This is a genomic window from Thermoflexus hugenholtzii (assembly GCF_018771565.1).
GTDB lineage: Bacteria > Chloroflexota > Anaerolineae > Thermoflexales > Thermoflexaceae > Thermoflexus > Thermoflexus hugenholtzii_A.
Genome location: NZ_CP076326.1, coordinates 731,808 through 1,642,545, shown reverse-complemented (window position 1 = coordinate 1,642,545; position 910,738 = coordinate 731,808). Strand labels below are relative to the sequence as shown.

Sequence of the window (910,738 nt, the reverse complement as noted above, 5' to 3'; positions counted from 1 at the left end):
ATGGCAGTCTACGCGCTCAGCTACGATCTCCTGATCGGTTACACGGGCGTTCTGTCTTTCGGCCACGCGTTGTTCTTCGGCGGCGGGGCTTATGCCACAGGCATCCTGCTCAAGCATCTCCACGCCTCCCTTCCTATCGCCCTACTGACCACCGTGCTCCTCGCGGCAGTGTTCAGCGGGTTAGTGGGCGTTCTGTCCCTGCGGGTACGAGGGGTTTATCTGGCGATGGTGACCCTGGCGCTGGCTCAAGCCGCTTTCATCCTGAGCGAGGCTCCGGATTTCCGGCAATACACGGGCGCCGAGGACGGCCTTCAAGGCATCCCCGTCCCGGTCTGGCTGGATCCGGCGGTGCATCGCCTGCGGTTCTACTATCTGGCTCTGTTTTTCATGGTGGGAGCCTATTTCCTGGCGCGACGGCTGGTGGATTCTCCCACCGGCCGGGTTTGGGTTGCCTTGCGGGAGAACGAGGAGCGCGCGGTCGCGCTGGGCTATTCCCCCTTCGTCTTCCGGCTGCTGGCCTTCGTGTTCTCCGGGACGTTGGCCGCCCTGGCGGGATCGCTGAACGCTTTGCTGAACAAAAACGCCACCCCTTCGCTCCTGAGCGTGAACACCACGATCCAGGCGCTGCTGATGACTCTGGTGGGCGGGGTGGGGACCCTGAGCGGCCCGATGTTCGGCGCGGCGTTGCTGGAGCTCGTCGGCTATCTGTTCAACCGGGTGTTCGGCCCCATCTGGTTCTTGCTGTTCGGTCTTTTCTACGTGATCGTCGTGCTGGCTTTCCCCTACGGGCTGGCCGGCGCCTGGCGGCAGACGCGACCCCTTCATCGTCCCTCCGAGCGAAGGAACCTGCGGGCCTCATCCTCCGGTGGGGGATGAGGCCGAACGATTAAGCCTTCCTTTGACTCTCAACCTTCTCGATCCCCAATCTCGGGCCGAGGGGTTGACAGGCCCGAAAACCCCGTTTATAATCGCTTTGAACGTAGTTGCATAAAACGCACGTTTGCTCAACAGGCGGAGAGAGGCCTGGGGCTGGCGGGCGGTGAGCGGGAATCCTTCCGGCGCGTGGGATGGGGATGCCTCGGAGGACGTCTTCTCCGTTTCCGACCCGTGAGGAGCTGCTGGCCTATGTGGCCAGCCTGTATTACCAGCGCGGCTGGGATCAGGCCCGCATCGCCCGGCGGCTGGGGCTGAGCCGCTCCATGGTCTCCCGACTCCTCAGCGAGGCGCGGCGCAAGCGCATCGTCCAGATCCACATCCAGTGGCCGGTGAAAACCGTCCCCCACCTGGAAAGCCAGCTGATGGAGGCCTTCTCCCTGCAAGGCGCCCGCGTCCTGGATGCGGAGAACTCCTCCTACCGGGAGCTGCTCGGCCAGCTGGGGAAGCTGGCCGCCCTCGAGGTGCTCCCCCACCTCCGGGACGGGATGACGGTGGCCGTCACCTGGGGGGCCACCCTGTGGGAGGTGGTCCAGGCGCTTCCTTCTTCCTCGTATCCACGGCTGCGGATCGTCCAGTGCCTGGGGGCCCTGGGGGGACGTCAGCCCTGTGATACCCCGGCCATCGTCCGCAAGATGGCGGAGACCCTGGGGGCTCAGGGATATTACCTGCACGCGCCGGTGATGGTGGAGCGCGAGGAGGTGGCCCAGCGCCTGCTGGAGGAGCGGGCCATCAAGGAGGTCCTGGACCTGGCCCGGAACGCGGACCTGTTGCTGGTGGGCATCGGGACGACCCAGGCCGAGGCCTCCTCGTTGAAGCGCGCCGGATACCTTTCGGAGGAGGACCTGGCGGAGCTGCGCCGGCGGGGCGCCGTCGGCTACCTCTGCGCGCGGTATCTGGACCTGGACGGGCGCCCGGTGAGCACGCCCTTCGATCGAAGGACCATCGGCCTCACCCTGGAGGACATCCGGCGCATCCCCTGTGTGATCGCAGTGGCCGGAGGGACAGTGAAGGCCCCGGCGATCCTGGCGGCCCTGCGCAGCGGCCTGATCGACATCCTGATCACCGACAAGGGGGCCGCCACGGAAGTCCTGAACCGTCATCTCCAGAGGTCCCCGGAGGCCCACCGATGAACGGCGAGGCCGTGACGGAACGATCAGGCGGGATCCTGGAGGCCATGGCCCAGGTCCGGGTGATCCCGGTGGCGACCCTGGAAAGCGAGGCGGAGGCCCGCATCCTGGCGGACGCCTTGCAAGAGGCCGGGATCCTGATCCTGGAAGTGACCTTCCGCACTGCGGCGGCCGCCGCGGTGATCCGATATCTGCGGCGGGCCCATCCGCTCCTGCGCATCGGGGCGGGGACCATCCTCTCCCCGGAGCAGGCGGAGCAGGCGGTGGCCGCAGGGGCGGAGTTCCTGGTCTCCCCAGGCTGGGAACCTGAGCTGGGACGCTGGTGCCAGGAGCGGGGGGTCCTCCTGATCCCGGGGGTGGCGACTCCCTCAGAGGTCATGGCCGCCTGGCGGCAGGGGTGGGAGGTGCTCAAGTTCTTCCCCGCTGAGGCCCTGGGCGGGGTGCGGGCCCTGGAGGCCCTGGCGCCGGTCTTCCCCCAGATTCGCTTCATCCCCACCGGGGGGATCCAGGCGCAGAACCTTCGGGATTACTTGCGCCTGCCTAATGTGCTCGCCTGCGCCGGCACCTGGCTGGCGGATCGCCATCTGATCCGCGGAGGACGGAAGGAGGAGCTGGTCCGCCGGGCCCGGGAGGCCCGGGCCCTCGCCGGCGAGACGGCGCGCGTTCCGTGATCCCAAAGCGGAGGGGAGCCCTGTGGCGATCATTCGGACGGTGACCGGCGATATCCCCCCGGAATCCCTGGGGGTTTGCTACGCCCATGAGCACGTCTTCTGCCGGCCCCCGGTGGAGGATGCGGACCTGATCCTGGACCGCGAGGACGTCGCCATCGAGGAGCTGCGCGGGTTCCGGGAAGCGGGCGGGCAGGCGCTGGTGGAGATGTCCCCACCCGATTACGGCCGCGACGTCCAGGCCCTGTATCGCATCTCCCAGGCGGCCGGCGTGTATCTGATCGCGGCCACCGGCCACCACAAGGAGGCCTTCTCCGGCCCCTGGGTGGAAGGGCGCTCGGTCCACGAGCTGGCCGATCGGTTCGTGCGGGAGATCGTGGAGGGCATCGACGGGACGGGAATCCGGGCCGGGGTCATCAAGGCCGGCAGCAGCTTGAACTGCATCACGCCGAACGAGGAGAAGGTCTTCCGGGCCGCTGCCATCGCCCATCGCCTCACCGGAGCGCCCATCTCCACCCACACCGAGGCGGGCACGATGGGCCTGGAGCAGGTGGCCCTCCTGCGGTCCGAAGGAGTGGATCCGGCCCGGGTGATCATCGGGCACGTCGACCGCCGGATGGAATGGGAGTATCACTTGGCCCTGGCCCGGGCGGGGGTTTACCTGAGCTACGACCAGATCAGCAAGGAGAAATACGCTCCGGATCGCCTCCGGGTCGAGTTCATCCGGCGTCTGATCGCCGAGGGCTACGGGAAGCAGATCCTGCTGGGCGGGGATATGGCGCGCAAATCCTACTGGCCCAGCTATGGGACCGGAGGCGGGCCGGGGCTCACGTATATCCTGTTGCGCTTCGTCCCGTGGCTGCGCTCGGAAGGGGTGTCGGAGGAGGCGATCCGGGATCTCCTGATCCACAACCCGGCGCGGGCGCTGGCCATCGGATAAGCGGTCCAGGACGTCAGGCACCGAAACCTTCAGGGAGGGCAGGAGGAGGTGCACCGTGAGCGGGAAGCCACCGATCCGGGTCGTGGCGGCATGCGGGCTGGGGACCGGGACCGCCCTTTACCTGAAGATGACGGTGGAGGAGATCCTGAAAAAGGCGGGCGTCCCGGCGGTGGTGGAGACGGCCGATGCCACCCTGGCGCCCACCATCGCGGCCGACATCATCGTCACCGGCCCGGACCTGGCGGAGATGTTCCGGCAGCGGGCCCGGGCCCGGGAGATCGTGGCGGTCACCAACTACGGGAACAAGGCGGAGATCCAGGAGAAGTTGCTGGCCGCCGTGCGGCGGCTGGAGGGGTAAGCCCGTGGATTTCCTGGAAGCCCTGGACGGGCGCATCCGCATCCTGGAGCGCGTGGGCTCCTGGGAGGAGGCGGTTCGGATCAGCGGGGAGCTCCTGGCGGCTGACGGCCTGGTCACGCCTTCGTATGTGGATCATATGGTTCGGACCTGCCAGGAGCTGGGCCCTTACATCGCCATTGCCCCCGGGGTGGCCATCCCCCACGCCCGGCCGGAGGATGGGGCCAACGGCCTGGGTCTGTCCCTCGTGGTGGTCCGGGAGGGCGTCCGTTTCGGATCGCACAACGACCCTGTTCGTGTGCTCATCGCTTTTGCGACCCCCGATCGATCGGCCCATATCGATCTCCTGCGCCAGCTGGCGGAGATCCTGGCGCGGGCCGACGAGCTCGCGCAAGCGGCCGCGCGCCTGGGAACCCCCGAGCAATGGAAGGAGTTGGTGCGGTCCCTGATCCAGAATCCCCCATAGGAGGTCGCCATGGAGGCCTTGCGCGCTGTTCTGGAATTCATCCAGAAGTTCATGCAGGAGCCGTCCCTCTTCCTGGGGCTGATCGCTTTGCTGGGCTTCCTCCTGCTCCGGGAGCGGGTCGAGCGGACGATCTCCGGGACCCTCAAGACGGCCATCGGGCTGCTCATCCTCCTGGCCGGAGTCAACCTGATGGTCCAGGCGCTGCTCCCGCTGGGGGAGCTGGCCGGGAAGACCCTGGGCCTGCCGCCGGTCCAGATCCAGATCGGGACCCAGAAGATCATCAGCGAGCTCGGGATCCAGATCGGCCTGGTCATGCTCTTCGCCTTCCTCATCAACGTGCTCCTCACGCGGTTCCTCGGCGGCCTGGGGTTTAAGTACATCTACCTCACCGGCCATCTCATCTTCTGGAACGCGGTGATCTTCGTCTCCGCCTTCCGGTATATCCTGGGGCTGGAGGGGGCGGCCCTGGTGATCGTGGCCAGTCTGTTCACCGGCCTCTATCAGACCATCCAGCCCTGGTATACCCATCGGTTCGATCTCTTCGTCAACGAGGGCAGCGGGTTCGTCCTGGGCCACTCCTCCTCTCTGACCGTCCTGGCGACGGCGTGGCTGTCCCGCCTGCTGTCGGGGGGAGGGAAGCGGCAGGTGGGGGACATGGAGGCCCTTCGCTTCCCGAGGGCCCTGGAGTGGTTGCGGGAGCCCATGCTGCTGATGGCGGCCACCTTCCTGGTGGTCTACCTCATCATGGCCGCCCTGAACGTGAGCTTCGTGGTGGAGGCGGCGGGCAAGGCGGGCAAGCATCCCATCATCTGGGTCCTGCTGCAGGCGTTGAACTTCGCCGCCGGCTTCGCCATCCTGATCATGGGCGTGCGGATGATCATCGCCGAGCTGATCCCCTCCTTCAAGGGCATCGCCGAGCGCATCGTCCCCGGTGCCATCCCTGCCCTCGATTGCCCCCTCTTCTTCCCTTACGGCCAGGTCTCCATGGCCTATGGCGGCCTGATCGGGATGCTGACCATGGTCCTGGTCTCCCTCCTCTTCGCCGCGGGTCGTTATCCGTTCTTCATCTTCGCCCCCACCATGTCCGTTTGGTTCCATGGGGCCACCGCCGGCGTGTATGGGAACAAATACTGGGGGATCCCTGGGGCCATCCTGGGCGGCGTGGTGGCCGGGGTGCTGATGGGCGTGGGGCAGGCGCTGATGTGGCCGGTGCTGGGGTTCGCCATCGGCGATTTCTTCAGCTGGGCCTCGGACACGGATTACGTGCTCTGGCCCCTGCTGATCGCCCTCATCGGCCGGATCCTGGGCCGCTGAGGGTATCCGGGCCGGAGGCTTCCCTCGGGGGTATCTGGGCCTGCGCGGAAGGATGGGAGGGGCGGGCGGAAAGCCCGCCCCTCTCGTTTTCACCCGAGCCGCTGGAGGGCGAGGCGGAGAACGGGGACGATTTGGGCGACGACGGCCTCTATGAGGGCGGCCCCTTTCTCCGCCGTGGCCAGGGTGGGGTCCCCGAGGACGCCGGTGCGAGTGATCTCGGTCCAGGGGACCGGGCGGTAGGGGAAGTCGGGGGGGAGTTGGGGTTCCTCCCGGATCATCCGATCTGGACGCACGTGTTCAGGGGCGACATAGAGGACCATAGAGGTCTCGATCTCATCGGCGTGGAAGTAGCCGCCGGGCAGGGGACGGGAGGTGCAGATCCGCGCGGCGGCCTCGCCGAGCCCGGGGTAGGTGAAAACATACATCACGGGACCTTTGAGGGCGTAGAGGCGGCGGGCGGCCGACTGGAGGGCGGCTCCGTTGCCGATGTGGCCGTTGATCACGGCCAGGATCGCCGCCCCCTGCCGCTGGAGGCTGAGCCCCAGGTCGACCAGGAGACCGCTCAGGATCTCGTTGGAGACCGAGAGGGATCCCGGGAAATCCTGAAGGGACCAGACCTGGCCATAGGGGAGGAGGGGCAGCAGCACTCCTCCGAGCTGTTCGGCCACTCGCTCGGCGATGGCCTGGGCCAGCAGATTGTCCGTGCCCACCGGGAGGTGAGGTCCGTGGGCCTCGAGGGCTCCGATGGGCAGGATGGCCAGCCGACGCGCCGTCAGGATCTGACGCGCCTCTTCTCCGTTCAGATGTTCGTAGCGCACCAGGGACATCGCAGGCCTCCCCGGAAGGATCGCCTTTCAGTTTACGGGATCCGGCTGGTTGCCACGCGGCCTTGCGCTTCACCGGAAGGTCTATCGCTGGATGCTCATTTTGTGGAGCTATAAGCCGCATCGGCATCAAGGAAGCAATGAGAGCATGCGGCGCTCCCGTCTCACAGCCGGTTCGAATCGATGCTCCTCGGCTTCTTGCTCTCTGCCTGCTTGATGCAATACTACGCGTAAAGATCGTTTCTCCTTTAACTTGCCAGGAGGTAGCCGGATGGGAGGAACGCGCCGCGTGGTGATCAAGCCTTCGGAGTTCTTGAGCGGCGCTCCCATGGAGCGCATGCCTGGCGTGCGGGACTGGAAGGTGATTTACCCGGAGACGGGCTTCCCCACCAAGACGTTGATTATGGGGATCGTGGAGATCGATCTCGGCGCGCACACGCCCCTGCACCGGCATAACTGCGAGGAGGTCTACTTCGTCCTCCAGGGCAGGGGTTACATCGAATCAGAGGGGGAGCGTTACGAGTTCGAGGCCGGGGATGCCATCTACAACCGTGAGAACACTGCCCATCGCGTGTTCAACACCGGGACGGAGCCGGTGCGCCTGTGCGTGGTGGCGGGCATCATGCTGATGGGGCTGCTCCCGCAGTGGCCCACCCCAAGCCCTTATGAGATCCTGGAGTGAAGGCCTGCATCTCTCCGGGTCGCCGGAACCGATCCAACGAGCCCGGATGTGAGCGCTTGACCCAGGAGGCTGTTGAGGGGCGGATCGAAGATTCCACGCATACAGATCCCACACATACAAAGCATCGCAGGAGGTGAAAATGTCCCGCCTCGGGATCGCCTGTGTGCAGCTGGAGGCCCTCGGGCTGGAGCGGGCGGAAGAGGCCCTGGAGCGGGCGTTGCAGGGCGTGGAGGAGGCCGGACGCCACCGGCCGGACCTCATCCTGCTGCCGGAGTGCACTTATCCCGCTTACTACCTCCACTCCCTGGAGGCTTATCATCGCGCCGAGCCCCGCCCGCTGGAGGAGGTCCTCCACCTGTTCGGCGAGAAGGCCCGCCGGCACCGGGCCTATGTGGCCGTGGGCCTCGTCCGCCCCCATCCCTCCAGGCGGCTACGCAACTCCATGGCCCTCCTCGACCCCCAGGGCCAAGTCCTGGGCTTCCACGACAAGCTCTTCCTCTGGCATTTCGATCGGGAATGGTTCGACCCCGGCTCCGACCTGCCGGTGTTCGATCTGCCTTTCGGACGGGTGGGGCTGATGATCTGCGCGGATGCCCGCATGCCGGAGATCCCCCGCGCCCTGGCCATGCAGGGTGCCCGCCTGATCCTCGACGCCACCGCTCTGGTGACCTCCACCGGGGCCCCCGAGGCCCGGACCAACCCCCAGGTGACCTACCTCCTGCCCGCCCGGGCCCTGGAGAACGGCCTCTGGATCGCCTGGGCGAATAAGGTGGGGGCGGAGGCCGAGAGCATCCTCTATTGCGGACGAAGCGGCGTGGTGGGGCCGGACGGCGCCTATCGGGCGCTGGGGAGCCCGGATCGCGAGGAGATCGTGCTGGCGGAGGTCGATCTGGCGACGGCGCCCGGCCCCCGCGCGCGGCCCTCCGCGTCCGCTCCGTGGTGGAACACGCCGGGGGAGGCGCTCCCGGTGGCCCGGCGGCTCCGGGAGCCGATCCCGGCGGATTCGATGTATCTCCGGGTGGGCGTCCTCCAGCTGAAGCCCTATGAGGATCCGGAGGCGTGGCGGCGACGGGTGGAGGAGCTGGGGGAGCGCCTGACCCGCCAGGGGGCCTCCCTTCTGATCCTGCCCGGCATCCCGGAGGGATGGGAGCGCGCTCCGGCCTATCAGCAGGCGACAGCCCTCGATGCCCTCCAGGCCCTCAGCGCCCGGCTGGCCTGCGCCCTGATCGCTCCCCTGGCGGATGAGGGTCGCGTGGGGATCCATCTCATCGACCGTGGGCAGGAGATCGCCCGCCACCGCGTGGGGGAGCCACCGCGAGCGCTGGAGACGCCATGGGGCAGCCTCGGGGTGCTGGGATCGCAGGAGATCTGGGCGCCGGAGATCGCCCGCAGCCTGATGGCGCAGGGCGCGGAGCTGCTGATCTGGTTCCCCTCCGCCCGCCGGGCGACCGACGATCTCCTCGCCCGGACACGGGCGGATGAGAACCGGGTCTTCCTGGTGCGGGCGTCCCCACTGTTTGGGGAGCCCGGCCCCTCGGCCGCCGTCTTCGATCCGCTGGGGCAGCCCCTCGCCACCGGCATGCCGGAGCGCGAGCAGGGGATCCTGGCCTCCCTGTTCCGTCCCCTGACCCGCCACAAGGAAATGGCCCCCGGCTCCCATATCGTCTTTGACCGACCCTCCGTGCCCTCCCCGCATCTTGCAGGTTCCGGGGCGGGATGGTAGGGAGGCGTAGGGGTGACCAGCCGGTCGCCCCTACCTTGTTTCGGGGACCTCCAGCAGGTCCCAGGCGAGGATCAGGGCGGCGGACCAGGTGAATCCCTCGATCCCCAGCCCTTCCCCGGTGCGGGGGTCGTAGTATTCCCAGAACCCTGAGCGAGCGACGAGGGCGAAGGTGTCGGCGCGGATCTGCTCGGCCAGATCGGTGAACCCGTAGCGCCGCAGGCCGTGGGCGATCAGGGCGTTGAGGTTGATCCAGATCGGCCCTCGCCAGTAGCGTCGGGGCTCCCAACCCGGCTCCGCCTTGCTCACCGTGGGCACCCGATAGCGCGTCCCGCCGTCCGGGGCGAAGGCCTCCGGGTTCGTGAGATAGCGCGCCACCATCTCACGGGCCTGCTCCGGGGTGGCCAGGCCCGCGTAGAGGGCCAGGAACCCGCCCGCCGCGATCACCGGGATCCGAGCCTCGGCCACCGCGTCCCAGTCCAGGAAGAATTCGCGCGCCGGATCCCATAGATAGGCCTGAAAGGCGGCGCGGCCTTGCGCCAGCCACCCCTCGATCTCCCCGGTCGGCTCCCCGAGCGCCGTTGCCATGGCCAGGAGGGCTTCCTCCGAGCGATGGCGAAGGGCGTTGAACAGAACGTCATAGACCCGGAAGGGGGAGGTTCGGACGCCGCTTTCCCCGTAGCAATGCGATCGCAGGTGGAGGATGAGGGCCAGGAAGCGGTCGTAGTCGGCGGAGCGAGGCCGCTGCTCCTCGGGCACCCAGCGGGCATCGGCCCGGCGATAGGGCGGCAGATCCCCCACCGGCACCCGGGCCAGGGCCGCGTCCCACAGGGGGCTGTTGTCCATCCCGGACTCCCAGGGGTGCACGAGAAGGCTCAGGCCCATGCCCTGGGGGTCCCGAAGGATGTGGAGCCACCGGTGATAGGCGCGGAGCGCGGGGAAGGCTTCCCGGCGGAAGGCCGCCGCGCGCCCGCGATCCGGATCATGGCGGGTCAGGATCTCGACCACGAAAGCCAGGACCGGGGGCTGGGTGATGCCGGAGGTGGGGAGCTCCGCCGGCGCTTCTGCGGCCAGATCGGAGCGCCAGACATCGGCGCCCGGAAAATAGGCACTGGGCCACTCGTAGAAGACCACATGGGGGAGCATCCCGTTGCGCCACTGCCCCCGGAGGGCGGCGCGGATCTCCCGGTAAGCCCGCTCGAAATCCCCTAAGGCCGCCCAGCCCAGGGCGGCGAACCCCGCGTCCCACAGCCAGAGGTGGGGATACTGCCGGGGGGAAGGGGCGGTGAAGGCCCCGCGATCGTTGCGCCGCAAGACTTCCTCTGCCGCCGGTCGCAAGTCCTGGTGAATCATCAAGTCCTCCTGTCGATGAGCTCCAGCCGGATTGGAACGCGCGGAGGCGCGAGGACCCACTCCACCGTTTCCTTGACAACCTCAGAATTTTATATATCATTATAACAAACTTAGGCGTTAGGATGGGGAATGGGGGCGCGTCGGCGGCTGGATCCCGCCCTGGGGATCCCGCTTCACGAGCAGCTGAAGCAGCTCCTGCGGTCGGAGATCTTGGAGGGTCGGCTCCGGCCAGGGGATCGTCTGCCCACGGAAGCGGAGCTTTGCGCCCGTTATGGGATCAGCCGGGCGCCGATCCGTCAGGCCCTGGAGGATCTGGCGCGGGAGGGCCTGATCCTCCGTCAGCGGGGGCGGGGCACCTTTGTTGCCCCTCGAAACGGGGGGGCGAGCCGTCCATTGGTGTTGCGGGTGGTGATCTCCCATCCCCGCTGGCGGATCCCCCTGGATCTCGCTGTCGCCCGCTGGAATCAGCTGCATCCAGACCAGCCGATGGAGCTGGCCGTGGAGCAGGTCCCTTTTCTGCAGTTGCGTGGGGCATTGATGGAGGCAGTGGGGAACGGCGAGGCTCCCGATCTTTCTATCCTGGATTCCGCGTGGCTGGCGGAGTTCGTAGCCCTTCGCTATCTACGAGCCGTTGGGGAGATCGATCCGGCTTGGGAGACCCAGGCGCTGGCCGCGCTGATGCCGGGCCCCCGCTCCGCGTGGGTCTTCGAAGGACACCTGTATGGGATCCCCATCAGCATGGATGTCAGCGTCCTGTGGGTGCGGCGGGATCTGCTGGAGGCGGAAGGGCTGCGCCCACCGACCACCTGGGAGGATCTGCTCCGGGTAGGGGCTCATTTTCGACAACCGGAGGTCCGCCGACGTTACGGCCTGGGCCCTTATCCGCTGGCGATGGTGGCCGGCCGGACGGGTGGCGAGACCACCACCTATCAAACCCTTCCCTTCCTCTGGTCGAATGGGGGCGAGCTGGTGAGTGGGGGTTGGGTCCTGCTGGATCAGCCGGCCACTTATGAGACGCTGGCCTTCCTGCGGGCGTTGATCTGGGAACACCAGCTGATGCCCCCGGAGGTGACCGCCTTCCATCGGGAGCAGGCGGCCCTCTGGCTGGCGGAGGGACGGGTGGTGATGGCGGTGGGGGGCACCTATGAGGCGGATTTGATCCGGCAGGCGGCCGGATGGGACGAAGCGACCTTCCTGGAGCGACTGGGAGTCGTCCCTATTCCGGCGGGACCGCACGGACGTCCGGCCGGCCTGATGGGGGGCATGGCTTTTGGGATCTATCGCCAATCTCGCCATCCGGAGCAGGCTCTGGCGTTGTTGCGGCAGGCCGTGGAGGGGGAGCCCTTGCGGGTGTTCGCCCGCATGACCGGGCGCCATCCTCCCTGGATCCATGCCCTCTCCCATCTGGCTGGGGAGCGAGAAGGGTTCCTGGCGCGGACGCAGCGTTGGGTGGAGCAGGGGCGGCCGCGCCCTTCCATACCGGCTTACGCCCGGGTTTCGGAGGAATGGCAGGCACTGGTGGAGGACGTGTTGCTTGGCCGTCGTCCGCTGGAAGCGGCGGTCCCGAGGGCGGCGGAGCGGATCGCTGCCCTCACGGGTTATATGTTGCCGGAAAGCCATCCGTTCCCAGATTGAACGATCAGGAGGTGGATCATGCGCGCTCGAAGGCTCTGGGCTCTCTTCACGGTCGCCCTCACCCTGTCCCTCGCCTGTCAGCCGGTGGCACCTCCCACGCCGACTCCCACCGCTCCGCCTCCGCCGGCTATGCCCTCCCCCACGCCTTCTCCGCCCACACCCACCCCGCCGCCCAAACCGGTCCTCTTCCTCTCCACCCAGCTGCGGCCGGTGGAGGAGGCGGAGAAGATGCGCAACGTGATCCTCAAACCCTTCGGCGCCCCTGTGGAGTTCATCCCGGAGGACGAAGGTCCCTTCCACGATCGAATCCGCGCGGAGATCCAGGCGGGCAAGGTGACGGTGGATGTGGTGGGGGCGTTGCATGGCAACTTCGTCACGCTCCTCAGGGACAACGCCCTGGAGGATCTCACCCCACTGATGGAGCGCCTGAAGGATCGCCCGATGATCCCCCAGTTCGTGGAGCTGGGGAAGCTGGGCACGGATCGTCAATATTGCATCCCGTGGATGCAAGCCACTTATATCCTGGCGATCAACAAGAAGGCGCTGGACTACCTGCCCGCGGGCGCAGATGTCAACGCCCTGACCTGGGATCAGCTCCGGCAGTGGGGGGAGAACATCCATAAGGCGACAGGGGAGCGCCGTCTGGGGTTCCCCCTGGGTCCCAAGGGCCTGATCCATCGCTTCGTCCAGGGCTATCTGTATCCATCTTACACCGGCGCCTTCGTCACAACTTACAAGAGCCCGGAAGCGGTGGAGATGTGGAAGTCCTTCAAGGCTCTCTGGGAGCACGTCAACCCGCAATCCACCACCTATGATTTCATGCAGGAGCCGTTGCTGGCCGAGGAGGTGTGGATCGCCTGGGATCACACGGCCCGGCTGGTGAACGCCTTCAAGGAGCGGCCGGGTGACTTCATCGCGGCCCCCGCGCCCGCGGGCCCCAAGGGGCGGGGCTTCATGCCGGTGCTGGCCTGCCTCGGGATCGTGAAAGGCGCGCCGAACCGGGAAGGAGCGGAGGCGTTGATCGAGTTCCTCACGCGGCCGGAGACCCAGCTGACCATTCTCCGCGAGGTCGCCTTCTTCCCGGTCCTGGACGTCCCCATGCCGGCGGATATGCCCGCTCATGTCCGGATCGAAGGCGAGGCGGTCGTCAAGCAATCCGGGGCGCCGGATGCGATCCCGGCGCTGTTGCCGGTGGGCCTGGGCGGCAAGGCCGGCGAGTTCAACAAGGTCAACCGGGACACCCTGGAGCGCATTGTGTTAAAGGGTGAGGATATCGAAAAGGTGCTTCGGGAGGAGGCGGCCAAGCTGCAGGCGATCCTGAACGAGACCGGCGCCGCCTGCTGGCCGCCGGATCCGCCCAGCACCGGACCATGCCAGGTGCGGTGATCCCGGAGATCGCGGTCGGGGGGCAGGCTGAGGGTCTGCCTCCCGACCTTCGGGGAGGCGGCGGTGAGTCGGTGGCGGAAAGCCGAGATCGGATTGCCGCTGGCGCTGTTGATGCCGGCCATCCTCTTCCTGGGGCTGTTCATCGCTCTCCCCAGCGTCCAGGCTCTGTTGCTGGCCGTCCAGGCCCCGGATGGCTCCTGGTCCGGGGAGCCCTTCCGCCGCATGCTGGCGGACACCCGCTTCATGCCCGCCCTGCGCAACACGCTGGTGCTGATCGCCCTGGTGATCCCCCTGCAGCTGGTTCTGGCCTTGATCATGGCCTTAATCGCGCAATCCCGGCGCCGCGGCGCCGGATTTTTCCTTTACGTGTATGCGATCCCGCTGGCCATCTCGGAGCTGGCTGCGGGGCTGGTCTGGCTGGCCGTCTTCACCGAGCGGGGATATCTCAACGTCATTCTGCGCGCTTTGGGATTGATCCAGCGTCCCATCATCTTTCTCTCGTATGAGCATCCGATCGGCATTCTCCTGGCGGTGGTGATCGCGGAGGTGTGGAGGGCCACGGCCATCGTGATGGTCACGCTGGTGGCGGGATTGCAGATGATCCTGGGCGAATACTGGGAGGCGGCTGAGGTCTTCGGCGCGAACCTGGTTCAGAAACTGCGTTACGTGGTCCTGCCCTTGCTGCGGCCCAGCCTGCAGGCGGCCTTGATCATCCGCACCCTTTTCGCCTTCCAGACCTTCGCCGTGGTGGTGGCCCTGGGTGGGGGGATCCTCCCGGTCCTGGCTTCAGAGGCCTATGCCTGGTATGCGGGGGCCCATAACCCCCATGTGGCCGCTGCGTATTCTCTGATCATCCTGGCCCTGTCCGCCTTGGTGACCGGCTTTTATCTCTACGTCCTGCGGGTGCGCCCGGAGGAGATGGGGCGATGAAGGGGCGATCCCGGATCGCGGACCTGCTCTGGTATGGAGGAGCTTCGCTTTTGGCCCTGTGGGTGCTGGCCCCGATCTACCTGATCGGGCTGCTGGCCTTCAGCCCGCGCATGGCCGTGTATCGCTGGCCACGTCCCCTGCTTCCGCTGGAGTTCTCGGTGGAGACCATGCGGTTCTTCGTGAACGCCACGGGGACGTTGACAGCCACGCGCAACAGCGTGGTGGTTGCCCTGCTCACGATGATCCTGTCCCTGGCCCTGGGGGCGCCGGCTGGATATGCCCTGGCTCGCTTTCTCTTCCCGGGACGGGAGGCGGTGCGCATGGGGATCCTGATGACCCGGATGTTTCCGATGGCCATCCTCTCCATCCCCCTGGCGGTTACCTTCATTCGCATCGGCCTCTACGATACGCCATGGGCGGTGGCCCTGGTCCATACCGCCATGGCCCTCCCTTTCGTCATCCTGATCACCTCCAGCGTGTTCATGGCGATCCCCCGCGATCTGGAGGAGGCGGCCATGACCCTGGGCTGCAGCCCACTCTCCGCCTTTCTCCGGGTCTCCCTGCCCCTGGCTCTGCCCGGCTTGGCCGCGGCCAGCCTCTTCACTTTCGTGATCTCATGGAACGAGGTCTTCGCCGCCACCATCCTGACCCTGCGACAACGGACGTTGCCGGCCCTGGTCCTCACGGTCCTCAACGAATCGCCCCTCTACTTCCGGTTCGCCGGGGGCTTTTTCATGGTCGCCCCCGCCATGATCATCCTCCTCATCATCCGGCGTTATCTCTTTAATCTTTGGGGGGTCGTCAGCCGCTGAGCTGGCGCCCCATATCCGGGAGTGGAGACCACATGGCACGTGTGCGTCTGGAGCGGATCCGGAAGGCCTTCGGGAAGGTCATCGCGTTGCGCGACGTCTCCCTGACGATCGAAGACGGAGAGTTCTTTGTGCTGCTGGGACCCTCCGGATGTGGCAAGACGACTCTGTTGCGTTGTGTCGCCGGCCTGGAGCGGGTGGATCACGGTCGCATCTTCATTGGAGATCGAGAGGTCACCGGACTGCCTCCCCGCCGTCGAAACATCGCCATGGTCTTCCAGAGCTATGCTGTTTTCCCGCACATGAAGGTTTACGACAACATCGCCTTCGGGCTGCGCATGCGGCGGGTTCCGGAGACGGAGGTGCGGCGGCGGGTGGAGCGAGCCGCGACGATGTTGCAACTGACGGAGTTGCTCGACCGCTATCCCGCCCAGCTCTCCGGTGGTCAGCGGCAGCGGGTCGCGGTGGCCCGGGCCCTGGTGATGCAGCCGGATGTATTGCTGATGGATGAGCCCCTCAGCAATCTGGATGCGCTGTTGCGGTTGCACGCGCGGGCGGAGCTGAAACGGCTCCACCAGGAGACGGGGATGACGATCATCTATGTGACCCACGATCAGGTGGAGGCGATGAGCCTGGGCGATCGTATCGCTGTAATGCGCGAAGGAGAGATCGTCCAGGTCGACACTCCCATGCGGATTTACGAAGCCCCGGCCACGGTCTTCGTGGGCGGGTTCATCGGGAACCCGCCTATGAATTTCCTGCGCGGGGTGGCAGAGAATAACGAGGGTGGGTGGAGTTTCGTCCTGGAAGGACATCGCTTTCCCATGCCCGAGATCCCCGGGGTCGCCTCCCAACAACCCTTGTTGCTAGGCATCCGGGCGGAGCACATCCGCATCGAAGCGTCCCCGCAGCCAGGGACGCTCCCCGTCACGGTCTCGGTCGTGGAGCCCCTGGGGGCTCAGTTGCTGGTGACCGCCTACCTGGGCTCCCAGACCTTGAAGCTGACGTTGCCTACGGGACGCACGGTGGAGCCGGGTCAAATCCTCTGGCTGTCCTTCCCCCTCGAAGCGGTGCGCTGGATGGATGCCCAAAGCGGTCAGGCTCTTCGATAACCGTTCTCGGATTCGGCACGCCCTCTTTCGAATCGCCTTCTTGGTGCTCAGAGATGCGCCTTACAGTTATGGGAGGATCTCCACAGCATCCTGGCCCTCTATGGCGATCCCTTCCAGGGTTTGGCCCTGGAGCCGGGCGACCCGGTGGTCCGGCCCCAGGCCGGTGAGCTCCGACCGGAAGTAGCAGACCAGGTCCCCAATCCCATCGCCGTTGAGGTCGCCGGCCAGACTGTTGCAGCCGACCACAGGGCTCTCCCCGCCCGTGGCCCCCAAACGCAGGCGGTCCCGATCGACCTCAGCCAGCGGGGCGAAGCTCGGACCAGAGAGAAGGGCCACCGGGATCAGGGTGTGGCTGGCGGGACGGATCCGGTTGCTTGCGTCCCCCGGCATCACGTCGATGCGCACCCGCAGCAGAGGACAGGTCCCTTCCGGCGGGGCGGTCAGCCAGGGCCGGAACGCCACGTTGTCCCCCACCGCATCCCCGCCTCCCCCCGAGTTCCGCAGATCATGGCGCGGGCCGTCCTCATTCCCCCACCAGTTATACTCTGCTCGCATCACCGAACCATCCGTCGCTGTATTCCGAGCCCCCGCGCGATTGCCAACCACCTGATTGCACCGGAACACCGTCTCGATGGCCGGGAACGAGGGCTCGCTATGGAAGACCAGGGCTACCCCATTGCGGGACAGGACGTTGCGTTCCACCCGCGTGGCCGGCGAGCGGTCCACTGTGATGCCGTTCCCGGGGTTATCGTGGATCCGGTTGCCCGTGACGACCGTCCAGTAGGCGGCCCGATCGCGGGCCAGGCTCTGGACCCGGAGGGCGTGGCCGAAGACGTTGAGGATCTCGTTCTCGACGATCTCGTTGCGTTCCGCCACCCCGTTGCCGACATCCCCTCCATGCACCTCGATCCCGATATCCGCAGGGCCCGCTGGCCCCCGGCCGATGAGGCGGTTGCGGCGGACCGTGTTGCGATCGCCCCCCACCCGGATGAGCTGGTGAAGATGGCCGGGATGGGGCGGGCCAGCGGCCGTGTCCTGGATCACCAGCCCCTCCAGGACGTTGCCGTCCCCCAGGATCCACACCCCGGCCGGGTCCAGCTCCTCCGGCAGCAGGATCGTATCGGGGCTGGCATCCACCGCGGATCCGTCCACAGAGCGGACGGTGAGGTAATTCCGACGGATGGTGATCTGTTCCCGATACACCCCGGGGCAGATCCGGATCTCATCGCCATCCTCGGCCGCCTCGATGGCCGCCTGGATGCGGATGTAAGCCGGATCAGGGCCGTCACAGGAAGCGGCGGCCGCCCCCACCGTGCCGTCATCGTCCACCCAGAGCGTCCGGGCGTTCGTCCGCGGGCCTCTGGAACCTACGACCAGGATCAGGTAGGCCGCTCCCACCACCATGATCAGCGAGCACACCGTGCGCAGCATGCGCGCCTCCTGGGAGGGGTTCGAGGACCGGGAGCGCCGGCCTGTCTCCTCGAGCGATCTCTTAGGGATCTTAGAAAAACAACGGCGTTGGATCGCCGTATATCAAGAGTTAGAAATACGGCCCGGGAAGGTGCTCTCCGGGGGAGCCGCATGGCCCTTCCGTTCGGGCACCGGAGTTCCTTCTCTTCCTGCGATCCGGTTTAAACTTAAGGAAGAGCCCCGGGACCGGCCCGCGGGGCGGGCGGGGAAGGGGGCTCCTGGCTCAATTCGGATGTTCCGGAGCGCTGAGAGGAGACGATGCTCAAGCAAATCCTGGGGAAGATCCTGGGCGAGCCGTCGGAGCGCTGGCTGCGGCGCTGGGCGCCTCTGGTGGAGGCCATCAACCGCCTGGAGCCGGAGTTCGAGGCCCTGACGGACGCTGAGCTGCGGGCGATGACCGACCGATTCCGGTCGCGCATCGCCGAGGCCATCTCCCATCATCGAGAGGCCTACCGCCGGGCCCACCTCGCCTGGCTGGTGGAGCGCGACCCCCAGCGGCGCACCCAGCTCGAATACGAGGTCCGCCAGCGCCTCTCCGAGCTGCGTCAGGCGGAGGAGGCCGTCCTGGAGGAGCTCCTCCCGCAGGCCTTCGCCGCCGTCCGCGAGGCCTCCAAGCGGACCCTGGGGCTGCGCCATTACGACGTGCAGCTGCTGGGCGGCATCGCCCTGCATTTCGGCAAGGTCGCCGAGATGAAGACGGGCGAAGGGAAGACCCTGGTGGCCACCCTCCCCCTGTATCTGAACGCCCTGCTGGGCCTGGGCGCCCACCTGGTCACCGTCAACGATTACCTGGCCCGGCGCGACACCCGCTGGATGGGCCCGATCTACCACCTGCTGGGGCTCCGGGTCGGGTTGCTGCAGGCGGGGGAAGGCAACGCCTATCTGTATGACCCGGATTACACCGGGGGGAAGGAGGACTTCGCCCAGCTGCGCCCGGTCTCGCGCAAGGAGGCGTATCTCGCCGACATCACCTACGGGACGAACAATGAGTTCGGCTTCGATTACCTGCGGGACAACATGGCCTTCACCCTGGAGGCCCGGGTGCAGCGGCTGGAGCGCCCCCACCGCTACGCCATCGTGGACGAGGTGGACAACATCCTGATCGACGAGGCGCGGACGCCGCTGATCATCAGCGGGCCGGCGGAGGAAGCGACGGAGGAATACATCCGCTGGGCCCAGATCGTCCGCCAGCTGCGACCTGGGGACTACGAGATCGATGAGAAGCACCGCACGGTCCACCTGACGGATTCCGGCTACGACCGGGTGGAGCAGCTCATCGGCAAGCCGCTCTTCGACCCGGAGCGGCCCGAGGAGCTCACCCCCGAGCAGATGAAGATGATCCACCACCTGGAGCAGGCCCTCAAGGCCCAGTTCCTCTACCATCGCAACCGCGATTACATCGTGCAGGGGCGCCAGGTGGTGATCATCGACGAGTTCACCGGCCGCCTCATGCCGGACCGCCGCTGGTCCGACGGCCTCCACCAGGCCATCGAGGCCAAGGAGGGCGTCCCCATCCGTCCGGAGAACGTCACCTACGCCACCATCACCATCCAGAACTACTTCCGGATGTATGAGAAGCTGGCCGGCATGACCGGCACCGCGGCTACCGAGGCGGAGGAGTTCCAGAAGATCTACGGGCTGGACGTGGTGGTCATCCCCACCCACCGCCCGATGATCCGCATCGATCACCCCGACGTGATCTATCGCACGAAGGAGGCCAAGCACCGCGCCATCCTCCGCGAGATCGTCCGCATGCACACCCTGGGCCGGCCGGTCCTGGTGGGCACGACCTCCGTGGAGGCCTCGGACTACCTGAGCAAGCGCCTGCAGGGGGAGGGTCTGCGCTGGCTGGCCCTGGTCGATCTGGTGAAAGACGCCCTGCGGCGCGGCGAGACAGGATCGAAAGGGGAGTTCTCGGAGGAGGAGCGGGCCCTTCTCGGCCAGCCGCCGGAGCAGCTCCCCCTCGGGAAGCTGCGCTCCTGGGCGCGAAACCTGGGGCTGGACCCCGACCCGATGGCCCCGGCCAACCTGGAGCGCCTGGCCGCCCTGTGGGGCGTGGAGGACATCGATCGGTTGCGGCGGGTCCTGGAGCGGGGGATCCCCCATGAGGTCCTCAACGCCCGCCATCATGACCGGGAGGCCCGCATCATCGCCCAGGCCGGTCGGGTGGGAGCGGTGACCATCGCCACCAACATGGCCGGGCGCGGCGTGGACATCAAGCTGGGCGGGGAGCTCCCCGAGGAGGTGCTGGGGGACGTCAACCGCGTCCTGCGCCGGGCTGGCTTCAACCCCTACGAGATGACCTTCGAGGAGCGGGCGGAGGCCCTGCGCCGTCTGGATCCCTCCCAATACGGCCTGTATGGGGAGGCAGTGCGGCGCTTCCTGGAGCACATCGAGGGGGAGCGCACGGTGAAGGCCCTGGGAGGCCTCCACATCATCGGCACCGAACGCCACGAGGCCCGCCGCATCGATAACCAGCTGCGCGGCCGCGCCGGCCGCCAGGGAGATCCAGGGTCCTCCCGCTTCTATCTCTCCCTGGAGGACGACCTGCTGCGGCGGTTCGCCGGGGACCGGCTGCGGCGTTTCATGGAGCGCGTGTGGGAGGATGAGGACGAGCCCCTGGAGCACCCGTGGCTGAACAAAACCATCGAGGAAGCCCAGCGGCGGGTCGAGGGCTACAACTTCGACATCCGCAAGCATCTCCTGGAATACGACGACGTCCTCAACCGCCAGCGGGAGCTGATCTACAGCCAGCGCCTGCGGCTGCTCCTGCGGGACGATCTGCACGATGACCTCTGGGCGATGGTGGAGGCGGAGGTGGATCGCCGCCTCCGGCAGATGAAGCCCGGGGAGGGGTGGAAGGTCATCGAGTGGCTGGACAGCATCCAGCCCCCGATGGTGCTGGGCGATGGGCGCTTCCTGCCTTCTTTCGGCCTGGCGTTGCTCCTGGAGCGCCTGAAGCCGGATGGGGAGGTCCCGGCGGAGGCGATGGCGTTGTTGCAGGAGGCCGCCCGGGCGGCCGCCGCCCACTGGGCCGAGGCCGCCGCCCGCGCCGTCCAGGCGGTCGCCGATCGCAGCCACCAGGCCCTCTCCGATTGGGTGGAGACCGCCGAGCGGGCCTTCGAGGACTGGCTTCAGGAGAGCCAGGAGAGCGGCCAGGCCCCGAGCCTCCGAAGCCTCCTGGAGCGAGTGCGGGAGCTCACCGGCCTGGAGATCCGTCTGGAGGGAATGCGAGCAGCGAGGCCGGAAGAGGTGCGAGCGGCCCTGACCGAAGCGGTGCGGGAGGCCGGCCATCGGACTCTGCGGATGCAGGCCATGGCCGCCGCCGCCCGCCGGGTTGGGATCGGCTTCACCCTGAACGAGGCCGATCTTCTGGAATCCTCCTGGGAGGAGCTGGCGGAGATCATCCGGGAGGGCGTGCAGGCCGAAGCCCAGGCGCGCCTGGAGGCGCATCTGCGGGAAGCCGAGGGGCTCCTGACGGAGCGCCTGAACGGGCAACGGGATGCAACGACCCTGGCCCAGGCCCTGTGGGAGGCCCAGTTCACCCGCCAGACCGCTTTCGACGCGCGGACCCATCAACGGGTCACCTACGCCCAGGTGGTCTTCCCGCTGTCCTATCTGGCCGGAAGGCTGTTCGAGGAGATCCCGGAGGCGGAGCGAGGCCCCCGCATCCTGGAGCACCTGCACGGGGTCCTGGAGGCTCGGGAAGAGGAGCTGGGCCGGACGACATGGGCCTCCGTGGCGGATCAGCGGCCGGTTGATCTGGAGGAAGCGGCCCGTCTCAGCCTTCAGGCCTGGCTGGGAGAGGCGCGCTGGGAGGCGGTGGCGGAGGTTCCCTTCCGCCAGTGGGACCCCGCGCTTCAGGAGGAGGCCCTCCGGTTCTTCGGACGCCGGGCCTTCTCGGCGGCGGCCCGTCATCTGCTCCTCAGCCTGATCGGCCAGCTCTGGGTGGAGTATCTCACGGCCATCGAGAACCTGCGGCAGGGCATCGGCCTGGAGGCCTTCGGTCAGCGGGATCCCCTGGTCGAATACAAGCGCCGGGCCTTCGAGATGTTCCAGGATCTCCTGAACAACATCCGCGCGGAGACGGTGCGCCGGCTCTTCCTGATCGTGCCCGCGGGCCAGGCCCTGGCCCGGGAACGCCGGAGCGCCCCGGGAGCCCGGGCCCGCGTGCAGGCGGAGCCGGCCTCCCGCGCCATCGGGCGCAACGATCCATGCCCGTGCGGAAGCGGCAAGAAATACAAGCACTGCCACGGCCGCCCCGGCGCCCCGCCGCTGCCCGGAACCGCACCCTCGACCCGCTCGACCTCCGAACCCCGCCGTCGATGATCGCCGCCCGGACCCGTGCAGGGCCCCACAGGCCGATTTCAATCGGCCTTTCAGGGCGCTTGGGTGCCGGGCGTCGGCCTTCCCGCCGACGTGGAGGGTGCTTTTTCGGTCGGCGCAGGCCGACCGTCGGCCGGAGGCTTTTGCGCCGATTGAAATCGGCCTTCTGAGGCGCTTGCGCGCCGGGCGTCGGCCTTCCCGCCGACGTGGAGGGTGCTTTTTCGGTCGGCGCAGGCCGACTGTTGGCCGGAGGCTTTTGCGCCGATTGAAATCGGCCTTCTGAGGTGCTTGCGCGCCGGGCGTCGGCCTTCGCCGACGCGGGGGGTGCTTTTTCGGTCGGCGCAGGCCGACCGTTGGCCGGAGGCTTTTGCGCCGATTGAAATCAGCCTTCCAGGGCGCTTGGGTGCCGGGCGTCGGCCTTCGCCGACGCGGGGGGTGCTTTTTCGGTCGGCGCAGGCCAACCGTCGGCCGGAGGCCTTCCGAGGTCGAATTCATTCGACGCATCAGGCCGACCGTCGGCCGGAGGCTTTTGCGCCGATTGAAATCGGCCTTCTGAGGCGCTTGCGCGCCGGGCGTCGGCCTTCCCGCCGACGTGGAGGGTGCTTTTTCGGTCGGCGCAGGCCGACCGTTGGCCGGAGGCTTTTGCGCCGATTGAAATCGGCCTTCTGAGGTGCTTGCGCGCCGGGCGTCGGCCTTCGCCGACGCGGGGGGTGCTTTTTCGGTCGGCGCAGGCCGACCGTTGGCCGGAGGCTTTTGCGCCGATTGAAATCAGCCTTCCAGGGCGCTTGGGTGCCGGGCGTCGGCCTTCGCCGACGCGGGGGGTGCTTTTTCGGTCGGCGCAGGCCAACCGTCGGCCGGAGGCCTTCCGAGGTCGAATTCATTCGACGCATCAGGCCGACCGTCGGCCGGAGGCTTTTGCGCCGATTGAAATCGGCCTTCTGAGGCGCTTGCGCGCCGGGCGTCGGCCTTCGCCGACGCGGGGGGTGCTTTTTCGGTCGGCGCAGGCCGACCGTTGGCCGGAGGCTTTCTGAGGTCGAATTCATTCGACGCATCAGGCCGACCGTCGGCCGAAGGCCTTCTGGGGTCGCATTCCTTCGACGTCGCCTGCGCTGCCCGGCCCGAAATGCCCCTTCCTGGCGATCTCCCCAACGGGCTGGGCGTGGGCGCACCCAGGATCGTTGCTTGTGGGGATAATGGATAATAGAGGGGAGGGGAGCCGCTGAAGGCGCGTGCTCCGAATGTTCCCAAATACGGGGGATGGGAAATGAAAGCTCGAGGGGCACGTTCCTATGATCTGGTTCTCCGCGTGGATCTGCATGCCGGCTGGCTTTACCCCGGCAGATCCGCCCCTGCCGGATGGATCTCCGGATGGACCCCTCGTCGGCGGCTGCGGGTGGAGGAGACCATCCTCCGGCTTTCGCCTACATGGTCTGTCCTGGAGGAGACCGCCCGCACGGGCGAGCCGCGGGAGGGCTATCTCTGGCTGGCGCCGATGGCGCTTCCGTGCCGTTTCGTGGCCACGAAGGGACGCTCCCGAAGCGCGCTTCGTCTTCGGCTGGACCCGTTGATCCCTCCGGACCGCCTCGCCCGCTGGGAGGAGCTCGGCGAGCCCCTCTACGTGCTGGACCTCGAGGGCCGGATCCTCTGGGCGAACGCCGCGGCCTCCCATTTCTGGCAGCTCCCCCGATCCCAGTTCCTGGAGCGCCCGCTCTGGGAGTGGGCAAGCCTTCCTCAGCGTCAGGCCCTGGCGGAGGCCTGGGCCCAGGTCCTCCGGGAGGGCCTCCCGGTGACCTGGGAGGTGGTGCTGGGGCCGGAGGGGGAGCGCGGGCAGGCTCGCTGGCTGGCCACTCCGATCCCCGGCGGCGGCCTGATCCGGCAGACGAGCCCCGGCGCGGAGGAACGCCTCCATCGGGAGCTCTCCCAGAGCCTGGGAATGCTGGCGGAGCTGAGCGCGGAGCTCCACGACTCCCGGTCGCTGCTCGCCCGCGCCCTGCATCTGCTGATGGAGATGTGGAAGGCGGACCTGGGGGCGGCTTATCGGGTGCAGGGCCGTCGGATGAAGCTGGTGATCGGCTTCGGCGTGGGCGAGGCCTTCCCGGCTCGTTTCGACCAGCTGGAGATGGATGAGCCGACCTACGCCGCCTTCCGGGCGCATCGCTACGCCTGGTATATCGAAGATACCCGCACCGCGATCCTCGCGCCGATCACCCGGGAGGTGGTGGAGAGCCTGGGGGTTCGCACCCTGGTGATGCTCCCCCTGCTCCATCAAGGGGAGACCATCGGGCTGCTGGCCTTCGGCTATCGCTGGCCCCGACCCGCTCATCCGCTGGAGCGGGACCTGCTGACGCTCCTCAGCCATCAGATCGCCATGCTCCTGGTGATGGCCGAGCGCCTGCGCGTCACCGGCATCGAGCGGGACCGCTACCAGCAAGCCCTCGCCCAGGTTGCTGAGATCAGCCACGCGGTGGCCGGCCTCTCGAAGCTCGAACCGGAGTTGCCCCGGTTGATCCAGGAGGCCCTGGGCCGTCTCGTCGAAGGCCTGGGGTTCGCAGGCGGATGGCTGGATCTGCAGGATGGGGAAGGACAGGGCCGCTACAGCCACGGCTTGGCCCCGGAGGTCGTTGAGGAATGGATGCGGGCGCTCCCGCCGCAGACGATCGATGCGGTCCTCCGGGAGGGTCAGGCTCGGACGATTCCCTTGCCGTCCGGCACTCTGATCCTGGCCCCCCTCCGGGCCCGGGAGCAGACCATCGGCCTACTGGGCCTGAGCGCCTCGGGCTCGGGCGGCTGGCTCGCCTCCGAGCCCCGGCTGATCCTGGCCCTTGCCGACCAGCTGGGCGCGATGCTGGAGGCCGCCCGGATCACCCTGCAGGAACGCCGGCGGGTTCTGCGGATGGGCCGGCTGAGTCGGGGGATGGCGGCCCTCGCCGCGGAGACGGAGCCTGAGGGGATCCTGAGCCGGCTGGCAGCGGTCGCCCGGGAGCTCGTGGAGGCCCGACGCGCCGAGGTCTGGGTGTGGAGCGCCACAGGAGGCCATCGAGCCCGGCTGGCCGCCTCGGATCCCCCTTCCGATCCAGCCCGCCCTCCGGGGGCGATGCGCGCGGTTCTGGAAGGGGCAGGGGCGGAACCCCAGGCTATCGTCCTGGATGGGGAGCCCGCCTGGCGGATCCCCATGCGCTATGGCGAGCGATCCCTGGGGGTTCTCCTCCTCTTCCCGGAACCCGGGCGGGATCTTCCGGATGAGGAGCGGGAAGCCCTCGGCTTGCTGGCTTTCCACGCAGCCATCCTCTTTCAGAACGCTGCACTGTATCACGAGGGCCAGCGGCGGCTGCGAGATCTGGGAGCCCTGGTGGTGGGCGCCGCCCTGGCCGCCTCCACCCTGCGCACTCAGGATGTCCTCTGGCAGGCCGCTCGCCATCTCGCCGGCGTGCTCCAGGTGACCAATTGCTCGATCTCCCTCCTGGATCCCCAGGGGGAGTCCCTGGTGGTTCAGGCGGATTACACGCCCCCGGAGCGACAGGCGGAGGATCCCTCTCTGCCGGAGGTCGGCCGTCGGTATCCCCTGGCGCAGTATCCGGCCACGGCCCGGCTGCTTCAGGGAGGGGAGTTCATGGTGATCCGCATGGACGATCCGGAAGCGGATCCCCACGAGAAGGCGTGGATGCGGGAGTTCGGGTATCAGACCTGCCTGATGCTCCCGCTGTGGGTCCGGGGCCGCGCCATCGGCCTGATCGAGCTCAGCGAGGCCCGGTTGCGGACGTTCACGGAGGAGGAGATCCAGCTGGCCCGGGCCCTCGCGGATCAGGTGAGCGTGGCCCTGGCCAACACGATGCTCTATGAGGCGGAGCAGCGCCGGGCGGGGCTGCTGGAGGCGTTGAGCCGGATCACCCGGCCGCTGACGGGGGCGTTGCGGATCCCGGAGGTGTTCGAGACGGCGGCCCGGCAGATCGTGGCCGAGATGGGGATCTGCGACGGGGCCGTTCTCTTCCGGGTCAGCGCGGACCGGGCGCATGTCGAGGTGGCCGCCTCCGCCGGCCTGCTCTCGGAATACCTTCCCGCCGGGGACCTTCGGCCGATGGGCGGCGTCCTGGCCTGGAGCATCGAAAACGATGCGATCGTGCGCATCATGGACACGCGGCAGGATGAGCGCTATCAGCCCCTCGTGCCAGAGGAGATGGACCCGGTCCGCTCGCTGGCGGTCATCCCCCTCCACCTGGAAGGGATAGTGGTCGGAGCGCTGGTGCTCTTCTCGGTCCACCCTGAGACGTTCCTTCCGGAGGATGAGCCGATCTTCCAGTCCCTGGCCGATCACATCGGCCTGGCTCTGCACAACGCCCGGCTGTATGAAGACTCCCAGCAGCGGATCGCGGAGCTCACCACCTTGCAGGAGGTGGCCGCTCAGGTCACCTCCACCCTCGATCTCCATCATGTGCTCGAAACGGTGGCCAGGCGGCTGCTGGAGCACACGGGCGCGGATCGGATTTACATCCATCTCCGGGATGAGGCCGGGGAGCGCTGGCGTGGGGGGATGACGCTCGCCCGGGAAGGGGAGCTCCGGTGGGAGGTCCCTTCCCCTCGCCCCGGCGGGGTCACGGAGACCGTGTTCCGAACCGGACACCCCTTGATCATCCCGGATGCCACCGTGCATCCGCTGTTCCAGGATGCGGAGGCGCGGACGTGGGGGGTGGGGGCGGTCGCGGCCTTCCCCCTGCGTCACGCCGGCCGTCCCATCGGGACGCTCCACGTAGTTTTCGGGGAGCCCCGGCTGTTCCGCGCGGACGAGCTCCGCTGGCTGGGCACGGTGGTCGATCAGGTGGCCGTGGCCATCGCCAACGCCCAGCTCTACGAGGCCGCCCGCCAGCGCCTCGCCGAGCTGGAGATCCTGCGCCGGGCCTCCGAGATCGCCGTCCGCTCGATGGATTTCGAGACTCTGGTGGAGCAGACCCTGAAGTTGCTGCAGGAGGTGCCCGCCTTCCGCTATGTGGCCCTCTTCCTGACCGACCCGCTGGATCCCCATCTCCTGATCCGGTATCGGACCGGGGAGCGGCCGGAGGAGGCACAACGGATGTTGCGGTTACGCCTCGGGGAGGGCGTTGTCGGGCGGGCAGGGGCCACACGGGCCCCGGTGTGCGTCCCGGACGTGCAGGCCGATGCGGGCTATCTCCCGGCCATCCCGGAGACACGGGCCGAGCTGGCGGTCCCCCTGCTCGCCGGCGACCGCCTGGTCGGAGTCCTGGACGTCCAGAGCCCGGAGCCGGGGGCCTTCCGGGAGGAGCACATCCGTCTGCTCAGCGCTCTGGCCGGCCAGCTGGCCATCGCCCTGGAGAACGCCCGGCTCTTCCAAACGGTGCGTCGCCGCCTGAACGAGTTGACGATCCTGTATGAGGTGATCACCGCCGCGGCAGTGACCCTGGATCCGGACCGGGTCGTCCGCCAGGCCCTCGCGGCCATCCAGCGCACCCTGGGCTTCGAGGCGATGGAGTGCCTGCTGCTGGAGGAAGAGACGGGGACGCTGAAGAGCATCGGACATTACGGCTTCTCGGAGCAGGCCCTTCGCGTCCCTCTGACCGTCAAGCAGGGCATCTGCGGGCGGGTCGCCCGCACCGGGATGCCCGCCCTGGTGCCGGACGTGCGACAGGATCCGGACTACATCGAGGCGGAGCCCAGCACCCGGTCCGAGCTGACGGTCCCGCTGAAGATCGGGGAGCGGGTGATCGGGGTGCTGAACGCGGAGAGCCCGCGCGGAGAGCCCGCGGCCCAACGCCTTCAGCGAGGAGGATCTGCGCCTGATGACCGTCCTGGCAGGCCATCTCGCGGTGCTGCTGGAGAACGCCCGCCTCCATCGCGAGACCGCCCAGCGCCTGCGGGAGGTGACCACCCTGTATGAGTTCGCCCGCCGCATGAGCACCACCCTTGATCTGGGGGTCTTGCTGGATTCGGTGGTCACGACCTTGCGAGAGGTGCTCCGCTGCCGGGCGGCCAACATCATGTTGCTGAACCCGAAGACGGATATGCTGGAGATCCGGGCGGCCGCCGGGGTGAAGGACCGCTGGCGGCGGGAAGCCCGCCTGCGGGTCGGGGAGGGGATCGCCGGACGGGTGGTCCAGGAGAAGCGCCCGATCTACGTCCCCGACACCCGCGAAGATCCTCGCTTTGTGGTCTTCGATCCTTCAGTGCGCTCTATCCTGTGCGTTCCCCTGATCATAGGGGATCGGGCCATCGGGGCCCTCTCGGTCGATGATGACACCCCCCATGCCTTCCAGCCGGAGCACGAGCGGCTGCTCACGGTGGTGGCCGCCCAGGCTGCCGCGGCCATCGAGAACGCCCGCCTCTTCTACGAGCTGCGCATCCACGCCGAGGAGCTGCGCCGGGCCTATGAGGAGCTCCAGGAGGCGGATCGCCTGAAGGATGAGATCGTGCAGAATGTCTCCCATGAACTGCGCACGCCGTTGACGTTCATCAAGGGGTATGTGGATCTCCTGATCGATGGCTCCATGGGCCCGCTGACGGAGGCCCAGCGGGAGGCCCTGGGGATCATCGCGGAGAAGACCAATCTCCTCAACCGGCTGGTGGGGGACATCGTCACCCTGCAGCGGATCGATCGGGGGACGCTGGCCTTTGAGGCGGTGGACATCGTGGGCCTGGCCCGCATCTCCGTCCAGGGCTTCCAGCTCACCGCCACCCAGTCCGGCCTGGAGATCACCCTGGAGGACCCCGGCGGGCCGCTCCTGGTGTGGGGCGATCGGGAGCGGCTCTCCCAGGTCCTGGACAACCTGTTGCACAACGCGGTGAAGTTCAGCCCCAACGGGGGGCGCATCACCGTGCGGGTGGTGGATCGCGGAGATCACGCGGAGGTCTCCGTCCAGGACACCGGGATCGGCATCCCGCCGGATAAACTGGATCGGATCTTCGAGCGGTTTTATCAGGTGGATGGCTCCACCCGGCGGCGGTTCGGCGGGATGGGCCTGGGGCTGGCCATCGTCAAGCGGATCGTGGAGGCCCACGGGGGACGGGTCTGGGCGGAGAGCGAGCTCGGCAAGGGGAGCACTTTCTACTTCACGATCCCCAAGCCGCCGTCTGCGATCTCTGACGAGCTGCTCGAATTCCTCTTCGGGGAGTCGTAGGCCATAGCCGTCCGATCGAATCCGCTCGCGCGGGTGTCTCTGGCAGGGACCGATCGAGGCGAGGGGCAATGATCCGCCGGGATGTGGAGAACGTGGAGCTGCGATCCCCGGAGCGGGACCGGATGCGCCTGCGGCATGGGCCGGCGGCCCGGGCCTGGCGGGCCTGGTTGCAGCGCCTCCCCAAGGTGGACCTGCACCGGCATCTGGAAGGCTCCCTCCGCCTGAGCACGCTGCTGGAGATCGCCCGGCGCCACAAACTCCCTCTGGGGCTGGATCCGACCCCGGCGACCCTGGAGCCGTTGTTGCGGGTCACGGCGAGCGAGCCCGCCGATTTCCAGCGCTTCCTCGCCCGGTTTCAGATCCTCCGTCGCTTCTACACCAGCGAGGAGGCCATCCGGCGCATGGCGTACGAGGCGGTGGCCGACGCGGCCGCCGATGGCGTGCGCTATCTGGAGCTGCGCTTCAATCCCGCGGCCCTGGCCCAGGCCCAGGGGTTCCGGTTGGAGGAGGTGACCGAGTGGGTGCTGGAGGGAGTGCGCCGGGCCGAGGGCGATTTCGATATCATGGTGCGCCTCATCATGACCATCGTGCGGGGGGAGGATCCCGAGATGGCCTGGCGGATCGCCCGCCTGGCGGTGGCCCATCGCCGGGATGGAGTGGTGGGCCTGGATCTGGCCGGAGACGAGGCCCGCTACGGGCCGGAATCGCTTCTGCCGGTCTTCCGGTGGGCCCGGGAGCAGGGGCTCTTCCTCACCGTCCACGCCGGGGAGGTAGGCCCTCCGGCGAACATCCGCCAGGCGATCCTGGTCCTGGGCGCCCATCGCATCGGCCACGGGATCCAGGCGGTGCATGATGTGCAGGTGCTCCAGCTGCTGCACGAGCGAGGCATCCCCCTCGAGGTCTGCCCAACCAGCAACCTGCACACCGGGGCGGTGGCCGGGTTCCACCGACACCCCCTCCCGGATCTCTACCGCCTGGGCCTGAAGGTCACCCTGAACACGGACGATCCCAGCATCAGCGACACCACCCTGACGGATGAGTATCTGTTCGCTATGGCCGGGATGGGGTTGCAGTGGCCCGACCTGCTCCGGATCCTGGAGAACGGGATCGAGGCGGCCTTCCTGAGCCCGGAGGAACGTCGGCTCCTGGCCCGGCGCCTTCACCACGAGCTCCGGGCCCTGGGCGGCGCCCCCGGCGAAGGGCCCGAGGCTTCCCTCCCCTGAGGCCACAAGGGTCACACCCGTGTCCCCGGATTCCTCGCCCCGCCGGCGGGTGTGTCCCAAAATCGTAGGACAACTGCTCGCAGTTGTCCTACAAAGCGGCCAGGCCCGACAAAATTGGGACACACCCCCGCCGGCTGGCGGATCCGGCTTCCTGTGTTTATAATGGAGGGCGAGAGCGCGTTCGAGATCTCCCGATCCGCCCGGAGAAGCCAGCGGCAGGAAGGTTGAAGCCATGGAGGCCTCAAGGAGGTTCTCATCCCTATCGCCGCTTCGAGAGCCGGTGTTGGTGCTGAACGCCAACTTCGAGCCGTTAAACGTTTGCTCCCTCCGCCGGGCGATCGCCCTGGTGCTCAGCGGGAAGGCGGAGATCCTGGAGAACGGCCGGGGCGAGGTGCGCACGCCCTCCCGGGTTTTCCCCCGCCCCTCGGTGATCCGTCTGCGCTATGTGGTGCGCCGGCCGCCTCGCCGGCTCCGTCTGACCAAGCGGGAGATCCTCCGGCGGGATCAGTATACCTGCCAGTATTGCGGGCGGTCCTCCCCGTATCTCACGGTGGATCACGTGATCCCGCGGCATCGGGGCGGGGGGCACACCTGGGAGAACCTGGTGGCGGCCTGCCCGGCATGCAACCGTCGCAAGGGAAACCGCACGCCGGCGGAGGCTCACATGACCCTGCTCCGTCCGCCCTTCGAGCCGGTCCCCACGATCCGCTATCTCTTCGGGGCCTACCTGCGGGAGTATGCGGAATGGCGGAAATACCTCGAGGGCTGGTAAGCTCGGCGTTCGGAGGGGGATGCGGATGCCGTTCCAGGAGTTCGGACGCTGGTTCATCCTGATCGGCCTTTTCTTCCTGGCTTTCGGCTTCCTGTTCCTTCTCATCGGTCGGGTCCCCGGCCTGGGCCGGCTGCCGGGGGACATCCTGATCCAGAGGGGGAATTTCGTGTTCTTCTTCCCGCTGGCCACCTCGATCCTGTTGAGCTTGCTGCTCACGCTGGTGCTGAACCTGGTTTTCCGACTCTGGCGGTGAGGGGCGCATGGGCGGCGATGGCGACACCCATCCGCAGGAGGTCGCCATGGAGGCGTTCCGGATTGAGCGGGATTCGCTGGGCGAGGTGCGAGTCCCCGCCCATGCCCTGTGGGGGGCGCAGACCCAGCGGGCCATCGAGAACTTCCCCATCAGCGGGATCCGGTTCCACCGGGATTTCATCCGCGCCCTGGGGCTGATCAAATACTGCGCCGCGCGGGTCAACCGGGATCTGGGCCTGCTGGATGAGCGCCGGGCGAACGCGATCATGCAGGCGGCCCGGGAGGTCATCGAGGGGAAGCTGGATGATCACTTCCCGCTGGACATCTTCCAGACCGGCTCAGGGACCTCGACCAACATGAACGCCAACGAGGTCATCGCCAACCGGGCGATCCAGATCCTGGGCGGGGCCATCGGCTCGAAGGAGGTGCATCCCAACGACCATGTGAACCTGGGCCAGTCCTCCAACGACGTCATCCCGGCCGCCATCCACATCTCGGCCTACCTGGCCGTCCATGAGCGGCTGCTCCCGGCCCTGCGGCATCTCCACGAGGTGCTGGCGGATAAGGCCCGGGAGTTCGACGACATCGTCAAGACCGGCCGCACGCACCTGATGGACGCCATGCCGGTCCGCCTGGGGCAGGAGTTCTCGGGCTACGCCAGCCAGATCGAACATGGCATCCGGCGCATTGAGGCGGCCCTGCCGCACATGGCGGAGCTGGCTCTGGGCGGGACGGCGGTGGGGACCGGCATCAACACCCATCCGGAGTTCGGTCAGCGCATCGCGGCGGCGTTGCGCGAGGAGACCGGCCTGCCGTTCCGCGAGGCGGAGAACCACTTCGAGGCCCAGGCGGCCCAGGACGCGGCGGTGGAGCTCAGCGGGCAGCTGAAGACGGTGGCGGTCTCGCTCTATAAGATCGCCAACGACCTGCGCTGGATGAACTCGGGCCCTCAGGCGGGCCTGGCGGAGATCCGCCTCCCCGCCCTGCAGCCGGGCTCTTCGATCATGCCCGGGAAGATCAACCCGGTGATCCCCGAGGCGGTGATGATGGTCTGCATGCAGGTGATGGGCAACGATGTGGTCATCAACATGGCCGGGGCCTCAGGGAACTTCGAGCTCAACGTGGCCCTTCCGGTGATCGCCCACAACCTGCTGCAATCCATCCACATCCTGGCGAGCGCCGCCACCGTCCTGGCCGATAAATGCATCTGCGGCATCGTGCCCAACCGGGAGCACATGGAGACCCTGGTGCACAAGAACGCCATCCTGGCCACCGCCCTCACGCCCTACATCGGCTACGACCGGGCGGCGGAGGTGGTCAAGAAGGCGATGGCGGAGAACCGCACCATCCGGGAGGTGGTCCTGGAGATGGGCCTGATGCCGCCCGAGAAGCTCGATGAGGTCCTGGACGTGCGGAAGATGACCGAAGGCGGCTTCGTGGCCGGGATGTCCGGCGGAGGATGAAGGGCCTGCGTCGGCATGGGCGCCGATGGATCCGGGCGGGTGGGGCGTCTCCGCTCCACCCGCCTTTGATCGCCCGGAGGCGCCGGCACAGGAAGAAGGCGGAGGAGATCCGCCACGTCTGAATCTCAGCGGAGGGAGCGATCGATGGGGGAGCGCGGCCTGCGTGTGATCCGGGAGTTCCAGAGCTACTACGATGATCTCAACGGGGTGCGTCGGGCGATCGTCCAGCGGATCCCCATCGCCCCTGGGGAGCGCTGGCTGGACGTCGGGACCGGGGATGGATGGTTCGCGCTGGAGATCGAGAAGGCCGGATCCCCGGGGATGGTGGTGGGGATCGATCTGGCCCGCTGCGAGGTGGAGCTGGCCCGACAGCACGCCCGGGATCTCTCATCCCGCTCCAGCGCCTTCGTTCAAATGGACGCCTACCGGCTGGCCTTTCCCAGCGAGACGTTCGATGGGGTGGGGACGTTCCTGGCGCTCCAGGACATCTGCCTGGATCTCCCGAGCCTGCACCGTTTCTTCGGGGAGATCCGTCGGGTCCTGAAGCCGGGAGGATGGCTGGCCCTGGCCACCACCACCCCGGAGGACGCGGAGACGCCCTCCCAGCGGCTCGCCCTCGAGATCTATCAATACATCCGGGCCGGGTTCTTCACCAAAGCGGAGATCCGGGCTGCCCTGGAGCGGATGGGGTTTCAGGTGGAGCAGGTGGAGTTCTACCCCACCGGGGTGAACCTGGATCCGGATGAGGCGAAGGCCTTCATCCAGTTCGAGTGCGACTGGCTGGAGCGCGCCTACGGATGGCGGAACAAGCCGGACTGGCGGGCCGTCTGGGCCCGCTTTGAGCCCCGCATCCGGGAGCTGGGGGGGCTGGAGGTGGACGCCAAGGTGACGTTCTTCCTGGCCCGCAAGGCTCGCTCCCCGGAGCCGCTCCGGGCGGCTCCGGTTTCCGCTTCCGCCGAAGTCCACGCATAGGGAGGCGATGGGATGGCGGTGCGCCGCGTGGCCATGCTCAGTGTGCACACCTGTCCCCTGGCGACCCTGGGCGGCAAGGACACCGGGGGTATGAACGTTTACGTGCGGGAGCTGACCCGGGAGCTGGCCCGCCGGGGCATCGCGGTGGATGTGTTCACCCGCTCCCAGAACCCGCATCTCCCCCATATCGTCCATGATCTGGGCCCCGGCGGACGGGTGATCCACGTCCCGGCCGGGCCGGAGGCCCCTCTGGAGAAGGCCCGCATCCTTCCGCACCTGCCGGAGTTCGTCGAGTGGGTTCGGCGCTTCGCGGAGCGGGAGGGCCTCACGTACGATGTGATCCACAGCCATTACTGGCTCTCCGGCCTGGCGGCCCTGTCTTTGCGGGCAGCCTGGCGCGCGCCGGTGATCCACATGTTCCACACGCTGGGTCGGATGAAGAACCGGGTCGCCCGGCGGCCGGAGGAGCAGGAGCCTCCCCAGCGTCTGGAGGCGGAGCGGCGGATCGTTCAGGAGGTCGATCGGCTGGTGGCCGCCACTCCCGTGGAGAAGGCCCAGCTGGTCTGGCTGTATGGCGCCACGCCCTCCCACATCTCCGTGATCCCGCCGGGGGTGGATCTCGAGCGGTTCCGCCCGCTTCCCAAAGAGGAAGCGCGGCGGGTGCTGGGGTTCCCTCCGGACCGACGCTACGTCCTCTTCGTGGGGCGGATCGAGCCGTTGAAGGGGCTGGAGACGCTGATGCGGGCGGTGGCGATCCTGGCCCAGGAGTGCCCGACCTGGACGCGGGATTTCGCGGTGGTGATCATCGGCGGCGATCCCGACGCCCCTGCGGATGCGGAGATGCACCGCCTGCAGCAGCTGCGGGAGGATCTGGGGGTCTCGGATCTGGTGACCTTCCTGGGGGCGAAGGCCCAGGAGACCCTGCCGTATTATTACAACGCGGCGGATGTGGTGGTGATGCCCTCGGACTACGAGTCCTTCGGCCTGGTGGCCCTGGAGGCCATGGCCTGCGGCACGCCGGTCATCGCCTCGGAGGTCGGCGGGCTGGTCTATCTGGTCCGCCACGGGGAGACCGGCCTGCGGGTCCCCCGGCGCCAGCCCATCGCCCTGGCCCGGGCTCTGGACCGCCTGTTGCGGGATGAGGGGTTGCGGCGGCGGATGGGGGAGAGCGGCCGCCGCTGGGCCCAGGAGTTCGCCTGGCCCCTCATCGCCGATCGCATTCTGGGGCTTTACCAGGAGGTCCTGAAGGCCCATCGGGCTCGATCCCAGCGCCTGATCTGTTACCGGCGCGGGCCGGCCTGGGCGGGATGAACGGTGCGGCGGTAAGGGACGCAGCGCCGCCGCATCCCCACTTCATCTTCAATCGGAGGGAAGGAAGGATGACTGCGGGTGTGCCCCCTGAGGTCCACTGGTTCTACGCGGAGAAGCGCCCCAGCGCGGGCGCGGTGGCGGAGCAGCTCCGCCAGAGCCTCTGGTTCGCGCGCCTGCAGGAGGCATGGGTCTCGCCGGTGGATCCGCTTCAAAAGGATCCGCCCTTCCGGTATCGGGGTTACTGGCGCGGGCATGCCTTCGAGATCGAGTTCGAGCCCCGCCGTTATGTGATCCTGCGCATGGACCAGGATCTGCCCAAAGTTGTGGAAGCGCTCCAGCGTTCCCTGGGGGCAGGGCCCCGCTTTGCGTATCTGGACGGGGAGGGGCGGGTGACCTACGAATGGCGCTGGGGGGATGCGGAGGCCCGCTGGCAGGAGCTCCAGGGGATCCCCCGCTACCAGCGGTTGCGCCGTCTGGATCGCCGGACATCATAGGCATTGTAGGGGGCGCAGCGTCGCTGCGCCCCCGCTGCGCTCCTGCGATGGGATCAATCCAGCCGCCCGGTTAAGATCGCCTGCTTGACCTCCTCGATGGCCCGCGTGATCTGGATGCCCCGCGGGCAGGCCTCCACGCAGTTGAAGATGGTGCGGCAGCGCCAGACCCCGAACCACTCGTTGAGGATGCGCAGCCGCTCCGCCGCCGCCTGGTCCCGGCTGTCGAAGATGAAACGGTGGGCCTGGACGATGGCCGCCGGCCCGATGTATTCCCGGTTGGCCCAGAAGGACGGACAGGACGTGGTGCACGCCGCGCACAGGATGCACTTGGTGGTGTCATCGTAGCGCTCGCGCTCCTCCGGCGTCTGCAGGCGCTCCCGCTCCGGCGGCGGATCGTTGTTGACGAGATACGGCATGATCATCCGGTATTTGGCGAAGAAGGGCTCCATGTCGACGACCAGGTCCTTGATCACCGGGAGGCCGGGCAGAGGCTGGACGGTGATCACCCCGCGCCCTTCGGCGAGGGCTTCCCGCACCAGGACCTTGCAGGCCAGGCGGTTGCGGCCGTTGATGCGCATGGCGTCGGAGCCGCAGATGCCGTGGGCGCAGGAACGTCGGAGGGTCAGGGTGCCATCGATATACCACTTAACGTAGTGGAGGGCGTCCAGCACCCGATCCACCGGCTCCGCTTCGACCTCGTATTCCCCCCACCACGGTTTGCGGTCCTTCTCCGGGTTGAACCGCTGGATGCGCAGCCGGACCTTCATGGCGTCTCCTCCGATGCGGTCTGAGTTTGAGCGGAGGGGGACCAGGCCCATCCTCCCGGGGTGCGCCGGAACCTCATCGCGCGGGCGGTTTCCTGCGCCACCTCGATGAGGGCCCGGCCCCGTCCCTCCCGTTCCTCCAGCAGGCATCCCTCCAGCACGATCTCCAGATAAAACGGCTCGCCCTCCCGGACCTGCCGCCACACCTTCTCCCAGGTCTCCACCAGGATGTGGAAGTTCCCACGGGCCCGTCGATCCACTTCCCCATAGGGCACCGGCCGGGAGAACAGGACCAGCAGGTCCACATCGCTGGTATCCAGATAGTCGCCCCGCGCCAGCGAACCGAACAGGAAAACCGCCTCCGGCTCCAGTTCCCTCAGGCGGTCCAGAAAGGTGCGGATGTCATGGGCCTGGGGGCTGTTCTCCCAGGTTTTGCTGCACGAACCCCATGATCCGCCCGGCATGTTCCACATACCGCTGGGCGATTTTCCGATCATCGTATTGAGCCGGATAGCCCTCAGCGAAGTGGTTCGGATAACGCGAGCCCATATCATGCAAGTCCAGCTCCCGGGCTGCCTCGAACAGCTCTTCAGGGATCGGCGGCTTTTGTGAGGGCTCCTCGAGCATGGCGACCAGGCGGTGTCCTCGATACTCCCGATGATGGAAACGAAGCAGCGCCTTCAAACCCTTCTCGGCCGCCTGATGGGCCTGGAAGGCTGCCCACTCGTAGAAACCTCCCTCCAGCATCGAGCGGGCAGCCTGCAGATCCCGCAACCCCTGGGCCAGCCAGTCCTGGTGACGGGAGGGCATCAATACTTCCGCTCCTTCGGCGGCCACTTGGTGATGATCACCGGCTTGTAGGCGAAGGTCACCCGGCCATCCTGGCGCCAGATCAGGGTGTGCTTCAGCCAGTTCTCGTCGTCCCGCTTCGGGTAGTCCTCCCGGTAGTGGGCGCCCCGGCTTTCGGTGCGGTTCAGGGCGCTGAAGGCGGTGGCCTCCGCCACATCCAGCAGGAAGCCCAGCTCGATGGCCTCCAGGAGGTCGGTGTTGAAGCGCTCGCCCTTATCGTCGATACGGATGTGGCGGTAGCGTTCCTGCAGCTCCCGGATCTTCTCGATGGCGGTCTCCAGGCCGCTGGCCTCCCGGAACACGCTCACATAGGTCTGCATGGTCTCCTGGAGCTCGTTCCGGATGATGGGCACGCGCTCCTCGCCCGTCCCGTTGCGGATGCGCTCCACCATCTCCACCGTGAAGGCCTCCGGCTCCGGCGGGAGCGGGGCGAAGTCCGCCTGCTTGCAGTATTCCGCCATGTGGCGGCCCGCCCGCCGGCCGAAGACCACCAGGTCGACCAGGGAGTTCGTCCCCAGGCGGTTGGCCCCGTGCACGGAGACGCAGGCGACCTCCCCGGCGGCGTAGAGGCCCGGGACCGGGGTGTTGCGCTCATCGCGGATCACCCGGCCGTCCACGTCGGTGGGGATGCCGCCCATGGCGTAGTGGGCGGTAGGCTGGATGGGGACCGGCTCCCGCATGGGGTCGATGCCCAGGTAGACGCGGACGAACTCGATGATGTCCGGGAGCTTCTGCTCCAGGTATTCCGGCGTGACCTCCCGGCCGCCCGGCGCGCTCTTGAAGCGGTTGATGGTCTCCGGCCGCATGTCCAGATAGACGTAATCCTTTCCGCCGATGCCGCGGCCCTCCCGGATCTCCATATAGATGGCCCGGGAGATCACGTCGCGGCTGGCCAGGTCCTTCAGGGTGGGGGCGTAGCGCTCCATGAAGCGCTCGCCTTTATCGTTGATCAGCACCGCCCCCTCGCCCCGGGCGGCCTCGCTCAGCAGGATCCCCAGCTTGTAGATGCCGGTCGGGTGGAACTGGAAGAACTCCATGTCCTCCAGGGGGAGCCCGCGGCGCCACACGATGGCCATCCCGTCGCCGGTGAGGGAGTGGGCGTTGGAGGTCACCTTGAAGATCCGCCCGGCGCCCCCCGTGGCGAAGAGCACCGCCTTGCTGTGGAAGACGTGGATGTCCCCGGTGGCGATCTCGATGGCCACCACCCCGCGAACCACCCCGTCCTCCAGGATCAGGTCGGTGACGAAGAACTCGTCGAAGAAGTTGACGTTGTGCTTGATACACTGCTGATAGAGGGTCTGGAGGATCATGTGGCCGGTGCGGTCAGCGGAGTGGCAGGCCCGCATGACCGGTGCCTCGCCGAAGTTGCGCGTGTGCCCGCCGAACCGGCGCTGGGCGATCTTGCCGTCGGGCGTCCGGTCGAAGGGCAGGCCCATGTGCTCCAGCTCGATGATGGCCTCGATGGACTCATAGGCCAGGATCTCCGCCGCGTCCTGGTCCACCAGCCAGTCCCCGCCCTTCACCGTGTCGTAGGCATACCACTCCGGCCGGTCCTCCTCCATGTTCCCCAGGGGCGCGGCGATGCCCCCCTGGGCCGTCCCGGTGTGGGAACGGGTGGGGTAGAGCTTGCTGAGGACCGCGGTCTTAACCTGCTTGGAGGCGTAGAGGGCGGCCATCAGGCCGGCCCCTCCCGCGCCCACCACCACCGCGTCGAATTGATGCCGATGGACCTTCATCGGAGAACTCCTTTCTGGCCTGACATCGCAAGTTCGGGCGAGCGAGGACCCTGGACCTCGCTTCGCCGCATTTCTCTCACACCAGCAGCGTTCGCATGGGCTGGAGGGTGCGGGTGAACGGATTGAGCACCAGCCCCAGGGTCTTCAGGGTCACCACCCCCAGCACGACCTCGTCCCCGGGCTCCCCGAGGATGACCGGGGTATGCCCTTCCCCTTGGGGCAGGGCGATGTGGCATTCGGAGATCTGACGCTCGATGGTTGTGCCGTCCGCCAGGACGAACGTGGCCGAGCGTTTCGGCTTCAGCTCGATGGCCTGCCAGACTTCATGGGGAAGCAAGGTATAGGTGGCCCCGCTGTCCACGAGAAAGCGAACAGAGGCCTGTTTCCCTGTTGGACCGGTTACGATCCCCTCAATGTAGGTCAATCCCATCCGCGCCTCCTAAGAGATCGGCGGGCATCCCTGAGGCAGGGCGGTGACCCGCACCCCGCCGATGAGGGCGATGGCTCCCACCAGGATCACCAGCGATCCTCCGATGAACGCGATCCACTTCAGAGCCCGGTTCCAACCCTGGTGATGCACGTAGTCATCGATCACATGGCGCAGGCCATTCAGGCCGTGGATGTAGGCCAGGAAGAGAAGGAGCGCATCATAGACGCGCCACCAGAAAAGAACATTCCATCGATAATACACAAAGCAGGCGTTGATATCGTGGACGTTGTTGATGATGTGCATGATCGCCAGGTGGCCGAAGGCCAGCGGGATCAGCAACACGCCGGAGATCCGCATGAAAGCCCACAGCCAAACCTCCAGGCGGGGGCGGATCGCCGGGACGGTCCGCGGGACGGCTTTCGGGATGGCCGCCATGGCTTACCTCCCCAGGATGCCTTTTTGCAGGATGACGTTGCCCATGATGAAGAAAGTGGGGATGTAGAGGACGAGGAAGGCGATGAGGGTCCACAGGATCAGCCGGGCCTGGGTCTCCGCGGCCCACAGGCGGGGCCGGAAGTCGCTGATCGCGATGCGCAGGCCGTTCAGGCCATGCCAGAGGACGCAGCCCACCAGGATCAGCTCGCCCAGGCCGAAGATCGGATGCCGATACAGGGCAAGGGCGTGCTCATACCAGGTGGGGGCGAAATAGACGAGGGAGGTGTCCAGGACGTGGATCGTGAGGAAGAGGAGGGTTCCCAGCCCGGCCACCCGGTTGGCCACCCAGGCCCACTGGTGGATCCGGCCCCGATACTGCGGGATCTCCCGAACCACCGCGCTCAGCCCAGATGCCGGCGCCCACGCCCATTCCAGGGTCCGCCATCGGTTCCGCGTTCCCTTCGGAAGGACCGTCTCTGAGCCCGCCATGGCCGGCTCCTTTGGGAAAGTTTTCACTTGAATTATAGCACCGGGGGGAAGGAGGGGGAACTCTCCGGTGGATTCGGGATCCGCTGACGGAGCGCGGAAGGGAGGCTTCGTGGATTCGCGAATCGCTCCCCTCGCGAAGCCCCATCGCTGGCTTAAACAGGCCGTTCTCCACCTGCAGCTTGTCGCCGCCCTGCTGGAACCGCTTGCGCCATTCCGGCAGCCTATCGCCGGCGTCTCAGGTTGCAAAAGCCGTGAATGCGCCGGAGCGCCACGGCCGCGATCAGGATCGCCCCGGCGAGGATCAGCCACGCTGCCAGGAGGGCGATCAGGCTGAGGGCCAGCGCCGCCAGATCCTCCAGGAGGCTGAGGAGCGGCGTGGTCAGCGGAGCCAGGGGCGGGGCGCCCACCTGCACGGCCCGCCGGAGGGTGGCCTTCAGCCCATGGATCCCCCCGGCGATCAGCAGGCCGCAGGCCAGCGCCAGGGCCGGGTGCAGCTCGCGGATCGCTCCGGTCTGCGCTCCAAAGAGGATCGCCCCCGCGGCCGGACGGATCGCCGTCTGCAGGAGATCGTTGGCGGCGTCCACGGCCGGGATCTTATCGGCCAGGAACTCGATGAGGGCCAGAGCGAGAAGCAGGCCGATGATCGCCGGATGGGTCAGCGTGTCATAGGGCGGCGCGAGCCGGACCCAGTCGGTGAAGCGGGCCAGCAGGGCCACGACGAGCAACGGAACATAAGCGTTCAGGCCGGCGGCCGCCGCCAGCCCGAAGGCCGAAAGGACCATATAGGCGGCATCCATTCCGCGAGCTCCGCTTTCTCAGCGATGGAGGTGGAGGATCCGTCGGAGGCCCCCGGAGCGCCGGAGCGTGTCGAGCCCCTTCTTGATGCCCACCGTGGGGAGCAGAAGGACCGGATAGAGCGCGTATCGGAGCTCGCGTCCCTGCACGAGCGGCAGAAGCGGCAGCCAGATCATCCCGGCGAGCAGGCTTTCATCCCAGCGGTGGGTCAGGCGATAGGCCAGCAGGAACACCGCGATGGCGAAGAGGGTCTCCCCCGGCAGCAGGGCCAGCATCACCCCCAAAGTGGTGGCCATCCCCTGTCCCCCGCGGAACCGCAGGAAGGGCGAGGTGTCGTGCCCCAGCACCGCGGCCGCGCCCGCCAGGAAGGCATAGGGTTCCGCGAAGCCCATGGCCTGGGCCCAGCGCACCGCCGCGTAGCCTTTGAGCATATCCAGGATGGCCACCAGGATCCCCCAGCGCCACCCCAGGTGGAGCCACACGTTGCGCGCACCGGGGTTCCCATCCCCCACCGTCCGGATGTCCAGCCCGGCCACCCCCCGGGCCACCAGATACGCCGTTGGGATCGATCCGAGCAGGTAAGCTGTCAATAAGACCGCTAGCATGGGAGCCTCCCCACGATCCGGGGATGGACGGGGAGCCGTGATGGAGGGACGGTGATCCTCAGTTCCCGCCCCCGGAGATCACGGCGACCAGCCGGACCTCATCTCCGTCCTGCAGAACGGTGTTCTCGTGCAGCAGCTTCCCCTCCCGGACGGCCAGCGTGATCTCGGGGTTGAGGCCTACCTGCTTCATGGCCTCCCGGACGGTCAGGCCGGCCGGCACCTCGAACACCTGGTTGCGATAGATCAGGCGAACCATCCCACCTCCCCTGGGATACCAAAAGATAAAGGCCCGCATCGCTTCGCGGGATCGTTGCCCATCTTCATTATTACATTTAGGAGTTACGTGGTTGGCCATGCTTTTCTTTCCAAGCCATCATGATAGCCGGCCTATCCCACTCCGGCCAAAGGAGGCGAGACCCATGAATCCATCCTAGTGCGATGATCTGGATGACATCCACTTCCTGATGGCGCCCAGAAAGTCTTCACCTGCACCGAGGTGGCCCGATGGGCGCCCGAAGGGGGGAGGGCCCTGTGGCCCACGAGGCCTTCATCCGCCTGCTTCCACGACAGCCTCCCGACACGGAGGGGTGGGGGCAGGGGAGAAGGCCTTCGTGAACCCTTCGGAAGGGGCTTCCGGTCCTGGAGGGTACGACGCAATTGGAGCGGCCCGCGCCATCGGGTGGTCAAAGGGATCGGGCTTTTGCCCTTGCTCTGGGCGGGGAGGAAATCCCCCATCCCCTGTAGCTTACGGGCGTATGACACGCCGCAGGCGGGGAAGACCCCAAACGAGCCCTTTCAGGATATGCGGTAGAAGGCCAAGGAGCGGGGTTTTACGCCCGAGCATTGGGTGGATGGACGGTAGGGATTCGTCTTAGGGGGATCTGAAGCTCATTGCCTCCTCGGGCTGGTTTTTCCTGACCCGACGGAAGAGCCATTGAGACCCTTTTGCCCGAGGAGCGGGGTGAGAAGCTCTTTCGCAATGCTGAGGCATGGTAAACCGATGGCCTTTCTCGTGTTCAGGAGGGTTAGTGAAGATCGACGAAGGAACCCATGGGCTGTGGCGTTGGCGATCCAGTTGGAGGCCGGCTATACTCTTCGGCATGAAAGGGATCGAATGGGACGGAGATGGAGATTTGGCGCCCATCGGCCTGCTTGCAGGGTGTCGAAGTCCAGGCGCCGAAACGTTTTGGGGATTGCCCGGTTCTGGAGGCCGGGACGGTCCCCCATAGAGAGGGCGATGCGAATGCAGACTCCCGCCTTGATCGGGCGGAAGACCGAACAGGCGATCCTGGAGGAAGCCCTGCGCTCCGCTCAGGCCGGCGTCGGAGGATGCTGGGTGATCGCGGGAGAGGCCGGGATCGGCAAGACGCGCCTGCTGCAGGATCTCCGTCGCCGGGCCGAGGGGATGGGCTTCTATACGCTGTGGGGGACATGCTGGGAGCTGGATCGCTTCTATCCCTATGCCCCTCTGATCGCCGCTTTGCGTGAATCCACCCGTCGATACCGGCTTTCCGAGCTCACGGAGATGCTGGGTCCCTATGCGATGGGCCTGAGCGTGCTCCTGCCGGAGCTGGCCCAAGCCTTCCCGAGTTCATCCTCAGGGCTGCTCCGAGGGCCGGAGGTGGAAAGCCGCTATCGCCTGGAAGCCCTGGCTCGATTCTTCGAATGCCTGTCCCGCCGCGCCCCTGTCCTCCTGGTTCTGGAGGATCTCCACTGGGGCGATCCGTCCACACTGGAGTTCCTAAAGTTTTTCGCCGGCCGACTCGCCGATCAATCCATTCTGCTGGCGTTGAGTTATCGTCCGGAGGAGGCTTCGACCCTCCTCCTCCAGGTGCTGGCTCGTCTGGAGCGGGAGGGAGCGGCTCAGCCGCTGATGCTCCCGCCGCTGACCGAGGCGGAGACCGAGGAGATGATCCGGCTGCTCCTGCGATCGGAAGGGCGGGTGGATCCCCTCCTGCCTGATTTGCTTTACCGGCTGACGGATGGGAATCCGTTCTTCCTGGAGGAGGCGCTGGGATCCATGATCGCCTCCGGCTGGCTTCGCTTCACCGGGGACGCGTGGGTGTGTCAACCGGGGGAACGGTGGGAGGTCCCCCGCAGCCTTCAGGAGATCGTGCGACGGCGTCTTCTGGGACTTCGTGCGTCCGCGCGCCGGCTGGCCCTGGTCGCCGCCACCATCGGCCGTCACTTCGACTTCGCCCTGCTGGGAGTGCTGACCGGAATGGAGGAAGAGGCCCTGACCGCGGATCTCCAGGAGCTGATGGCCTCCGGGCTGGTGATGGAGGAGTCCGCCGATCGATTCGCCTTCCGACATAGCCTGATCCGCGAAGCGGTCTACGCCTCGATGCTGCAGCGAACCCGTCGGAAGCTCCATCGGGTGATCGGCGAAGCCCTGGAGCGGGCGGGGCTCCGCCCGGAAGCCCATGCGGGAGATCTCGCGGAGCATTTCTACGCGGCGGAGATCTGGGATAAGGCGTTCCAATATGCCGTCCGCGCTGGGGAGCAGGCCTGGGCGCTGAGTGCCCCCTATGAGGCGATCCAGTATTTCACCCGTGCCCTGGAGGCCGCCCGTCGCCTGTCCGCCCCACCTCCCCAGGCTTCCCTTTATCGGATCCGGGGGCAGGCCTTTGAGATGCTGGGGGCCTTCGAGCGCGCGGGGACGGATTATGAGACGGCTCTCCAGGCTGCCCGCCGGGCGGGAGATACGGGGGAGGAGTGGCAGGCCCTGCTGAGCCTGGGCCGCCTGTGGGCCTCCCGGGATTACAACCGGACCGGGGAATATTTCCGTCAGGCGCTGGATCTCGCCCGAACCATGGATCGCCCCGCCCTGCAAGCCCGGAGCTGGAATGCCCTGGGTAACTGGCTGGCCAACATCGGGGAGACCGCCCAGGCCCTGCAGGCTCACCAGGAAGCCCTGGCCCTTTTCCGCGCGGAAGGGGATGTGGCGGGCATGGCGGAGGCGCTGGATCTGCTGATCATCGCCAGCGCGCTTCACGGGGATCTCTTTGCCTCCGCCCGCTTCTTCGCAGAGGCAGCCCCCCTTTTCGAGGCCTTGCACGACCCGCGCCGCATGATCTCCGGCCATGCTGCCATGGTGACCAACCCGGGGTTCGGGGAAACCGTGCCCATCCCCTTGCGGAGTCTGGAGGAGATCCAACGGGAGGCGGAGGCGGCGATCGACCTGGCGCGGCGCATCCGCTGGCGCGCGGGGCTGGCGAACTTGTTGTGGGGCACCTCCTGCACCCTGGGCACGCGGGGCGCGCTGGGGATCGCCCTCTATAACGCCCGGGAAGGATGGCGGATCGCCAGCGAGATCGGACATCGCCAGTGGATGGCAGGCGCCCTGTATGCCCAGAGCTTCCTTCATCTCCTCCTGCTCCAGCCGGAGGCGGCGGTGCGCCATGCCGTCGCCGGGATGGACATCGCCCGGGAGCTCGGCTCAGCGTGGTGGCAGAACAACTTCACCGTCTGCCTGGCCCTGGGCTACCGGCTCGCTGGAGATCTGGATGGGGCGGCGCAGGTTCTCTCTCAAGCCCCCTGCCGCCCCGAGGATCCCCGGAATTTATCCGAGAGGCGGATCGCATGGGCCGCCGGGGAGGCGGCCCTGGCTCAGGGGAATCCCCACCGGGCTCTGGGGATCGCCGAGAACCTGCTGAAGAGCGCGCTGCCGACAGGGTCCGCCCAGCCCATCCCGATCCTCCTTCGGTTGAAGGGGGAAGCCCTCATGGCCCTGCGCCGCTGGGAGGAAGCCCAGGAGGCCCTGGAGCGGGCGGAGCGGGGCACGCGCCAGCGGGGGGAGCTCGCCTGGCTCTGGTCCATCCAGATCCTCCTCGCGCGGGTCCACCAGCGCATGGGACATCGACGGGAAGCCCGGCGCTGGCTGGAAGAGGCCCGCCATCGGATCGAGGATCTGGCGGGGACGATCGAAGCGCAGGCGCTTCAAACGGCGTTCCTCCAGACGGCGGGGCGGTATCTGCCCCGGGCGCGCCCTCCAACCCCCAACCAGGTCCTCCGTCGGCAGTTCGGGGGTCTCTCGGCCCGGGAACGGGAGGTGGCCCGGCTGATCGCCCAGGGCTTCTCCAATCGGGAGATCGCCGACCTCCTCGTGGTCAGCGAGCGCACGGTCACCACCCATGTGAGCCATATCCTGGACAAACTGGGGTTCCATTCCCGGGCCCAGATCGCCGCATGGGCTGTGGAGAAGGGCCTGGCATCCCCCTCCGAGCGTTAAGCGTCTTCCCCCCTTTCGACTTTCTCCGCCTTCTCCCTCCGAACGCTCCGTTTTTACGCATCCCATCCCCCAAAAATCCATAGATCCTACGATGTGGCGGAGGCCTTTCCCCGCTATGCTCGGAGGCGAAAGCACCTTCTGGGAGGCGCCCATGCTCGCGGTGCGGATCGCCTTACGCCTCATCCATGTGTTGAGCGGGGCCTTCTGGTTCGGGTCCGCCATCGGGATCGCCCTGTTGCTGGAGCCTGCTGCCGCGACCCTGGGCTCTTCGGGAACCCGTTTCATGGCGGAACTGTTCAAGCCGGGAGGTCGCACTTCCCGTTTCATGGCCGGGGCATCGATGCTCACCGTTCTGTCCGGACTGGGGCTCTACCTGATGGACGCAGGCTTGCTTCCCCCGACGGGCTTCAACCCGGCCTGGGCCTGGAGCCCCTCTGGCCTCGGGTTCCTGGCCGGGGGCAGCCTGGGGGTCTGCGCCCTGATCGTGGGGAGTTTCCTGATCCGCCCGGCGGCGGAGAAATGGGCCACCCAAGCCGCTCAGCGTCTCAACGCTCCCTCCGAATCGAAGCTTCCTGAAGCCGTCGCTTTGGGGGAGGCCCGGCTCCATCATCTCAGCCGGATCGGCGCCCTCCTGGTTTTCAGCGCCATCGTCCTGATGGCCGTGGCCCGCTATCTGCCGTGATCCCGTGTATCCGGAAGGCCTGCGTCATCCAGGAGGAGCGATCTCACAACAGGAGGAATGCCATGTCGGATCTTGAGAAGTTGCTGGAAATCGAGGGCAGTCGCGTCGCTTTTGAGTTCGCCCCTGACGGCCGGCTGGTGCGCTATGCCGCCCAGCCGGGCATCGCCCGGCAGGAGGCGGAACGGATGGCTCGCCTGGCGGCGGGGATCAGCCACATGTTCGAGCTGCTGGCCGACAGCCTGGAGGGGGCGGGGAGTTCACCCTGGCGCCCTCAGAACGGCTGGCTGTATTGCGGAGGTCACTGGACCCTTATGGTGGATAACGGCCGGCGGGGCGTGGTGGTCCGAGCCGATCAGGTGGATCTGAACCGAACGCAAGAAGCCCTGTTCGCTTTGCGCGGGCCAAGCGAATGAGAACGGACATGGGAAGGATCCACTTTTGACGGAGGAGGTTGCGATGGAGGAGCAGATCCAGACATCCCCGGAGTGGGGGGCGGATTTCTTCGGCACCCTGAATCAGATGCCGCCGGAGCCAATTGGGCTCCTCATCCACGTGCTGGAAGCGATGGGAAGCGAGCCCGCCTTCCGGGCGGCCCGGCGGGAGATGCTCCGCGCGCTCGAACTGACCCCTGGGGCGCGGATCCTGGAAGCCGGCTGTGGGACGGGAGTGGCGCTTCCTGATCTGGTGGAGATCGCGGGGCCTTCAGTGCGGGTATATGGCGTCGATCCCACGGAGGCTTTCCTCGAGGCGGCCCGACAGCGCGCCCAGGGGCTGGGGGTTGCCCACGCCGAATACCGACCCGGGGACATCCGGGGGATCCCTTATCCGGATCACTTCTTCGACGCCGCCTTCTGCGAGAAGGTCCTCCTCCACGTAGGCCCTGCCGGGGTCGCGCTAACGGAGCTGGCGCGGGTCGTCCGACCCGGAGGGCGGATTGGGGCGCTGGAATGGCAGCCGCATTTTGCTCTGAGCTGCACCCGCCCGGAGCTCGAGGCCCGCTGGAACGGTTTGCTGCGCCATGCGGTTTACAACTACCTGGCCGCGCCTTCCCTGGCCTATTACTTCAAGAAGGCCGGGCTCCAGGATGTGCGTACCCGCGTCTACGTGGCGGAGGGAGAACGCCTGGAGACCCCGCCCTTCTGGCGAGCTTTCCTGGTGGATCAGCTGCCTCTGTTTGTGGGCGCAGGCGTGCTGCCCATGGAGGAGGCGGAGGCCCTGGCGGCGGAGCTGCAGGCGTTGGACGCGGAAGGCTGCTTTCGGGCCAGCCTGATGATCTGGACGGCGGTAGGCCGCAAGCCGGACGCCCGAAGTTAAGGCCTGGGGGCCTGGAGCGAGGGCGGTAGGGATCTCTTCGGCCGGCCTTCAACAGGACAGGCGATCTCAGGCGTTCCCATCGCCGGATGTTTCCTGGGGAAGGCTTCAGGAGCCGGGCGGGGCCTCTTTGGGCCCCGCCCGGCTTCATTCTCTTTGACTCTTTGAGAGGCCAGCCGGCGCAACGGCCCGCACCAATCGCACCTGCAATCTGTGCGGTTTTACGGTGCAGGCTGGACCTGAGGCAGGGTGAGGAGGACCTCATCTTTCCCCGTTGACGGCAGGATGCAAACCGGAATGAATCCCGGCTTACTCCAATCGTGTGTTCGTGCTCCCATTTGTGAGCGGCCCTTGTTCGCAGGCGGATCTTCGCCCTCAGGTGACCTGAGTTATGATAATCGATGGTTTAAGAATCCGGGCGAAGAGGTGGAGGCATGGAGCCCCGCTTACCCCGCGGGATGCGGGACATCCTTCCCGAGCAGATGATGTTGCGCCGGTATGTGATCCGGGCCTTCGAGGAGATCTTCGAAGCCTACGGCTTCGAGCCGCTCCAGACCCCGGCCCTGGAGCTGCGCGAGACGCTGATGGGCAAATACGGGCCGGACGCGGAGAAGCTGATCTACGACGCCCGCCACCGGGAGGGCAAGGAGGAGCTCAGCCTGCGCTACGACCTCTCGGTCCCCCTGGCCCGGGTGGTGGCCATGTATCCGAACCTCCCCCGGCCCTTCAAGCGCTACCAGATCGCCCCGGTGTGGCGGGCGGAGCGCCCCCAGAAGGGACGTTACCGGGAGTTCTACCAGTGCGACGCCGACATCGTGGGCACCTCCTCGATGGCCGCGGACGCCGAGATCATCTCCCTGATCCACGAGGCCCTCACCCGCCTGGGCTTCCGGAACTTCGTCATCCTGCTCAACGACCGCAAGCTGCTGACCGGCCTCGGCCGCTACTCCGGGGTCCCGGAGCCCTTGCTGGGGAGCCTCTACCGGGCCATCGACAAGTTCGATCGCCTGGGTCTGGAGGGCGTGCAGGAGGAGATGCGCCGGTATGGGATCCCGGAGGAAGCCATCGCCCGCATGCTGGAGCTGCTCCGCATCGAGGGGGATCACGCGGAGATCCTGGGGGAGCTGTCCCGCCGGATGCAGGCGGCGGAGATCCCGGAAGGCCTGGAGGGGATTCGGGAACTGGAGGCGTTGCTTCGGTTCGTGGAGGCCATGGGGGTGCCTTCAGAGCGCTACCGGATCTCCTTCACCATGGTGCGGGGCCTGGAGTATTACACCGGCCCCATCTTCGAGACGGTGGTCACGGAGCCGAAGATCGGCTCCATCACCGGGGGCGGCCGCTACGACGGCCTGGTGGGCCTGTTCGCCAGGCAGAGCGTGCCGATGACCGGGACCAGCTTCGGCATCGAGCGGATCATCGATGTGATCCAGGAGCTGGGGATGGCCCCGCCGGACCTGCCCCGCACGCCGGTGCAGGTCCTGGTGACCGTCTTCGATGAGACCCGCATGGGGGCCTCCATCGCCCTCGCCCAGGCCTTCCGCCGGGCGGGGCTGAAGGTGATGCTCTATTTCGAACCCCGCCGCCTGGAGGCCCAGCTGCGCTATGCCCATCAGAAGGGCATCCCCTTCGTGGCCATCCTCGGCCCGGACGAGGAAGCCCGGGGCGTGGTCACCGTCCGGGACATGGGGAGCGGGGAACAGCGGACGTTGCCTCCCGAGGAGGCAGCCCGCTGGATCCGGCAGAGCCTGGGAGGGAAGGGCGATGGCCGATGAGCGGGTGGGCGTGATCGGGCTGGGGTATGTGGGGCTGCCGCTGGCGGTGGCCTTTGCGGAGGTCGGGCTGGAAGTGATCGGGGTGGATGTGGACGCGGGCAAGGTGGCGGCGCTGATGGCCGGGCGCAGCCCGATCCGGGACGTGCCGGAGGAGGCGCTGCGGGCGGCCCTGGAGAGCGGGCGGTTCCGCGCGACGACGGATTACGGGGCGCTGGCGGAGGTGGAGGCGGTTTTGATCTGCGTGCCCACGCCTTACGACGCCATGCGGGCGCCGGATCTCTCGTATGTGCGGGCGGCGGCGGAGGGGCTGGTCCCGCACCTGCGGCGGGGGCACCTGGTGATCCTCCAGAGCACGACCTATCCGGGGACGACGGAGGAGGTGGTGCGGCCGATCCTGGAGCGCAGCGGCCTGCGAGCCGGGGAGGATTTCGACCTGGCCTTCTCCCCGGAGCGCATCGATCCGGGGAACCGGGAGTGGACGGTGCGCAACACCCCGAAGGTGGTGGGCGGGATCACGGCACGCAGCACGGCCCGGGCGGCGGCGCTCCTGGAGCGGCTGGGGGCGCCGGTGCATCGGGTGTCCTCGCCGCGGGTGGCGGAGATGAGCAAGCTCCTGGAGAACATCTTCCGCAGCGTGAACATCGCCCTGGTCAACGAGCTGGCACTGCTGTGCGAGCGGATGGGGATCGACATCTGGGAGGTGATCGAAGCGGCGAAGACCAAGCCCTTCGGCTTTATGGCCTTCTATCCGGGCCCCGGGGTGGGAGGCCACTGCATCCCGGTGGATCCCTATTATCTGTCGTGGAAGGCCCGGGAATATGACTTTTACACGAAGTTCATCGAGCTGGCGGCCGAGGTGAACCAGGGGATGCCCTTCCACGTGGTGGAGAAAGTGGAGGAGGCCCTGGACCGATATGAGAGGCGGGGGTTGCGGGGGGCGCGGGTGCTGGTGCTGGGGGTGGCCTTCAAGCGGGAGGTGGATGACGCCCGCAACAGCCCGGCGGAGCGGATCATGGAGCTCTTGCTGGCGCGAGGGGCAGAGGTGGCCTATCACGATCCGTATGTGCCGCGGTTCCGGGCAGGGGGGAGCCGGTTCTACCGGGAGATCGTCGAGTGGGAGTCGGTGCCGCTGGAGGAGGGGTGGCTGCGCTGGGCGGATGTGGTGGTGATCGTGACCGGGCACCGGGCGGTGGACTATCCGAAGGTGGTGGCGACGGCGCGGCTGGTGGTAGACACCTGCAACGCCACGGCGGGGATCCCCTCCGGCTCCGCCCGTATCGTCCGCCTGGGCGCCCCCTGGCCGGACGCCCGTTGAAAAGGAGGATGAGATCCCGTGGAAGCCCGAACCTCGACGATCTCTCGAAGGCGCCTGTGGGCGGCGCGCGTTGCGGTGGTCCTCATCCTGATCGGCGCCGTATGGTTCACCGTTCGTTATCGAGATCGCTTCTCCGAATGGGCGCGCTTCGGATACCCGGCCATCTTCCTGATCAGCGCCCTGACCAACGCCACGCTGATCCTCCCCCTCCCGGGCCTGGCGGTGACCACCCTGGCGGGCGGGATGTTCAACCCGTGGATCGTGGGGGTGGTGGCCGGGCTGGGGCAGGCGGTGGGCGAGCTCAGCGGCTATCTGGCCGGCTATAGCGGCCAGACTCTGGCGGAGGAGCTCCCCCGCTACGAGCAGATCGCCCGCTGGATGCGCCGCTACGGCCCCGCCGTGATCTTCATCCTGGCCCTGGTCCCCAACCCCCTCTTCGACGTCGCCGGGATCGTGGCCGGCTCCACCCGCATGCCCCTCCTTCTGTTTTTCATCCCGTGTGCGACGGGGAAGATCCTGAAGAACTGGATCGCCGCCTGGGCGGGCTTTTACGGGATCGAGCTCCTGCAGCGATGGTTCGGCGGATGAGCACAGATCCCTGCGAACGCCTTCGATGAAGATCGATCGACGCATGTCGATGAATCGATGGCTTCAAGACGTGGCGGCGTGGGGGCTGATCACCGCCTTTCTTCTGCTGGCCCTGGCCCCGCTGCTCGTTTCCCCGGGCATCCTGATGCGGGGGGATGTGGCCCTGTATTTCTACCCTTACTGGGAGGCCGCCGCCCGCGCCACCCGGGAGGGCCGTCTCCCCCTGTGGAACCCCGATCTCTTCGCCGGAGCTCCGTTCCTGGCCAACCCGCAGGTCGGCTTTTTCTACCCGCCCAACCGGCTCCTCTCGGGGATGCCAGCTCCCCAGGCCCTGAAGGGCTCGATCCTGTTGCACGCCCTGTGGGCCGCCTGGGGGATGTATGGGCTCATGCGCCGGCGGGGCGCCCGGCCCGGCGGGGCGCTGGCCGCTGCCCTGGCCTACGCGATGGGCGGGTATGTGCTGGCCCAGGCGGAGCACATCAATCAGTTTCAGGCCCTGGCCTGGCTGCCCTGGATGGGATGGGCCTGGGCGGCCCGGTGCCCGCTGGCTCTGGGGCTGGCCGGGGCGATGCAGTGGCTGTGCGGCCACGCCCAGACGGTGTTCCTGAGCTGGACGGCGCTGGCCTTCCTCTTCGCGCCGCCGTGGCGGGAGGCGCGATCGGGAAGGGCCTGGCTCCACGCCTGGGGGCCCGGGGGGCTGGGCGGGGCGCTGGCGCTGGCCCTGAGCGCCGTCCAGTGGGTCCCGGCCCTGGAGCTGGCCGGGCGCTCCATCCGCGCCGGCGGCCTCCCCCTGAACGAAGCCCTTTCCTTTTCGCTTTCGCCGCTCTGGCTGGGTCGATCCATTCTCCCCGGTCGGGAGGCGCCGGCCTTCACCGAGTTCACGGCCGATGTGGGGGTCCTGGGGCTGCTGGCCCTGGCCGCCGGCCTCGGCCGGGGGCGGTGGCCGGTGATCGCCGGGGTCGGGCTGTTCTTCGCCTGGGGTGCCTATAACCCGCTCTACGTCGGGCTGGTCGGGGCGTTGCCGCCGCTGCGCGCCTTCCGGGTCCCGGCCCGCTGGCTGGCCCTCTGGGCCTTCGGGGCCGCCCTGGGGATCGGGGAGGGGTTCGATGGCGGCCTTCGGGGGCTCTCGATCCGGCGGGCGGGGATGTGGGCGCTGGGGGTGCTCGCCCTGATCGGCCTCGCCGTGGCGGCGGCCCCGCTGCGCCCCGCCGGGATGACCGGCCCCCTGGGGCCGGTGGAGGGCGGGCGGCTGATCGGGTGGATCGCCCTGGCCGGCCTCGGACTGCTCCTCGTCGGGCGTCGGGCGCCCCGGGCCCTGTGGCTGGGGTTGTGGGCGGCGGAGCTCATCGGCGCCGCGTGGGGGCGGCCCCTCAACCGCCTCGTCCCCCCGGAGGCCTGGTCCTTTCCCCGTCTCCCGGCTTATGTGATGGAGGACCTCGTGCGGACGGAGGGGCCGGGGGCGGGGCGGATCCTGAGCGTGGTGGACCTGCGGTTCGACCCCGGGGATCTGGGGGAGTGGCGGAGCCTCTTCGGAGATCGGCTTCCGCCCGAGGCCTTCGAGGAGTTCCTGGTGGCGCTGAAGCAGCGGGAGGCCCTGATCCCCAACCTGCCCATGGCGTGGGGCCTTCCGACGGTGGATGGCTACGACGGCGGCGTGTTGCCGTTGCGGCGGTTCATCGCCCTGGCCCAGCGCTTCGTCCCGGCGGACCGCCTGCTCCGGGACGGGCGGCTCTGGGAGAGCTTGCCCGGGATCCCGGAGCCCCGCTGGCTGCAGGTGCTGGGCGTGCGCTGGATCGTGACGGATCGCCTGCGGGACGAGTGGGTGGACGGCGTGTTCTACGACGGCGGCCTGACCGCGGACGCCTGCGGCCCGGAGGCCATCGCGGCGGGGCCATTCTCCCCGTTTGAGGCCACGGAGCTTCGCTTGCGGATGGCGTCCTCGTTCCCTCCCGGCGCCCGGTTCGGGACCGCCGAGCTGGAGCTGGCCGATGGGGAGGTCCTCCGGCTTCCGGTGGCGGCGGGGGAGGCCGGGCGGCCCTCCATCGTTCGCTGGGAGGCTCCCCGCCGGGTGGTCTCCGTGGTGTTGCGCTCGGATCCGGAGGCCTGCGCCCGAGGTGGATGGCGGGTGACGGGCGGGGCGCTGGTGGACGGACGGACGGGGGCGTTCCAGGCGCTGGTGCTGAGCCCGGGAGGCGCCTTCGCCCTGCGGTATGCCGGGGACGTCAAGATCTACGAGTTCCGACGGGCGCTCCCGCGGCTGTATGGCGTGTGCGCGGCCGATTTCGTCCGTGGGGAAGAAGCGGCGATGGCTCGCCTGACGGATCCCGCCTTCGATCCCGCGCGGCGTGTGGTGATCGAAGGCGAAGGGGAAAGGGGGGCGGGGCCGGAGGAAGGCCCGTGTCGTGGGGAGGTCCGCTGGATCCACTTCACCCCGGAGGCCCGGGAGGCGGAGGTCCGTCTGGAGCGGGCGGGGTGGCTGGTGCTCCTGGAGTCTTACGATCCCGGGTGGCGAGCGTGGGTGGACGGGCGGGCGGTTCCCGTTTATCCGGCCAACGGCCTCTTCCAGGCCATCGCCGTTCCGGCGGGGGTCCATCGGGTGCGCTGGGTGTATTTCCCATCCAGCCTGATCGCAGGCGGGATCGTCACGCTGCTCGGTGTGGCGGGGTTCAGCTTGGGGGTCCTGAGACCTCTCCTCGTCGGCCGGACCCGTGGGAGCGTCGATTGATCTGGTTGTGATGAGCGGGTCATCCCGCCGCATCGCGGTCCGGGTGGCGCAGGTGGATGCGGAGCTCGCTGCGGAGCCGGGGGTCGGTGCGGAAGACGCCGGTGAGGGCCTGGGTGACCATGCGGGCGCCGGACTTGCGCACGCCGCGCATCATGGTGCACAGGTGGGCGGCCTCCACGATGACCGCCACGCCCCGGGGCTGCAGCACCCGCTCCAGGAAGTCCGCGATCTGTCGCGTCATGCGCTCCTGAACCTGCAGGCGGCGGGCGAACAGCTCCACGATGCGGGGGATCTTGGAGAGGCCGATGATCCGGCCATCGGGGATATAGGCCACGTGGACCCGGCCGTAGAACGGCAGCAGGTGATGCTCGCACATGCTGTAGAACTCGATGTCCCGCACCAGGACCAGGTCGTTGTCCTCGGCCTCGAAGATCGCCCCATTGATCAGCTCGGCCGGGTCCATCCAGTAGCCGGCCAGCACCTCCTGGAGCATGGCCGCCACCCGGGCCGGGGTGCGGCGCAGCCCTTCGCGATCCGGATCCTCTCCCAGCGCCCGCAGCAGCGCCTCCACCGCCTCCGCCAGCCGGTCCGAATCCGGCGCTGACGTTCGGGTTTCCGCCCACGTCCTCCACACCTGCGGCTCCATGCGCCTCTTCCTCTCCCGTGAGCATCTTATCCATCTTAATCCGCCGGGGCGGAAGCAGACAAAAACCCACGCCGGGATCATGTAGGGCAACTGCGAGCAGTTGCCCTACAGCAGCCCGCCGCACTGCTTCAGCGAACGGCCTGCCTGGATGGCTCCCCGCTCCGGAGCCCTCACGGCTGCACCACCACCGGCGTCCCGATGTCCGCCCACTGATACAACTGCTCCGCGATCGGCGTGGGCAGGTTGACGCAGCCGTGGCTCATCGGCTGGCCGAAGCGGTTGTGCCAGTAAGTGCCGTGCAGGGCGTAGCCCTGGTGGAAATACATCACATAAGGGACGTTCGGCAGGTAGTAGTCCGGGCCGCGCATCGTCTGCGATCGCAGCTTGAGATAGATGTGGAAGACCCCCACCACGGTGGGCGTGCGGGCCCGCCCGGTGGAGACCTTCGTCCGCAGGATCGGAGTCTCCCCTTCGTAGGCGATGAGCTCCTGATCGCTGAGATCCACCAGGATCCAGCGCCCGGGGAAGGGCGGGCCGGGCATGGGGGAGGGAGAGGCCGTTGGGCGCGGCCGGGGCGTTGCGGTGGGCGCGGGCCGCCGCGTCGGCGAGGCCGTGGGCGAAGGGCGCGCGGTCGGCGTTGGGGGGATCAAGGCGGCGGTCGGCGTCGGACTTGGGGGGGCAGGGGACGGCGTCACGCCTTCCGGGGTGGGCTCCTCTTCCTGACCCTTCCTCATCGTCCCGGCTTCCTCCGCCATCCCCACAGGGGGATCCGCAGCCGCTGGGGGCTCGAGCGGGTGGCCCGGCCGCAGCCCGTAGAGGATCAGGATCAGGGCGATGGCGCTCAGGAGGGCGTAGCCGGCCAGGACGAAGCGGGGCCAGCGGATGGGCGGGTGCCCCCGGGCGTTCGGGTATCGACGCCGCATCCGCCGCACCAGCGCCCGGACGGCCGGATGGGTCGGGGCGGCCCGATAGGCCTGCGCTGTCCACCAGAGGGCCTCGGCGGGGGAGGAGGCCTGGAGGGCTCGTCGCACGGCTCGAAGCGCCTTGCCATCTTGCGATCCTCCGGACATCGTGTCCCCTCCTTTCCTCTCCTTTCCTTGCCTCATGGCCATCCGGCGGAGAAGCGGCGCCACGGCTACGGCAGGCGCACCCGAACCTCCCATCCGGTCCAGCCGGCCTGGCCGGCGGCGTCCACGCACGGGCGGGCGGCCAGTTCGGCCACGGTCGGCTCCGGGCGCTCCACCCCGAGCCGGTAGGTCCCCTGCGGAGCCATCTGCACGTCGGCGTAGCCTTCCGCCATCCCCGGCTTCAGGCCGGTGAGCAACGTCTCTGTCCCCTGCGGCCCGCTCACCCACAGGCGAACCCCCGCCCGGGGCCGTCCTTCGGCGTCGAAGACGTAGATGCGGAGAAGCGGCGAGGTCTCGCAACGCGTCTGGGATTCGAGGAGCGTCGGCCCGTTCGGCGCGGGAGGCGTGGCGGTCGCCTCCTCCGTGGGGGTGGGTAAGGGAGTGGGCAGGGGCGTGGGGCTGGGCATCGGCGAGGGCGAGGGAGAAGGGGATGGAGTCGGGGAAGGCGTGGCGGTTGGGATCAGGGTGGGGGACAGCGGGATGCGGGTGGGGACCGGCGTGGCCAGGATCACCACGAGCGCGGGGGAGCGCGCCCCCAGGGCCTGGGCGAGGCGCGCCAGGGCCTGGACGGTGGAAAGGGGCCAGTTCTCAAACAGGCCCCGCTCCGCCAGCGCCCGCACCCGATCCGGCAGGTCCGGCAGCCCCAGGGCCTCCAGACGCCGGCGGGAGGCGGCCGCATCCCCCTCCACAAGATCCGCCTGGGCGGCGAGGACGATCCACAGGTCCTGATAGGCGGGGGCCAGGTCGGCCGGCGTGGCGTTTCCCGGGGGCGGTGGGAAGACCTCCCAGGCCAGGAGAAGCCCTCCGCCCAGGCCGATCAGGAGGCCCAGCGTGAAGGTCAGGATCCTCGGCCCCCTCACGGCGGACCTCCGGCAGGGGTCTGCCCGCTGGCGCCTTCCAGCGCCCGGAGCAGCTCCGCGATGGCCGCGCGGGCGGCGGGCGACAGGGGAGGCGAGCCCGCGGTGAGCGGCCCGCGCAGCACCGCCACCGGATCCCCGAGGAGGGCCAGGCGGGCCCGGGCGAGGTCTGGATCCTGTTCCCGGATGTATGCCAGGGCCACCATCCGCACATACTCCGCCTGCCACTCCGGGCGGAGGTCCGCAGGGGCTACATCCACATAGCGGACCGGCCACACATGCCGGCCCAGGAGGAACCCTGCCACCAGGCCGATCCCGATCCCCAGGAGTCCGATCAGGAGGACCGCTCTCCCGCTTTTCACGATCCCTCCATGCTGTTCGGAAGAAGGATCCACTCGTTTGCGGCCGAAATGGATTTCGGCCTGCAGAGGCGAGGGGTCGCGGCGGAAGCCGCTCCTACACGGTTTCCTTCACCCCGAACCGGGCGGGAGGGGGCGGTGGAGATGGCACTCGCCACAGCCGATCTCGGGCCGCTCGACCTCCATCAGGCGCAGCGTGCAGACCGCGTAGACCCGCACCTGCTCCCGGAGGCCGAGCCAGGTCTTCGTCACCCGGGCCTCCAGGGCCAGATGCGGACAGGCGTTGGCCTGAACGATCCGCGGGACCGGACACGTGGCGCAGAGAAAAGGCTTCCACGTGCCCCCGCCGGGGGTCCGCTCGATCAGGCGACAGGCCTGCGTCTCCCGTCCGCGGTAGTAATCCGCATAGTAGAAGGGGCATTCCTCCCCATATGGCGTGCGCACCCATCCCTCCCCGTCCGTCTTTCCCCATTATAGCCCGGAGGCCGATCCCGGGGTCCCCGAGCGCGGGGCCATCTCCCTTGACATTTTCGATCAGGCAGATTATAAAAATTGGCGAAGGGCGGAAGAACGAACGTTTGCTATCCGCCTGTCCGGCTGCCCTTCGAGGAGGGACCGGGCCCGCCCGGCGGGGCGGCCGGCCCCATAATCCCGGAGGAGAGGAGGGGCCTATGTGTCGTCTGCGGATCGGTTCCGTTGTGGCTCTGATCGCGGTGCTGCTGGCGGCCTGTGCGACCCCCACTCCCGCTCCACCGGCCGCCACGCCAACGGTTGCGCCCGCTGCGCCGCCCACCCCCACGCCGGCTCCGAAGGTCGGCGCCCCTTATAAGATCGGCTTCATCGCCTCCATCACCGGTCCCGGGGCCAGCCTGGGCGTCCCGGAGCGCAACGTCGCCCAGATGGTCCAGGAGCAGCTCAAAGCCCAGGGCGGCATCGTGGGGCCGGACGGGGTCCGTCACGAGGTGCAGATCCTCATCTTCGACGACGAGAGCAAGAACGACACGGCGGCCACCGTGGCCCGGCGCCTGATCGAGCAGGAGGGCGTGGTGGTCCTGGTGGCCGGCACCCTCAGCGGGCCCAGCCTGGCTATGGTCCCCATCGCCACGGAGGCGAAGGTGCCCATGATCTCCATGGCCTCCGCCCGCTCCATCATCGAGGACCCCGAGACCAAGAAGGAGCGCGAGTGGATCTTCAAGCCGGTCCCCGAGAACCTCCACTCCGCCCAGATGCAGGCGGACTACCTGAAGGCGGTGGGCGTGACGAAGGTTTGCCATCTCTACGAGAACACCGCTTACGGGAAGGACACCTTCGCCAGCGCCCAGGCCGTCTTCCCGAAGGCCGGCATCGAGATCGTCTACGGGGACGCCTTTGAGCGCACCGCCACGGAGTTCCCGCAGGTGGAGAAGGTGAAGGCCAGCGGGTGCCAGGCGGTGGTTATCGGCTCCATCCCGCCCGCCTCCGCCCTGGTGAACGTGGCGGTGCGGGACGCCCTGCCCGAGGTCCGCATCGTCCACGGCCACGGCTCCTGCAGCCCGGATCTGGTCAAGAACGCCGGGGCGGCCGCCGAAGGCACGGTGATGCCCTGCGGCAAGATCCTGGTCGCCGACCAGCTGCCGGACACGGACCCGGTGAAGAAGCTCAACCTGGATTTCGTGAAGGCCTACCAGGACTTCACGAAGGGCGAGCCCATCAGCACCTTCGCCGGCCACGCTTATGATGCCCTGCAGTGGGCGATCGCGGCCCTGAAGACGCTGCCCGACGGCCTCTCCCTGGCCGAGCAGCGGGCGAAGGTCCGCGAGGCCCTGGAGGGCTTGCGCAACTTCCCGGGCACCCACGGGATCTTCAACCTGAGCCCGGACGACCATCTGGGCTTCAACTACACCGACTTCGTGATGGTGGCCGTGAAGGACGGGAAGTTCCAGATCCTGCCCCGCGATCAGTGGAAGTAACGGCGGATCCGCGGGCCCGTCATGGGGAGGGCGGCGATGGTCCGGGGATGGCGCTGGGGCGAGCGGACATGGACGAAGGAAGGCACCTGGCGCGGAGGGGTGGTCCTCGCCGCGCTGGGGATGCTGGCTTTGCTGGTCCTCCTGGGCCGGCGGCACGGGTTCGGGGCGCCGGAATATCTCCAGTTCCTCCTGGATGGGCTGCGGGGGGGCAGCATCTACGCCCTGGTGGCCCTGGGCTTCGTGCTGGTCTACCGGGTGACGGGGGTGATCAACTTCGCCCAGGGGGCCTTCGTGATGCTGGGGCCCATGCTCACCGCCTCCTTTTATGAGCGGGGCTGGCCTCCCGCCCCGGGCCTCCGCCTGGCCCTCGCCGCCCTCCTCTCGATTGGCATCGTTGCCGGGATCGGGGTAGCCGTCGAGCGCTGGGCCCTTTATCCGGCCCGGCGGGCTTCCCCCCTCACCCGCATCATCATCACCGTCGGCGTGTATCTGATCCTGGAGGGCGCCGCGCTGCTGCTCTGGGGTCCGTATGCGAAGATGATCCCCTCCTTCACCACGCTGAGCCTGGCCGATCCCACCCTCCGCTTCGGGGAGCTTCGGATCAAGGCCCAGAGCCTGTGGATCTGGGGGACCCTGGGGATCTCCCTCCTAACCCTGGCGCTGTTTTTCGGGCGCACCACCCTGGGCAAGGCGATGCGGGCCTGCGCCGTCAACCGCCTGGCCGCCCAGCTGATGGGGATCCGGGTGGACACCATGAGCACGCTGGCCTTCGGCCTGGCCGCCGCCCTGGGGGCGCTGGCCGGCATCGTGCTGGGGCCCGCCACCCGGCCGACATATGAGCTGGGGCTGGAGCTGGGCCTGAAAGGATTCGTGGCCGCCATCATGGGCGGGCTGGTGAGTTTCCCGGGAGCGGTGCTGGGGGGGCTGTTGCTGGGCGCCCTGGAGAACCTGTGGGCCGGGGTGACGGTGGCCGGGTTCAAGGATCTCTTCGCTTTCATCATTCTGATCCTCGTCCTCCTGATCCACCCGCAGGGCTTCGCCGGATCGGAGGCAGAGGTGGAGCGCGCGTGAGGGGAGGCTGGCGATGCGCTCGCCCTGGGTCGGGTTCGTGATCGGCGTCCCGTTGATCCTGGCCATCGGGCTGCTGGAAGCCTGGCAGCCCCTGGGCCTTTCCCTGCCGGCCCTCACCGGAGGCCTTCTGACCCTGGACACGATGATCCGGGCCGGCCTGTTTACCATCGTCCTGGTGGGGCTGAACCTGCTGATGGGCTACGCGGGCCAGGTCTCCCTGGGACAGGCGGCCTTTTACGGGATGGGGGCTTTCTTCTCCGCCATCCTGACGGTGCGCGCCCGGGCCCTGGGGATCCCGCCGGAACTGGCGGAGGGGTGGGCGTGGCCGTGGCTGGTGATGTTCAGCGGCGCGTTCCTGGTTGGCCTGCTGGCATATGGGATCGGGCGTCCGATCCTGCGGCTGCGGGGCCACTACCTGGCCATGGCCACCCTGGGCCTGGGGGTCGTCGTTTACATCCTGCTCCGGGAGAACCTGGGCTTCCCCCATCTGAACCTGACCGGCGGATTCGATGGCCTGCAGGGGATCCCCCGGCTGCGGCTGGGGACGCTGACCCTCTGGCCGGCCTGGCGGTATTACTTCCTGGTCTGGCTCTTCGCCTTCGGCGCCATCGCCCTTGGCCTCAACGTGGTCCGCTCCCGGGTGGGCCGGGCGTTGCGGGCGATCCACGGCAGCGAGATGGCCGCCGAGAGCGTAGGGGTGGAGGTCCCCCATTACAAAGCTCAGATCTTCGCCCTGAGCGCGGGGATGGCCGCCCTGGCGGGCAGCCTCTACGCCCACTTCCAGACCACGGTGATCCCGGCCACCTTCGGGTTCGGCCCCTCCCTGGAGCTGGTGGTGATGTCCGCCGTGGGGGGGATGGCCAGCATCTGGGGGGCTCCTTTCGGGGCGCTGACGGTGCTGCTGGTCCAGGAGATCCTGCGCACCCAGCTGCGCCGGCTGATCCCCGGGGCCCAGGGGGAGCTGGAGCTGATCGCCTTCGGTCTCATCCTGGTCCTGATCATGCTCTTTATGCCGGAAGGCCTCACCGTCTGGGGGCTCCGACGGCTTCGTGGTCGTCGGATGGCGCGCGGCGCCGCCCCGGCGGGACGCTGATTCCCACAAGGAGAAGAAAGCGAAGGATGGTTCGGATCAGCTGGAACGGCACAGGGGAGCGCGAGACGCAGCCGCTTCTGGAGGTCCTTCGGGTCTCGAAGGCGTTCGGAGGGTTGATGGCCCTGATGGAGGTCTCGCTCCGCGTCCGGCCGGGGCAGATCAAAGGGCTCATCGGGCCGAACGGCGCGGGCAAGACCACGCTGTTCAACCTGATCACGGGGACCCTGCGTCCGACCTCCGGGGACATCCGGTTCCAGGGGCGATCCATCGTGGGGCTCCCGCCTTATCGGATCGCGGCCCTGGGCATCGCCCGCACCTTCCAGAACGTCCAGCTGTTCCCGGGGATGACGGTGCTGGAGCACGTGCTGGTGGGAGGGCATCGGCACGGCCGCAGCGGGATGCTTGAGGCGATCCTGCGGGCGCCCCGCATGCGTCGGGAGGAGGAGGCCGCCCGGGCCCGGGCCTGGGAGATCCTGGAGCGGGTGGGCCTGACGGAGTGGGCGGATCATCCGGCGGAGGGCCTGCCCCTGGGGCTGCAGCGGATCCTGGAGATCGCCCGGGCGCTGGCCGCCACCCCGCAGCTGCTGCTGCTGGACGAGCCGGGCGCCGGGCTGAACCCCTCCGAAAAAGCCCGCCTCGCGGCGCTGATCCGACAGCTGAATCAGGAGGGGATCACCATCCTCCTGGTGGAACACGACATGGGCCTGGTGATGGGGCTGGCGGAGGAGATCGCGGTGCTGGATTACGGGCGGCTGATCGCCGAGGGTCCCCCGGAGGCGATCCGGCAGGATCCCCGGGTGATCGCGGCCTATCTGGGTGAGGAGGAGCTGCCCCATGTCGCTCGAGGTTGAGGGGCTGGAGGTGGCCTACGGCGCCGTGAAGGCCCTCCACGGGGTCTCCCTGCGGGTGGAGCCGGGGGAGATCGTGGCGGTGATCGGGGCCAACGGCGCAGGCAAGACCACGTTGCTGCGGGCCATCAGCGGGCTGCTGCGCCCGAGCGCCGGGCGAATCCGGCTGGACGGACAGGAGATCACCGGATGGCCGCCGGAGCGGATCGTGGCCCTTGGGGTGATCCAGATCCCGGAGCGGCGGCAGCTGTTCGCCTCCATGAGCGTGGAGGACAACCTGCGCCTGGGCGCGTATCTGCGGCTCCGCCGGGGCGAACGGAAGGCCGTGGAAGCGGACCTGGAGCGGGTGTATGCCCTCTTCCCCCGGCTGAAGGAGCGGCGCCGGCAGACGGCGGGGACCCTCAGCGGCGGCGAGCAGCAGATGCTGGCCATCGGGCGCGGACTGATGGCCTCCCCTCGCATCCTTCTCCTGGACGAGCCTTCCCTGGGCCTGGCCCCCTTGCTGGTCCAGGAGCTCTTCCGGATCATCGCCGATCTGCGCCGGCAGGGGCTTACCCTGCTCCTGGTGGAACAGAACGCCCGCCAGGCCCTGCGGACCGCCGATCGCGCCTACGTGATGGAGACCGGACGCGTCGTCCGAGAGGGGCCCGCGGCGGCCCTGCTGGAAGACCCGGCCATCCAGGTCGCGTATCTGGGAGGCGCCCCCACATCCCTCCCGGCGCCTCATCCTTCGGAGGTTGCCTCATATGCCCGTCCCACCCGAGCAGCTGCGTCAGGTGATGCGGCGGTGGGCGAGCACGGTGACGGTCGTGACCATGCGGGCCGGTGAGCAGATCCACGGCCTCACGGCCACGGCCTTCACCAGCGTCTCGATGAACCCGCCGCTGGTGCTGGTCTGCATCCAGAACGACAGCCGCAGTGACGCCCTGCTGCGGGAAGGGCGTTGCTTCGCGGTGAACTTCCTGATGGAGGATCAGCGGGAGCTCTCCGAGCGGTTCGCCGGACGGATCCCGGTCGCCGATCGCTTCGAGGGCGTTCCGTATCAGGTGGCCGTCACCGGCGCCCCCATCCTGACCCAGGCCCTGGCCTACCTCGACTGCACGGTGGCCGGCGCTTACTGGGGCGGCGACCACACGATCTACCTGGGTCTGGTGGAGGCCGCGGGGGTCCTGCGGGAGGGGGCGCCGTTGCTCTACTTCGAGGGGAGCTACCGGCGCCTGGCCATCCCGGACGGGAGGGAAGCCGGATGAGCGACATCGCGCGCCTGCGCGGCTCCCTGGTCCCCCTGGTCACGCCCTTCCGGGACGGGGCGGTGGACTGGGAGGGGTTCGCCGGGCTGATCGAATGGCAGATCGCCTCGGGCTCCCACGGCCTGGTGATCACCGGGACCACCGGGGAGCCCAGCGCCCTCACCTTCGAGGAACGGGTCGGCCTCTACCGCCTGGCCGTGGAGGTGGCCCGGGGCCGGGTCCCGATCATCGCCGGGACGGGCACGAACAACTTCGAGGAGACGGTGCGGCTTTCCCGAGCCGCCCAGGCCGCCGGCGTCGATGCCCTGCTGGTGGTGGTCCCCTATTATGTCCGGCCTTCCCAGGAAGGGCTCTTCCGTTACTTCAAAGGGGTCGCCGAGCAGGTCGACCTCCCGATCATTCTTTACAACATCCCCGGGCGGACGGCGGTCCATCTGGAGATCGACACGGTGGCCCGGCTGCGGGAGGCCTGCCCGAACATCATCGGGATCAAGGAGGCGAACAAAGACTTCGAACACATCAACCGGCTCCTGCACCGGATGGGGCGGGACTTCCGGGTCTACTCCGGGATCGAGTTGCTGTGCTTCCCGGTGCTGGCCATCGGCGGGGCAGGCTATGTCAGCGCCACGGGGAACGTGCTGCCGGACCGGGTGGCCCGGCTCTACGATCTGGTGGCGGCGGATCGCTGGCGGGAGGCCCAGGATCTCCACTATGAGCTGCTGCCCCTGAACGACGCCCTTTTCATCGAGACCAATCCGGTGCCCGCCAAGACCGCCCTGGGGATGATGGGGAAGATCTCCCCGGAGGTCCGGCTCCCCCTGGCCCCCATGCGGCCGGAGAACGTGGAGCGGCTGCGCCAGGTGTTACGCGCGTATGGCCTGATCCCATAGGGGGCTGGCAGGAGGGGCCCCATGGATACCTGGGCGATGGTCCGGGGCGGTGCTCTCAGGCGGGCCGCTCATGGAGGGCCTTGACCGGCGAAGCGGCGGGCCTCCTGGAGGGCCAGCTCACATAGCTGAGGATGGATCCATAGATCTCTACGGCTCTGGATCATATGGATCAATAGCTCGAACTCCGCCAGGGAGAGATGCCCTGTTCGCAGACCTTGCAACAGAACGCCAATCGAGCCTTTCGGTCGAAGCCCGGCCGCCCGAGCGGCCCGACGAGCCTGGAGATCATCCATCAATATCCAATCTGCCTGCAGATGAAGGGCCAAAAGGATTGTAGAAATCTCTCCTTCATCGATCCCGACGGACCATTCGGGGAGGGTGGAAGGAAGCTCTATCTTTCTAACGCGGATCAAGCCTTGGTTAGCAAGAAAGGCCGTTGCGATTGCGTCCGGCTCGCCAATCTCAAGGCCTTTCACTACAACTTCGGCGTACACTTCTTGCGAAATGAAGATTTCCTGATAAAGCCGGAGCAGCAATCCCAGCTGACCCAATTTGCCCAACGTGATCAGAGGGCCGGCGTTGCTGACGACGTTCATGCCAGCTCCTCATGGATCATTTCTTCATCGATAGGGGGGCGGACTCCATGGGCCAGGGCGTATTGAATCATCTCGCGGAGGGGAACGCCGGCCAGGCGAGCGGCCTTTCCGATCGAGACCGCTCCGGCCCGAAGCAAGACCAGGCTTTCGGCCTTGCGCAATTCGCGAAGCCCAAGGCGAAGCAGTTCATCCAGCCGATCCCGATAGGGTTCGATCTCTGTCGAGAGATCATCGGGCAGGACGAGGGTAATCCGGGACATGTTCCCTCCCGCATCCGGCTTGGCTCTGGATGGTAGGGAGTTCGGGCGTCTAAATTCGGGCGTCTAAAGATGAAGATAGCACGGACCGGATCGATCGGGCAACTCGGAGAGGCAGGTTGTGAGGAGGGCCATGCGGATCGCGCGGTTTGCGGCGGAGGGACGGATCTGGGAGGGGGAGGTCACCCCGGAGGGGAGGCTGGTGGCGGACGGGCGGGCCTTTGATCCGGAGCGGGTGGTCTGGCTGCCGCCGGTGCCGCCTGGAGGCAAGGCCATCGGCCTGGCCCTCAATTACCGGGAGCATGCCGAGGAGCTGGAGGTCGCCCCGCCCGAGGAGCCGGCCCTCTTCCTGAAGCCGTCCAACACCTGGATCGGCCATCGCGCCCCGGTGCGCTACCCGAAAGGGGTGAAGGTATTGCACGGGGAGGTGGAGCTGGTGGTCATCATCGGCCGGCGCTGCCGCAACATCCGTCCTGAGGAGGCGTGGGAGGTGATCGCGGGTTACACCATCGGCAACGACGTCACCGCCCGGGACTTCGTCGGGAATTTCTACCGCCCGCCGGTGCGGGCCAAGGGCCAGGACACCTTCGGCCCCATGGGGCCATGGCGGGTGACCCCCGATGAGATCCCCAACCCGCACAACCTGACCATGCGACTCTACGTGAACGGACGTCTGGCCCAGGAGGGGCACACCTCGCGGATGATCCATCGCATCCCGGAGCTGATCGCCTATATCAGCTCGTTTATGACCCTGGAGCCGGGCGACACCCTCTGGACTGGCACCCCGCGCGGCATCGTCCCGGTGCAGCCCGGCGATGTCATGCGCCTGGAGATCGAAGGCATCGGCGTCCTGGAGAACCCGGTGGTGGAGGAGGGATCTTAGTCGGTTTTCGGAGAAAAACCAATCTTTTCATTGATCTCTTTTAAGATCTTCTCTAAATCTGGCGGATCGGATGTCACAACCTGACGCTGCACACCATCATGTTTGTGATGAGGGAAGTTCGGAAGATGAGGGAAATGTGGAGCGTTATCATACCGAAAAATTAAATTACCGTCTCTATCTTGATAGTGATATGAATAAGAAACTCGTGTTATTTCCGGACCGAATACAATAAATTCTCTAAAAAATAATGCGGATTCATCGATAAAGTAAAGAGATCCTCGCACAAAGACAAGTTGGGGACTTCGTTTGTCGAACTCGATGGAAAACGAATGCACAAAGGTAAAGCTGGCAATTAATTGTGTGATTTGAAGAAAATATTCGTCAGGATTCACTGGATCTCGGCTCCTAGAAGGGCGTCTCGTTGTGCAAGAAGCAGGCGATAGAAAGTCAATTCTCCGAACCATTCGATGAAATCCGGATGGTCGTCCAGCTCACCGGCCTGGAAGCGTCGTTCAAACTCTTCCGAGGGCATTCCATAACGTGTCTCGAAGTGACGGAGGCGTTCCAGGGTGCGGCGGATGCTCCGTTCCAAAAGCCGCGCCTCGTCTCGAAGGGCGGCTTCGATCAGCGGCCTCAGAGGGACGGATGCCGGACTGGTGATCCGAACTTGCTGGGACATGTCGTCTGCCTCTCAGAGGAGAGATGATCGGTAAGGGAATCATAGCCCGGACAGTGGAGGGAAGCAAATCCTTTTTCCGCCAGCCGGTTTCGTCTCCGGCTGGACGCGATCGGTGGAGGAGGCGGTATGGAACAGCGCGACGGGCTTTACATCGTCCGCCACTTTATCGACAACGCCTTTGTGGATGCCCTCGAGGGGGGGACCTTTGAGACGCTGAACCCGGCTACCAATCGTCCCATCGGGATCGTGGCCGATGGGACGGCGGCGGATGTGGATCGAGCGGTGCGGGCGGCCCGCCGGGCTTTCGAGGAGGGGCCCTGGCCGCGCATGCCGGCCGCCGAGCGGGCCCGCTACCTCCGCCGCATCGGCGATCTCATCCTGAAGCGGGCCGAGGAGATCGCCTATCTGGAGGTGTTGGACGTCGGGATGCCCATCACCCAGGCCGGCAAGGGCGCCATCCCCCGGGCGGCGGAGAATTTCTACTTCTTCGCCGAGATGGCCACCCGCATCACCGGGGAGACCTACCCGAAAGACGGCGAGTTCCTCAACTACACGATCCGCAAGCCGGTGGGGGTGGCCGGGCTGATCACCCCCTGGAACACCCCCTTCATGCTGGAGACCTGGAAGGTGGCCCCCTGCCTGGCCGCCGGCAACACCTGCGTCCTGAAGCCGGCGGAGTGGTCCCCTCTCTCGGCGAATATGCTGGCTGAGATCATCCAGGAGGCGGATCTCCCCCCGGGGGTCTTCAACGTCGTCCACGGCTTCGGGGAGCGGGCGGGCGCCCCCCTGGTCGCCCACCCCGGGGTGCAATTGATCTCCTTCACCGGCGAGACGACCACCGGGATGGAGATCATGCGCAACGGCGCTTCCACCCTCAAGCGCTACTCCATGGAGCTGGGGGGCAAGAACGCGGCCATCGTCTTCCCGGACGCGGACCTGGAGCAGGCCCTGGATGGGGTGATCTGGCAGGCCTTTTCCCTCAACGGGGAGCGCTGCACCTCGAATTCTCGACTGCTGCTCCACCGGGCGATCTACGAGGAGTTCCTGGGCCATCTGCTGGAGCGGGTGGCGGCCATCCGCGTGGGCGATCCCTTCGATCCTCAAACCGAAGTCGGCCCCCTGATCCATCCGGAGCACTGGCAGCGGGTGCGGGACTACATGGACGTCGCCCGGGCGGAAGGGGCCACCATCGCCCTGGGCGGCGATCGGCCGCCCCATCTCCCCGAGGGCAACTACTTCGCCCCCACGGTCATCGTGGACGTGCGCCCCAAGATGCGGGTGGCCCAGGAGGAAATCTTCGGGCCGGTCCTGGTCGTCCTCCCCTTTGAGACCGAAGAAGAAGCCATCCGCATCGCGAACGGGGTGAAATACGGGCTGGCCGCCTACATCTGGACCCGGGATCTGGTCCGGGCCCATCGGGTGGCCCAGGCGATGGAAGTGGGCATGGTGTGGATCAACGCCCCCAACGTCCGGGATCTGCGCACCCCCTTCGGCGGGGCGAAATACAGCGGGATCGGCCGGGAGGGCGGCTTCTACAGCTTCGAGTTTTACACCGAAGTCATGACCATCCACGTGGCCCTGACCCCGCCTCGCATCCCCCGGCTGGGCGCTGGGCGGTGATCCCCGCCATAGAGGAGCTCCGGCAAAAGGAGGGATGAGGATGGGCGCACGAACCGGCGCGCAGTTCCTGCAGCGGATCCGGGAGCACCCCCGGGACCTCTGGCATCGCGGGGAACGGGTGGAGGACCCCACCACGCACCCGGCCTTCGCCCGCGGGCTTCGATCGATGGCCCGCCTGTATGACCTCCAGTGGGAGCGGGCGGACGAATGCCTTTACGATTCGCCGAGCAGTGGCCAGAAGGTTGGCCTCTCCTTCCTGATCCCTCGCTCCGCGGAGGATGTGCGGCGGGTGAGCCGGATGATGAAGATCTGGGCCGATGTCCACTTCGGCTTCATGGGCCGCACTCCGGATTACCTGAACCGGGCGATGGCTTACTACGCCTCGGGGGCGGACTTCTTAGGCGAGAAGGAGCCGGCCTTCGCCGAGCATATGCGTCGCTATTACGAATACCTGCGGGAGAACGATCTCTGCCTCACCCACACCCTGATCCACCCGCAAGCGAACCGGGCGGTGGGCCCCGCGAAGCAGGCGGATCCTTATCTGGCGGCCCGGGTGGTGAAGGAGACCGACGGGGGCATCGTCCTGCGTGGGGCGCGGATGCTGGCGACGCTCCCCGCTGTGGATGAGATCATGGTCTTCCCCTCGACGCTGTTGCGCAACACGGAGGAGGACGCCCCATATTGTTACGCCGTCGGCATCCCCTGCGACACGCCAGGGTTGCGCTTCCTGTGCCGCGAGACCCTGGACTACGGCCGCTCCCCCTTCGATCATCCGCTGGGATCGCGCTTCGACGAGATCGACGCCGTGGTGATCTTCCACGATGTCTTCGTCCCGTGGGAGCGGGTGTTCATTTACCGGGACGTGGAGCGGGCCAACCAGGCCTACGCGGCCACCGGGGCCATCGTGGGGATGGCCCATCAGGTGGTGGTGAAGAACATCGCCAAGACGGAGTTCTTCCTGGGGCTGGCCTCCCTCATCGTCGACGCCATCGGCATCGAGGGCTTCCAGCACGTGCAGGAGAAGGTGGCGGAGATCTGGATCTACCTCGAGACCATGAAGGCCCTGCTGCGGGCGGCGGAGGCGGACGCCCATGAAGACGCCTTCGGGGCCTTCCGGCCGGCCTGGCCGCCTCTGGACGCGGCCCGCAACCTCTATATGCGGTGGTATCCGCGCATCGTGGAGATCATCCAGCAGCTCTCAGCCAGCGGCATCATCGCCACGGTCACCGAGGAGGACATGAAGAATCCCGAGCTCATCGAGGACATCCGCCGCTACTTCCAGGCGGCCCGGGCGGAGGCCTACGACCGCATCCCCCTCTTCCGCCTGGCCTGGGACGCCGCCCTCTCCGCCTTCGCCGGCCGGCAGGTCCAGTATGAACGCTTCTACTTTGGGGATCCGGTGCGCATCGCCGGCGTCATCTTCCAGAAGCACGACCGCACGCCCTATATGGAGAAGGTCCGGGAGTTCCTGAAGCAAATGAAGGAGGAGGCCTTCGCCCAGGCGGAGGAGGCGAGGCCTTGATGGGACGCGCCGGGCGGAGCGATGACGGGAGACCACCCGGAGCCCGGAAACCCTTCAAAGGAGGGATCCCATGGGCGGGTTCTCCATCACGCGCGCGGCACATGCGGAGCTCTGCGTGACGGATCTGGAGCGGGCTCGGGATTTCTACGTGGAGGCCCTGGGGTTCGTGGAGGTCGCTCGCGAGAAGGATCGTCTCTACCTGGGCGGCCTGGAGGAGCGCGATCGCTACAGCCTGATCCTCAAGAAGGCGCCAAGCCCGGGGGTGACCCATCTGGCCTTCCGCGTGGCCGATCCGGAGGACCTCGATCGCCTGGCCGCGCTGTATGAAAGCGCCGGATGTCCCGTCCGCTGGCTGGCCCCCGAAGAGGAGGAGGCCGGCCAGGGGCGGGCGCTGCGCGTCCAGGACCCCACCGGGCTTCCCGTCGAGTTCTTCCACGAGATCGCCCGGCGGGAGCGGTTGCTGCAGCGGTTCGATCTCTACCGGGGCGCCCACATCATGCGCCTGGATCACTTCAACTGCCAGGTCCCCAACGTCCAGGAGGCCTACGACTGGTGGACCGGGAAGCTGGGCTTCTACTGCTCGGAATACACGGTGACCGACGAGGACCCGCCCCGGCTGTGGGCGGCATGGCTCCACCGCAAGCAGAACGTCCATGACATCGCCTTGATGAACGGGATCGGCCCCCGTCTCCACCATATCGGCTTCTGGGTGGCGGACACCCAGAGCGTGCTGCGGGCGTGCGACATCCTGGCCGCCCGGGGGATGGGAGGGGCCATCGAACGGGGGCCGGGCCGCCACGGCTTAAGCAACGCCTTCTTCCTCTATCTCCGGGATCCCGACGGCAACCGCATCGAGCTCTACACCAACGACTACATCATCCCGGACCCCGATTGGGAGCCCATCCGCTGGTCCATCAACGACCCGCGCCGGGCCACCTTCTGGGGGCACATCCCGCCTCGCTCCTGGTTCGAGGAGGCCTCCCGGGTCGCCCACATCCTCACCGGGGAGTGGATGCCGGTGCGGGAGCCCCTGCTGGTGGATCGCCCGGTGTTCGTCACCTGATCGAACTGCGGAAGTGGGCGGCGATGGTGCGTCGGAAGGAAACCCTGAGCGATGGGCTGGTGATCGCCTGGGAGGAAGGGGGCGCGCGCGAGGGGCCGCCGCTGCTCCTGCTCCACAACGCCTGCAGCACCTTCCGGGCCACGTGGGGACGGGTGGCCGAGCCCCTGGCCGCGCGGTTCTACCTCATCGGCCCGGACCTGCGGGGCCATGGGGAGAGCGCCAACCCCACGGGACGCCTGGACCTGCGGGAGATGGCCGATGACATGGCGCGGCTGCTGGACCGGTTGGGGATCCCTTCGGTCCATCTGATGGCCTTCAGCGGGGGCGCTTCCACCGCCCTCTATCTGGTCACCCGGCATCCTGCGCGGGTCCGCTCGATGGTCCTCATCGGCAGCCATTACACGGTGCGGAACCTGCGCACCCGTGGGGACGGCTTCTGGGATCCGGAGCGGATCCGTCGGGAGCAGCCGGCATGGTGGGCGGCGATGGTGCGCTGGCACGGCTCGGAGGAGCGGGTGCGGGCGTTGCTGCGTGGCTGGCAGGAGGAGGATCGCTGGCGGCCCGACTTCCGGCCCGAGGATCTGCAGGCCATCCGCGTCCCCACCCTGTTGCTGATCGGCGAAAACGACTTCATCACGCCCATCGAGCAGACGATGGAGATGGCCCGCTGGATCCCTCAGGCTCGCCTGGTGGTTTTCCCGGGGGCCGGCCACGACCTGATCCGGGAGCGCCCCGAGGCCTTCCTGGAGACGGTGCACGCCTTCTGGGACACGCTGGGGATCTCGAGGGGATCGGCGCGCCCCCATCGGTGAGGCGTATCGCGGAAACCGGGAGACGGGAGCTGCATCAGGCGGCTTCCGGGCTCTCCCGAGGAACGGAAAAACCTATGTCCTGATGAGGAGGGGCCTATGGCGGTGCAGGCGAAGCCGATGTATTGGAACGAGGAGATGGAGACCATGCCGCGGGACCGGCTGGAGCGACTCCAGCTGGAGCGCCTCCAGCGCATCGTGGATTACGTCTACCACCGGGTCCCGCACTACCGGCGGAAGATGGACGAGGCGGGGGTGAAGCCGTCGGACATCCGGCACCTGCAGGACATCGTAAAGCTTCCCTTCACCTCCAAGGCGGATCTGCGGGAGACCTATCCCTTCGGCATGTTCGCCGTCCCCCTGAGCCAGGTGATCCGCATCCACGCCTCCTCGGGGACTACGGGGAAGCCGACGGTGGTGGGCTACACCCGCAACGATCTGGAGGTGTGGGCGGAGGTCTGCGCCCGCTGTCTGGTGCTCTCCGGCGCCCGACCGGGGGAGGTCTTCCAGAACGCCTACGGCTATGGTCTCTTCACCGGCGGCCTGGGGATGCACTACGGGGCGGAGAAGCTGGGGATGGTGGTGGTCCCGGTCTCCGGGGGGAACACCAGCCGTCAGCTGATGATCCTCAAGGACTTCGGCACCCACGTGATGGCGTGCACCCCCTCTTACGCGCTGGTCATCGCCGACGCCCTCCTGTCCAACGGCTACCGGCCGGGCGACCTCAACCTGCGGGTCTTCATCCTGGGCGCCGAACCGTGGACGGAGGGCATGCGCCGGGAGATCGAGGAGAAGCTGGGGGTCCACGCGGTCAACATCTACGGCCTGAGCGAGGTCATCGGCCCCGGTGTCGCCAACGAATGCATCGAGGCCAAGAACGGCTCCCATATCTTCGAAGATCACTTCCTGGTTGAGGTCGTCAACCCGGCCACCGGAGAGCCGGTCCCGCCCGGGACGGTGGGGGAGCTGGTCTTCACCACTCTGACCAAGGAGGCCTTGCCGGTGATCCGCTACCGGACCGGGGATCTGGCCTCCATCGATCCGACCCCCTGCGTCTGCGGGCGGACCTTCGTGCGCATGTCCCGGGTGCTCGGGCGCACGGATGACATGCTGATCATCCGCGGGGTGAACGTGTTCCCGTCCCAGGTGGAGGCGGCGCTGGTGGGCCTGCCCCATGTGGCGCCCCACTACCAGCTGGTGGTCACCCGGGAGGGCCGGCTGGATCAGCTGGAGGTGAAGGTGGAGGTGACCGAAGCCTTCTTCCGGGAGGTGGGCGGGGAGCTGCTGGCCGGGGAGGTATTCGAGAGCATCGAGGCTGTTCAGGGCCTGCGGGAGAAGGTGAACCAGGTGCTGGATGAAGCCCTGGGGATCCACGTGAAGGTCACCCTCACCCCGCCCAACACCCTGCCCCGGAGTGAAGGCGGGAAGCTCCGGCGGGTGGTGGACATGCGGCCGAAGGACGCATGAGCGGCTCCGTCCCGGCGATGGGGGATCCCTTTATGAAGGCCCTGGGGCTGGAGGCGGAGATCCCGGGGCCCGGACAGGCTCGGGTATGGGGGGTGGTGCGCCCGGAGCACCTGAATCTGCACGGCACCGCCCACGGCGGCTTCCTCTACACGCTGGCGGACGCCGCCTTCGCCCTGGCCTCGAACTCCCATGGGGTCCGCGCCGTGGCCCTCTCCACCCATATGGAATACCTGCGGGCGGTGCAGGCGGGGGAGCGGGTGGAGGCGGTGGCCGAGGAGGTCTATCGCGGCCGCCGGGCCGCCCTCTACCGGGTGGAGGTGCGGCGGGACGGCGAGCTGGTGGCCGTGTTCACCGGATGGGTTCACCGGTTTGCGGAGTAGGGGCAGCCAGGGAGGCTGCCCCTGTTTCCTTCCTCGCAGCGGGGCTCTGAAGGCGGGCGGAGGGATGTTCGTGCTACGTTCCCTCCTCCCAGGAGGCCAGGTAGCGCTCCTGCTCCGGCGTCAGGCGGTCGATCCGGATCCCCATCGTCTCCAGCTTCAGGTGGGCCACCGCCTGATCGATCTCCCGGGGGACCGGATAGACCTGGCGCTCCAGGGAACGCCCGTGGCGGACCAGGTATTCCACCGAGAGGGCCTGGTTGGCGAAGGACATATCCATCACCGCGCTGGGGTGGCCTTCCGCGGCGGCCAGGTTCACCAGCCGCCCCTCGGCCAGCAGGTAAATCCGGCGCCCGTCCTTTAAGGTGTATTCCTCCACGAACTCCCGCACCCGCCGGGGCTCTCCGAGGCTCAGCTCCCGCAGCGCCGGGATGTTGATCTCCACGTTGAAATGCCCGGCGTTGGCCAGGATGGCGCCATCCTTCATCACCTCAAAGTGAGGCCGGTCGATGATGTGGATGTTGCCGGTGGCGGTGATGAAGAGATCTCCCTCCCGCGCCGCCTCCTGCATCGGGAGCACCCGGAAGCCGTCCATGGCCGCCTCCAGAGCCCGCAGGGGATCCACCTCGGTGACGATGACCTGGGCGCCCATCCCCCGGGCCCGCATGGCGATCCCGCGACCGCACCAGCCGTATCCGGCCACCACCACCACGCGTCCGGCCAGGAGGATGTTCGTGGCCCGCAGGATGCCATCGATGGTGGACTGGCCGGTGCCGTAGCGGTTATCGAAGAGGTGCTTGGTCAGCGCGTCGTTGACGGCGATGATGGGGTAAGCGAGGACGCCCGCCCGGGCCATGGCCCGCAGGCGGATCACCCCGGTGGTGGTCTCCTCGGTGCCGCCCAGGATCTCCGCCATCCACGCTGGCCGCTCCTTGTGCAGCGTGCTCACCAGATCCGCCCCGTCGTCCATGGTGATGTGGGGGCGTTGGGCCAGGCACGCCTGGATGTGACGGTAATAGGTCTCCGTGTCCTCCCCCTTGATGGCGAAGACGGGGACCTCGAAGAAGCGCACCAGGGCAGCGGCCACATCGTCCTGGGTGCTCAGGGGATTGCTGGCGCAGAGGGCCACCTCCGCACCGCCGGCCTGGAGCGTGCGGACCAGGTTGGCCGTCTCCGTGGTCACGTGCAGGCAGGCGGAGATGCGGATCCCGGCCAGCGGGCGCTCCCGCTCGAACCGCTCCCGGATGCGCCGCAGCACCGGCATCTCCCGATCCGCCCACTCGATCCGCTGCAGGCCGCGGTCGGCCAGAGAGAGATCCTTCACATCGAACGCCTTGGCGGTCATCCGTGCCTCCGTGATGTGGGGCTCGCAGGATCGGAATGACGGTCCGACCGATCCCGTCACGCCTCCTCAACCGGAGGGAGGCGCACTTTCCGATTGTAGCAGTTTCTGCCATCGCCGGATCCGTGAGGCGCTCCCGATCGTGGCGCCGGCAACGATCAGGGCCGCCCCCAGCAACGCGATCTCATACAGCGGGATCCATCCCATGGCCCAGGCGACGAAAGGCACCCAGGCTCCCGAGGAGATCCCCAGCGCGAACTCCAGCAGGGATCCTCCTGATCGCTCCCCTCCGCCAGCGCGCACGCCTTTTATTGTAGTGTAGTAAGGAGCGAAATCGGCGAGGGAGCCCCTTGACGGGATCCTGCTTTCGCGGCATAGTTCGTGAAGATTTTCATTTTGGAGGGAGACGATGCTGCGACGGATTCTCCTCGGCATCGCCATCGGCGTGGGGCTCGTCGCCTGTCAGCCCTCCGCGGGCGCCCGTCCGCTCTCCGTGCGGTTCGGCGCGCTGCCCATCCTGGACGTGTTGCCCGTATATGTGGCCCAGACAGAAGGGTATTTCGCCCAGGCGGGCCTGGAGGTGGAGGTGATCCCGGCCGCCTCGGCGGCCGAGCGGGATCAGCTGATGCAGGCCGGCCGCATCGACGCCATGGTCAACGACACCGTCTCCACCCTCTTCTACAACAAGGAGAAAGCTCAGATCTACGTGGTCCGCATCGCCCGTCAGGCATATCCCGAAGCCCCTCAGTATTTCATCCTGGCCAACCCCAACGCCGGGATCCAGAGCCCTCAGGATCTCAAGGGCGTAGAGATCGCCATCTCCCAGGGCACGGTCATCGAATACATGACCGATCGCATCCTGGAGCGGGCAGGCCTGAAGCCCGGGGATTATCAGACCGTTCACATCCCGCGGATCCCGGACCGGCTGCAGGCGCTGATGGAGGGTCGAGTGAAGGCCGCCACCCTCCCGGATCCTTTCGCCACGCTGGCCATCCAGCAAGGCGCGAAGGTGGTGGCGGATGACCGGGAGGTGCGGTCCATCTCCCTGAGCGTGCTCAGCTTCCGGGCGGAGGTGGTGGAGCGGAACCCGGAGGCGGTGCGACGCTTCCTCCAGGCCTGGGATCGGGCGGTGGCGGCCATCCGGGCGAACCCCGAGAAATACGCGGGCCTCCTGGCGGAGAAGCAGCTGGTGCCCCAGCCTTTGGTGGGGACCTACCGGCTGCCTCCGTATCCCGATCGAGCGCTGCCGACCCGGGAGCAGTTCGCGGACGTGATCGCCTGGGCCCGGGCGAAAGGCCTGCTGCAGGCGGACATCCCCTACGAGCGTCTGGTGCGGGAGGTTCGCTGAAGGAAGATCCGACGGCGAGGACCTTTCGAGGCCGTGGGGACATGGGCTGGGAACACCTCCTCCCAGCCCATGTCCATATCTCCAGTAGGAGGGGCTTTAGCCCCGAACCCTCGTTTTCGATAACGCAAGGGTCACAGTGAGAGCCGCTTCGATGACTCCGAACCTCTGGTTCTCGATGACGCAATGGTCGCGGCGAAAGCCGCTCCTACGAAAAGATGGTGGCTCATGTCTCTGAATGATTGGAGAAGGGTGGAGGCTACCTCCTCTCTCGTCGCACGATCGGTTCAAGCGGGCAACGGCCCGTGTTTTGTAAGAGGGGCTTCAGTTTCAAACCTCCATCCTCGATGACACAAAGGTCGCGGCTGAAGCCGCTCCTACAAAAAGATGGTTTCTGTAGGAGGGGCTTTCGCCCCGAACCTCCGTCTTCGATGAGGCAAGGATCGCGACGAAAGACGCTCCCACACAACCATGCCTCCCACATCGATTTTCTCTCCCCTCGTTAGGCCATCGGTTCACGCAGAGCCACTGCAGGCTGCCGACCGGTATCCCAATCTCCGATCATTGGAAGGGAAGAGCCAAGATGGTTTTCTGTAGGAGGGGCTTTCGCCTCGAACATCCGTCTTCGATGGCGGAGTCGTTGCGGTGAAGGCGGCTCCGGCAACCCCTGAGCCCCTGATTCTCGGTGACACAAAGGTCGCGGCGAAAGCCGCTCCTACAAAAAGAAAGATGGTTTTGTAGGAGGGGCTTTCGCCACGGACCTCGCTTCCATCCGCGCGTCGGGGGATGCCCGCGCGGGCCGGCTGGGTATAATAGAAGCCATCGGGGAGCGTGGTAATCACCCCCCTGAGTAGTGCTCGGTGGTATAATCGGGGCCAGATTCCGACGGAGGTGGGCCCGATGAATCGAAAGCCCAATTCCCAGAACCCCCCCTGCCCTCGCTGTGGGGCCACCCATGTGGTAAAGAACGGCAGTAAGGGTGGGCGGCCCCGTTGGGTCTGTCGGAACTGCGGGCGCTCGTTTGGGCCTACCCTGGGCACGGCGATGTATCGCTTGCGTGTGACCCCTGCGGAAGTGGCGCGCACCCTGCTGGTGGTGATGCGTCGGGGGAGCCTGAGCGCCGCTGAGGAGATCACCGGCCACAAATATGAAACCATTGGCCGATGGCTCCGGATGGCCGCCCAACACGCTGAGGCCCTCACCGAGGTCCTGGTCCACGACCTGCATTTGAGCGAGGTCGAGGTGGATGCTTTCTGGTCGTTTGTCAAAAAAAGTGTCCAGAGGCTGGAGATCCAGACGCCTCGGCGGGCGGGGTGGGCCCGCGTTGGGGATGTTTGAGCCAGGACCGGGCGACTCGTTTTGTGGTGGCGTGGGGCTTTGGGTCTTCGGAGGATGAGGTCGCGCCGAAGGTGGTGGCGCAGACCCGCCAGCGCACATCTGGCAGGAGGGGCGTGATCTGGATCAGCGATGGACGGCCGGTCTACCGACGGGCGGTTCGTCAGGTCTATCGGGACGCGCAACCGACGGGAAAGCGGGGGCGTCCGCCCCTGGTGCTCACGCCTGGGGTGGGGTTGACGCAAGCGGTCAAGCGTCGTCATCAGGGCCGGATGGTGCGCGTGGAGGTGCGTCAGGTTCTGGGGAGGCGGTGGATTGCCCCTATCCGGTGCATGAGGAACGGTTGAATGGCATGTTGCGCGATCGGTTGAATGCGCTGACGCGTAAGACCCATGCCTTTGCGAAGACGACAGGGACCTGGGATGCGCTGGTGATCCTCTGTTTGTTTGAGCACAACTGGCTGCGGCCCCATCGGGCCTTGCGGGAAGCGGGGGAGGGCCTGCCGGAGGGGCGGCGGTATCGGCCGCGGACGCCGGCGATGGCCATCGGGTTGACCGATCATATCTGGACCTGGGAAGAGTTCTTGACCTTCAAGCATTATCAATACCAAAAGGAGTGACTACCGGGAGCGTCACAGGGGGGAATTTTTTCGGGGAGGGGAAACGGTGGTTTCTCTGGAGCTGGTTTACTATTTCGCCGGGGTCGCGCTGATCGTTGGCCTCCTCTTCGGGATCGTCCTGGGGTTCGCCCTAAGCGGCGGGCGGGGAGGGAAGCCCGCGGGTGCGCCGCCTCCGCCCAGAACCGAAACCGGTGTGGCCATGATCCGGGAGCCTGACGGCACGTGGCGGATCGAGGTGGGTAAGCAACGTTACCGCCACCTGCGGGAGATCCACGATCACCGCGCGGCCCTGCTCGTCCTCGAGGCGATGCAAGCTCTGCAGGCCATGCTCCGGGAATCCACCCCCACGCTGCCGGCGGAGTCCCGTCTACAGGGTCCTGCGCCTGCAGAGCAGCTGGACCGTATCCTCCAGGAACTCCTCCGGGAACACCCCGAGCTGCCCTATCGGGCTGTCCGCCTGGAAACCCTCCCGGACGGCACCATGGGGATCCTCATCGGAACGCAGCGTTACCAGCGCGTGGGGGATGTCCCGGACCCGGAGCTCCGCGCTCTCCTCCAGGAGGCGATTCAGCGATGGTTGCAGGGAAGTCCCCGCCCGTGAGCAGACCCGTGCGAGCCGGTCATGCGGGGGCCCACCACCGGTAATCCAAATCCGGGAACACCTTGTCCAGCTCCCAGTAAGCCTCCGCCAGATCCCCGTCCGGTCGTCCGGCCTCCACCGAGCGGCAGAGGGCCTCGAAGCGCTCCAGGTGGGTTGTGAAACGCTCAATGGCGTAGGCGCGGGCCTGGCCGGTGGTGACGAGGAAGGGCCAGTCGCTGGCCTGAAGGAGCAACAGCTCCCGGGCGGCCTGGTTGAGCACTCGGGCGATCTCCGCGTCCGCCTCCGGATATCGTGCGGCCAGCCGCTCCATCCGCGCCTCGGCCTCGTGGATCGGCTCCCACATCCAGTGGGTCTCCGGGTTGTCCCACGTCCAGTGCCCCCCTCCCAGGCCCCAGCTGGACTCCGGGAGCACCAGCACCTCCGTCGGAGGATAGGCCTCCAGGAACTCCCGGGCCGTGGTCAGCCAGACCTCCTGGCTCTGCGCCAGGCGCCGCAACACCGCCCGGATCCAGTCCACGCCCTCGAACCACCAGTGGCCGAACAGCTCGGCATCGTAATTCGAGGCGATCAAGCCGACCTGCCCGGTGGACCGATGGAACTCCCGTAGCAGATCGTGCACCAGATCCACGAAGTGCCCCGCATGTTGCTCCACCTTGGCCGCCGCCCATTCCGGATGGTAGTAGTCCTTCTCCCCCAGATCCACTTTTCCGGTCACCCGCCAGTATTGCAGGCCGGAGCGCCCGTCCTTCTTGTGGAACTCCCGGTAATCAAAGTCGCCCGGGTAACCCCAGTCAGCGGACCACACCTGCATCCCCGTGCGGTTGTTGCGGGCCACCACCGCCACGCCGGAGTGTTCCCTGCCGGGGATGTCTGTGCGGGCCACATAATACGGACGGTAGGTGGTGCCCCGGACGCCCTCGATGGCCTCGAAGGGGATCACGTAGTGGCGCACGATTTGGCCGTAGGGGCCGATGGCGTCGCCCGCCGCTTTCCCCACCGGACGTCCTCCTTCCACCGCGTGGGTCTCGGCGAAGAACAGCCGGAGCCCCTCCCGGGCCAGGAAATATTCCAGGCCGGGCCGGATGGTTCCGTCCGGCAGGCGATAGGCGGGCCGGTAAGCGCATTCCGGGAGCCAGATGGAGAAGGGATCCCTCCCGAAGAACCGCCGGTAGGTCTGGATGCCGGTGCGCAGCTGGCCCCGGATGGAGGAATCCCGGGAGAGCAAGGGAAGATAGCCATGGGTCGCCGCGCTGGTGATCAGCTCGATCACCCCGGCTTCCTGCAGACGCCGGAACGCTCCGATGAGATCCCGACCGTAACGATGGATGAAACTTCGCAGCCGTCGATCGTAGTAGTCCACGTAGAAGCGCGCCAGCTCCCGCAGGTGGGGATTCCCTTCGGCCTCGAAGCGGGCCACATCCTGCTCCGCCCGACTCCGCCGGTCCTGCGCATACTCGATGAAATGCTCCTGGATGAGCGGATCCGCCAGCTGCTCCGCCAGCACCGGCGTGAGGCTCAGGGTCAGACGGGCCGGGACCCCCTCCTCGTGCAGGTCATAGAGGGCGTCCAGCAAGGGGAGGTAGGTCTCGGCGATCGCCTCGTGGAGCCACTCCTCCCCGTGGGGCCAGCGCCCGGCGCGCCGGCAATAGGGGATGTGGGCGTGGAGAACGAAGGTGAACGCTCCGATCGGTGCCATCGACGGTTCCCTCCTGCGGATCTTCTCCTATGATAGCCGAAACCCGACCCGCTGGCGGCCTGAGGCCACGGATGGCGGTTTGCGCCCGTGAACCGCTGTTAGGGTGGATCCGTATCAAGAAGCAGAAAGGCATCGCAACGAGGAGGGAACGTGCCCGCCCGCAGGGGCCGCCGGTGGATCCCATGGGTTCTCACGGCCGGGGTGATCGGATGCCAGGCTGCGGCCCGGCCGGAGGGAGCGACGCCGTCGATTCCGGCGATCTCCCGCTTTCCGACCGTCGCGCCTGCTCCCTCCCCCTCTCCGACCGCTACCCGATCGGAGACCGGGGCGGGGCTTTTCGCGGCCTTCTGTGAGTCCTGCCATCCCCAGGGAGGCCATGCGCCGGGCGCGGGCCCCTCCCTGCGCGGCGTCGTTCATCGGCACTCCGCGGATTTCATCCGTCAGCAGATCCGCAACGGGCGGGGGGACATGCCGGGCTTTGGCGACCGGCTGAGCGAGGAGGAGATCGAGCGCCTGCTCGGCTACCTGAGGACGCTGGAAGGGGAGCCGACCTTCGCCCGGACCCCCGTTCCTCCGGACCCGGGGGCGGTGGCTCGGGGACGGGCCCTTTTCCGGCAGCGTTGCGCGTCGTGCCATCTCGAAGGCGGGCGTTTGCCGGGGACCGGCCTGGGCTTCGAGCCGCCGGCTCCCGTGCTGGTGGACGAAGTCCGGCGCCACACCCCGGCCTTCATCGCCCGGCAGATCCGGGAGGGCGGAGGTCAGATGCCGGCCGTCGGGGCGGACCTCACAGAAGAAGAGATGGCGGACCTCATCGCCTATCTGAGCGCGCTGGCCATCGGAAGCGAAGGCCCTTGAGCGGGGATCCCCCGCCGGGCCTTTCTTCAAACTCCAATTTCGGGAGGGGACCATGAACCGCATGCGCTGGCTCATCGGCGTCCTGCTCGCGCTCCTGGTCATCGGGGCGGCGCCGGCCCAGGAGACGGTGACCATTCCCATGCGCGAGCAGAATCAGTCCGGGCAATCCGGCACCGCGACGCTTAAAGCCATGGGGGATCAGACGGAGGTCACCCTGGACATCCGGCCGGGCCCGGCGGGCGTGGATCAGCCTGCCCACATCCATGAGGGCACCTGCGCCAACCTGAACCCCAAGCCGGCCTTCCCCCTGACGCCGGTGCGGGACGGGAAGTCCACCACCGTGGTGAACGTCAAGCTGGCGGATCTGCTGGCCAAGCCCTTCGCCATTAACGTCCACAAGTCCGCTCAGGAGATCTCGGTCTATGTCTCGTGCGGGGAGATCCGGGCGGCGCTCCCGCGCACCGGCGGGGAGACCCGTGCGGTTCCCGCGTGGGTCGGATGGCTGCTGGCCGGAGCAGGGGTGTTGCTGGCGGGGATCGGCTACGGGCTGCGCCGGCGCAGGGCGACCACCCTATAGCCCGGGTGATGAGGAGGATCGGCGGGTCCACGAAAAAAGGGGGAAGGCGGGAGCTCCGCCTTCCCCCTTTCTGAGCGGGCCCGACGGGATTTGAACCCGCGATCTCCGCCTTGACAGGGCGGCGTGTTCGGCCAGGCTACACCACGGGCCCACCCACCTCGGAATATACCACATCCCGGGAACCTCCGTCAAGATCGGGGATCCGAGAAGGTCCTGGCTTCCCATCCTGCGCCTCTTCCGGCTTTTCGTGTCATGTCGGACGGTTTTGCAGAACTCCTCCCCGCAGATTACAATATGTAATCTGGGAAACGATCCCGCATTCAATCCCCGATGGGAGGGAAGCGCGGTGAGCCTGTCGAAAGAGGAAAAGCAGCAGCTGATCGAGATGTTCCGACGCCACGAGTCGGACACCGGTTCGCCGGAGGTGCAGATCGCCATCCTGACCGAGCGGATCAATCGCCTGACCGAGCATCTCAAACAGCATAAGCACGATGAGCATTCCCGGGTCGGCCTTCTGAAGCTGGTCAGCAAGCGCCGGCGTCAGCTTCGCTACCTGGCCCGGGTGGATCCCCAACGCTATCGCGCGATCCTGGAGCGGCTGGGCCTGCGCAAATGATCCGGCGGACGGGCGTGGGAGGACGCCCCGCGTTTCACAGAGGAGCCTGGCGCCTGCGGAGGCAGGGGCGGGCGTCCGGGTCATCGACCGGGCCGGGGCTCTTATCCGGGATACAGGGCCATGATGGCATCCGAGCCGGAGGGGTGTGATCGGACATGAGGCGAGAGAAGCATGTTTTCAAAACGATGGTCGGCGACAAGGAGATCGTCATCGAGACCGGCTACTTCGCCTGGCAGGCCAACGGCGCAGTGATCGTCCGCGTCGGCGACACGATGATCCTGGCCACCGCCACCATGGCGAAGGAGCCGCGGGAGGGCATCGATTTCTTCCCCCTGAGCGTGGATTTCGAGGAACGGCTCTACGCGGCGGGTCGCATCCCCGGCAGCTTCCAGCGTCGGGAGGGCAAGCCCTCGGAGAACGCCATCCTCACCGCCCGCCTGGTGGATCGCCCCCTCCGACCCCTGTTCCCCAAAGACCTGCGCAATGACGTCCAGATCATCCTGACCAGCCTCTCCGCGGATCCGGAATATCACCTGGATATTCCTTCGATCATCGCGGCCTCGGCGGCCCTGACCATCTCGGACATCCCCTGGTTCGGGCCGGTGGGGGCGGTGCGCGTGGGCTACATCGACGGGCAGTTCGTGATCAACCCCACGGTCAGCCAGATGGAGCACAGCCGGCTGGACCTGCGGCTCGCGGGCACAGCGGACGCGGTGATCATGGTCGAGGCGGGGGCCAACGAGATCCCCGAGGACCTGATGGTGGAGGCGATCCGCCTGGGCCACGAGGCCATGCAGCCGCTGATCGCCCTCCAGGAGGAGATGCGGGCCTCCATCGGCAAGCCCAAGGCCACCTACAGGGCCTTCTCCATCTCCGAGGAGGTGCGCCAGGCTGTCCGCGCCCGCCTGGATCACCAGATCGCGGAGATCCTGGACACGTATTTCGACAAGGACAAGCGGAACGAGGCGCTGGACGAGCTGGAGGAGGAGATCCTCCAGGCCCTCTCCGAGTATGAGCAGGCCCAGGTGAAGGAGAGCTTCCACGAGGCGCTGCGGGAGGAGGTGCGCCGCCGCATCCTGGAGGAGGGCCGCCGGCCGGACGGGCGCGGGCCGAAGGACATCCGGCCCATCTGGTGCGAGGTAGACGTGGCGCCCCGTGCCCACGGCTCGGCCATCTTCACCCGGGGCGACACCCAGGTCCTCTCGGTGGCCACCCTGGCCACCCTGGCCGAGCAGCAGGAGCTGGACACGCTGGCCCCTGAGGAGACCAAGCGCTATATCCACCATTACAACTTCCCGCCCTTCTCCACCGGTGAGGTGCGAGTGCTGCGCGGGGCCTCCCGGCGGGAGATCGGGCACGGGGCCCTGGCGGAGCGGGCGCTGCTGCCGGTGATCCCGCCGGAGGACGAGTTCCCTTACACCATTCGGGTGGTGAGCGAGGTGCTCTCCTCCAACGGCTCCACCTCCATGGCCAGCGTCTGCGGCTCCACCCTCGCCCTGATGGACGCCGGGGTCCCGATCCGCAAGCCGGTCTCCGGTGTGGCCATGGGCCTGGTGACCGCCGATGAAACCTGGCGGAAATACGTGATCCTCACCGACATCCAGGGGATGGAGGATCACCTGGGGGACATGGACTTCAAGGTGGCCGGCACGGCGGATGGGATCACCGCCCTGCAGATGGATGTCAAGATCAGGGGGCTGCCCTATCACGTGCTGGCCGAGGCCCTTCATCAGGCCCGCGAGGCTCGCCTTTACATCCTGGAGAAGATGCTGGAGGTCCTGCCCGCCCCGCGGCCGGAGCTCAAGCCGCACGCCCCGCGCATCTTCACCGTCCATATTCCGGTGGAGAAGATCGGCGCCCTCATCGGGCCGGGCGGGAAGACCATCCGCAAGATCCAGGAGGAGACCCATACCCAGATCGACATCGAGGAGGACGGGACGGTCCACATCGCCGCCACCAGCCTGGCCGACGCCGAGAGCGCCCGCCTCAAGATCGAGGCCTACGCCGAGGAACCCCAGGTGGGCAAGATCTACCTGGGGAAGGTCATCCGCATCACCGACTTCGGGGCCTTCGTGGAGATCCTCCCCGGCGAGGTGGGGATGGTCCACATCTCCCAGATCGCCGACCAGAAGGTCAACCGCATCGAGGACGTGGTGCGCGTGGGCGACCAGATCCTGGTGATGGTCACCCACATCGACGAGGACGGCAAGATCCGCCTCTCCCGCCAGGCGGTGCTGGAGGGGCTCTCGGTGGAGGAGGCCCAGCAACGGGATCGGCTGCTGGCCGCGAAGGCCGCGCCCAAAGGGAAGGGGAAGCCCGGCGAGGAGCGTCCCCTGGCCGGCCGTGTGAAGATCGTCAAGCGGGCTTCCGGCGAGCGCTGACGTCATCCCATCCGGGCGCTCCGCCGATCTCAGGGCCGGACATCGAGAGGTGTCCGGCCCTTCTTGTTGCCGCGAATCGGATAGTAGGGGCGACCCGGCGGGTCACCCCTACCTGGAAGGCCCTGCGCGGGTGTGTCCCAAAATCGTAGGACAACTGCTCGCAGTTGTCCTACAAAGCGGCCAGGCCCGACAAAATCGGGACACACCCCCCTGCGCCTCCGGAAGATCTTCGTCTCGCTTTAGGGTAAAATCTGTAAAGATCCGGAGCACAGGGCGGATCGCGCTTTCTCAACCTCCATCGCGATCGGAGGCTCTGCATGCGCAGCGTGGAATGGCACGACGGCGTCCTGCGGCTGATCGATCAACGGCGGTTGCCCCATGAGCAGGTCATCCTGGAGTGCGAGACCCCCGAGGCCGTCGCCGAGGCCATCCGCACGATGGCCGTCCGGGGGGCCCCGGCCATCGGCGCCGCGGCCGCCTTCGGGATGGCCCTGGCGGCCCTCCGCAGCCCTGCCTCAGACCGCGCGGCGTTGCTGCGAGACCTGGAAGCGGCGGCCCGGTTGCTGAAGGCCTCCCGCCCCACCGCGGTGAACCTGTTCTGGGCGGTGGATCGGATGCTCCGCCGGGCCGCGGACGAGGGGCTGGAGGATCCCCAGGCCGTGCGCGAGGCGCTGGTGGCCGAGGCCATCCGGATCGCCGAGGAGGACGTGGAGACCAACCGTCGGATGGGGCAGTATGGAGCGACTCTCATCCGGGACGGCGACACCATCCTGCATCACTGCAACACGGGGGCCCTGGCCACGGTGGATTACGGCACGGCTCTGGGGGTGATCCGCACCGCCCACGAACAGGGCAAGCGCATCCACGTGCTGGTGGATGAAACCCGCCCGCGCCTGCAGGGCGCCCGGCTGACCGCCTGGGAGCTGCTCCAGCTGGGCATCCCCTTCACCGTGATCGCCGACGGCGCCGCCGGCTACTTCATGCGCAAAGGGAAGGTCAACATCGTGCTGGTGGGGGCGGACCGCATCGCCGCCAACGGCGACGTGGCCAACAAGGTCGGCACCTACACCCTGGCGGTCCTGGCCCGGGAGCATGGGATCCCCTTCTACGTGGTGGCCCCCACCTCCACCATCGATCCGAACACCCCCAACGGCGACGCCATCCCCATCGAGGAGCGGGACGAGCGGGAGGTGCTGGAGATCGAGGGGGTGCCCATCGCGCCCCGAGGGGCCCGGGCGGCCAACCCCGCCTTCGATGTCACCCCCGCCCGCTACATCACCGGCATCATCACCGAAAAGGGGATCCTTTATCCGCCCTTCGACCTGCACATCCGACGAGCCCTCGGCCTCGAGCGGGAGGATCTTCGGGATGTGGCTGCGCTGCGCGGCCTGTAGTCATCAGTGGCCTTACCTTCGCTTTGAGGTCCGCTGTCCGCGTTGCGGAGGCGACTGGCTGGACGTGGTCTACGATCTGGAGGCCGTCCGCCAGCGGTGGGATCGGCTGCTCCGGCAGCGTCCCTTTACCATGTGGCGCTACCGGGAGCTCCTCCCCCTGCGCCAGGATCTTCACATCGTGACGATGGAGGAGGGGGGCACGCCGCTGCTGCGGGCGGAGAACCTGGGGCTGATGCTGGGCCGACCCCGTCTTTACATCAAAGATGAGCGCCAGAACCCTACGGGCTCCTTTAAGGACCGACAGGCCTCCCTGGCCATCTCCGTGGCTCGGGAGGCGGGCCTGCAGGAGATGGTGGTCGCCTCCACCGGGAACGTGGCGATCTCGTATGCCGCCTACTGCGCCCGGGCCGGCATCCAGCTGTGGGCCTTCCTGGTGAGCTCGGCCCCCGCCGACAAGATGCGGGAGGTGGCCCTTTACGGGGCCGAGGTCATCAAGGTGACAGGGACCTACGATCAGACCAAGCAGGTGGCGGCCCAGTTCGCCGAGCGACGCGGGCTGTTCCTGGATCGGGGGATCCGGAGCCTGGCCGCCCGCGAGAGCATGAAGACCATCGCCTTTGAGATCGCCGAGCAGCTGGGCTGGCGGGCGCCGGACTGGTATATCCAGGCCGTCAGCGGGGGGATGGGGCCCATCGGCGTGTGGAAAGGGTTCCAGGAGCTGAAGGCCATGGGCCTGGTGGATCGGATCCCCCGCATCGGGGTGATCCAGGCGGAGGGCTGCGCGCCCATCGTGGAATCCTTCCGCGAGGGCCGGGAGCAGGCCCGGGTCGTCCATACGCCCCGCACCCGGATCGCCACTCTGGCCACCGGTGACCCCGGCCCGGCTTATCCGGTGCTGCGCCGCATCGTTCAGGAGACCGGGGGGGCCATGGAGACGGTGAGCGATGAGGAGACCTATCGGGCGATGCATCTGCTGGCCAAGATGGAAGGCCTCTCTATGGAGCCGGCGGCCGCCGCCGCCTTCGCCGGGGCCTTCAAGCTGATCGCCTCCGGTCACATCCGGCCGGAGGAGACGGTGGTCATCAACGCCTCCGGGCACACCTTCCCCGTGGAGAAGTTCGCCTTAGGGGAGGGATGGATTTACACGCTGGAAGCCCCCGCCGCCCCCTCGGAAGGGTTCCTCATCGCCCTGGACCAGCTGGACCCGCGCAGCCGGCGGGTGCTGATCGTGGACGACGACCCGGATGCGGTGCGGCTGATCCGGCGGATCCTGCAATCCCGGGGGACCTTCTACGTGGAGGCGGTGGATCGAGGCGACGAGGCGCTGGAGCGGATCCGAAGGGATCCTCCCGATGTGATCCTCCTGGATCTGATGATGCCGGGGATGGACGGCTTCGCCGTGCTGGAGGCCCTGAAAGCGGATGAGCGGCTGCGTCGCATCCCGGTCCTGGTGATCACCGCCCGGAGCCTGGCCCCGGAGGAGCAGGCTCGCCTGCGCCAGCAGGCGTATGCCGTGCTGGAGAAAGGGATGTTCACCGACGAAAACCTGATTGAGGACATGCTGGCGGCTCTGCACGCCTCATAGCAGCGCGCGTCTTCGCTCCCGAGTTGTAGGCCGAAATCATTTCGGCCCCTCATTTCTGTTTGAAAGCGATCCAGCCTGCGCGGGAGCTGAAAGATCCCGTTACGGCGCGGGGGAGACCGTCACCCACGGGCGGATGCGCTCCAGGGTGGCCGGGCCGATCCCGGGGACGTTGAGGAGATCCTCCAGCCGGCGGAAGGGGCCGTGCTTGAGCCGGTAATCCACGATGGCCTGGGCCGCCCGCGGCCCGATGCCCGGCAGCCGGTCCAGCTCCTCCACCGAGGCCGTGTTGAGGTCCAGAAGAGGCTCCGGCGTGGGGGAGGCCGACGCCTCCTCTCCCCGCCGGGGGATATGCAGATGCATGCCATCCGTGAGGGGCGCCGCCAGGTTCACCCGCTCCAGGTCCGCCGACGGCAGGGCTCCCCCTGCCTGCTCCAGAAGCGTCCAGATCCGAAGCCCTTGCGGGACGGTGTAGACCCCGGGCGCCTGCACCGCGCCGGTCAGATAGACCTGGATCCACTTCGGGGTGGGGGTCAGGGTCGGGGCCGGGGTCGGGGGAGGGATGATCCGGATGGGCGCGGGAGCCGGGCGCCGGAGGAGCCAGACGCTGGCCAGAAAGCTGGCCAGGGTGGCCGCCAGCACCACCGCCTCTCGCGCCGCCTCCCAGCGGGAGCCTCCGGCCCGCCCCCCCGGGCCGACCTCCTGCGCCATTGATCCGCCCTCCGGCATTCCCTGAAATCCGGGGAGGAAAAACTCCCCATAAGAATGATAGCCGGCCCGGGGGGCTCGCTCCCATCCCGGCCCGCAGGCGGATCGGAAGGGGGGTCCTGGGACCGGTTACAGCATCCCCTCCAGCACCCGCTCCAGGGCCATGGTGTGGGCGCAGGTCCCACGATGGCGGAAGAAATCGCAATCGCAGGACCAGTTCCCTTCGTGGTAACGGACGTGGTGGGTGTCGTTCTCGCCGCGGACGGTGACCGAGAACGAGAGGAAGCGGAAGCGATCCCGCTCCTCCGCGTAACGCCGGGCCTTCTCGATCTTGCTGATCAGCGCCGAGTCCACCATTGGACCTCCTCATCGGGATAGGGGTTGGGGTTCCATCCTTCCCTTCACCGGCCGCTCCATGTCTCCGGGAGAAAACAAAACGGCACGCCAGCCCGCAGGCCGCGTGCCGTTCGGATGCGCCGGAACATGCAGGTTCCTGCCCGCAAGGGAGGCCCCCTCTTGGCATCTTTGTTTTTAGTATAGGCCGGGCTGGGAAGGATGTCAAAGGGGGATCCCTGGGGGGGTATGTCCCCAAATCGTAGGGCAGCTGCGAGCAGTTGCCCTACAAAAGGAGTGATAACATATGGGGAGGCGATGCTCGCTTCGGATCTCTGAGGGGAAGAGGTGGAAGCCGTGGAGCCGGAGCTGATCGTCATCGGCGGGGGGCTGGCGGGCTCGGAGGCGGCCTGGCAGGCGGCCCAGCGCGGGGTCCGCGTCGCGCTGTATGAGATGCGGCCCCGGCGCTTCACGCCGGCCCACACCACCCCCTGGCTGGCGGAGATCATCTGCTCGAACTCCCTGGGATCGGATGAGCTGGAGAACGCTTCGGGGTTGCTCAAGGCGGAGCTGCGCCGCCTGGGCTCGTTGTTGATGGCCTGCGCCGATCGCACCGCCGTGCCCGCCGGGAAGGCCCTGGCGGTGGATCGGGAGCTGTTCGCCCGCTGCGTCACCGAGCACATCGAACGTCATCCCCTCATCACGGTCATCCGGGAGGAGGTCATGGAGATCCCGGATCGACCATGCATCATCGCCAGCGGGCCCCTGACCTCCGACGCCCTGGCCGCCGCGATCCAGCGCCTCACCGGACAAGAGTATCTTTACTTCTACGACGCCATCTCCCCCATCGTGGCCGCCGATTCGATCGACATGTCCATCTGCTTCCGGGGCTCCCGCTACGGCCGGGGCCAGGATCCCGATGGGGACTACATCAACTGCCCGATGACGAAGGAGGAATACGAGGCCTTCGTCGACGCCCTGATCCATGCGGAGACCATTGAGCTGCGGGACTTCGAGAAAGAGGACCCGCGCTTCTTCGAGGCCTGTCTGCCCATCGAGGTGCTGGCCAGGCGGGGACGGGACGCCCTGGCCTACGGGCCGTTGCGGCCCACCGGCCTCATCGACCCGCGCACCGGCCGGCCGCCCTACGCGGTGGTCCAGCTGCGGCGGGACAACCGGGCGGGGACGATGTATAGCATGGTGGGCTTCCAGACCAACCTGAAGTGGCCGGAGCAGCGCCGGGTCTTCCGGATGATCCCAGGGTTGCAGAACGCGGAGTTCCTGCGCTACGGCCAGATGCACCGGAACACCTACATCAACGCGCCGGCCCTGCTGGAGCCGACCATGCAGTTCCGGGGGCGTCCGGACCTGTTCTTCGCCGGTCAGATCACGGGGGCGGAGGGCTATGTGGGCAACATCGCGACCGGGCTGGTGGCGGGGGTGAACGCCGCCCGCCTGCTGCGGGGGAAGCCTCCCCTCGTCTTCCCGGTCACCACCATGATCGGGGCGCTGTGCGATTACCTGGCCCAGGCGGATCCGCGGGACTTCCAGCCGATGAAGGCGAACTTCGGGCTGTTGCCGCCGCTGGAGCGGCCGGTGCGGGACAAGCGGGCGCGGGCCCTGGCCTACGCCCGGCGCGCCCTCTCCGATCTGGAGCGTTTCTGGGCGGAGAGCGGCGAGGCGGAACACACCGTCCTTCCACCCTCGGAGGCGGCATCATGAGCGACCGATCCCGGGAGGCATGGCGGTTCATCGTGCTCCTCGGCCTGGTGAGCCTGATGGCCGATGTCACCTATGAGAGCGCCCGCAGCCTCATCGGGCCGTATCTGGCCATGCTGGGGGCCAGCGCCGCCCTGGTGGGGGCCCTCGGCGGCGTCGGGGAGCTGCTGAGCTACGGCCTGCGCCCTCTCTCGGGTTACCTGGCGGACCGGCTGCGCCGGCCCTGGGGGCTCACCTTCGCGGGCTATGCCATGAGCGTTCTGGCCGTCCCCTTGCTGGCCCTGACCCGAGCGTGGCCCGCGGCGGCCCTCCTCGTCCTCCTCGAGCGGCTGGGGAAGGCGATCCGCACCCCGGCCCGCGACACGATGCTCTCCCACGCGGCCCAGGAGGTGGGCCCCGGGAAAGGCTTCGGCCTCCACGAGGCCCTGGATCAGATCGGCGCAGTGGGAGGGCCCCTGCTGATGGCCCTGATCCTGCAGCTCAGCGGACGTTACGACCTGGCCTTCGGGGTCCTCGCCCTCCCGGCCCTGATCACCCTGGCCTTCCTGATCGCCGCCCGCGCCCTGTATCCGGTCCCCCAGCGGCTGGAGGCGATCGCGGACAATCCGGAGGGGGCGATCCCCCGAGGGATCGCCCATCCCCGGTTCCGGCGCTATCTGGTTTTCGTGGCCTTCAGCGTGGCCGGGCTGGTTCACTTCCAGCTGCTCTCCTTCCATCTCAAGCGCTCCGGCTTGTTGCCGGATCCCGCCATCCCCGCCCTCTTCGCCGCGGCCATGCTGGTGGACGCGGCCGCCGGCCTGGCCTTTGGGGCCCTCTACGATCGCCTGGGCCTGGGGGTTCTGATCGGGATCCCCCTCTTCAGCGCCCTGGCCGCCCCACTGGTGTTCTCCGGGCACGCCCTGCTGCTCCTTTTGGGGATGGGCCTGTGGGGGGCGGTGATCGGTGGACAGGAGACGATCATGCGGGCTGCGATCCCATCGCTGGTGACCCGGGAGGAGCGGGGCACCGCCTACGGGATCTTCAACGGGGTCTACGGGCTGGCCTGGTTCCTGGGCAGCGCCGCGATGGGAGGGATCTACGAGCTCTCCCTGGGAGGGGTGATCGCCTTCGCTCTCCTGATGGAAGGGATCGCTGTCGCTGCCTTCCTGAGGCTGAGGCGCGAAGCCGCCTGAAGACGTCGGGGCGCCGGCGCGGATCGGCGTTCCTTTGAGTGACCATCGGGCGGGGGCCTGGGTTGCGCCCCCGCCCGCAATGGGTTTTACGCCGGCACGGGCTCGGCGAGGAGGGAAACTTCCCGCTCGGCCGCCGGCGGCTGGGCCATCAGGTATTCGTGCATCGCCCGGGCGGCTCGCATGGCAGCCGCGGAGGCGGTCACCACCAGGTCCGGCCCAGTCACGCCATCCCCTGCCGCGAAGACCCCCGGTCGGGAGGTCCGACCCGCTTCGTCCGTCACAATGAGGCCGGACCGGGAGATCTGCAGGCCGCTCGTCGTCTGGGCCACCGTGGGGTCCGGCCGGAAGCCCAGGGCGAGGACGGCGGTGTCCACCGGCACGGTGAAGTTCGAGCCGGGGATGGGCACCGGGCGCCGGCGGCCGCTGGCATCCGGCTCCCCCAGGGTCATCCGGATGAACTCGATGGCCACCAGCCGGCCCTCTTCCCCGATGAAGCGGACGGGGGCCACCAGGAACTCGAAGCGGACGCCTTCCTCCCGCGCCTTCTTGCGCTCCTCCCGGTTTCCGGGCATCTCCGCCTCGCTGCGCCGGTAATACACCACCACTTCCTGCGCGCCCCGGCGCAGCGCCGTGCGGGCGCAGTCCATGGCGGTGTCGCCACCCCCGATGACGGCGACTCGACGGCCCACCCGGGGGGGCTCCTGTTTGCCGGGGGGGAGATCTTCGGGCGGCAGGTTGGCGCGCATCAGGAACTCCAGGGCCGGATACACCCCTTCCAGTTCCGCTCCCTCCCAGTCCGGCTCCACCGGCCGCCATGTTCCGATGCCGAGGAAGATCGCCTGATAGCCCTGGGCGAACAGATCATCCAGGGTCAGGTCCTTCCCGATGCGGACCCCGGTGATGAAGCGGACGCCCAGCTGCTCCAGGTCGGCGATCTTCTGATCCACGATGGCTTTGGGCAGTTTGAAGGAAGGGATGCCGTAGCGGAGGAGGCCGCCGGGCTTCGGCATCGCCTCGAAGACCGTCACCGCATGGCCCTGGCGGGCCAGGAACTCGGCCACGGTGAGCCCGGCCGGGCCGGAGCCCACCACCGCGGCCCGCCGGCCGGTGGGCGGCGCCCGGTGGAGGATCAGCGCCCCCGCCCGGCGCTGGTAGTCGGCCACGAAGGCCTCCAGGGGGGTGATCTGGATCGGCTTGCCGTAGGCGGAGAGGGTGCACGAGTTGCGACACGTCTGGGGCGGGCAAACCCTTCCGCAGATCTCCGAGAGGAAGGAGGTCTGACGGAACACCTGGGCCGCCCGCAGGAAATCCCCGTGCTCGATCAGCCACAGCGCCGTGGGGATGTCGTTATGCAGAGGGCACGCCTGGATGCACGGGGCCGGATCCGGACAGTGGAGGCAGCGGGCGGCTTCCAGCCGGGCGGTGGTCTCATCATAGCCGATCCGAACCTCTTCAAAATCCAGGCGGCGGATCTCGGGGGGGCGCTCAGCGGGGAGAACCGGAAGCAGACGCGTGCGGATCTTCCGCTCAATGACCAGCTCATCCCCCGGAAGATGCGGGATCATTCCGCCCCTCCTGTTTCGAATTCAGGTTTCCCTCCTGCATCTTAAAGGATCCCCCCTCCTTCTTTTAGTGACGATTTTCACGGGATAGGTTGTGAACAATGTCACGCACCCCTTCGGGCAGGGGTTCGGGGGATCCCTGCCCTCGGGGTGGCGTTTTCGGCCTCCGCTAATCCGCCACTAATCTCCCTCTTATTTCTTTCTGACGGCCGTCCGTTAAGCTAAGGGCCGGATTGCAGGGATGCGTTGAGGGACGAGGAGGAGGACCGATGAACCTGAATCGGTATACGGAGAAAGCGCAAGAGGCCCTTCTGGAAGCGCAGCGGCTGGCGGAGGAATACCGGCATCCCGCCATTGAGAACGAGCACCTGCTGCTCTCCCTGCTCCGTCAGTCCGACGGAGTGGTGCCGCAGGTGGTGCGCAAGGCGGGGGCCGATCCTCAGATCATGATCGAGGAGCTGGAGCGATACCTCGCCGGTCGGCCCAAGGTTTACGGCGCTGGCGAGGTCGGTCTCTCCCGCGCCGCCGCCGAGACGCTGCGTCAGGCGGAGCGGGAGGCCCAGGCCATGCGCGACGAATACGTCAGCACGGAGCACCTGCTCCTGGCCATGGCCGACCGGGTGGATGGGACGGCCGGGGCGGTGCTGCGGCGCCATGGGCTTACCCGTGACGCCCTCATGCGCGCTTTGGCTGCCGTCCGCGGCGCCCATCGGGTGACCTCCCCCACGCCGGAGGCCACCTATCAGGCCCTGGAGAAATACGGGCGGGATCTCACCGCCCTGGCCCGGGCGGGGAAGCTGGACCCGGTCATCGGGCGCGATGAGGAGATCCGTCGCGTGATCCAGATCCTCTCCCGCCGGACCAAGAACAACCCGGTGCTGGTGGGCGACGCCGGCGTGGGCAAGACGGCCATCGTCGAGGGCCTGGCCCAGCGCATCGTCCGCGGCGACGTCCCGGAGGGCCTGAAGAACAAGCGCATCGTGCAGCTGGACATGGGCGCCCTGGTGGCCGGGGCCAAATACCGGGGCGAGTTCGAGGAGCGCCTGAAGGCGGTCCTCAAGGAGGTCACGGACGCCCAGGGCGAGATCATCCTCTTCATCGACGAGATCCATACGGTGGTGGGGGCCGGCCGGGCCGAGGGGGCTCCCATGGACGCCGCCAACATCCTCAAGCCGATGCTGGCCCGCGGCGAGCTCCACTGCATCGGCGCCACCACCCTGGACGAGTATCGCCAGTATATCGAGAAGGACCCGGCCCTGGAGCGTCGCTTCCAGCCGGTCTATGTGGATGAGCCTTCGGTCGAGGAGACCATCAGCATCCTGCGCGGGCTCAAGGAGCGCTACGAGGTCCATCACGGCGTGCGCATCACCGACGCGGCGGTGATCGCCGCCGCCACCCTGAGCCACCGCTACATCCCGGACCGCCGGCTGCCGGACAAGGCCATCGATCTGATCGACGAGGCGGCGGCCCGCCTGCGCATGGAGATGGACTCCAAGCCGACGGAGCTGGACGAGCTGGACCGCCGCATCCTGCAGCTGGAGATCGAGCGGGAGGCCCTGAAGAAGGAGCGGGACGAGGCCAGCCGGGAGCGCCTAACGGCCATCGAGCGGGAGATCGCCGAGCTGCGGGAGAAGGCCGACGCGTTGCGCATCCAGTGGGAGCGGGAGAAGGCGGTCATCCAGAAGGTCCGCCAGATCAAAGAACAGATCCAGGGGACCCAGCATCAGATCGAGATGGCCGAGCGCCGGCTGGATTATGAGGAGGCCGCGCGCCTGCGCTACGGCGTGCTGCCGGACCTGGAGCGGCAGCTGCGGGCGGCGGAGGAAGAGCTCAACGCCCTCAGCCGCGGCAAGCGGTTGCTCAAGGAGGAGGTGGACGCCGAGGACGTGGCCCGGGTGGTGGCTGCCTGGACGGGCATCCCGGTGGCCCGCCTGATGGAGGGGGAGACCGAGAAGCTCCTGCATCTGGAGGAGCGGCTCCACGAGCGGGTGGTGGGTCAGGACGAGGCGGTGCGGGCGGTGGCCAATGCCGTGCGGCGGGCCCGGGCCGGGCTGAAGGATCCCAACCGGCCCATTGGGGTCTTCCTCTTCCTGGGCCCCACGGGCGTGGGCAAGACCGAGCTGGCCAAGGCCCTGGCCGAGGCCCTCTTCAACGACGAGCGGGCCATGGTCCGCATCGACATGAGCGAATACCAGGAGAAGCACACCGTCAGTCGCCTCATCGGCGCCCCGCCCGGCTACGTGGGCTACGAGGAGGGCGGCCAGCTCACCGAGGCCGTGCGGCGCCGGCCTTACACCGTGGTGCTCTTCGACGAGATCGAGAAGGCCCATCCCGAGGTCTTCAACGTGTTGCTGCAGGTCTTCGATGAAGGCCGGCTCACCGACGGCAAGGGCCGCACCGTGGACTTCAAGAACACGATCATCATCATGACCAGCAACATCGGCAGCCAGTGGATCAAGGAGCTGGCCGGGCAGGATGAACACAAGATGCGCCAGCTGGTCCTCAGCGCCCTGGACCAGCACTTCCGGCCCGAGTTCCTGAACCGGATCGACGAGATCGTGATCTTCCATCCGCTGTCGATGGAGCACCTGCGGCAGATCGTGGACATCCAGCTGCGGCGGCTGCGGACGATGCTCGCCGAGCGGCGCATGGCGCTGGAGGTCACCGAGGAGGCCAAGCAGTATCTGGCCACGGTGGGCTACGACCCGGTCTACGGCGCCCGGCCTCTCAAGCGGGCCATCCAGCGGGAGCTGGCCGACCCGCTGGCCATGGAGATCCTCAAGGGGACCTTCCGGGAGGGCGATACCATCCGGGTGGATCTGCGGGACGGCCGGCTGGTCTTCGAGCGGGCTGCCGCGTGAGCGCCGCCCACGCGGCAGCTCCCACCTGTCGTCGGCAGGCCGAAATCGATTTCGGCCTGTATCAATTTTTTCGTAGGAGGGGCTTTCGCCCCGAACCTTGGTCTTCGATGGCGCGGAGTTGCGGCTGAAGCCGCTCCTGCGGTGTTGGGATGGGGGCTTCTGCGTATGACAGGCCTTCACGAAGGGAGGGGCGCTTCCCTGGCGGTGCTCCTGCACGGCTGGGGCGGCGATGAGACCTCGATGGCGGTCTTCGAGACGGCCTTCGGGCCCGGCTGGCGGACCGTCCGCCTCCGGGCCCCTTATCCGTTGCCGGGCGGCGGCTATGCCTGGTGGATCCCGCAGGCGGACGGCCGGCCGGATCCCCGGATGGTGCAGGAGAGCTTGAGGGTGCTGCGAGGCTGGATGGAGGAGCTGCTCCATCGGGAGGCGCGGGGCGCCTCCCATCGGGTGGTCGTGGGGTTCAGCCAGGGCGGCGCGATGGCGGCTCTCCTTGCGTTGCAGGCGCCGGACCTCGTGACCGGCCTGGCCGTCTTCAGCGGGTTCCTCCCCGACGTTCCGGAGGCCGGGGCAGCGCCCTCGCTGGTTGGCAAGGCGGTCTTCATCGCCCACGGCCGGGCGGATCCCCTGGTGCCCATCGCCCAGGGGCGGGCCCTGTGCGCTCGATTTCAGGCCCTGGGCGCCCGGACCACCTGCGTGGAATACCCGGGAGGCCACAAAGCGGGCGCGGAAGCCTGGCGGGCCTTCCGCGAGTGGATCCGGGGGTTACAGGCATGAGCCCCCTGTCCGCTATTCCCCGCTGTCGTTAAGGCCCACCTGCGCGAAGGCCGCAGCCGAGGAAGATAGGGGGAGATTCCGTGGTCCCTGAAAGGAGCTGCCCGGCCCGGGCGAGCCGTCGGGCCCAGCCCGGGCCGGGCGGGACGAGGGCGAGGGCAGGGGAGGTCACATGTTGCGGGCGTTGTAGCCCGGGCCCTCCTTGTAGAACTTGTAGTTGAAGGGGATGTCCTCCCGGAGGTTGACCACCTCGCCGCCCTTGGCCTCGTAGCGCTCGATGTCCCCCGGCGCGCGCATGATCATGCGCACCTGGCCCGGCTTCATCGTGTAGGCCTCCGGGACCTCGTCCTCGGGGAAGATGGCCTCGTAGGGGCACTCGGGGACGCAGGCGCCGCAGTCGATGCAGGTGTCGGGGTCGATGTAATACCAGGGCCACTGATCCTCCGGCTTGCCGGGGACGATGCACTCGACCGGGCAGACCTGCGCGCAGGCACCGTCGCGCAGACACAGGCTGGTGATGATATGCGTCATCGCTTCCCTCCTGATGGTGGATTGATCTGGAGGAGAGCGGAGGCCCCGGGGCCATGCGCGATGTTCGCCGGGGCCCGCCATCGTCGGAACGTTCGAGGCCATTCTATCCGATGGCGGAAGGCCCTGTCAATAGCCTGCCCCCAGGAGCGTTCATCCGGCCTGCCGCGGGCTTAAGAGCCAGGGTTCGGGGCTAAGGCTTTCCGCAGGGCCGGCTTTCGCCGCGACCATCGTGGGATCGAAGACGGAGGTTCGGGGCTGAAGCCCCTCCTACAGAAACCGTCTTTTTGTAGGAGCGGCTTTAGCCGCGACCATTGTGTCATCGAGAGCCAGGGGTTTGGGGTTGTCGGGGCGGCGTCCGTCGCGATCCTTGCGCGATCGAAGACGGAGGTTCGGGGCGGAAGCCCCTCCTGTAGAAACCATCTTTTTGTAGGAGCGGCTTTAGCCGCGACCTTTGCGCCATCGAGAGCCATAGGTTAGGAGTTACGGAGTGGTCTTCACTGCGAACCTTGTGCGATCGAAGACAGAACGTTCGGGGCTGAAGCCCCTCCTACAAAAACCGCCTTTTTGTAGGAGCGGCTTTAGCTGCGACCCTGTTATCGAGGCGGCTTTCACTCTGTGCTATACTGAGAAAAAGGAACTTCGCCGAGGCGACGCGGATGGCGATCATCCTGCTGATCCGGCACGCGGCCAACGACGCCATGGGCAAATGGCTGGCCGGGTGGACGCCGGGGGTGCATCTCAACGAGGCCGGGCGTCGGCAGGCGGAGGCGCTGGCGGAACGCCTGGCCCCGCTCCCCATCCGGGCGATCTACAGCAGCCCCCTGGAGCGCGCCCTGGAGACCGCTGAGCCCCTGGCCCGCCGCAAGGGCCTGGAGATCCAGATCGTCCCGGAACTGGGGGAGGTGCGCTACGGGGACTGGACGGGCAAGTCCCTCAAACGGCTGCGGCGCCAGAAGGCCTGGCAACGCCTGGTGGGCACGATCAGCCGCGCCTTCTTCCCGGGCGGGGAAGCGATGGTCGACCTCATCGCCCGGGCCGTCCGCGCCGTGGAGACCATCGCCGCCCGCCACCCCCGGGACGTGGTGGCCCTGTTCACCCACGCCGACCTCATCCGGGCCGTCACCGCTTACTACCTGGGCATGCCGCTGGATCTCTACCATCGGCTGATGATCGCCCCCGCCTCGGTGACCATCTTCTGGCTGGCCGAGGGGCCCCCGCTGCTCCTGCGATTGAACGACACGGGCCCCCTTCAGTGGCCGCTGGAGGATCTCGCCTATCTCTCGAAGGCGCGCAAGCGCTGATCCCAAGTCAGGCCCTCACCTTTCCCGGAAAACGGGACGGAGATGCCACGGTTGATCTACGACCTGCGGCCGGTGGATCGAATCACCGCGGATGCGGTGGGCGAGCCTGGACGGCGGACGTTCTACATCCAGGCCCGCCAGGAGGACATCCTGGTCACCATCCTCTGCGAGAAGGAACAGGTGCGGGCCCTGGCCCATTCCCTGGAGGAGCTCCTGGAGGAGATCAACGAGAAATACCCCCGTCCCCTGGGGCCGGAGCCCGACGAATCGGAGCTGCAGCTGGAGGAACCCCTGGAGCCCCTGTTCCGGGCCGGACGCATGGGGCTGGGCTACGAGCCCCGCGGGGACTGGGTGGTCCTGGTGATCCAGGAGCTGGCGGAGGAGGATCAGGACCCGGACCGGTTGCGGGTGGTCCGTTTCTGGGCGACCCGGGAGCAGATGCACGCCCTCAGCCGCCACGGCGCCGACGTGGTCGCCCGGGGCCGCCCCCTCTGCCCGCTGTGCGGCCGCCCCATCGACCCCGAAGGGCACATCTGCCCCCGCCGCAACGGCAAGGCGGTCGTGTTCTGAAGGCCTCTAATCAGAGGATGGAAGGACCGTTCCAGGAGTGCGGAAGATGGCGACCCGTCGCCCTCGCCCCGGGACCGCGCGGCGGATCCCCGACCCCCTTCCCCTGGAGACCCCGAAGGAGATCGTCCTGCGATGGCTGCGGGAAGGGGAGATCCGGCTCCTCGGGCTGATCCCCTGGGGGTCCAACGCCACCTTCCTGGTCGCCGTGAGCGATGGAGAGCGGACGGGCCTGGCGGTCTACAAGCCGCAACGCGGGGAGGAGCCCCTCTGGGATTTCCCCCACGGCACCCTGTGTTACCGGGAAGTCGCTGCCTACGTGGTCAGCGAGGCCCTGGGCTGGGGACTGGTGCCCCCCACCGTGTTGCGGGAGCAGGGCCCATATGGGCGGGGGGCCTTGCAGCTCTACATCGACGCGGACCCTGAGGAGAATTACTTCACCTTTCGGGAGGATCCCGCCCTGCAGCCCGTGCTGATGCGCCTGGCGGCCTTCGATCTGATCACCAACAACGCCGACCGGAAGGCGGGCCACTGCCTGCGGGACCGCAACGGGCGGATCTGGGCCATCGACCACGGGATCTGCTTCCACGTCGAGCCGAAGCTGCGGACGGTGATCTGGGATTACCGGGGGCAACCGATCCCCGAGGACATCCTCGAGGAGATCCGGGCTTTCGATCGGCGCCTGCGGGAGGACGAAGGATTGCGCGCGGAGCTGGCCGCCCTGCTGCACCCGGCGGAGATCGCCGCCCTGGAGCGGCGGACGGCGGCCCTGCTGGAGCGTCCGATCTTCCCCCACCCGGGGCCCTGGCGCTCGGTGCCGTGGCCGATGATCTGAGGCTCATCCTCCCCGCGCGATCACCACCCGGACAGCGTGCTGCTCGTCGGTGCCATCGGGGAAGGTGCCGCCTAACAGCCGGCCCCTCCCGCGGGGTTGCGTCCGGCCGTCGCGTTGCACCACCCGCGCCCGCAGGACGTGCTCCCCCTCCTCCGGACGCTCCCAGCGATAGCGCCAGATCGTCCAGACATAGGGGGTGGGCCCTCGGAGGAGCTCGGCCTCCGCCCATGTTCGGCCGTCATCCGTGCTGACCTCCACCCGCTCGATCCCCACGGGCCCGGAGAAGGCGATCCCGGAGATCTCCACCGGTTGCGGCGGGAGCATCCCCGGCCGGGGCGCGTCGATGCGGGAGTTGGGCTGGATGATGGCCTCCTTTGACCAGCCCTGGGCCTCCCAGTAGCCGATGTGCTCCCCCCGGATCAGCTCGATGCGGGTGATCCACTTCGGCTGCTTCATGCCGTAACGGCCCGGCCACAGGGCCCGCAACGGGAACCCGTGCTCCGGAGGCAAGACCTCGCCGTTCATCATATAGGCCAGCAGGGAGTGGGGATCCCGGGCCAGCTCCACCGGGATGCTGGTGTGATAGCCGTCGGCGGCGTGAAGGACCACTTCTTGAGCGGTGGCGCGGGCCCCGGCCATGGCCAGGAGATCCGCCATCCGGACCCCCTTCCACACCGCGTTGCCGATGAGGTCCCCGCCCACCGGGTTGCTGATGCACTCCAGGGTGCGCATCTCGATCACCGCCGGCATGGCCAGGAGGTCCGAATACGTCAGGCGAAGCGGACGTTCCACCTCCCCGCTGATCTCCAGGGTCCAGGTCTTCACATCCACCCGGGGGATGGTGCGGTATTTCACTTCGTAGAACTCCGGGGTGGGGGTGATGGGCACCGGGGAGGCGATCTCCCATCGCTCCGGGCCCGGGAGCCGGACCGGGATGCGGGTGGGCGAGGGCGGAATCTCCGAGGAGGTCTCCGGCAAGGGGAGCCGTCGGGCGCAGGCCGCCGCGGCCGCCCCGATCGCCCCGCCCGCGAGCCATCGCAACACCTCCCGCCGCCGCCACGGCATGGTGGATCCTCCCTCACGCGAGGGCTGCGGTCCGTTCGGCCAGCTCCTCCGGCGTTCGGGCCGGGGCCAGACAGCGATCCCCAAGGCATACATAAGCGACCGGGAGCCCATCGGTGGAGAAGCCCTGGGCCCGAATGGCCGGGGCGTCCCGCTCGGGGTCCATCGGCACCACCACCCGGTGGAAGGGATCCCCCCGCCAGGCCGCCGCGAGCAGGCGTTGCGTCGCGGGATCCTCTGGCGAGCCGATGACGTGGATCCGCACCGGCTCGGTGATGGCGCGATAGACGGCCAGCCCGTAGGGGGCCGCTGCGAAGTCGTATTTCACGTAGTCCTGCTCGAAGGCCAGCAGCGTCCGCTCGGCCATCGCCCGCGCCTCCCGGTCGCCGGTGAGATCGTGAAGGGTGAGGTAGAACTCCGCGGCGACGGCGTTCTCCTCCAGGGGCTTCTGCCGGATCCGCAGGGCCCCGATGGCCCGGGGATCCTCCGGCCGGTCGAAGAAGCCGCCGCCCTCCCGGTCCGCCAGGGCCGATTCCAAATACGGGCGCAGCTGAAGGGCCCGCTCCAGGAAGCGCCGCTCGCCTGTCCGCTGGAAGGCGGCGAGCGCCGCCCGGGCGTAGTGGACCTGATCTCCCAGCAGCGGGGGGATGCCCTTCGCGTCCGCCCGCTCCCCCCGGATGTCCACGTAGTGGGCCAGGGCGCCGGCCGAGGCATTGAAGGTCAGCGTCCACACCGCGTCCAGGTTCCGGAGGGCCATCTCCCGCCATCGGGGCTCCCCCAGCAGGTCGGCGGCGACAAGCAGGGCCAGGGCCATCTGGCCGTTCCAGTTGGCGTAAACCGTGCGATCCACCGCCGGCGGGGGGCGTTGCGCCCGCTCCCGGCGGGACAGGGCGTAGTATTCCTCATCGGCGTCCTGGCTCCCCCAGAAGACCCCGCGCTCCGGATCGTAGAGCGTGCGCTCTACGTAGTCCAGGGCCTTCACCGCCGGCTCCCGAAGCCCCTCGTCCTGGAGGACCTCCGCTGCGTAGAGGTAGAGCGGGATCAGGCGGGCGTGGTCCTCCAGCATCTTCTCGAAGTGGGGGAGGCTCCAGTCGCGGGTGGTGGAGTAGCGGAACCATCCGCCCTCCACGTGGTCATACATCCCGCCTTCGGCCATCCCATGGAGGGTGCGGCGGACCATCTCCGCCAGTCGTTCGTCGCGGCGGCCGCCGCGGACGTATTCCACCAGGAGGAGCAGGCTGGCCTCGGGGTGGGGGAACTTGGGGGCCTCGCCGAAGCCGCCGTAGACCGGGTCGTAAGCTCGGGCGATCAATCCGATCAGGTGCAGCGGGATGGTCCACGACAGCCGGGCGCCGGGCCGGGCCATGGGGCGGGCGGCCTCCTGCCGCCGGCGGGCGATCTCCTGGGCCCGCCGCTGGATCTCGGAGCGGTTGCTCCGGTAATACTGGAGCACCTGGAGGAGGACCTGCCGCATCTGCATCGGAGGGATGTAGGTGGCCCCGGTGAGGATCTCCCCGTCCGGGGTGAGGAAGGCTGTGGTGGGCCATCCGCCCATGTTGTAACGGGCGTTGATGTCCGGGCGGCGGTCCGTGTCCACCCGGATGGGGATGAAGTAGGTGTTGATGAGCTCGGCGATCTCGGGGTCCGAATAGGTTCCGGTGTGGATGGGATCGCCGGGGATGCCCCGGTCCATCACGTGGCACCAGTGGCACCAGGTGGCCGAGATGCTGAGGAGGATGGGCTTGTCCTGCTCCTGCGCCTCCCGGAAGGCCTCTTCGCCCCACTCCCGCCATTGCACCCGCGTCTCCCCCATGACCCCTCCTGAACGTCCGGCCCGCGCCGCGCGGCTTTTCGACGGCGAAGCGCTCATCGGTTTCATCATAAAAGCCCGGGGGGAGGGGCGCAACTTTCCGGGAAGCCCTCCGGAGCTCGCCGGGAGCCCCTCGGGCCATCTTCCCCCCAAGCACCCGTTTCCGCCCGCTGGTGAGCCGGCGATCCCGATTGCCGGGAAACCTTCCGGGGTTATCATGAGAGCCGAAGCGGGTGGCGGGAGGTTCCGCATGCCTTCTCCTTTCCCGGGCATGGACCCTTACCTGGAACGGCCGGATCTGTGGCCGGATTTCCATGGCAACTTGGCCTCCGGGTAGTCACTCCTTTTGGTATTGATAATGCTTGAAGGTCAAGAACTCTTCCCAGGTCCAGATATGATCGGTCAACCCGATGGCCATCGCCGGCGTCCGCGGCCGATACCGCCGCCCCTCCGGCAGGCCCTCCCCCGCTTCCCGCAAGGCCCGATGGGGCCGCAGCCAGTTGTGCTCAAACAAACAGAGGATCACCAGCGCATCCCAGGTCCCTGTCGTCTTCGCAAAGGCATGGGTCTTACGCGTCAGCGCATTCAACCGATCGCGCAACATGCCATTCAACCGTTCCTCATGCACCGGATAGGGGCAATCCACCGCCTCCCCCAGAACCTGACGCACCTCCACGCGCACCATCCGGCCCTGATGACGACGCTTGACCGCTTGCGTCAACCCCACCCCAGGCGTGAGCACCAGGGGCGGACGCCCCCGCTTTCCCGTCGGTTGCGCGTCCCGATAGACCTGACGAACCGCCCGTCGGTAGACCGGCCGTCCATCGCTGATCCAGATCACGCCCCTCCTGCCAGATGTGCGCTGGCGGGTCTGCGCCACCACCTTCGGCGCGACCTCATCCTCCGAAGACCCAAAGCCCCACGCCACCACAAAACGAGTCGCCCGGTCCTGGCTCAAACATCCCCAACGCGGGCCCACCCCGCCCGCCGAGGCGTCTGGATCTCCAGCCTCTGGACACTTTTTTTGACAAACGACCAGAAAGCATCCACCTCGACCTCGCTCAAATGCAGGTCGTGGACCAGGACCTCGGTGAGGGCCTCAGCGTGTTGGGCGGCCATCCGGAGCCATCGGCCAATGGTTTCATATTTGTGGCCGGTGATCTCCTCAGCGGCGCTCAGGCTCCCCGACGCATCACCACCAGCAGGGTGCGCGCCACTTCCGCAGGGGTCACACGCAAGCGATACATCGCCGTGCCCAGGGTAGGCCCAAACGAGCGCCCGCAGTTCCGACAGACCCAACGGGGCCGCCCACCCTTACTGCCGTTCTTTACCACATGGGTGGCCCCACAGCGAGGGCAGGGGGGGTTCTGGGAATTGGGCTTTCGATTCATCGGGCCCACCTCCGTCGGAATCTGGCCCCGATTATACCACCGAGCACTACTCAGGGGGGTGATTACCGGCCTCCGAAATTCAGGCTCAATTAAACCGGCGGATCACGCCGCGTTACTTCGCGCGCCTATCGGTCTCGATCACGTATGAGGTGGTGGAGATCGGGGAGGCCCATATCGTGCGGCCGGATGTATCGATCCACCGGCTCTACCCTTCTTCGGAGGCCGGGACCTCCGTGGCCATCCCGCCGGCTCCGGTGAAGAGTCGGATCCCCCTGGAGGTGCCGTTGCGCCTCTACAGCGTCGAGATCCGCAAGACGGACACCGGGCAGCGGGTAACGGTGATCGAGATCCTCTCGCCGGTGAACAAGCGGGTCGGCCACGAGGCCCACGCCGACTACCTGCGCAAGCGGCGGGATCTCTTGCGGTCCGCCGTTCATCTGATGGAGATCGATCTGCTGCGGGGCGGGGAGCGGCCGCCCCTGGAGGATCCGGTGCCTCCCGCTCCGTATTACGTCCTCCTCAGCCGGGCGGATCGCCGCCCGACGGTGGAGGTGTGGCCGATCCGGTTGATGGATCCCCTGCCGGTGCTGCCGGTTCCCCTCCTTGAGCCGGACCCGGATGTGCCGCTGGATCTGGGGGCGGCGGTGGCGACGGTCTATGAGCGCGGCGCGTATGGGGTGCAGATCGACTACCGCCAGCCCCCTCCGCCGCCTCCTCTCTCCGAGGAAGAGATGGCCTGGCTGGACGCTCGACTGCGGGAGCTGGGATATCGGTAAGCCTCCGATCTCGATGGGGTTGCGGAAGATCCCACGGCGGCGGTGGATTGACGCAATTCTGGAAGGTGCTTATACTCATAAAGCGCTTTACAAGAACACTTGATTTGCGAAAAGGACTGCATGGCGGGCGATCCGTTGTGCATCTCGTGAGCAGGAGGGATGCGATGCGGATCCGGTGCTGGAGGATCCTTTTGCTGACTCTGTGGGCGCTGGGGGTGGGGTGTCGGCCGACCCCGCGGCCGACTCCGACGTTGCCGCCGCCGTCGCCGACCCCGACGGAGGCCGTTGAGGAAGCCCCCCTCTACCTGGCGCTGATCTGGCATCAGCATCAACCCTTCTATCCGAAAGACCCCCAGACGGGCCTGTATACCCGGCCGTGGGCCCGGGTGCATGCCACCAAAGACTACTACGATATGGCCGCCATCCTGCGGGAATACCCCAACGTCCACGTGACCTTCAATCTCACCCCCGTTCTGATCCGCCAGCTGGAGGATCTGGCGGGGGGCGCGAAGGATGTCTACTGGGCCCTCTCGGAGAAGCCTGCGGAGGCGCTCACGGAGGACGAGAAGCGCTTCCTCCTGCGGCGTTTCTTCGACGCCAACTGGGAGCGGGTGATCCCCCGCTTCCCGCGCTATCGGGAGCTCCTGGAGAAGCGAGGGCGCTCGACTGACCCGGCGGCCATCGAGCGGGCCCTGGCCTCCTTCACCGTGCAGGACTTCCGGGATCTCCAGGTGCTCTTCAACCTGGCCTGGATGGACCCGGACTTCCTGGCCCGGCCGCCCCTCGCGGATCTGGTCCGCAAGGGCCGGGATTTCACCGAGGCCGACAAACCGGTGATCTTCGAGGAGACGCGGCGCATCCTGAAGGAGATCCTTCCGCTTCACAAGGCCCTTCAGGAAGCCGGACAGATCGAGGTGACCACCACGCCGTATGCCCATCCCATCCTCCCCCTGCTGATCTACTCGGATCTCGCGCGGGTGGGGAACCCCGAGGCTTTGCTGCCGGATCCACCGTTCATCGCTCCGGAGGACGCTCGGGAGCATTTGCGCCGCGCGGTGGCCCTCTATGAGGCGCACTTCGGCCGGCCGCCCCGGGGCCTGTGGCCGGCGGAAGGGGCGGTCGCCCAGCAGATCATCCCCATGGTCGCCGATGCCGGCTTCCTCTGGATGGCCTCCGGGGAGCCTGTCCTCGCCCGCTCTCTGGGGTTGAGCGGCTTCACCCGTGACGCCCGGGAGACGGTGGAGGAGGTGGATTCGCTCTATCGCCCCTACCGGCTCTCGGATCCTCAGGGCCGGCCGCTGTTCATCGTGTTCCGCGACGGCGTGCTCTCCGACAAAATCGGCTTCACCTACTCGGGGATGCCCGGGGAGGCCGCGGCGGAGGACTTCATCCGACGCCTGGAGAACATCCGGGAGAAGGCGCGGGCGAAAGGGGTGCAGGGCCCCCTCCTGGTCTCCGTGATCCTGGACGGCGAGAACGCCTGGGAATACTACGAGAACGACGGCAAGGCCTTCCTGCACGGGCTTTACCGGCGGCTGAACGAGAGCCGGACCATCCGCACGGTGACGCCTTCGGAGTTCCTGCGGATGTTCCCGGAGGCCGCGCGGCCGCTCCCGAAGCTCTTCCCCGGGGCGTGGTTCAGCCCGAACTACGACACCTGGATCGGCGAGGCAGAGGAACGGGAGGCCTGGACCGCGCTCCGGCGGGCTCGGGAGGTCCTGCGGGCGTATGAAGAAGGGCGCAAGCAGGCCGCCCCGGAGGCCCTGGAGCGGGCGCGGGAGGCGATGCTCCTGGCCGAAGGATCGGACTGGTTCTGGTGGTATGGAACGGATCAGGACAGCGGGCAGGACGATTACTTCGACGACGCCTTCCGCATGTTGCTCCGGCGGGTCTATGAGGCCCTGGGGGAGCCGGTGCCGGATTCCCTCGCCGTCCCCATCGTCCCGCCGCCGGTGGCGGAGCCGGCGGCCCCCTTCACCGGGCCCTTCACGCCGGTTCTGGACGGCCGGGCGACCCCGGGGGAATGGGACGCGGCAGCCCGCTATGTCGGCTCCGATCCCGCGTTGCGGGAGTTCCGGATCGGGGCCGATCGCACCCATCTCTACGCGCGGGTGGATGGGGTCTGGGAGGGAGATGGGGCGCTCGGCTTCTACATCGCCGCGCCCGGAGGAGCCGGGCGCTCCGGCTTCTCCGCCCATCCGGCCGGACCGCGTATCCCGTTGGGGTTCGGGGCCACCCATGCGATTCGGGTGGTCCGCGAGGGCAAGAAGGTGACGGCCGAGCTCCTTCAGGCGACGCCGGATGGGGAATGGGCGCCGGCTCCCGGTGAGCTCTCGGTGCGACTGGGGGAGGGGACGCTGGAGCTGGCGCTGCCCCAAAAGGCCCTGGGGAGCCTGCAGGCGGGCGATTCGCTGCTCTGGGCGGTGGTGGCCTCGCGGCCCCAGGGGGCGGCGCGGATCCCCGCCTCCGGCGTGGCCCGCTTCCAGATCCCGGATTTCGGCCTCGCTCAGGTCATCCTGGACGTCGAGGATCCGGAGGGGGACGATCACGGGCCGGGGAGCTACACCTATCCCACGGATCCGGTGTTCCTCCCCCAGGTCTTCGATCTCAAGCGGTTCCAGGTCGGGGAGGAGGGGGAGGATCTGGTCTTCCGCTTTGAGTTCTACGGCCCCATCCCGAACCCCTGGGGCTCCCCGAACGGCCTGGCGCTGCAGACCATTGATATCTATATCGACCGGGATCCGGGGAAGGGGACGGGTGCCCGCCTGTTGTTGCCCGGCCGGAACGCGGCCCTGGCGGAGGGATTCGGATGGGACATCGCCCTGTGGGCGGAAGGGTGGACGCCCGGTGTCTATGCTCCGGATGAGCAGGGGAAGCCCAAGCCGGTCCCGGGGGCTTCTTTGCGCATCGCGGTCAACCCGAACCAGCGGACGGTGCTCCTGCGGGTGCCCCGGCGGATCTTCGGGGCGGGTTTCGATCCGCGGCAGGCCGCCTACCTGGCGGCGGTGCTGAGCCAGGAGGGGTTCCCCTCGCCGGGGGTGTGGCGGGTGCGGGACGTGCTGCCGCAGGCGGCCCAGTGGCGGCTGGGTGGGGGGCCTGCGGATACCAATCACACGCGCATCCTGGATCTGGCCTGGCCGGCGGGGCGGTCGCCCACCCAGGAGGCGTTGCTTTCCGCTTACCGGCCTTCCCAGGAGCCGAATCTCGACCGCCTGGGCCCCGACGACTTCGCCCAGCTCCCGATGCTCCGGCCGGAAGGCCGCTGAGGGCGGATCCGCTCCTTCCGAAAAGATTCTCCGCCGGGATGCCCGTGGAGGGGGACCGCTTTCTGCGGTCCCCCTCGCTTTCCGTTCACCCGGCTATTCCAGGTAGCGCGCAACCTCGGGGGCCTCTAAAAGCAACCCACCGTCGTGATCCCACAGCTCCATGAACGCGCTGAAGGCGTGCCGATCGTAAGCATCCGGATGCCATGCTTCCATGCGGAGATCGGAATCCTCATCGGCGTAGAAGCGGGCGAGGACCGCCCGGGCGTTCAGGGTGTTGATCATATTGAGATATCCTTGTCGATCTCGCTTGGCCTCATCGGCGCACGTGAAAAAGGAGGCGATCAGGATCCCGCCTCCCACCGGTTTCATGACGATGTTGAACTTGCGGGGATGCCTGGCGAAGATCAGCTCGCCCTCGCGAGCGATCTCATAACCCAGGAACTGGAGATGCTCGGCCATCTGATCCAGCGCGCCCGCGCTCATAGCTCACCTCCTCCGGGTTGATAGCGATCCGGGGTGTCCGTCGTTTCGAAGCGGCTCCCGGCGGTTCCGCTCCGGATGGGGGTGGCTTCAATCGAAGCGGAAACGCCACACGCCGAGGCCGAAGAAGGCCGCCGCGAACGCCGTCAGGGCCCCCACTTTGGGCCAGACCTCCCGCAGCCCGTCTCCGCGCACCAGCAGATCCTGAGAGGGCTGTTCCCCGCAGGCCGTAGATGCGGCCGAAGAAGGCCAGGTTGTCCCAGGCGCTGAGGGTGGGATAGAGGGCCAGCTCCTGGGGGACGAAGCCGATGAGCGGTCGGATCCGATCCGCTTCTCGCCGCAGATCATATCCGCAGATGAGGACCTGCCCCTCGTCGGGGGGGAGCAGGGTGGCCAGGATCGAGATCAGCGTCGTCTTTCCGGCCCCGTTCGGCCCCAGCAGGCCGAAGATCTCTCCTTCCCGGACGGCGAAGCTCACCCCGTTGAGGACCGCCCGGTCGCCGTATCGCTTGACCAGCCCGCGGACCTCGATCATCGCTTTCTTCGCCCAGAGCGCGTGATGCCTCTTTTAGGATATCTCACCCTCTGGGGGGCTCACAGGGGAGTGAGGAGGATTTCGGGGGCCGGGGAGGTGGATGGTCTTCCCGGCCCCCGTCTTCCTGTTCGTCCGCCGCCGGGTGGGGGCGGACATCGTGGGGTCTGCCGCGGCGTTCAGGAGGCGACGGCCGCGGCCTGGCGTTCGATCTCCGCCCGCTGGCGGCGCAGCTCCGCGAGGGTCTTCTCCGTGGCCTCCATCAAGGCCATCAGCTCCTGGCTGGAGCGGTCGAAGGCGCGCCCCAGCACCCGCAGGAACAGGACGAGGATCCCCAGGCCCCGCTGGACGTCGGGGTCCGCCAGGGCCTTCACCAGAGAGACCGGGCCCACGCGGGGGAGCTCTTTCATCCGCTCCGGCGTCAGCTCCCGGTTAAGCTCCTCCACCAGGCGGCTCATCATCACGGTGATCAGGGTCGGCTCCACCAGCTCCACCACGTGCAGCAAGTAGGCCAGGTTGGCCCCGATCTTCAGCAGCCGCGGATCCATCAGATACGACAGGGAATCCGGGAGCAGCTCCACCGCATCCTCCAGAAAAGCCAGCGCTCCCGTCTCATTCATCCGGATCAGGAGCGAGAGGGTTCGCTCCAGCGCCTCCTGAGCCTTCGGATCCTGAAGGATTTGCTCCGTCATGGCCGTGGCCTCCCGGTCGGGTTCAGCTCAGGTAAGTGGCGAACCATATGGATTCGAAGAGCATCTTGGTCAGGCGGATGGCCTTGCTGCGGCCCAGCACGCCGCAGGAGGGCGGGCCGGATAGATCCAGGATGCGGGTGAAGTCGCACATGGGCAGCACGGCGTCGTCGCCGAAGTCCATGATGCACATGGCGACGGGGGTGAAGCTCTCGCCGATGTAGGCACCCTTGAGCTCGGCCAGGATCTGGTTGGCCACGAACTCCGCCTGGAAGTGAGCGACCACACCGGCCGCCGGCAGGTTAATGGCCGGGTTGACCATGTCCCCGATGGCGAACACGTCGGGATCCGCCAGGCAGCGGAAGGTCTTCGGATCGACGAGGGGGAAGCTGGCGGGGGTGAGGAGGCCCGGGCACATCCCGGCCACGCTGGGCCGGTGGGGTGGGACCATGATCAGCAGATCGAAGGGGATCTCCCGGCCGTCCTGCCCGAGGAGCAGCCGCCGCTCCGGGTCAATGGCCCTGGCGTGAAAGTTCCCCTCAAACCGCACGCCCTTGGCGGCCAGGATCTCGGTGATCACGCCGCTGATGGCCGGCCCCATCGCGGAGAGCGGCTGCGGGTGAGGATGGGCCAGGACGATCTCCGATTTGTCCCGCAGCCGGCGGGCGCGGAGGGCGAAATCCAGCTGCCCGGCGATCTCATAAGGCGCGGGAGGGCAGCGGTAGTAAGGCCCGGAGACGCCGATCACGATGCGCCCTCCCTCGAACCGCTGGATGGCCTCCCGCATCCGCAGCGCCCCCTCGATGGTCCACGGATGATAGGCGGCCTCAAAGCCGGGCATCAGATCCGGCTTCACCTCCGCTCCCAGGGAGACCACCAGCAGGTCGTAAGAGAGGTCTTCACCGTTCACGCGAACCCGTTTCTCCGGGATGCGGATCTCCCGGACCTCGCCCTGAAGCACCCGGACGCCTTTCTTCTCCAGGTTCTTCAAGGGCCGGCGCACCTGCTCCGGTTCCTTGAAACCCAGGGCCACCCATGGGAAGGAAGGCATGAAGTAGTGATAGGGGCTGCGGTCCACCAGAAGGATCTCGTGGGAGGTCCCACGCAGGCCGCGGGCCAGTTTGTTGGCCACCACCAGGCCGCCGCTGCCACCGCCCAGGATCATGATCCTCGCCATCTGCCACCTCCGACCTGAGGGCTGAGGATGAGGAGATCCAGGCGGATCCCCTCCATCTCATTGGATGCGAGACGCCCGGGCGGGTGACATGGGGTCTGTCCCGATTTTGTCGGGCTGGCCGCTTTGTAGGACAACTGCGAGCAGTTGCCCTACGATTTTGGGACACACCCGGTGACATGGGAGCAGCGCTGCGCGGTATGGTATGATGTGAAAGAGGCGCGGGGCGACTTGCAGGGTCGTCAGGGAGGGCCGGATGGCCACGCGGAGGATCTTCCTGGAAATCCCGGATAAGGTGCTCCTGGCAGAGAAATAGGACTTACGCTGTTTCCTGCGTATTCCGGTCGTGGCCTTGGGTTTTAGCCCAAGGCCAGAGGACCGGCCACCGGGGTCGCCCACCGACCCCTGCCTCGAAGGCCCAAGCCCTCGAGGAATTCCACCCCCCTGCGGGCGATGTTCACCGCCGCCGCCGCGTGACGGCCCATCCTCACCCCGCAAGGGCACGCCAGGACGTGTCCCCTTAGCCTTTCACCCACCCTGCCGCATACCGGACACGCCCGGGACGTGTTCTGCGGATCCACCCCAATCACCGGAACCCCGTAAAACCTCGCCTTGTGAACCAGAATCCGATGGAAAGTCATAATGCTCCAGAAATTGAGCAGGCGCTGCCGCATCCTCCTGGACTTCCCCTCCCCGATCCGCTCCTTCATCCCCTTGAGATCCTCCAGCACCAGAGCCGCTTTCATCCCGAGCGCCCAGGCAATCAAGGCCAGGGCCAGATGATGCCAGAAGTTCTCCGTCTTCTCCCGGCGAATCCTTCGGTGTTTGGAGGCGATCTTCTTCTTGGCCTTCGGGTTGTGCTTTCCTCTCGTCCCTTTGATCTCGCGCCGCAGATGGTCCCGGTTGACCTTCCCCACATACCGGGTGTCGATCTCCCGGATCTCGCCGGTGGAGGTCACGAAGGCCGTCAGATTCCCCTCGTTGCTATCGATCCCGATCACCCCCTCCGGCCTATAGGGGATGGGATCGGGGAACTTGAGGGGGATGGAGAGGGAGTGGGCCGTGAGCGTCGGCTCCCCCATCCTCGCCCGCCCCGCCTTCCACTCGTCCAGCAGCCGGCGATACTTGTGGTGGGGACGGAAAGTGAGGACGATGGGCTCCGGATCCCGGGGGGAGACCGGAATCGTGACGGTCAGGATCTCGCCATCCCATTCGATCTTCACCGTCTGCCGAACCAGGTAGACCGAGGGGCGCCGGATCTCCGGCCGGTCCGCCCGGGTCTTCCCTCTCCGCTGTTGATTCCGAAAGACGTGGACGACCCGGGCGCCGGATCGGATCGCCCCGTAGATGAGGTTGGAGTGGAGATCCGGATGCTGCGCGCGCAGGGAGGGGTAGAGGGCCTGGATGAGGGTGAAGGTGGCGGTTTTGCCGTTTTCCAAAGCATAATCAATGGCCTGCCGCTGGATGTCGGCGCAGGCCTCCATCAGGGCGCGGATTTTGGGATGCTCTTCGAATCGGAACCGCAGGCAGACCGTCGGCATCGTCGCCACCTCCATCATGATGATAACCCATCCGCCGCGTGGGGAGAAGGACGAATCCAACTGCGTAACTCCTGGCTCTATGAAATGGGACGCCTATCCTCCGGGCGAGCCGCAGAGCTGGCCGGGCTGTCCCGGGTGGAATTTTTGTTGAGCCTGGAGCGATATCGGGTGTTCCCACTTCAGCATGAGCTTCAGGAGCTGGAAAAGGCTCATCACTAAAGCGATATGCCGCGCCTCGGATTGAGACCCCAATCAAGAAACCTTCGGGCCTTCCCGGTGGTCCTGAGCTTCTCCTCTACTCTTACTTCTTACTCTTCCGCTTCGAGGCCCAGGTTGCCGGAGAGCAGGAGGGGGCGATTTTCCCGTTTGGCCTGGCGTTTGAGGGCGGCCAGGTGGCGGATCAATCGTTCCAGATCCGGCCCCTGTTTGGGATCCACGACGCCGCCGACGATGGAGACCGAGAGCTCCGGGGCGCCAACAGCCTGAGGGAATCTCTCGAGGATCTCCCGGGAGACCGGGCTGAGGACGTAGGGACGGGTGAGGAGGACGAAGTCGTCGCCCCCGATGTGGCCGATGAAGTCCCGGGTGGGATCCCCGTAAGCGGCCATGGCTTCCTGCAGCAGCCGGGCGAAGGCCTGGAGCACCCGATCCCCTTCCCGGAACCCATAGCGATCGTTGAAGTCCTTGAAGGCGTTCAGATCCACATAGGCGATCCCGAAAGGCTCCCCGCTGCGGAAACGTCGCATGATCTCCGCCTCGATCTCCGGGTTCCCGGGGAGCCCGGAAAGGGGATTGGTAGCCCGTTCCCGCCGGGAGCGGCGCAGATGCATCTCCACCCGAGCCAGGAGCTCGGGGATGGCCACGGGCTTGGTGAGATAATCGTCCGCGCCCGCCTGGATCCCTCGCAGCTTGTCCTCGATGCGTCCCAGGGCGGTGAGCATCAGCACGGGGACAGTGCGCAGATGCCAGAGCTCCCTCACCCGGCGGCATACTTCAAAGCCGTCCAGGCCGGGCAGCATGACGTCAAGAAGGATGAGGTCCGGCTGCCGGCCCCGGATCCACTCCAGGGCGGCCGGGCCGTCCTCGAGGGCCGCCACCTCGTAGCCGGCTTTTCGCAGAACGGTGGTGAGCAGCTCCCGCAGGGCGGAGTCGTCTTCCACCACCAGGATCTGAGCGGGCTTCTCGGACATCGCGTATGGGCTCCATCTGGATATAAGGGAGTTCAGCCCTTGCCGGCGATCCGGGCCTCGGCCAGGCAGGTCTGGGCCTCTTCAAGGAGCGCGCGCCATGGGGCCCAGACAGGGTCTTGGGAGGCCTCCTGGAGCAGTCGCTCCAGCGCCCCCCGGCCGGGGAAAGACCCGATCACGCCCCAGGCGGTGCAGGCCAGGGCCCCGGCGGCGTTGCCCAGCAGGGCGGCTGTCACCGGGGAGGCGCCTCGGGCCAGGCCGAACAGGAAGCCGGCGTTGAAGGCATCCCCGGCGCCGGTAGTGTCCCGCACGGGAACCCGGAAGGCCGGCACGGTCTGTTCCTCGCCCGCCCGCCCCAGCAAGCGGCATCCCCGTTCGCCCTGTTTGAGGACGATCCAGCGCAGCCGCGGGGCCTCCCGGAGGCCGGAGCGGGGATCCGGCCCGAACAAGAGGTCCGCCTCCGCCTCGTTCAGGAGCAGGATCTCCACCTCCCGGAGAGCCTCCCGCACGGCCTGGGGAGCCATCCGGCACGCCGGCAGCCCGGGATCCAGGGCGCACCGCAGGCCTGCGGCCGCGGCTTGCTGCAGCAGGGTCAGCGCTGCGCCGCGGAGCGGGCTCTCCTCCAGGAGGGCATAGCCGGAAAGATGGACGAAGCCCGCCGCCGGAAGGGAGAGCTCCGGAAGGCGGGCAAGCCGGCTGGCCCCCCGGTGGGAGAGCATCGTCCGCTCCCCTTCCGGCGTCACCAAGACGATGACGGTAGAAGTCGGCGCTTCGGGACAGCGCTGAAGGAGATCCGTCCCCACGCCGCTGGCGCGCAGCTCCTCCGCCACCCACTCTCCCAGGGGATCCTGACCGATCGCGCCGATCAAGCGAGCCGGGAGCCCCAGCTGGGCGGCCACCGCGGCGGTGTTGGCTGCGGATCCCCCGGCCCGCAGGATCATCCGGGGGGCGTGCAGATCCTCTCCGGGCTTCGGGAGGCGGGGGAGGGCCAGATAGAGATCCACCGTGACATCGCCGATGGCCAGCAGCACGCAGCAGGACCCTCCGTTGGGGTTGTGTCGTTCCGTTGGCCGAGGCGCGCGCCGGCGGCCCCCGCTTCAGGATGCCAGCGCGTGGCGCGCCCGGGCCCGGGCGAGGGCGCGCGCGACGGCCTCCTCCGGCGAGGAGACCGTCTCCATCGGGACGGTGATCCCCGGCCGGTGCAGCGTCCATGTCCCCAGGCCGATGACCGGGATGCCCCATTTGAGGGCCAGGGCGATCTCGGAGAGGGTGCCGAACTCCCCCCCGATGGCGATCACGGCCTCCGCGGCCCGCACGACCAGGGCGTTGCGCGCCTCGCCCAGCCCGGTGGGCAGGGGGAGGCGCACGTAAGGGTTGGCCTCCGCGGGATCGCTCCCGGGGAGGATCCCGACGGTGAGCCCGCCGGCCTCCACGGCGCCCCGGCAGACGGCCTCCATCACCCCGCCGCGGCCGCCGCAGATCACCACCGCGCCGGCCTCGGCCAGCCGGCGCCCCACGGTGTACGCCCAGGCTTCCTCCTGGGGCGTGGCCTCGCTGCTCCCCACCACCGCGATCCGGAGCGGCCGTTCAACGCTCCAGCCGCTCGACTTCATCGGCGGCCCCCCGGCCCAGCTGCCGCGAACGCACGTAAGCCGCCCAGATGGCGCGGGAGATCACCGTGCGGAAGCCACCCTTCTCCAGGTGATACAGCGCCTCCGCTGTGGTGCCTCCCGGCGAGGTGACCTGGTTGCGCAACGCCGCCAGGTGCAAACCGGACTGGCGGGCGTAGAGGGCGGAGCCGATGACGGTCTGATACACCAGCTGCTCGGCCACCCGCCGGGAGAAACCCAGATGCACCCCGGCGTCCACCATGGCCTCCATGAACAGGAACACGTAGGCGGGCCCGGTCCCGGTCAGGGCGGTGGCCATATCCAGATAGCGCTCGTCGTCCACGTAGACTTCCTCGCCCATCGCCCGCATGAGCAGGATCGCCTGCTCCCGCTGGCGCGGGGTCACCTCTTCCGTGGCCGTCCACACGGTGATCCCCTGACCGATTTGGGCAGGGGTGTTGGGCATCGCCCGGATGATGGCGGAGACCCCCAGGCCTTCCCGCAGGGTGGCGATGCGCACGCCGGCAGCGATGGAGAAGACGAGGGCCTGCGGGCGGATGTGGCCGCGCAGCTCCGGGAGCACGCGGGGGATCACCTGGGGCTTGACGGAGAGGACCACGATCTCCGCCTCGGCGGCCGCCTCCGGGTTGTGCACGGTGGTGCGCACCCCATAGCGGCTCCGGAGCTCCTGCCCCCGCTCCGGCCGCGGCCCGCTGGCGATGATGTCCTGGGGGTCGATCAGGTTGTCCCGCAACAACCCGCGGATCATTGCCTCGGCCATCACCCCGCTGCCGATGAAGGCCATCCGCGGCAAACGCCCATCCACCGACATCGTCCCCTCCCTTCCGAGTTCCCTCCGGATCCTGCGCCCTCGCTGCTTCTCCAAAGCGAGGCGTTTTCAGGCCCCTGCTTCAGGGTTGTTTGTGGAGTATAAGAAGATCCGCCGGCCCTCGCAAGATCGAAGTAGAATTAGGGAAGCGGCCGCTGGCGGATCCCCGGGCCTGGCCGGAGCGGCGGCTTCGGTTATAATTATCCCTTGCGTTGCTTTCCAGCCTTCGCGTGGAGGTTCCGACGAGATGCCCAAGCGGACCTATCAGCCCAAGCGGCGGAAGCGCTTGAAGGTGCATGGGTTCCTGGCCCGCATGCGCACCAAGGGCGGGCGGCGGGTCTTGAAGGCGCGGCGGCTGAAGGGCCGGTGGCGGCTGACCCCCCAATACGAGGGGGCCAAGCGCATCAACTGGAAAGGGAAGTATCGCGGCCCCTCCGGCCGTAAGGATTGATCTCCCCGGTCGCTGTGGCCTCGCTGGTCCGGTTGCGTCATCGCAAAGCCATCGAGCGGGTCCTGCGGGAAGGGCGATCCTGGTCCACACCGCTGCTGAAGCTGATCGCCGCCCCGAACGACCTGGGGGTCACCCGCGTGGCGGTGATCGCGGGGCGACGCGCCCTCGGCAAGGCGGTTCGCCGGAACCGGGCCAAGCGCCTGCTCCGCGAGGCCGCCCGCCTGCACCTCCACGAGATCCGGCCGGGTTGGGATCTGGTGCTCATCGCCCGGCCGGATCTCCCGGAGCGCAAGCGGCAGGATGCGGAAGCGGCGCTGTGCGAGGCGCTCCGCCGGCTGGGGTTGCTGGTGGCTTCGCGGGAAGGGCCCGGGGAGGTCTCCTCTGAGGAAGCGAGGTGAGGGGATGGGGAAGGGAAAGGATCTCCCGGCGCGGGCGGCGATGGAGTTGATCCGCCTGTATCAGCGGTGGATCTCTCCGCTCCTGCCTCCCAGCTGCCGGTTTTATCCGAGCTGCTCTCAATACACCTATGAGGCCATCGCTCGCTACGGATTGCTCCGTGGAGGATGGCTGGGCCTTAAACGGATCGCCCGTTGCCATCCGCTTCATCCCGGCGGTTACGACCCGGTCCCATAGGGGAGCAGAGGCGCCCGGGCGCATCGGATGAATTCGACCTTGGGAGGCCTTCGGCCGACGGTCGGCCTGTGTGTCGAATGAATTCGACCGGATGAGGCCTTCGGCCAACGGTCGGCCTTGAGCGTCGAATGAATTCGACCTGGAGAGGCCTTCGGCCGACGGTCGGCCTGCGCCGACCGAAAAACGTTCCTTGCGTCGGCGGAGGCCGACGCTCGGCGCGCAAGCGCCTGGGAAGGCCGATTTCAATCGGCGTGAAGGCCTTCGGCCGACGGTCGGCCTGCGCCGACCGGAAAGGCATTCTTTGCGTCGGCGGAGGCCGACGCCTGGCGCGGAGCGCCTGAGAAGGCCGATTTCAATCGGCGTGAAGGCCTTCGGCCAACGGTCGGCCTGTGCCAACCGGGGAACGTTCCTCGCGTCGGCGAAGGCCGACGCCTGGCGCATCGCGCCTGGGAAGGCCGATTTCAATCGGCGTGAAGGCCTTCGGCCAACGGTCGGCCTGCGCCGACCGGGGAGTGTCGCTTGCGTCGGCGGAGGCCGACGCCCGGCGCGCAAGCGCCTGTAGAGGCCGATTGAAAATCGGCACAAAGGTCTTCGAAGCTCCGGTCTTGCATCTCGGCCCGGTCCTGGGAGGACCGGGTTTCCGGAGGTGGCACCGTTGCGGATGTCATTGCGGAACATTCTGAAGGGATTGGGAATGCTGACGGGGGTGGTGCTGGCCGCCTGCAGCGGCGCGCCCCCGAACTGGCCGGGGATGCAGGTGGGGGATCAGACCCTTTACGTTGCGGATCTCGATCACGTGCTGGCGGTGGATCCGCAGTCCGGTCAGGAGCGCTGGCGCTTCCCTCCGAAGAACGGGAACGCGGGCGCCTGCGGCGGGGTTTACCACGCGGCCCCTGCGGTCGTGGCGGAGCGGGTCGTCATCGCCGCGGAGAACCCGGGCACGGGGGAGAGCCGCCTGTGCGGGCTGGATCGGGAGAGCGGGGCCCTGCAATGGGTCTATCCGCCGGCGGAACAGCCGCCCCTGGGCCCCATCTTCGCCGGCCTGATCTCCGATGGGACACAGGTCTTCGTCGGCACGGGGGACGGCTGGGTGATCGCCCTGGATCCGGAGACCGGACAACCGCGCTGGCGGACGCGCCTGCCCGAGGCCGGACGGGGGGCCGCGCGGATCTGGTCCACGCCCGTCCTCTCCGGAACGCTGCTGGTGGTGGGGACGATGGATCATCGGCTGCTGGCCCTGGATCGGGAGAGCGGGGCGCTCCGTTGGCCGGCGCCCTTCCAGGCCGGGGGGGCCATCGCGGGCGCCCTGACCCTGGACGGGGAGATCCTCTACGCAGGGGCCTTCGACGATCACCTCTACGCCGTGGACCTGCAAAGCGGGCAGGAGCGCTGGCGCTTCCGGGCCAGCCACTGGGTGTGGGATGGGCCCGCGGTGGCGGGCGATCGCCTGATCGTTGGGGATATGAGCGGGAAGGTGTGGGCCCTGGATCGCCAGGGACGGCCCCTCTGGGCCCAGCCCTTCCAGGCCAACGGCCCGGTCCGCGCCCGCCCGCTGGTGGTCGAGGATCGCGTGTATGTGGCCGACGAGGCGGGATGGCTCCATATGCTGAATCTGGCGGATGGGACGAAGGTGAAATCCGTGAACCTGGCGCCCGGGCGTCTCCTCACCTCGCCGGTGGCGGCGGCGGATCGGATCGTGGTGGCTCCCACCGGCGGTCCGTTCCGCGTGGTGGCCTTCCACCCGGATCTCCGCGAGGCCTGGAAGCTGGCCCGCTGAGGGGAGCCGGGCCCTTCGGGATAGCCGGTAAGGAGGCCGGATGAATCCGATCACGTTGATCACGAACCTGCTGTTCTTTCAGCCGCTGGTCAACCTGTTGCTGGTGCTCTATGCCCTGTTGGGGCGGAACTTCGTCCTGGCCATCGTGGCCCTGACGGTGCTCATCCGCCTGCTGCTCTATCCGCTGATGGCTCAGCAGCAGCGGGCGGCCAGGAAGATGCAGGAGCTCCAGCCTCGCCTGCAGGAGCTTCAGAAGAAATACGGGAAGGATCGGGAGAAGCTGGCCCAGGAGCAGATGAAGCTTTACAAGGAGGCGGGGGTCAACCCTCTGGGAGGGTGTCTCCCCCTCCTGATCCAGTTCCCGATCCTGATCGCCGTCTACCAGGCCATCATCCACGTCCTGGCCCTCAACCCCATCGCGGTCATCGACCTGGCCAAACTGCTCTACCGGTTCAACGGGTTCCCCGCCCTGGCCACCCTCCTCCCCATCCAGAGCCAGTTCCTGCTCTGGGACCTGGGGCGGCCGGAGCGGATCTTCATCCCGGTGGGCGGGATCCTGATCCCGCTGCCGCTCATGACCCTCCTGGTGATCCTCACGACGTGGTGGTCCCAGAAGGTGATGACCCCGCCGAGCACCGATCCCCAAACGCGGATGACCACCCAGCTGATGAACCTGTATATGCCGCTCTTCTTCGGGTGGATCAGCTACAACCTGGCGGTGGGGTTGAGCATCTACTTCATCGTCACCAACCTGATCTCGGTGGTCCAGTTCGCCCTGGTCACGCGGGACTGGCGAGGGGCGCTGGCCCGCCGCCTGGCCCTGGGCCGGGCTCCGGTTACTCCTTCCTCTTCCTCCTCGTCATCTTCGGGACCTGCCACGCCGGCGCCGCCTGCCCGCCCGCGCCGCAAGGCCCGGAGCGCGAAGTGAGAGAAGACCGGGGGACGGTTCTCGCCTTCCTGATCACCGTTCCGGATCTCCACGAAGAGGTGAGCGATTGATGACAGATCTCGGATCGTCTCCGGAGCTCATCGTCAGCGGCCCGACCATCGAGGCGGCCATCCAGGCCGGGCTGGCCCGCCTGGGGGTCCCCCGGGAGGCGGTGGAGATCGAGGTGCTGGATCCCGGGAGCCCGGGCTTCCTGGGCCTGGGGGCACGGGAGGCCCGGGTGCGTCTGATCGTGCGCCGCCCGCCGGAGACTCCCCCTCCGCTCCCGGCTCCGGAGCAGGTCGAGGAAGCGATCGCGGAGGCCATCCATGGCCTTCTGGGGTCCCTGGGGATGTCGGCCCGGCTCTCCATCGCCCAGGAGCCGGTGGAGGGAGCAGAGGAGGGTTCCGAGCCCTCCACCATCTGGGTGGCGCGGATCGAGGGCCCTACGGTCGGGCGCCTCATCGGTCACCACGGCCGCACCCTCTATGCCTTCCAGACCCTGGTGCGGGCCATCGTGGCCCGGCGCCTCGGGGCGTTCGTCCCCCTGATCGTGGACATCAACGGCTACCGGGCGAAGCGGGCGGAGGCCCTCCGGCGCCTGGCCATGAAGAAGGCCGAACAGGTGATGGCCACTGGCCGCCCCGTCGAGCTGGAGCCCATGCCGGCCGCCGAGCGCCGGGTGATCCACATGGCCCTGAAGGATCACCCGCGGGTGACCACTTACAGCATCGGGGAGGGTGAGGAGCGACGGGTGGTGATCGCCATGCGCTGGACCGCCGAGGAGTGAGGATGTCCCCTGTGGATTACGTGATCATCGGCCACGTCTCTCGGGATCGGACGCCGGCCGGCCCGATGTTCGGCGGGACAGCGGCCTACGCGGGGCGGACGGCCCTGGCCCACGGCTGGCGGGTAGGGGTGATCACCAGCACCGGCCCGGACTGGGATCCCCGGCCGGCGCTGGATGGGGCATATCTCCTGAACCTGCCGGCGGAGCGGACCACCGAGTTCGAGAACGTGTATACCCCGGAGGGCCGCCGACAGCGCGTGCACGGCGTCGCCGAGCGGCTGCTCCCGGCCGCGATCCCCCTGGAATGGCGCCGACCCCGGGTGGTCCATCTGGGCCCCATCGCCGGCGAGGTGGATCCCTCCCTGCTGGAGGCCTTTGAAGGCGCGCTGCGCGGGGTCACCCCGCAGGGCTGGATGCGCACCTGGGATGCCCAGGGCCAGGTCTATCCTCAGCCCTGGCGGGAAGCGGAGTGGATCCTCCCTCGCGCCGATGCGGTGGTCTTCAGCGAGGAGGACATCCAGGGGGACTGGGAGACGGCCCGTCGCTGGGCGCGTCAGACGCGCATCCTGGTGGTCACTCAGGCGGCCCGGGGCGCCACCCTTTTCCTGGACGGCATCCCCCATTCGATCCCGGCGTATCCGGTGGAGGAGGTAGATCCCACCGGCGCGGGGGATGTTTTCGCCGCGGCTTTCTTCATCCGGCTCTGGGAGACGCGGGACCCCCTGGCGGCGGCCCGGTATGCCGCGCGGGTGGCGGCCCTTTCGGTGACCCGGCCGGGCCTGGAGGGCACTCCCCGGCCGGAGGAGATCGCGGCCATCCGGCGGGAGATGGCCTTCTGATCCCGGGCGAGGGAGCGCCGAGCGATGCCGGTTTACGCCTTCGCCAATCAAAAGGGAGGGGTGGGCAAGACGACCTCGGCGGTGAACCTGGCGGCGTGTCTGGCAGCCGTCGGGCGCTCGGTGCTGCTGGTCGACCTGGACCCCCAGGGCAACGCGACGGCCAGCCTGGGGATCGATCGTTCCGCCCTCCCGGGCTCCGTCTATGAGGCGCTTGTGGACGGCGCGCCCCTCCCGGAGCGGATCCTGCCCACGCGCTGGGAGGGCCTGCATCTGGCCCCGGCCGCCGTGGATCTGGCCGGCGCGGAAGTGGAGCTGGTTTCGGCCCCGGAACGGGAGTTCCGCCTCCGCCGGGCCCTGGAGGAGGTCCGCTCCGCTTACGATTACGTGCTGATCGATTGTCCTCCCAGCCTCGGTCTGCTGACCCTCAACGCCATGGTGGCAGCGGACGCCTTGATCGTCCCGGTGCAATGCGAGTATCTGGCCCTGGAAGGGCTTTCCCGCATGCTTCAGACGATGACGCGGGTGCGCCAGCGGTTCAACCCCCATCTGCATGTGCGGGGCTTCCTGCTGACCATGTTCGACGCCCGCTCGCGGCTGGCCCAGCAGGTGGTGGAGGAGGTGCGGCATCATTTCCCGGGGCGGGTGTTTCGGACGGTGATCCCCCGCAGCGTGCGCCTCGCGGAGGCGCCCAGCTACGGCCTCCCCATCATCGCCTACGCGCCGAACTCCCCGGGCGCCCTCGCCTATGCGGCCCTGGCCCGGGAGCTGCTGCAGGGGGATGGCCTGCCGGTCCCTTCGCTGGAAGGAGGCGCGTATGGGGCGTAAATTCGGATTGGGGAAAGGCCTGGAGGCCCTGCTGCCGGCCGGCGAGGCCGCAGGCCTCCTGGAGGTCCCCATCGAGGCCATCGAGCCCAACCCTCACCAGCCCCGCCGGCAGATCGACGAGGCGGAGCTGGAGGAGCTGGCCCAGTCCATCCGGGAGCACGGCCTTCTGCAACCCCTGATCGTCACCCAGACCCAGGCGGATCCGCCGCGCTACACCCTGATCGCTGGGGAGCGCCGATGGCGGGCCGCCCGACGGGCCGGCCTGACGACGGTGCCGGTGGTGGTGCGGGAGGTGGCCCCCCAGCAGATGCTGGAGCTGGCCCTGGTGGAGAACCTGCAGCGGGCAGATCTCAACCCCATTGAGGAGGCCCAGGCTTACCGGTATCTGATCGAGCAGTTCGGCCTGACCCACGAGGAGGTCGCCCGCCGGGTCGGCCGGAGCCGGGCGACGATCACCAACGCCCTGCGCCTGCTCCAGCTGCCGCCCTCCATTCAAGCTCACCTGATGGAGGGGCGCATCACGGAGGGCCACGCCCGGGCCCTGCTGATGCTCCCCCACCCGGCCCAACAGGAGATGGTCCTCCGGCGCATCCTGGAGGAGGGCCTGAGCGTGCGGGCGACCGAGGAGCTGGCCCGCCGCCTGCAGGGCCAGCGCCCGGCCCGGCGGAAGGCGGCTTCCCTCCCGCCCGGCCTGGCGGAGCTGGAGGGCCGCCTGCGCCAGGCCCTGGGCACCAAGGTCCGCCTCTCCCACAACCGCAAGGGTGGGCGCATCGTCATCTACTACTATTCGGAGGAAGAGCTGGAAGCCCTCCTTCGCCGCTTGCTCGGCTCCTCGTGATCCCATCGTCCACCTCGACCCGGAGGTCTTTCCATGCCCAATCCAGCCCTCATCCGCGAGAAGGTGCGGCAGGCCATCGCCCTCCTGAACGAGAAGGGGATCGACGCCTGGCTCACGTTCGTGCGGGAGACGGAGCAGACCCGGGATCCGGTCCTCGATCTGATCCTCGACCTGAACGTCACATGGATCTCGGCTTTCATCCTCACCGCCCAGGGGGATCGCGTGGCCATCGTCGGCCGGTTCGACCGGGAGAACGTGGCCGCCCTGGAGGTCTGGGATCCGGTCATCGGCTACGATGAGAGCATCCGGGGGCCCCTGGTGGAGACGCTCCAGCGACTGAATCCCCGGGAGATCGCCATCAATTACTCGGAGAACGATCCCGCGGCCGACGGCCTGACCCACGGGATGTGGTGCATGCTCCACCGGCTCCTGAGCGGCACCCCCTTCGTCGGCCGCCTGATCTCCGCGGAGGACCTCATCGGATCCCTGCGCGGCCGCAAGACCCCCCTGGAGCTGGAGGCGATCCGGCGGGCGGTGGAGACCACCGAGCGGCTGTTCGCGGAGATCGGGGCCTTCCTGCGTCCCGGCCGCACGGAGCGGGAGATCCAGGCTTTCGTCCACGAGCGGATGCGCGCCTATGGGGTGGAGCCGGCCTGGGATCCGGATTACTGCCCCATCGTCGCCGTGGGCCCTGAGGCCCCGGCGGGGCACGCGATGCCGGGGGATCGCCGGGTGGCGCCCGGCGTCCTGGTCCACGTGGATCTGGGGATCCGTCAGGAGGGATTCTGCTCGGATCTGCAGCGCGTCTGGTATGTGCTGGGTGAGGGCGAGACGGAGCCCCCGCCGGAGGTCCAGCGGGCGTTCCGGGCCGTTCGGGAGGCGATCCAGGCGGGCTTCCAGACCCTGCGGCCGGGCGTTCAGGGATGGGAGGTGGACGCCGCCGCCCGCCGCGCCTTGACCGGACAGGGCTATCCGGAGTATCTGCACGCCCTGGGGCATCACATCGGGCGGACGGTGCACGATGGCTCGACCATCCTGGGGCCGCGCTGGGAGCGCTACGGTCAGACCCCGTATGGGGTGGTGGAGGCCGGCAACGTGTTCACGCTGGAGCTGGGCGTGCGGGTGCCCGGGTATGGCTACGTCGGGCTGGAGGAGGACGTGCGGGTCACGCCCCAGGGGGCGGAGTGGATCAGCCATCCGCAGACGGAGCTCTGGGTGATCCGACCGTGAAGGAAGCAGGCTATGCCGATCTCGAAGACGCCGCGCTCCTCGCGCGGATCGCGGGAGGCGACGAGCAGGCGCTGGCGGCCCTTTACGACCGGCACGCCGCCCGGGCCTTCTCCCTCGCCCTGTGCATCCTGGGCGACCCCGAGACCGCTGAAGAGGTGGTCCTGGATGTGTTCTGGAGCATCTGGCAGCATGCCGGGGCCTTCGCGCCGGAGCGGGGCCGCTTCACCACCTGGCTCCACGCCATGGTGCGCCATCGGGCCATCGACGCCCTGCGCCGTCGCCGCGCCCGGCCGCCCCAGCTCCCGGAGCCCCCGGAGGAGGAGATGGAGCCCGCGGCCCTCGATCCCTCGGTGGAGGACCTGGTGGAAGCCCGGGAGCTGGCTCAGGCCGTCCGGGAGGCCCTGGCGGCTCTCCCGCCCGCCCAGCGGCAGGTGCTGGAGCTGGCTTATTTCCGGGGATGGACCCATCGGGAGATCGCGGCCCATCTCGGCGAGCCCCTGGGGACGATCAAGAGCCGTCTGTATCTGGCGCTGCGGAAGGTCCACGACTGGCTGGCCGAGCGGGGAATGATCCCCTAAAGCCATCCGGGGAGATCCTGAAGGAGGCCCCGCGCGTATCACGGATAGAGCACACGACGCAGACCCGCGCGCGGCAGGGGCGCGGCCTCCGGGGATGCTTCCGGAGGAAACCGGAATCATCAGATGGGGTGGATGGAGCGAGGCGAAGCGATGGATCACGAGATCCTGGAAGAGGAGCTGGCGGCTTACGCCCTGGGAGCGCTGCCGCCGGAGGAGGCGGCTGCGGTGGCGGCTCACCTGGCCGGGTGCCCGGAGTGCCGGGAGCGGGCGCGCCGTTACCGGGAGGCCGCCGCGGCCCTGGCCTACGCCGCGCCGCTGCGCCGCCCCTCGCCGCGCCTGAAAGCCCGGCTGCTGGCCCGGGCCCGGGGAGCGGAGCGTCGCCGCGAGCGGGGGCTCGGGCTGGGGATCGCCCTGATCGCTGCGGTCCTGGCCCTGATCCTCTTCGCCCCCTCCCTCGGATTCCGGTTCGGGGCGCCGCCCCAGGTGGTCCCGCTCCAGGGGGCGGAAGCGGCTCCGGATGCGGAGGGCTATCTCATCCTGGAGGACGGCCAGGCCCTGCTGGTCACGAAGGGGCTGGCCGTTCCCCCGGAAGGGCGGGTCTATCAGGTTTGGTTCGCCGACGCCGCCGGGCGCCGCGTCAGCGGCGGGATCTTCCGCACCCAGCCCCGACCGTATGGGGTCTATACGGTCACCGTCCCCCTCCCGTTGACGGCCTATGCGCGCATCGGGGTGACCCTGGAGCCGGAAGGGGGCAGCCCCTCTCCCACCGGCCCCCAGGTCCTGCGCGGCGTCCTGCGTTGATGGATTCCGGATCTTCGCCGCGTTCGGACCCTGATCCGGAGGCGCCCATGCAGGCTGCGGACTGGATCCTGTGGAACGCCCGCATCTACACCCAGGACCCCGAGCAGCCGGAGGCGGAGGCCCTGGCCGTGGTGGGGGAAACCCTCGCGGCGGTGGGCCCGATGGAGGCGGTGCGGGCGTGGCAGGGGCCTCGCACCCGGATCCTGGACCTGAAGGGCGCGACGGTGCTCCCGGGCCTGATCGACGCCCACCTCCACCTGGAGGGATATGCTCGCCTCCAGATGGGAGTGGACGTCGACACGCCGACCCTTGAGGAGGCCCTGGCCCGGGTGGCCCGGCAGGCGGCCACCCGGCCGCCCGGGGAGTGGATCGTCGGACGAGGATGGCTGCAGGAGCGCTGGGGACGTTTCCCCACGGCCGATGATCTGGACCGGGTGGCGCCGGCCCATCCGGTGGCCCTGTGGGCCCGCAGCGGCCACGCCCTCTGGGTCAACCGGGAGGCCATGCGCCGGGCGGGCGTCACCCGGGACACCCCGGATCCCCCCGGGGGGCGAATCGCCCGCGATGCGGCCGGGGAGCCCACCGGCCTCTTCTTCGAACGGGCCATCGATGGGATCGCCCGGGTCATCCCGGAGCCCTCCATCGAGGAGCTGGCGGAGGCCCTGTATGAGGCCCTCCACGCGCTGGCCGCCCTGGGGCTGACGGCGGTGCACAACTTCGATGGCCCCCGCAGCTTCGCCGCCCTCCAGATCCTCCACGCGCGGGGGGATCTCCCGATCCGGGTGGTGCAACACATTCCTCTCTCTGCGTTGGACCACGCCCTGGCCGTCGGGTTGCGCACCGGGTTCGGGGATGAATGGTTGCGTATCGGGGCGGTGAAGATCTTCGCCGATGGAGCCCTGGGGCCACGGACGGCGTGGATGCTGGAGCCCTATGAAGGGGAGCCGGAGAACACGGGGATCGCTTACACCTCCCCCGAGGTCATGCGGGAGGCTGCCCATCGGGCGACCCTGGGGGGCCTGTCCCTGGCGATTCACGCCATCGGCGACCGGGCGAACCGGGAGGTCCTGGATCTTTTCGAGGCGTTGCGGGCGCTGGAGGCTCCGCGCGGCATCCCACCGGAGGCCCGGCGGCACCGGATCGAGCACGCCCAGCTCGTGCATCCGGCGGACATCCCCCGCTTCGGCGCTCTGGGGATCGTGGCCTCCATGCAGCCGATCCATGCGGTCTCCGATCGCCCCATGGCGGAGCGCTACTGGGGGAGCCGATGCGCCACCGCTTACGCCTGGCGCAGCCTGAAGGCGGCGGGGGCCCGGCTGGCCTTCGGCTCCGACGCCCCGGTGGAGCCCCCGAACCCGTGGTGGGGCCTGCACGCCGCGGTGGTCCGCGACGGCTGGCATCCCGAGCAGGCCCTCCCCCTGCCTGAGGCCCTGGAGGCCTACACCGTGGGCCCGGCCTGGGCCGCCGGCCTGGAGCGGCGGCAGGGCCGGCTGCGGCCCGGGATGTGGGCGGATCTCATCGTGCTCCCCGAGGATCCCTTCCGGATCTCCCCCGATGCCCTGCGGGACCTGGAGGTCCTGGGGACCATGGTCGGCGGCCGCTGGGGGTTCCGAAGGGGGAGCGCTCTTTTGGATTGACCGCGTTGAGCACGGTGACGGCTCCAGCCCTCTTATGTTATAATCCTGATGGAGGATGCTTTCCGCAATAGAGTTCGGGAAACCGGAAGGGAGAATTGTTCATGAAAATTGCAATCCTAAAGGCTATCGAAGATACGCTTTTTGCGTTTTGTCGACGCTGGAAGATTCGAGAGTTGGCCCTTTTCGGATCCATTTTGCGGGATGATTTTGGGCCGGAAAGCGATATAGATTTTCTGGTTGAATTCGAGCCCGATGCGAACTGGAGCCTCCTGGATCACATTCAAATGGAACAGGAGCTGTCCGAACTGTTGGGCCGAGAGGTCCATTTAATCAGCAAACGCGCGTTAGAATACACCCATAATTATCTATTTCGACAAGAAGTTCTAGGAACCGCACAAGTTGTTTTCTCGTCCGAGGGATCTTCCGGTCAACATGATTAGCGGGAATGATTCGATGGAGAAAGATCTGAAGATTCTCTTAGATATTGTTCATGCGGCCCGCCTGATCATTCGATTCACCGAAAATATGACATTTGAAGAATTCGTTGATGATGAGAGAACACAGTCTGCAGCTTTGTATCAAATACTTGTGATCGGAGAAGCGGTGAAACGTCTTTCGAGCGAGTTTCGTGCTCAACATCCACATATTCCATGGAAGTTGATTGCCGGAATGCGGGATCGTCTCATTCATGGCTATGATGTCATTGATTGGGTAGAAGTGTGGAATACAGTGCGCAGAGATATCCCTGACTTGCTAAGGGAGATAGAAGCCCTTCTCCCATAAGATCATAAGGATTCCTCTGCTGGTTGATTCCCAGCAGGATGGGTGGTAAGAGCAGGGGATCTCTGGATGGTGAGGAGCACTCCTGTGAGGATCAGGGCGGCCCCGAGGTAGCCCAGCGGCCCGAAGCGTTCCCCCCAGGCCAGGTAGGAGACGAGCGCCGCGACCACCGGCTCCACGGTGGCGACCACCGCCGCTCGCGTGGCCTCCAGCCGCCGCAGGCCGGCGTAGTAGGTGAGATAGGCCAGATACGTCGAGCCGATGGTGAGGAGCAGGACGGCGCCCCATGCGGGGAGGTTCGGCGTATGGAAGGAGACCAGGGGCAGCAGGGCAAGGGCCCCCACCGGCATGGCGTAAGCGAAAAGCGTCGAGGTTTCGTAGCGCGGAAGGTAGAGCTTCCCGAACAGATAATACAGGGCATACGTGAACCCGGCGGTCAATCCCCAGAGGATGCCGGTGAGGCTGACCCGCACGGCGCCCCCTTGAAAGCTGACCCCTGCCACCCCGAGCAGGGTGAGCATCAAAGCGGCCAGCTTGCGCGGTCCCATCGCCTCCTTCAGGAAGATCCGGGAGAGCAGGGCCACCCAGGCGGGGGCGGTGTAAAGCAAGACCGCGGCCATCGCCCCGCCGCTCGCCTGCACCGCGAACTGGAAGGAAGCGTAGAACAGGGCCACGCCGACGAGGCCGAAGGCCAGCACGGCCGGCAGATCCCGTCGGGCCACCCGGACCCGGCCGAGGCGGAGGGCGTGGAGGCCGAACAACAGGCCGGCGAGGGTCGCCCGCCAGAAGGCCACCTCCAGGGGCGTCCACCCGGAAGCGAAGGCCAGCCGGCTCAGCGGGCCGATCAGCCCCCACAGGCAAGCGGCGGCGAGGACGTAGAGATAACCGATCATCCGGAGGACTCCGGGGACGGGCTGGGATTCTGCGCAGGGCCGGCCGGGGCTGCCTCCCGGAGCCGGCGGGCGAGCTCCTCCCGCAACCAGGCCTCGATGTCCTCGACGCCGACGCGGCTCAGGTCGAACCACCGGATGCGAGGGTCTTCCAGCCGGAACCAGTTGTATTGATGGTGCACGAAGGCGCGGGTGGCGGATCGGATGCGGCGGATCGCCTCCTCCAGCGAGATCTCGCCCCGCAGATACGCCCCGATCTGCCGGTAGCCCAGGCCGGTCATGGCCGGAAGCTCCCACGGGTAGCGCTCGGCCAGGCGGCGCACCTCCTCGATCAGCCCCGCGGCGATCATGCGCTCCACCCGCTCGTCGATCCGCCGGTAGAGCTCCTCCCGGGGCCGCGTCAGGCCGATCATGATCGTGGCGTAAGGCGGCGGGCTCTTGCGCCGCTGGGCGGAGAAGGGCTGCCCGGTGCGGTAGCAGACCTCCAGGGCGCGGATCACCCGCCGCAGGTTGCGGGGATCGATCCGGGCCGCCGCCTCGGGGTCCAGCCGGCGCAGCTCTTCATACAGGGCTCCGGGCCCCTCCCGTTGCGCCCGTTCCTCCAGGGCCCGCCGCAGCGCGGGGTCCGGTGGGGCCGGAGGGATCTGCCAGCCCTCCACCACCGCCCAGACGTAGAGCCCGGTCCCCCCGACCAGGAAGGGCAATCGCCCCCGCCGGTGGATCTCCTCGATGGCGGCGTAGGCCATGCGCTGGTATTCGGCCAGGGTCAGGGGGCGGTCCGGGTCGGTGACATCGATCAGGTGATGGGGGACGCGGGCCCGCTCCTCCGGCGTGGGCTTGGCGGTGCCGATGTCCATCCCCCGGTAGATCTGGCGGGAGTCGGCGGAGACGATCTCGCCGTTCAGTCGCTCCGCCAGGATCAGCGCGACCTCGCTCTTCCCGACGGCGGTGGGCCCCACGATGGCCACCAGGGGGCGCAGCGGGGAGGGACGCTCCGTCATCCCCGATCCCTCAGAGGATCTCCGCGATGAGCCCGCCGAGCAGGGCGGTGAGCAGCCCCAGGTAGAGGAAGCAGTGCAACCCCGCCGCCAGGTCCAGGAGGGGGAGACCCGGAGCCAGACGGTGGAGGAGGACCATCAGGAAATCCAGGAGGATCAGGCCGACCCCGATGAGGATGGGCAGGCCCTTGTAGTGGGCCAGGAACTCGGCGGTGCGATCGATCCAGCGGTTCAGATCCGACATTCGGGCCCTCGCCGGATTCACCGCACGGGCTCTCGCGAGGCCCGTTCGGCTTCGGAGTGTTCCAGATAAGGGCGGAAGGCAGCCAGCAGCCGGGCGGGCAGCCGGCCCGAGAGGGTGACCTCGCTGTCGGTGTGGGCTTCCCACTCCACCATGCCCTGCTCATAGAACAGGGCGATGAGGTCCCCCCGGCTCAGGGGCAGCCGCACCCGCACCGGCGTGAGGCTCTGATAGAGGATCGCCTCCACCTTGCGCAGCAGGTCCTCCAGGCCGATGCCGTAGGCGGCGGAGATGGCCACGAAGTCGGGGTGCTCCGCGGCCAGGGCGCGGGCCTGCTCCGGGTCCGGAAGCCGGTCGATTTTGTTGAGGGCGGTGATCATCGGGATGTCCTGCACCCCGATCTCCCGCAGGGTGCGGATCACCACCCGGGCCTGTTGCCGGGCGTTGGGATGGGTGATGTCGAGGACGTGGAGGATCAGGTCGGCCTCGTTGATCTCCTCCAGGGTGGCCCGGAAGGCGGCCACCAGCGGGTGGGGGAGCTTCTGGATGAACCCGACGGTGTCGGTGAAGAGGGCGATGCCTCCCGCGGGGAGCTTCACCCGCCGCGTGGTGGGGTCCAGGGTGGCGAAGAGCTGGTCGGCCACCAGGACGTGGGCCCCGGAGACGGCGTTGAGGAGGGTGGACTTGCCGGCGTTGGTGTAGCCCACCAGGGCGACCACCGGGATCTGGGCGCGGCGTCGCCGCTCGCGGTAGCGCTGGCGGTGGGCCCGCACCTCCTCCAGCTCGCGCTTGAGGTGGGCGATGCGCTCCTTGATCCGCCGGCGGTCGATCTCCAGCTGCTTCTCGCCGGGCCCCCGCAGGCCCACCCCGCTGATCCCCCCGCGGCCGAAGGAGCCGCCGGCCTGCTGGGCCAGGTTCTGCCAGCGCCGGGTCAGCCGGGGCAGGCGATATTCATACTGGGCCAGCTCCACCTGGAGGGCCCCCTCCCGGGTGTGGGCGTGCTGGGCGAAGATGTCGAGGATCAGGGCCGTGCGGTCCAGCACCCGCACGTCATCGCCGAAGGCGTTCTCCAGGTTGCGTTGCTGGGAGGGGGAGAGCTCATCGTCGAAGATGACCATGTTGGCGTTCATGGCCCGGACCAGGGCGCGGACCTCCTCCACCTTCCCGGGCCCGATGTAGGTGGCGGGGTGGATCCGGCGCAGGCGCTGGACCGCCCGGCCGACGACCTCCACGCCGGCCGTGCGGGCCAGCTGCGCCAGCTCGTCCAGGGAGTCCTCCACGGGCAGCAGCCCCGGCTTCCCGTAGATCTCCGTGCCGACCAGCACGGCGCGATCGACCGGGGCCGTCGTCTCCCGGGTTTCTCGTCCGATCGGACACCTCCTTGTCCGCGGTTAGGGGCGCGGGGCGCCGGACCGACGTCCTTCCCGCCAGGCGGTCCAGAGCGCCCATCCGAAGACCAGGGCTTCGAACAGGGCGGCGGCGATGAGATAGGGCTCGTAGCTCATCCCTCACCCTCCCAGAGCCTGCTGGAAGGCCTGGATGCGGCGCGCGGCCTCCTCCAGGCGGGGGACCGGCTGGACCAGGGAGATCCGGATGTAGCCTTCGCCGGCCTCGCCGAACATGGCCCCGGGGGCGACGGAGACGCCGGTGGCCTCCAGCAATCGGGCGGCGTAATCGGCGCTGCGCCAGCCCTCGGGCAGCCGCGCCCACACATAAATCGTGGCACGGGGCCGCTCCGCCGTCAAGCCCGCGGCGTTCAGGGCGTCGACCATCACGTCCCGCCGCCGGGCGTATTCGGCGTTGCGCTCGGCCATCCACTCGTCGTCGTGGGTGAGGGCCACGGCCGCGGCCTCCTGGATGGGGCGGAAGTGCCCGGAGTCGATGTTGCTTTTGAGCCGGGCCAGGGTGCCCACCACCTCTGCGTTGCCCACCAGCATCCCCACGCGCCAGCCGGCCATGTTGTGGGACTTGGAGAGGGAGTAGAACTCCACGGCCACCTCTTTGGCCCCCGGGACGCTGAGGACGCTGGGGGCCCGGTAGCCGTCGAAGGCGACGTCGGCGTAGGGGTTATCGTAGGCGAGGAGCAGGTTGTGCCGGTGGGCGAAGGCCACCGCCTCCTTCAGGAACTCCAGGGTGGGGCAGGCGGCGGTGGGGTTGTTCGGGTAGTTCAGCCAGAGGATCTTCGCCCGGGCCAGGACCTCGGCGGGGATCTCGGAGAAATCCGGGAACCAGCCCCGCTCCCGCCGCAGCGGCATGTAGAAGACGTCGGCCCCGGCCGCCAGGGCCCCATCCGTGTAGGTGGGGTATCCCGGGGAGGGGACTAAAGCGATGTCCCCCGGGCCCAGGTAGGCCAGGCTCAGGTTGAAGATCCCCTCCTTGGAGCCGATGAGGATCAGGACCTCGCGGTCGGGGTCGAGCTCCACGCCGAAGCGGCGGGCGTAGAAGCGGGCCACCGCCTGGCGCAGGGCGGGGATCCCCCGGTAGCCCGCGTAGCCGTGGGCCCGGGGGTCCCGGGCGCTTCTCTCCATGGCTTCGAGGATGAAGGGCGGGGGGGCCATATCCGGGCTGCCGATGTCCAGGCGGATGACGTCGCGGCCCTCCGCCTGGAGCTCTGCGATCCGCCGCTCCAGGGCGGCGAAGGGATACGGCTTCAGGCGCTGCATGCGCTCCGAGGGGGCAGGCGGCATCTCCCTTCCACCTCCAGGGTTTCCCCTATTTTAATCCGCCGCGGGGATGGATGCGGAGCCGCTGCCTTTCCCGTGGCCCTTCAAACAGCCGGGCGCGGCCCGATTCCTCGAGCCGCGCCCGGGAAGCGCGCCCTCCCCGCCGCCAGCCTGGCCGCCCCAGGCGGCGCGAGGGTTTCCCCCCGCCCCGATGCTACTTCACCGGTTGCAGGACCGCCCAGGTGTCCCTCGTGGCCAGGTTCACGCCAACGTAGATGTCAACCCGGTAGAGGTTGTTCACAACCAGGCCGAGGGCCTTGCTGTCCAGGTTGTAGATCCAGAACCCCCCGCCCGGCACCGAGCTGTCGGTGGTCCACCGGAAGCGGTTCGTCCCGGCGCTCGACTGACCGGCGTCCGCGTATTCCTCAACCGGGTCAGAGTTCCCGCTACCAGACGTCTTCGAGACCTTAATGGTGACCTCCGTCGTCGGATCGTTCACGTAGGACGCGCGGCAGACGTCGAAGATAGTGGCCTTCACCGGGACGACGCGGCCGTTCTTCATCGTGTTCACGATGAGACCGCTCGGCGAGGAGTCATCGAACGGGGGCAGGAAGTCCACCGCGTAGACCTGCTTGACCGTGATGGACCCGTTCGCCTCCCCCACGCCACCGTCCTTGTCCGTGACCTTCACTGTGACCGTGTAGGTCCCGGGGAGCGTGTAGGCGTGGGTGACGGTCTGTGTAACTTGGGTATTGAAGGAGAACGAGTCCGTGTTCCCATCCCCCCAGCTGATCTCGACGCTCCACGGGCTATCGTTCACGCCGGGGTCGCTGAACGAGAACCTCAGCGTCGCCTCCTTCCGGCAGTCGACCGTTTGGTCTAGGGATACGATGGAGACGGCCGGCGGGACGTTGTTCACCTGGACGGTTTGGAGGTAAGTCGAAGAACCATCGTCTTTGTCGAAGATGCGGCCGGCCACTATGAAGCTTCCGTTGTCCTGGAAGAGGCAGGAGGCGCTGGCCGAGTCGCCAGCGTCGTCATAGGAAGTGGGAAGGTTGTTCACATTTCCGTCACAGGCGAAGGCGTAGTGGAAGCCGGCCTCTGTATCCGCTGTGCTGGGGTCAAAGGCGTTTGTGAACGCAAGGGTGCTGGAGCTCCCTTCATCGATGGGGCTGGTGGCGGTGAAGGTGGCCACCGGCGGGACGTTGTTCACGATCAGCTGGAAGCTCGCGCTCCCAGTGCCGCCCTTGCCATCATCCGCCGTGATGGTCACCTCCTGGCTCTGGGCGGGCCCGTCGGTCGTCTGGAACGACCAGCTCCATGTCCCGGCATCGGCGGTCACCTGGCCGACCGAGGCCGAGAGGCTCACCGGGTCCTCGTCGGGGTCGCTATACGTCCCCGTGTTGGTTGCGAGAGCCCCCTCATCGACCGTCACCGTTGCATGGTCAACCGTAACCGTCGGGTCCCGGTTCGCCGGAGCCTGGACGGTCAGCTTAAAGCGCAGCTTGGGAGGGTCTGGATCCTTGACGTCTCCTGGTGTACCTGCGCTGACCTCCTTGACTAAGGCGAGCTCGTAGGTGTAGGAACCCGGCGCTGTTGGGGCCACGATGGTCACGGTCTGCGTCTGATCCAGTCGCGGGGCCGGCGACGGGCAGTTAGAGCCGTCGTTTGGCCAGGTGTTCGGGATGTTGAAGACGACGTCGGGCATCGTGATCGAGCCACCCGGTGGGGCCGAGGACGCTGGTCCCTGGCGCACGATCACCGTCGTGCCCGGGTCGGCGTGCCTCTTCGTGTCGCAGACGAGCGAGACGCCAATCGTTTGGTAGATCATGGCACCGGGGCTCACCGTGCCGAGGTTAACCTCCGTCTGCACACCGACAGCGACGATGTCACCGTCGTAGATCAGCGTATCCGCTATCGCGGCAGCAGCGCCCCCGATCAGGGCAATCACGGTGAGGAGCGCGACCCACGCCGCTCGGAGACGTGGGGACCTCCGCCGGGGGCGGGACCCGTAATCCAACGCTCCAGGGTTCAGGTGACCGTTCATCTCTCACCTCCTGTTCGTTTCCTGGAAGACAGAGCGCTTTTCCATGCTCGGAAACCGCGGGAGCGCCGGACAAAGTTGCGTATAAAAATTCTTACCTGGGTAAGAAATGCGTAAAAAGCCGCAAATCGGTGCGTTCTGGAGGCGGAAAACGCCGGGGAAAGGATAGGACTTTGGTCAGGGGGTCTGGGGGGATGGGGATGCCGGCCGGCGCGCGCGCAGCCGGTCCACCGTCTGGGGGGGAACGGGGAGAGATCCGAGGAGGATGCGGCCGTCGGGGGTGGGGCCGTGGAAGTCGCTGCCGCCGGTGGGGACCAGGTCGTAGATCCGGGCGATCTCCGTCAGCCGGGCGATGTCGGCCTCGGAGTGGTCCGGATGGTAGACCTCCAGGCCGGCCAGCCCGGCCTCCCACAGCCCCCGGAGATCCCGGGGGAGGCCGGAGCGGCCCGGGTGGGCCAGGACCGCCACCCCCCCGGCGGCCCGGATCCGCGCGATGACCTCCCGGGGATCCACAGGCCGCCGGGGCACGTAGGCCGGGCGATCCCGTCCCAGGTAACGGCGGAAGGCCTCCGCCTCGTCGGCCACGTAGCCCTGTTCCACCATCGCCCGGGCCAGATGCGGGCGCCCCAGCACGTCCCCCCGGGCCAGCTCCAGCACCCGCTCCCAGGGGACCGGCAGTCCCAGCCGGGCCAGGCGCTCGGCCATTGCCCGGATCCGCTCCACCCGCTCCGCCTGCATGGCCTCCAGCATGCGGAGCAGCTCCGGGTGGAGGGGGTCGATGAAGTAGCCCAGCAGGTCGATCTCCTCCTCCGGGCCGCCGACGCTGATCTCGACGCCGGGGATCACCTCCAGGGGGGTGCCGCGGGCATGGGCCGCCGCCTCGAGGACGCCCTGGGTGGTCTCATGGTCGGTGATGGCCAGGTATCGGAGGCCGCGCGAGAGGGCCTCCTGCACCACCCGGGCGGGGGTCCACAGGCCATCCGAGGCGGTGGTGTGGACGTGGAGGTCGAGGCGGACGCTCATCGCTTTTCGATGACGAAGCGGATGGCCGTCCGCTCCTGGTCGTTGATCTTGACGTCGGTGAACTCGGGGATGCAGACGATGTCGATGCCATCCTGGGCGAGGTAGGTGCGGGCGATGCAGATGGCCTTGACGGCCTGGTTGACGGCCCCGGCCCCGATGGCCTGCACCTCCGCCCGCCCGCGCTCCCGGATGACACCTGCGATGGCGCCGGCCACGGCTGTGGTGCGCGACTTGGCAGCAACCTTAATGGTATCCATGGTCTCCCTCCGTGGGGCTGAAGGATGGCGATGGGAAACCGCGGCCTGTGGTGAGGGATGCGCTTTCCGGTTGAGCGGCAGACCTCCTCTCGTGGATTCAGGGCAACGGAGGGAGCGACCCGCCGTTGCGGCCGGTTTGGGGAATATTATAACCCGGAGCGCCGCCACGGGGCGCAGGGCTGGAGGGCGCGGAGGGCGCGGCGCCGCCCTCAGCGGGAGAGCCGCCGGACGATGCGCCCCCGGCTCAGGTCGTAGGGGGAGAGCTCCACCAGCACCCGGTCCCCCAGGAGCACGCGGATGTAATACATCCGCATCCGGCCGGAGAGGTGGGCCAGCACCTCGTGGCCGTTGTCCAGGCGGACCTTGAACATCGTGTTCGGAAGGGTCTCCACCACCGTCCCTTCCACCTGGATGACATCCTTGGCCTTCTCGCCGCCTTTCGCCATCGAGCCTCCCGGGGCTTCGAGGATGGTCCCTTCGGACGCGATGATCCATCCTAGGACTTACGCAGTTGCCTGCGTATTCCGGTCGTGGCCTTGGGTTTTTAACCCGAGGCCAGAGGACCGGCCACCGGGGTCGCCCACCGACCCCTGCCTCGAAGGCCCAAGCCCTCGAGGAATTCCACCCCCCTGCGGGCGATGTTCACCGCCGCCGCCTCGTGACGGCCCATCCTCGCCCCGCAAGGGCACGCCAAGGCGTGTCCCCTTAGCCTTTCACCCACCTTGCCGCATACCGGACACGACCGGGACGTGTTCTGCGGATCCACCCAAATCACCGGAACGCCGTAGAATCTTGCCTTGTGAACCAGAATGCGATGGAAAGTCATAATGCTCCAGAAATTGAGCAGACGCTGCCGCATCCTCCTGGACTTTCCCTTCCCGATCCGCTCCTTCATCCCCTTCAGATCCTCCAGCACCAGGGCCGCCCGCATCCCCAGCGCCCAGGCGATCAAGGCCAGGGCCAGATGATGCCAGAAGTTCTCCGTCTTCTCCCGGCGAATCCTTCGATGCTTGGAGGCGATCTTCTTTTTGGCCTTTGGGTTGTGCTTCCCTCTCGTCCCTTTGATCTCGCGCCGCAGATGGTCCCGGTTGACCTTCCCCACATACCGGGTGTCGATCTCCCGGATCTCGCCGGTGGAGGTCACGAAGGCCGTGAGGTTACCTTCATTGCTGTCGATCCCGATCACCCCCTCCGGCTTATAGGGGATGGGGTCGGGGAACTTCAAGGGGATGGAGAGGGAATGGGCCGTGAGCGTCGGCTCCCCCATCCGCGCCCGCCCCGCCTTCCACTCGTCCAGCAGCCGGCGATACTGGTGATGAGGGCGGAAGGTGAGGACGATGGGCTCCGGATCCCGGGGGGAGACCGGAATCGTGACGGTCAGGGTCTCGCCATCCCATTCGATCTTCACCGTCTGCCGGACCAGATAGATCGAGGGGCGCCGGATCTCCGGCCGGTCCGCCCGGGTTTTCCCCTTCCGCTGCTGGTTTCGGAAGCCGTGGACGATCCGGGCGCCGGATCGGATCGCCCCGTAGATGAGGTTGGAGTGGAGATCCGGATGCTGCGCGCGCAGGGAGGGGTAGAGGGCCTGGATGAGGGTGAAGGTGGCGGTTTTGCCGTTTTCCAGGGCGTAGTCGACGGCCTGTCGCTGGATGTCGGCGCAGGCCTCCATCAGGGCGCGGATTTTGGGATGCTCCTCGAATCGGAACCGCAGGCAGACCGTCGGCATCGTCGCTGCCTCCATCATGATGATAGCCCCGTCCGCCGCGTGAAGAGAAGGACGCATCCAACTGCGTAACTCCTACATCCATAATTTTAGCGGGGATCCGGAGGGGAGAGAATCCGCGCGGACTCCTCCTCATCGCCCCTGCAGCCGCATCCACCAGGCCTGCCAGGGGAGGGGAGTGGGGGTAGGGGTGGGAGGAGATGGCGGAGGAGAGGCCGGCGGGGTCCACGGTAGGCGGTAGGGGGTTTCATGGGGGCGGACCATCCCGGCCTCCAGGCGGGCCCAGCGGGCGACGAACTCCTCGCTCCGGACGTAGCGGGCCTGTTCGGCCAGGCGGGTCGCCCGCGCCTGTTCGGTGGCAATGGCCGCGCGCAGGCGCTCCGCTCGCTCCACCCGCTGCCGGTAGAGCTCCAGGTTCCCCCAGGCGGTGTGGGCCAGGGCGAGCAGGGCGGCCAGCACGAAGAGGCGGACCCCCCAGCGCCATATCCGATCCAGCCAGCGGCGCATCAGCGCTTCCTCGCTTCGAGGTCGAGCGGGTGCCTCCCCGAACAAAAAGCCCGGAGGCGGGAGCGGCCTCCGGGCAGTGCCGGGGGCGGGATTTGAACCCGCACGGGCGCATGCCCACCACGCCCTGAACGTGGCGCGTCTGCCAGTTCCGCCACCCCGGCGTTTCGTTTTCAATTCTACCAGGGCCGTCTGGGATGTCAAATCCGCCGGGGCGGCGGCTTCATCCTCCGGGAGCTCCCTCACCGAACGCCGGCCGGGGCGAGGGCGCGCTCCTGAGCGTCCAGGGCGGCGATGGCGGCGATGAAGACGATGTCCTGGACCTCGTCGCCGGTCTGGAGGACGTGGACGGGCTTGCCCATCCCCAGAAGGATCGGCCCGATGGCCTGGGCGTTCCCCAGGCGCTGCAGCAGCTTATACGAGACGTTCGCCGCCTCCAGGTCCGGGAAGACCAGCACGTTGGCGTCCTTCACCCGGCTGAAGGGGTAGCGCTCCTCGATGATCTCCGGCACCACTGCCGTGTCGGCCTGCATCTCCCCGTCGATCAGAATGTCCGGCCGCCGCTGGCGCACGATCTCCACGGCCTGGCGCACCTTCTCGGAGAGCGGGTGGCGGGTGCTGCCGAAGTTGGAGAAGGAGAGCATGGCCACCCGCGGCTCGATGTCGAAGCGCCGGGCGAAGTCGGCCGCCATGATGGCGATCTCCGCCAGGTCCTCGGCCGTGGGCTCGATGTTCACCGTGGCGTCGGTGAAGAAGTAGACCTTCTCCTTCACGATCATGATGTAAAGCCCGGCGACCTTGCGCATGCCCTCCCGGACCCCCACGACCTGGAGGGCGGGGCGGATGACGGCGGGGTAGTCGTAGGTGAGGCCGGAGATGAAGGCGTCGGCGTCCCCCATCTCGACCATCATGGGCCCGAAGTAGTTGGGCTCCAGCATCAGCGTGCGGGCCAGGGGGAGGGTGACGCCTTTGCGCTGCCGCTTCTCGTAGAGGCGCTGGGCATATTCCTCCAGCCGCGGGAACTCGGGCGGGTAGACGATCTCCGGCTGGCAGCGCAGCCCCAGCTCCTCGATGCGCCGGCGGATGACCTCGGGGCGCCCGATGAGGATGGGCCGGCCGATCCCCTCCTCCTGGATCAGGGCGGCGGCCCGCAGGATCTTGGGCTCCTCGCCCTCCCCGAAGGCGATGCGCTTGGGGGCCGCCTTCGCCTTGTTGATGATGAAGCGCATCACCTGGGTGCCCTTGCCCAGCCGGGCGGCCAGCCGCTCCCGGTATTCCTCGATATCGATGTGGATCCGCGCCACGCCGGTCTCCATGGCCGCCTGGGCGACCGCCGGCGCCTCCCAGAGCATCACCCGCGGGTCCAGCGGCTTGGGGATGATGTAGTCCGGCCCGAAGCGCAGCGTCTCCAGCCCGTAGGCCTTCAGCACGCTGTCCGGCACGTCCTCGCGGGCCAGGGCGGCCAGGGCCCGGGCCGCGGCCAGCTTCATCTCATCGTTGATCGCCCGCGCCCGCACGTCCAGGGCCCCGCGGAAGATGAAGGGGAAGCCCAGCACGTTGTTGACCTGGTTGGGGTAGTCGCTGCGGCCGGTGGCCACGATGGCGTCGGGGCGGACCTCCTTGGCCAGCTCGTAGCGGATCTCCGGGTCCGGGTTGGCCAGGGCGAAGATGATGGGCCGCTCGGCCATGGATTTCACCATCTCCGGGGTGAGCACGTCCGCCACCGAGAGGCCCAGGAAGACGTCGGCCCCCCGGATGGCCTCGGCGAGGGTGCGGGCCTCGGTGTCGGCGGCGAAGCGCTCCTTGTAGGGGTTCATCCCCTCCTTGCGGCCCTTGTAGATCACCCCCTTCGTGTCCAGCATGATGAGGTTCTCCTTACGCACCCCCAGCTTCACCCAGAGATCGGCGCAGGCGATGCCGGAGGCCCCCGCGCCGTTGATGACCACCTTGATCTCGTCGATGCGCTTGCCGACCAGCTCGAGGGCGTTGAGCAGGGCCGCCGCGGAGATCACCGCCGTCCCGTGCTGGTCGTCGTGGAAGACCGGGATATCCAGGGTGGCCCGTAGGGTCTCCTCGATGTAGAAGCACTCGGGCGCCTTGATGTCCTCCAGGTTGATCCCCCCGAAGGTGGGGGCGATGGCCTGCACCACCCGGATGAACTCGTCGGGATCCCGGGTGTTCACCTCGATGTCGATGGCGTCCACGTCGGCGAACTTCTTGAAGAGCACCGCCTTGCCTTCCATCACGGGCTTGGAGGTCAGGGCCCCCCGATCCCCCAGGCCCAGGATGGCGGTGCCGTTGGAGATCACCGCCACCAGGTTCCCCTTGATGGTGTATTCATAGGCCAGGTCCGGGTCTTTCTCGATCTCCAGGACCGGATACGCCACGCCCGGGCTGTAGGCCAGGGAGAGGTCCCGCTGGGTGATCATGGGCTTGGTGGGGACGATCTCCAGCTTGCCCGGACGGCCTTTGCGGTGGTATTCCAGAGCGTCTTCCCGGAGCATGGGAGCCTCCTCGCTGGATAGGCTGCGCCGGATCCGCGTCTTCCACCTTACTCCCGGGCCGGAGGCCCGGCAAACCGGCCCGGGGCGGGCTGTCCTGGACTTCCTGATCTGTCCTTAAGGGAGTTACGGCGCCGTTACATCGGTTCAGTACACGAATGCCTCCAGCGCGTAGGGAGCGACGCGGGGGCCTTCCCCTCCCAAGGCGCGCAGGCCGGCGCGGAGGGCCTCGGCCTGCGCCCGGCGCTCCGCCGGGGAGAGGGGGCGGATCCCCCAGGCCTCCGCTGCCGCGCGGTAGGGCGTCCCCGGCATCTCCACGAAGTCCGAAAGGTAAACCAGATCCCGTCGGTCCAGCGGCATGGCCTTTAAGACGGCCAGCGTATCCTCCACGTGACCATGGGCGAAGCGGTCCCCGCCGACCCCGATCATGACGATCACCCCGACGGAGAGGCCGGCGGCCTTCAGCCGACGCACGGTTTCGATCATCCCTTCCACCGTCGCGGGCTTGCGCAGGAACTCCAGCAGGGGCGCATGCCCGCTCTCCAGGCCGATGTAGACCCGGCGCAGCCCCATGGCGCGCAGCTGCGCGTAATCCCCCACCGTCTTCCGCAGCCCGGTGAAGCCGTCCAGGAAGGCGTAGATCCCTGCGAAGCCGCGCCCGGGGCCATCGGCCTGCAGCGGGAAGGCTTGTCGCAGACGCTCCAGGAGGGCGATCAGGCGGGGCATCGGGATGGCGAGGGCGTTGGCGCTGCCCAGGAAGATCGTCCGCCGCATCCACAGGCCCTCGCCGAAGAAGTCGCGGATCGCATGCAGGTGGGCCTCGAACTCCTCGGGGGAGCGCACCCGGAAGGGCACCGACCGATAGAACCCGCAGAAGATGCAGGTGTTGAAGGGGCAGCCGGTGGTCGCCTGGACAACGAGGGAGAGATACTGATCCGGGGGGAGGATCCCGATGGGGGCGTAGACCTCCGCGAACCGTCGCGCGTCGGCCTCCAGGGCTTCGAAGTCCATCGCGGCCGCTCGCCGGAGCGCCTCCAGGATGCGGAACCAGTCCTCCGGATTGGGAGGCGGGGTGATCCAGCGGAGGGAGGGGGTGGAGAGCGCGCGGAGCAACTCCCGAAGCCGCCGGGCGAGCTCCTCCTCCAGGGCGCGGACTTCCTCCCGGGAGAGCCAGCGACGCCGGAGCCCTTCAGCGGTCATCCAGATGGCCTGGATCCGGTTGTCGAGCCCGCGGCGGTAGGTGAGCTCCCCGAGGGTGGCGCTCCAGAGGCGGCCGGCGCGATCATAGGCCAGGACATCGCGCCCGTAGAGGTGAAGGGAGAGGGCGCCGGGCTGCAGGTTCAGGGTCACCGGTCCTTCCCGGGTCTCCAGCCGGACCATCATCCTCGCCGCCTGGGGCGAATCCCGGGCCCCTCTTTCCATCTCCAGTTTATATGCGTGGAAGGCATTCGGCAAGGTCCGGGGCGGAAGTTTGGACGAGCGGCTTTCGCCGCGACCTGGACCCTGTGTGCGAGCCGAAATCCATTTCGGCATCCCGGTGGTGAGGGGTAAGGGGCCGTCCACGAATGGGAACACGAATACACGAATGCGGGGAATCCATTCCGTCGGAGCGGATTCCGCCGCGAACCCTTGCGGGATCGAAGACGCGAAGCTCGGGGTTGAAGTCCCCTATGTAAGCCGAAATTCATTTCGGCCTCCATGCGCAGGAGCGGCTTTCGCCGCGAACCATTGCGGGATCGAAGATGCGAGGCTTGGGATCGAAACCTCTCCCGTCAAAAGCGACCGGCGGCCTCATGGAGGGCAGAGGTTCGGGGCTGAAGCCCCTCCTGCAAAAGATCATCGACCCGGCATCCACGTGGCAGCCGCGACCCTTGCTCCATCAAGTGGAAGCCCCCTACAGCGGGGGCGCGTCCGGGTGGGGGACGCGGGCCGTCAGGATCTCCTCGCCGTCCTCCGTGGCGGCCACAGCGAGGAACCCGGGCATGGGCCCGAGATCCCGGTATCCTCGCCCCTCGGGGGCGAGGCCCGCGTCTCGGGCGAAGAGGGCGGATTGCCCGTAGAAGGCCAGGTCGAACAGCGCCCCGGTCATCATCGGGTTCAGGGCATAGGCGAAGCGCCCCTCCTGCACGGTGGCCGCCCACGCGCCCCGCAGCCAATCCGCTTGCTGTTCGGGGGTCCAGGGGCCCGGGTTGGCCGAGGGCTGGACCAGGATCTGCGCCCCCTGGCGGGCGAGGAGCTCCCGCACCGGGGATTCCGGGACGAAGGCGTCCAGGCAGACGGCGATCCCGACGCGGCCGACCTCGGTCTCGAAGACCCGGATCGCTTCCGGCGATCCGGAGGAGAGATCCAGCCCGGCGGGGCCTTCCAGGTCGATGAGGGCGACCTTGGGCTGGAGCCCGATGAGGCGGCCGTCGGGGCCGAAGAGGGCGGCGGCGTTGTAGACCGCCGCGCCGCGTGGGCGCAATGCGCGGGGAACCTCCCCGCCGCGGATGTCGTAGTCGGCCAGGGGGGCGGAGCCGGCGACGAGATAAACCCGGTGGGCGCGGGCCAGCCGGGAGAAGGTCCCCAGATAGAGGCGGGCGAGGAGGGGGTTGATCGTCAGCAGAAGGGCGCGGGCCCAGCTCACCCGGTGGCGCAGACGCCGGTAGAGGGCGGGGAGGAGCCGTCGGCGCAGGGCGAAGGCCATCGCCGTCGCCATCGAGGGCTGACGGATCAACCCCGGGGGGAGGACGGCCAGGGCGGCGAGCAGCCCGACATCCTCCGGAAGGGCCACCAGGGCCGGCGCCCGGGGATCCAGGGAGGCGCACGCCTCCTGGAGCAAGGCGGCCATCCGGGCGGCGAAGGCCTCCGGCGAGCGCCCATCCGCCACACTCCAGCGCATCTGGACGGCGACCAGCTGGATCGTCGGGGACACCGGGCTGGACCTCCTCCAAGGGCTCAGGGGCCGGAAGGTCGATCCGCGTTTCGATACAGGCCATGGGCGTGGATGTAGGCCTCCACCTCCGGGGGGACCAGGTAGCGGATGGAGCCGCCCTGTCGGACCCGCCGGCGCAGGTCGTGGGAGGCGATGTCCAGGAAGGGAGCGTCCAGCCAGATCAGGCGGCGGCTGATCCCGGGCAGCGCCTGCTCCAGCAGCGGCATGTGGACCACATAGCCGGGCCGCGGCATCACCGCCAGCCAGGTCAGCTGGATCAGGCGGTGCGGATCCCGCCAGCGAGGGAGATCCACCAAGGAGTCCGAGCCCATCAGGAAGAAGAACTCCGCCTCCGGGTAAGCCTCCCGCAGGATCGTCAGCAGGTCCACCGTGTAATGGGGGCCGGGTCGATCGATGTCCGCCCGGGAGATCTCAAAGAAGGGGTTGCCCGCGATGGCCAGCTCCAGCATGTTCAGGCGGTGGGCGATGGGGGTGACCTCCGCCGCCGGTTTGTGGGGCGGTTGCGCGGCGGGGATGAACAGCACCCGATCCAGCTGCAGCTGGATCCGGGCCTGCTCCGCCAGCACCAGATGTCCGTAGTGGGGAGGATCGAAGGTCCCTCCCAGCAATCCCAGGCGTTTCATCGGGCTCGCTCCGAAGACTTCGACGCCGAGGGGGGATTCGCCTTCATGGGCGCGCCGGACCTCGGCGGGTGAGACACGGGCCGTCCACTTTCGCGCCGATTGAAATCGGCCTTTCCGGGCGCGACGCGCCGGGCGTCGGCCTTCGCCGACGCAGGGAACGTCTTTGGCCGGCGCAGGCCGGCCGTTGGCTGAAGGCCTTCGCGCCGATTGAAATCGGCCTCTTAAGGCGCGATGCGCCGGGCGTCGGCCTTCGCCGGCGCAGAGAACGTTTTTCGGTCGGCGCAGGCCGACCGTCGGCCGAAGGCCTCAAGAGGCCGAATTCATTCGGCGCACCCCGCGCCGGGCGTCGGCCTTCGCCGACGCGAAGACGGGTCGGTGCAGGCCGGCCGTTGGCTGAAGGCTTTCCCGCTGATTGAAATCGGCCTCTTAAGGCGCGACGCGCCGGGCGTCGGCCTTCGCCGACGCGAAGACGGGTCGGTGCAGGCCGGCCGTTGGCTGAAGGCTTTCCCGCTGATTGAAATCGGCCTCTTAAGGCGCGACGCGCCAGGCGTCGGCCCCGCCGACGCAGAGAACGTTTTTCGGTCGGCGCAGGCCGACCATCGGCCGAAGGCCTCAAGAGGCCGAATTCATTCGGCGCACCCCGCGCCAAGCGTCGGCCTTCGCCGACGCAAAGGGGGATTCTTCGGTCGGCGCAGGCCGGCCGTTGGCCGAAGGCTTTCCCGCCGATTGAAATCGGCCTTTCCAGGCGCGACGCGCCAGGCGTCGGCCTTCGCCGACGCGGGGAACGTTTTTCGGTCGGCGCAGGCCGACCGTTGGCCGAAGGCCTCAAGAGGCCGAATTCATTCGGCATGCAGGCCGCTCCAGGTCGAATTCATTTGACCCGCATCGCCTCACGATCGCTTCCCCACATCCGCCCAGTCCACCCATTCCAGAACCGTATCGCCGATGTAGACGGTGTCCCCGGGCCGCACCCCGGCTTTCTCCAGGGCTTCGATCACTCCCAGACGCTCCAGCTGGCGGTGGAGGTGCATGAGGCCCTCCTCGGAATCGAGGCGGGCCATCCGCACCGCCCGCTCCGCCGCCGTCCCCAGGACCCGCCAGCCATCCCGCTCCCGGACCACCTGGATCGGCGTTTCGCGGCGCAGGAGAGGGGCGGTGGGCTGGAGCGGGGGCGGGGGCGGCGTCTCCTGCAGCCGTTTCCACGCCTCCCACATCAGGGCGCGGGTTCCCTGCCGGGCGGCCGCGGAGATGGGATGGACGACGAGGCCGCGGGCGGCGAAGGCCGCCTCCACCTCCGGCCATCGGGCCCGGACCTCCGGCAGGTCCATCTTGTTGAAGGCGATGATCTCCGGGCGCTTGAGCAGCTCCGGGTTGTAGTGGCCCAGCTCGGATCGGATGGCCTCGTAATCCCCGACGGGGTCGGGGGAGAGGCCATCGAGCACGTGGATGAGGACGCGGGTGCGCTCGACGTGGCGCAGGAAGGCCAGGCCGAGGCCGGCGCCCCGGTGAGCGCCCTCGATCAGGCCGGGGAGATCCGCCAGGACGAAAGAGGCGGTGTCGTCCAGGACGACCACCCCCAGGTGAGGGTGGAGGGTGGTGAAGGGGTAGTCCGCGATTTTCGGGCGGGCGGCGGTGACGGCGGCCAGCAGGGTGGATTTGCCGGCGTTGGGCTTGCCGATCAGCCCGACGTCGGCCAGCAGCCGCAGCTCGAGGTGGAGGCGGCGGAACTCCCCGGGCTCCCCGCGCTCCGCGATGCGGGGGGCCTGGTTCGTGGGGGAGGCGAAGGCGGCGTTCCCCCGCCCGCCCCGCCCGCCCCGGGCGACCACGACGGACTGCCCGGGCTCGGTGAGGTCCGCCAGGATCTCCCCGGTGTCGGCGTCCCGGACGACGGTGCCGGGCGGCACTTCGAGGATGAGGTCCTCGCCGCTGGCGCCGGTTTTGCGGCCGCCGCGGCCGCGGCGGCCATCCTCCGCCCGGAAGCGGCGGTGGCGGTAGTAATAGGCCAGGGTGTTCAGGTGGGGGTTCACCCGCAGGATCACATCCCCGCCCTTCCCGCCGTCCCCGCCGTCCGGCCCGCCCAGAGGCACGTATTTCTCCCGACGGAAGGAGACGCACCCGTCGCCTCCATTCCCGGCCTGGACCTCAATGATCACCTCGTCGCAGAACGCCCAGGGTTCGCTCATGGGAGCCCTCCCGTGGATCCTTTTCATTTTAGTGGGAGTCCCGTCCCGCGTCGCCATTCGATCGGCCGGGCCCGGGCTGAGGGGGACGGCATACCGCGCATGCGGAAAAGCCCCCGCTTCTCGTGATCCGGCGGGAAGCGCCCATCCGTGTTATGATCGCTTTCAAAGCGGGCGGCTCATTGCTGCGCTTCCGCACGCCGGAGGCTGCGCCTCGCTGGCACGAGGAGACCCGCAAAGCCCTGGAGGAGGCCGAAGAAGCCCTCCGCCGGGCCGGATGCCCCGGGAGCCCCTGAGGCCGTCGGCCCCGCGACAGGTGGAAGGCCGGAGCCTGGGGCCCTTCCCCCACCGGCGCCTTGATGGAACCCGCATCGGGATCCGAACGTCCTTCGATTGAAGGCATCCCCGGAAAGGAGGTTCCCATGCGCCCGCTGCGAATGGCCGTGCTCGTCCTGATGCTGATGGCCGCCTGCGCGCCGCGGGCGGCCCCCACGCCGGCGGCGCAGCCCCGGGCCCCCGCCTCCGGAGGGGAGATCATGGCCCCGTCCGCCGGAGGGGCGCCGGCCGCCCAGCCGCCCCAGCCGTTGAAGGAAGGGGCCGCCGCCCGGGACCGTGTGGCGGCCACCCCGATGCCGCCCGGGGTGAACCCGCCCGGCCTGGTCCCCAACCCGGCCGCCCGCATGATCATCAAGAACGCCGAGATGCGCCTCATCGTCTCCCACGTGGATGAGGCCCTCACCCGCATCGAGGGCCTGGTGGCGGACCTGGGGGGCTACATCCTCAACAGCCGCACTTGGTTCCAGGAGGGGGAGAAATACGCCGCCCTGACCTTCGCGGTGCCCTCGGAGCGCTTCGAGGAGGCCCTGGGCCGGCTGCGGCGCATCGCCCTGCGGGTGGCCGACGAGAACACCTCCGGCCAGGATGTGAGCCAGGAATACGTGGACCTGGAGGCCCGCCTGGCCAACCTGGAGGCGGCCGCCGCCCGCCTGCGCGAGTTCCTCCAGCAAGCGAAATCCGTGGAGGAGGCGCTGGAAGTGGAGGCCCGTCTGCGGGAGCTGGAGGGGGAGATCGCCCAGGTGAAGGGGCGGATGAACTTCCTGAAGGGCCGCTCGGCCTACTCCCTGATCACCGTCACCCTGGAGCCCATGCGCCCGACCCCCACGCCGACGCCGACCCCCACCCCGGTGGTCTGGAATCCGGGGCAGACGTTCCGGGAGGCCACGGAGGTGCTGGGGATCATCATGCGGGCGCTGGTGGATCTGAGCATCTGGGTTCTGGTGCTGGGCGGGCCCTTCGTCCTGCCGGCCGCCCTGCTGACCTTCGCGGTCTACCGGCTCCGCAACCGCCATCCGCCGAAGGCGGGATGAATCCGCCGGAGGGGCGGGGCGTCCGGGAAGGATGCCCCGCCCCTGAGATCCCCGTCTTGTGAGGAGGGGCGCTGATCCCGAATGGATGCCGAAATGAATTTCGGCTTGCGTAAGGGGGCTTTCGCCCCAAACCTCGCATCTTCGATGGCGCAGGGGTCGCGGCGATAACGGGGATGCCGAAATGAATTTCGGCTTACACAGGGGCTTCAGCCCCGAACCCTGCGTCTTCGATCCCGCGATGGGTCGCGGCGAAAACCGCTCCTACAGACATCGGTCTTGTTTGTAGGAGGGACTTTGGTCCCGAACCGTTGCCCTCCAGGCCGCCATCGGTCGCTTTGGATGGGAGGGGCTTCAACCTCGGGCTTCGCGTCTTCGATCCCGCGATGGGTCGCGGCTAAAGCCGCTCCTACAAAAAGATGGTTTCTGTAGGAGGGGCTTTAGCCCCGAACCCTCGTCTTCAATGACGCAAGGGTCGCAGTGAAAGCCGCTTCGGTAACCCGGAACCCCTGGTTCTCGATGATGCAAAGGTCGCGGCTAAAGCCGCTCCTACAACAAATACAAGGTCGAAATGAATCTCGGCTTGCCAGCGGGAGGGCTCCGGCTTCGAACCTTTCTGTCTTCGGGGCGGTCGGAGGTCGCGAGGGAAGCCGCGCTTCCCGCATCGATCGTTCTCTCCCCTCCTTGGGCCACCGGTTCGCGCAGGGCCACTGCGGGCTGCCGAACGGCATCCCAATCCCCGATCATTGGAAGGGAAGAGCCAACCGATTACTGTCGGAGCGCCGAGGGCATGGATGTCGGGCGCTGGGGCAGGCGGATTCCTTCGGGCCGCCGGGTTGACGGGATCGACGGTGTGGGGCTGCCTGGGCCAGCGCGATCGGGATCGCGCGCCCGAAGGCAGCCCCGCGGTTGGGAGAAGCAGGACGAGTTGCCTTGACGTTGTCAGACCCGCCTTCTTCGATTAGATTGGGAATGGATCCGGGAGGAAGGCATTGAAATTGCTCTATGAGGGCTTATGCCCGTAGAGTCCGCTCGCTGGTTCCATGAAGCTTTCAACGATCGGATGCTTGCGGATGATGCCCCTTCGGTCTTGTTCTCCCCCGAAAGAGTCCGTCATCTGAGGGAGCGTGTGGCGTTGTTCCTCAGGTGGTGTGAAGACCTTTTGATCCGTGAGGGATGGTTGCAGGCGACGGATGAATGGTGAGGATGGGGTTCCCTGCGAAGCGGCATAGACCTGCTCTGTCTGTGAGGACAGTGCGGATCTTGAACACGGGATCGGATGGAGGGCGCGGATGGGCCTCTGGTTGCTGGGGACCTCCGGTGCGGTCCCGGATGGCCGGCGGGATTACGTGAGCTTGGTGGTGGAGGCGGCCGACGGGCTGATCCTCATTGAGGCCGGAGGATCGCCGTTGCACCGCCTCCGTCGGATGGGCATGGATCCCATGCGGTTGCGGGGGATCTTTCTCTCCCACCGTCACCCGGATCACCTGAGCGGCCTCCCCGGGCTTCTGATGGGCCTCTGGCTGCTGCGGCGGGCCGATCCCCTCTGGATCGCAGGGCCCGAGGACGCGCTGGAGCGGGCCCGGGCGCTGCTGGACCTCTTCGAATGGCGCTCGTGGGCCGGCATGTTCCCGGTGGACTGGCGGCCGATCCCTCCGGAGCCGGATTCCATGGTGGAAGCTTCAGGCTCCGTCCGCTTGCTGGCCGCCCCGGTGGTCCACAGCGTGCCCACCCTGGCCCTGCGGATCGAGCTTCCCGAAGGCACGGCGGCCTATTCCGCGGATACCGAACCGTGCCCGGCGATGGCCCGCCTCTCCCGGGGGGTCGAGGTGCTGATCCACGAAGCCACGGGCGCTTATCCCGGGCACACCCCACCGGAAGGCGCCGGGCGGATCGCCCGGGAGGCCGGCGCCCGCCGGCTGATCCTGGTCCATCTGCCTCCGGAGGTGGATGGGGAGGCGTGGATCGCCCGCGCCCGCGAGACGTTTGATGGTCCGGTGGAGATCGGGTGGGATGGGATGCGGGCGCTGTGAAGGGCAGAGCCCGGGGGTGTGTCCCAATTTTGTCGGGCCTGGCCGCTTTGTAGGACAACTGCGAGCAGTTGTCATTTTGGGACACACCCGAGCCCGGAGCCGATTTGACAGCTCTTCCCCCGCTTGTCTATAAAATCATGTCCGGATTCGGAGGCCTCACCGGCATAGTCGGTGAGGCGTTGCATGTCGGAGGCGGATGTCGCGGCCGATCGATGGGCGTTGCGGATCTTTTCCAGCAGGGTGTGTCCTCCGGTTCCGCCCGTCGCCAACCGCCTCCTTGCGAACCATCTCCGGTGGGGCGCCCACGATCCGGGCGGTGTGGTCTTTCCCCCATGATCCTGGAGCGGGGTGAGCGGTCATGATCGAAGTGGAGGGATTGACCAAGATCTACGGCAACCAGGTGGTCGCCATCGAAGATGTGACGTTCCGCGTGGAGCGGGGGCAGATCGTCGGGTTCCTGGGCCCGAACGGGGCCGGGAAGACGACGACCATGCGCATCCTCACCGGCTACATGCCGCCCACCCGGGGCCGCGCCCGCATCGCCGGCTATGACACGGTCCTCCAGTCCCTGGAAGCCCGCCGCCACATCGGTTACCTTCCGGAGACCGTCCCCCTGTATCCTGAGATGAGCGTCCGCGCCTATCTGGGTTTTATGGCGGAGATCCGGGGGGTTCCGAACCGCAAGGCTGCGGTGGAGCGGGCCATGGCCCTCACCGGGCTGGAGGATCAAGCGGACGCGCTCATCGGGAAGCTCTCCAAGGGTTACCGGCAGCGGGTGGGCTTAGCCCAGGCCATCCTGCACAACCCCGACGTCCTGATCCTCGACGAGCCCACCATCGGCCTGGATCCCCGGCAGGTCCGGGAGGTGCGCGAGCTGATCCAGGAGCTGGGCAAAACCCACACCATCCTGCTCTCCACGCATATCCTCGCGGAGGTCCAGCAGATCTGCGACCGCGTTTTGATCATCCACCGGGGGCGGATCCGGGCGGACATGACGCTGGGGGAGGCCCTGCGCAGCCGGCGGCCGGACCGCATCTTCCTGCGGGTGGATGGGGCGGACGCGCAGGTCCCGGAGGCGTTGCATGGACTCCCCGTGGTGCATCGGGTGGAGCGGCTGGAGCGGGGGGTGTATGAGATCCAGGTGGCCCCCGAGGCCCGGGAGGATCCCAGCCCGGTCCTCGCTGAGGCCATCGTGCGCCGCGGGTGGCGCCTGCTGGAGCTCCGGCCCGTCGGCCTCACCCTGGAGGATCTGTTCCTTCAGGTGACCGCTCAGGACTGAGGAGGGCATCGATGCGTAACGTGTGGGCCATCGCCCGTCGCGAGCTCGGGGCCTATTTCGTCTCGCCCATCGCCTATCTGGTGGGCGCGGCCTTCCTGGCCATGATGGGCTTCTTCTTCTACACCGACGTGGTCTTCACCGTCCTCAGCCGATCGGAGCCGACCATGCGATATGTCTTCGGGGTGATGACCACCATCCTGCTCTTCGTCGCCCCGGTGCTGACCATGCGCCTGCTGGCGGAGGAACAGCGGTTGGGGACCCTGGAGCTGTTGCTCACGGCGCCGGTGCGGGACTGGGAGGTGGTGCTGGGGAAGTATCTGGCCGCCCTGGTTTTCTATCTCGGGCTTCTCCTGGCCACCGCCGTCTATCCGCTGCTCCTGTTCTGGATGCGAGGCAACCCGGACGTCGGCCCCATCCTCTCCGGCTACCTGGGGATGGCCCTCTTCGGGGCGGCGTTGCTTTCCATCGGCCTGTTCTCCTCCTCCCTTTCCCAGAACCAGGTGGTGGCGGCGGTGGTGGGGATCGGGCTGGTGATCCTGCTGGCGGTGGCCAGCCTGCCCGCGGATGGGATCACCAACCCCATCCTCCAGCAGATTCTGAACCATTTGGATCTGCGGAACCACCTTCTGAACTTCCGTCGGGGCTTGATCGACACGGCGGACATCGTGTATTACCTGAGCGTCACCGCAGCTTTCCTGTTCCTCACCGTGCAGATCCTGAATTCGCGGAGGTGGCGATGAACCTGGCCCGGCCGTCCGAAGCGATCCTCCGGGCGCTGTGGGGGCTTGCCCTCCTGGCTCTCGTCGCCGCCGCGGTCGCCTGGACCATCGAGGGGCGGCTCGGCGCGCCCAGCGTGGTCGCCCTCCTTCTGGCCGTCCTGCTGGGGGGGATCGCCATCTACCTGGCCCCGGAGCAGGCCCGCGCCTGGATCCAGGGGCGCCCCTTCGCCTTCGGCGCCAACGCCGTCCTGGCCAGCGCGGCCTTCATCGGCATCATGGTCTTGCTGAACATCCTGGCGGTCCGCCACGCCCAGCGCTGGGATGTGACCGCGGAGCGGCGTTTCTCCCTCTCCCCTCAGACCCTCCAGATCCTCAGCGCCCTCCCCCAGCCGGTGGAGGCCCTGGCCTTCTTCTCCCAGAACTTCCAGTTCGCCCGGGAGGATGCGGCGGATCTGCTGGATCAGTATCGGCATTACAGCAACGGGAAGTTCTCTTACCGGTTCATCGATCCGGTGGCCCAGGCCTCCCTGGCCCGGCAGTGGGGGGTCAGCCAGGACGGGACGATCCTCTTCGTGATGGGGGATCGACGGCAGCAGGTCACCCTCTATACGGAACAGGAATTCACCTCAGCCCTGGTGAAGCTGATCCGCACGACCCAGCCCAAGATCTACGTCCTCACCGGCCATGGGGAGCGGGACATCCAGGAGGAAGGGGACAACGGCTACGCCCAGGTCCGTCGGGCCCTGGAACGGGAGGGATATGCGGTGGAGCCCCTGAACCTGGCGGTCACGGCGACGGTGCCCGCGGATGCGGCGGCCGTGATCCTGGTCGGCCCCACCCGCCCGCTGCTGGATCGCGAGGTTGAGGCCTTGAAAGGCTATCTCAACGCCGGCGGGCGGATGCTGATCGCGCTGGATCCCGCCCTCCAGAACGTCGGAGCCGGGGTGACCGAGTCCATCAACCGGGTGCTGGCGGACTGGGGGATCGCTTTCCGGGATGACGTGATCGTCGATCCGGTGAGCTCGATGTTCACGGATCCGCTCACCCCGGTGGCCGGCCGCTACGGGTTCAGCCCGATCACGGAGAAGCTGCGCGGGATCGCCACGGCCTTCCCGGCCGCGCGCTCCATCGATGACAGCCGCGTCCCTTCGGACCGCTTCCGCGCCGTCCGGCTGGTGGAGACCAGCAACCAGAGCTGGGGCGAGACGGATCTGGGCGCGTTGCGCCAGGGGTTAAGCCAGGGACGGTTGCCGGGGCCGGGCGGCAAGCCGGTGGGGCCTCAGGCCCTGGCTGTGGCGGTGGAGCAGGTGAACGGGAAAGGCCGCCTGGTCCTTTTCGGAGATGCGGATTTCGCCGCCAACCAGAACGTGGGGGCGAACCTGCCCTTCGCCAACCTGGATCTGTTCGTCAACGCCGTCAACTGGCTCTCGGAGTCCGAGGTCCTGATCGGGCTGCGCCAGTCTCCCTCCGCCACCGTCCGCGCCCTGAGCGCCACGCCGGCCCAGGTCCGCACCGTCTTCATGCTGACGGTGGTGGCCATGCCGCTGCTGGTCCTGGCCGCCGGCGCCATGGTATGGTGGCAGCGTCGCTGAGGGGATTCGAGGATCCCGATGCGGTCTTTTCTCATAGAAGCCGGGCATCGGATCGGAGGTGATCGGCGATGAAGCGCTGGGGGACGCTGGGCCTGGTGGTCGCTTTCCTGATCCTGGCCCTCTTTGTATACTTGGAGCCGAGGATCACGGCTCGTCCCACGCCGACGCCGGCGGGCGCATCCCGCAACCTCCTGGAGGTGAGCAGCGCCGCCATCCAGCGCATCCGGGTCATCGACCACGCCGCCGGGCGGGAGGCGGAGGTGGAGCGGGATGCCAGCGGACAGTGGTTCATGATCGCGCCCACCCGCCATCTGGTGCGCCAGGATGCCCTGGACACCCTGGCCGGAGGGCTGGCGACGCTCTTCGTTCAGCAGGTGATTTCCGACGTCACGGATCTCTCCGCCTATGGGCTGGTGACGCCGACTTACACGATTGGGATCAGCGCCACGGATCGGGTGTTCACGCTGACGGTGGGGACGGCGACGCCGATCGGGGGTGGCTATTACGTGCGCCGGGAGGGGGATCCGGCGGTGTATGTGGTGGGGACCTTCGCCATCGATGAGGCCCGGAAGCTGATCACGGAGCCGCCGCTGGCGACGCCCACGCCCACGCCGACGGTGACCCCTACGCCGACGGCCACGCCCACTCCCACGCCCGGCCCTTCGCCCACCCCGGGTGTGACTCCGACACCCTGATCGAAGCGGTCAAACCTGATGGAGGAATCGGCTTCATGCTGGAGGGAATCCTGAGCCCGCATCGCACGACGCTGGACCAGCTCCTCGCCCTGGGTCGATCCCGGGGGTATGTGACCTTTGAAGAGATCCTGGAGTTCTTCCCCGAGGCCGAGAACGACCTGGATCGGCTGGATGAGATCTTCGCGGCCCTTCTGGAGGCAGGGGTGGAGGTTACGGACGCTCCCGAGGAGGAAGGCCCGATCTCCGCGGAGGAGGAGGTTGACGAAGAAGGCCTCTGGGAGGAGGAGCTGGAGGCGGAGCTGGACTCCGATGACCTCCTCAGCCTCTATCTCAAGGAGGTGGGGCGGATCCCCCTGCTGACGCCGGAGGAGGAGGTGGAGCTGGCCCGGCGGATCGAGCGCGGGCGGGCGGCGGAGCGACGCCTGGCCCAGGGGGGTCTCTCCCCCGAGGAGCGCCGTCGGCTGGAGGAGATCGTCGCCGACGGGCGGGCGGCCCAGGAACACCTCATCCTGGCCAACACCCGATTGGTGATCAGCGTGGCCAAGAAATACGCGGGCCGGGGCCTTCCCCTTTCGGACCTCATCCAGGAGGGCAACATCGGCCTGATCCGGGCGGTGAAGAAATTCGACTGGCGCCGGGGCCACAAGTTCTCCACCTATGCCACCTGGTGGATCCGCCAGGCGGTCACCCGGGCCATCGCCGACCAATCCCGCACCATCCGCGTCCCTGTCCATATGGGGGATCAGATCAACAAGCTCATGCGCCTCCAGCAGCAACTGGCCCAGGAGCTGGGCCGGGAGCCGACGCCGGAGGAGCTGGCGGAGGCGATGGGCATCCCCCGGGCGCGGGCGGAGCAGTTGCTCCAGATGGCCCGCCAGCCTCTCTCCTTGGAGACCCCCACGGATGATGAGGAAGAGAGCGTGCTGGGGGACTTCATCGAGGATCGGGGGACGGCCTCCCCGGCGGAGGCAGTGAGCCAGCAGATGTTGCGGGAGATCCTGCACGAGGCGCTGGCCACCCTCTCCCCGCGCGAAGCCCGCATCCTCCAGCTGCGCTATGGGCTGGCGGACGGGCGTTCCTACACGCTGGAGGAGGTGGGGCGCAAGCTGGGGGTTACGCGGGAGCGGGTGCGGCAGATCGAGGCCCAGGCCCTCGCCCGCCTGCGGCATCCCACTTACGCCCGCAAGCTCCGGGAGTTCCTCCGCGAATAGTCTCCTCCGAAGGCACCGCGCAGGTCATTCGTGGAGCATCGGGTGGGGCCGGATGGCGCCTCTTCGGGCGATCCGGCCCCTGCTTCTCCGCCGGGTCGCCGCTTCCGGAGCTCATCCGGGGATCGCTTCCCGCAAGAGCTCCCGGATATCTGCGGTCATCGGCGCGCCGCTCCCCCCGCGCCGGACGGCGATGATCTCCGCCATGATCGAGACGGCGATCTCCTCCGGCGTTTCCGCCCGGAGCTCCAGGCCTACGGGCGAGCGCACCCGGGCCAGGCGCTCCAGGGGGATGCCGCGTTCCATCAGGGCCTTGGCCGTCAGCAGCCAGCGCCGCCGGGAGCCGATCACCCCGATGTAGGGCGCCGGGGAATCCAGGATCAGCGGGAGGATCCGCACGTCCAGGGGATGGTTCCGGGTGGTGAGGACAATGTAAGTCTGATGGTGAATCGGGGCCTGGGGGAGGACCTCTTCGGGCGGCCCCACGAAGAAGCGGTCCGCCTCGGGGATCCATTCCGGGGTGCAGAGCTCCGGCCGGTCATCGCTGACCAGGACGCGGAAGCCCAGCCATTTGGCCAGGTGGGCGAGGGCCCGGCCGACGTGTCCGGCCCCGATGATCAGCACCGCGGGTGGCAGGAGGGGTTCGATGAAGATCTCCACCTCCCCGCCGCAGACCCCGGGGTCGCCCTGTAGGGGGTCGGAGAGGGTGTAACGGACCAGCCGAGGATGTCCCTCCTGAATAACGTGGAGCGCCTCCTGGATCACTCGCGCTTCCATCTCCCCGCCTCCGATGGTCCCCTGGATCCGGCCGTCGGGGTGGACGAGCATTTTGGCGGCCTCGTGGCGGGGGACGGAGCCGCGGGCCCGGATCACGGTGCACAGCGCCACCGGCCGGTCTTCCTCATACGCCCGCAGGATGGCCTCATACAGCGCTCGCATTTAGCCTCCTGAGGCTCAGGGGGGTAGATTCACCTTGCAGACGCTGGCTCCTTCATTGTAGCGCGAACGGAGGATAAGGGTCCTGGGGAAAAGGGGCCGGATCCGCGGTCCGGCCCCTTCGTTTTCGAAGATGCCGGAGAAGGCCGGGGGTTTCAGCGTGGGGATCGACCGGGCTCCAGACTGGGCTCCACGGGGACTCCCTGGAGGGACCAGGGGCCGGCGGCGGTGATGCGGACGGAGACCAGCTGCCCTCGCCAGTCGCGGTCGCCGTCCTCGAAGAAGACCAGCTTGTTGTTGCGGGTCCGCCCGAACCACTTGCCCTTCTCGTTGCGGTCCTCCACCAGGATCTCCACCGTCTGCCCGATGAGGGCCTCGTTCTTGCGGCGGGAGATCCGCTCGTAAAGCTCCTCCAGCATGCGGAAGCGGCGCTCTTTCTCCTCGGGCGGCACGTCGTCGGCCATGGTGCGCCAGGCCACCGTCCCCGGCCGGGGGGAGTATTTGGCGATGTGCACCACGTCGAACTCCAGCTCCTCCACCAGCCGGTAGGTGTCCATGAACTGCTCCTCGGTTTCGCCGCAGAAGCCGACGATGATGTCCGTGGCGATGGAGGCGTTGGGGATGCGCCGGCGGATCTTCTCCACCACGCGCTTGTAGTCGGCCACGGTGTAGCCCCGGCGCATGCGGGCCAGCACCTCATCGTTGCCCGCCTGAACCGGGATCTCGATGTGCTCGCAGACCTTGGGCAGCTCCGCCACCGCCTCGATGATCCGGTCGGTCATGAAGCTGGGATGGGAGGTGAGGAAGCGGATGCGCTGGATGCCCTCCACCTCATGGACCGCCCGCAGCAGGTCCGCCAGGTCCGGGCCGTCGGGGATGTCCTTCCCGTAGCGGTCGACGATCTGGCCCAGCAAGGTGACCTCCCGGACGCCCTGCTCGGCCAGGGCGCGCACCTCGGCCACCACCTGGCCCACCGGGCGGCTGCGCTCCGGGCCGCGGCGGTAGGGGATGATGCAGAAGGTGCAACCGAAGGAGCAGCCGTGGACCACCGGCACGTAGGCCGTCACCTTGCGGCCCCGCTCCGAGAGGGGCAGCACCAGCTCCTCGTCCTGGAGCGCGTAGCGGACCATGCGCTCCAGGTCCTCCACCGCCCGGCCCTCATCGACCCGCCGGGCCAGGAACTCCACCAGCGGCCGGGGGTCCGCCGGGGGCATGAAGACGTCCACCCAGGGGAAGGCCCGGCGCAGCCCCTCGTTGCCCTTCACGCCCACCAGACAGCCCATGACCGCCACCACGCGGTCCGGCCGCCGCTCCTTGAGGGGCCGGACCATGTGGAGCCACCCGTAGGCCTTCTCCTCGGCCGACCGGCGGACGACGCAGGTGTTGACGACCAGCACGTCGGCCTGCTCCGGCCGCTCGGCCATCTGATAGCCAAGCTTCTCCAGGGCCGAGGCCAGCCGCTCGCTGTCGGCCACGTTCATCTGGCAGCCGAAGGTGTGGATGTAATACCGCATCCCGCTCACCTTCCCATCCCTCCCGCTGGATCGGGGGGGTCTATCGTGAAGATCCGCTTGAGCCCGCTCAGACCGGCGGCAAAGCGATCGCTTCGCTCATCATTTTAGAGGGGTGGGGGAAGCCCCGTCAAATGCGGGGATAACAGATCCGTGCGGACTCCTTCGCCGGACGGGAGCTCGCTCCTCCGGGGCTCGAGGCCGTTTGCCAGGGAAGCGGGATGGGATCGGCAGGAGAGGGAAGGCTGGGGAGGATTCCTGGGCCCTGCACCGGACGGTCCGGCATAATTCCCGGCGAAGGATTCGCTCCCCGCGGGGGATCCATGGCCAGCCGCTGGAAGGACTGGTATGAGCAGGGGAAGCGGGATCGCGAATGGGCGCTCCTGGACACTCAGTATGGATACTACGAATGGGCGTGTTTCACGCTCCAGCAGTCCGCGGGGAAGGTCGTCAAGGCGCTGGGGCTCGCGCTGGGCCTGACGCTGTGGGGACATTCCCTGACCGAGATGCTGAAGTGGATCGGACAGCGGATTGAAGTTCCCCCTGAGATCCTGGATGATGCCCGATTGCTGGACCTTTATTACATCCCGCCTCGTTATCCGAACGGCTTCCCCTCCGGCAAGCCCGCGGATTACTTCACGGAAACCCAGGCCCGGGAGACGCTTCGTGCGGCGGATCGAATCCTCCGGTTCTGTGAAAGCCATCTCCCTGGATCGGGATGAGCTCCTCCGACGGTTGCGGGAGGCGGCCGCCGAGGCGCTGGAGGCCTTCCCGGAGCTCCTGGAGATGCGGCTGATCGGCTCCCTGGCGACCGGGACGGCCACCGGGACCAGCGATGTGGATCTGCTGCTTCGGGTGCGGGAGATCTCCGGAAACCACCTGGAAGCCATGAAGCCCTATTTTTTCTTCTTCTCTCGCCGTCTGGAGGTGGCCCTGGACCTCTTGCTAACGGGTCCAGATCTTCCCCCCGGGCTGGAGGAGGCGTTGCGGGGAAGCATCCTGCTGGCCCGGCGCGGCGAACCGGAAGGGACACCGGGCTGAGGGGGCGATGATCGGGATGTTCCCCGCAACCCGGGATTCAATTCCGGCCTGCACCAGAATCCGGCGGCTGCGGGCCGCGCCCCAGGCGCTCCATCAGCACGTCGGCCAGGGTGGGGCGGCCGATCTCCTGGATCTCGTAGCGCACCCGGAGCACGGGATGACGCACCCGCAGGATGCGGGTCAGATCCACCGGCGTGGCCGTTAGCACGAGGTCGCAGGGAGCCCGGTTGATGGTCTCCTCCAGCTCGCGGATCTGCGCGGCGCCGTAGCCCATGGCCGGGAGCACCGGCCCGGTCTGGGGATAGCGCTGGTAGACCTCCCGGATGCTGCCCACCGCGTAAGGCCGGGGGTCCAGGATCTCCGCCGCCCCGAAGCGGCGGGCGGCGACCATCCCCGCCCCGTAGGCCATCTCCCCGTGGGTGAGGGTGGGCCCGTCCTCCACCACCAGGACCCGCCGGCCGCGGATGGCGTTGGGTTCCTCCACGAAGATGGGCATGGCGGCCTCGATGAGGACCGCCCGGGGGTTGACCTGCCGGACGTTCTCCCGGACCTGATGGATGGCCTCCGGGGAGGCGGTGTCGATCTTGTTGATCACCACCACGTCGGCCATGCGCAGGTTGGCCTCGCCGGGATGGTAGCGCAGCTCGTGGCCCGGGCGGTGGGGATCCGCCACCACGATGTGGAGGTCGGGGACGAAGAAGGGGAAGTCGTTGTTCCCCCCGTCCCAGAGAATCAGATCCCCCTCCTCCTCCGCCGCCCGCAGGATCCGCTCGTAGTCCACCCCCGCGTAGACGATGAAGCCGTTGGCCAGATGAGGCTCGTATTCCTCCCGTTCCTCGATGGTGCACTCGTAGCGATCCAGGTCCTCGAAGGAGGCGAAGCGCTGCACGACCTGTTTGCGCAGGTCGCCGTAGGGCATCGGGTGGCGCACGATGACCGGACGCCAGCCGAGCTCCCGCAGCAGCCGGGCCACCCGGCGGGTGGTGGGGCTTTTGCCGCTGCCGGTGCGCACCGCGCCGATGGAGACCACGGGTTTGCGGGATTTCAGCTGGGTGGCGCGGGGGCCCATCAGCCAGAAATCCGCCCCGGCCGCGTGGGCGATGCTGGCCCGATGCATCACATACTCGTGGCTGACGTCGCTGTAGGCGAAGACCACGCGATCGACCCGAAAGCGGCGGATGAGCTCCGGGAGCTCCTCCTCGGGGCGGATGGGGATGCCCTCGGGATACAGGGGGCCGGCCAGCTCGGGCGGATACCGGCGCCCTTCGATGTTCGGGATCTGGGCGGCCGTGAAGGCCACCACCTCGTAATCCGGGTTGTCCCGGAAGAAGACGTTGAAATTGTGGAAATCCCTTCCGGCGGCGCCCATGATGATCACGCGGATGCGATCGGCCATGATGCTCCCTCCGAAGCGGGATGAAGCGCATGCGTTATGCCAGGGCAGCCAGCAGCACGCTGAGCAGGTAAAGCCCGAGCAGCGGCAACATCACGATGCTCATGTTGACCGGGTCCACCGTGGGCGTGATGGCGGCGGCGAGGACGGCGATGGCCAGCACGGCGAAACGCCACCCGCGCAGCAGCTGGCGGGCGGTGATGAGGCGGGCCTTGGCCAGGGCGAAGGCCACAAGCGGCATCTCGAAGCTCAAGCCCAGCCAGAACATCAGGGAGACCACAAAGGTGAGATACGTGGAGGGCCGGGGCTGGGTCCGGATGCCGGCGAAGGTGGTGAGGAAGGGGATGGCCACCGGCATCATCACGAAATACGTGAAGGCGGCGCCTCCCACGAAGAGCATGGTGGCCAGGGGCACCAGGAGGAGGACGATCCGTCGTTCGTGGGGGAGCAACCCTACGTAGATGAAGGCGAGGATCTGATAGACGATGTAGGGGAAGGACAGGGTGAACCCGGAGAGCAGGGCCACGCGCATATAGGCGGCGATGCTCTCCGTGACGTCCACCGAGACCAGCCCGGCCCGCCCGCCCACCGGCGCCGCCAGGACGTCGATCACCCGGTCCGCGATGAGCAACCCCACCCCGGTGCCGATCCCCAGGGCGACCAGGCTCCGCAGCAGCCGCTGGCGCAGCTCCTCCAGATGCTCCAGCAGCGGCCGGGGCTGATCCACCTTTCGGGGCTTAACGGCCTTCCCCGGGCTCCGAAGACGAGGGGTCCGCATGGGTGATCCCCGAGGAGGGAGGCAGCTGATAGGTGGCGACGGTTGGCGGGAGGAAGGTCTCGGGGGGCGTTGTGGCGGCCTGCTCTACCTCCCGGGCGACCTCCTGGACCTCCGCCTCCCACTCCCGTCGGAACTCCGCATAGAGGAGCTGGGCCTGTCGGGCCCAGCGCCCCAGCTGATAAGCCAGACGCGGGAGATCCCGTGGCCCCAGCAGGATGAAGGCCAGCAGGAAGATGAAGGCCAGCTCCATCGGGCCGATGCCGAACAGGCTTTCCATGGCATGTCCTCCTCAGGCCCCGCTCCCATCTCCCCCTTCGATCTCATCGGCGATGCTGCCCAGCACGCCGTTGACGAAGCGCGGGGTGCTGTCGGAGCCGAAGAGCTTCCCCAGCTCCACGGCCTCATTGATGGCCACCGCCGGGCTCGTGCGCCGGGCGATGACGAATTCAAAGATGGCCATGCGCAGGATGTTGCGGTCGATGATGGCCATCTGGGCCACCGGCCACGCCGGGGCGTAGCGCTGGATCAGCCGGTCGATCTCCTCGCGGTGGGCGAGGACCCCGGTGACGATCTCCTGGACGAAGGCGCGAGCCTCGGCGGGCAAGGGCTCCGCCTGGAAGCGGGTCGCGAGGACCTCGCCGGGCGGGTGGCCGGCGGCGTCGATCTCATAAAGGGCTTGCAGGGCCACCATGCGGGCCCGCCGCAGCAGCGGGATCCCCCCGCCCTCCCGGGCGCCTCCTTCAGGGTCGTTCTTCCGAGCCGGAGGCGGTCGACGGGCCACGGGCTTCCACCTCCACGTCCGCGATCAGGATGTTGACCGCCTCGACCTCCAGGCCGGTCAGGTCCCGAAGGGCCCGGGCCACCTCCTCCTGGACCTGTCGGGCGACCTCGCGGAAGCGGGCCTCCGGACGCACCACCAGGGCGACGTCCACCCGCACCCGATCTTCCACCACCGTCAGACGGACCCCTTCGGCGAGGGGCCAGGGCCCGACCCGCATCGGGGCCAGGCGCGCGACCCCGGGGACCTGCAGGGCGGCCTGCCGGACGATGGTTCGCAGCACCTCGGGGGCGACGATGACACGGCCGGGGATCGGCGCGTGCTCCTCCACCCCACCCATTCCCGGTTCTCCCTGTCCGCTCATACGCATGTCATCCCGCCGTCCACGGTGAGGACATGGCCGGTGATGAAGGCCGCCTCGTCGGAGGCCAGGAAGGCCACCGCGTAGGCCACATCCTCCGGCGTCCCCAGGCGCCCCAGGGGGGTCATCCGCAGGGCCGCCTCCTTGAACTCCTGGGGCAGGGGCTCTGTCAGGTCCGTAGGGATCAGGCCGGGGGCCACGGCGTTGACGGTGATGTTGCGGGAGCCCACCTCTTTGGCCAGGGATTTCGTGAAGCCGATGAGGCCGGCCTTGGCGGCGGCGTAGTTGGTCTGACCGGCGTTGCCCACCAGGCCGGCGATGGAGGTGATGTTGATGATGCGCCCGTAGCGCTGCCGCATCATCGGCCGCAGGGCGGCCTTGGTGCAGTTGAAGGCGCTTTTCAGGTTGGTGGCCAGGATGAAATCCCAGTCCTCCTCTTTCATCAGGGCCAGCAGGTTATCCCGGGTAGCCCCCGCGTTGTTGACCAGGATGTCCACGCGGCCGAAGGCCTCCAGGGCAGCGCGGATCAGACGCTCGGCTTCCTCATAGCGGCTGACGTCGGCCTGCACGGCGATGGCTTCCCCGCCGGCGGCCCGGATGGCCTCCACCACCTCGCGGGCGGCGGCCTCGTTCTGCCGGTAGTTCACCACAACCCGGGCGCCCCGCCGGGCCAGCTCCAGGGCGATGGCCCGCCCCAGCCCCCGTGAGGCTCCGGTCACCACCGCCACACGGCCCTCCAGGTTCCCCATCGAGGCTCCCTCCTGTGCGGAGATCAGATCCGTGGACAGCCGGAGCCCTCCGGCCACTTGAAGGATTTTACCTCAAAGCAGAGATAGGACTTACGCAGTTTTCTGCGCATTCCGGTCGTGGCTTCGGGTTTTAGCCCGAGGCCAGAGGACCGGCCACCGGGGTCGCCCACCGACCCCTGCCCCGAGGGCCCAGGCCCCCGAGGAATTCCACCCCCCTGCGGGCGATGTTCACCGCCGCCGCCTCGTGACGGCCCATCCTCACCCCGCAGGGGCACGCCAGGACGTGTCCCCTTAGCCTTTCATTCACTTTGCCGCATACCGGACACGCCCGAGACGTGTTCTGCGGATCCACCCAAATCACCGGAACCCCATAAAACCTCGCCTTGTGAACCAGAATGCGATGGAAAGTCATAATGCTCCAGAAGTTGAGCAAACGCTGCCGCATCCTCCTGGACTTCCCCTCCCCGATCCGCTCCTTCATCCCCCGAAGGTCCTCCAGCACCAGGGCCGCCCGCATCCCCAGCGCCCAGGCGATCAGCGCCAGGGCCAGATGATGCCAGAAGTTCTCCGTCTTCTCCCGGCGAATCCTTCGGTGTTTGGAGGCGATCTTCTTCTTGGCCTTCGGGTTGTGCTTCCCTCTCGTCCCTTTGATCTCTCGTCGCAGATGGTCCCGGTTGACCTTCCCCACATAACCGGTGTCGATCTCCCGGATCTCGCCGGTGGAGGTCACAAAGGCCGTGAGGTTCCCTTCATTGCTGTCGATCCCGATCACCCCCTCCGGCTCATAGGGGATGGGATCCGGGAACTTGAGGGGGATGGAGAGGGAATGGGCCGTGAGCGTCGGCTCCCCCATCCGCGCCCGCCCTGCTTTCCATTCATCCAGCAGCCGACGATACTTGTGATGAGGGCGAAAAGTAAGGATAATGGGCCCCGGATCCCGGGGGGAGACCGGGATCGTAACGGTCAGGGTCTCGCCATCCCATTCGATCCTCGCCGTCTGTTGGACCAGATAGACCGAGGGGCGCCGGATCTCCGGCCGGTCCGCCTGGGTCTTCCCCTTCCGCTGCCGGTTTCGGAAGCCGTGGACGATCCGGGCGCCGGATCGGATCGCCCCGTAGATGAGGTTGGAGTGGAGATCCGGATGCTGTGCGCGCAGGGAGGGGTAGAGGGCTTTGATGATCGTGAAGGTGGCGGTTTTGCCGTTTTCCAGGGCGTAGTCGACGGCCTGCCGCTGGATGTCGGTGCAGGCCTCCATCAGGGCGCGGATCCTGGGGTGCTCCTCGAATCGGAACCGCAGGCAGACCGTCGGCATCGTCGTCGCCTCCATCATGATGTAGGACTTACGTGGTTGGCAGGAGGGGATCCCCACATATGGCGAGTGATCGGCCAAAACACCCCATATATGGCGGTAGGAATGACCCAGTTGGGCCCCAACTGCGTAACTCCTAATGATGATCGCCCCGTCCGCCGCGTGAAGAGAAGGGCGCAGCCAACTGCGTAGCTCCTATTTTAGGGCTTGCGCGGTTTCCCGCGCGTTCCAGTCGTGGTCCCGAGTTTTATCCCAAGGCCAGAGGACCAGCCGCAGGGGCTGCCCACCGACCCCCGCCTCGGAGGCCGGAGCCTCCGGGGAGTTTCTCGGATGAAGGCATGCCGCTTGGCCATCTGCCGCTTACCGGTATGCCTGCTCTCATGATCGCGTCAGGGGGGGCACCTTGTCAACTGCGTAACTCCTAAGAGAATGAGGATAAGGCGGTTGATTCACCGGCAGGGAGGCATCGATGATCGCGCTGGCCTGGAGCGGTGGAAAAGACAGCATGATGGCCCTGCACGCCTTACGGCGGCGGGGCGAGCGCGTGGCCGTGCTGCTGGTCACCCTGAACGAGGCCTTCGATCGCGTCAGCATGCACGGGGTGCGCCGCTCCCTGATCCACGCCCAGGCCGCGGCCCTGGGCCTTCCCCTCTATGAGGTGTGGCTCCCCCATCCATGCCCCAACGAGATCTACGAGCAACGGATGGGCGAGGCGGTCCGCGCGCTCATGGAGCAGGGGATCCGCCGCTTCGCCTTCGGCGACCTGTTCCTGGAGGAGATCCGCGCCTACCGGCTCCGTCACCTCCTCCCGCTCGGCGCCGAGGTCCTGTTCCCGATCTGGGGCGAGCCCACCCATGACCTGGTGCGCCGCTTCCTCGCCCTGGGGTTCCGGGCCCTCACCGTCTGTGTGGACGGAAAGCGCCTGGGCCCGGCCTTCCTGGGGCGGACCCTGGATCTGGGCTTCCTGGCCGACCTTCCCCCGGAGGTCGATCCCGCAGGGGAGAACGGGGAGTTCCATACGTTCGTGTATGACGGCCCGGGCTTCCGGGAGCCGGTGGCCTTCACCCGGGGCGAGCAGGTCTATCGGGACGGCTTCTGGTTTCAGGATCTGGTTCCGGTGACGGTGCCGGCCCTTCCGGTCCTTCCCCGGAAGGAGAGCCTCTGAGCCTTCCCGAGGTGGTTGGATCAAGGATGCGGGTGCTGATCAGCGGATGGTTCCTGGGATATCCGGATACCGGCACCGGCCAGTATGTGCGGGAGATGATCGCGCGCCTCCCCGTCGTCCGGCCGGGCTGGGAGATCGGCGTGGCCTTCCCGGAAGGATGGGGGAGCGCGTTGCCGGAGGGAGTGACGCCGGTGCCCATCCGGCTGCCCCGGGCGCCCCGCGCCCTCCGGAAGATCTGGTTCGAACAGTTCGCCCTGCCGCAGGCTGCAGCCCGCTGGCGGGCGGACCGCTTGTTCGTCCCTTACTGGGCGCCGCCCCTGCGCGCCCCGGCGCCGATCATCGTCACGGTCCACGACCTGATCCCGTTGCTCTTCCCGGAATATCGGTCGGGCTTCGGCGTGCGGCTGTATACCGCCCTGGTGCGGGCGGCCACCCCGGGCGCCGCTCGCATCCTGACGGACTCCGAGGCCTCCCGTCAGGACATCCTTCGCCGGCTCCGGGTTCCCCCGGAGCGGGTGGTGGCGATCCCCCTGGGGGTCTCGGAGCGGTTCACCCCGCGCCCGGATCCCATCGCGGACGCCCGGGTGCGGACCCGTTACGATCTGCCTCCGGCGTATGTGCTGTATCTGGGGGGCTTCGATCGGCGCAAGAACATCGAGACCTTGCTGGCGGTCTACACCTGGGCTCAAGAGGCGATCGGTTACAATTTCCCGCTGGTGATCGCCGGGCGCCTGCCCGAGGGCTCCCATCGCCTGTTCGTGGATCCCCGCCCCCTGGCCCGGGCGTGGGGACTTGAGGAAGTGATCCGATGTATCGGCCCGGTGGACGAGGCGGACAAGCCGGCGCTGTATCGGGGCGCTTCAGCCTTCCTGTATCCTTCCCGGTATGAGGGGTTCGGGTTGCCGGTGCTGGAGGCGATGGCCTGCGGGGTGCCGGTGGTGGCTTCGGAGATCCCGGCCCTGGCCGAGCTGGCCGGCGACGCCGCCTATCTGGTCCCGCCGGACGACGCCCGGGGGATGGCGGGGGCGCTGATCGCCGTCCTGGTCGATGCCCATCTGGGGCAGACGTTGCGGGAGCGCGGGCTGCGGCGGGCTGCGCAGTTCTCATGGCGGGCCTGCGCCGAGCGCACGGCGGAGGCCATCGAAGGCAGCGTATAGCCGGACGCGAGGCGGAAGACCTCTTGAGGGAGGGCTGTGGATGGATCGCGTGCAGGTTGCTCAGGACAACCTGGTGTTCTGCGCCGGGCATTTCATGATCTTCCCGCAAGGGAGCGAGCCGCTCCACGGCCACAACTACCGGGTGTCGGTGGCCCTGGAGGGTGAGCTCCGGGACGACATGGTGATGGACTTTGTCGCCCTGAAGCGCCTGGTGAAGGCGCTGGTGGAGGAGCTGGATCACCGGGTGCTGCTGCCGGCGGAGCACCCGCGGCTGCGCCTGCGGATCGAGGAGGATCAGGTGGAAGCGGAGGTGGATCGCAAGCGCTACGTGTTCCCCCTGGAGGATGTGCGCATCCTGCCTATCCCCAACACGTCGGCGGAGTGGCTGGCTCGCTATCTCGCGGGGCGGTTGCGGGCGCGCCTGCCAGAGGGGCTCCGCCTGCACGCCCTGGAGATCGAGGTGGAGGAATCCTTCGGCCAGCGCGCCATCCACCGGGAGGTGCTCCATGCCGCCGCTGCGACGCCGTAAGCATCGCGTGGGCATCGCCCTGGGGAGCAACCTGGGGGATCGGGACGCGGCCTTGCGGGAGGCCCTGGAACGCCTCCTGGAGATCGTGGAGATCGAGGCCGTCTCCTCCTTCTACGAGACGGAGCCCGTGGGCGTTGTGGACCAACCCCTCTTTCTGAACGCAGTTTGCCTCGGCACTACGGATTGCTCCCCTTACGAGCTGCTGACAGCCTGTAAGGCGATCGAGGCGGCGATGGGACGTCAGCCGGGCCCGCGCTGGGGTCCTCGCCCCATCGATCTGGATGTCATGTTCTACGACGATCTGTGTCTGGACGATGAGGCGCTAACCCTGCCGCATCCGCGCATGGCCGAGCGCGCCTTCGTGATGACGCCGCTGGCGGAGGTGGCCCCGGAGTGGCGACACCCCCGTCTGGGACGGACGGCAGCGGACCTGGCCGCCGGTTTGCCCGCCGTCGGGATCCGTCTATGGGCTCGGGCGCCGATGCGCGTGGGGCGGGGTTTCCTTTACTGGGGACGGGAGACCCTGGTGATGGGCATCCTGAACGTCACCCCGGACTCTTTCTCCGGGGATGGGTTGCTGAAGGGGCCGGACTGGGTGGAGGCGGCCCTGGAGCAGGCGCGCCGCTTCAAGGCCGCGGGGGCCCATCTGCTCGACGTGGGCGGGGAGAGCACCCGACCCGGCGCGGAGCCGGTGCCTGCGGAGGAGGAGATGCGCCGGGTGCTGCCGGTGATCCGACGGCTGGCGGAGGAGGGGTTGGGCCCCATCTCCATCGACACCTATAAAGCGGAGGTGGCCCGGGCCGCCGTGGAGGCTGGGGCGGACCTGATCAACGACGTCTGGGCGATGCGGGCGGATCCCGCCATGGCGGAGACGGCGGCCGAGCTGGGCGTCCCCATCGTCCTGATGGACAACCGGAGCCGCCGGGATGCGGTGGTGCGGGACCCCCGGCTGGGCGCTCGCTATGAGGGCGCGGTGCAGGAAGACATCGTGGCGGCGGTCAAAGCGCATCTTCAGGAACGGGTGCAGGCCGCCCGCGCCGCCGGGATCCCCCCTTACCGGATCATCCTGGATCCCGGGCTGGGGTTCGGCAAGACCGTGGCGCAGAACCTGGAGCTGATCGACCGCCTGGGGGAGCTGCGGGAGCTGGGCTTCCCCATTCTGGTGGGGCCCTCCCGCAAATCCTTCATCGGCTACACCCTGAACCTCCCGCCGGAGGAGCGGCTGGAGGGCACGGCGGCCGTCGTGGCCCTCTGCATCGCCCGCGGGGCCGATATCGTCCGGGTTCACGATGTCCAGGCGATGGCCCGGGTCGCCCGCATGGCCGACGCCATCGTCCGCCGCGGGCCGCCGTGGACGGCTTGACCGTCGCGGCGCTCAGGGGGGACCTTCGCGGGGATCACGGGGGAGACGTTTACTCAATGTGCACGTGGGCGACGATGCGGCCGAAGCGCAGCTCATCTCCATCCTGGAGGGCGTAGGGGAGACCGGAGACCAGGCGCTTGTTGTTGAGATAGGTTCCGTTGGTGCTTCCCAGATCCTCGATGTAGAAATGTCCGTCATGGTAGAAAATGCATGCATGACGTCGGGAGACCCAGATCGCCTCCGGGCCCTCCTGAGAGAGATCCAGATCCGGGAAGAGGCCAAGGCCGGGGTCCGGCCGCCCGATCTCACAGACTTGGGAAGTGCGCACCTCGATGGTGCGGCCGCTCTGGGCGATCCGAAGGCGCAGCAGCGTCGCCGGGGCCTTGGGGGACGGGCTTTCGACCTCCGTTTCCCCCTCGGCCAGCGGAGCGGTCTGCCAGCGCTCCGCATCCGGGGGCGTTAGATTCCCGGAAGACTCCGGGGTTGTCGGTTCGATCTCCGCCATGCCGGATTCCTGCCCTTGCGAGGGGTTCGTGTCTCTTCCCTCAGTCCACCTGTTCCCAATTTATAGCATCCCGGACGTTCCGGCAAGGGGGTCGCGATGATCGCCATCACCGGCGCCAGCGGCTACATCGGGTCCCGCCTGCTCGAGCGGCTGGCCGGCACGGCGGTGCTGGCCCTGGACATCCGCCCGCCGCGCCATCTTCCGGAAGGCGCGGAGTTCGTCCGCCATGATGTGCGACAGCCCATGGGCGCCCTGTTTCGGGCCCGTGGCGTGAAGGCAGTGATCCACCTGGCCTTCGCCGTGGATCCCATGCGGGATCGGCAGGCGGAACGGGCGCTGAACGTGCTGGGGACCGCCAACGTGCTGGCGGCGTGCGCGGAGGCAAGGGTGGAGACCGTGATCCTCCTCAGCAGCGCCACGGTCTACGGGGCGTATCCCGACAACCCGCCTGCGCTGACGGAGGACGCGCCGTTGCGCGGGTGCCCGGGGTTCGGATATGTGGAGGACAAGCTGGAGCTGGAGCGGATGGCGGCGCGTTACGCCCGCGAGCATCCGGAGGCCCGGGTGATCCTCGTGCGGCCGGTGGTGGTCGCCGGCCCCCATATGCGGAACTATCTCTCCCGCAGCCTGGAGAAACCCTTTGTGTTTCTCCCTTGGGGGGCCAACCCGCCGCTCCAGCTGATCCATGAGCAGGATGTGGCCCAGGCCCTGGCGACGTTGCTCCATGAAGGACCGTCGGGCCCTTACAACCTGGGGGCCCCGAACCCCATGCCGTTCCAGGAGGTGGTCCGGCACGCCCGAGCCCGGGCCGTGGCCCTTCCCTGGGCCCTCTTATATCCCCTGGCCGCGGTAGCCTGGCGGATGGGATGGCGGGCGGTCACCGAGGCGCCGCCGGCGCTGCTCCATTACCTGCGCTGGCCGTGGGTGGTGGATGGGAGCCGCATCGCCCGGTTGACCTCCTTCGCTTATCAATTCGACACCCCGGCCACCCTCGCCGATTACCTGGAGGCCCGGGCGGGCCGGGCAGGCGGTGGAGGGGCGTATCGGTGAGGAAGAGGCTTGCGGGTTTCCTGATCGGGCTTCTGGGGCTGACTGCATGTCGCTCCCCGGAGCTCTGGACCATCGGCCTGGTCGCTCCGTTCGAGGGGCGGGATCGCGCGATCGGTTACGATCTGATCTTCGGGGCTCGCCTGGCGATCCGAGAGTGGAACGCCCGGCATCCGGATGGGCCGTGGGCGATGCTCCTCGCCCTGGACGACGGGGGGGATCCGGAGCGGGCGCGGGAGCGGGCGCGTCAGATCACAGCCTGTCCCGGTTTGATCGCGGTGATCGGCCATTTCCGGCCGGAGACCACGCGAGCGGCCGCTCCGGTTTACCGGGAGGCCGGCGTCCTGTGGATCGCCCCCCTGCTTCCGGCGGACCGGGTTCCTGCAGGGGCGATGGCCACGGCGGCGGACACCTCCACGATGGTGGAGGCCCTGATGGGCAGCCTTCCCCAAGCGTCTGGATCGCGCTTCTGGATGGTCCGGGATGGGGAGGAGCAATGGTTCGGGCCGGAGGCTGTGGCCATGATCCGCGCCCGGGGATGGCAGGTGGTGGAGGCGCGGTGGACTGAGGCGGATCCCCGGGGAGAGGAGCCGGTGCTCTTCGATGGCCGGGCGGTCCACGCGGGGGAGGCCGCGCGGCGCTGGCGGCAGGCGGGCTGGCGGGGTCTCCTGTTCGGCGGCCCGGGGCTCCTGCACTCGGATCTCCGGGCGCTGATCCCGGGGGACCCCGGGATCCGGGTGGTGGCGGAGACCCGGCGGGTGGACGATCCGGGGTGGGTCGCCGCATATCGGGCGCTCTCCCTGGGGACGCCGCCGGGCCCTTATGCGGCCCTGGGCTATGATCTGGCGTGGGCGCTGCTGCAGGCGCGCCGATTCCCTTCCTTCCGCTGGGAGGGCCGAACGGGGATCTGGGAGGGGGACGGAGGGCGGCTGCGTAAGGTGCCGGCCCTGTGGGTGGACATGCCGTGAAGCGGTGAATGGAAAGGCGTCTGGAGAGGGAGATGCCGCAGCCCGGACTGCATGGTCTGTTCGCCCTGAGCGTCCTTCGGCTCCGTCCGGCTCCCCGGGGGTTCGCCCTGGGTTTGATGGCCGGGGCCCTGTTGCCCGATCTGGACACCTATCCTCAGGGTGTGGCGGTCGTGCTGGGAATGGACCCGGCGCGGGCGGAGGCGCTGTTCCACCGCACCCTGACCCACTCCCTCTTTTTTGCGATCGGCGTCGCCCTGGTGCTGGCCGGGAGCGCCCGCCTTCGCGGGGATCGCGCGCGAATGGCGTTCGCCGGAGGATGGCTCCTGGGAAGCGTGGGGCTGCACATCCTCCCCGATTTGCTCGCTTGGTTCGATGGCGTGGGGATCCTCTGGCCCTTGTGGTCGGTGAACCTGTGGGCGAGCGTGGTCCTGCCCGATCCGGTTCAGAACCTGTTGCGGGCGGCGAACTTCTGCGCCTTTGCAGCCTATCTCTTCGTCCTGGGAAAGGAGGCTCAGCGTCGGGGCATGGGTGAGAGGGAGCTCGCTTCTCTGAGGAAAGAGGTGAAGGTCCAGCTGGGGTTCGGTGCCCTGTTCACCCCTCTGGCCCTCCTTCTGCCGGCGTCGCAGTATAACTTCCTCGATGGCGCTGCGTTCCTCCTCTGGGCTTATCCCCGCGTCCTCTGGATCACGTGGCGGATGCGGAGCGTCGTGGAGGGCGATGGATTGAACGGAGCCTGACCGCGCGGTGAAAAGCGCCCCGCTCTTTTCCCCTCCGGGCTTCGCCTCATCTTCCATCCCGCACCCCCTCATTCGACCCCGAGCATCAGCGTGGTGGCTATCATCTTTATGAGCGAAAGCGCATCCCATGGGGTCAGGCTGTGGAGAACGTGCTGAGGGAGGCCGTTTTATGGAAAAGGCTCTGCAGATCGATCTGGAGGGGATACGGGAGGTGATCCGGCAGCTGCGGGCGTGGGCCTCCGTCTGGGAGGAGACCTTCCGGCGGGCGCAGCGGATAGGGATCGCCCTGCTGCGGACGGTGCGCGCGACCCCCGGGCGGCGGTTCGAGGAGGAAACCGAGCGTCCCCGGGGGCATCTGGGGCAGGCGTCGGCGCGGGTGCGGATCCTGGCGGACACCCTGGAGCAGGCCCTCCTCCACCTGGAGGAAGCCTTCCTGGAGGCGGCCCGGATGGTGGAGCGGGCCGAGGAACGCGTCGGGGAGGGGGCGCTCCCCACGGCCGCTCTCTCCGCATCCTTCGAGGAGGCCTACGCTTTCGTCCGCCGATGGGAGGGGGGATATGTCCACGACCCCGATGATCCCGGCGGCGCCACGAACATGGGGATCACCCAGGGCACCTATGACGCCTGGCGCCGCGAGAAGGGGTTGCCTCCTCAGGACGTCCGCGCCCTCACGCCGGAGGAGGCCCGGGCCATTTACCTGGAGCGATACTGGGCGTCATCCGGAGCGGCCACCATCCCTTCTCCGGCCCTGGCCATGATCCACTTCGACACGGCGGTGAACATGGGGACGGGGCGCGCCCGGGAGTTCCTGAGGCGGGCTCAGGAAGGCGGGTATTCCAGCCCCCGGGAGCTGGCGGAGGCCTATCTGGATCTGCGGTTGAACCACTACCTGGAGCTCGCCCACCGGTTCCCTTCCCAGCGGAAGTTCCTCGGGGGCTGGCTGAACCGGCTGCGGGATCTGGCCGAGGCCGCCACGGGGGACCCGGAGTTCGCGGCCTCCTTTGAGCGGAAGGTGGAGCAGGCCCTGGAGGCCCGGGCCGCTGAAGATCCTGCCTACGCGACGATCCTGGAGCGCTTCCGCAGGATGTGGAGGAGGTAAGCGATGCGGACGATCCTTCTGAGCCTGATGGCCTTGAGCGTGCTCGTCGGCTGCGGGCGGCCTTCCCCGCTTGCGCCCGGAACGCCTGCAGCCCGCTCGCCGCAGCCGCCCGCCGAGGGCACACCTATCGTTGTGAAGATCCCGGCCTCGCCGACGCCGGGTTCGCTTCAGGCGCTGGAGGAAGCGATCCGAAAGGGGGACTGGGCGGCGGCCCGGGCGGCGTATGAGGCCGCCGGCGCGCCGCCGCTGCCGGCCGAGCGCCTCAACGCATGGATGGAACAGGCCCTCCGCGAGATCGTCCGGGCGCAGAAGGAAGGGCAACCCGAGCGGGGAGAACGCATCCGGGCGGACGCCCTCGCGCTGGTGGGTCGGGGATGCCGGTGTCTGGATCCCCAGGGCGGCCTCCGCCCGGATGCCGCGCCCGCCGGCTTGCGGGTGGAATGGGTCCTGGCCCTCTCCCTGGCGGGACGGCCGGGAGGCGCGGCGCTGGGAGGCACCGAGCCCCTGCCCGAGTGGGGGCGGAAGTGGATCGCCGCGCGCTTCGGCCGAGAGCCGTCCGCCATCCCCCCGCTGGTGGACGCGCAGATCTGCTCGATCGCCGATCATCTCTTCCTGATCGTGGGCTTCTATATCCTCCAGCTGGACGGCCCATTTCATGGAGAGGCGCCCGGGCTGTCGGCGCTGCCGGAAAGGGAGCGGGATCCCGAGCGGTATTACGTGCTCTGCGAGGCGGATCGCATCCAGTGGGTGAACGCGATGAGCGGAGGAGGGGGGACGGCCCTGGAAGCGGAGTGGGACGGGAAGGGCTTCCGGTCGATGGGGGTGGAACGGGCGAACCCGGCCGCGGACACCTATCAGGAGGTCCGCCGCCACGTGGAAGCGGGGGAGCTGGAGGAGGCCCTGCGGGCGTATGAAGAGGGAGCCTTCACCCGTCAGGTGGATGAGGATCCCGAGCTGGCCACGGAGGCGTTGCGCCAGGGGCTGGCGGTGGCCCAGCGGCGCGCCGAGGCCGGGGACGCAGCGGGGGCCGCGCGGGCCCTTCACGCGGCCCTCACCCTCGCCTCGCTCCCCTATGAGCTGGAGGGTCCAACCTTCCTCCCCCAGGACTGGGCCATTCGGTCGCGTTCCCTGGAGGAGTGGGCCCGAGAAGCCTTCTATGGCCCCTCTCTGGATCCGGCGCTCTATCGGGAGGCCCTGGCCCATTACGCCCGTTACCTGGCCCGGAGTGGACGGGCCCGCGAGGCGGAGCCCATCCTGCGAGGTCTGATCGTCCTCTCTCCGGATTACGCGCCGGCGTATCTGGATCTGGGCGATGCCCTGTGGGACCTGGGGAAGCAGGAGGAGGCACGGGAGTTCTACCGGCGGTATCTGGCACTGCGACCCGGGGAGGAGCCGCCCCCGCGGGTGCGGGAGCGCCTGGGCCCCTAAGCGGAATCTGAGGCCGGGGGGCGGATGCCCATCCGCCCCCCAGTTTTTCCACTCTGTGCCTGGGTCGCGGAAGCGCCCGGGCGCCTGCGCCGGAGGCCTCGGCGCCCGGGTTGGGGGTCTTGCGCCATCGGAATGGGATCCGCCCGAGAGCCGCAGGGGGCTCGATCCTTATGCCTTCCTTATGCCTTGCGCCGGCCTTTGCGCGTGGGCTTCGGCTCCGGCAGCGTGGCCCGCGTCTCCGTGTCGTAGGCCAGCAGGTCGTTGGCGTCGAGGATGAGATACTCCACGCCGTTCACCTTCACCTCGTTCCCCGAATATTTGGGGAACAGCACCCGATCCCCCACACGCACCCGAATGGACTCATCGTCGCCGACGGCGACCACGATCCCGACCTGGGGTTTCTCCTTGGCGGTCTCCGGGATGATCAGGCCGCTCGGCGTGCGGCTCTCCTGCTCCACCGGGCGGATGACCACCCGGCTGCCCAGGGGTTGCCACGGGAAGCGCTCTTCCGCCATCGCTGTTCCCTCCTCTTCATTGAAGTTCATTGAAGATCCACCGCCCGGATCCGGAGCGATGCATGCTTCCTCTCCGGATCCCGGCTTCTTCGCGGCGTCAGGAGATCGCGCAGCGCGTCGTTTACTTTTTCCTCAACCCGAGCAACGCGTCGATCTGGGGTCGGTTGAAGCCGATGACGATTTTACCACCGATATCCAGCACCGGCACACCCATCTGGCCGGTGCGGCGCACCAGATCGCGGGCCGCTGCCGCATCCCGGCTCACATCCACTTCCTTAAAGGGCACTCCCCGTTGCCGGAGGTATTCTTTGGCGGCCCGGCACCATGGGCAGTTGGGCGTGGTGAAGATGATCACCCGGGGCCATTTCCCGGTCCCTGCCATCGCGGCTCCTCCTCGGAAACCAGAAGGTTCGCCTCCGGACGGGCCATCCACGCCCAGAGGGGCGTCGAGAGCGGCCGATCGCCCGGATGAATTCTCAGTATTTTAGATGCCCGAAGGCCTGAAAGGGTGACACGACCCGGAGGGCCGAGGGCGCGATCCCGCCCGGATCTTTGCGCATGGCCCAGGCGCGTGATTTGCTTTTCACGGCGGCTTCGGTTATGATAAGGGCAACCGCGCTGCCGGTTTTGCGGCAGGGGCTTTTCGCAAGAGGGGCGCTCTTCCGTAAGCCGGGAGGCGCCCCTTTTAACTTTTCTGGAGGTTCAAACCCATGCTGCAAGAGCGATTGACGGTCCAGGACAACATGGTGGTGACCCTGGCCTACACCCTTCGCCTGAAGGACGGCCGGGTGGTGGAGTCGTCCGAGGAAAGCGAGCCCATCACGTTCATCCAGGGCGCCGGCGAGATCCTCCCCGCCCTGGAGGAAGCCCTCTACGGAATGGCGGTGGGGGAGGAGAAGGAGATCTGGCTGGCCCCTGAGGACGCGTATGGGCCACGGCGCGCGGACGCCTATCAGGTGGTCCCCCGCAGTGAGTTCCCCGAGGATTTCCCGCTGGCCCCAGGCGTCGGCCTGTATGTCTACACCGAAACCGGCGAGGCGTTCCCGGCCTACATCGCGGAGGTGGGGCCGGACACGGTCACTCTCGATTTCAATCACCCCCTGGCTGGGGAGGAGCTTCATTTCACGGTGAAGATCCTGGCCCTGCGTCCGGCGACCCCTGAGGAGCTGGAGCACGGCCATCCCCACGAGGGCTGATCTCCAGCGGATCGCGTTCCTCCTGCCGGGCCGGCGCCTCCCCGATTCGGGGCGTCCCGGTGGGAGATGGCGCTTTCCGGAACGCCCCGAACGGCGATAAGATATCGGGGGGCCTTCCCGCGGGTTCCGCGGTTTTCAAGCCCCCTGGCTCCCCTCCCGCATCGGGACGTCCGGCCGATCGGGAGGGGGGATCTTTCGCCGGAGCCGGTGAGGATGTTCCCGCTGAGCGAGGAGCAGATCCGCCGCTATGCCCGGCACATCGTCCTGCCCGGTGTGGGCGGGCGTGGGCAGCGCCGGCTGTTGCAAAGCCGGGTGCTGCTCATCGGGGTAGGGGGGCTCGGATCCCCCATCGCCCTCTATCTGGCCGCCGCCGGGGTGGGGACCATCGGGATCATTGATCCCGACGTGGTGGATCTCAGCAACCTGCAACGCCAGGTCCTCTTCCGCACGGAGGACCTCGGGCGCCCGAAGGCGGAGGTGGCCCGGGAGCGGCTTCAAGCCCTGAACCCGGATGTGCGGGTGATCCCCTACGTGACCCGTTTCACGGCCGCCAACGCCCGTCAGCTGGTCGCGGACTACGACCTGATCATCGATGGGAGCGATAACTTCCCCACCAAGTATCTGGCGAGCGATGTGTGCGTCTGGGAGCGGAAGCCGCTGATCTGGGGCGCGATCTTCCAGTATGAGGGGCAGGTCAGCATGGTCCCGCCGGGCGGACGCCCGTGTTATCGCTGCCTCTTACCCGCCCCGCCGCCTCCCGATCTGATCCCGGATTGCCAGCAGGCAGGCGTCTTTGGAGCGGTCCCCGGCACGATCGGGGCCCTCCAGGCCCTGGAGGCCCTGAAATGGTTGCTGGGCCTGGGGACCTCCCTGGCCGGCCGGCTGCTGGTCTTCGACGGGCTGCGGGCGGAATGGTTGAGCGTTCAGGTGGAGCGCCGCCCGGATTGTCCGGTGTGCGGAGATCACCCCACGGTCTTCGAGCCCATCGATTACGAGGTGTTCTGCGGCCTGGCCCCGCGAACACCCGCGTGAGGCAGCGGGAGGAGCGCTCAATCTGAAATTCGGAGGAGGGGATGGGGTCTGTGTGGATGCTGATCCTCGGCGCGTATCTGATCGGATCGTTCCCCACGGGGTGGCTGGTGGTTCGCCTGCTGACCGGGCAGGATGTGCGGCGGATCGGCAGCGGCCGGACGGGCGGGACCAACGCGATGCGCGCCGGGGGGCTTGCGGCCGGGCTGCTCACCGGCCTGGGGGATCTTGGGAAAGGGATCCTGGCGGTCGAATGGGCCCGGATGCTGTTTCCGGGCCAGCCTCTGGCCTGGGCGGTGGCGGGTATCTTGGTCGTGGCCGGCCATAACTGGCCGATATGGTTGGGGTTTCGGGGTGGAGCGGGGACCGCTCCGAACCTCGGGGCGGCCATCGCCCTCTGGCCCCCTGTCGCGGCCGTGCTGTTGCCTCTGGTTCCCCTCCTTGCTGCCCTCACCGGATACGCATCGATGACTTCCTTGATCCTCGCTTTTGTGGTCCCTGGGCTCTTCGCCCTGCGCGCGGTGGCCTTCGGGGGGCCATGGGCGGAGGTCCTGTTTGGGCTTGGCACCCTCGGGCTGATCGTCTGGGCCCTACGCCCGAACTTCCGGCGCCTCCGGGAGGGGACCGAGCCCCGCTTGCGCTTCTCCGGGCAGCCCAAGGCCTCCGCCTCTTCCGGGCTGGCGGAAGGCAAAGAGCGGTCTATGACGTCGGCCTGACCTTCCCGTGCGTGAGACCTCAGGAGAGGTCCACGCTCCTATCCTCCGCTCAGGGATTCCCCTCCGGGGACGGAACATGCGCTGGGAGACCCTGGATGGCGTGATGGCAGGGGATTATCGGATCCGGGTGCGAGAGGAGGGCCGGAGCGTCACAGCCGGCCAGCGCTATGTGGCGTTTTACCTGGAGCGCGAGGGCCTCCTTTCGGAGCGCCCGATCCTGCGGGGGCTCTCCGCCGGTCCGCGTCCGCAGCCGATCCCGGGCTGGCTCGATGGCTTCTTTCAGAACCCGGTTCGCTTCCAGGGCGTGCCCGTGGAGCTTCCGGAGCGGGTGGTGCGGGCGTTCTTCCGACGCATCGGCGAGTTGATCCCGCCGGGAGGGTGGTTGGGGCTGGCCTACGAGACGTTCGGCGAGAGCCAGCTGATCCATCGGGAGACCGAGCAGGCCCTCCGGCTGGGGATCCCCCCGATCCTGACCCCGCTGGGAATGTGCTTGTTCTATGCCGGGTGTGCCTTCCCCATCCGCGACTGGTCCATCGCGGAGGGATGGCGGGAGGGCCCGCGCAAGCTGCAGGGGTTCAAGCCCCGGGATCGGGAGCGCTATCTGGATGTGGTCGATGCGCTGTGGGAGGAGATCCGGGCTTTTCTGCGCCGCACCGAGGGAACCTCCCGGCCCGAGTTCGCGGCCGCCCGACGCCGCGTGGAGGATCTCCTCTCCCTCTGGAGCTCCCGCGGGGCCGACGAAGCCCCCTGATGGAAAGAGCCCCCTGCTTTACTCCGAGGGCGTCCCCAGGAAGAACTGGGATGTGATCCGGGAGAGATCCCGCATCATCCGCACGGCCTGTTCCCATTCCATTAAGATTGGGCGATGCAGGAAGACCACCAGCACATACTCGGCGCGCCCGGCGAGGACGATCCCTGCGTCCGCCCGGGTTTCGTTCGTCCAGCCGGGCCGACGGGCGAAGGCGATGCCGGGGGGGAGGCCGGCGGCCAGCAGGGTGGGCTGACCCTGGGGATCCAGCAGGCGGTTCTGGGTCATCGCCTCCAGGATGAACTGGCATTCCCCGGGTTGAACGGCGCCCTCGGAGACGAGGGGGAGCGGTCCGCCCTCCTGAGCGCATTGTCGGAGCATCTCCAGGAGCACCCCCAGGTCCTCCGGGGTGGTCTGCTGGCGCGGGTCAGGATGGGTGGGAAGCTCCGGCCGGCTGTTGGCCGGGGTCACCACTGCAGGCGGGGTGCCCGGCTGGTCGAAGGGCCACGCCATGAAGGAGTTCACCAGCCCCAGCTCCCGCAGGAACGCAGTTACCCGCTCCGCACCCTTCGCCGGGTCGCCCTCCCCGAGGTCTCCCAGCAGCGTATCCAGGGCGGGCAGGGCGGTTTCATCGGTCAGCATTCGGAACACCGTCTGGCGGCGCGCCTCGTCGTGGATGAGGTCCCGGGCCCGGGCGACCGCGAGGGCCACGGGCAGGCGCATCACCCCCACTCCGGAGAACGGCAGGTCTCCATTGTGCATCCAGGTTTCCCCACGACGCAGGTCTTTGATGAAGATCCCGGCGGTGCCGTCGAAGGAGCTCAGGTAAGCCTCGAAGAACCGACCCAGGGCGGAGAGGGAAAGGGGCGGGGCGGGCTTCTCGTCCACCACCAGGGCGACCTCGCGGGGGTCCGCCTGAGCCAGGGCGGCCTGGAGGCGCTCCGCGGAGCGGCTGATGTTCAGCACGTGGCCCGGGCGGCCCGGCGTGAAGGCGAAGCGCTCCAGGTCCGGCTGGGGCTCCACCGGCGGCTCATCGAAGCGGCGGGCGACCTCCAGCAGCCACAGGCGGATCTTCTCCGGGGAGGCCTGGATCGCCACCGGGAGATCCCGGGGTGGGGGCGGCTGGCGGAAGAGGAATTGCAGGAAAGCGCCCGGGCGCTGGCGCTCGGATAAGGCTTGCTGGAGCAGCTCCCGGCTTTTACCCCGATCGAGCCGCGCCTCCACATCCGCGGGGTCCAGCATCAGGGTGTGATCCTGATACTGCACGCGCAGCGGGGCGGCCAGGGCGCGCTCCACCGCGTCCAGCGCCTCCTCGATGGAGCGTCCGCCCACAGCCAGCCCGGCCACGGTCCAGGTCCGGGGGATCCGCTGCAGCTCCTGCTGGAAGAGGGCGAACTGCCAGATCAGGAAGCCCACCAGCAGGAGGGCGACCCCGCGGCTGAGCCATCGGTTCCACGCGCGCGGCATCGATGGCGCCTCCTCGGATTGAGGTCTGAGCACCCACCCATTATAGCAGGTGGTCCCTCCGGGATTCTGGGAAAGGGTTCGGCGTATCCGATCATCACGCCTTCCATCTCAACCGGATTCATCCCTCTTGACGGCAAGTCTCCTTACGATTTGGAGCAACTCCTGGGGCGCCGGGTGGACGTGGTCACGGAACGCGGCCTCAAGCCGCGTATCCGAGAGCGTGTGCTTCGAGAGGCGGTGCCGCTATGAGAGACCCCAAGGAAAGGCTGCGGGACATCCTGGAAGCGATTGCTGCCATTTGTGAACGGCCCGCCGCTGACCATCGTCGAGCGGAAGAACCTCGACGACGAGCAGACCTCCGCATCCGCGTGATCCGGCACACCCAGGGGTCAGGCCATGTGGATCACCTAAGGGCCACCGCCCTTCGCCATGCCCTTGACAGGATCCCGGGTCGAGGATATACTGAAGACAGAACTTAAATCTAAAGTGAGATTTAAATTGAGGTGGGCGTGGAGGGGATTCAGGGGCTTCATCATGTGACGGCCCTGGCGGGGGATCCGCGGGGGAACCTGGGGTTCTATCGGGAAGTGCTGGGGCTGCGGCTGGTCAAGCGCACGGTGAACTTCGATGACCCGGGCGCTTATCACCTGTATTACGGGGATGCCCTGGGCCGACCTGGGACCCTGCTCACGTTCTTCCTCTGGCCGGGCGGAACGCGGGGGCGGGTGGGGGCGGGTCAGGTCATGGCCATCGCCCTCACGATCCCGGAGGCCTCCATCGGTTACTGGCAGGAGCGGCTGCAAGCCTACGGGGTCGTGGTGGAGCGCATCGCCCCGCGCTTTGAAGAGGAAGAGGTGGTCTTGCGGTTTCGGGATCCCGACGGCTTGGCCCTGGAGCTGGCGGCCCATCCCCGGGCGGGGGAGCGTCCAGGCTGGCCGGACGGTCCCGTTCCCCCTGCGCATGCGATCCGGGGTCTGCACGCGGTGACCCTCCTGGAGACCGTTGCGGAGCTCACGCTTCGTTTCCTGATCGAGGAAATGGGGTTCCGGGTGGAGCGATCAGAAGGAGATCGGATCCGACTGAAGATCGGCCCAGGGGAGCCGGGCGCGTGGGTGGATCTCCACGTCGATCCTCGGGCTTCTCGAGGCCGCGTGGCGGTGGGAACGGTGCATCACGTGGCCTGGCGGGTCCAGGACGTCGCGGAGCAGCAGGCGTGGCGAGCCCATTTGCAGGCGCGGGGGCTTTATGTCACCCCGGTGATGGACCGGAAGTATTTCCGCTCGATCTATTTCCGGGAGCCCGGCGGGGTGCTCTTCGAGATCGCCACGGATCCGCCCGGGTTCACGGTGGATGAGCCGCCGGAACGTCTGGGGACGGGCCTGATGTTGCCGGACTGGCTGGAGCCCCAGCGGGGCGAGATCGAGCGGGCGCTGCCGCCTCTGGAGGTCTCTTAAACCCAACGGCCCACGGGTGGACCAAAGGGCAAGCTGAGAAAGGGGAGGCCGAGCGATGGATCGCCTGGAGGATCTCCCGGCGCGCACGGGGGAGCGGCCGTTGACGCGCCGCTCGATGCCCCACCAGCAGCTCACCCAGAACGCCCCTCGGGCGCTGCAGGAGGCACTGTTCGAACGGGCGCAGGCCCTGCCGGGCGTTCGGGTGGCCCCCAGTCGGATCTCCGTGCCCGGAGCCCGGGCGTTTTACCTGGACCCGGAGCGAGCGCGGGGCCCGGCGGAGGCTTTTGTGTTCGGTTATGAGTTCGCCCATCTCCATCCCCCTTACGATGGAAGCCTGCATCTATCGCTGCCGCCAGAGCTGGCGGAACGAGTGGTGGAGCGTGGATGGGGGGAATTCCACCCTCTGGTCGCCCAGGGGGTGTTGCCCCCCATCTATGTGATGGTGTATGGGCCGCGGGATGAGGCGGAGCTGGAGGTGGTATGGCGGATCCTCCAGGCCAGCTACGCCTTCGCATGCGGCGAATGGATGGAGCCGGTCCAGGCCCAGAAAGGAGACCGAAACAAATGAGGGAGCGCATCGGGTTACCCGAGAATACCCATATCGGTGGGGTTCACCTTCAGATCCGAGATCTGGGGCGGTCCCTGGCCTTCTACCGGGACCTTCTGGGGTTCCGGGAGGTCGGGCGGGAGGGAACCACCGTGCTCCTGTCCGCGCCGGGATCGCGATCCCCGTTGCTGGCGCTGACGGAGCGCCGGGACGCGCGGCCGAAGCCGCCGCGGACGACCGGGCTGTATCACGTGGCGATCCGGGTGCCGACGCGCCGGGATCTGGCCCGAACCTTCCGGCGGCTGATCGAAGCGGAGTGGCCGTTCCACGGGTTCTCCGACCATGGGGTGAGCGAGGCCCTCTATCTGCCGGACCCCGACGGCAACGGCCTGGAGATCTATCGGGATCGGCCCCGGGCGCAGTGGCCGTGGCGGGAGGGACAGCTGGCGATGGTGACCCGCCCTCTGGATGTCGAGGGGCTGCTTCAAGAGGGCGCCTCCGAGCCGTGGAGCGGGCTGCCGCCGGAGACCGACATCGGCCACGTCCATTTGCACGTGGCGGATCTGGATGAGGCGGAGGCGTTTTACAGCGGGATCCTGGGCTTGGCGGTGACGCAGCGGAACTATCCGGGGGCGCGCTTCTTCGCCGCCGGGGGTTACCACCATCACGTGGGGACGAACACCTGGGCCGGCCGGGGCGCACCCCCGCCGCCTCCGGACGCCGTGGGGCTTCGGGCCTTCAGCCTGGTGGTCCCGGACGAGGAAGCGTGGCAGGGGATCCGGGAGCGGGCGCGCCGCGCCGGATGGCTCGTTCTCGAGGGTTCCCGGGCCTTCTTCCTGCGGGATCCTTCGGGGAACGGGGTCTGGGTGAGCCGGGGGGACGGTTTCGAGGGGGAGCCCCCTGAATAAGGGAGGAGCGCGCGATGGTGCGGGTGACGTTCTACCACGATGTGCTTTGAGTCTGGTGCTTCCTGGCCTCGGCGAGGCTCCGAAGGGTGGTGCGGGAATTCGCGGGACAGGTGACGGTGGAGCACCGTTGCTTCGCCCTCGCTCCGGACCCGGAGGCGATCTCCCGGATCTTCGGGTCGCCGGAGCAAGGGAAGGCGGAGATCCTGACCCACTGGGCGGCGGCCCGCCGGCATCCGGGCGGCGAGGCCATTCATGTGGAGGGGATGCGGGCCGCCTCGTTCCCTTACCCGTATTCCATGCCCGGCTTGAAAGCGTGCAAGGCCGCTGAGCTCCAGGGCGGGCCGGAGGCCCACTGGGATCTGTTCGATCGGGTGCAGCGGGCCCACGCCGTGGAAGCCCGTAACATCGCCGACTTCGAGGTCCTCCGGGATTGCGCCCGGGAGGTGGGCCTGGATCTCGAACGGTGGGAGCGGGATTTCCGAAGCCCGGAGGTGGAACGACGGGTGCAGGCGGACCTGCAGGAGGCCGCACGACGGGGGATCCACGCCGTCCCCACCCTGATCCTGAACGATCGCTGGGTGGTGCAGGGAGCGGTGCCGGAGGAGTTCCTGCGGCGGGTGATCGCGGATCTCCTGGCGGGGCGGGATCCGAGCCGCCGATCCTGAGGGCGGATCTCAAAGGGAGGCCGTATGGCGCATTACCTGGTTCGTGCGCGGCTCCGGCCGGCGCTCGCGGAGGAGCTTCACGAGCGCCTGCGAAGGGGAGAGTTCCGCCGGCTGCGGCCCTTCGGGGAGGCGCTGACTTTCTCCCTGGAGAACGCCCGGCTCGACCCGGCTACAGGGGAGGCCGTCTGGGAGGAAGAGGATTACTGCTCCCCGCCGCTGGCGATGGAGCGGGAGGCGGTCCTCGACCGTTATTTCGAGGACCTGCGGGTGGAACGGGTGACAGAGGGGGAGGGCTGGCGGCGGATCGCGGCGCTGCCCTCCCTCTGGGGGTCCGGTGGGCCGGAGGCGGGTTGAGGCGGGAGGTCGGATGGGGAACGGTGGGCACGCCGCCCCATCGGGCTGTGTGGCGGGCTATCGAGCTCCTAAGCATCCGGGTGGCCCCGATGGTCCGCGCCGGGGTGGCGCGGCGGGCCTCGACGGCCGTTCCCGGCACGGTGGGCCGCTGGCGGGAAGGGCGGCCAATGAGGAAAGAAGGCCGTGGATGGCGGATTGCCCAGGGGGCAGGAGGAGCCCGGGTGGGTCGCGGCAGCGACCCCGCTCGGGGGGAGCGCGGCGTCGATCGCCGGCGTTCCCCCCGGGCGATGGCCCGGATTTTCATCCCATCCTCACGGAGGTGTCCTATGGAGATCTTGTTCCTGATCGGGCGGATCATCGTCGGCCTCTTCTACCTGTTCAACGCGGCCAACCATCTGATCATGGGCACGGGGCAGCTGACCCAGTATGCCGCATATAAGGGGGTGCCCGCGCCCCGGCTGGCGGTGATCGTCTCGGGGATCCTTCTGCTGATCTCCGGCCTCAGCTTCCTGCTGGGGGTGTATCCGGGCATCGGGGTGCTGAGCGCGGTGCTGTTCTTCCTGCCCGTGACCTTCAAGATGCACAACTTCTGGGCGGTGCAGGATCAGCAGCAGCGCATCATCGAGATGGTCAACTTCAACAAGAACATGGCCCTGATGGGGGCAGCGCTGATGTTCCTCCTTATCGAGCGCTGGCCCTTCAGCCTGATCCCGAACCTCTGGCCGTTCTGACCGCGGCCGCCCGGGGGCCTGGCTCGGAAGGGTGCGGGCCCCCGGGCCGTTGATTTCGGAAAGGAGGGAGCCATGCTGGAGAACCTGATGCGACCGTATGGGGATGTGGGGCCCCTGATCCTGCGTGTGGCGCTGGGGGATCATTTTCCTGGTCCACGGCTGGCCGAAGCTGAACCCGAACTCCCCGATGAGGGGCACGGCCGGCTTCGCGGGTTTCCTGCGGCAGATGGGCATTCCGCTGCCGGGCTTCTTCGCCTGGGTGGTTGCCCTGCTGGAGACCCTCGGCGCCGTCCTGCTGATCCTGGGGTTGGGAACGCGGATCCTGGCCCTGGGTTTCGCCGTCGACATGCTGGTGGCCATCCTGGTCGCCAAGCGCGGCTTCATGAAGGTGCCCTTCATGGCCCAACAGGCCACCGGATGGGAGTTCGACTTCGCCCTTCTGGCGGGCGCCCTGGCCCTGATCTTCACGGGTGCCGGCCGAATCGCCCTGGATCCCTTGTTCGGGCTGCGACCATGCCCTGCCGAGTAAAGGTAAGGTGAAGGTAGAGATGGAGTGGCTCCCGGCGATCGAGGGATGGCTTCCTTCTCGCCGTCCGCTTCGTGTCCTGCTCATCGGTTGTGGGGAAGGGGAGGAGGCCGCTGCGCTGGCTGACCGCCTGGGAGGGCCGGAGGTCGTGCGGATGGTGGGGGTGGACCTGGATGAGATGGCGTTGGCGCGGGCTCAGGCGCGGGTGCCATGGGCCCGGTTCCGCTGCGCCGACGCCGCCACCCTTCCGCCCGGCTGGGAGGGCGGCTTCGATCTCATCGTGATCCGCCGGCCGGACCTCCTCGCCCAGCCGAGCCGCTGGCGGGCGGTCTTCGCCCGGCTGCCGGGGCTCCTGGCCCCCGACGGGCGTTTGATCTGCACCACGATCTCGGCCGGGGAGGCCCGATGGGTCCGGCGCGAGCTCTCGGAAGCGGGCTGGAGCCTTCTCCACGAGGAGGTCCACCCGGAGGCTCCGGAGGAGGCGGCCTGGCTGGTGGCCGCGCCTCCTGCGGAATCGGAGACGCCTTCGGAGACCCTGGAAATCCTCCCGGGGGAAGAGCCCGGCCTCTGGTGTGATTGGAGCACCGGATGTTGCGGACCGATTGGGTGAGGAGGAGGGGATGGCGTCGCGGGTGGAGGTCACGTATTTCACGGATCCTTACTGCTCCTGGTGCTGGGCCACCGAGCCCATGCTCTACCGGATCCGGGAGACCTTTCGGGATCAGGTGCGGATCCGGTATGTCATGGGCGGGCTGGTGCGGGACATGGCGGAGTTCTACGACGCCCTCAACGATATCCGCACGGCCGCCCAGGTCGCCCCGCACTGGCGGATGGTCTCCCAGCGCTCGGGCCAGCCCATCGATGAAGGGCTGTGGCTGGAGCTGAACGATCCCCATTTCTCCACGTGGCCGGCCTGCATCGCCGTCAAAGCGGCCTTCCTGCAGGGAGAGGAGATCGGGGAACGGCTCCTGCGGCGGTTCCGGCGGGCCGCCCTCACCGAGCGCCGCAACATCTCCCGGCGGGAGGTCCAGGAGGAATTGGCCCGGGAGGTGGAAGGGCTGGATCTCGCACGCTGGCGCATGGATCTGGAGAACGGGCGTGCGGCGCGCGCGTTCGAGGAGGACCTGGAGGAGTGCCGGCGTTACGGGGTGACGGGGTTCCCCACACTGCTTTTCCGTTATGTGGGGTCGGTGGTGGTCCCAGGTGCCCAGCGGCCGGTCCTGGTGGTGGGCCACCGCGCGTATGCGACGTATCGGGAGGTCCTCCGCCGGCTGGCTCCCACCCTGGAGGAGCATCCCCCGCGGGCGGTTGAGGAGCTGCTCCGGATCTACGGGCCGCTGACCACCCGGGAGCTGGCGGAGATCTATGGGAGGGATCTTCCGGGGATGCGGGAGGCCATGGAGGCCCTGGAGCGGGAAGGGCGAGCGCGACGGATCCCTGTCCCGGGCGGCGAGTTCTGGGCGTCGCCGACCGCTTCTCCGGAACCTGCCGAATCGGATCCCTGGCTCCAGAATTGACAGAACCGGCCCGCTCCGGTGACAATCGACGTGGCCCTCGGCCGCGTGGAGGGAGCGGAGTGCCCACAATCTGGACGGTGGGGCATTCGAACCGGCCGCTGGAGGAGTTCCTGGAGCTCCTCCGGATCCACCGGGTGGAGCGGGTGATGGACGTGCGGCGGTTCCCGTCCTCCCGGCGGCATCCTCATTTCCGCGGAGATGCCCTGGCGGCGGCCCTGGCCGCCGTGGGGATCGGTTACCTCCATCTGCCCGAGCTGGGCGGGCGTCGCGCCCCGCGGCCGGATTCCCCCCATATCGCCTGGCAGACGCCGGGGTTCCGCGGCTATGCGGACCACATGGAGAGCGAGGAGTTCCAGCGCGGGCTGGAGCGGGTGATGGAGGAAGCCGGACGCGCCCGGGTCGCGCTCATGTGCGCGGAGCGGTTCCCATGGCGTTGCCACCGGCGGCTCATCGCTGACGCCCTGACGGTCCGGGGGTTCCGGGTGGAGCACATCCTGGATCGGGAGCGTTGCGTGGGGCATTCGCTCCCTCCGTGGGCGCGCCTGGAGGGAGAGCGGCTGCTTTACGCCGGGCCTCCCGGCTCGGGAGGGATGCAGATGGAGTTGCTTTTTGAGGAATCCGCGCGCATCTCGCCGAACCCTCCGGAAAGTGAGGGAGGCTGAGGGAGGCATCGCGAACCGCCATGGTCACTCCCGTCGTCGTGTCGCATCGGATTCGGGTCACCGCGGGTCTGATCCTGGGCCTGTTCCTGGCGGCTCTGGAAGCGACGGTGGTCGCCACGGCGATGCCCCGGGTGATCCGGGAGCTGGGCGGGGTGCAGCTCTACAGCCTGCCCTTCGCCCTCTACCTGTTGATGGCGACGGTGTCCGGGCCGATTTGGGGCCGCGCCTCGGATCTGTATGGCCGGCGGCGGCTATATCTGGCGGCGGTGTGGATCTTCCTGCTCGGCTCCGCCCTGAGCGGGGCGGCCCGTTCGATGGGGATGCTGATCGCCACCCGCACCCTGCAAGGCCTGGGGGGAGGGGGCCTGCAAACCCTCACCTTCACCCTGGTGGGGGAGCTGTATCCGCTGCGGGAGCGGGCGCGGGTGCAGGGCTGGATCAGCGGCGTGTGGGGGCTCTCGGCCCTGGTCGGCCCCCTGATCGGGGGACTGATCGTGGATCACTTCTCATGGCGCTGGGTGTTCTACCTGAACCTGCCTTTTGGGATCGCAGCCTTGCTGCTGGTGGGCCGCGGCGTGCCGGAGAGGGCCGGCCATGAGGCCCCCCGGATCGATCTGAGCGGGGCCGCTCTGTTCACCCTGGGGGCTGGGGCGCTGATCTATGGCCTGGAGCTCGAATCCCCGGGCGCGCTGATCGTCGCGGCGCTGGCCCTGATCCTCTTCGTCTTCGTGGAGCGAGGCCAGGAATTGCCGCTGCTTCCTTTCCCGGCACTGCGGCGGCCTTTCGCCTTCCGGGGATTCCTGGGCAATCTGCTCGGCGGCATGGCCTTCTTCGGGATGACCGCTTACATCCCGTTCTTCGCGCAGGTGGCCCGTGGCCAGAGCGCCACGATAGGCGGATTGCTCCTCTCCCCGATGACCGTGGGCTGGACCGTGAGCAGCGTCCTGGCGGCGCGGTGGCTGCCCCGCTGGGGGCCCCGGCCCATGGCCCGCTGGGGCCCCCTGGCTATGATGGGAGGGTTCGGCCTGTGGGCGCTGGCGTGGCGGGCTCCGTTGCCGGTCCTGGCCCTGGCCGGCCTGATCGTCGGGGCGGGGATGGGGACGGTGATGCTGGCCCTCCTGGTGTGCGCGCAGGAGGAGGCGCCCCGGGAGGTCCTCGGCGTGGTCACCGCCATGCTGCTCTTCGCCCGCAACATCGGCGGGTCTATGGGAGCCGCGGCGATGGGCGCCGCATTGGGTCCGGCGCTGGCTGCCGGCGGGGAGGCTTTGCTCAGCGCCTTCTGGCGGGTTCCTGCCCTCGCGCTGGCCCTGGCCACCGGGATCCTGCTGATCGGGCGGGGGGTTCCGGATCTGCCCGCTTCCGGGACCCCCGGGATATCGGAGCCCGTTGAGGTCGGTGCGGCGGAGTGAACGGTGAGAGGCGCGGCAGGAAAGGGAGCGAAAGGGGATGCAGCACGAAGAGGAGCGGAAAGAAGCAGAGCGGAAGGAGCGGCTGTGGACGATCGGGGAGGTGGTCCAGCATCTGCGATGCCGCTTCCCGGATGTGACGCCGAGCAAGCTCCGTTATTGGGAGAAGGCGGGTCTGATCCGGCCCCGCCGCACCCACGGCGGGCACCGGCTGTATTGTCCCGGCGACGTGGAGCGGCTGGCCCTGATCCTGAATCTGCGGGCCCGTCACCGGCTCCCCCTCCCGGTGGTGCGGGCGATGCTGGATCGCCTGCAGGAGGATCCGGCGCTGAGCCCGGAGGCCCTGGAGGCGCTTCTGGAGGTGTTCCGGGAAGAGGGCGCGGAGGGGTCGGCTTCTCTGACCGCAGAGGAGGCCGCGCAACGTGCGGGGATTTCCCTGGACCAGCTCCGTCGCATGGAGGCCATGGGCCTGCTCCCGGACGGGGAGTCTGGAGGGGAGCGTCGTTACGGCCTGGAGGACGTGGCGCTGATGCGGGTGGTGCGGGATCTGGAGGCGATGGGCATCACCTGTCGGGACCTTGCTTTTTACGTGCGGCTGGTGCGGGCTCAGGTGCGCCACGACGTCGCCCTCTATGCGCCCCTTGTGGGCGATCTGGCCACAGACGTCGAGCGCATCGGGCGGTTCCGGGAGCTCCACCGCCGCATCCAGGCCCTGACCGGGTTGCTCTATCGAAAGTATGTGCGCCGGGCCCTGATGCGCCGCTGGCTCCGTCGGTCCATCCGCTCCGGCCGGACCTGAAGGCCACGCCCATCCGAGGTCGGGCCCATGCGGGAGGCACTTCAGGCCTTTTTCGAAACCAATCGGATCATCGTCTATTCGGTCTACGGCCAGGTCTTCTTCACCTTAGGGGTGATCCTGGCCATCCAGAGCTTGCGGCACAGCCGGCTGCGGCTGGCCCAGGCCCTGCCCTGGCTGGCCCTCTTCGGCATCCTCCACGGCTTGCATGAATGGGGTGATGTGTTCATCCCCATCCAGGCCACTTATCTTCCACCTTTCCTGGTCCAGTTGTTGCACATCGCCCAGGTCTTTTTGCTCGCTCTTTCGTTCCTCTGTCTGTTTCAGTTCGGGATCAGCACTCTGAGCCCGCTTCCTCCGCGGTGGCGGTGGGCGTTCTGGGTCCCCACCGGGGTGTTCCTGATCTGGTTGCTGGGGCCTTTTTACGTTGGCCTGACGGTGATCCCGGAGATCGAGGCGTGGCATCGGGTGGCGGGGGCCACCGCCCGTTACGGGCTGGGGCTGCCCGGGGGGCTGATCGCCGCTTACGGGTTGCGCCTCCACGCCCATCGCCACATCGCCCCGCTGGAGCTTCCCCACATCCTGCGCACGCTGCGCGTCGCCGGCCTGGCGATGGCCGGATATGGGATCGCGGGGGGTCTCTTCGGGCCGGCGGTTCCTTTTTTCCCGGGCAACCTCCTGAACGAGATGACGGTGTTCCAGGCCGTCGGCATCCCCATGCCGGTCTGGCGCTCCCTGTTGGGCCTGATCCTCCTCATCGCCCTCCTGCGGGCGCTGGAGGTGTTCCAGGTGGAGATCGACCGGCGGATCGAGGAGATGGAGCGGGCGAACATCCTCACGCTGGAGCGGGAGCGGATCGGCCGGGAGCTCCACGATCGGGTCCTTCAGCAGATCTACGCCGCCGGCCTGCTCGTCGAGGCGGTGCGGGAGCAATGCGGCTGGAACCCCAAGGTCGGCCCCCTTCTGGAGGAGATGCTGCTCGCGCTGAACCGGGCCATCGAGGACGTGCGTCTCTACATCGCGACCCTGCACGGGATGAGCCAGCCCGGCCACTTGCGGGCGTTGCTGGAGGAGACGGCGAGGGATCCCCGTTTCCGGAGCATGCTGGATGTCGAGGTGCGTCTGGACATCCCGGACCTGCTGCTGGAGCCGGAGCAGGCGGCCCATCTGGCGGCCATCCTGAGCGAGGCCTTCAGCAACGTCCTCCGCCATGCGCGGGCCCGACGGGTCGTCCTGGAGGCGCAGGTGAAGGACGACCGTCTGCGCATCGGCGTGCGAGACGACGGCATCGGGATGCGCCCGGATCACCCGGTGGGGATGGGATTGCGGAGCATGCGGGAGCGGGCCCGGCTGCTGGGTGGCGTCCTGCGGATCGAGAGCGCGCCCGGACAGGGGACGACGGTCTGGCTGGAGCTGCCGATGGCGGAGAAGGGGCGACCTCCGGATGAAGCGCCTGCGCCTGCTGATCGTGGATGATCACGAGGTGGTCCGGCTGGGGCTGCGGTTGCTGCTGCAGAACCGGCCGGAGTTCGAGCTGGTGGGCGAGGCGGAGAGCGGGGCCCAGGCCCTGAGCCTGGTGGAACGCCTGCGCCCCGACCTGGTGGTGCTGGATGTCCGCCTGCCCGATCGGGATGGGGTGGAGGTGTGCCGGGAGATCACCGCGCGTTTCCCGGAGACCCGGGTGCTGATCCTGACGGCCTACCCGGATGAGGAGTTCATTGTGCGGGCCATCGAGGCGGGGGCCTCCGGCTATGTGCTCAAGCGGGCAGGGAGCCGGGAGCTGATCGAGGCCCTGGAGGCGCTGGCCCGGGGGGAGGCGATCCTGGATCCCACCATCACCCGCAAGGTCCTGGAGCAGTTCCGCCAGCGATCCCGGGCCACCCGGGAGGAGGCCTTCAAGGACCTCACCCCACGAGAGCGCCTGATCCTGGCCCGCATCGCGGAAGGGAAAAGCAACCGGGAGATCGCCAAGGAGCTGTTCCTCACCGAGAAGACGGTGCGCAACTACGTCAGCATCATCCTGGACAAGCTGGGCGTCTCCAACCGGGTGGAGGCGGCCGCCTACGCCCTCAAGCACCGCATCCACGATTTCCTCAAGGAAGAAGACAACGCTTCATGAAGGGGTAGCGGATCCCTCTTGCGTCAGGCCGGAAAGCCCCCACAGGCCGAGCAGCATCCCGCCCAGGGCGACGGTTTGCAGGATCGGAGAGCCGGTCCCGAACCCCTCTGTGAACCAGCGGATGGCGCTGTAAAGGGTCAGGGCGAGGAGGAACACGCCGCCCGGGGCCCAGGATCGCCGCCGCAGGCGCCCCCACAGGAGCAAGGCCAGGGATCCCAGCGCGGCCTCGTAAAGGGGGACCGGGTGGCGCTCGCCGCCGCCCAGGGCGGCCAGGAGGGGAAGAGCCGTGGGCTTCCCGTAGCGCAACCCCTCCGCCCAATCCCCCAGCGCCCAGGCGATGGCCAGAACCAGAAAGGAAGGGGCCAGGGCGTCCAGCCCGACCCGCCAGGGGATGCGACGGACGCGCCACCGCCAGGCGATCCAGGCGCTCATCCCCAGGAGGCCGGGGAGCGGGGCAAGGAGAGCGTCCGTGGGTCGAAGGATGTAGATCAGGTCGAGCGGAGAGGGAGCGCCATAGGGGAGCAAAGCGGCAAGGCGGGCGATCAGGTATCCGATGACCAGGCCCCCCAGGGCATCGGCGGCCGGCGCGGCGCCGACACCCTGCCGCCGGCCCTCCCGCTCCGCCAGGGCCAGCCCGATCCAGATCCCTATCAGGATGAGGGCGGGTCGGGTAGGCAGCGTCAGGGGGCCGAGGGGGAGGACCGGGAGCATCAGCGCGCCCCCTCCGAAAGCAGCGTCCGCACGCGGGCTTCGATAGCGGCCTCGCTCATCGGCCCACCCACCACCACCTCGCGGATCGTCCCCTGCGGGTCGATGAAGAACGTGGTGGGAAGGGCGGTCACCCGGTAGCGCTGATTCACCGCTCCGGAGGCGTCCAGGAGGATGGGGAAGGTCAGCCCGTAGCGTTGTCGGAAATCGGCCACCGCCTCCGGGGCGTCGCTGAACGTGGCGTTGATGGCGATCACCATCAGGCCGCGGTCCGCGTAACGGGCGTAGAGACGCTGGAAAGCGGGCATCTCCGCCCGGCACGGCGGACACCAGGTGGCCCAGAAGTTCAGCACCACCGCTCGCCCCCGCAACCGGGAGAGCGTCAGGGTTTCCTCGCTTAGGGCGGGGAGCGAGAAGTCCGGCGCGCGGTAGCCCGGCTGAGGCGCCTCCCGGACGGGGAGCCCGAGCGCCCCGCTCCGGCTCCATCCGATCCAGGCGATGCCGATCACCGCGGCCAGCCCGATCCCCAGGAGCCACCGGTATCGCATCCGACCTCCTCTCTGCGCTTCGAAGTCTCATTCATGTTAGATGCAGCGATGGCGGGGCGGTGACCCGGAGGCGATGCGTGTAAAATGGGCCGGGGCGATCGCGCGCTTGAGGCGAGGAAGATGCTCCCCCGATTTCCGCAATCGAGGAGCGCGTCCATGCGGGTTCCCCTGCGATGGGTGTCCGGCATCCTGATCCTGCTCCTGGGGCTCTTCGGGCCGGTTCCTGGGCTCCATGCCCAGTCCTCCTCACTGGTCGCGGAGCGCTTCGACGTGGAACTCCATGTGCGGTCGGATGGGACCCTGGAGGTGGTTGAACGTCAGGCCATCCGGTTCCTCGGGACGTTTCGCCGGGGCTTCCGGGAGATCCCTCTCCGACGCACCGAGGGCATCACCATCCTGGAGGTGGGGGAAGAGGGGCATCCCTATCGCCGCGCCTCGACCGGGGAACCGTTCACCTACACCGTGGAGGAGGGGGCCGAGGCCGTCACCGTCCGCTGGTTCTTCCCGCCGACCACGAACGCGCGCCGCACGTTCTATCTCCGGTATCAGGTCCGCGGGGCGATCCGGCGCTACGCGGCGGGCGATCAGCTCTGGTGGAACCCGCTGCCGGCCGAGCACGCTTACGAGATCCGTGAGAGCGCGGTGACTGTGTATCTGCCCCCGGGAGCGATCGCGCAACGCATCGCCGCCTACGGCCCGGCCGATGGGATCGCGGAGGAAGGCGGGCAGGTGGTTCGATTTCAGGCCCGGCGCCCCCTTGCCCCCGACGAATCCTTCGAGGTCCGGGTTCAGTTCCCCCATGGGATCCTCCCGTCGGAGCCCCCCGCGTGGCAGGTCTGGGAGGATCGACTCCCGCTGTATAACCTGGCGTTGCTCATTGTCGGGCTGTTCGTGCTGGCGGCCGGGCCCGCGCTGGCCGTAGGAGTCTGGGCGCGATGGGGGCGGGATCCTTACATCGGGAGCGGGCCGGATTTGCGGACGGAGCCTCCCTTCCCGGATCCTCCGGGGCTGGTGGGGGTGTTGCTGGACGAGCGGGCGGATCTGCGGGACATCCTGGCGACGGTGGTGGATCTGGCTCGTCGAGGGGTGTTGACCATTGAGGAGATCCGGGAGGGCTTCGCCCGGGATTTCCGGCTACGGCGGACCGGCTCGGAGGCGGAGCTGCAGCCCTTCGAGCGGTTGCTGGTGCAGGCGCTGTTCGATGGATCCACGGAGCGGCGCCTGCGGGATCTGCGGCACCGGTTCTTCCGGCGGCTCCCGGAGCTGGAGGCGGCCCTCTATCGGGCCGTCGTCCGGGCAGGGTGGTTCTCCGCCCGTCCGGATCGCGTGCGGGACGCCTATCGGATCCCGGGTGTGCTGGCGGGCGGGCTGGCGGTCCTGACAGGGATCCTGGCCGCGCAGGAGAGCGCCCGGGGGCTGTGGGGGATATGGGCCATCGCAGTCGGGCTGGGAGGGACCGCGCTGGCCTGGTTTCTGATCGCCCCTCATATGCCCCGGCGGACCCGGAAGGGGGCGGAGCGGGCGGCCCAGTGGCGGGCTTTCGCCCGAGGTCTGCGAGAGCTCCGGAAGATGGCGCCGGAGGAGGCCTCTGCCCGGCTGGAGCAGTATCTTCCTTACGCGATCGTCTTCGGGATGGAGCGTCGTTTCCTGCGCCAGTGGCAGGAGATCGCCCCGGATCTCCCACCGCCCCCGTGGTATCGCCCGTGGATCCAGCCGACGACCCATGGGGCTCCGGGACGGGTGCCGGGGCATGCGGCGCCGCTCCCCGGGGAGGGAGGACAGGGTGTGCCGTCTCTCGATGACATGGCCTCCTCGCTGACCGGGAGCCTCAATGCGTTCTCCGAGGGGTTAACGGCGATGCTGAACACGGCCGCCGACACCCTGGTCAGCCGTCCGCCATCGGAGCGGGGTGGAGGAGGGCGCTGGAGCGGAGGGGCGAGCTTCGGCGGGGGCGGGGGCGGCGGCGGCCGCAGCGGGTTCGGCTAAGCGCGATCTTCAGGAGGAGGCGGGGGATGCATCCGCGGACGATGCAGATGCTGGGAGGGATCCTGAGCGGGACGGGGTTGTTTCTGATCCTGGCCTTCGCAGGGTTTCTGCTGATCCAGTGGTCCACGGGCACCCTCACGCCCGGCGGGCTCGGCATCGGGGTTTTCCTGATCCTGCTCATCTTCTCGCCGCTGGTTGGCCTGGGGCTTTACCTGTGGCGCCGGGGGGCGGTGGAGGCGCAGGAGGCGGAGGTCGCGGAGAAGCAGCGTCGGTTGCTGGGCATGATCCAGGCCCGGGGGCAGGTCTCGCTCCCCGAGATCGCCCTGGAGCTCCGGGCGACGCGGGATCAGGTGCGGGCGTGGATCTACGATTTGGTGCACATGGGCCTGTTCTCCGGTTACGTGAACTGGTCGGAGGGGGTGCTCTACTCCGCCGAGGCCGCTGCCCTGCGGGACGCTGGCCGGTGTCCTCGCTGCGGGGGCGCCCTGGAGCTGGCCGGCAAGGGCGTGATCCGCTGCCCCTATTGCGGCACCGAGATCTTTTTGTCCGGCCCCGGGGCGCAGCCGTGAACAATGAATTCGCAAACGATTTCTGTAGGAGGGGCTTTAGCCCCGACCCCTTGTCTTCGATGGCGCGAGGGTCGTGGCGAAAGCCGCTCCTACAGACGTGGATGCCGAAATGAATTTCGGCTTACGTGAGGGGCTTTCGCACCGAACCCTCGGTCCTCGAGAGGGGGAGGTTCGCGGCGAAAGCCGCTCCTATAGGTAGATCGGATTCCGGATGGAGGTGCGGATGGCGGTGCGGGCGCGCACTTTGAAGGAAGCGCTGAACCTGTTCGACCCGCGGGTTCCCCTGGCGGGACGGGCCCTGGCCGCGTATTATGTCGAGCGGCCGGACGTCCCCACCCTGGAGCTGAAGGCCTATCTGGAGGCGATGGATGAGCCGGTGAAGGTCCTGTTCTCCGGCCATCGGGGGAGCGGCAAAAGCACCGAGCTCAATCGCCTGAGCGGCCTCCTGAAAGGGCGCTTCTTCATCGTCCATTTCTCCGTGCTGGAGATCCTCAACCTCACAGATCTCACCTACGTGGACCTCATCCTGGCCATCGCCCTGCGGCTGCTCCAGCAGGCCACCGATGAGCGGATCCTGAAGGGGCGCAAGCGGGGGCTGGTCGGAGTGGGGATGCTGGAGGATCTCTACCGCTGGTTGACCCACGAGATCGTCGAGGAGGAGATGGTCAGCCCCTCCCGGGAGGCCTCGGCCGAGGCGGCGCTGAACCTGCTGGCCCTGAAGCTGGAGGGGCGGGTGAAGACCGAGAGCAGCACCCGCCGGATGGTCCGGGAGCGGGCGGAGCTGCGGCTCTTCGAGCTGGTCTCTCGCACCAACCGTCTGATCGAGGAGATCCGCTCCAACGCCCGCCGGCCGGTGCTGGTGATCGTGGAGGATCTGGACAAGCTCTCCTTCGAGCGGGCACTGGGGCTCTTCTTAAACCATGCGGCCCTGCTGGCGGAGCTGCGCGCCCATATCCTGTTCACCTTCCCCATCACCCTGCGCTACGCCCGGGAGTTCCTGCAGATCCGCAGCCACTTCAGCGAGCGCTTTCTGATCCCCAACGTGATGGTTTACGATCGCCAGGGCCAGCTGCGGCCGGAGGGCTACCGGGTGATGCGGGAGATCGTAGAGCGGCGGATGGAGCCCTATCTGATCGACCCGGAAGCCGTCGACCTGGCCGTCCGCATGAGCGGAGGGGTTCCCCTGACCCTCATCCAGCTGCTTCAATCCGCGATCCTCCACGGCCTGGCGATGGGGCGGGATCGGGTCGGGCTTTCCGAGATGCAGAGCGCGGTGATCCAGCTGCAAAACGATTACCGGGGGACGTTGCGGCCGGAGGATTACGGGGAGCTCCGGGGATATCACCGCACTCGGGCGTTTGTGAACAACGAGCGGACCCGGGAGTTCCTGGCCAACTTGAGCCTGCTGGAATACAGCGACGGGGAGCCCTGGTGCGATGTCCATCCGATCCTGCTCCCCCTGCTGGAGGCGTGAAAGCCTGGGGGAAGATGCCCCATGCATCCTCCCGCGGGCTCCGCTCGATCCGGCCCGCTCCATGCCATCTCCCTCGCCCGGGTCAACCGTTCAGCCGGTAGCCGTAGCGACGGACCGTCTGGATCCAGCGGGGGCGATGCGGGTTGGTCTCCATCTTCTGGCGAAGGTTCCAGATATACCAGCGAAGGGCCTGGATGGATCCTTCCTGGGGTCCGCCCCAGACGGCCGTGAGCAGTTCGTTGATGGAGACCACGCGCCCGGCCCGTTCCGCCAGATAAAGGAGGAGGGTGTATTCGATCGGGGAGAGCTCCAGCAGGCGTCCCTGGAACCATACCTGGCGGCGCTCCCGATCGATCACCAGGGCGCCATCCCCCAGCCGGATGGAGGCCCCTTCGATCGGAGCCGCCTGGCGCACCCGCCGCAGGATGGCCTCCGCCCGGGCCAGGAGCTCCTCGACGGCGAAGGGCTTGACGACATAATCGTCGCCGCCCAGGACCAGCCCCCGCACCCGCTCCGGGATCCCCTCCAGGGCCGTCAGGAACAGGATGGGCACTGTGGAGACCCGGCGGATCCGTCGGCAGACCTCCCAGCCGTCGAGGTCCGGGAGCAACACATCGAGGATCACCAGGTCAGGGCTATGCTGATCGAAGAGGAGAAGGCCTTCCCCTCCGGTCTCCGCAGTCAAAACCTCATAACCTTCCTGGGTCAAGGCGCGGGCCAGCACCTCCCGCAGAAGCAAATCGTCGTCGATCACCAGGACCTTTGCTTTCTCACTCATGGGCGGAACGCTCCCCCATAGATGGATCGATTGGGTGTGGACCACGAACTCCCGCTCCGGATACCGGCCTCGATCTTCCATGGGATACTCCTCCGGGTCTCGGATCGACTCAGGTTGAGCGGAGGCCCCCGGCGCCCTTTCGGGCGCGTGACTCAGCGCCCGGAAAAGCTCCAGGTTCGCATTTTGATTAGAAATTTTATTCGCTTTAGGGATTGGTGGGAAGTGGGAGGCTCCCGGCGCCTCGCTACCATCGATCGGGATCGTAGAAGTCGTAGGGAAGCATCGGGCGGGGGCGCTGGGGTCGGGCGAACAGGCGGACCAGCAGGTAGCCGGCCACGAACCCGCCGATGTGGGCCCACCAGCCGATGCCGCCGACGGAGGGGCTGGCGGTGGTGATGGCCGCGATGCCGTTGACGAACTGCAGCAGGAACCACATCACCAGCAACACGGCAGCGGGGACCTCGAAGAAGCCCAGGCCGAAGAAGAAATAAGGGGCCAGCACGGTCACTCGGGCCCCCGGGTAAAGGACCAGGTAGGCGCCCAGCACCCCGGCGATGGCTCCGCTGGCCCCGATCAGCGGCACCCGCGAGCCGAAGAGGACCAGGGTCTGGATCAGGCCGGCGATGACCCCGCAGAGCAGGTAGAAGACCAGATAACGCAGATGTCCCATCCGGTCTTCCACGTTGTCCCCGAACACCCACAGGTAGAGCATGTTGCCCAGGATGTGGGCCCATCCCCCGTGGAGGAACTGGCTGGTGATCAGCGTGACCAGCCAGAAGGGATCCGCCTGCCCCAGCAGGGCTCCCCACACCCGCACCGGCACCGCACCCCAGGTGAGCAGAAAGCGATCCAGCGCCCGGGGCGGCATGGAGAGCTCCAGCAGGAAGATCAAGATGTTAACCAGGATCAGGGTCCAGTTGACGATCGGGACCGTGCGGCTTCGCGGGCTGTCGCTGATCGGGATCATTCGAATGTTCCTGTTGGGAAAGTCAAGGCCATTATACCATCGGGCCGATTACAGCGAGTTGTCCTCAAGGCAGGGGAGAAAGCCTTGGCGAGGGGTGTGTCCCAAGATCGTAGGACAACTGCTCGCAGTTGTCCTACAAGGCGGCCAGGCCCGACAAAATCGGGACACATCCTTGGCGAGGTCCGGCTTGACGAGGCCGAGCCGGTCAGGCATAATTGCTGTGGAGGGATGGCCGAGCGGCTGAAGGCGGCGGTCTTGAAAACCGCTGGGAGGCCTGAGCGCCTCCTCGGGGGTTCGAATCCCCCTCCCTCCGCCTGAGGGGATCGCCCGGAGGGGTGCCGGAGTGGCCTAACGGAACCGCCTGCTAAGCGGTGGGGGGTGCGAAAAGCCCCCCTCGAGGGTTCGAATCCCTCCCCCTCCGCCTGCTGGACCGGGCGGGACCTGGCAGAGGGTCCCGCCCGGTTCGTTTCAGTCGCCGCTCGCTCCGCCGATGTTTTCCGGAGGGAGCGGCAGGCCCAGCCGGCGGCAGAGCATGGGGAGCAGACCTCCGGCCTCCAGGATCTCCCGGACCGTGGGGGAGAGGGGCGGGAAGGGGAAGCTCCCCGCGCGACTGTGAATGCGGTGCGCCTCCAGGTCGATCTCGATCTCTTCCCCGGGCTCGATGGCCTCCACCGCCTCCGGGCAGACGATGGGCAGCAGGCCGTGGTTGACGGCGTTGCGGAAGTAGATGCGGGCGAAGGATTTGGCGACGATGGCTCGCACCCCCGCGGCCTTCAGGGCGATCACCGCCTGCTCCCGGGAGGAGCCGCACCCCCAGTTCCGCCCCGCCACGATGATGTCCCCGGGCCGCACCTCGCGGGCGAAGCGAGGGTCGAGATCCTCCAGCGCGTGCCGGGCCATCTCCGCCGGGTCGGTGATCGTATACGTGTATTTGCCCGGGAAGATCACATCGGTGTTGACGTGGTCCCCATATTTCCACACGCGTCCCCGCCATCGCATGATCGATCCCCTCCTGACCGATCGGGATTCTCAGGGCCTCTTGATGAGATCGAAAGGCGGATCCGATACAATGGAACCGAGCATGGGCCTGAGCGCTGCTGATCCTTCAGTTCCCGTCGGAGGCCGGAGATGCCCTCCCCCTTTCCGGGCATGGACCCTTATCTGGAAGATCCGACGCTGTGGCCGGATGTGCATCATGGGCTGATCGAGGCGATCCGCGCTCCGCTGGCCCCCGTTCTGGCCCCGCACTTTTACGTGCGGGTGGAGCAACGGGTTTACATCACCTCGCCGGTGGACGATCCGGGCTATCCGGCTCTGATCCCGAGCGCTCCCCGCGAGTCCGAGGCCCCGCTCGGGTGGCCCGGGCGGCCGGCCATCGCCAGGCCGGCGGTGGTGGAGATACTGGTCGAGCCCGAGATCCGGGACGCCTACCTGGAGATCCGGGACGCCCGCACGCATCAGGTCGTCACCGCGATCGAGGTGTTGTCTCCGGCCAACAAGGTGAAGGGATCGTGGGGACAGCAGGCCATGCAGGAGAAGCGCCGGCCGCTCCTGCAGGGCAGCGCCAACTGGCTGGAGATCGATCTGCTCCGGGCGGGAAGCCGGCCGGAGCCGCTGGCCGGGCGCAGCGATTACGCGGTCGCCCTCTACCGGCCGCAACATCCCGGCATGCTGGTCTGGTTCATCGATCTGCGGGATCCCCTGCCGGTGGTGGCGGTTCCGTTGCGGCCCCCGTTCCCGGATGTGCCCCTGGACTTGCAGAAAGCCCTCGACGAGGTTTACGAACGCGCTCGCTATGCGGAGCAGATCGATTACACCGGGCCGATCCCGCCCCCGCCGCTCCCGCCGGCGGATGCGCAGTGGGCGCAGGATCAGGTCCGGCGCTGGCTGGCGCAGCGGGCGACGCATCCGGGTCATTCAGCTCCTTGAGCATCGGTCTTTCCAGACGTGATCTCCCGCGGGTCCGTGATCACCCCCCGCAGGGCGCTGGCGGCCACCACCGCCGGGCTGGCCAGGTAGATCTCCGCGTCCGGCGTCCCCATCCGCCCCCGGAAGTTCCGGCTGCCGGAGGAGATCACGATCTCCCCGGGGGCCGGGATCCCCATATGGTTGCCCATGCACGGGCCGCAGCCCGGAACCCCGATCATCGCCCCCGCTTCCACCAGGGTCTGGATGAAGCCCCGCCGCAGGGCCTCCTCCAGGACCTCCCGGGAGGCGGGGATGACCAGCAGGCGCACGCCCGGGGCGATCCGCCGTCCGCGCAGGATCTCCGCCGCCGCCGCGATGTCTTCCAGGCGCCCGTTGGTGCAGGTGCCGATGAAGGCCATGTCGATGCGGGTCCCGGCGACCTCCCGGAGGGGGCGCACGTGATCGACGGAGTGCGGGCAGGCCACCATCGGCTCCAGATCCTCCAGGCAGTAGACGTATTCCGCCTCATACGGCGCGTCCGGATCCGGATACAGGGCTCCGGCGGCGATGCGCTCACGGACCGCTTCGATGGGCTCCCCGGTCCGTCGGGCCCGGCGCGGGGCCAGCCAGTCGAAGACGCGGTCGTCAGGGGGGAGGTAGGCGTTCTTGACTCCGAACTCGGCCATGAAATTGGCGATCCCCATGCGGCTCTCGATGGAGAGATGGCGCACCCCTTCCCCGGCGAACTCCACGGAGCGATACAGCCCGCCGTCGGCCCCCAGATCGCGGAAGATCCGGAGGCACAGGTCCTTGGTCGTCACGCCGGGGGGCAGGCGGCCGGTCAGGACGATGCGGATGCTTTCCGGCACCCGCAGCCAGATCTCCCCGGTGGCCCAGAGGGCCAGCACCTCGCTGCGCCCGACCCCGGCCCCGAAGGCGCCCATCCAGCCGAAGTGGGTGGTGTGGCTGTCGGCGCCCAGGATCATCTGGCCGGGGAGGACCAGGGCCTCCTCGCTCAGCACCTGATGACAGATCCCCCGCCCGGCCTCGAAGAAGTTCCGGATGCCCTGCTCGGCCACGAAGCGGCGGATCTCCGCGTGGTTCTGGGCGTGGCGCGGGGTGGGGGGCGGCACCGCGTGATCCAGGGTGATGGCCAGGCGGTCCGGGTCGCGCACCCTTTTCAGGCCCAGCCGGTAGAACATGGCCGCGATGGCGGCGGTGTTGTCGTGGCTGAGGATGAGGTCGGGGCGCACGTCCACGATCTGCCCCACGGCCGCATCGGGGAGCCCGGCCGCCCGGGCGATGGCCTTCTGGGCGAAGGTCCGCCCGCTCATCCCTGCGCCTCCCAAACCGGATCCGGCTTCCCGTGTCCGTCCGCCCATCGCCGGAGCATCTCGTCCACGTCGTTCAGGGTGATCCGCTTCTCGTCCGCCAGGGCCTTGATGTGGGCGGTGATCTCCCGGATCTGCTCATCGCTCAGGCTCAGCCCCAGCTGCTCCGCCCGGGCCTTCACCGCGTTCCATCCGGTCAGCCGGTGGGCGATGGAGATGTAGCGGGTCATCCCGAAGTCCTGGGGATCCAGGGCCTCGTAGGTCTCCGGGTTGTTCAGGATGGCCTTGGCGTGGATGCCGGCCTTGTGGGTGAAGGCGGCCAGGCCGGTGATGTAGTTGTTGAAGGGGATCTCGACCCCCACCATCTCCGCCACCATCTGTTCCAGCTCCCGCAGCTTCTTGAGGTTATACTTGCGCCGCACCATGTCCCGGTTGATCGTATACATCCGGGCGATGAAGCCCCCCAGGGGGGTGATCCCGTTGCGCTCCCCGATGCCCAGGACGGTGGTGTCGATGTGGGTGGCGCCGGCCTCCAGGGCGGCGAAGGCGTTGGCGATGGCGCAGCCGGTGTCGTTGTGGCCGTGGAACTCGATGTCGGCCCGGGTCAGCCGACGCAGGGTGCCCACCAGCCAGGCCACCTGGCTCGGGGTGGCGATGCCCACGGTGTCGGCGATCCCCAGCCGGTTCACCACCCCCAGCCGGTCCACCGCCAGATACACCCGGAGGAGGTCCGCCGGGTCGCTGCGGAAGGTGTCCTCGGTGGAGAAGCGCAGCTCGATGTGAGGGGCCTGTTCCCGGATGAAGGTGAGCACCTCGGCGGCCCGATCGATGATCTCCTCCACGCTCATCCCGTGGCTGAACCGCCTCAGATACGAGGAGACGCCGATGACCACGTCGATGCCATCCACCCCGGTCTCCAGGGCGCGCCTGGCGTCCTCCAGGTGGCAACGGATGTGGGTGAGCACCTTGCACCGGAGTCCCAGCCGGGCGATGGCGCGGCAGTCCTCGAAGCTCTTCGGCGAGGCGGAGGGGTTGGTGAGCTCGATATACTCGACGCCGAACTCGTCCAGGGCTCGGGCGATGCGGATCTTGTCTTCGGTGGAGAAATGGGCCCCGACGAACTGCTCTCCTTCCCGCAGGGTCGACTCGATGATGTAGAACTGATCCAGCGGCATCGCGCTCCCTCCTTTCATCGGGATCGGTCTCTTACCGGTTGCCCTCCGCGATCCACTTCAGGGCGCGGGTCAGCACGCGAACGCCCTGAAGGTATTCCGCCAGGACGATGTGCTCCTCCGGCGTGTGGTCGAGCCGGGCGTCGCCGGGCCCGTAGGCGGCGGTGGGGCAGCGCCAGGCGGGTCCCACCACGTTCATGTCCGAGGTCCCCGACTTCAGCAGCAGCCGCGGCCGCAGGCCCTCCCCGCGGATCCCCTCCAGCAGCGCCCGCGCGAGGGGGCTGTCCGCGGAGGCCCGCCAGGCCGGCTCCTCCCCCTCGGTCCGCCAGGTGGCCCCGGCCGCCTCCAGGGTCGGCCGGATGGCCTCCCGCCACCGTTCCGGCGGCCAGGCCTCCGGGAGCCGGAACCCGATGGTCATCTCGGCCCACTCGCGCAGGCCGTCGCCATCGGCGATCACCCGGCGGAGGGAAGGGGTGATCTGCTCGAAGAGGGTTGGGCGGGGCGAAGCCGCGCGGGCCTGCTCCCGCAGGGCGAGCCAGAGCGCCACCAGTTGTTCCGCGGGCCCCGGCTCGGGCACCGCGCTGTGCCGATGGGGGGCCTCCAGACGGACGTGGAGGATCATCCGCCCCTTGTAGCCCAGGGTGATGGCGTCGACGCCGCTGGGCTCCAGGATGAGGACCATCTCCGGCGGCGGCCACGTGCCCAGCAGGTGGCGCGCGCCCCGGGAGGTGGCGGCCTCCTCTTCTACCGCTCCGACCACGGCCCAGCGCCATCCAGGACGTGGGCCGACGCGGGCGACGGCGACGAGGGCTGCGGCGAGGGGCCCTTTGGCGTCCACGGCGCCCCGGCCATAGAGGCGGCCGTCCGCCACCCGCACCGGGATCTCTCCGGGGACGGTGTCCAGGTGGCCCAGGAGCATCAGCGTGCGAGGGCCTTCCCCGAGGACCCCGATGGCGTTGCCGGCCTCGTCGATCCACGCGGCGAATCCGTAGCGTTGCATCCAGTCCACCAGGAAGGCGGCGGCCTCCCGCTCCGCGCCGGAGGGGCTGGGGATGCGCACCAGCTCCTCCAGCAGGCGGAAGGCTTCCTCATCGGGGATGGGGAGCGCCTCGCGCGCGGTCATGGGCTTTCCTCCATCGCGGAGGGAACGGGAAGGGACGTTTCCGCCAGGGCTTCCTCGAGGGCTGCGGCGATCTCCGTCAGGTGGTCCTCTTCCACGATCAGGGGCGGCAGGAAACGGATGGCGTCCGCCCCGCCGGGGAGCGCCAGCACGCCCCGCGCCATCAGCCGGCGCAGGACCGGCGTGGCGCGGACCCGCAGGGACACGCCCACCATCAGGCCCAGGCCGCGGACCTCCCGGATCAGAGGGGATTGAAGCTGACGGAGGCGCTCCCGGAAATCCGCGCCGAGCCGCTCCGCCCGCTCCACCAGGCGCTCCCGGCGGATCGTCTCCAGGGTCGCCCGGGCCGCGGCGCAGGCCATGGGGTTTCCGCCGAAGGTGGAACCGTGGGCGCCCACAGGCATCGGGCCCCACTCCGCCGGGAAGGCGAGGGCGCCGATGGGGAACCCTCCGGCCAGCCCCTTGCCGAGGGCGAGCAAATCGGGGATCACCCCGGAGTGCTCCGCCGCGAACCAGCGCCCCGTCCGCCCGCACCCGGTCTGCACCTCGTCGAAGATCAGCAGCGCCCCGAAGCGGTCGCACAGCGCCCGCGCCGCCTGCAGGAAGGCGGGGTCGGCCGGCCACACGCCTCCCTCCCCCTGAACCGGCTCCAGGATCACCGCAGCGGTCTGGGGGCCGATGGCGGCCTCCAGGGCGGCGACGTCGTTGAAGGGGATGTGGCGGAAGCCGGGCACCAGGGGCTCGAAGGGCTGGCGGTAGGCCGGGTTCCAGGTGGCCGAGAGGGCGCCCATGGTGCGGCCGTGGAAGGCCCGACGGGCGGCGATGATCTCCGACCGCCCGGTGCGGAGGCGGGCGAACTTGAGGGCGGCCTCCACCGCCTCGGCGCCGGAGTTGCAGAGGAAGATGCGCCATTCCCGGTTCCCCGGGAGCACCTCTTGAAGGGCCTGGAGGAGGGCGGCCCGCTGATCGTTGTAGAAGATCTCCGGGCAGACCATCAGGCGCTCCATCTGCTCCCGGAGGGCCGTGCGGACCGCTGGCGGGTTGTGGCCCAGGAGGGCCGCGCCCTGGCCGCCGGTGGCGTCGAGGTAGCGTCGTCCCGTTTCATCCCACACGTAAACGCCCTCGCCGCGGACCAGGACGAGCTCTCGCTTGGGGTAAACCCCGCTGGTGTAGCGTTCTTCGATCGCCCGGATGTCCATCGTCCTTTTCCTCCCACGGATGGGTGCCGATGGGAATCGGCCTGGGTGGGCGGCAGGCGCTTTCGCGCCGGGCGTCGGCCTTTGCGCCGATTGAAATCGGCCTTCCAAGGCGCTGCGCGCCAGGCGTCGGCCTCCGCCGACGCAAAGGGTTTTTCTCGGTCGGCGCAGGCCGACCGTCGGCCGAAGGCCTCTGGAGGCCGAATTCATTCGGCGTGCATGCCGACCGCTGGCCGGAGGCCTTCGCGCCGATTGAAATCGGCCTTCTGAGGCGCTACGCGCCGGGCGTCGGCCTTCGCCGACGCAAGGAATGCCTTTCCGGTCGGCGTAGGCCGACCGTTGGCCGAAGGCCCTCAAGGTCGAATTCATTCGACGCATAAAGCCGACCGCTGGCCGAAGGCCTTCGCGCCGATTGAAATCGGCCTTCTCAGGCGCTACGCGCCGGGCGTCGGCCTTCGCCGACGCAAGGAATGCCTTTCCGGTCGGCGCAGGCCGACCGTCGGCCGGAGGCCTTTGGAGGCCGAATTCATTCGGCGGACAAGCCGACCGCTGGCCGGAGGCCTTCGCGCCGATTGAAATCGGCCTTCTCAGGTGCTACGCGCCAGGCGTCGGCCTTCGCCGACGCGGAGAGTATTTTTCGGTCGGCGCAGGCCGACCGTTGGCCAAAGGCCCTTCAAGGTCGAATTCATTCGACGCATAAAGCCGACCGTCGGCCGAAGGCCTCTGGAGGCCGAATTCATTCGGCGCACAAGCCGACGCTGGCCGAAGGCCCTTTGAGGTCGAATTCATTCGACCCGCCTCATTCGACCCGCCCGTGCCCGTCGGCATCGATTCGGGTGCCGTTCCCGTTCAGGGCCGCGGCGAGGGGGGCGGGCCGCCGGCCATCGGCCAGGAGGACCTGCGGCACGCCGCCCGTCAGGGCCTCGCGGGCGGCCAGCAGCTTGTGGCGCATCCGGCCCTGGGCCCAGGCCATCGCCGCTTCCAGCTCCGGGAGGGTCAATCGCGGCACCCGGGTGGATTCATCGGGGAAGGCCCGGAGCAACCCCGGCGCCCCGGTGACGAAGATCAGGCCCTCCGCGCTCAGGGCGGCCGCCAGGGCCGCCGCCGCCCGATCCCCATCCACATTGACGATCTCCCCATCCGGCGTCAGCCCCATCGGGGCGATCACCGGGTAGAGCCCCTGATCCAGCAGGGCGCGCAGGAGCCTCTCGTTCACCCCGGAGGGGGTGCCGGAGTAATCCCCCCGCAGGATCAGGATCCGCTCGCCCTCCCGCACCCGCAGGGCCTCCTTCCGCCGGGCCCGGAGCAACCCGCCGTCGATCCCCCGCAGGCCGATGGCCGGGACGCCGCGCCGGTGGAGGGCGGCCACCAGATGGGCGTTCGCCCGGCCGTAGGCCATCAGCAGGATGTCCCGGGTGCGGGCGTCGGTGTATCGGCTGGTGAAGCCCGAGGCCGAGGTGATGTAGCGGGGCGGATGGCCCAGGGCCTCCCCCAGCGCGTCGGCCTCGGCCGAGATCCCGTGGACCAGCACCCAGCGCCGGCCCTCCCGGGCCCAGGCGGCCAGCTCCTCCAGCACCGCCTCCGCGTTCACCGCCGCGTTCCCTCCCAGCTTGATCACCCACATCCTTCCGCCTCCCCTCACGCGGGATACACGGGGATCAGATCCAGGCCGGCCGTCTCCGGCCAGCCCATGGCGACGTTGAGGGACTGGACGGCGGAGCCCGCCGCGCCTTTCATCAGGTTGTCAAGGGCGCACAGGGCCACGATCCGTCCCGTCTCCTCCTCCACCGCGAACCCGACGTCCGCGAAGTTGCTCCCCACCACCGCCTTGGGATCCGGCAGCCGGTGCACGCCCTGACGATCCTTCACCAGGCGGATGAAGGGCTCCTCGCTGTAAGCGGCCCGGTAGATCCGCCACAGCTCCGGCTCGGCGATGCGATCCCGGGGCCAGGCGTGGGCGATCGCCAGCACCCCCCGCACGGCGTCCACGGCGGTGAGGGAGAGGACCACCCCCTCGCGGCCGAGGGCCTGGCGGACCTCGGCGGTGTGCCGGTGCTGGACGGGGGCGTAGGGGCGGATCGCCCCGTGGCGCTCCGGGTGATGGGAGCCCGGGTTCGGCTCGCGCCCGGCCTCCGAGGAAGCGGCCTGGATGTCCACGATCACCGGCCGCTCCGGGTCGAGCAGGTCGGCCCGGACCAGGGGCCAGAGGGCCAGGATGGCGGCGGTCGCGTTGCAGCCGACCCCGCTGATGGCGCGGGCCCCGCGCAGCTCCGCCCGGTAGCGCTCCGGCAGGCCGTAGACGAAGCGGGACAGCCACTCCGGATGGGGGTGGGGATGGCCATACCAGCGGGCGTAGTCCTCCGGCCGGCGGAGCCGGAAATCGGCGGAGAGGTCCACGAGGACAGGAGCCAGGGCCGCGAAGGCCTCGATGCGGGGCGCCACCTGGCCATGGGGGAGGGCGATGAAGAGGATATCGCAGGGCTTCAGATCCGCCATGCGGCAGAACGTCAGCCCCGTCGCCTTGCGCAGGTGCGGGTGCACGCGATGCACCGGCTCCCCGGCATGGGACTCCGAGGTGACCTGGGCGATCTCCACGTAAGGATGCCGGAGCAGCAGGCGCAGCAGCTCCCCGCCCACGTATCCCGAGGCGCCTACGATGCTGACGCGGACCCGTTCCATTGCCCGACCTCCTGGGGAAGGGCGCGGTGGGCCGCGGCCCAGCCCTCCCGGGCCACCCGGAGCACAAAGTCCGCCACCGCCCCCGGGATGTCCACCCCGGTGGGCTCCACGGAGTTGCGGAACTCCATGGAGTGGTTGATCTCGTTGACCAGCAGCCCCCGTTGCGGATCCTCGAAGAGGTCCAGGGCCAGCACCCCGCCGCCGACTGCGGCCGCGGCCCGGGCGCAGAGCGCCGCCAGCTCCGGGGTGATGGGGCAGTTGAGGGCGCGCCCGCCCCGGGCCGTGTTGGTGATCCAGTGCGCCGAGGTCCGGTAGATCGCGGCGACCGTCTCCCCGCCCACCACGAAGGCCCGGATGTCCCGCCCCGGCTTGGGGATGTATTCCTGGATGTAGTAGACGCCGTGGGCGAAGCCCCCCAGGGTCTCCTTGTGCTCCAGGAGGGCCTCCGCGGCGTCGCGATCGTTCACCCGGGCCAGCAGCCGGCCCCAGGAGCCCAGCACCGGCTTCAGGACCACCGGGTAGCCCATTTCCTCGATGGCCTGCAGGGCGCCTTCGGGGGAGAAGGCGACCTTCACCCGAGGGGTGGGGATCCCGGCCCGGACCAGGGCGGCGGTGGTGAGGAGCTTGTCGGAGCAGGTGTGGATCACCGCGGAGGGGTTGATCACCGGCAGCCCCAGGTCTTCCAGCAGCCGGGCGGCGTGGAAGGCCTGCCAGTGGCTGAGGGAGCGCATCAGCACGGCGTCGAACCGGCGCCAGCGCTCCCCTGCGCCGACCTCCAGGACGGCGGAGCGATCGTGGAGGACCTCGACCTCCGCCCCCCGGCGTCGGAGCGCCTCCAGCAGCCACTTCTCCTCCGTGCGCACCAGCGAGCAGAATATGGCGATCCGCATCGCTCACTCCCCCCAGTCCTCTTCCACCTGGGGCGCCCGGTCGAGGGTCAGCGGGGAGAGGGAGACCACCTCCAGGGCGGTCCCGCACTCGGGGCAGGTGAGGAACTCGTGGAGCATGACGTCCTCCCGCAGCGGCACGCCGGCCGCGCACTCCGGACACATCGCCTGGGCCATCGCGCACCTCCTTCGCCTGGGTTTGGGGCAAAAAGAAAACCCCCAGGCCGCCGGACGGCAGTCTGGGGGTGAGGATCCTGACGGATGAGAAAGCCGCTACGTCAGGACCGGACTACCGTCCGGGCCTGGAGGCGCAGCGGCTTTTTTGATGCACGCCATCCACAGCGTTCGGCGTTCCATAGAGCAGGGGCGGCTCCCTCAGTTTGGCTCTAAATATATCCGGGTTTTCGATTTTGTCAAGGGGGCCCGGCGCGCGGGGGTGTGTCCCAAGATCGTAGGACAACTGCTTGCGGTTGTCCTACAAGGCGGCCGGGCCCGACAAAATCAGGACACACCCGCGCGCGGCGCCGGGGCGCTCCGGCTTTTCCGCATGCGGGGCAACTGCTCACAGTTGTCCTGCATGTCTGGAAGGCCCCGGCGCGCCGCGCCGGGGTTCGGACCTCGGGAAGGCCGGGGCGGGTTCGGCCCGGCCCGCGGCCCATCGCCTTCCCCCGAAGCCCCCTGGACGGCGGTCCGGCCAACCGGCGCGGCCGAAGGCGGGGAGCCTCGATGCGGCGATGGATCGCCCGGCCGGATCTTCCCTTCGAACCCCGGGGATCTACGCCGCGGGCGGCATGCCGCGGATCGCCCGGGCGATCCCTTCCGCCTGGTGCGGGTAGAGCCGGGCCAGCAGCCCGCAGGCGGAATAGGCCAGCTCCAGCGACCAGCCGCACAGGGGGAGCAGCCGCAGGAAGACCCGCTTGCTCTTTTCGTCCTCTTCCTGCGCCCGTTCGGTCAGCGCCTGAAGGACGGCGAGCAATCCTTGCTCCCGCGCCCCGATCTCTCGCTCCATGATGCCAGCCGCTCCCTCCGCTTCCCCGATCCTGGCCATGGCTTCCGCGATGGCCCCCAAGGCCTCCGCCCGTTCCCGTAGCTCTTTGATTGCTTCTGCCGTTCGGCGGGCTTGCTCCCACATTCCGGCCCTGGCCATGGCTTCCGCGATGGCCCCCAAGGCCTCTGCCCGTTCCCGTGGCTCTTTGATTGCTTCTGCTGTCCGGCGGGCTTTGTGGAAGGCTTCCTGGGCCTGCTGGGTCATTCCGGCGCTGGCCATGGCTTTCGCGATGGCCCCCAAGGCCCAAGCCTGTTCCCGTGGCTCTTTGATTGCTTCTGCCGTTTGGCGGGCTTGCTCCCACATTCCGGCGCTGGCCATGGCTTCCGCAATGGCCCACAAGGCCCAAGCCTGTTCCCGTGGCTCTTCGGTTGCTTCTGCCGTTTGGCGGGCTTGCTCCCACATTCCGGCCCTGGCCATGGCTTCCGCAATGGCCCTCAAGGCCCAAGCCTGTTCCCGTAGCTCTTTGATTGCTTCTGCCGTTTGGCGGGCTTGCTCCCACATTCCGGCGCTGGCCATGGCTTCCGCGATGGCCCTCAAGGCCCAAGCCTGTTCCCGTGGCTCTTTGATTGCTTCTGCCGTTCGGCGGGCTTGCTCCCAAAGGGCCTGCTGGGTCATTCCGGCCCTGGCCATGGCCTCCGCAATGGCCCTCAAGGCCCAAGCCTGTTCCCATGCCCCTTTGATTGCTTCTGCCGTTTGGAGGGCTTGGTGGAAGGCCTCCTGGGCCTGCTGGGTCATTCCGGCCCTGGCCATGGCCTCCGCAATGGCCCCCAAGGCCTTTGCCCGCTCCTGTGGCTCTTCGACTGCTTCTGCCGTTCGGCGGGCTTGCTCCCACATTCCGGCCCTGGCCATGGCCTCCGCAATGGCCCTCAAGGCCCATGCCCGCTCCCCAGCCTCTTTGATTGCTTCTGCCGTTCGGCGGGCTTGCTCCCAAAGGGCCTGCTGGGTCATTCCGGCCCTGGCCATGGCTTCCGCAATGGCCCTCAAGGCCTCCGCCCGTTCCCGTGGCTCTTTGATTGCTTCTGCCGTTCGGCGGGCTTGCTCCCACATTCCGGCCCTGGCCATGGCTTCCGCGATGGCCCCCAAGGCCTCTGCCCGTTCCCGTGGCTCTTTGATTGCTTCTGCTGTCCGGCGGGCTTTGTGGAAGGCTTCCTGGGCCTGCTGGGTCATTCCGGCGCTGGCCATGGCTTTCGCGATGGCCCCCAAGGCCCAAGCCTGTTCCCGTGGCTCTTTGATTGCTTCTGCCGTTTGGCGGGCTTGCTCCCACATTCCGGCGCTGGCCATGGCTTCCGCAATGGCCCACAAGGCCCAAGCCTGTTCCCGTGGCTCTTCGGTTGCTTCTGCCGTTCGGAGGGCTTGGTGGAAGGCTTCCTGGGCCTGCTGGGTCATTCCGGCCCTGGCCATGGCTTCCGCGATGGCCCTCAAGGCCCAAGCCTGTTCCCGTGGCTCTTTGATTGCTTCTGCCGTTTGGCGGGCTTGCTCCCACATTCCGGCGCTGGCCATGGCTTCCGCGATGGCCCTCAAGGCCCAAGCCTGTTCCCGTGGCTCTTTGATTGCTTCTGCCGTTCGGCGGGCTTGCTCCCACATTCCGGCGCTGGCCATGGCTTTCGCGATGGCTCCCAAGGCCTCTGCCCGCTCCCGTGCCCTTTCGATTACTTCTGCTGTCCGGAGGGCTTGCTCCCACATTCCGGCGCTGGCCATGGCTTCCGCGATGGCCCTCAAGGCCCAAGCCTGTTCCCGTGGCTCTTTGATTGCTTCTGCCGTTCGGCGGGCTTGCTCCCACATTCCGGCGCTGGCCATGGCTTTCGCGATGGCTCCCAAGGCCTCTGCCCGCTCCCGTGCCCTTTCGATTACTTCTGCTGTCCGGAGGGCTTGCTCCCACATTCCGGCGCTGGCCATGGCTTCCGCGATGGCCCTCAAGGCCCAAGCCTGTTCCCGTGGCTCTTTGATTGCTTCTGCCGTTCGGCGGGCTTGCTCCCAAAGGGCCTGCTGGGTCATTCCGGCCCTGGCCATGGCCTCCGCAATGGCCCTCAAGGCCCAAGCCTGTTCCCATGCCCCTTTGATTGCTTCTGCCGTTTGGAGGGCTTGGTGGAAGGCTTCCTGGGCCTGCTGGGTCATTCCGGCCCTGGCCATGGCCTCCGCAATGGTCCCCAAGGCCTTTGCCCGCTCCTGTGGCTCTTCGATTGCTTCTGCCGTTCGGAGGGCTTGGTGGAAGGCTTCCTGGGCCTGCTGGGTCATTCCGGCCCTGGCCATGGCCTCCGCAATGGCCCCCAAGGCCCATGCCCGCTCCCCAGCCTCTTTAATTGCTTCTGCCGTTTGGAGGGCTTGGTGGAAGGCTTCCTGGGCCTGCTGGGTCATTCCGGCGCTGGCCATGGCTTCCGCGATGGCCCCCAAGGCCCATGCCCGCTCCCGTGGCTCTTTGATTGCTTCTGCCGTTCGGCGGGCTTGCTCCCAAAGGGCCTGCTGGGTCATTCCGGCCCTGGCCATGGCCTCCGCAATGGCCCTCAAGGCCCAAGCCTGTTCCCATGCCCCTTTGATTGCTTCTGCCGTTTGGAGGGCTTGGTGGAAGGCTTCCTGGGCCTGCTGGGTCATTCCGGCTCTGGCCATGGCCTCCGCAATGGCCCCCAAGGCCTCTGCCCGTTCCCGTGGCTCTTTGATTGCTTCTGCCGTTCGGCGGGCTTGCTCCCAAAGGGCCTGCTGGGTCATTCCGGCCCTGGCCATGGCCTCCGCAATGGCCCCCAAGGCCCATGCCCGCTCCCCAGCCTCTTTGATTGCTTCTGCCGTTCGGCGGGCTTGCTCCCACATTCCGGCCCTGGCCATGGCTTCCGCAATGGCCCCAAAGGCCGATGCCTGCTTCCATGCCTCCTGGATCCCTTCCGCCACGTTCAGGGCTCGGTCGAACAGCCCCCGGGAAGCCCAGCCCGCCGCCACCTTCCCCTTGTGCGCATCATCCAGCATCAGGCCCGCCGCCTCCGCCGCCCCTTCCACCGCCCCCAGCTCCCCCAGCCAGAACGCCGCCAGCTCCCCTTGCCAATCCTCCAACTTCTCCAGCTTCGCCCCCTCCCAGCGCTTGCGCGCCGCCTCCAGGATGCGCCGGGCCCACTCCCCCTCGCCCTCGCTTTCCGCCGCCCAGGCCAGCAGCAGGCTCCAGAGCGTCCCCAGCCGGGGGTCCCGCTCGAAGAGGATCTCCGTCGCCATCCGCAGCGCCCGCTCCCGATGCCCCCGCCGCCACGCCTGCAGGGGCGTCTCCTCCCCGCCCGCCCGCCGGGCGTGCTCGATCAGCAGCGCCGCCATCCTCGGCGCGTCCTCCGACCGGATGGCCATCTCAAGGGCCAGCCGGACGGTCTTCAGGGGCAGGTGGGGCTCGCCGGGGAGATGCCGGGCCTGGGCCTCGGCGAAGGCCGGGTCCAGGGCCAGCCGGAACAGGGCGGGGTCCCCCTTCTCGTGGAGGTGATCGGCGTAGTGGCGCAGGATGTAGGGGGAGGGATGCGCCGGCCAGCCGGCGCACCACTGCAGCAGCCGGTCCTCCATCTCCTTTGCCTCGCGGCCCAGGTGCCGGCGGAACTCCTCCGCCAGCAGGGGGTGGGCGAAGGCGTAGGTCTCCTGTTCCTCGTCCCGGCCGATGGAGAACCAGCGGATGACTGAATACGGGAGACCCTCCAAATCCCAGACGGAGAGCCCCGTCAACTCCTCCGCCTCGTCCTGACGCAAAGCGCCTTTCGCCACCGTCAACAAGGCGAACAAGTCCCGAACCCCCTTTTCGTTGCGAACCAGTTTCGCCAGCTGTCCGAATTGCTCCTGAACATACTCCGAGAAGCCGGAAGGCGTTTGCTCCAGGACCTGCTCGGGCGATCGCCCGTGCCGGACCGCCTGCGCGAGGTCTTCCATCAGATAGCGGATGAACAGCGGGAACCCGCCGGTCTTCTCCCACAGCGTCCGGACGAAGTCCGCTTTTTCGGCCAGTTGGGCCAGCTCGCCCTCGCCCGTCGTCCGCAGCCACTCCCGGATTTCCTCCTCCGAGAGGGCCTCCAGCGGGATGAACTCGGCGAACCTCGCCCACTCCTTCAGGTAAGGGGGCGGCTTGCCCTTGCCGTCCCACCGCCCCGAGACGATGACGAAAAGACCGTCGGGGATGGGGCGGGGGACGAAGGGCTCGACTTTTCCTTCCGCCTCGTCCAGGCCGTCCAGGACGAGGACCGCTTTGACGCCCGGGGGCCATCGCCGGTCGGCGAGGAGGTTGTGCAGGGCCGCCCACCGCTCGTCGTCCCGGTCGGGAATGGGGAAGGGCGAGTTGGACAGGCGGGCCAGCTGGGCGAGCAGGTGAGCGTAAGCGTTGGGCGGCTCCGTTGACTTCGCTACGGCGGTGCTGAAGAAGTGGCAAACGGCTTCCACGAGGGCCTCGCCATCCCCGGCCGGCCCGATCCACCTTCCTTCCACCTGCCGGATCCAGCGGGCCAGGAAAGCGGTCTTGCCGTAGCCGGCAGGGGCGTAGACGACGGCGACCCCGTTCGGATTGGCGGCGATGAAGCGGTTCAGGCGCTCCATCGCCCCCTTCCGGCCGACGAAGCCCTGCGCCCACTTCTCCCACAGGAACCGGCGCGTCGCGCGGTCTAAGTAGGCGGCGACGTGGCTGACGCCGAAGCGCTCCGCGATCCAGCGAACCCATCCGGCTGCATCCGCGAGCAGCGCCTGCAGCGCCTGTTGCGTTTCCCGCATCGGCAGCAGGATGGCGGTCAGCTCCGCCTGTCGCGCTTTCAGCTCCTCGAAGCCCTCCCGCTGCTGCCGCCCCAGCTCCTCCAGTTGCCGTTGAACGGCCTCCAGGCGTTCCAGAACAGGCGCGAACTGCCTTTCCAGGTAATCGAGGAACGCGTCGCCCAGGGATCGTCCGTCCACCTCCAGGCCCGCCAGCAGCTTCGCGGTGACGATGCGGAAGACGACGTCGTTGTGTTTGACTTCATGGGCGAAGAAGGCGCAAACCAGGTCGAACCAGGAAACCCGCCCGGCCCCCTCGGGCGGCTGCCATCCCTCCCGCAGCCGCTTGATGAAAACCTCCGGCGGCTCGCCGAACCATCCCCTCAGCTCCTGCAGCCACTCGTTCGTCAGGCGCTCGCGCAGCTCCTTCCCCCGTTCCTCGGCGGCGACGCCTTGCGGTTGCAGCAAGAAGGCCAGCCGGCTTTCCGCAACCGACGACGGCGGCACATATTCGGCATCGGAAACCCTGCCCAGCTCGGCGGTGAGTTCGTGATAGGCCCGCCAGAGCCATCGGCTCTCCTCGTCTCTCGGTTGACCGAAGGGAAGGCGACGCGAAAAGCGGGAGACCAAATTTTGGACATCCACGCCCCGTTCCCTCAGGGCGTCGGAGAGCAGGCTCCGGGTAGCTTGAAGGAGGGCTCTGCGGATCGCCTGTTGCAGGTCGCGGACCGGACGATCCCCTCGACGCAGGCGGTCGTAAATCGTTCGCCAGAGGCTGCAGAAAACGGCGTCGGCCCGGTTGCCGAGGATGCCCGCCACGATGCTGCTCAACACAAACCCTGTCCACGTCAACTCCGCCATGCCTGTGCCCCCCGAACGGATCGGAAGGGGAAAGGGCGAACCCCACCGGAGCGGCGCGGTTGACCTTATGATGGCCCTTCGCGTCGGATCCCGTCAAGGGGGCCCGAGGTGGGGTGTGTCCCAAAATCGCAGGACAACTGCGAGCAGTTGTCCTACCAGAATGGGGACACGCCCCGAGGCGGAGCCCGTGGCCCCGCTTTCGGAAACCGTGTAGACTGAACCCGCAGCGGGCGCCGGAGAGATCCCCCGGCGTCCCGTCCCGGAGCGGACCGAACTGTGCTCGTCGAACCCCTGAATCTCTGCCGGGAGGTGCCCCGTGCGGCCGGAGATCGAGATGGAGCTCGCGCAGACCCGCCAGACCGTCCTCTGGCTGGAGCAGGAGCGCCGGAAGGACAAAGAGACCATCGCCTTGCTTCAGCAACGGGTGGACCAGCTGACCGCCCTCCTGGAGCAGGCCCGGGAGCAGATCCGTCAGCTGGCCGCGGCCCTGGCCGCCGCCCAGGCCCAGGCCGCCCGCCCGGCGCCGGCGGAGCCCGCCTTCGCCCGCCTGCGGGAGGAGCTGACCGCCCTGATCCAGCGGCGCCTGGACGAGATGGAGCGCCAGCTCCGCGAAGGACAGGCCGCGCTGCAGCTCCAGATCGGTGAGCTCCAGCGCGCGATGGGGGAGCTCCGGGAGGCCCTCCCCCGTCTGGAGCGGGCGGAGCAGGAGCTGGCCTCCCGGCGCGCGGAGCAGGACCGCCTGAGCGCCCTCCTGCAGGCCCAGTCCCGACGCCTGGAGGAGATCGGCCGCGGGCTGGAGGAGACCCGCCCCCGCCTCACCTACCTCGAGGAGCAAGGCCGGCAGACCCTCAAGCGGATCGCCGACCTGGAGCAGGGGCAGGTGGATCAGCGGCGGCGGGTGGAGGAGCTGGCCCAGCGCTTTCCCCTTCTGGAGGAGGAGCTCCGCAAGCAGCCCCGGCGCTTCGAGCCCATCGAGGCCCGCCTGGAGGAGATCGCCGCCCAGACCGAGGCGCTGCGCCTGGCCGACCTCCAGCATCTCCAGGCCTTCCGTCGCCTGGAGCAGCATGTGGAGGAGCGCCTGGCCCGCATCGAGGACTACCACGCCGCCCTGCGCCAGCTCCAGGATCTGGCCCGGGAGAGCCGGCAGGCCCTGACGGAGCTGGGGGCCCTGCGCGAGGGATGGGAGAACCGGCTGCGGGAGATGGGGGAGGTCCTCCGGCTGAGCGAGGCGCGTCTGCGGCAGGAGTGGGACGAGTGGCAGGCGGCCCAGGAGCGGCGCTTCCACCAGTTGAACCTCCTGCGGGAGGAGCGATGGGCCGCCCACGAGCGGGAGCACCGGGAGCTGGACGGGCGCATCGAGGAGCTGGAGCGGCAGGGGCCGCGCCTGGAGCAGCTCCTCCGCGGGCTGCTGGAGGAGCAGGAGGAATGGGCCCGCCACCTGCGCGACGCCGCCCGCGCGTGGAGCCAGGGCCACGAGCAGCGGCTCCAGCGCTTGAAGCAGCACCTCAAAGAAACCCCGGGCCGCGGATCCCCCTCCCCGGGATCCTCTCCGTGACCCTCTTCGGGATCGGGTGAGCCGCCATGCCGGTGATCGCCACCGCAGGCCACGTCGACCACGGGAAATCCGCGCTGGTAGAGGCGCTGACGGGCATCCACCCGGATCGCCTGAAGGAGGAGCAGATCCGGGAGATGACCATCGACCTGGGCTTCGCCTGGCTGACCCTGCCGAACGGGGAGACGGTGGGGATCGTGGACGTGCCCGGCCACCTGGATTTCATCGAGAACATGCTCGCGGGCGTGGGCGGCATCGACGCCGCCCTGCTGGTGGTGGCCGCCGACGAGGGCGTGATGCCCCAGACCCGGGAGCACTTCGCCATCCTCACCCTCCTCGAGGTCTGTCGGGGCGTCGTCGCCCTGAACAAGATCGATCTGGTGGACCCGGAGTGGCTGGCCCTGGTAGAAGAGGAGATCCGCGCCCTGCTTCAGGGGACCTGCTGGGAGGCCGCGCCCATCGTCCCGGTCTCCGCCCGCACCCGGGCCGGCCTGGAGGCGCTGGTGGCGGCCCTGCAGCAGGCCCTGGAGGGCCAGCCGCCCCCGCCGGACCTGGGCCGGGCTCGTCTCTCCATCGATCGGGTCTTCACCATGCCCGGCTTCGGGACGGTGGTGACCGGCACCCTGCGGGACGGATGCTTTCGCGTTGGGGATGAGGTCGAGATCTGGCCCTCCGGCCGCCGCGCGCGCATCCGGGGGCTGCAATCCTACCGACGGCGGGTGGAGCAGGCCCTCCCGGGCTCCCGGGTGGCCATCAACCTGAGCGGCGTCTCACCGGAGGAGCTCCGCCGGGGAGATTGGGTGACGGTCCCCGGACGGTTCGCGCCCACCGCCCTCCTCGACGCCGCGCTGATCCACTGGGAGGGATCCCCGCGGCCGCTTCCCCATTTCGCCGAGGTGAAATTTTTCCACGGGGCGGCCCAGATCATGGCCCGGGTCCGCCTCCTGGATCGGGAGATCCTGCCTCCCGGGGAGATGGGGTTCGTCCAGCTGGTGCTGAGCCGTCCCACGGTGGTCGCGCCGGGGGATCGTTTCATCCTCCGCTGGCCTTCGCCCTCCATCACCCTGGGCGGCGGGGAGATCCTGGACGCCCATCCGGCTCGCCGCCACCGCCGGCTCCGCCCGGAGGTCCTCACGACCCTCCGGGCCCTCCACCGCGCGGACCCCGCGTCCCGGCTGCGGGTCTGGTTGCAGGAGGCCGGATCCCTCGCCCTCCCGGAGGCCTCCCGGCGCCTGGCCCTGCCGCCGGAGACCGTGCGGCGGTGGTTCGAGGCCCTGGCCGAACGCGGGGAGGCCATCCCGCTCGCCGGGGACCTCTGGGCGGCCCTCGACTGGCAGGCCCGGGCCGTGGGGCAGCTGGTGGAGCGGGTGGAGGCCTACCATCGGGAGAACCCTCTCCGGCGGGGAATGCCCCGGGAGGAAGCCCGCAGCCGCCTCGGCTGGCCGGCCCCGATCTTCGAGGCCGTGCTGCAGGCGGCCCTGCGGGAGGGTCAAATCGAGGAGATCGGCCCGCTGATCCGGCGCCCCGGCTTCACCATCCGCCTGACCGAGACGCAGCGTCAACAGGTGGAAACGTGGCTAACAGGGCTCCGCCGGGATCCGTGGCATCCCCCCACCTGGAAGGAGGCGGAGGCCGTCCTGGGCCGAGAGCTCCTGCAGGCCCTGCTCGATGAAGGACGCCTGATCCGGCTCGGCGAGGAGCTCGTGATGCCGACGGAGACCTGGAACGAGGCCGTGGCGCGGATCCGGGAGCACCTGCAGGCCCACGGCACCATCTCCGCGGCCGAGGCCCGGGATCTGCTGGGGACCAGCCGGCGGGTCGCCGTCGCCCTGCTGGAACAGATGGACGCCCTGGGGATCACCCGGCGCGTGGGGGATGTGCGCGTGTGGGGGGCCGAATCGGGCGGGGATCCGGGATCGAAGACCTCCGCCTCCTGAGCCCTCACCGGCGAAGGAAACGGCGCTCGATCTCATCTCGATCCAGCAGGAACCAGGCGGGGCGGCCGTGGGGGCACGTGCTGGGGGACCAGGCTTCCTGGAGCGCGTCGAGCAGGGCCTGCATCTCCTCCGGGGAGAGGCCGTCCCCCGCTTTCACGGCGGCCGTGCAGGCCAGCCGCATCGCCAGCCGTTCGCGCAGATCCCCCGCGTCCCGCCGGGCGGCCTGCAGCTCCTCCAGGATCGCCGAAAGCAATCCCTCCACCGGCTGCCCGGAGAGCGGGGCCGGCACGGCGCGGACCACGAAGGCGTTCCCCCCGAAGGGCTCGATGTCAAAGCCCAGGCTTCGGATCCCGTCCAGCTCCGCCTCCAGCCGCTCCGCCTCGCGGGCGGAGAACGAGAGGACGGCAGGGGTGGGGAGGGCCACCGGTGGGCTTCCGGACCATAGCCGTTCGAAGAGCACCTGCTCGTGAGCAGCGTGCTGGTCCACCACGATCAGGCCCTCCTCGCTCTGGGCCAGGATGTAGCTCTGGAACAGCTGCCCCAGGGCGCGCCAGCGGGAGGCGGGCCGGTATCCTTCCAGGGGCTCCGCCAGAGGCCGGGCGGGGAGCTCCGGCATCCCCCCGGGCCAGAAGCCGGGCGGGACCTCCGGCGGGGGGAACCCGGATAGGGCGGTTTCCACCGCCCGGCTCACGCCCCAGTAAACCGAGCGCTCCTGGGAGAAGCGCACCTCCGCCTTCTGCGGATGGACGTTGACGTCCACGAAGGCGGGGGGCAGCTCGATGTGCAGGATCGCCAGGGGATAGCGCCCCGGCGGGAGCCGCCCGGCATAGGGGCGCTCCAGGGCCACGGCCAGCAGCCCGCTGCGCACCGGGCGCCCGTTAACGTAGAAGTATTGAAAGGCCCGCGAGGAGCGACCCAGGGTGGGCCGGGAGATCAGGCCGGTGATGCGCAGGTCCGCCGCCTCCCAGAAGACCGGGATCAGCTCCTCCGCCACCTCCCGTCCCCAGATCAGCGCCGCCCGCTCACGGGCGGTCCCTGGGGGCGCGATCAGAACCTCCCGGCCGTCCACCAGGAGGCGGAAGGCGACCTCGGGATAGCCCAGGGCGTAGCGATAAACCGTCTCGCGGACCCGCTCGGCTTCCCGCAAAGGGGATTTCAGGAAGCGCCGGCGGGCCGGCGTGTTGTAGAAAAGGTCCCGCACGGTGACCACCGTCCCCACCGGGCTGGCCGCCGGCTGCATCGTGATCCGCCCTTCCTCCGCGAGCAGACGGGTGCCCTCGGTCTCCTCGGCCGTGCGGGTGAGGATCTCCACCCGCGCCACGGCGGCGATGCTGGGCAGGGCCTCGCCGCGGAATCCCAGGGTGCGCACGCGGGTCAGATCTTCCACGCTGCGGATTTTGCTCGTGGCGAAGCGGGCCAGGGCCAGCGGGAGCTGATCCCGGGGGATGCCGGTCCCGTTATCGGCCACCCGGATCCAGGCGAAGCCCCCTTCCCGGAGCTCGACCTGGATCGCGGTGGCACCCGCGTCCAGGGCGTTCTCGATCAGCTCCTTCACCACGGAGGCCGGCCGTTCGATCACCTCCCCCGCCGCGATCCGGGCGGCCACTTCCGGAGGCAGGACTTCGATGCGGGAGGACGCGCCGGCCGGCATCGTTCACCTTCCTCCCTTCTCCGTCGAGGACGAGGGGGAGAGCGGATGGCTTCCGGTGGAAACCCGGTAAAGGGGGATCCGGAGGAAAGCGGGGGCCTCGGTCCAGGGCTGGGCGGGGAGAAGGCCCTGGACGGCCTCGTAGAACGCGGGGGTGAGGAGGATCTCCCCGGGGGGAGCGATCAACGCCAGCCGCCGGGCGGCTTCCACCGCTTCCCCCAGGGCGCCGTAGTGCCGGTAACTCGCGCCTCCCATCAGCCCCACCAGGGCGTTCCCCCGGTGCAGCAGGATCCCGGGGACGAAACGCAGGCCGGGGGGAAGCTCCGAGTGGAGCCGGCGGATCCGTTCCCGGAGGACCAGGGCGGCCCGCAGGGCCCGCACCGCGTGATCCGGGCAGGGGAGGGGGATGTTGAACCAGGCCATCGTCACCTCGTCCACCATGGGCGCAGGGGATCCTCCCTCGGCGTGGATGCTCGTGTGGAATACCTCCAGATGCCGGTTCAGCGCCTGGCCCAGCGTCCCGGCCGGGAGCCGGCCATCCTGGGCCGCCTCGCGAAGCCGCTCCCGGAGCCCGCCCCATGTCACCGTGAGGATGCTGAGGGGTCGCATCCGGACGGGGCCCACCACTTCCTGCGGGGCCTTCTGGAGCGCCTGCAGGACCGGGGAGGGGACGAAGGCTCGGAGGAAATTCCACCATTGCAAGTGATAGGTTTTGAGGGAGGCAATGCGCTGGCCGCGGCGCAGGAGGGCCTGCAGCCGGGCCAGGACCTCCCGCGGATCGTAGGGCTTGGCGACGTAATCCTCCGCCCCCGCCCGCAGGCCTTCCACCAGCTCCCGGACCGCGGAGCGGCCGGTGAGGATGAGCACCGGGAGGTCCCGGAGCTGGGCGTCGGATTTGATCGCCCGGCAAAGGGTCAAGCCGTCCGCATCCGGCAGCCCCAGGTCGAGGACCACCGCGTCAGGACCCCAGGAGCGCAGCCGGCTCCATCCCTGGCGGGCGGTGGCCGCCAGGGCGACCTCAAACCCGTTCCAGACCAGCAGATCATGCAGCGCCCGGGCCTCGTTCGGGTTATCTTCCACGATCAACACGCGGGGCGGACGGATGCCCCTTCCTTCGGATGAACCCATGGCGTTGATGGACCACCTTCGAGGGATCGAGACGGGCGGGCGTTTCCGCGCTCGCCACGTTTCAGGCCTGGCTCCATTTTACCCGCATCGAGGGGGACGGGCCGTTCCCGGGAGGCCGCCGCTGAGGTCGCGGCGAAAGCCGTTCCTACGAAAATCCGTTTCTGTAGGAGGGGCTTTAGCCCCGAACCGCTGTCTTCGATGGCGCAGGGGTTGCAATGAAGGCTGCTCCGGCAACCCCGAGCTTCTGGCTCTCGATGGCGCAAAGGGTCGCGGCGGAAGCCGCTCCTACAAAAAGACGGTTTCTGTAGGAGGGGCTTTAGCCCCGAACCGCTGTCTTCGATGACGCAAAGGTCGCGGCGGAAGCCGCGCCTACCGCATCGATCTTTCTCGCCGCTGCGCCACTGGTTCCAGCAGGGCAACCGCAGGCAGTTGACTTGCATCAAAATCTCCGAATCATTGGAGGGGAAGAGCCAATCGTTCAAGACTTCAACCTCCGGCTTCAGGCCAGGCAGGCGAGTCCAGCGAAGATGGGTGGATGGCGTTATCGGTGGCGGCAGTTCCGCTGGGCGCTGGGGGCGCGGATCCGGGAGGAGGATCGGGCCCTGGTGGCCCGGTTCCTGCCTCCGGAGGCCCAGGCCCTGTTCCGGCGGATGCCGCGCGGCGACCAGCGTCACAGCCTGGCAGTGTTGCGAACCTTGCTGGAGTGGGGGGAGACGCACCCGGCGCTGTTGCAGGCGGCGTTGCTTCACGATGTGGGGAAAGCCGCCGCGCCCCTCTCTCCCTGGGAGCGGGCCCTGCTGGTGCTGACGGAGGCCCTGTGCCCGCCCTCCTGGCGACGGATCCTCCGGCAGCTCCCGTTGCTCCGCCGCTGGGCCGCGCGGGTCCAGCGGTATCGGGCCCATCCGGAGATCGGGGCGGCCTGGGCTCAGGCGGCCGGGTGCGATCCCCTCACGGTGGCGTTGATCCGGCGTCACCAGGAGCCTCTCGGCCCTCCCCAGCCGGAGGAGGATCTGGAGACCCGTCTGCTCCGCCGGTTGCAGGAAGCGGATGGACGGAATTGAGAGCGGTCCCGAAAGGGCCCGGCCGGGGGCAGCGGAACCCCAGGGATGGCGCTCTGGGTTAAACTATAGATGGGCTTGAGGAAAGGTTTCCTCTGAACGCGCGCTCGTCGGCTCAGGGATCGGACTTCGCCGGTGCGGAAGGAACGGGCGGAGGTCGGAAAAAGCAGGAGGCGGTGAGAAACCTTCCGCCTCGAGGGCGGATTGGGGACATCCTCTAAAGAGAGGGAGGCACGATGAAGACGTATCGCACTGAGAACCTGCGGAACATCGTGCTGGTTGGCCACAACGGATCCGGCAAGACCACCCTGGCAGAGGCGATGCTGTTCATCAGCGGGGCGACCACCCGCATGGGCCGCGTGGAGGAAGGCAACACCGTCTCCGATTTCGATGAGGAGGAGATCCGTCGCCGCCTCTCCATCTACACCTCCCTGATCCCCATCGAATGGTCCGACCACAAGCTCAACTTCCTGGATGCTCCCGGATACCTGGATTTCGTGGGCGAGATGAAGAGCGCGGTTCACGTGGCGGATTGCGCGCTGGTGGTCGTGGACAGCGTGGCGGGCGTGGAGGTGGGCACTGAGCAGGCGTGGGCGGCCCTGGAGGAGCGAGGCCTGCCCCGCATCGCGGTGATCAACAAGATGGATCGGGAGAACGCGAACTACGAGCGAGCCCTGGAGAGCCTGCAGCGGGCCTTCAAGGCGAACTTCGTCCCCATCCAGCTGCCCATCGGCAGTCAGGCGGCTTTCGAAGGGGTGGTGGATCTCATCGCCATGAAAGCGCGCCGGGGCCCCCGTGGGGAGGCCGGGGAGATCCCACCGGCGTTGCGGGAGGAGGCGGAGGAGGCCCGGATGCGCCTGATGGAGGCCGCCGCCGAATCCGATGACGAGCTGATCGTGAAATACCTGGAGGGCGGCGAGCTGACGGAGGAGGAGATCCGCCGGGGCCTGAAGGCCGGCTTCCTGACCGGACGCATCGTCCCGGTGGTCTATGTGGCCGGCTTCTCAACCATCGGCGTCGGCCCTCTGCTGGACCTGCTGGTCCAGCTGGCCCCCTCGCCCCTGGAGGCGAAGCCGGTCGAGGCGGTGCCGGTCTCCAACGGGCAGCCGGAGGCCATCCAGCCGGATCCGGCCGGGCCGACCGTGGCCTATGTGTTCAAGATCACGGCGGATCCCTTCGTCGGGAAACTGGCCTACTTCCGCGTTTTCCGGGGGACCGTGCGCTCCAACTCCCATCTCTTCAACGTGAACAAGGGCCAGGAGGAGCGGCTGGCCCAGATCTTCGTGATGCGGGGCAAGGAGCAGATCCCGGTTCTGGAGCTGGTCGCCGGGGACATCGGGGCGGTCCCCAAGCTGAACGTGACGGGCCACGGGGACACTCTCTGCGATCGCAGCCATCCGGTGCGCATCGCCCCGCCGGTCTATCCCACGCCGCTCTATGCGGTGGCGGTGGAGCCGAAGACGAAGGCCGACTCCGCCAAACTCATCCCGACCCTCCAGCGCCTGTGCGAGGAGGATCCCACCCTCCATCTCCGCCAGGAGCCCTCCACCCATCAGACCATCCTGGAGGGCATGGGGGACGCCCATATCGACGTGGCTGTCCGTCGGGCGGCGACCAAGTTCGGCGTGGAGATCGTGACCAGCGTCCCCAAGGTGCCTTACCGGGAGACGATCACCAAGGTGGCCCGGGCCCAGTATCGCCACAAGAAGCAGACCGGCGGGGCCGGGCAGTTCGGCGAGGTTCACCTGCGCATCGAGCCCCTGCCGCGGGACGGCGGCTTCGAATACGTCTGGGAGGTCTTCGGCGGGGCGATCTCCTCCAACTTCGCCCCCTCCATCGAGAAGGGCATCCGGAGCGTGATGGAGCAGGGGCTGCTGGCCGGCTACCCGATCGTGGATGTCCGCGTGGCCGTCTACGACGGCAAGGAGCACCCGGTGGACTCCAACGACATCTCCTTCCAGATCGCCGGGCGCGAGGCGTTCAAGCTGGCCTTCCAGCAGGCCGGCCCCGTCCTCCTGGAGCCGATCATGCAGTTCACCATCATCGTGCCGGAGCAGTTCACGGGGGACGTGATCAGCGACCTCAACACGCGCCGGGCCCGGGTGCAGGGCATCGAGCAGCAGGGCGACAAGAGCGTCATCATCGCCCTGGCCCCTCTGGCGGAGATGCAGCGCTACGCCACCCAGCTGCGCTCCCTGACCCAGGGCCGCGGCGTGTTCCGCATGACCTTCAGCCACTACGAGGAGGTCCCTCATCACATCGCCCAGACCATCATCGAGCAGGCGCGGCGGGAGCGGGAGGCCGCGAAGGAGAAAGCTTGAGGCATCGAGCCGGAGGCAGATCCCGGTCTCAGGAACGCCGAACGTCAGGAGGCTCGCGATGGGGATCCCCTTTCCCTCCGACGCGTGGATCAAGGCTCTGATGGAGGAGGTTAACCGCAGCCCGGGATACGCCGAGGCCGCGAAGAACTGGGAGGGCGATTTCTACTTCGTCGTGGAGCCCGAAGGCCCCATGACGAAGCCCGTCGTGCTGTATATGGACCTCTGGCACGGGCGGTGCCGCGAGGCCTTCGAGGTCACGGATGAGTCGGCCCGCAACCCGGCTTACCGGATGTCCGCCCCCTACTCCGTGTGGAAGCAGGTCATCCAGGGGAAGCTGGATCCGATCCAGGCGCTGGTCACCGGTCGCATCAAGCTGAAGGGGAACATGGTGAACATCATGCGGAACGTGCGGGCGGCCAAGGAGCTGGTGCTCTGCTGCACCCGCGTGCCGACCGACTTCATCGCCTGAAAGGGCTTCAAAGCGTTTTCCCCATGCGCGGCGCATGAGGGTGAAGACCGATGTGGTTCTTCAAGACCCCGGAGATCGTCTTCGGTGAGGACGCCCTCTTCTATCTGGAGGAGCTGAGGGGGCAGCGGGCCTTCGTGATCACCGACGCCCAGCTGCGGCGCCTGGGCCTGGTCCGGCAGGTCGAGGAGCACCTGCGCCGGGCCGGGATGGAGGTCCACGTGTTCGATATGGTGGAGCCCAACCCGACCATCGACCTGGTCCGCATCGGAGCCGATGTGATCCGGGCCTTCAACCCGGACTGGATCGTGGCCGTGGGGGGAGGCTCCGTGATCGACGCCGCGAAAGCGATCTGGGTGCTCTTCGAACGGCCGGACCTCGATCCGCTGGCCATCAGCCCGATGGAGCCGCTGGGCCTGCGGCGCCGCGCCCGCCTCGTCGCCATCCCCACCACCAGCGGCACCGGTTCGGAGGCCACCTGGGCCATCGTCCTCACAGATCCCCGAGCCCGGCGCAAGCTGGGCGTGGGCTCCCGGGAGAACATGCCCGACATCGCCATCGTGGATCCCGCGATGGCCATGGATCTGCCGCCCCGCCTGACCGCGGACACGGGGATGGACGCCCTGAGCCATGCCCTGGAGGGCTACGTCAGCACCTGGCGGAACCCGTTCAGCGATGCGATGTGCCTGCACGCGGCCCGCCTGATCTTCGCTTACCTTCCTCGTGCCTACCGGGACGGCGCCCGGGATCCGGAGGCCCGCGCCCATATGCACCTGGCGGCCACGATGGCCGGCATCGGCTTCGGAAACGCCATGGTGGGCCTGGCCCACAGCCTGGGCCACGCCCTGGGCGCCCGCTTCGACATCCCCCACGGCCGGGCGGTGGGGCTCTTCCTCCCCTATGTGATCGAGTTCAACGCCCGGGTGGCTGCCGATCGTTACGCCCACCTCCTCCATGCCATCGGACGGCCGAGCCCCAACGGCCCCGAGGCGGCTTTCCAGCTCTCCCGGGCTGTCCTGGAGCTGCTCGAAACCCTGGAGCAGCCTCAGACCGTCGCCGCCTGCGGGATCCCGAGGGACGACTTTGAGGCCGATCTCCCCACTCTGGTGGAATACGCCCTGGAGGACCCCAGCACGCTAACCAACCCGAGGTCCCCCACGGCGGAGGAGGTGGAGCACCTGCTGCTGTATGCCTACGAGGGGAAGATGGTGGATTTTTAAACCGGGGGGATGTATGCTCACGCATCTGGACGAGCACGGCCGGGCGCGGATGGTCGATGTGGGGGAGAAGCCGGAGACCCACCGGGTGGCGGTCGCCCGGGGAGAGGTGTGGATGGCTCCGGAGACCATGGCCGCCATCCGGGAGGGGAGTCTCCCTAAGGGGGATGTGCTGGCGGCGGCGCGCATTGCGGGCATCATGGCCGCCAAGCGCACCCCCGATCTCATTCCCCTGTGCCATCCCCTGCCCATCACCCGGGTCCAGGTGGATTTCGCCCTTCACGATCCCGATGAGGCGCATCCTCTTCCATGGGTGGAGATCACCGCGCAGGTGGAGACGGTGGCCCGCACCGGCGTGGAGATGGAGGCGCTCACGGCGGTGGCGGTGGCGGCCCTGACGATCTACGACATGGCCAAGGCGCTGGATCGGCGCATGCGCCTGACCAACATCCGCCTGATCGAAAAGCACGGAGGACGAAGCGGCGATCTCGTCCTGGAACCGTGAGGGGGAGGCCCGCCATGGAGATGGAAGTGCAGGTGCGCCTGTTCGCCACGTTGAAGGATCGCGCGGGCCGGGAGGTGATCACCGTACGGCTCCCGGATGGGGCTTCTGTGGCCGATCTGCTGCGCGCGGTGGCCGAGGCCTACCCCAGCCTTCAGCCTTACCTGACCTCCACGGTCGTGGCGATCAACCACGAGTTCGCGTTCCCGGAAGATGACGTCCGACCCGGGGACGAGGTGGCCCTGTTCCCGCCGGTGAGCGGGGGCGGGGAGGATCCCGAACCGCCGGAGGTCATCGCGTTGACCCCGGAGCCCATCGATCTGAACGCGCTGGTGCGGGCGGTGACCACCCCCCGAACCGGCGCGGTGGCGCTGTTCGTTGGGGTGGTGCGCGGGGAGGAGGGCGACCGGCAGGTGGAGGCTCTGGAGTATGAGGCGTATCGCCCCATGGCCGAGGCCAAGATGCGCCAGGTCCTGGCGGAGATCCGGGCCCGCTGGCCGCTGGTCCGCGGCATCGCCCTGGTCCAGCGGATCGGACGCATGGGGGTGGGGGAGGTTACCGTGGCGGTGGCCGTTTCCGCGGGGCACCGCCACGAGGGGATCTTCGAGGCGGCCCGCTACGGCATCGACCGCCTGAAGGAGATCGTCCCCATCTGGAAGAAAGAGCGGGGCCCGCACGGCGAGCTTTGGATCGAAGGCCATTACCATCCCTCCCCGGCGGATGTCTCTCCCCCATCCTCCTGAGCGATGCGTTTCGAAGGCAGAAAGCGGAGGGGAAGGGCGGATCCCATAACCCGAAACCTGCTTGACACTGCCCTTCTGTTTTTGATGTCTGAGCCGCCTCTTTTCCAGATCGTGTTATACTGATTACGGACATCCTGCGCCCGGAGGTTTCCCATGGCCAGCGTCCTCAAGCAATACAAGGTGCGGGACTGGATGACCCCGAATCCGATCACCATCTCCCCGCGCACGACCCTGCCCGAAGCCCATCAGATCATGAAGGAGAAGCGCATCCGCCGTCTGCCGGTGGTGGATGAGAACGGGCATCTGGTGGGGATCGTCACGCTGGGGGATGTGCGGGAGGCTTCGCCTTCGGATGCCACCTCCCTCAGCATCTTCGAGCTGAACTACCTCCTCGCCCGCCTCACCGTCGATAAGATCATGACCCGCAAGGTCATCACCGTCACGCCGGACACGCCGATCTATGAGGCGGCGCGCCTCATGCTGGAGCATAAGATCGGCGGCCTCCCGGTGGTGGAGAACGGCCGCGTGGTGGGGATCATCACCGAGTCCGACATCTTCAAGATGGTGGTCCGCCTGGCCGCGGAGGAGTGACCTGACCCGGACGTGACCTCCCAACCATCGGAGTCGGCCCCGGGGGCTGGAGAGGCGCCTCCAGCCCCTTTGGTTTCCGAGGTGCGCAGGAGGTGAAAGGATGGGCCGTGGAGGATCCTTGGGGCGGATCATGCGGGATCTGTGGCGGATCTGGCGATTGTGGCGGGATCCCCGGACGCCGGGATGGGTCAAGGCGCTCCCCCTGCTGGTGTTGTTGTATATCCTCTCCCCCATTGATTTCGTGCCGGATCTGGCGATCCCCGGCCTGGGCTCCCTGGATGACCTGGTCCTGGCGTTGCTGGCCCTTCGCCTGTTGCTGGATCTGGCCCCGCCGGCCGAGCGCCCCCCCTCCCGGAGCGGCGAGGTCATCGACGCCACCTACCGGGTGCTGGAAGAGTGATGTGCGCTTGGTATGCTCGTTTCAAAACGCCGAGGGGATCACCCGGAGGGCGAGGTAGAGATCCAGGGCGAAGGCGCCGAGGCAAGCAAGGAGGGCCAGGGCAGGGCGGAGGGCGGGGAATCGCGCCGCCCCCTGAGCGAGCAGCCCGGTCCCGATCATCAGGAGGATGGGGAAGGCCGGAAGATCCCCCCCCAGGATCCCCGCGAGCCCCAGGATCAGGATCCCCAGGCCGCAGGCCCCGGCCAGCCCATCCGCCGCGGGCCGCTCCAGCCACGCGAACCACCCCACGGTGAGGCCCAGGGCGATGGGCAGCAGGGCCGGGAAGAGATAGCGCCCCTGATGCTGGACGAAGGAGAGGTTATACCCGATGTAAGCGGCGACGGTGAGCAACAGATGAAACGCCAGAAGCCGCCCGGGCCATCCCCAGAGCGGAGCGCGCCGGCCCTCCCGCCCCAGGTGCAGGGCCAGGCCCAGCAGCCCCAGCGCGCTCAGCCAGGCGAAGAGAAGATACCATCGGGCCTCCAGCACCACCCCCATCCATCCGAACTGCCCCCAGAAGCTCTGGAAGGTGAACGCGCGGAAGCGATCCAGGGTCGCCGCCAGCCCGTAACGGGCGATCCACTCCGCCGTCCGTGGCTGCCCGACCACCACGCGATCGTGCTGTTGCAGCCCCAGCAGATCCGGCCAGCCATAGGTGAGGGCGTTGCGCGCCCACCAGAGCCCTCCCAGGAGGAGGGCGGGAAGCAGCCAGCGCGCCAGGCGTCGCATCGCCTCCGCCCGCGGGGCGCGATCCGCAGCGATCCGCACCCCCACGGCGACCAGGACCACCAGCGCCATCGGGTAGACGGTGGTCTTGGTCAGGAAGCCGGCCCCTAAGAGCAGGCTGCCGATCCACGCCGCGCGCGGGCGATGGCCTTGAAGCTCCTTCGCCAGCTGCACCCAGAGCCCCAGGATCAGGGCCTCCGCCAGGGCGTCGTTGTTCACTCCGCTATTCATCGCCACATGCTGGGGCAGGAAGGCGAAGACCGCTGCCACCCCCAGCGCCCATGCCGGTCGTTCCGGGAACAGGCGGCGGGTTGCGGCGAAAGCCAGGAGGACCTGAAGAAGGCCCAGGGAGGCTGAAAACAAACGGAGGGGGAAGAGCTGGCCTCCGAAGAGCGAAAAAAGGGGAGCGGCCAGCACGTAGTAAAGCGGGGGCTGGTGGAACTCGTAACGCAGGGGATCGATGGGCAGCTCCGGCGGGAAGCCTCTGGAGACGATGGCGCTCAGGTATTCCTGATTGTAATCCCCCGGCCGGAGGACGGGCAGGCGACCGGTGGTCGCGATGAAGCGGATGTAGTTGTAATGCGCGGGCTCATCCGGCACCTGCCATGGCGGCGTCCAGCGGGCGAAGCTCCAGGACAGGACGAGGTAAAGCCCTGAGATCAGAAAGAGAAGCCATCGGGTCATCAAAGGGCTGTGCTCCCTCTGTCTGGGATGTCGAAAGGGATCTTCCTGTTTGCAGGAGGGGCTTTAGCCCCGAACCTCCGTTTCGATCCCGTAAGCGGTCGCGGCGGAAGCCGCTCCTCCAGCAATCCATCTCTCCCTTCGTGTATTCGTGCTTCCATCCGTGGATGGCCCCACCCCTCGCCCCAACCGGTCGCGGTGGAGGCAAAGGGTCGCGGCTCCTACAATGTGGGTGCCGAAATGAATTTCGGCTTACGTAGGAGGGGCTTTAGCCCTGAACCTTCGGTTTCGATCCCGCAAGTGGTCGCGGCGGAAGCCGCTCCTGCGACATCCGGGCCCGGGCCTTACGGGTGGACGGGGGAGCGCTGGATCTTCTCCTTGCGGTCCCGGAAAGCGGCCGGGTCGATGCCGTAGCGCTTCAGGCGGCGCCACAGGGTGGTGCGGCTGAGGCCCAGGGCGGCCGCCATCGCCCCCACCCGTCCTCGATACCGGATCGCAGCCCGCAGGATGGCCTCCCGCTCCAGCTCCTCCACCGGCCGGACGGAATCCGGCGGGCGCTCCGGGTCCGTTCCGCCCACGATCCGCTCCGGGAGGTGGATGACGTCGATCCATCCGTCCTCGCTCAACGCCGCAGCCCGCTCCAGGACGTGCTCCAGCTCCCGCACGTTCCCCGGCCACGAGTAGGCTTTCATCTGTTGCAGGGCGGCTTCGGTGAGCCGATACGTTCGCCCGGATCCGCGGCGCAGGCGGCGGAACACCGCCTCCGCGATGAGCGGGATGTCCTCCGGCCGCTCCCGCAGGGGCGGGATGTGAATGGCCATGCTGGCGAGGAGGTGATAGAGATCGGCCCGGAAGTGCCCTTCCGCCACCAGCTGCTCCAGGGGAGCCGAAGAGGAGGCGATCAGACGCACGTCCACCGGGATGGGGCGCAGGCCGCCCAAGCGCATCACCTCCCCCGTCTCCAGGATGCGCCGGATGGCGGCCTGCAGCTCCAGCGGCAGCGCCTCGATCTCGTCCAGATAGAGGGTTCCGCCGTGGGCCAGCTCGAACTTCCCCGGCCGTCCCTCCGACGGCCCGTTCCGAAAAGTCCCGCCCTCCACGCCCAGCAGTTCCATCGCCAGCAGCTCCCGCGGGATGGCCCGACATGAGACGGCGATGAAAGGCCCGCTGGCCCGGGTGCTGGCGTTGTGGATGGCTCGGGCGAGCACCCCCTTGCCGGTCCCCGGCTCCCCGTGCAGGAGGACCGGGAGGCTGGTGCGCGCGGCCGCCCGCGCTTGCTGGCGGACCTGCTGGATGGCCCGGGAACGGCCGGGGATGTCGGCCAGGGTCATCAGCGCCTGCGCCCCCACCAGTCGGACGACCATGCGGTGGATCTGCTCGCTCCGGCGGAAGGTGAGCACACACCCCAGATGATGCCGGCCTTCCGCAACGGCGTGGAGGGTCAGCCAGCCTTCCAGGGGTGCCCCATCGATGAGCAGCGTGGCCTCGGTCTCCAGGTGGACCTGGGGGTCCATGAGGGCGTTCTGGAGGGCAGGGGGGAGCTGGATGTGGCTGCTCAGCGGGCGTCCCAGGATCCCGGAGGGATCCAGGCCCAGCACGCGGGCCGCCGTGCGGTTGAGGCGGACGATCTCCCCCCGGGTGTTCAGGACCATCACCACCTGATCGATGGCTTCCAGGATGGCCTGGAGCTCGGCGAGATGCTGATGGCTCTCCTGAAGGTTCGCCGCGGCCTGGATCTGGTTTTCGATGGCCCGGGCGGCGGCCATCACCATCCCCAGCGTGTCCGGCTGGGCGCGTTCCGCCGGCGCCATCACGCCGATCGCCCCCAGGGGCTGACCGTCCAGGCCGTAAACAGGAGCGGCCGTGGTCACCCAGTCGTGGTAGAGGGCAACGAAGTGTTCGGCTCCGACGACCTGTGCAGGGGTGCGCTCCAGGAGAGCGAGGGCGAAGGCGTTGGTGCCCACGTGGCCCTCGCTCCAGTAAACCCCGGGCCGTAGCCCCACCGCCTCCGCCGCACGGACGATCCCCGGGTCCCCCAGGACGTCCAGCACGCATGCGGCGGGGTCGAAGAGGGCGATGGCCAGCCCCGAGCCCTCGGTGAACTGATGGAGGTCCTCCATCAGCGGTCGGGCGGTGGCGATCAGATCGAAAAGGGTGAGCCGCACCCGCTCCAGGGTTCCCTCATCCAGACAGGGGAGGGCTGGGGGGGCGTGGGGGTTCATGCGAGGGGCGCATCGCGCCCACGAGGCCGCCACCAGCGGGTCCAGGGCCGGGTTCAGCTCCCGGCGCTCCACGAACCGTTGCCACCAGGATCGGATCCGAGGGAGGTCCACCGGATACGCCCAGGGTTGCATCGCTGCCTCCTTACGTCGCGCCACCCACCCGGCTGCGCATCCCGCACCACTCTATCCAGAGAAGCAATATTGCCTTCTCCAGAGGGAAAAGGCAAGGGAGCGGCCCGGCGCGCCAGGGCTTTCCAGTTTTTCCGCAATGTCGGCTCCATCGGATCCCCCGAACCGGATACCATGGAGGACATCCGGGCCGACGGCGATTCCAGGTGTTTCGGGAGGGCATCGATGTCGAAAGCCCTGAGGTGGGGGTTGTTGGGAACGCTTCTGCTGATCGGTGGGTGTCGCTTTCACCCATCCCCGACGCCATCTTCCTCCCCCCTGGAGGGGATCCCCTTCCAGGCGTTGTGGGAGGCGGCCTTTCCGGCGGCGTGGTCCGCGTGGATGCCTCAGGCCCTCGCGTGTGGGGAAATGGTCCCGGATCCCGGCGGATGCTTGCGGGGGATCCGGCCTTCGCTGACAGAGCGGGTGGTGGAGGAGGCGGCCCGTCTGAAGGAGGAGCGGGGGATCGATGCGCCGTATGTGGCGAACATCCTGGGGGGATATGCCCAGCGGCCGGAGCAGACGGCCGGCGTGCTGATCCTGGCGATGGCCCGATCCCCGGATGGCGAGCGCCGAGCGCGCCTGCGATCCGCCCTGGACGCGATCCCGGAACGGTTTCGGAGGATCTCCCTGTCGGTGCGCACCACGGTGGCCCCGCCTTCCCGGCCCCGTATGGAGGATCCGCCTTCCCGCTGGGCCCGGTATTATCTGGCTTCGGAATGGGGCCTGTTGCGGGCGGCCGTCGCGGCCTGGCGTCCTCCTGCTTCGCAGGAGCTCGGCTGCGCGGACCTGCTCCCGGGAGAGGATCTCTGTCCGTTGCTGCGGGAGCTGCGGTCTCCGGAGGCGGGGCCGGCTTTGGAGGCCCGGCTGGAGGAGTTCTTCCGGGGTGCCTTCGATTACGCGGACGCCTTCGCCCGCTCCGAGCGGGCCCTGCAGCGGGATCCGGCGGCGGTGCGGGCGGCGTTGCAAGAGATGCTCCGGGCCGCTCGGGAGACGCTCATCCCGCTGGAGCGGCAGGCCGCTGAACGACGGCTGACCGGGGAGGAGGCGCCGTTGCCGGAACTGGAAACGGCCTGGGATCAGGTGGAGCGGCGTCTGTTCAGCTCTCCCTAAGGTCTCACCCCGTCGCTCGGGCCTCCGGAGGACGGCCGCGGCTATAATACCGATGGTCGCGGCGCTTGAAACGGGAGTCTTCCGGCGTTCCTCGTGGCTTCACCCCCGGCCGGAACGGGAGATAGCAGTGAGCAGGGAGAAGGCGTTCTTCTCCACCTTTCGGGATCTCTTTGTGGGCGCGAAGTTGAAAGGCAAGTCCGGCTTCGTAAACTGGATGTAGATGGATCTCCTTTCTTCCTTCGATGGAGAAGAACGAACGGTCTATGCGTGGGGTTCCGTTACGGGAGCTGGTGGAGACCACCCTGCCGCCGGGGACGCGGGTGCTCGGCGGCAGGGACGGGCTGGACCGCGAGGTGACGTGGGCCACCTTGCTCCGCACCCTCCCCGCGCGGACGGCGATCCAGCGCGGGGACCTCCTCCTCTTCTCGGTCGACCTGCTCTTCATGCGGGAACCCCCCCTCTCGTTCCCCGCCCTCCTGGAGGTGGCCCTGGAGCGGGAGGCAGCTGGACTGGCGGTGGTCGGGCCGGCCCCGGAGGACTGGGGCCCGCTGGCCGATGAGGCCGGCCTTCCGCTCCTGGCGTTGCCGGAGGGGATCAGCCTGGCGGATCTGGCCAATCAGATCGCCCGCTTCATCACGGCCCGCCGGGAGGCCCTCTATGAGATCGAACGGGAGCTCCAGCGCCGGTTTCAGCAGGCGGCCCTGACCGGCGAGGGTCTCCCGGCCATCCTGCGGACGCTGGAGGAGGCGACGGGGAAGCCTGTATGGCTGGAGGACGCCCAGGGGAGCCCCTGGCCGGATCTCCCCGGACCTCCGGAACCTCCACCGGGCCAGATGGAGCGTCGGGCCTGGTTGCGGCGCCTGCCCCTGCGGGAGGAAGGGGGGGAGCCTCCGGTGGCCCTGTTCGGCCCGGACGCCGCGGGGCGGATCTGCCTGGCCGGGGCGGTGCTCCTGGAGCGGCGGCCGGTCGGGGCGGTTTGTCTGCTTGGGACCACCGGGAGGATCACCGAGCGGGACCGCTTGGCGGTGGCCCAGGCGGCCGCGGCCTGCGCTTTGGTGCTGATCCGGGAGCGCTCGCTGTGGTCGGCGGAGGCCCGGGTCCGGGGGGAGTTCCTGGCCCAGGTGTTGCGCGGGGAGCTCCCGGAGGCGGAGGCCCGCCGTCGGGCTCGCATCCTCAACGAGCCCATCGAGGAGCCCATGGCGGTGGCGGTGTTCCGGGCGCCGGAGGCGGAAGGGGACACGGAGCGCCTCGCCGAGGCCATCCGCCGCCTCACCGCCCGCTTTCCCCGCTGTCGGGTCCAGCCGATGGCCGAGGGGATCGCCTTCGTGTTCCCGCCTCCGGGCGGGGAGGCGGATCCGGAGACGGTGGTGGAGGGCCTGCGGGCAGAGCTGGTCCGCGCCCTGGGCCTCTCGCGCCTGGCGGCCGGGGTGGGCGGGGTCTACGCCGGCCCCGCCGGCCTGGCCCGTTCCTTCCGCGAGGCGGTCCAGTCCGTGCAGATGGTGGAGGCTCTGCTGGGAGGGAACCGCACCCTGGCCTACGCGCGGCTTGACGTCTACCGTATCCTTTACCCCCTGCGGGAGAGCGAGCTCCTGGAGGAGTTCTACGAGCAGGTCCTCGGCCCTCTGGAGCGATATGACCGGGAGCATCACGCCGAGCTGATCCCCACTTTGGAGGCCTTCTTCGCCTGCGATGGGAACCTGCAGCGCACGGCCGAGCGCCTGTTCCTGCACCGCAACTCCCTGGCCTATCGGCTCCGGCGGATCCAGGAGATCACCGGGATGGATTTGCGACGCTGGGAGGATTGTTTCCGGCTGCAGCTGGCCCTCAAAATCCGACCCATGTTGAGGAGGTCCCATGCACAGCCCGGCGGTGGATCCGAACCGCGTGCTTGAGGAAGCCCGCCAGGCGGGTGTCCGCTTCGTCATCCTGCGCTTCACGGACATCCTGGGGGCCCCTAAGGGGGTGACCATCCCCCTGGAGGATCTCCCGGAGGCCATCGAGACCGGGAAGTGGTTCGATGGATCAGCCATCGAGGGGTTCGCCCGCGTGGCGGAGTCGGATCTCTATCTCAAGCCCGATCTCAACACGTTCACCGTCCTGCCGTGGACCCGGGGGCAGGGGACGACGGCCCACGTGATCTGCTGGGTGGTGAACCGGCGCGGGGAGCGCTTCGCCGGGGATCCCCGGGCGGTGCTGGCCCGGGTGATGGAGCGGGCGGCCCGCATGGGCTACACCTACGTGGTGAGCCCGGAGCTGGAGTTCTACCTCTTCCGCGCCGAAGGGGAGCGGTTCGCCCCGGCCCCCCACGACGAGATCGGCTACTTCGATCTGGCCACGGATCTGGCTTATCGGGTTCGCTGCGAGATGGTGGAGACCCTGCGGGCGCTGGGTATCCCGGCCGGGCCGGGCCATCACGAGATCTCCCCTGGCCAGCATGAGATCGACTTCCAGCCGGCGGACGCCCTGCGCATGGCCGATTACCTTGTCACCGCCCGGCTGGTCATCAAGCACATCGCTCAGGCCCATGGCCTCCATGCCACCTTCATGCCCAAGCCCCTGGAGGGGCGGGCGGGATCCGGGATGCACACCCATCAGAGCCTGCTCCGCCTGGAGGACGGGGGGAACGCCTTCGCGGATCCGGAGGACGATTACGGCCTTTCGCCCCTGGCCAAGGCCTTCCTGGCGGGGCAGATCGCCCACGCTCGGGGGATGTGCGCGGTGCTCTGCCCGCTGGTCAACTCCTACAAGCGGCTGCTGGGCGGCTTTGAGGCGCCGCCTTACGTCAGTTGGGCCCGCATCAACCGCTCCGCCCTCATCCGCATCCCGGCCATCAAGCCCGGGCGCTATCAATCCACCCGCATCGAGCTGCGGAGCGTCGATCCGGCCTGCAACCCTTACCTGGCTTTCGCGGCCATGCTGGCGGCCGGGCTGGATGGCATCGAGCGGCGGCTGCCGCTTCCGCCGCCGGTGGAGGAGGAGCTGTTCCCGATGGAGGCGGCGGAGCTGGAGGCGCGGGGGATCCAGCGCCTGCCGGCCACCCTGGGGGAGGCCCTGGAGGCCCTGGAGGCCGACGAGGTGATCCAGGAGGCCCTGGGCCCGCTGGCGGCGGAGCGCTTCCTCGAAGCCAAGCGGCTGGAATGGGAAGCCTACTGCCGCCACGTCAGCCCCTGGGAGATCGAGCGGTATTTCCACGTGTATTGAGACGGTTGGGGGTGGACGTCCCCATGTCCACCCCCTGGTTTGGACCCCTGTCCGGCGACGGATTTGTGCGCCCCGCCCAAAACCGGCCTCGCGGTTTTCGTTCCTCCCAACTGTAGCGGAGCTTCCCCGGCTTTCCCTACAATCGGCGCAAACCGATAGCCAGAGGGAGATAGATGAGGGAACTCTCGGTGCTGCCCGGGCTGGCGCTCATCCTCCTCAGCGCCCGATTGGGGGGAGAGCTTTGCGCCCGCCTGGGATTGCCGCCGGTGTTCGGGGAGCTCCTGGCGGGGTTCCTCCTGGGCCCAGCCGGCCTGGGCTGGCTTCATCCCGGGGAGGAGCTCCGGGCAGCGGCCCTCCTCGGCGTGTTGCTCCTCATGTTCCTGACCGGTCTGGAGACGGATCCTCAGGATCTCCGGGAGACGGGGCGAGGGGCGCTGATGGCGGCCCTGGGCGGTGTGCTCTTGCCCTTCATCAGCGCTCTGGCCCTGGGGCTCCTCGCGGGGCTCCCCTGGCATGAAGGGCTCTTCCTCGGGGCCGCCCTCACGGCCACCAGCGTGGGCCTCTCCGTGCGGACCCTTCGCGATCTCGGGTGCGCGCAGAGCCGGGTGGGGATGACGATCCTGGGTGCCGCCGTCATGGATGACATCCTGGCGATGGGGCTGCTGGCCATCGTGACGGGGCTGGTCGGGCTGGGACAACCCCTGCCCTCGCTATTGCGGATGGTCGGTTTCCTGGTCTTCTCCTTCGGGATCGGCCGCTGGCTTCTCCCCCCGATCGCCCGCTGGATCGCCCGGCGTTATCCGAACGAAGGAGGGCTGGCCCTGGTGGTGGCGCTGGTCATGGGGATGAGCTGGGCCGCGGCGGCATGGGGTGGGGTGGCGGCGATCACCGGCGCTTACCTGACCGGACTGTGGATCGCCCGCACGCCCCTGCGGGAACACATCCCCCAGGGGGTCCAGGCTCTCGGATACGGCCTGATGATCCCCATCTTCTTTGTGGCCGTGGGCCTGGAAGCCCAACCTCCGGACCGGGGGATGCTGTCCCTCTTTGGGATGGCGCTGTTCCTTCTGGCGGTGCTGAGCAAGTGGCTGGGCAGCGGGTTCGGCGCATGGCTGGGCGGGCTGACGCCTCGGGAGGCGATCCAGACAGGCGCCGGGATGGTCTCCCGAGGGGAGGTGGCCCTGGTGATCGCAACGCTGGGCCGTCAGATAGGGATCCTGGGGCCGGGGCTTTATACGGATATCCTCCTGATGACGATGCTGACCACCGTGCTGACGCCTCTTCTGCTCCGTCTGACCTTCCTGAAGAGGCCCTGGCCTTTCTCGCTCCGGATTCGGAACCCCTGGGCCCCGGCGTCCCATGGGATGGGGGAGGACGCTGTTCGTCTGCAAGCATCCCGGCGTTGAACCAGGGCTTTCCAGTTTTTCCGCAGTAGGGCAACTGCTCGCAGTTGCCCTACATATCCTGTGGCCGAAAGGGATCACCTGCCCAGCTGGAAGGCCCCGGTGTTGAACGCGGTTGGAGGCAAAACCGGCGCGAAGGAGGTGCTCCAATGTATCGGCGGTGTCGACGGATCGCCATCGCATTGATCGCGGCCATCCTGATCGGAGCCGTGATGTCCTCTCCGGCGCTGGCGCAGGGGTCCGGCCCGGAGAGCGAGGCGGTGGAGGCGGCGAAGGAGGAGCTGGGCCGTGCGATCAACTTCGCCTGGACGCTGATCGCCGCTTTCCTGGTGTTCTTCATGCAGGCCGGGTTTGCGATGGTGGAAGCGGGGTTCTCCCGCGCGAAAAACGTCGTCGCGGTTCTGACTAAAAACTTCATGGATGCTTTGATCGGAGGGCTGGCGTTCTGGGCCTTCGGGTTCGCGCTGATGTTCGGAGGGTCGGGCCTGGCCCCCGGTCTGGAGCGCGGCACGCCGCTCATCGGCCTCTCCGGCTTCTTCCTCGCCGGATCCGCTTACCAGGATCAGACGGCCATGCTCTGGTTCTTCCAGATGGTCTTCGCTGCCACAGCGGCCACCATCGTCTCCGGCGCCATGGCGGAGCGGACCCGCACCACGGCCTACCTGGCCTACAGCTTCCTCATTTCCGCGCTGATCTATCCCATCTACGGCCACTGGGTATGGGGCGGGGGCTGGTTGGGAAACCTCTCCGCTTACCTGCCGTTCCTGGGGGAAGGGGTCGGGGCGCGGGATTTCGCTGGATCCGGGGTGGTGCATGCGGTGGGCGGGTTCGTGGCCCTGGTGGGAGCGGCCATGGTGGGCCCCCGCCTGGGCCGCTTCAATCGCGACGGCACGCCCAACGTGATCCCGGGGCACAGCCTGACCCTGGTGACCCTGGGCACCTTCATCCTGTTCTTCGGCTGGTTCGGATTCAATCCTGGCTCCACCCTGGCGGCGACGGATCTTCGGATCGCCATGATCGCGGTCAACACCTTCCTGGCCGGGGCCGCCGGGGCGGTGGTGGCGATTTACTTCGCTTTCTTCCGCACCGGCAAGCTGGACCTCGCCCTGGCGTGCAACGGGGCCCTCGCCGGCCTGGTGGGGATCACCGCCCCGTGCGCCTACGTGGCTCCATGGGCGGCGGTGCTCATCGGGGGGATCGCGGCCCTGGTGATGATCGGCGCCTCCGCCTTCGTCGAGCGCGTCCTCCGCGTGGATGACGTGGTCGGAGCTTCGGCGGTACACGGGTTCGCTGGCCTGTGGGGCCTGCTAACTGTCGGGATCTTCGCCGATGGGACCTATGGAGGGGTCCGGGGTCTGATCGTAGGGGAATGGGCGCAGCTGGTCGCCCAGCTCGTCAGCATCCTCACGGTGACCGCGTGGTCCCTGGGAACGGGCTTCCTGGTCTTCTGGCTGATCCGTTCGACCATCGGGTTGCGGGTGAGCCCGGAGGAGGAGCGCATCGGCCTGGATCTCACCGAGCACGGGGCCGAGGCCTACCCCTCCGGCCGCCGGCTTCCCGTTGAAGCGATGTGAAAGGAGGGAAAGCCATGGGATGGGAGATGGAGGTCATCCTCGGAGGCCTGGGGTTCGCCTTCTTCCTGCTCCTGTGGGGGATCCTCCCGCACCGGATCCATCAGGCCCGTCGATCGAACAGCGACGGATCCATCCCCTCCCCGCACCAGGTCGAAGCGTTACGCGTTGAGGCCGAGGGGGTGAAGGCCGAAGCAAACCGCGTCGTCCGCGTCCCATCCGTTCGATCGCCCGCCGGGTTATCGGTGGACGACCGGCTCTTCCATCTTCGCGTGCTTCCCAACTCCTCCCGGAACGGCGGGCCTTGGGGGGTGTTGGAGGGACAGATCGGCGGATGGGGGTTTCGGGTTCCGGTGTTCTTCGAGCAGGTTCGGATCAACGGGACGCTCCGGGAGCGCTATCGGGCACGGATCTGGGGCTGCCGCTGCGAGGCGACCGCGATCCCCGATTTCCGTGAGCAGGCGGAGGACGTCTTCCGGGCGCTCGAATATGCAGGCCAGCTTCCCCTCTATGCCCTCCAGCGCTCCGAACCTCACGATCCCGCGCTGATCCCGATCTATCCCTGGGGAGAGGGATGGCGGGTCCACGAGCCGGACGGCCCGATCCTGGAGGCGATGGACCTGGGGACCCTGCGCCGGCGCGTGGCGGATGCGCACGGCCTGCCCGTGGAAGCTGTTCAGGTGCGGGTGCTATCGGAGGAGCTGGCGTGGGTCCCGCCCGCCGCCGTCTTCCGGCCGGCCGTCGGATGGGGCCCCTGGATGCCGGTGGCCTGGAGCGGGACCAGCTGGCGCCTGCATCTGGCCGGCGCCCCGCTGTCGGCCCCCGGCGATGGAGCGGGGATCTGGTCGCTGTGGAAAGTCGTAGCCGCCCGGGGCCTGGAGCGCGGATGGCTTCGCGTCCCGGAGGATCTGGCCCTGGAGGTCTGGTCGGCAGCGGCGTGGGAGGTCCTCGCGAGCGCCCTGCCGGAGGCGATGGCCGGGCTTCGGTTCTATGCGAGCGGACCGCGGTTCCGCGCGGTCCTCCTCCCGGTCTACCGGTATGAAGACCGCTGGATGGCCGTTTACGCCGAGGAGGATCGATGGACGATCTTCGTGGGCGGCGATCCGGCGGATCTGTGGCGACGGGTCGGCGAGGCCCTTCACGCGGCGGGCTGCCTGGCGGATCCCCAGGCGCTGCGCCTGGAGATGAAACGGATGGAGAAGCCTGCACAGGCTGAGCGCGCATTTCCGGATCTGAGGAGGTGAACGATGATGCTGGCGATCGGGATGCTGGCTCTGGCGGTGTTGGCCGGGCTGATCGCCCTCTGGGCGTGGCGTTACACCAAGGCCGGTCCCAACGAGGTGCTGATCATCTCCGGCCGCAAGCGCAAGGTGGTCGATCCCGATGGACGCAAGCGGGTGGTGGGCTACCGGCTGGTGCGCGGCGGCGCCTTCGTCTGGCCCATCCTGGAGCGGGTGCAGCGGCTCTCCCTGGAGCTGCTCACCATCGAGATCCAGACCGCGGATGCCTACACCACGCAGGGTGTGCGCATGGTGGTGGACGCCGTCGCCCAGGTGAAGGTGAAAGGCGACGAGGCCTCCATCGCCCTGGCCGCGGAGCAGTTTCTCTCCAAGTCTAAGGACGACATCCGGCGGGTGGCCCTGCAGGTGATCGAAGGGCATCTGCGGGCAGTGCTGGGGACGATGAGCGTGGAAGACCTCTACCTGCGCCGGGCGGAGTTCGCCCGCCAGGTCCGCGAGGCGGCCCGGCAGGATCTGGAACGCATGGGCCTGGACATCCTCTCCCTCACCGTGCGGCACATCGCCGACGAGCAGGGCTATCTGGAGGCCATCGGCCGGCCGCGGATCGCCCAGGTGCGTCAGCAGGCGGCCGTCGCCGAGGCCGAGGCCGACCGGGTGGCCCGCATCGCCCGCCTGGAGGCCGACCGCGCGGTGGAGGAGGCTCGCCGGGAGCTGGAGGCCCGGCGCGCGGAAGCGGACATGGCTTACGAGCTGCATCGGCACCGCGTCGCCCAGGCCGTCAAGCGGGAGGAGATGGCGGTCCGCCGGGTGGAGAAGGAGCTGGCCATTGAGATCGAGGAGAAGGAGATCGAGCGCAAGCGGCGGGAGCTCGCGGCGACGGTCGAGCTGCCGGCGGAGGCGGAGAAGCAACGCATCCTGGCCCTGGCGGATGCGGAGCGTTACCGGCTGGAGGCCGAGGCGGCGGGTCAGGCGGAGGGCATCCGGGCCACCGGCCGGGCGGAGGCGGAGGCCATGCGGGCCAAGGCCGCGGCGTGGCGGGAATACAACGAGGCGGCCATGGCCCAGATGGTGGTGGACATTCTGCCGGCGCTGGCGAAGGCCCTGGCGGAGCCCTTGTCGCGGGCGGAGCGGATCATCCTCATCGGGGATGGGCATGGAGGGATCAGCCGCTTCACCGGGGACCTTGCCCAGGCGATGGCTCAGCTCCCCGCCTTGGTGGAAGCCCTCACAGGCGTGCGCCTGACCTCCCGCTTGCCGCAAGGTCTCTCCCAACAGGCCGTCGAACGTTCCGATTGAGCAGGTCCGGAGAAGACCTCTTGTTTTTCCCCCGGATCCCAGGGCGTCCTCGTGTTGCCGAGTGGGGGGCGAGGGGATTGCCCTCGCCCCTCTATGCTTGAGCTGGCGACGATCCCGGGCTACATCCCGGTTTCGTTCATCCTTGACAGCATGAATCGAGCAGGTTAAAATCTCGCCTCAAAATCTCCGGGTGAGCGGTGCGGGATCGAGCCGGGGCCGAAAGCGCCCTGGACCGCACGGAGGATCCACGCGATGGAACAGGAGGCGGCTCCCACGGAGGAGATTTCCCCGCTGCCCCTGGGTCCGGTCCGGAGGTGGTTTCGGGTGGAGATCCGAAGCAGATCGCCGGAGGATCCGGAGGGCAGCCGGCTGGTGCAAACGGCCCGCGCGCAGGGTTTTGAGCGCCTGCGGGCCTGCCGACGGGATCGCGTGTGCTTCTTGCACGGCCCCCTCTCTCTCCCCGAAGTCGAACGCCTCGCCCGCCTGCTCCTGGCCGATCCGATCCTTGAAACCTTTCAGATCCTGCCGCTGGAAGATCCCTTCGAGCCCCTGGATGTCCTCCCGGAGAAGAGGGATGCGCACCGCATCGAAGTCACTCTTCTTCCCGGTCTGCGGGATCCCTCGGTGGAGAACCTGATCCGTGCGGCCCATCGGCTCGGCTTCACTGGGCTGGAGCGCGCCGCATGGGGTTGGATCTTCCGTCTATGGGGGGAACTGGAAGAGCGCGATCTGCAGCGATTGGCGGTGGAGCATTGCGCGAACCCGCTGATCCATCGCTATGCCATCGATCGCTGCGTTGCCCCGCCCTTTGATAACGAGGTTCCCACTCCCGCCGTGGTGGAGGTTATCCCGCTTCAGGAGGCAGACGAGGAGGCCCTCCGCGCTTTAAACGCGCGCCGCCGTTTGTCCTTGAGCATAGAGGAGCTGCGGGCGATCCAGGACCATTTCCGCGCCCGAGGCCGGGATCCCACCGACGTCGAGCTGGAGGCCATCGCCCAAACGTGGAGCGAACACTGCGCGCATAAGACCTTTAAGGCCCGTATCCGCTACACCGGCCCGCCTCCCGGCGCTTCATCGGACGCTCCTCCTCAGACTGTGGAGATCAATGGCCTGCTGGACGCCTGCATCCGGGCTGTGACCGCGCAGGTGGGCCGGCCGTGGCTCCGCTCGGCCCTCGTGGACCACGCGGGGATCATCGCCCTCGATGGGCGCTGGGATCTGGCCCTCAAGGTGGAGACCCACAACCATCCCTCCGCCGTGGAGCCCTTCGGCGGGGCCAGCACCGGGGTGGGCGGGGTGATCCGGGATATCCTCGCGGTGGGCGCGCGCCCTATCGCGCTGCTGGATGTCCTGTGTTTCGGCCCGCCGGATCTGCCGGCCTCGGCGCTGCCGCCCGGGGCCCTTCACCCACAACGGATCGCCGAGGGGGTCATCCACGGCATCGAGGATTATGGGAACAAGATGGGGATCCCGAACGTGTGCGGGGCTGTGTTCTACCATCCGGGATACGCGGCCAACCCCCTGGTGTTCTGCGGCTGTCTCGGGCTGCTTCCCCATCAGGCGTCAGCGGCCGCCCCGCAGCCCGGGGATCTGATCGTGGTGATCGGCAACCGGACAGGGCGCGATGGCCTGGGCGGAGCCACCTTCTCCAGCGCGGGCCTGGATCCCGAGGCCCCCTCCGCAGCCCGCGGAGCGGTTCAGATCCCCAACCCCATCCTGGAGAAGCAGATCCTGGAGGTGATCCTTCAGGCCCGGGATGAGGGACTTTACCACGCCGTCTGGGATTGCGGGGCAGGCGGCCTCTCCTCGGCCGTCGGGGAGATGGCCCGCGACCTGGGCGCTCAGGTCGACCTGGATCGGGTGCCCCTCCGGGACGCGCGTCTGCAGCCATGGGAGATCTGGTTGAGCGAATCCCAGGAGCGCATGGTGCTGGCCATCCCGCCGGCATGCTGGCCTCGTTTTGAGGAGATCTGCAACCGGCACGGCGTGGAGGCCGCGATCATCGGCGTCCTCGAGCCCACGGGGAAGCTGCGCCTGCGCTACCGCAGCCGGATTGTCGGCGAGCTTGACCTGGACTTCCTCCATAACGGACGTCCGCAGCGGATCCTGGAGGCCCGCTGGTCCCCTCCCGCCCCGCCGGCGCTCATCCCCATCGTGCCCCCGGAGGACCTGGAGGAGATCCTGCTCGCGCTGCTGGCCCATCCCAACATCCGGAGCCGCGAAGAGATCCTCCGCCGCTACGATCACGAGGTGCAGGGGGCCACGGCGGTCAAGCCCCTGGTGGGGGCGGCTTCCCATGGACCGGGGGACGCTCCCGTCCTGGCCCCTCTGGAGGTCGGGGCGGGCAAGGGCTCTGCGCCCGGAGTGGCTCTCAGCGTGGGCCTGGCCCCGCTGTATGGCGAATGGGATCCCTATGGGATGGCATGGGCGGCGGTGGATGAGGCGTTCCGGAACCTGGTGGCGGTGGGCGCGGACCCCGACCGGGTGGCCCTGCTGGACAATTTCTGTTGGGGAGATGTCGAGGACCCTGAGCAGCTGGGCGCCCTGGTCCGGTGCGCCCAGGGTTGTCGCGATGCCGCCCTCGCCTATCAGGCCCCATTTATCTCCGGCAAGGACAGCCTGAACAATTTCCACCTGGATGCCCTGGGGAGGCGCCGCTCGATCCCCGGCACCCTGCTCATCACCGGGCTCGGGATCGTGCCGGACCTCTCTCGCACGGTCACCATGGACCTGAAGTCGCCGGGGTCCTGGCTCTATCTGGTAGGGGAGACACGGGCGGAGCTGGCGGGAAGCCACTATCTACAGATCCGGCCCGGCGGACGGCCGGGCGCGGAACGGCTGCCTCAGCCGGTTCCCCACGCCCTGGCGCGCCTGCGCGCCCTGCACCGCGCCATCGCCGCCGGGCTCGTCCGGGCTTGCCATGACCTTTCGGAGGGCGGTCTGGGGGTGGCCCTGGCGGAGATGTGTCTGGCCGGCCGGCTGGGCGCAGAGGTGGACCTGCGCAAGGTCCCCTGCCCGGAGGTGGCCAGCGAGGATGACGTTCTCCTGTTCTCCGAATCCCTCTGTCGGTTCCTCGTCGAGGTGCGCCCGGAGGATGCGTCCGCTTTCGAGGCCATGCTGGAGGGACATCCCATCGCGCGCATCGGCCGGGTGAGCGAGGACGGCCTGCTCCGGGTGGTGGGGCTGGATGGCCGGGAGCGGATCCGGCTGCCCGTGGAGGCGCTGGAGCGGGCTTGGCGAGGCACCCTCGCGCCCTCTCCTCCACCGCCTTCCCGGCTTCCCTTATCCCAACGGGCATCCTCCCCGTGGATTTCCCGGCGCCCCCGCGTGCTCATCCTCCAGGCTCCCGGGACCAATCGGGATCGCGAAGCCGCCTGGGCCTGTCAGCAGGCTGGCGGAGAGCCGGAGATCGTCCCTCTGTCTGCTCTGCTGCGCGGGGAGCGGGATCTGCGGGATTATGCCATGCTGGTGCTTCCCGGAGGCTTTTCCTATGGGGATGACCTGGGAGCGGGGACCCTCTGGGCGCTGGAGCTGATGGAGGGATTACAGGGCGCGCTGGAGCAGTTCATTGAAAGCGGGCGGCCGGTGTTGGGGATCTGCAACGGGTTCCAGGCCCTGGTCCGGGCCGGCTTGCTTCCTGGTCCCGAGTTCCTTGAACCGGACGGCCGGCGGACGATCACTCTGGCCCCGAACGCGTCGGGACGTTTCGAGTGCCGCTGGGTTTACCTGCGCGCGGATCCGCGAAGCCCGTGTCTGTTCACCGAGGGGATCGAGGAATTGCTGTATTGTCCCGTCGCCCATGGGGAGGGACGGTTCATGGCGCGGGATGAGTCCGTGCTGCAGACCCTGGAGGCGCGGGGGCTCATCGCCCTCACGTATGTGGACGCCTCCGGCAGCCCCGCTGGCTACCCCTTCAATCCCAACGGATCCCAGCGAAACGTGGCCGGCCTCTGCAACCCGGCCGGCAACGTCCTGGGCTTGATGCCCCATCCGGAGGACCACATCTTCCCCTGGCAGCATCCCCGCTGGCATCGCGGGGAGCAAGGCGGACTGTGTCGGGTCCTCTTCCAGAACGCGATCAGGAGGTGCTGATTAATGAACGCGTTTAACTTCCCGTTACAGGAAGCGATGGCGCAGGCAGTGTCCGCCGTGGAGCTCCCGGAGCTGGGGATTCGGCGCGCCGGAAAGGTGCGGGATATTTATGAGGTGGGGGATCGCCTGATCCTGATCGCCACAGACCGTATTTCCGCCTTCGACCGGGTCCTGGGGGTGATCCCCTTCAAGGGGCAGGTGCTGAACCAGCTCAGCGCCTGGTGGTTCGAGCGGACCCGTGATCTCATCCCCAATCACCTTCTGGCCGTTCCCGATCCTAACGTGATGGTGGTCCGGCGGGCGCAGCCGCTGCCTGTTGAAGTAGTGGTGCGAGGGTATATCACCGGGGTGACGCGCACTTCCCTCTGGACCCTGTATGCCCAGGGGGAGCGTCGCCCCTACGGGATCCCGCTCCCCGATGGCTTGCGGAAGAACGATCCGCTGCCGCATCCCATCCTCACGCCCACCACGAAAGCGCCTTCCGGGGCGCACGATGAGGTCCTGACCCGTGACGAGATCCTGCGGCGGGGCCTGGTGCCGGCGGATCTCTGGGAGCGGATTGAAGCGATCGCCCTGGCCCTTTTCGCCCGCGGCCAGGAGATCGCCCGGCAAGCCGGCCTGATCCTGGTCGACACCAAGTATGAATTCGGCCTGATGGACGGCGAGCTGGTTCTCATCGATGAGCTGCACACGCCGGATTCCAGCCGCTACTGGCTGGCGGAGAGCTACCGGCCCGGTCAGGAGCCCGAGTCCATGGACAAGGAGTTCGTCCGGGCCTGGTTCGCCGCTCGGGGCTACCGGGGGGATGGCGAACCACCTCAGATGCCGGCGGAGCTGATCCGGGAGGCGGCCGCCCGCTACATCGCTGCCTACGAGCGGCTGACGGGGGAGCCCTTCCGCCCGGGAGAGCAGCCCGCAGTCGAGCGGATCCGCCGCAACCTTCAGGCTTTCTTGAATATCTCCGGATGAGGGAAGTAACGATGACGAGGCCATTGGTGGTCATCCTGATGGGGTCGCGATCGGATCTGGAGCACGCCCAGGCGGTGATCCGCGCGCTGGAGGAGCTGGGGCTGGACTGGGAGCTCCGGGTCGCCTCTGCTCACAAGGTGCCGGATCATCTGTTGGAGCTGCTTCGAGGGTATGAGGCCGATCCTCGTCCTAAGGTCTACATCACCATTGCCGGGCGCTCCAACGCCCTCAGCGGGATGGTGGATGGTCAGGTGCTGGCGCCGGTGATCGCCTGCCCGCCGATCTCCGAGGCCTTCGGGGGAGCGGATATCTTCTCCTCCCTGCGGATGCCCGGGGGGATCGCTCCGGCCGTGGTGCTGGATCCGGCGGGGGCAGCCCTTCTGGCGGCGAAGATCCTGGGCCTGTGCGACGCCGCCATCCGGGAGCGGGTCGCTGCCCTGCAGGCACGGGGTCGGCAACGGCTGCTGGCCGATGATGCCGAAATCCGCGCCCTTCGTCCCGCGGCTCAGGGCACCTGAAGGAGGGAGCGATGAGGGTCCCGATGGCCCGACGCGAGGCGGATCATCCCCGGGAGTCGTGTGGGATCGTGGGGTTGTGTTCGGAAGGTCGCCCGGCGGCCCCGCTGGCGATGATGGCGCTGTGCGCCCTGCAGCATCGCGGCCAGGAGAGCGCCGGCATCGCCACCAGCGATGGCCACGTGGCGTATCTGCACAAAGGGATGGGCCTGGTTTCCCAGGTCTTCCACGAGGGGATCCTGCGTTCGCTCCGGGGCCATCTGGCTATCGGGCACACCCGTTACTCCACGACGGGGGTTGCCCATCTGCAGAACGCGCAACCCTTCCTCAGTGAGACTCTCCTCGGTCCCCTGGGCATTGCCCACAACGGCAACCTGGTGAACGCGCTTCCGCTCCGCCGGCGTCTTCTGGAACGGGGTGTGGGCCTCTCCTCCGGCAGCGACAGCGAACTGATCCTTCAGATCCTGGCCTCTCCCCCCGAGGCCTGGGGATTTGCGGCGGCTGTGGAGCCCGAGGGGGATCCATGGGTCTCCCGTCTCCGGAGCCTGTTGCGCTTAAGCCCGGGGGCCTATGCCCTGGTCGTTCTCACCCGCGAGGCGATCTATGCCGTTCGAGATCCTTATGGCTTCCGCCCTCTGTGCCTGGGGGAATGGGAGGGAGGATATGCGGTGGCCTCGGAATCCTGCGCCCTGTCTATGATCGGGGCCCGCTATGTGCGGGAAATCGCGCCGGGGGAGATCGTGCGTTTGGATCCACGGGGGATAACGTCCTTCGCCGGAGGCGTCCCCTCTTCCCCTGCCTTTTGCATCTTTGAGTATGTCTACTTCATGCGCCCCGACTCTGAACGGGAAGGGGGAACCGTGTATTCGGCGCGCCTGGCCCTGGGACGTCAGCTGGCCCGGGAGGCTCCGGCAGAGGCGGATCTGGTCATCGGGGTGCCGGATTCCGCCACCGCTCACGCCATCGGCTACAGCCTGGAGAGCGGGATCCCCTTCGTGGAAGGCTTATTGAAGAACCGCTACATCGGCCGCACCTTCATCCAGCCCGACGATCAGGCCCGACGATGGGGGGTCCGTTTGAAATACAGTCCTCTGCGCGAGGTGCTCCAGGGCCGTCGGGTGGTGTTGGTCGACGACTCCGTCGTCCGTGGTCACACCACTCGCCAGCTGGTCCAGCTCCTCCGGGAGGGGGGCGCTTTGGAGGTTCACCTGCGCATTGCCTCCCCGCCGATCCGCCACCCCTGCTTTATGGGGATCGATATGGCGACTTACGAGGAGCTGATCGCCCATCGCCTGGATGAGGAGGGGATCCGTCGTTTCGCCGGCGCGGACAGCCTGGCCTTTCTCAGCCTGGAGGGGATGCGCCGGGCGATCCGGGAGACGATGCCGGTCCCGGAGGGAGGATATTGCACCGCCTGCTTCTCCGGCCGATATCCTGTTCCCCTCCCTGAGGAGATCTGGCGCGATCCCTCGCCAAAGCTCGCCTTCGAGGGGATCCGGAGCGTGCGATGAAGAAGGGGAAACGGGTTCTGGTGGTAGGGTCCGGCGGCCGGGAACACGCCCTGGCATGGGCGCTGGCCCGGTCCGCGGAAGTCGAAGCGGTTTATGTCGCGCCGGGCAACGGGGGGACGAGCTGGCCACCTTCCCCGGAGGCTTCCGATCTGCAGCCGCGGGCCCCTGCGCGTTCGGTGCCCATTCGCTCGGATGACATTCAGGCGCTGATCGATTTTGTGCGTGAGCAGGGGATCGACCTGACGGTGGTGGGCCCGGAGGCCCCGCTGGCTCGGGGGATTGTGGATGCTTTCCGGACGGCCGGCCTTCGGATCTTCGGACCCAGCCGTGCGGCCGCTCGCATCGAGACCTCAAAGGCCTTCGCCAAAGCGCTCATGCGCTCGTGTGGCATCCCCACCCCTGATTATGCCGTGTTCCATGACTTCGAGAAAGCGCGAGCTTATCTGCGTGCCCGTCCGGGTCCGGTGGTGGTCAAGGCCAGCGGTCTGGCGGGCGGCAAGGGCGCCTTTGTATGCGAGAGCTCAGAGGAGGCTGAGGAGGCGCTGTATCGCCTCATGCGCGAGCGCATCTTCGGGGAGGCCGGGGAAACGGTGGTCATCGAGGAGCGGCTGTATGGGTCTGAGCTCTCCTTGCTGGCCTTCAGCGATGGGCGGACGGCCCGGCCGTTGCTGCCGGCTCGAGACCACAAGCGGCTGCTGGACGGAGATCGAGGCCCCAATACGGGGGGGATGGGCGCCTATGCCCCGGTGCCCGAAGTGGGTCCCGACGCCGTCGATCGGGTGGTTCGGGAGATCATGGAGCCCGTGCTGCAGGCGCTGGCCCGCCAGGGAACCCCCTTTGTGGGCGTCCTCTACGCCGGCCTGATGTGGACCGAGCGAGGGCCTTTCGTGCTGGAGTTCAACGCCCGCTTCGGCGATCCGGAGGCCCAGGCCATCCTCCCGTTGTTGGAGACGGATTTGCTGGCGGCGCTGGAGGCTTGCGTGGAGGGCCGTCTCGGCGATGTCGAGCTGCGCTGGCGCCCTGGCGCCTGTGTCACGGTGGTCCTGGCGGCCCCGGGATATCCCGGCTCAGTCCCGGAGGGGCTTCCCATCGCCGGCCTGGAGGAGGCGGCGGCCCAGGAAGGGGTGCTGATCTTCCACGCCGGCACACGACGGGAAGGGGATCGGGTGCTCACGGCCGGCGGGCGGGTCCTGGCCGTCAGCGCGATCGGCGGGCATCTGCCTGAGGCCGCCGCCCGCGCCTACGCGGCGGCGGAGCGCATCCACTTTGAGGGGATGCATTATCGCCGGGACATCGGCCGATCGTCCCCCGCGATCCTATGAGGGGAGGGGGAAATGCCAGCGGAGGCCTACGCGCAGGCTGGGGTGCGCCTGGATGTCGCCCGGGACATTCGAAGGCGGATCGCGGACGCCGTTCGCTCGACTTACGGCTCGGAGGTGATCGCCGGGATAGGGGCCTTCGCAGGCCTCTACCGGGCGGATGCCCTTCGGGGAATGGAGGAGCCGGTCCTGGTCGCTTCCACGGATGGGGTGGGCACCAAGCTGAAGGTTGCGGCTCGTCTGAACCGTTGGGAGACCGTCGGCTACGATCTGGTCCATCACTGTGTCAACGACATCTTGGTGCACGGCGCCCGCCCTCTCTTTTTCCTGGATTACATCGCGGCGGCCCGTCTGGACCCCGAGGTGATCGTCCGTGTGGTGGAGAGCGTGGCGGCCGCCTGTCGAGAGGTGGGTTGCGCGTTGCTGGGAGGAGAGACGGCTGAGCTTCCAGGGGTCTACGCGCCGGGGGAGCTGGACCTGGTGGGCACCATTGTCGGCGTCGTGGAGCGTCCGCGGATCCGGGATGGTTCCCGCATCCGTCCGGGGGACCGCTTGCTGGCGCTCCCCTCCAGCGGTCTTCACACCAACGGCTACAGCTTGGCCCGCAGGGTGCTCGCGGACCAGAACTGGGAGCGGCCTCTGCCGGAGCTGGGGACCTCCATCGGAGAGGCTCTCCTGGCCCCGCATCGCTGTTATCTGGAGCCGATTCGGCGTCTGGAGGCTGCAGGCATCGATCTGAAAGGACTGTGTCACATCACAGGAGGGGGCGTGTATGAGAACCTGCCGCGGGTTCTGCCCCCTGGCACCGCGGCCGTCCTCCGTCGGGGGACCTGGCCGGAGCCGCCGATCTTCGGGCTCATCCAGCGCCTCGGGGGGATCCCCGATGAGGAGATGTTCCACGTGTTCAACATGGGGCTGGGCATGCTCCTGGTGGTCCCCCCCTGCGATGTGGAGCCTGCGCAGGCTGTCCTGCCCGGAGAAGTCTGGCTTGTGGGAGAGATCGTGGAAGGAGACCGGACAGTCCGAGTCGAGGCGTGAGCCGTCGGCGCCTATATCCTCGAGGGCAAGCGCAGAGGAGGTGGAAACCCTTGCCCGAAGCGCGAAGCCGGCTGGTGGTGATGATCTCCGGGTTTGGGAGCAACCTGCAGGCGATCCTGGATGCCTGTGCGGCGGGCCGCCTGTGGGCGGAGGTGGTGCTGGTGGTCTCCAACCGCAAGGACGCATACGGACTGGTTCGGGCAGCCCGGGCGGGCGTGCCCACGCTGTATTTCCCCCTGCGTCCCTATCGGGAGCGGGGGCTGGACCGCACCGATTATGATCGAGATCTGGCTGAGCGGATCGCGCCCTACCGCCCGGATCTCATCGTCCTGGCCGGGTGGATGCACATCCTGAGCTCGGCCTTTCTGGATCGGTTCCCCGGCCGGGTGATCAACCTTCATCCGGCTTTGCCGGGGATGTTCCCCGGTCGCGATGCGATCCGACGGGCCTTCGAAGCCTACCAGCGGGGGGAGATCTCCTGTAGCGGCTGCATGGTGCATGAGGTCACTCCGGAGGTCGATGCCGGGCCGGTGCTGGCCCAGGCCGTCGTCCCCATCTTCCCCGACGATACCCTCGAGCGCTTCGAGGCCCGCATGCACGAGGCCGAGCATCGCATCCTCCTCGAGGGGATCCAGCGCGCCCTGGAGCGCATCCGGTCGCGCGGCTTCTAACATGGGGAGGTTCCCCTCTTAACCGGGATCCCCATCTCGGAGTTTACCCACTATGGTTTTGAAATCTCTCCCCGGGATGGCATGTTTTTGGATAAAATTTGAGCACATTTTGGCCTGTAAGATCTTGCATGTTTGGGGCATAATGGATTTGGATGAGAGAAGGGCGTTTCTAAGATGGAATCCCTGAGGAGGACTGCCATGGATATCAATGAAGAGCGTGCCATCCGAAGCGAAATAGAGGGTTTCATCCGGGCCTGGAATGCGGGGGATGTCGCCAAGGCGGCTGCCTTCTTCGCAGCAGATGCCGTCCGCGTGGGGGCTTTCGGAGACATCCAGCACGGGCGGGATGCCATCGCGGGAGCTCTGGACATGTTCCTCCACCACACTATGCCTGGGGTGCGCCTCCGGGTGCAGCCGGGTCCGATCCGCATGCTCTCCCCGGAGTTTGCGCTCACGCAAGGTGAGTTCGAGATCGTGCTTCCGGATGGCTCGATGTGGAAGGGTTATGCCGTGGATTTGTGGGAAAAGAGGGAGGGGCGCTGGCTCATGCTGGAGACCCATCCCAAGATCTTCCCGCCTCCTCTTTCACGCTAAGCGGAGGATGGTGATCCCGGAATAGGCAGTCGTCCGGCATGGAGGCAACGAGGTTCGCGCCATGCCGGACATCCTTTCCCTGAACCCGGAGGGCCTATGCCGTTCACGGATCTGAGCGATCTCTACGGCAGCATCCATGAGGAGGGGATCAACCGCCTCGTCCGTCATGTGATGCGACAGCGTCCCTCGCTGTTCAACTACGCCACTGCCTTTTTCTCGAGACGCCATGACCTGTTTTGCGTGCCCATTGAGGTCGCCCCGGAGGTGAGAGCCGCAGGCAATCCCCTGTTTACAGAGCAGGATCCCCTCCCGGTGTTCGGCGCTCCAACCCCTATCGGATTGAACTGGTGCTTCCAGATCACTGATGTGCGCATCGACTTCCACCCTGGGAACGCGATCGGATTGCCACCGGAGCTGGGCGCGTTGCCGGAACAGCGTCTTGCGCTACGGATGAAGGGGTGCTTCGGACTGGATTGCCCGTCGGAGGATCTCATCCGGGATCTGCTCTCCGCGGTGGAGGTCCTCGCTACCGCTTCAGGGCGGCAGGATCCCTCCCATGCCGTTACCCCCTCCCGCGGTGCCCCTCCATGGACACCGGTCATCCTCCCGACGCGGAAACTGACCTGCTTTTGCCTGGAGCTCTTCGCCGTCGCCCACTTCGAGTGAGGGGCCATCGGCGCCCCGGATTCCCAGTGGCTCAAGCTGCGGCTCGATGGGCTGGAGGTTGTAGACCTTGAGCCGGCGGAGATGGAGGATCTGGTCGAATGCTACACGCGGACCGTGCTGCGCCTCGGCCTCCTGCCGCGGCTGAGCCAGCCGATCGAATCGATGGTCCTGAATCTCACGGATCTATTAAGGAAACAGGGCTTGACCATCGGCCAGCGGGTCACCCTGCAGCCTGCTCCGGCACCCGCAGCTGTCCCCCATAACCCGACAGTGGAATCGGATCAGCTGATGGCCTTCATCAACCTGGTGGTGGAGGAGCTCTGATCATGGCCCACATGACCGTTGCGGTTTCCGAAGGCGTCTTCCGGCGATCCTTTGACCTCCTCCAGCGCAACCTGGTTTTCGAGAAGGCGGATTCTGCGAGCTTCGGGGGCTTCACCGCCGGGTATGATGTGAAGGCGCATCTGGAGGGCGGCTCCGTCGACCTGCGTGCGGATGGGACGATCCGGGTGAAGGAGCTGGATCTCCGATGGGACCGGCTGCGGTTCACGCTGGGACTGAACATCCCGGAGCTCTGCGTGGGCGGCGGCTGCGTCGATATGCCATGGCCGATCCCGGACATCTGCCTTCCCCGCGTATGCATTTTCAGCGGCGATCCTGATATCTCGATCTCGCCCGATCTGGCTGCCTTCGTCGCTCAGGAGGTCAGCTTCACCGCGCGCCTCGTGGTGCGCTATTTCGACGCCGCGCTGCCGCTCCCTTCACCGGATCTCTGCGCGCCGTTGCGGGTTGAGCCACCCCCCGCCCATAACCAGTGGCACATCCATATCGATCCCGAGACCATCGATGTAGATCTGTTCGATTTCCCGGATATCGTGGGCGACCTGATCGAGGACACCCTCACCGATGCCGTGAAGGCCCTGATCCCTGGCGGCTGGGTGCGCGATCTCATCCTGGCCATCATCGGGAGCGTCGCCGACCTGATCCGCACCATCCTCGATATCCCGGATGAGATCGAGGAATGGCTGAGCGATCTCTTCAATGTCAGCTTCGGCCTGCTCGATTCCATCGGCACGGTGATCCTGGATTTCTTCAGCCGTTGCAACCCGCTCTATCGCATGGATGATCCCCTGGAGATCATGCCGGCTTCGAACGGGCTGATCGCGGTGCGCATCCCGGTTCGGAATCTCAGTGTCAGCGTGAACGATGCGGAGATGGTCGTGCAAGCGGATGTGGGAGCTTAACCATGAAACGCAAAAACGTGGTCTTGAACCGCCCGGTCTTCGCTCAGCAGGTCTTCGATAGCCGGTCGCTCACCGTGCTCACCACCCTGTTCCATCGGTTCCCGGAGGCAGGGGATTATGAGCTGACCATCTGGCGGGACGAGCGGATGGTCCATCGGGCTCATGTGCGTGTGAGTATGGAGGGGGGACCTTTACAGCTCCACCTGGACCTCGCCGCGCTGGAGGGGATCAGGGAATCTTACCTTCTGGCATCAGGCGGTGTGATGGGGTTTTGTGTCTCGCGGGGGATCGGACGTTACCGGGTGGAGATCGTTCAACTCACCCATCAGGAGAAGATCGTCAGGTTAGATAGCGGCCACGTCATCCCCGAAGGCGATCTCTTCGCCGTCACCCTGGTGCGCCCGGGCATCTACCGTGTGCTCCAGGTGGGAGGCCGGGGTGAGGGCGAGATTCACGTTCGGCTTCCCGGGAAGGAACGATACCGTCCGGATCAGGTGACCCGGGTGATGGTTGGGAAGGAAGGCGTGATGGAGCCCCGTGTGGTGGAGATCCTCGCCGGTCAGAGTGTGGTGTTCTGGTGCACCATCCCTGCCTCCCTTCGCGTCGAGTGGGTGAAGGCGATGGAAGCGCTCGAACCACCCATCCAGCGCCCACAGCTCACCCGGCGCCAGCCCCGCCAGCCTGCACAGAAGTAAACGCTCCGGCCCAGCACGCTCCTCCGGGGCCATCCCTTCGCCAGGGAGCTCCCTATCGGGTTTCATCCCCAGGGGGAATCGGGCTGTTGCCCACCTGCTGATTATCATACAAGGAAGGTAAGAGTCTGGAAACCACTAAAGCGCGCTGAAGAACAGAAATTGAGCCTGTTTTGATCATTTCTTGGTCTGGACAACGATCATCATGATAAGCAAAAATAAGGGTGATCGGCTCACCGGCTGACGTGCTCCCCCGGTGGCATTCTGGGGAGGAAAGTCAAGACCTCTGGAGAATTTGCGTGGTGCGGACAGACTGCGCTCTCAGAGAGGAGGGAGGCAATGAACCGGTGGATGCGCTTCGGAGTCATCATTGGGCTTCTGGCCCTGGGGTTGCTCCCGGGCGGCGTTCCCAGGGCAAGGGCGGATAGCGGCGCGCGGACCTATGATTTCCTGATCGCCAGCGATTTTCTCTGCGGTTTGGAGCCATCGGCGTGCCCGGCTATCGCGATGGCTGAGAACGGAGATACCGTTGAGATCACTGGTGCAGGGACCTTTACCATTCATCCGGACACGGTGCATGGAGGGGGATCCTTCGCTCATAAGGATGCAGCAGGCCATGTGCTGTTCACCGGCACCTGGACAGCTGTTGAGGTCCTGAGCTTCCACAGCTATGGCAGCGGGGCAGTGCAGGGGCTTCCCCAGGAGTTCGAGGGCGGTCAGCTGATGCTTCGGGTTCTGATGGATCCTGGAGAGCCTGGGGGAGCACGGTTTCCTGCGATCCTCTGGGTGTACTGTCTCCTGGGGGATAAGATCCCTCAAGGACCAGAAGAAGGAATTCGATTGAACGTCCCGGGGGTTCTGAACTTTCAACAAACTGTCAGCGGGTTCACTCTCTTCATCCGACATTAGCGGACTCCACAGGCACAGGATGGATGATCGGCAGCAAGTCGAAGAATGTGGCCCGGTCTGAAAAATTTCCGCCCTGGAGGCTGATGATGTGGCAAACAACCATGTATGGGACCATTGCGCGCTTTCGCCTTAAGCCGGGCATGGAGAACGCGTTGATGGAGCAGCTTCGGGCTTTCGAGGGCTTGAAAGTGCCGGGGTTCATCATGACGTATCTGTATCGAATGGATAGTGATCCCCAGGAATACTATATGGTTGTGCTCTTTCAGGATCGAGCCACCTATATATCCAATGCGGAAAGCCCGGGGCAGGATGCCTATTACCGTAAGATGCGGGCGCTTATGGAGAGCGATCCCGAATGGCACGATGGGGAGGTCGTGATCCGCATTGCGTCCACATCCGGGTTGCGCCATTAAGCTGTAAGGCGCATACCAATCACACAAGGAGAAACTGCCATGTCTGCCATTACAAAAGCAAAGATTGACGAGTTCAAAACGCAGTTCCAGGGGGATGTAGTTCTTCCTGGCGACACTGGCTACGACGAGGTGCGACAGATCTGGAACGCCATGATTGACCGCAGGCCCGCGCTAATCGCCCGCTGCACGCGGCCGGAAGATGTGGTCCAGGCCGTCAAGTTCGCGCGCAAGGAAAGCCTGCTCGTCTCGATCCGCGGAGGCGGGCACAACATCGCGGGCAATGCTGTCTGCGATGATGGCCTCATGATCGACCTCTCGGCGATGAAGGGCGTCCGGGTGGACGCGAAAGCCCGCCGCGCGACGGTCGAGCCCGGCTGCACCCTCGGCGACTTCGACGCGGCGGCGCAGGCGCACGGCCTCGCCACCCCACTGGGCATCAACTCGACCACGGGTGTGGCCGGCCTGACGCTCGGCGGCGGCTTCGGCTGGCTTAGCCGGAAGTACGGCATGACCGTCGATAACCTGCTCTCCGCAGATGTCGTCACCGCGGATGGCAGTCAAGTGCACGCGAGCGCGAGGGAAAACGACGACCTCTTCTGGGGGCTACGCGGTGGTGGCGGGAACTTCGGCATCGTCACCCGCTTTGAGTTCCAGCTCCATCCCGTCGGCCCAGATGTGCTGACTGGGCTCATCGTCTTCCCGTTCGAGCAAGCGAAGTCCGTGCTCACGCAGTTCGCCCGCTTCACTGAAACGATGCCGGACGAACTCACCGTCTGGGTGGTCGCCCGGAAGGCGCCCCCACTGCCCTTCCTGCCCGAGAAGGTCCACGGCAAAGAGGTCGTCGTGCTCGCTATCTTCTATCCGGGCGATCCCGCTAAGGGCGAGAAGTTGATTGAGCCGCTGCGCGGCTTTGGTACGGCGCACGGCGAGTACATTGGCGTGCAGCCGTACACCGCCTGGCAGCAGGCTTTCGATCCGCTCCTGACGAAGGGTGCGCGCAACTACTGGAAGTCGCACAACTTCTCGCGGCTCAGCGACGGCACGATTGACACCGTCATTGAATACGCCGGCAAGCTGCCATCGCCGCAGTGCGAGATCTTCATCGCGGTTCTTGGCGGCCAGGCGGCGCGCGTCGCGCCCGAAGCGATGGCCTATTCGAGTCGGGACGCCAACTACGTGCTCAACGTGCATGGCCGGTGGGAGTCGGCTGCCGAGGACGAGCGTTGCATCGGCTGGGCGCGCGAATTCTTCGCCAAATCACAGCCATTCGCCAGCGGCGGCGCGTACATCAACTTCCTCACCCAAGACGAGAGCGACCGCGTCGCGTTCGCCTACGGTGCGACGTATAAGCGGCTGGTGGAGCTCAAGAAGAAGTACGACCCGACGAACTTCTTCCGGATGAACCAGAACATCAAGCCGGCGTGACGGAAGGTCATGCGCCCAACGCCCAGCATGCATCGGACGGCGCTTCGCGCCGCTGCTGATGCTGGGCGTTGGGCCGCGGGCGGACCGCAGGGTCATCTGGTGTGAGGGAGCTGTGACATGGCACAGATCGGACAGGAGATCACAAACCCCCGGACCGGGTGACGCGTCCGGTTCGTTGAAACGGCGAGTGCGTCCGCCGGTGCGCGGCTCGTCCTCGAGTGCGTGAGCCTGCCCAGCGAGGAACGCGAGCCCGAGCATGTGCACCCGTATCAGACCAATCGGTTCGCGGTGCATCGCGGCGCGCTCCGTTTCCGCATTGCTGGTCGCGAGCGCGTCGTGGCCGCCGGCGAGGAAGTGAGCATCCCGCCGGGCACGCCGCATCACTTCTGGGTTGAGGGCAGCGAGCCCGCCGAGTACCGGCAGGAATTCGAACCGGCCCTGAACACGGAAGCCTTCTTTGAGGCTCTCTTCGGTCTCGCACAGGCCGGGCGGTTGAGCCGGAGTGGGATGCCGCCGGTCCTGCTCCTCGGCGTGTTCGGACAGTCGTTCTGGTCGACCGTGCGCCTCACGCGGCCACCCATATGGGTCCAGTGGTTCACGTTTGCCGTGCTGGGTCCGCTCGGCCGGTTGCTCGGCCAGCGCCTGCCTTCGGCTCGGGATCCTGCCTTCGGCTCGGGATGGCGAATAGGCGAAGAAACGCTCCCAGAAGGCAGGGACAGCCGCTTGTCCCTCATAACGCTCGACATGTGGTGGAGGAGCGATATCTGGTGGAGGAAGTGAACCGCGGACCCAAACAGCGTTAGGCGGCGCAGGACAACAGAAACTTTTGGCGAAAGGAACTTACTGTGGATCAGTCTCAGACGGCAGCCACGTTCCACTGGGCATCCCCACTCGGGGTGAGTGTGATTTGCTTTCCCGTGTCGGGAGTTGTTCATCTCCTGATCGGGACACTCACGCCGATCTTTGTCAACTCAGAATTCGGACGTAGCGCCATCTTCATCTCGCAGCAAACTGACAGCCAGCTCTTTGGGGCAGCTCCGTCCGAACCGCTAAATTAGGAACGCTGATTTTCTGTGCGGAGTTCGGAAAGTGGGAGCAAAGCGGCCGCTATTTTCGATGAGCTCTTTTTGCTTTTTTGCTCCGGCGGGGCGATCATGGGGATGACCCGGCGGGTTAGGGGTAGACCTTGACCCCCATATGAAAGGCGTGAAAAAATGACCTCTCTCTGGCAGGATCGTCTGGCGGCGTGGCGGCAGGAATGGGTGGGACGAACAACTGAACTGGCTTGGTTTCAGGAATCTCTGACGGCTCCAGCGTGGCCGTTCCCGGTGTGGATGGTGACCGGGCCCCCGGGGATCGGGAAGACCGCTCTCCTGCAGGGATACGCCCAGCTCTGCCGGGAGGCTGGAATCCCCATTGTAGAAGTGGATGCCCGGACGCTGGACGCCCAGCCGATCGCTTTCCTCCAGGCTTTACAGCCCCTCCTCCGCGAAGCGCAGAATGGTTCCTCGGGATCCCCACGGGCGGTTTTCCTCCTCGATCATTACGAGCAGCTGATGTCCATTGACCTCTGGTTGCGCAATACCTTTTTCCCTCAACTTCCCCAATCCATGCTGCTCCTCCTGGCGAGCCGGGATCCCCCTTCCCGGATATGGCCCGGGGATCCTGGCTGGTCCAGCCTCATCTTCCTGATCCGGCTCAGGAGTCTGAGTCGGGAAGAGGCGAGTGATTACCTGGAGAAACGGGGGATCCCGAAGGAGCGGAAGCCACCGATCATGGAGTTCGCCCATGGGCATCCCCTTGCGCTGCGCCTTACAGCGGATTGGGCGCTCCAGCACCCGGATCAGCCCTTCCACCCCATGGCAGCTCCAGAGGTGGTTCAGGCGTTGCGGGAGCTGTTTTGCCCCCAGATCCCCGGGCCGGCGCATCGGGCGGCGCTGGAGGCCTGCGCCGTGGTGCGGGCGCTCACGGAGGATTTGCTCAGCGACCTGCTGGATTCCCCGGAGGATGCGCGTGAGCTTTTTGCCTGGTTACAAAGACTTCCCTTTGTGGAATCCCGTCCCCAGGGCCTGGTGCTGGATGATGCGGTCCGGGAGGTCCTGGGCGCAGATCTGTGCTGGCGCAATCCGGACCGATTCGTTGAGCTCCACCGGCGGATCCGCTCCGCCTACATCCATCGCCTTCAGTATGGGCCTCGCGCATGGCAGCCCCGTTTCCTGCTGGATTGTATCTATCTGCATCGAACGAATCCGAAGCTCCGCCCGTTTCTCCGCTGGGAAACTGTAGGCTCCATGTGGGCAGATCGCTTGCGCGAGGAGGATGTTCCTCAACTGGTGGCGATGGTGGAGCGCCATGAAGGCCAGGCCTCCGCGGCGCTGGCCGCCGGATGGCTGAAACAGCAACCTCAGGGCGTGACGGTCTTTCGGGCTTCCGATGGCAAGGTGCATGGCTTCCTGTTGTGGATCACGCTGTATTCAACCGGACCGGAGGATCCACTGTGGGATCCTGCGATGCAGGCGGCCCGCGCCTATCTGGAACAGGAAGCCCCTTTGCGGCCGGGGGAGCGGGCCACACTGTTCCGCTTCTGGATGGCCCGGGAGTCCTATCAGGCCGTCTCGGAGGTCCAGACCCTCTGCTTCATTTGCGCCGTGCAGCACCATCTGAGCACCCCAGGGCTAGCCTTCTCGTTCTTCCCGTGCGCGGATCCAGAGTTCTGGGAGCCGGTGTTTGCCTATATGGGAATGAAACGGATCCCGGCGGCGGATTTCGAGGTGGAGGGACGCCGGTATGGGGTTCATGGCCATGACTGGCGCGTTATGCCTGCAGTCGCATGGCTGAGCTGGATGGCGGAGCAGGAAGTCAGCTTCGAACCTCGTCCCTTTTCCTCCATGGATTGGACCCTTCCTCATATCCGTGTGCTCAGCCGCTCAGAATTCGATGAGGCGGTCCGTGAGGCGTTACGCGGGTTCGGCCGTCCCGAGATCCTGCAGGCAAATCCGCTGCTCCATACCCGGCTCGTGCTCCATCGGACAGGCCTGGACGCTTCGTTGAGCGACCGGATCATGGCCCTTCAGGATCTCATGGGGAAAGCGCTGGCGGCCTGGGAAAAGACGCCGCGGGATCGGAAACTTTACGAGGCGTTGCGTGTGACCTACTTGCATCCCGCGCCCACGCAGGAGCAGGCCGCTGAGCGTCTGAACCTTCCCTTCAGCACATATCGTCGCCATTTGAAGCATGGAATCGCGCGCCTCTGCCAGCGGCTCTGGGAGTGGGAAATCGGATCGGCTTCGGTGTAAGACTCTGTGCCCTGATCGGGGATTTCCGGCACGGAGCCGGACACCAAAGGCGTCCGGCTCCGCATCCTCTGGAGGGACAGGTCCTCCTGAACGGCTTTCTTCCTCCGACCGTTTCGCGGCGGCAGAAGGAGGGCAGGAGGGAGAGACCAGCCCCCGGTGTCGCTTACTGAAGGTTGAACTTGCAGACGTTGCCGAAGTATAGCCCATCGACGGTGCTCACGCGGTCGTTCGGCAGGGCCACGGTGTAGGCGAAGTTGCTCAGGCTCACCGTCGCGCCGCCGGTCGCCACCGACTGGTCAACGGTGTTCCCGGTTTGCAGCCAGTCCGGCTGTTGCACCTCGCGCACGGTACAGGTGGTCGTGCCGGTGGTGGGGAAGCGTAGCGGCGTGGCGAAGGACCAGTCGCCGTTCGCATCGGTGGTGACGGTGGTGTTGGTGCCATCCGTGCACTGGATCTGGATCTGCCAGCTGGCCAAGCCGTTCTCCCCATCGAACCGCCCCAAGGTATGGGCGTCTTCATACTTCTTGCCGCTCAGAAAAGCCTGCACCTTCCCCACACCCTTCCGGACCTTGAAGGCGTCATATTTACAATCTCGGGGCTCGACGGGATAGCCCTTGTCCAGAGAGCAGATCGCCAGGATGTAAACGCCGCCGGGGTTGCCTGTATCGGCGTAAGGGAAGAGGCGGATCAGCGGGATGGAAGCATCGTGAGTCCCGCCGTAGGCGCTAACCTCTCCGCCGGTCACGGTGAACGTGCGGTTCGTGAAGGGATCGAAGTCATCCGAGAGGTTCTTGACCCCGCCGTCATTAGGGTTCGGCTGGCCGCCCGGCTCCAGAACAGCGAAGAAGTAACGACCATCGGGGCCGAGGCCATTGGCCGCCGGCCCGCCGTTCAGCCAGACAAACTCCTTGCCATCGTAGATATTGCAGTTGACGCCGGGGTTGCCGTTCTTGCAGTGGTTGGACCCGTCCACCGCTTCATTGACGGTCGTGTAACCCGCTCCGCTCACGGCAAAAGCTGCGCCAGCCAGAGCTGCCCTGACCCCGATCAGAAGCAATAGCGCGATGCTCCAATAGCTGAAGCGCTTCATCTTCATGGAGACCTCCTCCAGATTTAGGATTAGGAGGTGAAATGGATGCTGAGGTCGATCGGGAACACGGTCCTGCATAGATCCTTGTCTCCCCATGTTCCTGCCCCATCAGCCATCCCTCCTTTCACTGCCATTTTAAAGAAACTTTCTTCTCATATAAAGACCAATTCATAGTCAAAATCGGTCAATTTTATGGTTAAATTTGTTAATCGGCTATAACCATATAACGCCGATTCGCACGGCTCCCCGGGCTCGGGAGGGCATCCCGAAGGCTTGCGATCTTCCGTCGGGAGATCTCCGGATGGGGGGGCTTTGTGTATGATGCACAACATAGAGGTGGAGGATTTTGGTCTCCCCGCCCGTAGCCAGGGCTCGTGCCTCTTTTTACAATCGGGGGGAATTTCCATGCCGTGTGAGGAGGTGGCGATGGCCCGGCAGACCCTTACCGAAGTCGCCCGGGAGGTCCTGGAGCGCAGCAACGGGAAGGCCCCGAAGCCCCTCACCAAACCGAAGGACGTCATCGAGTTCGCCCGCGCCCAGGGCGTGGTGATCGTCGATCTGAAGTTCGTGGATCTGCTGGGGACCTGGCAGCATTTCAGCATCCCCATCACGGCGCTCTCCGAGGAAGTCTTCCAGGAGGGGCTGGGCTTCGACGGCTCCAGCATCCGGGGCTTCCAGTCCATCGATGAGAGCGATATGATCCTGATCCCGGACCCCACGACCGCGGTGGTGGATCCGGTCTGCGAGGTGCCCACCCTCAGCCTGATCTGCGATGTCTACGACCCGGTGACCCGTGAGCCCTACACCCGGGACCCCCGTTACATCGCCCGGAAGGCGGAGGAATATCTGAAGCGGAGCGGGATCGCCGATGTCAGCTACTGGGGCCCGGAGGTGGAGTTCTTCATCTTCGACAACATCCGATTCGATCAGGGGGCGCATTACGGCTTCTACTTCATCGATTCGGAGGAGGGGATCTGGAACAGCGGCCGGGATGAGGGGCGGCCGAACCTGGGCCACCGCCCGCGGTGGAAGGAGGGTTACTTCCCGGTGCCCCCGGCGGACTCCCTCCAGGACCTGCGCTCGGAGATCGTGTTGCGGCTGATGCAGGCGGGCATCGAGGTGGAGACCCATCACCATGAGGTGGCCACCGGCGGACAGTGTGAGATCGATATGCGCTTCAAGACCCTCACCCGCATGGCCGATCAGGTGCTGATGTATAAATACATCATCAAGAACGTGGCCCGGGCCCACGGGAAGACGGCCACTTTCATGCCCAAGCCGCTCTTCGGGGACAACGGCTCGGGGATGCACGTGCACCAGAGCCTCTGGAAGGAAGGCCGCAACCTGTTCTGGGACGAGCGGGGCTACGCCGGCCTCTCGGAGCTGGCCCGCTATTACATCGGCGGGATCCTCTACCACACGCCGGCCCTCCTGGCCTTCTGCGCCCCCACCACCAACTCCTACCGCCGTCTGGTCCCCGGCTACGAGGCGCCGGTGAACCTGGTCTACTCCCGGCGCAACCGCAGCGCCGGCATCCGCATCCCGATGTATTCGGATTCCCCTGCGGCCAAGCGGATCGAGTATCGCTGCCCGGATCCTTCGGCGAACCCCTACCTGGCCTTCGCCGCCATCCTGATGGCCGGCCTGGATGGGATCCAGAACCGCATCGATCCGGGGGACCCGGTGGATGTGGATCTTTATGAGCTGCCGCCGGAGGAGGCTCGCAAGATCAAGCAGGTGCCGGGCTCCCTGGAGGAGGCCCTGCGGGCCCTGGAGCGGGACCACGAGTTCCTGTTGCGGGGCGGCGTCTTCACCCCGGACGTCATCGAGACATGGATCGAGCTGAAGCGGAAGGAGGTGGATGCCATCCGCCTCCGGCCGCACCCGTATGAGTTTTACCTCTACTACAGCGCGTAAGGGAGCGGCCTCATCGGACAGGGGGCGGAGGGGAAGCCCCTCGGCCCCCTGTCTGTTTCCGAGACTCTGTATGGAGGGCCGTATGATCGGGATTTTCCTGCGCGGTCTGCTGCTCAGCCTCTCCCTCTCGGTCCCTCTGGGGCCGGGGAACCTGGCCATCCTGCGGGCGGGCCTGCGCAGCGGATGGAGAGGGGCGGTCCTCACCGGTCTGGGGACCGTGGCCGGGGATCTTACCTATTTCACCCTGAGCCTGGCAGGGGCGGCGACCCTGCTGGTGCGGTGGCCGGCGCTGGGGACGGCCATGGCGGCGGCGGGGGCTGTGTTGCTGATCGGGCTGGGGATGTTGACGTTGCGGGATGCGTGGCGAGGGATGTCTGTCTCCTGGGAGGCGGGAGCTTCCTCCTCTCGGCTGTTCCTGACCGGCCTGGCCATCACCCTGACCAACCCGATGGTCCTTCTCTGGTTCGCCGCCATCGCCTCCACCATGCTCCGCCTGGGGATCCCGGAGGTCACGCCGACCGCGGTGGCGGTGTTCTACGGCGGCTTCACCGCAGGGAGCCTCCTCTGGGTGGGTCTGCTGGGCCTGGTGGCCCACGGCGGGGTCCGAAGGCTTTCGCCTCCGGTGTTGCGGGCGCTGACCCTCCTGTGCGGGCTGACGTTGCTGGCAATGGGTGGATGGAGCGGGCTGCGGTTGCTCGCATCGCTGGGGTGAACGAGGGGAACCGCCCCTCGCGGTCCCTGAGGCCACGGTCGCCCTGGCGATCGGAGACTTCAGATGCTCAGGGGCCTCACTCCCTCCGGGCCTCCGATGCGGCCTTCAAGCGCTGACGATAGAACAGAGTCCAGCACGTGGACAGGAATGCAGCCACCCCTGTATGGATCCCCAGCTCCAGCATGGAGAGACCGGCCGGAAGCAACCCGCGTCCGCTGGGATAGAAGGGCATGCCCGGGATCTCGCCGAGCCCGGCGATTCGCTGCAGCGCATAAAAAGGTCCCATCAGCCCCATCTCCATCCAGCCGGCGATCCCAAACAGCTTCATGGCGAAGGGAACCACTTGGCCGGCATATTGCTGGATGGCGTTCCAGCCATAGGCGATGCTCGCCCGGACCGAACGGCGGTTCAGGATGCATGCCCGATCCGCAAGGGCTTCGATCCAGCTGAAGAGGATCAAGGCGGGGATCCAGATCAATAACCCCACCCAGCAGCAAAACAGGCCCAGATCGATCTGGGGGCCCGGGATGGTCGATCGACCTTCAATCAGCGCCTGCCCGATTGGAATCGCCAGCGGGAGCACGGAGGCTCCCGCGAGTAAAAAGATGGGCAGCCGGAGCAGCCCGTGGATCAGGAAGATCCGCCAGCCGTAGCGCCGGATGGCCTCCCAGCCTGTGGAAAGCGTGGGCGCCGCGCCTTCCTCCACGTGATTCACCAGGGCGATCAGCGCGGCATGGCCGAATGCGTTGATCAGAAGCCACACGGCCATGGCGAGGAGGGCCAGAAGGGAAATCCCTGCCCACACCCATGGAGAGGAATAGAGGAGGAGCCCCCGGAGCTCTTCAGGAGATTGGGGGAAAGCGATGAACGCGTTCCCACTGAACTGGAAGAGGGCCGTGGGAGGTCCGAAACCGGCGATGAACCCGAACAGCCACAGGGATCTGTGGCCGCTCACGATCCGCCAGGCTCGCGAAAACAGCGCGCGATCGCCCATGGCCCCTCTCCACGCTCGTGCCGGATGCTGGGGGCCGGGGTGTTGAGGATCTGCAGCGAACAGGGCTCCTGAATCATTTTACTCGATGCATCCGGATCCTGTGATTGAAAGGGGACCATGAAAAGCAAAGCACAGGGCCGGGATCTGCCCGCACCCTGTGCTTTCTCTTCGTCTCGATGTTTGAGGCGATCCTTCGTGTTCGGGGCGCCGGGTTAATGCACCAGCCAGCTCCGGAACCCCAACAACCACCAGTTCCGGAAGTAAACCAGGATGAAGAACGCCAGGAAGGCCAGCACGATCACGAAGGTCCCCCGGGGCTCCTCGTGAGCGGTTTCCGCTGCTTCGGGCGGATCCGCCGGGCTCACGGCCATCAGGCGGAGGGAGCGGGCTTCCTGAACCGTTCCGGTGAGCACGGAGCTCAGGACGATGAGGATAAACATGGCGCCGCCGATGGCGGCGATCACGCCGCCGATGTCCGCCATGGCAAGGGTCAGCTGAGCGGATTCCGGGATCAGCGTGGAGAAAGCGGCGGGGGTTTTGAAGACCGCCCAGTCCCGGCGGGGAACCCCCAGGGTGCCGCTGAACAGGAAGCCTAAGATCAGCAGCAACATCCCGAAACCGAACACATAGGGCTGATACGAGGCCAGGCGCTTCAGCCGGAGCTCCCTCCGGAAGATGAGCGGGATGAGGTAATAGGTCAGACCCATGAAGGCCAGGGTGGTGCCCCCGACCACTGTGGCATGGAAATGCCCGGGCACCGCCAGGGTGTTATGGAATTGCATGTTGAGCTGCTCCGTGCCGATGATCACCCCGCTCACCCCTCCCAGCCAGCCGAAGAGGACCATGGAGACCACCAGGGCGGCGAACCCCGGCTCCTGCCATGGAGCCCGGCGTAGCCACTCGAAGAGCCCCCGGCGATATCCCTGGCGCCGCAACGCCACTTCCACAGCGGCGGGGATCGAGAAGGCGTGGATCAGGCTCCCCAGGACGGCCAGATACATCGCATAGGACGTGTTGAACATCTTCCACGCGAAGCTCAGGCCGGGATCTACGAGGAGGTGATGAGCGGCGCCCAGGTTGATAAACAGGATGTAGAGCACGAAAGCCAGCCGGCAGAGCTTCTCGTTGATCGGCGTGGCGCCGACGGTGATGGCCGCCAGGGCATACCACACCGCCACCATGGCGGCCAGGTTGATCTGCTGAGCCGGGTGCCCGAAGCCCCAGAAGAGGTTGCGATAGAAGCCCGGATCGTAGGTGCGCAGCCATCCCAGGGACCAGAAGAAGGCGGGGATGAAGGCGATGGCCCCGGAGAGCAGGGTGTAGGTGGCGATGATGGCGGCCGTCGCCAGCCCGAAGACCACCAGGGGCACGGAGCCCGTATAGCGACCTTCCAGGCGGGCGATGAGGAGGTTCGCGAAGAAGAGCGCTACCGCGATCAACGCGCCCACGGCGAAGAGGATCACCCCCAGATAGAAGAGGGGATGGGCCTTCAGGGGAACATAGGCCGTGAACATCACATCCGCGCGCCCGGCGAGGACGATCCCGTTCACCAGCAGGGCGCCCAGGAGCATCAGGGCGAAAGCGAGGCGAGCCGCCCAGGGGCTTGCCAGCCGGGCGTTCAGGAGCACCGTGCTCCCGAAATAAAGCCCAGCCACTTCAAAGAAGACGATCCAGGCCACCAGCATGTTGAAGCCGTGGCCGGTCACCAAGCGGTAATACCAGGTGGCCGGCAACAGGTGGACGGCTTCCCAGCGGGTCAGGGCCAGCAGCAGCCCCATGACCCCGCCGACGAGCAGGAAGATCACCGCCGCGGTGGCGTTGGCGATGATCATCCGTTCCGCCGCCAGATCCACCCGCAACCGGGTCACCGGGCAAACGCGGAAGATCGCCTTCTCTTCGCCGAGCGGAATGGCTGGAGCCGCCATGCCAGCCTCCTTTCTCAATCCGTGACCAGGATGCGCCCGACCATCACGTGATGTCCGAGGTAGCAAAACTCATTGCAGACGATGGAGAACTCCCCGCTCGTCAGCGGAGTCAGTGTGATCACGTAGACATATTCCGGGAGGATCTGGAACGTCAGGTTAACGGGCTGGATCGAGAAACCATGCTGAACGTCGATGGAGGAGACGTGGAGGCGATAGGTCTGTCCTTTCTTGAGCTTGAGGATGGGGTACCATTGCCACTGACGGGCCAGGAGGTAGACATCCCCGGGAGGGGGCTCCACGACCGGGATGCCCTTCTCCGTGCCGACCTGATATTTGCGGACGAATTCCTCCACCCGTTGCTGGAACTGCGTGGGGGCAGCTCGATAAGTGGTCGCCGGGACGTTATGCCGGCCGAGGATCAACCAGACCGGCATCATGATAAAGAGCACCAGGCACCAGGCGAAGGCCAGCCCCAGCCAGGTCCGCTCCAGGCGGTCCAGCGGCCTCCACCACACCCGCGGCGGTGCGAACATCGGGCCCTCCTTTCTCTCACGGGATCCCTACAGGGGTTCGCAGCAGATCCAGCAGGCCCCAGATGTTGTAAAGGATCAGGCTGATGACAAGGGAGAGGAGGAAAAGGAGGAACAGCTCATCGAAGAGGGCCTGCCCCAGAGGCACCTGTTCTTTCTCCATCGCACACCTCCTCCGGGAGATCGCCTCCATGTCCGCAAGGCCGAAACCGGTGGATCACTTCACCCCTCTTCAATTTCCCCCGGAGGAGGATGGATAGGATATGATCGCCGTCATATTGGGAAAAACATCACAAACTGAGCGTTCCCTTCGTGGAGGGGACGTCCCCTCGCCGGGGGTCCAGCCGCACGGCCATCTCCAGGGCGCGGCCCAGGGCTTTGAAGAGGGCCTCCGCCCGATGGTGATCGTCCCGCCCGGAGAGCAGGCGGGCGTGCAGGTTCATGCGGGCGTGGACCGCCAGGCTTTCCAGGAAGTGGGAGATCAGGGAGGTGGGCAGGGCCCCCACCATCGGTCCGCCGAAGGGGAGATCCAGCACAGCGTAAGGCCGACCCGAGAGATCCACCGCCACGAAAGCCAGCGCCTCGTCCATCGGCACATACGCATGCCCCATCCGCACGATCCCTTTTCGATCCCCTAACGCCTCATCCAGAGCCTGTCCCAGCACGATGGCCACATCCTCCACCGTGTGATGAGGATCGATGTGCAGATCCCCCCGGGCTTGGACCTCCAGGTCGAAGAGCCCGTGGAAGGCGAACAGGTGCAGCATGTGGTCCAGGAAGCCGATGCCGGTCTCCACCCGGGCTTCTCCCCGCCCGTCCAGTCGGAGAAAGATCGTCACCTCGGTTTCCGCGGTGCGTCGCTGGCGTCGAGCCTCACGGGGCGCCATGGGGGATCTCCTCGGCGATCTCCGTCAGGGCCCGGAGCAGCGCCTCGCTGTGCTCCGGCCGCCCCACCGAGATGCGGATATGCTCCCGGAGCGCCGGCGCGGTGTAGCGACGGATCAGGATCCCGCGCCGCAGCAGCGCCTCCCACAGGCGATGGGCGTCCCACCCGATCACCCGGCACAGGATGAAATTGGTGTGGCTGGGGAACGGCCGGAGGAAGGGGAAGGCCTGCAGGGCCCGGTAAAGCCGCTCCCGCTCAGCCACCAGGCGGGCCACGTTCTCCATCAGATACGCTCGATCCTCCAAAGAAGCCAGAGCGGCCTGCTGCGCCGCCAGGTTGACGTTGAAGGGCGGGCGCACCTCGTCGTAGGCCCGGACCAGGTCCGGGTGCATCAGAGCGTAGCCCACGCGAAGGGCCGCCAGTCCCGCCCACTTGCTGAAGGTCCGCACGATGGCCAGGTTCGGATATCGGGGGAGCCAGCCGGCGAAGGTGCGGCCGGAGAACTCGAAGTAGGCTTCGTCCACGATGACCATCACGCCTTCCTCGAGGGCCGCCTGAAGGGTCTCCTCCGGGAGGAGCTGGCCGTCCGGGTTGTTGGGGGAGGCCAGGAAGACAGCGGCGGGTTGTAGTTGCCGGATCGCCTCGAGGAGCGTCTCGCGGGGAAGGCGGAACGCCTCATCCCGCTGGACGATGTGGACGCGGCCCCCGTGCCAGCGGACGGAGAGGGCATACATCTCGAACGTGGGCTCGGCGATGAGGGCCGCTCGACCGGGCCCGACCAGCAGCCGGGCCAGGAGATCGATCACATCGTCGGCCCCGTTGCCCAGGGCGATCCACTCCGGACCGAAGCCGGTGTATCCGGCCAGGGCCTGGCGCAGGGCGCGTCCCTGGGGATCCGGATAGCAATGCCATTCCCCGTTCCGCAGCGCCTCCCGAGCGCGCGGGGAGGGTCCATAAGGGTTCTCATTGGCGTGCAGGCGGATCAGCCGGTCCGGCCGGATGCCGTAAGCGGCGGCCAGCTCCTCCGGGGAGACCGCCATGCTATAGGTCAAGAGGTCCCGGAGATCCGGTCGGATCCATCGTTCCATGCGGATCGCTCCTGGTGTGCGGGTTTTAAAAGGGAGAGGCCTTCTCGGCCTCGCGCAGCTGGTCCAGCACCCGCTGCCAGCGGGGAGGTTCTTCCTCGAAGATGTAGGTCACCGGGGCCACCACCACGCCGCTTCCGCCGATGGCCCGCAGCTGCCGGATGGCCTCGTTCAGGCGATCCTTGCGCACGATGATGTGGATGGCGAACCAGCCGGGGTCCTCCTCGCGCACGTAGACGCGGGAGATCGTGGGGCCCTGGAGGCCACCCAGATCCGTCTGGGCGAACAGGCGGCGGGCGATGGCCTCAGCGGACTCCCCGCGCATGTTGGCGAAGAGCATGTAGTGGCCTTCCGCCCGCAGGTGGGCCTCGAAGAACTCCACCAGCTGCCGCGCCACGGCCAGGACCTCCGGCCGGGAACGCAGGGCCTCGCGGTTGGCGATCAGGCAGGCCTGAGCGTGGAGGATGATGCCGTCCCGCAGGGGCTTCAAGCGGTTGTCGTGGAGCGTGGTCCCGGTGGTGGTGAGGTCGGCGATCAGGTCGGCATAGCCGATGCTGGGGGCAACCTCCAGGGTGCCCTCGGAGACCACCAGCTGGAAGGCGGGGATCCCCCGCTCCTGCAGGAAGCGGCCCACCAGGCGGGGGAAGCGGGTGGCGATGCGTAGAGGATGGCCCTCCCGGGCCCGGGATTGGGCGAGGGCAGCCAGCTCCTCCACCGTCTCCACGGGCCAGGATTCGGGCACAGCCAGGACCAGATCACAGTGGCCGTAGTGGAGAGCGTCGTGGAGGATGAGAACGCTGGGGTCGTGATCCAGGCGCTCCATCACCACATCGTAGCCGGTGATGCCGAAGTCGACCCCGCCGTCCCGGACGCTCAGGGGGATATCGCCGGCCCGCTGGAAGAGGACAGTGACGCCGGGCAGGGCGGGGATGCGGGCGACATACTGGCGGGGGTTGGTCTTCTCCACCGCCAGGCCGCATGCGGCCAGGAAGGCCAGCGTGGGCTCCTCCAGTCGCCCCTTGCTGGGCAGCGCGATCCGAATCTCCCCGGGGCGCCGCGCGCCCGGTTGCCACAGGCCATGCGCCTGCAACGCGTGCCTCCTTGCAGACCACTGGTTTTCCCCCATTTTATCGCAGGGGCAGCCCGCTGGATGGTCCCTGCCGGTGGTCAGATGTGGCGTTTTCGTGTTCCTCCGCCTCCCGTTATACTGGGGAAGTCGGATGATTGGTCCCGGGGATCGATGGATGGGTTCCCTGATCGAGATCCTGCAGAAAGCCCCTCTGTTCGCGGGCCTGGACGTAGACGCCTATCACGAGATCGGCCACTGGACGGAGGTGCTCTCCTTTCCGGCGGAACGTTATATTTTCCATCAGGGCGATGAGGCCGACGCAGTTTGGATCGTGGCCGAGGGACGGGTCCGGATGTTGCGTCAGGCCTCCCCGGGCAAGGAGGTGATCCTGGAGATCCTGGGGCCGGGGGAGGTGTTCGGCGGGGCAACCCTCCTGCTCAGCCGTAACCCTGCCACTGCTCAGGCCGCCACCCCCGTCACCGTCTTGCGGATCCCTCGGGCCGCCTATCTGGAGCTCCTGGAGCGCTACCCCCGTGTGGCGGTCCGGTTGCTCCAGATGCTGGGTCAGCGTCTGGAGCGGGCCATGGCCATTCGGACGCTGGTCCTGGAGCGGGTGGAGAACCGCATCGCCTATGTGCTGCTGACCCTGGCGGAGCGCGCCGGCCAGCCCGAAGCCGAGGGCTTTCGGATCACGATCCCCCTCTCCCGGGAAGATATCGCCCGTATGGCGGGCACCACCCTGGAGACGGCCATCCGGATCCTGAGCCGCTGGACCCGGGCCGGATGGATCCGCACGGAGCGGGGAGGATACATCTGGATCCGGGATCTGGATACGCTGCGGGAGCTGGCGCACAGCGAGGGGGAAGCGCACGGCGATCGCTGAGCGGTCACCCGGTTGCCGCCCTTCGGATGGCGATCCGCCACACGCGGCGGGAGTGGGGGCCGGGGCGGATGGTGGCCGCGGGCCGCACCCCCGCCACCCACAGGATCTCCTCCCGCTCGTTCACCAGCAGGGGCCAGCGATCCCGCCAGGGCTGAGGGATCTTCTGGTTGATCAGGAAGGTCTTCAAGCGGACCGGCCCGGGCATCCCCGCCGGGTGGAAGCGATCCCCCGGGCGCCGGGTCCGGAAGCGCAGTGGCTCCCCCGCTTGCTCCGCATCCAGGTAGAGGGTCCACAGATCCGTATACTGGAGCCGGGCGGGATCCCATACGGGAAGCTCCTCCCAGATCACGACCCACCGGCCGTCCGGCCAGAGCGTCTCCCCCGGCTGTAAGCGGAGAGTTCCCGACAGCAGCGGCAGGTCCGGCTCCGGCCAGAGGGCGCCCTCCTGGGCGAGGATGAGGGTTCCATAGGCAACGGCGACCCGCAGGCCCTCCGGCCAGGTCAGCATCCCTCCGGTCATCCCCTCTTCCGCCATCCGGATCGCCTCTTCCACGTGCTCGAACCGCAGGTCCCGCAGGCGATGGGCCAGGCGGAAGGCGGCCTCCCGCAGGGCCATGCGCCGCAGGCTGAGGGGGAGCTCGCGCCAGCGGGCGAGATCGAAAACGATCCGCCCCGGCTCCTCGAGGGCCACGAAGGTGGGCCAGGCCTGGCGGAGGGTTTGTTCCAGGAACTCGTAGTCGGCCGCGAGGGTCTCCGCCATCCGCCACCAGATCTCCCGCAGGCGAGGATTGAGGCGTTCCAGGAACGGCAACACCTCATGGCGCAGCCGGTTGCGGAAGAAGGTGAGGTCCAGGTTCAAGCGGTCGAAACGCGGGGTCAGCCCCCGGGCCCGCAAGTAGGCCTCGATCTCGCTCCGCCAGACGCTGAGGAGCGGCCGCACCAGCCGGAGCCCCTCCGGAGGCCGGCGCAACAGCCCGTGGTATTCCGTGAGGGGCATGGACGGGCGCATCCCCCGCAGCCCGGCCAGGCCGCTCCCACGCAGGAGATGCATCAGCACGGTCTCCACCTGATCATCCGCATGATGGGCCACGGCGATGGTCCGGCTGCCCACCCGAGCGGCCACCTCCGCCAGGAACGTGTAGCGCGCCTGACGGGCAGCCTCTTCCAGGGAAAGGCCTTCCCGCTCCGCCAGGGCCCGGACCTCGAGATGCTCCACGGTGTAAGGGAGCCCGCGCGCCGTCGCCTGCTCGGCCACGAACGCGGCGTCGGCGTCGGCCTCCGCTCCCCGCAGGCCGTGGTGGAGATGCGCGATGTGGAGCGCGATCCCCAGCTCCGGAGCCAGGGTGTGCAGGGCGTCCATCAGGCACAGGGAGTCCGGCCCCCCCGAGACCCCGACCACCACGGTCTCCCCGGGGGGAAAGAGGGAGAAGCGACGGGCGGCCTCCCGGACCGCCCGGAGCACCCGCGCGATGGCGCGTTTCTCGGCCGACACGATCTTCCCCCGAGCGAGCGGATCCAGAGCCCTCACCTCCGGGCAGGCCGCGCGGCGTTCACGGGAGCTGGCCCAGGAACGTCCGCACGGCCTCGTTGAAGGCTTCGGGCGCCTCGACGTTCGCGAGGTGGCCGGCCGAGGGGAGCACCACGAGCCGGGCGTTGGGGATGGCCTCCGCCATCTGGCGGGCCACCTCAGGTGGGGTCACCTCATCCTCCTCGCCGACGATCACCAGCGTGGGGACCTGGATCCGGGGGAGGAGCTCCGTTCGATCCGGGCGTTCGGCCATGGCCTGGAGGGCGCCGATGAGCCCGGCGGCCGGGTTGGTCATCATCTTGCGCCGCAGCCGCTCCACCCGGTCCGGATGCTCCCGTCGGGTGGTGGCTCCCAGCAGACGGGGGAGGAAGGCCTCCACCGCGGCGGCTGCCCCCTCCTGGCGGATCCGTTCGATCAGCGCGTAACGGTTTGCCCGGGCCTCCGGTGTGTCCGCCTGATGTCGGGTATCCGCCAGGATGAGCCCACGAACCCGCTCGGGGTAGGCGGCGTAAAAGGCGAAGGAGACGTATCCGCCCATGGAGAGCCCGGCCAGGACCACCCGATCGATCCCCAGGAGGTCCAGCAGCCCGCGCAGATCCTCCGCGTAGGTTTCCATGGTGTAGGGACCTTCGGGGGCGCTGCTTCCTCCGAACCCGCGCAGGTCCACGGCGATAGACCAGGCCACATCCCCCAGGGCCTCGACCTGCGGATCCCACAGCCAGCGGCCCAGGGGGAACCCGTGGATCCAGAGCACCGGGATGCCCCGGCCACGGAGGTCATACACCAGACGGATGCCCTGAACGGTGGCGAACGGCATCGCAGCCTCCTGATCCGGAGGATGGTCACCGAGATTCATTATAGGGCAACCAGTTCGATCCTCCGGGCGGTGCGGTGCGCCCGGCCGGAGATCGGAGGCCTCCATTCCATCAGGAGACCTATTGTCATCGGAGCGGCTTTCGCCGCGACTTGACGTAGGCCGGAATTCATTTCGGCCTGTATCCTCCTCATCCGCATCTGCAGGAGCGGCCCTCGCCGTGACCTTCATATGGGGAGGGCCGTCCACGAATCAGAACACGAATACACGAATGGGAGATTCGTTTTAGTAGGAGCGGCTTTCGCCGCGATCTCGCCGCCTTGAGGACAGATGGGAGGCTTCCAAAATCGTAGGACAACTGCTTGCAGTTGTCCTACAAGGCGGCCAGGCCCGACAAAACCGGGACACACCCCAATCGGTTGCCGGATCCTTCCCAGCGATGGGATGGGGCTACAATTCGGGGTTGGCGGGTTTTGCACGATCCCTCCGGAGCGGAAGCCATGTCCGATGCGCGGGCGCGAGCGGAGCACATCTTTCGGACGCGCTTTGGGGGCGCACCCCTCCTGCAAGCCCGGGCGCCGGGGCGGGTCAACCTGATCGGCGAGCACACGGATTACAACGAGGGCTTCGTCCTCCCCATCGCCATCGATCGCGCGGTCTGGGTGGCCGCCCGCCCGCGGACGGATCGGGAGGTCCATCTGATCGCGGCGGATTTCGGGGAGGAGGCCGTGTTCTCCCTGGACGGCTTGGTGTTCTCCCTGGACGGCTTGCGTCCGGGCGTTCTGCGGGGATGGGCGGCTTACCCGGCCGGCGTGGCCTGGGCGCTGGAAGGGGCCGGATATCGTCTGGTCGGGATGGATGCGGTGGTGGCGGGGGATGTGCCGATCGGGAGCGGCCTGAGCTCCTCGGCCGCCCTGGAGGTGGCCTTCGCTATGGCCTGGACGGCGCTGAGCGGCCACGAGATCCCGCCTCTGGATCTGGCCCGCCTGTGCCAGCGGGCGGAGAACGAGTTTGTAGGGGTGCGTTGCGGGATCATGGACCAGATGGCCGCGCGGTTCGGCCGGCGGGGACATGCCATGTGGATCGACTGCCGCTCCCTGGCGATCGAGTGGGTGCCGGTCCCGCCGGAGATGGTCGTGCTGGTAGCCGATAGCGGGGTGCGCCGGGCCCTGGCGGCCTCGGCCTACAACGAGCGTCGGGCGCAATGCGAGGAGGCGGTCCGACGGCTCCGGTCACGGGATCCGGGGTTGCGGGCGTTGCGCGATCTCACCCCCGCGGCTCTGGAGGCGGCCCGGGTCGAGCTCCCGGAGGTGATCTACCGACGGGCTCGCCACGTGGTCACAGAGAACCAGCGGGTGCGGGAGGCGGTGGACGCGTTGCGGCGCGGGGATCTCCCGGCCTTCGGAGCATTGCTCAACGCCTCCCACGACAGCCTGCGGGACGACTACGAGGTCAGCTCCCCGGAGCTGGACACCCTGGTGGAGGCGGCCCGGGCGGTCCCCGGGGTGTATGGGGCGCGGTTGACGGGAGCCGGATTCGGGGGTAGCATCCTCACGGCCGTCCATCGGGACGCGGTGGCCGAGGCGGCGGAGGCGATGACCCGGGCCTACCTCGCCCGCTTCGGACGAGCGCCGACCCTGTTCCGGGTCGAGCCCGATGAGGGAGCTCGGGTGGAGCAGATGGCGAACCCATGAGGCCGGCGATGTCGACCCATCGGCCCCGCCACCCTTTCCGGGCGCTTCGTCACTGGAACTACCGGCTCTATTTCATCGGCCAGCTGATCTCGCTCAGCGGGACCTGGATGCAGACCATCGCCCAGAACTGGCTGGTCTACCGGCTCACCGGGTCGCCGGCCGGGCTGGGCATCATGAACGGCCTCTCGATCCTGCCGCTCTTCCCTCTGGCATTGTTCGGTGGCAGCTTGGCGGATCGCTTCCCGCGGCGCTGGCTCATTGTGATCACTCAGTCGCTGATGATGTTCCAGGCCTTCCTGCTGGCCTGGCTCACCTGGAGCGGTCACGTCCAGGTCTGGCACGTGTGGGTGATGGCAATGCTGCTGGCGGCTTTTCAGATGCTGGACGTGCCCGCCCGCCAGGCCTTCGTGGTGGAGATGGTGGGGGAGGAGGATCTGGGCAACGCCATCGCCCTGAACTCCTCCCTGTTCAACTTCGCGCGGATCATCGGCCCTTCCCTGGCCGGGCTGGTGGTGGCCACGCTGGGGGAGGCCATGGCCTTCTTCCTCAACGGCGTTTCGTTCCTCGCGGTGATCGCCGGTCTGCTGGCCATGCGGCTACCCGGCTCAACGGCCCGGCGTGTCCGCGCGGGCTCCGCTTCGGATCCCCTGGCCGGGCTGGCTCGCATCCGAGCGGATGCCACGTTGTGGGGCCTGGTGAGCATGGTAGGGGTGTCCGCTTTCCTCTCCATGCCCTATACCACCCTTCTGCCCGTTTTCGCCCGCACCTCCCTCTGGGGCAGCGCGGCGCCGGTGGTGGCGCGCCTCTGCGGGCAGGTCGCCGGGAGCCGATGGGGCGGAGCGCTTCTGTCGTGCGGACAGCCGGAGGCGGTGGCCTACGGCCTGATGATGGGCGCGGTGGGGATCGGGGCGGTGGCCGGGGCGCTGCTCGCCGCCGCCTATGGGGATGCGGGACACCGGGGGCAGATGCTCACCTGGGGGAACCTGGGCTTCCCGCTGGCGTTGCTGGGGTTTTCCCTTTCCCGTTCCTTCCCCCTGGCGCTGGCGTTCCTGATCCTGAGCGGGATGGCCTTCGTCTGGCAGAACGCCCTGGCCAACACCCTGATCCAGGTGAACGTGGAGGACGTGGTGCGGGGACGGGTGATGGGGGTGTATACCCTGGCTTTCCAGATGATGATGCGGCTGGGCGGGTTGCAGGCGGGCCTGATGGCCAGCGCCCTGGGCGCCCCGGCGACCGTGGCCCTGGGGGCCGCGGCCAGCCTGGGCTACATGCTCTGGGCGCACCGCCGCTACCCGCAGATCCGATCGCTTGCTTGAAGAAGGCCTGGATCTCAGCGGGAAATGAGGTTCCCACTCGTAAGGGCGGAGCAGATCCCCAGCCCGATGGTGCTGCCCAGGATCAGCAGGACACAGATCGTCCCGATCACGTTCAGGGCCAGCCCCACCCAGCCGATGATCACGCCGGCCTGGGCCAGCCCTTCACCGGTGAGGTCTCCGCCGCTGCGGGCGATCTCCCCTTTCGCCTGGTTGCCGAAGATGATCCCCAGGATAGAGCCAATGAGGGGGAGCACGCCCACCAGGCCGAGGAGGCTCAGGATCAGGCTGGCGATCGCCTTCCCGCTGGTTCTCGAGGCCGCCGGAGGTGGCGTTGTAGGCGCTTCCATTATTCCTATTCTCCATTTTTGAGAAGTAGTATAACATGAAGCAGTTCCGGGAACAAGCCGAACCTCAAGACGTCGGAGGTCCTCATGAACTGGGAAGACTTCCTCACCTTCCGCCGGATGATCACGCCCTATCTCATCCAGGCGCTGTTCTGGATCGGTGTCGCCCTCAGCGTTCTGGCGGGCTGCGCGATCCTGTTCGGCGGGATCACTGGAGCAGGGATCGCCGGCCGTCGGGATGGGGCGGGGGCGATCCTGGGCGCCCTTTGCCTGAGTCCTCTGGTGGTCCTCCTGGGGATCCTGCTCTCCAGAATCTACGCGGAGCTGCTCATCGTGACCTTCCGGATCAGCGAGACCCTGACGGACATCAAGGAGCTGCTGGAGCGCCAGCGGCAAACCGGGGCGTAAGCGATCGTCGGGCCGGCGGGGAGGGCCGATGATGCCCTCCCCGCCTGTGTCTTCCGGAAGGGTCACGAGGAAGGCCGCGGGGCAAGGCGGACCCGAACCTCGCGCGTCTGGCCGTCCCGCAGGATGGAGAGGGTGATCTCATCCCCGGGCCGGTGATGTTCCTCCAGCTCGGCGATGAGATCCTCCATGCTGGAGATGGGGCGGCCGTCGATGGCGACGATGAGATCGCCCCCGCTCGGGATGGATTCCCCGAGGACGGAGACCGGGCGGCTCCCCCCGCGCAGGCCGGCCTGGGCCGCAGGGCCGCGAGGGTCCACCTCCAGGATGAGGGCCCCGCGCTCGGCCGGCAGCCCCAGCGCCTTCGCCACCAGCGGCGTCACCGAATAGCCGGAGATCCCCAGCCAGGGATGCTCATAACGGCCCCGGGCGATCAGCTCGGGGACGATGCGCCGCACCGTGTTCACCGGGATGGCGAAGCCGACCCCTGAGGAGACCCCGGTCTGGGAGAGGATCATCGTGTTCACACCGATCACCCGGCCCTGACTGTCCAGCAGCGGGCCGCCGGAGTTCCCCGGGTTGATCGGCGCGTCGGTCTGGATCATGTTCGGGATGCTGAACACGCGGGATCCCGGCCGAATGACCCGGCCGATGGCGCTGACGATCCCCACCGTCATCGTCCCCTCCAGCCCGAAGGGGTTGCCGATGGTGATGGCCAGCTGCCCCGGGCGCACAGCCCCCGAATCCCCCAGGGTCACGGGATGAAGCCGCTCTGGAGGCACTTCCACCTGAAGCACCGCCAGGTCGCTGTCCGGGTCTGTGCCGATCACCCGAGCGAGGGTCTCCATCCCATCCGCGAAGGTGACGATGACGGTCTCCCCGCCTTCCACCACGTGATGGTTGGTGACGATGTGTCCATCCCGATCGTATACGAAGCCCGAACCGGTGCTTTCCTCCCGGAGGGCGCCCTGGCCGCTTCGAACGCGGATGTGGACCACCGAGGGGTTCGCCTGCTCGTAGATGGCCTCCAGCTGTTGCTCCAGGGCGGCGACGGCCTCCCCGGCTCCGGCGGCCAGGGCCACAGGCAGCGGCGAGGCGATCCTCCGGGTGGAAGGGATGGGAGTCGAACGGGCGGGACCGGGCGCTGGAGCGGCAGATCGCATCCCCTGACAGGCGACCAGCAGGCTCACAAGGCCGAGGCCGATCCATCGAAGCCATTTCGGAAACCTCATCCTGTCCTCCTGTCCGATGGGGATCACGCGGATGTTTTCAGGAGGGATCTTGAAAAAAGCGTGGAGGGGATGCGCCGAGCGCATCCCCTCCGGGGTGGGATCGACGCGCGGGCCCTTCAGGCGGAGCGGCCCGGGATCCCGAAGCGCGGTCGGGAGAAGCCGGTGCCGCCCGGCGCAGGAGTGGGCGTGGCCGGGCCCTTCGGAGCCCACCACCACCCGCCGCGGCCCCGGAAGCCCCAGAAGCCCCGGAAGCCCCACCATCCAGCGCCCGGGCCCCAGTAGCCGCGATCCAGCCCCTGTAGCAGCCAGTCCGCCTGCTCCCGGGTCAGGCGGCCGTCGCGCACGGCCTGCTCGATGGCGTCGCGCAGGGCCTGCACGCACGCCTGGTTCACCGCATCGCGGACCTTCTGGAGGTCCACGCCGGCTTTATCCGCGAGCTCGGCCAGGGTGCGGCCGCCCCAGAGCTGGGTGGAGAGCTCCTCGGGGGTCATATTCAGGGCCTTGGCGGCGGCCTCCAGCCCGGCCTGCCCGCAGAGGCCCCGGCCGAACCAGCCGCCGGGGTGGCCGACGAATCCGCTCAGGGGAGCGGCGGCGCGGGCCGCCTGCGCCTGTCCGACGATCCCGAACCCCAGCGCTCCGACCAGCAGGGCCAGCAGGAAAAGCGGGATGAACAGCCAGCGCTTGCGCATGGGTGCGCACCTCCTCTTGCTCAGGGTCAGGGCCCCGGTGGGGCCCTGCTGTCCATGGCGATCCTACCGGCCCGCCGTTATCCGGCGATTATGGGCCTGTTAACACCTCTTAACCCCAGGGCCGCCTGCAGTCGGGGCCCGGTTGCCGGATCCACGCATCTGCGCTACACCAGGAGGCGCCAGCCTGAGTCAGGGAGGTCCCCATGTCTGCGAGCGGGACGGCCCCGGTGATCCGTGCGCCCCGGGGAAGCACGTTAACCTGCAAGAACTGGCAGATCGAAGCGGCCTACCGGATGATCCAGAACAACCTGGATCCGGAGGTGGCCGCCGATCCGGCGAACCTGATCGTCTACGGCGGCCGCGGCAAGGCGGCCCGCAACTGGGAATGCTTCTACGCGATCCTGGAAGCCCTCCGCAACCTGGAGCCCGACGAAACCCTTCTGGTGCAGTCCGGCAAGCCGGTCGCCATCTTCCGCACCCACGAGCTGGCCCCCCGCGTCCTGATCGCCAACAGCAACCTGGTCCCCCACTGGGCCACCTGGGAGGTCTTCGACGAGCTGGAGCGCAAGGGCCTGATCATGTTCGGCCAGATGACGGCCGGGGCCTGGATCTATATCGGCACGCAGGGCATCCTCCAGGGAACCTACGAGACGCTGGCGGCCTGTGCCCGGACTCATTTCGGGGGCAGTCTCAAGGGGAAGTGGGTGCTGACGGCGGGCCTGGGGGAGATGGGCGGCGCCCAGCCCCTGGCCATCACGATGAACGAGGGGGTGGGCCTGGTCGTGGAGGTGGACCCGCGCCGGGCGCGGCGACGCCTGGAGCACGGGTTCCTCGATGAGATCGTGGAGGATCTGGAGGAGGCCCTGCGGCGGGTGGAACGCTACCGGAAGGCGGGGCAGGCCCGTTCCATCGGGTTGCTGGGCAACGCCGCCGAGGTCTTCCCCGAGCTCGCCCGCCGGGGCATCATCCCGGACGTGGTGACCGATCAGACTCCTGCCCACGACCCATTGATGTATGTCCCTCGCGGGCTCTCGGTGTGGGAGGCAGAGGAGCTGCGGGCGAAAGATCCCCAAACGTACATCCGGCGGGCCAGGGAGAGCATGGCGATCCACGTGGAGGCCATGCTGGCCTTCCATCGGGCGGGGGCAGTGGTGTTCGATTACGGCAACAACCTGCGCCAGCAGGCTTACGAGATGGGCGTGAAGGACGCCTTCGCCTATCCGGGGTTCGTGCAGGCTTACATCCGGCCGCTGTTCTGCGAGGGCAAGGGTCCCTTCCGCTGGGTCGCCCTCTCCGGGGACGCCGAGGACATCTATCGGACGGATCAGGCGATCCTGGAGCTGTTCCCCGAGAACGAGAGCCTGCGCCGCTGGATCACCATGGCTCAGAAGCGGGTGCGGTTCCAGGGGTTGCCTGCCCGGATCTGCTGGCTGGGCTATGGGGAGCGCGACCGGGCCGGGCTCTACTTCAACGAGCTGGTGCGCAAAGGGGAGCTGAGCGCGCCCATCGTCATCGGGCGGGATCATCTGGACGCGGGCTCGGTGGCCAGCCCCAACCGGGAGACCGAGGGGATGAAGGATGGCTCGGACGCCATCAGCGACTGGCCGATCCTCAACGCCCTGCTCAACGCCGTGGCCGGCGCCACGTGGGTGGCCTTCCACCATGGCGGGGGCGTCGGCATCGGCTACAGCCAGCACGCGGGAATGGTGGTGGTAGCCGACGGCACAAAGGAGGCAGAGTGGCGCCTGGAGCGGGTGCTGCGGACGGATCCGGGCCTGGGGGTGGTGCGCCATGCCGACGCCGGCTACGAGAAAGCCATCGAAGTCGCCCGCCGGCATGGGATCAAGATGCCGATGCTGAAATGAGTCGGCGCGACCGGACTTCGTCGAGGAGGGATCCCGTGCATGTCGATCTGTTGATCCGTCACGCCGCCCAGGTGGTCACCCCGCGGGGGCGCGGGCCCCTGCGCGGGGCGGCCATGGGGCTCCTCACCGTGATCCCCGACGGTGCCGTGGCCGTCCGGGAGGGCCGCATCGTGGCGGTGGGGCCCACCCGGGAGATCGAGGCGCAGATCACCGAGGCCGCGGAGATCTTGGAGGCCCGGGGCCGGGCGGTGGTCCCGGGCCTCGTCGATCCCCACACCCACCTCATCTGGGCGGGGGATCGGGCCGCGGAGTTCGAGCAGCGCCTGAAGGGAGCCACCTACCTGGAGATCCTGCAGGCGGGAGGAGGGATCCTCGCCACCGTGCGGGCCACCCGTGCCGCCTCCCCCGAGCAGCTGATGGCGGAGACCCGCGCCCGGATGGACCGGATGCTGCTTCACGGCACGACCACCGCGGAGGCGAAGACCGGATACGGCCTGGAGTGGGAAACCGAGCGTCGTCTGCTGGACCTCCTTCATCGATTGAATGCGGAGCACCCTCTGGATCTGGTGCCCACGTTCATGGGGGCCCATGCCATACCGGCGGAATACCAGGAGGATCCCTCCGCCTACGTGGCCGTGCTGATTGAGGAGATGCTCCCCGCCGTCGCGGCCTGGCAGCTGGTCCACCACGGACCCTGGTGTCCGCCCTGGGAGGATGGGCGGGCGGCCTGGTTCTGCGACGTGTTCTGCGAGCGAGGGGCCTTCGATCCGGAGCAGACCCGGCGCATCCTGGAGGCCGCGAAGGCCCTGGGGTTCGGCCTCAAGGTGCACGTGGATGAGTTTGAGCCCCCGCTGGGGGCGGTGCCCCTGGCGGTGGCCCTGAGAGCGGTCAGCGTCGATCACCTGGTGAGCACGCCGCCGGAGCACCTGGAGCAGCTGGCCCGTTCGGAGACCATCGGGGTGATGCTCCCAGGGACTTCCTTCGGGCTGGGGAGCACGCGATATGCCCCGGCCCGTCGGCTGATCGACGCCGGGGGCGCCCTGGCCCTGGGCACGGACCTCAATCCCGGAACCTCCTGGTGCGAATCGCTGCCGATGATGATGGCCCTGGCGACCCGTTATATGGGCCTCAGCCCGGCGGAGGCCCTGACCGCCGTCACCCTCAACGCGGCCTGTGCCGTCGGGCTGGGCCATGAGATCGGGAGCCTGGAGCCGGGCAAGGCGGCAGACCTTGTGATCCTGGAAGCGCCGGATTACCGGCATCTGGCCTACCGGTATGGCGTCAGCCTGGTCCACACGGTGATCAAGCGCGGGCGCGTGGTGGTCGAAGACGGCGTCCTCCGCATCCCGGGGAGGCAAACCGTCCACGAATAAGCGCACGATGCGCGAAGGAGGTGTCCTTCACAAGCGACAACTGGCCTGTCGCAGGGATCCTCCAGCGCCCGGGGATCGCGCTCTCCCCGGATGGGACAGAAAGAAAGGATTTAAGGCAGCGTGGGCGTCTCCCCGAGCGGGATTTCCCTACCCCAGCACCTCATCCACCGCCACCGTGAGCGAGGGGATGAGCGCAGGGCTTACGGTTTCACCCCGGTGGGCGATGTGGAGGGACCGGTAGCCCTGGGGGGTGGGGTGGCGATAGATCTCGATGCGTTCTTCCAGCAGATCCACCAGCCAGGCTTCGGGGATGCCGTAGCGGGCGTAGAGGGGGATTTTGAGGGAGCGGTCGGAGTCGGCGGAGGTTTCGGCCACCTCCACGACCAGGAGGACGTCCTCGGGTCCGGGGTGGGCGGAGGCGTAGAAATCGGGGCGATAGCGAAGCAGCGCCACGTCCGGCTGCGGCTCGGAGTGCGCACTGAGTCGGAGCGGGTTCTGGACCCGCACGATGATCTCCTCCCCGGCGCGCCGGGAGAAGAGGCGATTCAGCCGATCCACCACACCGGCGTGTCGGCTTCCGATGGGGCTCATGGTGACGAGTTCTCCTTCGATGAGCTCCACGCGGTCGTCTTCGGAGAGGATGCCGGCCTCGGCCATGCGGTGATATTCCTCCACGGTGAACAGGCGTCGCTGGACCTGAACGCCCATCGCTTTCCTCCTCGGGCTATCCCAGGATTTCATCCACGCTGAGCTCCAGGTCGGGCAGGGCGGTGGGGCTCACGGTTTCACCCCGGTGGGCGATGTGGAGGGATCGGTAGCCCTGGGGGGTGGGGTGGCGGTAGATCTCGATGCGTTCTTCCAACAGGTCCACCAGCCAGGCTTCGGGGATGCCGTAGCGGGCGTAGAGGGGGATTTTGAGGGAGCGGTCGGAGTCGGCGGAGGTTTCGGCCACCTCTACGACCAGGAGGACGTCCTCGGGTCCGGGGTGGGCGGAGGCGTAGAAATCGGGGCGATAGCGAAGCAGCGCCACGTCCGGCTGCGGCTCGGAACGAGCCCCCAGGCGAATGGGATTTTGGACCCAGAGGATCCCCCGGCCTTCAACCGGGAAAAGCAGGGCGGTGAGTCGCGCCACGCAGGCGGCGTGTCGGCTTCCGATGGGGCTCATGGTGACGAGTTCTCCTTCGATGAGCTCCACGCGGTCGTCTTCGGAGAGGATGCCGGCCTCGGCCATGCGGTGGTATTCCTCCACGGTGAACAGGCGTCGCTGGACCTGAACGCCCATCGCTTTCCTCCGCGGGCTATCCCAGGATTTCATCCACGCTGAGCTCCAGGTCGGGCAGGGCGATGGGGCTTACGGTTTCACCCCGGTGGGCGATGTGGAGGGATCGGTAGCCCTGGGGGGTGGGGTGGCGGTAGATCTCGATGCGTTCTTCCAACAGGTCCACCAGCCAGGCTTCGGGGATGCCGTAGCGGGCGTAGAGGGGGATTTTGAGGGAGCGGTCGGAGTCGGCGGAGGTTTCGGCCACCTCTACGACCAGGAGGACGTCCTCGGGTCCGGGGTGGGCGGAGGCGTAGAAATCGGGGCGATAGCGAAGCAGCGCCACGTCCGGCTGCGGCTCGGAACGAGCCCCCAGGCGGATGGGATCCTGGGCGCCGACGATCGCGCGATCTCCCACGGCTCGATCCAGGAGCCGGACGAGGCGCTTCACGCAGGCGGCGTGTCGGCTTCCGATGGGGCTCATGGTGACGAGTTCTCCTTCGATGAGCTCCACGCGGTCGTCTTCGGAGAGGATGCCGGCCTCGGCCATGCGGTGATATTCCTCCACGGTGAACAGGCGCCGCTGGACCTGAACGCCCATCGCTTTCCTCCTTCGCCCCGAAACGCCCGGCCAGGGTCTTCTCCTTTCAGCGTAACACCTCTGGCCCGACACGGCAAGGCGCTCGCTTCCGGCGATTCTGGACAGCCTTCGCGATCCAGCCTATCTTTGAAGAGACATCCGTATCACGGATGCCCGGACCCCGGTGAGGGAGGTGGAGGACGCGATGACCATCGGTCAGCGGATTCCCATGCGGGATGGCCATCTGAAGGCGACGGGGCGCTTGAAGTTCGGCGCTGACCTTCGATTGCCCGATCTCCTGTATGCCCGCATGGTCCTCAGCCCTTATGCCCACGGCCGCCTCCGGCGGATCGAAACCGCCCCCGCCCGCGCCGTCCCCGGCGTCGTTGCCGTGCTGACCGCGGCGGATCTCCCATGGTTCCAGCGGGAGCCGGAGAGCCACGCGCGGGCGCTGCTGGCCTGGGAGCGCGTGGTGTATTACGGCCAGCCGGTCGCCGTGGTCCTGGCGGAGACCGAGGCTGCGGCGGCGGACGGCGCCGCTCGGGTCGAGGTGGATATCGAACCATTGCCCGCCGTGGTGGATCCCCTGAAGGCGATGGCGCCGGACGCGCCGCGGATCTGGCCGGGCGGACGCCCCGGGGTGCGGGCGGACGCCGGGGCTCACGCGGCGGACGTCGGGAGCGCCCCGGAAGGATCCGCCGTCCTGCCTCCCAACGTCTCCGACCACGTCCGCTACACCCGCGGGGAGATCGCCCGGGGCTTTGAAGAGGCGGACCTCATCCTGGAGCTCACCTATCGCACCGCTCCGGTGCATCAGGCGTATATCGAACCGCACACGACGACGGCGGCCCTGGATCCGGCCACCGAGACGCTGACCATCTGGACCAGCACGCAGGATCCCTTCGGGGTGCGGGAGGAGGTGGCGGATTTCCTGGGCTGGCCGGAGAACCGGATTCGGGTGGTGCCGATGCCGGTGGGGGGCGGCTTCGGCGGCAAGTTCACCCTGCTGGAGCCTCTGGTGGCCGCCCTGGCCATTCATACCCGCCGGCCCGTCCGGCTCACCCTCACCCGACAGGAAGAGTTCCTCATCGGGACGCCGGCCCACGCCTCCATCATCACCCTGAAGACCGGGGTGAAGCGGGATGGAACCCTCACCGCCCTCCAGGCCCGCGTGATCTTCGACGCGGGGGCTTTCCCGGGCTCCCCGGCGCGCATCGCGGCGAACCTGCTGGGGAGCTTCTATCGCTTCCCCCACTATGAGATCGAGGCCTTCGAGGTGCTGACCCACAAGCCGGGGGTCGGCGCCTATCGGGCGCCGGGGGCTCCTCAGGCGCTCTTCGCCCTGGAGTCCCAGATGGACGAGATGGCTCGCCAGCTGGGTCTGGACCCTCTGGAGTTCCGGTTGCGGAATGTAATGGAGGAAGGGGACGAGCTGCCCAGCGGGAAGCGTTATGGCCCCATCGGCCTGAGGGCCTGCCTGGAGGCCCTGCGGGAGCATCCGATGTGGCGGGAGGGACGTCGGGAGCCCGGGGAGGGCATCGGGCTGGCGGTGGGCGGCTGGCACGGAGGGCTCGAGCCGGCCGCCGCGATGTGCCATGTGGATCGCGACGGCAGCGTCCGGATCTACGTGGGGGCGGTGGACCTGCAGGGCACGCACACGGCGATGGCTCAGCTGGCCGCCTCGATCCTGGGGGTGCCTCTGGAGCAGGTGCGGATCCTCCAGGGGGATACCGACACCAGCCCCTATGCCGGAGCCAGCGGGGGCAGCAAGACCATTTACACGGTGGGCTTGGCGGTGCAGCGGGCGGCGGAGGAGGCCCGCCAGCAGATCCTGCGCATCGCGGCGGAGCATCTGGAGGTCGCCCCGGAGGACCTGGAGATCCGCGATGGCCAGATCTACGTCCGGGGGGTTCCGGAGCCCCGGATGCGCGTCGGCGAGGTGGCCGCCCTGGCCCAGCGGTTCGGGGGGAAGTTCGAGCCGGTGTTCGGTCGGGGGACCTCCGCCCAGCGGGAGCAGGCGCCGGGTTTCGCCGCCATGCTCGTCCGGGTGCGGGTGGATCCGGAGACCGGCCGGGTGACGGTGCAGGAGGCGGTGGTGGCTCAGGATGTCGGCCGGGCCCTGAACCCGTTGCTGATCGAAGGGCAGATGCACGGCGGGGCGGCTCAGGGTCTGGGCTGGGGTCTTTGGGAGGCCCTGCGTTACGATGAGAACGGGGTGGCGCTGACCGCCTCCTTCCTGGATTACGCCCTTCCCATCGCCCCGGAGGTCCCGCCCATCGAAACCCGCATCGTCGAGGTTCCCAGCCCGCACGGCCCCTTTGGGGCCCGGGGCGTTGGGGAGCCGCCGGTGGTGCCCGGGGCGGCCGCCGTGGCCAATGCGATCCGGGATGCGGTCGGCGTCCGGGTGACCGAGCTGCCCATCACTCCGGAACGCCTGTGGACGGCCATGACCGCCCGGATGATCGCCGAGACCCGTCTCCGACACGAGTGGGGGGATTAACGGTTTGGGGCAGGATCCCTCATGGATTGACCGTTTGGAGGATGCATCCTCTCCGTGGGAGCGGCTTCCGCCGCGACCGATCGCCCTTGTAGGCCGAAATTCATTTCGGCATCCACGCTGGAGGAGGGGCTTCAGCCGCGATCTGCCAGCTCGAAGATAGAGGTGTGGGGCGAAAGCCCCTTCCGAAGAAATCTATCCTGTAGGAGCGGCTTTTGTAGGAGCGGCTTTCGCCGCGACCTTTCGGGATTGAGAAGACGGGAGTTTGGGACTGTAGGGATGGCTTCAAGGGCGACCCTGTGTCATCGGAGACCCGAGGTTTAGGGCGAAAGCCTCTATCCTTAATGCTAATCGAAAGAAGAATAACGATGGAGCTCCGACATTACCGTTTTCGGCGTATTACGATGGATCCTAACAAATGCATGGGGAAGCCATGCATTTGTGGTTTGCGAATTCCAGTATCTTCGATTCTAAATTACCTGTAGAGGAGTTCCATACGTAATGAAGTTTCTTTTAAACATGAATATGCCTCGCTCTTTAGCCAAGCGCTTACAGGATAAAGGATACTTGTTTCGTCATGCAGGGGATATCGGCCTGAGTTACGCAGAGGATTGGGAAATCATTGAGGAGGCTCGACGTCAAGGGGAGATCATCCTCACCCACGATCTGGATTATGGACGTCTGCTGGCTTTTACGCGCCAGTCTTCCCCATCTATTATCATTTTCCGCATCCGTCGTTCTCAACCTGACCAGACATTTCAGAAGTTAATCGATATACTTCCTCAAGTAGAGGAATATCTTCGGATAGGCTTGATCGTTATTGTAGAGGATCAAATTATACGCATTCGAAAGCTGCCTTTTGATGAGCCTCGGAGACGAATGCAAGCAAATCGTTAGAAGGATTCGCTGTCCTCTACAGGCTTGACCGCCGGGCCTTCCGGCATGGGTTTGGAACGAGGTTCGGCGCAAGCGAGATCCTCTTGCGGGAGGGACCTATGGGGAGCGAGGTGTTGCGGAACTACATCGGTGGCCAGTGGGTGGCCTCGGCGACGGACACTTACCTGGAGGTGCGCAACCCGGCCCTGGATGCGGTGATCGCCCGGGTCCCCCTCTCCACGGTGGAGGAAGTGAACCGGGCGGTGGCGGCGGCCCGGGAAGCCTTCGAATCATGGCGTCGCCTCCCCATCCCGGTCCGCGCTCGCTATCTCCTGCGCCTGCGGGATCAGGTGGAGCGGCGTTTTGAGGACCTGGCTCGCACCATCGTGCAGGAGCACGGGAAAACCCTGGAGGAAGCCCGGGGGGAGATGCAGCGGACCCTGGAGAACATCGAGGCGGCCGCCGGGATGTTCACCGCCCTCATGGGCTACCACACGCCCCAGGTCGCCGATGGGATCGATGAGGAATGCATCCTGGAGCCGGTGGGCGTCTTCTGCTGCATCGCGCCCTTCAACTTCCCCGCCATGATCCCCTCGTGGTTCTTCCCCTACGCCCTCGTCGCCGGGAACACCTACATCGTCAAGCCCTCCGAGATCTGCCCCATCACGCAAACCCGTCTCTTCGAACTGATCCACGAGGTTGGCTTCCCTCCCGGGGTGATCAACATGGTCCACGGGGGGAAAGAGGTGGTGGACGCGCTGCTGACCCACCCCGACGTCGCGGGGGTCTCCTTCGTGGGCTCCACGCCGGTGGCGAAGTATGTCTACGCCACGGCGGCCGCCCACGGCAAGCGGGCCCAGTGCCACGGCGGGGCCAAGAACGCCCTGGTGGTGATGCCCGACGCGGACCTGGAGCGCACGGTCCCGGCCATCCTCTCCTCCGCCTTTGGGTCGGCGGGCCAGCGCTGCCTGGCCGGTTCCCTGGTGATGGCCGTGGGCGAGATCCACGAGCCGTTGCGGCGGGCCCTGGTGGAAGGGGCGTCCCGCATCCGGGTGGGTTACGGGCTTGACGAGGGCGTGCAGATGGGTCCGGTGGTCTCCCGCAAAGCCCTGGAGCGGATCCACCGCTATATCGAGCTCGGCCTGCGGGAAGAAGCCGAGCTGCTCCTGGACGGACGGGGGATCCGGGTGCCGGGCTATCCCAACGGTTACTTCATCGGGCCGACCATCTTCGATGGAGTGCAGCCGAAGATGACCATCGCCTGTGAGGAGATCTTCGGCCCGGTGCTGGGGGTGATCCGGGTGCGCGATCTGGAGGAGGCGCTGGAGATCATCAACGGCCTCCCCTATGGGAACGCCGCCTCCCTGTTCACCCGGGATGGACGGGCGGCCCGGGAGTTCCGGCTGCGGGTGCGCGCGGGCAACGTGGGGATCAACATCGGCGTGGCCGCCCCCATCGCCCCTTACCCCTTCGCCGGGCAGAAACAGTCCTTCTTCGGCGACCTCCACGGCCAGGGGATGGACACCTTATACTTCTTCACGGATCGCAAAGTGGTGATCACCCGCTGGTTCTAAGCGGCAGGCCCTCCTCCGCACCGGGAGGGGGTCGCGATGCCGGGCGAGCGCTGGATCCTGACGGTGGACCTGGGGACGACGGGCCCCAAGGTGGGTCTGGTCTCGACGCAGGGAGAGCTCCTGGCCTGGGAGAAGGAGCCCACCCGGCTGTCCCTCCTGCCGGACGGCGGGGCGGAACAGGATCCCCATGAATGGTGGGAGGCCATCCGGCGGGCCACCCATCGCTTGCTGGAAGGGATCCCGGAAGCCCGGGATCGCATCGTCGCCATCGGCTGCACCGGCATGTGGTCCACCCTCGTCCGGTGGATCGCGAAGGGGCTCCGTTAACCCCTGCGATCCTCTGGATGGACGCGCGGGGCGCGCCGGAGGTGGAGGAGATGTTCGGCGGCTTCCCCTCCGTGGCGGGCTACCGGCTCGATCGCCTGATCCTCTGGATCCGGCTGACAGGAGGGATCCCGGGTCATTCGGGGAAGGATTCGTTCGCGCATCTCCTCTATCTGCGTCGCCGTCGCCCTGAGGTCTATCGGGAGACCTGGAAGTTCCTGGAGGCGAAGGACTACCTGAACCTCCGCCTGACCGGGTGCGCCGCCGCTTCCTACGATTCCATCGCCCTCTTCTGGCTCACGGACAACCGGGACATCCATCGGATCGACTATCATCCCGCGTTGCTCCGGGCGGCGGGCGTGGATCGGGAGAAGCTCCCCGACCTCCGGAAGGCGGTGGAGATCCTGGGCCCGCTCCGGCCGGAAGCGGCTTGGGACCTGGACCTCCGCCCGGGGATCCCGGTGATCGTGGGGACGCCGGATGTGCAGGCCGGAGCGGTCGGCTCCGGGGCGGTGGCGGATGAGGCTCCCCACCTCTATCTGGGCACTTCCTCCTGGCTCACCTGTCACGTGCCGTTCCGCCGGGTGGATCTCCTTCGGAACATGACCACGCTCCCCTCCGCGATCCCCGGCCGTTATTTCATCGCCAACGAGCAGGAGACGGCAGGAGCCTGCCTGCAGGTCCTGGGCCGGCTGCTCCAGGATCCCACCGCAACGGCCCCTCTCCCCGAGCCGCTCCTGGACGCCCTCGCGGCCCAGGCTCCGCCGGGGAGCGGGGGCCTGTTGTTTGCGCCATGGCTGTATGGGGAGCGAACGCCGGTGGAGGACAGCGCCCTGCGCGGGGGGTTTTTCAACCTCTCCCTGGAGACCCGACGGGAACATCTGGTGCGCGCGGTTTTCGAAGGCGTCGCTTATAACACCCGCTGGCTGTTAGAGGCGGTGGAGGGTTTCCTCCGGCATCGCGTGGATCACATCCGCTTCATCGGGGGCGGGGCGCGCTCCGCCATCTGGGGCCAGATCATGGCGGATGTCCTGAACCGGACGATCCATACGGTGCAGGAGCCGCAGCTGGCCGCCCTGCGCGGGGTCGCCCTGCTGGCCGCGGTGGCCCTCGGCGAGCTGACATGGGCGGAGATCCCGGAGCGGGTGCCCATCGCCGCCACCTTCCGCCCGGATCCCGCCAACCGCGCGCGCTACGACGCGCTGTTCCGGGAGTTCCTGGCCTTTTATCGGGCGACCCGCGGCATTTATCGCCGTCTTCACCGCCGCCGCTCGCTCTTCGTCTGAGAGGGTGGATCCCTCAGGAGCGATGGGGATGCTGCGCGAAGGCGGGTTGTGGGAATTCCTCCGGCGAGGGCTTCGTTCATGGCTTGCCCGGCTGGAGCGACCGGTGCGGGCGATGCCCGGGGTGGAGCGTCGCCTGGAGGAGGAATACGCGGAGGTGTTGCGAGGGCTGGAGCCGCTCCTCAAGCCTTACCGGGATCTTCCCGCCTTCCACCGGTTGCCCCTGGAGGGGCGTTCCCCGGAGTGGGTGTTTCGGCACCTGGAAGCGCTGGCGGCCCGGGAGGAGCCGCGATGGCGGAAGGGCTATGCCTCGGGGGCGGTGTATCACGGCGGGGAACCCCATGTGGCCTTCCTGAACCGCGTCTACGCCCTTTTCTCCCAAGCCAACCCCCTCCACCCGGATCTCTGGCCCAGCGTGGCGCGGATGGAGGCGGAGATCGTCTCCATGACCGCGCACATGCTGGGCGCGGACGCCGCGGGCGAGGAGATCGTGGGGACGGTGACCTCATGCGGGACGGAGAGCATCCTGCTGGCGATGAAGGCCTATCGGGACTGGGCCCGGGAGACGCGGGGGATCGTCCGGCCGGAGGTGGTGCTCCCGGTCACCGCCCACGCGGCTTTCGAGAAGGCCGCTCAGCTCCTCGGGCTGCGCTTGATCTACGTCCCGGTGGATGCAGGTTATCGGGCCGATGGGACGGCCGTGGCCCGGGCGATCACCCGTCGCACCATCGCCCTGGTGGCCTCCGCGCCCTCCTTCCCCCACGGCGTCATCGACCCTGTCCCGGAGATCGCGGCCCTGGCCCGGGCGCGCGGGATCGGTTGCCACGTGGATGCATGCCTGGGCGGGTTCATCCTGCCGTGGGCGGAACGGCTGGGCTATCCCGTCCCTCCCTTCGATTTCCGGCTGCCCGGCGTGACCTCGATCTCCGTCGATCCGCACAAATACGGATACGCGCCGAAGGGCGTCTCGGTGATTCTGTATCGGGGAAGGGCGCTGCGCCGTTATCAGTATTTCGCGGCCACGGACTGGCCGGGGGGCCTCTACGCCACCCCCACGCTGCTGGGGAGCCGCCCGGGCGGCCTGATCGCCGCGGCCTGGGCGGCGATGATCGCGCTGGGGGAGCAAGGGTGGACAACTGTTGGCAATTTTATTATCGAACTCATCTCAAAATTCTCCAGGCGATGAGGAAGCAGGCGAGGAGGACGAAGGCCAGGAAGGTGGCAAGCCGCCTTTCGTGCCGAACCGTCCACCTTCGGAACCCCCCTTTCAGCCATCCGAAGAACCGCTCCACGCTGCTTCGAGCCTTCCGATCGGCCTTCCGACGCCGGAACGCCCGCTTTCCCCCTCGGGTTCCCTTCCCCCGCCGCGGATTCTTCGGAATGCCCGCCCGAATCCCCCGCCGTCGCAACCCCTCCCGAATTGCCTTGGCATCATACGCCGCATCTGCATATACCACCTTCGGCCGCGTTCGCGCCCGCCCCCTCCCGCTCTTCTTCACTCGCAGGCCCCCCAGCACCTCCTCAAACCGACGACAATCGTGCTCATCCCCAGGCCCCACCACTACACGCAAGGGAAGCCCATCTTCATTCACCAAAACGTGCACTTTCGTCCCTTTTCGCTTCTTATGCCTATCTACTCCTACACCTTCCCCCCTTTTTTCGCCTCCACCAGCGTGGAATCAACCGCCACCGCTTCCACCTTCACCTTCCCCAGCGTATACCTCCAGTCCAGAAGGGCTTGCAGGATCTGGTGCCAGACCCCCTTCTCCTGAAGTTCCCGAAACCGCCGCCAGGCAGTCTGATAGGCGCCATATTGGCGGGGCATATCGCACCACCGGCAGCCGGTAACCCGCACATACAGGATCCCGTTGAGGACCTTGCGGTCATCCACCCGAGGTCTTCCGGTTTTGGCCCTGGGTGGCAGCAAGGGCGCAATGAAAGCCCACTGCTCATCCGTCAACTCCTGAAACCCCATCGGTCTTCCCCTCCCAGGCAGGTTGTCCAGAGACCGAGTATACTACAACCGGACGCCGGGTTTTGAGATGAGTTCATCATTTATTTCGGCCATGAAACTCTCGGATTGGGCTCGTCAGCAGGGGATAAGCGATATCACCGCCTGGCGGTGATTTCGGGCAGGCAAGCTTCCTGTCCCTGCCCGCCCATTGCCTGCTGGGACAATCTGGGTAGAAGCGCCTCACCCAGAAGGTATCCCTGTGCGCTATGCCCGAGTGTCCTCCGCTGACCAGAAAGAGGATCTGGAACGGCAAGTTCAACGCCTTCAGGCCTTTGCCCAAGAACAAGGTTGGACAGAGGTTAAAGCGGTGACCGAAATCGGCTCCGGGCTGAACGGAAAACGAAAGAAACTTCTACGGATCCTGCGGGATCCCCGGGTGGTTCGGATTGTCGTGGAGCATCGCGATCGGCTGGCCCGGTTCGGATTTGACTTGCTGGAAGCGGCTATGGCCGCTTCGGGGCGACATGTTGTTGTCATAGAGGATGGGAAAGTGGCAGACGACCTGGCGCAAGACGTCCTGGAAATCCTCACCTCGGCCTGCGGGCGATTGCACGGGCGTCGGTCGGCCCGGCGCCGGGCGAGGCAGGCGCTGGAGGCGATGGGATGCGGGTGAGACAGGCGTTCCGCTTCGAGCTGGACCCCAACCGGGAGGCCCGGATCGCCCTGGCGAAGCACGTGGGCGCCGCCCGCTTCGCCTACAACTGGGGCCTGACCCGCTGTTTGGAAGCCCAAGCGCGCGGCGAGCAGATCCCCTCGGCGGTGGACCTCCACAAGGACTGGAACGAGTGGAAGCGGAAGCACGCCCCCTGGTGGGTGGAGGTGTCCAAATGCGCCCCCCAGGAGGCCTTCCGGGATCTGGAGCGGGCTGTCCGCAACTGGCGGGAGGGCCGGGCCGGCTTCCCCCGCTTCAAACGCAAGAAGGCTCTGGCGGACAACAAGGCCCGGCTGACCGGCTCCATCCGGGTCACTCCCCGGCACGTGCAGCTCCCTCGCATCGGCAAGGTCCGCACCAAGGAGCGGACGGACCAGCTCCTGGAGCTCCTTCAGTCCGGGAAGGCCCGCATCCTCTCGGCGACCATCTCCCGAGAGGCGGATCGCTGGTTTGTGAGCCTGACCTGTGAGGTGGAGCGCCCGGATCCCGAGCCCCGGGAGGTCCGGGGACCGGAGGATGTGGTGGGCATCGACGTGGGGCTGGAGGCTTTTGCCGTGCTGTCGGATGGAGCGCGGATGGAGGCCCCGAAGCCTCTGGAGAGGGCCTTGCGGCTTTTGAAGCGGCGTTCGAGGCAGCTCTCCCGCAAGCAGAAGCGGACGGTGGTGGAACAAGACCCGGAGACGGGGGAGGAGCGGAGGCGGACGGTTTTCTCTCGCAACTATGAGAAGGCGGCCCTGCGTCTGGCCCGGCTACACCGCCGGGCTCGGAACATCCGCCGGGACTTCCTGCACAAGGTCGCCACGGAGCTGGCGAAAGCCAAGCCGGTTCTGGTGGTGGAAGATCTGAACGTGCGGGGTCTGGCGCGGAACGGGAGCCTTTCCCGGACCATTCAGGATGTGGGGTGGGGGGCCTTCCGGCGGATGCTGGAGTATAAGTGCGCCTGGTATGGGGCCGTGCTCCTCATTGCGCCGCGGGACTTCCCGTCCACGAAGCGGTGCTCGCGCTGCGGCTGGGTCGGTCCTGCGCTCCCCCTTTCCCAGCGGGTGTTTCACTGTGGGGCGTGCGGGCTGGAGGTGGATCGGGATCTCAACGCGGCCCTCAATCTGAGAAACTACGGGTTGGCCGCCCTGAAAGGCCCTACCGGGAGTTCCCCGGGAAGTGACGCCTGTGGAGATCCCTCTGGCGGCGGAACGGCCCCTCCGGGGGCTGGTCTACGAGCCATGGGTCGATGAAGCAGGAAGCAGCCGGTCATTTGTTTCACCCCAGACGGGTGAAATAAATGACGATGCGCTGTAGAACGGTATCTGGAGGCCACACGCGCCATCCCGGAGACGGCAGCCCGGATCCGGGAAGGGATCCGACGGATCCCCGGGCTGGAGGTCATGGGGGATCCCCTCTGGGTCATCGCTTTCACATCGAAGGAGTTCGATATTTACCGGGTGCTGGAGCGGATGGGGCAGAGGGGCTGGAGTTTAAACGCGCTGCAGCACCCGCCGGCGGTGCACCTCGCGGTCACCCTGCGCCACACTCAGCCCGGGGTGGCCGAGCGGTTCCTGGAGGATCTGCGGGAAAGCGTGGCCTGGGTGCGGGCACACCCGGAGGAGCGGGGCGCCCTGGCCCCGGTCTACGGCATGGCCGCCACCTTGCCCTTCCGCGGAGTGGTCCGGGATCTGCTCCACCGCTATTTGGATTTGCTCTACACGCCGTGAGGGAGTGAGGCGATCGGGCGCGGTGGGCGACCGGCCGGTCAACCCCACCGCGCCTTTTCCTCATCGCCGGAGGAGCTCCATCAGCGTGATCTCGAAGGGCGCCAGCCGCAGCTCCCGGAGGGCTTCCTCGGCGCCCTCCTTCCGGTGGGTGGAGAAGAGGCACCGGCCCCAGGTCGGGAGATCGAGGCGCACGTGGGCCGGGCCTTCGCTCATGTTCATCGCCACCAGGCAGGCCGAGCCGTCCTCCCGCAGCCGGCGCAGGAAGACCAGGGCCTCCTCGGAATCCTCCGCCAGAGGGACGTATTCGCCCGCGAGCAAAGCCGGCGTGCGCTGCCGCAGGCGGATCAGACGCCGATAAAAAGCAAGCAGCGAATCCGGCTCCTCCAGCTGATCCACCACGTTCACCCCCTCCTGGTAGTTCGGATGCACCGGGAGCCACGGCGCCACCCCCGGCGGGCAGAAGCCGGCGTTCGACGCCCGGGACCACTGCATCGGCGTCCGGCATTTGTCCCGGCCGAACCGCGCCCCGCGGATCACGGCCTCCTCATGGGGCGTTCCGAACAGCTCCCGCTCCACCGTATACCACCAGCGGCCCAGGGGATCCTTGAACAAAGAGAGGTCGGTGAGGATCAGATCCCGCATGCCGATCTCTTCCCCGTAGTAGAGGAAAGGCGTGCCCCACAGGGTGAGCATGAGGGCGGCGGCGATGCGGGCGATCTCCCGGTCATGCCGGCCGTCCCCGTAGCGGCTGAGGACGCGGGAGACGTCGTGGTTGCCCATGGTGTTGCAGGGCCATGCGCCGGGGGGCAGCCCGGCCAGCCGCTCCCGCTGGTTCGCCCGCACCACCGCCGGCGTCAGGCGCGGGGCCTTCATCAACGGGAAGTTGAAGACCAGATGCAGCTCGTCCTCCCCGTTCCCGTAATACGCCAGGTCCTCCGTCTCCCCCACCAGCACCACGTCCCCATAGGCGTTGACCAGGGCCCGTAGCTCCCGCATCAGGTCGTGGACCTCGGGCAGGTCCTCCTGATAGCGGAACATCTCCTGACGGATGCGCCACAGGCGCTCCCGCTCTGCCTCATCCGTGGCCGCGTTCCACGCCTTCAGCCACTCGGGGTAGCTCATCGGCGCCGTCTGATCCGGGAGCGCGGGATCCTCGAAGATCGTCCCCACCGCGTCCAGGCGGAAGCCGTCCACCCCCATGTCCAGCCAGAAGCGGACGACGTCGAACATCGCCTGTTTCACCGCCGGGTTCCGCCAGTTGAGATCCGGCTGCTCTTTGAAGAAGAAGTGATAGTAATACTGGCCGGTCCGGGGATCGTATTCCCACGCGGAGCCGCCGAAGGTCGAATACCAGTTGTTAGGAGGCCCGCCGTCCTTGCCGTCGCGCCAGATATACCAGTCCCGCTTCGGGTGATCGCGGCGGGAGCGGGATTCCTGAAACCACGGGTGCTGATCGGAGGTGTGGTTGAGCACCAGGTCCAGGATCACCCGGATGTTCCGGCGGTGGGCGTCTTCGAGGAGGCGGCGGAAATCCTCCAGGGTCCCGTATTCCGGGGCCACGTTCATGTAGTCCGCGACATCGTAACCCCAATCCACCAGCGGGGAGGGGTAGTGGGGGCACAGCCAGATGGCCTCGACCCCCAGGTCCTGGAGGTAATCCAGATGGCGACGGATCCCCTCCAGGTCTCCGATGCCATCTCCGTTCGCGTCCGCGAAGCTGCGGGGGTAGATCTGATAGAACACGGCCTTCTGCCACCAGCGCAGGGATGTCATCGGGCAACCTCCGCGCCTCGGTCTGGGTTCCAGCGCCCCGGGGAGGGGGGCGAAACGGTCGGCCTCCTGTAACGAGTGAGGGATTTTATTCGGGTGAAGGCGGATCGGCAAGGGGGCGGGCGAACAGGCCGATTAGGTGAAGGCGCCACCCGCGCAGGGGGTGCCACGCGGTGAGCCGTTCGTAAAGGGCGGCGAGGGCGAAGAGGAAGGGATGGAAGGCCAGATACGTGGGATCCTCGACCTCGAACCAGGCGATCTCCTGCAGGCCGGCCGCACGGAGGAGGCGGCGCAGCGCCCCCGGCGTGTTGGCGCGATAGAAGGTGGGGAAGATGTCCTGGGGCGCGCGGCCGTAGAGGCGGCGCACCAGCGGGCGGCGCCAGCGCGATGGGATGGCGCGCCCCAGGGCGACGAGGGGATGGCGGGCGTTGGGTGTGAGCAGGAGGAGATGCCCTCCCGGCTTCAGCACGCGGGCGATCTCCTGGAAGGCCGCCCGGGGCTCCGGCAGGTGCTCGATCACCCAGGTGCAGAGGATCAGATCGAAGGTTCGCGCGGGGAAGGGCAGGGCCTCCAGCCGCGCCTGGGCCCGGAGGGGGAGGATGCGGTTCTCCCGAAGGGAAGGGAAATCCGCATCCACCCCGACGGCCAGGCCCACCCGCTCCTGGAACCGGCCCAGCACCCCCCAGCGCCCGCATCCCGCATCCAGAGCGCGGACGTGGGGGAGGAGCAACGGCTCCAGCAGGGCGTTCAGGACATCCCCCGCCGGCCGCCATCCCGGCCGTTGCGCCTGATACCGGCGGCGCGCCTGCTCCTGACGGGAGAGCTCCAGCATGTGCGCCTCAGGGGGAAGGATCCGTTCCATCTCCCATTCTGGCTCCGGTTTCCAGGCCTGTCATCGGATGGCCCACGGACCGTCCCGGGAATGAGGGGCCGCCGGGCTCCTGGCCGAAACGGAAGCCCTCTCGAGGTTAGAGGATCTTATATTGACGTCTCCCAAAGATTGGTAAAAATAAAAAGTGAACTCAGGCGTTTGAACAGGGCGGCGATGAGGAACGCAAGGAAAGCCGGTCGATGGGTGGTCGGCATGTCCCCCAGGGTGGCCTCGAAGGGAATGGTGTCCCCCTGTGGATCCTCTTGGATGCCTCGCTCCAGAGACCGTTGAGCCTCTTGCCGAAGCGATCGGTGTGGTCGATTAGATGCCCCGGAGGAGACGATTGCGGGGTCTGCCGAAGGGGGTGGCCAGGGCGCGCTGGGTTTTTTCCCGTGGGCTCCCGGTTGAGGAGGAGGCTATGGCGATTCGGGTGCGATGGGTGGTCCTGGATGCCGCGGAGGATCATGGGGAGCCCGGGTGCTATGAGTTCCAGGGGCCATCCATGCGGATTTGGGTGGAGCACCTGGGCCCGGGCCAGTTCCTGGTCATCACCTGGGCGACCACCGCTTCGGAGGCTCCCTCGGCCCCGGAGGATCCGGAGCGATCCCTCCAGCCCTATCTGAGCCAGATCTGTCGCGGGCAGATCCGTCCCTCTCGCAGCATCGTGTGGTTCTGATCGCTTCCGGATCTCCAGATCCGCAGTCGCGCCTCCTTGTGGAAAGGAGGTGGCTATGGCCCTTTTGAAGGCCGACGAGGTGGTCTTCGGCGTGCTCTCCTTTGAGGGACCGGATCCCTATGCGCAGGCAGGAGGTCTGGCGGTTCGGGTGACCCAGCTGACGGAGGCGCTCGCGCAAAGAGGGTTCACCGTGCACCTTTTCTTCATCGGCGACCCGGAGGCTCCGGGGCAGGAGGCTCGTCTGGATGGGCGGCTGATCCTCCATCGCTGGTGCCAATGGATCAGCCGGCATCACCCCCTCGGGGTTTACGATGGAGAGGAGGGCAAACGGAGGGATTTCACCGCCACAGCCCCTCTCTATCTGCTCGAGCAGGTCATCCGTCCGGCCCTGGAGGCCGGGCGTCTTCCGGTCATCCTGGCCGAGGAGTGGCACACGGCGGAGGCGGTGATCCATCTGGATGAGCTCCTCCGCGCCCGCGGCTGGCGGGAGCGCTGCGTGATCCTCTGGAACGCCAACAACACCATGTCCTTCCATCGGATCGACTGGCAGAGGTTGAGCGCCGCGGCGCAGCTGCTCACCGTCAGCCGCTATATGAAGCACCAGATGTGGAAGCTCGGGGTGAACCCCCTGGTGATCCCCAACGGCATCCCCAGCGCCCTCTTAGAGCCGGTCCCGCGCGAGCGGATCTCGGCCCTGCATCAGGCCCTGGGCGTGGATGAACGCACCGTGATGCTCTTCAAGGTCGGCCGTTTCGATCCTGCCAAGCGCTGGCTGCTGGCGGTAGAGGCCGCCGCTCGCTTGAAGGCCATGGGCTACCGGGTGGTTTTCCCTCTGCGCGGGGGGATCGAGCCCCACGGCCGGGAGGTGTTCGAACGGGCGGGGGCGCTGGGGTTGCGGACGGCCCATCTGGCGGAGCGGCCCGCCGGCTGGGAGGAGTTGCTGGAGGTGCTCCGCGCGCAGTCGCCTGCTGAGCTCTATGCCCTGGAGTTCCCGCTCCCCCAGGACTGGCTGCGCCCCTTCTATGCGGCCGCCGATGCGGTGCTGGCCATCAGCGGCCACGAGCCCTTCGGGCTGGCAGGCCTGGAGGCCATGGCGGCCGGGGGGATCGTGTTCACAGGGGCTACGGGGGAGGAATACGCGCTGGACGGTCAGGCGGCCGTTGTGCTGGATACCGATCAGCCGGAGGAGATCGTCCTCCGGTTGCTGGATCTGCGGGCGGAACCGGCCCGCGCGGAGGCCCTCCGTCGGGCCGCCCGTCAGCGAGCGGCGGATTTCACATGGCCGCGCGTCCTGGAGATCTTCCTGGAGAAGATCTGCGTCGTCGCCCGAGCCCAGGGGGCGCTTCCGTGGCCGCAGCCGGTCTTCCGACGACCGAACGGCCGGGTGCAGGATGTGGTGGTCTACACGGTGGTCCATCAGCCTCGCCGGCTGCGTCTGCCCGCCCAGCCCCTTCCGCGCGGATCCTCCGCCGCGCTCCTGGCTCAGAGGCTGTTCGATGAGGAGCTCAACGAGCGCTATTTCCGGCGCGCCGCGCAGCGCTGTTACCACCCGGCCGTCGCCCGCTTCCAGGCGTTGCTGGACGCTGGGTTCCGGCTGGCGATCGGCTTCTCCCTCACCTTCCTCGAGCAAGCCGAGCGATGGGATGAGGAGCTGCTGGACCGCTTCCGCGAGCTGGTTCGTCATCCCCACGTGGAGCTGGTGGTCGTGGAGCCACGCCACAGCATGCTCCCCCTCTGGGATCTCCCGGCCTTCATCCAGCGGATGGGATGGGCGGCCGATTACCTGGAGAAGGCCTTCGGAGTGCGCCCCCGCGTCGCAGACACCACCGAGATGCTGATGTCCCCTTCGATCTATCACGCGCTGGATGGGGCCGGTTTCGCTGCCGCCTTTCTCGACGGCCGACCCTGGGTCCTGGAGTGGCGTCAGCCGACTTATCTCTATCACCATAACGGTGGACGGATGAAGCTGCTGGCCCGTCACTATCAGCTCAGCGACGATGTGGGCTACCGGTTCTCAAACCGGAACTGGGAGGGCTAGCCGTTGCGGGCGGACCGGTATGCCGAGTGGCTGGCTCAGCATCCGGGCGACTTCGTGGTCCTGGGGTGGGACTTTGAGACGTTCGGGGAGCATCATCGGGAGGACACGGGGATCTTCGCGTTCCTCGAGGCGTTGCCCCAAGAGGTGATGCGGAGGGGGTTGAGCTTCCGCACGCCCACGGAGATCCTCGAGCGTTACGGCGCGCGGAGCTTCGAGCTCCCCTTGCCGGCCTTTCCCAGCACGTGGGCCGGAAGCGGCGGGCTGGAGTTCTTCCTGGGCAACGATGCGCAACGTGCGGTCTTCCGGCTGATGATCGAGGCCTATCACATGGCGTGCCTGACCGGAGACCCTGAGATCCGCGAGCTGGCGCTCTACCTCGCCCAATCCGATAACCTGCATATGCTTCAATGGTTCGGCCGCTCCGGGCCGGAGGCCGAGGTCTCCGCTTACTTTACCCCCTCGGAATGGTGGTCCCTCGGGCCGGAGCGCATCGTGTGGGAGGTCCAGCAGGTGTTCAAGAACTTCATCGCTGCCCTGGAGCCTCGCAGGGCTTGAGACGAAACCGACGGGGGCGTGGGGGTCTCCGCCGGTTTTTTGTAAGCGCCGCCCGATGTGCTAACTTGAGGGTTGTCCACAACCCTCATTCGGGATCGCCCGGATGGAAGCGGCGGCGCGCGTCTTGCTGGAGGCCCTGAAGCGTCTCCTGGAGGAGGGTCCCTATGAGGCCCGGCTGGTGGGCGGGGCCGTGCGGGATCGCCTCATCGGCCGGGAGCCCAACGACTTCGACGCGGTGGTGGTCGGCCCGGCGCTGTCCCTCGCCCGCGTCCTGGCGGACGCCGTGGACGGGGCCTTCTACATCCTGGACGCCCGCCGGGAGTTCGGGCGCGTGGTCTGGCGGAGCCCGCAGGGCCGCCGGTTCTACGTGGATCTGGCCCGGCGGGAGGGGGATTCCTGGGAGGAGGATCTCCGGCGCCGGGATTTCACGATCAACGCCATGATGGTCGAGATCGAGGCCTTCCTGCGCCCGGAGGGGTTCGTCCCCTTCGATCCGCTGGGCGGGCTGGAGGATCTGCGGACGGGGTGGCTGCGCCCCTGCGCCCCCGATGCCTTCCGACGCGACCCGGTGCGGACGCTGCGGGCGGTCCGCTTCGAAGCGGAGCTCGGGCTCCGGCTGACGCCGGAGGCGGAAGCGGCCCTCGTGGAAGCCGTCCCCCGGCTTTTCCTCGCCGCCGCGGAACGGATCCGCGATGAGCTGGTCAAGATCCTCCTCATCCCCCCGGCCGTCCGGAGCCTTCGCCGGATGGAAGCCCTGGGGCTCCTGGAGCGGGTCCTGCCCGAGGTGGCGAGCCTGCGGGGCCTGACGCAGAGCCCTCCCCATGTGTGGGACGCCTATGCGCACACCCTGCGGGCCGTGGCGGCGATGGAACGGCTGCTGGGGTCGTGGGCGGAGTCTCCCGAGCTGCAGGATCTGCCGCCCCGATGGGCGGAGGTGGAGGCCGCGATGGCGCCCTGGCGGGAGCGCCTGCAGTCCCGCTGGGAGGAGGAAGTGGCCGTCGGGCGCCCCCGGCGGGCGCTGTTGCTTCTTTCCGCCCTGCTTCACGACATCGGGAAGGCCGGAACCCGCACCGTCGAGCCGGACGGACGGATTCGCTTCATCGGCCACGAGGCCATCGGGGCAAGGTGGGCGGCCGATCGGCTGGAGGCGCTCCGCTTCAGCGGCGATGAGATCGAGGAGGTGGAGACCCTGGTTCGTCATCACATGCGGCCCCACGGGATGGCGCGAAGGCTCACCCCGCGGGGGATCTACCGGTTCTTCCGGGAGGTGGGGGAGCGAGGGGTGGACCTTGCGTTGCTGGCCCTGGCGGACACCCTGGCCGTGTGGGGGCCCACGCTGACGGAGGACATCTGGGGCCCTCGGCTTCGGGTGGCCCAGGCCCTCTGGCAGGCGTTCTTCGAGGCCCCGGAGCGGTTCGTCCGCGTGGTTCCCCTGATCCGGGGGGAGGATCTCCTGGCCATGGGCGTGCCGGAGGGCCCCCAGATCGGCCGCCTTCTGGAAGCCATCCGGGAGGCCCAGGCGGCCGGCGAGGTCACCACCCGGGAGGAAGCCCTGGCCCTCGCCCGCCGCCTGATCGACGAGGCCGGGGAATCGGAAGCGCGTGGATAAGGGAAACGCTCTTCAGAGAAGCGCAGGTTTTCCTTGGAAGGCACCTGCTCACCCGAACACAAAGTTCAGATCCGGTATCTCTGCGAAATGTGTATCCCGGGTAGCCAGAGTTAACCTTTCTGGTTTATCCTTTCGCAATCTTGATCAATTGCTTGACGAATTTGTTCGATCTCTTCCGTGGGGATCGCTCCGGCAAAGCGAAGCAGCTCTCGCCCCGGTGCGCCCTGAGGAGCCTCTTGAAGCATTGCTTTCACATATTCAAGGATTTGTTTCTGTTGTTGTTCTGATAATCGTTCGAGTTGTTCTATAATTTCGTAGATGATTGTCTTCCCGTTATTCATATTGTCTGCCTCCGCTTGGAGCTTGTCTTCGCCCGTGATTGCTTGCCTCATACTCACTGTGAGGCGACCGGAGCCGTCGAAGCGGTCCCTGGAGATGACTGTGCCTCTTTCGGTGGCTCGCAAGGACCAGGCCGGGCAGGTCGTTTCCTTCGACTCTGGGCGCGGTTCCTGTTCCGGCTACGCGCGGAAGCATCCGAGTCGCCCAGCAGGGCTTGCCTTATGTGGCCGCTTCCATGGCTTCCCCCAGCGCCTCCTCGAAGATGCGGAGCCCTTCCTGGATCTGTTCCGAGGTGACGATGAGGGGTGGGATCCAGCGGATGACGTTGTCGTAAGTGCCACAGGTGAGCAGGAGCAGGCCCCGGCGGAAGCAGGCGGCCTGAACTGCCTTGGCCATCCCGGTGTCCGGCTGGCCGTCCCGGGTGAACTCCACCCCCACCATCAGGCCCCGCCCGCGGACCTCCCCGATGGCGGGGAAGCGGGCGGCGAGCCGGCGCAGGCCTTCCAGCAGCTCAGCGCCCCGGGCGGCCGCGTTCTCGGGAAGCCGCTCCTCCTTCATCACCCGGATGGTGGCCGTGGCCGCCGCGCAGGAGACCGCGTTGGCCCCGAAGGTCCCCCCATGGGCTCCCGGCTTCCAGCGGGCCATGAGTTCCGCGCGCGCGGCGATGGCGGAGAGAGGCAGCCCTGAGGCGATCCCCTTCGCCATGATCAGGATGTCCGGCACGACCCCTTCATGCTCCACAGCGAAGAAGCGGCCGGTCCGCCCGAAGCCCGTCTGCACCTCGTCGGCGATCAGCAGGATGCCGTAGTGATCGCACCGCTCCCGCAGGGCGGCGAGGAACCCCTGTGGGGGCACCACGTAGCCGCCCTCGCCCAGGATGGGCTCCACCAGGATGGCCGCCGTCTCCTCCGGGGCCGTCTGGGATTTGAGGAGAAGATCCAGCTCCCGCAGACAGAAGCGCAGGGTGGTCTCCTCATCCCATCCGTAGCGATAAGGGTAGGGGTAGGGCGCGACGTAGATCCCGGCGGGCAGCGGCTGGTAGCCAGCCCGGTAGATCGTCTTGCTGGTCGTGAGGGCCATGGCCATGTGGGTCCGCCCGTGGAAGCTCCCCTGGAAGACGATGAGGTTGGGCCGGCCGGTGACGTAGCGGGCCAGCTTGACCGCTGCCTCCACCGCCTCCGCCCCGCTGTTGGCGAAGAAGAACGTGTCCAGGGGAGCGGGAACGACGGTGAGCAGCTCCTCCACCAGCTCCAGCACGGGGCGGTGGATGACGATGTTGATCTGGCCGTGGAGGAGACGAGCCGCCTGCTCCTGGATCGCCGCCACGACTTTGGGATGGCAGTGACCGGTGTTGGTCACCCCGATCCCGCTGGTGAAATCCAGATAGCGCCGTCCGTCCGCCCCGTAGAGGTAGACGCCCTCGCCGTGGCTGACCTCCAGGTCGAAGATGCGCAACCAGACGGGGGAAAGATGCGCGCGGGTCGTCATCTCCGGCCTCCTGTTCGACGGGAATCGATGGGGGACGTCCCCCTCCATTCTAACCCGGTCGGGCAGGGCTTGCCGGGCCCAGGCCTCCTCAGAACACCCGTCCGCCCAGAGGAACCTCCGCATCGGGCCGCAGGAGGACCACCTCCCCGACCTCGTCGGGGACGCCCAGGACCAGGACCTCGGAGACGAAGCCAGCGACGTTCTTCGGCGGGAAGTTGACCACGGCGATGACCAGCCGCCCCACCAGTTCCTCCGGCCGGTAGCGGGCGGCCAGGGCCGCGCTGCTGGTCCGCACCCCCAGCTCGGGCCCAAAGTCGATCCAGAGACGGATGGACGGCTTGCGGGCTCGGGGATGGGGCTCCGCGCGGACCACCCGCCCGACCCGCATGTCGACCCGAAGGAAGTCCTCATAGGTGATCGGCGCCATGCGCCAACCTCCTCGGAAAGATGGATACAATCCCATGACTTTAACACCGATGATTTTTCAGCAGGATCCGGAAGCGGGAGGGGTGTGTCCCAAAATCGTAGGACAACTGCGAGCAGTTGTCCTACAAAGCGGCCAGCTCGACAAAATTGGGACACACCCAGTGGGAGCGCTCCCGTTTCCCGGGCGAGGCGACCGCTTCCGCCTCGGGATCGGAGGGAGAGGATCCTGCGGCTGATGGATCGAGCGTCCATCGACGGAAGAACGGGGCTGGAAAAACCCGAGCGCCACGCCCGGAGAAGGGTGCATCATCAATTTTGTCCGGCTCGGCCGCATTGTAGGAGCGGCTTCAGCCGCGACCCCTGCGTCATCGAGAACCAGGAGCTCGGGGTTGCCGGAGCAGCCTTCACCGCGACCCCTGCGTCATTGAAGGCGGAGGTTCGGGGCGAAAGCCTCTCCGATGATCGGAGATCGGGTGGAGGGCAACGGCCCGCGGTTGCCCGGCCTGGACCCCAGGGCGCGATGGGAGGGGCAAGGTGGCCGCTGCCCCGCTCCCATCATTGCAGGGTCATGAGCCGTCGGACAACGGCTCGCGGTTGTCCTGCGATTTCGGGACACCTCCTCGGAGGAGGGCGGCTGGGGTGATCCGCCCTGGGTTATGCTAAAATCGGAGGAGAACCGGAACGGCGGCCCCTATCCTTCCGGAGAACCCGGCGGAGCGTGGCCCATGGATGAGTTCGAGCGGGCCTTTGAGCGCTTTGAGTCCCAGATGGAGCGGCTCCTCCAGGACATCCTGACCCGTCAGCGCTGGCTGTTGCGCCACGGGAACGCCTGGCGTCCGCCCACGGATGTTTACGAAACCGATGAGGCGGTGGTGGTGCGGGTGGAGATCGCCGGGCTGCGGCCCGAGGATGTGATGGTGGCGCTGCACGATCGCTGGCTGGTGATCAGCGGTTACCGGCACGATCCCACCCCCAAGGTCGCTTATCATCAGCTGGAGATCCATTATGGGGAGTTCCACGTGGAGATCTACCTGCCCTGGGCGCTGGACGCCGACGCGGCCCAGGCCGTGTATCGGGACGGTTTCCTCATCGTGACTCTGCCCAAGAAGCCGCCGCTGACCATCACGGTGCGGACGCCCCGGCGGCTTCCGGTCACGAAAACGGAGGCGAATCCGTGATTTCATCCTCCCGGATGGAGGTCGTGCATCCGATGATGTGGGCGCGGCCGTTGGGGTTCGAGTGGGAAGGCTATCTTCTGGGCGATGAGGGAGAGGAGATCCCACCCATGGGGGTGAGGCCGGAGCCCGAGCGGGGCGGGGAGGAGCCCACGGTGGAGATCCCGGAAGAGCTCCCCATCCTCCCCCTGCGGGGCGTGGTGGTCTACCCCCTGACGGTAGTCCCCCTGGCCATCGGGCAGCCCCGCTCCATCCGGCTGGTCGATGACGCCGTCCTGGGCAAGAAGCTGGTCGGGCTGGTGGCCAGCAAGCGGCCGGAGCTGGAGGAGCCGATGCCCGAGGACTGCTATACGGTCGGGACGCTGGCGCTCATCCAGCGCCTGCTCCGGATGCCCGACGGCACCATGCGCATCCTGGTGCTGGGGCTGGAGCGGATCCGCATCCTGGAATACACGGCCACCCAGCCTTATCTCAAGGCCCGGGTGGAGCGCCACCCCGAGACCATGACCCCTGGGCCGGAGCTGGAAGCCCTCCGGCGCAAGACCGCCGAGCTCTTCGCCCGCATGGTCGAGCTGGTCCCCGGCCTCCCGGACCAGCTGGGGGCCATGGCCATGGCGGTGGAGGATCCCCGGCAGCTGGCCTACGCGGTGGCCACGTATCTCCGGATGTCCCTCCAGGAGGCCCAGGAGATCCTGGAGCTGGACGACGTGGCCGCCAAGCTGCATCGGCTCATCGCCATCCTCACGCGGGAGATCGAGGTCCTGGAGCTGGGCCGCAAGATCCAGTCGGAGGCCCAGGCCCAGGTGGAGAAGATGCAGCGGGAGTTCTTCCTCCGCCAGCAGCTGGAGGCCATCCGCCGCGAGCTAGGCGAGGCCGACGAACACCAGATGGAGATCGAGGAGTTCCGGCGGAAGATCGAGGAGGCCGGGATGCCGCCGGAGGCCCGGCGGGAGGCCCTGCGGGAGCTGGAGCGCATGGCCAAGCTGCCCCCCGCCTCCGCCGAATACGGCGTGATCCGCACCTACCTGGACTGGATGGTCAGCCTCCCCTGGAACAAGACCACCCCCGACAACCTGGACGTAGCCCACGCCCGTAAGGTCCTGGATGAGGATCATTATGGCCTGCAGGACGTCAAGGAGCGCATCCTGGAGTATCTGGCGGTGCGCAAGCTGAAGCAGGAGCGGGCGGCGCAGCTGGAGGAGCTGGAGACGCGGGACTACATCCGTCGGGCCCGGGAGGGCGCCATCCTCTGCTTCGTGGGGCCGCCGGGCGTGGGCAAGACCTCCCTGGGCCAATCCATCGCCCGGGCGATGGGGCGCAAGTTCACCCGCATCGCCCTGGGCGGCATCCGCGACGAGGCGGAGATCCGCGGCTTCCGCCGGACCTACGTCGGGGCCATGCCCGGGCGCATCATCCAGGCGTTGCGTCGGGTGGAATCCCGCAACCCCGTCTTCATGCTGGACGAGGTGGACAAGATCGGGGCGGACTGGCGGGGCGACCCGGCCTCGGCGCTCCTGGAGGTGCTGGACCCCGAGCAGAACCGGGAGTTCCGGGATCATTACCTCGATGTGCCCTTCGATCTCTCCCAGGTGCTCTTCATCTGCACCGCCAACCAGCTGGACACGATCCCTGCGCCGCTGCGGGATCGGATGGAGATCATCTTCATCCCCGGCTACACGGAGACGGAGAAGTTCCATATCGCCATGGGCTACCTGATCCCGCGGCAATTGCGGGAGAACGGCCTCCTGCCCGGGGAGATCACCTTCACCGAGGCGGCGGTGCGCCGCATCATCCGGGAATACACCCGCGAGGCGGGGGTCCGGAACCTGGAACGGGCCATCGGGCGGGTGTGCCGCAAGGTGGCCACCCGCATCGCTGAGGGGGCCACGGAGGCGGCGATGGTGGACGCCGAGGACGTCCCCCGCTACCTGGGCAAGCCGATGTTCACGGAGGAGGAGATCACGCACCGGGTGGAGGTCCCCGGGGTGGCCATCGGGCTGGCGTGGACGCCGACGGGAGGCGATGTGCTGTTCATCGAAGCCACCCGGATGCCGGGGAGCAAGGGGTTCGTCCTCACCGGCTCCCTGGGGGAGGTGATGCGGGAGTCGGCCCAGGCGGCCTTGAGCTATGTGCGGGCCCACGCGAAGGACTACGGGATCCCGGAGCGCTTCTTCGATCAGAGCGACATCCACATCCACGTGCCCGCGGGGGCGGTGCCCAAGGATGGTCCCTCGGCGGGCATCACCATCGTCACGGCCCTGGTCTCCTTGCTCACCGACCGGCCGGTCCGGCCGGACGTGGGGATGACGGGGGAGATCACCCTGCGGGGGAAGGTGTTGCCCGTGGGGGGCATCAAGGAGAAGGCCCTGGCGGCCCACCGGGTGGGCCTGCGCACCGTGATCCTCCCGAAGCGGAACGAGAAGGACCTGGAGGACATCCCGGAGGACGTGCGACAGGCCCTGCAGTTCGTGCTGGTGGAGACCATCGACGAGGCCCTGCAGGTGGCGTTGCAGGATCGCCGGGAGGGCGCCCGGGCGGTCTCCAAAGACGGCACCCGGCGCTCCCGGGCGCCGGCGAAGGCCCGGAGCGGCCGGGCCTCACGCTGAGCGGGAAAGCGGCGGGCGGGATGCCGATGGCCACGGTGCTGATCATCGAGGACGATCCGCAGATGGCCCGCATGCTGGGCGCCCTGGTGGAGTTCGAGGGCTACCGCGCGGTGCTGTGCCCGGCCCCCGAGCGGGCGCTGGATTGCGTTCGGGAGACGAGACCCGATGTAGTGGTGATGGATTTCCATCTGGGGAGGACACGGGCCCCGGGCCTCCTCCAGGCCCTGCGGGCCGACCCGGAGCTCCGCACGGCCCGGGTGATCATCGTCTCGGGGGACGACCAGGAGGCGGCCGCCCGCGCCGCCGGCGCCGATCGCTTCCTGCTCAAGCCCTTCGCGATCGAAGAGCTGCTGGAAGCGATCCGGGAGCTGCTCCCGAGCCGATAATGAGCATATCTGTTTACAGCGCGGATCTCCGCCCTGATCGACAAGGGGGCCGGGATGAAAACCAGAATTCCCTTGATCCTTGCAGGCCTGGGCTTCCTATACGGGGTTATCCTTCTTAAATTCGGGGATCTTCCCGCGTATGCACGACCGTTGGCTCAGAGTCCCTATGATCCGGAGCCGGGCAACAACTGGATTACTGGATGGGTTCATATTGATGTGGGAGGCCCCTCCAGTCCAGCGATCTATACAGGTCTCACTCTAACCCCTTCCGATCGCGATTACTTTAAAATCGTTTATTCGGGCGGAGATGTCTATTCCGTTACTGTTTCCGGTCCGGATGGGTCTCCGTTGAGGATCAGTGTTTCTCTGAGAGATTTTAATGACACCCAGCTACTTGTTTGCGAGGAATCTGGGATTCGGAATTTGCCATGCTTGGATGTCGGTTCGCGGGTTCATCTTCGGTGGTTTCAAACTTCCAGCACTGTTGTATATCTTCGTGTAGAGAACACATCTTTGGTCACAGATGCCTACACTTTGACCGTGCAGACGATTGGAGCTGCTACGCCGACACCGACATTAACTCCTACTCCTACCCCTACTCCTACTCCTTTGCCCACGGCGACTCCGGCGGGGACTCCCGATGCGTTCGAGCCGAACTACGATTTCGACCGTGCCGCGCTGATCGGCCTGGGCGCCAAATATACCGGCCTGAACTTCGTGCCGGTGGTCCCCGGGACTGAGGACAACGATTTCTTCAAGCTCTGGGTGAAGCCGGGGATGGTGGTGACCTGCGAGACGCTGGACCTCACCCCGGGGACGGACACGAACATGATCATCTACGACGCGAACCGGAACGGGATCGCGGGCAACGATGATGTGGATCCGCGGGCCGGGGAGCTCCGCAGCCGGGTGACGGTCGGGGTGACCTGGGAGGGCTGGATGTATGTGCTGGTCGGACAGGGGGGGCGGGGGATTGTCTACGGCTCCGGTTACAGCCTGCAGTGCAACGTGGGCCTGCCGCCGACGCCCACCCCTACTCCCACCCGCACCCCGCGGCCGATCACCGAGGTCCCGCCGCCGCCCACCGCCACGCCGTTCCCCACCCTCCCTCCCACCCCGCCGGCGACCCCGACGCCGCTCCGTCTGCAGGTGCAGCCCCTCGCGGCCACACCCACCCCCGCCGGACGCCGCATCGAGGTGACGGTGCGGATCTATTACGATGCCAACGGGAACGGCGCCCCCGATGCGGGGGAGGGGGTGATCGGGATGCCCGTGGGTCTGATCGCCCTCCGCGGTGGGCGCTGGATCGCGCAGGCGGCCACAGATGAGGAAGGTCAGGCCTCCCTCGTGGGCTTCGCCGAGGGGACGGTCCGGCTGGTCGTGCCCTATCTGGGGATCGTGCGGCCGGTCGAGAGCGGCGAGACCGTCCTCATCCGCCTGAACCCGGTTCCCCTGCCGGACCGGCTGCCCTGAAGGGCGGGACCCCTCATTCGGGAGGCGGGGATGGATCTCCAGGAGCCGTTGGGGCAACCGAAGGGAAAGATCGATCTGGAACGGGTTTTCGAACGGATCCGCCGGCGCTGGGAGGAGATCCCTCCGTCCCTCCGTCCGCTGGTGGGGATCAGCGTGGGGATCGGAGGGCTGGGTCTGGTCCTGTTCCTCGCCGGCCTGATCCTCCTGCTCCGCGGCCCGTCCTCGACGGCCCCGGCCCGGCCTCCGGCGACGGCTGGGCCGCCGGGAGGCCCGGTGCCCGTTCGCATCCGGGTGAAGGAGGCCGCTTTCTCGGTCCGCCCGCTCCCGATTCAGGGTGGGCGCTGGCCGGTGCCGGCCGGAGGAGGGGATGTGGCCTACTGGATGGAAGGCACCATGGTGAATCAGGTGTTCGGGCTGCCGGGCCGCCCGGAGACCCGACGTCTGGTGGAGGATTTGCAAGAGGGAGATCCCATCGAGGTGGAGATGAGCGCCGGACCGGTCCTGCGGTTCGAGGTGGTCGGGAAGCAACCGGTGCAGCCGACCGATGTGGACATCCTGGCTCAGCATCGTCCCGGGCTGACGCTCCTGCTCACCGGCGGGGAGCCTCGCTGGGCGGTGATCGCCGCGCCGCTGGCCCAACCCCCCGCCTTCGGGGAGGCCGCCGGGCGCGTGCCCATCGGCGTGCCGGTTCAGGTCGGCCCGGTTCGTCTGACGGTCTCCGGCGTGGAGGCGCGGGCGGAAGGGCCGGACATCCCGGCGGAGTCGGTGGGGGTCCTGGTGCGCTTTGAGCTGGACCATTCAGGAGAGACGCCGCTCTCCCTGGAGGGAGCGGAGATCCTTCTGATCGATGCCTCCGGCCGGCGCTATCAGCCGGTTCCCCTGGGGGAGGTTCCCCGGCCCGCCGGGCAGGTCCGGCCCGGGGGCACTTTCAGCGGCGTGGCGGCGTTCCTCCTCCCCCGGGATCGGGCGACGGGGATCCTGACCTGGCGGTTCAATCCGATCCCCGGACGTCTGATGCCGGTGGAGGTCGAATTCGAGCTCCCGCGTCCCACCCCGACGCCGCCCCCGGAGGCCCGGTTGCAGATCCAGATCCAGAGCGCCCAATGGTCCGCGGAGGAGGGGACGCTGGTGATCCGGGGCGGGGTGGGGAACACCGGGGATCAGCCGGTGGCCGTGGCCCCGGAGGAGGTGGAGCTGGTGGGGACGGAGGGTCAACCCATCCCCCTTCTGGACGCCTCCCCGGCGTTGCCGTGGACGATCCCGGCGGGTCGGACCCTGGGGTTCGAGCTGCGCTTCGCGCTGGCGAATCGAGAGGCCGTGATGTTGCGGATCGGCGCCGCTCGCTTCCAGATCCGGTAGCGGTTGGTCGTTCGGAGGGCTGGTGTGGTGGAAGATCCCCCTCTGGTCCAGAAAGGAGGGAGGCCATGGCGATCTATATCATGCTCAGCACGTTGACGGGCGATGGGGCGGAGACGATCCGGGAGCGCCCCGAGCGGATCCTGGAGGTCAACCGCGAGGTGGAGGCGATGGGGGTGAAGGTCCTGGCCCAGTATGCGGTGCTGGGGCCGTATGATTTCGTGAACATCGTGGAAGCCCCTGACAACGAGACGGTGGCCCGCGTCTCGGTAGAGCTGGCCGCGCGGGGCAGCGTGAAGATCATGACGTTGCCGGCCATCCCCATCGAGGAGTTCATCCGGCGGGTGAAGGGCTAAGGCCGCCGGCTGAACACCCTGGAGTCCTGTCGGAGGCATGTCACCGGACGGCCTGCAGCCTGTGGACAGAGCCTGAGAGGGAGCCGAATCGCAAGCGGCTCAGCAGAAAGCTCGTATGCGCGGGAAGCGTCCGCTCTTTCCCAACGGCCTTTCGGGAACGTGGTGGACAGGGGCGGAGCGGCGCGCCGGAGTCCGTTACTTCCGCTCGAGCGGGGACGGGCAAGCGTATTGTGGTCGCCCATCCCAGAGTCCTCATTCCCCAGGTAGAAAGGATAGACGGCTCTGCCCAACCCAATCGGGGCATACTCCATGGTTTGACCTGACTTGCCTGACACCTCCAGGCTGAATATCATGGTGAGCAAAGGGATCTGTTCACAGTTTGTTCCTAGCGATCGATTAATATGGCTGCGATGAGAGCGAAGGTTGATGAGCAGGTTTGATGAGTTTAGATAAGGCACACAAAGGTGATCTACGGAGGGGCTTTCGGGTGTTTTATCACCTCTGTGAATCGGGAGGGGAGCTCGAATGCGGCGGACGGCCTGGATTTTGACGGGGGCGGCGCTGGTGGTCGGGCTGGTGACGGTGGGGATCGGCTTTGGGATCGTGCAGCAGGCCGCGCAGGTGACGGGGGAGCAGCTGGAGGTGCTGGTGGCCCAGAAGGAAGTCCCTCAGTTCACCGTCCTCCGTCGGGACAACATCGGGGAATACTTCCGGCGCACCCGGCTCCCGGTTTACTACTTCAACCGGCTCCAGGGGCTGGTGAAGGCGGATGAGGATCTGGACGGATGGGTGGTGATGGTCCCGATCCCGAAGGATTCCGTCCTCGCCTGGAGCATGCTGGATCGCAATCTGGGGCTGGAGCCGGGGCGGCGGGCGGTGGCCATCAGCGTGAACTCGGAGACCGGCCTCTCCGGCCTGATCCGCCCGGGCAACCGGGTGGATGTTCTGGTCTCCATGGAAGGAGGGGCCGACGGCGGAGGGCAGACGGTGGTGATGCTCCAGAACATCCGGGTACTGGCGGTGAGCAACCTGCTCCCGCGGGAGGGAGAGCTGACCGGCGCCACCATCGGCCGGCTTCTCCCCAGCGGCCAGCTGGCCCCGGACATGGTGATCATCCTGGATCTCAGCCTTGAGGAGGCGGCCCGGCTCACTTACATGCGCAACTTCGCCAAGGAGATCCGGTTCGTCCTGCGTCGGTTCGGGGACGAGAAGGAGGAGCCGCCCATCCTGATTGACCGGAGCCGGGCCATCGGACCATAGGCGGACAGACCCGAGCGAGAGATCTCCCAGGGGGAGGGGCCCTGATGGAGCCGCGAACGGATCTGATCCCGGTTGTTCTGATCACCAGCGACCCGGACTGGGAAAAGGGGATCCGGGAGTACCTGACAAACAGCGGAAGGGTCCATCTGGTTCGCACGTTCCAGAACCCCGATCAGGCCCTTCAGCTGCTGCCCCATGTCCGTCCCGCTCCGGAGATCGTCCTGATCACCGAGAACGCGGGAGGGGTTCCGGAGCTGAGCACGTGCCGGCAGATCTCCCAGCTGATGCCCCATGTGGCCGTGATCCTCATCGTCAGCGAAGCCCTCTTCGATGATCCGCGCTATCTTCGCAGCGCCATGGCCTCGGGGGCCGATGATGTCCTCCGGATGACCCGGCCCATGCGCTTTCAGGGCTGGATCGAATCGATGGAGCGGGTTCGGGATCTGCTGCGAGCCCGCGTGTCGGCGGCCCGGCGGGAGACCGGCCAGGTGGTCGGGGTTTTCAGCTTGAAAGGGGGAGTCGGCAAGACCACCCTAGCCCTGGGCCTGGCGGACCGCCTGGCGACCACCCCGGAGCCCGCGCGCGTGGTTTACGTGGACCTCAACTGGCACGCCGGGATGACCGAAACCCTGACCGGCCACCCGACCTCCCGGTCCTGGCTGGAGAGCCTGGACTTTCAGCACTGGTCTCCCGCCATCGTGGACGCGTTGATCACCCGCGCCCGGGAATCGCTTTCCTTCGACATCCTCGCCGCTCCCCGGGAGGAGGATCATCAGGGCATGCTGCGGGATCTCTTCCTGCTCAGCCGGCTGCCTCCGGAGGATGCCCCGGATTTGGAGCGGCTGGCCCGCGCGCTCTCGGATGGACGGCCGCTGGAGGATGAGATCCTGCTGGACGTGAATCGGCGCTGCATCCAGCACGTGCGGGTGGAGCACGCCCTGGCCACCGCCCTCCACCATCTCCTCATCAACCTGCGCACGTATTACCGATATGTGGTCCTGGATCTCCCGCCGGCGGCGGACTTCCTGACCCTGCTGGCCCTCCAGCGGGCCGATCGGATCGTCCTGGTGCTTACGCCGGACCTGGCGGCCTTGCGCGCGACCCATCTGGCCATCGATCTGCTTCACCGTCACCACGTGCCGGGGGAGATCGGGGTGGTGCTGAATCGGGCCGTGCGGCGCAGCGAGATCCGACCGGATACGATCCAGCGCCTGTTGAAGGGGGTCAGCTGGGTGGCCGGGATCCCGGAGGATCCGTGGATGGCCAACGACCGCGCGCCATCGGATGTCCTGCGGCGCCCCGGGCTGCTGGAGGCCATCCGCCGGGTGGCCAATCAGATGTTCCCGCTGGAAGGAGGGGGGGCGCAGGGGCGCCCTGCCAGCTCCGCGAAGTCTCGCCAGGGTTGAGGGATGGACATGCGGCGGCGGCGCATCGGCCCCTATCGGATCGAACGAGAAGTCCACCAGGGGAAGCTGGGGATCCTGTATCGGGCCCGGGACGCGGGAGGGAATCTCCGCGCCCTGAAGGTGCTCCATGCCTTTCTCATCCAGGATCGGGCGGGGGTGGAGAGAGCCCTGGAGGATCTAACAGGACGCCTCAAGGATCTCTCCCATCCGTATCTGGTCGCTCCCCTCTCCGTCGGGCATGATCCTGATGAGGATGCCCTTTACGTCGTTTACCCGTGGATCGAGCGGGCGACGCCTTTCGATATGATCCTGCAGCAGGAGGGAGGCCGCCTGTCCTTCGGCCAGGTGGCCGAGTGCCTCTGGCGGGTCCTGCTCGTCCTGCGGGCGATCCACCGCGTCCAAACCCCCCATGGCGGCCTGAAGCTGAGCAATCTGGTGCGGGGGGAAGGGGGCCGGTTCTATGTGACCGATCCCGGGCTGGCCCGCGCGGTCTATCGAACCCAGCCGGGGGTCAGCCCATGGGACGCCCTGGGGACTTCGGATTATCTGGCCCCGGAGCTGATCGAGGGCCAGGAGGCCGGGTTCGCCACGGATCTGTATGCCCTGGCGGCCATCGGCTACCACCTCCTGGAGGGCCGGCCCCTTTTCATCTATGATGATCCGGCCCGCCGGCGGGAGGCCCATCGCAGCCAGGCGCCCCCGCCCCTCCAGCGCTCCGATGTGCCGCCGGCCTTCCAGCGCTGGCTCCTGCGCGCCCTGGACAAGGACCCGCGCGCCCGTTTCCCGGATCCCGATGCCGCCCTGGAGGCTCTGGCGGCCGTCCTTCAGGAGCGGGAATGGGGGATGAATTTCTGGCTGGATTTCTGGCGCGCGGAGGCCCAGGCCCTCTACGAGCTGCGGGCCCTGGACCTGGCCGCGGAGTACGTCGACCGCATCCTGCGTCTCCGGCCCAGCCATCCCGAGGCGATGCTGCTGAAGGAGGAGATCGAGAAAACCCGCTTGCAGGAGGAGATCGCCCGGCAGGTGACGGAGGCCCGCCGGCGGATCGAAGGGGGGCAACTTGAGGCGGCCCGGGAGATCCTTCGGGAGGTGCTGGCCCGCGCGCCGCAGCACCCGGAGGCGGAGGCGCTCCTGGCCCATGTGGAGGCCCTCCTGGCCCGGCCCCCCATCCTGGTGCTGCGAACCTCCACCGGCCGGATCTTCCGGCTGGAGCGCGAGGGGATCCTGGGTCGCTCCGGCCGGGAGGGAAACCCTCCGGAGGTGGACCTGAGCGCCGAGGATCCCGGGCGCTACGTTTCCCGTCGACACGCCCGGCTGTGGCTGGAGGATGGCGCATGGTGGATCCGGGTCTTTCCCGAGACGGTGAACACGACGTGGATGGACGGGGCCCCCCTGGAGCGGGATCGATCCTACCGTCTCCCGGAGGGGGCCCGGTTGCGGATCGGAAACGTCGAGCTGCAGGTTGCTTTCGAACATCCGGGGAGGGAGAACGCATGAAGGGCAAGCATGGGATGCGGATGGCGCTGGCGCTTTCGCTCGGAGCCCTGGCCGGCCTGGGGCTGTTCCTGATCCTCCTCGCTCCTCCCGTCTCCGCCCAAAGAGGGATCCTCGCCGTCCGTGGATACGGGGTGGATGTCACGCAATTCCCCACCGTGACGGTTTTCTTCCAGCTGGTGGATCTCTCCACCGGGCTTCCCTCGAATCAACCCATTAAGGTTGATTCTCTGCTGGAGGATAGCCAGGAGATCCCCAGCGGGGATCAGATCCTGGAGTCTGTTTCCCAGGGCGCGGACATCGTCATCCTGCTGGATGCCAGTCAGAGCATCCTCAGCCCCCGATCCCGCGGCTATACCGGCAAATCCCGGCTTGAGGAGGCCAGGGAGTTCGTTAGTCAGATTGCAAAATCCAAGGATCAGAGCTCTCGGATTGCATTGATCGCCCCAATCGGAGACAATATTGATTTCATTGGCCCGAAAGAATTGACCAAAAATGGCGGCGAGGTTTCGAATCGATTGCAGATGTTTGAGTTTCCGGAACGGCCTAAGGGGAAGGAAGCGACGCCTCTTTTCGATCTGCTGGGCAAGGCCATCGACATCCTGGCTCAACGTCCAGATGCCTTAGGCCGGCCAGGATTTGTGATCGTGCTTTCCGATGGAATCGATTTCCTGAGCGATCAGCAGGTGGCGGATGTAACAAATCGAGCGTTTGGCCATCGCATTGTGGTCCATGCGATTCAGATCGGGCCGGCGCAAGGCAAGGGCAGCGAGCAGGCCATGCAGAACCTTCGCCGCATTGCGGGTCAGACCGGAGGACAGGTGCTTCTCTACGGGATGGATCAAGAAGCCCTAGCTTCGTTTTATAGTTCTCTTCCCTCCTGGGGACGAGTCTGGGCTTTGCGCTATCGCTCTCGGGTTCGCCAGGGAGGCACTCATGAGATCCGTGTGCGCCTGAACGCCGGGGGGCAGTTGATGGAGGTGAGGGAGTCCTATGCCATTCATCTGGCTCCTCCCGCGGTGGAAATTCAGTGGGAAGGCCAGGAGGAGGGACGCGGAGGGATAGATTCCCCGATCTTGGCCAGCGAAGTTCCTTCTTTGCCTATCACCATACGTATCCGACGGGTCGACCAATGCAAGAATTGCGATCTCCTCGTTCGACAGGTCCGGATCGGCGATAGCCCAGTGCATTTCGAGAGGACATCATATCAGCGCACTGATTCGGAGATCCTGATCGAGGGTGTTGTGAGTCTGGCTCAGGCTCCCGGCGGCGATAATCCGCTGCGGGTTGACGTGGAAGACAGCCAGGGTCTGTTCAGCACAGGGGAGGGACCATTGATCCGTCGGCAGGTGGCGCCCACCCCGGCCGGCCGGGGGATCCTGGACCTCTTGCCGCTGGTCTCGTGCATGGTGGCTCTGATCTCCCTGTTGATCGCCATCATCGCCTTCACACGGGTCCCCCGGTTGCGCGAGGCCGCTGTCTCCATGACCCAGCCCATCGTGCAGCGCATCAAGGAGGTCACGGAGCCTTTCTTCCCCTCCGGGGCCGCCCGAGGCGAGCCGGCGCGCGCCTGGCTCGTGGTGGTGGAAGGCGATGCGGAGCGGCGGACCATCCCCATCCGCAGCACCCATGTTCGCCTGGGCCGGGACGAGACGCTGGTCAACATCGTCTTCAACGATCGCTCCGTCTCCCGGCTGCACTGCCGCATTGAGGAGATGGAGGAAGGGGTCTTCTACATTTACGACGAGGGAAGCACCAGCGGCACCTATGTGAACTACGAGCAGGTCCCCATCAACGGCACCCGCCTCCAGGATGGGGATCTCATCAACCTGGGCCGCGTGCAGCTGCACTTCCGGCTGCGCCTGGATCAGGAGGAGATCGGCCAGTCCACCAAGAAGCCGGTCCAGCCGCCCCCGCCTCCGCCGGGAGAAGTCAGCGATGAAACCCGACCTTTCTCCGAGGCGGATGATCGGACCCGAGTGTTCCAGGAGCCGGATCAGTGAGGGCTTCAAAAGCCGGCACTTTCCCTAACGGAGGCGTAAGATGCCGATCGAGGTTCCCGAACGGATCGATGTTTTTAAGATCGAGCGGCCGCTTCATGAAGGCGGGATGGGAGTGCTGTATCTCGCCCGTGACACCCGACGAGGGGCCCGGGTAGTGCTGAAGGTCTCTCGACCTGTAAAGGCGGCTCGGGGGGGAAGAGGGGATACGGAGCGCACAGCGGCCGAGCAGGCCTTCTATGAGGAGGCCCTGCAAGGAGAGGTGGAGATCCTCCGCGAGCTTCACCATCCTCACATCGTCCGGCTGTATCCGCTGGAGGAGGGACCGCGAGCGGTTTACAGCAAACGCATCCCCGAGACGGGACAGTGGTATTTCGCGATGGAGCTGCTGGAGGGGGGAAGCCTGGAGGAACTGCTCAAGCGGCGCTCGCCTCTGCCCATCGAGGTGGCGGTGGAGATCGGCTACCAGGTCGCCATGGCCCTGGAATACCTTCACGCCCGGGGCATCGCCCACCGGGACATCAAGCCCAACAACATCCTGTTCCGACGGCCGGTTCAGGAGGGCATCGAGGCGGTGCTGGTGGATTTCGGGCTGGCCCAGCGCCAGCGGGCGCGGGGGCTGGAGGCGGGAACCCTGCTTTACATGGCCCCGGAGCAGATCGAACAGGAGAAGGGCGGCACCGCCCGTCCCGATCCTCGGCCGGCCGATATCTATGCCCTGGGGGTGGTGCTGTATCGCATGGTCACCGGGCGTTTGCCCTTCGAGGGGCGGAGCCGCGAGCAGCTGACCAGCGCCATCCGCAAGAGCATGCCCACCCGTCCTTCCCTGCTGCGCCGGGAAACCCCGGCGCCCCTGGACGATCTGATCTTCGAGATGCTGGCGAAGGATCCGGAGCGGCGGCCGACGGCCTCCCTGGTCGCCCGCCGGCTGAACGAGGCGGTGCCCTGGCATCGGCGCTTTCTGGAAGAGGACGGCAAGCCGGAACGGACCTCCCCACCGCCTCCGGCTCCAACCGGTCGCTCCTTGGGGCGGAATCTGCTCATGTTCTTCCTGTTGGCCCTGGCAGCAACAGGCTGGGGGCTCTATCTCTCCACCGGGCGGGGTGTTCCCACGACGGAAGCTACCCCAACGCCGGTGGTGCGGATCACCCCCACTCCCATAGTCTTGCCCCAGGGCGGTTCGATGCCCTCCCCGACCCCAACGACGCGCGTCGAGCCAACCTCCACGCCGGTCCCTACTCGCACTCCGACGCCTACCCCGATGCCGCCGCCTTCGTCCCCAACCCCCACATCGTGAGATGGGTGGGCTTGTTGAAATCCGACAGGGAGCGAAGCAAGGAGGTGGGTAATGGCCCTTCGAGTTCGTGCTGATGCTGCGAAAGCGCGGGGATCCGCGACCCCGGATAACCGCCTGGAGCCCCGTCTGGTTCATGCGACCCATCCGGGCATGAGCGGAAAGAACAACGAGGACGCTGTGAGGGTGGCGGAGCTTCAGGGGCCCGGCGGACGTCCCCGTCATGTGGCGGTGGTGGCGGATGGCATCGGCGGTCACGCCTCCGGGGAGGTGGCCAGCAATCTCGCGGTCCAGCACATCCTCCATTTCCTGGAGCAGAACCCCACGGCGCCCCTCCCTCAGGCCATGGAGCAAGCCATCGCTCATGCCAACCGGGAGGTCTTCGCCGAAAGCCAGAAGAAGGCTATCTGGAAAGGCATGGGCACTACCGTCACCCTGGCGGTGATCGAGGACGGCCGCCTCTACCTGGCCCACGTGGGGGACTCCCGGGCCTATCTCATCCGGGGCGATCGCATCGTCCAGCTCACCGTGGACCACACCTGGGCCCAGGAGGCCATCGAGGCGGGCCGACTGACCCCGGAGGAGGCCCGAACCCATCCCAACCGCAACGTCCTCAAGCGTTACGTGGGCATCCAGCCCGAGGTGAGCGTGGATCTGCGGGTGGCCTCATTAGACGGAGCAGGCCCCCCCGATCCTCGCTACCAGCCCATCAGCCTTCAGCCCGGCGATGTGGTTCTGTTGTGCACCGATGGCCTCCACGATGTGGTCTCTGACGAGCAGATCCTGGAGATCGTGCGGACCCACTCCGCCGAGCAGGCGGCGAAAGCCCTGGTGGCGGCGGCGAACGCGGCCGGAGGTCCGGACAACATCTCCGTGGCGATCATGGAGATGCCGGGGCGGCGGATCGTCGCTCCACCCCTTCGGATCCGGCTGCCGCCCTGGGCCATCCCGGCGGGGCTGGGCATCCTCGCGGTGGTGGCGGGGCTGGTTCTGGCGTGGGCTGTGCTGATGCGGGGGGGATCGGAGCAGGAAGGTGGGAGCGTTCGTCCCCGCGGCACCGCTACGCCGATCCTGCTGCCGGGGCAGTCCACAACGGTGACCCCTGAGCGGGCGTCCGGGGAGATAGAGGCGACCTCCACCCCGGTTCCCACCTCCACGTATACGCCCACGTCCACGCCGCGCCCGAGCCCCACCCCCACGCCCACCGCGACTCCCACCCCCACATTCACCCCGGCGCCCCCATCCCCGGGGCCGGAGTCGGGTGGCTCTCCGCCACCAACGAATCCTCCTCCGCCACCAAACCCTTGACGTTGGAAATTCCGAGACCAGGTTAGAGGAGGTGAGGGATGTCCGACTCTCGGCGTTGGAATCGATTGCTGGGGCTGGTGGCCCTGGGGGTCCTTCTGTTTCTGGGATGGATGGCCCTGGGCTCGGCGTCCGTCCACGGTCAGCCGGCAGATCCCTCGTTTGAAGCGATCACGGCCACTGCCGCGTCGCCGTTGCGCATCTCCGACACCATGCCCGGCGGCGCGATCACCCGGGCGATCTGGTTCGCCGAGGCTGGCCTGCTTACATTCACTGTGGAACTCTCGGGAACTCCGATGCTCACCCTGACCGCAGGCCCCGCCTTTGAATGGACCGTTCCCCGCTCCTTTACGGCCTCAACGTCGCCGGCCGTTTTCGCCTTCACCTACACGGTCCAACCGACGGATCCCCTCGCGCTTTACACAGTTGTCTTCACCGCGGAAAGCAGCGCGCTGGGGCTGGCTCAGGTCGCGCTGGATGTTCTGCCGGATGTGAGCCCTCCTACGGTGACCCTGGAATCCTCCCTTCCCCATCTGATTACAACCATCCATCCCTCGCCGCTGACGCTGACCGGAACCGTCACGGATACCGCCCAGGTGGGGGACAGCCGCATCCCCGGCTCCGGCGTCCGGTCCGTGCGCGTCCTGACGGCCACCGAGACTGAAGCCGCTTTCGATCCGGTTGCCGGGGTCTGGGCCGCCAGCTGGCCGCTGCCTGCCAGCGATCGGGTCACCCAAACGCTGCGGATCACCGCCACGGATTTTCTGGGGAATGCCTCCTGGATCACCCGCGAAGCGGTGATCGAGCGGCGGGGGCCGGCGATCACATGGATCTCGCCGATCGCCGGGGCGATCTTCACCCAGGCTCAGCTCCCGACCCCGGTGGTGATCTCGGGAACCGCTTCGGATGCCTCCGGGGTTCAGGAGATCCGCGTGCTGACCGACACCGAATCCCTGGCAATCTGGGATGGTTCGACCTGGCAGGCCTTGTGGAGCCTCCCTCCAGACCGGGACTGGGTCACCTACACCTTGCGGGTGACGGCTACAGATGGGGTGGGCAACTCCTCCACCGTGACCCGGGCCGTCGGCGTGGACACCCGGGCCCCGGAGGTCCCCCTGCTGTTCAGTCGTGTCCCTACCGATACCTGGACGCGGCTCCCGGATGGTCTCCCCATCACATGGACCGCTGTCTCCGACAATGCGGGCGTGTGGTATGAGGTGCAGCTTTCCGGAGATGCCTCCGACAGCCAGCTGACCCGCACCACGGCTGTGACCTTCCCAGTGGGATCCGGGATCTACACGGTCACCCTGGGAACCCAAGATGGATGGGGGAACCGCCGGTCGGCGACCTCCCAAATCGGGCCGTTCAAAGTGGATAACACGCCACCCTCGGTCTCTCTGGATCTTCCGTCCACGGCGTATCGCACGTTTCCGGTTACGATGACGGCCAGCGATAACCACAGCGGGATCGTCTCTTACACGGTTGCCTACACATGTGATGGATGTGCCGGCTGGACCGATTTTCTGACCGGCACCACATCCCCGCTGGGATCCATCGCGGTTTCGCGAATCTTCTCCGCGCCGGTTTTCTATTTCACCCAGACCCTGGTCTACACCTTCACCGCCCGGGTGGAGGATGCGGTGGGGAATATCGGCGCAGCCACGGGAACTGTTCGCGTTCGCCCCGCCGTGATCGCCCTCCCCCTGGTCCTGCGGAATTACTGCCCGCCGGTCACTATCGAAATCGAGCCCAATAATACGCGCAGCCAGGCCAATTGCATCCAGGTTCCGTCCACGGTTCAGGGGTATGCCAATGATCCGGCCGATCAGTATGATTTCTTCCAGTTTTATATAGATACGACGGGGCCTATCACCTTAACGCTCCAGGTGCCATCTGGAGTGGATCTGGATCTGTATCTTCAGCATGAGTCGGATGTGGGCGTGCGATGGACGGCCTGGTCCAATCGAACGGGCGCGGGGGTCAATGAGCAGATCGTTTATCCGGTCGATGCCGCCCATCTCGGCCGGTTCTACGTGCTGGTCTATCGATACAGTGGGCTCAGCGCGTCCCCTTATTCTTTGACGGTCACGCGCTGAAATGGGAGGCTGGCGTCCCTTCACGGATGGTGTGGGCTCCTTTTCCGGGGTCCTTTTGGCGCGGGGGAAGAAGCCTGCTGGCCTCTCGAAAGCTTCATCGCGTGATCTGTTCCGAAGAGGAGGAATACGATGGCGATCCTGGAGCGACTGGAGGCGTCCCGGCGCGGGGATGGGGCGCGGACGGAGGAGCGCAGCTCCCTGCGGGCGCTGGCGAAGCATTACCGCCGCCGCCTGATGGAGGAGGGAGACCTGGGGGCCCTGCTCCAGCTGCCCCGCCCCATCCTCCGGGCGCGCCTGGAGGCGATGCTCGCCCAGATGATCCGGGAGGAAGGGGAGGTCCTCTCCCCCACCCTGCAGTCCGAGATTGTCAACCTCATCCTGGACGAAACGGTGGGGCTGGGGCCCCTGGAGCCGCTGCTCCGGGACCCCCAGATCACGGAGATCATGGTGAACTGGAGGGCCCGGCCGGGCGAGGAGGGACAGGCCGAGGTGTTCGTGGAGCGCTTCGGCCGCCTGGAGCGCCGGGAGGACGTGGAGTTCGAGAACCGCGAGCACCTGCTCCACATCATCGACCGGATCCTCTCCCCCCTGGGGCGGCGGCTGGACGAGAGCAACCCCCGGGTGGACGCCCGGCTGGCGGACGGCAGCCGGGTGGCGGCCGCCATCCCCCCCATCGCCGTCGACGGCCCCGTCCTGAGCATCCGCCGCTTCCGGGAGCGGGCCTTCACCATGGAGGATCTCATCGCCAACGGCACCCTCACCGAGACCATGGCCGCCTTCCTGAAGGCGGCGGTGCGAGCCCGCCTCAACATCCTGGTCTCCGGGGGCACGGGCTCGGGCAAGACCACGCTGCTCAACGTGCTGGCCGGCTTCATCCCGCCTGAACAGCGGGTGATCACCATCGAGGACATCGCCGAGCTGCGCTTTTACGAACAGCACCCCCATGTGGTGCGCCTGGAAGCCCGGCCCCCGAACGTCGAAGGCAAAGGGGAGATCACCATCCGGGATCTGGTCCGCCTCTCCCTGCGAATGCGTCCGGATCGGATCGTGGTGGGGGAGGTGCGGGGCGGGGAGGCCCTGGACATGCTGCAGGCGATGAACACCGGCCACGAGGGCTCCATGACCACCGTGCACGCGAACTCCCCCCAGGAGGCCTTCTCCCGGCTGGAGACCATGGTCATGTGGGCCGAGGCGGCCCAGCAGCTCTCCCTGCGGGCCATCCGGGAGCAGCTGGCCACCATCGATCTGGTGGTTCAGATGGCCCGCCTCCCCGGCGGCGAGCGCAAGGTGGTGGCGATCACCGAGGTGCAGGGCCTCAAGGGAGACCAGCTGATCTTGAAGGACCTCTTCCTCTACTACCAGCTGGGGGTGGACGAGATGGGGCGGGCCTACGGGTATTTCACCCCCACCGGGGTGCGCCCCCGCAGCCTGGCCCGCATGCGCCGCTGGGTGGACCCTGCGGAGGTGGATCGGATCGAAGCGGCCCTGCGCGTGGATCCCCTGGAGGGCCGCCTGCCTCCGGACGTGCTGCGGGATCCCGCCGTCACCGAGATCATGATCAACGGCCCGCGTCAGGTGTTCGTCGAGCGCCGCGGCCAGCTCCAGCCGGTCCCGCCGGACCGCCTGAACATCCGGGATGAGCTGCAGCTGCTGGAGATGGCGGCGGTGATGGCCGCCCACGCCGGCCGGCGCCTCGACGAGAAGCGCCCTCTGGTGGACGCCCGGCTGCCGGATGGGAGCCGGGTCAACATCGTGCTGCCGCCCCTCTCCCTGAACGGGCCGGTGATCACCATCCGGCGCTTCCGCAAAGAGCTGATCCACCCCGAGGACCTCATCCGGCGGGCCTCCCTGGAGCGCCGCATGGCCATCTTCCTGCGGCGGGCGGTGCAGGCCCGACTGAACATCTTGGTCATCGGCGGCACCGGCAGCGGGAAGACCACCCTGCTCAACCTGCTGGCCTCTTACATCCCGGAGGAGGAGCGGCTCATCACCATTGAGGACACCGCGGAGCTGCGCCTGAACCGGCCCCACTGGGTCCGCCTGGAGACCCGCACGGCGGATGAGTTCGGGGAGGGGGAGATCACCATTCGGGATCTGGTGATCAACGCCCTGCGGATGCGGCCGGATCGGATTATCGTCGGGGAGGTGCGGGGCGGGGAGGCCCTGGACATGATCCAGGCCATCAACACCGGCCACCAGGGCTCGATGACCACCCTGCATGCCAATTCCCCGGAGGACGCCTTCGCCCGGCTGGAGACCATGCTGCGGATGGCCCGGGAGGGGGCGGATCTCCCCGAGGCCGCCCTCCGTCGCCTGATCTGCGCCTTCAACCTGGTGGTCCAGGTCGCCCGCCTGATCGACGGCACCCGCAAGGTGATTCGGATCGACGAGGTGGTGGGGGTGCGGGAGGAGCTGATCCGGACCGAGCCGATCTATGTGTTCCGCCCGGTGGGGACGACGGAGGATGAGGAGAAGGTGCGGGGCTACTTTGCGGCCACCGGATATCAGCCGGCCCTCTGCCTGCGGCGCTTTGAGGAGCACGGGGTCTCCTGGTCCCCGGATCTCTTCGACCCGAACCCGAAGATCTGGGTGGAGGGGGAGCGATGGATCCAGGCGCCGGAGGTCGATGAGGAGATGACCGCGTGACCCTGTGGTTGCTCCCCATCGCCCTGCGGATGGCGCGCCGGATGATCCCCGTCGCAAGCCCTTGAGCTCGCTGTGAACCTGGAGGAAGACTTGCCGCGCTCGTGGGTTTCCCGACTGCTTCTCCTTCTCGCCGTTTCCGGCTGGCTCGGCGTCCCCTCTATCCCGGCGACGGCCCAGGGCCGGGGCGATGCGATCGACCTGGTGCTGATCGCCGACCGCTCCGGCCGCGCGCCGGGCCCCGGCATCGGCCAGGCGATGACGGACGTGCTCCTGCTGTGGGCGGCCACCGCCGCGCCGACGGACCGATTGCTCCTGCTCCGCGGAGGGCCTTCCCCGCGGATGGTGGGCGGCGCGCTGCGGATGAGGGATCCGGAAGATCGGGCGGCCTTCCGCGCCCTCCTCCGTCGTCTGAGCGGGTTCGACGGCGGGGAGGCCAACTGGCCCCGGATGGTGGATCTGAGCGTGCGAAGCCTGAGCCAGCTTCCGGAGCCCGCCCCTTTCGTCGGCCTGCTCGCCCTGGCCCGGGCGGATCCGAAGGCCGCGGAGGCCCTCGCCGGGGCCGCCGCCCGGCTGGCCGGCCCGCCGGCCCGCCCGCTCTTCGCTCTGGGGCTGGAGCAGAGCCTTTCCCTCCTGGATCAAACCCTCGGTCAGGCCTCCGGAGGCGCCGCGACGACGCGCCTGTCGGACCCGGAGCGCTATGAGGCCGCGCTGCGCCTCTGGGGCGCCCTCTCTCCCCATCGCTGGACCACCTGGATCTCTCTCCCGCCGGGGCTGGAGCAGCGCCTGGTCCTGCCCCCCGGCGCCGCCTGGGCGGCCTTCGTCCTGGTTCGCCCCACCCCCTCCGCCCGCCTGGTGACCCTGGTTCACGAAGACACGGACTGGCTCGGCCCGGCCGCCCAGGCGCGCATCGATGTCGTCCGCACCGAGCGCCTGGAGATCGTCACCCTCCTGTCCTTCGGGTCCTATGAAGGAGAGTGGCGGGTCCGGATGGAGGGGGATCAAGAGGCCCGGCTGGGGGTGGTGGTGAGCCTGAGGGAGCCGTTGCTCCTGACGGAGCCGGGCCCCTCCCGCCGGCTGCTCGCCCCTTCCGGCGCGCCGATCTATCTGGAGACGACGCTCCCCCAGCGGCTCTCCGGCGCGGCCCTGGAATGGCAGGCGGGGGAGATCCGGGCGCCGTTGCGCGACGATGGGGGCGATGCGGATCGCGAGGGAGGGGACGGCCGGGCCGGCGGCCTGATCCCCGCCGAAGCCCTCTCCGGGCGGGTGGAGGGCGCCTTCCGCCTGAGCTGGGCGGGCGGGGTCTGGGAGCAGCCGGTATGGCTGGACCGGATGGCGGATCTGCCGGCGCTGGAAGCGCAGGCCCCGGCCTCCCCGGCGCCGGGGATGCCCATCACCGTCACCGTCCCCCGTCCGCCGGGCGTGGAGGAGGTCCGCTGGCGCTGGGTGGGATGGCGGGTGGGCAACGCCCGCTATCAGCCCCCGGAGCGGATGGAGGCCCTGGCGGATCGATGGGAGTGGGTGTTCCGTCCGCCCGCAGGCGGGCCGGTGCGTTTCCTGGCTCTGGGAGAGGTGCGGGCCCTCGGGCCGGCGGGACCCCGGGTGTATCCTCAAGCCGTGGTGGCGGATCTGCAGGTGGGCGCTTCGACGGAGGGCCGCCTCTTCGTCGCCCTGGAGCGCTCCCCTCGGGCGCTGAACCTGCCCGGCGAGCTCACCCTGATCATCACCTCCACCCTCGATCGGCCGGCCCAGCTGCGTCTGGAGATCGTTGAGGAGGGGGCCGGGGTTCAGGTTGCGCCTTCCACCCTGTCCATCCCCGCCCGGGAGATTGTCCGCCGCAAGATCCGGGTGTCCGGGGAAGGGATCCGCCAGCCCCGGGAGATCCGGATCCGAGCCCGGGAGGAGAAGGGGGCGCCGGTGGAAGGAGGGGAGTGGCGCCTGACCGTCGCCGCCGGCGGGGATGGAGGCTTCTCGCCGATCTGGCTCTGCCTGATCGCGGCGGCGGGAGCCGGAGGCTTCGTCCTCATCCGCGTTCTCCTTCGACGTTCCCGGGAGCAGTGGCCATGACGTCGGCGATGCAAGGGATCGGCTACCTGATCGGGTTGATCCTCACCGGGGTCCTGGCCGGGCTGGCGGTGGGAGCCCATCTGGTCCACTATCTGGAGCGCCGGGAGATCGGCCAGCGAGCGCGGTCGCTGGTGATCCGCTCCGCGGAAGCCCGGAGCTTCCTGCTGGAGCTGGGGGCCCGGTTCGACGCGAGCGCATCCGGTCAACGGCTCGCCCAGCGCCTGGAGGCGGCGGATCTGTCCTTGCGCCCGCACGAGGTCCTGGCCTTGCAGGCCTTCGCGGTGTTCGTGGTCCTTTATTTGAACGCCCTCTTCCTGAATTTGTCGTTCTTCCTGGTCCTCTCCCTGGCGCTGTTCGCGGTGCGTTTCGCCACGGGGCGCTATCTCGCCCACCGGGCGCGGCAACGGGCCATCCGCTTCGCTGAGCAGCTGCCGGACGTGGCAGACGCCCTGGCCCGGGGCCTGGGGGCCGGGCAAACCATCGTCCAGGCCATCGGCGAGGCGGCCGATCGCCTCCCTCCGCCGGCCTCCGGGGGCCTGCGGAAGGTCTACCAGCAGCTGCTGCTGGGTTATCCCCTTCACGAGGCCCTCGAGCATCTTTACCGGCTCTATCCTTCCGCGGACCTGGAGCTGATGATCACGGTGATCCTGGCCCAGCAGCGGGCCGGGGGGAACCTGACCCGGGTTCTGCAGCGTCTGGCCATCACCATGGCGGAGCGGCGCAGCATGCAACGGGAGATCCGGGCCCTCACCGAGGAGCCCCGTTTCAGCGCCATCCTGGTGATCGCCCTCCCCATGGCCTTCCTGATCCTCTTCCGGGCCCTCATGCCCGGCATGATCGACGCCCTGATCACCCAGCCCCTCGGGTGGGTCATCCTGGGCTTCAGCCTCGCCTTGCAAATCGGCGGCTTCCTGCTGATCCGCCGCATCACCCACGTGGAGGTGTGAAGGGGATGGTCGAGCTTTTCAGTTGTATGGGCCTGGTGGCAGTGTTCCTGACGGCGGCGGCGGTCTGGCACTGGGCGCTCCCCTCCGAGACCCGGTTGCGCCTGGAGCAGACCTATCCGGCGGCCGTCAGCCGCTCCTCGCTCTCCGAGCGGATCCACCGCTGGTCGCTCCGGCTGGCTCGGGAGATCCCGGCCTTCTGGGGCTTGCTGGGGCGGGAGCGTCTGGCCCGGACCCTGGCCCAGGCCGGCTATCCTTACGGCCTGACGGTGGAGGCTTTCTACGGGATGCATGTGCTGGGAGGCCTCGCCGGGGCCGCCTTCGGGGTTTTCCTCTATTTGATGGACATCCTGCTGGGCTTCGGTGGTTGCATGCTGATCGTGGCCGTCCTGGCCGCAGCCGGAGGCTTCCTGGCCCCGACGTTCTGGATGAACCGCCTGGCGGAGCGACGCCAGCAACAGATCGACCGGGCCGTTCCGGATTTCCTGGACACCCTGGCGGTGTTGCTGGAGGCCGGGTTGGCCTTCGAGGCCGCCCTGCGCCATCTAACGGAGCGCCTGCAGAACCCGCTGGGCGAGGAGCTGCGCCGCTTCCTGCATGAGCTGGAGATGGGCCTCCCCCGCATGGAGGCGTATCGGGGGTTGCTCGCGCGCAACAATGCCCCGGCCTTGCGGATCTGGGTGGAGGCCATGCAGCAGGCGGAGCGCCTCGGCCAGCCGCTCACCCCCACGGTCACCCGCATCGCGGCGGATATGCGCGCCCGCCGCATCCAGAAGGCCCGGGAGTGGGTGGGCCGGGTCGGCCCGGTGGCCTCGATGCTGGTCGCCCTGATCATCGGCCCGGCGGTGATGTGCATGCTGGCCGGCGGCATGGTGCTTCAGCTGCTCGGTCAGGGCCTCTTCCCGCGCTGAGGGGACGGCGAGGGCGCTCCCTTGCGACCGCAGGTCCGGGAGAGTTTCCGGAGGAGGACGGATGCCGGAGGATGGGGAGCAGGATGCCGAGGCGCTGATCGCCCGCAGCCTGGAGCGGGCCCGGCGCTGGGAGGCGGAAGGGTTCTGGGCGGAGGCGAGGGAGCTCTACGCCTGGTTGATGGACCGCTTCCCCGCGCACCCGGACCGCGACCGCTGGGCCGAGGCCTGCCATCGCTGTGAGGAGATGCAGGCCCTGGAGGCGGACTGGGCCGCGGCGGAGGCCGCCGCTCAATCCGGCGATCGCGAGGCCGCATATGCGGCGCTGCGCCGCATCGTGGCGCGCCGCCCCGACTTCCAGCGGGGGGATCGCACGGCGCGTCGCTGGCTGGAGGAGCTGGAACAGGCCCGAAGGGCGCGGCAACGACGCCGATGGGCCTTCCTGCTCACGATCCTGTTGGCCGTCCCGGCCCTCGGTTTCGGCGCCGGGATGGCCATCGCGGTCTCCTACCTGCGGGAGTTCGCCGGGCGGCTCCCCGCCCCGATCCGTTCGCCTGCCCCCGGCGAAACCGCCACGCCTTCCCCGGAGAGGCCTTCCCTCCCCACGCCCTCGCCTTCCCCGGAGGCCGTTGCGGAGGGCGCGACCTTCGCCCTCCCGAAGGAGCCCCTGGGGGCCGCCCCGGATCGGATCGAGGCCCTCGCCCGCTGGGGGGCGGAGGGCGTGCCGGCGGGAGCGACCCTTTCCCCTGATGGGCGCTGGATCCTGTTTTCTCTCGGGAATAAGGCGAAATGGCTGGATACGGAGACCCTTCAGCCGATTCACGAGCTGGCGATCCCGGGGGGAGATCCGATCCTGGAGGCGGCCTTCTCCCCCGATGGCCGGTGGTTCGCCCTGGGGACCGAGGGGGGGCGGATCTATCTGGGATCGCCCTCCGGGCCGGCCATCGTCCGTTCCGTGCAGGCTCCCGGCCCCTTCGTGGAAAGCCTGGCCTTCTCCCCCGACTCCCGGCATCTGGCGGCGGGATGGCTCGGGGGGATCGGCCTGTGGGAGATCCCGGCGCTCACGCCCCGCTGGACCTTTCCTCTCCAGGATCGCAAGGCCACGATGCGCATCGAGCGGGAGAAGGCGACGACTGAGTGGACCTTTGGTTTGAACATTCGGGTCTTCAGCGTGCAGTTCTCGCCGGATGGGGCGCAGCTCGCCGCCGGGACCAGCGCGGGGGCTGTCCACCTTCTGGATCCCCGCACGGGGGAGGAGCGTCGCCGGCTGGAGCCGGGCAGCGAGTGGATCGTCCCGGTAGCCTGGAGCCCGGACGGCTCCTTCGTGGCGGCCGGCGGATCCGATGGCCGCATCTTCCTGTGGCGGGGGCCGGCGGCGCAGGCGGTCTCGCTGGCCGGCCACGAGGGCCCGGTGACCGCCCTCGCCTTCTCCCCGGATGGCCGTGTTCTCCTCTCCGGCGGCACGGATCGAACCGTCCGCTCATGGTCGCTCCCGGACGGAGCGGGACAGGTCCTGTATGCGGATCCGATCGCCTGGGTAGACAGCGTGGAGGGGACGCCGGAGGGGCTCCTGGCCGCGTTTTCGGACGGCGCCCTGCGGCTCTGGACGTGGCCGGAGATGCGGTTGCGGCAGGAGGCGCGCTTCCCGATCGGGATGCATCCGGAGGCCCTGGCCTTCGACCCCATGGGGCGCTGGCTGGCCGCGGGCTTCGGCGACGGCACCCTCCGCATCTGGCCGATCTCCTCCACGCAGCCGATCGCCGCATGGGGCGCCCATCGCCTCTGGGTGACCGCCATCGCGTTTCACCCGCAGGGGGAGTGGCTGGTCTCCGCCGGGGCGGATGGGAAGATCCACCTCTGGACCCTCCCGGATGGGCGTCGGATCGCCACCTTTGAAGGCGATCCATGGTGGCGCTCGGATCTGACGGTGTCCCCCGATGGGGAATCGGTGATCGCCGGGGGCAACGACTTTCGACCTTATCGGTTTTCGGTCCCCGCAGGGAGCAGGACGCCGGTGGGAAGGGGCTTCGGTTTCCTGAAGGTGGGGGACGAGGCCGGCCGCCCGTTGAACGTCTTTCGCGTTCCGGGGTTGGGCTCTCATCTCGCCCTCAGTCCGGACGGCCGATGGCTGGCGGTCTGGCTGCCCACCGGGGAGGTCCATCTGGAACCCCTGGCGGTCTTCGGCGCTTCCCCCCGCCGGATTCCGCTGGAAGGGGGGATCCGGGCGACGATGGCCTTCAGCCCGGACGGCCGATGGCTGTTCGTCGGAACCGAGTTCGGGTTGTGGCAGCTTCCGCTCCGGGAGGACGGGCCGCCGCGGAAGCTGATTTCCGAAAGGCCGGTTTGGAGCCTGGCGCTCTCTTTGGATGGGGCGCTTCTCGCAGCGGGCAGCTTCGCGAGCGAGATCCATCTGATCCGCGCCTCCGATGGGACGTCGCTGAGGACGTTGCGGGGACATGAGGGGGCGGGGGCGGTGGTCGCCCTGGCGTTCTCGCCGGACGGACGGTTGCTGGCCTCGGGGGCGGAGGATGGGACCATCTTCCTGTGGGGAGCGCGGTGAGATGGGGGAAGCCGGGGAGCTGGGCCTGCCGGTCGTTCTGCTGATCGAAGATGACCCGGATCTCGGCCCCCTGATCCGGGACGGGCTGGTTCGGTCCGGCTTCGCGGTGGAGCTGGCATCGACCCTGGAGGCGGCCCTGCGACGGCTGGGCCGGGAGCCGATGCCGGAGCTGATCGTGCTGGACCTCTCCCTTCCGGATGCGGATGGCCTGGAGGCGTTGCGCGTGCTTCGGGCGCTGCCGCTGCCGGGAGATCCGCCCTCCATCCTCGTCCTCACCGTTTATCGGGATCCGAAGCTGCGGGTGGAGGCCCTGGAGGGAGGGGCCGATGATTTCATGACCAAGCCCTTCCAGAGCGAGGAGCTGGTGGCCCGTTTGCGCGCCCTTCTCCGGAGACGCATCGGGCGGATCCGGATGCCCCGATCCGTGGGCCCTCTGGAGCTGGATCCGCGCCTCCGGACGGTGCGCTGGGGGGATCGTTGCACGATGCTTTCGTTTTCGGAATGGATCATTCTCTGGCGGCTGGCGGCGCGGCCCGGGATCTGGATCCCGATCAAGGAGCTGGCGGAGGCCGGCCCGGAGGATCCCGTCTTCCTCAGCGAGGGAGCCGTCCGCGTGCTGATCCACCGCCTTCGTCATCGGCTCCGGGAGGCCTTCGGGGATCGGGTGCAGATCGAAAGCGCGCGCGGCGCGGGCTATCGTCTGATCCTCCGAAGCGGATGAGAGGAGGCGGATGGGCTGGAGGGCGCAATACCTGATCATCACCGTCCTGGGCGCCGTCACCACCTACCTGGTCCTGTTCCTCTCCATCCCTCAGGAGGTGGCGGCGCTGCTAACGGCCCAGGAGCAGGGATACCGGGAGGCGGCCGGCGCCCTCCTGACCGCCTACGTCCGGGCGCGGGCGACCGCAGGGGTCGCTCCGGAGGTCGCCCTGCAGGAAGTCGGTCAGGCGCTGGCCCCTTACACCCTGTATGCGCTGCCCCCGGCGGAGCTCCCGCGCTTCCCGCAGGTCGTTCCCCTGGGGATCTCCCTCTCGGATGGCCGGCAGCTGGCCATGGGCCCGGGGTCGGCCCTCTGCCCGAGCTGCGGCGCCCCGGGGTTCTACTTCCGCCTGTTCAGGATGTCGCTGCTGGTCTGGATCGCCGTGCTGGCCGTTCACGTGTTCCTCTGGGCCCGTTTTTCGTTCTGGCTGCGGCGCATCCGGGCGGCGGCCCGGGCCATCGCGGCCGGGGATCCGGCCCCGCCCCTCCCTCCTTCTTCGTCGGACGAGCTGGGTCAGATCGCCGACGCCCTTCAGGAGATCGCCCGCTCCCTCCAGCGATTCCGGGAGATCCGACGGCGGTTCCTCCTGGTCGCCTCCCATGAGCTGCTGACCCCTATCAGCCTGCTCCTCGGCGAGCTGGAGGCCGTTGCGGAGGCCCCGGAGGGCTCCGAGGCCCGCCTTCGCGTCCGCCGGGCGGCCTTTCACGCCCGCCATCTGGCCCGGCTGATCGAAGACATGCTGGTGATGGCCCGGGAGGATCGAGCCGTCTTCCCGATCCGCCCGGAGCCGGCGGATCTGGCGGAGCTCCTGCTGGGGACGGTGGAGGGGATGCTCCCCCGCATCGAGGCCTCCGGACGCCGGCTGGTGGTGGCGCTGGAACGGGTCCCCCTGCCGGTCCGGGCGGATCCGGCGCGGTTGCGACAGGTTCTGGAGAACCTCCTGGAGAACGCCCGACGCTACAGCCGGCCGGGGGAGGAGATCCGGGTGACGGCGGGGGCTGGGGAGCAGGCCATGGTGGAGATCCGGGGCGGGGCGAGCGGGGAGGGGCGCGGGGGGATGGGGCTGGGCCTGGAGATCGCCCGCGCCCTGGTCGCCGCCCACGGCGGATCCATGGAGTTCCTGGAGGGGCCGGGCGGCGCGTGGACCGTCCGCCTGCTGTTGCCTCTGGACCCGGGGGCATCCGAATCGTTGGGGGAGGAGGGGTGATGGACGGGGTGGAGCTGGCGGTGCGGGTGGGTGTGACCGGGATCGCCCTGGGGGCGGCGTGGACCGATCTGCGGGATCGGCGGATCCCCAATGCGTTGACGTTGCCGGCGATGGGCGGGCTGGTCCTTCTGCAGGCGCTGCGGGGCCAGGGGGGGAGCGCCCTGGCCGGGGCCGCCCTGGCGGCGGGGGTCTTCCTCCTGCCGGTTTTCCTGGTGGGCCCGGAGCGGGCGGGGGCGGGGGACCTCAAGCTGGGGGTGGTGCTGGGGCTGGCCCTGGGCTTCCCGCGGGTGATGGAGGCGTTGCTCATCGCCTTCGGCGTCACGGCCCTGGGGGGAGGGGCGCTGTGGGCCCTGGGCCGGCTCCCGCCCGATCGCACCCTGCCGATGGGGCCCGGGCTGGCCCTGGGGGCCCTCTGGGGCCTGTGGGGGCCGGGTTGAGAAGGCCAGCCCCGGATTTTCAACCTTGATTAATTTATAAGGTTGTATCTCGGTTATCAAAACTGTAACGTTGTGTTAACGGAAAATCCGGGGGGTATCGGCTAACATGGAGATAGACCGGCGGGTGGAGGCTTCTCGGGGGCCTGCATCGCCGGAATCCTAAACCTACAGGAGGGTTGCCATGTGGACGCGGCTTTCGGATCGGGCGTTGTCCCTGTATGTGCGCCTGCGGGTGGGCCTCGTGGGGCTCCTCGAGGACGCCCGGGGGCTGCAGACCCTGGAGTGGGTGGCCCTGGCCATCGTCATCCTCGCCCTGTTGGGCGCAGCGGCTGCTTATCTGAAGAACTCCGGCGAGGGCACGGTCGGCAAGGCCATCGCGGACGCGATCAGCTACTTCTTTGGGAAAGCTACGCAGCAAGCTGAAAGCACTCTGGGCAAGTGACCCAGACCCAGTGAGGGTCGGAAGGGTGGGGGGGACGAAGGGGAATCGTCCCCCCCGCTCCAATTTGAGGATTTTCAGTCATCGAAGCGACGCCCGGGAGCTCCGGGCCCGGCATCAGCGACCGGGTGGGGCGGACCGGATCGGGAAGGTGGGGTGGTTGCCGGGGTGGTTGACCCCCTTCGGGCAGGCCTTAGGTGGAAGCGGATAGGGGACCGGATCGATAAACGGGGAGGTGAGACGGTGGCCTGCCGGTTGTTCTTCCTCGGCGGGATCTCTCGGCGATCCGGGTCCTCAGAGACCTCGCCCTCGGGTCCGGGGAGGCCGCTGGGGCGGCGCGCGCTCACGATCCTTCCGGTTCGGATGGGCTTTCGGGTGATCGATGGGGCCCTGGCCGCTCTGACCGATGCGAACTCGATGGCGCGGATCGGAGCCCTGGATCCGTTCTCGAACGGCGTTTTGATCCGGAACGAGCGGATCCTTATCGGCGCGGATGCGCTCACTGCCTGGGCCCATCGCTCCGATGCGCACGGGGTGGTGACCGGGCGTCTGATCCGGTCGTGGGAGGATCTATGGGATTGGAGGCTGCGGTCATAGAGGCGGGTGAGGGGGGCGGCGCTGAACCGGGATCCTTTGGCGTAAGAGAGGAGGCGAAGGATGCTCTGGAGGTGGGTCCGGGGGTCGAAGGGTTTGCAGGCGCTGGAGTGGGTGGCGATTGGGCTGGTGGCGCTGGCCCTCCTGGCGGCCCTGGCCTTTGGGCTGAAGCGAACCGAGGCCGGGCCGGGGGAGGCCCTCTCCGCCGCCGTGAGCGCTTGGTTCCGCTGCCTCATTGGGCAGGGGGGTGTCCTTTGATGGCCGTGCGCATCGAGAAGGCCGGCCCTTGCTGGACCCAGCCGGTTGAGTGTCTGGCCCGGTGGGGGGATTGTCTGCTTCGAGGGGCCTGCGAGGGGGCGGATCCGAAGGATCTGCTGGGCCTGCTGCCGTGGCTGGCGGTGGTGGGGATCCCCGTGGGCGGGGTGGTGTTCGCCCTTCTGCCGCCCTGGGCGAGGCGGCGGCGGTGGGCGTGGCCCCGCCTCACCCTCCCACCCCCGCGCGTGCCTCTGGTGCGGTGGGTCTCGAATGTGGGAAAGGGGGTGGCGGATCGATGGGAAAATGCGACGCAGGGGGTCGGGCGGGTGTGGGAGGGCTTGAAGGCCACCGTGGAGGGCGTGTGGGGGAAGGTTTGGAACAACGTCCTGGCTTCGATGGTGGGTATATTCATGCTTCTCGGAGCTGGATTTCTGGCTGATCGAAGGCTTTCCGGAGATCCAGGGGAGGGGAATGGTTCCGGAATCCCCTTCCCGAAACGGGCGTTTGCTGTTGCTGTATTGGTGCCATTTCTTTTGCTTGTTGATGTCTCATTGTTCCTTCTCACATTAAGCAACACGGTTTTCTTGTTGACCTTCCCTGACCCTGCATCCAGGATCCTGTCTCTATCTACAGAGATTGGTCTCATCATGTGCGACCTATTCCTGGTTTTTGTGCACTTGCAGCTTGCTCATTGGGCGATTACGGGGAGGTGGATACGAAGCGTAGAGGATCTGACAGACTGGTCGCTGCGGCCGTGAAGGAGTGGAGGTTCAGGGATGGGGATCGAAGGGGAGGGATGAAGAAGCACCCTGGGATGGAGGCGATGGCCTTGTGGAGCGGGTTCTACTTCAGGGGGCTCTATCCGCAACCCGGACCTCTGGGGACCTCGCCCTCGGGTCCGGGGAGGCCGCTCTGGCAGCGCGCGCTTACGATCCTTCCGGTTCGGATGGGCTTTCGGGTGATCGATGGGGCCCTGGCTGCTCTGACCGATGCGAACTCGATGGCACGGATCGGAGCCCCGGATCCGTTCTCGAACGGCGTTTTGATCCGGAACGAGCGGATCCTTATCGGCGCGGATGCGCTCATCGCCTGGGTCCATCGCTCCGATGCGCACGGGGTGGTGACCGGGCGTCCGATCCGGTCGTGGGAGGATCTATGGGATTGGAGGTTGCGGCCATAGAAGGGATTTTCGGGATGGCACGGCCTTCCGGCTGGCGAGGTGGAGGAATGAAGGGTTTTGAGGTTCAGTTGGGGCGGAGGAGGTGAGCGATGATGCGCAGGTGGATCCGGGGGTCGAAGGGTTTGCAGACGCTGGAGTGGGTGGCGATCGGGCTGGTGATCCTGGCCCTGATCGGGGCGGTGGCGCTGGCCCTGGCCCGCCCGTCCAGCGGGGTGGGGGAGGCGGTGACGGAGGCCATCGCACGGATGTTCCGGTGTCTGACGGATGTTTCGGCCTGCATCGGGCCGGCATCCGGGGCGACCCCGGTTTCGATATGGGGGGCGGTGGGGGAATGCTTCGTGCATCCGGAGCGCTGCATCGGGCGGTGGTGGACGTGCATCCAGCGGGGGACGTGCGGTCCGGCGGACTGGATCGGGTTGCTGGGGTTGCTGCCCTGGATGTTGACGCCCGTTGGGGTGCTGGCGGTCGGCATTCGGGCCGTGCCGATCCCGTGGTGGAAGCGGGTGGGAGATTTTGTCAACTCTTTGCTGGATGAGGCCGTCGGGTTCTATCAGACTGTGCAAGATATCCTAAAGGTCAGGCACTTGCAGTTCATCCGCCGACCGGGGGGCAGGGTGAGCATCCGGGCCCTGCGGCCGCGGGGAGCTCGGGAGGCGTATCGGGTGGGGCTCCGATCCGATTGGGGATTTGTTTCGCGTCGGGGAGGGCTTTATAAGCCCCAAACGATTGCGAAGGGGACGGCGAAGGGGCTGCTGAAGTCTTCGGTTTCGAAGGGAAGCCTGATCCTCAGCGGGGTGGTGTCGCTGGTGCAGAACCTGTGGGAGTTTGGGACGGATCCTTCTCAGGGAGCGACTTTCTGGGATCGGACGGTGAAGAACCGGAAGTTCTGGATCTCGACGGGGGTGGATTTCGCCCTCGGCGTGGCCACCGGCTTGGCCGCTGCCGCGATCGTGGGCGGTGCCCTTATTCTTGTCGCTCCCGTTGTCACCGTGCCTCTTGCGGCTGCAGTAGGGCTTACGTTCGTGACTTCAGTTGTGCTGGGCATTGCCCTGGATAGACTGGGTGTTCCGGATCGGATCAAATCCTGGCTGGGGGGGGCGGTGAGATGATCCGGTGGCGGAAGCTTTTCCGAAAGCGGCGTTCGGAGATCCTGTGGGGGGTCGCCGGGTTCTTGTATTTCCTGATCCTCCTCCCCCTCATGGCGTGGCTGGCGAATTCGGCGCGGCTGCGGAATTTCAACCGTTTCCCCTCCTGGGTGGAGATCTTCCCCCCCCTCGTCATCAGCCTGCTTTTCCTGGCGGCGCGGCTCAGCGGGGAGCGGCGGGGATGGATTTCCTGGCTTTCCCGAACCCTGTTTGTATCCCTTCTGGGCCTGTGGGTGCTTTCCTATTCGGTGGTTTACTGGCCGCTGCTTCTGCCGAAGGGGTGGGGGTGGGCGCCGGCGGTCACCTATGGGCTGGGGCTCGTGGCGGGCCTGACGTATGGGTGGCGGCGCGGGTGGGGCGCCCTGATGGATCGGATGGACCGGATGGGCGGGGTGGTGCTGGTGCTGAGCGGGGGGAGCGCGGCGGGTCCTTTGGGGGCGCATTTGGGGATGCAGGCCTCCCGTTCGGGGGGGTATGGGCTGGTGGATGTCCTGCTGATCCTGGTGACGACAGGGATCGGATACTGGCTGTTTTTTGCGGGGATCGCCCAGAACTGGCACCTGCGCCCGCTGGGCCCGGGCTTCGGGCGGCTCCTGAGGAGGAAGGCATCGGGCCTTGAGGAAGGGCGGAGGGTGGCGCCATAAAAGAGACGGGGAGGTGGGGAGATGGAGGCGTGGATCTGGATGATCGCGGCAGGGATCATCGGGGCGTGGATCGGGATGGGGCTGAGCCGCTGGCTGCGGCGCCGGGGGCAGGCCCGTCGATCCCGCCGGTGAGCGGGCGTCGATTCCATGCAGGGAAGGAGGCGAGCGATGGGGATCCTGGACGCATTGTTCGGGAAGGATGACCTGGGGGAGGGCATGCAGAGGCTGTTGCGGGGGGAATATGAGGAGGCGATTGAGCGGTTCACCCGGGTTCTGGAGCGGGATCCCGGGAATGCTCAGGCGTGGTTTCATCGGGGGATGGCGCATCTGGAGAGCGGGCGGCCGGAGGCGGCGATCCGGGATTTCACGGAGAGCCTGCGGCGGAGGGAGGAGCCGGAGGCGTATTACAACCGGGCGATGGCCTGGCTGGATCTGCGGGATCTGGAGCGGGCGCTGGCCGATCTGGACGCTGCCCTGCGGCTGGATCCGGAGGACGCGGAGGCCTGGAACATGCGGGCGATTGTGGAGGCGGAGCGGGGGAACTATGCGCGGGCCTTGCGGGACATCCGAGAGGCGATCGAGCGGGGACATCCTTCCGGGTTTGTGAATCAGGCGACCATCCTGGAGCGGGCGGGGCGGCTGCGGGAGGCGCTGGCGAGCCTGGATCGGGCGATCGAAGAGCGACCGGATGATGTGATGGCCTGGGCGAAGCGGGGTCTGCTGCGGGAGCGGTTAGGGGATCTGGAGGGGGCGCGCCGGGATCTTCGGGAGGCGTGGCGGCGGCGGAGGAAGCTGGAGGAAGAGGGCCGGGAGGAGCTGCTGGCCCGAGTGGAGGAGGCGCTGCGGCGGCTCGGGTAGGCGGGGCGATGCCCTACATTAGCGGATCCGCGAGAGGAGGTGAACCATGATGCGGAGGTGGATCCGGGGGTCGAAGGGTCTGCAGACGCTGGAGTGGGTGGCGCTGGCCCTGGTGGTGCTGGCGCTGCTCGGGGCGGTGACGGCCTATCTGAACGGGCCGGGCGGGGCGCAGGTGGCGGCACCGATTCAACAGGCGTTGCAACGGTATGCCTGGTGTCTGGAGGGAGCGGGGGCGTGCCCGGGGGCGGGAGGAGGGAACGCCTTTAGGACGAACCCGCCGGGGGTGAACCCGGTAGGGACAAATCCACCGGGGGTGAACCCGCCTGGGGCGAATCCACCGGAGGGGAAGCCGCTGGATCCGGGATGGTGCGCGACCCATCCGGGGGATTGTTTCTCGAATTTGGGGAAGTGGGCGGCGGATAGGTGGGAGGGTGTGAAACAAGGGGCCGCACAGGCATGGGAGGGCCTGAAGTCCACGGCGGAGGGGGTGTGGAAGTGGCTGGATGAGCATAAGGGACTTGTGGCGGGGGGTGTGGTTGGCCTGGCTGCCGCCGGTCTGATCTTGGCGACTGGCGGCCTGGCCTTACCGGTGGTCCTGACGGCCCTGGCGGCGGGAGGAGGCGCTTTCCTGTTCGGCTGGCTCTATCAGCAATCGGGCCCCAAACCCGGTCTGCAGGGGTGGCTGGAGGCGTTTGCCCTTGCCGGCACCGGCGCAGTCATGGGCTATCTGCTTGGCCAGGGCGGGGCAATGCTCGCCGGGCTGGTAAAGGAGGCCGGTTGGACAGCCATTTGGAAGTTGTTCATCGGCAAAGGCATCGTCGGCGGGGTTTCATCGGGAATCAGCTATGGATTGCTTACTCCTCGAGATCAGTGGTCAATCGGTGGGTTGGCCACAGCGGTCGGAGTCGGGATCATAACGGAGATGCTGGCGCAGCCGGCGGCGAAGGCGGCGGTGGTCTCCATTCTGGGAACGATTGAGGCCACGCGCCGGAAGGAGCTGACCTGGCAGACTCCCCTTCGGGAATTCGGCAAATCGTTCCTTCTGGAGCAGCCCGGCAACAAGGCATATAACCGGCTCTTCGGCCGGAGCGTGGGGAAGGGCCTCGGCTGGCTCTCAGGTAAAGGGATTTCTATCTCCCCACCTAATTTCGTAATGCGGGTTGCAAACCGAGTCTCGTGGGATGTGATCAAGAGCAAACTGTTCGGGATGTAAAAAGGAGGCCAAAATGTCCAACAAATCGTTCGATCCCAAGATTTATCCCCTAAACATCGTGGGCTTTGTGATCATGGTGGCGGATCTCATCGCCCTGGGTTACTGGATGTTTGCGATCTGGAAGCCTCGGGCGATGGCTTTGATCGCAGCCGGGAAGTGGACGTGGTGGGATGAGGTGATGGAGAAGCTGATCCTGATCGGCTTCTGGGTGATCGCCTATATGGGCTACACCATCGGCGCGTTGCCCGACAACAAATGGGACTGGCGGCGGGCGGCCAAGTCGGGGCTGGAGGCGTTGATCTCCGGCGCCATCGTGGGCGCCCTCTACGCCTTGATGTCGCGGCGCTGAGCGCGCTCCTGCCTTTCCAGGCTGTTCCGGCGTGCGAGGGATTACGAGGCCGGAGAGATCGATCTCAACGCGATCGGATGGCCGAATCGTATGGGGGCCGTCCTGTTGGCGTGATCATGGAGCGAGAGGAGGAGGCAAAGCCATGCGAGGTCTTCGGGATGAGCGCGGCGCGGAGACAGTGGAGTTGATCGCCGGGCTTCCGCTCCTGTTTCTGTTCGTGCTGGTCGGGTGGCAGCTCCTCGCGGTGGGCTACACGGCCATGGTGGCCTCGGCCGCCGCCCGGGAGTGCGCCCGGCAGGAGGCGGTGGGCGCCAGCGGCGTCGCCGCAGCCCAGCGGGTGATCGGGGCCTGGGCCCCCGGCGCCCAGGTGCGGCCCCTCGGAGGCGGAGACGCCCGGGGATGCCAGGTGACCCTGCGGCCGCCCCAGGTGCCGTTGCCCTTCCGCCTTCATGAGCGCATCCAGCTGCCGCCGGTGGTGGTCACGGCCTGGATGCGCTGGGAGAGGAGGTCCGGATGGTGAGGGCGTGGTGGCGGGAGGAACGAGGAGCCTCGACGCTCCTGTTGATCATCCTGGGCTTCCTGCTGGTGCTCGGGGCCGCCGTCCTCTTCAACTTTGCTTTGCTCGGCTACGTCCGCCACCGCGCGGTCACCGGGGCGGACGCGGCGGCCCTGGCCGGGGCGGAGGAGATCGCCCGGTATCTGAGCACCACATGGGAACTGTGCGCCCCTGCCGGGACGCCACCCGCGGAGATCGTGAGGGAATACGACATAGCCCGCCCCCAGGCGGCGGTGTGGTCCCAGATGGGATTCGCCCAGGCTTCCGCATATGCGGCCGCCAACGGAAGCCGCCTCACCCACTACCGGGTGCGCTGGGGAGCCGAAACCTGGAACGTGCAGGGATATCCGCTGCGGCAGATCCTCGTGGACGCCTCCGTCCGGCGCCCCTACGAGCTGGCCGGGCCGGTGGTGGGCGGACAGCGCGGGGAGATGGGGGCCGAGGCCACCGCGGAGGTCTACCTGAGCCGCTATGAGTTCCAATCGTGGGATTGCAGCCCCAACCCCGACACCCCCATGGTGTATTACTGGTTCCGCTTCACCTGGCGGATCCGCCTGGTGCGTTGATCCGAATCTCTATTCTCAGGAGGTGGCTTATGGAAGCGTGACGTTTCGAGCTGGCCTCTCCCTTCCGTCGCCTTATGGCTCAGCTGATTGAATATCTCATCGGCCTCGCCGCATATGGTGTGCTGTTCCCCATGGGTTTGCTGGGCGCTCGGATCGGCCAGGATTCCCCGGAGGCACAGGCGGTCATTGGCGGATTGGGCCTCCTGCTTCTGTGCGGAGTCTTCCTGATCCTCGTAGGGCTCCAACTCTATCTGTGGAGCCAGGGGATGTCGATCGGGAAATGGATCCTGGGCATGCAGGTGGTGCGCGAGGATGGGCGCCCAGCTGGTTTCGGAACGATGCTGGTTCGCGAGCTGATCGGGAAAACCCTATCCTCCATCGTGTTCGATCTGGGGTTCATTTGGGTTTTCCTGGATCGGGAGCATCAAGGCTGGCATGACAAACCGGTGCGGACCTGGGTGGTACTGAAGCGCTCCTGAGAGGCCAGCGGTTCGACGGGGTGTGTCCCAGAATCGTAGGACAACTGCTCGCAGTTGTCCTACAAAGCGGCCAGCCCGACAAAATCGGGACACACCTGTTCGACGGGTTTGCCCCAGCCGTCCGCACGGATCCGCCTATCGGCGCATAGGCCGACGGGATCCTGCTTCATCCATCCTGGGCGCTTGGACGGCCCGAGGGCGAATCTGCCTGACACGATGGGGGATGACAAACCCTCCCCCATCGTGCTTATCATTTATTTAGAAGTTACGCAGTTGGATCCGTCCTTCTCCCCATGCGACGGATGGGTTATCATCATGATGGAGGCGGCAACGATGCCGACGGTCTGCCTGCGATTCCGATTCGAGGAGCACCCCAGAATCCGCGCCCTGATGGAGGCCTGCGCCGACATCCAGCGGCAGACCGTCGACTACGCCCTGGAAAACGGCAAAACCGCCACCTTCACCCTCATCCAGGCCCTCTACCCCTCCCTGCGCGCGCAGCATCCGGATCTCCACTCCAACCTCATCTACGGGGCGATCCGATCCGGCGCCCGGATCGTCCACGGCTTCCGAAACCAGCAGCGGAGAGGGAAGACCCGGGCGGACCGGCCGGAGATCCGGCGCCCCTCGATCTATCTGGTCCGGCAGACAGTGAAAATCGAATGGGATGGCGAGACCCTGACCGTCACGATCCCGGTCTCCCCCCGGGATCCGGAGCCCATCGTCCTCACCTTCCGCCCTCATCACAAGTATCGCCGGCTGCTGGATGAATGGAAGGCAGGGCGGGCGCGGATGGGGGAGCCGACGCTGACGGCCCACTCCCTCTCCATCCCCCTCAAGTTCCCGGATCACATCCCCTATGAGCCGGAGGGGGTGATCGGGATCGACAGCAACGAGGGGAATCTGACGGCCTTTGTGACCTCCACCGGCGAGATCCGGGAGATCGACACGGGGTATGTGGGGAAGGTCAACCGGGACCATCTGCGGCGCGAGATCAAAGGGACAAGAGGGAAGCACAACCCGAAGGCGAAGAAGAAGATCGCCTCCAAGCATCGAAGGATTCGCCGGGAGAAGGTGGAGAACTTCTGGCATCATCTGGCCCTGGCGCTGATCGCCTGGGCGCTGGGGATGAAAGCGGCTCTGGTGCTGGAGGATCTTCGGGGGATGAAGGAGCGGATTGGGGAGGGGAAGTCCAGGAGGATGCGGCAGCGCCTGCTCAATTTCTGGTCGATTATGAAGTTCCACCGCATCCTGGAGCACAAGGCAAGATTCTACGGCGTTCCGCTGGTTTTTGTGGATCCGCAGAACACGTCCCGGGCGTGTCCGGTATGCGGCAGGGTGGGTGAAAGGCTAAGGGGACGCGTCCTGGCGTGCCCTTGCGGGGCGAGGATGGGCCGTCACGAGGCGGCGGCGGTGAACATCGCCCGCAGGGGGATAGAATTCCTCGAGGGCCTGGGCCTTCGAGGCAGGGGTCGGTGGGCGACCCCGGTGGCCGGTCCTCTGGCCTCGGGCTAAAAACCCAAGGCCACGACCGGAATACGCAGAAAACGGCGTAAGTCCTATTATTATCGGGACCCATCGCAATCACTGATCCGGGAGGGAGCAAATGCTCCGGGGCCATACGGATGATCGACGGAACGCCGGGTGGTGGCGCGCGCTGGCCTGGGCCCTGGCGGCGCTGGCCGGGCTGGCATCGGGGTTCGTCGCCAGCCTGCTCAGCCCGCTGATCGCCTGTTTCTGCTGCGGGCCCTTCGGAGGCGTCCTCTCCGGGGCGGCGGCCTGCGTGGCCCCGCCGGGGGCCTCCCGGTCGGAAGCCTCCCGGGTCAGCGCCCTGGGCGGGCTGGCTTACGGGGTCGGCGCCTGGATCGGCCTGGCCCTGGCGATCGCCCTGGGGCTGGCCACGGGAGCCGTTCAGCAGGCGCAGCGGGAATTCCTGCGCCGGCTGGGAGGAGAGGCTTCCCCGGAGACGGAGACGGCCGGCCTGGCGATCGGGATCGCCCTGGTCCTCTGCCTGGGCGCCGTCGGGCTGCTTCTGATCTCCGCCGCCGGAGGCTGGCTGGGCGGGAAGGCGGTCCAGGCCCTTCGAGGCCGTGAATCCTGATCCCGGCGGAGGGATCCCGATGCCGGCCGAACCGATGCGCGATCGCTGCCGAGCCGGCGAAAGCCGGGCGGGTTGTTGTGGTGAGAGATTTGAGGCTCCGCCAGAGCGCTCTCGCTTCGCGTCGGAACGAGGGAGTGAGGGATGACGAAGGAGCAGGACATCGCCTTCTCGCTGGCCTTCTCCGGATGCAGTGCCCTGGCGTTCCTGCTTCTTCTCGGGTTCGCCCTCCTGAAGACCGCCCGGCGCTTCGGGAAGGGGGAGGCCGTCCCGGTCCTCGCCTTCCGCATCCCCCTTCCGCTTCGGGAGGTCGCCGGGCGGCTGTCGAAGGTCTCGGCGGAGCTCCCCGATCTTCCCAAAGGCGCCAGGTCGCTGATCGGGTTTCTGGCCGAGGAGGACCTGGCGTTGCTGTATTATCCTTCCGTCATGGAGTCGTCCGCCCCGGAGTTGGCCGAGGAGCTCGTGAGACGGATCGCCGGCTTCGAGGGGGCGGCCCTTCTGTGGGAGGGGAATCCCGGGGAGACCCTGGTTCTGTTCCTCGCGGGGCCCATCCGGGCATCTCCTCCGTCCGATCCCTCCGCCTCGCCGCCCTTCGGCGCGCCGCCCGGAAGCTGATGGGGGAGCTGCGGCGGATGACGGGCATCCCCTTTGAGGAGCAGCCTGTTGAGGAAGCCGAGCGGCTCCATGCCCGCCTGCGGAACGAGAGGTGGGGGCTGGGGCGTCGGGCGCGGGCGGTCGAGCGGGCGCTGGTTCTGCGCACGTTTCCCCTCACCCCGCAGGCCGCCCTCCAGGGCTTCCTCGCAGGGGCTCTGGCGGCCTTCTCCGCCCTTCTTCTGGCGGCCCTCCTGGCCGACCGGCTGGGACGGCAAGGGAGCACGGCCTTTTTCTTTCCCGTCATGGCCCTCCTGGGGGTGATAACCGGCGTGATTTGGTTCGGGTTCTGGGCGACTGTAGAAAGGACCCGGGTCGCCGTGATCTCCTTCGAGGCGCCGGATCCGGAAAGCCTCCGGGATGCGGTCCGCCTTCCGTGGTGGGCGGTCCCGCTGATGGCCGCGTCGGGGCCGCTGGCGGTGCTGATCGCCGCAGCAGGGGGGAGGGATGGCGAGCTACTGGCCCTTTTCTTGCCATGCCTGGGCCCAGCGGCCCTGGCGACGGCGCTTCTCTTTCTGGCCGAGGCGCGGGGGCGAAAGGAGGCGGGATCCCGATGAACAACGGATTATCCTGGAGCAGATGGCTTGCGGCGGGGGCGCTTCTGCTCGGCATCGCCGGCGCGGCGTGCGCCCTCGGCTTCGCCGCTGGGATCCTGGCGGGCCCGGAGCTCGCCCGAAGGCTCCCCGCCGCGACGGCCCCTGCCTCGGAAGCGGCGACCCCCACGGCCGCCGCGGCGACGCCTTCCCCCCGTCCCTCGCCGACGCCGGAGGGCGAGGCGCTCCCCACCCTTCCCCCGGTGCCTACGCGGACCGGCTCGCCGACCCCTTCACCGGAGGCCCCGGAGGCCTCCTCCGCAGATCTCCCGGAGCCGCCCTCCGAGCCGGACTGGAGGGCCGGGCTGGCCCCGGGGGAGGGCTGGGCGTCGGACCGCCCGATCTATCGGATCAGTGGGGTTCTGGAGCCGGATCGGGGGCGCCTGCGGGGCCGCCTGATCCTTTCGTTCCCTTACCGGGAGGGGCCGCCCCTTTCCGCCCTCTGCTTCCGGGCCTGGGCCCATGCCCCGGCCTCCGGCAACTCCCGCCTGGAGGTGGGGGAGGTCCGCATCGGCGGCCGGATGATCCGCCCCGCCTGGAGCGGCGACCGGACGGCCTTCACGGTCACGCTGCCGGTCCCCCTGCGCGCCGGCGGGGAAGTCGCCCTGGAGATGCCCTTCACGGTCACCGTGGGGAGCCGGGCGGGCGGCTACGGGCTGATGCAGCGCACACCCGATGGCCTCCTGGTCCTCTACTACGGCTACCCGGAGCTGGCCCGGATCCGGGAGGGCCGTTGCCTTCTGGACCCGCCCTGGGAGAACGGGGATCTGCACCAGGCGGAGGCATCCCATTTCGCGCTGCGCCTGCGGCTGCCGGAGGGGACCGCCCTGGCGGTCGGCGGCGTCCTCGTCCGGGAGACTTCCGGACCTGCCGGATGGCGCGAGGTGGAGGTGGTCGCCCCCTACGTCCGCAACCTGGTCCTGATCGCCGGGGAGATGCAGGAGATCACCCGGGAGCGGGACGGCGTCCGGGTGAGGGGCTTCTTCCGGAAGGCCTCGCCTTCGGAGGCCCGCCGGGCCGTGGAGGACGCTCTGGATGCCCTCGCCCGTTTCGGCGAGGCCTTCGGCCCGTATCCCTTCCCCGAGCTGGACCTGGTGGAGGTCCCCCTGCGGGGCGGGGCCGCCGGGGTGGAGGCGGGGGGCCTGATCATGATCGGCGAGGACGTCTTCGGGATGGGGGATCTGGGCGGGATGCTGGGCGGAGCCTCCGGCGAGCTCGACGTTCTGGGCTTCGTGGTCGCCCATGAGGTCGCCCACCAGTGGTGGTATGGGATGGTGGGCAACGATGCGCGCCGGGAGCCCTGGCTGGACGAGGCGATGACGAACTGGTCTTCGGCCTTCTGGGTGGAGCGGGCCCGCGGCTCGGAGGCCGCCCGGACGGCCTGGGATCTCCTGGTGCTGCTGCCGTATCGGCTCCGCCTGACGGAGGGAGATCTGCCCCTGAACCTCCCGGCGGATGACTACTCCATGCTGGATTACGCGGCCATTGTGTATGGGAAGGGGGCGTGGATGATGGAGGCCCTGCGCCGGGAGATGGGGGAGGAGCGCTTCTTCGCCTTCCTGCGGCGGTATCTGGAGAAGCATCGCTGGGGCTGGGCCACTGGGGAGTCATGGCGGGAGACGCTGGGGGAGGTCTGGGGGAAGGAGCGAGCGGAGGCCTTCTTCCGAAAGTGGGTGACGGGGAACGGGATCACCCCGGCGGATCTTCCCCCGAGCGAGCTGGGCGCCCTCTTGGAGGACCCGAGCCTGGGGCCTCTGCTGCGGTCGCTCCTGGAGGCGATGATGGAGGCCCAGCCATAACGGCGCCGCCCGCGAAGAAAACGCGCGAGGGGTGTGTCCCAATTTGGTCGGGCCTGGCCCCTTTGTAGGACAACTGCGAGCAGTTGTCCTACGATTTTGGGACACACCCACGCGCGAGCCCGGCGGCGCCCATCGATGGGCCGTGAAGCGGAGGCTGGAGATGCCGGCGTGGATGGATCCGCCGTCTTTCGCGGGCAAGCGCCTGGGCCGCGTCCTTCCCTGGACGGCCCTGGGCGCCCTCGCTTTCGGCCTCCTGGCCTACGTCCTCATGCTGGGGGCGGTCGTCGTCTGGGCGGAGAAGGTTCTGCTCTGGCCGCGGCCTCTTCCCTTCTCCCTGCTGGCCGCTCCGCTCCTTCTCGCCTGGAGCCTGGGGTGGGCGATCTTTTTCTTCCTCCTCACGCTGTATTCGTGGTGGGCCTGGCGGGGGTGGCCCCGGCGCAGGCGGCGCCGCTTGATCCACCGCTGGCTGGCCGCCCTCCTCGCCGGCTGGGCCCTCTCCTTCATCCCCCTGGTCCCGGCGCTGTGGCTCTGGTGGGCGCTGCTGCCGCCCCCCTGGCGGGAGGCGGTGGTGGGGACCACCGGCCTGGGATACGTCCTGGCCTGGGCGCTCCCCCTTCTGGCGCCGCGCCTGGCGGGCCGCCTGGCCTTCGCGCTCCGGCTTCCGAGGCCCTGGCAGATCGCCCTCCTTCCGGCGGCTCCGATGGCGGGGGCGATGATTGGCCTGCGCGGGGGCGATTACCGGATCTGGCTGGCCGCCCTCGTCGGCGCCGCGATCTCCCTGGGGATGGCGACGTTCACGGCGGGATGGCATCTGAGCGATCCGCCCTGGCGCATGGCGGAGAAGACCCCCGAGGACGCGGATCCCCATGGGAAAGGGGACGGCTGAATGCGGGAGCCGAAAGGCGCCGAGCTCATCCGGATGCTGGCCGGATTCTTCGCCCCGATGTCGCGGCGGTGACGCGACATCGAAGTCAGGCGGAAGGGAGGCAGGGGATGGCGCACCTGTGGCGGATCTCCAGGCGGTCGTCAACCTCGACCGCGGTCGCAAATTGCAGACAGGAGGATTCTATGAAGAAGATGCCAAACGGCTCATTCTCGGAGCGCCCTGCTGCGGCGCGCGCTCCCATGGAACGCATTGGAGGACTTCGGGGCGGATCGGCTGGCCGCCTCCTGCTCCTCGCTCTCGCGCTGACGGCCATCGCCGTCCTCTCGGGATGCGGCCTGCAGCCGGCCCGTCCCTCCCAAAAGCCGGCGACGCCGACGTCCGCGCCGCGCCCTTCTCCCACGCGGACGGCCCGCCCGACGGCGACCCCGGCTCCGGAGGCCGGGGCCCTTCCTCAGGGACGGTTCGCCGTCGGCTTCGTCAGCCGGCCCAACGCCGGCATCGTGATGGAGATCCCCGCCTTCGAGATCCGGGGGGAGCGGCTGCGGGTCTACGCCGCCTTCGCCCACCGGGGCGAGCGCAGCTCGGAGTTCTACGCCCCCCTGGAGCCCGGGAAGTCCGCCGAACTGTATGCGGGGGACAGGCGGCAGCGCCCGGTCGGGATGAGCGAGAACTTCGAGGAAGATATCTGCCCCGAATACCCCCGCATCCCCCGCAAGACCTGCCTCTGGATCGTGGGGGCCGTCGAGCGGGGCTGGTTCGAGTTCGAGATCCCGAAGGACGCCCAGCCGCCCTTCACCTTCCGCTTCCCGGGCTTCAATCCGGTGGAGCTCCGGCCCGCCAGCCCCCTCTCCAGCGAGGTCTGGGGGGATCTCCCCGCAGGCCCCTTCCCGCAGGGGGAGTGGGCCTTTGAGGCGGGCAACCGCTTCCGCCACTCCAGCCTCCCCGTGGACATCGTCTTCCGGCGCATCCGGGCGGACGCCGGGGGCCTGGAGGTGGAGCTGCAGATCCGCCAGCCGAAGGGGCTGCTGGTCCTCGGACAGCTGCCGGGGCCCGCGGAGATGGGGGTGGTGGACGCCGCGGGGCATCAGATGTTCCCCGTCCGCTTCCCCGAGGACCTGAAGGGGATGAAGCCGCCTCAGGACGCCTCCCGGATCGACGTCGCCCTGCGCTATCCGCTCCCGACGGCCCGGGGACCGCTGATCTTCCGGCTGGCGGGCTGGCCCCTGGTCCGCTTCGATCCCGAAGCCGGGACGCTGGTCGAGGTCGACTGGGACGGACGGGCCTTCGTCCTGGCACCCACCCCCACGCCGTCCCCGGCGCAGATCGCCCGCGGAGAGATCGCCGCCCTGCTGGAGCAGATCGCGGGGGCGGTGGGCCGGTCTTCGGAGGCCTTCCGGGCCGCTCTGGATCCGAAGGCGGAGGCGGATCCGGACCTGCTGCAGGCTGTGGCCTCCGGCGGCGGCTGGCCGCTGCGCGCCCCGCGCCTGGAGGTGACCAGCGGGGAGTTCGAGGCGGAGGAGGCCCGGGACGTCCGCGTGGAGCTGTCCACGAGCCTGGAGGGCTTCCCGGAGGAGGAGCGCTGGCGCTACCCGGCAAAGGCCGAATTCCGCAAGACGAACGGAGCGTGGCGGATCGTCCGCTGGGAGTGGGAGAGCGTCCCGCCGTGGGCGCGCCTTCCCGGCCGCCCCTGGACCTCCGAGCACTTCACGCTGATTGCCCCTCCGGATCTCCCGGAAGGGACCGCCCGGGCGGTCCTGACGGAGCTGGAGGGGGCCTATCAGAATCTCTCCACGCGGCTGCCGCAGGAGATCGTCCGCCCCCGGTATCTGGCGGTCTACGCCCCCGACCGCAAGACCTTCCGGGACCTGACCGGGAAGGATGCGCAGATGTTCCTGGGCGTGGCCTTCTACCGCACCGTCCCGGTGGAGGCGGACGGGGAGGTGGTGGGCTTCCGCACGGGCGAGACGATGATCGTCCTCAACGCCGAGGGGGTGAAGGGCTACCGGGCGACGGATCCCATCGGGGGGCGGGCGGCGGTGCTGCGGCACGAGCTGGTCCATGTGATCCTGGCCCCATGGACCCGACCCTGGACTCCCGGATGGCTGGTAGAGGGGGCGGCGCTGACCTACGCCGGGCAGCCCTACTGGCGGCAGCTGCGGGAGGAGATCCAGGGCCTGGGGAACATGACCTACACCACCCAGTTCGGCCACATCGGGGACATCTTCGGGACGGCGACGGCGCGCCAGTATGCCATGGCCTCGGCGATGGCGGAGTTCGTCCGGGAGCGCTATGGGGACTCCGCCTTCCTCGCCCTCTATCGGGCCTACGGCGATATCCCGGTGGATGTGGTGGAGCGGCACATGCCGATGTTCGGCATGCAGATGATGATTCAGGCCTCGATGGACGCCATCGCCAGGGAGTCCACGCCGGGCTTCCTGCAGCAGCACCTCGGGGTGGACCCCGCGGCCTTCGAGGAGGAGTTCCTGAAGTGGTGGAAAGCTAGGCGCTGAGCAGCGAATGAGCCACGCGGGCTTGGAGGCCCCACATTCCGGAACCACCTGAAGGATTCATCGCGCGCCGGATGGGCGATCCGTGGGGTGCCTTTTTTGAGCCAAAACTCCGATTTCCTCGGTCTCTTGTGGCAGGTTGCACAAGAGGCGGCGTAGGATAAAGCGCGGATCCGGCTTACCCGACTCGAGGGAGGACAGGCCGGCGCGGCGGGTGGCGTCCATCGAAAAGGCAGTTTTTGTAGGAGGGGCTTCAGCCCCGAACCTCCGTCTTCGATGACGCAGGGGTTGCGGTGAAGGCTGCTTCGTCGATCCCGAGCTCCTGGCTCTCGATGGCGCAAGGGTCGCGGCGGAAGCCGCTCCTACGAAAAGATGGTTTTTGGTAGGAGGGGCTTTAGCCCCGAACTTTCAGGTCTTCGATGACGCAAGGGTTGCAATGAAGGCTGCTCCGGCAACCCCGAGCTCTTGGCTCTCGATGACGCAGGGGTCGCGGCTAAAGCCGCTCCTACGAAAAGATGGTTTTTGGTAGGAGGGGCTTTAGCCCCGAACTTTCAGGTCTTCGATGACGCAAGGGTTGCAATGAAGGCTGCTCCGGCAACCCCGAGCTCTTGGCTCTCGATGACGCAGGGGTCGCGGCTAAAGCCGCTCCTACGAAAAGATGGTTTTTGGTAGGAGGGGCTTTAGCCCCGAACTTTCAGGTCTTCGATGACGCAAGGGTTGCAATGAAGGCTGCTCCGGCAACCCCGAGCTCTTGGCTCTCGATGGCGCAAAGGTCGCGGCTGAAGCCGCTCCTACAAAAAACGGCTTTTGTAGGGGGATTTCGCTCCGAACCTCCGCCTTGGACGGCGCAAGGGTCGCGGCGGAAGCACGCGATGTATCGTGGTGAGGGGATGTGGCCGAAATGAATTTCGGCTTACGCGGGGGGCTTCAGCCTCGAACGCTCGGTCTTCGATGGCACAAGGGTTGCAGCGGAAGCCGTTCCTGCGCTTACGGCAAGGAGGCCGAAATGGATTTCGGCTTACACGGTGAGGGGATGGTCTCCATTCCGTCCTCAAAACCCTGTAGGGAGGTGAAGCGATGGCGCGGTTCATCCGTTTAACGGTGGTAGTCGTCCTCCTCGGCGCGCTGCTGACGGCCTGTGGCGGCGGCGCAGGGGGGACCGGCGGGACGGGCAGTCTGGTGATCGAGATGGGGGACCTTTACTTCAAGCCGAACACATTGACCGCAAAGCCCGGCCAGACCCTGCAGATCACCCTGGATAACCGCGGCTCCCTGGAGCACAACTTCGTGCTCTACGACGCCGACGGCCAGACGGTGCTCTTCGAGAAGGACGCTATCCAGCCCGGCCAGAAGGCGAACATCTCTCTGAAAGCGCCGGAGAAGCCCGGCGCGTATCAGTATGTGTGCACGGTTCCCGGCCACAAAGAGGGCGGGATGGTCGGCACGCTCACGGTGCAGCCCTGAGGGGCGAAACGCAAGCCGCCCGGCCTTGAAAGGCCGGGCGGCTTCTTTCACGCGAACAGCACGTGCTGGCGGAGGAACTCCAGGACCTCCCGATAGAAGCGGGCGATGGTCTCGGCGCGGCGCCAGCCGTGCCCTTCCCCCGGGTAAAGCCGGTAGAGGTGGGGAACCCCCCGCCGGCGCAGGGCCTCCACGATGGCCTCGGCCTGGCTCGGCGGCACGACCCGATCTTCCTCTCCCTGGAAGATGGCCACGGGATCCCGGATCCGATCCGCATGGAAGATGGGGGACCATTCCCGATAGCGCTCGGCCGCCTCGGGGAGGGGGCCGACCAGGGAGTCCAGGTAGTGGGCCTCGAACTTGTGGGTCTCCGCAGCTAAGGTGAACAGGTTGGTGACGCCGAAGAGGCAGACGCCGGCCCGGAAGAACCCGGGATGGCGGATAAGGGCGTTCAGAACCGTATAGCCGCCGGCGCTGCCGCCTATGATCACCTGACGCTGGGGATCCGCCAGTCCCTGTTCGGCCAGGGCCCGGGCGCCCCCCACGGCGTCCTCCACATCCAGAAGGCCCCATTTCCCCTTCAGGGCATCCCGGTAGGAGCGCCCGTAGCCGGTGCTCCCCCGATAATTCACTTCCAGATAAGCGAAGCCCCGCGTGGCGAAGAACTGGGCATCCGCGTTGTAGCTCATCACCCGCTGGGAGGTGGGGCCGCCGTGGATGCTGATGAGGGCCGGGGGCAGGCCCACTCCCCGCACCTCCGGCGAGGCCGGTGGGTAATACAGGCCGTGGACAGCCGTCCCGTCCGGCGCGCGCCATTGAATGGGCTGGGGGAAGGAGAGCGCCTCCGGCGGGATCCGCTCCGCGCTGGCGAACCGGTGGATGCGGAACCGGCCGTCCTCCCAGGTCACCACCCGAGGCGGGAGGACAGGGGAGGAAGCGATCATGGCCAGGGCCTCCCGGTCCGGGGCCACCGCGAGCTGTTCGAACCAGGTGTAGGGGTGGAGGTCCAGGCGCGTGATCCGTCCTTCCAGATCCACGACCTCTAAGGAAGCGATGGCGTTCTCGTTGCGGCGGTAGAAGAGGCGATCCCCCCGCGGGCTCCATCCATAAACCCGCAGCCCCTGAACCCAGGCCGGGGGCGCCAGGGTGGTCCCCTCCACCAGGATCCGTCGGGCGCCGGTCTCCAGGTCCATCACCACCAGCGCGTCCCATTCCCCGTCGGTGAGGATGTAGCTCAGGAAGCGGCCGTCCGGGGAGAAGGCGGGCTGGAAGACCGGGGTGGTGGCATCCCCGGCGATGACCTCCGGGGAGGAAGGGCGAGGCGGATCGCCCTCCAGGCGCGCCAGGCACAGGCGCGCGCCGTCCCAGGGCATGTTCGGGTGATCCCATTCCACCCAGGCGATGAGGGGCCGGGTGGGGTGCCAGGCCGGCTGCATGTAGAAATCCGCGCCCTCGGCGACCTTCTGGGGCCAGCGGCGTCCTTCCGCGTCCACCAGGGCCAGGAGGTCGGTCTCGCCGTCCGAATGCACGTAGAGCACCCAGCGCCCATCCGGGGAGAGGGTCGGCGAGGCGGCGTTCCCGAAGGGCGGGGTGATGGGGTAGGGGAGCCCATGGGCCAGCGGGAGCCGGTAAAGCCGACCGTCCTCCCCGACGTAGATCACGAGGCCGTCGCCGGCGATGAAATCCCCGCCGCCGTATCCGATGCGGGCCCGCACCGATTCGATCTCCGTGAGATCCCGCGGCGGCCCCTCGCCCTCCCGGGCGACCAGGACGCCGCGGCCGGAGCGCTCCTCCCGCCAGATCAGAACGCGGCCGGAGCGATCCCACTGGACGTCGGTGATCCGGAGCAGGCTCGCCATCCGCTCCGGCTCCAGCGGGCTGGGCCAGAGGCCATACGGGAGAACCCGGCGCATGGCACATTCCTCCGGGTGAAGATGCTGTCATGGTAGCCTGATTGGCTCTTCCCTGATAGAGGGCCCGGGGAGGTTCTTATGGAGATGCGGACCCTTCGGGGGGGCGCAGCTCGATGGGCCGGTTGAAATCCGAGAGGGTGATCTGCCAGACCGTGGGATCCTGGGGATCGCTGTCCAGCTCCATCAGGCGGACCCGCAGGATGCGGAACGTGCGCGCCTCCACCCACAGGTCGGCGCGCAGGCGCCCGGCGATGAGGCCCAGGGACCACTCCTCCAGGGGACCACTCAGCACCTCGCCGTGGAGGTGAAAGGCCTGGCGGCCTTCCAGGGTCTCGACCCCCACCAGCCGGAGCTCGACGCGGGCGAGCAGGGCGGGCAGGCCCTGCTCGGCGTCGAAGAAGAGCCGGGGATCGATGACCGTGCCGCGCTCCGGGGGCAGCTCCTCCCAGCGCCCGATCCCCGGGAACGCCACCCAGGTCCGCTCGCCGATGCGGAGCACCCCGAGCTCGGTGACCATCCCCAGGGTGAAGACCCGGGCGGTCCCCCGCAACCCGTTCGGACGGACTACGTCTCCTTCCACCCGGCGCAGCATCATCGTGCGGGCGGCGTCCAGATAATCCGGCGCCCCCGTTCGCTCCAGAAGGAAATGGACGGTTTGGATCTCGGCCATCGCCCGGGCAGCCCGTTGCAGGATCTCCGGGGCGGAGAGGGCCGGAGCGGGGGGAGCCGGGCGACACGCGGTGATCGCCATGAGGCTGAGCCATCCGAGGAGGCCAAGCGCCTGCCCGATCCCGCGCTTCATCCTCAGGTCTCCTTCCACCCACAGCGTGCAGCCGTCCTTAGGGGAGCGCAGGCGGGGCGGGGGACGAAGGATCCCCGCCCCGCGCAGCCCGCCGAAGCCGGACGACCTGGCGCCCTTGCCTCAGGAGCCGGGAGGCGCGATCCGGATGAAGAGCACCCCCCGCTGGATCTCGGCGCCCTGCGTGGCCTCCCCAGCGATCCCGATCCCCCGGATGGGATCCAGGAAGGGGCGGGCCTTCTCCCGGAAGGTGGCGCGCTCCGCTCCGGGGATCCATCGTTCGATTTGATCCCAAAGGGCAAGGGTATCCAGGAAGAACAGGGATGAGATCTGCCGGGGCAGCTGCTCCCGGATCTCCCGGAAGCGCGGGTTCCCGGTGATGGCGCGGGCCGGCCTGTAATAGCCTTCGAAGGCGTCCGCGGGAAAGACCATTTGCACCGCCTCCGGATCCACGGTGTAGGCCAGGATGCGCTCCCCGGTGGGCGCGGTGACGATGCGGAAGGCCTGCCGGCCCCGCGTGGACTCCTCTACCTGAACGCCCATCATCGCCAAGGCGTCCTCCATGCGCTCCAGGCCCGCGCGGGCCGCCTCCGGCTGGTCGGTCCCGATCCAGAGCGAAACCCCCACTGGGATCTCCGGAGGGGTCCCCGCCGGCGCGGGAAGCGCCGCCAGGATCAGATCCCCGGTCATCCAGGCGAGGAGGTCTTCCTCCAGCCGGATCCCCAGGGCCGCTTCCATGTCCTGGAGCTGGCGGCGGGCCTCCGGGTTCCGGCGGAGGATCTCCAGGCTCTGGCGCAGGCCCTGTCCGATGCGGGCGGCCTGGAAGAAACCGAAGGCGTTCTCCGGGATCCGGCCCAGGAGCGCCTCGGAGATCGGCGGAGCGTCCAGCGAGGCGCGAAGGTCCTGGGGCACCTTCGCCCGGTCGATCACCGCAATCGACTGGAGACGGAGGCCCTGGGCTTGCAGCTCCACCGCGAAGCCGGCGCCTTCGACGGCCTGGAGGATGGAGGCCTGGGCTCCCAGCACGGATTCGGGATCCGGCGCGCCGGGTTGCAGGCGGCGGAGGGCTTCCCGGAAGAGTTTTTGCAGCTCCCGATAATCCAGATAGGCTATCATCACGCTCTGGGCAGGCAGGGCCTGAATCACTTTCCGGAAGCGCGGGGAGGCGGTGATGGATTGGCCTTGTCCGGCGGCGCGATCGGCCACCCGCTGGAAGGCCTCCTCCGTCACCGCGATCACCACGAACTCCCCGAGCCGCCCGATGGCCAGGGGAGGCCTCTGGGGCTCCTTCGAAACCAGCAGCTGGTAAGACCGATCGCGGTGGGCGCGGGCCTCCACGCGCCCGCCCTCCTTTTCGGCCAGCTGGCGCAGCCGCTCCAGGAAGGCATCCGCCTTTTGGCGATCTCGGGAGGCGATGAGCAGCGCGAGGGGCAATCGACCTTGCTCCAGGGCTTCCGGGGAGGTGGGGAAGAGGGCCAGGCCGATCTCCGGCCCGATCCATGGCGCGATGTCGGCGTCGAAGTCGATCTCGGACTCCTTTTTCAGTTGATCTTTCCATTCCTTGAGGGCGCGCTGGACCTCGGGGTTCTCCAGATAGGCGCGGCGGATGGTTTCATAGCCGGGCTGGGCCTGGAGATTGTAAGAGAGTGAGATGTAGAGGATCGCATCGTCTGGAACCATCTCCGCGGCCAGGATCTGGGGGCGTAGCCCGAGGAGGGCCAGGACCCGCTCGCGGAGGGGGGCGTAGGCCAGGGCGCCGACGGCGAGGCCCGTCACGCAGCACACCAGCGCCAGCACAGGCAAGAGCGCCAGCCACCATCGTCGGGACATGGAAACCTCCTTTCTTTAAGGGCTTAATCTTTTTCTATGCGCGAAGGGCTCTCCGGAGCGCTGGATCCGGCGGGAGCGCCTTGCCGGAGCGGGTGGAGGGCGGCGGCGGCCGGGAGGGCCAGCCCCATGGTCAGGGCGGCGAGCCCGAAGATCTCCCGCAGGATGGCCAGGGTGATGGCCGGCAGGGCGTCGGGGAGCTCCGCCAGCGTGTAGGCGGTCACCATCTGCTCGAAGCGGGAAGTCCCCCATGCGGTGAGGCCGGCCATCCCCACGCTCATGCCGATCAGGCGGAGGATGAGCAGGAGGCCGGAGACCAGGCCGCGAGCGGTAGGGGGCGCAGCGTCGAGGGCGGCGGCGCTCAACGCCGAGGCGGCGGCCCCCAGGCCCAGCCCGGCCAGGGCCATGTGCCGGAACATCCGCCCGAAAGGCTCCTCGGCCTCCCAGCGCGCGGCCAGCCCGAGGGCCAGGGCGGCGGCCAGGATCCCGATCAGAGCCGGACGGCGGTATCCCCAGCGGCTCGCCCAGCCCCCGATGAGAGCGCCCAGCGCCATCCCTCCGGTGAGCCCGCTCAGGACCTGCCCGCTGCGCAGGGCCGCGCGGCCGAGCCATTCCGCCGGGGTGGCGCCCTCGCCGCGCAGGGTGTTGATGAAGAGGGGGACCTGAACCATCGGGGTGATCAGGCCGATCCCCAGGATCAGGTTCGCCAGACCGGCCCCCACGAGGTTCCGGCGTCGGAAGAGCTCCAGAGGGAGGAAGGGGGCGCGGGCGCGGCGCTCGTAGGACAGCAAGAGCAGAAGGGCAAGGGCGCTGAGCGAAAGCCACGGCCACGCCTGCTCCGGGGCCGCCGGCGCCCGGTTTGCGAAATCCGGGAGGTCCAGGGAGCCGCCCATCCGGTCGAGGCCGATATGGAGGGCGACGAGGGCGGCGGAGAAGAGGGCGACGCCCGGGATGTCCACCGCGAGGGCGCGGGGGGCGCTCCCGAAGGCCCGGCGGCCGATCACGGCGGCGGCCAGCGCCAGAAGGGTGAGGGGGATGTTCAGGGCGAACTGCCATTGCCAGCTCCAGCCGGCCATGGCGGCGGGCAGCCCCAGGGTGTGGTGGAGCCAGGCTCCTGCCTCCGGCCCGTAGCGGATGAGGAGCGCCCCATAGAGGGGCCCCCAGATCCAGCCCAGAGTGTCGATGGCGGCGAGCAGACCGATGGCGAAGCCGCGGCGCCCCTCCGGGAAGCGATCCCCGACGGCGGCCATGGCGATGGGGACCACTGCCCCGCCCCCGAAGGCCTGGAGGGCGCGGGCGGCGATGAGGGTGGGGAGCGCGCGGGCGGAGAGCACAAGGAGCGAGCCGGCGAGGAAAAGGGACAGGCTGAGGACGTAAAGGGGGAGGCGCCCGTAGCGATCCGAGAGCCGGCCCATCAGCGGCATCGCGGTGACATAGGCGATGAGGTAAGCGGAGACGATCCAGGCGGCATCCCGGAGGCCGGAGGGGATGGGGATCTCGAAGTCCACGATCATGCGGGGGAGCATCGTGCTGACCACCGTGAGGTCGTCCGCGGCGATGAAGACCCCGAAGGCCAGCGCCCCCAGGATCCAGTAAGGGGAGTCCCCGGGCCCCTGTCTCTTCGGGCTGTCGATCTCCCGACTCATCGTGCTCCTCACACAATCGTGGAGGTGGAGCCTTTCTCCCGGCCCAGCACTTCGCGGCGCAGGGCGTGGGGATCCTGCAGGATGTAGAGATACACCGTGTCCTTTTTCTCGTCAATCAGATCCCGGAGCTCCGCCTTCACCCGCTCCAAACGGGCGGGGGTGATCTCCCCCTCGAAGGCGGAGTTCTGCACCCAGTGGAGGTGGCGGCGCAGATACTGGCAGACCCGGGCGACGCGTTCCACTTCCACATCGTAGACGATGATCACATACATTGCCTCACCACCACGCTTTCAGTGGCTCGTAGGGTTCCATCCCCAGCAGATGTCGGACCAGTTTGTAGGCCTCCAGGCGGATGAGGGTTCGGTAGCTCACCGGGCGCTTCAGGCGGGGGTGCTGCACGGTCTCCCGCATCCGCTCCTCGAACTCCGCCACCACTTTCTTCCGCCCCTCTTCCTTCAGGTAACAGAAGCCGACTTCCTCGAGGAAATCTTCCTCGCTCAAAGCGCCGCGGTTCATCAGCGTGAAGGCCATGCGATCCACCACGAGCGGCTTGAAGATCTCGGCCAGGTCGAGGGCCAGGGAGAAGCGCCCGGTGGAGGGCTCATGGAGGAAGCTGATGGCCGGGTGGAGGGGGGTGTGGTAGAGCTCGGACAGGGTGGCCGCGTAGAGGAGGCCGTTGCCGAAGGAGAGCAGGGCGTTGATCGGGTTCTCCGGCGGCCGCCGGCTGCGGCGGAATCCCTCCAGGTCCAGGATGGCCGGGAAGGCCCCGTAGTAAGCATCCCGGGCTCGTCCCTCCAGGCCCATCAGCGCCGGCACGTCCGGGCAGCTTTCGATCTCCCTCAAAGCGTGCTCGATGGCGGTCAGGGGGTCCTCCACCGGCAGGCCCTGGCGCCGGTAGTAGAGCAGGTTGCGGCGCATGTGGAAGAGGGCGCCCTCCACGAAGCCGCGGGCCAGGGCGAGCCGGCGGGAGGGATCCGCGGAATGGAGGGCCTGGGCCACCACCACCTGTCCGGCGGCCCGGGTCTCCCGCGGATAGAACGAGCCCACGTAGAACCCGTAATAGTTGAACACGTGCAGGCTGACCCCGTGGCGGCCCAGGAAGCTCAGGAGGCGGGTGTTGAGGTCCAGCTCCCCCATGGCGAAGAGAGCCTCCACGTCCTCCACGGGGATGGCCTGGCGCTGGGCGTGGCCGTCGGCCTCCCATTCCAGATAGAGGGTGTTCTGGCGCCGTCGCAGGCGCCCGCTGCGGAACAGATAATACGCGCGTCCCATCGTTCCCGAAATCTGCTTCTCGAGGTGAGGCTTTCAGCGATCCGTCGCCCTTCGGCCGGTTTCCTCAGCCCAGATCGTCTCAAAGGGGCTCAGGAGATCGCGCCCCAGGCTTTCGGAGAAGGCGCGCAGCCAGCGGCGGATCTCCTCAGGGTCCACGGATTGCTTGCGCAGGATGCTTCGCACATCCTCCCAATCCCGGGGGCGGCCGGCCAGGGCCTTGTGAACGATCACGTCCTCCGGGGCTGCGAATCGAACCGGATATCCGAGAACCGGGACCGCCCGGGCCCGGGCGATGGCCTCTCGTTCGTAGGGGGTCCAGGAGAAAATGAAGTCCACCCGCAGGCCACTTTCCGCATCCAGGGTGGGGAGCACCCAGGTTTGCCGGACGAAGGATCGGGGGTCTTCGATCAAGGGTTGCAGCTGCGCTTCTTGAACCACGCGCCACACCCGATCGAACTCCTCCGGCGTAGCGGCCACCGTGAGGTCGACGTCCCTCGTCAGCCGCGGCTCCCCATAAAGCAGCACGGCCTGCCCGCCAATGATCATATAGGGCAGGCCCTCTCGGTCCAACGCATGCGCCAGTTTATTCAGCAGGGAGGCGGACATCGGCGTTGATCGCTCGGGCGAGCTGGAGATCGACCTCTAATCCCTCTAACGGATCCGCGGGCGGCCAGGCATGGAGCGCGCGGGCGAGCTCCAGCATACGATCGAAGATACGAAAATGAACCTCGAGGTCCGGTGGGTTCCGGCGCTGCCATTCCGCCTCAAAGGCTTCCCAGGTCCGGCGATCTCGGATCATCCGCGATCCCTCCCGTTTCTGGGTTCGAAGCCGGGCGGGCGAGATTGGTTCTTAGGTCTTGCTTCATTTTCGCCTGATGCTGGGTTTGTGCAACGATCGGTCCTCTTCGTCGGAGATTTTGCCGCTCATCCCCAGCACAGGGGCGCGTAGGCGCAGCGGCGGCAGGCGGGCGTCCAGGGGGCGGCCGGCGGGGTGGGGAGGGCCTCGATGCGGGCGATCTCCTCCAGGGCGGCCTCCACCTCGGCCACCGCCGCCGCGTCCAGGATCACCGTCTCCCGCCGGCGCTGGCGGGGGAAGCGCAGCTCCCCGCGGAGGTGGACCCCCCGCCGGGCCAAGAAGTAGAGATAGTAGCGCAGCTGCAGGCGAGCGGCCTCGATGAAGGTGGGGGCGTGCTTGACCTCCAGGATGGTCCCTTCGCCTTCCAGGACGTCGATGGCGATGAGGTTCTCCAGGATCAGGCTCCGGCGGGGCCGGTCACGGTAGGCGCGCTCGTGGGTGAGGCGGCCCAGGGCCACGGCCTCGGCGTCGGCCTCCAGGCGGACCTGGTGGGCGAAGAGCCAGAGCTTGCGCGGGCAGACCCGCAGGTAGTTCATCTTGAGGCCGCCGACCTTCAGGCGCTCGAAATCGTCCTCGCTCAGGCGCATGGCCTGGCGGAGGAAATCCCACAGCTCCTCTTCGCGCTCCGGGTCCATGGGCTCCTCCCCTGCCTCCCACTGGGAGCGCTGCGCGCTTGCCGCGCGGATGATGCGGAACGCCCTTTTCCAGCGTAACCTCCGTGCGCGCAACGCGCATCCGGTTTTCCCCCGAACCCGCTCGGGGATCGCCCCGGGGGTCGGATCCGGCGAAGCCATGACGGGGATCCGGGAAAGACCGGAGGTCGCATCCTCAGGACCGCGTTATCCTGTCATGCGCGGTCAGGGAGGATGAGAGAGCCGTCCTTCAATACGAGGCAGCGCCCCGGATTGTTCGAAGGAGAGGGAGAGACAGGCAGCCTGTCTATCATCTTATGGGGGACTGTGTTCCATCCTCTCCTGGCCCGGATGGGGCAAGCCCGCGGCCCCCGGCAGAGGTTCCCGTGCTCGTAGGGATGGCTTTCGCCGCGGCCCTTGCGCCATTGAAGGAGGGTTTCTTCCTTAGTAGCTTGAACTCATCTGGAGTTCCTGAAACCGCCGCCAAGCCGTCGGATCGGCGCCATATGGGCGGGGCGTATCGCGCCACCGGCAGCCGGTGACCCGCCCATCCAGGATCCCGTGGAGGACCTTGCGGTCATCCACCCGAGGTCTTCCGATTTTGGCCCTGGGCGGCCGCAAGGGCGCAAGGAAGGCCCACTGCTCATCGGTCCGCTCCTGAAACCCCATCGGCCCTCCCCTCCCAGGCAGGTTGTCCAGAGACAGAGTATACTAAAATCGAACACTGGAGTTTTGAGATGAGTTCTTCGACTACTGACCCACTGTGCTGGCAAATGAGGAAGAGGTGTTGAGGGCATTCGCAGAACAGGAACCCTTCAAAAATTGCATTGAAATCGTCGACACCCCGCCGCAGGCTCTGGAAAAAGCGGCGGGTCTTGTGCCGAAAGCCTTTGAACTGCTGGGAGGTGATTGAAGATGAGCGTCCTGCAGGTTGAGCTGCCCCTTGAGGTGTCCGAGGATGAAGCCCGACTGCTGCTCGCCATAAAGCTTTATGAAGTCGGCAAAGTGACCCTGGGACAGGCAGCCAAAATGGCTGGCCACTCGAAGCAGACCTTTATGGAGTTGCTGGGGCGCTACGGCGTTCCGGTGGTCGCCTACTCTCTGGAGGAGTTGAGGGAGGAGGTCCAGAGTGAAAGAGCCGGCCGTGACGGATAGCACATGTCTCATCATACTGGACCGTATCGGTCAACTGGATATCCTTCGCGAACTTTTCGAACCCGTTATGATTCCGCCTGGAGTTCGGGAAGAATTCGGCAAAGCTCTCGATTGGTTGACCGTGGTCGCACCCAGGAACACCGCGCTGATCCGGGTGCTGTCCACTATCGTGGATGAAGGGGAAGCGGAAGCCATTGCTCTGGCCAGCGAGCAGGATTGCCTGCTCATCCTGGATGATCGAAAAGCACGCCGTTGGGCAAAGTCTCTGGGGCTCAGGATGATCGGCACGGCTGGCTTGCTGGTTCGCGCAAAGCAGCAGGGGGTTTTGAGCGAAGTAAAGCCCGTGCTTGAAGCCATGAAGCGGAGCAATTTTTACATGCACCCAGATTTGGAGAAAGAAGTTCTCCGGCTGGCAGGTGAAGCGTGATGGAGCGACAGGAAGCCATCCAGGGCGTCCGTATCGTTTTAACGTCTTACACCGCTTCCTTCCGTGTCCCCTTTTCCATTTCGTTCCCATCGGCGGCGAGGCACCACAAGCCAAAGTCCTCTCAACCGATGAGCACTCCGGGCGGCGCTCCGGTCTGTGGTTCCGGCTCCTGAAGGCCCTCTTCGGGACTGTAAGGGAGATTCGCCTGGAGGCAGCCCAGATCGCTCCGCGGGAAAAAGTGATGCGGATATTCCCGAAGCCAGTAGATGGGGACCGGGACCAGCAGCTCGGGGAGCCTCCAGGCTTCGCCCCGTTCCCGCAGATCATATGCTGTAGAAACGAAAGCCTCAGGCAACACCTCGATGGAGATCATCCCCCGGCGTGCCGTGAACCGGGCGCGCATCTCTTCATCGGAAAGATCAATCGTGTAGCATCCCAGGATCCTTCGGATCTCCTGTAAAGCGGCCCGACCCTCCTGAAGCTCCTTCTGCCACTCCGGAGCGGCCACCACCCGCTCGTAGAGCCGGTGGGTGGCCCGGGCCAGGTCCGCATCCCTTGGGATCTCGGGGAGCTCCTCCAGAAGCTCCCGACTCCATAGGAGGATGTCCTGCCCGTAGATGCGCCGCGCGCCCTCCGACCAATCCCGGTAGATGACAACCGGGGCAGGCCCGCTCCCCCCCTGCCGGTTCACCCGCCCCATCCGTTGCACCAGGGCATCTACTGGCGCGATCTCCGTGATCAACGCGTCGTAGGAGATATCCAGGCTTACTTCCACCACCTGGGTGGCGATGAAGATCATGCCGGGCTCAGGCTGCCGGACTTCCTCCTCTTTTCGTGTCCGATCCAGGAGGGTGAATCGGGAATGAAGCAGAGAGCAGTGGGGCCATCGGTGCTCCTCCCGGAGCCGTCGGTAGAGGTGTTGGGCGTCCCGCACCGTGTTGGCCACGATCAGAACGGTTTTCCCTTCTCGCGCCAGATCGAGGGCGGCTTCAAGCCCGAGCTCCATCAGCTTCCCCTCGCGAAGCTCGATGCGGTGGCGGCGCCGCTCCCAGAGGGCGGGCTCCGCCTCCACCGGCTTCTCCCGATCCAGACGAGGGAAGAGCCGGAGGAGGGAATCGGGAAGGGTGGCGCTGGCCAGGGCCAGGCGAGCGGGGGGTTCCTGCTCCAGGGCTTCGAGGAGCAGTCCCAGGGTATAGGGCTCGTAAGCGTGAACCTCGTCCAGGATCAACGTGGCACCCCGGGCGAGGCTTCGCCGCTCCTCCCAATGTCGCCCGTGAAGATGCGCCAGGAGATATTGATCTAACGTGGCGACGGTCACCGGCCTCGCGAAGACCGAGCCGAAAAGCCGGAGGTCCAGCGGATCCTCCTCCGATTCCCGACGGAGCATATAGCTGGCCCGGCCATGGGAGAGGCCCACCGGATCATCTCCGTAGATCTCGCGCAGGCGTCGCCACATCGCATTGGTGGTGGCCTGGGTAGGCAGGAGATAGAGGATCCGTTCCGCATCGCCGGCCCATAGCAATAGGGCTTCCGTCTTGCCCGTGCCGGTGGGAGCGCGGAGCACGAAGGTGTCCCGACTTGCCGCCGATCGGGCATCCCGCTGAAATTCGTTGAGCGTATGCCCTTTGTTCTTAAGGTATTGCTCTACGGCGGATGCCTTGACGCTTCGGAACAGCATGAAGGGTTGAGGGCTCTTCGCCGAAGCCAGCCAGTCGGCGAGATGGAGGACCGTCTTCACCCGGGCGAAATCCTCAGGGGGCAGGCGCTGCAGGATCCCCCGAAGCGTGCGGGTCTCGTTCCCGAAGCGCAAGGGATGATCCAGAAGGGCGACCGGCGACTGGCTGGCGAGAACCCTGGAGGCGTTTTCGAAGCCCTTCATTGGGGGAAGCCCTTCCACATCGTGATGATGAAGGATCTCCCATAGCATGCGGAGGAGATCGGCGAGGGCGTCCCAGTCGTATTCAGGGAAGGTCTCATAGCCTTTATAGAGCTCCGGACCCAGCGGGGAATGGTGGGAGAGCACGGCGGCGGTGGCCTCATACCTGCGGAACCCTCCCTCCGGGTTTGTGAATCCCCTCCCTTCGGCCGCGAGCACGAAGGGGAGGGAGGCCAGGGCATGTGGGTAGGCGGCGGCCTTCTTCTGACGGGCGATCTGCCGCAAGCGTTCCTGTTCCCGATTGGGCGCTCCACGTCTTTCGGCTTCCTGAGCCGCGCGAACGGCCTGCATATAGTCCTGAAAGCTTCGGGTCGCTTTCCCGATATCGTGCATGGCGCACGCCAGAAGCGCCTTGGATCGGAGGAAAGCGGGAAGCCGCATGCGCTCGGCGATCTCCGCTCCCAGCCGGGTGACTTCCTCTAAATGGGCGAGGAGGGGGACGTCCGGCTTGGCGAGGAGTTCAGCCATGTGAAGTTCCTCCCTTCCCATCGGAGCGCTGGCACCCCGGGCACTTCGAGCTCCAGACCTGTGGGGAGAAAAGTAAGCGGGGTAATGCGATCCGGGTGCCGGATGCCTTTCGCGTCCACCCGGAAGCGGAGGGGAAGCCTCTCCACAACAGGCGGCTCGAGGAGGGTGCCGGGCTTGAGGATCGGCCGTGCGCCGGGCGTTTCTCGGAGGTCCACCGGCAGGATTGTGCCTCGGAAGCGCGGCTCTCCCGGCGTGGCCTCTCCCCATCGGATCGATTCCATCAGCAAGAGCTCATCCTCGCGCCCGAGGGAGAGGGGATAAGCGGGATCCCGGAAAGCTTCCTCCAGCCTGCGCAGCAGGTCCTCCGGCCCTCCGTAGATCAGGGTGTATCGCACGAAGAAGAGCAGCTCGCGGAAATAGGGGGAGCGCTCGGCGATCTTGCCGGACTTGATCTTGAGCACGGTCCACATGTCGCGGGCGCGGCCGGGGGCGCGGTTGGGCTCTTCCTCTTGCCATTCTTCCATCCATACGGAGACTTTGAGCTCGCGCACCAGGCTGTCCGGCGCCCAGAGCTCTCGATCTGAAAGCCCCAGGGCCGCGCCCGCGATGCCCAGAAGCGTAGTAGGCGGCGGCATAGGAAGCGTTCGCTGGTAGTTGTGGTCCAGTGGCCGTCGGAAGGAGGCCACCGGCGCCCGAACGGTCACAAGGAGGATCCGCTCCATAGCGCGCTCACATCTTCCTGGGCTTTCTTCAAAGCGTTATGGACGGTGAGGACAGGCCCATAGGGTTGAAGGGCTTGCCGGATCTCGTCTTCGTTCCCGAAGATGCCGGGCTCCATGCCGAAGATCACATGTTCCCGATAAGAGGCGAACTTTTCCAGCGCGTTCACCAGCGGGATCAGGTCCAGGACGTATTGACCATCCTCATAGCGGGCCGAGAGCGCCTCCAGGAAAACGGGGTGCTTGACGCGGAGCCGCGCGTAGGCGAGGAACTTCGGAGAGAGATCCGCCAGCATTCGCGCCGTGCGCCCACCGCCCCAGAGGAGGTTGAGCGCTTCGAGAAAACTCTGAAGTCGCCTGCGGCGTTCATCGGGGGGAAGAGCCCGTTCGGCGTTCTCCCCGAGCTCCAATGGCCGAAACATACCTACCCGATCCAGCTCAATGAGCACTGTGCCCTTGAAGAGGTTAGCGTAAATCTCCGTCTCGAACATGTTCCCGCCGGCGGCCATCGCTTGCCCGAAGCGTTCAAAGGAGCGGGTGCCCAGGTCCCGGTCGCCCTGGAAGGGAAAGAGCCCCACTGCTGCCGACACGCGCACCGGGGAGGTCCGCCGTCGTCCGCCGGAGGGATCCAGGTAGCCGAACAGATCCTCGTCGATGAACTCCCATGGGCGCACGGGTGGGGTGACCTCCTGTCCGCTGACCTGGGCGAAGGGCTCGGAGAGCGGATACCCCAACTCCTCCAGTCGGTCCCGAAGCATGCGCCGGATCGCCTGACCGGAGATATAGGGAATGGTGCTTCCGTCCGGAAGGGTGATCTTCTTGGTGACCACCACGTTCCCTTCGGTGTGGGAAGCGTTGACGTTGGCCGCCGAAACTTTGGCCAGATATCCGATGACGATGGCTTTGCTCATGGTTAAGCCTCCTCAATCTGGGCTCGTTCCGGCTGGGGTGCGTTCTTGCGCAGGAATGCGTTCATCGCGTAGATGGAGAGGAGCGTTTTCACCCGCACCCATGGGACGCCAGCGATGCGCTCGCCTTTTTCGATGCGTAGGATCGCCTCCGGGATTGTGATTTCGAGCCGAAACTGGGCGTCGTTCAGCACCCGGTAGAAGTCTTCCGGGTTTTTGGCGTTGCGTAGAGCGTAGAGAAGCCCCATCTCGTTGCGCGCCTGGGCTGCCGTGCCCAGGGAATGCCCGAAGCCTGCCAGGACGCGCTGGAATTGTTCGTCCATGCCAAACACCTCCTTCAGGTATTGGTTGAGGATCTCGATAGTCCCCCACACCAGCGGCCGGGGGTTTTTCTCTCGGGCCCGCGCTTCAAAAAGGAATTGCTCGATGAACGGCGAGGGATCGTTGAACTCCAGCACGGCCCACGCGATGCGGTCTCGCCAGATGGTCTCCTGATTCTGTCCCTGTTGCGCCTCGAATTGTCGGAAGATTTCCACCAGCCGCTGATGGGGATTTACCCGCTCTATGCCAAGATCCTGCAACCCTTCGATCCAAGCCTCATAAACTCGATAGAGCCGCTGCAACTGGGAGAATTCCCGCAGCGCTTTCATGCTGAAAGCCTGTCCTGATGTGCCCATCACCGCGTAAAGCGTAAGGGGAGCAGGGGGAGGGACATCCGTAGCCCCCAAAAGCGAGGCCAGCAGCTGTCGGGCTTCATCAGAGAGCTGATCGGATCGGCGCACGTGGGAGAAAAGGACCAGGAGAAGGCCCCATGTGGTTTCGTGGAGATAGGGGCCTGAGAAAGCAACGGGCGCCGTCCCGCTGCGCCCGCCCTCCAGGCGAAGGGGGCCCAGGACTTCCTCATGCAAGCGTTTCAGCTCTTGCAGATCAGAATGAAAAACGAAAAAGTGTATGCAGTCTTTATGAGCCTTCCACAACCATCCTAGGTATCCGGCCAACCCAGCCAGGGCGCAGCGGGCGCACAGCCGCAATCCGCGCTTGGTGCCGGGGTAGAAGGTGCCGAACTTCTGCGGGTCGACCACGAATGGATACATCCACATCGCGGCGTCGGTCAGGGGAGCGGCCTCTCCGCACAGGTCGCAGATGTCCGGTTTTTTGGTGAGCTTCAGGTTGAGCTCAAACTTAGGGGGTTCGGTGAAGAGCGTTTCCTCTTCCCCGTTGATTTTCACTGTGGTTTTGTTGGCTCGCCCCGAGACCTTGATGAACAGGTTGGTCGGATAGACCCAGTTCACTTTGTCGTACTCACGAATTCGGCCACTGGCCCGGTCGTAATATTGGCCACGATTTCCGCTCGGCTGAAGGAGTTGGCCCTGGAGCCAGCTCAGCACGTCCTTGACCGGATGTTCCCCCTCTCCGAAGTGTCGCAGAAGCACCACAAGCCCGGTGTCCACCCAGAAGTTGCCGGTGGGACGATCCCACGAAAACCTTACTGTCACAGTGGTGGGTGCTCGCTTCATTGGGTGATCTCCCTGCGTGCTGCCGTGCAGTGTCCTGATAGAAGGTGCGCCAGTCCACAACCACACGGGCGCCGGGCTAGACGATGTCCGGTGCCGAGTCAAGCAGTTTGCGGAGTTCTTGCGAAATTTTTTGCGCATCCTGCTCAATTGCGCGGGCGCTACGGGCGTTTTCCCTCATGGCACAGTGGGCGAGGTCGTTGCGGAGGTTTCCCAGTTTGTTCCAAAGCTCCCCGAGCTCTTCTTTATTGGAGAGCCGATCAAACCACTCCGGTGGCTCGGCGTTTTCTCCTCGCCGGCGGGCGGCGGCAGCACCGAGCGCTTGTTCGGCTTCTTCCCGATTGCTGTGCTTGAGCCATCCTTCGCGCCATTCTTCCTTTCCCCCATAGAGGGGCACGAACGAGACCACCCACTCCCGGGCAAGCGTGATGGCTTGCACGACAAGCCCTTTCCGGAGGTAATACTCCACGAGCCCGACCTGCCGTTCCAGGTTTTCCCGGCTAAGCGCGTCGGGTTTGGCAAAGGCGAGGGGTTCAAGCTCACGCCGGATCTGCTCGGCCAGGAGAGCAAAGGGGAGGGCCCACCGCTGGAACTCATCCCGAGCTTCCTCCAGAAGCGACAAGAGTTCATGGGCCGTGCGCATGACCTCCCGGGGACGGCTCAGATGCAGGGCTTGCGAGAAGTCCTGGAGTTTCTGCCCCAGCGTTTTGAGTCTGGCTGGCGTGCCCGTGCCTGTGCGCCACAGGGTCTGGTGGGCCGCGATCATTTTGTCAGCGATGAGCCCGGCGTCTCCGCGCTTGAGCAAGGCTTCGGCGCCGCCGGTCCAGTCCATGAGCTCGAGGAGCGGTGTGAGGTCGAAGATGGGCGCGCGATCTTGCGGCTGGGGCGGCGTGCGGAAAGGCTCTCGTGCGTCAAAGGCACCGTAGACGATGCGCTCGACGTTGACGTTTTTCGTCCGCCGCAGATAGCTGGCTACAGCGAAGACGATCATGGGAATGGACCGGAAGGCATGGGTGATATCCAGGATCACCGTCTCCCCTTCCCTGACGGCACCCGATACCCGGTCGAAGATCTCCCAGAGCTCTGCTTCCGAGCGCCCTTCGGGAATGTCCTCAAACCGTATGAGGCCCTTGAGGCGCTGATTCAGCGTTTCCGTGTAAGTAGGTTCTGCCTCGGAAGGTCGATAGTCCCTTGCCGTCTTGGTGACAAAGACAATGACCTCCTTGGGGCTAAAGATCCGGGCCAGGGCTTCCGGAAAGAGCGAGGTGGTGTGAGACGATCCTTCCCACACGTAAGTAACAGTTTGATATCGGCTGGCGCCGAGAAAGCTGAGGGCTTTCATCGCGTTTTCCTCCTTAGATAGAGTGCTCGACAGGTGCCGTTCGGACGCAATGGCTGCATCCTCTGCCCAGATGCTGGTTTTTCGACCCTTTCACTCCACGATCACACCGGATGTTCCGACCTCGATATCCTCCTCAAATCCGATCTCCTCGCTATATGGTCGGCGGCAGATCAGCCAGGCGCGGCGGGAGGGGGGACGTTCCGCCAGATAGAACCAGCCCAGCCCCTGGCGCTGGCTGTGGGCCAGCCACCAGAGAGGAACCGGCGTGAGGAACTCCAGCGGTGAGGTGTCGGGCTGGAGCCGGGCCCAGATCTCATGGGGAATCACATCGATTGTGGGTTGCTCGATACGCCGGGGCTGGTAGCGACGCCCGTGCTCTTCATCGAATCGCACTTCGGAGGGATCCGGCCCGAAGAGGGTGCATTCCATGAACAGCTCGGGGAGCCGGGCCATTCCCCCTTCCAGATCGGCATAGACCTCGTTCGCCCACTGATGGAGATCTCCATAAGAGACCGGACCCTCGCGGAGAAGCTCCCAGCTGCGGGACAGGCGTTCCCCATCGTAGGGATGGGGGACGTCGACCGGGAAAACGATCAGAAGGCCGTGAGGGAGCTCACCTCCCCGGTTCACCCGCCCGCCCCGCTGGGCCAGAGCATCGAGCGGCGCGATCTCCGAGAGGATCCGATCCGCGCTGATATCCAGGCTGACCTCGATGATCTGAGTGGTCACCAGGACGAAGGGCGTGCGGTCGGCCTTCGGGCGCTTCAGACGCTCGATCACCTGCCGCTCTTTCGCCCGGCGGTGGGCGTAGGCAAACCGGCTGTGGAGACAGAGACAGTCCTCCGGCGGCAGGAAAGTGCGAAGCTGCCGGTAAAGGGCCTGCGCCTTGCGCACCGTGTTCACGATGAGGAACTGAACCGCCCCGTTGCGATACCCGTCCAGCACCTCTTCGATCACTTCTTCGTTCACGATCAGGCGAGCGTTCTCGTTCCGGATCAGCGGTTGCGCTCGCTTCAGGACCTGGAAGGGGCATCGGATCATTCCCGCCGCGTCTTCGATCAAGGGGTAATCTTCCAGGCGACCGGCCTGGATCAGGGGGTCGGGAAGGGTGGCGCTCATCACCAGATGGGGAACCCCCATCCCGCGCAGCAAGGCCATGGCCTCCCGCAGCTCGGCCTGCATCTGATCGTCGTAGGCATGCACCTCGTCGAACACCACCGCGGCTCCCTGGAGCATCCCCAGAGCGAAATCGGCCTGAGGGAAGCCGTGCACGAACGAATACAGCAGGTGATCCGCGGTGGTGACCACCAGGGGATAAGCCAGGACCTCACTCCAGAAATTCGCCTCGCGGGCCCATTCCAGCTCAAGGGCCGGATCTGGATCCAGGGGGGCGGGTCCTTCTGGGCCCTGCTGCAATCGGGCCCGGATCCGTTCGCGATGCTCCAGGCTGGAGCGTCCATGATAGAGACCGACCCGTTCCTCCCCGAACATGCGGGCCAGCCGCTCGCGCATGGCGTTGGAGGTCACCTGCGTCGGGAGCGTCCAGATCAAACGGTCCAGGCCTTCGAGCTTCCGACGCCGCAAAAACCAGAGGAGAGCGGCTTCGGTCTTCCCCCGGCCGCATGGCGCTCGCACCAGCCCCCACCGGAACGAAGCCTCCTGCAATTTCTTTTGATAGTCGAACCAGTCCCCTCCGGGGGGCAGGGTGCTTCGCAGTCCCTCTTCGGCATCCGATGGCCAGTCGGGGAGGATGGATTCCAGCTCAGCCTCCGGGAGCGGGAAGGGGAGCAGCGGGCCGTTCTCCCCCGGGCGGGCCCGCTCAGCGAAGACGCGGCTGGCCGCTTTATCTGCCGCCTTGAGGTAGGCGAGGAGCGCCACGTAACGGGCGCGGAAGCGCGCCTGCTCTTCCATTGACATCCCGGCGACTTGCTGGGTGATCCTCTCTCGTATCCTCAGCAACGCTTTGGACAGCTCGCCCAGCGTGCGCCGCGAGAGCTCATCCAGCGGCAGGTCCGGAAACGCAGCGGCCCAACCCCAGATCGGAGCAGTCTCCTCGTAGAGCCGACGCAGGATCTCCTGGAGCGCGGGGAGGAAGCTGAGCCGTTTGTGGGGTTCCGGAAGGTTCTGGTAGAGATCCCGATGTAGCTCCGTGTGGTGGGCGGCGACCGCGAGCACCTCAAGGATGGGGGCTTCTTTCAGCAGCGTGGGGAAAGAGGCCTTCCGCCAGGCCATGTCCATCAGCGGCAAAGCCGCCAGGGCGTGGGGGAAATTCCATGAGGTTCGATCGGCCTCCAGCGCTTCCTGGAAGGGGGCGGTGCCTTTGCCCGCATCGTGAAAGAGGACGACCAGCCCAACGATCTGGCGGAAACGATGGGCATCAAGTCCATGGCGGCGGCAGAACCCGATAAGGCCGGGCCTCCGGGCGAGGGCTTCCGCGATGGCCAGGCTGTCCCGGATGTGTCCGTAGAGGGTCTGCCATCGCTCGCCGTCACGCTTCCCCCACAACGCCATGGTGCGCTTCCCTGGGCGTTGTCCCTTGACCTCGATCGAAGCGGCATGCCCGAAGGCAACGGCCTCGCGGGGCGAGGCTCAAACAGGGAGCAGGATCACGCCCTCGGATTCGAAAAACGCCAGAGGCTGGGGCTCGGGGAGCTGGAAGGGAAAGCGGCGCGGCAGCGCGAGCAGTGGCGGCGGCGCCAGATCGCGCCCGCTCCGGAAAGCCAGCGGCAGGCGGATCAGCTCGCAGCCTTCGTAAATGCCGGGCAGCAACCCCCAGACCTCTCGACCCTCAGCTTGCTTCACTTCGCCTATCCAGCGAAGGTTCACGATCACCATGTCGTCGGATCCACCCAGATACAGTGGACGGGCGGGGCGTCGCAGGGCCTCTCCGAGCTCCTGGACGATCGTCTGGGACCCCGAAGCCAGATAAACCCGATAGGCAGGCCGGACGAGGAAAGATTTGCGCACCGGGGAGGAGGGGAAATCCACCGGGCGTTTCCCCTCCTCTTTTCGGCCTTCCCCGACCAGCTTGAGGAGCTTCGCCAGCTCCCGCTGGGGCCGCCCGGGGGACTCCAGCGGCCGGAGGTTGAATCGCAGCGCTTCCTGCAGGCGTTGCCGTTCCGTTTCGTAGTGGGCGTGGTGAACCCCCAGGGCGTTGAGCAGCATGCCGAGGATCGTGGTGAAAGGTGGAACCGGGTAGGTGAGGACCACGCTGGTGGCCGCCACCTGGCGGAAGCAGGCGAAATACGGGCTCTCCAGATCCACGGTCAGCCCATATTTCGTCATGGGCTCACACCCCCAGGGCGGCCTTCGCTCGTGCGATCGCCTCCCGCGGCGTGACGACCTCGATCCCGTGCCGGGCCAGGGTCTCCCGGACCGCCTCCCCGTTCGCGATCACGCCTTCCAGCATCCCGGCGAAAACCGCTGGCCGTTCATCTGCCTTTGCCACATCCTCTTGAAGCTCCCGAAGCACCTGATCGAGCCGTGCCGTATCAAGGATAGCGGCGCCATCCCATCGGATCTCCAGGGCCTTCTGGAGGCGATGGGAATAGTTGGCCTGGAGTGCGACGAGCAGGAGATCGGGGGTGAAGTCTGTGAGCAGCCGGGCCTGTTTGGAATAATCACTGAAGTCCTGCACCGCGCTCAGCAGCAGACCGATGCGCCGCCGGCGCTCCGCCTCATCAACGTAATCCTTCAGGGTCACCCCCCTCACCGTCTGGGCCTTCTTCCCGCGGCCCTTCTCGATCTCCACCAGCTCCTCCTCGCGGCCTACCCGGCGCACATCCACCGCCAGGCCTGCCTTGTAAAGATTGACAGCCATCTCCACGTTCACGATGTCCCCACGGATGGTCCCGGCCTCCTCCTGGACCGCACCGCGGTGGCGTCGGGTGAGGAAGTCCACGGTCATGGTTTCCTCCAGGGGGATCAGGCCCAGGGCCGGGGAGACCTTGACGGGAGACACCCGGACGACGGCCCCCACATCGGGCAGGGTGGTCATGAAGCCGAAGAGATCGCAGAGCACACACTCGGCGATGCGCCCGCATGTTTCTCCATGTTCATCGGCCACACAGGCCTCCTCCGGACGCACCTCGCGGCGGATGGCCTCCTTCAGGTAGAAGCGCATGGCCTGGCCGCTGACGTAAGGATACTCGCGCCCGGCCCAGCGGTATTTTTTCAGATCCACCAGATTGCTGCCGCCCTCGCCCGCGTTCAGGTTGGTCAGCCCGGTGCGGGAGAGCCATACCATAGAGATCGCTTTCACATCCATCGCTCTCCTCCTCTTGAGTTGGGGTTCGCATCGCGGTTTGCAAAAGATGACGCTGAGCGCTTCATGTCCTCAGGAGGACGCTGAAGGGCATCCTGCGGGCCTTTGAATGTTTTGAGCCTCAGCGGGCGGTCGCCTCGGCGGTCTGCCCCCGGATCACCCCTGCGTATTCCAGCCCGGCGTAGATGAAGAGCGTGTGCTTCATGTCGGCGAACCGGCGGGCGTCGTCTCCTGCGGCGTGGATCAGGGCGGTGAGCCGGTCGAGGGCTTCCAGGGAAAGATACTGATCCCGCATCTCCTGGGCCTCCATCCCCACCAAGCGATGCACCACGTCGCTCAACACGCCCAGCAGATCGGAGGGGGTGCGGGCCCGTTCCATCTCGTAAAGGATCGTAGCCCGGCGTTGAGCGCCCGCGATGCGGCCGATCGTCCGCCCCGCTCGTCGCACCAGCTCCAGCTCCTGCTCGTTCATCGTCTTCCGCTCCTCCAGCCAGGTTTGGATCCATTGGTGAAGGCCCTGAACAGCTTCGCTGTAGAACCCCAGCATCTGTCGACGTCGAATCCCGAAGCCTGAGGCGAATCCCCCGAAATCGTTCTGCAGGAAAGCGGCCGCGCGCTCCTCTCGCCATGCGGCGGTTTCCTCATCAATGCGCCGTCCCTCCAGCGTCAGCCATATCCCCGTGAGGATGCCCTGATAGGGGAGGACGTCCGCTTCGATCATGGAGCGCAGGACGCGCAGGATGGCGTCCTCCATGAACCAGTCGGTCGCCGTGATGTCCTTCATCCGACCCTGGGGGATGCGGAGGAGGATCCAGCCATCCGGGATCACTCCGCGCAGGGCGGTCAGCTCGAAGAGGCCCTCCTCGCCGTCTCCCTGGATCTCCCTCAGCACCCGGCTCAGGGCGGCCTCATAGAAGGCCAGAAGCATGGTGAACGCCTGGGGAGGCCAGTCTTCCCGCTCCCGGTCCCCCCAGCGAACCACCACCTGGACGTTGCTGCGGCGGTGGGCGGGGTTCAGGGCGCGGCGATAACGTTGCTTTTGGGTGTGCAGACGGCGCAAGTCGAGGGGCTGCGGCCATGGGAGGGCCAGGAGCGCTGTCCCCTGAGGACCATCGATGTCGCACCGGTAGAGCAGGGCGGTGTCGGACCAGGCCAGCATGCCCAGGAAGGCGCAGACGGCGCAGATCGGCCCGTATTCGTTCAGGCCGCGGAACCCGGCCTCTTCCCACACCGCCTGCCCGCCGAGGGCTTTCGTCTTAGTCACGAAGGGATAGAGGGAGAGCGTGCGCTTCTCCGTGGCCGGTGCCCCACAGAACGGACACGTGAAGCGGGATCGGCGGTTGGAAGGTTGCGAGATCTCTGCCAGGAGCTCCTGAACGAACGCCTCAATCGCCTCCTTCCCCCGATAAAGTTCAGGATGCTGCTTCGGAGGCTGCTGATTGAAGCCGACGAACGGTTTCAACACCTTGCGCCCGGGCTCCGGAATGTAATAAGCGTTTTCGACCTGGAGCGCGATTTGATGGCTCAGGAGGCGGGCGAAGCGCTGGAGCTGCTGGATCTCCAGGCGCAGCCCGTCGGGCTCCAGGCGGACACTCAGGACGGCCGGGTGTTGGCGGGCGATCGCCTCGGCCATCCCGGCCAGGACCTCCAGGCCGTTATCCAGCCAGGGATCGTGGCGGATGGGCAGATTCCACATCGTTGTCATTCAACGCCCCCTCGTATTCACTCCCCCACCTGGATCCCACAACAGGGGACCTGCGCTTGGCGTTTCTGATTCTGATCGAAAGGAGCCCGGGCCGCATCGGGGATAGACCGGAATGGATTCCGGGGCCGGCCGGATAGGGCTCAGGGCCTCTCGAAGGGGATCACCTCCCGTTCGATCCAGTCCTCTTCCTCGGCGAGTTGCTCGAGGGTGCGGTTCTGGCTCCGTGCCTCCTCCAGGACCTGGAGATAGGGCCGGATCAGATCCCACTGCGGCCCCGGCCGATAACCCTCTTCGGTTCCCTGAATGAGCCGCGCTTTCCACAGCGGCGTTAAGTGATCCCGCCGCAGGGTCTCGGATGAATCCAGGCCCCGGCTCAGATCCCAGTATTCGTTTCGAAGGCGGGCGTAAAGGTCTTCCAGGGGAAGGGGGCCGTGTGCCGTCAGAACCTCGAGGATGGCCCGGCGCAGCCGTCCCAGGCCCAGGGGGAGGATGGGCAGATCCACCCAGTAGCCGTCCTCGGCGGTGAAGCGGAGGCATTTCTCCGCCCGCTCATCGGCGGCCTGGACGTAGTAAAGACGGGCCACATCTCCGGAGAGGACGGCGGCCAGCTCCAGGGCGAAGTTCATGACGTTGTTGCCGCCAGTCAGGTTGACCCAGATCTCCTTCCCCTGGCCTCCGGTTCCGGCCAGGGCGGCCACCACGCGGGCGACGCGCTCATAGGTCGTGCGGATATCCCGGCGGTCCACCTCGCACCAGAACACCACGCCCTCCCGGCGCCCGCCGGCGATGGCCGGCCACTCCCGGCGCAGGTGCGCGCGCAGCACCTCTTTCATCGGCCCGCCTTTCCGCAGCGGTCCCTGCGCGACGCGGCCGGGCGGGTTCTCGATGTAATCGAAGGAGGGGAGGTCGCCTTGGAGGATCTCGCGGGTGGTGAAGAGCACGAGGGCCTGCACATCTCCTGCGCTCTGACCCGTCTGGCGCAGGGCGGCCTCGCCGGATCCGGCGAAGAAGGCCTGATCCTCGGGTTCCCATCGCGAGTAGCGGTGGGCCAGGTAGGTCAGCGGCCCGATCACCGTGCCCGGGGAACGCCCCAGGCCCATCAGGTGGTAAACCCCCATGGTCTACCCTCCCCGACGGTGGACATATCGCTCGATATACCGACGGGCGGCCTCCAGCTGGCCCTCGGTTGTAGCGGTGGTGAGGAGCCGAAGGCGAAAGAGGATGTCCGTGCCCAGCCGGACCCCCACGATCAGCGCGCTGGGAGGCTCAGCCTCGACACCCGGATGGCCCTTTCTCCATTCTTCCCCACGCACTTCAATCACGAAGGGGGCGTAGCCGATGAGATCCCAGGCAAAGCGCTCAAGCCGGTCTTGGTGGTGATGGGGTGGAATATGAACGTGGGGCTCTTGTGATCGAGCGGGAGGCAGCGTCTCGACCATATTTAAAATGGTGGCAACCTTGTGCCCGATGGGAGTTGGCGTGCCTTCCGGGCTGAGCAATCCGATGCGAACCAGGAATTGCTTAATCTCTTTGGAGGCGGAAGGGTGTCCGCCCAGTGCGTTCAGGATAGCAGGTAGCATCGGGAACAGCGAGATAAATGGGAGATCCACCAGCTGCGGGCGATCCGTGGGAGGTTGGTTCAAGGATGGATGGAGGCGTTCCGTTAGCTGCTCAGGCCAATCCCGGAGCTTTCGGAGCTCTGCGATCTCTCCTCCGGCTTCCAGCCATGGTGGCGCCCAAATGTGGAACAGCCGTTCGGCGCCATAAAATTGGACGGCCAGGGCCAGGAGGGCGGACATCGCCTTTCGACCTCCCGCGATACAGACGAAAAGCCGATGCTCATCGCGATAAGCCCGTAGCTGCGCGCAGGCTTGCTCCATGAACTCGACCGCGGCTTCTGTAGAATCTATGTCTCCGTAGGACCCTATTTGGATGGGCACAATCCAGCTAATGCCACAGTGCGCAGGAAGATGTTTCTGAAGGAGTTCAAGGCTTTCCTTCACGTCTGGATCCCCGGTATAGAACAACAGGACGCCATCCGGCCGTTCTCCTTCCTCAGTCAGCAAATCCACGGCCTCTGTGATCACGGCGGGTGAGGTTCCTAAGGTCGCCACAAGAAGCCTCTTGGCCATCTCAGAACCTCTTGATAACTTCTTCTGGAGTTAGGACTTGACTATAAGCATTAGACCATGCACCATAATCTTTTGTTACGACGTATGCCTTTCTCACAATTCCTGTGCCTATAATTAAAGCGTCAGGAATGCAACTTTTTCCCAGATTAGAATAGTAATTTTTTATAATATCGATGGCAATTTGTTGGATTTTCAGCGTAATATAAACAATCTTAATATTCAAAAGTCTGCAGATATCGTGGATTCTCCGAACTTCTTCTTCCACTTCTCGCCTTCGCTTATTTGATTGATATAATTCCATGATGCTAATTATGCTTATATAACATTTTCCAATCTCGCTTGCTTTAAAAATGGCATCCGCGGATGTGCTCTTTTCGTCTGTTAAATAGTCAATTAATATCGATGTATCGAACAGAAAGCGCACTGCTTTTATCCCTCCTCGCGTAGTGATCCGCGTAATGTCGTAATGCGGAGCCACCAAGACACATAGCCCAGGACGGCTTGCTGCTCCTGGGTTTGAAGGCGCTGCAAGGTGGCCAGATGGGAACGAACCGCCTGAGCGATCAGGCGGTTGGCTCGCTGGATGGCCGGTCGCATGGTGATGTCCTGGGCCACGCGCTCCGCGTGTTGAACGGCTTTCTCCAGGCCATACCGATCCGCGATCTGGACCCAACGCATCCACTCGTTGCGGGTGACCTCGGGGAGTGCTTGAGCGATCTGCTGGGCCAGGGCGATCTGCTCCTCCCGGTTCATTAATACACCTCCCTCGGACAGGGTTCGTCCTTTGACCGGGCCTCCTGACGGAAACGCTCCCAGGCTTCCTGATCCAGCAACTCCTTACGGGCGAGGCATCGTGCCAGGAGCGGCTTCACCTCGCTGGCGCTCCCGCCATTTAGCAATGAGGAAAAGAGAGCGGAGCCCTCTCCCAGAAGACGGATGCGCCGGGGGATGAAGCGCACCCCTCCCAGGCAGCGCGGCTTAGCCCCTCCCAGTTTGACCACCCACTGAGGATCTTCGGAGTGCAGATCCAGACCTAATGCGCGCGCAAGCAACCCCAGCTCTTCCTCCAGAAGGTTTTCAAAGAACAGGTTGGTCTGAAAGCGGGCTCCCTTCGGCACCGCTTCGAGGAAGCGGTGGTTCTTAGCGGGCTTTAAGTCCAGCCTCTGATGGGCTTTGTTCTGATAGAACTTGCGGCCCCGGATCTGGCGAGGCGGCCAGAGGTCCGCGATCTTGATGATCTCCGGACGCACCTCTCCAACCGGCGTGGCGTCGGCGAAATGCACTCGACCCCGATATCCTGTCGTGCCGAAAAGGCGGCATGCGGGGCAAAGGGCTTCTCGTTCGCCCTTTTTATACTCGCATCCCTCGTGAGCACGGCTGGGCACCGACTCATTTCGTGCCTTTATCCGCACGCATGAGTTCGATAGGGCTTCCACAATCCCCCGTATCGCCCCTTTGAGGCTGGTGCCCGGGATAATCAAGGTTTCGTTCTGTCGTGCGAAAACGTAGCAGACCTGCTCCCGTCCCTGAATCGAGCGCAATTCCAGTTGCCCGCTGCCCACGTAAAGGTAGTCTGAGACCACCTCGATCTCTATCTCCATCCAGCCGCTCAAGCCCTGGAACCGCTCATGGCCGGGCGGGGCGGTCTTCTGAGGCCGACCCTTTAAAGGGATCCAGAAAAAGGGCTTAGGCTCCGCCTGTGTGCGATCCGGCATAGGGCTCCCCCTTTCCGGGTTCCTGAAGCGAACGTGGGCTGATGAAAACCGGCCTTTCATCCCGGTAGTAAATCCGGACCTCCAAGCGGCCTTTCTCCGAACCGCTCGGATAATGCGGGAAATTGGGCTTCACCCGCGGCTCCCCCAGATCCTGAAGATCCATGCTACGGGACTCGATCGTCCATTCCCCTTCCACGGCGGTGAGGCCCTCAACGGGTTGATCCATCAGGAGCAGGGCACGGCGTTCCTCCCCTTCAGACCACCAGCGCAATTCCCCTCGGGGTCCGAACATAGCTCCCTGCTCCCTCCATTCCGTGGGGATCCCGGCACCCATCACCAAGCGGGCTCCATCGGCGACCCAGTGGAGAAGGGGGCCGCCGAGGGCGCTCGCCCAATGGGTCCAGGAGCCCGGAGGATCTTTCAGCGCATAAACGTAGCCTTTCATCTTCCCCATGGCTTCCCTCTATGCGGCACTCAGGGTTTGCTCTAACACTTGGCGAGCGGCCTGGCGCCATGTCTCCGGACCATACACCCGACGGACATAGAACCCGATGGCCTCTGACCGCTCCGGGGTCGGCATCCCCTCGATCCGATGGGGCGCAAACAGCCGGTAGCGCCGGGCTTCTTCATCGTCCGTGAAGGCCCCCAGGCTCCGCCATACGGTATCCTGGGCGCCGGAGCTGAACTCCTCCATCATCGCTTCCACGACTTCCACATGCACCTCTCCGAAACCCCGATTCTTTCCAAACCCCACCTTCACCAGCCCCTGGTTCATGGCCTCCAGGGCCATGGCGAGCAAACCCAGCTGCCAGAGCTCAAAGTTCTCCAGGATGAGCTGACCCTCAAAGGCCCCCGCCACGGCGATCTCCATCTCGAAGGGGCCAGCCCCGACCGCATGGCTGAGGCGTGAGATGGCCACCCCATAGCGGATTTCGGTTTTCACGTCGGTGGTCGGGAGAAGATCGGTGAAAGCGACGCGCCCTTTCAAGCGGGTGTGGCCGAAGATGCGGCAAGCGCCGCAGGAATTCCCATAAATGCGAAAGCTGCTTTCTTCCTTTTCCAGGCGCTTGCCACAGCTATCCGGATCATCTGGAAAGGTAGTGCAGGCCCATCGCCAACTTCCCTGTTCATTGACTGTCCGCAACGCTTTTTCCACAAACCCGCGCACCACGCCCTTGAGCGAGGATCCCGGGATGTAGAGCACCTCGCCTTTTCCGGGATGGAAGGTGCGAACGAACTGCATGTCGGGCAGGGTAGGGTTGGCGGAGATGCCCCCGGCTTTGATGAGCAGAGGTCCCTTCGGGCTCAGCCGAAGCTTCAAACGCAACGCGTTGTAGCGATTTTTATGCATGGCCACCCTCCCTCCTCCACCAACTCATGAAAGCTTCGATGAGCTCATCCTCTTTTCGCTCAGCCTTCTGGCCGGAGCTCAGATAATCCAGGAGGTTGTCCAAAGTCACCTGATAGATCTGGATGTCTGTCAACTTGCCCCAGCCGGGACCCCGGGTGGATTTGCCGCCGATGGCGATGCCGCCCTCCTTCCACATCCGCAGCACAGCGAGGAGAAATCCGAGCTCCCAATTCTCCAGGTTCTCCGCCACGATCTCGATGCGGAATTGAGCACCCGGGACCACGGTCTCAAAATCGTATTTAACGCCCGCGCGGGCTGCGCCCAGGTCCCGGTCGATGCCCACGCCGTCGCGGATCTGGGTCCAGACCGGCAGGTCTTCATGGTTTTCGAGGCGCGCGTCCTTAAAGGCGACCCGTCCGGCCATCCAGGGGGAGCCGAAGAGACGGCAGGCGGTGCAGCTCTCCGAGAACACTTCTCGGGTAAAGATCTCATCGTTCTGTCCGGCCCTTTTCCAGAGCGTCTCTTTGTGGGAGGCATCCACGCAGGGCGCATCAAAGGGATCACAAGCCCAGAAATCGGGCTTTCGATTGACAGCTCGCAGCATGCGCTCGGCCTGGAAGCGCACCACGCCCTTGATGGAGGAGCCGGGGATGAAGGGCTTCCCCTCTGGATCCTTGATCACGGGCATATCGGTGCCGACCGGGTCCAGGGACAGCCGGCTGCCTACGGCCAGGGCGGTCTGCATCTCCAGGATGGCGTGGATCCACGTGCGATTCCGGAACTCGGCAAACCCGCTCATCCCGCACCTCCCTGCTTCGCTCGTTGTAATTGCGTCTCTCCTTTCGCATGCCAGACATGCCAGCGCACGGTGTGCCCCAGAACACGGCGGATCAATTCCAGGTGCACCTTGCGGATGGTTGGCTCCTCTGCAGCGCCCACAATACCCCTGGCGAGCTCCCGGAGGCCTTGAAGTTTTTGAAGCGCCTCGTTGGCCCATGCCACGTAGATCTCTTTGCGCGCGGCTTGGTAACGGATGAACAGCTCGACCTCGGCCCAAGAGGTGCTTTGTTCTGCAACCTCCTGGATGTTGCGCAGCTGGCGTTCTTTGTGCTCCTTGTCGCTCAACGGTTTCTTTTCTTCGTTTCGAAAGATTTCCTTCAGGCTCCGGGCAAGCTCTTCCGCCATTTGCACCAATTCTCCTTCCTTCTCCTTGATCGCCCGCAAGATTTGGGCGTTGCGCTTCGGGTCATCGGTGAACCGGGTCATTTCTCCTCCACCTCCAGATGGAATGGGTGGCAGATCAGGCATTCGCCGAACCCCTCATCCCGGCGCTCGCCGATCCCTTCCTGCTCCAGGCCCTCCAGCATGGACAGAAGGCTGTCCTCTGCGCCTTCCCATCGGTAAACGAACACGCTGCCCATGCGGGCAGCCAGCCGGGTGGGCTTGGGCAGGCCCCAGGCCGTGGACCAGCCGCTGGCGATGTCCGGACGGGTCATCCAGAGGATGGGGCGGAGGGTCTGGTTCCCCAGGCGCAGGATCGGCACCAGCGCGGGGACGCCGCTGTCGTCCCGGAAGATCCCTGGGGCCAGCAGATCGACGGAGAAATAAATCCCCTGGGGTCCATCGGGCATGCGCCCTGGGTTCACCGCCAGGGAACGAATGTCCATCCACAGGCGCCTCAGGGTCTCGTTAAAGGCCTTCAGCCGCTGACCGAGAGGAGGCAGATGCCCCTCTACATCTTCCACCTCGACCCGGCCGTAGCCACGGGTGTGCATGGCCCCGATCGCCATACGGGAAAGGGCTTCCCGGAAGCTCGTTGCAGCATCCTCCCCTTTGTCATCACGGAGGAAAACCCGCCCGACGAACATGAGCGGGCTTGCGCCCGTTTTCATCGGATCATCGGTATGGGAACTGAGGGCGGAAGGGGTATACAGCATGCTTTCCGTGGCCGCCCGGCGGTGGCGGCTGAGGGCTACTTTGGTTTGCGCGTGAAAATACGGGCGGAACATCGTGTGGTATTTCGTGCCATAGACCTCATACACCGCGTAAAAGCCATTAGCCGGCTCCATGCGATCTTTGCACTGTCGGCAACGAACATTGAAAGGAAGGGGGAAGCGAGCGCCCTGTTGTTCCAGCAGGCGATAAGCTAGGGAAGGAAGAAGGATGTCCACGATGCCATGGCCCCTACGATTCGGATGGGGTTCCGTGGCGAACCCTCCCTCGCGCTTGCATTCCAGGGCGCTCATCGGCAAGGGGAGCGCGTAAAGAAATCCCGGGGCTTCGGGGGCCGGGAAGAAGTTCCCGATGCGTAGCCGGGCAACCTGCTGAAGAATGGTCTCCGACGAGGCGCCCTGGCGGAGCAGCCATTCGGCCCAGGCCCCCCGCAGGATACGCCCTGGGATGTATTTCTGGCTGGGTAGGAACTGGGCGTCCGGCCGGATGTCGCCCAAAAGCAGAGGCTCTCGCGGCTTGATCTTAAGCCACATGGGTTCCCTCCCGCCAGGCCCGCCAGATCTCCACCAGCGCGCTCTCTGGAAGGGGCTCGCCGTCGATGTGCGCGTTCACCTTGATCTCCCGGATCCAGCCCAGCCCGCGGGTCTTGCCACCCCCGATGGCGATCCCCCAGCGAGCCGCCAGGGCGATCAACGCGGCGGCTTCTCGCGCCGTTGTCGGATCAAAGAAATCGCCTTCACACCAGGCTTGCCCCCGGATGGGTCGCTCGGGAATGGATGGAACAGTTTCCATGAAGAACAAGCGTTGGGGAAAGGCCGCCCGCCGGTGGCGGCTGATGGCCACGCCTGCCCGAACGGACAGGTCCTCGTCGGCATGAATCAAGGTTGCATCGCTGAAGCGCAGCGGTGAGGGGTGTCGGGGGTTGCCGAACACCCGACAGATCCGGCAGGGCTCCGGTCCTTTGCACATCCGATCCGGCTCGGGCCCGAGACATACCGGATGCCCCCAGGCGCGCAGCAGGATCTCCGCCTTCTCCCGCAAGAAACCCTTCAGGGTGGTGGCCGGGAGAACAGGATCCCCCTGCGCGGTCCGGGCCATGGCTTTGTCCACCCCCGGGCGTCGGAGGTTGCCGGTGGTGTGGAGCGCGGTGTCCAGCGTGATGATCAGCTCCATCTCCAGTCTGGTCATATGCCTTCTTCCTCCTCCTCCACATCGGGCCGCATGGCATGCAGTTCGGCTAGCTCCAGGACATCGAGGAGCAGTGTGCGCCACATAACCGTCTGATTGTTATCGATCCGGTACCAGATGGGAAGCCCCGTGATGGGTCGTCCCCCGCGCTTGCTGAGGATCTCTCCGGCTTGTTCCAGTGTGGCGATTTTTTCTTTCCCTCCCCGTTCCCGAGCGATGTCATACTGGATGAAGCTAAGGGACTGAAACACACCCCGTTCCAGGGCCTCTGCCCAGCGGTGGCGTGTGGTGCGGGGCCATCGGGCAACTTGAGGGATCAACTCCCGGATGCGCTGCGCTTCGTCCAGGGTGTAGGGCCGGGCGGTCAGCTCAACCTCTCCCCCACGCCGGTAAATGCTCAGCAAGGGCTCAACCCTGTCGCTGGCCACCGGAGAGGGAAGCCAGAGAAAATCGATGGCGCTCTTGGGATTCTGGGGATCCTCTTTTGCCCGCTTCTTAGCTCGTTTCAACAAATCGGTGGCCAGACGCTCCATATAGCGGACCGGATATTTCACATCCGCGATGAGGATCCCACACGAGGCGGTGGGCCTCCATTCGGCCTTCAGGTCCTCCGGGAGGCGTTGGCTGACTTCATCTTCAAAATGTTTGAGAAATTCGACGGCCAAATCCCAGGCATATCCGGCCTGGATGAGGACGGTTACATCGTCTCCGCCGATGTTGATGATGTCGAAGGGCCAGTATCCCTCACGCTCCAATGCTGCGCCGCATACGGCCTCCAGGCTCTGGAAGAGGGCTTCTTGGGTCCCTTTCTGAAGAGCCTCGGAGATCTGTCTGTATTTCCTTTCCTCTTCTTCTCCCTTCTCAATCCTGGCTTTCTGAAGCAGGCTGCCGATGTCGTTGCCATCGGCGTAGAAAAAGGCCAGATACTTGCGACGGGCGCTGGCCATCAGATGATCGAGGTCATCGGGCTGTTCGGCCGTGCGATTCTTCTTACATCGATGCCAGAACTCCTGGTTGAACTTCCCTCGAATCTCCCCCTTTCGCTTTCGGCCTTTGTCGTCCCGATGCTTGCAAACGAGGCACAGGGCTTTCCCGTCTTCCATTGGCTCCCGGGCGCTGGCCATACGTTTGCCACAGCGCTCGCAGCGCTTGCCGAAGGGAAGGGCCTCGTAGAACGGGGCGGTGGTTTTCTCCCGTTTGGCCTCCCGGAGACGGGCGTTTAGGAAAAGCACGCGCTGGGCGAAGCCGCCATCGAGCGGCACGCCAGCTGCTGCGTCTCGTATCCGCTGCGCCCAGGAACCCTCCGGCCGAGGCTCCTCCGACGGAGGACTGTGCGTCTCATAGACAATCGTTACGGTGGCAACGAGGGTCTGCTTCAGATAGAGATGCTCAATCTCTCTGCGGATCCTTTCCGCCTCGCCTGGGGGAACCTGAAGCAGAAAACTGCCGCCTTTGCAGTAGATAACATATGAGCCGTATTTCTCTTGAATCTTGCCCTCGCATTCCTGTAGCAGTTCGCTTCCCCCGCGGATCTGAGGAAGAGAGGAGGTCTCAAACACATACTCGCGGATGGTGTCCACATCTCCGGCCATCAGGATGCGATCGCTCATCCCTCAATCCCCTCTCATTTTTATGGCTTAGGTGATGGGATAGCCCAAACCCGGGTCGCGCGGATCCGGCAGCCAGCCGTGTTTCCGGGGCCATCTCCTGACGCGATGGCGATCATCCCGAAGCCGCTGGCGGTGTGTTCGCCGAGGCCGGCCTCGTAGGCCAGGCGCAGCAGCCGCGGATCCCCCTCCAGCGTCAGCCGCAGCATCCACCCCCGAATGTCGGTGTCGTGGATCCGCACGAGCTTGGAGCGATAGGGCGGTTGCGGTCGGATGACGACCTCCCCCCGGATCTCCTGCCCGTAAAAAGCCGCCGCCTTCCGCCGCAGGTTCTCCGCTAACGCCGACGCGAAGCCCGGCTCCTCCGGCGAAAGATACCGCTTGACCAGCCGCCCGTCTGCCCGCCGCCCGCCTGTGGAGACCGTGATGGGCGACAGGGTGACGCAGGTCATCGACCCCTCCAGCGCAGGCGCCGGGACCACCTCAATGCGCTCCACCTGCACCGGATGCGGCCCCAGCGCCACCTCCGGCTCCAGCAGCAGCCCCAGGGCCAGCGCCTCGACCACCGCTTCGATCGGCGAGGAGACCCACCAGGTGACCGCCCCCTCCGCCCATAGCCCGCTCCCATCCGGCCGCAGGCCATGCAACCACGAGTAGGTAAGGGGCTTGTAGGCGCGTCCCTCCGGGCCCTGCCACCCCTCCTCATGAAGCCGATGGGCCACCTGAGGCAACCCCCGCCGCATCGCCGTATACGCCAGGCCCCGCAACCACTCCGGATAGCCCCAGGGCAACCGGCCCGGACGCACGAAGCGCAGCGCGATCTTAAGACGCATCGCTCCCCCTCCCCTCCGACGCCCCCCGCCGGGCGCGCGCGGCCTCCCGCACGGCCTGCAGGGAGATGATCTCCGCCACCTCAAATCGGGGCGGAACAGCCTCCGGAACCGGCCGCATCCGGATGATCGATGGGAAATAGCCCATGCGGCCGTGAAGCTCCGCCAGCAGCACCCCGGCGCTGTAGTTCAACGAGGGCAACAGGATCAGGATGGGTCGGGTCTGCCACTCCTCGGGGGAGAACCCCACCCGATCCACCATGGACACCACTTGCGGGACCAGGGGACGGGCCGGATCGATCTGGGCGTCGATGGCGATGACCTGTTCCACCGGCTGCCCCGCAAGGGCCTCGATCTGCCGCTGCTGTTCCGGTGTGAGTGGGTGCGCAAAGTTTAAAACGACCATGCCGCCTCCTTTGCCCCCAAATGTAGCCGAGCCCGGGAGGCCGGACATCGGGGAAAGACCGGACGCGCATCCGGAGACGACCGGATGCAGGGGCTGGCCGTTCTTCTACGATTAGAAGCCAGGAGGGGCCCCGCTGACCCTGGGGGGCATCAGAGCGGAGCCCCACGGGGAGGGCGGTTTCCGGTCCCGGCCCTCATCGGGTTGTGGAAAGGTCCATGAGCGGCGCGAAGGGGCGGAACCATTCCCGCAGATCCCGATAGGAGAGACGATGGTCAGGGGACAGCCCCCATGTCTCACGGCAGAGCGCCTTGATCGCTTCGAGGTGGGAGTCCACGGTCTTGGGCGACAGGCCCAGGGCCTCCGCGACCTGCGCCAGCCGTTCGCAGCGCACGACCTCCGCCAGCACGCGGCGCTGGGCCGCCGTCAGCCGTTCCCAGACCTGCCGGCAACGCCCGATCCGATCCGCCGGCGACTCGATCTGCCCCAGCTGCAGGGAGGTCAGCTGTCGGAAGGCGGGGAAGTCCGCCCCCCAGCGGGGGAAGGGCACCTCGATCAGGCGCACGCCATCCTCAGGCCGCGCGTGCATCCGTTGGCCGTCCCGCGCCACCTCCAGGAAGGCGCGAGGGGTATACAGGTGCCACACCCGGTCCGCGTAATCCAGATGCACCACCGCGGTGAGGAAGAGCATCAGGGCGAGCAGGCGTCGTCCCCCCGCCAGCACGACATGGAGGGGACGGCCCTGCGCCTTCTCCGCTTGAAGGATCTCCATCATCTGCATCCGGACCACATCGGCGGCGTGCTCATCGGTGATATCCGGCATGGGGCCCCGGAGATCCTTCAGCATGACCCGACGCAGGCGGATGGGGCGGCGGGCATGGGCGTAGAAGCCGTTGGGGAACTCGCGATCCAGGCGTTCCAGGGCGTGACGGGTTCGGGGATCCTGGGGAGCGAGGTGCAACACCACCACCTCAACGATCTGCTCGCCGCGGCTCAGCAAGGCGTCCAGGGCAAAGGTGATCACCTGCGGCTGCCCACCCAGCGTGGCGATCATCGTGCTGGCCGGTCTGTGTTCCATGGCCCACCTCCCGCAGACCGAATCTCCCGGGATACGGAGGATCCCGATGGAGCTGTTCCCCGCTGTGCTGATCGGAGGGCCGCCGAACTCTGGTAAATCCGTTCTAACATATAGTCTATCACAATCCTTGCGGAAGCGTGGCGTGGCCCATTATGTGTTGCGGGCGGCGCCGGATGGGGAGGGGGATTGGTTTCACGAGGCGGAGCCCCGGCTGGCCCGGCAGCTCCGGATCAAGGGGGCCTTCGATGAACGCTGGGTGGATCGGATCGTCCAGGACATCCGGCGTCGCCACCTGCCGCTGCTGGTGGATGTGGGGGGGATGCCGACCCCGGAGCAAGAGCGGATCCTGGGCGTGGTCACCCACGCGATCCTCCTCATCCGGGATCCCGCGGCCCGCCCGGTCTGGCAGGAGCGCGTCCGGCGTTACGGCCTGCATTTGATCGCGGATCTGGATTCCCGCCTGGAAGGCTCCTCGGAGATCCTGGAGGAGACACCGGTGTTGCGCGGGGTGATCACCGGCCTGGAGCGGGGTCGCATGGCGGAGGGGCCGGTCTTCGAGGCGCTGGCCGAGCGGATCGCGGCCCTCTTCCGCTACGACCCGGAGGAGCTGCGCCGCTATCATCTGGCGATGGCCCCCGACGTCGACTGGGTGATCGACCTGGACGAGCTGGCCCGCATGCTGGAGGTCCGTCGGGAAGGGGAGGCCCCGCGCTGGGCCCCGGAGGATCTGCCCCGGATGCTGGATTTCCTCCCCGAGGGCAAGCCCCTGGCCCTTTACGGCCGCGGCCCCGCCTGGCTCTACGCAGCCCTCGCCGTCCACGCCCTCCCGGCCCCGTTCTTCCAGTTCGACGTCCGGCTGGGCTGGGTGGAACCCCCGCGCTTCCGATGGGCGACGGAGGGCGAGGAACGGACAGCGGACCGTTCATCTCCGCTGGCGTTCACGGTCGAGCGCGCGCCCGGGGGATGGCGGCTCCGGGCTGCCCTCCGCCATCCCTATGTGGAGCGGGAGGAAACAGAGGGCCTGTTGTTGCCCTCGATCCCGGAGGAAGGGCTCCTCATCCTGAACGGGAAGCTGCCCCTCTGGCTGTTCACCGCCCTGGCCCGCGCCTGCGCCGGCCGACCGGCCCTTGCGGTCTTTGAGCCCCGGGGGAATCAGGCGGTGGTCATCGCCTCCCGGGACCCCGCGTTCCCGGTCGGGACGGTGTGGAGGATCGAGGATCCCGGGCCTCCGGGGTGAGATCGTGCCGGATCATCCAGTCGATCCGGGACATGGGGCTCCGGCCTGCGGCTACACCGGATGTCCACAACGCGGGCAGCGGGTCGCTTCCGGTTCCAGCTCCGCCCCACAGGTTTCGCACACATACGTGAAGGCGGCCCCGCAGACCGGACAGGCGCGGGCGTCCTCGGCCACCGCCGATCCGCATTCCGGGCACAGGGCCTGCCCGCAGGCCGGGCAGGCGTCGGCCTCTTCCGGGAGCTCCACCCCGCAACGGGGGCAGCGTCCCGAAAGGTCCAGGCCGCAGGAGGGGCAACGTTCGGTCCTTTCGGAGACACGGGCGTTGCAGCGCGGGCAGACGAAGGCGAGCTCGGCCCCGCAGATCGGACACGCGGAAGCTCCGAGGGGGATGATCGCCTGGCAATCGGGGCAGCGCGCGCCGGTTTCCGCCCCGCACCGCGGGCAGATGAGCTCATCCGGCCAGAGCCGGGCACGGCACCGGGGGCAGAGCCACTGGCCGCAGGACGGGCACGGCCCCTCCGATGGGCGAAAGAGCGTCCGGCAGTTGGGGCAAACCGTCAGGGCGGCGGTTTCAGAAGGGCGGAGGGAAGCCGGATGGTCCTCCACGGGAGGAGGCGCGGGGATCGGGGCTCCGCACGATGGACAGCGCTCCGGCGCGCCGAAGAGGGGCTTCTCGCAGGACGGGCAACGCCGGGGGAAAACCCGCCCACAGTCCGGGCATTCCGACGCCGTGCTCAGCAGAACGGCCCCGCAACCCGGGCAGGCGAAGGCCAGCTCGAAGCCGCACCATCGGCATCGCGTCTCCGCCGTGAGGGGCTCTTCGGGTCCGGGCTCCCCGCACATCGGGCACCAGATCGCGCCGCACGCGGGGCACAGACCCGACTCCGGCGCCACGGGCTGGCCGCAGCGCGGGCAGGTGGGCTCCCCGGCCGGCGCGCCGCAGGCCGGGCAGCGGGTCGCGCCCTCCGGCAACGCAGCCCCGCACTGCGCGCACATCTCCCCCAGGGGCAACCCGCACGCCGGGCACGCGGAGGCGTCCGCCGGCACCCACGCGCCGCAATCGGGGCAGGGCTCGGCGCCGCAGCCCGGGCACGGCTCGTCGGGCGGCACCATCGTCCCGCAGCGGCCGCAAGGCCGGGGCCGCAGGGGCGCGCCGCACGACGGACAGGTCTCCGCTTCCGGCGGGACGGGCGCGTCACAGTGGCTGCAGAACCAGGCCCAGACCGTTCCACAAGCGGGGCAGCGATCCGCATCCTCCGGCATGGGGGATCGGCACGCCGGGCAGAAAGCGGCCCCACAGTGGGGGCAAACGCCCTCCTCCGCGAAGATCTCCCGGCCGCAAGCCGGGCAGGGGATGAGCTCGATCATGCCGTGGGCGCTCCGTTGTCTGGCTTCGCGCTCCCCCCGGGCCGACCGGTTCAGCCTTCGGCCCGCTGGGCCAGGGCTTCGGCGCGCTTCCGCCAGTAGCGCAGGTATCCGGCGACCACGCTCTCGTAGCTCACGGCCACATCGTAGAACGCCGGGTCGGCACCGGCGGCTTGCAGCTCGGCGTCCGCTCGGGTTCGCAGCGCCTCCAGGATCTCGGACTCCGTCCGGTTCTCCTCCATCATCTCCCGGATCCACCGCCCCCAGTCCCACAGCCGGCGCTCCAGGTCCTCCCAGTGCCACTCGATGTCCTCCCGGAAAGCCCCGAAGTGGGTCAGGCACAGGGCCTGGGCCTTCAGGGCGCGCAGCCGGGCGATGCTGGCCGACCAGGCCTCCAGGTCCAGCTCCGGTGGCGGGGTGGGCGGGCGGACGTAGCGCACGCCGGGCAGGCGCACCCCTGCGATGTCCCCGGTGAAGAGAAGACCGGTGGTCTCGTCGAGGAAGGCGTGATGGTGGCGGGCGTGGCCGGGGGTCTCGAAGGCCACCAGGGTGTGGCCGGCCACGCGCAGGCGTTCCCCATCCGGAACGACCTGCACGCGGTCGGCGGGAACAGGGATCACCTTCCCCCACAGCGGCTCCAGCATGTCCCCGTAGATCCGGGCGGCGCTGGCGATCAGCCGGGAGGGATCGATCAGATGGGGGGCGCCCACCGGATGAACGTAGATCTTCGCCCCGGGCAGGCGCTGGGCCAGGAACCCGGATGCCCCCGCGTGGTCCAGGTGGATGTGGGTGACGATCAGGTGGCGCAGGGCCTCCAGGGGCACGCCGGCCGCCTGGATCCCCTCCAGCAGGTGCTCCGCGCTGGAGGTCGGCCCGGTCTCCACCAGGGCGGCCTCCCGGCCGTCGTAGATCAAATAGGCCGCGATGACCTGCGGACGGCCGTGGAAATGGAGATCGATGGCCGTGACCCCTTCGGCGATGGGATGCAGGGCGTAGGGCATCGTCCTCGCCTCCTCGGAGCTTGCGACGGGCTCTGGGTCCTCCCGCCGATCTTACCTCGAACCGGGGGGCTCTCCCAAATCCTCGCCCCCAGCCGGGCGGGCCTCAGAGCCCCGGATCCGCCAGCTCCTCCTCGAACGTGACCTCTTCCTTCCCCTGGAGCTTCTCGATCACTTTCTCCACGATCAGGCGGAGGTGACGGGGATGCTGCACGAAATCCAGGCGGTCCGCCGGGATGGTGAGCACAGGGCAGAGATCGAACCGTCGGATCCAGTCCTCATAGAGCCGGTTCAGGCGCTCCAGGTATTCCGGGGGGATCTCCCGCTCGAAGGCTCGCCCGCGCAGCGCGATGCGGTGTTGTAGCGTGGGGACGGAGGCCCGCAGGTAGATCACCAGATCCGGCGGCGGGAGGAACATGAGCAGGGTCTCGTAGAGCTCCCGGTAGACCCGCCAGTCCCGTTCGCTCAGATCCCCCTGCTCATAGAGGTTTCTGGCGAAGACCTCGGCGTCTTCATAGATTGTGCGGTCCTGGATCACCGAGTGGGGACGCTGGAGCAGCAGCACGTGGTGCCGGAGCCGGCGGCTCAGGAAGAAAATCTGGGAATGGAAGCCCCAGCGGGCCATGTCCTGATAGAAATCGGCGAGGTAAGGGTTATCGTCCACCGCCTCGAAGAAAGGCTCCCACCCCAGCGCCCGGGCCAGCCGCTCGGTCAGGGCCGACTTCCCCACCCCGATGTTCCCGGCGATGGCGATGAACTTCTTCCCGGAAAGCCCATGATCGGTCAAGGGGGTCTCCTGAAAGGGATTTCAAGCGTCATCCTTTTTGCGAAGGGTTCGCGCGGGCGGATGTCAGGCGTTCCCGGTGATGTTCCCACACAAAGCGATGGCCCACCGCCCGGAAGACTCCCCAGCCGCGCCACGGCAGGTCCAGGGATTCCAGGCGCCGCGCGATCTCAGGGAGGGTTTCCGGTGGGACCCAGCGGAAGGCGGCGATCTGCTCCCCGAGGTCGGCGGGTCGGGGCTCCCCCTCCGTGCGAACGTAGAACACAAAAGAGACGAAGGGCGTCCCCAGGTCCCGGCGGTCTGCGGAGGGATACAGGGTGTAGGTGATGAGCCCCCACCATTCGGCGGCCTGCACCGGCAGGCCGGTCTCCTCGGCCATCTCCCGATGCAGCGCCTCCCAGGCGGTCTCCCCCCAGCCGATGCCACCGGTGGGGAGGCGATAGGCTTCCGGAGGGTAGAACGCTTTGGTGTGGACCAGGATCTCGCCTCCCGGGCGCTGGATCACCAGGAGCACCTCCCCGCGTCGCCGATCCAGGTTGCGACGCACTTCATCCCACCAGCCGTCGCCGATCACCTCGGCGTGGTGATGGGGCTGAGGGCCGAAGCGGGCGGTCAGCGTCTCCAGCTCGGACGGAGCGATCAGGGGTCGGTTCACGGGAGCACCTCCCGAACGGCTTCCTCCAGCATCCGGCGATCCCGTAGCCGCAGGGCGCCCAGGCGGATCACGCCGTGCAGGGCCCCGAACACGGGCCGTAGCTCGGCGTGGGGCCCCTGCAGCGGAATGATCAGCAGGTCGGTGCGGGGGAAGAAAAAGGCGGTGTGGATCTGAACCGGCGGGTCATAGCGAACCCAAAGGACCAGAGACTGTGGTCCGTGGCGATACTCGGCCAGGGTGGCTTCGGAGAGGCCGATTTGGGGCTCATACCCTTCGAGATTGAAGCCCGAGAGCGCCCGGTTCAGGGCGGCGTTCAACCGGTCGTATCCCGGGGTTCCGGGGACGAACACCACCTCGCGGCCGCCTGTGGTGATCCGGATCTCGGCAGCCTGGGCGTTCAACCAGGGCCAGAACCAGAGGGGATCCCGGTTGGTCATCGCGTTAACCCCCCAGATCAAGGCCATGGCGAGGGCGGCGAGCACGATCAGCGGATCCCGCAGGCGCGGCGTCCGGGGCTCTTCCATCCGGCGATCTCCTCACTCGCAGCGGGAAGGATCCAGGGGAAATTTTCCTCATGCGGATCCATCCGGCAAGCCTGGGCCGTATCGTTGCGCGGGAAGAGGGGGCGGCCCGACGGCTCATCCCGGGAAGACCCCGGCGGTCTCCAGCGGCTGCACGGCCCGCTCCCGAAGCGGCGTGTGAAAGCGATCCGGATGGAGGAGGGCAGTTAGGAGCTCGATCCCATCGATGGTGCGAGGGCCCGGGCGGCTGAAGTAGGCCGAGGCCTCGAGGGCATAGACCTGCCCGTTGCGCACCGCCGGGATCTGCGGCCAGAAGGACAGGCGGGTGAGGAGGGGATAGGATTCAACCGCGTCGGCCAGGCGATACCCGCATGGGATCAGGCCGATGACGTCCGGCGCGGCCGCGAGGACTTCCTCCCATCGGATGCGGCGGGAGGGCTCCCCCGGGCGCCCCAGGACCTCCTGCCCCCCGGCGATCTCCACCATCTCGGGGACCCAGTGGCCGCAACAGAAGGGAGGATCCAGCCATTCGAGGAGCAGAAGGCGCGGTCGGGGGGCGCCGGCCACGGCGTCCGCCACGCGGGCCAGCCGGCGCCGCCACGCCCGGAGGAGATCCTCCGCGCGCTCGGGCACCCCGGCGGCCTCGGCGATCTGTTGCAGGCACGCAAACAGATCCGTCAGGCGGTAGGTGTTGACGGCGATCACCCGGGGCGGCCGGCGGAGCCGACCGGAGGCCCGGAGAGCCTGGCCCATGGGGACGGCGCAGACTTCACACAGGGCCTGGGTGAGGATCAGGTCGGGCTCCAGCGCGGCCAGCTGGGCTTCATCGATGACGTAGAGGGGCTCGCCCCGCCGGGCCTTCTCCCGGACCGCCGCGTCGATGGCGGCAGGGTCGGACAGCCCCTCCGGCAGCGTGCTGCGGGTGAGGCGGGGAAGACCGGCCACCACCTCCGGGGGAAAATCGCATTCGTGGGAGACCCCGACCAGGTGCTCCGCCAGCCCCAGGGCGCAGACCAGCTCGGTGGCTCCGGGAAGCAGGGAGACGATGCGCATCCTTCAGCCCTCCGTGGACAGGACGGGGGCGGCGACGGCGCGGGCGGGCCGCCGCTTTTCCCAGAGCCGGCAGAAGGCGCAGATCCCGGGCGCGGAGGTCGGCTGCCCGCACTTCTCACAGGCGTGCAGCTCCGCCTCGTCGGTCGCGAAGCGGATCTGCCCCTCCTCCCGGGCCTTGAGGAAGCCCAGGTAGAAGCGGAGCTTCGTGCCGGGGCGCTCCTCCTCCAGCTTCGCCAGCCACTCTTTGTAGGCGATGCTCGTGGAGCCCTCGGCGTAGGGGCATTCGTCGTAGATGTAGTCGATGCCCCGCAGCAGCGCGTAGGCGGCGGTCTCCCGCTCGTAGAAGCGGCAGAACGGTTTCACCTTGCGGGCGAAGCCGGGGCGGGAGGCGGGCAGCACCGGGCCCTGGCGGGCCAGGTAGCCGACCTGCCAGTTCATCACGTTGCCGAACAACACCGCCACCTCATCGTCCAGGTTGTGGCCGGTGGCCAGGGCGGCGTAGCCCCCGTCGTAGGCTACGCGGTTCATGATGTAGCGCTTGATCAGCCCGCAGACCGCGCACGGCTTGTCCCGGCCGCGCAGGGTCCGGGCGGCGACCTCCGGGATGGTCTCCCCGTAGACCTCTTTCACATCCACCACGATCAGGCGGGCGCCGGGCCAGCGCTCGGTCACAAAGCGGCGGCACTTCTCATAGGATTGATCGGAGTAGCGGATGCCGCCGTCGATGCCCAGGCCGATGTAAAGGCCGTCGGCCTGGTAGCCCAGGCGCAGCAGCACATCCCACAGGCTCAGGGAGTCCTTGCCCCCTGAGACCGCCACCAGCACGCGCTCCGAGCGGTCGAACATCCGGAACATCCGGATGGTGCGCTCGGTCTGTTCCACGAACCAATCCAGGTAATGTTCCTCGCAGAGGGCCAGCCGATGCTGGCGCATCATGATGGCCGCCTCGCGGCCGCACTTCCGACACCGGATCGCCATGGACGCAGATCCCTCCTCATGCCCTGTCAGGAGTCCAGCGCCATTCTAAACAGGACAGGTCTTTTTGTCGAACATCTCGCTGTCTCGTCCCATCCCCGGACGTCCGGCGGAGGGTTTGCAGTTCAAGGATCAGCGGGGAGGCGAGCGGTTTGGATTGCGACAACAAGCGTTGACATCTATCGACAATCGGAAGCACTGGCGTTATTCTGCCTGCTGAAAGCAGTGCGGTGGAAGATTCGGAGAGCAGAGGATGACCCCTCAGATGATCGAAGCGTTGCTTCGAGATCCTGAGTTTCGCATGAAGTTTTTGGAGCTCCTGGATCGGGATCCGGCGTTTCGGGAGGAGGTGCGCCGCAAGCTGCTCATCGATGAGCTCCTCGCCCTCCCGGAGCGCGTGGAGCGCCTGGAGATCCCATAAGGAGTTCCGCCGCATTCGGAGGCAATTCAAGAGAATAGCCAGCGGGTTGCCGCGTGGAGGGAGCAAGCAAAGATGGCAGAGGGGCCAACCGCGGCATTTCCTCAACAGGTTCGGGAGAACAGCCGCCAGATCGCGGAGCTCAGGGATGAGATACGGGAGCTGCGGCGAAGCGTGATCCGTATGGAGCAGCGCTGGGGGCTGGATCATGAGAACATGGCCGCGGATCTGATGCCCCGGTTCCTGGCTTCGAAAGGCCTCCAGGTGCAGCGAATCGCAATGGTGCCGCTCGAAGGAGAAGTGGATCTGGTTCTGGAGATAGAGGAGACAGAGGGCCGCTGGATGACATGGGTTGTGAGGGTGAAGGGGCGGGTGTGGGGTCCTCACCCGTTCGAGCAGGTGCTGGAGCGGATCCAGGATGCCGCGTTCCGGAGCTGGTTGCTGCGGGAGGGGTTCCCGGAGCCGGTGATCCCGGCGGTCTTCGGGTTGGCGATCTATGCGGGGGCGGAGGCGATGGCGCAGAAGCTGGGGGTGGGGCTCTATGAGGCCCGGCGCGGGGAGGTCGTCGCCCCCCGCATCCCTTCGGCGCCGGGGGCATCCCCATCTTTGCCCGAAACATCGGAATGACGGACGCCGTCCTGAAACCGAAGGGGCCTCGTTCGACAGACCCGCTCAATAGGCCCCCCGTTTCCGGATCACAGCCGGGATGGTCTGGGCCAGGATGGCCAGATCCAGCCACAGGCTGTAGTTGCGGATGTAGAAGAGGTCCAGGCGCACCCGCTCGCTGTAAGGCAAATCCGCCCGTCCCGACACCTGCCACAGCCCGGTGATACCGGGCTTGACGGTCAGCAGGTTCAGCGCCCAGCGCCCATAGCGGGAGATCTCCTCCGGCGTCAGCATCCGGGGGCCCACCAGGCTCATCTCCCCCCGCAGCACGTTGAAGAGCTGGGGCAGCTCATCCAGGCTCCATCGGCGCAGGATCCGCCCCACCCGCGTCACCCGCGGATCGTCCCGCAGCTTGTAGTTTTGCCGGAAAGCTTCCTTTAACTCCGGGTTCTGCTCCAGGAGGGCTTCCGCGTTCACCACCATGGTGCGGAACTTAAAGGCGTCGAAGAGCTTCCCGCCCAGCCCCACCACGCGCCGCCGATAGAACACCGGGCCGGGGGAATCCAGCCGGATGGCCAGGGCGATCAGGAGCATCAGGGGAGCGAGGAGGATCAACGCCCCAGCGGCCAGGGTGTAGTCCATCACCGCTTTCAGGATCTGTTCCAGGGGTGAGAGCCGGAGCCGTCGCCAGTAGAGCAAGGGAACGCCCATCACCTCCCGCACCTCGGTTCCCGTAGCCAGGAGCTCATAGAGGCCCGAGGAAAGGCGCAGGTTGACCTGGGGATGGAAGGCGAAGGTGCGGAACAGCTCCACCAGCGCCTCCCGGGGTAGCGCGCTGGCGGAGACAATGACCTCCCGGATCCCCAGCTGCTCCACGAGACGGGGGAGATCCGCCGGTGTGCCCAGCACCGGCAGGCCGGGCAGCACCTCCTTCCCGCGTGGGAGGTGGGGATCGAGGACGCCGATCAGGTTCATCCCGGAGATCGGGGACGATCGAAGCTGCTCGGCGACCATGCGCCCCTCTTCGTCCGCTCCGATGATCAGCGCGGGGACCTGGAGCCGGCCTCGAGCCCGCAGGGCGTAGACAACCCGCCGGGCCAGAAAACGTTCCCATCCCACCAGGGCGATGGAGAGGATCCAGGAAAGCAGCAGCCAGCCCCGCGCGATCACCAGGGCGGGCTCCATAAAGCTGGCGACGATGGCCGCCATCATCCCCACGCTGGCCGCCTGGATCACCCGCATGTATTCCGATGTTCCATGGAAAAGATGATCGGGCGCGTAAAGGCGGTGAGCGGCGAAGATCAGCAGCCACACAGGGATCAGGGCAGCCATCAGCAGGCCGTAATACCGAACCGGCGGGCTCTCTGGCTGATAGAAGATGGGCAGCCGGGTCTCAAAGCGGATCCAGTAGGAGCAGAAGAAGGCCAGCAGCAGGGCGAAGCTGTCAGCCAGGACCAGGCCGGCCCGCAGCCCCATCCATTCCAGCTCCCGGGCTTCTTCCCACGATCTCACGCGGATCAGTTCGGAAGGCAAGACATCCGGACGCATCCTCAAGCTCCCCTTGTCTCATTCTCGATTTCCGGGCAGAGCCGCTTACAGGGATCCCCCCTCCAGATGTCGCGTGATCTCCTCGGCCGAGCGGCGTGCGTGTCGGGTGAGGGATTCCCCGTTGGTCAGAGCCGGGTAGATCTGGGTCAGGTTGACCAGGAAGAGCCCCTCCACCGGGGTGACGAGAGGGGGGATCCGCCGCCACTGGCCCCGGTGGAAGAGGGGCTCCACGTAGCGTTCCCGATGGACCCGGGCGTGGCGCACCCAGCTCGGATGGAACGAGGGGAACATTCGTTGGAGATGCTCCAGCCATGCCTCCAGGATCTCGGAGTCGCTCCGCTGCAGCCACGGGGAATCCCAGGCCACATACTTGGGCAGGTAGACCAGGTGATGGCCCCCTACATCCCCCGGATCGATGTAATGCGTGGTTTCGATCACCCCTGTGAAGGGCACGGACTCATCAGTGATGTAAACCGTCCAGTAATCCGTCAGGGGGCGGTCCAGGGCCAGGAGCACGCAGATCACCCCCAGGTAGCGCCAGGCGCGCAGATCTTCCACCCACGATCCCTGAACGTCCGGGAGGAGGGGAGGGACGAGGGGAGGATGTAGCGTGATCGCGGCGGCCTCGAAAGGCTCCACCACCCCATCGATCCGGACGCCACGGACTCGGTTCTCCTCCACCCGCACTTCCCGCACGGGGGTTCGAAGGCGGATCTCTCCGCCGGCGGCCTCGATCGCCCGGATCATCGCCCGGATCATGGTCATGTGGCCGCCGACCAGGTAGCCGGCCATCTCCCACTGGGAGACCCCCCGGCGGGTGGAGCGGGTGCGGATCAGGCGGGCCCAGATGTAGGTGGCGGGGAGATCCTCAAAGCGCCCGTCGAACTTGGCGCGCAGCATCGGCCGCCAGAGATGGTGAAACGCCCGCCGGCCGCCCCAGCGGACCAGCCACTCCTCCACGCTGATCTCCTCCAGACGGCGCCAATCCCGGTGAAGGTAGGCCGCGAGGATCGTCAGCCCCAGGCGGATCCGATCCGCCGTCCGCAGGAGAGGGAAAGCCATGAAATCCCGCAGGGTCGTCATCGGATAGAGCCGGCCCTCGTGGAAGAAAGCGGATCCGGTGGGGCGGAACCGCAGCCGGTCGGCGATCCCGAGCTCCGCTGCCAGCGCCTGCATATGGGTGTCGCTGGAGAGGATCGTGTGATAAAAGCGATCCACCTCCACATCGCCCAGCCGGATGGTCCCGGCCAGGCCGCCGGGCTGGTCGCTGGCTTCATACAGGACCACCCGATGCCCGGCCCGGCTCAGGAAGTAGGCCAGGCTCACTCCCACGATCCCGCCTCCGATCACCGCGATGCGCATTTTCCCTCCGGGCCGGGTTATCTGAAGATCGCCCTCACGCGCTGCGCGCCACCAGGCTGACCCCCAGGGCGATGAGCAGCACGCCGATCACTCGCATGGGGTTCAGGGATTCCCCGAACAGCAGATACGAGGCGATGACGATCAGCACGTAGTTGAGCCCTGCGAAAGGGTAAGCCAGGCTCAGCTCGATCCGCGACAGCGCGGTCAGCCAGAACAGGCTTCCTCCCAGATACAGGCTCATCCCCACCACCACCCAGGGGTTGGTGGCCAGGCGGAGGATCAGCGCCGGGAGCCCGGACGGGCTCAGGGTCACGGGCCCCATCTCCCGCATGCCCTGTTTCAGCAGGAGCTGACCGATGACGGCGCACACAATGCTGACCAGCAGATATCCCAGCGCTCCCCTCATCGAAGACCTCCGGATTCTTTGTCCGCCATCTGGAGAGGACCGGTGGGAAGGGAGGGCGCAGTCCTCACCGGGAGGACCAGGCGGGCCATCAAGCGGAGGTGGGCCAGGATGGTGCGCAGGATCTTCATTTTCGAACGCCCGAAGCGGCGAACCCGCAGGGTGGTCGGATATTCCGCCACGCGGAACCCCCGTCGGATGGCCTTGGCCATGATCTCCGCCACCGCAACATAGCCGTCTGTCTCAATGGAGATCGCCTCCAGGACGCGGCGGCGGTAGGCGCGGAAGAGGGCGGTGTAGGTGCGCACCGGAGAGCGCAGGATCATCCGGTAGAGGAACGAAGCGCCGAAGCTGAACAGCTGGCGCCAGGGGGGCACGCCCTCGATCCCTCCGCCGGGGGCATACGGCGAGGCGGTCACCAGATCCACGTTCTCCCGTAGATGCCGCAGCAGCGTGAGGATCTCTTCGAAGGGATAGGTCCCATCGCTGTCGGTCGTGATCACGATCTCCCCCCGGGCCGCCTGGAATCCGGTCCGCAAGGCAGCCCCCAGGCCCCGGTTGTGGGGATGGCTCAGGATCCGCACGAAGGGCCAGCCCGCGAAGATCGCTCGCAGGAGATCCCCGGTGCCATCGGTGCTCCCGTCGTCCACGAAGAGCACCTCCACCCCGCCGTCGCCCTTCAGCTGCTCGATCACCGGCCGGAGGGCCTCCCGGAGGTGGGGGATGGTCTCCGCCTCGTTGTAGCAGGGGATGATCAGGGTATATCGGATCTCGCCAGGCAAGGTGCATCCCTCCCGTGCCGGTCTCAGGGGGTCTGTTCGGACAACGGGCTCCGGATCCCGCGAGGGGCAGCGCCGCCGTTCAACCGGATCGCCTCCCAGCGCTCCAGCTCCGCCAGCAGCGCGCGAAGACGGAGCCCTTCCTCATCTTCCCCGTTCCGGATCAGATGGGCGATCTCCATCCGCAACGCCTGTAAGTGTCTCTCAACCTCTGCACGCTCCATCGTGTTTCGCTCCTTCCGAGAGGGTCTTCCTCCCGCATCCCATCCGCTCATCGCGATGCGGGGGCGCGCCACATCGCCTCGATGGCCTGAAGGAAACCTGCGCCGTCGCATCGGGTCAGGCCGGGCTCCCGTTGCACGCGCAGGGCGCCGTGGGGGACCAGGACGGCGGGGCAGTCGATGTGGCGGATCCAGTAAAGGCCGGCCGGCAGGGCGTTATAGGGGGGGAGCTCCGGGATGGGCTCGTCGAAGGCCAGCCGGATCATGTAGTAGGGCATGTTGCAACCCGCCCGCGTGTAGAAATACGTGGTGGTGAAGAAGCGGCCGGCGTTGATCTCGGTGGGGAACAGGTTGCCCCGCTCGTCTTCCATCAGGTCCACGCTGAAGACGCCGGTCGCCTGCGGATCCACCGCCAGCACACATCGCGTGGCGACCTCGTTGACCCGCTCGTCATGCACGGTCACCGTCACCGCGCTGGTCCCCGTGCGGCCGGAGGGCGCCAGGTGGGGGTAGATGTATTCGATCCGCTGTCGTCCCTGGGAGACGATGAGCCGCCCGTCCTTCCAGAGGGATTGCCAGGCGAACTCCCGGCCGGAGAAGTAGGGCTGGGCGATGAACTCCCAGCGCACGCCCCGGGATCGCCAGTAGGCGATCCAGTGGATGCCGGTCTCGATGCGCTCCACCAGGGTGGCGCCCCGCGCCCCTGCCCCCTCTCGGGCGCGCAACCAGAGGGGGAGCCCGATGATCTCCACCGCCCGCTCCAGATCCTCCGGGGTTTCCACCGGCACCGTGGGGAACGTGTGGATCCCGGCCTGACGCCAGCGCTCCGCCGAAGCCTGTTTGTCCTGCAGCAGCCGGACGGTCTCCTTCCGCGGAAGGAACACGCGGGCCGGGAACCGCTCTCGGTTCTCCGAGAGGGCGCGGACCTCCACGTCGGGCTGGGCGTGGATCAGGTCGATCTCCTCGCGCTCGACGATCTCCGCGATCGCATCCAGGTAATCCGGGTGATCGACCGGTGGGACCAGATAGACCCGGTCGGCGGGCACCCATTCCAGATGGAAGGGGTTCATATCGGTTCCCACGATGTAAAAGGGCTCAGGGGCTTCCCGCCAGGAGCGGATCACGTTGATCCCCGGTGGTCCCCCTGCGCCCAGCAACAGGATGCGCTTCGGACGTTTCTTCATTGGAGCCATCCCTCATAGGAAGTTGGAACGTCGACTACCCATGTCTGGTGGGAGGAGAGGGCTTCGATCAGGACGTCCGCCAGGATGTCCACGCTGTCCACGGTGATGCCCCTCGCACCAAAGGCGGCGGCCAGGGTCGGCAGGTCCGGGTTCCCCAGCGTGGTGCCCACGGCATCTCCGAAGCGCGCCATCTGCATCCGGTGGATCAACCCCAGGGCGTTGTCCCGCAGCACCAGGGCGATCACCGGGAGCCCGTGGCGGGCGCTGGTTTCCAGCTCCTGGACGTTCATCAGGAACCCGCCGTCGCCGCTGACCGCCACGATGGGCTCCTCGGGGCAGGCCAGGCGAGCGCCCAGGGCGGCGGGGAGCGCGAACCCCATCGCGGAAAGCCCGTTGGAGAAGAGGATCCGCTGGCTTCCCCGGATGCGATAGGTCAGGCCCATGGCATACTTGTTGAGCCCGACGTCCACGGTGATCACACCGCGATCCGGAAGCATACGGGACAGCGTCCGGGTGATCGCAGCAGGGGAGAGCGGCGCGGTTTCCGCCAGCGGCCGTTGCAGGGGCCGTTGCATCGCTTCCCGCACGGCGGTCACCTCCAGCCAGGGCTGGCGGTCGGCCGGGGCGAGGGCCGTCAGCTCTTCCAGGATCGCCGCCACATCCCCGGCGAGGGTGAGGTCGGCGGAGAGCAGCGGGCTCTCCCCCTCCATCACGCTGTCCATGCAGACCACGCGCTTGTGGTTCCCGACCATCCACAGGCTGGGCTTGACACCCTCCACCTCGTCGTAGCCGATGGTGAGGATGAGATCACATGCAGTGAACAGGCCCACGAGCTCCCCCCGGGCGTGACGGCTGATCACCCCCAGACAGAGGGGATGGTCCTCGGGCAGGGCTCCCTTGCCCATATAAGTGGTCAGGGTTGGGATCTGGTAGGCTTCGATGAAACGGCGCAGGGCCTCCAGAAACCCTGCGCGCAGAGGGAGATTGCCCACGAGCAGGACCGGGGCCCGGGCCTCGCGAAGCCACGCGGCCATCTGTTGCAGCGCCCGGGGGTCCGGGCGACCGCCCCGGGAGAGCGGACGCTCCGGAAGCTCGCTGCCCAGTTGGAACAGGAAGCACTCCCGCTCCAGCACGTTCACCGGAAGGGTGAGGTGCACCGGTCCGGGCCGTTCCGCCCGGGCAACCCGGAAGGCGTATTCCAGGGTGGGGGGGATGAGCTCCGGGTCGCGGATCACAGCGCTCCATTTGGTGATCGGCCCGAACATGGACACAAGGTCGATATACTGATGAACTCCAGGTCGCATCTGGTCCGTGGGGACCTGATCGGAAAGGGCCACCACGGGGGAGCGGTCCAGCAAGGCGTTGGCCAGGCCGGTGGCCAGGTTGGTGGCCCCAGGCCCCAGGGTGGAGAAACAGACCCCTGGGCGCCCGGTCAGCCGGCCGTAGGCATCCGCCATGAAGGCGGCAGCCTGTTCATGGCGCACGGTGATGAACCGGATGGGGCTGCCCCGGAGCGCCTCGAAGAACGCGACTTCATCGCCCGGCAGACCGAAGATCACCGAGACGCCCTGTTGCTGCAGGCTTTCCACCAGAAGCGCGGCTCCGTTCATGGCTGACTCCTTTCCCTGCTTGGGAACCTTTCCACGATGTCCCTGGCCATCCCTGGATCCCTGGGGCGCTTCAGCCGGATCCCCAACCCGGGGAAGGGATCAGGGAAAGTTCTCGTTCCTCGAGCGGCCGCAGCCGTATTTGATCCGGCCGGCGGTAGTGCTGGCCGAAGCGCGGAGGGCTCTGGCGGAGCACCGCGGCGATCCGCTCCGCTGCGTGGCCATCCCCGAACAGCGGCGGACGGGGGCCGCGGGGCCGGAAGGACCGCCATGCCTCTACGATGCGGCGGGGATCCGTCCCAACCAGGAGGTTCCATCCCACTTCCACGGTCTCCATCAGCTCGGTCTCCTCCCGCAGGGTGAGGCAGGGGATGCCGAGGAAATACGCCTCCCGCTGGACCCCGCCGGAGTCCGTGAGGATCATCCGGGCGTGGACCTCCAGGGCGAGCATGTCCAGGTAGCCCACCGGCTCGATCAGACGGACATGATCCGCTGCTTGCAGGCCATAGCGCTCCAGGGCCTGACGGGTTCGGGGATGAACCGGGAACAGGATGGGCTCCGGGATGGCGTTCAGGGCGGAGAGGATCCCGGCGAGACGGTGAGGGGAGTCGGTGTTGCCGGCCCGGTGGACGGTGACCAGCAAGTATCCGCCGGGCGAAAGGTCGAGCTGCTCCAGCAGGGCGGGCGCTCGTTCCAGCGCGCGGGGCAGGTAGATCCGCACTGCATCCAGCATCACATCCCCGACGAAGAAAACCCCTTCGGTGATCCCCTCCCGGGCCAGATGCTGCACCGCGCGTCGGGTGATGCAGAAGTGGAGATCAGCCAGGCGGTCGGCCACCAGCCGGTTGATCTCTTCCGGCATCCGTTTGTTGAAGCTGCGCTCGCCGGCCTCGATGTGGGCCAGCGGGATGTGCAGCTTCGCTGCCGCCAGAGCCCCGGCCAGGGTGGAGTTGGTGTCCCCCCGCACGATGACCAGGTCCGGCTGTTCCCGGAACAGGACCTCCTCCAGGCGGGCCATCATCTCGCCGGTCTGGCGGCCGTGAGGCCCGGAGCCCACCCCCAGGTTGTAATCCGGCTGTGGCAGATCCAGGTCCTCGAAGAAGATGCGGGACATGCGGTCGTCATAGTGCTGGCCGGTGTGGACCAGCACCTCATGGTGTTCTTGCCGCAAGGCCCGGCTGACCGGCGCGGCCTGGATGAACTCGGGGCGGGCTCCCACCACGGACACGATCTTCAACGTTCGACCTCCGAAAGCTGGGGATTCGCCCCGACGGGGGCGGCGAGGGATGGAAAGCGGAGCGCCACGGCCGCTCCCTGATACAGAAGCGTTCGGATCCGTTCCGCCAGCTGGATGACCCGCAGGCCATCCTGCGCGGAGACCTGAGGCGTCTTCCCGGTTCGCACGCAGTCTACGAAGTGCTGGAGCTCCAGAGCCAGGGGCTCCGCCATGGGGATCCCGATCCGTTCCATCCACCCTTCCTGGCGGTATTTCACCGGCTGGTTGTCGTTGGTGTAGATCGGGATCGTGTAGCGGTAAACCGTGATCCCCTTGTTCAGGAGATCGGCTTCGATGTAAGCCTCGGCCGCGGTGATCTCAATGGCGCGGACTTTCTGCTCGGTCACCCGGGAGGCGAAGAGGGTGGCCAGCTCCCCGTCCGGGAACTCCATGGTCAGGATGGCGTAGTCCACCGCTTCGGAGAACACCTGGCGTCCCACCGGGTAGATGCGGGCCGGCGGGGCGCCGATCAGATCGATGGCCAAATCCAGGTCGTGGACCATGAGATCCAGGATCACATCGGCGTCGTGGTTGCTGACCGCGTAGGGGCTCAGACGCCGGAAGGTCAGGCTGATCAGTCGCATCGCGCCCAGGATGGCCTTAAGCTCGGTGTAGACGGGGTTGAAGCGCTCGATGTGGCCGACCTGGACCGGGACGCAACGGCGGCGGGCGGCTTCGCAGATGGCCATGGCCTCGATGGTGGAGGTGGCCATGGGTTTCTCGATCATGACCGCCACATCTCGTTCGATCAGCTCCAGGGCGATCTCCGCATGGGTGGGCGTGGGGGTGGCGATGGTGGCAGCCTCCACCGCGGCGGCCAGATCCTCCAGGCGGGCGAACGCCCGGGTCTCATAGCGGGCAGCGACCTCCAGCGCCCGCTCACCACAGCGGTCATAAACGCCCACCAGTTCCACCCCACGCAGGGATCCCAGCACCCGGCAGTGCCGCTCCCCCATGGAGCCCACTCCGACCACCCCCACACGCACCGGTTTCATCTCAACCTCCTGTCAGCTCGTCCATCAACGTGTTCACGGTCTCAATGACATACAGGATCTCCTCCTCGCGGAGGGCGGGATGGATGGGAAGGGAGAGCACCTCCTGCGTGGCGCGCTCCGCGACCGGGAGGGAGTCGTTGTAGCCCAGACGCTGATAAAGCGGCTGACGATAGAGGGGGATCGGGTAATGGACGCCGGTCTCGATCCCGGCCTCCTCCAGGCGCTGGCGGAGCACATCCCGGAGCCCGGCCGGGACACGGATGGTGTAGAGATGATAAACGGGAGTGCTCCGGGGGGTGATGGCCAGCTTGTCGACCCCTCGAAGGCGAGCATCGTAAATGGCGGCGAGAGCCCGACGTCGGGCGTTCCAGCTGTCGATATGGATCAGCTGGCCGATCCCGATGGCCGCCTGGAGCTCCGTCATGCGGAAGTTCAATCCGAGGATCTCGTGGACGTATTTGGCGGATTGGCCGTGATCCCGCAGCATCCGCAGACGGCGGGCCAGGCGGGGATCGCCGGTGGTGATCATGCCGCCTTCCCCGGTGGTTATGTTCTTGGTGGCATAGAACGAGAAGCATCCGATGCCGAAGGATCCCACCGGCTTTCCCTGATACAGCGCGCCGGGCGCATGGGCGGCATCCTCAATCAGGGCCAGGCCGTAACGCTCCGCCAGCTCCTGAAACGCTTCCATTTCGCACGGGTTGCCATACAGATGGACCAGAAGGATGGCCCGGGTGCGGGCGGTGATCCGTCGCTCCACCGCCTCGGGATCCAGGTTCAGCGTCATCGGGTCGATGTCGGCGAACACCGGGCGGGCTCCTACGAACAGGACCACGTTGGCGGTGGCGGCGAAGGTGAGGGGCGTGGTGATCACCTCATCGCCCGGGCCGACCCCGAGGGCCATCAGCGCGAGGAGCAACGCCGCGGTCCCGCTGGACACGGCGATGGCGAAAGGCACCTCGTTCCACTCCGCGAAGCGTTCCTCGAACTCCAGCACGCGGGGGCCCTGGGCCAAGCGCCCCGATTCCAGCACCTCCAGGACGGCCTGGCGGGTTTCCTCGTCGATCAGCGGACGCGCCATCGGGATTTTCATGGCAACCCTCGAGGGAACCGGGATCCCACGCACCTGCGGAACGGTTTCATTCATCACGATCGATCGCTCCCGTGAACAAGAATGGGGCGCCGAAGGCGTGCCCTTCGCCCTGGCCTCACTGTAAAAGCGGGGGGTTGGGAGGCTGTATCGAGGGGGTTAGAAGGCGGTAAGCCTTCGGCAACGGGCGACGCCCTTATATCCCGGGGATTGGCCCAAGCCTCGGTTTGGGAGCTTGGCGCGTGTTTCTAACCCGTTTGTGCTGGGATTCTAACCGGACGGCTGTATAAAAGTTCCGATGACAGGTGAGCGGGAGGAAAGAGCAGGATGCGCATCCTGATGGTGCTCCCGTATCCGCCTTCGCCGATTCGGATCCGGCCCTTTGGGTTCGTGCAAGCCCTGGCCCGGCGAGGTCATCGGATCCGGGTGCTGGCGGTTCAGCCTCCGGAGGATCGCGAGGCGGCGTCGGAGGCCTTGAAATCGCTCGGGGTCGATGTGCGCGGTTTCCCGCTCTCCCGAGGGCGCACGCTCTGGAATGCCGTGCGAGCCTGGGCGCGGGGGGAGCCGTTGCAGGCCGGTTACGCGGATCATCCGGGCCTGCGGGAGGCCCTGCGTCAGAGCCTTCGGGAGGGCTGGGAGGTGATCCATGTGGAGCATCTGCGCGGGGCGCTCTTCGCCCAAGAGGTCCCTCCCGAGCGTCTGGTCTTCGACGCGGTGGACAGCATCACCCGCCTGTTCGCTCAGGCGCAAGCCCTGGCTCCCACCGCCCGGGTCCGTTATCTGGCCCGTCTGGAGCTGGAACGGACGCGGCGGTTCGAGGCGGGATGGCTATCGCGGTTCCCCCGCATCCTGATCTCCTCCCCCGAGGACGCGGCGGCGTTGCGTGCCCTGGCCCCGGATGGCCGGGCCTCCCTGGCGGTCATTCCGAACGGGGTGGACCTGGAGTTCTTCCGCCCTCAGGCGGTCCCCCGGGATCCGGCCACGCTGATCTTCACGGGGAAGATGAGCTATCACGCCAACCTTGCGGCGGCCCTGGATCTGATCCGCGACATCATGCCACGGATCTGGGCCCATCGCCCGGAGGTCCGCGTGCAGATCGTCGGCCGGAACCCCCCAGCGTGGCTGCGTCGGGCGGCTCGCGATCCCCGGGTGGAGATCGTAGGGACGGTTCCGGATCTCCGGCCGTATCTGGCCCGGGCCACGCTGGCCGTGTGCCCCTTGCGGTATGCGGTGGGGATCCAGAACAAGGTGCTGGAGGCGCTGGCGATGGGCACGCCGGTCGTCGCCACACCGCCCGTTCAGGGAGGCTTAAGCGCGGTCCCTGGACGGGATCTGGTGATCGCGGAAGGCGGGGAAGCTTTCGCAGCCGCCGTGTTGCGGTTGCTGGACAGCCCGGGGGAGCGAGCGGCCCTGGGGGCTGCCGGGCGAGCCTATGTAGAAGCTCATCATCGCTGGGAAGCCCTGGCGGAACGCCTGGAGGCTGTGTATACAGGAGGCTGAAAGGACGACCCACCGGATCGCCCCTCTCCGAGGCGCTCCACGAGTCATTCGCGTGATGCCATGATGGGCCGGGGGGGACTCGAACCCCCACGGGTTGCCCCACGTGGTCCTAAGCCACGCGCGTCTGCCAGTTCCGCCACCGGCCCGTTCCGCAACCCCTTTCAATTATAGCCTGATCGCCGGAATGGGATCGCCCGAGGTGGGCTCCCCTGCTCCCCTTGTGATCCATCCGTCTTCCGGGATAGAATCCCTCCGGAATTCGCACCCTGAGGCAGGTCCATGCCCGTCGCGCTGTTGCTGGACATCGATGATGTGCTGGTGCTCCCCGTGGGCTACAAGCAGGGGATCCCGGCGACCCTGGGCACCTTCGCCCGACGTCTGGGATGGGAGATCCCGCTTCCGACCGAGATGGATATCGAATGGTTCGAGGCCTCCGGGGTGACCAGCGAGTGGGATTCCACGGCCATCTGCCTGGCAGGCCTCCTGCTGGAGGCGGCCCGCCTGGATGGGCAGTGGATCGTCCCGGATTTCGAGGAGGCGATGGTCCGCCTGGCGGATCGCGCCCTGGACAGCGGACAGATCCGCCCGGATTATGTGACCTGGGTTCGGCGGGCCGGTGAGGCCGCTCAACCCGGGGAACGGCCCTCCCAGGCGGCCCTTCGCCTCTGGCGGCGGGAGGCGCTGCCCTCATTGCCCCGCTCGGAGGCCCTGGAGACGTTGCTGCTCGATCTGCTGGCGGACACCCATCGGCTCTCATGTCCCACGACCGCCGTTTTCCAGGCCTGGATGGTGGGAAGCCGGACCTACGCGGAGACCTATGGCCGTCCGGCACCGGTGGAGGTCCCTCAAGGGCTTCTGGAGCGGGATCAGCCGTTGCTGACTCGGGAGGGTGCCTGTGCCTTGCTGGACCTCTGGTATGAAGGCCGTCTGGCCCCTGCGTTCTATACCTCCCGTCCCTCTCAACCGCCTGACGGGGAGCTGGCGCCGCCGCTCCCGGTTTACTCACCGGAGGCGGAGCTGGCAGCGCGATTGGTGGGGCTGGAGGACTGGCGGCCGGTCGGCCTCGGGCGTCTGTTCTGGCTGGTCGAGCGGGTCGGGCTGGAGGAGAATCCCACCAAACCCCATCTCCTCCACAGCCTGGCCGCCTTCGCCGTGGCCGTCGCCTCTTCGGATGGGATCGAGGAGATCCCCGCGCTGGAGGCCGCTTACGAAACGCTGATCTTCAATGCCCTGATGGGGCCTCTGGTGAAATGGGCCAAACTTCCCTGGCACGTGGTGCTGGTGGAGGATTCGGTGAAGGGGATTCAGGGGGTCTTCCGGATGGTCCGTCGCCTGTATGAGCTGGGCATGTCGATCCGGCTCACCGTCTTTGGGGTCGCTCCCCACCCCGGCCCAAAGGCGGAGGTCCTGGAGGCCTACGCGGATCGCATGGTTCCTTCCGTGAACGATGCCATTGAGGAGATCGCACGGCTGTGTCGGAACGGATGAGGGAGATGGATCTCGAATCGCCGCCTCGCGAACCCGGGGAGGGGGTGGAGTTCCTGACCGTTTGGCCGGATGATGACTGGGCTTCCCTCCGGTTCCGCATCGCCCTCGCAGCCGCCCCGCGGGTGGTCCTGGAGGTCCCGGAGGAGCATCCGGCCATGGGCCCGGTGCTTCTGCGTCGCCTCCAGCATCTCGCCGAGGGGCTCGGGAAGTCCATCGCCCTGGTCACGCCCTCCCGGGAGGGACGGGAAACCGCCCGGGAGCTGGGGATCCCCGCCTTTCCCCATCGCGAGGCCGCCCTGCGAGCGCCATGGGCGGGTCCGGAGGATGTGGAGCCTGCTCCGCCGATCCGGGGCCTTACGGAGCCCCTGCGAAACTGGGCGGAATCGAAACGGCGCCCTCTTCCCCGCTGGGCCCTCTCCCTCAGCCGGGCGGTGGGGGCGCTGGGGTTGCTCGCCCTCCTGACGATGGCGGTCTTCCTGATCCCTTCGGCGGAGATCACCCTGCACCCCCAGGCCCAGGCCATCGGGGTCACCGGCACCCTGGAGGCAGATCCCCGCCTCTCCGCCCGAGATCTCGCCCGTGGGGCGATCCCCGCCTATCCGGTTGCCGTCGTCGTAGAGGGTCGGGCGGAGATCCAGGCTACGGGCCGTCAGGAGAAACCGGCCGGTTACGCGGAAGGAAGGGTCGTCCTCGTCAACCAGCTGAACCAGCCGGTGGAAGTCCCGGCGGGGACCATCGTTCGGGCGGCCAGCGGGGGCATTGCGGTCCGTTTCGTGATCAGCCCGTCGGTGACGGTGCCGGCCGGGTTCGGCGCGACCGCGGAAGCTCGGGTGCGGGCCCTGGAGCCGGGGCCGGTGGGCAACGTGGGGCCGAACCAGATCAATCTGGTAGAAGGGCCGCTGGCCTTCGCCCTGCGGGTGAGCAATCCGGAGCCGCTCTCAGGGGGGAAAATGGAGACGGTGCCCGTGGTCACCGCGGAGGACCAGAAACGCGTGCGGGAGACCCTTCTGGACCAGCTTCGGCAACAGGGCTACGCGCAGATGCGGGCCGGCCTGGATCCGCAAGATTGCGTTCTCCCCTCTACGCTTCAGGTGCGGGTGCTGTTGGAGAGCTACGATCGCCTGATCGGAGAGCAAGCGGACAGCCTGCGAGGGGAGATCCGGGCTCAGGTGACCGGCTACAAGGTGATCCAGAGCGACGTGGGGGCGATGGCGCTGATCGCCCTCAGCCGCCGTGTTCCTCCCGACTCCGAGCTGGCGGCGGAGGGGTTCACGTTCTCCGGTTGCGATCAGCTGCAGGCGAAGGTGGAAACGGGCCCCGAGGGAACCCCGCGCATTCTCCTCACCTTTGAGGCCCAGGGCCGCGCGGTCCCGCGCCTGTCGATCCCGCAGATCCGCCACGCGCTGCGGGGGCGCTCTCCGGGCGGCGCGCTCCAACGGTTGCAGGCCCTTCCCCTCGCCCGGCCGCCGGAGATCCGGATATGGCCCCCCGGCTGGCCGTGGCTTCCGCTCCTCGAATCCCGGATCCGAGTGCGCATCCAGCCGTGACCCTGCTGGCCGTTGTGATGGTGACCTGGAACGTCCGGGAGTGGGCCTTGCGGGCCCTGCACGCCCTGGAGGCCGCCCTGGATCGCTCCGGCCTCCCCGCTCGGATCTGGGTGGTGGATAACGCCTCAACCGACGGGACCGTGGAGGCCATCCGTCGCGCCTTCCCCTCCGTGGAGCTCATCGCCAACGACGTCAACCGGGGGTTCGCGGCCGCCAACAATCAGGCGTTGCGCGCCATGGGTTTCCCCGAAGATCCGGGAGCTCCGCGCTACGTCTGGTTGCTGAACCCTGACACCGAAGTCCAGGGGGAGGCTCCTGCGGTGCTGGTGCGTTTTATGGAGCAGACGCCCCGGGCAGGGGTTTGCGGGCCCCGGCTGATCCATCCCGATGGCGGCTTCCAGCACAGCGCCTTTGAGTTCCCGGGGCTGGCCCAGCTGTTCCTCGATCTCTTCCCCCTTCACCCGCGGCTGCTGGAGAGCCGGCTGAACGGCCGTTATCCCCGCTCCTGGTATGCGCGGGGGGAGCCTTTCCCCATCGGCCATCCTCTGGGGGCGGCCATGCTGGTGCGCGGGGAGGCCATCCGCTCCGTGGGGTTGCTCGATGAGGGATACTGGATCTATGCGGAAGAGGTGGACTGGTGCTGGCGGATGGCCCGGGCGGGATGGGCGCGCTACTGCGTGCCCGCGGCGGTGGTCGTGCACGCAGGCGGCGCGAGCGCCCGTCAGGTGCGCCCGGAGATGGTCCGGGCCCTCTGGGCCAGCCGGCTGCGGCTGTATCGTCGGCACTATCCCGCGTGGAAGTTCCGATTGGCCTGCAACCTGCTGGCCTGGGGGGCCGGGCGGCGGGCCCAGGCCCTCGCCCGATCGCCGGATCCTCAGGCGCCGGCGCTGCGCGCCGCTTACGAGGCGGTGCAGCGCATGGCTCGCGAAGCCTTGCGAAGCCCCTCGCTCCCGTGAGGCGGGGATGCTGGCGGTCGTCATCCTCACCCGGAACGAATCGGCCTTCATCGAGGCGTGCATCGAGAGCGTGCGCTGGGCGGATCGCATCGTCGTCTTCGACTCGTTCAGCGAGGACGACACGGTGGCGCGCGCGCGGGCCTGCGGGGCGGAGGTGCTCCAGCATCCGTTTGAGAACTACGCGGCGCAACGGAATGCGGCGCTGGAACAGGTGGAGGCGGACTGGATCTTCTTCGTGGATGCCGATGAGCGGGCCACACCGGAACTCGGCGAGGAGGTGCGGGAGGCCATCCGGGATCCCCGTTATGTGGGGTGGTGGGTTCCCCGGCGGAATTATCTTTTCGGGCGGCTCACGCGGGGAGGAGGCTGGTGGCCGGATTATCAGCTGCGGGTGCTCCGGCGGGGCTACGCGCGCTATGAGCGCCCGGTCCATGAGATCGTGGTCCTTCAGGGGGAGGCGGGTTATCTCCGCAACCCCCTGATCCATCACAACTACGACTCTCCGGCGGAGTTCCGGGCGAAGCAACGAGCCTACGCCCGGCTGGAGGCTCAGGCCCTGCGCCAGGCCGGCGTCCGCCCTAAACCCTACACCCCGTGGACGATGATGGTCCGGGAGTTCTGGCGGCGGTTCGTCCGGCTGCGGGGCTACATCGACGGCCTGCACGGGCTGCGCCTGGCGTGGTGGATGGCCCGGGCGACCTGGGAGACGTATCGCCTGCTGCAGGATGCGGCGCGCGTCGACGACGGATGAGCCGGACGTCGGCCCGGTCTCAACCGGCCGTGGCCTCGTCCAGGACCTCTATCACGTGCTGGACCGGGATGGAGAGACCGTTGCGGCGCAGGCCCATGGCCAGCTGAAGCAGGCAGCCCGCGTTGGCGGTCACCACTCGCTCGGGGTTCAGCCGGCGGATTTGCGTCACTTTCTCTTCGAGCAGCGCGTCGGCGATCTCCGGATGGGTGATGTTGTAAATCCCCGCGCTGCCGCAGCACAGATCCCCGTCGGGGAGCTCCAGCACGGTCAACCCCACCGCCCGCAGCAAACGCCGGGGCTGGGCGCGGGTCCCCTGGCCGTGGGCCAGATGACAGGGGTCCTGGTAAACGGCCCGCCCGGCGATGCGGCGCAGCGGCGGCCGCAGTCCGACGGCGTCCAGGAACTCCGTCACATCCCGAACCTTCGCGCTGAAGGTCCGCGCCGCCTCCGCCCAGTGGGGATCATCCTTCAGAAGATCCCCATATTCCTTCATCGCCACGCCGCAGCCCGCGGCGTTGACCAGGATGGCGTCGACCTCCTCGCGCGTGAAAGCGGCCAGGTTCCGTCGGGCCAGCGCCTGGGCCCGCCGTCGCTCTCCGGCGTGCACGTGCAGCGCCCCACAGCAAACCTGGCCTCGCGGGATCACCACCTCGAATCCCTGACGGGTGAGGACCCGGACCGTGGCCTCCTGGATGGGGGCCAGCAAGGTGCGCATGACACATCCGGCCAGCAGGGCGACTCGTCCGCGCCGCTCCCCCACCGCCGGATAGCGCCTTCCCGTGGGAAGGAAGCGGGAGGGGAGGCGATCCGGGAGCATCTCCTCCATGTTCCGCAGCGCGGGAGGCAGGCGGGTGATCAGCCCGTTCCGCCGGATCAGGGCGCGGACCCCGCTGGCCTGGTAAAGCCACAGCCCGCGGGAGAGCAGGGCCAGGAGGCTCGGATGGGCAAGGATCCCCCCGAAGACGAGGGCGCGGATCAGGCGCTCTGGGGGTGAGAGCGGGAGCGTCTGGAGGACCTGCCAGCGGGCGGCTTCGACCAGGCGTCCGAAGGACAGGGTGGCGGGGCAGGCGGTCTGGCACGCGCGGCAGGCCAGGCAGACCTCCATATGCTCCCGGAAGTCCGGGTTGATCTCCAGACGGCCCTCCGCCACCGCCCGCATCAGGTAGATGCGCCCCCGGGGCGAATCCGGCTCCCACCCCAGCACCCGGAAGGTCGGGCACTGGTTCAGGCAGAGCCCGCAGTGGGTGCAGCGGAGGATCTCCCCGTAATCCGGCGGGTGATCCGCCGTGAACCCCCGCACCTCCATCCCCTCTCGGACCGTTCTGCAGCGCATCGTCATTTATTTCACCCGCCTGGGGTGAAACTCATGACGGGCTGCTTCCTGCTTCATCGACCCATGACTCGTAGGCCGGCCTTCACGGGCCGTTCCGCCGCCAGAGGGATCTCCACAGGCGTCACTTCCCGGGGAACTCCCGGTAGGGCCTTTCAGGGCGGCCAACCCATAACTACGCAGATTGAGGGCCGCGTTGAGGTCGCGGTCCACCTCCAGCCCACACGCCTCGCACCGGAACACCCGCTGGGAAAGGGGGAGCGCAGGGCCGACCCAGCCACAGCGCGAGCACCGCTTCGTGGACGGGAAGTCCCGCGGCGCAATGAGGAGCACGGCCCCATACCAGGCGCACTTATACTCCAGCATCCGCCGGAAGGCCCCCCACCCCGCATCCAGAATGGCCCGGGAAAGGCTCCCGTTCCGCGCCAGGCCCCGCACGTTCAGGTCCTCCACCACCAGAACCGGCTTGGCTTTCGCCAGCTCCGTGGCGACCTTGTGCAGGAAGTCCCGGCGGATGTTCCGAACCCGGCGGTGCAGCCGGGCCAGACGCAACACGGCCTTCTCGTAGTTGCGAGAGAAAACCGTCCGCCTCCGCTCCTCCCCCGTCTCCGGGTCTTGTTCCACCACCGTCCGCTTCTGCTTGCGGGAGAGCTGCCTCGAACGCCGCTTCAAAAGCCGCAAGGCCCTCTCCAGAGGCTTCGGGGCCTCCATCCGCGCTCCATCCGACAGCACGGCAAAAGCCTCCAGCCCCACGTCGATGCCCACCACATCCTCCGGTCCCCGGACCTCCCGGGGCTCGGGATCCGGGCGCTCCACCTCACAGGTCAGGCTCACAAACCAGCGATCCGCCTCTCGGGAGATGGTCGCCGAGAGGATGCGGGCCTTCCCGGACTGAAGGAGCTCCAGGAGCTGGTCCGTCCGCTCCTTGGTGCGGACCTTGCCGATGCGAGGGAGCTGCACGTGCCGGGGAGTGACCCGGATGGAGCCGGTCAGCCGGGCCTTGTTGTCCGCCAGAGCCTTCTTGCGTTTGAAGCGGGGGAAGCCGGCCCGGCCCTCCCGCCAGTTGCGGACAGCCCGCTCCAGATCCCGGAAGGCCTCCTGGGGGGCGCATTTGGACACCTCCACCCACCAGGGGGCGTGCTTCCGCTTCCACTCGTTCCAGTCCTTGTGGAGGTCCACCGCCGAGGGATCTGCTCGCCGCGCGCTTGGGCTTCCAAACAGCGGGTCAGGCCCCAGTTGTAGGCGAAGCGGGCGGCGCCCACGTGCTTCGCCAGGGCGATCCGGGCCTCCCGGTTGGGGTCCAGCTCGAAGCGGAACGCCTGTCTCACCCGCATCCCATCGCCTCCAGCGCCTGCCTCGCCCGGCGCCGGGCCGACCGACGCCCGTGCAATCGCCCGCAGGCCGAGGTGAGGATTTCCAGGACGTCTTGCGCCAGGTCGTCTGCCACTTTCCCATCCTCTATGACAACAACATGTCGCCCCGAAGCGGCCATAGCCGCTTCCAGCAAGTCAAATCCGAACCGGGCCAGCCGATCGCGATGCTCCACGACAATCCGAACCACTTCCGTTCAGCCCGGAGCCGATTTCGGTCGCCGCTTTAACCTCTGTCCAACCTTGTTCTTGGGCAAAGGCCTGAAGGCGTTGAACTTGCCGTTCCAGATCCTCTTTCTGGTCAGCGGAGGACACTCGGGCATAAAGCACGGTGATACCTTCTGGGTGAGGCGCTTCTACCCAGATGGTCCCAGCAGGCAATGGGCGGGCAGGGACAGGAAGCTTTCCTGCCCGAAACCACCGCCAGGCGGTGATATCGCTTATCCCCTGCTGACGAGCCCAATCCGAGAGTTTCATGGCCGAAATAAATGATAATAAAATTGCCAACAGTTGTCCACCCTCTCCTGCGCCGCCATATGGGTCCCTCCCGCTGGAGCTCAAGGGCCGGCATTCAACTCACCAGCATCTGACATTCAGAGAGAAGTTCGGACACCCACCCAAATGGGGTCAGGTCAACCCCGAATGGAAGCCCCTCGAATGGCCCGAAGCCACCATCGGAAGCCCGCCGAGGTGGGCTGTAGCGGGTCCCAATAATGGCGTGTCCGAACTGCATTCGCTTGTCGAATTGCGGCTACCAGCGTTATAGTGCTCAGAGATCCCCGTTGACCGGGAGCCTTTTCATGCACGTAGAATGGCGTGGACGGATTGTGGTGGATCCTGAGCTGCACCATGGCGAGCCCTGCATCCGCGGGACTCGCATTCCTGTTTCCGTTATTGTAAGCAGCTTGGCCCATGGCATAAGTGAAGAAGAGTTGCTCGAACAGTATCCACAGTTAACTCGCGAGGATATCCGAGCCGCTCTGGCTTACGGAGCTGAGCTTCTACAGCCCAAGAGCATCTAAAGGCTTTCCAGTGCCTCCCGCAGGCGGGCGGCGATCTCCGCCATCTCGGCCTCGCTGGCGTAGCGCTGTCGCGGCCAGAAGAAGCCCCGCAGGCCGTCCCCCTTGCGCCGGGGCACCACGTGGATGTGCAGGTGCGGCACGCTCTGGCTCACCCGGTTGTTGATGGCCACGAAGGAGCCCTCCGCGCCCAATCCTTTCTCCATCGCCCGCGCCAGCCGTTGGGCGTTCCGGAAAAGCGGTCCGATCTGCTCCGGCGGCACATCCATAAGGGTCTCGTAGTGCTCCCGGGGGATCAACAGGCAATGTCCCGGGAACAGCGGCCGGTGATCCAGGAACGCAACGGAGTGGGAATCCTCCAGCACGATCCAGGCGGCCGCCTCGCCGCGGGCGATCTGACAGAACGGACATGGCTTCCGCGCTACCATCCCATGCGCCCCGGGCTCAATCGTCCGTGTGGGTCCAGCTGGGCTTTGATCCGTTGCATCGCGGCGATCTCGGGCCGTTGGGGCGCCCACAGGCCCAGGGCGCGCCGGGCGGCCTCCGGGCCGTTGAGGAGGGTGAAGTGCCCGCCTCGGGCCAGGGCGAAGGATCGAAGGGCCTCGCCCCAGCCCAGGAGCGCCTCCAGCGGCCCATGGGCCCGCGCATAGATCACCCCGGCGGTTCCCTGAGCCTGCCCGATCACCCGAACATCCGGAAATGCTTCCAGCGTCCGGAGGGCCTCCGCCACCTGAGCGGGCAGAACGCCCAGCCGCACCCACAGGCCATCCGGAGGGGGCGGGTAGGGCAGGGCGGTGAGGCGGGGCACGTGGGCCCAGAGCAGGGCGGCCGCGTCCCCGGAGAGGCGCTCCCGGACCTGAGCGGCGGCGGCCAGGTTTTCAGCGTCCCGCAACACGCGCTCCACGGAGGCCGGCCAGCCTCCTGCCCGCACCAGGACCCAGATGCGCGCTTCAGGGGTCTCAGGAAGCGAGACCTGCCGGCGGAGCTCCGCCCAGGCCGCGGCGTTCAGGACCTCAACGGCCAGCGGGAAGCCGGGATGGCGGAGCAGGCCCAGGGTGAGGGGCATGGCATCCTCCGCGCGGGCGAACCCGAAGAGGGCGGTGGCCTCGGTTTTGGGCCGGGGCCACAGCTTGAAGGCGGCTTCCACGATCACCCCCAGGGTGCCCAGGGAGCCGCAGAAGAGCCGCGGCAGGTCGTAGCCGGCCACGTTCTTCACCACCTCTCCACCGCCCTGGACGACGGTTCCATCCGCCAGGACCACCCGAATGCCAATCAGGAGATCCCGAGGGGGGCCGTAACGGGCCCGCAAGGGGCCGCTCAGGCCGGTGGCCAGGATCCCTCCGATGGTCGCCGAATCCCCCGGAGGGGGATCCAGGGGGAGCCACTGGCCGTGCGCGGCCAGCTGGGCGTTCAGGTCCGCCAGGCGGATCCCGGCCTCCACGCGGACGGTGAGGTTGGCAGGGCGATGGCGCACGATCCCGGAGAGGCCGGTCAGGTCCAGGGCGAGATCATAGCAGGAGGGCGCCTCGCCGTATCCCTGGTGGGCCCCGCTCCCCCAGGGCACGACGGCCCATCCGGAGCGAGCGGCCTCACGCAGCGCCTCCGCCACCTCCTCCACGGTGCGGGGATGGATCACGGATCGGGGGGATCGGCCGTCCAGCCGGTAGCGCTCCGTCAGATCCACAGCTCCTCCTCCGGGGGCATCTCCGGGGATCCGGCGCGGTAGCGGATGGGCTCCGCCATCCGCGCCCGGCGGCGACTCCATGTTTCCAGACACATCTTGGTGGAAGGGAACATCTTGCACGGGTTGAGGCGGTTCTCGGGGTTGAAGGCGGCTTTGATGCGGGCCATGGCTTCCAGATCCGCAGGGGAGAAGAGGAGCGGCATCAGATCCCGCTTCTCCAGGCCGATGCCGTGCTCGCCGGTGAGGGAACCTCCAGCCTCCACGCACGCCCGCAGGATCTCCGCTCCGGCCTCCAGGACGCGGCGGGTTTGCTCGGGATCCCGTTCGTCGAACAGGATGAGGGGATGGAGGTTGCCGTCGCCGGCGTGGAAGACGTTGGCGATAACCAGGCCGTAACGCTGCCCGATCTCCTGGATGCGACGCAGCACCTGCGGCAGCTGATCCCGCGGCACCACGCCGTCCTGCACGTAGTAGCTCGGCGCCAGCCGTCCCATGGCCCCGAAGGCTCCCTTGCGGCCGGACCACAGGCGCTCCCGCTCGACGGGGTCGGTGGCCACCCGCACCTCCCGGGCGTCATAGTGCTCGCAGATGCGGGCGATGTGATGCGCCAGATCCTCCAGCCCCTCGGTTAACCCCTCCACGTCGATGAGGAGGACCGCCCCGGCGTCCGTAGGGTAGCCGCAGCGCTTGGCGCTCTCCACGGCCTGGATGGCTGTGCGGTCCATCATCTCGATGGCCCCGGGGATGGTGCCGTCGGCGATGATGGCCGAGACCGCCTCGCTGGCCTGGTCCACGGTGTCGAAGACGGCCAGCAGGGTGACCACGGCCTCCGGCTGAGGGAGCAGGCGCAGGATCGCCTTCGTCACGATCCCCAGGGTTCCCTCGGAGCCGACGATCAACCCGGTCAGATCGTAGCCCGGCCAGTCCAGGGCGGCGCCACCCACCTCGATGACCTCCCCGTCCGGGAGCACTACCTCCAGCCCGAGGACGTGGTGGGTCGTCACCCCGTAGGCCAGGCAGTGGGGCCCTCCGGAGTTCTCGGCGACGTTGCCGCCGATGGTGCATGCCTTCTGGCTGGAGGGATCCGGGGCGTAGTAAAGGCCGTAGGCGGCGGCGGCCTGGGAGACGGCCAGGTTGACCACCCCGGGCTGGACCACGGCCCGCAGGTTCACGGGATCGATCTCCAGGATGCGCCGCATGCGGGTGGTCACGATCATCAGGCCGCCCTGGTCGGCCACCGCCCCGCCGCTCAATCCGGTCCCCGCGCCGCGCACCACGATGGGCAACCCGTAGCGGTTGGCGATGCGCACGGCGGCGACCACCTGCTCGGTGGAGGTGGGGAAGACCACGAAATCGGGGCGGCCCTTATCGATGGAGGCATCGTATTCGTAGAGGAGGAGGTGATGCGCTTCCCACAACACCCCGCGGGGCCCGAAAACTTCCCGCAGCTCTCGCAACACCGCTTCCCGCTTCACATCCCGCCTCCCGTTAAGCCTGTGGGGGAAGAGGAGATGTCCTCCACCTGGATTATAATGGAAAAGATCCGGGGGTGTTCTGTAGATGCCGAGAGCGGCGCCCGGGAAAGCCCAGGAGCCAGGAATGATCCGGCGGATTCGGATCGATGGGTATAAGTCTCTTCGGGGCGTGGAGCTGGCCCTCCGTCCGCTCACGCTGATCATCGGGCCCAACGCCGGCGGCAAGAGCAACCTGTTCGATGCCCTCGGGCTGCTCAGCCGGATGGCGACCCGGCCCTCTCTGGCGGATGCCTTTCGGGAGCATCGGGGGGATCCGCTGGAGGCTTTCTATTACGGCGAGGAGGGGCTCCCAGGCCTGTTGCGCCGGGATCATGTGGAGTTCACTATGGAAGTTGATGTAGAGCTGAGCGATACAGCGATCCGGCGTGCGGAGCAGTTGATGGACATCTATCGAGGCGGCAATGGGGAGTTGCGCCCGGCCAAATCCTCTCGTCGGATCACGGAGCGTCTTCTGCGCTATCGCCTGACAGTGGCGATCCACCCCAAGACCGGAGTCCTGCGCGTTCAGGATGAATCCCTCCGGGCCTTGACCGAAGTTGGCGGGGAGTTGCGCCCCGATGAGCGTCGCCGTCCCTTTCTGGAGCGGATAGGAAATCGTTTGCGGCTGCGGATGGAGGGTCAGGCCCGTCCGATGGAATATGAAATCGGGTTGAATCACACGATTGTCTCCCTCCCGGTTTATCCGCCTCATTATCCCCACTTGGTGGCCTTCCGCGAAGAATTGGCCAGCTGGCAGTTCTATTATTTTGAGCCCCGTCAGATGCGGGAGGAGAGCCCGGTGAAAGAAGTGGAGGTTCTCACCCCATCCGGAGGGGATCTCGCCGCCTTTTATTACACGCTCCAGCGCCGGGATCCGCTTCAGTTTGACAACCTGCAGCGCGTCCTGCGGGCCCTGGTTCCTTCGGTGGAGGGATTTTCGACCGAGCTAACCGATGAGGGGAAAGTCCGTTTGAAGATCCGGGAGGGAGGAGTGGATTTCTCCGCTCGCTTGATCTCTGAAGGCACGCTGCGACTGCTGGGGCTCATTGCGATCCTGAGCCCCTCCAATCCGGCTGCTGTCATCGGCCTCGAGGAGCCAGAAAACGGAGTCCATCCCCGGCGGTTAAAGATCATCGCAGACCTGCTGCGGGAGGCCTCTCGACGCAGGCAGGTTCTCATCAACACGCATTCCCCTCTTCTTCCGGATTATCTGGGCGATGAAGCTCTTCTCATTCGATGTGTCCGGAGGGACGGAAGCAGCTCGTTTAAGGAGCTCACGGAAGCCGTGGGCCTCTTTCGCCGTCCGGCTGTGGGCGAGGCGCTGGAGGAGGAGGAACCCTCGATCTCGCAGCGCATCTTGCGTGGAGACTGGGGATGAGTCGGGTTCTTCGGGTGGTATATTTCTTTGAAGATATCGCTCACGAGCGCTTTGTGCGGAGCCTGACGAAGAGGGTTGCTCGGGAGTGCGGGGTAGAGATCGAAGAGGATGTTCGGAACGCAACTCATGGAAGCAAGGTCTGGAGCGAGTGGCGACAATTCCTCAGAGAGATTCGGAAAGGGTGGGTGCCACAACCGGATGTGCTGGTTGTTGTAGTGGATGGGGATTGCAGAGGCGCTGCGCAAGTCCGTCGTCAGCTGGAGGAGGAAGCGGTTCGGATCGAGCCCCGTCTTTTCCGCTTGGTTTGTGCGGTTCCGGATCCTCACATCGAGCGCTGGTATCTGGAGGACGCCGAAGCGCTTCCTCGGGTGGTGCCAGGGGCTCGCCCACGCCCTCTCCGTTACAAATGTGAGCGCGATCGGTATAAAAATGCGCTGCGCAATGCGATCCGTGCGGCGGGGGTGGAGCCGATCCTGGGCGGCGCGGAATACGGCGAGGCGATCGCGGAGGTGTTGAGGCCGGAGAGGATGGATCGATCCTTCCAGAGGTTCTGGGAAGACTTGCGCGCGGCCCTTTGTGCTTTGCACGCAGCCTTCGGTTGATCGGGGGCGTGTTCTAAAATCGCAGGACAACCTGCAAGTCTTCAGGAGGTTCGTAATGGTCAGGCGGGGATCCGGGGGGAAGCCAGCGCCTGGCCCGTGGGAGATCTCCCGCGGGTGACGAGGGAGGCGGTTCCCCGCTCCGGCGGGGCTAACCCGGCTTCTGAGCCGGGGAAAATCGAGGCTTCGGCGGATGCCGCCAGGGGTCCGGCCGCGACCCCTACTTCCCCCCTCCAGAAGCCGGCCGACAAAACCGCCGGGCAACCGGCGGGACAAAACGGCCGGCAGCGGCCCTCGATCGATCCTCCTGACAGGCCCTCCCGGCCGGACGCTGGCCCGGGAAGGGCGAAGGATGGTCTTCCGGAAAATTCCCCCTTCATTTCGGGAGGCTGCCATGTGCGGCATTGTCGGATACGTCGGGCACCGGGATGCGGTGCCCATCCTGATCGAGGGCCTGAGACGGCTGGAATACCGGGGCTACGACTCCGCCGGGCTGGTGGTGGTCCAGGACGGCCGGCTGGAGGTCCGGCGGCGCGCGGGGAAGATCCGCCAGCTGATGGATCTGCTGGAAGCGGAGCCGGCCTCCGGGTTCATCGGGATGGGCCACACCCGCTGGGCGACTCACGGCGCCCCCGCGGATCATAACGCCCACCCGCACCGGGATTGCACGGGGCGCATCGCCGTGATCCACAACGGGATCGTGGAGAACTTCCTCGAGCTGCGCCAGGCTCTCCAGGCGGAGGGCCATCGCTTCACCTCGGAGACGGACACCGAGGTCATCGCCCATCTCATCGAGGCGCACCTCCGCGCCGGGGCCGACCTGGAGACCGCCGCCCGCCGCGCCTTCCAGGCTCTGCAGGGCGCCCATGCCATCGTCGTCCTCTCCGCCGACCACCCCGATCGCCTCATCGCCGTCCGCATCGGCAACGCCGGAGGGGTGGTGATCGGCCTGGGAGAGGGGGAGATGTTCGTCGCCTCGGACATCCCGGCCATCCTGGAGCACACCCGCCGCATGCTCTTCCTGGAGAGCCGCCAGATGGCCGTGGTGCGCCGGGACGACGTCCGGGTGTGGACTTTGGAGGGGGAGCCGGTGCACCTGCCGGTGCAGACCATCCCCTGGGATCCCGTGGCGGCGGCCAAGGGGCCCTACCGGCACTTTATGCATAAGGAAATCCACGAGCAGCCCCGGGCCGTCACGGATACGCTGCGGGGACGGGTGGATTTCGAGCGCGGCCGGGTGACGCTGGAGGAGGTCCCGCTGAGCCCCGAGGCGGCGCGGCGCATCTCCCGCATCGTGATCGTGGCCTGCGGCACTTCCTATTATGCCGGGCTGGTGGGCAAGTTCTACTTTGAATCCCTGGCCCGCATCCCCACCGAGGTCGATTACGGCAGCGAGTTCCGCTATCGCGACCCCGTGCTGGATGCGGACACGGTGGTGCTGGCCATCTCCCAGAGCGGGGAGACCGTGGACACTCTGGCGGCGATGGAGCGAGCGCGGGAGGGGGGCGCGCGGTTGTGGAGCATCGTCAACGTCATCGGCTCCCAGGCCCACCGCATGGCGGATGCCTGCATCCTGATGCACGCCGGCCCCGAGATCGGGGTGGCTTCCTCCAAAGCCTTCACGACCTCCATCGTGGACGAGCTGCTGCTGGCCCTGCGGCTGGCCGAGCTGCGGGGGACCCTGAGCCCGGAGGAGCTTCGCGAGCACGTCCGCGAGCTGGCCCGCCTGCCCGACCTCCTGGGCCGGGTCCTGGACCGGGAGGCCGAGGTGGTGGAGGTCGCCCGGGCCTTTTACCGCTATGAGGACTTCCTCTACCTGGGGCGAGGGTTGCTTTACCCCATCGCCCTGGAGGGGGCGCTCAAGCTGAAGGAGCTCAGCTACATCCACGCGGAGGGGTATCCGGCGGGGGAGATGAAGCACGGGCCCATCGCCCTGATCGATGAGCGCATGCCGACGGTGGCCCTGGCGTTGCAGGACCCCGTGACTTATGAGAAGATGCTCAGCCAGATGGAGCAGGTGCGGGCCCGCCGGGGGCAGGTGATCGCTCTGGTCACCGACGGCGACCGGGCGGCATCCGCACGCGCCGATGTGGTCCTCTCGGTGCCGCATGCTCCCCGCTGGCTTCAGCCGGTGGTGGCGGTGGTGCCGTTGCAATTGCTGGCCTACCATATCGCGGTGCTGCGCGGATGCGATGTGGATCAGCCCCGCAACCTGGCCAAAAGCGTTACGGTGGAATGAATCCGCTGGGGACGAGGTCAGGGGAGCAGATGTCCTGGACCGTGGTGATGGTCGGCCCCTTCGGCCTGCGCCCGCGAGGGACGATGGCGGCGCGGGCGCTGCCGATGGCGAAGGCCCTGGCCCGCCGGGGCCACCGGGTGGTCCTGGTGTTGCCGCCCTGGCCGAACGTCGAGGACGCGGGACGGACCTGGGAGGAGGAGGGCGTGCGCATCCTCTACGCGTCGCTCCCTCCACGGGCGTGGCCACCCCTCGCCTGGACCCACCGAATGGTCCGCCTGATCCTCCGCGAGCGGCCGGATGTGGTGCACGCCTTCAAACCCAAAGCCTACGCCGGGTTTGTCCACTGGATCCTCCATCAGTTGCGCCGGGCGGGGCGCTTTCGGGGTGCCCTGGTGGTGGACACCGATGACTGGGAGGGCCCGGGGGGATGGAACGATCGGAACCCCTATACGCCCTGGCAGCGGCGTCTGTTCGCCTGGCAGGAGCGATGGGGGATGACCCGCGCGGACGCCCTGACGGTGGCCAGCCGTGCCCTGGAGACCCTCGCCTGGGCCATGGGAATCCCCCGCCGTCGGGTGTTCTACGTGCCCAACGCTGCCCTCCTCCACGCCCCGCCGCGGGCGCAACCCCCGGGACCGCCTTGTGTCGTCCTCTACACCCGTTTCCTGGAGTTCCGCCTGGAGCGCCTCGTGTATGTGATGGGGGAGCTGGCCCAGCGCGCGGAGGATCTCGTCTTTCTTTATGTAGGCAAAGCGCTCGGTGATGAGGAGGAGCGGTTTCGCGTCGCCCTCGCCGAGGCTGGCCTGAGCGGGCGGGTCCACTGGGAAGGCTGGGTGGAACCCGCCCGACTCCCGGAGGTCCTGGCCCGGGGTCATGTGGCCCTTTATCTCATGGACGACGACCTGATCAACCGGGCCAAGTGTCCGATGAAGCTCATCGACCTGCTCGCCGTCGGGCTCCCGGTGGTGGCCGACGCCGTGGGTCAGGTCCCCGAATACATCCGTCACGGGGAGACCGGATGGCTGGTCCCCCCGGGGGATGCAGCGGCCATGGTCGAGGCGGCCTGGATGTTGCTGCAGCGCCCGGAGGAGGCGTGGCGGATAGGGGAGAACGCGCGACGGATGATCCTCGCCGCCCATCAGTGGGAGCACCGGATGCCGATCCTGGAGCAGGCTTATGCCTACGCCGTGGAGCGAGCGACGGCGCGTCCTTGAACGGGCTGCGCGAGAGGCCCCCCGCGGGGTCCGCTGGGCCCTCACCCTGGCCTGGATGGGGGTGATCTTCCTCCTGTCCGCCCAGCCCCATCTGCCCCAGGCTCCCGAGCCGTGGCTGGACACGCTCCTTAAGAAAACCGCCCACGCCCTGGAATACGCGATCCTGGCTGCGCTGGCCCGCTGGGCGCTGCAGGCGGAGCCCGTGAGGCGCCCGGGCCTGCTGGGATGGCTGTGGGCCGTCCTCTATGCGATCACCGACGAGGTCCATCAAAGCGTAGTCCCCGGGCGTCACCCCAGCGGCTGGGACGTCCTCATCGACAGCGCGGGCGCCTGGCTTGGAGCAGGGGGATGGCCGATGGGGCACGCCCTCAGAGGCCGGGAAGCCGCCCGCTGGGAGGAGCCGGTTTCCTCCATCCGGGGGGACCCATGAAGTCTTCGCGCGGTTGGCTGGGCCCCGGATGATCGCCGAGAACCGCCGAACGGGAGGTTGCGGATGCCGCGGCTGAACCACGTCGCTATCGTGGTGGAGGATCTCGAAGCGGCCCTGCCCTTCTTCCGGGATCTGCTGGGCCTGCCCCTGGCGCGGGTGGCGGACGTTCCGGCCGAGCAGGTCCGCGTGGCTTTCTTCCCCATGGAAGGGGGAGAAATTGAGCTGGTGCAGCCCACGGATCCAGAGTCCGGCGTCGCGAAGTTCCTGGCCCGTCGGGGCCCGGGCCTGCATCACATTTGCGTGGAGGTGGAGGATCTGGATGGGACCTTGAAGCGGCTGAAGGAGGCCGGCGTGCAGCTCATCCATGAATCCCCCCTGGTGGGGAGCGATGGGACGCGGTATACCTTCATCCACCCCCGCAGCGCCTTCGGGGTGCTGGTCGAGCTGTATGAGCGGGCGTCCGGCTCGTAAGGGAGAGCCCGGGGATGGAGGTGGTGTTCGACGGCCGGGTGATCCAGGATCGCTTCCCGGGGATCGGACGCTACGCCTTCCGCCTGCTGGAAGCCATGCTCTCGCTGGAGCCGGGTCTGCGGCTGCGTCTGCTCTACGTGCCGCAAGCGCCCAACCGACGCTGGGATCTGCGGGCGCTGGATCGGTTCCCGGCCGTGCAGCGGATCCCGGTTTCCATCCCTCCTTTTGCGCCGGCGGAGCATTGGGCGATCCCCTGGCTTCTCCGGCGATGGCCGGAGGCCCTGGTCCACGTGCCCCACTATGCGGTCCCCCTGGGTCTGCTCCGGCGGTCGGCTCCGCTCGCGGTGACGTTGCATGATTTCGCCCCGCTGCGCCTGCCCGCTGCCTGGTCCGCGCTCCAGCGGTGGCTCTACCGGTTCTGGCATCGATGCGTCCTGGCCCGGGCGGATGCGGTCTTCGTGATCTCCCGGGCCACGCAGGAAGACTTGTTCCGCCTCTTCGGCGTCCCCCGCGGCCGGGTGGCAGTGACCCCTGAAGCGGCCGACCCCCATTTCTTCCCGCGCCCTCCCCAGGAGGTGGCGGAGGCCCTTTCTCATTACGGCATCCGGCCGCCGTATGCCCTCTGGGTGGGAGTGAACAAGCCATCGAAGAACATCGATCGATTGCTGGAGGCATGGGCGCGCGTGCGGGAGCGGCTTCCGGATTCATCGGCGACGCTGATCCTGGCCGGCCCGCGGGATCCCCGTTACCCGCTGCGGCTCCGGCCGGGCGCGCGGGATCTGGGGATGGTCCCTGAGGAGGATCTGCCGGCCCTCTACACCGGCGCGCGGCTGTTCGTTTTCCCTTCCCTCTGGGAGGGTTTCGGCCTGCCGGTCCTGGAGGCGATGGCCTGCGGGGTGCCGGTGGCGTGTTCGGACATCCCGGCGTTGCGGGAGGTGGCGGGGGAGGCGGCGATGTTCTTCGATCCCCGGGATGTGGAGGGGATGGTCCGCGTCCTCGAGGTCGCCTGGCGAAGGGCCAAGGATCCCGTGTGGCGGGCGGCGGCGCGGGCGCGCGCCGGGCAGTTCTCCTGGCAGGAGACCGCCCGGCGTACTCTCGAAGTTTATCGCGGGCTGGGGTGAACGCAGGGAAGGCTCCGCATCCGATCTCAGAGAATCCGCGCGCATCCCCGATCGCCTGCTGGTCCCTCTCCAACCCAGAGGCCTGAATCCCTTTCTGAAAACGTATCCTTCTAAACGGTGCGCGTCTCTCTACCCCCTGGATATAGGCCGAAAGGAATTTCGGCCTACAAAAGCCCCACAACGCCTTTGTTTCCCGACGGGCATGGCTTTCGCCGGGATCGATTTGCTCCCCTATCAACGGGCAGGGTCCTGTGTGATCGGTGCTTCCTGTGAGAGAAGCTTTAGTCCCAAATCGCATGTTCTTGATCCCGCAAGGAGTTCGCGGCTGAAGCCGCTCCTACGAAAATCCGTTTCTGTTGTAGAAGGGGCTTTAGCCCCGAACCTCCGTCCTCGATGACGCAAGGGTTGCGACGGAAGCCGCTCCGGCAACTCCCAGCCTCTGGTTTTCGATGACGTAAAGGTCGCGGCTGAAGCCGCTCCTATAGGTGGTGATCTTTTTGGTAGGAGGGGCTTTAGCCCCGAATCTCCGTCTTCCAGAAGGCGAAGGTTGCTTTCTTGTGGGAGGGGCTTCCATCCCGAACCTCTGTCTTCGATAGCGCGAGGGTCGCGGCTGAAGCCGCTCCTACAATACGGATGCCGGGATGAATTTCTTACGCAGGGCGCTTTGGCCCTGAACTGCCGTCCTCGAGACGGCAAGGGTCGTGTCGAAAGCCGCTTCTGCGAAGCGATGGGGATTGCCCGGAAGTCCGGGATCTCTCCTGTCCGCATGGCCGGGGCGCTGGGAGGATCCCCACGGTATGCTGAGCGTGGAGACCTGAAGGAGGAGAGGCGATCGGCCTCGCTCCCCGGGCAACCGAAACAAAAGGAGGTCCCAATGGAGCGCGAGTTTCCGAATCCGTTGGTCGCCTTGTCGGAGGCCCTGGCAGAGGCCGCCGCGCGAGGGGCGGCGGCCACGGTCACAGTGGACGCGCGGGATCGCTGGCCAGCCAGCGGGGTCGGCTACGCGGCAGACCTGGTGCTGACGGCGGACCATGTCATCGAGCGAGAGGAGATCCGGGTGGTGTTGCCGGACGGCCGGGAGCGGACAGCCGTCCGCATCGGCCGGGACCCCGCCACGGATCTGGCGCTGTTGCGGGTATCCGAGGGATCGGTTCCGGTGCTGGAGATCGCGGAGAGGGAACCCCGGGTGGGCCAGATCGTCCTGGCCCTGGGGCGGCCCACCCCGGAGGGCATCCAGGCCAGCCTGGGGGTGATCACCGCGGTCGGCGGTCCGCTCCGCACGCCCTGGGGCGGATGGCTGGAGCGCTATCTGCGCACCGATGCCACCATGTATCCGGGCTTCTCGGGAGGCCCGCTGATCGATGGGGAAGGGCGGGCGGTCGGGATCAACACCTCCGGCCTGGCCGGGATCCCGCTGTCCATCCCCATCCGGCTGGCCTGGCGGGTGGCGGAGGCCCTGGCCCGCGAAGGACAGGTCCGCCGGGGCTACCTGGGCGTCCGCACGCAATCGGTTCCCCTCGCCCCGGCGCAGCAGGCGGCCCTGGGACGTCCTCAATCCCATGGGTTGCTGATTGTGGGGGTGGAGGAGGGGAGCCCGGCAGCCCAGGCCGGGTTGCGCCCGGGGGACATCCTGACGGCCTTCCAGGGCCATCCGGTCCAGGATGCGGAGGATCTCCAGGCCCAGCTCTTCGGGGATGTGGTGGGTCGCCCGGTTGAGGTGGAGGTGCTCCGGGGGGAGGAGCGGCGGACGCTGTCGCTGATCGTGGGGGAGCGTCGGGAGACACGGGAGGAAGCACAATGGCCTTTCCGGGGTGGACCGTGGCGGGGCTTCCGGCGGCGGTGGATGCCGCCCTGGGGGCCGTCCTGGAGCAGGTGATCCCGGGCGTCGTGCGGGTGTGGAACGGCCGCGGGGGGTTCGGGGCCGGCTTCCTCGCGCGGCCGGGGCTTGTGGTCACCAGCGCCCACCTGCTCGCCCGCGGGCCGCATCGGGTGACCCTGTGGACGGGAGCGCACCTGCCCGCGGTTCCGGTGATCGTGGAGCCGGAGCTGGATCTGGCGGTGCTCCGGCTCCCACAACCGGTGGGGCCCGCGCTTCCCCTTCGCGATCCGGCCACGCTTCGGGTGGGATCCCTGATGCTGGCCCTGGGGCATCCATGGGGCGAGCCTTATTCCGTCACCCTGGGGGTGTTCAGCGGATGGGTGATCGTCCGAACCGGCGGCCCGCGCGGGACGCTCCGTCTGTTGCGCACGGATGCGGCGCTGGCGCCGGGGAACTCCGGTGGCCCGTTGCTGGACGCCTGGGGACGGGTGGTGGGGGTGAGCGCGATGGTGGTGGGCGGGGATCAAAGCCTGGCGGTCCCGGCGGACGCGGTAGATGGGTTGATCCGGGAGGGGAACGGATGATCCGCGCGGCCGTCGTGGCGGCCGTTCCGGCCCTCCGGGCCGGTCTGCGCGCGATGCTGGAGGGGGAGGAGATCCGGGTGGTGCAGGAGGCCTCCTCCCTGACGGATCTGGGGCGCTCCAGCGCGGAGGTTGTGGTCGTGGCCGGGGCGTTCCCGTCCCGGGATATGGGATGGACAGGGCGAGGGCTGCCCGGCGAGGGGCCGGCAGCCCTCTTTCTGGTGGAGGATCCGGAGGAGGGGGAGCGGTTGCTCTCCTTCGGGGCAGGGCTCCCGGTTTATGGGGTGCTTTTCCTCGAGACCCCGGCGGAGGCGCTGCGGGCGGCTGTGCGGGCCCTGGCGGAGGGGCTCATTGTGATCGATCCCCGTTTGATGCCCGGGTTCGAGGCGCGGCTGGGGGACATCGAAGAGCCGGGCGAGCCGCTCACGCCCCGGGAGCTGGAGATCCTGCGGCTGCTGGCCGACGGCCTGGCCAACAAAGAGATCGCGGCCCGGCTGGGCATCCGCGAGCGCACCGTGAAGTTCCACGTCTCCTCCATCTATCGCAAGCTTCACGCCGCCAACCGCGCCGAGGCCGTCCGCCAGGGCCTGCGCCGGGGCCTGATCGCTCTATAGACTTTACTGTTCGCCTTTTGCTCGGGGGAGCAAAGGAGACCGCTAATGTAGATTGGGCTATCATGAGTTACGAGGATGCCAACCAGGAGGAGTGCGACATGGGCGTGATCCGCTTGGGCCTTCGTCAGTTCAGGGATCGTCTGGGATATTACCTTCAGCGAGTCAAAGAAGGAGAGACAATCATCCTGATGGAACGCGGTGAGCCGATTGGGCAGATCCTTCCCTTCTCCGAAGATCCTCGAGGCCGCATGATTCAATTGATGCGTGCGGGGCTGATCGAGTGGAATGGCCACCTGCTGCCCCCCTATCAACCCGCAGTCCGGCTTCATGGTCCGGGGACGCTTGCGGAACGGGTTCTGGAGGATCGGGAATGAGAGTCCTGTATCTGGACACCAGCGCTCTGGTCAAGCGTTATGTTCAGGAGGCGCACAGCGATCAGGTGGCCCGGCTGCTGGAGGGAGAGGTGCTTGCGGGAACCGTTATCCTCGCCCAGGCGGAGATGGCTTCCGCAGGTTCGAGCGGCCGAACAAGAGGGGTTGCTGTGCTGGGCGCCTGGATCCCGGGCGGGATCGATCGGGTGAGAAGGGCTTGCGGGCTGGATCCAGGGCCGGGCTTCAGCGGGCTTTCGGGCGGGTCTCGTCGATGAGGGCGGCCAGGCGACGGTAGGCCTGGGCGCCGGGGTGGCTGGCCATGAGCTCCAGGAGGCTTTTGCCGGCCACCGGTGCCTCCGCGAAGCGGATGGTCTGGGGGATGAAAACCGGGAACACCTTCCGACCGAAGGCGGCGGTCAGCTCCGAGAGCACATCCCGATGGTGTCGGACGTGGAGCTGGACCATCGTCGGGAGGATGCCCAGAAGCTCCAGGGAGAGCCCCAGTTGCTGACGCAGCCGCCCCACCGCGATCAGCAGGCCCTTGAGGCTACGGAGCGATAGATAGTCCGGCCGGATGGGCACCAGGAAGGCGTCGGCGGCCGTGAGGGCGTTCACCGTCAGCGGGCCCAGGCCGGGCGGCGCATCGATCAGGATGTAGGCGTAGCGTTCCTGGGCCGGCCGCAGGACCTCCCGGAGCCGATGTTGCCAGCGGGGCCGTTGATGCAGGCTCATCTCCGCCTGATGGAGCTGGAAGGTGGCGGGGGCCAGATCCAGACCCGGGCGTATGCTCCGGATCACCTGGGCCAGGGCGATGCCTCTGAGCAGCGCGGCCTCGATGCCGGAGGGGAGGTCCTCGTTGATCCCGAAGGCCGCCGTCAGGGCCGCTTGAGGATCCAGATCCACCAGCAGGGTGGGCGCTCCCCGTTCCGCCAGGGCCACCCCCAGATGAACCACCGTGGTGGTTTTGCCCACTCCCCCTTTCTGGCTGACAACGGCGATCGTCCGGGCCAATCCTGCCTCCCATGTTTCGTCTTTCGGATTCCAACCCGGCCCCGGGTTCATCCTGGAGCCGGGATGCGCTCACGTTCCCTCGGACGGGATGGAGGAGGGCTCCGGTCCTTCGAGGGCGCCCCACCAGCGGCGGAGGCGCTCGGCGATCTCCCGTTCGTAGCCCTGATCCGAGGGCCTGTAGAACCGGATCCGGGGGAGGCCGACGGGCCAGTAGGACTGGCGGATGAAGTGCCCCGGGAACTCGTGGGGATATTGATAGCCCTGGCCGTGGCCCAGGGCCTCCGCGTCCCGGCTGGCGTCCTTGAGGTGCGCGGGAACCTCGCCGGCTCCATGCGCTCGCAGGAACTCCAGGGCCCGGAAATAGGCTCCGGCGCTGTTGCTTTTAGGGGCGGTGGCCAGGTAGAGGGTGGCCTCCGCGAGGTGGTAGGCTGCCTCCGGCATCCCCACCCACTCCAGGGCCTGGGCGCACGCCGCCGTGACCACAATGGCCATGGGATCCGCCAGCCCGATGTCCTCCGCTGCCAGGATCAGCAGGCGTCGCATGATGAAGCGGGGATCCTCCCCGGCGTCCACCATCTTCGCCAGCCAGAACAGGGCGGCGTCGGGGTCGCTGCCCCGGATGGACTTGATGAAGGCGCTGATCGTATCGTAATGAGCTTCCCGGTCGTAGGCCAGGGCTCGCCGCTGGACCACTGCCTGGGCGATGTCCATCGTGATGCGGATCACCCCGTCCGGTCCGGGGGCGGTGGCGCTGACCGCCAGCTCCAGGGCGTTCAGAGCGCTGCGGGCGTCCCCTTCGCTGAGCCGGGCCCAGAAGCGGAGGACTTCCTCTGGGATCTCGATGGGCTGTCCGCCGTAGCCGTTCTCGGCATCGGTCAGGGCGCGGCGCAGCAGAGCCAGGATCTCCTCCTCGGTGAGGGGACGGAACGAGAACACTCGGGAGCGGGAGACCAGGGCGGGGACGACGGCGAAGTAAGGGTTCTCGGTGGTGATGCCGATAAACACCACCGTCCCGTCCTCCACGTGAGGAAGCAGGGCGTCTTGCTGGACCCGGTTGAAGCGGTGGAGCTCATCGACGATGAGGAGGGTGCGCTGGCCGTAGAGGCGGCGGCGTTCGCGGGCTTCCTGGATCACCCGGCGCAGATCGGCGAGCCCGGCGGTGACCGCGCTCAGGTTTTCCACATGGGCGCCGGCAGCCTGAGCGATGAGCAGGGCCAGGGTGGTTTTGCCCGTGCCCGGGGGACCCCAAAAGATCATGGAGTTGAGCAGTTTGCCCTCTTCGATCAAGCGCCGGAGCGGGGCTCCGGGCCCGATCAGGTGGTCCTGGCCGAGGAACTCCTCCAGGCGCCGGGGCCGGAGGCGGGCCGCCAGAGGAGCTTCCCGCTTCCAGGCCTCCGCCCGCCCGTGTGTGAACAGGTCTCCTGTCCCCGTCATGGACGGGTCCCCTTTCCGGAGCGCACGAGGTTACGGTCTTCACCGGGGCGGCGGCGGAGAGGACGGAGGGGCGCCGGGTTGAGGATCCATGGGTTCCCGATGGGCCCCCCGAGGACGTGCTCGACAGTGCTCCGCGCGGATGATCGCCAGGATGTCCGCCACCGCCTCGTCCAGATGCTGGTTCCGGTTGACGACCACGTAATCGAACTCCGCCCAGTGCTTTAATTCCTCCTCCACCGCCTGGAGCCTCCGGGCGATGGATTCCGGGCTCTCGGTGCCGCGGGCGCGCAGGCGCTCGATGAGCTCCTCCCGGGAGGAAGGGATGACGAAGATGAACACCGCTTCGGGGATCAGGCGGCGGAGGGTGGCGGCGCCCTGCACATCCACCCGCAGGATCACATCCTTACCGCTGGCCAGGGCGTTCTCGATCTCCCAGCGGGGGATGCCCTTGTAATCCCCGTAGACCACCGCGTATTCCAGGAACTCCCCGGCCCGGATACCGGCCTCGAACCGTTCCCGGGAAAGGAAATGGTAATCCACGCCGTCGACCTCGCCGGGGCGCGGGGGACGGGAGGTGGCGGTGACCACGAAGTGAAAGGGGACCTGTAGCTCCTTCATCCGCCGGATCAGGGAGTCCTTCCCGGCCCCGGAGGGTCCGGAGATCACCACCACGAGGGGCTGGGTCGGGCGCTGGGCCAGCCCCTCAAGGGTGACGGCCGGAGAGAAAACCGTTTCCATGGTTTCCGCGCCTTCCCGTTTGCTCATCTCGCTCCGCATGCGGTGGGATCGCTTCTCATTTTACCTGAACCCGGGCGCTCCCCGCCGGACCCCTTGGATCGGGCTATAATCAGAAATTGCCTCCACGGTGGAATCCTGTTGGGGAGGGTTCCGCATGCCGATCTATGAGTATCGTTGCCGTCGGTGCCGGCGTCGGGTCACGGCTTTCTTCCGCACTTTTTCGGAGGTCGACCACAGCCAGGTCACCTGCACCTACTGTGGGAGCTCCGATCTGGTCCGTCTGATCTCCCGGGTTCGTGTGCTTCGCTCGGAGGAGGCGCGGCTGGAGTCTTTGGCGGACGCGGACTGGATCGGGGATGTGGACGAGAAGGATCCTCGCTCCATCGGCCGCTGGATGCGGCGGATGACCCAGGAGCTGGGGGAGGAGCTGGGGGATCTGGGCCCGGAGTTCGAGGAGGTCATCGAGCGCCTGGAGGCCGGCCAGACGCCGGAGGAGATCGAGAAGGCGATGCCCGAGCTGGCCGGCGAAGGCGAGGGAGGGGAGGAGGAGGGCGAGGGATCTGCCGGAGAGGAATGAGGGGTGAATACGGTCCGTCAAGAGAGTCATCGAGTGCGTTCTCTGGGGTTCCGGCTCGCCACCTTATTGCTTCTGGGCGGGTTGGGGTGGGGGCTCTTCGGACCTTTCCTGTCTCTCCCCTATTTGTTCGACGATCCGGTTGTCCTGCGGGCGGCGCGGGATGCCCGATGGGCTGAGATCTGGACCTCTCTTCGCTGGCCGGTGGGTTACTACCGACCCCTCGGCCTCACGCTCTGGAAGGCGGCAGACCTGTTATGGAGGGAGGGTGCTGTCTTCGCCCTTCGGGGATTGGGATTGACGTTGCACATTTTCAACGCCGCTCTGGTGGGCCTCCTGTATCGGCGCATCTCCGGATCCGGGTCACGATGGGCTGCGCTCCTGGCGGCGTTTTGGTTTCTTCTATTCCCGTTCAGCTTGCAGGCGGTGATTTATCCAAGCGCTCTGATTCATCCGCTGGTTGCCTTCCTTGCTCTATTGGGGGCCCTGCTGGCTTCTACCCATACTCTGCGTGGGATGGTTGGAGCGCTTTTCCCGGTGGTGCTGGCCTCCTTCGCGGCCGAGCACGGCGTCATGGCGGGCTGGCTGGTCTGCTTGGCGACGGTGTTATCTGGTAAGCGCCTTGTGGCTACTGATTCCCGCGTTCGGATCTGTGCCTGGATCTATGGAATGCTCCCTATGGCCTCCCTGGCGCTCTGGGTTTCCCTTGCTGGGCCCGGAAAGGCGATGCGAGGCCTACCGGTTGCGGATTGGGGACGGAACGCGCTTTATTTCCTTCAAGGACTGATCACCCCGCTTCCTCAGGCGATCCCCGCTGGCTGGCCGGCCGGGTCTGCGGCGCTGGCCTTACTGGGGCTGATCGTCCTGGGGGCGCTGGCTTTTGTGTTTTATCAGTCCGGTTACATATCAGTCTGGGTGGTAGGAGTGGGATGGTATGGGCTGGCGGTGCTTCCGGCGCTGCTGACGCGACCCTTCGTGTATGTCATGGACGGCCCCCGCTTGATGTATCTGGGGGCAGCGGGAGCGGCCTGGATCTGGGCTGAGGGGATACAGTGGCTTGCCCGGCGCCCTTCATGGGGGAGGATCCTCGCCGCTGTTGGAATCGGTGCCGTGGCCCTTGCCCATGGCGCTTTCCTAAAGGACATGCTTGAGCAGATGAAGGCAGGCGGCGCTCTGGTCCGGGAAACCTTGAGACAGGTGCGGGAGGTTCCCCCTGGTTCCACGCTTGTGTTCATCAATTATCCCAGTTGGCTGGCCAGCTCATCGGAGCGCTATCCATTCGGCCACGAAGGGATCCCTCTCATCCCAGACTATGTGGGCATCGGGGCGTTCTTGCACGCTAATCTGGGGGAATCATGGGAAGTCCTTCCCCTCTCATTCCCGGACGTTCTGCAACCGTGGCGCTTCCGGTATGGGACGCTGGGATCCTGGCCGGGCTGGGAAGGAATGGCGGAGATCGTGCAACGCGCGGACGCCGTTTTCCGGGTGGATTATCGAATTGAGGGATCCTTGCGTCTCGTGCGAGTCGGTGGCCGCAGGCCGTGTCAGTTCGAGTGGGCATCTTTCGGGCCGGGGTCGCTGGTTCTGTGCGAAGCATCTGTGGAGCGGGGAAAAGGGGAGCTGATTGTTCTGACGACCTGGGCGCTTCGCGCTCCGGTTCATGAGGACTGGACGGTTTTCCTTCACCTCTATGGGCCCGACGGTCGTCTGGTGGCCCAGGAGGATGGCTATCTCATCGGCAAGACGTTGCCGCCGCGCTGGATGCGCGTGGGTGCCAGCGTGCAGGATATCCGGCGCCTTCCCATATCTCCGACAGCATCCCCCGGCGCTTACCGAATCGGATTAGGGGTTTACCGATTGGATACCGGCGAGCGCGTGAATTTCCACTCGGGCATGTTTGTCCCTCAAGAAGATCGAGTCATTCCACTTGCAGCAATTGATCTGCCATGAGCTCCTCTCGAAGCGGCGAGTTAAAGAGCGGGGCGGCATACCTTGTCCTGGCCCTTGTGGGGTTGCTGGTTGCATTCGCCCTGCGCGTCCATCGCCTGGGCGAGGCAAACGTCTGGTGGGACGAAGGGTTCACCATCGGGCTGGCTCGCCGTCCGTTCCCCGAGATGATCGGGGGGACGGCGCGGGACACTCACCCGCCGCTTTACTATGCGCTGCTCTGGCCCTGGATCCGACTGGCGGGGGATGGGGAGTTCGCCACTCGATTCCCATCGGTGGCCTTCGGGGTCCTCACCGTGGCTGCAGCGGGGGCTGCCGGCCGCCGGCTGGGCGGACCCGGCGTCCAACTCCTTGCCCTCTGGCTTCTGGGTCTCTCCCGTTTTCACATCTGGTGGTCCCAGGAAACCCGGATGTATGCCCTGGCGGCCCTTGGGATCGCCCTCTCCGCGTTCTTTGCGCTGCGGGTCGCATGGAAACCGGGCTCCTTCCGGATATGGGGCGCGTGGGCGCTGAGCAGCTCCATCGCCCTCTTCTCGGTCTACCTGGCCCTCTTCGCCTGGATCCCCCAGAGCCTCAGCCTGCTGTGGGCCATCCCCCGGCGCGCTTGGCCGCGATGGCTGCTCGCCCACGGGACGCTCGCGCTCCTGATGCTCGGGTGGCTCGCCTTCGCCCTGCCTCGCATGGCCACCTGGTCGGCGGGCGGTCCGCCCCCCGGGTGGTCCGCCGTGTTGCAGTTGAGCGCGGTGCTCTGGACGACGGGGATCTCGACCTATGTGGAGCGATGGGCCGGGCCCGCCGTGGTCCTGATCTCCGGGATGCTCCCCGGGATCGCCGTCGCCGCGCGGGAAGCCGTGCGCGCGACGCGCCGGATACGGGATCTGTTTCCTCTGGCCCTGCTCAGCGTCGGGCTGGCCCTCCAGCCCGTTGCGGTCTGGCTGATCACCCGCCCTCGGTCTTTCCTGTATACGCCCCGCCTGGAGGCGCGTTACTTCCTCCCCGCTCTGCCTTACTTCAGCCTCTTGCTGGCGTTCTCCATCGCCCGGGCTTTCTCCATCCCCCGCCTCCGACCTTTCGCCCTTGTGCTGGCGCTGGGCGCCTTCGGCCTATCGCTGGCCTCGCTCCCAGCGTATTACGCCAGCCGCCACTGGCGGGCGGATCCGGCCCTTCTTCCCTTCCTGATCCGGGTTTACGCCCGACCCGGGGATGGCGTGATCCTGGTCTCTGGGGACCGCGCGCCGGAGTTTCAGTATTACTACGAGCGGATCGATGGGACGAACGGCCTCCCGCCGGTGTATCCGGTCCCCCGGCAGGCTGTCCCGGTTCGATCGGACACGGTGGAGGGGGAATTGGAGGAGATCCTCCGGGCCCATCCGCGGATCTGGCTGGCCCGGGTGGAAAGCCACCTCCAGGACCCTGAGGGCTGGGTGGAACGGTGGCTGGATGCCCATCTCCACCGTGCGTTGGAGTTCCCCTTCGGTCACAACGGCCTGGTCCTGTATGTGGCCTCTCCTCAGGAGACTGCAGTCCCTGCGGAGAACCTGGCTCGCTTGAACGAAATCCATCGCCTGAAGGATCCGCCTGGAATCTTCCTCGGATACGATTGGGTGGGGCGTGTGTTCCGGCCCGGAGAGACCATGCGCATCGGCCTTTACCTGCAGCCCGGCCGTCCGCTCTCCCTAACGGTGGAATGGATCCGCAGGCCCGATCAGCAAGTCGCTCGGACGGAGCTCCATGTCCCGGCGGGGTCAGGGATCCGGCGGAGTTCGCTGGAACTTCCCGTCACCCCTTACACGCCTTCGGGAGATTACGTCGTTCGGGTTGAGGCGGAAGGAGATGGATCGGTGACGATCCCGGCGTTCCGGGTGGAGGGGACGATCCCTCCTCCTTCCCCCTCGGAGATCGCCCATCCGATGTCCGCGCGCCTGGGGGATCGAATCCGGCTCCTGGGTTATCGCCTGTATGGAGTCCGAGAGGGGAATCCGCCGGAGGCGGCGCCAGGGGATACGCTGTTTCTGGACCTCTATTGGGAGGCGGAGGGTCCGATCCCCCGTTCCTATGTGGTGTTCACCCATTTGATCGGGGAGGCCTGGAACCCGGCCACCGGGAACCCGGTGTGGGCTCAGGACGATCAGGTCCCCCTGGAGGGGGCGTATCCGACCACCCACTGGATCCCCGGTCAGCCGTTGCGGGATCGCTATGTGCTTCGATTGCCGGCGGAGATGCCTGCCGGGGACTATCTCCTGGAGGCCGGGATGTATGTGCTGGAGACCGGGGAGCGGTTGCCGGTGAGCGGAGAGGGGGCCGATCCGACCGCCCGCCGCCTGATCCTCGGCCTCATCCGCGTGCGCCCGCGGCGGTGAGCCGAGCGCTTCCTCTCTTGGCCCCCTTGCCCTTCCACAGGGCTCAGGTCAAACTTTTTCTGAGAGCACCGCTCGGGCCGGAAGATCTCCGCCCGGCCTGAATCCGGTATAAAGCGTTTCAAAGGGAGGTTTCCGGTGGAAGCGCTGAAAGAAGCGATCCGGCGTTATGGACGTCATCTGGGGAACGGCATCATCAAAGTGGATGCCTTCTTGAACCACCAGATCGACCCTGCCCTGATCGCCGCCTGTGGGCAGGAGCTCGCCCGACGGTTCCGTCATCTGGAGCCCACCAAGGTGCTGACCGCGGAGATCTCCGGGATCGGGCCGGCGCTGATGACCGCCTACGCCCTGGGGGTGCCTCTGGTTTTCGCCCGCAAGCACAAGCCGCTCACCATGGGGGACGACATCTTTTTTGCGACGGCCCCCTCCCACACGAAAGGCGGGGATGTGACGTTGCTGGTGGCCGCCGACTATCTGCGGCCGGGGGATCGGGTCCTGATCGTCGACGATTTCCTGGCCACCGGGGCGACCATCCTGGCGCTGGCCCGATTAGCCCAGGCCGCCGGCGCCCAGGTGATCGGGATCGGCGCCGTGATTGAGAAGCGCTTTGAGGGCGGGCGGGACCGACTGCGACCTCTGAACGTGCCCATTGAATCCCTGGCGGTGGTCACCGGCGTGGAGGGCGACCGGATCCTCCTGGAGGGAGACGAGGCGACGGATCGCCCCGGATGACCGCAACCGACGGAGCACAGCCGATGGAGCCGATCCCGGTTTTGAAAGATCGACGGATCGTCCTGGGGATCACAGGGGGGATCGCAGCGTATAAGGCGGCGGACCTGGCCAGCAAGCTGACCCAGGCCGGCGCCCGGGTGGACGTGGTGATGACCGCTGCCGCCACGCGCTTCATCGCCCCGCTCACCTTTCAGGCCCTCACGGGCCGGCCGGTGTATACCGATCTCTGGACACCCACCCCGGAAACCGCGTTGCCCCATATCGCGCTGGGCGAGGCCGCGGACCTGGTGGTGATCGCCCCGGCCACGGCCGATTTCCTGGCCAAGATGGCCCATGGCCTGGCGGATGATCTGCTCAGCACGTTGTGCTTGGCGGCCCGGGCGCCGATCCTGGTGGCCCCCGCGATGGACGTGGGGATGTGGGCCCATCCGGCGACCCAGGAGAACGTGGCGCGGCTTCGGGCCCGGGGAGTGGAGATCATCGGCCCCGCCTATGGCCGCATGGCTTCCGGCCTGGAGGGATGGGGACGGATGGTGGAGCCCGCAGAGCTCCTGGGGCACATCCGCCGGGCGCTGGGACGGAACGGCCCGCTGGCCGGCCGCCGGGTGGTGGTCACCGCAGGTCCCACCTATGAGCCCATCGATCCCGTCCGCTTCGTCGGGAACCGATCCTCGGGGAAGCAGGGGTTCGCCCTGGCCCAGGCCGCCCTGGACCGCGGCGCGGAAGTGGTGTTGATCGCCGGACCGGTCGCCCTGGAGACCCCCGTCGGGGCCCGCCGCATCGATGTGGGGACCGCCGCGGAGATGGCGGAGGCGGTCTGGCGGGAAGCTGAAGCCGCCGATGTCCTCCTGATGGCCGCCGCGGTGGCGGATTACCGCCCCGCCCAAAGCCAGCCTTTCAAAATCAAGCGGGGGGAAGGGCTCACCCTGGAGCTGATCCCAACGGTGGACATCCTGGCCGGCGTGGCCGCCCGCCGCGCCTCCGCCGGCAAACCCCATGTGATCGTGGGGTTCGCTGCGGAAACCCGCGATCTTCTGGAAAACGCCCAGGCGAAGCTCCGGGCCAAAGGGCTGGACCTCATCGTCGCCAACGATGTGACGGAGCCCGGGGCCGGGTTCGCGGTGGACACCAATCGGGTCACCCTCATCGACGCCCGGGGCCGCATCGAGCCGCTCCCGCTGATGAGCAAAGCCGCCGTCGCTGAGGCGATCCTCGATCGCGTCGTGGCGCTGCTTTCGGCGACCGGGGGAGGATAACCGTCCCGGTGAACGTGGCTCATCGCCCGTAGCGCCCAATCAGTCGCCCGATCCCCCGGATGTGGCCCTGGATGGCCTGCTCCACCGCTGCGGCGCCGGCGCCGGGCGGAAGATCCGGGGAGATGTCCAGGGCGTAGAGCGTGAACCGGTAGCGGTGGGCCGGGCCCGGCGGCGGGCATGGGCCCCCGTATCCGATGCGCCCGAAGTCGTTCCAACCCTGGAACCCGATACCTTCCACCGCAGGCTCCGCCGGCACGCCCTCCGGGAGCTCCGTTCGATCCGGCGGGATCTGATACAGCACCCAATGGATGAACCGTCCTCCCGGCGCATCTGGATCGTCCATGATCAGCGCCAGACTGCGGGTTCCCGGCGGGGGCGCGTCCCAGCGCAGAGGAGGCGAGCGATCCGCTCCGGTGCATGTATACGCTACGGGAATCAGATCCCCATCCGCGAAGGCCGGGCTGCGGAGCCGGAGCTCACGGATCTCCTCCCCCGGCGTCGCAGGGGCAGGAACGGCGGTGGGTGAAACCGGCACGGGGGATGGCTGGCCTGCCGGAGTGGGCGAGGGGAGGATCGTTGGGGAGGCCGGCAAGGGCGATGGCCGGCATCCGAACCCGAGGATCAGCAACAACCCGATCCGCCCGCAAGCTCCGATTCCCCTCATCAAATCCTCCTTCCGTTGTGTGGTGAAGGGATGATGCGCCTTTCTCCGGCCCCGTCCGGCTTCATTTTCGCCCGTTCTGGGGAGGGCGGGAAATCCCGGCAGAGGCTCTGGAAAGTTCGCGTGATCCGGGGTATGCTGAAAAGGGGTTGCTCCTTCAGCGCCTCGAAGCGCTTTCACGGGCGGAGGGAGCGATGGAGGATTTCGGACTTATCCTGCTGGGTTATCTTCTGGGCTCCATTCCCACCGCTTACCTTGCCGGCCGCCTCCTGCGGAGGGTGGATCTGCGGCAGTGGGGCAGCCGCACGATCAGCGCGACCATGGTGTATTACCACGTGTCCCGCTGGGCCCTTCTCCCGGTCGGCCTCCTGGATGTCCTGAAGGGAGCCGCGCCGGCTCTCCTGGCCATGAGCCTGGGACGTCCCCGGGGCGTGGCGGTGGCCGCCGGCCTGGCCGCTGTGCTGGGGCATAACTGGCCGCTCTTCCTGGGCTTCCACGGCGGTCGGGGCATCGGGCCCTTCCTCGGATGGCTGGGGGTGCTGTTCCCTCCCGGGGCGCTATGGATCCTGGGAGGCCTCGCCATCGGGCGAGGGCTGCGTCTGACCGCGGTGACGGCTCTCCTGGCCATCGCGGCCCTGCCGGGCTTTGTCCTCCTCCTGAACGGGCCGTCGGAGGTCGCGGCAGGGGCGCTGGGCATGCTGGGGATCACTGTGGTCAAACGCCTGGAGGCCAATCGGGAGCCGCTCCCGGTGGACCCTGCGGAGCGGCGGCGGGTGCTCTGGCGGCGTCTCTGGCTGGACCGGGATGTCGCTTCCTGGGAAGCCTGGATGTTCCGCCGCCCGGGCCGGCCATAGTTCTTCTCCCTCCGGTCCCTGCAGGCCCTGGGGATCCTCACACGCCGGACGCTTCGAGGCGCGGGGGCGCAGCCCTGCCCGATCCCTTCTCTGAGGGAGAGCCATGGCGAGGATCGCGGTGGTCACCGATAGCGTGGCCTGTCTGCCCCCGGAGCTGGTCGAGGCCTATGGGATTCGCATCGTCCCCGTGCGGATCATCCTGGGCGAACGGATCTTCCGGGATGGCATCGATGTAACCGCGGAGGAGGTTTACGCCTGGCAGCGTGCCGGCATCATGCCCACCTCCTCTCAGCCCTCCGTCGGGGATTTCCTGGAGACCTATCGGGAGCTGGCCCGGCAGGCGGAGGGGATCGTCTCCATTCATGTTTCGGCGGCGATGACCGGCACGTATAACGCGGCCCTGCTGGCCGCCCAAATGGTCCCCGAGGTGCCCATCCGGGTGATCGACAGCCAGGCAGCCACCATGGCCCAGGGCTTCCTCGTGCTGGAGGCGGCCCGGGCTGCGGAGCGGGGAGCATCTCTGGACGAGATCGTCGCTCGGGTGGAGGCCCTTCGCCCCCGCCTCCGCTTCTTCGCGGTCCTGGAGACGGTGACCTATCTCATCCGCAGCGGGCGGGCGCCGGCCCTCGCGGCCCTGGCGGTGGACGTGTTGCAGATCAAGCCGATCCTCACCATGCAGAACGGCCGCATCGAGGTGCTGTCGAAAGTGCGCACCCGGCGTCGGGCCATCGAAGAGATGGTCGAGCGAATGGCGCGGGATGTGGGGGATCGGCCGGTGCATGCGGCGGTCTTCCACGCGGCGGCCCTGGAGGAGGCGGAAGCCCTGCGGCAGCAGATCCTCGCCCGCTTCGACTGCCGGGAGTGTTACCTCACCGCCTTCTCCCCCGTGATGGGCCTTTACGCCGGGCCGGGCGTGCTGGGGCTCGCCTATTACACTGAGGAGGATCGCTAAGGGAAGAAGGTGGGAGATCCTTTCACGGCTCCCAGAAGAACTGCATCAGCACCGCCACGTAAGGCTGGCCGTCCACATACGCGATCCCCACCACCCAGGTCCGCCAGTCCAGCTCATTGCCCGGTGTCCCCGGCCGGTGCAGGCTGTAGAAGTTGAAGGCCCGGTAGGCCTCCGGCCACGCGGGCTGATAGGTCACCGGCGGCACCAGCAGGCCGCAGTGCCGCTCATGGGGGCGATCGATCACATCCAGCAAATCCGGCAGCACGGCCTGGCGGAAGGGGCCGACGATCTCCATGGCGCTGGCCGGGTGAACACCCCAGCGCACCGGCGTCTCGTCTGTGAACAGGGTGACCGCCTGCTCCGGCCGGATCCGAACCGCGTCGCTGAGGCGATTGACGTGGAGCTGCAAGCCGTGGACCGGGCTGATCAGCGCGGCAAGCGCCTGACCGTCCCGCCCTCGGATCGCGGCCTCCAGGCGGTCGATCAGCGCCTGGACCTGCGGATCGGCACAGAAGGCCTGGGGGGAAACTTCCTCCGTCAAGAAAGACGCGTTCACCCATCCGATCCGCCCGTCCGGCAGCCGGACCTCCACCCAGCGGGCGCCCTGAACGGTCTGCTCCCGTCCCGTGGGCAGCAGCCCGGTCGCGTCCGGGGGCAGCTCGGCCAGGATCGGCTGATCCGGACCCGGTCCGGCGCGCGCGTGAAGCCGATCGGTCGGTTGAACCCGCACCACCGCGAGGGGCCGGAGCGGCGGGGCGGAGGTGGGGGTGAGCATCGCGGTGGGCGTGGCCGTCGGCGCTTGCAGCGGCGGAGCCGGCGTGGGCGTCGGGCTCGGCGTCCCCCCGGCCTGGCAAGCCAGAAGCAATCCGGCAATGCTGACAACCATAAGCCCGCCAAAGGATTTCATGAGGATGCTCTCCGCATTTAGCGATTGGGTAAAACACGCACCGGGCGTGTGTTCAGAATTCGTTCATCAGCTGTCACCAGGATTAGATCATAAACGAGCGCTGTGGCTACCAGGAATCGATCCACTGGGTCCTGGTGGGAGAGATTCACACGGCGGCTCTGAATGGCCACTTCCCCAGTGAGAGGGGCTTCTCGAAAAGGCACGATGCTGAGCGCCTGTCTGATCCACGTCAAGGGCTCTGGCTGAAGGACCACACGACCTTTTTCCGCGAGAATCAAAACCTCCCAGACCATGATTGGAGATAACCACAGCTCATTTGTAGGATCTTGGAGCACGCGGGCCACAGCGGAGGTCAAACGTCCGGGCTCCAGAAGGCTCCAAAGGAAAATATGCGTGTCCAGTAACAGTTTCATTTCTGGAGGACTTCCCACTCTTGTTCGTTTGTGGCAGGGCTTAGAATATCGCCAACGATCTTTCCGGTTCCTTGGAGAGCGCCTAACCATGAGGTGGGCCGCTCAGAGATGGGAGGTGGTAAGATCTGAGCGAGGGGTTCCCCATGGCGCGTCACCAGGATCGGCTCTCCGGTGCGTTTCACGCGCTCCAGGAAATCCAGAAAGCGGGCTCGAAGTTTCGAGATCGGAACTCGCTCCACAATTACTCTCCAGGCAGAGCTGCAGATCCAAGCGCATCGTAGCATGATCTTTGACAGCGGTCAAGACCCTTAAAACGCGGGCTGGGATGGGGGGCGAGATCTCCCAGAGGATCCCCTGGATATTCGGTGAGGTGTAAAATGGCTCGCGTGCGGTGCTATGCCGGCTCAACCTATCCGGAGCGCCCGGAGGCCTTTGAATGGGAGGGGGCGGAAAAACGGGTCGCCCGGATCCTGCAGCGGTGGCGGACCCCCGAGGCCATCGGCTTTCGCGTGCGCACCGAGGATGGCATGATCTTCGATCTCATTTACGATCTTCGATGGGATCAGTGGACGGTGATCCCGCTGATCGCTCCCTCGCCCTGATCGCGTCCTCACGGGGTCGCAGCAGCAGGAAGGCCAGGCTGTAGCCGGCCCCGGCGATGGGGATGGCGAAGACGAACCCCCAGAACCCGAACAGACGCACTCCGATCAGGACGGCGATCAGGGTGAGCAGGGGCGGCAGGCCGGTGGCTTCCCCCAGCATCCGGGGGACCAGGAAGTGAAAAAGGACCTGCTGGTAGACGAGCAGGATCAGCCACATCCAGAGCCCTGCCGTCCACGCGCCCTGAAGCCAGAGCGTGAGGGGCGGGCCCCACAGGGCGATGGGCGCCCCGATGATGGGGATCAGGATGATGAGGGCGGAGAGCAGCGTGATGAGCCCGGCGAAGGGCGCCTCGAAGGCCAGCATCACCAGGAGGGTGACCAGCCCGTTGAGGAGTGCGATCAGGAGCTGACCTCGCAAGAACCCTCCGAAGGTGCGATCCAGGATCCGTGCCGTCGTGTGGATCTCATCGTGGTAGTGGCGTGGGATCAAGGAAAGGACCTGTTGGGAGATGTTGCGCCAGTCCAGCATCGTGTAGTAGCTCAGGGCCAGGATCAGCAGGAACTCCACCACGCCCCCGCCGACCTGTCGAGCCGTCTCCACCAGGACCGGGAAGAGCCACCCGGCCCCCTGGCGCGCCAGATCCTGCCAGGCCTCCCGGGAGGGGAGGAGGGCCAGGGCTTCGGGCGGGATGTTCAATCGCATGGCCAGCTCCCGTTGCACCCGGACCATCTCCTCGGGCAGGTGCTGAAGCCGTTGGGGGAGGAGGGCCGCCAGATCCAGGGCCTGGCGGATCAGGAGGGGCAACCCCAGCAGGAGGGCCAGCAGGAGCAAGCCCAGCAGGCCAGTGTAGATCAGCGTGGCGCCCAGGGCGTAGGGGACGCGGAGGCGGGCGAGGCGGCGCAGCGCGGGGGGCGCCCCCCGCTGAATCAGGCGCTCCAGCCACGCTTCCGGGAACAGCCCGCGATCCATCCAGGCGACCACCGGGTGCAGGATGTAGGCCAGCAGCCCCGCCAGGGCCAGCATGCGGGCCAGGTCGGCGAACAGGCGGAACAGCTGCCAGAGCCGTTCGCTGATGTAGATCAGCGCCGCCAGGCTGATCAGGATCAGCACGAGGCGCGGGATGCGCACGCGTCAGTGCCCCTGAAGAAGGGTTCCGGATGGATTTTACCGGCTTCCCCGGGCTTCAGCGGCATCTTCCAGGGGGAACAACTTCGCTTCAGGAAGAGGTTCCGAGGAGGCGAGGGGCCGGGCGCTCCTCTACATCTTCGAGGAGCCCGCCGTGCCCCATCGTGGCGATCTCCTCACGGGTGAGCCGCAGGCCGGCCATCAGACGCGGGATCACCCAGTCCACTACGTTCCGGTGCCGGCTCCGGGCGCAGCCCGGTGCCCCCAGGATCGGGACCTCCCCCCGATAGGCGATGAGGAGGAGGTTCCCCGGATCGACGGGGGCCCCGAAAGCCTCCACGGTCCCGCCGATCCGCCGGATCGCCCGGGGGGCGATGTCTTCCTCGTCCATGATCGCCGTCTCCCCGGCCAGGATCAGGAAATCCGCCCCTTGCCGGAGGGCCGCTTCCATGGCCCGGGCCAGCTCGGCTTCCTCATGTCGCACGGTCTGGGTCCCGAGCCATATCCCGCCGCATGCGTCCACCCGTTCCCGGAGGGGCGCTTCGAAATCGGCGATCAGCCGGGGCCAGACAGCGGGGTGGCCGGAGAGGATCAGGGCGACGCGGCGAGGCTGGAAGGGGTAGACGCCCATGAGCGGGCTGTTGTCCTGAAGCAGCGCCTCCGCCTGGGCCACGATCGCCTCCGGCAGGGCGAAGGGGATGATCTTGAGGCTGGCGACGATCTGGCGGGCCCGCACCACGCTCCCTCGCGTCAGGGTCGCCAGCGTGACCCCGGGGAGACGGTTCAGCTGGGCCAGCCGGTCGGGCTCGACGAGGAACACCCCTGCTCCATCCGCAAGGAAGTTCACCCGTCCTCCTGCGGCCGGCATCGGGCGCAGGCCGGGCCCCTCGCAGGCCCGGGCGATGCGGCGGGCCGCTTCCTCCTCCCCGACGTCGCTAGGCTCCGGCTCCGCGACCACGACCTCCTGATACCCCTCCGCTCGGAGGCGGGCGACGTCCTCCGGCGTCAGGCGCCGACCTTTGCGGAAGATGCGGTTCCCCTGGGCATCGGCGATGTTGTGGGCCAGGATGCGCCCGATCGCCTCTTCGATGGGGACCGGGCCGAACTTCATGCGGGAGCCTCCTGGGCTTGCGGGGCGCGGACACGGGGGATCCGCCGGTTCCGCTCGGCGATGATCTCCGCCATGATGCTCAGGGCGATCTCCTCCGGGGTTCGGGCCCCGATGTCCAGCCCGATGGGGGCGTGGAGCCGGGCCAGGGTGGCCTCGTCCAGCCCTTTGCGGCGGAGGCGCTCCAGCCGGCGGGCGTTGGTCTTGCGGCTGCCCAGGGCCCCCACATAGAAGGCGGGGCTCTGCAGGGCGGCGATCACCGCCGGATCATCCAGCTTGGGATCATGGGTGAGGATGGCCACGGCGGTGTGGGGGGTGATCAGGTCGGGGAGCACCTCGTCCGGCCAGGCGTGGATCATCCGATCCACATGGGGGAAGCGCTCCGGGGTGGCGAAGGTCCGACGGGGATCGATCAGGTAGACCCGCCAGCCCAGGATCTTGGCGATGGCGGTCAGGGCGATGCCGATGTGGGTGCCCCCTACGATGAGGAGGAGGGGCGGGGGCACATAGGACTCAATGTAGATCTCGACCTCGCCCTCGGAGGTGGGCAGGCTGACGGCTCCGGAGTGGCCGAGGGCCAGATAGCGCCGCGCGATCTCCTGAACCCGGGCGTCCAGCTCCGGATGCCCGGCCGTCAGGCCGTCCCCGGCGGCCTCCACGATCCATTTGGCGCCCAGCCAGGCCTCCGGACCCCGGATCACTGTGGCCACCGCGATGGGCTCCTCCCGGCGGATCGCCTCCCGCACCCGCTCGAACCAGTCCATGGCCTCGCTCCCTTTGCGTTCACGGGAGGGGCTCGATGAAGACCTCGATGGTGCCCCCACAGGCCAGGCCCACGTCCCAGGCCATTTCGTCGCTGATCCCGAAGCGGACCAGGCGAGGGCGGCCGGTGCGGAGCACCTCCTGGGCGATCTCGAAGACGGCGCCTTCCACGCAGCCGCCGCTCACGGAACCGGCCATCTCCCCGCCGGAGGAGACCACCATCTTGGCCCCCACGTCCCGCGGGGCGGAGCCGATGACCTTCACCACCGTCGCCAGGGCGACCTGCTCCCCTCGCGCTTTCCAGCGCTCAATCGCCTCCAGCACCTCTTGCATGGAAAACCTCCAGCGGGGGGTTTTGCTCAAAGCTCGCCCTCGAACAGGTCCCGCACCGGATGGCGGAAGCCGGGGAGGACGTCGCCGCCGTCCAGCTCGGCGGACTCGTCGAGGAGGCGGAGGGTGCCGTCGAACTGGAAGGCGGTGACGGTACGGCGGGCGGGGTCGACGACCCAGACCAGGCGGGTGCCGGCCTCCAGCCACTGGCTGACCTTGCGGAGGAGGTCGGGGTAGCGGTCGAAGGGGGAGAGGATCTCCACCGCCAGGTCGGGGGCACCTTCGAAGAAGCCGAAGGGGAGGCCTTCCGGGGGCAGGCGGTCGGCGCGGATGAAGGCGATGTCCGCTGCCTGCACCGTGTCCGGATCCCGCCGCAGCACGAACCCCACCTCGCCAGTCACCAGAATCCCGATGGGGTGCTCTCGCAGATACGACCACAGCAGCGCGACGATCCGGGCCTCCGTGTATCCGTGGCTGAGTCCGGTGGGGCTCATGGGGACGAGCCTCCCCTCGATGAGTTCGTAGCGCGCTTCCTCTCCCAGGGCCAGGAGGTCTTCCGCAGTCCAGAGGCGTTCCGGAGCCTTCACCGGCATTGCCATCAGCCCCTCCTCTTGCTTCAGGTGAGCGGAGAGAACAGCTCCCCAACCGGATAACGGAACCCGGGGAGCACTTCCTCCCCCTCCAGCGAATCTGACTCCCCTAACAGGCGCAATGTCCCATCCGGGCGGAAAACCATCACTCCGTGATGCTCTGGATCCACCACCCACACCATCGCCGCCCCTGCCTCCAGCCACTCGCTGACCTTCCGTAGAATGTCCGTATATCGGTCCGATGGCGAGAGGATCTCCACCACCAAATCCGGCGCGCCTTCGAAGAAGCCGCGGGGCAGATCCCCCGCAGGCAGACGTTCCCTCCGTACGAAGGCGATGTCCGCCGCCCGCACCGTGTCCGGATTCCGCCGCAGCACAAACCCCACCTCGCCGACCACAATTCGTCCCAGTCGTCGGGGATGGACGAAAGCCCGCAGGGCTGCGGCCAGGGCAAGCGCCACATCGCCATGCAGGAACCCGGTGGGGCTCATGGGGACGAGCCTCCCCTCGATGAGTTCGTAGCGCGCTTCCTCTCCCAGGGCCAGGAGGTCTTCCGCAGTCCACAGGCGCTCGGCTTCTCGTGGGATGGCCATCGTCGCCTCCCCGGTTCCCATCGTCGGTCACTCCGGCCCCCCGGAGGGGACAGGCCGGGCCAGCCCGGAGCGGCGGGCGGAGCGACGGGCGGGGAGCCGTTCCAGATGGGCGGCCAGCTGCTCCAGGCTGGCCAGGTTGTGCACCGGCAGGAAATCGTCGATGTAGGGCAGGGCGGCCTGCATCCCCCGGGTCAGGGGCTGATACCCCGGGATCCCGAGCAGGGGGTTCAGCCAGATCAAACGATAGCACGATTTCTGAAGCCTTTCCATCTCCTGCCTTAGGAGCTCCACGTCCCCGCGGTCCCAGCCATCGCTGATGATCATCACCACCGCTCCGCGGCCCAGCACCCGCCGGCCCCAGTCGCGGTTGAAAACGTGCAGGCACTCGCCGATGCGGGTCCCTCCGGACCAATCCACCACCGTGTGGCTGACCTCGCGGAGGGCTTCGTCCAGGTCCCGGTGGCGCAGGCAGCGGGTGATGCGGGTGAGGCGGGTGCCGAAGACGAAGGTCTCCACGTGGCGCCGGGTGTGGCTGAGGGCGTGCAGGAAGTGGAGGAGCATGCGGGCGTAGCGCTCCATAGAGCCGCTGATGTCGCACAGCACCACCAGCGGCCGGGGCTTGCGCTTGTGGGTGCGCCAGAGCAGGCGCACCCATTCCCCGTAGTGGCGCATGCTCCGGCGCAGCGTTCGCCGTAGATCCAGGTGCTCTCCGCGGGGGCCCGGGCGCAGCCGGCGCGTCTCCCGTTCGGAGATCTGCCAGCGCAGGCGGGCCATGAGGCGGCGGACCCGCTGGATCTCCTCCTCGGAGAAGCGTTCGAACGGTTTGCGGCGCAGGATCTCGATGGGGCTGTAGGTCATCGCCCGATCCGCGAGGATCACCGGCGGGGCCTCGGGGTTCTCCGATCGCGGCTCGGGGGCCGGGGGATGGCCCACCTCCGCGGGGCGGGGTCGGTTCTCCTGCCGGCGGATCGGCCCGGGGGCCGTGGAGAGGAGGCCGGGCGGGAGCTGACCTCCCATGAGGGGATTGCGCCAGAACCACTCGAACACCCGGTCGAAGGTCTCCAGGTCCTCCCGGCGGCAGACCAGGGTGCAGCGGGCGGCATGGTAGAAAAGCTCCCGGTCCTCCAGGGGGAGCCACTCCAGGGCGCGGATGAAGGCCACGATCTGGCCGGGGGTGATGGGCACCCCGGCCGCCCGCAGGGTGCGCCCGAATCGAACGATGTGATGCAGCAGGTAGCCCCCCATTCCCTTCTCTCCCCGGGCGAGGCCGATTCCTGGGGATCAGGTGCCCCCGGAGGCCATCTCGGCCCGCAGGAGGGCTTTCGCCAGCAAGTCCTGGGCGATCTCTCCGCGCACCTTGAGCACGTCGTCCTGATACTTCAGCAACACCCCGAGGGTCTCATCGACCACCGTCGGGTCCAGCTCCGTCCGATCCAGGGCCAGCAGGGCGGCGGTCCAGTCCAGCGTCTCCGCCACCCCGGGCAGCTTGTAAAGATCCAGCCGTCGGAGCTCCTGCACGAAGGCCACGATCTGTCGGGTCAGGCGTTCGGGGGCCTCCGGGATGCGGGCCTGCACGATCTGGATCTCCTTCTCGAAGGAGGGGTAATCGATCCAGAAATAGAGGCAGCGTCGCTTGAGGGCGTCGTGGATCTCGCGAGTGCGGTTGGAGGTGATCACCACCACCGGCGGCTGCTCCGCCCGCACTGTCCCGATCTCCGGGATGGTGATCTGCCAGTCGGAGAGCAGCTCGAGAAGGAAAGCCTCGAATTCCTCGTCGGCCCGGTCCAGCTCGTCGATGAGCAGCACGGGCGGGCGGCCGTTCTTCGCCTCCAGGGCCTGGAGGAGAGGGCGTTTGATCAGGAAATCCGGGCTGAAGATCTGCTGGCGGATGCGCGCCTCGTCCCGTTCCCCGGAGGCCTCCAGCATGCGGATCTGAAGGATCTGGCGGGCGTAGTCCCATTCGTAGACCGCGCTGTGGACATCGAGCCCCTCGTAACACTGGAGGCGGATGAGCTCGGTTTCGAGGAGATCGGCCAGGACCTTGGCGACTTCCGTCTTGCCGACGCCGGGCTCGCCTTCCAGGAAGAGGGGGCGGTTCAGCCGCAGGGCCAGGAAGATGGCCGTGGCCAGCCCGCGCTCGGCGATGTAGCGATGGGCCTCCAGGGCCCGGATCACCTCATCAATGGAACGGGGGAACACCGGTCTCTGCCTCCGGAACGGGTTCTCTGGGAACGCGGATCACGGATTATTCTAACACGCTTGCTTGGAATTCTGTGTGGGAAAAAGCACGGGGCGGGCCTCCAAAGGGCCCGCCCCGAAGCCCTCCTTCTCCTTTTGATGGTCATCCGGCCGCCCGTTCCGCCGCCCGGAGCAGGGCGCGGCGGGTCAGCACGGCGCAGAGGTGGGCGCGGTAGGCGGCCGAGGCGAAGGGATCGCTCAGCAAGCCCTCCGGGCTGACCATGTTCTCCGTGGCCGCCCGCACCGTCCCCTCGTCCAGCCGTTTGCCGGCCAGGGCCTGCTCCACGTTCGTGGCCCGGAAGGCCTTAGGGGCGGCGCCGGTGACGCCAATCCGGGCCTCGCGGCAGATCCCGTTCTCCACCCGAACCACAACGGCCACCCCCACCACGGCGTAGCGGGAAGCGGGGTGCGGGAACTTCTCATAGGCCCAGCCGGTTCCCTTGCCCAGGACGGGGACGTGGACCTCGGTGAGGATCTCGCCGGGCCCGAGGGCGGTGGTGAGCATCCCCACGAAGAAGTCATCGGCGGCGATGGCCCGCTCCCCGTTCGGGCCCACGGCTTTGATCGTCGCCCCCAGGGCCAGCATGGCCGCCGGGTAATCCGCGGCCGGGTCGGCGTGGGCCAGGCTCCCGCCGATGGTGCCCATGTTGCGCACCGGCGGATCCCCGATGTGGGCGGCCACCTCCGGCAGCAACGGGCACCACTGCTTCAGCTCCTCGGAGAACTCCACCTCCCGGTGGGTGGTCAACGCCCCGACGACCACCGTCCCATCGGTCCGGCGGATCCCCTTCAGCTCCGCCACCCGGCGGATGTCCACCAGCGCCGGCGGGCTGGCCAGGCGCAGCTTCATCAGGGGGATCAGAGAGTGCCCGCCCGCCAGGAGCTTCGCCTCCGGATGCTGCTTCAGGAGGTTCAGGGCCTCCTGCAGGGTGCTCGCCCGGTAGTATTCAAAGGATGCCGGATACATCGCCCCCTCCTCTCCGGTTCGGATCCGTGGATGGGAGGGGGAAGGGCGTGGAAGCCCCTCCCCCCTTTCGCCTATGCGGCGCGGGCCTCCCGGATGGCCCGCCAGATCTTCTCCGGCGTGAGCGGCATGTCGATGTGGCGGATCCCGAAGGGCGCCAGGGCATCCATCACCGCGTTGACCACGGCGGCCGTGGCGGCGATGGTCCCGGTCTCCCCGATGCCCTTCACCCCCAGCGGGTTGTGCGGGCACGGGGTCACGGTGTGGTCGATCTCGAAGGACGGCAGATCGTCGGCCCGCGGGAGGGCGTAGTCCAGCATAGAGGCGGAGAGCAGCTGGGCGTTCTCATCGTAGACGGCGCCCTCCAGCAGGGCCTGGCCGACGCCCTGGGCGATGCCCCCGTGGACCTGTCCTTCGGCGATCAGCGGGTTGATGATGCGTCCGGCGTCGTCCACCGCCACGTAGCGCAGGATCTTCACCTTCCCGGTCTCCGGATCCACCTCCACCACGCAGATGTGGGTGCCGAAGGGGAAGGTGAAGTTCTTGGGATCATAGAACGAGGAGGCCTCCAGCCCCGGCTCCAGGCCCGGCGGGTAGTTGTGGGCGAGATAGGCCTGGAGGGCGACCTCCTGGAAGGTCTTGAAGCGGTCGGGCACGCCCTTCACGTAGAACTTGCCGTCCTCGAAGACCACGTCCTCCTCGGCGGCCTCCAGCAGATGGGCGGCGATCTTGCGGGCCTTCTCCTTGATCTTCTGGAGGCTCAGGACGATGGCGCTGCCGCCCACCGGGGCGCTGCGGCTGCCGTAGGTGCCCATCCCGAAGGGGACGCTCCCCGTGTCCCCGTGGACGATCTCCACGTCCTCGATGGGGATGCCCAGCTCGTCGGCCACGATTTGGGCGAAGGCGGTCTCGTGGCCCTGGCCGTGGGTGTGGGAGCCGGTGTAGACGGTTACTTTGCCCGTGGGGTGCACCCGGACCAGGGCGCTCTCCCAGAGGCCGGCCTGGGCGCCCAGGGAGCCCACCACCTGGGAGGGCGCGATGCCGCAGGCTTCGATGTAACAGGAGAGGCCGATGCCGATGTAACGGCCCTGCTTGCGGAGCTCCTCCTGTTGCCGGCGCAGCTCTTTGTAATGGATGATCTCCAGGGCTTTGTTCAAGGCGCCTTCGTAATTGCCGCTGTCATACTGGAGGGCCACCGGGGTCTGATAAGGGAACTTGTCCGGCGGGATGAAGTTCTTGCGCCGGAACTCGGCGGGATCCTCCCCCAGCTCCCGGGCGGCGATGTCCATCAGCCGCTCCACCACATAGGTGGCCTCGGGCCGCCCGGCCCCCCGGTAGGCGTCCACCGGGGTGGTGTGGGTGAAGACCCCCGTCACCTCGCAGTAAATCGTGGGGATCTCATACTGGCCGGAGAGCAGGGTGCCGTAGAGGTAGGTGGGGATGGCCGGAGCGAAGGTGGAGAGATACGCCCCCAGGTTGGCGATGGTCTTCACCCGCATCCCCAGGACCTTCCCCTTCTCATCGACCGCCAGCTCGGCTTCGGTGATGTGATCGCGGCCGTGGGCGTCGCTGACGAAGCTCTCCATCCGCCGCGCCGTCCACTTCACCGGCCGGCCCACCTGCCTGGCCGCCCAGGTGACGATGGTCTCCTCCGGGTAGAGGAAGATCTTGCTGCCGAAGCCGCCGCCGACGTCGGGGGAGATCACCCGGAGCTTGTGCTCGGGGATGCCCAGGACGAAGGCGGCCATGAGCAGGCGGTGGACGTGGGGGTTCTGGCTGGTGACCCAGAGGGTGTATTCGTCGGTGGCCGGGTTATACTGGGCCATGGCCGCCCGGGGCTCGATGGCGTTGGGGATCAGGCGCTGGTTCACCAGCTCCAGCTTCACGGTCTTATGGGCCCGGCGGAAGGCCTCTTCGGTCTTCTCTTTGTCGCCGATGGACCAGCGGAAGCAAACGTTGTCGGGGGCCTCGTCGTGGACGGCGGGGGCGCCGGGCTGGAGGGCCTTGGCGCCGTCGGCCACGGCCGGCAGGACCTCATACTCCACCTCCACCAGCCGCGCCGCATCCTCCGCCGTATAGCGGTCCTCGGCGATCACCACCGCCACGATCTCCCCCACGTGGCGGACTTTGTCCACGGCCATGGGGTAGTGGGGCGGCAGCTTCATCCCGGGGAGCAGCCAGCCGCAGGGGAGGGACTTCACCCCGCTGTCCACCATGTCCTTGCCGGTGAACACGGCGATCACCCCGGGATGCTTTAGGGCTTTCTCCTTGTGGATGGCCTGGATCCGGGCGTGGGCGTGGGGGCTGCGCACCATCGCCGCATAGACCAGGCCGGGCAGGGTGAGATCGTCCACGTAGGTGCCGCGCCCGGTGATGAAGCGCGGATCCTCCCGTCGTTTCATCGCCACACCGAAATAGCGCGTCGCCATCGCCGCCCTCCTTCGCGATCTCCGGGATGGGAGGAAGACCGGACTCAGGCCTGCACGCGGAGCTTCTCCGCGGCGTAGCGCACGGCCCGGACGATGTTGTGATAGCCGGTGCAACGGCAGTAGTTGCCCTCCAGGGCGTGGCGGATCTCCTCATCGGTGGGGTTGGGGTTGCGCTGGAGCAGATCGTAGGCGGAGAGGATCATGCCGGGGGTGCAGAAGCCGCACTGGAGGCCGTGCATCTCCCAGAAGCCCTCCTGGAGCGGATGGAGCTGGTCATCCCGCGCTAGGCCCTCGATGGTGGTGATCTGGGACCCATCGGCCTGGACGGCGAAGACCGTGCACGACTTCACCGCCTTGCCGTCCATCAGGACCACACAGGCGCCGCACTGGCTGGTGTCGCACCCCACGTGGGTCCCGGTCAGCCCCAGGACGTCCCGGAGGAAATGGACCAGGAGCATCCGGGGCTCCACCTCCCGCTGGTAAACCTGACCGTTCACCGTGACCGTCACCGGAACTTTCATGGGCCCCTCCTGTCCGCAGGATGAAGGTTCCTGCCTTTCCCCACATCCCGATGGGCCGGAGCCCATCGGCACGGTTGCCGGATCCCTCTCGAAGCGGCGGATTAGGAAGCGGTCAGCAGGGCTTCCAGGTTCTTCAGCCCCTGGTTCACCAGCATCTGAGCCGTGGGCTCCAGGAGCCGGGCGCCCAGGCTCATCAGCAGCCCAGTCACCGTGGCCTCGCCCTCATAGTGCATGACGGTGCCCGCTTCATCGGCGGTGAGGTCGATGGTCCCGTTCGCATCCACCGTGCCCTGGGGACCCTGGGCCTGGATGCGGATGCGATAATGATTCGGAGGATCGATCTCGGAGAGGGTGATGCGGGCTTTATAGCGGCCGCTGATGGGTCCGATCCCGAGGCGCATCTCTGCCTCATAGACGTTGTCTCCCACCGGCTCCAGCCGCTCCACGCCCGGCAGCAGACGGGCGATGACCTGAGGGTTCATCAGGGCTCCCCACACCCGATCGATCGCCGTCGGGAACCGATAGGATCCCTGAAGCCGCATCGGAATCCCTCATCAGGGGTTGCCGTCGAAGAGGCAATGGCGCTTCTGATTATACTGATCAGGCCGAGCGTTTGTCAAGCATCTGCCCCAACCGCGCGTTCTCTTTCCACACTTTGTGAATGAAATCCCCTGATTGTGATACAAGTCACGACATGGTGTTCAAGGAAGCGGATAGGGCTGGATGAGGGTGGGGTCGTCGGCGTGGGGGGTGTTGACCCGGGGGGAGACGGGGTAGGCGATCATCCGGTCGGCGGGGTAGGGGCGCAGGGCCGCCCGCCAGGCGGCGGGCCCGGCGGATTCGTCCAGCCAGATCTCCTCGTGCTCCGGGAGGAGGATGACGGGCATGCGGTCGTGGATCGGGGCGACCCGCTCGTTGGCGGCCGTGGTGATGATGGTGAAGCTCTCGATGACCTGTCCGTCCGGCCCTTCCCAGCGGTCCCACAGCCCGGCGAAGGCGAAGGGCTCCCGGTCTTTCAAGCCGATCCAGTAGGGGATGCGCCCGTGGGGGGCGCGTTGCCATTCGTAGAAGCCGTCGGCCAGCACCAGGCATCGCCGCCGGTAGAAGGCCTCCCGGAAGCTGGGGCGCTGGGTCAGGGTCTCCGCCCGGGCGTTGATCAGCCGGTTCCCGATGGCCGGGTCCTCCGCCCAGTGGGGGATCAACCCCCAGCGCAGCAGGCGGATCCGCCGGGTCCCGTCGTTGAGGAGCACGGGCAGGGACTGGGTGGGGGCGGCGTTGTAGCGGGGCTGCCACGGCCCCTCCGGCCACTCCGCCCGGAACCGCTCCATCAGCCGCTGCGGCTCCGTGAAGATCGTGTAACGTCCGCACATAGGGTCCCCCGTCGCCTTCCGTAAAAGATCTTACCGCGGATCCCCGGCCCGGGCGAACCCGGCGCCTGTCCCGATAGGACGGCGTTCGGGTCCACGATGTAGCGCCACCCGTGATGGGAGATGCCGTCGGTCTCTCCGGGCGCGCAGGGGAGGTGCCGGAGCCACCACCGGTGATGCGCCCGGATGTCCCCACCGCCCCACTCGGCGCAATCCACCCATCGCCCCCGGCCCCGCAGGTCCGGGAAGTGAAGCCAGTCGTCGCAGTAGCTCCAGACCGGGCGGGGGTTCCCCCAGTCGTAATCCCGCTCGCTGTTCGGGGCGAAGTGGACGGTGCCGACCTCGGCCTGCCCGGGCGCGATGCGATCGTAGCGGGTGAAGCGCCGCCACAGGTTCCGCTCCTCGGGGATCCCGGCGAACACCCGCTCCATGATCGCCTCGGCCCGATGCCCGAAGTTCTCCAGCATCTCGCCGACTCCGCGTTCGTAGGAGAAGCCCATGATCACGAACCGCCGCCCGGCGGCCTCGGCCCCCGGGAGCGGCGGGGCGTTGCACCAGAAGGCTCCCGGCCCGGCCATGCGGGACTCGTAAAACCCGAAGTAGGGGCCGCCGAACAGCCAGATCTCGTCGATCTCCCCGCGGGCCACACGGCCGATCCCATCGCCGGCGGCGAGGATCGCCAAGTAATCGGCGGTGTCCGGCTCGTGGGGCGGCTGCCGGCCCTCCAGGACCGCCCGGTAAGTCTCCAGAGTGTAGCGGAAGCCGTCGATCTTGGGCGGGAAGATCGGGAGATCCACACGCGCCGCCACCTGATAGCGGACCGTTCCCCGGCTGCACTCCTGCAGGTCCGCGATGTAACCTTCCACCAGATCCTCCACCCGGTTCCAGCCCATGGCCCGGGAGAGGGGGAGGCCGCCGGGGCCGGGCGGATCGAACACCATCAGGAGGACGCGTGGGGCGAGGACGGGAACGGCCGGCATCCGGGACCTCCTATTCGCCATAGGCCAGGCGCTCGATCAGGAAGGAAGGGAACCCCAGGCGGCGCATCTTGGCCTGGGTTTCGGCGATCGGGTAAGGGACCCGCCGGAACGTCCAGGTCATCGCCTCCAGGTCCAGGATGGCGTAGGCGGCCCGCGGGTCGCCGTCCCGGGGCTGGCCGACGCTGCCCGGGTTGAGGAGCCACCAGCCGGAGGCGAGGTCGAAGGGCTCGTCATAGCGGGGCTCCAGGATGTGCAGGCGGGGCTTCTCCCGATCCGGCGCGTGGTAGGCGATGGCCACGTGGGTGTGGCCGAACAGGCCGATGCGGGTGGGGAGCGCCTGGAGGTTCTCCCACGCGGTGTAAGGATCCAGGATGTATTCCCAAATCGGGGCGCGGGGGCTGCCGTGGGTCAGGGTGAAGCCCTCGCGCTCAGTCTGGGGCGGGAGGCCCATCAGGTATTCGATCTGGCGCGGGGGGAGCTGCTCCCGGGTCCACTCCAGCACCCGGCGGGCCGCCGGGTTAAATGTATGCAGGGGGATCCGCCCGAGGACGCCCCAGTCGTGGTTGCCGGCGAGGGCGACGGCCGCCAGGACCTGGAGGCGATCGATGCACGCCACGGGGTCCGGCCCATAGCCCACCAGATCCCCCAGGAACCAGAGGGCGTCCCATGAGCCCGCGTCGGCCAGCACCGCCTCCAGCGCCTCCAGATTCGCGTGAATGTCGGAGATCACAAGGATGCGCATGGGCGTCTGAACGCTATGGGGTTAGGGCCACGGTGGGAGAGATGATGGGAATAGGCGTCCCCGTGGGAGTGGCGGTAGGCGGTGGTGCGGCCGGTGTGTTCGTAGGCGTCACCGTAGGGGTAGGAGTGTCTGTAGGTGTTCCAGTGACGGTAGCTGTTGGCGTGGGCGTATGAGTTGGCGTGGCAGTTCCGGTAGAGGTGGGGCTCGGCGTGGGGGAGGGCGTGGCCGTGTGGGTGGCCGTCGGCGTGGGCGTGCGGGACGGCGTGGGGGTGAAGGTGGGCGGAAGCCACTGGGTGGGCGTGGGCAGGCGGGTCTCGGTGGGGCCGAAGGGCACGGTGAAGGTGGGCAGCACCACCGGGGTGAGGGCCAGCGGCGTCAGGGTCGGGAACGGCGTGGGGGAGGGCGGAAAGGGAGCCGCCGGCCGGGCCATGGCCAGCAGCACCCCACCCAGGAGATAGCAGGGCAGGGTGGCCAGGATGATGCTGATGAACACCACATACAGCGTGCGGGTCCGCGGCGGCAGCTGATCCAGCCAGTTCATCCGAGAGCGCTCCGGAAGAAGGATGGCTTCGCCCCCATTGTATGCAGGCCGCGATTCCCCGCAATCGATGGGAGGTGAAGGGAGGCGCCACATGTAGGGCAACTGCTCGCAGTTGCCCTACATGTCCTGTGGCCGAAAGGGATCACCTGCCCAGAAAATCTGAAAGGCCCCGCGAAAGATCCGGCGCACCTTGTCAACGCCCGCCCGGCGTGTTTCAATGGGCTCCACAGCGCCGGCGCCCGGCGTGGGTCGCCGAGGCACTCATGGACGGAGGCAGCCCTCTATGGATGAGCTGGAGGCGTTGCATCAGGAGGTGCGGGGGTGCACCAAATGCCCCCTGGCCCGCGGACGCACCCTGGCGGTGCCCGGGGAGGGGCCGCGGAGCGCCCGGGTGATGTTCGTCGGGGAGGCCCCGGGCTTCCACGAGGACCGGCAGGGCCGGCCCTTCGTGGGGGCCGCGGGGAACTTCCTCAATGAGCTGCTGGCTTCCATCGGCCTGAAGCGGGAGGAGGTTTACATCACCAACATCATCAAGTGTCGGCCGCCGGGCAACCGGGATCCCTATATGGACGAGATCGAGGCGTGCAGCCCCTACCTGGATCGTCAGGTCGAGCTGATCAACCCGAAGGTCATCGTCACCCTGGGCCGGTATTCCCTGGCCCACTGGCTGCCGAACGCCAAGATCTCCCAGGTGCACGGCAAGCCCATCCGCGTGGGGAGTCGGGTGATCTTCCCCATGTATCATCCGGCGGCGGCGTTGCACCAGCCCGCCCTCAAGCGGACGGTGGAGGAGGATTTCCGCAAGCTGGGGGCCTTCCTGGCCGGGGCCTTGAAAGCGGAGGAGGAAGAGCCCCCGGAGGAACCCCGACAGCTCAGCCTGTTTTAAGCGTTCCGGGAGGGGATCCAGCATGGGATTGCGCGCGGAGGCGCCGTGGACGATTGTGGTGATGGAAGGGGATCAGACCGGGCAGGAGCTGCTGGAGGAGGCCCTGCGGGTCCTGGATCCGGGGGTGATCCGCGTTCCCCTGCGGTTCCTGCGTTTCGATCTGAGCCTGGAGAACCGGCGTCGCACCCGCAACGGGGTGGTGATCGAGGCGGCGGAGGCGATGAAAGAGGCCGGCCTGGGCCTGAAGGCTGCGACCATCACCCCGGAGGATCCGGCGGATGTGGGCAGCCCCAACGCCATCCTCCGGGAGCGGATCGACGGCAAGGTGATCCTGCGGGTCGGCCGGCGCATCCCGGGGGTCCGCCCCATCGGCGGGGTGGTGGGGCCCGTGGCGATCGTGCGCATGGCCGTTGAGGACGCCTACAACGCCCGGGAATGGCGGGAGGGAGAGGGATCGGAGGAGGCCGCGTATCGGCTGGATCGGATCACCCGTCGGACCTGCCGGGCGGTGGTGGAGTTCGCCTTCTGGTATGCGCGCCGCATCGGCGCCAAAGTCTTCGGCGGGCCGAAGTGGACGGTGAGCCGCATCTACGAGGGGATGTTCAAGGAGGAGCTGGACGCCGCGGCCCGTCGCTATCCGGATGTGCGCTATGAGCCCCAGCTGATCGACGCCACCCTGGCCCTCCTGTTCACCCGGGCCGCGGAGCCCCTGGTCATCCCATGCCTGAACCGGGACGGGGATCTGCTGAGCGATCTGATCCTCCAGATGTTCGGCTCCATCGCCGGCAGCGAGTCCCTGTTGCTTTCGTTCGACGAGGATCTGCGGGTGAAGGTGGTGATGGCCGAAGCGCCCCACGGCACGGCCCCCGCCCTCTACCGCAAGAACATCGCCAATCCGATGGCCATGATCCTGGCGGGGGCGGCGCTGCTTTCGTTCATCGAGGCGGAGGCCGCCCAGCAGGCCAGCCGGGCGATCTACGAGGCCGTCTTCGAAAGCGTCTACGATGGGATCGCCACGGCGGATCTGGGCGGCTCGGCCACCACCACCGAGTTCACCGACGAGGTGATCCGTCGGGTGAGCCGCAAGCTGGAGGTCTGGGAGGCCCTGCGGCTCACCGGAGGGGCTGCGCGGCCGGGGCCGGCCGGCGCCTCCGCTTCTTCAGCGACGAGATGAGGGGAGGCCGCCGGAAGGGCCTCCCCTTTTCATCCTTCACCTTCCGCCTTCAGTAGTCATAGCCGTAATTCGACAGAGGGGGAGTCGGGGAGGGAGAGGCGGACGGATTCGAAGGCGCCGCCTCCGAGATCGGCTTCGGCTTCACGATGATGCGGCCGCGCATGCGGGTGTGGATGCTGCAGAAGTATTCGTAGGTCCCCGGCTGCTGGAAGGTGAAGCGGAAGGAGTCCCCCGGGCGGAGGCGGCCGGAGTCGAAGACCCCCGCCGGATACCCCGGTGTCCCGCTGGTGACAGTGTGCGGAACGCTATCCTCCCCGTTGACCCACTCGACGGTCGTGCCCACCTCGACCTCCAGCTCCGCCGGCTGGAAGGCGAAGTTCCGAATGGTGACCTGGGTCCCCCGGGCGGCCGGGCTCGGCGAGGTTGGGGGCGCCGTCGTGGGGGTCGGAGGGGCTGGGGCCGTGGGCGTGGGGGAAGCCGCGGGCGCGGCGCAGGCGGCCAGCGCCAGTCCGATCGCCAGGATGAGGATCCTTCGATCCCGAGGCATCTCGCACCTCCTGCGCATGGGATGCGGAGAGCCGGGGCATGCCGCAACGTCCTCGCTCTCCGTGATAGAGATACGCAGCGCGCAGGAGGCCGGATGGCCGGTTAAGCCGGAGGAGGCTGGCAGACGGGGCAGAAATAGGTGCTCCGGCCCTGCAGGAGAAGCCGGGCGATGGGCGTCCGGCAGCGCGGGCAGGGTTGTCCGGCCCGGCCGTAAACCCGCAGATAGCGCTGATGGGCCCCGGCCTCCCCGTCCGGCCGGCGATACCACTGGATGGTGGTCCCGTGGTGGCGCAGCCCGGCGCGGAGGGCGGCCCGGAGGCTTGTCCACAGGCGTCGGATCTCCGCAGGGCTCAGGGAGGCGGCCGGCCGCATGGGATGCAGTCGGGCCCGCCAGAGGGCTTCGTCGGCGTAGATGTTGCCGACCCCGGCGATCACCCGCTGGTCCAGGAGCAGGGCCTTGAGACGGCCGCGCCGCCCGGATAGCCGCCGGGCGAGATCCTCGGGCCCAAAGTGGGGATCCAGGGGCTCCGGCCCCAGGGCGCTGAGGATGACCTCCGGGTCCTGAACCCAGTAAAGGCGCCCGAACTTGCGGACGTCGCTGAACCGGAGGATCCGCCCGTCATTCAGGATGAAGTCGGCCCGCGCGTGGGCGTCCGGTTCGGGGCGGGAGAGCAGGAAGAGGCGGCCGGTCATCTTGAGGTGGATCAGCAACGCCCCCTGATCCAGGGCGAACCAGAGGAATTTGCCCCGCCGGCGCAGGGACCGAATGGTCTGTCCGCGGATCCGCTGCGCGAAAGCGTGTGGGGAAGGGACGGCCACGCAGCGCGGCCAGCGCAGGATCACCTTCTCGATGCGGCGGCCGGTCACGCGAGGCTCCAGCTCACGCACCAGCGTCTCGACTTCAGGAAGCTCGGGCATAGCGTTCCGCGCTCCTTCTCAATCGGGCAGGAGGTCCTCCAGGAACCGGATGCGCTCCCCGGCTCCCTGGGCGCGGGCGCGCTCATAAGCCACGGCGGCGACGGCGACGTCCTCCAGGGCGATGCCCAGGGATTTGAACAGGGTGATCTGCTCCGGATGCGCACGGCCCACCCGACCGGCGACCACGTCCCTCAACTCGTAAACCCGCTCCCACTGCAGACGTCCCCGCTCCAGGGGTTCCAGGAAGTCCCCCGCCTCGATCTGCCCCTGCGCTCTGGAGTCGATGACGATGAGGTCCGCCCGGGCGATGGCCTCCTCGTCCAGCTCGCGGCGGAGGAGGGCGTTGGATCCTGCGGCGTTCAGGTGGACCCCGGGGCGCAGCCAGGCTCCCCGGAGCACCGGCTCCCGAGCGGAGGTGATGGTGATGAGGATGTCCGCGCCCTCGACGGCCGCCTCCGGGCGCTCCACGGCCTGCACCGGGATCCCCAGGGTTTCGCGCATGCGATGGGCGAAGGCGGCGCGGCGCTCGGGCGTGGGGCTGTAGACCCGGGCCTCGGCGATCGGTCGGACGGCGCAGACGGCCATCAGCTGCGTGGCGGCCTGGCGGCCGGCCCCGATCATCCCCACCACCCGGGCGTCGGGGCGGGCAAGGTAGCGAGTAGCCAGGCCGGTGGCCGCCCCGGTGCGCAGGCGGCCCAGGCGGTCGGCCTCGATGATCGCGAGCAGCTCGCCGCTCTCCGCGTGGAAGAGCAGCACCACGAAGCGCGTCTGCCCGCCTACCGCCGTGTAAGCCTTGAGGCCCACATAGCCGGACCCCAGATCGCCGGCTGCCATCACGTGGAGCGTCCCGCCGGGCCAGCGGACTCGCTGGCGGGGCAGGTTGACGGCGCGGCCTTCCGCCTGGGCCCGGAACGTCCGCTCCAGGGCCTCGATGGCGTCCCCGACGGACAGCAGGGCCTGCACCTCTTCCTCGCGCAGCAAAAGGGGCATCCCGGGTGCTCCGCCGTGGAGATGCAACAGGGATCACGGAAGCGGCCTTCCGCTTCCTCATCCCCGTTGCTGGATATCCGCCAGCCCGGGGTGTGTCCCAATTTTGTCGGGCTGGCCGCTTCGTAGGACAACTGCGAGCAGTTGTCCTACGATTTTGGGACACACCCCCAGCCCGGGCCAGCCCGCGCATCCTTGACGGTCCGGCGGAGGCTTTTTATAATTTTAGTGACTTTCCCCGGTAGCTCAACAGGCAGAGCAGCCGGCTGTTAACCGGCGGGTTGGAGGTTCGAGTCCTCCCCGGGGAGCAGGGCCGCCGCCGCGGCGGCCTTTTTTGTTCGGCGCGAAGGAGGGGCCTGTGGTTTCCGATGAAGTTTCCGCGGCCGCCTGCGAAGATCCGGAGGGGATCCCTTCGTCCCTGAAGGACGATCGGTGTGAGATCTGCGGCTCCCCGATGGTGGAGATCCACTGCAAGTTGCGTTGTCCCAACTGCGGCCGGATGCGGGATTGTTCGGACCCGTGAAGGACGAGGTGGCTTTCAGGGGAGAGGGAGTTGAAGGGGATGCGGCAGCCGGCGCCCGCGGAGGAGGAGGAACGGCGCGGCCCGACGGAGGGAGACGCCCAGGGCGCTCAAGTGCTCCGGCTGGCTCAGACGGCCTTCCCGTCGGGCGCGGAGGATGGCCCGCGCGGCCTTCGGCCCGATCCCCGGCACGCGGATCAGCTCCTCGTATGAAGCCCGCAGGACCTCCACCGGACGTTCCCGGAGGGCCCGCCGGGCCCACGCCAGCTTGGGGTCTTCGTCCAGAGGCAGGTTCCCCTGCTCATCGAAGGGCAGTTCCTCCAGCCGGAAGCCATACACCCGCAGGAGCCATTCCGCCTGATAGAGGCGCTGGGCCCGTTGCGGCGGGGCGGGCGGAAGACCCTCGAGCGGGGTGTCCGGCACGGGATGGAAGGGGGAGAAGTAGGCCCGGGCCAGGCCGATCTCCCGATGCAGCCGGGCCACGGTCTCCAGCAGCTCCCGATCGCTCTCCCCGGCAGCGCCCACCACAAACTGGGTGGTCAGCGAAGGCCAGCGCCCGGACCCAGGCGGCGAAGGAAGCTCCTCCCGGCGGATCCGCCCAGCGGTCGTCAGCGCCGCCTCCAGCTCGGCGGCGAAGGCCTTGTGAGGGGCCAGGCGGGCCAGTCGCTCGGGGTTGGGCGCCTCCAGGTTGATGGAGATCCGGTCCGCCCATCGCATGGCCTCCCGGATCTGATCCGGCTCGGCCCCGGGCATCAGCTTCAGGTGGATGTAACCCCGGTAGTCATAGCGCCGGCGGAGCAGCTCCACCGTGGCCAGCAAACGATCCTGCGTGCGAAGGCCTCCGCCGATGATCCCCGAGCTCAGGAACAGGCCGTCCACCAGCCCGCGTCGGTGCATCTCCGCGAAGAGGCGGGCGAGCTCGTCGGGCCGGAAGGTGGCGCGGCGGAAGGAGCGGCCGGCGCGGAAGGGGCAATAGAAGCAATCCCGCTCGCACGCGGAGGTCAGCAAGATCTTCAGCAGGCGGACCGGGCGCCCGGAGGCCCGGGCCTCGTAGATGCAATCCATCACAGGTTCCGGCGTCCGCCCGCTCGGGCCGGTCTCCTCGGCGGGCTCCCAGAGCGCCGCCTGGGTCAGCAATCGCCATCGGGTCTCGATGTCCATCGTGGCTCCTTCGTGGGCGGGGCGCTCAAGGGCGGCCGGAGGCCGGGGCCGGCTCCCGGAGATAGGTCCGCTCGATCTCCGCGACCTGGGCCAGGCAGGCGTCGTCCTCCGGGTTGGGGATGTAGCGGGTGCTGAACCAGGCCTCCAGGATCTCCCTGGCGACGGCTTCGGAGGTCCGCCGCAGGCTCATGCAGAGGACGTTGGCGTTGTTCCAGAGGCGCGCCCCCCGTGCGGTCTCGGCGTCGTCGCACAGCGCCGCGCGGATCCCCGGCACCTTGTTGGCGGCGATGCTCACGCCGGTGCCGGTCCAGCAGAACAGGATGCCCTCGTCGGCCTCGCCCCGGGCCACCTTCTCCGCCACGATGCGGGCCACCTCCGACCAGGTGCGCTTCTCGCCGGCCAGCGGGCCCACCGGCTCCACTTCCAACCCGCGGCGGCGCAGCTCCTCCAGGACCACATCCGTCAGATGGGTGCGCTCATCGCTTCCCACAACGATCCGCATGGGATCCCCTCCTGATCTCCGGATCATTCCGTTGCGATCTCCGGCCCCCCGGGCCATTCCGGAGCTCCTCATTCCGGGCACTCGTGCTGGATCCCCTCGATCCATGCGATCACCCGCTGGAGCAACGGGTTCCCCAGGGTTGCTGCGCTCAGACGCGCCCGGGGTTCCAGATCGGCGTCCAGGATCCATACGGCAGGACCCTCCGGGGCCAGCGGAGCCAGCGCGGTCAGCCCCCCGGCGGAGGTCCACACGAAGAGGGCCGCCCCGGCCTGGGCGAGGGGCCCGGCGGCTTCCTCCCACCAGCGGAGGCGCTGGGGGGTGGGGTCCGGCTCGATGGCCACGACGAGGGGCCCTCGATGACGGTAGGGTTGAAGGGCGTGGAACGCGATCCGGGGATCCATGGTCGCCTCCTTCGCTTTGATTTAGGACTTACGCCGTTTCCTGCGTATTCCGGTCGTGGCCTTGGGTTTTAGCCCAGGGCCAGAGGACCGGCCACGGGGGTCGCCCACCGACCCCTGCCCCGAGGGTCTAAGCCCTCGAGGAATTCCATTCCCCTGCGGGCGATGTTCACTGCCGCCGCTACGTGACGGCCCGTCTTCGCTCCGCAAGGGCACGTCAAGACGTGTCCCCTTAGCCTTTCACCTACCCTGCCGCATACCGGACACGTCTTGGACGTGTTTTGCGGATCCACCCAAATCACCGGAACGCCGTAGAATCTTGCCTTGTGAACCAGAATGCGATGGAAAGTCATAATGCTCCAGAAATTGAGCAGACGCTGCCGCATCCTCCTGGACTTCCCCTTCCCGATCCGCTCCTTCATTCCCTTCAAGTCCTCCAGCACCAAGGCCGCCTTCATCCCCAGCGCCCAGGCGATCAGTGCCAGGGCCAAATGATGCCAGAAATTCTCCGTCTTCTCCTGGCGGATCCTCCGATACTTGGAGGCGATCTTCTTCCTGGCTTTCGGATTCTGCTTCCCCCTTGTCCCCTTGATCTCACGCCGCAGATGGTCCCGGTTGACCTTCCCCACGTAGCTGGTGTCAATCTCCCGGATCTCTCCAGTGGACGTCGCGAAAGCCGTCAGATTCCCCTCGTTGCTGTCAATCCCGATTACCCCATCCGGCTTATAGGGGGTGGGATCTGGGAACTTCAGGGGGATGGAGAGGGAGTGGGCCGTGAGCGTCGGCTCCCCCATCTTTGCCCGCCCTGCTTTCCATTCATCCAGCAGCCGGCGATACTTGTGGTGGGGACGGAAGGTAAGGACGATGGGATCCGGATCCCGGGGGGAGACCGGGATCGTGACGGTCAGGGTCTCGCCATCCCACTCGATCCTCACCGTCTGCCGGACCAGATAGATCGAGGGGCGCCGGATCTCCGGCCGGTCCGCCTGGGTCTTCCCCTTCCGCTGCTGGTTTCGGAAACCGTGGACGACCCGGGCGCCGGATCGGATCGCTCCGTAGATGAGGTGGGAGTGGAGATCCGGATGCTGCGCGCGCAGGGAGGGGTAGAGGGCCTGGATGAGGGTGAAGGTGGCGGTTTTGCCGTTTTCCAGGGCGTAGTCGACGGCCTGCCGCTGGATGTCGGCGCAGGCCTCCATCAAGGCGCGGATCCTGGGATGCTCCTCGAACCGGAACCGCAGGCAGACCGTCGGCATCTTCGCCGCCTCCATCATAATGATAACCCATCCGTTGCATGGGGAAGAGGAAGAATCCAACTGCGTAACTCCTATGATTATATGGAGCGGAGGGATGACTGTCGAAGGTTGCGCTTCGGGATCCAGAGGGGACTCGCCGGGGATTCGGTGGATGGGGTAACATAGCGAAGGTGAAGCCGCCGGGCCACAGGAGGGAGACGGCGCAATGCGGGTGAGCTTCGGAGTCCTCCCCGGGAACCTCGTGGGACCGGGATCCGCCTGGGGATGGGGATGGACGGTCCTCGGCTTCCTGGCCCTCTTCGCGCTGTGGGGATGGAGAGCGCAGGATCTGCGGGGGCTGCGCCGGGTGGGCCCCTCCTCACTGGCGGGGTTCGCGCTGCTGGCCCTTCTCACCGCGTTGACGCCGACCCTCTCGTGGGAGCGCTTCTCCGGCCTCCCCTTCCGGGTGGGGTTCCCTCTTTTCCTCTGGCTTCCCTATCTCATCTGGGGAGGGCAGCTGGGCCCCGGTGCGGTGGGGCTGATCGGTTTGCTGGCCGGGGCCGCGGCGGGGTTCTTGCAGGATGGACGTTTCCTGCACCTCCCGTGGATCGTGGCTCTGGATGCCGCCCTCATCAGCGCGCTGCTGTTCCAGAACGATGTAGGGCGCCCCTTCCGCATCCTCCGGCAGCCGCTGGTCGCGGCGGGGATCGGCTGGGTGGGGTGGTGGCTCCTGCAGGCCATCTCATGGGGAGCGTTCTATCCGTCCTGGCCGGAGGCCCTGGATGGGATCTGGACGCTTACGGCCGTGATGGCCCTCCCTGCCGGGCTCAGCGCGCTGGTCTGTGGGGGCATCGCCCAGGCCCTGCATGCCCGGTGGCCGGAGCGCTTCCGAACCCGCCAGCCTCCCCGCTGGCCGTTTTATGCGCTCCGCATCCAGATCCGCTTTCTCGTCTTCTTCAGCCTCTGGGTAAGCGCCCTCATCCTTGCCCTCTTCGGGGTGGTGTCCGCCCTGGCGATCCGGCAGGCCTACGAAGAGCGCGCCCAGGCGCTGGACCGCGGGGTCCGGCGGGCCGCGGAGCAGCTGACCTATTTCCTCCACACCGGGGACACCCTGCTGATGGACCTGGCGGCCCTGGGTGTGCCTCCGGATGCGATGCCCGTCACGGTGGCGCTGATCCTCCAGCGCTTCGTCCAGACGGGGCCGATTTATCAGACGGTGTTGTGGGTAGATGAGAGGGGGGAGGTGCAGGCGGCGTATCCGGTTGAGGAGCAGGGGCGAGGGCTCTCGGTGCCGGAGCGGGCGGCCATGGCCCAGGCTCAGCTCGCTCAGTCCGTGGTGCACACGGCGGTGCACCGCCTGCCGGACGGACAGGCTGGCCTCTCGTTCGTGGCCCCGCTGGCAGGGGAGCCTGTGCGCGGCTTCCTGATCGGCCGCGTGCGGGTGGCTCAGCATCCGGCCCTCCGGGAGGTCCTGGCCTCGCTCTCGGAAATCGCGCCGGCCGGCCAGGCGTTCCTGGTCGACCGGGAGGGGCGGATCCTCCTGCATCCCGAGGCGGGGGTCCTTCTGGATCTGTTCCCGCTCCCCGCGGCGCTCCCTGCCGGGACGCTTGTGCAGCCCATCGTTTCTCCCTCCGGGACTGTGGAGGAGGTGCTCCTCCGGCGGCTCCCGGGCACCGACTGGTGGGCGGTGATCCGGTATCCCCGGGCCGCCCTCATCCGGCGGGCGGCGGAGCGGGCGCTTCCCGCCGGGGGGATCCTGCTGGGGTTCTCCCTCATCGGCGCGCTCCTTTTCGGCATCGTGAGCCGCCTCCTCGCCCGGCGGCTGGAGGGGCTGGCGAGGGCGGCCGGGCGCATGGCCGGCGGAGATCTGGAGGCCCCTATCCTCAGCGACGGGCCGGATGAGATCGGGCAGCTGGCGGAAGCGATGGAGCACGCCCGGCACGGCCTGCGGGCCCGCATGGCCGATCTCTCCTTGCTTCTGGAGCTCAACAGGCGGCTGATGGAGGTGGAGGACCTGGCCCGGGGCCTTCCGGAGGTGGCCCGCGCTCTGGAGCGCGCCACTGCGGCGAACCTCGTCCGGCTCCTGCTCCCGGGCCCGGGTGGCTCCCTGCGGGTGTTCACCGCCGCCGGGGAGGTGCCGCCGGAGCCTCTGGATCATGCATGCTGGGAGCAGGTGGATGCACACACCGAGCCCGTGTGGATCGGCCCTGGGGTCCGCCCGGACGATCTTGCTCCCGCTCTCCGGTCGGAGCGCGCCCCTCGTGTCCTGGGAGTTTTCCCCATCCATCTCGGCGAGGAGCGAGTGGGGGCGGCGTGGTTGGCGTTTCCTTCCTCCCATCGGGCCGGTTCCTCGGAGCGACAGCTGACCCGTCTGATCCTGAGCCAGGCGGCGGTGTTCATCGCCCGGGCCCGTCTGTATGAGGCCATCACGGCCGAGCGGGAGCGGCTCCGGGCCGTCCTGGAGAGCAGCCCGGATCCCTTGATGCTGGTGGACGCGCGGGGGAACCTGCTCGATCTCAACCCGGCCGCCGAGCGCTTCCTGGGGACGCCTACCTCCAGGGCCCTGGGCCAGCCGCTCGCGGCGTTGCTCCGGGACACTGAGCTGCTCGCCCTGCTCCAGGAGGCGGTCCCGCCCGGCCAGGTGCGGAGCCGGGAGCTCCACCGGGCGGACGGCCGCGTGCTGTGGGCGGGCCGCTATGACCTGCGGCTGCGGGACGGACGGGAGATCGGGCGGCTTCTGTTCCTCCGGGACATCACGCCGTTCAAGGCGCTGGATCGCCTGAAGTCCGACCTGATCGCCGCCATCTCCCACGATCTGCGTTCGCCCCTCACGTATATGCGGGGCTTCGTCACCATGCTCGGCATGGCCGGCCCGCTGACCTCCCGCCAGCAGGAGTATGTGGAGAAGATCATGGGCGGCATCGATCAGATGACCCGCATGATCGAGGACCTGATGGACCTGCGGCGGATCGAGGAGGGGATCGGCCAGCGCGGGATCTGCCGCCTGGGAGATCTGATCCGGGACGTGTTCCATGAATTCCGACCCCAGGCGATGGCGCGGGGGCTCCGCATGACCATGGAGGTGAAGGCCCCGGGGGTCGTCCATGGAGATCCGGCGTGGCTGCGACGGGCGATCGCGAACCTGGTGGACAACGCCATCAAGTATACGCCGGAGGGGGGGACGATCACCATCGGGCTCACCGAAGCCGGCGGGGAGGCGGTGATCTGGGTGCGGGACACGGGGATCGGCATCGCCCCGGGGGATCAGGCGCGCATCTTTGAGAAGTTCTATCGGGCGCGTCGGCAGGAGACGGCCCATGTGAAAGGAAGCGGCCTGGGGCTGGCCCTGGTGAAATCGATCGCCGAATGGCACGGCGGACGGGTCTGGGTGGAGAGCCGGCTGGGCCATGGGAGCACGTTCTATCTCGCGATCCCCCAGGCCCTCCCTTCGGATGCCTCTCAGGGCACCCGGAACCGGTAACCTACCTGGCGGACGGTCTCCAGATAGCGGGGGTGGGCCGGGTCTTCTTCGAGGATGCGGCGGAGCCATCGGATGTGCACATCCAGGGTCCGGCTGCTGGATAGGCTTTCGGTTCCCCAGACCCAGCGCATCAGATCCCGGCGCGGAACCACATGGCCGACCCGTCGCATGAGGATGGCGAGCAAGCGGCACTGCTTGGGGGTCAGACAGTAAATCGCGTCCCCGCGTTGCAGCACCCGGCGCACGGTGTTCAGCCGGAAGGGCCCGACCTCGATGATCCCCTCATCCTCCATGGGGTGTTCCATCAGCATCGCCCGCACCCGGTGAAGCAGGCGCCGGGAGGAGAACGGCGCGATCAGGATCCCATCGTCCTGACGGCCCCACAGCGGGGCGGTCTCGCGCTCCACGATCAGCAGGACCGGCGCCTTCATCCGCCGTCGCAGACGCTGATAGAGTTCCATTCCATAGGAGGGGCTCGGTCGGTCCAGGAGGATGAGATCCGGCGGGGCCCACGGCCATGAATCCGCCGAGCGCCGCGCCCGGAGGGCGGCGAGCAGATCTTCCACCACCAGCGTCTCGGCTCTAAACCCGTGACGCTGGAGGACCCGAAGCAGGTGGGCGTCCGGGCCGGTGCCTTCAAACACCACCCAGAGAACCTTCGTCCCTCCGCCGGATGGTTGCATCCCAGGATGCTCCTGTTCCGCGTCGATCTTGAAGGCGTGGGAAGCCGGGACAAGCTCCACGGGCGTTCGCCGCCCCCCGCGTTCATCGGGGGCGCGATCGCGTGAACCAGGCTGGGGAGGATGACGCCTGCTCCGGGAACAGCTCTCGCTCGATCGGCTCCCCCGGTCGGAAAGGGGGGATGGCCCGATGGAAGGTTTCAAACCCCCACAGGCGGCGCCGGAGGAACCGGGGAAGGCGGAAGGACCGCATCCATCCCCCGCCCTGGCTGCGGTGGCAGGCCATAGCCTGCTCCTTGCGATCCAGCACCGCGCGGATGTCGATCCGCGTGGTCACCGGGAGGGCCGCCCGGAGGGCGGCCTCTAAATCGATGTCCCGGTTGCGCCCGAAGCGTTGCGGATCGTAACCCAGAAGCCGGAGAAGGGCGAGAAGCGGGCGGAGCGGCCTCAGAGGGAAGACCGTGTAATACAGGCGGGCCGGGCGATGCGGTAGAAGCCCACGGGCGAAATGCTCCGGGAAAGCCGTCGGATCGCCCGCCCGATGGAACGCCTCCACCATCGCCCGATGCATGTGGATATGGTCCGGGTGCCCATAGCCGCCGTAAGGATCGAAGGTCACCACCACATCCGGGCGGAGCTCCCGGATGAGGGCGACCAGTCGGCCGACGACCTCCTCCAGGGGCGCGCGGATGAAGGCCTGCGGGTGCGCCGCATCCGGGGAGCCGGGCATGCCGGAGTCCCGGTAGCCGAGCAGGTGCAGGCCCTGGAGGCCCAGGATCCGGGCGGCGCAGCGCAGCTCCTCCTCCCGCAGCGCGCCCAGGTCCCCCACCGGGCCGATGCGGGGGTCCGGGGTGCCTGCCTCCCCTCGGGTGGCGCAGATCAGATGCACCGCATACCCCCGGGACGCGTAAAGGGCCAGCGTCCCTGCCGGCCCGAAGGACTCATCGTCGGGATGGGCGAAAGCCGCCAGAAGAGTCCCGCGCGCGATCATCCCAGCGACGTCACCCGTTGCAGGATCCGTTGAAGGAGCGGCAGGCTCTCCCGGATCTCCGCCAGGCCGGGCATCTCCAGGATCAGCATCGGGCGGTTCAGACAGCGGGCCAGCCGGCTGAGCACCGGCTCCACCGGGATGACCCCCTGGGTCAGCGGAAGGTGCCGGTCCTGGGATCCGCTGGTGTTGTGAAGGTGAGCGTAGATCAGCACCGGCTCCAGCACGTTGATCCAGGCCTGGATCGGCACCCGCGAATAGAGATAAGCGTGGCCGATGTCCAGGCAGGCCCCGACGCCGAAATGGTTCACCTGCTGGATGACTTCGACTTGCAGGAAGGGATCGGGCTCCCACATGTTCTCCAGGGCGATGCGGATGCCGGCCTCCTGGGCCTCGAAGGCCAGCTCGGTCCAGAAGGCAACCTGCCGCTCCAGCCAGCGCGGACGGTAAGAAGGCTCGTCCACCAGCGGGTTGTAGTTGAGGTGGAAGTTCACCAGCCAGGCCCCCAGCTCCGCGGCGATGGCCAGGGAGTGGCGGTAGCGCTCCATCGTGACGGCGGCGATCCGGGGATCCACGCTGCCGCTGAAGAGATCCACGAAGGGGCCGTGGAGGGAGATCGGTCCGGTGAACCCGCTCAGGGCCTGGCGGTAGCGCCGAAGCAGGTCCCTCCACTCGCCATCCAGGACCTCCGGGAGGGCGAACTCCTGGAGCTCCAGGCCCAGGCCATGAGCTTCCGCAAACTCCCGCAGGGCCGGAAGATCCGTCAGCCTGCCGCAGCTGATCCCGATCATCGAGCCGCTCGATCGACCGGATCTCTCCTCACCATTGTATCATCAGCCCGCCGGCGGGGCCGAGACAGGGCGACCCCCGGGGCGATGGCCCCTGCAATGGATTGCATAGGCCTGGGAACAGGGTGTGAACAGGACAAAAGCATCTTCCCCCGAGGTTCCGGAGGGGTGGGTCCCCATTTTGTCCGGCTCGGCTGCATGGACCCATCCTTCCGGAGCGCGAGTTTGCACAGGAGGGGACTTCGACGTAGAATTGTGAAAGCAAGAACGGATTCCGGCTCATCCTGGTAAGGAGGGAGCGAGTGGCCATGGAGACGAGCCCTGTGATCGTGGAGCAGCAGGAGGAGACAGAAGGCTCCGTCCGAGTTCCCCTTCGATCTCTGCGTCCGAAAATGCAGGTGGAAGGCATCGTCACCGCTGTGACCCCCGCCGGCGCTTTCGTTGACATCGGCTCCGAGATCCCTGGCTTTATCCATATCTCCCAGCTGGCCCCTCAACCGGTTTTACGGGTTTCCGATGTGTTGAAGCCCGGAGATCGGGTGACCGCCTGGGTAAAGCAGGTGAACCGGAAGAAAGGCCTGCTCAGCCTGACGTTGATCCGCCCGGCGTCCTACGGCTGGGGGCAACTCCGGCCCGGGCGAGAGTTCACCGGGCGGGTCACCCGGGTGGAGCCCGATGGGTTGTTCGTGGACATCGACGCGCCGGTGGAGGGCTTCGTCCCCGCCTCCCAGATCCGGAAGGAGGGGCGGGTGGATCCGACCGGGCTGTTCCATCCCGGCGATGAGGTCCGGGTGTGGGTGGTGAGCGCCAGCCGCCGCGAGCGCCGCCTGCGCCTGACGATGATCCCGCCGCCCTCCGTGAGGTGGGAGGACCTGAAAGTAGGGGAGCTGATCCGGGGGAAGGTGACCCGGGTGGAGAAGTTCGGGGCCTTCGTGGACATCGGCGCGGAGCGGGATGCCCTGATCCACATCAGCGAGTTCGGGGTCCGCAACCTGAAAGACCCCGCGGAGGTCCTTCAGGAGGGCCAGGAGATCGAGGCCCGCATCATCCTGGTGGATCCGGAGAAGAAGCAGATCCGGCTGAGCTTGCGCGGGCTGCTCCCGGTGAAGGAGGTGGAGCCGGAGGTGCCGGTGCGCAAGACGGTGCCCTCCCGTCCGGCTCCGCCGCCCGAGCCCGAGCCCGTAGAGGGAGAGGAGGAGCTCACTGTGATGGCTTATGCCCTGAAGCGGGCGCTGGAGGAGGCCCGGGCTCGCGGACGCTCCGTCCCGCCGCTGGAGTCGATGTCCACGAATTAACCGGACGTCTGAGAGACCTCAGGAGGTTGGGAGATGGACGGAGCCGTCCCATCCCAACCTCCTTTTCGTTTCGGAGTGCCCCGCGATTGAAGAGGGAAGGAAGATGGGAGCCCTGCATGGGGCCGAGCGAATGCCGGTGTTGCGGTTCGTGCCGGTGGCCGATCTGATCCCCCACGAACAGGCGGATCAGGTGCGGACGGAGCCGCTGGTCCAGCGCCTCCGCACGGAGGGCGTTCTGAAGAACCCCCCGGTGGTGGCGCCCATCCCGGGCGAACCGCGCTACGTGGTGCTGGACGGCGCCAACCGGGTGGAGGCCGCCCGCCGCCTGGGCCTTCCCCATCTGGTGGTCCAGGTTGTGGATTACGAGGACCCTCGCCTGGTGGTGGAGGCGTGGACCCACGTGATCAGCGGGGAGGATCCCCAGGCGTTTTTCGAGGCGGTCCGGGGGATCGAAGGGATCACGCTGGAGCCTTCGGAGCGTCTGCACGCCCGCGCGGAGCTGGCCCGCCGCCAGGCCCTGGCCTATCTCAGCTGTCCGCGCGGGGAGATCTATCTGGTGCGGGCGGAGGGGGATCTCTACCGCCGGACGGCGCTGCTTAACCTCCTGGTGGACGCTTATAAATCCCGCTTTCGGTTCTATCGGACCGCCACGGATCAGCTGGAGCAGATCCTGTCTTACTATGATCAGGTGATCGCCGTGGTGGTCTTCCCTCGTTACGAGCCGGCCGAGATCATCGAGCTGGCCCGCAACGGGGCCCGGCTCCCCGCCGGCATCACCCGCCACATCATCCCCTACCGGGCCCTGCGCGTGTTCATCCCCCTCGAGATCATGGCGGCCCCCCTCTCGCTGGAGGAGAAGAACGCGTGGCTGGCCGACTGGTTCCGGCGCAAGCTGGCCGCGCGGGAGATCCGGGTTTACGAGGAGAGCGTGGTGGTTTTCGATGAGTGAGCGGGAAGGGCGCTCCTCCCTCCCGACTCCTCCGCGGAAGCCGGAGCGTTCTCCAGGAGCTCCAGGACCCCGGCCAGATCAGCGGGCAGGGGAGCTTCGAAGGTCACCGGCTCCGGCCGGGAGGGGAGGCGCACCGTGATCGAGCGGGCGTGCAGGAACAGGCGCGGGCAGGGGAGGGCGGTCCGCCGCCCGTAGACCGGATCCCCCACCACCGGGTAGCCTACATAGGCCAGGTGCACGCGGATCTGATGGGTCCGCCCGGTCTCCGGATAGACCTCCAGGAGGGCGTAGCGCCCCCAGCGCCCCTCGTAGGTATGGACCACCCGATAGCGGGTGCGGGCCGGCCGCCCGGTGGGGACCACGGCCATGCGCTGGCGGTGGCGGGGATCGCGGGCGATGGGCGCCTCGATGAGCCCCTCCGGGGGCGGATGCCCGATCACCAGGGCGTCGTAAACTTTCCGCACGGTGCGGGCTTTGAACTGCGCCTGCAGGAAGTGATAGGCCTGCTCATGCTTGGCGATGAGCAGCACCCCGGAGGTCTCCTTGTCCAGGCGGTGCACCAGGCCCGGCCGCAGCACCCCTCCGACCCCCTTCAGATCCGGACAATGAGCCAGGACGGCGTGGATCAGGGTGCCGGAGGCATGCCCCGCCCCGGGATGCACGACCATCCCGGCCGGCTTGTGGATCACCAGGACGTCGGCGTCCTCATAGAGGATGTCCAGCGGGATGGGCTCCGGGGTTAGATCCATCGGCTCCGGAGGCGGGATGTGCACCGTGATCCGATCGCCGGGGCGGACGCGGTGGGCGGGCCGCTGGATGGGCGTCCCGTTCACCTGCACATGGCCGGCCTCGATCAGGCGCTGGGCCGCCGAGCGGGAGAGCTCCGGACAGCGGGCGGCGATGACCCGATCGAGGCGATCGGCGGTTTCGACGACGAACGTCTCGATCCGCATGGCGTCCACGCTCATGCTCGACGGCGCCGTCGGGGCGGGCGCACGCGATCCTGGATCACCGCCCGGATCTCTTCGTCTTCCTTTTCCTGCTGGGCGATGAAGGCGGCGATGAAAGCGCTGCGACGCTGGCGGAGGGCCATCGGCGCCACCGCCTGCAGATCCTCCCGGGTGACCGTTTCCCGGCCGTCGGCGGCGGCGTAGGCCCGGGCGGCCTCCAGGAGGGCGACCTCCGCGCGGCTGGATTCGATGCCCAGCCGGTAGATCCAGCCCATGGCTTCCTGCTCCAGCTCCGGCGGGATGGCCACCCGGGGCAGTCGCTGGCGGGCCTCCGCGATCTCCGCCGCGGCCGCCGCGGTCTCCTGAGCCCACTGGGCCACCAGGGCGTAGGGATTCGTCCGGAACAGGCGCACCCGGCGATACACCTCCAGCCGGTCCCGCGGGTCCGTCAAGCCGCGGACCACCACTCGCAGTCCGAAGCGATCGTGGATCTGAGGGCGCAACGGCCCCTCCTCCGGGTTCATCGAGGCGATGAGGATCAGGCGGGCGCGGTAGGTGGCCGCCAGGGGTCCCCGTCGGACCGTGTATCGGCCCAGGGCGGCGGCGTCCAGGATAGCGTTGGCGATCTCCGGATCCAGAAGGTTCACCTCGTCCACGTAGAGCACGTTCTGATCCGCCTGGGCCAGGAGGCCGCGCCGGATCCGCACCTTCCCCTCCATCGCCGCCTGCTCATCCAGCCCCCCGATCACGTCCTCCAGGCGGGCGTTCAGGGGGAGCTCGATCAGCCGCATGCGATCCGGCGCGGTGATGGGCTCCCCCTGGCCCAGCTTGCGGGCGCAATCCTTGCAGATCATATGAAAGCCCAGGGTGTAGGCAGCCTCCGGCTCGCAGCCGTAAGGGCAGAGGGAGCGCTCCACCGGCGGGAGGAGATCCAGCAAGCCTCGCACTGCTGTGGTCTTCCCGGTGCCCCGGGCGCCCATCAGCAGCACCCCTCCGATGGCCGGGTTGATCAGGGCCAGGACCAGCGCCAGCTTCATCTCGGTCTGGCCGACAATGGCCAGGAAGGGAAAGCGAACGGTCTCTTCCACCGGCCGGTCGACGGGGGGGCGCGCCCGCAGCACCCGGGCCGCCGGGCTCCGTTCCTCCAGAAGCCGGAGCAGCAGGGAGGTGCGAGGGGAGACCTCCGCGGAGATCTCCGGGCTTACCGTCGCCCGCTCAGGATCCTCTCCCATAGCTCCCGATCCTGCAGCCGGAAGGGTTGATACAGGATCACCCGATCCAGCAGGCCTTCGTAAGTGGCTTTCAGGCGTTCCCAGACCCCTTCGGGCGGGGCGGTCAGGGCGAAAGCCTCCAGGACCTCATCGGGAACCTGCGCCGGCATCTCCTCCCAGCGCCCCCGGGCGGCCAGGGCGGAGAGCTGCTCCCCGATGGCTTCCCAGCCGTGGAGGGCCCAGACCCGCCGATAGGAGGGCGTGGAGCCGTAGAAGGCGACCTGGGCGCGGACGAGCTCCCGGGCTTGCTGCATCTCCGCCTCATCCCGGCCGGTGATGACGAAGACGCTGCCCACCCGGAGGATCTCCTCGGGCCGCCGGCCGGCTTTGCGCGCGCCGGCCTCAATCGCTGGGATCAGGACCTCCCGAAGGTAGCGAGGGGTATGGAAGGGATGGACGAAGAAGCCGTCGCCCACCTCGCCGGCCAGGCGGGCCAGCGGCGGGTTCACCCCCGCCAGGAGGATGGGGATGCGCGGATCCGGGATGGGGCCGGGGTTGAAGAAAGGGGACATCAGGGTGAGCTTGAAGAAGCGGCCCCGGTAGTTCAACCGTTCCCCGTTCTGCCAGCACGCCCACACCGCCCGGATCGCCTCCACGGTCTCCCGAAGCTTGGGGACAGGGGGATCCCAGGTCATCCCGAAGCGGCGCTCGATGTGCGCTTTCACCTGGGTGCCCAGCCCGAGGAAGATCCGGCCGGGCGCCATGGCCGCCAGATCCCAGGCGGTGTAAGCGATGACCGTCGGGCTGCGGGCGAAGGCGATGGCCACGCCGGTCCCCAGGTGGATGCGCCGGGTGTGTTCCGCGGCTAAGGCCAGCGGCAGGAACGGATCGTGGCGGGTCTCGTGGGTCCAGATCCCGTCGAAGCCCATGGCCTCCGCCGCCCGGGCCAGATCCGGAACCTCGCTCAGCCGGTCGTAGTGGAGCGCGGCGTCCAGATGCATGGGATCGCCTCTCGGTGGGATCATTCTTCTGCCATTATAATCCGGCTCGACAGGTTCCCTGAGGGAGAGGATCGTGCGGTCGTATATGGCCTGGTATCTGGTGGCGGGCTACCTGGGGGCGTCGTGGGCGGTCGCCCTGGGGGTCCTCCTCCTCCGCTGGGGCCGAGGCCGCGCCTCGTGGGAACTCCAGGGCGTGGGGGTTCTCCTCCTGCTGGCCAGCGGCATCGGCTTCTTCGCGGGCGTCCCGGAGATCTGGACGCCGGGGCCGGCAGGCACGGAGCTGGCGGCGATGAGCGGGCTGGCCATGCTGGGGGCGTGGGGGGTCTTGCGGGCGCTGCAGGCCCTGACCGGATCCCGGCCCGCCTCCGGTGTAGCGATCTCCGATCCGCATCCTTCACGGGGCGAGAGGCCGGAGCCGGGGGCTGAGGGGGTGAGGAACGCCGGGCTCCGGCCGCTTCTGTGGGGTGGGCTCCTCGCGCTGTTGCTGATCCTCTGGCGCTGGGATGTGCCGCTCTTCTTCGCGTTGAACGCCTATGCCGGCCGGGTTCCCTGGCTGGACGGGCTGGCCCGCTTGCTGATCAACGACTATGCGGTGCCCACGGCTCTGGCCATGCTGGCCTGGTGGATGTGGTGGAGCGGCGATCCGGTGCAGCAGGCGGCCGTCCTGCGGGCCGTCCTCGCCGTTCCCCTCAGCGGCGCCCTCTTGGAGGCGATGAACGCGGTGTATTTCCGTCCTCGCCCCTTCACGGACCATGAGGTGCATCTGCTTTTCTATCATCCCTCGGATTCCTCGTTCCCCAGCAACGCCGCGACGGTGGCCTGGGCCATCGCGGTCTCCTTGAAGACGGGGAACCGTCGGGTCGGGTGGGTGGCGATGGGGCTGGCGGCCGGGATCAGCCTGGCCCGGGTTTATGGCGGGGTGCATTATCCCCTGGATGTGGTCGCGGGGGCGCTGCTGGGGGCCGGGCTCAGCGGAGCCCTCTTCCGCTCCCGGATGTTCCGCGCCGCAAGCCTCCGGCTCGCCCGCCGGATCGGAGGGCGCTTTCGCCTGTAGCGCCTCGGGCCTCTTTGCGCCCCTTGCGCCGATTGAAATCGGCCTCTCCGGGCGCTGCGCGCCGGGCGTCGGCCTCCGCCGACGCAAGCGACGCTCCTCGGTCGGCGCAGGCCGACCGTTGGCCGAAGGCTTTCACGCCGATTGAAATCGGCCTCTCCGGGCGCTGGCGCGCTGGGCGTCGGCCTTCGCCGACGCAAAGGATGCCTTTTCGGTCGGCGCAGGCCGACCGCTGGCTGAAGGCTTTCACGCCGATTGAAATCGGCCTCTCCGGGCGCTGCGCGCCGGGCGTCGGCCTCCGCCGACGCAAGCGACGCTCCTCGGTCGGCGCAGGCCGACCGTTGGCCGGAGGCTTTCACGCCGATTGAAATCGGCCTCTCCGGGCGCTGCGCGCCGGGCGTCGGCCTCCGCCGACGCGAAGGATGCCTTTTCGGTCGGCGCAGGCCGACCGTTGGCCGAAGGCCTCTCGAGGCCGAATTCATTCGGCGCAGGCCGACCGCCGGCCGAAGGCCTCAGCAGGTCGAATTCGTTCGACTCGTAAGGTGCGCCTCTCACGGGTTCGGGAGGAACACGGCCACCCGCGTCCCCCGGCCGGGGGCGCTGGTGATGGAGAGCTGCCCGCCCAGCATCTCCACCCACTGGCGGATGGAAGTCAGGCCGATGGTCTTGCGCTGAGGCGCCTGGGCCATGGCCTCCTCCACGTCGAACCCCACCCCGTTGTCCTCCACCTCCAGGCGCACCCCCTGCGGGGTGAAGGCCAGCCGCACCGTGGCCTGGGAGGCCTGGGCATGCAGGCGAACGTTGGTGAGCAGCTCCTGGACGATCCGGAAGAGCGCGGCCTCCTGATGGGCTGCCAGACGACGCTCCTCGCCGCTGATCTGGAGCTGGAGGGAGAACTTCACTTTCTCTTTCAGGGTCTCCACATAGCGTCGCACGGTGGGGACCAGCCCCAGATCGTCGAGGCTCATGGGGCGGATATCGAAGAGGAACTCCCGCATCCGCTGGAAGGTCTCGGCGACGGCGTTCTTCAAAGCGGCCAGCTCGGCCCGGGCGCGCTCCGGATCCCGCTGGAAGAGCCGCTCGCAGATCTCGGCCTGCAACACCAGGTTGGTCAGGGCCTGGGCAGGTCCATCGTGCAGCTGGCGGACCAGGCGCTGCCGCTCCTGCTCCTGAGCCTCGAAGAGCCGCACGATCAGGGTCGGCTCCACGCTTGGGCGGGCGGAGGCGCTCTCCGCTTCCAGCGCGGCGAGGGTTGAGAGGATGCGGTCGAGAGCCTCCACATACCGACGGAGGTGGGCTTCCAGGCTCTGGAACTTCTCCAGCTGGCCCCGCATCAGCCACAGACGCTTTTGAATGTCCATGGCGGACTGGTAGCTTTCAATGATCTCCTCAGGCGGGGTGCTCCCCGGGCGGCTTTCCATCTGCTTGATCTGATTCGTCAGCTGGAGGCTGCGCTGGGCCAGCCGCTCCACGTCCGCGGAGGTCTGTCGGATGAGCGCCTGCACCTCTGCGAGCTGCCGTCGCGCGGCTTCCTGCTCCTCGCGGCAGTAGGCCATCAGATCCTGGAGCGGGGATGTCGGCTCGCTCACGATTTCTCCTCCGGAGAGATGGGCTCTTCAGGCAGACGGACCCATCCGCGGCGCACGGCCAGGATGGCGGCCTGGGTGCGATCGCTCAGATCCAGTTTACGCAAAATGGCCGTCATGTGGTTCTTCACCGTCTGCTGGCTGATCCCCAGCCGCTCGGCGATGGCCTTGTTGCTGTAGCCCAGGGCGACGTACTGCAGGATTTCCCGCTCCCGAGGGGAGAGGCTGAGATCCTCTTCCGCCTCCGCTTCGCCGATGATCTGTCGAACCTCGGGGGCGGTCAGCACCCGGGATCCCAGGACGTAGCGGCCGGAGAGCACGTGACGGATGTTCTGAAGGAGTTGCTCGGGAGGGGTGTCTTTGGAGCAATACCCGTTCGCGCCGATGCGAACGGCATATCGCATCTGCTCCTCGCTGTCATAGGCGGTGAGGACCAGGATGGCGCCTTCGAACCGGTGGGCGCGGGCCTGCCGGATCACGTCCAGGCCGTTCCGGACCGGGAGATGCACGTCCATCAGCACCAGGTGAGGGGCCAGACGCATGATCATCTCCAGAGCGGCCTGGCCGTCCGCCGCTTCCCCGACCACCTGAAAGCCCGGTTCCAGGGCCAGGGTGTCCCGGACGCCTTTGCGGAACAGGGGATGATCGTCCACAATCAGGACCCGATACGACATCGCCGCGCCTCCTTTCCAGCGGCTCCGCGGCGTCTCCCCCTCCGGGTTGACGAAGCGGATCGCCCGCTTCTGGGGAGTTTGCCCTCATCGGGTTCAAAATATTTTTAAAGTAAAACCGTAGATTTGACAAACCGGGATGCGAGAGGATCATGGGAGATGTCCTGCGGATGCTGGGATGGCTGGTGATGGCCTTCGGAGGGCCGGCCCTGGCCCTCTGGGCGAGGGGGCGCTGGGGTCGGCCTGTCGCCTGGCTGGGGGTGGGGGCGCTGACCTTCCTCGGGGCGCAGGCGGTGCGGTTGCCGCTCCTGGCCGGGCTGACCGCTCTTTTCCGGCAGGGCCTGCTTCCGCCACCCCGGGATCCCCTCGCGTTCAACTGGGTCGTCCTCAGCCTGTCCGCAGGCTTGTTCGAGGAGACCGCCCGCTGGTGGGGGATGCGCTGGGCCCAGCGCCGTCAGGCCCGACACGGACAGATCCTGGGGTTGACGGATGCGGTGGTGTTGGGATTGGCCCATGGCGGGACGGAAGCCTTTGCCCTCGGCCTGGTGGGGTGGACGACCCTGATGGGGATGCTCCTGATGCGCGAAGGGCTGATCCCGATCCCCCCGGGGATGGAAGCCCCCGTCGCCGCTTACTGGGCCACGCCGCCCGGCTGGGTGTGGGTGGGGGTCCTGGAGCGCGGGATGGCCATCCTGCTGCACGTCGGGCTCTCCCTCGTGATCTGGGACGGCGTCCGTCGGGCGCGCCGGACAGGCTGGGCGGCGGCCGTGCTCCTCCACACGCTGGTGAATGGAACAGCGGTCGCCGCCATGTCCCGATGGGGGATAGGAGTCGCCGAAGGCCTGATCGCCCTCTGGGTAGGGCTCTTCCTGGGAGGAATCTTCATCCGGTTGCGCAAAGCTGGGTCGATAACGTAGGAGTTACGCAGTTGACAAGGTGTTCCTCTGACGTTATTATGGAAGTGCGTTATTATGGAAGTGGCCTGCCGATAAGTAGCAGATGACTAAAAGACATGCTTTATGCGAGAAACTCCTTGGAGGCTCCGGCCTCCGGGGCAGGGGTCGATGGACGACTCCTGTTGCCAGTTCTTTGGCTTTGGGTTTCCGCTCGGGGCCACGACCGGAATACGCAGGAAACTACGTAAACCTTATAATGATTTAATAACATCAAATTGGAGGCAAATATGTTTAAAATTAAATCCAAATCGTGGGATCAATATACAATTCAGAGGTTTGGCGAGTATCTGGTTACTGCTGAGCTTTGTCGACGTGGATTTAGCGCTACGCCGTTTGCAGGAAATATTCCGCATATCGATATTGTAGCAACGGATCAATCCGGAAATTTCATATATGTCCAAGTTAAAACTATAAAAAGTAACTCTTCATGGCAATTTGATGTCCGTAAGTTTGCTAATATCGAAATTAATGGGGGTCGTCAAATCCTAAAATCCCCGAAAGACTCATTGTATTCTAATTTAATTTGTGTTCTTGTTCAGCGCGGAAAATTTTATGGAGAAGATCTGTTTTATGTATTAACTTGGGAGGATTTAAGGGATTTGATATACAGGAAATACGAAGAAGAGATAATCAAGAAGCGAGGTGGTCGTAGGCCACGAACTCCCGAATCAACTCATTGTGCGATATATCCAAAAGATTTGAGTGAATACAAAGATAGGTGGGAGCTCTTCGAGAAGATTGCGACGGGTTTGCACCGTGAATAGTCGAAACATCAGCCGGGCGGAGGTTCTGGATCCCTCCGCCCGGCTGATGTCTGCCGATTAGGAAACGGAGACTGGAGCCGGGGTGGGGATGGGGGCGGGCCGTGTGGGGGAGCTCCGGCGGGCGGCCAGGTAGGCGTTGACCACGAGGTCCATCAGCCCGCTGACCCGGACGCCGAGCTGGTAGTAATCGTTCAGATCCCCGAGCTGCAGGCGGCAGTTGTCGCACGAGGCGACGACGATGCGGGCCCCGGTTTCCCGGATCTGCTCGACCTTGCGGCGCCCGGCCCGCATGCGCTTCTCATACCATTCCGGAACGGCGACCAGACCCGCCCCGCCGCCGCAGCAGAAGTTCTCCGCCCGGTTCGGGTTCATCTCCCGGAAATCCTGAACCACCGCCCGCAGGATCCGCCGCGGCTCCTCCAGCAGCCCCCCGTTGCGGCCCAGGTTACAGGAGTCGTGGTAGGTGACCGGCTCCGGGTTCGCCGCGGGATCCAGGGGCAGGCGGCCCTGCTCGATCCACTCCGCGGCGACCTCGATGATGCTGCGCACGCGGAAGGGGAAGTCCTCGAACCAGTTCGGGGCTTCCCAGCGCAGGACCGTGTAAGCGTGCCCGCACTCCGCCAGGACGATCTCCTTCACCTTCAGGCGTCGGGCCTCCTCCACGATCCGCCGGGCGATGGCCTTCGCCCGCTGCAGGTCGGCCAGGAAGTAGCCGTAATTGGCCGCCTCGAACATGCTCAAGGTCCAGTCAGCCCCCACCGCGTGGAAGAGGATGGCCGCGGGCAGGATGGTGTGGGCGCCGGAGAGGGCCACGTAGAGGATCTCCGCCCCCTCCTTCTCCACCGGGATGCGAGCGGCGGGATCCCCGGTCTGCTCTTGAAGCTCCCGCTCCAGCTCCCGGATCTGGTCGATGTAAAATTCCCGGAAGAGCTCCAGGTTCTCCTCCCGGGCGATGGCGGCGTCGGCCAGCTGCACCAGCATCTCGGGGGCCTTCCCGGCGGCGGTCAGCATCGCCCGGGCGGCCCGCATGATCAGGGCCGTGTCCACCCCCATCGGGCAGTTCATCGTGCATCGACGGCAGAGGGTGCAGGCGCCGAAGGCGAGCTCCGCCAGCTCATCCAGGTCCGCCTCGGTGAGATCTTTCGCCCCCACCCACCAGGGGAAGAGACGCCCGATGGGATCATGGTGGCGCCGGTAGAACCGGCGGACCGCTTCCGCCTTGGCGGCGGGGGCGTTGCGGAAGTCCGGCTCGGCGGCGAACACGTGACAGGATTCCGCGCAGATCCCGCACCGCGCGCAGACCTCGAGGGCCGCCAGCAACCGCCGGTCCAGGGATTTCTCGAAGGCGGCTAACGCCTGCTGCACGAGCTCGCTCATCAGGTTCCTCCTGTCAGCGGGAAGGAGATGGTTCCCCACCGGATCTTCCGGCCTCCTAACCCAGCACGGCCCGTCGGCCGTAGAACCGTCCGAAGAAGAAGCGCGAGAAGAAGAAATACAGGCAGTGCCGGATCTTGGTGAGCGGGATGGCGACCAGGGTCAGGGCGGAGAGCCCGTAGAAGAAGGGGAGCGCCCCCGGATCCGCCCAGAAGGCCGTCCCGGCGGCCTGCCACGCAGTCACCAGAACCACCGCCGCATAGTCATCGGGATGGCTCAGGGCCCGGAGCCGTTCATCGAGGATCCGCATCAGGACGCCGATCAACCCTCCCAGGGCGCCCATCAGGGTGAGCCCCAGGCCGACCTGGGCCAGCGTTGGAGGGAGGGCATGACGCCATGGGCTGACGATCAGGGAGGCGAAGGTGGCGAAGATGCCGATGTGGAAGAGCACCCCCCGCACATAGGGGAGGAAATGGCGGCGGGTGCTCTCCTTCGCCCACGGCATCATGCCCCAGGTGAACGCGTAGAGGATGCCCCGCCACGCGGCGCCGCGCGGGGGCGCCCGATCCGGACGGGAGGGATGGGCCAGCAGCCGCCGGAGTCGCCATCCCAGGCCCACCCCGCACAGGGCCAGGGCGATGAGGACGATCCCGCCCCACAGCGCCGTCGTGCTCATTTCAGCCTCCGCACCACGAAGCGGATCACCTTGTCCTGCTTCTCAATCGTGACCAGCTCGTTGCCGGTGCTCCGGCACCACGCCGGGATGTCGGCCATGACCCCCGGGTCGGTGGCGTAGGCCTCGATGAGGCCGCCGACGGGGACGTTCTTGATCGCCTGGTTGATCTTGACCACCGGCATGGGGCACAGCAGCCCTTTGAGATCCAGGGTGAGATCCGGCTTGAGCTCCATCGGGCACCTCCTCGGCAGATCGGATCAAATGAACAGGGTGATCTTCGAGCGGGACGCTTCCTCCAGGAAGGTGGCCACGCCCACCACGTCCTGGACCTCATCGATGAGATCCTCGCGTCGGATCTCCATGACCTCCATGCTCATCTGGCAGGCCAGCATGCGGACGCCCAGCTCCGCCGCGAGGCGGCGCAGCTCGGGCAGCGGGGTCACGTTGTGGGCCTTCATCATCTTCTTGAACATCCAGCGGCCCAGGCCGCCGAAGTTCATCTTGCTGGGGCCGACCCCCTGGATGTCCCGGAGGAAGACGCCGAGCATGCGCCCGAAGAGGCTGCGCCCGGTGGGGCTGGGCTTCTTGATGGCCTGCAGCCCCCAGAAGGTGAAGAACATCGTCACGTCCATGCCGGAGGCCGCAGCGCCGGTGGCGATGATGAAGGCCGCCATCAGGCGATCCATATCGCCGCTGAAAACCACCATCGAGAGGCGGTTCTGGACAGCGCGCTCCGCCTCCGCGGCCGGAACTTCCGCAATCTGCTCCAGAGCCATCGGGGCCTCCTTTCAGGACTGAGCGATGTGCTGGTAGAGATGGATGCGATCCAGCATGACCGCCCGCATCAGGTCCAGGGCCTGGATCACCCGGTGATCCGCCAGGGCGTATTCCACGACGCCGCCCCGGCGGGTGGCGATCACCAGCCCTTTCGAGGCCAGGACCCGGAGATGGCGGGCGATCGTGGACTGGGGAAGCCCCAGGGTCCGGGCTAAGGCCGTGCCCGTTTGCGGGCCTTCCGCCAGCTCGTAAAGGATCAGGATCCGGGTGGGATCCGCCAGGCCCGCGCAGATCTCCGCGTGAAGCTGATAAATCTCCTGCCGGGTCGGCCGCTGCATCCCCCACTCCTCTCCGGTTATCCGGTTAACAGGATAACCGGAGACCCCGCTCCGGGGTTGTGTCTCCTGTCACAACCTTTGGTGCGGAAAATCACAAGCTTGGGGGCTTTGGGATCATATAGGTGATCGAAAAGGGACAAAGCGTTCGGAGAGGGGATGGAGAGACGGCTTCGCTGTCGGGCGGCGTCCGGCGGCTCGCTCATGCCCGGTGGATCCCGGATCCGCCTTTCGGGCCGGAGGCCATTCCCCAGGCCGAAAGGCCAAGGTCATGGGATGCGGAGCGGGGCCTTGTCGGACCGGGAGAGGCCCGTTATAATCCGGGGTGTGCCCTGGCCGGCCGTCCAGAAAGTCACGGAGGAGAGGAGGTCACGATGTCGAAACGGATCCGAATCTGGGCTCTGGCCACGCTGGTTTTCACCCTGCTTCTAACGGCGTGTGCTCAGCCGGCGACGCCTGCCCCCACCCAGCCTCCCGCGCCCACAGCCGCTCAACCCGCGGCCACATCTGCTCCCGCTGCGACGCCGACGAAGAAGCCCTTCCGGGTGGGCTTGGTGACCGATGTGGGCAAGATCGATGACAAGTCCTTCAACCAGGGCACCTGGGAGGGCGTGCAGAAGGCGGTCAAGGAGCTGGGCGTGGAGGCCAAATACATCGAGACCCAGGACCCCAACGATTACATGAAGAACATCGCCCAGTTCGCGGACGCCGGCTATGACGTCATCGTCACCGTGGGCTTCGCCCTCGGGGAGGCCACCCGCGAGGCGGCCCAGAAGTATCCCAACGTCAAATTCATCGGCGTCGATCAGTTCCAGGAGAGCACCATCCCCAACGTCGCCGGGCTGATCTTCGAGGAGGACAAGGCGGGCTTCATGGCCGGCGCCCTGGCCGCCCTGATGAGCAAGACCGGCAAGATCGGCGCCGTCCTGGGCACCGATGCCGTCCCGCCGGTGTGGCGCTTCGGCGAGGGCTACCGCGCCGGCGCCAAATACGTCCGCCCCGACATCGAGGTCCTGGTGGTCTACCACAACGACGTGGGGCTGGATAAGACCTTCACGGATCCCGAGTGGGGCAAGTCCACCGCCCTCTCCCTGGTGGACAAGGGCGTGGATGTGATCTTCGGGGCGGGCGGCAAGACGGGCAACGGGGCCCTCATTGCCTGCGCGGAGACCAAGAAGTGCCTGGCCATCGGCGTGGACGTCGATCAGTATTACACGGTGCCGGAGGCCCGCAGCGTCCTCCTCACCAGCGCGATGAAGGACCTCACCGAGGGGACCTTCAACCTGATCAAGGCCGCTTATGAAGGGAAGTGGCAGGGCGGCAACGTGATCGGCCCGGTGCGCCTGGCGCCCTTCCACGACCTGGAGAGCCAGGTCCCCCAGGAGGTCCGCCAGAAGCTGGCGGAGATCGAGAAGGGGCTGAAGGACGGCACGATCAAGACCAACGTGCCGCCGGCCAAGCCGCAATAAGCCGTCGCCGTCCATCGCCATTCCGGCCCAGGGCACCGGATCGGGGCAGGAGAACCCTGCCCCGATCTTGTTTTGCCTCTCTCTGTGGAAGCGTAAAATCGCTATAATCCCTCTCTGGGGGCGGTTGGCCTCTGGTGAGGCCCCCGGTCTTCAAAACCGGTGTCGGGCCGCGGCGCGGCCCGGGGTGGGTTCGATTCCCATCCGCTCCCGTCGCCGGCGCGCTCAGAGGCCGTTCGGAGCGCGCTTTCCCCGGCGGGCCCGTAAAGGCGCCCACCGAGGCGGTTCATCCTCACGCGGAGGCAGGAGACGATGCGCGCGGTTCGGATCCATCAGTTCGGCGGCCCCGAAGTCCTCCAGGTGGACGAGATCCCCACCCCCACCCCTGGCCCCGGCCAGGTCCTGGTCCGCCTCCGGGCCATCGGGGTGAACTTCATCGATACCTATCACCGAACCGGCCTCTACCGCATCTCGCTCCCCTTCATCCCCGGGCAGGAAGGGGCGGGCGAGGTGGCCGCCGTCGGCCCCGGGGTGACGGAGTTCCGGGAGGGGGACCGGGTGGCCTACGCCGGGGTCTCCGGCTCCTACGCGGAATACAACGTGGTGCCCGCGGATCGTCTGGTGAAGCTCCCCCCCGCCATCGATTTCCCGCAGGCGGCGGCGGTCCTCCTCCAGGGCATCACCGCGCAATTCCTCACCGTCAGCACCTATCCCCTCAAGCCCGGGGAGACCTGTCTCATCCACGCGGCGGCCGGAGGCGTGGGGACGTTGCTGGTGCAGATGGCCAAGCGAAGGGGCGCCCGGGTGATTGCCACGGTCTCCTCCCCCGCCAAGGCCGAGATCGTCCGCAACCTGGGGGCGGACGCGGTGATCCTCTACACCGAGCAGGACTTTGAGGCGGAGGTCAAGCGCCTCACCGATGGCCGCGGCGTCGATGTGGTCTATGACTCCGTGGGAAAGGACACCTTCGAGAAGAGCCTGAACTGCCTGCGCCCTCGCGGCTATATGGTGCTCTTCGGCCAGTCCAGCGGGCCGGTCCCGCCCACCGATCCGCAGATCCTGAACCAGAAGGGCTCCCTGTTCCTCACCCGTCCCTCGATGTGGCATTATCTGCTGACCCGTGAGGAGCTGCTCTGGCGGGCCGGGGAGGTGCTCCATCTGGTGGCGACCGGCCAGCTGAAGGTCTTCATCGACTCTACCTTCCCGCTGGAGCAGGCGGCGGAGGCCCACCGCCGCCTGGCCTCCCGCCAGACGGTGGGGAAGATCCTGCTGATCCCATAGCCTGAATCCGCGCTCCCCGGAGGCCTGTTCATCGATGTTCACCTTCCTGGACCCCTTCGGCCTGCGGTGGACCGCGGGGATCGCCCTTGAGGCGGTCGACGGTCAGACCTGGCCGTCGACCGTTTGGCGTCTGGTGGAGGAACAGCGCTCCCCTTTCTCCGATCTCCACGGATCCGGCGAGGAGCTCCGACAGGTCTTCCAGGCGCCCGGCTGGGAGGCGATCCGTCTCTTGCGCCGCTACGGGGCGGCGACGGCTGTCCGGTTGCAGCTGCGCCGGCGCGCGGCTTCCTCCATCGCCCTGCGCCGGGCGGCGGTGCTGACCGGGCCGGTGGCGGCTCCTCTGCCGCCTTCCCGCTGGCGGTTCTACCGGAACGGGTTTCACTCGTGGAGCTTCGCCGGAACCACCCCGGTGGAAGGCCGGGACGCCGGGACCCTTTTCGGACCCCTGGGTGCCCCTATGACCTTCGATGTGGCGGCTCCTCCCGGACCCTCAGGTGTGCGACGCAGCGATCTGGTTGCCGCCCTGATCGTGGGGGAGCGGGCGCTGATCGTCGGCCAGATCACCACGGCGGATCAGTTCGTCAAGATCGAGCTGGACGCGCGCGGGATGCCCCAGCTGCACGTGTATGCCGAGCTGGACGGGATCTCCGTCGACCCGGAAGAGGAGGTTCCCTCTGAGTGGATCTGGGTGGAAACCCGGGAGGCGACCGATCCCGATCCGTTCGGGGACTATGCGGAGGCGGTCGCCCGAGCGATGCAGCCCCGGATCCCGCCGCATGCTCCTTCCGGCTGGTGCTCCTGGTATTTCTACTACACGCGCGTGCGCGATGCCGATATCCGTTCGAACCTGCAGGCGCTGGCGGCATGGCGGGAAGTCCTCCCTGTGGAGCTGATCCAGATCGACGACGGCTTCCAGGCGGCGGTGGGGGAATGGACCCGGTTCAGTCCTCGTTTCCCCGAGGGGGTGGCCCCGCTGGCCCAGGAGATCCGGGAGGCAGGCTTCACGCCGGGCCTGTGGCTTGCGCCCTTCTTAACGTGGCCGGAGGCGGCGGTCGTCCGGAGGCATCCGGACTGGCTGCTGCGGGATGCGCGGGGCCGTCCGGTCTCCGCCGGCTTCAACTGGTATCGCTGGCTCCGCGCCCTGGATCCCACCCATCCCGGCGTGGAAGAATGGCTTCAGGATCTGATCCGCACGGTGGTCCATCGCTGGGGGTTCCCTTACCTGAAGCTGGACTTCCTGTATGCGGCGGCGCTGCCCGGTCGCCGCTATGATCCGAAGGCCACCCGGGCGCAGGCCCTCCGCCGGGGGCTCCGGGCCATCCGGGAGGCGGCCGGGGAGTCCGCTTTCCTGCTCGGATGTGGCTGCCCCTTAGGCCCCGCCATCGGCCTGGTGGACGGCATGCGAATCGGCCCGGATGTGGCGCCCCACTGGGAGCCCCGCATGTTCGGCCTGAGCCGTCCCTTTCGGGCCGAGCGCAGCCTCCCGGCGGCGCGGAACGCCTTTCGGAACACCCTCACCCGCTCCTGGATGCATCGCCGATGGTGGTGGAACGATCCCGACTGTCTGCTGCTGCGCGCCCGTGCCACCTCCCTCACGGAGGATGAGGTCCGCCTGATGCTCACCGCCGTTGCCTTGAGCGGGGGGATGGTCCTGGTCAGCGACCCGGTGGCGGAGCTTCCGGAGGAGCGGCGAGCGCTCTGGGCGGCGTTGCTTCCCCCCACGGGGGAGCGGCCCGAGGTGCGGGATCTCTTCGAACGGGAGTTCCCCCGGGTGATGCGCCGGGCGGGAACTCTTTGCGGCGCTCCGGCGGTGTGGGTGGGTCTCCTGAATCCGGAGGATCGGCCCTGGCGAACGGCGCTGCCCCTGAGGGACCTCGGCTTGCCGGAGCCGGCTTGGGGCTTTGAGCGCTGGTCCGGCCGGGCCCAGCGGCTGACGGGGAACCTCCCGGTGGACCTGCCGCCGCATGGAGCGGCCCTCTGGCTCCTGCGGCCGATCCGACCCGGACCGCAGTGGGTGGGCTCCACCCTTCGGATCCCGCCGGGTGCGGAGGTCGTGGAAGGGGAGGAGGAAGCCTCCTGGGGGCGCTGGGTGCTCCGCCGGGAAGCCCGCGCGCGGGGGTTCGTCTGGCTGGGGATCCCGGATGAGGGAGGCGTGCCGGAGATCCGATGGAACGGGAGGCCGTGTCCGATCGAGCGGGCAGGGGAGGGCCTCTGGCGGGTCGAGCAGGCGTTTCAGGGGACGGGGGTGCTGGAGGCCCGTCGGGCTTCGATATGATCGTCCGTTGGTCGAATCCACTTCAAAACCCTATGTGGACGGAGGCGCTTCATGGAGCGGACGCTGGTGCTCATCAAGCCGGACGGTGTGCAGCGTGGGTTGATCGGGGAGATCATCTCCCGTCTGGAACGCCGTGGATTGAAGATCGTGGCGCTGAAGATGATGCGGATCACCCCCGAGCTGGCCGCGCGGCATTACGCGGTCCATCAGGGCAAGCCTTTCTATGAGGGCCTGATCCGTTACATCACCTCGGGGCCGGTGGTGGCGATGGTGGTGGAGGGACCCCAGGCCATCGAGGTGGTGCGCAAGACGATGGGCGCCACCGACCCGGCCAAGGCGGAGCCGGGGACCATCCGGGCGGACTTCGGCCTCACCATCGGGCGCAATCTGGTCCACGGCTCCGACGGGCCGGAGACCGCCGCCTTTGAGATCGGGCTGTTCTTCCGCGAGGACGAGATCCTCTCCTATGAGCGGGCCATCGACCCCTGGGTCCTGGAGCGCTGATTCAATCGAGGGCCTGCAGGGCCTGCGTCAGCGTCTCCGGATCCTCCACCCGGAGGGTGCGCACATGCGGGGCGATGCGGCGGATCAGGCCGCTCAGCACATCCCGGGGGCCGAACTCGATGAAGATCTCCGCCCCTTGCTCCACCATATAGCGCACGCTCTCCGTCCAGCGGACGGGGGCGATGAGCTGGCGGGCCAGCTCCGCCCGCAGGGCGTCGGGGTGGCCATCGAGGGGGCGGGCCTCCACGTTCCCGATCACCGGGACGCGGGGCGGGAAGAAGGGGATGGTCTCCAGCACCGACCGGAAGGGTTCCACAGCGGGGGCCATCAGGGGGGAGTGCGCCGCAATGCTGACGGCCAGGGGGATCACCCGACGGGCGCCTCGGGCCCGGGCGAGCTCGCCGGCCCGGGCGATGGCCCGCTGGCCTCCGGAGATCACCAGCTGCCCCGGGCAATTGTCGTTGGCGACCACCACGGCCTCGCCGGTCTCGCGGTGGGCTTCCTCGCAGATCTCCTCCAGGGCCGCCCGTTCCAGGCCCAGCACCGCCGCCATCGCCCCTGGTTGCTGCTCGCCGGCCCATTTCATCCATCGTCCGCGCTCCTGCACCAGCCGCAGGGCGTCGGGGAACGCGAGGGCCCCGGCGGCCACCAGCGCCGAGAACTCCCCCAGGCTGTGGCCGGCCACCCAATCGGGGGGGAGCCCGCCCCGAGTTCGCCACGCCTCGTAAGCGGCGATGGAGACGGTGAGCAGCGCCGGCTGGGTGTAGAACGTGTCGTTCAGCTGCTCCTCCGGCCCCTCGAAGCAGAGCCGGGAGAGGGCGTATCCCAGCCGGCGATCGGCTTCCTCGAAGATCGCCCGGGCTTCGGGGAAGCGCTCATACAGCGCCCGGCCCATCCCGACATACTGGGAGCCCTGGCCGGGGAAGACGAAGGCGAGCCGCGGAGGCATCCTCCATCCCTCCTCGCTTAGGAGTTCCCGCTCCTCGGGTTGGGGGTGAAGGTCTGAACGATGCGATCGATGAGCTCCAGGAAGAAACGTTGCCGGAAGCCGGCGATGAAGGCGATCAGATACATGAAAAGCGGGTTGGCCGGCGCGGGGGTTCCCTGGATGGTGAAGAACCCCACGGTGATGATCATGTAGATGATCATCCCGATCATGCTCCCCAGGATCGGCTGGACGAGATACCACATCACATACTGGCGATCGAAGTCCCGCCGGATGGCCACGTGCCAGTAAAGGCTGTAGAAGATCCCGCAGACCCCGCCCAGGCCGCCCCACATGATCGGCTCCCAGATCCCCTCATAGCCGGGCGGGACCACCCAGGCGCTGTAGCCCCGCCCGGCCGTGAGGGCCCAGAGATACGCCCCCAGCCAGGCCAGCCCCCACAGGAACACGAAGAGCCCGTAGGTGTATGACCAGCGCCAGAGCCGGCGGGCGATGGCATATCGGGTCAGGGCGAGGCTGTAATAATATTCCGCCTCATCGTAGCCATCGGGCTTCAGGAGCGCCTCGCGGGCCTGCTTCAGCCAGCTCAGGGCTTGCTCCGCGGAGCCCGGGTCCGGGATCGCCCCGCCGGCGATGCGCCGGTAGAGCTCATCGATCCGCCCGTGGAGCTGGCGGGTCTGGGCTTCGTCCACGGAACGAGGGCGGGAAGCGGAGAGCCGCTCGGGGGAGGAGGTGGGCACAGGTCCCATCGATGCCTCTCCTTCTTCAGGGGTCTCCATAGATGTCTCGAGAGAAGGCGCGATGGGGCCCACGGCCTCGGGCTCCAGCAGGCCCGGGATGCGCAGCGCCCGCATCGGCCCCTCCGGGTCGATTTGAATCCCCTCCGAAGCCGGAGGAGGGGCCTCCCAGCGCCAGGAGGGGGGAGCGGCCTCGGGAAGCGGCGAGGCCCTCACGGTCGCCGCTCGCGCCGCTTCCATGGCCAGGAAACGAAAGCCGTCTCCGTCTCGCCCCCCTGTGGGAGTCGGAGAGGGAAGGCGCTCCTGGGGATCCCGATCCCCGGACCCGGAGGCCCCGGCTTCCACATCCGGGACCGGTGGCGCTTCCGGCACCGGAGGGGCCGAGGAGGGTTCGGCCGGAGGACGCGAAACCGAAGGCTCTGGCGGGGCAGGGGGCGACTCCGCCGGCTCCACCCACTCGGCGAGGCCAGCGAACAGCGCCCGCCCTTTTCCGCGCAACGAGATCTCTGAGCGCCCTCGTTTCCCCATCGCTCCCTTCGCTCCGAATCCGGAGGCAAGGATCCGCTCACCAGAACCCTTCTTCCTGCGGCCCGATGGGTTCCAGGTATTCCATCTCGACGACGTGACGGGACCAGAGGCGCTCCCCCTCCCAGGCCTCCGCGATGACCGAATAGCGTCCGGGCGGCAGCTGCCGGAAGACGGCGCTCGCCGCATCCAGGGCCTCCCGCTGGTCCAGCGGGGCTTCGAAAAGCTCCATCACCTCGAACACCCGACGGACCTCGTGGGGCGCCAGGGTCACGGTCATCTCCCCCAGGGGGAAGGCCACCGGTCCCTCCAGGCGGAGGGAGACCCGCAGGGAGAGCGGCCGGTCCAGGTCCGAGATCACCCAGACCTCCCGCAGGGGCGGCTGGCCCACCCCTGCCCGTTCCACATAGGGGACGATGGAGACCAGGACCGGGGTGGAAGCCTGCTGCAGGGCGAAATAGCCCTGCTTGGGGACGCGTTCCACGTCCAGCACCGCCCAGGTGATCCCTTCCCAGGGCTCGACGAACATAAAGTGGAAGTAACCGGTGATCTGCCCCTTGGCCCGGCGGTAAGTGTGGATGGCGAACTCGATGAGGCGGGCCTGGTAGCGCTGGCTGTTCTCCACGAAGGCCTCCAGGCTCTCCCCCATCTCCACCCCTGCCACGCGGAAGGTCTGCTCCGGCTGGAAGTTGTGATACATCCACGTCTCCCATTTCGGCGGCCAGGCGTCGGGGCCGAGGACCCGTCGGAGGAGCTCCGCCCGGGGCAGCGCCTGCGCCCCGAACTCCGAGGGCAGCGGCGCGCCGGGCAACGCCTGGAAGTCCCGCATGTGGCCCCAATACCATCCGGGATACGCGTGCTCCCGGAAATCCGAGGCCTCTTTCACCGGTCGGGTGGGATCCGCGGCCCGGATGGCCGCCGCCACCAGGGGCGCCAGGGTATACCGGTTGTGGGTGGGCTCGTTGTGGGCGCACCACAAAAAGATCGAAGGATGCGCCCCGAAGTGCGCCACCATCGCCTGCGCCTGGCGGACGGCCTCCTGGGCGAACGCCTCATCGTCGGCGTAGCCCCACTGCAAGGGGAAGTCCTGCCAGACCAGGATCCCTTCCCGATCGCAGGCCTCGTAGAAAGCCGGGTGGGTGAGGTGGGCGTGCACCCGCACGGCGTTGAGGTTCGCCGCTCTCAGCAGGCGGACGTCCCGCGCCGCGTCCTCCGGAGTGTAGGCGGCCAGCCACTGGGTGGGGATGATGTTGGTGCCCCGCAGGAACACCCGGCGATCGTTCAGGAGCAGCCACGCGCCCTCCTGGCCGAGGGTCCGGAAGCCGATGGGCGCCGCCGCCTGTTGATCCCCCAGGGCGGCCTCCAGCCGGTAGAGATGGGGGAAGCCCCGCTCCCAGATTTCCCAGCGCGGGAGCTCGGGGAGATCCCAGATCAGGGAGATCGTCTGTCGTCCGGCCTCCAGGTCCAGCGTCCGCACCGTCGTGAGGGAGAGGCCTTCGAAGTTCTCCGGGCGGAGGGCGAAAGTGACCTCCGCGCGGCCGGCGGCGAGGGCGTCCAGGGTGAGCTGGATCCGGAGGCGCCAGCCCTGGGGGCGATGGAAGGTTTGATGGGTGAGATGGAGCAGCGCCACCGGCCCGGTCTCGAAGATCGTGACTCCTCCCCACAGCCCGCCGGTTCCCCGCTCCTGCCCGCGGGCGGTGGTGCCGCCGGGGCGGCAATCGTGCTGGCCGAAGATCCCCTTGATCTGCCGCTTCAGGCGGGGCCACACGGTGCCGTAAGGCTCCTTGGGGGCCGCTACGCGGAGCCAGAGGGTGTGGGGCTCCCGGGGGAGCTCCAGGAGCCAGGGCTCGAAGTACCCCTCGTGGGCGCCGAGGAGCCGCTCATCCGCCCACGCGCGGCCGAAGTAATCCGCGCGCAGGCGGGCCCAGCGGCGGGGCCCCGTCGCCGCCGGCAGCTCCAGCCGATACCAGCCCACCTCCGCCTCCATGCCCTCCAAAGCCCATTGATGGGGAAGGGAGACCTCCCGCCAGCCCTCGGAGGGCAGCCCGGAGGGGGTTTCCGCAGGATGTGGAAGGAAGTGCGCTCGCATGATGAAGAGAATCTCCAGCCCGGGATAGACGTGGATCGCCCTCCAGTATACAGGCGGCGGCTTGAGAGGAACAGTCGGAGCGGACGGTCGACCGACGGCGAGACCCATGGTATCCTGAGGCCGATCTCTGAGGATATCCGACGGATGAGCCTGCGAGCGCGCATCGAGACGATGGCGATGCAACGGGCGGGCGGATATGCCCGGTGGCGGGAACGGCTGGCCGTCCAGTCGGCCCTCTGGGGGATGGCGCTGGCCTGGTCGCGGTTCCTGGGGTTCTTTCAAACCCTCCTGCTGGCCGGCTGGCTGGGCCCGGCCGATTTCGGACGGTTCAGCGCCCTCCAGAGCTGGTTGCGCTTCGGCCACGAGAGCGGCGAGTCCGGCCTCTCGATGCTCATCATTCGGGATCTGACCCGCGGCGATACCCCTCGCGTGAGCACGTATATGATCCTGCGGGGGCTCTGGATCGCGGGCCTGTGCGGGCTGGCCGGGCTGGCGGCGTGGGGAGCAGTGGCGCCCCCGGCGATCCGACCGGAGCTGCCGGCGCTGACCCCGCTGCTGTTCCTGACGGTGCTCATCCCGTTGCAGGGCGCCCGCCTGGCGGCGGCTGGCCGGCTGGACCGCGCGGCGGCGGTGGTGTTCCTCACGCGCACGGTGGGGCTCACCGGCATGACCCTGGCGGCGCGGTGGGGATGGACGGCGTTGTGGCTCGGCTTCGCGGGGGCGATGGCCCTGGACGGCCTGGGCCTCTGGCTGGCCGCCCGACGGGTGGGGCTGCCGCTCTGGCCGGCCGCCGGGCGGCGGTGGGCGCCCGAGGCGATGGGGGAGGGGCTCCAGATGCTGGCCTTTGGGATCCTGGGATCCCTCTACGCGCGGGCGGACAGCCTCCTGCTCTTGAGCTTGCGGGGATCTGTGGAGGCGGGCTTTTACAGCCTGGCGTATCGTTTTTACGAGGCCGGGCTGTTGCTCAGCAACGCCCTCGCCGTGGCGCTGCTTCCCCGGCTGGCCCGGGAGGAGTCCCCGGCCCATCGGGCCCGTCGCCTCCTCGGCGCCTACCTGGCGCTTCCTCTGGGCATGGCCATCGGGATGGCGCTTCTGGCGGAACCGCTGATCCGGCTTCCCTTTGGCCCCCGCTATCTCCCGGCGGTCCCGATGTTGCGGTGGCTGGGGCTGACCTGGATCCCCGCCTTCCTTTCCAGCCTGGGGGCGACGGTCTGGATCAGCGCGGGCCGGTCGGGGAGGCTGCTGGTCGTCTTCGCCATGGGGGCGGCCCTGAACCTGAGCTGGAACCTGATCCTGATCCCCCGCTGGGGCGGGGTGGGGGCCGCGATCGCCATGCTCGTTTCCACCGCGGCCATGGCCCTCGCCTTCCTTCCCTCCCTGAGGTCCCGCTGAACTCCTTATCGCACCGGGCGCTCCGGGCCGCGACCGCGAAAGGCGTCGATGAAGGCGGCCGCGGCCTCTGGGTCGAAGGACTCCAGGCGTAGCATGCGGGTCCAGGCGGTCAGGATCACCGCCCGCCCGAGCCCGGGCCGGGGGACGACCACGATCCCATCCCAAGGGCCATTGAACATGCGCGCCCACGCCTGGAGCGTCCGGAGCGCCTCCGGCCCTGGGTCCTCATAGTAGATCACCACGAGGCCGTGTTCCAGGGAGTGGACCAGGCGCTCGGGAGGCTGTTCTATGGTGTAGAAACCCGGGGGAACCGATTCCGGGCTGTGGGGGCCGGAAGTCGGAGGATCCGTTCGATAGGTCGCGCGCTCCCCGGGTCCCAGGTGGGCCCGGCCTTCGTCGGGGAACGATTCCACGCGCTGGAGCGCGGGCTGGCCTCGTAGCACGGCTGCTTGAAAGGCGGCATACGCGGCGCTCTGGGACCGGAACCACCACCCCAGACCGCTGGCGATGAGAAGCAGGAGGGCGATCCCCAGCCCTCCCAGCAGCCATCGATGAGGGGCGCGGTGGATCAGCTTCTTCCCTTTCCTTCTCTTTGCCACCGGGATTCTCCTCCAGGATATGATCCATTTCCCTTATTCTACTTAGCTTGGCGATGGACTTCAGCCGTCTCAGGAGTTCCCCCAAATGAGGAGGCGCCCTCAGCAGCCCCCACCTCGGACGATGGTTTCTCCCCTCTAAGCCATCGGGAGAACCCATCCGCCTCCGGGAGCATCCCAACGATCTCCCGAACTCCATACCGCCCTGCGGATCCAGTGGACGGTTCCGCTACCGCACCGGGCGCTCCGGGCCGCGACCGCGAAAGGCGTCGATTCACCGCTTCCTCCATCCCGAGGCCGGAGGCTCCCCCGCCCGGGAAACCGAAAGCCCTAAGGGACATGCGGAGCGTGGAGCGCCGGAGATCTCTCCTTCGCAGCCCAACACGCCCGCGCGGATCCCCGGTTCCCGAGAGGGCCGCGTCCGCCCTTCATCCCGAACCGATCCTCATCAATCAGGTTATGTAAAGATAAACCCTATCGCATCAAGCGGTTATAAATTATAAACCAGCGTATGAAAACGGTAGGAGCGTATCCGGATAAGGATGATGTGCGGTATAGTGAATGAGAGTGAATGAGAGAAGACCCGCGGGAGGATCCCGGAGGGCATCATGCGGCGAAGGGGACAGGGGTTGGTGGAGTTTGCCCTGGCGTTGCCCTTGTTGCTGTTTCTGGCGATGGCGATCGCCGATTTCGGGCGGATCCTGCTGGTCTATGCGGAGCTGGGCGGGGGCGTGCGGGAGGCCCTGCGGTATGCCATCGTCCAGGCCCCCACCGGCAGCATGACCAAAGCCCAGTGGAGCAGCTTTTGCTATGGGGATCTGCTGGATCGCCTGAAGGCCACGCTGGTGCTGACCCCGAAACAGGCGCTGGTCCCGCAGCGCACTTACTTTGTGTATTTCGAATCCTTCCGCTACGACACCGGACAATTCCAGCCGGCCGTGGAGTGCGCCTCGGTCGATAAGAAGTTCGTGCTGAAGCGGGAGGATCGGGTGGTGATCGATGCTCAGGTGACTGTCTCGCCGGTGACGCCGATGATCCAGGCCCTGCTGCCTCAGGTGACGATCCGCTATCGGGCCGGGCGGACCCTGTTCCCGCCGGACGGGGTGTATTTCGGCCCGAGCCAGCTGCCGAGCCCATAAATAGGGAGGGAGGGGATCCATGGGGCGAGGACGCTCCGGTCAAACGCTGGTGCTGGTGGCGCTGATGCTGACGGCCCTGATCGGGCTGGCGGCCCTGGCCATCGATGGCAACCAGGCTTATGCCCAGCGACGGCGGGCTCAGAACGCCGCGGACGCAGGGGCGCTGGCCGGGACGCGGGCGTTGTGGTTTGCCCAGCATGGGGTTGGCGGTGAGACGGCGATCCTGCAGGCCATCCATTCCGTCGTCGAGGCCCAGGGGATCCCGGACGCCGGCGGACAGCCGGGGGATGCCCAGAACGCGAACGTCCAGGCTTTCTACTACATCTCGGAGGCGGAGCAGATCCCCATCCCGGCGGGCGCTGTCCCTCCAAACGCCCGGGGGATAGCGGTGGTGGTCCGGAACCCCTTCCGGTCCTTCTTGGCGGCAGTGATCGGCCACGCCTGGCTGGAGGTGCGAGCCCAGGCCACGGCGATCTATTCCCCGGGCTGGAGCTCGGGCGAATACGCCCTGACCGCCCTGTGCAAGAATGAAAACACGAACGGGCCCTGCTATCAGAACGCCCTGAACCTGAGCGGGAGCGACATCTACATCAACGGGGGGATTCACTCGAATGCCGGCCTGAACCTCACAAGCGCGGATCCCAGCAAAGCCCCTCACGTGGTGCTGGAGAACGGGGTGTGCGAATATGGAGGAGAGGCGTATGGCCTGAACGACGCCGGGCTGGGATGTGAAGGAGCCTCGCCGATCATCCTCGAGCCGTTGTATACCATCAACCAGTTCCAGCCGGGAGGGACTTACTGGCAGGATGCTGGGCGGAAATTCTGTCTGCAGCCCTCCTCCGCCCAGGGGGTGACCCTGGACCCGACGGCTCCCTATACGCCCACGCAGGGCTCCTGCGGTTCGAACACCCTCAGCACTTACCGGCTGGCGAACGAAGCGCTTTATTTTGTGAACGGGGATGTGACCGTGAAGATCCCCAGCGGCTGGACCACGCCCATCACCATCACCGTGGCCGCGACCGGGCGGATCAATGTGGACATGAAGAACTGCCCCGACATCAACGGGGACAATCTCCCGGATTGTTCCCCGCTGTATGCCTACACCGCGAGGAACCTCCTGTTCTTCAGCCCGGTGAAGGATGCCTCCACGCCGGTGATCCAGGTCAGTTCCCCCAACATTTACTGGAACGGCCTGATCTACGCGCCCGTCGGACTGGTCCGCATGTCCAGCGCGGGCAACATCGTGACCGACGCGGGGGCCATCCTGGCCTGGCGGATCGATCTCTCGGGCAGCAAGATCTCCATCATCGCTCAGCAGGGCCTGGGCCCGCTGGGGCGGCCGCGGATGAAGTTGATCCGATAGGAGGAATGGATGCGGCGAGGACAGGGGCTGGTGGAGCTGGCGCTGAGCCTGACGGTGTTGCTGCTGCTGGTCATGGGGTTGATCGATCTGGGGCGGGCCTTCGTGGCCTGGCTGGCGATCCACGACGCCGCCGCGGAGGGGGCCCTCTACGCGGCGGTGAACCCCTACTGCCGGAACCCCAACGATTCGCTCCCACCGGACGCGGACCCGGACGTCCAGTGCACGGATCCGAACAACGTGCAGTATCGGGCCTACACCCGGGCCCTGAGCGAGACCCGCTGGATCCCCTTCTCCCTGGTGGATCCCAGCCGGATTGCGGTGGTCGTGGAGCCGAACCAGGGGTCTTCGGCCACCCCGGTGATCTATGAGGGGGATCCCATCACCGTGACGGTGATCTACACGATGCCGCTGATCACCCCGCTGATGCAGGGCATGCTGGGCCCGGAGCTCATCATCCGCGCCCAGGCGGTCCAGATCGCCCTCGAAGCCAAGCCGAGGAACCCGTAGGATCCCTCTGCTCTACCCCCGGAGGACGTGGGCCTCCGCTCCACTCCTCCCCCAAGACTTTCCCCCTTGACAAAACAAAATTTTCTTTTAGAATGAAATTAAACTGGTTGGCAGAGAGGAGGTTGTGGAGGGGATTTCGGGAATGCATCCGGGGCGGCCGGAGGTGTTGGAGCGGATCAACCGGTCCGCGATCCTGCAGCGGATTCGGGAACGGCCCGGGCTCTCGCGGGCGGAGCTGGGACGGGTGCTGGGCCTCAGCCCGGCGACCGTCACCCGTCTGGTCGGACAACTGCTGGAGGAGGGTCTGGTGATCGAACGTGAATCGGAGCCGGGGGCTCGCCGGTCCTCTGGACGGCGCCCTCGGGCCCTTTACCTGAACCATGAGGCCTATCATCTGATCGGCGTGGACCTGGGGGGCACATATCTGGTTGGGGCCGTCGCCAACCTGAACGGGGAGATCCGGGCCGAGGTGCGACGTCCCTCCCGACCCAATGGGAGGCCGGAGGAGGCCCTGGGGCAGCTCATCGCGGCCATCGAGGTGCTTCTGAAGCAGGCCCGCGCCAGCGGGTATGTTGTGCGAGGGATCGGGATCGGGGCCCCGGGAGTAACCGATCCGACTGCGGGTCGGGTGATCTGGGCGCCGGCTTTTCAGTGGCGGGATCTCCCGTTGCGGGATGAGCTCGAGGCCCGGTTCCATATCCCCACGTTCGTGGAGAACGATGTGAATCTCGCGGCCTTCGGGGAGAGGTGGTTCGGGGTAGGGCAGGGGGTGCAGAACTTGGTCTGCGTGTTCATCGGGACCGGGATCGGGGCGGGTTTGATCCTGAACGGGGAGCTGTATCGCGGCCATCACTATGCGGCGGGCGAGGTCGGCTATGTGATCCCTGAGCGTGCCCTCCTCCATCAGAAGTATGAAACGTTCGGCTGTCTGGAGACCCTCGCGGCAGGGCCGGCCATCGCCCGCCGGGCCATCGAGCGGGCCAGGGAGTTCCCGGAGAGCGTCCTCCGACCCTTGATCGAAGCGGGCCGCCTGGAGGCGACCGATGTGTTCCGGGCAGCAGAGGCCGGGGATCCTCTGGCCGTTCAGGTAGCGGAGGAGACGATGGACGATCTGGCGATCATGCTGGCGAGCGTGATCGCGGTAGTCGACCCGGAGATGATCGTGCTGGGGGGCGGCGTGGCCCGCGCCGGCCCTTACCTGCTGGACGGTCTCCGCCGCCGGCTGGAAGGGGTGGTCCCCGCTATGCCGGAGCTCCGCCTCTCCGCCCTGGGGGATCGGGCAGGCGTGCTGGGAGCGGTGGCTTATGCCATCTTCGAGCTGGAGGGATTGATGCAGATCCGGAGGGCGCTCCAGTGACGCGGATCAGCCGCTGGGGGATCCGCATCATCGATTTCCACGCCCACTTCCCGGTCCCAGAGGGCTACCTGGCCGACTGGGAGGCCCGTTACGTGACCCGCTTCGGGGCGGAGAAACTGGAGCGCCTGCGTCGGGATGCCCGCTGGTATCAGGAGCGGTGGTGGCGGGCGTATTCCTTTTTCTGGGCGCATGGGAAGAGTTCCTCTGGCCACTGATCATCACCAGCTCGGATGCCAGCCGCACGATCCCGGTTGGCTTGCAGTTCTTCTCGGAGCAATACGGGACGAACATTCACTGGCAGATGGCGGGGGCGTTGATCGCCGCCCTCCCGATGCTGGTGGTGTTCTTCCTGTTGCAGCGTCAGATCATCGAGGGCATCGCCCTGACGGGGATGAAGGGATGAGCGCGCATCCGCTGATCACTCGCCCTCCCGTCCTGGAGGAGCCTCCGCCGTTCCTGCCCACCGGGAACCTCTGGATCTCCCTCCCGCTGATCGATCGGCGGGATGGGAGCCTGTGGCGCCTGGGCGTGCTCCACGAGCATCTCAACGGCCTGCTGGAGGCCGAGGGGGATCCGCTGATCCGTCCCTTCCTGACGGTGGACGGCCAGGCGGTGGACTGGGGGGGCCGTCTGGAGTGGTCCCGCGAGGGCTTCTGGATCCCCACCTGGCGTTTCCGGGCCGAGGACGTGGAGGTCGAGGGTCGCCTGTGGGCCCCTATCGCTGAGCGGGGGCTGGTGTATCAGGTCCGCGTGACCCTCCGCAGCGGCTCCCCCCGGCAGGTCATCCTCGGCTTCGAGGGGCGATGGATGAAGGCGCTCCTCTCCCGCTTCGCCTCCCGGCCCCTCCCCGGGACGTGGAGCGGCGGGCGGGATCCGTGGACCGGAAGCGGGGTGGCCGAGTTCCAGGCCGGCCTTCCGCTTCTGGCCCTGGGCTGGCAGGTGGAAGCCCCCCTTTCCCTGGAGATCACCTCGGAACAGCCCTTTGCCTATCGATGCTTTCAGACGCGGGATCTCCATCCCGGGGAAAACCTGGAAGCCGTCCTTTATGTGGCGGTGGCGCCGGATGGGGACGGCGCCCGGACGGGTGCGCTGCATCTGCGGCGTCGCGGCGCGACGGCGCTCCTGCGCGAGACGCGGCGCTGGCTGGAAAGCCGGGCCCTTCCCCTGGAGGACCCGGAGCTGGCCGCCCGCCTCAACGAAAACCTCTTCTTCGCTTACTTTTTCAGCCAGGGCGACTGTCTGGACACAGGGGCTCCGGTGATGGTGACCTCGCGGAGCCCCCTGTATTACGTGAGCGGGGCCTTCTGGAGCCGCGATGCGTTCCTCTGGTCTTTCCCTGCGATCGTGCTGGTGGACGCGGAGCGGGCGCGTCAGTTGCTGCGGCGCTGTCTCCCCCGTTATCTTCCGCATATTGCGGACCACGCCCTGTATCTGAACGGTGTCCCTCTGTATCCAGGGTTCGAGCTGGATCAGGCCGCCGCGCCCCTCTTGGCCCTCTGGCGATATGTCCGTGATACAGGGGATGTGAACCTCCTCCGCGAGCCGGCGATCGCGGAGGCCATCCCCCTCCTCCTGCAGGAGATCACGGCCCATCGGGATCCGGAGACTGGTCTGTATGAGACCTTCCTGCTCCCGACGGACGACCCCACGGACTATCCCCTGGTCATCTACGACAACGTCCTGGTCTGGGCGGCCTTCCGGGCGGCGGCGGATCTTCTCCGGCGCCAGGGCGCCGAAGTGGAGGCGGCGCGCTGGGAAGCGGAGGCGGAGCAGCTGGCCGAGGCGATCCGCCAACATGGGATCGTGGAGGGGCCGGAAGGGCCGATGTGGGCCTGGGCGCGGGATCGCCAGGGTCGGTGGGAGCTGCGGGAGGAGCCGCCCGGGAGCCTGCGCCTGCTCGCCTATTATGGGTTCTGCGATCCGGAGGATCCAATTTACCGGAACACGGTGCGCTGGTTGGCCTCGCCGGCGAACCCTTATTTCTTCCCCGGACCCTTCGGCGGGCCGGGCTCGCCCCATTTCCCCTTCCCGGGGGTCTTCGACCTGGCCAACCGCCTGCTCACCGATCCGGATCCGGGGATCCTGGAGGTGGTGCGGCGCGCGCCCCTGGACGGGGGCCTGGCATGCGAGTCCATCGATCCGCAGACGGGCATCGTGCGCACGGGGGCGGCGATGGCCAGCCTGGCCGGCTTCCTGGCCTGGGCCCTGTGGGCGCACCAGCGAGGCCATCGCCGGTTCTTCGAGGGTCCTCTCCGCTGATGGCTCAGGAGGTTCCCTCTTCCATTCGGCTCAGGAATTCCAGAAAGCCTTGAAGATCCGCCTCCAGCAGCGACTCCAGACGGAAGGCGTCCTGCCGCGCCCGGGCCACGCGCTCCGGATCCAGGTCGAAGCGATAGAGGGTGCGGAACACGTGCCGGAACCGTCGCAGCTCATCCAGGAGGCGTAAGGTCTCCTCCCGGAGCACGCGGGGGCGGATTCCCTCGATCTCCCGTCCCATCCGCTCCAGCAGCAGCGCATGCCCACGCGTGGGGTCGGGGATCTCGTTCTCGAAGGCCTCTGCGATCCGGCGGAAGATGTTCTCGCATGCGTTGTAGAGGTTGTGCAGATAATAGCCGGCCACGATGGCCTCTTTGGGATACCGGGGATCGTCAGGGGTCTCCCGAAGGGCGCTGTAAATCCGGCGGATATGGGTCCACTCCGCCTGCAGATCCGATCGAAGCACCCGAAGGCGTTCGCTCATAGATCAGTCGTCCTCGCTCCTGCACGCGCTGGGAGAAGGGATCCTCTGGATCCAGCGGGCGCACATCGAAGGCCCAGCCGGGGGCCGCGGTCTCCAGCTCCCGCCAGAAATCGAACAGCCCGTGTCCGTCATCCCCCTCCACGCCCACATCGATGTCCGAATCCGGGCGGAACGCCCCAGGCCGCAGAACCGAGCCAAAGAGGTAAACCCTCCGGATGCCGGGATAGCGCGGCGCAACCGCCCGGATGGCCCGCTCGGCGGCCTCCTGGGCGGCGGCCCGGCGCGCCTCGGCCTCGGCCCGCCGTCGCGCCTCCCGTTCCCGCCAGCTTTCCCGGTAGCGTTCCCAGATCGGGTTCTCCTCCACGCCGGTTGTTCCTCCCGGGCTTTCTACCTTCATTGTAACACGAGCGTAAGGACCTCCGAAGGCGGACAAAAGTAGCATGATCGCTCCGGATGCGGTATGTTGAACTCAAAACCCTGGATTTTGTGTCAGGAGGGGGGATGGGGCTCGGGCGTCCATCTGCTTCGGCTTCTGGATTGGAAGGCCGCGCGCGGCCGGGGAAGATCGTGCTGTTCGGTTCGGGGGAGATCGCTCCCGCGGGGCGGCGGGGGCATGCGGCCGCCATGGCGGATTTCGAGCCGCCGGTGAAGGTGGTGGTGCTGGAGACGCCCGCGGGCTTCGAGCTGAACTCCGCACGGGTGGCCGGACGGGTGGCGGATTTCATCCGGGAGCGTCTCGGAGAGTTCCGTCCCCGTGTCCTGGTCCTCCCAGCCCGCAAGCGGGGGACCCCCTTCAGCCCGGATGATCCGTATCTGGCCGCCCCGCTGCTGGAGGCGGATTACATCTTTATGGGTCCGGGGAGCCCCACGTATGCGATCCGGCAGCTGCAGGGAAGCGTCGCCTGGAAGTATCTGCAGGCCCGTCATCGACAGGGGGCAGCCCTCGGCCTGGCCAGCGCGGCGGCCATCGCGGTCAGCGCATGGGCCCTGCCGGTCTATGAGATCTACAAAGCGGGCCACGATCCCCACTGGGTGCGGGGGCTGGACCTGTTTGGGGACTTCGGTCTGCGGCTGGCCATCGTCTCCCATTGGAACAATCAGGAGGGCGGCGAGGAGGTGGACACCAGCCGCTGCTTTATGGGCCGCGAGCGCTTCGAGGCCATGCGCCGCTTCCTCCCGCCGGAAGTGGTGATCCTGGGAATCGATGAGCACACCATGGCGGTCTTCGATTTCCAGAAGGGGAGTGTAGAGGTGCTGGGGCTGGGTCGGGTGACGATCCAGCGGGGAAAGGAGATCCGCGAGGTGGAGGCTGGGGGGTCCTTCCCCATCGAGTGGCTGGGGGAGGTTCGTCTTCCGCCTCCGATCCCGGTGGAGCGGCCCCCTGGAGCGCCCGGCTTCCCCCAGCCGGCGCTGCCGCCGGAGGTGGCCGCGCTGATCCGGGAGCGGGAGGCTGCCCGGCGGCGGCGGGACTGGATGACAGCGGACGCCTTACGGGAGCGCCTGCGGGCTCTGGGCTATGAAGTGCAGGACACCCGGGAGGGCCCGCGCTGGCGCCCCCTGGACGATCCCACCGCGCCATGGCAACCCCTGGAGGAGACTCCTTCCCCTACCTCCGGGTGAGGAACCAGGGGAAGCCCCTCTGAATCCCCGCGCTCCAGGTCGATCCGGCCCCGTGCGCAGGCGATCCTGGTTCGATTCTTTGCGATCCATCTATGAGCGGTTTTGATCTAAACTTGACTTTTCGGGTAGTCACTCCTTTTGGTATTGATAATGCTTGAAGGTCAAGAACTCTTCCCAGGTCCAGATATGATCGGTCAACCCGATGGCCATCGCCGGCGTCCGCGGCCGATACCGCCGCCCCTCCGGCAGGCCCTCCCCCGCTTCCCGCAAGGCCCGATGGGGCCGCAGCCAGTTGTGCTCAAACAAACAGAGGATCACCAGCGCATCCCAGGTCCCTGTCGTCTTCGCAAAGGCATGGGTCTTACGCGTCAGCGCATTCAACCGATCGCGCAACATGCCATTCAACCGTTCCTCATGCACCGGATAGGGGCAATCCACCGCCTCCCCCAGAACCTGACGCACCTCCACGCGCACCATCCGGCCCTGATGACGACGCTTGACCGCTTGCGTCAACCCCACCCCAGGCGTGAGCACCAGGGGCGGACGCCCCCGCTTTCCCGTCGGTTGCGCGTCCCGATAGACCTGACGAACCGCCCGTCGGTAGACCGGCCGTCCATCGCTGATCCAGATCACGCCCCTCCTGCCAGATGTGCGCTGGCGGGTCTGCGCCACCACCTTCGGCGCGACCTCATCCTCCGAAGACCCAAAGCCCCACGCCACCACAAAACGAGTCGCCCGGTCCTGGCTCAAACATCCCCAACGCGGGCCCACCCCGCCCGCCGAGGCGTCTGGATCTCCAGCCTCTGGACACTTTTTTTGACAAACGACCAGAAAGCATCCACCTCGACCTCGCTCAAATGCAGGTCGTGGACCAGGACCTCGGTGAGGGCCTCAGCGTGTTGGGCGGCCATCCGGAGCCATCGGCCAATGGTTTCATATTTGTGGCCGGTGATCTCCTCAGCGGCGCTCAGGCTCCCCCGACGCATCACCACCAGCAGGGTGCGCGCCACTTCCGCAGGGGTCACACGCAAGCGATACATCGCCGTGCCCAGGGTAGGCCCAAACGAGCGCCCGCAGTTCCGACAGACCCAACGGGGCCGCCCACCCTTACTGCCGTTCTTTACCACATGGGTGGCCCCACAGCGAGGGCAGGGGGGGTTCTGGGAATTGGGCTTTCGATTCATCGGGCCCACCTCCGTCGGAATCTGGCCCCGATTATACCACCGAGCACTACTCAGGGGGGTGATTACCACTTTTCGATCAGGATCGATTAAAATCCGGTGTGGAGGTAGGGATGTGGGCGGCCCGTCGGGAGCAGATTCTCCAGATCCTGAGCGAGCGGTCCTTCGCGACGGCGGAGGAGTTGGCCCGGCTGACAGGCGCTTCGCTGCCGACCATCCGCCGGGATCTGCAGGCCTTGGCGGAGGAGGGGTTGATTGTCCGGACCCGTGGTGGGGCATCCCTGGGGACACCGGGCATCGGCCATGAGGTCCCCTATCTGACCCGGGCTCGGGTTCAGCTGCCGGAGAAGCGGGCCATCGCCCGAGCGGCCCTGGAGTTCATCCGGGAAGGGGATGTGATCGCCCTGGATGTGGGCTCCACCACCTTCGAGCTGGCCCGGCTCCTGCGCCCCCGACGAAACCTCACGGTATTCACTGCTTCGGTTCCCATCGCGCAGCTCTTAGCCAACACGGAGGTCGCCGTCTTCCTCCTGGGCGGCCAGCTGCGCAAGAAGGAGCTCTCTATCGTGGGACCTCTGGCGTTGCGGATGGCGGCCCAGTTCTATTATGACCGCTTCTTCATGGGCGTGGCCGGCCTGCATCCGGAGGCCGGGTGCACGGATTTCAGCCTGGACGACGTGGAGGTCAAGAAGGTCTTCCTGGAGCGGGCCCGCGAGATCATCGTCCTGGCCGATCATACCAAGCTGGGCCACATCTCCTTCACGGCCATCTGTCCGGTCCAGCGGGTGCACCGGGTGATCACCGATGCGGGGGCGGATCCACAGATCGTCGACCGGTTGCGAGAGCTGGGAGTGGAGGTGCGGGTGGTGCCGGTCACGGAGGATCGCGTGGCTGGCCGGCGGAGCCGCGCGGCCCATCGCGCCTGAGCCCCTATGGGCAACAGGCGAAAACCCTCAGGCAGGAGCGGCTCGATGTCCTGGTTGCGGGAGGTCTTCGGAGTCTCCAAGCCGGTGATCGGGATGGTGCATCTGCCGGCCCTCCCCGGCTCTCCCCTTTACGACGCGGCCCGGGGGATGGAGGGCATCCTGGAGCGGGCGCGGCAGGATCTGCATGCCCTTCAGACCGGGGGGGTCGACGCGGTGATGTTCTGCAATGAGAACGATCGGCCTTACGCCCTGCGGGCGGACCCGGCGACGGTGGCGGCGATGGCCGCGGTGGTGGGACGGCTGCGGGCCGAGATCCGGGTCCCCTTCGGGATCGACATCCTCTGGGATCCCATCGCCGCCTTGGCGGTGGCCCATGCCACCGGCGCCCGGTTCGTCCGGGAGGTCTTCACGGGCGTTTATGCCAGCGATATGGGGCTCTGGAGTCCCTCGGCCGGGGAGGCCCTGCGGTACCGACGGGCCATCGGGGCAGAGGGGGTGCGGGTGCTCTTCAACATCAACGCGGAGTTCGCCGCCCCGATGGGGAGCCGGCCCCTGGCTGAGGTGGCTCGCTCCGTGGCCTTCTCCAGCCTGCCCGACGGGATCTGTGTCTCCGGCCCGATGACCAGCCTGCCGGTCCGGGTGGAGGACCTGCAGGCGGTGAAGGAGGCGGTGGGTCCCTTGCCGGTGTTCATCAACACGGGCGCTCGACATGACAACATCGCCGACCTGCTGCCGCATGCCGACGGCGTGATCGTGGGCTCCAGCTTAAAGGTTGACGGCATCACCTGGAACCCGGTGGATCCGGAGCGGGTGCGGTCGTTTATGGCCATCGTGCGCCGGCTCCGAGGGGAGTGATGGGCATGGCACGGGTGGTGGTGGAAGGCCTGACCAAGCGGTTCGGCCGGGTGGTGGCGGTCCAGGACTTCAATCTGGAGGTGGGGGAAGGGGAGCTGGTTTCCCTGCTTGGCCCTTCCGGGTGCGGCAAGACGACGGTCTTGCGCTGCATCGCCGGCTTTGAGCGTCCCGATTCCGGCCGCATCCTCGTGGATGACCGGGTGCTGAACGATGTGCCTCCCGAACGCCGGGGGATCGGGATGGTGTTCCAGACCTACGCCCTCTTTCCCCATATGACCGTGGCGGAGAACATCGCCTTCTCCCTGATGATCCGCGGCCGGCCTCGGGAGGAGCAGGAGCGGGTGGTGAAGGAGATGGTCGCCCTGGTCCATCTGGAGGGCATGGAGGATCGCTATCCGCACCAGCTCTCGGGAGGCCAACGCCAGCGGGTGGCCCTGGCCCGCGCCCTGGCCATGCGTCCCAAGGTCCTCCTGCTGGACGAGCCTCTCTCCGCCCTGGACGCCAAGATCCGGGAGGAGCTGCGGGGGGAAATCCGTCGGATCCAGAAGACCCTGGGGATCACCACCCTCTATGTGACCCACGATCAAGAGGAGGCCCTGGCCCTCTCGGATCGAGTGGTGGTGATGAACATGGGGCGCATCGAGCAGATCGGCACCCCCTTCGAGATCTACAATGCCCCGCGCACGCCCTTCGTGGCCACGTTCGTGGGGACGATGAACCTTCTTCCGGGGCGGATGGAGTCGGACGGCATCTTCCGGTGGAAGGAACGGGCTCTCCGCATCCGCCCGAACCCCGGCGTCCGGGCCGGGCAGGCGGCGTATCTCGCCCTCCGGCCCGAGCGCCTGAGGGTGAGCCTTGCGCCGGAAGGGGTCCCTCCCGACCACAATGCCCTGCCCGGGCGGGTGGAGTGGGTGACTTTCCTGGGGCCGGTCGGACGTCTCTCGGTGCGTAGCGATAGCGAGACGTTACTGGTCGATATGCCATCGGACGAGGCGTTGCGCTTTCCGGTGGGCTCTCCGGTGTGGGTTCACTTCCATCCGGAGACCGCGCAGGTGGTGCCACAGGAGCGATCGTGATGTTGACCTTGGGCCTGAAAGGACCGGATCTCTGGAGCTCCTTCGAGGAGTGGTCTGGGATCCTGAGGGAGGCGGGGTTCTCATGGATGGAGCTCCGCGCTCCGGAGGCCCCGGATCCCGGTTGGGAGGAGCAGCTGCGCGCATGGCGGGAGCGGGATGGCTGGTCCTACTCGGTCCACGCGCGGTTCTTCGGGGTCAACCTATCCAGCCCGAACCCGCGGGTGCGGCGGGCGGCGGTGGAGGTGGCCCTGGAGGATCTGGCCTTCGCCGTGCGAATCGGGGCGCGACGGCTGAACCTGCACGCAGGAGATGTGAACTGGTATGATGTGCCTCCTCCGGATCATCCGGCGCATGCCCGCATGGTGGAGGCGTTGAATCGCTTGCGGGAGCAGCATCGGGCGGCGGCGGCCCGCTCCATTGCGGAGATCGCCCAGGCCGCCCGTCCTCAGGGCGTGGAGGTGGTGGTGGAGAACCTGTATAAGCCGTGGGAGTTGTTATGTAGCCCGGAGGAGGTTGCGACCTTCCTGAGCCGGCTGGAGGGGTCGGTGGGGTTCACGCTGGACACGGGACATGCGGCCCTGGCCGGCTGGCCTCCTGTGGCCTTCCTGCATGCCCTGAACGGACGGGTTCGGCACCTCCATCTGCATTGGAACGACGGTGCCTTCGACACCCATGAGTTCCCGGAGCCCTCCATCCCGGGTGTAGCGGAGGTGTTGCGAACGGTAAAGGAGCGTTGCCCCCAAGCCACTGTTCTGATCGAGATCGCGCCGGGATCAGAGGACGAGCTGGAGCGCTTCCGGAGCTGGCCCGCCCAGGTCCGGGAGCTGCTGAAAGCGCACGCCGGTTGACACTCCGATATTCCGGAGAGGAGGTTCCCATGTGAAGCAAAGGGTTTTCCGTGATGATCCTGGTTGCGCTGTTGCTGGCCGCCTGTGCGCCGGCGGCCACGCCGACCCCGGCTCCTGCCCCGGCCTCCCCTACGCCGGCTCCGGCCTCTCCCACGCCGGTGCCGCCTACACCGACCAAGGCCCTCGAGCAGATGAGCTATGAGGAGCGCATCGCCTTCCTGGCGGAGAAGGCGAAGGCGGAGGGCGGGGTGATCAACTCCTACGGGATGCCGGAGATCTGGGCCAACTACGGTGGCATCTACGCGGAGTTCAAGAAGCGCTTCGGGATCACCCAGCAAGACATCGATATGGGCAGCTCGGTGGTGCTGGCGCGCATGACCGAGGAGAACGCCAGCAAGAACGACGTCGCCGACCTCAAGCCGGCCTTCGCGGCCGAGCTGGCCAAGCGGGGCCTCACCGCCGATTACAAGGTCTCCTGCTGGGACAAGCTCCCCGAGGGCCAGAAGGGCCAGGATCCCAACACCAAGTCCGTCTGGTATGTCGGTTACAAGGGGACCCTGGGCTGGATCGTGAACACGAACCTGGTCAAGAAGATCCCGCGGAGCTGGAAGGAGCTGGAGAACCCTGAATACAAGAACATGATCGCCTATCTGGATCCGCGGGCGACCGGCACCGGGGTCAACACCGTAGAGGCGGCGGCCTATGCGGTGAGCGGCGATCCTTACAATTACAAGGCCGGCGCGGAGTTCCTGGGCCGTCTGCACAAGATGGGCCTGGTGGCTACGGTGGACCCCAAAGTGACGGTGGACAAGTTCCAGCGGGGCGAGGTGGGGATCCTGATCAACTTCGACTACAACCTGCTCAAGTGGAAGGAGGAGCTGGGCGTGCCCAGCGAGGTGGTGATCCCGGCGGACGGGACCATCGCCAGCGGGGGCGGGGTGATCATCGCCAAGAACGCGCCGCATCCTTACACGGCCCGTCTGTTTATGGAGTTCCTCCTCTGCGGCGATGGCCAGAAACTCTACGCGCAGGGCTTTGTTACGCCGATCCGGCCGGATGTGGAGCTTCCGCCGGAGGTGGCAGCGAAGTTCCCGCCTAAGGAGGCCTACGCCAAGGTGGTCATGATCGATTACGCCAAGGATGCGGCCATCTCGGAGGATCTGAAGAAGGCCTGGGCGGAGGCCACCGGAGCCCCATAAGGCCCGGCTCACAGGGGAGGGGCCCCAGGCCCCTCCCCTCATCCGGGAGGAGATTCGCGATGCCCGGCATGAGCGCCATGACCGCCGCGTTGCGCGGGATCCGCGGAGAAGCCCGCCAGGTGAGTCGCTTCCTCTCCACAGAGATGTTGTTGATCCTTCCCTTTGTGCTATTTGTGGGGATTTTTGAGATTTATCCTATTATAAATATGGCCTATCGTAGTTTTTTCGATTTAAATGGTAACTTCACGCTTGAAAATTACATCAATGCTTTCACCAAGCCGCAGTTTCAGATGGCGATTCGGAACAGCCTGCTGTTTGCCGCGGCGGCCAGCCTGGTGGGAGGGATTGGTGGGACTTTCGTGGCCGCCCTGGCGGTTCGGTTGCCGGCACGATGGCGCAATCTGTTGCTCTCCCTCTATGCGTTGCCGATGACTCTCTCGGGGCTGGTGGTGGCTTTCGCCTTCATCGTCCTGCTCGGCCGCAACGGTGTCCTGAACCTTCTGGTCCGGCGCGCCTTCGGCCTCCCGCCAACGGTTTATTTCAACCTTTATGATTGGCCTGGCATTGTGCTGGTTTACGCCTTCTTCCAGATCCCCTTGATGACCCTGAGCATGGCCGCGGTTTTTGAGAACCTGGATCCCAACTTGATTGAGGCGGCTCGCAACCTGGGAGCCCGGCCCTGGCAGGTCTGGCGCTACGTGGTGATCCCGGTGCTGCTTCCCGGTTTTCTGGCCGGGATGAGCATTCAGTTCGCCGGGATGATGGGAGCCTTCGGGACGGTGCTGGCCCTGGTGGGGATGGCGAAGAATCTGCTCTCCCTGCAGATTTACTCCCACGCCTCCGAATCGACTTATAACCTGCCTCAGGCTGGGGCGCTGGCGATGGTGCTGATCACCATCACCGGCGTGGCGCTGATCCTGTTGAGCTGGGGCGCCCGGCGACTCGCTCGGAGGGGGCCATGATCCGCTGGATCCTGTTTGTCTTCCTGGTGCTGTATATCGTGGTGCCCCTTCTGATGCCCATCATCTTCTCCTTCAGCGTTTTCTGGCAGGACATCCTGCCCCAGGGGTTCACCCTGCGCTGGTATGAGGCGATCCTCACCCGTCCGGCCAACTATGAGGCCTTACTGGTCTCGCTGACCGTGGCCTCCGGAGCTGTCCTGCTCAACCTGTTGATCACGGTGCCGGCGGCATATGCCCTGAACCGAGCAGGGCCGGGCTGGGGGCAGCGGCTGCGGGAAGGGGCGGTGATCCTTCCCCTTCTGTTCCCACCTCTGGTGGTAGGCACGGCCCTTCTCCAGGCTTTCACCCGACCGCCTCTGGCCCTCACGGGAACCATCTGGATGGTCATCATCGCCCACGCGATCCTGGGCTTCCCGTTCATGTTCCGCATCGTCCTGGCCGCTTTTCAGACCATCGACGAGCGCACCCTCAGCGAGGCGGCGGCCAGCCTGGGGGCCACTTTCTGGCAGCGGATGCGTTATGTGCTCATTCCGAACGTGATGCCCGGCATCCTCTCCGGAGCCCTCCTGGTGTTCGCCATCAGCATGGGGGAGTTCGAGGTCACCTCGATGGTGGCCGGTTTCACTGCCCAAACTCTCCCCCTGCGTCTCTTCCAGCAAATCCGGAACGATATGCGAATCGCCTCGGCGATCACGGCTTTTCTGATCTACGTTTCCTTCCTCTCCTTTGTGCTGATGACCTACCTGGGCGCGCGCATGCGGCGCATGCGCGCTTCATGAACTTCCCATAAGGAGGTGAGCGATGTGCTGCCGGATTGGACGTCTGCTCATTGCGGTCGCGTTGCTCAGCGCTTGGCTGATGGGCTGTCGCCCGGCCGCCCAGGCCCCCGTCACCCTCACCATCATTATGGAACAGGTCCCGGACACCGACGTGGTCCGCAAGCTCCTCCCCGACTTTGAGAAGGAGAACCCCGGCATCAAGGTGGTCATCGACGCGATGCCCTACGACGCCATGCGGGATAAGATCCTGGCCTCGTTCATGGCCCCTAAGGCGACCTACGACGTGATCATCGTGGACAACCCATGGATGGATGAGTTCGTGGCCGGGAATTTCCTGGAGCCCCTGGACGATCGGATCCGGGGCATCCCGGATTACGATTTCGAGGACTTCGTGGGTCCGGTCCGGGAGATCGGGGTGGTGGGCGGCAAAGTCTACGGCATTCCTTTCTACAACTACGCTGTGGGCCTGATCGTGCGCCAGGATCTCTTCGATGACCCTGCCTATCGGGAGGCCTATCAGAAGAAATACGGGAAACCCCTGGCCCCGCCGACCACCCTGGAGGACTACTTGCGCGTCGCCCAGTTCTTCAAGGAGCAGAGCGGCGGGAAGATCTACGGCGCGGCCATGCAGCCCCAGCGCGGTTACAAGGTGTTCGAGGAGTGGAAGAACTGGCTGTATGCCGCAGGCGGGAACCTGTTGGATGAGCAGGGCAACGTGATCATCGACCGGCCCGAGGCGGTGCGCGCCCTGGAGCTCTACATCGAGATGTATAAGACGGCGGCGCCGCCCAACTCCCTGAACTGGGGCTTCGACGAGGCCCTTCGGGCGATGGCGGCGGGGGAGGCCGCTACGATGATGAGCTATAACTGGATGCTGCCCACCCTGAACAACCCGCAAGGGCCCGCCGGCGCCCTGGCCGGCAAGTTTGCCCTCTACGAGGTCCCCGGCGGGAAGGCGGTGCTCGGAGCTTGGCATTGGGCCATCCCCCGCAACGCGCCGAACAAAGACGCCTCCTGGCGTTTCATCTCCTGGCTCACCTCCAAGCGCATGGAGAAGCAACGGGTGATCCTGGGCGGCGCGCCGGTGCGGGTGAGCGCGATGAAAGATCCTGAGGTCTGGCAGAAGGGGTTCGGCCAGGCCTACTACGAGACGGTGCTGAAGATCCTCGAGGATGCCGAGCCGCTGGCCCGGGGTCCCAAGGCGGAGGAGATCATCCAGGTGGTGGGCACCGAGCTGAACGCGGCGGTAGCCGGGGAGAAGACCGCCGAGCAGGCCCTCAAGGACGCCGCCGCTCAGGTCCGCAAGATCCTGGGGAAGTGAAAGGAGGTCCATGGGTCGACGGGATCGCGCCCTGGGGCGCCGGTTGCTGCTGCCCCTCCTGGGGCTCCTGGCCCTGGTCCAGGGTTATCCCATTGTCTTCGCCGCTTATATCTCCTTCCACGATTACCGGCTAACCGCCCTGGACCAGGTGCGCTGGGTGGGGCTGGCCCAGTATCAGGGGCTGGCGGACAACCCTTCCTATTGGACCGCGATGACGAACACCTTGATCTTCGTCGGCGGGGCGGTGACCCTGGAGCTCCTGCTGGGCCTGGCCCTGGCTCTCCTGCTGCACCGGCCGGTCCCCGGGCAGAACGCCTTCCGGGCTGTCGTGTTGATGCCCATGTTCATCACCCCCATCGCGGTGGGGCTGATGTTCCGTTTCCTCCTCAACTCCCAGCTGGGCATCATCCCGGTGGCCCTGCGCTCCATCGGCGTGGAGATCGACTGGTTCGGCCCGGACCTGGCTTTGTTCTCCCTGATCCTCATCGATGTGTGGCAGTGGACGCCGCTGATGACGCTGTTCCTTCTGGCGGGGCTGGAGGCGCTGCCCACGGAGCCCTTTGAGGCGGCCCGGGTGGACGGCGCCTCCGGCTTTCAGATCCTGCGCCATCTCACCTTGCCTCTGTTGCGGCCGGTGATCCTCGCCGCGGTGCTCATCCGTATGCTGGATGCTTTCCGGATCTTCGAATACGTTTACGCCATCACCCGCGGCGGGCCGGGGGAGCGCACGGAAACCATCCTGTTTCACATCTACCGGGTGGGCTTTCTCTATTTCCGTCTGGGCGAGGCGGCCGCTATGGCCTTCACCCTGGCCCTCGTGATCCTGATCCTGGTGGTTGTCCTTTTCTACATCCTCCGCCGCCAGGAGGCCTGGGCATGACCACCGTCACCCGTTCCTGGGCGATGGCCATCCCTGCCCGACGGGCCCTCACCCGCCGACATCTGGGAATCGGGCTTCGCTTGAGCCTTCTGGGGCTCAGCGCCTTTGTCGTTCTGTTTCCCTTCCTCTGGGTGCTGGCGGCCTCCCTGAAGCCGCCTGTGGAGCTGAACCGACCCTCATTGTGGGGTTTCACGCCCACAATGGCCAATTGGGTAGAGGTCTGGCTCGGCTCTCCCTTCTCCCGTTATTTTCTGAACAGCATCGTGGTGGGCGTTCTCACGGTGGGGATCTCTCTGCTGGTGGGAGCTCCCGCCGCCTACGCGTTCTCCCGCTTCCGCACCGGAGGGACATGGTTGCGCTTTCTCATCCTGGCTGCCCAGATGCTGCCGCCGGCCCTTTTCATCATCCCCTTCTTCCTGATGGCCTATTACACCGGCTTGCTGGACACCGTGTGGGCGGTGGCGGCGGCCCACCTCACTTTCATCGCCCCTCTGGTCACGTGGTTTCTCATCGGCTTCTTTGAGGACGTGCCTCGGGACCTGGAGGAGCAGGCGATGGTGGATGGATGCACCCGATGGCAGGCGTTCCTGCGGGTGGTGCTGCCGACCGCCCGCCCGGGCCTGGGGGCCGCTGGGCTCTTTGCTTTCATCATGTCCTGGAACGAGATGTTCTACGCGCTGATGCTGGCCGGGGGCCATTCGAAAACCCTTCCGGTGGCCATCGCCGGTTACTGGACTTTCCGTGGTGTGGAGCTGGGGAAGATGTCTGTTGCCATCCTCTCCGCCGCCCTGCCGGTGCTGGTGGCTTCGTTTTTCGTGCAACGTTTCCTGATTCGAGGGCTGGGAGGTGGCGCCATCAAAGGTTAAGCCATGTCGCCTTGTTCCGCCCTGTCTTCAATAAGGAGGCCTTTATGGGACGCTGGGTGCTGGGTATCGATATCGGGACGACGGGGGTGAAAGGGCTTCTGATCGGTCCGGGAGGGGAGCGGGTCGCGGAAGCGATGGCCGCCCACGATTTGCGCTCGCCGTATCCGGGCTGGGCCGAGGAGGATCCTGTCGAGTGGTGGCAGGGCGTGCAGACGGTTTGTCGCCAGCTGCTCCACAAGCGGGATCCTCGGGAGATCGTTGCAGTGGGCTGCAGCGGGATGGTCCCGGCCCTGGTGCTCCTGGACGAGGCGGGGCAGGTGCTGCGTCCATCCATCCAGCAGAACGACGCCCGGGCGGTGGAGGAGATCGAGCAGCTGCGCCGGGAGCTCGATCAGGAGCGCCTCTTCGCCATCACCGGAGGCTACACCAATCAGCAGCACGTCGGGCCGCGCCTGATGTGGGTCCAGCGCCATGAGCCGGAGGTGTGGCGCCGGACGCGCTGGGTGATGGGATCTTACGATTACATCGTCTACCGGCTGACGGGACAGCGCTCCCTCGAAATCAACTGGGCGGTGGAGTCCGGTCTTTTCAACATCCACCGGCGGGAGTGGGATACGGATCTTCTCCGCGCGAGCGGCCTCCATCCGGAGCTCTTCCCGCCGGTGCGCTTCCCTACGGAGGTGGTGGGAGAAGTAACCCCTGCTGCAGCGGAGGAGACCGGGTTGGCTCCGGGCACCCCTGTGATCGCAGGGAGCGCGGACCACGTGGCCTCCGCCCTGGCGGCGGGCCTGCGGGAGAACGGGGACCTCCTGATCAAATTCGGCGGGGCCGGAGACATCCTGTATTGTCTGGATCGCCTGGAGACCCATCCTCAACTTTACATCGATTACCACGACATCCCCGGGCGCTATCTTCTCAACGGGTGTATGGCGGCCTCGGGCTCTCTGGTCAAGTGGTTCGTCACGGAAGTGCTGGGCTGGGAGGCCTCGGGGGAGAGCTATCGCCGGCTGGATGAGGCCGCCGCCCGTGTGCCGCCGGCTTCGGAGGGGCTGATCGTGTTGCCCTACTTCCTGGGGGAGAAGACGCCCATCTTCGACGCTCAGGCCCGTGGGATCTTCTTCGGACTCACGCTGAGCCACGGCCGGGGCCATATGTTCCGGGCGATCCTGGAGGCGGTGATCTACGGCTTCCAGCATCACGTGGAGGTCCTGACCGCTCGCGGTTACACCATCCGACGGGTGGTGGCCACCGACGGCGGTGTGCGCAGCGGCCTCTGGCGTCAGATCGCCGCCGACGTCCTGGGCTTGCCCATCACCTCCTTCCCGGAGCATCCCGGATCCGCCCTGGGGGTTGCCTTCGTGGCCGGGATGGCCGTGGGCCTCTTCCGCGACTGGGCGGAGATCGAGGCCTTTGCCGGCCAGGCCCTCCGTAACGAGCCCGACCCAAAGGCCCATGCCCGCTATCAGGAGGCCTATCGCCTCTACCGTCAGCTCTACGAGGCCTTAAAGCCGCTCTTCCCCCAGGCGGCCTCACTGGGACAACCGCTCGGAGCGGCCCCTGGGGAGGCTTGAAAAGCACGCTGTGAAATCCCTATCTAAGGAGGCTTGCCATGGGACGCCTGGATGGACAGGTCGCAGTGGTTACGGGAGCCGGGACGGGGATCGGGGCAGCCATCGCCCGGACCCTGGCCCGTGAAGGGGCCTACGTGGCGGTGACGGATATCAATGAGGAGTGGGCCCGCCAGGTGGCGGAGGAGATCCGAAAGGCCGGCGGGGTGGCCGAAGCGTGGCGGCTGGATGTGACGCGCAAGGCCGACAACGTGGCGGTGATGGATGCCGTGGTGGCCAAGTGGGGCCGCCTCGACATCGTCTGCCCCAACGCCGGGGTCTCCACTATGAACTGGGCTAAGGATCTCACCGAGGAGGAGTGGGACTACAACTTCAATGTGAACACGAAGGGCGTGTTCTTGACCTGCCAGGCCGCTATCCCCCATATGATCCGCCAGGGCGGCGGACGGATCATCATCACCGCCTCCATGGCCGGCCATCGGGCCGTCCCCCTGCTGGCCCACTATGCCGCTTCCAAATGGGCGGTGATCGGTTTCGGCCTCAGCCTGGCGGTGGAAGTCGGCAAGTATAATATCAAGGTCAACCTGATCTGCCCGGGCTTTGTGCGCACTTCCATGCAGGAGCGGGAGATCGTCTGGGAGGGAAAGCTGCGGGGGATGGATCCGGAGGCCGTGCGGGCGGAATATGTCAGCAAAACCCCGCTGGGGCGCATCGAGGAACCTCAGGACGTGGCCAATGCGGTGCTGCTCTTGTGCCTGCCGGAGGCCGACTTCATCACCGGGGCCGTGCTGGACGTGACCGGTGGCGCTCACCTGACCTGATCCCGGCATCCCGGTTAACGTCTGCTCTCTGAATGGTCTTGCAGGCTGGGCGGTTGCCAGGGGGGCCGCCCAGCCTGTGTTCCACACACCCGGAGGCTCTGTCCGTTTCCCTTCGAACCGATCGCGAAGAGGTGGAGGGGAGGAGGAATGGAAGGGTATCGAATGTGGCTGGAGCCGGTGGGGATCGCCCTGGGGATCGGGTTGTTGATCGGACTGGAACGGGAATGGGCCCACAAAGACGTGGGGCTGCGGACCTTCGCGCTGGTGGCCCTGGCCGGATGCCTCGGGTGGCTGATCCATCCGGTGGCAGCGTTTCTGTTGCTGGGGGGAGCCATCGCGCTGGTGAGCCTGCTGAACATCCGGAGCCTGCTGGTGGATCGGACGCTGGAGATGACGACGTCGGTGGCGTTGCTGGTGACGCTGTTGCTGGGGATGGTGGTGGCCCAGGGACAGGGATTGGTGGCGGCGGCGACAGCAGTGCTGGTGACGATGCTGCTGGCCTGGAAAGCGGAGCTGGTGCGGTTCACGGTGGGGCTGTCGCTGGAGGAGCTGCGCTCCATCGTGCTGTTCGGGTTGCTGACGGTGGTGATCTATCCGTTGCTGCCCGAGGGGCTGCCGGGGAACTGGGACCCCCTGGGAGTGGTGAACCTGCGGGGCGCGTGGCTGGTGGTGGTGGTCCTCTCCGGGATCGGGCTGGTGAACTATGCCCTGTTGCGGCTGTATGGGGCACGAGGGATCCATTTCACCGGGCTGCTCGGCGGCCTGGTGAACAGCACGGCGGCGGTGGGGGAGCTGGCGCGGCGGTGCGGAGGACAGGGAGGGGGCGCGGAGGCAGTGGCCCTGGAAGGGATGCTGCTGGCGAACGTGGCGATGATGGCCCGAAACGGGTTGATCCTGGCCATCTTCGCCCCGGCGGCGCTGGGGCACGGATGGCTGGCGGTGGGGGGGATGGTCGCGGTGACCGGGTGGCTGGTGTTCCGGGCGATGCGACGGGGCCGCGGGACGGCGGCGCCGGAGATCCGGCTCGCCTTCCCCTTTTCGCTGCGACAAGCCCTGCTGTTCGGAGCCCTGTATCTGGTGCTGCGGGGCGCGGTGGTGCTGGCGGAGCGATGGTTGGGGACGGGCGGCTTCCTGGTGGTGGCCTTCCTGGGCGGGCTGGTGAGCAGCGCCTCGACGACGGCGGCGGTGGCCACGCTGGCCGGGCAGGGAAGGATCGGGATCGAGATGGCCGGGATGGGGGTGGTGCTGGCCTCGATGGCCAGCCTGCTGTTCCACGTCCCCATGGCCTGGCTGGGCGGCCTGCGCGGGCAGGGGCTGCGGACCCTGGCCCGCCTCTCCGCCCTCACCGCCCTCGTCGGCCTCCTCGGCCTGGCCGCCGAGCGCATGCTCCGCTGAGCGCGTCGGATTGAAGGTAGGGGCGACCCGTCGGGTCGCCCCTACCGGCCTACCCGGATGCCGCTCGCGTCGGGGCCTCCGCCTTCCACAGCGCGAAGTGATCCATCGGGCCGTAGGCGCCCCCACCCAGCTTGAAGGCCCGCGAGGCCTGAAGCACGGCGGTGAGATACTCCTTGGCCTGACGGATGGCCTCCAGGGGCGCAAGGCCCTTCGCCAGCCCCGCGGCGATGGCGGAGGCGAAGGTGCACCCCGTCCCATGGGTGTTCACCGTGTCCACCCGCGGGGCGTCCAGCTCGTAGAAATCCCGCCCGTCGAACACAACGTCCACGCTGCGATCATCCCCCTCGAGATGACCGCCTTTCACCACCACCCAGCGCGGCCCCATCCCGTGGATGATCCGCGCCGCCTCCCGCATGTCCTCCCGGCTCCGCAACTCCCGCCCCACCAGGGCCCGCGCCTCGTGGAGGTTGGGCGTGACCACCATGGCCAGCGGGAACAGCCGGCGGATCAACGCCTCCTGGGCTTCCGGGCGCAGGAGGGGATCCCCGCTCTTGGCCCGCATCACCGGATCCACCACCAGGCGCTCCACGCGGTATTCCCGCATCTTCTCCGCCACCACCTCGATGATGGCGGCGTTGGCCAGCATCCCCGTCTTCACCGCGTCGGCTCCGATGTCCCCCAGCACCGAATCGATCTGGGCGGCCACGAAGTCCGGCGGGAGCTCGAAGACGGCCTGAACCCCCCGGGTGTTCTGGGCGGTGAGGGCGGTGAGGACGCTCATGCCATAAACCCCCAGCGCCCCGAAGGTCTTCAGATCCGCCTGGATCCCCGCTCCGCCGCCGGAGTCCGAGCCGGCGATGGTCAGCGCGCGCGGCAAGGGCTTCATCGTCCACCTCCTGAAAGGTGTTCCACGCATGATGGACGCGATGCCTTCTCGAGGCCCAAAGATGGAGATTCGCGATCATCCCTCCAGGCGCCGGGCGGCGAGGGCTTCGTCGACCGCCCGGCGCAGCGCTCGGGCCGCCGCCTCCGGATCCGGGGCCTGGGTGATGGCCGAGATCACGGCCACGCCCGCCGCCCCCGCCTGAATGCACGCCGCGGCGTTCTCCGCGTTCACCCCGCCGATGGCGACTACGGGGAGCCGGGTGGCGCGGACCACCGCCCGCAGCCCCTCCAGGCCGATGAGCCGGGCGCCTTCCTTCGAACCCGTGGGGAAGACCGAGCCCGTCCCCAGGTAATCCGCGCCCGCGGCCTCCGCCGCCTGCGCCTGCTCCGGGGTGCGGGCGGAGACGCCGATGAGGGCACGAGGGCCCAGCAGACGCCGCGCCACCTCCGGCGGAAGATCCTCCTGTCCCACATGCACGCCATCCGCCTCCAGGGCCAGGGCCACATCGGCCCGATCGTTGATCAAAAAGGGGACGTGATGGCGCCGGCAGAGCTCCCGCAGGGCGGCTCCCCAGCGCAGCATCTCCCGCAGCGGCCCGGCCTTCCACCGCAGCTGCACCACCGTGACGCCTCCCCGCAGGGCGGCCTCGGCCACCTCCAGGGGGGAGCGCCCACCGGTGTGCGCGGGATCCAGGACCAGATAAACCCGCAGATCCAGAGACACCGCACCTCCTCTTCCGTGGGGGATCCCGCTTCTCGCGCAAGGCGGGCCGGATCCGGGGAAGCCACCGATAGGAGGGAACGAGCCCGGGTGAGATCAGGGGGAACAGGGACGACGATCCCTCCGCCGGTATGACCCGGATCAGGTTCGATGGGTCGGCGCCGGGGCCGGATGACCTCCGGCAGGGCGCCCTCTCAGCCCGCTTGCCCGCGGACTCCCCACGTCGCCCGGTGGTTTCGTTCCATCGAACCTGACTGTAATCCGCCCGAAAGGATCTGTCAAGCGCCGGCCGATGCGGAAGGCGGAGGCCGCCTTCGCTTCGCTTCCCCCTTGAAGGCAAATCCCCACGCGCCCGGGGTTTCCTCAGCGCAGGACCTCCCGGACGGCCTCGGCGATGCGCGGGGCATCGGGGAGGGCGAGGCGTTCCAGGGTCCGGTTGTAGGGGATGGGGACGTCCTGCCCGGCCACCCGGCGCGGCGCCGCCCGCAGGAGGCCCCAGGCGGCCTCGCTGACCCGGGCGATCACCTCGGCCCCGAAGCCGTGGGTGAGGGGCGCGTCCTCCACCACCACCAGCCGTCGCGTCCGCGCCACTGCGGCCAGGATCGTCCGGAGATCCAGGGGGACGAGCGTGCGCACATCCACGATCTCCGCCTCGATCCCCTCCCGGGCCAGCTCCGCCGCGGCCTCCAGGACGCGGGAGAGGACGGCCCCGATGCTCACCACGGTGACGTCGCGTCCCGGCCGCTTGACCTCGGCCACCCCCAGGGGCACGATCCACTCCCCCTCCGGCACCGGGCCCACCTCGGCGTAGAGGAGCTTGTTCTCGAAGAACACCACGGGGTTGTTGCTGCGGATCGCCGCCTTGAGCAAGCCCTTGGCGTCCGCCGGGGTTCCGGGGGCGACGACGATCAATCCCGGCACGCCGGTGAGCAGTGGTTCCAGGCTTTGGGAGTGCTGGGCGGCCATGCCGATGCCTCCCCCGGCCGGGGTGCGAACCACCAGGGGGAGGGCGTATTGTCCACCGGACATGTATCGGATCTTGGCGGCCTGGTTGACCAGCCCGTCCATGGCGCAGGTGAGGAAATCGGCGAACTCGATCTCGGCCACCGGGCGCATGCCGGCCATGGCCGCCCCGACGGCGGCCCCGATGATGGCGCTCTCGCTGATGGGCGTGTCCAGCACCCGACCGGGGAACTCCTCGCCCAGCCCGGTAGTGACGCCGAAGTAGCCTCCGGTGGTGACGTCTTCCCCGAGCAGGAACACGCGGGGATCCCGGGCCATCTCCTCCGCCAGCGCTTCGCGCAACGCCTCGGCGGTGGAGCGTTCCCGGGTCCTCCCGCTGGGCCGGAGGATCATCGGGCCCTGCCCGTAAAGCCACGCGGGCTCCGGGGCGTAAAGATCCTCCGTAAGGGCCTCGGGAGGGGGTTCCGTCCCGCGTCGGGCCCGCTCCGCCGCCTCCTGAACCCGTTGCCAGGCCTCGGCTTCGATGGCCTGGGCTTCCGATGGGGTCAGCAGCCCTTCCGCCTCCAGGCGCTCCCGCCAGCGGCGGATGGGATCCCGGGCTTTCCAGGCCTCGACCTCCGCGGCCGAGCGATAGACGGCGCCTTCCCCTTCGCTGTGGCCACGCCAGCGGTAGGTGAGGGCCTCGATCAGGGTGGGTCCTTCTCCCTGGCGGGCTCGGGCCACGGCCTCCCGGGTGGCCTCATACACCGCCCAGACATCGTTGCCGTCCACGTGCACCCCGGGGATCCCATAGGCGGCAGCGCGATCCGCGAGGCGGGTCACCCGGGTGTGCCGGGCCAGGGGGGTGAACTCCGCATACTGGTTGTTCTCGATCACCACGATGAGGGGGAGCTGGAAGACGGCGGCGAAGTTCAGGGCCTCGTGGAACATCCCCTGGTTCGTGGCTCCATCCCCGCAGAAGGCGACGACCACCCGGTCCTCGCCGCGCAGCTTCGCGGCCAGGGCGGCGCCGGCGCCGATGACCAGGGAGGCGCCGACGATGCCGTTGGCGCCCAGGGCGCCGATCCCCGCGTCGGTGACGTGCATGGAGCCGCCCTTCCCCTTGCACAGCCCCTCGGCCTTGCCGAAGATCTCCGCCATCATCCCATCCAGGTCAGCGCCCTTGGCGAGCATATGACCGTGGCCGCGATGGGTGGTGGTCATCCAGTCCGTCGGCCGGAGGGCGAAGGCCACGCCCACGGCGACGGCTTCCTGGCCGGTGGAGAGGTGGATGGTTTCCGCGGGGATGGCCCCGCGGGCGAACTCCGCGGCCAGGGTCTCCTCGAAGGCGCGGATGAGCAACATGCGCCGGAGCATCTCCCGACGGAGGGCGATGGGGTCCTCCGGCAGGGGGTGGGGGCGGGGAGGCGGCGGCATCGGCTCCACGGCTTCCGCGTCGACCAGAGGGATGGACCAGAGCAACGGTGGGGGAAGGGCGACCTCCGGACGGGCGCGCCATGGAAGGGACAGCCGAAGGCGTGGGAAGCGCCTTCGAGGGGTCGGGGAGGGCTCTTCCAGCAGGTGGGTCATCCCGAGTTCTCGCAGCACCTGGGGGTAGACCTGGAAGGCGGGTCGCAGGGCGGGGAGGAGGCGGAGGGCCTTGGGGATGTTGCCCCGGGCGATGATCTGGCGGGTGGCGATGGCCTGGGGGACGTTCAGCTGGCCCATCCAGAAGCGGTGGGCGGTGTCGGCGGACTGGATCATCTCCACGTCGGCGGGGAGATCGCTGGGGCCGAAGGTCCATTGGGGGGGATCCTGGCGCAGGTCGATGGTGACCTCGCCGGTGGGGTCGTGGAAGCGGAAGCGGACGATCATGGGGCTGGCGGTGAGGGCCTGACGGATTTCGGGGATGGCGCGCAGGCGGTGGAAGAGGGCGTCGAGGAGGGTGTAAAGTTCTTCCGCCGAGCGGAAGCGGCCCATGGGTTTCCTCCGGAAGAGGATGGTCGAGGTTGTATTGTAGGGGATGCGGAGATAGAGTGGAAGAGCGCGGTCGACGCCGTGATTTCGCATAGACATATGCCCGGAAGGGCGGAGTGAGGGGGGAGAGATGGATGGGGAAGGGGTGGTGAGGCGGTTGCGGGAGCGGTTGCGGCCGGATCAGGTGGAGACGGATGCGGTGGGGCGGCTGGTGTATGGGTATGATGCGACGTGGGCCGAGGGGATGCCGGACCTGGTGGTTCACGCGGAATCGACGGCCGACGTCGCCCATGTCCTTCGCATAGCCAACGAGCTACGAATCCCCGTAGTTCCCCGGGGTGGGGGAACGGGGCTGGCTGGCGGAGCGGTGCCGCAAGGGGGCATCTGCCTCAACCTCGCCCGGATGAACCGCATCCTGGCTCTCGACCCCGCCGACGGCCTTGCCGTCGTCCAGCCCGGGGTGATCACGCGAGCCCTCCAGCAGGCCGCCGAAGCCCACGGCCTGTTTTACCCCCCGGATCCTGCCTCCCTGGAGATGTGCACCATCGGCGGCAACGTGGCCACCAACGCCGGGGGGCCCCGCTGCCTGAAATACGGCGTCACGCGGGATTACGTCCTGGGCCTGGAGGTGGTCCTCCCGGGCGGGGAAGTGCTCCGCCTGGGCGGACGGGTGATGAAAGATGTCTCCGGCTACGATCTCAAGCAGCTCTTCATCGGCTCCGAGGGCACGCTGGGTGTGATCACCGAGATCACCCTGCGCCTCCTCCCCAGGCCGCCCGCCCGCGGAGCCCTGGCCATCGCCTTCGAACGCCTCGAAGCCGCATGCGAGGCCACCGTCGCACTCCTCTCCAGCGGGATCCTTCCCCTGATGGTGGAATTCATGGACCAGATCACCATGCGGGCCGTGGAATCCTTCCGCCCCTCAGGGCTCCCCACCCACGCAGAAGCCCTCCTGCTGCTCGCTGCGGACGGAGAGCCCGCCGCCGTGGAGGCCGACCTCCAGCGAATGAGCTCCCTGATGCGCGACCACGGCGGACAGGTGCTCCGCGCCGCCTTCGACGCCGGAAACACCCTCCACACGGAAGCGCTCTGGGAGATCCGCCGCAATGTATCGCCCGCCCTGGCCCGACTGGCCCCCCACAAGCTCAGCGAGGACATCACCGTTCCCCGCAGCCGGATCCCCGCCATGGCCCGCCGCATCCGGGAGATCTCCCGGGAGACCGGGATCCCCATCGCCCTCTACGGCCACATCGGCGACGGCAACCTTCATCCCACGCTCCTGTGCGATCGGCGCAACCCGGATGAGATGGCCCGCGTCGCCCAGGCAGCCGCCGCGATCTTCGAGGCCGCCCTCGCCCTGGGCGGCGTGCTCTCCGGCGAGCACGGGATCGGCATGCTCAAACTGGATTTCGTCCCCCGCGCCTTTCCCCCCGCTATCCTCGAGAAATTCTAGGCCCTCAAAGCCCTGTTCGACCCCCACGGCATCATGAACCCGGGCAAGAAATTGCCCATGCCCCGAAACTGGACCTGATCCCGCCCTCCGGGTGCATAATTTCCTAACAGGAGGGGCGGAAGAACCTTCCGCCTCCTTACCGACCTGCCCATCGGAGGAACCATGACCGCGCTGCAAATCGGAGATCCTGCGCCGCTGATCTTCGGAACCACCCTAAACGGCGAGCCCTACCTGGAGGACCCCCAGGGGGTTCGCCACATCCTGCTTCTCGCCTTCTTCAAAGAATCGTGCGCCGCCTCCCGACGGATCCTGCCCGCTCTGGAACGCCTCCACCAGGCATACCGCACCAATCACTGGCGGCTGCTGGGGATCGGACAGGATCCGCCTGAAACCCTTCAGGAGATGGCGCGGAAATTCCAGATCTCCTTTCCCCTCATCGCAGACCGGGATTTCCAGACCTCCCGGTCCTACCGGCTCACCCACGTGCCGACCCTCTTCCTGATCTCGCCCGGCGGTCGGATCCAGCGGATCCTGATCGGCTTCCATCGGGAGGAGCTGGAAGACCTCTCCCGCGCCCTGGCGCGCTCGCTGAGCCAGGAGCCCCAACCCATCACCCGGGCGGAGGATCCACCCCTCCAGCCCGCCTGAGTCTCCGCCCACCTGGAGCCTCGGTGAGGCTCCCCATCCCATCGGAGATACCTGCCCGCGATGAAAGCCTCAACGCTGGAAACGCGAATCCAAATGTTCCAGGAACAGCTCCGGGCACTGATGGAGGCCCCGCCAGGCAGCGCGGTGGTGTTCGAGATCCCCGGCCGCCCGCTGGCCTATGTGCAGCTCGAGCGAACGCCCGAAGGCCTCCGTGGGGAAGTCTGCAGCGGGGACTGGGGGCCCCGACGGCGGGCCCGTCCACTCCCCCGGGCCGCCCAGGAGCGATTGCGCGGGATGGGCTGGACCCTTCCGCCCCGCCTGCGCGAGCAAAACCCCTTCAAACACTTCAGCCCGGGCAACCCGGAGGCCATCGCCCAGGAGATCGAGCGCATCTTCCGGGAGATCTATCAGTGCCCGCCGGATTACACGGTGCGCACCGAGGGCGTGCTTTACGCCAAACCGTAAGCCGGGATTCACTTCGGAGGAGGGACCCCTATGCGCATCCTGGTGGTGATGGCGCATCCCGATGATCCCGAATTCGCCGCCGGCGGGACCATCGCCCGCTGGACCCAGGAAGGACACGAGGTGATCTACTGTCTGGCCACCCGGGGCGACAAAGGCAGTCAGGATCCCACGATGACCCCGGAGCGCCTGGCCGCCATCCGGGAGGCCGAGCAACGACAGGCCGCCGCCCTCCTCGGCGTGCGCGAGGTCCTCTTCCTGGACTACATGGACGGCATGCTGGAGCCGAACCTCTCCCTGCGCCGCGACATCGTGCGGGTGATCCGCCGCTACCGGCCGGAGATCGTGGTGACCATGGACCCGGAGACCCTCATCCGGGGGGATCGCTACATCAACCACAACGATCACCGGGCCATCGGGCTGGCCACCCTGGACGCCATCTTCCCCGCGGCCGGGAACCCGATGTATTTCCCGGAGCTGCTCCGAGAAGGCCTGGAGCCCCACCGGGTGCGAGAGGTGTATCTCTCCACCACCGAACGCGCCAACCACTGGGTGGACATCACGGACGTCTTCGATCGGAAGCTCGCCGCCCTGCGCTGCCACGCCAGCCAGATCCCGGATCCCGCCGCGCTGGAGCGGCGCCTGCGGGAACGGCTGCGCCGCGAGGTGGACGGCAAAGAGATCCTGGCCGAAGGATTCCGCCGCATCGTGCTGGAAGGGTAGGGGGATCCCATGGACATCCGATGCGCTCGCTGTCACCGCACCGCTTCGTATGATCCATCCGTCTGGCGCTGCCCGTGCGGAGGTCCATGGGAGCCCATCCGCCCGCTCCCCTTCGACCACCGGGCCATCCAGCCTCATCGGCCCGGGATCTGGCGCTACGCGGACCTGTGGCCCTCCGCACTACGCCCCCTCAGCCTGGGGGAAGGGTGGACCCCGTTGATCCCGCTGCACCGGGTGGATCCCCGACTGTGGGCCAAGCTGGATTACCTGATGCCTACCGGATCGTATAAGGATCGGGGGACCGCCACCGGCCTGAGCGCTCTGCTCACGCGAGGCGTGGACGAAGTGATGGATGATTCCTCCGGCAACGCCGGGGCCTCCCTGGCTGCCTACGCCGCCCGGGCCGGGATCCGGGCCACCCTCTTCGTCCCGGCCCACGCCGCGCCGGCCAAGAAGGCCCAGATGCAACGCATGGGCGCCCGATTGGTGGAAGTCCCCGGCCCCCGGGCCCAGGCCACCGCCGCGTTGATGGAAACGCTGAAGGAAGGCGGCATCTACGCCAGCCACGTTTACAACCCCTTCATCCTCCTGGGATTGGCCGCGGCGGCGTGGGAGATCTGGGAACAGCTCGGGCGCAGCCCCGACGCGGTGATCGCTCCCCTCGGGCACGGGATGCTCTTCCTGGGGCTCTTCCTCGGGTTCGAGGCCCTCCAGGCCGCCGGCTACATCGAGCGCCTCCCCCGGCTCTACGGCGTCCAGGCCGAGGCCTGCGCTCCGCTGGCCCGCGCCTTCGCCGCCGGAGCCGAAGATCCGGTCCCCGTGGTGGAAGGAGAAACCATCGCGGAAGGCGTGCGGATCGCCTCGCCGCCTCGAGGCCGGGAGATCCTGCAAGCCGCTCGGATCACCGGAGGAGCCATCCTGACGGTGACGGAGGAAGAGATCCGAGCCGCCCAGGCCGCGCTGGCGGGCCAGGGGTTGTTCGTGGAACCCACCGGCGCCCTCAGCATGGCCGCATGGCCCCGCGCCGTCCAGGACACCGATCGAGCCGTGGTCCTGATGCTGACCGGAAGCGGCCTGAAAACGCAACAGTAGAGAGATAGGGCTGCGACGCCCTTCATTGCGACGCCCCGTCCCGCATCGCATCGCCGGTGCCCTCCGGTTCCATGGCTATCATGTTTACAGGGGAGGGAACACCGGGATGGAAGAGACCGGCATCCTGTGGCTCACCATCAAGGATCTCCCGGTCGAGGAGCGACCCCGGGAGCGACTGTTGCAACACGGTCCGGCCGCGCTGTCCGCAGCGGAACTGCTGGCGATCCTGCTGCGCACCGGGCGCCGTGGGGAGAACGCCCTGCAACTGGCGCATCGTATCCTGCAGCACTGCGAGGGATTGAGCGGGCTGGGGCGGATCCCGGCCCATGAGCTGGCCCGGATCCCGGGGGTTGGCCTCGCGAAGGCGGCCCAGATCCAGGCCGCCCTGGAGCTGGGCCGGCGCGTCGCCGCCGCCGCTCCGGAGGAGCGCCCCTTCGTTCGCTCCGCGCATGAGGCTTATATGTTGCTGGCGGACATGGCGGACCTGGAGCAGGAAACCCTGCGGACCATCTTGCTGGACACCCGGGGGCGGGTGGTGGCGATCCCGACGATCTATGTAGGGAACGTGAACACCACCCTCGTGCGGCCGGCGGAGGTGTTTCGGGAGGCCATCCGGCGCAACGCGGTCTCCCTGATCCTGGCCCACAACCATCCCTCGGGGGATCCCACGCCCTCTCCAGAGGACATCGCGCTCACGCGGGATCTCATCGCGGCAGGGCAGCTGCTGGGGATCCGGGTGCTGGATCACCTGATCATTGGGCGCGGCCGATATATCAGCCTGAGGGAGCGAGGCCTATCCTTCAACGCTCCATCCTCTCCTCATCCCGGTTCAGGAACCTGAGCGCTCACCTTGCGTTCAGTGGGCGCAGAAACCTTCCGCGGACCTCCATGGAAAATCCGGCCACCAGGGGTCCGCGGAAGGCTTATAAAATGATCCCTTCGAACCCTTCTCTTCTCCCCCCATCCCCAACCATCCGCTTCCCTTTCGATCCGAAAAGATCCCCCCATAGGGATCTGATCCCATGTTTCGGAAAAGGCTTCCGCGGACCCCCGTCGTCCCCACATCCGTGGAGAAGCCCGCACCCCTTGACAAACCGCACGATCGATGCTATATTTAAGGCGAACTGGATTTCCGAAGGGGGTTCTCTCTCCCTTCCCCCATTCACCCCCTGAAATCGCAGGGGCCTCAATCGAACCAGCGTGGGATTGAAATCACATAAGCCGCCACCCTCAGCCCCTCGGCTGCCGCGGCCTCAATCGAACCAGCGTGGGATTGAAATTCACCCACGTGGTGGAAACATTCGCGGTCACCTTCAGAGGCCTCAATCGAACCAGCGTGGGATTGAAATTCCTACTTCACGATCCGCAAGTTCGCCCGAAACGGCGGCCTCAATCGAACCAGCGTGGGATTGAAATCGTAGCGCACATACTCGTGCACCCCCAGGACGGCGCGCGGCCTCAATCGAACCAGCGTGGGATTGAAATGTGACCTTTCCGATCCCTGGAGCATATGGGATGTTCGAGGCCTCAATCGAACCAGCGTGGGATTGAAATCGCGATCTCGGATGGATGCCGACCCGCAGCGATGCCGGGCCTCAATCGAACCAGCGTGGGATTGAAATGGTGCGGATGCGGCTGGTGAGCGGCGCAAACAATTACGGCCTCAATCGAACCAGCGTGGGATTGAAATGCTTACGGAGGTGCGTGATGTTCGTCAAGAAGACGGGGGCCTCAATCGAACCAGCGTGGGATTGAAATGAGGCAGAAAAAACCGGACTGCGAGCGCAGGACGGTGGCCTCAATCGAACCAGCGTGGGATTGAAACCAGCTCCCGCGAGACGGCCTCCGCCTGCACGTGAAGGGGCCTCAATCGAACCAGCGTGGGATTGAAACGTGATATTTGCGCCCCCGCACGTATTGCCCGCCCCGGGGGCCTCAATCGAACCAGCGTGGGATTGAAACTTCTGGACGGCCTGGCCCGGGCCGGCTCCGGGAGCAGGGCCTCAATCGAACCAGCGTGGGATTGAAACGGCCTTCTTGGAGTGGGAGCCGCATCCCGGCCAGAGGCCTCAATCGAACCAGCGTGGGATTGAAACCGGAGATCCCGCAGGCGGATCGGCCCCTCGAAGACCAGGCCTCAATCGAACCAGCGTGGGATTGAAACGGGCGTCCGGGAGCGTGGAGGGCTCGTTGAAGAGCTCAAGGCCTCAATCGAACCAGCGTGGGATTGAAACGGCCTTCTTGGAGTGGGAGCCGCATCCCGGCCAGAGGCCTCAATCGAACCAGCGTGGGATTGAAACCGGAGATCCCGCAGGCGGATCGGCCCCTCGAAGACCAGGCCTCAATCGAACCAGCGTGGGATTGAAACGGGCGTCCGGGAGCGTGGAGGGCTCGTTGAAGAGCTCAAGGCCTCAATCGAACCAGCGTGGGATTGAAACGGCAGCGTGGCGGTGCGGCAGCGCGGGGACGGGGGACGCCTCAATCGAACCAGCGTGGGATTGAAACCCGAATGGGCTTCGCTGGTTTGGGTTGTTCTCCTGGTGGCCTCAATCGAACCAGCGTGGGATTGAAACAGGTTGACCCGGCCCTGGTCGAGCACGGCGTCCCCAGGCCTCAATCGAACCAGCGTGGGATTGAAACTGAGCCGATCCGTGCACCAGCGGAACCGGAACCCAGGGGCCTCAATCGAACCAGCGTGGGATTGAAACATGGGGGTCTAATGAGCAATTTGGGAGCCCAATGAGCGGCCTCAATCGAACCAGCGTGGGATTGAAACGGCTGCGCAAGGGATTGGGCCAGGCCCGGGAGGAGGTGGCCTCAATCGAACCAGCGTGGGATTGAAACCAGCTTCTCAAAGAGCTTCGCGGGCGCTGAGGGAGGCGGCCTCAATCGAACCAGCGTGGGATTGAAACCGCGCACTCGACGCAGGTGGGGGCCGTCAAGTCCGTGGGCCTCAATCGAACCAGCGTGGGATTGAAACTCCATCCGATAGAGGAGGCAAACGATGATGGAGCATGGCCTCAATCGAACCAGCGTGGGATTGAAACCACGCGGCCTCGACCTCGACAAGTTTATAGCCCTTGGCCTCAATCGAACCAGCGTGGGATTGAAACGGCGGTTCTGGGACCGGTGCTCTCGGGCTTGGCAGGGCCTCAATCGAACCAGCGTGGGATTGAAACCGATGTGGCGCGAGTGGAGGAGGCTGCGGGGGACGCCCGGCCTCAATCGAACCAGCGTGGGATTGAAACGCGCTTGAACGGCTTGCCGCACACGAAGCAATACACGGCCTCAATCGAACCAGCGTGGGATTGAAACCGATCTCCGTCACCTGTGGCGTCCATACGTGTTGCAGCCTCAATCGAACCAGCGTGGGATTGAAACCTCCTCCCCCTCCAGGCGGACGGCGCGGAAGGTCCCGGCCTCAATCGAACCAGCGTGGGATTGAAACGGCTGGCGGGAAAACAAGGAAACAAGGAGGGAAGTATGCCTCAATCGAACCAGCGTGGGATTGAAACGTATGTGGACTTCATACTCCCGGGCGCTGCATCCGCGGCCTCAATCGAACCAGCGTGGGATTGAAACTGTGCTGATATCCACCGCCACATACCCATGCGGCGTGGCCTCAATCGAACCAGCGTGGGATTGAAACCGGACGCGTTGCTTTCGTGATCACACCGCGATCTCCTGCCTCAATCGAACCAGCGTGGGATTGAAACGTTTGTAATACCGATTGGGGCGCCAGCGGGATACGGGCCTCAATCGAACCAGCGTGGGATTGAAACGACGAAATGCTGGTGCTGACGAACGAGAACGCGAAGGGCCTCAATCGAACCAGCGTGGGATTGAAACCGAATTCAATGCCCGCCTTCCGCAGTCGGAGCGCATCGGCCTCAATCGAACCAGCGTGGGATTGAAACGTAGATGGCGATCCCCGCCAGGATCGCGACGGGAACGCCTCAATCGAACCAGCGTGGGATTGAAACCGCGGAACGGGTTCTCGATCCACAGCCGCGCGTATCGCCTCAATCGAACCAGCGTGGGATTGAAACGGGAGCAGAGCTTCTTCGGGGAGCAGCTGTATTGGGCGCCTCAATCGAACCAGCGTGGGATTGAAACACAACCTGTTCCAGGTGCGCTCCGCAAGCAAGATGACTCGCCTCAATCGAACCAGCGTGGGATTGAAACCGATCTCATCCTGGTCCGTCTTGACAACCAGCCGCCAGCCTCAATCGAACCAGCGTGGGATTGAAACCGATGATGGATCCCACATCAGGGATCTGCATCAGCGCCTCAATCGAACCAGCGTGGGATTGAAACTGGATCACGGATCCGGCCAACTCCGCGATCTTGTCCCGCCTCAATCGAACCAGTGTGGGATTGAAACGGTTCGCATCAACCCCCGGGGGACGTGCGTCACGTTGGCCTCAATCGAACCAGCGTGGGATTGAAACAACTCTGCAAGCCTCCCGAAACGTCCAGGTGTTCCGTGCCTCAATCGAACCAGCGTGGGATTGAAACGAGAACAACCTGTCGATCATGGCGATCCGAGATAGCTCGCCTCAATCGAACCAGCGTGGGATTGAAACATCTGCTCGGATTCCTGTTCCGGCTGGGAACCCGTCTCGCCTCAATCGAACCAGCGTGGGATTGAAACTCGAGCTGCTAAAGGATCTTGGCTACGATGAGACAAGCCTCAATCGAACCAGCGTGGGATTGAAACCGCACAGGTTTTGGGGCCGGCTCCCGGCCGTCCACCGAGCCTCAATCGAACCAGCGTGGGATTGAAACCAAGAAGCCTCAACCTCAACGAGCAGGTGGCCGTCCGGGCCTCAATCGAACCAGCGTGGGATTGAAACTTGATCTTTTCAACGCGACTTATGGGAACCCATACAACTGCCTCAATCGAACCAGCGTGGGATTGAAACGCAGCAGCACAAACGTCGGCATCACGCCCCCCGCCGGCGCCTCAATCGAACCAGCGTGGGATTGAAACGGAAAATCCTATGCGCGGGAGGCGCGAGATGGCGAAGGCCTCAATCGAACCAGCGTGGGATTGAAACTGAACATCGGGCTAACGCCGACGACCGGCATCAGCACCACGCCTCAATCGAACCAGCGTGGGATTGAAACGGATCTGGCGGGTGGTGGGGTTGTGGATCACGATCTGCGCCTCAATCGAACCAGCGTGGGATTGAAACGAGACCATTCCTGTTGAGCGATCCCGAAGCGGCCTCCCCTGGCCTCAATCGAACCAGCGTGGGATTGAAACGGGCATGCCCATACAGGCGCCGCTTGGCCTCGATGACCGGCCTCAATCGAACCAGCGTGGGATTGAAACGATGTTCTCCTCGCGACCTGGTCGCAAGGGACCTCGAAGTGCCTCAATCGAACCAGCGTGGGATTGAAACGAAACAAGAACATCAGCGGAAGAGATACTTGAAGAAAGCCTCAATCGAACCAGCGTGGGATTGAAACTGGGCATCTCGTAGTGCTTCAACGTTCCTCCGGAAGGTGCCTCAATCGAACCAGCGTGGGATTGAAACCGATGTTGTCTTGCAGCAGCTTGATGTTTCAGGTCTTGCCTCAATCGAACCAGCGTGGGATTGAAACGAAGCAAACGGCCGAAGGCCGTTTGCATACCACTGTGGGCCTCAATCGAACCAGCGTGGGATTGAAACTGGAGACCTGGCGGCCGGAGGCCGTGGTCTTGGTGGTCGGCCTCAATCGAACCAGCGTGGGATTGAAACGCGCGAGCGCTACCGAGGGTAGCCTGACCCGTAACCTGGCCTCAATCGAACCAGCGTGGGATTGAAACCAGTGGAGGAGGCGATCGCGATCAGCGAGATCGCGCAGTGGCCTCAATCGAACCAGCGTGGGATTGAAACGCTTCGGTGCCGCTCGCACCGCAGCGGCAATGGAGGGGCCTCAATCGAACCAGCGTGGGATTGAAACCACGTAGAGGAAGCGCGGAGATGGGTTGAGGAACACAGGCCTCAATCGAACCAGCGTGGGATTGAAACGCAGGCTGTGGTGCTCTCCCGTCCCCGCCCGGTCCTCGGCCTCAATCGAACCAGCGTGGGATTGAAACCCCGGCGCCGGGCGGGATCGGGGGCGCAGCCGAGGACGGCCTCAATCGAACCAGCGTGGGATTGAAACTCCTGCGGGGAGGGGAGGGACGCATCGTTCATCTGAGGCCTCAATCGAACCAGCGTGGGATTGAAACGGTTGTTCAATGCGATTTCGATTTTCATATCTGCATTGGCCTCAATCGAACCAGCGTGGGATTGAAACCGGAAATCACATTCGCGGAGGAGACCGACCGCGGCACCTGGCCTCAATCGAACCAGCGTGGGATTGAAACTCTTTTGCCCACAGCTGGCGAATGTGCACCTGTCCTGGGCCTCAATCGAACCAGCGTGGGATTGAAACGCCTTCTTGAGCCCCAGCCGCGCCGCGCGCTGCGTGGGCCTCAATCGAACCAGCGTGGGATTGAAACCAAAATCGCTGATCGCATTGTTGCGCTATTCGCCGCAGCCTCAATCGAACCAGCGTGGGATTGAAACTACGCTCCACCACAGGAGCGTTCCGGGCGGGAATGGGCCTCAATCGAACCAGCGTGGGATTGAAACTTGTCAATAGGTATGGCCACTTGTGATAGATTTCACAAGCCTCAATCGAACCAGCGTGGGATTGAAACAACGTTAAAGCGCTCCGGCCAAACGTTAAAAAATTCCGCCTCAATCGAACCAGCGTGGGATTGAAACCCAGTCCGGCACTCACGGTTTCCAGACTGGCCATCTCGGGCCTCAATCGAACCAGCGTGGGATTGAAACGTGCCCAGCTTGTAACTACTTTGTGGACCTGGTAATCGCCTCAATCGAACCAGCGTGGGATTGAAACACGCCAACGCCGACCCCATACCCGGGTGACTACAAAATGCCTCAATCGAACCAGCGTGGGATTGAAACTGTGATGAAGGCTATGCGAGAAGCTATTGTTGTTCCAGCCTCAATCGAACCAGCGTGGGATTGAAACGGCACTTCACCCAAGCGACCGCGGCGTCACGGGCGCTGAGCCTCAATCGAACCAGCGTGGGATTGAAACGCTCAACTGGGGGTATAACAAGGAAGGAACGGTTCCCCGCCTCAATCGAACCAGCGTGGGATTGAAACTGAAGATCTTCGCCGTGCGATATATCGCCATACGACACGCCTCAATCGAACCAGCGTGGGATTGAAACTCAGGAAACCCACAATGAAACGATGGAGATGATACTTGCCTCAATCGAACCAGCGTGGGATTGAAACACAACTCCCAGGAGTGGTGGGGGGATGCTCCGATAGACGCCTCAATCGAACCAGCGTGGGATTGAAACCGCGACCGGGTCGCATAGATCACTGCGATCATAAACGGCCTCAATCGAACCAGCGTGGGATTGAAACTCTGTCTCGAGATGCGCGCAGTTGGGGCCCACCCAGCCTCAATCGAACCAGCGTGGGATTGAAACGCACCTTCCGGAGGGCCTGGGGCTTCTCGATCTCATGCCTCAATCGAACCAGCGTGGGATTGAAACTCCTCCTGACGTAGATCGCCCGCTTGGGGCGGCCCTCGGCCTCAATCGAACCAGCGTGGGATTGAAACTATCTCCGCCGCGAGGAAGTCGCGGATCTGATTGAGGCCTCAATCGAACCAGCGTGGGATTGAAACCTTCTCTTTCTCCTTGCTGGTCATCGCATCCACCCGAGCCTCAATCGAACCAGCGTGGGATTGAAACGATAACGCTCACGAAATCCTAACGCTCGAGCCGGGCCGCCTCAATCGAACCAGCGTGGGATTGAAACTTCACGAATTCTCCACGAAACCTCAACCGAAAACCCCTTGCCTCAATCGAACCAGCGTGGGATTGAAACACAATGCGGGTGCTCATTTCTGTCAGAGGAGCTGAGAGATGGCACGTTATACACGGTGTCCAAATTGCGGGAACATGGATGAAAGTGGGATCTACCGTTGTTATAAGTGTCGGAAACTATGTTGTGACGCGTGTGGGGGGGAATACACTCCGCATGATATTTGGTGGGGACTGACAGGTATGGGCCGACCTCCACGTCGTCGTTGCCCACGTTGTGGTAGTGAGGCTGAATGGATCGGCTCAATTAAGAGGCAGGCATAGCGGTGGTTCAGGAGGGCAGCGATGAGGGAAAAAGGTTGCGGGATCGGTCTGGTTCTGATGGCCGCTCTAACGGCGGCTTGCGCCCGGCCCACGCCCGAGCCGGCTTTCTGGACGGTGCCATGCCCCAACCTCCCCCCCGAAACCCCTCCGCCCACCCCGGCGGAAACCCTCGAGAAGCTCCCGGTCATCCCAACGAACACCCCGGTGGAGATCGGGAATTTCATCGTCCGGGTGGGCAACCTCCGATGGACCTATGAGTATTTCGATCCCTACACCGGCAAGCCCGCCCGCAGCGAATGCCCGTGGCTTTCGTTCGAATGGGAAGCCCGAAGGAAGACTGCCGACGAGGGCTCCGTCCATCCGCTGTTCCTGACGGGGACCGGACCCGCGACGCTGGAGATCCGGCTCTATCTGGGTATCGGTCACTTCCGCGGGCCGGACGTCGCGGCGGAATCAGAGGCCTGGGATCCCGATCCCGAACGGAAAGGGGAGGCAGGGGAGGGGTATCGATGCCGCTGTCTCGTCCACGCGCGCCCGGAGTGGGATCCCCGGTGGCTGGTGATCCAGGCCAGCCGTGGAGCCGGCGGGCTGCTGCTCCCCATCCCGATCACGCTCTCGGATCCCATCGCGCGGGTCGAGGTCCCCCCACCGCCTCCGGCTCCGGAACGCTGACGGCGAGGGCGAATCGCGCTTCCCCTGCGAGCGATGCGGCGCGCCTCCTCGCCGCGGATCCGGCCACTCCAGCCCTCGCAGACCTTCTCCGGACGCAGGGCGCCATCGAGCCCGCGCAGGATGGAAACCGGCTAAGGGGGGATCGAGAGGGGCAGGAGAGGGGAAAATCGATCCGACGGGCATGGAGCGGACGCGCCGTCCGGAGGGCGCCGCTGTCCTCCGATCCGCCCGGTTGGGACCCCTTCACTCCCGCGCGGGAGAGGAGCCCCAGCGCCTGTATGGCGGGGACACCCGGCCTGCGCATCGCACCCCGCCGGCCTCCGGGCATCGCGCCCCTCGAAACTCCTGGAGGTCCCAGAGGCGGATCAGAGGCCGGGAATGCGTGAAACGACCTTTCAAGACAAATGATTCGTGTGGTACCTTCCCAACAGCCAGGATCCCATCGGGGATCCGCCCGAGGCCAGGCTCCTGAAGGGGAGGGCATCCGCTGGGGGTCGCCTTTTGTCTTCCGAGGCTTTGATTTGTTTAAGATACATTAAGCAAATCATCTGGAGGGCACCCTGCAAGGCCCCCTCACTCCTCCTCCCACCGGATCCGATGCCGACGCTGGAGGATCCGCAGCGCCTGGAGGATCTCCCGGTTCATCTTCCGAGCTTCCGACGGAAGCGACTCCGCCATCCGCTCGTGGATCTCAATGAAGTCCAGCAGCAACTCCGCCGGGGATCCGAACTCCCTGGAGGGATTCACCACCACCAGCGGCACGCCCATCAGCATGAACACCAGATGAAGGAAGCGAGGATCCACCACCCCCAGCCAGCTCACGCGGCTGTAAGAGGTCACCATCAACGCCCGGAAAAGCCCCCGACGCCCCAGAAGGATCAAACGCTGCAAACCCTCTCCGATCCGATCCCCACCCCGAAGATCATAGTCCTCATAGAGGACCGCATAACCCATCACATCGGCCGCCTTCCGCAAAACACCCAGCTGACGCTCGATCTCGCGGCGGCAGGCAGCGCGGGCATACAGCGCGGCCGTGCGCTCAGGAGACGATTGAGGGGAGGAACCAATGATTTGCAACACCGAATCGAGCGGATAACGATAATGCCCGCCCGCAGTCCGAACCGCCCGGATCCGACCCTCCTGCGCCCATCTCCTCAGGCAACGCTCCGTCACCCCCAAAAGCCGGGCCGCTTCCTGAGGCTTCAGAAGAAGCTCGGGGTGCTCCTCCAGGCCAGGCCGCCAGTCCATAACCTGCTCCACCTCGGACGACGGGATCGATGCAGGATTCGGATCGATGGTTATAACCTTTATACCACAATCCACTGCTCCCGTCAAGCCTCCTGGTGCCCTTCCGGCTTCCGCTTTGTAGGACAACTGCTCGCAGTTGTCCTACGATTTTGGGATACACCCGATCCATGAGGGGGTCACCCTTGGCCGCTCCTGCTGGTAAAATGAAGAGCTCGAAGGCGCTTCTTTCGAGAACGTCCGCCGAAGGGAAAGGAGCTGCCGATGACCGAGGGGCCGAGCCTGCGCCGGATCGTTTCGGTTTTCCTGGAAGCCCTGGCCGCCCGCTACGGCCGGCGTCCCCGAACCATCCAGACTTACCGAAGCGCCCTTCAGCGCTTCCTGGAATACCTCACCGACATCGATCTGGATCCCGAACACCAGACGCCCGAGGCGCTGGACCCCGCCCACGTGCGGGATTTCATCCCTTACCTGGAAGATCGCTACCGCCGGGAAGGCCGGACGCTGCCGTCGGCCACCCGCCAGACTTACCTGGCCGCACTGGTCAGCTGGGTCCACTTCCTCCTCGATGAGGGACTGTGGACGCTGCCCGCCGAGGAGGCGCGACGCCTGATCCGAGAGCTGCACGCCCAGCGCGGGCGATCCACCCCTCCCCTGCCCCGTCTGCCCCGCGAGGAGCTCCTGAAGGCCTTGCTCCAGGCCGCTCGCGCCCGCCCTTCCTCCCCTTCCCCCCGCCACGAACTCCGCCGCCTCCGGGACCTGGCCCTGGTGCTGGTCCTGCGCAGCAGCGGGATCCGGGTCGGCGAGCTGGTGGCGCTGCGACGAGGCGATTTCGACCCCGCCCAGGGGATCCTCTGGATCCGCCACGGCAAGGGAGGCAAAGAGCGCCTCGCCTTCCTGGACGAGGCCGCCGTCCGCGCCCTCCAGGCTTACCTGCAGGCGCGCGACGCGGGAGTCCGCGGGAAGGGCCGCGATCACCTCCCCCTCTTCGCACGCCATGACAAAGGGGCCGGCGCCGTCGTCCGCCCCCTGACCCCCGAAGGAGTCCGCCGCGCCCTGGCGGCTCTGGCCCGGGAGGCGGGGCTGGAGGAACCCCTCACGCCCCATCAGTTCCGCCACTACTTCGCCACGCGCGTCCTGGAGGCCACCGGAGACCTGGCCGCGGTGCAGGACCTCCTGGGCCACGCCTCTCCCACCACCACCCGCCGCTACGCCCGGGTCTCCCCCCGACGCCTGCGCGCCGTCCACCGCCAGGCCTTCGAGGGCCCCGAGCCCTCCGAGGGCTGACCCCAACCGGCTCCTGCTGGACGCCGCTCGAGGTATCATGAAATTGAGAACACCAGGGCCCTGCCCGGGCTGGAGGAAGGAGGGATCTCCATGGCCGAGACCCGATCTCGATGGTCGGAAGAGGCCCGGACTCACCTGCGGTCCGCTTCCCGGGAGCTCCGGGAGGCGATGAAGGCGATGCTCCCGGAGGGGTTCTGGCAGCACCTGCGGGCGGCCCGCCGGGAGACCCTGCTGGCCCTGCGCACCGCCATCGACGCATGGCTGGAAGAGGGGGAGAAAACGCCAACAGGCTCCCACCCCTCCTGAACCCGGGGGCTCGCCCGGAGCGCTTCCTCTACCCTCCCCCTCCACGACGCCAGCGCAACGGGCGCAGCCCCCATAACAACCATAGCCCACCGATCCCGAGCAGCACCCCAGCCAGGGCGGGTTGATGGTTCAACCCGGCGAACAGGCCCATCATCACCCAGACCAATCCGGTGAGCTGCCAGATCAGCCGCTGGAACCCCTCCGCGATCAGAGAAAGGGTCTCCCGCGCTTCCGGGAACGTCACCCGCCACTGCAGCTCCCCGCGCAGCGAGCGCTCCAGGAACCGCTGGAGATCCAGGGGGGTCCGCAGGATCCCCCACGCCGCCTCAAGGATCTGCTCCACCCATCCCCACGGCTCCTCTTCCAGCAGGCGCCGCGCGAAGGGCTCCGCCTCTTCAAACACGTTGAACTCCGGATCCAGCCGGGTGACCAGCCCCGCCAGCAACCCCAGGGTGCGCCCGAGCAACAGAAAATCCTGGGGGATCTGAAAGGGGAAGCGCAGGAGCAGCTCGCGGAACTCCAGAAAGAGCGTCTCCACCTCCGTGAGTGACCATTCCCGCAGCGCTCTCATCGAAAGACCCCAGATCCGATCCAGCAGCCGTTCCACCGCCCGGCGCACGAGCGTCCGATCCGCTTCCGGCAGCAGAAACCCCAGCGCGTCCATCGCGCGCACGATCCGCCCCGCGTCCCGGGTCCCCAGACCGATGGCCGCCTCCCGCAGCCACCGGCGGGCCTCCGGGGAGATCCACCCCACCATGCCGAAGTCCACAAAGTGCAGACGGAACGGGCGTCCGCTTCCCCCAGATCCCTCCCCCTCCAGCGGCGCCACGAAGAGATTGCCCGGATGCGGATCGGCGTGGAAGAAGCCATCCTCGAAGACCTGCTTCAAATAGACCTGATAAAGCCGCCGCGCCACCTCCGAGCGGGAGATGCCGGCCGCCTCGATAGCCTCCAGATCCGTGATCTTGATGGCCGTCACATCCTCCAGCACCAGGACGCGCCGACGGGTGTGGGACCAGAAAGGCCGTGGGATGCGAACCCCGGGATCCCCGGCGAAGTTGCGGGCGAACCGCTCCGCGTTCCGCGCCTCCGCCAGATAATCCAGCTCCATCCACAGCGTGCGGCTGAATTCCTGAAGCAGGCGATCCAGATCCACCCGCCGGCGCAACGGAGGGTAAAGGGAAAGGGCGCGGACCACCACCTGCAACGCGGCGAGATCCGCCGCCAGCAGCCGCTCGATGCCCGGCCGCTGCACCTTCACCATCACCGGCGTCCCATCCGGGAGCCACGCCCGGTGGACCTGACCCAGGGAGGCTCCCGCGATGGCGACGGCCTCGAAAGCCCGGAAGGCCGCTTCCAGCGGCTCCCCCAGCTCGGCCTCCAGCAACGGACGGATCCGCTCGAAGGGCTCAGCCGGCACCTCATCCTGGAGCCGGGCCAGCTCCTCGGTCACGAAGTCCGGCAGGAGATCCACCCGTGCGCTCAGGAACTGACCCAGCTTGATCAGCGCACCGCCCAGCTCCACCGCCAAATCCCCGAACGCGGCCGCCCAGCGCCGGTAGCGCGCCGGCGCCGTCTCCCGGACCCAGGCCGGGCGCAACCGCCGTAGAAGAAGCTCCCACCACACCCCATGCGCCAGCAGCCGGAGAGCGAACCCCAGCACCCGGAAGAACCGCGCGTAGACCATCCCGAACCTCCCCAGACGAGGCGCCCCACAAATCGCTCGCGGCGCGCCTTCCATCCCATTGTAGAAGCGGGACTGCAGGCCTGCTCGTGCCATAACTCCTTGAAGGAATAGAAAATATAGGGGATTGAACCCTGTCTTCTGGAGCCAGGCATGGCGCTTCCCCGGGGATCCGCGCGCCTGTATCTGAAGCCGGGGCACGACCGGCCGGTCCGCCGCCATCACCCCTGGATCTTCTCCGGCGCCATGGGGCGTCTGGAGGGCCCGGTGGAGGACGGGGGCCTGGTGGAGATCTTCTCCTTCGAGGGGGAATGGCTGGCCCGGGGCTACCTCAACCGCCGCTCCCAGATCCTGGCCCGCCTGCTCACCTGGGACCCCCAGGAGGCGGTGGAGGAGGCCTTCTGGCGCCGGCGCCTGGCGCGGGCGGCCCAGGCCCGCGAGGCCCTCGGCTTGCAAGCCCACACCACCGCCTACCGCCTGGTCTTCGCCGAGAGCGATGGGCTGCCCGGCCTGATCGTGGACCGCTACAACGAGTTCCTGGTCCTCCAGTCCCTCACCCTGGGCATCGAACGCTGGAAGCCCCTCATCGTCGAGCTGCTTCGGGAGATGTTCCGGCCGCGGGGCATCTACGAGCGCAGCGATGTGGACGTGCGGGAGAAAGAGGGGTTGCCGCCGCGTTGCGGGCTCCTGGCCGGCGAAGCCCCGCCCGAGCGGCTGATCATCACCGAGCATGGGCATCGCTTCTACGTGGACCTGGCGCGGGGGCACAAGACCGGCTTCTATCTGGATCAGCGGGAGAACCGCCGACGGGCGGCCGCTTACCTGAGCGGCGCGGAGGAGGCCCTCAACGCCTTCTCTTACACCGGGGCCTTCGCCGTCTACGCCCTGGCCGCCGGGACCCGCCGCGTGGTGAACGTGGACACCTCGGCGGAGGCCCTGCGCCTGGCGGCGGAGAACCTGCGCCTCAACGGCTTTGGGGAGGACCGCTTCGAGAACGTGGAGGGGGACGCTTTTCAGGTGCTGCGGCGCTTCGTCACCGAGGGGCGGCGGTTCGACGCCGTCATCCTGGATCCCCCCAAGTTCGCCTACTCCCAGGCGCATCTGAACCGCGCCGCCCGCGGCTACAAGGACATCAACCTGCAGGCCCTGCGCCTGATCCGCCCGGGTGGGCTCCTGATCACCTTCTCATGCTCCGGCCTGGTCTCCCCGGAGCTCTTCCAGAAGATCGTCTTCGCCGCCGCGGAGGACGCCGGGCGCGAGGTCCAGATCCTCGAGAAGCTCTCCCAGGGACCCGATCATCCCATCCGCCTCTCGTTCCCCGAGTCCGAATACCTCAAAGGCCTGATCTGCCGGGTCTGGTGAGATCCCGAGCGGATGCGGCGTTTCGGATACAATGGTGGAGAGCGATTGAGAAGGGGAGGCCGGGATGGCCGCGCAGGCCGCTCTTCGCAAGTTCACGGTGGACGAATACCATCGGCTGGCTGAAACGGGCATCCTCTCTGAGGACGATCGAGTGGAGCTCATCGAGGGGGTTCTGATTCAGATGCCTCCCATCCGCAGCGCGCACGCCGGAGGGGTTGACCGCTTAACCATGTGGCTGGCGCCTGCCCTCCGAGGGCGGTGCATTGTTCGTGTGCAAAGCCCCATCCGCCTGGGCCCTTATTCAGAGCCCCAGCCGGACCTGGCGTTGCTACGGCCGCGGGAGGATTTCTATGCCGCTTCCCATCCCGGGCCCGCGGACGTGTTGCTGGTCATCGAGGTGGCCGAATCCTCCGCGGACTACGACCGAACCCACAAGCTCCCCCTTTACGGCCGGGCCGGCATCCCGGAGGCTTGGGTGGTGGACCTGGCCCGGGAGGAGGTTGTGGTGGGCCGGGATCCCTCCCCGGAGGGCTATCGCACCCTTCAGGTGGCCCGGCGGGGGGAAACCCTCACTCCCCTTGCCTTCCCCGATCTCATCCTCTCTGTGGATGAGATCCTGGGATAGGCCTATATCCTTTCCCGAACCAGACGCCTTAAGGCTTCCAGCAGCCGATCGATCTCCTCCAGGGTGTTGTAGTGGAGCGCGCCCACCCGGACCAGACCGCCCTGCCCTTCCAGGCCCAGCCGCTCCGTGACCCCCTGGGCGTAGAAGTTGCCATCCCAGACATAGATGCCTTCCCGCCCCAGGGCCTCCGCCACCTCCCGGGGATGACGTCCGGAGATCCGGAACGAGACCGTGGGCACCCGCTCCGCCCAGCGCGCCATGCTCCGGATGCCGTAAACCATGACCCCGGGAAGCTCCTCCAGCCCCTCCAGCAACCGCGCGCACAGATCCCGCTCGTGCTCCCGGATCTTCTCCATGGCGGCGCGGATCGCCGCGCGCCGGGAGGGATCCGCTGGGGTTCCGAAGCGCCGCCCAATGTCCGCCAGATACTCCACCGCTGCGATCAGCCCGGCCAACCCCTCATGGTTTTGCGTCCCGGTCTCGAAGGCCTCCGGGGGATGATCCGGCGCCGGGCGCACCTTATAGGGCTGGAGGGCCCGCAGCCGCTCCATGCGCCCGTAAAGGAAGCCCACGTGGGGACCGAAGAACTTGTAGGCAGAGCAGACCAGGAAGTCGCATCCCAGCTCCCGCACATCGATGAAGAGATGCGGGGCGGCGTGCACCGCATCCACGTAGACCCAGGCGCCGACGGCATGGGCCATCTCGACGATGCGGCGCACCGGGTTCACCGTCCCCAGGGCGTTGGAGGCGTAGCCCACGGCCACCACCCGGGTCCGCTCCGAGAGGACCCGGGCCAGCCCCTCCAGATCCAGGGTGCCATCTTCCACATGGAAGTCGACCCAGCGGATGACCGCCCCCTGTTCCTCCAGGGCCAGCCACGGCGCCACGTTGGCGTCGTGATCCAGGCGGGTGACCACGATCTCGTCCCCCGGCCGGAGCCGACGGCCGATGGCCCGGCTGATCTGGAAGGTCAGGGTGGTCATGTTCGGCCCGAAGACGATCTCCTCCGGCGAGGCGCCGACCAGGTCGGCCGCAGCCTGACGGGCCTCCATAATCTCCGCGTCCACCCGCCGGCTGGTGGGAAAGGCGCCATGGGTGTTGGCGTTCGCTTCCACCATGGCGCGGGCCATCGCCTCGATCACCCGGCGCGGAACCTGAGAGCCCCCCGGGCCGTCCAGGAAAGCCGGGATCCGGCCTTCGATGACCTGCCCCAGGGCCGGGAACTCCGAGCGAACCTGCGCCACCCATTCCGGCGTGTGCATGCAACACCTCCCTCCCGCAAAGGATCCCGGAGGTTCGATCCGTGTCCTTTCAGGGAAATCGACGGAGGAGCGCCTGCCCGATGCGGTCCAGCTCCCCCAGCGCCCGCCCGATGAACGTCAGCTGGCCGAGCCAGAGCGTCGAGAGGGGAACCGGGCCCATGCGCGGCACATCCTCCAGGCCGTAACGGGCCAGCAGGATCAGGTTCCAGGCAACGGCGCCCAGGCTGAGGGCAAGGGCCGGCTTCATCCCCCATCGCCTCCGCCCGGCCTCATAGAGGGCCGCCAGCCCGAGGGCGAACCCGGCGAACAGACCGGTGAGCAGACGGGGCCCGAACGCCGCCGCCCCGGACCAGACGCTCCACGAGCCCACAATATAGAGTTGGGCGCCGGTCTGTGCCAGCAGCAGACGGGCCCACGCCGGGCGGGCGCGCCGCAGCGGCCCGACCAGGCCGGCGAGGGCGAAAGCGGCGATCGGCGTCCAGGGAAACAGCCCGCGGTTGGTGGAGAACAGCACCTCGAGCAAATGGGGCGCGCGGAGATCGAACGTCCCCGCCCCGGCGATCCCGTAGGGGTTCCCGACGATCCACGCGCCGAAGACCACGCGCCAGACGATCATCTGGGGGAGGAACCCGATCCAGGCCCCAACTCCCAGGGAGAGCAAACGAAGGATCCCTTCGCGGGGCACCCGCAGGGCCTGACGGAGATCCTCCAGGGCCGGCCATAGCAGCAGGGTGGCGTTCGGATAGCGCACCGCGGCGGCCAACCCGCCGATCCATCCCAGCGCGAGCCGGGCCCACGGCGTGGGCTTCTCCCAACAGGTCCATGCCCGGAGAAACCCGGCGTTGACGAAGAAGTCCACCGCATGGGACATGAAAGGGTGAGCGGACATGTAGAACACCAGCGGCGAGGCCAGCCACGCGGTGAGGACCCCCCACAGGGCGGCAGCCGGGGAAGCGATCCGGAGGGCCAGGCGTCGGAGCAGCTCCAGGCCGATGAGCGCGTAGAGGGCGGATCCCAGGGCCGTCAGGGTCTGATAGGGCGCGCTGTAGCCGTCGGCCTCCCAGGGGATCCCCAGGGCCTTCCCCAGACGGACGAGGCCGTGGGCCATCAGGAAGAAGGGGGACCACAACAGGGCGGGCCCCACGGACCATTCGTTGATCCGATATCCGGTGGGCGACAGCCCTCGCTCCCCGCCATACCCGAAGCGGATGAACTCCTCGCTCACATCCAGGCTGCCCCGGATGACCGCTGCCCGCAGCCAGGCGTAATAGGCCACGGTGTCCATCCCGTGCAACTGCGGGCGGAAAAGAAGAAGCAACACCGCAACCCAGACCCCGATGAGGATCACGGGATGGCGGTTTCCCTTCATCGAGGGCTCTCCTTTCGGATCTCCCAGGCAAGCAAGGCCCACAGCCCCAGGCTCCCCAGCGTCGCCAGATCCAGCAACGGCGTCCAGCCGACGAAGGCGTGCCAGGCCACCCCCCAGATGGCGATCGCCCCGACGCTCGCCCCAAGCGCTCCCCATTCGGTCGGGGAGCGTCCGGGTTGGGCGAGCCACGCCGCGAGGGGCATGCTCATGATCGTGCCGTGATGATACCACGTCCCCGGGTTCGCCAGGAGGAAAGCGATGGCCGCCAGGCCAGCCCGACGCACAAAGTCAGGATGAGCCTTCCCGGGCCGACCCAGGGCGATCCCGGTGAGCAGCAACAGCATCCCGGCCAGCCCCCATCCAACCCCTCGCGCGATCCCGGCATCGTCGGCCAGGGAGAATCCGTAGGGATGACGGGTGAGCCAGCGGGCGGCCAGCCCGGGCAGGTTCTGCGCCGGGGGGTAGACGCCGCCAGAGGTCGGCAGCGAGAGGCGGAGAAATCCCAGGGCGGGTGGGCCGAACGCCAGAAGGCCCGCCGCCAGGGAGAGCGCGATCCCCAGGGCCATCCCGGCCAGCGCCTTGCGCCGCCCCTCGTAGAGGCAGAGGGCTGCCGGGCCGAGGGCCAGGGGCTTGAGCATGAGGCTGAGCCCCAGCAGGAGCCCGCCCCACCCTTCCCGGCCCCGGCCGATCCACCGGACCGCCAGGATCATCCCCAGGGTGACCAGGGGGTTGATCTGTCCGGCGTAGAGGCTCACGAAAAATGGGGGAAGAAGGCCGACCCCCAACCGGATGAGGATCCGCCGGGCCGGATCCCGGGCCATCCGGGCGAGCGCCTCTGCGGTCAGCAGGGCGCTGAGGGCCTGGGCCGCGACCCAGATCCCCATCCCCCGGTCCGGGAACGACAGCCCGGGGAGGACCAGGAGCGCCGCGAGGGGTGGGTAACGATAAGGAGGTGCGTAGCGGGAGAAGCCCAGCGCTTCCGCCGCCCGGGCGTAGTCGGCTTCCGTCCAGGAGTAGACATCCTCGCCCCGGGAGAACCCATACGCGGCCATCACATAGACCGGATAATCGATGGGCGTGCGGAGAAGGATCACGGCCGCCGCGGCGAGGAGATAGACGCAAACCACCAGGATCCGGCTGAGGGCCTCCAGGGTCTTCATCGCCGGATGCCATCTCCCCGGTTGTGGAGGACGGATTGGAACCTTTCCCCATCATGATTCAATGATTCAGATGGAGGGATCCGGCAACCGGATTCGATCATGGGGCGGGCGCGATCCCGGGCGAACTCGCATTCGGCGGCCTGTCGCAGACGCGACGCGCTCACCGCGTCCATCCGTTCTCCACCGGCTCTCCGTTTCAGCGCCCAAGGAACGCCCCTTCTTTCCGGCCTCCGCCACACGGATCCCAATGGGTGATCCCACGACGCTCCGGGGCATCCCGATGGAACCGGGCCCTGCCCGAGGCTTCCTGTAGAAGAGGCGGCGCCCGAATTTGTGATTCATTTCACTACCCGGGCTCAGCGAAAATCGGATGAGGGGAGTTGCCGAAATCGGGGGGCTGTCCTATCATTTTCCTTTGAAACCTGTTGATGGCGGCTCCCTCACTTTTCCACGGGAGGTGGGAGGATGAAGAAGTGGGTCTACCTTTTCGAGGAAGGCTACCGCGAGATTCCGGCGGAGCGCCGTCGGGATCTGCTGGGCGGGAAGGGCGCCGGGTTGGCGGAGATGGCCGGGGCGGGCCTTCCGGTCCCTCCCGGGTTCACCATCACCACGGAGGCCTGCAACGCTTACTTCGCCGCCGGCCGCCAGTTCCCCGAAGGGCTGTGGGAGCAGGTCCTGGAGGCCCTTCATCGCGTTGAGGAGAAGGTTGGCCGCCGCTTCGGCGATCCCCAAAACCCCCTCCTGGTCTCCGTCCGCTCGGGTGCCAAATTCTCCATGCCCGGGATGATGGACACCGTCCTCAACGTCGGCCTCACGGATGAGACGGTGAAAGGCCTGATCGCCCAGACCGGCGACGAGCGTTTCGCCTACGACGCCTACCGCCGCCTCATCCAGATGTTCGGCCGCATCGTCAAGGGCATCCCCGGCGAGCGGTTCGAACACATCCTGGACCGCTACAAGGCGAAGACGAAGGGCAAGCAGGATACCGATCTCACCGCGGAGATGCTCCAGGACATTGTGGAGGAGTTCAAGGCCCTCTACCGCAAGGAGCTCGAGGAGGAGTTCCCTCAGGATCCCCTGGAGCAGCTGCGCCAGGCCATCCGGGCGGTGTTCGACTCCTGGTTCGGCAAGCGGGCGGTCGATTACCGCAACTTCTACAAGATCCCCCACGACCTGGGCACCGCCTGCAATGTCCAGACCATGGTCTTCGGCAACATGGGCTTCGACTCGGCCACCGGCGTGGCCTTCACCCGCAACCCGGCCACCGGCGAGAAGGAGCTCTATGGGGAATACCTCCCGAACGCCCAGGGTGAGGACGTGGTGGCCGGCATCCGGACGCCCCTCAAGATCACGAAGAAGGCCTCGCAGGAGTGGGCCCGGGAGCACGGGATCTCCGAAGAGGAGCGGCGCTTGCGCTATCCCAGCCTCGAGGAGCTGATGCCGGAGACCTACCGGCAGTTCCTGGAGGTGGCCGCGCTCCTGGAGCGTCACTACCGGGACGTCCAGGACCTGGAGTTCACCATCGAGCGCGGGCGGCTCTGGATGCTCCAGACCCGCACGGGCAAGCGCACCGCCAAGGCCGCCGTCAAGATCGCCGTGGACATGGTCCACGAAGGCCTCATCACCAAAGAAGAGGCGGTGATGCGGGTCGAGCCCGAGCAGATCAATCAGCTCCTGCTGCCCCGCTTCGATGAGAAGGCCAAGGAGCGGGCCCGGGAGAAGGGGGATCTGCTGGCCCGAGGCCTCAACGCCTCCCCGGGCGCGGCCACCGGCCATGCCGTCTTCGACGCCGACACGGCCGAGGCCTGGGGCCGGGACGGCCGGCCGGTCATCCTGGTGCGGCCGGAGACCACGCCGGACGACGTCCACGGGATGATCGCGGCCCGGGGCATCCTCACCCAGCGCGGCGGGGCGACCTCCCACGCGGCGGTGGTGGCCCGGGGCCTGGGCAAGCCGGCGGTGGTCGGCTGCGAGGCCCTGCAGATCGACCTGGAGCGCAAGCAGTTCTCCGTCAACGGCCGGGTGATCCGCGAGGGCGACTTCATCTCCATCGACGGCTCCACCGGCGAGGTCTTCGCCGGCCAGATCCCCACCATCGACCCCAACCTGGCGGAGGAGCGGGAGCTGGCGGAGCTGCTCTCCTGGGCCGATGAGTTCCGGCGCCTGCAGGTCTGGGCCAACGCGGATTACCCGCGGGATGCCCGCAAGGCCCGGGAGTTCGGAGCGGAGGGCATCGGCCTGGCCCGCACGGAGCACATGTTCTTCGAGACCGACCGCCTGCCCTACGTCCGCCAGATGATCCTCAACGCCCCCGAGGCCCAGCGCCTGATGGATCAGTTGCGGGCGGCGCAGCAGGCCGCCCAGGCCCGCCCCGACGACCCGAAGGCCCAGAAGGCCCTGCGGGAGGCCGAACGCGCCGTCCGGGCCTCGAAGGCCGTCAAGGCCTACCGCAAGACTCTGGATCGCCTCCTGCCCGTCCAGCGGAAGGACTTCGAGGGCCTCTTCGAGGCCATGGATGGGCTGCCGGTGATCATCCGGCTCATCGACCCGCCGATGCACGAGTTCCTGCCGCGCTACGAGGAGCTCCTGGCCGAAGTGGTGGAGCTGCGGACCCGCATCGAGGAGCGCCGCAAGATCAAGGGCTACCGGCCGCGCAAGGGCGAGAAGTCCATCCGGCAGATGGAGGAGGAGCTGGCCGAGAAGGAAGCGCTCCTGCGGGCGGTCAACGCCCTGCGGGAGATGAACCCCATGCTGGGCCTGCGGGGCATCCGCCTCGGCATCCTCTACCCGGACATCATCCGCCTCCAGGTGCGGGCCATCCTCGAGGCCGCCTGCAACGTGAAACAGCGGGGCATCACCCCCAGGCCGGAGATCATGATCCCCCTCAGCGCTGACGTGAAGGAGCTCCAGATCGTCCGGGAGATCGTCGATGAGGTGGCCCGGGAGGTCATGGCCCGGGAAGGGGTGGAGATCGAATACAAGTTCGGGACCATGATCGAGGTCCCGCGGGCGGCCCTGCTGGCGGGCGAGATCGCGCAGGTCGCCGAGTTCTTCTCCTTCGGCACCAACGACCTCACCCAGACTGTCTGGGCCATCAGTCGCGACGACGCCGAGGGCAAGTTCCTCCTGCGCTACCTCGAGGAGAAGATCGTCCCCGAGAACCCCTTCCAGGTGCTGGACCGCAAGGGTGTGGGCCGGCTGATGCGGATGGCGGTGGAGGAAGGACGGCGCACCCGGCCGGACCTGGAGGTCGGCATCTGCGGGGAGCACGGCGGGGATCCTTCTTCCATCGAGTTCTGCCACGAGATCGGGCTCAACTATGTGAGCGCCTCGCCCTACCGGGTGCCGGTGGCCCGCCTGGCCGCGGCCCAGGCCGCTCTGAAGGAGCGGGCCGCTCGCATCGAGACCCGTTGAGCCCCGGGATGAACATGAAAGCCCGGGGGGCGGACGGATGCCGTCCGCCCCCCGGTTTTTTCACCCTGCGCTGGCCAGCGCCTTCAGGAACTCCGGCGGCAGCGGTCGGGCTTCCCCCAGCGCCCGGCTCAGCAGATACACCTTCGCCGCATACTCGATCCGCTCCAGCCGCACCCAGGCCTCCTCCAGCGTGCGCCCCACGGTCACCACCCCATGATGGGGCAGCAGCACCGCATCGTGCTCCCGGATCCATTCTCGGATGGCCAGGGCGTCGTCCTCCGAGCTGGGGACGGCCAGCCGGGCGGTCGGGACCTTTCCCACGGTCATGACCACCTCCGGCAGGATCTCGGAGGGGAACGTCACCCCGGCCACGGTGAGGGCGACGGTGAAGGGGGGATGGGCGTGAAGGACGGCCCCGATGTCGGGGCGCTGCCGGTAGGCTTCCAGGTGCATCGGCCATTCCGAGGAGGGCATCGCCCCGCCCCGGCCCGGCCGCACCACCCGCCCCTCCGGGTCGATCACCACCAGGTCCTCCGGGCGCAGGTGTCCCTTGCTCCGCCCCCGCGGGGTGATCAGAAAACGCTCCGCATCCACGCGGACCGAGAGGTTCCCGTCGTTGGCGGAGACCAGGCCCCGGGCGTAAAGCCGCGCCCCGATCTCCACCAGCGCCTCCCGCAATCGCTGTTCCCGCACCCCCCACCGCATCCCGCTGCCTCCTCGCTCGGGATAAACGAATCGAACGCCCTCGGGATACGGATCGGCGCTCCCCCGAGCGCGTTCCGCCACCCATGATAACCCGGGAGCCTCACAGGGCTTTCCGATTTTGCATGTAGGGCAACCGCTCGCAGCTGTCGTACATATCCTGCGACCGGAAGCAATCACCTGCCCGGAAAACTGGAAGGCCCCCGGGAGCCTCATCGCTCCGCCTCTGTAGTCCGTAGGGTAAAATGAGAAAGAAGGGCGCAGATCTGCCGTCCTCGCTCCATATGCGCCGGAACGGAGGCCCTGGACATGTGCGCATTGCGGCCAGCCCTTACTCTCGAGGAAGCTTATCGGAACCTGGATCCGATTCGCCCGCTTCGGGAGGAGTGGTTCGAAGCCTTCTACGTCCCGCGCCCGGAGGACGGCGGGATCGAAAAGCTTTTGGATGAGCTGAACTTGGACGATTCGGAGAATGACAAAACCCTTTTCTCCGGGCAGCAGGGAGCGGGGGAGAGCACAGAGTTGTATCGCCTCTACCGCGAACTGCAGAGCACCCATATCCCTATCCTGCTGAATGTTGAGGAAACCCTGAACCTGGGCGATGTCCACTATACGGATTTGCTGGTGATGCTGGGCTTGCGGGCCTATCAGGAAGCCCGCGCTTGTGGGATTCGGGCAGATGAGCAACATGCCCGGGATCTTCTCTTTTGGTATCGAGAGCGGATCCTGGAGCAGGATGAGGCCCTTCCGCTCCAGAGCGAGACCAGCGCTGAGGTCAACCTGGGAGTCCTTCGCTTCGGCAGCCGCCTTTCTCAAGAATCCCCGCGTCGCGAACGCATCCGCGCGGTCGTGGAGCCAAACCTCTCGGACCTATTGGAGCGGCTGAACCGGCTGCTCTTAGAGTTGCGCCGTCGATCCGGAAAGCGGATCCTGATGATCGTGGACGGTCTAGATAAGATCTACAATTTGCGGAGGGCGGCCGATCTGTTCCTCCATGGCGGCAACGCGCTGATGGCACCCGCCTGCCGCATCATTTACACGGTGCCCTACCCGCTGTTCTACAGCAATGATTTCCAGCTCGTTCGCTCCACCTTCCACCGCGTCTTTCTTCTCCCCAACATCAAGATCCGTCATCGGGATGGCGCCCCGTGGGAGACCGGGAGGGAGATGCTGCGGCAAGTCCTCCGCCGCCGCGTCGCGGAGACCCTCCTCGATCCTGAGGCGATGGAGGCCCTGGTGGAAGCCTCGGGGGGGTTGTTGCGGGAGCTCATCCGCCTGGCCCGTCTCAGCGTGATCCTCGCCCGGCGCCGTCGGGATGCCCGGATCCTTCCCGGGGACGTCGCCGGCGCCATGCGGGAGGCGCAGAACACATTCCGCCGCATCTTGAAGCTCGAAGATTACCGACATCTTCGGAAGGTGCAGGAGCGGAAGAGCCTGGATGACCTGCCCGAGGAAGTGGCCAACCGCTTATTGCATAACCTGAGCATCCTGGAATACGACGGCGAGACTTGGTGGGATGTGCATCCGGCTGTGCGGGAGCTCCTCGAGGAAAACGAAGGGGGCAAATAGCCATGGATCCCCTCGAAAGCGCTGCCCGCGAGGAGGAGCAGTTGCAGGAAGCCCTCTCGATGTCCACAGGCGCTTCCGTTTTCTTCATCGTAACCCCTCCGGGAGAGGGGAAAAAACGGGAGATGGAGCGCCTGTCTCGCCTCCTGTCCGGATGGCATATCCTTGCGGTGCGGCTCTCCCCCGAACAGCCGCTGGATCCGGAGGCGTTGAGGGGACAGCTCCGCGCGCTGCAGGGAGATCGCCGGCCGATGATCTGGGTGGAGGTGGAAGGGCTGGGCGTTGCGGAAGCGGAACCGGCCCGGTCGGCCGTTGCAGAGCAGGCCCGACGGGTCCTGCAGGATCTCAACCTCAAACGCGAAGCCCTGGAAAGGCTCGATGCGCCGATCCTCTTTTGGGTGACCCCTCTGGAGCTGCGCGCTTTCAGCGTATGGGCAGCGGACCTGTTCGCGGCCCGCACGGCGATCATCGACCTGGAGCGTCTTCGTCCGACGGCAGAGAAAACGCTCCGGATCGAGACGTTTCTCACAGCAGACCGCCTGCGCGGCGCGCTGCCTCCCGCTGAAGTGGAAGGGCGGATCCGGCTCTACGAGGGGGCGCTGGAGGCGGAAGCCCGGAAGCGCCGTCCGCACCTTCCCCGCATCGCATCCCTCCACGAGGAGCTGGCGCGCCTCTATGCCCGTCGCGGGGACCTCCACTCGGCCCTGAGGCATCAACGCGAGGGGCAAAACGTTTATCGGGAGCTGGCCCAACAGCACCCGGAGGTTTTCTTGCCCGGCCTGGCGAGGAGCCTGAACGATTTGAGCGTGTGGCTCTCCGAGCTGGGTCAGCGGGAGGAGGCCCTGCAGGCCGCCCGGGAAGCCGTGGACCTCTTCCGCCGGCTGGCCCCACAGCGTCCCCAGACCTTCCTCCCCGACCTGGCCAGGAGCCTGGGGGCCTACGGAAGCGTCCTTCTGGACCTGGGGCGCGCATCGGAAGCCCGTGAGGCCTTCGCGGAGGGGTTGCGGATCCTGCTCCCTTTCCTCCGCGCGGAGCCCGCCGCCTTCCGGGAGCTGGCCTCCGCCCTGCTCCAGGGTTACCGGAGGGCCTGCGAAGCGCTGGGGGAAACCCCCGATGCGCCGCTCATCCGGGAGATCTTCCAAAACCTCGTCACGCCGGTGATCGAACCGGACGTCCTTCCAGGATCAGCTCCGTAAACGGAGGGGCGACAAGGGTTGACCCTTCCACCGGCACGGGATGGCCGTCCGCCCATGCCCGGGCCGGCACGAACCCGTGAAACTCAAGCCGGAACCCTCCTTCCGGCTCGGAGAGCTCTCCCTCGCGAATCCGACGGATGCGCAGGCTCTCCCCTTCCCACCGCCACTCGAATCGATCCACCCGACAGGGTCCGAAGCCGTCGCCGGCGTCCTCGTAGAACATCCCCTCCCCTTCTCCCTCCGACGACACGTAAAGATGAAGCGTCACGCCCTCCGGCTCCGCCAGCGGCAGGAGGCTCCCCGCCCGGACGAAGAGCGGGAGCCGATCCAGCGGGGCCTCCACGAGGACCCGAGCGGGACCCGCCCGCTGCGCATCGCTCCAGAAGTCATACCACTCTCCCGTGGGGAGGAAGACCTCCCGGGCCCGCGCCCCCGCCTCGAGCACCGGGGCCACCAGGAGGGCGGATCCCAGGAGAAACGCATCTTCGATCTCCCACAGCGCGGGGTCTTGCTCGCTCAGCCAGAACAGCGGGCGGACCAGCGGCGCCCCGGTCTGAGCGGCCTCCCAGGCCAGGGTGTAAAGATACGGCAGCAGGCGGACCCGCAGGCGCAGGAAGGCGCGGGCGATGGAGAGGACGGGCTCGCCGAAGACCCAGGGCTCGCGCCGGGGCGTGCCCTTCGCCGCATGGTTCCGGAAAAAGGGCATGAACGCCGCGGCCTGGAACCACCGGATGAACAGCTCCGCCGAGGGCGCCCCGCTGAACCCCCCGATGTCCGGCCCGCTATACGGGACCCCGGAGAGCCCCAGGCCCAGGACGGTGGCGAGGGTCTGGCGCAGCGCCGCCCACGAGCTCTCCACGTCCCCGGTCCAGGTCCATGCATAACGCTGGATCCCGGCCCATCCCGAGCGGGTGAGCAGGAAGGGGCGGCGATCCGGTTGCAGCCGCCGCAGCGCCTCCCAGGCCGCCCGGTTCATCAGCAGGCCGTAGAGGTTGTGCGCCTCCCGATGATCCCCTCCTCGTCCCTCCATCGCGTGGCGCACGCGACGCGGGAAGGTGGGCTCGCCCCAGGCGACGAAGGCCGTGGGTTCGTTCATGTCGTGCCAGAAGCCCGCCACGCCAGCCTCCAGGAAGGCGCGGTAGTGTTCCCCCCACCACGCCCGGACCTCCGGATCCGTGAAGTCGGGGAAGACGCACCAGCCCGGCCACACCAGCCCGCGGTAGAGCCGGCCGTCCGGCAACCGACAGAACATCCCCCGCGCCACCCCTTCCCGATACACGGCGTAGCCCGGATCGGCCTTCACCCCGGGGTCCACGATCACCACCGTCCGGATCCCCTGCCCTTCCAGCTCGCGGATCAGCTCCGACAGATCGGGGAACCGTCGACGGTCCACCGTGAACACCCGATAGCCGTCCATGTAGTCGATGTCCAGGTGGATGGCGTGGAGCGGAAGGCCGTGGTCCTGGAACCCCCGGGCCACGGCGCGGACTTCTTCCGCGCTTTCGTAGCTCCAGCGGGATTGGTGGAAGCCCAGGGCCCAGCGGGGCGGCAGCGGGGGCCGGCCGGTGAGGGCGGTGTAACGCTCCAGCAGCCGCGAGGGCGGCCCGTAGAACACGTATTCGCGCAGCGCGCCCCCCGTGAAGGTCACCCATGCCGCATCGGGCTCGGAGGCTCCCAAATCGAACGAAGCCTCGAAGGGGTTTTCGTAGAAGACCAGATACGCGCCCTCGGCGTGGAGGCTGAGCCAGAGAGGGATGCCCAGGTAGAGGGGATCGGCCCCGGGGCCGTAGCTTCCGCCGGGGTCTCGATTCCACATGCGGTAAATCCGGCCGCGACGGTTGAGGGGCGCGGCCCGCTCCCCCAGGCCGTAGAGCCGCTCCTCCGGGCGGAGCCGAACGCGATGCCGCCACGCCTCCCCGCGGCGCTCCGGCGGGTCCTCCACCCGCCAGATCCTCCCCGCGCCATCGCGGAAACGGATCCCCCCATCGGCTCGGACCTCCAGGCCCAGGGCCTCGCTCTCCAGCGTCCATCCGTCCGCTTGCTCACCACGCGCCACGCGAACCTCCTCCAGACGCTCCCGAACGATCGCGTAAGGCAACGGGAGAACGCCCGGGGTCCAGGTGAGGCGGACGACATCCGGGGCCAGAAAGCGGATCTCCAGCTCGGCGTCCGGACCGGTGAAGCGGGCGCCGTCCGGGAGAGGGATCATCCGCTGCAAAGGCTTCACCGGCGACCACGCCGCAGGCTCAGATACCCCCCTGCCCTCCCAGCGGTCTCGCTCCCGGGCGGCCCGCACCGCCCGCAGCGCCGTGCGCAGACCCACAAAACGGATGGCGAGGAGGGCTTTCCGAAGATCCATCGATGGGCGCTCCGTTCGGATTTCCTGATCGGACTGCTTTCATGATACCGGACAAAAGGGCCGACCGTCGCTCGTTCTTTTCGAGTGGGGGAACTGGCGCATCCAAGCGAAGCGCCTCATTATTGTAGGAACTCATCTCAAAATTCTCCAGGCGATGAGGAAGCAGGCGAGGAGGACGAAGGCCAGGAAGGTGGCAAGCCGCCTTTCGTGCCGAACCGTCAACCTTCGGAACCCTCCTTTCAGCCATCCGAAGAACCGCTCCACGCTGCTTCGAGCCTTCCGATCGGCCTTCCGACGCCGGAACGCCCGCTTTCCCCCTCGGGTTCCCTTCCCCCGCCGCCGCAACCCCTCCCGAATCGCCTTCGCATCATAGGCCGCATCCGCATATATCACCTTCGGCCGCGTCCGCGCCCGCCCCCTCCCGCTCTTCTTCACCCGCAAGCCCCCCAGCACCTCCTCCAACCGACGACGATCGTGCTCATTCCCAGGCCCCACCACCACACTCAAGGGAAGCCCATCTTCATTCACCAAAACGTGCACTTTCGTCCCTTTTCGCTTCTTATGCCCATCTACTCCTACACCTTCCCCCCTTTTTTCGCCTCCACCAGCGTGGAATCAACCGCCACCGCCTCCACCTTCACCTTCCCCAGCGTATACCCCCAGTCCAGAAGGGCTTGCAGGATCTGGTGCCAGACCCCCTTTTCCTGAAGTTCCCGAAACCGCCGCCAGGCAGTCTGATAGGCGCCATATGGGCGGGGCATATCGCACCACCGGCAGCCTGTAACCAGCACATACAGGATCCCGTTGAGGACCTTGCGGTCATCCACCCGAGGTCTCCCGGTTTTGGCCCTGGGCGGCAGCAAGGGCGCAATGAAAGCCCACTGCTCATCCGTCAGCTCCTGAAACCCCATCGGTCTTCCCCTCCCAGGCAGGTTGTCCAGAGACCGAGTATACTCCAACCGGACGCCGGGTTTTGAGATGAGTTCTAGGAGAGATGCGGATTGTGCGGGGGAGAGATGAGCGAGCGCCTGGATGATCTGGAAGGCTATCGGACGGGATGGCGGCGCCGGGAGCAGGTCCGCCGGCTTGAACGGGCGAAGCGGCGGGAGCGAGCCTGGCGCGTGGCGGCCTGCGCGGCTTGGTTCCTCAAGGAAACCTTCGGCGTCCGGCAGGTCTGGGCCTTCGGCTCCCTGGTCCGCGACCAGCTGGACGAGCGCTCCGACATCGATCTGGCGGTCGTCGGCCTCGCGGAGCGGGATCTGTGCCGGGCGGTCGGCCGGCTCCAGGCGCTGGATCCCGAGTTCCCCATCGATGTGGTGCGGCTCGAGGACGCTCCGCCTTCCCTCCGCCGCCGGATCGAACGGGAGGGGGTGCTGCTGTGAAGGCCCGCTTTCTTGCGCTCATCGGGTGGATACGCGAGGAGCTGATGGAGATCGCCCGCTTCGCTCAGCGGGCCCAGGAGCTCTGCGAGAAGGCCCTGCGAACCGGGGATGACGGCTACTGGGATGGCGTTGCGCTAAACCTCCACGGGTTCTACACGGGAGCGGAACGGATCTTCGAGGAGATCGCCCGTGAGATCGACGGACATCGGCCCGGAGGGCCGGACTGGCATCGGGACCTGCTGGTGCAGATGTCCGCGGAGATCCCGGGGATCCGCCCGCCGGTCCTCTCCCGGGAGACGCGAGAATGCTTGGACGAATATCGGGGATTCCGCCATCTCGTGCGCCATATCTATGCCTTCCGTCTGAAGCCGGAGCGGTTGCGGGAGCTGGCGGAGAGCGTGGGGCCCTGTCTGGAGCGTCTGCGACAGGATCTGGAACGGTTCGCGGACTTCCTGCGTCGAATGGCTGAGTCTGAAGCTCCTTCCGGAGAGAAGCAACTTCCCGATGAACGGGCGATGATCCCCTGAGCAGCCCGCCTCGCCTTGTCCTGGCACCTCCAGATCCAGGTGGTCAACAGGAGTGCTGGGCTCCCGCTTATCCCTCCCGCAGCCCTGTGATGGCGATGCCCCGGGTGAAATACCCCTGGAACAGGAAGAAGAGCAGGAGGATGGGGACGCTATTAAACATCGATCCGGCCAGGACCACAGAGTAAACCGTGTAGTATTCCCCTTTGAACCAGCTCAGGCCCAGGGGCAGGGTGAACTTCTCCGGCGAGTTGAGCACGATCAGGGGCCACATAAAGGCGTTCCATTCCCCCTGGAAGGTGAAGAGGGCCAGGGTGAGCAGGGCCGGCCGGCTGATGGGCAGGACGATGCGAAAGAAGATGGTGAACCACCCGGCCCCGTCGATCATCGCCGCCTCCTCCAGCTCCCGGGGGAGGTTCTTGTAGAACTGGGTCATCATGAAGACCCCGAAGGCCCCCGCGATCCCCGGCACGATCAGGGCCAGCAGGCTGTCCAGGAGCTTCATCTGGCGAACGATCAAGAAGTTGGGGATCAGGGTGACCTGGCCGGGGATCATCATCGTGATCAGCATGGCCCAGAAGAGGAGATCCCGCCCCGGGAAGCGCAGCCGGGCGAAGGCGTAACCCCCCATGGCGCAGAAGAGGGTGCGGACCACGGCGAGCAGCCCCGCGACCAGGGCGCTGTTGAGCATCCAGCGGGGGAAGAGGTGTCGGAACTCAGTGACGACCTTGAGATAGTTCTCCAGGGTGAAGGGGGTCGGCCAGAAGAAGGGCGCCTCGTAAAGATGGGTAAGGGGCTTGAGGGAGAAGACCACCGTGAGGTAGAAAGGCGTCACGGCGATGATCGACCAGCCGATGAGCACCCCGTAAAAAAGCGGCTTCTTGATGCGATCCCACCATGCGAACTCGTCCCGGTAGCGCACCGCCGGTTTGGCCGGCGCCATCGCCTCAGCCGCCATCTCACACCTCCGTCGGACGCTCGATCAGGCGGCGCTGGATCACGGTCACGATGAGAATCATCGCCGCCAGCACGAAGGCCACCGCCGAGGCCCGCCCCATGAAGGGCGTGGTGCTCTGGAAGGCCCACTTGTAGATCAGGTAGGCGATGGTGGTGGTGGAGTCCAGCGGCCCCCCGGCGGTCATCACGTAAATTTGATCGAACACCTGAAAGCAGCCGATAACCCCCATGGTCACGACGAAGAAGATCACCGGGCGCAGCAGCGGGATCGTGATGTGGCGGAGCATCTGCCAGCGGTTCGCCCCGTCGATCATCGCCGCCTCATAGTAGGTCACCGGGATGTCCTGGAGGCCGGCGAGGAAGATCACCATCATGGTCCCGGTGGTGGACCAGATGTTGACCATCATGATGGTCGGCAGGGCGAAGACGGGGCTGTTGAGCCAGTCGATGGAGAGACCCAGGATCTGATTGATCACCCCGGTCTTCTTGAACAACCAGAGGAAGATCAGACTGATCACCACTGAGGAGGTCACCGAAGGCACATAAAAGAGCGTGCGAAAGAAGCGGCGAAACTTGATCTCCTGATCTAAGGCGAAGGCCAGCAGCAGGCTGATAATCGTCTGGGTGGGAACCACCACGGCCACATATTTGAGGGTGTTGGGGACGGCCTTCTGCAGAAAGAGACGGTCCTGGAGCAGGTAAAGGTAGTTTCCCAGCCCGATCCAGCGGGGTGGGCTGAAGAGATCGAAGTAGGTGAAGGAGAGATAGAGGGCGTAGGCGATGGCGAAGACGTTGAAGACCAGAAAGACGAAGAGATAGGGCGCGAGCAGGACATAAGCGGCGATCCACTCCCCCAGCCGCCGGCGCCACTTCCGGGCCATCGCTTCCCCCTTGGGGGGCGGGCCCAGGAGGCCCGCCCCCCGCTCCGTGGTTATTGCTGTTCCTTGAGGGCCTTGCGGATCTCCTCAGCGGCCTGCTTGAGGCTGGCGGCCACGTCCTGGCCTTCCAGGTAGATCCGCTCGAGGGCCTTGCCCATCTGCTCGTTCACCACATCCCCCCGCAGGCCCCACATGAAGGGCGTGCCGAACTCCGCGCCTTTGAAGATCACCAGGGACTCCGGATGGGTCTTAAAGTATTCGTGTTCGGTGAGTTTGGCGCGGGACGGCAGGGCGAACCCGGTGGAGAGCACCACGGTCTGGCTCTCCTCGCTGGTGAGGCACTCGATGGTCTTCCAGGCGGCCTCCGGGTTCTTGCTGTTCTTGGAGATCACGTAGGCCACAGTGAAGATCAGGTTCCCTCGCCCTTTGGGGCCCTTCGGCGGGAAGGTCGCGCCCCACTTTAAGGTGGGGAACTGCTCCCGCAGGTAGGGGATCAGCCAGCCGCCCTCGAAGACCATCGCCAGCTTCCCCTGCCCAAAGGCCGTCCCCTGCCAGTCCACCCCCACGTCCGAGGGGATGGCCCCGATCTTCTCCGCCCGGAAGGAGGTATAGAACCGCGCCGCCTCAACGGCCTCCGGGCTGTCCAGCAGGGTGTCGCTGAAGTCCTCCTTCATGATGCGACCCCCGTTCTGGAAGACGAAGATCGGGAAGCGGCCGGGGTCAGGCGGGACGCCCAGGCCGTAGATGCCCTTGGCCGGATCCGAGAGCTTGCGGGCGGCCTCCTTGAGGTCGTCCCATGTCCAGTTCTCATTGGGCTCCGGGATCCCGGCCTTGGCGAAGAGGTCCTTGTTGTAGAACAGGGCCAGGGTGTTGAAGTCCTTGGGGATGCCGTAGACCTTGCCGTCCGGCCCGGTGAAGGCATCGATCAGTGTCTTGATGAAATCCTCCTTCTTCACGCCGGACTTCGCCATATAGTCGTCGAGGGGGACCAGAACGCCCTTGGCGGCGAAGAAGGGGAACTGGAAGATGTCCATGTAGTAGATGTCCGGTTCCTCCTTAGAGGCGACCAGGGTCTTGATCTTGGCCCAGTAGTCCCCGGTGATCGGCTCGTATTTCACCACGACGTCGGGGTTCTTGAGGGAGCAACGATACAGCAGGGACTCCAGCAGGGCCGTTTCCTGAGGGTTGGCCGCCCAACCGGAGAGCCGCACGGTGACCTTCGGTTTCTCCACCTCCTTGGTGACCTCCACCCGGGTGACCACCACCTCCCGGGTGACGGCGGGGGTGGGGGTGGCCGCCGGCGCGCAGGCCGTCACGGCCAGGGCCAGGACCGCGAGCAGGAGCAGGAACCTTTTCATGGCAGCCTCCTTTCAGGTAATGGGATCTGGAACCGCTGTGCCGTCCCCGGCGCAACGGAGACAACCCTGTCCATCTCTCCGATCTGAAGCCGGATGGAAAGCGGCTCCGCCGTGGGGTTGCGAAGGACCGCTTCCAGGAAGCCTTGCCGGAGATCCCAGCGGCCGGAAACGAGCAGGCCGTGGGCCCGCAGGTTCTCCCAGGATCCGGACTCCCACTCCGGAGGGATCGAACGCCCGATGACCAGGCGGTCCGCCCGCGTCTGAACCACCAAGTGATGCAAGGCGGTGCACAGCGCCCCGTGGGCGGTGGCGAAATATTGCATGTTCCACCGGCCCTCTTCATCCACCGTCTCCGCGATCCCCCCGTGCAGCGAGAAAGCGGGGCGGAGCTCCTGCAACGTTTGCCAGGCTCCTTCCCCGTCGCCCTGCCAGGCCTGAAGGGTGGCCAGCATCGCCGCGGCCCAGGGGAAGCCCCACTCGTTGTTCCCGTGCCCGACCATCCGTCCGGCGTAACGGGCCCGATACGCCCGCACCGTCCGGAGGGCCCGCGGGTCCTCCGGAGGGATCACCTCCATCGGATAGATGGGGGCCAGGCTGCTCACGTTGAGGCGATCCTCGTCCTCTGAGGCCTGAAAGTAGCGGCCGTTGTAGAGGCCGTCCAGCGTCCGGCGCAGGCGCGCGGCAGCCTCGGCGCTGCGACGGGCCAGGCCGTTCTCCCGACCCAGCCAGCGGGCCGCCTCGACATAGCCCTCCAGCAGACGGATGGTGCCGGCCAGGGTGATCCCCTCGTTGCGCACCCGCACCGGCCGCTCGTCCACCCCGACCATGGGGCGGATCTCCAGGCCCCGGGGCGTCTCCTCCACCACCGCGTGGAGGAAGAAGGTCGCCAGGCCCTCCAGCAGAGGGAACACCGCCTCCAGGATCCGGCGGTCCCGGGTGAAGAGGTAGTGCTGGAGCAGCATGTTGGCGTAGGCCGCGTTGTTGTGGACCTGCTCCTTCTGGTGCACCCAGATGCCGTAAGCGGGCTCCCCGCGGTGGGTCAGCTCCCAGTCCCATTTCAGACCGGGGGCGCCGAAATCCTCCCGCGCGTGGCGCGCGGCGGCCTCCCGGGTGCGCAGGAAAAACCCAACAGCGGCCTCTCCCTCCGCCACGTGGTTGGCCTCCAGGAGCGCCCGATGGATGAAGTAAGCGTCCCAGAAGAGGTGGGAGGACCAGGTCAGCCGCAGGTTGCCCACCGGGAGCCCTCCGGAGGCCGGGTTCTGGATGGCCTTGAAGAGATACCGGCTGGTCCGGTAGACCCGCTGGAAGTCGGGCGCGGGGATCTCGAAACGGGAGACGGAGAAGTAGGCCTGCCAGAAGGAACGGGCGCGGGCGTGCAGCGCCTCCGGTCCCTCTTCCATCGCCCGGGGGATGACCTCGGTGTCCAGGGGGCCTGCGTAGTCGTCGGCGATGGCGAAGTAGTGGGTGAAGTGCGTCCCCTCCCCCTCCAGCCACCAGACCTTCCCCTCTCGCCCCCACCGCTGCGCTCCCGAGAGGGCGACCTCGATGAAACCCTGATAAGGCCCCAGCCGGTAGAAGGCCGCCGCACGGTCCTCCAGGAACGTGAGGGCGTCGAAGGGATCCGTCTCATAGCCCTCTTCATGCCATACGCCAGGGGCGGCGAAGGCCCGGAGGCGGACCGGCCGGTTGAAGCGGTAACGGATCACCAGAAGCGGGCGGTCGGGGCACAGGAAAGTAACCACCTCCGCCCGAGCCACCCCCCAGTCCACCGTGGTATAGACCGTCCCTTCCTCGGGGACGAAGGTCTGGGTGAAGCCCCGGACATGGCCCGGCTGTCCCTCGACTTCTACTTCGTAGGCGGTGTAGCCCAGGGGGGCGAGCTCGGCCCAGGGCTTCCCGGATTTCGGCAGCGCCGCGGCGAAAGGCGGACGGCGCGGGGGAACCACATCCACCAGGCGGTCCTCGGGGTAGTAGCGGTCGGACTTATACCACTGGCAGCGATCCAGATAGGGATGCCAGCCGTTCGGCGGGCGGTCCGGCACCATCGCCCCGGTGTAGCCGATCAGCACCGCGTCGTGTCCGTTCCCCAGAAACACGTGGTAATAATCCCGCGGCAACCGCATCGGTCCTCCATTCGAAACGTTTCAATCCGCATTGAAATTCAAAGAGCCGGGTTCGTGGTTACGGAGTGGGCTCAGGCCGACTCCCGGCGGATCAGGGTCGGTGAGATCAGGATCGGGGGTGGGGATTCTCCGTTGACGGCGGCCAGCCAGGTGCGGACCAGGCCTTCGCCGATTTGGTCCATGGGCTGGCGCAGGGTGGTGAGGGGTGGGTGGGCCTGGGCGGCCATCGGGATGTCGTCGAAGCCGATCACGGCCACATCCTGTCCGGGGGTCCGCCCGGCCTCATGCAGCGCGCGCATCGCCCCGAGGGCCATCAGGTCGGTGGCGGCGATCAGGGCGGTGAAGGGGATCCCGGCCTCCAGGAGCGCTCGGGCGGCCTCGTAGCCCCCTTCGATCGTCAGGCGGGTGATCCGGACGAGATCTTCATCGAAGGGGAGGCCGGCTTCCAGCAGGCCCTGCCGGTAGCCCTGGAAGCGATGGTGGGCGAAGGTGAAGGAGAGCGGGGGGCTCAGGTAGGCGATGCGGCGATGCCCTTTCCCAACCAGGTAGGCGACTGCCTCCCGCATCCCGGCCGCCCCATCCACATCCACCCAGGGGAATTCCCCATCGCCCTCGATCCGCCCGAAGGCCACGAAGGGGATGTCCGCAGCCTGGAGGTGGGGGATGCGGGGGTCGTGGCGCTGCAGGTCGATCAGGATGAAGCCGTCCACCCGGCGTCCCTTGAAGAGGCGATCGATCAGGCGCAGGTCGGCGGCGGGGTCCCGGCAGGTGGCGATCAGGAGGTCCAGCTGATGGGTGGCGCAGGCATCGCCGAGGGCATGGATCAGTTCAAGGAAGAAGGGGTCGCTGAGGCGGCGCTCGCCGGTGGGGAGGATCAGGCCGATGGTGTCCGTGCGGCGGCGTTTCAGCTGACGGGCGCCGGCGTGGGGGTGGTAACCCAGCTCGGCGATGGCCCGCAACACCCGCTCCCGGGTCTCCGGGCGCACCGGCCCCGAGTTGTTCAGCACATAGGAGACCGTGGCCGGGGAAACCCCCGCTCGTCGCGCCACATCCCGGATCGTCGCCATCCCACCCCCGGGATTGAAACGATTCAATTCCAGTGTAATGGGAAAGAAGGGAATTGTCAAGAGGGTCGGCTGGAGACAGAGTTATGCTGCTGTTTCAAAAAGGCTGGGAGCCTCCCGCCCAACTCGCGAAGGCCCCTAACCGTCTGAGGCCTTATTTCCCGCCCGAACGGACATGTCGACGGATAATCGGAAGGAGGATCTGCGCCAGGGAGACCATATGCCGGCTTTGGATCAGGAGGCGGGCAGGCCCCTTCACATCCACCACCAGGCCCTCGCCGCCGAAGAGGATGGTCTTCAAGCCCCCAACCATGCGGATCTGCGGTTGAGCTCCCTTCACCATCCCTACAAAGTGGAAGTTGTCCACCGTGACGGTCTCCCCGGCCGGCACTTCGATCTCCTCGATGGCCCCAAACGCGCTGACCCACACGCCTCCGGTGCCATGGACTTTCAGCCACACCAGCTCTCCCTCGGTCAGGAAGCCCCGGAAACCTCTCCAGGCCACCGAAACTTCCACCGAACCATGGTGCGCCAGGTAAGCGAAATCCTGCAGAACAAAGGACTCCCCGTTTAAGGGGACGTAGTGGATGTCGCCGATGCCCGCCGGCGCGAGCCATACCTGGGCCGGGCCTTCCGCTCGGAAAGTATTGAGGAAAATGGATTCTCCTCCCAGCAAGGAGCGCATCAGCCCCTGAAGGAGCCCGCCTCGGATGCCCGTATCCACCCGCACGGGTCCTTGCATGAGGAGAAGCGCGCTGGGCTCGGCGATCACCTCTTCTCCCTGCTCCAGGAAGATGCGCAACACCGGATAAGTCCGCTCCGGGGCAATTTCCCAGCGCATGGGTCACCTCCTCAACAAGGGTTTGCGGACATAGGGTAAGACGAAACGAATTTCGGCTTACCCTCCTTTCCCTTTCAATCCGAGGCGAGATCCTCCAGCGGCCAGCGGGGTGGCCGTTTCTCCCGGAGGGCTTGAAGGCCCTCCCGGGCATCGGGGAGGCGGAAGCCCAGGAACTCCAGGGCGGTGGAGACGTCGAAGAGGGGGCCTGCCAGTCGGAACCAGTTGTTGAGGGCGTATTTGGTCCAGCGGATGGCAGAGGCGCTTCCCCGGGCCAGGCGCCGGGCGATCTCCAGGGCCACCTCGTAGGTCTTCCCATCTTCCACGCACAACGAAACCAGCCCCAGCCGCTCCGCCTCCTCGCCGGTGAGGGGCTCGTTGAGGAGCAGGTAATATTTCGCCTTGGCCATGCCGATCAGCAACGGCCAGACCAGCACGGCGTGGTCCCCCGCCGCCACCCCCAGGCGCACATGGCCGTCCAGAAGGCGCGCCCCGCGGGCCGCCACCGAGATGTCCGCCAGCAGGGCCACCGCCAGGCCCGCCCCCACTGCCGGACCCTCGATGGCGGAGACGATGGGCTTCTCGCAGTGGATTACGTTGTAAACCAGATCCCGCGCCTCCTTCCAGACCCGAAGGCACGCCCGGGGATCCGTCATGATCTCCTCGATGAGGGAGAAATCGCCCCCGGCGGAGAACGCCTGCCCCGCCCCCCGCACCAGCGCCACTCGCACGGAGGGATCCGCGTCGATCTCCCGCCAGACATACGTCAGCTCCCGATGGGCCACCGCGTCCAGCGCGTTGAGGGTCTCCGGTTGATGCAGGATGATCTCCAGAATGCCCGGCTCGGTCTCCTGCAGGATCAGACGCCGATAGGCGGAGGTCCAGGATCCCGCCATCGCTTCCCTCCAGGTGTTCGGCGGATCGGTCGCGTTGAAGCCACCCCTACAGGATTGATTTTTGCAGGAGGGGCTTTCGCCCCGAACCTGCCTTCAAGATCTCAGAAGGTCACGGATGAAGCCGCTTCCCACAATCCCGAGTCTTCCGTCTTCAGCTGAAGCCAGGGTCGCGGCTAAAGCCGCTCCTACAGCAGGGAGCGCCCCGAGCTCGGGTTCTATTCGATCAGCGCCGTCATCTGCAGGCGCTCGAGGAAATCTTCCCGAGGGGGCTGGAACACATCGAAGACCAGAGCGTCCTCCAGGAACGTGACCTCGTGCTCCACCCCCGAGGGGATGTGCACGATCTCCCCTGGCCCGAGCTCCGTCTCCTCCCCCGCCATCCGCAGCCGCAGGCGCCCCTGGAGGACGAGGGTGATCTGTTCGTGGGGATGGGCATGGGCCGGGACCACCGCGCCGGCCGGCGCCTCCACGCGCACCACCATGGTGCGCTCCCCTGTGAACGGCCGCAGGGTCAGATCCCCGGCGCGAAAACCGGGCAACGCGTCGGTGCGGGCGCGATGCATCGCTCACCTCCCCTCTTGGATCGAGAGCAACTGCGCGCGCTTCCCCTCCAGGGCGGCGAGGAGGGCATCGTAGGAGCGAACGAAGGCCGCCACCCCCTCGACCTGGAGCTGCTCCAGGATCCTCTCCAGGTCGATCCCCAGCCGGGCGAGGGTTGCCAGATCCGCCTTCGCCTCCTCCCAGCCCTCCAGGGCCGTGTCCCCGCTCACCCGGCCGTGATCCTCAAAGGCCTGAAGCGTGGCCAGAGGCATCGTGTTGACCGTGTCCGGTCCGATCAGCTCCTCCACGTATTTCACGTCGGAATAAGCCGGGTTCTTGGTGCTGGTGCTGGCCCACAGGACCCGCTGTGCCCGCGCCCCCCGCGCGGCCAGCTCCGGAAAGGCCTCCGGGAGGAAACGCTCCCGAAAGCGGCGGTAGACTTGCTTCGCCACCGCCACGGCGATCCGTCCCCGCAGCGCAAGGGCCTCCGGCGTCCCCAGGGCCTCCAGGGCGCGGTCGACCGCGGTGTCGATGCGGCTGATGAAGAAGGAGGCCACGGAGGCCACCGATCGAAGATCCCCGCCCCTCTCCGCCCGCCGCCGCAGGCCTCGCCAGTAGGCTTCCGCTGCAGCCTCGTAGTGGGTGGGAGAGAAAATGAGCGTGACGTTGACGTTCACCCCCTGGGCGATCAGGGCCTCGATGGCCGGGATCCCCGCCGGGGTGGCGGGGACCTTGATCATCAGGTTGGGCCGATCGACCGCCTGCCACAGCCGCCGGGCCTCGGCGATGGTCCCCTCCGTGTCGTGGGCCAGGTGAGGCGAGACCTCCAGGCTCACATAGCCGTCACCGCCCTCCGTCGCCTCATAGACCGGCCGCAGCAGATCCGCGGCCATGCGGATGTCCTCGACCGCCAGGGCTTCATAAAGGGCGGCAACTTCCAGCTCGGGATCCCGGAGGAGATGGGTTCGGATGGCGGCGTCGTAGGCCGGACTGGACGTGATGGCCCGCTCGAAGATGGTCGGATTGCTGGTGAGGCCGGTCACCCCTCGCCGGATCAGCTCCTTCAAAGTTCCATCCTCCAGCCACTCCCGGCGGATCTCATCCAGCCAGACCAACTGACCACGAGCGCGCAGCTCCGTCAAAGGCGCCATCGGGCTCCCCTCCGTTCAGCGTGAGGATCTCCGCCCGATCCATCTCCTTAACACCGTTCCAGTTCCGTATGATCCACAAAGATCCCGCGCCGCCGGAAGGCCGCGGGGCTCTCCACCAGGGCCATGGCATGCAGGCTGCGGAAGCGGGTGGGAAACCACCAGCGGTCCAGGAAGCGCCCGGGCTCCTCCACCCACCGGGGGACCCTCAGGCCGTGACGAACGGCCAGGTGTTCGGCCAGGGCCGCCAGGTAGGCGTCGAAACGGGGGTCCCCGGTGGGCTCCGGGCGGGCCTCGATCATGGCCTGCCGGACCTCCGGGGCAGCGGCGCGGAAATCATCCAGGAACTCCCGGATCGGCAGCCAGGCGTCCGCTTCTCCCCCTTCGGGATCCGTCAGAGCCTCCCGGATCCGCCGTGCGACCTCCTGGAGGGTCAGCGGCGCGTAGCCCATTCGAAACCCCTCCCGAACGTCCTCGCGTTCATCCTGGCATGCTTTTGGCCTCCCGGCAACCGCGCCGGGGAAAACCAGCGCGAGCCCGGCCTTCTCGGACCGGGCTCGCGGATCTTCGGACGGCGCCTCTTCCTCGCAGGAGAGTTCAGGCGCGGACGCCGGTGCGGATGGCCTCGAGGGCCTTCGCGTAGTTGGCGGCCACCTGATCCCAGTTCACCACGTTCCACCAGGCCTGGACGTAATCCGCCCGCCGGTTCTGGTATTTCAGGTAGTAGGCATGCTCCCAGACGTCCAGGCCCAGCAGGGGGATCAGGCCTTCCATCACCGGGTTGTCCTGGTTCGGGGTGGAGTGCACCACCAGCTTCCCGAAGGCGGTCATGCTGAGCCAGGCCCAGCCGCTGCCGAAGCGGCCCAGGGCCGCCTTGGTGAAGAGCTCCTTGAAGTTGGCGAAGCTCCCGAAGGCCTTGGCGATGGCCTCGGCCAGGGCGCCGCTCGGCTCCCCGCCCCCGCCTGGCTTCATCAATGTCCAGAACATGCTGTGGTTCAGATGGCCGCCGCCGTTGTTGCGCACCGCCTCCCGGATGTCCTCGGGGACGCTGGGGAGGTTGCGCAGGAGGGTCTCCACCGGCACGTCCTGGAGCTCGGGATATTTCTCCAGGGCGGCGTTCAGGTTGTTGACATACGCCTGGTGGTGTCGGGTGTGGTGGATCTCCATCGTCTGTGCGTCGATGTAAGGCTCGAGGGCATCATACGGGTAAGGCAACGGGGGAAGGGTATGCGCCATGGTGCACCTCCGCGAGTTTTGGATCATCGTCTTTATTCTAAAACGAGACCCTTCGCCCTGTCGAGGATTGGGATGGGAGCCGCGGCATCCTTCACGCCGGGTTCGGGTGGCCTCCCGCGATCGGCGGGAAGATCCCCACCTCGTCTCCCTCCCGGAGCACCCAATCCGGCTCCTGACGGATCCCGTTGACGAAGACCACCCGGGCCAGCTCCCGGGGGATGGGCAAGCGCTCAATCAGCTGCCCGACCGTCGTCCCCTCCGGGACTTCCAGGATCAGGGGTCCCTGGTAGGCACCCGGGATATACTGACGGAGGATCGCATAAACCTGAACCTTAACTTGCATCCTTCCTCACGCCTCCGGCGCGATGGGTCTTTCATCCGCCTAACAATACAACATCCCCATATTGCGAGGGAAGACTCCCAGGCGGTCGCCGTCTCGGAGCAGACGGGAGCGCGCATGGTAATCGTAGCGCCCGTTAATGAAAATGTTGCTCACCTCACGCTCCGGATCGATGCCGAGCTCCCGCAGGAGATCCGCCACCGTCAGCCCCTCCCGATAGGGGATCCAGAGCACTGCCTCCTCCCGTGGATCCGTCTTTCCGGCGTAACGTCGCAGCTCCCCGTAGAGATGCACCTCGATCATCTCCTGGCCCTCCTGTTCCGGGCGATGGGACGGCCCCGGCGCGAACGTTCATCCTTCACGGGTCGCGCGGGGGGCGAAGAGGCGGATGTGCGGCATGGTCATGTTTTGAGGGAAAACGCCGATGCGATCGCCCTCCCGCAGGGCCCGCCGCATCCCTTCCGGGTCGTAGAGCCCATTGATGAAGATATGCCGGGCTTCCTCGAGGGGAACTCCCAGATCCCGCAGGGCCTCGGCCACCGTCATGCCGGGGCGATAGGGCAGGAGGGCGACCGCATCCTGCCGCGGATCCTCCTGGCCGATATAGTGACGGAGATCGCCATATAGATGGATCTCGATCATCGCGGATCGTGGAGCGCAACCCTTCCGGTCCTGGAGGGATAACAAGGGGATGGGCAGGTGTCCGGAACACCCACCCATCCCCCGATTTCGGCATCGCGTTCCGGGAGAGAACCGCTCAGGCCGCGACCTCCCCCACGACCTCCTTAGGCCACTTGCTGAAGTCATAGACCGCGTCCAGCTCCTCCGGCGGGACGTCGAAGACGGTGTTGTGGGGCGGGAGCGGCTCCTTGGTCATGAAGTCGGGGAGGCGGTCATGGGCCTTGGTGAAGCCGGCGGCCTCGTTGAACAGCCGCTCCTTGCGGATGATCTCATATCCCAGGCGGATGGCATCCTGGGTGGTCCAGTTCACCCCCAGCACGCCGGCGCACGACTCCACCATCCCCTCGAAGCCCTCGGGGATGTCCAGCACACAGAAGGCATCGAAGAGACAATAGCCGGTGGAGTCGATGAAGGCGGTGGTGGCCTGGAAGGCTCGGGAGAGGTCCGCCTTCTGGACGGCGAAGGGATCCGCCTTGCCGCCCACGCCCAGGATCTCCGGGGCGATGGTGTAGCCGGCGGTGTGATCGGCGCCCATCGTGGAAGTCGCGTAGGTCACGCCGATCCCTTTGACCGCCCGGGGCTCGTAGGCGGGCATCCCCTGCCCTTTGACGGCCGGGATGCGGGTGACGCCGAAGGCGCGGCCGGTGAAGACGCAGCCGTTGCCCAGGATGCGGCCCAGCGGGGTGCCATGCCGGACCTCCTCGTTCAGGAGGCGGATGGCGGTGTCCGCGTCGCCGAAGGCCAGCAGTCCGGCCTCCATGGCCACGGCCAGCGTGTCGCCCATCTCGATGGTGTCCACCCCGATGTCGTTGCAAAGCCAGATCAGGTCGGCGATCTTATCCAGGTCCCCGATCCCGCAGTTGGCGCCCAGCGCCCAGACCGACTCATACTCCATCACCGAGACCTTGAAGGTCCCGTCCGGGTTGGCCCAGCGGTCGGAGCACTGGATGATACAACCGGGGTGGCAGGGATGGCCGGTCATCCCCTCGCCGTTGCGCTTGTGGATGATCTCGGCCTTGGTCTCGCCGCTGATCTGGGAGGCCAGCTCGAAGCGGCCGGAGGAGAAGTTGCGGGTGGGGTAGCCGCCGGCCTCGTTCATGATGTTCACCAGGACGTTGGTGCCGTAGGTGTTCAGGGCGCCGCCCTTTTTGGTCACGTCGTGGGTCAGGGAGGCCTGGGTGAGCTTCTTGATGCCCCGCTCGAACAGCTCGGGGTTCTTGATCTCGACGCCCGGCCCGCCCCGATCGTCGATGACGATGGCCTTGAGCCCTTTGGAGCCCATCACCGCTCCCAGGCCGCCGCGGCCGGCGTATCGCCCCGCGGTGTTCTCCATATCGTTGACGCAGATCCCGGCGGCCGCCATGCGCATCTCCCCGGCGGGGCCGATGCCGATGATGGCCACGCCCTCCCCGTGTTCCTTCCAGAGGAGATCGCAGGTCTCATACATCCCCTTGCCCTTCAGGTGATCCGCCGGCAGCAGGCGGGCGCCGTCCTTGTCCACCTTGAGGACGTAGAAACGATCCTTCTCCCGTGGCTGGCCTTCCACGATGATCGCCTTGATCCCCAGGCGGGCGATCTTCTGCGAGGAGAGGCCGCCGGCGTTGCTCTCCTTGATGCCTCCGGTGAGCGGGGACTTGCCGCCGAAGGAGGTCCGGCCGGAGGTGGGGGCCTTGGTCCCGCTGACGATGCCCGGCGCGATGATCAGTTTGTTATCCGGACCCAGGGGGTGGCAGAGCGGGGGGACTTCATCGTAGATGATGCTGGAGGTCAGGCCGCGGCCGCCCAGCAACGCGTATTTCTCCGGCACCTCCTCGAAGCGGACGGAGAGATCCGTCATGTTCACCCGGAGCAACTTCGCCATGGGGCACCTCCTTATTATGAATCAGAGAAGGGGAATGCCAGATCCCAGGCCGTCGAAACTTTCCCTACAGGGCGTGGGCTCCCTCTTCTCCTCATCGCCGCGATGGCCTCCGGCGGAGACCCCCTACCCGACACGCTGTCGAGGAGTCTAAGACAAAAGACAATACTTACTCTGCTCTCATTATCCACAAACCCGCGCATGCTGTCAAAACCAACAACAAAATTTTTGATAATGGATGTAATCAAAATCATTTCTTGTGTAAGACACTGTAATTTTCCCAAAATCGGACATTCTAAGGTGGGGCCTCTGGGGTTTGAAGGTAGGGTTATAATGATGATGTATCGGGTGGAATTCGAAACAGGGGAGGAAGCGCCCATGTCCCGGGAGATCCCGGCGGAGATCCAGCAGCTGGCCCAGCAGGTGGAGGCGGATGGGGGCGTGGTGTGGGCGGTTTATCCGGATCCCTATGGCGGCCGCTGGCAGCTCCTGGTGGAGCTGCCGTTGGACCGCGTGGAGCCCACCCCCTATCAGCGGGATCTCTCTCCCCATCACGTGGAGCGCTTGAAAGCGGTGATCCGGGCGATCGGTCGTTTCATCGACCCCATCGTCGCGATCCGAACCCCGGACGGCCGCTACTGGACCCCTAACGGCAACCATCGGCGGGAGGCGATGTTCCGGCTTGGCGCCCGCCGGATCACAGCCATCCTGATCCCGGATCCCGCAGTGGCTTATCACATCCTCGGTCTGAACACAGAGAAAGCCCACAACCTTCGGGAGAAGGCGCTGGAGGTTCTCCGGATGTATCGAACCCTGCGGGAGGAGCATCCGGAGGACCCGGAGCGGGCCTTCGCTTTCCAGTTTGAGGAAGCGCATCTCATCACCCTGGGGATCCTGTATGATCGCAAGGAGCGGTTCGCCGGCGCGGGCTACGTCCCCATCCTCCGCAAGGTGGATGGTTTCCTGGACATGCCGTTGCGGGAAGCGCTCGGAGAACGGGAGCGCCGGGCCCAGGTGATCGAAGCCATCGACGCGATGCTGGAACCCATCCTGGAAGCCCTGCACGAGCGGGGCATCCGCTATCCCTTCCTGAAGCAGGCGGTGCTCTCTCAGGTCAACCCCATCCGTCGCAAGCGGATCGTGACCATGTCCTTCGACGAGGTCATGGCCCGCATCCGGGAGGGGCTCTCTCGCTACAACGTGGAAGCGGTGACGGCGGAGGAGCTCGCCCAGATCGCGGCGGAAGCGGAGGAGTGAACCCGGAGGCCGCGACGAGAGAGGCCTCCCCTTCAAGGGGCCGGTTTCGGAGAAACCCCATCCCCTCTCGCCCCGAGCCGGCTCCTCTCGTGGTCTCTGCTCTGGAGATCCCCTCGCACTGATCCTTGACAATCTCGAACGTGCTTACTACAATAGTGCAAACTTGCACATCTGTCATATTTGTGAATCTCCTGGGGGCAGGGCAAGACGATGGCGTCGACGGGTTCCATCCATGGATCTCGGACGATTCAACCTGGCGAGTATAAAAAGCCAGCCCAGCAGGAAAGAGGATCAGCTCCTCTGCTGGAAGTAGAAGGGCTGACCAAGCGTTTTCAGGGCGTGATCGCCTTAAAGGACTATCGCCTGACCCTCCGGGAGGGTGAGATCCTGGGGGTGATCGGGCCCAACGGAGCGGGCAAGACCACGCTGATCAATCTCCTGAGCGGCTTCCTGAAGCCGGATGAGGGGTCCATTCGCTTTCGCGGTCGAGATCTCACCCGATTGGCTGTCCATCGGATCCCGGCGCTGGGGATCGCTCGCACGTTCCAGAACATCCGCTTGTTCCCCTCCCTGACAGCCCTGGAGAACGTCATGGTGGCCATGACCGTTCATCATCCGCCTGACCTGGATTCGCTCTTGCTTGGCTTTGGGCCGGGGCAGCGGCGGGCTCAAAGGCTGCGTGAGCGGGCGATGGATCTTCTGGCACAGCTGGGGATCGCTCACCTCGCCAATCGGCCTGCCGCGGCCCTCTCATATGGGGATCAGCGGCGGGTGGAGATCGCCCGCGCCCTGGCTCTGGAGCCATCCCTCCTGCTTCTGGACGAGCCCACAGCCGGCCTTCACCCGGAGGAGAGCGAGGCGCTGGTGGAGCAGCTGCGCCGTCTTCATCAAGAGCGCAGCGTGGCCATTGTGATGGTGGCCCATGACATGCCGGTGGTGATGCGCTTCTGCCCGCGCCTTCACGTGCTGAGCTCCGGGACACTGCTGGCCGAGGGGACGCCGGAGGAGATCCGCAACAACCCTCTGGTGCTGGAGGCCTTCCTTGGGCGAGCCCGCCATCCTGGAGCTGCGTGAGATCGATGCGGCCTACGGAGCGATCCGAGCTTTACACGGCCTTTCGTTGCAAGTAAAGCCCGGGGAGGTGGTGGCCTTGCTGGGGCCCAACGGGGCAGGCAAAACCACTACCCTGCGGGTGATCTCTGGACTGCTGCGCCCTGCCCGGGGTCAGGTTTTCTATAAGGGCAGCGAAATCACAGGGCGACCACCAGCGGCCATCGCCCGGATGGGAATCATCCAGTGTCCGGAAGGTCGTCAGGTGTTCAAGAACCTCACGGTAGAGGAGAACCTGTGGCTGGGCGCTTACCGGTTGCGGGATCCCGGACGGGAGCGTCGGAACCTGGAATGGGTGCTCCAGCTTTTCCCCGTCTTGAAGGAGCGCCTGAACCAGCGGGCAGGGCTGCTCTCCGGGGGACAGCAGCAGATGTTAGCCATCGCCCGGGCGCTGATGGCGGAGCCGGAGGTTCTGCTTCTGGATGAACCCTCCCTGGGGCTGGCACCCCGGGTGGTCGAGGAGGTGTTTGAGGCCCTGGCCCGGCTGAAGGCCCAGGGGTTGACCATGCTCATCGTCGAGCAGAACGCCGAGAAGGCCCTGGGCTTAGCCGATCGGGCCTATGTGCTGGAGGCCGGGCGCCTGGTTCTGGCCGATTCGGCCGCCCGCCTGCGGGAGAACCCTCATCTGGTGCGGATCTATCTGGGACGCTGAGACGGAAGGAGGATCGTCCTCTTATGCATGCCGTCGGTTCTCTGGAGTTCTGGATCCAACAGCTGATCAACGCCCTGGGGCTGGGCAGCCAGTATGCTCTGATGGCCGTGGGCCTGGCGATGGTGTTTGCTGTGATGCGGCTGATCAACTTCGCCCACGGGACAGTGATGATGGGTGGCGCCTACATCGGCCTGCTCCTGCTCCAACGGGGCTTGCCTTTCCCCCTCGTCGCTGCGGGGACCATCCTTGGGGCAGCGGCCCTGGGCGTGTTAATGGAGCGGATCGCCTACCGGCCGATCCGAGGTGCTCCGGATGTGGCCCTGCTCCTCAACTCCTTCGCGGTGGCCGTGTTTCTGGAGAACATAGCAGTCCTGCTCTTCTCCCCACGGTCCCGTCCCTTCCCGATGCCGGCGCTGCTCACCCAGGTCTTTCATCCGTGGGGAGATCTTTTTATCCCCTCTATCCATCTGTGGGCTTTCGGCGGGGCGCTGCTGGCCCTGGGCGGGCTGGCTTTCTTTGTCACGCGCACTCGGATAGGGTTGGCGATGCGGGCAGCGGCGGAGAACCCCACCGCAGCCCAGTTGATGGGCATCGAGGTGGGGAAGGTCACCCTCCTGGCCTTCGCCATCGGCTCGGCGATGGCCGGCTTGGCCGTCCTGTTCTGGGTGGCCCACATCGGGACTGTCCAGCCCGGCATGGGTTTTGAGCCCGTGCTGAAAGCCTTCGTGGCCTGTGTCATCGGCGGGTTCGGGACAATCCCGGGGGCAGTGCTGGGGGGATATCTTCTGGGAGCCCTGGAGATCTTCTTGCAGGGGCTCTTGCCTTCCGCGGTGGTGGGCTATCGCGATGCACTGGTCTATGCTGTTCTGATCTTCCTGCTCTTGGTGCGCCCGGGTGGAGTGCTTGGCCATGGAGAAGCGGAGCGGATCTGAGATGAAGGCAATCTCTGTTCGGCAAGGCTGGCTCTGGCTGGGGCGCGGCCTTGGAGGCCTATTGCTACTGGGCCTTTACCTGGTGATCGAGCGGGGCGGGAACGCTTACCTGCAACGTCTGAGCGTTCTTTTCTTGATCAACCTTATGCTGGTGGTGAGCCTCAATCTCTTCACCGGGTTCACCGGGGTCTTCTCCCTGGGCCACATCGGCTTCATGGCCCTGGGCGCATATACTTCCGCCATCCTCACCCTGCCGGTGACAGCGAAGGCGGCGAACCTCCCGGACCTGCCGGCGCCGCTGGCCTCGGTCGCCCTACCCTTCCTGCCTGCCCTCCTCCTCGGAGGGCTGTTTGCGGCGCTTGTGGCAGGGCTGATCGGCATCCCCATCCTGCGGTTAAGCGGGCACTTCGTGGCCGTGGCCACCCTGGGCTTCCTGATCATCACCCGCGTGGTCTTGATCAACGCGGAAGCCTTCACCCGTGGCACGCGCACCTTCGCTGGCGTCCCACCCTACACCACGCTGAGCTGGGCGGCCCTATGGGCTGCTCTGAATGTTTACATCGCTTGGCGCCTCAAACACTCCACTTTAGGCCTGCAGATTCTGGCGGCGCGGGACGATCCGTGGGGCGCCCAGGGTGTCGGCGTGGCCATCGGGCGGGTGCGTTTGATCGCCTTCGGGATCAGCGCCTTTTTCACCGGGGTGGCTGGAGGGTTGTGGGCGCATTTCCTCACTGCTTTCTCCCCCAACGCGTTTTATTTCTCGAAAACTTTCGAGATCATCGTGATGATGATCGTGGGAGGAATGGGCAGCATCACCGGATCGATCGTAGGGACGTTGTTGGTGATGAGCGTGACCGAGCTGCTACGGAACCTGGAACCCGGGGTGACTGTGGGGACGTTCTCCATCGGCCCCCTTTACGGCTTAAGCCAGATCGGTCTGGCGGTGTTGCTCATCTTCCTGACCGCGTTCCGCCGCCAGGGGCTGCTGGGGGACCGCGAGTTCCGGCTGGAGGCCCTGATCGAACGGACGGAGGACTGGATCAGGGAATTCCGGGTTCCCTGGAAAGCCTCCTCCGTTCGAGAGGCAGATCCTTTTATGAGGAGGTAGGAACCATGCGCCCGCTGCGTTGGTTCGGTGTTTTGTTCCTGATTCTGATCCTTGCGGCAGCCGCCTGTGCGCCCGGAGCGGCTCCCACTGCCGCGCCGACCGGGCCCGCTGCGCCGGCCAGCCCGACCGCGGCACCGGCGACCCCCGCGGGCGGGGCCCCGATTCGAATCGGCGCCCCCTTCAACCTCACCGGAGGGATGGCTTCCATTGATGTGCCTGCCGCCAACGGCGCCCGCCTGGCCGCCGAAGAGATCAACGCGGCCGGCGGTGTGCTCGGCCGGCCCATCGAATTGCTCATCCGCGACACCAAGACCGACCCGGCCACGGCCGCCACCGTGGTCACCCAGCTGATCGAGCAGGATAAAGTAGTGGCGGTCATCGGTTTCAACGATTCCGACTACGTGCTGGCCGCCGGCCCCATCTGCCAGCGAGCCGGGGTCCCCTTCATCACCGTGGGAGCGACCTCTCCGCGCCTGCCCGGGCAGGTGGGGGACATGCTCTTCCTGGCCCCCTTCGGGGACAACGTGCAAGCGGCCGTGGGGGCCGAGTTCGCCTTCGAGAAATTCGGCAAGACCGCCTACCTGCTCTGGGACAAAGGTGCCGAATACACGACGGTGCTGGCCAAATACTTCAAGGAGCGCTTCACCGAGCTGGGTGGAACCATCGTGCTGGAAGATACCTATCAATCCGGGGATAAGGATTTCTCGGCCCAGATCGCTAAGGTGAAGGCGCTGCCTCAGCAGCCCGCCTTTTACTACATCTCGGCGCTACCGGATGACGTAGGGACGATCGTGAAGCAGTTCCGCAACGCGGGGATCAATGGCCCCATCGTGGGCGGCGACGGTTACGATACCCCGCTCCTCCTCCAGGTGGCCGGGCCGGCTGCGGAGAATGTGTTCTTCACCACCCACTCGCTGTTGACGGCGGACTCGCCGAATGAGCGGGTGCGCAAGTTCGTCGCCGCTTATAAGCAGAAATACGGCACGGAGCCGGAGGCAGTCTTCGCCGCCCTTGGCTATGACACGGTCTATGTGCTGGCCGAGGCCATCCGCCGCGCCGGCTCCACGGACGGCCAAGCGATCAAGAAGGCCCTGGAGAGCATCCGGGACTTCCCGGCCGTTACCGGGGTGATCAATTACTCCCCGCAATCCCATATCCCGCAGAAAGGCGTGACGGTCATCGAGGTTAAAGGCGGGAAGTTCACCCTGGCTGCTGAGCGCGTCCCGCAGAAGGTCCCCGCGCCCTGAGAGAAGATCTCGCAACGCCCGGCCCGGGACCGAAGCCTAACCCGGGCCGGGCCGAATATGTGCTTCATCGCGTTGTTTTCCATCTCGCGCCGCGGAGGCTCGGAAAATGACGCCCGGGAAGAGCGAAGTTCTCGCCGTCGTTCGCACCCATCAGATCCGGTATGTTCGCTTCATCTGGTGCGACAACGCGGGTCTGATCCGGGCCAAGGCCGTTCATACGGCTTTCCTGGAGGACTATCTGGAGGGAGCCGGGGTGGGCATTGCTGCCGCCCAGCAGGCTCTCCCGGTGATGATGGATGCCCTCGCCTCGGGGTCCGGGCTCACCCCCGCCGGCGAGGTCCACATGCGGGCGGACTGGTCCACTTTCACCCCTTTACCATATGCTCCCGGTCACGCCCGCGTGTTCACGGATATCTACGAGGGAGATGCGCCATGGCCTCACTGTCCGCGCTCATTCCTTCGCCGGATGATCGAGCGGGCTGGGCGGCAGGGATGGCGTATCATGGCGGCCTTCGAGAACGAGTTCTACCTGCTCCGATGGGACGGGGATCGGCTGCTTCCCGCAGACAACACGGTGTTCGCCCAGACCGCCGCACTGGACGCCATGGCTCCGGTGCTGGAAGAGATCACCGCGGCCCTGGAGGCTCAGGGCGTCCTCCCGGAAATGATCTACGCGGAGTCCGGCCCGGGCCAGTTCGAGATGCCGATCCGCTACGCGGAGGCCCTGCGGGCGGCGGATAACCAGATCATCTTCCGAGAGACGGTGCGGGCTGTCGCCCGTCGTCATGGCCTCATCGCTTCCTTCGTCCCCAAGATCTTCCCGGACAAAGCCGGCAGCGGCGCCCATCTTCACTTCAGCTTGTGGCGGGGCGATCGCAACCGCACAGCGGACCCTCGCCGTCCCAATGCTCTCTCCGCCGAGGCCCGGGCATTCATCGCCGGCGTTCTCCAGCATCTGCCTGCTCTGATGGCTTTCACGACTCCGAGCCCCAACTCCTTTAAGCGGATCCGTCCGCGGTTCTGGAGCGGGGCCTTTACCTGTTGGGGCTACGGCAACCGCGAGGCCGCGGTGAGGGTCCCCCAGCCCCCTGCCGGTCGGCCCATCACCCACATCGAGCTGAAGACCGTGGATCCCTCTTGCAACCCTTACCTGGCCCTGGGGGCGGTGATCGCTGCTGGGTTGGACGGCTTGGAGAAAGGGCTCGACCCAGGCGAGCCGGTTCAGGTGGATCCGGCGGATCTCCCGGAGGCGGAACGGGCCGCCCGGGGAATCCAGCCTCTGCCGACGAGCCTGGGGGAGGCCATCGCTGCCCTGGAGCAAGATAAGGTCTTGCTCCAGGCCCTGGGGCCGGAGCTGGCCCGCTCGTACCTGGCGGTGCGGCGGGCGGAGTGGGAGGCGATGAAGGATCTGCCTCATGAGGAGGAGGTGCGTATCCTTCTGGAGCGCTATTGAGGAGAGCACGGTGGACCTGTCTGCCATCCCCATCGTAGATCAGCACGCCCATAATCTGCTGCGTCCGGAGCACGCACGCACCTTCGCCTATCCCTCGGCCTTCACCGAGGGCTATGCAGCGGAGGTCGTCACCCACCACGTGCGGGAGACGATCTTCTTCCGCCGGAGCATGCGGGAGATCGCGGCGCTCTTGGGGTGCGAGCCAACGCTGGAGTCCATCCTGGAGACACGGGAGCGGCTGGGGTTCGAGGAGGTAGCCCGGCGCTGCTTCGCGGCCGCGGGCTTCCAGGCCATCCTGCTCGACGACGGGTTCATGCCGGATCAGGTGATGCCCACGGCCTGGCACAACCGCTTCGCTCCCGTCTACCGGCTGCTTCGGGTGGAGTTCGTGGCCGAGCGCCGGATCGCCGAGGTCCCCACCTGGTCAGCCTTCGAGGAAGCCTTCCGGGCTGATCTTGAGGTCCTCGATCCCGAGGTGGTCGGCTACAAAACCATCATCGCCTATCGGACGGGACTCGCGGTGGAGCCCCCAGACTCTGAGGCCGCCCAGGCTGCCTTCCGCGCTCTGCGACAGCAGGCGGAGCGGGGGGAGCGCCTGCGGCTGGCTCACAAACCCCTGAACGACTGGGTGGTCTGGCGAACCCTGGAGGCCGCCGCCCGCCGGGGCCTCCCGATTCAATTCCATACCGGCTTTGGAGATCCAGATCTGGATCTACGGTGGGCCAATCCGCTTCATCTGCGCCCGCTACTCGAACATCCAGACTTTCGCCGTGTTCCCTTTGTGCTCCTCCACGCCTCCTATCCCTACACCCGGGAGGCCGGATATCTGGCAGCGGTCTACCCCCACGTCTACGTGGACCTGGGGCTGGCGATCCCCTTCCTGAGCCGGGCGGGGATGGCCTTCGCCGTCCGCGCCTTCCTGGAGCTGACGCCGATCAGCAAGATCCTCTTCTCCACGGACGCCCACCTGATCCCCGAGCTGTTCTACCTGGGGGCACGCTGGGGACGGCGGATCCTGGGCGATGTCCTGGAAGCAACGGTGGCGGACGGAGATCTCACGGCGGCGGAGGCAGAGGCAGCGGCCGAAGCCATCCTTTGCCGCAACGCGCAGACCCTTTATGCGCTGCCGGATCGATGAGGGGGGAACTCCGATGCGAGGGCCACGGATCGGCGTGACCACGAAGCGCCTTCAGGGCCGTGATCCCCTGGGCCGCCCGCAGATGGGGACCGAGGCCGCTTACCTGCGGGCGGTGTGGGCGGCAGGGGGGCTGCCGGTGATGTTCCCGAATCTCCCGCCGGAGGCGGCCCCTGCGTGCCTCGAAGGCGTGGAGGGCGTGCTGCTGACCGGGGGCGGAGACATCGACCCCGCCCGCTATGGCGCCCCCCGGCACCCACAGACCGAGGGAGTGGATCCGGAGCGGGACGCTTTCGAGTTCGCCCTGGTGGAGGCCGCGCGAGCACAGGGGAAGCCCATCCTGGGGATCTGCCGCGGCTCCCAGGTGCTGGCCGTGGCATTCGGGGCCGCGCTCTGCCAGCATCTTCCGGACATCACCGAGCTCGCCCATGACAGCAAGGCGCCTCCGCCCGCCCGGGCTCATCCCGTGCGCCTGGAGCCCCCTCCCGAGCTGGAAGCGCTCCTGCGCGCTCACGGGATCGGTGAGATCCTGGAGGTGAATTCCTATCATCACCAGGGCGTTCCCCGTCGGGCGGAGCTCCCCCCGCCTCTCCAGCCCATCGCAGAGGCACCGGACGGCGTGGTGGAAGCGTTCCTCTGGCGCTCGGCGTCCGGGATGATCGGAGCCCTGGCTGTGCAATGGCACCCGGAGTTGCTCTTTGAGGATGATCCCCGTCACCTGTGGCCGTTTCGTTGGCTGGTGGAGGCCGCCCAGGGAGCCCGCTGATCCTCAGCGTGGCGGCTCCGCCGCCGGCAGCCGAATTCGGACCCGGGTGCCCTGATCCGGGGCGCTCTCCACTTCGATCTCCCCGTCCATGGCCCGGAGGAGACCCCGCGCCACCATCAGGCTCAGCCCGAAGCCCGGGACTTCCCGCACCCGTGGGTCCTCCGAGCGCCAGAAGGGAGTGAACAGCTGCGCCTGATCCGACGGCGCGATCCCGATCCCGGTGTCCTCGACCTCACAAATCACGGTGGGCCCCTGACGCCCTGCCCGGACCCGGATCTCTCCGCCGGGCGGGGTGTATTTGGCGGCGTTGTCCAGGACCTTCGCCAGGATCCCCTCCAGCCGCTCCCGATCCGCAGCCATCGAAGGGAGGCCCTCGGGCAGCTCCACGGAGAGCCGGTGGCCCCGGGCCTCGATCTCATGTCGGACACGGCGCAGGGCCTCCTCCAGCGCCTCTGACAGGGAGACCGGCTCGATGCGCAGACGCAGACGTCCGGTTTCGAGGCGCGCGTGTTCGAGCAGGTCGCTCACCAGATTCGCCAGTCGATCGATGTTCCCCCGGATGACCCCAAGGAACCGGCGCTGGTTCTCGGTGAGGGGACCGGCCAGCTCTTTGAGCAGGAGGTCCGCGTAACCCTTGATGCTGGTCATCGGCAGGCGGAGCTCGTGGACGGCGGTGGAGAAGAACGCGCCGTGGGCCTCCCGTTCCCGGGCTGCCTCCAGCGCCATCCCGATCCACAGCCTCGCCACCTCCCATCCCGCCTCATCGGCCAGGGCCTCCGGGTCCGGATCCCGGACCCCGAGCCACTCCGAAGGCGCTTTTTCCGTAAGGGGAAGGAACCACACGGCGTCCGCAACCGGCTCCCAGGGGGATCGGGCGGAGGGCGGAAGCGTCCACTCGCGCTCCCAGAAGGCCGGGTCGCCCCGGACGAGGGCGCACCGCCAGGCGCCGGGTTCCCGAAGGAGCGCGGCTCCTTCCACCGCCCCGGTTCGGGCCATCACCCAGTCCAGAGCGGCACGGCGGATCTCCTGCGGATCCCGCAACGCTTTCAGGGCCCGCCCCAGCTCGACCAGTTGTTCCGTGCGGATCTCTCCCATCGGCTCATCCTTCCCGGACGATCAGACGGTCCTGTGCATCGTAGGTGTAACTCAGAAAGAAGGGCTCCCCGGTCTCCCGGAAGCGCAGCACCCGGGGCCAGAGGGCCGGGAAATCCTCCACCACCGGCAGGTCCAGCACCCGGGAGATCGGCACCCAGGTCAGCGTTCCCTCCGGGGTGGGCCCTGCCGGCTGCGCGTCCGTCTCCCCGACGAAGACGGCGAGGAGAACCCCGGGGGAGGCGCCGGTGTCTACGGTGATCAGGCCGGCCAGCCGGAGCTCCCCCGCCGGGATGCCCGCTTCCTCTGCCAGCTCACGGCGGGCCGCCGTGCGCAGATCCTCGCCGGGCTCCACGTGCCCGCCCAGGCCGTTGTAACGCCCCGGGAAAGCTTTTTTCGCTGGGGAGCGCTGGAGCAGCAACACCTGGTCGCCCCGGAACAGGAAGCACAGCACCCGGGGGATCACCGCCCAGCGCCCATCCGCGATGCCCTGATCCGCCCGCCCCACCATCTCCTCCTTGGATGCGCCGGAGATCGCGATCTTCCCTCAGGGGACGCTCTCACTTAGATATTTTCGGAAGAAGGCGATGGCTCGCTCCAGGAGCAAACGGTCCGCCGCGCTCCCGGCTGGGAACGTGTGGGGCTGGCCCGGGTATTCGAACCACTCCGCTGTCTTGCCCAGGGCGCGCAACCGTTCGTAAAGCTCCCGGGACCACTCGGGCGGCACCACGGCGTCCGCTCCCCCGTGATGGATCTGGATGGGCGTTGCGATGTCCTGGAGGTAGTAGAGGGGCGAGATGCGGCGCAGGGCCTCCTCCGGCGTGTTCAGCTCCTCGCGCCCTCGCGTTCCCCCTGACCACTGGAGGATGCGCTCGAAGTTTTTGCGCTCGTCGGCGCTCATGGAGCCGTAGAGCACCGCGGCCCGGACCCTCGGGTTCGCCACCAGGACGCGAAGGGCGATCCCGCCGCCCATGGAGTGGCCGAACAGGCCTACGGCATCCGCCCGCGCCTGGGGCAGCGTCGGCAACAGGGCGATCAGGTTCAGCACGTCCACCGCATAGCCCACGCGAAAGGGGTTGGGCCCCTCATCGGAGGGTGGATGGTTCCGGTAGTTGGGATGGAGCACCAGAAAGCCGGCCCGGGCGAGGGCGTCGGCGTAGCGGGTCGTGTAGGCCAGCGTCGAATAGCGCGCCGGATCCACATAGCCGTGCAGCACGATCACCACCGGGAACGGGCCCTTCCCCCGGGGGACGTTCATGAAGCCGTAAACCGTCAGGCCGTCGCTGGGATATGCGATGAGGGTACGGGTGAAGGCCGGGGTGACCGTTAGGGTGCGCTCGATCCGGATGGATCCGCCGCCGTAGACGCGCCGGCGCAGGGCTTCCACCGTGAGATCGGCATAAGGGTCAGGGGTGGGGGTTGGGGTCAGAAGGGCCGTTGCGGTGGGGATCGGGACGGTAGGGGTTGAGAGCGATCGCCCGGTCGGGATGGGGACCGAGGTCGGGCTCCCGGTCGAAGGGGCAACGCCGGAGGGCGTGGGGCGCCTGGCGCAGCCCACCGCCATCCACCCGATCAGGATCCATCCGCACAGGAAGATCCGCATCGCGCCGCTCCGGAGAGGCCTGAATGGATTTCGGATACAATCTATCCGGGCAGGGGGGAACGCGCAACCGGCGTTCCGGGCCGAGGAATGGAAAAGCGTTCCCCTCGAAAACCGCGCAGGAGGGTGGCAGATGTGGCGGAACTGGCTGGAGATCTATCGCACATGCAACCTGCGGGCGGATCGGCCTATGGATTCGATCTCGAAGTGGCTGATCATCGTCCGCTGCTGCGTGTTCCCGATGACGATGATCTCTGCGGCCATTGGAGGATTGCTGGCGGCGTCCGTCGGGCGCTTCGAGCCCCTTCCCTTTGCTCTGGCCGCCGTGGGGCTGCTGCTGGCCCACGCGGCGAACAACATGATCAATGACTATTTCGATCTGGAGACAGGGCTGGACACCGCGGAATACGCCCGGGCCCAGTATGCGCCCCATCCGGTCCTCTCTGGCATGGTCACACGGGAGCAGCTGCGGCGCGCCATCCTGCTGGTGAACGCCCTGGATGGGCTGATCGCCCTGGCCCTCACGGCGATGCGGGGATGGCCGATCCTGGCCTTCGCTCTGGCCGGGCTGTTCATCAGTGTGTTCTACGTGGCCCCGCCCTTGCGCCTCAAGCGCATCGGCCTGGGGGAACTCGGCGTCTTCCTGGTGTGGGGGCCCTTGATGATCGGCGGCACCTTTTACGCGACCACAGGGACCCTCCCGGGATGGGTCTGGCTGGCCTCGATCCCCTACGCTCTGCTGGTTTCCACCGTGCTCATCGGCAAGCACATCGACAAGCTGGAACAGGATCGCGCGCGGGGGATTTACACGCTGCCGGTTCTGTTGGGGGAGCGGATGGCGCGGGCGCTGAACGCGGGGCTGATGGTGGCCTTTTACGTAGTGGTGGGAGGGCTGGCGCTCGCAGGGGTGCTCGGGCCATGGGTGTGGCTCACCGCCCTCAGCCTGCCGCGTCTGATCGACGTCCTGCGGACCTACGCCCGCCCCCGTCCGGCTGAGCCACCTCCCGGCTATCCGGTGTGGCCCCTGTGGTATGTCTCCTGGGCCTTCGTCTTCAACCGGCGGGCCGGCGCCCTGTTCCTGGCCGGGCTCCTCCTGAACCTCATCCTCCCGCTTCGCCTCCCGGCGGGCTGAGAGGGGCCGCGCATAGCTTCTCCCGAGCGAAACCCAGGAATTCCCGCAATGCTTGCGCGGGATCCTCGGACATGTAGCTTTCAATCACACGATCCTCACTGCCATCATGGAAATGACGAGGGAAGGTAGATACAGATTGCCAGCGTCTGCAAATTCTTTTTTGTTAATTTTGCGTAGATTTTCGAGGCTCATCATGACAGAGTCTCAAGAAGCCTTTGAAGTTGTTCAATTTGATACTCCAGACGATCCAACCGTTGGAGATCCCTCCAGGTGTCCGCCTCTTCCAGCGTGCCCTCCCGGTATCGAGCCTCCATCTCTTCGACGCCGGCCACCCCGTAACGTCCCGTGATCTCGATCCACTCCGCTCGGAGCTCCCGAATCCGCTGTTCCAGAAACGCGCGCAGACCCTGCCGGATCAAATCTTCCTCCGTCAGTTGCAGCTCCTGCGCGATCTTCCTTAACAACCCCACCGCCTCCATTCCGATCTGCCTCCTGTTATCTTGCAGCCAGGGGCTCTTCATGGAATGGCTCATCCAGCCGAGACCCTCAGAAAGGATTATACTCCAGGTTCCTGCTGAGGGATCGTAGTATCCTGCAGCGCTCGCGTTACGGTTTCCGGATTAGAAGGGGAGCCCTTGCATGAAATCCCTGGGGAGTCCAAAATAGAGACGCCCGGAGCGCGCTCCGGGCGGCGTGCCGATCCTTCCGGGCCTGGGGTGTTCGGTGCGGCGATACGCCGATCCGGCGAGGAGGGGGAGAGCGCATGGCGAACACAACGGTGAGCTCGCAGACTGAGGCGTCCACCACCGCAAGATCCACGGTTCCGGGGGAGTTCGCGTTCATCCCTCCGATGCCGCGTTCCATTGAGGAAACGGGGCTTTCCCTGGCCTTCCTGGCCGACCTCAGCCTCAAGATCCTCTACAACGCCGGTTATCTCACCGGCGGACAGCTGGCGGAGCGCCTGCGTCTCCCCTACACCGGGGTGACAGAGGTCATTCTGGAGTTCCTCAAGCGGGAGCAACTGGTGGAGGTGCTGGGGGCGAAGGGGGTGGGGGAGCAGGCCTATCAGTATGCCCTCACTGCCCGGGGGCGCGATCGGGCCCGCGAGGCGCTGGACCGAAGCCAATATGCGGGGCCTGCCCCCGTGCCCCTCCCCGCCTACGCTGCGGCCATGCGTCGACAATCCCATAAAGGCACGCGGGTGACCCCACGCTTGATGCGCCAGGCCCTCGGGCATCTGGTCCTCAACGACCGTGTGTTCCACAAGATCGGCCCTGCCATCAACTCGGGGACCTCCATCTTCCTCTACGGCCCGCCCGGGAACGGGAAAACCTCCATTGCGGAGGCCATCGGCCACCGGGTCTTTCAGGGAGGCATCTACATCCCTTATGCCGTGGAGGTCGGCGGGTTCGTCATCAAGGTGTTCGATGAGGTGAACCACGAGCCGCTGCCCAACCATCGGCCCGGCCAGACCGGCGTGTTGAAAACGCCAGCGGATGCCCGCTGGATCGCCATCCGGCGGCCGTTCATCGTCAGCGGCGGGGAGCTCACCCTGGAGATGCTGGATCTGGCCTGGAACGAGGTCAGCCGCTACTATGAGGCGCCCCTCCAGATGAAGGCCAACGGCGGGGTCTTCCTGATCGATGACTTCGGCCGCCAGCAGGTGCGCCCCCGAGATCTCCTCAACCGCTGGATCGTCCCCCTGGAGAAGGGGGTGGATTACCTCACCCTCCACACCGGCCAGAAGTTCGAGATCCCCTTCGAGACCCTGATCCTCTTCTCCACCAACCTCAACCCGCGGGATCTGGTGGATGAGGCCTTCCTGCGTCGCATCCGACACAAGATCGAGATCCCCGACCCCACCCCGGCGGAGTTCCGGGAGATCTTCCGCCGGGAGTGCCAGGCCCGAGGGATCCCTTACGACGACCAGGCCCTGGTCTACCTCCTTCAGGAGTGGTATATCAAGCGCCGGCGGCCGCTGCGGGCGGTCCACGCCCGCGATCTGCTGTCCCACATCCAGGATATCGCCTCGTATTTCAACGTGCCTCCCACGCTGAGCAAGGAGCTCATCGATCGGGCATGTGAAGCCTATTTTGTGGAGATGGGTGGCGCCTCCCCGGCGGCGCCCTCGCCCAAGCCCCCCGGGGCCTCATAAATCCAGCTTCCCCATCCGCGCGGGTGCGGCGGGGTTTCGATACGCGATGGATGCGCAGGGGGATGTCTGGTTCCGGAAGGCCTCCGCCCTGCCGGGTTTCCCCCGCGATCAAATTGCCCGCATAATATCCTCTGCCGGCATCCTATCCGGAGCTTCCGCAAAGCCATGAGCGCCATCCATGAGGAGCGACTTCGCCGCAGGCTGCAGGAACGCCGCCGGGTCCACCGGAGGGAGCTGGAGGAGGAGCTCCCCCGTCTGGTGGAGGAATTAAAAGCCATCGGGGTCGAGCGAGTGATCCTGTTCGGATCCGTCGTCCGCCGGACGATCGGTTTAACCAGCGACCTGGATCTTCTGGTCATATGGGATACGCCCATGGGGTTCCTGGAACGAACCGCTTTCCTCTACCGCCGGTTAAACCCGCGAGTCCCCGTGGACCTGTTCGTTTACACGCCGGAGGAAATCCGGCGGCTGGCGGATCACCCTTTTATCCGTCAGGCGCTGGCGGAGGGAGAGACGGTCTATGCGGCGGGATCCGAAGGCGGAGGGCCTCCGCTGGCTTGAGCAGGCGGAGGCCGATCGAAAAGGAGGACAGCTCCTGCTGGAAGGCGGGAGCGATCACCTGGCCTGCTTTATCGCCCAGCAGGTCGCGGAGGAAGCCCTCAAGGCCTTCCTCTATGCCCAGGGCGAGGAGATCGTCAGCGGAAGCGCTGCAAATGGCCGATCGGGTCCTTGAGCTGGTGCGTCGCAAACTTCGCGAAGACCTCTAAACCATACGGCGGTTCCTCCAGGTTCGGCGGGGAGAAGGAAGCCTGAGATGGCAAAGAAAACAGAATCCAGCCGGGTGGTGGCCACCAACCCGAAAGCCTATCACGATTACCACATCGAGGAGACCTTTGAGGCGGGCGTCGTCCTCACCGGCAGCGAGATCAAATCCGTGCGCGCGGGGAAGATCAGCCTGCGGGAGGGCTATGTGCTGCCGCGGGATGGGGAGCTGTGGCTGATGAACGTGCACATCGCCCCCTACGAGCCGGCCGCGCGAGACAACCCGGATCCCCGGCGGCCGCGCAAGCTGTTGCTCCACCGGCACGAGATCAACCGGTTGATCGGCAAGGCCCAGGAGAAGGGCTACACCATCGTGCCGCTGAAGGTCTACCTGAACGCCCGGGGCCTGGCCAAGGTGGAGATCGCCCTGGCGAAAGGCAAGAAGCAATATGAGAAGCGCCGCGCCATCGCCGAGCGGGAGGCCCGCCGGGAGATCGAGCGCGCCATGAAGGGGGTAGAGTGAGATGGGCGTGCGGGAGCGATACGGGCGCCAGCCCCCACTTCCTTTGGATGTGGCACGGCGGATGGAAAGCCTGCCTGACCTCCTCCGGCGCCACCCGGTGCGCCTGGCCTATCTGTTCGGATCCCTGGCCCGCGGGGATCCGGGCGCGGCGGATGTGGATCTGGCCGTCCTGCCGGACGAAGGCTTCTCATGGCCCCTCCTATACGCCGAACTCTCGGAAGCCCTGGGGACGGATCGCCTGGATCTCGTGGATCTCCGGTTCGCGCCGCCTTATCTGAAGGCGGGGATTCTTCAAAGCGGCCGTTGTCTGTTCGCTCGATCGGAGGCGGAGCGCGAGGCTTTCGAACGAAGCGCCCGCGTCATCGCCCGGGACGAGGGGCTCCGCATCCGGATCCAGGCCCATCAGGCCCGGTGGGGGATAGTGCCCATGCCCCTGCGAGCGGATTTCCTCTGGTCTGCGCTTCTGGAGCTTGAACGGATCGCCGAGGCCATGGAGGCCTATCGCGCGCTGACCGCCCGTGATCTGGAGGGGGATCTGCACCGACGTTGGGCTGCCGAACGAGGGCTGATCGCCGGGCTCAACCTCATATTCCAGATCGCCGATCACATCCTGGTCGCCCGGTTCCATCGGGAAGCACCCACCTATGAAGACCTGCTGAAAGACCTTCGACAGCATGGGGTGATCTCCGAGGAGCTGTATGGGCTGTTGCGAGGTGCCGGAGGCCTTCGAAACGTTCTGGTTCACGAATACATCCGGATTGATCCGGAGCGGGTCGCTCAGGCGTTGCGAGACGCCCCGGACCGCTTTCGGCGCTTCGCCCGGGAGATCCGCGCCTGGCTGTCGGAGCAGGCGGAGACCGGGTGAACGCCATGGGCGATCCTCTCGGATCCGAAGCCGCGTTCCCACGGTGGGGACCTGGGATGGAGATCGAGATCCAATCCGACCGCTTCGTGGTGGCGGGTCGCCCGCTGGCCTCCCTGCGGGAGATCCACCGGCTGCCTGAGGAGGCGCAGCGGGCCATCTATCGCACGCTCATCCCGGATTTCCTCCTGGAGCGTTACGGCATCGACCCGGTCACGCTGTGCGACCCGGCCGGGCGGCCGCTGGTCCGCATCCATGGGGAGAACGCGGAGGTGGAGATCGAAGTCTGGCGACGGGTCGACGATAGGGATCCGCTGGTTTACCTGCATTTCGCGGAAACGCTGCATAACCGCATCATCGTGCTCCTCTTCATGACCAACGACCCGGAATCCCCTCGCTTTGATGTGGATCGGGACCGGGAGGGACGGCCGACGAAATACGGAACGGTGAGCCGGAACATCGAGGCGGAGATCGCCGCCATGCAGTTCGGCCTGGCCCCGGGCCAGGTGCGCCGGGGCCTGCGCCTGACCAAACATATGCTTCCGTTGTTCGAGCAGTTCATCCGCCGCCTGGGCCACGATCTGTTCCTGGTGGAGCCCCTGGCCTACCACGCGGCCATCCTCTTCGAACGCTACGGTTGCGGATACATCGAGGGGCGCACCAAAATGGAGTGGATCCATCGGGAGTTCCAGCCGGGCGGCGTGCTCCACCGTCGGCTGGACGGCTCCACCCCCTTCCGGCAGCCCGGGATGGAACGAACGGTGCGCGGCCGTTCCTGGGCCATTTACGATGGCATCCTGGGGGAGCCCTTCGACGGGATCCGGATGTATAAGCGGGTGGGCCACCACGCGGGGATCTGCACCTTCCCGGATGCGATCTGGTGAGCGATGGGACGATTCCCGATGGAGGCCGGCACGCTGATCCTGGTGTTGCGGATCCTGATCCTCGTGATCTTCGCCGGCGCTCTCTGGTGGGGGATCGGGCGCGTGGTCCAGGTCCGGCTCCCTCTCTCCGATCCGGAGCGCGCCCGGCGGATCCAGGCGGTCCTCTCCCTGGGCCGCAGCCTGCTGCGGGCGGCCGTCCTCGCCGTGGCCCTGCTGATGGCCCTCGACCTGATGGGGCTGAACCTGGGGCCCCTGCTCACCGGAGCCGGCATCCTGGGGGTCGTGGTGGGGCTGGGGGCCCAGAGCCTGATCCGGGACCTCCTGGCCGGCCTGATCATCGTCCTGGAGGGGCCCTTCGGCATCGGGGACGTGATCCGCACGGCGGGCGTGAGCGGGAAGGTGGAACGCATCACCCTGCGGGCCACCTACGTGCGGGATGCCGATGGCACGTTGCACGTGATCCCGAACAGCATGCTGGGGGTGATCAGCAACCTCAGCCGGGACTGGGCCCGGGTGATCGTCGACCTGCCAGTGCCCCGAGGGACCCGGCTGGAGGCGCTCCAGGAGGCCCTGGAGCAGGCAACACGGGCGCTGCGGGAGGATCCGGAGCTTCAGGGCGGATGGCTGGAGCCCCCGACGGTGGCCGGCATCGAGGCCATCGGGGAGACCGCTTTCATCGTTCGAGTGGAGGCGAAGACCCGGCCGGCGGACCGCTGGACAGTTGCGCGTCGGTTGCGCTATCATCTGCTTCAGGCGATGCAAACCGAGCCGGCGCCTTCGCCGGGGCCGGGATGAGGATCTTCGGAGACCAGGAGGATGCGATGCGGATCAGAACAGCGGCGGCATGGGGGGTCCATACCCGATGGGGGATCGTCGGGCTCATCGCGGTGCTCAGCCTGCTCGCAGGAGCCTGCGGAGGGGTCCCCTTCGGGGCGCCGGTGCCGCCCACGGCGACCTTCCCGCCGACCCGCACGCCGCGCCCGACGGCGACGGCCACCTTCACCCCCACCATCACGCCGTCGCCGACCGCCACGTTCACGCCGACCCCTACCGAGACCCCGACTCCCACCCGCACGCCCACGCGGACCCGGCCGCCCTTCACCCCCACGCCGCGGCCGACGGCGACGCCCACGCCCTCCCCCACGCCGGCTTTCGATTTCTACCCGCAGCCGATGTCCACCGCTCCCAACTGTGGGGCGGTCTATATGGAAGGATACATCCGGGACGCGGCGGGGAACCCCATCAACGGAGTATGGTACCGCCTGCGGATGTTCTTCCCTTCTGGCGGGGGATATGAGCAGGTCTGTCTTTCGCCCGGCGATGGGAACTGCGAGGATTATAAACAAAGCGGGGGTCGCGCGCCCGGGCTATGGGGTTTTGCTCCGCTAAACCCAGCGGATTATAGCAAGCCCTTCCGGTTCATCATCGAGATCGTAGAGAGCCCGAGCAACCCCCGGCCGCTCTCGCCGCCTGTGATCATCGATCACCAGGACTGCAATCAGATCGGCCAATACGTCTTCGACTGGAAGCGTCGATACTAAACGATGGGGATCCGATCAGGCGCCTCAGGCGCCTGGCGGACCTCTCTCCGGCCTTTGTGCCGAAAGGGGGTTCCCATGCGTTCGACATCCCGGCCCTGGCGAAGGATCGGGGGGGCTTTCATTCTGTTGTTGCTCCTCCTCGATGCCTGTCGCCCGGCTCCCACTCCCACGCCCACCCCGGTGATCTCGCGGTTGCCGCCGGTTCTGGTCGCCCGCACGCCGGAGCCCGGGCAGGAAGCAACCCCGGAGATGCCCCTGCGGCTGGTGTTCAGCGAGCCGATGGATCGCGCCTCGGTGGAGGCGAACCTCCGGGTGATCCCTGCCATCGCCGGGCGCTTCGCCTGGGAGGCCGGGGACCGCATCCTCCGGTTCATCCCTCAGGCCCCGTGGAAACCCGACGCCGAATACGAGGTTCGCCTGGAGAACGCCCGGGCCCGGAACGGCCAGGCCCTGGCCCGACCGGTGGCCTTCCGCTTCCGCACCGCTTCCCCCCTTGCCGTGGTTGAGGTCATCCCCTCCCCCGATGCCCGAGATGTGGATCCCCGGGCCTCCGTCACCGTGATCTTCAATCGCCCCATCGTCCCGCTGCGCAGCGACCTCGCCCCCGGCGATCTCCCGCAACCCCTCACCTTCGATCCACCCATCCGGGGGACGGGACGATGGATCAACACCAGCATTTACACCTTCCAGCCGGAGGGAAGCTGGGAGGCCGGGCGGACTTACATCGCGCGGGTGGCCGCCGGGTTAAAGGATCTTTCCGGGGTCACGCTGGAGCGGGATTACACCTGGACGTTCACCATCCGCCGTCCGGCGGTGGTGGATTATGCCCCCCGACCGGGCCGGGCGATGGATCTGGATCTGAACACGCCGATCTCCATCACGTTCAACATGGAGATGGAGCGGTCCTCGACCGAGGCCGCCTTCGCCTTGCGAGAGGGCGCGGAGGACGGGCCAGCGATCCCCGGGCGCTTTGAATGGATCAGCCGGACCCTGGTTTTCCGACCCGCCCAGCCGTTGAAGATGGAGACCCGCTACTTCGTCCGTCTGGAAGCCCGCGCCGCGGCCCCCTCCGGGGCCACCCTCGAAGGCCCGCTGGCGTGGGCCTTCACCACGCCGGCCTACCCTCGGCTGCGGAGCGCCAGCCTGAGCCCGGAAGGGCCGAACCGCCTCCGCACGGATTCCTCTATCGAGCTTCGCTTCAGCTCCGGGCTGATCCGCCCGGAGACCATCTGGCCGAACCTGCGCTTCGACCCGCCCATCTCCGTCACGCGGGTGGTGACCAGCTGGAACCCGGGGAGTGGGGAGTTCACCCTTTACGCGGATTGGAAGCCGGGGACGGCCTACACCCTCACCGTGGGCCCGGGGATCGAGGATCGCTACGGCAACCGGCTGGATCGCCAGCATGTGTTCACGTTCACCGTTGACCATCTGGATCCCCTCGCCTACCTGAACATCGGCAGCCCCTATACCCCCATCGCCCTGGTGGGGACCTACACCGGGACCACGGCGTTCCTCTCCACCCGCAACCTGGATCGCGTGGACCTCACCCTCGCCCGCCTGAGCCTCGCTTCGTTCATCACCATGACCCAGAACCCGGAGGCGGTCTCCCGCTACATCGCCCCGCCTTCCCAGGTGTTCGCCCGATGGACCTTCACGGTCCCCGAGGTGATCACGGACGTCATCATGCTGAATCGCATCCCTCTGGCCGGGCCGGGCCGGCCCACGCTCCCGACCGGGTTGTATCACCTGCGCCTCGACGCTCCGGTTTCCCTGCAGGATCGACCCGCTCGCTATCTGATCGCGGCGACCGATCTCCACGTGGCGATCAAGGTGGCGCCCCAGGAGGCCCTGGTCTGGGTCACCGACCTGGCCTCCGGGCGTCCCGTCCCGGGCGTCCCGGTCCAGCTCTTCGAGGTCGTCGAAGAACGTCTGGAGGCCCGCGGGTCCGGGACCACGGACGCGGACGGGATCGTGCGCTTCACGTGGGCGGAGCCGACGCCCCTCTGGCGGATGCGGGTGGCCGTGGCCGGGACCCCCGGCGGTCGCTTCGGGATCGGGGCCAGCACGTGGTCGGACGGGATCGAGCCGTGGAGCTTCGACATCCCCGCGGATTACGAACCCATGCGATTCCGGGTCTACTGGCAGACCGATAAGCCCATCTACCGGCCGGGCCAGACCGTCCGCTTCAAGGCCATCGTCCGAGTCGATGACGACGCCCGCTACACCTTGCCGACCACTCCAACCCTGCCGATCCGGATCCAGGATCCGGAGGGCCGGGAGGTTTATTCCGCCACCCTCCCGCTGAGCGATTACGGCACCGCAGAGGGCGCCTTCGCCCTGGCGGAGGAAGCTCCATTGGGTTCCTACACCCTCATGGCGGATCTGCCCCCGGGCCCCTACGCCCACACCCTCTCTTTCCTGGTGGCCGCCTATCGACGGCCGGAGTTCCAGGTCACCCTGACCCCCGATCGCCCCGCCTACGTGGCCGGCGAGACCATCCAGGCCCTGGTCCAGGCCACTTATTACTTCGGGGGACCAGTCGCCGAAGCGAAGGTCGAGTGGATCGCGCGCATGCGCCCCTACTTTTTTGGATACACAGGGCCGGGTTACTTCTCCTGGTCCGACGTCGATCCTTACAGCGCTTATGAAGGGGAAGGCGAGGAGGTGGTCGCCAGCGGCAGCGGAACCACCGACGCCCAGGGACGGTTCCTGATCCGGTTGCCGGCGGACCTGGGCAAGCGCGCCGGAAGCCAGGTGGTGATCCTGGAGGCGAGCGTCACCGACCTCAACGACAACGTGGTGGCCGGGCGGACGGAGGCGGTGGTTCACGCGGGGCGCTTTTACATCGGACTGCAGGCGGAGCGCTACGTCGGGGAGGCCGGCCAACCCCTCACGCTCACGGTGCGGACGGTGGATTGGGAGAGCCGACCGGTCGCGGGGATCCCCCTCACCTGGACCGCCTATCGTCGGGAGTGGTTCAGCGTGATGCAGGAAACCGAGCGCGGCCCCATGTGGACGTGGACCTACAGCGACACGGCCATCGTCAGCGGCACCCTGCGGACGGATGCGGAAGGAAGCGGGCGCTTCGCCTTCACGCCTCCCGATCCCGGCACCTACGTGGTGAAGGCCGAGGGGATCGATGGGGAGGGTCATCGAATCCGAAGCGCGGAGTTCGTGTGGGTGAGCGGGCGAGGGACCGTGGCCTGGCGCCAGGAGAACAACGACCGCCTGGAGCTGATCGCGGACCGCCGGGAGTATGCCCCCGGGGACACGGCCACCATCCTGATCCCCTCCCCGTTCAGCGGGACGGTCACCGCCCTCATCACCCTGGAGCGCGGGCGGATCCGGCGTTACGAGGTCCGCACCCTGGAGGGGAACGCCCCGACCCTGTCCATCCCCCTCACAGAGGATGAAGCCCCCAACGTCTTCGTCTCCGTCCTGCTCGTTCAGGGGGTGACCCCGGCGAACCCGGCGCCATCCTTCAAAATGGGGATGGTGAACCTCCCGGTGAAGCCGGTCCGGCAGCAGCTTCGCATTGAGCTGATCCCCGACCGCGACGTCGAGGCCGGCGCCCACTACGGGCCGCGGGAGACCATGACGGTAACCGTGCGCACTACCGACGCGGACGGCCGGCCGGTCCCGGCGGAGGTCGCGGTGGCCGTGGTGGACGCCTCGGTGCTGGCCCTGGTGGATCCCAACGCCCCGCCCATCCTGGAGGGCTTCTATGCGCGGCGGCCGCTCTCCGTGCTCACCGGCGTGGCGATGGTCTACAACCTGAACCGGGTGACCGTGCGGATCGCTCGGGAGCGGAAGGGAGGCGGCGGCGGATCGGTGGAGGCCTTCGGGGAGATCCGCCGGGAGTTCCCGGACACCGCCTACTGGAACGCCCGTCTGCGGACCGACGCCAGCGGGACGGCGACCTTCTCCGTGCGGCTGCCGGACAACCTCACCACGTGGCGCATCCTCGCCAAAGGCGTCACCGCGGACACCCGGGTGGGCGAGGCGACCCGGGATGTGCTCAGCACCAAAGACCTCCTGATCCGACCCAGCGTGCCCCGCTTCTTCGTCGCCGGGGATCGGGTCACCCTGGGCGCCGCGGTGCATAACGCCACCACCCGGACCCTGTCCGTCGCCGTCCGGCTGGAGGCCCGGGGCCTGGCCCTGGAGAGCCCGGCCGCCCAGGAGGGGACCATCCCGGCCGGCGGCGCGGCCCGCTTCGAGTGGACCGGCGTCGTGCAGCCGGTGGAGGCCGTGGATCTGACGTTCTTCGCGGAGGGAGGCGGTTTTCGGGACGCGACCAAACCCACCCTCGCGCGGCCGGACGGCACCATCCCGGTGTTGCGTTACGTGAGCCTGGAGACGGTGGCCAGCGCCGGGATGCTGGAGACGGCGGAGCCCCGTCTGGAGATCATCGCCATCCCGCCGGAGCCCGAGGTCGTCGGCGGGAGGATGATCCTTCGTCTGTCGCCCTCCCTCGCCGCGGCGACCCTTGACAGCCTCACGTGGCTTCAGCACTTCGAATACGAATGCACCGAACAGACCATCAGCCGTTTCCTGCCGAACATCGCCACCTATCAAGCTCTCATCCGCCTGAACCGGATGCGGCCGGAGCTGGAGGAGCCGCTCCGGCAACAGATCGCCATCGGCCTGCAGCGCCTCTACGCCGGCCAGCACGCCGATGGCGGGTGGGGCTGGTTCACCTCGATGGAAAGCGATCCGCTGACCACGGCCTACGCGGTCTTCGCCCTGGCCCAGGCCCGGGCGGCGGGGTTCGCCGTCTCCGACGAGGTGATCGCCCGTGGCGTCTCCTTCCTGCGCCGATCGCTGGAGGCGCCGGCGGATCTGCCGGAGTGGAAGGCGAACCGGCAGGCCTTCATGCTCTTCGCAATGGCGGAGGCCGGTGCGGGCGATGCCGGACGGATCGTCGCCCTGTGGGAGGCGCAGAAGGATCGCCTGGCCCTCTACGCCCGCGCCTTCCTGGCCATGGCCCTCGCCCGGGTCCAGCCGGACCATCCGCTCATCCCCACCCTGCAGAGCGCGGTGCTGGAACGCGCCGAGGTCACTGCCACAGGGGCCTTCTGGCAGGAGCAAAAGATGGACGACTTCAACTGGAACACCGACACCCGCACCACCGCCATCGCCCTGCTGAGCCTCCTGCGTCTGGATCCGGACCATCCCCTCGCCTTCCAGGCGGTGCGCGGGTTGATGGCCGCGCGGCGGGCGGACCGCTGGGAGACCACTCAGGAGACCGCCTGGGCGCTCATGGCCCTCACGGAATGGATGGTCCAGACCGGCGAGCTGGAGGGGAACTACACGTGGACGGTCCGCTTGAACGATGCGTTCCTGGGCTCCGGAACGGTGGACCCGGCGCACATCCAGGAGACCGTCACCCTGCAACAAGACATCGCCGGTCTGCTGCGGGAGGTCGGCAACGCTCTGGAGCTTTCCCGGAGCGCCGGCCCGGGTGTGCTTTACTACACCGTCCATCTGGCTCTGGAGGAGCCGGTGGAGCGGATCGCGCCGCGCTCCCGGGGCCTGACGGTCCTCCGGCAGTATGTGCGGGCGGACGATCCATGCCTGCGGGATCGGCGCCAGCCGTGCACGCCGGTGACCTCGGCGCGGGTGGGAGATCTGCTTACCGTGCGGCTGACCCTGATCGCGCCCCGGGCGGTGCACCATCTCGTGCTGGAGGATCCGTATCCGGCCGGCGCGGAGGCCATCGATCCCTCCCTGAAGACCTCCCCGACGGTGGGGCGTCCGCCGGAGCTCCAGCGGGTGGATCCCTCGGATCCCTTCGGGGGCTACGGGAGGTGGGGCTGGTGGTGGTTCGGCCATGCGGCCCTTTACGATGATCGAGCCGCCCTGTTCGCCGATTACCTGCCGCCGGGAACCTATGAATACACGTATCTCATCCGGGCCGGGTGGGCCGGCCGGTTCCAGGTGCGGCCCGCGCGCGCCTACGCATTCTACTTCCCCGAGATCTACGGCCAGAGCGAAGGAACGATCTTCGAGATCACTCGATGATCCCCACGCCGGGTGGAGAGAGGACAGGATCTCCGAGGACCTGTCCCCTCTCCACCCATCCGCCACCGGAGAGATCCGCGCCTGGACTATTCTGCCCATTTTTGTTAGAATATAGTTAGTTTGATTTTGGTTTGGACATCGTCTCCGGGAGGGGAAAGGATGTCCCGTCGGGTGGCCGGGCTGGCGGTTCTGTTCCTGTTTCTAAGTGGGGGTCTCGCTCCCCATATCCCGGTCGCGAGCGTCCGGGAGAGGAGGCAGCCCCTGGAGGGCGGTTCGCTCTCCCCGTCCGTCAGCCCCACCTTCTCGGTCTACCTTCCGCTGGTGCTGCGGGGGGTCGGGGCTGTCCCGGCCCGCCAGGTCAACGCGCCCCGGCTCGCCGATCCCCTGGGCGCGGACTTCTCCCGCATGGCCATCTTCTGGTTCGGGAGGGTCACGCCCATCGCGAACTACGCGGATGTCCGCGTGGCCTACACGACCTCCGAGCTGGTGGTCTACGTGGCGATCTTCGATCGGCGGCTCTGGTCGAACCCCAACCCCAGCCCCTCCACCCTGACCTCGTGGGATGCGGTCACCCTGTTCCTCCATCTGGAGGGCAACAGCGGGAACGCGCCGACCCCTTCTTCGTATCGCTTCATCGGCGGGCTGAGCAACGGGGATCGCTCCGGCCGGTATCAGACGGCGGAGCAGGGCACCGGCACCGGATGGGCGGCTCAGGCTATTTCGTTCACCGCCCTCGCTGGCTGGCGGGGGGAGCGCCTGAACGATGACGGAGACGACCGGGGCTGGGCGATAACCTTCCGGATCCCCTTCGCCAGCCTGGGGCGATCCGGCCCGCCGCCGGAGGGGACAGTCTGGGGGCTTGCCGTGATGGTTCACGACCGCGATGACGCCGCCGGCACGCCGATCCCGATCACCGTCTGGCCGGAATCCATGAACCCCAATGTGCCCGCCACGTGGGGGCGACTCCGTTTCGGGATGCCCGCTCACACGCTGCCTCCCGCCCAACCCGGGGGGACTGTGACCATCCGCCACGGCCTGAACGGCGCAGTGGTTCGAGATGCCGGCATCGGGGGATACACGAACTGTGGAGATGGGCTGGATTACTGGACGCAATGGGGCGAGACCCCGGATCCGGGACGACCGGATTTCAACATCCAGAACCAGGTGGACATCGCGGACTGGCCGTGCTTCTCAAAGTATTACGTGATCTTCCCGCTGAACGCCATCCCTCCGGGCAAGGTGATCCTCTCCGCCACCCTCACGCTCTACCAGATGGGGCACGCGGGATCGAACCCATCCCCCTCCTGGATCCAGGTGCTGACCGTGCGGGAGGACTGGGAGGAACGGACGCTGACCTGGAACCAGGCGCCGCTGGCCTGGGAGAACATCGGGGGAACACGAGTGGATCCGGTGCGAAGCTGGCCCGGCTGGCCCGGCATTCCTTACACCTGGGATGTGACCCGGGCGGTGGCGGAGGCCTACGCGGCCGGCCAGCCCCTGCGCCTGGCCCTTTATTCCGCCGACGGGGATTACGATTCCGGAAAATACTTCGTCTCCTCCGACACGGAGGACTGGAACGCAAAAGGCCGCCCGACCCTCACAGTGCAGTGGGGAGATCCGGCTCCCTGAAGACAGGCCCCCTGTAGAGGCAAAAACTTTTCGTCCTACGCCAGGCGGAGGCCTTCCCGGGCCACGGCCCCGGCGATCCCCCGCCCGGTCCGGCGTCCCTCCTCCACCTCACGGGTCGATTTCACGAACACCTCCGCCGGCACCGGCGCCTCGGCGAAGATCGCGATGGCCTGCTCCCGGACGGCCTCCCGGAGAGCGGGATCTTCCTCGGCGATCTCCACCACGATGTCCGCGTCGCTGCGCGGCGTAGCGGTCCCCGTGGCGAAGGAGCCGAACAGGTAGATGGCGACGACCGCGGGGCACTCCGCCCGCAGCCGCTCAGCGCAGCGGCGCAGCGCCTCCAGAACCGCCTCCCGCCGCACGAACCTGCTGCTCGCAAAATACGTAAATCCGTCGCGCATCCTCGAGCGCCTGCTGGGCCTCGCCGAAGGTGTAGTAATCGACCGGGGCGCCTGTGTCAAAACCGTTAGGATAGCGAGTTGGGATGTAGTGTTTATCCAGACGCTGGGCCGCGCGGAGGAGAGCGTCAGGGATCTGGACCTGCTGATTCAGATCGCGAAGCAGGCGTGTAATGGAGTGTCCCCATCCTTCCCCTCCCATAGCCAGAAACACGGCCTTGACCGCTTTCTCCGCCGCCTGATGTGCGGCAAAGCACGCCCAATCATAGTCCCCATCCTCCAGGGCATGCTCCGCATGCCTGAGGTCGTGAGCCGCTTGCGTCAGCCAGTCCCAGGATCGATTCCCCATCGCATCCTTGCCCTCCGGATGACTGGGCACCGCTTGTCCTTCATTAGTTATGATAATCCAGATTCGTGCATCCTCCCTGCGCGCCGACTTCGCCTTCTGCTCCTTTTTCAGAGGACAGCCAAGGCTGAACCGGAAGCAGAAGAGCCCCCCAAGAGATTCCAACCGATTGGTTAAATCCTCCTGCCCTTATCGGTGCGTATCCCCTCCACGTTTTCCTAACTTTTCGTTTATCCCAGCCCAACTCCCCCCTTTTATTCTCAGTGTTGCACGATCCTGTCTTCGGGAGCCTGCGTGGATGCTGCTCATCGCTCGTGCGCCGGTTCGGATCAGCTTTGCGGGAGGGGGAACGGATCTCCCCGCTTATTTCATGCGGTATGGGGGGCAGGTCCTGAGCGTCACCCTCAACCGCTATGTCTACACCATCCTCTCCCCGGCGCCCCGGGCGGCCCATCTGATCTCGGCCAACTACAGCCTGTTCCACCAGTATGCCCCGGACCGGGATGCCATGTGGGATGGCAATCTCTCCCTCCCGCGGGCGATCCTGGAGGCCTTCGGGAGCCCCGGGGGGATCGATCTGTTCATCGCCGCTCAGGTTCCTCCGGGCACCGGCCTCGGCTCCTCGGGCAGCCTGGCGGTCTCGATGATCGCCGCCCTGGCAACGTGGAGCGGCTGGTCCCTCTCCCGGGCGGAGATCGCGGAGCTGGCCTGTCAGATCGAGATCGAGCGGCTGGGGATGCCGGTGGGGAAGCAAGACCAGTATGCGGCGGCCTTCGGAGGCCTGAACCGGATTCGGTTCGATCCCCATGGGGTCACTGTGGAGCGCGTCCACCTGGCTCCGGAGATCCGCCAGGCCCTGGAGCGACGGCTGCGGCTTTTCTACACCGGCCAGGCCCGTCCGTCCTCCCGCATCCTGAAAGCCCAGCAACAGGCCACGGCGGAGGAGGATCCGCAGGTGTTGCGGCGGCTTCATCTGCTGAAGGTCCTGGTGGAGGATATGGAGGAATGCCTCACGATGGGGAACCTGGACGGTTTCGGCCGCCTGCTCCACGAGGCATGGATCCTCAAGCGCGGGCTGGCCTCCCCCATCTCCAACGACTTCATCGACCGCTGTTATGCCGCCGCGCGGGAGGCCGGGGCCCTGGGGGGCAAGATCACCGGGGCGGGCGGAGGGGGCTTCCTCCTGCTGTATTGCCCGGAGAACGCCATCGAGCGGGTGACAGAGACGATGACCCAGATGGGCCTGAAACCGATGGACGTAGCCTTCGATGACGAAGGCGTCCAGGTCTTCCGGGTGGAGTGAGGCCATGTGGGGGGAGTGGGTTGAGGAGTATTTCAACGGCATCCATCGGGCGCTGGAAGCGCTGCCCCGGGAGGTCCTGCTCCAGATCATCGCGCAGATCGAGGCGACGGCGCGGGACGGGGGGATGATCTTCCTCTGCGGGAACGGCGGCAGCGCGGCCACGGCCTCTCATTTCGCCTGTGACCTGGCCAAAGGCACCCGTCGGCCCGGCGCGCCCATGGTCCGGGTGATCGCCCTGACCGACAACGTCCCGTTGCTTACCGCGTGGGCGAACGACACGGAATATCGTCGGGTGTTTGCAGAGCAACTGCGCCCCCTGATCCGCCCGGGGGATCTGCTGATCGCCATCAGCGGGAGCGGCAACTCCCCGAACGTCCTGGAGGCGGTGCTCGTGGCCCGGGAGGCAGGGGCCTTCACCATCGGCCTGACCGGGTTCGAGGGCGGGCGGCTGCGGGATCTGGTCGACCTGTGCCTGATCGTCCCCAGCGCGTGCATGGAGCAGATCGAGGACCTCCATCTCATCCTGCAACACACCATCACCACCGTCCTGCGCCGGACGTGGGAGAGCACGGCGGTGGCAGTGCCGATCCTGAACCAGGAGCCATTGCCGGATGCGCGCCATCTTTCTGGATCGTGACGGGGTGATCTGCGAGAACCGGCCGGACCACGTCAAATCGTGGTCCGAGTTTCAGTTCCTGCCTGGGGCGCTGGGGGCCCTGCGCCGCCTGGCCCAGGCCCCCCTGGCCATCGTGGTGGTCACGAACCAGGCCATCATCCGCCGCGGCATCGTCCCCGCTTCGGTGGTGGAGGAGATCCACGAACGGATGGCCTGGCACGTGCGCCGGGCCGGAGGGCGGCTGGACGCGATCTATTACTGCCCGCATCGGCCGGACGAGGGATGTTCTTGCCGGAAGCCGCAGCCGGGCCTGCTGCTCCGAGCCGCCCGGGATCTGGGGCTGGAGCTGGGCCGCTCGTATCTGATCGGCGACGCCCTCACGGACATCGAAGCCGCCCGGGCGGCCGGGTGCCAGCCCCTCCTGGTGCGCACCGGACGGGGCGCCATCCAGGCCGAACAGGTCCTCCGGCGTTATCCGGAGGTTCCCATCTTCGAGGATCTGGCGGAGGCCGCGGCCTGGATCCTGAGCCGGGAAACCCAGTGGATTCTGACCCCCTCATCGCGAGGCGTGTATGCGCCGCTGGCCCTCCCGCTGGGTTGAAGCCCTGGATCTTTACATCCGCGCTCAGTCCACCGGATGGGGCGCTTATTTTCTGGAGCAGTCCCTGATGGCTGTGCTCCGGGATCTCCCCGGGCTGTTGGGGATCGCCCTGAGAGGCCTGGCCTATCGTCTGATCCTGAACGCTCGGGGTTTCCCCTACATCGCCCGAGGCGTGCGCCTGGCCCAGCCCCGGCGGATCACCCTGGGGCGCGGGGTCTATCTGGATGAAGGCGTTTACCTCCACGCCTGCCCGAAGGGCATCGTCATCGGCGAGGGGACGGTGATCATGCACGGCTCGGTGCTCCACGTCTACAACTTCCGGGGCCTGCCGGGCTCCGGCATCACTATCGGGCGACGTTGCTTCATTGGCGAATACAACGTCATCCGGGGGCAGGGGGGCGTGACCATCGGGGATTTCGTCTACACCGGCCCGATGGTCCAGATCCTGGCGGTCAACCACGTGTTCGCGGATCCAGATCGGCTGATCGCGGAGCAGGGCATCACCGCCCGCGGCATCGTCATCGAGGATGACGTCTGGCTGGGCGGCGGGGCGGTGGTCCTGGACGGAGTGCGCATCGGGCGGGGCGCCGTGGTGGGCGCGGGAGCGGTGGTCACCCAGGACATCCCTCCTTACGCCATCGCGGTAGGCGTCCCGGCGCGGGTGGTGGGCAGCCGGCGGGAGACCCCCCGGCCGGTGGAGGGTCCGATCTTCCACGGCGGTCTCCCGGCCGTTCAATCCATGGTTTTGTCCCGGGAGGGATCTCCATGAGCATGCTATCGATTGTGATCCCCGCCTATAACGAGGAGAGAGCCATCGGCGCTGTGCTGGAGCGGATGCGGGCCGTCGGCCCGGCGCTTCAGGAGGCCGGCTTCACAGACTGGGAAGTGATCGTGGTCGATGATGGCTCGCGGGACCGCACGGCGGAGATCGTGAGCGCTTATCCGGAAGTCCGATTGATCCGCCATCCGGTCAACCGGGGATATGGGGCCGCGCTCAAGACCGGCTTCGCCCATGCCCGGGGGGAATGGCTGGCCTTCCTGGATGCCGACGCCACCTATCCCCCGGAATCCCTCCCGGATCTCTACCGGGCCGCGCGGGCCAGCGGGGCGGACATGGTCGTTGGATCCCGCATGGGCCGCGCGGAGTCGGAGATGCCCCTGGTCCGGCGCATCGGCAACTGGGGGTTCGCCTTCCTGCTACGGGTGCTGGGGAGCGCTGCGATCAGCGACAGCGCCAGCGGGATGCGTCTGTTGCGCCGGGAGATCCTGGAACGCTTGTATCCCCTGCCCGATGGCTTGAACTTCACCCCGGCGATGAGCGCCCGGGCCATCTACGAGGGCCTGCGCATGATCGAGGTGCCCATCCCCTATCGGGAGCGCCTGGGGCAATCCAAGCTGCACCCGCTGCAGGATGGGGTGCGTTTCCTCCACGCCATCGTCTGGACGGTGATGACCTACAACCCGGTCCGGGTGTTCGGGATGGCCGGTTTCGGGCTGATCGTCGCCGGCGCCGGGCTGGGGCTCAGCGCCTTTCTCTGGCCCGGCCCTGGGGGCTGGCCCTTCCCCCGACTGTTCGCCGCGGTGGTCCTGGGCGCCCTGGGGGCTCATCTGTTCGCGGTGGGCACGCTGTTCAATTACCTGGTCTCGCTGTTCCACAAGCGGCCCATCCGCCAGGGGCTGTTCGGGCGCCCGCTGTTCCGCCAGCCTCTGGAGCGTCGGTTCCTGCCGCTGGGGCTCCTCAGCGTCGCCGCCGGCCTCATCCTCTACGGGTGGGCGGCCATGGCCGGGCTGACCGCGCCCCCGTTCCCGGCCCCCTGGTTCGTCCCCGCCGTCAGCGCCCTCACCGTGCTGATGGGCGTGGACCTGATTACCGCCTGGATCCTGGTGCGGGCGCTGTCCGAGCTCAGCCAGCGGGAGCTGCGGATCCGCCAGGACTTGGCCGCCGGCGCGGTGGCCTCACCCACGGAGCCCCTCCCTCAACCTCTCTCCATCTCCCACCCAGCGTGATGGGACGCCGAAACAGTGCGGCCACGCGCGAGATCGGCCAGGGAACGAGATCCCGGGAGCCTTGCCGGCTGCGTGTCCGGGGATGGAGAAGCCTCCTGTTGCTGGGATGGCTGCTCCCCCTGGGGATCGTGCATCCGGCTCAGGGGGTGAGCGGCTTCTCCCTTCGTTTCTATGGCAACGGAGACGGGGACATCGATCGGGTGAAGATCCCGGTGGAGGGGCGATCCATCAACCTCGGCGGGGATCTCACCATCGAATGGTGGATGAAAGCCACGCGGACGGAGAACCCCAGCTCGGCGTGCTTGTCGGCAGCGGGGGATCTCTGGATCTTCGGCAACATCCTCTTCGACCGTGATGTCTTCGGGCCGGGCGACTATGGGGATTACGGGATCTCCCTGGCCGGGGGGCGGATCGCCTTCGGGGTGAATCGAGGAGGAGACGGATTCACCCTGTGTGGATCCCTCCTGGTGGCAGATGGAAACTGGCACCACATCGCCGTCACCCGGCGCGGGAGCGACGGGCGGATGCAGATCTTTGTGGACGGGAGGCTGGATGCGACCGGCTGGGGGCCCGCGGGCGACATCCGGTATCGGGACGGTCGGAGCACGAGCTATCCCAACGATCCTTATCTGGTCATCGGGGCGGAGAAGCATGATGTGGATCGCGCCACCTATCCCTCTTATAGCGGATGGATCGACGAGGTGCGGATCTCCCGGATCATCCGGTATGAAGGGGGGTTCACCCCGCCCCGCGCCCCGTTCACACCGGACGGGGACACCGTCGCGCTCTATCATTTCGATGAGGGACCGGAGGGCCCGTGCACAGGCACCGTGACGGATGCCACGGGCATGAACCCGGGGGCATGTCGCTATGGATCCGCCGATCGCCCGGCTGGGCCGGTTTACGTCTCTGACACCCCCTTCGCCATCCCTCCCCCACCGGTGATCCTCTCGGGACCGGCGGTCTTCCCTCTGGCCACGAGCGCTGTGGTGACCTGGACCACGGATGTGGAGGCCACCAGCGAGGTCCGATGGGGGAACGTCTGCGGAGCGTGGAGCCAATCCCTGTCTAATTCGGACCCAAAGCGAACGCATTCCCTGGTTCTGGACGCGTTGAGCCCCGGCGCCTTTTACTGTCTGCAAGTGCGATCGGCGAACGCCGGAGGCAGCAGCGACTGGACCCCCGGGGATGGCCTGGGGTTCACCACCCGGGCCGTTGAGTTTCGAATCCATCTTCCGCTGATCCAGCGCGCATCGGATCGGTAGCGCGGGATCGCCGGAAGGGAGTTGAGGTGATGGATGGGGGCAGCGAGGAAGGGGATCCGGAGGATCGGATGGTGGATCCTGGGGATGGCCATCGGGTTGGCACCCGGGAGGCTGGAGGTCGCGGCGTGGGCCAGCCCGATGACCGCCGGGAGCTGGGAGAGCTGGACGGTGTCCTGGCAGGGGGAAGCCCATGAGGTGCGGATCTACCGTCCGGCGGGGTTCCCGGCCCACGCGCCCTACCCGGTCATTTATCTGCTCTCCGGATGGGCGATGGGCTTGGGGATGTGGGAACGGCCGGACCTGGAGCAAGCTGCCGATGCGGCCCATGTGATGCTGGTGGCGCTGCAAGGGGAGGACGGAGAAGTCCCTTCGTATTACTCGATCTACGCTGGGCTTCCGTGGCCCCGGGGATCGGCGTGGAAAGTTTCGTTTTATGACTGGTTCTTTCAGGGCGTGCTCCCCTGGGTGGAGCACCGATATCCGGTGCGTCGGGATCCGGGGGGGCGGGCGCTGGTGGGGTTCTCCATGGGGGGGAAGGGCGCGTTCTCCCTGGCGGCCCATCGGCCGGACCGGTTCGCGGCGGCGGTCTCCATCGCGGGGGTTCTGGATCTCACGCGCCATGACTCCAGCGCGCTGCGCGCCGTTTACGGTCCGCCCGGAGCCGATCCCCTTCGGGTTGGGGCGGATAACCCCATGGAGCTGGCGGTGAACCTGAAGGGGTTGACCCTTCTTATCCTCCACGGCGGGGCGGACCCGGAGGTCCACCCGGCTCACAGCCGGCGGATGCATGAGGCGCTGGAAGCCCTGGCGTATCCCCACCACTGGGAGGAGCTCCCGGGGCTGGGGCATGAGGTCTCGTCCCTGGAGATCGCGCGCATCTTTGAATATCTGGTGCCGGTCTTTCGGGGAGCCCGGCCTGTTCCCGCTCCATGGTCTTACCGGTTCGCCATGGCCCGGAGCCGCACGGTTTATGGGATGACGATGGCCAGGACCCGAGCGGACGCGTGGTCGGAGGTCCGGGAGGTCACGCCGCAGGGATTCATCGTTCGCACCGAGGATGCGCTGACGGTGATCACGCCGGCCTGGTATCCGGTGGGTTCACGGGTGCGGGTGGAGGTGTTCGATGAGCAGACAGGAGCGCAGCTCGTCCGGCGGGAGGTGAGGCCCATCGGGGGACGTCTGCGGCTGGATCTGCCGGCGGGCCGCTGGCGTGTGGCGCTCCAGCTCATCCGCCCCCGCCCTGACCTCAGGCCTGCGCCTCCCAACCTCCTGGGGGGGATGTCCCGCAAGCCGCTGTGTGCGTGGGAAGATCTCGTCTGCTATTCGGTGAGGGAGCCATGAGCCCCATTCGTCTTCGCAGATCTCGCTGGATCGGGATCGGATGGCTGGGATGCGCTCTGATGCTGGGGATTTTATTGTTCCTGCCTCCCTCCTTCAGAACGCGAGCGCAAAGCGGGGGCGGTATCCGGCTGGCGCTCCTAACGGATCCGGTGGCTCCGAACCCCTTCGGGCCCTATCTGGCTGAGATCCTTCGGGCGGAGGGCTGGGCCGCTTATGATGTGATCTCTCCTTCCTCCCTCTCCCCTACCCTTCTGCAAATGTATCCGGTCCTTCTGGTGGCTGAGATCCCTCTCAACACGACGCAGGCCGGGATCTTACGGGATTACGTGCGGAACGGAGGCCATCTCATCGCTATGCGCCCCTCGCCGGAGTTACGAGCCGCCATGGGCTGGAACACCGGTGGGGCCATCTCGGAGGCTTACATCCGATTTGAGCCAGGGCATCCGCTTGTTCAGGGGCTGGTCACGGAGAGCCTTCAGTTTCATGGGGTGGGAGATCTTTATGTCGCGGATGGGGTGGAAGTGATCGCCTGGTTTTATCGGGATCGAGATACAAACAGCGGGTTCGCGGCCATCGGGCGCGTGACGCGGGGGAACGGATGGGCGGTGTTCTGGGGCTACGATCTGGCCCGCAGCGTCGCGCTGACCCGCCAGGGGAATCCGGACTGGGTGGGGCAGGATCGGGAGCCGGATGGGATCCTTCGCACCACCGATGTGTTCAGCGGATGGATCGATCTGGAGCGTATCGCTATCCCTCAGGCCGATGAACAGATGCGGCTGCTCTCGCGGCTGATCCGGGAGGGCCTGGCCACAGCCGCTCCCATGCCTCAGCTTTGGTATTTCCCGAACGGTGCCCTCAGCCTCCTGATCCTCACCGCGGATGCCCACGGGAACCCTCAGAGCTATTACGAAGGGGAGCTGGCCAGCATTGAGTCCTTCAATGCCCGTGCGACGTTTTTCCTCACTTTAAACTTCGATTCATGTCCGAGCGCGCCCACACCGAGTTCGGTGAACGCATGGCGGGCAGCCGGACACACCGTCGGGATTCATCCTTATGTCGGCACGGATGAATGGGGAAACGACTTCGGAGATTTCCGAACCAGCACGATGCGCACCCGCGAGCGCTTCATGCGTTGTTATGGTCCTCCGCTTTCCCCCTCCATCCGCACCCATCAGATCCGTATGGGGTCCGGCTGGGTAGGAAACGCGCGCGTTCATGCGGAGTTCGGTTTCCTCTTGAACTTAGACTACTACATGCGCGGCCAGGTGACCGCACGCCCGGACGGAACTCAGGCCCATGGGTATCTGACCGGGAGCGGGCTTCCGATGCGCTTCGTGGATCTCAACGGGGAGATCCTGCCGGTCTACCAGCAGCTTACCAACATCGTGGACGAGCAATACATGGCCCAGCCTTTCTATCCGGACTGGAATCGGGATGCAGCTCAGGTCATCGCCATGATGGACGACGGGCTTCGCGCCTACCACTCCGCCTTCGTGGCTAACTTCCATGTGGATTATTACAACTGGGGGGAGATCCGGCCGTGGGCGGAATCGATCATGGCGGCCGCACGATCCCGGGGGATGCCGATTTGGACCGCGGATCAGTGGCTGGATTATGTGCTCAACCGGGATGCCGCGCGAATTCAGGATGTGCAGTGGGATGGGACCTCAGGACGCCTCTCGTTCACCTTTGTCAGCACGCCCACGCTCTCCTTTTCTCATACGCTCTGGCTTCCGCAGCGCTTTGGGACATGGGAGATCCGCGAAGCCCGTGTGGATGGCCAGCTCGTCCCGCTCATGCCTCAAACGCTCCGGGGGATCCCGGGGATCTTCCTCCTTCTAAGCCCTGGCTCTCATGGGCTGGAGGTTTCTTTCGGGGAGCAAACGCCCACACCCACTCCCAGCCCAAGCGCTACCCTGACGTCCACACCCACTTCCAGCCCGACGCCCACTGTGGTTCCAAGCCCCACGCCAACGTTCACGCCCCAGCCGAGCCCGACCCCGAGGGCGACTCCCAGTCCTACACCTACGCCCACCCGCATACCCAGCCCGACTCCAACGGTGACGCCAAGTCCGACACCCAGCCCCACGCCGACGCTCCCGCCGGTGGCCTGGATTCAGGGGAGCGGGGAGTGGAGCCCGGTGTCCCCTGTGGCCGGCGAGCCGGTGACGCTGACCCTCATCCTGACGAACACCGGGCCGGCAGAGGCGCGGGGGTTAAATGTGCGCTCCACGTTTCCGCTCTTCGCCACGGCCCGCACATGTGGCCCCTCTCCATGTCAGATTGAGGCAACCGCGCTGAGCTGGCGGATAGACCGGCTGTCTCCCGGTCAGGCCCAGATCCTGATCAGCGTTCTGGATCTGCAGCCGGAGGCGCTGGGGGAGCTCGCCGTCCCCACAGAGGTTTCTTCAACCGAAACCGTGCTGCAAGGAGAGACCCGCTTCACCCCAACCGCCTCGATCGCTGCACTCGTCGACCTGATCCTGTCCGGCCAGGTAGAGCCGAACCCGGTGATCGCCGGCCAGCCGGTCACCTTCACGATAGCCCTGGAAAACGCAGGGCCCAGCACCGCGCGGGCTGTGCAGCTGGAAGCCTCATGGCCGCTGAGTCTCACCCTGGAGGCATGTGATCCTCCGTGCATGAACGGATTAGATGCACGCTGGGATCTGGAAGCCCTCCCCCCCAATCGGCAGGCCACGTTCTGGATCAGGCTCCGCGTGGACCCAGACTTCACCGGGATCGTCCGCCTCAGCGCCCAGGCCCGCTCGGTTGTAGCTGAGAGCGATCCCCATACGAATTCCCAACAATTTGACCTCCAGGTCCTAACCCGGTTCCGTTACCGTGTGTTCATGCCGGTGATCCTGCATACCGGACCTCCCTAAGGGTGAAGGGACGATCTGTGGCAAGCCAGCCCCTGGATGGCGGGGGAGGAGCATGGCGAATTCCCTCTAAGGGAAAGGAGATCGAGGTGGCGACACGAACGCAGGTTCCGGTCGTCGGCGAGGAGGAGCTGCGGCGCAACCTGGGGACGCGGCGGATCCCCCCGTTGCCGGCGCCGCGCTTCCCGGACGCGAGCCCGGTGATCCAGCGGCTGCGCCGGCCGCGATCGCCGGAGGCGGTGGATGTGCTGCTGGTGAACCCTCCCTCCCCGGACGGAGCGGTCTGGATCCGCAGCCAGCATCGGGTCGGCCGTCGCTCCCGGGAGAACATGATCTGGCCGCAGGTGAGCCTGGCCCAGATGGCCGCGATGCTCCACCCGGATTACAGCGTGGAGATCGTGGACGCCATCGCGCTGCGGATGGACTGGAAGGAGTTCGAGGATCTGCTACGTCGTAAGCAGCCGAAGTATTACATCACCCAGGTCACCGCTCCGACCCTCACCAACGATATGTATGGCGCCTTCCTGGCCCGCAGCCTGGGGGCCAGGACCATCGCCTTCGGCACCCATGTGACCCCCATGCCCATCCCCACCATGGAGGCCTATCCGGCCCTCGATTTCGTGCTGCGCGGGGAGCCGGAGCTCACCCTGCGGGAGCTCATCGACACCCTCGAAGGCCGGGTTCCCGAGGGCCGGATGCGGCGGCTCTTCGAGGACAGCGACCCGGAGTGGTTCCCTCTGAACGAGGGGGAGGCCCGAGCGTGGCCTCTGGAGGAGAAGCTGGCGCGCATCAAGGGGCTGGTCTGGCGGCACAACGGAGAGATCCGCGTGAACGCCGATCGTCCTTTCATCCGCAACCTGGATGATATGCCACTGCCCCTGCACCATCTGCTGCCGCTTTATCACTACCGGGCCCCGCTGATCCGTGGGCCTTACACCTTCATCGTCACCAGCCGCGGCTGCACGGCGGGATGCACCTACTGCATCAAGCACGTGAGCTATCAATACTCCATCCGCCTCCGCTCCCCGGAGAACATCGTGGAGGAGATCCGCCAGCTGGTGGATCTGGGGATCCGCAACATCCATATGTATGCGGATCTTTTCACCATCAGCCGGGAGCAGGTGGTCGGGCTGTGCGACCTCCTGATCCAGGAAGGGATCCGAATCCGGTGGACCTGCAACAGCCGGGTGGACTATGTGGATCGGGAGATGCTGCACAAGATGGCCCGGGCTGGTTGCTGGCTGATCTCCTGGGGGATCGAATCGGCCAACGAACAGATCCTGAAGGGCGTGCGCAAGGGGTATCGGCTGGAGCAGGCCCCGCAGGCTCTCCGCTGGGCGAAGGAAGCGGGCATCAAGAATTGGGGTTACTTCATCATCGGCCTGCCCGGGGAGACCGAGGAGACCATCCGGCAGACCATCGAGTTCGCCAAGTCGCTGCCGCTGGACCTCGCCCTCTTCCACATCGCCGCGCCCTATCCCGGGACCCCGTTCTTCTTCCAGGTGGTGGAGAACAACTGGTTCCGCCCCGGCACGGCCTGGGAGGAGGTGGATATGGACCGCTCGACGGTTCTGGATTACCCCGGGCTGCCGGCGGAACGGCTGGAATACTGGCAGAAGCGGGCCTTCCGCGAGTGGGCCCTGCGCCCCGGCCCGATCCTCACCTTCCTGAAGGGCGCGATGGATCCCGCGGTCCTGGGGTCCGCCCTGGAGGTGGCCGTTCGCCATGCGCGATGGCTCCTGGGGATGGAATAGATCGCAGCAGGCCGCTTCCACGATGGAGCTCCCTTCCGCGTCCGGGGCGCCTCGGCTGGCCTGGCTTCCCGCGATGCGGGGTCTGGCCATCCTGATGATCGTGTTCTATCACATCACCGTCGCCATCTACGGGACGCCCTGGTTCGCCCATCCCCGGAGCGACTGGCCGGAGCGAATGGCCCGGATCGCTCAGCTCCGGCCGATCCCCCAGGAAAACACGGCGGCTTTCCTGCTGGCCAACCTGTTCCGCTATGCGGGCTGGCTGGGGTATCAGGGCACCGGCGTGTTCCTCATGATCAGCGGGTTCGGCCTCACCTGGGCGCTGGTCAGCCGCTCCTCGGCTGCCCTCCTGGACCGTCGGGCTTTCTATCTGCGGCGCTTCCTGCGCCTGTTCCCCCTTTACTGGGCCGGACATCTGTTCTTCCTGGTCTTCAACAACCTGGCGGGCTGGCGGCCGTTCTCTCCGCTGGATCCCCGCTTCGCCCTCAGTCTGCTCGGGCTCCGGTTCCTGCCCGGGGTCTTCCATTTCATCTCACCCGCCTGGTGGTTCATCGTCCTGATCATGCAGCTCTACGCGGTCTTCCCCTTCCTCTGGGAGGCCCTGAAGCGATGGGGAGCCGTCCGCTTCGGGTTGGGCGCGCTGGCTCTTACCCTGCTCAGCCGGGCCATCGGCTTCTTCCTTCTGCCGGTAGACCCTGAGATGTGGTCCCGGGGTCTGCTTTTCACCTCCCGCCTGGGGGAGTTCGCCCTGGGAATGATCCTGGCCTGGTGGGCGGCAGGGGATCCAGCGCGGGTCCATGGCTGGCTGCGCTCGCCGCGCTCCGGGTTGGCCCTCCTGTTCCTATACGGGTGCGGGCTGGGGCTCTCTTTCACGCGGCCGGGAGCTGTGATCGCGCCGCTGCTGATCACCCCGGCGGCCAGCGGCTTCCTGGTTGTGTTCGCCCGGGACCTCCTGCCCCGCTGGCCGCCCGCGGCCTGGGTGCTCTCGCGGGTCGGCACCTTCTCGTATGGGGTGATGGTCTTCCACCAGCCCCTCCTCTGGGCGTTGATCGTCTGGCTGTGGCCGTTCCAGATGCCGCTGTCGATCCGCATGAGCCTCATCGGGGCGGCCACCGTGTTCATCGTGATCTTTTCAGCGGTCATGGAGACCGGGGTGAACCGCCTGCTGGGGCGCTGGCCCTTCAACCGCATCTTCCCGCCCCTCGGCCCTTACGCCCGGATGCCGGCTCAGAGCACCCCGCTTTCCGCTTCACATCCCTGAAGGGAGGAAACCATGAGAACAGCGCGACCGCTTCGCCGGAGCGCCCTGACCATCCTCCTGGCCGGGATCCTCCTGGCCCTCCTCATCGGCGCGATGGGGATCCTGAGCGGCACGCCCGTCCCGGTCGCCCGGGCGCAGGGGACCGGTGTCATCACCCACACCCGTGTGGCGGATTTCGCCGTGGTGTGCGCCATCTCCACCGGCATCTCCGTGGGCAACGCGGAGGGAGGAGAGTTGCACCTCACTGCGAGTGTGGAGGACGATTTCGACGGCACCGCCATCGATGGGGCGCGCTGGGTGATCAGCGTCTCCAACCCGGAGGCAGGCCCCTATCAAGCCATCACAGTGGCCAACGGCCTGGTCTCCCTGGATGGCATGTATCTGCGCTCGGTCCTCACGATGACCCAGCTCCCCCGCTTCTTCGAGGCCCGAGCCCGGCTGATGCAGAGCCCTGACACCTCGGGGAATGTAGACTTGGGATTCTATCGAGAGATCGGTCCGCTCTATAACCCCTTCACTCCTGCTAGCTCCATTCGCCTGTTCATCCTGGGCAACAGCGATAGCAACAACCTGATCGTGCGGGCCCGGGATGGCGATGGGCCGATGGCAGATGTGGACATCGACCCGGATCCTGATGAGACGCAATTTCACGTTTTCCGCATTGAGTGGGAGCCGGAGGTGACGCGCTATTATATCGATGGGGCCTTGCAGGCTACCATCCTCTCCTCCACCCAAGTGGTCACCTCATGGGTGTTCCTGTATCACCAAACCCCCTCCTTTTACGGCTCTACGCCCACGGACATCGATTGGGTGCGCGCGGGCCAGTATGTGGGGAGCGGGACCTACACTTCGTGCCCCCAGGATGCCGGCCAGAAGGTCCGCTGGGACATCCTTGCATGGGATGCCACCGTGCCATCCACCACTACCCTCGCCTTCCGCGTTCGCACCTCGATGGACGGCGCAAACTGGTCGGACTGGTCCGATCCCCTCCCGACAGGCCCGAATAACATTCCTCCTGCGCTGGCCTTCGCTCGCTATTTGCAATACCGGGTGGAGATGAGCACCACCAATCCCATGTGGTCCCCAGAGGTGCGAGAGGTGGTGCTCTCGTATTCGGAGCTCGCCGATCTCACCGTGCGCAAGGAGGCATCCTCCGGCACGGTCCTCGCCGGGAACGAGCTCACTTACACTATCTGGATCACGAACAGCGGTCCGCTCCCGGCTCAGAACGTGCGGGTGACGGATACGCTGCCTGGTGGGATGACGTGGATCGCGTCCACGCCTTCCCAGGGCACATGCACCACCCTCACATGCGACCTGGGGACCCTGAACCCGGGCGGCGTCGCCACGGTCAATATCCGGGTCCGGGTGAACAGCAACACCTCTGAGGGAACCCTGGCGAACCAGGTGATCGTCGGCACCGACACCCCGGACGATCCCGCCAACAACACGGCGACGGTTTCCACGGCCGTCCAAACCCAGGCCGATCTGAGCCTGACGCTTCGGGACGAGCCGGATCCCGTGGTGGCGGGAACCCTCCTCACCTACACCCTGACCCTGACCAACGCCGGGCCATCCGACGCGCGCGGGGTCCAGGTGACCCTCACCCTCCCAAGCGGCCTGACCGTCCTGGGCCTCTCCTCCTCCCAGGGAACCTGCGGGATGAGCACCTGCGCCCTGGGGGACGTGCCGGCGGGCGGGACGGCCACCCTTCTGTTGCGCGCCCGGGTCAACGCCGGCACCCCGGCAGGGAGCCTGACCCTCTCCGCCCAGGCGTCCGCCTCCACCCCGGATCCCAACCCGGCCAACAACACCGCCGCCGAAACCACCACCGTCCAAACCCAGGCCGATCTGGCCCTGACGATGAACGATGCCCCTGACCCCGTGCTGGCCGGAGCGTGGCTCACCTACACCCTCACCCTGGCTAACACCGGGCCTTCCGACGCCCAGTCGGTGGCGGTCGAGCTCGCTCTCCCCGATGGCGTGACGCCCATCGCCTGGATCCCCTCCCAGGGCTCCTGCGCCGACGCCACCTGCACCCTGGGCACCCTCCCTGCCGGGAACATCGCCCGCATCACCGTCACCACCCGGGTCAACAGCCGCATCCTCCCGGGCACCACCCTCTCCGCCATCGCCCAGGCCACCTCCGCCACTCCCGATCCGAACACCGTCAACAACACGGCGACGGCTTTCACCACCGTGCAGACCCAGGCGGATCTGGGCCTGACGCTTCGGGACGAGCCGGATCCCGTGGTGGCGGGGACCCTCCTCACCTACACCCTGACCCTGACCAACGCCGGGCCATCCGATGCGCGCGGGGTCCAGGTGACCCTCACCCTTCCAAGCGGCCTGACCGTCCTGGGCCTCTCCCCCTCCCAGGGAACCTGCGGGATGAGCACCTGCGCCCTGGGGGACGTGTCGGCGGGCGGGACGGCCACCCTTCTGCTGCAGGCCCGGGTCAACGCCGGCACCCCGGCAGGGAGCCTGACCCTCTCCGCCCAGGCGTCCGCCTCCACCCCGGATCCCAACCCGGCCAACAACACCGCCGCCGAAACCACCACCGTCCAAACCCAGGCCGATCTGAGCCTGACGCTTCGGGATGAGCCGGATCCCGTGGTGGCGGGGACCCTCCTCACCTACACCCTCACCCTGACCAACGCCGGGCCATCCGACGCGCAGGGGGTGGTTCTCACGCTGACCCTGCCAATCTCATGGCAGGTGGATGGTTTCACCCCGATCAGCGGTTGCAGTTTGGACGGGAACCGAATCATCTGTGCTATGGGAACCATGCCGGCAGAAGCTGTTCAGACGCTCCTCGTCACCGGGACCGTGCCGGCAGAGGTCCCTGAGGGCATGGTGCTGATCGCTCAGGCGGAGGTCCGGGCGGGGACCCCGGATGCGAACAGTGGGAACAATGAGGCGCTGGCTTCCACCGAGGTGCGAGGGGAGGCGGATCTGCAGCTCCTCCTCTCCGGGGAGCCGGACCCCGTCTTCGTCGGCGAGGTGGTCACCTACACCCTGGCTCTGACCAACACCGGCCCCTCCCTGGCGCCCGGGGTGCAGGTCACGTTCACCCTGCCCGATGGCGTGCAGGTTCTGGACGCGACGCCTTCCTCGGGCTCCTGCGTAGAGGCTTCCTGTGCCCTCGGGGATCTCCCGGTTGGAGAGAACGCCACGGTCCGGCTGCGCGTGCGGGTCGAGCGGTGGACCAGCCCGGAGATCCGCGTCCGGGTTGAGGCTGTTTCGCGGGCGGTGGACCCCACACCCGCCTCCGCGGAGGTCCAGACGCAGGTTCGCCTCCGCCTGTTCCTGCCGCTGGTTATGCGCGGCGGATGAGAGACATGGGGGGCCGGCCGCGCTCCCGGCGCTGTCCGGCCCCATCCAGATGAAAGGCCGTGTATGGGTTCCATCACCCGACGTCAGTTCCTGAAGATGAGCGGCGCGGCCGGGCTCGCCGCGGCGGCAGCGGGGGCCTTCGGTGGCTACCGGCTATGGGAGGACATCGGAGGGGAGCCCCTATCCCTCCGCTCTCCCTTCGCTGAGCCGCCGGATCGACGCTGGCCGTGGAGCGGCCGCCCCGCTCCGATCCTGCTCGTCGCGAACGAGCGGGCGATCCCATCCACCGGGGCGTATCTCGCGGAGATCCTGCGGGCGGAGGGCCTGAACGCGTTCCGGGTGGCCTCCCTTTCAGCCCTGCGCATGGAGATCCTGGAGCGCTTCCCGATGGTGGTGCTCAGCGCGGGCCCTCTGGAGGCGGGCCAGGGGGAGACGCTGCGGCGCTACGTCGCCCGGGGCGGCCGCCTGATCGCCATGCGGCCGCCCCCTCCGCTGGCGGATCTCTTCGGGCTGGAGTCGACCTCCGGTCAGACCGCCGAAGGGTATATCCGGATCCGCCCGGAGCATCCCATGGGCCAGGGTTTCCCCCGAGAGACGCTCCAATTCCACGGTGTGGCCGATCATTACCGGCCGGCAGGCGCGGAGGTCGTCGCCTTCCTGGCCGGGAAGACCGGGGATCTACCCTTCCCGGCTGTGACCCTGTATCCGTTCGGCGAGGGCCAGGCCGGGTGTTGGGCCTTCGATCCGGCCTGGAGCATTGCCCTGACCCGTCAGGGAAACCCCAATCTCGCCCATCAGGAGCGGGATGGGCTTCATGGCCTGCGGGCCCATGAGCTCTTCGACGGCTGGATCGATCTGGACCGCATCGGGATCCCCCAGGCGGACGAGCTGATGCGGCTGCTGGGCCGGATGATCACCGGGATGCTCCTGGACCGTCTCCCGCTCCCGCGGATCTGGTATTTTCCGGACGGCGCCCCGGGGATCCTGGTGGCGACCGGGGATGCCCACAACACGCCTCCGTCGGCGGTGGAGGAAGTCCTCCGCCGGGTGGAGGCGCGTGGGGGGACGTTCAGCGTGTATTACGCCCCGCAGCCCCGCAACCGTCTTCAGCGCGCATGGCATCGTCTGCGGGATTGGGTCGATCAAGCGGCCGCACATGTCGTCCTGCCGGATCACGTGTGGCGCTGGCGGGCCCGCGGCCATGAGTTTGGGCTCCATCCCTATGTCGAAGAAGGCCTGGAGGTGGGCTGGCGGCGCTACTACGAAGTGTTCACCGGGATGGGCTACCGTCCGGTCCCCCCTACCGTGCGCACCCATCGGGTCCTGTGGAGCGGCTGGGTGGAGACCGCGCGGTTCCAGGCCGCCTGTGGGATCCGGATGAACCTGGATTTCTATCATGTCGGACCGATGTTTCGAAAGCCGGACGGGGAATGGGTCTTCGGTTACTTCACCGGCAGCGGGCTTCCGATGCGCTTCGTTGACGAAGAGGGGCGTGTGCTGAACATCTACCAGCAGCTCACCGCCCTGGTCGATGAACAGCTGATCGGGTGGACCTGGCCGCAGGCGCCACGGTTTCCGCTCCCCATCGCCCTGGAGATCTCCAGGTCCCTCGTCCGCCGAGGTGCGGAGCAGGGCGAGGCCCTCGCCCTGCAGGCCCATGTGGATCCGTTCGCGATCGGCGGGGAGGCCGCCGAGACCCAGGCCCGCTGGCTGGAGGGGATCCTGGACGAAGCCGTTGGGTTGGGCGTTCCCATCTGGTCTGCGCAACGCTGGCTGGAGTTCGTGGAAGCCCGCGATCAGACGGAGCTGGAGGAGGTGCGCTGGGATCCCGAGAGGCGGGCGCTCCATCTGCGGATCCGCTCCCCCGTTGCCCCTGCGCGCCTCACCCTGGCCCTCCCCCTGGAGATCCCGGGCGGGCGCCTCCATGAAGTGCGCATCGATGGCTCCTCCGTCCCCTATCGCGAGCGAAGCTGGAAGGGCATTCCCTGGGCGTGGATGGAGCTGCGGGGAGGGACCCTTTCGCTCTCGGCGTTCTACGGGCCCTCCGGCTAAGCGATCGCCTTGCGGATTCCCACCGGCCGGGGGCGCTCAGAGCGAGGCGATCCGTCGGCGATCCCCAGGCCTGTGCCGAAGATGATCATGAACGCCAGGGCCAGGTCGATGAGGAAGAAGCCTTGGTCGATCAGGCCGTGTCCCAGGAGATCGGCCATCGCCCCGGCCGCCCCCCAGCGCCAGGGATCCCCGGAGATCCCGGGCCGGACGACCCGACGCCAGAACAGGACCTGCCAGGCGAGCCCGGCGATCCATCCCAGCAACCCCGTGCGCGCCCAGAAGTCGAGGAAGACGTTATGCGGATGGGAGAGGTTCGGCTCCTGCCAGGCATCCGGGCGGATATAGCGGCTCCGATACCAGTAGAGGAAATTGTCCGGCCCCACCCCAAAGAGCGGATGCTCGCGGATCAGGTCCAGGGTGCTGGCCCACAGGCGGACGCGGAAGAAGACGGTGCTGCCTGGGGTGGCGGCGCGCCGGGCCAGCACCTCCCCGATGCGCGGCGCCAGCGCTCCGGCGAAGAGGAGGATCCCTCCCACCGCCATGAGGATCAGCCCCCAGCGGATCCCTCGTGACAGCCCTCCCCAGCGATCCCACAGCCACAGCCCGCCCATCGCCATCAGGGCCGCCGGGATCCCCAGGAACCCGGCTCCCTCCGAACAGGTTCCGATCAGCGCGGCGCCCACGATCAGCAAGCCCAGCCCGGCCAGAAGGCGCCCGCGCCGGGAGCTCCCGCTCAGGGTCAGCGCCAGCAGGAACGGGAAGACCCGCCCCAGATAGAGGGCCAGGTTGTTGGGAGAACCGTAGGGTCCTCGGATACAGCGCGCCCCGGCCTCTCCGGTGATCAGCCCCACCCCCGTGATCCACTGGATCAGACCCACGCCGGCGGCTCCGAGGCCTCCCAGCAGGAAGGCGTTGAGCACGGCCTCCCATTCGGCCCGCGAAGGCTGCATCGCCCGGACCAGGAAATAGAAGAGCAACGGCTCCAGGATCACCAGGCGCCACTCCCGCCAGGCCACCCGCTGGAAGGCCGCCAGGGCAGTGCTCAGGGTGGCCGCGCCGAAGAAGATCAGCATCCATCGATCGGCGGGTTCCCAGGCCCAGCGTGCCCGTTCTCCCCTCCCCCAGCGGATCCCGCGATGCAGGATCCAGGCGGCCGCGGTGAGCAGGAGCATGAGCTCGTTCATCGGGAACGCCTTCTGGAAGAAGGGCTTCGGATATAGATAGAAAGGCGCCCAGAAGGCGGTGAGCGCCAGGCCGAAGGACGGGCGTCGGATCAGCACCATCAGGAGCAGGCACGCCGCCAGGGCCGTGAGGGCCACCCGGGGGGCCAGATAGAAAAGCCCGCTCAGGGCCAGCCCCAGCCCCAGCCACCCCACCTCCCCCGCGCGCCGGAGCCCCCACGGCTCCAGCGAGATCCACCACATCCCGGCGTAAACCAGCCCGGAGAGCCCCCACGCGCCCCACAGGCCCAGCCGGTGGACGATGGCCTGCAGGATCTCCCGCAGGGGAGGCCGACGGGCCTGAACCAGTCCGGTGACGAGCAGCCATCCCCCCATCCCCACCCCGAGCAGGCTCAGGGCCAGGGCAAGGCGATACCGGAGCGGATCCGGCCCGACCCCCGCGATGCTCCAGCCCACCAATGCCCACTGCCCCCAGCCCCGCTCGGCCTCGATCCGAACGGTGTGAAGCCCGTAGGGCAGACCCTCGGCCACCGGAACCGTGACCACCTCTGGGGTCGCGTAATCCGGGGAGGTGAGGATCAAATACGCGCCGCGGGCGTCGCGGGGAAGCCGGTTCGCCGGCTGCCCATCCACTGACACGTAAAGATGGGCGCGATACCCTCCCCGCCGGACGCGAAGGGCCAGCCCGGTCCCCTCAAAGGTGAAGCGCAGGCGATCCCCTTCCTCCCGGCCGATATCCGCCCCCAGGGCGGAGAAGCGCCACGCGCCCTCATACTGCGCGCCCGGCGGCGGCCCATAGCCGGATCCCTCCGCTTGCGGAATGGCCGCCGGATAGTATCCGGGAGTAAAGACCGCTCCGTTCGCGACGGCCCGCAGCGCCTCCGCCGCCGGCCGGAGCCGCCCTCGGGGATCGACCATCGCAAACCCCCAGCGGGGATCGTCGGAAGGCGCATCCGGGCGCCAGCTCTCCAGGAACATCGTCCCCATCCAGGGCCACTCCCGCCGGACCCGCTCGACGGCCTCCCGGATGTAACGGGCCTGGGTGGCCTCGTCCACTTGCCCCCAGATGGAAGGGCGACCGCTCCAGCCCGGCGGCAGGGCGTTCCATCCCCAGTGGCTGGCCCAGAGGGGTTTCCCCTCATCGCCGTATCGCACCATGACCTCGCGCAGCAGGATCGCCCGGGAGAAATTCAGCACCTCCGGGTCCACACGGCGGTCCTCCGGTCCGGTGTCGAAGCCGTAGGGCTTGGCGGCAACGATGTCGAAGGACTCCCGGGCGCCCAGCTGATACAGCCGCTCCAGGAACAGCCAGTCGGCCAGGTTCCACGGGCCCTGCTCCACCGTGGGGGCCAGGCCCGCCAGGAGGATCACCGCGTCCGGGTCCGCGGCGCGGATCGCGGCCGCTGTCGCTCGCAACAGGGCGGCATAGGCGGCGGGATCCGGAGTTCCCCCGCCCCATCCGATGGTCAGGTTGGGCTCGTCCCAGATCTGATAGAACCGCACCCACGAGCCATAGCGCGCCGCGAAGGCCCTGGCGAATCGGGCGAAGTCCTCGGGATCCAGCGGCGGGGCCATCGGACCGATCCGTCGCGCCGCCCATGCGGGGCTGTCCCCCAGCACCACCACCGGCTCCAGGCCAGCGGCCCGAATGTCGACCATCACGCGGTCCGCCTCCGACCAGTCCCACTGATCCCGCGCCGGCTGGATGGCCGACCAGGGGAGGAAGACGCGGATGCGGGAGATGCCCAACTGGCGGACCTGCTGCAGATCCCGACGGCGATCTTCAGGGTTCTGTCCGAAGAGGTAGAGGTTGAGGCCCACGCGGGGTTCGCCCGACCAGGGGATCGGCGGGGGGAACCCGGCGATGGTCCCCCGCCAGCGGGCGCGCAGGATCCCTCCCGTCAGCCCCAGGATGAGGAGCCCCAGGCTGAGGCACAACCACCCGATCCCAATCCGCACGACCGGCCGCATCGGACCTTGCCCTGGAAACCTCATCGATCTTCCAGAAGAATCCGGGTCTTCGATGACGCAAGGGTCACAGCCATCGATCCACGAAGGGGCGGGGATCGTCGGCCGCGCTCCCCGCCCCGGACGATCCGGCGATCCCAACGCGCGGCTATGGGCGGATGAGATTGCGCGCCACAAACCAGAGGTTGGCCGGACGCTCGCCTAAGCGGCGCATGAAGTAGGGATACCATTCGGTGCCGTAGGGCACATATACCCGGACGACGAACCCCTGGCGCGCCAGCATCACCTGGAGGTCCCGGCGGATCCCGTAGAGCATCTGGAACTCAAAGGCCCCCCGCGGCACCGACCACTCCTCGATCCGCCGGAGAGCATGCCGGATGATCCGCTCATCGTGGGTGGCGATGGCAACGAAGGCGCCCCGCGCCCGGGCCTCTGCCGAAAGCAGGCGCTCCATCAGCCGGATATAGCTGGCGTCCACATCCCGCTTCCGCGGATACGCGATGTGGGGCGGCTCCTGATAGGCGCCCTTGCACAGGCGGATCCGGGCGATCCCCTCCTCGATCAGACGCTCCACGTCCTGGGCGCTACGATAGAGATAGGCCTGGATGGCCACCCGGGTGTTGGGATAAACCGAGGCCAGCCGCCGATACAGCGCGAGGGTCCGTTCGGTATACGCGCTGCTCTCCATATCGATCTCCACCACCGTCCCGGCCTCGGCCGCCCGTTCCACCACGCGCCGCAGGTTCCGTTCGCAGAGCGCCTCCCCGATGTCCAGCCCCAGATGGGTCAGCTTGACGGCCAGATGGGGACGCAGCCCCAGCGCCGCCAGCCGGTCCAGGGCCTGCAGGTAATCCTCGGTCGCCCGCTCGGCATCCGCCGGGGACTCCACGTTCTCCCCCAGATGGTCCAGGATGCCCCGGATCCCCTGGGCTTCCAGCTCCCGGAGGGCCCGGATGCCGTCCTCCAGGGTCTCGCCCGCCACGAAGCGAGCGGCTGCCCGCCATACAAACCCCCAGCGCATGACCCGATGCTTCAGGGTCCGGTTTCGAGACAGGGAGACAAACACCGCGCGCCACATGGGAAGTCCCTCTGTCCTCAGGGATCATGGGGCCATCGCCGCTCACCGCCGGAAGTAGGCCTCCAGGATCTGACGGGCCACCGGCGCTGCGTTCTGGGAGCCTTCCCCTCCGTTCCAGATGAAGACCAGCACCGATACCTCGGGCGCCTCGGCCGGCGCGAAGGCGACGAACCAGGCGTGGCTGGGCAACCGCCGCCCGGCGCAAAGCCCCATCCGGAGCGCCAGGTCGTCGCAGAACTCCGCCGTCCCGGTCTTGCCGGCGACACGGATCCCGGGGATCTGGGCCCGAACGGCGGTCCCCCGTTCCACCGCCGCCACCATGCCCTCCCGGACCACGGCGAGGTGCTCCGGGGCGATGGGGAGGCGGCCGATGACCTCCGGCTGGAAGGATCGGATGATGTTCCCCTGGATGTCGGCGATCTCCCGGACCAGAAGGGGCCGGTAGAGGGTCCCCCCGTTGGCGATGGCGTTGATGGCGTTCAGCAACTGCAACGGGGTCACCAGCAGATACCCCTGCCCGATCCCCAGGTTATACGTGTCGCCGGTGGACCAGGTCTCCCCGAAGGTGCGGCGTTTCCATTCCGGGTCCGGCACCTGCCCGGCCGCCTCCCCGGGCAGCTCCACCCCGGTGGGTTGGCCCAGGCCGAAGGCCCGCATATAGCGCACCAGGCGCTCGATCCCCAGCCCCTCGAAGACCGGCTCCCCGGGCACATCGTAGCCCCCCGCCACTTTGTAGAAGAAGACGTTGCAGGAATTGGCCAGGGCATCCACCACATCCTGCCAGCCATGTCCGGAGCGCAGCCAGCAGAAGAAGCGCTGGGCCATCCCGGGATCGTTGGGGTAATACCGGTTGGGGATGAGGATCTCCCCGGGATCGAACAGGCGGGTCCGCGGGGTGATCACTCCCTCCTGGAGGGCGGCTGCCGCCACAATGGGCTTGAAGGAGGATCCCGGCGCGAACTGGGAGGCGACGGCGTGGTTGAGCAGCGGCCCGAAGGGATCCTCCAGCAAGCGAGGATAGGCCTGGGGCAGATCCGGGCTGACGAACACGTTGTTGTCGTAGTCCGGGAGGCTGACCATGGCCAGGATCTCCCCGGTGGCCGGCCGCATCACCAGGGCCACCCCCCGCCGCGTGATCTCTCGCCCGGCGATGCGGTTCAGCTCGTCCAGCTTGGCCTGCAACGCAGCCCGGGCCGCCGCCTGCAGGTCGAGATCCAGGGTCAGCGTGACCTGAGCGCCCGGCTGCGGCGGGATCTCCGCCCGCACCCGCACCGGACGCCCTCGGGCGTCCTCCTCGACATAGCGGGCGCCCTTCACGCCCCGCAGCCAGGGCTCCAGCGCATACTCCAGGCCGCTGAGGCCCACCCGGTCCGTGGCCGGATCATACCCTTCCGCCTGATAGCGCCCGACCTGCTCCGCCGGGATCCGTCCGATGAAGCCCACGACATGGGCGGTCAGCGCCCCGCTGGGATAGCGGCGCTCGAGGAAGGGTTCCACCCGGACGCCGGGCATTCGGACGGATTCCTCCATCAGCCGGAAGGCGAGCTCCCGGTCCACCGGCTCCTTCAGAACCAACGGGCGGAAGGGCGCCTCCCGGGCGGCGGCCTCGATCCGCTCCCGGAGCCCTTCGCGGCGCTGTCCGCGGGCGGAGGCCTCCTCGCGTTCCAGCGGTATGCCCAGCCAGGCGCTCAGCCGGCGGAGGATAGCCTCCCGCTCCTCCGGCTCCTCCGGGAGATCGCCGGGGACCACCAGGATCCGGAAGGCAGGCTCGTTCCGCACCAGCGGACGGCCCTGGCGATCCCGCAGGATCCCCCGGGGGGCCTCCAGGGGGATCACCCGCAGGCGGCTGCGCTCCCCCAGCGCCTGATAGCGAGGGGCCTCCCGGATCTGGAGCGCATACAGGCGATACCCCAGCCCCAGGAAGGCCAGAAAGAGGAAGAAGCCCCACAGGAGGAGACGGAGGGTGGGGGATGGACGAGGCGGCGGAGGCGGTCGGAACACCGCCACGCTGTCCAGCGCTTCCGGTTCCAGCCGGGATGGATAGGGCTCGGACATGGCGAAACCCTTCGGGATTCGAAAGCCCTCTTCATCCGCCCAGCACCGGGCGCTCCGGGCGCGGCCGGAGCCGGCGCAGGGCCGGATAAAGCGCCAGCATCCCCAGGGTGTTCCAGAGGATCTCCGGGCCGATCACCTGGCGGAGGGCGTAGCCCGGGTCCACCGGATATTGTAAAACCGCGAGCAGGATCCCTCGAACCCCTTCCATCAGCAAGGTGCCTCCGGCGGCCACCGCCGCCGGCATCACCAGACGGCCCCGGAAGACCGGGCGGCTCAATCCGTGGGCCAGCGGGACCACCGCGAGCAGCGCCAGGGCGCTCACGCCCAGAGGCCCTCCCGAGAACAGGTCCAGCCAGAGACCCCCGCCGACCGCCCATGCGAGCCCCTCCTCCAGGGAGCCCAGGAAGGCCACCGTGGCCACCACCAGGAAGACCAGGTTCGGCCGCCCCGGATCGGGGATCCCGAGAGGGATCCACGTGGCCTGAAGGAGCGCGGCCAGCCCCAGGACCATCGCGGCCCATCCGATTCGGTTCCGCATCGGTTGCCGTCCCTCATCCTCACGGAGCCGGTTCCATGCCCGGGAAGCTGGTGATCACCAGCACATAGGTGATGCGTCGGGGATCGACGGCCGGGCGGACCCGGGCGCGCTGGAAGGGCTCGCCGCCTCCGGCGCTCAGCCGCTCCGTCACCTGGCCGATCACCAGCGCCCGGGGGATCTGCCCTCCGATGCCGGAGGTCAGCACGGTGTCCCCCGGGGGGATTTCCTCATCGGGGTTCACGAAATCCAGCAGCAGGCTTCCATCCGGCTGGCCGATCACGATGCCGGTGGCCCGGCTGGTTTGCAAAAGCGCGCCCACCTGGCTGCCCGCGTCGGTCAGCAGGCGCACCCGGGAGCGGTTCAGCCCGGCGTCCGCGATCCGGCCGATCAGGGCGGATCCCCGGGTGATCACCGGCATCCCCTCCCGGACCCCCTGACGGGTCCCCACATCCAGGATCAGATAGCGCAGATAGGGATCGGTCTCATATCCGATCACCGTCGCGGCCACAAAGGTGGTCTGCGGGTTCTCCCGGACGATCCCCAACAGCGCCCGGAGCTCGGCGTTCTCCGCCGCCAGTTCCTGCAACCGCAGGTTCTCCGTCCGGAGCTCCTCCACCTGATCCCTCAGGCGCTGGGCCTCCTGGCGGAGGTCGCGGATCTCCCGCAGGAAGGCAAAGGCTTCCACAGCCCCTCGCCCGATCCCGGAGAGGAGCTGCTGCAACGGCGTAAGGGGGATCATCACGATCTCCTCCACCGGCTGGAGCCATCCCAGGCCGTGGAGGAAGAGGAGGGCGAGGGAGAGCCCGATCGCCAGCCCGGCGTTCCATGGCCGTCGGCTGCCGGGACGCATGCCCTCACCTCGTGTGGCCGAGAAGGGAGTGGGATGAAGGTCGCTGCAACGGCGTGCCGCTCATCTCGAGGCCGCCGCTCGCTTATCGGGCGATCGGCTGGCCGATGCGCACCGGCGATCGGGCCGGCCGGCCCCGATCCAGCGAGGTCAGCACCTGATGCCAGGTATCCAGGTCCTCCAGCACGCGGGCGGCCCCCATGGCCACCGCGCTGACCGGATCCGGAGGCACCCAGCACCGGATGCGGGTCTCCTCGGTCAGCCGTTGGGCGAGCCCCTTCAGCTGGGCGCCGCCGCCGACCACCGCGATGCCGGTCTCCATGATGTCCGCCACCAGCTCCGGAGGGGTCTCGTCCAGGACGGACTTCACCGTGTCCACGATGATGGAAACCACATCCCGCAGGGCCTCCCGGATCTCGATGCTGGAGACCTCCAAGGCATCGGGGAGGCCGGTCACCAGGTTCCGTCCGCGCACCACCATCGTCCGCTCCTCAGGCAGCGGGTAAGCGGAGCCGATCTCGATCTTCACCCGCTCCGCCATCCGCTCCCCGATGAGCAGGTTGTAGCGCTGACGCATATAGTTGATGATCGCCTCGTCCATCTCATCCCCGGCCACCCGGACCGATCGGCCGACCACGATCCCGCCCAGGGCGAAGACGGCCACCTCGGTGGTGCCCCCGCCGATGTCCACCACCATGCTGCCCCGGGCCTCGGCGACCGGGAGGCCGATCCCGATGGCCGCCGCCAGGGGCTCCTCGATCAGGAAGGCCGCTCGGGCTCCGGCGGCCAGACAGGCGTCGTGGACCGCCCGACGCTCCACCTCCGTGACCCCGCTGGGGATCCCGACGACCACCCGGGGGCGGGGAACCGGGACGGGCACCTGCTGGTGGGCCTTGCGGATGAACTCCCCGATCATCTCCCGGGTGACCTCGAATTCGGAGATCACCCCATCCCGCAGGGGGCGGATGGCCACGATGTGCGCCGGGGTGCGGCCCACCATCTCCTTGGCCGCTTCCCCCACCGCCAGCACCCGACGGGTCCGTCGATCGATCGCCACCCACGACGGCTCATGGATGACAATCCCCTTCCCCCGCACGCATACCAGGGTTGTCGCCGTCCCCAGATCGATGCCGATGTCCAGGGAGAACAACCCCAACAGCGCATCGATCGGATTCCACACGGATCGTTCGCTCCCTCGTTTGGAATGCTTTCCGGAACCCCCCGGCTGCTCCGGGCGGCCGGGCTGAATTATAGGTGTGCCCGGCGGGCCCAGCAACCGCCTTCCATTCAGGGGGCGACGTCCGGAAAGCCCAGGCGTTCCAGGATCGCCCGCTGGCGGGCCCACATCCGGCGCCGGGCAGCGGGCGTATCGTGGTCGTAGCCCAAAAGATGCAGGGCGCCGTGCACCACCAGCAGCGCCAGCTCCCCCTCCAGGGGATGCCCCTCCCGCTCCGCCTGGCGGGCCGCATACGGGAACGCGATCACGATGTCGCCCAGGTGCCGGACTCCGGGCCGGAGCTCCAGATCCATCGGGAAGGCCAGCACATCCGTGGGCCCGTCCACACCCCGGTAACGCCGGTTGAGCGCCCGGATGCGCTCCTCATCGGTGAGGACCACGGTCAGCGTTGCCTTCCCCTCCAGGCCATGGTCCTGAAGGACCGCCCGGGCGGCCCGCCGGATCCCGGCCAGACGTCCCGGGGCCTGATAGGCCCGTGGGGCCCGGACCACGATCTCCGCGCGCGTGGATTCCATCCCGGCGGATCGAAGGCGCTTCACGATGCCGATCCCTCCTCGCGCCGTCCCGGGACCTCCGGATAGATCAGGCGAGGATGGAACATCCCCTGGAAAACCTGCAGGAAGGCCTCCCGGATCCCCTGCAGCTCCTGCATGGTCAGGGGAGCGTCATCCAGCTGACCCGACTGGATGCGCTCCTGGAACACCCGGTCCAGGATGCGCGCCAGCTCCTGGGGATCCTTCGGCCGCGCGGCCCGGACGGCGGCCTCGCAGCCGTCGGCCAGCATCACGATGGCGGTCTCCTTGCTCTGCGGGCGCGGTCCGCGGTAGCAGAAGGCCGCTCGATCCACCTTCTCCGGATCCCCCGCCTCCTGAACCGCCCGGTGATAGGGGATGGTCACGCAGAGGGTGCCGTGATGCTCCTGGATGAAGGCCCGGATCCGCCGGGGAAGCCGGTGTCGTCGGGCCAGGGCCAGGCCGTCCTCCACGTGACGCATAATCGCCCGGGCGCTCTCGTGGGGGTCCATCCGCTCATGGGGGTTGTCCCCATCCACCTGGTTTTCGACAAAAAGGTAGGGGCGAACCATCTTCCCGATGTCGTGATACAGGGCGCCCACGCGCGCCAGCAACGGGTCCGCCCCGATGCGCAAAGCGGCCTGCTCCGCCAGGTTGGCGACCATCAGGGTGTGATGATAGGTGCCGGGGGCGCGGATCATCAGCTGGTGTAGCAGCGGGTGGGTGGGGCGGGCCAGCTCCAGCAGATGGAGCGGGGTGGTGACGTCGAAGAGAACCCCCAGGACGATGAACCCCAGCAGGGCCAGGGTGGTGGAGAGCGCTCCCGCCAGCAACCCCATCCCCCCTATCCGCAACGCGTCGAGCGGTGGGACGATGCCGTCCTCTGCCATGGCGGCGATCCCGATCAGCCCGGTGATCACCCCCGCGCTCAGCCCGGCGGCCAGCAGGGTCTGGAAGCGCTCCAGGCGGTGGAGGATCAGGATCGTCGTCCAGTTGGCCAGCAGCGAGGCGATCAGGAAAGCCGGCGTCCGGTCGGCGATCAGGCCGAACCATACCGAGCCGATGGCGCTGAACATCATGGCCGGCACCGTCCCCACGCCGGCGGCCAGCAGCATCCCCAGCGTGGCGGTGGGGAAGGCCCAGATCCAGTCCGGTGCGGAGGCCCGCAGCAGCCGGGCCCCGCCGAGGAACAGAAGGAAGAGCCCCGCCAGACCCAGCAGGCGCCGGGGGCGCTCGGCGATCTCCGGCGTGACCCGTCCCAGGGTCAGCCACAACCCGCCGGCCCCCAGGGCCGCGAGGATCCCGCGAGCGAGGGGCAGGGGCCATGGCGTTGGGTTGGGGATCAGCCCATACTGTCGGAGGGCCTCCATGGTCAGCGCGTCCAGGACGTCTCCCTGCCGGACGATGGCCTCCCCGGCGCGGATCCGCCGGATTTGAAGGGGGATGGCCTCCCGGGCCTGGCGGCGCGCGGCCTCCGTGGCCTCGACATCCAGCGTGCTGTTGGGCACGATGAGCGGGGCGACCAGGGCGGCTACCAGTTCCGCCTCCTCCTCGTTCAGGCGCGCGCTGATACGGCGGGGCAGCTGCCGGATCACTCCGGCCACTTCGTCCTCCCGAATGGGCTCCCGCATCACCTGGTCCAGCAGCGCCAGGGCCTCCCCGGCGATCATCTCCCAGCGGGTGGCCTCCAGGGTCAACAGGCGCTGGCGCTGGGCCGGCGAGAGCCCATGGCCCCGAAGGGCCTCCTCCAGCCGGCGGGCCCGCTCCTCCGGGGGCTGCGCCTCCTCCCGAATCCGGCGGATGGCCTCCAGGGTTTGCCGAAGGGCCTCCACCTGCCGGCGGGCGATCCGCGGATCCGGGCCGGTGTAGATCGGGGCGATGCGCGCGGCCGCCTCCTCGCGGGCTCGCTCGGTGAGGATGGCGCTGGGGTAGCTCAGCTCATAAGGGGCGAAGAGGGTCTGGGGGGCTGCTTGCCCGACCTGCCATGCCTGCGCCGCCCGGGTCTCCACCGGCCAGGCGACCAGCGCCACGATCAGGGCGGTGAAGATCAGCGCCCCGGAGATCCGTCCGAGCACCCGAATCCATCGGCGAAAGTCCATCGCGCGAAACCCGTTCCCCCTTGCCTATATGTGCTCTACGTTCTCGGCCCAGAGCAACACCGCCGGGCGCTCGCTCTCCCAGCGCCCGCGCGTGCCGGGAGGGAGGACTGCCAGCTCGCCGGGCGCCAGGATGCCCCGGGCCGGCTCCGGGAAGCCGGGCCCCTCGCCTTCCAGGGCCAGCTCGCCGCGCAACAGCAGCAGGAGCGCCGGGCCCTGGGCCTCCCACTCCGTGGAGCCCTCCCGGGTCCGAACCGCCAGATACCGCACCCCGCTGGCCTCCAGCAGGAACCGCGAGGAACCGGGCGGGGCGTCCTGGAGGGCCTCGTGGATGCGCACGATGACGGGCCGCTCCCCGGGCCCCTCTCGGATCCGGAAGTCCCCATTCCAGCGCAACGGTTCCTCATCCCGTCGGAACAGGAGGACCATGGAGGGCAGGCGGGAGCCGGACCAGTGCGCCATCCCCCGGGGGATCCAAAGCAGCTCATCGGGCCTCAGGGTGAACTCCTCCCCCCCGATCCCGAAGGTCACCAGCCCTTCATAGACCATGAAGACTTCGTCGAACTCCGGGTGGCGATGCTTCTGGACCTCCCCGTGGGAGCGGTAGACGTAAACCTGGACGCCACCCAGCCGGGCGACCGGGTAGACCTGGAAGGGTTTCTGCAAGAGCTCGCGGATCTCCGGGATCGAGGCCCTGAAGATCATCCTCCTCCCCCTGAGGGTTCTCCGCGGGCGCCCTCCAGAGGCGATCCGGCGGGTTCCACATGGATGATCACGTGCTGGAGCTCCGGGAAGCGCCCGCGCAGGAGGCTTTCCACTTCCTCGGCCCGTCGATGGGCCTCCACCACGGACATCTCTCCGCCGGTCTGGCAGGTGAGGGCCAGATCGTAACCGCCCTCATGGGCGTAAAGATACACCTCCCGGCACGATCCGGCTCCGAAGACCCGCTCGATGGCCTCCCGGGCGGCCGCCTCCAGCTCCGCCGGGATCTCCCGGCCGGCCTGCCGCGGCGGACGGGAGCGCGGTTCGATGTGGGTGGTCACCGAAAGCAGCCGGGGGAACCCTTCCCGGGCCCGCCGCTCCAGCTCCGTGACCCGCGCGTGCGCCTCCTCCACGGACAGGTCCTCATCCACCTCCACGTGGAGGCCGATGTGATAGCCCTCGGGCGTTTCCACGCCGTGAAGCTCATGCACGCCCAGGCCCAGCCCATCCGCCAGGCTCCGGATCCTCACGCTCAGGGCCTCCCACTCCGAGGCTGGAGGCAGGCGCCCCGGCTCGACGTGCACGACCGCGTCGACCACGCCGGGGATCTCCGCTTTCAGGCGCTCCTCCACCTCCGTGGCAATGGCGTGGGCCTGCTCCGTGCTCATCGCCGGATCCACCTTCAGGTGCAGATCCACATACGTCGCGTCGGGAGTCCCCCGGCTGCGCACCTTATGGATCGCCCGCACGCCCGGAACGGAGCGGGCCACCCGCTCGACCTCCTCGGGATCGACGGCCGCGCTGTCGGTCAGCACCAGGGCGGTGGACCGGAGGATCCGAAGCCCGGCGATCAGGATCACCCCTACCACCCCCAGCGCCACCAGAGGGTCCAGCCATGGGATCCCCAGGCGGGCGGCAGCCAGGCTGGCCAGGACGGAGAGGGTTACGAAGACGTCGGTGCGGGTGTGCAGCGCGTCGGCCATCAGGATGCTGCTGCGCAGCCGTTCCCCCTGGCGGGCTTCATAGCGCGAGATGGCCAGGTTCACCGGCAGGGTGGCCAGCATCAGGAGGAACAACGGCCCGCTGACCTCCGGCTGCCCGCCGGTCAGCAGCCGCTCGACCACCCCCTGGATCACCTCCAGCGAGGCGAGGAGCAGGAAGAGGCCCAGGATCATCGCCGCGATGGCCTCGTATTTCCGATGGCCGTAGGGATGATTGCGGTCCGGCGGGCGGGAAGCGATGGCGATCCCCACCAGCCCGATGATATTCGCTGAGGCGTCCAGGCCGCTGTGGAAGGCATCGGCCAGGGCGCTCAGCGCCCCCGCCCGCAGCCCGATGAACAGCTTCGCCGCGGCCACCAGCAAGTTTGCGGCCAGGACGATCCACAGCACCCGCTGCACCTGCCGCTGATACATCCCGCATCCTTCCCGAGCCCTCGGGGGTGAGGCGGTCGTGGAGGCTACCCCGATGCCGGCCGGTGGAGGTTGCCCAGGAAGAGCTGGAGCGTGTCCACCGGGACCGGGAAGATAATGGTGGAGTTCTTCTCCACGGAGATCTCCATAAGGGTTTGCAGGTAGCGGAGCTGGAGGGCGGCGGGTTCGGAGGCGATCATGCGGGCGGCCTCCACCAGGGTCTTGGCCGCCTGATACTCCCCCTCCGCGTGGATGATCTTCGCCCGCTTCTCCCGCTCCGCCTCCGCCTGGCGGGCCATCGCCCGCTGCATCCCCTGAGGGAGCTCCACGTCCTTCACCTCCACCATCACCACCTTGATCCCCCACGAGTCCGTCGCCTCGTCGAGGATCTGTCGCAGGTGCGCGTTCACCTTGTCCCGATGGGCAAGCAGCTCGTCCAGCTCCGATTGGCCCAGGACGCTGCGCAGCGTGGTCTGGGCCAGGTTCCAGGTGGCCGCCTTGAAGTCCTCCACCTGGGTGATGGCCTTCGCCGGATCGATGACCCGGTAGAAGACCACCGCGTTCACTTTCACCGTGACGTTGTCCCGGGTGATGGCCTCCTGGGGCGGCACGTCGAAGGTCATCAGACGCAGGTTCACCCGGATCACCCGGTCGATGATCGGGATGACGAAGAACAGGCCCGGACCTTTGGTCGCGTGATAGCGCCCCAACCGGAGGATCACGCCCCGCTCCCATTCAGGCAGGATGCGAATGGCGGAGGCCAGCAGGGTCAGGGCGGCGACCAGGATGGGGACGCCAATGGTGATCCATTCCATTGAAGGACCTCCTTTCCGCAGGAGCCACCGTTCGAATTCCCATGTCGCGCTGATCCTGATCTCATTGTAACACATCGGGGGCTCATCCCCAGAGGTCCGGCCTCCGATCCGGCGACTTTGCGGCCTGAAGCAACCCGGGTTACGCTTCCCCCGGTGATCTCAGGGGATGGGGGAAGATGTTGATCGAGTGGGTCGGCAACTTCCATAGCCATACGCGGTTCTCCGATGGGACGGCCACCCATCGCCGGATCGCGGAGGCGGCGGCGCAAGCCGGCCTGGATGGGGTGGCTGTGACGGATCACAACGTCTGGGTGAAGGGGCTCCAGGGATACTATGGGGAAGTCCTGCTCCTGGTCGGCGAGGAGGTCCACGATCCTTGCCGCCAGCCCCAGGTCAATCACGCCCTGATCCTGGGCCTCGGACGGGAGTTGGCTCCCCTGGCCGCTTCCCCTCAGGCCCTCATCGACGCCGCCCGGGAGCAGGGCGCTCTGGTCTTCTTAGCGCATCCGGTGGAACGTTCCCCGGGATGGCTCCAGCGTCGGATGGGAGAACCTTCTCTGCCATGGGTGGATCGGGAGGTCTCGGGGTTCACAGGCCTGGAAGTGTGGAACACGATGAGCGAATTCAAGGCTCGTCTCCGCACCCCTCTGCATGCGCTCTACTACGCCTTCTTCCCCGCGCGCTTCCTGCGGGGGCCGTTCCCCGAGACCCTGCGCTGGTGGGAGCAGCTCTGGCTCCAGGGGATCCCGGCAGTGGCCATCGGCGGGGCGGACGCCCACGGCCATACCTATGCGTTAGGTCCTCTGCGCCGTGTGCTTTTCCCTTACGAATGGCTGTTCCGGGCGGTCAACACCCATCTGTTGCTGGATCAGCCCCTTGCGCGCGAGCCGGAGGCGGACTGGGCGGTGATCCGGGCGGCCCTGCAGGCCGGCCGGGCCTGGGTGGCCAACGACCTTCTGGGGTCCTCTCGGGGTTTCCGCTTCGAGGCCCGCAGCGGCCATCGCCAGGCCACCATGGGGGAGGCCTTGCGGCGAGCGGGGGCGGTCCGGTTCGAGGCCAGCGCCCCGTTGCCGGGGGAGTTCCGCCTGATCCGCTTCGGGAGCGGGGTGGTGGCCCGCGGGCGCGGGCGACGCTTCCAGCATCTCACCGCCGAGCCCGGGATCTACCGGATGGAGATCTATCGCCGCGGCCGCCTCTGGATCCTGACCAATCCCATCCGGGTGGAGTGATATGCGGATCCTGGTGACCGGCGGCGCGGGCTTCATCGGCTCCCATCTTGTGGAGCGTCTCCTTCAGGAGGGTTATGCTGTCACCGTCCTGGACGATCTGAGCGGGGGACGCCTGGAGAACCTGGAGGCGGTTCGGGATCATCCCCGCCTTCGCATCCTCATCGGAGACGTCACGGACCCCGTCGCCCTTCGCCGGGCTCTCGAAGGCGTGGAGTGGGTGTTCCATCTGGCAGCGGTGGTGGGGGTGCCGCGGGTGCTGGCGGATCCCCTGCGAACGATGCGGGTGAACGTCCGGGGGACGGAGATGGTCCTCGAGGCTTGCGCCGAGCGAGGTCTCCCGGTCTGTCTCGCTTCTTCCTCGGAGGTCTACGGGAAAGGCATCCGCTGGCCGGCGGCGGAGGAGGATGATCTGCGGCTGGGCCCGCCGACGGCTTCCCGATGGATCTATGCCGTGAGCAAGCTGTTGGACGAGCACATGGCGATGATATGGGCAGGCCGGGGCCTGCGAGTCAGCGTGGTCCGCTATTTCAACGTCTACGGCCCTCGGGCGGACCCGGAGGGCTACGGCTATGTGATCGCCCGTTTCATGGATCAGGCCTTACGGGGGGAGCCGCTGACGGTGTATGGGGACGGACGCCAGACCCGCTCCTTCATTTACGTGGAGGACGCAGTGGAGGGGACCCTGCGGGCGGGGTTCCTCCCGGAAGCGTTCGGGCGGATCTTCAACATCGGGCGTGCAGAGGAGATCTCCATCCGGGAGCTGGCGGAGAAAGTGCGCGCCATCACGGGGCGCCCGGTGCCGGTCCGGTTTGTGCCGTTCTCGGAAGTCTACGGCCCCGGTTTTGAGGAGACCCCTCGACGGGTTCCGGAGGTCTCGCGGGCGCGGGTTTTGCTGGGCTTCGAGGCCCGTGTTACCCTGGATGAAGGTCTGCGACGAACCTGGGAGTGGTGGCGGGAATGTCGACGCGGCTGAGCCGATGGTGCGATCGGGTTCTGGAAGCCGGGTGGCTGATGGCGGCGGTCATCGCCCCCCTGTTCTTCAACATCTACACCAGTCGGGTCTTCGAGCCGGACAAGCTCACCCTGGTGCGCTCCATCGCCCTGGTGATGGCGGCTGCCTGGATGATCAAGCTGGTCGAGGCCTGGGGGCAGCGGATCCCGCTCACCCAGGCCCTCGGCTTCTCCGGGCGAACCCCTCTGGTTCTTCCGGCCCTGGCCTCAGCGGTCGTCTATCTCATCTCCAGCGTTCTTTCCCTCGTTCCCTACACCAGCTTCTTCGGCTCCTATCAGCGGTTGCAGGGAGCATACAGCTGGCTGGCCTATCTGGTGATCTTCTTCAGCCTCCTGGGAGCGCTGCGCACCCGGGCCCAGTTTGAGCGGCTGGCCCTCACGATGGTGCTCACCAGCCTGCCCGTGGCGGTCTACGGCCTGATCCAGCGCTACCGGCTGGATCCCCTGCCCTGGGGCGGCGATGTCACCAGCCGGGTAGCCTCCCATATGGGGAACGCCATCTTCGTGGCTGCTTATCTCATCATGGCCTTCATGTTCACCCTGGGACGGCTGGCCGAGACTTTCCATTCCATTTTGACCGCTGAGCCTCCTCGCAACAGCGATGTGGCCCGGGGGGCGCTCTATGTCTTCATCGCCACGGTGCAGGCCGCTACCATCTACTTCAGCTTCAGCCGGGGCCCCTGGCTGGGGCTGATGGGTGGTTTGTTCCTCTTCTTGGTGCTCTGGCTGGTGATCCGGCGCCAGCGGAAAGGGCTGTTCGCCGTCCTCGGTCTCTCCGCGCTCGGGTTTCTTTTTCTCATCCTCCTCAATATCCCGAACGGGCCGCTGGAGCCCCTCCGCGGATCCCCCTATATCGGCCGGCTGGGCCATATCTTTGAGACCGAGACCGGCACGGGCAAGGTCCGTGTGCTGATCTGGCAGGGCGCGCTCCGGCTGGTGCTTCCCCACGAGCCGATTCAGGATCCCCAGGGCCGCCCCGATCCGTTTCACCTCCTCCGGCCGTTCATCGGCTATGGGCCGGAGTCCATGTATGTCGCCTACAATCGGTTCTATCCCCCGGAGCTGGCGCATTACGAGGCCCGCAACGCCTCGCCGGATCGTTCTCACAACGAAACTTTCGATGCGCTGGTCCACACAGGCCTTCTGGGCTTCCTGGTTTATCAGTGGCTGTTCTTCTCGCTGTTCGCCTATGGGTTGCGGAGCCTGAACCTGATCCACGGAGGCCGGGATCGGATCCTGCTTCTGAGCCTCTGGGCCCTCGGGGCCGCGGCGACAGGGCTTTTCTTCGCCCTTCGATTCGGCTGGCACTTCATCGGGGTGGCGATCCCCGCGGGGACGGTGCTGGGGCTTCTGGTCTACCTGGTGTTTGCCACCCTGCGGGCTTCCGGGGAGCCTCCCATCCAGCATCCCCATCGCTTCATGCTGATCGCCCTGCTCGGGGCGGTCCTGGCCCATTACATCGAGATCAACTTCGGCATCGCCATCGCCTCCACCCGAACCTGGTTCTGGGCTTTCGCGGCGATGATCGTCGTTCTCGGGGAGAGCTGGCTGGCGGAGCCGGCTCCGGCGCGCGCTTCCTCTGCGCAACCGGCGATCCCGGCGCGCAAAGGGAAAGGAGCCACGCGTCGGCCTCGCCGCGAGGAGCCGCTTCCCTCCCCGACCCGCCCGTGGTGGCCGATGATCGCCTCCCTCGGCTTGTTGATGGCCCTGATGCTGAGCCTGCTTTCCTATGAGTTCATCACCAACCAGGGCCAGCGGCTGGATCTTCTCTCTTTGATCGTCACCAGCCTGACCCGCCTTCCTCTGCAGGGCAACCGGTTCTCTCCGTTCATCCTGGTGATGTTCCTGTTGACCGCCGGCCTGGGCGCGGCGCTGGTGCTGGCCGAAGGGATCCGGCGCGAGTGGCTTCCGGTCGGGAAGTGGTCGGAGGCGCTGGCGCTGTATGGGCTGGTGGCGCTGGGGGGCTGGCTGGGATACACCCTGATCCATGCCGGTCTGCTGGCGGCCCTGATCGCCCGCGCGCCCCAGACCGTGGAGGATGTCCTGCGCCTGGCGGAGGGCGTGGCGGGCCTGTTCGATGGGCTGGTTCTCTTTCTCTTCGTGGTGCTGGTCCTGCTGGTTTTCCTGATCTCCCGGGAGGAGCCGGAGGCGGGAGATCCATCAACCGGATTGGGGTTGCTGATGGCCCCTCCGGCATGGATCGCGGTGGCGATCCTGGTCTGGGCGGTCAACCTGAACCCTATCCGGGCCGATGCGATCTACAAGCAGGGCGATCCTTGGGATAAGCAGGGGCAGTGGGAGGTGGCCATCCTGCTTTATCGGCGGGCCATCGAGTATGCGCCTCGGGAGGATTTCTACCACCTCTGGCTGGGACGGGCTTTGCTGGAGAAGGCTTCCCGGGCACCGGAATCGGCCTCCCGGCAGATCCCGGAGGGCGTCTCTTTCGAGCGAGCTTTTCAAGCGCTCACCCTGGAGCAGCTGGTGCGCTTGTCCCGGGGGGATCTTCTGGAGATCACCCGAGCGGTCCTGGAGCGGGCGCGCGATCTGAATCCACTCAACACGGATCATACCGCCAACCTGGCGCGAATGCATCGGCGATGGGCGGATCTCCTGCTGGATCCCCGCTATTGTCGGACGCGCATCCATCTTCCGGAGATGCCGCCGGAGTTCGTCCGGCACGTGGAGCAGGCCAGCCGGTATTACGAGGAGGCGACCCGGCTCAGCCCGAACAACGCGGTTCTGTGGAACGAATGGGCCAGCGTGGACCTGTATCAGCGAAACGATCTGGATTCCGCCGAGCGCAAGCTGCAGCGCTCTCTGCAGCTGGACGATCGTTTCGATCAGACCTATCAGCTCTATGGGGATCTCCTGATGGTGCGCAGTGAGGTGGTGGCGGATCCCCAGGTCCAGCGGATGTCCATGGAGCGGGCGGAGGGTTTCTATCGTCGTCTGGTGGAGCTGCAGCCTGACCATGCGACGGGCTGGGCGGCTCTGGCTTACCTGCGGGATCAGCTGGGGAGGGCAGCGGAGGCTCAGGCGGCGCGGGCCCGTTTGGCGGCGCTGCTCCAGACCCGGCCGGATGGATGGCAGTCTATCGGAGACTTTTTCCTGAGCCATGCGGATTGCGCGCTGGAGCGCTCGCGGGCGCAGCCGCTTTACCGGGAGGCGGCGGAGGCTTACGGGCAGGCTCTAACGGCCAACCCCGGCGCCCTCACAGCGGCCTTGCGGCGAGGGTATGCGTTGCGAGGAGCGGGGGATCTGGAGGGAGCGGTGGGGGTGTTCCGCCAGGCGCTGCAGGTCGCGGGGGAGCATCCGGATGTCTGGCTGTTCTATCGGGAGCTGGCGGTGACGCTGGCGATGCTGGGCCGGAAGGCGGAGGCGGAGGAGGCGGCGGATCAGGCCTGGCGCCGTGCCCCCGCGGTTGAGCAGCCGGGCCTTCAGGCGCTCTTTACCCAGCTGGGCCTTTCGATCCGCCCGTAGTCGGGGCGACCCGTCGGTTGCTCCTACCTTTCATCCCGGGAAATCGTTCCCCCCGCTGCGCCCGGAGGGTCTCCGGTGGTCTTAACTCCTCAGGGCTCACCTTGCGGTAAAGCTTCCACCCGGGCCAGGTGATCTCCAGCCGGAATCCGGTGGGAGGGCGCTGGCGGTAGCGGGCCTCCAGAGGCGTGGGGAATCCATCCTCCGTGTCCGGGACGAGAACGTACGCGACGAACCGGGCGGGCTGGCTCACGGCCAGGTCGAAGATCGGATCGGGGGGAAGGATGAAGGGGCATGCGGTGCCGGCCAGGGCGATGATCCGATAGGCATGTCGATCATCTGTGAGCACGCTGCCGCAGGTCTGCGATCGTAGATAGGTTGCGATCTCTCGTTCCATGGCTTCCACCTCAGGTGCTTGTTTCTCAAACACGACGGTCCACCAGCGTTCCATCTCCCCCTGGCGTGTTGCGAACCATCCGGTGGGGATCTGGAGCAGTGCCAGGAGAAGCAAGGGGAGCCCCCAGCGTCGAGGGGTTCGGGCGGGGATCCCGGAGAGGGCGAAGAGGATCCAGAGGCTCAGGCTCAGTTCGCGGGGAAAGGCCCAGCCCAGGTTCCAGGCCAGCCAGTTCAGGGCAAGGGGGATGAGGTAGGCAGGCAGGCGTCGGGGTTGCTGCCATGCGATCAGCAGTCCGGCCCCGATATATAAAGGGGCGCTGATCAGCCTTTGAAGGAGCTCCCGGATCATTGGAGTGGGAGAAAGGAACGCTTCCTCCGGACGCAGGGCGGCCAGCAGGCTGGAGCCCGGCTCATAGAGGAATCCCAGCGGCGCGCCGGTGAACAGCCATGCCAGATACATCCATGCGCCGATGGATAAAGCGGAGGGGAAGAGCATGACCAGCAGGATGGCGATCGCATGTCGGATCCCGCGCAGGCGCGTGAAGAGGGGGGTGGAGAGGGCGAAGGCGATGGCGAAGGCGGGGGCGTAGAAGCTGACGTAGAAGCTGAAGCCGATTAGTAAAGCGGAGAGGAAGGCGGCGTCGGTTCGCCCATGCCGGGTGAACGCCAAATACAGACGCCAGGACCAGAAAAAGAGAAGCAGGGCGCAGATCATCCCCAGCCGCTGGGTGGCCAGGAACAGGCTGGTGGGGGTGGCGATGGCGCTCAACAGGAGCCCCGCTCGGATCCAGGTGGGGAAGGGCAGGATCTCGAGGCGTTTCCACACGCTCCAGGCCAGCAGGCCTCCGAGGAGGCTGGCCAGGATGGTGGCGGTTGTCGGGGAGGGGTGGATGAGAAGCATCAGGGCGGGTAATGGCGGGTAGGCGAATCCGATCCATTCCACCCGTCCTCGATCCCGGATCAGCAAGGCTTTCTCGATCAGATGAGCGTGTTCGTTGCTCAGGAACCCGGCCTGGAGCGCTGTCAGCCCGGTGGTGAGAAAGGGCGTGCTCAGGACCCCGATGGTGAGCCCCTCTCGGAGTCTCTCCATCCAGGGATGCGCTCGGCTGTTCATGCTCAGGGTTCTATCGCCGTAGCCAGTGGCTGATCCCATGGCGGGTTTTCTCCCAGTAGAAGGGCCGGGTGAAGAGCTGCCAGAGCGCCTTGTAGGCGGCGATGCTGTGCAGAACCCAGTATACAGGTGTCAGCAAGGCCCATGGGATCAGGTCATAATACCCTCGTTTGAAGCCGGCCAGCATGTTCAGGTAAATTGCGATGGCGTTGCCAAACAGTAGATTAAAGAGATTGATGTAAAGAACCGGGGGTGGGAAGAAGGGATCCAGGGCGCGGGTTTGTGTGATGACCCACCACAGGAACATGGCCCACATCCACGGCGCGGACAGGAAGGTCAGTGGGGTTCCGCCCACCAGCAGAAGGAAGCCGGCAGCTTTCCGGAGCCCCACGCGTCGGATCAGCTGCCATGGGTTGCGGGTGTGAACCAGGGTGGTTTGCATGTAGCCTTTGATCCATCGGGAGCGCTGGCGGATCCAGTTTCCGACCTGAGTGTTGGCCTCTTCGTAGGTTGTGCTGTGGATGACTCCGACTTCCCAGCCCTCCACGGCAGCGCGGATCCCCAGGTCGGCGTCTTCGGTGACGTTGAAAGGATCCCAGCCGCCCAGCATGCGCAATCGTTCGGTGGGGAAATGATTGCTGGTCCCGCCAAGGGGGATCGGCAAACCCAGCCGGTGCAGGCCGGGGAGCATGTGGTCGAACCAGTAGGAATACTCCAGGGTGAACATGCGGGTCAGGAAGTTCTCCCTTGCGTTGAAGTAGTTCAGGGCGGCCTGGACGCATGCGAGCCGTTCTCCGCCCTTCCGGAAGGCCAGCACGGCTTTCTTCAGCTGGTCAGGTTCCGGCTGATCCTCCGCGTCGTAGATCACCAGGTAATCCCCTGTGGCGAAGAACAGGCCGATGTTGCAGGCTTTTGGTTTCGTCCGGGGCATCGCGTTTGGGATCCGGATGAAGTAGACGTTTCCGGGAGGGCGCGCGGCTTTGGCCGCCTCCAGGGTTTCCTGGTCGTCTTCCTCCAGCAGGAGGAGGATCTCCAGCTTTTCCCTCGGGTAATCCAGGCGGGCCAGATTGGCCAGCAGCGTCTGGATGACCTCGGCCTCCCGATATATCGGAACCAGGATCGTGTAGCGAGGAAGCTCTTCATCTTTCAAGGCCCGGATTTCTTCTTCCCGGATTGCGACCTCACGCTCGTAGCGGGCGCCTACCATTGAGACGGCGAATTTGAAGAGGATGCTTGCGAGGAAGAAGATGTTGATGGCGGCGTTGATGGCGATCAGGGTTGCCCGGGGGGTGATGCCCAGGGCGAGGAGGGTTCCGATGAGGAGCAGCGTCATGACCAGGAATTGGCCGGGGGTGAAAACTGTGTGGGCGGACTCCTCTGGCCGGCGGTAGTAAAGGCCATAGGTGGCGGTGGTGAGGATCTCCGTTCGGAAGGCTCGAAGCAGGATCTGCCGGATATCCCATTCAGTGGTGGCTCGGATCCGGGCGATGGGTTGTCCGAATAGGCGTTGGGCTTCTTCCAGGACGATGGGGTCTGGCCGGCGGGCAGTGGCGATCTCCAGGCCTTCTTCCAGCTGGCGGAGGGGGATCAACTGGCGGGCCAGCATCTGCTCCGGGGGGAACCGGCGGAGCAGTTCTGTATCGGGAGGCTCCTGGAGGAGATCCACAAAGGGGATTCCCCAGAGCTCGGCCAGCGTGCGGTAGAGGTCGTAGCGGCGCACCAGGCCGCGGGACAGGAGGATCTGTCCCAGCGGCTCCCGGGTGCGGGCCTGGATCTCCAGCGCCCATTCCAGATCTTCCGGGCGGAGCAGGCCGCGGGCGATGAGTGCCTCCCCCAGTCGAAGCGGGCGATGAGATGTCTGCTCCAGGATGCCTTCCATGGGCTGGAGATCGTTGCCTCGGGATTGCGAGGATTTGGAATGCTGGGATCGAAGGCCATCGATTGGCTCTATATGGCTATGCGAACCCATTCCGGGCTTGCCCTTCGGCCCTCTTTATCCAGATTCCGGCTTATGACTATGCGAATCCGCGGGGCGCCCGGACCCCTCTAAACCCGCCGGCCGCCTCCGCACGACCCGCGGATACGCCCAGATCAAAAACCCCAGCACCCCCACCAGCATCACCCCCAGCGCCCACGGCCAGAGCCGCTCCCACACCCCTCCCCCCACCGGCGGCAGCGGCTCCACCCGCCACCCGCTCCCCCGCACCCGCCACGCCACCGGCTCGCCCCCCACCGGCCACAGCCACACATCCCCCTGCAACCCAAACCACCCCAGCTCCCGGTCCATCCCCTCCACCCATCGACCGAGATCCACCTCCCGCCCCCATCGCGTCAGCACCAGCACCTCCCTCCCCCGATCCTCGAAGGCCTCCAGAACCAGAAACGCGCGCCCCGGATCCACCCGGAACCCCTCCCGCCCATCTACATCCACCAACCGAAACGGACGGGGATCCAGCGGCAGATCCAGGCCCGCAAGCCCCTCCGCCTCCTCCGTGATCAGCACCAGCCCCCCGGAGGTCCGCACCGCCTCCTCCCATGGACGCACCTCCGGACGCAGGGGACGATGCGTCGCCTGCTGCAACAGCACCACCAGGTCCGCCGCCGCCTGAAGGGTCGACGCGTTCAGCGGACGCAGGCCCACCCCAAACGCCGGCATCAGGCTCTGCGGAAAGCGTTCGAAGCCCGGCGGCAGATTCTGCCCCCGCTGGAACTCCAGGCTCGAGCGCCCATCGATGAACACCGTGATCGGATGCACCCCCACGCGACACTCCCCTCCCGGCGGCGTGTAATCCACCCGGACGATCACCGTGTTGTCTCGCCGCCACAACCCATCCGGAAACGCGATCCGCCGATCGAAGGCGCCACCCGGCAGCGGTTCCGCCGCCACCAGCCCCCCGTTCAGGAAGACCAGCAGGCTCGCCGTCCCACCCTCCGGAACCGGGGTGGCGCGGCCGACGAGGCGCAGGCGCACCCCTCGAACCGGGCCGCCGAGATCCGCCTGGGAGAGGAACAGCCGGGCCTCCATCGGCCCCGAACCCCGCATCTGAATCTGAGGCCAGCCGAGCTCGGCCAGGGTCACCGGCCCGGATATGCCCTCCTCAGCGGGAGCGATCCGTTGCGGGATCACCTCCGGAAACGCCATCACCTCCCCATACCGGATCACCCCCTCCGCCAGCTCCACCACCCGCTCCGGCGGGGCCTGGACCTCCAGAGCCGGGAAAAGGCCTTCCGCATCGAAACGCAGACGAAGGCGAGCCTCCCCCCGGCGGATCTCGATCCGACGACGCCAGGGATCCGCTGCGCCCGCAAAGGACCCCTCCCCCAACCGGATGGAGACCGTCAGGGGATGCCGGCCGGCCAAACGCGCGCCGAGGGCGACCAGGCGCAAGGCCGCCGTCGCCTCTTCCGGCCCGGGACCTGCGGGAAGGTTGACCTCCAGCGCGCGCAGATCCGACGGCCAGAACCCGGCGATCGTCCGGGGCGGCTCCGGGGATCCTTCCAGACGCACCCGCAGGTCCTCCAGCTCCACCCGCTCGCTGGAGCCCGCCGCGCAGATGTCCAGCCGCGGCGGGGGGATCAACCGCCACACCAGCGTCAGCCGCCCCCGGGTCACCGGCGCCCCCTGCAAGGCGACCGTCAACGTCCGCTCGGCCAGCCCCAGCGGGACCCAGGTCAACGTGCGCACGCCATCCCCGATCTCCAGCCGCCCGCCGTTCAGGCCGGGCGTGCTGCGCAGGCGACCGGTCAGCTCAACCGGCCGCAGGCCCTGCGGCACCGGGATCGTCACCCACTGCTCCCCGGAAGGCGCGCTCAGCACCAGAGGCTCCGAAACCCCCAGCTCCCGGAGGGAGATCTCCCATGCCGCCGGCGAACCCTCCTGAAGGGGACTCGTCGGGATCGAAAGGGAGGGGAAACGCACGAAGCCCGCCAGGGACAGCGCGAGGATCCACCGTTTGGCCGATCGCTTCCACGCGCTCATGGAATCCACCGTTCTGGAAGATGAATGCAGGCTCAGCATCCCTATTATAGGCAAACTTTCAGGCCGGACGCTGATCTCCTCTTGTGGCGAGGGAGAAAGGCCGTCCACGAATGAGGCACGAATACACGAATGTGGATAAACAGAGGCTCCGATTCAGCCTCGACCTTTGCGCCATCGAAGGTGGAGGTTCGGGACTAAAGCCCCTCCTACAGAAACCGTCTTTTTGTAGGAGCGGCTTCAGCCGCGACCCTTTGCGTCATCGAGAACCAGGGTTCCGGGTTACCGAAGCGGCTTTCACTGCAACCCTTGCGTCATCGAAGACGGAGATTCGGGGCGAAAGCCCCTCCTACAGCAGCCATCTTTTTGTAGGAGCGGCTTCAGCCGCGACCCCTGCGTCATCGAGAACCAGGAGCTCGGGGTTGCCGGAGCAGCCTTCACCGCAACCCTTGCGTCATCGAGGGCAGAGAGTTCGGGGCTAAAGCCCCTCCTACAGAACCCATCTTTTTGTAGGAGCGGCTTCAGTCGCGACCCTTTGCGTCATCGAGAACCAGGGGTTCCGGGTTACCGAAGCGGCTTTCACTGCAACCCTTGCGTCATCCAGGATGATGGCGGGCAGTCGCCCTGCTTGAACCCCATGGCGCGCTGTAGGACAACGACTCGCAGCGGAGCGCCCGCTTGCCCGTTTGGATTATCATGAGAGTGCGAGTCCCATTCTCAAGCATCAGGAGACCGGCCGATGCGGTTCGCGGAGCTGGTAGAGTATTTCGAGCGGTTGGAGGCCACGACCAAGCGCCTGGAGATGTTCGATATCCTCAGCGAGCTCTTCCGGGCGTGCGATCGGGAGGAGATCGACAAGGTGGTCTACTTCTGCCAGGAGCAGCTGCTGCCGCCCTTCCGCGGGATCGAGATCGGCATGGCGGAGAAGCTGATCCTGCGGGCGATCGCCCGGGCCACCGGGACAACGGAGGATCAGGTCAGCCGGCTGAACAAGGAGCGCGGGGATCCGGGGCTGGTGGTGGAGGAGCTGCTCCGACAGCGGAAAGCCCGCTCCGCCGGCCTGCGCGTCTCGGAGGTCTACGAGGCCCTCCTGCGCATCGCCGAGACCACCGGGGAGGGCAGCGTGGAGCGCAAGGTGGGGATGCTGGCGGAGCTCCTCCAGGCCTCCTCCCCCAAAGAGGCCCGCTACATCGCCCGCTTCGTCCTGGGGCGCCTGCGCCTGGGCGTGGGCGACCCCACCATCCTGGACGCCCTGTCGAAGGCGATAGCCGGCGATCGCAGCCTGCGCCCGGAGCTGGAGCGGGCGTATAACCTGTGCTCCGACCTCGGCCTGGTGGCCCGCACCCTCTTCGAGCAGGGCATCGAGGGGATCCGCGCCTTCCGCATCCGCGTCGGGCATCCGATCCGCCCTGCCCTGGCCGAGCGGCTCCCCAGCGCCGAGGAGATCGTCCAGAAGCTGGGCCGGTGCGCCGTCGAGGTGAAGCTGGATGGGTTCCGCTGTCAGATCCACAAGGACGGGGATCGGGTGGAGATCTTCTCCCGAAACCTGGAGCGCACCACCCCCATGTTCCCCGAGCTCATCGAAGCGGTCCGCCAGCAGATCGACGCCCGGGAGGCCATCCTGGAGGGCGAGGCGGTGGCCGTCAACGAGGAGACCGGCGAGATCTATCCTTTCCAGGTGACGGTCCAGCGCAAGCGCAAGCACGGCGTGGAGGAGATGATGCGGGAATACCCGCTGGTCCTGTTCGCCTTCGATCTCCTCTACGCCGACGGCCACGATTACACCCCGGAGCCCTACGCCGCGCGCTTCGAGGCCCTCTCCCGGCGGATCCGTCCCGACGGCCGCATCCGCCTGGTGGATCGCATCGTCACGGACGACCCGCGGGCGATCCAGCGGTTTTTCGACGAGGCCATCGCCCGGGGCATGGAGGGGATCGTGGCCAAGCGCCTGGACGCCCCCTATCAGGCGGGGGCCCGCGGGTTCCACTGGATCAAGCTCAAGCGCTCCTACAAAGGCGAGCTGACGGACACCATCGACGTCGTGGTGGTGGGTTACTTCCGGGGTCGGGGGATGCGGGCGAAGCTCGGCATCGGGGCCCTGCTGGGCGCGGTTTACGATCCCGATTCGGACACCTTCAAGACGGTGGCCAAGATCGGCAGCGGCCTCACCGAGGAGGAATGGGTGCGGCTCCGGGAGATGCTGGATGCCATCCGCGTGGAGCACCGGCCGGCCCGCGTGGATTCGCTGCTGGAGCCCGACGTATGGGTGGAGCCCCGCTATGTGCTGACGGTGCTGGCGGACGAGATCACCCGCTCGCCGGTCCACACCTGTGGCCGGGCCGATGAGGAGCCCGGCTATGCCCTGCGCTTCCCACGGGTGGTGGGGTGGATCCGGGAGGACAAAGGCCCGGAGGACGCGACCACGGTGAAAGAGATCCTCTCCATGTTCCAGATGCAGAAGCGCGTGCAGCTGGGCGGATGATCCCGGAGCGATGCACCCTCTATGAGCGCTTCGGCTCAGTAGTCGTTCGGTGGTCGCGCGCCCAATCTCGCGATATGCTTTAAGAGGAATTCACCGGTGGAAACCGGCAGGGGGGCCATCGCAACGCGCCAGGGATCGGGCGGGACGGCGGATCCCATGGCCACGGAGGCGGATTCCCGATGGAATATCCGGTCTGGGTGGTTCCCTTCCTCACGGCCCCCATGCTGATCCCCCTGGTGGCGATCCCCCATGTGATCGTTGCGCAGTTCGCCGTCGGGGGCGGCTTCCTCCTGGCGGACGGCGTGACGTGGGCCTACCGGCATCGTCGGGCGGACGTCCTGGCTTACCTGCGGGATCTCGCCCGCTTCTTCGTGCTGCTCACGATTGTCTTCGGGGCCGTCACCGGGGTGGGCATCTGGTGGACCATCGGGCTCACCGCGCCGGAGAGCACCAGCGCCCTCATCCACGTCTTCGTCTTCGTCTGGGCGACCGAATGGGTGGTCTTCGTCCTGGAGATCGTCTCCGCCTTCGCCTTTTATTACCTCTGGGATCGGCTGCGGCCCCGGGAGCATATGGCGATGGGCTGGATCTACGCCGCATCGGCCTGGCTCAGCCTGGTGCTCATCACCGGGATCACCTCCTTCATGCTCACGACGGGCCGCTGGACCCCGGAGCGGGATTTCTTCACGGCCTTCTTCAACCCGTCGTTCCTGCCCCAGGTGCTGATCCGGACCGGTGGGTCGCTGGCCATCGCCGCCTTGTGGATTGGGGTGCACCTCTCCCTTCGGGCCCCGGAGCCCTTGCGGGAGGAGATGATCCCCCGCTTCTCCCGCTGGGCCATGGCGGGCATGGCGCTCATCCTGATCGGCGGGCTCGGCTACTTCGCCGTGCTGCCGGATCACGCGCGGCTGAACATGGTCCGGGCGCCGCTGCTGCTGATCATGACCGCTTTGAATTTCGGAGCCACGCTGATCGCCCTGGCCGCCTTCGGCCTGGGCCACCTGCGGGGCGGCCGCTGGATCAACCCGCCGGAGGCGCTGCTGATGCTCCTCATCGGGGCGGTGGCCATCACCAGCGGGGAGTTCCTCCGGGAAGGAGCGCGCAAACCGTATCGCATTGAGGGCTATATTTTCTCCCCGGGCGTCCGCGTCGCAGAGGTCCCCACGTTGCAACGGGATGGCCTCATCGCCCATTCCCCCTGGCTGCAACAGTATCTGCAGGAGAACCTGGGGTTGCCGGAGGAGGCCCTGCGGGATCCGGCCCGCCTTCCGGAGCCCCAGAAGGTTCAGGTCGGGGAGGCCCTTTACAACTATCATTGCGCCGCGTGTCACGCCCTGGATGGCTACAACGGGATGCGCCCTCTGATCCAGCCCTGGACCCCGGAGATCATCGCCGATGCCGTCCGGCATCTGCATCGGACCAACCCGGCCATGCCGCCGTGGCTGGGGAACGAAGCGGAGCGGGAGGCCCTGATCGCTTATCTTGTCGCGTTGCAGAAAGGAGGGCCGTGATGCCCCCCATCCCGAAGCCTGATCCCCTGGGGATGCCGATCCCGGCGGTTTACCTGTTCGCCCTCAAGGTCTTCGGCTTTTTCCTGCACATGGCCTTCATGCAGCTCTGGCTCGCCGGGTTGCCGGTCGCGGTGGCCCTCTGGCGGTTCCGCCCCTATGTCGCGGAGCGCCTGATCGCCGCCATGCCCTTCGCCATGGCCTTCGGGATCAACGCCGGGATCGTCCCGTTGCTCTTCCTGCAGACCCTCTATCCTCAGTTCTTCTACCCGGCCACCATCCTGCAGGCCTGGTTCTGGTTCCTGATCATCCCGCTGCTCCTCATCGCTTACACCGCGGTTTACCTGGCGGCCTTCGGGCGCTGGCGGGTGCTCGCCAGCCTGATCGCTGCCCTCCTGCTGACGTGGATTGGCGCCCAGTTCGCCGCAGCCATGACGCTGACCGCCCGGCCCGAAGGATGGATGGGGATCTTCCGCGCCACGGCGACGGGGGGCGCCGTCCATGGATTTGCCCTCGCCCTGGATCGGGAGGCGCTCCTCCGGCTGGGGCTGATGGCGGGGATGGCCTTCGGCACGGTGGCGGCCTTCCTGGCCGGGCTCGCCGGGTTCGGACGTCGGGATCCAGAGCTCGCGGCCCAGGTCCGGCCGCTGGTTCCCTTGTTGTATATCATCGGCCTGGGGCTCTTCGGCCTGGCCGGGAGCCTTTACGCGCCGACGGTGGCGGATCGGCTGCCGGCGGCATTGCAGCGGGCGGCGGCCTTCAGCATGCCCCTTGCGACCCTGCTCGCCGGGCTCTATGGGGTCCGTCCGGGTCGTGGGACAGCAGGGGCCCTGGTCCTTGCGCAGCTCGGCGTGCTCCTGAGCAACGCCATCGCTCGGCAGGTTGTCCAGGCTACGGAGATCGGCCGGTGGGTGGATTTGGGGCAGGTTCCCGTGCGGGGGGAGTGGGGGAGCGTGGCCCTCTTCCTGATCACCCTCCTCCTGGGGCTCGGCGTCCTGGCCTGGATCCTCCGCACGGCCTGGGTTCGGACGCGGGAGGCTCCTTAATCCAGACCTCGTCAATGGGCTGGGGGGGAGCCTGTAGACTCCCCCCCAGCTTGTTTGCATCCGCTACGGCGTCACGGTTGGGCAGCCGGCCCCGGTGCAGACGATGCGGCCCTGGATGGCCGGGGCCACCGGGCTGGTGGCCTGAACGTAAGCCTCCAGGACCTGGTCCATCAGCTCACGGGTGTAGGCCCGGCCGATCAGCACCGGATAGCCATCCCCGCCCGAGGCCATGAAGTCGTTCATGGCAATGGTGTAGGTCGCCGCGGCGGAGAAGTCCACAGCGGGGCCGGTGCAGGAGCCATCCGCCGCCTGGCGCACGGCGCCCACCACCCGGCTGCCGGCCGGCGCGCCGATGTCATAGGTGAAGCACAGGCCCGAGACCTGAGGGAACCGGCCGTCCGCGGCGGGCATGCGGGAGACGCCGTTCTCCAGGATGGCTTTGAGCTCCGCCCCGTTGACCTGAAGGGTCACCACCACGTTGCCGAAGGGCAACACCTCCAGGATGTAGCCCCGCCGGATGTTGAAGAACCCGGTCGCCGCATCCACATCGCCCGCCCGGGTGAGATCCGCCCGCAGGCCCCCGGAGTTGGTGATGGCGAAATCCACCCCATACGTGAACCGCATGGCGTCCGTCACCAGGTTCCCGATCTTCGACTCACAGGTGCGGCCCAGCGGGTTGCCACAGGCGTCCGCCCGCGGGATGGCGACCTTCGAGCGGCCGACGACCTGGTTGAGGATAGGAGCGAGCTCCGCCTGTAATTCATCCAGACGGGCCTGGATGGCCGGATCGGGGGCCATGCCGATGTTCCACGGGAGGTGATAATCAGCGGTCTTGTAGACCACACGCCGCGTGTCCGCGTCCACCACCAGCCGGACCCGGGTGAAGCGGCGCCCGTATTCCAGGCTCTCGACGACCAGGACCCCGTTGGGCCGCATGGTGTTCACGAGCGCGTGGGTGTGGCCGCCGATCAGCAGGTCGAACCCCCGCACCTGATCCGCCAGGTCGATCAGCGGCCCGGTCGGCGCATCCAGGGGGCCCATCGCGCCCAGATGCCCGACCCCGACGATCACCCGGACCCCACGGGCGCGCAGCTGGTCCGCCTCCCGCTGAATGGCCGGCAGGGGATCGGTGACGATGAAGTTCTCCATCCGGCCGGGGAAGACCAGCTGAGGGGTATCCGGGGTGGTGAAGCCGATCACGCCGATGGGCACCCCATCGACCTCGAAGACCCAGGACGGCTTCCACTCCGACGGGGTGCGCAACGTGCTCTGATCCACCACGTTCGCGGAGAGATACGGATACCGGGCCAGCGGGATCAGGACCGTGCGCAGATAGGTGGCCCCACGGTCGAACTCATGGTTCCCCAGAACATCCGCATGGAGCCCCACCATGTTCCAGATCTCAATCGTCGGCCGGTCCCCGAAGAAGTTGGAGATGGGCGGGGTGGCCCCCACCGAGTCCCCCGCGGCCAGGATGAGGGTCTCCCCGCGCGCCTCCGCCCGGAACCGGTCGAACCACGCCTTCAGGAAGGCCGCGCCTCCGATGGAGAAGGAAGGCCCCACCGTGTCCGCCCGCTCGCTCCGCGGCAACAGGTTGCCGTGGAAGTCGTTGACGGTCAGGATGGTGATCTCCTTCCATTTCACATCGTGATGGGTGCGGCCCCGCCCCTCGAAGAGCTCATAAAGGATGCGCCCGCTGGCGTTGCGCGGCCCAGGGATCCCCAGATAGAAGGCGATGGTGGGCGCGAAGTCGATGGCCCGCACGCCGGAGATCCGCATGGGGCGGATGCCCGGACCGGCAGCGAGGAAGACAGCACGCATATTGATGTTATGCTCCAGATCCACCAGGTCCGGCATGTAGCCGTGCTGCCCGAAGAAGGGGGCGTCGGCGATCTTCACGCCCGGCGTGGGGGCATCGAACTGGTAAGGCGGGAAGAGCACCACCACCACATCCCCGCTGCGGTTCGGATGCAGGGAGTCCCCGCCGGGGAGGTTCCGGAGCTCCTCTTTCTTGAAGATGCGATCCACCACCTTCGCCGAGGGGTGGTCTGGATCCCGGAGGTTGGCGAAGGCCTCGATGGCCGCGTTACGAACATCCTCATAGGTGATCCCGGACGGCAACGAGGGGTTCACGTAGATCTGCACCGTCCCGCCGGCCCAGCAGGCCTTGGCCAGGTCTGTGGTCGCCGCGCCGCAGTTGCCGGTGGCCGTGGCGCCGCTGGCGTGCAGGGAGACGCCCTTCACGCTGGCCTCATACAGCACGCGGCGGGCGTTGACCGCTTTCCACTGGGGGGCGAAGCCGTGGTCGGAGGAGGCGAAGACGGCGGCACCGGGCATCCGGCGACGGGCCAGCCCCAGGGTGGCGTCAGCCCCCTGATAGGCCCGGCGGATGAAGCCTTCCCGGACCGCCACCCGGCCATCGGGCATCCCATCCCGGTCCGCATCGTCGTAGACCGGGTTCGGCGTCCCGTCGGGCGCCGTGGGGGTCACCAGGGCCATGAACTGGTGGGAGAACTCATCGGTGACGGGATAGCCCAGGAAGAGGACCTCCGTGTCCGGCTGGGCGACGGTGAGGATGTATTCCAGGATGCGATGGTGGGCGTCCTCCCAGAACAGTCCCTGCTCCACATAAGTCTCCTCATCCACCAGCCCGGCCTCCAGCGGTGCGAAATCCGCCGCCGTGGCCGTCGGGAAGTCCCGCGCGAGGGTCTCCTCGAAGGCCTGGGAGCCCTCCGCGCCCCGGGCGTTGAAGGAAGCGTTGATCCGGGTCACCGAGGTGAAGTAAAGGCGGAAGCGGGAGAGGTCCGGCGTCAGATCGATCACCTTGACGTAGAAGCCGGCGGTCTGGCCTGCGCGGGAGCCGGTGAGGGAGACCTTGATATCCGCCCACTCCCCCTGCCGGAGGTTCGCGGCCACCACGCTCGCATCCTTGTCGGTGTCCAGGATCACTCGATCGTAATCGGTTCGTCCGTCATCCGTGCTGTCGTAGATCAGCACGTAATACGTCCGGTGGGGGTTCACCGCGGTCGCCGTGGAGGTGATCACCAGCACCGCCTCCATCGGCGGGCTGAAGGATGGGGGAAGGTTCGTCCAGCCCGCCGCCGGCCGGAGGTCCACCCGCTCATAAGCCAGACCGAAGGCCTGGGCCCCGGCGGGCTGCCCGGGGAGATCATAGTTCACCAGGACCCCCCGCATGGAGAAAAAGGTGCGGAAATCCACCACCGGCCCCTGGAGAGGTGGGTTCAGGTTGCGGGCGCCCACCCACTCCACGGAGGCCACCTTCTTGCCGGCCCGCTCCGCCGCCTGGAGCAAGGTGTCCGCCTGGAGGATGCCGAAGGTCGCGAAGGAGGTCCTGCCGGTGAACACATCTCCGGTGCGATGGAAGGTGTTGTTGGTGGAGCCGTGCTCGCCGGGCCCGGTGCCCGTGGCCAGGGTATACCAGCCCACGCCGGTGTTGGGCGGGAAGGCCTGGATCAGGCCGTTCTCCCCCACCGCGCCCCGGTGCAGGAGCTCAGCGAAGGTGGGCATCAACCCTTCCCGGGCGTAGCGCTCCATCAGGTCCGGGCGCATCCCGTCCGCGGCGAAGATGATGATGCGATCCACCGTGGGCTTGGTCGGCGGGGTCGGGGCGGCCGGCCCTGTCGGGACCGCCCCGACCAGGATCATCGCCACCGCCGCCAGCGCCATCGCCCTGCGCATCCAGCGTGCGGAATGGGTGAACATCTCAACCCCCTTATCGGAGGAGAGGACGGGGTGGCGGCCGCGCGGCCGCCACCCCAAGGACCCGCAAGGGGATCGCCCTCACGGTGTGTCCCAGAACCCTGCCAGAAACTCAAGGGAATCCCGGATATCCGTCCGATAAGCGAAGGCGGCGCCCTTGCAGTTGGCGTTGAGGACGAAGGAGTTGACCCCGACGATCACCTCCTTCCCATCCTCCGCGCGGTGGAGCACCGGCCCGCCGGAGTCGCCGAAGCAGGTGCCGCCCGGCCCCACGCCCTTCCCCGGGCTGTTGGAGTAGTGGAGGTTGTAGCCATCGGTGAGGGCGCTGCGGAGGTTGACCAGGCTCACCGTCCCCACATAGCGGGTGCGCTCCCCGAGGTACACCGGCTTCACCAGCTGCAGGCCGTAGCCCACCACGGTGAACTGCACATCCTGCAGCCCCCGCCGGGTGGCCAGGCCGTCCAGGTAGCCCTGGGGAGCGATGTGGCCGTATTGTCCCCGCGTCGCCTCCGCCGGGAGGGACTCATCGAACGTCACCACCCCGATGTCATGGGTGTTCGGGATGGTCAGATAACCGGTCCACCCCGGGTGGGCATGGGGGGTCCCCCAGAAGCCGCCGGCGCATGGATAGCCGGTGAAAGAGCCCCCCTCACAGGACATCCCAGGCTTCCAGGCAGGGTCCCGTGCGATCGGCCCCGGATCGAACCAGACCTGGGCGTAGGAGGGGGCGAAGCCGAGCTCGGGGTCGGAGCCGGTGCAATGGCCGGCCGTCAGCAGCACCGTGGGCGAGACCAGGGCCCCGGTGCAGCGCCAGAGGGGAACCTTGTGTTCATCATAGAAGACCACGAGGCCCACGTAGGGGTGACCGTATCCATCCGGCTGGCCGTATTGCACAGCCGCAACGGGGGCCGCGCGGAGCAGCCCCACCATCCCCAGGATCAGCGTTAGGATCAACAGGATCCGGAACCGCATGGGAACCTCCTCCCACAGGGTTTGGGAACGGCAGGCATGGACTGAAGTCGAACGGTCCTTCGCGGCGGGCTCCGCCGCGACGCTTCCCTGCCTCTTATGGGGCGATGGCCTTGAAGCGCTCCCAGGGGATCAGCACCCAGGTCTCGGTGGTGGCGTGGCCCAGGGTGCGGATCACCGCGCTGGCCCGGGCCGCCACCTCCTCGTTGGGCGCCTCGATGATGTCCAGGTAATCGCACGGCCCGAGGACGGCGTAGCTGGCCACCCATCGGGCCTCCGGGACCTGAGCCTGGAGGGCCTCGCTCACCTTCGCCCCCAGCTCCTGGATCGCCCCCGGGCGGGCGAGGGCTTCCGGCGAGAGCCGCGTGAGAATGGCATAAAGGGGCATCGCTCACCTCCTCAAGAAGAGAGGGCTCAAAAGCGGCGGTCCTTTCCGAGGGGGCACAACGGGCGCAGCGCTCGAGCGGGGGCTGAAACTCAGGGCCAGCAGCAGGGCCATCAGGCCCGCACCCATCCAGCGACGGAGGACCATGGGTCCCTCCTTATCACAGGATTCGGGGATCCTGCCATCGCGCCCTTCGCAGCCCAATTATATCTCGATCTCGCAACTCATGGGTTCGAAAACGGTCAAAAATGGTTAATTTATTTTAACCTTACTGACGCGACTTCATGCGGGATTCACGAAAACCGAAGCGCTGCAGCGCCTGGGAGTCGCCGGTGGGGCGGATCCCCAAGGTCCGCCCCACCGTTGAGGTTCCTCTCAGGGGAGGTGCTTCCACGCAGGATCGATGAGGAAAGATCCCAGCGATCCGGTTGGCCCACCGGAGCGAGGCGACTAAGGACGGAACGCTGGAAAGACCCGATGATCGATCTGCCCCCGGATCTCTCCGGTGGCCATATCCCCAGGCCCTGTGTTCTTCGGCGCTACGCCATCGTCCGTATGCACGTTCACATAGGCGTTGCCGCTGGCCATCGCCTCGAGCAAGTCATGAAGGGATTTCCCGGCCAGCGGACCCGTCAGGTGAGCTGCGGTGATCGTCCCCTCCGCCAGCACGCCGTCGAAACGGCCCCCGCCCGGCGACACAGGGCCGAACAGGAAAACCACGATTGGACCGTTCACCCCGCGCGCGCCCAGGTGGATGTGGGCCATGAACACGTTGTGGATGTTGGCGACGATCAGCTTGTAGTGGATCGCCGATCCATCCGGCGCGACCTCAAACAGGGCCACGCCTCGCGCCCGGGTCGGCACCGGCGGGACCTCCTCGCCCCCGGAGAGAACGGCGACGAAATTCCCCGGGAAGGCTTCCCGCCCTCCGGAAGCCATCGCCCGGGAGGAGGAAACCGAAGCCATCCCCAGGATCCCGAGAACCAGCAGGATCCCCACCCATCGCCGCCATAGACGTCCCATGGCACCCTCCTTTCCCGTTTCGGAAGGCCGATCGCTGGGTCTAATTTAGTTCTAACTTTAATCCGATTTCCAATCAGTGTCAATATCAGAAATTCTGACATTCGTAAGGTCTATCTGACCAAAAGACGAGGCGGAGTCTAAATCTAAATGACAAAAAACCCGGGGTGGCGGAGGGGCCACCCCAGGCGAGCGATGCGGTTCCCTCAGAGACGCTCTCAAGGGGCCTGCTCGCGCGGCCCCCGATGGACCAGGGCCTCCCGGAGCCAGCGCCCCGCGCGGCCGATGCTGGCCCCCAGGGCCGGGCCCACCAGGGCCATCGGCACGCCCGCCGGATCCGGGAGGCCGGGCAGGCTCAGATAGAAGGCGCTCAGGGTCAGCAGATCCAGGTAATACTTGAACCCCCACCCCAGGTCCGGAAGGCCCCAGGGGAAGGAAACCCCATACGCCCAGTAGAAGAGCAACACCTGGAAGGCGAAGAGCAGGGCGATCCCCCCATACGCCCGCAGGATCCCTTCCCAGGCCTCCCCCCAGCGACGTCCTTTCCAGATCCCAAGAAGCAACGCCACCGCCATCAGGCCCAGCAGGGCATCCAGCACCCGGGCCATGAAGAAGGCCTCGATCTGGGCCTCGGTGTTGAACACCGAGAGGGACCATCGGTATCCGCGCCCGAAGTAGAGCCCCCACACGATCCCCAGGAAGAGCAGCGCCCCTGTTAGGATCCCGGCGCGATGGGGCGGTCGGAACAGAAGGACCGCCCCGATGGCGATCAGCGCCAGGCCGAGGAGGGCCACGGGAGCCCGCCTCAGGCGATCTCGCGCCAACTGCTCCCCATACGCCTGAGCCAGCGCCCGGGCCGCCGCCTCATCGAAAGCGCGGAGATCCGCCGCCGCGACCACCTCCGGGAAGGAGGTCGGCGGCCGTCCCAGGACCGCCTCCACCCGATGGATCAGGGCGGCCCGCTGTCCCGCGGAGGCCCGAGCGATGGCGTCCAGGGCTTCTGAAGGCCCTTCCAGCGCTTCCAGCAGCGGACGCCCCATCGCATGCGTCGGGATCGGAACGCCCAGCAGGGCCGCCACCGTGGGCGCGATGTCCGCCTGGGTCCCCTGCCCTTCCACGCCCGCCTGGATCCCTTTCCCGACCATCACCAGGGGCACCTCTTTGACGATGGGCTCCCAGCCGCCGTGGCCGCCCGTGTCGATATGGCCGTGATCGGTGGTCACGATCAGGGTCTCGCGGCTCAGGTCCATCGCCGCCGCCACCCGGGCCAGCCGCTCATCCGTCCGCCGGACCATCTCCCGGTAGGCGGGGGAAGCGCCCCCGAAGGCGTGGCCGTATTCGTCCGGTCCGGCGAAGTAGATGAGGACCAGACGGGCTTGCGGGTCCCGCAGCAGGTCCAGCCCGCGGGCCAGGAGCGCTTCATCCAGGCGATCGACCTCCTCGGGGCGATCCAGGGGCACATCGGGCACCTCCAGGCGATCGAACCAGGGGCCGAAGAGCTCCTTCCATCCACCCGTGCCGGCCCCCACCACCCGAAGGCCCGCCCCGTGAGCCTCCCGGAAGATGGAGTCCACCGGGACCGGGCCCTGGAACCAGTTCGTGGTGACCCCGCTGAGTCCCTGCCAGGCCCCGCTGCCGATGACCGTCCACCCCGGATACGAGAGGGAGGGCTCGCCGGTCCGGACGATGTAGCGAGCCCCCCGCGCGGCCAGCCGGTTCAGGGTCGGCATGGCCGCGGCCGCCGTGTCCTGGCGCAGGCCATCGATGACCACCAGGACCACCCGTTCGGTCAGGGGTGGCGTGGAGGGCGGCGCGGGAAGGTCCGCCGCGAGGTAGGGGCTTCGATACGCCACCACGCTGTTCCAGGAGAACAACGCCAACCGAACGCTGCCCCAGCCTATCAGGCTCAGGATCAGGATGAGGGAAAGCCACCCAAGCGCCCGCCGGCCCATGACCATCCTCCTCGTGGCGGATCTCCTTCGACGTCATCTCCTTCTATAATAGAGGCGATCTTTCGACATTGCGGATCCGCAGGATACGAAACCCGAAGGGAGCGTGTCCCGCTTTTGAAAGGAGGCGGCCCATGGTGTTCGATGTGGTGCTGGTGCTGGGCGCGCTGGCCAGCGGTTACATGGGAGGGCATAGAGGGCTGATCAAGCAGGCCCTCAGCCTGGCTTTCGTCTACTTCTCGCTTCTGTTCGCCGTGAGCCTTCAGGCAGCGCTGGTGGGCGCCTTCGCGCGCGCCGTGGGAGTGGTCACCGTCGAGACCGCCATTTTCTTTTACATTGTCCTCTTCCTGATCCCCTACATCCTCCTGGAGATCGTAAGCTTCATCTCCTACCGGGCGACGCGGATCCTCTTCCTGGGGTTTCTGGATCCCATCCTGGGAGGCGTGCTGGGGGTCATCTGGTGGCTGGTCTTCGTGGGGGCGGTCCTGACGATGATCTTTTACAGCCTGACGGTGCCGTGGACCTGGCGGCTGGCCCCGATCGCGGCTGCCCTGCGGGGGGACTTCGAGGCTTCCAGCACGCTGCCGATCCTGGCGACGCTGTTTAAGACCTACGCCATCGCCCCGCTCCGGCTGGCCATGAACCCGCTGCCGGCGATCCTGACGGGATGGCCTTGAAGGAGAAGCCGGAGGGGATCTGGAGGAGCGATGTGGGCCGTCGAGCTCCGCTGGGTGGTTGTGTTCCTGGCCCTCTATACTGCCGCAGTCTTCTTCCTCGGCCGATGGCACGCCCGCCGCTCCGGATTTCGCTTTCCCCTGGATCCTGCCCCTCTGGGCGTCCTCCGATTGAGCCCGGATCTCCGCTACACGGAGGCCAACCCGGCCGCCCGGCAGATCCTGGGGCTGAACGCCCCCCAGGGGAGGCTCCCCGAAGCCGGCTGGCGCGCTTTGCTGGAGGAGGACCTTCAAGCCGCGCGGGCCACGGGAGTCGGCCGATCCCGCCTGGTCTCCCTGGCCGGGGAGCGCGCTCTGCGCTGGTGGGTGGTGCCGGAACCGTCCGGCGCGTGGCTGTTTGTAATAGAAGACCGGGGGGCCTATTCCGGATTTCAGTCGATGCGGCGGCTCCTGGCCGGGCTGGCCCATGAGCTCCGCACGCCTCTGGCCACCCTGCTCACCCACCTGCAGGTCCTCCAGCTCCCAGCCGTCGCTCCGGAAATCCGATCCCAGTCCCTTCGCATCCTCGAGGAAGAGACCCGCCGGATGATCCGGATGGTCCACGCCGTCCTGGACCTGGGTCAGCTGAGCAGCGGGGAACCCCTGGCTCTCCGCCCCCTCTCCATCGCCGCGGTGGCCGAAGCGGCCGTGGCGGAGAAGCTCCCCGAGGCCCAGGCCCGCCAGCAATCTCTGAGCCTGGAGATTGAAGAAGAGTTGCCCGAAGTCTGGGGGGATGCGGATCGCTTGAAGCAGGTTTTCCTGAATCTGCTGGATAACGCCATCCGCTACAGCCGCCCCGGAGATCGCATCGCGGTGATCCTCCGACCCGTCCCCGAAGGGGTGCAGTGCGAGGTGATCGACACCGGTCCCGGGATCCCCCCGGAGCATCTTCCCTACATCACCGAGCCGTTCTATCGCGGGGAGGCCCCGGAGGCGACAGGGGCCGGGCTGGGACTGGCCATCGTGGCCGAGATCCTGCGCCATCACCAGGCCCATCTGGAGATCGAGAGCCGGACGGAAGGAGAGACCGGGACATGCGTTCGCTTCGTCCTGCCCGCAACGAAAGCGGTCTGAGAACGAAGTGGGCGCCTTCTCTTCGCCGCCTGGGAGGAGCCGTGCTCCTGCTCGGCCTGCTGCTGGCCCTGGGGATCGTGGCCCCTTCCGGCCAGGTGATCCTCCGCCTGGGCCCGGCCTCCGACGCGCCCTGGCCTCGCTTCTCCGTTTACCCTCCCTCCCCGCGCCCCGACGATGTGGTCCGGGTGGAGGTGATCGATCGCATCCCGTGGGGTTACATCCTGCTCACCGTGAACGGCGAGCCGGCGGCCCTGGAGCAGATCGAAGCGATGCCGGCATCCGGGATCTGGCGCTGGCGCTGGCGGTTCCGGATGCCGGCGGAAGCGGTGGAGCTCGCCTTTTATCGAGACTGCCACGAAGGATGCCGACTGCGGGGGCGCCTGGCGCTGGGCGATCTGGAGCCCACCCCGGCATCTCCTCCCCTGCCCACCAAACTGGGACTGGTCTTCCCCCATCCCGAGCGGGACTGGAAAGGGCGCGCCGGGTGGGCGGTGGAGCTGACCTATGCGCAGCGGGCGGAAGATCCCGATTGGGGGATTGATGCCCTGGCCGCCCGGGTGGCGCGGGATCAGCGACACGGCCTGCGGGTCCTGGTGCGAGTGGATTACGACCGGGGACAAACCCTTCCCCCTCCCGGGGATCTGGAAGGGCTGGCGCGCTATCTGCGCTATCTGGAGCGCCTGGGCCGGGACGAACGGCTTCAAGGGGTCTACGCCTATTTTCTGGGGAGCGGCCCCAACGAGGCCCTGAGCAACCGCCTGAGCCCGGATCGCCCGATCTCCCCGGCCTGGTATGCTCGGGTCTTCAACGGCTACGGCGAATCGCCCACCCGCATCGACAACGCGGCCGCGGTCCTCCGGGCGGCAAATCCCCGGGCGCGCCTCCTGGTGGGGCCAGTGCGGCCCTATGTTCGGGATCAGGATGGCGAGCGGCGGAGCCGGGTGGACGTCCCCTGGCTGAACTATTTCAACACCCTGGTGGCCTTCATCGATGAGGCCGCACGGGCGAGGGCGGCGATGGGGCAGTGGAACCCTGGCCCGGACGGTTTCGCGCTCCACGTGCCGGGACGGCCGGAGGCGGCCCGCGCCGCGGGCTATCCGGAGGCAGAGGAGCCGCGTCTGGACCTTCGGGACGCCATGGGGGCGCGGGTCGGATTCCGGGCGCTGTATGACTGGCTGGAGATCATCAACGCATATCCCTCGACCCGCGGGCGGCCTGTTTACATCACATCGTCCAACACCTACACACCGGATGAAGGCGTTCCCCCGGCGCACAACTACCCGCGGGGATGGTTGACGGCGGCATGGTCTGTGGTCGCGGGGGAGCCCCAGGTGGAGGCCTTCTGCTGGTTTCTGGACTGGGATCCCCAGTGGGCCGATTTCAGCCTGCAGGGGAAAGGACGCCTGCGGGATGCGGCCGCCGAGTTCGAGGCCCTGCTCACCACCGGGCCGTGAAGAGGAGCGGATCCTTCAGCCTGCTTGAGACCTTGCTTTGCCCTTTCTGCGAACAAGCGACCCTCTGAAAAACTATTAAGACTTACGCAGTTGACAGGAAGGAATTCTAACATATGGAGAGTGATCAGCCAAAATACCCCATATATGGCAGTGGAAATGACCCAGTCGGGTCTCAACTGCGTAACTCCTTTTGATTAATGACAATTTAAAGGAAGATCCGGGTACTCGTGTGAAGGCACGGAGTTTTCACACATGGCTTCCCTATCCAGACCAACGCTGCATCATCATATCCTGAATCAAAGATATTACACTGCTTGTTACAATGAATGTCACTGCCACAATTATCCACCATAAGATCTTACGAATAGATTCGTGAAATTCTGAGAAACAATCAAATCCCGGACACAGATATCCAATCTGAGAAGCGATCATCCACAGAATAAGGCCACCGATAGTCCAGCTCAACGCGGTAGCTGCAGCCCATGCTATTGTTTTCCAAGAAAGGATTTTTGAAGAAAAGAGAGGTCCTTGAAAAATGCCCAGCATCAATCCAAACAATACAAATTCCAATAATGCCAATAATTCAACATTAAGAGTATCCTGCAAGAGCCGCTCCCATCTCATCCAGAGTGCCCCGCTACTTATCCCGGCTCCAATACCCAAAAACCATCCCCACCAAAGAGGATAGCGAAACCGACGTCGTCTTTTAAGCAAAGTCCACACCCCACCTATGCCAGCCCAGTAGATTATTCCAAACAATGATCGATCAAGCCGCAAAATAAATATAATATTCCAAACAATACCACCCCATAACCACCAGAATATACCGAATAAAAGAATATGCATGTAAAACTCCTCCTTATTGGTGAAGGTAGACTGCATTCATCAAAGAAGAAAGTGGAGATAAATCAATCAATGTTCCAACACAAACATGAACCTTGTCCCAAGTATACGAATACCCCTTAAGAGCTGATGGTCCAAACCATATGATAAATCGATCTGTTGAATAATACCTCAAGCTATCGGGATTTTGCCCATAATTCATGTTATATACTAACGTATAATCAATATCAGCGTCATTATCGCAATAATATTGTCCTTGATAATAATAACTTGGATAAGTTTTGTTTATGCTTCCATCCGCTTTCTCGATCATCTGAGCCCACAGCCATCCACCTCCACCACCAGGATCCTCCGCAACCGGAGCAGGTGAAGGAGGCAGAGGGCTGTCCGCCTGAGCAAACGGACCTGTTGGATCGGTGACCCAGATCCCTAGTAGAATCAACCCCAAAACCCCCTTTATAGCGTCGCGGGCCTTCATCGGATTCCTCCCATCTAGAGATTGTGGAAGTCACCCTCATCTTAGCCTTCGCGCTTCGGTTTCACAACCGTATTTTCCACAGGTTCCCCCTTGTGTCTTTCCTCAGGGGCCAGCCTGTGGAAACCACCAGGGGCCTGCTCTCCCAGAGCGCCGCAAACCCGTTGGGCGCCAGGCGATGCGAAGGGGAAACCTGAAGAAATGCTCCGCGGGAACGCCTGGACCAGGAAGCCGAGGGGGAGCCCCATTCTTCAAGCCCATTCAGGGCATATGGCCTGCGTCCACGATCCCCTTCAGTGAAAAAGGCTGCTTGGCCGCAGCGCCATGCGCCTGACTCGCTGGTATCATGTCTTGCGAAACCTGAACCCGGCGGCTCAGGATGAAACCACCCGTCTCTTACCCGCCCATCGCCCTCGTTCTCTTCGGCGCCAGCGGCGACCTGGTCTGGCGCAAGCTGGCCCCCGCCCTCTTCGATCTCTACGGCGACGGCTGGCTGCCGGCGCGCTGGGCGATCCTCGGCATCGCGCGGAGCGCGATGGACGACGCGTCCTTCCGCGCCCGTCTTCTGGACGGCGTCCAGCGCTTTGCCCGCCATCGCCCGGATGAATCCACCTGGATGAGCTTCGCAGAACGCCTCTTCTATCTGCAGGGCGACTACGATGACCCCGCCCTCTATGCGGCCCTGAGCCAGCGGCTCCAGACCATGGATGGCGCGGACCTGGAGGTGACCCATCATATCTTCTATCTGGCGGTTCCTCCGGGCGTCACGGAGACCATCGTGGACCACCTGAGCGCGGCCGGCCTGGTGAAGGACCCCTCGCGCCACCGCGTGGTGATCGAGAAGCCCTTCGGCCACGACCTGCCTTCCGCCCGCCGGCTCAACGCGCGCCTGCGCCAGTTTCTGACGGAAAGCCAGATCTACCGCCTGGACCACTACCTGGGCAAGGACACGGTCCAGAACATCCTGGCCCTGCGCTTCGCCAACGCCTTCTTCGAGCCGGTGTGGAACCGCCAGTATATCGACCACGTGCAGATCACCGTCGCCGAGACGGTGGGGGTCGAACACCGGGGCGGCTACTACGACCAGACCGGCGCCCTCCGCGACATGGTCCAGAGCCACCTGCTGCAGATCCTTTGCCTGATCGCCATGGAGCCCCCCGTCTCCCTCACGCCGGAGGAGATCCATCACAAGAAGCTCGAGGTGCTGCGGGCCATCCGCCCCATCCCTCCGGATCAGGTCCACCTCTACGCGGTGCGCGGCCAGTATGGACGGGGCCGCCTGGCCGGGGAGGAGATCCCGGCCTATCGGGAGGAGCCCGGCGTGGATCCCCAATCGAACACCGAAACCTACGCGGCCCTGAAGCTCTTCATCGACAACTGGCGCTGGCAGGGAGTGCCCTTCTACCTGCGCACCGGCAAGCGCCTCCCGGTCCGGGCTTCGGAGGTCTCCATCACCTTCCGGCCGGTTCCCCACCGAGCGTTCCCGGAGTCCGCCGTCCGCTCCTGGCAGCCCAACCGCCTGATCCTGCGCCTGCAACCGGCGGAGGGCGTCCTCTTCCGCTTCCAGGCCAAGATCCCGGGGCCGGTGATGCGCCTCCAGCCGGTGGACATGCACTTTCTCTACGAGGAGATGTTCGGGAGCCGCCCGCCCGAGGCCTACGAGACCCTGCTCCTGGATCTCATCCGGGGGGACACCACCCAATCCCTGGACGCCGCCTGGGTGGAGGCGGCCTGGGAGGTGATCCAGCCCATCCTGGAGGCCTGGTCCGCCCAGCCCCCCGCGGACTTCCCGAACTATCCAGCCGGCACGTGGGGCCCCTCGGCCGCGGAGGCCCTCATCGCCCGCGACGGTCGATCCTGGGATCTCCCCACCATCCTGGAGGCCGATGGAGCGACATCGAAATGATCCGCATCTTCGCCGATGCAGAAGCGCTCAGCGAGGCGGCGGCGGCCCTCTTCGTCCGCGCCGCGCAACGGGCTGTTCGAAACACCGGACGGTTCGTCGTCGCCCTCTCCGGCGGGCAGACCCCACGCCGGACTTACGAACGGCTGGCCTGCCCGGAATGCCGCGATGCGGTCCCCTGGGAGGCCGTGCACGTCTTCTGGGGCGACGAACGATGCGTCCCCTTCGAGGATCCGCGCCGCAACGCCCGGATGGCCCACGAGGCCCTCCTGCGCCACGTCCCCATCCCCGCCCATCAGGTCCATCCGATCCCGTGCGAGGGGGACCCGGAGACGGCCGCCGTCCGCTATGAGGCGCTTTTGCGATCGTTCTTCAGGGAAGCGCCCCCGCGCTTCGATCTGGTTTTCCTGGGCCTGGGGGAGGACGGCCACACGGCCTCCCTGTTCCCCTCTCATCCGGCGGTGACGGAGCCGAGGCGCTGGGTGGCCGCCGTGCCAGAAGCGGATCCACCGCGGGTGACCCTGACGCTGCCGATCCTGAACCAGGCGCGTCGGGTGGTCTTCCTGGTGACCGGGGCGCGCAAAGCGGAGATCCTGCGGGCCGTGTGGGAGGGACCTTTCGATCCCCTCCGCTGGCCTGCGCAGGGGGTCCGCCCGGGGCAGGGCCGCGTGCTGTGGCTGGTGGACGCAGCGGCCGCGTCGAAGCTCCTCCCATCGCAGTGAGCGGGAAAAAGGCCCCGCCTTCCGAGCTGCTTCGGGAAGAGACGGATCAGCGGGGGAAAGCCAGCGGGTCATGCAAGGAAGGAACAGGCGAAGACCCCGAACCTCCCGTGGTGAAGCGGAACCGATAAGGGCGCTCACCCCATCGGAAGATCCGCACCTCCACCGGGGCCTGAGGGCGCAGAGGAAACTCCGGATCGAAAGAGAGCTCCATGTCCTGCCAGCGCGTGATGCCCGGGATCGTTTCCCCGGTATCCGCATATCGAACGGAGATCCCACCTCCGCCTCCGGATCCGAAGAGGAGCTCCCGGATCCGCCCGCCCCGCGGAGGGCCGAGCTCCACCACGATGACGATATCCGGAGGCACTTCGCGCGCCCCAGCCGGGGGGACGGTTCGAAGGACCGGCAGGGTGGTCATCCACCCGACGAAGGCCCCCAGCAGGAGGAGGGGGAGAGCCGGCGCGATGCCGGCTCGAAGGAACGCCTTCCCTCGCCCGGGGGACTCCTGGAGGATCCACTCCCACACGGCTCGAAACCCTGCCGTCAGACCGGCGGCTCCGGCCACCCCATATAGGAGCAGCAACGCTCCGGCCGTCCGGTGGGCGAAGATCGTGCTCGGGCCAGGGGTTAACCCTCGTCCCCATCCGGATAAGGCTCCGATCATCCAGACCACCAGGCCCAGCCACAACCCGGCGAAGAGGAAGAAGGCGCTCCGCCAGAACCAGCGGGACCAGGGACCGTGGGCGTGTTCCAGGCCCCGCGCTGCCAGCACCCAGCCGAGGAGCCCAAACAGCATCCACATCAGCACCCACAGAGGAGAGAAGAACAGGAGCGGATCATCCGGATCCCCTATCGCCGGAGGCCAGAGCGCTGTCCCGATCAACGCCACCCCGCCCAGGACGGCCGCGCCGGCGGGGGAGACCGGCCACAGCGCCCGCCACCGGCGGGTTCGAATCCATCGAAATCCTTCGATGAAAGATGGAAGGAGGATCAACGGAGCCAGCCGGTGGATCCACGTGAGCAGCGCGCCAGCCCAGTAGATCGTCGGCCACCATGCATCGGGGACCACCTGATCGGGATCCACCCACGGCTGGACGGATCCGGCGGCCGGCAATCCATCGCCCCCGGGCGTCAGAAGATCCGCCGCGATCGCGGTCGGGAACCACAGGAAGAGCGCGTAGGCCTCCCAGGGGAAGCGCGGGGGCTCTTCCGCATCCCTGGGGAGGACCGCGAGGGCGGCGAGGGCCGGCATCGGAGCGATCAGGGCCCATCCGGCCAGGGCGAGGCCTCCCCATAACGCGGCTTCAAAGGGTTCACGGAACACCAGGGCGCCCCGCCCAGCGGCCCATCCCAGGCTGACCAGCCCGAACGCCAGGCCCGCCCCGATCCCGATCCCGGCCCGCCGGGGGAACGAAACACTGAGGGCCGCCGCTCCCAGCCCATACAGCACGGGGAGCAGGGTGAGGGATGGGAAAGCGGACCACACAGGCCACCCTCCGTGGACCAAAGCGGCCCAGAGCCCGGGGTCCAGCAGGAGCACGATGCCCTGGGCCAGCACGCCGGCCCGGAGCAGCTCCGGCCAGCGGTAGAGGGCCGCCATCCCGGCGATGAGCGCGGCGATCCCGACATGCAGGAGGATCAGGAGATCCCGGGGCTCTGAGGGATCATACGGAGCGTATCGGGCTCCGCCCAGATCCGCTGTCGCCGTCCAGGCGTGGAGAAGGGAAAGGGTCAGCATCGGGGGAAGAACCAGTCGAAGCGGCCGCTCCGTCGCAGGGGGTCCTCGGAAAAGCCAGGCTGCCCCAAAGAGCACGATGCCCGCCATGTAGAGCACCGCGACCGGATGGAGCACCCATCCGTCCGCCCGTAATCCGAAAGCGAGCAAACTGAGGGCACCCCATCCATGGGCCAACAGAACCAGGATCACCGGGATGCACCCAGGGGCCTCCAGAATGCGAGCCATCGGTCTTTTCCCATCGAATTAGCTGATTTTTCGGGTATTAAGATTTAATATTTTGGTCAAAAATTGATTTTAGCCGGTCGATATTTTATATTGAATCCAAATAAGTAAACCGAGGAGGATTCCTTGAAGCAAAATTTCGGGCCAAATTCGATGATATCCGATATCTACGGATGATTGAGATTGGATCAACCGCAGATCGATCAAGTTTGTGAGTATGATAATCAGAAAGGAAAGTATGAGATAGAGAAGGTTGGTAAGCGCGAAAGCCAAAGGCAACAGAATTCGATTTTGAGGATTACGGAAGATCCCAAACAAGAACAAAATTCCGCTTAATACAACAATAAGCATGGCAATCATGATCTGGACGACATCTTGGCTAAAGAAATCATTCAATTGGCGCTCCCAGGTGTTAGGTGGAGGAGCGAAACGGAGCCATTGATCCCACGGCGCCAGAAGCCTTCCAACCGTGAGACTCACAAACCAGCACAAAAAGAACCAAGTCAAAACGAGAAAAACCAAACCGTTTGCTAGTAAAAAATACGAATAAACAGATATTTATTCATTTTTGATCAAATAAGCTGTGATAAACAACAGCAAGCCTTTTCGCTTATATTCTACTCGTCTTCCGATTCGCCCACAACCGTGGTTTCCACAGGGGCCCCCCTGTGCTTTTCCTCAGGGGAACCCTGGAACGATGACCAGGGCCCCATGCTCAGAACTTCGAATCCGGAAGCGGTCCCTCGGGGCTTCTCGCCGATGTTGCGGGTGGAAGCCCACACGCCGTCCCAGGGCGCCTGGCCGTCCCCCTTTGGATATGCTATAGTTAGAGCGGACGAATCCGGGGGGCGACAATCGGAGATGGAGCCGATCCGCATCCTGGTGGCGGATGATCACCCGCCCCTGCGTCTGGGCCTGCGGGTGTTGCTCGAGCAGCAGCCCGGGATGCAGGTGGTTGCGGAAGCAGGGGATGGAGAAACGGCTTTGGCGCTGCTGGAGGCCCTCCGCCCCGATGTGGCCATCCTCGACATCCGCCTGCCCCGTCGCGACGGCCTCGCCCTCGCCCGGCAGATCCGGGAACGCGGCTGGCCCATCCGCATCCTGCTGCTGAGCGCCTACGAGGAGGCGGACCTGGTCCGCCAGGCGCTGGCCCTCGGCGTGGAGGGTTACCTCCTCAAACACGAAGGCCTCGAAGCGATCGTCACAGCGGTCCGAAGCGTGGCGCGGGGCCTGACCGCCTTCAGCCCGGAGATCCTCGCTCGCGCCCGGGAGCAATCATCCCGGGGATCGGAAGGGCTGACCGAACGGGAGCGGGAGGTCCTGGCTCTGGTGGCCGAAGGGCTTACCCGCCGGGCCATTGCCGAACGCCTGGGGATCTCCCCGCGGACCGTGGACTACCACCTGAACCAGATCTTCCAGCGGCTGGGGGTGAACAGCCAGGCCGCGGCGGTTTGCGAGGCGATCCGCCGGGGATGGCTCCGGATCCCATCCGGCGATTCGCCGGAGGCGCATGGGTCTGGGTGAAGGATTCGCGCGCTCCGGACGCCCCACTGCATCCGGATGCCGGGGTCTTCCCCAGGGAACCCCCTGAGGAAATTCACAGGCTCTCCCCTGTGGAAAATACGGCTGCGCACCGTGGAGCGGCTGAGGACAATGAGTTCAGGAAATCCCAATGAGGGAGGAAAGCCATGTTCAGGCTGCGCGCGGTTGGGGGACGCCTCCTGCTGGCCCTGGCGCTGGGTCTGGGCAGCCTGGGGGCAGGCCCGGTCGCTGGTCCTACACCTCCCCAGGCCGAACTGGACCCCCCTCGCTGCTTCCCCCATGCCCAGCTTCGGGAGCTGGCTCAGCGTGCCCATGAGAACCCAAATCTTTGGCCATCAGAGGAACCATCAGAGAAAATAGAAATATTAGAACGACTATCATCTCCGACTTGCGAGCCAGATTTCTGGTGGCATGGGTATTACTTCCTGATTTTAGGCGGCTATGATCACAATAAAGCCATCGAAATCATCCAGGGGGCCAAAATCGAGCGTGAGCAACATTTTCGTCAGTTAGAGAAACTGGAGAAAGGGGAAGTTACACCGTAAGCCATAAAAAGTATTCGAGGGCAGCCTTTCGATCCGCTCGCAAAGCGCCTGGGTTCCGGGGAATGGGGCTGGGGGCGGGCCTGTGCAGGGTCCCAACCCGTCCCCGGCCCGCCCTGGGATCGCTTCCCCCGCTGAACCTGGAGTTGGCCCGCATCGTTTCCCCTTGAGATCCAGCAAGGGTCTCCCTCGGAAACCTCATCGCCTTCTCGCCCGCTGCAGGGAAAGATCAGGCTCCTGGTTCGCCCATTTGCGCCAGCGCCCGCCGGATCTCCGCGGCGACCTCGGAGAGGGGACGTTCCCGGCGGACCACTGGCGGCCGGGCCAGCCGCAACCCATCCCCCACCCAGCGGGGGATCACATGCACGTGAAGGTGGAAGATCTCCTGGCCCCCCGCCCGTCCGTTGCTCTGAACCAGGTTCAGGCCGTCCGGGGAGAAGGCCTGGCGGATCGCCCGGGCCACCCGAACGGCCGTGCGCATCACCGCCGCCGCGTCCTCCTCATCGATATCGAAAATCGTGGCCGCGTGGCGCTTGGGGATGACCAGGGTGTGGCCCGGGTTGGCCGGGTTGATGTCCAAGAAGGCCATCGTCCGCTCGTCCTCATAGACGATCTCCGCCGGCTGCCGGCGCGCCACGATGTCGCAGAACACGCACCCGCTCATCGACAGACCTCCTCGATGAAAGTCTCCCTCTCGACCCGGGAGCCCGACCTTTGATTTTATCGACCCCTTGCCTCGTCGGAAACCGCCCCCGGGCCCTGGGCGTGATGTTCCTCATTGTGCCCCTGAGAGAAAAGCAGATGTATACTCCGTCATGGGAGTAAAACGCCCATGCACGAGCTGGCGATCACCCAGGCCCTCCTGTCCATCGTGCTGGAGGCGGCGGAGGCCGCCGGGGCGCGCCAGGTCACTGCGGTGGAGCTGACGGTGGGCGCGCTGACCGGCTACGTCGATGACTCCATCCGCTTCTATTTCGAACGGCTCAGCGAAGGCACCCTCGCCGAAGGCGCCCTCCTGCGCATCCGCAGGGAGCCCGGAGAGGGGCGTTGTCAGACCTGCGGCGGCGCGTTCCCCGTGGAGCCCCCGCTCCTGCCCGCCTGCCCCCTCTGCGGCAGCCCGGACATCCGGATCGCAGGCGGGAACCGCTGTATCGTGGAGCGCATCGAGGTAGAAGATGGCGACCCACATCCCGGTGGTGAAGGCCATCCTCAGCGCCAATGACGCGGTCGCCGCAGAGAACCGAGCGGCTTTCGACGCCGCCGGCCTCCTGGCGGTCAACCTGATGTCCTCCCCCGGGGCCGGCAAAACCAGCCTGATCCTCGCCACCCTGGAGCGCCTCCCCCCTTCCCTGCGCGCCGGGGTGATCGAGGGGGACATCGCCTCCACCCTGGACGCCGAGCGCATCGCCGCCCGAAACGTCCCGGTGGTGCAGATCAACACCGGCGGGGCGTGCCATCTGGACGCCCCCATGATCCGCTCCGCCCTCTCCCATCTCCCCCTTCCCGACCTCGACCTGCTGTTCATCGAGAACGTGGGGAACCTGGTCTGCCCGGCGGAGTTCGACCTGGGCGCCCATCTCCGCATCGTGGTCGCCAGCGTCCCGGAAGGACACGACAAGCCCTACAAGTATCCGGGGATGTTCCAGAAGGCCGACGCCGTTGTGCTCAACAAAGCGGACCTCATGCCCTACATCGACTTCGACCTCTCCGCCTTCCAGAACGGCCTGTCGATCCTCCGCCCGGGGATCCCTCTCTTCCTCCTCTCGTGTCGGACCGGCCAGGGCGTGGACGAGTGGGTGGGATGGCTGACGGCGCAACTTGAGGCGCGTCGAGGGGATCATGGCCGCTGAACGGCGACGGCTGCGGGTGGAGATCCAGGGCGCCGTGCAGGGCGTGGGGTTCCGTCCTTACATCTACCGGCTGGCCACCGAGCTGGGCCTGGCCGGGTGGGTCCGGAATGATCCCCAGGGGGTGTTCATCGAGGTGGAAGGCCCCCCGCACGCCCTGGCGCGCTTCCTGGAGCGCCTCCCCCGGGAAGCCCCTCCCCGCGCCCGCATCCATCATCTTCATGCCCTCCCTCTGGACCCGGCCGGCTACGCCGGCTTCGAGATCCGCCACAGCGAGGGCGAAGGGGAGAAAACGGTCCTGATCCTCCCGGATATCGCCACATGCCCGCGCTGCCTCTCCGAGATCCTGGACCCCGCCGATCGCCGCTATCGCTATCCGTTCACCAACTGCACCGATTGCGGACCGCGCTGGACCATCGTGGAGGCCCTGCCCTACGACCGGCCTCACACCACCATGCGCCGGTTCCGCATGTGCCCGGACTGCCAGGCGGAGTATGAGAACCCGCTGGACCGCCGGTTCCACGCCCAGCCCAACGCGTGTCCGCGCTGCGGCCCGACCCTCGCGTTCTACGCGCGGGAGCCCTCCGCCGATTCGGATGGGGAGGACCACCCGGACTTCCCCCTTCAGGTGGGGGAATACCGCCGGATCGCCCGGGGGGACGCGGCGCTGCGCCGGGCAGCGGCCGCTCTGCGCGCGGGCCAGATCGTGGCCGTCAAAGGGCTGGGGGGATTCCACCTCATGGTCGACGCGCGGAACGAGGAGGCCATCGCGCGGCTGCGAGCTCGCAAGCCCCGCCGCGACAAGCCCTTCGCCCTGATGGCCCGGGACCTCGATCAGGTTCGCGCGATGTGCGAGACCTCGCCGGAGATCGAGGCGCTGCTCGCCGGGCCGGAGGCCCCCATCGTGCTGCTCCCCCGCCGGCCCGGAGCCCCGGTGGCCCCGAACGTGGCCCCCGGGAACCCCTACCTGGGGGTGATGCTCCCCTACACGCCGCTGCACCATCTGTTGCTGCGGGAGCTGGACTTCCCCGTGGTGGCCACCAGCGGCAACCTGACCGACGAGCCCATCTGCACCGACGAGCGGGAGGCCTTCCAGCGGCTGGCCCGCGTCGCCGACGCTTTTCTGATCCACAACCGCCCCATCGCCCGCCACGCCGACGACAGCGTGATGGTCTGGATGCGGGGGGAGCCCCGGATCCTCCGTCGGGCTCGCGGCTTCGCGCCGCTGCCCATCCTCCTGAGCCGGCCGCTGCCCACCTTGCTGGCCGTGGGCGGGCACCTCAAGAACACCATCGCCCTCAGCGTCGGCCGCCAGATCTTCCTGAGCCCCCACATCGGAGACCTGGACACGGCGGAGGCCCTCCGGACCTTCGAGCGCATGATCGTGGATTTCCTCCGCCTGTATGAGGCGGAGCCGGTCGCCATCGCCCACGATCTGCACCCGGACTACGCCTCGACGATCTGGGCGCAACAGGCCGCCGCCGGGGACCTCCCCCTGCCGGTCCGGCTTCCCTCTCCGTTGCCCCTTCTCCCGATCCAGCACCATCACGCCCATCTGGCGGCCTGTCTGGCCGATCACGGCGTGGAAGGCCCGGCCCTGGGGGTCACCTGGGATGGCACCGGCTACGGACCGGATGGGACCATCTGGGGCGGCGAGTTCTTGTGGGGGGACGCCTCCGGCTTCCGGCGCGTCGCCAGCCTGCGGCCTTTCTCCCTGCCCGGAGGGGACGCGGCGGTCTACGAGCCCCGACGGGTCGCCTTCGCGCTGCTGTGGGAGATGGCGGGCGAGGCGGCGATGGAATGGGAGGACCTCCCGCCGGTGCGGGCGCTGCGCCCGGCCGAACGCCAGGCCCTGGCCCGGATGATCGCCCGCGGGCTGAACGCTCCGCGCACCTCCAGCATGGGGCGGCTGTTCGACGCGGTGGCGGCCATGCTGGATCTGCACCAGCAGGTGAGCTTCGAAGGCCAGGCTGCCATGGCGCTGGAGTTCCTCGCCGATCCCGCCGAGCGGCGCGCTTATCCGCTTCCCCTGGTCGAAAACTCCAGGGGAGAGCCCGCCTGGATCCTGGACTGGCGCCCCCTCCTGGAGGCGATCCGGGAGGACCTGCGGCGCGGCGTGGAGCGGGAGAAGATCGCCGCGCGCTTTCACCGGGCCCTGGTGGAGGCCATCGTCGCCGTGGCCCGGGCCGTGGGGGAGACGCGGGTGGCGCTGACCGGCGGCTGCTTCCAGAATCGTTATCTGACCGAAGAGGCCGCCCGACGTCTGGAAGAGGAAGGCTTCACCGTCCTCCTGCACCGCCAGGTCCCGCCCAACGATGGGGGAATCAGCCTGGGCCAGATCCTGATCGCCGCGGCCCGTCTGGAGGGCGCTTCCGATCCGTTTCCGACAGGAGGTGTATGATGTGCCTGGGCGTGCCAGGGAAGGTGGTGGAAGTGAACGAGATGACGGCCCTGGTGGACTTCTGGGGCGTGCGCAAGCCGGTGCTGCTCCACGTTGTGGACGAGCCCGTCTCGCCGGGGGACTACGTCCTGGTCCATGTGGGCTTCGCCATCCGCCGCATCCCTCCGGAGGAGGTGGAGAACACCCTCGCCTTCTACGAGGCCCTGCTCCGGACGACGGAGGAGGATCTGCTGCGCGCCGAGATCCGGGATGAGCTGCGCTCGGTGGAGGAAGGGCCATGATCCGGGCGCGCATCGCGAAGCCTTCCGAACGGCTGGAGTTCCGGGATCCGGAACGGGTGCAGGCCTTCCGGCAGGCCCTGGATCGGCTGTGCCGGGATCTACCGGAGCCCATCTCGATCATGCACGTTTGCGGCACCCACGAGCAGAGCATCGCCCGCTTCGGCCTCCGGAGCCTGCTTCCGCCCAACCTCCGGGTGATCATGGGGCCCGGCTGCCCGGTGTGCGTGACCGACATGCCGGAGGTGGACGAGGCCGTTTACCTGGCCGAGCAGGGGGTGATCCTGGCCACCTTCGGGGACATGTTTCGGGTGCCCGGGACCCGCAAGTCCCTGGCGGAGGCGAAAGCGGAGGGCGCGGACGTCCGGGTGATCTACAGCCCGTGGGAGGCGCTGCAGATCGCCCGGGAGACCGACCGCGAGGTGGTTTTCTTCGCCACCGGCTTTGAGACCACCGCGGTGGCCACCGCCGCCGTCATCCTCTCCGGCCCCCCGAAGAACTTCTCCGTCTTGTCCGCCCACAAATACATCCCGCCGGTGATGGAGATCGTGGCCGAGATGCCCCAGACCCGGGTGCAGGGCTTCCTGGCCGCCGGCCACGCCGCCACCATCACCGGGTGGAAGATCTTCGAGCGCTTCGTGGAACGCCACGGCATCCCGGTGGTGGTGGCCGGCTTCGAGCCCCTGGACATCCTGAGCGCCCTGGTGCAACTGGTGGAACTGATCCGCCGGGGGGAGAAACGGGTGGTCAACGCCTATCCGCGCTGCGTCACGCCGGAGGGCAACCGCAATGCCCAGCGGCTGCTGTGGGAGGTCTTCGAGACCGAGAGCGGGGTCTGGCGGGGCATCGCCTATGTTCCCAACGGCAACCTGCGCCTGCGGCGGAAATACGCCTGGGTGGACGCTCGGGCCCGCTTCGAGATCCGGCTCTCCGAATGGCTGGGCGACGCCCCGCCCCGTCTCACCCAGGAATGCCTCTGCGGCAACATCATGGCCGGCATCGCCACGCCCTACGATTGCCGGCTCTTCGGCAAAGAGTGCACGCCTGAGAACCCCGTAGGCGCCTGCATGGTGAGCAGCGAGGGAGCCTGCCGCATCTGGTATGAATACGGGGGGCACATCACAGGGCCTAAGGGAATGAGGGAGCTGGAAGGGACAGACTTGACATGAGGGCTCTCCTCTGCTATAGTGCCGTCAGGTCGCACATATCCTGTGTGTTCCCCACGGGGTGAAATCTTGAACCGCGAGGAGATCATCGCATTGCTTCGGCAACATTACGCCTATCTGGCTGCTGAGTATGGCATCAAGGATAGGCCTTATAAGATTCCAGCTGGCTGGGAATCCCGGATTTCCGACCATCCATCGTTAGGCAGCTATACTACATCCAGATCGTGATAGATGAAAACGACGACTTACTTCAGAACAAGTGTCATGGTTCGTCGGCCTTACCTTAAGATGGAATGGATTGAGCACGTTCTAAAGAATCCTATTCGTACCGAAGTGCAGCCCAACGGGCGTATCCGTTATTGGGGGTATGTGGCCGAGGTAGACAAGTACCTTCGAGTCGTGACAGAACCGGATGGGGAGACCGTGCATAACGCTTTTTTCGACCGCCGCTTCAGGCCTTAATGGGGAGAAGACAATGATTTTCGAATATCACCCTGAGACCGACATGTTGTATATCAAATTGATTGAAGGAGTAAGTACTGAATCAGAGGAGATCGCCCCAGGGATTGTGCTGGACTTTGACGAGCACAATCGTGTTATAGGGATTGAGATTGAGGAGGCCAGCAAGATCATCGATCTATCCAAATTGGAGTTGAGGGCTCTTCCCGTTGTTCATTTGATCCTGACTCAAAGGACTTCTGTGAAAGCATGAAGCGCTGGATGTAACCTCCAGAAGCCGGGTTGTTCCGCTGCGCTCCGCTTCCTCATCCACATCCCGGCCTCCCGGAGCACACGTTGCATTGGCTGACGCACCGCCATCTCCAATGAAGGTGCCTCCCACGCGGCAAACCGCTTCACGAGGATCGCAGCGCGCCCGTTACCCTCCCTTCCCAGGGGAATTGCCTGGCCGCATCGCGTCGCCCTGCGGGCGTCCTGATCCACCGGCTTCCTCACTGCTCGGCCTGGTTTTCCTGTAGTATCATCCTGAATCGGATCCGCACGGATTTTGATCTCCCTGTGGACGATGGGCAAGGAAGAGATCTGGGCTTGGGGAAGGCCCTGCATGTATCTCCGAGAACCCGGGGAGCGCCCGATGGAACCCGTTGTCGTCGAACTCTATCACATTCGGATACAACGGAAAGATGCGATCGGGATCATCCAGATGGACCGTCCGGAGCGGTTCAACGCCCTGGACGTGGCGATGGCGCGGGACCTGCGGAAGGCGGCCCTGCAGCTCGCCCGCGACCCCGCGATCCGCTGCGTCATCCTGGCCGGGACGGATCGGGCCTTTTGCAGCGGGGCGGACCTGAAATACGTCCGGGAGCGGGAGCATCCGGAGGATTTCTCCTACCTGCAACCCGAGGCCCGGCCGGTGGAGGGTGGATACGGACGGAGCTTCAAGGAGATCCTGGAGTATCTGCACAGCACCATCTCCGAGATCCGCCGCGCGCCCAAGCCCTTCATCGCCGCCGTCAAAGGGGTGGCGGCAGCGGGCGGCCTGGGCCTGGCCATGGCCTGTGATCTGGTCTTCGCCTCCGATCGCGCCGCCTTCGAATGGGCCTACTCCAAAACCAGCCTCACGGGGGCGGAGAGCACCACCTTCCTTCTCCCCCGCCTCATCGGCCTGCGGCGGACGATGGAGATGGTCTTCCTCAACCCGCGCCTCACCGCCCAGGAGGCCCTGGCCTGGGGCCTGATCAACGGCATCTTCCCCTTCGAGACGTTCGATCAGGAGGTGGAGGCCATCGCCCAGCGGCTGGCCCGCGGGCCCACCCGGGCCTGGGCTATCACCAAGGCCCTCATCAACGAAGCCCTGGGCATCGACCGGCTGGACAGCCATATGGCCAAGGAGCTGCGACACCTGGTGGAGATCGCGGAGACGCCGGACTTCGCCGAGGGCCTCTCGGCGTTCTTCGAGAAGCGAGAACCCCGGTTTCATGGAGCGTGAGACCATGCGCGCGGAAAGCCTGGGCGCCTGCCCCATCCCACCCCTGTCTTACCGCACGGTGTTGCTGGGCCATGGGAGCGGGGGTCGGTTGATGCACGAGTTGATCGAGAAGGTGTTCCGCCCCCTCCTCCTGCCGCCGGATATGCGCGTGCTCAACGACGCCGCCGTCATGACGGTCGACGGGCTGCGGCTGGCCTTCACCACCGACGCCTTCGTCGTGGACCCCATCGTGTTCCCCGGGGGCGACATCGGCCGGCTGGCGGTCAACGGGACCATCAACGATCTGGCGGTGAGCGGGGCGCGCCCCCTGTTCCTCAGCGCCGCCTTCATCCTGGAGGAGGGCCTGCCCATCGAGACCCTGTGTCAGATCGTGGACTCCATGCGCCAGGCTGCCGCGGAGGCCGGCGTCCCCATCGTCACCGGCGACACCAAGGTGGTCAACCGGGGGAAGGCGGACAAGATCTTCATCACCACCACCGGCCTCGGCGTCGTGGAATACGAGGGGACGCTCTCCGCAGACCAGGCCCGGCCCGGGGACGTGGTGCTCCTGAACGGCCCCATCGCCGCCCACGGCATCGCGGTGATGCTGGCCCGGGAGCAAATCGAGTTCGAACAGCCCATCCGATCCGACACCGCGCCGCTTCACACCCTGGTGGCCGCCATGCTCCGCGCCAGCCCCCGCATCCGCTGCATGCGCGACGCCACCCGCGGCGGCCTGGCCAGCGCCCTCAACGAGATCGCCATGAGCTCCCGCGTGGGCATCCAGCTGGACGAAGCGCGCATCCCGATCCAGGATGAAGTAAAGGGCGCCTGCGAGTTGCTGGGCCTGGATCCCCTCCACGTGGCCAACGAAGGGAAGCTGGTGGCCATCGTCGCCCGGGAGGACGCGGAGCGGGTGCTGGAGGCCATGCGCTCCCACCCCCTGGGCCAGGAAGCCACCGTGATCGGAGAGGTCGTGGAGGACCCCCGCCACCTGGTCCTGCTGCGGACCCGGGTGGGCGGCTTCCGGGTGGTCAGCATGCCCGCCGGCGAACCCCTCCCCCGAATCTGTTAAGCAGAAGCCTACGGATTGTGAACAAAATCACAATTTGTCCTGTGCTTTCTCACTGGCTTCCCCAGGCGGGAAAGCGCATCATAGTAAGGGAGCGCCCGGACTTCCGCCCAGCCTTTGGTTTCCAGGGAGGAGAGCGCCATGGCAAACCCCGAAGCCCCGATCCCCACTCCGAGCTCGATGTGGCGGATGGAGAAAGCCCGATTGCAGGACCTGATCGATGCGCTCCGCCGGCAGGGCTACACCGTCATCGGCCCTTGCATCCGGGAAGGGGCCATCGTTTACGATGAGATCCACCAGATCTCGGATCTCCCCATTGGATGGACGGATGAGCAGGACGGCGGACGCTATCGTCTGAAGCGTCGGGAGGATTCTTCCTTCTTCGGCTATGCGGTGGGACCCTATTCCTGGAAGCGCTTCCTGCATCCCCCGGTCCTCTCCCTGGGCCGGGCTCGCCGCAACGGCGCGGGGTTCGAGTGGATCGCCCCCTCGGATCCTGCGCCCCGCTATGCGTTCCTGGGGGTCCGGGCTTGCGAGCTTCACGCCATCGCGATCCTGGATCGGGTGTTCATGAGCGGGCCGTATGTGGACCCGGCGTATCAGGCCCGCCGGGAGGGAGTTTTCCTGATCGCAGTGCAGTGCGCCGTCGCCGGCGGCACGTGCTTCTGCGCCTCCATGGGCACCGGGCCCAAGGCCCCACCGGGCGCGGACCTCATCCTCACGGAGCTGGCGGAGGCCTTCATCGTCGAGATCGGGACGGAGCGGGGCGCGGCGTTGATGGCCGGCATCCCCTGCGCCCCCGCCACCGAGGCCGACCGGGCCGCGGTGGAGGCGCAACTCGCCTCCACCGCCCGCGCCATGGGCCGGCAGATGGACACCACCGACCTGCCCGCCTTGCTCTACCGCAACCTGGAGCATCCCCGCTGGGAGGAGGTGGCCCAGCGCTGCCTCACCTGTGGGAACTGCACCATGGTCTGTCCCACCTGCTTCTGCTTCACTGTGGAGGACATCAGCGATCTCACCGGCACCCGGGCCGAGCGGGTGCGCCGCTGGGATTCGTGCTTCACCACAGAGTTCACCTACACCGCCGGCCGCCCCATCCGCCAGAGCGCGAAGGCCCGTTACCGCCAGTGGCTGACCCACAAGCTGGCCTCCTGGTGGGAGCAGTTCGGGACCTCGGGATGTGTCGGCTGTGGGCGCTGCATCACCTGGTGCCCGGTAGGGATCGATCTGACCGAAGAGGTGGCCGCCATCCGCAGGACCGACGGCGCCACCCTCGAGGCGGAGAGGAGGTGATCCGATGTCCAAAGCGGCGATCCTGGAAGCCCTGCGCCAGCATCCCTTCACCCACGACATGGAGGAGGCCTGGAAAGAGGTCCTGGCGGAGATGGCGCGGCTGCAGACCTACCCGCCGGACGCGCTGCTGCTGCGGGAGGGACGTGCTGCCGATGCCTTCTTCCTCATCGTGGATGGCCTGGTGGCCATCGAGATGTTCGTGCCCGAGCGGGGAACCCTGCGCCTGCAAACCGTGAGCGCGGGGGAAGTGGTCGGCTGGTCGTGGGCGCTCCCGCCTTACCGCTGGGAGTTCGACGCCCGCGCCCTCGCCGAAACCACCGCCGTGGTCCTGGACGCCGCCGCCCTCCGGGCCCGGATGAGCCAGGACTGCGCCCTCGCCGCCTGGATCCTGAGCCGCCTGCTCGCCGTGGTCGCCGGCCGCTTGAAAGCGACCCGCCTGCAGCTGCTGGATCTCTATGCCCCGCCGGAGCGGAGGACGCCATGATCTCTTCTACCACCCACCCATCGGCGCCGACGCTGGAACGCTTCCTCCCCGCCCCCTATCCGGTCACCGGGATCCGCCGGGAGACCGGGGATACGGTGACGCTGCGCCTGCGCCCTCCGGAGGGCCGCCCACCGGCTTTCCAGCCCGGCCAGTTCAACATGCTCTACCTGTTCGGCATCGGCGAGGTCCCGATCTCCATCAGCGGGGTCCATCCCCGCAGCGGAGACCTGGAGCACACGGTGCGGGCGGTCGGATCCGTCACGCGGGCCCTGGCTCGGCTCCGGAAAGGCGACGTGGTGGGCGTGCGGGGTCCCTTCGGGAAGGGCTGGCCCCTTGAGGAGGCCAGGGGGCACGACATCCTGATCCTCGCCGGGGGCATCGGGCTGGCACCCCTGCGTCCCGCCCTCCAGCACATCCTGGCTCATCGCTCCGAATACGAGCAGGTGGTGCTCCTCTATGGAGCCCGCACGCCCGCTGACCTGCTGTATCCGGCGGAGCTGGAACGCTGGCGGGGGCGGCTGGATCTGCAGGTCTTCGTGACGGTGGACCGCGGGGACGAAGCCTGGCGGGGGCACATCGGGGTGGTCACCACGCTGCTCCCTCTGGCCGAGCGGTTGCTGGATTTCCGGAAGGCGTTCATTCTGATGTGCGGCCCCGAGGTCATGATGCGTGTGGCGGCCCGCGAGCTGGAGGATCGCAAGGTGCCCCCGGAGCGCATCTTCCTGTCCCTGGAGCGGAACATGAAGTGCGCCCTGGGGTTCTGCGGCCACTGCCAGTTCGGCCCCGTCTTCATCTGTCGGGACGGCCCGGTGTTCCCCCTGGGCCGCGTCCGCCCGCTCCTGGAGGTGCGGGAGCTGTAAGGGCTCGCGTTCGTTTCGATCCAAAACCGGGAAGGAGGACGCGATGGCGCGTCGTCGCAAGCCCAAGCTGGCGGTCTGGAAGTTCGCCTCCTGCGATGGCTGCCAGCTGACCCTCCTGGACTGCGAGGATGAGCTGCTCACCCTGGCGGATGAGCTGGAGATCGCATACTTCCTGGAAGCCTCCCGGGCAGTCGTGCGCGGGCCCTACGACCTCTCCCTGGTGGAGGGAAGCATCTCCACCCCGGAGCAGGTGGAACAGATCCGGGAGATCCGGCGCCAGAGCCGCTTCCTGGTGACCATCGGGGCCTGCGCCACCGCCGGTGGGATCCAGGCCCTGCGCAATTTCGCCGATGTGCGAGAGTTCATGGAGCAGGTCTACGCCCGACCGGAATACATCCGCACCCTGGAGAAATCCCTGCCCGCCTCCGCCTACGTGCCGGTGGATTTCGAGCTGCGGGGCTGCCCGATCGGGAAAGGCCCCCTGCTGGAGCTGATCAGCGCTTTCCTGAACGGACGACGGCCCCAAATCCCGAACTACAGCGTGTGCGTCGAATGCAAGCGCCGCGGGACGGTTTGCGTGATGGTCGCCCAGGGCACCCCTTGCCTGGGCCCGATCACCCAGGCCGGCTGCGGGGCCCTGTGCCCGGCGTATCGCCGCGGCTGCTATGGATGCTTCGGTCCGATGGAGACCCCCAACCCGCACAGCCTGGGGGACTGGTTGCTCGCGCGCGGGCTGGCCGCGCCGGACCTGGTGCGGCTGCTCCGCACGTTCAACGCCTATGCACCCGCCTTCAAGGAGGCAGGAGAGCGCTATGCCGGGATCGCGGAAGCTGACCGTTCGGGTTGAGGCCCTGGCGCGGGTGGAAGGGGAAGGCGCCCTGCACCTGCGGGTTCATAACGGACAGGTGCGTGAGCTCCGCCTGGAGATCTATGAGCCCCCGCGGTTCTTCGAGGCCTTCCTGCGAGGCCGCCGCCTGGAGGAGGCGCCGGACATCACGGCGCGGATCTGCGGGATCTGCCCCGTGGCCTACCAGATGAGCGCGTGCAACGCCCTGGAAAGCCTCCTCGGCCTGTCCGTGGGAGGCTCCCTCCGGGACTTGCGGTTGCTGCTTTACTACGGGGAATGGATCGAAAGCCATGCCCTCCACATGTTTCTGCTGCACCTGCCGGACTTCCTGGGTTATGAGAGCGCCCTCCACATGGCCCGGGATCATCCGGATTGGGTGCAGAAGGGGCTTCAGATCAAGAAGGCGGGGAACGCCCTGATGGCCCGCATCGGCGGCCGCGAGGTTCACCCCATCAACGTCCGCGTCGGGGGATTCTATTCCGTCCCATCGCGCCGCGCCCTCCTGGAACACAAAGAGGAGCTTGCCCGCGCTCGCGATCTCATGATCGAAGCCCTCCGCTGGATGGCCGGTCTGGAGTTCCCGGAGTTCGAGGAGGATTACGAGTTCGTGGCCCTTTATCATCCCGAGGAATACGCCATCCTGGAGGGTCAGGTTCGTTTCAGCCACGGGTTGCTGGCCCCGGTCTCCGCCTTTGAGGAGATCATCGAGGAGATCCACGTGCCCTACAGCAACGCCCTGCACGCGGTGATCCGGGGGCGCGGCAGCTATATGGTCGGCCCCCTGGCCCGGTTCAACCTGAACTTCTCCCAGCTCTCCCCCCTGGCCCGGGAGGTGGCGGTATCCATCGGTCTGACGCCACCGGTGCGCAACCCCTTCCGCAGTCTTCTCGTCCGCGGCATCGAGGTCATCCACGCCTGCGAGGAGGCCCTGCGCCTCATCGACCGTTATGAGCCGCCGGATCGCCCCTTTGAGCCCTTCGAGGTCCGGGCGGGGACCGGCTTTGGGGCCAGCGAGGCTCCACGGGGGCTTCTGTATCACCGCTATCGGGTCAACGCGGAGGGCCTCATCGAGGAAGCGCGGATCATCCCGCCCACCTCCCAGAACCAGCGCCGCATCGAGGACGATCTGCGCAAACTGGTGCCGCAGCTGCTCTCCCTGCCCCGGGATGCGCTCACATGGCGCTGCGAGCAGGCCATCCGGAACTACGATCCCTGCATCTCCTGCGCCACGCACTTCCTGCGGCTGGAGCTTGTGGAGGAATGAACGCGGGTCCCCGTTGGGTGCTCATCGGCCTCGGGAATCCGATGCGAAGGGATGATGGGGTCGGCCCGTGGGTGGCCGCTCAGCTTCGAGGAAGGAGCTGGCCGGATCTCCGGGCCATCCGGATGGAGCTCCCGGACCCGATGAGGCTGGCCGAGGCATGGGAGGGGGCGGAGATCGCCTGGATTGTGGACGCGGTGGAGGCCGATGCGCCGCCCGGAACACTCCTTCGGATCCGAGAGGAGCGCCTCCGGACGGATCTCCGTCCACGCGGGTTCTCCACCCACGGGTTGGATCTGGTGGAAGCCATCGCCCTGGCCCGGACGCTGGGGCCGTCCCCCCGACGGGTGATCCTCTATGGGATCATCGGGGCGGACTTCGGGTTCGGAGAGGGGCTGTCCCCCGCCGTGGAGGCCGGCGCCCGCCGCCTCCTCCGCCGGCTGGAGCGCCTGATCGCTCGCCTCACCCAAACATCCTGTTGATCTCGCAGGAGAGACGCTAACCAGTGGAAGGTGCTACCCACTCGTTCAGCCCCGAGCGCCTGGAACGCATCGCGCGTATGGAGGAGTGGCACTTCTGGTTTCGCGGGCGCCAGGCTTATATTGAAAGCTGGCTGACTCGCATTGCTCTTTCCCACAGCGAGAGGGTTTTGGATATTGGTTGCGGAACCGGATGGATGGTCCGTTGGTTGGCCTCAAAGGGAGTCCGCTCAATTGGCCTCGATTCGCTGGCTCCAGCCCTGGCCCGGCTTCGCGCCTACCATCCCACCCTCTCCGGCGTGCAGGGAGACGCGGAGCGCCTTCCGTTCCGGGCAGCGAGCGTGTCTCTCATCTTATGTCTGGACGTATTGGAGCATCTGGACGATCGGCAGGCTTTGCAGGAGGCGTGGCGGGTTCTAACCCCGGGGGGATGGCTGATCCTCGCCGTGCCTGCCGTGCCTGGCCTCTGGAGCGCTCGGGACGAGGCTGCCGGCCACCGCCGCCGTTACACCCGAGCGTTGCTCCGCCAGCGTCTCCAAGAAGCGGGATTCTGCATCGTGGATCTGCGCTTTTATATGTTCCTTCTCTTTCCTCTAATCGCCCTTACCCGATGGCTGGGGCGCTTCCGCCCTTCGCTGCAGGAAATCGAGGAACGCCCCCCTTCGCTCCTCAACAGCATGCTTTCCCATCTCCTCCGTCTCGAGATCGGAATTGGCCGCCACATCCCTTGGCCCTGGGGATCCACCCTGTTGGCCTTGGCACGCAAGGCGTGCTAAGATGCTACGCTGCCCGATGTTCGATATAGGACCTTCGACACCCTGATCCAGAATGACGGACTTCGCTCTTTTCCTGTTCTCTACCGATGTTGATCTAATCCGCGCCGCTGTAGAGGGTGGAGCAGCAGGAGCGGTGGTGGACTGGGAATATATCGGCAAAGCGGAGCGTCAAGCTGGATTCGACACCCAGATCAACCACGACACCCTGGAGGACCTGCGACGGGTTCGTGCCTGCACGGCTGCCCGTGTCCTGTGCCGGATCAACGCCTTCGGCCCTTGGACCCAAAAGGAAATCGAGGCTGCTGTGCAGGCCGGTGCTGATGAGATCCTGCTCCCCATGGTTCGCTCTGTGGAGGAAGTGGAGCGTGTCCTGGAGTGGGCGAAGGGGCGATGTGGGGTCGGGATCCTGATCGAAACGCGAGAGGCAGTGGCCATTTGCGAGCGCCTGGCTCAACTCCCCCTCACCCGGGCTTACCTGGGGCTGCACGATCTGGCCATCGAGCGAAGAACCCCCAACCCGTTCCGGGCGATCCCAGATGGAATTGTGGGGCGGGTCCGGTCCGCCTTCCCCATCCCCTTCGGCTTCGCGGGGCTCACTCTTCCGGATCGCGGTTTTCCCATCCCCTGTCGCCTGTTGATCGCGGAGATGGCCCGACTGGGGTGTTCATTCTCGTTCCTGCGGCGTTCCTTCTTGCGGGATATCGTGGGCCGGGATCCACGGATGGAGATCCCACGGATCCTGGAGGCGCTGCGGGAGGCTTTCCGGCAACCGCTTCCGGCACGGGAGGCTATGCATCAGGAGCTTCTGCGCGCCATCGAGGAAGCGGACGCTTTCTTTTCAAACCGCAATCGGATGGTGAGTTTATGGCCGATCTCCAGGGCGCGCCTATCCTGATCACCGGTGGGGCTGGCTTCATCGGCTCCCACCTGACGCGCCGCCTGCTGGAGGCCGGCGCGCGGGTCCACCTCATCGTCCGACCGGGCACCGATCTCAGGCGCCTGGCCGGGATGATGGATCAGGTTTCGATCCACCGCGGGGACCTCCTGGATGCGGGAGAGGTGCGGGAGGTGGTAACGAACGTGCGCCCCCGCTGGATTTTCCATCTCGCCGTCCGGCGCGGGCACCCACGCACGCCGGAGGAACGCCTGGAGCTCCTGCGGTCCAGTCTCATGGGCACCGCGCACGTGCTGGAGGCGGCGCGGGATGTGGGGATCGCCCGCTTGATCCACATCGGAAGCTCCCTGGAATACGGCCCGTATCCCCGGGCGATCCGTGAGCGGGATCCCTTGCGCCCGACAACTGACCGGGGGGTTGCGAAGGCCACAGCCAGCCTGCTGGTGGCTTTTTACGCCCGGGCCTTCGGACTGCCCGCGGTTATCCTTCGCCCATTTTACGTCTATGGGCCCGGCGAGCCTCCGGAGCAGCTCATCCCCACGCTGCTCCGCGCAGCCCTCAGCGGGGAGGAGGTCCGCCTGACCGCGTCCGGTTACCGGCATGATTTCGTCTTCGTCGAGGACGTGGCGGAGGCATGCTTGCGCGCCGCCACGCGATCGGTCCGGCCGGGGGAAGCCTTCAACATCGGCACCGGCATCCAGTGGACCAACGAGGAGGTGGCCGCATGGGTGGAATTTATCACCGGCCGATCCCTTCGCCTGCGGATCGGCGCCCATCCTCCCAGCCCGCCAGACACCTCCTGCTGGGTTGCGGATATCCGGAAGGCCCAACGCCGTCTGCAATGGTCACCCCGGTGGGATCTGCCCGCCGGCCTGCGAAGGACCCTGGAATGGATGCAGCGCCATGGAGATCCGACCTGAGATCAGCCTGGTCATTCCGGTCTTCCGAAACCGGGAAACCCTCTACCCCCTGTATGCACGCCTGCAATCCGTCCTGGACGGGGTGGGCTGGTCCTGGGAACTGATCGCCGTCCACGATGCCTGTCCCGAGGGCTCCCTAAGGGTGCTGCGGGAGCTCGCTGCCCGGGATCCCCGGATCCGGATCCTGGATCTCCCTCGGAACGTCGGGCAGCACCGGGCCATCTGGCTTGGCCTGCACGAAACCCGGGGGCGTTATGTGGTCGTGATGGATGCGGACCTGCAGGACCCGCCGGAAGCCATTCCGCTTCTCCGAAAGGTGATGGAGGAAGCGCAGGGCCGAGCCCTTGTGGTCTTCGCCGGACGACGCGGGCGATACGAGCGGCTGGATCGGATGCTGACCTCGTGGCTCTTCAAGCGGGCCCTCCACTGGATCTGCGGGGCTCCGGTGGATGCGGGGACCTTCTGCCTCATGGAAGGCCAAGTGGCGGAGGCCCTGCGACGCTGGGATGCGCCCGAGCCGCATTTGCCCACGCTGATCGCCTGTGCGGGCTTCCCCGCGCTGGTCGTTCCGATCCACCGCTCCCCTCGCCCAATCGGCCGCTCCGCCTACACGACTGGCATGCGCTGTCAGCTCGCCTGGCGCATCCTCCGCACCGCCTGGGCGCTGAAACGTAACCCAGCCCGCTTCCTTGGCCTCTCCGACGCGTTCGCCTTTCCAGAACCGCGCACCCATCTCTCTGGAGGAGCGAAGCGCGCCGATGTCGGAGCGCATCGAGATCCATAACCAGCTCCAGCGGGAATATTTCGGACGTCGCATCAAGCGCACGATGTGGCCGGAGCGGACACCCTACGTGATCCGTCAGGTGGATGAGGTCATCCGCTTCGGCGATCTCCGGCCGGGGGAGCGAATTCTGGATGTGGGATGCGGGATGGGCCGTCATGCCTTCCTGCTGGCCGAGCGCGGCCTCCGGGTGGAGGGGCTGGAGCTCTCCCCCTTCCTGATCGAACGGATGCAGGAATTCGACGGCGGACGATACCGCATCCCGGTCTACTGCGCAGACATCCACCGCTGTCCTCCCGAGCTGCACGGACGCTATGACGCGCTGGTAGGATTCTTCGTCCTGCATCATCTGGCGGACCTGCGCCAGGCCTTTGCGTCTATGGCTCGGCTTCTGCGACCGGGAGGGCGGGTGGTTTTCCTGGAGCCCAACCCCCTCAACCCCCTTTACTATCTTCAGATCCTGATCACACCGGGGATGTCGTGGGCGGCAGAGCGGGGGATCCTAAACATGCGCCCTTCCGTGATTTCGAAGGCGATGGAGCCGGCCGGGCTACGGCTGACCGCCATCGCCCACTACGGCTTCTTCCCCCCATTCCTGTCGAACCACCCCTGGGGAGGTCGCCTGGAGCGACTCCTGGAACAGGCGCCCCTCTGGCGATCGCTTCTGCCCTTTCAGCTGTTCCGCGGGGACCAGAGATGAAAAGAGCGGCTCTAACGGTCGGGCTCTTCCTGATCAGCCTGTATCTGAACATGGCGGCGGGGATCAACCGGGGGGATGAGGCGTGGTTCCTGCAGGTGATGCGGCGGGTCCATGAGGGGGAGGTGCTTTACCGGGACGTATTCTACGGGGCCGGCCCTCTCGCTGTGGCTTTCACCGCGCCCTTGATCTCCCTGATCGGTGTGGAGATCCTCGCGGTGAAGGCGGTGGTGGCCGCCGGCTACACGGCCGCGCTGCTCTTCGGGATGCGTATCCTGGAGCGGATGGGGGCAGGCCCAGGAGCTTGTATGCTGTTCCTCGGGGCGAACCTGCTGCTGGCACCCCCTGCGCCCCACGCGCCCTATCAATCTCTGGCCAACGCTTTCCTGATGGCCGCTTTCGATGCCACCACCGCCGCGCTGGGAGCCAGTGACGCGCAGGCCCGCCGGCGCCTCCTCGCCTGGGCGGGAGCAGCCGCCGGGCTGAGTTTCGCCGCCAAACAGAACATCGGCGGCTACGCGTTTCTGGCGATCCTGGGGAGCTTCCTGATCCGGCGCGGGGAAGAACGCCCTCCCCTCCGCCGGCTGTGGATCGAGAGCAGCTCCCTCGGGCTCGCCTTTCTGGGGACGCTCGCGCTGACGTTCCTGCCGGTCTGGCTGAGCGGCGGGGGGCCGAAGTTCATGGATTACGGCGCGCTCAACAAGACAACTTACCTGCGCCTCTCCGGGATCCCTTATACGGAAGGGCTTGCAGGAATCCTTCGCAGTCTGCAAGCCCTTTCCCCCCATTCCACCCTGGAACAGGGGCTGTGGGCCCTGAGATCCTTTTCATTCCTCCTGCCTTTCCTGGCCGGTTTCTTCTGGATCGGCGGCTTCCTGGTTCCGCCCTCATCCGGGCGCGCCCCATGGATCGCCTCGGGCCTCTTTGCAGCGGCCGCTTTCCTGGGCATCTTTCCCCGAGCCGATTATGCGCACCTCATTTATGCCGTCCCGGCTTTGCTGACAGTAATGATCAGCGGATGGAGCGCATGGTCGATCCGCCCGTGGAAAATCGTCCTCGAACGCGGGATCGGCGCGCTGCTCATCCTGGGCCTGATCGTGGCGTTGATGATCCCGCCGTTGCGCCTCCTCCAGGGCCGTCTGACGATCTCTTCCCTTCCCCATTTCGGGGGCGTCCTGATCGCCCCTGCCCTGCAAGCGCAGATCATGGAAGAGAGCGCACGATTGCGCGAACGGGCTCCCGAGCCCTCTGTGTTCCTGCTTTTCCCCACCGCCGGGTTCTATTATCTGCAGACCGGATTGCGCAACCCAACGCCCTTTGACATCCCCACGGCCACCTCCTTCGGCCGGGCCGGCCAGGAGGAGACCATGCAGGCCATCCGGGAGGGGCGCATCCGCTGGGTGTGCTATTGGCGCTGGGAATGGAACCTGCGCCCAGCGCGGATCGAGGCATTCGTGGAGCAGGAGATGGAACCGGGTGAGAACCTGGGCCTCTGCACCCTGTATCTCGCAAGACGATAAGCGGCCCCGGTTTGCTTTTCCTGCCTGACTGGCTCTATAGTTTGCCATGAACCATTCGGCGGCTCGATGGACGGTCCCCAAGCATCAGAGGGAGGTTCCTCATGGAAACGCGCCCTCGCCTGTTGAGCCGGATCCACTGGCTGGGTCATGACGCCTTCCGCATCGATGGACCGCCGGTGATCTATTTGGATCCCTGGCAGGTCCCTGCGGACGCGCCGAAAGCGGATCTCATCCTGATCAGCCACGAGCACTTCGATCATTGCTCTCCGGAGGACGTCAACCGGCTCCGCCAGCCGGACACCGTGATCATCAGCAGCCCGGCAGCGGCCGCCAAAATCAAAGGCGCCCAGGCCATGCGCCCCGGCGAGCGCCTCTCCGTGAAGGGCGTGGAGATCGAAGCGGTGCCGGCCTACAACATCAACAAACGATTCCACCCCCGGGAGGCCGGCGGGCTGGGCTTCATCCTCACCATCGAAGGGGAGCGTCTCTACTTCGCCGGGGACACAGACTTCATCCCCGAGATGAAGGAGATCCGCTGCGATATCGCCCTGCTCCCCGTCAGCGGGACTTACGTGATGACGGCGGAGGAGGCCGCCCAGGCCGCCGCAGCCATCCGGCCGAAGGTCGCCATCCCCATGCATTACGGAGCCGGAGTGGCCGGCTCCGAGGCCGACGCCGAGCGCTTCCGCTCCCTCTATCCGGGCACCGTGGTCATCCTGAAGCCGGAGCGCTGATCCGGGGAGCAGGCGATGGACCGGGAGGAGCAGGCCCGGCGTTACGCCCGGCTGCGCCGTCGCCTGTGGGCGGCGGAGATCGCCCTGTTCGCCGCCTACGCCATGGCCTGGCTGGGAAGCGGCCTGGCCCTCGGCCTCGGCGAGGCCCTGGCCCGCCGCCTCCCGCCCCCGTTGGACGCGATGGGGATGGCCTTCCTGTTCGGAGGGGGATGGGCCTTGCTCTCCTTCCCCATCGATTTCTACGGCGGGTTCCTCCTCCCCCACCGTTTCGGCCTCTCCACCCAGACGCGCGCCGCGTGGCTCCTCGATTACCTCAAGGCCGGAGGGATCAGCGCCGCCATCGGCCTGCCTCTGATCGGCGGGCTCTACCTCGCCTTCCGACGCTGGCCCCACACCTGGTGGCTTCCCGTAGGAGCCGCCTGGATCGGCTTCACCGTTGTGCTGGCCCAGCTCGCCCCCGTGCTCCTCGCCCCCCTGTTCTACCGGTTCCAGCCCCTCCAGGATCCCGAGCTCGCCGGGCGGCTGGCCCGTCTGGCCCAGCGGGCCGGCATCCGGGTGCGAGGCGCCTATGTGATCGACATGAGCCGGCGGACCCGGGCGGCCAACGCCGGGCTGATGGGGCTGGGGCCCACCCGACGGATCGTGATCGGGGACACGCTGCTTTCGCGCTACACCCCCGACGAAATCGAGGCGATCCTGGCCCACGAGCTGGCCCATCATCTGCATCGGGATATCCCCCTGGGCCTGGCCCTGGAGAGCCTCATCAGCCTGGCCGGGTTCTTCATCGGAGCGCAAGGGCTGCCCCTGGGGGTCCGGGCCCTGGGCCTCCCCGGCCTGGATCACCCATCCAGCCTGCCCGCGCTGGCCATCGGCGCTCTCCTGTTCCGGTTGATCTGGATGATCCCGGTGAACGCGTGGTCGCGCTGGCGGGAATGGGAGGCGGATCGAGAGGCCATCCGCCTGTGCGGACGACCGATGGCGCTGGCAACGGCCTTGCGGAAGCTGGGCGAGCAGAACCTGGCGGAGCTGGATCCGGAGCCCTGGGTGGAATGGATCTTCTACACCCACCCGGCGCTGGGGAAGCGGATCCGCGCGGCCGAAGCCCTCGCCGCATCGCACCATCCGGCTCAAGATGTGTTAAACTGATAAAGAGGTCCCTTCACTGAGGGAATCCCTATGCAAGCGCTCTCCCGGGAAGAGCAGGACACGCTGCGCGCCATCCTCCGCAGGGTGTTTGACGAAGCGGCCGTGGACACCCTCCTCAAGGCCCTGGATCACCTGGCGGCCCGCGGGGACCAGGGGATCGCGGACTTGCGCCGGTGGCTGGAAGGAAGCCTGGGTGGGCTGCAGACGGAGGTCAACCAGCTGACCAAGGGCTACGGATCTGTGGAAGAGGGCCTGGCGCGCCTGACGGTGGCCCATGCGCGAATGGAAGAGGCCCTCACCCGTCTGATCGAGGCCCACGCCCGTCTGGAAGAAGCCGTCGTCCGCCTGGCCGAGGCCCAGGCCCGCACCGAAGAACGCGTGGCCCGCCTCGAAGAAGCCCAAATCCGCACCGAAGAACGTCTCGCCCGCGTGGAAGAGGCCCTCGCCCGCCTGGCCGAAGCCCAGGCCCGCACCGAAGAACGCGTGGCCCGCCTCGAAGAAGCCCAAATCCGCACCGAAGAGCACCTCGCTCGCGTGGAGGAGAGCCAACGCCGCCTGGAGGAAGCCCTCGCCCGCCTGGCCGAAGCCCAGGCCCGCACCGAAGAACGCGTGGCCCGCCTCGAAGAGGCCCAAATCCGCACCGAAGAACGCCTCGCCCGCGTGGAAGAGGCCCTCGCCCGCCTGGCCGAAGCCCAGGCCCGCACCGAAGAACGCGTGGCCCGCCTCGAAGAAGCCCAAATCCGCACCGAAGAACGTCTCGCCCGCGTGGAAGAGGCCCTCGCCCGCCTGGCCGAAGCCCAGGCCCGCACCGAAGAACGCGTGGCCCGTTTGGAGGAGAACCAGCGCCGCCTGGAGGAAGCCCAAATCCGCACCGAAGAGCGCCTCGCTCGCGTGGAAGAGGGCCAGCGCCGCCTGGAAGAAGCCCTCGCCCGCCTCGCCGAAGCCCAGGCCCAGGCGGAAGAACGCATCGCCCGACTGGAGCGGCTGATGGAACAGATGACCCGCCAGGTCGGCGCCCTGAGCGATGTGATCGGGGGCGATCTCGAGGACGCCGCCTACATCGTCATCCACGACACCTTCACCCGGGAGCTGGGATGGAAGGTGGACGTCCTGGAACGCACCTTCCTGCGCTGGGACAACCACGAGCTGGAAGTCGATATCATGGGCCGGGCCTACGACCCCGCCCGCCCCAAATACGAAATCTGGATCGTGGGGGAGGCCAAATACAACATCACCGTCGGGGAGGTGGAGCGGTTCGCTAAAAAGCTGCCCCTGATCTCGGAGTATCTGACCCGCCAGGGTGAGGAGAAGAAAGAGCGTCTCATCGTCCCTGTATGCTTCTGCTATCGGGCCCGTCCCGAGGTGCGGGAACGGATCTATGATCTGGGTTTCCACCTGGTTTTCTCCTACGGACGGGTCATCTGGGGGAAAGGCGGCCCCCCCGTCTCCAGGCGAAAAAAGACGGCTTCCCGAAAGGGAGCGCGGTAAAGGTCCAGCCTCGCCCTCCCTGACGCAGACCGTCCCCCGGAGGGCGGTGTGCGGATATGGCCGGTCTCGCCCTCCGGGTTCTATCTTTTCCTGAGGAGCGCCATCCATGACGCCACGCACCCTGCTCATGATCCCCGGTCCCGTCGAGGTGGACCCCGAGGTCCTGGCCGCGATGGCCCGCCCACCTCTCAGCCACATGTCCTCCGCCTTCGCCGTCCTGATGCAGGAGTCCCTGGACGGCCTTCGGGAAGTCTTTGACGCCCCCGACGGCCAGCCCTTCCTGATCCCTGGGTCCGGAACCCTGGCGATGGAGATGGCCCTGGCCAACCTGGTGGAACCGGGGGATCGGGTGGTGGTCGTGGACACCGGCTACTTCGCCGCCCGGATGGCCGAGCTGGCCGAATGGCTGGACGCGCAGGTCATCCGGGTGACGGCGGAGCCCGGCGCCCTGCCCGATGAGACCCAGATCGAAGCGGCGCTGCGGCAGGGGGCGAAGGTCCTCACCCTCACCCACGTCGACACCTCCACCGGGGTCGTGGTGCCGGTGGAGCGCTGGGCCCCCCTGGCCCACCGCTACGGCGCCCTGGTGGTCGTCGACGGCGTGTGCGCGGTGGGCGGGCAACGCTTTCACCAAACCGCCTGGGAGGTCGATGTCGCCCTCACCGGATCCCAGAAGGCGCTCGCTGTGCCGCCCGGTCTGGCCATCGTCGTCGTCCGCCCCTCCGCCCTGGAGGCCTATCGACGCCGGCGAACCCGGACGCGGTCTTATTACGCCGATTGGGGGAAGTGGCTCCCGGTGATGGAGGCCTTCCAGGCCGGCCGTCCCGCTTATTTCGCCACGCCCGCCGTCAACCTGGTGGCCGCCATGGCCGTCTCCCTCCGCCGTATCCGCGCCGAGGGGATGGAGGCGCGATGGGCCCGCCACGAGCGGATCGCCCGCGCCTTCCGGGCCGGATTGCGAGCGATGGAGCTGGAGATGGTGCCCCGGGATCCCGCCTGGGCCGCCGTCACCCTGAGCGTGATCTATTACCCCAATGGGATCGACGATCGCCTGATCCGGGAGATCGAAGCGGCTGGGGTGACGGTGGCCGGGGCCATCCACCCCGCCCTGCGGGGCCGCTCCTTCCGGGTCGGCCATATGGGGGAGATCGGCCTGCCGGCCCTCCTCCAGACCCTCAGCGCCATCGAGATCGCCCTGCGCCGCCTGGGGCACCCCGTCACCCCCGGGGCCGGCGTCGCCGCCGCCCAGGCCGAATGGACCCGCTGAACATCCCACCTCCGGGAGGGGGGCGGCTTCCTGTCGTCCCCCTCCCGATCCCCCTGCCGATCTTCACCCCTTCCCCCTGTTGGAACTCACTATCCGGAGACCTCCTCAAGCGGGATACTGAAAACGGGAATCCATGAAATCGCATCGCTGGGTTCTACAGGCTTCGCATGCTCGTTCGGCATGAGGATGGGGAGGACGCCATGAAGATTTACATCGATCGGGACATCTGCACGGGCAGTCTCCCCTTCTGCGTCCGGTGTTTCGCCTTCCTGGCGGAACACCCGATGGGCGTGGATCGTCCCTGCATCACCCAGATCATTCCCAACAACGGGGAGACGGTCACCTTCGTGATCCGCACGGAAGGGGAGACCGTGACCTTGACGCTGGATCCGGCCACCCGGGAGCGCGTGATCACCGAAGGCTGGGATGCGCTAGTTCCCTTCGTTCCCTCTTTCTTCCGCGCCTGAAGGCGGAACGCGCGGCTTCCCTGCCCTCGGGATCGTTCAGGGCCCAAGGGGAAGCAAGACATCGGCAGGCATCCCGGCCTTCAGCCGTCCCTCCGGGTTGGGCACCCGCACGGTCACCGGGAAGACCAGGGCCTGACGCTCCTCCCGGGTCTGGACGTTACGGGGGGTGAAGGTCGCCTCCGGTGCAATGCGGGCGATCACACCGGGGAACATTTCGCCGGGGAAGGCATCCACCTGAACCTTCACAGGCTGGCCCACGCGCAGCCGCCCCACCTGCCCCACCGACACATAGATCGTGATCTCCAGGGGATCCACGGAGCTGAGGCTGAGGACAGGTTGTCCAGCCCCCAGGGTTTCTCCGACACGGGCCAGATGCTCGGAAACCGTCGCGGTGAACGGTGCGGTGAGGCGCAACCGTTCGATTTGTAAGCGCAACAGATCCCGTCGCGCCTCGGCCAGGGCCACGGCCGCCCGGGCCGCATCCCGCTCCCACGGCGCAGGCCCGTTCCGGGCGCGGTCCAGCCGAGCCTGGGCTACCCGGACGGCGGCCTCTGCCGCCCGGACCTGAGCCTCCGCCGCATGGACCTGGGCCTGCAACGCGAGAGGCCGCTGGCGGATCCGAAGGAGGCTCTCCAGCCGGGCCCGGGCTGCATCCCGCTCTGCCTCCGCCGCCCGCAACGCCGCTTCCGCCGCAGCCACCTGCTGGTCGGCGATCTCCCGCTGATCGAAGGGCAGGCGATCCCGCTCCGCCCGCGTCTTCTCCAGGTCGGCCCGGGCCCGTTCCACCCCCTGCTCCGCCGCCGCCAGCGCCGTCCGGGCCTCCAGGATCTGGCGCTCCAGGTCTTGAGGCGTCCGCAGCTGGCGCAGGGCCATCCGCCAGAGCCCTTCGGCCATGGCGCGTTCCGCCTCCGCCTGGCGGACCTGCGCGGCGAGGGCAGCGAGCTGCTCCGGTGAGGCCCCCGCCTCCAGCGCGGCGAGCTCCGCCCGGGCCGCCTCCACCGCCGCCTCCGCTTCCTGGAATTGCTGCTGGAGGACCGGATCCTCCAGCTCGGCGACGATCTCTCCCGCCTTCACCGTCGTCCCCTCATCGGCCAGCCAGCGCACCGTTCCTCCTGCCTCTGTCGAAAGGCGAACGCTCCGACCCGTGAGGGTGCCGGAGAACCGCACCTCCGCCCCCCCTGCGCTTCGAGGGGACTGCAGAAGAGCCCACCCCCCGATCCCGCCGATGATCCCGATCATCAGGAGCATCCGCACCAGAGCGAAGCGACGCATTCGGGATCCTCCTTCAAGGGATCTCAACGTCCGCGGGCACTCCCGGCTTCAGACGACCGTCCGGGTTCTCCAGGCGGATGCGCACCGCGAAGGTCAGGCGCGCCCGCTCCTCCGGGCTCTGGACGTTGCGCGGGATGAAGGAAGCCTCCTCGGCGATATGAACGATCACCCCCTCAAACCGCTCGCCCGGGAACCCCTCCACGGTCACCGGGACTTTCATACCGGGTCGCACCCGACCCAGCGCGGCCTCCGGGATGTAGACGACCAGCTCCAGAGTCTGGAGATCCATCAGCTGCAGCACCCGGGTCCCGGGGGCCACCCGCTCGCCGGGCTCCACCGCCCGCAACGCCACGATCCCTCCCCGAGGAGCGAGAAGCTGGAAGCGGGAGCGGCGGGCTTTCAGGGCCTCCAGGGCCGCCTCCGCTTGCCGCAGGCGTGCCCGCGCGGCTTCCCGCTGCTCCGGCGAGGCGCCCGCCCGGAGGGCCGCCTGCTGCGCCCGGGCGGCCTCCAGCACAGCCTCCGCGGCCCGATACCGCCCCTCCGCCTCCACCACCTGCGTCCGCAACGCGATCGGATCCCGGATCACCGCATCCAGGTATTCCAGAAGGGCACGGCTTCCATCGTAGGCGGCGCCGGCCCGGTTCACCTCCGCCCAGGCCGACCAGTAAGCATAGGCCGCGTTCCGCACCTCCGCAGGCAACGGCGGACGGAGAGCGGGGGGAAGCCGCTCCCACTCCCGCATCGCCGCCTCGGCCCGGCTCTTCAACCGCTCCGCGATGTCTTTCAGCGCCACCGCCTGCTCCAGCCGCGCCTGGGCTGCCCGGACCTGCGCGGCGGCCACCTCCCGCTGGAGCAGGAGATCCTGAGGCTCCCGGAGCATCGCCTGCGCGTCCTGCCAGGCCTGATAGGCGCCATCCCGCAGGGCCTGGGCCTGATCCACCCGCGCGGCCGCCTCCCGCAGATCTTCCTCCCGGGGCCCCGCCTCCAGCGCTTCCAGCGCGGCCCGGGCCTGCGCCACCTGGGCCTCGGCCATTCGGATCTGGGCCTCCAGAAAAGCCGGGTCCAGATCCACAAGAGGCTGCCCGGGCCGGACGACATCCCCTTCCTCCACCCGAACTTGAAGCACCCGACCGCCCTCCACCGCGATCACGTCGACCATCCGCGCCTCCAGATAACCGGAGACCACCAGCGGCCGAGCGGCCCCCGGCCGGCAGGCGCTGAGCAGGACGAGCAACCCCAACCACCATCCGAGGTGTTTGCGTCCGTTCATCGAAGCGCACCTCCTGACCGCGAGGGGAGTTCCGCCTCCTGCGCTGCCTGATCCACTAGCCAGAGGAACACATCCTCCAGAGAAGGACGGATCCACTCCACGGAGATCTCCTCCAGGCCCGCCTCCTCCAGACGGCGGCGGATCTCCTCGATGGAGAGCCCCGGATCCCGGGGATAGGCGTGGATCCGGGCGCCGTGGAAGGCGACGTGCTGGAAGAAGGGCCAGTCCCGCAAGAGAAGGAAAGCCCGCTCCAGCGGCGTGGCGGAGACCGCGACGATCCCCCTCGGCCCCGCCCGCTCCTTGAGCTCGAAAGGGGTTCCCTGGGCCAGCAGGCGCCCGTTGTGGATGAGCGCCAGGCGGGAGCACTGCTCGGCCTCATCCATATAATGCGTGGTGACGAAGATCGTCACCCCCCGCTCGGCCAGCTGGTAAAGCAACGCCCAGATCTCCCGGCGGGCCAGGGGGTCCATCCCCGCGGTGGGCTCATCGAGGAACATGATCTCCGGCTCGTGGAGCAGGGCCACCGCCAGGGCCATCCGTTGCCGCCAGCCTCCCGCCAGGTGACGGACCAGACGCCGGGACTGCCCGGCCAGATCCAGCCGCTCCAGCAACGTCGGGATCCGCTCCCGGAGCCGTTGGACGGGCAATCCATAAGCGGCCCCATAAAACCGCAGCGTCTCCTCCACGGAGAGATCGGGATACAGGCTGAACCGCTGGCTCATGTAACCGACGCGCGGGCGGATGCGCGCGGTCTCCCGGGCGGCGTCATACCCGAGCACCCATGCCCGGCCCTCTGTGGGCTCCAGCAACCCCAGCAGCATGCGAATGGTGGTGGTTTTCCCCGCCCCGTTCGGCCCCAGGAAGCCGAAGATCTCCCCCCGCCTGACCTCGAAGGAGATATGGTCCACGGCGGTGAACGCGCCGAACCGTCGGGTCAGGCGCTCCGCTCGGACCACCACCTCAGCCACGGCCTCCCTCCCGACGCATCAGGTAGGCGAACACCTCCTCCAGACGCGGAGGGGCCCAGCGGGCCTCCTGGACCTCGATCCCCGGAAGCGCCCGCAGCGCTGCGACGAGCTCGGAAAGGGCCACCCCGTCCTCCCGGACCACCGCCCGCACCCGATCTCCCAGGACCACAGCCTCCAGAACCGCCGGATGGGCGGCCAGGGCCGCCTGGGCCCGCAGGACCGGCTGAGCGAGGATCTCGAGCACCGGATGACGGAACGCAGACCGGAGCCTCCCCGGTGCATCCACGGCCAGCATCCGTCCCTGGTGCATCAGGGCGATCCGGGTGCAGCGCTCCGCCTCATCGAGATACGGGGTGGTGACGATGATGGTCACTCCCTGCACGTGGAACTCGCTGAGCAGATCCCAGAGCTCCCGCCGCGACAGCGGGTCCACCCCCGTGGTGGGCTCGTCCAGGAGCAGCAAGCGGGGCCGGTGGACCATCGCCCCGATCAGGGCCAGCTTCTTCTGCATGCCCCCGGAGAGCTGCGCCGCCCGGCGATCCAGGAACGGCTCCAGGCGGGCGAAGCCCAGCATCCGCCGGATCCATTCGGGGTCCTGCGATCCATACATCGTCGCGAAGAAAGATAGGTTCTCGCGGACTGTGAGATCTCCATAGAGGCTGAAGCTCTGGGGCATGTAACCCAGGGATCGACGGATCCGCTCGGGCTCACGCAGCAGATCCCGCCCCAGCACCCGGATCGTCCCTGCATCCGGCCGCAGGACCCCGGCGAGGAGACGCAGCAGCGTGGTCTTCCCCGCCCCGTCCGGCCCGATGATCCCGAAGATCTCTCCGTCCTCCACCACGAACGAGAGATCCCGGAGGGCATGCACTGCCCCGAATCGTTTCTCCAGATGTTCGACCCACACCGCTTCGCCAGCCATAATTCGCTGAAGATGAGATATTGATCTTCTTGCGGGAAGGGCTCCAGCCCGAATTTCGGTCTTCGATGACGCAAGGGTCGCGGCTGAAGCCGCTTCTGTAGGAGGGGCTTTAGCCCCGAACTTCGGTTTTCGATGACGCAAGGTTCTCTGTAAGTCGAAATTTATTTCGACTCAGCCGGTACAGAGAACACCTGACCGTCTGCAGACGTCGAGATCGAGTTTTAAACCCCAATCCCTGCCTTCGATGGTCGTGGCGGAAGTCGCTCTTAGAGCCAGGATGCCGAAATGAATTTCGGCTTACGTAGGAGGGGCTTTCGTCCCGAACCTCCGTCTTTGATGACGCAGGAGGTCGCGGCTAAAGCCGCTCCTACAAGAACAGATTCATTCCAGCCGCTTCCGGAAGCGGCGGGCCGCCAGGCCCATGGCCGCTATCCCGAACAGGAGGAGAGCAACGGTCTCATCCCACAACGGCTCGATGCCTACCCCTTTCACGATGATGCTGCGCAGGATCACCAGCATGTAGCGGAGAGGGATCAGATAACTGATCCACTGGAGGACCTGAGGCATCGCTTGAATGGGAAAGAGAAGGCCGGCCAGGAAAATGGAAGGCAGGAGGAGGAAATAGGTCAGCAACATCGCCTCCCGCTGCGTGGAGGCCACCGTGGAGATCAGCAGCCCCAGCCCCAGGGAGGAAAGCAGGAACAACCCGGAGAGAGCCAGGAGCAGACCCAGGTTTCCCCGGAAGGGCACCCGGAACCAGAGGGCCCCCAGGGTCAGGATGATGGCGAAATCGATGTAGGCGATCAGGACGTAAGGGGCCACCTTCCCCACCACCAGCTCGACCGGCCGGATGGGCGTGACAATGAGCTGCTCCATCGTCCCCTGCTCCCGTTCCCGGACGATGGCCTGGGCCGTGAGGAGCATGGTGAGGAACTGAAGGATGGCGCCGATCAGGCCCGGGATCATATAGTTGGCGCTGCGCATCTCCGGGTTATACCAGACCCGGGGGCGCGGATCCAGGCCGGGCATCCGCCGCGGGTCCAGGTTCAGCGTCCGCCGGAGGATCTGCGTGGAGTGGTTCTGGGCGATGGAGAGGGCCGCCGCGTAGGCGTTGCTGGCCACCGCAGGGTCGCTGCCGTCGATGATCAGCCCCACTGTGGCCAGGCGGCCGGCCAGGACATCCGCCCCGTATCCCTTCGGGATCAGAAGGGCCGCCTGGGCGATCCCCGCATCCAACAGCCGCGCCAGATCCTCCTCTCGCTCTACATAGCCGATGATGCGAAAGACATCCACCGCCCGATAGGCGTCCACCAGCTCCTGGCTCTGGGGAGTGTGATCCCAGTCCAGGACCACCATGGGCACGTGCTTCACATCGGTGGTCGCCGCGTAGCCCAGCAGGAAGAGCTGGACCACGGGGATCATGAACATCACCGCCAGGGTGCGGGGATCCCGCACGATGTGCAACACTTCTTTGTAGATCACCGCCCCGATACGCTGGAACATCGCGGCCTTCATCTCCCAGAGGAGGATCGCGCCATGCAAAGGCATTGCGGCGCGGCGCCCCTGCACTCGATCAAGGCAGGGGCGAAAAACCTTTCGCCTCTCCTCACGCCGAACCTCCCCCGGTTTCCGGGTTCAGGATCCCATGTAGATACACCTCCAGGGCCTCCGCGAACAGCTGACGGGCCGGCACCGGGAACCGAAGGCGCAGCAGATGGCCCAGGATGACCTGCGAGAACATGAGGCCCATGAAGAGGCGGGCGCCGACCCGGGGATCCAACGGGCGCACGGTCCCTTTGGCCTGCTGCGCGGCCAGGTAAGCGGCGATGGCCTCCATACCCGGGCGGATCGCCCGGCTGACGAGGACCCGCCGGACCCGGCCGTTGCGGATCGCCTCGGGCAGCAGCAACTGCAATGCCGCGATCATGGCCGGGTCCTCATACAGGGAGAGGACGATCTCCATCACCCCGGCGAGGAACTGCGGGGGCGGAGCCGTCCCCATCGTGCGGGCCAGGCGCCTCAAGGGGAGGGCGAAGGATTTGGCTTCCACCACGGCCCGGAAGAGGTCTTCCTTGTTCCGGAAATACCAGTAGATCAGGCCCGGCGAGATCCCCGCCTCCCGGGCGATCTCCCGGTTGGAGGTCCCCCGAAAGCCTTTGCGAAGGAAAACCCGGAAGGCGGCTTCGATGATGCGCTGACGCATGGCCTCACGATCCCGGTCCCGATGCCGGCCAGCCCCCTTGCCCATCTCCTCCCCCCGCCGGATGTGTGAAAAAGTTCAGGCCGGAGGAGCCTGCGTGTCCTCCGATGCCGCGCCTCAAAAGCCTCAAAATTAATTGATCGATCAATTAAGATTTTAGCCTTTGCCGATCTGTAGTCAAGCGGCGCCGCTTCCCCCTCCCCGGATCTCATCCCAAGGTCGACAAGGGTCAATCGAAGAGCAGGTGGGCGATCCATCCGGCCAGCGGGGGCATGAACAGGGTGGAGATCAGACGCGCCATCATCAGGCGCGGGCCCAGGAGGGCGAACTCCAGGGGCAGCCGGGTGAGGGACCAGAGGGACCAGGCGGTGACGAAGGCGACCACCGCGCCTATGCCGGCTCCGGCCCGATAGAGCATCGCGACCAGGGGGAAGGAGACGAAGGGCCCGCCGGGGATCAGCATCCCCACCCCGCTGGCGATCAGAATCCCTCGCCAGCCCGAGCTGGGCCCCAGCCACCGCGCGATGACCTCACGGGGGATCAGGACTTCCGAGAAGCCGATGAGGATGAAGATCCCGAGGAAGAGCGGTAGGAAGTCGCGCACGGCCCGCCCCACCCCCCGCCATCCGGCCGCCGCCACCTCCCCGCCCCGCGCATAGGCAACGCCCACCATCACCGCCGCGAGGATCAGCACGACAGCGGTCCCGAGATCCATGGAGATCCCCCTTTTCTTCATCTTCGACCCGTCTCCTCCAGGGTGGAACTCCTCATGCGCTGCGCTTTCGGGCGTAGTGCTCCTGCAGGCTCATCACCGTGAAATCCCGCTCCCGCATGGCCCGGATGGCCTGGACGGCTGCGGCGGCGGCGGAGAGGGTGGTGAGCAGCGGCACCCCGTAACGCACGGCCGCCTGGCGGATCCGCATGCCGTCGGTATAGGCCCGCGGGCCCAGGGGGGTGTTCAGGATCAGCTGCACCCGCCCTTCCCGGATGGCGTCCACCACGTGGGGAGAGCCCTCGCTTACCTTGTTTACCACCTCCACCGGCAACCCCACGCGCCGCAGGGCTTCCGCCGTGCCCCGGGTGGCCATCAACCGGAAGCCCAGACGGTGGAAGTCCCGGGCGATCTTCAACACGCTCCCCTTATCGAAGTCGTTCACAGAGAGCAACACCGTCCCGTGGAGAGGCAGGGCGTCCCCAGCGGCCATCTCCGCCTTGGCGAAAGCGTGGCCGAAGGTCTCCGCCCAGCCCATCACCTCGCCGGTGGATTTCATCTCAGGGCCCAGGATGGCATCCGCGCCCGGCAGCTTGCGGAACGGAAGGACCGCCTCCTTCACGAAGAACGCCCGGACCTCCGGCGAACGGGTGAAGCCGATCTCCTCTAAGGACTGCCCCAGCATCACCCGGGTGGCGATGCGGGCCAGGGGAACCCCGGTGGCTTTGCTGATGAAGGGTACGGTGCGGGAGGCCCGCGGGTTGGCCTCCAGGACGTAGACGATGTCGTCCTTGATCGCGAACTGGATGTTGATCAGCCCCCGCACCCCCAGGGCCAGGGCGATCCGCTCGGTGTATTCCTCGATGATCTGGAGGTGATAGCGGGAGATCTTGTAGGGCGGCAGCACGCAGGCGGAATCTCCGGAGTGCACCCCTGCTTCCTCGATATGCTGGAGGATGCCCCCGATGACCACGCGCTTCCCATCCGCCACCGCATCCACCTCCGCCTCGTAGGCATCTTCCAGGAAGCGATCGATCAGCACCGGTCGCTCCGGGGAGACCCACACCGCTTCGGCCATATAGGCCTTCAAGGTCTCCTCATCGTAACAGATGGCCATGGCCCGCCCGCCCAGGACGTAGCTGGGCCGGACCAGAACCGGGTAGCCGATGCGCCGGGCGACCTCAAGGGCCTCCTCGACGGACGTCGCCGTCCCATGCTCCGGCTGAGGAATGTCCAGGTCCCGCAACAGGGCGCTGAACCGCCCTCGATCCTCCGCCAGGTCGATGGCGTCGGGGGAGGTGCCCAGGATGGGCACCCCGGCGCGGTGCAGGGGCATGGTGAGGTTGAGGGCCGTCTGCCCCCCGAACTGCACGATGACGCCGAGGGGCCGCTCCCGCTCGACGATGTTCAGCACATCCTCCAGGGCCAACGGCTCAAAATACAGGCGATCCGAGGTGTCGTAGTCCGTGCTCACCGTCTCCGGGTTGGAGTTCACCATGATCGATTCGATTCCCAGCTCCCGCAGGGCGAAGGCGGCCTGGCAACAGCTGTAATCGAACTCGATCCCCTGCCCGATGCGGTTGGGGCCGCTGCCGACGATCACCACCTTGGGGCGATCCGTCGGCGGGGCCTCGTCGCTCTCCTCGTAGGTGCTGTAAAGATAGGGCGTGTAAGCCTCGAACTCCGCCGCGCAGGTGTCCACCTGGGCGTAGCGTGGGCGGATGCCCAGAGCTTCTCGGCGGCGGCGGACCGCCTCCTCCGTGCAGCCGAAGAAGGCCGCCAGCTGGGCGTCCGAGAACCCCTCCCGCTTGGCCTGGCGCAACAGGCTTGCCGGGACCGTGGCCAGGGTGTAGCGGCGCAGCTCCCGTTCCCGCTCGACCAGCTCCGCCATCTGAACGACGAACCAGGGGTCGTATCCGGTGAGGGCGGCGACCTCCTGGACCGGCATCCCGGCCATCAGAGCGTCGTGGACGGCCCGCAGACGATCCGGGTTCGGGCAGGCCAGGGCAGCCCGCAGATCGGAGGGCCGCCGCTCAGGCGGGAATCCCTCAAAGCCCTTCGCCCCGATCTCCAACCCCCGCATCGCCTTCTGGAGCGCCTCCTTGAAGGTCCGCCCGATGGCCATCACCTCCCCCACGGATTTCATCTGGGGGCCGAGGGTCGGATCGGCGCCGGGGAACTTCTCGAAGGTCCACCGGGGGATCTTCACCACCACGTAATCGATGGCCGGCTCGAAGGCCGCCACCGTGCGCCGCGTGATCTCGTTGCGAAGCTCGTCCAGGGTGTAGCCCACTGCGAGGAGCGCGGCGATCTTGGCGATGGGAAAGCCCGTGGCCTTGGAGGCCAGGGCGGAGGAGCGGGAAACCCGCGGGTTCATTTCGATGACCCGCATCCGGCCATCGCGGGGGTTCACGGCGAACTGGACGTTGGAGCCGCCGGTCTCCACTCCCACCGCGTGCATCACCGCCCGGGCCCAGTCCCGCATGCGCTGATACTCTTTGTCCGTGAGGGTCTGGGCCGGGGCCAGGGTGATGGAATCCCCGGTGTGTATGCCCATGGGGTCCAGGTTCTCGATGGAGCACACCACCACGAAGTTGTCGTGGCGATCCCGCATCACCTCCAGCTCGAACTCCTTCCAGCCCAGAAGGGACTCCTCGATGAGGGCCGAGCCGACGGGGCTAAGGCGCAGCGCCAGATCCACGCGATCCATCAGCTCCTCCCGGGAACGGGCGACGCCGGCCCCGGTGCCGCCCAGGGTGAAGGAAGGGCGGATGAGCACCGGGTAGCCCACCTGCTCGGCGAAGGCCAGCGCCTCCTCCACGGAGCGGGCCAGGACGCTGCGGGGGACCTCCAGGCCGGCTTTCTCCATCGCCTCTTTGAAAGCGAGGCGGTCCTCCGCGATGCGGATCGCCTGAGGCGAGGCGCCGATGAGCTCCACCCCGTAGCGCTCCAGGACCCCTTGTTCGTGCAACGCCATGGCCAGGTTCAGGGCGGTCTGGCCGCCCAGGGTGGGGAGCAAGGCGTCCGGCCGCTCTCGGGCGATGATCCGCTCGAGGATCTCCGGGACCAGGGGCTCGATGTAGGTGGCATCGGCCATCTCGGGATCGGTCATGATGGTGGCCGGGTTGGAGTTGACCAGGATCACCCGATAGCCTTCCCGCCGCAGGACCTTGAGGGCCTGGGTCCCCGAATAGTCGAACTCGGCCGCCTGGCCGATCACAATCGGCCCGGAGCCGATGACCAGGATGGAGCGGATGTCGGTGCGCCGCGGCATCCGGAGTTCCACCTCGCCGCACAAATGGGCGGGCGTTTTCCAACGCCCGCCCCATTCCACAGCGTTTTCGCGCTGACGCTTTACATTTCTCAGCCTGGCTGTTCTAAGAGATTGAGCGCATCTGCCGGGGTGAGAACGCTCAGGCTGGATGATCCCCGCTCCAGTTGCTGCCGATCCAGGGTGATCAAGATCGCTCCATACCGACGAGCGACTAACGTCCCAGCGTTTCTACCCATTGATCGAAGATGGGATCCGCGTCGTGGGGGCCGGGATTGGCCTCCGGATGGTATTGCACGGAGAACACCGGCCGATCCCGCAGCGCCAGCCCCTCCACCGTCCCATCGTTCAGATTGAGATGGGTGATCACCACCTGATCCGGGTCCAGGGTATCGGGGTCCACGGCGTAATTGTGGTTCTGGGCGGTGATCTGGACCCGACCGGTGGTCCGGTCCAGGACCGGGTGGTTGCTCCCGTGGTGGCCGAAGGGGAGCTTGTAGGTGCGGGCGCCTATGGCCCGGGCGATCAGCTGATGGCCCAGGCAGATGCCGAAGAGCGGAACCCCCGTTTCGAGGAGCCCTCGCACGATCTCCACGATCCCCGGCAACCCGGCGGGGTCCCCCGGCCCGTTGGAGAGGACAATCCCATCGGGCCGCAGGCGGAGGGCCTCCGCCGCGGGCGTGTAGGCGGGCACGACCGTAACCCGGCATCCTCGATCGACCAGCCGCCGGAGGATAGAGCGCTTGACGCCGAAGTCATACACCACCACGTGGCGCCGCCGCTCGGGATCCGGCTGGAATCCATGGGGCTGCCAGCGGCCGGATCCCTCCATCCACTCATAGGGAACGGCGCAGGTTACCTCGCGCACCGTGTCCCGGCCCTCCAGCCCTTCCCACGCTCGTGCCATCTCCACCAGGGACTCCGGATCCACTCCCTCCGTGGAGAGGGCCGCCTTCATCGCCCCTTTCTCCCGGATCCGCCGGGTCAGGGCGCGGGTGTCGACCTCGCACAGGCCGGGCACGCCGTGGCGGGCGAGATAATCCTCCAGGCTCTCCTTCGCCCGCCAGTTGGAGACCACCGGGCTTAAGGCGCGGACGATGAAGGCAGCGACCTGAGGGCGATCGCTTTCCACGTCTTCATCGTTCACCCCCACGTTGCCGATGTGGGGACACGTCATCACGACCATCTGGCCCCGATAAGAGGGATCCGTGAGGATCTCCTGGTAGCCGGTCATCGCGGTGTTGAAAACCACCTCCCCCACCACGGTGGCCCGCGCCCCGAAGGCCCGCCCGATAAAGACCGTCCCATCCTCCAGCGCCAGAACCCCCTGCATCCGGATCTCCTCTTCCGCTCTCCGACGCCGTGTCCGGTTTTGTGATCTATGGAGCGATTTGAGGGAATATCTTAACCATGGGCCGGATCTCCGTCAAGGCGCCCCGGAGAAGCCGTCCACGAATAGGGACACGAATACACAAATGAAAGCGCGCGGGGACTTCGAAGGCTGGGTGGGGGTCGTCCACGAAGGAGAGGCACGAACCCACGAATGGGAGTATGCCTGAGACTCCGGAGGTCAGAGTCGTGCCTTCATCTTTCAGAGGGTGTGTCCCAATTTTGTCGGGCCCGGCCGCCTTGTAGGACAACTGCAAGCAGTTGTCCTACGATTTCGGGACACACCCCTTTCAGATTCGGGGACGGCCCCTCTTGCGATCCGTGGTATAATCTTGCGAAATCCTTCACGGAGTGGGCGGAATGGAGGCCGGACCGGTCCGCTGGGTCTCGTTCACCCACGTGTTTTTCGACTGCGATGGGACGCTGGTAGGGGTGGAGGGGATCGTGGAGCTGGCCCGGCGACGGGGCCAAGCGATGGCGGTGGCCGCCCTCACGGAAGCCGCGATGTCCGGCCATCTCCCTCTGGAAGCCGTCTACGAGCAGCGCCTCGCGCTGATCCGCCCGACCCGCGCGGAGATCCAGGAGCTGATCCGCATCTACCGGGAACATCTCCTCCCGGACGCCGCGGGGGTGATCCACGCCCTCCACGCCTGTGGGATCTCCGTGCATCTGATCAGCGGCGGATTGGAGGAGGCGGTGCGGGGGCTGGGGCGTTTCCTGGGCATCCCCGCCCAGCGCATCCACGCCGTCCGCCCGCGCTATGATCCCTTCGCAGGGGCATGGTGGCGAGGCGAGGAAGGACCCGCTGTCGGCGTGGAGCCTTCTCCTCTGATCGCCCAGGACGGGAAGGCCCGCCTGCTGGAGGGCTTCCGGGCACCGGGGCGGCGCTTGATGCTGGTGGGGGATGGGATCACCGATCTCATCGCCCAGGGCGCGGTTCACCTTTTCGCCGGATTTGGGGGCGTGTTCCACCGACCCGCTGTCGCGGAGAACGCTGAGGTCTACATCCGCTGCCCGCGCCTGGCGCCTATTCTTCCTCTGGCGCTCTCCCCGGAACGCGCCCGGGCCCTGCAGGGAACCCCGGCGGAGGGGATCCTGCGGGAGGGTCTGCAGGCCTTCCGGAACGGCGAGGCCCGCTTTCGGGATCCTGTCCGCCATGAACGGTTCCTTCAGGCGTGGCACGCGCTATAAGCCGAAATTCGTTTCGGCATCCTTTTGTAGAAGCGGCTTTAGCCGCGACTTTTCGTCGTCAAAGACGGAGGTTCGGGGCAAAAGACCCTTCTTCCGTAAGCCGAAATTCATTTCGGCATCCCTGTTGCAGGAGCGGCTTTCGCCGCGCTCGGTTGTGACGATGGGCGAGGGGCCGTCCACGAATGGGGGCACGAAGTAGGAGCGGCTTTCGCCGCGACCTCCTGCGTCATCAAAGACGGAGGTTCGGGATGAAAGCCCCTCCTGCGTAAGCCGAAATTCATTTCGGCACCCTGGCTCTAAGAGCTTCCGCCACGACCATCGAGGGATCGAAGGCAGGGATTGGGGTTTCAAGCTGGATCTGGACGCCTGCAGACGGTCAGGTGTTCTCTGCACCGGCTGAGTCGAAATAAATTTCGACTTACAGAGAACCTTGCGTCATCGAAAACCGAAGTTCGGGGCTAAAGCCCCTCCTACCAGAGGTAAGGAGGTGGATCCCGTATGGAAGAGGCGCCGATGCTCTTCATCCCCGGCCCGACGTATGTCCCGGAGGAGATCGCGCAGGCGCAGGCCCGACCGATGATCGGCCACCGCAGCCGGGAGTTCACCGCTTTGTTCGAGCGGCTGATCCCGCGCCTGCAGGCGATCTTCCGCACGCGCGGGCGGGTGTTCTTCGTCGCCGCCTCCGGCACCGGCCTGTGGGAGGCCGCGATCCGCAACCTGGTGCGCCGGAAGGTCCTCTGCCTGATCAACGGCGCCTTCGGGGAGCGATGGCATCAGGTGGCGCTGGCCAACGGGAAAGAGGCGGCCGCCCTCTCCGTGGCCTGGGGGCAGGCCATCCGGCCTGAGCAGGTTGTGGAGGCCCTCTCCGCCCACCCCGACGCCGAGGCCATCACCGTCGTGCACAACGAGACCTCCACGGGAGTGATGAACCCCCTGGCGGAGATCGCCGCGGCGGTGCGCCAGGCCTTCCCGGACGTGCTGATCCTGGTGGACGCGGTCTCCTCCCTGGGCGGGGCACCCCTGGAGACCGATGCCTGGGGCCTGGATTTCGTCCTCACCTCCTCCCAGAAATGCCTGGCCCTGCCCCCGGGGCTGGCCTTCTGCGCCGTGTCGGAGCGGGCGATGGAGAAGGCGAAAGAGGTTCCTCATCGGGGCTACTATTTCGACCTGCTCACCATGGCGCGTTACGCGGACCGGGGGGAGACGCCAGCCACGCCCGCCATCTCCCTGCTCTTCGCCGCCGATCGGCAGTTCGACCGCATCCTGGAGGAAGGGCTGGAGGCCCGCTGGGAACGCCACCGCCGCATGGCGGAACGGGTGCAGGCCTGGGCCTCGGAGCGGTTCGCCCTGTTCGCCGAGGACGGCCACCGCTCCTGGACGCTGACCTGCGTGTCCAACACCCGGGGGATCGACATCAGCGCCCTGAACGAATTCCTGCGTCGGCGGGGCAAGGTGATCTCCTCCGGCTACGGCCCGTTGAAGGGGAAAACCTTCCGCATCGCCCATATGGGGGAGATCCAGCCCCATCACATCGAGGCGCTGCTGATGGATATCGACGAATGGCTCGCTGCGAAGTGAGGAGGGACACGCAGATGTGGCGCATCGCGTTGACGGACCCGCTGGACGAGGAAGGGCTGGCCCTGTTGCGCGCGGACCCTGAGGTAGAGGTGGTGGAGGCCCGACGGCCCTCGCCGGAGACGCTGCGGGAGCTGGTCCGGAACTGCGACGCGCTGATCGTGCGCAGCGGGGTCCGGCTGGACGCGAAAGTGCTGGAGGCGGCGGAGCGGCTCCGGGTGATCGCCCGGGCAGGCATCGGCGTGGACAACATCGACCTGGAGGCGGCCACGCAAAGGGGGATCCTGGTGATGAACACGCCCGCGGCCAGCACGGTGGCCGTGGCGGAACACACCTTCGCGCTGCTGCTGGCCCTCCTGCGCAAGATCCCCCCGGCCTGGCTCTCCCTGCGGGAGGGCCGCTGGGAGCGGGAGCGCTTCCTCGGGGTCCAGCTGGCGGGCAAGACGCTGGGGTTGCTGGGGTTGGGGCGGATCGGGACGGAGGTGGCCCGCCGGGCCCGCGCCTTCGAGATGCACGTGATCGCCTTCGATCCCTACATCCCTGAGGAGCGGGCCGCGGCCTTGCAGATCGAGCTGGTGCCCGATCCCGATGAGCTCTACGCTCGGTCCGACATCCTGAGCCTGCACGTCCCCCTCACCCGGGAGACCTATCGCATGCTCAACCGGGCGGCCTTTGAGAAGATGAAGCCCGGGATCTATCTGGTGAACACAGCCCGGGGGGCGGTGATCGATGAGGAGGCGCTCTTGGAGGCCTTGAACGCCGGTCGTGTCGCCGGGGCGGCCCTGGATACCTTCAGCGAGGAGCCGCCGCGCTCGCCGATCCTGCAGGCCCTGATCGCCCACGAACGGGTGCTGGCGGTGCCCCACCTGGGGGGCAGCACCCGCGAGGCCCAGCGTCTGATCAGCCGGCAGATCGCCCAGCAGGTGCTGGACGCCCTGCGGGGCCGGGATTTCCGCAACGTGGTGAACCTCCCCTTCCCGGAGGGGGCTGATTATCGCGCCCTGGCTCCCTATATGCGCCTGGCGGAGGTGCTGGGGAGCCTGCAGATGCAGATCGTGCGGGGGCGCATCTATCAGGTGGAGATCGATGTGCGGGGGGAGGAGCTGCGCCCGGTGATCCGGCCGCTGGGGGTGGCGTTGCTGAAAGGGCTGCTCGCCCCTATCCTGGGGGACACGGTGACCTTCGTGAACGCCCCCGTGCGGGCCCAGGAGCACGGCATCCGCATCGTGGAGGCCCCCCAGCCGATCCTGGGGGCCTACGCCCAGGCCATCGCCTGCCGGGTTCTCTCCACCAAAGAGGCGCGGCTGATCGTCGGCGCCCTGTTCGCCGGGGAGCCCCGCATCGTCCAGGTGGACGCCTTCCCGATGGAGGCGCTGCCCCGCGGGGCCATGCTGGTCATGCGCAGCCGCGACGTGCCCGGGGTGATCGGCCGGGTGGGGACGCTCCTGGGCCAGTATGGGATCAACATCGCCGAGTGGCGCCTGGGGCGAGACCGCCCGGGTGGGACGGCCCTGTCGTTCATTAATCTGGACAGCCCGGCCCCGGAGGCCGTCCTCGAGGCCCTGCGCCGGATGCCGGAGATCGAAGACGTGCGCCAGGCCTTCCTGCCGGAGAGCATGTAATCCGGGGATGATCCCAGGCGATCCTTTGCGCGAGGGAACCCAGATGCTGCGCCCGGAAGATCGGATCCTGGTCACGGATCTGTATGAGCTGACCATGGCCCAGGCCTACTGGGCCCATGGGGTCACCGGCTTGGCCACCTTCAGCCTGTTCGTGCGGGATCTCCCGCCGGAGCGGGGCTTTCTGGTGGCGGCCGGTCTGGAGGATGTGCTCCGCTTCCTGGAAGATTTCCGCTTCCCCCCGGAAGCCCTGGAGTATCTGGAGTCCACCGGGATCTTCGCCCGCCCCTTCCTGGATTACCTCGCCGAGCTGCGCTTCACCGGGGACGTGTGGGCGGTCCCGGAGGGGACGCTGGTGTTCGCCCAGGAGCCGATCCTGGAGATCACGGCGCCCATCATCCAGGCCCAGATCGCGGAGACCTATGTGATCAACCAGGTGCACCTGCAGACGATGATCGCCACCAAGGCCGCTCGCTGCGTCGCGGCCGCCCGGGGGCGAGGGGTGGTGGATTTCGCCCTGCGACGGACCCATGGGGTGGACGCCGGGCTGAAGGTCGCCCGCTGTTCGTATCTGGTAGGCTTCCAGGCCACCAGCAACGTCCTGGCGGGCAAGGTCTATGGGATCCCCATCACGGGGACCATGGCCCACTCGTTCATCATGGCCTTTGCGGAGGAGGAGGAAGCCTTCCGGGCCTTCGCGGAGACCTTCCCGGAGCGGGCGATCTTCCTCATCGATACGTATGACACGCTGGAGGGGGCCCGTCGGGCCGCCCGGGTGGGCCTGGAGCTGCGGGAGCGAGGGCGTCGCCTGCTCGGGGTGCGCCTGGACAGCGGAGATCTGCTCGCCCTCAGCCGGGAGGTGCGCCGCATCCTGGACGAAGCGGGCCTTCCCGAGGTGCGGATCCTGGCCAGCGGGGGGCTGGATGAATACCGCATCGAGGAGCTGGTGCAGGCCGGCGCGCCCATCGACGCCTTTGGGGTGGGGACCCGGATGGGGGTTTCGGAGGACTGGCCGTGGCTGGACATGGCCTACAAGCTGGTGGCCTATGAGGGCCGTCCGGCCCGCAAGCTGAGCCCGGGCAAGGCGTCCCTCCCCGGCCCGAAGCAGGTTTTCCGGTTTTACGATGAGGAAGGGAAGATGAAGGAGGACATTCTGGCGCTGCGGGAGGAGCGGATCGAAGGGGGGGCGCCGTTGCTGGAGAAGGTCATGGAGGGCGGGCGTCTGCTCCGCCCCCACCCGGCCCTGGCCGAGCTGCGGGAACGGTTTCGGGAGGCGTTCGGGCGGCTGCCGGAGCCCTACAAGGCCTTGCGGGAGGCCCCTCGCTATCCGGTGCGCCTCAGCCCGAGCCTGGAGGCCCTGGCGAACATGCGGACCGCTCCAAGGGAGGCGTTAGGAGAGAGCTAAACGGCCTTCACGCCGATTGAAATCGGCCTTCCCAGGCGCTTACGCGCCAGGCGTCGGCCTCCGCCGACGCAAAGAACGCTTTCCCGGTCGGCGCAGGCTTTCACGCCGATTGGAAATCGGCCTTCTGAGGCGCTTACGCGCCAGGCGTCGGCCTCCGCCGACGCAAAAGACACCTCCCCGGTCGGCACAGGCCGACCGTTGGCCGAAGGCCCCGGGAGGCCGAATTCATTCGGCCCACAAGCCGACCCACCGGCCGAAGCCTTCGCGCCGATTGGAAATCGGCCTTCAAAGGCGCTTGCACGCCAAGCGACGGAGCGCTCGCATGTGATCCGGGGACCGATCTCCCATTCCCGCCTCCTTGGACGCGCGGGGAGACGGATCCGAAGGGCAACCTCATAATGCAGGGCAACTGCTCGCAGTTGCCCTGCATGCGGAAAAACCGAAACGCCCCCAACGGCCCGCCTCTCCGTTGCAGGGGGCGCCTTCGTCATGATATCATCTCGGAAAACAAGCGGGGTGATGCGCCCCGATGGGGGTGTGTCCCAATTTTGTCGGGCTGGCCGCTTTGTAGGACAACTGCAAGCAGTTGTCCTACGATTTTGGGACACACCCCCCGATGGAAATGGAGCGCATCGCCTCGGGCCGGTCGATTCCACTCTGAAGGAGGATTCCCCATGTCCACCGAACCGATGTCCGGCGCGCCCTCCCCGGCTCCCCTCTCCCAGCGGGATCAGCTGCTGGCCATCCTGCCCTGGTGGATCTGGTTCGTGGGGCTGGCGGCCTTCTTCGTCCAGGACCTCCATCCCCTGGCCAAACGGCATGCCTTCTGGGGGATGGGCTACAACCTGGCCCTCAGTGTCCTGTTCGGATGCTGTCCCCTGCTGTTCATGATCATCTCCGGGGCCTCCGGAAGCGACGCGCTTCGATCCCTCTCCACCCTGGGGGGCCTGGCCGCTTCGTGTCTGGCGTTCCTGCTCTGGGCCGGCGTTGCTCTCCTGAACACCTACGCCGTGCTCCAGAACAAAGGGCCCTGGCTGCAGGGGTAGAGAGCCCGACGCGCGGTCGCGGAAAAAACAACGGGGAGGCCGCGCAGGCCTCCCCGTTGGGCCATCCCCAGCGGGATCCGCTCAACGCGCGGGGGAGGGGCCCGAGGGCGCCGGCTCGCTGAGGTTGAGGACGCTGATGCGGGCGGCGATCTGGCGGGCAATGTCCCGCATGGCCTGGGCCGCTGGGCTGTCGGGGTGGGCGATCACGAGGGGCCGCCCCGCATCCCCGCCCTCCCGCACCCGCGGGTCCAGCGGGATGCGCCCCAGGAAAGGCACCCCCATCCGCTCCGCCAGTTGACGGCCGCCGTCCTCCCCGAAGATGGCGGTCTCCCGGCCGCAGTGGGGGCAGACGAATCCGCTCATGTTCTCCACCACCCCCAGCACAGGCACCTCCAGCCGCCGGAACATCTCCACCGCCCGTCCCACATCGCTCAGCGAGACGGCCTGGGGCGTGGTCACCACCACCGCTCCGGTCAGGGGCACCAGCTGGGCCAGAGAGATGGCCACATCCCCGGTCCCCGGCGGCAGATCCACCACCAGGTAATCCAGCATCCCCCAGTCCACGTCGGTCAAAAACTGCCGCACCGCGCTGTGGAGCATCGGGCCGCGCCAGATCACCGGCTGATCCGGAGGGAGCAAGAAGCCCATGGACATCACCCGCACCCCATAGGCTACGGCGGGGATGATCTTGTTGTCCCGCGGGGCGGGGATGCGCCGCACGCCCATCATCTCCGGGATGTTGGGGCCATACACATCGGCGTCCATCAGCCCGACCACCGCCCCCATCCCGGCCAGGGCCACCGCCAGGTTGACCGCCACCGTGCTCTTGCCCACCCCGCCCTTGCCGCTGCCCACCGCCAGGATGTTCTTGAAGGCCAGGCCTTCGATCCCCTGCAGCCGGGCGTGGGCCGGCACCTGTGCCGACATCCGCAGGTCCACCTCCCGCACCCCGGGAAGGGCCTGGAGGGCGGCGCGTACCTCCGCCTCAATGCGCTCCGTCAGGGGACAGGCCGGGGTGGTGAGCACCACCGTGAGCGAGACCCGATCGCCCTCCACCCGAACGTCCCGCACCATCCCCAGGGAGACGATATCCCGCCCCAGCTCCGGGTCGATCACCCGGCGCAACGCCTGCATCACCTGTTCCGTCGTCGCCATCCATGCCTCCTGTTTCCCACCGGTAGACGGTGGAGATCCCCGGCCTCTCACCGGGGGAGCAAACGCTCGATGAAGCGCTGGACTTCTTCCTTCCACAAGCGGAAAGCCTCCGCGGCCTGCTCCTTCGGATATTCCCCTTCATACCAGAATCGGATATGAAGGTGATGGATCAGGCGGCGAAACAGCTCCGCCAGCTCCGGGGGAAGCGCACGCGAAAGACGCCCCCAGCGCTCCTCGTCGGTGCCTAAGTAGATCATCACGGCCAGGCGGGCGGCCTCGAAGAGGGTGTTGAAAGCCGTTCGATAGTGGCGATCTCGTCGCAGAGGAGAGGTTGCCTCCTGGGCCAGGCGGGCATAATCCTCTGCGGCTGCCAGAGTCTGCCAGACCTCCTCCGGGGATGGGACCGGCATGCCGGATAACGCCTCCTCGAGGATCCGCGGGTCCCCCCAGATCAGACGGCCCGCGCGGATGGCCGGAGCCAGCCCGCCCAGGGGCTCCCCAACCCGTCGGATCACCAGATCCACCGGGAGCGGGAGATCGGTTAGGAGATCGTGAAGGATGGATTCCTCCGGCTGTCCCTCTGTGAGGATCAACAGATCCAGATCGCGGGCCATCTCCTCGGCCCAGGCCGCCGACCCAAACAGGATCACCGCCCGCAGCCCCGGGTCTGCCCGCCGCAGCCGGGCCACTGCCTCTTCCAGCACCGCCGCCGTTTCGATGGCCTCCGTTCGCGTGCGCACCGCGGATCCTTTCCGTTATCGCGCTCAGGAGGAGGCATGGGCTGCCGCCTTCTCCCCCTTCTTCGCTTTCTCCGCCTCCTTCTCCGCTATCTCCCGCGCCCAGTCCGAGGGATGGATCCGGGCATGATAGGTGTCGGGCTTCAGCAGGCGCGGCAGATCGAAGAGCAACGATTCGTAGCGCTCGTAAGCGGAGAGCTCATAATCGTGGTCCATCTTGATCGCATCGAAGGGGCAAAACTCGGCGCAGAAGCCGCAGGACATGCAGATGGTGGCGTCGATGTAGAAGGCCTCCGGCTCCGGCTTCGGGCGACCGGTCTGGGGGTCCGTGCCCCGCACGATCCAGATGCACTGGGGCGGGCAAACCTTGGCGCAGATCCCGCAGGAGGTGCACTTGATCTTGTTCTCCTGGGTGTCGTAGACCAGGAAGGGGATGTAGCGGAAGTTCTCGGGCAGCGGCAGCTTTTCCTTCGGATACTGAACGGTGAACACGCCACGGGCCCGCGGGCCCTGGCGGGCCGGGAGATGGCGCGGCTGATAACGCCCGCCCTCGAAGAGATAGCGGACGTCCTCGAGATAGGAGTAGATGAAATGCTTCAGCGTGACGCCGAGGCCCTTGAGGATGCCGAGACCGTAGATCATCGCGCGTCGCCTCCCGCTTGCAGGCTAACGGTCGACCTCTCCCAGCACGATGTCGATGCTGCCCAGGATGACCACCACGTCGGCCACTTTGTGGCCCTTGCACATCTCGTTCAGAGCGGTGAGGTTGATGAAGGACGGCGCCCGGATGTGATAGCGGTAGGGGTTGGGGCTGCCGTCGCTGACGAGGTAGAAGCCCAGCTCCCCCTTCGGGTTCTCCACCCGCCCGTAGGCCTGCCCGGCGGGCACGCGGATCATATACTGCTTCTTGCCCGCCTGGATCTCCCCCTTGGGGATCTGATCCAGGGCCTGGCGGAGGATGCGCAGGGACTGCCACATCTCGTCGATGCGGATCAGGTAGCGATCGTAAACGTCTCCGTTATAGCGGACCGCCACATCGAAGTCGAAGCGATCGTAGATGCTGTAAGGCTCCGCCCGGCGCACGTCGTAAGGGATCCCCGAGGCGCGCAGCACCGGCCCCGCCGTGCTGTAGGCCACCGCCAGGTCCGGCGGGAGCACCCCTACCCCCTGGCAGCGGGCTTTGATCAGCTCGTTATGCGTGAGGTAGCGGTCCAGCTCCTCGATGGCCCGGGGGAGACGGTTATAGACCAGCTCCCTGGCCCGGGCGATCCAGTCGTCGGAGACATCATGGGCCACGCCGCCGAAGCGCATATAGTTGCACATCATCCGGGACCCCGAGGCCTCCTCGAAGAGGTCCAGGATCAGCTCCCGCTCTTCAATGGCGTAGAGGGCGGGGGTGAAGAAAGCCCCCAGGTCGTTCAGAAGGAAGCCGATGGCCCAGAGGTGGTTGACGATCCGGGTGAACTCCGCCATGATCACCCGCAGATACTCCGCCCGCTCCGGGGGCTTGATCCCCAGCAGCTTCTCCACGGCGATGGCGTATCCCAGGTTGTTGCTCATCGAACAGATGTAGTCGAGCCGGTCCGTGTAGGGCATGTTCTGGAGATACATATTGCGCTCGCCGATCTTCTCATGGTTGCGGTGGAGGTAGCCCATGACCGGCTCCAGGCGCACGATGGTCTCCCCGTCCAGGGTGACCACCATGCGGAAGACCCCGTGGGTGCTGGGATGCTGGGGACCCATGTTGACCACCAGCCGCTCCGTGCGCAGGGTCTTCGGCTCCACCACCTCCCCCGTGTCCGCCCGGGCGAACTGCCCCATGCCGATGTAGAGCAGCTCGTCGGAGGTGTCCTCGACCTGGTCGGGATCCCAGTCCAGCGGATACTGGACGTTGTCGCGCCAGAGGACCCGATCCTCCGCCCGCACGTGATGGCCGGAAGGCCATCGGCTGCTGAAGGGCTTGTGCTCCTCCTCGTAGTAAGGCTCCTTCCAGTCCTTGCGCAGGGGATGTCCGTGGAATCCCTCCCACAGCAGGATCCGCTTCAGGTTCGGGTGGCCGACGAAACGGATTCCCATCAGATCCCAGGCCTCCCGCTCCTGGAAATCCGCTCCTGGCCACACTGAGACCAGGGAGGGCACGGCGGCCACATCCCGGGGGGTCCGGGCTTTGAACACCAGGGGGCCGCCGCCCTCGAGGCGGTAGGCGTGGTAGACCACCTCGAAATAGCCCTGCTCGATATAGTCGACCGCGGTCACGCTGGAGAGATACCTGTAGCCCAGCTCATCCCGGATGAAGCGGGCTGCCTCCACCAGAACGTCGTTGGCGATCACCACGCCCTCGTATTCCGCGGGCTGGACGGCGTCGCCGAAACGCTCCTTCAGGGTTGCCAGATCGCCTTTCAGCTCCGCCAGCGGAGCCGCCTTCGTCTTCGTCGGCGCACTCATCCCCACCTCCCCTGGAGGGCATGATCAGGCGAAAGGGATCCCATGGACATTGCGCACGCGCAACGTTTCCCGAGGCTCATCACGCGCCCTTCTCGGATCCCGCGGAAGCCTCCGGGGATCCTCCCTGCTGCGCGCGCAGCTCGGCCAGCCGGGCGCGGATCTCCGGCAGACGTCGGGGGTCGATGAGATCCGGCCCCAGGATCGGCACCGGGATGGCTTCGGATTCCCCTTTCTGATACCAGGGAACCTCCCGCACGGACTGGCGCTCGATCTTGGCGTAGAGTTTGAGGAGCCCGTGCAACAGGGCCTCCGGCCGCGGCGGACAACCCGGCACATACACGTCCACCGGGATGAACTTGTCAATGCCGGAGACCACGTTGTAGCCCTCTTTGAAGGGGCCGCCGCCCGTGGCGCAGGCGCCCATGGAGATCACGTATTTGGGCTCCGGCATCTGGTTGTAGAGGCGAACGATCTGGGGAACCATCTTCTTGGTCACGGTGCCGGAAACGATCATGAGGTCCGCCTGCCGGGGGCTGGGGCGCATCAGCTCGGAGCCGAAGCGGGCGATGTCGAAGCGACTGGCCGCAGCGCAGATCATCTCGATGGCGCAGCAGGCGAGGCCGAACATCATCGGCCAGACCGATCGCTTGCGCCCCCAGTTGTAGATGTAGCTCACGAATCGGTCAATGGTGGTGACGAACACGTTGTTGCGGAGCTCAGAGGGGACCGGCATGGTGTTCAGATCACGCAGCTCATCCATGGGCGAGCACCTCCTCCAGCCATTCCCGCTGGATCTCCTCCAGCCGCACCGGATCCTTCAGGCGCGGATCATCCGCGAAACCCGGCAGGGCGACCACCCACCGATGCAGCGTGTCCCAGTCCACCGAAAGGGGATCCACGCCCGGATGGGCCGCCCGCAACGCCTGCGCAATCGGATACGCATCATCCCAATAGAAACGCACCATGTGAATCTTAGCACAATTTTGCTAAACCGTGCGAACTTTACCATCAAGACCGGGGGGCTCCCGCATCGGAGAGCGGGGCGGGCCGGGCGTCCGGCCCGCCCCGCGCCCAGACGGGAGCCCGGATGGATGTCACTGGATGGGCACCTGCCCGAAGGCGGTGGTGTCGATCTGGGCCCGCTGGAGCCGGCCGCTGTAGTCGACGTAAACCGCCTTCCACTCCGTGAAGAACTCGATGGCCGTCAGCCCGGCCTCCCGATGCCCGTTGCCCGTCCCGCGGGTGCCGCCGAAGGGGAACTGGATCTCCGCCCCTGTGGTTCCGTGGTTGATGTAAACGATGCCTGTGGTGATATCCCGGATGGCCTGGAAAGCCTTGTTGACATCCTGAGTGAAGAGGCTGCTGGAGAGGCCGTAGTTGACCGAGTTGTTGATACGGATGGCCTCTTCCAGGTTTTCCGCCTCGATGATGGAGAGCACGGGGCCGAAGATCTCCTCCTGGGCGATCCGCATGTCCGGCCGCACCTGATCGAAGATCGTGGGCTCGTAGAAGAAACCCTTGCCGTTGACCTTGACCGGGTTGCCGCCGCACAGCAGCCGGGCCCCCTCCGCCTTCCCGATCTCCACATAGGAGTGGACCTTCCGCACCGCCGCCTCGTTGATCAGCGGCCCCACATCGGTGGTCGGCTCCAGGCCGTTCCCCAGTCGCAGCTGCTTCGCCCGCTCCACCAGCATCTCCGTGAACCTCTCCTGGATGGGCTTGTGGAGGATCAGCCGGGAGCACGCCGTGCAGCGCTGCCCGGTGGTCCCGAAGGCCGCCCACAGGGTGGCCTCCAGGGCCAGCTCCAGGTTGGCGTCCTCCATCACAATGATGGCGTTCTTGCCGCCCATCTCCAGGGAGACCCGCTTGAGGTGCCGGGCGGCCCGGGCGTAAAGATCGCGCCCCACCTCCGTGGAGCCGGTGAAGGAGATGGCCTTCACGGTGGGATGCTCGACCAGGGCGTTGCCGACCGTGGGGCCAGGGCCGATGACGAGGTTGAGGACGCCCGGCGGAAGCCCTGCCTCCTCGAAGATCCGCACGAACTCGGCGGCGGTGGCCGGGGTGTCGGTGGCAGGCTTGAAGATCACGGTGTTGCCGGCGACCAGGGCAGGGAAGATCTTCCAGGAGGGGATGGCGATGGGGAAGTTCCAGGGGGTGATGCAGGCGACGACCCCGATGGGGTCGCGGATGGCCATCCCGAACTTGTTGGGCAGCTCCACTGGGGCGGTGTAGCCCAGGAGCCGGCGGCCCTCCCCGCCGATGTAGAAGGCCATGTCGATGGCCTCCTGCACATCTCCGCGGGCCTCGGGGAGGATCTTCCCCATCTCCTGGGTGAGCAGGCGGGCCAGCTGCTCCTTGCGCTCCACCAGCAGCTGCCCGGCCCGATACAGGATCTCCGCCCGTTTGGGCGCCGAGACCTTCCGCCACTTCTCGAAAGCCGCCTCGGCGGCCTCCACCGCAGCGGCCACGTCCCGCTCATCGGATTTCACCACCTCGGCCACGGGCTCCTCCGTGGCCGGGTTGAGGTCCACATACCACTCCCCGGAGCGCGCCTCCACCCATTTGCCGTTGATGTAATTCCGGACCTGCATGGGGAGCCCCCCGTGCACAGGGTTGCGTGGGGATTATAGGCCCGGCCGGGATCCCATGTCAACCGTCCCTCACGCCTTCCGGCGGATTCCCCTCTTCCTGCCCCTCCGGTATAATCACCCGTGAAAAGATTCACACGAGGGTTTCGCCATGTTCACCCACGTGCGCGTACCGGAGGACGGCAAGAAGATCGAGGTGCGGAACGGGCGGCTGGTGGTCCCGGACCATCCGATCATCGGCTATATCGTGGGCGATGGGACGGGACGGGACATCATGCCGGCGGCGATGAAGGTGTGGGACGCGGCCGTGCAGAAGGTTTACGGCGGCCAGCGGAAGATCGCATGGGTCCGCCTTTACGCCGGCGAGGACGCGGAGGAACTCTACGGCGAGCGCCTCCCGGAGGAAACGCTGCGCGCCATCCGTGAGTTCGTGGTGGCCATCAAAGGCCCCCTCACCACCCCGGTGGGCTACGGCTGGCGCAGCATCAACGTGCAGCTCCGGCAGAAACTGGACCTCTACGCCTGCATCCGGCCGGTCAAATGGTATCCGGGGGTCCCATCCCCCCTCAAAGAACCCCATAAGGTCAACATGGTGGTGTTCCGGGAGAACACGGAGGATGTCTACGCCGGGATCGAGTGGGAAGCAGGCTCGCCGGAGGCCAAGCGGGTGGCGGCCTATCTGAAGCGGACCTTCAAGATCACCCTGCCGCCCAACACCGGCATCGGGGTTAAACCCATCAGCGAGGGGGCCACCAAGCGGCTGGTGCGCAAGGCCATCCGCTACGCCCTGGAGAACGGCCGGCGCAGCGTCACCCTGGTCGGCAAGGGCAACATCATGAAATACACGGAGGGCGCCTTCATCCGCTGGGGCTATGAGGTAGCCAGGGAAGAGTTCGGCGATGTGACCATCACCGAAGCGGAGGTGGCCGAGGGCAAACCTGCGGATGGAAAGATCATCATCAAGGATCGCATCGCCGACGCGATGTTCCAGCAGGTCCTGCTCCGCCCCGAGGAATACGACGTGATCGCCACCCCCAACCTCAACGGCGATTACCTCTCCGAGGCCCTGGCGGCTATGGTGGGCGGGGTGGGCATCGCCCCCGGCGCCAACATCGGGGACACGCTGGCCGTCTTCGAGGCCACCCACGGCTCAGCCCCCAAATACGCCGGGCTGGACAAGGTAAACCCGGGCTCGCTGCTGCTCTCCGGGGTGATGATGTTCCGCTACATCGGGTGGAATGAGGTTGCCGACGCCATCGAGGCCGCCTTCACCCGCACCATCCAGCAGAAGATCGTGACCTACGACCTGGCGCGCCTGATGGAAGGCGCCCGGGAGGTCCGCACCAGCGAGTTCGCTGAGGCCATCGTGGCCAACCTCTGATTCCTCGTCCGCAGGGGGCTGGAGGGCCGCCGGGTCCTCCAGCCCTCATCTCGGGGAACCTTCGAGCCGCGCGCCTGGAGATCTGCGTCAAGGAGCAAGCTCCATGGACCAACCCGTGGTGGTGGCGCTGTTCCGATGCCCGGGCCATCGAATGCCCATGGAGGCGGTCCCGGCCCTCCGGGTGGAGGCCGGCTACGGCATTGTGGGCGACTCCCACGCTCGGGCAGGATCCTCCCGTCAGGTCCTGCTCATGGATCTCGAGACCCTGGAAGCCCTGGATCTCCGGCCAGGGGCTGTGCGGGAGAACATCACCGTGCGAGGGCTCTCCCTTCACGCCCTTCAGCCCGGTGACCGCCTGCGGATCGGCGAGGCCCTGCTGGAGATCACCAAGCCCTGCACCCCTTGCGGGCGCATGGATGAGATCCGCCCCGGACTTCAGGAAGCGCTGCGGGGCCGCCGCGGCATGCTCGCCCGGGTGCTGGAAAGCGGATGGATCCTTCCCGGCGCTCCGATCCGGGTGGAGACCCCCCCGACGGTCCGCTCCCCCTCTCCGGAGATGCGCTAAATTCCCCTTTTCACAAATTTGTGATATATAGGAATCGGCGATTTCAACGCATTTCGGAGACGGAGGGTGAGCATGGCGGCCGTGCAAAAAGTGCCGGACATTGTGGTGGGACGGTTGCCGGTGTATCTGCGGGCGCTCCAGGTGATGGCCGCCGAAGGTCGGGAGATCACTTCCTCTCAAGAGCTGGGGGAGCGCCTGGGGATCAGCTCCGCCCAGATCCGGAAGGATCTCTCTTACTTCGGAACCTTCGGCAAGCAGGGGACCGGGTATCGCATCCCGGATCTGATCGAGCATTTGAAGCGCATCCTGAAGGTGGATCGGACATGGGACATGATTCTGATTGGGGCCGGCAACCTGGGACACGCCCTGGCTCAGTATCAGGGCTTCACCCCGCGGGGCTTCCGGCTGATCGCGATCTTCGATAACGACCCGGAGAAAATCGGCCGGCCCATCGGGCCTCATGTGATCCGGGACGTCCAGGAGGTCCCGGAGTTCGTCCGGGCTCACCGGGTCCAGATCGCCATGATCGCCGTGCCGGCCTCCGCCGCCCAGCAGGTGGCGGACCTCTGCGTCGAAGCCGGCATCCGCGCCATCCTGAACTACGCTCCCATTCATCTCAAGGTCCCCAAGGGGATCCTGGTGCAGTATATCGACCCGGCGATCCACCTTCAGCAGATGACGTATTACCTGGGGAACGAGGGATAAGGCCGGACTGCGAATGGCGCATCCTCCGCACGTTTCCCAGGAAGAGATCCAGCGAGCGCTGTGGGCTCTCGCCCGGGCCTATGCGGAGGCGCTGCGGCAAAGCCTGGGGGAGCGGCTGGTTGCCGTCGCCCTGTTCGGGTCGGTGGCGCGGGGAGAAGCGGGCCCCTCCTCGGATGTGGACCTCCTGGTGATCGCCGAGGGCCTGCCGGCCCGCCGGCTGGAGCGCTACGGTTGGCTGGAAGAGGCAGATCGGGCGGTGGAGCCCCAGCTGAAGGCCCTGTGGGAGCGCGGGATCACGGCGGAGGTCTCCGTGATCCTGAAGACGCCGGAAGAAGCGATGCGGATCACCCCGCTGTATCTGGATCTGACGGAGGACGCTTACATCCTTTATGAGCGGGAGCCGTTCCTTTCATCGATCCTGGAGCGCTTGCGGGAGCGGCTGAAGGCCCTGGGAGCCCAACGGAAGCGTCAGGGCGCTGTCCGCTACTGGGACCTGAAGCCGGACTTTCGACTGGGGGAAGGTGATCAAGCCGTGACCAGCGGGGAGATGGCTCGCGCCGATCTTTCCCAGGCGGAGGAGATCCTCCGCGAAGTCGAACGCCTCTACCAGCGTCGGGCCTGGAACCTGGTCGTTCGCTGATCTCAGGAAGTCGCCGAATCCATAAGGCGGCGCGGGGCTGATCCCTTGGGTAGAACAGAAAAGCCTGACAGTCCGCCCCGCGCTCTCAGGACGGATTTAAAAAGAGGACCAGATTGTCGTGAGCGTGCGCTGGAAGAGGTGGATGTTCTCCAGAGCCTTGCCGGCCCCGATGGCGACGCAGGCCATGGGGGCGTCCGCGACGTAAGCCGGGACGCCGGTTTGCTGGGTCAGGAACTCGTCGATCCGCCGCAGCAGCGCCCCGCCCCCCACCAGGGCCATCCCGCGATCGATGATGTCCGCAGCCAGCTCGGGGGGCGTGCGCTCCAGAACCGCCCGGACCACTCCCACTACCGCCTGAAGGGGCTCCTGGATGGCTTCCAGCACCTCATCGGAGCTCAGGGTGATCGTGCGCGGCAACCCGGTGACCAGATCGCGGCCCTGCACCTCCATGGTCAGGGGCGGATCCAGGGGCATGGCCGTTCCGATCTGGATCTTCACCTGTTCTGCCGTCGGCTCCCCGATGGCCAGGTTGTATTTCCGACGCACATAGCCGATGATGGCCTCATCCATCCGGATGCCGCCCACCCGCACAGAGTGGGCGGTCACGATCCCCAGCATGGAGATCACCGCCGCTTCGGTGGTGCCACCCCCCAGGTCCACGACCATGTTCCCGGTGGGGGTGTCCACCGGCAGGCCTGCCCCCAGGGCCGCGGCCAGCGGCTCAGGGATCAGATAGACGTGTCCGGGGTGAGCGCCGGCCGCCACCGCGGCCTCATGCACCGCCCGGCTCTCCACGCTGGTCACCCCATAGGGGACCGAGATCATCACGTGAGGCCGAAAGAGGCGAAGGGGGCCACAGACCTTGTTGATGAAATACCGGAGCATCCGCTCGGTGACGTAGTAATCGGCGATCACGCCGTCCCGGAGGGGTCGGATGACCTCGATGATCTCCGGGGTGCGGCCATACATCGCTCGCGCTTCCTCTCCCACCGCCAGGATCTCATCCCCATCCACAGGCATGGCCACCACGGAGGGCTCTTGAAGGACGATGCCGCGCCCCACCTCGTAAACCAGCACGTTGGCGGTCCCCAGATCAATGCCCAAACGTTTGGTGAGCATCCCCGATGCGCTCCTCCATTGCATATTCCGTGGTCGGGCCCATCATGGCTCATCCCGTCCGGATCCGGCGCTTCTTTGGGATCCTGGCGGCTGAAAGAGGTTTTATGGTCCGGACGAGCTCTCCCGACGGATCCGGCGACGGCGGGCGACCTCCAGGCGGACCCGCGAGCGGCGCAGGGCGGCCAGGGCGGCGTTGAGATCCACGCCGGCCGGCCGCTCTTTGAGGAGCTGTTCCGCGCGCTGACGGGCCTCCTCGGCCCGGGCGATGTCGATCTCCTCCGCCCGCTCGGCGACGTCCGCCAGCACGATCACCTTCTCCGGGGTGACCTCCATAAAGCCCCCGTGGATGGCAAACCAGAGCTCCTCGCTACCCCGGCGGGCCAGCAGCGGCCCGATCCCCAGGGCGGTGAGCAACGGTGCATGTCCGGGGAGGATTCCCAGCTCCCCTTCCACGCCGGGGGCCACGACCATATCCACATCCCCGCTGAACAAAGCGCGTTCCTGGGTGACGATCTCCAGGCGCAGAGGGCTCATCCGTCGATCTCCTCCTTCAGACGGCTCCAGCGGACCGGCAGCTCCGGAAGCTCAGCCTCCTGGGCCAGGTCGTGCACCGCCGCCTCGATGTAGGTCCAATCCAAAGAACCTCGCTGGCTTTCCAGAACCGCCCGCACATCTCGCTCGTCGATAGGCTCCCAACGAGCTAGTTTGTAGACGATCAGATCCTCCGGGGTGGCCAAGCGCAACGTCAACCCGAACAGCTCCACCTCCCGGGCGCGCCGGATCGCCTCTCGATCCAACCGAGAGGAGGCTTGACGCAAGTCTACCGAGAAACGGCGGGTGAAGAAGATCTTGACCGGTCGCCCTTCCCGGAGGCGCAAGAAGGCCTCCGCGCTTGCCCGGAAGCCCGCCTCCTGCAAACGGTCTAAAAGATGGCGCCCGCCAGATCCCGCCGTTCCGCCTCGCGGAGGGCCCGGTAGTCTGCGACCATGCGCTGCCAGCGTCCCCGTAGTTCCTGCCCCTCGAGGCTCATCGCAGCTCGCCCCGGCGCAGGCGCTCGGCTTTCTCGACCGCCTCATCGATGGTGCCGACCATGTAGAAGGCGGCTTCGGGAAGATCATCGTGCTTGCCTTCCAGGATCTCCCTGAACCCACGCACCGTCTCCTTCAACGGGACGTAACGGCCAGGCAAGCCGGTGAACTGCTCGGCCACGAACATCGGCTGGCTGAAGAAGCGCTCGATCTTGCGGGCCCGGGCCACGATCAGCTTGTCTTCCTCAGAGAGCTCGTCGATCCCCAGGATGGCGATGATATCCTGGAGATCCTTATAGCGCTGCAGCACCCGCTGCACCTCCCGGGCCACCGTGTAGTGCTCCTCCCCTACGATCCGCGGATCCAGGATCCGGCTGGTGGACGCCAGGGGATCCACTGCCGGGTAGATGCCTTTCTCGGCGATGCTCCGCTCCAGAGCGATGGTGGCATCCAGATGAGCGAAGGTGGCTACCGGCGCCGGATCGGAATAGTCGTCGGCAGGCACGTAGACCGCCTGCATAGAGGTGATGGCCCCGCGGCGGGTAGAGGTGATGCGCTCCTGGAGCTGACCCATCTCGAAAGCCAGGGTGGGCTGATACCCGACCGCCGAGGGCATGCGGCCGAGCAGCGCCGAGACCTCAGAGCCGGACATCACGAAGCGGAAGATGTTGTCGATGAAGATCAGGACGTCCCGCCCCTGATCCCGGAAATACTCGGCCATGGTGAGGGCGGTCAGGCCCACCCGCAGGCGCACCCCCGGGGGCTCGTTCATCTGGCCGAAGACCATCACAGTCTTGTCAATCACCCCGGCCTCGATCATCTCCCGGTAGAGCTGGGTGCCCTCGCGGGTGCGCTCCCCGATGCCGGCGAAGACCGAGATGCCCTTGTGGACGGTGGCGATGTTGCGGATGAGTTCCATGATGATCACCGTCTTGCCCACCCCAGCGCCCCCGAACACCGCCACCTTCCCGCCCCGCATGAAGGGGGCGATCAGATCGATGACCTTGAGGCCGGTCTCGAAGACCTCGATCTGTGTGGATTGCTCCTCCAGGGAAGGCGGGGGCTGGTGGATGGGCCGGTATTCCGTGGCGTGGACAGGGCCCTTGTCGTCGATGGGCTCCCCGAGCACGTTGAACACCCGGCCCAGGGTGGCCTCCCCGACCGGGACCGTGATGGGGGCTCCGGTATCATAGGCCACCATGCCCCGGCGCAGACCATCCGTGGTGTCCATGGCGATACAGCGCACCACACCGCCGCTCAGGTGCTGCTGCACCTCCAGCACCAGCCGGTGCCCGTCCCGGGGGATCTCGATCGCGTTATAGATATCGGGGAGCTCCTCGGGCGGGAACTCCACATCCACCACGTTCCCCATGATCTGCACGATCCGACCCACAGAGCCCTTGGCCATCCGTGTCCACCTCCTGAATTCAGATTCTGAGGCTCAGAGCAGGATGTTGAAACGTCCTTTCCGAGACGTTTTCCACGCGCCGAATCTGCGGAACAGGCCGCTTCAGCGGCCTGCGGGGGTGCGGACCCGCGCCTGGATCTGGGCGCGGGCGGCCTGGCGCATCGCCTCCGCGCCTCCCGCGATGTCCAGCATCTCGCTGGTGATGGACTGCTGGCGAGCTTTGTTGTAGCTTAAGGTCAGGGTGTAAATCAGGTTCTCCGCGTTCTCAGTCGCGTTGCGCATGGCTACCATGCGCGCGGAATGCTCGCTGGCCAAGCTTTCCAGAACCGCTTGATAGAGCTGGAGCTCCACAAAACGAGGCAGGATCACCTCTAACAACTGAGCCGGGTCCGGTTCGTAGATAAACGTCTTGTTGGCCACCGCCCGGGTGTCCAGCCGCTCCACAGCCTCCGGGACCGCCGGTTCGTAGGCACCGGTGAGGCGGAGGGGAAGCAGCCGGCGGACACGGGGGCGCTGGACCATGGTGTTGATGAAATCCGTATAGGCGACATAGACCTCATCGACGCTCCCCTTTAGGAACTCTTCCATCGCCAGGCGGGCGATGGGCCGCACGTCCGCAAAACGCGGCCAACGGGGCATAGGGGAGAAATCCGCAATCAAGGCTCCCCGCACCCGCGCCACGGCGTCCCGCCCCTTGCGGCCCACCGTCAGGAAGGCCACGGGGGCGCGGCTCACTGCGGCGAACCGGAAAGCTAGACGGATGATGTTGTCGTTGTAAGCGCCGCACAGCCCGCGATCCGCGGTGATCAGAACCAGCAGCACCCGATGGACCGGCCGGACCTCCAGCAGGGGATGCAGAAGGGCGCTGGCCTCCGCCTGATGGGCGAGATGGACCAGGACCTCCCAGGCCTTCTGGGAATAGGGGCGAGAGGCCAGCGTCATCTCCTGGGCCCGCCGCATCTTGGAGGCCGATACCGCCTCCATCGCCCGGGTGATCTGGGAGATGCTCCGCACGGTTCGAATGCGACGCCGCAATTCCCGAAGGGTAGGCACGACCGCATCCTCCTGTTCAGCCTGCGGATGAAATCGCCTGCCAGCATTCGAGGACGGAGGGGAGGGGTTCCTGCCACAGCCACTCCGCCCGAATCCGGAACCCCGGCACCGCCTCCGAAACCACCCAGCCCTCATGGATCTCCTCCGGCTCATATCCCCTCCCCCGCCGCTCCACGACCACCACCTGCCCCTCCACATCCACCAGCCACAGCTCCCCCACCCCCACCTCCCGATACAGCCGCCGCTTCTCCCCCAAATCATAGTCCCGCGTCGACTCCGAAAGCACCTCCACCACGAGGAGCGGGATCCCCTCCGCCCGCTGGCGGACGATCGGCACATGCGGAGGCAGGACCATCACATCCGGCGCGAACTGCCGGCGGCCGGCTCGGAAGAGGGCGTTCCCTCCGACCACGCGCCCGATCCCATGGACCTCCGCGTAGAGACGGAGCAAGGAGAGCAGGAAAGCCTGGCGATCCTCATGGGAGAAACCCGCCGGCGAGTGCACGATCATCACCCCGTCGAGGTATTCCGCCTTGAGATCCTCGTCGGCCAGGGACTCGAACTCCGCCTCGCTCACCCCATACAGGCGAAGCAGGTAGGGATGATCGCTTCGCACTTCAAGCGAACGCAGGGCCTGCATCGCCGCTCCCCCGCATCAGCGCCCAGCATCCGAGGACGGAGGGGAGGGGTTCCTGCCACAGCCACTCTGCCCGAATCCGGAACCCCGGCACCGCCTCCGAAACCACCCAGCCCTCATGGATCTCCTCCGGCTCATATCCCCTCCCCCGCCGCTCCACGACCACCACCTGCCCCTCCACATCCACCAGCCACAGCTCCCCCACCCCCGCCTCCCGATACAACCGCCGCTTCTCCCCCAAATCATAGTCCCGCGTCGACTCCGAAAGCACCTCCACCACGAGGTCCGGAGGCCCTTCCACTTCCTTCGGGCCGATCCGTTGTTCATCTCGCACCACCATCACATCAGGGGCGAGCCGTCGCTCCCTCCACCGGAACACCGCGTTGCCTCCCAGCACCCGGCCCATCCGGTGGGCATCCGCATAGAGCTTCAAGAGGGTGGCAAGGAAAAGCTGGCGTTCCTCATGCCGAACGGTCGCCGGCGAGTGCACAATCATCACCCCGTCGAGGTATTCCGCCTTGAGATCCTCGTCGGCCAGGGACTCGAACTCCGCCTCGCTCACCCCATACAGGCGAAGCAGGTAGGGATGGAAGGGCTTGATGTCTACCTGGATGCGGGCGCGGGTGGCGACGGCCATCGTCCAGGCCTCCTCTCATCCCGCCAGCCAGCCGCGGTTGAACTCCTCGATGGCACGGCGCAGCTTCTCCTCGGTCTCCTTGGTGATCTCCTTACGTTCCGCGATATCGCGGCCGACCTCGGGATAATTTGTGGCCATGAAACGCAGGAACTCCTTCTCCCACTGGCGCACCTTCTCCACCGGGATGGCGTCCAGGTAGCCGTTGGTTCCAGCGAAGATGACCATCACCTGCTCCTCCAGGGGCATCGGCTCATACTGGGGTTGCTTGAGGATCTCCGTCAGCCGCTTGCCCCGCTCGATGATGGCCAGGGTGGTCTTATCGAGATCCGATCCGAACTGAACGAAGGCAGCCAGCTCCCGGAACTGGGCCATCTCCAGGCGCAGGCGCCCGGCCACCTGCTTCATGGCCTTCGTCTGGGCTGCGCCCCCTACCCGAGAGACCGAGATCCCCACGTTGATGGCCGGACGGATGCCGGCGTTGAAGAGGTCGGTCTCCAGATAGATCTGGCCATCGGTGATGGAGATCACGTTGGTGGGGATGTAGGCCGAGACGTCTCCCAGTTGAGTCTCCACGATGGGCAGCGCCGTGAGGCTCCCACCGGAGCCCTTCACTTTGAGGATTTTGAGGTTCTCCTTATCGGGACGGGCCTCCAGGGCCTTCAGGGCCTCCTTATAGCCCAGAGGGCCGGTGTAGACTTTCCCGTCGACGCCCTCCTGGGCATCCTCGGGAGCGTCCTTCGGCACGATGATGTATTTGTTGGCCAGCCGAGCGGCGCGCTCGAGAAGCCGGGAGTGGAGGTAGAAAATGTCGCCCGGGTAGGCCTCTCGGCCGGGCGGACGCCGGAGCAGCAGGGAGACCTGGCGGTAGGCCCAGGCGTGCTTGGTAAGATCGTCGTAGACGATGAGGGCGTCGTTGACCAGCTGGCCGTCGACGATCACCCCGTTCTCCATCACCTCCTCCCCCATGGCGCAGCCCGCGTAGGGGGCGATGTATTGCAGGGCGGCGGGGTCGGAGGCGGTGGCCGCCACCACGATGGTGTAATCCATCGCGCCGTAGCGCTCGAGGATATCGACCAGACGGGCCACCTGGGCGCGCTTCTGACCGATGGCCACGTAGATGCAGACCATCCCCTTGCCCTTCTGGTTGATGATAGTGTCCACAGCGATGGCGGTCTTCCCCGTCTGGCGGTCGCCGATGATCAGCTCCCGCTGGCCACGCCCAATGGGGATCATCGCGTCGATGGCCTTGATGCCCGTCTGCACCGGGGTGTCCACGTCCTGGCGCTTGGTCACACCGGGGGCGATGCGCTCGATGGGCCGGTAGCGATCCGTGACGATAGGCCCTTTCCCGTCCAGGGGTCGGCCCAGGGGGTCCACCACGCGACCCAGGAGGGCCTGGCCGACCGGCACCGAGGCGATGCGGCCGGTGCCCCGGACCTTCATCCCCTGGCGGATGCCGCTGAAATCTCCCAGGATGATGACGCCGACGTTATCGCGCTCCAGGTTGAAGGCGATGCCCATCACGCCGTTCTCGAACTCCACCAGCTCGCTGGCCATCACGTTGCGGAGGCCCGAGCAGCGGGCGATGCCATCCCCGGCCTCGAGGACCTCGCCGATCTCGGCGACCTCCACTTCAGGGGTATATGCCTCAATGCGCTGCTGTAAAGAGGCAATCAGCTCCTGCCAGGCGTCCGTCCGATCCGCCATCGTCCACCTCACGTCCAGTGGGATATGGGAACCCCGCTTCGACCCCGTTGTGAAAGGCGTCACGGGGATAATTATAACTCAGACAGCTTCCCTTCATGACCTCAGATGGGCCACCGTCTCCGTGTCCAGGCGTTGCACCAGGGCTGTGACCAGCGCGATGGCTCGTTCGATATCGTCACGATGGACAATGCCCCCCATGACTATGGATATGTCGAGCGGGGACGCCGAGGACCAGCGTGGGCACCCCTCCTTTATGCAGATGAATGACGCCGCCGTCCGTGGCGCCTCCCTCGATCACAGAGAACTGAATGGGAATCCCCAGGGCGCAGGCGGTTTCCACCGCCAGATCCCGTAGGCGGAGGTTCGGGATCATGCGAGCATCGTAGACGACGATGGTGGGACCACCGCCCAACTTCACCGTAGACTCCTCGGGCTTGATGCCCGGAACATCCCCAGCGATGTCCGATTCCAGGATCAAGGCCACCTCGGGGTTCACCTTCTCCACACTGGTGGCCGCCCCCCGCAGGCCCACCTCCTCCTGGACCGTCGCCACAGCGTAGACGGTGTTGGGGTGCCCCTCTCGGGCCAGGCGGCGCATGACCTCCACCAGCACCGCGCAGCCCACCCGGTCATCGAAAGCCTTAGCGAGATACGCCTTGCCACTGGCCAGCACCTGGAACGGCGCCAGGGGCACGATGGGGTCGCCGATACGCACCCCGGCCTCCTCCACCTCCTTCGCCGAGGTGGCACCGATGTCGATATACATATCCTTTTTCTCGACCACCTTCTTGCGCTCATCCGGTGGAAGCAGATGAGGTGGCTTAGCGCCGATCACGCCGATCACATCTCCTTTATGTGTCTTGATGACAACACGCTGACCCAGGAGCACCTGATCGAACCATCCACCCAGGGGGGTGAAGCGAATGAAGCCTTCGGGAGTGATGTGCTTGACCATGAAGCCGATCTCGTCCATGTGGGCTGCCAGCATCACTCGAGGCCCGCCTTCGCCGCGCCGGCAGATCAGGCTGCCGATGTTGTCCTGCTCGATCTCCCCCAGGCCCTCCAAGAGACGACGCATCACTTCGCGGACCTCCGTTTCATAACCCGGGACGCCGTGGGCCTCGGTCAAGACCTTCAGCAACCCCTCCAGATCATCGCTCATCGTCTGCCTCCTGATTCATCGTAACGTAAGGAACAAGCGCTTACAGGACGGAAAGGCTCTGTGGGACCGAGAGCCGCTCGTGATCCCAGCGGCCGCCCATGGTCATCAGGCCATAGCGCTCCGGATGCCGGCCGCGCACCACCCGGAAGACATAAGCCCGATCGTGATAATCGAAGATCTCGCTGTCCCGCTCATCTGTGGCAGCCACCGAGATCAAATAGGTGCCCTCCAGGAGCGGAAGAGTGGGGATCGTATAGATGATCTCCCCCTCTCCCTCCACCCAAGGGATCTCGAAACCGGAGAAGGCTGTGTTGGGGCCGCAGATGTGAACCCCATCCTGTCGATGGATGGCCAGGCCGAAGATCGGTCGCTCGATTCGCTCCCGCGCACGATAGCGCATATGGATCCGGATGGTCTCCCCGGTCTCGAAATGATAGCGCTCTCGACCATCGCCGTCGGTCAGGTAGACCCGCTCGATCCGCACGCGCCCGCTCCCCCGGCGCGCGGGCACTTCCTGCCGATTGTGATCCCGAAGAGCCTGGTCCTCCCGCTCGCGGACCTGATCCAGATAGGCCTGGACCACACTGGATGGCATCCCCTCCATCCGGATCCGACCGTGATCGAACCAGAAGGCGCGGTGGCAGAGCCGCTGCACCGCTTCCAGGTCATGGGAGACCAGCAGGATGGTCACTCCGGCCTGCTGGAGGGCCATCAGATGATCCACACATTTGCGCTGGAAAGCCGCGTCGCCCACCGCCAGCACCTCGTCCACCAGCAAGATCTCGGGATCCAGGTAGACGGAGACCGCGAAAGCCAGACGGACATACATCCCGGAGGAGTAGTGCTTGACGGGGACATCGATGTAGTCCTCCAGCTCGGCGAAGGCGACGATGGCCTCCAGGCGGCGGGCCATCTCCCGGCGGGAGATGCCCATGAAGGCGCCGTTCAGGAAGACATTCTCCCGGCCTGTCAGCTCCGGGTGGAAACCCACCCCCAGTTCCAACAGGGCGGCTACCCGTCCCCGCACCTCCACCCGGCCGGACGTGGGCTCCAGGACCCGGGCGGCGAGCTTGAGCACAGTGCTCTTGCCCGCGCCGTTGGGCCCGATCAGACCCACGGTCTCACCGGGCTTTACCTCGAAGGAGACATCCCGCAGCGCCCAGAAAACCTCCGCCGGAGGTCGCCGCCAGAGCCGCCACCCTTCGACGAACAACTCATGAAAGGAGCGAGGGCGCTGGCGATGGGCATGGAACCGTTTGGAGACCCGGTCGAAACGGATCATCGCGCCATCCATACGTTTCACGCGCGGACACCGAGCCGGCTGGCCACGATCTCCGCGATCTCCTCCGGATGGCGGGCGACAGGGATGCCCACGCTTTCCAGCTTGGCGATCTTCTCCGCAGCGGAGCCGGTCCCTCCCTCGATGATCGCCCCCGCATGCCCCATGCGCTTGCCCGGAGGCGCCGTGCGCCCGGCGATGAAGGCCGTTACCGGCTTGCTCATCTTCGTGGCGATGAAATCCGCCGCCCGCTCCTCCTCCGTGCCGCCGATCTCGCCGATCAGCACAATATGCTCCGTTTGTGGATCTTCCTCAAACATCGCCAGGACTTCTACGAAATTGGTTCCAGGGATGGGATCGCCGCCGATCCCCACACAGGTGCTCTGGCCGATGCCCCGCTGACTCAGGGCCGCGATCACCTCATAGGTCAGGGTCCCCGAGCGCGAGACAATGCCCACCGGGCCCGGGCGGGTGATGTGGCCAGGGATGATCCCCACCTTGCATTCCCCCGGGGTGATCAGGCCGGGTCCGTTGGGCCCGATCAGCCGCACACCCTTACGATCCAGGTAAGCCCGGACCCGAATCATGTCCTGAACGGGGATCCCCTCCGTGATGCAGACGATCAGGGGGACTCCCGCGTCGGCCGCTTCCAGGATGGCGTCGGGGGCGAAGCGGGCAGGGACGAAGATCACCGAGCAGTTGGCCCCGGTCGCCTCCACGGCTTCCTTCACAGTGTCGAACACCGGGATCCCCAGGATCCACTGCCCGCCCTTGCCCGGGGTGACCCCGGCCACCACCTGCGTGCCGTATTCCAGCATCTGCTGGGTGTGGAACTGGCCTTCGCGGCCCGTGATCCCCTGCACCACCACGCGCGTGTTGCGATGGACCAGGATGCTCATCGCCGATCTCCTCCTCGAAAGGATAACCTCCGCCCGCTCTTATCCGCCGGGTCCCGCGTCCTCCTCCCGCCGCCAGAGACACCGACCCTCCCGGAAGGCGATCCAGACCAAAGAGCCGGGCTGCCCGGATAGGGCACGCGCCTCCTCCTCTGTGTAGACGAATATCTCAAGAGGCAAATCCGAGCGCAGAGGAATATACCGCAGCGCACGATCCTCGAAACGCCCCTCCGCTTCGCGCACGATCAACAGCAGATCCACATCGCTTCCCGGCCACTCTTCCCCTCGCGCGTAGGATCCGAACAGCCAGACCTCTCGAACCTCCTGCGCCGGCTCGATGACCTCCTTCAACCAGCGCTCCAGGCCGCTCTGGATCCTCTGACGGTCAGCTTTCCAAATCCGCACGGACATAGCTCAGGATCTCCTCAGCGAGCCGGATGGCCTCCAGCGCTTCATGGCGGGTATATAGTTCAAAGGGTGCCCCGGCCGGATGGGCATTCGGATACCGTGGGCCGATGTAATATTTATCCAGAATGCGCGCCGCCTCGAGCAGGCTTTCAGGGATCTCCTCGCCGAGCTGCTCCAGCAACAACCGCACGGAATGCCCCCAGGCGATCTGGTTTCGCCTCATATAGAGGGCTTTCAAGGCTTTCTCCGCAGCCTGTTGAGCTGCGAAGCAGGCCCAAGCGTAATCCTCCAGCCGCACGCTCTCTCGAGCATGCCGCAGATCCGCCTGAGCCTGTCGCCACCAGTCCCGCCATCGGTTCATCGCCGCTGCTCCGGCCCGGACGGGGAGGATCCGTGCCCATCCCCGGCCAGGCGCACGACCTGCTGGGCGGCCTCCACGAGGGTGGTGGCCGTATACAGGGTGACCCCCTGGGCCTGTTGCAGGATCGCCCGGCCTTCGGCCTCGTTGGTCCCTACCAGCCGGACGACCACAGGCACACGCGGGCGGACCATCTCAAAAGCGGCCAGCATCCCTCGGGCGACCTCATCGCAGCGGGTGATGCCACCGAAGATGTTGATCAGGACCGCTTTCACGTTGGGGTCCGAGAGGATCAAGCGCATGGCCGCTGCCACGCGCTCCGCGCTCGCGCCGCCCCCGATGTCCAGGAAGTTCGCCGGGCGTCCTCCATAGAGCTGGATGATGTCCATGGTCGCCATCGCCAGGCCGGCTCCGTTGACCATGCACCCGATGTTGCCATCCAGCTGCACATAGCTGATCCCATACTTGCGGGCCTCCCGCTCCGTCGGCGTCTCTTCGTCCTCATCGCGCATGGCCGCCAGATCCGGATGACGGAACAGGGCGTTGTCGTCGATGATCACCTTTCCATCCAGGGCCAACAGCGCCGGGCCGGGCACCACGGCCAGGGGGTTGATCTCCGCCAGGGTCGCATCGTTCTCCTCGAAGCAGCGATACAGGCCGAGAGCGATCTGGGTGAAGGAAGCCCAGAGGGAACGATCCAGCCCGATCCCTGCCGCCAGGGTCCGGGCCTGATATTCCCGCAAGCCGAGCTCCGGCTCAATGATCACCCGAACAATCTTCTCCGGCGTGGTCCGGGCGACCTCCTCGATGTCCACACCGCCTGCCGAGGAGGCCATGGCCACGACCCGCCGGCGCGCCCGGTCGATGGTGAGCCCCAGGTAGAGCTCCGCCTGGATCTCCGCCGCCTCATCCACGAGGACCCGGCGCACAGGCAGGCCTTTGAGGGTCATGCTGAGGATCTGCTCGGCGACCTGTTCCGCTTCCTCGGGGGTGCGGGCCAGGCGGATCCCCCCTGCCTTGCCGCGCCCGCCCACCAGGACCTGGGCCTTGACAACCACCGGCTTCCCCAGCTCCTTGGCGATGGCCCGGGCTTCCTCCGGGCTGGTCGCCACCTTCCCCCGGGGGATCGGGATCCCATACCGCGCGAAGAGCTGTTTGGACTGGAACTCATGCAGCTTCATTGTTCCTCCCCCTGCGTTGAACTGGAGATCTCTGGATGCAGACGCTCCAGGAACTCCCGAAACGCCTGAAGGTCATGGGAGACATCTTCAAAGCACTTCGGGAGGCCGCGCGCCAGCTCCCTCAGGCGGGCTCGATCGAACACAAAGGCATAGACGTTTCGAACCACATGGCGGAACCGACGGTATTCATCGAGACAATCCCGCGTGCTACGCCGGAGCACTGCCGGTCGGAGGGAGGGGATCTCCAGGCTTGCCTGAGGCAAGAGCTCCTCATGCCAGTGGGGACCCTCCGGCACTGCCTGATCCACCACGAAGCGGGTCGCGCGTTCCACCACCCGCCGCAGATCCTCCAGATCCCCCTCGATTCGACCGATCCGCAACCGCACCTCAGGCCTCACAGATCCACCCCCTCTTCTTCAATGCGGCGAAGCAGCCGGGGCGCATCCCGAAGCGCTTCCAGAGGAACGAGATCCACGCGGAAATCCGGGGCCAACTCCGCCAGGGCAGCCTCCGCTTCGCCCAGACGCTCGGGGGGAACACCTTCCACCGCCAGATCGATATCGGAGCGCTCCCGGAACCACGGGGTGGGGAGCGAGCCGAAGGCCCGCACCCGACGGGCGCCGAAGCGTTCCTTTAATAATCGGGCGGCGGCACGGGCCACCGCCCAGGCCCGCTCCTGACGCCGGGCCCGCCGGGCTTCCTCCTCCGCCCAGCGCCGTCGCCAGGCCTCACGATACGCCTCCAGTTCCTCCGGGGTGAGATCCGCCGCCGTCTTCGGCATCCCCCACGCTCTGGAAAAGAGATCCGAACCCGATTATAGCACGTGCCCTCCTTCACGAACGATATCGGCGCACCTTTACGGGACCTGGAAGGCCATCACCCGGTGGCCTCCGGAGTCCACCACCCACACCCGCCCGTCAGGCCCGACGGCGATCCCCTGAGGGAGAAGGAACGAAGCGGCGTCATCCCCATACTGGCCGAAGGCGAGAAGGGGCTGCCCCCGGGCATCGAAGACCAGAACCCGGAAGCCGGTGGGGTCGGTGACGAAGATCCGACCGCGGGCGTCCACCGCGACATCGGGCTTGGTAGTGGGGGACTGATCCAGCCATCCCGCGATCTCCCATGACCGGACGGGCTTCCCTTCCGGCGTCAGGATCTGGATCCTCCGGTTCCACGTGTCGGCGATCACCAGATTGCCGTCCGGCAGGACGGCGATGCCCACCGGCTCGTCCAGCCGCCCGGGCTCGACGCCGGGCCCACCCCAGGCCGTTAGGAAGCGCCCCTCACGGTCGAAAACCTGGACGCGCTTGTTGCCGGTGTCCGTGACATAGACGCGATCGCCATGGACCTGAAGGCCCCGGGGCCCGAAGAAGGTGCCGGGCTGGTCCTGCGGATCCTCCACCCGAGCGAAGCCGCCCCATGCGCGGAGGAAGCGGCCGTCGGCGGTGAACTGCTGGACCCGATGGTTCCACAGGTCCGCCACATAGACCGTGTCATCGGGCCCCACGGCGATCCCCCAGGGCTCGTTGAACTGCCCGGCGCCCAGCGGCATCGGCCCTGGACCGTCGGGATCGATACACCCCGGGGCCCCACTCTCATAAAGGGCGCAGAAGGATCCCCATGTCCGCAGGAGCCGGCCGTCCGGGGAGAAGACCTGCACCCGGTGGTTGCGTCCATCGGTCACATAAAGGGTTCCGTCCGGCCCAACGGCGATGCCGTGGGGCTCCTGAAAGCGCCCGGGTTCACTTCCGGGGCCTCCAAGGATCTGAACGGCGGTCAGGCTCCGGCTCACAGGGGCGTAAGGATCCGGCGGCGGCGTGGGCGCGGCGAGCGCCTGCTGAGGACGCAGGGGCCAGGCCTTCGCCGCCACATCCTTTCGGATGAAGAGTTTGAAATCATGGGCCAGCGGCCAGTCCTCAAGGGTGTGGGTTTTCCCGGTGATCTGATCGTAGCGGGTGTAGTCCCGGCTCCAGAAGATGTCCCAGAGAGCCGCCCGCCGCGCCGGATCCAAAAGCCAGCGCTGGAGGCGCTCCCAGGTCAGCTCCCGGTAATCCTCCATCGGCCACCAGATCAGATGGTATAGATAAGATTCATGGGTGTTGCGGAGGGCGTTCTCCACCTTATACCAGTTGGCGCTGCCCACCAGGATCACCGGGGCCTCCAGGTCCTCGCGCCGCGGGTTCTCTCCGAAATAGCGCTGCCTCCAGTCCCGCAGATACCAGGTGAAGGGCCAGGAGCTGTCGTTGTCGTAAGCCACCGTCACCGCGTCCCGCCCGAGGGCGCGGGCGATCTCCTCGATACGGCGCATGGCGATCTTCACACCGGGGGCGCCGTGGGCGTAGACCCCGTGCTCCAGGGCCAGGTCGTAGTTGATGAAGTTGAAGCGCCAGGCCACGTGAAGGGTGGCGAAGAGGAGAACGGCCAGGACGGCGAGGGCGAAGGACTGAAAGAGCCCGGCAAGGCCGAGACGCGGGCCCAGGTAGACCCAGCCCCCTACAACGGCTCCTATGCTGATCAGAGCTGCGATGACCTGGTTGGCTGCCCGGAGAGATTCCAGGGTCGGGGCCTGCATGGCCAAGCGGGCCTGAGGCCAGGCCGTCAGAAGACCCAGGAGGGCAGCCCCAAAGGGGAGGATCAGCAACGCGGCGACGGCTCCGCCGCCCCGCCACCACCGGCCCCAATCCAGAGCCCCCAGGGTGTCGTTCAGGAAGGTCGCGGAAAGCAGGATCATGGGGACCGTAAGATGGACCGTGAGCCATGGCATCTTCTCCCCGGCCAGCGTGTAAGCGACCCACGAGAGGATCACCCAGAACCCCAGGAACCCCCGAAAGGCAGCGTCCAGAGGGGTGGGGAATGATGCCCCTGCAAGCCATCGCCCGGCGTAATAACCAAGGGCCGGCAGGGAGAGCAGGATCGGCATGAACTCATACATCGGGGCGATGACGAAGTAATAAAAGAGCGGCTGGCTTCCCCGCTGGACGCACTGCTGCGCCATCCAGTAGCCCAGGGAGCCGATGTAGCCGGTGGCGATCCCTGCGCCGTTGGTAAAGAAAGTCGTGAACAGCGGGAGAGTGATCCCGAAGAAGATCCCCATGAGGATCAGCCAGCGCCCCGGATCCCAGGCCATCCCGAGGGCGGTGCTCAGGGCCCCGAAGAGCAAGAAGAGGACAAGGACTCGAATCATCTCCCCGGTGATCCCGCTGAAAGAGCCGCTTTCGAAGATCGACACGGGGACGAAGACGCGGTCGAAGAGGAGCTGCGAAACGGGATTCAGCCAGATCAGGGCGGCAGGGGAGAGCATCCACAGGCTCAGACCCCCGATGACGATCATCAGGTTGAAGGTCGGCTGCTCCTGCAAGCGGGCCCGCCCCCATTCCGCCAGCCGCCACACCAGGATCCCGACCCCGGCCAGAGCGATCAACCCGCCAGCCAGAGCCCACCGCTGGCCCCATTCGGAGATGGACTCCGGCTGACAGAGGAAGGCCATGGGGATCTTCGTCGCGTTTTGCTCCAGCCCCCACAGCGCCAGCCCACCCCCGAGGAGAAGCAGCGCAGTCCCCCCTCCCAGTATCAGGCGGTCCTCCCCGGACCAGCGGGGATCCCGGAGGACAGCTGTGGTCCAGGCGAGGAAGAGCAGCAGGCCGAAGATGGCCAGGTAAATGAAGGCCGCCTCCATGGTGGTGTAGAAGAGGGCGACGATCGCCGCCAAGCCGTAGAGCCAGCGGTCCTGTCGGGTTTCCATATAAGCGAAGATCATCCAGACGGTGAGGACCGCCCACAGAGCCATCAGGCCCTCGTCGCGGATGTAGCGGCTGTGATACATCACCATCGGGGAGATCAAGAAAAAGAGAGAAGCGGCAAAGCTGCCCCAGCGACCCAACCAGCGGCGCATGAAGAGGGGCAGCATCACCAGGGCGATCCCGGCCAGGGCCACGGGAAGGCGTCCGGTGAAATCGTCCGCCCCGAACAGAAGATAAGCGAGGGCGTCGAGATGGAACTTGAGGGGACCGTGCATAAGGGGAGTATGTTGAAAACCTTTGCCTTTAAAGAGCTCATAGGCGTAGTAGACGTGGAGGCTTTCGTCGTGGCTCATCACCCGCTCCCCCAGGCGCCAGAGGCGGGTGAAGACGGCGGCGGCCAGCAACATCGCCCAGGCGAGGCGCTCCGCCGGCGTCAGATCCTCCCAGAGGGCCCGCCATCGGGATCGTGCAGGAACCCGGATCGTTGCCTCCATCGCTCCGCTCCTGCGAAGATGCCGGAGGCGGATTATAGCACACGCGAGGGCTTCTCGTGCCAGGCGCTGCTTCGAACGACGATTGAAAATCGGTCGCTATAAGCCGAAGTCGAGAGGCCATCACCACAGAAGCAGCAGAAGCGGCTTCAGCCGCGACTTCTACTGCGCCCGCGCCCAGAGGATCCAATACCGTGTGATCAGGCCTTCCGCTCCGCGGAGATCCATCATCGCCGGGAAGACGCGCCCCACCCAGCGCACCGGATCCAGACCCGGAGCCATCCCCTCCGGAGCGATCCAGAAATCCGCTTCGTCAGGATCCCGAAGGATCTTCACCCGATGCAGGCGGAACTCCCGCAACGTCCACTCCCAGAAAGGCGCTTCCTCATCCGGGTCCACGATCCCTACCCGCAGCGCACCGTGCCCCCCGGGGCGCCATCGGGCCTCCTCCCGCAGTGTCTCCACCAAATCCCGCAAGGCCGGGGCAGCCATCTCCGCTTCGGACAGACCGGGTATCGGATCAACACGACGGATCAGCGCAGCGCTCGTCGCCAGCTGGGCCAGGCCCGCTGTAAGAAGAACCGCTCCCAGGATCCCAACCCAGGCCGGGCTCCACAACCGAGCCCTCCCCCGCGGGCTTTCTTCCTCGGGATGCATCAGGCCCTCGACCAGGAAGAGGGCGAGGATCAGGACCCCGATGACACCTCCTATGCTGAGCCAACGCATCCATGGATCCGGGGCCTCGACGTGCAGCACCATCCAAACCGTTCCGATGGCGATCCCCCCGATCCCGAAGCCGACGCCGGACGCATCCGCCCGCAGGGCCGGCGCGAGGACCTCCCATCCCCGCTGAACCGCCAGCCCGGCCAGCAACGTCCATGGCAGGAGCACCACGGCGTGCTCCGTGAAAGGAGCGCTGAACCGAGCAAGGCGCACCACCGTCACCAGCGCCGCGCTGACCCCCACCGCGATCCCCCGCCGATCCCCCATCCGTATGCTGAAAAAGGCGCCCGCCAGCCCAAGGAGCAGGAGGGGCGCTTCCAGGCGGACCAGGGCGGCCAGGGAGGCCCACCAGAGGGCGAGGCCCTCCGGGGAGAAGCCCCTCCACCAGGCGGGGAGCATCTCGATGGCCTCTCGGACGCCGCTCCCCCGAATCCCTCCCCAAGTCCCAACAAAAAGAACGGTGGCGCCCAAAAGCCCCAAGGCCTTCCAGCGGGGAAAAGCGGGATCCGGAGGTTCCAGGGCGAGCGCGGGGAGAAGGGCCAGCACGCCGGTCCAGAAGGCCGGCCCGGCTGTCACCCCGATTCCCAGAGCCACGGCCGGACCGATCCAGCGGGCTGAATGGGAGAACCCCCCGAAGGCCAGGGCGGCGGCCAGCGTCGCAGCGGCGATGGCGTTGCCATCCGGGAAGCGAGCGGCCATCACGGCGGTGGGGGAAACGGCCCAAAGGATCGCTCCCCCGATCGCGGCTGCGCGTCCGGCAGGGTGTAGAAAGTTCCACAGGGCCAGGACCGTGAGGGCGCCGGCCAGGGCGCTTCCGGCGCGCATCCAGCCTTCATCGGGTCCAAAGAGGGCGAAGACCATCTTGCTCCATCCGGCGAGCAACGGACTGCCTTCAGAGGGCAACTCCCCGCCTCGCCAGGCCGCCCACGCTTGCGCTGCTTCCCCGGGCGACGCCGGCCGCGCCCCCAGGTCCCAGGCCCGCAGGGCCAGGGCCAGCCCGAAAAGCCCGAGGAGGATCCACCGGTCCTCGCTACGGCGCGACGGGTCCTTCATTCCCGCCTCCGGTAGATCACCGTCTCCCCATGGCGGAAAACCGGGTCCATCAGCAACTCGAACTTCCGCAAGACAGAAGGCGAAAACAGCCTGCGCTCCGTCTGACCGACGATCACGTAGACGACGCGATATTTCTCCAGGAGCGCTCGGGTCTCTTCGAGGTCCGGGGATTGCCAGAGGATCCGGAGATCGGGCTCGCGGCGGGCGATCTCGGCGTAGGATCCTCGCCACTGATGCTCGTGGCCGCCCCAGCCCAGCACGGTGGGCAACCCGGTGTGCGCGGCGAAGCGCCCGATCTCCGGTTGGAACGAGATCCCTTCCCAGCCCGGCGCCTCCAGGATCACCGGCGTGCCCGGCACGTGGGCGTTCAGCCACTCGATCGCCGCCAAGTCATCCGAGGCCGACTGCGCGAGGTGAGCATAGCCGTCCAGCGTCGGCGGTCGGGAGAAGAACTCCGCTTTGACCGGGATCATCAGGATCGGATAGAGGGCGGCCAGGGCGATCATGCCGGTGAACCCGATCGCGAGGGCCGGGCGTGCGCGACCCCCTCGCTCCCAGAGCGCTCCCATCGCCCAGGCCAGGGCCAGGCCCCACAGAACCCACACCTGATAGTAGAGCTTGAACACCGTGTTCATCCGGGTTCCGAAGAAATCCCGGATGTAAACGAACTCCACCGCCCAGGCCAGGGCGGCCCCGAAGACGATCAGCAGGGGGATGAAATCCTCGCCCTCCCGGTTCGCCCGCCGCCAGAGTTGCGCCGCCCCGATCGCCATCCCGGCTAAGAGCATCGGGACCCATGGCCCGCTTCCCGGCAACGCCCGGCCGCCCACCATCACCGTTCCATCCCACAGGCGCCCCCAGACCCACGGCTCCAGAGCGCTCAGGTCCACAGGAAGCGGAAGGTTCTGACGGGCCGCGATCTCGCGCAACCCGAAATACAGGCTGACCCACAGCGCCACCGGGATCCCCCCGAGGCCCAGCGCGCCGCTCAGCACGCCGGCGGCCCAGCGCCGAAGGCTTCCCTGCCCTTCCCGGGCTGCGCGCCATGCCTGCGCGAGCAGCCCGGCCGCGATCCCAACGACCTGGAAGCCGAACATGACCATAAACTGAGGCAGCCGCGTGCCGTTATGGAAATTGGGAAGCAAACCGCCCGCCTGGGATCGAAAGCCGAGGTAGAAGGGGAAATATAAAGCCCATCCCAGCACGAGGATCCCGATCCCCAGGCCCGCGATCTCCCGAAGCCAAGCAGAGGGGGAGCGCCCGGCGCGCCATGCCCCGAGCCCCCAGGCCGCAAGCCCCAGCCCGGTGTAGATCGGGAAATCCCAGGTGTTCAGGAAGGCCAGCCCGCCGAACGCCACCGGCAGGATCCAGAAAGGCGGCCCATGGGCCTCCAGAAAGCGAAGCAAGGGCTTGACCGACCGGTCCGACTGGAAGCCGGGGAACCTTTCCCCAGCCCGGAAAAGGGCCAGGGCAAGGGCGATGGCCATGAGGTTGAAGGGCAACGCCAGCACATGGGGATGGAGATCCCCGAGCAGGAAGCTGAACTGAGGGAATTCGTCGATGACCTCCTGGTGCTCGCCCTCCGGCGTGTAATCCCGCACCACCCGGGAGGCCCGCCACCAGACCCAGGGCCGCTCCAGCGGGGGCCAGCATGCCGGCCATGGACGAGCAGGAGGCGACGCGTTCAGCTCCGGGATGTCCAGCCAGGCCCAGAACCCGGGGTCCCGGATCCAGCCGCACGAATGGGCCAGATCCAGGATCGCCTCTCCGTTCCCCGCCAGGCCCACCCAGAAGGCCGCGAGGAGGGCAACCGCCCCCGCCATCCGCGGTCGGCCCGGCCGATCGAGCGCCCACAAGTTCCACCCCACGCCGGCGGCCGCCAGCAGCGTCAGGGCGAACCAGGAGGAGACCCCGAGGTTGAACGTGATGCGGGCCGGCAGGCCAGAGAGCTCGGTGAGAAGCCCCAGGAGGATGTAGCCGAAGTAGTAATAGCTGATGGCGAAGCCTGAGAGCCAGGGATCATGAGGAGGGAAACGCGCTGCCCGCACCACGGCGCTGAGGAAGGCCAGCTCCATCGGCTTCTCGGTGTAGGTGATCTCCGGATTGTAAGTCCGGAAGAGGGTCCAGCCGGCGAAGGCGAGGGCGAAAAGGAGTTCATAGAAGAGAACCTGACCCAGGCGCGCGCGAAGCCATCCCCACGGGGATTCCCCGGCCCGCCCGGCCAGCCAGAGGCCCAGGGCGAGGGTGAGCCCCCCGGCGGTCAGGGCACCCCCGGCGGAGGATGGCAGCAGCCCCAGGTTGCCACCCCACCACCAGAGGAAGCCCATCAGCAGCAACCCCAGAGGCCGCGCGAAAGCCAGCCCGCGGTCCGGCAAGGGACGGAAGACAAGGAACGTGAGCGGCCAGGCCGCGAGGGCGATCAGGGTGAGCAGGAACCACCAGAGGAGCGCGGAGAGCATAGCACGCGCCGGATCGGGCCTCGCCCGCACTCAACCCCCAGCGGGAGGCTCCGGGGGGACGTCTTCCGGATAAGTGTAGATCTCCATCCCCATCTGCCGGGCCAGATCGCGGGCCCGCGGATCCACCATGGGGGAAATGAGGATGCGCCGGGCGACCGGCAGGCCGGTGCGGCGGGTGTAGAACTCGGCTTTCCGCTGGAAGGCTGCCCCATCGCCCCGGCTAACTGAGGAGCGGATCTCAATCAGGATGGCCTTCCCATTCCGGATCACCGCATCGATCTCCACCTGGTCGGGGCGCCCGAAGACGTAGCCCTCCGGGTCCATCGCGAGGAAGCGGTCCACCTGCCAGCCCGCCTCCTGCAACAGCGCGGCCATCCCATCCCGGAAGGCGGCCTCGCTGTGTAGACCCCAACGAGCCCCGATAGCCCCAATGGTCGCTCCCAGGCGGCGGATCTCCTGGGAATGCTGATCCACAGCCGCCAGAAGCCGTTCGATCACCTGGGCATGACGCTCCACCTTTTCCATTAGCTGTCGGATGACCTCCGAATGCTCCCCCAAACGCCGGGAATGCTCCTCCACCCGCTCCATCAGACTCCGAATAACCTCCGAATGCTCCCCCAAACGCCGAGAATGCTCCTCTAAGCGAGCCGTCATCACCCGGATTGCGTCTGAGTTCGCCTGGCTGGTCTCGATCAACTGCTGGACCGCTTGTGTCAGCCCGGTCAGCATCTGTCGATCGGACTCCCGTTGTTTTTCCATCTCCCGGCGGAAGTCCCGGAGCTCCGACAACACCTCCTCCCACGGTCGCAGCGCCTCGATGAGGGCCTCCCGGAGGACCTGGCGGATCGCCGGGTCCTCCCGAAGCCACTGCGGCAAAGCCTGTCGCACCGCCTCCTTGAGGTGCTCCACGGCCATGGGTCCTCCCTTTAGACGGAAAACTCCCCGTTTATTCTACATCCGAGTTCAAAGAGATGGGCAGAGCGAAAAGACAACGGAGCCGGGGCCACGCGTGGTCCCGGCTCCATCCGGATCGCGCGAAGCGGGTCCTCAGCCGATGAGCGCCGCCCGCAGCCCTTCCATTCGGGCTCGCACGCTGCCGTCCACCACCCGATCGCCCACCCGAAGGATCAAGCCCCCCAGGATGGTGGGATCCACGCGGAAGACGATCTCTCCGAGGGAATCCAGGCGGGCGGCGAGCTCCTGACGGATACGCGCCTTCTCTTCCTCCTGGAGGGGGAGAGCGCTGATCACCTCCACGCGCTCCCCCTTCAGACCCCGGAGCTCGTCTAAGGCTTTAGGGGGGATCGCGGTAAAGAACTCCTGGATCAGGCGTCGGTGTCGGGATTCATCCAAAGCGTCCCCCACCACGCGATGGGCCGCCGCCAGGGCCAGGGCGGCGATCTGGTTACGCAGCTCCCCCAGAACGCGCTCCCGCTCCCGTTCGGCCTCCTCCCGGGCCACCTCAAGGATGCGCTGAGCTTCCGCCCGCGCTTCGGAGAGGATCTGGGCGCGCTGCTGCTCCGCCTGGCGCACGGCCTCGGCGACGATCCGCTGGCGCTCGGCCAGGGCCTCCTCCAGGATGCGCTGGCGCTCGGCCTGCATGCTCGCCCGCAGCTGCTCCGCCGCCTTCGCATCCTCCAGTCCCTTCTCGATCAGCGCCCGTCGCTCCTCCAGGGCCTTGAGCACCCGGGGGAAGACAAAACGGGACAGCAGAAACCAGATCACCAGGAAGTTGAGGATCTGGGCGATCAGATAGATCGGGTTGATCCCAAGGGCCTCCAACGCCAGCCTCCCGGACCTCGAGGTTCAGGTGTTCGACTACGCGACGAACTTCAGGAGCAGCGCCACGACCAGCGCGTAGATTGCAATGGCCTCAGCGAACGCAATGGCCAAAATCATGTTGAGCTGGATCTGCGGGGTCGCTTCGGGGTTACGCCCGATCGCCTGCAAAGCCCCGCTGGCCAGAAGCCCGATGCCGATCCCGGGGCCCAACGCCCCCAGGCCGATCGCCAGACCGGCTCCCAGCACGCTCAACGCCTGTGGCGAAAGGATCTCCTGCGCCAGAATCAACCCCAACATCTTAGATCCTCCTTATGAGAGATTTTTTGGTTTGCGACAATCCGGCACGCGCCGGCACCGAACAGGCCGGCTCCGGATCCTTCGCTTCGTTCAGTGATGACTCTCCGAATGCTCCTCCCCATGCCCGGCTGTCGCCAGGGCGATGAAAACCAGGGTGAGCATCATAAAGATGAAGGCCTGGATCAGCCCCACGAAGATCTCCAGGCCGTAGAAGACCGCCGGGATCAGAAGGGGGAGCAGGAAGATCATGATCCCCAGCAACACGTGGCCGGCGAAGATGTTCCCAAACAATCGGAAGGAGAAGGAGACGATCTTGGCCACCTCGCTGATCAGCTCCAGGAGGCTCACGAAGAACTCAATGATCCCCATGAAGCCGCGGCGGAGCGCCTTCACGTTGAAGAACTTCCAGAAATAGCCCGGTCCCAGGGCTCGCACTCCCCACACCTGCACCATGAAGACCGCCACAAGGGCAAGCCCGATGGTGAAGTTCAGATCGGTGCTCAGGGCGCGGAGATAGGGAACCAAGACGAAGCCGGTCCCATGGGCTTCCCCGGCTTTTGCGCTTCCCTCCGCGTGCCCTTCACCCTCTCCATGCGCGCCCGCCTTCGAACCGGAGGCCTCCGCAGGAGCCGCCGCCGGCTCTGCTGTCAGCAAAGTGATCGGACCCCAATGAAGGACCGCATAGCCCGGCTCAGGGCCGTGGGCAGGCTCCACCTTCCCGATGGAATCGAAGCCGGGGATCAAGCCCAGCCAGTTCGCCGTGAGCACCATCAGGAAGATCGAAGCCACCAGCGGGAAGACATGGCGAGCTCGGGGGCCCAGGACCACCTTGGCTAGGTTCTCATACAGCGCCTCCACGAGGAACTCGAAGAGGTTGACCAGGATCCCCAGGCCGCGCACCGGAGGCGGGAGCGGGCCTGCCCGTCGGGCTGCCAGGAAGCCCAGCCCCAGGACCACCAGGTCCACCAGAACCATGGCCACCATGGTGTTGGTGAGCGGGGCGCCGAAGAACAGAGGGCCGGTCAGCGGCTCCGGCTTCACCAGGATCACCGGCAGCACGGTCTTGATCGGCTTGCCCGCCACGGAGAGCCCCTGCCCCAGGGTGCCGAAAAACAACGAGGTCCCCAGCACGAAGCCCAGGATCAGGGGGACCACCACCAGCCTCTGGAAATAACGGATCACCCGCGTATCCCGCAGCCCCCACAGCACCAGGGCGATCACAAGAGCATCGACCACCAGAAACCCGATCAGCCCGCCCGCCGAGGGGAAGGAGATCACGCCCAGCCCGCCGATGAGCGCCCGCAGGCTCCCCAGCAACCAGAACGAAGCCTGTCCTCCCACCCCGCACGAGAGCAGGGCGATCAGCCCCAACAACGCATAAGGACCCATCCGTCGGATCAACTTCCCCATTGCGGCGTCTCACCCTCCCGGATTGGTTGATCGATTCATCCGCCCGGAGCATCACCGGGCTTTATCCAGCCGCCTCTCCAGGATCATCCGGCTCGTCTTCCTGCCGGAGCCTGGCGGGGCCGGGGCCTCGCCTCCCGGGTTGCGTTCCCTCCATCCGGAATCGGGAGGCTGCGGTCATCGCCGTGCGGACCATCACCACCAGGCCCAGAGTCGCGCCGGCGATCATGCAAGCCGCCGTCAGCACCGGCCGGGTCCCCAGCCGCAGATCCAGCCACAGCCCGCACAGCATCGCCCCCACCACAAACACCACCGGGATGAACCCGATCTGGGAGAGCGCCCCCGCCAGCGCTAAGTTCCAGGCCCGGATCCACCATCGTCCAGGGGATTTCATCGAAACCGCTTGCCTGAAGGTTTCTCAGCTCCGGCTTCGCGCCTGCTGAGCCACACGACCATAATGATACCGGCCTGCCCGTCTGTCGACAAGATCCCTCCCCGAAAATTCACACCCGTCAGCCGGTTTTGATCCGGCTCAGAAGGCCTGGGCGGCCATCTGCGCCAGCTGGTAAAGCGGATAGACCAGCACTGTGAGCAACAACACTCCCGCCACGGTGAACCACAAGGTGAAACGGGCCGGGCGGGAGATCCACACGGGCTTCCCTTCCTCGGGCGATCGGTCCACATACATCGCCCGAGCCACCATGATGTAGTAATAAAACGCCACCATGGCGTTCAGCACCCCGGCGATGGCCAGCCAGAGCAATCCGCTCTCGATGGCCGCGGCGAACACGAACAGCTTGGCGAAGAAGCCGACCAGCGGAGGGATTCCCCCCAGGGAGAGGAGGGCAGCCAGCATCGCCAGGGCCAGGCCGGGGGAACGTCGGGACAGCCCCGCCAGGTCCCGGATCTCCTCGCTTCCCGTTACGTTGGTCATGATCACCGCAACGGCGAAGGCAGCGATGTTGGTCAAGGTGTAGATCCCCAGGTAGAAGATCGAGGCGGCGATCCCCAGGGGGCTGGCCGCTGCCACCCCGATCAGGATGTAACCGGCCTGAGCGATGCTCGAGTAGGCCAGCAGCCGCTTGAGGTTGCGCTGGGGGATCGCCAGGAGGTTCCCCACGGTCATGGTGACGAAGGCCAGGGCCGAGATCAGGGCGACCCAATTCCCCTGCACCGTGGGGAAGGCCTCGATCATCGCCCGGATGAGCACGGCGAACCCGGCCGCCTTGGAAGCCACCGAGATGAAGGCGGTGATCGGCGTCGGCGCCCCCTCATAGACATCCGGGGTCCAGAAATGGAAGGGCACGGCGGAGACCTTGAAGCCGAACCCTACCAGCACCAGCAGGAGGGCCGCCATCACCGCCGGAGAAGGCAGCGCTCCCAGGGCCTGGGCGATGCGGGCGTAGGCGATCTCCCCGGTGAAGCCATACAGAAGGGCCAGGCCATACAGCATGATCGTGGAGCTGAAGACCCCGAACAGGAAATACTTCAGCCCCGCCTCCGCGGAACGCGGGGTGTCCCGCAGATATCCCGCCAGCAGATACAGGGCGATCCCCACCGTCTCCAGGGCCAGATACAACGTCACCAGGTTGACCGCCGCCCCCATCAGGCCCATCCCCAGGATCGAGAGGAGCAGGAGGGTGTAATACTCGCCGCTCTGGCGCAGGGGGCGGAAATCCATCGAGATCGCCACCGTGAGGATCCCTGCGAGCAGGAAGATCAGGCGGAACAGCATCGCCGCAAGATCCGCTCGCACGGATCCACCGAACGCTTCATAGGGGGCCGCCATCCCTCCGGCCAGCTGTGCCGCCTGGACCGCTGTCACCCCCAGGGCCACGGCCAGCCCCCCGATGGCCCAGTAGCCCAGCTCCCGCTTGCGTCCCTCCGGCAGCCAGGCGTCCGCGGCCATCGTCACGACCGCCGCGACCACCAGCACGATCTCCGGCAGGACCGACCAGAGATGCGCCCACCAGGACAGCTCGCTCATCCATGCCTCCTCTGGATCAGCGGATCTCAACGGAGGGAGGCCAGCATCGCCCCGTGCAGCAGCGCCGCGATCGGCTCCACTCCCGTCTGGATCAGGTCGGTCATCACCCGCGGGAACACTCCGATCAGGACGAACCAGACCGCCAGCGTGACGATGGCCACCTTATCCAGGACGGTCACGTCCCCCACATGGGGGTAGCGCTCCCGGTTCAGCTCCCCAAAGAACGTGGCCTGGAGCGCCCGCAGGATGTAGGCGGCGGAGAGGGCGATGCTGGGCGCGGCGAGGATCGCCACCCAAGGATACCACCAGGCGGTGTCCCGGGCCGCCCAGATCCCTGCGAAGACCTGAAACTCCGCGATGAACCCGGAAAAGCCCGGCATCCCCATCGCCACCAGGCCGCCCAGGACGAAGCCCAGGGTGGCCATCGGCATCGCCCGGGCGAACCCGCCCAGGTGGGCCAGATAACGCGTGTGCGCCCGGTCGTAAACCATCCCCACCACGGCGAAGAGGATGGCGGCCATCACCCCGTGGGAGAACATCTGCAGCACAGCCCCTGTCAGCCCGGTGACGTTCATCGCCGCAAACCCGATGGTTACGAAAGCCATATGCCCAATGCTGGAGAAAGCGATCACATACTTGAGATCCTCTTGCACCAGGGAGATGGCCGCCGAATAGAGGGCCGCGACCACCGCCAGGAAGACCACGACCGGCAGCCAGTAGACCGCCCCGCCGGGCATCAGCTCGATCCCCACCCGCAGGGCGCTGTAGGCCCCCACCTTCATCACCACTCCGGCCAGGAACATCGAGCCCGCCGTGGGAGCCGCCGAGTGTCCATCCGGCACCCAGTTATGGAACGGCCACAAACCGGCGGTGACCGCGAACCCCAAGAAGACGGGAAGAAACCACAGGTGATCAAAGCGCACCGTCTGGCCGAACACCTCCACCGGCCGGGCGAAGGCCCCTCGAGCCGCCAGCTCGCGCAACACATCCATATCGAACGTGCGCACCGGGGACACAAAATACAGGGCCAGGGCGCCCACCAGGGCGATAATGGACCCCACCAGCGTGTAAAGCACCAGCTTCATCGCCGCGTATTCCTTGCGGGTGGAGCCCCAGATGGCGATCAGGAAGTATTTGGGGAAGATCGCGATTTCGTAGAAGAAGAACAGCAACACCAGGTTGCGGGCCACGAAGACCCCCATGATGCCGCTGGCCAGAAGCAACATAAAAGCGAACAGCTCGTGGGGGCGGTCCTCGATGTTCCACGAGACCAGCACGCCGGTGAAGAGGACCAGGGCGGAGAGCAGCACCAGGGGCAGGCTGACGCCGTCCACCCCCACATAGTAGTGGATGCCCAGCTGGGGCAGCCAGGAGATCCGCTCCACGAACTGATAGCCGCCGGCCGAGCGGTCGTAGGCGAGAAAGGCCCACAGGGCCAGCAGCAACGTGAAGCCGGAGACCGTGGCCGCAAAGACCCGCGCCGCCTCCTTCTGATGGCGCGGGATGAGCAACAAGATGAGCGCCCCCACCAGGGGCGTGAAGACAATGAAGCTGAGAATAGGAAGCGTCACCGCCGGGATCGTCATCCTTCACGCTCCAAAGATGAGGGTAGATCGTTCAACAACACGCACCGACATTCAGGAAGTCCTCCAACGCTCGGATCTCGGCCAAGGCTTCCGTGCGATCTGCAGTTCCCAAGCGCAAGGGCACGCCGTAGCGCTCCAGGATTTCCTTCATGCTCTCAACGCTGACCCTGGCGATAGCAGCCGCTTGAGCCAGGGTCAGCTCGGGATCCGTTCGATAGCGATGCACCGCCAAGGCCACCCGCAAGTGTGGGCGATCCTGAAGCAAAAGGCGCAACGCCTCCTCCATTACCTTCTCTTCGCTCTTATATAGGCCTGCTTCTACCAAGTCACGGATCCGGATCTCCATAAAGCGCCTCCTTCATCCGAACAGCCCGCGCAAGGCCGCGTCCAGGGTGGGCACGATCCAGGCCGGCCACAGGCCGGTGAGCAACATGAAAGCCATCAGCGGCGCCACGGCGATCAGCTCCCGCCAGCCCATGTCCGGCAATCGGGCCCACTGAGGATTCAGCGGCCCATGCAACACCTTCTGGATGGCCTTCATAATGAACGCGCCCGTGATGAGCAGCCCGAGCATGGAGAGGGCTGTGAGGGCGGTGAACACCGGCCAGGCCCCCTGCACCACCATATACTCCGCCACGAAGCCCGCCAGGCCCGGCAGCCCCACCGAGGCCATCGCGCAGTAGATCAGCACCCCACCGTAGCGGGGCATCCGCGTCCACAGCCCCCCATAGGCCTCCAGATCCCGGGTGTGCGTGCGATCGTAAACCACCCCCACCAGGGCGAACATCGCCGCCGAGGAGAGGCCGTGGGCAAACAGCTGCAGCGCCGCCCCGTTCACCGCCATCAACGCATGATCCCGCACCGCCGGGTTGCCCAGGGCGTAGCCGGCCACGGCGATCCCCAGCACCACAAAGCCCATGTGGTTCACCGAAGAATACGCCACCAGCCGCTTGAAATCCCGCTGGCCCAGCGCCGCGTAAGAGCCCAGGACGATGGCCGCGGTGGCCAGGAGGGCCAGGGCAACGGCGAACCGGGCGGATTCCGCCGGAAACAGCGGGAAGACGATGCGCAGGAAGCCATAGGCCCCCAGCTTCAGAAGGATCCCCGCCAGGATCATCGAGCCCGCAGTGGGCGCCTCGGTATGGGCGTCCGGCAACCAGGTATGGAAGGGCCAGACCGGCACCTTAATGGCGAAAGCGATCACGAAGGCCCAGAAGACGATGGCCTTCACCACGTCCATCGGAACCCCCGCCAGGGTGCCCTGAAGGGTCGGCCAGCGCCGGCTGATCTCCAGCAAATCGAAGGTCCCACCCTGCGTTCCCCCCAGGGCCGCCCAGATCAGCTGGATCCCCAGCAGAAGCCCCAGAGACCCCGCCATCGTGTAGAGGATGAACTTCAAGGCCGCGTAATGCCGCCGCTCCGGTGCCCCCCAGTTGTTGATCAGGAAATACATGGGCACCAGGCCCAGCTCCCAGAACAGGAAGAAGAGCACAAGGTCCAGGCTGACGAACACCCCCAGGATCCCTGTCTCCAGGGCCAGGAAGAGGGCGAAATACGTCCGGGGATCCTGCGTGATGTTAAAGGAGACCAGGACCCCCAGGGGCGTGAGCAGCGCCGTCAGGAAGATCAGCATCACGCTCAGGCCATCCACCCCGAGGAAGTAGCTGGCGTTCACCTGGGGGAACCAGACCGCCCGCTCCACGAACTGGAAGCCCGGGCGGCTCCGGTCGAAGTTCAACCACAGCCAGATGGAGAGGGCCAGCGGGATCAGGCTGAAGGCCAGCGCCAGGCCGCGCTGCAGCCGGACGCTGTCCCGCGGCGTCAGAGCGATGAGTCCCGCCCCCAGCAACGGGATGAACGTGATCAAAGTGAGGATCGGGATCGGCTGCCCGAAGAGCGTCATCGCCGGCTTCCCCCTTCCGCCTTCAGGATCACAGGCATGACTTCAGAACCCCCGCAACATGGGCGCCACCGTGTAAAGCACGATGAAGCCCAGAACCCCCAGCACCACCACCAGCAGATAGTTCTGAACCAGGCCGGTCTGCAGGGCCCGCAGCTCCCGGCCCGCGGCCTTCACCGCCTCCCCGATCCCATCGCCGATGCCGTTGACCACGACCCGATCGAAGAGGCGCAGGGCGCCTCCCATCGACCAGACCGCATCGGCGACGCCGTGGAGGAACCCATCGATCACCACCCGATCCATAAAGAACGCCACGGCCCGCTCGGCCAGCCACAGGGTCGGCTGGACAAAGACACGATGGTAGAGGTCGTCGATATACCAGCGGTTCCGAAGGAAGGTGTAGATGGGGCCCAGGCGAACCAGAGGATCCGGCTCGCCTGCCGCCAAAGGACGGCGGGCGTAGACCAGCCCGCCCAGGGCCAACCCGGTCAGCGCAATGAGGGAAGAAAGCACGACCGGGACGGCGTTGAAGGGCAGGGCCTCGGGATGCTCGAGGAGGGTCCCGCCCACGAATTCATGGAACCAGTTCTGCCCAAACAGCGCGCCCAGAACCGGGAACCCCTCCGGCACCCCCACGTAGCCTCCCAAGACCGCGAAGAGAGCGAGGATGATCAACGGCATGGTCATGGAAGCCGGGCTCTCTGCCGCATGAGCGGCGGCTGGGGACCGAGGCTCCCCGAGGAAGGTCAGGGCGATCTGGCGCATCGTGTAAAAGCCGGTGAGGACGGCGGCCGTTGCCAGCAACAGGAAAACCAGCAGCGGCAGGAGCTCCCCTTTCTCGAAAGCCCCGTGGAAGGCCTCCCCCAGGATCTCATCCTTGCTCCAGAAACCGGCCGTGATCAGCGGGAAGCCCGCCAGGGCCAGCCCGCCGGCCAGGAAGGTCCAGAAGGTTATCGGCATCCGCCGGGCCAGCCCACCCATCTGCAGCATATCGTTGGGATCGAAGGGCTCCTCATGGCTATGGCCGTGGCCGGCGTGATGGTGCCCGTGCTCCATCGCATGGATGACCGAGCCGGAGCCCAGGAAGAGCAGCGCCTTGAAGAAGGCGTGGGTGATCAGATGGAAGGCCGCGGCCACGTAGGCCCCGATCCCCACCGCAGCCAGCATGTAGCCCAGCTGGGAGATGGTCGAATAAGCCAGCACCCGCTTGATGTCGTTCTGCGCCACGCCCATCGTGGCCGCCATGAAGGCCGTGAAGGCGCCGATCAGGGCCACAACCCAGAAGGCGGTCTCCCCGCCCAAGCCGTGCTGACCCGCCTGAAGCAACGGGAACATCCGGATGGTGGTGTAGACGCCGGCCGAGACCATGGTCGCGGCGTGGATCATCGCGCTGACCGGGGTGGGACCCTCCATCGCGTCGGGCAACCACACGTGCAGCGGGAACTGGGCGCTCTTGCCCACCGTGCCGGCGAACAGCAGCAGCGAGGCCAGGGCCGCCACCGAGAGGCCGGCCACATAAGAGGGCGTCTCCGCCAGAACCTTCAGAGTCTCCGGGTTCCGCAGAATGTCGTGAAAGTTCAGGGTGCCGGTCTGAGCGTAGAGGTAGGCGATGCCCAGGAGCATCAACACATCGCCCACCCGGGTGGTCATGAAAGCCTTCACGGCGGCGCGGTAGGCCGAGGGCTTGCGATACCAGAAACCGATGAGGGCGTAGGAGCAGAAGCCCATCACCTCCCAGCCGATGAACAGCATCAAGAGGTTGTCCGCCACCACCAGCAGCAACATCGCCGCCTCGAACAAAGAGAGCAACGCGAAGAATCGGCTGTAGTGGGGATCCCCTGCCATGTACCCCACGCTGTAGATGAAGATCATCAACGAGACCAGGGGGACCATGAAAAGCATCACCGCCCCCAGGGGATCCACCAGCACCCCGAACTCCAGGGGTCGCGCCCCCACCGGCAGCCAGGGGATGCGGGCGGCGATGGGATGCTCCCCCAGGTGCTCGATTCGGAGGGCGCTCCAGAACACCACCTGGGAGAGGACGAAGGAGATCGCCACCGAGCCGATGGCGAGGGTGTGGCTGAGGCGCTTCCATCGGTTCGCGAAGAGCGAGATCATCCCGAAGGCGATGAACGGCGGCCACGGGATGAGGGCCGTCAACAACGCCAGGATCGTCCCCTGGTTCTCCATTCCCATCCACCTCGAGAGATTAACCCCTGAGGAGGTCGATGTTCTCCACGTCGACCGTCTCGCGGTTCCGGTAGATGCTGATGATCAGCGCCAGGCCGGCGGCCGCCTCCGCCGCCGCCACCACCAGCACGAAGAGGGCGAAGGCCTGCCCCACCGTTCGCTCCGGGTGCAGGTAGCGCCAGAAGGCGACCAGGCTGAGGTTCACCGCGTTGAGCATGAGCTCGATGGCCATCAGGATCGCGATGGCGTTGCGCCGCGCCAGGACCCCATACACGCCGATACAGAACAGCGCCGCTGCCACCAGCAGATACCAGGTCAAGGGGATCATCGGGAAGCCCTCCACCGCGCGAAGATCAGGCCCGGCTCCGGGATCTCAACGCTTCTCCCGGGCGATGAAGATCGCCCCGATCAGCGCCGCCAGGATCATCACCGAGGCCAGCTCAAAGGGCAGGGCGAACTGGTTCGGGTCCACCAGGGAGCGTCCCAGGGCCTCGATGGCGTCCGCCGGCACCCCGGAGGCAGCCGTCGGCCATGGGAACCCGGCCAGCACCGGGGCCAGCAGGATGAAAAAGAGCCCGGCGATCACCGCGGCGGCCAGGCTCTGGTTGTTCAAAGGCGGGCCCGGGTTCCGGGCCATCCCCCGGGTGAGCATGACGGCGAAGATGATCAGAATGGAGATGGCCCCGATGTAGATCAAGACCTGCACCCCGGCCAGGAACTCTGCCTCCAGCAGGATGAAGAGGCCCGCCACCCCCACCAGCGAGAGGATCAGATAGAGCACGGCGTGAAACAGATGCCGGCTGAGGACGGTCATCAGGCCCGCCCCCAGGGTCAGGGCCGCAAACAGGATGAAAACCGCCTGGATCAGCGTCATCGCCCACCACGCTCCCGGAAGGTCTCCTCGGGCGAGGAATGAAAGAGATCCCTGTATCTCCCTTGCCGTTCAATGCGCCGCCACAGGGGCCTCAACGGCTTCCGCTTCCGCCTCCGCTGCCAGCGCCGCCATCCGGGCCCGGCGCCCCAGATACCCCGGCAGGGCCAGCGCCCCGATCAGCATCGCCACATTGAACAGGAAGAGACCGGCCGCCCACATCCCGCCGCTCACCCCCGCCGCCCGCAGGCCCCTGTCCACCAGCGCCACCCCGATCAGATTCAGGATCATGAGGGGCGTCAGGAACTTCCAGTTCAGGTTCAACATCTGATCGATCCGAATCCGAGGAAGCGTAGCCCGCAACCAGAAGAAAAGGAAGATCCCTACGCTCATCTTGATGAGCATCCACAGATAAGGTGGGAGCCACGGCCCCCGCCAGCCGCCCAGGAAGAGGACGGCGAAGAGGGCGGAGACCACCAGGGCGTGGACGAACTCGCCCAGGAAGACTAAGGCGAACTTCATGCCGCTGTATTCGATGTGGAAGCCGGCCACGATCTCCGACTCGGCCTCCAGCAGATCGAAAGGCGTGCGGCCCACCTCCGCCACGCCGGAGAGGAGGAACACCAGCGCCGCCACGGGGAGCACGAAGAGATACGGCACATCCTGGGCCTGCACGATCCCCACGGTGGACATGGTCCCCGCGATCATGACCACGATGACCACGCTGAGCACCGAGGGGATCTCATAGCTGATCAGCTGGGCCACCGCCCGGAAGGCGCCCAACAGGGCGTATTTGTTGTTGCTGCCCCAACCGGCCATCAGCACCCCCACCAGGGCCCCCGCCCCCACCGCCAGAGCGTAAAGGACGCCGATGTGGAGGTCGGCCCCGATGGCCCCCGGGCCGAAGGGGATCACCACCAGCGGCGCCAGAGCGCATGTGGCGATGATCAGCGGCGCCAGGTTGTAAACCCAGCGATCCGCCCCCGCCGGCATGGTGTCCTCTTTCGTCAGCAGCTTGATCCCATCGGCCACCGGCTGCAGGATCCCATACGGGCCCGCCACGTTCGGCCCCAGCCGGTCCTGGAAGCGGGCGACGATCTTGCGCTCCACGTAGGTGAGGATGGCAAACCCGATGAGGCCGAAGTTGACCAGCAGGAACGCCTTGATCAGGCCCACCACCAGAAACATGGCCTCCTCCGAGAGGCCCAGGCTCCGCAGGAACCCATGCAGCCACATCCCCAGATAGGGCAGCAGGTTATAGATGAAATCGTAGATCTGTCCCATGCGGACCTCGCGCGGGAAAGTTCAGGCATACGATGGAAGATCAACCCTCACACCCACTCCAGCGCGCCCTTCCGCCAGGCATACAGCAAGCCGCTTAGAAGCAGCAGCAGGAAGAGGGCCATCTCGATCACGGCATACAGACCCAGCTGGTTGTAAGCCACAGCCCACGGGAAGAGGAACACCGCCTCCACATCGAAGAGGACGAAGATGAGGGCGAAGATGTAATACTGGGCGCGGAACTGCACCCAGGTATCCCCGACCGTCTGTACGCCGCATTCATAGGCCTCAAGCTTGAGGGGGTTTGGCTTCTTGGGCCGTAGCGCCCACCAGAGGAGCAAGGTGGCTCCCAGAAGGGCCAGGGAGAGCAAGAGATACAACGCGACGACCGCATAGGCCGACAGCACGTCCCCTCCCCCTTGTTGCAGATATCACAAAAAACGCAAGCCTATTATAGCATCGGGATGAGGCCCCGACAAGGCCGCGCGCGCTTCCCCGGATATCCCGGCTGGATCGAAGCGTGGACGGCTGGGGCCACCTGCAACAGACGGATGATCCATCCACCGGGACGCCGGCGACGATCTCTCGGTGAGCCGCTATGGGAATCCGAACAGCCCGCCCTCGTTTGAGGGCATCCCCCTGGCGAAGGGAGACGACTGGGAATTCGGATCACCGAACCCCTCGTGCTGGTGGGAAGAGCGATGGAGATCTGGATCCTGGATCCTTGCGGGACGGGGGAGCGGCGGGCCTGGGCGGAGGGGTGGGCCCAGCATAGCCGGCACCGAATCCGCCGGCTCGCCCTCCCCCCGGATCCGCTCCCGCCCGACCCCGCCCGCGGGCGGGAGCGAGCCCTGGCCCTCGCCCGCCGCGTCCGCCGCGCCCTTACCGGATCCGCCGCCCCCGATCCGACCCGCCTGCCCGCCGGCCGCCCTCACCTCCTCCTGGCCCTGGATGGGATGGACGTGGCCGTCTTCCGGGAAGCGACCGTCGATCTTCTGGAGGGGATCCCCCTCTGGATCTACTGGCACGACAGCGCGCTCGGGCGGCGGCGCTTATCGGATCCCAGCCGCGCGGCCCTGGAGACGTCGTCCGCCCGCGCCGCAGATCGTCTGCTCTTCAACGCGGAGGGGCACCGCCAGCGCTTCCTAACTGCTCTACAGGCCATCGATCCAGCCGCGGCCGCCATGGGGATAGCCCGCTCCGCCACGCTCCCGCCCGGCTTCTCTTTCCCTCCCTCGCCTCCCCAGCGAACGGCCCCCGAGGCCACGGGATGGTTCCTCTGGATCTTCCGAGGCGATCCGGAGGCCCTCGATCGCCTCGTGGACGCCATGGGGCCGGCGGCGGCGAAAGGGATCGACTTCCGCCTGATCACGCTGAGCGAAGACCCGCCCCAAGCGGCCCGCGCCCTCGAGCGGCTCCCCCGCGCCCTTCGGGCTCGCCTGCTCGGGATCCTTCACCCGGAGGACCCTGAGGTCGACCGCTGGGCCGCTCGAAGCCACGCCCTCCTGGAAACGGACCCGGAGACCCGCTCCCCCATCCGGACCATGACCTTCGCCGCCCGAGGGATCCCTCCCTGGGTTCCCGAGGGGTCCGTGCTGGCGGAGCTGTTGCCCGGATTGTCCGCGTGGCGAGACGGGAGGGAACTGGCGGAATGGATCGAGGCGGAACGAAAGGGTTCGATATCCAGCTGGTCCGGGATCCCCACCCGCCGGTCCCCTTTCTGGCTGGAAGGCCTTCGGCCCTATGCGTGGCCTGCCCTCGCCGCCCGCTATGATACGTCCGTGGCCGATGGAGAAGCAGATGGAGTGGCCTGAGCGCCCGGCCTGCGTTCCGCCCACCACGCGCGGAGGGCGATCCACAACCGGGCCACCGGGCCCAGGGCGGCGCGGCGGGTGAACCCATCGCAACCGTTGCGCTCGGAGGAGAGGACGAGGATCCATTATCGCGCCAAGATCCGACGCGAAAGCGAAGCCCCCGAGCCCACGCCCCAAAGGGCGAAGGCAAAACTCGGAGCCCCCCCTTATAGGAGCGGCTTCCGCCGCGGCTTCGGCGGCGAGACGGGAACCCACCGAAAGCGAAGGTTCGGGAGGCCGGGCGAGAGCGCCCCGGTCCGAAATGAATTTCGGCCTCAAAGATCAAGCCGCGGCCTGCATCTCGTGAAGGTTTGCAGGCGCGCTCATCGCTCTGGGGACAGCAGAGCCGTCCGGACAGGTCTTCAGTCCTGGGCCACCTGAAAGCGACCGTTCTCAAAGACCACCTTCTGGATGATCCGCTGATCGACCAGCGGCGTCTCGGGGCGGGCGCACACCACGATCCGCACTCGATCCTTCAACGGCGTCACCACCACCTTGCGGGCCAGGATCTCCTGAACCTGGAAGATCCCCGCCGAGTTGCTCAGGTAGACCGCGATCTCGATGGGCAGATCCCCTCCGTCCCGGATCTCCACCGCATCCACGGCCAACGCGGACACCGAGTGGATGTCCACCTTCCCCAGATCGAAGGCCGCCCGCCCCCGCCCCTTGGTCATATCCGTGCCGTCGGCGATGGCCACCACCGAAGCCTCCACTGTCAGCGGCGGCGGGGAGCCGTCGTGGCTGGCGATGCACGAGAGGATGAACCCGGCGATCAGCTGCTCCTGCTCAGGATCCGGGTAGATCTCCGGTAGCCAGCGGGAGAGCAGCTGGGCGGCCAGGAACACTCCATATTCGATGTGCCCGACCCGATGCACCATGTTCCCGATGTCGTGCAACATCTCCGCCGCCATCACCACCAGGAAGGCGTCGTCCAGCTCGCCCGCCCCCGACGTCACGACATCCATGGGAACCTCGTGGCGCACCAGCAGCTGCATCATCTGCATCGCCGCGGCCGTGGCCACCCGGGCGTGGACCGGCCCGTGGTCGTTGTAGTTGAGCTTGTAAACGGCCATGTAGTTCGAAAGATCCCAGCACGCCGAGGCCCGCGGATCCCGGACGATGCGCTCATAGAGGCGAGCGGCCCGCGGATAATCCGCCAGGATCCGGCGGATGGTGGCGTCGGCCTGCTCCGCCAGCTGCTGATAGTCAGGGGCGATCTCGATGACCACCCCGTGATCCCGATAGGAGATGCGACGCCGCGGCACCCGCACCTTGCTCATCCCAAACCTCCTTCCGGCCCCCCTTCTCCCGAGGGGCCCGCGCGAGGGGATCCCTCCACCATCCCTTTCAGCTCATACAGTTTGTGGAGCGCCTCCAGCGGGGAAAGGGAATCCGGGTCCAGGTTCCGCAGGGCCTGGACCGCGGGATGCTCCGCGAAGAGGGGCAGGGGCGCAGCAGGGGGCGCCTTGCGCTGAACGGCCGGTTCCCCGCGCTCCAGCCGGCGTAACAGCTCCCGCGCCCGCCGGATCACCGGCCGGGGCAACCCCGCCAGCTCCGCCACGTGGATCCCGTAGCTCCGATCCGCGCCGCCGGGCCGCACCTGATACAGGAAGACGATGCGGCCCTCCACCTCCGCCACCGCCATGTGCGCGTTCCGAACCCGAGGGAGATACGCTGCCAGGGCGGTCAGCTCATGATAATGCGTGGCGAACAGCACCTTGGGCCGCCGCTTCGGATGGTTGTGCAGATGCTCCGCCACCGCCCAGGCGATGGCCAGCCCATCATACGTGCTGGTCCCCCGCCCGATCTCATCCAGAACCACCAGGCTGTCCGACGTGGCCTGATGCAGGATATAGGCTGTCTCGTTCATCTCGACCATGAACGTCGAACGGCCTGCCGCCAGCTCATCGTGGGCCCCGATGCGGGTGAAGATCCGATCCACCGGCCGCAACCGGACCCGATCCGCGGGCACAAAGGAGCCCACCTGGGCCATCAACACGATCAGGGCCACCTGGCGCAGCAGGGTGCTCTTGCCGGCCATGTTCGGGCCGGTCAGGATCAGGATGCGACCCTCCGCGTCCAGCACGACGTCGTTGGGGACGAAGCGCCCGGCCAGGGCCTGCTCCACCACCGGGTGCCGTCCGCCCCGGATCTCCAGGACGTCCTCCTCGGTCAGCTCGGGGCGGACGTAGCGATGCCGGGCGGCGGCCTCCGCCAGACCGGCCACCGCATCCAGGTGGGCCAGGGCCTGGGCGACGGCGCGTAGGCGAGGGAGCTCCTCCCCGATTCGGCGGCAGAGATCCCGAAACAGCTCGGCCTCCAGCTCCGCCTGGCGGGCCGCGGCGTTCAGGACCTGCGTCTCATATTCCTTCAACTCCGGCGTGATGAACCGCTCGGCGTTGACCAGCGTCTGCTTGCGGATGTAGTCCGAAGGCACCGAACGGGCCGCCGACTTCGAGACCTCGATGTAATACCCGAACACCTTGTTGTAGCCGACCTTGAGGGACCGGATGCCGGTCCGCTCCCGCTCCCGTTGCTCCAGCTCCGCCAGCCACGCCTGGGCCTCCCGGGCGATGGACCGCCAGCGGTCCAGCTCCTCGGAGAACCCGGGACGGATCACCCCGCCCTCCGCAAGCGTCGCCGGCGGATCGTCCACCAGGGCCCGGTTCAGCTGCTCGAGGAGCTCCGGAAGGGGCTCCAGGCGGTCGGCCAGAGGTCGAACGGCCCCGGCGTGCGGGCCGTCCATCCGGCGGAGGAGGCCCTGGATCTCCGGCAACGCGGTGAGGGCCCGGCGCAACGCCGCCAGATCTCGAGGGGAGGCGAGCCCGCTCCCGATCCGCCCGGCCAGGCGCTCCAGATCGGGGAACCCGCGCAGGTGCGCCGCCAGCCGATCCCGGGCGATGGGGTCCTCGACGAAGGCCTCCACCTGATCCAGACGGGCCTCGATGGCGGCCCGATCCCGCAGGGGTTGCGAGAGCCAGGTCCGCAACAGTCGTCCCCCCATCGGCGTGCGGGTGAAATCCAGGACCGAAAGGAGGGATCCCCGCCGGCCGCCCCCCGAGGCGCCTTCCAGCAGCTCCAGGTTCCGCCGGGTGGCCGGGTCCAGGAGCATATAGCGGGCGGTGGAATAGGTCTCGAGGGAGACCAGCAGCGAAAGCGCCTCCGGACGGGTCTCCTGGAGATACTGGAGGATCGCCCCCGCGGCCCGGAGGGCGAAGGGTTGATCCTCCAGGCCGAAGGCGTGCAGCGAGGCCACCCGGAAGTGCTCCAGCAACGCGGTGCGCGCCGCCCCGAGCGCGAAGCGATGAGCCGGGAACGGCGTGAAGGCGCAGGCGATCTCTCCGGCTGAGGGCAACGGCGGCGCGGCGGGCTCCCCCGGCGTCGCGGGATACAGACATTCCCGGGGAGAGAGGCGCAGCCACTCGGCCTCTGCCTCCCGCCGGGCCTCCGGGCCCGTCCACTGAGTGGCCGCGAACTGCCCTGTGCTCACATCGCAATAGGCCAGGCCGATCCCCTCCGCCTCCTCGACCCACGCCGCCAGATAGCTCGGCGCCCGCTCCTCCAGCAACGTCGGCTCCAGGGCGGTGCCCGGGGTCACCACCCGGACCACGCGGCGGGGCATCAGGCCGTTCACCGGTTCGCCGACCTGCTCCGCGATGGCCACCCGGTAGCCCCGCTCCACCAGCCGGGCGAGGTAAGCCTCCAGGGCATGAGCCGGGACGCCGGCCAGGGGCACCCGTTGCCCCTTCCCAACCGGCCGGGAGGTGAGCACCAGATCCAGCTCCCGGGCGACGATCTCCGCATCCGCATCGAAGGTCTCGTAGAAATCGCCGAGCCGGAAAAACAGGATGGCGTCCGGATGCTGGCGTTTCAGATCCAGATACTGACGCCGGATGGGGGTGAGATCCTCCACCGCACCGCCTCTCCGTTCCGCTACACGAGGTGGATGTTCAGTATACCCCTTATTTCTCCTTGACACAGCCCCAAGGTTGCCTTATCCTAACGAACGAAAGAAAAGGGTTCTGAGGAAGATGGAGGGATTCCGCCAGGGCTTCGGAGGAGCGCCTTTCGAATGGCGTGGGTTCTGGGTGTCCTCCTCGGGTGGATCGGCCTGCTCCTGACCTACCGGGGCGTGCGGCGCTCCCGCTCCTCGGAGGCGCGTCTGTGGGCGCTGGCCCTCCTCGCCCTGGCCCTCTGGACCTGGAGCGAGGGTCTGATCATCGGCGCGTCCGAGCCCGAACTGCGCATCCTGGGGTTTCAGGTTCAGGCGCTGGGGGTGGCGGGGATCGCTCCTTTCTTCCTCCTGGGCGCCCTCCGATATTCCGGCCTCCGCGCGCGGCCCTGGCATCGGATCAGCGTCCTGCTCATCCCGGTCCTGACCGTTCTGCTGGCCTTCACCAACGATGCGCATCACCTCGTCTGGTCTACCTTAGCCGTCCGCCCGGACGGCTCCCTCGTGGTCTCTTATGGGCCCTGGTTCTGGGTGCACACCCTGTTCGCCCTTCTGGCTTTCCTCGGCGCGGTGATCCTCCTGCTTCCAACCCTGATCCACGCTTACCGGGTCGCGTTCCGGGTCCTCGCCGGATTCCTGCTCGCCGTCGCCCTGGTCATGGTCAGCGTCTTCATGGCCCTGCACGATCCTTCGTATGCGCAGCTCCCCACGGCATGGCGAGGGGCGCCGGCGATCGCGCTGGGGCTGGCCACCGTGTTGCTGGGCCTGATCTTCCAGGCCCTCCCGCGCCTCCGCCCCATCCCCCTCGCCCGGGGCCTGCTCATCGAGGGGATGTCCGAAGGGATGATGGTGCTGGACCCGCAGGGTCGGGTGCTCGACCTCAACTCCCGGATGGCCGAGCTGCTGGGACGTCTCCCGACCGAATGCCTCGGCGCGCCGGCGGAGGACCTGCTCCGGGCGTGGCCGGAGCTCCGGGATGTATGGCGAGCGGCGGTCGATGAAGGCGGGGAAAGGATCGCAGAGCTCCGCCATCCGGCTCAGGAGCGCTGGTTCCTCTTTTCCATCCAGGCGATCCCTTCTCAAGGGGAGCCTGAGGGGTGGCTGGTTCGAGCCAGCGAGATCACCGAACACCGGCGCCAGGCTCTCCGACGCGCCCGCCAGCAGGAGGCCCTGCTGCGCCTGGCCCGGGATCCCCGGATCCAGAACGGGGAGCTCGAGGAGGCCATGGCCCGGATCGCCTGGACGGCCGCGGAGACCCTGCAGGTCCATCGGGTGAACATCTGGCGGCTGGACCCGGCCACCGGCCGCCTGTCCTGTCTGATCCATGTGGAGTGGCCGGAGGGGCGGACGGGGAAGGAGGCGGATCTGCGCGCGGACGAGTTCCCCACATATTTCCGGGCCCTGGAGGAGGGGCGCGCCATCGACGCCTCGGACGCCTGGAGCGATCCACGAACCTCCGAGCTGCGGGAGCGCTACATGGCACCTCGGAACATCCGCTCGATGCTGGACGCGCCCATCCGCCAGGGCGGGCAGGTGGTGGGGGTGATCTGCCACGAGCACGTCGGGGAGACCCGCCTCTGGACCGCCGATGAGGTCGCCTTCGCCGCGGAGATGGCGGATCTCATCGCCCTGGTCTGGAGCAACGCGGCGCGACGGGCCGCGGAGGCCCGGGCCCAGCGCTACGCCCGGCAACTCCAGCTGCTCCAGGGGATCTCCCAGGAGATCTTCCGCGCCGCGGATCTGGAGCGCCTCTACGCGCTGACCCTTCGGGGCGTGCGTGAGGTGCTGGGGGCGGATCGGGCGGCGGTGCTGGTGCGGGATCCGGATGGCGTCGCGCGGTTCAAGGCCTGGGAGAACCTCTCGGAGGACTACCGCCGCGCCGTCGAGGGGCACTGGCCCTGGGACCCCTCGGATCCGAACCCTCGCATCCTCTGGGTCCCGGACGCCGCCCAATCCCCGGAGCTGGGGGAGGTTCGGGAGGCCGTGCTTCGGGAAGGCATCCGGGCCCTGGCCTTCGTCCCCATCCGGAGCGAGGGGCAGACCTTAGGCAAGCTGATGCTGTATTACGATGCCCCACGCCATCCCGATGAGGACACCCTCCGTCTGGCGGAGACCCTGGCGGACGCCGTGGGCATCGCCCTGCGCCGGCGGCGGGAGACCTGGCTGTGGGAAGCGATGGCGGGAGCGCTCCAGGAGCTCCTAAGCACTCCGCCGGAGTTTTCCGAGCGGGTGCGGACGATCCTCCGGGGCGCCAAACGGCTGCTCGGCGGCGACCGCGCGGGCGTCTGGTTCTACGAGCCCATCCGGGAGCAGGTGGCCTGCGCCGGGGCGGATGGGCTTTCGCCGGACTACGTTCAATGGCTCCTGGAGAGCTACCGTCGCGTCCCTGGGGTCCGGGCCATTGAAATCCCCACGGTGATCCATGTCTCAGACGTTCAGACCGATCCGCGCACCCAGGCCGTTCGCGAGCGGCTGCTCCAGGAGGGATTCCGCGCTTACGTCGTCTTCCCGCTCTGGGCCCCCGCCATGACGGCCGACCAGTTCCCCTTCCGCGGAGTGCTCACGGTTTACTGGGACACCATCCGCGCGCTGACGACGGAGGAGCTACTCATCGGCCAGGCCTTCGCCAACGCCGCCGCCCAGGCCCTGGCCAGCGCCTACCTGTTCGAGGAGACCCAGCGGCGCGCCCGCTATGAGGCGGCGCTCCACCAGATGGCCGCTGCCATCCTGCGAGCCGAAGACCTGGAGGGGATCCTGCGCGCCGGCCTGGAGCACGCCTGCACGGCTATCGGCCTGCGCATGGGGGAAGTCTACCTCTGGGAGGACGGGCCGGGCTGCCTGCGCCTGCGCGCGGCGGTCGGATTGCCCCCCGAGGTCCAGGCCCTCCTCGCGGAGTGTCGTCCGGGCGAGGGGCTGGCCGGGCAGGTCTTCGCGGAGGCACGCCTCCTCGCTTATGGCGATCTCCGACTGGAAGCTCCGGAGCGGGAGCTCCCCTTGCCGCTTGATAGGATGCGGGCCTGGATCGGCGTCCCATTGCGCGCAGGCGCTCATCCGGTGGGTGTCCTCAGCCTGCACGATCCCCAGCCGCATATGTTCACGGATCCGGAGATCCGGATGCTGGAGACGCTGGCCGATCACCTGGCCCTGGCCGTGGAGCGGGCCACGCTGGTCGAACGGCTGGCCGACCAGGTCCGGGAGATCTCCCTGCTCTACGAGGCCAGCGCGAACCTGCTGGCCGCCCAGGAGGTCGATCGGGTGCTGACCCTGCTGGGCCGCTTCCTCTGCGACATCACCGGCGGGGCCTATGCGCGCTTTTACCGGTATCGGCCGGAATCCGGAACCCTGGAGACCCTGATGGAGTTCAGGGCCCCGGATGCCGCCCGGAAAGGGCCGCCGGGCTGGCCGGAAGGAACCCGGGGGGACCCCCTGGCCGTGCGGATCTCCGTGCTTCGGGAGCGCAGGCCGATCGCCCTCCGGCTCGCGGATCCGGAGGCGGAAGGATTGCTGTCGGCGGAGGACCGGGAGACCCTGGCCCGGCTGGGGGTGAGGCGCCTCATGATCCTGCCGCTGGCGGTGGGGGCGCGGGTGCTGGGCCTGGCGGAAGTCTGGGATCCGGTGGGGGAGTCATCCTTCTCCCTGAACCAGATCGCCTTAAGCCAGGCCATCGCCAACCACGCCGCGGTGGCCCTGGAGAACGCCCGGCTGCTGGAGGACCTCCGGACGGAGCGCAGCCGGCTGCGCGCGCTCATCGACGCGGCGGTGGACGGCATCCTCCTCATCCGGGCGGGAGGGGAGGTGATGGAGATCAACCGGGCGGCGGTCCGCCTGCTCTCCCTGGACGGAGAGCCGTCATCCTGGGTGGGACGTTCGGTGAGCGATTTGCTCTGCGATCTGAAAGGGCGGCGGCCCGAGCTGGCCCGGGGGCTGGTGCGCTACCTGCGGGCGTGGCGCCGGAGCCCGGAAAGCCGCCCCGCCGTGGAGCTGGAGGCCGGCCCCTACGCCCTGCGGGTCCACGGGGTCCCTATCGCCGAGGGTTCCTCCATCACGGGCTGGCTCCTTTGGATCTACGACATCACGCCGCTGCGGGAGCTGGAGCGCCTGCGCGAGGAATTCCTCCACATGATCGTCCACGACCTGCGCAACCCCGCGGCCTCCATCCAGACCGCCCTGGACTTCCTGCTGAGCGAGAGCGTAGGGCCGTTGCTGCCGGAGCAACGGGATGTCCTGAGCATCGCCCGGGACAACGTGGGGCGCATGCTGCGCATGGTGAACACCATCCTCGACCTGCGCCGGCTGCAATCCGGGCAGGCGATCCTCCAGCCACGCCCGCTCTCCCTGAGGGAGCTGGTGGCCCGGATCCTGAAGGAGCTCTCCATCCTGATCCGCGAGAAGGACCTGGAGGTGCAGGTGGAGATGCCCTCCGATCTCCCGCTGGTGCACGGGGATGAGATGCTGGTCTTGCGGGTGTTTCAGAACCTGATGGACAACGCCATCAAGTTCACGCCGTCAGGCGGGACGATCTGGATCCGGGCGGCGGCGGAGGATGCGAGGACGGTGCGCGTGGAGGTCGCCGACTCCGGGCCCGGGGTGCCACCGGAGCTGCGGGAACGTCTCTTCCAGCCCTTCGTGACCGGGATGGTCCGGGGGCGCGGGTTCGGTCTGGGCCTGGCCTTCTGCAAGCTCGCCGTGGAGGCCCACGGCGGCCGGATTTGGGTGGAGGATCGACCCGGAGGCGGCGCCCTGTTCGTGTTCACGCTCCCGCTGGTTCCGCCTTCCTCCGAAAACGGAGACCCCAACCGCTCAGGAAACCCGCCCACCCCCTCTCCTTTCGGGCGATAAGGGCCTTAGGCGCTGGAAATGATCGGCCTTCTGGATTTCGCGGGGCACAGGCCGCGGCCCGAATCGCAAGCCGAAATCGATTTCGGCAATTCGTCGAAGCAGGTGCGCAGCGCCGCAGCGCCTCTACCCCCATGTTGTGCCTTCTTCGGATCGGCGCACATCCGGGCGCATCTCCGAAGGCCCCTCCTCCTGGGCTGCCGCAGGCCCTTCATCCGCGGATCAGCGCATAGAGCAGGTAACCGTTCAGCCCGACGACGAGGGTCCCCATCCCCAGGGCGAGGAGGGTGGTCAGCGGCCGGTTGGCCAGATCTCCCATCAGATCCCGCCGCGCGGTGAAGAAGATCAGCGGGAACACGGCAAAAGGCAGCCCGAAGCTCAGCACCACCTGGCTGATGACCAGCGTGCGGGTGGGATCCCACCCCAGCCCGATGACCACCAGGGAAGGCAGCATCGTCACCAGCCGTCGCACCCCCACCGGGATGCGACGGCGCAGGAAGCCCTGCATGATGATCTGCCCGGACATGGTCCCCACGGTGGACGAGGAGAGGCCGGAGGCCAGCAGGGCGAGGGCGAAAGCTCCACCGGCCACCGGTCCAAACAAGGGGTGGAGGGTGCGATAGGCTTCCTCCAGGGTGCCAATCTCCGAAAGGCCCCGGGCGTGGAAGGTAGCCGCAGCCATCATCAGCATCGCCGCGTTGATCAGGCCGGCGATCCCCATGGCGAGGGCCACATCGATCTGCTCGAACTGGAAGAGGCGGCGCCGCAGGGCTGGATCACGGACCACAATGCGATCCTGGGTGAGGGCGGAGTGAAGGAAAAGCGCGTGGGGCATCACCGTGGCCCCCAGGATCCCCACCGCCAGCAGGACGCTCTCCGGCCCGGCGAACCGCGGCGGCAGGAACGCGTGAAGGACCTCCCGCCCATCCGGGCGGACGATGAGGATCTCCACCACATACCCGAGGGAGACCACGCCGATCAGCGCGGTGATCACCCCCTCCAGGGGGCGGAAGCCATGGCGCTCCAGGTCCAGGATGGCGAAGGCCGCCAGGGCGGTGAGCAACGCGCCGGCCCACAAAGGGAGCCTCAGGAGCAGATGGAAGCCCACCGCGGCGCCCACGAACTCCGCCAGGTCGGTGGCCATGGCGACCAGCTCCATCAGGACCCACAGGAGAAAAGAGAGGGCCGGTGGGAAGTGCTCCCGGCAGAGCTCCGCCAGGTTCCGCCCGGTGGCGATGCCCAGCTTGGCGGAGAGAGCCTGGAGGAACATCGCCATCCCGTTGCTGAGGAAAATCACCCAGAGGAGCAGGTAGCCGAAGCGCGCGCCCCCCTGGATGTTGGTGGCGAAGTTCCCCGGATCCATATAGGCGACGCTGGCCACGAAGGCTGGGCCCAGGAAGGGCCACACGCGGGCCAGGCCCCGGGGCGCCTCCTTTCCCATCAGCACCCGCAGCGCCTGCTCCACCGTCCCCCGATCCCCTGGCCGGATCCCCCGGGTTGCCTCCAGGAAGTCCTCCATCCCCTTCGCCCCCGCGTTGATTTTCAACATGCCTAAATTTACCACAACGCGGCGACCCATGGCCACGCGGGCTTCCGCCGGGCGACCTCCCGGCTGTGCGCGCGATCCACCCGCCCGGAGGGATTTGGCGAAGCGGGGGAAGTGCGGATAAAATTTTTCTGGAATTTTCGGAAACATCGTGAGGTTGAGGAGATGGGCGCCCTCACCCGCCGTCAGCGGGAGTTCCTGGCCGCCTTCCTGCGGTTGTATCGCCGATGGCGTCGGCCGCTTCACTACGCCGTGGTGGCCCGCGCCCTGCGAATCGGCCGGGCCACAGCGTATGAGATGCTGGCAATGCTGGAGCGCGTTGGCCTGGTGGAGCGGCGCTATGAAAGCCGGGCCGGGCCGGGCCGGCCCCGGGTGGTCTTCCGGCCCACCGCCCGCGCGCCCCAAATCCTGACCCCGGTATGGGACGCCGGGGTCTGGCGGGGGGTCCGGGCGCGCGTCGAGGCGGAGGTCGCCGCCCTGCAGGCCCGGCTGGAGCCCGGGGCGCTGCTACGCTGGCTGCTCGCCACGCCGGAGCGGGCGCCGGTCGCTGAAGGGATGGCTCGCATGGCCGCCGGGCTGATGCTGGTGTTCCGTCTGCTGGAGCCGTCCGGCCCGGAAGGGCGACCCCTTCCCGCCCGCCGGGGGCTGGATCTGGGCGCCCTGGCCGGGCTGAGCGCCGCCCTGGTGGCCCTGACCCGCCCTTCCCCGCAACAGATCCAGGCGTTGCTGGAGAAGATCCGCTGGTTCCAGGAACAGTGGGAGCGCCTGGATCCCCTGGACCGGCGTCGGCTTTCCCGGTTCGCCATCCGGATCCTGGAGGGAGGAGCGGCGTCCGGGTGACGCTCGAACCCGCCGGGGAGGTGAGGCCGATGGTCAGCGTGATCATCCCAACCCTGAACGAAGCGGCGTATCTCCCCCAGCTCCTCGAGGCCCTGGCCCGTCAGACACAGCCGCCGGAGGAGGTGATCGTCGCCGACGCGGGGTCGGAGGATGGGACGCCGGAGATCGCCCGGGCCTGGGGCGCTCGGGTGGTCCCCGGTGGGCGCCCGGCCGTCGGCCGGAACGCGGGGGCGCGGGCCGCCCGGGGGACCTGGCTGGTCTTCCTGGACGCGGATGTGGTCCCCCGTCCGGATTTCCTGGAGAAGGCGATGCGGGAGATCGAGGCGCGGCGTCTGGATGTGGCCACATGCTTGATGGAGCCCCTGAGCCCCCGGCCGACGGATCGGGTGTTCCACGAGGTGGCCAACGGATATCTGCTGGCGCTGCAATGGATCTCCCCCCGCGCGCCGGGGTTCTGCATTCTGGTCCGCCGCGCCCTCCACGAGGCCATCGGGGGGTTCGATGAAACCCTGTTGCTGGCCGAGGATCACGATTACGTGCGACGGGCGGCCCGCCACGGCCGGTTCGGGGTGCTGACCTCGGTGCGCATCCCGGTCTCCACCCGCCGGGTGGAGGAGGAGGGCGTTTTCCCCTTGCTCTTGAAATATCTCTGGGCGGAAGCCCATGTATGGGCCGGGCGGCCCATCCGATCCCTTCCCTTCGATTACGCGTTCGGGCATCACCACCCATCCTCACGTCCAGGTGGATACGCGGAAAGGGAAGAAGAAAGGAAAGGGACATGGCTGGCCTGGCCGCCCGTCCTCCATCCTCGATCCGTGATGGGAAGGATCGGAAGCCGCTCTGGACCCCTTCCAGTGCCCTGGAGGTGGAGGCTTCTTTCGGGAGATCGGCCTCTGCCGGCCTCCCGATCGAAGGCCCATGAGGGGCGATTCGAATCAGCCGCCGGGGGCCGCCCTTCACCCCCCTCCTCTGGAGACCGGTAGGAGGGCTTTCGCTTTAACCTGGAGATCGCCGCTGAAGCGAATCCTACCGATGCGGTCTATATCCTCACTCGTTGATCATTTACACGGGCGAAGCTCCAGCTCAGAGGGCCTGGCATGCCGGATCGCCTGCGGAAATGGAACGGCTGGGGATATGAAGGGGAAGGGATCCCGACGGAGCGGGTCGCCCGCTGGTTGAAAGCGGTGGAGCCATGGCTGCGGGTCTCCCCGAAGGATTACCAGCCGCCCGTTCCCCTGGAGTCCCTTCAGATTCCTCCATCCCGGATCGCCCTGGAGATCCCGGGTTTTCAGGGCGCCCTCCTGGCCACGGATTATGAGCGGGCGCTGCACGCAGCCGGGCGGAGTTTCGGGGATCTGGTGCGGTTGCGGACCGGGCAGGATCTCTGTTTCCCCGACGCGGTGACCTATCCGGAGGATGAAGCGGATCTCCTCCGCCTGCTGGAGGTTGCTGAGCACCGATCCATCGCGCTCATTCCCTATGGAGGCGGGACCTCCGTCGTTGGCGGGGTGGAGCCCGCTGTTCCCCCTGGCTTCCAGGGGGTCCTCTCGGTGGATCTCGCCCGGATGAATCGAATTCGATTCCTTGATCCCTCCGGCCGTCGGGTTCGGGCGCAGGCGGGGATTCGCGGGCCGGATCTGGAGGAGGCGCTACGGGCGCATGGCTTAGCCTTCCGGCATTATCCCCAGTCCTTCCAGATGTCGACGCTGGGGGGCTGGATCGCAACGCGGGCGGCGGGGCATTTCTCCACCGCGTGGGGAAGGATCGAGCATCGCGTGGAAAGCCTGCGGGTGCTCACCCCCCGCGGGGTTCTGGAGACCCGGGAGGTGCCCGCCTCGGCCTCGGGGCCGGATATGCGGTCGTGGGTCGTGGGGAGCGAGGGGGCGTTCGGATTCATCACGGAGGCGGTGGTGCGGGCGGTGCGGCCGCCGGTCGCCAAGCGGGCGGGCGGTTTTCGTTTCCCGGAGTTCTCGGCCGGTCTGGAGGCCATGCGGCGGATTCTGCAGGCGGGCTTAACACCGGCCGTCCTCCGTCTGCTCGATGAATATGAGGTAGCGATCAGCGCCGCCCTCGCCGGTCATCCGCTGGAACCGGGCGCCCTGCTTCACATCAGCCTGGAGATCGAAGATCTCGAGGACGCGCATCGGGTGGAAGCCGAATGGCGCTCGGCCCTCCGATGGATCGAACGGGCAGGGGGAATTCCAGCGCCCGAGGCCGTGGAGACGTGGAAACGGGCCTACTTCGAACAGCCTTACTGGCGCGATGTCATGATCGATTTCGGCCTGCTCCTGGATACGGTGGAGACCGCTGTGCCGTGGTCCCGGGTGGAGGAAACCGTGCGGACCGTGCGGGAGCGCTTGATCCAGCGGATCGATCGCTGGTCGCCGGTCGGTGGGGTGATGTGTCGGGTGACGCATGGCTATCCAGACGGATGCGCCCTGTATTTTACTTTCTTCGCCCGTCCATCCCGGGAAGCGCTGCGCGAGGCGTGGCGGGATCTCCAGCGGACGGCCCTGGAGGCGTTTCTGGAGTGCGGGGGGACGATCACCCATCACCATGGAACAGGACGGGATTTCCGATCGTTCCTGGTCGCAGAGCATGGCCCCCTGGCACTGGATCTCCTGCAGCGCGTGAAGGCGGCCCTGGATCCGGCCGGGATCATGAACCCGGGCGTGCTGGTGGCCCCCGCGCCGCACGGGTAGTCCGCGCGGCACCGAAAGATCGCTTCTCCTCCGGGCTTTTCCCTCACCCTCTTGCAGCGGGCTCCCTTGGAGAACCGGAAAGCCTGGACGCTGCAACCCCTTGACAGAATCGGCCGCCCCAGATATTATTGGGGAAAAATTGCACACGTGTGCAATCCATGGGCCGTCGCGCCTCCCGTCGGGTCTCGATCAAGGACATCGCCCGGAAGGCGGGCGTCTCCCACTCCACGGTCTCCCGGGCGTTGCGGGGAAGCCCCCTGGTCAACCCCCGCACGGCGGAGCGGATCCGCCGGCTGGCGGCGCGGATGGGGTATGTCCCCAACGCCGCCGCCCGCAGCCTGGCCACCGCTCGCACCGGCATCGTCGGCCTGGTGATCACCACCCTGGCCGATCCCTTCCTGGCGGAGATTGTCCGCGGCGTGGAGGAGGTCGCCCTGGAGGCCGGCTATCGCCTGTTCCTGGCCACCTCCAACGCGGACCCTGAGCGGGAGCTGGCGGCGGTGCGGGCCCTGGCCGAGAGCCGGGTGGAAGGGGTGATCGTGGCCTCCTCCCGCGTCGGCGAGCTCTACCTCCCGCACCTGGAAGCCCTGGGCGTCCCCATCGTGCTGATCAACAACCAGCGGGAGGAGCCCTTCATCTACTCGGTGGCTTCGGACAGCTATCAGGGGGCGGTGCAGGCGATTTCTTACCTGGTGGAGCTGGGCCACACCCGCATCGCCTACATCGCCGGCCCGCCCACCGCCCGCTCGAACCGGGAGCGCCTGGCCGGCTACCGGGAGGCGATGGCCCGGGCCGGGCTCCCCCTGGATCCTGCCTGGATCGCCGAGGGGAACGGCCGGCCGGAGGGCGGGGAATGGGGGATGCGCCGCCTGCTGGAGGCCCCGCGCCGGCCCACGGCGGTGTTCTGCTACAACGACATGACCGCCATCGGGGCCCTGCGGGCCGCCCGGGCGGCCGGCCTGCGGGTCCCCGACGATCTCTCAATCATCGGCTTCGATGACATCCTCTTCGCCGCCTACACGGAGCCCCCCTTGACCACCGTCGCCCAGCCCAAGTATGAGATGGGGCGGACCGCGATGAGCATGTTGCTGCGCCTGCTGCAGGGGGAACGAACGCCGACGCATCTCCGGCTGCCCTGCCGGCTGGTGGAGCGCGCCTCATGCGGCCCGCCCCCGGAGGAAAGGATGGACCTTCTCCCCTTACCCCTCACCGAAAGGAGGTTGCCATGATCCGTCACGCCTACCGCTGGATCCCGATCCTGCTGGCCCTCGCCCTGCTGGCCGGAGCATGCGCCCCGGCCACGCCCGCCCCCGCCCCGGCGAAGAAGGAGTTCACCTTCTACATCGTCTCCCACGGCGGCCCCGCGGACCCCTTCTGGGGGGTGGTGATCAAAGGGATGAACGACGCCGCGAAGGTCTATCCGGTGGAGGCCAAATACTTCGGCCCCGAGAAGTTCTCCATCGAGGAACTGGTCAACCTCCTCAACAGCGCCATCGCCGCCAAGCCCGACGGCCTGGCGGTGACCATCACCGACCCCAAGGCCCTGGATGAGCCGCTGCGCCGGGCCATCCAGCAGGGGATCCCCGTGGTGGCCATCAACGTCGCCGACCCCCGCCCGGAGGGCGAGCGCATCCCGTATATGTTCTACATCGGCATGGACGAATACCTGGGCGGGGTGCGGGCGGCCCAGCGGATGCTCGCCGTGCGCACGCCCAAGCGGGCGTTGTGCGCCATCCACGAGGTCGGCCACGTGGGCCTGGAGGCCCGCTGCCAGGGCTTCCTCGATGAGATGAGCAAGAAGAACGTGCCAGTGGAGAAGTTAGACATCGGCACGGACCCCACCAAGGCCGTGGAGGCCCTGAAGGCCTACTTCACCCGCAACCCCGACACCGATGCCCTGCTCACCCTCGGCCCCCTGGGCACGGACCCGGCGGTGAAGTTCCTGAAGGAGAACAACCTGGTCGGCAAGGTGCTCCACGGGACCTTCGACCTGCACCCCGGGACGCTGTCGGCGATCAAGGAGGGGGTGACGCTGTTCGCCATCGATCAGCAGCAGTATCTGCAGGGCTACATGGCCATCACCTGGCTCTACCTCTACAAGAAATACGGGCTGCGCCCGGCCAACGATGTGCTCACCGGGCCCGGGTTCGTGGACAAAGACAACGTCGGCCTGGTGGAGGAGCTGATCAAGCAGGGGATCCGCTGATTCGGTGACGAAGGGGGCGGGGGGTGGGATCCTCCACCCCCCGCCGAACAGGGGATCTCCCACCCGACGACCCAGGGAGCGTTCCGGATGGATCCCGAGACGGTCCAGGCCTCATCCCGCCGGCCAACGTATGGGCCGCGCTGGGCCCGGGCGATCCGCCTGTCCGGGTGGCGGCGTTATCCCGAAGTGGGGGCGCTGGCCGGGTTCCTCGCGGTCTTCATCGGGTTCTCAGTGGCCGCTCCTTACTTCCTGACCCTGGACTCCCTGGCCGGGATCATGACCATCGCTGCCGAGCTGGGCCTGGTGGCGGTCGGCGTCACCATGCTGATGATCGCCGGGGAGTTCGACCTCTCCGTCGGATCGGTGCTGGGGGTTTCGTCCATGGCCTTCGCCCTGATGGTCCGGGCGGGGTGGCCGCACCTTCCGGCCTTCGGGGCCGCCCTGGCCCTGGCGGCGGCCATCGGGGCGCTGAACGGCTGGGTGGTGACCCGGGGGCGCCTGCCCTCCTTCATCGTGACCCTGGGTTCGATGATGTTCTGGCGCGGGGTGCTGCTGGCGGTGACGGGCGGCTTCCCCATCGCGTATGAGGGGAAATCCTCCCTGATGTTCGCGCTGTCGGGACGGCTGCCCGGGGGCTTCCACGCCTCCGCCCTCTGGTTCCTGGCCGTTGCCGGGATCGCCACCGTGGTCCTCACCCGCACCCCCTTCGGCAACGCGGTGTTCGCGGCCGGCGGGAACCCCCAGGCGGCCCGGGCCCTGGGCGTGGAGGTGGACCGGGTCAAGCGGATGGGCTTCGTCCTGACGGCCACCCTGGCCGCCCTGGCCGGGATCATCCAGTTCAGCCGCTTCGGCTCGGTCGATCCCCTGCGCGGAGAAGGTGTGGAGCTGGAGGCCATCGCGGCGGCGGTGACCGGCGGGACGCTGCTCACCGGCGGCTACGGCAGCGTGATCGGGACGGTGCTGGGGGCGCTCATCGTGGGGATGGTGCGCAACGGGCTGGTGCTGGCCGGGGCGCCCGCCTACTGGTATCGCGCCTTCATCGGCCTGGTCCTGGTGCTCGCGGTGATCATCAACCTGCGGATCCGACGATCCGTCGGGTCATGAGCAAGCCCGCAAGCGCCCGAACCCTGAAACGTCGGACTTCGCGGAGGGCAGGAGAGGGCCATGACAGCCGGTCGCTGGCTGGTGGAGATGCGAAGGATCGTCAAACGGTTCGACGGCGTGGAGGCCCTGGCCGGGGTGGATTTCGCGGTGGGCTATCAGGAGGTGGTGGGCCTGCTGGGGGATAACGGGGCCGGCAAATCCACCCTGATCAAGATCCTCACCGGGGTCTATCCGCCGGACGCCGGGGAGATCTACTTCGAGGGACGGCCGGTCCGCTTCCGCTCGCCCCGGGAGGCCCGGGCCCTGGGCATCGAGACGGTCTATCAGGACCTGGCCCTGGTGGAGATGATGAGCATCGCCCGCAACTTCTTCCTGGGCCGGGAGCCGGTGCGACGGATCGGGCCGCTCGCGTTCCTGGACATGAAGGAGATGGGGCGGGTGACCCGGCAGGTCCTGGAGGAGATCGGCATCCGCGTGCGCTCCGTGTGGGAGCCGGTCTCCGCCCTCTCCGGCGGCGAACGCCAGTCCATCGCCATCGGCCGCGCCCTCCATTTCGGCGCCCGCCTGCTGATCCTCGACGAGCCCACCTCCGCCCTCTCCATCAAGGAAACGCGCAAGGTGCTGGGCTACGTGGAGGAGGCCCGCCGTCGAGGGCTCTCGGTGATCTTCATCACCCACAACATCTATCACGTCTATCCGGTGGCCGACCGGCTGGTCATCCTGAGCCACGGCCGCAAAATCGGGGATTTCCCCAAGCATCAGATCTCGCCCGAGCAGGTGGCGGAGCTCATCGCGGGCGGGATCACCATCCCGGAGGAGGAGAAGCCATGAAAGCGGTGGTGGTGGAAGCGAAATGGGATCCCCGTCCGGATTACCCGCTCTCGGATTGGGAGCGGGAGACCGGCAAGGCGATCACCGGGTCCAGCATCTGGCGGCATCCCCGGTTCGCGATCCAGGAGGTCCCCGACCCCACCCCGGGCCCGGATGAGGTGGTGATCCGGGTGAAGGCCTGCGGGGTGTGCGGGTCGGATCTCCATTTCTACGAGACCGATGCGGAGGGCTACATCCTGTATCCCGGCCTGGTGAAGTTCCCGGTGATCCCGGGCCACGAGTTCTCCGGGGAAGTGGTGGCGGTGGGAAAGGAGGTCCGGGATCTGCGGCCCGGGGATATGGTGACTTCGGAGGAGATGCTGTGGTGCGGGGTCTGCACGCCGTGCCGCAGCGGCTTCTTCAACCACTGCACCAACCTGGAGGAGCTGGGGTTCACCGTGCCTGGGGCCATGGCGGAGTATGTGGCCGTCAAAGCCAAATACTGCTGGAAGATCGACGCCATCGCCGAGCGTTACGGCGACGTCGACAAAGCTTATGAAGCAGGATCGCTGGTGGAGCCCACCGGCGTGGCCTACAACGGGATCTTCATCCGCGCGGGCGGGTTCCGGCCGGGGGCCTACGTGGCCGTCTTCGGGGCGGGGCCCATCGGCCTGGCGGCCATCGCCCTCTCCCGGGCGGCGGGGGCCGGCAAGGTGATCGCCTTCGACGTGAGCGCGCCGCGACGGGAGATGGCCCGGCGGATGGGAGCGGACATCGCCCTGGATCCCCGGGAGGTGGCCCCCAGCGAAGCGGTGCGGGAGCTCACCCGGGGGGAGGGCGCCGACCTGTTCGTCGAGGCGGCGGGGGCCCCCACGCGGACGCTGCCGGAGATGGAGAAGGCCCTGGCCATCAACGGCCGCATCGTGGTCATCGGCCGGGCGGCGGAGCGGGTGCCGCTGTATCTGGAGACCCTGCAGGTGCGGCGGGGGCAGATCTTCGGCTCCCAGGGCCACTCGGGCGACGCCATCTTCCCCAGCGTGATCCGGATGATGGCCGCCGGCCTGATCGACATGACCCGCATCATCACCGCCCGTTATCCCCTGGACCGCGCGGTGGAGGCCGTGGAGCGGTTGAGCCAGCGGCTCGACGCCAAGATCACCATCAAGCCGGACCTGCGGGAGGTTCCGCAGGCGGAGCCGGCCGCCGCGGCCGTGGCCTGAAGGAGGCGTTCCATGGCGGGAACCCGTATGCCGGCCATCGTCTTCCAGGGGGAAGGACGCTGGGCGCTGGAGGAGCGGCCTCAGCCTTCCATCCGGCAACCGGACGAGGTGCTCCTCCAGGTGGAGGCCTGCGGCATCTGCGGAACGGATCTGCACATCCTGGAGGTGCCTCCGGGGCATCCGGCCACCCCCGGGGTGATCCTGGGCCACGAGGTGATCGGCCGCGTCGTGGAGGTGGGGCCGGCGGTGACCCACCTGCGGCCGGGAGATCGGGTGGCGGTGGCCCCGAACCTGTATTGCGGCGTCTGCCGGTTCTGCCAGCGCGGGCTTTACAACCATTGCGAACAGTTCACCACCTTAGGGGTCTTCCTGGACGGAGGCCTGGCGCCCTACGAAGTGGCCCCCGCGCGGGCCCTGTTCCCCATCTCCCCGGAGATCCCCCTGGAGCGGGCGATCTTCACGGAGGTGCTCTCCACGGTGGTGGGCGGCACCTCGCAGATCCGCCTGCACCCGGGGGAATCGGCAGTGGTGCTGGGGTGCGGGCCGGTGGGGCTGCTGTTCATCCAGGTCCTCCGGGCCAGCGGGGCCGGCGCCCTGATCGCGGCGGACATCGCCCCCTTCCGCCGGGAGTTCGCCCGACAGGTGGGGGCCGACATGGTGATCGACCCGCAGACAGAGGATCTGGAAAGCCGGGTGCGGGAGGTCACCGGGATCGGGGCGGATGTGGTGGTGGACGCGGTGGGCTCGCTGATGACGACGGCGCTGCGGCTCGCCCGGCCGGGCGGGACCGTGGTCCTCTTCGGCATGAACGCCCGGGCCCGGGCGGAGGTCGCCCAGTATGAGATCACCCGGCGGGAGCTGCGGGTGGTGGGCAGCTACGTCGGCCGTCACACCTTCCCCCTGGCCATCCAGATGCTGGAGCGCGGGGTGATCCGCCCCGAGGCGCTGGTCACCCACCGCCTGCCGCTCTCCCGCTTCGGGGAGGGGCTGGAGCAGCTGCGCCGGGGGGAGGCGGTGAAGGTGATGATCGTGCCGACATAAGCGGCAGGCCGTCCACGAATGAGGGACACCAACACATCCACGGCAGGAGGTTCGCGATGGGCAAGTGGCAGATCCCACCGGAAGGCGGCCACATGGATCGGCCGACGGGGATTTACTTCCAGAACATGACCGGCAAGCAGGTCATGGAGCGCCTGAAGCAGAACGACCTGATCATCATCCCGGTGGGCGCGACGGAGGCCCACGGCCCCCACGCGCCCTACGGGGAGGACGTCTTCCTGGTCACCCGGATGGCCGAACAGGTGGCCCTGCGCACCGGGTGCACGGTGAGCCAGCCGTTGTGGTTCGGCTCCCATCCGTATCACCACATGGGGATGCCGGGGACCATCGTGGTGCCGGAGGATGTGTTCGTCGGGATGCTCACGGCCATCATCGCCGGGTTCTGGAACGCCGGCTTCCGCAAGCAGATCATCCTCAACGGCCACGGCCAGGAATACGTCATCCCCATCGCCATCCACCGCTTCGCCAAGACCTACAAGGTGCCTGCGGTCATCGTCAACGTCAACTGGTATCACGCCATCCCCGATCATTTCAAGCTGAAGTCCGAAGGCGGGCCCTACGAGACCCACTTCATCCACGGAGATGAGGTGGAGACCAGCTGGAGCCTGGCCCTGTTCCCCGAGTTCATCCACATGGAGGACGCGGTGGACACGGAGCCTTACAGCTTCCTGCCCACCGACAGCGAGCACATCGACAAGGCGGGGAACCTGTTGCGCAAGCCGATCGCCTGGTATGCCCAGGTGGGCCTGCGCCCCATCGAGGTGAAGGCCTACCAGCCGGGCGTGGTGGGCAAGGCCACCCTGGCCAGCGCCGAGAAGGCCAAACCCGGGGTGGAGCAGCTCCTGGACTACCTGGAGAAGCTGGTGCGGGACATCCTGGAGGCGTTCCCGCCGGGGAAGCTGCCCCCGCTGGAGGGGGTGACCGAGCGGGAGCGGGAGATGCTGGAGCCCTACCTCAAGATGCCCTTCGAGCCCGGCTGGCGCAGCCTGTATGAGCTCCATTACCCGATGTGAGCGGCAGCGTCCGGGAGGAGGAAGCGCTCCTCTATGATGCTCTCCCCGGAGGTCCTTGCGGAAGGACTGCGTCCGTATGGGCTCCATCTGATCGCGGAATCCATCCGGGAGCTCCCCGACGGCGGAGCGATCTTCGCCGCCCACCAGGGAAACGAACGGCGGATCGGATGGATCGGGGAGGCATCCCCCTTCCCCGCCCCGGATCCTCGCATGCCGATCCGTATCCAGGGGCAACCCGTGTGGATCCACCCCTGGACGTGGGCGCATTATTGCCTCCTGCGGGAACGCCTCCCGGCCCTGTCCCCCGCGCGGTGCGATCGGCCTGCCTCCTTCGGGGCGGGGGATCGCCTGGGGATGGTCACGGCGGCTCAGATCGCCGCCCTGGAGCGCTACCCGGTCTTCCCGGTGCTGGCCCAGCAGTCCCCCCGGGAGCTCGCCCGCACCGGCCGGGATTTCCAAACGGTCCTGCTCGATGCCGCGTGGGGGGTCTTCGCCTCCGGATTCGCGGGCCCCTTCGGCGCCGACGCCGATCACCTCCAGGATGAGGCGCAGCTGCGGGCGGCGGCCGAGGCCGGCTACTCCCTTTACACGTTTGATCTGCGCCGGGCCCTGGCCCGGGGCCCTCGCCCGTGGGAGGCGCTTTCGCCCCTCGCCCGCTTGGTGGTCGCCGAGCTGGCGGACCGGCGGGTCGAGACGCCGGAGGGCCTGCGAACCCTGGAGGAGCCCGCCCTGCAGGCCGCGGCCTGCCGCTATGAGCCGGCCCTGGAGGAGGTGGTCCGCGGGGCCGAGATCCTCCGCGACCAGGGGATCGCGGCCGACCTGGAGGTGTCGGTAGACGAGACGGAGGAGGAAACGACTCCGGAGGCCCACGCGTTCATCGCCGTGTATCTGCAACGGCGCGGGGTGGCCCTGTGGAGCCTGGCCCCCCGCTTCCCGGGGGTCTTCGAGAAGGCCGTCGATTACGAAGGGGAGGTGGAGCGCTTCGCGCAGGCAGTCGCCCTCCACGCCGCCGTGGCCCGGACCTTCGGGGGCCACCGGCTCAGCCTGCACTCCGGCAGCGAGAAGTTCCGCATCCTCCGGGTCTTCCGAGAGGCAACCGGAGGACACTTCCACGTGAAGACCTCCGGGACCACCTGGCTGCAGGCGGTGCGGGTGGTGGCGCGGGTAGCCCCCGCCCTCTTCGCCGAGCTCTACGCCATCGCCCGGGCGCATCTGGAGGAGAGCCGCCGGGATTACCCCATCGCGTTGCGGCCGGAGGCGCTGCCCCCTGCTCTCCCCGACGATCCCGAAGCCGCGCTGGTCGACCGCGCCGTGCGACAGCTCTTCCACATCTCTTACGGCGTGCTGTTGCGCGAGCGAGGGCCCGCTATCCGGGCGCTCCTGGAGGCCCACGAGGCGGAGCACTTCGCCGCCGTCCGGGAGAACCTGGAACGCCACCTAGAGGCATTGCTAAAATAGATCCGGGATAAGAGAATCCAATCGCTTCACCTCAGCGATCCGCCAGCCCAACGGAGGGATGAATGAATGAGCTTCGCAGGCCCAGGCCGATCGCCGTGAAAGCGCTTCCGGGATGTCGACTCTGGATCCGATATTCGGATGGCGTAGAAGGCACGCTGGATCTCTCGGACCTGGTTGGGAAAGGCGTCTTCGCGGCATGGGAGGACGAACAGGAGTTTGAGAAGGTCCATATCGGATCCGGCAGGGAGATCTCCTGGGGCAAGGAGATCGAGATGTGCCCGGACGCGTTGTATCTGTGGATCACCGGGAAGCGGCCGGAAGATCTGTTCCCAAGGTTGCGCGAACTGGTTCAGCAGCATGCCTGAGAGCTGTGGGAACGCGCCGTGCAACATCAGCCGCTCTATCGCCTGCCTCCTCTCGAATGAGCCTCCCCTGGAAGATCGATCCGCCTCGATCCTTAGTGGAGAAGGATAGCCGCTATGCGTCCGCGCATCGCCATCGTGAACTCCAGCAGCTTTGGCCGCTACTTCCCGGAGCACCTGGAACGCCTATCCACCCTGGGGGAGGTCCGGCGGCTGGACTTCCCCCCGCACATCGATGGCCGGGCCCTGGCCGAGGCGCTCCGCGGCTTCCCGATCCTCATCGTGAGCGTCACCCCGCGGTTCGGCCCGGAGTTCTTCGCCCATAAGGACGAAACCTGGCTGATCGCCCGCCACGGCATCGGAGTCGACAACATCCACCTTCCCTCCGCCACCGCCCACGGGGTCCTGGTCACCCGGGTGACGCCCTGGATGGAACGGGAGGCGGTGGCGGAGCTCACCGTCGGGCTGCTGCTCGCCCTGCTCCGCCGCATCCCCGAGGCCGCCGCCGCGGTCCGGGCGGGCCGCTGGGCGGAGCGGGCGGCCTTCGTCGGATGGGAGCTCCGGGGCAAAACCGTAGGGCTCATCGGCTTCGGGAACATCGGAAGCCGGGTGGGGGAGATCCTGGCCCAGGGCTTCCGCGCCCGGGTGCTGGCCTATGATCCGAACGTGCCCCCGGAGGTCATCCGGGCGGCGGGGGCCGAGCCGGCGGACCTGGAGACCCTCCTTCGGGAGGCTGATATCCTCTCCCTGCACGCCGCCCTCACTGAGGAGAACATCCATATGCTCTCCCGCGAGGCCTTCGCGAAGATGAAGCCGGGCGTGATCCTGGTGAACACCGCCCGAGGGGAGCTGATCGACGAGGCCGCCCTGATCACCGCCCTGGAGGAAGGACGGGTGGCCGGCGCGGCGCTGGACGTGATGACGGAGGAGCCCATCCCCGCCGATCATCCCTTGCTGCGCTTCCCCAACGTGCTCATCGTCCCCCACATCGCCGCGTATACCCGTGAGACCCTGCGGCGGATGGGAGAGAAAGTGATCTCCGATGTGGAGCGGGTGCTGCGCGGGGAGATCCCGGAGGAAGTGGTGAACCCGGAGGTCCTTCCCCATGCCCGGGCCTGGCGACGATGATCGGAGCGGACGATGCGGATCCTCGCCGTGGACCTCGGCACCACGCACGTGAAAGCGGGCTGCCTGGACCCCGAGGGCCGGCTCCGGCGCCGGGCGGTGCGGGCGCTTCCGCTGCTGCGGGATGAGACCGGCCGGGCGGAGCACGACCCGGAGGCCCTGTGGGATGCGTTCGTGGCCGCAGCCCGGGAGGCGCTGGGGGAAGAGGCCCCGGCGGTGCGCGGGCTGATCCTCTCAGCCTATCAGCTGGGCCTGCTGCCGGTGGACGCGCAGGGGCGGCCGCTGATGGGCCTGATGACGCTGCTCGACACCCGGCCCCGGGAGACTTTCCCGGGCTTGCTCGCCCGCATCGATGGGGCCATCCTCTATGCCCGCACCGGCTGCCCGCCCCTCTTCCATTACCCCCTGGCCAAGCTGGAGTGGCTCCGAGCTCGTCGCCCGGAGATCTTCCGGGCGGCCCGCTGGTTCCTGGGAGCGAAGGAATATCTGCTGCTGCGGCTGCTCGGGGAGCCCTTCACCGAGCCCTCCCTGGCCACGGCCACCCAGCTGATGGACCTGCGCACCCTGCGCTGGGACCCGGAGCTGCTGGCGGCGGTGGAGCTGTCCGCGGATCGCCTGCCGGAGGTGGTGGCCCCGGAGGCCCGCCTGGGCCCGCTGCGGCCGGAGGCGGCGGCCGCCCTGGGCCTCCCGCCGGAGGTGGAAGTGATCGCCGGGGTCTACGACGGGGGGGCGATGGGCCTCGGGCTGGGCGCCCTGGCGCCGGGCGTGGGCGTGATGAACCTGGGCACCACGGCGATGATCCGCATGATCGCGGCGCAACCGGTTCTGGACCACAGCCCCCGCATGCGGCTCCAGACCTACGCGTTGCTCCCGGGACGGTGGTTTCCCGGCGGGGCCCTCAACAACGCCGGGATCGTCCGTCAGTGGCTTCAGGAGGCAGTGCTGCGGGTGGTCGACGCGGAGGCGGAAACCCTGGCCGAGGCGACCGCGGGGCCCACGGGGATTCTGTTCTTCCCCTTCCTCACCGGGGAACGGGAGCCCGGGATCGGCCCTATGGCCTCCGGGGTGATCTTCGGCCTGCGCGTCCACCACGGGCGGGGCCACCTGATCCGGGCGGCGATGGAGGGGGTGGCCTTCGCCCTGCGCCGCCTCCTGGAGGCGCTGTGGGAGAACGGGCTGCGACCCAACCGGCTGCGCGCCGGAGGCGGCGGCACCCGTTCCCCCCTCTGGATGCGGATCCTGGCCTCCGTCCTCGCGACCCCCATCGAGGTCCCTGAGATCCCGGAGCCCGGCCTCCTCGGCAGCGCCATGCTGGCCTGGAAAGCCCTGGGGGTCCTCCCGGACCTCCCCGAACATCCCCCGGAGACGCCGGTCGCGGTGTATCCTCCGGTGGAGGAATGGGTTCCCGCCTATGCGGAACAGTTCGCCCGCTTCCAGGCCGTGCTGGCGGATCTGGAGGCAGCGTTCCAGCATGGAGGGAGTTCCGAAGCCCACCACCTCACGATGGGAGGCGCGCATGAACCGTTGTGAGATCGGAATCATCGGCCTGGCGGTGATGGGGCAGAACCTGGCCCTCAACTTCGCCCGCCACGGCATCCCGGTGTGCGTCTACAACCGGACCCGGGAGCGCACCGAGGCCTTCATGCGGGAGCGGGTGCGGGGCGAGCCCATCACCCCGGCGGATTCGCTGGAGGAGCTGGCCCGGCGCCTGACCCGTCCTCGCCGCATCCTCCTGATGGTCCAGGCCGGGCCGGCGGTGGATCAGGTGATCGAGGCCCTGCTTCCCTTCCTGGAGCCCGGGGACCTGGTGATGGACGGCGGGAACTCCCATTACGCGGACACCGAGCGGCGGATGGAGGCCCTGGCCGCCCGTGGGATCCGGTTCCTGGGGGTGGGGATCAGCGGAGGGGAGAAAGGGGCGCTCCTCGGCCCCTCGATCATGCCCGGGGGGACGCCGGAGGCGTATGCCCTGGTGGAAGAATTCCTCCTGCGCATCGCCGCGCAGAGCGAAGAGGGTCCGTGCTGCGCCTATATGGGCCGGGGCGGCGCCGGCCATTTCGTGAAGATGGTGCATAACGCCATTGAATACGCCTTCATGCAGGGCATCGCCGAGGCCTACGATTTCATGAAAAACGCGCTGGAGATGCCGGCCGACGCCATCGCCGGGACCTTCGCGCGCTGGAACGAGGGGACGCTGAACGCGTATCTGGTGGAGCTGGCCGCGCGGGTGCTCCGATACCGGGATCCCGAGACCGGGGAGCCCCTGGTGGAGCGGATCCTGGATCAGGCGGAGCAGAAGGGAACCGGCCGCTGGGCCGCCCAGGCCGCCCTGGAGCTGGGCATCCCGACTCCCACGTTGACGGCGGCGGTCATCGCCCGCACCCTCTCCCACTTCAAGGCGGACCGGGAGCGGATCGCAGCCGGCTTCCCCTGGCCCGATCGCCGGCCGGAGATGACGGAGCCCGCCGCCCTGGCGGATCTGGAGGCGGCACTGAACCTGGTGGTGCTGAGCGCTTTCTCTCAGGGCCTGTGGCTGCTGCATGAAGCCTCCCGGGCCTACCGCTACGGGACGGATCGGACCGAGGTGCTGCGGGTGTGGCGGGCCGGCTGCATCATCCGCGCCCGCTGGCTGATCTTCCTGCGGGAGATCCTCCGTGAGGACCCCGAGGATCCTCACCTCCTGTTCCACCCGCGGTTCCGCCGGGAGCTCCAGGATCGCCTTCCGGCCGCCGGCCGGGTCCTGGCCCGGGCCTTCGAGGCCGGGATCCCCATGCCGGCCCTGCGCACGGCGGTGGATTATGTGCTGTCCATGCGGCGAGCGCGGCTGCCGGCCAACCTCATCCAGGCCCAGCGGGACGCCTTCGGCGCCCACACCTACCAGCGGATCGATCGCCCGGGGACGTTCCACACGGAGTGGGAGGAGGGATGAGCTTCCTGGAGGACCTGTTCTCGCTGAAGGGGAAGGTGGCCCTGCTCACCGGGGGAGCAGGGGTGCTGGCCGGGGCCATCGGCCGGGGCCTGGCCCGGGCGGGCGCCCGGGTGGTGTTCACCGATCACCGTCCGCCGGGGGAACGCCTGGAGGCCCGGCTGCAGGCCCTGCGGGCGGAAGGGCTGGAGGTCTACGGCGAGCAGATGGACGTCCTGAAGCGGGAGGAGATCGAGGCGGCGGCGGAGCGGGTGCGGCGGGCGATCGGGCCGGTGACCATCCTGGTCAACCTGGCCGGGGGCAATCTCCCGGAAGCCACGGTGGGGCCGGAGCGCCCGTTCTTCGATCTGCCCCTGGAGGCCCTGGAGAAAGTGGTGGCCCTGAATCTCTTCGGCGGCGCCATCCTCCCCAGCCAGATCTTCGCCCGGCAGATGGTCGAGGCCGGCGAGGGGGTGATCCTCAACGTCTCCTCCATGGCCGCCTTCCGTCCCCTGAGCCGGGTGGTGGGCTACGCGGCAGCCAAGGCGGCGGTGAACAACTTCACCCGATGGCTGGCCGTGCATCTGGCCCGGGAGTATTCCCCCCGGATCCGGGTCAACGCCATCGCGCCGGGGTTCTTCCTGACCGAGCAGAACCGTTTCCTGTTGCTCGATGAGCAGGGGAACCTGACCCCTCGCGGGCGAGCGATCCTCGCCCGCACGCCCATGGGGCGGTTCGGAGACCCGGAGGATCTGGTGGGCACGGTGATCTGGCTGGCCTCCCCCGCCAGCGCCTTCGTCACCGGCATCGTGGTCCCGGTGGACGGCGGGTTCGACGCGGATTCGGGAGTGTAGCGCGGATGTTCCCGCTGGCCTTCGTCCTTTCCTGGCAACCGACGCGCTTCGAGGCCGCCGCGGCCGTCGAGGATCTGGAACACGCCCTGGAGCAGCTCCGGGGGCTGGGGTATCAGGGCGTGGAGCTGGCCATCCGGGATCCCGCCGCGGTCCCGGTGGAGCGGCTGCGGGCGCTCCTTGCGCGTTCCGGCCTGCGGGTCCCGGCCATCGGCACCGGCCAGGCCTGGGTGGAGGAAGGGCTCTCCCTCACCCATCCGGATCCAGAGGTGCGGCGGGCTGCCCTGGCCCGGCTGGAGGCTCATCTGGACCTGGCGGCGGAGTGGGGCGCGCAGGTCATCATCGGGCTGATCCGTGGAAGGCGCATGGAGGGCGTGGAGGCCGAGCGCGCGCGGGGATGGCTCATCGAGGCGCTGGATCGTCTGGCTCCCCGCGCCGCCGCCCGGGGCGTCCGCCTCGCCCTGGAGCCGCTGAACCGGCGGGAGACGGACTTGCTGAACACCGTGGCGGAGGTTCGGGCCATGGTGGAAGCCGTCGGCCATCCGAACGTGGGGGTGCTGGTGGATACGTTCCACGCCTCCCTGGAGGAGCCCTCCATCGAGAGGGCCCTCGAGGAGGCCGGCGATCGGCTTTTCCATGTCCACATCGCCGACTCCAACCGGCGGGCGCCGGGATGGGGTGGGTTGGACTTCCGGCCGGCCCTGAAGGCCCTGGAGCGGATCGGCTACCGCGGGTGGCTCTCCGCGGAGGTGATCCCCTCCCCTACCCTGGAGGCGGCCATGATCCAGGTCGCCCGCTGGGCCCGCGAAGCCCTGGGGGCTCTTCCAGCGTGAGGTCCCGTCCTCATTCCTCAGACAGCGATCGGATCCGCCATCCGGAGGGCAGGCGTTCCACCTCCCCGCGGGCTTTCCATTGCTGGAAGATCTCCCGCATGCGGGCGAAGGACCCTCGATCCCAGAGGACGATGCCGTGGTCCAGGGCCTCCAGGAGCAGCGGATGGCGCGCCTGGAACATCCGCTCCCATTCCGGACGGCTGTAGGGGAACAGATCCACGTTCCCTTCCACGAGCGGGGCGAAGCGAAGGATCCGATCGATCAGGCGAAGGCCGTCCGCCTCCCGGAGGCCTAAGAGGAGATCATAATCGCTGCGCCAGGACCAATCCCCCCGGGCGATGGATCCGAACAGCACGAGGAACTCGATCTCCTCCCCGCGCTCCTGGAGGAGCCGCTCGACGGTGCGCCGGAAGCGCTCCTCATCGGGAGGGCCGGATGAAGGACTCCGCAAAGCGGATCACCTCCGCCGCATCCTGAAGGGCCTGGCCGGGCGTCTAATCGTCTAATGCGGGTTCAGTCTGATCCAGGGACCCGGACCTGAGTGGAGGGGATCTGAGGATAAGGGACGCCGGCCAGATCCGAGGCCCAGAAGGATTCCACCAGGGCCAGCATGTTGATCTGGTTGGTGCCTTCGTAGATCGGGTTCAGCCGAACGTCCCGCAGGGCCTTCTCCACCCCCCAGGCCGGCACGTAGCCCCAGTCCCCCATCAGGTCCAGCGCGCGGGTGGTGATGTAAACCCCGAGATCGGCGCACAGGGCTTTGGTGGCGGCGGCGATCCCCTGAACGGGGCGTCGATACCGGGCGCTCTGCCAGACCATCGCCCGCATCGCCATCGTCAGGGCCCACAGCTCGGCCAGGGCGACCTGCACCTCCGGATACGCCAGCAGGGCGCGGTTCCCCAGGCGGGTTTCCCGGGCGAAGCGGGTGGCGGCCTCCACCGCCCCGCGGGCGATCCCCAGGGCGATGGCCCCCACCACCGCCCGCGAGTAATTGAGGACGTTCCGGTTCAGGGCCCAGCCCGAGCGCTCCGGGCCGATGCGATGGGTCTCCGGGACGAACACCTGGTCGAAGAACAACTGGGTGGCATCGCAGGCCCGCTGGCCCAGCTTGCGCTCCCGTCGCCCGGTCCGGAACCCTTCCCGTCCCCGCTCGACGATGAAGGCGGTGAAATCCCGATCCACCCGCGGCGGCTGGCCGTCCTCCCGCTCCAGCACCGCGAACACCACCACGTAGTCCGCGCGGCTTCCGCCGGAGATGAAGACCTTCTGGCCCTGGATCACATAGCCCCCGCGAACCTTGCGGGCAACGGTGCAGAAGCGGGCGGAGGTGGCGCCCTCGCTCTCCTCCACATCGGAGCCCGCCTCCGGCTCCGTGATGGCATAAGCGACCAGGCGGATCTCCCCGCGCCGGTTGGCGCGACAGATCGGCCACAGCCACCGGCGCCAGACCCCCAGGTCGCCGCAGAGCAACAGCGGGGCCATCCCCAGGTCGTGGAACAGTAACGCCAGCCCAATGCCCCCGCAGGCGGCGCAGAACTCCTCCGCTTTCAAGGCGAAATGGAAGATATGCCGCCCGGAGATCGCCCGCCAGGGCATGGTGCCGATGGGCCACGGCGCGGCCTCGGAGAGGAAACCCCGACGGCCGGCCTCCCGATACAGCGGCCCGAGATCTACCCCTTCCGGATCTCGATCCGCCTCCCGGGCGAGGGGCGCAATGAACTGCTCCGCGAAGCGCCGGTAGGCCCGGCGACGCCACTGCAGATCCCGGGGCAGCGTGCGCGTGTCCCGCTCCCACAGGGTCTCCGTGGAATGGTCATACAGCCAGCGCCCCAAGGGCTTCAGGCGCTGGATGGAATCGAGCAGCTCCGGATGCATCGCGCCTCCTGTTCCTCAGAAAAAAGATCACTCGGCGTAACGCAACCGGATCCGGTCGGGCGACCCGTGGAGAACGCGCAGGGTGGAGACATCCCGCAGGCGCCCGGCCAGGCCTTGGTCCTCCATATAGCCGTATCCCCCCATCACCTGCAGGCTGTTCGAGACCGCCCGCCAGGCGTGCTCGGCGATGGCCAGCTTGGCGATGGCGGCCCAGCGTTCCAGGACGTCCTCGGGCAGCGCCGCCAGAGGCTGCTCCGCGTGGGCCTTCAACAGGAGCTCCAGGGTCATCACATCCGCGGCCGCCGTCCCCAGCAGGCTGCGCACCGGCCCATGGGCGATGATCCGGCGTCCCCCCTGATAACGGGTCCGGGCATATGCCCGCGCTTGATCCAGGGACCGTCGGGCGACGCCCAGGGCGATGGCCGCATGGCCCAGCCAGTCCAGGGCAAGGAGCCGCCGCAGACGCCGATGGGCTTCCTCCCCCCGAGCGAGGATCCGGGCGACACCCTCCTGAGCGATGAGAACCCCGCCCGCGTGCAGATGGCCCATCCATGCCCCTCGAAGCCCCAGGCGCTCCGGAAGGGGTTTGAGCCGGACCCCCGGGAGGTCTGCAGGGAGGGCGATCAGCGCCCAGGAAGAATCCTCTGCAGCGCGGGCGAAGAGCAGGAGGCCCTGGGGAGGGCCGGCCGAGATCAGAAACCAGGAGCGACCTTCCAGAAGGGGAAGGTCATGCGGCCCGGTGACGCGCAGCCCATTCTCCTCCTCTCCTGCGAAGGGGCTCGGGGAGATCCCATCGGCCAGCAGTCCGCCCAGGGCCAGCCGGGTGCCCCGGGGGAAGACCCGAGCGCCCTCCAGGGCGGCGCAGGCGATCCCCTGGGCGTGGAGGGCGAGGGCGAACCCCGCGCAGGCCTCGCCCAGCCGAGCCAGCGCATGCAGGGAGAGGCCGAGGCGTTCCGTCCACGCCCAGCGTCCCCAGATGCCCGTCGCGAAGCCGGGCGCCTCAGGATCCGGATCGGCGAGCAGCCCGATCGCCTCCGCCTCTTTCAGCAGGGCCTCTCGGCGCGCCGGATCCGCCTCCGGATCCTCGGCCTCCAGCCGCTGGAGGAAGCGGCGGAGCGCGACCTCCAGGAGCCGCGCCTCTTCTTCAACGCTCACGGAGCCCTCCCGGATCCTCCGAAGGGGAATGGATGATCACCGGCGTGGCGGCTTCCCCATAGCGAACCGTGAGACGGGCCACGGGGCGATCCTCTCCTGGATACGGCGCGTGCGGCCGCGCCGCCGAGTCGATGGCCTCCCCGGCGGGGAGGATGGCGTAACGGACCAGGTAATTCTTCGTCGCAACGGCCATGAGGGAAAGATCCAGGCTCCGGAGCTGATCCGCCACCGGGTGATCGCCCAGGATCAGCGCGCCGGATCCCGGGCGCAGGCCCAGCTGGTAGACCGCGTAGACGGGGATGGTGGTGCGGATCAGCGCGCCGTCGCGGACGCTGAAGGTCACCAGCGGGCGCAGGTCCCGGATCACCGGCCCGCTGGAACGGACCGTCAGGGTGAGGATATGACGGCCGCCCTCGCTGAGGCGCACCCGCTGGAAGGCTGGGGTTTTCTCGAAGTCCATATCGGCGAGGAACTTGGCGTAGCCATAGATCACCCGTCCGGCGTCCCGGGCGATGCGGGTGGTCACCGGCAAATGGAGGATGAAGGCCCCCCACCCCGGGAAGCGGCTTTCCAGGAGCAGCGGGAGCCCGGGCGGGGCAGGTCGTCCATAGGTGCACAGGAGGGCGATGGCCACCTCCCCATACGGGCCGATGGTGGTGTGGATGTAATGGAAAGCGGCGATCCCCACCAGCGCCCGGCCGCCGGGGGTCACCACCGGGTGAAGGCGGTCGGAAGGGAGCAAGGCCCGCACCGCCTCCCGATCGGCGGTGAAGATCCCCAGGAAGCTATCATCTCGATAGTAGAAGATCGGAAGGTCAACCCGGCCGGAGCCCACATCGATCCCGGTGGCAGTGGGTCCGGTCCAGCGGAGGAACTCCTCCGCCGCGTCCGGCCTCCAGCCGAGGAGCGCCCGAAGGCCTCGCACGCCCACATACCCCAGGGCGGCAACGCCCATCCCCGCAAGCCACCATCCCCTGCGTCCCATCGCCAGCCTCCCTCTGGTATGCTGGGGGAGAAAACCCAGGGAACGACGCCCTGTTCGGCTATAATTCTGGCCGAAAATCGCCGCGTCCGCGCTTCGGAGCCTTCATGGCGAATGGCAACGGGGACCCCATCTCAACCGATCGGAGGCCGCCGTGGAGCGCATCGGATTCATCGGCCTGGGAGTGATGGGCAAGCCCATGGCCCGCAATCTGCTGAAGGCGGGCTATCCGCTGGTGGTCTACAACCGCAGCCGTCCCCCCGTGGAGGAGCTGGCGGCGGAGGGGGCGGAGCCGGCCGGCTCCCCCCGGGAGGTCGCCCAGCGCAGCGATGTGGTCATCACCATGCTGCCGGACACCCCGGAGGTGGAGCAGGTGCTGGCCGGGCCTGACGGGGTCTTCGAGGGCGGACGGCCGGGGCTGATCGTGATCGACATGAGCACCATCGATCCGATGGCCGCGCGGCGCCTGGCGGCGCAGGCCACGGAGCGGGGCATCGTGATGCTGGACGCGCCGGTCTCCGGGGGGGAGATCGGAGCGATCCAGGGGACGCTCTCCATTATGGTGGGAGGGGATGCGGCCGCCTTCCGGCGCTGCCTGCCCATCCTGCAGGCGATGGGCCGGAACATCGTCTACATGGGGGAGTCCGGAGCGGGCCAGGTCACGAAAGCGGCCAACCAGGTGGTGGTGGCGCTGACCATCGCCGCCATCAGCGAGGCCCTGGTGCTGGCGGCCAAAGCGGGGGTGGATCCGGCGAAGGTGCGCCAGGCGCTCCTGGGAGGGTTCGCCGGCAGCCGCGTCCTGGAAGTCCACGGCCAGCGGATCCTGGAGCGGAACTTCCGCCCGGGGTTCCGGATCCGCCTGCACCACAAGGATCTGCGGATCGCCCTGAGCCTGGGTCGGGCGGTGGGGGCCAGCTTGCCCCTCACCGCCCTGGTCCACGAATGGCTGGGGGCGCTGGTGGCCCGCGGACATGGCGATCTGGATCACGCCGCGCTGGTCACGCTGGTGGAGGAGTGGGCCCAGACCCAGGTGCGCCCCCACCCCGAAGCGCCTCCTCCTGAGGGATCTGCAGGGCCGTAAGGCCCTCCCCACCCGTGCTGGGCCTTGCGGCCCTCAGGGACTGACGATCACCACCCCCTTCATCATCTGCGCGTGGAAATCGCACTGATAGCGATATTCGCCGGGCTGAGCGAACGTATAAGAAGCCTGCTCGCCCGGCCGCAGAGGTGGGCTTCGCCAGTCCGCCCCGCTCAGGAAGTGCACATTATGGGTGAAATGGTCCTCGTTGATCCACGTGACCGTGGTCCCCACTTTCACTCGAAGCGTGGGGGGATCAAAGCGGTAGGATTTCGGCATTCGAACCACCGGACCTGCCGTTGAAGGGGTTCCGGAGGGTGGTGGTGGAGCACCGCATCCGAACCTCAGTAGCCCTCCCAGCGTCAGCAGGATGATCCACCGTTTCATGGCCGATGGCTCCGAAAGATGTGGAGGGAGCCGGTTGCGCCAACCGCTCCGGGGCGGGCCCCGCCCCGGAGCCTGCGGCCCCGCCGCTTAGGCGCGCGCCCGGCGCGCGGCCAGGACGGTCTGGGAGATCCCGGCGAACAGCAGGATGAAAGCCAGCAGATCCAGCACTTCCGCCAGGGTGTGGGCGAAGAGGACGACCGTGAGGTCCAGGTGATAGGTGATGTAGAAGATCTCCGCCAGCGCATAGAGGGCGAACCCCCACCCGAACGTGGCGGCCCCCGCGCGGAAGCTCTGAGCGGCGAAATAGGCCCCTATCAGCAAGGCCACCAGATGGACCAGGATGAAGAGCTCCGGCGGCAACGCGTTGACAAACCCTCCGAACGGCATGGCACCCTCCTCTCCTTTGAGTGAGCTGGACGGGCCAGCCCACCTGCCCATTCCGGGGGCTGGCCCTCCTGCGCCCTGTGGGTCAGGCGGCATGCGCCGCTCTCCGCAAGATCTCTTCCGTTTTCTCCGGGGAAGGTCACCTCCTTTCCCTTCCGGAGAAGCCGGTCTAAAGAGAAGGCCGCTTCACCGGGCGAAGCTCAGGGAAGACCCTTGCGGGTGAGCCGTCGCCGCACCACGGCGAGCCACCTCCGGGCCTGCGGGTTCAACTGCCGGACCTGATCCCCCAGCCCCTGAACCGTGGCGGCCAGGGCGATGCTGTGTCGGATGTAGTCGTGGATCAGATCCACCAGCATCCGCTGACGGGTCCGGATGCCATGGGCTTCCCCATCCCCATGGATCTCCCCGGCCACCACCTCCGACTCGTCGGAGATCAGAAGCAGCCAGCGAGCCGCAGCGGCCGGGGCGATGCGGTAACGATAGAGCTGCCCTCGACATCCCTCGCAGGCGGTGGCGCAGGCCGCCAGACACAGCGTGGTGATCCGAACGCCCCGTTCCTCGGCCCGGGCCATCGGCATCGCCAGCGCCTCCGCCTCCGGAGGCCAGAGGGCGATCCAGAGCGCGCGGGAGGCTCCCTCCAGGAGGGCGCGGGCGTGATCCAGGAGCGCGGCGTATCCGGAGAGGTTCCATACGGGTTCCGGCTCCGGAGCCGGGGCCAGGGACTCCAGCGCCTGCCGGGCAGCGGCGAGGACCTCATCGAAGCGGTGGCTTAGCCGTTTGAGGAGCTCCGCGGGAGGCACCGGCGCATAGCGGACGCCCTCCGGCATCTCCATCCGCATCACCGCGCCGCGTTCCTCCAGGCGCTGGAGGACCGGGTAGATGTTGGGCCGAGGGATGCCCGAGCGACGAGCCAGCTCGTAGCCGGTGAGCGGGCTGGCCTGAAGGAGGGTCACATAGGCCCGCGCCTCATATTCGCTGAACCCCAGCTGCTCCAGCAACGCCACCGCTTCAGCCATCCGAAGCCCCCACCTTCGAAATCATCGGGAAGCCCCCACCCGCATCCCGTGCCGGTAGACCAGCTCCCCGCCGAGATAGTTGCCGAGGAGCAGAAGCCCCGTCCCCAGCCCGGCCAGGACGAGAGGAAGCACCGGCGTGCGCCCCGTCCCCGGATCTGGGATCCGAAGCCCCAGGCTCAGGGCGAACAGACCGGTCGCGCTGCCCTGCACGAGCAGATGCCACCACCCCAGCCGGCGCTTGCGGGAGCCGGGGACCGTAGGCAGGAAATCCAGCAGGCCGGTGAAGATGGCCGGCAGAGCCAGCCCCAGCCCAAGCAGGATGTTGTAGAGGGCCGCGCGGACCAGCGCGGGATCCGGATGGATCCAGGAGAGGAGATCGAAGACCAGGGCGGCAGGCCATAGCCCTGCCGGGAAGTGAATGAAGAGGGCATGGCTGGGATGGCCAAGGGGCTTGCCCTGGAGGACCTCCCGGATCGTCCAGCCGCCCCCGATCCGCCCACCGCTCCAACCCGCGCGGAACCCCTTCATCGTCAACGACCCTGCGCGCCGGGGGCCCAGTGGCGGCTGCGGATCTCCCCCCGCAGCACCCGTTCCATCGTCTCGGTCATATTCCGCCAGACCTGCTCGACCGAGAGATCCTCCGCCCGGGCCGCCTCCACCAGATGCTGCATCGTGATATGCCGCGGATCCCCGTGCCCGGCATCCGGGTCCATGCAACCGCAGGAGAGGCACATGGCGGACCTCCTTTTAGGAGTTATGCAAGCAACTACTATTATAGCCCGCGAGGGCGGTGGCGTCAAATCCCGGGGCTGGGGCTCTCATCGGCTGACTCGTTCTCCGCCAGAGGGAACACCGTCTCCTCCTCCACGCGGAAATGCTCCTCGGAGAGCTGGAGGAGAGTCCAGAGGTCCTCTCGTGGATCCGGCGCCTCCAGAGCCCACCGAAACACGTCGCGCACCTCCTCGTGGACGATCTCCATCATCTCCAGGATGTGGCGCGCGGCCGGCCAGCGGCGGCGCATCGGGACAAACAGGGCCTCCTCCTCGAACCGGGCGTGATCGTCCAGCGCCTCGAAGAGCATGCGGGCCCGCTCCCGCAACGCCGAGGAAGGGACCCCGCTGGCGATCCAGTCCGCCATACGGACCATCAGCCGCCGCAGCAGCCGATGCTCCGCCCGCAGCGCACGAGCGATCCGGGCTTCCTCTTCCATCGCTCACCTCCGAGAAGGGTTTCAGCACCTCAGGCTTCGCATCCGGAACCGTCGTCGTCCGCGCTCATCTTCCAGCCTGAATGCGTTCCGAGGGTTGTGCCGGATCAAAGGCCGCAGCTTGACCTGGAACAAGGTCGAGCTGACATGGCCGACCTAAAGTGGGATCCGGAATCCAAGGGCAGGAGGCCGACGATGGGCGTGGGAGAGGCCTTTCGGGAGCATCACCGCATGCTGCTGGAATATCTGGCGGCGTATGTGGAGGGTCCAGCGTTCTCATGGGAGGAGCTGAGGAGCCTGCGGGACTTTCTCCGGCAGGAGCTGCTCCCCCACGCGCGAGGAGAGGAACGGGCCCTTTATCCCGCGGTGGAGCCGCTGCTCCACCGGCACGGTCAGGCGACGGCGACCATGCGGGTGGACCACGCGTTCATTGAAGGCTACGTCCGTCAGATCGAGGACCTCCTCCGGCAGATAGAGGGGATGGACCCGGAGAGCCGGGCGGGCGCCGAACGCTCGCTCCGGCGCCTGCTCCTGGAGCTCTACGCCATCCTCCGTCTGCACATGACGAAGGAGGAGCGCGTCTACCTCCCCCTGTTCGAACGCGAGCTGCCGGAGGAGGAGCAGCAACGAGTGTTCGAGGAGATGCACCGGGAGAGCCAAGAGGTGCCCCTCACGGTCGTGCAGGAGCTGGACGTTCGGTCTGTGCCGCCCCCTCAGCGCCATCCCCTGATCTTTCAGACCTTCGAGGCGTTGCGGCCCGGGGAGGCCTTCATCCTGATCAACGATCACGACCCGAAGCCGCTGTATTACCAGTTCCAGTATGAGCGCCCGGGTCAGTTCGAGTGGGCCTACCTGGAGCAGGGGCCAGAGGTCTGGCGGGTGCGCATCGGACGGATCGCCTCATCGGGCAGGGAGGCGGGCGCCAGCGGGCGCTGAAACGACCATCCAACGATCACCAGGAGGGGAAACAATAATGGGCGCTGGGACCTTCCGAAAGGGTCAGCTGGAGCGCCGGCCGCCCGGGGTCTGGATCGGGGCGCTGGGATGCTTCGTCCTGGCCGCGGCCACCGGAGCGCTGTTCCGCTACGGGGTGCTGGCAGGGCTTCCTGCCCCGCTCACACTGGGGAATGTCCGGCATGCTCACTCCCACTTGATGTATTTCGGATGGGTAACCCCTGCGCTGATGGCCCTGATGGCGGAGCATCTCACCGGCCGGAAGACCCCGGGGGCGATGAGGTGGATCCCCCGCATCGCGCTGCTGCTGGGCCTGCTGGCCTACCCTCCTTTCCTGCTCCTCGGCTATCAGCCGCTGGAATGGGCCGGGCGACGGCTCCCGCTCGCCACGATGGTCGCAGGCCTAAACATCCTGGTCTGGTATGCTTACGGGGGCGCTTACTTCGCGGCAACCCGCAGGATCCATCATCCCAGCCGCCCGTGGTGGGACCTTGCGGTGTTCTTCCTGCTTCTCTCATCCCTGGGCGCCTGGGGGCGAGCCGCCCTGGCCTTCATCCGTGGAGGGGATCCGTTCTGGTCTGAGGCCACCGTCCACTTTTTCCTGAATCTCTTCGCCGATGGATGGTTGACCCCTGCCCTCATCGGCCTGGCCGGCGCGGTGAACCCGGAGGGGATGCAACGCCTCCCTCGATGGGCATGGTGGGCCCTCCTGTTGGGAGCTCCGGGAACTTTTCTGCTGACGATCCCCCCGGCGGTGACCCCGCTGGCCCTTCGGATCCTGGGCGGGATCAGCGGAGGCATGGTCGCCGCCGCCCTCCTGGCCCTCCCATGGGCGCTGCTTCCTCATGCCGGCCCGGAATGGCGGATCCCGCTGGCGTTTCTGGGGCTACGCGCGCTGTCCGGATTGGCGTTCGCTGTGCCCGCCATCGGCGCATGGGCCTTGAAGCAGGAGCTTCGCATCCTTTACCTCCATCTGTTGCTCCTGGGGTTTGCCTCCCTGGGCCTGATGGCCGCAGCCGCTCAAGCCTGGGGGACGAAGGCTGTCCCATGGCTTCGGGCGATGGAGGGGGCCGTTCTCATCCTGCTGGTCACCCTGATCCCGGTCACCGGCCTCTGGCCATCCCGATGGGGCGGGCCATGGACGATCGCAGGCGCGTGGATCGGGGCCATGCTCCCGACCCTCGTAGCCCTTGGGATGCTGGGGCAGCTCCTCCGGCCTGCGAAGCGCGCATCCCACCGACCCCTTTCACATTCCCCTGAGCCACTTCAAGACTTTAAGGGAGGGAAACCATGACAGAAGAAGAACGTGAGCTTCGGGAGCGGTTGCTGCGGATGACGATGCGGGAGCTCCTGGATCAGGATTCGGAGGCGGCGGCGATCCTGGAGGAACAGGGGATCTATGAAATCGAGGTAACATGCACGAAGGAGATGGAGGAAACCCTGGAGGACGCGGCCGCGATCTGCGGGTTCGACCTGGAGGAGGTCCTCTCCCGGCTGATCGCCCGCTGGACAGAGCGGGCGCATCCTGTGACGGCCTGAAGAGCCCCCAGGTGGATGGAACCGCTGGATTTTCCGCCCAGGAGGAGAGGATGGCGCCGCGCTTGCTTCGCGCGGAGCGTCTGGAACCCCCCCAGACCTTCGCCTGCGAGGCGTGCGATCCGCCAGGCCGACGGCCACGGGTGCGACGGCGTTACCGCTTCACTCTGATCGATGCGCACGGCCGCGAGGCGGCGTATTGCCTCCCGTGCGCGGCGGAGCAGCTGGGGATCCCCCCGGGGGCGCTGCGGCGGCTCGCGGTGGAGGGAGGGACGTAATAGGATGCCGACGCGGACGCTATGGCTGAAGCCACACCCGCCGTTCCGTCTGGATTTTACAGTCTGGGCCCTGCGTCGGCGGCCGGAGAACCAGGTCGATCGCTGGGACGGCCGGACCTACCGTCGCACTGTGCTGGCTGCTGGGATTCCGATCAGCTTGGCGGTGCAGATGGAGGGCTCGCCGGATTCACCGCGCCTTCGCGTCGGCTTGACTGCCCCTTCGCTCCCCGAGGGAGTGGTGGAGGAGGCCGTCCGGGCTCTCGACCATCTGCTCGGGCTCTCCGTGGACCTCTCCGGGTTCTACCGCCACGTGAAGGGAGACGCCCGCTTGGGTCCCTGGGCCCTCCGGTTCCGGGGGATGCGGCCCCCGCGGTTCCCCACCGTGTTCGAAGCCCTGATCAACGCCATCGCCTGTCAGCAGGTCACCCTCGCCCTGGGGATCCGTCTGATCAACCGCCTGGCCGAGGCCTTCGGACGTCGCGTAGAGGAGGACCCGGAGGCTCCGCCGGCGTTCCCAGGAGCGGAGGACCTGGCGGGGCGTTCCCTTGAGGCGTTACGGGCCCTCGGCTTCAGCCGGCAGAAGGCTCGGGCGATCCTCACCCTCGCGGAGATGACCGCCGCGGGGGCCATCCATCCCGAGTCGTGGGGATCGTTGCCCGACGCAGAGGCGATAGCCCGATTGCAGGGGCTGCACGGGGTTGGGCGCTGGAGCGCGGAGTATGTGCTGTTGCGGGGGATGGGTCGGCTGCACATCTTCCCGGCCGACGACGTCGGGGCCCGAAACCACCTCCGGCGCTGGCTGGGACGCCGCCGACCGCTGGATGCCCAGCAGGTACGGAACGCCTTGAAGCCCTGGCACCCTTACGCCGGGCTGGTTTACTTTCACCTTCTCCTGAAGCATCTGGACGAACAAGGGATTCTGGAAAAACGATAAACAACTTCAAGGAACTGCACATCCCCACCGAGGAGGGGCGATGATCAAAGTCAAGCGGGTCTACGATCCAGTGGAGCCGGACGACGGGAGGCGGTTCCTGGTGGAGCGGCTGTGGCCGCGAGGGATCAAGAAGGAGGCCCTGCGGATGGACGGCTGGCTGCGGGAGGTGGCGCCCAGCGACCGGCTGCGGCGGTGGTTCGGCCACGATCCCCGGAAGTGGGAGGAGTTCCGGAGGCGCTACTTCGCGGAGCTGGAGGCCCATCCCGAAGCCTGGCGGCCGTTGCTGGAGGCCGCCCGCGTCGGCAACATCACCCTGCTCTTCAGCGCCCGGGACACCTCCCACAACAACGCGGTGGCCCTCCGGGAGTTCCTCGAGGAGAAGCTGAAAGAACCCAAAGATCCTTCGCTCCAGGCCTCAGGCCTATAACGCCCTCGCTCGCTTGAGCTGACCCTCGAGCGCTATTTGCCCCTTACGGGCGGCGAGGGGAGGATCAGGCGCACCGCCCGTTCGTAGAACAGATAATCCCATGCCCAGCCGGAGAGCACCACCAGACGGTTCCGCATCCCGATCAGGCGGATGAGGTGAACCCCCAGCCAGAGCAACCAGGCCGCGAAGCCGGTGAAGGCGCGCCCGAACACATGGGCGACGGCGGCGTTCCGCCCGATGGTCACCAGGGTCCCCGGATCCCGATAACGGAAGGGCAATGGCGGGCGGCCCTTCAGGGCGCGCAGGATGTTCCGCGCTGCGAGGGTTCCTTGCTGGATGGCCACCGGCGCGACCATAGGCAGCTTCCCCGGCCCTTCCGGGAGCGCCAGATCTCCCACCACGTAGATCTCTGGATGACCGGGCACCTGGAGGGTGGGGGTCACCAGTGCCCGCCCCCCTGGCCCAAGGGGAAGCCCCAGGGCTGCCCCCAGGGGATGCCCGCGCACGCCGGCCGTCCATACCACAGTTGCCGTCTCGATTTCTTCCCCATCCTGCAGGCGCACCCAATCGGGTCCCACCGCGGCCACGGGAGCGCGCCGCCGCACTTCTACGCCCAAATGACGAAGCCGCTCCCGCGCATAGGTGGAAAGGACCGCCGGCAACCCGGGGAGCACCTCCTCCATCGCCTCGAGGAGGAGCACGCGGACCTCCCGGAAGTCCAGGGTGGGGAAATCCCGGCGCAGCGGGCGCGCGATGAGCTCAGCGAGGGCCCCCGCGAACTCCACGCCGGTGGGGCCGCCGCCCACGATCACGAAGGTCAGCAGACGCCGCTGGCGGAGCGGATCCGGCTCCCGGGCCGCCCGCTCGAAAGCCGACAGGATATGGTTGCGCAGAGCGACGGCCTGATCCAGGTCTTTGAGGAAGAAGGCGTGCTCGGCGACTCCCGGAACGCCGAAGGTGTGCGCCAGGCTCCCCGGAGCCAGGATCAGGAAGTCGTAATCGATGGGTGGGCCATCGGTCTCCAGCCGGCGGGCCGTCAGGTCGATCCCCTGCACCTCCGCCATCTCGAAGCCCACATTGGGGAAACGCCGCAGGAGCCCCCGGATGGGAAAAGCGATGGCCTCGGGCTCGATCTCGGCGGCCGCCACCTGATAGAGCAAGGGGAAAAACGTGTGGTGGTTCCGACGGTCCACCAGCAGCACCTCCACCGGTTCAAAGGCCAGGGTCCGCACGGCCCACAACCCGCCGAACCCTGCCCCCACCACCACGATCCGTGGCCGCCTGCGCTTTCCCATGGATGACCTCCCTTCCGGAATTCTGATCGGTCGGATCCTGAGCCTCTTTGCGCGCGCGCAAAGCGGGCTCCGCCGATCGGAGGTAAAACATCAGCGCGACCGTGCTTCCGGAGACGGCAAGCTTCTCAGATTTGATCCCGGGTGAAGAGTCAGGATGCCGCTGCGGATGCGGTTCCCACTGATGCTCGTGGCGCTCCTCTCCCTGGGGGTGGGGATTTGGGCCGGGTGGATCCGGATCGGGTGGGCCTTCCCCCGGCCGAACCCGGCCTGGCCGGGCGCGCATGGGGCGCTGATGATCTCCGGGTTCCTGGGCACCCTGATCGCCCTGGAACGGGCGGTCGTCGGCCCCCGCTGGTCCTGGGCGGCTCCCCTTCTGGCCGCCCTGGGCAGCCTCACCCTGCTCCTGGGCCGTCCGATGGCTGGAAGCGCCTTTCTGTTCCTGGGCAGCGCCATCGTCCTCACCCTCTTCTTCGGCGATGCGGCCCGCCGGCATCCCGATCCCTCCTTCCGGGTGCTGGGGATCGGGGCGGCGCTGTGGGGCATCGGCCAGGCGGTCTGGCTCGTCCGCGGGACCCTCGCCGCCGCTGTCCCATGGTGGACCGCTTTCCTGGTGCTGACCATTTTCGGGGAGCGGCTGGAGCTGGCCCGCCTGATCCCCCGCGGACGCGGGATGGTGGGTCTGTTCGGTGCCGGCCTGGCATGGGTTCTGCTGGGGCTGGCGCTGGGGGAGATCCAGCCGGCGTGGGGCCGGCGGGCGCTGGGGCTGGGATGGCTGATCCTGGCCGCCTGGCTGGCCCGCTACGACATCGCCCGGCGCACCGTCCGCCAGCATGGCCTGGTCCGCTACGTGGCGGTGTGCATGCTGGCCGGCTATGTCTGGCTGGGGATCGGTGGAGCCCTGGAGTGGCTCCCCGGTGAGGCGATAGCGGGGCCTCTTTACGATGCCCGGGTGCACGCCCTCCTTATCGGCTTCGTGTTCTCGATGATCTTCGGCCACGCCCTGATCATCTTCCCGGCTGTGTTGCGGGTGCGCCTCCCCTTCTCCGTCGCCTTCTACTTCCCCCTCGCAGTCCTCCACCTCTCGCTCCTGCTCCGCCTCAGCGGGGATCTCGGCGGATGGCCGGACGCCCGGCGGGTCGGCGGGCTGCTGAACGGCCTGGCCATCCTGATCTTCCTGCTCCTCATCGCCCGAGCCCTCCGGGCCGGACGCCGCGCGCCTTCTCCAAATTCCGCTTAGAGTCCGCTTAGAGGGACGACCGAGACGCATCGCTTCGGGGTGATCTTTGTCACCCGGAACGTGTGATCGAAACCGTCAGATCGATGACGCTTGTCACACCGGAACGTTGGGTAGAGTCAACGAGGAGGCCATTGGGCTCGGGGAAGATAGGGCCGGAATCCCTTTGCGGAGGTGAACGATGGTTCCGGCCCGATGGCTCCTTATCGGCGCGCTGATGATGGCCCTGACGGCGTGCACGACCGTGGCGGCTACGCCCGCCGTGCCCACCCCGTCTCCCGCAGCCTCTTCAGAAGCCCATGTGCACCCTACGCCCACCCCGGGCGGGCCGAAAGTCCGGGTGGTCCGGGATCCGGCGGACGTGCCGCCCCCGATCCGGCGCACGGAGCCCACCACGGTGGAGGTCACCCTCACTGTGAAGGAAGTGGTGGCGGAGCTGACCGACGGAGTGACCTTCCCCTTCTGGACCTTCGATGGGACGGTGCCCGGCCCGATGATCCGGGTGATGGAGGGGGACACGGTGGTCCTCCGCCTGGTGAACCCTCCGGAGAACCACGTCTCCCACAACATCGATCTGCACGCGGTCACCGGCCCGGGCGGCGGAGCGACGGTCACCACCGTGGCGCCGGGGGAGACCAAGACCTTGGTCTTCAAGGCCCTGAAGCCGGGCGCGTATATCTATCACTGCGCCTATCCGCCGGCCCCGCTGCACATCGGGATGGGCATGTATGGCATCATCGTGGTGGAGCCGAAGGGAGGTCTGCCGCCGGTCGACCGGGAGTTCTACGTTGTGCAAGGCGAATGGTATACCTCTCTTCCCTTCGGCCAGCCGGGCCTGGCCTCCTTCGACTCCGCCAAGGCCCAGGCGGAGCGCCCCGAATATTTCACTTTCAACGGCCACGTGAAGACCCTCACCGACCTCTATCCCCTGCGGGCGCAGACCGGTGAACGGATCCGCATCTTCTTTGGGGTAGGTGGCCCGAACGTCGGCTCGAACTTCCACATCATCGGGGAGATCTTCGACCGGGTATATGCGGGCTCGCCGGACACCTTTGTGGCGAACGAAGAGACCGTTTATGTGCCGCCGGGCTCGGCAGCGGTCTTCGAGCTCACCACCGAAGTCCCCGGCCGCTACGTGCTGGTGGATCACGCGCTGTGGCGGATGCTGCGGGGGCTGTCCGGATACCTGACCGTAGAAGGCCCCGAGCGGCCGGATCTGTTCCAGGGCACTCCGTCCGGCAACTCCGGGCACTAAGGGATGGGCCAGGATGCGGGGGCTGGGAGATCGCTTCTGGGTCTCCCAGCCCCCGAATGCGCGCAGCCCCGGCGATCCCCTGCGCCAGCATGCTCCGAATGCAGCAAAATAAGAAGACAAGGTGGGAAAGGCCTTCCCTTGTTCACCGGCAGGCGGATCCCGGATCCGGAGGGGCGGATGGAACAGAGGCGGCCCGGGACGACTGAAGGAGAGCTCCTGGAGGTCTTGAGCGGATATCCGCTTTTCCGCGGCGTGCCGCGCGAGAGCCTGCGGGCGCTGATCCATATGGGGGTGGAACGGAAATGTCCCGCCGGCCGCTTCCTGTTCCTGGAGGGGGATCCGGCAGAAGGAGTTCATTTGCTCCTCGAGGGCTATGTGAAGATCGTCCAGACGGATGTCAGCGGCCAGGAGGTGGTGGTCCAGGTGGCCGGGCCCGGAGAGCCGCTGGGCCTGATCGCGACGTTCGCGGATTCGCCCTACCCGGCCTCCGCCCAAGCGATATCCCCTGCCCGGGCTCTCTGGCTTCCCGGGGAGGCCCTGCGCGGGTTCCTGCTCCGCCATCCGGAGGTCGCCCTGCGGCTCCTGCGGGTGCTGGCGGAGCGGCTGCACGAGACGCATCGGCGGCTGCTGGAGGTCAGCGTCCTCCGGGTGGAGCGCCGGCTGGCCCGGGTGCTGGTGCGGCTGGCCAGCCGGCTGGGGGAGCGCACGGAAGAAGGGATCGTTGTGACGATGCCGTTGAGCCGGGAGGAGCTGGCGGAGCTGTGCGGGACCCGCCTGCACACGGTGAGCCGGCTGCTCAACCGCTGGCAGCGGGCTGGCTGGGTTCGACTGGGCCGGCGACGGATCGTGTTGCGGGAACCCCATGCCCTGGTCGCCCTGGCGGAGGAGCTGGAACTTCGGGAGCCTTCCCCGGCCTTGACGGGGCGCAAGGTGAGGGAAGGGAAGACCGCCGATGATCAAGGAGGAACACGCCCGGGGAGGACAGGATGATCCGGAAGGACTGGTCCATTGAGGAGCTCCTGGCCCGCTACCCCCGATCCCGCGAGATCCTGATCCGCTGGGGGATGTGGTGCCCGGTGTGCGCGCTGGCCGGCCTGGAGACGCTGGCCGACGCCGCCCGGGTGTATGGGATCGACATCGAAACGCTGATCCGGGAGCTCGAGGAGCAGGAAGGAGGAGGTTCCTCACGCTGACATTCTGCCTCCATGCCGGCCTCCGCGCCGAATAGTAGAATCTTCTCCGAAGCCGCGCATCGGAGGTCCGTTATGCCCCAGGCCGAGGTGCTGGCAACCGGCACGGAGCTGCTCAGCGGAGATGTGGTCGACACGAACTCGGCGCGCATCGCCCGCGCCCTGCAGCCCCTCTCCATCCCCCTGGTCCAGATCACGGTGGTGGGAGATGATCTCCCCCGCATGGTGGCGGCCATCCGGGCGGCGCTGGCCCGTAGCGAGATCCTCGTGATCAGCGGAGGGCTGGGGCCCACGGTCGACGATGTGACCCGGGAGGCGGTGGCGGAGGCCCTGGGGCGTCCCCTGATCTTCGATCCGGAGCTGCTGGAGGTCATCCGGGCCCGCTTCCAGGCCTTCGGGGTGTCCATGCCCGAGAACAACCGGCGCCAGGCCTTCCGGCCCGAGGGCTCTCGCGTCATTCCCAATCCCATCGGCACCGCCCCCGGGTTCCTGGTTGAGACCAACGGCCGCGTCCTCTTCGCCCTCCCGGGCGTCCCCCGGGAGCTGGAGCGGATGCTCTCGGACACGGTGGTCCCTTACCTTTGGGAGCGGTTCCCTCCCGCGGAGGCCCTGGCCTGGCGGGTGGTGCGCACCATCGGGTTGGGGGAAAGCTGGATCGATGAGCGGCTGCAGGATCTGCTTCGGGGCGAGAACCCGCAAGTGGGATTGAACGCCCATCCGGGGATGGTGGACATCCGCATCCGGGCCCGGGGATCCACCCCGGAGGAAGCCGCCGCCCGGGCCGAGGAGGCCGTCCGCCGGGTCCGGGAACGCCTGGGCTGGGCGGTTTTCGGGGAGGGCAACCAGGCGCCGGAGGAGGCGGTGATCGCCGCCCTGCGGGCCCGCGGGGCGACCGTCTCCACGCTGGAGCGGGGCACCCTGGGGATGCTGGGGGGGCGCCTCGCTGCGGCGGATCCTGAAAGCGAGGTCTTCCGGATCGGTGAGGTCCGCGCCCGGCTGGCCGCCGCCCCGGAGCACGCCGCCGAGGCCATTCGGCGTCAGGCCGGGACCACCTTCGGGCTGGCGGCGGAGGTCCTCCCCGAGGCGGAGGGCTTTCAGATCACCGTGGCCCTGGCGGCCCCTGAGGGTTCCCGAAGCGTCCGGCGCGGCCATCGCGGCCCGCTCCCCCATGCGGCCGAATGGGCCGCGCACGCGGCGATGGGCCTGCTCTGGCGCTGGCTCCAGGAGGGGCCATGACACTCCCGTTCCGTCCAACGCTGCCCCCGGTGCGCCTGCCCGTCTTCGAGGGCCCGCTCGATCTCCTCCTTTACCTGATCGAGCGGAACGACCTGGATATCACCCAGGTCTCCCTGGCCCAGGTTACCGAACAGTATCTGGAATACGTCACCATCCTGCAGGCGCTGACCCTGGACCAGCTGGCGGAATATCTGGTGATCGCCGCCAAGCTCCTTTACATCAAGTCCTCCCTGCTCCTCCCTCGCCCACCGGAGCCGGATGAGGCCGAGGAGGATGTGGGAGAAGCGCTGGTGGAGCAGCTCAAGGCCTACCGCCTCTTCCGGGAGCTGGCCCGCCGGCTGCGGGAGCGAGAGGGGTTCACCGCCTACGGCCGGACCGCGCCGCCGCCCCGGCCCGAGGCCCCCGGGACCGGCCTGGAGGGCATCACCCTGGAGGATCTCCTCCGGCTGGCCCGCCGGGCCCTGCGCCCGGCGGTCGAAGCGGCCCCGGTGGGGGCGTTCCTTCCCGCGTATCGCCTGACGATCCAGGAGGCCATGGAGCGGATCCTGGAGGCGGTGCGGGAAGGAGGGCGGGTGGCCTTCACCGGGCTGCTCCGGACGGCGGGGAACCGTTACGAGGGCATCGCCTTCTTCCTGGGACTGCTGGAGCTGTTGAAGCAGCGCCGGGTGGTGGCCTATCAGAGCCGGCTGTTCGATGAGATCTATATTGAGCCCTTCCCGGAGCGCCCGTAGGGGAACCACCAGGGTTTCTCGCCGCCCTCGATGTCCCAGTGGACGTGCTTGGTCTCCCGGAACTCCTCCAGTCCCTCCAGGCCCAGCTCCCGGCCGATCCCGCTGAGCTTCATGCCCCCGAACGGCCCGGCGTAGTTATCCGTGAGGGGATCGTTGATCCAGACCGTGCCCGCCTTCACCTCCTCATAGAAACGGCGGATCAGGCGGGGGTCATGGCTCATCAGACACGCGCCCAGCCCGTAGGGGTTATCGTTGCACAGGGCGATGGCCTCGTCGAAGGTCCGGTAGGGCATCAGGGGGATGACGGGCCCGAAGGTCTCCTCGCGCATGACCTTCATCGTGTGATCCACGTCCACCAGCACCGTGGGCTCGTAGAAGAAGCCGCGAGGGAGGTGAGGCGGCCGGCGCGCCCCGGTGAGGGCGTGAGCCCCCCGCGCCAGGGCATCGGCCACGTGATCCTCCACCTTCGCCCGATAGGAGGGCCCCGCCATCGGCCCGATGTCTGTTTGCGGATCCAGGCCGTGGCCCAGGCGCAGGGTGCTGACAAACGAGGCGATCTCCTCGGCGAACCGATGGTAGATCGAGGCCGGCACATACACTCGTTCCGTGCTGGTGCAGACCTGGCCGGCGTTGATCAGGGCCGCATACGCCAGGGCCTTCACCGCGAGCTCCAGCGGCGCGTCCGGCCCGACCACGAAAGGATCCTTGCCGCCCAGCTCCAGGTGGAGCTTTTTCATCATCGGGGCGGCCAGGGCTGCGATCCGCTGGCCAGTCGCCAGGGATCCGGTGAAGGCGATGACCGGGACCTCCGGATGCGTCACCAGCGGCTCGCCGACCTCCGGCCCATATCCGGTCACGATGTTCACCACGCCCGGCGGGAGATGATCCATCGCCACCTCGGCCAGGCGCAGCGTGGTCAGGGGGGTGAGCTCGGAGGGCTTGATCACCACCGTGTTGCCGGCGGCCAGAGCCGGCGCGACCTTCCAGGCCATCAGGAGGATGGGGTAGTTCCATGGGACGATGCATCCCACCACGCCGTAGGGCTCCTTGAGCACCAAGCTGAGCTGACCGGGCTCCGGCGAGGGGATCACCCGGCCCCGCTCATGACGGGCGAGCTCCGCGTAGTAATCAAAAGTGTTCGCCGACCAGAGGATCTCCTCCTCGTTCTCCGGCCACGGCTTGCCTTCCTCCAGGGTGAGCAGTCGGATCAGCTCCTCCTGGTGCGCCCGGATCTTGCGGGCGATCTCGTGGAGCATCTCCGCCCGGATCGCGGCGGGGACGCGGCGCCAGGGTTCGAAGGCGCGACGGGCAGCGGCCACCGCCGCCTCTACATCCCGGGCGGTCCCCCGGGGCACCGTCTCCAGCACCTCCTCCGTCGCCGGGTCCTGCACGGGGATCTCCCCGGCGGCGGTCCCGGCCGTCCACTCCCCTCCGATCCACATCGGCTTCATGGTCAGCCCCTCCATCCCCGACGATCGGGGCGGGGGATCGTCTCCGATCCCCCGCCCTTCCAGCCCCATCTCATTGCTCTACGCCCAGCTCGGTCCAGATCCGGTCATACAGCTCGATCGCGTCCCCTACGTCGATCAGCCACTCCATCTTCCGCTTCAGCTCGTCCGGCGGATAGATCCCCGGGTCGTTGAGGAGCGCGGGGTCGATCAACCGCTGCTGGATGGCCGTGCGGTTCGGGCTGCCGTATTTGATGGTGTTCGCGTTGATGGCTGCGATGTCCGGCCGCATCAGGAAGTTGATGAACACCTCGGCCGTGTATTTGTTTTTGGAGGTCTTCGGGATGGCCAGGTTGTCCTGCCAGATGGTGCAGCCCTCCTCAGGGATCACATACTTCAGCGTCGGCTTGGCGTCGCGGGCCCGGATGGCGTCGCCGGTCCAGATGTGCGCCACGACGACCTCGCCGGCCACCAGGAGATCCCGGTTGGTGTCGCTGGTGTAGGCCTTCACATAAGGCTTCTGGCGAAGCAGGACCTCCTTGGCCTTCTGGAGCTCCTCCGGGTTCGTGGTGTTCATGGAGAACCCCAGATACTTGAGGGCCGCCCCGATCACCTCTCGCTCGTCCTTCAGCATGGAGATCTTCCCCTGGATGTCCGGGGCCGGCTCGAAGAGATCCTTCCAGCTCTTGAGCTCGCGCTGGACCGCCGCGGTGTCATACATGAACCCGGAGGTGCCCCACATATAGGGCACCGTGTATTTGTTCTCCGGGTCGAAATAAAGGCCCAGATGGGCCGGATCGATGTGCTTCAGGTTGGGAAGGTTGTTCTTGTCCAGCTCGGCCAGCATGCCCTCCTTGATCATGATGGAGACCATGTAGTCCGAAGGCACGATGACATCGTAACCGGTGGCACCGGCCTGCAGCTTGGCCAGCAGGGTCTCATTGGAGTCATAGGTGTCGACGATGACCTTGACCCCGCACTCCCGCTCGAACCGCTCCAGAACCTCCTGGGCGATGTAATCGGGCCAGTTGAACAGATACAGCTGCTTGGAGAGCCGGGAGCGATCCCCGCACGAATCCTCAGCGGCCGCCGGCCCGGTCGCAGGAGGAGCCTCTGTGGCAGGAGCCGTCGGAGGAGGAGTCGGTGGGGTCGTGGGACTGGGAGGGGCTGCCGGTGCCCCGCACGCCACCAGGATCGCCAGGAGGACCATAAGCGTGAGACCGCGCGCCCACTTGCCCATCGCTACACCTCCTTTCCGTAAAATAAGGTTGGCAGGGGATTTTCCCCCAGAAAGCGCCGTGACCCAGTGGGTTTCCTCGTTCGGGACTCACAGCGCAGGAAGACGCTCCGCAGAGACCCCGGCTTCCGCGAGCCGTCCCTCCAGATGTCGTCCGGCTTCCTCCACCAGGGCCTGCGCCTCCTCCGGCGTCGGGGCGGCCGCGGAAAGGTAAATCTGTATGCGCACCTGAGGTCCGAAGGCCCGGGCCCGGGATTTGATATAGACGTGGGGGAAAGCCCGGCCCACCTCCCCCAGCAACGGCGCCAGCCGGGATTCATCCCCACAATCCGTAAGCAGGCGCAACTCCGCAAACCCGGCCCTCCCCAGGCGGGCCTGCAGATGCGGGGCGAGGGAGCTCTGGACGATGGCCTTCATCTCTTCGGGGACGCCGGGGAGGCAGACGAGGAGTGTCCGTTCCAGAGGCAGGAGGACCCCTGGGGCGGCCCCCACCGGGTTGTCCAGGGGGATCGCTCCGCGGGGGAGCATGGCCATCTTGCGGCGGGGGGGCGTGAGGTCCGGCTCCGCGACGAAACCGGCGGCCGCCAGCTCCCGGTAGCGCGCCGCCACCATCCGCAGCGCCTCCGGATGCTCCTCCAGCGGCCGCCCGGTGGCCATCGCCACCGCGGCCAAGGTTCGGTCGTCCTCGGTGGGGCCCAGCCCGCCGGTGGTGAACACGAGGGCCGGAGCTCGACGCAGGGCCCCCTGCAGCTCCGCCGCGATGGCCTCCACCTCGTCCGGCAACACCACAGCCCGCTGGACCTTCCCGCCCAGCCCGGTGAAGAAGCGGCACAGCCAGGCGGTGTTGGTATCGACAACCTCCCCCAGCAGCAGCTCGTTCCCGATGGCCAGGATCTCCGCCGTCGGGGGATGGGCAGGCATCTCGCTCACTCCTCGCCGGGCTCGGTCTGAACCGAGCGGCTCATCACCCGCTCGATGCTGGCGATCAGCTCCGAGGGGCCGAAGGGCTTGGTGAGATAATCGTCGACGCGGGCGATGTGAAGGCCGAGGATGCGATCGACGTTCTGGGCGCGGGCGGTGACCACGATCACCGGGATGTGGCGCAGCTCGGGGTCCGCCTTCATCTGCTGGTAGACTTCCCAGCCATCGATGTCCGGCATCATCAGGTCCAGCAGGACGAGATCAGGCTTCTCCCGCCGGATGACCTCGATCCCCTCCACGCCGCCCGTCGCCCACCCGACCAGCTCGTAGCCCCGCCGGGTGACGATCAGGCGGATCAGGTCGATCATATCCTGGTCGTCCTCGATGCAGACGATCCGGATCTTTCTGGGCTCTCCTTCGGTCATCCTCGCTCCCCCTTCTGTGCTTAAATGCAGTTTATCCGCAATCCGGCTCTCCGACAAACGGGGCCGGGGCCCCTATGCCCCGGCCCCTGCAGGGATCAGCTCTCCTCCCGCACGATGCGGATGTGGAGCTCCCGGAGCTGGCGTTCGTCGACCTCCGAGGGGGCATCGAACAGGAGATCCATCGCGCTGGCGGTCTTGGGGAAGGCGATGACCTCGCGGATGTTCGGCTCGTCCGCCAGCAGCATCACCAGGCGATCCAGGCCCAGGGCGATGCCTCCGTGAGGAGGGGCGCCGAACTCAAAGGCCTCCAGCAGATGACCGAACCGAGCGCGGGCCTGCTCCGGGGTGTATCCGAGCAGCCGGAACACCCGCTCCTGGATCTCCCGGCGGTGGATCCGGATGCTCCCCCCGCCGATCTCATAGCCGTTGCACACGATGTCATACGCCTTCGCCCGGACCGAGGCCGGGTCGGTCTCCAGGCGGTCCAGATCCTCATCCAGCGGGGAGGTGAAGGGATGGTGCACGGCCTCCCAGCGGCCTTCCTCCTCGTTCCACTCGAACATCGGGAACTCCAGGATCCAGGCGAAGGCGAACTCATCCGGATCCGCCAGCTGCAATCGGTCGCGGAAGAGCAGGCGGAGCCCGCCCAGGGCTTTGGCGACCACCTCGGGGGCGTCGGCCACGATGCAGAGCAGATCGCCGGCGCCGGCCCCGGTCCGCTCGGCGATGAGGGCGCGCTCGCCTTCGGTCAGGAACTTAACGGCCTGGCCTTTCACCCCATCGCCGGTGAAGGCGAGGGTGATCAATCCCTTCGCCCCCTGCGATTTCACGTAAGACGTCAGCTCGTCGAGCTCGCGGCGGCTGTAGCCGGCGCAGCCCGGCGCGCGCAGGGCCTTCACCTGTCCTCCGCCCCGAGCCGCCTCCCGGAAGATCTCGAAGGCGCTCTCCCGGGCCACATCCGTCAGGTCGACCAGCTCCATGCCGAAGCGCAGGTCCGGCTTGTCCGAGCCGTAGCGGGCGAGGGCCTCCGCGTAAGTGAGGCGAGGGAACGGCGTGCGAAACCGCTTGTGGGGGACCACCCGCTGCACCACCTCGATCAGCAGCCCTTCGATCAGCTGCAGGATGTCCTCGCGATCCACGAAGGACATCTCCAGGTCCAGCTGGGTGAACTCGGGCTGGCGGTCGCCCCGCAGGTCCTCATCGCGGAAGCAGCGGGCGATCTGGTAGTATTTCTCCAGGCCCGCCACCATCAGCAGCTGTTTCAGTTGTTGAGGAGATTGCGGCAGGGCATAGAACTTGCCGGGGTGGAGCCGGCTGGGGACGATGAAATCCCGGGCGCCCTCCGGTGTGCTCTTGATCAGGATGGGCGTCTCCACCTCCACAAACCCCCGGGTGTCCAGGTAGTCCCGGATGGCCCGGGTGGTCTGATGGCGCAACATCAGGTTCCGCTGCATGCGAGCCCGCCGCAGGTCCAGGTAGCGGTAACGCAGGCGGACCGTCTCATCGATGCGCCGGCCGTCGTCGTCGATGGGGAAAGGCAGCGGGCGCGCGGGGTTCAGGATGCGCACCGCGTGGGCTTCCACCTCCACCTCCCCGGTGGGCAGGTTCGGGTTCTCCGTCCCGGCGGGCCGCCGGCGCACCCGCCCGTGGACCTGGATCACGTATTCCAGGCGGACCTGATCCAGGGCCGCATGGGCCTCCGCGGAGCAGGAGGGATCCCCCACCACCTGGACCAGCCCGCTCCGATCCCGCAGGTCGACGAAGATCAGGCCGCCATGATCCCGGCGCCGGTGCACCCACCCGGCCAGCTCCACCATCTGGCCGACGTGGGCCGGGCGCAGCGCCCCACACCCATGGGTCTTCCACATCGAGGACCTCCATGCGCAGCGTCCGAATCGGTTGCATGGGATTATAAGGCATCGGCCTGGGGAAGACGGCAAGGGGAGCCCTCAGACAAAAGGATCGGGGCCGGGGATACGCGCGGCGCGCCTCCCCGGCCCCCGACCGCCTCCAGCCGGGCCCTGCGCGCTCCCGGCGGCTTAGCTTTCCGCCGGGGCACCCGATGGATGACGGGCCCGGCGCACGACCTCCAGGATCTCCGCGAGGAGCGCCTCGGGGTCCGCACCCGCTTTCTGGAGCAGCCGCTCGATCCGCCCGTTGAGCCGTCGGCGGTCCTCCTCGGTCAGCGCTTTGGCCGTGAGCACCAGGATGGGGAGGGAACGGGTGGACGGATCCTCCCGCAGCGCCTCCACCACGGCGAACCCGTCCATCTCCGGCATCATCAGGTCCAGGATCACCAGGTCAGGCCGCTCCCGTCGGGCCAGGGCCACCCCTTCCGGGCCGTTCGCCGCTTCCAGAACGTGATAGCCCCCTGCGTTCTCCAGGACCCGGCGGATCAGCTGGCGATCGCCCTCCGAGTCATCGATCACCAGGACCTTCAGGGGGCGGGGTCGACCGTCCACCCGCTGGATGGCTTCCAGCAGCTCCTCTTCGGTGAAGGGCTTGACCAGATATTCCGCAGCCCCCAGGCTGAACCCCTGGCCCCGCTCGTCGAGGATGGAGCAGATGATCACCGGGATCGCCCGGGTTTGGGGATCGGCCTTGAGTTCCTGAAGGACCGTCCATCCGTCCTTCTGGGGCATCATGATGTCGAGGGTGATGGCATCCGGCCGGAGGCGGCGAGCCGTCTCCAGGGCCTCTCGGGGATCCGTCAGGCCGACCACTTCGAAGCCGTGCTTCTCCAGATACCGCCGATATAAGGTGATCACGCCGGGGTCGTCGTCGATGCAGAGGATCACCGGCCGGCCCGGTCGGGGTTCGCCCGCAAGCCGTGGCCGGGCCCGGGGGAGCGTGAAGAAGAACGTCGAGCCCTTCCCGACCTCGCTCTCCACCCAGATGCGCCCGCCCATCAGCTCCACCAGACGCCGGGCGATGGCCAGCCCCAGCCCGGTCCCGCCGTAACGCCGGGTGGTCCCGCTCTCCACCTGGGTGAACTCCTGGAAGATCTCCTCCTGTTTCTCCCTGGGGATCCCGATCCCGGTGTCCTGCACGGCGATCGTCACAAAGGATTCGTCCGCCCAGGCGCGCACCGCGATGAAGCCCTGGTCGGTGAACTTGGCCGCATTGGAGACCAGGTTGAGCAGGACCTGTCGGGCTCGCTGCGCGTCCGCCCAGACCGGCGAGAGGTCCTCGGGGACCTCCTGGCGGAGCTCGATGGGTTTGTCGCGGGTCAGGCCGACGGCGGTGGACATCACGCCGCGGATGATCTCCCGCATGTCCACTTCGGAGAACTGGAGCTCCATCCGGCCGGCCTCGATCTTGGAGAGATCGAGGATGTCGTTGATCAGGCCCAGCAGATGCTGGCCGGCGTTGTAGATGGCGGTGAGGTCCTGGCGCTGGGCCTCCGTCAGCGGCCCGTCGATCCCCTTAAGGATCACCCGGCTGAAGCCGATGATGGAGTTCAGCGGGGTGCGCAGCTCGTGAGACATGTTGGCGATGAATTGGGTCTTCAGGCGGTCCAGCTCCCGCAGGCGCTCGGCCGTGCGCTTTTGCTCCTCGTAGAGCATGGCGTTCTGAAGGGCCACGGCCAGGCTGTCGGCGACAATGCCCAGCACGGCGAGATCCTGCGGGGAGAACGCATGGGGACGGTCGGCCTGGATCGTCAGAGCGCCCAGCACCCGATCGCCCACGATCAGGGGCAGGGCCATCTCGGCCCGGGTATCCGGGAGCAGGGGGTTCACATAACGGGCCTCGGCCTCGCTCACATCCTGGGCGATCACCGGCTGCCGGCGGGCGCAGGCCTGGCCGATCATGGATTCCCCGCCGACGCGCAGGCGGTGTCCCTGGGCGACCATCCGCCGGCCGGCCTCCCCGGTGCCCGCCCGCAGGACGGCCCACTCCCCGCTGGGATCCACCAGGAAGGCTCCCACGTAGTAGTAATCGAACCGCTGGCGGATGAGGTCCACCGCCTGTTGTAACAGCTCCTCCACATCCAGCACGCTGACGACGATCCGGGCGATCTCCGCAGCAGTCTGGATGCGGCGGGCCTGGCGCTGGGCCTCCTCATACAACAGGGCGTTCTCCAGGGCGACGGCGGCCTGCTGGGCGATGGTCTGAGCCAGACGCAGCTCCTCGGGCGTGAAGGCATGGTGGGCCCGCACATAATCCAGGCCCACCGTGGCGATCACCTGGCCCCGGGCCACCAGCGGGACGATGGCGATGGAACGGATCCCCAGACCGGCCAGCAGAGGCCCGGTGGCCTCCAGCCGCTCGTCCCGGAGAACATCCAGCGCCCACTGGGGTTGTCCGGTCTCCATCGCCTGCCGGGTAAAAGCGTTGTCGATCTGGATTTGGACCCCAATGAAGCCCTGGGCCGGATACTCCGCCACCACCGTCCCGACATCCCGGCCTTTCTCCCACAGCGCCGCGCCGCTATGGTCCGCCCCCAGCACCTCCACATAGGCCCGGCACACGGCCTCCAGGATCTCGGTCAGGTTCAGGGAACGGGAGAACTCCAGGGCCAGGCGGTGGAGGGTGGCCAGCTCCTCCGCTTGCGCCTGGGCCTGGGCGTAGAGCCGGGCGTTCTGCCAGGCGGTGGCCAGCTGATCCGCCATCACCTGGAGGGCCTGGATGTCCTCTTCGGTGAAGGCAGCCGGCTGTTCAGACTGGATGTCCAGGACCCCGACCAGCTCCCCGCGCACGAGCATCGGCAGGGCGATCTCCGAGCGGGTGAGGGGAAGGAGGGGGTTGGCGAAGCGCACCGGCTCCGCGCCCACATCCAGCGCGATGCGGGCCCGCCGGTGGGCCGCCGCCCAGCCGACCATCGATTGCCCGCCGATCTCCAGCCGGTGGCCCCGTTCTTTCATGATCCGGCCGGGCTCCCCGGTGCCGGCAGCCAGCACCATCCACCGGCCCTCCGCATCGGGGACGAACCAGCCGACATAGTAATAATCGAAGCGCTCCCGGATCCGCTCGACGGCCTCCGCCATCAGACGGTCCGGATCCAGGATGGTGGCCGTGATGCGGCTGACCTCCGCCGCCGCCTGCAGCAGGCGGGCCCGGCGAGCGGCTTCCTCGAAGAGCCCCTGGCGCTGGAGGGCCAGGGCCGCGCTGTGAGCCAGGGTGGTGGCCAGCCGGATCTCCTCCCCGGAGAACCAGCGCTCCCGCCGGCTGTCCCAGATCTCCACGTGCCCGTAATACTGTTCGCCGACCAGCAGAGGGAGCAACAACACGGTCCGGCCGCCATATCGCGCCAGGAGCTGCGCCTCCGGGGCGCCTCGCGCCTCCAGCTCGCTCCGCCGGAGCACCACCGGCTGCCGCGTCCATCGCATCTGAGCGTAGAGCGGATAGTCCTCGTAACGATAATAGGCGCCCACATCGGAGATGCGCTCCTCCGGCATGGCTTCCGGGGCATAGAACTCGCTCATGACGAAGAAGCCCTGTCCATCGGAGGACTCCCGGTTCACATACGCGCTGGTTGCGCCCAGACCGAGGGTGAAGGCCCGACAGATCCGGGTCAGCAGCTCCACCGGCCCGGAGGCCTCCGCGAGGGAGGCGGCGACTTCGTAGAGCAAGGCCTGCTCCCGCAGCCGTTGCTCCAGCAGCTCGAAGAGACGACGGTTCTGGAACACCACCGCCGCCGTGTCGGCGAGGGCCTGCAACCGGCGAACCGTCCGCCCGTCGAGCTCCAGGGGCCGCTGGACCCCCTGGGCGATCAGCCAGCCCCAGAAGACATCGCCGGCCCAGAGGGGGAAGAAGGCGATGGAACGCACGCGATGCCGGAGGTAGAACGCACGGCTGGTCTCGTCCAGCCACGGATCGGTGGCCACATCGGGGACGAAGATGGGCTCCCGGGTGAGCTCCCGGGCGATGATCGGCAGCTCGGCGGCCGTATAGCGTCGGGGCTCTGTGAAAAGCCCCCGCTCTCGATCCCAGATCAGCCGGGCCTGGAGGACTCGTTCCTCCCCTTGAGCTTCCGGATCCTCCGCCATGGCCAGCACATACCGATCCACCCCCTGGACCGGAAGGTGGGCCAGCAAGGCCCGGGCCGCCCCCTCGATGGTCGTCGCGGCCGTCAGATCCCGAGCGGCCTGATACAGCGCCTGGGTCTCCTCCAGGGCCGCCTGGGCCTGCTGATAGAGCCGGGCGTTCTCAATGGCCACCGCCAGCTGGTCCGCCAGGATCTGCAGCACCGAGAGGGCCCCGGGGTCGAACGCCTCCTCCAGCGTGCTCTGAACATCCAGGGCCCCGATGATGCGATCCCCGATCTTCAGCGGGAAAGCGGCCTCGGATCGGGTCTCCGGGAGCAGCTCGTTCTTCAAATGAATCGGATCCTCCGCGGTCCGCTGGGCCACCCGGGGCCGCCCGTTCGCCGTCACCCAGCCGATCAGGCTCCGCCCCCCCACCTCCAGCCGGTGGCCTCGCTCTTTCAGCTTTCGCCCGACCTCGCCGGTGGACTCCTGCAGGACCGCCCACCGGCCGCTCTCCTCGATCAGGAACACCGAGGCATGGTAGTAGCCCAGGCGATCCCGGATCAGGTTCACCGCCGTCCGGAGCAGCTCGTTCAGGTCCAGGGTGGAGGCGATGAGGCGGCCCATCTCCGCCGCCGTCTGCAGCTGATGGGTCCGCTCCTGCACCCGGCGCTCCAGGTTTTGATAGAGATCCTGGAGCCGAACGGCCATCGCGTTGAAGGTCTCCGCCAGCACCCCCAGCTCGTCCCGGGAGGTCACCGGGACCCGGACGTTCAGCCGGCCGGCTCCCATCTGCTGGGCGGCCTCCGTCAGCTCCCGGAGGGGGCGGGTGAGAGAGGCAGAGGCGACATAAGCCAGGCCCACCGCAAGAAGACCCAGGACCACCGTCCAGAGCAAGACCTGGCGTCCCAGCCGCTCCACCGGCGCCAGGGCCTCATCCTCGCTTTGCACCACGGCCAGCATCCAGCCCCGCTCCTCCAGGGCAGGAAGCCGGTGGGCGATCCCCGGTCCCACCCGGCTGTAGGCGATGAGCCAGTCCCGGGTGAACACGGTGCCTTCCGGCCGGGCGAGATCCTCCGGCTTGAGCCCGAGATCCGTGACCCGCTGCTCCCGATGCAACAACCCGATGGGGTCCATCAGGATCGCCCCATCCCGATCCAGCAACAGCGCCCGTCCGGTGCGTCCGATCCGGAACTGGCTGAGGATCCCGAAGATCTGCGAGGCGCCATAGGCGCTGCGCAACACCCCGACCGCCTGATGAGTATCCCGGCGGTAGATGGGAACCGCCAGGTAGACCACTGTGGTCTGGAGGTCCTCGTCGAACTGGAGGGTGCTGATATACGGCGCGCCCCGTCCCTGACTCCAGGCCGCCTGCCACCATGGCTCCCGATCAAAGCGATAGGCGCGAGGAGGCTCCGTGGCCGCGACCAGGATCCCGTGGGCATCGGTGAGGAGCAGGTGCAGGTGGCCGGTGAGACGATCCCGGAGGGCGCGGAGCCGGGCGGCGGCCGGACCCTGGAGGATCTGTCGGCGCAGGCTGGAATCGGGCTGGAGTCGCCAGAGGAGCTCCTCCTGCTGAACGGCATACGCGCGGAGGAGAGGATCGGCATAACGGGCCGAGTGGGCGACGGCCTCGGAGATCAGCGTCTCCTCCTCCGCGCCCGCGCTCAGGCTCTCCACCTGATGCCAGAGCTCCTTCTCCAGGGCCGCCCGCTGGGTCTGGGCCACCCCCTGGAATTCCTCCACAATCCGGCGCTGGAGGGCGTTTGCCAGCAGGCGCCCCGCGATCTCCACCGTCCCCACTACGCTGACCAGCACGACCAGCACGAACCCGGCCAGGAACTTCCAGCGCAACGGCCACGAGCCCCAATCGAGGGACACCATCGCGCGCCCTCCTCAACCGAGTGTCCACACGCCCTCGCCGGCGAGGATGCGACGGATCTGATCGGGGAAGGCGTCCGGGTCGATGGGCTTGCCGATGAAGCCATCGAAGCCCGCCTCCCGCGCCCGCCGCATGTTGTCCTCTGTGGCCTCCGCCGAGACCGCCACCACCCGGGTCCCTCGGAAACGGGGGTCGGCCCGGATCTGTCGGAGGACCTCATAGCCGTCCTCATAGGGCAGATGGATGTCCAGGAGGATGAGATCGATGCGGGGCAGCTGCCCGGCGAACTCCAGCACCTGCCAGCCCGAAGCCTTCCACTGGATGTCCCGCACCCCCAGGTAGCCCAGGAGGCGGGCGATCAGCACAAAGTTCTGGAGGTTGTCCTCGACCACCAGGATGGTGGCCTCCTTCGGGTCCACCGGAGGCTTCATCTGCTCACCGCCCATGAGGGGCCTCCCGGTTCTTCAGGAACGCGGCGATCTGCTCCGGCAACGCATCCACATCGATGGGCTTGGGGATGTAGCCGTCGCATCCGGTCGCCAGGGCCCGCTCCCGGGTGCCGCGGATGACATCCGCCGTGAGCGCCACAATCGGGATCCCCTGCAAATGGGGCATCTGCTTGAAGCGACGGACCAGTTCATAGCCGTCGATGTCGGGGAGATGGAGGTCCACCAGGATCAGATCGGGGTGCATCGAGCGGGCCAGCTCCAGCCCTCTGGGCCCGTCCTCCGCCTCCACCACCCGATACCCCTCTGCCTCCAGGATCCGCCGAACCAGCAGCCGGTTTTCGAAATTGTCCTCGATGTATAAAATAAGTGCCCTCATCCGGCTCCCTCGAAGATCCAGGATGCGGGATGCCGCCTCCCGCCCGTTTGGACCCGGCGGCAAGGCTAATCTAACCTCAAAGGGGGAGCCTGTCAAGCAAGATCGTCCCCCGGATCCCGTTCGGTCTATTTAAATAGGACTTACGCCGTTTTCTGCGTATTCCGGTCGTGGCCTTGGGTTTTAGCCCAAGGCCAGAGGACCGGCCACCGGGGTCGCCCACCGACCCCTGCCCCGGGAGCCTAGGCCCCCGAGGAATTCCACCCCCCTGCGGGCGATGTTCACCGCCGCCGCCTCGTGACGGCCCATCCTCGCCCCGCAAGGGCACGCCAGGACGTGTCCCCTTAGCCTTTCATTCACTTTGCCGCATACCGGACACGCCCGGGACGTGTTCTGTGGGTTCACGAAGATCAAGGGAACCCCATAAAACCTCGCCTTGTGAACCAGAATCCGATGGAAAGTCATAATGCTCCAAAAGTTCAGTAGACGCTGCCGCATCCTCCTGGACTTCCCCTCCCCAATCCGCTCCTTCATCCCCCGAAGATCCTCCAGCACCAGAGCCGCCCGCATCCCCAGCGCCCAGGCGATCAGCGCCAGGGCCAGATGATGCCAGAAGTTCTCCGTCTTCTGCTTCCGAATCCTTCGATGCTTGGAGGCGATCTTCTTCCTGGCCTTCGGGTTGCGCTTCCCTCTCGTCCCTCTGATCTCGCGCCGCAGATGGTCCCGGTTGACCTTCCCCACATATCCCGTGTCGATCTCCCGGATCTCACCGGTGGAGGTCACGAAGGCCGTCAGATTCCCCTCGTTGCTGTCGATCCCGATCACCCCCTCCGGCTTATAGGGGATGGGGTCGGGGAACTTGAGGGGGATGGAGAGGGAGTGGGCCGTGAGCGTCGGCTCCCCCATCCGCGCCCGTCCCGCCTTCCACTCATCCAGCAGCCGGCGATACTTGTGATGAGGGCGGAAGGTGAGGATGATGGGCTCCGGATCCCGGGGGAAGACCGGGATCGTGACGGTCAGGATCTCCCCGTCCCACTCGATCTTCACCGTCTGCCGGACCAGATAGATCGAGGGGCGCCGGATCTCCGGCCGGTCTGCCCGGGTCTTCCCCTTCCGCTGCTGGTTTCGGAAGCCGTGGACGATCCGGGCGCCGGATCGGATCGCCCCGTAGATGAGGTTGGAGTGGAGATCCGGATGCTGCGCGCGCAGGGAGGGGTAGAGGGCCTGGATGAGGGTGAAGGTGGCGGTTTTGCCGTTTTCCAGGGCGTAGTCGACGGCCTGTCGCTGGATGTCGGCGCAGGCCTCCATCAGGGCGCGGATCCTGGGATGCTCCTCGAATCGGAACCGCAGGCAGACCGTCGGCATCGCCGCCGCCTCCATCATGATGATCGCCCCGTCCGTCGCATGGGGAGAAGGACGGATCCAACTGCGTAACTCCTATTAAAATAACCGGGGCAGGGGGGTGTGCGGTTACGGAAAAAGCGTTCCTCCCATCGCAGGGGGAACGCCGTGCGAAGGGGAGATTCCTTTCGTCTCAGGGAGGAGGAGCGCACCCATGAGCGTCACCGCACCTCGGGGATTTCGGGCGGCCGGGGTGGCCTGCGGGATCAAGGCCAGCGGCGCCCTGGATCTGGCCCTGGTGGCCAGCACGCATCCTTGCACCGCCGCCGCCGTCTTCACCACCAACCAGATCAAGGCGGCCCCGGTCCGATACGATCAGGTCCTCCTCGCCCGGCGGCGCACCGGCTTCCGGGCGGTGATCATCAACTCCGGGAACGCCAACGCCTGCACCGGACCGCGGGGGCTGTCGGACATCTACGCCATCGTGGACCTGGCCGGGTTCCTCCTCGGGTTCCCGCCGGACACCATCCTGGTGATGTCCACCGGGGTGATCGGAGTTCCTCTCCCCGTCGATGCCATCCGGGCCGGCCTTTTCCAGGCCATCCCGGCCCTCTCCGAGGAAGGAGGAGAGGCGGCCGCCCGAGCCATCATGACCACCGACACCCGGCCCAAGATGGCGGTCCGCCGGCTGACCCTGAACGGCACCCCGGTGACCATCGGGGGGATGGCGAAAGGGGCCGGGATGATCCATCCCCATATGGCCACGATGCTGGCGCTGATCACCACGGACGTGGCGGTGGAACCCGAACTCCTGGACGACCTCCTGCGGGCCGCGGTGGACGCCAGCTTCCATCGGATCAGCGTCGACGGCGATCAGAGCACCAACGACACCGTCATGATCCTGGCCAACGGGGCCTCCGGCGTCGCCCTGGATGCGCGCAACGCGCCCCTTTTCCGGGAAGCCCTGACGGACCTGTGCGTCGAGCTGGCCCAGGCCATCGTGCGGGACGGCGAAGGGGCCACCAAGTTCGTGGAGATCCGGGTGCGGGGGGCGCGCACGCCCCAGGAGGCCCGCCACATCGCCCGCCACATCGCCCGCTCGCCGCTGGTGAAGACCGCCTTCTACGGGGAGGATCCCAACTGGGGACGGATCCTCGCCGCAGCCGGATCCGCCGGCGTCTCCCTGGACACGGAGGCCATCTCCCTCTGGATCCAGCGGGGAGAGGAACCGCCCCTGCTGCTCTTCGATCGGGGATCCCCGGCCCTGTATTTCGAGGATGTCGCGCGGGAGATCTTCGCCGCCCCTTCCTTCCGGGTGATCCTGGAGCTGGGCCTGGGGGATGGGGAGGACTGGGTCTGGACCTGCGATCTCTCCCACGAATACGTGACCATCAACGGGCGCTACCGGACATAAGTGCGATGAAGGCCCCGGCGCGCGAAGGCCTGGAGGGCTTTCTGCGGGAGACTCTGGCCCGGCTGATCGCCATCCCCTCCCCCAGCGGTGAGGAGGGAGCGCTCCTCATGTTTCTGGAAGGATGGCTCCGGGAGCGCGGCTTCCCGGTTGCCCGCTTCCCGGTGCCGGACCATCCCTGGCCCAACCTCCTGATCCATCCTCAGCCCCGCCCGCGATTGCTGATCGATGTCCACATGGACACGTTCCCCCCCTCCGATCATCCTCAGCCATATGAGGCGGTGGAGCGGGAAGGCCGCATCTACGGGCGGGGGAGCGCGGACGTCAAGGGGGGGCTGGCCGCGCTGCTCAGCGCCCTTACGCTCCTCGGCCCCGAGCGCCTCGCCGGATCCCCGGTCACCATCGCCCTGACGGTGGACGAGGAGAACATGGGCCGCGGGGCGGAAGCCCTCGCCCGGGCATGTCGGCCGGAGGCGGTGCTCGCCATCGAGCCCACCCAGATGGAAATCCATATCGCGGAGGCCGGCACCCTGGAGCTCGCCCTCGAGGTCCGGGGCCAGCCGGCCCACGGCTCCGCGGTGGAGAGCGGCCGCAACGCCATCCGCATCGCGATGGCGCTCATGGAGGAGCTGGAAGCCCTCCCGGCCATCCAGGCCCAGCACCCGCGGATCGGCCGCGGCACGGTGACCCCCCTGTTCATCCACGGCGGGGAGCGAGCCCTGGCGATCCCCGACCGCTGCGCCCTGCACCTGGACCTCCGGTGGCTCCCCGGGATCCCGCGGGAGGCCCTGCTCGCCCAGGTCGAAACCGTCCTCACGCGTCATCCGGTCCGCTGGGAGATCCTCGATCTCTCCCCGCCCTTCGAGACTGATCCCCAGGCCCCGCTGGTTCAGGCCCTGGCCCGCGCCCTCACGGAGATCGGCCTCCCCGTTCGCCTGGGCGGGATGCCCAGCTGGACCGACGCGGAGCCCTTCGCCCGGTATGGCGCCCAGGCCGTCGTCTTCGGCCCGGGGACCCTCGCCGTCGCCCACACCCCCGACGAACATATCCACCTCCTCGAGCTGCACCAGGCCACCCAGGTCTTCCTCGCCCTCCTCCAGCGGTTCACCGCATCAACCTGAGCGCGTGCAAAATCCCTGCCCGGTCGCCTGAACCGACGGCCATCTCCACCTGTAAGCCGAAATTCATTTCGGCATCCCTATGTTTTAGGGATGTAGGAGCGGCTTCAGCCGCGACCTTTGCGCCATCGAGAACCAGGGGTTTGGAGTTGTCGGAGCGGCGTCCATCGCAACCCTCGCGTCATCGAAGACGGAGGGTAACGGAGGTTCGGGGCGAAAGCCCCTCCTACAAAAACCGCCCGCTCTTCTTCTCCAATGCTCGGAAATTAGCTTGTAAGGCGATTGCGGACAGTTGCCCTGCTTGAACCGATCGCGCAACGGGAGGGGGAAAGGTTGCCTCTGCCCCTCTTCAATCATTCCGGGGCATGAGCTGCAGGTCAACCATTCGCAGTTGTCCTGCGGCCTGACCGCCTTGTAGGACAACTGCTCGCAGTTGTCCTACTTTCGCTTGACATCGAACAGATGTTCGCATAAGATTTGGGAAAACTTGGGATAAGCCTTGGGATCCGGCATACGCGTTCTGTCGACGGGGAGGATGTCCGATGAAACAGAGGCGGCGGGTGCAGGCGCGGCGGGATCTGCGGATGGAGATCTACCGGTTCATCGTCCGCTGGCATCGGGAGCAGGGGACCTATCCGACCGTCCGGGAGATCCAGAAGGGGTTGCGGATCTCCTCCACGTCTCTGGTGCATTATCATCTGCGCCGGCTGGAGGAGGCGGGCCTGGTCCAGCGGTTCGACCGGCGATCCCGGGGGATCCGGCTCCGTCAGTGGCCCGACGGGCTGACCCCATCGGAGGACTTGATCTCCTTGCCCTTTATGGGGTTCATCGCGGCGGGCGATCCCATCCCGAATCCGGATGCGGAGCCGCAAGGATGGATCCTCATCCCTCGCCTCTGGCTCCTCGAGACGGACGGGCTCTTCGTCCTGCGTGTGCGCGGGGATTCGATGATCGACGCCCTGGTCCGGGATGGCGATCTGATCGTGGTGAAGCCTGCGGCCCGGGTTGAGAACGGGGAGATGGCGGTGGTCTGGCTGCGGGATCGCCAGGCGACGACGCTCAAACACGTCTACTATGAGCCGGAGCAGGGGCGCATCCGACTTCAGCCCGCCCATCCATCCATGAAACCCCTTGTGCTCCCCGAGGAGAACGTTCAGATCCAGGGGAAAGTCATCCAGGTGCTCCGCAACCTGAACGGCGCCCCCCTCCCCACTGTGCCCCCAGCCGGATAGGGCCCTGGCGCCCCTTCCTCTTTGAGGTTCAGGCGGGGCGCAGCGCTGCTGCGCCCCGCTCCCATGTTGCGCCTTGTTCGAATGGGCGCCGGGAGGATCCTCCGGAGCCTCATTCGGAGGCAACGATGAGGGGACATCACGGAAACGGGCGAGGCCCTTTTCAACCCCTGAAGGAGAGCGCAGCCTCCGGGACCGGGCTTTCCCGGACGAGGATGACCCGGACATCCACGGCATGGACGCCCTCCCCCGGGCGGCCCACGATCAGCGGGTTGAGATCGATCTCCGCGATCTCGGGATGCTCCTGCATCATCCCGCCGACCTGCCGCAAGATCTCGAGCACGCGCTCCGGTCGCTCCAGGCGTCCCTCCCGGCTGCCCTGCAGCAGACGGCGACCGATGGTCGTTTCCTCCAGCATGGCCTCTGCCTCCGCCTCGCTGAAGGGCACCAGCCGGAAGGCCACGTCCTCCCGGAGCTCCGCTTCCACTCCACCGGCCCCGAACATCACCACCGGGCCGAAGAGGGGGTCCCGGTAGGCGCCGATGATGAGCTCCAGGCCCGACGGGGCCATGCGCTGGATCAGCGCATATTCCCCGGGACGGATCAGCCGGGAGAACGCGTCGCGCACCTCGTCGGGCTTCCAGAGGTTCAGGATCACCCCGCCCTCCGCGCTCTTATGGATCAACCCCGGGGCCACCCGCTTCAGGGCCACCGGATAGCCGATGCGCTCAGCCAGCGCGATGGCCTCCTCGGGGGTCGCGGCCAGCCCGGAAGGGGGCACGGGCAAGCCCCACGCCGCTGCCAGCTCCGCTCCGGCCTGAGGATCCAGCCGATCCTTCCCCCAGGCGATCGCCTCTTGAAGCACGGCCGTTGCGCGTCCCCGATCCAGGGGTTGAGCAGGCGCGATAGGCGCCTGTAGACGGCGCCGGATCCCGGCCCATTCCCGCAGGACGCCCAGGGCGAACGCTGCCCGGCACGGGGTCAAGAAATGGGGAACCCCGGCCCGGTGGAGAACCCGGGCCGCTGCGAGGGCCTCCGTGCCGCCGAAGATCACCCCCACCACCGGCCGAGGGCTCCCGGAGGCCGCGCGCCCGATGGCCTCGGCGACCTCCCGGGTGGAGGTGACCGCCTGCGGGACGAAGAGGGCCATCACCGCGTCCACCTCCGGCGCCCGCAACAGCACCTCCAGGGCTTGCGCGTAATGGGAGGGCTGCGGACCCCCCATCAGATCCACCGGGTTCCCGGTGAAAGCCTGAGGCGGCGTGACCTTCCGGAGGGCTTCCTGAGTGTCTTCTGAGAGCGAAGCGAGCTGAAACCCGGAGCGGGCCAGGTGATCCGCCCCGATCGCCGCCGGCCCCCCCGCGTTGGTCAGGATCACCGCCCGGGGTCCCGGAGGCGGGGGCTGCATCGCCAGGGCGAGGGCGGCGTCCATCAGGGCTTCCAGAGAATCCACGACGATGGCCCCCACCGCGCGGGCGACCGCCCGGAAGATGCGCTCCGGCAGGGCCAGCGCCCCGGTGTGAGAGGCCACCGCGCGGGCTCCTTCCGGCGTGCGTCCCGCCCGCAGGATCACCAGGGGTTTGCGCTCGCTCACCCGACGGGCCGCTTCCAGGAAACGACGGCCATCGCGGATCCCCTCCACATACGCCGCCACCACCTGCGTAAACGGATCCGCCATCAGGGAGAGCAGGGCGTCGGCCAGGTCGATATCCGCCTGGTTGCCCAGGCTGATCACCCGGGAGAAGCCGATCCCCACCGCGGCCCCCCAGTCCAGGAGCCCGCCGCACACGGCGCCGGAATGTGACACCAGGCCCACCGGCCCCGGCTCCGGCATCCGATGGATGAACGTAGTGTTCAGAGGGATCCGCGTGTCGATGAGGCCGACGGCGTTCGGCCCGATGAACCGCAAGCCATAGCGACGCGCGATGGCCCGCAGGGCCTCCTCCCGCTCCCGCCCTTCCCCCCCTCGCTCGGCGAAGCCGGAAGCCACCAGGATGGCCGCCCGGATCCCCCGCCGCCCACAGGCCTCCAGGGCCGCCACGCTCTGTTCCGCAGGGACCATCAAGATCGCCAGGTCCACCGGGTCCGGGACCTCCGCCAGGGAGCGGTAAACGGGCAGGCCCAGGATCTCACCCCCCCGCGGGTTCACCGGATAGATCCGCCCGGGATATCCCGAGCGCACCAGATTCTGCAGGACGCCATAGCTGAGCTTAACCGGCTGCGCGCTCGCCCCCACCAGGGCGATCCCGCGAGCGTTCCAGAAGGGCGCAAGAGGATCGTCCATAAGCGCCTCGTTGCGAGGAGATCTCCGCCGCAAATCTTAACGAATGTTTGGAAGGATGCGTAATTCGAGGGCCCCTTTTTCGCTGCAATTGATCAGCAAAAACGGACGCGCCCGGTGCGGCGTTCCTGCGGATTTGACGCGCTCCCGGCGGGACATTAGGATGGGGGTCTCAGAGCACGTTGTGGAGGGAAGTCTTCATGGTGCTCAGCGATCTTCTGATCCCGGCGGCGCTGCGCCGGACCCGGGCGCAGCAGCGATTGGCGGATGCGGTTCTGATCCTGGGCGGCAGCCTGCTCACCGCGCTGATGGCCCGTGTGGAGATCCCCCTGCCCTTCACTCCGGTGCCCATCACCGGCCAGACCTTCGCGGTGCTGCTGGTGGGGGCCGCCCTGGGGAGCCGGCGGGGAGCCCTCAGCATGGCGGTCTATCTCCTCGAGGGAGCCCTTGGCCTGCCGGTGTTCGCCGGAGGAGCGGCCGGGCTGGCCCGGCTGCGGGGGCCGACGGGGGGCTACCTCATCGGGTTCATCGCCGCCGCGTTCGTCACCGGCTGGCTGGCAGAGCGAGGATGGGATCGACGGCCGGCGACGACCGCCCTGGCGATGCTAACGGGCAACGCCGTCATCTATCTCTTCGGTCTGCCGTGGCTGGCCTGGTTCGTCGGGGGCTTCCTGGGCCCGAAGGGCGCGCTGGCCCTGGGTCTTCTGCCCTTCGTGCCCGGCGATCTTCTGAAGCTCCTCCTGGCGACCCTCGCCTTCCCTTCCGCCTGGCTCCTCGTCCGCCACGCCCGCGCCTCGTAACGGATCCAGGCCTCCCGGAAAGCGGTGGGGGCGAGGCCTTCCCCTTATGCCCCCACCGCGCCTTCCTCACCGATCCGACGAAGTTGAGCCTTCCCACGCTCCGGAGGACAATTCTCTCTCAGGAACCCGAGACAGGGCCGGACGAGGGCGATGGAGCGCGAAGGAAAGTCCTCCGGGATCTCCGACGTAGAACGCGCCATCGGGGAGGCGCTGCTCCGCTGGTATGAAACCCATCGGCGCGACCTGCCCTGGCGGCGACGGCAGGACCCCTATGCCGTCTGGGTCGCGGAGGCGATGCTGCAGCAGACCCGGGTGGAGACGGTCATCCCGTATTACGAGCGGTTCCTGGCCCGCTTCCCCACGTTGCAGGATCTGGCCGCCGCGCCCCTGGAGGAGGTGCTCAAGGCCTGGGAGGGATTGGGCTACTACGCCCGGGCCCGCCACCTGCACGAAGCGGCCCGCCGCCTGATGGAAGAACGCGGCGGAGAGTTCCCCCGCACCCTGGCGGAGTGGCGGCGCCTGCCGGGGGTCGGCCCTTATATGGCGGCGGCCATCCTCAGCATCGCCTTCGGCCAGGACCTCATCGCTCTGGATGGCAACGCCATCCGCGTGCTCGCCCGCCTGTTCGCCTTCGAGCAGGATCCCCGACGCCCGGCGGGCCGGCGGCAGCTCCAGCAACGGGCGGAACGCCTGCTCCCGTCCGGGCAGGCCGGCGTCTTCAACCAGGCCCTGATGGATCTGGGCGCCACCCTCTGCACCCCCAAATCCCCGCGCTGCCCGGAGTGCCCCCTCCGCGCCTTCTGCGCCGCCTACGCCCAGGGGAATCCGAAAGCCTTCCCGGTTCGGGCTCCCCGACGGATGCTCCCCCATTACGACGTGACGGCAGGGGTGATCGAGGCGGACGGCCGGGTGCTGATCGCCCAGCGGCCCCTGCAAGGCATGCTGGGGGGATTGTGGGAGTTCCCCGGAGGCAAGGTGGAGTCCGGCGAGAGCCTGGAGGAGTGTTTGCGGCGGGAGCTCCGGGAAGAGTTGGGGATCGAGGTGGAGGTGGGAGAGCCCCTGCTGACCCTCCGTCACACCTACACCCACATGCGCATCACCCTCCACGTCTTCCGATGCCGCATCCTCTCCGGCACCCCGCAACCCATCGGCTGCGCCGACGTCCGCTGGGTGCCCATCGCGGAGCTGGACCGCTACGCCTTCCCCCGCACGGATCAGCGGATCGTGGAGTGGCTACGGCAGGAAGGATCCTCTTCGCTCACCCGTCAGACCACGGGTCGATCGCGAACTTGAACCCCTGGCGGCGCTCCATCCGCTCGAAGGCCTCCCACAGGCGCGTGAGCGGAAGCTCCCCGCTGATCAGGAGATCCACCGGGATCCGCCCCGCGCGCAGCAGGCTCAGGGCAGCGCGGACGAATCGAGGATGGTGATGGAAAACCCCGCGCAGGGTGAGCTCCTGATAGTGCAGGCGGGCGGTGTCGAAGGAGGCCCGCGTGCCGACCGGGCAGCCGCCGAACAGGATCACGCGCCCGCCCGGCCGCGCCAGCTCCGCGGCCGCCTCCCAGGCCTCCACCCGCCCGACCGCTTCAATGACCACATCGGGCCGCTCTCCGAAGGCCTCCTCCAGCTTCGCCGCGAGGGCATCCCGAGGATCCAGGAGGAGATCCACGCCGATGGATCGGGCAGCCTCCCGGCGCTCCGGATGGGGATCCGCCAGGGCCACACGGGCGCCCCGGAGCTGCGCCAGATGGGCCAGCATCAGGCCCAGGGCACCGCCCCCCAGCACCAGCACCGTCTCCCCGGGCCGGATCTCCGCGGCCTCGACCCCCCGGAGGGCGCAGGCCAGGGGCTCCACCAGGGCCGCGGCGGCCGCCGGGAGGGAGTCCGGGATCGGATACAGGTTCACCCGGACGATGGGCGCGGGGATGCGGGCATACTGGGCGAAGGCCCCGAAGAAAAACGTGAGGTGAGGGCAAAGGCTGAACTCGCCCCGCTGGCACATGCGGCACGATCCGCAGGGGGCGGAGTTGGCCGCCACCACCCGCATCCCGGGCCGGAAATCCGTCACCCCCTCCCCGACCGCGACCACCTCCCCGGCCACTTCATGGCCGAAGGGAGAGGGCAACGGGCCCAGGGCCGGATGCCGGCCCCGCCGGAAGATCTTCACGTCGGTCCCGCAGGTCAGCGCCCGCTCCACCCGGATCACCACCTCGCCCGGCCCGGGCTCCGGCACCGGCACCTCCTCCAGCCGCAGATCCCCCGGCCCATGCAACCGGGCCGCCAGCATCCGTTCCGCCACGGCCTCCTCCCGGATCCAGGATCACCCTCACAATGAAACGAATTGTAGGAGTAGGAGCGGCTTTCGCCGCGAACCTTGGGTCATCGCAGGCGGAAAGTTCGGGGCGAAAGCCCCTCCTACGTAAGCCGAAATTCATTTCGGCCTCCAGGATCGAAGGTTCGGGGCGAAAGCCCTCGCCTTCGACAAAAGGGCCCCCTGCCCGCTCAGCGGCGGTTCCGGGCGCGCTGCTCCTTCTGGCCTGCCGGCTTCTCGTAGACGGCCGGAGCGATCAGGCGGGCCAGCGTCTCGTTGCTCTTCAAAGAAAGGGCCGGCGTCCCCGGCCGCGCCCGACCGGAGCGCGGGAGCTCCTTCACTTTCACGGCCTTCACCGTGCCCCGGCTGCCCACCGCCCACAGGGTCTCCGATTCCTCCACCGCGGCCACCGCCACCAGGGGGCCGGTCTTCGCGGAAACCGTTGCGGTCTGGACCCCCACGCCGTAGCGGCCCTGGCGGGGATATTCCTTCGCCGCTGTCCGCTTGAGGAATCCCTGCGCCATCCCCACGACGATATCTCCCTGAGGCTTCACCAGGGTCGCCCCGATCACGCGGTCGTCCTCCCCCAACTTGATGCCCAGCACCCCGGCGGCGCTCAGACCCATCACCCGAACCTCCTCTTCGGCGAAGCGGATGGCCTGTCCGGCGGCGGTGGCCAGGAGAACCTCTCCCTCCCCCCACGTGGTGAAGGCCGCGACCAGGGCGTCGTCCTCCGCCACCCCGATCGCCGGGAAGGCGCCCGGCCGGTTCAGGTCCGCCCAGGCGATCCGCTTGCACAGCGCGTTCCGGGTGACCAGGAACACGTAAGGCCCGGCTCCGTTCCCGTTGATCCGGCCGGGCATCGGCAGGGCCGCCACGATCTTCTCGCCCTCCGGCAAGGGGACCAGATCCCGAACCGGGGCCCCCTCTTCGCCCTCCGGGATGCGATGGACGGCCACCCCGGCTGCGGTGCCGCGCTCGGTGAACAGAACGACCACCCCCCGCGTGCTCCCCCGGGCCAGGGCCACCGGCGGATCCCCGCTCGGCCAGGCGGGGCCGCCCCGAACCGGCGCGCGGAGGATGCGGCCCCCGGCGGTGATGGTCACCCAGACCGCCTGATCGGGCAGCAGATCCTCCACCGTGAGGGCCCCCCGCGGCCGATCCGCGATCCAGGTCCGCCGGGCGTCGCCATACTTCGCCTTCAGCTCCTGCAGCTCCGCGCGGATCACCCCCAGGATCTTTTTCGGGTGCGCGAGCAGATCCTCCAGCTCCCGGATCCGCCGCTGCTTCTCCTTGTATTCCGCCTCGATCTTCTCCCGCTCCAGCCGGGCCAGCCGCCGGAGGGGCATCTCCAGGATGGCCAGGGCCTGGACCTCGGTGAGCCGGTAGCGCCGCATCAGGCCGGCCTTCGCCTCCTCCGCATCCTTTGAGCGCCGGATGAGGGCGATCACCTCGTCCAGATGGGCCAGGGCCGTGAGCAGCCCCTCCAGGATGTGGGCCCGCTCCCGGGCCCGCGCCAGCTCATACTCGCTGCGCCGGCGCACCACCTGCTGGCGGTGCTCGATGAACAGCTGCAGCATCCGCTTAAGGGGCAACAGCCGGGGCTCCCCGTCCACCAGGGCCAGCATCTGGACCCCGAAGGTGGTCTGAAGGGGGGTGTGCTTGTAGAGCGCCGCCAGGACCTGGCGGGGGTCCGCAGTGCGGGCCACCTCGATCACCAGCCGCATCCCCCGGCGGTCCGACTCATCCCGCAAATCGGTGATCCCCTCGATGCGCCCTTCGCGGACCAGCTCGGCGATCCGCTCGATGAGGGCCGCCTTGTTCACCTGATAGGGCAGCTCCGTCACCACGATGCGGACCTTCCCCCGCTCCGCTTCCTCGATGTGCGCCCGCGCCTGGACGACGAACTGCCCTTTCCCCACCGCGTAGGCTGCCCGCAAGGCGTCCGTCTCCCCATCGTCTGCATACCGGAACACCACGCCGCCGGTGGGGAAGTCGGGGCCCTTGATGAAGTTCATCAGGTCATCGACAGTGATGCGATCCAGGCGGCCCCAGTTGTCGATCAGGTAGCACAGGGCGTCGCAGACTTCCTGGAGGTTATGGGGGGGGATGTTGGTGGCCATCCCCACGGCGATCCCCGAAGCCCCGTTGATCAACAGCTGGGGCGCCTTCGCCGGCAGCACCACCGGCTCCCGCAGCGAACCATCAAAATTGTCCACCCACTCCACCGTCTCCTTCTCCAGATCCGCCAGCAGCTCCTCCGCCATCGGCGTCAGCCGCGCCTCGGTATACCGCATCGCCGCCGGCGGATCCCCATCCACCGACCCGAAGTTCCCCTGCCCGTCCACCAGAGGGTAGCGCATGGTGAAGTCCTGGGCCATCCGGGCCAGGGCCTCATACACCGCCATATCCCCGTGGGGGTGGAACTTGCCCAGCACCTCCCCCACGATGCGGGCCGACTTCTTGTAAGGGGCGTTCGGATGCAGCCCCATCTCGTGCATCACATACAGAATGCGCCGCTGCACCGGCTTCAGCCCGTCCCGCACGTCCGGCAGCGCCCGCGCCACAATCACACTCATCGCGTAGGAAAGATAGGCCTGCTGGACCTCCTCCTGGATCTCCACGGTCTGGATGCGCTCTACGGCCATCTCGCCTCCTTGCGCAAGCGGGGAAAGGATTCGCACGGATGTAGTTTAACTCGAGGCGGCAGAGGGGTGTGAAGCGAGGATCCCACGAGGGGGTCCCGACGGCGGGATGATCTCTCCGGTTTCACCGGGATCGAGAAAGCAGGGCCAGCGCGAGTTCCCGCAACGCTTCCCCGTAGGGGTTTCGAAGCCCGGCCCGCTCCAGGGCCTCCAGAGCCTGTCGGGTGAACGCCGCGGCCGTGGCCTCCGCCTCGGCCCGAGCCCCACACGCCTCCAGATCCCGGAGCAGGACCTCCAGGGGGGTGTCCGGCGCGTGATAGCGTTCGGCGAACCCCGGAGCCCGCTCCATCGCGTAGATCACCGGAAGGGTCTTCTTGCGCGCCCGCAGGTCATCGGCCACGGGCTTTCCGGTGACCGCCGGATCCCCCCAGATCCCCAGGAGGTCATCCTGGACCTGAAAGGCCATCCCCAGCGCCTCCCCGAAAGCCTCCAGCTCCTGGTGGGGGAACCCCGCCAGGCGGGCGCCGATCCCCAGGGAGGCCGCCAGCAGGGCGGCGGTCTTACCCCGGATCATCTCCAGGTAATCCGCCACCGTCACCCGATCCGCCGTCTCGAAGGCCAGGTCCAGGTGCTGCCCTTTGGTCAACATCAGACAGGCCGCGTCGAAGCGCTCCGCCACCTCCAGGATCCGCTCCGCCGGGACCCCCCGCTGGCGGAGGCGCCAGAGGGCGCGATGGGCGATGACGAACAATGCGTCCCCCGCGTTGATGGCCTGGGCCACTCCCCACAGGGCCCACACCGTAGGACGGCCCCGGCGGGTCTCGCTGCGATCCTGGATGTCGTCATGGATTAAGGAGAAATTGTGGAGGAGCTCGATGGCCGCGGCGGCGGGCAGGGCCTGGGCGGGATCCCCCCCGCCGGCGGCGCAAGCCAGCAGGCAGAGCATGGGGCGGATCCGTTTGCCGGCATCGACCCGGGCCGGCCGGAGCTGCGCATCGGCCCATCCCAGGTGATACATCAGCATCCCGTAGAAGAGTTGCTCCCCGGGATGGGTCGGCTCCCCCACCGCCTGGCGCATCTCCGCCTCCAGGGGCGGCAACCATTCCGCGAAAAACGATTCCCAGGTGCTCCTCACCGGACATCCCTCCCCGGTCTAATCGGCGAAGCCGCCTCCCCCGCGCGGCCGGCTCAGCGCTCCTCGATCAGGGGAACGCGACGCAGGGCGTCGAGGTTCCGCGCCCCGACGCAGAACATGGCGATGCGCAGCTGGCGGGTGATGATCTCGATGGTCTCCAGCACCGCCTCCGCGGAGACCACCGCCGCGCGCAGGAAAGGCCCGGCCATCCCGACCAGGGAAGCTCCCAGGGCCAGCGCCTTGGCCGCCTCCACGCCGTCCCGGATCCCTCCGCTGGCGATGAGGGGGAGATCCGGCGCCCCCCGGCGGGCCATCCGGATGGCCTCGACGGTGGGGATCCCCCACTCCCGGAAGGCGGCGGCCACCTGCCGGTGCACCTCGTCCGGCGCCCGATGCATCTCCACCTGGCTCCAGGAGGTGCCCCCGGCCCCGGCGACGTCGAGGGCCGCCACCCCGGCGTTGGCGAGGAGGCGGGCGACTTCTTCGGAGATCCCCCATCCGACTTCCTTCACCACCACCGGAACCGGGAGGGCGCGGCACACGACCTCGATCTTGCGCAGGAGATCCGAGAAGTTCGTATCCCCTTCCGGCTGAAGGGCCTCCTGCAAGGGGTTGAGGTGAAGGATCAACGCGTCCGCCTCCACCAGCTCCACCGCCCGCCGGCAGTGATCCACCGTGTAGCCATAGTTCAACTGCACCGCCCCCAGGTTCGCAAACAACAGGATGTCCGGGGCATAGCGACGGACCTGGAAGGTGGGCAGGAGCTCCGGGTGTTCCAGGACGGCGCGCATGGAGCCCAGGCCCATGGCGATGCCCCGGGCCTGCGCGGCCTCCGCCAGGTTCCGGTTGATGCGGGCCGCCTCCTCCGTGCCGCCGGTCATCGAGGAGATCAGCAACGGAGCCTTCAGGGGCTTGCCGAAGAACGTGGTGGAGAGATCCACCTCCCGAAGGTCCAGCTCGGGAAGGGCCCGATGGATGAACCGCAAGCGCTCGAATCCGGTGGTGAGCCGCCCGAAGCTGACATCTTCCTCCAGATTGATCCGGATGTGATCCGCTTTCCGCTGCGAGATCATTGAAGGACGCGCTCTCCTCCCCTGGGTCTACAGGCGAACGGCTCGCTCCTGCCGCCCGGTCCTGAGGCGTAACATGCACCATCCTGTGGTGTTTGCATTCAATGCGGAATCATCTTACTTTGGCGCGGAGGGGCATGTCAAGGATGGGATCCGGGGATGCGCCCGGAGGTCTGAAGGGTGTGTCCCAATTTTGTCGGGCCTGGCCGCCTTGTAGGACAACTGCGAGCAGTTGTCCTACGATTTTGGGACGCACCCGGTCTAAAGGTCGCCTTGACGTCCCTCCGACGCCGGGTAGAATCCTAAACAAACGCGAACGGGAGGTTTCTATGAGCACGGTGTTCGAACAGGTGCGGGACGTCATCGTCGAAGTGCTCGGGGTGCCGCCGGAGAAGGTAACCCCGGAAGCTCGCTTCCGGGAGGATCTGGAAGCCGATTCCCTCGATCTGGTGGAGCTCATCATGGCCCTGGAGGAGCGTTTCGGAGGTGAGATCTCCGACGAGGACGCGCAGAAGATCACCACGGTAGGGGAGGCGGTGGCCTACATCGAGAAGCACATGGTGAAGTAGATCCGCCCTCCCCGACCCCCGACCGGCGGCGTCCGGAACCCCGGAGCACCGGTTGCATCTTCGCTTGCCCTTCTCCCGGAACCCCCGAAGGGGCTGGGTGGAGCGCGCAGGCCCCGCCCGGCCCCTTCCCATCCCTCGATCGCGCGCAGGGCGTAGATTGGAACGAACCTCCCACGGCCTCTATAATGGGCGGTGCGGCGCTTCCAGGGAACCAAAGCCCACCGCCGTTCGTCTTTCCAACAGGAGGCACAGCGGCATCGGGCTCTGTGCCGCTATCCAGCGCCCCTTCCGGGGTAAGGAGGTCTTCCCATGCGTTCACGCGCCATATGGATCGGAGGGCTCCTGTTGACCCTCTCCGCCCTCGCCGTGATCCTCTCCCCGGCCCTACGGGCGGCCGCCCACGAGTTTCTCCAGGGATTCCGCCTCCGACGCCTGATGGTCGTCCCCTATGCCTTTTCTCTCAGCGAGAACGCGATCCCGACGCTCCATCGCGCCCTGGAGGGGGATGTCTCCTTCGAGCCGCCGGAGCCCCGTTCGGTCCAGAGCCTCTCCGAAGCCGAGGGGATCCTGGGCTTCGCCGTCCGTCGCCCGGCCGGGGTGGAGACCTTCGCCTCGATGGGCGTGATCCCCGAGACCGCGGTTCGATGGACGGTGGATGTGGGGCACCTGCGGGAGGCCCTGCGGGCCGCCGGCGCCGAGGATGTGGAGGTCCCGGAGGCCCTGCAAGGGACGGTGGTGACGGTCACCGTGGGGCCGGCCTTCATCGGGACGTTCGAGTTCCAGGGCGCTCCCTACGGGTGGCTCCATGCGGCCCCGCCGGTTTACACCATGCAACCGGAGGGGGATGTGCGCCCGCTGGCGGAAGCGGCCCTCCGGCTCATCGGCATGCCGGCGGCGGAGGCCCGGCGCCTGGCCCACACCGTGGACTGGGGGACCACCCTGCTGCTGCCGATCCCCATGGCCCCGGGGATGACCCTTGAGGTGGAACCGCGCGCGCTGGGCGATCGGGAGGCCACCCTCTTCACCTTCCCCGAAGCCATGCAAGCGCCGAACGGGGAGATGGTTCCGGTCCGGTTCCTGCTCTGGAGCGATGATCATGGGATCTACCTGATTGGCGGTCCCGATGCGGATCCGGAGCAGCTGATCCGGTGGGCCCGCTCCCTCCGGTGAACCGGGAGGGCTGCTGGGGATGGCGGGCACCTGGGCCATCGAAGCGGAGGGTTTGCGGAAGGAGTTCTCCGGGCGGGTGGCCGTGGCGGATCTCACCCTCCGGGTGGCGGAGGGGGAGATCTTCGGTTTCCTGGGCCCCAACGGGGCCGGGAAGACGACCTCGGTGAAGATGCTCCTGGGTCTGATCCGCCCCACGGCCGGGCGCGGATGGGTGCGGGGCCGCCCCCTGGGGGATCGAAACGCCCGGCGGGAGATCGGCTTCCTGCCCGAAGGCTTCGCCTTCCCGGACTGGCTCACCGCAGAGGAAGTTCTCTGGTTCCACGGCCGTCTTTCCGGGGTGGATCCCGCGCGCTTGCGGCGGCGGATCCCGCAGCTGCTCGAACAGGTCGGGCTGGCCGCCGATGCCCGACGCCCCATCCGCACCTTCTCCAAGGGGATGCGGCAGCGCCTGGGACTGGCCCAGGCCTTCATCCACGAGCCCCGGCTGGTCTTCCTGGACGAGCCCACCTCCGGCCTGGATCCGGCGGGACGGATCCTGGTGCGGGATTTCCTGCTCACGCAGAAGGCGCAGGGGGTCACCCTCTTCCTGAACTCCCATCTCCTGAGCGAGGTCGAGCGGATCTGCGATCGCGTCGCCTTCATCAAGAGCGGCGTCGTAGTGGAAACCCTGGATCTGCGGGAGGCGGCGGCCGCCGTCGTGACCCTTCAGATCCGCCCGAGCCCTCCGGAGCTGAAGGCCGCGCTGCAGGAGTGGGGGGAGCTCCTCGCCTTCACCGATGCGCGGATCATCTTACGGCTGGCGCCGGGGCGGCGCCCGGCGGACCTCGCCCGCTGGCTCATCGGTCAGGGCCTGGACCTGGAAGCCCTGATCCCCCAATCCCTCTCCCTGGAGGATGTGTTCCTTCGGGTGGTCGGGATGGAGACCGGCTGAGCAGCAGGTCCTGCTTCGTGCAGGGGTTTTCAGTTTTTCGCATGTAGGGCAACTGCGAGCAGTTGCCCTACTCCGGCCCGCCGGCTTCTCGGATACAATTTCAGGCGAACCGGGCGTGCCCGGGATCGGTCTTCAGCGTCTTGAGATCCCCACCGCTTGCGAGGAGGGCCCAATGGAGATCACCGTCACCGTCAACGGGGAGCGGCGGACCTTCTCCATCGCCCCATCCACGCGGCTGCTGGACATGCTCCGGCGCGCCGGATATTACGGCGTCAAGCATGGGTGCGACGACGGCTCCTGTGGGATGTGCACCGTCCTCCTCGATGGAACCCCTATCCTCGCCTGCGTCACCCTGGCGGCGAAGGTCGACGGCCGCTCCATCCTCACCGTGGAGGGAGTGGGACGGACGCCGGAGCTGGGCTGGCGACGGACAGAGGGCCTGCATCCGATCCAGGAGGCCTTCGTGGAGACCGGCGCCATCCAGTGCGGCTTCTGCACCCCCGCCCTCGTGCTGGCCGCCAAAGCCCTCCTGGACCGCAACCCCAACCCCACCGAGGCGGAGGTCCGGGAGGCCTTCAGCGGCATCCTCTGCCGGTGCACCGGCTACCTGAAGCCGGTGCAGGCGGTGCTGCGGGCCGCCGCCCGCATGCGCGGGGAGCCGGTTCCCCCGATCGAAGAAGAGGCGCGGCGGATGATCATCCCCCCGGAAGGGCCGATCCCCCTCACCGAAGCGCTCCCCGCGGAGGAGATCTCCCCACCGGCGCCGGAGGGCGGGCCCGGCCTCCGGACCCGGACGATCATCCTGCCGACCATCGTGCTCCCCCAGCCGGTCCCGGAGACCCGGGTGGTGGGCAAGCCGGAGAAGAAGGTGGACGCCCTGCGGCTGGTCCAGGGCAAGCCGGCTTTCACCGATGACTTCGAGCTGCGCGGCATGCTTTACGCCAAAGTGCTCAAAAGCCCGGTCCCTCACGCCCGGATCAAACGCATCGATGTCAGCAAAGCCCGCGCGCTCCCGGGGGTGGTTGCCGTGCTCACGTATCAGGATCTGCCGCGGGTGATCTATTCGACGGCCGGGCAATCGGACCCCATCCCCGGGCCGCTGGACACCTTCTCTCTGGATTCCAAGGTGCGCTTCGTGGGGGACCGCGTGGCCTTCGTGGCCGCGGAGACCCCCGAGATCGCCGAGAAGGCCCTGGAGCTCATCGAGGTCGAGTATGAGGAGCTCCCGGCCATCCTGGATCCCCGGGACGCCATGAAACCGGGGGCGCCGATCATCCACGATGAGCCGGAGTATGTGCCCTTCGACGGCTCGGATCCCTCCCGCAACCTGGCCGCCCAGATCCATATCGAGATCGGAGAGGTGGACAAGGGGTTCGAGGAGGCCGATTACATCTTCGAAGGGGAATACATCGTCCCCAAGGTCCAGCAATCCAGCCTGGAGACCCACGTGGTGATCACCTACTGGGATGAGGACGACCGCCTGGTGATCCGCACTTCCACCCAGGTTCCCTTCCACGTGCGGCGGATCCTGGCGCCGGTGCTCGGCCTCCCCCCGAAGCGGATCCGGGTGATCAAGCCGCGGATCGGCGGCGGCTTCGGAGGCAAACAGGAGGTGCTGATCGAGGACATCGCCGCCCACCTCACCATCGCCACGGGGCGGCCGGTGCGGCTGGAGTGGACCCGGGAGGAGGAGTTCACCGCCGCTCGCTCCCGGCACCCGATGCGCATCCGGCTGCGCACCGGCGTGAAGCGGGATGGGACCATCGTGGCCAATGAGATGGTTGTGCTTTCGGACACCGGAGCTTACGGCAGCCATGCCCTGACGGTGGCGGGCAACACCGGGCACAAGGCCATGGCCCTGTATCCGGCCTGGGATGAGAAGGGCGAGCCCCGCATCCGCTTCCACGCCGATGTGGTCTACACCAACACCCCGCCCTCCGGTGCCTTCCGCGGCTACGGCGTCCCCCAGGGCTTCTTCGCCGTCGAGGTCCACATGGAGCGCATCGCCCGGGCCCTGGGGCTGGATCCCCTGGAGTTCCGCCTGAAGAACGCCCTGAAGGCCGGGCAGGAGCATCCCTTCAGCCGGGCCTGGAGCGAGGGCCGGGAGCCGCGCCCGGAGATCGTCCATACCTGCGGGCTGCCGGAGTGCGTGCGCTACGGGGCAGCCTACGTGGGCTGGCATGAGAAGTTCGGGAACCCGGAGTGGCATCGGGTGCCGGGCCGGCCCCACCTGCGCCGGGGGATCGGGGTGGCATGCGTGATGCAGGGAACGGCCATCCCCTACCTGGACATGGGGGCGGCCAGCCTGAAGATGAACGACGACGGCTCCTTCAACCTGCTGATCGGGGCCACGGACCTGGGCACGGGCTCCGACACGGTGATCGCCCAGATGGTCGCCGAGGTGCTGGGGTGCGCGGTGGAGGACATCATCGTCTACTCCTCGGACACCGATTTCACCCCCTTCGACAAGGGCGCGTATGCGTCCTCCACCACGTATATCTCGGGGGCGGCGGCGGTGCGGGCCGCCGAGCAGGTGGCGGAGCAGATCAAAGAAGTCGCAGCGGCGCTGCTCAGCGAGCGCGGCGCCCCGGTCTCCCCCGCCGAGATCCGCCTGGCCGATCGCCGGGCCTGGGCGCCCGACGGCCGCAGCGTGACCCTGGAGGAAGTGGCCCTCTCCTCCCTGCACCATCGGGACCAGCGCCAGATCATGGCGGTGGCCTCGTATGTCTCCCCGGTCTCCCCGCCGCCCTTCGCCGCCCAGTTCGCGGAGGTGACGGTGGACATCGAGACCGGCGAGGTGCGGGTGGATCGCCTGGTGATGGCCGTGGACGCCGGGCGCATCGTCAACCCGCTGACGGCCTCCGGCCAGGTGGAGGGCGGGATGATCCAGGCCCTGGGCTATGCGGTCTCGGAGGAGATGGTCTTCGACGAGCGAGGCCGCGTGGTCAACCCGCGCTTCGGGCCTTATAAGATCTTCCAGGCCCACGAAGTCCCGGAGCTGGGGGTGATCTTCATCGAGACGGTCGAGCCCACCCATCCTTTCGGCATCAAGGCCGTGGCCGAGATCCCCATGGACGGCGTGGCCCCGGCGGTGGTCAACGCCATCTACGACGCGGTGGGGGTGTGGATCACCCAGATCCCCGCCACCCCGGAGCGGGTCTGGCGGGCCCTCCGGGAGGCCCGGACGGAAGAAACCGGTTCGCGCGCATAAAAAACGAGGGGGAGGAGGACCCTTCAGGGGTGTGTCCCGATTTTGTAGGACAACTGCGAGCAGTTGTCCTACTTCAGGGTCCCTCCTCCCCCCGGATGCGCCGGAGGCAGGCTTCCGCAGGGGGAAGCGGGCGGGCCCACAGCCACTCGACCTCCAGCCAGAAGCCGGGGACCGCTGCGCTAACGAGGCGTCCCCGGGAAACCCGCTCCACCTCCCATCCCGATCCCCCGCGTCGATGCACAACGACCTCCCGACGTTCGGCGTCCACCACCCCGTATTCGTCCACGCCGCCCTGCCCGTATTCCTGAGCCTTCTCGCCCAGGTCCATGCTGCGGGTGGCAGGGCTCACAACTTCGATGATCAGGGCGGGACGAGCCCGGATGGGCACGCCCTGGGCCTGTTCGGCCGCTTCGGGGGGCAGCACGAAGAGGTCGGGCTCCCGCACCACTTCGGGCAGCACCTGCACCGCCGCCGGCCCCATCAGGACCTTCCCCCAACCCTGCGCCTCACAGTAGCCATCGAGAAGCCGAAGGAGAAAGCGGACCAGATCTTGATGCTCAGCGGTGGCGGGGGAGTGCACCACCACCTCACCGCGGACGTATTCCCAGCGAGCGGATTCAGGAGCCTCCGCCAGGTAGCGCTCCAGGGTCCAGCCCCCCATTCGCACCAGGTAGGGGCCGGAGATCGGTTCCTTTTGCATATCCACCCCCATCACCGGCATCCCGCCTCCTTCGATCCGGACCCACAGGCTCCGATCTTCAGCCTCCCGGTATAATGATAGCGGCGAAGGTTGTCGAGAGTAGCCTTTGCCGATTCAAGAAGCCTGCCTTCGAGGGAGCCCACGATGGAGACGCAGGCCAACGAGCAGGAGCTCCGGCCGGAGGCCCGGTCGGCGGTCCGTTCGGTCACCCGGGTGCTCCTTTTGATGTCCGACACCGGGGGCGGCCATCGCAGCGTTTCGGAGGCCCTGGCCGAGGGCCTGCGGGCCCTTTACGGGGCGGCCGTCGAGCCCCGCATCGTGGACGCCTTCATCCAGTATGCGCCCTTCCCCCTGAACCGCTCCCCTGCCCTCTACCCCTATATGGTCAAGCCGGCCCTCGTGCCCTTCTACGCCCGGGCCTGGCATTTCGCCAACCATCCCCGCCGGGCCCGGCAGCTGGTTTATCTGTTCTGGCCGTGGGTGCGCCAGCGCATCGCCCGGCTCTTCGCCGAGAACCCGGCGGATGTCATCGTCTCCGTCCACCCGCTCTTCAACGACGTCACCCTGCGATACTGGATGAAGGCCCCGCGTCGGGTTCCCTTCGTCATCGTCATCTGCGACATCGGCTCCATCCACGCCCTCTGGTGCGCGAACGCGGACCTGGTCATCGCCCCCCACGAGGGGGCGCGCCGGCGGGCCATCGCCTGCGGGGTGCCGCCGGAGCGGGTGGTGGTCACCGGCTTCCCCATCCGGTTGCGCTTTCGGGAAGTGCGGGGCCGGCCGAAAGCCTTCTGGCGGGCGCAACTGGGCTGGCGGCCGGATCTCCCCACCGTGCTGGTGATGGGAGGCGGAGAAGGGATGGGGAAGGTCTTCGAGAACGCCCGGGCGGTCGCCGAAGCCGGCCTGCCGCTCCAGCTGGCGGTGGTGGCCGGTCGGAACGAGCGGCTGCGGCGCCGCCTGGAGGCCGTCGACTGGCCGGTGCCCACTTACATCTATGGGTTCGTGCGCACCATCCCGGAGATGATGGCGGCGGCGGATGTCATCGTCACCAAGGCGGGACCGAACACCATCGCCGAGGCCCTGGCGGTGGGCCGCCCGATGATCCTCACCCACTATCTGCCCGGCCAGGAGGAAGGGAACGTCGACTATGTGGTTCAGGGAGGGGCGGGCCGATACGCGCCGGAGCCCGAGCAGGTGAAGGAGGCCGTCCGGGAATGGCTGAGCCGCCCGGAGGTCCTGACCTCCTTCGCGCAACGGGCCGCCGCCATGGGCTACCCCGACGCCGCCCTGGACGCCGCCCGCTGGATCTGGGAGATCGCCCAGCGGGGAGTCTCCTGACCGGGGCGCATCCCGGCTTCCACGCCGGAGGGCATCATCCCCGAACGCAGCCCCGACTAATAGTAAAATTTCCCCGAAAGGCCGTGGATGGCGTTCACGATGGAGGACCTGAGGGATCCGGCAGACGATATGTCTGTTCTGAGGGAAATGTTCCTGGAGCGGCGATATCGGGAGCGGGCGGCGGTCTACTTCAGCCATCCCGACTTCCGTCAGGTGCGGGCCCTGCCGTTCGAAGCGGTGATGGCGGCCCTGGAGAAGGCCCTGGACGCCGGAGCGATCACGCTGGAGGAATTCGAGGAGGCGCGGCGGGTGGATGCGGTGATCCGAGGACGACGCGCCCAGGGCTGGCTTCACCTGGCCCTGGAGGTCTCCTGGCTCATCGACCGAGGGGATGTGGAGCAGGCGGTGAGGCGGGCCGAGATCCTGACGAAGGCCCTGGGGAAGACCTGGCCGGCGGTGGCCGGGCGCGAACTGACGGAAGGAGCCCGGGAGGCGATCGAGCGGCTGCATCAGGAGGGCCGGCCCATCGTGGCCGTTCAGGATGAAGAGGCGATCTGGCCGCCGGAGTCACAGGGGGCCATCCGTGATTGAGGGAGCGAGGCCCGTCCCTTCGAGAGGCGGCCGAACCCGCAGCCGATGTTCGTGGCTCTCGCAGCCCGCTCCTGCTCCACATCGAAGGGGGTCCCGAGCGCGATGGCACACGCTCCGGAGCTGCCCATCACCTCATATCGGTTCACGCTGATCGCGGAAACCCCCGCGACCCTTCCGGCCTTCCCCGGCCCGACGCTGAGAGGGGCGCTGGGCCACACGCTGCGCCGCCTGGTCTGCGCCACCCGCATGCCCGCCTGCGCCCCCTGCCCTTTCCGCTTCACGTGCGCATATCCGCTGCTCTTCGAGCCCTACGCGCCCCCCGATCATCCGGAGGCCCACCGCTACGCCCGCCTCCCCACCCCGTTCACCCTGGAGATCCCCCTGGAGCTCCCGGCGACCTGGGAGGGCCGCGAGCCGCCGCCTCGCTCCCTTGCCCCCGGCGAGCCTCTGGTGTTCGGCATGACCCTGCTGGGGCGCGCCCGGGAGCATATGCCCTACTATGTCCACGCCATCATGGAGATGGCCCGCGCCGGCCTGGGAAGCCCGCGACAGCGCTTCCGCCTGGCCCGGGCGGAGATCCTGACCCCCAACGGCGCCCTGAACCTCTACGAAGCGGACACGGGCTTCTTAAGACATCCGCCGGCTCCTCCCACCCGGCTGGCTCCCCGGGATCTGTCCACCCATCGGGTCGCCGTTCGCTTCACCGCCCCGGCCCGTCTGGAGCTCCGGGACGACCTGGTTTATCCCATCGAGTTCCACCATCTGATCCGGGCGCTGCTCCAGCGCCTGCGGGCCCTGGATGCCGGCTACGGGCTGCTCGATGGGATCGAGCTTCCCAGCCATCTGGCTGAGGCGGCGCAGGCGGTCCGCCGCGTGGAGGATCGGACGCGGTGGCTGGATCTGCGGCGCTATTCAACCCGACAGAGAACGGCGATGCGCATCGGCGGGGCGGTGGGGACGGTGATCTACGAAAGCCCGGAAGGCTTCCAGCCCTTCGCCCTGCTGCTGGCCCTGGGGGAGCTTCTCCACATCGGCAAGCTCACCAGCATGGGATTCGGCCGCATGGAGGCGGATCCGCAATGAACACCGATCGCGCGTTTCAGGCCCTGATCGGACTCCTCCATGACATCGGGAAATTCCGTCAGCGCGCCCGCTGGGGCCAGGAACGACGGCCCCACGAGGAGCAGGGGGCCGATTGGGTCGCCCAGCGGCTGGCCCCCCGCCTGAAATTCCTCTCCCCTGAAGACCGGCAGCGCCTGGCGTCAGCGATCCGGGATCACCACGGCTCCCCCTACGATCGGGACGCCCGGGCGCTGATCGCCGCCGACCGCCTGGCCTCGGGGGAACGAGCCCCCCGGGAGGAGGAAGAGCCCGGAGATCCCGCCCGGGAGCCGTTGCGGGCCCTCCTGCCGGCCCTGCGGCTCCCCGAGCGAACGCCCCATCCGGCGGCGTCCGGCTGGGGCTTCGGGACAGCCCCGCTTCCGGGCGGGACCGCCGAGGTGGAGGCCTGGAAGGCGATCTTCCCGCAGCCCATCGCCTCCATCGCCCCGGACTACCCCGGCCTCTGGGAGGGCTTCGAGGCGGCCCTGGAGGCCCTGCACCCCGCCATCTGGGAGACGCCCGAGGAGGCCCTGACCGCCCTGATGGCGCTGCTGCGCCGGTTCACCTGGTGCGTCCCCGCGGCCGCCTACCGCGACGAGCCCGACGTCAGCCTCTACGATCATCTGCGGATGACCGCCGCCCTCACGGTGTGCCTCGCCGAGCTCCCGGAAGAAACCCTCCGACGCCTGGAGGAAAAGACCCGAACGGGGGAGTTCCCGGAGGAGCCGGTCGCCCTGCTCATCGGCGGCGATCTCTCCGGCATCCAGCGCTTCCTGTATGCCATCAGCTCGGAGGGAGCGGCCAAGAGCCTGCGCGGCCGATCGGCCTACCTCGCCCTCCTGGCCGACGCCGCCGTGGAGTTCCTGTTGCGGGAGCTGGACCTTCCCCCCACGCAGGTGGTTTACCGCTCGGGGGGCCATTTCTACCTGCTGGCCCCCCTCTCCGCCCGGGACCGCCTTCCCCAGCTGGCCGATCGCCTCGATGAGATCCTGATCCAGGCCCACGGCGGGGATCTGGCCATCGCCCTGGACGCCGTCCCGCTGAAGGCCAGGGATTTCCACCTGAAGGAAGGCGGCCTCCCCGAGCGCTGGGCGGACCTCTCCGCCCGCCTGGGGGCGCAGAAGAGCCGCCGGTTCCGCCGATCCATGGCGCGCCATTATGAGATCCTGTTCGGCCCCTTCGGCGGCGGCGGCCTCCGGCCCCGCTGCGAGGTCTGCCACGCGGAAGAAGAGACCGGCGGCCCCCTCGCGCGCCCGGTGGAAACCCGCCCCGACGAGGGCGTGGCCAAATGCGCCCTCTGCCGCAGCTTCGAGGAGCTGGGCGACGACATCGCCCGCCGCAGCGATTTCCTCATCCTCCGCCCGGCCCAGGGCGCCCTCCGCGGACGCCTCACCTGGCGGACGGTCCTTGGCGCTCTGGGGGTGGAATTCCGCTTTTGCGACCGGCGGGGCTTGCGGGATTCCTTCCGACCGGGGGATCGGGTGATCCGCCTCCACGACGGGGACCTCTCCCCCGTCGAGGGCGTCCCGGTCCACGACTTCCGCTACCTGCCCGCCTTCACGCCGATGGATCGGGATGGCACCATCGTGGAGCTCGGGGAGATGGCGAAGTCCGCAGAGGGGACGCCGGCCTGGGCGTGCCTGCGGATGGACGTGGACCACCTGGGGCGGCTGTTCCGCTACGGGCTGGGGGCGCGTTACTCCCTCTCCCGGGTGGCCACCCTGAGCCACCTCATCGCCCTGTTCTTCGAGGGCTACCTGCGGGTCCTCTGCCGGCAGGTCGATCCCGAAGCCCGGCATCTCTATCTCATCTACTCCGGCGGCGACGATCTCCTAACGGTGGGGTCGTGGGATCGGGCGCTGGAGCTGGCCTTCCGGGCGCGGGAGGACTTCCGGCGGTTCGCGGCCGACAACCCAAGCGTGACCCTGAGCGGCGGCATCTCCATGCATCCTGAGAAGTTCCCCCTGTATCAGGCGGCGGCGGAGGCCGGCGACCACCTGGAGGCGGCCAAGGGCCTGCGGCGGGCGGACGGCCGCGACAAGGACGCCTTCGGGTTCTTCGGGCTCCCGATGGCCTGGGAGGACGCGGAGTGGGTTCGGGGATGGGCCCGAGAGCTGGGCCGGCTGATCCAGCCAGAGGATCGCGACGGGCCGCGGCTGGCCCGGGGCTTCCTGCACCGCCTGATGAGCATCGCCGGCCTGCTGGAAGAGGAGGTCCGGCTGGCGGGCTCCGAGCGCCTGGGCCCGGAGGACCTGCGGCGGATGGTGGGGCTCCACCGGGCCCGCTGGCGCCTGGTGTATGTCCTGGCCCGCCAGCCGAAGGAGGTCCAGCCGATCCTGCAACGGCTCCAGGAGGAGCTGCTGGCCGAGGGGGGACGCCGCCTGCGCTGGCTGAGCCCCCTGGCCCGATGGGTGGAATGGATGACCCGCGGAGGATCCCCCGATTAACCCGCAGACAGGAGGTGGAGCGATGAGCAACCGGAGTCCTTCTCCTCCGGGCGCCCGGGGCGGCCCGGCCCCCGCGGCGCCGACGAACGAAAAGGAGCGCATCCGCCGCATCATCCTCGAAGGGGACTACCAGACCCTTGTGGAGGAGGCGGAGCGGATCGGTCAGGAGCTGGTGACGCAGCGGCTGACCACCTCCCAGATCCGCAACGTCTTCGGCGAGGTGAAGCGGCTGCAGATGCGCTTCGACGCCAACCGCCTGCGCATGCTCAAGCCCAAGCTGGCCTATATGGGCGCCCGGGCCGGCAAGGGCGGCGAGCGCCTCCAGAACGTCCTGAGCGCGGCCGTGGACGCCGTCTTCAGCGGCAACCCCGCAGGCTCCGAGGTGGAGCAACGGTTCCGGCGCATGGTCGACTTCTTCGAGGCCATCCTGGCCTACCACAAAGCTTACGGCGGGAGGGATCGGTGATGAGCGGGAACAGCGTCCAGCTGCAGGGGAAGATCGTGATCACCGGGGCCCTGCAGGCCCTGACCGGCCTGCGGATCGGCGGGGCGGGGGCCGGGATGGAGATCGGCGGCCTGGACAACGTGGTGATCCGCGACCCGGTGACCGGCCGGCCCTACGTCCCCGGCTCCTCCCTCAAGGGCAAGATGCGCTCTCTCCTGACCCGCGCCCTGGGCAAGCCCCTCAAGACCCTGGTGGAGCCCCGCGGGAACATCCCGGCCATCCGTATCCACTGGTGCGAGACCGAGGCGGAATACCGAAGCGGGGGCCGGCCGTGCCCCCTCTGCCGCGCCTTCGGCGTCGCCGGCCAGCGGGCCCTGGAGCCCGTCCGCCTCATCGTCCGCGACGCCCGCCTGCTGGAGGAGCTGGAGATCCTCGACGAGAACGGCCAGCCCGCCCGCAAGCGCTGGAGCGAGGTGAACACCGACCTCCCCTACACCGAGGTGAAATGGGAGGCCGCCATCGACGTGCTCACCGCCGCCGCCAACCCCCGACAGATGGAGCGGGTCCCCGCCGGCGCCCGCTTCGAGGTCGAGATGCTCTTCTCGGTCTACGACGCCGACGACCGCGAGGCCTTCCGCACGGTGCTGCTGGGGATGCGCCTGCTGGAGGACGACTACCTGGGCGGCAGCGGGAGCCGGGGCTACGGCCGCGTGGCCTTCCGGGACCTTCAGGTGCGGTGGAAGCCGGTGGCCCATTACCTGGACCCCCAGGGACATCCCGCCGTCCCGCTGACCGAGGGGCGCACGGTGGAGGAGGTGATCGCCCGCTTCGATGAGCTGGCCGCCCGGATCCCGGCCTTTGAGGGGAAGCAGGGATGAGGGAGGAGATCGTCTACCTGGAGCCCCGCGGCGCCTTCCACCTCGGGGAGCGGGGGATCGGCCTGGAGGAGACCTCGCCCCTCCTCCACGCTGACACCCTCTACGCGGCCCTGGGGGTGGCCTGGGCGATGCTGTTCGGAGAACCCGCCCTCGCCGAGGAGTGGTTCCGCCCGGAGCCGCCGGTCCTGATCTCCTCCGCCTTCCCCTTCGCCGGCCCGGTCCGCTTCTACCCGCGGCCCTACCTCCCGGTGCGGGGCCCTGCCCTCCCCTTCTCGCTGAAGGACATCGCTTTCGTCTCCGAGGGCGTGCTCCGCCGGATGCTCGCAGGCCAGCCCCCGGAGGAGGGGGTCCGGATCCACGAGGGGACGGTCTGGATGACCGGGGAGGAGGCGGAGGCCCTGCGGGCGGCCTTCGGGCGGCGGGAGCTGGCGGGGGAGCGCTTCTGGGCCCGCCATCGCATCCCCCGGGTGGCCCTCGATCTCGCCACCCAGACCTCCAGCCTCTGGCATTTCGGGCGCCTGGTCTTCCGGGAGGCGGGGCCCCACCCCGAGGCCCGGGCCGGGCTGTTCTTCCGGGTCCGCTACCGGGATCCCGCCTCGGCGGATCGCTTCCGGGCGGCGGTCCGGCTGTTGGGCGACCACGGCATCGGCGGCGACCGCACCGCCGGCCACGGGCTGTTTGTGCCCCGCTTCGAGCCTGCCGATCCCCTCGGCGATCCGGCGGCCCCTGCCTTCGTCACCCTCGCCCCCGTCTACCCGCCTCGGGATCAAATCGAGGCCCTCCTCGGCGAGGCCGCCCGATACGGGTGGCTGACCCGCAGCGGATGGATCGGCGGGCGGCTGGCCATGCCCTACCGCCGGCGCGCCGTCCGGATGCTGGCCGAGGGCTCCCTGCTCACCGGGGACCCCCGGGGCCTGTGGGGGGCGATGGCCGACGTCACGCCCCGGGAGACGCCGGAGGCCCTCCCGCACCCGATCTACCGCTACGGCTTCGCCTTCCCGATCGGCGTCTCGAAGGAGGCCCTTCCCGAGACAGGAGCGTAGACGATGGGGATCCTGGAGCGTCGGATCTATCGCGTGGAGCTCCTCTCGCCGGTGCACATCGGCAGCGGCCAGCGGCTGGGCCCGGCGGACTTCGCCGTCCTGGACGGACGCCTGTGGCGGTTCGATCCCGAGCACCTGACGGCGGCCCTGGCCCGCGACCCCCGGGCCCTGGATCGCTACATCCAGGAGGGAGCGGCGGCCCTGCGGTTCTGGAGCGAGGCCGACCGCCGCCCCCTCGCCCGCTACGTCCGCCCCTGGTCCGGCCCGCCCCCCCGGGAGATCCGCGAGCACATCGCCGATGCCCTCGGGCGGCCGTATCTGCCGGGCTCCTCCCTCAAGGGGGCGATCCGCACCGCCCTGGCCTTCGCCGCCCTCCGGGCGGCCTCCCCGGCCCAGCGCCAGGCCTGGCTGGATGCGGTGGCGCGAAGGGCCGAGGAGGCCCGGAAATCCGGGAGCCGGGCCAGAGAGTCCGCCGACGACCCCCTGATGCAGGCGCTGATGGGGAAAGAGCCTCACGAGGACGCGCTGCGGGCCCTGCGGGTCTTCGACAGCGGGCCCGCCCCCTCCGACGCCCTGGACGTCGGGCGGATCCGGGTGGCGGTCCACGAGCCCAGCGGGGCCCTGAGCTGGCTCCAGGCGCCGGGGAAACACGTCGCGGACCCCGGGCAGGCCTTCGAGATCGTGGCGGAGATCCTCCGGCCCCATCCCCGGGCCGCCCTGCGGGTGGAGGTGGAGGCCGACGCCTTCCTGCTCGGGCGGGACGTCCTGGGGCCGGAGGAGCGGCGGGCGCGGGTTCGGGAATGGGCGCGCGCCTGCAACGCCTTCGCCCGACACGTCGCCGAGGGGGAGCTGCGCTTCGGGGAGCGCCTGGGCCTGGCGGCGTGGGCCGCCTTCTATCGCCGCCTGCTGACGCAGATGGAGGCGGAGCCCCAGGCGATCTACCTGAACCTGGGCTGGGGAGGCGGCTGGCGGAGCAAGGCGGCGGCCGAGGCCATGGGGGCGGAGGCCGTGGGCCGGCTGCGGCGCCTCTTCAACCTGGGCAAGGGGGATCCCTTCCCCAAAACCCGGCGGGTGCTCTTCGAGGACGGAAAGCCCACCCTCCCCCTGGGATGGATCCGCCTGATCCCGGAATGAGGCCGGGCGCGCCCGGCCTTTTCGCGTCCGTGGAAGGAGGAGGCCCATGGCGTTGCTGATCCTGTGCAACATCGGCGCGCGGGACGTGATGTGGGAGGATCAGGAGATCCGGCCGGCCCGCGAGGGAGGCGAGCGCCTCCTTCGGGAGCTGGAGCGAGATCCCGGGCAGGCGGCGCGGCTGCGCTTCCCCATCCTGGAGCCGTGCCTGCGCTATCTCCTCTCCCGCCATCGCGCGGAGCGTCCCTGGCAGGTGATCCTCTTCGGCACCGATCAGCCGGATCCCAAGCACCGCGGCTCCGACACCCTGCATTTCGCCGAGATCATCGCCCGCCATCTGCCGGGGCGCCTGCGGGAGGCCGGGTTCCGGGAGGACTTCCGGGTGGAGGCGCGGCGGATCGAGGGCATCAACCCCGCTCTGTATGACGAGGCCTTCGAGGCCTTCGGGCGCCTCCTGCCCCCGCTCCCGGAAGGGTTTCAACACGCCTACGTCATCCTGGCGGGCGGCACGCCGGCCTGCAACATGGGGCTGCTGCTGCAGGGGATCCGCCGCTACGGCGAGCGGCTGCGGGCCCTCTATCCCCCTTACGGCGGGGAGCCCCACGAGCTGCGGGTCGGCCACCAGATCCTTCAGGCCTTCCAGGAGGCGGCCGTCCGGGATCGGCTGCAGGAGGGGGATTTCGCCCGCGCCGAGGCGCTCCTGCGGGACCTCGGGGCCCCGCCGGGCCTGATCGCCCTGGCCGCCTACGCCGCCCGGCGGATGGAGTTCGACTTCGAGGGGGCCCGGGAGGCCCTGGATCAGGCGATGAGGGAAGGGGATGCGGCGACCCGGGCCTTCATCCAGCAACGGCTGCTCCACGATCTGGACCCCCTGCTCGGGCCGGGGGATCCTCCGCGTCGCTGGGAAGCCCTGTTGCGGGAGCTCTTCTGGAACGCCCGGGCGGCCTATCGGAGCGGCCGCTACGCCGACTTCCTGGGCCGCGTCTACCGGTTCCAGGAGGCCCTCCTCCGTTATCTGGTGGAGACGCTTCTCGGCCTCCCCACCGACCTCGCCCGGGAGGTCCGGGAGGAGACCCGCCGGCGCTGGGAGGAGGGGATCCGGGGGAACCCGGCGCTGTTGCGTTTCCTGGAGCAGCAGGAGGTGGAGGGGCAGCCCCTGGACTGGCGGCAGATCTCCCGGCCGACTTACAAAGCCCTGCTCGCCTTCGCCATCGAGAAGGGCGGGACGGACGCCGAGGGCCGTCCGCTGGTCCCCGAGGGAGAGCGAGGGCGCTACCAGGCGCTGCTCAAGCAGGTGAACCAGCTGGATCCCCTGGTGGAGCGGCGGCATCGCACCATCATCGGCCACGACTTCGTGGGCGTCTCGGAGGAGGACCTGCGGGCCGCCTACGCGCCGTGGCGGGAGGGGAAGGTCGACGATCCAGTAGAAGGGCTGGCGCGCATCCTGGAGATGCTCCGGATCGAGGCGCGGGACGATCCGTATTCCGCCATCGCGGACTTCATCCAGAGGCGGCTGTCTCGGGAGTAGGGGGGCACGCCCATATCCGATCCCGTTCGGCCCGGCCATGCCGATGCTTTATCTCACCGAACAGGGTGCGGTCCTGGGACGCGAGGGGGACCGCCTGGTGGTGCGCAAGGGGGAGGAGGTTCTCCTCAGCGTCCCGGCTTTCAAAGTGGAAGGCGTATGGGTCTTCGGGGGCGTGCAGTTGACGACCCCGGCCATCGGGCTGTTGTTGGCCCAGGGGATCGAAGTGTGCTTCTTCACCGTGGAGGGGCGTCTGAAAGGGCGCCTGACGCCGATCCTCTCGCGGAACGCCCTGCTCCGGCTGCGGCAGTTTGAGCGCTATACGAACGAGGGGTTTCGGCGGGAGATCGCCGCGCGGATCGTGGCGGCCAAGCTGGAGAACGCGCGCCGCCTGCTGTTGCGCTACGCGCGCGCCTACCCCGGTCCGGGATGGGAGAAGCCCCTGCAGGCCATGGAGCGGCGGATCGCCCAGGTCCAGGAGGCGCCGGACCTGGAGACGCTGCGGGGGATCGAGGGGAGCGGCACCGCGGCCTACTTCGAGGCCTTCCGGGAGATGGTCCGGGGGGAGCTCCGTTTCGAAGGCCGTCATCGGCGCCCGCCTCGGGATCCGGTGAACGCCATGCTGTCTCTGGGATATGCGCTGCTGACCGGGGAGATGATCGGCAAGATCGCGGCCTGCGGGCTGGATCCTTACATCGGGTTCTATCACGAAGTGCGACATGGTCGCCCGGCCCTGGCCCTGGATCTGGTGGAGGAGTTCCGGCATGCGGTGGTGGATCGGCTGGTGCTGAGCCTGGTGAACCGACGGGCCTTCCGCGCTGAAGACTTTGAGGAGCGGGAGGAAGATGGAGCGGTGCTGCTACGGCCGGAAGCCCTGCGGCGATATCTGACAGCCTATGAGGCGTTTATGCGTCGCTCGCCTGGCGAGGGGGCGTCGTCCTGGCGGGAGCGGCTTGACGAGCAGGTCCGGCGGATGGCGCGGGCGGTCTGGAGCGGGTCGCTGTATACGCCCTTCCGCATGGAGGCGTGAGGCGTCCGGTCCGGGCGGGCGGCCCGCCTCCTGTCGCATCGCCGGCCCAAGCGGGGATGTGGGGCAACTGCTCGCAGTTGCCCGACATGCCGAAAAATCCGAAACGCCATGGAGGGTGAAGATGCCGTATTGCGTGGTCGCTTATGACATTCCGGATGATCGGCGGCGGCTGCGCCTATCGCGGGTCCTGTGGGGGATGCTGGACCGGGTGCAGAAGAGCGTGTTTGAGGGGGAGCTGGAGGAGCATCAGTTGGACCGGCTGGAGGAGCGGATCCGCCGGGTGGTGGAGGCCCGCGAAGACGCCATCCGGATTTACCCGCTGTGCCCCGCGTGCCGGCGACGCATCCGGCGCATCGGCCCATCCCCCCTCCGGGCGGACCCGGACGTTTGGGTGATCTAAGGCGTCCGCGAATCCCCTTTATCCCGCAAAACCCGGGGGGATTCGCGGAAATTTATGAAAACAAACCGAAAGAGGCACCCATATATCGGGCCTGATGTCCTCTGATCCGCCAGATATGGGGGCTCCCGGAAGGGGCATCGGAGCGGGTTTCCGCGAATCGCCCGGGGGGCCGATTCCCGGGGGGGATTCGCGGCCTCGACGATGGCCTGGGAAACATCCTTGACAAACCGACGAGAAGATGGTAGAAATAGAACCAGAGACCGGAAGGGGACAAGCGAACCGGAGGATCCGGCTCATAAGAGGGAACCCTTGACGGAAAGAGGCTTTAGGGCTCTTGCAGAGCCGAGACCCGTTCTCAGGGGATTGCGACACGATGCTCTCCGTTGGATGATAGCCCGAGCAGGCCATCCAGCTTGCAGAGCCGAGACCCGTTCTCAGGGGATTGCGACGATCTGGACGAACGCTGGAGCCGGTGGCCGCGGCACACGGCCTCGACTTGCAGAGCCGAGACCCGTTCTCAGGGGATTGCGACGCGGTCATACCACTCCTCCTTCAGCCAGCCGAAACCATACACCTTGCAGAGCCGAGACCCGTTCTCAGGGGATTGCGACGTGCGAACTCAGCCGGGGACACCATGGGAACCCCCTTGGGTTGGCTTGCAGAGCCGAGACCCGTTCTCAGGGGATTGCGACGGCGCTTATTCGGGAGGTGATGGATGATCGCGTCGAATTCCCTTGCAGAGCCGAGACCCGTTCTCAGGGGATTGCGACTGCGCGAGGTCGAGCGCGAGCGCGAGCGGCGCGAGCAGGCTTGCAGAGCCGAGACCCGTTCTCAGGGGATTGCGACGGCGCTTATTCGGGAGGTGATGGATGATCGCGTCGAATTCCCTTGCAGAGCCGAGACCCGTTCTCAGGGGATTGCGACGTTGCCAGCGCCATTTGCTCCTCCCCCGCATACTGCATGCAACCTTGCAGAGCCGAGACCCGTTCTCAGGGGATTGCGACACGCGGTTCACGGCGGGTGCCTTCAACCGCTTCGATCCGCCCCTTGCAGAGCCGAGACCCGTTCTCAGGGGATTGCGACATTCTTGACGGGAATCGCGGCCCGCGCCAGGGCAACCGGGCCTTGCAGAGCCGAGACCCGTTCTCAGGGGATTGCGACCCGAAGGTCTGGCGCAGGAAGCGCAGCGCCAGGCCCGGGCTTGCAGAGCCGAGACCCGTTCTCAGGGGATTGCGACGGTATTCCAAAGCGAACTTATACGCGCGCCCATGGACGACGCTTGCAGAGCCGAGACCCGTTCTCAGGGGATTGCGACAAAACTCATCATATTGCTTGATGCTGATCCGCATGGTCCGAGCTTGCAGAGCCGAGACCCGTTCTCAGGGGATTGCGACCCGGAGCAATCACTCCGGAAGTGAGGGTGATTTCGATCACCCTTGCAGAGCCGAGACCCGTTCTCAGGGGATTTCGATGTAGGGGCGACCCGCCGGGTCGCCCCTACGTTTCTCGCGTTACGTCGGCTGCGGGAGTGAGACATCCGGCCGGATCCCGAGGACATCCGCCAGGCGCTGCAGGACGGGCAGATCCGGGACCTGTGCGGCACGCCGTGGATCATGCCGGCGGACTGCCTGGAACGGAACCTGAAGGCCATCGAGGGCCTGCTTTCCCGCCCGAAGGCGTAGAAGGGCCGCTCCTCGAACAGAGCCGAAACCCGCTTCCGGGGGATGGCCCCTAACCGCCCCCTGCGCTCGACCCCCAACGCCCCGCGTAAAATCCGAAGGGGTCCCCTCGACGCCCCCTGAACCGGCCTGAGATGCGGCCGCCGCGCGACGGGATCCCTAAGGGACCTCAAGAGAGGAGCCGGCATGGGCGCCATCCTGCTGATCACCGGACGGCCCGGCGCGGGCAAGACCACCCTGATCCGAGCCCTTGCCCGCGCCTTAGGGGAACAGGCCGGAGGGTTCTACACGGAGGAGATCCGCGGCCCTCAGGGCCGCCTCGGGTTCCGGTTGGTCACCCTCGACGGCCGCGCCGCGGTTTTCGCCCACGTGGACTGGGCGGGGCGCGCCCCGCATCGGGTGGGACGCTACGGGGTGGACCTGGAGGCCCTGGATCGCCTGGGGGTGCCGGCCCTGCGCGCCGCCGTGGCGGAGAAGGCCGTGGCCCTGGTGGATGAGATCGGGAAGATGGAGCTGCTCAGCGCCGCCTTCCGCCAGGCCCTGGAGGAGGCGGCCGCCGGCCCCCGCCCCCTGATCGCCACCATCACCGCCAGCCCCCACCCCTGGGCCGACGCCTTCAAACGCCGTCCGGGCGTCGAATGCTGGGAGCTGACGCCGGCCAACCGGGAGCGCCTGCGGGAAGGGGCGCTGGCGTGGCTGCGGGCCCACGGCCTATATGTCGTCGAATGAATTCGACCTCCAAGGGCGCTACGCGCCAAGCGTCGGCCTTCGCGCCGATTGAAATCGGCCTTCTGGGGCGCTTACGCGCCAGGCGTCGGCCTCCGCCGACGCAAAACCCCTTCTCGGTCGGCGCAGGCTCTCACGCCGATTGAAATCGGCCTCTCCAGGCGCTTCACGCCAGGCGTCGGCCTCCGCCGACGCAAAGAGGCTTTTTCCGGTCGGCGCAGGCCGACCATTGGCCGAAGGCCTCTGGAGGCCGAATTCATTCGGCGCGCAGGCCGACCACCGGCCAAAGGCACCCACGCCGATTGAAATCGGCCTCTCAAGACGCTCCGCGCCAGGCGTCGGCCTCCGCCAACGCAAAACCCCTTCCCGGTCGGCGCAGGCCGACCGTCGGCCGAAGGCCTCTGGAGGCCGAATTCATTCGGCGCGCAGGCCGACCACCGGCCAAAGGCGCCCACGCCGATTGAAATCGGCCTCCCAAGGCGCTCCGCGCCAAGCGTCGGCCTCCGCCGACGCAAAACCCCTTCCCGGTCGGCGCAGGCCGACCATTGGCCGAAGGCCCCTTGAGGCCGAATTCATTCGGCGCCCCAGGCCGACCATTGGCCGAAGGCCCCTGGAGGCCGAATTCATTCGGCGCGAAATCCATCTCGACCTACGATCGGGCTTCGGCGAGGGCCTCCTCCAGCACGTCCATCCCCCGCCGCACGAGCTCCGGATCCGCCTGGGCGCCCATGTGGCCGATGCGGAACACCTTCCCGGCCAGCGGCCCCAGGCTCCCGCCCACCCCCATCCCCCGCGCCCGCAGGCGGCGATCCAGCTCCGGCCAGGGCAGATCCTCCGGGACGTAGACCGCGGTGACGGTGGGCGAAGACCATTCCTCCCGTCGGGGGAAGAGGCGAAGCCCCATGGCCTTCAACCGCTCCCGGCAGTAGGCCGCCACCTCTTCGTGGCGACGGAAGACGTTCTCCAGCCCCTCCCCCAGCACCCGCCGACACGCCACGTTCAGGGCTGCCAGCGCATGCCAGGACGGCGTGTAAGGGAACCAGCGGTCCTCCAGGGCGGTGCGGAAGGGGCCCAGGGCATCGTAGCCCGCATAGTCCACCTCCCGCACGATCTCCCAGGCCCGCTCGCTCACCGTCACGATCCCCAGGTCCGGCAGCGCCGAGAGGCACTTCTGGGTGCCCACCAGACACAGATCGATGCGCCACTCGTCCACCCGCAGGGGGACCCCCGCGGCGCTGGAGACGGCGTCGACGTAGAAGAGCGGCACGTCGTAGCGATCCACCAGCGCCCCCACCTCGGCCACCGGGTTGAGGATCCCGGAGGGCGTCTCGCAGTGGACCATGGTGACCATCTTGGGGCGGACCCGCCGGATGGCCTCCTCCACCCGCGCCGGGTCGGCGGCCTCGTCATGGGCGAACCCGACCACCTCCACCTCGGCGCCGATGCGGCGGGCCATGTCAGCGATGCCGTAGCCGAAGACCCCGGTGGCCACCGCCACCACCCGATCCCCCGGGCGCAGGACGCTCTTGAGCGCCCCCCAGAGGACCACCATGGCCTCCCCGGTCATGATCACCACCGCGTTGCGGGTCCCCAGGATGGCCCGCAACTGCTCCTGGGTCTCCGCATAGAGCTCGTAATATTCCGGCTCCAGGTCCGCCGAGCCGTAGTCCTCCTGATAGGCCGCCCGGATCTCCGCCGGGACCGTCGTCGGCCCCGGGACCAGCGGGATGGCATAGGTGCGCATCAGAGACCTCCCTCATGCGCGAATCCGGCCTCTGAGGCCCAGAGTATATCATCCGTGCATTCGTGGCTCCCATTCGCGGACGGCCCCTTTCGCCGGCCGCCCTCGGCCGCTCGGGCAAAGGATGCCGCATTCCCGATATAATGGGCCTTGCGGAGACCGAGCCGGCCGGCGGGGCTCTTCCCTGCAGGGGGTCGGAGCCGGGCGTGCGGAGGAGGCCGGACATGGCATCGGGGGGCCTTCGAAGGCGACGTCAGGCGTCTGTGGCCGAGCTGTTCCCTCCCCCGGGGCAGTGGACGGAGGAGGATTACTTCGCCCTGCCGGACACCCATCGCTACGTTGAGCTCTCGGAGGGGGAGCTGATCGTGCCGCCGCATCCCACAAACCGCCACCAGGTCGCGGTGCTGGAGCTCGCTGTCCGCCTGAGGGAGTTCGTGAGGGCGCGCGATCTCGGCGAGGTGCGCATCGCCCCGCTGCCCGTGCGCTTGTGGCCGGGCAAGATCCGCGAACCCGACATCTTCTTCTTCCTCAAGGCGCATGCCGACCGCATCGGGGAACAGGTCTGCGGCGTGCCGGATCTGATCATCGAGGTCACCTCCCCTTCCACAAGCCGTGTGGATCGAATGGAGAAGTTTCAGGAGTATGCCCGGGCCGGAGTGCTGGAATACTGGATCGTGGACCCTGAGGCACGGACGGTGGAGGTTTATACGCTGCGGCGCGGCGCCTACGTCTTGCAGGGCAAATGGGGGCCGGGGGAGACGGCCGCGTCCGGCCTCCTGGAGGGATTCACGGTGCGGGTGGAGGAGGTGCTCGGAGATTGAAGGACCCCTCTCCCCCGGGCGCCGGGCGGCCGCTCCCCCTCACCACGCGCTCAGCTCGGACATCTCGTGCTCGTAAAACCACTCCCGAATGAAATCAATCTCCTCCGGATCGAACATCGTGAGCAGCTCCATCCAGACCCATTCCGGCAGCCGGCGCAGCCACCGGATGCGCTCCCGCTTGCGCGCCCCATCCCGAGCCCGGGCCGCCTCCTCCTCCATCGCGTCCCAGTCCCCCGTGAACAGCACGGCGCAGGCGGCCACCAGCCAGTAATCGTTCATGACGAGGTCGTATTCGTTGCCCTCCGGATCCTGCAGCCGCATCAACAACTCCCCTCCGAGGGGCGGCGGCAACGGGATCTTCCCAAGGCCCCGCGTCGGAGCGGTGATCTCCGCCACCGCCTCGGAGATCCGCTCCGCGGTGATCGGCATCACCCGCCCCCGCTCCGCCAGGAACTGATAAAGCCGCGCCGTGGTCCTCAGCATCCGGCGCTTGCGGGCCAGGGGCACCTCCCCGACGTAGAGATACCTCAAGCGCCTCATCCAGAGGCTCAGATGATGGCCCGCCACATCGTCCGCGGACTTCATCTCCAGGTCTTCCATCCCCAGGAGGAAATCCTCCACATCCTCCTCCACCTCCAGGACCTGCCGGGGGTGGACCTGTCGCAGGAAGTCGTTCAGATCCTCCAGGGGGAGGAGCGGACGCTCGAGGGTGGCATAGAAGGCCGCCAGCCGCTCGAGGGCGCGCGTCGTCGCCGTCCGCGAACGGGCCTCCGGGGGGAGCGCCTCGGGATCCCGAAGCCACTGCGCCAGGGGCTCCCGGAGGTCCTTCGGGATGACCGCCACCTGACGGCGCCGCCGGCCCACCCGGGCCTGACCGATGAAGAGCAGGCCGTGCGCTCGCAGTTGCCCCAGGATCGATCGGGGCGGCTCGTCCTCCCAGAACCACCCGTCTCCGGCCATCGCGCCGAACTCCCGCTCCAGATCCGAAAGGGGCCCCCAGCCGCCCCGCTCCAGGACCCCGGCCAGAGCCAGGCGGGCGTCCACCGGCAACCCCCGCACGATCTCCCGAAGCCGCTCCGGATCCTTCAGACGGGAAACGATGCGGGGGATCCAATCCTGCTTCTTCCCCTGCTTCTTTACGCCCAGATTCCGGGCGATGGCGCCGAGCCAGGGGGCCGGCAGCTTTTTCAACAAGTCGGCCAGAGGGGAATCGACCCGAATGGCCCGACGGTCATACTCCTCCCGCCGCTCCTCGCTGATCCGCCAGGCAAAATAGGGGGTGAGCTCAAGCGGGATGTAGCCCGTTCGCTCCATCAGGAGGAGCGCCTTCCGCTCTTCAGGGCTCGCCCGTCGAGGGTGCAGGGCCATCCCGTTCCTCCTGTCCGCATCGTCCGATTGGGGGGATCCACGCCGCCGGCCGCCTCCCACCCGGATCCTCTGGGGAAGCGCCCGGAAAGCCTTCCGAGGGGAATCCCAGGGCCTTGTCGAACCGCCTGTCGCCCTATTATAATTACAGTGGTCTTGCCCGGGTGGCGGAACAGGCAGACGCGGCGTCTTGAGGGGGCGCTGGCCCCTAAGGCCGTGCGGGTTCAAATCCCGCCCCGGGCACTGCCCCAACCCCGGCCCTGCCGCCGGGGTTTTTTGTAAAGAGCGTCCGTCCGGTTCATCCCTTCAGCGCCCCGGCCAGCAGACCCCGCAGGAAGAAGCGGCCCAGAAAAACGTAAACCAGCAGCGTAGGCAGCGCCGCCAGCAGCGCCCCCGCCATCTGAACGTTCCACTCGACGATCTGGCTGCCCGCCAGGTTCTGCAACGCCACCGTGATGGGCTGCTGGGCCGGCTTGTTCGTCACCGTCACCGCAAACAGGAAGTCGTTCCAGATCTGCGTGAACTGCCAGATGGCCACCACCGCGAATCCCGGCTGGGAGAGGGGCAGCATCACCCAGCGGTAGATCCCGAACAGAGAGGCCCCATCGATCTTGGCCGCCTCCACCAGCTCCCCGGGGATCGAGGCGTAATAGTTGCGGAAGATCAGGGAGGTGATGGGGATGCCATACACCACGTGAACCAGGATGAGGCCGGGGATGCTGCCGTAAAGGCCGATGGATTGCAGGAAACGCACCAGGGGGATCAGGATGCTCTGATACGGGATGAACATCCCGAAGAGGATGGCCGGGAACAGGATCTCCGACCCCCGGAAGCGCCATTTGGAAAGGATGTAGCCGTTGACGGAGCCGATCAGGGAGGAGATCAGCGTGGCGGGGATCACCAGATAGACGCTGTTCATGAAGTTCGGCGAGAGCTTCTCCCAGGCCTTGGCGAAGGCGGCCAGGGAAGGCTGCGTCGGCCAGTTCCACATCCGGGTGAGGTCGGCCTCGGCGAAGCTTTTGAGGCCGGTGAGGAACAGGACGTAGACCGGCAGCAGATAGAAAACGGTGAGGCCGATCAAGGCCAGGTAGATCAGGACGCGGCCCGCCTTCATAGCTCGGCCTCCCGGCTCAGGCTGTAGCGCAGATACGGGATGATGAGGGCCGCCACCATAATCAGCATCAGCGTGGCGATGGCCGCCCCCTGGGCGAAATGGTTCCCCCGGAAGGTGGTCTCGAACATGAAATACGCGGGCATGTCCGTGGCGAAGCCCGGGCCGCTGCCGGTCATGGCCACCGTGAGGTCAAAGATCTTCAGGGAGATGTGCCCCAGCACGATCAGGGCGCTCAGGGTCACCGGCCGCAACAGCGGCAGCACCACATAGCGATAAACCTGCCACTCGCTCGCCCCATCCACCCGGGCCGCCTCCCGCAGCTCCTCCGGGATCCCCCGCAGGCCGGCCAGATACATCGCCATGGTGAACCCGGAGAGCTGCCAGGTGGCCGCGATGACCACCGGGATCAGCGCGACGGGGATCCCCACCTGGATGGCCCCCACCTTCACGCCGAACATGATCGTCGGATCCGTGAACCAGCGGGGGAGCGGCCCCGCGTAGCCCGCTTGCCGGAGCAGGAGGTTGATCCCCGTCTGCGGGTTGAACAGCCACTGCCAGGCGATCCCGGTCACGATGAAGGAGATGGCCATGGGGAACAGGAAGACGCTGCGGAAGAACGCCTCCCCTTTCACCCGCTGATCCAGAAGGAGCGCCGCGAAGAAGCCCAGCAGGACCGCCCCCAGCAGGAAGAAGGCAGTGAAAACCACCGTGTTGCGGATGTCCGCCTGGAAGCGAGGGGTCTGGAACAGGCCAACGTAATTGCGGAGGCCCACGAAGGTGTAATCCGGCAGCACATCGTTCCAGCGGGTCATCGACACGTAGACCGTCCAGCCGATGAACCCGTAAACGAAGATCCCCACCGCCAGGGCCGAGGGAGCGATCAACAGGACCGGCAGCCCGGCCTCGATCCGACGCCGGAGCTCCCACGCCCGTTCCCGCCATCGGGGAGCCGGCACGGCACGCGCCGCCGGCCGGGAGGCTTCCGCCTCGAGGGCCGGATCCCTCTCCCCACGCCTCATCTCCCACCTCCTGACCTTCCGGAGAGCCCGGATCGTTCATCGAGGATCGGCTATGATTATATCCCTGAGCGTCGAGCGCTTGAGATCCCGAACACGAGCCCGGGGATGTGGCTCCGCTCTCTCAGCCTGACCCAGTTCCGAAACTACGCGCGGCTCGAGTGGCGTCTCGAGCCGCGGGTGATCATGGTCTACGGGGGGAACGCCCAGGGGAAGACCAACCTACTCGAGGCCATCGCTTACGCCGCCACCGGCCACTCCTTCCGCACCGGGAGCGACCGGGAGCTGATCCACTGGGCCGCCTGGCGGGATCCCATGCCCTTCGCCCGGGTGATCGCCGAGTTCGTGCGCCAGGATGGCCCGGTGCGCCTGGAGATCGCCCTGGTCGCCGAAGGGGGAACCCCCTCCCCGGAGATCGCCTCCCTCCGCAAACAGGTGCGGATCAACGGCGTCCCCCATCGGGCCCTGGACCTCTTCGGACAGGCCGCCGTGGTGGTGTTCACCCCCCAGGATGTGGAGGTGGTGGGCGGACCCCCCGCCGAACGACGGCGGCTGATGGATCTGCTCATCGCCCAGACCTCCCCCGCCTTCGCCCGAACCCTGGCCGCCTATCAGCGGGCCCTCGCCCAGCGCAACGCCCTGCTCCGCCGCCTTCAGGAAGAGGGCGGGGATCCCGGCCAGCTGGACCTGTGGGACGAATCGGTGGCCCGCTATGGAGCGCCGCTGATGGGCCAGCGGGCCCGCGCCCTGCACGCCATCGCCGGCTACGCCGAGGAGATCCATCGGACTCTCAGCGGCGGGGAGCCCCTGATGCTGCGCTACATCCCCGGCCTGGACCCCGCCCAGGTCGAGGGGCAGATGGCCCTGGACGCCCTCCTGTGGGGTCAGGGATTGGCCGAGGCCGAGCTGGCCGAGATCTTCCGGAAGGCGCTGCTCCGGGAACGGGCCGCGGATATCCGGCGGGGGAGCACCCGGGTCGGCCCCCACCGGGACGACCTGCGCTTCATCGTGGACGGCGTGGACATCGGCCTTTACGGCTCCCGGGGACAGCAGCGGACCGCCATCCTGGCCTTCAAGCTCGCCGCGGCCCGCTGGCTGGCCTCCGTGTTCCGGGAAAGCCCGCTCCTGCTGCTGGATGAGGTCATGGCGGAGCTCGACGAGGAACGCCGTCGCTACCTGCTCCGGGTCCTGGAGGATGCGGAACAGGCCATCCTCACCACCACCGATCCCATGCTCTTCGCGCCCGATTTCCGGGAGCGGGTCCGGCGCTTCCACGTGCAGGCCGGCTTCCTCCGGGAAGATCCGGATCCGCCCGGCATCGGGTAAAGCGGACGCCGCTCTCACCCTGTTGCTTGCCGAAAGGCTCGGGCGGATGTAAACCCGGCATGGAGGCTGCGATGGTGGGGCGGAGCCTGCCAGTCTATCTTTACGGCATCCACGACCCGGGCCCATGGCGGGAGCGGTTCCGCGCCGCGGGCGTGACCGGCTGGGTGATCTTCGAGGAGACCATCGGGGCCGACCCCGAGGATCTTAGCGGCCGCGGATCCATCTATCAGGAATGGGCGGACGCGGGCTTCGGGGTGATCGTGGTCCTCAACCACGGCCGCTATCCGAACGGCACCCTCCCCTCCTCCGACCGCTACGAAGCCTTCGCCCGGCGCTGCGCCCGCTTCGTCGCCGCCTCGCCGGGGGCGCATATCTGGATCATCGGGAACGAGCCCAACCACCCCCAGCAACAGCCCGGCGCTCGCCTCGACCCCCGCGGCGCCGTCTGCGAGGCCGCGGAATGGATCACCCCGGAGCGCTACGCCCGTTGCTTCCAGCGCTGTCGGGAGCAAATCCGCAACCAGCCCGGGCACGAGGAGGACTGGGTGATCCCGGCCGCCGTGGCCCCCTTCACGGCCATCCTCCGTTACCCCGGCAACCCCACCGGGGACTGGATCGTCTACTTCCACGATTTGATCACCGCCCTGGGGGAGGACCTGGACGGGATCGCCCTTCACATCGCCGGCCAGAGCGCGGACCCTCAGGCCCTCACCGGGGACCTCCGCTGCCCGCCGCCCTATGAGGCCCGACGATGGGGCTTCCGCGCCTATCAGGACTTCATCGAGGCGATCCCGCCTCACCTGCGCCATCTCCCCCTTTTCATTACCGAGGCCTCTATGGGGGATCAGGGCGGCCGGCCCATCCCCTGGCCCGACGCCGACACCGGCTGGATCTCCGAAGCCTACGCGGAGATCCACCGCTGGAACGCGGATCCGGCCCATCCTCCGATCCGCTGCATGGCCCTCTACCGCTGGCAACGCGTGGATCCCTGGTTCATGGAGGGCAAGGCGGGATTGCTGCGCGATCTGGACCGCGCGCTCACGGCCCGCCTTCGATGGGATGTGGGGCTCCAGCGATACCCACGCATCACCCTCCGGATGGAGACGCCGCTTCGCGATCGGCCGGAAGGAGAACCCATCGGGCGGGCGCTCCCGACCGGGCAGGCCGCCTTCGCCGTCGAGCGGACGGAGGACGGCCGCTGGGTCGCCCTGCTCCTGCCGGATCAGGGGCGGTGGGGCTGGGCGCCCCGGGAAGCCCTCACGCTCCAGGGCGATCCCCAGGAGATCCCGGTGCGGCGCGACGGCCCGGTCCGGCTGACCCTGCGCCGGGCCACGGCGCTCCGCCTCGCGCCCTCCCCCACCGCCCCCGCCCTCGCCGAGCTCCCGGCGGGGAGCCGGGGCGTCGCCGAGCTGACAACCTCCGACCGCCGATGGTGGAGAGTCCGATGGGAGGGAGGCGCCGGCTGGGTGCACGCCCTGGACGTCGCCCTGGAAGGGGATCCCGGCCGCGTCCTGACAGCCCCCCACCCCTGGACCGATGCGGACCTCCAGCGCCTGAACCTCTCCCTGGAGTGGATCGAACCCCTGCTGCCCCGCCGGAAGCCTTCCCCATGGCCCCGCCGCCCCCTGGAGGGGGTCCGGTATCTGATCCTGCATCCTCTGGAGATCCCCGGGGATCTGCCCCCGCAGACCCTGGCGGACTTCCTGATCGAGCGTCAGGGACGCCCGGGCTTTCCCTATCATTTTTACCTCACGGCGGACGGAAGGGTTTTCTGGACCCTCCCGCTGGAGGCGATGACGGATCACGCCGGCGGCTGCGGACGCATCAGCGTGGGCATCGCCATCGCCGGATGGCGGGAGGGCCAGCCGCTCGCCCCCGTGCAGCTGGACCGGGCCGCCCGGCTGTGCGCGTGGCTGGGGATCCGCTTCCGGCTGGGACCTGCTCAGATCCGGACGATCGATGAGCTCTTCCCCTCCGCCGGCGCTGTCCCCCTTTCCGGCGCGGCCGTTCGGGAGGCAACGCAGCAGATCCTGAAAGAAACCGGGTTGCCGATCCCCGGGCTGCCGGAGCCCGGCTGGCGCGACCTCCCCTCCCGCTCTCCCTTCCCGCCCCGCCCGCTCTGGGGGATCCGGGAGCTGGTCCTCCATCACACCGGGACCGATCCGGCCGTCCCGGCGGAGCAGATCGTTGCGTTCCAGGTGGAGCGGCTCGGGCTGCCCGGGCCGACGTATCATTTCCTGGTGGCCGGAGATGGAACCCTTTACCGGATCCATCCCCTGACGGCAGCGGTTTCCCATGCAGGGGCCGATCCGACGCGCTCCGTGAGCATCGGGCTGATTGGGGACTTCCGGAGGCAACCCCCGAAGGAGGGTCAGCTCACCGCCACGGCGGAGCTGATCGCCTTCCTCCTGGAGCACCTCGGGCTGGGGATCGAGGCGGTGAAGGGCCACGAGGAGCTGGACGGGACTCCGTGCCCGGGTGGATGGCGGACGGGGATCGCGTGGCGGGGGCTGCTGTGGGCGCAGATTCAGGCGATCCGGCGGCGGCACGGCCTGGCTGTCTGATCTCCTCAGAGGACAGAGCGACGATGGCGTGGGAAGGGATCCTGGCGGCGCTGGCCTCGGCGATTATGCTGGGCGGGGCGCCGATCCTGGCCAAGCTGGCCTATCGGGAGGGCGCGGATCCGGCGATGGTGGTCATCCTGCGCAGCGGGATCGCCGCCCTGGCCCTGTGGGCCCTCTATCTGATCCATCCCCGCTGGCGCCGCTATCTTTACATCTATCCGGTGGGCCTGCTCGGATGCCTCGCCGTGGGCTTCACCAATGCCCTGGGCTCGATCTTCTACTATATGGGCCTCTACCGGCTGGACGCCGCGGTCGCCCATCTGATCTACTCCATGTATCCCGTCCTGGTCGCGGTGATCACCCACCTGAACGGGGAGCCTGTTCCGGGATGGACCCGTCTGCGGATCTTGATGGCCGGGCTGGGGGTGGGGCTGCTGCTGGGCCGCTTCCAGGGGATGCCGGATCTCCTAGGGGTGATCCTGGTGCTGCTTTCCAGCGGGCTCTACGCCCTCCACGTGGTGCTCAGCCAGCGGGTGCTCTACGAGATGCCGGCCCAGACCCTCACCCTCTACGCCCTGACGGCCACGGCCGCCTTCACTCCGGTCGCCGGCTGGGTGATGGGCAACGCCCACGCCTCCGTCCCGACGGCCGCCCTGGGCCCCATCGCCGCCATGGCGGGGGTGCTGATGCTCTCGCGGCTGACGATGTTCCTCGGCGTCAAGCGCCTGGGAGGGGTCCAGACCGCCCTGCTCACGGTGCTGGAGATCCTGGTCACCGTGGGGCTGGCCGTTGGGTTCCTGGGGGAACACCTGACGCCGGTTCAGTGGCTCGGCGCATTGCTGATGATCGCCAGCGTGATGCTGATCGCCCGGGAGAGCCCCCGCGCCCCGATCCCGCGCTGGCGGATGCCCTTGCTGCCTCCCGCGGATTGACCTTCACGCGGCGAGGTCGCCGGCCTCGAAAGCGAACAGCGCGGGGATCCCACCTGTGTGCAGAAAGATGATCGGCTCGCGCTCCCCCAGGGCTCCCTTTCGGAGCAAATCCAGCATCCCGGCGAAGGCCTTCGCCGTGTAAACCGGATCCAGCAGGATCCCCTCCAGACCCGCCAGCTCCCGCAACGCCCGGTTTCCCTCCGGGGAGGGCAGGCCGTAACCCGATCCCGCGTAGGTCCGCTCAATCAGAGGCGCCTCGCTCGTCGGGAACCGGTGGGGCTCGCCCAGGCGGGCGCAGATCCGCCCGGCGAGGCGGGCGATGGCGGCCGGGAGGTCCTTCCACAACCCCCCGATGTCGATGCCCAGGGGGCGCAGCGGAGAGCGAAGCATGGTCAACCCCGCCCACAATCCGGCCAGCGTCCCCCAGGTTCCCACAGCCGTCACCACCCACGCGGGTCCCAACCCCTGCTCCTGGGCCTGCCGGTGGAGCTCCAGAGCGGCCCGCACGTAGCCCAGCCCGCCCAGGACCGAGCGTCCACCCACGGGGATGAAGTAGTGACGACCCACCCACACCCGGGCCAGGATCCGAACCAGAAAGTCCGTCCACGCGATGGAACGGGGGCCTCCCCCCTGGCCGAAAGGGAAGAAGTGCATATGGGCGCCGAGCAACTCGTTCAACAGCAGGTTGCCGCTCCAGCGCGAAGGACGGGGAGCGAAGTAAAAGAGATGGGGCTCCAGCCCCAGGCGCCGGGCGGCGGCAGCCGTGATCCGGGCGTGGTTGGACTGCAGGCCGCCGTAGGTGACCACGCGGCGATGGCCCCGGCGGAGGGCGTCGGCCAGCAGATACTCCAGGGGACGGGCCTTGTTGCCCCCCAGCGCCGGCCCGATGGCGTCCTCCCGTTTGAGGTAAACCGGCCGGCCCAGCGCCGCGCTCAGGCGAGGGAGAGGCTCCAGCGGGGTGGGCGCGGCGAAGAGCGGCACTCGAGGGATCGCCTCCAGACGACGCGCCAGCTCCTCCGCATCCATCGCGCGGCTCCCCTCTCCGAGCGCATCGCTCCTACGCTTCAACCAGGGACCGGGCCAGGCGCTTGCCCAGGGCGATGAGGGTGAGCACCGTCGGCCGTCCCAGCGCCTCCGGGAACACGCTGGCGTCGCAGACGTAAAGCCCCCGCACTTCCGTCCGCAGGTCCGCGTCCACCCACTCCCCGATGCGCACGGTGGCGCTCGGATGGGTCCCCCGCATCGGGGAGACGAAGATCGAGGCGGGATCCGCGCCGGCCTCGGCCAGGATGCGTCGGGCGATGCCCACGGCTTCCTGCAACCGGTCCCGATCCGTCGGGGTCAGCGGCTTCGAGAGGGATCCATCCGGGTGGAGGCGGCCGGAGAGCGCATCCCGGAGCTTGATCATCACCCCGAGCATCTGCCGCCAGCGCGGCCAGGTCGCCACATGGCGCAGGCCGCTCATCCCCGCCACCAGCGGATACAGCAGCCAGGGATCCATCAGCGTGCTGAACATGACCTCCAGCCCCGGATCCTCCCAGGACCAGGTCATCGGGGGATCCGAAGCGTTCCCATCCGTCCGGGATCGGCCGTAGACGATCACGGTGAGATCCATCGCCAGCCCCTCCCCGATCCCACGGAAACCGGAGGCCTGCAGGATGCGGGGGGTGCCCAGGCCCCCGGCGGCCAGCACCACCTGATCCGCCTGCGCGATGAAGGGCTGCCCCCGGATGCGACCCGCCACCCCCACCGCGCGGCCTCCCTCGAGGAGGACGCGCTCCACGAACGCGTAGGGGAGGAGGAGCGCGCCTGCCCGAACCGCCTCCTCCACGAACTCCGCGGCGCTCCATTTCGCCCCGCAGCGGCATCCGAGGAGGCAGTGGGCGCCGCACCGGAAGCGCGGGGCGCGCTCGGGGCGGATGAATTTGGGCTGAGGGTAGACGGCGTAGCCGAGGGCGCGGGCCGCCTCCGCCAGGCGGGTCGAGGCCGCGCCGCGGTGCTCCGGGGGCAGCGGGGCGATCCCCAGCTCCTCGATGGTCTCCGCAACCTCCTGCCGGAGATCGATCCCATATTTCGTCCGCAGCCAATCCGGCGGCGGCGCGGCGCAGCCGGCGAACATGCCGGTGGCCCCGCCTACCATACGGGGGGCCACCACCTGGATCCCCTCCGGGGTGAAGAAGAGGCCGCCCCGCTCGGTGTAGCGGAGGGCGCCCAGATGCGTGCCATACAGCGGGCGACCCCGCTCCGGGCCGCCGCGCTCCAGCAACAGCACCCGCCGGCCCGCTCGGGCCAGCTCCCGGGCCACCGTCGCCCCGCCCGGCCCCGTGCCCACCACCACCACCTCCGCCTCCCACCGAAGCATCCCCATCCCGGACCCCCTCCCGAAGATCCCTGTCAGAGCGGCTTCCGCCGCGCCCCTCGCGCCATCGAAGACCGAGGTTCGGGGCGAAAGCCCCCACGTAAGCCGAAATTCATTTCGGCATCTGCATTGCAGGAACATCCTCCGCCGCGACCGATGGCTTCCGCTGCGCTCCCCTGGCGTCCCCGTAACCGATCGCCTCCCGGATAACCGCAACCGCCTTCATCCTCAGTATATCAGCGAGGGTGCCTCCGCAGCCGGGGATCCTTTCCCTGACGGATCCGAGCTCCGTCCCGACCGGAGAGCGGGCAAGCCCCGGACCGGGAAGCGGTCCGGCGGGTGTGTCCCGATTTTGTCGGGCCTGGCCGCCTTGTAGGACAACTGCGAGCAGTTGTCCTACGATCTTGGGACACACCCGGTCCGGCGCGGGGCTTGCCGGTTCGGACGGACGTTGCTATAATTTTCGATGACGGGCGAGTAGCTCAGGTGGTCAGAGCGCACGGCTCACATCCGTGAGGTCGGGGGTTCGAGTCCCTCCTCGCCCATCCCGCCGCAGCCGCTGGGCTGCGGCGTTTTTTGTTCAGGCGGGGGCCCCGGCGGTTTTGGAGCCCCGCCGGATGCGGCCCTAAAATCCTCAAGGGATCCATCGGGTTGCGCTCAGGAGGCTGAACGTGAGCGATCTGGGCAAACGGCTGGGAAACCTCCTCCTCTTCGCCGTGCTGGCGACCGGCCTCGTCGGCGCCGCGTTCCTGACCGGGTTCGGCGTCGCCTGGGGGATGACCGCCCGCGTCCCCCACGCCCTCCCCACAACCCCAACGACCGCTGCGCCGGCCGCTCCTCCGCAGGACCTCCAGGAAGCCTTCGGCGTGTTCTGGGAGGCGTGGAAGCTGATCCAGGAGGAATACTACGGGGAGATCCCCTCCCCCCAGACCGTCGCCTACGGCGCCATCCGGGGGGCCCTGCAGACCCTGGGGGATCCCTACACGTCTTTCATCGAGCCGAAGATCGCCCGCATCCTGGAGGAGGACGCCTCCGGGCAGTTCGAGGGGATCGGGGCCATGGTGCGCATGAACCGGGACAACAAACTGGAGATCGTGCGCGTCTTCGAGGGCTCCCCGGCCCAGAAGGCGGGCCTCCGCGCGGGGGATCTGGTGATCGAGGTCAACGGGCAGTCCATCGTCGGCTACAGCATCTACGAGGCCGTCACCCTGATCCGGGGCCCGGCAGGCACCTCGGTGACCCTCACCATCGAACGGCCCGGCCAGCGCGATCCCATCCGGGTGACCGTGACCCGGGCCCGCATCACCATCCCGGTGGTGGAAGCCCGCATGCTGCCCGAGGGCATCGCTTACCTTCGCCTCTTCGACTTCAGCGCTCAGGCGACCCGACAGCTCCGGGATCAGCTCCGCTCCCTGCTGGCTCAGAACCCCCGCGGCCTGATCCTCGACCTGCGCGACAACCCCGGCGGGTTCCTGGACCAGGCGATCCAGGTGGCGGATCTCTTCCTGGATGAAGGGATCGTGGCCTACGAACGGACGAAGGACGGCGAGGAGCGGGTTTTCCGTTCGAAGAACGGCGATCCGGGCGAGAAGATCCCCATGGTCGTGCTGGTGAACGCCGGCAGCGCCAGCGCCTCGGAGATCGTCGCCGGCGCCCTGCAGGACCGCGGACGCGCCCTCCTGATCGGCGAGCGCACCTTCGGGAAGGGATCGGTCCAGCTCTCCCACACCCTATCCGACGGCTCGGAGCTCCGGGTGACCATCGCCCGCTGGTTCACCCCGAAGAACCGGGCGATCCACGGGGAAGGGTTGAACCCCGATGTGGAGGTAAAGGTGGAGCCCGGGGCGGAGGCCGGCGGGGCCGATCCCCAGCTGCAGCGCGCGGTGGAGGTCCTGCTTCAGGGGCGTTGACCCATGAGCGGCCGACGCGCCTTTGGGCTGGCGGACAGTGGGGTCCTCCTCGCCCTGGCCGGATGGATCGCTCTCCTCTACTGGCCCTTCTGGTCCGGAGACCCGAGGGCGCAGGCCGCCTTCCGGCCGGGGGACTTCACCGAGCACCACTACCCGTTCGCGGCCTACGCCCACCGACGCCTTCAGGAGGGGCAGCTGCCCCTCTGGGATCCCTACACCCTGGGCGGCCATCCCTTCGCCGCGGACATCCAGGCCCAGGCCTTCTATCCGGTCCGCTGGGCGGTCGCCTTCCTCAGCCAGGGACATCCCCTGAGCGCCCGAGCTTACGCCGCGGAGACGATCGCGCATCTGATCCTGACCGCATGGGGGGCCTACGGGTTCTTCCGCCGCACCGCCCGCGATCGCGCGGCCGCGGCCTTCGGCGCTTTCGCCTGGGGGCTGAGCGGGTATCTCACCGGCTACCCCCTTCAGGATCCCCCCATCGTCGCCAGCCTGGCGTGGCTGCCCTGGCTCCTGTGGGGGCTGGCCGGGCTGCTGGAGGGAGCTCCCCATCCCGGCCGCTGGCGCGCCCTGGCGATCCTCGCCTGGGCGATGACGTTCCTCGGAGGGCACACGCAGACCACGCTCTACGTCTATCTGATCGCGCTCTCCTTCGCGGGGGCTCAGCTGTGGGCCCGGCAGGCCGGGCGCGCCCGGGGAGCGCGGGAGCTGGCTCGGGTGATCCTGCTGGGCACCGGGCTCACGGCGGCGCCGCTCCTCGCCACGCTGGAGCTCATCCCCTGGACGGAGCGGCCGGAGTGGACCTTCCTCCAGCGGGCGGGCGGGTTCGAGCTGTGGGAGCTGGCCGGTGTGCTCTGGCCGCATCTGACCCTGTGGTCTCCCCTTTATGTGGGGATCCCTACGCTGCTTCTGGCCCTCATCGGCCTCGCCGCGGGGATCTCGGAGGGACGGCCTTTGCCGGTCCTGTGGGGAGGGCTGGCGGGCATCGGCGGGCTGTGGGCGCTGGGAGGAGAAGCCGCCCTGTATCCGGCCCTCGTCCGTCTCCTGCCGGTCCTGGAGCTCTTCCGCAACCAGGAGCGGGCGGCCCTGATCCTCGCCTGGTGCCTCGTCGCCCTGGCGGTGGAAGGCTGGCCCCGTCCGCCCACTGAATCCCTCCGGCGCGCACTAAGATGGATCGTAGGGGGCACCGGGTTGCTGCTCCTGGGGGCCCTTCTGCTCATCCAGGCGCAGGACATCTCGCAGTGGCCTCGCCTCCATCGGCTGCTCGCCCAGGCCGGGTGGCCGTGGGCGATGGCCGCGGGCGCGCTCCTCCTCCTGCGCGGCTGGCCCCGCACCCGCTGGGCTCTCGTCGCCCTGCTGGCCCTGGATGTAGGCTCCGTCGCCTGGCGGACCGCGGAGGCGGGCCATCGGGTCTGGCAGGATCCGGAGGCGGTCAACGCGCCCCCCATCACCCCGGATATGCTCCCGGCGAGCGGGTCTCCCTACCGGGTCGACACCCGGGGGCTGGCCACCGGGAACTGGACCGCCCGGGTCGGCGTGGAGGACCTTCATGGCTCCGTCACGCTGGCCCTGCGTCCCTTCCTGCGGTTCCGCCAGGAAGCGCCGGGGGAGCGGGTCTGGGCGCTGATGGGCGTGGGATGCTACCTCCAGCGCACCGATGAGCCGCCCCTTCCCTTCCCCTCCCGCCCCGTTCGATCCCTCACGCTCGGGGAAAAAGCCGTCGAGCTGCGCTGCCTGGAGGCCCCCTTCTCCCGCTTCCATCTGGTGTATGAGGCAGTGGCCTTCGATGAGGAAACCGCGTTACGCGCCCTGCGGGACGCCGCCTTCGACCCTCTGCGGACGGTGATCCTGGACCGCCCGTGGCCGCTGCCGGGGATGTCTGCGCCCTCGACGCCGCCGCGCCTGACGGTGCAAGCCTGGGCCCCCGAGGCGCTGCAGCTGGAAGTCTGGACGGAGAAGCCCGGGTTCCTGATCATCGGGGACGTCTGGTATCCCGGCTGGCGGGCGTGGGTGGATGGACAGCCCGCCCCGGTGCTGCGGGCCTATACGACCCTGCGGGCGGTCCCCGTGCCCGCGGGGGCCCACGTCGTGATCCTTCGCTACGAGCCGCTCTCCGTGCGCCTGGGCCTGGCCCTCTCCGGGATGGCGTTTGCCCTCCTGTGCCTCAGCGCCTTCCACGGAAGGCCGTGAGATACCCGATCCCCGCCTAACGGGGGAGCGGGAGAAGGATCGATAGATTCCGCTCATCGTTGCACTGGGGCCCGTTCTCTGCTCCCAAGATCTGCCCGGAGAACGGATCGAAGGTGAAGGCAAAGGTGTTCCGGAACCCCAACGCGAACACGCTGTCCAAGTTCGGACCATCACCATCGTAAAACGGGTTGTCGCGAGGGATCGTTCCGTCCGGATTCAGGCGATGCATCTTGCCGGCCGGATGTTCGAGATACTGGGCAGGGTTCCCCAGGCAGAGATCCCCGATCGTCACGTAAAGACGCCCATCCGGCCCGAATTCCACGTGGCCCGAGAAGTGAAAGGGGCACGAGGGGTCAAAAGCCACGCGCATCAAAACCGTTGGATCCACGCCACGGCCCGATTCGTCCCGATACCGGACCAGACGCCACTCCGGCTGGGGCCGAGCGGATGTGTAAACCAGATACACGAACCCATTCCGCTCAAAATGGGGATCCAGGGCCAGTCCCACCAAGCCACGCTCCCCCTCCGTGCTCACTGTCAGGGTCAGCCAGCGCTGGAGGGATGCGCCATCAAAGGTCCACACATGCGCTTCCTGGTTCCCACCGAACCCGCCTTTCTCAGCGATGAACATCCGACCATCCGGCGCGAAGGCCAGCGCGGTTGGCACAGAGGAGAGGGAGAACATACGGGCCACGCTCGCCCCTGGAGGGAGCATATGAAGATCAGGGAGCAGATGGAAGGGAAAGCGGACGGGCTGTTCAGACGGCAAGCCGATTCGGCCGGAGGGCTGAACCTGGCACGCCGAAAGAACCAGGAGAACCAAGAGGGGGATCGCCAAGGGAAGCGCCCTCCCAGGGCTCCTGCTGGGCTGTCCTCTTGCAAGGAGTGCTAAAGTTGCCATGTTTCCCCCCATGCGTGCAGGCGGGCCCGGTAATCCGGTCGCTCGTAGCGATCAAGGGTGAAGGCGGGCGCGTAGTCCGGGAGCGGCTCCCCCAGGATGTGGGCGGCGAGCAGCTCCCCCGCCCCCATCGCGGCCATGATGCCGAAGCCGGAGAGGGCCCCGATGACATACGCCCCCGCCACCGGCAGCGGGCCGATCAGCGGGCGGTTCTCCGGCGTCCGCACATAGTATCCGCCGTCCACGGCCGGGCGGGGCATGCGCGAGATATAGATCCGCAGCCCGGGGATCAGCTCCGCTAGCCCGCGCAGCACCACCTCGGGAAACAGCGGATCTTCCGGAAGCGGGAAAACCGGCTCGACCGGCCGGGCCGCATAAGGCCAGAGCATCAGGACGTAGGGGCTCTCCGGGCCGCCCTCCGGGCGCAGATGGGCCCCCCCGGGCAACACCCCGAGCAGCTCCGAACGCCCCATCTCCTCCAGCAGATCCCGCTCCTCCTCCGACCACGACAGCGGAAGGGGATCCATCCCGATGATCAACGGCGCGTCCCGGGGGATCACCCGCTCCACATCCGGGAACATCACCTTCCGATGCAGCTCGCAGAACACAGGGAGCTCCACGTCCATCATCCGGGCCACTTCCCGGAGGAAGGGGCCGGCCGCGTTGACCAAGCATCCTGTGGCCACCGTCTCCTCACCCCCCGGGACGCTCAGGCGGACCGCCTGCACCCGTCCGCCCCGAACTTCCACGCCGACCAGACGGGCGGATCGGAAGGCGACGCCCCGCGCCCGGGCCTGTTCCAAAAGCAACATCCCCAGACGGTGGGCGCTTAACCAGCCGCACCGGCGGACGTGGAACACGGCCACCGCCCGCTCGGTGAGATACGGAAAACGACGGCGGATGAGGCCAGGATCCAGAAACGCGTCCACACCATCCGGGAGGCCCTCGAACCCTTCAGGGGGCGAGGGGAGATACGGTGGATCCCCCGGGGAGCCCGTGTGGCGACGGACCGGCCCCGCCCCTTCCCGGGCGGTCTGCTCCGCCGCCCGCAGCAACCCCTCCGCCCGGCAGGGATCCGTGGTCACGTAAAGGTAGCCCCGCCGGTTCAGGCGGAAGGCATTCCCCGTCGCCCGGGCCAGCTCCTCCAGGAGATCAATGCTCCGGTTCATCAGGCGGACCATCGCCCCGTCGGGCCCCGGCCACCAGTTGCGGTAGGCCTCGGTGGACTTGTCGCTGGTGAGGCCCAGCGGGGGGCCTGAATCCACCAGGAGGATCCGGAGGGAAGGCTTCCGAAGGCTCAGATGATAAGCGGCGGAGATCCCCGCGATCCCCGCCCCGCAGATCACCACATCGGCTACCCCCATCGTCCGCTCGCCATGGAGAGAGGCTTGGGAGCGCGGCCCGCGCGTGCCTACCCTCCGTTCCGCCGGCCGCAGGTGCAGTTCTCGCCGCCGGAGCAAGGCTGCTCCGCCTTCTGCTGGAGGGCCTTCAGCTCCTCCAGGGGCTGGAGCTGCTCCTTCGGCACCTCGTGGATCTGATCGCCCACGCGGACCAGGGCCGCCTCTTTGAGGGGGAGCACCTCCACCACCACCCCTTCCCCGTAAGGGGTCATCACCGCCTTGCCCTTCTTGGGCAGCTCCTGCTTCGCCCGGACGTATTGCTCGTATTCGTAGATCAGGCAACACCGGAGCCGCCCGCACATCCCGGTGATGTCCTCCGGGTTCAGGGAGAGGCCCTGCTCCTTGGCCATCTTGATGGAGATGGGGCTGAACTCGGTGAGGAACAGGGCGCAGCACCGGGTCTCGAGGCCGCACGCCCCCATCCCGCCGATGATCTTCGCCACATCCCGGGGCCCGATCAACCGGAGCTCCACCTGGCGGCCCCGGTAGATGGCCGCCAGCCGCTCCCGAAGGGGCTCCAGGTCCACCTTCTCCTCCGTGTGATAGAGGAAGGAGATGTGCTTGCCGTCGAAGGAGATCTCGACCTTCACGATCTTGATGGCAAGGCCCAGCTGGCGGGCGTGGTCACGGGCCACCACCAGCGCCTCGATCTCCTTGCGTTCCCAGTATTTGCGGATGGCCAGGTCCCGGTTGGTGGCCGGCCGCTCCACCGGCCGCAGGGGGCCTTCAATCCGTCCGCTGCGGGGCATCCCCAGGGAGACCACGCGGCCCAACTGCTTGCCACGGGGGGTCTCCACGATCACCCAATCGCCCACCTGCAGGTCGTAAGGCCCTGGGTCAAAGTGATAGATCTTGCCGACCGGATGGAACCGGACGCCCACCACCCTTTCACCGTCTGGGATCATCTCCGCTGCCATCGCGCCGCTCCATAAAGGGGTGCTTTTGAGATCTGCGTTCCGGATCGGAATGCGCCTCGCTTCGGGTTATTCGACGGCGATCCATTCCAGGCCGGGGATCACCATCCGCCAGCGGACGTCGAAACGCCACAGCCCGGCCTCCCGGGCGATCCGGAAGGCCTCCTCCATCTCCCGGCGGAACACCCGCCGGTTGATCTCCGCGTAGCGGGGGTCCGTCTTCGCCTTCCAGGCCGGGTAATACTGATCCATCAGGTTGACATAGGTGTCCCGGGAGAGCCCGGCCAGCCAGCGCATGATTTCCCGGGTTTCGTCCAGGAGGCCGGGCATCACCAGATGGCGCACCAGCACGCCGCGCACCGCCAGGCCGTCCTCGTCCACCCGGAGCTCGCCCACCTGGCGATGCATCTCGGCGATGGCCTGGCGGGCCACCTCTGGATAGTTCGCCGCCAGCAGATACTTCCGGCTCCGCTCGGGGGTCCATAGCTTGAAATCCGGCATGTAGATGTCCACCAGCCCCTCCATCACCCGCAGGCTCTCCAGGCTGTCGTAGGCGCTGGTGTTATACACCAGAGGGACCCGCAAGCCCATCTCGATGGCATAGGGGAGCGCCTCCACGATCTGCGGGACCACGTGCTCCGGGGTGACGAAGTTGATGTTGTGACAGCCCATCTCCTGCAGGCGGATCATCAACCGGGCCAGCTCCTTCGGTGTCAGCTCCTCCCCCTCCCCCAGCTGGCTGATCTCATAGTTTTGGCAATTCGAAACTGCAACAAATGACGCGACATAGGAATGATCCGGGTCTGATATTTCGAGATTATACACCCAGCCCTTATAACTCTTTCGACGGATCTCCCGTATTGGTATCAGATAGAAATCTCCAGCATCCCGGTAGAAATAGCGACGAAGACCTTTCTTAGGGATTTTCACGATGAATATGGGAGATTGCCTTATCTTTCGACCTTCTATGCGACTTATTGGCGGTCCATTCCATTTATAAATCGCAGGGATACTGTTCAAGCGAAGACCAACTTCAAAGATGCCGAAAGCCAGATTCCTGGACACGGTTGTTAAGACCTCATAGGAACGCTCCGTGTGACCATCCCCTGTTAGCAGCCCCCTTAGAAAGTAACGCAACAGAAGATCGGAAGATCGAAGCAAATGAAGAGGAACGCGCTTGCTATGAGAGTTAAAACCGCACAACTTGGCAAACAATAGAGCAAGGGAGGTCTTCCCAACTTCTACAGTGATCGTAGTTCGTCGCCGAACTTGTCGAGGTTGAACTCCGAAGCGGCGCTTCAAGATCTGGACGACACCATTGGCTAACCTGCCCTCATGAAGACCAAACGAAAAGATTAATCGATATGATTGTAGTCGATCTCGAGATTTCGTTACGTGCCCTTCTGCACAATATATACCCAAAAGCCATGCGAGATCCGGAGTCAAAGGTATATGGCTGGGTATGCCCGGTCGCTTCTCCGTCTTAAAACGCACCGTCTTCCCTTCAACGACCAAATCATTCGTCGCGAATGTTTCTGCATTTAGCAATCCACGTCGCCACATTCCACGAAGTTTACGCACATAAGCAGGATGATAACCAGTCAAAAGAGCCAGATAATTTGAGGAGATCGGTTGAGAGAATAGGGAGATCAATGTCTCCATTGGTAAACGATGAGTCATCTTGCGGAAACGGACCTTCTCCTGGGAAAGGATCCCCTGAACCTCCAGGCACTCCACCGGCTCCCATCCGATCCGCTTGGGGACCAGAAGCCAGTGCTCGCGGGTCAGCTGATCTGCACGGATCTTCCGCACCTGATCCGGCGCCGAGGGATGGACCGCAAACACTTCGTGGTTCGGGGTCAGAAGCAACGGCGGGCAGTAGTAAGGCTGAATCTGAATCAGATGGCCTTCGAAGGGATGCCGGAAGGCCTTGCTCACACAGGCCAGCCGACCGAGACGCGTGAAGACCCTCAATGGCTTCTCGAAGAAACGCACCTGCCCGCCAGCGTAATCCAGCTCCCGATCCCCCCGTTCGTAGATCTCCCGAATCGGCAGCGGCCCTTCCTCCGTGGCGATCATGGTTTCCGGCGCCACGCAAAAGACGCAACGCAAGTTACACCAGGAGAAGAAAATGGTCCCGGACCCCCGCCAGCCGCGCAGGACGTCCTCCTCCCCGAAATGGGGGAAGGCGCTGGCCACGCGGGCATAGCGCCCCACCCGGCAGACCCCGAAGGCGTTCTCCAGGCGGTTCACGCCCTTGCACAGGCGCGGACAGACCCGACAGGAGGGCCCCAGGTGGGAGAGGGCCTCCTCCACCTTCTCTTTCAGCCGGCCCTCTTCGTAGGTCTTCAAGTAAGCCGGGACGAACTCGCGGCGGGGGATGACGAAGCGGCCGTTCCCATGGACCTCCGGCGGGATCACCCAGCGCCCCATCCTTCCCTCCCCTCGGAAGACGAGAGCGCCGCGTCCAGGAGCTCGGAGAGATGCCGGACCTGCACGGCGAGTCCCGACCGGCGGGCGCCCCACTCCAGCTGGAGCAGGCATCCCGGGTTGGCGGTGACCACCACGGAGGCTCCCGTGGCGGCGATGTCCGCCATCTTCCGCTCCAGCAGCCGGCGGGACATGGCCGGATGGGTCAGGTTGTAGATGCCGGCGCTGCCGCAACAGCGCGTCGCGTCGGGCAGCTCCCGGAACGTCGCCCCTCGCAGCCGCAGGAGCAACGCCCGGGGTTGCCGCCGCACTCCCTGGACGTGGCTTAGATGGCATGGCTCATGATACGTCAGGCGGAGACCTGAAGCGACCGGCTGAAGCTCCTCCGGCCAGATCGCCTCCAGCCACTCGGTGAGGTCGCGGACGCGGGCGGCGAAGGCCCGCGCGCGATCCGCCCACTCCGGATCCTCCGCCAGCAGATGGGGGTATTCCTTCAAGAAACCGCTGCACGCCGCGCAGTCCGCCACGATCGCATCCAGCGGCCCCAGGGCCTCGAAGGCGGCGATGTTGCGACGGGCGAAGCGCCGGGCCGCCTCCCGCAGGCCCTGATCGTCCTGAGGCGCGCCACAACACGCCTGATCCCGCGGAACCACCACCGCGCACCCCAGACGCTCCAGCAGACGAACGCTGGCCCGCACCACGTCCCCATACACTGCGTTCATCACACAGCCCAGAAAGAAGCCCACCCGGTAACGAGCCCCCGCCGGGGCCGGGCGATGGCGCAGCGCCCGGCGGACCGGAGGGGCGGGACGCGGAACCAGGTCCAGCAGCTCCCGCAGCGGGGGGAAGAAACGGAACAGCCAGCGGGCGAGGGGGATCAGGCCCAGACGCCAGGCCCAATGGAGAGGCACAGCCGCCCACTCGGCCGCCCGGGGCGAGCCCAGGGCGCGCTCCAGCAGCAGACGCAGCCACCACGGCCGCGGGCGCTGGGCCGCCGCAGCCGCCCGCCCGGCCACGATCAGCTCCCCGATGGGAACCCCCGCCGGGCAGACCGTGTTGCACGCCCGGCAATCCAGGCAATGATAGAGATGGGCCTCCACGGATTCATCGAGGGACAGCCGGCCCTCTTCCACCGCCCGGAGGAGGGCCAGGCGCCCCCGCGGGGATTGCGCCTCGTGGAGGGTCTCCTGATACGTGGGACAAACCGGGAGGCAACGGGCGCACCGGATGCAGGCCAGCAACGCCTCGTAATCCGGCCCCTCCGCCAGCGCCACCCGAAGACCGGGGATCGGCTCGAAAAGGCGAACGGAGAATTCCGTCATGCCACACCCCCTTTCGCAGCGATCGTGTTACTCTGGATCCCTACCGGATCCGGACCCGGAAGGAAAGCACTCCAGCCACCCTGAGGCTTGACAGGTTGTCCTCATGATGTTAGGATCTGGTTAGTTTGCTGCTGGTTTGAGAACGGAGAAGAGAGGAGGCGGAATGGTCCGCCGGATCCCGATTGGGCTGCTGATCTTCGGATTGACATTCTGTGGGAGCCCTTCGCCCTCCCCCACTCCGTTGCAAACGGCGGAGGCCATTGGGGTCCCCTCCCCTTTGTCGGCCCTTCCATGGCCGCTCGTCTCCCCCTCCGCGGAGCCGGCTTCCTCGCCATCCCCGACGGCCTCCGCGGAGATCTCGGCGACCGCCACCTATCGGCTTTATCTCCCAGGAGTGTTTCGCCAGTTCGTCCCGAGCAGCCCTGACGAATGGACCCAGCACGCCCATGATGCCCAGCGGACCAGCTACACCTCCCAGGTGGTTCCCCCTCCCTGGCGCTGGAAGTGGGCATGGAACGGGCCGGATGCCCAGGGCCGGGTGAGCCCCGGCAAGTTCCCCCTCCCCCGCAACAGCCAGCCGGTCACCGGTGGGGGGCGGGTCTACATCGCCGCCGGCGATCGCGGCGTCTTCGCCCTGGACAACGCCACCGGACGAGTGCTCTGGAATCGCAACCCGGGCGGCGCGCGAGTGAACTCCACCCCCGCTTATGACCCGGAGACCGGAGCCCTCTTCATCCTCTCCACCAATGGCGTCCTTTATAAGCTGGATGCCGCCACCGGCGAGATCCGGGGCCAGTTCCCTACAGGCGCCTCCAGCGATCTGCCGCTCCCGCCGGCGCTGTTCGGGGATCGTGTGTTCATCGCAATGGGGAACCGGGTTTACGCCCTCAACAAGTTCACCCTCTTCCCCTTCTGGTCCTACGACGCCGGAGCTCCTGTGCACACCCCGCCAGCCTACTCTCCCTCCTGGGATCGAGTGGTGGTCGTTTCCCAGGATCTCTACGTCCATGCCATCCAAAACACCGATGGGAGGCGGGCCTGGCGGGTCAAGCCCACACCCCGCCAGCCGGGGGATCCCGGCTCCTCCTCCAACAACGCGGAGGTCAAAAACGGGTGGCCGGTGATCGCCGAGGGCCATGGCCTGGTCCTCATCAAGCTGCGCCTGGACTGGGAGGCGATGTGGAAGCCGTGGAGCCCATGGCCGGGCGATAACGCGACGATGCGGAGCGGGCTGGCCGCCCAGCCCCAATATCAAGCTCTGCTGGCCCTGCGCCTGTCAGACGGCTCCCCGGCCTTCATTGCCAACGTCGGCCACGGCGGGTTCGGGGACGGCGGCTATCTCCCCATGGGCCCCCAGCCGGTCGTCAAGCGCTTCCCGGACGGCCAGGAGGTCGCCTACGTCGTCATGCGCGGATCCCCGTGCCTGCAGTCCCCATGCGATGGGCGTTACGATTCCCGGCTGGGGGAGATGATGCTGGATGATACCACAGTCCCGGGCTACCGGGCCGGGGACGTTCGCTTTATGCAAAACACCTTCTTCCCCACCGACGAACAGGCGAATCTTTCCATGGCTGGGGACTTCATCTTCGGGGCTCACTGGATGTTCGGCCTGGCCCATCAAATCGTGGATCGCTCCCCCTCCCGGGGAACCAGCAGCAATCCCATCGTCACCCGCAACCTGCCCCACATCATCACCTCGGCCAGCAACTGCGGCTTCAGCCCCACCCACTACTGCCCAGGTTCTCTGGTTCAGGACGGTGATTCGCGAACTGTACCGAGCGGCTTCTACATCTACTACAACCAGGGAAGGGTGTATGACCAATACTGGTCCGAATACGCCGCCTGGGTGATCAGCAACAACACCATCTATTTCGTCAGCACGGATGGCGCAGTGGTCGCGCTGGAGCACGGGGATCCCCTCTCGGTCTCCTCGGGCTCCTCTCCAAGCCTTCCGGACGCCCGCGTGGAAACCTCATGGCCGGAGAAGGAGAGGCCTGCCGAACGCGCTCCGAACCTGAATCGACCGATCCCCGCTTCGCTCGCGGCGATGCACGTGGGAAAGGTCCGGGAGGTGGAGGGGGTCATCCGCTTCGTGTTCAACAACGGGAAAGCCGTTTACCTGGGATTCCAGAACCCACATCAAGGCGCGTTGAAAATCCGCATCCTGCGCCCCTACTGGGATCGCTTCCCGTTGCCGCCCGAGCAGATGATCCGGCCCGGCACCGCGATCCGGGTGCGCGGCCAGATTGACTGGTATCAGGGAGATCCGCAGATCCTCGTAGAGCAACCGGATCAGATCCGTATCGTGGACTCCCTGTGGCTCACGGATCTGGCGTTCCTCCTCCGCACCGGGGTCACACGCCCATAGCGGATCGAGGGAAGACCCCATCAAGGCGGGTAAACCGCGTCCAGGGGACGATAGGCCACCCGATAGTCATAAAACGCCCGGACGGTCTCCCGGCCGGCCTCCCCGATCCGACGCGCCTCCCCGGGGTCCTGGAGCATGGCGATCACCGCCCGGGCGAAGCCCTCTGGATCGTCCGCGATCCAGATGTTTTCCCCATGGTGAGCCCTCAGCCCCTCACAGCCGATGGCGGTGCTCACCACCGGCATTCCCCGGGACCACGCCTCCAGGATCTTAACCCGGATGCCACTGCCCGCGTGGAGCGGGACGATCACCACCGCGCTCTGCCGCCAGTAGGGGGTGGGATCGGCCACAAAGCCCGACACAACCACCGAGGGATCCCGGGTCGCCCACGCCTGCAGATCCGCGGGAGGGCGGGCCCCCACCAGAAACAGCCGGGCCTCCGGCACCGCCGCCCGCACCCGCCCCCATACCTCCCGCAGAAACCACCGGATCCCCTCCGCGTTCGGCGGCCAGTGCAGCCCCCCGATATGCAACACCCCCATCGCCCCGGGCTCCCGGGGGATGGGAGGGAAATCCTCAGGATCCAGGGCGATGGGGACCACAAGGATCGGCAGCTTCCCACCTGCTGCCTCCTCCAGCGCCGCCCGGTCGCTTTCGCTCACGGCAACCACGTGATCGAAGGCCCGACAGATCCTCCCCTCATACCGCCTCAGGCGCTGGGCCTCCTGGGCCGCGAGGAACCGCAAGGGTCCCGGCGGCATCGCCCGGGCCAGCCGCTCCGCAATCTGCCAGACCGCGTTGTGGGCATCCAGCACCCGCCGCGCCCGCACCGGAAGCGCATAGGGCGCCATGTTGAGCTGATCCGCGTGGACCGCGTCGAAGGATCCGGCCATGTCCAATTGTTCCAGCAAGCGGTAGAGAGCAGGCCGGTGATCCCGGGCGATCACGAAGGGCTCGCCGGTGACCATCGCCCGCAAGAGGGCGATCCCATCCCGAAATCCGGAGCGGGGGAGGAGAACCGTGTGGATCGCCTCGCAATAGGGGCGCAACGCCTCAGCGGACCGGGCCTCTCCGTCGGAGCGGACAAAGGAGACCAGGGTGATGCGATGATGTCGGGCCAGATAACGCAGGGTGTAATGCGTCTTGATCTGCGGCCCGCTGGCCAGCGGATAGGGCAGCACCTGTGTGAGCATCAGGATCCGCACGGGCTCTCTCCTTTAACGAAAGGGCTATGAGCGCCGCCGTAACGCCCATCCGCCGATGGCGCTCAACCCGATCACTCCTCCGCCCATCAGAACGATCAGGCGCAGCGCCTCGGAGTCCGGCCGGGGCTGACCCGCCGGCAGGTTCGGATCCATCGTCCGCGGGACAAAGGGGGTGGGGGTCGGAAGCACCCGCCCTCCGGAGGGCATCGGGAGCGAGGGCGTCGGGGTAGGAGTGGGCACCGGCGTGCGCCGAACCGGTGGGGCATCCGTCAGGGCCGTGCTATACCAGACTGTATAGCGGGCCGCGTCCGAGTTATACATATTCTCCGGGTCCCGTTCGAACCATACCAGGTGCAACCGGCGACCCTCCGAAACCGCCAGCCGGGTCCATTCCGGGAAATTCCGCCCTGTGGAGACCAGGAAGGGGCCCTGCCAGGTGGTCCCATCCCACATCAGATGCCAGACCCCCAGCTGGCCCTCCGCCCCCACCGCCCCCACGCCCGCGAAATGCAACCGGCCCAGGCTGTCCGCAGCGATGTCGTAGTCATCATACGGGATCTGAGTCCAGGGCCGGGCCTGGAAGCCGGGAAGCAGGGTCGGCGAGGTCCAGGTCTCCCCATGATCGCGGGAGCGTTGAAAATAGACGCCGGGTCCCTCTGCCACCCGCCAGACCAGGAGGAGCGTCCCCTGTCCATCCTCCCCGATCACCGCCTGCTGAGGGGTGCCCACAGTGGCCGTGATCCACACCGGTTCCCTCCAGGTGCGGCCTCGATCCGGCGAACGGGCCAGGCGGACGCCGGCGGGCTTCCCGCCGCCTACGAAGAGGCCCTCGCTCTCCTGCCATGTCACATACAGCCAGCCCCCCTTGCCGATCCAGAGATGAGGCTTCAGGGAATCATGTCCCGGAGATCGCGCGAGGTTCACCGGGGATGACCAGGTTTCCCCATCATCGTCGGAGAACCGGTAAAAAATATCCGCGCATCCTTCGCAGGAAGGAGCGGTTACGATCTCCGACCAGACCACATGGATCCGGCCCTCCGAATCCACTCCCAGCTCGTTGTAATAGGCCACGCCAGATCCGCTGAGCCGCCGGGGCGAGGCCCAGGCTTGCGCTGAGGTCGCTTGAGCCATCGGGGCCTTCGAGAAATACAAAATTATCGGCACCCGGAAGGTCGCCAGCACATCCCCATATCGATCCAGCGTGATGGAATTGCGGACCGCATAGCTTTCGTTGTTCACGATCGGAACGGCCTGAACATCCACCGGAGTGGACCACGCGCTTCCTTGCCACCGGGTCAGCATCAATGCATCGAAGGCCGTTTGCCCACGGCGTGTCCCTCCGGCCCAGACCACGATGACGTTCCCCGCGTCATCCGCGACCACATCGGGGAACCAGGCCATCCAGTTCGGATCCGAAAGCCGCACCGGCTTCTCCCACCGGACCGCCTCGCCCTGTCCGAAGGCGGGAGCGAACCTTCCGGTCCCCAGAGCCAGGAACAGCCCGGCAAGCAGAGCGATCCACCCGGATCGAAGCTTCCAGCTCTTCATGGCTGCACGCTCCCTTCTCCGGATCGAAGCATCGTGCACTCCCGGGGCGCATACAGGCGATAAGGGCCGAAAGAGGCGATCGGCGGACAGCTTTCCTCTACCTCCCGATACAGCTGCACCCACCGCCCGAACGCCCCCACCAGCACATAGTCCGGATCACTGGCCTCCCATCGATAGACGGCCGAGGGCGGCGGGCCACCGAACCAGATAAAGCGGGAGGCGACATCCAGCAGGGGCTGAGGGGGCTGATGGTAGCGATGATCCGTGAGGACCATCATCTCCGGCTCCCACGTCTCGATCCGCGCCGCCTCCGGGATATGGGCGCGTAGATAGCGGGCCATCTCGAAGGCCGAGCCGTCACCGCCCCGGGCCACCCGCGCCGCCACCACCCCGGCGGAGCCGAGCAGCAGAACCGCCAGCCAGGCGGTCAGGGCCGCGGAAAGGCCCCACGACTTCTTTGCCTGCCTCCGGAGGTCCTCCAGCATGCCGCCGGCCCCCAGGCTCAGGAGCGCCAGGCCCGGGTAAGCGTAGCGCAGCCAGCCGTTCGAGGCCGTCACCAGCCATCCGATGTTGAGGGCGGCCAGGATCCCGATCATCCCCCAGCGATACCCCTCCGGCGTCCGCCGGGCGCTCCGCGCCGCCACATACAGGAGGAGGGGGAGGAAGGCTCCGTCGAAGACAGTGAGCAGGCTGCGGGCGGTCGCTCCCATGCGCGGCGAGGGGAACACCATCACGCTCCCGCCGGCGATGGTCCGCAGCTCCGTCAGGCTCCGCACCGGATCCGGGTTCAGGAGACCCCACAGGATCCCCTGCCAGACCCCCCAGAACCCCAGCGCCAGCCCCGCGATCGCCAGATTCCCCGCCCAGGTCCGCTCCCGATAGAACGCCTTCCCCAAGATCGCCATCGCCAGCAGGCCGGGGATGAGGAAGATGCCCCACTGGTTCTTGGTGATCAGGGCCAGCCCGAATCCGATCCCCGCCAGGAGGATCCCACCCCGCCGGTCCCGGGCCATCCGCGCCCAGCCGATCAGCCCCAGGGCCAGGAAGGCCATCGCCGGCACCTCCCCCAGCACCTGACGCCCGTAGGCCACGGTGTCCAGGCTCCGCGTGAACACGAACCACAAGGTGGCGAAGGCCGCCCCGGATCCCGGAACCCAGCGGCGCGCCATGGCGAAGAACAGGCTGGCCGTGAGCAACAGGTAACCGGTCATCACCCAGCGCGCCGGCCACAGATCCACCCCGAACACCTGGAAGGCGCCGGCGATCGGCAACAGCACGGTGGGCCCGACCCCCAGGATCGGCCCCGAGAACCGGAAGCCCTCGCTGCTGTAATCGGCGTATACCCCCCAGCGGACCAGCGCTTTGGGCACATGCAGGTGAGAGCCCTCGTCGAACCAGGTCGGAGGATAGAGCGCTAACCGATAGAAGGCCAGGGCGCTTAACCCGATCCCGCCCATGACCACCAGGAGCACACGCGCGAGCCGGCTCATGGCGCTCCCCCCGGGCTTGCGCCTTCACGGGCCATCTGAACCACAAAGACTGCGGCACGCGGGCGCTGGAACACGGGGATCAGCCACGGGATCCCCTCCAGCGAAGCTCCATCCGCCCCTACGATCACCCGAGTGATCCCATAGCGCTCGATCAGCGCCCGGCGCGCGGGCTCTCCCATCGCCGGGCTGTAGAAAGCGCGAACCTGCTCCCGGCGCTCGAAAAACCGCAGCGTCCCGGTCCAGTGAGCGAGAAAGGCCCGGCAGCCGGTCCACATGGGGACGAAAGCCCCCACCGGCTCGGGGGCCATGACCACTCCGTCCGCACAGCCATGCGCGGCCACCCAATCCAGCGCGGCCACTTCATCCCGATGCAGGCTGTAAGGAGGCTGCCCCCGGCTCAAGTCCAGGATGCGCCATCCCAGCAGATAGAGGTTCGCCGGAAGAGAGAGGATCAACGCCCATCGCATCCCCCGGGAGAAAGTCAGCGCGGGCCGCCGCCGGACGATGCGCTCCACCCCGCGCACGGCCCAGTAGGCGATGGGAACCTGCCATCCGTTCAGGAGATGGATCTGAAAGCTCAGGGGTAGATAAGCGAGGGGGAGATGGACCAGGAACCACACCCCCATCCACGCCTCCACAGGCGTCCAGGCCCGCCAGCGCCGGGGATCCCCCAGACCGACGAGGGCCAGCAGGAAGGGAAGGCCCAGGAGCAGGAGGAGCTGCAGCGGGGGCGGCGTGAACACCCCGGCGTTGACGAACTGGGCCAGCACCTCCCGCCACGTGGGATCCTGGCGGGTCAGCCAGGCCATGTAAAGCGCCCCCGGAGCCGCCATCCCCAGCACCAGCGCCGCGTGAGCGCCCTCCGTCCATGGGAGCGAGCGGCGCGTCATCAGCCGCCACAGGAGCCACCCCCCGAGGACCGCCCCGACGGTGAGCAGGTCATAGGTGTGATGCAGGCTGAGGGAGAGGGCGAGCAAGCCGGCTCCCAGGCTGGCCCGCCAGCGGCCGCCCGTCATCCCCTCGAAGGCCAGCAGGAGGATGGCAGCGATGGAGGCCAGCGCCAGCAGGAAATGGGGATAGGCGATGGCCGAAAAGAACGTGTTGGGCTCCGCGATGGAGGGAACATAAGGGGCCATCAGGGAGGGGAACGGAAGCCATCCCTGCAGACGCTTCACCACCGGGTGCAACCAGGCGAAACCGCTCCCCAGCACGGCCATGGCCAGCATCGCCCGGGCTTGCGAGACCGTGGGAGCCACCCGGCGGTAGAGAAGGCCCAGGACGGCCACGGCCAGCCAGATCGAGAGGGCGCGCAATATCTGATATATGGCCTCGTAACCCAGCCCGGTGATCCGGGAGACGTGGGCCAGGAGCCACCAGAGCAGATTGAAATAGGTCGCCGGCGTGGGCTCGGGAGTCAGCAGGTTGGGCGCCAGGAAACCCTGCTGAAAGGCCCGCCACCACGCGAAATACTGCACGTGATCGCTCACGTTAAAGGCGAATCCCATAAAGCGCCGCTCCGGGCCGACGGCGAGGTAACCGGCGACGTAAGGGAGGCTGGAGACCAGACCGATCCCGACCGCCCACAGCCCCAGCTCCAGCCCCCATCGATGCTTCCTGGCCAACCATCGAATTCCATCGATCATTTGCATCTCCATCCGATGAGATCTCCTCAGGGTCCCCGGAACAGCCCGAACCCCCCGGGTCCGTAGACCCAGCGGTCCCCCGGGGTCCACGCCCAGCCCGGCAGCTCCACGCCGTCATATGCCCACCACCGCCAGGGCCGGGATCCCGGAAGGACCCAGCGCGTCAGCTCCGGCTCGAAGAGGACGATGAACCCTGTCCCCTCGGATTCCAACCGCACCCAGACGCGCTCCTCCCGGGGGCGCTCGGCCGGATCCTCCAGCCCGAAGGGGAGCACCGGATATTCCGGCGCATAGAAGTCGAAGAACCGCCACTGAGAGGCCACGATCAGGGTTCGGTCCGGTGGGAACTCCGCGCGCAGGAGGGCGAACCGGCCCGCCATGGTCGCATCATGGCGGCGCAGCGTCGAGAAATTGAGCAATCGGATCCCCTCCGGGCCCAGGGGGCGCTCGGGGGCGGCCAGGAACAGGACGACATTGAGGGCCAGGCCGGCGAGGCCGAGCCTCCACCCCCTCCGCCCGTCCCGCGCAGCGAGGGCCGCGGCCAGGAGAAGCAATGCGGGGAGGAACACCAGCACCAATCCCTGTTGCCCCATGTGGATGAACGTGTAGAACATCAGGGCAGGCGCCACCCAGAGCCCCCATCCCACTGCAGCCAGCCATCGTTGGGGGAGCCGCCGGAACAGTGTGAGAAGGGCAGGAAGCCCCCCGATCAGGGGCAAACCGGCTCCGGCAACCCCATAGGCGGTGTAAGCGGCCAGCTTGCCCAGGTTCCGCTGGAGCGCGGAAAGGCCTGCGGGCCCGAAGACCAGCGTGGAGGACCAGAAGTGGGCATTGTATGCCCGCGAGATCTCCAGGTAACGCCCGGGCCCTCCGCTGAGCGCCAGCAGAGGGATCAGCCACAGCAAGGTCAACCCGCCCAGGCTGATCAGCGCCTCCGCCCGCGCCCGCCATCGCTGGCTCTGGAGCCCCCAGAGGAAGATCGGGCCGAGGAAAAGCAGGTTCTGCGGTCGAAGCCCCGAGGAGGCAGCCAGGGCCACGGCGAGGGGGAGATGCCACCGCTCCCCTCGGGCGCACCGCCCCGCCAGCCACACCACCAGCAGCACGAATCCGGCGTCCAGGGCGTGGGGGAGCGCGATCTCCCCATAGAACCAGACCAGCGGGCTGCTCAGCCAGAAGAGGGCGGCCCATTTCCCGGCCCCACGCCCGATCCACTCCTCCCCCAGCCGATAGAGCAGGACCGCGGCCATGGCGGTGCCCGCGACGCTGAGGGCGACCAGAGCCGTCTGGGGATCTCCGAAGATCCGGCGGCTGATCCACCCCAAGCCCACATACAGGGGATAGCCGGGGACATGCGGTTGTCCCCGGGCCACGTCGAAGCGGTCCAGAGCGAGGGCGAAGTTGACCGAATCCCAGTGATACAGCCAGCGGCCCCGCAGCGGCCACCGGCTGGCCACAGCCAGGAGGATCAGCCATCCCTCCGGCCGTCCGATTCCCCGGAGGGCTGCCGCCCCCCACCGCTGAAGCGCTCTCCCCACCGCGGTCGCCGTGGAGCTCATTGGGAGCCTCCCGGGATCCCTGGCGCCATCGTCTGAAGCGCGGGCCCGGCGGGGCGGATCAGCCGCCAGAGGCCGAACCCCCAGACGAGAACCAGCGGGATCAGGCTGGAGAGGCCCCGCAGGCCGAGCAACACCCCCCAGTTCCGCGCCAGGTCCCCCTCCCGCCAGCGGGGCCAGACGTAGTCCACCAGCGGGAACCGCTGATACTGGGGGAACTGCTGGCCGGCCAGGCTCTCCAGCATCACCATCCCAATGCTCCAGAGCACGGAGAGCAGGAACAGCCCGCCACCGACGCGGCTCCGCATCCAGGACGGCGCGATCCAGCCCACCCCCAGGGCCAGGAACGGCACCATCGGGAGCAGATACCGAGGCCCCACCGCATAGCCTCCGTCCCACATCACCGAGGAAGCGTTAAAGGCGATGAAACTGAGGACCGCCCACGCCGCCAGCCATCCCTCCGCCCGCCATCCCGGATCCCGGATCATCCGCCATATCCCGGGGAGGCCCAGGAGCAGAAAGGGGGAGCGGAAGAACAGCCCCCGATACGGGCTGAAGGTAATCCCCCACAGCGCCTCCAGGGAAGGCCCGCGCAGGCTGAAAAACCCCTGTCGGTGGACATCCTGCCAGAGAGCAGAGTAAGCGTAGCCGAGCTGGAAGGGGGATCCGAACACCACGGCGTTATGCCAGGCGGCGAGGAGGGCCGGCGGGAGCCCCCCTAAAGCCAGCATCAGCACCTGACGTGCAAGACAGCGAGGTGACCCTCCCCATTCCCCGATGCTATACGCTGCGATCCCTGCGGCGATGAGGATGACCGGATACTCCGAGATCCCGGCGTAGGCCAGCAGGAAGCCCAGGAGGATCCGCCCGCCATCCCCGAGCAAGCCCCTCCGGATTCCCCAGGCCATGGCGAAGGCGGCCATCAGCAGCGCGGCCACGAACTGGTGGGCCACGAAGAGGTTGGCGTATGCGAAGGCCGGCGTGCCCAGACCGTAAGCCAGGGGGACGATCCATGTGGCCGGATGCGTCCCCCATCGCTGGCGCAGCAGCCCATGAAGCCAGAGGGCGATCGTCGCCGAGGGCAGCGCCACCACCAGCGCGCTCAGGATCACCAGGGCGATGGCGAACCGGACCTTCCAGGGGGAAACCCCGGTGCCGGCCGGGTTCAGCGTGGCCCGGAAAGCCGGGGATCCCTCCAGATACCGGGCGAGGGGTTCGGCCAGGGGGTGGACCAGCGCGCGGTGCAGGAGCGCGTAAAGCGGGACGGCCGCGAAGGCCAGGCCCGGCGCCTTGTCGCTGTAATAGTGCCCGTCCACGAGGGCGTAATCCCCGGTGTTCTCCACGAACGCATCGATGCGGAACGTCCCCTGCTCCACCAGGGCCAGCACCAGATCCAGACGGGAGTTCTGGTTCCAGTCCGCCCACCGGGGGAACGTGTAGATCGCGCTGAGGAAGAGGAGGAGGGCGAGAAACCCGCCGGTGGGGGTGAGGAAGGCCCGGGCCCAGCGTAGCCCTCCTTCGGGGAAGATCACCGCTCCATAGGCCTCGGCCGGCCCCGGACGCCCCATCAACTTCATCCCCAGCCATTTGAGGAGCGTGGTGAGCCACACTGCGGTCTCATAGCAGGCCGCCGGGATCGGCCCATATGCCCGGCGGAGGAAGCGGGCCTTGCTGGCATACAGCCAGCGCCGACGCCAGCCGTCCATCCGCCGCGCCGTGGCGCTCCCCAGATGGATCACCCGGGCCTGAGGGATGACCACGACCGCCCATCCCGCCCGTCGGGCCCGCCAGCACCAGTCCACCTCCTCGGAATACATGAAATAGCCCTCATCGAGACCCCCGATGGCCTCCACGACCTCCCGGCGGACCAGGAGACACGCCCCGGAAACCCAATCCACCGGCATCGGGGATTCCACCGGAGGATGGAAGGGGAACGAAGGACCGAGGAGCCGGCGCCCCAGAGGGCCCGTCAGCAGGAGCAGCTCGGTCCACAGGGTGGGGAAATCCGCGGCGCACCCCTGAGGGCTGCCGTCCGGGTTCAGGAGGCTCCCCCCCGCCATTCCGACCTCGGGATGCCTTTCCAGGTAATCCACCAGGGCCGTGAGGGAACCCGGGAGGGGGATGGTGTCCGTGTTCAGCAGCAGGAAATAACGTCCCCGGGCCTGCGCCATGGCCTGGTTGTTCGCGGCCGCGAACCCCCGGTTGTCCGGGTTGCGGATCAGCCGGACCTCCGGGTGCGCGGCCCGCAGCCACTCCGCCGTGCCATCCTGGGAGCCGTTGTCCACCACCCATACCTCGTAGTCCACCCCCTCCAGCGCCGCCGGGAGGGCCTCCAGGCAACGGGCCAGGAGATCCCGCGTGTTATAGGTGGCCAGGATCACGGAGACCGTCGGCCTCATGATCGAAGGCTCCGCATGCGGGTGGCGTGCAACCGTTGCAGCCGGAGGCTCCGGTAGTAGTGGCCCATGGCCACGGCCGCCCCGGCGAAGATCCAGCCCCACACGGTGTAGCGATACCCGGCGATCGTCTGGGTGTAGGGGAAGGGAAGGAACCAGTCCCCCAAACCCATGGCCAGCAGCAGGCCGGTGAACCCGCCGATCAGCCCCGCCGCCAGGGCCCGGGCCTGCGCGTCGGAGACACCGGCCCAGCGCCAGATGCGATAGATCTCCCGACCCAGGGCGATGAGGAACCACAGGAAGAAGGCCATGCCGACCAGGCCGGTCTGGGAGAGCACATCGAGATAGTTGTTATGGGTAGCCATCGCTTGATCCGGAAAGTAGGTCATGTAATACGCCGCATAGCCGGCTGGCCCCGTCCCGAACAGCAAGTGCTCCCGGGTGACCTGCCAGTTGCGCGCCCATGCCTGGAGCCGGGTGCTCCCGCTGGTCTCGTAGTTGTAATCGAACACCCAGAAGCGGAGGGGTTCCCAGTAAAGCAACCCCAGGATCAGCAGAAGCGCCACAAGGAGCGCGAAGAGCTTGCGGGAGCGCAACCAGGCCACGACCAGGAGGGCGGCGATGGGCGGGAGCCATCCGCTGATCCAGGAGATCCCCGGGACCAGGACATACCATCCCCAGATCCCCAGGAGAAGGCCCAGGCCGATGCGGAGCCCCCACGGCATCGGGCGGAACAAAAGGAGAGCGGCCCCGAAACTGAACAGCCAGAGCGGGAAGAGGCCACCGGTGTTGAGAAACGGGAAAAGCGGCCGCCCGGCCACGATCTGAATCGCCCCCAGGACGCCGGCGATCAGGAACATCCCGACCAGCCGGTCCACCTGCCGGGGATGGCGCAGATGAGCGGCGGCCAGCCAGAACGCCAGAGGGGAGAGCCACATCACCCCCAACCCGCCCAGGCGGGCCCGGAACAGAAACCACGAGGGGATCATGGGATCCCGCCAGATCTCGCCCCAGAAAAACGAGATCAGCGAGACGATCATGAACCCAAGGACCGGCGCGGTGGCGGCGGTCTTCGGCCAGCGCTCCCGCTCCCGTTCGAAGGCCAGGCGGAGCAGCCAGATCCCCCCGAACAGGCCCGTGAGAAGCAGGCTGGCCACCAGCGGGCTCTGGGATCCGGTGGAGAGGGTGAAGGGGATGAACAGCGAGGCGAAAACGATCAACTCCACCGAATAACGGCTGAGGAAGAGCAAGGCGGGGAAGGCCAGAAGGCTCAGCCCCCCCAGGGCCAGCCACCGGCCCCGCGCGGTAAGGACCAGAGCGCCCATCAGCGGGGCGAGCAATAGCCCCAGCCCCATCCCCCATCCAGCAGGGGGGATCGACTGCAGACGCCGCAACGGATGCTCAATGACGCGCAACAAGGCCAGCCCGCTCACCGATCACGTCCTCCACCAGTTGCAGGTAACGATCCCCGAGGGACCGCCAGTCATAGGCGCGGACAGCCTCCCGAACCAGGCGGCTCTGTCGGGCCCGCCGCTCCGGATCCTCCAGCAAGGCCAGGACCTCCCGGACGAATCCGTCCGGCGTGTCTGCGACGAGGAGGGCTTCCGGATGTGGGAGATCGAGGCCCTCGGCCCCTTTCCGGGTGGAAACCACCGGCGTCCCCAGGGCCATCGCCTCCAGGATCTTCACGCGCGTCCCCCCGCCGAACCGTAGCGGCACGGCCAGCGCCCAGGCCCGCGCCACCCAGGGCCGCACGTCCTCTACGTAGCCGGTGTAGATCCATCCGGGCGGTCGGGGAAGGGCCACCCCCTCCGGGGTCCGGCCGGTGATGAAGAAACGCGCGCCCGGGCGTCGCCGGCGGATCTCCGGCCATATCGCCTCCGCGAAGAACTCCAGGGCATCCCGGTTCGCCCAGTAGGTCGGCGCCCCGGTGAAGATCAGCGTATCCGGCTCCGGGGTCTCCTTCACCCCCGCGTAGCGCCCCAGATCGATCCCGTTGGGGATCACGGCCACCCGCGCCCCCGGGGCGATCCGCCGCAGGATCTGCGCCTCCTCCTCGGAAACCACGGTGCAGGCATCGAAAGCGGCGAGCAGGCCTCGCATGAAGCGCGCATACTTCCACCACATCATCGCCCGCCGTGCCCGCCGAATCGGATCCGAGGCCATGCGCACCTGATCCAGGAAGAGCCCGCTCTCCACCTCATCGAGGATCTTGGGGACGCCTTCCAGCGAGCGGACATACATGGCCGAAGGCAGCTGGGAGGCCAGGATCAGATCGAAGGTCCGCTCCTGACAGAGCTGGCGCACCCGGGCGTGGACCTCGGGCTGCTCCACATCCACCAGCCAGCGGGGGGTGGGAGAGAAGAAGCCGCGGATCGCCCGCCATCGGGTCGGCCGGAACTCGGGGCGGCGGAAGACGAAGAGGGCCTCACAGCGGGCCGCCAGATCCTCCCGATAGCGCTCCACCTCCGCTTCGGGATCGGCCAGCACCACCAGGGTCAATCGGTGATGCGCCGCCAGCGTGTCGAGCAGCTGCGACAGCCGGATCCGCACCCCCTTATCCGGCGGCAGGGGGAACCAGCCCATCACCCAGAGGATGCGGGCCATGCAACCTCCTTTCCCATCCGCCCCACCGGAGCCTCGACCTCCCGGGGCCCCCACCGCCCATGGAGGAAATCATGCAACCCCTCCCAGATCGCCTGCGCCCGCTCCGGTTGATCCCTTCGCTCGTAGCGCCGCGCCAGCCGGATCGCACCGTGGAAGGCGTGGGCGAGGGCCAGCCAGCGCCGCACGCCCCGGGTGTGCTCCCGAAAGAAGAGCATGCGATTGCGGGTCATGTAATAGAGCGCGCCCGGGGAGAGGTCCTCGGGGTCCATCGGGGCCTTGTGCCACATCTGCGCCCGGGGATCCACCCAGATCGAGAAGCCTGCGCGCCGGGCCCGTTGACACCAGTCCGTCTCCTCCCAATACATAAAGTAGCGCTCGTCGAAGCCACCTACCGCCTCCAGGGCCTCCCGGAGCAACAGGATCCCACATCCGGGGACGAAATCGACCGGATGGGGCTCCCACCGCGAAGGTTCCGCGCGCCTGGCCTCCCGGTGCGTGGTGTAAGCCCGCCGCCAGTGGATCTCCCCACCCAGGGCCCAGATCCCCTGAGAGGGCGGCCACGCCCACACCAGAGGTCCCACCGCTCCCACCCGGGGCGCCACGCGCGCGGTCTCTCGCATCGCCACCAGGCACATGGGGTCCACCAGCGTGTCGTTGTTCAGCAGGAACACGCCTTCCATCCCCTGCTGTTGCGCAACGCGGAGGGCCAGGTTGTTCCCGGCCGCATAGCCCAGGTTGCCGCCCAGCTCCCATACCTCGACCTCAGGGAACGCCCGGCGGATGGCCTCCGGCGTCCCATCCGTCGAGCCGTTGTCCAGGGCCACGATGGCCTCCACCGGGCCCTCCAGCCGCCGCACGGATTCCAGACAGGCCAGGGTGTCATGCAGGCGGTTATAGGTCAGGACGGCAACGAGGATGCCTCCCACAGATTCCCCCTCAAGCGGATTCATGGAGGACGGCTTCCTGGAGCGTCTCAGGCGTCCGGGCCCTCCCCGCGATCTCCGCATACAGCGAGATCCAGGCGGACATCGCTTGCTCGAAGGAGAAAACCGGGCCTGCGTGCGCGCGCAGCTGCGCCAGCCACTCCGGTTCCCGGACGGATCGGATCAGCGCCTGCGCGATCGCCTCCGGATCGCCGGGAGGGACCAGCCATCCGTTGACCCCGTGATGGACCACTTCGGGGATGCCCCCCACCGCGCTGGCCAGCACAGGGACCCCAGCGGCCAGGGCCTCTATCACGATAAAAGGCGCTACCTCAAGCCAGCAGGACGGAAGAGTTAACCAGTCCGCCTCTGCAAGGGCCTCCCGGAGCCGCTCTCGAGGGAGGACCCCTGCCAGCCGGATGGCCGGGTCCCCGGCGATCCGCTGCTCCAGGAGCCTCGAATACGCAGGGAACGCCTGAGGGTTCCCATAGATCGTCAGCCGCAACATGGGAGCGCCCGATGCGCTCAGCCGGGCTTTCGCCCGCCGAAACCCTTCGATCAGAACGTGGATCCCCTTGTGAGGGGCGATCTGACCAATATACACCACGTGCACTTCACGCGGGCCTCCCCGCTCCCGGCGCGGGATATCCGAGCTCAGATCAGGGGGGACGAAATTCGGGAGGACGGAGACCCTCTCCGCGCGCATCCCAAAGGTCCGATAGGTCTGAACCAGAAACCGGGAGGGGCTGTGGATGGCGGTCGCCTGATTCAGCGCAGACATCGTGGCGCGCAGGCGCGCCGCCATCTCCTGGGCCCATGGACGGAAGAACGGCCAGGGGCGCAGAAGGCGCCCGGCCTTCCGATGGGGGCGCTCCACGCCCAGCGCGGCCAGGGCCTTTTCCATCCACCGGTAGCGCCGGCCCTGACTGAGCCAGCAGTAGGCGCAACCGGCCGGGTCCTCCGGCCCGGGGCAGACCTGCCCGCTGGGCCGCAACAGGGTGTGATGGGCGCAAAGGAACCAGAAATCGTGCAATGAGACCACGGTGGGAATCCCTGCCTGGGCCGCCGCCCGCAACGGCGCAACCGTCAGCAGATAGCCGCTGTTCAGGTGGAAGAGATCCGGGCTGCGGCTATGGAAATACGCCCGGAACCACAGCTCCATCGCCGGGTTGTCGTAACGATCCCGCAGGCCCGCCGGGCCCCTCCGCCAGCGCACCGTCAGGCGATACACCGGGAACCCCTCCTCCCGATCCACCTGGGCGGTGACCCGGGGGAAAGGGCCGTGCTCGATGCGCTCCACGCTGACCACCTCCACCCGGTGCCCCTGTCGGTGGAGCCCGCGGGCGAGGGCCTGGACGAAGAACTCCACCCCGCCGATGTTGCGCGGAGGATAGTGCGGCGCGGCCAGGACGATGAACATGGCTTACCCCACCTCGCCGGCCACAGGAGTTCGATGGACTATCTGACGCAGCAGATGCCATTCCGCAGGGCCGAGGGCGCCCAGGGCCCACAGGGCTAGGCCATACACCAAAGCGCCGAGGGGCAGCATCGCCCCCAGGGGGAGCCCCCGTGCGATCTCCAGGGCCAGGCCCATCCCCGCCGCGGCCAGGGCCGGCTTGACAAAGAGCCTCCAATCCGCCATCACCCCTCGCCACAGCCGGAGGAGGAATCCATACTGGCCCACCAGGAGGGCCTCCGTGAGCAACGTGACCCACGCGGCGGCCATCAACCCGTAGCGCGGGATGAGCAGGAAGTTCGTCAGGATGTTAAAAGACGTGCTTACGATCAGGGAGCGAGCCACCATCCACTCCCGATCCCGCACCAGGATCACGTAGCCCAGATACTCCGAAAGGAACATCAGGGGAACGACGCCGATCAGAACGCGGAAGGCTGGGACCGAGGGGACAAAAGAGGGCCCGTAGAGACCCGGGATCAGCCGATCCCCCAGCACCCATCCCCCTACTGCGAAGGGGATGGAGATCATCCACAGGTAACCCAGGGAACGTCGGACCACCGCGGCCAGGGCCTCAGGATCCCGAAGAGCGGCCATGGAGGGATAGAGGGCCAGGTTCGCCGCGTTGGAGAGGATGGCGATGGAGAAGATCAGGTTATACGCCGCGTTATACCAGCCGACCACCCCCGCCGGCCACCACAGGCTGAGCAGGATCGTGTCCACTTTGTAAGAGAGATTGACCGCCAGGCCGATGAGGCCGAAAGGCAACCCCGCCCGCAACAGAGCGGGCCACAATCGCCACTCCGGACGCTCCAGGGCGAGAAGGCCCAGGGAACGGCTCATTCCCAAAGAGAGCAACAGCGCTCCTGTGGTCCCGATCAGGGAGGCCCCGATCAGGGCGTAAAACCCCCATCCCTTCCACAAAGCCAGCGTCCCCAGCCCAACGAAGATCAGCTGCTGCAACACCCCCGCAGCCGAGACGATATCCAGCCGGCGGATCCCCTGCAGCGCCGCCTCCAGAGGCCCCTGGAAGGCATACAGCACCAGCGAGAGGGCGGCGAGGGCGATCCCCCCGAGCAACACCGGAGGCTGCCCGTTCCAGCGGGCCACACCCAGGATCAACCCGATGGTCCCGATGGAGAGCAGGAAGCGGAGGGCCACCGCGTTCCCCACCAGCACCCCCCCGCGGCCTCGATCCCGGGCGATCTCCCGCACCAGATAAGGGGCCAGCCCCCAATCGGAGAAGACCGCGAAGGCTGTCACATAAGCCAGGGCCGTGGCATATTGACCGAAAGCCTCCTGCCCCAGGCGCCGCACTACCCACACCGAGAAGGCGAAGGCGAGGGCCTTCACCGTCAGGCGCCCGAGCAGAGAGAACAGCGTGTTGCGGAGCACCACCCGTGCCATCCCGGTCATCCGGCCTCACCCTCTTTTCCCTCCTCTTCCGGCTCCTGCGACGTCGCAAGCGCCACGGATGTTTCCTCCGCCGGTCCGTCGAGGAGCTCCTGCAACAGCTCCGGATCCACATCGACGAAAGGCATGGCGGCGGCCTTTGCCTTCGCGGGCTCTACCTCCGCTGCCGGGGCGGTCTCCTCCAGGAAAACTCCTTCCAGCTCCTCCGGCTGGAGGCCCAGGAAGGGCCCGCGCGCTTCCTCGCGTTCCATCGGGGGGACCTCCTCCGCAGCAGATGGAGCCGGCGGTTCCGAGGCCGGGCCGGGCATCGAGACAGGAGGCGGAAAGAGCGGCCTGGAAGGCGTCTCGAGAGAAGCGGCCGGCGGCTCGGGAGATGCCGGCGATGGGGCTGGCTTCTCCCAGGCTGCCGTCTTGGCCGGGCGAGCCCGCCGCCGCGCCCACCAGCCCCGGATCCCATGGGCGAGCCCTCGGGCTTCTGCGCGCTCCCGATAGCGGCCATAGCCATACCCGTAACCATATGCGTAACCATACCGCTGGCCGAGCTTCCGCCGGGGGACATCGTTGACGACCAGACCCAGGATCCGCTGGCCCCGGAGGACGTAACGGGCCTGCCCAACCATCCGGCGCGGGGTTTCCCCATCCCGAACCACCAAGAGGGTTCCATCCGCCGCCTGGGCCAGGAGCTCCAGCTCGGCTGTGAACAGCGTCGGCGGCCCATCCAGGACCACCATCTCATAACGTTCTTGCAGTTGCCTCAGCATCGCCTGCCAGCGGGGCGAGCTCAGCAACCACCCGGGGTCCCGCGGGATCCGTCCCATCGGGAGGATCGTGAGGCCGCCATCGATGGGGATCAGGAGATCCTCCAGGCGAAGCTCCCCCCCTTCGGCCTCCAGATAATCCACCAGCCCGTGGGAGATCTCCTGAGGGGAGAGATGAGCCACCGTTCCCCCGCGGAGATCGGCCTCCACCAGGACTGTGCGCACACCGGCCTCGGCCAGGGCCGCCGCCAGGTTGCTGGCCACGAAGGACTTGCCGTCCTCCGGCGTCGGGCTGGTGACCAGCACCGTCCGGGGCCCCTCCCGCCCCAGGAGCTGGAGGACCCGGAGGCGCAGGGAGCGGATGCTCTCAGCGTCCGGGGAATCCGGGGCGCTGCGGACGATGAGGGGGTCCCTCCGGTTCCGCCAGTGGGGGATAGCGCCCAGGATGGGGAGGTTGAACATCGTCAGCCCCCCATCCCATTGCACCGCCCGGCCCATAAACAGCTCCAGGGCCATCAGCACGCTGAGGCTGAGGATCAACCCCACCCCACCGGAAAGCGCCAGGTTCCGCAGCAGGCTGGGGGAGACCGGTCGGGAGGGCGGGAGCGCGGGCTCCAGCACCCGGAGCGTGTTCACCCGTCCCTGGTTCATCACCCCGATCAGCTGGGCGTAGGTCTGCTGATAGTCCCGTTTCAGCTGCTCCAGGGCCTGGAGCTGATCCTGGGCCTCCCGGAGCTCCGCCGCCGAAGTCATCCGGGCCATCTGCTGGCGCAGCTCCTGGATCTTCCGATCGGTGTCTTCGATCTTCTTCTGAATGTCGTTCAGCTGCGCCTGCAGGAACTGCTCATCCGCCGCCGTCCGCGCCCCCGGCGCCTGCTCCATCAAGGTTTGCGCCAGGGCGTTGGCCAGCGCTGCCGCCCGTTCGGGGTCGAAGTCGTAGACGTAGATCTCCAGGAGCGAGGCGTTGAACACCACACGGGTCTCCACCGCCCGGGCCAGGGCATCCGGCGAGAGGGTCAGGTTGAGCCGCCGGATGGTCTGCTCCAGAACCGGCCGGCGCCGGGCCATCTCCCCGTAGATCTGGGCCAGGGTCCGGCTGAGGCCGATCTCCTGGGGGTCCGGACTGGGGTTCATCAGGCTGGAGCCCACCATCAGGGTGACCCGCGCGGCGTAGACCGGTCGTTGCTGCCGGGTGTAGACGTAACCGCCCAGCCCGGCCAGGAGGGCGCACAGCACCGGGAACCACCACCAGCGGCGGAGGGCATCCAGATAGGGTTGCAAACGCTCCATGGGAGGCTCCCCTCACCGCCGAGCCCGGAAGAAGGCCACGGTCCGCTCCAGTCCCTCCTCCAGGTCCACCCGCGGCCGCCAGCCCCAGGCCTGTTCCGCCCGCTTGGCGCTCAGATAGATACGGAAGGTCTCCCCGGGTTTCGGCGGGCCATAGATCGGCTCCCGACGGTAGCCGGTGATGGCCGCCAGCATCTGGAAGATCTCGTTCACCGTGGTTCCCCGCCCGCTCCCCAGGTTGAAAACCTCCGCATCCCCGTTCTCCAGGGCCATCCGGTTCGCCTCCACCACGTCCTCCACATACACGAAATCCCGCATCTGCTCGCCCGTGCCGTTGATCACCACCGGCTCGTCCCGCAACATCCTCCCGATGAAGATGGCCACCACCCCGGCCTCCCCCTCCGGATCCTGTCGGGGGCCATACACGTTCGGGTAGCGCAGGACGGTATAGCGCAGCCCATAATGGTGATGGAACAGCGCCAGGTATTGCTCCACGATGAATTTGGTGACCCCATACGGGCAGAGCGGGCGGATGGGGTGAGCCTCATCGCACGGCAGGTAAACCGGCTCCCCGTAGACCGCGCCCCCGCTGGAGATGTAGATGAACTTCTTCACCCCATACTGCAGGGAGAGGCGGATCAGGTTGAGCGAGCCCAGCACGTTCACGTCCGCGTCATACATGGGATCCGCCATGGAGATCCGCACGCTCATCTGGGCCGCATGGTGGTTGACCACCTCGGGGCGCTCCCGCTCGAACACCTCAGCGAGAGCGGGGCTGCGGATGTCGACTTCGTAGAAGCGCGCCCGCGGGTTCAGGTTCTCCCGTCGGCCCGTGCTCAGGTTGTCCACCACCACGACTTCATGCCCATCGGCGATCAGCGCGTCCACCACATGGGAGCCGATGAAGCCCGCCCCGCCCGTGACCAGACATTTCATGGCTCAACCTCCTGGAAGTCCTGGGGTTGTGAGGAAGCCTTTGAGGGATGCGGGCAGAAGCGGTAGCCCACGCCCCACACCGTCACAATGTATCGGGGGCGGGAGGGGTCCGGTTCGATCTTGTTCCGCAGATGTCGGATGTAAAGCTTGAGGTAATGAGGATCCCAGCCCTGATCCGCCCAACCCGCCTGCAGCAAGGTCTCATGACGAACGACGCGGCCGGCGTGCTGGAGCAGACAAGCCAGCAGCCGGTATTCGATCCGGGAGAGGCGAACCCGTTGTCCCTGAACCCGCACCTCCTGCAGGTTGAGATCGATGACCAGGTGATCGTCCGCATAGTAGGTCAGCGCCCGCTGATGCCCCTGCCAGGCCTGCCGGCGCAGATGGGCCTGCATGCGCGCCTGCAACTCGATCAGGGCGAAGGGCTTGGGGATGAAATCGTCCGCCCCCATATCGAAGGCCCGCACAACGTCCTGATTCGAGCGGACTGCGGAGATCACGAGGATAGGGCTGGAGGTGGCCGCCCGCAGCTGCTGACAGAAACGGAAGCCGTCATGATCCGGAAAGACGAGCTCGGTGAGGATGAGATGGGGGGTCACCACCGGGAGCATGGCCAGGGCCTCCGTGGGCCCGGAAGCCACATACACCCGCATCGGTTCCGCGCTCAACGCCTGCTGAAGCAGCTGCCGCATCTCCGGACTGGGGTCCACCACCAGAACCCGCAGCGCCGCATCGCCGTTGAAACCCCCTCTCGCCGGCTCCTTTCGCGTCCCATTCACCATCGCATATCCCTCCCTTCTATCTTGGGGACCCAGGGAGAACCGGACCGTGTCCCACCCCCAGGACCGCCCCGTCTCTTCCTCTTACACTTTACCCAACAGAAGTTGGAAAAGGTGAAGATTTTCGTTTGAATTCATTTGGAAGGCGGCATCGGCGAGGGGGTAAGCCGGACGGATCGACGCTGCGGGATATGCTGCCGAACTTTGGAGAGGAATAGAAGACCCGGGAGGCCGCCGGAGGTCTCTCCCCGGCTCTCAAGGGAGGAGCGGGATTTTAGATCATGAAGCGCTCATCCTTCACATTGAAACCGGTAACCGATCCCCCACTCTGTGAGGATATAACGAGGGTGACGAGGATCGGGCTCGATTTTCTGACGGAGATAGTGAATATACAGTTTGAGGTTGTCCA

809 protein-coding genes, 9 tRNA genes, 15 pseudogenes, 2 CRISPR repeat arrays and 1 riboswitch (2 of these 836 only partly in view) are annotated in these 910,738 nt (G+C 67.3%); of the genes and pseudogenes, 449 read left to right on the top strand and 384 right to left on the bottom strand.

All coding sequences use genetic code 11. The annotated features are described in order from the left end of the window. The 7 genes from KNN16_RS07520 to KNN16_RS07490 all read left to right on the top strand — a co-directional run. On the top strand, nt 1-876 hold the 3' portion of the coding sequence (locus KNN16_RS07520; protein WP_303900548.1) for a branched-chain amino acid ABC transporter permease. Its footprint begins 198 nt before the window's first position; only the last 876 of its 1,074 coding nucleotides appear in the window; its start codon lies off the left edge, out of view; it ends in the stop codon at nt 874-876. Nucleotides 877-1,073: 197 nt separating this feature from the next. Further along, on the top strand, nt 1,074-2,066 hold the full coding sequence (locus KNN16_RS07515; RefSeq protein ID WP_303900545.1) for a sugar-binding transcriptional regulator: 993 nt from the start codon (nt 1,074-1,076) through the stop codon (nt 2,064-2,066). Beyond that, nucleotides 2,063-2,734, top strand: a complete 672-nt coding sequence (eda, locus tag KNN16_RS07510) for a bifunctional 4-hydroxy-2-oxoglutarate aldolase/2-dehydro-3-deoxy-phosphogluconate aldolase (protein WP_303900543.1) — start codon at nt 2,063-2,065, stop codon at nt 2,732-2,734. Before KNN16_RS07515 ends, eda begins: the two co-directional genes overlap by 4 nt. A gap of 22 nt (nt 2,735-2,756) precedes the next feature. Continuing rightward, nucleotides 2,757-3,671 (top strand): phosphotriesterase, encoded by a 915-nt coding sequence (locus KNN16_RS07505; protein ID WP_303900540.1) that lies wholly within the window; start codon nt 2,757-2,759, stop codon nt 3,669-3,671. Between the two features lie 55 nt (nt 3,672-3,726). Further along, nucleotides 3,727-4,029, top strand: a complete 303-nt coding sequence (locus KNN16_RS07500) for a PTS sugar transporter subunit IIB (RefSeq protein WP_299285269.1) — start codon at nt 3,727-3,729, stop codon at nt 4,027-4,029. A gap of 4 nt (nt 4,030-4,033) precedes the next feature. Further along, entirely contained in the window at nt 4,034-4,492 is a 459-nt protein-coding gene (locus tag KNN16_RS07495) for a PTS sugar transporter subunit IIA (protein ID WP_299285266.1), read from the top strand. Between the two features lie 9 nt (nt 4,493-4,501). Beyond that, nucleotides 4,502-5,806 (top strand): PTS transporter subunit IIC, encoded by a 1,305-nt coding sequence (locus tag KNN16_RS07490; protein WP_303900537.1) that lies wholly within the window; start codon nt 4,502-4,504, stop codon nt 5,804-5,806. A gap of 89 nt (nt 5,807-5,895) precedes the next feature. On the opposite strand, the gene KNN16_RS07485 is transcribed toward KNN16_RS07490, so the two are convergent. Continuing rightward, complete coding sequence (locus KNN16_RS07485) at nt 5,896-6,633, bottom strand: creatininase family protein (protein ID WP_303900535.1); 738 nt, start codon at nt 6,631-6,633, stop codon at nt 5,896-5,898. 268 nt (nt 6,634-6,901) lie between these two features. Here KNN16_RS07485 and KNN16_RS07480 point away from each other — a divergent pair, with 268 nt between their 5' ends. Together KNN16_RS07480 and KNN16_RS07475 are read left to right on the top strand one after the other, a co-directional pair. Beyond that, nucleotides 6,902-7,312 (top strand): dimethylsulfonioproprionate lyase family protein, encoded by a 411-nt coding sequence (locus tag KNN16_RS07480; protein WP_303900533.1) that lies wholly within the window; start codon nt 6,902-6,904, stop codon nt 7,310-7,312. 139 nt (nt 7,313-7,451) lie between these two features. Then, entirely contained in the window at nt 7,452-9,035 is a 1,584-nt protein-coding gene (locus KNN16_RS07475; RefSeq protein WP_303900531.1) for a carbon-nitrogen hydrolase family protein, read from the top strand. Between the two features lie 30 nt (nt 9,036-9,065). Here KNN16_RS07475 and KNN16_RS07470 read toward each other — a convergent pair whose 3' ends face one another. Then, nucleotides 9,066-10,385, bottom strand: coding sequence for an amylo-alpha-1,6-glucosidase (locus KNN16_RS07470; protein WP_303900528.1), 1,320 nt, complete (start codon nt 10,383-10,385; stop codon nt 9,066-9,068). A 129-nt stretch (nt 10,386-10,514) separates the two neighbouring features. Here KNN16_RS07470 and KNN16_RS07465 point away from each other — a divergent pair, with 129 nt between their 5' ends. From KNN16_RS07465 to KNN16_RS07445, 5 genes are all read left to right on the top strand, one after another. Further along, a complete protein-coding gene (locus KNN16_RS07465; protein ID WP_303900525.1) occupies nt 10,515-12,020 on the top strand; it encodes an extracellular solute-binding protein in 1,506 nt (501 codons plus the stop codon). Between the two features lie 18 nt (nt 12,021-12,038). Continuing rightward, entirely contained in the window at nt 12,039-13,406 is a 1,368-nt protein-coding gene (locus tag KNN16_RS07460) for an ABC transporter substrate-binding protein (RefSeq protein WP_303900523.1), read from the top strand. Between the two features lie 63 nt (nt 13,407-13,469). Next, entirely contained in the window at nt 13,470-14,336 is an 867-nt protein-coding gene (locus KNN16_RS07455) for a carbohydrate ABC transporter permease (protein WP_303900521.1), read from the top strand. After that, a complete protein-coding gene (locus tag KNN16_RS07450; protein WP_303900519.1) occupies nt 14,333-15,148 on the top strand; it encodes a carbohydrate ABC transporter permease in 816 nt (271 codons plus the stop codon). The genes KNN16_RS07455 and KNN16_RS07450 overlap by 4 nt, the downstream gene beginning before the upstream one ends. 32 nt (nt 15,149-15,180) lie before the next feature. Further along, the gene (locus tag KNN16_RS07445) at nt 15,181-16,257 is read left to right on the top strand and encodes an ABC transporter ATP-binding protein (protein WP_303900516.1); all 1,077 of its coding nucleotides are present in this window, start codon (nt 15,181-15,183) and stop codon (nt 16,255-16,257) included. A gap of 66 nt (nt 16,258-16,323) precedes the next feature. Here KNN16_RS07445 and KNN16_RS07440 read toward each other — a convergent pair whose 3' ends face one another. Next, entirely contained in the window at nt 16,324-17,688 is a 1,365-nt protein-coding gene (locus KNN16_RS07440) for a right-handed parallel beta-helix repeat-containing protein (RefSeq protein ID WP_303900514.1), read from the bottom strand. Between the two features lie 297 nt (nt 17,689-17,985). Here KNN16_RS07440 and KNN16_RS15160 point away from each other — a divergent pair. The 11 genes and pseudogenes from KNN16_RS15160 to KNN16_RS07390 form a co-directional block, all read left to right on the top strand. Continuing rightward, a pseudogene (locus KNN16_RS15160) lies at nt 17,986-20,583 on the top strand (preprotein translocase subunit SecA); the annotation flags it as partial. Next, the gene (locus tag KNN16_RS15155) at nt 20,566-22,056 is read left to right on the top strand and encodes an SEC-C metal-binding domain-containing protein (protein WP_369685890.1); all 1,491 of its coding nucleotides are present in this window, start codon (nt 20,566-20,568) and stop codon (nt 22,054-22,056) included. The pseudogene KNN16_RS15160 and the gene KNN16_RS15155, both read left to right, overlap by 18 nt. A 1,261-nt stretch (nt 22,057-23,317) precedes the next feature. Further along, nucleotides 23,318-27,940: a GAF domain-containing protein gene (locus KNN16_RS07430; protein ID WP_303900512.1), complete on the top strand. Its 4,623-nt coding sequence runs from the start codon at nt 23,318-23,320 to the stop codon at nt 27,938-27,940. Next, a complete protein-coding gene (locus tag KNN16_RS07425; protein ID WP_303900509.1) occupies nt 27,843-29,177 on the top strand; it encodes a cell wall metabolism sensor histidine kinase WalK in 1,335 nt (444 codons plus the stop codon). Before KNN16_RS07430 ends, KNN16_RS07425 begins: the two co-directional genes overlap by 98 nt. A 68-nt stretch (nt 29,178-29,245) precedes the next feature. Next, nucleotides 29,246-30,400 (top strand): adenosine deaminase, encoded by a 1,155-nt coding sequence (gene add, locus KNN16_RS07420; RefSeq protein WP_303900507.1) that lies wholly within the window; start codon nt 29,246-29,248, stop codon nt 30,398-30,400. Nucleotides 30,401-30,680: 280 nt separating this feature from the next. Continuing rightward, nucleotides 30,681-31,172 carry an HNH endonuclease gene (locus KNN16_RS07415; RefSeq protein ID WP_303900504.1) on the top strand — a complete coding sequence of 164 codons (492 nt, stop codon included), beginning with the start codon at nt 30,681-30,683 and terminating at the stop codon, nt 31,170-31,172. Between the two features lie 25 nt (nt 31,173-31,197). Next, complete coding sequence (locus tag KNN16_RS07410; protein WP_303900501.1) at nt 31,198-31,425, top strand: DUF2905 domain-containing protein; 228 nt, start codon at nt 31,198-31,200, stop codon at nt 31,423-31,425. A 46-nt stretch (nt 31,426-31,471) separates the two neighbouring features. Continuing rightward, nucleotides 31,472-32,887 (top strand): aspartate ammonia-lyase, encoded by a 1,416-nt coding sequence (locus tag KNN16_RS07405; RefSeq protein ID WP_303900498.1) that lies wholly within the window; start codon nt 31,472-31,474, stop codon nt 32,885-32,887. 144 nt (nt 32,888-33,031) lie between these two features. Further along, nucleotides 33,032-33,859, top strand: coding sequence for a class I SAM-dependent methyltransferase (locus tag KNN16_RS07400; RefSeq protein ID WP_303900495.1), 828 nt, complete (start codon nt 33,032-33,034; stop codon nt 33,857-33,859). A 12-nt stretch (nt 33,860-33,871) separates the two neighbouring features. Further along, nucleotides 33,872-35,170 carry a glycosyltransferase gene (locus tag KNN16_RS07395; protein ID WP_303900492.1) on the top strand — a complete coding sequence of 433 codons (1,299 nt, stop codon included), beginning with the start codon at nt 33,872-33,874 and terminating at the stop codon, nt 35,168-35,170. Nucleotides 35,171-35,238: 68 nt separating this feature from the next. After that, nucleotides 35,239-35,664 (top strand): hypothetical protein, encoded by a 426-nt coding sequence (locus KNN16_RS07390; RefSeq protein WP_299286777.1) that lies wholly within the window; start codon nt 35,239-35,241, stop codon nt 35,662-35,664. Between the two features lie 53 nt (nt 35,665-35,717). Here KNN16_RS07390 and KNN16_RS07385 read toward each other — a convergent pair whose 3' ends face one another. The 10 genes from KNN16_RS07385 to KNN16_RS07340 form a co-directional block, all read right to left on the bottom strand. Further along, complete coding sequence (locus KNN16_RS07385) at nt 35,718-36,431, bottom strand: succinate dehydrogenase iron-sulfur subunit (protein WP_299286775.1); 714 nt, start codon at nt 36,429-36,431, stop codon at nt 35,718-35,720. Further along, entirely contained in the window at nt 36,428-36,892 is a 465-nt protein-coding gene (locus KNN16_RS07380; RefSeq protein WP_299286772.1) for a nucleotidyltransferase domain-containing protein, read from the bottom strand. The genes KNN16_RS07385 and KNN16_RS07380 overlap by 4 nt, the downstream gene beginning before the upstream one ends. Beyond that, entirely contained in the window at nt 36,831-37,238 is a 408-nt protein-coding gene (locus KNN16_RS07375) for a HEPN domain-containing protein (RefSeq protein WP_303900486.1), read from the bottom strand. The genes KNN16_RS07380 and KNN16_RS07375 overlap by 62 nt, the downstream gene beginning before the upstream one ends. Continuing rightward, nucleotides 37,238-39,013: a succinate dehydrogenase flavoprotein subunit gene (sdhA, locus tag KNN16_RS07370; protein ID WP_303900484.1), complete on the bottom strand. Its 1,776-nt coding sequence runs from the start codon at nt 39,011-39,013 to the stop codon at nt 37,238-37,240. The genes KNN16_RS07375 and sdhA overlap by 1 nt, the downstream gene beginning before the upstream one ends. A 76-nt stretch (nt 39,014-39,089) precedes the next feature. Beyond that, the gene (locus KNN16_RS07365) at nt 39,090-39,443 is read right to left on the bottom strand and encodes a retroviral-like aspartic protease family protein (protein WP_303900481.1); all 354 of its coding nucleotides are present in this window, start codon (nt 39,441-39,443) and stop codon (nt 39,090-39,092) included. Nucleotides 39,444-39,452: 9 nt separating this feature from the next. Continuing rightward, the gene (locus KNN16_RS07360; RefSeq protein WP_303900478.1) at nt 39,453-39,878 is read right to left on the bottom strand and encodes a hypothetical protein; all 426 of its coding nucleotides are present in this window, start codon (nt 39,876-39,878) and stop codon (nt 39,453-39,455) included. Between the two features lie 3 nt (nt 39,879-39,881). Further along, nucleotides 39,882-40,367: a succinate dehydrogenase gene (locus KNN16_RS07355; RefSeq protein WP_088572502.1), complete on the bottom strand. Its 486-nt coding sequence runs from the start codon at nt 40,365-40,367 to the stop codon at nt 39,882-39,884. A 221-nt stretch (nt 40,368-40,588) separates the two neighbouring features. Next, nucleotides 40,589-41,164 carry a DUF4126 domain-containing protein gene (locus KNN16_RS07350; protein WP_303900474.1) on the bottom strand — a complete coding sequence of 192 codons (576 nt, stop codon included), beginning with the start codon at nt 41,162-41,164 and terminating at the stop codon, nt 40,589-40,591. An 18-nt stretch (nt 41,165-41,182) separates the two neighbouring features. Further along, entirely contained in the window at nt 41,183-41,767 is a 585-nt protein-coding gene (locus tag KNN16_RS07345; RefSeq protein WP_299286750.1) for a glycerol-3-phosphate acyltransferase, read from the bottom strand. 58 nt (nt 41,768-41,825) lie between these two features. Then, nucleotides 41,826-42,023, bottom strand: coding sequence for a MoaD/ThiS family protein (locus KNN16_RS07340; RefSeq protein ID WP_303900470.1), 198 nt, complete (start codon nt 42,021-42,023; stop codon nt 41,826-41,828). A gap of 981 nt (nt 42,024-43,004) precedes the next feature. On the opposite strand from KNN16_RS07340, the gene KNN16_RS07335 reads away from it, so the two are divergent. The 8 genes from KNN16_RS07335 to KNN16_RS07300 all read left to right on the top strand — a co-directional run bounded on the left by KNN16_RS07335 (nt 43,005) and on the right by KNN16_RS07300 (nt 54,391). Then, nucleotides 43,005-45,998 (top strand): helix-turn-helix transcriptional regulator, encoded by a 2,994-nt coding sequence (locus tag KNN16_RS07335; RefSeq protein ID WP_303900467.1) that lies wholly within the window; start codon nt 43,005-43,007, stop codon nt 45,996-45,998. Between the two features lie 151 nt (nt 45,999-46,149). Then, the gene (locus KNN16_RS07330) at nt 46,150-46,680 is read left to right on the top strand and encodes a hypothetical protein (RefSeq protein ID WP_303900464.1); all 531 of its coding nucleotides are present in this window, start codon (nt 46,150-46,152) and stop codon (nt 46,678-46,680) included. A 62-nt stretch (nt 46,681-46,742) separates the two neighbouring features. Continuing rightward, nucleotides 46,743-47,093 carry a DUF2173 family protein gene (locus KNN16_RS07325; RefSeq protein ID WP_303900461.1) on the top strand — a complete coding sequence of 117 codons (351 nt, stop codon included), beginning with the start codon at nt 46,743-46,745 and terminating at the stop codon, nt 47,091-47,093. Nucleotides 47,094-47,136: 43 nt separating this feature from the next. After that, nucleotides 47,137-47,994, top strand: a complete 858-nt coding sequence (locus KNN16_RS07320; RefSeq protein WP_303900459.1) for a methyltransferase domain-containing protein — start codon at nt 47,137-47,139, stop codon at nt 47,992-47,994. Nucleotides 47,995-48,425: 431 nt separating this feature from the next. Continuing rightward, nucleotides 48,426-49,763 (top strand): histidine--tRNA ligase, encoded by a 1,338-nt coding sequence (gene hisS, locus KNN16_RS07315; RefSeq protein WP_303900456.1) that lies wholly within the window; start codon nt 48,426-48,428, stop codon nt 49,761-49,763. Further along, nucleotides 49,753-51,078: a nucleotide sugar dehydrogenase gene (locus KNN16_RS07310; RefSeq protein WP_299288219.1), complete on the top strand. Its 1,326-nt coding sequence runs from the start codon at nt 49,753-49,755 to the stop codon at nt 51,076-51,078. Before hisS ends, KNN16_RS07310 begins: the two co-directional genes overlap by 11 nt. Before the next feature lie 18 nt (nt 51,079-51,096). After that, nucleotides 51,097-51,666, top strand: coding sequence for a VTT domain-containing protein (locus tag KNN16_RS07305; protein ID WP_299288223.1), 570 nt, complete (start codon nt 51,097-51,099; stop codon nt 51,664-51,666). Between the two features lie 25 nt (nt 51,667-51,691). After that, entirely contained in the window at nt 51,692-54,391 is a 2,700-nt protein-coding gene (locus KNN16_RS07300) for a YfhO family protein (protein WP_303900452.1), read from the top strand. 19 nt (nt 54,392-54,410) lie between these two features. Here the strand turns inward: KNN16_RS07300 and folE are convergent, their stop codons facing one another. The 5 genes from folE to KNN16_RS07275 form a co-directional block, all read right to left on the bottom strand. Then, a complete protein-coding gene (gene folE, locus KNN16_RS07295; protein ID WP_299284849.1) occupies nt 54,411-55,037 on the bottom strand; it encodes a GTP cyclohydrolase I FolE in 627 nt (208 codons plus the stop codon). Nucleotides 55,038-55,207: 170 nt separating this feature from the next. Then, entirely contained in the window at nt 55,208-56,107 is a 900-nt protein-coding gene (locus KNN16_RS07290) for a L,D-transpeptidase (RefSeq protein ID WP_303900449.1), read from the bottom strand. Nucleotides 56,108-56,172: 65 nt separating this feature from the next. Beyond that, entirely contained in the window at nt 56,173-57,024 is an 852-nt protein-coding gene (locus KNN16_RS07285) for a hypothetical protein (RefSeq protein WP_303900446.1), read from the bottom strand. Then, nucleotides 57,021-57,383, bottom strand: coding sequence for a hypothetical protein (locus tag KNN16_RS07280; protein WP_299284858.1), 363 nt, complete (start codon nt 57,381-57,383; stop codon nt 57,021-57,023). Before KNN16_RS07280 ends, KNN16_RS07285 begins: the two co-directional genes overlap by 4 nt. Before the next feature lie 108 nt (nt 57,384-57,491). Then, complete coding sequence (locus tag KNN16_RS07275; RefSeq protein WP_303900444.1) at nt 57,492-57,824, bottom strand: hypothetical protein; 333 nt, start codon at nt 57,822-57,824, stop codon at nt 57,492-57,494. A gap of 227 nt (nt 57,825-58,051) precedes the next feature. On the opposite strand from KNN16_RS07275, the gene KNN16_RS07270 reads away from it, so the two are divergent. Genes KNN16_RS07270 through dapA form a run of 7 tightly spaced genes read left to right on the top strand, consistent with a single transcriptional unit; the run spans nt 58,052 to nt 64,481 of the window. Continuing rightward, complete coding sequence (locus KNN16_RS07270) at nt 58,052-59,329, top strand: ABC transporter substrate-binding protein (RefSeq protein WP_303900441.1); 1,278 nt, start codon at nt 58,052-58,054, stop codon at nt 59,327-59,329. Nucleotides 59,330-59,365: 36 nt separating this feature from the next. Continuing rightward, on the top strand, nt 59,366-60,400 hold the full coding sequence (locus tag KNN16_RS07265) for a branched-chain amino acid ABC transporter permease (protein WP_299284867.1): 1,035 nt from the start codon (nt 59,366-59,368) through the stop codon (nt 60,398-60,400). Between the two features lie 13 nt (nt 60,401-60,413). Continuing rightward, nucleotides 60,414-61,493 (top strand): branched-chain amino acid ABC transporter permease, encoded by a 1,080-nt coding sequence (locus KNN16_RS07260; RefSeq protein ID WP_299284870.1) that lies wholly within the window; start codon nt 60,414-60,416, stop codon nt 61,491-61,493. Nucleotides 61,494-61,519: 26 nt separating this feature from the next. Continuing rightward, on the top strand, nt 61,520-62,344 hold the full coding sequence (locus tag KNN16_RS07255; protein ID WP_303900437.1) for an ABC transporter ATP-binding protein: 825 nt from the start codon (nt 61,520-61,522) through the stop codon (nt 62,342-62,344). Further along, complete coding sequence (locus tag KNN16_RS07250; protein WP_303900435.1) at nt 62,328-63,170, top strand: ABC transporter ATP-binding protein; 843 nt, start codon at nt 62,328-62,330, stop codon at nt 63,168-63,170. Before KNN16_RS07255 ends, KNN16_RS07250 begins: the two co-directional genes overlap by 17 nt. Then, nucleotides 63,088-63,591 (top strand): flavin reductase family protein, encoded by a 504-nt coding sequence (locus KNN16_RS07245; RefSeq protein ID WP_303900433.1) that lies wholly within the window; start codon nt 63,088-63,090, stop codon nt 63,589-63,591. The genes KNN16_RS07250 and KNN16_RS07245 overlap by 83 nt, the downstream gene beginning before the upstream one ends. Beyond that, nucleotides 63,588-64,481 (top strand): 4-hydroxy-tetrahydrodipicolinate synthase, encoded by an 894-nt coding sequence (gene dapA, locus KNN16_RS07240; protein ID WP_299284882.1) that lies wholly within the window; start codon nt 63,588-63,590, stop codon nt 64,479-64,481. The genes KNN16_RS07245 and dapA overlap by 4 nt, the downstream gene beginning before the upstream one ends. A gap of 68 nt (nt 64,482-64,549) precedes the next feature. On the opposite strand, the gene KNN16_RS07235 is transcribed toward dapA, so the two are convergent. After that, nucleotides 64,550-65,077 carry a hypothetical protein gene (locus KNN16_RS07235; protein WP_299284885.1) on the bottom strand — a complete coding sequence of 176 codons (528 nt, stop codon included), beginning with the start codon at nt 65,075-65,077 and terminating at the stop codon, nt 64,550-64,552. Then, nucleotides 65,074-65,337, bottom strand: coding sequence for a hypothetical protein (locus KNN16_RS07230; RefSeq protein WP_303900426.1), 264 nt, complete (start codon nt 65,335-65,337; stop codon nt 65,074-65,076). The genes KNN16_RS07235 and KNN16_RS07230 overlap by 4 nt, the downstream gene beginning before the upstream one ends. Before the next feature lie 130 nt (nt 65,338-65,467). Here KNN16_RS07230 and KNN16_RS07225 point away from each other — a divergent pair, with 130 nt between their 5' ends. Continuing rightward, a complete protein-coding gene (locus tag KNN16_RS07225; protein ID WP_303900423.1) occupies nt 65,468-66,217 on the top strand; it encodes a fumarylacetoacetate hydrolase family protein in 750 nt (249 codons plus the stop codon). Here the strand turns inward: KNN16_RS07225 and KNN16_RS07220 are convergent. Together KNN16_RS07220 and KNN16_RS07215 are read right to left on the bottom strand one after the other, a co-directional pair. Then, nucleotides 66,214-66,609 (bottom strand): DUF6516 family protein, encoded by a 396-nt coding sequence (locus KNN16_RS07220; RefSeq protein WP_303900421.1) that lies wholly within the window; start codon nt 66,607-66,609, stop codon nt 66,214-66,216. The genes KNN16_RS07225 and KNN16_RS07220 overlap by 4 nt on opposite strands. Further along, the gene (locus tag KNN16_RS07215) at nt 66,606-66,896 is read right to left on the bottom strand and encodes a hypothetical protein (protein WP_303900419.1); all 291 of its coding nucleotides are present in this window, start codon (nt 66,894-66,896) and stop codon (nt 66,606-66,608) included. Before KNN16_RS07215 ends, KNN16_RS07220 begins: the two co-directional genes overlap by 4 nt. Nucleotides 66,897-67,022: 126 nt before the next feature. On the opposite strand from KNN16_RS07215, the gene hpaE reads away from it, so the two are divergent. The 6 genes from hpaE (at nt 67,023) to paaI (ending at nt 73,757) form a co-directional block, all read left to right on the top strand. Continuing rightward, nucleotides 67,023-68,516, top strand: a complete 1,494-nt coding sequence (hpaE, locus tag KNN16_RS07210; protein ID WP_303900416.1) for a 5-carboxymethyl-2-hydroxymuconate semialdehyde dehydrogenase — start codon at nt 67,023-67,025, stop codon at nt 68,514-68,516. Between the two features lie 40 nt (nt 68,517-68,556). Beyond that, the gene (gene hpaB, locus KNN16_RS07205; protein WP_299284900.1) at nt 68,557-70,038 is read left to right on the top strand and encodes a 4-hydroxyphenylacetate 3-monooxygenase, oxygenase component; all 1,482 of its coding nucleotides are present in this window, start codon (nt 68,557-68,559) and stop codon (nt 70,036-70,038) included. A 70-nt stretch (nt 70,039-70,108) separates the two neighbouring features. Then, the gene (gene hpaD, locus KNN16_RS07200; protein WP_299284903.1) at nt 70,109-71,101 is read left to right on the top strand and encodes a 3,4-dihydroxyphenylacetate 2,3-dioxygenase; all 993 of its coding nucleotides are present in this window, start codon (nt 70,109-70,111) and stop codon (nt 71,099-71,101) included. A 23-nt stretch (nt 71,102-71,124) separates the two neighbouring features. After that, nucleotides 71,125-71,913, top strand: a complete 789-nt coding sequence (locus KNN16_RS07195) for an alpha/beta fold hydrolase (RefSeq protein ID WP_303900411.1) — start codon at nt 71,125-71,127, stop codon at nt 71,911-71,913. Nucleotides 71,914-72,009: 96 nt separating this feature from the next. Continuing rightward, a complete protein-coding gene (locus KNN16_RS07190; protein ID WP_303900408.1) occupies nt 72,010-73,377 on the top strand; it encodes a phenylacetate--CoA ligase family protein in 1,368 nt (455 codons plus the stop codon). Between the two features lie 17 nt (nt 73,378-73,394). Then, nucleotides 73,395-73,757: a hydroxyphenylacetyl-CoA thioesterase PaaI gene (gene paaI / locus KNN16_RS07185; protein WP_369685889.1), complete on the top strand. Its 363-nt coding sequence runs from the start codon at nt 73,395-73,397 to the stop codon at nt 73,755-73,757. A 73-nt stretch (nt 73,758-73,830) separates the two neighbouring features. On the opposite strand, the gene ahcY is transcribed toward paaI, so the two are convergent. After that, nucleotides 73,831-75,099 (bottom strand): adenosylhomocysteinase, encoded by a 1,269-nt coding sequence (gene ahcY, locus KNN16_RS07180; protein ID WP_303900403.1) that lies wholly within the window; start codon nt 75,097-75,099, stop codon nt 73,831-73,833. Between the two features lie 66 nt (nt 75,100-75,165). Further along, on the bottom strand, nt 75,166-75,324 hold the full coding sequence (locus tag KNN16_RS07175; protein WP_303900400.1) for a hypothetical protein: 159 nt from the start codon (nt 75,322-75,324) through the stop codon (nt 75,166-75,168). A 181-nt stretch (nt 75,325-75,505) separates the two neighbouring features. Here KNN16_RS07175 and KNN16_RS07170 point away from each other — a divergent pair, with 181 nt between their 5' ends. From KNN16_RS07170 to KNN16_RS07150, 5 genes are all read left to right on the top strand, one after another. Further along, entirely contained in the window at nt 75,506-76,444 is a 939-nt protein-coding gene (locus KNN16_RS07170) for an ABC transporter substrate-binding protein (protein ID WP_303900397.1), read from the top strand. A 1,041-nt stretch (nt 76,445-77,485) separates the two neighbouring features. Beyond that, nucleotides 77,486-77,779: a hypothetical protein gene (locus KNN16_RS07165; RefSeq protein WP_303896281.1), complete on the top strand. Its 294-nt coding sequence runs from the start codon at nt 77,486-77,488 to the stop codon at nt 77,777-77,779. Then, nucleotides 77,755-78,123 (top strand): hypothetical protein, encoded by a 369-nt coding sequence (locus KNN16_RS07160; protein WP_303896284.1) that lies wholly within the window; start codon nt 77,755-77,757, stop codon nt 78,121-78,123. The genes KNN16_RS07165 and KNN16_RS07160 overlap by 25 nt, the downstream gene beginning before the upstream one ends. After that, the gene (locus KNN16_RS07155; protein ID WP_303896286.1) at nt 78,120-78,395 is read left to right on the top strand and encodes a hypothetical protein; all 276 of its coding nucleotides are present in this window, start codon (nt 78,120-78,122) and stop codon (nt 78,393-78,395) included. Before KNN16_RS07160 ends, KNN16_RS07155 begins: the two co-directional genes overlap by 4 nt. Before the next feature lie 46 nt (nt 78,396-78,441). Then, complete coding sequence (locus KNN16_RS07150; RefSeq protein ID WP_303900395.1) at nt 78,442-78,996, top strand: hypothetical protein; 555 nt, start codon at nt 78,442-78,444, stop codon at nt 78,994-78,996. 19 nt (nt 78,997-79,015) lie between these two features. On the opposite strand, the gene KNN16_RS07145 is transcribed toward KNN16_RS07150, so the two are convergent. Then, nucleotides 79,016-80,692 carry a glycoside hydrolase family 57 protein gene (locus tag KNN16_RS07145; RefSeq protein WP_303900392.1) on the bottom strand — a complete coding sequence of 559 codons (1,677 nt, stop codon included), beginning with the start codon at nt 80,690-80,692 and terminating at the stop codon, nt 79,016-79,018. A gap of 150 nt (nt 80,693-80,842) precedes the next feature. Here KNN16_RS07145 and KNN16_RS07140 point away from each other — a divergent pair, with 150 nt between their 5' ends. Both KNN16_RS07140 and KNN16_RS07135 read left to right on the top strand, forming a co-directional pair. Next, the gene (locus KNN16_RS07140; protein WP_299287553.1) at nt 80,843-81,547 is read left to right on the top strand and encodes a c-type cytochrome; all 705 of its coding nucleotides are present in this window, start codon (nt 80,843-80,845) and stop codon (nt 81,545-81,547) included. A gap of 52 nt (nt 81,548-81,599) precedes the next feature. Next, nucleotides 81,600-82,124 carry a hypothetical protein gene (locus KNN16_RS07135; RefSeq protein ID WP_299287556.1) on the top strand — a complete coding sequence of 175 codons (525 nt, stop codon included), beginning with the start codon at nt 81,600-81,602 and terminating at the stop codon, nt 82,122-82,124. A gap of 75 nt (nt 82,125-82,199) precedes the next feature. Here the strand turns inward: KNN16_RS07135 and KNN16_RS07130 are convergent. Continuing rightward, nucleotides 82,200-82,275: transfer RNA gene (locus KNN16_RS07130), tRNA-Asp, on the bottom strand. Between the two features lie 195 nt (nt 82,276-82,470). On the opposite strand from KNN16_RS07130, the gene rpsO reads away from it, so the two are divergent. The 4 genes from rpsO (at nt 82,471) to KNN16_RS07110 (ending at nt 88,100) form a co-directional block, all read left to right on the top strand. Next, nucleotides 82,471-82,740 (top strand): 30S ribosomal protein S15, encoded by a 270-nt coding sequence (gene rpsO / locus KNN16_RS07125; RefSeq protein ID WP_088572344.1) that lies wholly within the window; start codon nt 82,471-82,473, stop codon nt 82,738-82,740. Between the two features lie 155 nt (nt 82,741-82,895). Then, complete coding sequence (locus KNN16_RS07120; RefSeq protein WP_303900388.1) at nt 82,896-85,121, top strand: polyribonucleotide nucleotidyltransferase; 2,226 nt, start codon at nt 82,896-82,898, stop codon at nt 85,119-85,121. 317 nt (nt 85,122-85,438) lie between these two features. Then, entirely contained in the window at nt 85,439-86,515 is a 1,077-nt protein-coding gene (mtnA, locus tag KNN16_RS07115) for an S-methyl-5-thioribose-1-phosphate isomerase (RefSeq protein ID WP_303900386.1), read from the top strand. Next, complete coding sequence (locus KNN16_RS07110) at nt 86,490-88,100, top strand: threonine synthase (RefSeq protein WP_303900383.1); 1,611 nt, start codon at nt 86,490-86,492, stop codon at nt 88,098-88,100. The genes mtnA and KNN16_RS07110 overlap by 26 nt, the downstream gene beginning before the upstream one ends. A gap of 99 nt (nt 88,101-88,199) precedes the next feature. Here KNN16_RS07110 and KNN16_RS07105 read toward each other — a convergent pair whose 3' ends face one another. After that, nucleotides 88,200-88,808 (bottom strand): ComEA family DNA-binding protein, encoded by a 609-nt coding sequence (locus KNN16_RS07105; protein WP_303900380.1) that lies wholly within the window; start codon nt 88,806-88,808, stop codon nt 88,200-88,202. A 126-nt stretch (nt 88,809-88,934) separates the two neighbouring features. Next, nucleotides 88,935-89,162 carry a hypothetical protein gene (locus tag KNN16_RS07100; protein WP_273095584.1) on the bottom strand — a complete coding sequence of 76 codons (228 nt, stop codon included), beginning with the start codon at nt 89,160-89,162 and terminating at the stop codon, nt 88,935-88,937. A gap of 333 nt (nt 89,163-89,495) precedes the next feature. Between KNN16_RS07100 and trmFO the strand changes: the two genes are divergently transcribed. Together trmFO and KNN16_RS07090 are read left to right on the top strand one after the other, a co-directional pair. Further along, nucleotides 89,496-90,860 (top strand): methylenetetrahydrofolate--tRNA-(uracil(54)-C(5))-methyltransferase (FADH(2)-oxidizing) TrmFO, encoded by a 1,365-nt coding sequence (gene trmFO / locus KNN16_RS07095; RefSeq protein ID WP_369685888.1) that lies wholly within the window; start codon nt 89,496-89,498, stop codon nt 90,858-90,860. After that, the gene (locus KNN16_RS07090; protein WP_299287139.1) at nt 90,857-92,029 is read left to right on the top strand and encodes an MFS transporter; all 1,173 of its coding nucleotides are present in this window, start codon (nt 90,857-90,859) and stop codon (nt 92,027-92,029) included. Before trmFO ends, KNN16_RS07090 begins: the two co-directional genes overlap by 4 nt. A gap of 86 nt (nt 92,030-92,115) precedes the next feature. Here the strand turns inward: KNN16_RS07090 and KNN16_RS07085 are convergent, their stop codons facing one another. Continuing rightward, nucleotides 92,116-93,594, bottom strand: a complete 1,479-nt coding sequence (locus KNN16_RS07085) for an NAD(P)-dependent oxidoreductase (RefSeq protein ID WP_303900375.1) — start codon at nt 93,592-93,594, stop codon at nt 92,116-92,118. A 266-nt stretch (nt 93,595-93,860) separates the two neighbouring features. Here KNN16_RS07085 and clpB point away from each other — a divergent pair, with 266 nt between their 5' ends. Continuing rightward, nucleotides 93,861-96,452 carry an ATP-dependent chaperone ClpB gene (clpB, locus tag KNN16_RS07080; protein WP_303900373.1) on the top strand — a complete coding sequence of 864 codons (2,592 nt, stop codon included), beginning with the start codon at nt 93,861-93,863 and terminating at the stop codon, nt 96,450-96,452. 165 nt (nt 96,453-96,617) lie between these two features. Beyond that, a complete protein-coding gene (locus KNN16_RS07075; RefSeq protein WP_303900372.1) occupies nt 96,618-97,226 on the top strand; it encodes an alpha/beta hydrolase in 609 nt (202 codons plus the stop codon). A gap of 165 nt (nt 97,227-97,391) precedes the next feature. On the opposite strand, the gene KNN16_RS07070 is transcribed toward KNN16_RS07075, so the two are convergent. Further along, nucleotides 97,392-97,754 (bottom strand): ferredoxin family protein, encoded by a 363-nt coding sequence (locus KNN16_RS07070; RefSeq protein ID WP_299285798.1) that lies wholly within the window; start codon nt 97,752-97,754, stop codon nt 97,392-97,394. 656 nt (nt 97,755-98,410) lie between these two features. On the opposite strand from KNN16_RS07070, the gene KNN16_RS07065 reads away from it, so the two are divergent. From KNN16_RS07065 to KNN16_RS07055, 3 genes are read left to right on the top strand one after another with little or no spacing between them, the layout of a single operon-like run. Further along, the gene (locus tag KNN16_RS07065) at nt 98,411-99,055 is read left to right on the top strand and encodes an MSMEG_4193 family putative phosphomutase (protein WP_299285801.1); all 645 of its coding nucleotides are present in this window, start codon (nt 98,411-98,413) and stop codon (nt 99,053-99,055) included. Nucleotides 99,056-99,097: 42 nt separating this feature from the next. Continuing rightward, entirely contained in the window at nt 99,098-99,625 is a 528-nt protein-coding gene (locus tag KNN16_RS07060) for a DUF3090 domain-containing protein (protein ID WP_088572317.1), read from the top strand. Nucleotides 99,626-99,671: 46 nt separating this feature from the next. After that, nucleotides 99,672-100,457 carry an SCO1664 family protein gene (locus tag KNN16_RS07055; protein WP_303900365.1) on the top strand — a complete coding sequence of 262 codons (786 nt, stop codon included), beginning with the start codon at nt 99,672-99,674 and terminating at the stop codon, nt 100,455-100,457. Nucleotides 100,458-100,460: 3 nt separating this feature from the next. Here KNN16_RS07055 and KNN16_RS07050 read toward each other — a convergent pair whose 3' ends face one another. Together KNN16_RS07050 and KNN16_RS07045 are read right to left on the bottom strand one after the other, a co-directional pair. Further along, entirely contained in the window at nt 100,461-101,522 is a 1,062-nt protein-coding gene (locus tag KNN16_RS07050) for a molybdopterin-dependent oxidoreductase (RefSeq protein WP_303900363.1), read from the bottom strand. A 13-nt stretch (nt 101,523-101,535) separates the two neighbouring features. Then, nucleotides 101,536-103,332, bottom strand: coding sequence for a thioredoxin domain-containing protein (locus KNN16_RS07045; protein WP_303900360.1), 1,797 nt, complete (start codon nt 103,330-103,332; stop codon nt 101,536-101,538). Here KNN16_RS07045 and KNN16_RS15150 point away from each other — a divergent pair. Next, nucleotides 103,244-103,666, top strand: a complete 423-nt coding sequence (locus KNN16_RS15150) for a DUF4058 family protein (RefSeq protein WP_369685877.1) — start codon at nt 103,244-103,246, stop codon at nt 103,664-103,666. The genes KNN16_RS07045 and KNN16_RS15150 overlap by 89 nt on opposite strands. Here the strand turns inward: KNN16_RS15150 and KNN16_RS07040 are convergent, their stop codons facing one another. The 3 genes from KNN16_RS07040 to KNN16_RS07030 are packed head-to-tail and all read right to left on the bottom strand — an operon-like array spanning nt 103,667 to nt 104,720. Next, entirely contained in the window at nt 103,667-104,308 is a 642-nt protein-coding gene (locus KNN16_RS07040) for a hypothetical protein (protein WP_303896951.1), read from the bottom strand. After that, a complete protein-coding gene (locus KNN16_RS07035; protein WP_303900358.1) occupies nt 104,284-104,448 on the bottom strand; it encodes a hypothetical protein in 165 nt (54 codons plus the stop codon). The genes KNN16_RS07040 and KNN16_RS07035 overlap by 25 nt, the downstream gene beginning before the upstream one ends. Before the next feature lie 56 nt (nt 104,449-104,504). Next, nucleotides 104,505-104,720: a hypothetical protein gene (locus tag KNN16_RS07030; RefSeq protein ID WP_303900355.1), complete on the bottom strand. Its 216-nt coding sequence runs from the start codon at nt 104,718-104,720 to the stop codon at nt 104,505-104,507. Between the two features lie 77 nt (nt 104,721-104,797). Here KNN16_RS07030 and KNN16_RS07025 point away from each other — a divergent pair, with 77 nt between their 5' ends. Then, complete coding sequence (locus KNN16_RS07025; protein ID WP_303900602.1) at nt 104,798-105,496, top strand: DUF4058 family protein; 699 nt, start codon at nt 104,798-104,800, stop codon at nt 105,494-105,496. A 164-nt stretch (nt 105,497-105,660) separates the two neighbouring features. Next, entirely contained in the window at nt 105,661-108,762 is a 3,102-nt protein-coding gene (locus KNN16_RS07020; protein ID WP_303900354.1) for a glucodextranase DOMON-like domain-containing protein, read from the top strand. 93 nt (nt 108,763-108,855) lie between these two features. Here KNN16_RS07020 and KNN16_RS07015 read toward each other — a convergent pair whose 3' ends face one another. The 5 genes from KNN16_RS07015 to KNN16_RS06995 all read right to left on the bottom strand — a co-directional run bounded on the left by KNN16_RS07015 (nt 108,856) and on the right by KNN16_RS06995 (nt 113,178). After that, nucleotides 108,856-109,245 carry a hypothetical protein gene (locus tag KNN16_RS07015; RefSeq protein ID WP_299285820.1) on the bottom strand — a complete coding sequence of 130 codons (390 nt, stop codon included), beginning with the start codon at nt 109,243-109,245 and terminating at the stop codon, nt 108,856-108,858. Further along, the gene (locus tag KNN16_RS07010) at nt 109,190-109,777 is read right to left on the bottom strand and encodes an ATP-binding cassette domain-containing protein (RefSeq protein WP_303900349.1); all 588 of its coding nucleotides are present in this window, start codon (nt 109,775-109,777) and stop codon (nt 109,190-109,192) included. The genes KNN16_RS07015 and KNN16_RS07010 overlap by 56 nt, the downstream gene beginning before the upstream one ends. Before the next feature lie 176 nt (nt 109,778-109,953). Next, on the bottom strand, nt 109,954-110,466 hold the full coding sequence (locus KNN16_RS07005; protein ID WP_303900347.1) for a DUF1641 domain-containing protein: 513 nt from the start codon (nt 110,464-110,466) through the stop codon (nt 109,954-109,956). Between the two features lie 22 nt (nt 110,467-110,488). Beyond that, complete coding sequence (locus KNN16_RS07000; protein ID WP_303900345.1) at nt 110,489-111,640, bottom strand: NAD(P)/FAD-dependent oxidoreductase; 1,152 nt, start codon at nt 111,638-111,640, stop codon at nt 110,489-110,491. Nucleotides 111,641-111,996: 356 nt separating this feature from the next. After that, nucleotides 111,997-113,178 (bottom strand): transposase, encoded by a 1,182-nt coding sequence (locus tag KNN16_RS06995; RefSeq protein WP_303900342.1) that lies wholly within the window; start codon nt 113,176-113,178, stop codon nt 111,997-111,999. Here KNN16_RS06995 and KNN16_RS15145 point away from each other — a divergent pair. Further along, nucleotides 113,140-113,397 carry a UPF0175 family protein gene (locus tag KNN16_RS15145; protein ID WP_369685876.1) on the top strand — a complete coding sequence of 86 codons (258 nt, stop codon included), beginning with the start codon at nt 113,140-113,142 and terminating at the stop codon, nt 113,395-113,397. The genes KNN16_RS06995 and KNN16_RS15145 overlap by 39 nt on opposite strands. A gap of 89 nt (nt 113,398-113,486) precedes the next feature. Here the strand turns inward: KNN16_RS15145 and KNN16_RS06990 are convergent, their stop codons facing one another. The 4 genes from KNN16_RS06990 to proC all read right to left on the bottom strand — a co-directional run bounded on the left by KNN16_RS06990 (nt 113,487) and on the right by proC (nt 116,807). Next, nucleotides 113,487-114,368, bottom strand: coding sequence for a response regulator (locus tag KNN16_RS06990; RefSeq protein WP_303900341.1), 882 nt, complete (start codon nt 114,366-114,368; stop codon nt 113,487-113,489). A 32-nt stretch (nt 114,369-114,400) separates the two neighbouring features. Then, nucleotides 114,401-115,396 (bottom strand): carbohydrate kinase family protein, encoded by a 996-nt coding sequence (locus KNN16_RS06985; protein ID WP_303900339.1) that lies wholly within the window; start codon nt 115,394-115,396, stop codon nt 114,401-114,403. 66 nt (nt 115,397-115,462) lie between these two features. Further along, on the bottom strand, nt 115,463-115,978 hold the full coding sequence (locus KNN16_RS06980) for a TIGR00725 family protein (protein ID WP_303900338.1): 516 nt from the start codon (nt 115,976-115,978) through the stop codon (nt 115,463-115,465). Beyond that, nucleotides 115,953-116,807 (bottom strand): pyrroline-5-carboxylate reductase, encoded by an 855-nt coding sequence (gene proC / locus KNN16_RS06975; RefSeq protein WP_303900336.1) that lies wholly within the window; start codon nt 116,805-116,807, stop codon nt 115,953-115,955. The genes KNN16_RS06980 and proC overlap by 26 nt, the downstream gene beginning before the upstream one ends. A 244-nt stretch (nt 116,808-117,051) precedes the next feature. On the opposite strand from proC, the pseudogene rpmH reads away from it, so the two are divergent. The 15 genes and pseudogenes from rpmH to KNN16_RS06900 form a co-directional block, all read left to right on the top strand. Continuing rightward, a pseudogene (gene rpmH, locus KNN16_RS06970) lies at nt 117,052-117,183 on the top strand (50S ribosomal protein L34); the annotation flags it as partial. 104 nt (nt 117,184-117,287) lie between these two features. Continuing rightward, a complete protein-coding gene (gene rnpA / locus KNN16_RS06965) occupies nt 117,288-117,653 on the top strand; it encodes a ribonuclease P protein component (RefSeq protein WP_303900333.1) in 366 nt (121 codons plus the stop codon). Nucleotides 117,654-117,693: 40 nt separating this feature from the next. After that, nucleotides 117,694-117,888 (top strand): membrane protein insertion efficiency factor YidD, encoded by a 195-nt coding sequence (gene yidD, locus KNN16_RS06960; RefSeq protein ID WP_369685887.1) that lies wholly within the window; start codon nt 117,694-117,696, stop codon nt 117,886-117,888. A gap of 694 nt (nt 117,889-118,582) precedes the next feature. After that, the gene (locus tag KNN16_RS06955) at nt 118,583-119,665 is read left to right on the top strand and encodes a PQQ-binding-like beta-propeller repeat protein (protein WP_303900327.1); all 1,083 of its coding nucleotides are present in this window, start codon (nt 118,583-118,585) and stop codon (nt 119,663-119,665) included. A 40-nt stretch (nt 119,666-119,705) separates the two neighbouring features. Beyond that, entirely contained in the window at nt 119,706-120,593 is an 888-nt protein-coding gene (locus KNN16_RS06950) for a YidC/Oxa1 family membrane protein insertase (RefSeq protein ID WP_299288144.1), read from the top strand. A 70-nt stretch (nt 120,594-120,663) separates the two neighbouring features. Beyond that, nucleotides 120,664-121,380 carry an RNA-binding cell elongation regulator Jag/EloR gene (gene jag / locus KNN16_RS06945; protein ID WP_299288147.1) on the top strand — a complete coding sequence of 239 codons (717 nt, stop codon included), beginning with the start codon at nt 120,664-120,666 and terminating at the stop codon, nt 121,378-121,380. 2 nt (nt 121,381-121,382) lie between these two features. Beyond that, nucleotides 121,383-122,219, top strand: a complete 837-nt coding sequence (locus tag KNN16_RS06940) for a PfkB family carbohydrate kinase (RefSeq protein WP_303900323.1) — start codon at nt 121,383-121,385, stop codon at nt 122,217-122,219. Between the two features lie 24 nt (nt 122,220-122,243). Beyond that, nucleotides 122,244-123,044 carry a ParA family protein gene (locus KNN16_RS06935; protein WP_303900321.1) on the top strand — a complete coding sequence of 267 codons (801 nt, stop codon included), beginning with the start codon at nt 122,244-122,246 and terminating at the stop codon, nt 123,042-123,044. Further along, entirely contained in the window at nt 123,034-123,882 is an 849-nt protein-coding gene (locus tag KNN16_RS06930; RefSeq protein WP_088572059.1) for a ParB/RepB/Spo0J family partition protein, read from the top strand. Before KNN16_RS06935 ends, KNN16_RS06930 begins: the two co-directional genes overlap by 11 nt. Before the next feature lie 33 nt (nt 123,883-123,915). Continuing rightward, on the top strand, nt 123,916-125,112 hold the full coding sequence (locus tag KNN16_RS06925) for a Xaa-Pro peptidase family protein (RefSeq protein WP_303900318.1): 1,197 nt from the start codon (nt 123,916-123,918) through the stop codon (nt 125,110-125,112). Next, nucleotides 125,109-125,690, top strand: coding sequence for a sigma-70 family RNA polymerase sigma factor (locus tag KNN16_RS06920; RefSeq protein WP_303900315.1), 582 nt, complete (start codon nt 125,109-125,111; stop codon nt 125,688-125,690). The genes KNN16_RS06925 and KNN16_RS06920 overlap by 4 nt, the downstream gene beginning before the upstream one ends. A gap of 150 nt (nt 125,691-125,840) precedes the next feature. Beyond that, entirely contained in the window at nt 125,841-126,491 is a 651-nt protein-coding gene (locus KNN16_RS06915; RefSeq protein WP_303900313.1) for an anti-sigma factor, read from the top strand. A 47-nt stretch (nt 126,492-126,538) separates the two neighbouring features. After that, complete coding sequence (locus KNN16_RS06910) at nt 126,539-128,128, top strand: amidohydrolase (protein WP_303900310.1); 1,590 nt, start codon at nt 126,539-126,541, stop codon at nt 128,126-128,128. A gap of 101 nt (nt 128,129-128,229) precedes the next feature. Further along, nucleotides 128,230-128,568, top strand: a complete 339-nt coding sequence (locus tag KNN16_RS06905; protein WP_303900308.1) for a nucleotidyltransferase family protein — start codon at nt 128,230-128,232, stop codon at nt 128,566-128,568. 13 nt (nt 128,569-128,581) lie between these two features. After that, nucleotides 128,582-128,911 carry a DUF86 domain-containing protein gene (locus KNN16_RS06900; RefSeq protein WP_303900305.1) on the top strand — a complete coding sequence of 110 codons (330 nt, stop codon included), beginning with the start codon at nt 128,582-128,584 and terminating at the stop codon, nt 128,909-128,911. Between the two features lie 2 nt (nt 128,912-128,913). On the opposite strand, the gene KNN16_RS06895 is transcribed toward KNN16_RS06900, so the two are convergent. From KNN16_RS06895 to obgE, 17 genes are all read right to left on the bottom strand, one after another. Next, nucleotides 128,914-129,801, bottom strand: coding sequence for a DMT family transporter (locus KNN16_RS06895; RefSeq protein ID WP_303900301.1), 888 nt, complete (start codon nt 129,799-129,801; stop codon nt 128,914-128,916). Next, the gene (miaA, locus tag KNN16_RS06890) at nt 129,798-130,799 is read right to left on the bottom strand and encodes a tRNA (adenosine(37)-N6)-dimethylallyltransferase MiaA (protein ID WP_303900299.1); all 1,002 of its coding nucleotides are present in this window, start codon (nt 130,797-130,799) and stop codon (nt 129,798-129,800) included. Before miaA ends, KNN16_RS06895 begins: the two co-directional genes overlap by 4 nt. A gap of 10 nt (nt 130,800-130,809) precedes the next feature. Then, the gene (locus tag KNN16_RS06885; protein ID WP_303900297.1) at nt 130,810-131,040 is read right to left on the bottom strand and encodes a hypothetical protein; all 231 of its coding nucleotides are present in this window, start codon (nt 131,038-131,040) and stop codon (nt 130,810-130,812) included. 17 nt (nt 131,041-131,057) lie between these two features. Continuing rightward, nucleotides 131,058-132,362, bottom strand: coding sequence for a GTPase HflX (gene hflX / locus KNN16_RS06880; RefSeq protein ID WP_303900295.1), 1,305 nt, complete (start codon nt 132,360-132,362; stop codon nt 131,058-131,060). Nucleotides 132,363-132,545: 183 nt separating this feature from the next. Next, nucleotides 132,546-133,724 carry an aminotransferase class I/II-fold pyridoxal phosphate-dependent enzyme gene (locus tag KNN16_RS06875; protein WP_299288128.1) on the bottom strand — a complete coding sequence of 393 codons (1,179 nt, stop codon included), beginning with the start codon at nt 133,722-133,724 and terminating at the stop codon, nt 132,546-132,548. Nucleotides 133,725-133,914: 190 nt separating this feature from the next. After that, complete coding sequence (locus KNN16_RS06870) at nt 133,915-135,747, bottom strand: PKD domain-containing protein (protein ID WP_303900292.1); 1,833 nt, start codon at nt 135,745-135,747, stop codon at nt 133,915-133,917. 174 nt (nt 135,748-135,921) lie between these two features. Next, on the bottom strand, nt 135,922-136,767 hold the full coding sequence (locus KNN16_RS06865) for a PHP domain-containing protein (RefSeq protein WP_303900289.1): 846 nt from the start codon (nt 136,765-136,767) through the stop codon (nt 135,922-135,924). Beyond that, nucleotides 136,764-137,024 (bottom strand): stage V sporulation protein S, encoded by a 261-nt coding sequence (locus KNN16_RS06860; protein WP_088572069.1) that lies wholly within the window; start codon nt 137,022-137,024, stop codon nt 136,764-136,766. Before KNN16_RS06860 ends, KNN16_RS06865 begins: the two co-directional genes overlap by 4 nt. Nucleotides 137,025-137,233: 209 nt before the next feature. Then, entirely contained in the window at nt 137,234-137,470 is a 237-nt protein-coding gene (gene infA / locus KNN16_RS06855) for a translation initiation factor IF-1 (RefSeq protein ID WP_088572070.1), read from the bottom strand. A 98-nt stretch (nt 137,471-137,568) separates the two neighbouring features. Further along, nucleotides 137,569-138,750 (bottom strand): transposase, encoded by a 1,182-nt coding sequence (locus tag KNN16_RS06850; RefSeq protein ID WP_303900285.1) that lies wholly within the window; start codon nt 138,748-138,750, stop codon nt 137,569-137,571. 129 nt (nt 138,751-138,879) lie between these two features. Continuing rightward, nucleotides 138,880-139,254, bottom strand: coding sequence for a septum formation initiator family protein (locus KNN16_RS06845; protein ID WP_303900284.1), 375 nt, complete (start codon nt 139,252-139,254; stop codon nt 138,880-138,882). Between the two features lie 77 nt (nt 139,255-139,331). Continuing rightward, nucleotides 139,332-139,415, bottom strand: a tRNA-Leu gene (locus tag KNN16_RS06840). A gap of 78 nt (nt 139,416-139,493) precedes the next feature. Further along, a complete protein-coding gene (locus tag KNN16_RS06835; RefSeq protein ID WP_303900282.1) occupies nt 139,494-141,755 on the bottom strand; it encodes an NADP-dependent malic enzyme in 2,262 nt (753 codons plus the stop codon). A 144-nt stretch (nt 141,756-141,899) separates the two neighbouring features. Continuing rightward, the gene (locus tag KNN16_RS06830; RefSeq protein ID WP_303900281.1) at nt 141,900-143,135 is read right to left on the bottom strand and encodes a radical SAM protein; all 1,236 of its coding nucleotides are present in this window, start codon (nt 143,133-143,135) and stop codon (nt 141,900-141,902) included. Nucleotides 143,136-143,646: 511 nt separating this feature from the next. Further along, a complete protein-coding gene (locus KNN16_RS06825) occupies nt 143,647-144,666 on the bottom strand; it encodes a carbon-nitrogen hydrolase family protein (RefSeq protein ID WP_303900277.1) in 1,020 nt (339 codons plus the stop codon). Between the two features lie 23 nt (nt 144,667-144,689). Next, on the bottom strand, nt 144,690-145,310 hold the full coding sequence (gene nadD, locus KNN16_RS06820; RefSeq protein WP_299287985.1) for a nicotinate-nucleotide adenylyltransferase: 621 nt from the start codon (nt 145,308-145,310) through the stop codon (nt 144,690-144,692). Between the two features lie 890 nt (nt 145,311-146,200). Further along, on the bottom strand, nt 146,201-147,493 hold the full coding sequence (gene obgE, locus KNN16_RS06815) for a GTPase ObgE (RefSeq protein ID WP_299285983.1): 1,293 nt from the start codon (nt 147,491-147,493) through the stop codon (nt 146,201-146,203). 152 nt (nt 147,494-147,645) lie between these two features. Here obgE and KNN16_RS06810 point away from each other — a divergent pair, with 152 nt between their 5' ends. The 8 genes from KNN16_RS06810 (at nt 147,646) to KNN16_RS06775 (ending at nt 156,383) form a co-directional block, all read left to right on the top strand. Then, the gene (locus KNN16_RS06810; protein ID WP_303900274.1) at nt 147,646-147,786 is read left to right on the top strand and encodes a hypothetical protein; all 141 of its coding nucleotides are present in this window, start codon (nt 147,646-147,648) and stop codon (nt 147,784-147,786) included. 126 nt (nt 147,787-147,912) lie between these two features. Then, entirely contained in the window at nt 147,913-148,857 is a 945-nt protein-coding gene (locus tag KNN16_RS06805) for a DUF4349 domain-containing protein (protein WP_303900271.1), read from the top strand. A 1,289-nt stretch (nt 148,858-150,146) separates the two neighbouring features. Then, nucleotides 150,147-150,887 carry an MBL fold metallo-hydrolase gene (locus KNN16_RS06800; RefSeq protein WP_303900269.1) on the top strand — a complete coding sequence of 247 codons (741 nt, stop codon included), beginning with the start codon at nt 150,147-150,149 and terminating at the stop codon, nt 150,885-150,887. A 358-nt stretch (nt 150,888-151,245) separates the two neighbouring features. After that, nucleotides 151,246-152,166 carry an ABC transporter ATP-binding protein gene (locus tag KNN16_RS06795; RefSeq protein WP_303900267.1) on the top strand — a complete coding sequence of 307 codons (921 nt, stop codon included), beginning with the start codon at nt 151,246-151,248 and terminating at the stop codon, nt 152,164-152,166. Nucleotides 152,167-152,177: 11 nt separating this feature from the next. Further along, entirely contained in the window at nt 152,178-152,906 is a 729-nt protein-coding gene (locus tag KNN16_RS06790) for an ABC transporter permease subunit (protein ID WP_299285999.1), read from the top strand. Beyond that, nucleotides 152,903-154,477, top strand: coding sequence for a GldG family protein (locus tag KNN16_RS06785; protein WP_303900264.1), 1,575 nt, complete (start codon nt 152,903-152,905; stop codon nt 154,475-154,477). The genes KNN16_RS06790 and KNN16_RS06785 overlap by 4 nt, the downstream gene beginning before the upstream one ends. Nucleotides 154,478-154,545: 68 nt before the next feature. Next, nucleotides 154,546-155,172: a DUF4340 domain-containing protein gene (locus tag KNN16_RS06780; RefSeq protein WP_299286005.1), complete on the top strand. Its 627-nt coding sequence runs from the start codon at nt 154,546-154,548 to the stop codon at nt 155,170-155,172. Nucleotides 155,173-155,207: 35 nt separating this feature from the next. Further along, nucleotides 155,208-156,383 carry an RNA polymerase sigma factor gene (locus KNN16_RS06775; protein WP_303900261.1) on the top strand — a complete coding sequence of 392 codons (1,176 nt, stop codon included), beginning with the start codon at nt 155,208-155,210 and terminating at the stop codon, nt 156,381-156,383. A 111-nt stretch (nt 156,384-156,494) separates the two neighbouring features. Here the strand turns inward: KNN16_RS06775 and KNN16_RS06770 are convergent, their stop codons facing one another. Both KNN16_RS06770 and miaB read right to left on the bottom strand, forming a co-directional pair. After that, entirely contained in the window at nt 156,495-157,319 is an 825-nt protein-coding gene (locus KNN16_RS06770) for an XdhC family protein (RefSeq protein WP_299286011.1), read from the bottom strand. A 152-nt stretch (nt 157,320-157,471) separates the two neighbouring features. Beyond that, the gene (gene miaB / locus KNN16_RS06765) at nt 157,472-158,830 is read right to left on the bottom strand and encodes a tRNA (N6-isopentenyl adenosine(37)-C2)-methylthiotransferase MiaB (protein WP_299286020.1); all 1,359 of its coding nucleotides are present in this window, start codon (nt 158,828-158,830) and stop codon (nt 157,472-157,474) included. A gap of 320 nt (nt 158,831-159,150) precedes the next feature. Here miaB and KNN16_RS06760 point away from each other — a divergent pair, with 320 nt between their 5' ends. Together KNN16_RS06760 and KNN16_RS06755 are read left to right on the top strand one after the other, a co-directional pair. Next, entirely contained in the window at nt 159,151-159,549 is a 399-nt protein-coding gene (locus KNN16_RS06760; RefSeq protein WP_303900257.1) for a HEPN domain-containing protein, read from the top strand. Continuing rightward, entirely contained in the window at nt 159,494-159,868 is a 375-nt protein-coding gene (locus KNN16_RS06755) for a nucleotidyltransferase domain-containing protein (RefSeq protein WP_303900254.1), read from the top strand. The genes KNN16_RS06760 and KNN16_RS06755 overlap by 56 nt, the downstream gene beginning before the upstream one ends. Before the next feature lie 37 nt (nt 159,869-159,905). Here the strand turns inward: KNN16_RS06755 and KNN16_RS06750 are convergent, their stop codons facing one another. From KNN16_RS06750 to KNN16_RS06720, 7 genes are all read right to left on the bottom strand, one after another. Further along, complete coding sequence (locus KNN16_RS06750) at nt 159,906-161,264, bottom strand: cyclic 2,3-diphosphoglycerate synthase (protein ID WP_303900251.1); 1,359 nt, start codon at nt 161,262-161,264, stop codon at nt 159,906-159,908. 34 nt (nt 161,265-161,298) lie between these two features. Continuing rightward, on the bottom strand, nt 161,299-162,039 hold the full coding sequence (gene tatC, locus KNN16_RS06745; RefSeq protein WP_303900250.1) for a twin-arginine translocase subunit TatC: 741 nt from the start codon (nt 162,037-162,039) through the stop codon (nt 161,299-161,301). Continuing rightward, on the bottom strand, nt 161,999-162,316 hold the full coding sequence (locus KNN16_RS06740; RefSeq protein WP_299288697.1) for a hypothetical protein: 318 nt from the start codon (nt 162,314-162,316) through the stop codon (nt 161,999-162,001). Before KNN16_RS06740 ends, tatC begins: the two co-directional genes overlap by 41 nt. 12 nt (nt 162,317-162,328) lie before the next feature. Further along, nucleotides 162,329-162,820 carry a transcription antitermination factor NusB gene (gene nusB, locus KNN16_RS06735; protein ID WP_299288700.1) on the bottom strand — a complete coding sequence of 164 codons (492 nt, stop codon included), beginning with the start codon at nt 162,818-162,820 and terminating at the stop codon, nt 162,329-162,331. Beyond that, the gene (locus KNN16_RS06730; RefSeq protein ID WP_303900246.1) at nt 162,780-163,157 is read right to left on the bottom strand and encodes an Asp23/Gls24 family envelope stress response protein; all 378 of its coding nucleotides are present in this window, start codon (nt 163,155-163,157) and stop codon (nt 162,780-162,782) included. Before KNN16_RS06730 ends, nusB begins: the two co-directional genes overlap by 41 nt. A 20-nt stretch (nt 163,158-163,177) precedes the next feature. Beyond that, entirely contained in the window at nt 163,178-163,927 is a 750-nt protein-coding gene (gene fabG / locus KNN16_RS06725; protein ID WP_303900245.1) for a 3-oxoacyl-[acyl-carrier-protein] reductase, read from the bottom strand. A gap of 130 nt (nt 163,928-164,057) precedes the next feature. Further along, nucleotides 164,058-165,239, bottom strand: a complete 1,182-nt coding sequence (locus tag KNN16_RS06720; protein ID WP_303900242.1) for a transposase — start codon at nt 165,237-165,239, stop codon at nt 164,058-164,060. Nucleotides 165,240-165,705: 466 nt separating this feature from the next. On the opposite strand from KNN16_RS06720, the gene KNN16_RS06715 reads away from it, so the two are divergent. Genes KNN16_RS06715 through folP form a run of 4 tightly spaced genes read left to right on the top strand, consistent with a single transcriptional unit; the run spans nt 165,706 to nt 169,450 of the window. Beyond that, entirely contained in the window at nt 165,706-166,401 is a 696-nt protein-coding gene (locus KNN16_RS06715; RefSeq protein ID WP_303900239.1) for a hypothetical protein, read from the top strand. Nucleotides 166,402-166,427: 26 nt separating this feature from the next. Next, a complete protein-coding gene (locus KNN16_RS06710) occupies nt 166,428-167,558 on the top strand; it encodes a glycosyltransferase family 1 protein (RefSeq protein ID WP_299288861.1) in 1,131 nt (376 codons plus the stop codon). Nucleotides 167,559-167,598: 40 nt separating this feature from the next. Next, nucleotides 167,599-168,087 (top strand): 6-pyruvoyl tetrahydropterin synthase family protein, encoded by a 489-nt coding sequence (locus KNN16_RS06705; RefSeq protein ID WP_303900236.1) that lies wholly within the window; start codon nt 167,599-167,601, stop codon nt 168,085-168,087. Continuing rightward, the gene (gene folP / locus KNN16_RS06700) at nt 168,065-169,450 is read left to right on the top strand and encodes a dihydropteroate synthase (RefSeq protein ID WP_303900233.1); all 1,386 of its coding nucleotides are present in this window, start codon (nt 168,065-168,067) and stop codon (nt 169,448-169,450) included. The genes KNN16_RS06705 and folP overlap by 23 nt, the downstream gene beginning before the upstream one ends. A gap of 49 nt (nt 169,451-169,499) precedes the next feature. On the opposite strand, the gene KNN16_RS06695 is transcribed toward folP, so the two are convergent. Next, a complete protein-coding gene (locus KNN16_RS06695) occupies nt 169,500-169,955 on the bottom strand; it encodes an FHA domain-containing protein (RefSeq protein ID WP_273093015.1) in 456 nt (151 codons plus the stop codon). 96 nt (nt 169,956-170,051) lie between these two features. Between KNN16_RS06695 and KNN16_RS06690 the strand changes: the two genes are divergently transcribed. The 5 genes from KNN16_RS06690 (at nt 170,052) to KNN16_RS06670 (ending at nt 175,234) form a co-directional block, all read left to right on the top strand. After that, nucleotides 170,052-171,005 (top strand): NAD-dependent epimerase/dehydratase family protein, encoded by a 954-nt coding sequence (locus KNN16_RS06690; protein WP_303900226.1) that lies wholly within the window; start codon nt 170,052-170,054, stop codon nt 171,003-171,005. Beyond that, entirely contained in the window at nt 171,002-171,970 is a 969-nt protein-coding gene (locus KNN16_RS06685; protein ID WP_303900223.1) for an ABC transporter substrate-binding protein, read from the top strand. The genes KNN16_RS06690 and KNN16_RS06685 overlap by 4 nt, the downstream gene beginning before the upstream one ends. A gap of 32 nt (nt 171,971-172,002) precedes the next feature. Continuing rightward, nucleotides 172,003-172,707: a metal-dependent hydrolase gene (locus tag KNN16_RS06680; RefSeq protein ID WP_303900220.1), complete on the top strand. Its 705-nt coding sequence runs from the start codon at nt 172,003-172,005 to the stop codon at nt 172,705-172,707. Between the two features lie 169 nt (nt 172,708-172,876). Beyond that, nucleotides 172,877-173,806: a glycoside hydrolase family 108 protein gene (locus KNN16_RS06675; protein ID WP_303900217.1), complete on the top strand. Its 930-nt coding sequence runs from the start codon at nt 172,877-172,879 to the stop codon at nt 173,804-173,806. Between the two features lie 3 nt (nt 173,807-173,809). Then, on the top strand, nt 173,810-175,234 hold the full coding sequence (locus KNN16_RS06670) for a tetratricopeptide repeat protein (protein ID WP_303900215.1): 1,425 nt from the start codon (nt 173,810-173,812) through the stop codon (nt 175,232-175,234). A gap of 179 nt (nt 175,235-175,413) precedes the next feature. Here KNN16_RS06670 and groES read toward each other — a convergent pair whose 3' ends face one another. Both groES and KNN16_RS06660 read right to left on the bottom strand, forming a co-directional pair. Continuing rightward, complete coding sequence (gene groES, locus KNN16_RS06665; protein WP_299287598.1) at nt 175,414-175,749, bottom strand: co-chaperone GroES; 336 nt, start codon at nt 175,747-175,749, stop codon at nt 175,414-175,416. Between the two features lie 121 nt (nt 175,750-175,870). Beyond that, complete coding sequence (locus KNN16_RS06660) at nt 175,871-176,131, bottom strand: glutaredoxin family protein (RefSeq protein WP_088571511.1); 261 nt, start codon at nt 176,129-176,131, stop codon at nt 175,871-175,873. Between the two features lie 328 nt (nt 176,132-176,459). Here KNN16_RS06660 and KNN16_RS06655 point away from each other — a divergent pair, with 328 nt between their 5' ends. From KNN16_RS06655 to KNN16_RS06640, 4 genes are all read left to right on the top strand, one after another. Beyond that, nucleotides 176,460-176,945: a peptidylprolyl isomerase gene (locus tag KNN16_RS06655; RefSeq protein WP_299287592.1), complete on the top strand. Its 486-nt coding sequence runs from the start codon at nt 176,460-176,462 to the stop codon at nt 176,943-176,945. Between the two features lie 213 nt (nt 176,946-177,158). Then, entirely contained in the window at nt 177,159-177,977 is an 819-nt protein-coding gene (locus tag KNN16_RS06650; protein ID WP_299287589.1) for a molybdopterin-synthase adenylyltransferase MoeB, read from the top strand. A gap of 41 nt (nt 177,978-178,018) precedes the next feature. Further along, nucleotides 178,019-178,690 carry a glycerol-3-phosphate acyltransferase gene (locus KNN16_RS06645; RefSeq protein ID WP_303900210.1) on the top strand — a complete coding sequence of 224 codons (672 nt, stop codon included), beginning with the start codon at nt 178,019-178,021 and terminating at the stop codon, nt 178,688-178,690. Between the two features lie 76 nt (nt 178,691-178,766). After that, nucleotides 178,767-179,441 carry a DUF1122 family protein gene (locus tag KNN16_RS06640; RefSeq protein ID WP_303900208.1) on the top strand — a complete coding sequence of 225 codons (675 nt, stop codon included), beginning with the start codon at nt 178,767-178,769 and terminating at the stop codon, nt 179,439-179,441. An 18-nt stretch (nt 179,442-179,459) separates the two neighbouring features. Here the strand turns inward: KNN16_RS06640 and KNN16_RS06635 are convergent, their stop codons facing one another. Then, nucleotides 179,460-180,905: a serine hydrolase gene (locus tag KNN16_RS06635; RefSeq protein WP_303900206.1), complete on the bottom strand. Its 1,446-nt coding sequence runs from the start codon at nt 180,903-180,905 to the stop codon at nt 179,460-179,462. Between the two features lie 147 nt (nt 180,906-181,052). Here KNN16_RS06635 and KNN16_RS15140 point away from each other — a divergent pair. From KNN16_RS15140 to KNN16_RS06565, 15 genes and pseudogenes are all read left to right on the top strand, one after another. Next, nucleotides 181,053-181,154 (top strand): annotated as a pseudogene (locus KNN16_RS15140) (nucleotidyltransferase); the annotation flags it as partial. Nucleotides 181,155-181,414: 260 nt separating this feature from the next. Continuing rightward, nucleotides 181,415-182,359, top strand: coding sequence for a ring-cleaving dioxygenase (locus KNN16_RS06630; RefSeq protein WP_303900204.1), 945 nt, complete (start codon nt 181,415-181,417; stop codon nt 182,357-182,359). Nucleotides 182,360-182,414: 55 nt separating this feature from the next. Further along, nucleotides 182,415-182,927, top strand: a complete 513-nt coding sequence (locus tag KNN16_RS06625) for a luciferase family protein (protein WP_299285784.1) — start codon at nt 182,415-182,417, stop codon at nt 182,925-182,927. Beyond that, nucleotides 182,924-183,814 carry a VOC family protein gene (locus KNN16_RS06620; RefSeq protein WP_299285781.1) on the top strand — a complete coding sequence of 297 codons (891 nt, stop codon included), beginning with the start codon at nt 182,924-182,926 and terminating at the stop codon, nt 183,812-183,814. Before KNN16_RS06625 ends, KNN16_RS06620 begins: the two co-directional genes overlap by 4 nt. A 62-nt stretch (nt 183,815-183,876) precedes the next feature. Continuing rightward, nucleotides 183,877-184,479, top strand: a complete 603-nt coding sequence (locus KNN16_RS06615; protein ID WP_303900600.1) for a DsbA family protein — start codon at nt 183,877-183,879, stop codon at nt 184,477-184,479. 24 nt (nt 184,480-184,503) lie between these two features. Beyond that, nucleotides 184,504-184,833: a hypothetical protein gene (locus KNN16_RS06610; RefSeq protein WP_299285778.1), complete on the top strand. Its 330-nt coding sequence runs from the start codon at nt 184,504-184,506 to the stop codon at nt 184,831-184,833. Between the two features lie 326 nt (nt 184,834-185,159). Next, on the top strand, nt 185,160-185,564 hold the full coding sequence (locus KNN16_RS06605; protein ID WP_303900200.1) for a DoxX family protein: 405 nt from the start codon (nt 185,160-185,162) through the stop codon (nt 185,562-185,564). Nucleotides 185,565-185,688: 124 nt separating this feature from the next. Next, entirely contained in the window at nt 185,689-186,093 is a 405-nt protein-coding gene (locus tag KNN16_RS06600) for a DoxX family protein (RefSeq protein WP_303900197.1), read from the top strand. A gap of 19 nt (nt 186,094-186,112) precedes the next feature. Beyond that, nucleotides 186,113-186,700, top strand: a complete 588-nt coding sequence (locus KNN16_RS06595) for a trans-aconitate 2-methyltransferase (RefSeq protein ID WP_303900194.1) — start codon at nt 186,113-186,115, stop codon at nt 186,698-186,700. A gap of 10 nt (nt 186,701-186,710) precedes the next feature. Further along, nucleotides 186,711-187,607, top strand: a complete 897-nt coding sequence (locus tag KNN16_RS06590) for a DsbA family protein (protein ID WP_303900191.1) — start codon at nt 186,711-186,713, stop codon at nt 187,605-187,607. A gap of 59 nt (nt 187,608-187,666) precedes the next feature. Continuing rightward, nucleotides 187,667-188,269, top strand: a complete 603-nt coding sequence (locus KNN16_RS06585) for a DUF488 family protein (RefSeq protein ID WP_303900190.1) — start codon at nt 187,667-187,669, stop codon at nt 188,267-188,269. A gap of 20 nt (nt 188,270-188,289) precedes the next feature. Next, a complete protein-coding gene (locus tag KNN16_RS06580; protein ID WP_303900187.1) occupies nt 188,290-189,678 on the top strand; it encodes an MFS transporter in 1,389 nt (462 codons plus the stop codon). Nucleotides 189,679-189,715: 37 nt separating this feature from the next. Then, nucleotides 189,716-190,474, top strand: coding sequence for a MerR family transcriptional regulator (locus KNN16_RS06575; protein ID WP_299285756.1), 759 nt, complete (start codon nt 189,716-189,718; stop codon nt 190,472-190,474). 27 nt (nt 190,475-190,501) lie between these two features. Next, on the top strand, nt 190,502-191,947 hold the full coding sequence (locus KNN16_RS06570) for a sensor histidine kinase (RefSeq protein ID WP_303900182.1): 1,446 nt from the start codon (nt 190,502-190,504) through the stop codon (nt 191,945-191,947). Then, nucleotides 191,916-192,590, top strand: coding sequence for a response regulator transcription factor (locus KNN16_RS06565; protein WP_299285750.1), 675 nt, complete (start codon nt 191,916-191,918; stop codon nt 192,588-192,590). The genes KNN16_RS06570 and KNN16_RS06565 overlap by 32 nt, the downstream gene beginning before the upstream one ends. Here the strand turns inward: KNN16_RS06565 and KNN16_RS06560 are convergent. Continuing rightward, nucleotides 192,585-193,301 (bottom strand): prolipoprotein diacylglyceryl transferase family protein, encoded by a 717-nt coding sequence (locus KNN16_RS06560; protein WP_303900180.1) that lies wholly within the window; start codon nt 193,299-193,301, stop codon nt 192,585-192,587. The genes KNN16_RS06565 and KNN16_RS06560 overlap by 6 nt on opposite strands. Next, nucleotides 193,301-193,846 (bottom strand): peroxiredoxin, encoded by a 546-nt coding sequence (locus tag KNN16_RS06555; protein WP_299285744.1) that lies wholly within the window; start codon nt 193,844-193,846, stop codon nt 193,301-193,303. Before KNN16_RS06555 ends, KNN16_RS06560 begins: the two co-directional genes overlap by 1 nt. 156 nt (nt 193,847-194,002) lie before the next feature. On the opposite strand from KNN16_RS06555, the gene KNN16_RS06550 reads away from it, so the two are divergent. The 3 genes from KNN16_RS06550 (at nt 194,003) to KNN16_RS06540 (ending at nt 197,875) form a co-directional block, all read left to right on the top strand. Next, complete coding sequence (locus tag KNN16_RS06550) at nt 194,003-195,832, top strand: DUF2207 domain-containing protein (RefSeq protein WP_303900176.1); 1,830 nt, start codon at nt 194,003-194,005, stop codon at nt 195,830-195,832. A 26-nt stretch (nt 195,833-195,858) separates the two neighbouring features. Then, a complete protein-coding gene (locus KNN16_RS06545; protein WP_303900174.1) occupies nt 195,859-196,401 on the top strand; it encodes a hypothetical protein in 543 nt (180 codons plus the stop codon). A gap of 223 nt (nt 196,402-196,624) precedes the next feature. After that, nucleotides 196,625-197,875 carry an AAA family ATPase gene (locus tag KNN16_RS06540; RefSeq protein WP_299288799.1) on the top strand — a complete coding sequence of 417 codons (1,251 nt, stop codon included), beginning with the start codon at nt 196,625-196,627 and terminating at the stop codon, nt 197,873-197,875. An 82-nt stretch (nt 197,876-197,957) separates the two neighbouring features. Here the strand turns inward: KNN16_RS06540 and KNN16_RS06535 are convergent, their stop codons facing one another. Then, on the bottom strand, nt 197,958-198,734 hold the full coding sequence (locus tag KNN16_RS06535) for a response regulator transcription factor (protein ID WP_299288796.1): 777 nt from the start codon (nt 198,732-198,734) through the stop codon (nt 197,958-197,960). Between the two features lie 163 nt (nt 198,735-198,897). Continuing rightward, nucleotides 198,898-199,620 carry a rhomboid family intramembrane serine protease gene (locus KNN16_RS06530; RefSeq protein ID WP_303900172.1) on the bottom strand — a complete coding sequence of 241 codons (723 nt, stop codon included), beginning with the start codon at nt 199,618-199,620 and terminating at the stop codon, nt 198,898-198,900. Between the two features lie 222 nt (nt 199,621-199,842). Here KNN16_RS06530 and KNN16_RS06525 point away from each other — a divergent pair. Then, nucleotides 199,843-199,933, top strand: a tRNA-Ser gene (locus KNN16_RS06525). Between the two features lie 16 nt (nt 199,934-199,949). Further along, a tRNA-Ser gene (locus KNN16_RS06520) sits at nt 199,950-200,041 on the top strand. A gap of 47 nt (nt 200,042-200,088) precedes the next feature. Here KNN16_RS06520 and KNN16_RS06515 read toward each other — a convergent pair. Next, entirely contained in the window at nt 200,089-200,619 is a 531-nt protein-coding gene (locus KNN16_RS06515; protein WP_299288792.1) for a 3-isopropylmalate dehydratase small subunit, read from the bottom strand. 129 nt (nt 200,620-200,748) lie between these two features. Here KNN16_RS06515 and KNN16_RS06510 point away from each other — a divergent pair, with 129 nt between their 5' ends. Beyond that, complete coding sequence (locus KNN16_RS06510) at nt 200,749-201,549, top strand: DUF4058 family protein (protein WP_303900171.1); 801 nt, start codon at nt 200,749-200,751, stop codon at nt 201,547-201,549. On the opposite strand, the gene KNN16_RS06505 is transcribed toward KNN16_RS06510, so the two are convergent. The 9 genes from KNN16_RS06505 to KNN16_RS06465 all read right to left on the bottom strand — a co-directional run bounded on the left by KNN16_RS06505 (nt 201,534) and on the right by KNN16_RS06465 (nt 216,511). After that, entirely contained in the window at nt 201,534-202,862 is a 1,329-nt protein-coding gene (locus KNN16_RS06505) for a 3-isopropylmalate dehydratase large subunit (RefSeq protein WP_303900169.1), read from the bottom strand. The genes KNN16_RS06510 and KNN16_RS06505 overlap by 16 nt on opposite strands. Beyond that, nucleotides 202,859-204,028 carry a homocitrate synthase gene (lysS, locus tag KNN16_RS06500; protein ID WP_369685886.1) on the bottom strand — a complete coding sequence of 390 codons (1,170 nt, stop codon included), beginning with the start codon at nt 204,026-204,028 and terminating at the stop codon, nt 202,859-202,861. Before lysS ends, KNN16_RS06505 begins: the two co-directional genes overlap by 4 nt. Nucleotides 204,029-204,065: 37 nt before the next feature. Continuing rightward, nucleotides 204,066-205,154, bottom strand: coding sequence for a [LysW]-lysine hydrolase (locus KNN16_RS06495; protein WP_303900165.1), 1,089 nt, complete (start codon nt 205,152-205,154; stop codon nt 204,066-204,068). After that, nucleotides 205,151-206,350 (bottom strand): aspartate aminotransferase family protein, encoded by a 1,200-nt coding sequence (locus tag KNN16_RS06490; protein ID WP_303900162.1) that lies wholly within the window; start codon nt 206,348-206,350, stop codon nt 205,151-205,153. The genes KNN16_RS06495 and KNN16_RS06490 overlap by 4 nt, the downstream gene beginning before the upstream one ends. Nucleotides 206,351-207,146: 796 nt before the next feature. Further along, entirely contained in the window at nt 207,147-207,971 is an 825-nt protein-coding gene (locus KNN16_RS06485) for a [LysW]-aminoadipate kinase (protein WP_303900159.1), read from the bottom strand. 14 nt (nt 207,972-207,985) lie between these two features. After that, nucleotides 207,986-209,026, bottom strand: coding sequence for an N-acetyl-gamma-glutamyl-phosphate reductase (argC, locus tag KNN16_RS06480; RefSeq protein ID WP_303900156.1), 1,041 nt, complete (start codon nt 209,024-209,026; stop codon nt 207,986-207,988). Beyond that, nucleotides 208,999-209,916, bottom strand: coding sequence for a lysine biosynthesis protein LysX (gene lysX, locus KNN16_RS06475; RefSeq protein WP_303900153.1), 918 nt, complete (start codon nt 209,914-209,916; stop codon nt 208,999-209,001). Before lysX ends, argC begins: the two co-directional genes overlap by 28 nt. A gap of 3 nt (nt 209,917-209,919) precedes the next feature. Then, nucleotides 209,920-210,090 carry a lysine biosynthesis protein LysW gene (lysW, locus tag KNN16_RS06470; RefSeq protein ID WP_303900152.1) on the bottom strand — a complete coding sequence of 57 codons (171 nt, stop codon included), beginning with the start codon at nt 210,088-210,090 and terminating at the stop codon, nt 209,920-209,922. 598 nt (nt 210,091-210,688) lie between these two features. Further along, a complete protein-coding gene (locus tag KNN16_RS06465) occupies nt 210,689-216,511 on the bottom strand; it encodes a hypothetical protein (RefSeq protein ID WP_303900149.1) in 5,823 nt (1,940 codons plus the stop codon). Between the two features lie 316 nt (nt 216,512-216,827). Here KNN16_RS06465 and KNN16_RS06460 point away from each other — a divergent pair, with 316 nt between their 5' ends. Together KNN16_RS06460 and selB are read left to right on the top strand one after the other, a co-directional pair. Next, the gene (locus KNN16_RS06460; RefSeq protein WP_303900146.1) at nt 216,828-218,066 is read left to right on the top strand and encodes a hypothetical protein; all 1,239 of its coding nucleotides are present in this window, start codon (nt 216,828-216,830) and stop codon (nt 218,064-218,066) included. A 26-nt stretch (nt 218,067-218,092) separates the two neighbouring features. Beyond that, nucleotides 218,093-220,000 (top strand): selenocysteine-specific translation elongation factor, encoded by a 1,908-nt coding sequence (selB, locus tag KNN16_RS06455; protein WP_303900144.1) that lies wholly within the window; start codon nt 218,093-218,095, stop codon nt 219,998-220,000. Between the two features lie 4 nt (nt 220,001-220,004). Here selB and mutL read toward each other — a convergent pair whose 3' ends face one another. Together mutL and KNN16_RS06445 are read right to left on the bottom strand one after the other, a co-directional pair. After that, entirely contained in the window at nt 220,005-221,651 is a 1,647-nt protein-coding gene (gene mutL / locus KNN16_RS06450; RefSeq protein WP_303900141.1) for a DNA mismatch repair endonuclease MutL, read from the bottom strand. Between the two features lie 3 nt (nt 221,652-221,654). Further along, nucleotides 221,655-222,776, bottom strand: a complete 1,122-nt coding sequence (locus KNN16_RS06445; RefSeq protein WP_303900139.1) for a response regulator — start codon at nt 222,774-222,776, stop codon at nt 221,655-221,657. 527 nt (nt 222,777-223,303) lie between these two features. Here KNN16_RS06445 and KNN16_RS06440 point away from each other — a divergent pair. The 8 genes from KNN16_RS06440 (at nt 223,304) to KNN16_RS06405 (ending at nt 230,074) form a co-directional block, all read left to right on the top strand. Then, entirely contained in the window at nt 223,304-223,837 is a 534-nt protein-coding gene (locus KNN16_RS06440) for an HD domain-containing protein (protein WP_303900138.1), read from the top strand. Between the two features lie 233 nt (nt 223,838-224,070). Next, nucleotides 224,071-226,155, top strand: coding sequence for an elongation factor G (gene fusA / locus KNN16_RS06435; protein WP_303900136.1), 2,085 nt, complete (start codon nt 224,071-224,073; stop codon nt 226,153-226,155). 58 nt (nt 226,156-226,213) lie between these two features. Further along, complete coding sequence (locus KNN16_RS06430; RefSeq protein ID WP_299287609.1) at nt 226,214-226,624, top strand: SCP2 sterol-binding domain-containing protein; 411 nt, start codon at nt 226,214-226,216, stop codon at nt 226,622-226,624. 50 nt (nt 226,625-226,674) lie between these two features. Continuing rightward, a complete protein-coding gene (locus tag KNN16_RS06425; protein ID WP_303900134.1) occupies nt 226,675-227,841 on the top strand; it encodes an iron-containing alcohol dehydrogenase in 1,167 nt (388 codons plus the stop codon). Between the two features lie 13 nt (nt 227,842-227,854). Then, entirely contained in the window at nt 227,855-228,343 is a 489-nt protein-coding gene (moaC, locus tag KNN16_RS06420; RefSeq protein ID WP_088572116.1) for a cyclic pyranopterin monophosphate synthase MoaC, read from the top strand. A gap of 14 nt (nt 228,344-228,357) precedes the next feature. Further along, nucleotides 228,358-229,083, top strand: a complete 726-nt coding sequence (locus KNN16_RS06415) for a molybdenum cofactor biosynthesis protein MoaE (RefSeq protein WP_299287620.1) — start codon at nt 228,358-228,360, stop codon at nt 229,081-229,083. Nucleotides 229,084-229,236: 153 nt separating this feature from the next. Continuing rightward, nucleotides 229,237-229,674, top strand: coding sequence for a CBS domain-containing protein (locus tag KNN16_RS06410; RefSeq protein ID WP_299287624.1), 438 nt, complete (start codon nt 229,237-229,239; stop codon nt 229,672-229,674). 100 nt (nt 229,675-229,774) lie between these two features. Further along, on the top strand, nt 229,775-230,074 hold the full coding sequence (locus KNN16_RS06405; protein WP_303900128.1) for a DUF1232 domain-containing protein: 300 nt from the start codon (nt 229,775-229,777) through the stop codon (nt 230,072-230,074). Between the two features lie 21 nt (nt 230,075-230,095). On the opposite strand, the gene KNN16_RS06400 is transcribed toward KNN16_RS06405, so the two are convergent. Both KNN16_RS06400 and KNN16_RS06395 read right to left on the bottom strand, forming a co-directional pair. Next, a complete protein-coding gene (locus KNN16_RS06400) occupies nt 230,096-231,523 on the bottom strand; it encodes a glycosyltransferase family 39 protein (protein ID WP_303900125.1) in 1,428 nt (475 codons plus the stop codon). 341 nt (nt 231,524-231,864) lie between these two features. Further along, on the bottom strand, nt 231,865-233,874 hold the full coding sequence (locus tag KNN16_RS06395; RefSeq protein WP_303900122.1) for a sigma-54-dependent Fis family transcriptional regulator: 2,010 nt from the start codon (nt 233,872-233,874) through the stop codon (nt 231,865-231,867). A gap of 222 nt (nt 233,875-234,096) precedes the next feature. Between KNN16_RS06395 and KNN16_RS06390 the strand changes: the two genes are divergently transcribed. From KNN16_RS06390 to KNN16_RS06275, 24 genes are all read left to right on the top strand, one after another. Beyond that, the gene (locus tag KNN16_RS06390; RefSeq protein ID WP_303900120.1) at nt 234,097-235,023 is read left to right on the top strand and encodes a hypothetical protein; all 927 of its coding nucleotides are present in this window, start codon (nt 234,097-234,099) and stop codon (nt 235,021-235,023) included. Nucleotides 235,024-235,286: 263 nt separating this feature from the next. Beyond that, nucleotides 235,287-236,915: a helix-turn-helix domain-containing protein gene (locus tag KNN16_RS06385; protein ID WP_303900118.1), complete on the top strand. Its 1,629-nt coding sequence runs from the start codon at nt 235,287-235,289 to the stop codon at nt 236,913-236,915. Next, complete coding sequence (locus tag KNN16_RS06380) at nt 236,878-238,224, top strand: glutamine synthetase family protein (protein WP_303900115.1); 1,347 nt, start codon at nt 236,878-236,880, stop codon at nt 238,222-238,224. The genes KNN16_RS06385 and KNN16_RS06380 overlap by 38 nt, the downstream gene beginning before the upstream one ends. 173 nt (nt 238,225-238,397) lie before the next feature. Further along, nucleotides 238,398-239,630, top strand: a complete 1,233-nt coding sequence (locus KNN16_RS06375; RefSeq protein WP_303900114.1) for a cation:proton antiporter — start codon at nt 238,398-238,400, stop codon at nt 239,628-239,630. Between the two features lie 146 nt (nt 239,631-239,776). After that, nucleotides 239,777-241,201 (top strand): ammonium transporter, encoded by a 1,425-nt coding sequence (locus KNN16_RS06370; protein WP_303900112.1) that lies wholly within the window; start codon nt 239,777-239,779, stop codon nt 241,199-241,201. Nucleotides 241,202-241,215: 14 nt separating this feature from the next. After that, nucleotides 241,216-242,442 (top strand): hypothetical protein, encoded by a 1,227-nt coding sequence (locus tag KNN16_RS06365; RefSeq protein WP_303900110.1) that lies wholly within the window; start codon nt 241,216-241,218, stop codon nt 242,440-242,442. 3 nt (nt 242,443-242,445) lie between these two features. Continuing rightward, nucleotides 242,446-243,735, top strand: coding sequence for a flotillin family protein (locus KNN16_RS06360; protein ID WP_303900108.1), 1,290 nt, complete (start codon nt 242,446-242,448; stop codon nt 243,733-243,735). 252 nt (nt 243,736-243,987) lie between these two features. Continuing rightward, nucleotides 243,988-247,827, top strand: a complete 3,840-nt coding sequence (gene purL / locus KNN16_RS06355) for a phosphoribosylformylglycinamidine synthase subunit PurL (RefSeq protein WP_303900106.1) — start codon at nt 243,988-243,990, stop codon at nt 247,825-247,827. Between the two features lie 36 nt (nt 247,828-247,863). Beyond that, nucleotides 247,864-248,796: a phosphoribosylaminoimidazolesuccinocarboxamide synthase gene (locus tag KNN16_RS06350; protein WP_322794762.1), complete on the top strand. Its 933-nt coding sequence runs from the start codon at nt 247,864-247,866 to the stop codon at nt 248,794-248,796. An 11-nt stretch (nt 248,797-248,807) separates the two neighbouring features. Further along, on the top strand, nt 248,808-249,314 hold the full coding sequence (locus KNN16_RS06345) for an AIR carboxylase family protein (protein ID WP_303900103.1): 507 nt from the start codon (nt 248,808-248,810) through the stop codon (nt 249,312-249,314). Between the two features lie 11 nt (nt 249,315-249,325). Then, the gene (gene purF, locus KNN16_RS06340) at nt 249,326-250,822 is read left to right on the top strand and encodes an amidophosphoribosyltransferase (RefSeq protein ID WP_303900101.1); all 1,497 of its coding nucleotides are present in this window, start codon (nt 249,326-249,328) and stop codon (nt 250,820-250,822) included. After that, on the top strand, nt 250,819-252,144 hold the full coding sequence (purD, locus tag KNN16_RS06335) for a phosphoribosylamine--glycine ligase (protein ID WP_303900099.1): 1,326 nt from the start codon (nt 250,819-250,821) through the stop codon (nt 252,142-252,144). Before purF ends, purD begins: the two co-directional genes overlap by 4 nt. Nucleotides 252,145-252,156: 12 nt before the next feature. Then, nucleotides 252,157-253,179: a phosphoribosylformylglycinamidine cyclo-ligase gene (gene purM / locus KNN16_RS06330; RefSeq protein ID WP_303900097.1), complete on the top strand. Its 1,023-nt coding sequence runs from the start codon at nt 252,157-252,159 to the stop codon at nt 253,177-253,179. A 50-nt stretch (nt 253,180-253,229) separates the two neighbouring features. Next, entirely contained in the window at nt 253,230-253,850 is a 621-nt protein-coding gene (purN, locus tag KNN16_RS06325; RefSeq protein WP_303900096.1) for a phosphoribosylglycinamide formyltransferase, read from the top strand. A gap of 198 nt (nt 253,851-254,048) precedes the next feature. After that, entirely contained in the window at nt 254,049-254,444 is a 396-nt protein-coding gene (locus KNN16_RS06320; protein ID WP_303900094.1) for an SgcJ/EcaC family oxidoreductase, read from the top strand. A gap of 96 nt (nt 254,445-254,540) precedes the next feature. Further along, nucleotides 254,541-255,110, top strand: a complete 570-nt coding sequence (locus tag KNN16_RS06315; protein WP_303900092.1) for a hypothetical protein — start codon at nt 254,541-254,543, stop codon at nt 255,108-255,110. Nucleotides 255,111-255,191: 81 nt separating this feature from the next. Beyond that, a complete protein-coding gene (locus KNN16_RS06310; RefSeq protein ID WP_303900091.1) occupies nt 255,192-255,434 on the top strand; it encodes a hypothetical protein in 243 nt (80 codons plus the stop codon). Between the two features lie 2 nt (nt 255,435-255,436). After that, nucleotides 255,437-256,354 (top strand): hypothetical protein, encoded by a 918-nt coding sequence (locus tag KNN16_RS06305; RefSeq protein WP_303900088.1) that lies wholly within the window; start codon nt 255,437-255,439, stop codon nt 256,352-256,354. A gap of 2 nt (nt 256,355-256,356) precedes the next feature. Next, complete coding sequence (locus KNN16_RS06300) at nt 256,357-257,049, top strand: hypothetical protein (RefSeq protein WP_303900087.1); 693 nt, start codon at nt 256,357-256,359, stop codon at nt 257,047-257,049. Between the two features lie 336 nt (nt 257,050-257,385). Continuing rightward, nucleotides 257,386-257,955 carry a hypothetical protein gene (locus tag KNN16_RS06295; protein WP_303900085.1) on the top strand — a complete coding sequence of 190 codons (570 nt, stop codon included), beginning with the start codon at nt 257,386-257,388 and terminating at the stop codon, nt 257,953-257,955. Nucleotides 257,956-257,978: 23 nt separating this feature from the next. Next, complete coding sequence (locus KNN16_RS06290) at nt 257,979-258,368, top strand: putative quinol monooxygenase (RefSeq protein ID WP_303900083.1); 390 nt, start codon at nt 257,979-257,981, stop codon at nt 258,366-258,368. A 39-nt stretch (nt 258,369-258,407) separates the two neighbouring features. Then, nucleotides 258,408-259,793: an FAD-binding oxidoreductase gene (locus tag KNN16_RS06285; RefSeq protein ID WP_303900081.1), complete on the top strand. Its 1,386-nt coding sequence runs from the start codon at nt 258,408-258,410 to the stop codon at nt 259,791-259,793. 222 nt (nt 259,794-260,015) lie between these two features. After that, a complete protein-coding gene (locus tag KNN16_RS06280) occupies nt 260,016-260,573 on the top strand; it encodes a cupin domain-containing protein (protein ID WP_303900080.1) in 558 nt (185 codons plus the stop codon). Between the two features lie 434 nt (nt 260,574-261,007). Beyond that, nucleotides 261,008-263,089, top strand: coding sequence for an ATP-binding protein (locus tag KNN16_RS06275; protein ID WP_303900079.1), 2,082 nt, complete (start codon nt 261,008-261,010; stop codon nt 263,087-263,089). Nucleotides 263,090-263,252: 163 nt separating this feature from the next. Here the strand turns inward: KNN16_RS06275 and KNN16_RS06270 are convergent, their stop codons facing one another. After that, the gene (locus KNN16_RS06270; RefSeq protein ID WP_303900077.1) at nt 263,253-264,185 is read right to left on the bottom strand and encodes a hypothetical protein; all 933 of its coding nucleotides are present in this window, start codon (nt 264,183-264,185) and stop codon (nt 263,253-263,255) included. A gap of 420 nt (nt 264,186-264,605) precedes the next feature. Between KNN16_RS06270 and glnA the strand changes: the two genes are divergently transcribed. Together glnA and KNN16_RS06260 are read left to right on the top strand one after the other, a co-directional pair. After that, nucleotides 264,606-266,096 (top strand): type I glutamate--ammonia ligase, encoded by a 1,491-nt coding sequence (gene glnA / locus KNN16_RS06265; protein ID WP_299284737.1) that lies wholly within the window; start codon nt 264,606-264,608, stop codon nt 266,094-266,096. Between the two features lie 82 nt (nt 266,097-266,178). Beyond that, a complete protein-coding gene (locus KNN16_RS06260; RefSeq protein ID WP_303900075.1) occupies nt 266,179-266,808 on the top strand; it encodes a LysE family transporter in 630 nt (209 codons plus the stop codon). A 76-nt stretch (nt 266,809-266,884) separates the two neighbouring features. On the opposite strand, the gene KNN16_RS06255 is transcribed toward KNN16_RS06260, so the two are convergent. The 7 genes from KNN16_RS06255 to hisG form a co-directional block, all read right to left on the bottom strand. Beyond that, the gene (locus KNN16_RS06255; RefSeq protein ID WP_303900073.1) at nt 266,885-267,802 is read right to left on the bottom strand and encodes a hypothetical protein; all 918 of its coding nucleotides are present in this window, start codon (nt 267,800-267,802) and stop codon (nt 266,885-266,887) included. A gap of 212 nt (nt 267,803-268,014) precedes the next feature. Beyond that, complete coding sequence (locus KNN16_RS06250) at nt 268,015-269,727, bottom strand: cbb3-type cytochrome c oxidase subunit I (protein WP_303900071.1); 1,713 nt, start codon at nt 269,725-269,727, stop codon at nt 268,015-268,017. 14 nt (nt 269,728-269,741) lie between these two features. Then, the gene (locus KNN16_RS06245; RefSeq protein WP_303900069.1) at nt 269,742-270,260 is read right to left on the bottom strand and encodes a hypothetical protein; all 519 of its coding nucleotides are present in this window, start codon (nt 270,258-270,260) and stop codon (nt 269,742-269,744) included. A gap of 16 nt (nt 270,261-270,276) precedes the next feature. After that, nucleotides 270,277-270,420 (bottom strand): hypothetical protein, encoded by a 144-nt coding sequence (locus KNN16_RS06240; RefSeq protein WP_303900068.1) that lies wholly within the window; start codon nt 270,418-270,420, stop codon nt 270,277-270,279. Nucleotides 270,421-270,547: 127 nt separating this feature from the next. Beyond that, entirely contained in the window at nt 270,548-271,144 is a 597-nt protein-coding gene (gene hisB / locus KNN16_RS06235) for an imidazoleglycerol-phosphate dehydratase HisB (RefSeq protein ID WP_303900065.1), read from the bottom strand. Next, the gene (hisC, locus tag KNN16_RS06230; RefSeq protein WP_303900064.1) at nt 271,131-272,231 is read right to left on the bottom strand and encodes a histidinol-phosphate transaminase; all 1,101 of its coding nucleotides are present in this window, start codon (nt 272,229-272,231) and stop codon (nt 271,131-271,133) included. The genes hisB and hisC overlap by 14 nt, the downstream gene beginning before the upstream one ends. 25 nt (nt 272,232-272,256) lie before the next feature. Then, nucleotides 272,257-273,318 (bottom strand): ATP phosphoribosyltransferase, encoded by a 1,062-nt coding sequence (hisG, locus tag KNN16_RS06225; protein WP_299284755.1) that lies wholly within the window; start codon nt 273,316-273,318, stop codon nt 272,257-272,259. Between the two features lie 154 nt (nt 273,319-273,472). Between hisG and KNN16_RS06220 the strand changes: the two genes are divergently transcribed. Continuing rightward, nucleotides 273,473-274,180, top strand: a complete 708-nt coding sequence (locus KNN16_RS06220; RefSeq protein ID WP_303900061.1) for a Crp/Fnr family transcriptional regulator — start codon at nt 273,473-273,475, stop codon at nt 274,178-274,180. 4 nt (nt 274,181-274,184) lie between these two features. Here KNN16_RS06220 and tilS read toward each other — a convergent pair whose 3' ends face one another. After that, a complete protein-coding gene (tilS, locus tag KNN16_RS06215; RefSeq protein ID WP_303900058.1) occupies nt 274,185-275,672 on the bottom strand; it encodes a tRNA lysidine(34) synthetase TilS in 1,488 nt (495 codons plus the stop codon). 58 nt (nt 275,673-275,730) lie between these two features. Further along, nucleotides 275,731-276,525, bottom strand: a complete 795-nt coding sequence (locus tag KNN16_RS06210) for an alpha/beta fold hydrolase (RefSeq protein ID WP_303900055.1) — start codon at nt 276,523-276,525, stop codon at nt 275,731-275,733. Nucleotides 276,526-277,022: 497 nt separating this feature from the next. Between KNN16_RS06210 and galK the strand changes: the two genes are divergently transcribed. Further along, nucleotides 277,023-278,216, top strand: a complete 1,194-nt coding sequence (gene galK / locus KNN16_RS06205) for a galactokinase (RefSeq protein WP_303900052.1) — start codon at nt 277,023-277,025, stop codon at nt 278,214-278,216. An 8-nt stretch (nt 278,217-278,224) separates the two neighbouring features. Next, on the top strand, nt 278,225-279,532 hold the full coding sequence (locus KNN16_RS06200) for an MFS transporter (protein WP_303900050.1): 1,308 nt from the start codon (nt 278,225-278,227) through the stop codon (nt 279,530-279,532). A gap of 14 nt (nt 279,533-279,546) precedes the next feature. Here KNN16_RS06200 and KNN16_RS06195 read toward each other — a convergent pair whose 3' ends face one another. Beyond that, nucleotides 279,547-279,879, bottom strand: coding sequence for a DUF4190 domain-containing protein (locus KNN16_RS06195; protein ID WP_303900047.1), 333 nt, complete (start codon nt 279,877-279,879; stop codon nt 279,547-279,549). Between the two features lie 84 nt (nt 279,880-279,963). On the opposite strand from KNN16_RS06195, the gene KNN16_RS06190 reads away from it, so the two are divergent. Beyond that, complete coding sequence (locus tag KNN16_RS06190; RefSeq protein WP_299284777.1) at nt 279,964-280,284, top strand: DUF4282 domain-containing protein; 321 nt, start codon at nt 279,964-279,966, stop codon at nt 280,282-280,284. Nucleotides 280,285-280,346: 62 nt separating this feature from the next. On the opposite strand, the gene KNN16_RS06185 is transcribed toward KNN16_RS06190, so the two are convergent. Both KNN16_RS06185 and KNN16_RS06180 read right to left on the bottom strand, forming a co-directional pair. Further along, on the bottom strand, nt 280,347-281,513 hold the full coding sequence (locus KNN16_RS06185; protein ID WP_303900044.1) for a S1C family serine protease: 1,167 nt from the start codon (nt 281,511-281,513) through the stop codon (nt 280,347-280,349). Nucleotides 281,514-281,629: 116 nt separating this feature from the next. Further along, the gene (locus tag KNN16_RS06180; RefSeq protein WP_299284783.1) at nt 281,630-282,202 is read right to left on the bottom strand and encodes a hypothetical protein; all 573 of its coding nucleotides are present in this window, start codon (nt 282,200-282,202) and stop codon (nt 281,630-281,632) included. A 203-nt stretch (nt 282,203-282,405) separates the two neighbouring features. Between KNN16_RS06180 and hutU the strand changes: the two genes are divergently transcribed. Further along, nucleotides 282,406-284,067: a urocanate hydratase gene (gene hutU / locus KNN16_RS06175; protein ID WP_299284786.1), complete on the top strand. Its 1,662-nt coding sequence runs from the start codon at nt 282,406-282,408 to the stop codon at nt 284,065-284,067. A 35-nt stretch (nt 284,068-284,102) separates the two neighbouring features. Next, complete coding sequence (hutI, locus tag KNN16_RS06170; protein WP_303900041.1) at nt 284,103-285,440, top strand: imidazolonepropionase; 1,338 nt, start codon at nt 284,103-284,105, stop codon at nt 285,438-285,440. 147 nt (nt 285,441-285,587) lie between these two features. Here the strand turns inward: hutI and KNN16_RS06165 are convergent, their stop codons facing one another. The 3 genes from KNN16_RS06165 to KNN16_RS06155 are packed head-to-tail and all read right to left on the bottom strand — an operon-like array spanning nt 285,588 to nt 287,299. Then, complete coding sequence (locus tag KNN16_RS06165) at nt 285,588-286,148, bottom strand: Uma2 family endonuclease (RefSeq protein ID WP_303900038.1); 561 nt, start codon at nt 286,146-286,148, stop codon at nt 285,588-285,590. A 16-nt stretch (nt 286,149-286,164) separates the two neighbouring features. After that, nucleotides 286,165-286,722: a Uma2 family endonuclease gene (locus KNN16_RS06160; protein ID WP_303900035.1), complete on the bottom strand. Its 558-nt coding sequence runs from the start codon at nt 286,720-286,722 to the stop codon at nt 286,165-286,167. 16 nt (nt 286,723-286,738) lie between these two features. Then, a complete protein-coding gene (locus tag KNN16_RS06155) occupies nt 286,739-287,299 on the bottom strand; it encodes a Uma2 family endonuclease (protein WP_303900032.1) in 561 nt (186 codons plus the stop codon). A 184-nt stretch (nt 287,300-287,483) separates the two neighbouring features. On the opposite strand from KNN16_RS06155, the gene KNN16_RS06150 reads away from it, so the two are divergent. The 7 genes and pseudogenes from KNN16_RS06150 to KNN16_RS06125 all read left to right on the top strand — a co-directional run bounded on the left by KNN16_RS06150 (nt 287,484) and on the right by KNN16_RS06125 (nt 295,018). After that, the gene (locus KNN16_RS06150; RefSeq protein ID WP_303900030.1) at nt 287,484-289,778 is read left to right on the top strand and encodes a xanthine dehydrogenase family protein molybdopterin-binding subunit; all 2,295 of its coding nucleotides are present in this window, start codon (nt 287,484-287,486) and stop codon (nt 289,776-289,778) included. Nucleotides 289,779-290,119: 341 nt separating this feature from the next. Further along, complete coding sequence (locus KNN16_RS15135) at nt 290,120-290,260, top strand: DUF433 domain-containing protein (RefSeq protein ID WP_369685875.1); 141 nt, start codon at nt 290,120-290,122, stop codon at nt 290,258-290,260. A gap of 16 nt (nt 290,261-290,276) precedes the next feature. Next, on the top strand, nt 290,277-290,672 hold the full coding sequence (locus KNN16_RS06145) for a DUF5615 family PIN-like protein (RefSeq protein ID WP_303900027.1): 396 nt from the start codon (nt 290,277-290,279) through the stop codon (nt 290,670-290,672). A gap of 98 nt (nt 290,673-290,770) precedes the next feature. Further along, nucleotides 290,771-292,225, top strand: coding sequence for a CoA-acylating methylmalonate-semialdehyde dehydrogenase (locus tag KNN16_RS06140; RefSeq protein WP_303900024.1), 1,455 nt, complete (start codon nt 290,771-290,773; stop codon nt 292,223-292,225). 36 nt (nt 292,226-292,261) lie between these two features. Beyond that, nucleotides 292,262-292,992, top strand: a pseudogene (locus KNN16_RS15130) (FGGY family carbohydrate kinase); the annotation flags it as partial. An 18-nt stretch (nt 292,993-293,010) separates the two neighbouring features. Continuing rightward, nucleotides 293,011-293,835, top strand: a complete 825-nt coding sequence (locus KNN16_RS06130; RefSeq protein WP_369685885.1) for an FGGY-family carbohydrate kinase — start codon at nt 293,011-293,013, stop codon at nt 293,833-293,835. Nucleotides 293,836-293,863: 28 nt separating this feature from the next. Then, complete coding sequence (locus KNN16_RS06125; RefSeq protein WP_303900015.1) at nt 293,864-295,018, top strand: aminotransferase class V-fold PLP-dependent enzyme; 1,155 nt, start codon at nt 293,864-293,866, stop codon at nt 295,016-295,018. On the opposite strand, the pseudogene KNN16_RS15125 reads toward KNN16_RS06125, so the two are convergent. Continuing rightward, nucleotides 294,993-295,780, bottom strand: a pseudogene (locus KNN16_RS15125) (IS5 family transposase); the annotation flags it as partial. The gene KNN16_RS06125 and the pseudogene KNN16_RS15125 overlap by 26 nt on opposite strands. A 118-nt stretch (nt 295,781-295,898) precedes the next feature. Between KNN16_RS15125 and KNN16_RS06115 the strand changes: the two are divergent. The 3 genes and pseudogenes from KNN16_RS06115 to KNN16_RS06105 all read left to right on the top strand — a co-directional run. Next, a pseudogene (locus KNN16_RS06115) lies at nt 295,899-296,459 on the top strand (IS607 family transposase). Beyond that, nucleotides 296,450-297,730: an RNA-guided endonuclease TnpB family protein gene (locus tag KNN16_RS06110; protein ID WP_303900010.1), complete on the top strand. Its 1,281-nt coding sequence runs from the start codon at nt 296,450-296,452 to the stop codon at nt 297,728-297,730. Before KNN16_RS06115 ends, KNN16_RS06110 begins: the two are co-directional and overlap by 10 nt. 69 nt (nt 297,731-297,799) lie before the next feature. Then, nucleotides 297,800-298,207, top strand: a pseudogene (locus KNN16_RS06105) (aspartate aminotransferase family protein); the annotation flags it as partial. Nucleotides 298,208-298,267: 60 nt separating this feature from the next. Here the strand turns inward: KNN16_RS06105 and KNN16_RS06100 are convergent. Beyond that, a complete protein-coding gene (locus KNN16_RS06100) occupies nt 298,268-299,980 on the bottom strand; it encodes an alpha-glucosidase (RefSeq protein WP_303900006.1) in 1,713 nt (570 codons plus the stop codon). A gap of 85 nt (nt 299,981-300,065) precedes the next feature. Continuing rightward, nucleotides 300,066-300,839 carry a class I SAM-dependent methyltransferase gene (locus KNN16_RS06095; RefSeq protein WP_303900003.1) on the bottom strand — a complete coding sequence of 258 codons (774 nt, stop codon included), beginning with the start codon at nt 300,837-300,839 and terminating at the stop codon, nt 300,066-300,068. A gap of 427 nt (nt 300,840-301,266) precedes the next feature. Here KNN16_RS06095 and KNN16_RS06090 point away from each other — a divergent pair, with 427 nt between their 5' ends. The 3 genes and pseudogenes from KNN16_RS06090 to KNN16_RS06080 all read left to right on the top strand — a co-directional run bounded on the left by KNN16_RS06090 (nt 301,267) and on the right by KNN16_RS06080 (nt 305,726). Continuing rightward, nucleotides 301,267-301,524, top strand: coding sequence for a hypothetical protein (locus KNN16_RS06090; RefSeq protein WP_303900001.1), 258 nt, complete (start codon nt 301,267-301,269; stop codon nt 301,522-301,524). 55 nt (nt 301,525-301,579) lie between these two features. After that, nucleotides 301,580-304,117, top strand: a pseudogene (locus KNN16_RS06085) (glycosyltransferase). 103 nt (nt 304,118-304,220) lie between these two features. Further along, a complete protein-coding gene (locus tag KNN16_RS06080; protein WP_303899999.1) occupies nt 304,221-305,726 on the top strand; it encodes a CCA tRNA nucleotidyltransferase in 1,506 nt (501 codons plus the stop codon). A 110-nt stretch (nt 305,727-305,836) separates the two neighbouring features. On the opposite strand, the gene KNN16_RS06075 is transcribed toward KNN16_RS06080, so the two are convergent. The 3 genes from KNN16_RS06075 to KNN16_RS06065 form a co-directional block, all read right to left on the bottom strand. Next, a complete protein-coding gene (locus KNN16_RS06075) occupies nt 305,837-306,067 on the bottom strand; it encodes a hypothetical protein (RefSeq protein WP_303899996.1) in 231 nt (76 codons plus the stop codon). A 217-nt stretch (nt 306,068-306,284) separates the two neighbouring features. Next, entirely contained in the window at nt 306,285-307,553 is a 1,269-nt protein-coding gene (locus KNN16_RS06070; protein WP_303899993.1) for an aspartate aminotransferase family protein, read from the bottom strand. Between the two features lie 88 nt (nt 307,554-307,641). Further along, a complete protein-coding gene (locus KNN16_RS06065; protein ID WP_303899990.1) occupies nt 307,642-307,980 on the bottom strand; it encodes a tRNA-binding protein in 339 nt (112 codons plus the stop codon). Between the two features lie 724 nt (nt 307,981-308,704). On the opposite strand from KNN16_RS06065, the gene KNN16_RS06060 reads away from it, so the two are divergent. The 42 genes from KNN16_RS06060 (at nt 308,705) to KNN16_RS05855 (ending at nt 355,988) form a co-directional block, all read left to right on the top strand. Then, nucleotides 308,705-309,157 (top strand): Hsp20/alpha crystallin family protein, encoded by a 453-nt coding sequence (locus KNN16_RS06060; RefSeq protein ID WP_088570224.1) that lies wholly within the window; start codon nt 308,705-308,707, stop codon nt 309,155-309,157. Between the two features lie 107 nt (nt 309,158-309,264). Then, complete coding sequence (lon, locus tag KNN16_RS06055) at nt 309,265-311,760, top strand: endopeptidase La (RefSeq protein WP_369685884.1); 2,496 nt, start codon at nt 309,265-309,267, stop codon at nt 311,758-311,760. Between the two features lie 26 nt (nt 311,761-311,786). Beyond that, nucleotides 311,787-312,146, top strand: coding sequence for a response regulator (locus tag KNN16_RS06050; RefSeq protein WP_303899985.1), 360 nt, complete (start codon nt 311,787-311,789; stop codon nt 312,144-312,146). Nucleotides 312,147-312,680: 534 nt separating this feature from the next. Then, the gene (locus tag KNN16_RS06045) at nt 312,681-313,619 is read left to right on the top strand and encodes a hypothetical protein (protein WP_303899982.1); all 939 of its coding nucleotides are present in this window, start codon (nt 312,681-312,683) and stop codon (nt 313,617-313,619) included. A gap of 30 nt (nt 313,620-313,649) precedes the next feature. Continuing rightward, nucleotides 313,650-314,978, top strand: a complete 1,329-nt coding sequence (locus KNN16_RS06040) for a hypothetical protein (protein WP_303899979.1) — start codon at nt 313,650-313,652, stop codon at nt 314,976-314,978. A gap of 65 nt (nt 314,979-315,043) precedes the next feature. Continuing rightward, nucleotides 315,044-315,331 carry a GYD domain-containing protein gene (locus KNN16_RS06035; RefSeq protein ID WP_303899977.1) on the top strand — a complete coding sequence of 96 codons (288 nt, stop codon included), beginning with the start codon at nt 315,044-315,046 and terminating at the stop codon, nt 315,329-315,331. 525 nt (nt 315,332-315,856) lie between these two features. Further along, complete coding sequence (gene cpaB / locus KNN16_RS06030) at nt 315,857-316,591, top strand: Flp pilus assembly protein CpaB (protein ID WP_303899974.1); 735 nt, start codon at nt 315,857-315,859, stop codon at nt 316,589-316,591. 44 nt (nt 316,592-316,635) lie between these two features. Continuing rightward, the gene (locus KNN16_RS06025) at nt 316,636-317,997 is read left to right on the top strand and encodes a hypothetical protein (protein WP_303899972.1); all 1,362 of its coding nucleotides are present in this window, start codon (nt 316,636-316,638) and stop codon (nt 317,995-317,997) included. Nucleotides 317,998-318,006: 9 nt separating this feature from the next. Continuing rightward, nucleotides 318,007-319,494, top strand: coding sequence for an FHA domain-containing serine/threonine-protein kinase (locus KNN16_RS06020; RefSeq protein WP_303899970.1), 1,488 nt, complete (start codon nt 318,007-318,009; stop codon nt 319,492-319,494). Then, nucleotides 319,491-321,494, top strand: coding sequence for an FHA domain-containing protein (locus tag KNN16_RS06015; protein ID WP_303899967.1), 2,004 nt, complete (start codon nt 319,491-319,493; stop codon nt 321,492-321,494). The genes KNN16_RS06020 and KNN16_RS06015 overlap by 4 nt, the downstream gene beginning before the upstream one ends. Nucleotides 321,495-321,534: 40 nt before the next feature. Beyond that, nucleotides 321,535-322,788: a serine/threonine-protein kinase gene (locus KNN16_RS06010; protein WP_303899964.1), complete on the top strand. Its 1,254-nt coding sequence runs from the start codon at nt 321,535-321,537 to the stop codon at nt 322,786-322,788. Nucleotides 322,789-322,839: 51 nt separating this feature from the next. Next, nucleotides 322,840-324,093: a Stp1/IreP family PP2C-type Ser/Thr phosphatase gene (locus KNN16_RS06005; protein ID WP_322794822.1), complete on the top strand. Its 1,254-nt coding sequence runs from the start codon at nt 322,840-322,842 to the stop codon at nt 324,091-324,093. Between the two features lie 38 nt (nt 324,094-324,131). Further along, complete coding sequence (locus KNN16_RS06000; RefSeq protein WP_303899961.1) at nt 324,132-326,186, top strand: Ig-like domain-containing protein; 2,055 nt, start codon at nt 324,132-324,134, stop codon at nt 326,184-326,186. 129 nt (nt 326,187-326,315) lie between these two features. Next, a complete protein-coding gene (locus KNN16_RS05995; RefSeq protein ID WP_303899957.1) occupies nt 326,316-328,832 on the top strand; it encodes a CpaF family protein in 2,517 nt (838 codons plus the stop codon). Nucleotides 328,833-328,922: 90 nt separating this feature from the next. After that, complete coding sequence (locus tag KNN16_RS05990) at nt 328,923-330,896, top strand: hypothetical protein (protein ID WP_303899955.1); 1,974 nt, start codon at nt 328,923-328,925, stop codon at nt 330,894-330,896. After that, the gene (locus tag KNN16_RS05985) at nt 330,893-331,843 is read left to right on the top strand and encodes a type II secretion system F family protein (protein WP_299285416.1); all 951 of its coding nucleotides are present in this window, start codon (nt 330,893-330,895) and stop codon (nt 331,841-331,843) included. Before KNN16_RS05990 ends, KNN16_RS05985 begins: the two co-directional genes overlap by 4 nt. A 5-nt stretch (nt 331,844-331,848) precedes the next feature. Further along, complete coding sequence (locus KNN16_RS05980; protein WP_303899953.1) at nt 331,849-332,751, top strand: type II secretion system F family protein; 903 nt, start codon at nt 331,849-331,851, stop codon at nt 332,749-332,751. Nucleotides 332,752-332,812: 61 nt separating this feature from the next. After that, nucleotides 332,813-335,308, top strand: coding sequence for a WD40 repeat domain-containing protein (locus tag KNN16_RS05975; protein WP_303899950.1), 2,496 nt, complete (start codon nt 332,813-332,815; stop codon nt 335,306-335,308). 1 nt (nt 335,309) lies between these two features. Next, nucleotides 335,310-336,029: a response regulator transcription factor gene (locus KNN16_RS05970; protein ID WP_303899947.1), complete on the top strand. Its 720-nt coding sequence runs from the start codon at nt 335,310-335,312 to the stop codon at nt 336,027-336,029. Between the two features lie 10 nt (nt 336,030-336,039). Continuing rightward, on the top strand, nt 336,040-337,275 hold the full coding sequence (locus KNN16_RS05965; RefSeq protein WP_303899945.1) for a HAMP domain-containing sensor histidine kinase: 1,236 nt from the start codon (nt 336,040-336,042) through the stop codon (nt 337,273-337,275). After that, entirely contained in the window at nt 337,275-337,712 is a 438-nt protein-coding gene (locus KNN16_RS05960; RefSeq protein ID WP_303899914.1) for an A24 family peptidase, read from the top strand. The genes KNN16_RS05965 and KNN16_RS05960 overlap by 1 nt, the downstream gene beginning before the upstream one ends. A gap of 181 nt (nt 337,713-337,893) precedes the next feature. Further along, the gene (locus tag KNN16_RS05955) at nt 337,894-338,154 is read left to right on the top strand and encodes a hypothetical protein (RefSeq protein WP_303899913.1); all 261 of its coding nucleotides are present in this window, start codon (nt 337,894-337,896) and stop codon (nt 338,152-338,154) included. A 240-nt stretch (nt 338,155-338,394) separates the two neighbouring features. After that, nucleotides 338,395-338,748, top strand: coding sequence for a hypothetical protein (locus KNN16_RS05950; RefSeq protein ID WP_303899910.1), 354 nt, complete (start codon nt 338,395-338,397; stop codon nt 338,746-338,748). A 60-nt stretch (nt 338,749-338,808) separates the two neighbouring features. Continuing rightward, nucleotides 338,809-339,003 (top strand): hypothetical protein, encoded by a 195-nt coding sequence (locus tag KNN16_RS05945; RefSeq protein WP_303899907.1) that lies wholly within the window; start codon nt 338,809-338,811, stop codon nt 339,001-339,003. Beyond that, nucleotides 339,003-339,758 (top strand): hypothetical protein, encoded by a 756-nt coding sequence (locus tag KNN16_RS05940; RefSeq protein WP_303899906.1) that lies wholly within the window; start codon nt 339,003-339,005, stop codon nt 339,756-339,758. Before KNN16_RS05945 ends, KNN16_RS05940 begins: the two co-directional genes overlap by 1 nt. Before the next feature lie 38 nt (nt 339,759-339,796). After that, the gene (locus KNN16_RS05935) at nt 339,797-340,180 is read left to right on the top strand and encodes a hypothetical protein (protein ID WP_303899904.1); all 384 of its coding nucleotides are present in this window, start codon (nt 339,797-339,799) and stop codon (nt 340,178-340,180) included. Nucleotides 340,181-340,269: 89 nt separating this feature from the next. Beyond that, nucleotides 340,270-341,289, top strand: coding sequence for a hypothetical protein (locus KNN16_RS05930; protein WP_303899902.1), 1,020 nt, complete (start codon nt 340,270-340,272; stop codon nt 341,287-341,289). Continuing rightward, the gene (locus KNN16_RS05925; protein ID WP_303899899.1) at nt 341,286-341,969 is read left to right on the top strand and encodes a hypothetical protein; all 684 of its coding nucleotides are present in this window, start codon (nt 341,286-341,288) and stop codon (nt 341,967-341,969) included. Before KNN16_RS05930 ends, KNN16_RS05925 begins: the two co-directional genes overlap by 4 nt. A gap of 168 nt (nt 341,970-342,137) precedes the next feature. Continuing rightward, nucleotides 342,138-342,827, top strand: a complete 690-nt coding sequence (locus tag KNN16_RS05920) for a tetratricopeptide repeat protein (RefSeq protein WP_303899896.1) — start codon at nt 342,138-342,140, stop codon at nt 342,825-342,827. Between the two features lie 46 nt (nt 342,828-342,873). Next, nucleotides 342,874-344,040, top strand: a complete 1,167-nt coding sequence (locus KNN16_RS05915; RefSeq protein WP_303899894.1) for a hypothetical protein — start codon at nt 342,874-342,876, stop codon at nt 344,038-344,040. Between the two features lie 13 nt (nt 344,041-344,053). After that, nucleotides 344,054-344,389, top strand: coding sequence for a hypothetical protein (locus KNN16_RS05910; protein ID WP_303899891.1), 336 nt, complete (start codon nt 344,054-344,056; stop codon nt 344,387-344,389). A 142-nt stretch (nt 344,390-344,531) separates the two neighbouring features. Beyond that, complete coding sequence (locus KNN16_RS05905) at nt 344,532-344,909, top strand: TadE/TadG family type IV pilus assembly protein (RefSeq protein ID WP_303899888.1); 378 nt, start codon at nt 344,532-344,534, stop codon at nt 344,907-344,909. Then, nucleotides 344,903-345,511: a pilus assembly protein TadG-related protein gene (locus tag KNN16_RS05900; protein ID WP_303899887.1), complete on the top strand. Its 609-nt coding sequence runs from the start codon at nt 344,903-344,905 to the stop codon at nt 345,509-345,511. The genes KNN16_RS05905 and KNN16_RS05900 overlap by 7 nt, the downstream gene beginning before the upstream one ends. 50 nt (nt 345,512-345,561) lie before the next feature. After that, nucleotides 345,562-345,990, top strand: coding sequence for an RDD family protein (locus tag KNN16_RS05895; protein ID WP_303900597.1), 429 nt, complete (start codon nt 345,562-345,564; stop codon nt 345,988-345,990). 333 nt (nt 345,991-346,323) lie between these two features. Further along, nucleotides 346,324-347,505, top strand: a complete 1,182-nt coding sequence (locus KNN16_RS05890) for a transposase (RefSeq protein ID WP_303899885.1) — start codon at nt 346,324-346,326, stop codon at nt 347,503-347,505. 91 nt (nt 347,506-347,596) lie between these two features. Further along, nucleotides 347,597-348,091, top strand: coding sequence for a hypothetical protein (locus KNN16_RS05885; RefSeq protein ID WP_303899883.1), 495 nt, complete (start codon nt 347,597-347,599; stop codon nt 348,089-348,091). Nucleotides 348,092-348,232: 141 nt separating this feature from the next. Then, entirely contained in the window at nt 348,233-348,703 is a 471-nt protein-coding gene (locus KNN16_RS05880) for a hypothetical protein (protein WP_303899882.1), read from the top strand. Then, on the top strand, nt 348,703-349,296 hold the full coding sequence (locus tag KNN16_RS05875) for a hypothetical protein (protein WP_303899880.1): 594 nt from the start codon (nt 348,703-348,705) through the stop codon (nt 349,294-349,296). Before KNN16_RS05880 ends, KNN16_RS05875 begins: the two co-directional genes overlap by 1 nt. Further along, complete coding sequence (locus KNN16_RS05870) at nt 349,293-351,131, top strand: M1 family aminopeptidase (RefSeq protein WP_303899878.1); 1,839 nt, start codon at nt 349,293-349,295, stop codon at nt 351,129-351,131. Before KNN16_RS05875 ends, KNN16_RS05870 begins: the two co-directional genes overlap by 4 nt. 160 nt (nt 351,132-351,291) lie before the next feature. Next, nucleotides 351,292-352,017, top strand: coding sequence for a hypothetical protein (locus tag KNN16_RS05865; protein WP_303899876.1), 726 nt, complete (start codon nt 351,292-351,294; stop codon nt 352,015-352,017). A 182-nt stretch (nt 352,018-352,199) separates the two neighbouring features. Continuing rightward, a complete protein-coding gene (locus KNN16_RS05860; RefSeq protein ID WP_303899874.1) occupies nt 352,200-354,527 on the top strand; it encodes a hypothetical protein in 2,328 nt (775 codons plus the stop codon). A gap of 1,074 nt (nt 354,528-355,601) precedes the next feature. Beyond that, entirely contained in the window at nt 355,602-355,988 is a 387-nt protein-coding gene (locus KNN16_RS05855) for a cupredoxin domain-containing protein (protein ID WP_303899872.1), read from the top strand. A 47-nt stretch (nt 355,989-356,035) separates the two neighbouring features. Here KNN16_RS05855 and KNN16_RS05850 read toward each other — a convergent pair whose 3' ends face one another. From KNN16_RS05850 to KNN16_RS05805, 10 genes are all read right to left on the bottom strand, one after another. Further along, entirely contained in the window at nt 356,036-357,898 is a 1,863-nt protein-coding gene (locus KNN16_RS05850; RefSeq protein ID WP_303899871.1) for a S9 family peptidase, read from the bottom strand. A 76-nt stretch (nt 357,899-357,974) separates the two neighbouring features. Further along, a complete protein-coding gene (locus tag KNN16_RS05845) occupies nt 357,975-358,700 on the bottom strand; it encodes an LppX_LprAFG lipoprotein (protein WP_303899869.1) in 726 nt (241 codons plus the stop codon). Nucleotides 358,701-358,820: 120 nt separating this feature from the next. Beyond that, on the bottom strand, nt 358,821-360,527 hold the full coding sequence (locus KNN16_RS05840; RefSeq protein ID WP_303899867.1) for a DUF3352 domain-containing protein: 1,707 nt from the start codon (nt 360,525-360,527) through the stop codon (nt 358,821-358,823). Nucleotides 360,528-360,550: 23 nt separating this feature from the next. Then, nucleotides 360,551-362,170, bottom strand: coding sequence for an MFS transporter (locus KNN16_RS05835; RefSeq protein WP_303899865.1), 1,620 nt, complete (start codon nt 362,168-362,170; stop codon nt 360,551-360,553). 8 nt (nt 362,171-362,178) lie between these two features. Next, nucleotides 362,179-362,442: a CRISPR-associated endonuclease Cas2 gene (gene cas2 / locus KNN16_RS05830; RefSeq protein WP_303899863.1), complete on the bottom strand. Its 264-nt coding sequence runs from the start codon at nt 362,440-362,442 to the stop codon at nt 362,179-362,181. A gap of 4 nt (nt 362,443-362,446) precedes the next feature. Next, nucleotides 362,447-363,442, bottom strand: coding sequence for a type I-B CRISPR-associated endonuclease Cas1b (cas1b, locus tag KNN16_RS05825; protein WP_303899861.1), 996 nt, complete (start codon nt 363,440-363,442; stop codon nt 362,447-362,449). A 33-nt stretch (nt 363,443-363,475) separates the two neighbouring features. Next, complete coding sequence (locus tag KNN16_RS05820; RefSeq protein ID WP_322794676.1) at nt 363,476-364,048, bottom strand: nucleotidyl transferase AbiEii/AbiGii toxin family protein; 573 nt, start codon at nt 364,046-364,048, stop codon at nt 363,476-363,478. Further along, nucleotides 364,026-364,241 carry a hypothetical protein gene (locus KNN16_RS05815; RefSeq protein ID WP_299287501.1) on the bottom strand — a complete coding sequence of 72 codons (216 nt, stop codon included), beginning with the start codon at nt 364,239-364,241 and terminating at the stop codon, nt 364,026-364,028. The genes KNN16_RS05820 and KNN16_RS05815 overlap by 23 nt, the downstream gene beginning before the upstream one ends. Before the next feature lie 125 nt (nt 364,242-364,366). Then, complete coding sequence (locus KNN16_RS05810; protein WP_303899856.1) at nt 364,367-364,933, bottom strand: CRISPR-associated protein Cas4; 567 nt, start codon at nt 364,931-364,933, stop codon at nt 364,367-364,369. A gap of 441 nt (nt 364,934-365,374) precedes the next feature. Beyond that, nucleotides 365,375-365,599 (bottom strand): transposase, encoded by a 225-nt coding sequence (locus KNN16_RS05805; RefSeq protein WP_303899854.1) that lies wholly within the window; start codon nt 365,597-365,599, stop codon nt 365,375-365,377. 246 nt (nt 365,600-365,845) lie between these two features. Between KNN16_RS05805 and KNN16_RS05800 the strand changes: the two genes are divergently transcribed. After that, a complete protein-coding gene (locus KNN16_RS05800) occupies nt 365,846-366,085 on the top strand; it encodes a UPF0175 family protein (protein WP_303899852.1) in 240 nt (79 codons plus the stop codon). Next, complete coding sequence (locus KNN16_RS05795) at nt 366,060-366,512, top strand: DUF3368 domain-containing protein (protein ID WP_303899849.1); 453 nt, start codon at nt 366,060-366,062, stop codon at nt 366,510-366,512. Before KNN16_RS05800 ends, KNN16_RS05795 begins: the two co-directional genes overlap by 26 nt. A 121-nt stretch (nt 366,513-366,633) precedes the next feature. Here the strand turns inward: KNN16_RS05795 and cas3 (KNN16_RS05790) are convergent, their stop codons facing one another. The 24 genes from cas3 (KNN16_RS05790) to KNN16_RS05675 all read right to left on the bottom strand — a co-directional run bounded on the left by cas3 (KNN16_RS05790) (nt 366,634) and on the right by KNN16_RS05675 (nt 391,625). Next, on the bottom strand, nt 366,634-368,916 hold the full coding sequence (gene cas3 / locus KNN16_RS05790; RefSeq protein ID WP_303899847.1) for a CRISPR-associated helicase Cas3': 2,283 nt from the start codon (nt 368,914-368,916) through the stop codon (nt 366,634-366,636). Beyond that, complete coding sequence (gene cas5 / locus KNN16_RS05785) at nt 368,868-369,638, bottom strand: CRISPR-associated protein Cas5 (protein WP_303899844.1); 771 nt, start codon at nt 369,636-369,638, stop codon at nt 368,868-368,870. Before cas5 (KNN16_RS05785) ends, cas3 (KNN16_RS05790) begins: the two co-directional genes overlap by 49 nt. Next, nucleotides 369,617-370,546, bottom strand: a complete 930-nt coding sequence (gene cas7i, locus KNN16_RS05780; protein WP_303899840.1) for a type I-B CRISPR-associated protein Cas7/Cst2/DevR — start codon at nt 370,544-370,546, stop codon at nt 369,617-369,619. Before cas7i (KNN16_RS05780) ends, cas5 (KNN16_RS05785) begins: the two co-directional genes overlap by 22 nt. Before the next feature lie 2 nt (nt 370,547-370,548). Continuing rightward, entirely contained in the window at nt 370,549-372,060 is a 1,512-nt protein-coding gene (locus tag KNN16_RS05775; RefSeq protein ID WP_303899838.1) for a hypothetical protein, read from the bottom strand. A gap of 76 nt (nt 372,061-372,136) precedes the next feature. Beyond that, nucleotides 372,137-373,399, bottom strand: a complete 1,263-nt coding sequence (csx2, locus tag KNN16_RS05770) for a TIGR02221 family CRISPR-associated protein (RefSeq protein WP_303899835.1) — start codon at nt 373,397-373,399, stop codon at nt 372,137-372,139. 90 nt (nt 373,400-373,489) lie between these two features. Continuing rightward, nucleotides 373,490-375,910, bottom strand: a complete 2,421-nt coding sequence (gene cas3 / locus KNN16_RS05765) for a CRISPR-associated helicase Cas3' (RefSeq protein ID WP_303899832.1) — start codon at nt 375,908-375,910, stop codon at nt 373,490-373,492. Between the two features lie 78 nt (nt 375,911-375,988). Continuing rightward, on the bottom strand, nt 375,989-376,684 hold the full coding sequence (cas5, locus tag KNN16_RS05760) for a CRISPR-associated protein Cas5 (RefSeq protein WP_303899830.1): 696 nt from the start codon (nt 376,682-376,684) through the stop codon (nt 375,989-375,991). Nucleotides 376,685-376,688: 4 nt separating this feature from the next. Further along, nucleotides 376,689-377,666, bottom strand: a complete 978-nt coding sequence (cas7i, locus tag KNN16_RS05755) for a type I-B CRISPR-associated protein Cas7/Cst2/DevR (protein WP_303899827.1) — start codon at nt 377,664-377,666, stop codon at nt 376,689-376,691. 118 nt (nt 377,667-377,784) lie between these two features. Beyond that, entirely contained in the window at nt 377,785-379,368 is a 1,584-nt protein-coding gene (locus KNN16_RS05750) for a hypothetical protein (protein ID WP_303899824.1), read from the bottom strand. Between the two features lie 140 nt (nt 379,369-379,508). After that, complete coding sequence (locus tag KNN16_RS05745) at nt 379,509-380,486, bottom strand: hypothetical protein (RefSeq protein WP_303899821.1); 978 nt, start codon at nt 380,484-380,486, stop codon at nt 379,509-379,511. Nucleotides 380,487-380,489: 3 nt separating this feature from the next. Then, nucleotides 380,490-381,500, bottom strand: a complete 1,011-nt coding sequence (locus tag KNN16_RS05740; RefSeq protein WP_303899819.1) for a CRISPR-associated protein Csx14 — start codon at nt 381,498-381,500, stop codon at nt 380,490-380,492. A 1-nt stretch (nt 381,501) separates the two neighbouring features. Further along, nucleotides 381,502-381,924, bottom strand: coding sequence for a PIN domain-containing protein (locus KNN16_RS05735; protein ID WP_303899816.1), 423 nt, complete (start codon nt 381,922-381,924; stop codon nt 381,502-381,504). Between the two features lie 5 nt (nt 381,925-381,929). Continuing rightward, nucleotides 381,930-382,253 (bottom strand): hypothetical protein, encoded by a 324-nt coding sequence (locus tag KNN16_RS05730; RefSeq protein WP_303899814.1) that lies wholly within the window; start codon nt 382,251-382,253, stop codon nt 381,930-381,932. Further along, nucleotides 382,253-383,101, bottom strand: a complete 849-nt coding sequence (locus KNN16_RS05725; protein WP_303899812.1) for an RAMP superfamily CRISPR-associated protein — start codon at nt 383,099-383,101, stop codon at nt 382,253-382,255. The genes KNN16_RS05730 and KNN16_RS05725 overlap by 1 nt, the downstream gene beginning before the upstream one ends. An 85-nt stretch (nt 383,102-383,186) precedes the next feature. Continuing rightward, nucleotides 383,187-383,669, bottom strand: coding sequence for a hypothetical protein (locus KNN16_RS05720; protein WP_303899808.1), 483 nt, complete (start codon nt 383,667-383,669; stop codon nt 383,187-383,189). A 9-nt stretch (nt 383,670-383,678) separates the two neighbouring features. Beyond that, nucleotides 383,679-384,566, bottom strand: a complete 888-nt coding sequence (locus tag KNN16_RS05715; RefSeq protein ID WP_303900595.1) for an RAMP superfamily CRISPR-associated protein — start codon at nt 384,564-384,566, stop codon at nt 383,679-383,681. Next, entirely contained in the window at nt 384,559-385,365 is an 807-nt protein-coding gene (gene csx7 / locus KNN16_RS05710; RefSeq protein WP_303899806.1) for a CRISPR-associated RAMP protein Csx7, read from the bottom strand. The genes KNN16_RS05715 and csx7 overlap by 8 nt, the downstream gene beginning before the upstream one ends. Then, entirely contained in the window at nt 385,362-385,832 is a 471-nt protein-coding gene (locus tag KNN16_RS05705; protein WP_303899803.1) for a hypothetical protein, read from the bottom strand. Before KNN16_RS05705 ends, csx7 begins: the two co-directional genes overlap by 4 nt. Continuing rightward, on the bottom strand, nt 385,829-387,052 hold the full coding sequence (gene csx10 / locus KNN16_RS05700; RefSeq protein WP_303899801.1) for a CRISPR-associated RAMP protein Csx10: 1,224 nt from the start codon (nt 387,050-387,052) through the stop codon (nt 385,829-385,831). Before csx10 ends, KNN16_RS05705 begins: the two co-directional genes overlap by 4 nt. After that, a complete protein-coding gene (locus KNN16_RS05695) occupies nt 387,042-387,707 on the bottom strand; it encodes an RAMP superfamily CRISPR-associated protein (RefSeq protein WP_303899798.1) in 666 nt (221 codons plus the stop codon). The genes csx10 and KNN16_RS05695 overlap by 11 nt, the downstream gene beginning before the upstream one ends. After that, nucleotides 387,704-389,317, bottom strand: coding sequence for a hypothetical protein (locus KNN16_RS05690; RefSeq protein ID WP_303899795.1), 1,614 nt, complete (start codon nt 389,315-389,317; stop codon nt 387,704-387,706). Before KNN16_RS05690 ends, KNN16_RS05695 begins: the two co-directional genes overlap by 4 nt. Nucleotides 389,318-389,337: 20 nt before the next feature. Then, nucleotides 389,338-390,147, bottom strand: coding sequence for a CRISPR-associated endoribonuclease Cas6 (gene cas6 / locus KNN16_RS05685; protein ID WP_303899793.1), 810 nt, complete (start codon nt 390,145-390,147; stop codon nt 389,338-389,340). Then, the gene (gene csx15 / locus KNN16_RS05680; RefSeq protein WP_299285130.1) at nt 390,137-390,550 is read right to left on the bottom strand and encodes a CRISPR-associated protein Csx15; all 414 of its coding nucleotides are present in this window, start codon (nt 390,548-390,550) and stop codon (nt 390,137-390,139) included. Before csx15 ends, cas6 (KNN16_RS05685) begins: the two co-directional genes overlap by 11 nt. 193 nt (nt 390,551-390,743) lie before the next feature. After that, the gene (locus tag KNN16_RS05675; RefSeq protein ID WP_303899790.1) at nt 390,744-391,625 is read right to left on the bottom strand and encodes a CRISPR-associated ring nuclease; all 882 of its coding nucleotides are present in this window, start codon (nt 391,623-391,625) and stop codon (nt 390,744-390,746) included. A gap of 142 nt (nt 391,626-391,767) precedes the next feature. On the opposite strand from KNN16_RS05675, the gene KNN16_RS05670 reads away from it, so the two are divergent. Next, complete coding sequence (locus KNN16_RS05670) at nt 391,768-392,862, top strand: CRISPR-associated protein Csx3 (protein WP_303899787.1); 1,095 nt, start codon at nt 391,768-391,770, stop codon at nt 392,860-392,862. A 51-nt stretch (nt 392,863-392,913) separates the two neighbouring features. On the opposite strand, the gene KNN16_RS05665 is transcribed toward KNN16_RS05670, so the two are convergent. The 7 genes from KNN16_RS05665 to KNN16_RS05635 all read right to left on the bottom strand — a co-directional run bounded on the left by KNN16_RS05665 (nt 392,914) and on the right by KNN16_RS05635 (nt 399,216). After that, on the bottom strand, nt 392,914-394,230 hold the full coding sequence (locus KNN16_RS05665) for a zinc ribbon domain-containing protein (RefSeq protein ID WP_303899784.1): 1,317 nt from the start codon (nt 394,228-394,230) through the stop codon (nt 392,914-392,916). 50 nt (nt 394,231-394,280) lie between these two features. After that, a complete protein-coding gene (locus tag KNN16_RS05660; RefSeq protein ID WP_303899782.1) occupies nt 394,281-395,228 on the bottom strand; it encodes an MBL fold metallo-hydrolase in 948 nt (315 codons plus the stop codon). A 103-nt stretch (nt 395,229-395,331) separates the two neighbouring features. Further along, nucleotides 395,332-396,012 (bottom strand): deoxynucleoside kinase, encoded by a 681-nt coding sequence (locus KNN16_RS05655; protein WP_299285146.1) that lies wholly within the window; start codon nt 396,010-396,012, stop codon nt 395,332-395,334. 28 nt (nt 396,013-396,040) lie between these two features. Further along, complete coding sequence (locus KNN16_RS05650; protein WP_303899779.1) at nt 396,041-396,664, bottom strand: NUDIX hydrolase; 624 nt, start codon at nt 396,662-396,664, stop codon at nt 396,041-396,043. After that, a complete protein-coding gene (locus KNN16_RS05645) occupies nt 396,661-397,188 on the bottom strand; it encodes a hypothetical protein (protein WP_303899777.1) in 528 nt (175 codons plus the stop codon). Before KNN16_RS05645 ends, KNN16_RS05650 begins: the two co-directional genes overlap by 4 nt. A 114-nt stretch (nt 397,189-397,302) precedes the next feature. Continuing rightward, nucleotides 397,303-398,238 (bottom strand): cobalamin-binding protein, encoded by a 936-nt coding sequence (locus tag KNN16_RS05640; RefSeq protein ID WP_299285155.1) that lies wholly within the window; start codon nt 398,236-398,238, stop codon nt 397,303-397,305. Between the two features lie 3 nt (nt 398,239-398,241). Further along, nucleotides 398,242-399,216, bottom strand: coding sequence for a TIGR00269 family protein (locus KNN16_RS05635; protein ID WP_299285158.1), 975 nt, complete (start codon nt 399,214-399,216; stop codon nt 398,242-398,244). Nucleotides 399,217-399,466: 250 nt separating this feature from the next. Here KNN16_RS05635 and KNN16_RS05630 point away from each other — a divergent pair, with 250 nt between their 5' ends. Beyond that, a complete protein-coding gene (locus KNN16_RS05630; RefSeq protein ID WP_303899773.1) occupies nt 399,467-399,634 on the top strand; it encodes a hypothetical protein in 168 nt (55 codons plus the stop codon). A gap of 72 nt (nt 399,635-399,706) precedes the next feature. Beyond that, nucleotides 399,707-400,258 carry a DUF3782 domain-containing protein gene (locus tag KNN16_RS05625; RefSeq protein WP_303899769.1) on the top strand — a complete coding sequence of 184 codons (552 nt, stop codon included), beginning with the start codon at nt 399,707-399,709 and terminating at the stop codon, nt 400,256-400,258. Nucleotides 400,259-400,303: 45 nt separating this feature from the next. Here KNN16_RS05625 and KNN16_RS05620 read toward each other — a convergent pair whose 3' ends face one another. The 10 genes from KNN16_RS05620 to KNN16_RS05575 all read right to left on the bottom strand — a co-directional run bounded on the left by KNN16_RS05620 (nt 400,304) and on the right by KNN16_RS05575 (nt 410,705). Next, the gene (locus tag KNN16_RS05620) at nt 400,304-401,785 is read right to left on the bottom strand and encodes a sugar transferase (protein ID WP_303899766.1); all 1,482 of its coding nucleotides are present in this window, start codon (nt 401,783-401,785) and stop codon (nt 400,304-400,306) included. A gap of 45 nt (nt 401,786-401,830) precedes the next feature. Further along, nucleotides 401,831-403,147, bottom strand: a complete 1,317-nt coding sequence (locus tag KNN16_RS05615) for an NAD(P)/FAD-dependent oxidoreductase (protein WP_303899763.1) — start codon at nt 403,145-403,147, stop codon at nt 401,831-401,833. 34 nt (nt 403,148-403,181) lie between these two features. Then, entirely contained in the window at nt 403,182-403,553 is a 372-nt protein-coding gene (locus tag KNN16_RS05610; protein WP_303899761.1) for an SMR family transporter, read from the bottom strand. Continuing rightward, on the bottom strand, nt 403,550-404,332 hold the full coding sequence (locus tag KNN16_RS05605; protein WP_303899758.1) for a glycosyltransferase: 783 nt from the start codon (nt 404,330-404,332) through the stop codon (nt 403,550-403,552). Before KNN16_RS05605 ends, KNN16_RS05610 begins: the two co-directional genes overlap by 4 nt. A 23-nt stretch (nt 404,333-404,355) precedes the next feature. Then, a complete protein-coding gene (locus KNN16_RS05600; protein WP_303899755.1) occupies nt 404,356-404,553 on the bottom strand; it encodes a hypothetical protein in 198 nt (65 codons plus the stop codon). A 47-nt stretch (nt 404,554-404,600) separates the two neighbouring features. Continuing rightward, nucleotides 404,601-405,734: a hypothetical protein gene (locus tag KNN16_RS05595; RefSeq protein WP_303899752.1), complete on the bottom strand. Its 1,134-nt coding sequence runs from the start codon at nt 405,732-405,734 to the stop codon at nt 404,601-404,603. Then, nucleotides 405,731-407,344: a thiamine pyrophosphate-binding protein gene (locus tag KNN16_RS05590; protein ID WP_303899749.1), complete on the bottom strand. Its 1,614-nt coding sequence runs from the start codon at nt 407,342-407,344 to the stop codon at nt 405,731-405,733. The genes KNN16_RS05595 and KNN16_RS05590 overlap by 4 nt, the downstream gene beginning before the upstream one ends. A gap of 70 nt (nt 407,345-407,414) precedes the next feature. Next, entirely contained in the window at nt 407,415-408,578 is a 1,164-nt protein-coding gene (gene wecB, locus KNN16_RS05585) for a non-hydrolyzing UDP-N-acetylglucosamine 2-epimerase (RefSeq protein ID WP_369685874.1), read from the bottom strand. Continuing rightward, nucleotides 408,575-409,612, bottom strand: a complete 1,038-nt coding sequence (locus KNN16_RS05580) for a Gfo/Idh/MocA family protein (protein ID WP_303899747.1) — start codon at nt 409,610-409,612, stop codon at nt 408,575-408,577. The genes wecB and KNN16_RS05580 overlap by 4 nt, the downstream gene beginning before the upstream one ends. Before the next feature lies 1 nt (nt 409,613). After that, nucleotides 409,614-410,705 carry a DegT/DnrJ/EryC1/StrS aminotransferase family protein gene (locus KNN16_RS05575; protein ID WP_303899744.1) on the bottom strand — a complete coding sequence of 364 codons (1,092 nt, stop codon included), beginning with the start codon at nt 410,703-410,705 and terminating at the stop codon, nt 409,614-409,616. A gap of 324 nt (nt 410,706-411,029) precedes the next feature. On the opposite strand from KNN16_RS05575, the gene KNN16_RS05570 reads away from it, so the two are divergent. Further along, the gene (locus KNN16_RS05570) at nt 411,030-412,202 is read left to right on the top strand and encodes a glycosyltransferase (protein WP_303899742.1); all 1,173 of its coding nucleotides are present in this window, start codon (nt 411,030-411,032) and stop codon (nt 412,200-412,202) included. A gap of 64 nt (nt 412,203-412,266) precedes the next feature. Here the strand turns inward: KNN16_RS05570 and KNN16_RS05565 are convergent. After that, nucleotides 412,267-412,348: transfer RNA gene (locus KNN16_RS05565), tRNA-Leu, on the bottom strand. A 133-nt stretch (nt 412,349-412,481) separates the two neighbouring features. Here KNN16_RS05565 and KNN16_RS05560 point away from each other — a divergent pair. Genes KNN16_RS05560 through KNN16_RS05545 form a run of 4 tightly spaced genes read left to right on the top strand, consistent with a single transcriptional unit; the run spans nt 412,482 to nt 416,944 of the window. Next, nucleotides 412,482-413,690, top strand: coding sequence for a hypothetical protein (locus KNN16_RS05560; RefSeq protein WP_299288228.1), 1,209 nt, complete (start codon nt 412,482-412,484; stop codon nt 413,688-413,690). A 5-nt stretch (nt 413,691-413,695) separates the two neighbouring features. Continuing rightward, on the top strand, nt 413,696-415,237 hold the full coding sequence (locus KNN16_RS05555) for a baseplate J/gp47 family protein (protein WP_303899738.1): 1,542 nt from the start codon (nt 413,696-413,698) through the stop codon (nt 415,235-415,237). Further along, the gene (locus tag KNN16_RS05550) at nt 415,171-416,193 is read left to right on the top strand and encodes a glycosyltransferase family 2 protein (protein ID WP_303899735.1); all 1,023 of its coding nucleotides are present in this window, start codon (nt 415,171-415,173) and stop codon (nt 416,191-416,193) included. The genes KNN16_RS05555 and KNN16_RS05550 overlap by 67 nt, the downstream gene beginning before the upstream one ends. Nucleotides 416,194-416,200: 7 nt before the next feature. Further along, the gene (locus tag KNN16_RS05545) at nt 416,201-416,944 is read left to right on the top strand and encodes a glycosyltransferase family 2 protein (RefSeq protein WP_299288238.1); all 744 of its coding nucleotides are present in this window, start codon (nt 416,201-416,203) and stop codon (nt 416,942-416,944) included. A 19-nt stretch (nt 416,945-416,963) separates the two neighbouring features. Here KNN16_RS05545 and KNN16_RS05540 read toward each other — a convergent pair whose 3' ends face one another. From KNN16_RS05540 to KNN16_RS05530, 3 genes and pseudogenes are all read right to left on the bottom strand, one after another. After that, nucleotides 416,964-418,250 (bottom strand): (Fe-S)-binding protein, encoded by a 1,287-nt coding sequence (locus KNN16_RS05540; protein WP_303899732.1) that lies wholly within the window; start codon nt 418,248-418,250, stop codon nt 416,964-416,966. A gap of 33 nt (nt 418,251-418,283) precedes the next feature. Next, nucleotides 418,284-419,608: pseudogene (locus KNN16_RS05535) on the bottom strand (RNA-guided endonuclease InsQ/TnpB family protein). Continuing rightward, nucleotides 419,599-420,121 (bottom strand): annotated as a pseudogene (locus KNN16_RS05530) (IS607 family transposase). The pseudogenes KNN16_RS05535 and KNN16_RS05530 overlap by 10 nt, the downstream one beginning before the upstream one ends. 236 nt (nt 420,122-420,357) lie before the next feature. Between KNN16_RS05530 and KNN16_RS15120 the strand changes: the two are divergent. Further along, the gene (locus KNN16_RS15120) at nt 420,358-420,666 is read left to right on the top strand and encodes a DUF433 domain-containing protein (protein ID WP_369685873.1); all 309 of its coding nucleotides are present in this window, start codon (nt 420,358-420,360) and stop codon (nt 420,664-420,666) included. Here KNN16_RS15120 and KNN16_RS05525 read toward each other — a convergent pair. The 3 genes from KNN16_RS05525 to KNN16_RS05515 are packed head-to-tail and all read right to left on the bottom strand — an operon-like array spanning nt 420,663 to nt 423,822. Beyond that, entirely contained in the window at nt 420,663-421,091 is a 429-nt protein-coding gene (locus KNN16_RS05525) for an HIT family protein (protein WP_299286683.1), read from the bottom strand. The genes KNN16_RS15120 and KNN16_RS05525 overlap by 4 nt on opposite strands. Then, nucleotides 421,085-422,347: an FAD-binding oxidoreductase gene (locus KNN16_RS05520; protein WP_303899725.1), complete on the bottom strand. Its 1,263-nt coding sequence runs from the start codon at nt 422,345-422,347 to the stop codon at nt 421,085-421,087. The genes KNN16_RS05525 and KNN16_RS05520 overlap by 7 nt, the downstream gene beginning before the upstream one ends. Next, a complete protein-coding gene (locus KNN16_RS05515) occupies nt 422,338-423,822 on the bottom strand; it encodes an FAD-binding oxidoreductase (RefSeq protein ID WP_303899722.1) in 1,485 nt (494 codons plus the stop codon). The genes KNN16_RS05520 and KNN16_RS05515 overlap by 10 nt, the downstream gene beginning before the upstream one ends. 124 nt (nt 423,823-423,946) lie before the next feature. Here KNN16_RS05515 and KNN16_RS05510 point away from each other — a divergent pair, with 124 nt between their 5' ends. From KNN16_RS05510 to KNN16_RS05465, 10 genes are all read left to right on the top strand, one after another. Then, the gene (locus KNN16_RS05510; protein ID WP_303899720.1) at nt 423,947-425,239 is read left to right on the top strand and encodes an AAA family ATPase; all 1,293 of its coding nucleotides are present in this window, start codon (nt 423,947-423,949) and stop codon (nt 425,237-425,239) included. Between the two features lie 993 nt (nt 425,240-426,232). Then, a complete protein-coding gene (gene glmS / locus KNN16_RS05505) occupies nt 426,233-428,077 on the top strand; it encodes a glutamine--fructose-6-phosphate transaminase (isomerizing) (protein WP_303899719.1) in 1,845 nt (614 codons plus the stop codon). A 29-nt stretch (nt 428,078-428,106) separates the two neighbouring features. Continuing rightward, nucleotides 428,107-429,291, top strand: coding sequence for a glycosyltransferase family 4 protein (locus tag KNN16_RS05500; protein WP_303899716.1), 1,185 nt, complete (start codon nt 428,107-428,109; stop codon nt 429,289-429,291). Continuing rightward, entirely contained in the window at nt 429,254-429,721 is a 468-nt protein-coding gene (locus tag KNN16_RS05495; RefSeq protein WP_299286704.1) for a VanZ family protein, read from the top strand. Before KNN16_RS05500 ends, KNN16_RS05495 begins: the two co-directional genes overlap by 38 nt. 63 nt (nt 429,722-429,784) lie before the next feature. Further along, on the top strand, nt 429,785-430,192 hold the full coding sequence (mce, locus tag KNN16_RS05490) for a methylmalonyl-CoA epimerase (protein ID WP_303899712.1): 408 nt from the start codon (nt 429,785-429,787) through the stop codon (nt 430,190-430,192). A gap of 14 nt (nt 430,193-430,206) precedes the next feature. Further along, entirely contained in the window at nt 430,207-431,313 is a 1,107-nt protein-coding gene (locus tag KNN16_RS05485; RefSeq protein WP_303899710.1) for a glycosyltransferase family 1 protein, read from the top strand. Between the two features lie 874 nt (nt 431,314-432,187). Next, nucleotides 432,188-433,189 (top strand): S1C family serine protease, encoded by a 1,002-nt coding sequence (locus tag KNN16_RS05480; protein ID WP_303899707.1) that lies wholly within the window; start codon nt 432,188-432,190, stop codon nt 433,187-433,189. Next, the gene (locus KNN16_RS05475) at nt 433,111-433,716 is read left to right on the top strand and encodes a S1C family serine protease (protein ID WP_303899705.1); all 606 of its coding nucleotides are present in this window, start codon (nt 433,111-433,113) and stop codon (nt 433,714-433,716) included. The genes KNN16_RS05480 and KNN16_RS05475 overlap by 79 nt, the downstream gene beginning before the upstream one ends. Beyond that, a complete protein-coding gene (locus KNN16_RS05470) occupies nt 433,713-434,327 on the top strand; it encodes a response regulator transcription factor (protein WP_303899703.1) in 615 nt (204 codons plus the stop codon). The genes KNN16_RS05475 and KNN16_RS05470 overlap by 4 nt, the downstream gene beginning before the upstream one ends. 98 nt (nt 434,328-434,425) lie before the next feature. Next, nucleotides 434,426-434,701 (top strand): type II toxin-antitoxin system Phd/YefM family antitoxin, encoded by a 276-nt coding sequence (locus KNN16_RS05465; RefSeq protein WP_303899700.1) that lies wholly within the window; start codon nt 434,426-434,428, stop codon nt 434,699-434,701. 240 nt (nt 434,702-434,941) lie between these two features. On the opposite strand, the gene KNN16_RS05460 is transcribed toward KNN16_RS05465, so the two are convergent. From KNN16_RS05460 to KNN16_RS05450, 3 genes are all read right to left on the bottom strand, one after another. Further along, the gene (locus tag KNN16_RS05460; RefSeq protein ID WP_303899698.1) at nt 434,942-435,709 is read right to left on the bottom strand and encodes a ParA family protein; all 768 of its coding nucleotides are present in this window, start codon (nt 435,707-435,709) and stop codon (nt 434,942-434,944) included. Nucleotides 435,710-435,778: 69 nt separating this feature from the next. Beyond that, a complete protein-coding gene (locus KNN16_RS05455) occupies nt 435,779-437,143 on the bottom strand; it encodes a replication-associated recombination protein A (protein WP_303899696.1) in 1,365 nt (454 codons plus the stop codon). A gap of 39 nt (nt 437,144-437,182) precedes the next feature. Then, complete coding sequence (locus KNN16_RS05450) at nt 437,183-437,908, bottom strand: guanylate kinase (RefSeq protein WP_303899693.1); 726 nt, start codon at nt 437,906-437,908, stop codon at nt 437,183-437,185. Nucleotides 437,909-438,035: 127 nt separating this feature from the next. Here KNN16_RS05450 and KNN16_RS05445 point away from each other — a divergent pair, with 127 nt between their 5' ends. The 5 genes from KNN16_RS05445 (at nt 438,036) to coaBC (ending at nt 444,750) form a co-directional block, all read left to right on the top strand. Beyond that, entirely contained in the window at nt 438,036-438,458 is a 423-nt protein-coding gene (locus KNN16_RS05445) for an FmdB family zinc ribbon protein (RefSeq protein WP_088572167.1), read from the top strand. 33 nt (nt 438,459-438,491) lie between these two features. Next, a complete protein-coding gene (locus tag KNN16_RS05440) occupies nt 438,492-440,405 on the top strand; it encodes a hypothetical protein (RefSeq protein ID WP_303899692.1) in 1,914 nt (637 codons plus the stop codon). A gap of 62 nt (nt 440,406-440,467) precedes the next feature. Further along, on the top strand, nt 440,468-442,762 hold the full coding sequence (locus KNN16_RS05435) for a glycosyltransferase family 39 protein (protein ID WP_303899690.1): 2,295 nt from the start codon (nt 440,468-440,470) through the stop codon (nt 442,760-442,762). 135 nt (nt 442,763-442,897) lie between these two features. Further along, the gene (xpt, locus tag KNN16_RS05430) at nt 442,898-443,494 is read left to right on the top strand and encodes a xanthine phosphoribosyltransferase (RefSeq protein WP_303899687.1); all 597 of its coding nucleotides are present in this window, start codon (nt 442,898-442,900) and stop codon (nt 443,492-443,494) included. Between the two features lie 23 nt (nt 443,495-443,517). Beyond that, on the top strand, nt 443,518-444,750 hold the full coding sequence (gene coaBC / locus KNN16_RS05425) for a bifunctional phosphopantothenoylcysteine decarboxylase/phosphopantothenate--cysteine ligase CoaBC (protein WP_303899684.1): 1,233 nt from the start codon (nt 443,518-443,520) through the stop codon (nt 444,748-444,750). Nucleotides 444,751-444,769: 19 nt separating this feature from the next. On the opposite strand, the gene KNN16_RS05420 is transcribed toward coaBC, so the two are convergent. Beyond that, entirely contained in the window at nt 444,770-445,414 is a 645-nt protein-coding gene (locus tag KNN16_RS05420; protein ID WP_303899681.1) for a YbhB/YbcL family Raf kinase inhibitor-like protein, read from the bottom strand. A gap of 191 nt (nt 445,415-445,605) precedes the next feature. Here KNN16_RS05420 and KNN16_RS05415 point away from each other — a divergent pair, with 191 nt between their 5' ends. Both KNN16_RS05415 and KNN16_RS05410 read left to right on the top strand, forming a co-directional pair. Next, a complete protein-coding gene (locus KNN16_RS05415; protein WP_303899680.1) occupies nt 445,606-446,265 on the top strand; it encodes a glycerol-3-phosphate acyltransferase in 660 nt (219 codons plus the stop codon). Nucleotides 446,266-446,368: 103 nt separating this feature from the next. Further along, complete coding sequence (locus tag KNN16_RS05410) at nt 446,369-447,217, top strand: DegV family protein (protein WP_299284299.1); 849 nt, start codon at nt 446,369-446,371, stop codon at nt 447,215-447,217. A 22-nt stretch (nt 447,218-447,239) separates the two neighbouring features. Here KNN16_RS05410 and KNN16_RS05405 read toward each other — a convergent pair whose 3' ends face one another. Genes KNN16_RS05405 through KNN16_RS15110 form a run of 3 tightly spaced genes read right to left on the bottom strand, consistent with a single transcriptional unit; the run spans nt 447,240 to nt 448,821 of the window. Continuing rightward, the gene (locus KNN16_RS05405; RefSeq protein ID WP_303899676.1) at nt 447,240-448,103 is read right to left on the bottom strand and encodes an SH3 domain-containing protein; all 864 of its coding nucleotides are present in this window, start codon (nt 448,101-448,103) and stop codon (nt 447,240-447,242) included. 38 nt (nt 448,104-448,141) lie between these two features. After that, nucleotides 448,142-448,537, bottom strand: a complete 396-nt coding sequence (locus KNN16_RS15115; RefSeq protein WP_369685872.1) for a type II toxin-antitoxin system VapC family toxin — start codon at nt 448,535-448,537, stop codon at nt 448,142-448,144. Continuing rightward, nucleotides 448,534-448,821: a type II toxin-antitoxin system Phd/YefM family antitoxin gene (locus KNN16_RS15110; protein WP_366972320.1), complete on the bottom strand. Its 288-nt coding sequence runs from the start codon at nt 448,819-448,821 to the stop codon at nt 448,534-448,536. The genes KNN16_RS15115 and KNN16_RS15110 overlap by 4 nt, the downstream gene beginning before the upstream one ends. Nucleotides 448,822-448,914: 93 nt before the next feature. Here KNN16_RS15110 and KNN16_RS05400 point away from each other — a divergent pair, with 93 nt between their 5' ends. Beyond that, nucleotides 448,915-449,139, top strand: a complete 225-nt coding sequence (locus KNN16_RS05400; protein ID WP_303899673.1) for a hypothetical protein — start codon at nt 448,915-448,917, stop codon at nt 449,137-449,139. Here KNN16_RS05400 and KNN16_RS05395 read toward each other — a convergent pair. From KNN16_RS05395 to KNN16_RS05320, 16 genes are all read right to left on the bottom strand, one after another. Next, complete coding sequence (locus KNN16_RS05395) at nt 449,078-450,268, bottom strand: AI-2E family transporter (RefSeq protein ID WP_303899670.1); 1,191 nt, start codon at nt 450,266-450,268, stop codon at nt 449,078-449,080. The two genes, KNN16_RS05400 and KNN16_RS05395, sit on opposite strands and share 62 nt — an antisense overlap. Nucleotides 450,269-450,356: 88 nt before the next feature. Then, nucleotides 450,357-451,376, bottom strand: a complete 1,020-nt coding sequence (locus KNN16_RS05390) for a molybdopterin-binding protein (RefSeq protein WP_303899668.1) — start codon at nt 451,374-451,376, stop codon at nt 450,357-450,359. After that, on the bottom strand, nt 451,373-452,137 hold the full coding sequence (locus tag KNN16_RS05385; protein ID WP_303899665.1) for an XdhC family protein: 765 nt from the start codon (nt 452,135-452,137) through the stop codon (nt 451,373-451,375). The genes KNN16_RS05390 and KNN16_RS05385 overlap by 4 nt, the downstream gene beginning before the upstream one ends. Nucleotides 452,138-452,156: 19 nt before the next feature. Continuing rightward, on the bottom strand, nt 452,157-452,468 hold the full coding sequence (locus KNN16_RS05380) for an XdhC family protein (protein ID WP_299284316.1): 312 nt from the start codon (nt 452,466-452,468) through the stop codon (nt 452,157-452,159). A 26-nt stretch (nt 452,469-452,494) separates the two neighbouring features. Continuing rightward, nucleotides 452,495-453,064 (bottom strand): Uma2 family endonuclease, encoded by a 570-nt coding sequence (locus KNN16_RS05375; RefSeq protein WP_303899660.1) that lies wholly within the window; start codon nt 453,062-453,064, stop codon nt 452,495-452,497. A 17-nt stretch (nt 453,065-453,081) separates the two neighbouring features. After that, nucleotides 453,082-453,648 (bottom strand): Uma2 family endonuclease, encoded by a 567-nt coding sequence (locus KNN16_RS05370; RefSeq protein ID WP_303899657.1) that lies wholly within the window; start codon nt 453,646-453,648, stop codon nt 453,082-453,084. Nucleotides 453,649-453,675: 27 nt separating this feature from the next. Further along, nucleotides 453,676-454,893, bottom strand: a complete 1,218-nt coding sequence (locus tag KNN16_RS05365) for a VWA domain-containing protein (protein WP_303899654.1) — start codon at nt 454,891-454,893, stop codon at nt 453,676-453,678. A gap of 36 nt (nt 454,894-454,929) precedes the next feature. Next, complete coding sequence (locus tag KNN16_RS05360; RefSeq protein ID WP_303899651.1) at nt 454,930-455,847, bottom strand: MoxR family ATPase; 918 nt, start codon at nt 455,845-455,847, stop codon at nt 454,930-454,932. A 142-nt stretch (nt 455,848-455,989) separates the two neighbouring features. Beyond that, the gene (locus KNN16_RS05355; protein WP_299284331.1) at nt 455,990-456,853 is read right to left on the bottom strand and encodes a xanthine dehydrogenase family protein subunit M; all 864 of its coding nucleotides are present in this window, start codon (nt 456,851-456,853) and stop codon (nt 455,990-455,992) included. 71 nt (nt 456,854-456,924) lie between these two features. Continuing rightward, nucleotides 456,925-459,279 carry a xanthine dehydrogenase family protein molybdopterin-binding subunit gene (locus KNN16_RS05350; RefSeq protein WP_303899648.1) on the bottom strand — a complete coding sequence of 785 codons (2,355 nt, stop codon included), beginning with the start codon at nt 459,277-459,279 and terminating at the stop codon, nt 456,925-456,927. Between the two features lie 44 nt (nt 459,280-459,323). Then, nucleotides 459,324-459,800 carry a (2Fe-2S)-binding protein gene (locus tag KNN16_RS05345; RefSeq protein ID WP_303899645.1) on the bottom strand — a complete coding sequence of 159 codons (477 nt, stop codon included), beginning with the start codon at nt 459,798-459,800 and terminating at the stop codon, nt 459,324-459,326. A gap of 101 nt (nt 459,801-459,901) precedes the next feature. Then, nucleotides 459,902-460,342 carry a CoxG family protein gene (locus tag KNN16_RS05340; protein ID WP_303899642.1) on the bottom strand — a complete coding sequence of 147 codons (441 nt, stop codon included), beginning with the start codon at nt 460,340-460,342 and terminating at the stop codon, nt 459,902-459,904. Between the two features lie 159 nt (nt 460,343-460,501). Further along, complete coding sequence (locus tag KNN16_RS05335; RefSeq protein ID WP_303899640.1) at nt 460,502-461,170, bottom strand: SOS response-associated peptidase; 669 nt, start codon at nt 461,168-461,170, stop codon at nt 460,502-460,504. After that, nucleotides 461,128-462,147, bottom strand: a complete 1,020-nt coding sequence (locus tag KNN16_RS05330) for a hypothetical protein (protein ID WP_303899637.1) — start codon at nt 462,145-462,147, stop codon at nt 461,128-461,130. The genes KNN16_RS05335 and KNN16_RS05330 overlap by 43 nt, the downstream gene beginning before the upstream one ends. Nucleotides 462,148-462,157: 10 nt before the next feature. Continuing rightward, entirely contained in the window at nt 462,158-462,889 is a 732-nt protein-coding gene (locus KNN16_RS05325; RefSeq protein ID WP_303899635.1) for a metallophosphoesterase, read from the bottom strand. Between the two features lie 13 nt (nt 462,890-462,902). Beyond that, nucleotides 462,903-463,430 carry a hypothetical protein gene (locus KNN16_RS05320; protein ID WP_303899632.1) on the bottom strand — a complete coding sequence of 176 codons (528 nt, stop codon included), beginning with the start codon at nt 463,428-463,430 and terminating at the stop codon, nt 462,903-462,905. A gap of 283 nt (nt 463,431-463,713) precedes the next feature. Here KNN16_RS05320 and KNN16_RS05315 point away from each other — a divergent pair, with 283 nt between their 5' ends. Together KNN16_RS05315 and KNN16_RS05310 are read left to right on the top strand one after the other, a co-directional pair. Next, the gene (locus KNN16_RS05315; RefSeq protein WP_273093047.1) at nt 463,714-464,316 is read left to right on the top strand and encodes a uracil-DNA glycosylase; all 603 of its coding nucleotides are present in this window, start codon (nt 463,714-463,716) and stop codon (nt 464,314-464,316) included. A 22-nt stretch (nt 464,317-464,338) separates the two neighbouring features. Then, nucleotides 464,339-465,490 carry an isocitrate/isopropylmalate family dehydrogenase gene (locus tag KNN16_RS05310; protein ID WP_303899630.1) on the top strand — a complete coding sequence of 384 codons (1,152 nt, stop codon included), beginning with the start codon at nt 464,339-464,341 and terminating at the stop codon, nt 465,488-465,490. Between the two features lie 49 nt (nt 465,491-465,539). Here KNN16_RS05310 and KNN16_RS05305 read toward each other — a convergent pair whose 3' ends face one another. The 3 genes from KNN16_RS05305 to KNN16_RS05295 form a co-directional block, all read right to left on the bottom strand. After that, the gene (locus KNN16_RS05305; protein WP_303899627.1) at nt 465,540-466,037 is read right to left on the bottom strand and encodes a cupredoxin family copper-binding protein; all 498 of its coding nucleotides are present in this window, start codon (nt 466,035-466,037) and stop codon (nt 465,540-465,542) included. 101 nt (nt 466,038-466,138) lie between these two features. Then, entirely contained in the window at nt 466,139-466,954 is an 816-nt protein-coding gene (gene mutM / locus KNN16_RS05300) for a bifunctional DNA-formamidopyrimidine glycosylase/DNA-(apurinic or apyrimidinic site) lyase (protein WP_303899626.1), read from the bottom strand. An 18-nt stretch (nt 466,955-466,972) separates the two neighbouring features. After that, on the bottom strand, nt 466,973-467,944 hold the full coding sequence (locus KNN16_RS05295) for an ornithine cyclodeaminase family protein (protein ID WP_303899623.1): 972 nt from the start codon (nt 467,942-467,944) through the stop codon (nt 466,973-466,975). A 232-nt stretch (nt 467,945-468,176) separates the two neighbouring features. Here KNN16_RS05295 and KNN16_RS05290 point away from each other — a divergent pair. Continuing rightward, a tRNA-Asn gene (locus tag KNN16_RS05290) sits at nt 468,177-468,249 on the top strand. A gap of 230 nt (nt 468,250-468,479) precedes the next feature. Here KNN16_RS05290 and KNN16_RS05285 read toward each other — a convergent pair. From KNN16_RS05285 to KNN16_RS05270, 4 genes are all read right to left on the bottom strand, one after another. Further along, nucleotides 468,480-469,622, bottom strand: a complete 1,143-nt coding sequence (locus tag KNN16_RS05285; RefSeq protein ID WP_303899621.1) for a radical SAM protein — start codon at nt 469,620-469,622, stop codon at nt 468,480-468,482. Between the two features lie 25 nt (nt 469,623-469,647). Beyond that, entirely contained in the window at nt 469,648-470,124 is a 477-nt protein-coding gene (locus KNN16_RS05280) for an RpiB/LacA/LacB family sugar-phosphate isomerase (RefSeq protein WP_299287445.1), read from the bottom strand. A gap of 68 nt (nt 470,125-470,192) precedes the next feature. Then, on the bottom strand, nt 470,193-470,525 hold the full coding sequence (locus tag KNN16_RS05275; RefSeq protein ID WP_303899617.1) for a hypothetical protein: 333 nt from the start codon (nt 470,523-470,525) through the stop codon (nt 470,193-470,195). A 68-nt stretch (nt 470,526-470,593) separates the two neighbouring features. Beyond that, entirely contained in the window at nt 470,594-471,775 is a 1,182-nt protein-coding gene (locus KNN16_RS05270; RefSeq protein WP_303899614.1) for a transposase, read from the bottom strand. Nucleotides 471,776-471,980: 205 nt separating this feature from the next. On the opposite strand from KNN16_RS05270, the gene KNN16_RS05265 reads away from it, so the two are divergent. Further along, nucleotides 471,981-475,235, top strand: coding sequence for an ATP-binding protein (locus tag KNN16_RS05265; protein WP_303899611.1), 3,255 nt, complete (start codon nt 471,981-471,983; stop codon nt 475,233-475,235). Here KNN16_RS05265 and KNN16_RS05260 read toward each other — a convergent pair. The 3 genes from KNN16_RS05260 to KNN16_RS05250 all read right to left on the bottom strand — a co-directional run bounded on the left by KNN16_RS05260 (nt 475,214) and on the right by KNN16_RS05250 (nt 477,694). Then, a complete protein-coding gene (locus KNN16_RS05260; RefSeq protein ID WP_303899608.1) occupies nt 475,214-475,918 on the bottom strand; it encodes a response regulator transcription factor in 705 nt (234 codons plus the stop codon). The two genes, KNN16_RS05265 and KNN16_RS05260, sit on opposite strands and share 22 nt — an antisense overlap. 82 nt (nt 475,919-476,000) lie before the next feature. Next, nucleotides 476,001-476,906, bottom strand: coding sequence for a PIG-L deacetylase family protein (locus KNN16_RS05255; RefSeq protein ID WP_299286663.1), 906 nt, complete (start codon nt 476,904-476,906; stop codon nt 476,001-476,003). After that, nucleotides 476,903-477,694: a sugar phosphate isomerase/epimerase family protein gene (locus tag KNN16_RS05250; protein ID WP_088569891.1), complete on the bottom strand. Its 792-nt coding sequence runs from the start codon at nt 477,692-477,694 to the stop codon at nt 476,903-476,905. Before KNN16_RS05250 ends, KNN16_RS05255 begins: the two co-directional genes overlap by 4 nt. Nucleotides 477,695-477,999: 305 nt before the next feature. Here KNN16_RS05250 and KNN16_RS05245 point away from each other — a divergent pair, with 305 nt between their 5' ends. Continuing rightward, nucleotides 478,000-478,986 (top strand): S1 RNA-binding domain-containing protein, encoded by a 987-nt coding sequence (locus KNN16_RS05245; protein ID WP_299286669.1) that lies wholly within the window; start codon nt 478,000-478,002, stop codon nt 478,984-478,986. 103 nt (nt 478,987-479,089) lie between these two features. Then, nucleotides 479,090-479,935 (top strand): ParB N-terminal domain-containing protein, encoded by an 846-nt coding sequence (locus KNN16_RS05240; protein WP_303899604.1) that lies wholly within the window; start codon nt 479,090-479,092, stop codon nt 479,933-479,935. On the opposite strand, the gene KNN16_RS05235 is transcribed toward KNN16_RS05240, so the two are convergent. Genes KNN16_RS05235 through KNN16_RS05225 form a run of 3 tightly spaced genes read right to left on the bottom strand, consistent with a single transcriptional unit; the run spans nt 479,902 to nt 483,121 of the window. Next, entirely contained in the window at nt 479,902-480,888 is a 987-nt protein-coding gene (locus KNN16_RS05235) for an RluA family pseudouridine synthase (protein WP_303899601.1), read from the bottom strand. The two genes, KNN16_RS05240 and KNN16_RS05235, sit on opposite strands and share 34 nt — an antisense overlap. Before the next feature lie 11 nt (nt 480,889-480,899). Beyond that, on the bottom strand, nt 480,900-482,117 hold the full coding sequence (locus KNN16_RS05230; protein WP_303899600.1) for an ATP-binding protein: 1,218 nt from the start codon (nt 482,115-482,117) through the stop codon (nt 480,900-480,902). Then, a complete protein-coding gene (locus KNN16_RS05225) occupies nt 482,087-483,121 on the bottom strand; it encodes a TIGR03617 family F420-dependent LLM class oxidoreductase (RefSeq protein WP_369685871.1) in 1,035 nt (344 codons plus the stop codon). Before KNN16_RS05225 ends, KNN16_RS05230 begins: the two co-directional genes overlap by 31 nt. A gap of 49 nt (nt 483,122-483,170) precedes the next feature. Here KNN16_RS05225 and KNN16_RS05220 point away from each other — a divergent pair, with 49 nt between their 5' ends. Continuing rightward, entirely contained in the window at nt 483,171-484,151 is a 981-nt protein-coding gene (locus KNN16_RS05220) for a phosphatase PAP2 family protein (protein ID WP_303899595.1), read from the top strand. Nucleotides 484,152-484,699: 548 nt separating this feature from the next. Here KNN16_RS05220 and KNN16_RS05215 read toward each other — a convergent pair. After that, nucleotides 484,700-485,737: a sensor histidine kinase gene (locus KNN16_RS05215; protein WP_303899592.1), complete on the bottom strand. Its 1,038-nt coding sequence runs from the start codon at nt 485,735-485,737 to the stop codon at nt 484,700-484,702. Then, entirely contained in the window at nt 485,734-486,408 is a 675-nt protein-coding gene (locus tag KNN16_RS05210; protein WP_303899589.1) for a response regulator transcription factor, read from the bottom strand. The genes KNN16_RS05215 and KNN16_RS05210 overlap by 4 nt, the downstream gene beginning before the upstream one ends. 149 nt (nt 486,409-486,557) lie before the next feature. On the opposite strand from KNN16_RS05210, the gene KNN16_RS05205 reads away from it, so the two are divergent. Next, on the top strand, nt 486,558-487,322 hold the full coding sequence (locus tag KNN16_RS05205) for a YhfC family glutamic-type intramembrane protease (RefSeq protein ID WP_303899588.1): 765 nt from the start codon (nt 486,558-486,560) through the stop codon (nt 487,320-487,322). Between the two features lie 266 nt (nt 487,323-487,588). Further along, entirely contained in the window at nt 487,589-488,125 is a 537-nt protein-coding gene (locus tag KNN16_RS05200) for a hypothetical protein (protein ID WP_303899586.1), read from the top strand. 57 nt (nt 488,126-488,182) lie between these two features. Here the strand turns inward: KNN16_RS05200 and KNN16_RS05195 are convergent, their stop codons facing one another. Genes KNN16_RS05195 through KNN16_RS05175 form a run of 5 tightly spaced genes read right to left on the bottom strand, consistent with a single transcriptional unit; the run spans nt 488,183 to nt 491,290 of the window. Further along, a complete protein-coding gene (locus KNN16_RS05195) occupies nt 488,183-489,502 on the bottom strand; it encodes a (Fe-S)-binding protein (protein ID WP_303899584.1) in 1,320 nt (439 codons plus the stop codon). Nucleotides 489,503-489,557: 55 nt separating this feature from the next. Next, on the bottom strand, nt 489,558-490,175 hold the full coding sequence (locus KNN16_RS05190; RefSeq protein WP_303899583.1) for a hypothetical protein: 618 nt from the start codon (nt 490,173-490,175) through the stop codon (nt 489,558-489,560). Next, nucleotides 490,172-490,408, bottom strand: a complete 237-nt coding sequence (locus KNN16_RS05185) for a sulfurtransferase TusA family protein (RefSeq protein ID WP_088569901.1) — start codon at nt 490,406-490,408, stop codon at nt 490,172-490,174. Before KNN16_RS05185 ends, KNN16_RS05190 begins: the two co-directional genes overlap by 4 nt. A 24-nt stretch (nt 490,409-490,432) precedes the next feature. Next, nucleotides 490,433-490,951 (bottom strand): DsrE/DsrF/DrsH-like family protein, encoded by a 519-nt coding sequence (locus KNN16_RS05180; RefSeq protein ID WP_299287473.1) that lies wholly within the window; start codon nt 490,949-490,951, stop codon nt 490,433-490,435. Nucleotides 490,952-490,963: 12 nt separating this feature from the next. After that, nucleotides 490,964-491,290, bottom strand: coding sequence for a helix-turn-helix transcriptional regulator (locus KNN16_RS05175; protein ID WP_299287475.1), 327 nt, complete (start codon nt 491,288-491,290; stop codon nt 490,964-490,966). Between the two features lie 371 nt (nt 491,291-491,661). On the opposite strand from KNN16_RS05175, the gene KNN16_RS05170 reads away from it, so the two are divergent. From KNN16_RS05170 to ndk, 5 genes are all read left to right on the top strand, one after another. Then, on the top strand, nt 491,662-492,756 hold the full coding sequence (locus tag KNN16_RS05170) for a BMP family protein (RefSeq protein ID WP_303899574.1): 1,095 nt from the start codon (nt 491,662-491,664) through the stop codon (nt 492,754-492,756). A 116-nt stretch (nt 492,757-492,872) separates the two neighbouring features. Then, nucleotides 492,873-492,966 (top strand) — tRNA-Sec (locus KNN16_RS05165). Between the two features lie 99 nt (nt 492,967-493,065). Beyond that, nucleotides 493,066-494,034, top strand: a complete 969-nt coding sequence (locus KNN16_RS05160) for a quinone oxidoreductase (RefSeq protein WP_303899571.1) — start codon at nt 493,066-493,068, stop codon at nt 494,032-494,034. Nucleotides 494,035-494,068: 34 nt separating this feature from the next. Further along, nucleotides 494,069-496,309 carry a glycoside hydrolase family 36 protein gene (locus KNN16_RS05155; protein ID WP_303899568.1) on the top strand — a complete coding sequence of 747 codons (2,241 nt, stop codon included), beginning with the start codon at nt 494,069-494,071 and terminating at the stop codon, nt 496,307-496,309. A gap of 51 nt (nt 496,310-496,360) precedes the next feature. Continuing rightward, nucleotides 496,361-496,813 carry a nucleoside-diphosphate kinase gene (gene ndk / locus KNN16_RS05150; RefSeq protein ID WP_088569907.1) on the top strand — a complete coding sequence of 151 codons (453 nt, stop codon included), beginning with the start codon at nt 496,361-496,363 and terminating at the stop codon, nt 496,811-496,813. A 1-nt stretch (nt 496,814) separates the two neighbouring features. On the opposite strand, the gene fabD is transcribed toward ndk, so the two are convergent. The 3 genes from fabD to KNN16_RS05135 form a co-directional block, all read right to left on the bottom strand. Beyond that, the gene (fabD, locus tag KNN16_RS05145) at nt 496,815-497,762 is read right to left on the bottom strand and encodes an ACP S-malonyltransferase (protein WP_299287638.1); all 948 of its coding nucleotides are present in this window, start codon (nt 497,760-497,762) and stop codon (nt 496,815-496,817) included. Between the two features lie 17 nt (nt 497,763-497,779). Continuing rightward, on the bottom strand, nt 497,780-498,613 hold the full coding sequence (locus KNN16_RS05140) for a hypothetical protein (protein WP_303899563.1): 834 nt from the start codon (nt 498,611-498,613) through the stop codon (nt 497,780-497,782). A gap of 448 nt (nt 498,614-499,061) precedes the next feature. Next, on the bottom strand, nt 499,062-501,110 hold the full coding sequence (locus KNN16_RS05135) for a glycoside hydrolase family 2 TIM barrel-domain containing protein (RefSeq protein ID WP_303899560.1): 2,049 nt from the start codon (nt 501,108-501,110) through the stop codon (nt 499,062-499,064). A 144-nt stretch (nt 501,111-501,254) separates the two neighbouring features. Here KNN16_RS05135 and KNN16_RS05130 point away from each other — a divergent pair, with 144 nt between their 5' ends. Beyond that, nucleotides 501,255-502,502 carry a polysaccharide biosynthesis C-terminal domain-containing protein gene (locus tag KNN16_RS05130; RefSeq protein ID WP_303899558.1) on the top strand — a complete coding sequence of 416 codons (1,248 nt, stop codon included), beginning with the start codon at nt 501,255-501,257 and terminating at the stop codon, nt 502,500-502,502. A 5-nt stretch (nt 502,503-502,507) separates the two neighbouring features. Here KNN16_RS05130 and KNN16_RS05125 read toward each other — a convergent pair whose 3' ends face one another. Continuing rightward, nucleotides 502,508-503,101, bottom strand: coding sequence for a DUF3105 domain-containing protein (locus KNN16_RS05125; RefSeq protein ID WP_303899555.1), 594 nt, complete (start codon nt 503,099-503,101; stop codon nt 502,508-502,510). A gap of 605 nt (nt 503,102-503,706) precedes the next feature. Here KNN16_RS05125 and KNN16_RS05120 point away from each other — a divergent pair. The 7 genes from KNN16_RS05120 (at nt 503,707) to KNN16_RS05090 (ending at nt 509,723) form a co-directional block, all read left to right on the top strand. Beyond that, the gene (locus KNN16_RS05120) at nt 503,707-504,237 is read left to right on the top strand and encodes a TadE/TadG family type IV pilus assembly protein (protein ID WP_303899552.1); all 531 of its coding nucleotides are present in this window, start codon (nt 503,707-503,709) and stop codon (nt 504,235-504,237) included. 19 nt (nt 504,238-504,256) lie between these two features. After that, nucleotides 504,257-505,600, top strand: coding sequence for a Tad domain-containing protein (locus KNN16_RS05115; RefSeq protein WP_303899549.1), 1,344 nt, complete (start codon nt 504,257-504,259; stop codon nt 505,598-505,600). A 9-nt stretch (nt 505,601-505,609) separates the two neighbouring features. Continuing rightward, nucleotides 505,610-506,107, top strand: a complete 498-nt coding sequence (locus KNN16_RS05110; protein WP_303899548.1) for a TadE/TadG family type IV pilus assembly protein — start codon at nt 505,610-505,612, stop codon at nt 506,105-506,107. Nucleotides 506,108-506,249: 142 nt separating this feature from the next. Next, nucleotides 506,250-507,464 carry an ROK family transcriptional regulator gene (locus tag KNN16_RS05105; RefSeq protein ID WP_303899545.1) on the top strand — a complete coding sequence of 405 codons (1,215 nt, stop codon included), beginning with the start codon at nt 506,250-506,252 and terminating at the stop codon, nt 507,462-507,464. Continuing rightward, a complete protein-coding gene (locus KNN16_RS05100) occupies nt 507,461-507,679 on the top strand; it encodes a hypothetical protein (protein WP_303899543.1) in 219 nt (72 codons plus the stop codon). The genes KNN16_RS05105 and KNN16_RS05100 overlap by 4 nt, the downstream gene beginning before the upstream one ends. After that, a complete protein-coding gene (locus KNN16_RS05095; protein ID WP_303899540.1) occupies nt 507,625-507,867 on the top strand; it encodes a hypothetical protein in 243 nt (80 codons plus the stop codon). Before KNN16_RS05100 ends, KNN16_RS05095 begins: the two co-directional genes overlap by 55 nt. After that, complete coding sequence (locus tag KNN16_RS05090; protein WP_303899537.1) at nt 507,864-509,723, top strand: glycoside hydrolase family 125 protein; 1,860 nt, start codon at nt 507,864-507,866, stop codon at nt 509,721-509,723. The genes KNN16_RS05095 and KNN16_RS05090 overlap by 4 nt, the downstream gene beginning before the upstream one ends. Before the next feature lie 4 nt (nt 509,724-509,727). Here the strand turns inward: KNN16_RS05090 and KNN16_RS05085 are convergent, their stop codons facing one another. Next, the gene (locus KNN16_RS05085) at nt 509,728-510,204 is read right to left on the bottom strand and encodes a hypothetical protein (protein WP_303899535.1); all 477 of its coding nucleotides are present in this window, start codon (nt 510,202-510,204) and stop codon (nt 509,728-509,730) included. Continuing rightward, on the bottom strand, nt 510,113-510,568 hold the full coding sequence (locus tag KNN16_RS05080) for a nucleotidyltransferase family protein (protein WP_303899533.1): 456 nt from the start codon (nt 510,566-510,568) through the stop codon (nt 510,113-510,115). Before KNN16_RS05080 ends, KNN16_RS05085 begins: the two co-directional genes overlap by 92 nt. Nucleotides 510,569-510,705: 137 nt before the next feature. Between KNN16_RS05080 and KNN16_RS05075 the strand changes: the two genes are divergently transcribed. Then, entirely contained in the window at nt 510,706-511,824 is a 1,119-nt protein-coding gene (locus KNN16_RS05075) for a hypothetical protein (protein ID WP_303899530.1), read from the top strand. A gap of 129 nt (nt 511,825-511,953) precedes the next feature. Here the strand turns inward: KNN16_RS05075 and KNN16_RS05070 are convergent, their stop codons facing one another. Then, nucleotides 511,954-512,595: a hypothetical protein gene (locus KNN16_RS05070; RefSeq protein WP_303896951.1), complete on the bottom strand. Its 642-nt coding sequence runs from the start codon at nt 512,593-512,595 to the stop codon at nt 511,954-511,956. Next, on the bottom strand, nt 512,571-512,864 hold the full coding sequence (locus KNN16_RS05065; RefSeq protein ID WP_303896281.1) for a hypothetical protein: 294 nt from the start codon (nt 512,862-512,864) through the stop codon (nt 512,571-512,573). Before KNN16_RS05065 ends, KNN16_RS05070 begins: the two co-directional genes overlap by 25 nt. Nucleotides 512,865-513,118: 254 nt before the next feature. Between KNN16_RS05065 and KNN16_RS05060 the strand changes: the two genes are divergently transcribed. The 13 genes from KNN16_RS05060 (at nt 513,119) to KNN16_RS05000 (ending at nt 526,501) form a co-directional block, all read left to right on the top strand. Beyond that, on the top strand, nt 513,119-513,931 hold the full coding sequence (locus KNN16_RS05060) for a DeoR/GlpR family DNA-binding transcription regulator (RefSeq protein WP_299288426.1): 813 nt from the start codon (nt 513,119-513,121) through the stop codon (nt 513,929-513,931). Nucleotides 513,932-513,976: 45 nt separating this feature from the next. After that, nucleotides 513,977-514,786, top strand: coding sequence for a BtpA/SgcQ family protein (locus KNN16_RS05055; protein WP_303899526.1), 810 nt, complete (start codon nt 513,977-513,979; stop codon nt 514,784-514,786). Further along, complete coding sequence (locus tag KNN16_RS05050) at nt 514,786-515,862, top strand: ABC transporter ATP-binding protein (RefSeq protein ID WP_303899524.1); 1,077 nt, start codon at nt 514,786-514,788, stop codon at nt 515,860-515,862. The genes KNN16_RS05055 and KNN16_RS05050 overlap by 1 nt, the downstream gene beginning before the upstream one ends. Next, nucleotides 515,862-516,710, top strand: a complete 849-nt coding sequence (locus tag KNN16_RS05045) for a sugar phosphate isomerase/epimerase (protein WP_303899521.1) — start codon at nt 515,862-515,864, stop codon at nt 516,708-516,710. Before KNN16_RS05050 ends, KNN16_RS05045 begins: the two co-directional genes overlap by 1 nt. 53 nt (nt 516,711-516,763) lie before the next feature. Next, a complete protein-coding gene (locus KNN16_RS05040) occupies nt 516,764-517,909 on the top strand; it encodes an ABC transporter substrate-binding protein (RefSeq protein WP_303899518.1) in 1,146 nt (381 codons plus the stop codon). Nucleotides 517,910-517,968: 59 nt separating this feature from the next. After that, on the top strand, nt 517,969-518,871 hold the full coding sequence (locus KNN16_RS05035; RefSeq protein WP_303899516.1) for an ABC transporter permease subunit: 903 nt from the start codon (nt 517,969-517,971) through the stop codon (nt 518,869-518,871). Further along, entirely contained in the window at nt 518,868-519,650 is a 783-nt protein-coding gene (locus tag KNN16_RS05030) for an ABC transporter permease (RefSeq protein ID WP_303899514.1), read from the top strand. Before KNN16_RS05035 ends, KNN16_RS05030 begins: the two co-directional genes overlap by 4 nt. Nucleotides 519,651-519,672: 22 nt before the next feature. After that, complete coding sequence (locus KNN16_RS05025; protein ID WP_303899512.1) at nt 519,673-520,971, top strand: sugar ABC transporter substrate-binding protein; 1,299 nt, start codon at nt 519,673-519,675, stop codon at nt 520,969-520,971. Nucleotides 520,972-520,981: 10 nt separating this feature from the next. Beyond that, entirely contained in the window at nt 520,982-521,851 is an 870-nt protein-coding gene (locus KNN16_RS05020) for a carbohydrate ABC transporter permease (RefSeq protein WP_299285312.1), read from the top strand. Then, nucleotides 521,848-522,717 carry a carbohydrate ABC transporter permease gene (locus KNN16_RS05015; protein ID WP_303899508.1) on the top strand — a complete coding sequence of 290 codons (870 nt, stop codon included), beginning with the start codon at nt 521,848-521,850 and terminating at the stop codon, nt 522,715-522,717. Before KNN16_RS05020 ends, KNN16_RS05015 begins: the two co-directional genes overlap by 4 nt. Nucleotides 522,718-522,761: 44 nt before the next feature. Then, entirely contained in the window at nt 522,762-524,288 is a 1,527-nt protein-coding gene (locus tag KNN16_RS05010; RefSeq protein WP_303899505.1) for an FGGY-family carbohydrate kinase, read from the top strand. 38 nt (nt 524,289-524,326) lie between these two features. Beyond that, nucleotides 524,327-525,106: an SDR family NAD(P)-dependent oxidoreductase gene (locus tag KNN16_RS05005; protein ID WP_299285321.1), complete on the top strand. Its 780-nt coding sequence runs from the start codon at nt 524,327-524,329 to the stop codon at nt 525,104-525,106. A gap of 147 nt (nt 525,107-525,253) precedes the next feature. Next, nucleotides 525,254-526,501, top strand: coding sequence for an MgtC/SapB family protein (locus tag KNN16_RS05000; protein WP_303899502.1), 1,248 nt, complete (start codon nt 525,254-525,256; stop codon nt 526,499-526,501). A gap of 49 nt (nt 526,502-526,550) precedes the next feature. Here the strand turns inward: KNN16_RS05000 and thiD are convergent, their stop codons facing one another. The 3 genes from thiD to KNN16_RS04985 form a co-directional block, all read right to left on the bottom strand. After that, a complete protein-coding gene (gene thiD, locus KNN16_RS04995) occupies nt 526,551-527,387 on the bottom strand; it encodes a bifunctional hydroxymethylpyrimidine kinase/phosphomethylpyrimidine kinase (RefSeq protein WP_299285327.1) in 837 nt (278 codons plus the stop codon). A gap of 75 nt (nt 527,388-527,462) precedes the next feature. After that, entirely contained in the window at nt 527,463-528,104 is a 642-nt protein-coding gene (thiE, locus tag KNN16_RS04990; protein ID WP_369685883.1) for a thiamine phosphate synthase, read from the bottom strand. A gap of 103 nt (nt 528,105-528,207) precedes the next feature. Further along, nucleotides 528,208-528,338: riboswitch (TPP riboswitch) on the bottom strand. 132 nt (nt 528,339-528,470) lie between these two features. Continuing rightward, entirely contained in the window at nt 528,471-531,029 is a 2,559-nt protein-coding gene (locus KNN16_RS04985) for a pyruvate dehydrogenase complex E1 component subunit beta (RefSeq protein ID WP_303899496.1), read from the bottom strand. Nucleotides 531,030-531,156: 127 nt separating this feature from the next. Between KNN16_RS04985 and KNN16_RS04980 the strand changes: the two are divergent. From KNN16_RS04980 to KNN16_RS04950, 7 genes and pseudogenes are all read left to right on the top strand, one after another. Continuing rightward, nucleotides 531,157-532,557 (top strand): annotated as a pseudogene (locus tag KNN16_RS04980) (FAD-binding oxidoreductase). 84 nt (nt 532,558-532,641) lie between these two features. After that, nucleotides 532,642-533,127, top strand: coding sequence for a peroxiredoxin (locus KNN16_RS04975; protein WP_303899494.1), 486 nt, complete (start codon nt 532,642-532,644; stop codon nt 533,125-533,127). A 93-nt stretch (nt 533,128-533,220) separates the two neighbouring features. Beyond that, complete coding sequence (locus KNN16_RS04970) at nt 533,221-533,592, top strand: hypothetical protein (RefSeq protein WP_299285342.1); 372 nt, start codon at nt 533,221-533,223, stop codon at nt 533,590-533,592. A 30-nt stretch (nt 533,593-533,622) separates the two neighbouring features. After that, complete coding sequence (locus tag KNN16_RS04965; protein WP_303899490.1) at nt 533,623-534,312, top strand: PIG-L deacetylase family protein; 690 nt, start codon at nt 533,623-533,625, stop codon at nt 534,310-534,312. Between the two features lie 9 nt (nt 534,313-534,321). Further along, nucleotides 534,322-535,404 carry a pyridoxal-phosphate dependent enzyme gene (locus KNN16_RS04960; protein WP_303899487.1) on the top strand — a complete coding sequence of 361 codons (1,083 nt, stop codon included), beginning with the start codon at nt 534,322-534,324 and terminating at the stop codon, nt 535,402-535,404. Between the two features lie 121 nt (nt 535,405-535,525). Continuing rightward, nucleotides 535,526-536,245, top strand: coding sequence for a DNA repair protein RadC (gene radC, locus KNN16_RS04955; RefSeq protein WP_369685882.1), 720 nt, complete (start codon nt 535,526-535,528; stop codon nt 536,243-536,245). 342 nt (nt 536,246-536,587) lie between these two features. Then, nucleotides 536,588-543,314: direct repeats of the CRISPR family, unit length 30 nt; unit sequence GCCTCAATCGAACCAGCGTGGGATTGAAAC. Between the two features lie 281 nt (nt 543,315-543,595). Next, the gene (locus KNN16_RS04950; protein WP_303899480.1) at nt 543,596-544,246 is read left to right on the top strand and encodes a hypothetical protein; all 651 of its coding nucleotides are present in this window, start codon (nt 543,596-543,598) and stop codon (nt 544,244-544,246) included. A gap of 573 nt (nt 544,247-544,819) precedes the next feature. Here the strand turns inward: KNN16_RS04950 and KNN16_RS04945 are convergent. Further along, nucleotides 544,820-545,494 (bottom strand): recombinase family protein, encoded by a 675-nt coding sequence (locus tag KNN16_RS04945; RefSeq protein WP_303899477.1) that lies wholly within the window; start codon nt 545,492-545,494, stop codon nt 544,820-544,822. Between the two features lie 261 nt (nt 545,495-545,755). Between KNN16_RS04945 and KNN16_RS04940 the strand changes: the two genes are divergently transcribed. Further along, a complete protein-coding gene (locus KNN16_RS04940) occupies nt 545,756-546,778 on the top strand; it encodes a tyrosine-type recombinase/integrase (protein WP_303899473.1) in 1,023 nt (340 codons plus the stop codon). Between the two features lie 90 nt (nt 546,779-546,868). Continuing rightward, complete coding sequence (locus KNN16_RS04935; RefSeq protein ID WP_299283176.1) at nt 546,869-547,084, top strand: hypothetical protein; 216 nt, start codon at nt 546,869-546,871, stop codon at nt 547,082-547,084. A 28-nt stretch (nt 547,085-547,112) separates the two neighbouring features. On the opposite strand, the gene KNN16_RS04930 is transcribed toward KNN16_RS04935, so the two are convergent. Continuing rightward, nucleotides 547,113-548,771, bottom strand: a complete 1,659-nt coding sequence (locus KNN16_RS04930) for an AarF/ABC1/UbiB kinase family protein (RefSeq protein ID WP_303899470.1) — start codon at nt 548,769-548,771, stop codon at nt 547,113-547,115. 150 nt (nt 548,772-548,921) lie between these two features. Here KNN16_RS04930 and KNN16_RS04925 point away from each other — a divergent pair, with 150 nt between their 5' ends. Beyond that, nucleotides 548,922-550,130 (top strand): class I SAM-dependent rRNA methyltransferase, encoded by a 1,209-nt coding sequence (locus tag KNN16_RS04925; RefSeq protein ID WP_303899468.1) that lies wholly within the window; start codon nt 548,922-548,924, stop codon nt 550,128-550,130. A gap of 64 nt (nt 550,131-550,194) precedes the next feature. Then, nucleotides 550,195-550,755 (top strand): Uma2 family endonuclease, encoded by a 561-nt coding sequence (locus tag KNN16_RS04920; RefSeq protein ID WP_303899464.1) that lies wholly within the window; start codon nt 550,195-550,197, stop codon nt 550,753-550,755. Between the two features lie 2 nt (nt 550,756-550,757). Here the strand turns inward: KNN16_RS04920 and KNN16_RS04915 are convergent, their stop codons facing one another. From KNN16_RS04915 to KNN16_RS04905, 3 genes are read right to left on the bottom strand one after another with little or no spacing between them, the layout of a single operon-like run. Then, nucleotides 550,758-552,017: a cysteine desulfurase-like protein gene (locus KNN16_RS04915; RefSeq protein WP_303899461.1), complete on the bottom strand. Its 1,260-nt coding sequence runs from the start codon at nt 552,015-552,017 to the stop codon at nt 550,758-550,760. Nucleotides 552,018-552,066: 49 nt separating this feature from the next. Further along, nucleotides 552,067-553,386 (bottom strand): hypothetical protein, encoded by a 1,320-nt coding sequence (locus tag KNN16_RS04910; protein WP_303899459.1) that lies wholly within the window; start codon nt 553,384-553,386, stop codon nt 552,067-552,069. Beyond that, a complete protein-coding gene (locus KNN16_RS04905; protein ID WP_303899456.1) occupies nt 553,383-554,546 on the bottom strand; it encodes a glycosyltransferase 87 family protein in 1,164 nt (387 codons plus the stop codon). Before KNN16_RS04905 ends, KNN16_RS04910 begins: the two co-directional genes overlap by 4 nt. Nucleotides 554,547-555,011: 465 nt before the next feature. On the opposite strand from KNN16_RS04905, the gene ppdK reads away from it, so the two are divergent. Continuing rightward, the gene (gene ppdK, locus KNN16_RS04900; RefSeq protein ID WP_303899454.1) at nt 555,012-557,960 is read left to right on the top strand and encodes a pyruvate, phosphate dikinase; all 2,949 of its coding nucleotides are present in this window, start codon (nt 555,012-555,014) and stop codon (nt 557,958-557,960) included. 60 nt (nt 557,961-558,020) lie between these two features. On the opposite strand, the gene KNN16_RS04895 is transcribed toward ppdK, so the two are convergent. Next, on the bottom strand, nt 558,021-558,665 hold the full coding sequence (locus tag KNN16_RS04895) for a class II aldolase/adducin family protein (RefSeq protein ID WP_299283125.1): 645 nt from the start codon (nt 558,663-558,665) through the stop codon (nt 558,021-558,023). Between the two features lie 306 nt (nt 558,666-558,971). On the opposite strand from KNN16_RS04895, the gene KNN16_RS04890 reads away from it, so the two are divergent. Both KNN16_RS04890 and KNN16_RS04885 read left to right on the top strand, forming a co-directional pair. Continuing rightward, the gene (locus KNN16_RS04890; RefSeq protein ID WP_303899450.1) at nt 558,972-560,231 is read left to right on the top strand and encodes a hypothetical protein; all 1,260 of its coding nucleotides are present in this window, start codon (nt 558,972-558,974) and stop codon (nt 560,229-560,231) included. Nucleotides 560,232-560,233: 2 nt separating this feature from the next. Further along, nucleotides 560,234-561,424, top strand: a complete 1,191-nt coding sequence (locus KNN16_RS04885; protein ID WP_303899448.1) for a tetratricopeptide repeat protein — start codon at nt 560,234-560,236, stop codon at nt 561,422-561,424. Here KNN16_RS04885 and KNN16_RS04880 read toward each other — a convergent pair. Continuing rightward, nucleotides 561,378-563,783, bottom strand: a complete 2,406-nt coding sequence (locus KNN16_RS04880) for a TIM-barrel domain-containing protein (RefSeq protein WP_303899445.1) — start codon at nt 563,781-563,783, stop codon at nt 561,378-561,380. The two genes, KNN16_RS04885 and KNN16_RS04880, sit on opposite strands and share 47 nt — an antisense overlap. 132 nt (nt 563,784-563,915) lie before the next feature. Further along, nucleotides 563,916-564,667, bottom strand: a pseudogene (locus KNN16_RS15105) (IS5 family transposase); the annotation flags it as partial. Between the two features lie 132 nt (nt 564,668-564,799). Between KNN16_RS15105 and KNN16_RS04870 the strand changes: the two are divergent. After that, nucleotides 564,800-565,165 carry a nucleotidyltransferase family protein gene (locus tag KNN16_RS04870; protein WP_303899439.1) on the top strand — a complete coding sequence of 122 codons (366 nt, stop codon included), beginning with the start codon at nt 564,800-564,802 and terminating at the stop codon, nt 565,163-565,165. Then, a complete protein-coding gene (locus KNN16_RS04865) occupies nt 565,162-565,692 on the top strand; it encodes a hypothetical protein (protein ID WP_303899438.1) in 531 nt (176 codons plus the stop codon). Before KNN16_RS04870 ends, KNN16_RS04865 begins: the two co-directional genes overlap by 4 nt. 67 nt (nt 565,693-565,759) lie before the next feature. Here the strand turns inward: KNN16_RS04865 and KNN16_RS04860 are convergent, their stop codons facing one another. The 15 genes from KNN16_RS04860 to KNN16_RS04790 all read right to left on the bottom strand — a co-directional run bounded on the left by KNN16_RS04860 (nt 565,760) and on the right by KNN16_RS04790 (nt 579,609). Next, nucleotides 565,760-566,647 (bottom strand): carbohydrate ABC transporter permease, encoded by an 888-nt coding sequence (locus tag KNN16_RS04860; protein ID WP_303899435.1) that lies wholly within the window; start codon nt 566,645-566,647, stop codon nt 565,760-565,762. Nucleotide 566,648: 1 nt separating this feature from the next. Then, nucleotides 566,649-567,527, bottom strand: coding sequence for a carbohydrate ABC transporter permease (locus KNN16_RS04855; RefSeq protein WP_303899432.1), 879 nt, complete (start codon nt 567,525-567,527; stop codon nt 566,649-566,651). 50 nt (nt 567,528-567,577) lie between these two features. Then, nucleotides 567,578-568,882, bottom strand: coding sequence for an ABC transporter substrate-binding protein (locus KNN16_RS04850; RefSeq protein ID WP_303899429.1), 1,305 nt, complete (start codon nt 568,880-568,882; stop codon nt 567,578-567,580). After that, nucleotides 568,879-571,005, bottom strand: a complete 2,127-nt coding sequence (locus KNN16_RS04845; protein WP_303899427.1) for a hypothetical protein — start codon at nt 571,003-571,005, stop codon at nt 568,879-568,881. The genes KNN16_RS04850 and KNN16_RS04845 overlap by 4 nt, the downstream gene beginning before the upstream one ends. A gap of 71 nt (nt 571,006-571,076) precedes the next feature. Beyond that, nucleotides 571,077-572,072 (bottom strand): LacI family DNA-binding transcriptional regulator, encoded by a 996-nt coding sequence (locus tag KNN16_RS04840; RefSeq protein ID WP_299283101.1) that lies wholly within the window; start codon nt 572,070-572,072, stop codon nt 571,077-571,079. Nucleotides 572,073-572,223: 151 nt separating this feature from the next. Next, nucleotides 572,224-572,910 (bottom strand): TIGR00266 family protein, encoded by a 687-nt coding sequence (locus KNN16_RS04835; protein WP_303899424.1) that lies wholly within the window; start codon nt 572,908-572,910, stop codon nt 572,224-572,226. A 74-nt stretch (nt 572,911-572,984) separates the two neighbouring features. Next, complete coding sequence (locus KNN16_RS04830; protein ID WP_303899422.1) at nt 572,985-573,803, bottom strand: enoyl-CoA hydratase/isomerase family protein; 819 nt, start codon at nt 573,801-573,803, stop codon at nt 572,985-572,987. A 215-nt stretch (nt 573,804-574,018) separates the two neighbouring features. Then, the gene (locus tag KNN16_RS04825) at nt 574,019-574,366 is read right to left on the bottom strand and encodes a cupin domain-containing protein (RefSeq protein WP_299283094.1); all 348 of its coding nucleotides are present in this window, start codon (nt 574,364-574,366) and stop codon (nt 574,019-574,021) included. A gap of 3 nt (nt 574,367-574,369) precedes the next feature. After that, complete coding sequence (tal, locus tag KNN16_RS04820) at nt 574,370-575,494, bottom strand: transaldolase (protein ID WP_303899419.1); 1,125 nt, start codon at nt 575,492-575,494, stop codon at nt 574,370-574,372. A 47-nt stretch (nt 575,495-575,541) separates the two neighbouring features. Then, nucleotides 575,542-575,943, bottom strand: a complete 402-nt coding sequence (locus KNN16_RS04815; RefSeq protein ID WP_303899417.1) for a hypothetical protein — start codon at nt 575,941-575,943, stop codon at nt 575,542-575,544. A 145-nt stretch (nt 575,944-576,088) separates the two neighbouring features. Continuing rightward, a complete protein-coding gene (locus tag KNN16_RS04810; RefSeq protein ID WP_299283088.1) occupies nt 576,089-576,727 on the bottom strand; it encodes a superoxide dismutase in 639 nt (212 codons plus the stop codon). A gap of 91 nt (nt 576,728-576,818) precedes the next feature. Continuing rightward, nucleotides 576,819-577,070, bottom strand: coding sequence for a MoaD/ThiS family protein (locus tag KNN16_RS04805; protein WP_273088910.1), 252 nt, complete (start codon nt 577,068-577,070; stop codon nt 576,819-576,821). Between the two features lie 39 nt (nt 577,071-577,109). Next, the gene (locus tag KNN16_RS04800) at nt 577,110-577,370 is read right to left on the bottom strand and encodes a MoaD/ThiS family protein (protein ID WP_303899414.1); all 261 of its coding nucleotides are present in this window, start codon (nt 577,368-577,370) and stop codon (nt 577,110-577,112) included. A 48-nt stretch (nt 577,371-577,418) separates the two neighbouring features. Further along, the gene (locus KNN16_RS04795; protein ID WP_299283080.1) at nt 577,419-577,709 is read right to left on the bottom strand and encodes a hypothetical protein; all 291 of its coding nucleotides are present in this window, start codon (nt 577,707-577,709) and stop codon (nt 577,419-577,421) included. Nucleotides 577,710-577,824: 115 nt separating this feature from the next. Continuing rightward, complete coding sequence (locus tag KNN16_RS04790) at nt 577,825-579,609, bottom strand: aldehyde ferredoxin oxidoreductase family protein (RefSeq protein WP_303899411.1); 1,785 nt, start codon at nt 579,607-579,609, stop codon at nt 577,825-577,827. Nucleotides 579,610-579,984: 375 nt separating this feature from the next. Between KNN16_RS04790 and KNN16_RS04785 the strand changes: the two genes are divergently transcribed. The 9 genes from KNN16_RS04785 to KNN16_RS04745 all read left to right on the top strand — a co-directional run bounded on the left by KNN16_RS04785 (nt 579,985) and on the right by KNN16_RS04745 (nt 589,266). Continuing rightward, nucleotides 579,985-580,863, top strand: a complete 879-nt coding sequence (locus tag KNN16_RS04785) for a ParB/RepB/Spo0J family partition protein (RefSeq protein WP_303899408.1) — start codon at nt 579,985-579,987, stop codon at nt 580,861-580,863. Nucleotides 580,864-581,073: 210 nt separating this feature from the next. Continuing rightward, complete coding sequence (locus KNN16_RS04780) at nt 581,074-581,937, top strand: ABC transporter ATP-binding protein (protein ID WP_303899406.1); 864 nt, start codon at nt 581,074-581,076, stop codon at nt 581,935-581,937. After that, entirely contained in the window at nt 581,906-582,625 is a 720-nt protein-coding gene (locus tag KNN16_RS04775) for an ABC transporter ATP-binding protein (RefSeq protein ID WP_303899402.1), read from the top strand. Before KNN16_RS04780 ends, KNN16_RS04775 begins: the two co-directional genes overlap by 32 nt. Before the next feature lie 23 nt (nt 582,626-582,648). Further along, complete coding sequence (locus tag KNN16_RS04770; protein ID WP_303899399.1) at nt 582,649-583,557, top strand: branched-chain amino acid ABC transporter permease; 909 nt, start codon at nt 582,649-582,651, stop codon at nt 583,555-583,557. 1 nt (nt 583,558) lies between these two features. Continuing rightward, nucleotides 583,559-584,665 (top strand): branched-chain amino acid ABC transporter permease, encoded by a 1,107-nt coding sequence (locus KNN16_RS04765; RefSeq protein ID WP_299287325.1) that lies wholly within the window; start codon nt 583,559-583,561, stop codon nt 584,663-584,665. 5 nt (nt 584,666-584,670) lie between these two features. After that, complete coding sequence (locus KNN16_RS04760) at nt 584,671-585,912, top strand: ABC transporter substrate-binding protein (RefSeq protein ID WP_299287328.1); 1,242 nt, start codon at nt 584,671-584,673, stop codon at nt 585,910-585,912. 106 nt (nt 585,913-586,018) lie between these two features. Further along, the gene (locus tag KNN16_RS04755; RefSeq protein ID WP_303899396.1) at nt 586,019-587,365 is read left to right on the top strand and encodes a glutamine synthetase family protein; all 1,347 of its coding nucleotides are present in this window, start codon (nt 586,019-586,021) and stop codon (nt 587,363-587,365) included. 10 nt (nt 587,366-587,375) lie between these two features. Then, complete coding sequence (locus tag KNN16_RS04750) at nt 587,376-588,503, top strand: amidohydrolase family protein (RefSeq protein WP_303899393.1); 1,128 nt, start codon at nt 587,376-587,378, stop codon at nt 588,501-588,503. 13 nt (nt 588,504-588,516) lie between these two features. Further along, nucleotides 588,517-589,266, top strand: a complete 750-nt coding sequence (locus KNN16_RS04745) for a gamma-glutamyl-gamma-aminobutyrate hydrolase family protein (RefSeq protein ID WP_303899391.1) — start codon at nt 588,517-588,519, stop codon at nt 589,264-589,266. A gap of 3 nt (nt 589,267-589,269) precedes the next feature. Here KNN16_RS04745 and KNN16_RS04740 read toward each other — a convergent pair whose 3' ends face one another. From KNN16_RS04740 to KNN16_RS04730, 3 genes are read right to left on the bottom strand one after another with little or no spacing between them, the layout of a single operon-like run. Next, complete coding sequence (locus tag KNN16_RS04740) at nt 589,270-590,361, bottom strand: sensor histidine kinase KdpD (RefSeq protein ID WP_303899389.1); 1,092 nt, start codon at nt 590,359-590,361, stop codon at nt 589,270-589,272. Nucleotides 590,362-590,365: 4 nt separating this feature from the next. Then, nucleotides 590,366-590,869 (bottom strand): NUDIX domain-containing protein, encoded by a 504-nt coding sequence (locus tag KNN16_RS04735; RefSeq protein ID WP_303899388.1) that lies wholly within the window; start codon nt 590,867-590,869, stop codon nt 590,366-590,368. A gap of 36 nt (nt 590,870-590,905) precedes the next feature. After that, a complete protein-coding gene (locus KNN16_RS04730) occupies nt 590,906-591,961 on the bottom strand; it encodes a S9 family peptidase (protein ID WP_303899386.1) in 1,056 nt (351 codons plus the stop codon). Between the two features lie 130 nt (nt 591,962-592,091). Here KNN16_RS04730 and KNN16_RS04725 point away from each other — a divergent pair, with 130 nt between their 5' ends. Then, complete coding sequence (locus tag KNN16_RS04725) at nt 592,092-593,090, top strand: prenyltransferase (protein ID WP_303899383.1); 999 nt, start codon at nt 592,092-592,094, stop codon at nt 593,088-593,090. A gap of 191 nt (nt 593,091-593,281) precedes the next feature. Here KNN16_RS04725 and KNN16_RS04720 read toward each other — a convergent pair whose 3' ends face one another. Then, nucleotides 593,282-593,569 carry a hypothetical protein gene (locus tag KNN16_RS04720; RefSeq protein WP_303899380.1) on the bottom strand — a complete coding sequence of 96 codons (288 nt, stop codon included), beginning with the start codon at nt 593,567-593,569 and terminating at the stop codon, nt 593,282-593,284. A 284-nt stretch (nt 593,570-593,853) separates the two neighbouring features. Here KNN16_RS04720 and KNN16_RS04715 point away from each other — a divergent pair, with 284 nt between their 5' ends. The 10 genes from KNN16_RS04715 (at nt 593,854) to KNN16_RS04670 (ending at nt 607,470) form a co-directional block, all read left to right on the top strand. After that, the gene (locus tag KNN16_RS04715) at nt 593,854-595,245 is read left to right on the top strand and encodes an AAA family ATPase (protein WP_303899377.1); all 1,392 of its coding nucleotides are present in this window, start codon (nt 593,854-593,856) and stop codon (nt 595,243-595,245) included. A gap of 165 nt (nt 595,246-595,410) precedes the next feature. Further along, nucleotides 595,411-595,806: a nucleotidyltransferase domain-containing protein gene (locus tag KNN16_RS04710; RefSeq protein ID WP_303899374.1), complete on the top strand. Its 396-nt coding sequence runs from the start codon at nt 595,411-595,413 to the stop codon at nt 595,804-595,806. Then, the gene (locus tag KNN16_RS04705) at nt 595,766-595,978 is read left to right on the top strand and encodes a HEPN domain-containing protein (RefSeq protein WP_303899371.1); all 213 of its coding nucleotides are present in this window, start codon (nt 595,766-595,768) and stop codon (nt 595,976-595,978) included. Before KNN16_RS04710 ends, KNN16_RS04705 begins: the two co-directional genes overlap by 41 nt. An 81-nt stretch (nt 595,979-596,059) precedes the next feature. Continuing rightward, complete coding sequence (smpB, locus tag KNN16_RS04700) at nt 596,060-596,530, top strand: SsrA-binding protein SmpB (RefSeq protein WP_299286723.1); 471 nt, start codon at nt 596,060-596,062, stop codon at nt 596,528-596,530. A 61-nt stretch (nt 596,531-596,591) separates the two neighbouring features. After that, nucleotides 596,592-597,395, top strand: a complete 804-nt coding sequence (locus KNN16_RS04695) for a HepT-like ribonuclease domain-containing protein (protein ID WP_303899368.1) — start codon at nt 596,592-596,594, stop codon at nt 597,393-597,395. Nucleotides 597,396-597,451: 56 nt separating this feature from the next. Then, the gene (locus KNN16_RS04690) at nt 597,452-598,276 is read left to right on the top strand and encodes a hypothetical protein (protein WP_303899365.1); all 825 of its coding nucleotides are present in this window, start codon (nt 597,452-597,454) and stop codon (nt 598,274-598,276) included. A 3-nt stretch (nt 598,277-598,279) separates the two neighbouring features. Continuing rightward, a complete protein-coding gene (locus tag KNN16_RS04685; protein ID WP_299286726.1) occupies nt 598,280-599,071 on the top strand; it encodes a mechanosensitive ion channel family protein in 792 nt (263 codons plus the stop codon). 26 nt (nt 599,072-599,097) lie between these two features. Continuing rightward, complete coding sequence (locus KNN16_RS04680) at nt 599,098-599,817, top strand: hypothetical protein (protein ID WP_303899362.1); 720 nt, start codon at nt 599,098-599,100, stop codon at nt 599,815-599,817. A gap of 75 nt (nt 599,818-599,892) precedes the next feature. Further along, the gene (locus tag KNN16_RS04675) at nt 599,893-605,841 is read left to right on the top strand and encodes an Ig-like domain-containing alpha-2-macroglobulin family protein (protein WP_303899359.1); all 5,949 of its coding nucleotides are present in this window, start codon (nt 599,893-599,895) and stop codon (nt 605,839-605,841) included. A gap of 159 nt (nt 605,842-606,000) precedes the next feature. Continuing rightward, nucleotides 606,001-607,470: a DNRLRE domain-containing protein gene (locus KNN16_RS04670; protein ID WP_303899357.1), complete on the top strand. Its 1,470-nt coding sequence runs from the start codon at nt 606,001-606,003 to the stop codon at nt 607,468-607,470. Between the two features lie 35 nt (nt 607,471-607,505). Here KNN16_RS04670 and KNN16_RS04665 read toward each other — a convergent pair whose 3' ends face one another. Both KNN16_RS04665 and KNN16_RS04660 read right to left on the bottom strand, forming a co-directional pair. Then, nucleotides 607,506-607,832, bottom strand: a complete 327-nt coding sequence (locus tag KNN16_RS04665) for a nucleotidyltransferase family protein (protein ID WP_303899354.1) — start codon at nt 607,830-607,832, stop codon at nt 607,506-607,508. Next, complete coding sequence (locus KNN16_RS04660; protein WP_303899351.1) at nt 607,789-608,217, bottom strand: HEPN domain-containing protein; 429 nt, start codon at nt 608,215-608,217, stop codon at nt 607,789-607,791. Before KNN16_RS04660 ends, KNN16_RS04665 begins: the two co-directional genes overlap by 44 nt. 295 nt (nt 608,218-608,512) lie before the next feature. Between KNN16_RS04660 and KNN16_RS04655 the strand changes: the two genes are divergently transcribed. From KNN16_RS04655 to KNN16_RS04600, 12 genes are all read left to right on the top strand, one after another. Further along, the gene (locus tag KNN16_RS04655) at nt 608,513-609,517 is read left to right on the top strand and encodes a hypothetical protein (RefSeq protein WP_303899348.1); all 1,005 of its coding nucleotides are present in this window, start codon (nt 608,513-608,515) and stop codon (nt 609,515-609,517) included. 4 nt (nt 609,518-609,521) lie between these two features. Then, nucleotides 609,522-610,154, top strand: coding sequence for an SIS domain-containing protein (locus KNN16_RS04650; RefSeq protein ID WP_303899345.1), 633 nt, complete (start codon nt 609,522-609,524; stop codon nt 610,152-610,154). Further along, on the top strand, nt 610,129-610,734 hold the full coding sequence (gene gmhB / locus KNN16_RS04645) for a D-glycero-beta-D-manno-heptose 1,7-bisphosphate 7-phosphatase (RefSeq protein ID WP_303899343.1): 606 nt from the start codon (nt 610,129-610,131) through the stop codon (nt 610,732-610,734). Before KNN16_RS04650 ends, gmhB begins: the two co-directional genes overlap by 26 nt. Further along, nucleotides 610,706-611,503, top strand: coding sequence for a DapH/DapD/GlmU-related protein (locus KNN16_RS04640; protein WP_303899340.1), 798 nt, complete (start codon nt 610,706-610,708; stop codon nt 611,501-611,503). Before gmhB ends, KNN16_RS04640 begins: the two co-directional genes overlap by 29 nt. Beyond that, nucleotides 611,500-612,741, top strand: a complete 1,242-nt coding sequence (locus tag KNN16_RS04635; protein WP_303899337.1) for a glycosyltransferase family 2 protein — start codon at nt 611,500-611,502, stop codon at nt 612,739-612,741. Before KNN16_RS04640 ends, KNN16_RS04635 begins: the two co-directional genes overlap by 4 nt. Before the next feature lie 98 nt (nt 612,742-612,839). Beyond that, nucleotides 612,840-614,006, top strand: coding sequence for a LamG-like jellyroll fold domain-containing protein (locus tag KNN16_RS04630; RefSeq protein ID WP_303899334.1), 1,167 nt, complete (start codon nt 612,840-612,842; stop codon nt 614,004-614,006). Nucleotides 614,007-614,039: 33 nt separating this feature from the next. Next, entirely contained in the window at nt 614,040-615,347 is a 1,308-nt protein-coding gene (locus tag KNN16_RS04625; RefSeq protein WP_303899332.1) for an alpha/beta hydrolase family protein, read from the top strand. Beyond that, nucleotides 615,344-618,229 carry a hypothetical protein gene (locus KNN16_RS04620; protein WP_303899329.1) on the top strand — a complete coding sequence of 962 codons (2,886 nt, stop codon included), beginning with the start codon at nt 615,344-615,346 and terminating at the stop codon, nt 618,227-618,229. The genes KNN16_RS04625 and KNN16_RS04620 overlap by 4 nt, the downstream gene beginning before the upstream one ends. A gap of 86 nt (nt 618,230-618,315) precedes the next feature. Then, nucleotides 618,316-619,980, top strand: coding sequence for a radical SAM protein (locus KNN16_RS04615; RefSeq protein WP_303899326.1), 1,665 nt, complete (start codon nt 618,316-618,318; stop codon nt 619,978-619,980). A gap of 22 nt (nt 619,981-620,002) precedes the next feature. Continuing rightward, nucleotides 620,003-621,241, top strand: coding sequence for an acyltransferase (locus KNN16_RS04610; protein ID WP_303899324.1), 1,239 nt, complete (start codon nt 620,003-620,005; stop codon nt 621,239-621,241). Nucleotides 621,242-621,253: 12 nt separating this feature from the next. Continuing rightward, the gene (locus tag KNN16_RS04605) at nt 621,254-624,577 is read left to right on the top strand and encodes a hypothetical protein (RefSeq protein ID WP_303899321.1); all 3,324 of its coding nucleotides are present in this window, start codon (nt 621,254-621,256) and stop codon (nt 624,575-624,577) included. 63 nt (nt 624,578-624,640) lie between these two features. After that, on the top strand, nt 624,641-626,629 hold the full coding sequence (locus tag KNN16_RS04600; protein WP_303899318.1) for a twin-arginine translocation signal domain-containing protein: 1,989 nt from the start codon (nt 624,641-624,643) through the stop codon (nt 626,627-626,629). On the opposite strand, the gene KNN16_RS04595 is transcribed toward KNN16_RS04600, so the two are convergent. The 11 genes from KNN16_RS04595 to KNN16_RS04545 form a co-directional block, all read right to left on the bottom strand. Beyond that, the gene (locus tag KNN16_RS04595) at nt 626,626-629,781 is read right to left on the bottom strand and encodes an O-antigen ligase family protein (protein ID WP_303899316.1); all 3,156 of its coding nucleotides are present in this window, start codon (nt 629,779-629,781) and stop codon (nt 626,626-626,628) included. The genes KNN16_RS04600 and KNN16_RS04595 overlap by 4 nt on opposite strands. A gap of 145 nt (nt 629,782-629,926) precedes the next feature. Beyond that, the gene (locus KNN16_RS04590) at nt 629,927-630,856 is read right to left on the bottom strand and encodes a proline dehydrogenase family protein (RefSeq protein WP_303899314.1); all 930 of its coding nucleotides are present in this window, start codon (nt 630,854-630,856) and stop codon (nt 629,927-629,929) included. 42 nt (nt 630,857-630,898) lie between these two features. Then, nucleotides 630,899-632,911, bottom strand: a complete 2,013-nt coding sequence (gene mrdA / locus KNN16_RS04585; RefSeq protein WP_303899312.1) for a penicillin-binding protein 2 — start codon at nt 632,909-632,911, stop codon at nt 630,899-630,901. 31 nt (nt 632,912-632,942) lie between these two features. Further along, nucleotides 632,943-633,449 carry a rod shape-determining protein MreD gene (gene mreD / locus KNN16_RS04580; protein ID WP_303899311.1) on the bottom strand — a complete coding sequence of 169 codons (507 nt, stop codon included), beginning with the start codon at nt 633,447-633,449 and terminating at the stop codon, nt 632,943-632,945. A gap of 19 nt (nt 633,450-633,468) precedes the next feature. After that, nucleotides 633,469-634,299, bottom strand: a complete 831-nt coding sequence (gene mreC, locus KNN16_RS04575; protein ID WP_299284126.1) for a rod shape-determining protein MreC — start codon at nt 634,297-634,299, stop codon at nt 633,469-633,471. 82 nt (nt 634,300-634,381) lie between these two features. Further along, nucleotides 634,382-635,476 (bottom strand): rod shape-determining protein, encoded by a 1,095-nt coding sequence (locus KNN16_RS04570; protein WP_303899308.1) that lies wholly within the window; start codon nt 635,474-635,476, stop codon nt 634,382-634,384. Between the two features lie 107 nt (nt 635,477-635,583). Next, on the bottom strand, nt 635,584-636,072 hold the full coding sequence (gene ybeY, locus KNN16_RS04565) for an rRNA maturation RNase YbeY (RefSeq protein ID WP_299284130.1): 489 nt from the start codon (nt 636,070-636,072) through the stop codon (nt 635,584-635,586). Next, nucleotides 636,069-638,144, bottom strand: a complete 2,076-nt coding sequence (locus KNN16_RS04560) for an HD family phosphohydrolase (protein WP_303899305.1) — start codon at nt 638,142-638,144, stop codon at nt 636,069-636,071. Before KNN16_RS04560 ends, ybeY begins: the two co-directional genes overlap by 4 nt. 24 nt (nt 638,145-638,168) lie before the next feature. Continuing rightward, a complete protein-coding gene (locus KNN16_RS04555) occupies nt 638,169-638,846 on the bottom strand; it encodes a cupin domain-containing protein (protein ID WP_303899303.1) in 678 nt (225 codons plus the stop codon). Further along, nucleotides 638,843-640,258 carry a cation-efflux pump gene (locus KNN16_RS04550; RefSeq protein ID WP_299284136.1) on the bottom strand — a complete coding sequence of 472 codons (1,416 nt, stop codon included), beginning with the start codon at nt 640,256-640,258 and terminating at the stop codon, nt 638,843-638,845. Before KNN16_RS04550 ends, KNN16_RS04555 begins: the two co-directional genes overlap by 4 nt. 44 nt (nt 640,259-640,302) lie before the next feature. Beyond that, on the bottom strand, nt 640,303-641,070 hold the full coding sequence (locus KNN16_RS04545) for a slipin family protein (protein ID WP_299284137.1): 768 nt from the start codon (nt 641,068-641,070) through the stop codon (nt 640,303-640,305). A gap of 176 nt (nt 641,071-641,246) precedes the next feature. Here KNN16_RS04545 and KNN16_RS04540 point away from each other — a divergent pair, with 176 nt between their 5' ends. The 3 genes from KNN16_RS04540 to KNN16_RS04530 are packed head-to-tail and all read left to right on the top strand — an operon-like array spanning nt 641,247 to nt 646,790. Then, complete coding sequence (locus KNN16_RS04540; protein WP_303899300.1) at nt 641,247-642,299, top strand: CehA/McbA family metallohydrolase; 1,053 nt, start codon at nt 641,247-641,249, stop codon at nt 642,297-642,299. Nucleotide 642,300: 1 nt separating this feature from the next. Beyond that, on the top strand, nt 642,301-643,272 hold the full coding sequence (locus tag KNN16_RS04535; RefSeq protein WP_299284141.1) for an NAD-dependent epimerase/dehydratase family protein: 972 nt from the start codon (nt 642,301-642,303) through the stop codon (nt 643,270-643,272). Then, the gene (locus KNN16_RS04530) at nt 643,257-646,790 is read left to right on the top strand and encodes a tetratricopeptide repeat protein (protein ID WP_299284143.1); all 3,534 of its coding nucleotides are present in this window, start codon (nt 643,257-643,259) and stop codon (nt 646,788-646,790) included. The genes KNN16_RS04535 and KNN16_RS04530 overlap by 16 nt, the downstream gene beginning before the upstream one ends. On the opposite strand, the gene KNN16_RS04525 is transcribed toward KNN16_RS04530, so the two are convergent. From KNN16_RS04525 to KNN16_RS04515, 3 genes are all read right to left on the bottom strand, one after another. After that, nucleotides 646,759-648,273: a hypothetical protein gene (locus tag KNN16_RS04525; protein ID WP_303899294.1), complete on the bottom strand. Its 1,515-nt coding sequence runs from the start codon at nt 648,271-648,273 to the stop codon at nt 646,759-646,761. The genes KNN16_RS04530 and KNN16_RS04525 overlap by 32 nt on opposite strands. 34 nt (nt 648,274-648,307) lie before the next feature. Next, nucleotides 648,308-650,173 carry a glycosyltransferase gene (locus KNN16_RS04520; RefSeq protein ID WP_303899292.1) on the bottom strand — a complete coding sequence of 622 codons (1,866 nt, stop codon included), beginning with the start codon at nt 650,171-650,173 and terminating at the stop codon, nt 648,308-648,310. Between the two features lie 114 nt (nt 650,174-650,287). Further along, complete coding sequence (locus KNN16_RS04515) at nt 650,288-652,273, bottom strand: cellulose biosynthesis cyclic di-GMP-binding regulatory protein BcsB (protein WP_303899289.1); 1,986 nt, start codon at nt 652,271-652,273, stop codon at nt 650,288-650,290. Between the two features lie 736 nt (nt 652,274-653,009). On the opposite strand from KNN16_RS04515, the gene KNN16_RS04510 reads away from it, so the two are divergent. The 3 genes from KNN16_RS04510 (at nt 653,010) to KNN16_RS04500 (ending at nt 657,306) form a co-directional block, all read left to right on the top strand. Next, entirely contained in the window at nt 653,010-654,752 is a 1,743-nt protein-coding gene (locus tag KNN16_RS04510; RefSeq protein WP_303899287.1) for an ATP-dependent DNA ligase, read from the top strand. A 179-nt stretch (nt 654,753-654,931) separates the two neighbouring features. Beyond that, nucleotides 654,932-656,263, top strand: coding sequence for a cytochrome ubiquinol oxidase subunit I (locus tag KNN16_RS04505; protein WP_303899285.1), 1,332 nt, complete (start codon nt 654,932-654,934; stop codon nt 656,261-656,263). Continuing rightward, nucleotides 656,263-657,306 carry a hypothetical protein gene (locus KNN16_RS04500; protein WP_303899283.1) on the top strand — a complete coding sequence of 348 codons (1,044 nt, stop codon included), beginning with the start codon at nt 656,263-656,265 and terminating at the stop codon, nt 657,304-657,306. Before KNN16_RS04505 ends, KNN16_RS04500 begins: the two co-directional genes overlap by 1 nt. A 63-nt stretch (nt 657,307-657,369) precedes the next feature. On the opposite strand, the gene KNN16_RS04495 is transcribed toward KNN16_RS04500, so the two are convergent. The 5 genes from KNN16_RS04495 to KNN16_RS04475 form a co-directional block, all read right to left on the bottom strand. Next, entirely contained in the window at nt 657,370-661,029 is a 3,660-nt protein-coding gene (locus tag KNN16_RS04495) for a 5'-nucleotidase C-terminal domain-containing protein (RefSeq protein WP_303899280.1), read from the bottom strand. 78 nt (nt 661,030-661,107) lie between these two features. Continuing rightward, a complete protein-coding gene (locus KNN16_RS04490; protein ID WP_303899279.1) occupies nt 661,108-661,998 on the bottom strand; it encodes a serine protease in 891 nt (296 codons plus the stop codon). Nucleotides 661,999-662,092: 94 nt separating this feature from the next. Then, nucleotides 662,093-662,383, bottom strand: coding sequence for a GYD domain-containing protein (locus KNN16_RS04485; protein ID WP_303899276.1), 291 nt, complete (start codon nt 662,381-662,383; stop codon nt 662,093-662,095). Nucleotides 662,384-662,830: 447 nt separating this feature from the next. Beyond that, on the bottom strand, nt 662,831-663,403 hold the full coding sequence (locus KNN16_RS04480; protein WP_303899272.1) for a CHRD domain-containing protein: 573 nt from the start codon (nt 663,401-663,403) through the stop codon (nt 662,831-662,833). A 215-nt stretch (nt 663,404-663,618) separates the two neighbouring features. Then, on the bottom strand, nt 663,619-665,352 hold the full coding sequence (locus KNN16_RS04475; protein WP_303899269.1) for an alkaline phosphatase family protein: 1,734 nt from the start codon (nt 665,350-665,352) through the stop codon (nt 663,619-663,621). A 131-nt stretch (nt 665,353-665,483) separates the two neighbouring features. Here KNN16_RS04475 and KNN16_RS04470 point away from each other — a divergent pair, with 131 nt between their 5' ends. From KNN16_RS04470 to KNN16_RS04460, 3 genes are read left to right on the top strand one after another with little or no spacing between them, the layout of a single operon-like run. After that, nucleotides 665,484-666,026 (top strand): CvpA family protein, encoded by a 543-nt coding sequence (locus KNN16_RS04470; RefSeq protein WP_303899266.1) that lies wholly within the window; start codon nt 665,484-665,486, stop codon nt 666,024-666,026. Between the two features lie 30 nt (nt 666,027-666,056). After that, nucleotides 666,057-667,136 (top strand): cell wall metabolism sensor histidine kinase WalK, encoded by a 1,080-nt coding sequence (locus KNN16_RS04465; RefSeq protein WP_303899264.1) that lies wholly within the window; start codon nt 666,057-666,059, stop codon nt 667,134-667,136. Beyond that, complete coding sequence (locus tag KNN16_RS04460; RefSeq protein WP_303899261.1) at nt 667,097-668,590, top strand: hypothetical protein; 1,494 nt, start codon at nt 667,097-667,099, stop codon at nt 668,588-668,590. Before KNN16_RS04465 ends, KNN16_RS04460 begins: the two co-directional genes overlap by 40 nt. Before the next feature lie 261 nt (nt 668,591-668,851). Here the strand turns inward: KNN16_RS04460 and KNN16_RS04455 are convergent, their stop codons facing one another. Both KNN16_RS04455 and KNN16_RS04450 read right to left on the bottom strand, forming a co-directional pair. Further along, entirely contained in the window at nt 668,852-669,436 is a 585-nt protein-coding gene (locus KNN16_RS04455) for a hypothetical protein (RefSeq protein ID WP_303899258.1), read from the bottom strand. 13 nt (nt 669,437-669,449) lie between these two features. Further along, nucleotides 669,450-669,911 carry a hypothetical protein gene (locus KNN16_RS04450; protein ID WP_303899256.1) on the bottom strand — a complete coding sequence of 154 codons (462 nt, stop codon included), beginning with the start codon at nt 669,909-669,911 and terminating at the stop codon, nt 669,450-669,452. A gap of 376 nt (nt 669,912-670,287) precedes the next feature. On the opposite strand from KNN16_RS04450, the gene zwf reads away from it, so the two are divergent. Both zwf and pgl read left to right on the top strand, forming a co-directional pair. Beyond that, entirely contained in the window at nt 670,288-671,814 is a 1,527-nt protein-coding gene (gene zwf / locus KNN16_RS04445) for a glucose-6-phosphate dehydrogenase (RefSeq protein ID WP_303899254.1), read from the top strand. Then, on the top strand, nt 671,811-672,533 hold the full coding sequence (pgl, locus tag KNN16_RS04440; RefSeq protein ID WP_303899252.1) for a 6-phosphogluconolactonase: 723 nt from the start codon (nt 671,811-671,813) through the stop codon (nt 672,531-672,533). The genes zwf and pgl overlap by 4 nt, the downstream gene beginning before the upstream one ends. Nucleotides 672,534-672,579: 46 nt before the next feature. Here pgl and KNN16_RS04435 read toward each other — a convergent pair whose 3' ends face one another. Then, nucleotides 672,580-674,493 carry a hypothetical protein gene (locus KNN16_RS04435; RefSeq protein WP_303899250.1) on the bottom strand — a complete coding sequence of 638 codons (1,914 nt, stop codon included), beginning with the start codon at nt 674,491-674,493 and terminating at the stop codon, nt 672,580-672,582. Between the two features lie 858 nt (nt 674,494-675,351). Here KNN16_RS04435 and KNN16_RS04430 point away from each other — a divergent pair. After that, nucleotides 675,352-676,014, top strand: a complete 663-nt coding sequence (locus KNN16_RS04430) for a response regulator transcription factor (protein WP_303899247.1) — start codon at nt 675,352-675,354, stop codon at nt 676,012-676,014. A gap of 164 nt (nt 676,015-676,178) precedes the next feature. Then, the gene (locus KNN16_RS04425; RefSeq protein WP_303899245.1) at nt 676,179-676,577 is read left to right on the top strand and encodes a hypothetical protein; all 399 of its coding nucleotides are present in this window, start codon (nt 676,179-676,181) and stop codon (nt 676,575-676,577) included. 226 nt (nt 676,578-676,803) lie between these two features. On the opposite strand, the gene KNN16_RS04420 is transcribed toward KNN16_RS04425, so the two are convergent. Beyond that, complete coding sequence (locus KNN16_RS04420; RefSeq protein ID WP_303899243.1) at nt 676,804-677,238, bottom strand: HIT family protein; 435 nt, start codon at nt 677,236-677,238, stop codon at nt 676,804-676,806. A 168-nt stretch (nt 677,239-677,406) separates the two neighbouring features. On the opposite strand from KNN16_RS04420, the gene hypA reads away from it, so the two are divergent. The 26 genes from hypA (at nt 677,407) to KNN16_RS04295 (ending at nt 701,183) form a co-directional block, all read left to right on the top strand. Then, a complete protein-coding gene (gene hypA / locus KNN16_RS04415; RefSeq protein WP_303899240.1) occupies nt 677,407-677,796 on the top strand; it encodes a hydrogenase maturation nickel metallochaperone HypA in 390 nt (129 codons plus the stop codon). Then, nucleotides 677,750-678,424: a hydrogenase nickel incorporation protein HypB gene (hypB, locus tag KNN16_RS04410; RefSeq protein WP_303899238.1), complete on the top strand. Its 675-nt coding sequence runs from the start codon at nt 677,750-677,752 to the stop codon at nt 678,422-678,424. Before hypA ends, hypB begins: the two co-directional genes overlap by 47 nt. After that, the gene (gene hypF / locus KNN16_RS04405; RefSeq protein ID WP_303899235.1) at nt 678,414-680,822 is read left to right on the top strand and encodes a carbamoyltransferase HypF; all 2,409 of its coding nucleotides are present in this window, start codon (nt 678,414-678,416) and stop codon (nt 680,820-680,822) included. The genes hypB and hypF overlap by 11 nt, the downstream gene beginning before the upstream one ends. Next, nucleotides 680,822-681,103, top strand: coding sequence for a HypC/HybG/HupF family hydrogenase formation chaperone (locus KNN16_RS04400; protein ID WP_303899233.1), 282 nt, complete (start codon nt 680,822-680,824; stop codon nt 681,101-681,103). The genes hypF and KNN16_RS04400 overlap by 1 nt, the downstream gene beginning before the upstream one ends. Then, complete coding sequence (gene hypD, locus KNN16_RS04395; protein WP_303899230.1) at nt 681,100-682,269, top strand: hydrogenase formation protein HypD; 1,170 nt, start codon at nt 681,100-681,102, stop codon at nt 682,267-682,269. Before KNN16_RS04400 ends, hypD begins: the two co-directional genes overlap by 4 nt. Before the next feature lie 228 nt (nt 682,270-682,497). After that, nucleotides 682,498-682,728: a hypothetical protein gene (locus KNN16_RS15100; protein WP_369685870.1), complete on the top strand. Its 231-nt coding sequence runs from the start codon at nt 682,498-682,500 to the stop codon at nt 682,726-682,728. A gap of 13 nt (nt 682,729-682,741) precedes the next feature. Next, nucleotides 682,742-682,978 (top strand): DUF2283 domain-containing protein, encoded by a 237-nt coding sequence (locus KNN16_RS04390; protein WP_303899228.1) that lies wholly within the window; start codon nt 682,742-682,744, stop codon nt 682,976-682,978. 312 nt (nt 682,979-683,290) lie between these two features. Further along, nucleotides 683,291-684,214 (top strand): enoyl-CoA hydratase-related protein, encoded by a 924-nt coding sequence (locus tag KNN16_RS04385; RefSeq protein ID WP_322794818.1) that lies wholly within the window; start codon nt 683,291-683,293, stop codon nt 684,212-684,214. Between the two features lie 4 nt (nt 684,215-684,218). Continuing rightward, nucleotides 684,219-685,268, top strand: coding sequence for a hydrogenase expression/formation protein HypE (gene hypE, locus KNN16_RS04380; protein WP_303899222.1), 1,050 nt, complete (start codon nt 684,219-684,221; stop codon nt 685,266-685,268). Between the two features lie 138 nt (nt 685,269-685,406). Then, on the top strand, nt 685,407-686,561 hold the full coding sequence (locus KNN16_RS04375) for a 4Fe-4S dicluster domain-containing protein (RefSeq protein WP_303899220.1): 1,155 nt from the start codon (nt 685,407-685,409) through the stop codon (nt 686,559-686,561). 4 nt (nt 686,562-686,565) lie between these two features. Beyond that, the gene (locus tag KNN16_RS04370) at nt 686,566-687,045 is read left to right on the top strand and encodes a cyclic nucleotide-binding domain-containing protein (RefSeq protein ID WP_299286560.1); all 480 of its coding nucleotides are present in this window, start codon (nt 686,566-686,568) and stop codon (nt 687,043-687,045) included. Further along, nucleotides 687,042-687,905 carry an FAD/NAD(P)-binding protein gene (locus tag KNN16_RS04365; protein ID WP_303899215.1) on the top strand — a complete coding sequence of 288 codons (864 nt, stop codon included), beginning with the start codon at nt 687,042-687,044 and terminating at the stop codon, nt 687,903-687,905. Before KNN16_RS04370 ends, KNN16_RS04365 begins: the two co-directional genes overlap by 4 nt. 43 nt (nt 687,906-687,948) lie before the next feature. After that, on the top strand, nt 687,949-688,752 hold the full coding sequence (locus KNN16_RS04360) for a hypothetical protein (RefSeq protein WP_303899212.1): 804 nt from the start codon (nt 687,949-687,951) through the stop codon (nt 688,750-688,752). Then, entirely contained in the window at nt 688,718-690,016 is a 1,299-nt protein-coding gene (locus KNN16_RS04355; protein WP_303899210.1) for a Ni/Fe hydrogenase subunit alpha, read from the top strand. The genes KNN16_RS04360 and KNN16_RS04355 overlap by 35 nt, the downstream gene beginning before the upstream one ends. Continuing rightward, nucleotides 690,013-690,495 carry a hydrogenase maturation protease gene (locus KNN16_RS04350; RefSeq protein WP_303899207.1) on the top strand — a complete coding sequence of 161 codons (483 nt, stop codon included), beginning with the start codon at nt 690,013-690,015 and terminating at the stop codon, nt 690,493-690,495. Before KNN16_RS04355 ends, KNN16_RS04350 begins: the two co-directional genes overlap by 4 nt. A 77-nt stretch (nt 690,496-690,572) precedes the next feature. Continuing rightward, nucleotides 690,573-691,268, top strand: coding sequence for a class I SAM-dependent methyltransferase (locus KNN16_RS04345; RefSeq protein ID WP_303900592.1), 696 nt, complete (start codon nt 690,573-690,575; stop codon nt 691,266-691,268). A 136-nt stretch (nt 691,269-691,404) separates the two neighbouring features. Next, nucleotides 691,405-692,163, top strand: coding sequence for an aldolase/citrate lyase family protein (locus KNN16_RS04340; RefSeq protein ID WP_303899206.1), 759 nt, complete (start codon nt 691,405-691,407; stop codon nt 692,161-692,163). Further along, nucleotides 692,133-693,083 carry an NAD(P)-dependent oxidoreductase gene (locus KNN16_RS04335; RefSeq protein WP_303899203.1) on the top strand — a complete coding sequence of 317 codons (951 nt, stop codon included), beginning with the start codon at nt 692,133-692,135 and terminating at the stop codon, nt 693,081-693,083. The genes KNN16_RS04340 and KNN16_RS04335 overlap by 31 nt, the downstream gene beginning before the upstream one ends. Further along, complete coding sequence (locus KNN16_RS04330) at nt 693,067-693,867, top strand: glycosyltransferase family 2 protein (protein ID WP_299286584.1); 801 nt, start codon at nt 693,067-693,069, stop codon at nt 693,865-693,867. The genes KNN16_RS04335 and KNN16_RS04330 overlap by 17 nt, the downstream gene beginning before the upstream one ends. Further along, complete coding sequence (locus tag KNN16_RS04325) at nt 693,842-694,564, top strand: class I SAM-dependent methyltransferase (RefSeq protein WP_303899201.1); 723 nt, start codon at nt 693,842-693,844, stop codon at nt 694,562-694,564. Before KNN16_RS04330 ends, KNN16_RS04325 begins: the two co-directional genes overlap by 26 nt. Beyond that, nucleotides 694,561-696,081: a hypothetical protein gene (locus KNN16_RS04320; protein ID WP_303899198.1), complete on the top strand. Its 1,521-nt coding sequence runs from the start codon at nt 694,561-694,563 to the stop codon at nt 696,079-696,081. The genes KNN16_RS04325 and KNN16_RS04320 overlap by 4 nt, the downstream gene beginning before the upstream one ends. A gap of 101 nt (nt 696,082-696,182) precedes the next feature. Further along, nucleotides 696,183-696,815 carry an MBL fold metallo-hydrolase gene (locus KNN16_RS04315; RefSeq protein WP_303899195.1) on the top strand — a complete coding sequence of 211 codons (633 nt, stop codon included), beginning with the start codon at nt 696,183-696,185 and terminating at the stop codon, nt 696,813-696,815. Between the two features lie 15 nt (nt 696,816-696,830). Further along, nucleotides 696,831-697,961, top strand: a complete 1,131-nt coding sequence (locus KNN16_RS04310; protein WP_303899191.1) for a M48 family metallopeptidase — start codon at nt 696,831-696,833, stop codon at nt 697,959-697,961. A 30-nt stretch (nt 697,962-697,991) separates the two neighbouring features. Continuing rightward, nucleotides 697,992-699,449, top strand: a complete 1,458-nt coding sequence (locus tag KNN16_RS04305; protein WP_303899188.1) for a hypothetical protein — start codon at nt 697,992-697,994, stop codon at nt 699,447-699,449. Between the two features lie 106 nt (nt 699,450-699,555). Then, the gene (locus tag KNN16_RS04300) at nt 699,556-700,716 is read left to right on the top strand and encodes an alanine--glyoxylate aminotransferase family protein (RefSeq protein WP_303899185.1); all 1,161 of its coding nucleotides are present in this window, start codon (nt 699,556-699,558) and stop codon (nt 700,714-700,716) included. A gap of 200 nt (nt 700,717-700,916) precedes the next feature. Beyond that, nucleotides 700,917-701,183, top strand: coding sequence for a hypothetical protein (locus KNN16_RS04295; protein WP_299288913.1), 267 nt, complete (start codon nt 700,917-700,919; stop codon nt 701,181-701,183). 36 nt (nt 701,184-701,219) lie between these two features. Here KNN16_RS04295 and KNN16_RS04290 read toward each other — a convergent pair whose 3' ends face one another. The 9 genes from KNN16_RS04290 to carA all read right to left on the bottom strand — a co-directional run bounded on the left by KNN16_RS04290 (nt 701,220) and on the right by carA (nt 713,131). Beyond that, nucleotides 701,220-702,455 carry an HlyD family secretion protein gene (locus tag KNN16_RS04290; RefSeq protein WP_303899182.1) on the bottom strand — a complete coding sequence of 412 codons (1,236 nt, stop codon included), beginning with the start codon at nt 702,453-702,455 and terminating at the stop codon, nt 701,220-701,222. Nucleotides 702,456-702,468: 13 nt separating this feature from the next. Continuing rightward, a complete protein-coding gene (locus KNN16_RS04285; protein ID WP_303899180.1) occupies nt 702,469-703,725 on the bottom strand; it encodes an HlyD family secretion protein in 1,257 nt (418 codons plus the stop codon). After that, on the bottom strand, nt 703,722-704,693 hold the full coding sequence (locus KNN16_RS04280) for an ABC transporter ATP-binding protein (RefSeq protein ID WP_299288340.1): 972 nt from the start codon (nt 704,691-704,693) through the stop codon (nt 703,722-703,724). Before KNN16_RS04280 ends, KNN16_RS04285 begins: the two co-directional genes overlap by 4 nt. Beyond that, nucleotides 704,686-705,615, bottom strand: coding sequence for an ABC transporter ATP-binding protein (locus KNN16_RS04275; RefSeq protein WP_303899178.1), 930 nt, complete (start codon nt 705,613-705,615; stop codon nt 704,686-704,688). Before KNN16_RS04275 ends, KNN16_RS04280 begins: the two co-directional genes overlap by 8 nt. 381 nt (nt 705,616-705,996) lie before the next feature. Then, nucleotides 705,997-707,118, bottom strand: coding sequence for an ABC transporter permease (locus KNN16_RS04270; protein ID WP_299288334.1), 1,122 nt, complete (start codon nt 707,116-707,118; stop codon nt 705,997-705,999). A 103-nt stretch (nt 707,119-707,221) separates the two neighbouring features. Then, complete coding sequence (locus KNN16_RS04265) at nt 707,222-707,863, bottom strand: TetR/AcrR family transcriptional regulator (RefSeq protein WP_303899175.1); 642 nt, start codon at nt 707,861-707,863, stop codon at nt 707,222-707,224. Between the two features lie 181 nt (nt 707,864-708,044). Beyond that, a complete protein-coding gene (locus KNN16_RS04260) occupies nt 708,045-708,530 on the bottom strand; it encodes a permease (RefSeq protein ID WP_303899174.1) in 486 nt (161 codons plus the stop codon). Between the two features lie 52 nt (nt 708,531-708,582). Then, complete coding sequence (gene carB / locus KNN16_RS04255) at nt 708,583-711,801, bottom strand: carbamoyl-phosphate synthase large subunit (protein ID WP_303899172.1); 3,219 nt, start codon at nt 711,799-711,801, stop codon at nt 708,583-708,585. A 211-nt stretch (nt 711,802-712,012) separates the two neighbouring features. Beyond that, on the bottom strand, nt 712,013-713,131 hold the full coding sequence (carA, locus tag KNN16_RS04250; RefSeq protein WP_303899170.1) for a glutamine-hydrolyzing carbamoyl-phosphate synthase small subunit: 1,119 nt from the start codon (nt 713,129-713,131) through the stop codon (nt 712,013-712,015). A 416-nt stretch (nt 713,132-713,547) separates the two neighbouring features. Here carA and KNN16_RS04245 point away from each other — a divergent pair, with 416 nt between their 5' ends. The 5 genes from KNN16_RS04245 (at nt 713,548) to KNN16_RS04225 (ending at nt 720,023) form a co-directional block, all read left to right on the top strand. After that, the gene (locus tag KNN16_RS04245; RefSeq protein ID WP_303899167.1) at nt 713,548-714,378 is read left to right on the top strand and encodes a haloacid dehalogenase-like hydrolase; all 831 of its coding nucleotides are present in this window, start codon (nt 713,548-713,550) and stop codon (nt 714,376-714,378) included. Between the two features lie 498 nt (nt 714,379-714,876). Continuing rightward, nucleotides 714,877-715,956: an alanine--glyoxylate aminotransferase family protein gene (locus tag KNN16_RS04240; RefSeq protein WP_303899163.1), complete on the top strand. Its 1,080-nt coding sequence runs from the start codon at nt 714,877-714,879 to the stop codon at nt 715,954-715,956. 14 nt (nt 715,957-715,970) lie between these two features. Continuing rightward, entirely contained in the window at nt 715,971-717,575 is a 1,605-nt protein-coding gene (serA, locus tag KNN16_RS04235) for a phosphoglycerate dehydrogenase (RefSeq protein ID WP_299288739.1), read from the top strand. A 43-nt stretch (nt 717,576-717,618) separates the two neighbouring features. Then, entirely contained in the window at nt 717,619-718,977 is a 1,359-nt protein-coding gene (locus KNN16_RS04230) for a nicotinate phosphoribosyltransferase (protein ID WP_303899159.1), read from the top strand. 674 nt (nt 718,978-719,651) lie between these two features. Beyond that, the gene (locus KNN16_RS04225; RefSeq protein WP_303899158.1) at nt 719,652-720,023 is read left to right on the top strand and encodes a hypothetical protein; all 372 of its coding nucleotides are present in this window, start codon (nt 719,652-719,654) and stop codon (nt 720,021-720,023) included. Between the two features lie 81 nt (nt 720,024-720,104). Here the strand turns inward: KNN16_RS04225 and KNN16_RS04220 are convergent, their stop codons facing one another. The 8 genes and pseudogenes from KNN16_RS04220 to KNN16_RS04190 all read right to left on the bottom strand — a co-directional run bounded on the left by KNN16_RS04220 (nt 720,105) and on the right by KNN16_RS04190 (nt 726,951). Then, nucleotides 720,105-721,178 carry an Mrp/NBP35 family ATP-binding protein gene (locus tag KNN16_RS04220; protein ID WP_299287964.1) on the bottom strand — a complete coding sequence of 358 codons (1,074 nt, stop codon included), beginning with the start codon at nt 721,176-721,178 and terminating at the stop codon, nt 720,105-720,107. Between the two features lie 47 nt (nt 721,179-721,225). Continuing rightward, entirely contained in the window at nt 721,226-721,918 is a 693-nt protein-coding gene (locus tag KNN16_RS04215) for a nucleotidyltransferase domain-containing protein (RefSeq protein WP_303899154.1), read from the bottom strand. Between the two features lie 24 nt (nt 721,919-721,942). After that, nucleotides 721,943-722,557: a 4Fe-4S binding protein gene (locus tag KNN16_RS04210; RefSeq protein ID WP_303899153.1), complete on the bottom strand. Its 615-nt coding sequence runs from the start codon at nt 722,555-722,557 to the stop codon at nt 721,943-721,945. Nucleotides 722,558-722,581: 24 nt separating this feature from the next. Continuing rightward, on the bottom strand, nt 722,582-723,736 hold the full coding sequence (locus tag KNN16_RS15095; RefSeq protein WP_366972871.1) for an NADH-quinone oxidoreductase subunit D: 1,155 nt from the start codon (nt 723,734-723,736) through the stop codon (nt 722,582-722,584). Nucleotides 723,737-723,910: 174 nt separating this feature from the next. After that, nucleotides 723,911-724,360 (bottom strand): annotated as a pseudogene (locus KNN16_RS15090) (NADH-quinone oxidoreductase subunit C); the annotation flags it as partial. Between the two features lie 79 nt (nt 724,361-724,439). Beyond that, complete coding sequence (locus KNN16_RS04200; RefSeq protein ID WP_299287970.1) at nt 724,440-725,093, bottom strand: NADH-quinone oxidoreductase subunit B; 654 nt, start codon at nt 725,091-725,093, stop codon at nt 724,440-724,442. 19 nt (nt 725,094-725,112) lie between these two features. Beyond that, nucleotides 725,113-725,325, bottom strand: coding sequence for a Fe-S cluster assembly protein IscX (gene iscX / locus KNN16_RS04195; RefSeq protein ID WP_303899148.1), 213 nt, complete (start codon nt 725,323-725,325; stop codon nt 725,113-725,115). A 129-nt stretch (nt 725,326-725,454) separates the two neighbouring features. After that, nucleotides 725,455-726,951 (bottom strand): aldehyde dehydrogenase family protein, encoded by a 1,497-nt coding sequence (locus tag KNN16_RS04190; protein ID WP_303899145.1) that lies wholly within the window; start codon nt 726,949-726,951, stop codon nt 725,455-725,457. A 148-nt stretch (nt 726,952-727,099) separates the two neighbouring features. On the opposite strand from KNN16_RS04190, the gene icd reads away from it, so the two are divergent. From icd to KNN16_RS04170, 4 genes are all read left to right on the top strand, one after another. Further along, nucleotides 727,100-728,329: an isocitrate dehydrogenase (NADP(+)) gene (gene icd / locus KNN16_RS04185; protein WP_303899144.1), complete on the top strand. Its 1,230-nt coding sequence runs from the start codon at nt 727,100-727,102 to the stop codon at nt 728,327-728,329. A 103-nt stretch (nt 728,330-728,432) separates the two neighbouring features. After that, a complete protein-coding gene (locus KNN16_RS04180) occupies nt 728,433-728,894 on the top strand; it encodes an MOSC domain-containing protein (protein WP_303899142.1) in 462 nt (153 codons plus the stop codon). 72 nt (nt 728,895-728,966) lie between these two features. Beyond that, nucleotides 728,967-729,599, top strand: a complete 633-nt coding sequence (locus tag KNN16_RS04175; protein WP_303899140.1) for a redox-sensing transcriptional repressor Rex — start codon at nt 728,967-728,969, stop codon at nt 729,597-729,599. 13 nt (nt 729,600-729,612) lie between these two features. Continuing rightward, nucleotides 729,613-730,239 (top strand): nucleotidyltransferase domain-containing protein, encoded by a 627-nt coding sequence (locus tag KNN16_RS04170; RefSeq protein WP_303899137.1) that lies wholly within the window; start codon nt 729,613-729,615, stop codon nt 730,237-730,239. Between the two features lie 96 nt (nt 730,240-730,335). Here the strand turns inward: KNN16_RS04170 and KNN16_RS04165 are convergent, their stop codons facing one another. The 33 genes from KNN16_RS04165 to KNN16_RS04005 all read right to left on the bottom strand — a co-directional run bounded on the left by KNN16_RS04165 (nt 730,336) and on the right by KNN16_RS04005 (nt 765,259). Next, a complete protein-coding gene (locus tag KNN16_RS04165) occupies nt 730,336-731,358 on the bottom strand; it encodes a rod shape-determining protein (RefSeq protein ID WP_303899136.1) in 1,023 nt (340 codons plus the stop codon). Nucleotides 731,359-731,460: 102 nt separating this feature from the next. Then, nucleotides 731,461-731,892: a F0F1 ATP synthase subunit epsilon gene (locus KNN16_RS04160; protein ID WP_088570092.1), complete on the bottom strand. Its 432-nt coding sequence runs from the start codon at nt 731,890-731,892 to the stop codon at nt 731,461-731,463. Next, on the bottom strand, nt 731,889-732,236 hold the full coding sequence (locus KNN16_RS04155; RefSeq protein ID WP_303899132.1) for a DUF6036 family nucleotidyltransferase: 348 nt from the start codon (nt 732,234-732,236) through the stop codon (nt 731,889-731,891). The genes KNN16_RS04160 and KNN16_RS04155 overlap by 4 nt, the downstream gene beginning before the upstream one ends. Nucleotides 732,237-732,384: 148 nt before the next feature. Then, complete coding sequence (gene atpD, locus KNN16_RS04150; protein ID WP_299288405.1) at nt 732,385-733,794, bottom strand: F0F1 ATP synthase subunit beta; 1,410 nt, start codon at nt 733,792-733,794, stop codon at nt 732,385-732,387. A gap of 102 nt (nt 733,795-733,896) precedes the next feature. Next, the gene (gene atpG, locus KNN16_RS04145; RefSeq protein WP_088570095.1) at nt 733,897-734,847 is read right to left on the bottom strand and encodes an ATP synthase F1 subunit gamma; all 951 of its coding nucleotides are present in this window, start codon (nt 734,845-734,847) and stop codon (nt 733,897-733,899) included. A gap of 16 nt (nt 734,848-734,863) precedes the next feature. After that, nucleotides 734,864-735,487 (bottom strand): Uma2 family endonuclease, encoded by a 624-nt coding sequence (locus tag KNN16_RS04140; protein ID WP_299288398.1) that lies wholly within the window; start codon nt 735,485-735,487, stop codon nt 734,864-734,866. Then, nucleotides 735,465-736,121, bottom strand: a complete 657-nt coding sequence (locus tag KNN16_RS04135) for a Uma2 family endonuclease (protein ID WP_303899128.1) — start codon at nt 736,119-736,121, stop codon at nt 735,465-735,467. The genes KNN16_RS04140 and KNN16_RS04135 overlap by 23 nt, the downstream gene beginning before the upstream one ends. 15 nt (nt 736,122-736,136) lie before the next feature. Further along, complete coding sequence (gene atpA, locus KNN16_RS04130) at nt 736,137-737,828, bottom strand: F0F1 ATP synthase subunit alpha (RefSeq protein ID WP_314185346.1); 1,692 nt, start codon at nt 737,826-737,828, stop codon at nt 736,137-736,139. Between the two features lie 175 nt (nt 737,829-738,003). Beyond that, nucleotides 738,004-738,990, bottom strand: coding sequence for a M42 family metallopeptidase (locus tag KNN16_RS04125; protein ID WP_303899125.1), 987 nt, complete (start codon nt 738,988-738,990; stop codon nt 738,004-738,006). Nucleotides 738,991-739,030: 40 nt separating this feature from the next. After that, nucleotides 739,031-740,272 (bottom strand): ABC transporter ATP-binding protein, encoded by a 1,242-nt coding sequence (locus tag KNN16_RS04120; protein WP_299288599.1) that lies wholly within the window; start codon nt 740,270-740,272, stop codon nt 739,031-739,033. A gap of 17 nt (nt 740,273-740,289) precedes the next feature. Then, the gene (gene sucD / locus KNN16_RS04115; RefSeq protein WP_299288596.1) at nt 740,290-741,168 is read right to left on the bottom strand and encodes a succinate--CoA ligase subunit alpha; all 879 of its coding nucleotides are present in this window, start codon (nt 741,166-741,168) and stop codon (nt 740,290-740,292) included. A gap of 39 nt (nt 741,169-741,207) precedes the next feature. Continuing rightward, on the bottom strand, nt 741,208-741,576 hold the full coding sequence (locus KNN16_RS04110) for a nucleotidyltransferase domain-containing protein (protein ID WP_303899121.1): 369 nt from the start codon (nt 741,574-741,576) through the stop codon (nt 741,208-741,210). Further along, the gene (locus KNN16_RS04105) at nt 741,551-741,934 is read right to left on the bottom strand and encodes a HEPN domain-containing protein (RefSeq protein ID WP_303899119.1); all 384 of its coding nucleotides are present in this window, start codon (nt 741,932-741,934) and stop codon (nt 741,551-741,553) included. The genes KNN16_RS04110 and KNN16_RS04105 overlap by 26 nt, the downstream gene beginning before the upstream one ends. Continuing rightward, a complete protein-coding gene (gene sucC, locus KNN16_RS04100) occupies nt 741,931-743,112 on the bottom strand; it encodes an ADP-forming succinate--CoA ligase subunit beta (RefSeq protein ID WP_303899117.1) in 1,182 nt (393 codons plus the stop codon). The genes KNN16_RS04105 and sucC overlap by 4 nt, the downstream gene beginning before the upstream one ends. Beyond that, nucleotides 743,109-743,498 carry a hypothetical protein gene (locus KNN16_RS04095; protein ID WP_303899115.1) on the bottom strand — a complete coding sequence of 130 codons (390 nt, stop codon included), beginning with the start codon at nt 743,496-743,498 and terminating at the stop codon, nt 743,109-743,111. The genes sucC and KNN16_RS04095 overlap by 4 nt, the downstream gene beginning before the upstream one ends. An 8-nt stretch (nt 743,499-743,506) precedes the next feature. Next, the gene (locus KNN16_RS04090; RefSeq protein ID WP_273096595.1) at nt 743,507-743,893 is read right to left on the bottom strand and encodes a nucleotidyltransferase family protein; all 387 of its coding nucleotides are present in this window, start codon (nt 743,891-743,893) and stop codon (nt 743,507-743,509) included. A 75-nt stretch (nt 743,894-743,968) separates the two neighbouring features. Next, nucleotides 743,969-747,346 (bottom strand): flippase activity-associated protein Agl23, encoded by a 3,378-nt coding sequence (locus KNN16_RS04085; RefSeq protein ID WP_303899110.1) that lies wholly within the window; start codon nt 747,344-747,346, stop codon nt 743,969-743,971. 159 nt (nt 747,347-747,505) lie between these two features. After that, nucleotides 747,506-749,119 carry a hypothetical protein gene (locus KNN16_RS04080; protein ID WP_303899108.1) on the bottom strand — a complete coding sequence of 538 codons (1,614 nt, stop codon included), beginning with the start codon at nt 749,117-749,119 and terminating at the stop codon, nt 747,506-747,508. After that, nucleotides 749,116-751,578 (bottom strand): DUF2298 domain-containing protein, encoded by a 2,463-nt coding sequence (locus tag KNN16_RS04075; protein ID WP_303899106.1) that lies wholly within the window; start codon nt 751,576-751,578, stop codon nt 749,116-749,118. Before KNN16_RS04075 ends, KNN16_RS04080 begins: the two co-directional genes overlap by 4 nt. 30 nt (nt 751,579-751,608) lie before the next feature. Further along, entirely contained in the window at nt 751,609-752,493 is an 885-nt protein-coding gene (locus KNN16_RS04070) for a PD-(D/E)XK nuclease family protein (RefSeq protein ID WP_303899103.1), read from the bottom strand. A gap of 132 nt (nt 752,494-752,625) precedes the next feature. Next, nucleotides 752,626-753,360 (bottom strand): F0F1 ATP synthase subunit B, encoded by a 735-nt coding sequence (gene atpF / locus KNN16_RS04065; RefSeq protein WP_303899101.1) that lies wholly within the window; start codon nt 753,358-753,360, stop codon nt 752,626-752,628. 36 nt (nt 753,361-753,396) lie between these two features. Then, on the bottom strand, nt 753,397-753,657 hold the full coding sequence (gene atpE / locus KNN16_RS04060; protein ID WP_088570111.1) for an ATP synthase F0 subunit C: 261 nt from the start codon (nt 753,655-753,657) through the stop codon (nt 753,397-753,399). 90 nt (nt 753,658-753,747) lie between these two features. Continuing rightward, entirely contained in the window at nt 753,748-755,067 is a 1,320-nt protein-coding gene (locus tag KNN16_RS04055) for a F0F1 ATP synthase subunit A (RefSeq protein ID WP_303899097.1), read from the bottom strand. A gap of 61 nt (nt 755,068-755,128) precedes the next feature. Further along, nucleotides 755,129-755,458: an AtpZ/AtpI family protein gene (locus KNN16_RS04050; RefSeq protein WP_303899095.1), complete on the bottom strand. Its 330-nt coding sequence runs from the start codon at nt 755,456-755,458 to the stop codon at nt 755,129-755,131. Nucleotides 755,459-755,596: 138 nt separating this feature from the next. Next, on the bottom strand, nt 755,597-757,051 hold the full coding sequence (locus KNN16_RS04045) for an NADH-quinone oxidoreductase subunit N (RefSeq protein ID WP_303899092.1): 1,455 nt from the start codon (nt 757,049-757,051) through the stop codon (nt 755,597-755,599). A gap of 26 nt (nt 757,052-757,077) precedes the next feature. Beyond that, complete coding sequence (locus KNN16_RS04040) at nt 757,078-758,637, bottom strand: NuoM family protein (protein ID WP_303899089.1); 1,560 nt, start codon at nt 758,635-758,637, stop codon at nt 757,078-757,080. A gap of 31 nt (nt 758,638-758,668) precedes the next feature. Beyond that, complete coding sequence (locus tag KNN16_RS04035; protein WP_303899087.1) at nt 758,669-758,983, bottom strand: UPF0175 family protein; 315 nt, start codon at nt 758,981-758,983, stop codon at nt 758,669-758,671. A gap of 12 nt (nt 758,984-758,995) precedes the next feature. Beyond that, nucleotides 758,996-760,540, bottom strand: coding sequence for a NuoM family protein (locus KNN16_RS04030; protein WP_303899084.1), 1,545 nt, complete (start codon nt 760,538-760,540; stop codon nt 758,996-758,998). A 42-nt stretch (nt 760,541-760,582) separates the two neighbouring features. After that, complete coding sequence (nuoL, locus tag KNN16_RS04025) at nt 760,583-762,727, bottom strand: NADH-quinone oxidoreductase subunit L (RefSeq protein ID WP_303899081.1); 2,145 nt, start codon at nt 762,725-762,727, stop codon at nt 760,583-760,585. 19 nt (nt 762,728-762,746) lie between these two features. Continuing rightward, a complete protein-coding gene (gene nuoK, locus KNN16_RS04020; protein ID WP_299282807.1) occupies nt 762,747-763,055 on the bottom strand; it encodes an NADH-quinone oxidoreductase subunit NuoK in 309 nt (102 codons plus the stop codon). A gap of 45 nt (nt 763,056-763,100) precedes the next feature. After that, nucleotides 763,101-763,601, bottom strand: a complete 501-nt coding sequence (locus KNN16_RS04015; RefSeq protein WP_299282810.1) for an NADH-quinone oxidoreductase subunit J — start codon at nt 763,599-763,601, stop codon at nt 763,101-763,103. Nucleotides 763,602-763,670: 69 nt separating this feature from the next. Next, nucleotides 763,671-764,882, bottom strand: a complete 1,212-nt coding sequence (gene nuoH / locus KNN16_RS04010) for an NADH-quinone oxidoreductase subunit NuoH (protein ID WP_303899078.1) — start codon at nt 764,880-764,882, stop codon at nt 763,671-763,673. A 47-nt stretch (nt 764,883-764,929) separates the two neighbouring features. After that, complete coding sequence (locus tag KNN16_RS04005) at nt 764,930-765,259, bottom strand: NADH-quinone oxidoreductase subunit A (RefSeq protein WP_366972022.1); 330 nt, start codon at nt 765,257-765,259, stop codon at nt 764,930-764,932. A 321-nt stretch (nt 765,260-765,580) separates the two neighbouring features. Here KNN16_RS04005 and KNN16_RS04000 point away from each other — a divergent pair, with 321 nt between their 5' ends. Beyond that, nucleotides 765,581-766,693 (top strand): DUF3524 domain-containing protein, encoded by a 1,113-nt coding sequence (locus tag KNN16_RS04000; protein ID WP_303899074.1) that lies wholly within the window; start codon nt 765,581-765,583, stop codon nt 766,691-766,693. A gap of 401 nt (nt 766,694-767,094) precedes the next feature. Here KNN16_RS04000 and KNN16_RS03995 read toward each other — a convergent pair whose 3' ends face one another. Both KNN16_RS03995 and mutS read right to left on the bottom strand, forming a co-directional pair. Continuing rightward, nucleotides 767,095-768,012 (bottom strand): HD domain-containing protein, encoded by a 918-nt coding sequence (locus KNN16_RS03995; protein WP_303899071.1) that lies wholly within the window; start codon nt 768,010-768,012, stop codon nt 767,095-767,097. Next, entirely contained in the window at nt 768,009-770,645 is a 2,637-nt protein-coding gene (mutS, locus tag KNN16_RS03990; RefSeq protein WP_303899069.1) for a DNA mismatch repair protein MutS, read from the bottom strand. Before mutS ends, KNN16_RS03995 begins: the two co-directional genes overlap by 4 nt. Nucleotides 770,646-770,804: 159 nt before the next feature. Between mutS and KNN16_RS03985 the strand changes: the two genes are divergently transcribed. Then, complete coding sequence (locus tag KNN16_RS03985; RefSeq protein WP_303899066.1) at nt 770,805-775,523, top strand: GAF domain-containing protein; 4,719 nt, start codon at nt 770,805-770,807, stop codon at nt 775,521-775,523. A 208-nt stretch (nt 775,524-775,731) separates the two neighbouring features. On the opposite strand, the gene KNN16_RS03980 is transcribed toward KNN16_RS03985, so the two are convergent. Beyond that, nucleotides 775,732-777,039, bottom strand: coding sequence for an Nramp family divalent metal transporter (locus KNN16_RS03980; protein WP_303899064.1), 1,308 nt, complete (start codon nt 777,037-777,039; stop codon nt 775,732-775,734). 192 nt (nt 777,040-777,231) lie between these two features. Between KNN16_RS03980 and KNN16_RS03975 the strand changes: the two genes are divergently transcribed. From KNN16_RS03975 to iolO, 17 genes are all read left to right on the top strand, one after another. Continuing rightward, the gene (locus KNN16_RS03975) at nt 777,232-777,906 is read left to right on the top strand and encodes a hypothetical protein (protein ID WP_299282870.1); all 675 of its coding nucleotides are present in this window, start codon (nt 777,232-777,234) and stop codon (nt 777,904-777,906) included. 29 nt (nt 777,907-777,935) lie between these two features. Then, nucleotides 777,936-778,889: a glycosyltransferase gene (locus tag KNN16_RS03970; RefSeq protein WP_303899061.1), complete on the top strand. Its 954-nt coding sequence runs from the start codon at nt 777,936-777,938 to the stop codon at nt 778,887-778,889. A 114-nt stretch (nt 778,890-779,003) separates the two neighbouring features. Beyond that, on the top strand, nt 779,004-780,608 hold the full coding sequence (locus KNN16_RS03965) for an FAD-binding oxidoreductase (RefSeq protein ID WP_303899058.1): 1,605 nt from the start codon (nt 779,004-779,006) through the stop codon (nt 780,606-780,608). Nucleotides 780,609-780,766: 158 nt separating this feature from the next. Then, a complete protein-coding gene (locus KNN16_RS03960; RefSeq protein WP_299282878.1) occupies nt 780,767-781,837 on the top strand; it encodes a LacI family DNA-binding transcriptional regulator in 1,071 nt (356 codons plus the stop codon). Next, a complete protein-coding gene (locus KNN16_RS03955; RefSeq protein ID WP_303899055.1) occupies nt 781,834-782,814 on the top strand; it encodes a sugar ABC transporter substrate-binding protein in 981 nt (326 codons plus the stop codon). Before KNN16_RS03960 ends, KNN16_RS03955 begins: the two co-directional genes overlap by 4 nt. An 87-nt stretch (nt 782,815-782,901) precedes the next feature. Next, the gene (locus KNN16_RS03950; RefSeq protein WP_303899054.1) at nt 782,902-783,918 is read left to right on the top strand and encodes an ABC transporter permease; all 1,017 of its coding nucleotides are present in this window, start codon (nt 782,902-782,904) and stop codon (nt 783,916-783,918) included. Between the two features lie 60 nt (nt 783,919-783,978). Beyond that, nucleotides 783,979-784,749, top strand: coding sequence for an ATP-binding cassette domain-containing protein (locus KNN16_RS03945; RefSeq protein WP_303899051.1), 771 nt, complete (start codon nt 783,979-783,981; stop codon nt 784,747-784,749). After that, entirely contained in the window at nt 784,746-785,948 is a 1,203-nt protein-coding gene (gene iolM, locus KNN16_RS03940; RefSeq protein ID WP_303899048.1) for a scyllo-inosose 3-dehydrogenase, read from the top strand. The genes KNN16_RS03945 and iolM overlap by 4 nt, the downstream gene beginning before the upstream one ends. A 12-nt stretch (nt 785,949-785,960) precedes the next feature. After that, nucleotides 785,961-786,989: an alcohol dehydrogenase catalytic domain-containing protein gene (locus tag KNN16_RS03935; protein ID WP_299282891.1), complete on the top strand. Its 1,029-nt coding sequence runs from the start codon at nt 785,961-785,963 to the stop codon at nt 786,987-786,989. 56 nt (nt 786,990-787,045) lie between these two features. After that, nucleotides 787,046-788,020, top strand: a complete 975-nt coding sequence (gene iolN, locus KNN16_RS03930) for a 3-dehydro-scyllo-inosose hydrolase (RefSeq protein WP_299282894.1) — start codon at nt 787,046-787,048, stop codon at nt 788,018-788,020. A 33-nt stretch (nt 788,021-788,053) separates the two neighbouring features. Next, nucleotides 788,054-789,478, top strand: a complete 1,425-nt coding sequence (locus KNN16_RS03925; RefSeq protein WP_303899043.1) for a tagaturonate epimerase family protein — start codon at nt 788,054-788,056, stop codon at nt 789,476-789,478. Between the two features lie 62 nt (nt 789,479-789,540). Next, complete coding sequence (locus KNN16_RS03920; RefSeq protein ID WP_303899041.1) at nt 789,541-789,843, top strand: DUF2442 domain-containing protein; 303 nt, start codon at nt 789,541-789,543, stop codon at nt 789,841-789,843. 114 nt (nt 789,844-789,957) lie between these two features. Then, a complete protein-coding gene (locus KNN16_RS03915; protein ID WP_303899038.1) occupies nt 789,958-790,968 on the top strand; it encodes a D-isomer specific 2-hydroxyacid dehydrogenase family protein in 1,011 nt (336 codons plus the stop codon). Nucleotides 790,969-790,980: 12 nt separating this feature from the next. Then, the gene (locus tag KNN16_RS03910) at nt 790,981-792,495 is read left to right on the top strand and encodes a gluconokinase (protein ID WP_303899035.1); all 1,515 of its coding nucleotides are present in this window, start codon (nt 790,981-790,983) and stop codon (nt 792,493-792,495) included. Further along, entirely contained in the window at nt 792,482-793,894 is a 1,413-nt protein-coding gene (gndA, locus tag KNN16_RS03905) for an NADP-dependent phosphogluconate dehydrogenase (protein ID WP_303899032.1), read from the top strand. Before KNN16_RS03910 ends, gndA begins: the two co-directional genes overlap by 14 nt. After that, the gene (locus tag KNN16_RS03900; protein ID WP_299288181.1) at nt 793,891-794,724 is read left to right on the top strand and encodes an SDR family oxidoreductase; all 834 of its coding nucleotides are present in this window, start codon (nt 793,891-793,893) and stop codon (nt 794,722-794,724) included. The genes gndA and KNN16_RS03900 overlap by 4 nt, the downstream gene beginning before the upstream one ends. 5 nt (nt 794,725-794,729) lie before the next feature. Beyond that, nucleotides 794,730-795,554: a 5-keto-L-gluconate epimerase gene (gene iolO, locus KNN16_RS03895; RefSeq protein ID WP_303899028.1), complete on the top strand. Its 825-nt coding sequence runs from the start codon at nt 794,730-794,732 to the stop codon at nt 795,552-795,554. Between the two features lie 10 nt (nt 795,555-795,564). Here the strand turns inward: iolO and KNN16_RS03890 are convergent, their stop codons facing one another. From KNN16_RS03890 to KNN16_RS03875, 4 genes are all read right to left on the bottom strand, one after another. Further along, nucleotides 795,565-796,005 (bottom strand): nucleotidyltransferase domain-containing protein, encoded by a 441-nt coding sequence (locus KNN16_RS03890; RefSeq protein WP_303899026.1) that lies wholly within the window; start codon nt 796,003-796,005, stop codon nt 795,565-795,567. Between the two features lie 62 nt (nt 796,006-796,067). After that, nucleotides 796,068-797,429, bottom strand: coding sequence for an acyl-CoA dehydrogenase family protein (locus tag KNN16_RS03885; RefSeq protein ID WP_303899023.1), 1,362 nt, complete (start codon nt 797,427-797,429; stop codon nt 796,068-796,070). Between the two features lie 27 nt (nt 797,430-797,456). Then, entirely contained in the window at nt 797,457-798,584 is a 1,128-nt protein-coding gene (locus KNN16_RS03880) for an acyl-CoA dehydrogenase family protein (protein WP_303899021.1), read from the bottom strand. After that, nucleotides 798,574-799,569, bottom strand: a complete 996-nt coding sequence (locus KNN16_RS03875) for an acetoacetate decarboxylase family protein (protein WP_303899019.1) — start codon at nt 799,567-799,569, stop codon at nt 798,574-798,576. Before KNN16_RS03875 ends, KNN16_RS03880 begins: the two co-directional genes overlap by 11 nt. A 76-nt stretch (nt 799,570-799,645) precedes the next feature. Here KNN16_RS03875 and KNN16_RS03870 point away from each other — a divergent pair, with 76 nt between their 5' ends. Continuing rightward, nucleotides 799,646-800,647 carry a 2-hydroxy-3-oxopropionate reductase gene (locus tag KNN16_RS03870; RefSeq protein ID WP_303900589.1) on the top strand — a complete coding sequence of 334 codons (1,002 nt, stop codon included), beginning with the start codon at nt 799,646-799,648 and terminating at the stop codon, nt 800,645-800,647. 33 nt (nt 800,648-800,680) lie between these two features. Here KNN16_RS03870 and KNN16_RS03865 read toward each other — a convergent pair whose 3' ends face one another. From KNN16_RS03865 to KNN16_RS03840, 6 genes are all read right to left on the bottom strand, one after another. Then, a complete protein-coding gene (locus KNN16_RS03865; protein WP_303899016.1) occupies nt 800,681-800,923 on the bottom strand; it encodes a plastocyanin/azurin family copper-binding protein in 243 nt (80 codons plus the stop codon). A gap of 195 nt (nt 800,924-801,118) precedes the next feature. Further along, the gene (locus tag KNN16_RS03860) at nt 801,119-801,418 is read right to left on the bottom strand and encodes a hypothetical protein (protein WP_303899013.1); all 300 of its coding nucleotides are present in this window, start codon (nt 801,416-801,418) and stop codon (nt 801,119-801,121) included. Between the two features lie 197 nt (nt 801,419-801,615). Continuing rightward, on the bottom strand, nt 801,616-802,431 hold the full coding sequence (locus KNN16_RS03855; protein ID WP_303899011.1) for a TrmB family transcriptional regulator: 816 nt from the start codon (nt 802,429-802,431) through the stop codon (nt 801,616-801,618). A 21-nt stretch (nt 802,432-802,452) separates the two neighbouring features. Beyond that, a complete protein-coding gene (locus KNN16_RS03850) occupies nt 802,453-802,959 on the bottom strand; it encodes a DUF2231 domain-containing protein (RefSeq protein WP_303899008.1) in 507 nt (168 codons plus the stop codon). Between the two features lie 2 nt (nt 802,960-802,961). Beyond that, nucleotides 802,962-803,165, bottom strand: coding sequence for a hypothetical protein (locus tag KNN16_RS03845; protein WP_303899005.1), 204 nt, complete (start codon nt 803,163-803,165; stop codon nt 802,962-802,964). A gap of 62 nt (nt 803,166-803,227) precedes the next feature. Then, entirely contained in the window at nt 803,228-803,641 is a 414-nt protein-coding gene (locus KNN16_RS03840; protein WP_303899002.1) for a hemerythrin domain-containing protein, read from the bottom strand. Between KNN16_RS03840 and KNN16_RS15085 the strand changes: the two are divergent. The 7 genes and pseudogenes from KNN16_RS15085 to KNN16_RS03810 form a co-directional block, all read left to right on the top strand. Continuing rightward, a pseudogene (locus KNN16_RS15085) lies at nt 803,597-804,220 on the top strand (hemerythrin domain-containing protein); the annotation flags it as partial. The gene KNN16_RS03840 and the pseudogene KNN16_RS15085 overlap by 45 nt on opposite strands. A gap of 60 nt (nt 804,221-804,280) precedes the next feature. Next, nucleotides 804,281-804,574, top strand: coding sequence for a DUF2249 domain-containing protein (locus KNN16_RS15080; protein WP_369685881.1), 294 nt, complete (start codon nt 804,281-804,283; stop codon nt 804,572-804,574). 37 nt (nt 804,575-804,611) lie between these two features. Then, the gene (locus KNN16_RS03830) at nt 804,612-805,886 is read left to right on the top strand and encodes a hypothetical protein (RefSeq protein WP_303898999.1); all 1,275 of its coding nucleotides are present in this window, start codon (nt 804,612-804,614) and stop codon (nt 805,884-805,886) included. Beyond that, nucleotides 805,883-806,131: a hypothetical protein gene (locus KNN16_RS03825; RefSeq protein ID WP_303898996.1), complete on the top strand. Its 249-nt coding sequence runs from the start codon at nt 805,883-805,885 to the stop codon at nt 806,129-806,131. Before KNN16_RS03830 ends, KNN16_RS03825 begins: the two co-directional genes overlap by 4 nt. Nucleotides 806,132-806,181: 50 nt before the next feature. After that, on the top strand, nt 806,182-806,406 hold the full coding sequence (locus tag KNN16_RS03820) for a hypothetical protein (protein WP_303898995.1): 225 nt from the start codon (nt 806,182-806,184) through the stop codon (nt 806,404-806,406). A gap of 4 nt (nt 806,407-806,410) precedes the next feature. Then, nucleotides 806,411-807,340 carry a DNA-3-methyladenine glycosylase gene (locus KNN16_RS03815; protein WP_303898993.1) on the top strand — a complete coding sequence of 310 codons (930 nt, stop codon included), beginning with the start codon at nt 806,411-806,413 and terminating at the stop codon, nt 807,338-807,340. A gap of 40 nt (nt 807,341-807,380) precedes the next feature. Beyond that, nucleotides 807,381-807,767 carry a DUF488 domain-containing protein gene (locus KNN16_RS03810; RefSeq protein WP_303898991.1) on the top strand — a complete coding sequence of 129 codons (387 nt, stop codon included), beginning with the start codon at nt 807,381-807,383 and terminating at the stop codon, nt 807,765-807,767. Between the two features lie 32 nt (nt 807,768-807,799). Here the strand turns inward: KNN16_RS03810 and KNN16_RS03805 are convergent, their stop codons facing one another. Then, nucleotides 807,800-809,062 carry an NAD(P)/FAD-dependent oxidoreductase gene (locus KNN16_RS03805; protein ID WP_303898988.1) on the bottom strand — a complete coding sequence of 421 codons (1,263 nt, stop codon included), beginning with the start codon at nt 809,060-809,062 and terminating at the stop codon, nt 807,800-807,802. Nucleotides 809,063-809,228: 166 nt separating this feature from the next. On the opposite strand from KNN16_RS03805, the gene KNN16_RS03800 reads away from it, so the two are divergent. The 6 genes from KNN16_RS03800 (at nt 809,229) to KNN16_RS03775 (ending at nt 814,708) form a co-directional block, all read left to right on the top strand. Then, the gene (locus tag KNN16_RS03800; protein ID WP_303898986.1) at nt 809,229-810,299 is read left to right on the top strand and encodes a hypothetical protein; all 1,071 of its coding nucleotides are present in this window, start codon (nt 809,229-809,231) and stop codon (nt 810,297-810,299) included. 178 nt (nt 810,300-810,477) lie between these two features. Beyond that, entirely contained in the window at nt 810,478-811,551 is a 1,074-nt protein-coding gene (nirK, locus tag KNN16_RS03795) for a copper-containing nitrite reductase (RefSeq protein WP_303898984.1), read from the top strand. Nucleotides 811,552-811,728: 177 nt separating this feature from the next. Next, nucleotides 811,729-812,541: a Crp/Fnr family transcriptional regulator gene (locus tag KNN16_RS03790; protein WP_303898982.1), complete on the top strand. Its 813-nt coding sequence runs from the start codon at nt 811,729-811,731 to the stop codon at nt 812,539-812,541. Next, nucleotides 812,538-812,744, top strand: coding sequence for a DUF1858 domain-containing protein (locus KNN16_RS03785; RefSeq protein ID WP_303898979.1), 207 nt, complete (start codon nt 812,538-812,540; stop codon nt 812,742-812,744). Before KNN16_RS03790 ends, KNN16_RS03785 begins: the two co-directional genes overlap by 4 nt. A 72-nt stretch (nt 812,745-812,816) precedes the next feature. Continuing rightward, nucleotides 812,817-813,977 (top strand): molybdopterin-binding protein, encoded by a 1,161-nt coding sequence (locus KNN16_RS03780; RefSeq protein WP_299287675.1) that lies wholly within the window; start codon nt 812,817-812,819, stop codon nt 813,975-813,977. Then, nucleotides 813,974-814,708, top strand: a complete 735-nt coding sequence (locus tag KNN16_RS03775; RefSeq protein WP_299287672.1) for a ScpA family protein — start codon at nt 813,974-813,976, stop codon at nt 814,706-814,708. The genes KNN16_RS03780 and KNN16_RS03775 overlap by 4 nt, the downstream gene beginning before the upstream one ends. Here KNN16_RS03775 and KNN16_RS03770 read toward each other — a convergent pair. The 9 genes from KNN16_RS03770 to KNN16_RS03730 all read right to left on the bottom strand — a co-directional run bounded on the left by KNN16_RS03770 (nt 814,678) and on the right by KNN16_RS03730 (nt 828,777). Next, the gene (locus KNN16_RS03770; RefSeq protein ID WP_303898975.1) at nt 814,678-816,228 is read right to left on the bottom strand and encodes an aldehyde dehydrogenase; all 1,551 of its coding nucleotides are present in this window, start codon (nt 816,226-816,228) and stop codon (nt 814,678-814,680) included. The two genes, KNN16_RS03775 and KNN16_RS03770, sit on opposite strands and share 31 nt — an antisense overlap. A 1-nt stretch (nt 816,229) precedes the next feature. Next, nucleotides 816,230-817,396 carry a spermidine/putrescine ABC transporter substrate-binding protein gene (locus tag KNN16_RS03765; protein WP_303898973.1) on the bottom strand — a complete coding sequence of 389 codons (1,167 nt, stop codon included), beginning with the start codon at nt 817,394-817,396 and terminating at the stop codon, nt 816,230-816,232. 87 nt (nt 817,397-817,483) lie between these two features. Further along, entirely contained in the window at nt 817,484-818,314 is an 831-nt protein-coding gene (locus tag KNN16_RS03760) for a molybdopterin-binding protein (RefSeq protein WP_299287663.1), read from the bottom strand. Nucleotides 818,315-818,319: 5 nt separating this feature from the next. Continuing rightward, on the bottom strand, nt 818,320-818,739 hold the full coding sequence (locus KNN16_RS03755) for a response regulator transcription factor (protein ID WP_088570170.1): 420 nt from the start codon (nt 818,737-818,739) through the stop codon (nt 818,320-818,322). Between the two features lie 95 nt (nt 818,740-818,834). After that, a complete protein-coding gene (gene aspS / locus KNN16_RS03750) occupies nt 818,835-820,607 on the bottom strand; it encodes an aspartate--tRNA ligase (protein ID WP_303898969.1) in 1,773 nt (590 codons plus the stop codon). Between the two features lie 171 nt (nt 820,608-820,778). Continuing rightward, nucleotides 820,779-826,592, bottom strand: coding sequence for a GAF domain-containing protein (locus KNN16_RS03745; protein ID WP_303898966.1), 5,814 nt, complete (start codon nt 826,590-826,592; stop codon nt 820,779-820,781). 12 nt (nt 826,593-826,604) lie between these two features. Further along, entirely contained in the window at nt 826,605-827,036 is a 432-nt protein-coding gene (locus KNN16_RS03740; RefSeq protein ID WP_299283008.1) for a response regulator, read from the bottom strand. Further along, nucleotides 827,026-827,415, bottom strand: a complete 390-nt coding sequence (locus KNN16_RS03735) for a response regulator (protein WP_303898962.1) — start codon at nt 827,413-827,415, stop codon at nt 827,026-827,028. The genes KNN16_RS03740 and KNN16_RS03735 overlap by 11 nt, the downstream gene beginning before the upstream one ends. Before the next feature lie 180 nt (nt 827,416-827,595). Beyond that, on the bottom strand, nt 827,596-828,777 hold the full coding sequence (locus tag KNN16_RS03730; protein WP_303898960.1) for a transposase: 1,182 nt from the start codon (nt 828,775-828,777) through the stop codon (nt 827,596-827,598). A 190-nt stretch (nt 828,778-828,967) separates the two neighbouring features. Between KNN16_RS03730 and argJ the strand changes: the two genes are divergently transcribed. From argJ to lexA, 3 genes are all read left to right on the top strand, one after another. Next, on the top strand, nt 828,968-830,167 hold the full coding sequence (gene argJ, locus KNN16_RS03725) for a bifunctional glutamate N-acetyltransferase/amino-acid acetyltransferase ArgJ (protein WP_303898957.1): 1,200 nt from the start codon (nt 828,968-828,970) through the stop codon (nt 830,165-830,167). Nucleotides 830,168-830,172: 5 nt separating this feature from the next. Next, complete coding sequence (locus KNN16_RS03720) at nt 830,173-831,285, top strand: M20 family metallopeptidase (RefSeq protein WP_303898955.1); 1,113 nt, start codon at nt 830,173-830,175, stop codon at nt 831,283-831,285. Between the two features lie 539 nt (nt 831,286-831,824). After that, nucleotides 831,825-832,514 (top strand): transcriptional repressor LexA, encoded by a 690-nt coding sequence (lexA, locus tag KNN16_RS03715; protein ID WP_303898953.1) that lies wholly within the window; start codon nt 831,825-831,827, stop codon nt 832,512-832,514. Between the two features lie 160 nt (nt 832,515-832,674). On the opposite strand, the gene KNN16_RS03710 is transcribed toward lexA, so the two are convergent. Then, nucleotides 832,675-834,795, bottom strand: coding sequence for an acetate--CoA ligase family protein (locus KNN16_RS03710; RefSeq protein ID WP_303898950.1), 2,121 nt, complete (start codon nt 834,793-834,795; stop codon nt 832,675-832,677). Nucleotides 834,796-834,992: 197 nt separating this feature from the next. On the opposite strand from KNN16_RS03710, the gene KNN16_RS03705 reads away from it, so the two are divergent. Together KNN16_RS03705 and mutY are read left to right on the top strand one after the other, a co-directional pair. Next, nucleotides 834,993-835,592: a biotin transporter BioY gene (locus KNN16_RS03705; RefSeq protein WP_303898947.1), complete on the top strand. Its 600-nt coding sequence runs from the start codon at nt 834,993-834,995 to the stop codon at nt 835,590-835,592. A 150-nt stretch (nt 835,593-835,742) separates the two neighbouring features. Continuing rightward, entirely contained in the window at nt 835,743-836,885 is a 1,143-nt protein-coding gene (gene mutY / locus KNN16_RS03700) for an A/G-specific adenine glycosylase (protein ID WP_303898945.1), read from the top strand. Here the strand turns inward: mutY and KNN16_RS03695 are convergent. From KNN16_RS03695 to fni, 4 genes are all read right to left on the bottom strand, one after another. Further along, complete coding sequence (locus KNN16_RS03695) at nt 836,851-837,891, bottom strand: zinc-binding dehydrogenase (protein ID WP_303898942.1); 1,041 nt, start codon at nt 837,889-837,891, stop codon at nt 836,851-836,853. The genes mutY and KNN16_RS03695 overlap by 35 nt on opposite strands. A 203-nt stretch (nt 837,892-838,094) precedes the next feature. After that, a complete protein-coding gene (gene gyrA / locus KNN16_RS03690) occupies nt 838,095-840,551 on the bottom strand; it encodes a DNA gyrase subunit A (RefSeq protein ID WP_303898939.1) in 2,457 nt (818 codons plus the stop codon). Between the two features lie 121 nt (nt 840,552-840,672). Beyond that, a complete protein-coding gene (locus KNN16_RS03685) occupies nt 840,673-841,683 on the bottom strand; it encodes a polyprenyl synthetase family protein (protein ID WP_299283037.1) in 1,011 nt (336 codons plus the stop codon). Between the two features lie 53 nt (nt 841,684-841,736). Further along, nucleotides 841,737-842,756 (bottom strand): type 2 isopentenyl-diphosphate Delta-isomerase, encoded by a 1,020-nt coding sequence (gene fni, locus KNN16_RS03680; RefSeq protein WP_303898934.1) that lies wholly within the window; start codon nt 842,754-842,756, stop codon nt 841,737-841,739. Between the two features lie 326 nt (nt 842,757-843,082). Between fni and acpP the strand changes: the two genes are divergently transcribed. From acpP to KNN16_RS03660, 4 genes are all read left to right on the top strand, one after another. Further along, nucleotides 843,083-843,322 (top strand): acyl carrier protein, encoded by a 240-nt coding sequence (gene acpP, locus KNN16_RS03675; RefSeq protein ID WP_088571244.1) that lies wholly within the window; start codon nt 843,083-843,085, stop codon nt 843,320-843,322. 309 nt (nt 843,323-843,631) lie between these two features. Continuing rightward, nucleotides 843,632-844,492 (top strand): hypothetical protein, encoded by an 861-nt coding sequence (locus KNN16_RS03670; RefSeq protein ID WP_303898931.1) that lies wholly within the window; start codon nt 843,632-843,634, stop codon nt 844,490-844,492. Nucleotides 844,493-844,511: 19 nt separating this feature from the next. Continuing rightward, nucleotides 844,512-845,423 (top strand): ABC transporter ATP-binding protein, encoded by a 912-nt coding sequence (locus KNN16_RS03665; RefSeq protein ID WP_303898929.1) that lies wholly within the window; start codon nt 844,512-844,514, stop codon nt 845,421-845,423. A 172-nt stretch (nt 845,424-845,595) separates the two neighbouring features. Beyond that, nucleotides 845,596-848,634, top strand: a complete 3,039-nt coding sequence (locus tag KNN16_RS03660) for a molybdopterin cofactor-binding domain-containing protein (RefSeq protein WP_303898927.1) — start codon at nt 845,596-845,598, stop codon at nt 848,632-848,634. A 73-nt stretch (nt 848,635-848,707) separates the two neighbouring features. Here KNN16_RS03660 and KNN16_RS03655 read toward each other — a convergent pair whose 3' ends face one another. After that, complete coding sequence (locus KNN16_RS03655) at nt 848,708-849,355, bottom strand: Uma2 family endonuclease (RefSeq protein WP_303898924.1); 648 nt, start codon at nt 849,353-849,355, stop codon at nt 848,708-848,710. Between the two features lie 123 nt (nt 849,356-849,478). On the opposite strand from KNN16_RS03655, the gene KNN16_RS03650 reads away from it, so the two are divergent. From KNN16_RS03650 to KNN16_RS03595, 12 genes are all read left to right on the top strand, one after another. Then, nucleotides 849,479-850,672: a glycosyltransferase gene (locus KNN16_RS03650; protein ID WP_303898922.1), complete on the top strand. Its 1,194-nt coding sequence runs from the start codon at nt 849,479-849,481 to the stop codon at nt 850,670-850,672. Nucleotides 850,673-850,759: 87 nt separating this feature from the next. Continuing rightward, the gene (locus KNN16_RS03645; RefSeq protein WP_303898920.1) at nt 850,760-851,263 is read left to right on the top strand and encodes a hypothetical protein; all 504 of its coding nucleotides are present in this window, start codon (nt 850,760-850,762) and stop codon (nt 851,261-851,263) included. Nucleotides 851,264-851,365: 102 nt separating this feature from the next. Next, nucleotides 851,366-852,346: a CRISPR system precrRNA processing endoribonuclease RAMP protein Cas6 gene (gene cas6 / locus KNN16_RS03640; protein ID WP_303898917.1), complete on the top strand. Its 981-nt coding sequence runs from the start codon at nt 851,366-851,368 to the stop codon at nt 852,344-852,346. Beyond that, nucleotides 852,343-854,811, top strand: a complete 2,469-nt coding sequence (gene cas10, locus KNN16_RS03635) for a type III-A CRISPR-associated protein Cas10/Csm1 (protein ID WP_303898914.1) — start codon at nt 852,343-852,345, stop codon at nt 854,809-854,811. Before cas6 (KNN16_RS03640) ends, cas10 begins: the two co-directional genes overlap by 4 nt. Nucleotides 854,812-854,833: 22 nt before the next feature. Continuing rightward, the gene (gene csm2, locus KNN16_RS03630; RefSeq protein WP_303898911.1) at nt 854,834-855,277 is read left to right on the top strand and encodes a type III-A CRISPR-associated protein Csm2; all 444 of its coding nucleotides are present in this window, start codon (nt 854,834-854,836) and stop codon (nt 855,275-855,277) included. Beyond that, nucleotides 855,277-856,134 carry a type III-A CRISPR-associated RAMP protein Csm3 gene (gene csm3 / locus KNN16_RS03625; RefSeq protein WP_303898909.1) on the top strand — a complete coding sequence of 286 codons (858 nt, stop codon included), beginning with the start codon at nt 855,277-855,279 and terminating at the stop codon, nt 856,132-856,134. Before csm2 ends, csm3 begins: the two co-directional genes overlap by 1 nt. After that, entirely contained in the window at nt 856,131-857,177 is a 1,047-nt protein-coding gene (csm4, locus tag KNN16_RS03620) for a type III-A CRISPR-associated RAMP protein Csm4 (protein WP_303898908.1), read from the top strand. Before csm3 ends, csm4 begins: the two co-directional genes overlap by 4 nt. Nucleotides 857,178-857,180: 3 nt before the next feature. After that, nucleotides 857,181-858,311 (top strand): type III-A CRISPR-associated RAMP protein Csm5, encoded by a 1,131-nt coding sequence (gene csm5 / locus KNN16_RS03615; protein ID WP_303898906.1) that lies wholly within the window; start codon nt 857,181-857,183, stop codon nt 858,309-858,311. 46 nt (nt 858,312-858,357) lie between these two features. Next, the gene (locus tag KNN16_RS03610; protein WP_303898903.1) at nt 858,358-859,836 is read left to right on the top strand and encodes a hypothetical protein; all 1,479 of its coding nucleotides are present in this window, start codon (nt 858,358-858,360) and stop codon (nt 859,834-859,836) included. A 37-nt stretch (nt 859,837-859,873) separates the two neighbouring features. After that, nucleotides 859,874-860,863 (top strand): CRISPR-associated endonuclease Cas1, encoded by a 990-nt coding sequence (gene cas1 / locus KNN16_RS03605; RefSeq protein ID WP_322794761.1) that lies wholly within the window; start codon nt 859,874-859,876, stop codon nt 860,861-860,863. A 121-nt stretch (nt 860,864-860,984) separates the two neighbouring features. Continuing rightward, the gene (cas2, locus tag KNN16_RS03600; RefSeq protein ID WP_303898901.1) at nt 860,985-861,263 is read left to right on the top strand and encodes a CRISPR-associated endonuclease Cas2; all 279 of its coding nucleotides are present in this window, start codon (nt 860,985-860,987) and stop codon (nt 861,261-861,263) included. A 333-nt stretch (nt 861,264-861,596) separates the two neighbouring features. Beyond that, nucleotides 861,597-862,735: direct repeats of the CRISPR family, unit length 37 nt; unit sequence CTTGCAGAGCCGAGACCCGTTCTCAGGGGATTGCGAC. A 393-nt stretch (nt 862,736-863,128) separates the two neighbouring features. Beyond that, on the top strand, nt 863,129-863,671 hold the full coding sequence (locus KNN16_RS03595; RefSeq protein ID WP_303898898.1) for a nucleoside-triphosphatase: 543 nt from the start codon (nt 863,129-863,131) through the stop codon (nt 863,669-863,671). A 646-nt stretch (nt 863,672-864,317) separates the two neighbouring features. Here KNN16_RS03595 and KNN16_RS03590 read toward each other — a convergent pair. Beyond that, nucleotides 864,318-865,412 carry an alanine--glyoxylate aminotransferase family protein gene (locus tag KNN16_RS03590; protein ID WP_303898895.1) on the bottom strand — a complete coding sequence of 365 codons (1,095 nt, stop codon included), beginning with the start codon at nt 865,410-865,412 and terminating at the stop codon, nt 864,318-864,320. Between the two features lie 221 nt (nt 865,413-865,633). On the opposite strand from KNN16_RS03590, the gene KNN16_RS03585 reads away from it, so the two are divergent. Then, complete coding sequence (locus KNN16_RS03585) at nt 865,634-866,230, top strand: Uma2 family endonuclease (protein ID WP_303898893.1); 597 nt, start codon at nt 865,634-865,636, stop codon at nt 866,228-866,230. A 39-nt stretch (nt 866,231-866,269) separates the two neighbouring features. On the opposite strand, the gene KNN16_RS03580 is transcribed toward KNN16_RS03585, so the two are convergent. After that, nucleotides 866,270-867,598: a hypothetical protein gene (locus KNN16_RS03580; RefSeq protein ID WP_303898891.1), complete on the bottom strand. Its 1,329-nt coding sequence runs from the start codon at nt 867,596-867,598 to the stop codon at nt 866,270-866,272. Nucleotides 867,599-867,753: 155 nt separating this feature from the next. Here KNN16_RS03580 and KNN16_RS03575 point away from each other — a divergent pair. Then, a tRNA-Leu gene (locus KNN16_RS03575) sits at nt 867,754-867,838 on the top strand. 55 nt (nt 867,839-867,893) lie between these two features. Here KNN16_RS03575 and KNN16_RS03570 read toward each other — a convergent pair. After that, nucleotides 867,894-868,709, bottom strand: a complete 816-nt coding sequence (locus KNN16_RS03570; protein ID WP_088571226.1) for a carbohydrate ABC transporter permease — start codon at nt 868,707-868,709, stop codon at nt 867,894-867,896. Further along, nucleotides 868,706-869,728: a carbohydrate ABC transporter permease gene (locus KNN16_RS03565; RefSeq protein WP_303898888.1), complete on the bottom strand. Its 1,023-nt coding sequence runs from the start codon at nt 869,726-869,728 to the stop codon at nt 868,706-868,708. The genes KNN16_RS03570 and KNN16_RS03565 overlap by 4 nt, the downstream gene beginning before the upstream one ends. 105 nt (nt 869,729-869,833) lie before the next feature. Between KNN16_RS03565 and KNN16_RS03560 the strand changes: the two genes are divergently transcribed. From KNN16_RS03560 to KNN16_RS03550, 3 genes are all read left to right on the top strand, one after another. After that, entirely contained in the window at nt 869,834-871,051 is a 1,218-nt protein-coding gene (locus tag KNN16_RS03560) for a DNA replication/repair protein RecF (protein ID WP_299287849.1), read from the top strand. Between the two features lie 71 nt (nt 871,052-871,122). Beyond that, the gene (locus tag KNN16_RS03555) at nt 871,123-873,615 is read left to right on the top strand and encodes a peptidoglycan recognition family protein (RefSeq protein ID WP_303898885.1); all 2,493 of its coding nucleotides are present in this window, start codon (nt 871,123-871,125) and stop codon (nt 873,613-873,615) included. 23 nt (nt 873,616-873,638) lie between these two features. Then, a complete protein-coding gene (locus tag KNN16_RS03550; RefSeq protein WP_303898883.1) occupies nt 873,639-874,547 on the top strand; it encodes a DMT family transporter in 909 nt (302 codons plus the stop codon). A 3-nt stretch (nt 874,548-874,550) separates the two neighbouring features. Here the strand turns inward: KNN16_RS03550 and KNN16_RS03545 are convergent, their stop codons facing one another. Together KNN16_RS03545 and KNN16_RS03540 are read right to left on the bottom strand one after the other, a co-directional pair. After that, nucleotides 874,551-875,573, bottom strand: a complete 1,023-nt coding sequence (locus tag KNN16_RS03545; protein ID WP_303898880.1) for a 1-aminocyclopropane-1-carboxylate deaminase/D-cysteine desulfhydrase — start codon at nt 875,571-875,573, stop codon at nt 874,551-874,553. Between the two features lie 31 nt (nt 875,574-875,604). Then, on the bottom strand, nt 875,605-876,915 hold the full coding sequence (locus KNN16_RS03540) for an FAD-dependent oxidoreductase (RefSeq protein WP_303898877.1): 1,311 nt from the start codon (nt 876,913-876,915) through the stop codon (nt 875,605-875,607). Nucleotides 876,916-877,377: 462 nt separating this feature from the next. Between KNN16_RS03540 and KNN16_RS03535 the strand changes: the two genes are divergently transcribed. The 3 genes from KNN16_RS03535 to KNN16_RS03525 all read left to right on the top strand — a co-directional run bounded on the left by KNN16_RS03535 (nt 877,378) and on the right by KNN16_RS03525 (nt 881,006). Then, a tRNA-Val gene (locus KNN16_RS03535) sits at nt 877,378-877,451 on the top strand. Between the two features lie 126 nt (nt 877,452-877,577). Further along, a complete protein-coding gene (locus tag KNN16_RS03530; protein ID WP_303898874.1) occupies nt 877,578-878,816 on the top strand; it encodes a S41 family peptidase in 1,239 nt (412 codons plus the stop codon). A gap of 3 nt (nt 878,817-878,819) precedes the next feature. Further along, complete coding sequence (locus KNN16_RS03525) at nt 878,820-881,006, top strand: hypothetical protein (protein WP_303898871.1); 2,187 nt, start codon at nt 878,820-878,822, stop codon at nt 881,004-881,006. 16 nt (nt 881,007-881,022) lie between these two features. Here KNN16_RS03525 and KNN16_RS03520 read toward each other — a convergent pair whose 3' ends face one another. From KNN16_RS03520 to KNN16_RS03500, 6 genes and pseudogenes are all read right to left on the bottom strand, one after another. Beyond that, the gene (locus tag KNN16_RS03520; RefSeq protein ID WP_303900585.1) at nt 881,023-881,691 is read right to left on the bottom strand and encodes a sorbosone dehydrogenase family protein; all 669 of its coding nucleotides are present in this window, start codon (nt 881,689-881,691) and stop codon (nt 881,023-881,025) included. Nucleotides 881,692-881,894: 203 nt separating this feature from the next. Continuing rightward, entirely contained in the window at nt 881,895-883,268 is a 1,374-nt protein-coding gene (locus KNN16_RS03515) for an FAD-binding oxidoreductase (RefSeq protein ID WP_303898869.1), read from the bottom strand. A gap of 47 nt (nt 883,269-883,315) precedes the next feature. After that, nucleotides 883,316-884,221 carry a regulatory iron-sulfur-containing complex subunit RicT gene (locus tag KNN16_RS03510; protein ID WP_303898867.1) on the bottom strand — a complete coding sequence of 302 codons (906 nt, stop codon included), beginning with the start codon at nt 884,219-884,221 and terminating at the stop codon, nt 883,316-883,318. A gap of 66 nt (nt 884,222-884,287) precedes the next feature. Beyond that, nucleotides 884,288-884,908 carry a hypothetical protein gene (locus KNN16_RS03505; RefSeq protein ID WP_303898864.1) on the bottom strand — a complete coding sequence of 207 codons (621 nt, stop codon included), beginning with the start codon at nt 884,906-884,908 and terminating at the stop codon, nt 884,288-884,290. Nucleotides 884,909-886,312: 1,404 nt separating this feature from the next. Continuing rightward, nucleotides 886,313-886,651 (bottom strand): annotated as a pseudogene (locus KNN16_RS15075) (radical SAM protein); the annotation flags it as partial. Beyond that, nucleotides 886,636-887,970 carry a (Fe-S)-binding protein gene (locus KNN16_RS03500; RefSeq protein WP_303898861.1) on the bottom strand — a complete coding sequence of 445 codons (1,335 nt, stop codon included), beginning with the start codon at nt 887,968-887,970 and terminating at the stop codon, nt 886,636-886,638. The gene KNN16_RS03500 and the pseudogene KNN16_RS15075, both read right to left, overlap by 16 nt. A gap of 163 nt (nt 887,971-888,133) precedes the next feature. Between KNN16_RS03500 and KNN16_RS03495 the strand changes: the two genes are divergently transcribed. Beyond that, complete coding sequence (locus KNN16_RS03495; protein WP_303898858.1) at nt 888,134-890,338, top strand: PQQ-binding-like beta-propeller repeat protein; 2,205 nt, start codon at nt 888,134-888,136, stop codon at nt 890,336-890,338. A gap of 20 nt (nt 890,339-890,358) precedes the next feature. Here the strand turns inward: KNN16_RS03495 and KNN16_RS03490 are convergent, their stop codons facing one another. From KNN16_RS03490 to KNN16_RS03420, 15 genes are all read right to left on the bottom strand, one after another. Then, the gene (locus KNN16_RS03490) at nt 890,359-891,543 is read right to left on the bottom strand and encodes a glycosyltransferase family 4 protein (RefSeq protein WP_303898855.1); all 1,185 of its coding nucleotides are present in this window, start codon (nt 891,541-891,543) and stop codon (nt 890,359-890,361) included. A gap of 24 nt (nt 891,544-891,567) precedes the next feature. After that, nucleotides 891,568-893,091 carry a sialidase family protein gene (locus tag KNN16_RS03485; RefSeq protein WP_303898852.1) on the bottom strand — a complete coding sequence of 508 codons (1,524 nt, stop codon included), beginning with the start codon at nt 893,089-893,091 and terminating at the stop codon, nt 891,568-891,570. After that, the gene (locus KNN16_RS03480) at nt 893,088-894,581 is read right to left on the bottom strand and encodes a glycosyltransferase family 39 protein (protein WP_303898850.1); all 1,494 of its coding nucleotides are present in this window, start codon (nt 894,579-894,581) and stop codon (nt 893,088-893,090) included. The genes KNN16_RS03485 and KNN16_RS03480 overlap by 4 nt, the downstream gene beginning before the upstream one ends. Beyond that, nucleotides 894,578-896,236, bottom strand: a complete 1,659-nt coding sequence (locus KNN16_RS03475; RefSeq protein WP_303898847.1) for a hypothetical protein — start codon at nt 896,234-896,236, stop codon at nt 894,578-894,580. Before KNN16_RS03475 ends, KNN16_RS03480 begins: the two co-directional genes overlap by 4 nt. A gap of 14 nt (nt 896,237-896,250) precedes the next feature. Next, the gene (locus KNN16_RS03470) at nt 896,251-897,780 is read right to left on the bottom strand and encodes a glycosyltransferase family 39 protein (protein ID WP_303898843.1); all 1,530 of its coding nucleotides are present in this window, start codon (nt 897,778-897,780) and stop codon (nt 896,251-896,253) included. Then, nucleotides 897,777-900,176: a glycosyltransferase family 2 protein gene (locus tag KNN16_RS03465; protein ID WP_303898841.1), complete on the bottom strand. Its 2,400-nt coding sequence runs from the start codon at nt 900,174-900,176 to the stop codon at nt 897,777-897,779. The genes KNN16_RS03470 and KNN16_RS03465 overlap by 4 nt, the downstream gene beginning before the upstream one ends. After that, complete coding sequence (locus tag KNN16_RS03460) at nt 900,173-901,606, bottom strand: O-antigen ligase (protein WP_303898838.1); 1,434 nt, start codon at nt 901,604-901,606, stop codon at nt 900,173-900,175. The genes KNN16_RS03465 and KNN16_RS03460 overlap by 4 nt, the downstream gene beginning before the upstream one ends. Beyond that, nucleotides 901,575-902,780, bottom strand: a complete 1,206-nt coding sequence (locus KNN16_RS03455; protein ID WP_303898836.1) for a glycosyltransferase — start codon at nt 902,778-902,780, stop codon at nt 901,575-901,577. The genes KNN16_RS03460 and KNN16_RS03455 overlap by 32 nt, the downstream gene beginning before the upstream one ends. Then, nucleotides 902,759-903,706 (bottom strand): glycosyltransferase family 2 protein, encoded by a 948-nt coding sequence (locus KNN16_RS03450; protein ID WP_303898833.1) that lies wholly within the window; start codon nt 903,704-903,706, stop codon nt 902,759-902,761. Before KNN16_RS03450 ends, KNN16_RS03455 begins: the two co-directional genes overlap by 22 nt. A 10-nt stretch (nt 903,707-903,716) precedes the next feature. Continuing rightward, nucleotides 903,717-905,123 (bottom strand): glycosyltransferase family 4 protein, encoded by a 1,407-nt coding sequence (locus tag KNN16_RS03445; protein ID WP_303898831.1) that lies wholly within the window; start codon nt 905,121-905,123, stop codon nt 903,717-903,719. Nucleotides 905,124-905,126: 3 nt separating this feature from the next. Further along, the gene (locus KNN16_RS03440; RefSeq protein ID WP_303898828.1) at nt 905,127-906,563 is read right to left on the bottom strand and encodes a flippase; all 1,437 of its coding nucleotides are present in this window, start codon (nt 906,561-906,563) and stop codon (nt 905,127-905,129) included. 5 nt (nt 906,564-906,568) lie between these two features. After that, nucleotides 906,569-908,617 carry a hypothetical protein gene (locus KNN16_RS03435; protein WP_303898825.1) on the bottom strand — a complete coding sequence of 683 codons (2,049 nt, stop codon included), beginning with the start codon at nt 908,615-908,617 and terminating at the stop codon, nt 906,569-906,571. A gap of 12 nt (nt 908,618-908,629) precedes the next feature. Next, nucleotides 908,630-909,550: an SDR family oxidoreductase gene (locus KNN16_RS03430; protein WP_303898823.1), complete on the bottom strand. Its 921-nt coding sequence runs from the start codon at nt 909,548-909,550 to the stop codon at nt 908,630-908,632. Beyond that, a complete protein-coding gene (locus KNN16_RS03425; RefSeq protein WP_303898820.1) occupies nt 909,547-910,332 on the bottom strand; it encodes a response regulator transcription factor in 786 nt (261 codons plus the stop codon). Before KNN16_RS03425 ends, KNN16_RS03430 begins: the two co-directional genes overlap by 4 nt. Before the next feature lie 287 nt (nt 910,333-910,619). Next, nucleotides 910,620-910,738, bottom strand: the end of a protein-coding gene (locus tag KNN16_RS03420; RefSeq protein ID WP_303898818.1) for a response regulator transcription factor. Its footprint extends 571 nt past the window's final position; only the last 119 of its 690 coding nucleotides appear in the window; the start codon falls outside the window, past its right edge; the stop codon is at nt 910,620-910,622.

Excerpts from the sequence above, each read along its gene's own strand:
- KNN16_RS07515 (WP_303900545.1), top strand. The coding sequence starts at position 1,074 with ATGCCTCGGAGGACGTCTTCTCCGTTTCCGACCCGTGAGGAGCTGCTG.
- eda (WP_303900543.1), top strand. The coding sequence starts at position 2,063 with ATGAACGGCGAGGCCGTGACGGAACGATCAGGCGGGATCCTGGAGGCC.
- KNN16_RS07490 (WP_303900537.1), top strand. The coding sequence starts at position 4,502 with ATGGAGGCCTTGCGCGCTGTTCTGGAATTCATCCAGAAGTTCATGCAG.
- KNN16_RS07485 (WP_303900535.1), bottom strand. The coding sequence starts at position 6,633 with ATGTCCCTGGTGCGCTACGAACATCTGAACGGAGAAGAGGCGCGTCAG.
- KNN16_RS07480 (WP_303900533.1), top strand. The coding sequence starts at position 6,902 with ATGGGAGGAACGCGCCGCGTGGTGATCAAGCCTTCGGAGTTCTTGAGC.
- KNN16_RS07475 (WP_303900531.1), top strand. The coding sequence starts at position 7,452 with ATGTCCCGCCTCGGGATCGCCTGTGTGCAGCTGGAGGCCCTCGGGCTG.
- KNN16_RS07470 (WP_303900528.1), bottom strand. The coding sequence starts at position 10,385 with ATGATTCACCAGGACTTGCGACCGGCGGCAGAGGAAGTCTTGCGGCGC.
- KNN16_RS07465 (WP_303900525.1), top strand. The coding sequence starts at position 10,515 with ATGGGGGCGCGTCGGCGGCTGGATCCCGCCCTGGGGATCCCGCTTCAC.
- KNN16_RS07460 (WP_303900523.1), top strand. The coding sequence starts at position 12,039 with ATGCGCGCTCGAAGGCTCTGGGCTCTCTTCACGGTCGCCCTCACCCTG.
- KNN16_RS07450 (WP_303900519.1), top strand. The coding sequence starts at position 14,333 with ATGAAGGGGCGATCCCGGATCGCGGACCTGCTCTGGTATGGAGGAGCT.
- KNN16_RS07445 (WP_303900516.1), top strand. The coding sequence starts at position 15,181 with ATGGCACGTGTGCGTCTGGAGCGGATCCGGAAGGCCTTCGGGAAGGTC.
- KNN16_RS07440 (WP_303900514.1), bottom strand. The coding sequence starts at position 17,688 with ATGCTGCGCACGGTGTGCTCGCTGATCATGGTGGTGGGAGCGGCCTAC.
- KNN16_RS15155 (WP_369685890.1), top strand. The coding sequence starts at position 20,566 with ATGAAGCCCGGGGAGGGGTGGAAGGTCATCGAGTGGCTGGACAGCATC.
- KNN16_RS07430 (WP_303900512.1), top strand. The coding sequence starts at position 23,318 with ATGAAAGCTCGAGGGGCACGTTCCTATGATCTGGTTCTCCGCGTGGAT.
- KNN16_RS07425 (WP_303900509.1), top strand. The coding sequence starts at position 27,843 with ATGACCGTCCTGGCAGGCCATCTCGCGGTGCTGCTGGAGAACGCCCGC.
- add (WP_303900507.1), top strand. The coding sequence starts at position 29,246 with ATGATCCGCCGGGATGTGGAGAACGTGGAGCTGCGATCCCCGGAGCGG.
- KNN16_RS07410 (WP_303900501.1), top strand. The coding sequence starts at position 31,198 with ATGCCGTTCCAGGAGTTCGGACGCTGGTTCATCCTGATCGGCCTTTTC.
- KNN16_RS07405 (WP_303900498.1), top strand. The coding sequence starts at position 31,472 with ATGGAGGCGTTCCGGATTGAGCGGGATTCGCTGGGCGAGGTGCGAGTC.
- KNN16_RS07400 (WP_303900495.1), top strand. The coding sequence starts at position 33,032 with ATGGGGGAGCGCGGCCTGCGTGTGATCCGGGAGTTCCAGAGCTACTAC.
- KNN16_RS07395 (WP_303900492.1), top strand. The coding sequence starts at position 33,872 with ATGGCGGTGCGCCGCGTGGCCATGCTCAGTGTGCACACCTGTCCCCTG.
- KNN16_RS07390 (WP_299286777.1), top strand. The coding sequence starts at position 35,239 with ATGACTGCGGGTGTGCCCCCTGAGGTCCACTGGTTCTACGCGGAGAAG.
- KNN16_RS07385 (WP_299286775.1), bottom strand. The coding sequence starts at position 36,431 with ATGAAGGTCCGGCTGCGCATCCAGCGGTTCAACCCGGAGAAGGACCGC.
- KNN16_RS07380 (WP_299286772.1), bottom strand. The coding sequence starts at position 36,892 with ATGCCGGGCGGATCATGGGGTTCGTGCAGCAAAACCTGGGAGAACAGC.
- KNN16_RS07375 (WP_303900486.1), bottom strand. The coding sequence starts at position 37,238 with ATGCCCTCCCGTCACCAGGACTGGCTGGCCCAGGGGTTGCGGGATCTG.
- sdhA (WP_303900484.1), bottom strand. The coding sequence starts at position 39,013 with ATGAAGGTCCATCGGCATCAATTCGACGCGGTGGTGGTGGGCGCGGGA.
- KNN16_RS07365 (WP_303900481.1), bottom strand. The coding sequence starts at position 39,443 with ATGGGATTGACCTACATTGAGGGGATCGTAACCGGTCCAACAGGGAAA.
- KNN16_RS07360 (WP_303900478.1), bottom strand. The coding sequence starts at position 39,878 with ATGGCGGCCATCCCGAAAGCCGTCCCGCGGACCGTCCCGGCGATCCGC.
- KNN16_RS07355 (WP_088572502.1), bottom strand. The coding sequence starts at position 40,367 with ATGGCGGGCTCAGAGACGGTCCTTCCGAAGGGAACGCGGAACCGATGG.
- KNN16_RS07350 (WP_303900474.1), bottom strand. The coding sequence starts at position 41,164 with ATGGATGCCGCCTATATGGTCCTTTCGGCCTTCGGGCTGGCGGCGGCC.
- KNN16_RS07345 (WP_299286750.1), bottom strand. The coding sequence starts at position 41,767 with ATGCTAGCGGTCTTATTGACAGCTTACCTGCTCGGATCGATCCCAACG.
- KNN16_RS07340 (WP_303900470.1), bottom strand. The coding sequence starts at position 42,023 with ATGGTTCGCCTGATCTATCGCAACCAGGTGTTCGAGGTGCCGGCCGGC.
- KNN16_RS07335 (WP_303900467.1), top strand. The coding sequence starts at position 43,005 with ATGCGAATGCAGACTCCCGCCTTGATCGGGCGGAAGACCGAACAGGCG.
- KNN16_RS07330 (WP_303900464.1), top strand. The coding sequence starts at position 46,150 with ATGCTCGCGGTGCGGATCGCCTTACGCCTCATCCATGTGTTGAGCGGG.
- KNN16_RS07325 (WP_303900461.1), top strand. The coding sequence starts at position 46,743 with ATGTCGGATCTTGAGAAGTTGCTGGAAATCGAGGGCAGTCGCGTCGCT.
- KNN16_RS07320 (WP_303900459.1), top strand. The coding sequence starts at position 47,137 with ATGGAGGAGCAGATCCAGACATCCCCGGAGTGGGGGGCGGATTTCTTC.
- hisS (WP_303900456.1), top strand. The coding sequence starts at position 48,426 with ATGGAGCCCCGCTTACCCCGCGGGATGCGGGACATCCTTCCCGAGCAG.
- KNN16_RS07310 (WP_299288219.1), top strand. The coding sequence starts at position 49,753 with ATGGCCGATGAGCGGGTGGGCGTGATCGGGCTGGGGTATGTGGGGCTG.
- KNN16_RS07300 (WP_303900452.1), top strand. The coding sequence starts at position 51,692 with ATGAAGATCGATCGACGCATGTCGATGAATCGATGGCTTCAAGACGTG.
- folE (WP_299284849.1), bottom strand. The coding sequence starts at position 55,037 with ATGGAGCCGCAGGTGTGGAGGACGTGGGCGGAAACCCGAACGTCAGCG.
- KNN16_RS07290 (WP_303900449.1), bottom strand. The coding sequence starts at position 56,107 with ATGTCCGGAGGATCGCAAGATGGCAAGGCGCTTCGAGCCGTGCGACGA.
- KNN16_RS07270 (WP_303900441.1), top strand. The coding sequence starts at position 58,052 with ATGTGTCGTCTGCGGATCGGTTCCGTTGTGGCTCTGATCGCGGTGCTG.
- KNN16_RS07265 (WP_299284867.1), top strand. The coding sequence starts at position 59,366 with ATGGTCCGGGGATGGCGCTGGGGCGAGCGGACATGGACGAAGGAAGGC.
- KNN16_RS07260 (WP_299284870.1), top strand. The coding sequence starts at position 60,414 with ATGCGCTCGCCCTGGGTCGGGTTCGTGATCGGCGTCCCGTTGATCCTG.
- KNN16_RS07255 (WP_303900437.1), top strand. The coding sequence starts at position 61,520 with ATGGTTCGGATCAGCTGGAACGGCACAGGGGAGCGCGAGACGCAGCCG.
- KNN16_RS07250 (WP_303900435.1), top strand. The coding sequence starts at position 62,328 with ATGTCGCTCGAGGTTGAGGGGCTGGAGGTGGCCTACGGCGCCGTGAAG.
- KNN16_RS07245 (WP_303900433.1), top strand. The coding sequence starts at position 63,088 with ATGCCCGTCCCACCCGAGCAGCTGCGTCAGGTGATGCGGCGGTGGGCG.
- dapA (WP_299284882.1), top strand. The coding sequence starts at position 63,588 with ATGAGCGACATCGCGCGCCTGCGCGGCTCCCTGGTCCCCCTGGTCACG.
- KNN16_RS07235 (WP_299284885.1), bottom strand. The coding sequence starts at position 65,077 with ATGAACGTCGTCAGCAACGCCGGCCCTCTGATCACGTTGGGCAAATTG.
- KNN16_RS07230 (WP_303900426.1), bottom strand. The coding sequence starts at position 65,337 with ATGTCCCGGATTACCCTCGTCCTGCCCGATGATCTCTCGACAGAGATC.
- KNN16_RS07225 (WP_303900423.1), top strand. The coding sequence starts at position 65,468 with ATGCGGATCGCGCGGTTTGCGGCGGAGGGACGGATCTGGGAGGGGGAG.
- KNN16_RS07215 (WP_303900419.1), bottom strand. The coding sequence starts at position 66,896 with ATGTCCCAGCAAGTTCGGATCACCAGTCCGGCATCCGTCCCTCTGAGG.
- hpaE (WP_303900416.1), top strand. The coding sequence starts at position 67,023 with ATGGAACAGCGCGACGGGCTTTACATCGTCCGCCACTTTATCGACAAC.
- hpaB (WP_299284900.1), top strand. The coding sequence starts at position 68,557 with ATGGGCGCACGAACCGGCGCGCAGTTCCTGCAGCGGATCCGGGAGCAC.
- hpaD (WP_299284903.1), top strand. The coding sequence starts at position 70,109 with ATGGGCGGGTTCTCCATCACGCGCGCGGCACATGCGGAGCTCTGCGTG.
- KNN16_RS07195 (WP_303900411.1), top strand. The coding sequence starts at position 71,125 with ATGGTGCGTCGGAAGGAAACCCTGAGCGATGGGCTGGTGATCGCCTGG.
- KNN16_RS07190 (WP_303900408.1), top strand. The coding sequence starts at position 72,010 with ATGGCGGTGCAGGCGAAGCCGATGTATTGGAACGAGGAGATGGAGACC.
- paaI (WP_369685889.1), top strand. The coding sequence starts at position 73,395 with ATGGGGGATCCCTTTATGAAGGCCCTGGGGCTGGAGGCGGAGATCCCG.
- ahcY (WP_303900403.1), bottom strand. The coding sequence starts at position 75,099 with ATGACCGCCAAGGCGTTCGATGTGAAGGATCTCTCTCTGGCCGACCGC.
- KNN16_RS07170 (WP_303900397.1), top strand. The coding sequence starts at position 75,506 with ATGCTGCGACGGATTCTCCTCGGCATCGCCATCGGCGTGGGGCTCGTC.
- KNN16_RS07165 (WP_303896281.1), top strand. The coding sequence starts at position 77,486 with ATGTATCGCTTGCGTGTGACCCCTGCGGAAGTGGCGCGCACCCTGCTG.
- KNN16_RS07145 (WP_303900392.1), bottom strand. The coding sequence starts at position 80,692 with ATGGCACCGATCGGAGCGTTCACCTTCGTTCTCCACGCCCACATCCCC.
- KNN16_RS07135 (WP_299287556.1), top strand. The coding sequence starts at position 81,600 with ATGAACCGCATGCGCTGGCTCATCGGCGTCCTGCTCGCGCTCCTGGTC.
- KNN16_RS07120 (WP_303900388.1), top strand. The coding sequence starts at position 82,896 with ATGAGGCGAGAGAAGCATGTTTTCAAAACGATGGTCGGCGACAAGGAG.
- mtnA (WP_303900386.1), top strand. The coding sequence starts at position 85,439 with ATGCGCAGCGTGGAATGGCACGACGGCGTCCTGCGGCTGATCGATCAA.
- KNN16_RS07110 (WP_303900383.1), top strand. The coding sequence starts at position 86,490 with ATGTGGCTGCGCTGCGCGGCCTGTAGTCATCAGTGGCCTTACCTTCGC.
- KNN16_RS07105 (WP_303900380.1), bottom strand. The coding sequence starts at position 88,808 with ATGGCGCAGGAGGTCGGCCCGGGGGGGCGGGCCGGAGGCTCCCGCTGG.
- KNN16_RS07100 (WP_273095584.1), bottom strand. The coding sequence starts at position 89,162 with ATGGTGGACTCGGCGCTGATCAGCAAGATCGAGAAGGCCCGGCGTTAC.
- KNN16_RS07090 (WP_299287139.1), top strand. The coding sequence starts at position 90,857 with ATGAGCGACCGATCCCGGGAGGCATGGCGGTTCATCGTGCTCCTCGGC.
- KNN16_RS07085 (WP_303900375.1), bottom strand. The coding sequence starts at position 93,594 with ATGATCCCGCATCTTCCGGGGGATGAGCTGGTCATTGAGCGGAAGATC.
- clpB (WP_303900373.1), top strand. The coding sequence starts at position 93,861 with ATGAACCTGAATCGGTATACGGAGAAAGCGCAAGAGGCCCTTCTGGAA.
- KNN16_RS07075 (WP_303900372.1), top strand. The coding sequence starts at position 96,618 with ATGACAGGCCTTCACGAAGGGAGGGGCGCTTCCCTGGCGGTGCTCCTG.
- KNN16_RS07070 (WP_299285798.1), bottom strand. The coding sequence starts at position 97,754 with ATGACGCATATCATCACCAGCCTGTGTCTGCGCGACGGTGCCTGCGCG.
- KNN16_RS07065 (WP_299285801.1), top strand. The coding sequence starts at position 98,411 with ATGGCGATCATCCTGCTGATCCGGCACGCGGCCAACGACGCCATGGGC.
- KNN16_RS07060 (WP_088572317.1), top strand. The coding sequence starts at position 99,098 with ATGCCACGGTTGATCTACGACCTGCGGCCGGTGGATCGAATCACCGCG.
- KNN16_RS07055 (WP_303900365.1), top strand. The coding sequence starts at position 99,672 with ATGGCGACCCGTCGCCCTCGCCCCGGGACCGCGCGGCGGATCCCCGAC.
- KNN16_RS07050 (WP_303900363.1), bottom strand. The coding sequence starts at position 101,522 with ATGCCGTGGCGGCGGCGGGAGGTGTTGCGATGGCTCGCGGGCGGGGCG.
- KNN16_RS15150 (WP_369685877.1), top strand. The coding sequence starts at position 103,244 with ATGCTGAGGAGGATGGGCTTGTCCTGCTCCTGCGCCTCCCGGAAGGCC.
- KNN16_RS07045 (WP_303900360.1), bottom strand. The coding sequence starts at position 103,332 with ATGGGGGAGACGCGGGTGCAATGGCGGGAGTGGGGCGAAGAGGCCTTC.
- KNN16_RS07035 (WP_303900358.1), bottom strand. The coding sequence starts at position 104,448 with ATGGCCGCCCAACACGCTGAGGCCCTCACCGAGGTCCTGGTCCACGAC.
- KNN16_RS07030 (WP_303900355.1), bottom strand. The coding sequence starts at position 104,720 with ATGAATCGAAAGCCCAATTCCCAGAACCCCCCCTGCCCTCGCTGTGGG.
- KNN16_RS07020 (WP_303900354.1), top strand. The coding sequence starts at position 105,661 with ATGCGGATCCGGTGCTGGAGGATCCTTTTGCTGACTCTGTGGGCGCTG.
- KNN16_RS07015 (WP_299285820.1), bottom strand. The coding sequence starts at position 109,245 with ATGAGCGCGGGCGCGCTGGATCAGATGGCCGAGCATCTCCAGTTCCTG.
- KNN16_RS07010 (WP_303900349.1), bottom strand. The coding sequence starts at position 109,777 with ATGATCGAGGTCCGCGGGCTGGTCAAGCGATACGGCGACCGGGCGGTC.
- KNN16_RS07005 (WP_303900347.1), bottom strand. The coding sequence starts at position 110,466 with ATGACGGAGCAAATCCTTCAGGATCCGAAGGCTCAGGAGGCGCTGGAG.
- KNN16_RS07000 (WP_303900345.1), bottom strand. The coding sequence starts at position 111,640 with ATGGCGAGGATCATGATCCTGGGCGGTGGCAGCGGCGGCCTGGTGGTG.
- KNN16_RS15145 (WP_369685876.1), top strand. The coding sequence starts at position 113,140 with ATGCTCTTCGAATCGGAACCGCAGGCAGACCGTCGGCATCGTCGCCAC.
- KNN16_RS06995 (WP_303900342.1), bottom strand. The coding sequence starts at position 113,178 with ATGCCGACGGTCTGCCTGCGGTTCCGATTCGAAGAGCATCCCAAAATC.
- KNN16_RS06990 (WP_303900341.1), bottom strand. The coding sequence starts at position 114,368 with ATGTCCGAGAAGCCCGCTCAGATCCTGGTGGTGGAAGACGACTCCGCC.
- KNN16_RS06980 (WP_303900338.1), bottom strand. The coding sequence starts at position 115,978 with ATGAAGTCGAGCGGCTGGAGCGTTGAACGGCCGCTCCGGATCGCGGTG.
- proC (WP_303900336.1), bottom strand. The coding sequence starts at position 116,807 with ATGTCGGTGGATGGGCGTTTGCCGCGGATGGCCTTCATCGGCAGCGGG.
- yidD (WP_369685887.1), top strand. The coding sequence starts at position 117,694 with ATGGAGTTGATCCGCCTGTATCAGCGGTGGATCTCTCCGCTCCTGCCT.
- KNN16_RS06955 (WP_303900327.1), top strand. The coding sequence starts at position 118,583 with ATGCTGACGGGGGTGGTGCTGGCCGCCTGCAGCGGCGCGCCCCCGAAC.
- KNN16_RS06950 (WP_299288144.1), top strand. The coding sequence starts at position 119,706 with ATGAATCCGATCACGTTGATCACGAACCTGCTGTTCTTTCAGCCGCTG.
- jag (WP_299288147.1), top strand. The coding sequence starts at position 120,664 with ATGACAGATCTCGGATCGTCTCCGGAGCTCATCGTCAGCGGCCCGACC.
- KNN16_RS06940 (WP_303900323.1), top strand. The coding sequence starts at position 121,383 with ATGTCCCCTGTGGATTACGTGATCATCGGCCACGTCTCTCGGGATCGG.
- KNN16_RS06935 (WP_303900321.1), top strand. The coding sequence starts at position 122,244 with ATGCCGGTTTACGCCTTCGCCAATCAAAAGGGAGGGGTGGGCAAGACG.
- KNN16_RS06930 (WP_088572059.1), top strand. The coding sequence starts at position 123,034 with ATGGGGCGTAAATTCGGATTGGGGAAAGGCCTGGAGGCCCTGCTGCCG.
- KNN16_RS06925 (WP_303900318.1), top strand. The coding sequence starts at position 123,916 with ATGCCCAATCCAGCCCTCATCCGCGAGAAGGTGCGGCAGGCCATCGCC.
- KNN16_RS06915 (WP_303900313.1), top strand. The coding sequence starts at position 125,841 with ATGGATCACGAGATCCTGGAAGAGGAGCTGGCGGCTTACGCCCTGGGA.
- KNN16_RS06910 (WP_303900310.1), top strand. The coding sequence starts at position 126,539 with ATGCAGGCTGCGGACTGGATCCTGTGGAACGCCCGCATCTACACCCAG.
- KNN16_RS06905 (WP_303900308.1), top strand. The coding sequence starts at position 128,230 with ATGAAAATTGCAATCCTAAAGGCTATCGAAGATACGCTTTTTGCGTTT.
- KNN16_RS06900 (WP_303900305.1), top strand. The coding sequence starts at position 128,582 with ATGGAGAAAGATCTGAAGATTCTCTTAGATATTGTTCATGCGGCCCGC.
- KNN16_RS06895 (WP_303900301.1), bottom strand. The coding sequence starts at position 129,801 with ATGATCGGTTATCTCTACGTCCTCGCCGCCGCTTGCCTGTGGGGGCTG.
- miaA (WP_303900299.1), bottom strand. The coding sequence starts at position 130,799 with ATGACGGAGCGTCCCTCCCCGCTGCGCCCCCTGGTGGCCATCGTGGGG.
- KNN16_RS06885 (WP_303900297.1), bottom strand. The coding sequence starts at position 131,040 with ATGTCGGATCTGAACCGCTGGATCGATCGCACCGCCGAGTTCCTGGCC.
- KNN16_RS06875 (WP_299288128.1), bottom strand. The coding sequence starts at position 133,724 with ATGCCGCCTGCCCCCTCGGAGCGCATGCAGCGCCTGAAGCCGTATCCC.
- KNN16_RS06870 (WP_303900292.1), bottom strand. The coding sequence starts at position 135,747 with ATGAACGGTCACCTGAACCCTGGAGCGTTGGATTACGGGTCCCGCCCC.
- KNN16_RS06865 (WP_303900289.1), bottom strand. The coding sequence starts at position 136,767 with ATGAGCGTCCGCCTCGACCTCCACGTCCACACCACCGCCTCGGATGGC.
- KNN16_RS06860 (WP_088572069.1), bottom strand. The coding sequence starts at position 137,024 with ATGGATACCATTAAGGTTGCTGCCAAGTCGCGCACCACAGCCGTGGCC.
- infA (WP_088572070.1), bottom strand. The coding sequence starts at position 137,470 with ATGGCGAAAGGCGGCGAGAAGGCCAAGGATGTCATCCAGGTGGAAGGG.
- KNN16_RS06850 (WP_303900285.1), bottom strand. The coding sequence starts at position 138,750 with ATGCCGACGGTCTGCCTGCGGTTCCGATTCGAGGAGCATCCCAAAATC.
- KNN16_RS06845 (WP_303900284.1), bottom strand. The coding sequence starts at position 139,254 with ATGCGCCGCTGGCTGGATCGGATATGGCGCTGGGGGGTCCGCCTCTTC.
- KNN16_RS06835 (WP_303900282.1), bottom strand. The coding sequence starts at position 141,755 with ATGCTCCGGGAAGACGCTCTGGAATACCACCGCAAAGGCCGTCCGGGC.
- KNN16_RS06830 (WP_303900281.1), bottom strand. The coding sequence starts at position 143,135 with ATGATGGTCCGGCTGGAGACCCGGGAAGGACCGGTGACCCTGAACCTG.
- nadD (WP_299287985.1), bottom strand. The coding sequence starts at position 145,310 with ATGAAACGCCTGGGATTGCTGGGAGGGACCTTCGATCCTCCCCACTAC.
- obgE (WP_299285983.1), bottom strand. The coding sequence starts at position 147,493 with ATGAGCGAACCCTGGGCGTTCTGCGACGAGGTGATCATTGAGGTCCAG.
- KNN16_RS06810 (WP_303900274.1), top strand. The coding sequence starts at position 147,646 with ATGATCGCTTTCAAAGCGGGCGGCTCATTGCTGCGCTTCCGCACGCCG.
- KNN16_RS06805 (WP_303900271.1), top strand. The coding sequence starts at position 147,913 with ATGCGCCCGCTGCGAATGGCCGTGCTCGTCCTGATGCTGATGGCCGCC.
- KNN16_RS06800 (WP_303900269.1), top strand. The coding sequence starts at position 150,147 with ATGGGCCTCTGGTTGCTGGGGACCTCCGGTGCGGTCCCGGATGGCCGG.
- KNN16_RS06795 (WP_303900267.1), top strand. The coding sequence starts at position 151,246 with ATGATCGAAGTGGAGGGATTGACCAAGATCTACGGCAACCAGGTGGTC.
- KNN16_RS06790 (WP_299285999.1), top strand. The coding sequence starts at position 152,178 with ATGCGTAACGTGTGGGCCATCGCCCGTCGCGAGCTCGGGGCCTATTTC.
- KNN16_RS06785 (WP_303900264.1), top strand. The coding sequence starts at position 152,903 with ATGAACCTGGCCCGGCCGTCCGAAGCGATCCTCCGGGCGCTGTGGGGG.
- KNN16_RS06780 (WP_299286005.1), top strand. The coding sequence starts at position 154,546 with ATGAAGCGCTGGGGGACGCTGGGCCTGGTGGTCGCTTTCCTGATCCTG.
- KNN16_RS06775 (WP_303900261.1), top strand. The coding sequence starts at position 155,208 with ATGCTGGAGGGAATCCTGAGCCCGCATCGCACGACGCTGGACCAGCTC.
- KNN16_RS06770 (WP_299286011.1), bottom strand. The coding sequence starts at position 157,319 with ATGCGAGCGCTGTATGAGGCCATCCTGCGGGCGTATGAGGAAGACCGG.
- miaB (WP_299286020.1), bottom strand. The coding sequence starts at position 158,830 with ATGCGGTATTACATCCACACCTTCGGCTGCCAGATGAACGTGGCCGAC.
- KNN16_RS06760 (WP_303900257.1), top strand. The coding sequence starts at position 159,151 with ATGGCCAGCCGCTGGAAGGACTGGTATGAGCAGGGGAAGCGGGATCGC.
- KNN16_RS06750 (WP_303900251.1), bottom strand. The coding sequence starts at position 161,264 with ATGGCCGATCGCATCCGCGTGATCATCATGGGCGCCGCCGGAAGGGAT.
- tatC (WP_303900250.1), bottom strand. The coding sequence starts at position 162,039 with ATGCGGACCCCTCGTCTTCGGAGCCCGGGGAAGGCCGTTAAGCCCCGA.
- KNN16_RS06740 (WP_299288697.1), bottom strand. The coding sequence starts at position 162,316 with ATGGAAAGCCTGTTCGGCATCGGCCCGATGGAGCTGGCCTTCATCTTC.
- KNN16_RS06730 (WP_303900246.1), bottom strand. The coding sequence starts at position 163,157 with ATGGGTGGGGTGGAGGAGCACGCGCCGATCCCCGGCCGTGTCATCGTC.
- fabG (WP_303900245.1), bottom strand. The coding sequence starts at position 163,927 with ATGGGGAACCTGGAGGGCCGTGTGGCGGTGGTGACCGGAGCCTCACGG.
- KNN16_RS06720 (WP_303900242.1), bottom strand. The coding sequence starts at position 165,239 with ATGCCGACGGTCTGCCTGCGGTTCCGATTCGAGGAGCACCCCAGGATC.
- KNN16_RS06715 (WP_303900239.1), top strand. The coding sequence starts at position 165,706 with ATGATCGCGCTGGCCTGGAGCGGTGGAAAAGACAGCATGATGGCCCTG.
- KNN16_RS06710 (WP_299288861.1), top strand. The coding sequence starts at position 166,428 with ATGCGGGTGCTGATCAGCGGATGGTTCCTGGGATATCCGGATACCGGC.
- KNN16_RS06705 (WP_303900236.1), top strand. The coding sequence starts at position 167,599 with ATGGATCGCGTGCAGGTTGCTCAGGACAACCTGGTGTTCTGCGCCGGG.
- folP (WP_303900233.1), top strand. The coding sequence starts at position 168,065 with ATGCCGCCGCTGCGACGCCGTAAGCATCGCGTGGGCATCGCCCTGGGG.
- KNN16_RS06695 (WP_273093015.1), bottom strand. The coding sequence starts at position 169,955 with ATGGCGGAGATCGAACCGACAACCCCGGAGTCTTCCGGGAATCTAACG.
- KNN16_RS06690 (WP_303900226.1), top strand. The coding sequence starts at position 170,052 with ATGATCGCCATCACCGGCGCCAGCGGCTACATCGGGTCCCGCCTGCTC.
- KNN16_RS06680 (WP_303900220.1), top strand. The coding sequence starts at position 172,003 with ATGCCGCAGCCCGGACTGCATGGTCTGTTCGCCCTGAGCGTCCTTCGG.
- KNN16_RS06675 (WP_303900217.1), top strand. The coding sequence starts at position 172,877 with ATGGAAAAGGCTCTGCAGATCGATCTGGAGGGGATACGGGAGGTGATC.
- KNN16_RS06670 (WP_303900215.1), top strand. The coding sequence starts at position 173,810 with ATGCGGACGATCCTTCTGAGCCTGATGGCCTTGAGCGTGCTCGTCGGC.
- groES (WP_299287598.1), bottom strand. The coding sequence starts at position 175,749 with ATGGCGGAAGAGCGCTTCCCGTGGCAACCCCTGGGCAGCCGGGTGGTC.
- KNN16_RS06660 (WP_088571511.1), bottom strand. The coding sequence starts at position 176,131 with ATGGCAGGGACCGGGAAATGGCCCCGGGTGATCATCTTCACCACGCCC.
- KNN16_RS06655 (WP_299287592.1), top strand. The coding sequence starts at position 176,460 with ATGCTGCAAGAGCGATTGACGGTCCAGGACAACATGGTGGTGACCCTG.
- KNN16_RS06650 (WP_299287589.1), top strand. The coding sequence starts at position 177,159 with ATGTTCCCGCTGAGCGAGGAGCAGATCCGCCGCTATGCCCGGCACATC.
- KNN16_RS06645 (WP_303900210.1), top strand. The coding sequence starts at position 178,019 with ATGGGGTCTGTGTGGATGCTGATCCTCGGCGCGTATCTGATCGGATCG.
- KNN16_RS06640 (WP_303900208.1), top strand. The coding sequence starts at position 178,767 with ATGCGCTGGGAGACCCTGGATGGCGTGATGGCAGGGGATTATCGGATC.
- KNN16_RS06635 (WP_303900206.1), bottom strand. The coding sequence starts at position 180,905 with ATGCCGCGCGCGTGGAACCGATGGCTCAGCCGCGGGGTCGCCCTCCTG.
- KNN16_RS06625 (WP_299285784.1), top strand. The coding sequence starts at position 182,415 with ATGGATCGCCTGGAGGATCTCCCGGCGCGCACGGGGGAGCGGCCGTTG.
- KNN16_RS06620 (WP_299285781.1), top strand. The coding sequence starts at position 182,924 with ATGAGGGAGCGCATCGGGTTACCCGAGAATACCCATATCGGTGGGGTT.
- KNN16_RS06610 (WP_299285778.1), top strand. The coding sequence starts at position 184,504 with ATGGCGCATTACCTGGTTCGTGCGCGGCTCCGGCCGGCGCTCGCGGAG.
- KNN16_RS06605 (WP_303900200.1), top strand. The coding sequence starts at position 185,160 with ATGGAGATCTTGTTCCTGATCGGGCGGATCATCGTCGGCCTCTTCTAC.
- KNN16_RS06595 (WP_303900194.1), top strand. The coding sequence starts at position 186,113 with ATGGAGTGGCTCCCGGCGATCGAGGGATGGCTTCCTTCTCGCCGTCCG.
- KNN16_RS06590 (WP_303900191.1), top strand. The coding sequence starts at position 186,711 with ATGGCGTCGCGGGTGGAGGTCACGTATTTCACGGATCCTTACTGCTCC.
- KNN16_RS06580 (WP_303900187.1), top strand. The coding sequence starts at position 188,290 with ATGGTCACTCCCGTCGTCGTGTCGCATCGGATTCGGGTCACCGCGGGT.
- KNN16_RS06575 (WP_299285756.1), top strand. The coding sequence starts at position 189,716 with ATGCAGCACGAAGAGGAGCGGAAAGAAGCAGAGCGGAAGGAGCGGCTG.
- KNN16_RS06570 (WP_303900182.1), top strand. The coding sequence starts at position 190,502 with ATGCGGGAGGCACTTCAGGCCTTTTTCGAAACCAATCGGATCATCGTC.
- KNN16_RS06565 (WP_299285750.1), top strand. The coding sequence starts at position 191,916 with ATGAAGCGCCTGCGCCTGCTGATCGTGGATGATCACGAGGTGGTCCGG.
- KNN16_RS06560 (WP_303900180.1), bottom strand. The coding sequence starts at position 193,301 with ATGCTCCCGGTCCTCCCCCTCGGCCCCCTGACGCTGCCTACCCGACCC.
- KNN16_RS06555 (WP_299285744.1), bottom strand. The coding sequence starts at position 193,846 with ATGCGATACCGGTGGCTCCTGGGGATCGGGCTGGCCGCGGTGATCGGC.
- KNN16_RS06550 (WP_303900176.1), top strand. The coding sequence starts at position 194,003 with ATGCGGGTTCCCCTGCGATGGGTGTCCGGCATCCTGATCCTGCTCCTG.
- KNN16_RS06545 (WP_303900174.1), top strand. The coding sequence starts at position 195,859 with ATGCATCCGCGGACGATGCAGATGCTGGGAGGGATCCTGAGCGGGACG.
- KNN16_RS06540 (WP_299288799.1), top strand. The coding sequence starts at position 196,625 with ATGGCGGTGCGGGCGCGCACTTTGAAGGAAGCGCTGAACCTGTTCGAC.
- KNN16_RS06535 (WP_299288796.1), bottom strand. The coding sequence starts at position 198,734 with ATGGAAGATCGAGGCCGGTATCCGGAGCGGGAGTTCGTGGTCCACACC.
- KNN16_RS06530 (WP_303900172.1), bottom strand. The coding sequence starts at position 199,620 with ATGATCCCGATCAGCGACAGCCCGCGAAGCCGCACGGTCCCGATCGTC.
- KNN16_RS06515 (WP_299288792.1), bottom strand. The coding sequence starts at position 200,619 with ATGCGATGGCGGGGACGCGTGTGGAAATATGGGGACCACGTCAACACC.
- KNN16_RS06510 (WP_303900171.1), top strand. The coding sequence starts at position 200,749 with ATGCCCTCCCCCTTTCCGGGCATGGACCCTTATCTGGAAGATCCGACG.
- KNN16_RS06505 (WP_303900169.1), bottom strand. The coding sequence starts at position 202,862 with ATGAGCGGGCGGACCTTCGCCCAGAAGGCCATCGCCCGGGCGGCCGGG.
- KNN16_RS06495 (WP_303900165.1), bottom strand. The coding sequence starts at position 205,154 with ATGACCGCGCGCGAGGCGCTCCCCATCCCCGATGAGGAAGCCTTCCGC.
- KNN16_RS06490 (WP_303900162.1), bottom strand. The coding sequence starts at position 206,350 with ATGGACATCCGGGCGATCGAAGAACGCTACACCAGCGGGGTTTACCCC.
- KNN16_RS06485 (WP_303900159.1), bottom strand. The coding sequence starts at position 207,971 with ATGTGGGTGATCAAGCTGGGAGGGAACGCGGCGGTGAACGCGGAGGCG.
- argC (WP_303900156.1), bottom strand. The coding sequence starts at position 209,026 with ATGGAACGGGTCCGCGTCAGCATCGTAGGCGCCTCGGGATACGTGGGC.
- lysX (WP_303900153.1), bottom strand. The coding sequence starts at position 209,916 with ATGCGGATCGCCATATTCTGCTCGCTGGTGCGCACGGAGGAGAAGTGG.
- lysW (WP_303900152.1), bottom strand. The coding sequence starts at position 210,090 with ATGGCCCAGGCGATGTGTCCGGAGTGCGCGGCCGGCGTGCCGCTGCGG.
- KNN16_RS06465 (WP_303900149.1), bottom strand. The coding sequence starts at position 216,511 with ATGGCGGAGTTGACGTGGACAGGGTTTGTGTTGAGCAGCATCGTGGCG.
- selB (WP_303900144.1), top strand. The coding sequence starts at position 218,093 with ATGCCGGTGATCGCCACCGCAGGCCACGTCGACCACGGGAAATCCGCG.
- mutL (WP_303900141.1), bottom strand. The coding sequence starts at position 221,651 with ATGCCGGCCGGCGCGTCCTCCCGCATCGAAGTCCTGCCTCCGGAAGTG.
- KNN16_RS06445 (WP_303900139.1), bottom strand. The coding sequence starts at position 222,776 with ATGGGTTCATCCGAAGGAAGGGGCATCCGTCCGCCCCGCGTGTTGATC.
- KNN16_RS06440 (WP_303900138.1), top strand. The coding sequence starts at position 223,304 with ATGGGTGGATGGCGTTATCGGTGGCGGCAGTTCCGCTGGGCGCTGGGG.
- fusA (WP_303900136.1), top strand. The coding sequence starts at position 224,071 with ATGAAGACGTATCGCACTGAGAACCTGCGGAACATCGTGCTGGTTGGC.
- KNN16_RS06430 (WP_299287609.1), top strand. The coding sequence starts at position 226,214 with ATGGGGATCCCCTTTCCCTCCGACGCGTGGATCAAGGCTCTGATGGAG.
- KNN16_RS06425 (WP_303900134.1), top strand. The coding sequence starts at position 226,675 with ATGTGGTTCTTCAAGACCCCGGAGATCGTCTTCGGTGAGGACGCCCTC.
- moaC (WP_088572116.1), top strand. The coding sequence starts at position 227,855 with ATGCTCACGCATCTGGACGAGCACGGCCGGGCGCGGATGGTCGATGTG.
- KNN16_RS06415 (WP_299287620.1), top strand. The coding sequence starts at position 228,358 with ATGGAGATGGAAGTGCAGGTGCGCCTGTTCGCCACGTTGAAGGATCGC.
- KNN16_RS06410 (WP_299287624.1), top strand. The coding sequence starts at position 229,237 with ATGGCCAGCGTCCTCAAGCAATACAAGGTGCGGGACTGGATGACCCCG.
- KNN16_RS06405 (WP_303900128.1), top strand. The coding sequence starts at position 229,775 with ATGGGCCGTGGAGGATCCTTGGGGCGGATCATGCGGGATCTGTGGCGG.
- KNN16_RS06400 (WP_303900125.1), bottom strand. The coding sequence starts at position 231,523 with ATGACCCGATGGCTTCTCTTTCTGATCTCAGGGCTTTACCTCGTCCTG.
- KNN16_RS06395 (WP_303900122.1), bottom strand. The coding sequence starts at position 233,874 with ATGCAACCCTGGGCGTATCCGGTGGACCTCCCTCGGATCCGATCCTGG.
- KNN16_RS06390 (WP_303900120.1), top strand. The coding sequence starts at position 234,097 with ATGTCGAAAGCCCTGAGGTGGGGGTTGTTGGGAACGCTTCTGCTGATC.
- KNN16_RS06385 (WP_303900118.1), top strand. The coding sequence starts at position 235,287 with ATGCGTGGGGTTCCGTTACGGGAGCTGGTGGAGACCACCCTGCCGCCG.
- KNN16_RS06380 (WP_303900115.1), top strand. The coding sequence starts at position 236,878 with ATGCACAGCCCGGCGGTGGATCCGAACCGCGTGCTTGAGGAAGCCCGC.
- KNN16_RS06375 (WP_303900114.1), top strand. The coding sequence starts at position 238,398 with ATGAGGGAACTCTCGGTGCTGCCCGGGCTGGCGCTCATCCTCCTCAGC.
- KNN16_RS06370 (WP_303900112.1), top strand. The coding sequence starts at position 239,777 with ATGTATCGGCGGTGTCGACGGATCGCCATCGCATTGATCGCGGCCATC.
- KNN16_RS06365 (WP_303900110.1), top strand. The coding sequence starts at position 241,216 with ATGGGATGGGAGATGGAGGTCATCCTCGGAGGCCTGGGGTTCGCCTTC.
- KNN16_RS06360 (WP_303900108.1), top strand. The coding sequence starts at position 242,446 with ATGATGCTGGCGATCGGGATGCTGGCTCTGGCGGTGTTGGCCGGGCTG.
- purL (WP_303900106.1), top strand. The coding sequence starts at position 243,988 with ATGGAACAGGAGGCGGCTCCCACGGAGGAGATTTCCCCGCTGCCCCTG.
- KNN16_RS06350 (WP_322794762.1), top strand. The coding sequence starts at position 247,864 with ATGGCGCAGGCAGTGTCCGCCGTGGAGCTCCCGGAGCTGGGGATTCGG.
- KNN16_RS06345 (WP_303900103.1), top strand. The coding sequence starts at position 248,808 with ATGACGAGGCCATTGGTGGTCATCCTGATGGGGTCGCGATCGGATCTG.
- purF (WP_303900101.1), top strand. The coding sequence starts at position 249,326 with ATGAGGGTCCCGATGGCCCGACGCGAGGCGGATCATCCCCGGGAGTCG.
- purD (WP_303900099.1), top strand. The coding sequence starts at position 250,819 with ATGAAGAAGGGGAAACGGGTTCTGGTGGTAGGGTCCGGCGGCCGGGAA.
- purM (WP_303900097.1), top strand. The coding sequence starts at position 252,157 with ATGCCAGCGGAGGCCTACGCGCAGGCTGGGGTGCGCCTGGATGTCGCC.
- KNN16_RS06320 (WP_303900094.1), top strand. The coding sequence starts at position 254,049 with ATGGATATCAATGAAGAGCGTGCCATCCGAAGCGAAATAGAGGGTTTC.
- KNN16_RS06315 (WP_303900092.1), top strand. The coding sequence starts at position 254,541 with ATGCCGTTCACGGATCTGAGCGATCTCTACGGCAGCATCCATGAGGAG.
- KNN16_RS06310 (WP_303900091.1), top strand. The coding sequence starts at position 255,192 with ATGGAGGATCTGGTCGAATGCTACACGCGGACCGTGCTGCGCCTCGGC.
- KNN16_RS06305 (WP_303900088.1), top strand. The coding sequence starts at position 255,437 with ATGGCCCACATGACCGTTGCGGTTTCCGAAGGCGTCTTCCGGCGATCC.
- KNN16_RS06300 (WP_303900087.1), top strand. The coding sequence starts at position 256,357 with ATGAAACGCAAAAACGTGGTCTTGAACCGCCCGGTCTTCGCTCAGCAG.
- KNN16_RS06295 (WP_303900085.1), top strand. The coding sequence starts at position 257,386 with ATGAACCGGTGGATGCGCTTCGGAGTCATCATTGGGCTTCTGGCCCTG.
- KNN16_RS06290 (WP_303900083.1), top strand. The coding sequence starts at position 257,979 with ATGATCGGCAGCAAGTCGAAGAATGTGGCCCGGTCTGAAAAATTTCCG.
- KNN16_RS06285 (WP_303900081.1), top strand. The coding sequence starts at position 258,408 with ATGTCTGCCATTACAAAAGCAAAGATTGACGAGTTCAAAACGCAGTTC.
- KNN16_RS06275 (WP_303900079.1), top strand. The coding sequence starts at position 261,008 with ATGACCTCTCTCTGGCAGGATCGTCTGGCGGCGTGGCGGCAGGAATGG.
- KNN16_RS06270 (WP_303900077.1), bottom strand. The coding sequence starts at position 264,185 with ATGAAGATGAAGCGCTTCAGCTATTGGAGCATCGCGCTATTGCTTCTG.
- glnA (WP_299284737.1), top strand. The coding sequence starts at position 264,606 with ATGGCCCGGCAGACCCTTACCGAAGTCGCCCGGGAGGTCCTGGAGCGC.
- KNN16_RS06260 (WP_303900075.1), top strand. The coding sequence starts at position 266,179 with ATGATCGGGATTTTCCTGCGCGGTCTGCTGCTCAGCCTCTCCCTCTCG.
- KNN16_RS06255 (WP_303900073.1), bottom strand. The coding sequence starts at position 267,802 with ATGGGCGATCGCGCGCTGTTTTCGCGAGCCTGGCGGATCGTGAGCGGC.
- KNN16_RS06250 (WP_303900071.1), bottom strand. The coding sequence starts at position 269,727 with ATGGCGGCTCCAGCCATTCCGCTCGGCGAAGAGAAGGCGATCTTCCGC.
- KNN16_RS06245 (WP_303900069.1), bottom strand. The coding sequence starts at position 270,260 with ATGTTCGCACCGCCGCGGGTGTGGTGGAGGCCGCTGGACCGCCTGGAG.
- KNN16_RS06240 (WP_303900068.1), bottom strand. The coding sequence starts at position 270,420 with ATGGAGAAAGAACAGGTGCCTCTGGGGCAGGCCCTCTTCGATGAGCTG.
- hisB (WP_303900065.1), bottom strand. The coding sequence starts at position 271,144 with ATGGCGCCCCGTGAGGCTCGACGCCAGCGACGCACCGCGGAAACCGAG.
- hisC (WP_303900064.1), bottom strand. The coding sequence starts at position 272,231 with ATGGAACGATGGATCCGACCGGATCTCCGGGACCTCTTGACCTATAGC.
- KNN16_RS06220 (WP_303900061.1), top strand. The coding sequence starts at position 273,473 with ATGGGTTCCCTGATCGAGATCCTGCAGAAAGCCCCTCTGTTCGCGGGC.
- KNN16_RS06210 (WP_303900055.1), bottom strand. The coding sequence starts at position 276,525 with ATGCCGTTCGCCACCGTTCAGGGCATCCGTCTGGTGTATGACCTCCGT.
- galK (WP_303900052.1), top strand. The coding sequence starts at position 277,023 with ATGTCCGATGCGCGGGCGCGAGCGGAGCACATCTTTCGGACGCGCTTT.
- KNN16_RS06200 (WP_303900050.1), top strand. The coding sequence starts at position 278,225 with ATGTCGACCCATCGGCCCCGCCACCCTTTCCGGGCGCTTCGTCACTGG.
- KNN16_RS06195 (WP_303900047.1), bottom strand. The coding sequence starts at position 279,879 with ATGGAAGCGCCTACAACGCCACCTCCGGCGGCCTCGAGAACCAGCGGG.
- KNN16_RS06190 (WP_299284777.1), top strand. The coding sequence starts at position 279,964 with ATGAACTGGGAAGACTTCCTCACCTTCCGCCGGATGATCACGCCCTAT.
- KNN16_RS06185 (WP_303900044.1), bottom strand. The coding sequence starts at position 281,513 with ATGAGGTTTCCGAAATGGCTTCGATGGATCGGCCTCGGCCTTGTGAGC.
- KNN16_RS06180 (WP_299284783.1), bottom strand. The coding sequence starts at position 282,202 with ATGCGCAAGCGCTGGCTGTTCATCCCGCTTTTCCTGCTGGCCCTGCTG.
- hutU (WP_299284786.1), top strand. The coding sequence starts at position 282,406 with ATGTCTGCGAGCGGGACGGCCCCGGTGATCCGTGCGCCCCGGGGAAGC.
- KNN16_RS06165 (WP_303900038.1), bottom strand. The coding sequence starts at position 286,148 with ATGGGCGTTCAGGTCCAGCGACGCCTGTTCACCGTGGAGGAATATCAC.
- KNN16_RS06160 (WP_303900035.1), bottom strand. The coding sequence starts at position 286,722 with ATGGGCGTTCAGGTCCAGCGACGCCTGTTCACCGTGGAGGAATACCAC.
- KNN16_RS06155 (WP_303900032.1), bottom strand. The coding sequence starts at position 287,299 with ATGGGCGTTCAGGTCCAGCGGCGCCTGTTCACCGTGGAGGAATATCAC.
- KNN16_RS06150 (WP_303900030.1), top strand. The coding sequence starts at position 287,484 with ATGACCATCGGTCAGCGGATTCCCATGCGGGATGGCCATCTGAAGGCG.
- KNN16_RS15135 (WP_369685875.1), top strand. The coding sequence starts at position 290,120 with ATGCTAATCGAAAGAAGAATAACGATGGAGCTCCGACATTACCGTTTT.
- KNN16_RS06145 (WP_303900027.1), top strand. The coding sequence starts at position 290,277 with ATGAAGTTTCTTTTAAACATGAATATGCCTCGCTCTTTAGCCAAGCGC.
- KNN16_RS06140 (WP_303900024.1), top strand. The coding sequence starts at position 290,771 with ATGGGGAGCGAGGTGTTGCGGAACTACATCGGTGGCCAGTGGGTGGCC.
- KNN16_RS06125 (WP_303900015.1), top strand. The coding sequence starts at position 293,864 with ATGCTGCGCGAAGGCGGGTTGTGGGAATTCCTCCGGCGAGGGCTTCGT.
- KNN16_RS06110 (WP_303900010.1), top strand. The coding sequence starts at position 296,450 with ATGCGGGTGAGACAGGCGTTCCGCTTCGAGCTGGACCCCAACCGGGAG.
- KNN16_RS06100 (WP_303900006.1), bottom strand. The coding sequence starts at position 299,980 with ATGACATCCCTGCGCTGGTGGCAGAAGGCCGTGTTCTATCAGATCTAC.
- KNN16_RS06095 (WP_303900003.1), bottom strand. The coding sequence starts at position 300,839 with ATGGAACGGATCCTTCCCCCTGAGGCGCACATGCTGGAGCTCTCCCGT.
- KNN16_RS06090 (WP_303900001.1), top strand. The coding sequence starts at position 301,267 with ATGGCGATTCGGGTGCGATGGGTGGTCCTGGATGCCGCGGAGGATCAT.
- KNN16_RS06080 (WP_303899999.1), top strand. The coding sequence starts at position 304,221 with ATGGAAGCGGCGGCGCGCGTCTTGCTGGAGGCCCTGAAGCGTCTCCTG.
- KNN16_RS06075 (WP_303899996.1), bottom strand. The coding sequence starts at position 306,067 with ATGAATAACGGGAAGACAATCATCTACGAAATTATAGAACAACTCGAA.
- KNN16_RS06070 (WP_303899993.1), bottom strand. The coding sequence starts at position 307,553 with ATGACGACCCGCGCGCATCTTTCCCCCGTCTGGTTGCGCATCTTCGAC.
- KNN16_RS06065 (WP_303899990.1), bottom strand. The coding sequence starts at position 307,980 with ATGGCGCCGATCACCTATGAGGACTTCCTTCGGGTCGACATGCGGGTC.
- KNN16_RS06060 (WP_088570224.1), top strand. The coding sequence starts at position 308,705 with ATGGATGAGTTCGAGCGGGCCTTTGAGCGCTTTGAGTCCCAGATGGAG.
- lon (WP_369685884.1), top strand. The coding sequence starts at position 309,265 with ATGGGGGTGAGGCCGGAGCCCGAGCGGGGCGGGGAGGAGCCCACGGTG.
- KNN16_RS06050 (WP_303899985.1), top strand. The coding sequence starts at position 311,787 with ATGGCCACGGTGCTGATCATCGAGGACGATCCGCAGATGGCCCGCATG.
- KNN16_RS06040 (WP_303899979.1), top strand. The coding sequence starts at position 313,650 with ATGGATCTCCAGGAGCCGTTGGGGCAACCGAAGGGAAAGATCGATCTG.
- KNN16_RS06035 (WP_303899977.1), top strand. The coding sequence starts at position 315,044 with ATGGCGATCTATATCATGCTCAGCACGTTGACGGGCGATGGGGCGGAG.
- cpaB (WP_303899974.1), top strand. The coding sequence starts at position 315,857 with ATGCGGCGGACGGCCTGGATTTTGACGGGGGCGGCGCTGGTGGTCGGG.
- KNN16_RS06025 (WP_303899972.1), top strand. The coding sequence starts at position 316,636 with ATGGAGCCGCGAACGGATCTGATCCCGGTTGTTCTGATCACCAGCGAC.
- KNN16_RS06020 (WP_303899970.1), top strand. The coding sequence starts at position 318,007 with ATGCGGCGGCGGCGCATCGGCCCCTATCGGATCGAACGAGAAGTCCAC.
- KNN16_RS06015 (WP_303899967.1), top strand. The coding sequence starts at position 319,491 with ATGAAGGGCAAGCATGGGATGCGGATGGCGCTGGCGCTTTCGCTCGGA.
- KNN16_RS06010 (WP_303899964.1), top strand. The coding sequence starts at position 321,535 with ATGCCGATCGAGGTTCCCGAACGGATCGATGTTTTTAAGATCGAGCGG.
- KNN16_RS06005 (WP_322794822.1), top strand. The coding sequence starts at position 322,840 with ATGGCCCTTCGAGTTCGTGCTGATGCTGCGAAAGCGCGGGGATCCGCG.
- KNN16_RS06000 (WP_303899961.1), top strand. The coding sequence starts at position 324,132 with ATGTCCGACTCTCGGCGTTGGAATCGATTGCTGGGGCTGGTGGCCCTG.
- KNN16_RS05995 (WP_303899957.1), top strand. The coding sequence starts at position 326,316 with ATGGCGATCCTGGAGCGACTGGAGGCGTCCCGGCGCGGGGATGGGGCG.
- KNN16_RS05985 (WP_299285416.1), top strand. The coding sequence starts at position 330,893 with ATGACGTCGGCGATGCAAGGGATCGGCTACCTGATCGGGTTGATCCTC.
- KNN16_RS05980 (WP_303899953.1), top strand. The coding sequence starts at position 331,849 with ATGGTCGAGCTTTTCAGTTGTATGGGCCTGGTGGCAGTGTTCCTGACG.
- KNN16_RS05975 (WP_303899950.1), top strand. The coding sequence starts at position 332,813 with ATGCCGGAGGATGGGGAGCAGGATGCCGAGGCGCTGATCGCCCGCAGC.
- KNN16_RS05970 (WP_303899947.1), top strand. The coding sequence starts at position 335,310 with ATGGGGGAAGCCGGGGAGCTGGGCCTGCCGGTCGTTCTGCTGATCGAA.
- KNN16_RS05965 (WP_303899945.1), top strand. The coding sequence starts at position 336,040 with ATGGGCTGGAGGGCGCAATACCTGATCATCACCGTCCTGGGCGCCGTC.
- KNN16_RS05960 (WP_303899914.1), top strand. The coding sequence starts at position 337,275 with ATGGACGGGGTGGAGCTGGCGGTGCGGGTGGGTGTGACCGGGATCGCC.
- KNN16_RS05955 (WP_303899913.1), top strand. The coding sequence starts at position 337,894 with ATGTGGACGCGGCTTTCGGATCGGGCGTTGTCCCTGTATGTGCGCCTG.
- KNN16_RS05945 (WP_303899907.1), top strand. The coding sequence starts at position 338,809 with ATGCTCTGGAGGTGGGTCCGGGGGTCGAAGGGTTTGCAGGCGCTGGAG.
- KNN16_RS05940 (WP_303899906.1), top strand. The coding sequence starts at position 339,003 with ATGGCCGTGCGCATCGAGAAGGCCGGCCCTTGCTGGACCCAGCCGGTT.
- KNN16_RS05935 (WP_303899904.1), top strand. The coding sequence starts at position 339,797 with ATGAAGAAGCACCCTGGGATGGAGGCGATGGCCTTGTGGAGCGGGTTC.
- KNN16_RS05930 (WP_303899902.1), top strand. The coding sequence starts at position 340,270 with ATGATGCGCAGGTGGATCCGGGGGTCGAAGGGTTTGCAGACGCTGGAG.
- KNN16_RS05925 (WP_303899899.1), top strand. The coding sequence starts at position 341,286 with ATGATCCGGTGGCGGAAGCTTTTCCGAAAGCGGCGTTCGGAGATCCTG.
- KNN16_RS05920 (WP_303899896.1), top strand. The coding sequence starts at position 342,138 with ATGGGGATCCTGGACGCATTGTTCGGGAAGGATGACCTGGGGGAGGGC.
- KNN16_RS05915 (WP_303899894.1), top strand. The coding sequence starts at position 342,874 with ATGATGCGGAGGTGGATCCGGGGGTCGAAGGGTCTGCAGACGCTGGAG.
- KNN16_RS05910 (WP_303899891.1), top strand. The coding sequence starts at position 344,054 with ATGTCCAACAAATCGTTCGATCCCAAGATTTATCCCCTAAACATCGTG.
- KNN16_RS05905 (WP_303899888.1), top strand. The coding sequence starts at position 344,532 with ATGCGAGGTCTTCGGGATGAGCGCGGCGCGGAGACAGTGGAGTTGATC.
- KNN16_RS05900 (WP_303899887.1), top strand. The coding sequence starts at position 344,903 with ATGGTGAGGGCGTGGTGGCGGGAGGAACGAGGAGCCTCGACGCTCCTG.
- KNN16_RS05890 (WP_303899885.1), top strand. The coding sequence starts at position 346,324 with ATGCCGACGGTCTGCCTGCGATTCCGATTCGAGGAGCACCCCAGAATC.
- KNN16_RS05885 (WP_303899883.1), top strand. The coding sequence starts at position 347,597 with ATGCTCCGGGGCCATACGGATGATCGACGGAACGCCGGGTGGTGGCGC.
- KNN16_RS05880 (WP_303899882.1), top strand. The coding sequence starts at position 348,233 with ATGACGAAGGAGCAGGACATCGCCTTCTCGCTGGCCTTCTCCGGATGC.
- KNN16_RS05875 (WP_303899880.1), top strand. The coding sequence starts at position 348,703 with ATGGGGGAGCTGCGGCGGATGACGGGCATCCCCTTTGAGGAGCAGCCT.
- KNN16_RS05870 (WP_303899878.1), top strand. The coding sequence starts at position 349,293 with ATGAACAACGGATTATCCTGGAGCAGATGGCTTGCGGCGGGGGCGCTT.
- KNN16_RS05865 (WP_303899876.1), top strand. The coding sequence starts at position 351,292 with ATGCCGGCGTGGATGGATCCGCCGTCTTTCGCGGGCAAGCGCCTGGGC.
- KNN16_RS05860 (WP_303899874.1), top strand. The coding sequence starts at position 352,200 with ATGAAGAAGATGCCAAACGGCTCATTCTCGGAGCGCCCTGCTGCGGCG.
- KNN16_RS05855 (WP_303899872.1), top strand. The coding sequence starts at position 355,602 with ATGGCGCGGTTCATCCGTTTAACGGTGGTAGTCGTCCTCCTCGGCGCG.
- KNN16_RS05850 (WP_303899871.1), bottom strand. The coding sequence starts at position 357,898 with ATGCGCCGGGTTCTCCCGTATGGCCTCTGGCCCAGCCCGCTGGAGCCG.
- KNN16_RS05845 (WP_303899869.1), bottom strand. The coding sequence starts at position 358,700 with ATGAAGCGCGGGATCGGGCAGGCGCTTGGCCTCCTCGGATGGCTCAGC.
- KNN16_RS05840 (WP_303899867.1), bottom strand. The coding sequence starts at position 360,527 with ATGTCCCGACGATGGTGGCTGGCGCTCTTGCCTGTGCTGGCGCTGGTG.
- KNN16_RS05835 (WP_303899865.1), bottom strand. The coding sequence starts at position 362,170 with ATGAGTCGGGAGATCGACAGCCCGAAGAGACAGGGGCCCGGGGACTCC.
- cas2 (WP_303899863.1), bottom strand. The coding sequence starts at position 362,442 with ATGTATGTGATCATCGTCTACGATGTGGAAGTGGAACGCGTCGCCCGG.
- cas1b (WP_303899861.1), bottom strand. The coding sequence starts at position 363,442 with ATGGGACGCGCGTATTATCTGTTCCGCAGCGGGCGCCTGCGACGGCGC.
- KNN16_RS05820 (WP_322794676.1), bottom strand. The coding sequence starts at position 364,048 with ATGTCCGCCTCCCTGCTGAATAAACTGGCGCATGCGTTGGACCGAGAG.
- KNN16_RS05815 (WP_299287501.1), bottom strand. The coding sequence starts at position 364,241 with ATGATCCGAGATCGCCGGACCTGGGAAGCCTTTGAGGCGGAATGGCAG.
- KNN16_RS05810 (WP_303899856.1), bottom strand. The coding sequence starts at position 364,933 with ATGGACCCGGAGCGCGAAGAGGAGCTGTGGGATTTCCTCCGCCAGGCC.
- KNN16_RS05805 (WP_303899854.1), bottom strand. The coding sequence starts at position 365,599 with ATGGGGTTTCAGGAGCGGACCGATGAGCAGTGGGCCTTCCTTGCGCCC.
- KNN16_RS05800 (WP_303899852.1), top strand. The coding sequence starts at position 365,846 with ATGAGCGTCCTGCAGGTTGAGCTGCCCCTTGAGGTGTCCGAGGATGAA.
- cas3 (WP_303899847.1), bottom strand. The coding sequence starts at position 368,916 with ATGGCTGAACTCCTCGCCAAGCCGGACGTCCCCCTCCTCGCCCATTTA.
- cas5 (WP_303899844.1), bottom strand. The coding sequence starts at position 369,638 with ATGGAGCGGATCCTCCTTGTGACCGTTCGGGCGCCGGTGGCCTCCTTC.
- cas7i (WP_303899840.1), bottom strand. The coding sequence starts at position 370,546 with ATGAGCAAAGCCATCGTCATCGGATATCTGGCCAAAGTTTCGGCGGCC.
- KNN16_RS05775 (WP_303899838.1), bottom strand. The coding sequence starts at position 372,060 with ATGAAGCGAGCACCCACCACTGTGACAGTAAGGTTTTCGTGGGATCGT.
- csx2 (WP_303899835.1), bottom strand. The coding sequence starts at position 373,399 with ATGAAAGCCCTCAGCTTTCTCGGCGCCAGCCGATATCAAACTGTTACT.
- cas3 (WP_303899832.1), bottom strand. The coding sequence starts at position 375,910 with ATGGCGTTGTGGGGGAAGCGTGACGGCGAGCGATGGCAGACCCTCTAC.
- cas5 (WP_303899830.1), bottom strand. The coding sequence starts at position 376,684 with ATGACGAAATATGGGCTGACCGTGGATCTGGAGAGCCCGTATTTCGCC.
- cas7i (WP_303899827.1), bottom strand. The coding sequence starts at position 377,666 with ATGGATGTGAAAGCGATCTCTATGGTATGGCTCTCCCGCACCGGGCTG.
- KNN16_RS05750 (WP_303899824.1), bottom strand. The coding sequence starts at position 379,368 with ATGACAACGATGTGGAATCTGCCCATCCGCCACGATCCCTGGCTGGAT.
- KNN16_RS05745 (WP_303899821.1), bottom strand. The coding sequence starts at position 380,486 with ATGGGGGTTTACCACCTGATGGGCCTGGGGCGTTCCCCGGGCACGGTG.
- KNN16_RS05740 (WP_303899819.1), bottom strand. The coding sequence starts at position 381,500 with ATGGCCAAGAGGCTTCTTGTGGCGACCTTAGGAACCTCACCCGCCGTG.
- KNN16_RS05730 (WP_303899814.1), bottom strand. The coding sequence starts at position 382,253 with ATGAACCGGGAGGAGCAGATCGCCCTGGCCCAGCAGATCGCTCAAGCA.
- KNN16_RS05725 (WP_303899812.1), bottom strand. The coding sequence starts at position 383,101 with ATGGAGATAGAGATCGAGGTGGTCTCAGACTACCTTTACGTGGGCAGC.
- KNN16_RS05720 (WP_303899808.1), bottom strand. The coding sequence starts at position 383,669 with ATGGGGAAGATGAAAGGCTACGTTTATGCGCTGAAAGATCCTCCGGGC.
- KNN16_RS05715 (WP_303900595.1), bottom strand. The coding sequence starts at position 384,566 with ATGCATAAAAATCGCTACAACGCGTTGCGTTTGAAGCTTCGGCTGAGC.
- csx7 (WP_303899806.1), bottom strand. The coding sequence starts at position 385,365 with ATGAGCGGGTTTGCCGAGTTCCGGAATCGCACGTGGATCCACGCCATC.
- KNN16_RS05705 (WP_303899803.1), bottom strand. The coding sequence starts at position 385,832 with ATGACCCGGTTCACCGATGACCCGAAGCGCAACGCCCAAATCTTGCGG.
- csx10 (WP_303899801.1), bottom strand. The coding sequence starts at position 387,052 with ATGTGGCTTAAGATCAAGCCGCGAGAGCCTCTGCTTTTGGGCGACATC.
- KNN16_RS05695 (WP_303899798.1), bottom strand. The coding sequence starts at position 387,707 with ATGACCAGACTGGAGATGGAGCTGATCATCACGCTGGACACCGCGCTC.
- KNN16_RS05690 (WP_303899795.1), bottom strand. The coding sequence starts at position 389,317 with ATGAGCGATCGCATCCTGATGGCCGGAGATGTGGACACCATCCGCGAG.
- cas6 (WP_303899793.1), bottom strand. The coding sequence starts at position 390,147 with ATGCGTCTTAAGATCGCGCTGCGCTTCGTGCGTCCGGGCCGGTTGCCC.
- csx15 (WP_299285130.1), bottom strand. The coding sequence starts at position 390,550 with ATGGTCGTTTTAAACTTTGCGCACCCACTCACACCGGAACAGCAGCGG.
- KNN16_RS05675 (WP_303899790.1), bottom strand. The coding sequence starts at position 391,625 with ATGGAACACAGACCGGCCAGCACGATGATCGCCACGCTGGGTGGGCAG.
- KNN16_RS05665 (WP_303899784.1), bottom strand. The coding sequence starts at position 394,230 with ATGATCGAGCTCATCCCCTGCCCGGCTTGCGGCCGGGAGATCTTCGCG.
- KNN16_RS05660 (WP_303899782.1), bottom strand. The coding sequence starts at position 395,228 with ATGCCCTACGCCCTGCATCCCATCGCCGAAGGGGTCACGGCCATCGAT.
- KNN16_RS05645 (WP_303899777.1), bottom strand. The coding sequence starts at position 397,188 with ATGGAAGAGCCCCGGACGCCGCGCCTGCGGGATCCGCTGATCGTGCTC.
- KNN16_RS05640 (WP_299285155.1), bottom strand. The coding sequence starts at position 398,238 with ATGCGCATCGTCTCCCTGCTTCCCGGAGCCACCGAGCTGGTCTGCGCC.
- KNN16_RS05635 (WP_299285158.1), bottom strand. The coding sequence starts at position 399,216 with ATGGCGATCCGGTGTCGGAAGTGCGGCCGCGAGGCGGCCATCATGATG.
- KNN16_RS05630 (WP_303899773.1), top strand. The coding sequence starts at position 399,467 with ATGACCCCTCAGATGATCGAAGCGTTGCTTCGAGATCCTGAGTTTCGC.
- KNN16_RS05625 (WP_303899769.1), top strand. The coding sequence starts at position 399,707 with ATGGCAGAGGGGCCAACCGCGGCATTTCCTCAACAGGTTCGGGAGAAC.
- KNN16_RS05620 (WP_303899766.1), bottom strand. The coding sequence starts at position 401,785 with ATGCGTCCGGATGTCTTGCCTTCCGAACTGATCCGCGTGAGATCGTGG.
- KNN16_RS05615 (WP_303899763.1), bottom strand. The coding sequence starts at position 403,147 with ATGCGCATCGCGGTGATCGGAGGCGGGATCGTGGGAGTGAGCCTGGCC.
- KNN16_RS05610 (WP_303899761.1), bottom strand. The coding sequence starts at position 403,553 with ATGAGGGGAGCGCTGGGATATCTGCTGGTCAGCATTGTGTGCGCCGTC.
- KNN16_RS05600 (WP_303899755.1), bottom strand. The coding sequence starts at position 404,553 with ATGGAGCGTGCAGAGGTTGAGAGACACTTACAGGCGTTGCGGATGGAG.
- KNN16_RS05595 (WP_303899752.1), bottom strand. The coding sequence starts at position 405,734 with ATGAAGAAACGTCCGAAGCGCATCCTGTTGCTGGGCGCAGGGGGACCA.
- KNN16_RS05590 (WP_303899749.1), bottom strand. The coding sequence starts at position 407,344 with ATGAACGGAGCCGCGCTTCTGGTGGAAAGCCTGCAGCAACAGGGCGTC.
- KNN16_RS05580 (WP_303899747.1), bottom strand. The coding sequence starts at position 409,612 with ATGAAACCGGTGCGTGTGGGGGTGGTCGGAGTGGGCTCCATGGGGGAG.
- KNN16_RS05575 (WP_303899744.1), bottom strand. The coding sequence starts at position 410,705 with ATGAAAATCCCGATGGCGCGTCCGCTGATCGACGAGGAAACCCGCCAG.
- KNN16_RS05570 (WP_303899742.1), top strand. The coding sequence starts at position 411,030 with ATGCGCATCCTGATGGTGCTCCCGTATCCGCCTTCGCCGATTCGGATC.
- KNN16_RS05560 (WP_299288228.1), top strand. The coding sequence starts at position 412,482 with ATGCCCGTCGCGCTGTTGCTGGACATCGATGATGTGCTGGTGCTCCCC.
- KNN16_RS05555 (WP_303899738.1), top strand. The coding sequence starts at position 413,696 with ATGGATCTCGAATCGCCGCCTCGCGAACCCGGGGAGGGGGTGGAGTTC.
- KNN16_RS05550 (WP_303899735.1), top strand. The coding sequence starts at position 415,171 with ATGGCCCCCCGGCTGGCCGTGGCTTCCGCTCCTCGAATCCCGGATCCG.
- KNN16_RS05545 (WP_299288238.1), top strand. The coding sequence starts at position 416,201 with ATGCTGGCGGTCGTCATCCTCACCCGGAACGAATCGGCCTTCATCGAG.
- KNN16_RS05540 (WP_303899732.1), bottom strand. The coding sequence starts at position 418,250 with ATGGAGGTGCGGGGGTTCACGGCGGATCACCCGCCGGATTACGGGGAG.
- KNN16_RS15120 (WP_369685873.1), top strand. The coding sequence starts at position 420,358 with ATGGCGTGTCCGAACTGCATTCGCTTGTCGAATTGCGGCTACCAGCGT.
- KNN16_RS05525 (WP_299286683.1), bottom strand. The coding sequence starts at position 421,091 with ATGGTAGCGCGGAAGCCATGTCCGTTCTGTCAGATCGCCCGCGGCGAG.
- KNN16_RS05510 (WP_303899720.1), top strand. The coding sequence starts at position 423,947 with ATGATCCGGCGGATTCGGATCGATGGGTATAAGTCTCTTCGGGGCGTG.
- glmS (WP_303899719.1), top strand. The coding sequence starts at position 426,233 with ATGTGCGGCATTGTCGGATACGTCGGGCACCGGGATGCGGTGCCCATC.
- KNN16_RS05500 (WP_303899716.1), top strand. The coding sequence starts at position 428,107 with ATGTCCTGGACCGTGGTGATGGTCGGCCCCTTCGGCCTGCGCCCGCGA.
- KNN16_RS05495 (WP_299286704.1), top strand. The coding sequence starts at position 429,254 with ATGCCTACGCCGTGGAGCGAGCGACGGCGCGTCCTTGAACGGGCTGCG.
- mce (WP_303899712.1), top strand. The coding sequence starts at position 429,785 with ATGCCGCGGCTGAACCACGTCGCTATCGTGGTGGAGGATCTCGAAGCG.
- KNN16_RS05485 (WP_303899710.1), top strand. The coding sequence starts at position 430,207 with ATGGAGGTGGTGTTCGACGGCCGGGTGATCCAGGATCGCTTCCCGGGG.
- KNN16_RS05480 (WP_303899707.1), top strand. The coding sequence starts at position 432,188 with ATGGAGCGCGAGTTTCCGAATCCGTTGGTCGCCTTGTCGGAGGCCCTG.
- KNN16_RS05475 (WP_303899705.1), top strand. The coding sequence starts at position 433,111 with ATGGCCTTTCCGGGGTGGACCGTGGCGGGGCTTCCGGCGGCGGTGGAT.
- KNN16_RS05470 (WP_303899703.1), top strand. The coding sequence starts at position 433,713 with ATGATCCGCGCGGCCGTCGTGGCGGCCGTTCCGGCCCTCCGGGCCGGT.
- KNN16_RS05465 (WP_303899700.1), top strand. The coding sequence starts at position 434,426 with ATGGGCGTGATCCGCTTGGGCCTTCGTCAGTTCAGGGATCGTCTGGGA.
- KNN16_RS05455 (WP_303899696.1), bottom strand. The coding sequence starts at position 437,143 with ATGACGGGGACAGGAGACCTGTTCACACACGGGCGGGCGGAGGCCTGG.
- KNN16_RS05450 (WP_303899693.1), bottom strand. The coding sequence starts at position 437,908 with ATGAGCAAACGGGAAGGCGCGGAAACCATGGAAACGGTTTTCTCTCCG.
- KNN16_RS05445 (WP_088572167.1), top strand. The coding sequence starts at position 438,036 with ATGCCGATCTATGAGTATCGTTGCCGTCGGTGCCGGCGTCGGGTCACG.
- coaBC (WP_303899684.1), top strand. The coding sequence starts at position 443,518 with ATGGAGCCGATCCCGGTTTTGAAAGATCGACGGATCGTCCTGGGGATC.
- KNN16_RS05420 (WP_303899681.1), bottom strand. The coding sequence starts at position 445,414 with ATGAGGGGAATCGGAGCTTGCGGGCGGATCGGGTTGTTGCTGATCCTC.
- KNN16_RS05415 (WP_303899680.1), top strand. The coding sequence starts at position 445,606 with ATGGAGGATTTCGGACTTATCCTGCTGGGTTATCTTCTGGGCTCCATT.
- KNN16_RS05410 (WP_299284299.1), top strand. The coding sequence starts at position 446,369 with ATGGCGAGGATCGCGGTGGTCACCGATAGCGTGGCCTGTCTGCCCCCG.
- KNN16_RS05405 (WP_303899676.1), bottom strand. The coding sequence starts at position 448,103 with ATGGTTGTCAGCATTGCCGGATTGCTTCTGGCTTGCCAGGCCGGGGGG.
- KNN16_RS15115 (WP_369685872.1), bottom strand. The coding sequence starts at position 448,537 with ATGAAACTGTTACTGGACACGCATATTTTCCTTTGGAGCCTTCTGGAG.
- KNN16_RS15110 (WP_366972320.1), bottom strand. The coding sequence starts at position 448,821 with ATGCTACGATGCGCTTGGATCTGCAGCTCTGCCTGGAGAGTAATTGTG.
- KNN16_RS05400 (WP_303899673.1), top strand. The coding sequence starts at position 448,915 with ATGGCTCGCGTGCGGTGCTATGCCGGCTCAACCTATCCGGAGCGCCCG.
- KNN16_RS05390 (WP_303899668.1), bottom strand. The coding sequence starts at position 451,376 with ATGAAGTTCGGCCCGGTCCCCATCGAAGAGGCGATCGGGCGCATCCTG.
- KNN16_RS05385 (WP_303899665.1), bottom strand. The coding sequence starts at position 452,137 with ATGGACTGGTTCGAGCGGGTGCGGGAGGCGATCCGCCGGGAGGAGCCC.
- KNN16_RS05380 (WP_299284316.1), bottom strand. The coding sequence starts at position 452,468 with ATGCAAGAGGTGCTGGAGGCGATTGAGCGCTGGAAAGCGCGAGGGGAG.
- KNN16_RS05375 (WP_303899660.1), bottom strand. The coding sequence starts at position 453,064 with ATGGCAATGCCGGTGAAGGCTCCGGAACGCCTCTGGACTGCGGAAGAC.
- KNN16_RS05370 (WP_303899657.1), bottom strand. The coding sequence starts at position 453,648 with ATGGCCATCCCACGAGAAGCCGAGCGCCTGTGGACTGCGGAAGACCTC.
- KNN16_RS05365 (WP_303899654.1), bottom strand. The coding sequence starts at position 454,893 with ATGGGGGGCTACCTGCTGCATCACATCGTTCGATTCGGGCGCACCCTG.
- KNN16_RS05355 (WP_299284331.1), bottom strand. The coding sequence starts at position 456,853 with ATGTATCCGGCATCCTTTGAATACTACCGGGCGAGCACCCTGCAGGAG.
- KNN16_RS05350 (WP_303899648.1), bottom strand. The coding sequence starts at position 459,279 with ATGGCGACGCGCTATTTCGGTGTGGCGATGAAACGACGGGAGGATCCG.
- KNN16_RS05345 (WP_303899645.1), bottom strand. The coding sequence starts at position 459,800 with ATGAAAGTTCCGGTGACGGTCACGGTGAACGGTCAGGTTTACCAGCGG.
- KNN16_RS05340 (WP_303899642.1), bottom strand. The coding sequence starts at position 460,342 with ATGCGGCTTCAGGGATCCTATCGGTTCCCGACGGCGATCGATCGGGTG.
- KNN16_RS05335 (WP_303899640.1), bottom strand. The coding sequence starts at position 461,170 with ATGTGCGGACGTTACACGATCTTCACGGAGCCGCAGCGGCTGATGGAG.
- KNN16_RS05330 (WP_303899637.1), bottom strand. The coding sequence starts at position 462,147 with ATGCCGGCCGTTCCCGTCCTCGCCCCACGCGTCCTCCTGATGGTGTTC.
- KNN16_RS05325 (WP_303899635.1), bottom strand. The coding sequence starts at position 462,889 with ATGCGCATCCTTGTGATCTCCGACATTCACGCGAATCTGGAGGCGCTG.
- KNN16_RS05320 (WP_303899632.1), bottom strand. The coding sequence starts at position 463,430 with ATGAACTGGCTGGATCAGCTGCCGCCGCGGACCCGCACGCTGTATGTG.
- KNN16_RS05315 (WP_273093047.1), top strand. The coding sequence starts at position 463,714 with ATGGATGAGCTGGAGGCGTTGCATCAGGAGGTGCGGGGGTGCACCAAA.
- KNN16_RS05310 (WP_303899630.1), top strand. The coding sequence starts at position 464,339 with ATGGGATTGCGCGCGGAGGCGCCGTGGACGATTGTGGTGATGGAAGGG.
- KNN16_RS05305 (WP_303899627.1), bottom strand. The coding sequence starts at position 466,037 with ATGCCTCGGGATCGAAGGATCCTCATCCTGGCGATCGGACTGGCGCTG.
- mutM (WP_303899626.1), bottom strand. The coding sequence starts at position 466,954 with ATGCCCGAGCTTCCTGAAGTCGAGACGCTGGTGCGTGAGCTGGAGCCT.
- KNN16_RS05295 (WP_303899623.1), bottom strand. The coding sequence starts at position 467,944 with ATGCCCCTTTTGCTGCGCGAGGAAGAGGTGCAGGCCCTGCTGTCCGTC.
- KNN16_RS05285 (WP_303899621.1), bottom strand. The coding sequence starts at position 469,622 with ATGGACATCGAGACCCGATGGCGATTGCTGACCCAGGCGGCGCTCTGG.
- KNN16_RS05280 (WP_299287445.1), bottom strand. The coding sequence starts at position 470,124 with ATGCGGATCGTTGTGGGAAGCGATGAGCGCACCCATCTGACGGATGTG.
- KNN16_RS05275 (WP_303899617.1), bottom strand. The coding sequence starts at position 470,525 with ATGGATCCCCGGATCGCGTTCCACGCCCTTCAACCCTACCGTCATCGA.
- KNN16_RS05270 (WP_303899614.1), bottom strand. The coding sequence starts at position 471,775 with ATGCCGACGGTCTGCCTGCGGTTCCGGTTCGAGGAGCATCCCAGGATC.
- KNN16_RS05265 (WP_303899611.1), top strand. The coding sequence starts at position 471,981 with ATGCGGGTGAGCTTCGGAGTCCTCCCCGGGAACCTCGTGGGACCGGGA.
- KNN16_RS05260 (WP_303899608.1), bottom strand. The coding sequence starts at position 475,918 with ATGCAACCATCCGGCGGAGGGACGAAGGTTCTCTGGGTGGTGTTTGAA.
- KNN16_RS05255 (WP_299286663.1), bottom strand. The coding sequence starts at position 476,906 with ATGATCGCGCGCGGGACTCTTCTGGCGGCTTTCGCCCATCCCGACGAT.
- KNN16_RS05250 (WP_088569891.1), bottom strand. The coding sequence starts at position 477,694 with ATGATCGGGATCAGCTGCGGCAGGCTGACGGATCTTCCGGCCCTGCGG.
- KNN16_RS05245 (WP_299286669.1), top strand. The coding sequence starts at position 478,000 with ATGGAGACGAGCCCTGTGATCGTGGAGCAGCAGGAGGAGACAGAAGGC.
- KNN16_RS05240 (WP_303899604.1), top strand. The coding sequence starts at position 479,090 with ATGGGAGCCCTGCATGGGGCCGAGCGAATGCCGGTGTTGCGGTTCGTG.
- KNN16_RS05235 (WP_303899601.1), bottom strand. The coding sequence starts at position 480,888 with ATGCGGATCGAGACGTTCGTCGTCGAAACCGCCGATCGCCTCGATCGG.
- KNN16_RS05230 (WP_303899600.1), bottom strand. The coding sequence starts at position 482,117 with ATGGGAGAGGATCCTGAGCGGGCGACGGTAAGCCCGGAGATCTCCGCG.
- KNN16_RS05225 (WP_369685871.1), bottom strand. The coding sequence starts at position 483,121 with ATGATCCCACCGAGAGGCGATCCCATGCATCTGGACGCCGCGCTCCAC.
- KNN16_RS05210 (WP_303899589.1), bottom strand. The coding sequence starts at position 486,408 with ATGTCGTATCGGGTCCTGATTGTGGACGATCATCCCCTGTTCCGCAAA.
- KNN16_RS05205 (WP_303899588.1), top strand. The coding sequence starts at position 486,558 with ATGGGAGATGTCCTGCGGATGCTGGGATGGCTGGTGATGGCCTTCGGA.
- KNN16_RS05200 (WP_303899586.1), top strand. The coding sequence starts at position 487,589 with ATGTTTAAAATTAAATCCAAATCGTGGGATCAATATACAATTCAGAGG.
- KNN16_RS05195 (WP_303899584.1), bottom strand. The coding sequence starts at position 489,502 with ATGAGCGAGCTCGTGCAGCAGGCGTTAGCCGCCTTCGAGAAATCCCTG.
- KNN16_RS05190 (WP_303899583.1), bottom strand. The coding sequence starts at position 490,175 with ATGAGCACGACGGCGCTGTGGGGCGGGATCGTCCTCATCGCCCTGGCC.
- KNN16_RS05185 (WP_088569901.1), bottom strand. The coding sequence starts at position 490,408 with ATGGAGCTCAAGCCGGATCTCACCCTGGATCTCAAAGGGCTGCTGTGC.
- KNN16_RS05180 (WP_299287473.1), bottom strand. The coding sequence starts at position 490,951 with ATGGCTCTGGAGCAGATTGCGGAAGTTCCGGCCGCGGAGGCGGAGCGC.
- KNN16_RS05175 (WP_299287475.1), bottom strand. The coding sequence starts at position 491,290 with ATGCAGCGGCCGACCCGGCAGGAGATTTATCAGCTTCACGCGGAGATC.
- KNN16_RS05170 (WP_303899574.1), top strand. The coding sequence starts at position 491,662 with ATGTCGAAACGGATCCGAATCTGGGCTCTGGCCACGCTGGTTTTCACC.
- KNN16_RS05160 (WP_303899571.1), top strand. The coding sequence starts at position 493,066 with ATGCGCGCGGTTCGGATCCATCAGTTCGGCGGCCCCGAAGTCCTCCAG.
- KNN16_RS05155 (WP_303899568.1), top strand. The coding sequence starts at position 494,069 with ATGTTCACCTTCCTGGACCCCTTCGGCCTGCGGTGGACCGCGGGGATC.
- ndk (WP_088569907.1), top strand. The coding sequence starts at position 496,361 with ATGGAGCGGACGCTGGTGCTCATCAAGCCGGACGGTGTGCAGCGTGGG.
- fabD (WP_299287638.1), bottom strand. The coding sequence starts at position 497,762 with ATGCCTCCGCGGCTCGCCTTCGTCTTCCCCGGCCAGGGCTCCCAGTAT.
- KNN16_RS05140 (WP_303899563.1), bottom strand. The coding sequence starts at position 498,613 with ATGCGGGCGCTGCGCATCCCGGGCCTGCTGGAGCCCGAGGCCGTGGGC.
- KNN16_RS05135 (WP_303899560.1), bottom strand. The coding sequence starts at position 501,110 with ATGCGAGCGCACTTCCTTCCACATCCTGCGGAAACCCCCTCCGGGCTG.
- KNN16_RS05130 (WP_303899558.1), top strand. The coding sequence starts at position 501,255 with ATGAGCCTGCGAGCGCGCATCGAGACGATGGCGATGCAACGGGCGGGC.
- KNN16_RS05120 (WP_303899552.1), top strand. The coding sequence starts at position 503,707 with ATGCGGCGAAGGGGACAGGGGTTGGTGGAGTTTGCCCTGGCGTTGCCC.
- KNN16_RS05115 (WP_303899549.1), top strand. The coding sequence starts at position 504,257 with ATGGGGCGAGGACGCTCCGGTCAAACGCTGGTGCTGGTGGCGCTGATG.
- KNN16_RS05110 (WP_303899548.1), top strand. The coding sequence starts at position 505,610 with ATGCGGCGAGGACAGGGGCTGGTGGAGCTGGCGCTGAGCCTGACGGTG.
- KNN16_RS05105 (WP_303899545.1), top strand. The coding sequence starts at position 506,250 with ATGCATCCGGGGCGGCCGGAGGTGTTGGAGCGGATCAACCGGTCCGCG.
- KNN16_RS05090 (WP_303899537.1), top strand. The coding sequence starts at position 507,864 with ATGAGCGCGCATCCGCTGATCACTCGCCCTCCCGTCCTGGAGGAGCCT.
- KNN16_RS05085 (WP_303899535.1), bottom strand. The coding sequence starts at position 510,204 with ATGAGCGAACGCCTTCGGGTGCTTCGATCGGATCTGCAGGCGGAGTGG.
- KNN16_RS05075 (WP_303899530.1), top strand. The coding sequence starts at position 510,706 with ATGGGGCTCGGGCGTCCATCTGCTTCGGCTTCTGGATTGGAAGGCCGC.
- KNN16_RS05065 (WP_303896281.1), bottom strand. The coding sequence starts at position 512,864 with ATGTATCGCTTGCGTGTGACCCCTGCGGAAGTGGCGCGCACCCTGCTG.
- KNN16_RS05060 (WP_299288426.1), top strand. The coding sequence starts at position 513,119 with ATGTGGGCGGCCCGTCGGGAGCAGATTCTCCAGATCCTGAGCGAGCGG.
- KNN16_RS05055 (WP_303899526.1), top strand. The coding sequence starts at position 513,977 with ATGTCCTGGTTGCGGGAGGTCTTCGGAGTCTCCAAGCCGGTGATCGGG.
- KNN16_RS05050 (WP_303899524.1), top strand. The coding sequence starts at position 514,786 with ATGGGCATGGCACGGGTGGTGGTGGAAGGCCTGACCAAGCGGTTCGGC.
- KNN16_RS05045 (WP_303899521.1), top strand. The coding sequence starts at position 515,862 with ATGTTGACCTTGGGCCTGAAAGGACCGGATCTCTGGAGCTCCTTCGAG.
- KNN16_RS05040 (WP_303899518.1), top strand. The coding sequence starts at position 516,764 with ATGATCCTGGTTGCGCTGTTGCTGGCCGCCTGTGCGCCGGCGGCCACG.
- KNN16_RS05035 (WP_303899516.1), top strand. The coding sequence starts at position 517,969 with ATGCCCGGCATGAGCGCCATGACCGCCGCGTTGCGCGGGATCCGCGGA.
- KNN16_RS05030 (WP_303899514.1), top strand. The coding sequence starts at position 518,868 with ATGATCCGCTGGATCCTGTTTGTCTTCCTGGTGCTGTATATCGTGGTG.
- KNN16_RS05025 (WP_303899512.1), top strand. The coding sequence starts at position 519,673 with ATGTGCTGCCGGATTGGACGTCTGCTCATTGCGGTCGCGTTGCTCAGC.
- KNN16_RS05020 (WP_299285312.1), top strand. The coding sequence starts at position 520,982 with ATGGGTCGACGGGATCGCGCCCTGGGGCGCCGGTTGCTGCTGCCCCTC.
- KNN16_RS05015 (WP_303899508.1), top strand. The coding sequence starts at position 521,848 with ATGACCACCGTCACCCGTTCCTGGGCGATGGCCATCCCTGCCCGACGG.
- KNN16_RS05010 (WP_303899505.1), top strand. The coding sequence starts at position 522,762 with ATGGGACGCTGGGTGCTGGGTATCGATATCGGGACGACGGGGGTGAAA.
- KNN16_RS05005 (WP_299285321.1), top strand. The coding sequence starts at position 524,327 with ATGGGACGCCTGGATGGACAGGTCGCAGTGGTTACGGGAGCCGGGACG.
- KNN16_RS05000 (WP_303899502.1), top strand. The coding sequence starts at position 525,254 with ATGGAAGGGTATCGAATGTGGCTGGAGCCGGTGGGGATCGCCCTGGGG.
- thiD (WP_299285327.1), bottom strand. The coding sequence starts at position 527,387 with ATGAAGCCCTTGCCGCGCGCGCTGACCATCGCCGGCTCGGACTCCGGC.
- KNN16_RS04985 (WP_303899496.1), bottom strand. The coding sequence starts at position 531,029 with ATGGGCCGCTTCCGCTCGGCGGAAGAACTTTACACCCTCCTCGACGCC.
- KNN16_RS04975 (WP_303899494.1), top strand. The coding sequence starts at position 532,642 with ATGACCGCGCTGCAAATCGGAGATCCTGCGCCGCTGATCTTCGGAACC.
- KNN16_RS04970 (WP_299285342.1), top strand. The coding sequence starts at position 533,221 with ATGTTCCAGGAACAGCTCCGGGCACTGATGGAGGCCCCGCCAGGCAGC.
- KNN16_RS04965 (WP_303899490.1), top strand. The coding sequence starts at position 533,623 with ATGCGCATCCTGGTGGTGATGGCGCATCCCGATGATCCCGAATTCGCC.
- KNN16_RS04960 (WP_303899487.1), top strand. The coding sequence starts at position 534,322 with ATGGACATCCGATGCGCTCGCTGTCACCGCACCGCTTCGTATGATCCA.
- KNN16_RS04950 (WP_303899480.1), top strand. The coding sequence starts at position 543,596 with ATGAGGGAAAAAGGTTGCGGGATCGGTCTGGTTCTGATGGCCGCTCTA.
- KNN16_RS04945 (WP_303899477.1), bottom strand. The coding sequence starts at position 545,494 with ATGGACTGGCGGCCTGGCCTGGAGGAGCACCCCGAGCTTCTTCTGAAG.
- KNN16_RS04940 (WP_303899473.1), top strand. The coding sequence starts at position 545,756 with ATGACCGAGGGGCCGAGCCTGCGCCGGATCGTTTCGGTTTTCCTGGAA.
- KNN16_RS04935 (WP_299283176.1), top strand. The coding sequence starts at position 546,869 with ATGGCCGAGACCCGATCTCGATGGTCGGAAGAGGCCCGGACTCACCTG.
- KNN16_RS04930 (WP_303899470.1), bottom strand. The coding sequence starts at position 548,771 with ATGGTCTACGCGCGGTTCTTCCGGGTGCTGGGGTTCGCTCTCCGGCTG.
- KNN16_RS04925 (WP_303899468.1), top strand. The coding sequence starts at position 548,922 with ATGGCGCTTCCCCGGGGATCCGCGCGCCTGTATCTGAAGCCGGGGCAC.
- KNN16_RS04920 (WP_303899464.1), top strand. The coding sequence starts at position 550,195 with ATGGCCGCGCAGGCCGCTCTTCGCAAGTTCACGGTGGACGAATACCAT.
- KNN16_RS04915 (WP_303899461.1), bottom strand. The coding sequence starts at position 552,017 with ATGCACACGCCGGAATGGGTGGCGCAGGTTCGCTCGGAGTTCCCGGCC.
- KNN16_RS04910 (WP_303899459.1), bottom strand. The coding sequence starts at position 553,386 with ATGAAGGGAAACCGCCATCCCGTGATCCTCATCGGGGTCTGGGTTGCG.
- KNN16_RS04905 (WP_303899456.1), bottom strand. The coding sequence starts at position 554,546 with ATGAAGACCCTGGAGGCCCTCAGCCGGATCCTGGTGGTTTGCGTCTAT.
- ppdK (WP_303899454.1), top strand. The coding sequence starts at position 555,012 with ATGAAGAAGTGGGTCTACCTTTTCGAGGAAGGCTACCGCGAGATTCCG.
- KNN16_RS04895 (WP_299283125.1), bottom strand. The coding sequence starts at position 558,665 with ATGCGGTGGGGGGTGCGGGAACAGCGATTGCGGGAGGCGCTGGTGGAG.
- KNN16_RS04890 (WP_303899450.1), top strand. The coding sequence starts at position 558,972 with ATGTGCGCATTGCGGCCAGCCCTTACTCTCGAGGAAGCTTATCGGAAC.
- KNN16_RS04885 (WP_303899448.1), top strand. The coding sequence starts at position 560,234 with ATGGATCCCCTCGAAAGCGCTGCCCGCGAGGAGGAGCAGTTGCAGGAA.
- KNN16_RS04880 (WP_303899445.1), bottom strand. The coding sequence starts at position 563,783 with ATGGATCTTCGGAAAGCCCTCCTCGCCATCCGTTTTGTGGGTCTGCGC.
- KNN16_RS04870 (WP_303899439.1), top strand. The coding sequence starts at position 564,800 with ATGAGCGAGCGCCTGGATGATCTGGAAGGCTATCGGACGGGATGGCGG.
- KNN16_RS04860 (WP_303899435.1), bottom strand. The coding sequence starts at position 566,647 with ATGGCGGCTGAGGCGATGGCGCCGGCCAAACCGGCGGTGCGCTACCGG.
- KNN16_RS04855 (WP_303899432.1), bottom strand. The coding sequence starts at position 567,527 with ATGGCCCGGAAGTGGCGCCGGCGGCTGGGGGAGTGGATCGCCGCTTAT.
- KNN16_RS04850 (WP_303899429.1), bottom strand. The coding sequence starts at position 568,882 with ATGAAAAGGTTCCTGCTCCTGCTCGCGGTCCTGGCCCTGGCCGTGACG.
- KNN16_RS04845 (WP_303899427.1), bottom strand. The coding sequence starts at position 571,005 with ATGCGGTTGCCGCGGGATTATTACCACGTGTTTCTGGGGAACGGACAC.
- KNN16_RS04840 (WP_299283101.1), bottom strand. The coding sequence starts at position 572,072 with ATGGCGACGATCCGGGATGTGGCGCGACGAGCGGGGGTTTCCCCGGCC.
- KNN16_RS04835 (WP_303899424.1), bottom strand. The coding sequence starts at position 572,910 with ATGCGCTGGGAAATTGCCCCGGAGCGGACTTATCCGGTGTTGCGCATC.
- KNN16_RS04830 (WP_303899422.1), bottom strand. The coding sequence starts at position 573,803 with ATGGCGGGATCCTGGACCTCCGCCTATCGGCGTCTGATCCTGCAGGAG.
- KNN16_RS04825 (WP_299283094.1), bottom strand. The coding sequence starts at position 574,366 with ATGCATCGCGCCCGCACCGACGCGTTGCCCGGTTTTCGCGCCGGGGAT.
- tal (WP_303899419.1), bottom strand. The coding sequence starts at position 575,494 with ATGGCGCCTTTGACGGAGCTGCGCGCTCGTGGTCAGTTGGTCTGGCTG.
- KNN16_RS04815 (WP_303899417.1), bottom strand. The coding sequence starts at position 575,943 with ATGGGCTACGCGCCGCTGACCCTCCAGGAGGTCGCACGGCGGATCCGG.
- KNN16_RS04810 (WP_299283088.1), bottom strand. The coding sequence starts at position 576,727 with ATGGCGCATACCCTTCCCCCGTTGCCTTACCCGTATGATGCCCTCGAG.
- KNN16_RS04805 (WP_273088910.1), bottom strand. The coding sequence starts at position 577,070 with ATGCAAGTTAAGGTTCAGGTTTATGCGATCCTCCGTCAGTATATCCCG.
- KNN16_RS04800 (WP_303899414.1), bottom strand. The coding sequence starts at position 577,370 with ATGATCGAGGTGCATCTCTACGGGGAGCTGCGACGTTACGCCGGAAAG.
- KNN16_RS04795 (WP_299283080.1), bottom strand. The coding sequence starts at position 577,709 with ATGATCGAGATCCATCTATATGGCGATCTCCGTCACTATATCGGCCAG.
- KNN16_RS04790 (WP_303899411.1), bottom strand. The coding sequence starts at position 579,609 with ATGGCGAAGTTGCTCCGGGTGAACATGACGGATCTCTCCGTCCGCTTC.
- KNN16_RS04785 (WP_303899408.1), top strand. The coding sequence starts at position 579,985 with ATGTCCCGGGAGATCCCGGCGGAGATCCAGCAGCTGGCCCAGCAGGTG.
- KNN16_RS04780 (WP_303899406.1), top strand. The coding sequence starts at position 581,074 with ATGGCGTCGACGGGTTCCATCCATGGATCTCGGACGATTCAACCTGGC.
- KNN16_RS04770 (WP_303899399.1), top strand. The coding sequence starts at position 582,649 with ATGCATGCCGTCGGTTCTCTGGAGTTCTGGATCCAACAGCTGATCAAC.
- KNN16_RS04765 (WP_299287325.1), top strand. The coding sequence starts at position 583,559 with ATGAAGGCAATCTCTGTTCGGCAAGGCTGGCTCTGGCTGGGGCGCGGC.
- KNN16_RS04760 (WP_299287328.1), top strand. The coding sequence starts at position 584,671 with ATGCGCCCGCTGCGTTGGTTCGGTGTTTTGTTCCTGATTCTGATCCTT.
- KNN16_RS04755 (WP_303899396.1), top strand. The coding sequence starts at position 586,019 with ATGACGCCCGGGAAGAGCGAAGTTCTCGCCGTCGTTCGCACCCATCAG.
- KNN16_RS04745 (WP_303899391.1), top strand. The coding sequence starts at position 588,517 with ATGCGAGGGCCACGGATCGGCGTGACCACGAAGCGCCTTCAGGGCCGT.
- KNN16_RS04740 (WP_303899389.1), bottom strand. The coding sequence starts at position 590,361 with ATGGGAGAGATCCGCACGGAACAACTGGTCGAGCTGGGGCGGGCCCTG.
- KNN16_RS04735 (WP_303899388.1), bottom strand. The coding sequence starts at position 590,869 with ATGGTGGGGCGGGCGGATCAGGGCATCGCGGATGGGCGCTGGGCGGTG.
- KNN16_RS04730 (WP_303899386.1), bottom strand. The coding sequence starts at position 591,961 with ATGCGGATCTTCCTGTGCGGATGGATCCTGATCGGGTGGATGGCGGTG.
- KNN16_RS04725 (WP_303899383.1), top strand. The coding sequence starts at position 592,092 with ATGTGGCGGAACTGGCTGGAGATCTATCGCACATGCAACCTGCGGGCG.
- KNN16_RS04720 (WP_303899380.1), bottom strand. The coding sequence starts at position 593,569 with ATGGAGGCGGTGGGGTTGTTAAGGAAGATCGCGCAGGAGCTGCAACTG.
- KNN16_RS04715 (WP_303899377.1), top strand. The coding sequence starts at position 593,854 with ATGGCGAACACAACGGTGAGCTCGCAGACTGAGGCGTCCACCACCGCA.
- KNN16_RS04710 (WP_303899374.1), top strand. The coding sequence starts at position 595,411 with ATGAGCGCCATCCATGAGGAGCGACTTCGCCGCAGGCTGCAGGAACGC.
- KNN16_RS04705 (WP_303899371.1), top strand. The coding sequence starts at position 595,766 with ATGCGGCGGGATCCGAAGGCGGAGGGCCTCCGCTGGCTTGAGCAGGCG.
- smpB (WP_299286723.1), top strand. The coding sequence starts at position 596,060 with ATGGCAAAGAAAACAGAATCCAGCCGGGTGGTGGCCACCAACCCGAAA.
- KNN16_RS04695 (WP_303899368.1), top strand. The coding sequence starts at position 596,592 with ATGGAAAGCCTGCCTGACCTCCTCCGGCGCCACCCGGTGCGCCTGGCC.
- KNN16_RS04690 (WP_303899365.1), top strand. The coding sequence starts at position 597,452 with ATGGAGATCGAGATCCAATCCGACCGCTTCGTGGTGGCGGGTCGCCCG.
- KNN16_RS04685 (WP_299286726.1), top strand. The coding sequence starts at position 598,280 with ATGGGACGATTCCCGATGGAGGCCGGCACGCTGATCCTGGTGTTGCGG.
- KNN16_RS04680 (WP_303899362.1), top strand. The coding sequence starts at position 599,098 with ATGCGGATCAGAACAGCGGCGGCATGGGGGGTCCATACCCGATGGGGG.
- KNN16_RS04675 (WP_303899359.1), top strand. The coding sequence starts at position 599,893 with ATGCGTTCGACATCCCGGCCCTGGCGAAGGATCGGGGGGGCTTTCATT.
- KNN16_RS04670 (WP_303899357.1), top strand. The coding sequence starts at position 606,001 with ATGTCCCGTCGGGTGGCCGGGCTGGCGGTTCTGTTCCTGTTTCTAAGT.
- KNN16_RS04660 (WP_303899351.1), bottom strand. The coding sequence starts at position 608,217 with ATGGGGAATCGATCCTGGGACTGGCTGACGCAAGCGGCTCACGACCTC.
- KNN16_RS04655 (WP_303899348.1), top strand. The coding sequence starts at position 608,513 with ATGCTGCTCATCGCTCGTGCGCCGGTTCGGATCAGCTTTGCGGGAGGG.
- KNN16_RS04650 (WP_303899345.1), top strand. The coding sequence starts at position 609,522 with ATGTGGGGGGAGTGGGTTGAGGAGTATTTCAACGGCATCCATCGGGCG.
- gmhB (WP_303899343.1), top strand. The coding sequence starts at position 610,129 with ATGCGCGCCATCTTTCTGGATCGTGACGGGGTGATCTGCGAGAACCGG.
- KNN16_RS04640 (WP_303899340.1), top strand. The coding sequence starts at position 610,706 with ATGCGCCGCTGGCCCTCCCGCTGGGTTGAAGCCCTGGATCTTTACATC.
- KNN16_RS04635 (WP_303899337.1), top strand. The coding sequence starts at position 611,500 with ATGAGCATGCTATCGATTGTGATCCCCGCCTATAACGAGGAGAGAGCC.
- KNN16_RS04625 (WP_303899332.1), top strand. The coding sequence starts at position 614,040 with ATGGGGGCAGCGAGGAAGGGGATCCGGAGGATCGGATGGTGGATCCTG.
- KNN16_RS04620 (WP_303899329.1), top strand. The coding sequence starts at position 615,344 with ATGAGCCCCATTCGTCTTCGCAGATCTCGCTGGATCGGGATCGGATGG.
- KNN16_RS04610 (WP_303899324.1), top strand. The coding sequence starts at position 620,003 with ATGGAGCTCCCTTCCGCGTCCGGGGCGCCTCGGCTGGCCTGGCTTCCC.
- KNN16_RS04605 (WP_303899321.1), top strand. The coding sequence starts at position 621,254 with ATGAGAACAGCGCGACCGCTTCGCCGGAGCGCCCTGACCATCCTCCTG.
- KNN16_RS04600 (WP_303899318.1), top strand. The coding sequence starts at position 624,641 with ATGGGTTCCATCACCCGACGTCAGTTCCTGAAGATGAGCGGCGCGGCC.
- KNN16_RS04595 (WP_303899316.1), bottom strand. The coding sequence starts at position 629,781 with ATGCGGCCGGTCGTGCGGATTGGGATCGGGTGGTTGTGCCTCAGCCTG.
- KNN16_RS04590 (WP_303899314.1), bottom strand. The coding sequence starts at position 630,856 with ATGTGGCGCGCGGTGTTTGTCTCCCTGTCTCGAAACCGGACCCTGAAG.
- mrdA (WP_303899312.1), bottom strand. The coding sequence starts at position 632,911 with ATGTCCGAGCCCTATCCATCCCGGCTGGAACCGGAAGCGCTGGACAGC.
- mreD (WP_303899311.1), bottom strand. The coding sequence starts at position 633,449 with ATGCGGAACCGAATCGGATGGGCCGCGATGGTCCTGGGGCTGGCCGCG.
- mreC (WP_299284126.1), bottom strand. The coding sequence starts at position 634,299 with ATGCGTCCCGGCAGCCGACGGCCATGGAACGCCGGGCTGGCGATCGGG.
- KNN16_RS04560 (WP_303899305.1), bottom strand. The coding sequence starts at position 638,144 with ATGGACTTTCGCCGATGGATTCGGGTGCTCGGACGGATCTCCGGGGCG.
- KNN16_RS04555 (WP_303899303.1), bottom strand. The coding sequence starts at position 638,846 with ATGATCTTCAGGGCCTCGATCCCGGAGATCCGCGAGCTCTTGCAGAAA.
- KNN16_RS04550 (WP_299284136.1), bottom strand. The coding sequence starts at position 640,258 with ATGTATCAGCGGCAGGTGCAGCGGGTGCTGTGGATCGTCCTGGCCGCA.
- KNN16_RS04545 (WP_299284137.1), bottom strand. The coding sequence starts at position 641,070 with ATGGAATGGATCACCATTGGCGTCCCCATCCTGGTCGCCGCCCTGACC.
- KNN16_RS04540 (WP_303899300.1), top strand. The coding sequence starts at position 641,247 with ATGTTGATCGAGTGGGTCGGCAACTTCCATAGCCATACGCGGTTCTCC.
- KNN16_RS04535 (WP_299284141.1), top strand. The coding sequence starts at position 642,301 with ATGCGGATCCTGGTGACCGGCGGCGCGGGCTTCATCGGCTCCCATCTT.
- KNN16_RS04530 (WP_299284143.1), top strand. The coding sequence starts at position 643,257 with ATGTCGACGCGGCTGAGCCGATGGTGCGATCGGGTTCTGGAAGCCGGG.
- KNN16_RS04525 (WP_303899294.1), bottom strand. The coding sequence starts at position 648,273 with ATGGAGAGACTCCGAGAGGGGCTCACCATCGGGGTCCTGAGCACGCCC.
- KNN16_RS04520 (WP_303899292.1), bottom strand. The coding sequence starts at position 650,173 with ATGGAAGGCATCCTGGAGCAGACATCTCATCGCCCGCTTCGACTGGGG.
- KNN16_RS04515 (WP_303899289.1), bottom strand. The coding sequence starts at position 652,273 with ATGAGCGCGTGGAAGCGATCGGCCAAACGGTGGATCCTCGCGCTGTCC.
- KNN16_RS04510 (WP_303899287.1), top strand. The coding sequence starts at position 653,010 with ATGCGGTTCGCGGAGCTGGTAGAGTATTTCGAGCGGTTGGAGGCCACG.
- KNN16_RS04505 (WP_303899285.1), top strand. The coding sequence starts at position 654,932 with ATGGAATATCCGGTCTGGGTGGTTCCCTTCCTCACGGCCCCCATGCTG.
- KNN16_RS04500 (WP_303899283.1), top strand. The coding sequence starts at position 656,263 with ATGCCCCCCATCCCGAAGCCTGATCCCCTGGGGATGCCGATCCCGGCG.
- KNN16_RS04495 (WP_303899280.1), bottom strand. The coding sequence starts at position 661,029 with ATGTTCACCCATTCCGCACGCTGGATGCGCAGGGCGATGGCGCTGGCG.
- KNN16_RS04490 (WP_303899279.1), bottom strand. The coding sequence starts at position 661,998 with ATGCGGTTCCGGATCCTGTTGATCCTAACGCTGATCCTGGGGATGGTG.
- KNN16_RS04485 (WP_303899276.1), bottom strand. The coding sequence starts at position 662,383 with ATGCCCCTTTATGCCATTCTCACGCGGCTCTCGCCGGAAGCCCTCGCC.
- KNN16_RS04480 (WP_303899272.1), bottom strand. The coding sequence starts at position 663,403 with ATGGGACGTCTATGGCGGCGATGGGTGGGGATCCTGCTGGTTCTCGGG.
- KNN16_RS04475 (WP_303899269.1), bottom strand. The coding sequence starts at position 665,352 with ATGGGCCGGCGGGCGCTTGGGTGGCTTTCCCTCATCCTGATCCTGAGC.
- KNN16_RS04470 (WP_303899266.1), top strand. The coding sequence starts at position 665,484 with ATGGTGTTCGATGTGGTGCTGGTGCTGGGCGCGCTGGCCAGCGGTTAC.
- KNN16_RS04465 (WP_303899264.1), top strand. The coding sequence starts at position 666,057 with ATGTGGGCCGTCGAGCTCCGCTGGGTGGTTGTGTTCCTGGCCCTCTAT.
- KNN16_RS04460 (WP_303899261.1), top strand. The coding sequence starts at position 667,097 with ATGCGTTCGCTTCGTCCTGCCCGCAACGAAAGCGGTCTGAGAACGAAG.
- KNN16_RS04455 (WP_303899258.1), bottom strand. The coding sequence starts at position 669,436 with ATGCATATTCTTTTATTCGGTATATTCTGGTGGTTATGGGGTGGTATT.
- KNN16_RS04450 (WP_303899256.1), bottom strand. The coding sequence starts at position 669,911 with ATGAAGGCCCGCGACGCTATAAAGGGGGTTTTGGGGTTGATTCTACTA.
- zwf (WP_303899254.1), top strand. The coding sequence starts at position 670,288 with ATGAAACCACCCGTCTCTTACCCGCCCATCGCCCTCGTTCTCTTCGGC.
- pgl (WP_303899252.1), top strand. The coding sequence starts at position 671,811 with ATGATCCGCATCTTCGCCGATGCAGAAGCGCTCAGCGAGGCGGCGGCG.
- KNN16_RS04435 (WP_303899250.1), bottom strand. The coding sequence starts at position 674,493 with ATGGCTCGCATTCTGGAGGCCCCTGGGTGCATCCCGGTGATCCTGGTT.
- KNN16_RS04430 (WP_303899247.1), top strand. The coding sequence starts at position 675,352 with ATGGAGCCGATCCGCATCCTGGTGGCGGATGATCACCCGCCCCTGCGT.
- KNN16_RS04425 (WP_303899245.1), top strand. The coding sequence starts at position 676,179 with ATGTTCAGGCTGCGCGCGGTTGGGGGACGCCTCCTGCTGGCCCTGGCG.
- KNN16_RS04420 (WP_303899243.1), bottom strand. The coding sequence starts at position 677,238 with ATGAGCGGGTGCGTGTTCTGCGACATCGTGGCGCGCCGGCAGCCGGCG.
- hypA (WP_303899240.1), top strand. The coding sequence starts at position 677,407 with ATGCACGAGCTGGCGATCACCCAGGCCCTCCTGTCCATCGTGCTGGAG.
- hypB (WP_303899238.1), top strand. The coding sequence starts at position 677,750 with ATGGCGACCCACATCCCGGTGGTGAAGGCCATCCTCAGCGCCAATGAC.
- hypF (WP_303899235.1), top strand. The coding sequence starts at position 678,414 with ATGGCCGCTGAACGGCGACGGCTGCGGGTGGAGATCCAGGGCGCCGTG.
- KNN16_RS04400 (WP_303899233.1), top strand. The coding sequence starts at position 680,822 with ATGTGCCTGGGCGTGCCAGGGAAGGTGGTGGAAGTGAACGAGATGACG.
- hypD (WP_303899230.1), top strand. The coding sequence starts at position 681,100 with ATGATCCGGGCGCGCATCGCGAAGCCTTCCGAACGGCTGGAGTTCCGG.
- KNN16_RS15100 (WP_369685870.1), top strand. The coding sequence starts at position 682,498 with ATGAAAACGACGACTTACTTCAGAACAAGTGTCATGGTTCGTCGGCCT.
- KNN16_RS04390 (WP_303899228.1), top strand. The coding sequence starts at position 682,742 with ATGATTTTCGAATATCACCCTGAGACCGACATGTTGTATATCAAATTG.
- KNN16_RS04385 (WP_322794818.1), top strand. The coding sequence starts at position 683,291 with ATGGGCAAGGAAGAGATCTGGGCTTGGGGAAGGCCCTGCATGTATCTC.
- hypE (WP_303899222.1), top strand. The coding sequence starts at position 684,219 with ATGCGCGCGGAAAGCCTGGGCGCCTGCCCCATCCCACCCCTGTCTTAC.
- KNN16_RS04375 (WP_303899220.1), top strand. The coding sequence starts at position 685,407 with ATGGCAAACCCCGAAGCCCCGATCCCCACTCCGAGCTCGATGTGGCGG.
- KNN16_RS04370 (WP_299286560.1), top strand. The coding sequence starts at position 686,566 with ATGTCCAAAGCGGCGATCCTGGAAGCCCTGCGCCAGCATCCCTTCACC.
- KNN16_RS04365 (WP_303899215.1), top strand. The coding sequence starts at position 687,042 with ATGATCTCTTCTACCACCCACCCATCGGCGCCGACGCTGGAACGCTTC.
- KNN16_RS04360 (WP_303899212.1), top strand. The coding sequence starts at position 687,949 with ATGGCGCGTCGTCGCAAGCCCAAGCTGGCGGTCTGGAAGTTCGCCTCC.
- KNN16_RS04355 (WP_303899210.1), top strand. The coding sequence starts at position 688,718 with ATGCCGGGATCGCGGAAGCTGACCGTTCGGGTTGAGGCCCTGGCGCGG.
- KNN16_RS04350 (WP_303899207.1), top strand. The coding sequence starts at position 690,013 with ATGAACGCGGGTCCCCGTTGGGTGCTCATCGGCCTCGGGAATCCGATG.
- KNN16_RS04345 (WP_303900592.1), top strand. The coding sequence starts at position 690,573 with ATGGAGGAGTGGCACTTCTGGTTTCGCGGGCGCCAGGCTTATATTGAA.
- KNN16_RS04335 (WP_303899203.1), top strand. The coding sequence starts at position 692,133 with ATGGCCGATCTCCAGGGCGCGCCTATCCTGATCACCGGTGGGGCTGGC.
- KNN16_RS04330 (WP_299286584.1), top strand. The coding sequence starts at position 693,067 with ATGGAGATCCGACCTGAGATCAGCCTGGTCATTCCGGTCTTCCGAAAC.
- KNN16_RS04325 (WP_303899201.1), top strand. The coding sequence starts at position 693,842 with ATGTCGGAGCGCATCGAGATCCATAACCAGCTCCAGCGGGAATATTTC.
- KNN16_RS04320 (WP_303899198.1), top strand. The coding sequence starts at position 694,561 with ATGAAAAGAGCGGCTCTAACGGTCGGGCTCTTCCTGATCAGCCTGTAT.
- KNN16_RS04315 (WP_303899195.1), top strand. The coding sequence starts at position 696,183 with ATGGAAACGCGCCCTCGCCTGTTGAGCCGGATCCACTGGCTGGGTCAT.
- KNN16_RS04310 (WP_303899191.1), top strand. The coding sequence starts at position 696,831 with ATGGACCGGGAGGAGCAGGCCCGGCGTTACGCCCGGCTGCGCCGTCGC.
- KNN16_RS04305 (WP_303899188.1), top strand. The coding sequence starts at position 697,992 with ATGCAAGCGCTCTCCCGGGAAGAGCAGGACACGCTGCGCGCCATCCTC.
- KNN16_RS04300 (WP_303899185.1), top strand. The coding sequence starts at position 699,556 with ATGACGCCACGCACCCTGCTCATGATCCCCGGTCCCGTCGAGGTGGAC.
- KNN16_RS04295 (WP_299288913.1), top strand. The coding sequence starts at position 700,917 with ATGAAGATTTACATCGATCGGGACATCTGCACGGGCAGTCTCCCCTTC.
- KNN16_RS04290 (WP_303899182.1), bottom strand. The coding sequence starts at position 702,455 with ATGCGTCGCTTCGCTCTGGTGCGGATGCTCCTGATGATCGGGATCATC.
- KNN16_RS04285 (WP_303899180.1), bottom strand. The coding sequence starts at position 703,725 with ATGAACGGACGCAAACACCTCGGATGGTGGTTGGGGTTGCTCGTCCTG.
- KNN16_RS04275 (WP_303899178.1), bottom strand. The coding sequence starts at position 705,615 with ATGGCTGGCGAAGCGGTGTGGGTCGAACATCTGGAGAAACGATTCGGG.
- KNN16_RS04270 (WP_299288334.1), bottom strand. The coding sequence starts at position 707,118 with ATGTTCCAGCGTATCGGGGCGGTGATCTACAAAGAAGTGTTGCACATC.
- KNN16_RS04265 (WP_303899175.1), bottom strand. The coding sequence starts at position 707,863 with ATGGGCAAGGGGGCTGGCCGGCATCGGGACCGGGATCGTGAGGCCATG.
- KNN16_RS04260 (WP_303899174.1), bottom strand. The coding sequence starts at position 708,530 with ATGGATCTCGGGACCGCTGTCGTGCTGATCCTCGCGGCGGTGATGGTG.
- carB (WP_303899172.1), bottom strand. The coding sequence starts at position 711,801 with ATGCCGCGGCGCACCGACATCCGCTCCATCCTGGTCATCGGCTCCGGG.
- carA (WP_303899170.1), bottom strand. The coding sequence starts at position 713,131 with ATGCAGGGGGTTCTGGCGCTGGAGGATGGGACGGTCTTTATCGGGCGG.
- KNN16_RS04245 (WP_303899167.1), top strand. The coding sequence starts at position 713,548 with ATGGAGGCCGGACCGGTCCGCTGGGTCTCGTTCACCCACGTGTTTTTC.
- KNN16_RS04240 (WP_303899163.1), top strand. The coding sequence starts at position 714,877 with ATGGAAGAGGCGCCGATGCTCTTCATCCCCGGCCCGACGTATGTCCCG.
- serA (WP_299288739.1), top strand. The coding sequence starts at position 715,971 with ATGTGGCGCATCGCGTTGACGGACCCGCTGGACGAGGAAGGGCTGGCC.
- KNN16_RS04230 (WP_303899159.1), top strand. The coding sequence starts at position 717,619 with ATGCTGCGCCCGGAAGATCGGATCCTGGTCACGGATCTGTATGAGCTG.
- KNN16_RS04225 (WP_303899158.1), top strand. The coding sequence starts at position 719,652 with ATGTCCACCGAACCGATGTCCGGCGCGCCCTCCCCGGCTCCCCTCTCC.
- KNN16_RS04220 (WP_299287964.1), bottom strand. The coding sequence starts at position 721,178 with ATGGCGACGACGGAACAGGTGATGCAGGCGTTGCGCCGGGTGATCGAC.
- KNN16_RS04210 (WP_303899153.1), bottom strand. The coding sequence starts at position 722,557 with ATGATCTACGGTCTCGGCATCCTCAAGGGCCTCGGCGTCACGCTGAAG.
- KNN16_RS15095 (WP_366972871.1), bottom strand. The coding sequence starts at position 723,736 with ATGGGGCAGTTCGCCCGGGCGGACACGGGGGAGGTGGTGGAGCCGAAG.
- KNN16_RS04200 (WP_299287970.1), bottom strand. The coding sequence starts at position 725,093 with ATGCCGGTCCCCTCTGAGCTCCGCAACAACGTGTTCGTCACCACCATT.
- iscX (WP_303899148.1), bottom strand. The coding sequence starts at position 725,325 with ATGGTGCGTTTCTATTGGGATGATGCGTATCCGATTGCGCAGGCGTTG.
- KNN16_RS04190 (WP_303899145.1), bottom strand. The coding sequence starts at position 726,951 with ATGCAGGTCCGGAATTACATCAACGGCAAATGGGTGGAGGCGCGCTCC.
- icd (WP_303899144.1), top strand. The coding sequence starts at position 727,100 with ATGTTCACCCACGTGCGCGTACCGGAGGACGGCAAGAAGATCGAGGTG.
- KNN16_RS04180 (WP_303899142.1), top strand. The coding sequence starts at position 728,433 with ATGGACCAACCCGTGGTGGTGGCGCTGTTCCGATGCCCGGGCCATCGA.
- KNN16_RS04175 (WP_303899140.1), top strand. The coding sequence starts at position 728,967 with ATGGCGGCCGTGCAAAAAGTGCCGGACATTGTGGTGGGACGGTTGCCG.
- KNN16_RS04170 (WP_303899137.1), top strand. The coding sequence starts at position 729,613 with ATGGCGCATCCTCCGCACGTTTCCCAGGAAGAGATCCAGCGAGCGCTG.
- KNN16_RS04165 (WP_303899136.1), bottom strand. The coding sequence starts at position 731,358 with ATGCTCACCAAACGTTTGGGCATTGATCTGGGGACCGCCAACGTGCTG.
- KNN16_RS04160 (WP_088570092.1), bottom strand. The coding sequence starts at position 731,892 with ATGAGCCCTCTGCGCCTGGAGATCGTCACCCAGGAACGCGCTTTGTTC.
- atpD (WP_299288405.1), bottom strand. The coding sequence starts at position 733,794 with ATGGCCAAGGGCTCTGTGGGTCGGATCGTGCAGATCATGGGGAACGTG.
- KNN16_RS04140 (WP_299288398.1), bottom strand. The coding sequence starts at position 735,487 with ATGCAGGCCCTGCGTTCGCTTGAAGTGCGAAGCGATCATCCCTACCTG.
- KNN16_RS04135 (WP_303899128.1), bottom strand. The coding sequence starts at position 736,121 with ATGGCCGTCGCCACCCGCGCCCGCATCCAGGTAGACATCAAGCCCTTC.
- atpA (WP_314185346.1), bottom strand. The coding sequence starts at position 737,828 with ATGGCGGATCGGACGGACGCCTGGCAGGAGCTGATTGCCTCTTTACAG.
- KNN16_RS04125 (WP_303899125.1), bottom strand. The coding sequence starts at position 738,990 with ATGAGCGATGATCTGGAGGGGTTGCTGAAGGTCTTGACCGAGGCCCAC.
- KNN16_RS04120 (WP_299288599.1), bottom strand. The coding sequence starts at position 740,272 with ATGATCCGTTTCGACCGGGTCTCCAAACGGTTCCATGCCCATCGCCAG.
- sucD (WP_299288596.1), bottom strand. The coding sequence starts at position 741,168 with ATGAGCATCCTGGTCCATCGCAACACGCGCGTGGTGGTGCAGGGGATC.
- KNN16_RS04110 (WP_303899121.1), bottom strand. The coding sequence starts at position 741,576 with ATGTCCGTGCGGATTTGGAAAGCTGACCGTCAGAGGATCCAGAGCGGC.
- KNN16_RS04105 (WP_303899119.1), bottom strand. The coding sequence starts at position 741,934 with ATGAACCGATGGCGGGACTGGTGGCGACAGGCTCAGGCGGATCTGCGG.
- sucC (WP_303899117.1), bottom strand. The coding sequence starts at position 743,112 with ATGAAGCTGCATGAGTTCCAGTCCAAACAGCTCTTCGCGCGGTATGGG.
- KNN16_RS04090 (WP_273096595.1), bottom strand. The coding sequence starts at position 743,893 with ATGCCGAAGACGGCGGCGGATCTCACCCCGGAGGAACTGGAGGCGTAT.
- KNN16_RS04085 (WP_303899110.1), bottom strand. The coding sequence starts at position 747,346 with ATGGAGGCAACGATCCGGGTTCCTGCACGATCCCGATGGCGGGCCCTC.
- KNN16_RS04080 (WP_303899108.1), bottom strand. The coding sequence starts at position 749,119 with ATGAAGGACCCGTCGCGCCGTAGCGAGGACCGGTGGATCCTCCTCGGG.
- KNN16_RS04075 (WP_303899106.1), bottom strand. The coding sequence starts at position 751,578 with ATGCTCTCCGCGCTCCTCTGGTGGTTCCTGCTCACCCTGATCGCCCTC.
- KNN16_RS04070 (WP_303899103.1), bottom strand. The coding sequence starts at position 752,493 with ATGGCCGTGGAGCACCTCAAGGAGGCGGTGCGACAGGCTTTGCCGCAG.
- atpE (WP_088570111.1), bottom strand. The coding sequence starts at position 753,657 with ATGTTGGGGTTGATTCTGGCGCAGGAGATCCTTTCGCCACAGGCGTTG.
- KNN16_RS04055 (WP_303899097.1), bottom strand. The coding sequence starts at position 755,067 with ATGGGGAAGTTGATCCGACGGATGGGTCCTTATGCGTTGTTGGGGCTG.
- KNN16_RS04050 (WP_303899095.1), bottom strand. The coding sequence starts at position 755,458 with ATGAAATCCCCTGGACGATGGTGGATCCGGGCCTGGAACTTAGCGCTG.
- KNN16_RS04045 (WP_303899092.1), bottom strand. The coding sequence starts at position 757,051 with ATGAGCGAGCTGTCCTGGTGGGCGCATCTCTGGTCGGTCCTGCCGGAG.
- KNN16_RS04040 (WP_303899089.1), bottom strand. The coding sequence starts at position 758,637 with ATGACGATCCCGGCGGTGACGCTTCCTATTCTCAGCTTCATTGTCTTC.
- KNN16_RS04035 (WP_303899087.1), bottom strand. The coding sequence starts at position 758,983 with ATGGAGATCCGGATCCGTGACTTGGTAGAAGCAGGCCTATATAAGAGC.
- KNN16_RS04030 (WP_303899084.1), bottom strand. The coding sequence starts at position 760,540 with ATGACGCTCTTCGGGCAGCCGATCCCGATCCTCACTTTGATCACGTTC.
- nuoL (WP_303899081.1), bottom strand. The coding sequence starts at position 762,727 with ATGGAGAACCAGGGGACGATCCTGGCGTTGTTGACGGCCCTCATCCCG.
- nuoK (WP_299282807.1), bottom strand. The coding sequence starts at position 763,055 with ATGATCCCCTTGACCTGGTATCTGCTGGTGGCAGCGGCGCTGTTCTGT.
- KNN16_RS04015 (WP_299282810.1), bottom strand. The coding sequence starts at position 763,601 with ATGACGCTGATCCAGGCGGTTTTCATCCTGTTTGCGGCCCTGACCCTG.
- nuoH (WP_303899078.1), bottom strand. The coding sequence starts at position 764,882 with ATGGGACAGATCTACGATTTCATCTATAACCTGCTGCCCTATCTGGGG.
- KNN16_RS04000 (WP_303899074.1), top strand. The coding sequence starts at position 765,581 with ATGGAGATCTGGATCCTGGATCCTTGCGGGACGGGGGAGCGGCGGGCC.
- KNN16_RS03995 (WP_303899071.1), bottom strand. The coding sequence starts at position 768,012 with ATGAGCAAGGTGCGGGTGCCGCGGCGTCGCATCTCCTATCGGGATCAC.
- KNN16_RS03985 (WP_303899066.1), top strand. The coding sequence starts at position 770,805 with ATGGCGTGGGTTCTGGGTGTCCTCCTCGGGTGGATCGGCCTGCTCCTG.
- KNN16_RS03980 (WP_303899064.1), bottom strand. The coding sequence starts at position 777,039 with ATGGAGGACTTCCTGGAGGCAACCCGGGGGATCCGGCCAGGGGATCGG.
- KNN16_RS03975 (WP_299282870.1), top strand. The coding sequence starts at position 777,232 with ATGGGCGCCCTCACCCGCCGTCAGCGGGAGTTCCTGGCCGCCTTCCTG.
- KNN16_RS03970 (WP_303899061.1), top strand. The coding sequence starts at position 777,936 with ATGGTCAGCGTGATCATCCCAACCCTGAACGAAGCGGCGTATCTCCCC.
- KNN16_RS03965 (WP_303899058.1), top strand. The coding sequence starts at position 779,004 with ATGCCGGATCGCCTGCGGAAATGGAACGGCTGGGGATATGAAGGGGAA.
- KNN16_RS03960 (WP_299282878.1), top strand. The coding sequence starts at position 780,767 with ATGGGCCGTCGCGCCTCCCGTCGGGTCTCGATCAAGGACATCGCCCGG.
- KNN16_RS03955 (WP_303899055.1), top strand. The coding sequence starts at position 781,834 with ATGATCCGTCACGCCTACCGCTGGATCCCGATCCTGCTGGCCCTCGCC.
- KNN16_RS03950 (WP_303899054.1), top strand. The coding sequence starts at position 782,902 with ATGGATCCCGAGACGGTCCAGGCCTCATCCCGCCGGCCAACGTATGGG.
- KNN16_RS03945 (WP_303899051.1), top strand. The coding sequence starts at position 783,979 with ATGACAGCCGGTCGCTGGCTGGTGGAGATGCGAAGGATCGTCAAACGG.
- iolM (WP_303899048.1), top strand. The coding sequence starts at position 784,746 with ATGAAAGCGGTGGTGGTGGAAGCGAAATGGGATCCCCGTCCGGATTAC.
- KNN16_RS03935 (WP_299282891.1), top strand. The coding sequence starts at position 785,961 with ATGGCGGGAACCCGTATGCCGGCCATCGTCTTCCAGGGGGAAGGACGC.
- iolN (WP_299282894.1), top strand. The coding sequence starts at position 787,046 with ATGGGCAAGTGGCAGATCCCACCGGAAGGCGGCCACATGGATCGGCCG.
- KNN16_RS03925 (WP_303899043.1), top strand. The coding sequence starts at position 788,054 with ATGATGCTCTCCCCGGAGGTCCTTGCGGAAGGACTGCGTCCGTATGGG.
- KNN16_RS03920 (WP_303899041.1), top strand. The coding sequence starts at position 789,541 with ATGAATGAGCTTCGCAGGCCCAGGCCGATCGCCGTGAAAGCGCTTCCG.
- KNN16_RS03915 (WP_303899038.1), top strand. The coding sequence starts at position 789,958 with ATGCGTCCGCGCATCGCCATCGTGAACTCCAGCAGCTTTGGCCGCTAC.
- KNN16_RS03910 (WP_303899035.1), top strand. The coding sequence starts at position 790,981 with ATGCGGATCCTCGCCGTGGACCTCGGCACCACGCACGTGAAAGCGGGC.
- gndA (WP_303899032.1), top strand. The coding sequence starts at position 792,482 with ATGAACCGTTGTGAGATCGGAATCATCGGCCTGGCGGTGATGGGGCAG.
- KNN16_RS03900 (WP_299288181.1), top strand. The coding sequence starts at position 793,891 with ATGAGCTTCCTGGAGGACCTGTTCTCGCTGAAGGGGAAGGTGGCCCTG.
- iolO (WP_303899028.1), top strand. The coding sequence starts at position 794,730 with ATGTTCCCGCTGGCCTTCGTCCTTTCCTGGCAACCGACGCGCTTCGAG.
- KNN16_RS03885 (WP_303899023.1), bottom strand. The coding sequence starts at position 797,429 with ATGCATCCGGAGCTGCTCGATTCCATCCAGCGCCTGAAGCCCTTGGGG.
- KNN16_RS03875 (WP_303899019.1), bottom strand. The coding sequence starts at position 799,569 with ATGGGACGCAGGGGATGGTGGCTTGCGGGGATGGGCGTTGCCGCCCTG.
- KNN16_RS03865 (WP_303899016.1), bottom strand. The coding sequence starts at position 800,923 with ATGCCGAAATCCTACCGCTTTGATCCCCCCACGCTTCGAGTGAAAGTG.
- KNN16_RS03860 (WP_303899013.1), bottom strand. The coding sequence starts at position 801,418 with ATGCCGTTCGGAGGGTTTGTCAACGCGTTGCCGCCGGAGCTCTTCATC.
- KNN16_RS03855 (WP_303899011.1), bottom strand. The coding sequence starts at position 802,431 with ATGGCTGAAGCGGTGGCGTTGCTGGAGCAGCTGGGGTTCAGCGAATAT.
- KNN16_RS03850 (WP_303899008.1), bottom strand. The coding sequence starts at position 802,959 with ATGAAGGGGTTCCGCGCGGGTTGGAGCGGTGGGCGGATCGGGGGCGGC.
- KNN16_RS03845 (WP_303899005.1), bottom strand. The coding sequence starts at position 803,165 with ATGTGCCTCTCCTGCGGTTGCATGGACCCGGATGCCGGGCACGGGGAT.
- KNN16_RS03840 (WP_303899002.1), bottom strand. The coding sequence starts at position 803,641 with ATGGAAGAGGAAGCCCGGATCGCTCGTGCGCTGCGGGCGGAGCATCGG.
- KNN16_RS15080 (WP_369685881.1), top strand. The coding sequence starts at position 804,281 with ATGCACCGGGAGAGCCAAGAGGTGCCCCTCACGGTCGTGCAGGAGCTG.
- KNN16_RS03830 (WP_303898999.1), top strand. The coding sequence starts at position 804,612 with ATGGGCGCTGGGACCTTCCGAAAGGGTCAGCTGGAGCGCCGGCCGCCC.
- KNN16_RS03825 (WP_303898996.1), top strand. The coding sequence starts at position 805,883 with ATGACAGAAGAAGAACGTGAGCTTCGGGAGCGGTTGCTGCGGATGACG.
- KNN16_RS03820 (WP_303898995.1), top strand. The coding sequence starts at position 806,182 with ATGGCGCCGCGCTTGCTTCGCGCGGAGCGTCTGGAACCCCCCCAGACC.
- KNN16_RS03815 (WP_303898993.1), top strand. The coding sequence starts at position 806,411 with ATGCCGACGCGGACGCTATGGCTGAAGCCACACCCGCCGTTCCGTCTG.
- KNN16_RS03810 (WP_303898991.1), top strand. The coding sequence starts at position 807,381 with ATGATCAAAGTCAAGCGGGTCTACGATCCAGTGGAGCCGGACGACGGG.
- KNN16_RS03805 (WP_303898988.1), bottom strand. The coding sequence starts at position 809,062 with ATGGGAAAGCGCAGGCGGCCACGGATCGTGGTGGTGGGGGCAGGGTTC.
- KNN16_RS03800 (WP_303898986.1), top strand. The coding sequence starts at position 809,229 with ATGCGGTTCCCACTGATGCTCGTGGCGCTCCTCTCCCTGGGGGTGGGG.
- nirK (WP_303898984.1), top strand. The coding sequence starts at position 810,478 with ATGGTTCCGGCCCGATGGCTCCTTATCGGCGCGCTGATGATGGCCCTG.
- KNN16_RS03790 (WP_303898982.1), top strand. The coding sequence starts at position 811,729 with ATGGAACAGAGGCGGCCCGGGACGACTGAAGGAGAGCTCCTGGAGGTC.
- KNN16_RS03785 (WP_303898979.1), top strand. The coding sequence starts at position 812,538 with ATGATCCGGAAGGACTGGTCCATTGAGGAGCTCCTGGCCCGCTACCCC.
- KNN16_RS03780 (WP_299287675.1), top strand. The coding sequence starts at position 812,817 with ATGCCCCAGGCCGAGGTGCTGGCAACCGGCACGGAGCTGCTCAGCGGA.
- KNN16_RS03775 (WP_299287672.1), top strand. The coding sequence starts at position 813,974 with ATGACACTCCCGTTCCGTCCAACGCTGCCCCCGGTGCGCCTGCCCGTC.
- KNN16_RS03770 (WP_303898975.1), bottom strand. The coding sequence starts at position 816,228 with ATGGGGCTGGAAGGGCGGGGGATCGGAGACGATCCCCCGCCCCGATCG.
- KNN16_RS03765 (WP_303898973.1), bottom strand. The coding sequence starts at position 817,396 with ATGGGCAAGTGGGCGCGCGGTCTCACGCTTATGGTCCTCCTGGCGATC.
- KNN16_RS03760 (WP_299287663.1), bottom strand. The coding sequence starts at position 818,314 with ATGCCTGCCCATCCCCCGACGGCGGAGATCCTGGCCATCGGGAACGAG.
- KNN16_RS03755 (WP_088570170.1), bottom strand. The coding sequence starts at position 818,739 with ATGACCGAAGGAGAGCCCAGAAAGATCCGGATCGTCTGCATCGAGGAC.
- aspS (WP_303898969.1), bottom strand. The coding sequence starts at position 820,607 with ATGTGGAAGACCCATGGGTGTGGGGCGCTGCGCCCGGCCCACGTCGGC.
- KNN16_RS03745 (WP_303898966.1), bottom strand. The coding sequence starts at position 826,592 with ATGGTGTCCCTCGATTGGGGCTCGTGGCCGTTGCGCTGGAAGTTCCTG.
- KNN16_RS03740 (WP_299283008.1), bottom strand. The coding sequence starts at position 827,036 with ATGGGCGGTGAGCAGATGAAGCCTCCGGTGGACCCGAAGGAGGCCACC.
- KNN16_RS03735 (WP_303898962.1), bottom strand. The coding sequence starts at position 827,415 with ATGAGGGCACTTATTTTATACATCGAGGACAATTTCGAAAACCGGCTG.
- KNN16_RS03730 (WP_303898960.1), bottom strand. The coding sequence starts at position 828,777 with ATGCCGACGGTCTGCCTGCGGTTCCGATTCGAGGAGCATCCCAGGATC.
- argJ (WP_303898957.1), top strand. The coding sequence starts at position 828,968 with ATGAGCGTCACCGCACCTCGGGGATTTCGGGCGGCCGGGGTGGCCTGC.
- KNN16_RS03720 (WP_303898955.1), top strand. The coding sequence starts at position 830,173 with ATGAAGGCCCCGGCGCGCGAAGGCCTGGAGGGCTTTCTGCGGGAGACT.
- lexA (WP_303898953.1), top strand. The coding sequence starts at position 831,825 with ATGAAACAGAGGCGGCGGGTGCAGGCGCGGCGGGATCTGCGGATGGAG.
- KNN16_RS03710 (WP_303898950.1), bottom strand. The coding sequence starts at position 834,795 with ATGGACGATCCTCTTGCGCCCTTCTGGAACGCTCGCGGGATCGCCCTG.
- KNN16_RS03705 (WP_303898947.1), top strand. The coding sequence starts at position 834,993 with ATGGTGCTCAGCGATCTTCTGATCCCGGCGGCGCTGCGCCGGACCCGG.
- mutY (WP_303898945.1), top strand. The coding sequence starts at position 835,743 with ATGGAGCGCGAAGGAAAGTCCTCCGGGATCTCCGACGTAGAACGCGCC.
- gyrA (WP_303898939.1), bottom strand. The coding sequence starts at position 840,551 with ATGGCCGTAGAGCGCATCCAGACCGTGGAGATCCAGGAGGAGGTCCAG.
- fni (WP_303898934.1), bottom strand. The coding sequence starts at position 842,756 with ATGATCTCGCAGCGGAAAGCGGATCACATCCGGATCAATCTGGAGGAA.
- acpP (WP_088571244.1), top strand. The coding sequence starts at position 843,083 with ATGAGCACGGTGTTCGAACAGGTGCGGGACGTCATCGTCGAAGTGCTC.
- KNN16_RS03670 (WP_303898931.1), top strand. The coding sequence starts at position 843,632 with ATGCGTTCACGCGCCATATGGATCGGAGGGCTCCTGTTGACCCTCTCC.
- KNN16_RS03665 (WP_303898929.1), top strand. The coding sequence starts at position 844,512 with ATGGCGGGCACCTGGGCCATCGAAGCGGAGGGTTTGCGGAAGGAGTTC.
- KNN16_RS03660 (WP_303898927.1), top strand. The coding sequence starts at position 845,596 with ATGGAGATCACCGTCACCGTCAACGGGGAGCGGCGGACCTTCTCCATC.
- KNN16_RS03655 (WP_303898924.1), bottom strand. The coding sequence starts at position 849,355 with ATGCCGGTGATGGGGGTGGATATGCAAAAGGAACCGATCTCCGGCCCC.
- KNN16_RS03650 (WP_303898922.1), top strand. The coding sequence starts at position 849,479 with ATGGAGACGCAGGCCAACGAGCAGGAGCTCCGGCCGGAGGCCCGGTCG.
- KNN16_RS03645 (WP_303898920.1), top strand. The coding sequence starts at position 850,760 with ATGGCGTTCACGATGGAGGACCTGAGGGATCCGGCAGACGATATGTCT.
- cas6 (WP_303898917.1), top strand. The coding sequence starts at position 851,366 with ATGGCACACGCTCCGGAGCTGCCCATCACCTCATATCGGTTCACGCTG.
- cas10 (WP_303898914.1), top strand. The coding sequence starts at position 852,343 with ATGAACACCGATCGCGCGTTTCAGGCCCTGATCGGACTCCTCCATGAC.
- csm2 (WP_303898911.1), top strand. The coding sequence starts at position 854,834 with ATGAGCAACCGGAGTCCTTCTCCTCCGGGCGCCCGGGGCGGCCCGGCC.
- csm3 (WP_303898909.1), top strand. The coding sequence starts at position 855,277 with ATGAGCGGGAACAGCGTCCAGCTGCAGGGGAAGATCGTGATCACCGGG.
- csm4 (WP_303898908.1), top strand. The coding sequence starts at position 856,131 with ATGAGGGAGGAGATCGTCTACCTGGAGCCCCGCGGCGCCTTCCACCTC.
- csm5 (WP_303898906.1), top strand. The coding sequence starts at position 857,181 with ATGGGGATCCTGGAGCGTCGGATCTATCGCGTGGAGCTCCTCTCGCCG.
- KNN16_RS03610 (WP_303898903.1), top strand. The coding sequence starts at position 858,358 with ATGGCGTTGCTGATCCTGTGCAACATCGGCGCGCGGGACGTGATGTGG.
- cas1 (WP_322794761.1), top strand. The coding sequence starts at position 859,874 with ATGCCGATGCTTTATCTCACCGAACAGGGTGCGGTCCTGGGACGCGAG.
- cas2 (WP_303898901.1), top strand. The coding sequence starts at position 860,985 with ATGCCGTATTGCGTGGTCGCTTATGACATTCCGGATGATCGGCGGCGG.
- KNN16_RS03595 (WP_303898898.1), top strand. The coding sequence starts at position 863,129 with ATGGGCGCCATCCTGCTGATCACCGGACGGCCCGGCGCGGGCAAGACC.
- KNN16_RS03590 (WP_303898895.1), bottom strand. The coding sequence starts at position 865,412 with ATGCGCACCTATGCCATCCCGCTGGTCCCGGGGCCGACGACGGTCCCG.
- KNN16_RS03585 (WP_303898893.1), top strand. The coding sequence starts at position 865,634 with ATGGCATCGGGGGGCCTTCGAAGGCGACGTCAGGCGTCTGTGGCCGAG.
- KNN16_RS03580 (WP_303898891.1), bottom strand. The coding sequence starts at position 867,598 with ATGGCCCTGCACCCTCGACGGGCGAGCCCTGAAGAGCGGAAGGCGCTC.
- KNN16_RS03570 (WP_088571226.1), bottom strand. The coding sequence starts at position 868,709 with ATGAAGGCGGGCCGCGTCCTGATCTACCTGGCCTTGATCGGCCTCACC.
- KNN16_RS03565 (WP_303898888.1), bottom strand. The coding sequence starts at position 869,728 with ATGAGGCGTGGGGAGAGGGATCCGGCCCTCGAGGCGGAAGCCTCCCGG.
- KNN16_RS03560 (WP_299287849.1), top strand. The coding sequence starts at position 869,834 with ATGTGGCTCCGCTCTCTCAGCCTGACCCAGTTCCGAAACTACGCGCGG.
- KNN16_RS03555 (WP_303898885.1), top strand. The coding sequence starts at position 871,123 with ATGGTGGGGCGGAGCCTGCCAGTCTATCTTTACGGCATCCACGACCCG.
- KNN16_RS03550 (WP_303898883.1), top strand. The coding sequence starts at position 873,639 with ATGGCGTGGGAAGGGATCCTGGCGGCGCTGGCCTCGGCGATTATGCTG.
- KNN16_RS03545 (WP_303898880.1), bottom strand. The coding sequence starts at position 875,573 with ATGGATGCGGAGGAGCTGGCGCGTCGTCTGGAGGCGATCCCTCGAGTG.
- KNN16_RS03540 (WP_303898877.1), bottom strand. The coding sequence starts at position 876,915 with ATGGGGATGCTTCGGTGGGAGGCGGAGGTGGTGGTGGTGGGCACGGGG.
- KNN16_RS03525 (WP_303898871.1), top strand. The coding sequence starts at position 878,820 with ATGAGCGGCCGACGCGCCTTTGGGCTGGCGGACAGTGGGGTCCTCCTC.
- KNN16_RS03520 (WP_303900585.1), bottom strand. The coding sequence starts at position 881,691 with ATGTTCTCCCTCTCCTCTGTGCCAACCGCGCTGGCCTTCGCGCCGGAT.
- KNN16_RS03515 (WP_303898869.1), bottom strand. The coding sequence starts at position 883,268 with ATGGGGGTAGCCGATGTGGTGATCTGCGGGGCGGGGATCGCGGGGATC.
- KNN16_RS03510 (WP_303898867.1), bottom strand. The coding sequence starts at position 884,221 with ATGGCAGCGGAGATGATCCCAGACGGTGAAAGGGTGGTGGGCGTCCGG.
- KNN16_RS03505 (WP_303898864.1), bottom strand. The coding sequence starts at position 884,908 with ATGATCCGCCTGCAGGAGATGGGCTGTCACAACATCAACTTCGTCACC.
- KNN16_RS03500 (WP_303898861.1), bottom strand. The coding sequence starts at position 887,970 with ATGACGGAATTCTCCGTTCGCCTTTTCGAGCCGATCCCCGGTCTTCGG.
- KNN16_RS03495 (WP_303898858.1), top strand. The coding sequence starts at position 888,134 with ATGGTCCGCCGGATCCCGATTGGGCTGCTGATCTTCGGATTGACATTC.
- KNN16_RS03485 (WP_303898852.1), bottom strand. The coding sequence starts at position 893,091 with ATGAAGAGCTGGAAGCTTCGATCCGGGTGGATCGCTCTGCTTGCCGGG.
- KNN16_RS03480 (WP_303898850.1), bottom strand. The coding sequence starts at position 894,581 with ATGAGCCGGCTCGCGCGTGTGCTCCTGGTGGTCATGGGCGGGATCGGG.
- KNN16_RS03475 (WP_303898847.1), bottom strand. The coding sequence starts at position 896,236 with ATGGAGATGCAAATGATCGATGGAATTCGATGGTTGGCCAGGAAGCAT.
- KNN16_RS03470 (WP_303898843.1), bottom strand. The coding sequence starts at position 897,780 with ATGAGCTCCACGGCGACCGCGGTGGGGAGAGCGCTTCAGCGGTGGGGG.
- KNN16_RS03465 (WP_303898841.1), bottom strand. The coding sequence starts at position 900,176 with ATGAGGCCGACGGTCTCCGTGATCCTGGCCACCTATAACACGCGGGAT.
- KNN16_RS03455 (WP_303898836.1), bottom strand. The coding sequence starts at position 902,780 with ATGGCCCGCATCCTCTGGGTGATGGGCTGGTTCCCCCTGCCGCCGGAT.
- KNN16_RS03445 (WP_303898831.1), bottom strand. The coding sequence starts at position 905,123 with ATGTTCATCGTCCTGGCCGCGCCGCACTATCCTCCGCGCAACATCGGC.
- KNN16_RS03440 (WP_303898828.1), bottom strand. The coding sequence starts at position 906,563 with ATGGCACGGGTGGTGCTCCGCAACACGCTGTTCTCTCTGCTCGGGCGC.
- KNN16_RS03435 (WP_303898825.1), bottom strand. The coding sequence starts at position 908,617 with ATGGAGCGTTTGCAACCCTATCTGGATGCCCTCCGCCGCTGGTGGTGG.
- KNN16_RS03430 (WP_303898823.1), bottom strand. The coding sequence starts at position 909,550 with ATGAAATGTCTGGTCACGGGCGGGGCGGGCTTCATCGGCTCCCATGTG.
- KNN16_RS03425 (WP_303898820.1), bottom strand. The coding sequence starts at position 910,332 with ATGGTGAATGGGACGCGAAAGGAGCCGGCGAGAGGGGGTTTCAACGGC.